The 922,746-nt window shown below is 53.3% G+C and carries 797 protein-coding genes, 5 tRNA genes, 7 pseudogenes and 1 riboswitch (2 of these 810 running past the window's edge); of the genes and pseudogenes, 343 read left to right on the top strand and 466 right to left on the bottom strand.

What is annotated here, in order from left to right; translation table 11 throughout:
- The 9 genes from ACZ5PT_RS11105 to ACZ5PT_RS11065 all read left to right on the top strand — a co-directional run.
- Positions 1-1,050, top strand: the 3' portion of a protein-coding gene (locus ACZ5PT_RS11105; RefSeq protein WP_464263100.1) for an NADH:ubiquinone reductase (Na(+)-transporting) subunit B. The gene continues 159 nt to the left of window position 1, outside the view; only the last 1,050 of its 1,209 coding nucleotides appear in the window; its start codon lies beyond the left edge, outside the window; the stop codon is at positions 1,048-1,050.
- On the top strand, positions 1,037-1,813 hold the full coding sequence (locus tag ACZ5PT_RS11100) for a Na(+)-translocating NADH-quinone reductase subunit C (protein WP_464263099.1): 777 nt from the start codon (positions 1,037-1,039) through the stop codon (positions 1,811-1,813). The genes ACZ5PT_RS11105 and ACZ5PT_RS11100 overlap by 14 nt, the downstream gene beginning before the upstream one ends.
- The gene (locus tag ACZ5PT_RS11095; protein WP_464263098.1) at positions 1,810-2,433 is read left to right on the top strand and encodes an NADH:ubiquinone reductase (Na(+)-transporting) subunit D; all 624 of its coding nucleotides are present in this window, start codon (positions 1,810-1,812) and stop codon (positions 2,431-2,433) included. Before ACZ5PT_RS11100 ends, ACZ5PT_RS11095 begins: the two co-directional genes overlap by 4 nt.
- Before the next feature lie 162 nt (positions 2,434-2,595).
- Complete coding sequence (gene nqrE / locus ACZ5PT_RS11090) at positions 2,596-3,207, top strand: NADH:ubiquinone reductase (Na(+)-transporting) subunit E (RefSeq protein WP_464263097.1); 612 nt, start codon at positions 2,596-2,598, stop codon at positions 3,205-3,207.
- 38 nt (positions 3,208-3,245) lie between these two features.
- Entirely contained in the window at positions 3,246-4,472 is a 1,227-nt protein-coding gene (gene nqrF, locus ACZ5PT_RS11085; protein ID WP_464263096.1) for an NADH:ubiquinone reductase (Na(+)-transporting) subunit F, read from the top strand.
- Between the two features lie 12 nt (positions 4,473-4,484).
- The gene (locus ACZ5PT_RS11080; protein WP_464263095.1) at positions 4,485-4,943 is read left to right on the top strand and encodes an aminoglycoside phosphotransferase; all 459 of its coding nucleotides are present in this window, start codon (positions 4,485-4,487) and stop codon (positions 4,941-4,943) included.
- 1 nt (position 4,944) lies between these two features.
- The gene (locus ACZ5PT_RS11075) at positions 4,945-5,979 is read left to right on the top strand and encodes an FAD:protein FMN transferase (RefSeq protein WP_464263094.1); all 1,035 of its coding nucleotides are present in this window, start codon (positions 4,945-4,947) and stop codon (positions 5,977-5,979) included.
- A complete protein-coding gene (locus ACZ5PT_RS11070) occupies positions 5,976-6,176 on the top strand; it encodes a hypothetical protein (protein WP_464263093.1) in 201 nt (66 codons plus the stop codon). The genes ACZ5PT_RS11075 and ACZ5PT_RS11070 overlap by 4 nt, the downstream gene beginning before the upstream one ends.
- A gap of 240 nt (positions 6,177-6,416) precedes the next feature.
- On the top strand, positions 6,417-7,040 hold the full coding sequence (locus ACZ5PT_RS11065) for a LysE family translocator (RefSeq protein ID WP_464263092.1): 624 nt from the start codon (positions 6,417-6,419) through the stop codon (positions 7,038-7,040).
- 48 nt (positions 7,041-7,088) lie between these two features.
- Here ACZ5PT_RS11065 and ACZ5PT_RS11060 read toward each other — a convergent pair whose 3' ends face one another.
- Complete coding sequence (locus ACZ5PT_RS11060; RefSeq protein WP_464263091.1) at positions 7,089-8,024, bottom strand: LysR family transcriptional regulator; 936 nt, start codon at positions 8,022-8,024, stop codon at positions 7,089-7,091.
- 131 nt (positions 8,025-8,155) lie between these two features.
- On the opposite strand from ACZ5PT_RS11060, the gene ACZ5PT_RS11055 reads away from it, so the two are divergent.
- The gene (locus ACZ5PT_RS11055; RefSeq protein ID WP_464263090.1) at positions 8,156-9,184 is read left to right on the top strand and encodes a zinc-binding alcohol dehydrogenase family protein; all 1,029 of its coding nucleotides are present in this window, start codon (positions 8,156-8,158) and stop codon (positions 9,182-9,184) included.
- A 60-nt stretch (positions 9,185-9,244) separates the two neighbouring features.
- Positions 9,245-9,535, top strand: a complete 291-nt coding sequence (locus ACZ5PT_RS11050; protein ID WP_464263089.1) for a putative quinol monooxygenase — start codon at positions 9,245-9,247, stop codon at positions 9,533-9,535.
- A gap of 335 nt (positions 9,536-9,870) precedes the next feature.
- Here ACZ5PT_RS11050 and ychF read toward each other — a convergent pair whose 3' ends face one another.
- From ychF to ispE, 7 genes are all read right to left on the bottom strand, one after another.
- A complete protein-coding gene (ychF, locus tag ACZ5PT_RS11045; RefSeq protein ID WP_464263088.1) occupies positions 9,871-10,965 on the bottom strand; it encodes a redox-regulated ATPase YchF in 1,095 nt (364 codons plus the stop codon).
- 81 nt (positions 10,966-11,046) lie between these two features.
- A complete protein-coding gene (locus ACZ5PT_RS11040) occupies positions 11,047-13,059 on the bottom strand; it encodes a sodium-translocating pyrophosphatase (RefSeq protein ID WP_464263087.1) in 2,013 nt (670 codons plus the stop codon).
- Between the two features lie 26 nt (positions 13,060-13,085).
- Positions 13,086-13,664: an aminoacyl-tRNA hydrolase gene (pth, locus tag ACZ5PT_RS11035; protein WP_464263086.1), complete on the bottom strand. Its 579-nt coding sequence runs from the start codon at positions 13,662-13,664 to the stop codon at positions 13,086-13,088.
- A 30-nt stretch (positions 13,665-13,694) separates the two neighbouring features.
- The gene (locus ACZ5PT_RS11030; RefSeq protein WP_464263085.1) at positions 13,695-14,324 is read right to left on the bottom strand and encodes a 50S ribosomal protein L25; all 630 of its coding nucleotides are present in this window, start codon (positions 14,322-14,324) and stop codon (positions 13,695-13,697) included.
- A 49-nt stretch (positions 14,325-14,373) separates the two neighbouring features.
- Positions 14,374-15,312, bottom strand: coding sequence for a ribose-phosphate pyrophosphokinase (locus ACZ5PT_RS11025; protein ID WP_464266731.1), 939 nt, complete (start codon positions 15,310-15,312; stop codon positions 14,374-14,376).
- Between the two features lie 129 nt (positions 15,313-15,441).
- A tRNA-Gln gene (locus ACZ5PT_RS11020) sits at positions 15,442-15,516 on the bottom strand.
- Between the two features lie 110 nt (positions 15,517-15,626).
- Positions 15,627-16,478, bottom strand: a complete 852-nt coding sequence (gene ispE, locus ACZ5PT_RS11015; RefSeq protein ID WP_464263084.1) for a 4-(cytidine 5'-diphospho)-2-C-methyl-D-erythritol kinase — start codon at positions 16,476-16,478, stop codon at positions 15,627-15,629.
- 422 nt (positions 16,479-16,900) lie between these two features.
- On the opposite strand from ispE, the gene ACZ5PT_RS11010 reads away from it, so the two are divergent.
- Positions 16,901-17,863, top strand: coding sequence for a TAXI family TRAP transporter solute-binding subunit (locus ACZ5PT_RS11010; RefSeq protein WP_464263083.1), 963 nt, complete (start codon positions 16,901-16,903; stop codon positions 17,861-17,863).
- A gap of 176 nt (positions 17,864-18,039) precedes the next feature.
- Positions 18,040-19,764, top strand: a complete 1,725-nt coding sequence (locus tag ACZ5PT_RS11005; RefSeq protein WP_464263082.1) for a TRAP transporter permease — start codon at positions 18,040-18,042, stop codon at positions 19,762-19,764.
- 97 nt (positions 19,765-19,861) lie between these two features.
- Here the strand turns inward: ACZ5PT_RS11005 and ACZ5PT_RS11000 are convergent, their stop codons facing one another.
- Complete coding sequence (locus tag ACZ5PT_RS11000; RefSeq protein ID WP_464263081.1) at positions 19,862-20,977, bottom strand: dihydrolipoamide acetyltransferase family protein; 1,116 nt, start codon at positions 20,975-20,977, stop codon at positions 19,862-19,864.
- Positions 20,978-21,160: 183 nt separating this feature from the next.
- Between ACZ5PT_RS11000 and ACZ5PT_RS10995 the strand changes: the two genes are divergently transcribed.
- The 3 genes from ACZ5PT_RS10995 to ACZ5PT_RS10985 all read left to right on the top strand — a co-directional run bounded on the left by ACZ5PT_RS10995 (position 21,161) and on the right by ACZ5PT_RS10985 (position 27,347).
- Complete coding sequence (locus ACZ5PT_RS10995) at positions 21,161-23,140, top strand: hydantoinase/oxoprolinase family protein (protein WP_464263080.1); 1,980 nt, start codon at positions 21,161-21,163, stop codon at positions 23,138-23,140.
- Positions 23,140-24,714, top strand: a complete 1,575-nt coding sequence (locus ACZ5PT_RS10990; protein ID WP_464263079.1) for a hydantoinase B/oxoprolinase family protein — start codon at positions 23,140-23,142, stop codon at positions 24,712-24,714. The genes ACZ5PT_RS10995 and ACZ5PT_RS10990 overlap by 1 nt, the downstream gene beginning before the upstream one ends.
- A 161-nt stretch (positions 24,715-24,875) precedes the next feature.
- Positions 24,876-27,347, top strand: coding sequence for a cache domain-containing protein (locus ACZ5PT_RS10985; RefSeq protein ID WP_464263078.1), 2,472 nt, complete (start codon positions 24,876-24,878; stop codon positions 27,345-27,347).
- A 77-nt stretch (positions 27,348-27,424) separates the two neighbouring features.
- Here ACZ5PT_RS10985 and ACZ5PT_RS10980 read toward each other — a convergent pair whose 3' ends face one another.
- From ACZ5PT_RS10980 to ACZ5PT_RS10890, 19 genes are all read right to left on the bottom strand, one after another.
- On the bottom strand, positions 27,425-29,350 hold the full coding sequence (locus ACZ5PT_RS10980; protein WP_464263077.1) for a diguanylate cyclase: 1,926 nt from the start codon (positions 29,348-29,350) through the stop codon (positions 27,425-27,427).
- Between the two features lie 302 nt (positions 29,351-29,652).
- Entirely contained in the window at positions 29,653-30,915 is a 1,263-nt protein-coding gene (locus ACZ5PT_RS10975) for an MFS transporter (RefSeq protein WP_464263076.1), read from the bottom strand.
- Between the two features lie 6 nt (positions 30,916-30,921).
- Positions 30,922-32,646 carry a radical SAM protein gene (locus tag ACZ5PT_RS10970; protein WP_464263075.1) on the bottom strand — a complete coding sequence of 575 codons (1,725 nt, stop codon included), beginning with the start codon at positions 32,644-32,646 and terminating at the stop codon, positions 30,922-30,924.
- 261 nt (positions 32,647-32,907) lie between these two features.
- Positions 32,908-34,083 (bottom strand): cell division protein FtsZ, encoded by a 1,176-nt coding sequence (gene ftsZ, locus ACZ5PT_RS10965; protein ID WP_464266730.1) that lies wholly within the window; start codon positions 34,081-34,083, stop codon positions 32,908-32,910.
- Between the two features lie 154 nt (positions 34,084-34,237).
- Positions 34,238-35,467 carry a cell division protein FtsA gene (ftsA, locus tag ACZ5PT_RS10960; RefSeq protein WP_464263074.1) on the bottom strand — a complete coding sequence of 410 codons (1,230 nt, stop codon included), beginning with the start codon at positions 35,465-35,467 and terminating at the stop codon, positions 34,238-34,240.
- 15 nt (positions 35,468-35,482) lie between these two features.
- Positions 35,483-36,331, bottom strand: a complete 849-nt coding sequence (locus ACZ5PT_RS10955) for a cell division protein FtsQ/DivIB (RefSeq protein WP_464263073.1) — start codon at positions 36,329-36,331, stop codon at positions 35,483-35,485.
- A gap of 10 nt (positions 36,332-36,341) precedes the next feature.
- Positions 36,342-37,244, bottom strand: a complete 903-nt coding sequence (locus tag ACZ5PT_RS10950; RefSeq protein WP_464266729.1) for a D-alanine--D-alanine ligase — start codon at positions 37,242-37,244, stop codon at positions 36,342-36,344.
- Between the two features lie 29 nt (positions 37,245-37,273).
- Complete coding sequence (murC, locus tag ACZ5PT_RS10945; RefSeq protein ID WP_464263072.1) at positions 37,274-38,659, bottom strand: UDP-N-acetylmuramate--L-alanine ligase; 1,386 nt, start codon at positions 38,657-38,659, stop codon at positions 37,274-37,276.
- Positions 38,660-39,751, bottom strand: coding sequence for an undecaprenyldiphospho-muramoylpentapeptide beta-N-acetylglucosaminyltransferase (gene murG / locus ACZ5PT_RS10940; RefSeq protein ID WP_464263071.1), 1,092 nt, complete (start codon positions 39,749-39,751; stop codon positions 38,660-38,662). It abuts the gene before it with no gap.
- Complete coding sequence (ftsW, locus tag ACZ5PT_RS10935) at positions 39,748-40,851, bottom strand: putative lipid II flippase FtsW (protein WP_464263070.1); 1,104 nt, start codon at positions 40,849-40,851, stop codon at positions 39,748-39,750. Before ftsW ends, murG begins: the two co-directional genes overlap by 4 nt.
- Positions 40,848-42,209 (bottom strand): UDP-N-acetylmuramoyl-L-alanine--D-glutamate ligase, encoded by a 1,362-nt coding sequence (gene murD / locus ACZ5PT_RS10930; protein ID WP_464263069.1) that lies wholly within the window; start codon positions 42,207-42,209, stop codon positions 40,848-40,850. Before murD ends, ftsW begins: the two co-directional genes overlap by 4 nt.
- Positions 42,206-43,282, bottom strand: coding sequence for a phospho-N-acetylmuramoyl-pentapeptide-transferase (gene mraY / locus ACZ5PT_RS10925; RefSeq protein ID WP_464263068.1), 1,077 nt, complete (start codon positions 43,280-43,282; stop codon positions 42,206-42,208). The genes murD and mraY overlap by 4 nt, the downstream gene beginning before the upstream one ends.
- A 4-nt stretch (positions 43,283-43,286) precedes the next feature.
- Positions 43,287-44,678 (bottom strand): UDP-N-acetylmuramoyl-tripeptide--D-alanyl-D-alanine ligase, encoded by a 1,392-nt coding sequence (locus ACZ5PT_RS10920; protein WP_464263067.1) that lies wholly within the window; start codon positions 44,676-44,678, stop codon positions 43,287-43,289.
- On the bottom strand, positions 44,668-46,197 hold the full coding sequence (locus tag ACZ5PT_RS10915; protein ID WP_464263066.1) for a UDP-N-acetylmuramoyl-L-alanyl-D-glutamate--2,6-diaminopimelate ligase: 1,530 nt from the start codon (positions 46,195-46,197) through the stop codon (positions 44,668-44,670). The genes ACZ5PT_RS10920 and ACZ5PT_RS10915 overlap by 11 nt, the downstream gene beginning before the upstream one ends.
- A 10-nt stretch (positions 46,198-46,207) precedes the next feature.
- Entirely contained in the window at positions 46,208-48,157 is a 1,950-nt protein-coding gene (locus ACZ5PT_RS10910) for a penicillin-binding protein (protein WP_464263065.1), read from the bottom strand.
- A gap of 1 nt (position 48,158) precedes the next feature.
- A complete protein-coding gene (ftsL, locus tag ACZ5PT_RS10905; protein ID WP_464263064.1) occupies positions 48,159-48,476 on the bottom strand; it encodes a cell division protein FtsL in 318 nt (105 codons plus the stop codon).
- Between the two features lie 47 nt (positions 48,477-48,523).
- On the bottom strand, positions 48,524-49,465 hold the full coding sequence (gene rsmH, locus ACZ5PT_RS10900) for a 16S rRNA (cytosine(1402)-N(4))-methyltransferase RsmH (protein ID WP_464263063.1): 942 nt from the start codon (positions 49,463-49,465) through the stop codon (positions 48,524-48,526).
- A gap of 3 nt (positions 49,466-49,468) precedes the next feature.
- Positions 49,469-49,912, bottom strand: coding sequence for a division/cell wall cluster transcriptional repressor MraZ (gene mraZ, locus ACZ5PT_RS10895; protein WP_464263062.1), 444 nt, complete (start codon positions 49,910-49,912; stop codon positions 49,469-49,471).
- Between the two features lie 422 nt (positions 49,913-50,334).
- A complete protein-coding gene (locus ACZ5PT_RS10890) occupies positions 50,335-51,591 on the bottom strand; it encodes an HlyC/CorC family transporter (protein WP_464263061.1) in 1,257 nt (418 codons plus the stop codon).
- Between the two features lie 200 nt (positions 51,592-51,791).
- On the opposite strand from ACZ5PT_RS10890, the gene ligA reads away from it, so the two are divergent.
- On the top strand, positions 51,792-53,807 hold the full coding sequence (gene ligA / locus ACZ5PT_RS10885) for an NAD-dependent DNA ligase LigA (protein ID WP_464263060.1): 2,016 nt from the start codon (positions 51,792-51,794) through the stop codon (positions 53,805-53,807).
- Between the two features lies 1 nt (position 53,808).
- Positions 53,809-54,084 (top strand): acylphosphatase, encoded by a 276-nt coding sequence (locus tag ACZ5PT_RS10880; RefSeq protein WP_464263059.1) that lies wholly within the window; start codon positions 53,809-53,811, stop codon positions 54,082-54,084.
- Positions 54,085-54,105: 21 nt separating this feature from the next.
- On the opposite strand, the gene ACZ5PT_RS10875 is transcribed toward ACZ5PT_RS10880, so the two are convergent.
- The 12 genes from ACZ5PT_RS10875 to ACZ5PT_RS10820 all read right to left on the bottom strand — a co-directional run bounded on the left by ACZ5PT_RS10875 (position 54,106) and on the right by ACZ5PT_RS10820 (position 63,607).
- Positions 54,106-55,413: a TIGR03790 family protein gene (locus tag ACZ5PT_RS10875; protein WP_464263058.1), complete on the bottom strand. Its 1,308-nt coding sequence runs from the start codon at positions 55,411-55,413 to the stop codon at positions 54,106-54,108.
- Positions 55,414-55,597: 184 nt separating this feature from the next.
- Positions 55,598-56,431 (bottom strand): 16S rRNA (cytidine(1402)-2'-O)-methyltransferase, encoded by an 834-nt coding sequence (gene rsmI, locus ACZ5PT_RS10870; RefSeq protein WP_464263057.1) that lies wholly within the window; start codon positions 56,429-56,431, stop codon positions 55,598-55,600.
- On the bottom strand, positions 56,428-58,392 hold the full coding sequence (locus ACZ5PT_RS10865; RefSeq protein WP_464263056.1) for an NAD(+) synthase: 1,965 nt from the start codon (positions 58,390-58,392) through the stop codon (positions 56,428-56,430). Before ACZ5PT_RS10865 ends, rsmI begins: the two co-directional genes overlap by 4 nt.
- 39 nt (positions 58,393-58,431) lie before the next feature.
- Positions 58,432-58,803, bottom strand: coding sequence for a YraN family protein (locus tag ACZ5PT_RS10860; RefSeq protein ID WP_464263055.1), 372 nt, complete (start codon positions 58,801-58,803; stop codon positions 58,432-58,434).
- A complete protein-coding gene (locus ACZ5PT_RS10855) occupies positions 58,804-59,445 on the bottom strand; it encodes a ribonuclease HII (protein ID WP_464263054.1) in 642 nt (213 codons plus the stop codon).
- 78 nt (positions 59,446-59,523) lie between these two features.
- The gene (gene rplS / locus ACZ5PT_RS10850) at positions 59,524-59,871 is read right to left on the bottom strand and encodes a 50S ribosomal protein L19 (protein WP_464263053.1); all 348 of its coding nucleotides are present in this window, start codon (positions 59,869-59,871) and stop codon (positions 59,524-59,526) included.
- Between the two features lie 92 nt (positions 59,872-59,963).
- The gene (gene trmD, locus ACZ5PT_RS10845; RefSeq protein ID WP_464263052.1) at positions 59,964-60,707 is read right to left on the bottom strand and encodes a tRNA (guanosine(37)-N1)-methyltransferase TrmD; all 744 of its coding nucleotides are present in this window, start codon (positions 60,705-60,707) and stop codon (positions 59,964-59,966) included.
- Positions 60,704-61,234: a ribosome maturation factor RimM gene (rimM, locus tag ACZ5PT_RS10840; protein WP_464263051.1), complete on the bottom strand. Its 531-nt coding sequence runs from the start codon at positions 61,232-61,234 to the stop codon at positions 60,704-60,706. The genes trmD and rimM overlap by 4 nt, the downstream gene beginning before the upstream one ends.
- A gap of 40 nt (positions 61,235-61,274) precedes the next feature.
- Positions 61,275-61,508: a KH domain-containing protein gene (locus tag ACZ5PT_RS10835; RefSeq protein WP_464263050.1), complete on the bottom strand. Its 234-nt coding sequence runs from the start codon at positions 61,506-61,508 to the stop codon at positions 61,275-61,277.
- Positions 61,509-61,570: 62 nt separating this feature from the next.
- Complete coding sequence (gene rpsP / locus ACZ5PT_RS10830) at positions 61,571-61,840, bottom strand: 30S ribosomal protein S16 (RefSeq protein ID WP_464263049.1); 270 nt, start codon at positions 61,838-61,840, stop codon at positions 61,571-61,573.
- 70 nt (positions 61,841-61,910) lie between these two features.
- Complete coding sequence (gene ffh, locus ACZ5PT_RS10825) at positions 61,911-63,263, bottom strand: signal recognition particle protein (protein WP_464263048.1); 1,353 nt, start codon at positions 63,261-63,263, stop codon at positions 61,911-61,913.
- A gap of 89 nt (positions 63,264-63,352) precedes the next feature.
- Positions 63,353-63,607, bottom strand: a complete 255-nt coding sequence (locus tag ACZ5PT_RS10820; protein WP_464263047.1) for a putative Se/S carrier protein — start codon at positions 63,605-63,607, stop codon at positions 63,353-63,355.
- Positions 63,608-63,785: 178 nt separating this feature from the next.
- Between ACZ5PT_RS10820 and ACZ5PT_RS10815 the strand changes: the two genes are divergently transcribed.
- Positions 63,786-64,043, top strand: coding sequence for a hypothetical protein (locus tag ACZ5PT_RS10815; RefSeq protein WP_464263046.1), 258 nt, complete (start codon positions 63,786-63,788; stop codon positions 64,041-64,043).
- Between the two features lie 20 nt (positions 64,044-64,063).
- Positions 64,064-64,549, top strand: a complete 486-nt coding sequence (locus tag ACZ5PT_RS10810) for a DciA family protein (RefSeq protein ID WP_464263045.1) — start codon at positions 64,064-64,066, stop codon at positions 64,547-64,549.
- Here the strand turns inward: ACZ5PT_RS10810 and ACZ5PT_RS10805 are convergent.
- The 12 genes from ACZ5PT_RS10805 to ACZ5PT_RS10750 all read right to left on the bottom strand — a co-directional run bounded on the left by ACZ5PT_RS10805 (position 64,546) and on the right by ACZ5PT_RS10750 (position 79,352).
- Complete coding sequence (locus ACZ5PT_RS10805) at positions 64,546-65,277, bottom strand: tRNA1(Val) (adenine(37)-N6)-methyltransferase (RefSeq protein WP_464263044.1); 732 nt, start codon at positions 65,275-65,277, stop codon at positions 64,546-64,548. The two genes, ACZ5PT_RS10810 and ACZ5PT_RS10805, sit on opposite strands and share 4 nt — an antisense overlap.
- A gap of 74 nt (positions 65,278-65,351) precedes the next feature.
- On the bottom strand, positions 65,352-67,625 hold the full coding sequence (locus ACZ5PT_RS10800; RefSeq protein ID WP_464263043.1) for a hypothetical protein: 2,274 nt from the start codon (positions 67,623-67,625) through the stop codon (positions 65,352-65,354).
- A 122-nt stretch (positions 67,626-67,747) separates the two neighbouring features.
- A complete protein-coding gene (locus tag ACZ5PT_RS10795; protein WP_464263042.1) occupies positions 67,748-68,422 on the bottom strand; it encodes a cytochrome c3 family protein in 675 nt (224 codons plus the stop codon).
- Between the two features lie 210 nt (positions 68,423-68,632).
- Positions 68,633-69,697, bottom strand: coding sequence for an NHL repeat-containing protein (locus tag ACZ5PT_RS10790; protein WP_464263041.1), 1,065 nt, complete (start codon positions 69,695-69,697; stop codon positions 68,633-68,635).
- 17 nt (positions 69,698-69,714) lie between these two features.
- Positions 69,715-70,689 (bottom strand): cytochrome c3 family protein, encoded by a 975-nt coding sequence (locus ACZ5PT_RS10785; protein ID WP_464263040.1) that lies wholly within the window; start codon positions 70,687-70,689, stop codon positions 69,715-69,717.
- Positions 70,690-70,701: 12 nt separating this feature from the next.
- Complete coding sequence (locus tag ACZ5PT_RS10780) at positions 70,702-71,799, bottom strand: 6-bladed beta-propeller (RefSeq protein ID WP_464263039.1); 1,098 nt, start codon at positions 71,797-71,799, stop codon at positions 70,702-70,704.
- A 16-nt stretch (positions 71,800-71,815) separates the two neighbouring features.
- A complete protein-coding gene (locus tag ACZ5PT_RS10775) occupies positions 71,816-73,780 on the bottom strand; it encodes a cytochrome c3 family protein (protein ID WP_464263038.1) in 1,965 nt (654 codons plus the stop codon).
- 150 nt (positions 73,781-73,930) lie between these two features.
- Positions 73,931-74,245 (bottom strand): cytochrome c3 family protein, encoded by a 315-nt coding sequence (locus tag ACZ5PT_RS10770; protein WP_464263037.1) that lies wholly within the window; start codon positions 74,243-74,245, stop codon positions 73,931-73,933.
- Positions 74,246-74,353: 108 nt separating this feature from the next.
- Positions 74,354-74,878, bottom strand: coding sequence for a 5-(carboxyamino)imidazole ribonucleotide mutase (purE, locus tag ACZ5PT_RS10765; RefSeq protein ID WP_464263036.1), 525 nt, complete (start codon positions 74,876-74,878; stop codon positions 74,354-74,356).
- A gap of 24 nt (positions 74,879-74,902) precedes the next feature.
- Positions 74,903-76,177 carry a phosphoribosylamine--glycine ligase gene (gene purD / locus ACZ5PT_RS10760; RefSeq protein WP_464263035.1) on the bottom strand — a complete coding sequence of 425 codons (1,275 nt, stop codon included), beginning with the start codon at positions 76,175-76,177 and terminating at the stop codon, positions 74,903-74,905.
- 234 nt (positions 76,178-76,411) lie between these two features.
- Positions 76,412-77,977: a bifunctional phosphoribosylaminoimidazolecarboxamide formyltransferase/IMP cyclohydrolase gene (purH, locus tag ACZ5PT_RS10755; RefSeq protein ID WP_464263034.1), complete on the bottom strand. Its 1,566-nt coding sequence runs from the start codon at positions 77,975-77,977 to the stop codon at positions 76,412-76,414.
- Between the two features lie 136 nt (positions 77,978-78,113).
- Positions 78,114-79,352 (bottom strand): ASKHA domain-containing protein, encoded by a 1,239-nt coding sequence (locus tag ACZ5PT_RS10750; RefSeq protein WP_464263033.1) that lies wholly within the window; start codon positions 79,350-79,352, stop codon positions 78,114-78,116.
- 258 nt (positions 79,353-79,610) lie between these two features.
- On the opposite strand from ACZ5PT_RS10750, the gene ACZ5PT_RS10745 reads away from it, so the two are divergent.
- Genes ACZ5PT_RS10745 through ACZ5PT_RS10715 form a run of 7 tightly spaced genes read left to right on the top strand, consistent with a single transcriptional unit; the run spans position 79,611 to position 85,581 of the window.
- Positions 79,611-81,017 (top strand): B12-binding domain-containing radical SAM protein, encoded by a 1,407-nt coding sequence (locus ACZ5PT_RS10745; protein WP_464263032.1) that lies wholly within the window; start codon positions 79,611-79,613, stop codon positions 81,015-81,017.
- A 1-nt stretch (position 81,018) separates the two neighbouring features.
- Positions 81,019-82,059, top strand: coding sequence for a glycosyltransferase family 2 protein (locus ACZ5PT_RS10740; RefSeq protein WP_464263031.1), 1,041 nt, complete (start codon positions 81,019-81,021; stop codon positions 82,057-82,059).
- Positions 82,049-82,675 carry a class I SAM-dependent methyltransferase gene (locus ACZ5PT_RS10735; protein WP_464263030.1) on the top strand — a complete coding sequence of 209 codons (627 nt, stop codon included), beginning with the start codon at positions 82,049-82,051 and terminating at the stop codon, positions 82,673-82,675. The genes ACZ5PT_RS10740 and ACZ5PT_RS10735 overlap by 11 nt, the downstream gene beginning before the upstream one ends.
- 17 nt (positions 82,676-82,692) lie before the next feature.
- Positions 82,693-83,064: a hypothetical protein gene (locus tag ACZ5PT_RS10730; RefSeq protein ID WP_464263029.1), complete on the top strand. Its 372-nt coding sequence runs from the start codon at positions 82,693-82,695 to the stop codon at positions 83,062-83,064.
- Complete coding sequence (locus ACZ5PT_RS10725; protein ID WP_464263028.1) at positions 83,061-84,470, top strand: B12-binding domain-containing radical SAM protein; 1,410 nt, start codon at positions 83,061-83,063, stop codon at positions 84,468-84,470. Before ACZ5PT_RS10730 ends, ACZ5PT_RS10725 begins: the two co-directional genes overlap by 4 nt.
- Positions 84,467-85,198, top strand: coding sequence for a glycosyltransferase family 2 protein (locus tag ACZ5PT_RS10720; RefSeq protein ID WP_464263027.1), 732 nt, complete (start codon positions 84,467-84,469; stop codon positions 85,196-85,198). Before ACZ5PT_RS10725 ends, ACZ5PT_RS10720 begins: the two co-directional genes overlap by 4 nt.
- A 2-nt stretch (positions 85,199-85,200) precedes the next feature.
- The gene (locus ACZ5PT_RS10715; RefSeq protein WP_464263026.1) at positions 85,201-85,581 is read left to right on the top strand and encodes a DUF2304 domain-containing protein; all 381 of its coding nucleotides are present in this window, start codon (positions 85,201-85,203) and stop codon (positions 85,579-85,581) included.
- Positions 85,582-85,585: 4 nt separating this feature from the next.
- Here ACZ5PT_RS10715 and ACZ5PT_RS10710 read toward each other — a convergent pair whose 3' ends face one another.
- Positions 85,586-87,469 (bottom strand): tetratricopeptide repeat protein, encoded by a 1,884-nt coding sequence (locus ACZ5PT_RS10710; RefSeq protein WP_464263025.1) that lies wholly within the window; start codon positions 87,467-87,469, stop codon positions 85,586-85,588.
- A 1-nt stretch (position 87,470) separates the two neighbouring features.
- Positions 87,471-88,616, bottom strand: coding sequence for an alanine racemase (gene alr / locus ACZ5PT_RS10705; RefSeq protein WP_464263024.1), 1,146 nt, complete (start codon positions 88,614-88,616; stop codon positions 87,471-87,473).
- 183 nt (positions 88,617-88,799) lie between these two features.
- Between alr and ACZ5PT_RS10700 the strand changes: the two genes are divergently transcribed.
- The 5 genes from ACZ5PT_RS10700 to ACZ5PT_RS10680 all read left to right on the top strand — a co-directional run bounded on the left by ACZ5PT_RS10700 (position 88,800) and on the right by ACZ5PT_RS10680 (position 94,014).
- Complete coding sequence (locus ACZ5PT_RS10700) at positions 88,800-88,985, top strand: CooT family nickel-binding protein (RefSeq protein ID WP_464263023.1); 186 nt, start codon at positions 88,800-88,802, stop codon at positions 88,983-88,985.
- 50 nt (positions 88,986-89,035) lie between these two features.
- Positions 89,036-90,466, top strand: coding sequence for a bifunctional hydroxymethylpyrimidine kinase/phosphomethylpyrimidine kinase (thiD, locus tag ACZ5PT_RS10695; protein WP_464263022.1), 1,431 nt, complete (start codon positions 89,036-89,038; stop codon positions 90,464-90,466).
- Between the two features lie 92 nt (positions 90,467-90,558).
- On the top strand, positions 90,559-91,863 hold the full coding sequence (gene thiC / locus ACZ5PT_RS10690) for a phosphomethylpyrimidine synthase ThiC (protein ID WP_464263021.1): 1,305 nt from the start codon (positions 90,559-90,561) through the stop codon (positions 91,861-91,863).
- A gap of 95 nt (positions 91,864-91,958) precedes the next feature.
- Positions 91,959-92,747, top strand: a complete 789-nt coding sequence (gene speD, locus ACZ5PT_RS10685) for an adenosylmethionine decarboxylase (protein WP_464263020.1) — start codon at positions 91,959-91,961, stop codon at positions 92,745-92,747.
- A gap of 16 nt (positions 92,748-92,763) precedes the next feature.
- Positions 92,764-94,014 carry a ChaN family lipoprotein gene (locus tag ACZ5PT_RS10680; protein ID WP_464263019.1) on the top strand — a complete coding sequence of 417 codons (1,251 nt, stop codon included), beginning with the start codon at positions 92,764-92,766 and terminating at the stop codon, positions 94,012-94,014.
- Positions 94,015-94,022: 8 nt separating this feature from the next.
- Here the strand turns inward: ACZ5PT_RS10680 and ACZ5PT_RS10675 are convergent, their stop codons facing one another.
- Together ACZ5PT_RS10675 and ACZ5PT_RS10670 are read right to left on the bottom strand one after the other, a co-directional pair.
- Positions 94,023-96,008 carry a sensor histidine kinase gene (locus ACZ5PT_RS10675; RefSeq protein ID WP_464263018.1) on the bottom strand — a complete coding sequence of 662 codons (1,986 nt, stop codon included), beginning with the start codon at positions 96,006-96,008 and terminating at the stop codon, positions 94,023-94,025.
- A 546-nt stretch (positions 96,009-96,554) separates the two neighbouring features.
- Positions 96,555-97,535, bottom strand: a complete 981-nt coding sequence (locus tag ACZ5PT_RS10670; RefSeq protein ID WP_464263017.1) for a class II fructose-bisphosphate aldolase — start codon at positions 97,533-97,535, stop codon at positions 96,555-96,557.
- Positions 97,536-97,798: 263 nt separating this feature from the next.
- On the opposite strand from ACZ5PT_RS10670, the gene ACZ5PT_RS10665 reads away from it, so the two are divergent.
- Positions 97,799-99,241, top strand: coding sequence for a glyceraldehyde-3-phosphate dehydrogenase (locus ACZ5PT_RS10665; RefSeq protein WP_464263016.1), 1,443 nt, complete (start codon positions 97,799-97,801; stop codon positions 99,239-99,241).
- 158 nt (positions 99,242-99,399) lie between these two features.
- Here ACZ5PT_RS10665 and rpsU read toward each other — a convergent pair.
- Positions 99,400-99,576 (bottom strand): annotated as a pseudogene (gene rpsU / locus ACZ5PT_RS10660) (30S ribosomal protein S21); the annotation flags it as partial.
- Positions 99,577-99,687: 111 nt separating this feature from the next.
- On the bottom strand, positions 99,688-100,797 hold the full coding sequence (locus ACZ5PT_RS10655; RefSeq protein ID WP_464263015.1) for a THUMP domain-containing class I SAM-dependent RNA methyltransferase: 1,110 nt from the start codon (positions 100,795-100,797) through the stop codon (positions 99,688-99,690).
- A gap of 132 nt (positions 100,798-100,929) precedes the next feature.
- Here ACZ5PT_RS10655 and ACZ5PT_RS10650 point away from each other — a divergent pair, with 132 nt between their 5' ends.
- From ACZ5PT_RS10650 to ACZ5PT_RS10630, 5 genes are all read left to right on the top strand, one after another.
- Positions 100,930-101,316 carry a cytochrome c3 family protein gene (locus ACZ5PT_RS10650; RefSeq protein ID WP_464263014.1) on the top strand — a complete coding sequence of 129 codons (387 nt, stop codon included), beginning with the start codon at positions 100,930-100,932 and terminating at the stop codon, positions 101,314-101,316.
- Positions 101,294-102,001, top strand: a complete 708-nt coding sequence (locus ACZ5PT_RS10645; protein ID WP_464263013.1) for a PilZ domain-containing protein — start codon at positions 101,294-101,296, stop codon at positions 101,999-102,001. Before ACZ5PT_RS10650 ends, ACZ5PT_RS10645 begins: the two co-directional genes overlap by 23 nt.
- Positions 102,002-102,111: 110 nt before the next feature.
- Positions 102,112-102,879 (top strand): J domain-containing protein, encoded by a 768-nt coding sequence (locus tag ACZ5PT_RS10640; protein WP_464263012.1) that lies wholly within the window; start codon positions 102,112-102,114, stop codon positions 102,877-102,879.
- A 76-nt stretch (positions 102,880-102,955) separates the two neighbouring features.
- On the top strand, positions 102,956-104,122 hold the full coding sequence (gene rdgC / locus ACZ5PT_RS10635; RefSeq protein ID WP_464263011.1) for a recombination-associated protein RdgC: 1,167 nt from the start codon (positions 102,956-102,958) through the stop codon (positions 104,120-104,122).
- 349 nt (positions 104,123-104,471) lie between these two features.
- A complete protein-coding gene (locus ACZ5PT_RS10630) occupies positions 104,472-104,948 on the top strand; it encodes a cache domain-containing protein (protein WP_464263010.1) in 477 nt (158 codons plus the stop codon).
- Positions 104,949-105,002: 54 nt separating this feature from the next.
- Here the strand turns inward: ACZ5PT_RS10630 and aat are convergent, their stop codons facing one another.
- From aat to ACZ5PT_RS10615, 3 genes are read right to left on the bottom strand one after another with little or no spacing between them, the layout of a single operon-like run.
- Positions 105,003-105,716, bottom strand: a complete 714-nt coding sequence (gene aat, locus ACZ5PT_RS10625) for a leucyl/phenylalanyl-tRNA--protein transferase (protein ID WP_464263009.1) — start codon at positions 105,714-105,716, stop codon at positions 105,003-105,005.
- Positions 105,716-107,968 carry an ATP-dependent Clp protease ATP-binding subunit ClpA gene (gene clpA, locus ACZ5PT_RS10620; RefSeq protein WP_464266728.1) on the bottom strand — a complete coding sequence of 751 codons (2,253 nt, stop codon included), beginning with the start codon at positions 107,966-107,968 and terminating at the stop codon, positions 105,716-105,718. The genes aat and clpA overlap by 1 nt, the downstream gene beginning before the upstream one ends.
- A 15-nt stretch (positions 107,969-107,983) precedes the next feature.
- Positions 107,984-108,295 carry an ATP-dependent Clp protease adaptor ClpS gene (locus tag ACZ5PT_RS10615; RefSeq protein ID WP_464263008.1) on the bottom strand — a complete coding sequence of 104 codons (312 nt, stop codon included), beginning with the start codon at positions 108,293-108,295 and terminating at the stop codon, positions 107,984-107,986.
- A gap of 90 nt (positions 108,296-108,385) precedes the next feature.
- Between ACZ5PT_RS10615 and ACZ5PT_RS10610 the strand changes: the two genes are divergently transcribed.
- Positions 108,386-108,748 carry a hypothetical protein gene (locus tag ACZ5PT_RS10610; protein ID WP_464263007.1) on the top strand — a complete coding sequence of 121 codons (363 nt, stop codon included), beginning with the start codon at positions 108,386-108,388 and terminating at the stop codon, positions 108,746-108,748.
- An 18-nt stretch (positions 108,749-108,766) separates the two neighbouring features.
- On the opposite strand, the gene ACZ5PT_RS10605 is transcribed toward ACZ5PT_RS10610, so the two are convergent.
- Complete coding sequence (locus ACZ5PT_RS10605) at positions 108,767-109,453, bottom strand: YkgJ family cysteine cluster protein (protein ID WP_464263006.1); 687 nt, start codon at positions 109,451-109,453, stop codon at positions 108,767-108,769.
- A 140-nt stretch (positions 109,454-109,593) separates the two neighbouring features.
- On the opposite strand from ACZ5PT_RS10605, the gene ACZ5PT_RS10600 reads away from it, so the two are divergent.
- From ACZ5PT_RS10600 to ACZ5PT_RS10585, 4 genes are all read left to right on the top strand, one after another.
- Positions 109,594-110,880 (top strand): DNA recombination protein RmuC, encoded by a 1,287-nt coding sequence (locus ACZ5PT_RS10600; protein WP_464263005.1) that lies wholly within the window; start codon positions 109,594-109,596, stop codon positions 110,878-110,880.
- A 66-nt stretch (positions 110,881-110,946) separates the two neighbouring features.
- Positions 110,947-111,528 (top strand): LemA family protein, encoded by a 582-nt coding sequence (locus ACZ5PT_RS10595; RefSeq protein WP_464263004.1) that lies wholly within the window; start codon positions 110,947-110,949, stop codon positions 111,526-111,528.
- On the top strand, positions 111,528-112,253 hold the full coding sequence (locus ACZ5PT_RS10590; RefSeq protein ID WP_464263003.1) for a TPM domain-containing protein: 726 nt from the start codon (positions 111,528-111,530) through the stop codon (positions 112,251-112,253). The genes ACZ5PT_RS10595 and ACZ5PT_RS10590 overlap by 1 nt, the downstream gene beginning before the upstream one ends.
- A gap of 1 nt (position 112,254) precedes the next feature.
- The gene (locus tag ACZ5PT_RS10585; protein ID WP_464263002.1) at positions 112,255-112,893 is read left to right on the top strand and encodes a TPM domain-containing protein; all 639 of its coding nucleotides are present in this window, start codon (positions 112,255-112,257) and stop codon (positions 112,891-112,893) included.
- Positions 112,894-113,055: 162 nt separating this feature from the next.
- On the opposite strand, the gene ACZ5PT_RS10580 is transcribed toward ACZ5PT_RS10585, so the two are convergent.
- The 7 genes and pseudogenes from ACZ5PT_RS10580 to sfsA all read right to left on the bottom strand — a co-directional run bounded on the left by ACZ5PT_RS10580 (position 113,056) and on the right by sfsA (position 118,896).
- Positions 113,056-114,804: a methyl-accepting chemotaxis protein gene (locus ACZ5PT_RS10580; RefSeq protein ID WP_464263001.1), complete on the bottom strand. Its 1,749-nt coding sequence runs from the start codon at positions 114,802-114,804 to the stop codon at positions 113,056-113,058.
- Between the two features lie 153 nt (positions 114,805-114,957).
- Entirely contained in the window at positions 114,958-115,392 is a 435-nt protein-coding gene (locus ACZ5PT_RS10575; RefSeq protein ID WP_464263000.1) for a rhodanese-like domain-containing protein, read from the bottom strand.
- A gap of 24 nt (positions 115,393-115,416) precedes the next feature.
- Complete coding sequence (locus tag ACZ5PT_RS10570; RefSeq protein ID WP_464262999.1) at positions 115,417-115,689, bottom strand: rhodanese-like domain-containing protein; 273 nt, start codon at positions 115,687-115,689, stop codon at positions 115,417-115,419.
- A gap of 203 nt (positions 115,690-115,892) precedes the next feature.
- Positions 115,893-116,783 carry a DMT family transporter gene (locus tag ACZ5PT_RS10565; RefSeq protein ID WP_464262998.1) on the bottom strand — a complete coding sequence of 297 codons (891 nt, stop codon included), beginning with the start codon at positions 116,781-116,783 and terminating at the stop codon, positions 115,893-115,895.
- Positions 116,784-116,809: 26 nt separating this feature from the next.
- A pseudogene (locus ACZ5PT_RS10560) lies at positions 116,810-116,914 on the bottom strand (DNA-3-methyladenine glycosylase I); the annotation flags it as partial.
- A 30-nt stretch (positions 116,915-116,944) separates the two neighbouring features.
- Complete coding sequence (locus ACZ5PT_RS10555) at positions 116,945-118,195, bottom strand: tRNA(Met) cytidine acetate ligase (protein ID WP_464262997.1); 1,251 nt, start codon at positions 118,193-118,195, stop codon at positions 116,945-116,947.
- Between the two features lie 8 nt (positions 118,196-118,203).
- A complete protein-coding gene (sfsA, locus tag ACZ5PT_RS10550; protein ID WP_464262996.1) occupies positions 118,204-118,896 on the bottom strand; it encodes a DNA/RNA nuclease SfsA in 693 nt (230 codons plus the stop codon).
- Positions 118,897-119,049: 153 nt separating this feature from the next.
- On the opposite strand from sfsA, the gene ACZ5PT_RS10545 reads away from it, so the two are divergent.
- Positions 119,050-120,690 carry a fatty acid--CoA ligase gene (locus ACZ5PT_RS10545; protein ID WP_464262995.1) on the top strand — a complete coding sequence of 547 codons (1,641 nt, stop codon included), beginning with the start codon at positions 119,050-119,052 and terminating at the stop codon, positions 120,688-120,690.
- A gap of 64 nt (positions 120,691-120,754) precedes the next feature.
- On the opposite strand, the gene ald is transcribed toward ACZ5PT_RS10545, so the two are convergent.
- The 3 genes from ald to ACZ5PT_RS10530 form a co-directional block, all read right to left on the bottom strand.
- Positions 120,755-121,879, bottom strand: coding sequence for an alanine dehydrogenase (gene ald, locus ACZ5PT_RS10540; protein WP_464262994.1), 1,125 nt, complete (start codon positions 121,877-121,879; stop codon positions 120,755-120,757).
- A 307-nt stretch (positions 121,880-122,186) separates the two neighbouring features.
- Positions 122,187-122,981, bottom strand: a complete 795-nt coding sequence (locus tag ACZ5PT_RS10535; protein ID WP_464262993.1) for a C-GCAxxG-C-C family protein — start codon at positions 122,979-122,981, stop codon at positions 122,187-122,189.
- A 225-nt stretch (positions 122,982-123,206) separates the two neighbouring features.
- A complete protein-coding gene (locus ACZ5PT_RS10530; protein ID WP_464262992.1) occupies positions 123,207-123,905 on the bottom strand; it encodes a TetR/AcrR family transcriptional regulator in 699 nt (232 codons plus the stop codon).
- A gap of 48 nt (positions 123,906-123,953) precedes the next feature.
- Between ACZ5PT_RS10530 and ACZ5PT_RS10525 the strand changes: the two genes are divergently transcribed.
- The gene (locus ACZ5PT_RS10525) at positions 123,954-124,238 is read left to right on the top strand and encodes a hypothetical protein (RefSeq protein ID WP_464262991.1); all 285 of its coding nucleotides are present in this window, start codon (positions 123,954-123,956) and stop codon (positions 124,236-124,238) included.
- A gap of 141 nt (positions 124,239-124,379) precedes the next feature.
- Here ACZ5PT_RS10525 and ACZ5PT_RS10520 read toward each other — a convergent pair whose 3' ends face one another.
- The 5 genes from ACZ5PT_RS10520 to ACZ5PT_RS10500 all read right to left on the bottom strand — a co-directional run bounded on the left by ACZ5PT_RS10520 (position 124,380) and on the right by ACZ5PT_RS10500 (position 128,381).
- Positions 124,380-125,045: a cytochrome c biogenesis CcdA family protein gene (locus tag ACZ5PT_RS10520; RefSeq protein WP_464262990.1), complete on the bottom strand. Its 666-nt coding sequence runs from the start codon at positions 125,043-125,045 to the stop codon at positions 124,380-124,382.
- 9 nt (positions 125,046-125,054) lie between these two features.
- Positions 125,055-125,480, bottom strand: coding sequence for a thioredoxin family protein (locus tag ACZ5PT_RS10515; protein WP_464262989.1), 426 nt, complete (start codon positions 125,478-125,480; stop codon positions 125,055-125,057).
- Between the two features lie 89 nt (positions 125,481-125,569).
- Positions 125,570-126,460, bottom strand: a complete 891-nt coding sequence (gene rocF, locus ACZ5PT_RS10510; protein ID WP_464262988.1) for an arginase — start codon at positions 126,458-126,460, stop codon at positions 125,570-125,572.
- A gap of 41 nt (positions 126,461-126,501) precedes the next feature.
- The gene (locus ACZ5PT_RS10505; protein ID WP_464262987.1) at positions 126,502-127,596 is read right to left on the bottom strand and encodes a putative NPN-dependent ornithine cyclodeaminase; all 1,095 of its coding nucleotides are present in this window, start codon (positions 127,594-127,596) and stop codon (positions 126,502-126,504) included.
- A 185-nt stretch (positions 127,597-127,781) separates the two neighbouring features.
- Complete coding sequence (locus ACZ5PT_RS10500; RefSeq protein WP_464262986.1) at positions 127,782-128,381, bottom strand: hypothetical protein; 600 nt, start codon at positions 128,379-128,381, stop codon at positions 127,782-127,784.
- A 366-nt stretch (positions 128,382-128,747) separates the two neighbouring features.
- On the opposite strand from ACZ5PT_RS10500, the gene ACZ5PT_RS10495 reads away from it, so the two are divergent.
- Positions 128,748-129,245 carry a 3D domain-containing protein gene (locus ACZ5PT_RS10495; protein WP_464262985.1) on the top strand — a complete coding sequence of 166 codons (498 nt, stop codon included), beginning with the start codon at positions 128,748-128,750 and terminating at the stop codon, positions 129,243-129,245.
- Positions 129,246-129,514: 269 nt separating this feature from the next.
- Here ACZ5PT_RS10495 and ACZ5PT_RS10490 read toward each other — a convergent pair whose 3' ends face one another.
- Both ACZ5PT_RS10490 and ACZ5PT_RS10485 read right to left on the bottom strand, forming a co-directional pair.
- Positions 129,515-130,006, bottom strand: coding sequence for an FKBP-type peptidyl-prolyl cis-trans isomerase (locus ACZ5PT_RS10490; protein WP_464262984.1), 492 nt, complete (start codon positions 130,004-130,006; stop codon positions 129,515-129,517).
- 398 nt (positions 130,007-130,404) lie between these two features.
- Positions 130,405-130,965 (bottom strand): ANTAR domain-containing response regulator, encoded by a 561-nt coding sequence (locus tag ACZ5PT_RS10485; protein WP_464262983.1) that lies wholly within the window; start codon positions 130,963-130,965, stop codon positions 130,405-130,407.
- A 155-nt stretch (positions 130,966-131,120) separates the two neighbouring features.
- On the opposite strand from ACZ5PT_RS10485, the gene ACZ5PT_RS10480 reads away from it, so the two are divergent.
- The 4 genes from ACZ5PT_RS10480 to ACZ5PT_RS10465 all read left to right on the top strand — a co-directional run bounded on the left by ACZ5PT_RS10480 (position 131,121) and on the right by ACZ5PT_RS10465 (position 136,865).
- Entirely contained in the window at positions 131,121-132,785 is a 1,665-nt protein-coding gene (locus ACZ5PT_RS10480; protein WP_464262982.1) for a formate--tetrahydrofolate ligase, read from the top strand.
- A gap of 130 nt (positions 132,786-132,915) precedes the next feature.
- Positions 132,916-133,353 (top strand): iron-sulfur cluster assembly scaffold protein, encoded by a 438-nt coding sequence (locus ACZ5PT_RS10475; RefSeq protein ID WP_464262981.1) that lies wholly within the window; start codon positions 132,916-132,918, stop codon positions 133,351-133,353.
- A gap of 225 nt (positions 133,354-133,578) precedes the next feature.
- A complete protein-coding gene (locus ACZ5PT_RS10470; protein WP_464262980.1) occupies positions 133,579-134,340 on the top strand; it encodes a SagB/ThcOx family dehydrogenase in 762 nt (253 codons plus the stop codon).
- A gap of 101 nt (positions 134,341-134,441) precedes the next feature.
- The gene (locus ACZ5PT_RS10465) at positions 134,442-136,865 is read left to right on the top strand and encodes a cache domain-containing protein (protein WP_464262979.1); all 2,424 of its coding nucleotides are present in this window, start codon (positions 134,442-134,444) and stop codon (positions 136,863-136,865) included.
- On the opposite strand, the gene ACZ5PT_RS10460 is transcribed toward ACZ5PT_RS10465, so the two are convergent.
- Positions 136,846-138,117, bottom strand: a complete 1,272-nt coding sequence (locus ACZ5PT_RS10460) for a BaiN/RdsA family NAD(P)/FAD-dependent oxidoreductase (RefSeq protein WP_464262978.1) — start codon at positions 138,115-138,117, stop codon at positions 136,846-136,848. The two genes, ACZ5PT_RS10465 and ACZ5PT_RS10460, sit on opposite strands and share 20 nt — an antisense overlap.
- Before the next feature lie 208 nt (positions 138,118-138,325).
- Between ACZ5PT_RS10460 and ACZ5PT_RS10455 the strand changes: the two genes are divergently transcribed.
- The 3 genes from ACZ5PT_RS10455 (at position 138,326) to ACZ5PT_RS10445 (ending at position 140,219) form a co-directional block, all read left to right on the top strand.
- Positions 138,326-138,757 (top strand): hypothetical protein, encoded by a 432-nt coding sequence (locus ACZ5PT_RS10455; protein ID WP_464262977.1) that lies wholly within the window; start codon positions 138,326-138,328, stop codon positions 138,755-138,757.
- 92 nt (positions 138,758-138,849) lie between these two features.
- Complete coding sequence (locus ACZ5PT_RS10450) at positions 138,850-139,719, top strand: shikimate dehydrogenase (RefSeq protein WP_464262976.1); 870 nt, start codon at positions 138,850-138,852, stop codon at positions 139,717-139,719.
- On the top strand, positions 139,716-140,219 hold the full coding sequence (locus tag ACZ5PT_RS10445; RefSeq protein ID WP_464262975.1) for a shikimate kinase: 504 nt from the start codon (positions 139,716-139,718) through the stop codon (positions 140,217-140,219). Before ACZ5PT_RS10450 ends, ACZ5PT_RS10445 begins: the two co-directional genes overlap by 4 nt.
- Before the next feature lie 93 nt (positions 140,220-140,312).
- Here ACZ5PT_RS10445 and ACZ5PT_RS10440 read toward each other — a convergent pair whose 3' ends face one another.
- Positions 140,313-140,732: a hypothetical protein gene (locus tag ACZ5PT_RS10440; RefSeq protein WP_464262974.1), complete on the bottom strand. Its 420-nt coding sequence runs from the start codon at positions 140,730-140,732 to the stop codon at positions 140,313-140,315.
- A 506-nt stretch (positions 140,733-141,238) separates the two neighbouring features.
- Here ACZ5PT_RS10440 and ACZ5PT_RS10435 point away from each other — a divergent pair.
- On the top strand, positions 141,239-144,586 hold the full coding sequence (locus tag ACZ5PT_RS10435; RefSeq protein ID WP_464262973.1) for a bifunctional diguanylate cyclase/phosphodiesterase: 3,348 nt from the start codon (positions 141,239-141,241) through the stop codon (positions 144,584-144,586).
- A gap of 76 nt (positions 144,587-144,662) precedes the next feature.
- On the opposite strand, the gene ACZ5PT_RS10430 is transcribed toward ACZ5PT_RS10435, so the two are convergent.
- The 5 genes from ACZ5PT_RS10430 to ACZ5PT_RS10410 form a co-directional block, all read right to left on the bottom strand.
- Entirely contained in the window at positions 144,663-145,409 is a 747-nt protein-coding gene (locus ACZ5PT_RS10430) for an SDR family oxidoreductase (RefSeq protein ID WP_464262972.1), read from the bottom strand.
- A gap of 307 nt (positions 145,410-145,716) precedes the next feature.
- A complete protein-coding gene (locus tag ACZ5PT_RS10425; protein ID WP_464262971.1) occupies positions 145,717-146,361 on the bottom strand; it encodes a deoxynucleotide monophosphate kinase family protein in 645 nt (214 codons plus the stop codon).
- 100 nt (positions 146,362-146,461) lie between these two features.
- Positions 146,462-146,986 (bottom strand): superoxide dismutase [Cu-Zn] SodC, encoded by a 525-nt coding sequence (gene sodC / locus ACZ5PT_RS10420; protein ID WP_464262970.1) that lies wholly within the window; start codon positions 146,984-146,986, stop codon positions 146,462-146,464.
- Between the two features lie 215 nt (positions 146,987-147,201).
- Positions 147,202-148,629 carry a patatin-like phospholipase family protein gene (locus ACZ5PT_RS10415; RefSeq protein ID WP_464262969.1) on the bottom strand — a complete coding sequence of 476 codons (1,428 nt, stop codon included), beginning with the start codon at positions 148,627-148,629 and terminating at the stop codon, positions 147,202-147,204.
- The gene (locus ACZ5PT_RS10410; protein ID WP_464262968.1) at positions 148,626-148,859 is read right to left on the bottom strand and encodes a hypothetical protein; all 234 of its coding nucleotides are present in this window, start codon (positions 148,857-148,859) and stop codon (positions 148,626-148,628) included. The genes ACZ5PT_RS10415 and ACZ5PT_RS10410 overlap by 4 nt, the downstream gene beginning before the upstream one ends.
- Before the next feature lie 306 nt (positions 148,860-149,165).
- Between ACZ5PT_RS10410 and ACZ5PT_RS10405 the strand changes: the two genes are divergently transcribed.
- The 3 genes from ACZ5PT_RS10405 to ACZ5PT_RS10395 all read left to right on the top strand — a co-directional run bounded on the left by ACZ5PT_RS10405 (position 149,166) and on the right by ACZ5PT_RS10395 (position 151,707).
- Positions 149,166-149,645 carry a GreA/GreB family elongation factor gene (locus ACZ5PT_RS10405; protein ID WP_464262967.1) on the top strand — a complete coding sequence of 160 codons (480 nt, stop codon included), beginning with the start codon at positions 149,166-149,168 and terminating at the stop codon, positions 149,643-149,645.
- 444 nt (positions 149,646-150,089) lie between these two features.
- The gene (locus ACZ5PT_RS10400; RefSeq protein ID WP_464262966.1) at positions 150,090-151,166 is read left to right on the top strand and encodes a KamA family radical SAM protein; all 1,077 of its coding nucleotides are present in this window, start codon (positions 150,090-150,092) and stop codon (positions 151,164-151,166) included.
- Between the two features lie 361 nt (positions 151,167-151,527).
- Positions 151,528-151,707: a hypothetical protein gene (locus ACZ5PT_RS10395; protein ID WP_464262965.1), complete on the top strand. Its 180-nt coding sequence runs from the start codon at positions 151,528-151,530 to the stop codon at positions 151,705-151,707.
- Positions 151,708-151,796: 89 nt separating this feature from the next.
- Here ACZ5PT_RS10395 and ACZ5PT_RS10390 read toward each other — a convergent pair whose 3' ends face one another.
- From ACZ5PT_RS10390 to ACZ5PT_RS10375, 4 genes and pseudogenes are all read right to left on the bottom strand, one after another.
- A complete protein-coding gene (locus tag ACZ5PT_RS10390; RefSeq protein ID WP_464262964.1) occupies positions 151,797-152,996 on the bottom strand; it encodes a 6-phosphofructokinase in 1,200 nt (399 codons plus the stop codon).
- A 101-nt stretch (positions 152,997-153,097) separates the two neighbouring features.
- A pseudogene (locus ACZ5PT_RS10385) lies at positions 153,098-153,703 on the bottom strand (peptide-methionine (S)-S-oxide reductase MsrA); the annotation flags it as partial.
- Between the two features lie 12 nt (positions 153,704-153,715).
- Entirely contained in the window at positions 153,716-153,946 is a 231-nt protein-coding gene (locus tag ACZ5PT_RS10380) for a hypothetical protein (protein WP_464262963.1), read from the bottom strand.
- A gap of 15 nt (positions 153,947-153,961) precedes the next feature.
- Complete coding sequence (locus ACZ5PT_RS10375; protein ID WP_464262962.1) at positions 153,962-155,578, bottom strand: protein adenylyltransferase SelO; 1,617 nt, start codon at positions 155,576-155,578, stop codon at positions 153,962-153,964.
- A 187-nt stretch (positions 155,579-155,765) separates the two neighbouring features.
- On the opposite strand from ACZ5PT_RS10375, the gene ACZ5PT_RS10370 reads away from it, so the two are divergent.
- Together ACZ5PT_RS10370 and ACZ5PT_RS10365 are read left to right on the top strand one after the other, a co-directional pair.
- Positions 155,766-155,888: a hypothetical protein gene (locus ACZ5PT_RS10370; protein ID WP_464262961.1), complete on the top strand. Its 123-nt coding sequence runs from the start codon at positions 155,766-155,768 to the stop codon at positions 155,886-155,888.
- Between the two features lie 194 nt (positions 155,889-156,082).
- Positions 156,083-157,462 (top strand): MATE family efflux transporter, encoded by a 1,380-nt coding sequence (locus ACZ5PT_RS10365; protein ID WP_464262960.1) that lies wholly within the window; start codon positions 156,083-156,085, stop codon positions 157,460-157,462.
- A 27-nt stretch (positions 157,463-157,489) separates the two neighbouring features.
- Here ACZ5PT_RS10365 and ACZ5PT_RS10360 read toward each other — a convergent pair whose 3' ends face one another.
- From ACZ5PT_RS10360 to ACZ5PT_RS10335, 6 genes are all read right to left on the bottom strand, one after another.
- Positions 157,490-158,761: a TlpA family protein disulfide reductase gene (locus tag ACZ5PT_RS10360; protein ID WP_464262959.1), complete on the bottom strand. Its 1,272-nt coding sequence runs from the start codon at positions 158,759-158,761 to the stop codon at positions 157,490-157,492.
- Between the two features lie 169 nt (positions 158,762-158,930).
- Positions 158,931-159,131 (bottom strand): cold-shock protein, encoded by a 201-nt coding sequence (locus tag ACZ5PT_RS10355; protein ID WP_464262958.1) that lies wholly within the window; start codon positions 159,129-159,131, stop codon positions 158,931-158,933.
- Between the two features lie 247 nt (positions 159,132-159,378).
- Positions 159,379-160,128 (bottom strand): polyphosphate--glucose phosphotransferase, encoded by a 750-nt coding sequence (gene ppgK / locus ACZ5PT_RS10350; protein WP_464262957.1) that lies wholly within the window; start codon positions 160,126-160,128, stop codon positions 159,379-159,381.
- 106 nt (positions 160,129-160,234) lie between these two features.
- Positions 160,235-161,170, bottom strand: a complete 936-nt coding sequence (locus ACZ5PT_RS10345; RefSeq protein WP_464262956.1) for a hypothetical protein — start codon at positions 161,168-161,170, stop codon at positions 160,235-160,237.
- A gap of 4 nt (positions 161,171-161,174) precedes the next feature.
- Positions 161,175-162,320, bottom strand: a complete 1,146-nt coding sequence (locus tag ACZ5PT_RS10340) for a phosphatase PAP2 family protein (RefSeq protein WP_464262955.1) — start codon at positions 162,318-162,320, stop codon at positions 161,175-161,177.
- A gap of 184 nt (positions 162,321-162,504) precedes the next feature.
- Positions 162,505-162,918, bottom strand: a complete 414-nt coding sequence (locus ACZ5PT_RS10335) for a thiol-disulfide oxidoreductase DCC family protein (RefSeq protein WP_464262954.1) — start codon at positions 162,916-162,918, stop codon at positions 162,505-162,507.
- Positions 162,919-163,403: 485 nt separating this feature from the next.
- Between ACZ5PT_RS10335 and ACZ5PT_RS10330 the strand changes: the two genes are divergently transcribed.
- Positions 163,404-163,886, top strand: a complete 483-nt coding sequence (locus ACZ5PT_RS10330) for a hypothetical protein (RefSeq protein ID WP_464262953.1) — start codon at positions 163,404-163,406, stop codon at positions 163,884-163,886.
- A gap of 5 nt (positions 163,887-163,891) precedes the next feature.
- On the opposite strand, the gene ACZ5PT_RS10325 is transcribed toward ACZ5PT_RS10330, so the two are convergent.
- The 12 genes from ACZ5PT_RS10325 to ACZ5PT_RS10270 form a co-directional block, all read right to left on the bottom strand.
- A complete protein-coding gene (locus ACZ5PT_RS10325; protein ID WP_464262952.1) occupies positions 163,892-164,752 on the bottom strand; it encodes a carboxypeptidase-like regulatory domain-containing protein in 861 nt (286 codons plus the stop codon).
- Between the two features lie 164 nt (positions 164,753-164,916).
- Positions 164,917-173,052, bottom strand: a complete 8,136-nt coding sequence (locus tag ACZ5PT_RS10320; RefSeq protein ID WP_464262951.1) for a DUF2341 domain-containing protein — start codon at positions 173,050-173,052, stop codon at positions 164,917-164,919.
- On the bottom strand, positions 173,028-177,968 hold the full coding sequence (locus tag ACZ5PT_RS10315; protein ID WP_464262950.1) for a CxxxxCH/CxxCH domain c-type cytochrome: 4,941 nt from the start codon (positions 177,966-177,968) through the stop codon (positions 173,028-173,030). Before ACZ5PT_RS10315 ends, ACZ5PT_RS10320 begins: the two co-directional genes overlap by 25 nt.
- A gap of 721 nt (positions 177,969-178,689) precedes the next feature.
- Positions 178,690-179,220: a hypothetical protein gene (locus tag ACZ5PT_RS10310; protein ID WP_464262949.1), complete on the bottom strand. Its 531-nt coding sequence runs from the start codon at positions 179,218-179,220 to the stop codon at positions 178,690-178,692.
- 4 nt (positions 179,221-179,224) lie between these two features.
- Positions 179,225-181,075, bottom strand: a complete 1,851-nt coding sequence (locus tag ACZ5PT_RS10305) for a beta-alanine-activating enzyme beta-propeller domain-containing protein (RefSeq protein ID WP_464262948.1) — start codon at positions 181,073-181,075, stop codon at positions 179,225-179,227.
- A gap of 75 nt (positions 181,076-181,150) precedes the next feature.
- Positions 181,151-181,960 carry a carboxypeptidase-like regulatory domain-containing protein gene (locus ACZ5PT_RS10300; RefSeq protein ID WP_464262947.1) on the bottom strand — a complete coding sequence of 270 codons (810 nt, stop codon included), beginning with the start codon at positions 181,958-181,960 and terminating at the stop codon, positions 181,151-181,153.
- A gap of 104 nt (positions 181,961-182,064) precedes the next feature.
- Positions 182,065-182,403, bottom strand: coding sequence for a hypothetical protein (locus ACZ5PT_RS10295; protein WP_464262946.1), 339 nt, complete (start codon positions 182,401-182,403; stop codon positions 182,065-182,067).
- Positions 182,404-182,499: 96 nt separating this feature from the next.
- Positions 182,500-191,157: a DUF2341 domain-containing protein gene (locus ACZ5PT_RS10290; protein ID WP_464262945.1), complete on the bottom strand. Its 8,658-nt coding sequence runs from the start codon at positions 191,155-191,157 to the stop codon at positions 182,500-182,502.
- A 32-nt stretch (positions 191,158-191,189) separates the two neighbouring features.
- Entirely contained in the window at positions 191,190-196,205 is a 5,016-nt protein-coding gene (locus ACZ5PT_RS10285; RefSeq protein ID WP_464262944.1) for a CxxxxCH/CxxCH domain c-type cytochrome, read from the bottom strand.
- 500 nt (positions 196,206-196,705) lie between these two features.
- Positions 196,706-197,500 (bottom strand): carboxypeptidase-like regulatory domain-containing protein, encoded by a 795-nt coding sequence (locus tag ACZ5PT_RS10280; protein WP_464262943.1) that lies wholly within the window; start codon positions 197,498-197,500, stop codon positions 196,706-196,708.
- Between the two features lie 43 nt (positions 197,501-197,543).
- Positions 197,544-206,882 carry a DUF2341 domain-containing protein gene (locus ACZ5PT_RS10275; RefSeq protein ID WP_464262942.1) on the bottom strand — a complete coding sequence of 3,113 codons (9,339 nt, stop codon included), beginning with the start codon at positions 206,880-206,882 and terminating at the stop codon, positions 197,544-197,546.
- Positions 206,883-206,896: 14 nt separating this feature from the next.
- On the bottom strand, positions 206,897-211,993 hold the full coding sequence (locus ACZ5PT_RS10270) for a CxxxxCH/CxxCH domain c-type cytochrome (RefSeq protein ID WP_464262941.1): 5,097 nt from the start codon (positions 211,991-211,993) through the stop codon (positions 206,897-206,899).
- A 1,233-nt stretch (positions 211,994-213,226) separates the two neighbouring features.
- Here ACZ5PT_RS10270 and ACZ5PT_RS10265 point away from each other — a divergent pair.
- Positions 213,227-213,303 (top strand) — tRNA-Asp (locus tag ACZ5PT_RS10265).
- Between the two features lie 68 nt (positions 213,304-213,371).
- Here ACZ5PT_RS10265 and ACZ5PT_RS10260 read toward each other — a convergent pair.
- The 5 genes from ACZ5PT_RS10260 to ACZ5PT_RS10240 all read right to left on the bottom strand — a co-directional run bounded on the left by ACZ5PT_RS10260 (position 213,372) and on the right by ACZ5PT_RS10240 (position 222,550).
- The gene (locus ACZ5PT_RS10260; RefSeq protein WP_464262940.1) at positions 213,372-215,492 is read right to left on the bottom strand and encodes a HAMP domain-containing methyl-accepting chemotaxis protein; all 2,121 of its coding nucleotides are present in this window, start codon (positions 215,490-215,492) and stop codon (positions 213,372-213,374) included.
- A 33-nt stretch (positions 215,493-215,525) separates the two neighbouring features.
- Positions 215,526-216,032 (bottom strand): chemotaxis protein CheW, encoded by a 507-nt coding sequence (locus tag ACZ5PT_RS10255; protein ID WP_464266727.1) that lies wholly within the window; start codon positions 216,030-216,032, stop codon positions 215,526-215,528.
- A 662-nt stretch (positions 216,033-216,694) separates the two neighbouring features.
- Complete coding sequence (locus ACZ5PT_RS10250) at positions 216,695-218,104, bottom strand: sigma-54-dependent transcriptional regulator (protein WP_464262939.1); 1,410 nt, start codon at positions 218,102-218,104, stop codon at positions 216,695-216,697.
- Between the two features lie 5 nt (positions 218,105-218,109).
- Positions 218,110-220,449: a PAS domain-containing sensor histidine kinase gene (locus ACZ5PT_RS10245; protein ID WP_464262938.1), complete on the bottom strand. Its 2,340-nt coding sequence runs from the start codon at positions 220,447-220,449 to the stop codon at positions 218,110-218,112.
- Between the two features lie 304 nt (positions 220,450-220,753).
- On the bottom strand, positions 220,754-222,550 hold the full coding sequence (locus ACZ5PT_RS10240; protein ID WP_464262937.1) for a methyl-accepting chemotaxis protein: 1,797 nt from the start codon (positions 222,548-222,550) through the stop codon (positions 220,754-220,756).
- Between the two features lie 205 nt (positions 222,551-222,755).
- Between ACZ5PT_RS10240 and ACZ5PT_RS10235 the strand changes: the two genes are divergently transcribed.
- Positions 222,756-223,229 carry a hypothetical protein gene (locus tag ACZ5PT_RS10235; RefSeq protein ID WP_464262936.1) on the top strand — a complete coding sequence of 158 codons (474 nt, stop codon included), beginning with the start codon at positions 222,756-222,758 and terminating at the stop codon, positions 223,227-223,229.
- Between the two features lie 292 nt (positions 223,230-223,521).
- Positions 223,522-223,737: a GSU3473 family protein gene (locus ACZ5PT_RS10230; protein WP_464262935.1), complete on the top strand. Its 216-nt coding sequence runs from the start codon at positions 223,522-223,524 to the stop codon at positions 223,735-223,737.
- Between the two features lie 138 nt (positions 223,738-223,875).
- On the opposite strand, the gene rbr is transcribed toward ACZ5PT_RS10230, so the two are convergent.
- From rbr to ACZ5PT_RS10185, 9 genes and pseudogenes are all read right to left on the bottom strand, one after another.
- Positions 223,876-224,448, bottom strand: a complete 573-nt coding sequence (gene rbr, locus ACZ5PT_RS10225) for a rubrerythrin (RefSeq protein WP_464262934.1) — start codon at positions 224,446-224,448, stop codon at positions 223,876-223,878.
- Between the two features lie 86 nt (positions 224,449-224,534).
- On the bottom strand, positions 224,535-225,983 hold the full coding sequence (locus tag ACZ5PT_RS10220) for a catalase (RefSeq protein ID WP_464262933.1): 1,449 nt from the start codon (positions 225,981-225,983) through the stop codon (positions 224,535-224,537).
- A 183-nt stretch (positions 225,984-226,166) separates the two neighbouring features.
- Complete coding sequence (locus ACZ5PT_RS10215) at positions 226,167-226,598, bottom strand: Fur family transcriptional regulator (protein WP_464262932.1); 432 nt, start codon at positions 226,596-226,598, stop codon at positions 226,167-226,169.
- A gap of 116 nt (positions 226,599-226,714) precedes the next feature.
- On the bottom strand, positions 226,715-228,958 hold the full coding sequence (locus ACZ5PT_RS10210; RefSeq protein WP_464262931.1) for a PAS domain S-box protein: 2,244 nt from the start codon (positions 228,956-228,958) through the stop codon (positions 226,715-226,717).
- 305 nt (positions 228,959-229,263) lie between these two features.
- The gene (locus ACZ5PT_RS10205; protein WP_464262930.1) at positions 229,264-230,640 is read right to left on the bottom strand and encodes an aminotransferase class I/II-fold pyridoxal phosphate-dependent enzyme; all 1,377 of its coding nucleotides are present in this window, start codon (positions 230,638-230,640) and stop codon (positions 229,264-229,266) included.
- A gap of 283 nt (positions 230,641-230,923) precedes the next feature.
- A pseudogene (locus ACZ5PT_RS10200) lies at positions 230,924-231,214 on the bottom strand (ArsC family (seleno)protein); the annotation flags it as partial.
- A 222-nt stretch (positions 231,215-231,436) separates the two neighbouring features.
- The gene (locus ACZ5PT_RS10195) at positions 231,437-233,485 is read right to left on the bottom strand and encodes an MtrB/PioB family outer membrane beta-barrel protein (RefSeq protein WP_464262929.1); all 2,049 of its coding nucleotides are present in this window, start codon (positions 233,483-233,485) and stop codon (positions 231,437-231,439) included.
- Positions 233,486-233,500: 15 nt separating this feature from the next.
- Positions 233,501-234,394 (bottom strand): DmsE family decaheme c-type cytochrome, encoded by an 894-nt coding sequence (locus tag ACZ5PT_RS10190; RefSeq protein WP_464262928.1) that lies wholly within the window; start codon positions 234,392-234,394, stop codon positions 233,501-233,503.
- A gap of 455 nt (positions 234,395-234,849) precedes the next feature.
- Positions 234,850-235,134 carry a hypothetical protein gene (locus ACZ5PT_RS10185; RefSeq protein WP_464262927.1) on the bottom strand — a complete coding sequence of 95 codons (285 nt, stop codon included), beginning with the start codon at positions 235,132-235,134 and terminating at the stop codon, positions 234,850-234,852.
- 275 nt (positions 235,135-235,409) lie between these two features.
- On the opposite strand from ACZ5PT_RS10185, the gene ACZ5PT_RS10180 reads away from it, so the two are divergent.
- Together ACZ5PT_RS10180 and ACZ5PT_RS10175 are read left to right on the top strand one after the other, a co-directional pair.
- Positions 235,410-237,143, top strand: coding sequence for a methyl-accepting chemotaxis protein (locus ACZ5PT_RS10180; RefSeq protein ID WP_464262926.1), 1,734 nt, complete (start codon positions 235,410-235,412; stop codon positions 237,141-237,143).
- A 420-nt stretch (positions 237,144-237,563) separates the two neighbouring features.
- Positions 237,564-237,887, top strand: a complete 324-nt coding sequence (locus ACZ5PT_RS10175) for a hypothetical protein (protein WP_464262925.1) — start codon at positions 237,564-237,566, stop codon at positions 237,885-237,887.
- Between the two features lie 118 nt (positions 237,888-238,005).
- On the opposite strand, the gene ACZ5PT_RS10170 is transcribed toward ACZ5PT_RS10175, so the two are convergent.
- The 3 genes from ACZ5PT_RS10170 to ACZ5PT_RS10160 all read right to left on the bottom strand — a co-directional run bounded on the left by ACZ5PT_RS10170 (position 238,006) and on the right by ACZ5PT_RS10160 (position 242,290).
- Positions 238,006-239,982: a (Fe-S)-binding protein gene (locus ACZ5PT_RS10170; RefSeq protein ID WP_464262924.1), complete on the bottom strand. Its 1,977-nt coding sequence runs from the start codon at positions 239,980-239,982 to the stop codon at positions 238,006-238,008.
- 47 nt (positions 239,983-240,029) lie between these two features.
- Positions 240,030-241,361 (bottom strand): FAD-binding protein, encoded by a 1,332-nt coding sequence (locus ACZ5PT_RS10165; RefSeq protein WP_464262923.1) that lies wholly within the window; start codon positions 241,359-241,361, stop codon positions 240,030-240,032.
- 116 nt (positions 241,362-241,477) lie between these two features.
- A complete protein-coding gene (locus ACZ5PT_RS10160) occupies positions 241,478-242,290 on the bottom strand; it encodes an electron transfer flavoprotein subunit beta/FixA family protein (protein ID WP_464262922.1) in 813 nt (270 codons plus the stop codon).
- A gap of 640 nt (positions 242,291-242,930) precedes the next feature.
- Between ACZ5PT_RS10160 and ACZ5PT_RS10155 the strand changes: the two genes are divergently transcribed.
- The 9 genes from ACZ5PT_RS10155 (at position 242,931) to ACZ5PT_RS10115 (ending at position 249,630) form a co-directional block, all read left to right on the top strand.
- Complete coding sequence (locus ACZ5PT_RS10155) at positions 242,931-243,263, top strand: ArsR/SmtB family transcription factor (protein WP_464262921.1); 333 nt, start codon at positions 242,931-242,933, stop codon at positions 243,261-243,263.
- Positions 243,264-243,306: 43 nt separating this feature from the next.
- Positions 243,307-244,614 carry a permease gene (locus ACZ5PT_RS10150; RefSeq protein WP_464262920.1) on the top strand — a complete coding sequence of 436 codons (1,308 nt, stop codon included), beginning with the start codon at positions 243,307-243,309 and terminating at the stop codon, positions 244,612-244,614.
- A gap of 19 nt (positions 244,615-244,633) precedes the next feature.
- Positions 244,634-244,873 (top strand): thioredoxin family protein, encoded by a 240-nt coding sequence (locus ACZ5PT_RS10145; protein WP_464262919.1) that lies wholly within the window; start codon positions 244,634-244,636, stop codon positions 244,871-244,873.
- Positions 244,873-245,235, top strand: a complete 363-nt coding sequence (locus ACZ5PT_RS10140; RefSeq protein WP_464262918.1) for a thioredoxin family protein — start codon at positions 244,873-244,875, stop codon at positions 245,233-245,235. The genes ACZ5PT_RS10145 and ACZ5PT_RS10140 overlap by 1 nt, the downstream gene beginning before the upstream one ends.
- 10 nt (positions 245,236-245,245) lie before the next feature.
- Positions 245,246-245,944 (top strand): cytochrome c biogenesis CcdA family protein, encoded by a 699-nt coding sequence (locus ACZ5PT_RS10135; protein ID WP_464262917.1) that lies wholly within the window; start codon positions 245,246-245,248, stop codon positions 245,942-245,944.
- Positions 245,945-245,985: 41 nt separating this feature from the next.
- Positions 245,986-246,435: a rhodanese-like domain-containing protein gene (locus ACZ5PT_RS10130; protein ID WP_464262916.1), complete on the top strand. Its 450-nt coding sequence runs from the start codon at positions 245,986-245,988 to the stop codon at positions 246,433-246,435.
- A gap of 327 nt (positions 246,436-246,762) precedes the next feature.
- A complete protein-coding gene (arsJ, locus tag ACZ5PT_RS10125; protein ID WP_464262915.1) occupies positions 246,763-247,965 on the top strand; it encodes an organoarsenical effux MFS transporter ArsJ in 1,203 nt (400 codons plus the stop codon).
- 43 nt (positions 247,966-248,008) lie between these two features.
- Positions 248,009-248,944, top strand: coding sequence for an EamA family transporter RarD (rarD, locus tag ACZ5PT_RS10120; RefSeq protein WP_464262914.1), 936 nt, complete (start codon positions 248,009-248,011; stop codon positions 248,942-248,944).
- A 155-nt stretch (positions 248,945-249,099) separates the two neighbouring features.
- Positions 249,100-249,630 carry a tetratricopeptide repeat protein gene (locus ACZ5PT_RS10115; protein WP_464262913.1) on the top strand — a complete coding sequence of 177 codons (531 nt, stop codon included), beginning with the start codon at positions 249,100-249,102 and terminating at the stop codon, positions 249,628-249,630.
- A 131-nt stretch (positions 249,631-249,761) separates the two neighbouring features.
- On the opposite strand, the gene ACZ5PT_RS10110 is transcribed toward ACZ5PT_RS10115, so the two are convergent.
- Complete coding sequence (locus tag ACZ5PT_RS10110; protein WP_464262912.1) at positions 249,762-249,953, bottom strand: GSU3473 family protein; 192 nt, start codon at positions 249,951-249,953, stop codon at positions 249,762-249,764.
- Between the two features lie 275 nt (positions 249,954-250,228).
- Here ACZ5PT_RS10110 and ACZ5PT_RS10105 point away from each other — a divergent pair.
- Positions 250,229-250,304: transfer RNA gene (locus ACZ5PT_RS10105), tRNA-Thr, on the top strand.
- Between the two features lie 212 nt (positions 250,305-250,516).
- Here ACZ5PT_RS10105 and yjjJ read toward each other — a convergent pair.
- Positions 250,517-251,869, bottom strand: coding sequence for a type II toxin-antitoxin system HipA family toxin YjjJ (gene yjjJ / locus ACZ5PT_RS10100; protein WP_464266696.1), 1,353 nt, complete (start codon positions 251,867-251,869; stop codon positions 250,517-250,519).
- A gap of 811 nt (positions 251,870-252,680) precedes the next feature.
- Between yjjJ and ACZ5PT_RS10095 the strand changes: the two genes are divergently transcribed.
- From ACZ5PT_RS10095 to ACZ5PT_RS10060, 8 genes are all read left to right on the top strand, one after another.
- Complete coding sequence (locus tag ACZ5PT_RS10095; RefSeq protein WP_464266726.1) at positions 252,681-254,462, top strand: flavocytochrome c; 1,782 nt, start codon at positions 252,681-252,683, stop codon at positions 254,460-254,462.
- Between the two features lie 129 nt (positions 254,463-254,591).
- Complete coding sequence (locus ACZ5PT_RS10090; protein ID WP_464266695.1) at positions 254,592-255,803, top strand: MFS transporter; 1,212 nt, start codon at positions 254,592-254,594, stop codon at positions 255,801-255,803.
- 396 nt (positions 255,804-256,199) lie between these two features.
- Positions 256,200-257,636, top strand: coding sequence for a hypothetical protein (locus tag ACZ5PT_RS10085; RefSeq protein ID WP_464266694.1), 1,437 nt, complete (start codon positions 256,200-256,202; stop codon positions 257,634-257,636).
- A 110-nt stretch (positions 257,637-257,746) separates the two neighbouring features.
- Positions 257,747-259,117 carry an alginate export family protein gene (locus tag ACZ5PT_RS10080; RefSeq protein WP_464266693.1) on the top strand — a complete coding sequence of 457 codons (1,371 nt, stop codon included), beginning with the start codon at positions 257,747-257,749 and terminating at the stop codon, positions 259,115-259,117.
- 371 nt (positions 259,118-259,488) lie between these two features.
- Positions 259,489-261,108 (top strand): ATP-binding protein, encoded by a 1,620-nt coding sequence (locus tag ACZ5PT_RS10075; RefSeq protein ID WP_464266692.1) that lies wholly within the window; start codon positions 259,489-259,491, stop codon positions 261,106-261,108.
- Positions 261,105-261,752 carry a response regulator gene (locus ACZ5PT_RS10070; RefSeq protein ID WP_464266691.1) on the top strand — a complete coding sequence of 216 codons (648 nt, stop codon included), beginning with the start codon at positions 261,105-261,107 and terminating at the stop codon, positions 261,750-261,752. Before ACZ5PT_RS10075 ends, ACZ5PT_RS10070 begins: the two co-directional genes overlap by 4 nt.
- Before the next feature lie 246 nt (positions 261,753-261,998).
- The gene (locus ACZ5PT_RS10065) at positions 261,999-262,478 is read left to right on the top strand and encodes a response regulator (protein ID WP_464266690.1); all 480 of its coding nucleotides are present in this window, start codon (positions 261,999-262,001) and stop codon (positions 262,476-262,478) included.
- Between the two features lie 59 nt (positions 262,479-262,537).
- Positions 262,538-263,254: a response regulator transcription factor gene (locus ACZ5PT_RS10060; protein ID WP_464266689.1), complete on the top strand. Its 717-nt coding sequence runs from the start codon at positions 262,538-262,540 to the stop codon at positions 263,252-263,254.
- Here the strand turns inward: ACZ5PT_RS10060 and ACZ5PT_RS10055 are convergent.
- Positions 263,248-264,165 carry a LysR family transcriptional regulator gene (locus ACZ5PT_RS10055; protein ID WP_464266688.1) on the bottom strand — a complete coding sequence of 306 codons (918 nt, stop codon included), beginning with the start codon at positions 264,163-264,165 and terminating at the stop codon, positions 263,248-263,250. The genes ACZ5PT_RS10060 and ACZ5PT_RS10055 overlap by 7 nt on opposite strands.
- A 171-nt stretch (positions 264,166-264,336) precedes the next feature.
- Here ACZ5PT_RS10055 and ACZ5PT_RS10050 point away from each other — a divergent pair, with 171 nt between their 5' ends.
- Positions 264,337-265,389 (top strand): TRAP transporter substrate-binding protein, encoded by a 1,053-nt coding sequence (locus tag ACZ5PT_RS10050; protein WP_464266687.1) that lies wholly within the window; start codon positions 264,337-264,339, stop codon positions 265,387-265,389.
- 324 nt (positions 265,390-265,713) lie between these two features.
- Positions 265,714-265,944, top strand: coding sequence for a GSU3473 family protein (locus ACZ5PT_RS10045; RefSeq protein ID WP_464266686.1), 231 nt, complete (start codon positions 265,714-265,716; stop codon positions 265,942-265,944).
- A gap of 82 nt (positions 265,945-266,026) precedes the next feature.
- On the opposite strand, the gene ACZ5PT_RS10040 is transcribed toward ACZ5PT_RS10045, so the two are convergent.
- Positions 266,027-266,713: a DUF4126 domain-containing protein gene (locus ACZ5PT_RS10040; protein ID WP_464266685.1), complete on the bottom strand. Its 687-nt coding sequence runs from the start codon at positions 266,711-266,713 to the stop codon at positions 266,027-266,029.
- Positions 266,714-266,974: 261 nt separating this feature from the next.
- On the opposite strand from ACZ5PT_RS10040, the gene ACZ5PT_RS10035 reads away from it, so the two are divergent.
- From ACZ5PT_RS10035 to ACZ5PT_RS10025, 3 genes are read left to right on the top strand one after another with little or no spacing between them, the layout of a single operon-like run.
- Positions 266,975-267,982, top strand: a complete 1,008-nt coding sequence (locus ACZ5PT_RS10035; protein WP_464266684.1) for an extracellular solute-binding protein — start codon at positions 266,975-266,977, stop codon at positions 267,980-267,982.
- A gap of 9 nt (positions 267,983-267,991) precedes the next feature.
- Positions 267,992-269,665: an ABC transporter permease gene (locus ACZ5PT_RS10030; RefSeq protein WP_464266683.1), complete on the top strand. Its 1,674-nt coding sequence runs from the start codon at positions 267,992-267,994 to the stop codon at positions 269,663-269,665.
- Between the two features lie 8 nt (positions 269,666-269,673).
- Positions 269,674-270,729 carry an ABC transporter ATP-binding protein gene (locus ACZ5PT_RS10025; protein WP_464266682.1) on the top strand — a complete coding sequence of 352 codons (1,056 nt, stop codon included), beginning with the start codon at positions 269,674-269,676 and terminating at the stop codon, positions 270,727-270,729.
- 48 nt (positions 270,730-270,777) lie between these two features.
- Here the strand turns inward: ACZ5PT_RS10025 and ACZ5PT_RS10020 are convergent, their stop codons facing one another.
- A complete protein-coding gene (locus ACZ5PT_RS10020; RefSeq protein ID WP_464266681.1) occupies positions 270,778-272,484 on the bottom strand; it encodes a sensor domain-containing diguanylate cyclase in 1,707 nt (568 codons plus the stop codon).
- A gap of 294 nt (positions 272,485-272,778) precedes the next feature.
- On the opposite strand from ACZ5PT_RS10020, the gene ACZ5PT_RS10015 reads away from it, so the two are divergent.
- Positions 272,779-274,305 carry an SDR family oxidoreductase gene (locus ACZ5PT_RS10015; RefSeq protein WP_464266680.1) on the top strand — a complete coding sequence of 509 codons (1,527 nt, stop codon included), beginning with the start codon at positions 272,779-272,781 and terminating at the stop codon, positions 274,303-274,305.
- Positions 274,306-274,313: 8 nt separating this feature from the next.
- On the opposite strand, the gene ACZ5PT_RS10010 is transcribed toward ACZ5PT_RS10015, so the two are convergent.
- On the bottom strand, positions 274,314-275,468 hold the full coding sequence (locus ACZ5PT_RS10010) for a PP2C family protein-serine/threonine phosphatase (RefSeq protein ID WP_464266679.1): 1,155 nt from the start codon (positions 275,466-275,468) through the stop codon (positions 274,314-274,316).
- Between the two features lie 226 nt (positions 275,469-275,694).
- Between ACZ5PT_RS10010 and ACZ5PT_RS10005 the strand changes: the two genes are divergently transcribed.
- From ACZ5PT_RS10005 to ACZ5PT_RS09995, 3 genes are all read left to right on the top strand, one after another.
- Positions 275,695-277,026 (top strand): vWA domain-containing protein, encoded by a 1,332-nt coding sequence (locus ACZ5PT_RS10005; RefSeq protein ID WP_464266678.1) that lies wholly within the window; start codon positions 275,695-275,697, stop codon positions 277,024-277,026.
- Between the two features lie 63 nt (positions 277,027-277,089).
- Positions 277,090-278,763: a sensor histidine kinase gene (locus ACZ5PT_RS10000; protein ID WP_464266677.1), complete on the top strand. Its 1,674-nt coding sequence runs from the start codon at positions 277,090-277,092 to the stop codon at positions 278,761-278,763.
- Positions 278,764-279,471, top strand: a complete 708-nt coding sequence (locus ACZ5PT_RS09995; protein ID WP_464266676.1) for a response regulator transcription factor — start codon at positions 278,764-278,766, stop codon at positions 279,469-279,471.
- A 1-nt stretch (position 279,472) separates the two neighbouring features.
- Here the strand turns inward: ACZ5PT_RS09995 and ACZ5PT_RS09990 are convergent, their stop codons facing one another.
- On the bottom strand, positions 279,473-280,714 hold the full coding sequence (locus ACZ5PT_RS09990; protein ID WP_464266675.1) for an HDOD domain-containing protein: 1,242 nt from the start codon (positions 280,712-280,714) through the stop codon (positions 279,473-279,475).
- 339 nt (positions 280,715-281,053) lie between these two features.
- Between ACZ5PT_RS09990 and ACZ5PT_RS09985 the strand changes: the two genes are divergently transcribed.
- Both ACZ5PT_RS09985 and ACZ5PT_RS09980 read left to right on the top strand, forming a co-directional pair.
- Positions 281,054-283,978 (top strand): PEP/pyruvate-binding domain-containing protein, encoded by a 2,925-nt coding sequence (locus ACZ5PT_RS09985; protein WP_464266674.1) that lies wholly within the window; start codon positions 281,054-281,056, stop codon positions 283,976-283,978.
- A complete protein-coding gene (locus ACZ5PT_RS09980) occupies positions 283,975-285,255 on the top strand; it encodes a serine hydrolase (protein WP_464266673.1) in 1,281 nt (426 codons plus the stop codon). Before ACZ5PT_RS09985 ends, ACZ5PT_RS09980 begins: the two co-directional genes overlap by 4 nt.
- On the opposite strand, the gene ACZ5PT_RS09975 is transcribed toward ACZ5PT_RS09980, so the two are convergent.
- Positions 285,230-286,111 (bottom strand): serine hydrolase, encoded by an 882-nt coding sequence (locus ACZ5PT_RS09975; protein WP_464266672.1) that lies wholly within the window; start codon positions 286,109-286,111, stop codon positions 285,230-285,232. The genes ACZ5PT_RS09980 and ACZ5PT_RS09975 overlap by 26 nt on opposite strands.
- A gap of 38 nt (positions 286,112-286,149) precedes the next feature.
- On the opposite strand from ACZ5PT_RS09975, the gene ACZ5PT_RS09970 reads away from it, so the two are divergent.
- On the top strand, positions 286,150-287,442 hold the full coding sequence (locus ACZ5PT_RS09970; RefSeq protein WP_464266671.1) for an Npt1/Npt2 family nucleotide transporter: 1,293 nt from the start codon (positions 286,150-286,152) through the stop codon (positions 287,440-287,442).
- A gap of 33 nt (positions 287,443-287,475) precedes the next feature.
- Here ACZ5PT_RS09970 and ACZ5PT_RS09965 read toward each other — a convergent pair whose 3' ends face one another.
- From ACZ5PT_RS09965 to ACZ5PT_RS09930, 8 genes are all read right to left on the bottom strand, one after another.
- Complete coding sequence (locus ACZ5PT_RS09965; RefSeq protein WP_464266670.1) at positions 287,476-287,949, bottom strand: alpha/beta hydrolase; 474 nt, start codon at positions 287,947-287,949, stop codon at positions 287,476-287,478.
- A gap of 112 nt (positions 287,950-288,061) precedes the next feature.
- The gene (locus tag ACZ5PT_RS09960) at positions 288,062-290,647 is read right to left on the bottom strand and encodes a glycogen/starch/alpha-glucan phosphorylase (protein ID WP_464266669.1); all 2,586 of its coding nucleotides are present in this window, start codon (positions 290,645-290,647) and stop codon (positions 288,062-288,064) included.
- Positions 290,648-290,994: 347 nt separating this feature from the next.
- Positions 290,995-292,008, bottom strand: coding sequence for an AmmeMemoRadiSam system radical SAM enzyme (gene amrS / locus ACZ5PT_RS09955; protein ID WP_464266668.1), 1,014 nt, complete (start codon positions 292,006-292,008; stop codon positions 290,995-290,997).
- A gap of 85 nt (positions 292,009-292,093) precedes the next feature.
- Positions 292,094-292,915, bottom strand: coding sequence for an epoxyqueuosine reductase (locus ACZ5PT_RS09950; RefSeq protein WP_464266667.1), 822 nt, complete (start codon positions 292,913-292,915; stop codon positions 292,094-292,096).
- A gap of 22 nt (positions 292,916-292,937) precedes the next feature.
- Positions 292,938-293,609: a haloacid dehalogenase type II gene (locus ACZ5PT_RS09945; RefSeq protein WP_464266666.1), complete on the bottom strand. Its 672-nt coding sequence runs from the start codon at positions 293,607-293,609 to the stop codon at positions 292,938-292,940.
- Between the two features lie 50 nt (positions 293,610-293,659).
- Positions 293,660-294,004 carry an antibiotic biosynthesis monooxygenase family protein gene (locus ACZ5PT_RS09940; protein ID WP_464266665.1) on the bottom strand — a complete coding sequence of 115 codons (345 nt, stop codon included), beginning with the start codon at positions 294,002-294,004 and terminating at the stop codon, positions 293,660-293,662.
- Positions 293,992-294,573, bottom strand: coding sequence for a TetR/AcrR family transcriptional regulator (locus ACZ5PT_RS09935; protein WP_464266664.1), 582 nt, complete (start codon positions 294,571-294,573; stop codon positions 293,992-293,994). The genes ACZ5PT_RS09940 and ACZ5PT_RS09935 overlap by 13 nt, the downstream gene beginning before the upstream one ends.
- Before the next feature lie 176 nt (positions 294,574-294,749).
- Positions 294,750-295,097 carry a hypothetical protein gene (locus ACZ5PT_RS09930; RefSeq protein ID WP_464266663.1) on the bottom strand — a complete coding sequence of 116 codons (348 nt, stop codon included), beginning with the start codon at positions 295,095-295,097 and terminating at the stop codon, positions 294,750-294,752.
- Positions 295,098-295,329: 232 nt separating this feature from the next.
- Between ACZ5PT_RS09930 and ACZ5PT_RS09925 the strand changes: the two genes are divergently transcribed.
- The 4 genes and pseudogenes from ACZ5PT_RS09925 (at position 295,330) to ACZ5PT_RS09910 (ending at position 297,862) form a co-directional block, all read left to right on the top strand.
- Entirely contained in the window at positions 295,330-295,575 is a 246-nt protein-coding gene (locus ACZ5PT_RS09925) for a hypothetical protein (RefSeq protein WP_464266662.1), read from the top strand.
- A gap of 12 nt (positions 295,576-295,587) precedes the next feature.
- Positions 295,588-295,971 (top strand): annotated as a pseudogene (locus ACZ5PT_RS09920) (redoxin domain-containing protein); the annotation flags it as partial.
- Positions 295,972-296,398: 427 nt separating this feature from the next.
- Positions 296,399-297,076: a GntR family transcriptional regulator gene (locus ACZ5PT_RS09915; RefSeq protein WP_464266661.1), complete on the top strand. Its 678-nt coding sequence runs from the start codon at positions 296,399-296,401 to the stop codon at positions 297,074-297,076.
- Positions 297,077-297,217: 141 nt separating this feature from the next.
- Entirely contained in the window at positions 297,218-297,862 is a 645-nt protein-coding gene (locus tag ACZ5PT_RS09910) for an acetate uptake transporter (RefSeq protein ID WP_464266660.1), read from the top strand.
- A gap of 864 nt (positions 297,863-298,726) precedes the next feature.
- Here ACZ5PT_RS09910 and ACZ5PT_RS09905 read toward each other — a convergent pair.
- Positions 298,727-299,716, bottom strand: coding sequence for a DUF3187 family protein (locus ACZ5PT_RS09905; protein ID WP_464266725.1), 990 nt, complete (start codon positions 299,714-299,716; stop codon positions 298,727-298,729).
- Positions 299,717-299,727: 11 nt separating this feature from the next.
- The gene (gene polA, locus ACZ5PT_RS09900; protein ID WP_464266659.1) at positions 299,728-302,412 is read right to left on the bottom strand and encodes a DNA polymerase I; all 2,685 of its coding nucleotides are present in this window, start codon (positions 302,410-302,412) and stop codon (positions 299,728-299,730) included.
- A gap of 218 nt (positions 302,413-302,630) precedes the next feature.
- Here polA and lon point away from each other — a divergent pair, with 218 nt between their 5' ends.
- The 4 genes from lon to ACZ5PT_RS09880 all read left to right on the top strand — a co-directional run bounded on the left by lon (position 302,631) and on the right by ACZ5PT_RS09880 (position 306,728).
- A complete protein-coding gene (lon, locus tag ACZ5PT_RS09895) occupies positions 302,631-305,060 on the top strand; it encodes an endopeptidase La (protein WP_464266658.1) in 2,430 nt (809 codons plus the stop codon).
- 75 nt (positions 305,061-305,135) lie between these two features.
- Positions 305,136-305,363, top strand: coding sequence for a hypothetical protein (locus ACZ5PT_RS09890; protein WP_464266657.1), 228 nt, complete (start codon positions 305,136-305,138; stop codon positions 305,361-305,363).
- A 283-nt stretch (positions 305,364-305,646) separates the two neighbouring features.
- Positions 305,647-305,820: a hypothetical protein gene (locus ACZ5PT_RS09885; RefSeq protein WP_464266656.1), complete on the top strand. Its 174-nt coding sequence runs from the start codon at positions 305,647-305,649 to the stop codon at positions 305,818-305,820.
- A 323-nt stretch (positions 305,821-306,143) separates the two neighbouring features.
- Positions 306,144-306,728 (top strand): hypothetical protein, encoded by a 585-nt coding sequence (locus ACZ5PT_RS09880; protein ID WP_464266655.1) that lies wholly within the window; start codon positions 306,144-306,146, stop codon positions 306,726-306,728.
- On the opposite strand, the gene ACZ5PT_RS09875 is transcribed toward ACZ5PT_RS09880, so the two are convergent.
- The gene (locus ACZ5PT_RS09875; protein WP_464266654.1) at positions 306,712-307,737 is read right to left on the bottom strand and encodes a mechanosensitive ion channel family protein; all 1,026 of its coding nucleotides are present in this window, start codon (positions 307,735-307,737) and stop codon (positions 306,712-306,714) included. The genes ACZ5PT_RS09880 and ACZ5PT_RS09875 overlap by 17 nt on opposite strands.
- Before the next feature lie 227 nt (positions 307,738-307,964).
- Here ACZ5PT_RS09875 and ACZ5PT_RS09870 point away from each other — a divergent pair, with 227 nt between their 5' ends.
- The 4 genes from ACZ5PT_RS09870 to ACZ5PT_RS09855 all read left to right on the top strand — a co-directional run bounded on the left by ACZ5PT_RS09870 (position 307,965) and on the right by ACZ5PT_RS09855 (position 310,648).
- Positions 307,965-308,165, top strand: a complete 201-nt coding sequence (locus tag ACZ5PT_RS09870) for a hypothetical protein (protein ID WP_464266653.1) — start codon at positions 307,965-307,967, stop codon at positions 308,163-308,165.
- Positions 308,134-309,021: a mechanosensitive ion channel domain-containing protein gene (locus ACZ5PT_RS09865; RefSeq protein WP_464266652.1), complete on the top strand. Its 888-nt coding sequence runs from the start codon at positions 308,134-308,136 to the stop codon at positions 309,019-309,021. Before ACZ5PT_RS09870 ends, ACZ5PT_RS09865 begins: the two co-directional genes overlap by 32 nt.
- Positions 309,022-309,435: 414 nt before the next feature.
- The gene (gene trpS / locus ACZ5PT_RS09860) at positions 309,436-310,401 is read left to right on the top strand and encodes a tryptophan--tRNA ligase (RefSeq protein WP_464266651.1); all 966 of its coding nucleotides are present in this window, start codon (positions 309,436-309,438) and stop codon (positions 310,399-310,401) included.
- Positions 310,402-310,471: 70 nt separating this feature from the next.
- Positions 310,472-310,648, top strand: a complete 177-nt coding sequence (locus ACZ5PT_RS09855) for a hypothetical protein (RefSeq protein ID WP_464266650.1) — start codon at positions 310,472-310,474, stop codon at positions 310,646-310,648.
- On the opposite strand, the gene ACZ5PT_RS09850 is transcribed toward ACZ5PT_RS09855, so the two are convergent.
- Entirely contained in the window at positions 310,636-310,824 is a 189-nt protein-coding gene (locus ACZ5PT_RS09850) for a DUF4177 domain-containing protein (RefSeq protein ID WP_464266649.1), read from the bottom strand. The two genes, ACZ5PT_RS09855 and ACZ5PT_RS09850, sit on opposite strands and share 13 nt — an antisense overlap.
- A 51-nt stretch (positions 310,825-310,875) precedes the next feature.
- Between ACZ5PT_RS09850 and ACZ5PT_RS09845 the strand changes: the two genes are divergently transcribed.
- Positions 310,876-311,112, top strand: a complete 237-nt coding sequence (locus ACZ5PT_RS09845; protein WP_464266648.1) for a DUF2835 domain-containing protein — start codon at positions 310,876-310,878, stop codon at positions 311,110-311,112.
- A gap of 183 nt (positions 311,113-311,295) precedes the next feature.
- Here ACZ5PT_RS09845 and ACZ5PT_RS09840 read toward each other — a convergent pair whose 3' ends face one another.
- Positions 311,296-312,546 carry a M48 family metallopeptidase gene (locus ACZ5PT_RS09840; RefSeq protein WP_464266647.1) on the bottom strand — a complete coding sequence of 417 codons (1,251 nt, stop codon included), beginning with the start codon at positions 312,544-312,546 and terminating at the stop codon, positions 311,296-311,298.
- Positions 312,543-313,769, bottom strand: a complete 1,227-nt coding sequence (locus ACZ5PT_RS09835) for a peptidase U32 family protein (protein ID WP_464266646.1) — start codon at positions 313,767-313,769, stop codon at positions 312,543-312,545. The genes ACZ5PT_RS09840 and ACZ5PT_RS09835 overlap by 4 nt, the downstream gene beginning before the upstream one ends.
- A 200-nt stretch (positions 313,770-313,969) precedes the next feature.
- Between ACZ5PT_RS09835 and ACZ5PT_RS09830 the strand changes: the two genes are divergently transcribed.
- From ACZ5PT_RS09830 to ACZ5PT_RS09750, 17 genes are all read left to right on the top strand, one after another.
- Complete coding sequence (locus tag ACZ5PT_RS09830; protein WP_464266645.1) at positions 313,970-314,659, top strand: class I SAM-dependent methyltransferase; 690 nt, start codon at positions 313,970-313,972, stop codon at positions 314,657-314,659.
- Between the two features lie 294 nt (positions 314,660-314,953).
- On the top strand, positions 314,954-315,643 hold the full coding sequence (gene ybgF / locus ACZ5PT_RS09825) for a tol-pal system protein YbgF (RefSeq protein WP_464266644.1): 690 nt from the start codon (positions 314,954-314,956) through the stop codon (positions 315,641-315,643).
- Between the two features lie 31 nt (positions 315,644-315,674).
- Positions 315,675-316,700, top strand: a complete 1,026-nt coding sequence (locus ACZ5PT_RS09820) for a LysM peptidoglycan-binding domain-containing protein (RefSeq protein ID WP_464266643.1) — start codon at positions 315,675-315,677, stop codon at positions 316,698-316,700.
- Between the two features lie 94 nt (positions 316,701-316,794).
- On the top strand, positions 316,795-317,883 hold the full coding sequence (dprA, locus tag ACZ5PT_RS09815; RefSeq protein WP_464266642.1) for a DNA-processing protein DprA: 1,089 nt from the start codon (positions 316,795-316,797) through the stop codon (positions 317,881-317,883).
- A gap of 134 nt (positions 317,884-318,017) precedes the next feature.
- Positions 318,018-318,497: a DUF494 family protein gene (locus ACZ5PT_RS09810; RefSeq protein WP_464266641.1), complete on the top strand. Its 480-nt coding sequence runs from the start codon at positions 318,018-318,020 to the stop codon at positions 318,495-318,497.
- Positions 318,498-318,615: 118 nt separating this feature from the next.
- The gene (gene topA, locus ACZ5PT_RS09805) at positions 318,616-321,054 is read left to right on the top strand and encodes a type I DNA topoisomerase (RefSeq protein WP_464266640.1); all 2,439 of its coding nucleotides are present in this window, start codon (positions 318,616-318,618) and stop codon (positions 321,052-321,054) included.
- Positions 321,055-321,164: 110 nt separating this feature from the next.
- Positions 321,165-322,511: a methylenetetrahydrofolate--tRNA-(uracil(54)-C(5))-methyltransferase (FADH(2)-oxidizing) TrmFO gene (gene trmFO / locus ACZ5PT_RS09800; RefSeq protein WP_464266639.1), complete on the top strand. Its 1,347-nt coding sequence runs from the start codon at positions 321,165-321,167 to the stop codon at positions 322,509-322,511.
- Positions 322,508-323,095: a Maf family protein gene (locus tag ACZ5PT_RS09795; protein WP_464266638.1), complete on the top strand. Its 588-nt coding sequence runs from the start codon at positions 322,508-322,510 to the stop codon at positions 323,093-323,095. Before trmFO ends, ACZ5PT_RS09795 begins: the two co-directional genes overlap by 4 nt.
- A gap of 13 nt (positions 323,096-323,108) precedes the next feature.
- Complete coding sequence (locus ACZ5PT_RS09790; protein WP_464266637.1) at positions 323,109-323,807, top strand: YggS family pyridoxal phosphate-dependent enzyme; 699 nt, start codon at positions 323,109-323,111, stop codon at positions 323,805-323,807.
- On the top strand, positions 323,807-324,451 hold the full coding sequence (locus tag ACZ5PT_RS09785; RefSeq protein ID WP_464266636.1) for an HAD family hydrolase: 645 nt from the start codon (positions 323,807-323,809) through the stop codon (positions 324,449-324,451). Before ACZ5PT_RS09790 ends, ACZ5PT_RS09785 begins: the two co-directional genes overlap by 1 nt.
- Entirely contained in the window at positions 324,448-325,749 is a 1,302-nt protein-coding gene (locus ACZ5PT_RS09780; RefSeq protein ID WP_464266635.1) for a hypothetical protein, read from the top strand. Before ACZ5PT_RS09785 ends, ACZ5PT_RS09780 begins: the two co-directional genes overlap by 4 nt.
- Before the next feature lie 305 nt (positions 325,750-326,054).
- A complete protein-coding gene (locus ACZ5PT_RS09775) occupies positions 326,055-326,975 on the top strand; it encodes a sensor domain-containing diguanylate cyclase (protein WP_464266634.1) in 921 nt (306 codons plus the stop codon).
- A gap of 232 nt (positions 326,976-327,207) precedes the next feature.
- Positions 327,208-327,771 carry an elongation factor P gene (gene efp / locus ACZ5PT_RS09770; RefSeq protein ID WP_464266633.1) on the top strand — a complete coding sequence of 188 codons (564 nt, stop codon included), beginning with the start codon at positions 327,208-327,210 and terminating at the stop codon, positions 327,769-327,771.
- 1 nt (position 327,772) lies between these two features.
- Positions 327,773-328,684 carry an EF-P lysine aminoacylase EpmA gene (gene epmA, locus ACZ5PT_RS09765; protein ID WP_464266632.1) on the top strand — a complete coding sequence of 304 codons (912 nt, stop codon included), beginning with the start codon at positions 327,773-327,775 and terminating at the stop codon, positions 328,682-328,684.
- Positions 328,685-329,126: 442 nt separating this feature from the next.
- A complete protein-coding gene (locus ACZ5PT_RS09760; protein ID WP_464266631.1) occupies positions 329,127-329,393 on the top strand; it encodes a DUF485 domain-containing protein in 267 nt (88 codons plus the stop codon).
- A 14-nt stretch (positions 329,394-329,407) separates the two neighbouring features.
- Positions 329,408-331,333, top strand: coding sequence for a sodium/solute symporter (locus ACZ5PT_RS09755; RefSeq protein WP_464266630.1), 1,926 nt, complete (start codon positions 329,408-329,410; stop codon positions 331,331-331,333).
- Between the two features lie 78 nt (positions 331,334-331,411).
- Complete coding sequence (locus tag ACZ5PT_RS09750) at positions 331,412-332,050, top strand: hypothetical protein (protein ID WP_464266629.1); 639 nt, start codon at positions 331,412-331,414, stop codon at positions 332,048-332,050.
- 914 nt (positions 332,051-332,964) lie between these two features.
- Here ACZ5PT_RS09750 and cimA read toward each other — a convergent pair.
- The 31 genes from cimA to trpE form a co-directional block, all read right to left on the bottom strand.
- A complete protein-coding gene (gene cimA, locus ACZ5PT_RS09745) occupies positions 332,965-334,533 on the bottom strand; it encodes a citramalate synthase (RefSeq protein ID WP_464266628.1) in 1,569 nt (522 codons plus the stop codon).
- A gap of 35 nt (positions 334,534-334,568) precedes the next feature.
- Positions 334,569-335,801, bottom strand: coding sequence for an aspartate kinase (locus tag ACZ5PT_RS09740; RefSeq protein WP_464266627.1), 1,233 nt, complete (start codon positions 335,799-335,801; stop codon positions 334,569-334,571).
- 158 nt (positions 335,802-335,959) lie between these two features.
- Positions 335,960-336,436, bottom strand: coding sequence for a tRNA (adenosine(37)-N6)-threonylcarbamoyltransferase complex ATPase subunit type 1 TsaE (gene tsaE, locus ACZ5PT_RS09735; protein WP_464266626.1), 477 nt, complete (start codon positions 336,434-336,436; stop codon positions 335,960-335,962).
- A 2-nt stretch (positions 336,437-336,438) separates the two neighbouring features.
- Positions 336,439-336,888 carry a CBS domain-containing protein gene (locus ACZ5PT_RS09730; RefSeq protein ID WP_464266625.1) on the bottom strand — a complete coding sequence of 150 codons (450 nt, stop codon included), beginning with the start codon at positions 336,886-336,888 and terminating at the stop codon, positions 336,439-336,441.
- A complete protein-coding gene (locus ACZ5PT_RS09725; RefSeq protein WP_464266624.1) occupies positions 336,882-338,444 on the bottom strand; it encodes an NAD(P)H-hydrate dehydratase in 1,563 nt (520 codons plus the stop codon). Before ACZ5PT_RS09725 ends, ACZ5PT_RS09730 begins: the two co-directional genes overlap by 7 nt.
- A complete protein-coding gene (locus ACZ5PT_RS09720; RefSeq protein WP_464266623.1) occupies positions 338,444-338,821 on the bottom strand; it encodes a holo-ACP synthase in 378 nt (125 codons plus the stop codon). The genes ACZ5PT_RS09725 and ACZ5PT_RS09720 overlap by 1 nt, the downstream gene beginning before the upstream one ends.
- Before the next feature lie 4 nt (positions 338,822-338,825).
- Positions 338,826-339,542 (bottom strand): pyridoxine 5'-phosphate synthase, encoded by a 717-nt coding sequence (locus tag ACZ5PT_RS09715; protein WP_464266622.1) that lies wholly within the window; start codon positions 339,540-339,542, stop codon positions 338,826-338,828.
- A 54-nt stretch (positions 339,543-339,596) separates the two neighbouring features.
- Positions 339,597-340,952, bottom strand: coding sequence for a phosphoglucosamine mutase (gene glmM / locus ACZ5PT_RS09710; protein WP_464266621.1), 1,356 nt, complete (start codon positions 340,950-340,952; stop codon positions 339,597-339,599).
- On the bottom strand, positions 340,952-341,671 hold the full coding sequence (locus ACZ5PT_RS09705; protein ID WP_464266620.1) for a CdaR family protein: 720 nt from the start codon (positions 341,669-341,671) through the stop codon (positions 340,952-340,954). Before ACZ5PT_RS09705 ends, glmM begins: the two co-directional genes overlap by 1 nt.
- 6 nt (positions 341,672-341,677) lie before the next feature.
- Positions 341,678-342,469, bottom strand: a complete 792-nt coding sequence (cdaA, locus tag ACZ5PT_RS09700) for a diadenylate cyclase CdaA (RefSeq protein ID WP_464266619.1) — start codon at positions 342,467-342,469, stop codon at positions 341,678-341,680.
- A gap of 87 nt (positions 342,470-342,556) precedes the next feature.
- Positions 342,557-343,417, bottom strand: coding sequence for a dihydropteroate synthase (gene folP, locus ACZ5PT_RS09695; RefSeq protein WP_464266618.1), 861 nt, complete (start codon positions 343,415-343,417; stop codon positions 342,557-342,559).
- Positions 343,414-345,330 carry an ATP-dependent zinc metalloprotease FtsH gene (gene ftsH / locus ACZ5PT_RS09690; RefSeq protein ID WP_464266617.1) on the bottom strand — a complete coding sequence of 639 codons (1,917 nt, stop codon included), beginning with the start codon at positions 345,328-345,330 and terminating at the stop codon, positions 343,414-343,416. The genes folP and ftsH overlap by 4 nt, the downstream gene beginning before the upstream one ends.
- Before the next feature lie 129 nt (positions 345,331-345,459).
- Positions 345,460-346,809: a tRNA lysidine(34) synthetase TilS gene (gene tilS, locus ACZ5PT_RS09685; protein WP_464266616.1), complete on the bottom strand. Its 1,350-nt coding sequence runs from the start codon at positions 346,807-346,809 to the stop codon at positions 345,460-345,462.
- A gap of 102 nt (positions 346,810-346,911) precedes the next feature.
- Positions 346,912-346,988 (bottom strand) — tRNA-Met (locus tag ACZ5PT_RS09680).
- 42 nt (positions 346,989-347,030) lie between these two features.
- A tRNA-Met gene (locus ACZ5PT_RS09675) sits at positions 347,031-347,107 on the bottom strand.
- Positions 347,108-347,219: 112 nt separating this feature from the next.
- Positions 347,220-347,975 carry an SPOR domain-containing protein gene (locus ACZ5PT_RS09670; RefSeq protein ID WP_464266615.1) on the bottom strand — a complete coding sequence of 252 codons (756 nt, stop codon included), beginning with the start codon at positions 347,973-347,975 and terminating at the stop codon, positions 347,220-347,222.
- 11 nt (positions 347,976-347,986) lie between these two features.
- Positions 347,987-349,648, bottom strand: coding sequence for an arginine--tRNA ligase (gene argS, locus ACZ5PT_RS09665; RefSeq protein ID WP_464266614.1), 1,662 nt, complete (start codon positions 349,646-349,648; stop codon positions 347,987-347,989).
- A 19-nt stretch (positions 349,649-349,667) separates the two neighbouring features.
- The gene (locus ACZ5PT_RS09660; protein ID WP_464266613.1) at positions 349,668-349,985 is read right to left on the bottom strand and encodes an FtsB family cell division protein; all 318 of its coding nucleotides are present in this window, start codon (positions 349,983-349,985) and stop codon (positions 349,668-349,670) included.
- 144 nt (positions 349,986-350,129) lie between these two features.
- Positions 350,130-352,187: an LPS-assembly protein LptD gene (locus tag ACZ5PT_RS09655; RefSeq protein ID WP_464266612.1), complete on the bottom strand. Its 2,058-nt coding sequence runs from the start codon at positions 352,185-352,187 to the stop codon at positions 350,130-350,132.
- 15 nt (positions 352,188-352,202) lie between these two features.
- Positions 352,203-353,483 (bottom strand): bifunctional folylpolyglutamate synthase/dihydrofolate synthase, encoded by a 1,281-nt coding sequence (locus tag ACZ5PT_RS09650; protein ID WP_464266611.1) that lies wholly within the window; start codon positions 353,481-353,483, stop codon positions 352,203-352,205.
- Positions 353,484-353,489: 6 nt separating this feature from the next.
- Complete coding sequence (gene accD / locus ACZ5PT_RS09645; protein WP_464266610.1) at positions 353,490-354,338, bottom strand: acetyl-CoA carboxylase, carboxyltransferase subunit beta; 849 nt, start codon at positions 354,336-354,338, stop codon at positions 353,490-353,492.
- 73 nt (positions 354,339-354,411) lie between these two features.
- A complete protein-coding gene (trpA, locus tag ACZ5PT_RS09640; protein ID WP_464266724.1) occupies positions 354,412-355,206 on the bottom strand; it encodes a tryptophan synthase subunit alpha in 795 nt (264 codons plus the stop codon).
- 109 nt (positions 355,207-355,315) lie between these two features.
- Complete coding sequence (locus tag ACZ5PT_RS09635) at positions 355,316-355,822, bottom strand: SRPBCC family protein (protein ID WP_464266609.1); 507 nt, start codon at positions 355,820-355,822, stop codon at positions 355,316-355,318.
- A 6-nt stretch (positions 355,823-355,828) separates the two neighbouring features.
- A complete protein-coding gene (locus ACZ5PT_RS09630) occupies positions 355,829-357,097 on the bottom strand; it encodes a DEAD/DEAH box helicase (protein WP_464266608.1) in 1,269 nt (422 codons plus the stop codon).
- Positions 357,098-357,227: 130 nt separating this feature from the next.
- A complete protein-coding gene (trpB, locus tag ACZ5PT_RS09625) occupies positions 357,228-358,424 on the bottom strand; it encodes a tryptophan synthase subunit beta (protein ID WP_464266607.1) in 1,197 nt (398 codons plus the stop codon).
- The gene (locus ACZ5PT_RS09620) at positions 358,421-359,038 is read right to left on the bottom strand and encodes a phosphoribosylanthranilate isomerase (protein WP_464266606.1); all 618 of its coding nucleotides are present in this window, start codon (positions 359,036-359,038) and stop codon (positions 358,421-358,423) included. The genes trpB and ACZ5PT_RS09620 overlap by 4 nt, the downstream gene beginning before the upstream one ends.
- An 8-nt stretch (positions 359,039-359,046) precedes the next feature.
- On the bottom strand, positions 359,047-360,405 hold the full coding sequence (locus ACZ5PT_RS09615) for a TrpB-like pyridoxal phosphate-dependent enzyme (RefSeq protein WP_464266605.1): 1,359 nt from the start codon (positions 360,403-360,405) through the stop codon (positions 359,047-359,049).
- Between the two features lie 17 nt (positions 360,406-360,422).
- Complete coding sequence (trpC, locus tag ACZ5PT_RS09610; RefSeq protein ID WP_464266604.1) at positions 360,423-361,214, bottom strand: indole-3-glycerol phosphate synthase TrpC; 792 nt, start codon at positions 361,212-361,214, stop codon at positions 360,423-360,425.
- Complete coding sequence (trpD, locus tag ACZ5PT_RS09605; RefSeq protein WP_464266603.1) at positions 361,211-362,260, bottom strand: anthranilate phosphoribosyltransferase; 1,050 nt, start codon at positions 362,258-362,260, stop codon at positions 361,211-361,213. The genes trpC and trpD overlap by 4 nt, the downstream gene beginning before the upstream one ends.
- 15 nt (positions 362,261-362,275) lie before the next feature.
- A complete protein-coding gene (locus ACZ5PT_RS09600; RefSeq protein ID WP_464266602.1) occupies positions 362,276-362,842 on the bottom strand; it encodes an anthranilate synthase component II in 567 nt (188 codons plus the stop codon).
- A gap of 1 nt (position 362,843) precedes the next feature.
- Entirely contained in the window at positions 362,844-364,325 is a 1,482-nt protein-coding gene (trpE, locus tag ACZ5PT_RS09595; protein WP_464266601.1) for an anthranilate synthase component I, read from the bottom strand.
- A 724-nt stretch (positions 364,326-365,049) separates the two neighbouring features.
- Between trpE and ACZ5PT_RS09590 the strand changes: the two genes are divergently transcribed.
- The 5 genes from ACZ5PT_RS09590 to ACZ5PT_RS09570 all read left to right on the top strand — a co-directional run bounded on the left by ACZ5PT_RS09590 (position 365,050) and on the right by ACZ5PT_RS09570 (position 370,801).
- Positions 365,050-365,823, top strand: coding sequence for an IclR family transcriptional regulator (locus tag ACZ5PT_RS09590; RefSeq protein ID WP_464266600.1), 774 nt, complete (start codon positions 365,050-365,052; stop codon positions 365,821-365,823).
- Positions 365,824-366,117: 294 nt separating this feature from the next.
- Positions 366,118-366,381, top strand: a complete 264-nt coding sequence (locus ACZ5PT_RS09585; RefSeq protein WP_464266599.1) for a DUF4212 domain-containing protein — start codon at positions 366,118-366,120, stop codon at positions 366,379-366,381.
- Between the two features lie 12 nt (positions 366,382-366,393).
- Positions 366,394-368,199: a sodium:solute symporter family protein gene (locus tag ACZ5PT_RS09580; protein WP_464266598.1), complete on the top strand. Its 1,806-nt coding sequence runs from the start codon at positions 366,394-366,396 to the stop codon at positions 368,197-368,199.
- A gap of 171 nt (positions 368,200-368,370) precedes the next feature.
- The gene (locus ACZ5PT_RS09575) at positions 368,371-368,754 is read left to right on the top strand and encodes a hypothetical protein (RefSeq protein ID WP_464266597.1); all 384 of its coding nucleotides are present in this window, start codon (positions 368,371-368,373) and stop codon (positions 368,752-368,754) included.
- A gap of 145 nt (positions 368,755-368,899) precedes the next feature.
- Positions 368,900-370,801, top strand: a complete 1,902-nt coding sequence (locus tag ACZ5PT_RS09570; RefSeq protein WP_464266596.1) for a putative nucleotidyltransferase substrate binding domain-containing protein — start codon at positions 368,900-368,902, stop codon at positions 370,799-370,801.
- Between the two features lie 114 nt (positions 370,802-370,915).
- On the opposite strand, the gene rsgA is transcribed toward ACZ5PT_RS09570, so the two are convergent.
- From rsgA to ACZ5PT_RS09555, 3 genes are all read right to left on the bottom strand, one after another.
- Positions 370,916-371,983: a ribosome small subunit-dependent GTPase A gene (rsgA, locus tag ACZ5PT_RS09565; RefSeq protein ID WP_464266595.1), complete on the bottom strand. Its 1,068-nt coding sequence runs from the start codon at positions 371,981-371,983 to the stop codon at positions 370,916-370,918.
- Positions 371,984-372,342: 359 nt separating this feature from the next.
- Positions 372,343-372,867, bottom strand: coding sequence for a thiol peroxidase (tpx, locus tag ACZ5PT_RS09560; RefSeq protein WP_464266594.1), 525 nt, complete (start codon positions 372,865-372,867; stop codon positions 372,343-372,345).
- A 134-nt stretch (positions 372,868-373,001) separates the two neighbouring features.
- Complete coding sequence (locus tag ACZ5PT_RS09555) at positions 373,002-373,976, bottom strand: TAXI family TRAP transporter solute-binding subunit (protein ID WP_464266593.1); 975 nt, start codon at positions 373,974-373,976, stop codon at positions 373,002-373,004.
- A 248-nt stretch (positions 373,977-374,224) separates the two neighbouring features.
- Here ACZ5PT_RS09555 and ACZ5PT_RS09550 point away from each other — a divergent pair, with 248 nt between their 5' ends.
- The gene (locus tag ACZ5PT_RS09550) at positions 374,225-376,015 is read left to right on the top strand and encodes a GspE/PulE family protein (protein WP_464266592.1); all 1,791 of its coding nucleotides are present in this window, start codon (positions 374,225-374,227) and stop codon (positions 376,013-376,015) included.
- A 121-nt stretch (positions 376,016-376,136) separates the two neighbouring features.
- Here ACZ5PT_RS09550 and ACZ5PT_RS09545 read toward each other — a convergent pair whose 3' ends face one another.
- From ACZ5PT_RS09545 to ACZ5PT_RS09510, 8 genes are all read right to left on the bottom strand, one after another.
- Complete coding sequence (locus ACZ5PT_RS09545) at positions 376,137-376,799, bottom strand: SDR family oxidoreductase (protein WP_464266591.1); 663 nt, start codon at positions 376,797-376,799, stop codon at positions 376,137-376,139.
- 166 nt (positions 376,800-376,965) lie between these two features.
- Positions 376,966-378,570 (bottom strand): MFS transporter, encoded by a 1,605-nt coding sequence (locus ACZ5PT_RS09540; protein WP_464266590.1) that lies wholly within the window; start codon positions 378,568-378,570, stop codon positions 376,966-376,968.
- Positions 378,560-380,095, bottom strand: a complete 1,536-nt coding sequence (locus tag ACZ5PT_RS09535) for an MFS transporter (protein WP_464266589.1) — start codon at positions 380,093-380,095, stop codon at positions 378,560-378,562. The genes ACZ5PT_RS09540 and ACZ5PT_RS09535 overlap by 11 nt, the downstream gene beginning before the upstream one ends.
- Before the next feature lie 63 nt (positions 380,096-380,158).
- A complete protein-coding gene (gene narI / locus ACZ5PT_RS09530) occupies positions 380,159-380,836 on the bottom strand; it encodes a respiratory nitrate reductase subunit gamma (protein WP_464266588.1) in 678 nt (225 codons plus the stop codon).
- Positions 380,833-381,378, bottom strand: a complete 546-nt coding sequence (narJ, locus tag ACZ5PT_RS09525) for a nitrate reductase molybdenum cofactor assembly chaperone (RefSeq protein WP_464266587.1) — start codon at positions 381,376-381,378, stop codon at positions 380,833-380,835. The genes narI and narJ overlap by 4 nt, the downstream gene beginning before the upstream one ends.
- Before the next feature lie 2 nt (positions 381,379-381,380).
- Positions 381,381-382,868 carry a nitrate reductase subunit beta gene (narH, locus tag ACZ5PT_RS09520; protein ID WP_464266586.1) on the bottom strand — a complete coding sequence of 496 codons (1,488 nt, stop codon included), beginning with the start codon at positions 382,866-382,868 and terminating at the stop codon, positions 381,381-381,383.
- Between the two features lie 28 nt (positions 382,869-382,896).
- Positions 382,897-386,520, bottom strand: a complete 3,624-nt coding sequence (locus tag ACZ5PT_RS09515; protein WP_464266585.1) for a nitrate reductase subunit alpha — start codon at positions 386,518-386,520, stop codon at positions 382,897-382,899.
- The gene (locus ACZ5PT_RS09510) at positions 386,517-387,047 is read right to left on the bottom strand and encodes a hypothetical protein (RefSeq protein ID WP_464266584.1); all 531 of its coding nucleotides are present in this window, start codon (positions 387,045-387,047) and stop codon (positions 386,517-386,519) included. Before ACZ5PT_RS09510 ends, ACZ5PT_RS09515 begins: the two co-directional genes overlap by 4 nt.
- Positions 387,048-387,454: 407 nt before the next feature.
- On the opposite strand from ACZ5PT_RS09510, the gene ACZ5PT_RS09505 reads away from it, so the two are divergent.
- Positions 387,455-387,646, top strand: coding sequence for a ferredoxin (locus ACZ5PT_RS09505; RefSeq protein WP_464266583.1), 192 nt, complete (start codon positions 387,455-387,457; stop codon positions 387,644-387,646).
- Between the two features lie 102 nt (positions 387,647-387,748).
- Here the strand turns inward: ACZ5PT_RS09505 and ACZ5PT_RS09500 are convergent, their stop codons facing one another.
- The 9 genes from ACZ5PT_RS09500 to ACZ5PT_RS09460 all read right to left on the bottom strand — a co-directional run bounded on the left by ACZ5PT_RS09500 (position 387,749) and on the right by ACZ5PT_RS09460 (position 399,272).
- Positions 387,749-387,916 (bottom strand): hypothetical protein, encoded by a 168-nt coding sequence (locus ACZ5PT_RS09500; protein WP_464266582.1) that lies wholly within the window; start codon positions 387,914-387,916, stop codon positions 387,749-387,751.
- A 30-nt stretch (positions 387,917-387,946) separates the two neighbouring features.
- The gene (locus tag ACZ5PT_RS09495) at positions 387,947-390,931 is read right to left on the bottom strand and encodes an NAD-glutamate dehydrogenase domain-containing protein (RefSeq protein WP_464266581.1); all 2,985 of its coding nucleotides are present in this window, start codon (positions 390,929-390,931) and stop codon (positions 387,947-387,949) included.
- Between the two features lie 18 nt (positions 390,932-390,949).
- Positions 390,950-391,528, bottom strand: coding sequence for a universal stress protein (locus ACZ5PT_RS09490; RefSeq protein WP_464266580.1), 579 nt, complete (start codon positions 391,526-391,528; stop codon positions 390,950-390,952).
- Positions 391,515-392,903 carry an asparagine--tRNA ligase gene (gene asnS, locus ACZ5PT_RS09485; RefSeq protein ID WP_464266579.1) on the bottom strand — a complete coding sequence of 463 codons (1,389 nt, stop codon included), beginning with the start codon at positions 392,901-392,903 and terminating at the stop codon, positions 391,515-391,517. Before asnS ends, ACZ5PT_RS09490 begins: the two co-directional genes overlap by 14 nt.
- A gap of 113 nt (positions 392,904-393,016) precedes the next feature.
- On the bottom strand, positions 393,017-393,433 hold the full coding sequence (locus tag ACZ5PT_RS09480) for a bacteriohemerythrin (RefSeq protein ID WP_464266578.1): 417 nt from the start codon (positions 393,431-393,433) through the stop codon (positions 393,017-393,019).
- Positions 393,434-393,478: 45 nt separating this feature from the next.
- Positions 393,479-396,154 carry an ATP-binding protein gene (locus ACZ5PT_RS09475; protein WP_464266577.1) on the bottom strand — a complete coding sequence of 892 codons (2,676 nt, stop codon included), beginning with the start codon at positions 396,152-396,154 and terminating at the stop codon, positions 393,479-393,481.
- 248 nt (positions 396,155-396,402) lie between these two features.
- Entirely contained in the window at positions 396,403-397,989 is a 1,587-nt protein-coding gene (locus ACZ5PT_RS09470) for a peptide chain release factor 3 (RefSeq protein WP_464266576.1), read from the bottom strand.
- Positions 397,982-398,908 (bottom strand): lysophospholipid acyltransferase family protein, encoded by a 927-nt coding sequence (locus ACZ5PT_RS09465; RefSeq protein WP_464266575.1) that lies wholly within the window; start codon positions 398,906-398,908, stop codon positions 397,982-397,984. Before ACZ5PT_RS09465 ends, ACZ5PT_RS09470 begins: the two co-directional genes overlap by 8 nt.
- 100 nt (positions 398,909-399,008) lie before the next feature.
- The gene (locus ACZ5PT_RS09460) at positions 399,009-399,272 is read right to left on the bottom strand and encodes a hypothetical protein (protein ID WP_464266574.1); all 264 of its coding nucleotides are present in this window, start codon (positions 399,270-399,272) and stop codon (positions 399,009-399,011) included.
- Positions 399,273-399,523: 251 nt separating this feature from the next.
- Between ACZ5PT_RS09460 and upp the strand changes: the two genes are divergently transcribed.
- Positions 399,524-400,150 (top strand): uracil phosphoribosyltransferase, encoded by a 627-nt coding sequence (upp, locus tag ACZ5PT_RS09455; RefSeq protein WP_464266573.1) that lies wholly within the window; start codon positions 399,524-399,526, stop codon positions 400,148-400,150.
- 105 nt (positions 400,151-400,255) lie between these two features.
- Positions 400,256-401,575 (top strand): uracil-xanthine permease family protein, encoded by a 1,320-nt coding sequence (locus tag ACZ5PT_RS09450; RefSeq protein ID WP_464266572.1) that lies wholly within the window; start codon positions 400,256-400,258, stop codon positions 401,573-401,575.
- 78 nt (positions 401,576-401,653) lie between these two features.
- Here ACZ5PT_RS09450 and ACZ5PT_RS09445 read toward each other — a convergent pair whose 3' ends face one another.
- From ACZ5PT_RS09445 to ACZ5PT_RS09430, 4 genes are all read right to left on the bottom strand, one after another.
- Entirely contained in the window at positions 401,654-404,227 is a 2,574-nt protein-coding gene (locus ACZ5PT_RS09445; protein ID WP_464266723.1) for an ATP-binding protein, read from the bottom strand.
- Positions 404,228-404,229: 2 nt separating this feature from the next.
- Complete coding sequence (locus tag ACZ5PT_RS09440; RefSeq protein ID WP_464266571.1) at positions 404,230-405,201, bottom strand: type 2 periplasmic-binding domain-containing protein; 972 nt, start codon at positions 405,199-405,201, stop codon at positions 404,230-404,232.
- 249 nt (positions 405,202-405,450) lie between these two features.
- Entirely contained in the window at positions 405,451-406,059 is a 609-nt protein-coding gene (locus tag ACZ5PT_RS09435; protein WP_464266570.1) for an HAD family hydrolase, read from the bottom strand.
- Positions 406,060-406,097: 38 nt separating this feature from the next.
- Entirely contained in the window at positions 406,098-407,429 is a 1,332-nt protein-coding gene (locus tag ACZ5PT_RS09430; RefSeq protein ID WP_464266569.1) for a DUF1015 domain-containing protein, read from the bottom strand.
- 538 nt (positions 407,430-407,967) lie between these two features.
- On the opposite strand from ACZ5PT_RS09430, the gene ACZ5PT_RS09425 reads away from it, so the two are divergent.
- The 4 genes from ACZ5PT_RS09425 (at position 407,968) to ACZ5PT_RS09410 (ending at position 412,174) form a co-directional block, all read left to right on the top strand.
- On the top strand, positions 407,968-408,987 hold the full coding sequence (locus ACZ5PT_RS09425; RefSeq protein ID WP_464266568.1) for an amino acid ABC transporter substrate-binding protein: 1,020 nt from the start codon (positions 407,968-407,970) through the stop codon (positions 408,985-408,987).
- A gap of 123 nt (positions 408,988-409,110) precedes the next feature.
- Positions 409,111-410,274 (top strand): amino acid ABC transporter permease, encoded by a 1,164-nt coding sequence (locus ACZ5PT_RS09420; RefSeq protein WP_464266722.1) that lies wholly within the window; start codon positions 409,111-409,113, stop codon positions 410,272-410,274.
- 4 nt (positions 410,275-410,278) lie between these two features.
- Complete coding sequence (locus ACZ5PT_RS09415) at positions 410,279-411,370, top strand: amino acid ABC transporter permease (RefSeq protein ID WP_464266567.1); 1,092 nt, start codon at positions 410,279-410,281, stop codon at positions 411,368-411,370.
- A 33-nt stretch (positions 411,371-411,403) separates the two neighbouring features.
- Positions 411,404-412,174 (top strand): amino acid ABC transporter ATP-binding protein, encoded by a 771-nt coding sequence (locus tag ACZ5PT_RS09410; RefSeq protein WP_464266566.1) that lies wholly within the window; start codon positions 411,404-411,406, stop codon positions 412,172-412,174.
- A gap of 240 nt (positions 412,175-412,414) precedes the next feature.
- Here ACZ5PT_RS09410 and ACZ5PT_RS09405 read toward each other — a convergent pair whose 3' ends face one another.
- On the bottom strand, positions 412,415-413,053 hold the full coding sequence (locus ACZ5PT_RS09405; protein ID WP_464266565.1) for a hypothetical protein: 639 nt from the start codon (positions 413,051-413,053) through the stop codon (positions 412,415-412,417).
- A 339-nt stretch (positions 413,054-413,392) separates the two neighbouring features.
- Positions 413,393-415,633, bottom strand: coding sequence for a response regulator (locus tag ACZ5PT_RS09400; protein ID WP_464266564.1), 2,241 nt, complete (start codon positions 415,631-415,633; stop codon positions 413,393-413,395).
- A 756-nt stretch (positions 415,634-416,389) separates the two neighbouring features.
- Here ACZ5PT_RS09400 and ACZ5PT_RS09395 point away from each other — a divergent pair.
- On the top strand, positions 416,390-416,908 hold the full coding sequence (locus ACZ5PT_RS09395) for a rubredoxin-like domain-containing protein (protein WP_464266563.1): 519 nt from the start codon (positions 416,390-416,392) through the stop codon (positions 416,906-416,908).
- Positions 416,909-417,369: 461 nt separating this feature from the next.
- Positions 417,370-417,837, top strand: a complete 468-nt coding sequence (locus ACZ5PT_RS09390; protein ID WP_464266562.1) for a superoxide dismutase, Ni — start codon at positions 417,370-417,372, stop codon at positions 417,835-417,837.
- A gap of 639 nt (positions 417,838-418,476) precedes the next feature.
- Here ACZ5PT_RS09390 and ACZ5PT_RS09385 read toward each other — a convergent pair.
- From ACZ5PT_RS09385 to phnD, 3 genes are all read right to left on the bottom strand, one after another.
- Positions 418,477-419,223 (bottom strand): hypothetical protein, encoded by a 747-nt coding sequence (locus ACZ5PT_RS09385; protein WP_464266561.1) that lies wholly within the window; start codon positions 419,221-419,223, stop codon positions 418,477-418,479.
- A gap of 532 nt (positions 419,224-419,755) precedes the next feature.
- Entirely contained in the window at positions 419,756-421,762 is a 2,007-nt protein-coding gene (locus ACZ5PT_RS09380) for a hybrid sensor histidine kinase/response regulator (protein WP_464266560.1), read from the bottom strand.
- Positions 421,759-422,697 carry a phosphate/phosphite/phosphonate ABC transporter substrate-binding protein gene (phnD, locus tag ACZ5PT_RS09375; protein ID WP_464266559.1) on the bottom strand — a complete coding sequence of 313 codons (939 nt, stop codon included), beginning with the start codon at positions 422,695-422,697 and terminating at the stop codon, positions 421,759-421,761. Before phnD ends, ACZ5PT_RS09380 begins: the two co-directional genes overlap by 4 nt.
- A gap of 532 nt (positions 422,698-423,229) precedes the next feature.
- On the opposite strand from phnD, the gene tdh reads away from it, so the two are divergent.
- The gene (tdh, locus tag ACZ5PT_RS09370; protein ID WP_464266558.1) at positions 423,230-424,258 is read left to right on the top strand and encodes an L-threonine 3-dehydrogenase; all 1,029 of its coding nucleotides are present in this window, start codon (positions 423,230-423,232) and stop codon (positions 424,256-424,258) included.
- A gap of 39 nt (positions 424,259-424,297) precedes the next feature.
- Positions 424,298-425,488, top strand: coding sequence for a glycine C-acetyltransferase (gene kbl / locus ACZ5PT_RS09365; RefSeq protein ID WP_464266557.1), 1,191 nt, complete (start codon positions 424,298-424,300; stop codon positions 425,486-425,488).
- Positions 425,489-425,514: 26 nt separating this feature from the next.
- Here the strand turns inward: kbl and ACZ5PT_RS09360 are convergent, their stop codons facing one another.
- The 7 genes from ACZ5PT_RS09360 to ACZ5PT_RS09330 all read right to left on the bottom strand — a co-directional run bounded on the left by ACZ5PT_RS09360 (position 425,515) and on the right by ACZ5PT_RS09330 (position 429,252).
- Complete coding sequence (locus ACZ5PT_RS09360) at positions 425,515-425,757, bottom strand: CDGSH iron-sulfur domain-containing protein (RefSeq protein ID WP_464266556.1); 243 nt, start codon at positions 425,755-425,757, stop codon at positions 425,515-425,517.
- A 31-nt stretch (positions 425,758-425,788) separates the two neighbouring features.
- Positions 425,789-426,271, bottom strand: a complete 483-nt coding sequence (locus tag ACZ5PT_RS09355; RefSeq protein WP_464266555.1) for an asparaginase domain-containing protein — start codon at positions 426,269-426,271, stop codon at positions 425,789-425,791.
- A gap of 21 nt (positions 426,272-426,292) precedes the next feature.
- Positions 426,293-427,099, bottom strand: a complete 807-nt coding sequence (locus ACZ5PT_RS09350) for a DUF547 domain-containing protein (RefSeq protein ID WP_464266554.1) — start codon at positions 427,097-427,099, stop codon at positions 426,293-426,295.
- Positions 427,100-427,143: 44 nt separating this feature from the next.
- Entirely contained in the window at positions 427,144-427,434 is a 291-nt protein-coding gene (locus ACZ5PT_RS09345; protein WP_464266553.1) for a DUF134 domain-containing protein, read from the bottom strand.
- 20 nt (positions 427,435-427,454) lie between these two features.
- Positions 427,455-428,477, bottom strand: coding sequence for an arsenic resistance protein (locus ACZ5PT_RS09340; protein WP_464266552.1), 1,023 nt, complete (start codon positions 428,475-428,477; stop codon positions 427,455-427,457).
- A gap of 72 nt (positions 428,478-428,549) precedes the next feature.
- Positions 428,550-428,957 (bottom strand): DUF302 domain-containing protein, encoded by a 408-nt coding sequence (locus ACZ5PT_RS09335; RefSeq protein WP_464266551.1) that lies wholly within the window; start codon positions 428,955-428,957, stop codon positions 428,550-428,552.
- A gap of 34 nt (positions 428,958-428,991) precedes the next feature.
- A complete protein-coding gene (locus ACZ5PT_RS09330; RefSeq protein WP_464266550.1) occupies positions 428,992-429,252 on the bottom strand; it encodes a hypothetical protein in 261 nt (86 codons plus the stop codon).
- 342 nt (positions 429,253-429,594) lie between these two features.
- Between ACZ5PT_RS09330 and ACZ5PT_RS09325 the strand changes: the two genes are divergently transcribed.
- The 3 genes from ACZ5PT_RS09325 (at position 429,595) to ACZ5PT_RS09315 (ending at position 432,454) form a co-directional block, all read left to right on the top strand.
- Positions 429,595-431,472 carry an aldehyde ferredoxin oxidoreductase C-terminal domain-containing protein gene (locus tag ACZ5PT_RS09325; protein WP_464266549.1) on the top strand — a complete coding sequence of 626 codons (1,878 nt, stop codon included), beginning with the start codon at positions 429,595-429,597 and terminating at the stop codon, positions 431,470-431,472.
- A gap of 135 nt (positions 431,473-431,607) precedes the next feature.
- On the top strand, positions 431,608-431,952 hold the full coding sequence (locus tag ACZ5PT_RS09320) for a DUF6172 family protein (protein WP_464266548.1): 345 nt from the start codon (positions 431,608-431,610) through the stop codon (positions 431,950-431,952).
- Positions 431,953-432,061: 109 nt separating this feature from the next.
- Complete coding sequence (locus tag ACZ5PT_RS09315; RefSeq protein ID WP_464266547.1) at positions 432,062-432,454, top strand: hypothetical protein; 393 nt, start codon at positions 432,062-432,064, stop codon at positions 432,452-432,454.
- A 130-nt stretch (positions 432,455-432,584) separates the two neighbouring features.
- On the opposite strand, the gene bioA is transcribed toward ACZ5PT_RS09315, so the two are convergent.
- Positions 432,585-433,871: an adenosylmethionine--8-amino-7-oxononanoate transaminase gene (bioA, locus tag ACZ5PT_RS09310; protein ID WP_464266546.1), complete on the bottom strand. Its 1,287-nt coding sequence runs from the start codon at positions 433,869-433,871 to the stop codon at positions 432,585-432,587.
- Positions 433,872-434,369: 498 nt separating this feature from the next.
- Between bioA and ACZ5PT_RS09305 the strand changes: the two genes are divergently transcribed.
- Complete coding sequence (locus ACZ5PT_RS09305; RefSeq protein WP_464266545.1) at positions 434,370-435,737, top strand: methyl-accepting chemotaxis protein; 1,368 nt, start codon at positions 434,370-434,372, stop codon at positions 435,735-435,737.
- A 66-nt stretch (positions 435,738-435,803) separates the two neighbouring features.
- On the opposite strand, the gene ACZ5PT_RS09300 is transcribed toward ACZ5PT_RS09305, so the two are convergent.
- Positions 435,804-437,948, bottom strand: a complete 2,145-nt coding sequence (locus tag ACZ5PT_RS09300) for an FAD-dependent oxidoreductase (RefSeq protein WP_464266544.1) — start codon at positions 437,946-437,948, stop codon at positions 435,804-435,806.
- A 461-nt stretch (positions 437,949-438,409) separates the two neighbouring features.
- Between ACZ5PT_RS09300 and ACZ5PT_RS09295 the strand changes: the two genes are divergently transcribed.
- The 7 genes from ACZ5PT_RS09295 to ACZ5PT_RS09265 all read left to right on the top strand — a co-directional run bounded on the left by ACZ5PT_RS09295 (position 438,410) and on the right by ACZ5PT_RS09265 (position 446,447).
- Complete coding sequence (locus ACZ5PT_RS09295) at positions 438,410-439,573, top strand: ABC transporter substrate-binding protein (protein WP_464266543.1); 1,164 nt, start codon at positions 438,410-438,412, stop codon at positions 439,571-439,573.
- Positions 439,574-439,690: 117 nt separating this feature from the next.
- Positions 439,691-440,602, top strand: a complete 912-nt coding sequence (locus tag ACZ5PT_RS09290) for a branched-chain amino acid ABC transporter permease (RefSeq protein WP_464266542.1) — start codon at positions 439,691-439,693, stop codon at positions 440,600-440,602.
- A gap of 16 nt (positions 440,603-440,618) precedes the next feature.
- A complete protein-coding gene (locus ACZ5PT_RS09285) occupies positions 440,619-441,689 on the top strand; it encodes a branched-chain amino acid ABC transporter permease (RefSeq protein ID WP_464266541.1) in 1,071 nt (356 codons plus the stop codon).
- Positions 441,689-442,480 (top strand): ABC transporter ATP-binding protein, encoded by a 792-nt coding sequence (locus ACZ5PT_RS09280; protein ID WP_464266540.1) that lies wholly within the window; start codon positions 441,689-441,691, stop codon positions 442,478-442,480. Before ACZ5PT_RS09285 ends, ACZ5PT_RS09280 begins: the two co-directional genes overlap by 1 nt.
- Positions 442,480-443,205, top strand: a complete 726-nt coding sequence (locus tag ACZ5PT_RS09275) for an ABC transporter ATP-binding protein (RefSeq protein ID WP_464266539.1) — start codon at positions 442,480-442,482, stop codon at positions 443,203-443,205. The genes ACZ5PT_RS09280 and ACZ5PT_RS09275 overlap by 1 nt, the downstream gene beginning before the upstream one ends.
- Positions 443,206-443,553: 348 nt before the next feature.
- Positions 443,554-445,113 carry an MASE3 domain-containing protein gene (locus ACZ5PT_RS09270; protein WP_464266538.1) on the top strand — a complete coding sequence of 520 codons (1,560 nt, stop codon included), beginning with the start codon at positions 443,554-443,556 and terminating at the stop codon, positions 445,111-445,113.
- 344 nt (positions 445,114-445,457) lie between these two features.
- Positions 445,458-446,447: a beta-ketoacyl-ACP synthase III gene (locus tag ACZ5PT_RS09265; RefSeq protein WP_464266537.1), complete on the top strand. Its 990-nt coding sequence runs from the start codon at positions 445,458-445,460 to the stop codon at positions 446,445-446,447.
- Between the two features lie 149 nt (positions 446,448-446,596).
- Here the strand turns inward: ACZ5PT_RS09265 and ACZ5PT_RS09260 are convergent, their stop codons facing one another.
- The 7 genes from ACZ5PT_RS09260 to ACZ5PT_RS09230 all read right to left on the bottom strand — a co-directional run bounded on the left by ACZ5PT_RS09260 (position 446,597) and on the right by ACZ5PT_RS09230 (position 454,474).
- Positions 446,597-447,463, bottom strand: a complete 867-nt coding sequence (locus tag ACZ5PT_RS09260) for an NAD(P)-dependent oxidoreductase (protein WP_464266536.1) — start codon at positions 447,461-447,463, stop codon at positions 446,597-446,599.
- 183 nt (positions 447,464-447,646) lie between these two features.
- Positions 447,647-448,180, bottom strand: coding sequence for a GNAT family N-acetyltransferase (locus ACZ5PT_RS09255; protein WP_464266535.1), 534 nt, complete (start codon positions 448,178-448,180; stop codon positions 447,647-447,649).
- Positions 448,181-448,213: 33 nt separating this feature from the next.
- Positions 448,214-449,665, bottom strand: a complete 1,452-nt coding sequence (gene rnhA, locus ACZ5PT_RS09250) for a ribonuclease HI (protein WP_464266534.1) — start codon at positions 449,663-449,665, stop codon at positions 448,214-448,216.
- A gap of 13 nt (positions 449,666-449,678) precedes the next feature.
- Positions 449,679-450,617: a cation diffusion facilitator family transporter gene (locus ACZ5PT_RS09245; RefSeq protein WP_464266533.1), complete on the bottom strand. Its 939-nt coding sequence runs from the start codon at positions 450,615-450,617 to the stop codon at positions 449,679-449,681.
- A gap of 576 nt (positions 450,618-451,193) precedes the next feature.
- Positions 451,194-452,576, bottom strand: a complete 1,383-nt coding sequence (gene dbpA, locus ACZ5PT_RS09240; protein WP_464266532.1) for an ATP-dependent RNA helicase DbpA — start codon at positions 452,574-452,576, stop codon at positions 451,194-451,196.
- A gap of 122 nt (positions 452,577-452,698) precedes the next feature.
- A complete protein-coding gene (locus ACZ5PT_RS09235; protein WP_464266531.1) occupies positions 452,699-453,451 on the bottom strand; it encodes a M48 family metalloprotease in 753 nt (250 codons plus the stop codon).
- Positions 453,452-453,592: 141 nt separating this feature from the next.
- Positions 453,593-454,474, bottom strand: coding sequence for a pseudouridine synthase (locus ACZ5PT_RS09230; RefSeq protein ID WP_464266530.1), 882 nt, complete (start codon positions 454,472-454,474; stop codon positions 453,593-453,595).
- A 204-nt stretch (positions 454,475-454,678) separates the two neighbouring features.
- On the opposite strand from ACZ5PT_RS09230, the gene ACZ5PT_RS09225 reads away from it, so the two are divergent.
- The 4 genes from ACZ5PT_RS09225 (at position 454,679) to ACZ5PT_RS09210 (ending at position 458,330) form a co-directional block, all read left to right on the top strand.
- The gene (locus ACZ5PT_RS09225; RefSeq protein ID WP_464266529.1) at positions 454,679-455,173 is read left to right on the top strand and encodes a nitrous oxide reductase accessory protein NosL; all 495 of its coding nucleotides are present in this window, start codon (positions 454,679-454,681) and stop codon (positions 455,171-455,173) included.
- Positions 455,174-455,343: 170 nt separating this feature from the next.
- Positions 455,344-456,825, top strand: coding sequence for a DUF2779 domain-containing protein (locus ACZ5PT_RS09220; protein WP_464266528.1), 1,482 nt, complete (start codon positions 455,344-455,346; stop codon positions 456,823-456,825).
- Positions 456,826-456,946: 121 nt separating this feature from the next.
- Positions 456,947-457,495: a DUF1353 domain-containing protein gene (locus ACZ5PT_RS09215; protein WP_464266527.1), complete on the top strand. Its 549-nt coding sequence runs from the start codon at positions 456,947-456,949 to the stop codon at positions 457,493-457,495.
- Between the two features lie 76 nt (positions 457,496-457,571).
- Entirely contained in the window at positions 457,572-458,330 is a 759-nt protein-coding gene (locus tag ACZ5PT_RS09210; RefSeq protein WP_464266526.1) for a response regulator, read from the top strand.
- 89 nt (positions 458,331-458,419) lie between these two features.
- On the opposite strand, the gene ACZ5PT_RS09205 is transcribed toward ACZ5PT_RS09210, so the two are convergent.
- Complete coding sequence (locus ACZ5PT_RS09205) at positions 458,420-459,268, bottom strand: PA4780 family RIO1-like protein kinase (RefSeq protein ID WP_464266525.1); 849 nt, start codon at positions 459,266-459,268, stop codon at positions 458,420-458,422.
- Between the two features lie 531 nt (positions 459,269-459,799).
- On the opposite strand from ACZ5PT_RS09205, the gene ACZ5PT_RS09200 reads away from it, so the two are divergent.
- From ACZ5PT_RS09200 to ACZ5PT_RS09165, 8 genes are all read left to right on the top strand, one after another.
- Positions 459,800-460,303 carry a M48 metallopeptidase family protein gene (locus ACZ5PT_RS09200; protein WP_464266721.1) on the top strand — a complete coding sequence of 168 codons (504 nt, stop codon included), beginning with the start codon at positions 459,800-459,802 and terminating at the stop codon, positions 460,301-460,303.
- A 246-nt stretch (positions 460,304-460,549) separates the two neighbouring features.
- On the top strand, positions 460,550-461,257 hold the full coding sequence (locus ACZ5PT_RS09195) for an RluA family pseudouridine synthase (RefSeq protein ID WP_464266524.1): 708 nt from the start codon (positions 460,550-460,552) through the stop codon (positions 461,255-461,257).
- A gap of 384 nt (positions 461,258-461,641) precedes the next feature.
- A complete protein-coding gene (locus ACZ5PT_RS09190) occupies positions 461,642-462,463 on the top strand; it encodes a nitroreductase family protein (RefSeq protein ID WP_464266523.1) in 822 nt (273 codons plus the stop codon).
- 119 nt (positions 462,464-462,582) lie between these two features.
- Positions 462,583-463,164 (top strand): NnrU family protein, encoded by a 582-nt coding sequence (locus ACZ5PT_RS09185; protein WP_464266522.1) that lies wholly within the window; start codon positions 462,583-462,585, stop codon positions 463,162-463,164.
- Between the two features lie 221 nt (positions 463,165-463,385).
- Positions 463,386-463,655: a hypothetical protein gene (locus ACZ5PT_RS09180; protein WP_464266521.1), complete on the top strand. Its 270-nt coding sequence runs from the start codon at positions 463,386-463,388 to the stop codon at positions 463,653-463,655.
- A gap of 14 nt (positions 463,656-463,669) precedes the next feature.
- Positions 463,670-464,326 (top strand): Bax inhibitor-1 family protein, encoded by a 657-nt coding sequence (locus tag ACZ5PT_RS09175; protein ID WP_464266520.1) that lies wholly within the window; start codon positions 463,670-463,672, stop codon positions 464,324-464,326.
- A gap of 87 nt (positions 464,327-464,413) precedes the next feature.
- Positions 464,414-464,740 (top strand): type II toxin-antitoxin system RelE family toxin, encoded by a 327-nt coding sequence (locus tag ACZ5PT_RS09170; RefSeq protein ID WP_464266519.1) that lies wholly within the window; start codon positions 464,414-464,416, stop codon positions 464,738-464,740.
- 83 nt (positions 464,741-464,823) lie between these two features.
- Positions 464,824-465,603 carry a hypothetical protein gene (locus ACZ5PT_RS09165; RefSeq protein ID WP_464266518.1) on the top strand — a complete coding sequence of 260 codons (780 nt, stop codon included), beginning with the start codon at positions 464,824-464,826 and terminating at the stop codon, positions 465,601-465,603.
- A 206-nt stretch (positions 465,604-465,809) separates the two neighbouring features.
- Here the strand turns inward: ACZ5PT_RS09165 and ACZ5PT_RS09160 are convergent, their stop codons facing one another.
- A complete protein-coding gene (locus tag ACZ5PT_RS09160) occupies positions 465,810-467,261 on the bottom strand; it encodes an SPOR domain-containing protein (RefSeq protein ID WP_464266517.1) in 1,452 nt (483 codons plus the stop codon).
- 295 nt (positions 467,262-467,556) lie between these two features.
- Between ACZ5PT_RS09160 and ACZ5PT_RS09155 the strand changes: the two genes are divergently transcribed.
- Together ACZ5PT_RS09155 and ACZ5PT_RS09150 are read left to right on the top strand one after the other, a co-directional pair.
- The gene (locus tag ACZ5PT_RS09155) at positions 467,557-468,771 is read left to right on the top strand and encodes a BaiN/RdsA family NAD(P)/FAD-dependent oxidoreductase (protein WP_464266516.1); all 1,215 of its coding nucleotides are present in this window, start codon (positions 467,557-467,559) and stop codon (positions 468,769-468,771) included.
- A 257-nt stretch (positions 468,772-469,028) separates the two neighbouring features.
- Entirely contained in the window at positions 469,029-470,384 is a 1,356-nt protein-coding gene (locus ACZ5PT_RS09150) for a DEAD/DEAH box helicase (protein WP_464266515.1), read from the top strand.
- A gap of 127 nt (positions 470,385-470,511) precedes the next feature.
- Here the strand turns inward: ACZ5PT_RS09150 and ACZ5PT_RS09145 are convergent, their stop codons facing one another.
- Both ACZ5PT_RS09145 and ACZ5PT_RS09140 read right to left on the bottom strand, forming a co-directional pair.
- Positions 470,512-471,420: a hypothetical protein gene (locus tag ACZ5PT_RS09145; RefSeq protein ID WP_464266514.1), complete on the bottom strand. Its 909-nt coding sequence runs from the start codon at positions 471,418-471,420 to the stop codon at positions 470,512-470,514.
- 62 nt (positions 471,421-471,482) lie between these two features.
- Positions 471,483-473,195: a TM2 domain-containing protein gene (locus ACZ5PT_RS09140; RefSeq protein WP_464266513.1), complete on the bottom strand. Its 1,713-nt coding sequence runs from the start codon at positions 473,193-473,195 to the stop codon at positions 471,483-471,485.
- Between the two features lie 277 nt (positions 473,196-473,472).
- Here ACZ5PT_RS09140 and metC point away from each other — a divergent pair, with 277 nt between their 5' ends.
- Entirely contained in the window at positions 473,473-474,639 is a 1,167-nt protein-coding gene (gene metC / locus ACZ5PT_RS09135; protein ID WP_464266512.1) for a cystathionine beta-lyase, read from the top strand.
- Between the two features lie 102 nt (positions 474,640-474,741).
- Here metC and nrfD read toward each other — a convergent pair whose 3' ends face one another.
- Complete coding sequence (gene nrfD / locus ACZ5PT_RS09130; protein ID WP_464266511.1) at positions 474,742-475,968, bottom strand: NrfD/PsrC family molybdoenzyme membrane anchor subunit; 1,227 nt, start codon at positions 475,966-475,968, stop codon at positions 474,742-474,744.
- Positions 475,969-476,440: 472 nt separating this feature from the next.
- Between nrfD and ACZ5PT_RS09125 the strand changes: the two genes are divergently transcribed.
- Both ACZ5PT_RS09125 and ACZ5PT_RS09120 read left to right on the top strand, forming a co-directional pair.
- The gene (locus ACZ5PT_RS09125) at positions 476,441-477,127 is read left to right on the top strand and encodes a hypothetical protein (protein ID WP_464266510.1); all 687 of its coding nucleotides are present in this window, start codon (positions 476,441-476,443) and stop codon (positions 477,125-477,127) included.
- Positions 477,128-477,222: 95 nt separating this feature from the next.
- Positions 477,223-478,215 carry a phosphotransferase gene (locus ACZ5PT_RS09120; RefSeq protein WP_464266509.1) on the top strand — a complete coding sequence of 331 codons (993 nt, stop codon included), beginning with the start codon at positions 477,223-477,225 and terminating at the stop codon, positions 478,213-478,215.
- A gap of 17 nt (positions 478,216-478,232) precedes the next feature.
- On the opposite strand, the gene ACZ5PT_RS09115 is transcribed toward ACZ5PT_RS09120, so the two are convergent.
- The 3 genes from ACZ5PT_RS09115 to ACZ5PT_RS09105 all read right to left on the bottom strand — a co-directional run bounded on the left by ACZ5PT_RS09115 (position 478,233) and on the right by ACZ5PT_RS09105 (position 480,870).
- Positions 478,233-478,874, bottom strand: coding sequence for a 3'-5' exonuclease (locus ACZ5PT_RS09115; protein ID WP_464266508.1), 642 nt, complete (start codon positions 478,872-478,874; stop codon positions 478,233-478,235).
- 23 nt (positions 478,875-478,897) lie between these two features.
- On the bottom strand, positions 478,898-479,245 hold the full coding sequence (locus ACZ5PT_RS09110) for a hypothetical protein (protein WP_464266507.1): 348 nt from the start codon (positions 479,243-479,245) through the stop codon (positions 478,898-478,900).
- 146 nt (positions 479,246-479,391) lie between these two features.
- A complete protein-coding gene (locus ACZ5PT_RS09105; protein WP_464266506.1) occupies positions 479,392-480,870 on the bottom strand; it encodes a M81 family metallopeptidase in 1,479 nt (492 codons plus the stop codon).
- Positions 480,871-481,276: 406 nt separating this feature from the next.
- On the opposite strand from ACZ5PT_RS09105, the gene ACZ5PT_RS09100 reads away from it, so the two are divergent.
- Positions 481,277-482,470 (top strand): DUF1611 domain-containing protein, encoded by a 1,194-nt coding sequence (locus tag ACZ5PT_RS09100; RefSeq protein WP_464266505.1) that lies wholly within the window; start codon positions 481,277-481,279, stop codon positions 482,468-482,470.
- Positions 482,470-483,561 (top strand): alanine/ornithine racemase family PLP-dependent enzyme, encoded by a 1,092-nt coding sequence (locus ACZ5PT_RS09095; protein ID WP_464266720.1) that lies wholly within the window; start codon positions 482,470-482,472, stop codon positions 483,559-483,561. Before ACZ5PT_RS09100 ends, ACZ5PT_RS09095 begins: the two co-directional genes overlap by 1 nt.
- Before the next feature lie 146 nt (positions 483,562-483,707).
- On the opposite strand, the gene ACZ5PT_RS09090 is transcribed toward ACZ5PT_RS09095, so the two are convergent.
- Positions 483,708-483,953 carry a YheU family protein gene (locus ACZ5PT_RS09090; RefSeq protein WP_464266504.1) on the bottom strand — a complete coding sequence of 82 codons (246 nt, stop codon included), beginning with the start codon at positions 483,951-483,953 and terminating at the stop codon, positions 483,708-483,710.
- Between the two features lie 8 nt (positions 483,954-483,961).
- Positions 483,962-484,252: a GIY-YIG nuclease family protein gene (locus tag ACZ5PT_RS09085; RefSeq protein ID WP_464266503.1), complete on the bottom strand. Its 291-nt coding sequence runs from the start codon at positions 484,250-484,252 to the stop codon at positions 483,962-483,964.
- Between the two features lie 168 nt (positions 484,253-484,420).
- Between ACZ5PT_RS09085 and ACZ5PT_RS09080 the strand changes: the two genes are divergently transcribed.
- The 4 genes from ACZ5PT_RS09080 to ACZ5PT_RS09065 all read left to right on the top strand — a co-directional run bounded on the left by ACZ5PT_RS09080 (position 484,421) and on the right by ACZ5PT_RS09065 (position 486,472).
- On the top strand, positions 484,421-484,657 hold the full coding sequence (locus ACZ5PT_RS09080; RefSeq protein ID WP_464266502.1) for a VF530 family protein: 237 nt from the start codon (positions 484,421-484,423) through the stop codon (positions 484,655-484,657).
- A 17-nt stretch (positions 484,658-484,674) separates the two neighbouring features.
- A complete protein-coding gene (locus tag ACZ5PT_RS09075) occupies positions 484,675-485,172 on the top strand; it encodes an RNase H family protein (RefSeq protein WP_464266719.1) in 498 nt (165 codons plus the stop codon).
- A gap of 83 nt (positions 485,173-485,255) precedes the next feature.
- On the top strand, positions 485,256-485,813 hold the full coding sequence (locus ACZ5PT_RS09070) for a YaeQ family protein (protein ID WP_464266501.1): 558 nt from the start codon (positions 485,256-485,258) through the stop codon (positions 485,811-485,813).
- Positions 485,814-485,818: 5 nt separating this feature from the next.
- The gene (locus tag ACZ5PT_RS09065) at positions 485,819-486,472 is read left to right on the top strand and encodes a class I SAM-dependent methyltransferase (RefSeq protein ID WP_464266500.1); all 654 of its coding nucleotides are present in this window, start codon (positions 485,819-485,821) and stop codon (positions 486,470-486,472) included.
- A 45-nt stretch (positions 486,473-486,517) separates the two neighbouring features.
- Here the strand turns inward: ACZ5PT_RS09065 and ACZ5PT_RS09060 are convergent, their stop codons facing one another.
- Positions 486,518-487,474 (bottom strand): CsgG/HfaB family protein, encoded by a 957-nt coding sequence (locus ACZ5PT_RS09060; protein ID WP_464266499.1) that lies wholly within the window; start codon positions 487,472-487,474, stop codon positions 486,518-486,520.
- Between the two features lie 482 nt (positions 487,475-487,956).
- Between ACZ5PT_RS09060 and ACZ5PT_RS09055 the strand changes: the two genes are divergently transcribed.
- Positions 487,957-488,418 carry an NUDIX domain-containing protein gene (locus ACZ5PT_RS09055; protein WP_464266498.1) on the top strand — a complete coding sequence of 154 codons (462 nt, stop codon included), beginning with the start codon at positions 487,957-487,959 and terminating at the stop codon, positions 488,416-488,418.
- A 34-nt stretch (positions 488,419-488,452) separates the two neighbouring features.
- Here the strand turns inward: ACZ5PT_RS09055 and ACZ5PT_RS09050 are convergent, their stop codons facing one another.
- Entirely contained in the window at positions 488,453-488,755 is a 303-nt protein-coding gene (locus ACZ5PT_RS09050) for a 3D domain-containing protein (RefSeq protein WP_464266497.1), read from the bottom strand.
- 412 nt (positions 488,756-489,167) lie between these two features.
- Between ACZ5PT_RS09050 and ACZ5PT_RS09045 the strand changes: the two genes are divergently transcribed.
- From ACZ5PT_RS09045 to ACZ5PT_RS09035, 3 genes are all read left to right on the top strand, one after another.
- Entirely contained in the window at positions 489,168-489,563 is a 396-nt protein-coding gene (locus ACZ5PT_RS09045; RefSeq protein WP_464266496.1) for an RT0821/Lpp0805 family surface protein, read from the top strand.
- Positions 489,564-490,340: 777 nt separating this feature from the next.
- The gene (locus ACZ5PT_RS09040) at positions 490,341-490,943 is read left to right on the top strand and encodes a hypothetical protein (RefSeq protein WP_464266495.1); all 603 of its coding nucleotides are present in this window, start codon (positions 490,341-490,343) and stop codon (positions 490,941-490,943) included.
- A 557-nt stretch (positions 490,944-491,500) separates the two neighbouring features.
- Entirely contained in the window at positions 491,501-492,883 is a 1,383-nt protein-coding gene (locus tag ACZ5PT_RS09035) for a DEAD/DEAH box helicase (RefSeq protein WP_464266494.1), read from the top strand.
- Positions 492,884-492,904: 21 nt separating this feature from the next.
- Here ACZ5PT_RS09035 and ACZ5PT_RS09030 read toward each other — a convergent pair whose 3' ends face one another.
- Entirely contained in the window at positions 492,905-494,155 is a 1,251-nt protein-coding gene (locus tag ACZ5PT_RS09030; protein ID WP_464266493.1) for a class I SAM-dependent methyltransferase, read from the bottom strand.
- A 223-nt stretch (positions 494,156-494,378) separates the two neighbouring features.
- Here ACZ5PT_RS09030 and ACZ5PT_RS09025 point away from each other — a divergent pair, with 223 nt between their 5' ends.
- Entirely contained in the window at positions 494,379-494,582 is a 204-nt protein-coding gene (locus ACZ5PT_RS09025) for a hypothetical protein (RefSeq protein ID WP_464266492.1), read from the top strand.
- Positions 494,583-494,591: 9 nt separating this feature from the next.
- Here the strand turns inward: ACZ5PT_RS09025 and ACZ5PT_RS09020 are convergent, their stop codons facing one another.
- Positions 494,592-495,050 carry a phosphate-starvation-inducible PsiE family protein gene (locus ACZ5PT_RS09020; RefSeq protein WP_464266491.1) on the bottom strand — a complete coding sequence of 153 codons (459 nt, stop codon included), beginning with the start codon at positions 495,048-495,050 and terminating at the stop codon, positions 494,592-494,594.
- A 444-nt stretch (positions 495,051-495,494) separates the two neighbouring features.
- Between ACZ5PT_RS09020 and ACZ5PT_RS09015 the strand changes: the two genes are divergently transcribed.
- The 3 genes from ACZ5PT_RS09015 (at position 495,495) to arfB (ending at position 496,713) form a co-directional block, all read left to right on the top strand.
- Positions 495,495-495,923 (top strand): rhodanese-like domain-containing protein, encoded by a 429-nt coding sequence (locus tag ACZ5PT_RS09015; protein WP_464266490.1) that lies wholly within the window; start codon positions 495,495-495,497, stop codon positions 495,921-495,923.
- Positions 495,924-496,036: 113 nt separating this feature from the next.
- Complete coding sequence (locus ACZ5PT_RS09010; protein ID WP_464266489.1) at positions 496,037-496,285, top strand: hypothetical protein; 249 nt, start codon at positions 496,037-496,039, stop codon at positions 496,283-496,285.
- Positions 496,286-496,293: 8 nt separating this feature from the next.
- A complete protein-coding gene (gene arfB / locus ACZ5PT_RS09005) occupies positions 496,294-496,713 on the top strand; it encodes an alternative ribosome rescue aminoacyl-tRNA hydrolase ArfB (RefSeq protein ID WP_464266488.1) in 420 nt (139 codons plus the stop codon).
- Between the two features lie 356 nt (positions 496,714-497,069).
- Here the strand turns inward: arfB and ACZ5PT_RS09000 are convergent, their stop codons facing one another.
- The 16 genes from ACZ5PT_RS09000 to ACZ5PT_RS08925 form a co-directional block, all read right to left on the bottom strand.
- Entirely contained in the window at positions 497,070-497,507 is a 438-nt protein-coding gene (locus tag ACZ5PT_RS09000; RefSeq protein ID WP_464266487.1) for an SH3 domain-containing protein, read from the bottom strand.
- A 48-nt stretch (positions 497,508-497,555) separates the two neighbouring features.
- Positions 497,556-498,509, bottom strand: a complete 954-nt coding sequence (locus ACZ5PT_RS08995) for a tetratricopeptide repeat protein (RefSeq protein WP_464266486.1) — start codon at positions 498,507-498,509, stop codon at positions 497,556-497,558.
- Between the two features lie 34 nt (positions 498,510-498,543).
- Complete coding sequence (locus ACZ5PT_RS08990) at positions 498,544-499,533, bottom strand: type II secretion system F family protein (RefSeq protein ID WP_464266485.1); 990 nt, start codon at positions 499,531-499,533, stop codon at positions 498,544-498,546.
- A gap of 10 nt (positions 499,534-499,543) precedes the next feature.
- Positions 499,544-500,521 (bottom strand): type II secretion system F family protein, encoded by a 978-nt coding sequence (locus tag ACZ5PT_RS08985; RefSeq protein WP_464266484.1) that lies wholly within the window; start codon positions 500,519-500,521, stop codon positions 499,544-499,546.
- A 29-nt stretch (positions 500,522-500,550) separates the two neighbouring features.
- Entirely contained in the window at positions 500,551-501,915 is a 1,365-nt protein-coding gene (locus tag ACZ5PT_RS08980; RefSeq protein WP_464266483.1) for a CpaF family protein, read from the bottom strand.
- Positions 501,916-501,917: 2 nt separating this feature from the next.
- Positions 501,918-503,096, bottom strand: a complete 1,179-nt coding sequence (locus ACZ5PT_RS08975) for a hypothetical protein (RefSeq protein WP_464266482.1) — start codon at positions 503,094-503,096, stop codon at positions 501,918-501,920.
- A 44-nt stretch (positions 503,097-503,140) separates the two neighbouring features.
- Entirely contained in the window at positions 503,141-504,394 is a 1,254-nt protein-coding gene (locus tag ACZ5PT_RS08970; RefSeq protein WP_464266481.1) for a pilus assembly protein TadG-related protein, read from the bottom strand.
- Between the two features lie 18 nt (positions 504,395-504,412).
- Positions 504,413-504,856 (bottom strand): TadE/TadG family type IV pilus assembly protein, encoded by a 444-nt coding sequence (locus ACZ5PT_RS08965; RefSeq protein WP_464266480.1) that lies wholly within the window; start codon positions 504,854-504,856, stop codon positions 504,413-504,415.
- Between the two features lie 44 nt (positions 504,857-504,900).
- Positions 504,901-505,164, bottom strand: coding sequence for a hypothetical protein (locus ACZ5PT_RS08960; RefSeq protein ID WP_464266479.1), 264 nt, complete (start codon positions 505,162-505,164; stop codon positions 504,901-504,903).
- A gap of 16 nt (positions 505,165-505,180) precedes the next feature.
- Complete coding sequence (locus ACZ5PT_RS08955) at positions 505,181-506,752, bottom strand: type II and III secretion system protein family protein (protein WP_464266478.1); 1,572 nt, start codon at positions 506,750-506,752, stop codon at positions 505,181-505,183.
- Positions 506,753-506,779: 27 nt separating this feature from the next.
- A complete protein-coding gene (cpaB, locus tag ACZ5PT_RS08950) occupies positions 506,780-507,601 on the bottom strand; it encodes a Flp pilus assembly protein CpaB (RefSeq protein WP_464266477.1) in 822 nt (273 codons plus the stop codon).
- A gap of 49 nt (positions 507,602-507,650) precedes the next feature.
- Positions 507,651-508,259, bottom strand: a complete 609-nt coding sequence (locus tag ACZ5PT_RS08945; RefSeq protein ID WP_464266476.1) for an A24 family peptidase — start codon at positions 508,257-508,259, stop codon at positions 507,651-507,653.
- 30 nt (positions 508,260-508,289) lie between these two features.
- Entirely contained in the window at positions 508,290-508,463 is a 174-nt protein-coding gene (locus tag ACZ5PT_RS08940; RefSeq protein WP_464266475.1) for a Flp family type IVb pilin, read from the bottom strand.
- Between the two features lie 103 nt (positions 508,464-508,566).
- Positions 508,567-508,752: a Flp family type IVb pilin gene (locus tag ACZ5PT_RS08935; RefSeq protein ID WP_464266474.1), complete on the bottom strand. Its 186-nt coding sequence runs from the start codon at positions 508,750-508,752 to the stop codon at positions 508,567-508,569.
- A gap of 93 nt (positions 508,753-508,845) precedes the next feature.
- Positions 508,846-509,322 carry a hypothetical protein gene (locus tag ACZ5PT_RS08930; protein WP_464266473.1) on the bottom strand — a complete coding sequence of 159 codons (477 nt, stop codon included), beginning with the start codon at positions 509,320-509,322 and terminating at the stop codon, positions 508,846-508,848.
- Positions 509,323-509,715: 393 nt separating this feature from the next.
- Entirely contained in the window at positions 509,716-510,987 is a 1,272-nt protein-coding gene (locus ACZ5PT_RS08925; RefSeq protein WP_464266472.1) for a sigma 54-interacting transcriptional regulator, read from the bottom strand.
- An 807-nt stretch (positions 510,988-511,794) separates the two neighbouring features.
- Here ACZ5PT_RS08925 and ACZ5PT_RS08920 point away from each other — a divergent pair.
- From ACZ5PT_RS08920 to ACZ5PT_RS08875, 10 genes are all read left to right on the top strand, one after another.
- A complete protein-coding gene (locus tag ACZ5PT_RS08920) occupies positions 511,795-512,361 on the top strand; it encodes a hypothetical protein (protein WP_464266471.1) in 567 nt (188 codons plus the stop codon).
- Between the two features lie 206 nt (positions 512,362-512,567).
- Complete coding sequence (trhA, locus tag ACZ5PT_RS08915) at positions 512,568-513,194, top strand: PAQR family membrane homeostasis protein TrhA (protein WP_464266470.1); 627 nt, start codon at positions 512,568-512,570, stop codon at positions 513,192-513,194.
- A 93-nt stretch (positions 513,195-513,287) separates the two neighbouring features.
- Complete coding sequence (locus tag ACZ5PT_RS08910) at positions 513,288-515,279, top strand: hypothetical protein (protein ID WP_464266469.1); 1,992 nt, start codon at positions 513,288-513,290, stop codon at positions 515,277-515,279.
- 45 nt (positions 515,280-515,324) lie between these two features.
- Positions 515,325-515,894 (top strand): LemA family protein, encoded by a 570-nt coding sequence (locus ACZ5PT_RS08905; RefSeq protein WP_464266468.1) that lies wholly within the window; start codon positions 515,325-515,327, stop codon positions 515,892-515,894.
- 134 nt (positions 515,895-516,028) lie between these two features.
- Positions 516,029-516,628 (top strand): J domain-containing protein, encoded by a 600-nt coding sequence (locus ACZ5PT_RS08900; protein WP_464266467.1) that lies wholly within the window; start codon positions 516,029-516,031, stop codon positions 516,626-516,628.
- A gap of 481 nt (positions 516,629-517,109) precedes the next feature.
- Complete coding sequence (locus tag ACZ5PT_RS08895; protein WP_464266466.1) at positions 517,110-517,298, top strand: hypothetical protein; 189 nt, start codon at positions 517,110-517,112, stop codon at positions 517,296-517,298.
- Between the two features lie 33 nt (positions 517,299-517,331).
- Entirely contained in the window at positions 517,332-517,739 is a 408-nt protein-coding gene (locus ACZ5PT_RS08890) for a PaaI family thioesterase (protein WP_464266465.1), read from the top strand.
- 9 nt (positions 517,740-517,748) lie between these two features.
- Entirely contained in the window at positions 517,749-518,672 is a 924-nt protein-coding gene (locus ACZ5PT_RS08885; protein WP_464266464.1) for a patatin-like phospholipase family protein, read from the top strand.
- A gap of 32 nt (positions 518,673-518,704) precedes the next feature.
- On the top strand, positions 518,705-519,271 hold the full coding sequence (locus ACZ5PT_RS08880) for an elongation factor P (RefSeq protein WP_464266463.1): 567 nt from the start codon (positions 518,705-518,707) through the stop codon (positions 519,269-519,271).
- A gap of 52 nt (positions 519,272-519,323) precedes the next feature.
- Positions 519,324-519,902: an NUDIX hydrolase gene (locus ACZ5PT_RS08875; protein WP_464266462.1), complete on the top strand. Its 579-nt coding sequence runs from the start codon at positions 519,324-519,326 to the stop codon at positions 519,900-519,902.
- Positions 519,903-519,970: 68 nt separating this feature from the next.
- On the opposite strand, the gene ACZ5PT_RS08870 is transcribed toward ACZ5PT_RS08875, so the two are convergent.
- Positions 519,971-520,219, bottom strand: coding sequence for a DUF1127 domain-containing protein (locus ACZ5PT_RS08870; protein ID WP_464266461.1), 249 nt, complete (start codon positions 520,217-520,219; stop codon positions 519,971-519,973).
- A 121-nt stretch (positions 520,220-520,340) separates the two neighbouring features.
- Here ACZ5PT_RS08870 and ACZ5PT_RS08865 point away from each other — a divergent pair, with 121 nt between their 5' ends.
- Positions 520,341-521,237, top strand: coding sequence for a LysR substrate-binding domain-containing protein (locus tag ACZ5PT_RS08865; RefSeq protein ID WP_464266460.1), 897 nt, complete (start codon positions 520,341-520,343; stop codon positions 521,235-521,237).
- 31 nt (positions 521,238-521,268) lie between these two features.
- Here the strand turns inward: ACZ5PT_RS08865 and ACZ5PT_RS08860 are convergent, their stop codons facing one another.
- Together ACZ5PT_RS08860 and ACZ5PT_RS08855 are read right to left on the bottom strand one after the other, a co-directional pair.
- On the bottom strand, positions 521,269-521,448 hold the full coding sequence (locus ACZ5PT_RS08860; RefSeq protein ID WP_464266459.1) for a hypothetical protein: 180 nt from the start codon (positions 521,446-521,448) through the stop codon (positions 521,269-521,271).
- 97 nt (positions 521,449-521,545) lie between these two features.
- Positions 521,546-522,298, bottom strand: coding sequence for an alpha/beta hydrolase (locus ACZ5PT_RS08855; protein ID WP_464266458.1), 753 nt, complete (start codon positions 522,296-522,298; stop codon positions 521,546-521,548).
- A 392-nt stretch (positions 522,299-522,690) separates the two neighbouring features.
- Between ACZ5PT_RS08855 and ACZ5PT_RS08850 the strand changes: the two genes are divergently transcribed.
- Both ACZ5PT_RS08850 and ACZ5PT_RS08845 read left to right on the top strand, forming a co-directional pair.
- Positions 522,691-523,026, top strand: a complete 336-nt coding sequence (locus ACZ5PT_RS08850) for a YegP family protein (RefSeq protein WP_464266457.1) — start codon at positions 522,691-522,693, stop codon at positions 523,024-523,026.
- Positions 523,027-523,111: 85 nt separating this feature from the next.
- Positions 523,112-524,443: a TMEM143 family protein gene (locus ACZ5PT_RS08845; RefSeq protein WP_464266456.1), complete on the top strand. Its 1,332-nt coding sequence runs from the start codon at positions 523,112-523,114 to the stop codon at positions 524,441-524,443.
- Positions 524,444-524,530: 87 nt separating this feature from the next.
- Here the strand turns inward: ACZ5PT_RS08845 and ACZ5PT_RS08840 are convergent, their stop codons facing one another.
- The 3 genes from ACZ5PT_RS08840 to ACZ5PT_RS08830 all read right to left on the bottom strand — a co-directional run bounded on the left by ACZ5PT_RS08840 (position 524,531) and on the right by ACZ5PT_RS08830 (position 528,829).
- The gene (locus ACZ5PT_RS08840; RefSeq protein WP_464266455.1) at positions 524,531-526,024 is read right to left on the bottom strand and encodes a helicase HerA-like domain-containing protein; all 1,494 of its coding nucleotides are present in this window, start codon (positions 526,022-526,024) and stop codon (positions 524,531-524,533) included.
- A gap of 246 nt (positions 526,025-526,270) precedes the next feature.
- Positions 526,271-527,941: a biosynthetic-type acetolactate synthase large subunit gene (gene ilvB / locus ACZ5PT_RS08835; RefSeq protein ID WP_464266454.1), complete on the bottom strand. Its 1,671-nt coding sequence runs from the start codon at positions 527,939-527,941 to the stop codon at positions 526,271-526,273.
- Positions 527,942-528,349: 408 nt separating this feature from the next.
- Entirely contained in the window at positions 528,350-528,829 is a 480-nt protein-coding gene (locus ACZ5PT_RS08830) for a cupin domain-containing protein (protein WP_464266453.1), read from the bottom strand.
- Positions 528,830-528,894: 65 nt separating this feature from the next.
- On the opposite strand from ACZ5PT_RS08830, the gene ACZ5PT_RS08825 reads away from it, so the two are divergent.
- A complete protein-coding gene (locus tag ACZ5PT_RS08825; protein WP_464266452.1) occupies positions 528,895-529,920 on the top strand; it encodes a radical SAM/SPASM domain-containing protein in 1,026 nt (341 codons plus the stop codon).
- A gap of 2 nt (positions 529,921-529,922) precedes the next feature.
- Here ACZ5PT_RS08825 and ACZ5PT_RS08820 read toward each other — a convergent pair whose 3' ends face one another.
- Entirely contained in the window at positions 529,923-530,924 is a 1,002-nt protein-coding gene (locus tag ACZ5PT_RS08820; RefSeq protein WP_464266451.1) for a 4Fe-4S binding protein, read from the bottom strand.
- Between the two features lie 296 nt (positions 530,925-531,220).
- Between ACZ5PT_RS08820 and ACZ5PT_RS08815 the strand changes: the two genes are divergently transcribed.
- Positions 531,221-533,746 carry a response regulator gene (locus tag ACZ5PT_RS08815; RefSeq protein ID WP_464266450.1) on the top strand — a complete coding sequence of 842 codons (2,526 nt, stop codon included), beginning with the start codon at positions 531,221-531,223 and terminating at the stop codon, positions 533,744-533,746.
- Between the two features lie 8 nt (positions 533,747-533,754).
- Here the strand turns inward: ACZ5PT_RS08815 and ACZ5PT_RS08810 are convergent, their stop codons facing one another.
- The 4 genes from ACZ5PT_RS08810 to ACZ5PT_RS08795 are packed head-to-tail and all read right to left on the bottom strand — an operon-like array spanning position 533,755 to position 535,975.
- Positions 533,755-534,816 carry a KamA family radical SAM protein gene (locus ACZ5PT_RS08810; protein ID WP_464266449.1) on the bottom strand — a complete coding sequence of 354 codons (1,062 nt, stop codon included), beginning with the start codon at positions 534,814-534,816 and terminating at the stop codon, positions 533,755-533,757.
- Complete coding sequence (locus ACZ5PT_RS08805) at positions 534,806-535,255, bottom strand: MauE/DoxX family redox-associated membrane protein (RefSeq protein WP_464266448.1); 450 nt, start codon at positions 535,253-535,255, stop codon at positions 534,806-534,808. Before ACZ5PT_RS08805 ends, ACZ5PT_RS08810 begins: the two co-directional genes overlap by 11 nt.
- Positions 535,252-535,788 carry a rhodanese-like domain-containing protein gene (locus ACZ5PT_RS08800; RefSeq protein ID WP_464266447.1) on the bottom strand — a complete coding sequence of 179 codons (537 nt, stop codon included), beginning with the start codon at positions 535,786-535,788 and terminating at the stop codon, positions 535,252-535,254. The genes ACZ5PT_RS08805 and ACZ5PT_RS08800 overlap by 4 nt, the downstream gene beginning before the upstream one ends.
- The gene (locus ACZ5PT_RS08795) at positions 535,781-535,975 is read right to left on the bottom strand and encodes a SlyX family protein (protein ID WP_464266446.1); all 195 of its coding nucleotides are present in this window, start codon (positions 535,973-535,975) and stop codon (positions 535,781-535,783) included. Before ACZ5PT_RS08795 ends, ACZ5PT_RS08800 begins: the two co-directional genes overlap by 8 nt.
- A gap of 203 nt (positions 535,976-536,178) precedes the next feature.
- On the opposite strand from ACZ5PT_RS08795, the gene ACZ5PT_RS08790 reads away from it, so the two are divergent.
- The 6 genes from ACZ5PT_RS08790 to ACZ5PT_RS08765 are packed head-to-tail and all read left to right on the top strand — an operon-like array spanning position 536,179 to position 541,612.
- Positions 536,179-536,961: an SCO family protein gene (locus tag ACZ5PT_RS08790; RefSeq protein ID WP_464266445.1), complete on the top strand. Its 783-nt coding sequence runs from the start codon at positions 536,179-536,181 to the stop codon at positions 536,959-536,961.
- On the top strand, positions 536,958-538,580 hold the full coding sequence (locus ACZ5PT_RS08785) for a cytochrome c oxidase subunit I (RefSeq protein ID WP_464266444.1): 1,623 nt from the start codon (positions 536,958-536,960) through the stop codon (positions 538,578-538,580). The genes ACZ5PT_RS08790 and ACZ5PT_RS08785 overlap by 4 nt, the downstream gene beginning before the upstream one ends.
- Positions 538,570-539,169 (top strand): cytochrome c oxidase subunit 3 family protein, encoded by a 600-nt coding sequence (locus ACZ5PT_RS08780; protein ID WP_464266443.1) that lies wholly within the window; start codon positions 538,570-538,572, stop codon positions 539,167-539,169. Before ACZ5PT_RS08785 ends, ACZ5PT_RS08780 begins: the two co-directional genes overlap by 11 nt.
- A gap of 8 nt (positions 539,170-539,177) precedes the next feature.
- On the top strand, positions 539,178-539,462 hold the full coding sequence (locus ACZ5PT_RS08775; protein ID WP_464266442.1) for a cytochrome C oxidase subunit IV family protein: 285 nt from the start codon (positions 539,178-539,180) through the stop codon (positions 539,460-539,462).
- A gap of 9 nt (positions 539,463-539,471) precedes the next feature.
- The gene (gene coxB / locus ACZ5PT_RS08770) at positions 539,472-540,686 is read left to right on the top strand and encodes a cytochrome c oxidase subunit II (RefSeq protein WP_464266441.1); all 1,215 of its coding nucleotides are present in this window, start codon (positions 539,472-539,474) and stop codon (positions 540,684-540,686) included.
- Between the two features lie 14 nt (positions 540,687-540,700).
- Positions 540,701-541,612, top strand: a complete 912-nt coding sequence (locus tag ACZ5PT_RS08765) for a UbiA family prenyltransferase (protein WP_464266440.1) — start codon at positions 540,701-540,703, stop codon at positions 541,610-541,612.
- Here ACZ5PT_RS08765 and ACZ5PT_RS08760 read toward each other — a convergent pair.
- Positions 541,609-542,805: a cytochrome c3 family protein gene (locus ACZ5PT_RS08760; RefSeq protein WP_464266439.1), complete on the bottom strand. Its 1,197-nt coding sequence runs from the start codon at positions 542,803-542,805 to the stop codon at positions 541,609-541,611. The genes ACZ5PT_RS08765 and ACZ5PT_RS08760 overlap by 4 nt on opposite strands.
- A 293-nt stretch (positions 542,806-543,098) precedes the next feature.
- Positions 543,099-544,319 (bottom strand): cytochrome c3 family protein, encoded by a 1,221-nt coding sequence (locus tag ACZ5PT_RS08755; RefSeq protein ID WP_464266438.1) that lies wholly within the window; start codon positions 544,317-544,319, stop codon positions 543,099-543,101.
- Between the two features lie 209 nt (positions 544,320-544,528).
- Between ACZ5PT_RS08755 and ACZ5PT_RS08750 the strand changes: the two genes are divergently transcribed.
- Positions 544,529-545,068, top strand: a complete 540-nt coding sequence (locus ACZ5PT_RS08750; protein ID WP_464266437.1) for a glycine cleavage system transcriptional repressor — start codon at positions 544,529-544,531, stop codon at positions 545,066-545,068.
- Positions 545,069-545,074: 6 nt separating this feature from the next.
- Positions 545,075-545,581, top strand: a complete 507-nt coding sequence (gene def / locus ACZ5PT_RS08745) for a peptide deformylase (RefSeq protein ID WP_464266436.1) — start codon at positions 545,075-545,077, stop codon at positions 545,579-545,581.
- Between the two features lie 6 nt (positions 545,582-545,587).
- Here def and ACZ5PT_RS08740 read toward each other — a convergent pair whose 3' ends face one another.
- Together ACZ5PT_RS08740 and ACZ5PT_RS08735 are read right to left on the bottom strand one after the other, a co-directional pair.
- On the bottom strand, positions 545,588-546,493 hold the full coding sequence (locus ACZ5PT_RS08740; protein WP_464266435.1) for a selenium metabolism-associated LysR family transcriptional regulator: 906 nt from the start codon (positions 546,491-546,493) through the stop codon (positions 545,588-545,590).
- 72 nt (positions 546,494-546,565) lie between these two features.
- The gene (locus tag ACZ5PT_RS08735) at positions 546,566-547,207 is read right to left on the bottom strand and encodes a DUF2959 domain-containing protein (RefSeq protein ID WP_464266434.1); all 642 of its coding nucleotides are present in this window, start codon (positions 547,205-547,207) and stop codon (positions 546,566-546,568) included.
- A 180-nt stretch (positions 547,208-547,387) separates the two neighbouring features.
- On the opposite strand from ACZ5PT_RS08735, the gene ACZ5PT_RS08730 reads away from it, so the two are divergent.
- Positions 547,388-549,688, top strand: coding sequence for a putative bifunctional diguanylate cyclase/phosphodiesterase (locus tag ACZ5PT_RS08730; protein WP_464266433.1), 2,301 nt, complete (start codon positions 547,388-547,390; stop codon positions 549,686-549,688).
- Between the two features lie 40 nt (positions 549,689-549,728).
- On the opposite strand, the gene ACZ5PT_RS08725 is transcribed toward ACZ5PT_RS08730, so the two are convergent.
- Both ACZ5PT_RS08725 and ACZ5PT_RS08720 read right to left on the bottom strand, forming a co-directional pair.
- Positions 549,729-550,409, bottom strand: a complete 681-nt coding sequence (locus ACZ5PT_RS08725; RefSeq protein ID WP_464266432.1) for a uracil-DNA glycosylase — start codon at positions 550,407-550,409, stop codon at positions 549,729-549,731.
- A complete protein-coding gene (locus tag ACZ5PT_RS08720) occupies positions 550,402-550,698 on the bottom strand; it encodes a DUF2288 domain-containing protein (protein WP_464266431.1) in 297 nt (98 codons plus the stop codon). Before ACZ5PT_RS08720 ends, ACZ5PT_RS08725 begins: the two co-directional genes overlap by 8 nt.
- A gap of 175 nt (positions 550,699-550,873) precedes the next feature.
- Between ACZ5PT_RS08720 and ACZ5PT_RS08715 the strand changes: the two genes are divergently transcribed.
- Together ACZ5PT_RS08715 and ACZ5PT_RS08710 are read left to right on the top strand one after the other, a co-directional pair.
- On the top strand, positions 550,874-552,403 hold the full coding sequence (locus tag ACZ5PT_RS08715; protein WP_464266430.1) for a DUF342 domain-containing protein: 1,530 nt from the start codon (positions 550,874-550,876) through the stop codon (positions 552,401-552,403).
- A gap of 51 nt (positions 552,404-552,454) precedes the next feature.
- Complete coding sequence (locus ACZ5PT_RS08710) at positions 552,455-552,922, top strand: ferritin family protein (protein ID WP_464266429.1); 468 nt, start codon at positions 552,455-552,457, stop codon at positions 552,920-552,922.
- A 75-nt stretch (positions 552,923-552,997) separates the two neighbouring features.
- On the opposite strand, the gene hemG is transcribed toward ACZ5PT_RS08710, so the two are convergent.
- Positions 552,998-554,407, bottom strand: a complete 1,410-nt coding sequence (hemG, locus tag ACZ5PT_RS08705) for a protoporphyrinogen oxidase (RefSeq protein WP_464266428.1) — start codon at positions 554,405-554,407, stop codon at positions 552,998-553,000.
- A gap of 182 nt (positions 554,408-554,589) precedes the next feature.
- Between hemG and ACZ5PT_RS08700 the strand changes: the two genes are divergently transcribed.
- From ACZ5PT_RS08700 to ACZ5PT_RS08665, 8 genes are all read left to right on the top strand, one after another.
- Complete coding sequence (locus tag ACZ5PT_RS08700; RefSeq protein WP_464266427.1) at positions 554,590-555,465, top strand: DnaJ C-terminal domain-containing protein; 876 nt, start codon at positions 554,590-554,592, stop codon at positions 555,463-555,465.
- A 165-nt stretch (positions 555,466-555,630) separates the two neighbouring features.
- Positions 555,631-556,065: a hypothetical protein gene (locus ACZ5PT_RS08695; RefSeq protein WP_464266426.1), complete on the top strand. Its 435-nt coding sequence runs from the start codon at positions 555,631-555,633 to the stop codon at positions 556,063-556,065.
- 102 nt (positions 556,066-556,167) lie between these two features.
- Complete coding sequence (gene resB / locus ACZ5PT_RS08690; RefSeq protein WP_464266425.1) at positions 556,168-557,550, top strand: cytochrome c biogenesis protein ResB; 1,383 nt, start codon at positions 556,168-556,170, stop codon at positions 557,548-557,550.
- Between the two features lie 5 nt (positions 557,551-557,555).
- Positions 557,556-558,413: a c-type cytochrome biogenesis protein CcsB gene (ccsB, locus tag ACZ5PT_RS08685; protein WP_464266424.1), complete on the top strand. Its 858-nt coding sequence runs from the start codon at positions 557,556-557,558 to the stop codon at positions 558,411-558,413.
- A 204-nt stretch (positions 558,414-558,617) separates the two neighbouring features.
- Positions 558,618-559,136, top strand: a complete 519-nt coding sequence (locus tag ACZ5PT_RS08680) for a TlpA disulfide reductase family protein (RefSeq protein WP_464266423.1) — start codon at positions 558,618-558,620, stop codon at positions 559,134-559,136.
- Positions 559,137-559,140: 4 nt separating this feature from the next.
- A complete protein-coding gene (locus ACZ5PT_RS08675; protein WP_464266422.1) occupies positions 559,141-559,890 on the top strand; it encodes a cytochrome c biogenesis CcdA family protein in 750 nt (249 codons plus the stop codon).
- 3 nt (positions 559,891-559,893) lie between these two features.
- The gene (locus ACZ5PT_RS08670; RefSeq protein ID WP_464266421.1) at positions 559,894-560,403 is read left to right on the top strand and encodes a disulfide bond formation protein B; all 510 of its coding nucleotides are present in this window, start codon (positions 559,894-559,896) and stop codon (positions 560,401-560,403) included.
- Entirely contained in the window at positions 560,400-561,053 is a 654-nt protein-coding gene (locus ACZ5PT_RS08665) for a DsbA family protein (protein ID WP_464266420.1), read from the top strand. The genes ACZ5PT_RS08670 and ACZ5PT_RS08665 overlap by 4 nt, the downstream gene beginning before the upstream one ends.
- 109 nt (positions 561,054-561,162) lie before the next feature.
- Here ACZ5PT_RS08665 and ACZ5PT_RS08660 read toward each other — a convergent pair whose 3' ends face one another.
- From ACZ5PT_RS08660 to ACZ5PT_RS08635, 6 genes are all read right to left on the bottom strand, one after another.
- A complete protein-coding gene (locus ACZ5PT_RS08660) occupies positions 561,163-561,345 on the bottom strand; it encodes a hypothetical protein (RefSeq protein WP_464266419.1) in 183 nt (60 codons plus the stop codon).
- Positions 561,345-562,313 (bottom strand): ferrochelatase, encoded by a 969-nt coding sequence (hemH, locus tag ACZ5PT_RS08655; protein ID WP_464266418.1) that lies wholly within the window; start codon positions 562,311-562,313, stop codon positions 561,345-561,347. Before hemH ends, ACZ5PT_RS08660 begins: the two co-directional genes overlap by 1 nt.
- Positions 562,314-562,715: 402 nt before the next feature.
- Positions 562,716-563,750 carry a uroporphyrinogen decarboxylase gene (gene hemE, locus ACZ5PT_RS08650; protein WP_464266417.1) on the bottom strand — a complete coding sequence of 345 codons (1,035 nt, stop codon included), beginning with the start codon at positions 563,748-563,750 and terminating at the stop codon, positions 562,716-562,718.
- A gap of 118 nt (positions 563,751-563,868) precedes the next feature.
- A complete protein-coding gene (locus ACZ5PT_RS08645; protein WP_464266416.1) occupies positions 563,869-564,981 on the bottom strand; it encodes a radical SAM protein in 1,113 nt (370 codons plus the stop codon).
- A gap of 143 nt (positions 564,982-565,124) precedes the next feature.
- On the bottom strand, positions 565,125-565,847 hold the full coding sequence (locus ACZ5PT_RS08640; protein WP_464266415.1) for a hypothetical protein: 723 nt from the start codon (positions 565,845-565,847) through the stop codon (positions 565,125-565,127).
- Between the two features lie 186 nt (positions 565,848-566,033).
- Positions 566,034-567,113 carry an NAD(P)H-dependent flavin oxidoreductase gene (locus ACZ5PT_RS08635; RefSeq protein WP_464266414.1) on the bottom strand — a complete coding sequence of 360 codons (1,080 nt, stop codon included), beginning with the start codon at positions 567,111-567,113 and terminating at the stop codon, positions 566,034-566,036.
- Between the two features lie 119 nt (positions 567,114-567,232).
- Here ACZ5PT_RS08635 and ACZ5PT_RS08630 point away from each other — a divergent pair, with 119 nt between their 5' ends.
- The 3 genes from ACZ5PT_RS08630 (at position 567,233) to ACZ5PT_RS08620 (ending at position 571,317) form a co-directional block, all read left to right on the top strand.
- Entirely contained in the window at positions 567,233-568,189 is a 957-nt protein-coding gene (locus ACZ5PT_RS08630; protein ID WP_464266413.1) for a sensor histidine kinase, read from the top strand.
- The gene (locus tag ACZ5PT_RS08625) at positions 568,182-568,892 is read left to right on the top strand and encodes a response regulator transcription factor (RefSeq protein ID WP_464266412.1); all 711 of its coding nucleotides are present in this window, start codon (positions 568,182-568,184) and stop codon (positions 568,890-568,892) included. The genes ACZ5PT_RS08630 and ACZ5PT_RS08625 overlap by 8 nt, the downstream gene beginning before the upstream one ends.
- Positions 568,893-569,004: 112 nt before the next feature.
- Positions 569,005-571,317 (top strand): APC family permease, encoded by a 2,313-nt coding sequence (locus ACZ5PT_RS08620; protein WP_464266411.1) that lies wholly within the window; start codon positions 569,005-569,007, stop codon positions 571,315-571,317.
- A 168-nt stretch (positions 571,318-571,485) separates the two neighbouring features.
- On the opposite strand, the gene gspN is transcribed toward ACZ5PT_RS08620, so the two are convergent.
- From gspN to ACZ5PT_RS08550, 14 genes are all read right to left on the bottom strand, one after another.
- Complete coding sequence (gspN, locus tag ACZ5PT_RS08615; RefSeq protein WP_464266410.1) at positions 571,486-572,361, bottom strand: type II secretion system protein GspN; 876 nt, start codon at positions 572,359-572,361, stop codon at positions 571,486-571,488.
- Positions 572,358-572,876, bottom strand: a complete 519-nt coding sequence (gene gspM / locus ACZ5PT_RS08610; RefSeq protein ID WP_464266409.1) for a type II secretion system protein GspM — start codon at positions 572,874-572,876, stop codon at positions 572,358-572,360. The genes gspN and gspM overlap by 4 nt, the downstream gene beginning before the upstream one ends.
- Positions 572,873-574,261: a GspL/Epsl periplasmic domain-containing protein gene (locus tag ACZ5PT_RS08605; protein WP_464266408.1), complete on the bottom strand. Its 1,389-nt coding sequence runs from the start codon at positions 574,259-574,261 to the stop codon at positions 572,873-572,875. The genes gspM and ACZ5PT_RS08605 overlap by 4 nt, the downstream gene beginning before the upstream one ends.
- A 3-nt stretch (positions 574,262-574,264) precedes the next feature.
- A complete protein-coding gene (gene gspK, locus ACZ5PT_RS08600) occupies positions 574,265-575,212 on the bottom strand; it encodes a type II secretion system minor pseudopilin GspK (protein WP_464266407.1) in 948 nt (315 codons plus the stop codon).
- Complete coding sequence (locus tag ACZ5PT_RS08595) at positions 575,212-575,799, bottom strand: type II secretion system protein GspJ (RefSeq protein ID WP_464266406.1); 588 nt, start codon at positions 575,797-575,799, stop codon at positions 575,212-575,214. Before ACZ5PT_RS08595 ends, gspK begins: the two co-directional genes overlap by 1 nt.
- Positions 575,796-576,185, bottom strand: a complete 390-nt coding sequence (locus tag ACZ5PT_RS08590) for a type IV pilus modification PilV family protein (protein ID WP_464266405.1) — start codon at positions 576,183-576,185, stop codon at positions 575,796-575,798. The genes ACZ5PT_RS08595 and ACZ5PT_RS08590 overlap by 4 nt, the downstream gene beginning before the upstream one ends.
- The gene (locus ACZ5PT_RS08585; RefSeq protein ID WP_464266404.1) at positions 576,160-576,678 is read right to left on the bottom strand and encodes a type II secretion system protein; all 519 of its coding nucleotides are present in this window, start codon (positions 576,676-576,678) and stop codon (positions 576,160-576,162) included. The genes ACZ5PT_RS08590 and ACZ5PT_RS08585 overlap by 26 nt, the downstream gene beginning before the upstream one ends.
- Positions 576,647-577,087: a type II secretion system major pseudopilin GspG gene (gspG, locus tag ACZ5PT_RS08580; RefSeq protein WP_464266403.1), complete on the bottom strand. Its 441-nt coding sequence runs from the start codon at positions 577,085-577,087 to the stop codon at positions 576,647-576,649. Before gspG ends, ACZ5PT_RS08585 begins: the two co-directional genes overlap by 32 nt.
- Positions 577,088-577,103: 16 nt before the next feature.
- Positions 577,104-578,309, bottom strand: coding sequence for a type II secretion system F family protein (locus ACZ5PT_RS08575; RefSeq protein WP_464266402.1), 1,206 nt, complete (start codon positions 578,307-578,309; stop codon positions 577,104-577,106).
- 3 nt (positions 578,310-578,312) lie between these two features.
- On the bottom strand, positions 578,313-580,016 hold the full coding sequence (gspE, locus tag ACZ5PT_RS08570; protein WP_464266401.1) for a type II secretion system ATPase GspE: 1,704 nt from the start codon (positions 580,014-580,016) through the stop codon (positions 578,313-578,315).
- A 3-nt stretch (positions 580,017-580,019) separates the two neighbouring features.
- A complete protein-coding gene (gene gspD / locus ACZ5PT_RS08565) occupies positions 580,020-582,053 on the bottom strand; it encodes a type II secretion system secretin GspD (protein ID WP_464266400.1) in 2,034 nt (677 codons plus the stop codon).
- 9 nt (positions 582,054-582,062) lie between these two features.
- A complete protein-coding gene (gspC, locus tag ACZ5PT_RS08560; protein WP_464266399.1) occupies positions 582,063-582,947 on the bottom strand; it encodes a type II secretion system protein GspC in 885 nt (294 codons plus the stop codon).
- A gap of 200 nt (positions 582,948-583,147) precedes the next feature.
- Complete coding sequence (locus tag ACZ5PT_RS08555; protein ID WP_464266398.1) at positions 583,148-583,819, bottom strand: NAD(P)/FAD-dependent oxidoreductase; 672 nt, start codon at positions 583,817-583,819, stop codon at positions 583,148-583,150.
- Positions 583,820-583,849: 30 nt separating this feature from the next.
- Positions 583,850-584,443, bottom strand: coding sequence for a rubredoxin-like domain-containing protein (locus tag ACZ5PT_RS08550; protein WP_464266397.1), 594 nt, complete (start codon positions 584,441-584,443; stop codon positions 583,850-583,852).
- A 152-nt stretch (positions 584,444-584,595) separates the two neighbouring features.
- Between ACZ5PT_RS08550 and ACZ5PT_RS08545 the strand changes: the two genes are divergently transcribed.
- The 3 genes from ACZ5PT_RS08545 (at position 584,596) to ACZ5PT_RS08535 (ending at position 587,363) form a co-directional block, all read left to right on the top strand.
- On the top strand, positions 584,596-585,588 hold the full coding sequence (locus ACZ5PT_RS08545; RefSeq protein ID WP_464266396.1) for an NAD(P)H-quinone oxidoreductase: 993 nt from the start codon (positions 584,596-584,598) through the stop codon (positions 585,586-585,588).
- A gap of 226 nt (positions 585,589-585,814) precedes the next feature.
- Positions 585,815-586,828, top strand: coding sequence for a GPMC system family 4 glycosyltransferase (locus ACZ5PT_RS08540; RefSeq protein WP_464266395.1), 1,014 nt, complete (start codon positions 585,815-585,817; stop codon positions 586,826-586,828).
- A gap of 28 nt (positions 586,829-586,856) precedes the next feature.
- Entirely contained in the window at positions 586,857-587,363 is a 507-nt protein-coding gene (locus ACZ5PT_RS08535; protein WP_464266394.1) for a shikimate kinase, read from the top strand.
- Between the two features lie 9 nt (positions 587,364-587,372).
- On the opposite strand, the gene ACZ5PT_RS08530 is transcribed toward ACZ5PT_RS08535, so the two are convergent.
- On the bottom strand, positions 587,373-587,807 hold the full coding sequence (locus ACZ5PT_RS08530; RefSeq protein WP_464266393.1) for a CBS domain-containing protein: 435 nt from the start codon (positions 587,805-587,807) through the stop codon (positions 587,373-587,375).
- Between the two features lie 221 nt (positions 587,808-588,028).
- Between ACZ5PT_RS08530 and ACZ5PT_RS08525 the strand changes: the two genes are divergently transcribed.
- Positions 588,029-588,472, top strand: coding sequence for a tetratricopeptide repeat protein (locus ACZ5PT_RS08525; protein WP_464266392.1), 444 nt, complete (start codon positions 588,029-588,031; stop codon positions 588,470-588,472).
- On the opposite strand, the gene ACZ5PT_RS08520 is transcribed toward ACZ5PT_RS08525, so the two are convergent.
- On the bottom strand, positions 588,469-588,921 hold the full coding sequence (locus ACZ5PT_RS08520; RefSeq protein WP_464266391.1) for a YaiI/YqxD family protein: 453 nt from the start codon (positions 588,919-588,921) through the stop codon (positions 588,469-588,471). The genes ACZ5PT_RS08525 and ACZ5PT_RS08520 overlap by 4 nt on opposite strands.
- A gap of 179 nt (positions 588,922-589,100) precedes the next feature.
- Here ACZ5PT_RS08520 and ACZ5PT_RS08515 point away from each other — a divergent pair, with 179 nt between their 5' ends.
- The 4 genes from ACZ5PT_RS08515 (at position 589,101) to ACZ5PT_RS08500 (ending at position 593,443) form a co-directional block, all read left to right on the top strand.
- Complete coding sequence (locus ACZ5PT_RS08515) at positions 589,101-589,682, top strand: YceI family protein (RefSeq protein WP_464266390.1); 582 nt, start codon at positions 589,101-589,103, stop codon at positions 589,680-589,682.
- Between the two features lie 345 nt (positions 589,683-590,027).
- Positions 590,028-591,320 (top strand): B12-binding domain-containing radical SAM protein, encoded by a 1,293-nt coding sequence (locus ACZ5PT_RS08510; protein WP_464266389.1) that lies wholly within the window; start codon positions 590,028-590,030, stop codon positions 591,318-591,320.
- Between the two features lie 205 nt (positions 591,321-591,525).
- The gene (locus tag ACZ5PT_RS08505; protein ID WP_464266388.1) at positions 591,526-592,053 is read left to right on the top strand and encodes a DUF4410 domain-containing protein; all 528 of its coding nucleotides are present in this window, start codon (positions 591,526-591,528) and stop codon (positions 592,051-592,053) included.
- A 241-nt stretch (positions 592,054-592,294) separates the two neighbouring features.
- Positions 592,295-593,443 (top strand): beta-ketoacyl-ACP synthase III, encoded by a 1,149-nt coding sequence (locus ACZ5PT_RS08500; RefSeq protein WP_464266387.1) that lies wholly within the window; start codon positions 592,295-592,297, stop codon positions 593,441-593,443.
- 112 nt (positions 593,444-593,555) lie between these two features.
- Here ACZ5PT_RS08500 and ACZ5PT_RS08495 read toward each other — a convergent pair whose 3' ends face one another.
- From ACZ5PT_RS08495 to ACZ5PT_RS08335, 33 genes are all read right to left on the bottom strand, one after another.
- Positions 593,556-594,341: a hypothetical protein gene (locus ACZ5PT_RS08495; protein WP_464266386.1), complete on the bottom strand. Its 786-nt coding sequence runs from the start codon at positions 594,339-594,341 to the stop codon at positions 593,556-593,558.
- 73 nt (positions 594,342-594,414) lie between these two features.
- Positions 594,415-594,687 (bottom strand): phosphopantetheine-binding protein, encoded by a 273-nt coding sequence (locus tag ACZ5PT_RS08490; protein WP_464266385.1) that lies wholly within the window; start codon positions 594,685-594,687, stop codon positions 594,415-594,417.
- Positions 594,688-594,725: 38 nt separating this feature from the next.
- Positions 594,726-596,045, bottom strand: a complete 1,320-nt coding sequence (locus ACZ5PT_RS08485; protein ID WP_464266384.1) for an ABC transporter permease — start codon at positions 596,043-596,045, stop codon at positions 594,726-594,728.
- Positions 596,046-596,056: 11 nt separating this feature from the next.
- Positions 596,057-596,821, bottom strand: a complete 765-nt coding sequence (locus tag ACZ5PT_RS08480; protein ID WP_464266383.1) for an ABC transporter ATP-binding protein — start codon at positions 596,819-596,821, stop codon at positions 596,057-596,059.
- An 18-nt stretch (positions 596,822-596,839) separates the two neighbouring features.
- A complete protein-coding gene (gene darH / locus ACZ5PT_RS08475) occupies positions 596,840-597,844 on the bottom strand; it encodes a BtrH-related acyltransferase DarH (RefSeq protein WP_464266382.1) in 1,005 nt (334 codons plus the stop codon).
- Positions 597,841-598,287 carry a DarG family dialkylresorcinol biosynthesis protein gene (locus tag ACZ5PT_RS08470; RefSeq protein WP_464266381.1) on the bottom strand — a complete coding sequence of 149 codons (447 nt, stop codon included), beginning with the start codon at positions 598,285-598,287 and terminating at the stop codon, positions 597,841-597,843. Before ACZ5PT_RS08470 ends, darH begins: the two co-directional genes overlap by 4 nt.
- A 3-nt stretch (positions 598,288-598,290) precedes the next feature.
- Positions 598,291-598,854: an acyloxyacyl hydrolase gene (locus tag ACZ5PT_RS08465; RefSeq protein ID WP_464266380.1), complete on the bottom strand. Its 564-nt coding sequence runs from the start codon at positions 598,852-598,854 to the stop codon at positions 598,291-598,293.
- Between the two features lie 16 nt (positions 598,855-598,870).
- Entirely contained in the window at positions 598,871-599,950 is a 1,080-nt protein-coding gene (locus ACZ5PT_RS08460) for a beta-ketoacyl synthase N-terminal-like domain-containing protein (protein ID WP_464266379.1), read from the bottom strand.
- A gap of 1 nt (position 599,951) precedes the next feature.
- Positions 599,952-601,145 carry a beta-ketoacyl-[acyl-carrier-protein] synthase family protein gene (locus tag ACZ5PT_RS08455; protein ID WP_464266378.1) on the bottom strand — a complete coding sequence of 398 codons (1,194 nt, stop codon included), beginning with the start codon at positions 601,143-601,145 and terminating at the stop codon, positions 599,952-599,954.
- Entirely contained in the window at positions 601,142-601,396 is a 255-nt protein-coding gene (locus tag ACZ5PT_RS08450; protein WP_464266377.1) for a phosphopantetheine-binding protein, read from the bottom strand. The genes ACZ5PT_RS08455 and ACZ5PT_RS08450 overlap by 4 nt, the downstream gene beginning before the upstream one ends.
- A gap of 30 nt (positions 601,397-601,426) precedes the next feature.
- Complete coding sequence (locus ACZ5PT_RS08445; RefSeq protein ID WP_464266376.1) at positions 601,427-602,377, bottom strand: LpxL/LpxP family acyltransferase; 951 nt, start codon at positions 602,375-602,377, stop codon at positions 601,427-601,429.
- Complete coding sequence (locus tag ACZ5PT_RS08440; protein ID WP_464266375.1) at positions 602,364-603,548, bottom strand: DUF2062 domain-containing protein; 1,185 nt, start codon at positions 603,546-603,548, stop codon at positions 602,364-602,366. Before ACZ5PT_RS08440 ends, ACZ5PT_RS08445 begins: the two co-directional genes overlap by 14 nt.
- Entirely contained in the window at positions 603,545-604,993 is a 1,449-nt protein-coding gene (locus tag ACZ5PT_RS08435; protein WP_464266374.1) for a B12-binding domain-containing radical SAM protein, read from the bottom strand. The genes ACZ5PT_RS08440 and ACZ5PT_RS08435 overlap by 4 nt, the downstream gene beginning before the upstream one ends.
- Before the next feature lie 2 nt (positions 604,994-604,995).
- Positions 604,996-606,375 (bottom strand): lipid biosynthesis B12-binding/radical SAM protein, encoded by a 1,380-nt coding sequence (locus tag ACZ5PT_RS08430; protein ID WP_464266373.1) that lies wholly within the window; start codon positions 606,373-606,375, stop codon positions 604,996-604,998.
- Positions 606,372-607,634, bottom strand: a complete 1,263-nt coding sequence (locus ACZ5PT_RS08425) for a B12-binding domain-containing radical SAM protein (RefSeq protein ID WP_464266372.1) — start codon at positions 607,632-607,634, stop codon at positions 606,372-606,374. Before ACZ5PT_RS08425 ends, ACZ5PT_RS08430 begins: the two co-directional genes overlap by 4 nt.
- Before the next feature lie 52 nt (positions 607,635-607,686).
- On the bottom strand, positions 607,687-608,394 hold the full coding sequence (locus ACZ5PT_RS08420; RefSeq protein ID WP_464266371.1) for a beta-ketoacyl synthase N-terminal-like domain-containing protein: 708 nt from the start codon (positions 608,392-608,394) through the stop codon (positions 607,687-607,689).
- Positions 608,394-609,521 (bottom strand): beta-ketoacyl synthase N-terminal-like domain-containing protein, encoded by a 1,128-nt coding sequence (locus ACZ5PT_RS08415; RefSeq protein WP_464266370.1) that lies wholly within the window; start codon positions 609,519-609,521, stop codon positions 608,394-608,396. Before ACZ5PT_RS08415 ends, ACZ5PT_RS08420 begins: the two co-directional genes overlap by 1 nt.
- The gene (locus ACZ5PT_RS08410; protein ID WP_464266369.1) at positions 609,518-609,979 is read right to left on the bottom strand and encodes an acyl-CoA thioesterase; all 462 of its coding nucleotides are present in this window, start codon (positions 609,977-609,979) and stop codon (positions 609,518-609,520) included. The genes ACZ5PT_RS08415 and ACZ5PT_RS08410 overlap by 4 nt, the downstream gene beginning before the upstream one ends.
- The gene (locus tag ACZ5PT_RS08405) at positions 609,979-610,356 is read right to left on the bottom strand and encodes a 3-hydroxyacyl-ACP dehydratase FabZ family protein (RefSeq protein ID WP_464266368.1); all 378 of its coding nucleotides are present in this window, start codon (positions 610,354-610,356) and stop codon (positions 609,979-609,981) included. Before ACZ5PT_RS08405 ends, ACZ5PT_RS08410 begins: the two co-directional genes overlap by 1 nt.
- Positions 610,353-611,018, bottom strand: a complete 666-nt coding sequence (locus ACZ5PT_RS08400) for a hypothetical protein (protein WP_464266367.1) — start codon at positions 611,016-611,018, stop codon at positions 610,353-610,355. The genes ACZ5PT_RS08405 and ACZ5PT_RS08400 overlap by 4 nt, the downstream gene beginning before the upstream one ends.
- Positions 611,018-613,393 (bottom strand): MMPL family transporter, encoded by a 2,376-nt coding sequence (locus ACZ5PT_RS08395; RefSeq protein ID WP_464266366.1) that lies wholly within the window; start codon positions 613,391-613,393, stop codon positions 611,018-611,020. The genes ACZ5PT_RS08400 and ACZ5PT_RS08395 overlap by 1 nt, the downstream gene beginning before the upstream one ends.
- A complete protein-coding gene (locus tag ACZ5PT_RS08390) occupies positions 613,393-614,031 on the bottom strand; it encodes an outer membrane lipoprotein carrier protein LolA (protein WP_464266365.1) in 639 nt (212 codons plus the stop codon). The genes ACZ5PT_RS08395 and ACZ5PT_RS08390 overlap by 1 nt, the downstream gene beginning before the upstream one ends.
- A 5-nt stretch (positions 614,032-614,036) precedes the next feature.
- The gene (locus ACZ5PT_RS08385; RefSeq protein WP_464266364.1) at positions 614,037-614,459 is read right to left on the bottom strand and encodes a hotdog family protein; all 423 of its coding nucleotides are present in this window, start codon (positions 614,457-614,459) and stop codon (positions 614,037-614,039) included.
- On the bottom strand, positions 614,459-616,048 hold the full coding sequence (locus ACZ5PT_RS08380; protein WP_464266363.1) for an HAL/PAL/TAL family ammonia-lyase: 1,590 nt from the start codon (positions 616,046-616,048) through the stop codon (positions 614,459-614,461). The genes ACZ5PT_RS08385 and ACZ5PT_RS08380 overlap by 1 nt, the downstream gene beginning before the upstream one ends.
- A gap of 6 nt (positions 616,049-616,054) precedes the next feature.
- Positions 616,055-617,371, bottom strand: coding sequence for a phenylacetate--CoA ligase family protein (locus ACZ5PT_RS08375; protein WP_464266362.1), 1,317 nt, complete (start codon positions 617,369-617,371; stop codon positions 616,055-616,057).
- Entirely contained in the window at positions 617,371-618,165 is a 795-nt protein-coding gene (locus tag ACZ5PT_RS08370) for a lysophospholipid acyltransferase family protein (protein WP_464266361.1), read from the bottom strand. Before ACZ5PT_RS08370 ends, ACZ5PT_RS08375 begins: the two co-directional genes overlap by 1 nt.
- Before the next feature lie 20 nt (positions 618,166-618,185).
- A complete protein-coding gene (locus tag ACZ5PT_RS08365; RefSeq protein WP_464266360.1) occupies positions 618,186-618,440 on the bottom strand; it encodes an acyl carrier protein in 255 nt (84 codons plus the stop codon).
- On the bottom strand, positions 618,433-619,668 hold the full coding sequence (locus ACZ5PT_RS08360; protein ID WP_464266359.1) for a beta-ketoacyl-[acyl-carrier-protein] synthase family protein: 1,236 nt from the start codon (positions 619,666-619,668) through the stop codon (positions 618,433-618,435). Before ACZ5PT_RS08360 ends, ACZ5PT_RS08365 begins: the two co-directional genes overlap by 8 nt.
- On the bottom strand, positions 619,659-621,134 hold the full coding sequence (locus tag ACZ5PT_RS08355) for a phytoene desaturase family protein (RefSeq protein ID WP_464266358.1): 1,476 nt from the start codon (positions 621,132-621,134) through the stop codon (positions 619,659-619,661). Before ACZ5PT_RS08355 ends, ACZ5PT_RS08360 begins: the two co-directional genes overlap by 10 nt.
- Positions 621,135-621,138: 4 nt before the next feature.
- A complete protein-coding gene (locus ACZ5PT_RS08350) occupies positions 621,139-622,353 on the bottom strand; it encodes a beta-ketoacyl-[acyl-carrier-protein] synthase family protein (RefSeq protein ID WP_464266357.1) in 1,215 nt (404 codons plus the stop codon).
- A 17-nt stretch (positions 622,354-622,370) separates the two neighbouring features.
- Entirely contained in the window at positions 622,371-623,099 is a 729-nt protein-coding gene (fabG, locus tag ACZ5PT_RS08345; protein WP_464266356.1) for a 3-oxoacyl-ACP reductase FabG, read from the bottom strand.
- Positions 623,100-623,124: 25 nt separating this feature from the next.
- On the bottom strand, positions 623,125-623,697 hold the full coding sequence (locus ACZ5PT_RS08340) for a hypothetical protein (RefSeq protein WP_464266355.1): 573 nt from the start codon (positions 623,695-623,697) through the stop codon (positions 623,125-623,127).
- Positions 623,698-623,935: 238 nt separating this feature from the next.
- Complete coding sequence (locus tag ACZ5PT_RS08335; RefSeq protein WP_464266354.1) at positions 623,936-624,793, bottom strand: alpha/beta hydrolase; 858 nt, start codon at positions 624,791-624,793, stop codon at positions 623,936-623,938.
- A gap of 313 nt (positions 624,794-625,106) precedes the next feature.
- Between ACZ5PT_RS08335 and ACZ5PT_RS08330 the strand changes: the two genes are divergently transcribed.
- A complete protein-coding gene (locus ACZ5PT_RS08330; protein WP_464266353.1) occupies positions 625,107-625,637 on the top strand; it encodes a glycine cleavage system transcriptional repressor in 531 nt (176 codons plus the stop codon).
- A gap of 76 nt (positions 625,638-625,713) precedes the next feature.
- Here ACZ5PT_RS08330 and ACZ5PT_RS08325 read toward each other — a convergent pair whose 3' ends face one another.
- The 6 genes from ACZ5PT_RS08325 to ACZ5PT_RS08300 form a co-directional block, all read right to left on the bottom strand.
- A complete protein-coding gene (locus tag ACZ5PT_RS08325; protein WP_464266352.1) occupies positions 625,714-626,151 on the bottom strand; it encodes an NUDIX hydrolase in 438 nt (145 codons plus the stop codon).
- A complete protein-coding gene (mltA, locus tag ACZ5PT_RS08320) occupies positions 626,151-627,374 on the bottom strand; it encodes a murein transglycosylase A (RefSeq protein WP_464266351.1) in 1,224 nt (407 codons plus the stop codon). Before mltA ends, ACZ5PT_RS08325 begins: the two co-directional genes overlap by 1 nt.
- Before the next feature lie 126 nt (positions 627,375-627,500).
- Entirely contained in the window at positions 627,501-629,696 is a 2,196-nt protein-coding gene (locus ACZ5PT_RS08315; protein ID WP_464266350.1) for a primosomal protein N', read from the bottom strand.
- 189 nt (positions 629,697-629,885) lie between these two features.
- On the bottom strand, positions 629,886-631,082 hold the full coding sequence (locus ACZ5PT_RS08310) for an FprA family A-type flavoprotein (RefSeq protein WP_464266349.1): 1,197 nt from the start codon (positions 631,080-631,082) through the stop codon (positions 629,886-629,888).
- 90 nt (positions 631,083-631,172) lie between these two features.
- Positions 631,173-632,189, bottom strand: coding sequence for a 3-deoxy-7-phosphoheptulonate synthase (gene aroF, locus ACZ5PT_RS08305; RefSeq protein ID WP_464266348.1), 1,017 nt, complete (start codon positions 632,187-632,189; stop codon positions 631,173-631,175).
- A 122-nt stretch (positions 632,190-632,311) separates the two neighbouring features.
- The gene (locus tag ACZ5PT_RS08300; protein WP_464266347.1) at positions 632,312-633,466 is read right to left on the bottom strand and encodes a pyridoxal phosphate-dependent aminotransferase; all 1,155 of its coding nucleotides are present in this window, start codon (positions 633,464-633,466) and stop codon (positions 632,312-632,314) included.
- A gap of 147 nt (positions 633,467-633,613) precedes the next feature.
- Here ACZ5PT_RS08300 and ACZ5PT_RS08295 point away from each other — a divergent pair, with 147 nt between their 5' ends.
- The 4 genes from ACZ5PT_RS08295 (at position 633,614) to ACZ5PT_RS08280 (ending at position 636,744) form a co-directional block, all read left to right on the top strand.
- On the top strand, positions 633,614-633,940 hold the full coding sequence (locus ACZ5PT_RS08295) for a c-type cytochrome (protein ID WP_464266346.1): 327 nt from the start codon (positions 633,614-633,616) through the stop codon (positions 633,938-633,940).
- 21 nt (positions 633,941-633,961) lie between these two features.
- Positions 633,962-634,651, top strand: coding sequence for a tRNA (guanosine(46)-N7)-methyltransferase TrmB (trmB, locus tag ACZ5PT_RS08290; RefSeq protein ID WP_464266345.1), 690 nt, complete (start codon positions 633,962-633,964; stop codon positions 634,649-634,651).
- Positions 634,648-635,835 carry a tRNA pseudouridine(13) synthase TruD gene (truD, locus tag ACZ5PT_RS08285; RefSeq protein ID WP_464266344.1) on the top strand — a complete coding sequence of 396 codons (1,188 nt, stop codon included), beginning with the start codon at positions 634,648-634,650 and terminating at the stop codon, positions 635,833-635,835. Before trmB ends, truD begins: the two co-directional genes overlap by 4 nt.
- 105 nt (positions 635,836-635,940) lie before the next feature.
- A complete protein-coding gene (locus ACZ5PT_RS08280; protein ID WP_464266343.1) occupies positions 635,941-636,744 on the top strand; it encodes a sugar phosphate isomerase/epimerase family protein in 804 nt (267 codons plus the stop codon).
- Between the two features lie 67 nt (positions 636,745-636,811).
- Here the strand turns inward: ACZ5PT_RS08280 and ACZ5PT_RS08275 are convergent, their stop codons facing one another.
- Positions 636,812-637,267 (bottom strand): universal stress protein, encoded by a 456-nt coding sequence (locus tag ACZ5PT_RS08275; RefSeq protein WP_464266342.1) that lies wholly within the window; start codon positions 637,265-637,267, stop codon positions 636,812-636,814.
- Between the two features lie 245 nt (positions 637,268-637,512).
- Between ACZ5PT_RS08275 and ACZ5PT_RS08270 the strand changes: the two genes are divergently transcribed.
- The 6 genes from ACZ5PT_RS08270 (at position 637,513) to ACZ5PT_RS08245 (ending at position 645,476) form a co-directional block, all read left to right on the top strand.
- Complete coding sequence (locus tag ACZ5PT_RS08270) at positions 637,513-638,295, top strand: IclR family transcriptional regulator (RefSeq protein ID WP_464266341.1); 783 nt, start codon at positions 637,513-637,515, stop codon at positions 638,293-638,295.
- Positions 638,296-638,365: 70 nt separating this feature from the next.
- Complete coding sequence (locus tag ACZ5PT_RS08265) at positions 638,366-639,190, top strand: alpha/beta hydrolase (protein ID WP_464266340.1); 825 nt, start codon at positions 638,366-638,368, stop codon at positions 639,188-639,190.
- A gap of 181 nt (positions 639,191-639,371) precedes the next feature.
- Positions 639,372-641,663 (top strand): sensor histidine kinase, encoded by a 2,292-nt coding sequence (locus tag ACZ5PT_RS08260; protein WP_464266339.1) that lies wholly within the window; start codon positions 639,372-639,374, stop codon positions 641,661-641,663.
- Entirely contained in the window at positions 641,660-643,075 is a 1,416-nt protein-coding gene (locus tag ACZ5PT_RS08255; RefSeq protein WP_464266338.1) for a sigma-54-dependent transcriptional regulator, read from the top strand. The genes ACZ5PT_RS08260 and ACZ5PT_RS08255 overlap by 4 nt, the downstream gene beginning before the upstream one ends.
- A gap of 504 nt (positions 643,076-643,579) precedes the next feature.
- Entirely contained in the window at positions 643,580-645,016 is a 1,437-nt protein-coding gene (locus tag ACZ5PT_RS08250) for a choice-of-anchor F family protein (protein WP_464266337.1), read from the top strand.
- A 52-nt stretch (positions 645,017-645,068) separates the two neighbouring features.
- Positions 645,069-645,476, top strand: a complete 408-nt coding sequence (locus tag ACZ5PT_RS08245) for a hypothetical protein (protein ID WP_464266336.1) — start codon at positions 645,069-645,071, stop codon at positions 645,474-645,476.
- An 81-nt stretch (positions 645,477-645,557) separates the two neighbouring features.
- On the opposite strand, the gene coaE is transcribed toward ACZ5PT_RS08245, so the two are convergent.
- Complete coding sequence (gene coaE / locus ACZ5PT_RS08240) at positions 645,558-646,166, bottom strand: dephospho-CoA kinase (protein ID WP_464266335.1); 609 nt, start codon at positions 646,164-646,166, stop codon at positions 645,558-645,560.
- Positions 646,167-646,230: 64 nt separating this feature from the next.
- On the opposite strand from coaE, the gene ACZ5PT_RS08235 reads away from it, so the two are divergent.
- From ACZ5PT_RS08235 to ACZ5PT_RS08225, 3 genes are all read left to right on the top strand, one after another.
- On the top strand, positions 646,231-648,066 hold the full coding sequence (locus tag ACZ5PT_RS08235) for an AMP-dependent synthetase/ligase (protein WP_464266334.1): 1,836 nt from the start codon (positions 646,231-646,233) through the stop codon (positions 648,064-648,066).
- A 72-nt stretch (positions 648,067-648,138) separates the two neighbouring features.
- Positions 648,139-649,743, top strand: a complete 1,605-nt coding sequence (locus ACZ5PT_RS08230; protein WP_464266333.1) for a HEAT repeat domain-containing protein — start codon at positions 648,139-648,141, stop codon at positions 649,741-649,743.
- Positions 649,733-651,043 (top strand): HD-GYP domain-containing protein, encoded by a 1,311-nt coding sequence (locus ACZ5PT_RS08225; protein ID WP_464266332.1) that lies wholly within the window; start codon positions 649,733-649,735, stop codon positions 651,041-651,043. Before ACZ5PT_RS08230 ends, ACZ5PT_RS08225 begins: the two co-directional genes overlap by 11 nt.
- A 382-nt stretch (positions 651,044-651,425) precedes the next feature.
- On the opposite strand, the gene ACZ5PT_RS08220 is transcribed toward ACZ5PT_RS08225, so the two are convergent.
- Entirely contained in the window at positions 651,426-651,989 is a 564-nt protein-coding gene (locus tag ACZ5PT_RS08220) for a HEAT repeat domain-containing protein (RefSeq protein ID WP_464266331.1), read from the bottom strand.
- 250 nt (positions 651,990-652,239) lie between these two features.
- Here ACZ5PT_RS08220 and ACZ5PT_RS08215 point away from each other — a divergent pair, with 250 nt between their 5' ends.
- Positions 652,240-653,571, top strand: coding sequence for a tetratricopeptide repeat protein (locus ACZ5PT_RS08215; RefSeq protein WP_464266330.1), 1,332 nt, complete (start codon positions 652,240-652,242; stop codon positions 653,569-653,571).
- A 142-nt stretch (positions 653,572-653,713) separates the two neighbouring features.
- Here the strand turns inward: ACZ5PT_RS08215 and ACZ5PT_RS08210 are convergent, their stop codons facing one another.
- Both ACZ5PT_RS08210 and ACZ5PT_RS08205 read right to left on the bottom strand, forming a co-directional pair.
- Complete coding sequence (locus tag ACZ5PT_RS08210; protein WP_464266329.1) at positions 653,714-655,885, bottom strand: heavy metal translocating P-type ATPase; 2,172 nt, start codon at positions 655,883-655,885, stop codon at positions 653,714-653,716.
- Positions 655,869-656,222, bottom strand: a complete 354-nt coding sequence (locus ACZ5PT_RS08205; protein WP_464266328.1) for an ArsR/SmtB family transcription factor — start codon at positions 656,220-656,222, stop codon at positions 655,869-655,871. Before ACZ5PT_RS08205 ends, ACZ5PT_RS08210 begins: the two co-directional genes overlap by 17 nt.
- 332 nt (positions 656,223-656,554) lie before the next feature.
- Here ACZ5PT_RS08205 and ACZ5PT_RS08200 point away from each other — a divergent pair, with 332 nt between their 5' ends.
- The 3 genes from ACZ5PT_RS08200 (at position 656,555) to ACZ5PT_RS08190 (ending at position 658,016) form a co-directional block, all read left to right on the top strand.
- Complete coding sequence (locus tag ACZ5PT_RS08200) at positions 656,555-657,010, top strand: hypothetical protein (protein ID WP_464266327.1); 456 nt, start codon at positions 656,555-656,557, stop codon at positions 657,008-657,010.
- A 50-nt stretch (positions 657,011-657,060) separates the two neighbouring features.
- Complete coding sequence (locus tag ACZ5PT_RS08195; RefSeq protein WP_464266326.1) at positions 657,061-657,291, top strand: DUF2164 domain-containing protein; 231 nt, start codon at positions 657,061-657,063, stop codon at positions 657,289-657,291.
- Between the two features lie 74 nt (positions 657,292-657,365).
- A complete protein-coding gene (locus ACZ5PT_RS08190) occupies positions 657,366-658,016 on the top strand; it encodes a class I SAM-dependent methyltransferase (protein ID WP_464266325.1) in 651 nt (216 codons plus the stop codon).
- Between the two features lie 102 nt (positions 658,017-658,118).
- Here the strand turns inward: ACZ5PT_RS08190 and ACZ5PT_RS08185 are convergent, their stop codons facing one another.
- Both ACZ5PT_RS08185 and ACZ5PT_RS08180 read right to left on the bottom strand, forming a co-directional pair.
- Positions 658,119-658,349 carry a hypothetical protein gene (locus ACZ5PT_RS08185; protein WP_464266324.1) on the bottom strand — a complete coding sequence of 77 codons (231 nt, stop codon included), beginning with the start codon at positions 658,347-658,349 and terminating at the stop codon, positions 658,119-658,121.
- A 252-nt stretch (positions 658,350-658,601) separates the two neighbouring features.
- On the bottom strand, positions 658,602-659,222 hold the full coding sequence (locus ACZ5PT_RS08180; RefSeq protein WP_464266323.1) for a single-stranded DNA-binding protein: 621 nt from the start codon (positions 659,220-659,222) through the stop codon (positions 658,602-658,604).
- Between the two features lie 887 nt (positions 659,223-660,109).
- Between ACZ5PT_RS08180 and ACZ5PT_RS08175 the strand changes: the two genes are divergently transcribed.
- Positions 660,110-661,294: a DUF2846 domain-containing protein gene (locus tag ACZ5PT_RS08175; protein WP_464266322.1), complete on the top strand. Its 1,185-nt coding sequence runs from the start codon at positions 660,110-660,112 to the stop codon at positions 661,292-661,294.
- 234 nt (positions 661,295-661,528) lie between these two features.
- Here the strand turns inward: ACZ5PT_RS08175 and ACZ5PT_RS08170 are convergent, their stop codons facing one another.
- A complete protein-coding gene (locus ACZ5PT_RS08170; RefSeq protein ID WP_464266321.1) occupies positions 661,529-662,881 on the bottom strand; it encodes an alpha/beta fold hydrolase in 1,353 nt (450 codons plus the stop codon).
- Positions 662,882-663,246: 365 nt separating this feature from the next.
- Here ACZ5PT_RS08170 and ACZ5PT_RS08165 point away from each other — a divergent pair, with 365 nt between their 5' ends.
- The 4 genes from ACZ5PT_RS08165 to ACZ5PT_RS08150 all read left to right on the top strand — a co-directional run bounded on the left by ACZ5PT_RS08165 (position 663,247) and on the right by ACZ5PT_RS08150 (position 668,846).
- Positions 663,247-663,969: a lysophospholipid acyltransferase family protein gene (locus tag ACZ5PT_RS08165; RefSeq protein ID WP_464266320.1), complete on the top strand. Its 723-nt coding sequence runs from the start codon at positions 663,247-663,249 to the stop codon at positions 663,967-663,969.
- Positions 663,950-665,629, top strand: a complete 1,680-nt coding sequence (locus tag ACZ5PT_RS08160) for a ribonuclease J (protein ID WP_464266319.1) — start codon at positions 663,950-663,952, stop codon at positions 665,627-665,629. Before ACZ5PT_RS08165 ends, ACZ5PT_RS08160 begins: the two co-directional genes overlap by 20 nt.
- Before the next feature lie 119 nt (positions 665,630-665,748).
- A complete protein-coding gene (gene uppP / locus ACZ5PT_RS08155) occupies positions 665,749-666,549 on the top strand; it encodes an undecaprenyl-diphosphatase UppP (protein WP_464266318.1) in 801 nt (266 codons plus the stop codon).
- A gap of 20 nt (positions 666,550-666,569) precedes the next feature.
- A complete protein-coding gene (locus ACZ5PT_RS08150) occupies positions 666,570-668,846 on the top strand; it encodes a DNA translocase FtsK (RefSeq protein ID WP_464266317.1) in 2,277 nt (758 codons plus the stop codon).
- Positions 668,847-668,931: 85 nt separating this feature from the next.
- Here the strand turns inward: ACZ5PT_RS08150 and ACZ5PT_RS08145 are convergent, their stop codons facing one another.
- The 4 genes and pseudogenes from ACZ5PT_RS08145 to ACZ5PT_RS08130 all read right to left on the bottom strand — a co-directional run bounded on the left by ACZ5PT_RS08145 (position 668,932) and on the right by ACZ5PT_RS08130 (position 673,443).
- Positions 668,932-669,888, bottom strand: coding sequence for a Gfo/Idh/MocA family protein (locus ACZ5PT_RS08145; protein WP_464266316.1), 957 nt, complete (start codon positions 669,886-669,888; stop codon positions 668,932-668,934).
- A gap of 373 nt (positions 669,889-670,261) precedes the next feature.
- Positions 670,262-670,447, bottom strand: a pseudogene (locus tag ACZ5PT_RS08140) (EAL domain-containing protein); the annotation flags it as partial.
- A 49-nt stretch (positions 670,448-670,496) separates the two neighbouring features.
- On the bottom strand, positions 670,497-672,317 hold the full coding sequence (locus ACZ5PT_RS08135) for a sensor domain-containing protein (RefSeq protein WP_464266315.1): 1,821 nt from the start codon (positions 672,315-672,317) through the stop codon (positions 670,497-670,499).
- 271 nt (positions 672,318-672,588) lie between these two features.
- Complete coding sequence (locus ACZ5PT_RS08130; RefSeq protein WP_464266314.1) at positions 672,589-673,443, bottom strand: alpha/beta fold hydrolase; 855 nt, start codon at positions 673,441-673,443, stop codon at positions 672,589-672,591.
- A gap of 801 nt (positions 673,444-674,244) precedes the next feature.
- Between ACZ5PT_RS08130 and ACZ5PT_RS08125 the strand changes: the two genes are divergently transcribed.
- The 6 genes from ACZ5PT_RS08125 (at position 674,245) to ACZ5PT_RS08100 (ending at position 682,897) form a co-directional block, all read left to right on the top strand.
- On the top strand, positions 674,245-675,072 hold the full coding sequence (locus ACZ5PT_RS08125) for a substrate-binding domain-containing protein (protein ID WP_464266718.1): 828 nt from the start codon (positions 674,245-674,247) through the stop codon (positions 675,070-675,072).
- 21 nt (positions 675,073-675,093) lie between these two features.
- The gene (locus ACZ5PT_RS08120; RefSeq protein ID WP_464266313.1) at positions 675,094-677,538 is read left to right on the top strand and encodes a sensor histidine kinase; all 2,445 of its coding nucleotides are present in this window, start codon (positions 675,094-675,096) and stop codon (positions 677,536-677,538) included.
- Between the two features lie 215 nt (positions 677,539-677,753).
- The gene (locus ACZ5PT_RS08115; protein ID WP_464266312.1) at positions 677,754-678,809 is read left to right on the top strand and encodes a type IV toxin-antitoxin system AbiEi family antitoxin; all 1,056 of its coding nucleotides are present in this window, start codon (positions 677,754-677,756) and stop codon (positions 678,807-678,809) included.
- Between the two features lie 4 nt (positions 678,810-678,813).
- On the top strand, positions 678,814-680,481 hold the full coding sequence (locus ACZ5PT_RS08110) for an ABC-ATPase domain-containing protein (protein WP_464266311.1): 1,668 nt from the start codon (positions 678,814-678,816) through the stop codon (positions 680,479-680,481).
- 123 nt (positions 680,482-680,604) lie between these two features.
- Complete coding sequence (locus ACZ5PT_RS08105; RefSeq protein WP_464266310.1) at positions 680,605-682,404, top strand: chloride channel protein; 1,800 nt, start codon at positions 680,605-680,607, stop codon at positions 682,402-682,404.
- A 148-nt stretch (positions 682,405-682,552) separates the two neighbouring features.
- Positions 682,553-682,897 (top strand): flagellar basal body rod C-terminal domain-containing protein, encoded by a 345-nt coding sequence (locus ACZ5PT_RS08100; protein ID WP_464266309.1) that lies wholly within the window; start codon positions 682,553-682,555, stop codon positions 682,895-682,897.
- An 81-nt stretch (positions 682,898-682,978) separates the two neighbouring features.
- Here ACZ5PT_RS08100 and ACZ5PT_RS08095 read toward each other — a convergent pair whose 3' ends face one another.
- Positions 682,979-683,746, bottom strand: coding sequence for a carbonic anhydrase (locus ACZ5PT_RS08095; RefSeq protein WP_464266308.1), 768 nt, complete (start codon positions 683,744-683,746; stop codon positions 682,979-682,981).
- A 184-nt stretch (positions 683,747-683,930) separates the two neighbouring features.
- Positions 683,931-684,443 (bottom strand): ribosome biogenesis factor YjgA, encoded by a 513-nt coding sequence (yjgA, locus tag ACZ5PT_RS08090; protein ID WP_464266307.1) that lies wholly within the window; start codon positions 684,441-684,443, stop codon positions 683,931-683,933.
- 136 nt (positions 684,444-684,579) lie between these two features.
- On the opposite strand from yjgA, the gene ACZ5PT_RS08085 reads away from it, so the two are divergent.
- A complete protein-coding gene (locus tag ACZ5PT_RS08085; RefSeq protein WP_464266306.1) occupies positions 684,580-685,311 on the top strand; it encodes a 4Fe-4S binding protein in 732 nt (243 codons plus the stop codon).
- A 41-nt stretch (positions 685,312-685,352) separates the two neighbouring features.
- Here ACZ5PT_RS08085 and ACZ5PT_RS08080 read toward each other — a convergent pair whose 3' ends face one another.
- Complete coding sequence (locus ACZ5PT_RS08080; protein ID WP_464266305.1) at positions 685,353-685,976, bottom strand: PEP-CTERM sorting domain-containing protein; 624 nt, start codon at positions 685,974-685,976, stop codon at positions 685,353-685,355.
- Between the two features lie 164 nt (positions 685,977-686,140).
- Between ACZ5PT_RS08080 and ACZ5PT_RS08075 the strand changes: the two genes are divergently transcribed.
- From ACZ5PT_RS08075 to ACZ5PT_RS07940, 28 genes are all read left to right on the top strand, one after another.
- Positions 686,141-686,707 (top strand): HDIG domain-containing metalloprotein, encoded by a 567-nt coding sequence (locus ACZ5PT_RS08075; RefSeq protein ID WP_464266304.1) that lies wholly within the window; start codon positions 686,141-686,143, stop codon positions 686,705-686,707.
- Between the two features lie 15 nt (positions 686,708-686,722).
- Positions 686,723-687,478 (top strand): nickel pincer cofactor biosynthesis protein LarB, encoded by a 756-nt coding sequence (gene larB, locus ACZ5PT_RS08070; RefSeq protein ID WP_464266303.1) that lies wholly within the window; start codon positions 686,723-686,725, stop codon positions 687,476-687,478.
- Positions 687,478-688,677, top strand: a complete 1,200-nt coding sequence (gene larC / locus ACZ5PT_RS08065; RefSeq protein WP_464266302.1) for a nickel pincer cofactor biosynthesis protein LarC — start codon at positions 687,478-687,480, stop codon at positions 688,675-688,677. The genes larB and larC overlap by 1 nt, the downstream gene beginning before the upstream one ends.
- Complete coding sequence (locus ACZ5PT_RS08060; RefSeq protein WP_464266301.1) at positions 688,674-689,156, top strand: phosphatidylglycerophosphatase A family protein; 483 nt, start codon at positions 688,674-688,676, stop codon at positions 689,154-689,156. The genes larC and ACZ5PT_RS08060 overlap by 4 nt, the downstream gene beginning before the upstream one ends.
- Positions 689,157-689,179: 23 nt before the next feature.
- Positions 689,180-690,439 carry a CinA family nicotinamide mononucleotide deamidase-related protein gene (locus ACZ5PT_RS08055; RefSeq protein WP_464266300.1) on the top strand — a complete coding sequence of 420 codons (1,260 nt, stop codon included), beginning with the start codon at positions 689,180-689,182 and terminating at the stop codon, positions 690,437-690,439.
- Positions 690,440-690,446: 7 nt separating this feature from the next.
- On the top strand, positions 690,447-691,934 hold the full coding sequence (locus tag ACZ5PT_RS08050) for a GAF domain-containing sensor histidine kinase (protein ID WP_464266299.1): 1,488 nt from the start codon (positions 690,447-690,449) through the stop codon (positions 691,932-691,934).
- Positions 691,927-692,496: an RNA 2',3'-cyclic phosphodiesterase gene (gene thpR, locus ACZ5PT_RS08045; RefSeq protein ID WP_464266298.1), complete on the top strand. Its 570-nt coding sequence runs from the start codon at positions 691,927-691,929 to the stop codon at positions 692,494-692,496. The genes ACZ5PT_RS08050 and thpR overlap by 8 nt, the downstream gene beginning before the upstream one ends.
- Before the next feature lie 65 nt (positions 692,497-692,561).
- Complete coding sequence (gene recA, locus ACZ5PT_RS08040; protein ID WP_464266297.1) at positions 692,562-693,587, top strand: recombinase RecA; 1,026 nt, start codon at positions 692,562-692,564, stop codon at positions 693,585-693,587.
- 36 nt (positions 693,588-693,623) lie between these two features.
- Positions 693,624-694,790, top strand: a complete 1,167-nt coding sequence (locus ACZ5PT_RS08035) for a type IV pilus twitching motility protein PilT (RefSeq protein ID WP_464266296.1) — start codon at positions 693,624-693,626, stop codon at positions 694,788-694,790.
- Entirely contained in the window at positions 694,756-695,235 is a 480-nt protein-coding gene (locus ACZ5PT_RS08030) for a regulatory protein RecX (RefSeq protein WP_464266295.1), read from the top strand. Before ACZ5PT_RS08035 ends, ACZ5PT_RS08030 begins: the two co-directional genes overlap by 35 nt.
- Positions 695,236-695,367: 132 nt before the next feature.
- Complete coding sequence (gene alaS / locus ACZ5PT_RS08025; protein WP_464266717.1) at positions 695,368-698,007, top strand: alanine--tRNA ligase; 2,640 nt, start codon at positions 695,368-695,370, stop codon at positions 698,005-698,007.
- 181 nt (positions 698,008-698,188) lie between these two features.
- Positions 698,189-699,325: a sensor histidine kinase gene (locus ACZ5PT_RS08020; protein WP_464266294.1), complete on the top strand. Its 1,137-nt coding sequence runs from the start codon at positions 698,189-698,191 to the stop codon at positions 699,323-699,325.
- Between the two features lie 129 nt (positions 699,326-699,454).
- Positions 699,455-699,985 carry an ATP-dependent protease subunit HslV gene (gene hslV, locus ACZ5PT_RS08015; RefSeq protein WP_464266293.1) on the top strand — a complete coding sequence of 177 codons (531 nt, stop codon included), beginning with the start codon at positions 699,455-699,457 and terminating at the stop codon, positions 699,983-699,985.
- Entirely contained in the window at positions 699,982-701,310 is a 1,329-nt protein-coding gene (hslU, locus tag ACZ5PT_RS08010; RefSeq protein ID WP_464266292.1) for an ATP-dependent protease ATPase subunit HslU, read from the top strand. Before hslV ends, hslU begins: the two co-directional genes overlap by 4 nt.
- 75 nt (positions 701,311-701,385) lie before the next feature.
- Positions 701,386-702,276 carry an acetylglutamate kinase gene (gene argB / locus ACZ5PT_RS08005; RefSeq protein WP_464266291.1) on the top strand — a complete coding sequence of 297 codons (891 nt, stop codon included), beginning with the start codon at positions 701,386-701,388 and terminating at the stop codon, positions 702,274-702,276.
- Positions 702,273-703,484, top strand: a complete 1,212-nt coding sequence (locus tag ACZ5PT_RS08000; protein ID WP_464266290.1) for an acetylornithine transaminase — start codon at positions 702,273-702,275, stop codon at positions 703,482-703,484. Before argB ends, ACZ5PT_RS08000 begins: the two co-directional genes overlap by 4 nt.
- Complete coding sequence (gene argF / locus ACZ5PT_RS07995; RefSeq protein ID WP_464266289.1) at positions 703,477-704,388, top strand: ornithine carbamoyltransferase; 912 nt, start codon at positions 703,477-703,479, stop codon at positions 704,386-704,388. Before ACZ5PT_RS08000 ends, argF begins: the two co-directional genes overlap by 8 nt.
- A 6-nt stretch (positions 704,389-704,394) precedes the next feature.
- Positions 704,395-705,021 (top strand): RDD family protein, encoded by a 627-nt coding sequence (locus ACZ5PT_RS07990; RefSeq protein ID WP_464266288.1) that lies wholly within the window; start codon positions 704,395-704,397, stop codon positions 705,019-705,021.
- A 45-nt stretch (positions 705,022-705,066) separates the two neighbouring features.
- Positions 705,067-706,284 (top strand): argininosuccinate synthase, encoded by a 1,218-nt coding sequence (locus ACZ5PT_RS07985; RefSeq protein ID WP_464266287.1) that lies wholly within the window; start codon positions 705,067-705,069, stop codon positions 706,282-706,284.
- 139 nt (positions 706,285-706,423) lie between these two features.
- Positions 706,424-707,791, top strand: a complete 1,368-nt coding sequence (gene argH, locus ACZ5PT_RS07980) for an argininosuccinate lyase (RefSeq protein ID WP_464266286.1) — start codon at positions 706,424-706,426, stop codon at positions 707,789-707,791.
- A 110-nt stretch (positions 707,792-707,901) separates the two neighbouring features.
- The gene (locus tag ACZ5PT_RS07975; protein ID WP_464266285.1) at positions 707,902-708,657 is read left to right on the top strand and encodes a hypothetical protein; all 756 of its coding nucleotides are present in this window, start codon (positions 707,902-707,904) and stop codon (positions 708,655-708,657) included.
- A gap of 208 nt (positions 708,658-708,865) precedes the next feature.
- Positions 708,866-709,741, top strand: coding sequence for a 4-hydroxy-tetrahydrodipicolinate synthase (gene dapA, locus ACZ5PT_RS07970; protein ID WP_464266284.1), 876 nt, complete (start codon positions 708,866-708,868; stop codon positions 709,739-709,741).
- Between the two features lie 12 nt (positions 709,742-709,753).
- Complete coding sequence (gene dapB / locus ACZ5PT_RS07965) at positions 709,754-710,554, top strand: 4-hydroxy-tetrahydrodipicolinate reductase (protein ID WP_464266283.1); 801 nt, start codon at positions 709,754-709,756, stop codon at positions 710,552-710,554.
- 37 nt (positions 710,555-710,591) lie between these two features.
- Positions 710,592-710,717 carry an entericidin A/B family lipoprotein gene (locus ACZ5PT_RS07960; protein ID WP_464266282.1) on the top strand — a complete coding sequence of 42 codons (126 nt, stop codon included), beginning with the start codon at positions 710,592-710,594 and terminating at the stop codon, positions 710,715-710,717.
- A gap of 98 nt (positions 710,718-710,815) precedes the next feature.
- Positions 710,816-712,051, top strand: a complete 1,236-nt coding sequence (locus tag ACZ5PT_RS07955) for an LL-diaminopimelate aminotransferase (RefSeq protein ID WP_464266281.1) — start codon at positions 710,816-710,818, stop codon at positions 712,049-712,051.
- 213 nt (positions 712,052-712,264) lie between these two features.
- Positions 712,265-712,621 (top strand): dioxygenase family protein, encoded by a 357-nt coding sequence (locus ACZ5PT_RS07950; protein WP_464266280.1) that lies wholly within the window; start codon positions 712,265-712,267, stop codon positions 712,619-712,621.
- A 43-nt stretch (positions 712,622-712,664) separates the two neighbouring features.
- Positions 712,665-713,717 carry a CNNM domain-containing protein gene (locus tag ACZ5PT_RS07945; protein WP_464266279.1) on the top strand — a complete coding sequence of 351 codons (1,053 nt, stop codon included), beginning with the start codon at positions 712,665-712,667 and terminating at the stop codon, positions 713,715-713,717.
- A 36-nt stretch (positions 713,718-713,753) separates the two neighbouring features.
- A complete protein-coding gene (locus ACZ5PT_RS07940; protein WP_464266278.1) occupies positions 713,754-713,981 on the top strand; it encodes a DUF1232 domain-containing protein in 228 nt (75 codons plus the stop codon).
- 79 nt (positions 713,982-714,060) lie between these two features.
- Here the strand turns inward: ACZ5PT_RS07940 and ACZ5PT_RS07935 are convergent, their stop codons facing one another.
- From ACZ5PT_RS07935 to ACZ5PT_RS07925, 3 genes are all read right to left on the bottom strand, one after another.
- Positions 714,061-714,735 carry a PEP-CTERM sorting domain-containing protein gene (locus ACZ5PT_RS07935; RefSeq protein WP_464266277.1) on the bottom strand — a complete coding sequence of 225 codons (675 nt, stop codon included), beginning with the start codon at positions 714,733-714,735 and terminating at the stop codon, positions 714,061-714,063.
- Positions 714,736-715,123: 388 nt separating this feature from the next.
- The gene (locus ACZ5PT_RS07930) at positions 715,124-715,765 is read right to left on the bottom strand and encodes a response regulator (protein ID WP_464266276.1); all 642 of its coding nucleotides are present in this window, start codon (positions 715,763-715,765) and stop codon (positions 715,124-715,126) included.
- Positions 715,743-717,209 carry a sensor histidine kinase gene (locus ACZ5PT_RS07925; RefSeq protein ID WP_464266275.1) on the bottom strand — a complete coding sequence of 489 codons (1,467 nt, stop codon included), beginning with the start codon at positions 717,207-717,209 and terminating at the stop codon, positions 715,743-715,745. Before ACZ5PT_RS07925 ends, ACZ5PT_RS07930 begins: the two co-directional genes overlap by 23 nt.
- A 274-nt stretch (positions 717,210-717,483) precedes the next feature.
- On the opposite strand from ACZ5PT_RS07925, the gene ACZ5PT_RS07920 reads away from it, so the two are divergent.
- Together ACZ5PT_RS07920 and ACZ5PT_RS07915 are read left to right on the top strand one after the other, a co-directional pair.
- Positions 717,484-718,764 (top strand): multiheme c-type cytochrome, encoded by a 1,281-nt coding sequence (locus ACZ5PT_RS07920; protein ID WP_464266274.1) that lies wholly within the window; start codon positions 717,484-717,486, stop codon positions 718,762-718,764.
- A gap of 89 nt (positions 718,765-718,853) precedes the next feature.
- Complete coding sequence (locus tag ACZ5PT_RS07915) at positions 718,854-719,492, top strand: NapC/NirT family cytochrome c (protein WP_464266273.1); 639 nt, start codon at positions 718,854-718,856, stop codon at positions 719,490-719,492.
- A 193-nt stretch (positions 719,493-719,685) separates the two neighbouring features.
- On the opposite strand, the gene ACZ5PT_RS07910 is transcribed toward ACZ5PT_RS07915, so the two are convergent.
- The 3 genes from ACZ5PT_RS07910 to ACZ5PT_RS07900 form a co-directional block, all read right to left on the bottom strand.
- Positions 719,686-720,183 carry a hypothetical protein gene (locus tag ACZ5PT_RS07910; protein ID WP_464266272.1) on the bottom strand — a complete coding sequence of 166 codons (498 nt, stop codon included), beginning with the start codon at positions 720,181-720,183 and terminating at the stop codon, positions 719,686-719,688.
- A 219-nt stretch (positions 720,184-720,402) separates the two neighbouring features.
- Positions 720,403-720,621: a DUF3553 domain-containing protein gene (locus ACZ5PT_RS07905; RefSeq protein ID WP_464266271.1), complete on the bottom strand. Its 219-nt coding sequence runs from the start codon at positions 720,619-720,621 to the stop codon at positions 720,403-720,405.
- Positions 720,622-720,753: 132 nt separating this feature from the next.
- Positions 720,754-721,128 (bottom strand): rhodanese-like domain-containing protein, encoded by a 375-nt coding sequence (locus tag ACZ5PT_RS07900; protein ID WP_464266270.1) that lies wholly within the window; start codon positions 721,126-721,128, stop codon positions 720,754-720,756.
- 169 nt (positions 721,129-721,297) lie between these two features.
- On the opposite strand from ACZ5PT_RS07900, the gene ACZ5PT_RS07895 reads away from it, so the two are divergent.
- Positions 721,298-721,786: a universal stress protein gene (locus ACZ5PT_RS07895; RefSeq protein ID WP_464266269.1), complete on the top strand. Its 489-nt coding sequence runs from the start codon at positions 721,298-721,300 to the stop codon at positions 721,784-721,786.
- A gap of 160 nt (positions 721,787-721,946) precedes the next feature.
- Positions 721,947-723,404, top strand: a complete 1,458-nt coding sequence (locus tag ACZ5PT_RS07890) for an FAD-dependent oxidoreductase (protein WP_464266268.1) — start codon at positions 721,947-721,949, stop codon at positions 723,402-723,404.
- A 162-nt stretch (positions 723,405-723,566) separates the two neighbouring features.
- Here the strand turns inward: ACZ5PT_RS07890 and ACZ5PT_RS07885 are convergent, their stop codons facing one another.
- From ACZ5PT_RS07885 to queF, 9 genes are all read right to left on the bottom strand, one after another.
- The gene (locus ACZ5PT_RS07885) at positions 723,567-724,841 is read right to left on the bottom strand and encodes a nickel-dependent lactate racemase family protein (RefSeq protein WP_464266267.1); all 1,275 of its coding nucleotides are present in this window, start codon (positions 724,839-724,841) and stop codon (positions 723,567-723,569) included.
- Between the two features lie 240 nt (positions 724,842-725,081).
- Entirely contained in the window at positions 725,082-725,375 is a 294-nt protein-coding gene (locus tag ACZ5PT_RS07880) for a hypothetical protein (RefSeq protein ID WP_464266266.1), read from the bottom strand.
- Positions 725,376-725,386: 11 nt separating this feature from the next.
- Complete coding sequence (locus ACZ5PT_RS07875) at positions 725,387-726,115, bottom strand: hypothetical protein (protein WP_464266265.1); 729 nt, start codon at positions 726,113-726,115, stop codon at positions 725,387-725,389.
- Entirely contained in the window at positions 726,112-726,411 is a 300-nt protein-coding gene (locus tag ACZ5PT_RS07870) for a hypothetical protein (RefSeq protein ID WP_464266264.1), read from the bottom strand. The genes ACZ5PT_RS07875 and ACZ5PT_RS07870 overlap by 4 nt, the downstream gene beginning before the upstream one ends.
- On the bottom strand, positions 726,412-727,605 hold the full coding sequence (locus tag ACZ5PT_RS07865; RefSeq protein WP_464266263.1) for a hypothetical protein: 1,194 nt from the start codon (positions 727,603-727,605) through the stop codon (positions 726,412-726,414).
- Between the two features lie 70 nt (positions 727,606-727,675).
- Positions 727,676-728,740: an MBL fold metallo-hydrolase gene (locus ACZ5PT_RS07860; RefSeq protein WP_464266262.1), complete on the bottom strand. Its 1,065-nt coding sequence runs from the start codon at positions 728,738-728,740 to the stop codon at positions 727,676-727,678.
- A gap of 117 nt (positions 728,741-728,857) precedes the next feature.
- Complete coding sequence (locus ACZ5PT_RS07855; protein ID WP_464266261.1) at positions 728,858-729,547, bottom strand: FadR/GntR family transcriptional regulator; 690 nt, start codon at positions 729,545-729,547, stop codon at positions 728,858-728,860.
- Between the two features lie 243 nt (positions 729,548-729,790).
- The gene (locus ACZ5PT_RS07850) at positions 729,791-731,032 is read right to left on the bottom strand and encodes a hypothetical protein (protein WP_464266260.1); all 1,242 of its coding nucleotides are present in this window, start codon (positions 731,030-731,032) and stop codon (positions 729,791-729,793) included.
- Positions 731,033-731,094: 62 nt separating this feature from the next.
- Positions 731,095-731,925: an NADPH-dependent 7-cyano-7-deazaguanine reductase QueF gene (gene queF / locus ACZ5PT_RS07845; protein ID WP_464266259.1), complete on the bottom strand. Its 831-nt coding sequence runs from the start codon at positions 731,923-731,925 to the stop codon at positions 731,095-731,097.
- Positions 731,926-732,089: 164 nt separating this feature from the next.
- Between queF and asd the strand changes: the two genes are divergently transcribed.
- Positions 732,090-733,196: an aspartate-semialdehyde dehydrogenase gene (gene asd, locus ACZ5PT_RS07840; protein ID WP_464266258.1), complete on the top strand. Its 1,107-nt coding sequence runs from the start codon at positions 732,090-732,092 to the stop codon at positions 733,194-733,196.
- 199 nt (positions 733,197-733,395) lie between these two features.
- On the opposite strand, the gene ACZ5PT_RS07835 is transcribed toward asd, so the two are convergent.
- Positions 733,396-734,220, bottom strand: a complete 825-nt coding sequence (locus tag ACZ5PT_RS07835) for a GNAT family N-acetyltransferase (RefSeq protein ID WP_464266257.1) — start codon at positions 734,218-734,220, stop codon at positions 733,396-733,398.
- Positions 734,221-734,226: 6 nt separating this feature from the next.
- Complete coding sequence (gene nifV, locus ACZ5PT_RS07830) at positions 734,227-735,366, bottom strand: homocitrate synthase (RefSeq protein WP_464266256.1); 1,140 nt, start codon at positions 735,364-735,366, stop codon at positions 734,227-734,229.
- 379 nt (positions 735,367-735,745) lie between these two features.
- On the opposite strand from nifV, the gene nifE reads away from it, so the two are divergent.
- Both nifE and nifN read left to right on the top strand, forming a co-directional pair.
- Complete coding sequence (gene nifE / locus ACZ5PT_RS07825; protein WP_464266255.1) at positions 735,746-737,098, top strand: nitrogenase iron-molybdenum cofactor biosynthesis protein NifE; 1,353 nt, start codon at positions 735,746-735,748, stop codon at positions 737,096-737,098.
- Entirely contained in the window at positions 737,086-738,378 is a 1,293-nt protein-coding gene (gene nifN, locus ACZ5PT_RS07820; protein WP_464266254.1) for a nitrogenase iron-molybdenum cofactor biosynthesis protein NifN, read from the top strand. The genes nifE and nifN overlap by 13 nt, the downstream gene beginning before the upstream one ends.
- Before the next feature lie 380 nt (positions 738,379-738,758).
- On the opposite strand, the gene ACZ5PT_RS07815 is transcribed toward nifN, so the two are convergent.
- The 5 genes from ACZ5PT_RS07815 to ACZ5PT_RS07795 all read right to left on the bottom strand — a co-directional run bounded on the left by ACZ5PT_RS07815 (position 738,759) and on the right by ACZ5PT_RS07795 (position 742,830).
- Positions 738,759-739,076 carry a YkgJ family cysteine cluster protein gene (locus ACZ5PT_RS07815; protein ID WP_464266716.1) on the bottom strand — a complete coding sequence of 106 codons (318 nt, stop codon included), beginning with the start codon at positions 739,074-739,076 and terminating at the stop codon, positions 738,759-738,761.
- A 343-nt stretch (positions 739,077-739,419) separates the two neighbouring features.
- Entirely contained in the window at positions 739,420-740,106 is a 687-nt protein-coding gene (gene modB / locus ACZ5PT_RS07810) for a molybdate ABC transporter permease subunit (protein WP_464266253.1), read from the bottom strand.
- Positions 740,107-740,115: 9 nt separating this feature from the next.
- The gene (gene modA / locus ACZ5PT_RS07805) at positions 740,116-740,871 is read right to left on the bottom strand and encodes a molybdate ABC transporter substrate-binding protein (protein WP_464266252.1); all 756 of its coding nucleotides are present in this window, start codon (positions 740,869-740,871) and stop codon (positions 740,116-740,118) included.
- Positions 740,868-741,929 carry a molybdenum ABC transporter ATP-binding protein gene (gene modC, locus ACZ5PT_RS07800; protein WP_464266251.1) on the bottom strand — a complete coding sequence of 354 codons (1,062 nt, stop codon included), beginning with the start codon at positions 741,927-741,929 and terminating at the stop codon, positions 740,868-740,870. The genes modA and modC overlap by 4 nt, the downstream gene beginning before the upstream one ends.
- Positions 741,930-741,945: 16 nt before the next feature.
- Positions 741,946-742,830: a radical SAM protein gene (locus ACZ5PT_RS07795; RefSeq protein WP_464266250.1), complete on the bottom strand. Its 885-nt coding sequence runs from the start codon at positions 742,828-742,830 to the stop codon at positions 741,946-741,948.
- 31 nt (positions 742,831-742,861) lie between these two features.
- On the opposite strand from ACZ5PT_RS07795, the gene ACZ5PT_RS07790 reads away from it, so the two are divergent.
- Positions 742,862-743,080 (top strand): hypothetical protein, encoded by a 219-nt coding sequence (locus tag ACZ5PT_RS07790; protein ID WP_464266249.1) that lies wholly within the window; start codon positions 742,862-742,864, stop codon positions 743,078-743,080.
- A gap of 267 nt (positions 743,081-743,347) precedes the next feature.
- On the opposite strand, the gene ACZ5PT_RS07785 is transcribed toward ACZ5PT_RS07790, so the two are convergent.
- The 10 genes from ACZ5PT_RS07785 to ACZ5PT_RS07740 all read right to left on the bottom strand — a co-directional run bounded on the left by ACZ5PT_RS07785 (position 743,348) and on the right by ACZ5PT_RS07740 (position 754,966).
- Positions 743,348-745,324, bottom strand: coding sequence for a (Fe-S)-binding protein (locus ACZ5PT_RS07785; RefSeq protein ID WP_464266248.1), 1,977 nt, complete (start codon positions 745,322-745,324; stop codon positions 743,348-743,350).
- 43 nt (positions 745,325-745,367) lie between these two features.
- The gene (locus ACZ5PT_RS07780) at positions 745,368-746,699 is read right to left on the bottom strand and encodes an electron transfer flavoprotein subunit alpha (protein WP_464266247.1); all 1,332 of its coding nucleotides are present in this window, start codon (positions 746,697-746,699) and stop codon (positions 745,368-745,370) included.
- Positions 746,700-746,735: 36 nt separating this feature from the next.
- A complete protein-coding gene (locus tag ACZ5PT_RS07775; RefSeq protein WP_464266246.1) occupies positions 746,736-747,548 on the bottom strand; it encodes an electron transfer flavoprotein subunit beta/FixA family protein in 813 nt (270 codons plus the stop codon).
- A gap of 328 nt (positions 747,549-747,876) precedes the next feature.
- Positions 747,877-748,260, bottom strand: a complete 384-nt coding sequence (locus tag ACZ5PT_RS07770) for a NifB/NifX family molybdenum-iron cluster-binding protein (protein ID WP_464266245.1) — start codon at positions 748,258-748,260, stop codon at positions 747,877-747,879.
- Between the two features lie 12 nt (positions 748,261-748,272).
- Positions 748,273-748,542, bottom strand: a complete 270-nt coding sequence (gene fdxB, locus ACZ5PT_RS07765) for a ferredoxin III, nif-specific (RefSeq protein ID WP_464266244.1) — start codon at positions 748,540-748,542, stop codon at positions 748,273-748,275.
- 54 nt (positions 748,543-748,596) lie between these two features.
- Positions 748,597-748,977 carry a nitrogen fixation protein NifX gene (nifX, locus tag ACZ5PT_RS07760; protein ID WP_464266243.1) on the bottom strand — a complete coding sequence of 127 codons (381 nt, stop codon included), beginning with the start codon at positions 748,975-748,977 and terminating at the stop codon, positions 748,597-748,599.
- A gap of 257 nt (positions 748,978-749,234) precedes the next feature.
- Positions 749,235-750,701: a nitrogenase molybdenum-iron protein subunit beta gene (gene nifK / locus ACZ5PT_RS07755; RefSeq protein WP_464266242.1), complete on the bottom strand. Its 1,467-nt coding sequence runs from the start codon at positions 750,699-750,701 to the stop codon at positions 749,235-749,237.
- A 78-nt stretch (positions 750,702-750,779) separates the two neighbouring features.
- Positions 750,780-752,222, bottom strand: coding sequence for a nitrogenase molybdenum-iron protein alpha chain (gene nifD / locus ACZ5PT_RS07750; RefSeq protein WP_464266241.1), 1,443 nt, complete (start codon positions 752,220-752,222; stop codon positions 750,780-750,782).
- A 197-nt stretch (positions 752,223-752,419) separates the two neighbouring features.
- Entirely contained in the window at positions 752,420-753,283 is an 864-nt protein-coding gene (gene nifH, locus ACZ5PT_RS07745) for a nitrogenase iron protein (RefSeq protein ID WP_464266715.1), read from the bottom strand.
- Between the two features lie 624 nt (positions 753,284-753,907).
- Positions 753,908-754,966, bottom strand: a complete 1,059-nt coding sequence (locus tag ACZ5PT_RS07740; RefSeq protein ID WP_464266240.1) for an SPOR domain-containing protein — start codon at positions 754,964-754,966, stop codon at positions 753,908-753,910.
- Positions 754,967-755,207: 241 nt separating this feature from the next.
- Between ACZ5PT_RS07740 and ACZ5PT_RS07735 the strand changes: the two genes are divergently transcribed.
- The gene (locus ACZ5PT_RS07735; RefSeq protein WP_464266239.1) at positions 755,208-756,167 is read left to right on the top strand and encodes a TAXI family TRAP transporter solute-binding subunit; all 960 of its coding nucleotides are present in this window, start codon (positions 755,208-755,210) and stop codon (positions 756,165-756,167) included.
- 104 nt (positions 756,168-756,271) lie between these two features.
- Here ACZ5PT_RS07735 and ACZ5PT_RS07730 read toward each other — a convergent pair whose 3' ends face one another.
- Positions 756,272-757,189 (bottom strand): DMT family transporter, encoded by a 918-nt coding sequence (locus ACZ5PT_RS07730; protein WP_464266238.1) that lies wholly within the window; start codon positions 757,187-757,189, stop codon positions 756,272-756,274.
- Positions 757,190-757,346: 157 nt separating this feature from the next.
- On the opposite strand from ACZ5PT_RS07730, the gene ACZ5PT_RS07725 reads away from it, so the two are divergent.
- Positions 757,347-757,967 (top strand): TetR/AcrR family transcriptional regulator, encoded by a 621-nt coding sequence (locus ACZ5PT_RS07725; RefSeq protein ID WP_464266237.1) that lies wholly within the window; start codon positions 757,347-757,349, stop codon positions 757,965-757,967.
- Between the two features lie 31 nt (positions 757,968-757,998).
- Here the strand turns inward: ACZ5PT_RS07725 and ACZ5PT_RS07720 are convergent, their stop codons facing one another.
- The 12 genes from ACZ5PT_RS07720 to ACZ5PT_RS07665 form a co-directional block, all read right to left on the bottom strand.
- A complete protein-coding gene (locus ACZ5PT_RS07720) occupies positions 757,999-760,980 on the bottom strand; it encodes a hybrid sensor histidine kinase/response regulator (RefSeq protein ID WP_464266236.1) in 2,982 nt (993 codons plus the stop codon).
- Between the two features lie 165 nt (positions 760,981-761,145).
- A complete protein-coding gene (locus tag ACZ5PT_RS07715; RefSeq protein WP_464266235.1) occupies positions 761,146-761,589 on the bottom strand; it encodes an FKBP-type peptidyl-prolyl cis-trans isomerase in 444 nt (147 codons plus the stop codon).
- 3 nt (positions 761,590-761,592) lie between these two features.
- Positions 761,593-761,901 carry a hypothetical protein gene (locus ACZ5PT_RS07710; protein WP_464266234.1) on the bottom strand — a complete coding sequence of 103 codons (309 nt, stop codon included), beginning with the start codon at positions 761,899-761,901 and terminating at the stop codon, positions 761,593-761,595.
- A 5-nt stretch (positions 761,902-761,906) separates the two neighbouring features.
- A complete protein-coding gene (locus ACZ5PT_RS07705) occupies positions 761,907-762,149 on the bottom strand; it encodes a hypothetical protein (protein WP_464266233.1) in 243 nt (80 codons plus the stop codon).
- 75 nt (positions 762,150-762,224) lie between these two features.
- The gene (gene draG, locus ACZ5PT_RS07700; RefSeq protein ID WP_464266232.1) at positions 762,225-763,556 is read right to left on the bottom strand and encodes an ADP-ribosyl-[dinitrogen reductase] hydrolase; all 1,332 of its coding nucleotides are present in this window, start codon (positions 763,554-763,556) and stop codon (positions 762,225-762,227) included.
- 3 nt (positions 763,557-763,559) lie between these two features.
- A complete protein-coding gene (locus ACZ5PT_RS07695) occupies positions 763,560-764,369 on the bottom strand; it encodes an NAD(+)--dinitrogen-reductase ADP-D-ribosyltransferase (protein WP_464266231.1) in 810 nt (269 codons plus the stop codon).
- Between the two features lie 330 nt (positions 764,370-764,699).
- Positions 764,700-765,176 (bottom strand): hypothetical protein, encoded by a 477-nt coding sequence (locus tag ACZ5PT_RS07690; protein WP_464266230.1) that lies wholly within the window; start codon positions 765,174-765,176, stop codon positions 764,700-764,702.
- Between the two features lie 53 nt (positions 765,177-765,229).
- Positions 765,230-765,742, bottom strand: coding sequence for a DUF2058 domain-containing protein (locus ACZ5PT_RS07685; protein ID WP_464266229.1), 513 nt, complete (start codon positions 765,740-765,742; stop codon positions 765,230-765,232).
- Positions 765,743-765,801: 59 nt separating this feature from the next.
- Positions 765,802-766,275 (bottom strand): hypothetical protein, encoded by a 474-nt coding sequence (locus tag ACZ5PT_RS07680; protein WP_464266228.1) that lies wholly within the window; start codon positions 766,273-766,275, stop codon positions 765,802-765,804.
- Positions 766,276-766,336: 61 nt separating this feature from the next.
- Positions 766,337-766,819, bottom strand: a complete 483-nt coding sequence (locus ACZ5PT_RS07675; protein WP_464266227.1) for a DUF5710 domain-containing protein — start codon at positions 766,817-766,819, stop codon at positions 766,337-766,339.
- A 52-nt stretch (positions 766,820-766,871) separates the two neighbouring features.
- Positions 766,872-767,891, bottom strand: a complete 1,020-nt coding sequence (gene ltaE, locus ACZ5PT_RS07670; protein ID WP_464266226.1) for a low-specificity L-threonine aldolase — start codon at positions 767,889-767,891, stop codon at positions 766,872-766,874.
- 47 nt (positions 767,892-767,938) lie between these two features.
- Positions 767,939-768,910 (bottom strand): GGDEF domain-containing response regulator, encoded by a 972-nt coding sequence (locus ACZ5PT_RS07665; RefSeq protein ID WP_464266225.1) that lies wholly within the window; start codon positions 768,908-768,910, stop codon positions 767,939-767,941.
- A 313-nt stretch (positions 768,911-769,223) separates the two neighbouring features.
- On the opposite strand from ACZ5PT_RS07665, the gene ACZ5PT_RS07660 reads away from it, so the two are divergent.
- A complete protein-coding gene (locus ACZ5PT_RS07660; protein WP_464266224.1) occupies positions 769,224-769,364 on the top strand; it encodes a hypothetical protein in 141 nt (46 codons plus the stop codon).
- 83 nt (positions 769,365-769,447) lie between these two features.
- Here the strand turns inward: ACZ5PT_RS07660 and ACZ5PT_RS07655 are convergent, their stop codons facing one another.
- On the bottom strand, positions 769,448-769,657 hold the full coding sequence (locus ACZ5PT_RS07655) for a GSU3473 family protein (RefSeq protein ID WP_464266223.1): 210 nt from the start codon (positions 769,655-769,657) through the stop codon (positions 769,448-769,450).
- 237 nt (positions 769,658-769,894) lie between these two features.
- Here ACZ5PT_RS07655 and ACZ5PT_RS07650 point away from each other — a divergent pair, with 237 nt between their 5' ends.
- Positions 769,895-770,368: a DUF4920 domain-containing protein gene (locus ACZ5PT_RS07650; RefSeq protein ID WP_464266222.1), complete on the top strand. Its 474-nt coding sequence runs from the start codon at positions 769,895-769,897 to the stop codon at positions 770,366-770,368.
- 8 nt (positions 770,369-770,376) lie between these two features.
- Positions 770,377-770,928 carry a PepSY-associated TM helix domain-containing protein gene (locus ACZ5PT_RS07645; protein WP_464266221.1) on the top strand — a complete coding sequence of 184 codons (552 nt, stop codon included), beginning with the start codon at positions 770,377-770,379 and terminating at the stop codon, positions 770,926-770,928.
- On the opposite strand, the gene ACZ5PT_RS07640 is transcribed toward ACZ5PT_RS07645, so the two are convergent.
- Positions 770,922-771,557, bottom strand: coding sequence for a lysophospholipid acyltransferase family protein (locus tag ACZ5PT_RS07640; protein WP_464266220.1), 636 nt, complete (start codon positions 771,555-771,557; stop codon positions 770,922-770,924). The two genes, ACZ5PT_RS07645 and ACZ5PT_RS07640, sit on opposite strands and share 7 nt — an antisense overlap.
- Positions 771,558-771,729: 172 nt before the next feature.
- Between ACZ5PT_RS07640 and djlA the strand changes: the two genes are divergently transcribed.
- The 4 genes from djlA to ACZ5PT_RS07620 all read left to right on the top strand — a co-directional run bounded on the left by djlA (position 771,730) and on the right by ACZ5PT_RS07620 (position 776,745).
- On the top strand, positions 771,730-772,494 hold the full coding sequence (gene djlA / locus ACZ5PT_RS07635) for a co-chaperone DjlA (protein ID WP_464266219.1): 765 nt from the start codon (positions 771,730-771,732) through the stop codon (positions 772,492-772,494).
- Positions 772,495-772,572: 78 nt separating this feature from the next.
- The gene (gene pgi / locus ACZ5PT_RS07630) at positions 772,573-774,219 is read left to right on the top strand and encodes a glucose-6-phosphate isomerase (protein WP_464266218.1); all 1,647 of its coding nucleotides are present in this window, start codon (positions 772,573-772,575) and stop codon (positions 774,217-774,219) included.
- 393 nt (positions 774,220-774,612) lie between these two features.
- Entirely contained in the window at positions 774,613-775,842 is a 1,230-nt protein-coding gene (locus tag ACZ5PT_RS07625; protein ID WP_464266217.1) for an MFS transporter, read from the top strand.
- Positions 775,843-775,923: 81 nt separating this feature from the next.
- Positions 775,924-776,745: a CvfB family protein gene (locus tag ACZ5PT_RS07620; protein ID WP_464266216.1), complete on the top strand. Its 822-nt coding sequence runs from the start codon at positions 775,924-775,926 to the stop codon at positions 776,743-776,745.
- A gap of 11 nt (positions 776,746-776,756) precedes the next feature.
- Here ACZ5PT_RS07620 and ACZ5PT_RS07615 read toward each other — a convergent pair whose 3' ends face one another.
- Entirely contained in the window at positions 776,757-777,164 is a 408-nt protein-coding gene (locus ACZ5PT_RS07615) for an acyl-CoA thioesterase (RefSeq protein WP_464266215.1), read from the bottom strand.
- A 73-nt stretch (positions 777,165-777,237) separates the two neighbouring features.
- On the bottom strand, positions 777,238-777,384 hold the full coding sequence (locus tag ACZ5PT_RS07610; protein ID WP_464266214.1) for a hypothetical protein: 147 nt from the start codon (positions 777,382-777,384) through the stop codon (positions 777,238-777,240).
- Between the two features lie 130 nt (positions 777,385-777,514).
- On the opposite strand from ACZ5PT_RS07610, the gene ACZ5PT_RS07605 reads away from it, so the two are divergent.
- From ACZ5PT_RS07605 to ACZ5PT_RS07565, 9 genes are all read left to right on the top strand, one after another.
- Complete coding sequence (locus ACZ5PT_RS07605) at positions 777,515-778,246, top strand: DUF1847 domain-containing protein (RefSeq protein WP_464266213.1); 732 nt, start codon at positions 777,515-777,517, stop codon at positions 778,244-778,246.
- Positions 778,247-778,414: 168 nt separating this feature from the next.
- The gene (locus ACZ5PT_RS07600; RefSeq protein WP_464266212.1) at positions 778,415-778,891 is read left to right on the top strand and encodes an RrF2 family transcriptional regulator; all 477 of its coding nucleotides are present in this window, start codon (positions 778,415-778,417) and stop codon (positions 778,889-778,891) included.
- A gap of 72 nt (positions 778,892-778,963) precedes the next feature.
- A complete protein-coding gene (gene cysK / locus ACZ5PT_RS07595) occupies positions 778,964-779,884 on the top strand; it encodes a cysteine synthase A (RefSeq protein WP_464266211.1) in 921 nt (306 codons plus the stop codon).
- 5 nt (positions 779,885-779,889) lie between these two features.
- Positions 779,890-780,708 carry an ATP-dependent sacrificial sulfur transferase LarE gene (larE, locus tag ACZ5PT_RS07590; RefSeq protein ID WP_464266210.1) on the top strand — a complete coding sequence of 273 codons (819 nt, stop codon included), beginning with the start codon at positions 779,890-779,892 and terminating at the stop codon, positions 780,706-780,708.
- A 67-nt stretch (positions 780,709-780,775) separates the two neighbouring features.
- Positions 780,776-781,198: a hypothetical protein gene (locus ACZ5PT_RS07585; protein ID WP_464266209.1), complete on the top strand. Its 423-nt coding sequence runs from the start codon at positions 780,776-780,778 to the stop codon at positions 781,196-781,198.
- A gap of 4 nt (positions 781,199-781,202) precedes the next feature.
- Positions 781,203-781,694, top strand: coding sequence for a thermonuclease family protein (locus ACZ5PT_RS07580; protein ID WP_464266208.1), 492 nt, complete (start codon positions 781,203-781,205; stop codon positions 781,692-781,694).
- A gap of 69 nt (positions 781,695-781,763) precedes the next feature.
- Positions 781,764-782,885, top strand: a complete 1,122-nt coding sequence (locus tag ACZ5PT_RS07575; RefSeq protein WP_464266207.1) for a mechanosensitive ion channel family protein — start codon at positions 781,764-781,766, stop codon at positions 782,883-782,885.
- A gap of 168 nt (positions 782,886-783,053) precedes the next feature.
- On the top strand, positions 783,054-784,196 hold the full coding sequence (locus tag ACZ5PT_RS07570) for a diguanylate cyclase (RefSeq protein ID WP_464266206.1): 1,143 nt from the start codon (positions 783,054-783,056) through the stop codon (positions 784,194-784,196).
- A 79-nt stretch (positions 784,197-784,275) separates the two neighbouring features.
- On the top strand, positions 784,276-785,403 hold the full coding sequence (locus ACZ5PT_RS07565; RefSeq protein WP_464266205.1) for a DUF362 domain-containing protein: 1,128 nt from the start codon (positions 784,276-784,278) through the stop codon (positions 785,401-785,403).
- Positions 785,404-785,466: 63 nt separating this feature from the next.
- Here the strand turns inward: ACZ5PT_RS07565 and ACZ5PT_RS07560 are convergent, their stop codons facing one another.
- The 4 genes from ACZ5PT_RS07560 to ACZ5PT_RS07545 all read right to left on the bottom strand — a co-directional run bounded on the left by ACZ5PT_RS07560 (position 785,467) and on the right by ACZ5PT_RS07545 (position 796,599).
- The gene (locus tag ACZ5PT_RS07560) at positions 785,467-786,663 is read right to left on the bottom strand and encodes a cytochrome c biogenesis ResB family protein (protein WP_464266204.1); all 1,197 of its coding nucleotides are present in this window, start codon (positions 786,661-786,663) and stop codon (positions 785,467-785,469) included.
- A 224-nt stretch (positions 786,664-786,887) separates the two neighbouring features.
- A complete protein-coding gene (locus ACZ5PT_RS07555) occupies positions 786,888-787,280 on the bottom strand; it encodes a cytochrome c3 family protein (RefSeq protein ID WP_464266203.1) in 393 nt (130 codons plus the stop codon).
- 235 nt (positions 787,281-787,515) lie between these two features.
- Positions 787,516-795,072, bottom strand: coding sequence for a cytochrome c3 family protein (locus ACZ5PT_RS07550; RefSeq protein ID WP_464266202.1), 7,557 nt, complete (start codon positions 795,070-795,072; stop codon positions 787,516-787,518).
- Positions 795,073-795,507: 435 nt separating this feature from the next.
- Positions 795,508-796,599 (bottom strand): hypothetical protein, encoded by a 1,092-nt coding sequence (locus ACZ5PT_RS07545; RefSeq protein WP_464266201.1) that lies wholly within the window; start codon positions 796,597-796,599, stop codon positions 795,508-795,510.
- Between the two features lie 151 nt (positions 796,600-796,750).
- Between ACZ5PT_RS07545 and ACZ5PT_RS07540 the strand changes: the two genes are divergently transcribed.
- The 4 genes from ACZ5PT_RS07540 (at position 796,751) to ACZ5PT_RS07525 (ending at position 800,671) form a co-directional block, all read left to right on the top strand.
- Positions 796,751-797,902 carry an SUMF1/EgtB/PvdO family nonheme iron enzyme gene (locus ACZ5PT_RS07540; protein WP_464266200.1) on the top strand — a complete coding sequence of 384 codons (1,152 nt, stop codon included), beginning with the start codon at positions 796,751-796,753 and terminating at the stop codon, positions 797,900-797,902.
- Positions 797,903-797,965: 63 nt separating this feature from the next.
- Positions 797,966-799,324, top strand: a complete 1,359-nt coding sequence (locus ACZ5PT_RS07535) for a tetratricopeptide repeat protein (protein WP_464266199.1) — start codon at positions 797,966-797,968, stop codon at positions 799,322-799,324.
- A gap of 8 nt (positions 799,325-799,332) precedes the next feature.
- Positions 799,333-800,007, top strand: a complete 675-nt coding sequence (locus ACZ5PT_RS07530; protein WP_464266198.1) for a hypothetical protein — start codon at positions 799,333-799,335, stop codon at positions 800,005-800,007.
- Positions 800,008-800,131: 124 nt separating this feature from the next.
- Entirely contained in the window at positions 800,132-800,671 is a 540-nt protein-coding gene (locus ACZ5PT_RS07525; protein ID WP_464266197.1) for a transposase, read from the top strand.
- Between the two features lie 233 nt (positions 800,672-800,904).
- Here the strand turns inward: ACZ5PT_RS07525 and ACZ5PT_RS07520 are convergent, their stop codons facing one another.
- The 10 genes from ACZ5PT_RS07520 to murI form a co-directional block, all read right to left on the bottom strand.
- Complete coding sequence (locus tag ACZ5PT_RS07520; protein WP_464266196.1) at positions 800,905-809,511, bottom strand: CxxxxCH/CxxCH domain c-type cytochrome; 8,607 nt, start codon at positions 809,509-809,511, stop codon at positions 800,905-800,907.
- Positions 809,512-810,065: 554 nt separating this feature from the next.
- Positions 810,066-816,665: a CxxxxCH/CxxCH domain c-type cytochrome gene (locus ACZ5PT_RS07515; protein WP_464266195.1), complete on the bottom strand. Its 6,600-nt coding sequence runs from the start codon at positions 816,663-816,665 to the stop codon at positions 810,066-810,068.
- Positions 816,666-816,712: 47 nt separating this feature from the next.
- Positions 816,713-817,483, bottom strand: a complete 771-nt coding sequence (locus ACZ5PT_RS07510; protein ID WP_464266194.1) for a hypothetical protein — start codon at positions 817,481-817,483, stop codon at positions 816,713-816,715.
- Positions 817,484-817,527: 44 nt separating this feature from the next.
- Positions 817,528-820,332: an FG-GAP-like repeat-containing protein gene (locus ACZ5PT_RS07505; RefSeq protein WP_464266193.1), complete on the bottom strand. Its 2,805-nt coding sequence runs from the start codon at positions 820,330-820,332 to the stop codon at positions 817,528-817,530.
- A gap of 208 nt (positions 820,333-820,540) precedes the next feature.
- Positions 820,541-821,911 carry a sigma-54-dependent transcriptional regulator gene (locus ACZ5PT_RS07500; protein WP_464266192.1) on the bottom strand — a complete coding sequence of 457 codons (1,371 nt, stop codon included), beginning with the start codon at positions 821,909-821,911 and terminating at the stop codon, positions 820,541-820,543.
- A gap of 14 nt (positions 821,912-821,925) precedes the next feature.
- Positions 821,926-823,449: a two-component system sensor histidine kinase NtrB gene (locus tag ACZ5PT_RS07495; RefSeq protein ID WP_464266191.1), complete on the bottom strand. Its 1,524-nt coding sequence runs from the start codon at positions 823,447-823,449 to the stop codon at positions 821,926-821,928.
- A gap of 140 nt (positions 823,450-823,589) precedes the next feature.
- A complete protein-coding gene (locus tag ACZ5PT_RS07490) occupies positions 823,590-824,117 on the bottom strand; it encodes a hypothetical protein (RefSeq protein WP_464266190.1) in 528 nt (175 codons plus the stop codon).
- Positions 824,118-824,260: 143 nt separating this feature from the next.
- Complete coding sequence (locus ACZ5PT_RS07485; protein ID WP_464266189.1) at positions 824,261-826,669, bottom strand: homocysteine S-methyltransferase family protein; 2,409 nt, start codon at positions 826,667-826,669, stop codon at positions 824,261-824,263.
- Positions 826,666-827,295, bottom strand: a complete 630-nt coding sequence (locus ACZ5PT_RS07480) for a GerMN domain-containing protein (RefSeq protein WP_464266188.1) — start codon at positions 827,293-827,295, stop codon at positions 826,666-826,668. Before ACZ5PT_RS07480 ends, ACZ5PT_RS07485 begins: the two co-directional genes overlap by 4 nt.
- A gap of 41 nt (positions 827,296-827,336) precedes the next feature.
- Entirely contained in the window at positions 827,337-828,131 is a 795-nt protein-coding gene (murI, locus tag ACZ5PT_RS07475) for a glutamate racemase (RefSeq protein ID WP_464266187.1), read from the bottom strand.
- A gap of 213 nt (positions 828,132-828,344) precedes the next feature.
- On the opposite strand from murI, the gene ACZ5PT_RS07470 reads away from it, so the two are divergent.
- Both ACZ5PT_RS07470 and ACZ5PT_RS07465 read left to right on the top strand, forming a co-directional pair.
- Complete coding sequence (locus ACZ5PT_RS07470; protein WP_464266186.1) at positions 828,345-828,677, top strand: hypothetical protein; 333 nt, start codon at positions 828,345-828,347, stop codon at positions 828,675-828,677.
- 117 nt (positions 828,678-828,794) lie between these two features.
- Positions 828,795-829,052, top strand: a complete 258-nt coding sequence (locus ACZ5PT_RS07465; protein WP_464266185.1) for a cytochrome c — start codon at positions 828,795-828,797, stop codon at positions 829,050-829,052.
- A 100-nt stretch (positions 829,053-829,152) separates the two neighbouring features.
- Here the strand turns inward: ACZ5PT_RS07465 and ACZ5PT_RS07460 are convergent, their stop codons facing one another.
- Positions 829,153-829,842, bottom strand: coding sequence for an anaerobic ribonucleoside-triphosphate reductase activating protein (locus tag ACZ5PT_RS07460; RefSeq protein ID WP_464266714.1), 690 nt, complete (start codon positions 829,840-829,842; stop codon positions 829,153-829,155).
- An 11-nt stretch (positions 829,843-829,853) separates the two neighbouring features.
- Positions 829,854-832,023: pseudogene (locus tag ACZ5PT_RS07455) on the bottom strand (ribonucleoside triphosphate reductase).
- A gap of 359 nt (positions 832,024-832,382) precedes the next feature.
- Here ACZ5PT_RS07455 and nikR point away from each other — a divergent pair.
- Complete coding sequence (gene nikR / locus ACZ5PT_RS07450) at positions 832,383-832,802, top strand: nickel-responsive transcriptional regulator NikR (protein WP_464266184.1); 420 nt, start codon at positions 832,383-832,385, stop codon at positions 832,800-832,802.
- Positions 832,803-832,932: 130 nt separating this feature from the next.
- Here the strand turns inward: nikR and ACZ5PT_RS07445 are convergent, their stop codons facing one another.
- The 20 genes from ACZ5PT_RS07445 to yihA form a co-directional block, all read right to left on the bottom strand.
- Entirely contained in the window at positions 832,933-833,430 is a 498-nt protein-coding gene (locus ACZ5PT_RS07445; RefSeq protein WP_464266183.1) for a YehS family protein, read from the bottom strand.
- A gap of 168 nt (positions 833,431-833,598) precedes the next feature.
- Entirely contained in the window at positions 833,599-834,564 is a 966-nt protein-coding gene (locus ACZ5PT_RS07440; RefSeq protein WP_464266182.1) for a tRNA dihydrouridine synthase, read from the bottom strand.
- Positions 834,561-834,797, bottom strand: coding sequence for a DUF3820 family protein (locus ACZ5PT_RS07435; RefSeq protein WP_464266181.1), 237 nt, complete (start codon positions 834,795-834,797; stop codon positions 834,561-834,563). Before ACZ5PT_RS07435 ends, ACZ5PT_RS07440 begins: the two co-directional genes overlap by 4 nt.
- Entirely contained in the window at positions 834,790-835,812 is a 1,023-nt protein-coding gene (locus tag ACZ5PT_RS07430; RefSeq protein WP_464266180.1) for a diguanylate cyclase, read from the bottom strand. Before ACZ5PT_RS07430 ends, ACZ5PT_RS07435 begins: the two co-directional genes overlap by 8 nt.
- A gap of 62 nt (positions 835,813-835,874) precedes the next feature.
- The gene (cobD, locus tag ACZ5PT_RS07425) at positions 835,875-836,942 is read right to left on the bottom strand and encodes a threonine-phosphate decarboxylase CobD (protein ID WP_464266179.1); all 1,068 of its coding nucleotides are present in this window, start codon (positions 836,940-836,942) and stop codon (positions 835,875-835,877) included.
- Positions 836,939-837,877, bottom strand: a complete 939-nt coding sequence (gene cbiB, locus ACZ5PT_RS07420) for an adenosylcobinamide-phosphate synthase CbiB (protein ID WP_464266178.1) — start codon at positions 837,875-837,877, stop codon at positions 836,939-836,941. Before cbiB ends, cobD begins: the two co-directional genes overlap by 4 nt.
- Entirely contained in the window at positions 837,874-840,165 is a 2,292-nt protein-coding gene (locus ACZ5PT_RS07415; RefSeq protein ID WP_464266177.1) for a cobyric acid synthase, read from the bottom strand. Before ACZ5PT_RS07415 ends, cbiB begins: the two co-directional genes overlap by 4 nt.
- Positions 840,166-840,250: 85 nt before the next feature.
- A complete protein-coding gene (locus ACZ5PT_RS07410; protein WP_464266176.1) occupies positions 840,251-841,303 on the bottom strand; it encodes a cobalt-precorrin 5A hydrolase in 1,053 nt (350 codons plus the stop codon).
- Positions 841,304-841,349: 46 nt separating this feature from the next.
- A complete protein-coding gene (gene cobM, locus ACZ5PT_RS07405; RefSeq protein ID WP_464266175.1) occupies positions 841,350-842,141 on the bottom strand; it encodes a precorrin-4 C(11)-methyltransferase in 792 nt (263 codons plus the stop codon).
- Positions 842,142-842,175: 34 nt separating this feature from the next.
- Positions 842,176-843,387 carry a precorrin-6y C5,15-methyltransferase (decarboxylating) subunit CbiE gene (gene cbiE, locus ACZ5PT_RS07400; protein WP_464266174.1) on the bottom strand — a complete coding sequence of 404 codons (1,212 nt, stop codon included), beginning with the start codon at positions 843,385-843,387 and terminating at the stop codon, positions 842,176-842,178.
- Positions 843,388-843,427: 40 nt separating this feature from the next.
- Positions 843,428-844,480: a cobalt-precorrin-5B (C(1))-methyltransferase CbiD gene (gene cbiD, locus ACZ5PT_RS07395; RefSeq protein ID WP_464266173.1), complete on the bottom strand. Its 1,053-nt coding sequence runs from the start codon at positions 844,478-844,480 to the stop codon at positions 843,428-843,430.
- Positions 844,473-845,102 carry a precorrin-8X methylmutase gene (locus ACZ5PT_RS07390; protein WP_464266172.1) on the bottom strand — a complete coding sequence of 210 codons (630 nt, stop codon included), beginning with the start codon at positions 845,100-845,102 and terminating at the stop codon, positions 844,473-844,475. The genes cbiD and ACZ5PT_RS07390 overlap by 8 nt, the downstream gene beginning before the upstream one ends.
- Positions 845,103-845,201: 99 nt before the next feature.
- Entirely contained in the window at positions 845,202-846,509 is a 1,308-nt protein-coding gene (thiC, locus tag ACZ5PT_RS07385) for a phosphomethylpyrimidine synthase ThiC (RefSeq protein WP_464266171.1), read from the bottom strand.
- A gap of 85 nt (positions 846,510-846,594) precedes the next feature.
- Positions 846,595-847,953, bottom strand: coding sequence for a cobyrinate a,c-diamide synthase (locus tag ACZ5PT_RS07380; protein ID WP_464266170.1), 1,359 nt, complete (start codon positions 847,951-847,953; stop codon positions 846,595-846,597).
- Positions 847,954-848,096: 143 nt separating this feature from the next.
- Entirely contained in the window at positions 848,097-848,696 is a 600-nt protein-coding gene (gene cobC, locus ACZ5PT_RS07375) for an alpha-ribazole phosphatase (protein WP_464266169.1), read from the bottom strand.
- Between the two features lie 7 nt (positions 848,697-848,703).
- Positions 848,704-849,453 (bottom strand): adenosylcobinamide-GDP ribazoletransferase, encoded by a 750-nt coding sequence (gene cobS / locus ACZ5PT_RS07370; RefSeq protein ID WP_464266168.1) that lies wholly within the window; start codon positions 849,451-849,453, stop codon positions 848,704-848,706.
- Complete coding sequence (gene cobT / locus ACZ5PT_RS07365) at positions 849,450-850,511, bottom strand: nicotinate-nucleotide--dimethylbenzimidazole phosphoribosyltransferase (RefSeq protein ID WP_464266167.1); 1,062 nt, start codon at positions 850,509-850,511, stop codon at positions 849,450-849,452. The genes cobS and cobT overlap by 4 nt, the downstream gene beginning before the upstream one ends.
- A 115-nt stretch (positions 850,512-850,626) precedes the next feature.
- Positions 850,627-851,148 carry a bifunctional adenosylcobinamide kinase/adenosylcobinamide-phosphate guanylyltransferase gene (gene cobU, locus ACZ5PT_RS07360; RefSeq protein WP_464266166.1) on the bottom strand — a complete coding sequence of 174 codons (522 nt, stop codon included), beginning with the start codon at positions 851,146-851,148 and terminating at the stop codon, positions 850,627-850,629.
- An 11-nt stretch (positions 851,149-851,159) separates the two neighbouring features.
- On the bottom strand, positions 851,160-851,681 hold the full coding sequence (locus ACZ5PT_RS07355; RefSeq protein WP_464266165.1) for a cob(I)yrinic acid a,c-diamide adenosyltransferase: 522 nt from the start codon (positions 851,679-851,681) through the stop codon (positions 851,160-851,162).
- Between the two features lie 84 nt (positions 851,682-851,765).
- Positions 851,766-851,964: riboswitch (cobalamin riboswitch) on the bottom strand.
- 52 nt (positions 851,965-852,016) lie between these two features.
- A complete protein-coding gene (gene yihA / locus ACZ5PT_RS07350; protein ID WP_464266164.1) occupies positions 852,017-852,601 on the bottom strand; it encodes a ribosome biogenesis GTP-binding protein YihA/YsxC in 585 nt (194 codons plus the stop codon).
- Between the two features lie 237 nt (positions 852,602-852,838).
- Here yihA and ACZ5PT_RS07345 point away from each other — a divergent pair, with 237 nt between their 5' ends.
- The gene (locus tag ACZ5PT_RS07345) at positions 852,839-853,348 is read left to right on the top strand and encodes a ferritin (RefSeq protein ID WP_464266163.1); all 510 of its coding nucleotides are present in this window, start codon (positions 852,839-852,841) and stop codon (positions 853,346-853,348) included.
- 41 nt (positions 853,349-853,389) lie between these two features.
- Complete coding sequence (locus tag ACZ5PT_RS07340) at positions 853,390-853,887, top strand: ferritin-like domain-containing protein (RefSeq protein WP_464266162.1); 498 nt, start codon at positions 853,390-853,392, stop codon at positions 853,885-853,887.
- A 97-nt stretch (positions 853,888-853,984) separates the two neighbouring features.
- Here the strand turns inward: ACZ5PT_RS07340 and ACZ5PT_RS07335 are convergent, their stop codons facing one another.
- From ACZ5PT_RS07335 to ACZ5PT_RS07250, 18 genes are all read right to left on the bottom strand, one after another.
- Positions 853,985-855,292, bottom strand: coding sequence for a TRAP transporter large permease (locus tag ACZ5PT_RS07335; RefSeq protein WP_464266161.1), 1,308 nt, complete (start codon positions 855,290-855,292; stop codon positions 853,985-853,987).
- 76 nt (positions 855,293-855,368) lie between these two features.
- Entirely contained in the window at positions 855,369-855,908 is a 540-nt protein-coding gene (locus tag ACZ5PT_RS07330; protein WP_464266160.1) for a TRAP transporter small permease subunit, read from the bottom strand.
- Positions 855,909-855,970: 62 nt separating this feature from the next.
- Positions 855,971-857,080: a TRAP transporter substrate-binding protein gene (locus tag ACZ5PT_RS07325; protein WP_464266159.1), complete on the bottom strand. Its 1,110-nt coding sequence runs from the start codon at positions 857,078-857,080 to the stop codon at positions 855,971-855,973.
- Positions 857,081-857,270: 190 nt separating this feature from the next.
- Complete coding sequence (locus ACZ5PT_RS07320; protein ID WP_464266158.1) at positions 857,271-858,731, bottom strand: sensor histidine kinase; 1,461 nt, start codon at positions 858,729-858,731, stop codon at positions 857,271-857,273.
- 111 nt (positions 858,732-858,842) lie between these two features.
- A complete protein-coding gene (locus tag ACZ5PT_RS07315) occupies positions 858,843-859,556 on the bottom strand; it encodes a ComF family protein (RefSeq protein ID WP_464266157.1) in 714 nt (237 codons plus the stop codon).
- A gap of 22 nt (positions 859,557-859,578) precedes the next feature.
- Positions 859,579-861,102 carry a 2,3-bisphosphoglycerate-independent phosphoglycerate mutase gene (gpmI, locus tag ACZ5PT_RS07310; protein ID WP_464266156.1) on the bottom strand — a complete coding sequence of 508 codons (1,524 nt, stop codon included), beginning with the start codon at positions 861,100-861,102 and terminating at the stop codon, positions 859,579-859,581.
- A gap of 2 nt (positions 861,103-861,104) precedes the next feature.
- Positions 861,105-862,475 (bottom strand): tetratricopeptide repeat protein, encoded by a 1,371-nt coding sequence (locus ACZ5PT_RS07305; protein WP_464266155.1) that lies wholly within the window; start codon positions 862,473-862,475, stop codon positions 861,105-861,107.
- 39 nt (positions 862,476-862,514) lie between these two features.
- On the bottom strand, positions 862,515-862,868 hold the full coding sequence (locus tag ACZ5PT_RS07300; protein ID WP_464266154.1) for a TraR/DksA family transcriptional regulator: 354 nt from the start codon (positions 862,866-862,868) through the stop codon (positions 862,515-862,517).
- Positions 862,869-862,902: 34 nt separating this feature from the next.
- Positions 862,903-863,376, bottom strand: coding sequence for a 23S rRNA (pseudouridine(1915)-N(3))-methyltransferase RlmH (gene rlmH / locus ACZ5PT_RS07295; RefSeq protein ID WP_464266153.1), 474 nt, complete (start codon positions 863,374-863,376; stop codon positions 862,903-862,905).
- A complete protein-coding gene (gene rsfS / locus ACZ5PT_RS07290; RefSeq protein WP_464266152.1) occupies positions 863,373-863,732 on the bottom strand; it encodes a ribosome silencing factor in 360 nt (119 codons plus the stop codon). The genes rlmH and rsfS overlap by 4 nt, the downstream gene beginning before the upstream one ends.
- 46 nt (positions 863,733-863,778) lie before the next feature.
- Complete coding sequence (gene nadD, locus ACZ5PT_RS07285; RefSeq protein WP_464266151.1) at positions 863,779-864,423, bottom strand: nicotinate-nucleotide adenylyltransferase; 645 nt, start codon at positions 864,421-864,423, stop codon at positions 863,779-863,781.
- Positions 864,424-864,436: 13 nt separating this feature from the next.
- Positions 864,437-865,693 carry a glutamate-5-semialdehyde dehydrogenase gene (locus ACZ5PT_RS07280; protein WP_464266150.1) on the bottom strand — a complete coding sequence of 419 codons (1,257 nt, stop codon included), beginning with the start codon at positions 865,691-865,693 and terminating at the stop codon, positions 864,437-864,439.
- Positions 865,693-866,835, bottom strand: coding sequence for a glutamate 5-kinase (gene proB, locus ACZ5PT_RS07275; RefSeq protein WP_464266149.1), 1,143 nt, complete (start codon positions 866,833-866,835; stop codon positions 865,693-865,695). The genes ACZ5PT_RS07280 and proB overlap by 1 nt, the downstream gene beginning before the upstream one ends.
- 50 nt (positions 866,836-866,885) lie before the next feature.
- Positions 866,886-867,950: a GTPase ObgE gene (obgE, locus tag ACZ5PT_RS07270; protein WP_464266148.1), complete on the bottom strand. Its 1,065-nt coding sequence runs from the start codon at positions 867,948-867,950 to the stop codon at positions 866,886-866,888.
- Positions 867,951-868,101: 151 nt separating this feature from the next.
- Positions 868,102-868,356: a 50S ribosomal protein L27 gene (gene rpmA, locus ACZ5PT_RS07265; protein ID WP_464266147.1), complete on the bottom strand. Its 255-nt coding sequence runs from the start codon at positions 868,354-868,356 to the stop codon at positions 868,102-868,104.
- Between the two features lie 12 nt (positions 868,357-868,368).
- Positions 868,369-868,677, bottom strand: coding sequence for a 50S ribosomal protein L21 (gene rplU, locus ACZ5PT_RS07260; protein ID WP_464266146.1), 309 nt, complete (start codon positions 868,675-868,677; stop codon positions 868,369-868,371).
- A gap of 180 nt (positions 868,678-868,857) precedes the next feature.
- Positions 868,858-871,029, bottom strand: a complete 2,172-nt coding sequence (gene ppk1, locus ACZ5PT_RS07255; protein WP_464266713.1) for a polyphosphate kinase 1 — start codon at positions 871,027-871,029, stop codon at positions 868,858-868,860.
- Between the two features lie 211 nt (positions 871,030-871,240).
- Positions 871,241-871,420, bottom strand: a complete 180-nt coding sequence (locus ACZ5PT_RS07250) for a hypothetical protein (RefSeq protein ID WP_464266145.1) — start codon at positions 871,418-871,420, stop codon at positions 871,241-871,243.
- A 105-nt stretch (positions 871,421-871,525) separates the two neighbouring features.
- Here ACZ5PT_RS07250 and ACZ5PT_RS07245 point away from each other — a divergent pair, with 105 nt between their 5' ends.
- The 3 genes from ACZ5PT_RS07245 (at position 871,526) to ACZ5PT_RS07235 (ending at position 875,864) form a co-directional block, all read left to right on the top strand.
- Positions 871,526-873,103: a Ppx/GppA phosphatase family protein gene (locus ACZ5PT_RS07245; RefSeq protein ID WP_464266144.1), complete on the top strand. Its 1,578-nt coding sequence runs from the start codon at positions 871,526-871,528 to the stop codon at positions 873,101-873,103.
- Positions 873,100-873,594, top strand: a complete 495-nt coding sequence (locus ACZ5PT_RS07240; RefSeq protein WP_464266143.1) for a SixA phosphatase family protein — start codon at positions 873,100-873,102, stop codon at positions 873,592-873,594. Before ACZ5PT_RS07245 ends, ACZ5PT_RS07240 begins: the two co-directional genes overlap by 4 nt.
- A gap of 122 nt (positions 873,595-873,716) precedes the next feature.
- The gene (locus ACZ5PT_RS07235; RefSeq protein ID WP_464266142.1) at positions 873,717-875,864 is read left to right on the top strand and encodes a PAS domain S-box protein; all 2,148 of its coding nucleotides are present in this window, start codon (positions 873,717-873,719) and stop codon (positions 875,862-875,864) included.
- Positions 875,865-876,006: 142 nt separating this feature from the next.
- Here the strand turns inward: ACZ5PT_RS07235 and ACZ5PT_RS07230 are convergent, their stop codons facing one another.
- The gene (locus ACZ5PT_RS07230) at positions 876,007-877,008 is read right to left on the bottom strand and encodes a transglutaminase-like domain-containing protein (RefSeq protein ID WP_464266141.1); all 1,002 of its coding nucleotides are present in this window, start codon (positions 877,006-877,008) and stop codon (positions 876,007-876,009) included.
- A gap of 281 nt (positions 877,009-877,289) precedes the next feature.
- Between ACZ5PT_RS07230 and ppk2 the strand changes: the two genes are divergently transcribed.
- From ppk2 to ACZ5PT_RS07215, 3 genes are all read left to right on the top strand, one after another.
- Positions 877,290-878,147, top strand: coding sequence for a polyphosphate kinase 2 (gene ppk2 / locus ACZ5PT_RS07225; RefSeq protein ID WP_464266140.1), 858 nt, complete (start codon positions 877,290-877,292; stop codon positions 878,145-878,147).
- Between the two features lie 89 nt (positions 878,148-878,236).
- Positions 878,237-879,007 carry a DUF4350 domain-containing protein gene (locus tag ACZ5PT_RS07220; RefSeq protein WP_464266139.1) on the top strand — a complete coding sequence of 257 codons (771 nt, stop codon included), beginning with the start codon at positions 878,237-878,239 and terminating at the stop codon, positions 879,005-879,007.
- A gap of 117 nt (positions 879,008-879,124) precedes the next feature.
- A complete protein-coding gene (locus ACZ5PT_RS07215) occupies positions 879,125-880,471 on the top strand; it encodes a M14 family metallopeptidase (RefSeq protein ID WP_464266138.1) in 1,347 nt (448 codons plus the stop codon).
- A gap of 51 nt (positions 880,472-880,522) precedes the next feature.
- On the opposite strand, the gene ACZ5PT_RS07210 is transcribed toward ACZ5PT_RS07215, so the two are convergent.
- The gene (locus ACZ5PT_RS07210) at positions 880,523-880,783 is read right to left on the bottom strand and encodes a hypothetical protein (RefSeq protein WP_464266137.1); all 261 of its coding nucleotides are present in this window, start codon (positions 880,781-880,783) and stop codon (positions 880,523-880,525) included.
- Here ACZ5PT_RS07210 and ACZ5PT_RS07205 point away from each other — a divergent pair.
- The 5 genes from ACZ5PT_RS07205 (at position 880,771) to ACZ5PT_RS07185 (ending at position 884,765) form a co-directional block, all read left to right on the top strand.
- Positions 880,771-881,241, top strand: coding sequence for an NfeD family protein (locus tag ACZ5PT_RS07205; protein ID WP_464266136.1), 471 nt, complete (start codon positions 880,771-880,773; stop codon positions 881,239-881,241). The genes ACZ5PT_RS07210 and ACZ5PT_RS07205 overlap by 13 nt on opposite strands.
- Before the next feature lie 34 nt (positions 881,242-881,275).
- Positions 881,276-882,214 carry an SPFH domain-containing protein gene (locus ACZ5PT_RS07200; protein WP_464266135.1) on the top strand — a complete coding sequence of 313 codons (939 nt, stop codon included), beginning with the start codon at positions 881,276-881,278 and terminating at the stop codon, positions 882,212-882,214.
- Positions 882,215-882,497: 283 nt separating this feature from the next.
- A complete protein-coding gene (locus tag ACZ5PT_RS07195) occupies positions 882,498-883,820 on the top strand; it encodes a DEAD/DEAH box helicase (protein ID WP_464266134.1) in 1,323 nt (440 codons plus the stop codon).
- A 280-nt stretch (positions 883,821-884,100) separates the two neighbouring features.
- Positions 884,101-884,502, top strand: coding sequence for a hypothetical protein (locus ACZ5PT_RS07190; protein WP_464266133.1), 402 nt, complete (start codon positions 884,101-884,103; stop codon positions 884,500-884,502).
- A 50-nt stretch (positions 884,503-884,552) separates the two neighbouring features.
- Positions 884,553-884,765, top strand: a complete 213-nt coding sequence (locus ACZ5PT_RS07185; RefSeq protein ID WP_464266132.1) for a hypothetical protein — start codon at positions 884,553-884,555, stop codon at positions 884,763-884,765.
- Positions 884,766-884,861: 96 nt separating this feature from the next.
- On the opposite strand, the gene ACZ5PT_RS07180 is transcribed toward ACZ5PT_RS07185, so the two are convergent.
- The 6 genes from ACZ5PT_RS07180 to ACZ5PT_RS07155 all read right to left on the bottom strand — a co-directional run bounded on the left by ACZ5PT_RS07180 (position 884,862) and on the right by ACZ5PT_RS07155 (position 892,389).
- Positions 884,862-885,935: a GTP pyrophosphokinase gene (locus ACZ5PT_RS07180; protein WP_464266131.1), complete on the bottom strand. Its 1,074-nt coding sequence runs from the start codon at positions 885,933-885,935 to the stop codon at positions 884,862-884,864.
- 220 nt (positions 885,936-886,155) lie between these two features.
- Complete coding sequence (locus ACZ5PT_RS07175; RefSeq protein WP_464266130.1) at positions 886,156-886,290, bottom strand: hypothetical protein; 135 nt, start codon at positions 886,288-886,290, stop codon at positions 886,156-886,158.
- 298 nt (positions 886,291-886,588) lie between these two features.
- Positions 886,589-887,530: a transposase gene (locus ACZ5PT_RS07170; protein ID WP_464266129.1), complete on the bottom strand. Its 942-nt coding sequence runs from the start codon at positions 887,528-887,530 to the stop codon at positions 886,589-886,591.
- Positions 887,531-887,750: 220 nt separating this feature from the next.
- On the bottom strand, positions 887,751-889,256 hold the full coding sequence (locus ACZ5PT_RS07165) for an Rne/Rng family ribonuclease (RefSeq protein WP_464266128.1): 1,506 nt from the start codon (positions 889,254-889,256) through the stop codon (positions 887,751-887,753).
- A gap of 89 nt (positions 889,257-889,345) precedes the next feature.
- Complete coding sequence (locus ACZ5PT_RS07160; protein ID WP_464266127.1) at positions 889,346-891,865, bottom strand: TIGR03960 family B12-binding radical SAM protein; 2,520 nt, start codon at positions 891,863-891,865, stop codon at positions 889,346-889,348.
- A gap of 230 nt (positions 891,866-892,095) precedes the next feature.
- Complete coding sequence (locus ACZ5PT_RS07155) at positions 892,096-892,389, bottom strand: J domain-containing protein (protein ID WP_464266126.1); 294 nt, start codon at positions 892,387-892,389, stop codon at positions 892,096-892,098.
- A 174-nt stretch (positions 892,390-892,563) separates the two neighbouring features.
- Between ACZ5PT_RS07155 and radA the strand changes: the two genes are divergently transcribed.
- The 5 genes from radA to ACZ5PT_RS07130 all read left to right on the top strand — a co-directional run bounded on the left by radA (position 892,564) and on the right by ACZ5PT_RS07130 (position 897,486).
- Positions 892,564-893,919: a DNA repair protein RadA gene (gene radA / locus ACZ5PT_RS07150; protein ID WP_464266125.1), complete on the top strand. Its 1,356-nt coding sequence runs from the start codon at positions 892,564-892,566 to the stop codon at positions 893,917-893,919.
- A 48-nt stretch (positions 893,920-893,967) separates the two neighbouring features.
- Positions 893,968-894,447, top strand: coding sequence for a cyclic pyranopterin monophosphate synthase MoaC (moaC, locus tag ACZ5PT_RS07145; RefSeq protein ID WP_464266124.1), 480 nt, complete (start codon positions 893,968-893,970; stop codon positions 894,445-894,447).
- Between the two features lie 118 nt (positions 894,448-894,565).
- Positions 894,566-895,087, top strand: coding sequence for a hypothetical protein (locus tag ACZ5PT_RS07140; protein WP_464266123.1), 522 nt, complete (start codon positions 894,566-894,568; stop codon positions 895,085-895,087).
- 62 nt (positions 895,088-895,149) lie between these two features.
- The gene (gene dksA / locus ACZ5PT_RS07135; protein ID WP_464266122.1) at positions 895,150-895,500 is read left to right on the top strand and encodes an RNA polymerase-binding protein DksA; all 351 of its coding nucleotides are present in this window, start codon (positions 895,150-895,152) and stop codon (positions 895,498-895,500) included.
- 96 nt (positions 895,501-895,596) lie between these two features.
- A complete protein-coding gene (locus ACZ5PT_RS07130; RefSeq protein ID WP_464266121.1) occupies positions 895,597-897,486 on the top strand; it encodes an ATP-binding protein in 1,890 nt (629 codons plus the stop codon).
- Between the two features lie 63 nt (positions 897,487-897,549).
- Here ACZ5PT_RS07130 and ACZ5PT_RS07125 read toward each other — a convergent pair whose 3' ends face one another.
- Both ACZ5PT_RS07125 and ACZ5PT_RS07120 read right to left on the bottom strand, forming a co-directional pair.
- Positions 897,550-899,328, bottom strand: a complete 1,779-nt coding sequence (locus tag ACZ5PT_RS07125) for a TolC family outer membrane protein (RefSeq protein ID WP_464266120.1) — start codon at positions 899,326-899,328, stop codon at positions 897,550-897,552.
- A gap of 175 nt (positions 899,329-899,503) precedes the next feature.
- The gene (locus tag ACZ5PT_RS07120; protein WP_464266119.1) at positions 899,504-911,212 is read right to left on the bottom strand and encodes an Ig-like domain-containing protein; all 11,709 of its coding nucleotides are present in this window, start codon (positions 911,210-911,212) and stop codon (positions 899,504-899,506) included.
- Between the two features lie 408 nt (positions 911,213-911,620).
- On the opposite strand from ACZ5PT_RS07120, the gene ACZ5PT_RS07115 reads away from it, so the two are divergent.
- From ACZ5PT_RS07115 to ACZ5PT_RS07100, 4 genes are read left to right on the top strand one after another with little or no spacing between them, the layout of a single operon-like run.
- Complete coding sequence (locus tag ACZ5PT_RS07115) at positions 911,621-913,804, top strand: type I secretion system permease/ATPase (RefSeq protein ID WP_464266118.1); 2,184 nt, start codon at positions 911,621-911,623, stop codon at positions 913,802-913,804.
- A 19-nt stretch (positions 913,805-913,823) separates the two neighbouring features.
- The gene (locus tag ACZ5PT_RS07110; RefSeq protein ID WP_464266117.1) at positions 913,824-915,203 is read left to right on the top strand and encodes an HlyD family type I secretion periplasmic adaptor subunit; all 1,380 of its coding nucleotides are present in this window, start codon (positions 913,824-913,826) and stop codon (positions 915,201-915,203) included.
- Positions 915,203-915,961 (top strand): transglutaminase-like cysteine peptidase, encoded by a 759-nt coding sequence (locus ACZ5PT_RS07105; protein WP_464266116.1) that lies wholly within the window; start codon positions 915,203-915,205, stop codon positions 915,959-915,961. The genes ACZ5PT_RS07110 and ACZ5PT_RS07105 overlap by 1 nt, the downstream gene beginning before the upstream one ends.
- Positions 915,951-918,038 (top strand): HD-GYP domain-containing protein, encoded by a 2,088-nt coding sequence (locus ACZ5PT_RS07100; RefSeq protein ID WP_464266115.1) that lies wholly within the window; start codon positions 915,951-915,953, stop codon positions 918,036-918,038. The genes ACZ5PT_RS07105 and ACZ5PT_RS07100 overlap by 11 nt, the downstream gene beginning before the upstream one ends.
- Before the next feature lie 78 nt (positions 918,039-918,116).
- Here ACZ5PT_RS07100 and ACZ5PT_RS07095 read toward each other — a convergent pair whose 3' ends face one another.
- Positions 918,117-918,350: a GSU3473 family protein gene (locus tag ACZ5PT_RS07095; protein ID WP_464266114.1), complete on the bottom strand. Its 234-nt coding sequence runs from the start codon at positions 918,348-918,350 to the stop codon at positions 918,117-918,119.
- Positions 918,351-918,741: 391 nt separating this feature from the next.
- Between ACZ5PT_RS07095 and ACZ5PT_RS07090 the strand changes: the two genes are divergently transcribed.
- Positions 918,742-919,197: a ferritin family protein gene (locus ACZ5PT_RS07090; protein WP_464266113.1), complete on the top strand. Its 456-nt coding sequence runs from the start codon at positions 918,742-918,744 to the stop codon at positions 919,195-919,197.
- A gap of 16 nt (positions 919,198-919,213) precedes the next feature.
- Here the strand turns inward: ACZ5PT_RS07090 and hypE are convergent, their stop codons facing one another.
- From hypE to hypA, 5 genes are all read right to left on the bottom strand, one after another.
- Positions 919,214-920,230 carry a hydrogenase expression/formation protein HypE gene (gene hypE, locus ACZ5PT_RS07085; RefSeq protein ID WP_464266112.1) on the bottom strand — a complete coding sequence of 339 codons (1,017 nt, stop codon included), beginning with the start codon at positions 920,228-920,230 and terminating at the stop codon, positions 919,214-919,216.
- Between the two features lie 150 nt (positions 920,231-920,380).
- Complete coding sequence (hypD, locus tag ACZ5PT_RS07080) at positions 920,381-921,472, bottom strand: hydrogenase formation protein HypD (protein WP_464266111.1); 1,092 nt, start codon at positions 921,470-921,472, stop codon at positions 920,381-920,383.
- On the bottom strand, positions 921,469-921,699 hold the full coding sequence (locus ACZ5PT_RS07075; RefSeq protein ID WP_464266110.1) for a HypC/HybG/HupF family hydrogenase formation chaperone: 231 nt from the start codon (positions 921,697-921,699) through the stop codon (positions 921,469-921,471). Before ACZ5PT_RS07075 ends, hypD begins: the two co-directional genes overlap by 4 nt.
- Before the next feature lie 9 nt (positions 921,700-921,708).
- Positions 921,709-922,464, bottom strand: coding sequence for a hydrogenase nickel incorporation protein HypB (gene hypB / locus ACZ5PT_RS07070; protein WP_464266109.1), 756 nt, complete (start codon positions 922,462-922,464; stop codon positions 921,709-921,711).
- Positions 922,465-922,466: 2 nt separating this feature from the next.
- Positions 922,467-922,746, bottom strand: the 3' portion of a protein-coding gene (hypA, locus tag ACZ5PT_RS07065) for a hydrogenase maturation nickel metallochaperone HypA (RefSeq protein ID WP_464266108.1). 62 nt of this gene lie beyond the right edge of the window; the window shows 280 of its 342 coding nt (coding positions 63-342); its start codon lies off the right edge, out of view — the gene reads right to left on this strand; it ends in the stop codon at positions 922,467-922,469.

Raw genomic sequence — 922,746 nt, 5'->3', positions numbered from 1 at the left:
CTGAAACGGGTAATGATCACCGTGGTAATCGCCCTGCTGCCCTGTTTCTTCATGGCGATGTGGAACACCGGCTATCAGGCCAACAGTGCCCTGCAATTGACCGGCGCGAATGTCGAAGGCTGGCGCGGTGGTCTACTGGAGATGATTGGCTACGCCGGCAATCCGCACAGTCTGGTCGACAACCTGCTGCTCGGCGCGGCCTGGTTCGTGCCGATCTATTTGGTGACCAACATCGTCGGTGGTTTATGGGAAGCTCTATTCAGTATTGTGCGTGGCCACGAAATCAACGAGGGGTTTCTGGTGACCGGTTCGCTGTTTCCGCTGATCTGCCCACCGACCTTGCCGCTCTGGCAAGTGGCGCTGGGAATCAGCTTCGGGGTGGTGATCGGCAAAGAGATTTTCGGCGGCACCGGCAAAAACTTTCTCAACCCTGCGCTGACCGGTCGCGCCTTCCTGTTTTTTGCCTACCCGGCACAGATTTCCGGCGATGCAGTCTGGACAGCCGTTGACGGCATCAGCGGAGCGACACCGCTCAGTCGAGCGGCCGAAGGCGGCGTTCAGGCAGTAACAGCAGTGAGTAGCTGGTTCGATGCCTTTATCGGTACTATCCCCGGTTCAATGGGTGAAACATCAACCCTCGCCTGCCTGTTCGGTGCAGCCATCCTGATCTTTACCGGCATCGGTTCCTGGCGGATCATGCTCTCCGGACTGCTCGGTGCCGCAGCCCTCTCCTTACTGTTCGTCGTCATTGGCAGCACAACCAATCCAATGTTTGCCCTCGGTCCACTCTGGCACCTGGTCCTCGGCGGTTTTGCCTTCGGTCTGGTGTTTATGGCCACCGATCCAGTCTCCGGGGCGATGACCGAAGCGGGGCAGTGGTTTTATGGTCTTTTGATCGGCGGCATGTGCATTCTGATCCGCGTGGTCAACCCGGCCTTCCCCGAAGGGATGATGCTGGCAATTTTGTTTGCCAATGTCTTCGCCCCGCTGATCGATCAGCTGGTGCTTAAGTTTCACATCAAGCGGAGGCTGCGCCATGTCGAGGGATAGCACGACCAAAGTCCTGAGCGTTGCTTTTCTGCTCTGCCTGATCTGCTCGGTTCTGGTTTCAGTTGCAGCGGTTGGCTTGAGCGACCGGCAGAAAAGGAACAAGGCCGAGGAAAAGAAGAAGAACATTTTGCAGGCTGCCGGGCTCTATCAAGCCGATCGATCAGTCGAAGAACAGTTCGGCAAAATTGAAGCGCGCATCGTTGATCTGCAGACCGGCGAGTTCAGTCGTGATTTTGACCCCGCTGCTTTCGATAGTCGCTCAGCAGCGCGTGACCCACAAACCAGCTACCAGATACCGTCAACCCTTGACCTTGGCGCCATAAAGAAGCGCTCCCGTTACATGGATGTCTATCTGGTGCGGGATAATGACAGGTTGCAGCAGTTGATCCTGCCGGTACACGGCAAGGGGTTGTGGTCAACGATGTACGGCTTTATCTCGCTGAACAACGATTTTACGACGGTCAACGGTTTCGCCTTTTACGAGCATGGCGAAACCCCGGGCCTTGGCGGCGAAATCGACAATCCAAGCTGGAAAAAGCAGTGGCCGGGCAAGAAAATTTACGACCAGACCGACAACATCCGCATCGAAGTGTTCAAAGGAACGGTGGATAGAAACTCGGCTGACGCAATCTATCAAGCCGATGGACTGGCGGGTGCAACCCTGACGGCCCGCGGCGTCAGCAACCTGCTGCAGTACTGGCTGGGAGAGGATGGCTACAAACCGTTTCTGCTGAAATTGAAACAGGAAGGGGTCAAACTATGAGCAGCGCCAAAGATGTTTTACTCGACCCCCTATTCAACAAGAACCCGATCGGCTTGCAGATTCTCGGTATCTGTTCGGCCCTGGCGGTGACCTCCAAACTGGAGACGGTGATCGTCATGTCGCTGGCGGTGACCTTTGTCATCGTCGGCTCCAATTTCTCCATCAGTCTGATCCGCCAGCAGATCCCCCGCAGTATCCGCATCATTGTCCAGATTACGATAATTGCCACGCTGGTTATCATCGTTGATCAGTTTCTCAAAGCTTATGCTTTCGGCATCAGCAAACAGCTTTCGGTCTTTGTCGGGCTGATTATCACCAACTGCATCGTGCTCGGTCGCGCCGAAGCCTTCGCCATCAAGAATCCGCCGGGCTTAAGCATTCTCGATGGCATCGGCAATGGCATTGGTTACAGTATTGTGCTGCTGATTGTCGCTTTTTTCCGTGAACTACTCGGGGCCGGCAAATTACTCGGCTACACCATCCTGCCGACGGTCAGCGACGGCGGCTGGTACCTACCGAACGGTCTGATGCTGCTGCCGCCAAGCGCCTTCTTTATCATCGGACTGCTGATCTGGGCGTTGCGCTGCTGGAAAACCGATCAGGTCGAGAAGGAGAATTAAAGTGTCACGCCCGGTTAATTACATTTGCCACTTTCAGCCCTTTTTGCCGCTACCGGCGTTGCGGAGATTCGGTTTAGTTTCAACTAGGCCAGCATTTCCGCGCCTTGGCAGCAACAAAAATGACTTGAAACTGCCTAAAAGCCTTAACCGAACGGGACACTTATGGTCGAACACTATCTGAGCCTGCTGATCCGCTCGATCTTTATCGAGAATATGGCGCTGGCCTTTTTCCTCGGCATGTGCACCTTTTTGGCGGTGTCAAAAAAGGTCGACACAGCAGTCGGACTCGGCATTGCGGTGATCGTTGTTCAGACCATTACCGTGCCGGCCAACAACCTGATTTATCAATATCTGCTCAAAGAGGGGGCACTCTCGTGGCTCGGCTTGGGCGACACCGACCTGACCTTTATCGGCCTGATTTGCTACATCGGCGTCATCGCCGCCATGGTGCAGATTTTAGAGATGATCCTCGATCGCTATGTGCCAAAGCTCTACAATGCGCTGGGAATTTTCCTGCCGTTGATTACCGTCAACTGCGCGATTCTCGGCGGCTCCCTGTTTATGGTTGAGCGCGACTACAACTTTGCCGAAAGTATTGTTTTCGGTTTTGGCAGCGGGACCGGTTGGGCGCTGGCGCTGGTGGCGCTGGCTGGGATTCGCGAGAAGATGAAATACGCCGATGTTCCCGCCGGCCTGCGTGGGCTGGGCATCACTTTTATGATTGCCGGGCTGATGGCGATGGCCTTTATGGCCTTTTCCGGCATTCAACTCTAATGGCGTCCCCATCTTTTAACTACCAATGGAAATAGGTAATGACAGAAATCACCCTGGGAGTACTGATATTTACCATCATCGTTATGCTGCTGGTGGCGCTGATTCTGGTCGCCCGGTCGAAGTTGATCCCGTCCGGTGACATCAGCCTCAATATCAATGATGATGCTGACAAACTGCTAACAGTCGAACCGGGGGACAAGTTGCTCGGGGCACTCGGCAATAACGATATTTTCATCCCTTCGGCCTGTGGTGGCGGTGGCACCTGCGGCCAGTGCAAGGTCAAGATTAAAGCCGGCGGAGGTGACATTCTGCCGACCGAAACCGCTCACATCAACAAACGTGAAGCAAAAGAGGGTTACCGGCTCTCCTGTCAGGTCAACGTCAAACAGAACATGGACCTCGAACTGCCAGCGGAGATCTTCTCGATCAGCAAATGGCCATGCCGGGTGCGCTCCAACCTGAGCCGCGCAACCTTTATCAAAGAGCTGGTGCTAGAACTGCCGGAAGGCGCGGATCTCGATTTCCGTGCCGGTGGTTATATCCAGATCGAAGCACCGTCGCATGTTGCCGAATATCAGCAGATGGAAATCGCCGAGCGCTTTCGCGACGATTGGGACAAATACAATATTTGGCAGTATCGCTCCGAGGTCAAAGAACCGATCATGCGCGCCTACTCGATGGCTAACTATCCGGAGGAAAAAGGCATCGTCATGCTCAACGTGCGGGTCTGTCCGCCGCCGCTGCAAGTACCCAATGCACCACCGGGGCAGATGTCCTCGTTTATCTTCAATTTAAAGCCGGGCGATAGCGTCGAAGTTTCCGGCCCCTATGGCGAATTTTATGCCAAGGAAACCGAAGCCGAGATGGTCTTTATCGGTGGCGGCGCTGGCATGGCGCCGATGCGTTCGCATATTTTCGACCAGCTCAAACGACTACATTCAAAACGGAAAATTTCCTTCTGGTACGGAGCCCGCAGCCTGCGCGAAGCATTCTATGTGGAAGAGTTTGATGAGCTGGCCGCCAAACACGCTAACTTCACTTGGAACTTGGTACTGTCCGAACCGCTGCCGGAGGATAACTGGACTGGCGCGGTCGGTTTTGTCCATCAGTATCTTTACGATAACTATCTCGCCGCCCATCCCGCCCCGGAGGACTGCGAATTTTATATGTGTGGTCCGCCAATGATGAACAAAACGGCCGGCGACATGCTTTATAACCTCGGGGTGGAAGAAGAGAACATCATGTTTGATGATTTTGGCATCTAGGAGCCTGACACTATGCGCTTTGAACAGACACGAACCATATTGCACAAACTGGCCCCCGATTATCATCGCCAGATCAGTAATTACTATCAGACGATGGCCGATGGCGAGGTCTCGCCGCGTGTGCAATTGATGCTAGACTACCTGATCGATCACGAACAACATCGGGCGCTGGCCTTGAGCGAATTCTGTCAAGATGCGCCGCACCAGGTGCTCGAGCATTGGCTGAAAGGGCTGGAGTTTAATTTCCCCGAGCCGATGGAGAAAGTCCTGGAGGCTTCAGCAGCGACCGACCTGGATCAATTGATCAAGGCTGCAGTCAGCTATAAAATGACCCTGATCGATTATTTTGCCCACCTGCTCGAACACTGTAGCGACAAGAAAACCGCTGACCTGTTTGATAAATTGAAAAACCAGGAAGAAAAGGCGATGAAACGAATGATTCGCCACGCCCAGGGCTTGGCAGATCTTTAGTATGCTGCGAACGATCCTTTTGTTGCTCTGCGGACTCACGCTGCTGAGCCTGACAGTCGCTTGCCAGCCAGAACAGAATTCCGCCGTGCAGTTCGGCGGCTCGACCATGGGCACAACCTGGTCGGTCAACCTGCATTCACTTCCAGCCGGCACCAATGTCGCCAACCTGAAACAGCGGCTGCAGAAAAGACTCGATCAAATCAATGCGCTAATGTCAACCTACGACCCTACATCGGAAGTTTCCCGGTTCAATATTCAGACCAGCAGCGACTGGATCGCGATCTCGGCGGAAACTGCACAGGTTGTCGAACTTGCCCTGCAAATCAGCGAGCTGACCGACGGTGCTTTTGATATCAGCGTCGGCCCACTGGTCGAACTCTGGGGGTTCGGGGCGGCAAAACGTGCGGAACAAATTCCCAACAACACGCAGATAGAAGAACAACTCGCAAAAGTCGGCTATCAGAAGCTACAACTGCGTCGTCAACCGGCCGCGCTAAAAAAGCAACATCCGCAGCTGCGCATCGATCTATCGGCGATTGCCAAAGGCTATGCGGTCGACGTGCTAGCAGAACTGCTCAATCAGCAGGGGATCGACAACTATTTGGTCGAGATCGGTGGGGAATTGCAGATTTCAGGGCAACGAACCGATAAAACGCCTTGGCGGATTGCCATTGAAAAACCGCTCGAAGGGACGCGTGAAGTCGCGACCATCTTTGCGCTGACCGATACCGCGCTGGCCACCTCCGGAAATTATCGCAACTATTTCGTCGAAAACGGCCAACGCTATGTCCATACCCTCAATCCGGTCAGCGGTCAACCGATCCGCCACAAGTTGGCCTCGGTGACCGTGCTCGATCCGAATTGCGCAAGGGCCGATGCACTGGCGACTGCACTGATGGTAATGGGTGAAGAACGGGGCCGTCTGTTGGTCGAGAAAAAGGGAATTGCCGCTTACTTTCTTCTCCACGAAAAAAATGCGACGATTGAGTATAAAAGTCCGGCTTTTGCGGACTCTATAGCAAAGGAGGATAAATGAAATTATTCGCCGCCGCGCTGATTGTCTTCTTGCTGTCCTTCACCGGTCTGGCCATTGGACTTATTATTCGGCAGAAAGGCCTGCGTAGCGGTTGTGGCCACACCCCCAACAAAGAGCATGACTGTCGCTGTGAATCCGAGTTGGACGCCAGCATGCGCGGACAAGCCGATCAGCACTGCAAGAAAGAGGAATGCTGAACACGATAGGATCAGCGCTCCAGAGAGTTCATTTCGATCATTCCGAAAAGATAACTGCGTTGTGAATTTATTCCGTTCTGCTCCCCCTCGCAGCCACCCCCGATGATTCCCCAGAAGAGGTAACGAATCAATTTTGAGTATGGTATTAAAGGTTATCTAACCCGCTAAGTTTTGACAAAATGGGGAGGGTCCTGGATACTAGCTTCGCTCAACAAACCGCTTAGCAAAGAGAGACAGCAGATGATTAACGAGTACCTTATTTTTGTTACCTTGGCGATTACGATTACTGCCATCCCTGGCCCAGCGGTCATTTTAACGGTTAAGAATAGTATCAAATATGGATTTAAAAATTCTCTCGCAGGAATTTTAGGAAACTCCGTTGCCATGATCATTATGGCAACCATCTCAGCCCTCGGGCTGGGCGCTATTATTCTGGCCTCTTCAACCTTGCTCGCCGTAGTAAAAATTATTGGTGGTATCTATCTCGTCTACCTTGGAGTAAAGGCCTGGAACACGCCACTGCTTAAAAAGGACGAGCAACACCACCTCACAGATCAATGCCAGAAGGAGTTTGTTTCTTTATTTAAAAAGGGTTTTTGGGTCGGCATAAGTAACCCCAAGGCGATCGTTTTTTTTACTGCAGTGTTTCCTCATTTTATCGACCCAACCAGGTCTTTTGCCCCACAATTTTTAACCCTCTTCCTTACCGTAGAAGGACTTGCCTGCTTCATCTGTGCGGGCTATGCTCTCTTGTCCTCAAGAACGGCACAATACTTACACAAAGACAATTCAAGAAAGCTTTTTCCAAAGTTAACTGGCGGAGCTTTTATTGGCTTTGGGGTTGCTTTGCTGTACGAAAAGTAGAAAATGAATATCCTGTCGTTTTCAAAAGTTGCTTAAATTTGCACAAAACTAGGCAAGAACACTGTCGTCTAAAATCCCCTTTTCAATCAATTGTTTCAAAATACCTTTACTCTTCTTTTTGAACGTATCTCTGAGTAGCCGGGCAGCCGGGGTAATCAATTGCCGGCTCGGGCAGATCAACCAAAGTTCGGTCGTTCTCGGTTTGAACTCGGGCATGACACTCACAACATTTCCCGCTAACAAATCCGCAGACATGTCGAGGCAGGATTTAACCGCCAGTCCTTTCCCTGCGACACACCAGCGCCTGACCAGATCGCCATCATTGGAGACGCGGTTGCCACTCATCTTGACTTTATAGTCTGTTCCACGCTGCGAGAACTCCCAGACATCGTGCGTGATGTCGTTAAGCTGGTAGAAAAGTCCGTTATGTACCGGAAGGTCGTGCGGGTGTTCGGGATTACCATTTTTATCGAGGTACTCCTGGGTTGCGCAAAGCACTCCCGGAATATTACAGATTTTAAATCCATAAAGATTCGTCTCATCTGGTGAGCCATAGCGCAGCGCCATATCGACGAGATCGCGATAAAAATCGATTTTGCTATCACTGATATTCGCTCTTAAGGTGATATTCGGATGGATTTCCATGAATTCATCAAGCCATGGTGTCACCAGGTTTCGGCCCAAGTCCGATGACACTGCAATACGCAGTTCTCCGTCGACAATATCCTGATCATCCTTAATTTTCAGCCTGGCTTGATCCAACATCAGCAGGGCCTGCTCGCATTGAGGAATGTACCTTTCCCCCGCACTGGAAAGCCGAAGGCTCCGCGTAGTGCGGATAAACAGCTCCACGCCCAACCTGCTTTCCGCCCGCTTAAGTGCCGCACTGGCAGTGGCGGTACGCATATCCAGATGAGCCGCCGCAGCGGTGATGCTACGAAACTCAGCCACTTTGAGAACGACTTGAAGATCTTCTAACAGCATATGGATTATCCAATAATATTTGATAATGTTTCAATTATTATACTGTTTATCTCGAGACAATCAAGGACTAGTATTTTATCAGAGACAAAACAACGGGAAAATTTCACTAACAAATACACTGGAGAAATACGATGAAAGCAATTGGCTATACCAAAACCCTGCCTATCACGGATCCTGAATCTTTAACCGATATAGAACTACCTCAACCGATTGCCACGGGGCGTGACTTGCTGGTGAAGATTATAGCGATTGCGGTGAATCCGGTCGATTTCAAAATTCGTCAGCGGATGGCTCCCGAGGATGGAGACTACAAAGTGCTCGACTGGGATGCCGTGGGCGAGGTGGTCGCGAGCGGCGAGGCCGCAACGCAGTTCAAACCGGGTGATGAGGTCTATTACGCAGGGGCTCTTATGCGCCAGGGCTGCAATGCCGAATATCAACTGGTTGACGAACGTCTGGTCGGCAGCAAACCAAAAAGCCTGTCTGACGCCGAAGCCGCCGCGCTGCCGCTGACAACAATCACCGCCTGGGAAATGCTGTTCGAGCATCTGGCTATCAAGCAGCAATCCCCGGATTCAACCGATAAGTCAGATGAGGTCATTCTGGTTGTCGGTGCCGCTGGTGGGGTCGGCTCTATCTTACTACAGCTCGCTAAAGCTATCACCGGCGCCACGATTATTGCTACCGCATCACGCGAAAGCTCGCAGGCCTGGGTTGAAAAACTGGGGGCGGATCATGTTATCGACCATACCAAACCCCTCGGGCCACAGATCGAGGCTCTGGGGATCGGTCAACTGACGCACGTTGCCAGTTTGACCAACACCGATTCTTACTTCGATACCTATATCGAGCAGTTGGTGCCGTTCGGCAAGATTGCCATGATCGATGATCCTGAAGAGCCATTGGATGTCATGAAGATGAAGTTCAAGAGCTTGTCGCTGCACATCGAGTTTATGTATGCCCGCTCCATGTTTAACGCGGCCGATATGGATGAGCAGAGTCGTCTGCTGAGCCGCGTAGCGGATCTAATTGACCAGGGCTTTATCCAGACCACCGTCGGTAAAAACCTGGGAACTATTAATGCTACAAACTTGAAGGCAGCGCACGCCAAATTAGAATCGGGAAAATCAATCGGCAAAATTGTCCTGGAGGGGTTTTAATTACGCCGAATTTGCCAATAACTCAGATTTAAATTAACCGAAACGACACGAGACAAAAATATGCCTAAATTAACGATCATTGCGAATATTACTGCCAACGCCGACCAGATTGATCTGGTCAAGGCTGAACTTCTAAAGCTGATCGATGTCACCCGCGCTGAAGATGGCTGCATAACCTATGATCTGCATCAAGACAATGAAAACCCGGTTCATTTTATGTTTTATGAAAACTGGGAATCCCGTGAGCTGTGGCAGACGCATATGGGTGCACAGCACTTGCAGGATTACATGACGGCAACGGAAGGCGCAGTTGAAACATTCACCGTGAACGAGATGACGCCCCTGGCATAAGCGAAAGATGTGAATTGCTCAAATAAACGGGGACATCTCAAAACAAACAGAAACGCTGCAGACAAGCTTTGAATCATATTGAGTCGAAGCTTGTCTGTCGTTCCCAAAAACAGGGAAACACTTTTACGGAAGTTTTTTGAGCCAACTTAGACAGCATTTTTTCAAATATGGTGGGTTCGTAAATTCCAGCCAAAGAAGCACTGTATCTATCATCTAAACACACAGACTGATGCAAAAAATCCCCGCAACAGAAGTATACGGGGACTTTTAAATATGTTCAGTTTTCGCTACTCAGCAAATAGCTTCCGCCATAGACGGTTAGCAACTAGCTGAGATTAGACATTAAAACGGAAATGCATGACATCGCCATCAATGACCCGATACTCCTTACCCTCTAAGCGCAGCAGTCCTTTATCTTTGGCCCCAGCTTCGCCACCGGAATTGATGTAGTCCTCGTAGGCGGTCACTTCGGCGCGGATAAAACCTTTTTCAAAATCGGTATGGATCACCCCGGCCGCCTGCGGAGCGGTTGCGCCGTCAGAAACGGTCCAGGCACGCACCTCTTTGACTCCGGCGGTAAAGTAGGTAATCAGACCGAGCAATTTATACCCAGCGTGGATCATCTGATCGAGCCCCGCTTCTGCCAGTCCCATCTCCTGGAGAAATTCCGTCTTTTCTTCGGCATTCAGCTCAGCGATTTCCGACTCAATTTTACCACAGATGGTCACCATTTCGGCCCCTTCAGCGGTTGCGTGATCACGGACAATCTGCACAAACGGATGAGCACCCTCAAGATCATCTTCTGCCACATTGGCAACATAGAGAACCGGTTTGATAGTAATCAGACAGAGCTCGGCGATCGACTGAAGCTCCTCTTCATCCAGATCAACAGAGCGGGCCGACTTGCCATCGTTGAGCGCCGCACTGACTTTCTCCAGCACCGCTACTTCTGCTTGGGCTTTTTTGTCTCCGCCGCGGGCCAGTTTGACGTTGCGCTGAAGCCGTTTATCAACGGTATCCATATCGGCAAAATTCAACTCGGTCTGGATCACTTCGATATCGCGCATAGGGTCGACACTGCCATCAACATGGACGACGTTGTCATCTTCAAAGCAACGAACCACATTGGCAATCGCATCGACTTGGCGGATATGACCGAGAAACTTGTTGCCAAGGCCTTCCCCCTTGCTGGCACCAGCAACCAAACCGGCAATATCAACAAATTCCATGCTGGTCGGCAGGATCGCCTGCGGTTTGACAATTTCAGCTAGGGCATCCAGGCGCTTGTCCGGCACTGCGACAACTCCGACATTCGGCTCAATAGTACAGAAGGGATAATTGGCTGATTCAGCCCCGGCCGAGGTGATGGCGTTGAAGATGGTCGATTTTCCGACATTCGGCAAGCCGACGATTCCGCATTTAAAACCCATAACTTTTTATCCTGTTTCAATAAAAGATAGCCGGGACAAATGCCCCGGCTATCAGATTAAGCAATATTTCCTCTATGCTCTTTATACGAGCAGCGGTGCGATGACCAGGGAAACAACGCTCATCAACTTGATGAGGATGTTCATGGCCGGACCGGAGGTATCCTTGAAGGGGTCGCCGACGGTGTCGCCGATAACAGCAGCCTCGTGAGCGGCGCCGCCCTTGCCTTCACCTTCAAGCTGTCCGCTTTCGATGTATTTCTTGGCGTTATCCCAAGCACCGCCACCGTTGGACATCATCAACGCCAACAAGACGCCGGCAACGGTCGCCCCGGCGAGCATACCACCGAGAGCTTCTTTGCCGAGAACAAAACCGACCAACACTGGAGCAACAACAGCAACCACGCCTGGCAGGACCATCTCTTTAAGAGCGGCCTTGGCGGAGATGTCAACACACTTCTGCGAATCCGGCTTAACACCTTCCTTGCCTTCAAGCAGGCCTGGGATTTCGCGGAACTGGCGACGGATCTCTTCAACCATCTGGCCAGCAGCACGACCGACCGAAGTCATGGTCAGAGCGCCGATAAAGAATGGCAGTGCACCACCGATCAACAGGCCGATAACGACCATCGGGTTGATCAAGTTGATCACTTCCAATTTAACAGTCGTCGCGTAAGCGGAGAACAGCGCCAGGGCAGTCAGAGCAGCCGAACCGATAGCGAAACCCTTGCCGATAGCAGCAGTGGTGTTACCGATAGCATCGAGGCCGTCGGTGATCTTACGAACGTCTGGTCCAAGAGCAGCCATCTCCGAAATACCACCAGCGTTATCGGCGATCGGACCATAAGCATCAACGGTCATGGTGACACCAACAGTCGCCAGCATGCCGACAGCAGCGATACCGATACCGTAGAGACCGGCGAAGTTGTTCGCAACGAAGATCGCAACGCAGATGATCAGGATCGGAATGGCGGTGGATTCGAGTCCGACAGCCAGGCCGTGAATGATGTTAGTCGCCGGACCGGTCTTGGATGCTTCAGCAATCCGGGCAACCGGAGCACGAGCAGTGTAGTATTCGGTCACTTGACCGATAGCGATACCAGCAATGGTACCGGCCAGAATCGCCCAGAAAACGCCGGTCGTAATGCCGAGGACCTGGATGACAATGAATGCAGCAACCAGGAAACCGCCCGCAGCAACGAAGGTGGTGTAATGCAGCGCCTTGGCAGGATCGATACCCTTAAGAAACTTCATCGAGAATATACCGATGACCGAGAAGATCAGGCCGACCATGGCCATTACCAGCGGCAGGATCATGACGTTGGCCTGAATCTCTACACCACCGAGCTTGGTCAGCAGTTCCGGACCGGCAGCAGCAGCAATCGCCATGGTCGCGATGATCGAACCGACATACGATTCGAAAATATCAGCGCCCATACCGGCGGTGTCGCCGACACAGTCACCAACGTTATCAGCGATAACGCCTGGGTTACGAGGATCATCTTCCGGGATACCGGCTTCGATCTTACCGACCAGGTCAGCACCGACGTCGGCTGCCTTGGTGTAGATACCGCCACCGACCCGTGCAAACAGAGCGATAGAGGAAGCACCCATGGCGAAACCATTGATGTATTTAGCGGTTTCAGGGCTGCCACCGAAGAAGATATAAGCAACACCAACACCGACAAGACCAAGAGAAGCAACGGCCATTCCCATAACGGCACCGCCGTTGTAGGAAACTTCCAGAGCTTTAGCCTGACCTTCAGCACGAGCAGCTTCACAAGTCCGCACGTTGGCACGGGTTGCGGCTTTCATGCCGATGAAACCACAGGTCATGGAACAGAGCGCACCACCGAGAAAGGCCAGAGCGGTCTGATAGTTCATGCCGACGGCAATCAGGACAAAAACGACGACAATGAAGATCGCCAGCACCCGGTACTCGCGATTAAGAAACGCCATGGCACCATTGTGAATATCTTCGGAGATTTCACGCATTCTTTCGTTGCCGACAGGCTGTGACTTAACGATGTTGTACAGGACAATCGCAATTGCGAAGCCGATTGCTCCCAGAATAGGAGCCCACATTTCCAGTGCCATCTGTTCCTTGCCTCTCTTTTTTGTGTTTAGAGTGATTCCAGCAGGTTACAACTATTAAACTTATTCATTGCCGCAAGCGCCCCGTCAGTCATGATCGTTTCGACAGCATCTGCTGCCAGATCGAGTAACGGCGGCACTATTTTCTGTTCATCGGCGTTAAAGCGACCGAGCACATAATTGGTGATGTCACCATGTTCCGGTCGGCCGATACCTACTTTGAGACGGATAAAATCTTTAAAACCGAGAACGGCGATAATATCGCGCATTCCGTTATGGCCACCGTGTCCACCTTCCGGCCGGACCCTGATCCGCCCGAGCGGCAGATCCAGATCATCATAGATAACAATCAAATCCCCCGGAGTAACTCCGAGGGATTTTTGTGCTGCATTGACGCTGGCGCCGCTGCGATTCATGAAGGTTTGCGGTAGTAAAATCGTGGTTTCTTCACCAGCAGCACGGCCGACGCCGTAAACCCCTTGGTAACCCTTTTTTTTCAGCGCAATCCGGTGCCGCTCAGCTAGCCGTTCGGCAACCAGAAACCCGGCATTATGGCGAGTCCCGGCGTATTTGTCCCCCGGATTACCCAGCCCGACCAGTAATTTCACAGCTACCCCGCCTTAAGATAAAAGGGTTGTTTATTCAGCTTCGGGTGCGGCTTCAGCGGCTTCAACACCCTCTTCGCCTTCTTCTGTTTCCTCTTCTTCAGCCTTGTGACCTTTAACGGTGATCACGGTGAAGTTAACATCGTGAGGAATCTCGGCACCTTCTGGAACGACAACCTCCGCGACATGGAAAACATCGCCGATACCCAGTTCGGTCACATCGATATCGATCGACTGGGGGATTGCGGTCGGCAGACAGACAACTTCCAGCTCATGACGGATAAGCTGCAGAATCCCGCCTTCCTTCTCACCAACGGAGGTCCCAACAGTGTGAACCGGAACCATAAAGGAAACTTTTTTCAAGACGTCGATGGCATGGAAATCGGCACAAACCATGGTGCGACGGATTGCGTGCAGGTCCAGATCCTTAAGAACAACGACCTTACCTTCAACTTCCGCAGCACCCTTCAAGGTGAGGAGAGTATTCCAGCCGGAATCAGTTGCAATGGCCTTTTCCAGATCCTTCGGCTCGATAGTAATTGCGGTCGGCTCCATGCCTTTACCGTAAACAACGGCCGGACACTTACCAACAGCGCGCAACTTGCGTGCCACACCCTTACCGGTGTTCTCACGAATTTCTACATTTAATTCTGCTTGTGCCATCTATCTATCCTCCATCTATTGGGAAACTGGCTAATTCAGGCCGCTTTCGCTAAACAAACAGCGAGCTGACCGATTCGTCGTTATGAATACGTCGGATTGCTTCCGACAACAGTTGGCTGACCGAAGCTCCGGTGAGCTTACTGCATTTCTTAATTTTATCTTCTGTCGGGATCGTATTGCAGACAATCACTTGCTGCAGCGGACTGTTCTCGATCCGTTCCAGTGCGGGACCAGACAAGACACCGTGGGTAGCACAAGCAAACACCTCGCCTGCACCTTCGCCTTGCAAGGCCTGCGCAGCAGCGCAAAGGGTTCCGGCGGTATCAATCATATCATCGATAATCACACAGGTTTTCCCTTTAACATCACCGATAATGTGCATGACTTCGGAGACATTCGGACCGCTGCGACGCTTATCGATAATCGCCAGACCAGCATTCAGCCGCTTGCCAAAAGCGCGGGCACGCTCGGTGCCGCCAGCATCCGGGGAAACCACCACTAGATCATCCGAGCTCGGGACGATTTTGCGAATTTCTTCCAGCATGACCGGGGCCGCATAGAGGTGATCGACCGGGATATCGAAAAACCCCTGAATCTGACCGGCATGCAGGTCCATGGTCAGCAGACGATCGATTCCGGCCACCGACATCAAATCAGCAACCAATTTGGCGGTAATCGGAGCGCGCGGCATGACCTTGCGATCCTGACGGGCATAACCGAAGTAAGGAACCACGGCATTAATCCGCGCGGCAGATGAACGCTTAAGAGCATCGACCATCACCAGCAGTTCCATCAGGTGATTATTAGCCGGAGCGCAGGTCGACTGGATAACATAAACGTCTCGCCCGCGGACGTTTTCACCGATCTCTACCATCACCTCGCCGTCAGAGAAAGTCCGCACCTTGGCTTCACTCAATTTAACCGACAGATGCTTGCAAATTTCCCGCGCCAGAGGCTCGTTGGAATTACCAGTAAAAACTTTAATCATTCCCACCGAAAGTCACCTTTTTAGCTAGAAGACGAAAAACGGCTAGGCCATGGCATAAACCATGACCTAACCAGAACCCTGAAGCAGCATAACTCAGGTACACATTTTATTTGTACTATCAGCAATAGGTGGCTGGGGCGGCAGGGATCGAACCTGCGAATGCCAGAATCAAAATCTGGTGCCTTACCGCTTGGCGACGCCCCATCATCTTCCTATTGAAACCATATATAAATAAACTGTTGCGTTTCAGCTCGGCGTTTTTAACCGGAACCAGCAACAAGTGTCAACCCTAAATCCAGGTTACCCCTCAAACTTTAGAGCGGCCGGACGGGATAAAACAACCAATCGTGTTCCTTGGCCAACTCTTTTGCCGCACAACTAACCGCAGCATAATCCGGGAAAACCCCAAAAAGCGTCGCTCCACTGCCGGACATCAAGGAGCCGCAAGCACCGTGATCAATCAGCAATTGCTTGATTTGCGCGAGCAGCGGATAGCGCTCTAAAGTAACCCGCTCCAGATCATTGTGCAGGGTGGCACAAAGGTCCTCTTGAGTCACGACAGAAAACCTCGGAAGGTTAGCCAGTTCGCCCCCTTTTGTCAACCGTAAACTTTGGTAAACCCAGGCAGTTGAAACGGCTATTTTCGGATTGACCAACAGATAGGCAACCTCCGGCAAAGCTGGCAATGGAACAAGCTCCGTCCCAGTACCGGTTGCCCAGGCCGGAGCAGCATAAATAAAGAACGGGACATCCGCCCCTAGCTGCGTACCAAGCGCCATCAAGCGCTCCCGAGTCACCCCCAGGTTGAGCAACTCATTTACCCCCAACAAAACAGTAGCAGCATTAGAAGAACCGCCGCCCAACCCAGCCGCAACCGGAATGTTTTTTTTGATATCGATATCGATCCCGATATCACACTGTGCTTCGCGCAGAATCAAGCGAGCGGCACTGGCAGCAATATTCTCTTCTCCGGTCGCCAATTCAACACCGGCACAGCAGACACGAACACCCGTCTCCCCACCAACAGAAATATCGATGCGGTCACACAAATCGACCCGCTGCATCGCCATTGCCAACTCATGATAGCCGTCAAGGCGCCGGCCGAGCACATGCAGACACAAATTGATTTTTGCCGGTGAGGAAAACACCCGCCCCGCTAACACCATATTCGTAGCCCTCATAGGTTTACAAAAAGCGGTATCCTTTCCCATCACCGCCAACAAGTCAAGGCGTTTGAAGAGCAAAACAGCCCCCCCCCCCGCCAAAGGACCAACCAAACCGCCTACCGTTACTACACAAAAGAAGAACCAGGTTCTACCGAGCGTCACAACACCATGCGCGGATGGCCACTTTTGGCCACATATGGCCAAAGCCGACCACCCACCGACATTGGCCCCGACACACAAACCCCAAACAAAAGGCTAACTAGCTGTTTTTTCGTCACCAAAACAGAACAATAACACCATTCTATTGATGGCATCATACTTGCCATAACAGTTAAAAGTGATACAAATAAAATAGCTTTTGAAATTCAAACTGAAAAACTCAACTATTGAGACCCAACCCACACATCAGGAGGAAGTCGCACATGAAACAAGTCGCAAAAATCCTATCGCTGCTAATCGTAGTAACCCTTGCTTTTAGCCTGCCTGCCATGGCCAAGCTTTATGTCTTCGGTGGCGGCCCGGCCGGCGGGACATTCCAAACCGTCGCCAACGCAGTTCAGGTTTACGGTCCGATCAAAGACTTGGCGAAAGATGGAGTCACCGTCAAAACGCAATCATCAGGTGGCTCGATCGCCAACCTGCGTAACGTTAACAAAGGCAAGGTTGCCTTCGGCACTGTCTACTCCGGTCATGTCTATCTCGGCGCTAACGGGTTACTGAAAAACGATACAAAAAAGTATCAGGACGTTCAAGCGGTTGCTTTCCTTTATGGCGCACCAGCACAATTGGTCGTAAAAAAAGGTTCCGGCATAAAGTCGACGAAGGATCTGGCCGGCAAGAAGGTCGGTGTCGGTAATGCCGGTTCGGGCGCCTTCGCCAACTGCGAACTGTTCTTCACTCACATGAGCGTCTGGGACAAGATCGAGCGTAACGCTATGGGTTACAACGACGCAGCGGCAGCCTTCGGCAACAACCAGCTCGACGCTTTCTGGCTGTTCACCGCCTTCCCGTCTGGTGCGGTCATTATGGCTGCCCAAACCAACGACATCGAGTTGATTGATCTCGGTGCTGACGCCACGGCTTCTGGCTTCTATGACAAGTATCCCTACTTCGGCAAGCTTACTGTCCCGGCTGGCACCTACAAAGGTGTTGACGCTGACGTAGCGTCCTTCCAAGATTCGGCCCTTTGGGTTGCCAACAAAGACGTCCCTGAAGATATTGTTTACAACATGCTGAAGGCAATCTTCACTGACGAAGGTCTGGCGCATATGGTTGCCCAGAAGAAAACCTTCAAGGCTATGTCCGTTAAAAAAGGCGCTGACGGTATCGTTACGCCGATGCATCCAGGCGCTACCAAGTTTTGGAAAGAAAAAGGCGTCCTCTAATATCACCGCCTGAGAACAACTTATTCGGGGCAGGGGCCATCCCCTGCCCCGATGTTTGCAGGCGATCCAAGAAGAAAACATCGGGAACAGGCAGCAGCGAATAAAGTACTCCGACTTTATTCCTTGCTTCGTGTTCGCCGTAGCATCATCAACCTATAACGGTCCAGAGGTTATCCGTGTATAAAGAGCTAAATCGATTTGAGCAAATCATGTTTGATATCTGCGCCATGGGGCTACTGTTGTTCTACTCGTATGCTGCTATCATCTCCCCGGCAGCCACTCAGTATCACCGCGGCATCTATGTCATCATTACCTACGTTCTGGTTTTTCTGACCTACCGCTCGAAAAACATCTTGCTGCGGGTACTCGATTACATTTTGATGGTTGCCTCAATCGTCACCATAAGCTACTGGATCGCCAATTTCGAAGCGATTAATTACCGAACCGGCGCCGAAACACAACTCGACACGGTCATGGCGGTTATCTGCGTGCTGATCAGTGTTGAACTGGCCAGGCGGGTGGTCGGCAACGTCTTTGTTGTTATCGGTTCCATGATGCTTGCCTACGGCGTATACGGTGCCCACGTACCAGAGCTGTTTGCCCATGCCGGAGCAACCTTCCCGGAACTCTGTATCGAAATTTTCTATCGCAGCGACGGTATCTTCGGCATCATGGCCAACGTTCTGGCCACCTACATTCTGCTGTTTGTTCTTTTCGGTGCGTTTCTGGAGAAATGCGGTGCGCAAAAATTCTTTATCGACTTCCCTCTTGCCGCGGTTGGGCACAAAATAGGTGGGCCGGGAAAGGTTGCCGTTATCGCCTCCGGCCTGTTCGGTTCCATATCCGGCAGTGCCATCGCCAACGTGGTCTCAACCGGGGCCTTCACCATTCCGATGATGAAAAAGGCAGGTTTCAAACCACACATCGCCGGAGGTATCGAACCGGCAGCGTCGATCGGCGGCATGTTCATGCCCCCGATTATGGGTGCCGGCGGTTTCATCATGGCCGAGCTGACCGGAGAGCCCTATTCACGGATCATGCTGGTCGCACTGTTCCCGGCAGTCATGTATTTCTTCAGCGTCTTCGTTATGGTCCATTATGAAGCGAAAAAGGACAATATCGTCGGCGAGAAGTCAGAACACAGCGCCATGGAAATCCTCAAGGCAGAATGGTATTACACCTTGCCGCTAGTTGTTATCACCATCTTCATGCTCTACGGCTACTCCCCCGGCTATTCTGCGATCCTTGGCCTGATTTCCTGCATTGTCGTCTCCTGGTTTCGTAAGGAGACCCGCATCGGACCAAAGCAGTTCCTCGAAGCAGCCCGGGAGGGGGCAGAGAGCAGTCTGAAAATCGGAGCAACGGTCGGTGTTATCGGCATCATCATCGGCGTCTTGACCTACAGCGGCCTGGTGCTCACCTTTGCTGACATCGTCATCCAAATGGCCGGTGGTTCCCTTGTCCTGACCATCCTGCTGATCGCTCTGGCTTCGCTGGTTCTGGGGATGGGCGTTCCGGTCACCGCCGCCTACCTGATCACTGCCGTAGTCGCGGTTCCGGCTCTGACTCACCTGGGAGTGAACGAGCTGGCCGCGCACATGATCGTCTACTGGTTGTCACAGGACTCCAACATTACCCCGCCGGTCTGTATCGCTGCCTTCGCTGGCGCCACTATCGCCAAGGCCAATATGTGGAAGACTGCCTTTTCGGCCTTCAAATTTGCCAAGTTCCTTTACCTTGGCCCATTCCTGTTCGGCTACGTTCCGGGATTCTCACTCAATGGAACAACCATGGATATCGTCAAGGCTATGGTCCTGATTATTATCGGAACCTACGCTTACTCCTGGTTCCTCAGTGGGATCTGGATTCGGAAGATTTTCCCGAAAAATACAGCGGCCTAATTTCAGAGAATGACGCAAACGTAAAAAGGGCGGAAGTCGATCTGACTTCTGCCCTTTTATTTGTTTTAGCTTGAGAAATTTCAGCAGCGACAAACAGCTACATGCAATCACTGACCAGCATGATCGGCGCTTCGAGATAACTCTTCAAGGTATCGAGAAATTCAGCCGCGTCAGCGCCATCCAAAATCCGGTGATCCGCCGAAAGCGTCACCTTCATAATCGGCGCCACTGCTGGCTCGCCCTGATCATCGACAACCACTTCTCCTTTGACCGTCCCGACCGCCAGAACCGCAGCCTGCGGCGGAGTCACCAAGGCACCAAAAGCTTCAACGCCTAGCATCCCCATATTACTGATAGTGAAGGTACCGCCTTCCATCTCATCCTTCTGCAGTTGGCCGCGATTGCCCTTATCTGCAAGAATCCCGGCTTCTTCGCTGATCTGTTTCAAACCGAGCGCTTCGCAATTGCGAATCACCGGATAATAGAGCCCGTGTTCGGTGGCAACCGCCATGGCGATATTGATGTCTTCCTGCTCAATTCCCCGCTCACCATTCCAATGACTATTCACCCAGGAATGCTCCTGTAAGGCATGAGCGGTCGCTGCGAGGATAAAATCGTTGATTGAAACACCGATATCTTTGCGGAAGCGGATGATGTCGGTCATATCGATACTCATGGTGACATAAAAATGGGGAATGGTATTCCATGATTCCTCCATCTTGCGCGCCGTTAAGCGTCTGACCTTAACCGACTTGCCACTGCCGGCTGCAGCAGCCTGGTTGCTCAAATCGCGCGACACAGCAACCGCCGCCGGGGTGCGCTCCGCGTAGGCCCGCTCAACATCCGACAGCACGATCCTGCCGCCGGGGCCACTGCCATCGATCATCTCCAGCGATATTTTTAGTTCTTTGCCCAATTTACGGGCCGCCGGAGAGGCGGAGATCCGCGGCGGAACGGCACTGACCGCTTCATCCTGATCGGGGATAAAATAGGCGATCAACTCTCCCATTTCGGCACTGTCACCTTCACTCAGCAGTTGACGACTTAAGATCCCCGAAACCGTTGCCTCCAGTTCAATGAGCAAGGTCCCCTCTTCTATTTCAGCAAGAATCTGACCACGGGTAACCTGCTCCCCTTCAACAACCCGCCATTTAAGCAAACGCGCTTCGGTCACCTGAGAATTTACCTGCGGTATTCTAATTTCAATCGCCATGTTCACTCCTCTAACAGTATCGGCATGCACCACCGAACATTAACATAGCAATTCTTTCATTGGTTATCGATGCTTTTCTTACCGCAAAGCTCGCTTGCAGTTTCTGTCGACAAATCGTTACACTGATCCGGCACGGATCGATCAACCTCGATTAACCACATTTTTTTCACAAGGAGTTCTCCGATGCTGATCATCGGCGTAGATACCGGCGGCACCTTCACCGACTTCATCTGGCAGGACGGTGACAAAAGCGGTGAATACAAACGGCTCTCGACACCGCACAACCCCGCCGAGGCCGTTCTGGACGGGCTGCAACAGATTGCCGGAAAACAAGCCTACCAGTTGATCCACGGCTCGACCGTCGCCACCAATGCCCTGTTGGAGAAAAAAGGTGCGCGCACGGTGCTGATTACCAATCAGGGATTTGAGGATATCATCGAAATTGCCCGCCAGAACCGTCCGCAGCTTTACGACCTTCAGGTGAAAAAAAACCCACCACTAGTCCCCAGCAATAGGCGTTTAGGCGTGCCCGGCCGGATTGATTGTGACGGCAACATGATCGAGCAACTGACCGCGGCCGATCTGCAACCCCTACTGGAACGACTCAGAGATACACAGGCCGAATCGATTGCGGTTTCGCTGCTGTTTTCTTTCAGTAATCCGGCGCATGAAAAACTCCTCGGGGAACAACTGCAAAGTCTGCGAGTGCCAATCTCTTTGTCCCACCAGATTCTCGCTGAATTCCGTGAATATGAGCGAACCAGCACCACGGTAATCAACGCCTACGTCTCACCAAAGATGGATCGCTACCTCGGACAGGTCGCAGAGCAGTCGGGGGCAGAGGTGTTCCGCATCATGCAGTCCAATGGCGGTTCGATCTCGGCAACCACCGCACGACGCGAATCGGTGCGCACCATCCTCTCCGGCCCGGCCGGAGGTGCTGTCGGCGCAGCGGTCATCGGTAAACAGAGCGACCACGAAAAGCTGATCAGCTTCGATATGGGCGGCACCAGTACCGACGTGGCGCTGATTGACGGACAACTGCCCTTGACCACTGAATCGACCATCGCCGGGTATCCGGTAAAGGTTCCGATGATCGACATCCACACCGTCGGTGCCGGCGGCGGCTCCATTGCCCGACTTGATCGGGGCGGTTCCTTGCAGGTCGGCCCGGAAAGCGCCGGAGCCGATCCAGGCCCCATCTGTTACGGCAAGGGCGAAGAATTAACCGTCACCGACGCCAACCTGTTCCTTGGCCGATTGATCCCCGAACACTTTCTCGGCGGTGGCATGCAACTGCAGACAGAAAAAGTCAGACAAAAAATGACAACCTTCGCCGCGCAGCTCGATATCGAACCGGTCGCTTTGGCCGAGGGGATTCTCGCCGTTGCCAACAGCGCCATGGAGGGGGCAATCAAGAAAATTTCCGTGGAACGTGGCTTCGATCCGCGCGAATTCAGTCTGTTCTCTTTCGGTGGCGCCGGTGGCATGCACGCCGTGGAACTGGCCAAACTGCTGCAGATGTCGCAGGTGATGATCCCGACACGCCCCGGTATTTTATCCGCCTGTGGCATGTTGATGGCCGATGTCATCAAAGATTATTCGCAAACGGTGATGCTGACCGAGCAGCAGGCAACCAAACAACTCCTCGGTCAACTGTTCGCACCGCTAAAAGCTCAGGCCAGAACAGATCTGCAAAATGAAGGCGTTGAGAGCGATCGGATTGAACTGCAAGCGCTGCTCGATATGCGCTACCGAGGTCAATCCTTTGAGCTGCTGGTCGATTATAGTGAGGACTTCATCTCCGGCTTCCATCAGCAGCACCAGCAGGCCTACGGCTATGCGAGCCGCGACAAACCTGTAGAGATCGTCAACCTGCGGCTACGTGCCTTCGGTCGCCCAGACCATCAATTGCCAAGCGCACAGCTGTCCGCAGGCGAACAGCCACAGGCAGAAGCCTTTATCGGTCACACCGAAAGCGTGTTCGACGGCCAGCCGCAGCAGAGCAGCATCATCGACCGCAATAAATTACAGCATGGCAACCGGGTCGCTGGACCGGCAATTATTACCGAGTATTCCTCAACTATCGTCCTGCCACCAGACTGGCAATGCCACGTCGATATTTACGGCCATCTGCTGTTAACGCCAAGGGAGGCCTGCTGATGAAGATCAATCCGATCCTACTGCAGGTGTTTCGCAACCGCTTTGTCGCCATCGCCGAAGAGATGGGCGTCACCCTCGGGCGCACCGCATTTTCGCCCAATATTAAAGAGCGCTGCGACTATTCCTGTGCGCTGTTCGACAGTAACGGCGACATGATCGCGCAGGCGGCCCACATCCCGGTGCATCTCGGTTCGATGCCCTTGTCAGTCAAGGCGGCAATCAAAGCCATTCCGATGGCTGAAGGGGATATGGTCATGCTCAACGATCCCTTTGCCGGCGGCACCCACCTGCCCGACATCACCCTGGTGGCACCGGTCTACGTGTCAAGTTGCAGCGATCCCGCCTTCTACGTTGCCAACCGCGCTCACCACTCCGATGTTGGCGGCATGTCACCCGGTTCGATGCCGGTCGCGAGCTCCATTTTTCAGGAAGGCATCATCATTCCGCCGACCAAAATAGTCAGCGGCGGAGCAATCGACCGTAACCTGTTTAACCTGTTGCTGCGTAATGTCCGTACCCCTCAAGAACGCGAAGGGGATTTCTCCGCCCAGCTGATGGCTAATCTAACCGGCGTTTCACGCTGTCAGCAGTTGGTCGAAAAGTACAGTCTGCAAATGACCCGCGACTATGCCGGTCATCTGAACGATTACGCGGAAAAGATGCTGCGCCTGAGCATCGCCGCTATTCCGGATGGTCAGTATAGCTTTTCCGACAATCTCGATTCGGATGGCTTCAGCGATCAGCCGGTGCCACTAAAACTGACACTGAAAATCGCCGGCGATAGCGCGGAGCTTGATTTTCGCGACTGCGCGCCGCAAGTCCAAGGCAGCGTCAATGCGGTCTACGCCATCACCCTGTCGGCGGTGCTTTACGTTTTTCGTTGTTTGATCAAAGAGGATGTCCCGACCAACGCGGGGATCGCCCGACCGCTGACCATCCTCACCAAGGCGGGCACAGTCGTTGACGCTCAATTCCCCGCAGCGGTGGCCGGCGGTAATGTTGAAACCAGCCAGCGGATCGTCGACCTGCTGCTCGGCGCCTTGGCGCAGGCGATCCCCGAACAGATCCCCGCGGCCAGCCAGGGAACGATGAATAACACCACCATCGGCGGTATTGATCCGCGCAGTGGCCAACCATTCAGCTACTACGAAACCCTCGCCGGAGGCTGCGGCGCTTCCAGCCAGTGTGATGGCGCCAGCGCTGTCCACTCGCACATGACCAACACCCTCAACACGCCGATTGAAGCACTGGAATACGCCTTCCCTTTTCGGGTAACTCAATACAGCATCCGTCCCGATTCTGGCGGCGCTGGACAGCGGCATGGCGGTGAAGGCCTGATACGGGAAATCGAGATGTTGGAGGAAACCGAAGTGACGGTATTGACTGAGCGGCGGAGCTTTTCACCGTACGGCTTAGCTGGTGGTCAAGCAGGTCAAACTGGTCGCAATCTGCGGATAACAACCGGAAAACCGGAAAAGCTAGCAGGAAAAACCTCCAGACACTTTGACGCCGGTGAGCGTCTGCGGATTGAAACTCCCGGGGGCGGGGGCTGGGGCTGGGGAACGCCACGATAGCACCAACATAACCCAACCAAGCGAGTTTAGTATTGTTTCTGCCGTAACAAAGTGAGATACTAAAGAACTCTCATAATCCTTAAATAATATTTTACCAACTGTTTTACGGCTCGCTGGTCAGCACTAAGAGACGATAAAGAACCCGAGCCCCAAAGAGTTCTATGCCCCTTTCGCGACGCTACAGCATTGTTAGACTGTTTCTATTCGGCATGATTTCTGTGGTCGTCTTGACCTCCTTCTTGCTCTGGGGAGAATGGTATTTCGACCGAAAAATCAGATTTGAACAGGATGTTGTCGAACTCCGGGAGCAATACCTCGCCCAACAAAAGGAACTGATTTCTCATCAGGTCGATTCGGCTATTGACTCAATCCGCGACACCCGCACCCAACTTGAAGAGCAACGCAACGAACGCTTAAAAAACCGGGTTTATGAAGCCCATCAGCTTGCGACCCACCTCTACCAACGCTACCAAGGAGAAAAACCGCGGGCAGAAATATTTTCCCTGGTGAAAGAGATCCTGCGCGGCATGAACTCCAACGATGGGTGCGGAGGCTTCTTTGCAATCAATCTGGACGGCTCTGAAGAGTTAGGTATCGACCAACCGGAGGGTGCTGGACAGCATCTTCTTGAATTTCGAGGAGCCCGGGGGCCTAACCTCATCCGTGAGATGCTCACGGTGGTAAAAAAAGACCAGGAAGGCTTCTACACCTACCGCGGGAGCAAACCTCATCATCAAGGGCAGGACTATCCAAAGATCTCTTTTATCAAACTCTTTGCCCCGGCAAACTGGGTTATCGGCAGCTGCGAATACCAGGACGACCTCGACCAGAAGGTCAAAGCCGAAGCCCTAAAGAGAATCAGCAACGTCCATTTCGGCAAAGAAGGATTTTTGTTTGTCGTCGATTATGACAGTCGTGTGGTTTACCATCCGAACCAGAAAGTGGTCGGTAGGTATATGCTCAAATCAGAGAAACCGGAACTCAGAATGGCTTTCCCAAAAATCCTCACTGAGTCGAAAAAAACCGGGCAGATGTTTATCGACTACCTTGTTGACCGTTCAGGAAGTGTCGAATTTTACAACAAAACCAGTTATTTCTCCCGAGTTCCCGAATGGCGTTGGTTGGTGGCTTCAGGCTTTTACCATGACAACCTTGACGCCGCCGTCACTATTAAACGAGATCAATTGCATAGGGAAATTTTCAGCGACACTTGGAGAATGGTCCTGCTGTCGCTGATCCTGATCCTCTGTTCAGCCCTGACCACACGAATGATCGCCAGCAGACTCCAGCACAACATGGCTCTGTTCAATAACTTCCTTGCCAATGCCGCCTCCAGCTCCTGCAAAATTCCGGAGGAAAATGTCACCTTCAGAGAATTTGAGCAGTTGGCACAGGCGGCAAATCAAATGATCGACGAACGCAGTCGTAGCGAAGAAGAAAACAGATTACTCGAAGCGCAACTGTTCCAAAGTCAGAAACTCGAAGCGGTCGGCACTTTGGCCGGAGGCATCGCCCACGACTTCAATAATCTGCTCGCTGCAATATCGGGCAACCTGTCTTTACTGTCGTTGAAGATGGATGAAAACGACCAACGCCGCAAGTATCTCGATCGCCTCAATGATGCTGCGGACAAAGCGAAAGAACTGGTTCGGCAGATTCTCAGCTTTAGCCGCTTCGCTGATGGACAAGAAACGACCATCGACCTTACCGCCGCGGTTAGAGAATCGTTAAAACTACTGCGCTCCACTATTCCAAGAAGCGTAGAAATCGTCTCCGAATTGCCTGCCACTGCTTGTCCTGTCGGCGCCGATAAGACCCAAATCCACCAAGTGATGATGAATCTCTGCAACAACGCCTATCAGGCGATGCCGAATCATGCTGGAACCATCCAGATAGGGTTGAAAACACTATCCCCTGAGGAATTGCCCCCCTCCGTAACATGGGCAGAATTAGGGAGACAGCAGATCATCTACCTGTCTATCAGCGACGATGGGGCTGGGGTTGCCCCGGAAATCCAGAGTAAGATATTCGACCCCTTCTTTTCTACCAAAGGTGACGGAAAAGGGACCGGCCTAGGCTTGGCGATGGTCCATCGTGTTATTCTTCGCAGCCGTGGAAAGATTCAGGTCGAGAGTCAATCAGAACAGGGGACGACCTTTCATATTTACCTCCCGAAAGCCTCCGAGGCAGAGCTCGTCCAGGCAGTGGGAATACAAGCAGACATCCACAACGGGACGGGAAACATTCTCTTGGTTGATGACGATCAGGCGGTACTGGAAAGTACCGCCGAATTGGTACAACAACTGGGCTACCAGGTTCAGGCTTTCTCTGCGCCAGAAACAGCCTTGGAATATTTCACCGCCCATGCAGACCAGATACAGATTCTGATGACCGATCAGACCATGCCTGGAATCTCAGGGATCGAACTCATCCGTAAAGTTCGCAGCATCAAACCGGAGCTATCAATCATTCTTTGCACTGGCTACAGCGATCAGGTCGACGAGCAGACCGCCGATAAATTGCAAATTTCTAGAGTCCTGATGAAACCGGCAGATCTGTCTGAACTGAGCAAAGCCATTCAGGAACAACTGAAGAACTCCATTAATCCAACCAACCGGTCCTTAATATCCTGATTTCAAGCCTCATTACGCCTTAACTTTTTACCCGGAAAACCAAAAACATCCTTCTGTTGGGGCGACGAGCAATAAACCTATAGGAACACAGAAACATTCCGGCCGTTAGCCTTTGCTTGATAGAGAGCCTTATCAGCCCTGCCAACAAGATCGTTGATCTGATCATTTTTCTGGCTCAAGGTCACCCCGAAACTCGCGGTTTTGCTCTTCACCACGGCGAAGCGATGCGTTTCTATCGCTTTTCGCAGGTGCTCTGCCAACTCGAGCCCTCCCTCCCGGGAAGTCTCTGGACAAACAATCAAAAACTCTTCACCACCCCAGCGACCGATCAGGTCCGTTTTGCGAATATTTCTCTTTAACAGACTGGCAATCTCAACCAGCAAGCGATCACCAACCTGATGCCCATAGGAATCATTGACCATTTTGAAATGATCAATATCCATCATAATGACGCCGAATGCTCGTTCAGAACGCTGGTAGCGCTCAATTTCAAAGGCAAGAGCTTCATCAAGTTTGTAGCGGTTAGCCAGCCCGGTCAACTGATCGGTGGCCGCCAGGGTTTCCAATAGCTCGGCCTCTTTCTCGGCTATTTTTTCGCGTAACTCGACCTCAACCAAATCACGGGTTCTCTTTTCCAGTTCGCAGACCATATCGTTATAGTTACGACTCAACTTGTCGATTTCGGCGATCCCCACAGCATCAAGCGAACTATCGAGGTTACAACTACCCATATCGCTCGTCAGTTGCGACAGTTTTTCTATCGGCGCGGCAATCAGGGTCGATAACTTGCTCGCCTTGCGCTGCAACAAAAAGAAGAACACCAGGTAGAAGAACACCATAATGGCAATGGCTAAATAACCGATTCTTTTCGTGAGCCTTTCCAGGTGGTAGATCTGGGCAAAGATCGACGATTCATCAACCAGCGTAATCATCCGCCAACCGGTTTCCGGGACAATTTCCTGACTGACCAGATAGCCTGTTCCAGCAATTTCCATCTGCGCGATCCGTGCCTTGGAAACAAATATGTTTTGCAGTTGTGACTGTATCCCGGCATCCCGGTTATGCAAAATTTTGTATTCTTCCGGTTTGCTTATCGTCGCCAGGATATTCTCACTATAAACGTGTTTTTTCAGCTCTTTTAACCCCAGCAACAGCTCTACGCTTTCAGGCATAGCGAGGATCATCCCTTGCTCATCGACCATAAACACCTTGCTATCCCAAGGCATCGTCAGAGTAAGGATATTGCGCACAAAACTGTCTATCGTGACATCAAGGCCACTGACGCCTTCTAAAAAATCGCCATGATAGATGGGAACAATATTCGACACCATCCAGCCCTGCCCGGCAGGATCAAGATAAGCACCAGTCCAAACCGGTTTACGTTCGGCATTATGGGCGGCATCTGCGGCAAAATAGAAATTGTAATCCTGCATCCGCAAGGTCGGTCCATACTGCCCCGGCGCGTCCGGCATAAAAGGATACAAGCGATTCATATTGTCCCAGGTATTGAAATAGGCCTGAGTAATAATCGGACTACCGTCGACGATTGAGGCCAATAAGGGATCCAGCACTTCACTGCAACGCGCTTTTCGTAACTCGGTCGGGCCGATTTTTGTGCTGCTGGAAAAATAGAGACTGGAACCGCCATTGTTTGACAGCTTGTAATAGGCGCCATTTTCATGCACGCCAAACTCGGGCGGATGGATCGGCAACAAGCAATAGCCACTATCGGCAAAGAAACGTTGATGATCTTTCTGGATAATTCGCGCGTACCTGGAAACTTCTTGGAACTGAGCATTGATCGTGGCAACTTCGCGCCGACTCACCTCTTGCAGACTCAGGGTGACTTCATCAAGTAGCGCGAGTTTATTTCTACTGGTGATATACGAATTGATGCCAAAGTAGAGCAACAAAAGAAGCACTTCTATCACCAAGATTGGCACAACCGAACTGGTCAGAAAGCTACGAGAAATTAACGATTGCAGACTTCTGGGGTTTTCCATAACGCAAGCAATTATCCAATTTTATAGGTCTAACTGTTCACTGATAAATTCGTAGCAAGAATGGCTAGTAATATTAGATGATACTTACACATTAGCAAGCCTTCCAGCCTAAAAGTCAGATTGCGGCAATCGACAAACCGCCCAAAAGCTGAAACGGTGATATTCACCAATATGACCCTGCTAGAAATACAGAAACGAGCCACGCTCTGAGCTGGTAGTCAGGTGACAAAACAGAACAGTCTGCCGAACAAAAAAGGGACTGCACAGCTGCGGTCTCTTTTTTGTTAATCAGGATGAACAGTTTATCTCTGCTCTTCAACTCTACTGTTTGCCGATTCGTTGCGTTTAGCGACAAAAAACCACCCCGCCGCTAACAGCTGACAAGCAGCCAGCAGCAAAAATGCCGTTCGATATCCCGCTGATTGATAGCCACCCGTGGCGGTGATCGGCCAAAAACCGATCACCGCACCGATCATCCACTGAGCAGTAAAGGCACAAACAAAAACCAACAGATTCAGGCAGGTATTACAACGACCGGTGAGGTGCTGAGGAAATTGCTGAGCAAGGACGGCGTAGGGCAAGATACAGGCGGTTCCAAAAAAACCGAAAGCGACCCAGAGAATTTGAAAGTATTCGGGGAAAAATACCAACATCAGCTGAATCACGATAAAACAGCCCATGCCACCAGCGGCGACCGTCGCAGGATGAATCCCGTAACGTGCCAGGCGTCCAGCCAGGCTACCAAAGGCAAAGTAACCGACGATCATTGCCACGGCGATCCAGAAGAGCATACCGGCGACCTGCTCTCGCCCTAAACCGCCGACATCCCGCAGCCAAGGGCCAGACCACAAACCCTGAATCGACAAATATGCCGACTGCGCAGCAAAAGCCCAGGGCGCAATGCGCCAGAAGGTACGACTGGTCAGGACAATCCACAAACCAGCCAACTGGTCGCGGAAGCTTTCATCAACGTTAACGGTCTTCTTATCCGGCACGACAAAAAAGATGGTGATTGCCGCCAACAAACCAAGGCCGGCCAACAGTGAAAAAACTCCGCGCCAATCGGTGACTTGTAGTGCTGCTTGTACCGGGGTGGTCGACGTCAAAGCCCCCATGCCTCCGGAGACCATTTGTACGCCGTTGGCAAAGGGTATTTTCTCCGTCGGCAACCAGGCGGTAAATGACTTGAACGCCGCCATCAGACAAGCCGACACACCCAGACCGATCAATGCCCGGCCAACGATCAAGCCAGTTAAACTCTCCGCCTGCGCAAACAAAAGCGCACCAGCGGCGGCAAACAACAGCAAGAGCGATTCGACGCGACGCGGACCGAAGCGATCAAGCAGAATTCCGAGCGGCAGTTGAAAAGCAGCAAAGGAGAGAAAATAAGCAGAAGTCAGCAGGCCGAGATCGGCGGGACTCAGGCCAAGGTCGGCGACCAGATCCGGGGCAATGACAGCATTAACGGTGCGGAAAACGTAGGAAACGAAATAGCCGAGACCAAAGGGCAAAAATAACCGCAGCAGAGTCGACTTCGTTAATTCGTTATCGGTACCGATCGCCATAAACAACTATCCACAAACGCCGCAACGATGGCATCCGGAGGAGCATCGCGGGGTAAATGTTCCCTGCAGAGCCCGCTGGTATTCATTCCAGAAATAGTCTCGTCGAACCCCCTGATCGATTATTTCCCAGGGGAAATTTTCGTCCTCTCCACGCTCACGGGTGACATAAAAATCAAGAGCAAGCCCGGATTTCTTACAAAGCTGCTTGAGGTTACCGCCTTCTGCAAGTTGCGGCAGCAAGCGACCTATGCGGCGATCACCACGAGATAAAAAAGCCTGCAGCACCGAGCCACGGATGGATTCACTAATCAATTCGGTATTCGGCATGCGGGAGATAGCAGAACGCAAGAAACGGATCTTCTTTTTCAGGCTCTTATCTGCTTCCATTCCCGCCCACTGCAGCGGAGTAAACGGCTTGGGGATAAAGGGATTGACGCTCAGGGTAACAGTGCCCAGCTGACCACGCTTGCGACCGGCTTCACGCCAGATCAAACGAATTTTTTCGGCCAACAACAGGAGCTCATCCATATCGTCCTGCGCTTCGGTCGGCAAACCGATCAAGAAATACAGTTTCAGATTGAGAATGTCACCATCAGCCAGTAACTGGACTGCATGCAGGATCTGCTCTTCGCTTAAGCCCTTATTGATCAGGTCACGCATCCGCTGGCTACCAGCCTCCGGTGCAATGGCTGCCGTGCGCAGGCCAGAATCACGCAAGCCAGCGACTTCCACAGCCGTCAGTGCATCCAACCTCAAACTGGAAACGGAAGTCTTGCCGCCGCGTTCAATAATACCTTGCTGCAACGGTTCAAACTGCGTGTGATCGGCCACTGCTGCGCCAACCAGACCGATTTTCTGCCGCTGACAGAGTCCAACATCGACCTGTTCAAGCAGATTGTCGAGACTGCGCTCCCGTGGTGGCAAGTAAATATAACCCGCGGCGCAAAAGCGGCAACCTCGCGAACAACCGCGCGAGACTTCCGCCAGAGCCATATCGCCAAATTCTGTCGCCTCGGCCTGAATGAAGCTGCGACTGGCGGATTCATCCAAATCGGCGAGATACTGACGTCGCACCTGCGCTGGGATCGTACCTTCCAGGCTGACAAAGTCGATGCGGCCATCAGCCAGGTAAGAGGGCACATAGAGAGATGGAATATAGAGACCGGGCACGCTTGCCAAAGTATGAAGAAGTTGTTTCCGAGGGACAGCAGGTTCGCTTAAGGCTGTCAGCAGCGCGGGCAGGATCGGCTCCGCTTCGCCAATCGCAACAACATCAACAATCTCCGCCAACGGCTCGGGATTAAGAAAAGCGCAGACACCGCCAAATAGAACCAGTGGATAAGATTCGTCCCGCGCAGCAGAAAAAAGAGGGATATCAGCCAAAGAAAATATGGTTGGCAAATTGAGATAGTCGTTCTCAAAGGAGATCGAAAAAGCGATCAGGTCGAAATCGGTCAGCGGACGCTGTGATTCCAAAGAAACCAGCGGAAATCCGCTACGCTGATGTTCAGTTAAATCTTCCTTATCAGGAAGAAAAACCCGCTCACAAAGACAATCCTCCCGTTGGTTGAGCAAATGGTAGACGGTTTGGAAACCCAGGTTGCTCATCCCCTGGTGATAGGTATTGGAAAAGATCAGCGCGACCCGGTAGCGGTTTTCCCACGGATGCATAACCGTGCCGCTCTCAGTTGCCAGCCGCTGGCGATATTTATCAATTAGCTTACGGGACATGTTGACCATTTAAACACAATTTATTGATTGGACACAGCAAAAGAAAAGGGGCCGCAAATGCAGCCCCTGTAGACGAGGGAGTCGTCAGGGAAGTTATTACAATATACAGAAACGCTGTACATCTGCCGGGCGGAGAACCGGCGTACATCACACTCAAAGTCTTCTTCGACCGAAGTCGATTACAAGACGTTCTAGTCCGTACACACCTACGAAAGGCGACAAGTTTAAGTTAATATTTCAGTTGATCGCGACAGCTGTTAATCAATCAACCCGGCGGCGCAGAAAAGTCGGGATGTCGAACTGCTCATCATCGACAAACAGATCACGATTACGACTCGGCATTTCGCGCTGCTTGCCGGCAAGCGGTGTCACCTGATTGCGGATATGGGTCGGGACATCGAGATCGACCCTGGATTTTGTCCGCAGCAACGCTTCGGAACGCTCGGCAATAACATCGGTAACACGGCGCTTGCCTTCGAAGTTTTCACCAAATCCGGTCGCAATGGCGGTGATTTTAATTCTTTCGCCGAGGCTTTCATCTATCACCAGGCCGACGATAATATTGGCATCTTCGTGAACTTTTTCGTGAATGATGGTCGAGGCTTCTTCAAACTCTTCCATGGTCATGCTGGCAGAGCCGGAGATGTTGACCAGAACGCCCATCGCGCCGGAGATATCGACCTCTTCGAGCAGTGGACTGCTGATGGCGTTGTGCGCTGCTTCTGCAGCACGGCGCTCACCTTCGGCAACACCGATGCCCATCATCGCCATGCCACGATTACTCATGACGGTGCGCACATCGGCAAAGTCGACGTTGATCAAGCCTTCGGTGGTAATCAGATCGGAGATACCCTGCACAGCCTGACGCAAAACATCGTCGGCCGGCTTAAAGGCATCGAGGATACTCATGTTTTTACCGGCCAAACCGAGCAGGCGATCGTTGGGAACAACCACCAGAGAATCGACCACTTCACGTAATTCGGCAACACCCTGATCGGCCCGGATCATCCGTTGCTTGCCTTCGCGGCTAAACGGCTTGGTCACCACGCCGACGGTCAGAGCTCCGGCTTCTTTGGCGGCCCGGGCAATAACAGGCGCAGCACCGGTTCCGGTTCCACCACCCATACCTGCCGCGACAAAAACCATGTCACAACCTTCGAACAGCTCTACCAAACGCTGATGATCTTCTTCAGCTGCCTGCCGTCCGAGTTCCGGATTTGCTCCGGCGCCCAACCCTTTGGTCAGGGGGCCGCCGAGCTGAATTTTCATTGCCGCTTCACTGCGACGTAGTGCCTGTGCATCGGTGTTCGCGGCAATAAACTCGACACCATCAACACTGTTGCGGATCATGGTGTTAACAGCATTACCACCGCCGCCGCCAACTCCGATCACCTTAATCTTTGCTGCCTGGTCCAATGTGTCTTCAAACTGGAACATGACTCCCTCATTATTAGGCATTTTGCCCTCCCCTTGCTTGTTGCGCCATAGGTTCTCCGCAGAACTATAGCTAGTTAATTTTAATTTTGTCTAATTTAGCACTAGTCTCTTTATTTATCAAGTAATTATAATACAATTATCACATAATTATTGATTAAAAAAATTCGCCAAACCACTCCTTCATCCGCCGTGCAACCCGCTCAAACATGTTGGCTTCGCCGATGCGGAAATTCTGCACCTGGACATTTTGGCTGCCGTACTTGACCAGCCCGACTCCAGTGGCGTAAATAGGTGAATTTACAACATCTGTCAGTCCACCGATGTTCAATGGATTGCCACGACGAACCGGCAGATTAAAGACTTGCTCGGCCAGTTCCGGCATGCCCGGCAAGATTGCGCTACCGCCAGTGATAACAATTCCAGAGGCAATCAGGTCGCTATAGCCACTCTTGATGATCTCGCGATTGACCAGCGAGAAGATTTCTTCCACCCGTGGTTCGAGAATTTCCGCCAATAATTGTCGCGAAAGGATCCGTGGTTCGCGACCACCGACCGATGGCACCTCAATCGTCTCATCCTTGCCAACCATCGACGTCAGACAACAGCCGTATGCCTGCTTGATCTTCTCTGCCTCGGCCATCGGAGTACGCAAGCCGACGGCGATATCGTTGGTCAAATGATCCCCACCGATTGAAAGGACCGAGGTGTGCTTGATCGCGCCCTCGGAAAAAATCGCGATATCAGAGGTCCCGCCGCCCAAATCGACGATCGCCACACCCAACTCTTTCTCGTCCGGCGAGAGCACGGCGTCACTGCTGGCCAATTGCTCAAGCACAATATCAGCAACATCTACCCCGGCCCGATTACAGCTTTTAACGATATTCTGCGCACTGGCGACCGCGCCGGTAACGATATGGACCTTCGCCTCCAAACGAACGCCACTCATGCCGAGCGGTTCGCGGATACCGTCCTGGTCATCAATAATGAATTCCTGCGGCAGGATATGCAGCACCTCGCGATCCATCGGAATGGCAATCGCCTTGGCGGCATCGATCACCCGCTGCAGATCTTCCTGTGTCACTTCACGGTTTTTGATCGCTATCACACCCTGCGAATTCAAACCCTTGATATGACCACCGGCAATCCCGGCAAACACCGATTTAATCTCACAACCGGCCATCAGTTCCGCTTCGCGGATCGCCTTCTGAATGGCATCGACTGTGCTTTCGATATTAATCACCACCCCCTTGCGCAAGCCTTTCGAGGGGCTAGTGCCGATACCGACAACGTCGAGCCCTTCTTCGGTAATATTGCCGACGATACAGCAGATTTTGGTGGTCCCGATATCGAGTCCAACAATCAGATTTTCTCTTTTACTACTCATGACACCCCCTTGGTATCAGCCACGGGCCGCTTGCGCTGGCCGTTCAATTCGGACGATGACTTTTTCGTCAACATTAAGGTCGATATAATCAAGAATTTTCAGCTTCGGTTGCAATTTCGCGTAAATGCGCTCGAGCCGATCAATTTTCTTCATAAAATTGTCCCGCCCCAATCGCACCTTCACCCCATCATTCAGAGTAAAAAGGGCAAACCCACCACCCGCTTCACGATGAACTTCCGAGACCTGATCAAGATTAAATTGCTGCCGCTGCTGCAAGTCATTCAACAAGACAACAATCTTTTTTAAATCGATCGCATACTGGCGATCACGCTGTTGAATCTTTTGATAATCAAAACCAGTAATAACCGGATAATCGAATTTGTCCGTCGCATCGAGAACCTTGAAAACCTCACCATGCGAATCCAGATAGTAAAGTAAGCCCAGGTTGATAATCGCTACCGGCTTTCGCTCTTCGATGCGGATATCAACCTGACGCGGAAAAATCCGCCGGATCCGCGCCTCACGAACCCAGGGGTTCTCGGCGATCTTGCGACCGATCAACGCCGGGTCCAGACTGAAGGTATTCACCCCAACCTTGATATCGGACAAAGCAACTACCTGCTGCTCGGACAAATGGCTACCACCCTGAACACTGACCTGATCGATCCGAAACAGATCGGAGGCAAGCAGCAATTGAACAAACAAAAACCCGCCGACAATAATCATTGCACCGCTAAACGCCGTAACACCGATTTTCAGTGTACGGTGCAAAAACTTGCGCAGATCCAGCGGCTTTTTCTGCTGCTTGCGCCGGTTCTGCGGCGTTTTATGCTTCGGTTTTTGTTGTCGTTTCAGATCGCGCATCGTTCTCTTTTTATTTATCCAGTCCGGCATCGAGCAAGATCATCTCGACCAACTGGGGGAATTTAATCCCGGCTTCCTGGGCTGCCTTCGGCAACAAACTCGTTTCGGTCATTCCCGGGATGGTGTTGACTTCAATGCAGTAGAACTCGCGTTCACGAAGCATAAAATCGACCCGAGCCGCCCCGCGACAACCGAGAGCACGACAGGCATCAACTGCAGCCTGCTGAATTCGCTGAGTACTAGCGGCATCGATCGGTGCCGGCATCAGATACTCAGTTTCACCTGCGGTGTACTTGGCGTGATAGTCATAAAAACCGTTCTTTGGGACGATCTGAATAATCGGCAGAGCGTCACCATTCAAAACCGAAACGGTCAGTTCACTGCCATCGATAAAGTCCTCAACCAAAACCGTACCATCCAAAGCGGCTGCGGTATCGATTCCATGGCGCAGCGCCTCGTGACTGTGAACAATACTGATGCCGAGGGTCGACCCTTCGCGTGACGGCTTCACCACCAGCGGAAAATGTTTGCACCGCGCTAACAACTTTTCGCTTGAATCTCCGGCACGCATATAATCAAAGCCGGGTGTCGGCAATTCGTGATAGAGCAGCATTTTCTTAGTGACAACCTTGTCAATCGCCACACTGGATGCCAGCACACCACTACCGGTATAGGGGATCTGCAACATTTCCAACAAACCCTGAACGCGGCCATCCTCACCGAAGCGGCCATGCAAGGCGATAAAGGCGATTTCAATCCCTGCCGCCTTGAGTTGCTCGGGCAAGGCATGGTCGACGTCAACAGCAACGGCATGGTACCCAAGTTGCGTCAGCGCTTGCAGGCAAGCGTTGCCGGTTTTCAGGGAGATCTCCCGTTCCGCCGACAGACCGCCCATCAGCACACCGATTTTCATTTTTAGCAGCTGCTCGCGACTCAAACTGTTCACGCCTGAACCTCACTATCGCGTAACCGGTTTGCCAGCAGTTCACAAACCTGATTGACATTCCCCGCGCCGAGTGTGATCACCATGTCACCCGGCTCAACAACTTCGGCCAGAAGGTCGCTGACCGCCTCGAGATCCTTACGGAAATGAGTCGCTTTATGACCGTGTTCGATAATTCCCTTGGCCAAAGCCTCGCCGGTTGCCCCTTCAATCGGCTCCTCCCCGGCAGCATAGACATCAGTCACCACCAGCAGATCGGCCTGATAAAATGCCGTGACAAAATCATCAAACAAGGCTGCACTGCGGCTATAACGATGGGGCTGAAAAACGGCAACGACCCGCTTTTTCCAGCCACTCTTGGCCGCGGCCAGCGTCGCTTTAATCTCAGCAGGGTGATGTCCGTAATCATCGATCAGCATCACCCCGTTGATTTCATCTCGCAGCTGGAAGCGGCGTTGCAGGCCGCCAAAATTACGAAAGCCACCGATTATCGTCGGGAAGGGAACTCCCAATTCGTGAGCCACGGCGATCACTGCCAGAGCGTTCAAAGCGTTGTGACGTCCTGGCATGCGAAAGGAGATGCGCCCCAATTCTTCACCCTGAAAATGCGCGGTAAAGCTGGTGCGACCCTGTCGTTGCTGAAGGTCGGTGGCATGGAAATCTGCCTGGCTACTGAAACCGTAGGTCAGGTAGCGTTTTTTTACCGCCGGCAGTATTTCCTGGATATTTGGATCATCGAGACAAAGGACAGCACGTCCGTAAAAGGGTACCTTGTTAATAAAATCGATAAATATCTGCTTGATTTCTTCTATCCCTGAATAAAAATCAAGATGATCGGCATCGATATTAGTGACCACGGCGATGGTCGGCGACAGGTGCATAAAAGAACCATCCGACTCATCTGCTTCGGCAACCAGAAACTTGCCACGACCAAGTTTGGCGTTGGAACCAAAGGCATCCAGCTTGCCGCCAATCACTGCGGTCGGGTCGATGCCGGCGTGATGCAGCAGCAACGACAGCATGCTGGTGGTGGTGGTTTTGCCGTGGGTTCCAGCGATGGCGATACCGTATTTCATGCGCATCAATTCAGCCAGCATTTCCGCCCGCGGGATCACAGCCACATGCTGGCGATGCGCTTCTACCACCTCTGCGTTGTCAGACTTTACGGCCGTCGACGTCACCACCACATCACACTCGGTGATATTTTCGGCGCTGTGCCCTATCATGATTTCCCCGCCGAAACTCTCCAAACGGCGGGTGGTGTCACTGGCACGTAAATCGGAGCCCGAAACCCGGTAACCCTGGTTAAGTAACAGTTCGGCAATACCACTCATACCGATGCCACCAATGCCAACAAAATGGATTTTTTTGATCCGTCCGTACATTTATCCCACCTGCACTAGAGGTGCGCCGAGCAAGCGACGGCACTCGTTTAAAATCTTTTCCGCAGCCCCTGGCTGACCCAAGGTTCTGCCGCTTTGCGCCATCTGCTGCAAAACATTTTCATCGGTAAGCAGTTGTTTGACCAGTTCGCTCAACCGCTGCGGCGTCAATTCCCTCTGCGGCAGGAGTTTCGCCGCTCCGGCCACATCGAGAGTGCGCGCATTGGCCGTTTGATGATCGCCAGCGGCAAACGGGAAAGGGACCAGGATTGCAGGCCGGCCACAGACCGTCAACTCGGCTAAAGTCGTTGCACCAGCCCGACAGATAACTAATTTGGCCTCCGCATAGGCAGCGGCCATATCATCAATAAAGGGCACCACCTGCTGAGGGTCGAAGCCAGCTGCGGCGTAAGCTCGCCGGACCTCCGACAAGTCAGCATCTCCGGTCTGATGTAGAATTCGCGGACAGTTCGGCAGATCCTGCAACAGCGGCAACATTTCGATAACGGCGCGATTAATCGCCCGCGCCCCGCGACTGCCGCCAAAGATGAGCAAGGTACCAGCCTCGGCGGTAAGGGGCGCGACAGCTTCAAGTCCGGGCCGCAGCGGGTTACCGGTGAGCAAGGTTTTACGACTGTCAAACCCGGCCGTGTTGCCGGCAAAGGAAAGAAAGATCTGTTTCGCCCAACGACCGAGCAACTTATTGCTCAAACCGGGAATAGCATTCTGCTCATGGATCAGATAGGGAATCCCGAGCACTTTGGCCATCAACAGTACCGGCACCGAGGAATAGCCGCCGACACCGATCACCAGGTCGGGGGTAAATTTTTTGAGTATTTTTCTTGCTTGATTCATACTCGTCAATAACCTCGGCAGCATCTCCAGTTTGCCCCGCCAGCCCCGGCCAACCACTCCGGCCATAGCGACGGTTTGCAGTGGCAATCCCAGTTTCGGCAACAAGCGTGCTTCTAATCCCTTCTCGGTGCCGACAAATTGCACGGCAGCCTGGTCGTCCTGTGCCAATAACAACTGCGCCAGCGCCACGGCCGGAAACAGATGACCACCGGTGCCGCCACCGGCGAGTAACAGCCTCATCGCTTGGTCTCCGCTGCAGTTGAAATGTTCAATAAAATTCCTACCGCCACCAGACAGACCACCAGGCTGGTTCCGCCATAAGAAATAAACGGCAAAGCCAACCCCTTTGTCGGCAGCAGCCCCATGCAGACAGCGAGATTGACAAAAGATTCCAGACCGAGCAGCAAGCTCAACCCGAAAGCCAGGTTCCGGCCGAATGGGTCCTGGCATTGCAGGGCGATACGGATTCCACAGAGCACCAGCAATAAAAACAACGAAGTAACAACAAACACGCCGATCAGGCCCAGCTCTTCACCAATCACCGAAAAGATAAAATCGGTGTGCGCTTCCGGTAGATAGAACAGTTTCTGCTGGCCGATCCCCAGTCCCTGCCCAGCAATACCGCCCTTGCCGAAGGCCACCATACTCTGAATAATCTGGAAGCCGGTATCGAACGGATCATCCCAGGGATCGAGAAAAGCCATGATCCGCCGCCGCCGATAATCGACCGTCATCACCAGAAAATAAAGTACCGGTAACGACATCAGAATAGTCGGCAGGATATACAGCCAGCGCACGCCGGCGACAATCAGCATCGACAAAGCAACGCCGGCAATGATCATCGCACTGCCGAGATCCGGTTGTTTCAAAAGCAGTAGTAGCAAGACACCGAGCACGAGCATATAGGGCAGAAAGCCCTTGGTCAGTGAACGGACCATCTCTTTTTTCCGCGTCAGCGAATGGGCCAGATATAGCACCAAACCGAGTTTGGCAAGTTCTGCCGGTTGCAGATTGAAGCCGGGCAGTCGCAACCAGCGCAGTGCGCCACCGACACGAACACCGAGTCCGGGGACAAACAACAGCGCCAACAAGATGATGCTCCCCAGCAGGGTAAGCACCGCTAACTTCCGCCAGTTCTGATAATTGAAATAGGTCGCTGCCGCCATCATCGAAAAACCGACCAGCGTGTACAGTAGTTGTCGCTTTAGAAAATGAAAGCTATCGTTAAACCGTTCGGCAGACATGATCGCCGAGGAGGAATAAACCATCACCACACCGATGCAGGTCAGAGTAACCGCCAATAACAGCACAGTTGTGTCGACGTTACGCTGCAGAGTCATGCGACCTCCCCTGCTGCCGGCAACAATTGCACCAAACGGGAAAACTCTTCGCCGCGAACGGCAAAGCTTTTGAACATGTCAAAACTGGAACAGGCCGGTGACAGCAAAACCGTCCCACCAGCAGCCGTGACTTCATGTGCCTGCTTCACGGCAGCCTCAAGAGTCGCCGCCAAGCGGATTTCACTGCAACCGGAAAGTTCGCTCGCCATGCGTCCGGCGGCTTCGCCGATCAGGATCAGATGAGCAACTTTGGCTTCGAGTAGCGGACGCAGCGGCGCATAATCACCGCCCTTATCTTTGCCCCCGGCGATCAAGGTCACCGGTGCTAACAAACCGGCCAGACTTTTTAACACGCTACCGACATTGGTCCCCTTGGAATCGTTATACCAAGCGACTCCATCCAGACGCCGCACCAGTTGCATGCGGTGCTCAAGGCCACCAAATGAGCAGATTGCATCCCAGGCCAATTCAGCCGGACAACCCTGCAATAGGGCCGGGATTAACGCAGCCATGGCATTTTCAATATTGTGCTCGCCGGGTAGCTGCAACTGGGACAATGGCAGTCTAACCGCGGTCCCGTTCCAGTTCCAATAGAGACAGTCCCCCTCGCGAACCAACCCACGCACGTCCCGTCCCTGAGCCGAGAACCAAACCTTGGTTGCATTGATATTGCTCGTCAAACGACAGACTTCCGCATCATCGGCGTTGAGAATGGCAAAGTCACTGGCGTTCATATTTCTGAACATTTCAAGTTTAGCCAGGTAATAACTGTCAAGGTCCGCGTAGCGATCGAGATGGTCAGAGCTAAGGTTGAGCAGCAAACCGAAACGGGGATGAAATTTCTTGATCGTTTCCAGTTGAAATGATGAGAGCTCAACCGCCAGAACGTCATATTTATGCTGACAGGCTTCCACCAGCGGGGTGCCGATATTGCCACCGACAAAGACCTGCTTCCCCCAGGCGCGCATGATCTCGCCGATCAGGCTGGTCGTCGTCGACTTGCCATTGGTCCCGGTAATGCCGATGATCGGCGCATCAATCTCGGCAGCGGCGATTTCAATTTCACCGAGCAACGGAATATTGCAGGAGGCGGCCAGTTGCAACGGCGGACAATCGAGCGGCACGCCAGGGCTGACGGCAATCAAATCTGCCTGCTCAAACAGTTGCAGATCGTGGCCACCCAGATCGTAACGCAGCGAAAGCCCAGCGAGGCTGTCCAGTCCAGCGATCTGCCCACGTTCACGTTGATCGGACAGGGCAACGGTTGCGCCGCGCTGTAGCAGATAGCGCACCAGGGCCTGACCGCTAAGGCCCGCCCCGATAACCACAACTCTTTTTTCGCTATAGTCCTGTTTCATCGCAATTTCAACGTCGACAATCCGATAAGTGCCAGAATAATACTGATAATCCAGAAGCGAACGATGATCTTCGGTTCCGGCCAACCCTTAAGTTCAAAATGATGATGGATCGGCGCCATGCGAAACACACGCCGCCCCCAATAGCGAAAAGAGATTACTTGTACGATCACCGACAAAGCTTCAATGACAAAGATGCCACCGACGATAATCAGCACGATCTCGTTTTTGGTAATCACGGCGATGGTGCCAAGCGATCCGCCGAGCGAAAGACTCCCGACATCCCCCATAAAGACTTGCGCCGGGTAGGTATTGAACCAGAGAAAGCCGAGCCCGGCACCGACCATCGCGCCGCAGAGGACCGACAATTCACCGGCGCCCTGGATGCTGCTGATCTGCAGATAACCAGCTAATTTTGCATTCCCAGCCAGATAGGCCAGCAGCAAAAATGTCGCGGCGGCAATAATCATCGGTCCGATCGCCAGACCATCGAGGCCGTCAGTCAGATTGACCGCGTTACTTGCACTGACCATCACCAGCACTGCAAACGGAATATAAAATATGCCGATATCCGGCTGGGCATTTTTGAAAAAAGGCAGACTCAGACGCGTATCAAAGCCGACGCTGTTATACAGCAGCAAGGCTGCGGCCAGAGCGATCAGGATCTGCCAGAACAGCTTCTGCCGAGCAGAAATCCCATCACTGTTTTTACGCACCACCTTCAGGTAGTCATCGACAAACCCGACGACCCCGTAGCCGGTGGTCACCAGCAGGGTCACCCAGATATAGATGTTAGTCAGATCCGCCCAGAGCAAGGTCGGCAGCACGATAGCCAGCAGGATCAGCGCCCCACCCATCGTCGGAGTTCCCTCTTTGATAAAGTGCGACTCTGGTCCAACCTTGCGAATAACCTGTCCGATCTGCAGTTGCTGCAACTTTGCTATCAGCCAGGGACCGAGCATAAATGAGATCAATAGCGCAGTAATGGTGGCGTAAATAGTCCTAAAGGTGATGAATCGAAAAACGTACAGCACCGAAAACTCAGTATGTAACGGATATAAAAGGTGATACAGCACCTAATTAGCTCCCCTTCTGCCCATTTGGCAACTCTTCTCCGGCACCGCGCAAACTGTCTGCGAGCCGGTCTAATTTAACGCCACGTGAGCCTTTGACCAGAATCCGATCTCCTGATCGCTGCTGCTCCTGAAGGTAATCGATCGCGGCAGCGACATCGGTCAGTTCTATCAGCTGCTCAGGTTGCAATCTGGAGGCCCCCTGGCAGATATCTGCGGCAAAAGTACCGACTCCAATCAACAGATCGACACATTCACTTGCTTTAGCCCCGATATCTCGGTGCATCTGTGCCGAGGCATCACCGAGCTCGAGCATATCTCCCAGTACCGCGATCCGACGCCCCTGGCCTTTAATTTCAGCCAGCACATCCAGCGCAGCTACTGTCGATAACGGATTAGCGTTGTAACTGTCGTCTAGCAACAACCCTCCGCAGGGCAACGGAAAGAGATTCATCCGCCCCTGGATCGGGGTAAAAGACTCCAGTCCAGCGGCAATTTTCTCCTGCGGAACTTTCAAGGCAAAAGCAACTGCGGCGGCAGCCAAGGCGTTGGAAACATTGTGCCGACCGGCAGCCGCAAGGTGCACCTTCTGTCGCTGCCCAGAAAACAGCAAATCAAATGTCAGCGAATCAGAATTGGCCACAACCTGTTCGGCACGGACCGTCGCTTGCGCCGACAAGCCATAAGTTAGTTTCGCGACTCCATTGGCTACCGGCAGGCAAGCTACGCGCTCATCATCAAGGTTGATAATGGCGCTGCCGCCCTGCAAACCAGCGAAAAGTTCGCCCTTGGCCCGCGAGACTCCATCAAGTCCGTGCAGAGTTTCCAAGTGCGCCTGCCCAACGTTGGTTATCACGCCGATACTCGGTTGGGCGATCTCAGTCAGCCGCTCGATCTCTCCTAGGCTACTGGTCCCCATTTCTAAAACCGCCCACTGATGCTCCGGCTGCAAGCGGAAGATCGTCAACGGCAAACCGATCAGATTATTAAAGTTGCCGGCAGTTTTTAATCCCGGCGCAACTTGCTGAAGAATCGCGGCCAGCATCTCCTTGGTGGTGGTTTTACCGACCGATCCGGTAATTGCGACCAGCGGACCATTTAACTGCAGACGATAGGCAGCAGCTAAATCGCCAAGGGCACGTAGCGTGTCGGCAACCCGGACCACCGGAACACTGAGGCCTTCGATGATTTCTTCACTCAAACAGGCTGCTGCGCCATTTTTGACCGCCAGGCTGATATAGTCGTGGCCATCAAAATTTTCACCGCGCAGCGGCACAAAAAGAGCACCGGGAGTCATATTGCGGCTGTCGGTACAGATACCGCTAAGGCCGCAATTGATTTTCTTTCCGGAAAACTCACCTGCCGTGATCCGGGCAACCCGTTCAAGATCAAACATCATTGCCTGCTCCTGATTCTGCAATTTCACCGCGATTGCTTAGCGCCAGCGCGAGTTCTTCACGATCATCAAAGGGAACCTTCGTTGTGCCCAAAATCTGGTAGTCCTCATGTCCCTTACCGGCCAGCAGCAATAAATCTCCCGCTTTAGCCACAGAACTCGCAAAGAGAATCGCATCACGGCGATCGGGAATGACGACAAAACCCTTTTCTCCGGCAGCAACCTGGGGGCTACTTAACTCGGCGGCACCGGCAGCCAAGGCACCGGCGCGCATCTGCTCGAGAATCTTTAGCGGATCTTCGGTGCGCGGGTTATCTGAAGTCAGAACGGCCAAATCGGAATATTTCACTGCCGCAGCAGCCATCACCGGTCGCTTACTCGGATCACGGTCACCGCCACAACCGACCAGGGTGATCAAACGTTTCGATTCCAATTTACTCAGCGTCGCCAAGACCTGTTCAAGGGCATCGCTGGTGTGAGCATAATCTACCAGGGCCAGAATATCCTGATCATTGACCACGCGCTGCAAGCGTCCCGGAACCTGTGCAGCGGCCGCGACACCGTCGCCAATCTGCTGATTATCAATACCGAGCAGTTGGGCGGCAGAAACGGTGGCCAACAGGTTACTGACATTAAAATGGCCGATCATTTTACTATTGATATCAATTTTCCCGCTTGGGCTACGAAACGCCCCTTTAATCCCCTGCCTGCCGACACTGATATCCAATGGCCCAACCTGGGCGGCAGGATCACTGCCGAAGCTGGTCCACTCCGGGTTTTCCTGCAACAGTTGCCGACCAAAACCATCCTCGCGGTTGATGGCCGCTTTTCCCTGTCCGAGAAGCTCGCTGAACAGTCGCCTTTTACTGGCGAAATAATTGTCGAGGTTCTGATGATAATCGAGATGCTCTGGTGTCAAATTGGTAAAAACCGCAACATCAAACGCAATACCGTCGACCCGATGCTGCTCCAGCGCATGCGATGACACCTCCAGAATAAAGGCGTCGGCCCCCTGTTGCCGAAACTGACCCATCATCTGCATCAAATCCAGAGATTCAGGCGTGGTATGTGAAGACTCCAGCCGATGCTCTCCGAAACGATATTCCACTGTCCCAAAAACAGCAGGAGCATAACCGGCCTGACGAAGCACCGCTTCCAACAGGTAGGTGATCGTGGTTTTTCCGTTGGTCCCGGTCACTCCGATAACCGGGACATCGGCAGTCGGGCAATCATAGAACTGGTCCGCAACCTGCGCCATAACCCGACGCACATTGTCGACCAGCACAAAACTGATGGAATCTGGCAAATCGGCAGGAATTCGCTCTGCAACAATCACAGCGGCCCCGGCAGCAATCGCCTCGGGGATAAAATCGAAACCATCACTGCAGATCCCGGGCAACGCAAAGAACATCGTTCCCCCGCTAACCCGGCGGGAATCACAAGCCAACCCGACGATCTCCAGATCGACCGATCCGTAAACCTGCTCCACCTTGATTGATTTTAACAACGCTGCCAATTGCATCGGATACCCTTTATGCCCCGAGCCGTACCCAGGCCTTTTTTCCATAACGGATCGTCGCCCCGGGTGCTGGTGATTGGTCAACAACCTGGCCACTGCCTGAGAGTTTCAGATTCAATTTTTTCGCCTGCATGGCCTGCAAGACCTGTCGATAGCTCATCCCCCGAAGGTCTGGCATCATCAAACCGTCCATCGGCTCACTGTCGGGAAGAAGAGGGGCCAGATCCGGCAAAGGCTCATTCTCTGCCTGGGCAACCCCAAACGCAGCGACCGTACCCTTCGGCAGAACATTCAAGTAGCTCAGAGATTGTCCGGCAATACGAGCAAACACCGGGGCAGCAACCAAGCCACCATAGGCCTTACCTTCCGGCTCATCGACGGTGACTAAAACAACTAAAGCCGGATTGTCCGCAGGGACAAATCCGACAAAAGAAGAAACACTCTTATCTGGCGAGTAACCTCCGGTCACCGGATCAACCTTTTGTGCCGTACCGGTTTTCCCTGCCACTCGGTAGCCGGACAAAGCCGCCCTGGTACCACCCCCGGATTCAATTACCGCAACCATCATCTCGCGAACCTGCTTGGCAGTCCGTTCTGAAATAACACGATGCTTGACCTCTGGCAGGCGTCGCTGTACCAGCTGACCATCAGCATCGGTCACCCGCTCAACCACATAGGGCTCCATCAACAAGCCACCGTTAGCAATGGCACCCATCGCAGTCGCCATCTGTATGGCTGTAACACTAATACCCTGGCCGAAAGAGATGGCGGCCAGATCAATTTCGAACCAACGCGACGGCGGCCGAAGCATCCCGCTGGCCTCACCCGGCAGATCAAGCCCTGTTGGCTCACCAAAACCAAAATCGCGAATGTAGCTATGGAAACGTTCCCTCTCCAGCGCTTTACCTAGCTTGGCAAAGCCGATATTACTGCTGACCTTAAGCATCTCGCCGGGAGTCAGTTTGCCGTGCCGACCGATATCGTGGATGACTTTTCCACCAACGGAATAACGGCCATTTTCACAATCTATCTTCTGGTTCGGCCGGACGGCCCCTTCTTCAAGGACACCAGCTAACAAGAAAGGCTTAAACGTTGACCCGGGCTCAAACATGTCACAGACGGCTCGGTTGCGCCGCATCGAAGCCCTCGATTTGCCGGGCAGATTAGGGTTGTAATCAGGCTGACTGGCCATCGCTAAAACCCTTCCGCTGGCCGGCTCCATCACCACGACTGTGCCACCGACGGCTTTAGTCTGCTTGACAACCTGCGCCAGTTCCTTTTCGGCGATATATTGCAACGAACGATCAATCGTCAACTGCAGGTTGTGCCCCGGGACGCCTCCTTGGACCAGTTGCTCGGCAGTTGCCAGACCACGACCGCGCGCGTCGCGTTGCGACACCAAACGTCCCGGCTGACCTTGCAGTAGCAGATCATATTCTAACTCGACCCCTTCCAGCCCTTTGGGGTCAAGACCGGTAAAGCCGACCACATGTGCACCAATACTGGCTTGGGGGTAGTAACGCTTGGGCTCGGCAACGAACTTCATCCCGGTGATCCGCAACTTGCGTACCTGCTCGGCGACTTCTGGGTCGAGCTTACGCCCGAGCCAGACAAAACGCTTTTTTCCCGAGAGCAGCCGTTCCAGTTCCTTTTTGCTCTTTTTCAACAGTTTGGCTAACCGACCGGCGACCTGCTGCGGATCTTTGATCTGAAAAGGATCAGCATAAAGCGATTCAACATCCAGGCTCAGAGCAAGTGGGGCGCCTTTGCTATCAAGAATACTGCCACGCTGCGGTGCCAACTCAACAACGCGCTGGCGCTGTTGGTCCGCCCGGTCCTGCAACTGGGACGCCAGCACCACCTGCAGATAGTAAGCACGGCCGATAACAACAAGAAATGCGACAATAAACAGGACACCGAAAAATCGGATGCGCATCTGGATGCCACGCTCCGAAGCCGCCATATCAGTCGATCCAGATGATCTGGCCGGAAGCCGGTGGCCGCAAGCCCAGCTCTTTACGAGCCAGCCCTTCGATCCGTGTATCACGGGAGAGATAGGCCGCTTCGAGCTTCAGCTGCTTTGCCTGTTGTTGTCCAAGACGGATCTGCCGCTCCAAGCTGGAAATATCGTATTCGAGGTTGATCGCATGAATCCGAGACCAGACAAACACCAGCGACAGTAAAGAAACAATAACAATTGCGACAAAAACCGGTGCAAGGCGGGGACGTTGAAGAGAGAATCCATTGATCGTGACAACTGTTCTTGGCAGAGTTTCTGACATGGGCACCTCCCCTGTGTAGACTTCAGACTGACCGCTTGCTGGGCTGATCAGCAGCGTTCGACCGCTCGTAAAATCGCACTGCGAGAACGACTATTCACGTTTATTTCATCAGCACTTGCCTTTTGACCCTTGCGGGTGAGCACTTTCACCATCGGCACATTATTACAGTGGCAGACCGGCAACCGTGGAGGACAGATACAGCCCTTTCCTTTATCGCGAAACAGTTGCTTAACGATCCGATCTTCCAGAGAGTGAAAGCTGATCACCACCATCCGCCCGCCCGGCTTGAGCAATTCGAGGCCGGCGGCAACACCATTTCGGACCTGTTCTAATTCTCCATTAACATGAATCCGCAACGCCTGAAATACCCGCGTCGCCGGATGGATACGTCCCGGTTTAAAGCCGCCAGGGATTGCCGCACGGACCAGCTCGGCCAACTCGGCGGTCCGGGTGATCGGGGCCTCGCCGCGGCGAGCAATAATCTTCCTGACGATTCTTCGGCTGTAGCGCTCTTCGCCGTATTCGAAAAAGATCCGCAGCAGCTCAGCTTCTTCGGCCTGATTGACCACATCGGCAGCGGTAATTCCCTCCAGTGGATTCATCCGCATATCGAGTGGAGCATCGAGGCGAAACGAGAACCCCCGCTCCGGGGTATCAAGCTGATGGGAAGAAACCCCAAGGTCGAGCAGCATGCCATCGAGACCATCGATATCAAGCTGCCGCAAGACGCTATCGGCCTGATCAAAGGTGGCGTGCTGCAGGCTAACCTGCGCCGCGAACGGCGAGAGCACCTGTGCAGCCTTTTCCAATGCAGCCGGGTCCCGATCCAGCCCAACCAACCGGCAACCGGGCGCAGCTTCAAGAATTAAACGCGAATGACCGGCACCGCCAAGGGTTCCGTCCAGATAAACGCCGTCCGAATGCGGTTGCAGCCAGTGCAGTACTTCCTCAGGCATCACCGATAGATGCTCAAACGCAGCCCCTGCCATCCGCTAAAACCCCAGATCCGCTTGCCCTTGCGGATTCTCATCCAACAGGGCTTCAGATTTCTCTGCTATCGCGACATGGGCTTGCTGACTCCATATTTCGATTTTATCGAGCATGCCAATAACCACGGCATCCTTATCCAGACCAGCGTGATCGCGCAACGACTGGGGGATTTGAATCCGCCCTTGAGCGTTAAAGGAACATTCTTTCGCCGGAGCAATCCGGGTACGAAGATTTGCCTCCCGAACCGGACCGGCCGGCATGGCCAGCACATTGGCGAAAATGGTTTCCCACTTGCTCGGCGGATAGGCGACCAAGCCCTCGTTATTGCGCGTGACAACCAGCCCTTCACTCTTGTAAGCTTGACGCAGTTCGTCCCGAAAGGAAGCCGGAATACTTACCCGCCCCTTGAGGTCGATACTGACATTAAATTCACCAGAGAATTTCATACTTGACACCAATTGCTACGCATTGACCCAATTTGACACTTCGAATGTGTGAAAGAATAGCTATTGACCTTGCGTCTGTCAAGGAGAAATCCCTGCTTTTCGGGCCATTGCCAGTTTTAGAAAATGTCGCACTGACAGGCACTTAACTTTCATTAAGAGCTTGCCAGTAGCCTGACATCAGAATGCAAATCCCCGCCGCGACCACAGACCTCTGTAACCAGCTAAAATCCTTCCCCTAAAGATCAAAATCCGTGAGAAAAAGCGTAAAAAAAACGACCCGCTCTGCGGATCGTTACACGCCATAAACAACCAGAGGACCGGCAAACAACCAAAACCTATCACCGCACAGTAAAAAAGGAGCGGCCGACAGATGGCCGCTCCTTAAATGCTAACAGGAAAGAATCTCAGAAAAAACCGCTGCTCTAGCCCTCATCTCGGCCAAGAACCATCTCCACCTCCTCAATCCTCCGATCATCCATCGTCCTTACCCGAAAAACGATGCCATCCTCCTCAAAGGATTCTCCTTCTGCAGGGATCCTGCCCATAACGCGCAACAGATAACCGGCCAGAGTCGTCACATGATCTTCGGGCAGTTCAAGCTTGAAGCGCCGATTGACCGTCCGCACCGATACGGCACCATCAACCAGAAAACGGTTCGGTGCCAGTTGGCGGAAATCTACCTCTTCGATATCGTACTCATCATGGATCTCGCCGACAATCTCCTCGACAACATCTTCGAGCGTAACGATCCCCTCAATCCCACCATACTCATCGACGACAATCGCCAGATGCTCACGCTTCTGCCGAAAGCTCTGCAACAGCACGGCAATACGCTTCGATTCCGGCACAAAGTAAGGCTTACGACAGACATCGGCGAGAGCAAACTGCTCGGTACGACCGATAAAGTCGAGGACATCCTTGGAATGCACGACGCCGACGATATTATCCAGGCTATCGCTATAAACGGGAAAGCGGGAATGCCGGGCGTGTTGAACGACATCCAGCACCTGCTGAAAATTGGCAGTCACATCCAATCCGGCCACCTCGGTACGGGGAATCATCACATCACGAACCCGGGTTTCCGACAGATCAAAGATACCGTGCAGCATGCGTCGCTGCTCCGCCGCCACCACTCCCGACTCTTCGCCGACCTCGATAATCGCGCGGATTTCATCTTCGGAGACCGACAGGCTCTCCGCTTCCTTGGCGCGGAAAAAACTGGTCAACAAGCGCGACAAAGAGGAAACAACAAAAACCACCGGGTGTAGAATCCAGGCCACAAAGCGGATCGGCTTGAGAACCATAAAAGAGGCTTTCTCTGGATACTGGGCGGCGTAGGTTTTGGGACAGACCTCGGAAAAAATCAACAGGATCGGGGTCAAAATCAGAACGGTGAGAAGCTCCCCCTGCTCCCCAAAATAGCCGACAAAAAAACCGGTTGCGATAACCGAAACGGCGATATTGACCAGATTATTCCCGACCAGGATGGCACTGAGTAAACGATCGGGGTTATCAAGCAAGTTAGCCAGCTTATCTGCGCCGGGATACCCTTTTTGCTGCAGGTAACGAACCCGCAACTTATCGAGAGAAAGAAGAGCCGTCTCCGAACCGGAGAAAAAACCTGACAGAGCCAACAGACCCAACATCACCATTAATCGCCAGAGTGCTTCGTCAGACATCCAATCTCCAGGGGGATTTATCGGCAAAAGCAGCAATCCCGCTCGCCGAAATTCAAGCAATAACGCAAGTATAGCTAAAAGAACAAAAGTTGCGCGGAGTGTAGCTCAAACGACCATAAAGGGGAAGAGCTTGTCGTTATACAGTGCAGCATGCTATAAGCCAAACGATATAATTAGCCGTAAAATCTTGAGGTAAACAGATGTCCAAAGCCAATGATGCCGTCCGTCAGCAACATACCAGACTAAGCGAACAACTCCATCACCACAACCGTCTATACCACGGGCTCGGCCAACCAGAGATCACCGATGCCGAATACGACCAATTAATGCAAAAGCTGTTGGAGTTAGAAGATCACTATGATGACTTGATTAGTATCGACTCCCCCTCTCAGCGTGTCGGTAGCGTACCGCTTGACAGCTTCCCACCTGCAACCCACGCTAGCCCGATGCTATCACTGGAAAATGCCTTTAACGCCGACGACCTTCGCGAGTTTGATGCCCGACTGAAGCGCTTTCTGGCACGTGAAGAGTCGATTGAATATCTCTGCGAAATGAAACTGGACGGCGTTGCGGTTGCCCTGACCTACGAAAACGGACAACTGGCTCGCGGCGCCACCCGCGGTGACGGGACCCGCGGCGAGGATATCACCAGAAATGTTCGCACCATTGGCGCGATCCCCCTGCGACTGCAGGGCGACTATCCGCAACAACTCGAAGTACGCGGAGAAATCTACATGGAGCTTGCGGCCTTTCGCCGCCTCAACCAGCAGCGCCGCGAGGAAGGCGAAACCACCTTTGCCAACCCGCGCAATGTAACCGCCGGCAGCCTGCGACAACTCGACTCCAAACTAACCGCCAACCGGCCACTGACGATCAGCTGTTATGGCATCGGCAACATCTCCGGTAACGAACCAAAAAAACACCATCAGCTGCTCGAGGCGTTACGCCGCTGGGGACTCAAAGTCAACCTGGAAACCGTGCGAGTCGCCAACGACATTGAAGCCGTTATCGACCGCTACGATGAACTGATCGAGCTGCGCGACCAACTGCCGTTTGAGATCGACGGTATGGTGGTCAAGGTCAACAGCCGTAACCTGCAGCAGGAGTTGGGGGAAAAGAGCCGTACGCCGCGTTGGGCTATCGCCTGCAAGTTTCCGCCGCGCCAGGCAGAAACCATCCTCGAATCGGTGCGTTTTCAGGTCGGTCGCACCGGTGCGATCACCCCGGTCGCCAATTTGCGTCCAGTCAACGTCAGCGGCGTCAGCGTTTCCAGTGCCAGCCTGCACAACTGGGATGAAATCGAGCGCCTCGGGATCCGCATTGGTGACACAGTGGTGGTTGAACGCGCCGGCGACGTAATTCCCGACATCGTCAAAGTCCTCGCCGAAAAACGCGACGGCAGCGAGCAGGAGATCCCCGAGCCCACCGTCTGTCCGGCCTGCAACTCACCAGTCTCGCGAGAAGCCGGAGAAGTGGTGCCGCGCTGTCAAGGCTTACGCTGCCCGGCGCAGCTGAAGGAATCACTGAAACATTTCTGCGCCCGCGGCGCGATGGATATTGATGGCCTCGGCGACCGGCTGATCGACCAGATGCTGCGCCTGGAGCAGGTTAAAAGCGTCGCTGATCTTTATCGGCTGAACAAAGATGACCTGTTTCAGTTTGAGCGGATGGGCGACAAACTGGCCGACAAACTGCTCAAGGCGATTGAAGCGAGCAAAGAACGCCCCCTGGAGCGTTTTCTTTTTGGCCTCGGCATCCGCAACGTAGGCAGCCATCTGGCCAAAGTCCTCAGCCGTCAGTTCGGTTCCCTCGAGGCGTTGTCCGCAGCCAAACAGGAACAGTTGTTGACGATCCACGAAATCGGCCCACAGGTTGCCGAAAGCGTCGCCGCTTTTTTCACCGACCCGAACAACCAACAGATCCTGCAACAGCTGCAGCAGCTCGGAGTCGTCCCGCTGGCGACGGAGCAATCCCGGGGGGATAAATTTAAGGACAAGATCTTCGTTTTCACCGGAAGTCTGGAGCGCTTCAGCCGCAAGGACGGTCAGGAACTGGTTGAGGCACAGGGCGGAAGGGCCAGCGGTTCGGTCAGCAAGAAAACCGATTACGTCGTCGCCGGACCGGGGGCCGGCAGCAAGTTGGCCAAAGCCGAACAACTCGGCATCACAGTCCTTGACGAACAGCAGTTTCTCGACCTGATGGCAGAGGAGCAATAAGATGTCCGAGGTGAGAGTGGCGGTCCGGGTAAGCGGACGAGTGCAGGGGGTCTGGTTTCGGCAGAGCACCAAGAACAGCGCCGATCAATACGGCGCAACCGGCTGGGTGCGGAACAATCCGGACCGGTCAGTTGAAGCGGTTTTCGAAGGACGACGTGAAGTCGTGCAAGCGCTTGTCGACTGGTGTCACAGCGGACCGGATCTGGCTCGGGTGGACGATTTACAGGTCGACTGGCAAAAGGCGACCGGTGAATTCAGTGATTTCAGGGTCCGTTAAGAAAAAAAACGCTATGCGCGCTCACTGCAGTCGATTGCGGAAAGGGCGATACAACGGATCGCCAATCAGCACCATCTGCCAAGAGAGATAAGGCAGACTTAAAAAATAGCTTTCGGCCAGGGTGTAATAGCCGTCGAGCAGAAAATCGAAAAAAATATCCGGCAGCGGAAACCCCTGAACATAGGGTTCGGCCACCGGGCCGATGGTCGCCGCGACCCCATCTTCGAGCAGCCGTTTGCACCAGACCTGACTGCCGGGCTTCTTCAAGGTCACACACTCACTGCTGGCAATGTGGTAAGCAACCGCCCCCGGCTGCCAGTCAAACGCATCGACATACTTCGCCAAACTGTACCAGCCACTATAGAGCGCAGCTTCCGGAGCTGACCCCGGCGGCAGCAACGCCTGCTGTTGGTCCAAGGTGACCGGCAGGCGACTTAAATTTTCGGTTAGCTTGGCCGCCTTGTGCAGCGCCGCATCATACAGCGCATAACCTTGTAAGTTTTTCTTTTTCGGCGGCGCCCAGCGGGCATCAAAATAGGCCCGTCCTCTCAGCCCCTGCTGTTCGGCCTGCAAACTATCATCAATTACCCGGCGGACAATATCAGGGCTCGAGGCATCCAGCCGAGCGACCATCAGGACCTGCTCTTTGCCGATCGGTAACGACTCCTGGTTGTTAAAACCGACAAAATAGGGATTCGGCAACCACCTTTTCAGCGGATAGTCATCGTTTAACAATAAGGCGATTTCCGAGTCGACCGCCGCAGCCTGCTCCGGCCGGCGATAGGTCTGCATTTCTTGCCGTAACTGCTCCGCTGCGACCTTTAACGATTCAGTATTTTCCGCCCCGGGACGATTTTTGATCTTCCAGTCGAGAGCCTTTTTCTTAAATTTCAATGCCTCCAGTGCTTGCCATTCAGCCTGACTTAACTCTGGCGGCGCAACCCGCAAGGGCACCCCATAAAAGAGCAACAGACAACGGATCTGCCCCGGCCGCTGCGCCAAAAACTCGCGGATCGGCGCCACCAAGTTGCGTTGATAGTCTTCCCGACTGCAATCTTCCTTATCGGTCATTCTGATTTGCAGCAGGTTTTCAGCCGGGATTTGGCGCTGTTGCTGATAATAACGTGCCAGGGATAGGCTCTCGGGAAGGTTGCGGTTGCTAATCAACAAGACTTCTTCGGCGAGTAACGCTAAAGACTGCACAGGGGAAAAAAACAAGCACAGCGACGCCCAGAACAGGCAGCAAACGAAGGGATTTCTGGTGCGCGAATAAAAGAGCATCTCTCGTCCTTGCCGACGAAGGGTGACGTTCCAAACCACAACCAACATGCTGACGATATCGCAAATGAAGCTAGTACCTTGTACCCCCTAAATCGTCGCATCTTGCTTGTTATTTGACGCGCCATCTGCGTTGTGACTTCAGTTGCATAGCGGTGCTATGCGCCCTTAGTCACGCCTTATTGGCACGCCAAATCCCTTCGCAATCTTGCGACATTTTAAGAGTTACAAGGCACTAGTCCGAGTTGCGCAATTCCAGAGATTCTTTATAAACGTCGCTGCCGGGCAGGCCGAAATCCTTGGCGACCTGTTTGACGATCTGCTTCCAGCTCAGATCGGTCGCGGCGTGCAACCTGGCCAGTTCCTCTTTAACCGTCCCCTGCGGCAAACGATCCGGCGCGGGTCCAAGCAACAGAACCAGTTCACCACGCACCCGTCCTGCGGCGTAAAAATCAACCGCTTCGGCGGCCGTTCCGCTGAACAGCTCCTCATGCCGCTTGGTCAATTCGCGAGCAACCGAGAGCTGCCGGTCCGGCCCGCAGACAGCGACAATATCCTGCAAACAAGCCAGCAAACGGTGTGGGCCTTCATAAAAAGCCACCGTCTGTTTTTCATTGAGGAATTGCTCCAGCAGCTGCCGCCGACCGTGAGTCTTGGACGGCAAAAAACCGACAAAACGAAAAGCATCGGTCGGCAGTCCGGATATCGACAGGGCTGCAATCAGCGCCGAGGGTCCGGGGACGGCGGCAACCGTCAAGCCGGATTGGCGACAGCGGGAAATCAGCCGGTAGCCGGGATCAGCGATACAGGGCGTGCCGGCATCGGAGATCAACGCCAACGATTGACCAGCCTGCAACTTTTCGAGCAGCTGCAGCGAGCGCTGCTCCTCGTTATGCTCGTGATAGGAGATCAGCGCGGTTTTAATCGCGTAATGATCAAGCAGCTTGCGGCTATGACGGGTATCCTCGGCGGCGATTAAATCCACTTCCTGCAGAATCCGTACGGCACGATAGGTCATGTCCTCGAGGTTGCCGATCGGAGTCGCCACGACATAGAGGGTCCCGCTCACTCCACTGCCTCCAGTTGTTGCAGCCAGAGATTGACCACCGCATCACTCGGCATCCGCCAGTCACCGCGTGGCGAAAGGGCCACGGTACCGACCTTCGGTCCGTCCGGCAGACAAGAGCGCTTGAACTGCTGGGAAAAGAAACGCCGATAAAACTGCTTAAGCCAGTGAATCAAGTCGCTACGCGGAAAATCGGCAAACGCCTGCTCGGCCAACATCAACACTTTCTCCGGCGAAAAATGCATACGCACCACCTGGTAGAGGAAGAAATCGTGCAGCTCGTAGGGGCCGACAACTTTTTCGGTAAACTGACCAATATTACCATCGGCATCCGGGGGGAGCAGTTCAGGGGAAACAGGGGTCGCGCAGACATCGATCAAGACCTCGGCAACACGCTCACCAAATTCTTCCTTGGCGCACCAGTCAACCAAATAACGAACCAGGGTTTTCGGTACCCCGGCATTGACCCCGTACATCGACATATGATCGCCGTTGTAAGTACACCAGCCAAGCGCCAGCTCTGAGAGGTCACCGGTACCGATCACTAACCCACCGACCTGGTTGGCAACATCCATCAGGATCTGGGTCCGTTCGCGGGCCTGACTGTTTTCGTAGGTGATGTCGTGGCAGGTTTCATCGTGACCGATATCAGCAAAATGTTGCCGCACCGCAGCATCAATCGGCACGACGCGCAGGTCAGCGCCAAGCAGATCAGCCAATTCTTCAGCATTGCCGCGCGTCCGGTCGGTGGTGCCGAAACCGGGCATGGTCAAGGCGACAATCCCCTTACGATCAAGTCCGAGGCGATCAAAAGCCTTGACTGTGACCAGCAACGCCAGGGTTGAATCAAGTCCGCCAGAAAGGCCGATAACCACTTTTTTGCTGCCCGTATGGCGCAAACGCTTTGCCAGCCCGCAGGTCTGCAGCAGAAAAATTTCCTGGCAACGGGCATTACGCTCCTCGTCAACCGGCGGGACAAAGGGCGTGCGGACAACCAAACGACGCAACTCGCGCACCGGACAGGGCGCAAAGCGAAACGCCTGGATACGGAAATTATGCTCCGGATGGCCACTGCCAAAGCTGCTGTTGCGCTGCCGCTCACCAACCAGTCGCGCCAGATCGACATCCGCGACGGCCAGCTGGCTGTCAAACTGAAAGCGCTCGGTTTCAGCCAAAATCTGACCATTTTCAGCAATCAGCGAGTGTCCAGAAAAGACCAGGTCGGTACTCGACTCATTGGGACCGGCTGACGCATAGGCATACACGGCCAGACAACGGGCGGATTGCGCTGCAACCAGTGCCCGCCGATAGGCTTGTTTACCGAGAATTTCCGGGCTGGCGGACAAGTTGAGCAGCAGAGTCGCACCAACCAGTGCCTGCGAACCGCTCGGTGGCGCAACCGCCCAGCCATCTTCGCAAATTTCGATGCCCACCTGGCAATCGGGGAAATCTTCGGCGCGAAATAAAAGATCATCGCCAAAGGGGACCTGCTGTTTATCGATCAGCAGGTAATTGCTGCTGCGCTCGGATGCGGAGCAGAACCAGCGCTGCTCGTAAAATTCTCCGCTATTCGGCAGAAAGGTTTTCGGCACCACGCCACAGATTTCACCGTGAGAAATCAACACCGCGCAATTGAACAAACGTCCGGCCGCCGACAAGGGAGCCCCCACCACCAGAGTCATCGCTTCAACGGCGCTAAAGCGGGCCAGTTCAATCAGCGCCTGCTCGACGCGCTGTTGCAGCAGCTGCTGAAAAAACAGATCACCACAAGTATATCCGCTCAGACAGAGTTCCGGGAACAACACAAATCGACACTGCTGCTGACTCGCCTGTCGAGTGACTTGATAAATCTGTTCGAGATTGAAATCAACATCGGCAACCCGTAACTCCGGGGTCGCCACGCCGAGGCGCAGCATGCCGAAAGCCGTTAAATCAATCGACTGACTTTCTGTCGTATCAGTCATACCCACTCCTGTAGAGAGCAACCAAATATATTAATGGAATTAATCTGCCAGCCCGAAAGCATTCGGCAGGTGATCGATAGAAACACGGCCATCACTCTGGCATAGAATTGCCACAACATCAAACCGGGGCTGCAACTTACCAATACTTTCCTGCTTTAGATACCACTGCGCGGTACGGATGATCTGCTGTTGCTTGCGAACGCCGACGGCCTCTTGTGGCAGACCGAAACCGGTCCCACGGCGCGTTTTAACTTCAACAAACAGTAGCTCGTTGCGACGCCGGGCAATAATGTCGATCTCACCGACCGGGGTGCGATAATTACGCGCCAGGATTTTCACCCCTTGCTTGCGCAAATACAGGACCGCCTGCTCTTCCCCCCACTGCCCTAAAGCAAGCCGCTCCTTGCTCATCTACCCCTCCAGGTGTTCTTTGACTCCGGCAAAACTGGCCCGATGATGACGGCCCGGACCGATCCGGGCAATCGACTCTCGGTGCTGCAGCGTTCCGTAACCTTTATGCTTGGCGAAGCCATACTCCGGTTGCTGCCGGTCGAGACTTTTCATGATCCGATCCCGAACCACCTTGGCAACAACCGAAGCCGCGGCTATCGACAAGGAACGGCTGTCGCCCTTTTTCAACGTCTGCTGCGGGGTCGCCACCGGCAACGGCGTGATCCCATCAATCAGCAGATAATCGGGGGGCAACCCCAGGCGACCGATCGCTCTTTGCATGGCCAATAAAGTCGCCTGCAGAATGTTTATCTGATCAATTTCTCCCGGCGAAGCGACCCCGATGCCGACATTTCGAGCCTGTTGGCAAATCAGCGGGTACAGAACATCACGTTGCTTTTCCGACAGTTTTTTCGAATCGGTCAGCCCCGGAAGATCAAAGCTCTGCGGCAAAATAACCGCAGCCGCCACAACGGGACCGGCTAAAGGACCGCGCCCGGCTTCGTCGATTCCGGCAACCGTCCGGTACCCCCTGTGAAGTGCCTGTTCTTCAAAGTAGAGGGTTGAGACGTCACTGCGGCCAAACAGTTCCAGATTGTGCATAAAAGAACAGATCCCTAAAATACAGAAAAAAAAAGCCCCCAACAGTAGTTGGGGGCTTATCTTACCTAATCCCGAAGATCAAGCAAAACGCTTTTCGGTGATCCGAGCAGCTTTACCACGCAGGTTGCGCAGATAGTAAAGCTTGGCACGACGCACCTTACCGAAACGAACAACTTCGATTTTCTCGATATTTGGTGAGTGGAGTGGGAAAATCCGCTCGACACCAATACCACCGGAGATTTTGCGCACGGTATAAGAAGAGGCAATGCCACGATTGTAGCGCTTAATGCAGACACCCTGAAAAAGCTGGATCCGCTGCTTGTCGCCCTCGACGATCTTAACATGTACCTTAAGGGTGTCGCCGGCCTTAAAAACCGGGATATCCTTCTTTAGTTGTTCCAATTCCAACTGATCGATGATGTCCATTCTTCATCCTCCTCGATGTATCAATTCCGTGTTTTTTACAATACGGTTTTAGCGTTTATTTTCTGCAGGACAATCCCTGCGTAACAACCTATCTAATTATCAGACTCTGCAGCCCGTTTAATTTGTATCAGTTTCTGCCTGTCTTGCTTACTCAAATCCGCTTGTTCCAACAGCTCCGGTCGCCGCTGCCAGGTCCGTAACAACTGCTGCTCACGACGCCAGTCAGCTATTTTACCGTGATCCCCAGAGAGCAGCACGGGTGGAACATCCATCCCGTCAAATACTGCCGGTCGCGTGTACTGTGGATATTCAAGCAAACCGTCCGAAAAGGAGTCAGTTTCAGCACTGCCCTTCGAACCGAGCACCCCCGGCAGGTAACGGGCAATAGCATCTATCATCACCATCGCCGGCAACTCACCACCGGTCAAAACAAAATCGCCGAGGGAATATTCAGCATCAACCAGCGACTGACGTACCCGTTCGTCGAATCCTTCATAACGGCCACAGAGAAAAATCAAACCGTCCTCAGCGGACAGCTTCTTGGCGTGACCCTGATTAAAGGGGACGCCCTGCGGTGTCATCAGCAACACCTTCGAACTTGGCGTTCGCTGCTTCAACTCGGCAACAGCCCGGGCAATCGGTTCCGGCTTCATGACCATGCCATCACCACCACCATACGGGGTGTCGTCGGTCGTCAGGTGCTTGCCTTCAGCCCAATCACGCAAGTTATGCGCACGAACCTGCAGGAGCTCCTGCTTAATGGCCCGACCGATAATGCTTTCCTGCAACGGCGAGTCAAACATGCCGGGAAACAGGGTCAGAACGTCAAAGATCATTGTTGCTGCGGAATCAAGCCTTCAGGAAGATCGACCCACATGATCTGTTCCTGAAGATTGATCTCCAATATAAACTGCGCTACAGCGGGAATCAGAACTTCACCAAACGGTCCCTTGACTACATAAGTATCATGGGCGGCCGTCGTGAACATTTGTTGCAGACGACCAAGTGGACCACGTTGTCGGTCAACCACCTGCAAGCCTTGCAACTGTTCCCAGTAATGTTCATCAGCTGCCAACTCTGGAAGCTGATCTTCAGGCAGAAGAACCTGCCCACCGATCATATGCTCAACCTGATTGATCGATTCATGATCCTGCAGACGCAATAAAACCTGCCCCTTATGAACAGCCTGACGTACCGGTTTGGCAGTCAGCATTTCACCTGAAGGCAGGTGTAAATAAACTTGCTTTGCAGCCAGTAAAGCATCTGAACCACCGGAATTCAGCCGGATTTTCAGGTCTCCTCGCAAACCATGTGTGCCTACGATTTTGCCTATTTCCAGCAAAGATTCTGATCGGTTATCCATTTACCCTACTCTTGCCTGTTAAACCGATCCGAAAATCCGATTACTCCATGATCTGCAGTGCTGCGCGTCGATTTTCACGCGTCGCCTTAGCATTGAGCAAGGTTCGCATCGCCTTAGCGTTACGACCCTGCTTGCCAATGATCCGCCCCATATCTTCCTGGGCTGCAGCTAACTTGACGAGAACAGTTCCATCTTCGGCCTCTTCCTCAGAGATAACAATCTCATCAGGTTTTTCGACCAGAGACTTGGCGATATACTCGATCAGGTCTTTCATGGGTCATCCTCCGGGTGGATAGGGGCCCGTTGCCCCGGATTCGGACCAGTTCGGATCAGGCCTTATGCAGTTGCCTTCACCTTGAACTTGGCCCAGACACCGGCGCCACGCAGCAACCGGCGAACCGTATCAGTTGGCTGTGCACCCTTATTCAGCCATTCCAGGGCGCGATCTTCTTTAAAGTTCATCAGGGACTGCTCCTGGCGCGGATCGTACTGACCCAGAGCCTCGATAAAACGGCCGTCCCGAGGACAACGCTCATCGGCTACAACAACCTGGTAAACTGGCTTCTTTTTTGCGCCGCCACGAGCGAGCCGGATCTTTACTGACATGCGGTATTTCCTCCTGGTACTTCTTTTTGTATGTGTTTCGAATAGTAAACTTTAGTTTCTATTCCATGTTTTAGAAAGGAAGCTGACCACCCCGGCCAAGCATCCCCTTGAGTCCTTTCGGACCCATCTTCTGCATCTTCTTCATCATCTTTTGCGCTTCGATAAAGCGCTTGAGTAACTGATTAACATCCTGCACCCGAGTGCCGCTGCCATTGGCGATCCGCAAGCGCCGCGACCCGTTGAGGATTTTATGATCAAGCCGTTCTTTTGCAGTCATCGAACGGATAATCGCTTCAATTTTCTTCAACTCATCTTCCGGCAACTGCATCCCCTTGGCCTGCTTCATCGCCTTGCCGGCGCCGGGAATCATTTTCAGCAACGAGTCAATGGAACCCATTTTCTTGACCATCTGCATCTGCTCAAGAAAGGTTTCCAATGTAAACCCATCCTTGCGCAGGGCCTTTTCCATCGCCGCAGCGTCATCTTCGTCGACCGCGGCCTGAGCTTTCTCGATCAAGCTGAGAACATCGCCCATACCGAGAATTCGCTGCGCCATCCGATCGGGATGGAACTGCTCAAGCGCATCAAGCTTTTCGCCCATACCGACCAACTTGATCGGTTTACCGGTGACGGCCCGAATCGACAGGGCGGCACCACCACGAGCATCGCCGTCCAACTTGGTCAGAACAACCCCGGTCAAGGGCAGCTGTTCATCAAAGCTGGCAGCAACCGTCACCGCATCCTGCCCGGTCATCGCATCGGCGACGAACAGAATTTCTTGCGGTGCGACACTGGCGACAATCCGCTTTAGCTCACCCATCAATTCAGAATCGATGTGCAGCCTACCAGCGGTATCAAGAATCAGTGTATCAAAACCATTCAGTTCTGCATATTCACGTGCACGGGTGCAGATATCAACCGGATCTTGCCCGGGATGAGAATCAAACACCTCAACATTAATCTGCCGACCAAGCGTTTTAAGCTGCTCGATAGCCGCCGGACGATAAACGTCAGCCGGAACCAGCAGCGGATTGCGCTTATCACGCCGTAATTTCAGAGCCAGCTTGCCACAGGTTGTTGTTTTACCCGCGCCCTGTAAACCACAAAGCATCAAAGCAACCGGCGGCTTGACGGCTAAATTAAGAGAGTTATCCTCCCCTTCGCCCATCAGCTCGGCCAGTTCTTCGCGAACAACCTTGATAACCTGTTGTGCCGGGGTCAGGCTCTTCAGAACATCCTGACCGGCCGCCCGTTCACCGACGCGGGCAACAAAGCCCTTGACCACCCGGAAATTGACATCAGCCTCTAGCAGCACCAGGCGGATCTCCCGCATGGTCTCCTTGATGTGCTGTTCCGTCAAACTCCCGTGTCCACGGAGCTTCTTGAAAACCGAATCTAGCTTGTCAGATAGTGTATCAAACATATCACTGCTACGGCAAAATCCACGAAAGACTAAATATAAAAAAGGGCCAAACCCTTGTCAAGTCCAAAACCCTCGCACAATAAGACCTTTCACAACAATTGCGAAAAAGTGCCGTCTTGCTTGTGCCAGACCTCGGCGATAACCAAACCTGTATCGTTCAACGCCGCCTCTATCTGAGAGCGATCATCCGCAGAAAAACGGATGGCCAAGCCACAATCAGAACTCAACTGGCGCGGCACCGGAATCAGCAACACCGCTAACCCCTCAGCCTTAAGAACTTTTTCCGCCTTCATCACCCGATGAATCGAATGAAAAATGGCGACACAATCACCGTCATTAACCACGTCAAAACTCCTACCTGAACCAAACCTCCAGCCCAGCTCGGCCGCGCATCATGCCACGTTTGCCAGCCACTTGCAAGAGGGTATCTCTGCTTCGGTGACAATTGACAGCAATCCTCGCAGAAGGTTAGAGTGACAATAGTAACATATCCGATATATACGCCCCCGAAGGGATCCATACGTGCAACTTGATAACTTCCTGCCGCTTGCGGCGCTACTGATCTTTTCCTTTGGTTCAAACCTCCCCCTCGGCTACCTCCGCGAAACCAGCCGAAAATTTTCCCTGCATTGGTTTATTTTGGTCCACCTGTCAATACCTTTTATTGTCCTGTTACGCAGCCTGTTTGGCTTCGGCTGGCAAATGATCCCCCTGACCCTGTTCTGCGCAGTCTCCGGGCAACTCATCGGTGGCCGTATCCGCCGGCGAACCCCACAATGAGCCGCAAGGGTCGCACACCAATGAGGCAGGCCGCACGGGTCGGCTCAGTCCTCAAACAGGTCCTTGGCAACAATAACCTTGACGATCAACTCTCCCGCTACCAGGCTTGGGTCATTTGGGACAAGTTGGTCGGAGAACAGATTGCCCACCGGGCACGACCGCTAAGGTTCCGCCAGGGCATTTTAGAGGTTCAGGTTGACCACCCAGTCTGGATGCAACAGCTGCAGATGCTAAAACCGAAGATCCTGGAAAAACTGCAACAACAGCTGCCGAACGCCGACATCACTGATATCTACCTACGCAAAGCGGCAACGCCTCACGCCAGAGGAAGGCTGTCCCCTAAAAAACAGGAAGCACCGAAATGGCAAGAGACCCAATTATCAGAGCGGGAAAAGAAACAGATAGAAATCCAGCTTAACCCACTTCAAGACCCGGACATAAAAGATGAAATGCGCCGACTGATCACGTTACAGAAAAAGCTCGACAAGGGCCGCGACAACAGCTAATCAATGGGATTTGCATACATTGCCATAACCTCAGCAGTATAATCGCGTCCCACCCCTTCGTAGATAAACAACGGCTTCTCTACAACCAGCCCAGCCCGACCAGCCTTACGGCCTTCGATCAAAACCATCCGCGCGGGATCCGAACGACGAGAATGGATCATCCGCAGCCGCTTCGGCTCGATGCCACGGGCCGCCATCAACCCGAGAAGTTCCGGGAGGCGCTCAGCCAGATAAATCAGCGCAAACCGTCCACCGTTTTTGAGCAGCCAGGCTGCGGCAGAAACAAAATCCTCCAACCCTCCAGCCAATTCATGCCGCGCGGCCGCACGTTCGTCCGCCGGAGAAATCCGCCCTCTGCCAACTTGCCGATAGGGAGGATTACTGACCACCAGATCGCTACTTGCCACCGGCAACAGCTGCCGAACCTGGCGCAGGTCGCCCGGGACAATACGCACCCGCTGCTGCAAGCCGTTTAACTCAACATTACGCAGCGCCCGCTCAGCCAAAGTTGATTGCAGTTCGATGCCGATCAGCCTTACCGTCGCATACAACTTGGCCAGAATCAGCGGGATAACCCCGCAACCGGTCCCCAGATCAACAACTGTGTCGCCCTCACGCACATCAACAAAGCGTGCCAGAAGTACCGGGTCGAGCGAAAAGCGATAGCCCTTTTCCGCCTGAATCAGCCGCAGATCGCCAATTGACAATTCATCGATAGTTTCATCCATAGCCATCACTAAGCACAAAAAAACCAGTCACGTCAATACGCCACTGGCCAGCCAATCCATATTTCAAGTGATCGCTAGAAGGTCTTTTTAACCTGCATTTCCCACTTGTGCTCGACCCGCTCAGGCTGACTGATTCCGGCTGTCCGGGTCCCGTATGCGTAGTCGAATTCCACCTGAAACTTGGAGAAATCAATACCAGCGGAAAGGAAGACCAGCATGGTACCGGTCTCCGCAACGGTGTCAAACTCATAACGTAATTTGGCGCTGAGCAAGGTCTGACGGGTTGGATAAATTTCCGAGAAAAGAGTAAAACTATACGATGAATCCGATTGCCCACCCACCTGAGTGTAATCCTCATATTCAAACTCTTCGCCCACCGCAGCAAGCCTACGCAACAAGCCACGATCCTTCCAGAAGGTGTATTTGTACTCCTGGGTCAGTAGATAGCGCTGATCAGAATCACCGGCCTCAAACTCTCTCCATTCAAATTCCAGCTTCAAACCATTCTGATGGTTTCTGCCGGGCAAATAATCAATCCGGCCAGAACTGGCAAAACTTTTTTCTACAGCCCCGCCCTGCCGAACAAGAGAACCACCGTCAAGCAGACCCGCATCGGCACTAGGTCCGTCCAACACACTGCCGACAATCAACTCACTATCCATTGATGCCGTGACAGAACGGCCATAATAATTAACATTATGAACAACCGAAAACTGCCCGCCAGAAGCGGCTGGCGAGTCGACATAATCATACGTAAGCTCCAGTCGGTTATAGATCCTGCTGGCCGGCCGATGGTCCAGCGACCAACTGCTTATGGAACGATAGTAAGTCCCATCAACGCCCCCACTGGCACTACTACTGTCAGAACTAATGGCATCAATACTGGCTTGGATAAAATCGACCGTCGAACCATCATAGGTCCCCGACCCATAAACCAGCTCCTGATCAAACGAGGTGCGCAGCTCGGAGGTCAAATCGCTGGAAACCTGCCCCTTAAGCTGCTGCTCCCAATAGGAAACATCCTGCCCGCTTTCTGCGGTTCCTTCAATCAGGGCAACCGAATAGGACCCGAACAGCTCTGTCGGTGTCCGGTAGCGCTGGTTATTGTAAGCCTCGATTCCGACACGCAACGCATGACCCTGACCATCCGTGCCATCCTTGTGCTCCAAATCCAAGGTTGGCGATACAATATAGCGGGACTGGGTAAAAGCCTCGATTCGAGACGCCAAGAAAAGGCTGTTCCGCGAACTCTCAGTACCGCCCACGGCTGAACGACTCTCGTCACTTGCCGTCTCCAGTCGCACCCGCCAGGTCGTCTCTCGATTCAACCGACCATTGGCAAACACAGGGACCTCTAAACGCTTCTCTACAGAATTAGCGTCACGGATCCGGCTGAATGAGGTATAGGCTCCACCACGCCAGTCAGACCTTTGGGCAGCCGTGAACAGATTATAATCATATCGCTCTTGATATGATTCCGTAGCATTCTGGCTCGGAGTTGTTTCGGAATAGGAGATATCGGTGGACACCTGGATCCAGTTGGTCAAATCGACCCATTGCCGGCGGTTGACATGGTCGATGGTCCCCAGCAGATAGGTCTGCTCTTCGTAATCATTGCTCGGGTCAATTTTGTCATCATGGGTATAAAAACGATAATGAAACCAGTTTTTATTCTTATTCAGCGAGACAAAGGCCAGATCACGGTCGGTATAGTGAAGGGGGGTCGGGCCCTCGATATCCCTGACCTCCGTCTGGCGAAAATCAATAAACAGTTTCGGCATCGCATTGAGCACATCCCGGTAGGTACCACGGTAAGCACCATTCTTGACCCCGGCCATCAAGGTCAGTCCGGTGGTCACACGCGAACCGCTCTGCACTCCGGCAACAATTCCCGATTGATTATCAGACTCTTGACCACTGAACAACTCCCCGAGCTCCCGGGTCTCCAGACTTGGGCTATCCATATCGAATGAGTATAAATGCAGCCGGAACGGCAAACCGCCAGGGGCCAGCAGCAGATCCCCCTTGAAGAGAATTTTATCGAGCGGATTGTCGATAGCGACCTCGGCACCATTTATTTCCGTATCAACCTGATTCCATTGATACCCCAGCGCCAGATCATACTCCCCAGCTCGCCCCTCGCTGAGCTTACCAGCCCCCTGCCAGAGCAACGAGTACTGCTGCACAAAGTGACTGGCACTCTGAACATTTTCCCCGTCCTCCTCGACGTCATGCTCAGCATAACGCAACGCTGCAGAGCCACTCCAGTCATGCTCCAGCGCATACGACGAACTCGCCATCAGCAGCAGAACAAGCAGAGAAAATATGAGGTTAAACCTTAGAAGCATCGAAGGTCCTGACAAAAAAAATTGTCGGTCAAACTTTAGACAGCGTGCCTTGCCACATACATCACGGAGCTGAAGGATTTCCCCTTCAGCTCCGTATGTATGCAACTCGATGGGCCTAGCGGTTACTTATCGTGGCAGGCAAGGCACAGGGCCGACTGGGTATTGGTGGTCCGAAGGAACGGCTTCGTGCCAGCCACTTCGGTCCCCGGATCGTGAACATCGTGACAGGAAGAACACCAGACGTCACCGGCAAACGTCAAGTCAGCCGGGTCGTCGTCCGCACCGTCGGCAGTGCCGACCGGCTTCAGACCGGCGCCGCCGGTATTATAGGCAAAGCCGACCGGATGGTCGTTGGTGAAGTTAACACCGAGCAAGGCTGGACCCGCAGCCAAAGTCAGAGTCCTAGTAGTTACAGTGTCCGCCAGGACACCGGTAGCACCATTCAGGTTAACCAGGTTTTCCGTCATCGCACCGTCATGGCAGCTCATGCAGAGCAGCGTGTCACCCGTGGCGAGAACCATCGTTGCATCGAAAGTGGTACTCGTATAAACGACCGGAGCAACTAGAGCATCAGCGTTGCGGTTCCAGAGCGGCACAGTGGAAAGTGCCGCGTGCGGGGTGTGACAGAAGACACACAAACGGTCAGTATTATCTGAGCCATACTGCGTCCCATCGACCGGTGACGTAAAAGTCGAAAGGCCGGACATGTCATGAGCCGAGTTTAGGATACTTGCCGCCATTGCCGACGAAGACGCCAGCAACAGCACTATGAGCATTACGCATACATTTTTCATCATCTTGCCTCCATGTTTTTCCCTGTTCGGGAAATGTTGATTGGACCTTCTTACTACTATTGACTACTCCTAATTAATAAAACCTACTACTATCCCCCTTGTTGCACATTTCATACCAGACAGAAAGTCAGCAATATCGTCCCCGCAATGCGCTACCCGAGCAAAAACACGCGATCCCCCGGACCTGCCAGCGATTTCGCCACTCCTCTCACCTCAGTCTTTTTGCTGGTAATACTGCAAGTCCTGCTCGGTCACCGGATGGGAACGCAGGTAATCCGCATTCAGGTATTGCCATTCAGCAAACCGCTTATTCAGCATATCGGCGATATAAATCCGATCCTGCTTATCGATAAAGATAGAATTTGGACTGGCAAAACCGATCGCCTTCCCGGTCGGGCCATCCATACCGGTATAGAGCAAAAAATCCCCTTTGGGAGTGTAGCTAAGCAAAGCGGACTTGCGAGAATCGACGATATGCAGGTTGCCTTCACTGTCAAAAGCGAGATCCTTGGGCATCTCGAAACCTGAACGCTGGTCACTGCGCTGACCGAAGAAATAGAGCGCCTCCCCTTCGGGAGAAAAAACCTGAACCCGCGCATTAAGTATTTCGGTAACAAACAGATTGCCGGATTTATCTACCGCTACCCCAGACGGAGCGCGCAACTTCCCCAACGCAAGACCCTCCCCACCAAGGGTCTGCAGATGCTGCCCCCGCAGATCAAAAACTTCAATTGTGTGTGCGGCGATATCTGAGACGTAGATTCTCTGCCGAACATCATCGACAACAACCTTGAGCGGTTTTTCTAGCACCTGTTCACCGAAAGAAAACAGAGGGCGGTGATCGGCAGCCATCACCACGATATTTTTGTTCTCGGGGACAACGACATAAATCTTTCCGGAATTGTCGACCGTCACCCCGTAGGGCTTGCCGTCCATCCGCTCAAAAAGTAAACCGACCTTACGCGCATTGAAATCAAAGATCAGAACGTTTGCCTGTCCCGGATCGGACACATAAACCCGCCCCTTGCCATCAGCGGCGATCCCCCAGGGGAACAGCAGCTTTTTGCCGCTCTCTCCCAACAGGGCCTCAAGAGCCCGCGCTCCGGCGGACGTCTCTAACTGACTCTCAGCATAATAGACGCCGATCCATTCTAACTTGGGAGTCTGCGGCGGTGCCGGCCAGAGAATCCGTGGCGCGGAGGGCGTAGCACAGCCGGAAAGCAAAAACAACAATCCGGCGAGCAAGAAAAGCTGCTGCAAAAAAGATCTGTTCTTCACATCGTCCTCCGTCACATCTATTTCCGATGACATTTCTGACACAAGGCAAAACGACCCTGTACCCCGCCAACAAAATACCAGCGCCCCTTGCCACCATGCGGATTATGGCAACTAACACAGGAAAACTCTCGCCCAGCACGAAGCGGATCCTTGGGACCGCTGAGCGGATGTGAGCGGCCCGTCACCCCGCGCCCGACATGTACCCCCTCATCGATCTTTTCATGGCAACCGAGGCAGAGCTCGTTAACCTCTGCTACCAACTGCCCCTGATGTGGCGTCGCATGGGAATCATGGCAGGTATTACACAAGCCTGCCTCAACCGGCCCGTGGACATTTTTCTGCCCAAGATATTCATCAACGATATCCTGATGACACTCGTTACAGAGATCGGCATGAATGGTCCGTTCGCGAAAACGCCCCTTGTCATTTTGCAGTTCATGACAAGAACCGCACTCATAGGCCCCGGCCGGACCATGCGACCATTCCGGGCGCAACATGCCGCGATGACAGGTGACGCAGGGATTTTTCTGCGCTGAAGGAAGATCCATTGCGGCTTCGTTTGGGCTCAGATCATGACAGGCAACACAAGCCGCCTCTTTTTCCGGAACGTGCATCAGGAAACGGCGAAAGCCCTCCGGTGGAGGGGCTAGCTGATCGGCACGCAAAAAGAACTTAACTTCGGTCTCCGCAATCATCTCGCCTTGCTGATAACCACGCACCTTGACCCGATTCTCTCCGGGGTCAAAAACCGGCTGCAGAATCAACATATCCTGAAAGACCGCACGGTACTGCTCCCCGGAGATATCGATCAAATCGCTGGTCTCGCCGGCGATTTCGACAACCAACCCATCAACCCCTTCTCCAGCCTTAATGACCAAGGCTTCAGAGCGGTTAATATAGGTCTCATTGCCCGGATAAAGAATTTCAAGGGCTGCGGAAAAGCTGGCGCAATTCAAAACAACAACAATCGTCAGAATCATGATTCTGAGCATAAATTTCTCCATTTATCTCTGCTCTTTAAAATCAGTCGGGACATAAACCTCATCGCTACCAATCGGATTATTCTTTAGATACGCCTCACTTAAAAACTGGAACTGGTGCACCATCTTGCTCAGGGCATCGACAACAAAAAAAGCGCCGCTGGCATCGGCAGCAATCCCCTGCGGGAAGTCAAATCCCCCAGGGTGCACCGCGCCACCAACAACCACTGATCGCCCACCGATGGTTTGTAAATAATTCCCCTGCATATCAAAGGTAACAAAGCGGTGAGCCCGACTGTCGGTCACATAAATGTGGCCAAAGCCATCGACAGCAATTGCCTTGGGCAGCTGGAAAGACCCGAGAGCGGTCCCCCGCTCGCCGAACATGCGGATAAAACTGCCGTCCTGTTTGAGCACTTGAACGCGCGCATTAAGGCTATCCAGCACCACAAGCTCGCCATTTGGGCCAAGATCGAGATCAAGCGGGAAATTGAACTCCCCTGGGGCTGAGCCGCGCTTGCCGAGTCGCGCCAACGGTTGACCGTCGGCACTGTAAACCGCAATTTGGTGATTCAAGGTATCAGCGACATAGAGCCGACGGTGCACAGCGTCGAAAACCATCCCGTTCGGTCTGTTCAACTGGCCTTTGCCGAACTCAGCGACAACCACCTCCGACGGACTAAAACGAAAGATAGACCCGGTTGACGTATCAGAAACATAGCCGCCGCCCTGATCGTCATATGCGACTCCCATCGGCATCGGAAAACGAAAAATTTCGTCATCCCGATCATGCAGGGTGCGAATCTCACCAGCCTCAAGATCCGCAATCAGCAACTGCCGCTTGCCCATATCGGCCACGGCAAAACGTTTGCCACCAAAGGTATCGATACCACGTGGCGAAGCAAAAATAGCCACCCCCGCCTCGATGCCGAGAACAGCTTGAGCAAAGGCGCTTTCCGCCGGCCAGACATCTTGGTCGGCAGCAAAAAACTTGACATATTCGATCTTCGGCTGCGGGCTGCCTATCGGCCAGAAAAACCGCTTGCTCGCCACCTGCGGTTGCGAAGCGCAGGCGTTTAGCAACAATGGCAAGAGCAGCAACAATACAAAACGGAAGCTCATCTTTTATGCTCCACCCTTAATCATTCGGGAACGGCCGAACCGGATCGTAGGTTTTCGGCTTATGACAACCAACGGTGCAGGTTGTTCCACTGTCGCTCTCTTGGATATAGATCGGAATCTCCCAGCGGCCGAAACCGGGAATCTTGCTCTTCACCAACTTCTTCTGATCAGCGCCATGAACCCCGTGACAGGTTTTACACACCCGCCCCTTGGTTGCCTTGTTGACGTGCAGAAAATGTAGATTGCGGTCACCGTTGCGGAAGCCGGTCAGCTCCGAGGTTCGCTCGTAGAGGAAGGCCCGACTGTCATGGCACATGAAACAAAGCCGATAATCATCCTCGTCAAAACCGGTATAAAAGGGCTCAGGATAACTCGCCTTAAGAATCCGGAAATAATCGGAACCGTGCGGGTCGTGGCAGCCCCAACAAACCCCTTCGGCAACCGGCTGGTGCTGACTTTTGGCAACAGCCATCTGCTCGCCGATCGCATCGTGGCAACTGACACAGAAAGTTTTTTCCGGCGCGGTAAACATTCGCAGGTTCCCGTTGCCATGGGGATCATGACAGACGATACAACCATCATCCATTGCCGCGTGCGGGGCCTTGGCGTTGGTGGCCGTATGAGCAATATCGGCATGACAATCAGCACAGAACGCCACCCCTTCGGCTGGCAACATCGCTGGAGCCTTGCCGGTGTGGGGATTATGACAAGAGGTACAGCCTTCGGTTACCGCAGGATGCACGTTTTCCATATCGATCAAGCCCTGCTTATCGACATGACAGAGGTAGCAGAGATCATTGCCCGGGGCCAAAAGCTGAAATTTATAATCGGTTGCATGAACATCATGACAATCGGCGCAGGCACCATTAGCGACCGGCTCGTGGTCAAATTTCTCAGCCACCATACTGTCATGGCACTCGTAACAAAGATCGGCTCCCGTCGAGGGCAACAACGCCGGTTCTTTACTTTGGTGCGGGTCGTGACAATCAGTACAGGCCCCAGCACCAACCGGGCCGTGTGCATAAGCCTTGCCGGCGGTTTTGCTTTCGTGACAAAGAGAACAAAGCTCACTGCCGGGCGCCAGCAGCAACGCCTTATTATTGGTCGCATGAGGATCATGACAACCAGTGCAATCTCCAGAAGCTACCGGGGGATGGACTGTGCCTCCGCCATCGGCTTTGCTTTCATGGCACAGATAGCAAAGTGCGGCACCTTCCGCTTTCAACATAAAGGCTGCGGCATCGCCATGTGGGTCGTGGCAGGCACTACAACCTTCTTCGATAATCGGGTGCACCACGGACTTACCGGCAAGAAAGTCCTCGTGACAGCTGAAACACATCTCTTGCCCTTCACCGGGCAACATAAATGGAGAATCGGTGGCATGAGGATCATGGCAGGAGATACAGTCACCACGCCTAACCGGGGTATGCAATACAGCTTTTCCCGCGCCAGGATCTTCGTGGCAGGTCAAACAAAATTCGGCTCCAGCAGCCGACAGCATACCGGCAGCAGCCCCCGAATGGGCCTTATGGCAACCTAGACAACCATCATTAACTATCGGGTGGACAACTTTACGCCCCGTGGTTTTGTCTTCATGGCATCGGTAGCAAAGAGCAGTATCCTCTCCGTAAAGAAAATATTGAGTTTCGCCCTGATGGGGGGAGTGGCAACCGGTACAGCCTTCCTCGACAACCGGATGAACAACCGGATCGTTGCCCGTCTTACTGCGATGGCAGCGGTAACACAGTTCCGGCCCCTGATCAATCAGCTCAAAGGCCTTTACTGTCTGCGGATGCCGGTCGCTTTTCTGACGGTGACAGATTTGACAACTGGCCGCAGCAACCGGGCCGTGGACATACTGTCCTTGACCATAATTAGCGTGACAGGTCGATGTAACACAAGTCTCATCGGCCACGGCAGAAAGGGTGCCACCGAGCAAAAAAAGTGCTAGCAAAATGCAAAACGAAACCGCACGAAACATTGTATAACCTCCCGACCCATTACAGCACTCTTATGAGCCAAGGCTAACTATACAAGAAATGCACCACCTTTTCTACTAATTAAATAAAAAAAACCGACCCGTAAATTCCGGATCGGCTTTCTTGACTAACCAGGTACTACAACAAGCAATTTATTTAACGTGACAACCTTTACACTTGGTTGGTCCGCTCTGCTTCTTGTGACAGTCTTTACACTGCTTGTGATAAACTTTTTTCGACTTGGCAACTTCAGGCTTAGCATCGTGACAGCTCTTGCACTTTGCGTAATCACCGGTGTGGTGACATGCGGCACAGTCAGTCAAGCCTTGGTGCTTGGCGTGATCGAAAGTGACAGCCCCCATCTTGACTTCCATCTTGATGACAGCAGGACCGTTGTCAGCAACCGCAACAAAAACGGTAGAAGCAACGAAGGCAACAATTGCCAGCAGTACGAGCATCTTCTTCATTGGTGGATCCTCCCTTTAATGTTAAAAAATCATGTCCAACGACAATTTAGTCATCACCCGTACGAGTGTCAACTGAAAAACTGTATATTGTATACGATTTCAAACTTTTCAGATCAGTCCGTCAGCGGCTAACTTCTCCTGCACCTTATCCGACTTAACAACCACTCCTGCCGCCATTTCACGCTTAAACTCCGACAGCTTACCGACCAACTCATTGTCTTCAGTTGCCAGGATTTGCGCGGCAAATATCCCCGCATTCCGAGCTCCGGCCGGGCCGATCGCCATGGTCGCCACCGGGATCCCCGCCGGCATCTGCACCATCGCCAACAGAGCGTCCAAGCCCTGCAACGAAGTTGCATCAATCGGCACAGCAATAACCGGCAAGGTCGTTTCCGCAGCAACCACGCCAGCTAAGTGGGCTGCCGCGCCGGCGCCAGCAATCAACACCTTGATACCGTTATCGCGGGCACCGCTGACATAAGTCGCAGTCCGCTCCGGGGTACGGTGGGCACTAGAGACTATCATCTCAAAAGGGATATCAAACTGCTTCAGAATCTTAGCCGATTCAGCCATAATCCCGTAATCGTTGTCGCTGCCCATCAAAATCCCAACCAACGGCTTTTTATCACTCATTATCCGACTCCTCAAATTCTCTGACTAATCTCTATTCAGCGCACGTGCGCCGATATCCTTGCGATAATGAACGTCCTGCCAATCAATAGCAGCAACACCCTGATAGGCCTTGTCGATGGCAGCCTTAACGGTGTCACCGAGTCCGGTCACCCCAAGCACCCTGCCGCCATTATTAACCACCTGGCCATCTTTAAAACTGGTTCCGGCGTGAAAGACCATCAATTCGTCGATCTGTGCAGCATCCTCCAGTCCGGAAATTGCCAACCCTTTATCAAAGGCAGACGGATAACCGCCACTGGCCATAACAACGCAAACCGCAGCCTTCTCATGCCACTCGATGGAGTCCTGCTGCAATTCACCACGCGCACACGCCTGCAACACCGGGACGATATCCGACTTCATCCGCATCAGCAACGGTTGCGCCTCAGGATCACCAAAACGGGCATTATATTCCACCACCCGCGGCTGGCCATCCTTGATCATCAGACCGACGTAAAGGATTCCGCTGTAAGGGCAGCCATCGGCAGCCATGCCAGCGATAGTCGGTTTAACCACGGTTTCAACGATCAGATCGTGCAGTTCCTCTGTCACCACCGGTGCCGGAGAGTAAGCCCCCATGCCGCCGGTATTCGGCCCCTCATCACCATCAAAAGCACGCTTGTGATCCTGTGACGACGCCAGCGGCAGGATATTCTTACCGTCGGTAAAGGCAAAAAAGGATGCCTCCTCCCCGTCCATGAATTCTTCGATGACAACGCTGGCACCAGCACTGCCGAAAACCTTATCGAGCATGATATCGTCAACCGCCGAGATTGCCTGCGCTTCGCTCATGGCGACAATAACGCCCTTGCCGGCGGCCAGGCCATCGGCTTTGACCACAATCGGTGCGCCCTGCTCCTTGATGTAGGCGACGGCATCGGCATGCTCGGTAAAGGACTTATAGGCAGCAGTCGGAATATTGTACTTGGCCATCAGATCCTTGGAAAAACCTTTACTCCCCTCAATCTGCGCGGCAGCCTTGTTCGGCCCAAAGGCATCCAGACCGGCAGCCTGAAAGGTATCGACAATCCCCATGGTCAGCGGCACTTCCGGGCCGACCACGGTCAGATCGATCGCTTCAGCCTTGGCGAAGTCGCATAAGGCATCAATTTCATCAGCACCGATGTGAACACATTCCGCCAGCTCGGCAATACCTGGATTGCCCGGCGCACAATAGATCTGCTCGACCAATGGCGACTGAGCGATTTTATAAATCAGGGCGTGCTCACGACCACCACCACCGACAACTAAAACTTTCATCTTTGAAACTCCTTGGTTTGAACCACAGAGCAGATAACAACTGTAGGGGCGACCTACAGGTCGCCTCGGGCGAGGCATGCCTCGCCCCTACACCAACTCAATAACGCCGAATGAAGAAGCGTGATTTTTACGCGTAATCAAGGCGCCCAAGAAAAGGCGCGGAGGCGTACCGAAAGGTACGCCGCACAAGTCTTTTCGCCGGGCAACGCCGAGTTCGCGTAAAAGGCGCGCTTCCTAGTGCTTAAAGTGCCGCATGCTGGTAAAGACCATCGCAATCCCTGCCTCATCGGCAGCAGCAATCACCTCTTCATCACGGATCGAACCACCCGGCTGAATCACGGCAGTGATCCCGGCAGCGGCAGCGTTGTCGATACCGTCACGGAAGGGGAAGAAAGCATCGGAGGCCATGGCGGCACCCTTAACATCCAACCCAGCGTGCTCCGCCTTGATGCCAGCAATACGGGCCGAATTGACACGGCTCATCTGTCCTGCGCCAACGCCGATAGTCATGCCGTCCTTGCAATAAACGATGGCATTACTCTTAACGAACTTGGCCACCCGCCAGGCAAATTTGAGATCATCAAGTTCCTCGGCGGTCGGCTCACGTTTGGTCACCACCTTCAGCTCGGCACTCAATGCCAGGTCGGCATCCTGAACCAGCAGCCCGCCATTGACCCGCTTAAAGTCAGCGCGCTGACTCGGTTCAGCTGGCCACTCGCCACACTCGAGCAAACGCACATTTTTCTTTGACGCAACAACCTCGGAAGCTGCGGCGGAAACCTTCGGTGCAATGATCACCTCGACAAATTGCTTCTCGCAGATCGCTTTGGCGGTCTCGGCGTCCAGCTCCCGATTGAAGGCGATAATGCCACCAAAAGACGACTCTGGATCGGTCGAAAAAGCGCGCTGGTAGGCATCGAGCAAGTTGACACCCACCGCGACACCGCAGGGATTGGCATGCTTGACGATGACACAGGCCGGACCTTCACTGAACTGCTTGATACACTCCAGAGCGGCATCGGTATCGCCGATATTGTTATAGGAAAGCGCCTTGCCCTGCAATTGGCGGGCGGTCGCAATCGACGCTTCAGTCACATTCTTCTCAACGTAGAAGGCTGCATTCTGATGCGGATTCTCACCGTAACGCATCCCCTGCGCCTTGTGATACTGCAGGGTCAAAGTCGGAGCGAACTCGGCATACTCTTCACCGGTCTTCTTGCCCAACCAGTTGGAGATGGCGCCATCATAGGCTGCGGTGTGCTGATAAACCTTAACGGCCAAGTTGAAGTTAGTCTCCTCCGACACTTCGCCGCTGTTCTGCTTCATTTCAGCGAGGACCTTCTCGTAATCGGTCGGATCGATCAGCACAGTGACGAACTTGTTGTTTTTAGCAGCGCTACGCAACATGGTCGGGCCACCAATATCGATGTTTTCAATCGCATCAATCAGGCTACAATCTTCTTTGGCAACGGTCGCCTCAAAAGGATAGAGATTGACGACCACCATATCGATCGGCTCAATGTCATGCTTGGACATGGCATCAACATGCTCCGGATTGTCGCGCAGGCCGAGCAGCGCCCCGTGGACTTTGGGATGCAGGGTCTTGACCCGACCGTCCATCATCTCCGGGAAACCGGTATAATCGGAAACGTCCATCACCGGGATACCGGCATCGCGAATCATCTTTGCCGTGCCGCCGGTGGAAAGAAGTTCAACACCGAAGCTGTTCAGCTCACGGGCCAGATCGAGAATACCGGCCTTATCTGAAACTGAAATCAACGCTCGCTTGATGGCTGCCATAGGATCTCCTTTTGTCTGTAAATAAATAACGTTCGAGAAAGTAAATAACGTAAACGGAAAAACGACTTAAAAAACGAAGAAAGGACAGTCGCTGGACTGTCCAATCACACAATTAGATTCTTAAGTGTAACGACTTTTACGAAAAGTCAAGGCTGGCGAGAAATGCATTTTCAAACGCTGGGGTCCCAGACAAGGGATAAGGCTTAAGGCTCGAAACCAGTGTTTGTGCATACTCGGTAGCATTTTGCCGCTGCAGTAACGACATCAGACCGTCGAGGACCACAGCGGGCAGAAAACGGGACTTTTCTAGCACGATTTCCGGCAACATAGCAACCCCTTTCAATGCCGCTGCCGGCAGCGCGCCCCCCAATGCTCCGGCTATTCTGACGGCATCAAGTTGCTCAGGCCGCAACCCTTTGCGCTGCAGCAAACAATTAACTCCAGCCAGCACGGCCCCCTTGGCCAGCTGAAACGCGCGCAGGTCGGCTTGCGTCAACCTCAAGCAGGTCCGCGCATCGCGGTAAAGCTGCAACGCCTGGGCGTCACCATCAGCGACCAGATAACGCGCCAGATTCGAATCGATCTCATCGGCGGCTCGAATCCGACCATCGGCAGTAATCAAACCAGCTTGCAGCGCACAACCGAGCAGCGCAAACAGGCCGCTGCCGCAAATCCCCTTCGGCACCCCACCGCCAGCAACGCTCAAGGCAAAGCGGTCTTTGACAATCGCCACATCCATCAACGCACCGTACCCGTAACGCATCCCGCAGGCAAGGTTGCCCGCCTCAAAAGCCGGACCAGCCGCCACCGAGGTGACCAGCCAGTCCTGCCCGCTCCAAAGAGCCAGCTCGGCGTTGGTACCCAAATCAATATAGAGGGTCGGTTGATTTCCCGGCGGGTCACCCAGCAGTACCGCCAACAAATCGCCGCCGACATAGCCACTGGCCAGCGGCAATAAATACAGGGGCACCGGCAGGTCCACACCGAGGGCCTCACAGTCGAGAAAATTTCCGGCCCAATAGACGGGGCGATGCGGTGGCGACAAAAGAGGCTTGACCGATTGGCCCGCAAGCAGATGGCTGATGGCCGGATTGGCGGCCGCCGCAGCCGCCGTAATCTGCGCGGACTCGCCACCTGCCTCAGCCAGTAGTTGCTCAATCAGCGCATTAATCCCACCAACCAGCAGCTGCTGGAGTTGCGCGGCATGACCCGCCAAGGCTGCTTCCAGCCGTTGCAGGACATCGGCACCGAAGATCTGCTGGGGATTATCGAGACTGACCTCGGCGACGATCTGACCATTAGCGGCGCAGAGCCGCCCCGCCAGGCTGGTGGTGCCGAGATCCAAAGCCAGAAAAGTTGCAGAAGTTGTCGCCATCGGAAATCCCTCGGAAAACATTTTTAGCAAGACAGCGATCAGCGACCAACCATTAATTGATCACTTCTGTCTTAACGTGACATTACCACTTGCAATTTCGTCTAGTTATGCGCGAAGTTAAAAAATATGTAACAATGAACGAAACAAACTCGCATGAGCTATAACATCCCCGATATTGCTCGGCAAGTCTGGAGCACGACAAATGGTGCAAATTGAACGGACGACAAGACATTTAACCCGAATAAACTTGGTAAAACATTGAAAGTTCTCTTTGTTACCCCACCGATCTCGCTGGCAGATCGCTATGGAGACCTGAAAGGAGCAGGAAGTTCCACCCCCGCTCTTGGCATCCTGCTGCTGGCGGCAATCGCCCGCAAGGCCGGGCACTCAGTCGCAGTGCTCGACGCGGCAGCGCTGAGCCTTCCCAGCGAAACCATTCTGCAACGACTCAGCGCTGAGCGGATAAATATCCTTGCCATCTCGGCAACTACGCTCGGGATTAACGCCGCCCGGGAGCTGGCGGATAAAGCCAAGCAGGGCTGTCCCGACATCCGAATTGTGCTGGGCGGGCCACATGTTTCGGCCATCCCGGAGCAAACCCTGCAGCGCTGCGAGAGCATCGATTTTGCCGTCGTTGGCGAGGGAGAAGAAACCTTTCTCTGCCTGCTGGACGTCATCGAAAACAAGTCAGATCCAGCCACCGTGACCGGACTGGCATTCCGTCGCGACGGAACCATCCACTGCAACCCGCGCCGACCGTTCATCAACCGCCTCGATGACCTCCCCTTACCCGCGTGGGATTTACTCGCGGGGTTTCCGGCCGAATATTCTCCGGCCCCCTTTAAAACCCTGCAGACCCCTGGCACCTCCATCGTCACCTCGCGGGGCTGTCCGAACGAATGTATTTTCTGCGATCGCTCGGTTTTTGGCCACAGTTGCCACACCCACTCTGCCGACTATGTTGTCGCCATGATCCAGCACCTGCATGACAATTACGGCATTAAAGAATTCAGCATCGAAGATGATACCTTTATCACCTTCAAACAGCGGCTGATCGATATCTGCCAACGGCTCATCGAACTGGATTTGGGGATTTCCTGGTCCTGCCTGGGGCGCATCAGTCAAGTCACCGCCGGGAATCTAGCCCTGATGAAAAGAGCCGGTTGCTGGCAGATCAGCTATGGCATAGAAAGCGGCAATCAGCAAATTCTGGAGAGGATTCACAAACGGGTCAGTATTGAGCAGATCCGAACCGCGGTGGCCTTGACCAAAGCGGCCGGAATCCGGGCAAAAGGGTTTTTCATCATCGGCCATCCGGGTGAAACGGCAGCAACGATAATAGAAACCCACCAGCTAGCGCTGGGGCTCCCGTTAAGTGACATCAGTGTCTCACTGTTAACCCCCTTTCCGGCGACAGAGTTGGCGTCCCGCGTCGCTGAGTTCGGCCATTTCGATGCTGACTGGAGCAAAATGAACCTGCTCAACGCCGTTTTTGTGCCCTTCGGCCTCACCGAAGAGGAGCTGCTGACAGCGCAAAAAAACTTGCTGCGGGACTTCTACCGCCAACCGCGCGTCTGGTTCGATTACGCCACGCGTCTGTTGCGTAACCCCGCCATGTTCGTTTCGCTCTGGAACGGTTTTCGCGCGTTACAAAGGAGCACCTGAGATGGCGGCCGCAGCGACTTCAATTAAAGCTTCGGTTGTCATTGTCAACTGGAACGGCAAGCAGCACCTTGCCGACTGCCTCGACAGTTTGGCCGCGCAAAGCTTCCACAACTTTGAAACCATCTTGGTGGATAACGGCTCGTCCGATGGCTCCGTCGATTTCGTCAGCAGCAACTATCCGTCGGTCAAACTAATTTTACAGCAAGAGAATACCGGCTTCGCGTTAGGCAACAACCTCGGCTTTGCCCAAGCCTCCGGGCAGTACCTTATCACCCTGAATAACGACACCCAGGTCGATCCGGACTGGCTGCAGACGCTCGTCGCAGTCGCCGACCAAAACGAGAGGGTCGGTATGGTCGGCAGTCGCATCTGCGCCTTTGACGAGCCGGATCGGATCGACTCCCTGGGCGTTAAAATCTGTGCCGATGGCATGTCACGCGGAGCTTTCCGCAATCAGCTCTTTTCCTCCCTCGCCCTGCCGGAATCCTTCGACATTCTGCTGCCGAGCGCCTGCGCCGCCCTCTACCGCCGCGTGATGCTCGAGCAGATCGGCGGGTTTGATGAAGACTTCTTCGCCTACTGCGAAGATACCGATCTGGGACTGCGCGGCCGGCTGGCTGGTTGGCAGGCGCTGTTGGCAAGAGATGCCATCGTCCGCCACAAATACTCACAAAGTGGCGGCGCCTTTTCCCCCTTCAAGCTGTTTCTGGTCGAACGTAACCACTACTGGCTGGTGAGCAAAACATTTCCGGCCTCCTACCTCTGGCAACTACCATGGCAAACGCTGCGCAGGTATCTGGTACAATTCAGGGTCCTGTTAGCCGGACGCGGTGCCGGAGCCGAGTTTGAACTAAGTCGCCACAAAGGACAGCTGGTAATGGCCCTCCTCAAAGGGGGACTGGCGGCCGCGGCCGGGCTACCAAAGGCATTCCGAAAACGAGCGCAGATTAAAAAGCAACAGAAACTCGACAATGACACATTCAGCTCAATCATCAACCAATACCAGCTCAGTTACCGGGAGTTACTCGACGATGCCAGTTGACACCAACCTGAATAAAGAGGGGATGATTTACCAGCGCGAGCAATATGCCAAGGGGGGCTTGGGTGTTCGCTACTGGGATTATCGCGACGATTCGGCCTTCCGTCGCATAAAAGGTCAGGACATTCTGGATGCTGGTTGCGGGGAAGGAATCACGCTGGAAAAGCTGGTTAAACAATTTACACAAGGGAATATCGTCGGCATAGACACCGAAGCGGAGAATATCGATATCTGCCAGCAGCATAAGTTGCCGGTCCAAGCCGGGTCCGTCTATCAAATCCCCTTTGCCGATAACAGTTTCGACACGGTGCTTTTTTCCGAAGTGATCGAACATCTCGACAGCCCCGATCAGGCCCTGGCAGAAATAGCTCGGGTGCTGCGACCGGGAGGGTGCGCCATCGTAATTTTTCCCAATGACTTCATGTTTATGGTCGCACGGCTGTTAACCGGCAAATTCCGCGAAGCCTTTTATGACCCTGGGCACGTCATGCAGTGGACGCCGGCGAAAATCAAAACAGCCCTCGACAACGCAGGCCTCAAACCGCTAAAACAAAAAAGCCTGCCGTTCTTTTTCTGGCCGATCTGCCTGCACCACGTCGCCGTTGCCGAAAAATGCTGACCAGGGACAAGAGAGCCATGAAAACAGCACTCCTGATTTTTGCCGTTTCCAGCACCACTGTCATCAGCCAACTGATCCTCAAAAAAGGAGTTATGGCGCTGGGCATCGACAAACTGGAATTTTCAGCCTTACTGGCCGCAGCCAGATCGCCGTTGATTCTCGCCAGCATCAGCCTACAGGTAATCAGCTTCGCCTTGTGGATTTTTGTCCTCGCCCGTGCCAACCTGGGCTATGCCTTCGGCATTTCCGGTGCCTTTTTCTACCTGCTGCTGCCGCTGATGACTTGGTGGATTTACAATGAAAAACTCGCCCCGGCCCAATGGCTGGGATTGTGCCTAATTACCCTCGGGGTTATTTGCGTGGTAACCAAGCTGGAATTCCTGCGATGAAACAACCGGCCAAACAGCAGCCGACCGGCAAGAAGCTTAAAATCCTCTGGATCAATGCCATCAACCCTTATTCTGAGGTTGAAAGCAGGTATCCCAACCTCGGCATCGGCTACTTAATCGCGGCACTTGAGCAGGAATTCGGAACGGAACAATTCCAGTTTAAAGTCATCGACCGCAAAGTTCAGGAAACCCTGCAAGCCTTTGCGCCACAGATTGTCGCCATCTCCGCCGTCAGCCAGAACTACCACTTGGCGCAAAGCTATGCACAGTTGGCGAAACAACAGGGGGCCCTGGTGCTGGTCGGCGGCGTCCACATCTCTTTTTTGCCCCAGACCCTGGCAAAGGGGATGGATATTGGTGTGCTCGGCGAGGGCGAAGCAACCATCGTCGAGCTGTTTCAACTTTGGTTCTCACAGCAGCTGGAGCCCAAACACCTGCATTCTATCGCCGGAATCATCTTTCGCGAGACTGCTGGCAAGCTAGTTCAGACCGCGGCCCGGGCACCGTTGGAAAATCTGGACCAGTTACCGAAGCCCAATCGTTCCCACTCGCAGACGTCATCCCACACCTACCTGTTCACCTCCAGGGGCTGTCCCTATCGCTGTAATTTCTGTGCCTCCTCGAGGTTCTGGAACCAAGTGCGCTTTTTTTCGGCGGAGCGGGTGGTCGCAGAAATCGAAGAGCTGGTCCGCTATCAACAACCCCGCTTTATCAGCTTTTTTGACGACCTTTTCATCGCTGACAAAAAGCGCTTTTTCACCATTGTCGAACAGTTGCAACGCAAAGGCCTCACGAATAAGGTCCGCTTTTCTTGTTCCTTACGCGCCAACACGGTGACCGAGGAGATCGCCGAGGGCTTAAAAGCGATGGGCATCGCCTCAGTAGGGATGGGTCTGGAATCGGGCAACCAGAGAGTTTTGAGCTGGCTCAAAGGGTCGGGGATCACGGTAGAACACAACCGCAACGCAATCAGGCTGCTGCGTCGGCAAGGGATCATGGCCAATGCTTCGTTTGTTATTGGCGCCCCCGACGAGACGGAGGAAGAGATCCGCGACACCTATAATTTCATCAAAACGGAAAAGGTCAGCTTGTTCGACACTTACGTCCTCACCCCCTTTCCTGGCACCCCGGTCTGGGAAAATGCCCTGGCCAAGGGGCTGGTCAGAGAAGATGAGCAGATGGATTGGTCTAGGCTGAACGTCAACTTCGGCGTCAACCCACAAAAGGCGATTATCCTCTCTGAAACCTTAACGCGGGAGCAACTGATCCGTGTTTACAAAAAATTCCAGCGCTACCGCCTGCTACACAATGCCAGCAACCTCTGGCAACACCCGATGCTTTCCGACCTGCCCAAATATCTGTTCAAACAGGCGCGGGAGAAAGTGCTCTCGAGAGGCGACAAATGACCGACGTGGCCGAAAAAACCCTCACCATCCTTCCGGCGTTCAATGAAGCTCGGCAGATTGCCAACGTCATTCACGGCATCTCACAAGTAATGCCAGGCACGGACATACTGGTTATTGACGACGGTTCTGCTGATGCCACGGCCGCTCAGGCGCGGCAAGCAGGAGCCACGGTGATTACACATCCCTTCAATTTGGGCTACGGGGTGGCGATTCAGACCGGCTATAAATACGCCGCAAAAGCAGGCTACGCCTACCTGGTCCAAATTGATGCCGATGGCCAGCATGACCCCGACGGGATTCTTTCTCTCCTGCAACCGGTTATTGCCGGGGAGGCCGACTTTGCCCTCGGCTCGCGTTTTCTTGCTAACAGTGAAAGCTACCAACCGCCGCTGCTGCGCCGCACCGGGATGAAATTGTTCCGTTTTCTGGTCACCAACATCATCGGTCAGGACCTCAAAGATTGCACCTCCGGCTATCAAGCTTTTAACGCCAAAGTGATTCGCTTTTTTACTCAGGATGTTTTCCCCTGCGATTATCCCGATGCCGATGTGCTGATCAGCCTGCATCTGGCTGGGTTTACAATCAAAGAAATCCCGGTGAAGATGTATGAAAACCCCGAAGGGAAATCGATGCACAGTGGCGCCAAACCGTTCTACTACGTGTTTAAAATGCTGCTCTCCATTCTGGTCACCGTGTTGCGCAGTCGTAAATTCTATCGAGGGAACTGATTATGCCGATCAATCAAAAGCTCTTCGCCCTGCTGATTTCCGTGAGTATTTTTCTGTTTATTCTGGAGATGGTGCGGCGCAAGAAATTACGTGAGGAATATTCCGTTCTCTGGCTGGCAACGGCCGTTGTCATGCTGGTGCTGATTCTTAAATATGACTGGCTGGTCGCGTTAACCAACCTGATCGGTGCGGGCCTGCCGACCTCAACCTTATTTCTCGGTTCGATCATTTTTTTGATGCTGATTGCAGTGCAATTTTCGATAAAAATATCTCGCTTGACTGAACAGGCAAAGAACTTAGCCCAGCAGAATGCCTTACTAGAGCTGGAAGTGTACAAGCTGCGGCAAGCGCAGACAGCCCTCACCGAAGCCCAAAATAAGTAAAATCTTATTCTACCCCCTCTGGCAATTTCAATTCAGCAGCTTCAATATCACGTAAAAGCTGTCGATAAAAACCTGCATCCAATCGCTTCAGTCGTGGCAGATAGCTACGCGACTCCTCCACACGACCCAACTCCAACGCAACAGATGCGTAATTGAACAACGCATCCGCCTCGGTTGGAGCAAGGCGTATCGCTTTACCGAACTGGACAAGAGCCGCGGACAGGTCACCTTGGTGGTAAAGCACCACACCCAAACCGAGATACCCCTTGTGATTTTTCGAATCAAAATAGGTTGCCAGACGATAATACTCTTCGGCTTTCCCATATTCTGCAGTTTTCTCGTAAACAACCCCTAGGCTGTATGCGGCCAACGAACGCTGCCCTTCCATTGTCAACGCTTTCTCCAACAAAGTAATGGCCTGTTCCCGCAGCCCCAGTTCGTCGTACAAGACACCCAAACCGACATGAGGTTGCGCCGCATCTGGATTCAACTGCAGTGCCCTAGCGAACGCTTCCTGCGCTGACCACAAATCTCCGGCACTATAATATGCCTTCCCAAGATTTTCATAGGGCCGATACGCAAAGGGGTGTTTGCTAATATTGTCTTCCCAAAAAGCCACTTTGTCGGTCCAAAGCTCGTTTCGCTGCCATGTCAACAGCAGTAGCGGACTAACAAACAGAGCAAGCAGAACAAACCGGTTGATTCGTGACAAAAACCAGTCGCAACTATCGACCAGCACCAGTCCCAGCCCGATCAACGGCACATACATACGGTGCTCAAAAAAAGCATCCAAAGGAATAACCGAAGATTCCACGAGCAACAACAACAAAAACCACCCGATCCCAAAACTTATTAATGGCCGGAGTCTACGCAGCCGCCAAGCAACAGCAAGCAAAGTGAGCAGACCAGTGCCACCCATCAGGCTCCGCCAATTTAACAGACTATCGACAAGCGGATAGCAATAATCCAGAGCCTGTTGCTGCGGCCAGAAAAACAACCCAACGTATTGCCAGATAACGACCGCCTGTGTCGCCAAATAACGTCCCCTTAGATGCTCCGGTTGGATATCAGCCAGTACCTGGCCAGCCCCATCCTGCGCCAGTACAAAGTATTCGATTCCACCACCAACCACACTCAAGGGACTTGCCACATCAGTCACCTGCAACATCAGACCGAGCAACGGCACCAGGAAAAATGGCAGGACAAACAACAAGCGTTTCTTCCAAACGAAGGCACCCGAAGCTATAAAGAAAAACTCCAACAGCAGTAAAACGGCCGGAAGAACAGCGGTATTTTCTTTTGTAAGAATGGAACAGATGCCGAGCAAAAAAGTGCCTGCCAACAGCAACCAGCCCAACCGGGCTTGCGACTGAACAACTTCCATCCGCTTTCTCCCGTGTACGTACATTATCAGTGCCGACAGGAAGAACAGGCAACTGAGGGACGTCATCCGTTGCACAATATAGGTCACCGCCTGGGTCTGCAGTGGGTGAGCCAGAAAAATCAACGCCACCCAGAAAGCATAGTCCCGCCTCTGTACCAAAACCTGAATCAACCAATAGACCATCAACCCATTACACAGGTGTAAACCTACATTCATCAATCGATAGGGTGCTGGAGATAACTGCCAGAAGTGATAATCGAGAGCAAAAGACAGGTACGACAGACCTCGAGGCGAGAAAAAGTTTCCGGCAATCCGCCAGAGATCCCTGATCTTTTGATTATCGACGATATTTGGATAATCATCAAAATACCAGGGAGCATCCAAACTAACAGAATAAAGAAGACTTCCTGTCAGAATTAAAAACAGCACCGCTGGCAAGTGCGGTAAGAAGCGCTCGGAATTAATCACTTCAGTTTTTTTTATTCCAGAACTATCGTTTGCCATTCTAGGGACATTCCCCCTCTTGCAAATAACGCCGCGGCACGCGACTGCCGATACGGCAAAACACCTCATAAGAAATGGTGCCCAACTGCTCGGCCCAATCATCGCCCAAAATAGATAACCCACCGGCGCTGCCGAGCAGGGTGATGCAATCACCGATCTCGGTTTGCGGCAAGTCGGTGACATCGAACATGATCCAGTCCATACAGACGCGGCCGATCAGCGGTACTTTTTGCCCGTGGAGAATCCCCTGCCCGCAGCTGGAGAACAGCCGATTGTAGCCATCGGCATAACCGATCGGCAGTACCGCGACGCGGGTTTCGCGCGCGGCATGAAATTTATGCCCGTAAGAAACACCACTACCGGCCGGCAAGGTGCGCAGCTGAGCGATACGGCTGCGCAGATGCATCACTGGTTGCAGATCAAGCTTTTCGGCAAAAGCGGCACCGGGCAAACCACCGTAAAGCATGATCCCGGGGCGCACGATAGTCGCTTCGGGCACATCCAAACCGGACAGGCCAGCACTGTTGCTGATATGAATATCCTCCGGCAGAATACCAGCATCGCGCAACATGGTCTGTACGGCGCGAAATTGCTGCAACTGCTGCGCAGTCACTACCGAATCGAGTTCATCGGCGCAGGCCAGGTGCGACATCAGCCCGGCAACTTTCAAGCCCTTCAGTTGCAGCAACTGCGGCAAAAACTCACCAAGCTGCTGCGGCAGAAAACCGACCCGGCCCATCCCGCTGTCAATCTTGAGGTGGACGGCGAGCTGGCGATTTTGCTGCAACGCTTCGGCATTCATACGAACTGCGGTTTGCAGATCGAATAAAGCCGGCAACAGATGATGTTCGAGAAAAGCCCCCTCCTGTCCCGGAAAGCAGCCCCCCAAAACCAGCAGGGACTCGTCGAGTCCAGCACGCCGCAGCTCCAGCGCTTCTTCCAGGGTGGCAACGGCAAAATCCCGCACTCCAGCCTGCTGGAAGTACCGCGCCACCGGGATGACACCATGGCCGTAGGCATCCGCCTTGACAACTGTTAAGATGCGCTGATGATTCAAGCAGAAACGCTCGGCCTGGCGTAGATTGTGCCCAAGGGCGGCCAGATCAATGTCGACCCAGGTGGGTCGGGAAGAGAAGCTGTCGTTCACCTATCATTCCTCCTATCAAATAGCGGGCACAAAAAGTTTATGGAGCGAAAGAGTCATACATAATACGTCCATGATGCGGCTGTAAAGTAGCAATCAACAGGAAAGTTAATTGACACCAAAGAGTCGAGACTGTTACGATTTTCTATTGTACCTGAAGTCCTTTAGCCGATGGAGATATTAAATATGTGCCTTGATTACGGCCCATTCAAACTGATCAACAATGAGCAAGAGACCAACTTAGATGACATCGCAACTGTTTTGATTGAAGAAGATGGACTAAAACTGATCGATTCGTTCGGCAAAACCAGCAAAATTGCCGGTCAAATCTGTGAAATCGACTTGATGAATCAGCGCATTGTCCTCGCCTGATTCTTTGCCTTTTAGCTTAGCCCTATAGATTTCCGCAAGGGAGATTACCGATGCTCTCCGGACTGTACCTGATCACCGACGACAACCTGGATGGAAAATTACTGCAGAAAGTTGCGGCAGCCCTGACCGGCGGTGCCCGCGTTGTTCAGTATCGGGCAAAAAACATCCGCCCGGACGAGCGGCGCAAAATGGCGCAGGACCTGCGTGAACTTTGCAGTCGCCACGATGCGCTGCTGATCATCAACGACCTGCCGGAATTGGCTCGCGATGTCAATGCCGATGGCGTCCATCTGGGCCAGGATGATATGCCAGCGGTTCAGGCGCGACAACTGCTTGGCGGTGGCAAGATCATCGGCATTTCCACCCACAGCGTCGAGGAAGCCCTCAAAGCCGAAGCTCAGGGTGCCGACTACATTGCGATTGGCAGCATCTTTGCCACCGACAGCAAAAACGACACCACCCAGGTCGGACTTGACACCCTGCGTAACGTTCGCAAAGCGGTGCGCGTGCCGTTGGTGGCAATCGGCGGCATTACTCCAGACGGCGCCTTCGAGGCGATTGAGGCTGGAGCCGATTCAATCGCGGTGATCTCCGGCATCATGGCAGATGCCGATCCGGCTCGTGCCGCCAAGGAATATTCGCTGCTCTTTAACCGCAACCAACCGAATCCCAACGGCCGGGTGTTAACCATTGCCGGATCCGATTCGGGCGGTGGTGCCGGCATCCAGGCAGACATCAAAACCATCAGCCTGCTCGGCAGTTACGCCAGCAGCACGCTGACCGCGCTGACCGCCCAGAACACCCTCGGTGTTGCCGAAACCTACCAAGTGCACACCGATTTCGTCATCAAGCAGCTAAACACCATCCTCGACGACATCGGCACCGACACCGTCAAAACCGGCATGCTCAGCTGGGGGGGCATCGTCACCCGCGTCGCCAAAGTGATCGCCGACCGCTCTTTGCTGGCAGTGGTTGATCCGGTGATGGTCGCCAAAGGCGGTGAATCACTGCTCGACAAAGAAGCACACGAAAGTTTGATTTCACGGCTGCTGCCGGAATCGTACCTGCTGACCCCGAATCTGCCGGAAGTTGAGGCGCTAACCGGTATCGAGCCGCGCAGTGTCGAAGAAATGATTGATGCCGGGCGCAATCTGCAAGAATTGGGAACCCGTAATATCCTTATCAAAGGGGGGCACCTAGATGGTGAAGCGACCGACATCCTACTGCTAGGGGATGACGAATTCAGCTTCAGTTCACCGCGCTTCAACACCATCAACACCCATGGCACCGGCTGCACCCTGTCGTCCGCCATCGCCACTTTCCTCGCTCAAGGCTATCCGCTACGCCGCGCCGTAGAACGGGCCAAGCGCTTTGTCAGCCTGGCGATTGAACATTCGGTGCCGCTCGGCAAAGGGCACGGCCCAGTTAATCATTTTAAAGCGGCAATGCAACTCTTGCATGAAGAGGCCCCGGTAGATTAGACTAGCGCCCGACAACCGTATACAAACGTTCACCCGCAGCGCTACCACTGCACCAGTGACAGCGCTGCTTTTCACTTTTGAGGATATTTGAAATGACTCAGTTGGAGATGGCCCGCGACGGGCAGATCAGTGATTTGATGCGGCAAGCCGCCGCTGCCGAAAATATCGACCCGGAGATCCTGCGCCAGAAGATGGCCGCCGGAACGGCCGTTATCTGCCGCAACAACAAGCACACCAACGCGCCACCATTGGCCGTTGGCGAAGGGTTGCGCACCAAGACCAACGCCAATCTCGGCACCAGCTCCGATGACACCAGCATCGACAATGAGCTGGAAAAAGCCAAGGTTGCTGTCGCCGCCGGTGCCGATGCGATCATGGACCTGTCGACCGGTGGACCGATCGACGAAATCCGTGCCGCCATCATCGCCCAGACCGATGTCTGCATCGGCAGCGTGCCCCTTTATCAGGCTGCCTGTGATGCCGTATTGACCCAAGGCAAGCCAATCGTCGACATGACTGTCGAGGACATCTTTGCCGGGGTGGAAAAGCATCTCGAAGATGGCGTCGACTTCATCACCGTTCACTGTGGCGTGACCCTCGAAACCGTCGCCCGCATGGAAAACGAAGGTCGGATCATGGAGGTCGTCTCCCGTGGCGGCTCCTTCACCGTCGAGTGGATGCTGTACAACAAAGCGCAGAATCCGCTCTACGAATTTTATGACCGGCTGCTGGAAATCGTCCGCCCCTACGATGCGGTCCTCTCTCTCGGTGACGGCTTCCGTCCCGGCTGCCTGGCCGACGCGACCGACCGTGCGCAGATTCACGAACTGCTGATTTTAGGCGAACTGACCCAGCGCGCCCAGGATGCCGGTATCCAGGTGATGATCGAAGGTCCGGGGCATATGCCTCTGAACCAGATCGAAGCCAATATCAAACTGCAGAAGCGGATTTGCCACGGTGCCCCCTTTTACGTCCTCGGACCGCTGGTCACCGATATCGCTCCCGGTTATGACCACATCACCTCGGCTATCGGTGGCACGGTTGCCGCGGCCGCGGGTGCTGACTTCCTCTGCTACGTCACCCCCAGCGAGCACCTGCGCCTGCCGACCGTCGAGGATGTTCATGAAGGCGTCATGGCAGTACGAATTGCCGCCCATGCTGCCGATATTGTCAAAGGGGTGCCTGGTGCCATAGAAAAAGACAACGCTATGGCCCGCTGCCGCAAAAAGCTCGACTGGGCCGGTCAGTTTGAGCTGGCCATTGATCCGGAAAAAGCCCGTCGCCTGCGCGCCGAATCGGGCGTTGACGAAGAGCATGGTGCCTGCACCATGTGCGGTGCTTTATGCGCCTACAAAGTCATGAACGAACGTAGCGATAAAAAAGCTGTTGCCGGTTAGTTCAAACGAACCTATAATCGGCCGTTTTCTTCTGTCTGAAAACATCAACATGGCACCGGGCTTAGCCCGGTGCCGATTTCAGGAGATCGCTGCCAATGTGCGCTAAAAAAGTTGCCCGCCCACGCCGCCGGCCGAAAATCAAGCTGCGTGGATTCAACAATCTGACCAAAAGTCTCTCCTTTAATATCTACGACGTCTGCTACGCCAAGCGACCCGAAGCGCGCAAAGAATATCTGGAGTATATCGACGAGGAATATAACGCCGACCGACTGACGCGGATTTTGACCGAAGTCACCGAGATCATCGGCGCCAACATTCTCAACATCTCCAGCCAGGATTACGATCCGATGGGCGCCTCAGTCACCATCCTGATCGCCGAAGAACCGGTTGAACCGAAGCCGGATCAGATCTTGGCCCACTTGGATAAAAGCCACCTCTGCATTCACACCTACCCGGAAACGGATAATAAATCAGGTATTTCGACCTTCAGGGTTGATGTCGATGTCTCTACTTGTGGTAAAATCAGTCCACTTAAAGCGCTCAATCATCTGGTCAGCTCGTTTGAGTCGGATATCGTGCTGATGGATTACAAGGTGCGTGGTTTTACGCGGGACTATCAGGGCAAGAAACATTTTATCGACCACCGGATCCACAGCATCCAGCAATACATACGCAAGTCGATCCGTGAGCAGTATCAGTGCGTTGATATCAACATCTACCAGGAGAACCTGTTCCACACCAAGATGTTGCTGAAGGATTTCGATCTCGATAAATATCTCTTTTCCACCACCTATGAGGATTTATCCGCCGCCGAACTGCAGAAGATCAGAATCAAGCTCGAGCAGGAAATGATCGAAATTTTCTATTCGAAAAACATCTACTAATGCTTAAGGGGAAATCATGCGACTTCAATTCTTCGCCCTGCTGGCGCTGCTGCTACTGATGACCGCCTGCCACCCCGGACATAAGCTCCTCGGAAACCCGGAAGCCCCCTATTCACCTGAGCGTGAGCCACAGATCGGTGACATCCTGCATCTGCCGACCGGCGTTTATGTCGATCAACAGGCGATGGTCGACCAAGCCCGGCGGGTGCAGATTGTTTACGTCGGTGAAACACATGACAACCCGGCCTCCCATCGCCTGCAACTAGAAATCCTGCAGAAACTCAACGAGCAAAACTCCGGCAATATAAGTTTGGCGATGGAGATGTTCACCCCCGAGCAGCAACCGTTGCTCGACCGCTGGGTGGCTGGTGAACTGAGCGAGAAAGAATTTCTCAAAGAGGTCGGCTGGTTCAAAAACTGGCGGATGAACTTCGGGCTCTATCGTGATCTGTTGACCTTCTGCCGCGACCACAAAATTCCGGTCCAGGCCCTTAACGCCAATAAAAAGCTACAGAAAAAAGTCGGCCGCACCCCCTTTAACGAACTTACCGCAGAAGAGCGGCAGCTACTGCCGCAAATGGACCACAACGACCCCTATCAGCGGGCGATGGTCGAAGCGGTCTTCAGTGGCCACCAGATGGGCGAAACGGTGCTCGACGGTTTCCAGCGAGTGCAGACACTGTGGGATGAAACCATGGCGCAAAACCTGGCCGACTATCTTGAAACGGCTGAAAAAGATCATCAAGTGGTGGTCGTCGCTGGCGGCAATCACGTGCGCTACGGCTACGGTATTCCCCGGCGTGTTTTCCGCCGTCTGCCGGCCAGCTATCTGCTGGTCGGTTCACAGGAACTGAATCTTGCGGCCGACAAACAGGACCGGTTGATGAAAGTCACCAAACCGGACTATCCGATGCCTCCCTACCACTTTGTCACCTACACCGAATACGAAGATCTGCCGAATCCGGGGGTAAAACTCGGTATCATGCTTGACGAAGCAGAGGGTGGACTGCTGATCACCGGTGTCGTTCCGGAATCGGTTGCGCAAAAAGTGGGGATTCTCAAAGATGACCTGCTAACGAAAATGGATGCCATCGAACTGAAGGAACCTTTCGACCTGATCTATGAACTCAACCAGTTGGCCGGCGGCGCAAAAATCAGCCTGACGCTCTTGCGCGGCGAGGAAACCCTGACCCTGCCAGTCGAGTTCACCGAAGCGGAACCGAAGCACCAGGACATGGGCATGGGGAGTAAACGGGGTAAACAATAGTCCCCCAGTCAGGGCAGGGTAAAATAGAAGGTCGCGCCAGCGTCGACCTCTCCTTCTGCCCAGATTTCTCCACCGTGGCACTGTACAATCCGCTGGACAGTGGCCAAACCGACACCGGTGCCGGCAAACTCTGTCTGGGAATGCAGGCGCTGGAAGGGACGAAAGAGGTTCTTTGCCTGAGCCATGTCAAAACCGGCACCATTGTCACGGACGAAAAAGAAACGCCGCTCGTTGTCATAGGCAGCGCCAAATTCAATTTCCGCCGGATTCTTTCCGGCAGAATATTTCCAGGCGTTGCTCAGTAGATTTTCTACGGCAATCATCAACAGGTCATAGTCCGCTTCGACGGTTAGTCGCGGCTCCACCTTAAAGTTCACTGCCTGCCGGGGATTCTGCCGCTGCACCCGTGCTGCAACCCCCTCAACCAGTTCGGTCAAATCAACCGAAGTTCGCTGTAATTGGATCGTGTTCATTTTCGAGAGATCCAACAAGGTGTCAATGATCCGGTCCATCTTCTGCCCTGCGGCAATGATTGTTTCTAGCGATTCTTTTCTGACTATATCTGTCGCTGGCTCATCTTCGAGCAGCAATTCACCATAACCAATAATCGTCGACAGGGGGGTCCGCAGGTCATGCGAGACCGCAGCGTTAAAAGCCTCCAAATCCTGATTCGCCTTAGAAAGCTCCCCGGTACGGGTTGTCACCCGTTGCTCCAGTTCGGCATTTAATTGATTCACCTCAATCCGCGACTGATTTAGATTTTCCGCCATCCGGTTAAAGTGTCCAGCCAATCGGGCCAACTCATCCCGTCCGCTTAATTTGATCTGCTGTTGAAGATTTCCGGCGCTGACAGCATCCATTCCGCTTTGAATTGTCCGCAAAGACCCCAACAGGTTGCGGCTCATTTGCAGCGCCAGAAGCAGAACGCAGAGAAACGCCATACCGACAAAAATAGCGCCCTGCCGGCTGGCTTTTGAGGTCAAATTGACCAGTTCCTGACTTCCGGACTGCAGAGCAGAAAAAACCATCATCGGCAAGTGGTTGCCAATAGTTCCCTCCATCGGGCTGTCAACAATCAACTGCAAAGCCCGTCGGCACTCACCGGCTTGCTGGTAAGCAACGGCCTGGTCCTGAAGGTTGAGAGTTTTTTCCAAATTAGCAACAACATCCGCTACCGGCAGAGAGAGTTGCAGTTCAGGTGCCACGGCTTGCTTGCCAGCGACCGTCAACCATTCATAGATGGCCCCACGCACCTCAACTTTCAACTTTTCATAGCGCGCCAAACTCTTCGGGTCGCCACTTAAAAGATAGGTCGACAAAGCGGAAAACTGTCGACCAAGAGCCGAATTGACCCGACTACCACTAAACATATAATCGATTACAGCGTGAGTGGTATTTAGCATTTCCTGATCTTCATAGCGCCCCAAAAAACTGCCCCCCATGGCCAAGAGCAATTCGTGGTAAGCATTTTCCACTTCATTAAAGCCATCCTGCATGGCCATGTCGATTCCGGCAAAAATCTGTTGCTCCAGCAATATCGACGCGTCCTGTCCATACTGCATAAGAGCCTGAGGCCGATCTCCCTGATCGATCAGTGCAAAAGTGCTCTGAACATTCCTTACCCAGCGCAAATACGCTTCCCGTAGCTCTTTCGCTTCGCCGATATCTTCCAACTCACCATCGACTCCAAGCTGGCTCTGGGTTTCCGCGGACCTGATCCAGAGATCAAAGCCACGCTCAACCTCTTTGGTCAAATGGGCAAATTCAGTACGCTCGCTCTGATCTCCGTAAACTAAATAGTCGAGGGCTTCCTTTGCCTGACGAGTCAACCCGGTATTAACTTCGGCGATCCCGAGCAGATACCCGGTGGCGGGAACAAATAATCGGACCCTTTGCTCCACCCGGTAGGAACTGGCAAGCAACTGCCAGGCGGCAACACCAAGCACCAGGCTGACCAGTCCTATAATTACGAGCAGTCTTGCTTTTATCGACATCTATCCACCATTTAATCCTGCCTACTTATTTCATAAAGGCCAGAGATAACACGATCAGTCTGCAGCTTATCCTTAAACCCAAACCCCTGGTTGTCAATAGCCCTCGAAACGGCAGATGAAGTTTCTCAGAGCCCTTTGCTTTAGCAAGAACAATACCCAACCCCTAATGAGTTCGCAACTGGCTGAATTTAAAGATACTTACGGAGCCATACACAAAATCAGCGCCTCCCAAGCAGTGCAACCAAAATTGCGTTATTTAGAAAACATATTAAAGGGGTCGGCACCACACAAGGCATGCAGAGAATGCAATCAAGGCTGCACCTGCAACCCTGGTTGCGCTGTTGCTCGATAACATCACAAGCGAAGATCACCCGAGCAGCATGCTCGCATCGATCTTCGCTTGATTCTTGACATAGCAATCGGATTGCAACACTTTACAGCTGACTACGCTGTCTAAATACGACCCACATCGTTCCGTTGACAAAAAAAAGGGAGCGGAAATAAATTTCCGCTCCCTTCAATCTCATAATCCGCTAAATACGGATATTACGCCTTACCGGCACTGCCCAGTACGGCTTCATTTTTGTGCTTAATCAGGGAAACCAGCTCGCTCCGAGCTGCCCCCAGATATTTGCGCGGATCGAACTCGCCCGGATCATTGGCCAAGTACTCACGGACCTTGGCGGTAACTGCCAGACGGCCATCAGAATCGATATTAATTTTACAGACCGCGCTGGCGGCCGCTTTACGCAGTTGCTCTTCCGGAACACCGACAGCTCCATCCATCTTGCCGCCATATTGGTTGATCAGCGCGACATATTCCTGAACGACACTCGAGGCGCCGTGCAGAACGATCGGAAAACCGGGGATGCGCTGTTCGCACTCTTCTAGGATATCGAAGCGCAGCGGCGGAACCGACTCCCCTTCTTTGAGCTTAAATTTATATGCACCATGACTGGTCCCGATGGAAATCGCCAATGAATCAACGCCGGTCTTCTTGACGAAATCCTCGACTTCGTCCGGTTGGGTGTAGGTCGATTGCTCGGCGACAACGTCATCTTCAATCCCGGCCAGCACTCCCAGTTCACCTTCGACGGTCACATCGTGAGCGTGGGCATACTCAACCACCTGCTTGGTCAATGCGACATTTTCGTCATAAGGCAGATGAGAACCATCGATCATCACCGAGGAAAATCCGGAATCGATACAACTTTTACAGGTTTCAAAGGTATCGCCATGATCCAGATGCAAGACAATCGGAATATCCGACCCCATCTCGCGGGCCATCTGCACCGCGCCGGTCGCCATGTAGCGCAACATGGTTTCATTGGCGTAGTTGCGCGCGCCTTTGCTGACCTGAATAATCACCGGCGAATTGGTTTCCGCACAGGCAGTAACAATCGCTTGCAACTGCTCAAGATTATTAAAATTGTAAGCGGGGATGGCATAGCCGCCATCAACCGCTTTGCGGAACAGTTCCCGCGAATTAACCAAACCCAGATCTTTGTAACTGACAGCGTCGCTCATCGGCCTGAAACCTCCTTGAGGGGGTGAATATAATCCATTCGAAAATGGCATTGCGTCTGAATGTTTGAATAGACTGCGCTATTATTACAACCGATCAACGGATTGTCCAGCAGCAGGGGTGTTTAGTATACGATTTTCCGCCAACACGTCCCTAAGGGGGTTGCTTTAGGCAGCGACTTCGCTTAGAATCTGCGCGCTTTTTCAAACCTTGAGGCCCTTGCCTCTTCTCATTTATTAACACTGCAGCGAAAGGCCAGGCTGACATGGTTGACCAAAAAACCGACGAGTATTTCAAAGACTGGAAAAGTCGAGAAGCGATTGCCGAAGCAATGATACCGCTGATCGGCAAGCTTTATCGCGATCGGGAAGTGATCTGTACCATCTTCGACCGCACCTTGGTCAATCAATCAACTATCGACATTCTTCGCGGCCACCGCTTTGCCCGCCAGATCATCAAGCGCGAAATCTGGGTTAAAGACACCTTCCCGCTCCTGCAAGCGATGACCAAACTGGACCTCTCGCCCGGGAAAGTCGATCTGGCGAAATTGGTGCTGCGCTACCAAGAGCAGGACGGTGGGGATATCGACAGTTTCGTTGCCGAACAGCTCAAAGATCTGAATACCGGCAAATCACAACAGCTCAGTGAGCCACGCGACGTCGTTCTCTACGGTTTCGGTCGTATCGGTCGGTTGTTGGCTCGGATCCTGATTGACCAGGCTGGTGGCGGCAATAAACTGCGCCTGCGTGCCGCGGTGGTTCGTAGAGGCAGCGACGACGACCTGGCCAAGCGTGCCAGTCTGCTGCGCCGTGACTCGGTGCACGGTCACTTCGAAGGCACCATTCGCGTTGATGAAGAACAAAACGCGATCATCGCCAACGGCAACATGATCCGGATCATCTACGCCGATGCCCCGGAAGATGTCGATTACAGCCAGTACGGCATCAGCAACGCCATCGTTGTCGATAATACCGGCAAGTGGCGTGATCGCGAAGGACTCGGCCGGCACCTCCAATCCAAGGGTGCTTCGCAAGTCGTGTTGACAGCCCCAGGCAAAGGCGATATCCCCAACGTCGTCTACGGTGTCAACCATGAGCTACTCGATACCCCTGATGCGATCCTCTCGGCAGCCAGCTGCACCACCAATGCCATCGTGCCATTTTTGAAAGCGGTTAACGATAAATTCGGTATCGAAAACGGTCACGTCGAAACCTGCCACAGCTACACCAATGACCAGAACCTGATCGACAACTACCACAATAAAGAGCGCCGTGGTCGCAGTGCTGCGCTGAACATGGTCATCACCGAAACCGGAGCCGCCAAGGCTGTCGCCAAGGCCCTGCCGGAATTGGCAGGGAAACTGACCGGCAACGCCATCCGCGTGCCGACGCCGAACGTGTCGCTGGCAATCCTCAACCTGACCCTGAAGACAGAAACAACTGTCGACGAGCTGAATACCTACCTGCGCGGCATGTCCCTCGACTCACCGCTGCAGGACCAGATCGACTTCACCAACTCTCCAGAAGCGGTCTCGACCGACATGGTCGGTTCACGGCACGCCGGGGTCGTCGATTCACTGGCCACCATCGTCCAGGACAACCGCTGCGTCCTCTACGTCTGGTACGATAACGAGTTCGGCTACAGCCATCAGGTGGTACGGATCGTAGAACAGATCTCCGGAATGAAACTGGGACTCTGGCCGAAGTAGACAGATTTCGGTTTGATAATAAAAAAGCGGGCAAACTCGGAAGAGCTGTCCGCTTTTTTATTGCTTCAACGACCACAGACAAAAAAACGCCGACCCGGAATCCGGATCGGCGTTTTTATACGAACATGTAAAAAAGCTTAATTGAAGCGCTTCATAGCGCGCAATTTCTTGCGCAGACGGCGCTGAGCTTCTTTTTCCTTACGTTTTTTCTTAACGCTTGGTTTCTCATAAAACTTACGCTGCTTCATTTCACGGAAGAGACCTTCCTGCTGCAGCTTACGCTTGAGAACTTTAATCGCTTTTTCGACGTTACCATCGATAACAGTGATTTCCACGAGCAATCACCCCGCTTTCTTAGTATCTTTGCAGCGCATGGCCACAAGAGTTTGAACTTATAGCCGCAGTGGCAAATCAAGTCAAGTAGTTTCCACCGCTGATGCCGATATTCAGGGCTTTTTCAGCAATGAAACACGAATCCCACCGTTGGAAAAACGCAATCGGGACTCAAAGGGAATTCCCGTTGCACGGACCAGCTCAGAATCGGGACAAATGACGGCAAGGTCCCATGCAGAAAATTCAGCGCGAGAAACCCGGCCCAGATCGCGATAAAGAGCCATCAGTGCCGCCGTACGACCAATCCGCTCGCCGTAGGGGGGATTACAGATAAACACACCTGACTTCTGAACCGCTGACAAATCCTGCATCGCCTGGCAATCAATTTGCACCAGCCCTGTCAAACCGGCCGCCGCCAGATTCTGCCGCGCGGCATCAATCGCTTTTGGATTATTATCAATGGCGATAATTGGTGCCGCCAGCTCCGCTTTCTGTGCCCGCTGGGCGAGCTGCAACAACTGCTTCCAAAGGCCGGGGCGATACTTCGGCCAATCCATAAAGGCAAACCGGCGGTCTGCTCCCGGTGGACGTTGCAATGCAATCAGCGCGGCTTCAATGGCAAAGGTTCCAGAGCCGGTCATGGCATCAACCAACGGTTTTGACCCATCGTAGCCAATCGCCAACAAGCAGCCGGCGGCAAGATTTTCCCGCAGCGGCGCTGCAACGTTGGCGATACGGTAACCGCGCCGGTGCAACAATTCACCAGAGCTATCAATGGAAACCTGACAGCGATCATCCTCCAGGCGCAGAAAGATGCTTGTCTTCGTGGGGATCATCACATCAACAGCCCCCAAGACCTTGCTCAAAGCCGATTGGCAGGTCTCAGACACCCGCCCGGAATGGGACAACCGTGATCGATGGCAGGTTGCACGCAGGTTGCAATCGGTACCGGGCTTAATAAATCGCCCCCACGGCAAACGCACCAGTTTTTTGAACAGGGTCGGAAAATCACGTGCTGTGACCTCACCTACGCGCACTAGAATACGCGACGCCGATCGCAACCAGAGATTGGCAAGGTAAAGCTCATGCAAGCCCCCGCTAAACTCGACACCTCCGGTTAAGATTTCTGGAGCCTCTATGCCAAGGGCAAGCAGCTCAGCGGCGCAAACTTCTTCAAAGCCGGGCGGCGTGACGGCAAAATAACGATTTTGTTGTTGGGACATTAATAACCTCCGAAAAGAGGCAACATAACAGAGAAAAATCTCCGGTGTTATTAATTTTCATTATTTTACATTTGGTTCTCGACTGTTTTTCTGCGATAATGAAAGTTAAGCATTTCTCAGGAGAAGCATAAAATGTCAAAATACTTGGTTATTACCTGTTTGCTACTGCTACCGACCCTGGTTTCAGCGCGCTGGATTGCAGATATTGCTATAATCGAAAATGACGATATCGGCAGCATTGAGTTTAGCCACTACCAGCATCTTGACGCCGTAGGTAGAGATTGCGTCCTCTGCCATAACCGGTTGTTCCATATTGATCCGAAAAAAAACCAGCCAGTCAGTATGGAAGAGATGGCAAAAGGCAAGTCCTGCGGTGCTTGCCACAATGGTGACATGGCATTTTCGGTCAAGGAGAACTGCGAAAGCTGCCATGACGAGTACCCCCCCCCCAAGCAAACACAGCAATTTATAATTTGGGGAAATGGAAAGACCGAGAATGATTTATCAACGTTATTTTAAAACGGGTCAAACAATTTTGTTGACCGCACTTGAGCATAATAATGATGGCCGCACAGATTTATTGTCCGCCACAATCGACAGTGGCGACGATGATACGTTCAATATTTCCCTCCCCTACAGCGATGACGCAGCCGATCAATATCCCTTTACTGCCGGCATGCCGTTTGAAATCAGTTCCGAGGCGTTGGGCCTGGGGATTAGGGTCACCGGACAGTTCGAGAAAAAGATTGATGGCAAAATAATCACCCTAAAGATCAACAACGACCTGCAGATGTTTCAACGCCGCAACACCCCACGCCTCGACTGCAAAGTCGGCATCCGCTTTACCCGCGGCCAGGGGGCATTGAAGGCTCTGCGCAACACTTGGGAAAAAAACATCCATGTCCTGCACAGCCCGGACGCGCCGCTTATCTTCGAAGGTTTCAACCCCTGTCAAGTCAACCTCAGTTCGGGCGGCATCCGCTTTAACCTGCGCCCACCAGTTAATCCAGCGGAACTCTGCCTTATTCTGATCAACCTGGAGGACGGCAAGGTCCCGATTTGCACCTTGGCCGAAGTCGCCTGGGTTCGCCCGGAAAACAATGAGACCATCATGGTTTCCGGCATGCGCTTTATTAACATTTTGGAAGAAGATCAAAAACGGATCACTAACTTTATCCGCAAAGTTGGAGATGGGGTAAAGTAGCCTTTCAACCGCGGTTATCTCTTGTTTCATCAACCGTTCTGCGTTATAAAAACACAAGCTAAACCAGACCGGTCTTCCGACCGTTTTTAGGGATCAGGATTTTTCCTTTTATGCCGCAGATCACCGAATCTGAAGTCTTTCGTGCCTGTCGAACGCTGTTCGGCCCGGAGCTTCCCCTAAGCCGAGACTTCCTGCATTATTTGCAAGCATCCGGAGTACGTTCCGCCTATCGCAAAAAGGCCAAGACAACCCATCCGGACCGCTTTGCCATCGCGGCAACAAGCACCCGTGAAAAGCAACAACGCCTGTTCCAGGACCTGAATCATGCCCACGAGACCGTCCAGAAGTTCCTTAAACAACGTGAGCGGACTCCGGCAACCAGCTATTACCGCAGTCGCAGCAGTTCCAGCTACTCGCGCCCTAAACGGCAGGATCGTCCTTACAGCAAGTTCTATCGCGGCCCACTCCCACCCCGGCCACTCCAGTTCGGGCTGTTTCTCTACTACTTGGGAATGATCCCCTTTAGCGCCGTCATCTCAGCCATTACCTGGCAACGACAGCAACGCCCGATCCTTGGAGAAATCGCTAAACGCTGGGGCTGGTTGAATGATGAGCAGGTCAAAACAATCCTCAACCATCGCAGCAACGTACATAAATTCGGTGAACGCGCTGAGCAGTTGGGACTGCTCACCTCCCTACAGGTTCGCGCCATCCTGTTCCATCAGCGCAGCAAACAAAAGCAGATGGGACTCTATTTTATCGAGCAGGGTTTTTTCGACGAAGAAAACCTCAATCAGCTTCTCATTCAGCTGGCTGAACACAACCGAACTTTCCGTCAGGGCTACGGCGGATATTATTATTTTTATCATCGCCAATAAGCTATCCAACATCGGCCATCAGCCGAAATGTTGAATAATCGACTTTTCCCCACACGACCAATTCAGGAGTACTCATATGGGTTTTCTGGCCGCATCTGCCAGTGTTTGCTATTTTCAAGTTGTTGGACCCTTTAACCTGCAGGAAAAACTGGCTGAGATCCAACAACAATTAGCCGACGAAGGGTTTCGCTCTATTGAGCAATCAACTGAAGAACTTTCCACCGGCTGGGTTCAACTTGATGACTTCGAGAACAGCGGCTTCGAAAGCCCTCACCTGTTCCGCCGTGATCAGCACCTTTGTTTCACCCTGCGCGAAGATCGCCGGCGCGTGCCCGCCGCGTTACTAAAACGACAGGTCGCACAACTGAGCGACAAGTTTCTGGCTGAAAATCCGACCCTTAACCGGGTGCCAAAAGGCGCTCTGGAAGAAATCCGCGATACCGCCCGCAGCCTGCTGATGGCCCGCACCCTGCCGACCCCATCCAGTTACGACGTCATTTGGGATACCGATCGACAGCTGCTTCGCCTTTGCTCCCTCAGTCAGAAAGTAATCGACAGCTTTCAAGGGCTATTTCATCAAACCTTTCCCGATCTGCGCCTGACGTTTCTCCACCCTATGGCACGGGCCGAGAAACTTGTTCCAGCCGCGCTGGCTGAGGAATTACAAAAAGCCAACCAGGCTCAAACTGACAGTGCTTTGGAACAGATTGAAGCGAATCGCTGGCTGGGAACGGATTTCTTGCAATGGCTGCTCTATCGCACCCTCAATTCCGACTCCGGCTACAAGGTGAGCTGCTCTGGTCCCCTCCTCGAGAACCAACCCTTCCGCGCCTACCTCGATAATCGGCTGGTTATGGTCGGCGGCGGACAGGAGGGAGTTCAAAAAGTGGTCGTTGCCGGACCGCAGGACCACTACTCAGAAGTTCGCGCTGCGCTGGCGCAGGGAAAACTGATTGAGGAAGCAACCCTGCACTTGCGGCAGGATGAGGATGACGGCTGGAAGTTGACGTTAAAAGGGGAACGCTTTCAATTCGGCGGTTTCCGTACGCCAATGGTCCGCCCCGAAGCCGACCCCAACGATGATCCAAACGCCGAGGCCGAAGCAGCCTTCCTCACCAAGCTAGGGGCGACCGAAGAAGGCGAGCAGATGTTCGACAGCCTGTTGCGCTATTTTCTGGAGCTGCGACTCGGTAACGGATGGCAGCAGGAATGCATTGCCATAAATAACTGGCTAAAAGAGTAGCACGACTGTTCCGTTACCCCCCCCAAGGACCGTCTCATCCTTTCTGGAGCCTGCTAAAGGCTCCAGAAAGGAATCTAGCTATTTCCACCTGCCTTATTCATCCGGCTCATTCTGCCCAACCACCCTGTATTTTAAAGCCAATATCGTTTCTCCAGCCAAACAGTCAATAACCTCTCACCGCAAACAAAGCCAGCAAAAGTAAAAATCTGTTTTGCCTGCCATAAAACGATGTTATAATCAGGTCATTGAGTATGGATTGAACTTTTTTACGATGCTTGACAGCAGCAACCAGGGCAATCCTCAAACCAAAGACTGCATTGCCTAAATGAGGCACACTAAAGGAGATTTTATGAAAAGACTACTGACATTAATTCTGGCAGCTTTCATCCTGATGACTTTCAACGGGACCCTCTTTGCCTCCGAAGGCAGCGCAACCGTTGCCGAATGTATAGAAATGAGTAAAAAGGCGGCCGAAATGATTCTGCAGGATAAAGATGCAGCACTGGCTGAAATCTCAAAAAAGAATGGAAAATTCGTTTGGAAGGATTCCTATGTTTTTATCATGGATTTAAAAGGCAAAATGCTCGCTCATCCAATGATGCCCGGCCTGATGAAAATGAAGAGTTTGCTGAGCACCCCGGATAAAAACCCGAAAGAGCCGAAAATGTTATTCGTCGATTTCGTCGTCATGGCCGGCACCCAGGGCGAAGGCTGGGTCGAGTATATGTGGCCTAAGCCGGGCAGCACCGAACCATCGATCAAAGAAACCTATATCTATCGGATTCCCGGCACCTCAATGTTTGCCGGTGCAGGAATCTATCGCTAACGGAAAAACGATCGATACGCCATCCAAAGCGGGAGACATCTCCTTTGGATGGCGTCACACCATTGACTCAACAAAACTATCCGCCGTAAAGCGACTGACCAACGGCCCATGGGGTGGCACTTCAGCCTTTCGCAAATACTTTTGAAACTCAGCCCGTGAGATCTCCCTTGCGCCCAGACTGAGCAAATGATCGGTCGTCTGCTGGCAATCAAGCAAAGTAAAGCCCAACTGTTCCAACCTCCGCACCAGATGTATCAATACCAGCTTCGATGCATTGTCGCGACGACTGAACATCGACTCGCCAAAAAAGCAACGCCCCAGACAGACCCCGTAGATACCTCCGACCAACTCATCCCCGTCCCAACATTCCACAGAGTGAGCAAAGCCGAGCTGATGCAGACGGATAAAGGCCTCTTTCATCTCCGGCGTAATCCAGGTTCCGCTGCCATCCAGATTTTTTCGCAAGCGACGACACCAATAGATAACCCCGGGGAAATTTTCATCGATACTGACGCGAAAGGTCTGCTTGCGCAAGAAACGGTGCATTGAATGAGAAATATGCAGCTCAGCGGGAAATAAAACACAGCGCGGATCAGGAGACCACCAAAGAGTCGGTTCACCAGGATTATACCAAGGAAAAATCCCCAGACTGTAAGCTAAAAGCAACCGTTCCGGCGAAAGATCGCCGCCGACCGCCAACAGCCCATAATCCTCGGCTGCTTCGATCGGCGGAAACCAGAGTTCCTCATCGAGTTGATAACAGGGCATCAGTCCTGAATAAATTTGAAAGTCATTTTACCGGCCTTGCAACCAATCCGGACTTCGCCGCCATCGCGCAATTCAGCAAAAAGAATTTTCTCTGCCAAAGGATCATTGATCTCGCTCTGGATCAAACGGCCCAGCGGCCGCGCTCCGAACAAGGGATCATAGCCGCGTTTAGCCAAATCCCGACGCGCTGCCGGAGTGACCTTGATACGGACATTCCGGTCAGCCAACAGCACTGCCAACTCGCCGAGAAACTTATCGACCACCTGTATCATGACCTTTTCATCCAATGGCGAAAAATGGATTGTCGCATCGAGACGATTGCGGAATTCCGGGGAAAAGGCTTTTTCAACGGCATTCTTTGGCACAGAGATGGTCTGTGCACCAAACCCGATCGGCACGACATTCATTTCTCGACCACCAATATTGCTGGTCATAATCAGGATGACATTGCGGAAATCTATCTCCTTGCCGTTGTTGTCAGTTAAGGTGCCATGATCCATAACCTGCAACAAAATATTAAACAGGTCCGGGTGGGCTTTTTCGATTTCATCAAGCAGCAGCACCGACCAGGGATTTTTACTCACCTCCTCGGTCAACAGGCCGCCCTGATCAAACCCAACATAGCCCGGCGGCGCGCCGATCAAACGTGCCACCGAGTGCTTCTCCATGTACTCGCTCATATCAAAGCGTTGGAACTTAACCCCGAGCTGCAGAGCCAATTGCCGAGCCGCTTCAGTTTTACCGACCCCGGTAGGTCCGGTAAACAACATCGAACCGACCGGTTTATCCGGGTGCCCCAAGCCAGCACGCGAACGATGGATCGACTTGACCAGACTTTCGATAGCCAGATTCTGACCAAACACCACCCGCTTGAGATCACGCTCAAGATAGCGCAACCGCTGCCGGTCACTGCCAGATACAGTGCGGATCGGGACTCGCGCCATCCGTGCCACCACGCGTTCAATTTCATCAAGACCGATCGATTTATTCAGTTTTTCGTCAAGCCGCTGCTGTGCTCCGGCCTCATCGATGACATCAATCGCCTTATCCGGCAGGTGTCGTTGTGAAAGGTGCTTGACCGACAGTTGCACCGCCGACTCAAGGGCCTCCGGCAGGTATTTCACCTTATGATGTTCTTCGTAGCGGGAACTGAGCCCCTTGAGAATATCCAATGCCTCTTCGGCACTCGGTTCGGGCAGGTCAATCTTCTGAAAGCGGCGTGAAAGGGCACGGTCCTTGTCGAATAGATTGCGGTATTCTTCGTAAGTGGTGGAGCCGATACAACGCAGCTCACCAGACCCGAGGGCCGGCTTTAGGATGTTCGATGCGTCGAGGGAGCCGCCGCTGGTCGCCCCGGCACCAACGATGGTGTGAATTTCGTCGATAAAAAGAATCGCTTGATCACGTTTTTGCAACGCAGAGATAACGGCCTTGAGCCGCTCTTCGAAATCACCGCGAAACTTGGTTCCAGCCAGCAACGCCCCCATATCAAGCGTGAAGAGTTCACTGTCTTTGAGCAGCTCCGGGACATTCCCTTCAGAGACTCGCAGTGCCAGGCCTTCCGCCATGGCGGTCTTGCCAACCCCCGGTTCGCCGACAAAGATCGGATTATTCTTCCGCCGCCGACACAGCACCAGAACAGCTCGTTCCAGTTCCTGCTCGCGACCGATCAATGGGTCAATCTTGCCCTCTTTGGCTCGGGCAATCAGATCGATAGTGTACGATTCAAGCGGATCAGCAGGCTTTTGCTTCGGCTTAGACCGTTCCCCCGGAGCAGGATCAACCGGCCGTTCTTCCGGTTCTTCGGCCGAACCACCGGTCGCCGAGCCATGAGAAATGTAGTCGAGCAGATCAACCCGCTCGATCCCCTGACTCTGTAGAAAAAAACAGGCGTGGGAATTTTCCTCACCAAGGATGGCTGCCAGCAGATCACCAATCCCAACCTCTCTTTGGTTGGATGCCTGCATATGCAATACGGTCCGCTGCAACATCCGTTGCAGGGCGAGGGTTTGTCTTGGCACCTCGTCATCTTCAACCCCCTCGGGGAGATGCTCCAGATGCAAATCGAAAAAGTTTTCCAGCAGTTCCTTGAGTCCTTCGACATCGCCACCACAGGCAGACAAAATCTGCTGCCCAACCCCCTCGAACAGAAGCGCGTAGAGTATGTGCTCGGTGGTCAGGTATTCGTGCCGGCGGCGCTGTGCTTCACGAACCGCCAGGGTAAAAGCAATTTGGACATCCTGATTAAACATATCAGCCACCGTTCCTTACGCCTCTTCAAGAGAACAACGAAGTGGAAACCCGGCTTTCCGGGCTCGCAAGCGAACCTGATCAGCCTTGGTCTCGGCTATTGCATAGGGAAAAGTCCCGCAATGGCCAAACCCCTGAAAATGAATGGTCAACATAATCTTTTCCGCCTCAGGGGCAGGTTTATGAAAAACATCCCTTAAGACTTCGATGACGAATTCCATCGTGGTATAATCGTCATTGTGCATCAAGACCTTGAACAGCGAAGGCGTTAAGACCTGCTCCTCGGTTTTGTCGTCGGTTTTTGTTTTATTTCCTGTGTTGCCTGCCATGTGTTAATTTTACCTTAAATGCTGAAGATTTTTACAGCTATCCTAACATATAATTTTATTGAATCGGTAGTCTGTCCGAAAGATATCTGCATGAGAAATTATTCTGAACGACGAAAAAGCAAGGACCCATTACTACAAATCCTGACCTGGTCGAACGCTATTGCCGCCATCGGTCTATTTATTGCGATTTGTATCGCTGCCATCGCCAAACCTGAAGCCGTGACCTTTTTCGACCGTTTCTACCAAGTTAATGTTTACCGTCGACCCCATTGGGATATGGTTCTGGTCGACTATATTGCCATGCTGTTGTTGCTCAGCAGCCTGACCAGTGTTGTCGGGTTGGTTGCCAACAGCCGCCGCCTAAAACGTAAAGGCGACTATATTCACAGCACTCTGGTTGTCTGCTTGCTGCTTTCCCTTACCGGACTAGGGCTCTATTTCGGCTATAGCTGACGACTTATTCTCTGTCAGCTAATAAATATCTTGCCAAGTCAAACGCCGACCGGCGAGAAATTCATTCTCGGCATCCGGGTGACGCAGCAGATAACGAACCAGCCCAGACAACTCGAAGCTGCGACCATCGCCACCACCATCTTCCACCGCCTGCGCAAAAGCAGCAAACAGGATTTCGTATAGTTGCTGCTGAAACTGGTGCATCAGCACCTCTTTTTCCTCGCCGAAAACGATGCTATCCAAAGCCTCGCGACAACTTTCAACTTTGGTCGAAGTAATACTGCGACAGAGCAGCGGGCGGACCGGGTAAATACTGCAGCGGCCCTGTTCATCGAGAAAGGCACAGTTGCGGCGCACAATCAGACGATCTTCATCTTCAAGCCCCCGCACTTCCCGCCAGAGCGTCTCCAATCGAGAAGCCACGAGTTCTGTTTGCTCCGGGCCCTGCTGTCTGACATAGCGAGCAATGGCAATCCCTTCAGGAAGAAGGGTCGATACGTTCACCACACAACAACTGCTGCAGCCGGGACCGCAAGCGATCAAAGACCGGTCTCCAGCGTGGTCCTGCTCCAGCAACTCTTCCGCTTCATCACCAAGCCGCTGCAGTTCAATCAATAACGGCTCAAGTGATATTTTGCCTTGGCAAAACCGGGCAACACTGTCGCGGCTACGTTGTTGATATTGAGCAAAATCAAACCCTGTCATCAAACTTTCCCTTCGGCAAATAAACGATTATTACTATTCTAACTGATTGGCAGCAACTGGCAAACCAGCGCTTGTCGAGGCGACAACGGTCTGTTATCGTGACCGCTGTCATTTGCATGTATTTACTAAAGGATAGCGCTGTGAACCTGCCTGTCGAACCCTGGATTCTGCTCCCAGTCAGTCTCATTATCGGCATCCTCTGCGGCTGGCTGGTCGGTCGCCTGCAAACTGGACGCAAACGGCAGGGCGAACGCGAGACCCTGCTGCAAAAGATTGCTGGCATTGAAGCCCAATTGATCGCAGAACGCAAGTCCAGCGGAGAAAAACTGATGCTGTTGGAAGCAAACCGTCAGCAGACGGAAACAGCCTTTCGGGCGCTTTCGGCCGAAGCCCTGGCGGCCAACAACCAGTCCTTTCTCGATCTGGCCAAAACTACCCTCGACAGCCATCAGCAACTGGCGAAAAACGATTTGCAGAATCGTCAGCTAGCGATCGATCAACTGGTAAAGCCCCTGGAGGCTTCACTGCAAAAGGTTGATGGCAAAATCGAACAACTCGAGCAAGCCAGAAGCGGCGCTTACGCCCGGCTGGACGAACAGTTAAAGTCGCTGCTCACGAGTCAGAGTAAACTGGAATCGGAAACCGGCAATCTGGTCCGCGCGCTCAGAGCACCGGCGGTGCGTGGTCGCTGGGGGGAAATCCAACTGCGCAAAGTGGTTGAAATGGCCGGGATGCTCAACTACTGCGATTTTGTCGAGCAGGAAACGGCCGATGGCGGACGCCTGCGCCCCGACATGATCATCAAACTACCGAACGGCCGCAACATCGTCGTCGACTCAAAAGCACCGCTGCAGGCCTATCTGGAATCACTTGAAACCAATGATGAAGCTGAACAAAAAGCACATCTGGTCCATCACGCACGTCAAGTCCGCGATCACCTGCAGAACCTTTCGGCAAAAAACTACTGGGAACAGTTTCAACCAACCCCCGAATTTGTCGTTCTGTTTCTGCCCGGGGAAACCTTTTTCTCTGCCGCGCTAAATCAGGATCCGAGCTTAATTGAAGCGGGAGTCGACCAAAAGGTGCTGCTGGCCACGCCGACCACCCTGATCGCCCTGCTCCGCTCGGTAGCCTACGGCTGGCGGCAGGAGCAACTGACAGAAAATGCCGAGGAGATCAGCAAAATTGGCCGCGAACTTTACGATCGGCTCGCCACCCTCACCGGGCATTTCAGTCAGATGGGTAAAGGGCTGGAACGTGCCGTTGACAGTTATAATAAGGGGATGGCATCTCTGGATAGCCGGGTCATGGTTTCGGCGCGAAAATTTAAAGAACTGGGCGCTGGCAGCAGTAAGGGTGTCGAAACCCTAGAGCAGATTGACAAGGCTCCGCGACCACCACAATTACCAGAGAAAGACCCTCATTAACATTTCAACTTTATGGTACACTTCTGTCCGATCTAAGAAATCTACAATTAATCCTGGAGGAAAAAAATGCATATCCGTCTTATTTTTATTCTACTCAGCTGCCTGCTCGTCCTTAACGGCTGCGGCTACAACAGTATCCAGAAAAATGAAGAAGCAGTCTTCGCTGCCTGGGGTGACGTTGAAGCAACCTATCAACGCCGCGCTGATCTGATCCCCAATCTGGTGGAAACGGTCAAAGCCTACGCCGCTCACGAAAAAGACACATTGACTGAAGTGACCAACGCACGGGCTAAAGTTGGCCAGACCAACATTTCTGCCGAAAATCTGGGGAACGCCGCAGCAATGCAGAACTTTCAAAAAGCCCAAGGTCAACTTTCCGGTGCCCTCTCCCGCTTGCTCGTGGTCGCTGAACGCTACCCGGATCTGAAAGCAAGCACCAACTTCCGTGATCTGCAACATCAGCTGGAAGGAACAGAAAACCGGATCAACGTAGCCCGCCAGCGCTACAATAAGTCGGTACAGACCTTCAACAGTTCGATCCGAAGCTTCCCGAACAACCTGACCAATAACTTCCTGCTCAATCTTGAGCGTAAAGAAGCATTTAAGGCGGATGCCGGAGCCGCACAAGCACCGAAAGTGACCTTCTAATGCGCAGGCTACTGTTAGGCATTTCTATCCTGCTGCTGTTGGCGCTACCAGCCACAGCACTCGAAATCCCGAAACCAGCCGGTTACGTTAATGATCATGCCGGGATGATTTCGCAGACCGTCAAGCTTAAACTTGAACAGTTTCTGCGCGACTTTGAAAAGAGTGACTCAACTCAGATAACCGTGTTGACGATTCCGACTCTCGATGGCGAGGCCCTGGAGGACTACTCTTTACGCGTCCTCGATAGCTGGAAAGTCGGGCAAAAGGGGTTGGACAATGGTGCCCTGCTACTGATCGCCAAGGCAGAGCGGAAAATCCGCATCGAAGTCGGTTATGGTCTCGAAGGTCGCCTGACCGACCTACTTGCCGGACGCATTATTGACAACGAAATGTCTCCCAACTTCAAACAGGGTGATGTCGATGCCGGTGTTGTCGGTGGTGTCGTAGCCATTGCTGAAGCGGTTCGCGGTGAATACACCGGAACCGGCAAAACCGCCGGGAAAAAGAAAAAGAGCAGTCCCTTCGGCTTCCTGTTTTTACTGTTTTTCCTCGGTCCTTTATTTGGCCGGTTTGGCGGACGTCGTTCCGGTTATCGCCGCAGCGGAATGTTTTTCGGTGGCCCCTTCATGGGCGGCGGAGGTTTCGGCGGTGGCAGTGGCGGAGGAGGAGGCTTCTCTGGCGGCGGTGGTTTTGGTGGTGGCGGCGGCGCCTCAGGAGGTTGGTAATATGAAATCAGCTACAGATTTCTTCTCAACGGAAGAAAAACAAAGAATTGAAGATGCGGTCAAAACAGCCGAAAGCAAAACCAGCGGTGAAATCGTGCCGATGGTGGTTGATGACTCCTACGAATACCCACGCGCAGAACTGATCGGCGCCGGAACCCTGGCACTGGCGACCGGCCTATTAGTGAGTTGGGCTGTCGGCGGCGAATCAATCTGGTGGTTTCTGCCAGTCTTTATTATTGGCTTTTTTGGCTTTCAGCAACTGATCCGCAAACAGCCCGATCTGAAACGCAAACTAATCAGCCCGGACGAGTTGACCGAAGAAGTCAAAGAAAAAGCCATGGTCAGTTTTGTTGAACAGGGGTTACACGAAACCCGCGATAAAACCGGCATCCTGATTTTAATCTCGCTCTTCGAGCACCGAGTGCAGGTACTGGCTGACAGTGGTATCAACGCCAAAGTCCCCGAACACACCTGGGAAGAGCTGGTTGTGATGATCATCGCCGGACTGAAATCGGATGATGCTTGTAGTGCGGTCTGTAAAGCGGTTGAACGCTGCGGTGAACTGCTGCAGGAGAATTTTCCGATTAAAGACGATGATACGAATGAGCTACCGAATTTGATTATTGAAGAGAAAAGCTAAATCAACAAAGAGGCGCAACCAGTTAGCTAGTTGCGCCTCTTTACGTCCACGCTGAGCCCCCCTAAATTGAGCCTGAACCGCTAAAATCCAGACCCTGCACTCAATATTGCCAAAATCCCGATCGTCCAATGCAATCTGCGGTTTTTCGATAGACACTTTTGGCTACTTTTGACTCACCTGCGCCCAGCTGACATTTGCTAACGTGCTGGCAGGAGCAGGACTGGTTGGACGCTGGAAGTGCATATCATCCCGCAATTTAAAGTGCTGCAAGACCTGGCGCAACTGTTCGGCCTGTCCGGATAATTCCTCCGCAGCGGCGGCGCTCTCTTCAGCTTTGGCGGTATTTTGCTGAGTGACCTGATCGATCTGGCCGACACCTTGATTGATCTGCGTCACGCCTTGGGCCTGCTCACTACTCGCCGCGGCAATTTCTGCCACCAGATCGGTGACACTGCCGATGCCACTGACAATCTCCTGCAATGCGGCAGCTGTTTGATTGGCGATTGCACTACCATTTTTGGTTTTATCCACCGAGCCTTCGATCAATTCAGCTGTCTCGGCAGCCGCCTTGGCACTGCGCGCAGCAAGATTACGAACCTCTTCCGCAACCACGGCAAAGCCTTTGCCATGCTGACCAGCCCGTGCGGCTTCTACTGCGGCATTAAGCGCCAATAGATTGGTCTGAAAGGCGATCTCGTCGATGACCTTGATGATCTTGGAAATGCTCTGCCCCGCTGCGTTGATCTCGCCCATGGCGGTCACCATATCCTCCATCTGACGACTGCCCTTTTGCGCGGCGGATTGCGCTTCTGCCGCCAAGCGGTTGGCCTGGTTGGCGTTGTCAGCGTTGGTTGTCGTCTGCGAAGAGAGCTGGTGAAGGGAGGCGGAAATTTCTTCAAGACTGCTGGCCTGTTCGGTCGCTCCCTGAGAAAGAGTCTGACTTGAAGAGGCCACCTGCCCGCTGCCATCAGCGATCGACTCGGAGACCGTAAGGATCTGCGCCATGGTCCTGTTGAGGTTGTCACTGACCCCTTTTAACGCGATACGGGTACCATCACGATCATCGCGGGGAACCGGATTGAAATCAATATCTCCATCGGCTAATCGATTGAGTACTTTCAACAGCACGAATTGAAAGTTGTCGGCAAGACTATCCATACTCTTGGCCATCGCACCAATTTCATCCTGACGGTCGCCCAAATCGAGACGTTTTTCGTAGTGCCCTTTTTCGATTTCATCGATCAAATGAGCCGCCTTGACCAGAGGGATAGATATATGTCGAGACATAGCCACGGCAATCAGCAGACCAACAGCCAAAGTAAAAAGAGCGCCCACCAAACCGAGATTGCTTCGCGAAGCAGCCAGCGCACTGATCTCTTCCAACGAAAGGTTAAAGCTTGCGGTCACTGCATTTTTTAACTCAAGCGACTGTTCATCGAGACGCTTCGCTTGCTCATTATACAACTTACGTGCGGCAACCATCTCCATCAGTTCCTGATCGATCGAAGCGTCAACCATCTGCTCACCGAACAGAAACGCCTGTTCAAAACTCTGCTTAAAATCCTCCAGCCGCACCTTCATATCGTCGCCCAGATGTGCATCCTGTTGACGCACACCGAGCCGTTCCTCGAACTTATTTTTATCTTCTTTGGCCCGATTAAACGGAGCGACGGATGACGAATTGGTGGCCGCGACAATATTCATCTGAACCGTTGAGGTCAGATTTACCAGCTCGATAATATCAAGAGCCTCCTGGTAACGTGTCTCCTTGACAAAACTAACCTGCTTGCCTATGTGGCGTGCCGAAAGGAAACCGCCGAGGCTGACAAAACAGAGCATCAACAAGATAAATCCGAACGCCAAATAGAGCTTTTTGGCAATCGTCATCCGGCTCAAGGCACTCAATTCCATTTATTTTTTCTCCGTAGCTAGGTGCTCGATGACTCTGCATTACAGGGAGCTCAGGACAATCGAGGATTAATTCAATTAAGTAATCTTGCTGCCATGCTTTTTAAAACAGGTGACACGTCCCCTCAAGCGTGCCACCCACTAAGCAAATCCAGACTACTGAGCAAAAACCATGGGCAAGCCATCTAGCGCCCACTGCTGCATGCCACCCTGAACTCTGACAATGTCCTGAAAGCCCTTACCACCGAGATAAGAGGAGGTAATCGCAGAACGCTTCCCGTTGACATCAATAACAACCACCTTCTTGCCGCTCGCCAGTTCCCCATAGCGCTCTGGCAGTTCATCAAGAGCAATCGATTGGCGCTTGGGACTATCGATCCAAAGTTTGACGGCGTCAAGCGGGTTGCGAGCATCCAACAGCACAATATCCTCGCCACCATCGAGCATCGCTTTCAGCTCAGCAGGAGCAATTATTGGGACTTTAATTTTCTTCAGTTTTTCAATCGTTTCAACGGGATAATCTGCTGCAATCCAACCCGGAAGGCCATCACGGAAAGCGTAGATATTTTTATAGCCAAGTTTTTCCGCCAAACTGGCGGAATTTGCGGTAGCCGTTCATTTTCGACCGAGACAATAAAAGGCAATGGTTTGATTTTTGTCGGCAGGGAGCTTTTCTTTCAGTTCGGACATGGGGATATTGACATCGCCGACGATATGCAGATTGCGATACTCAATGCGGCTCAAGGGATAAATGACCAAAACCTCCTTGGCGTCCATTTTCGCCTTGAGTTCCGGCGCAGAAATTTCCTGCCAGCTCGTGGCAGCAGCGCCGGAAACCAAGCCGAAAGCCAGGCATAGCGCGGTAAATAGGGTTGCAACTTTCCTCATCTACTCCTCCGTTGTTGTGGTTGATTGGATTTTAGCCATTAACACAATAACATGAAAGGTATTTTATGCAATATAGGATGAGAATTAGATGTTGCTTAAGGAACAATGTTGCCGAGGGTTTCCATCGGAACCTAATCAGGAAAGAGAAACAACTCTGCTCTGAAATTTAAAAGGAGAGGGGATTAACCTGGGCATTCATGACACTACCTGCCGGTAGGCTGTCCAGGAGCGGCGTTGGCCAGATAAGATCCCGAGACAACCAGAACTCCCCCCGTCAGGAGGGACAAGGTCAATGGTTCGCCGAGGATCAGCGTCGCCAGAAGGACGCCGTTTACCGGGACAAAACTGATAAAGACAGCCGCGCGCGACGGACCGATCGCTTGAATCCCGCGGAAATACCAGAGAAAGCCGACCACCGTACCGAACATACCGAGGTAGCCGAGCGACAACCAAGCGGACGGAGTATAGTGGAGAGCTTCGGCAAAGCTGCCGTGCTCGATTGCGATGACGAGAAGCATCAGTGTTCCAGCAACCGAGGAATAACAGACCGCCACCAGCGGTGTCAGTCCACGCATGGCGGTTTTACCGATCACCGAATAAAGGGTCCAGGAAAGAACGCAGCCGAAAATCAACAGTTCACCGCGACCAATCCCGGCATCTAAAACCGACAGCGGGTGCCCGTTGGTGATGACGATGATGGCACCGAAAACCGACAGCAGAATACCTAGGGTCCGGCGCAGGGGTAAAGGCTCCCGGTGAATCAGCGCCGATGCGAGAGTGATGAAGACCGGATTGAGGGCGATGATCAGCGAGGCACGTCCGGCACCGATCAGGGTCAGGCCGTTAAAAAAAAAGAGATTGTAGGCGAGAATACCAGTGGCCCCAAGGGCAGTAACCACCAACAATTGCCGAACCGTCAAGCGGGGCAATCTCTCGCACTGCCAGGTGATGGCCAACAGCAACACTGAAGCGATGGCAAAGCGGAAAAAAGCCGCCGAGACCGGATGGACGGTGCCAGCCAGACTGCGCCCGGCGACAAAGGTCCCGCCCCAGAAAAAAGCGACCAGAAATAGCTTGAGGTAGGTGGACGTCACAACAGTTCAGCCCGCCGGAAACAGTCCAGGGTGCGATCATCACGTACCGGCACGCCCCACTCCAGGTCGTGGTAACGAACGTAATCCGGCTTAGTCAGGTCGACCCAGGGACAGCGGCAGGGACTATTCATAATATCCTCAAGGCAAAAGAACGATGTGCGCTACACCCGGCGCAGCGACTGATAAAAATCCCGGTTACGTCCCCCCCGTTGCCAGTTTTTGCACAACAGTGTGTAAAGCTGCGTGGCACGTAGTTCGAGGCTCAACTGACAAATGGCCAGATCATGCGCCACGGAACCGGCCCGGTAAAAACGCTTGAGAACCGAATGGATGCGAGAAAAGTTCTGCACCAGTGGCAACAGCCGCTGTTTGCGCGTCGCAGCCAGAAATCGCTGACCCTGTTCACTCACCCCAAGCAGATGCAGGTATTGCGGACCGGCGAGCAACAGAGCATCGGCCTCGGTTTTACCGATTGCGAGCAGAATCGCCACCAACAGACGCTGAATCCGGGTGCGGGTTAACTGGCGTGATTTTATTCCCGAGATCAGCCCCTCCAGGTCAACGGCCTGTTCTGCCACCGCCAACAAGCGGTTTTCGATGCCGTTTTCCACCAGCCAAAAGTCTGTCAGCCCCCCCGGGTCGCGTAGAATCTGCGCCAGCAAGAGCGGAAAATAGCGCTCATCCACATAGCGCTCACCCCTTTCGAGCGAGTGCTGCAATAACGCCAGTGCGCTCTCAGGGAGCAGTCCAGCGACCGACTCAGCGCAGTTCAGACGTTGTCGGATGCCGGTGGCACTGGCAATATTCTGCGCCCCGATCGCGGTATCATGAAAGCCGGCGCCGATCCGCTCAATGGTAAAAGGAACAATCGGACTGCCGGTCTGCCGCAGGGCTTTTAGATACTCAATGCCGAGAATGTTGTTCGGCGCCGCCAGAGCTGCCGGGTCCAAACCCTCAGGGAGCAATTCAGCCAGCACCTTCGCCCGTGCTTGCGGATAGTTGAGGCCGTCGCGCAGCAATGCTGCTGTCCGTTGATCAACGTCAGCGGCCCGCAGCGCCAGCAGTTCGGCACAGCTTTGTAACGACGGCAAGGCTCCGACTTCACTACCGAAACAGAGGGCATCGACCCCACCCAGGGCCGTCAATGCTTGCACTCCACCACGGGCAAAATCGGGCGCGCTGCTGCAGGCCCACGGTAGCGGCAGCTCGACAACGACATCAACCCCGGCCGCCAGTGCCATTTCGGTGCGCTGCCATTTATCAACCAGCGCCGGTTCGCCGCGCTGCAGAAAATGTCCACTCATCACCGCCACCGAAACTTCGGCGGCAGCGACCTGCAGGCTTTCGCGCAGATGGTGCAGGTGGCCATTATGGAATGGATTGTATTCGGTAATCAGTCCGACGGTTCGCATAAACTTTCCTATAACTGCACCGGAATCACTTTCTCAAGCCGGTTCTCTTGCGGCGTGACAAAGGTCTTGTAGGCCAGCGCCTCGACCCCGCCGGCAACCACTTCGCGTAACAGTTTGCCATATTCGGGATCGATCTGGTCGGCGGGAGAAAACCGGGTTGCTTCAGCACGCTGCACCAGGAAAAAGATCACCGTTCGGTAGCCATGCTGCTTGGCGGCCAGCAATTCGCGCAGATGCTTTTGCCCACGGGTGGTCACGGCATCAGGAAAACTGGCGGTTGAGTCGCCATCAATCAAGGTGACGTTCTTCACCTCGACCAACACCCTCTCATCTCCTTTTTCGAGGAGAAAATCGATACGGCTGTCACCGATTTTAAATTCCGCTGTCACCAGGTAACCCGACAGTCCATCGATCCAACCCGCCCGCAACGCCTCTTCCACCACGCGGTTGGTGCGCTGGGTATGGGTATCAACCCAATAGTCGCCGACACGGATCAGCTCCAAAGTGTACTTGAGTTTACGCTTCGGGTCATCCGATTTGGAGATCAGCACCCGGTGTCCCGGCACCGCGCATTGCTGCATACTGCCGGTATTCGGTGTGTGAGCGATAGCAAGCGACCCATCCGCCAGTTCGATATCGGTAAAAAAGCGCTTGTAACGGCGCAGCAGAACCCCTTCGATCAGGGGTGCGGGAAGTTTCATGTTTGTCCTCCAAAGCAAGTCAGGTCTATTCTAGTCACAGGACCGGCGTGACCACAAGGAACAAGCCTTGCCATCTGTGAATCAGCCTCGTATAGTTTCTGTTTTTGCAACGCGACCATTTAACTCAACAAACTTCGCCCAAGGAGTTCTTACATGACTGACAACCTGATCCAGCGCACCGCGTCCGCCTATACCTATCCACTGTTGATTAAAAACCTGCTACAGGCCCCGGTGATTGATGACCCGCAACAGCAGATCGTCTATCGCGACCAGATGCGTTTTACCTACGCCGAATTCCGTCAGCGGGTCTGCAAATTGGCAAACGTGTTGACGGAAATGGGCGTCAAGCCGGGTGACACCGTGGCAGTGATGGATTTTGACAGTCACCGCTACCTGGAGTGCTTTTATGCCGTACCGATGCTCGGAGCGGTGCTGCACACGGTCAACGTTCGGCTGTCGGCGGAACAGATCCTTTACACTATCGATCACGCCGAGGATGACTTCATCCTGGTTAACGAGGAATTTCTACCGATCCTCGAACAGATCAAAGGACGGATCGATACGGTTAAAGAGTATGTGCTGTTACAGGACGGCCAGCAGCAGGTCGAAACAACACTGACTTTTGCCGGCGAATACGAGGCATTGCTGGATGCGGCTGGCTATCATTTTGCCTTCGCCGATTTTGACGAGCACACCCGCGCCACCACCTTTTACACCACCGGCACCACCGGCCTGCCCAAGGGGGTTTATTTCAGCCACCGGCAACTGGTGCTGCACACCCTCGGCGTGATTGCCGCCCTCGGCACTACGGCTGAGCAAGGTCGCCTGCATCAGCAGGACGTTTACATGCCGATCACGCCAATGTTCCATGTCCACGCCTGGGGTCTGCCCTACGTGGCCACCGCCCTCGGCATCAAGCAGGTCTATCCCGGCAAATATGCCCCGGACACGCTATTGAAACTGATCGACAAAGAAAAAGTCACCTTTTCGCACTGCGTACCGACCATTCTGCACCTGTTGATAAATCATCCTCTCTTCGAAAAAACCGATCTGTCGCGCTGGAAAGTCATTATCGGCGGTGCCGCCCTGCCACAGGCGATGTGTCAGACAGCCCTGGAAAAAGGTATCGACATCTTCACCGGCTACGGCATGTCGGAAACCTGCCCGATCCTGACCTTGGCGCAGATCACGGAAAAAGATTTGAGCATGGCCGAAGAGGTTGATCTGCGCTGCAAAACCGGCCGGCCGTTGCCACTGGTCGACCTGCGTATTGCCGACGAAGACCTGACAGAGATTCCACGCGATGGCGAGAGCGTTGGTGAAATCGTCGTCCGCGCCCCTTGGTTGACGCAAGGCTACCTGAAGGACAAGCGCAACTCCGAAGCACTCTGGCGCGGCGGCTACCTGCACACCGGCGATGTCGCCCACCGCAACAAACAGAACTATGTGAAAATCACCGACCGAATCAAAGACGTCATCAAAATCGGTGGCGAGTGGGTCTCCTCCCTCGAGCTCGAAGACCTGCTCTGTGCCCATCCGGCGGTTGGCGAGACAGCCGTTATCGGTCTGCAAGACGCTAAATGGGGCGAAAAACCGTTGGCGCTGGTGGTTAAAAAAGCTGCCGCCGAAGTCACTGAGAAAGAGCTGCTGCTGCACATCCGCGGCTTTATCGATAAAGGGATTATCTCAAAACAGGTGGTGCTGCTGAAGGTCAAGTTCGTCAAGGAGATCGACAAGACCAGCGTTGGAAAAATTAATAAAAAAGCGCTGCGTGAGAAGTATCAATCAGCTTAAATAACGAAACCCCGGAACTGGTAGCCAGTTCCGGGGTTTCAATGTCAGGCGATAGAATCGAGGTTTAGGGTTCGAACTTCAGCAGTTCGTCAACCGGCACATAATCCATATCGAAGGCATCTGCAACTCCCTTGTAGCAGACCACACCATCGACGACATTGAACCCTTCCCGGATTCCTGAATCGTTGCGGGCCACCTGTTTCCAGCCATGGTTGGCGATCTGCACCGCGTACGGCAGGGTTGCATTGGTCAGGGCCATGGTCGAGGTCAAGGGCACAGCGCCCGGCATATTGGCGACACAATAATGAATAATCCCATCGACCGCATAAATAGGGTCGGTGTGGGTGGTTGCTTTCGAGGTTTCAAAGCAGCCCCCCTGATCAATGGCAACATCAACCAGGACCGCCCCTTTTTTCATCGTTTTGAGCATCTCGCGGCTGACCAGCTTCGGCGCTTTGGCGCCGTGCAACAGCACCGCGCCGATCACCACATCGGCCTCCTGTACCAGTTCGCGGACGGTGGCCGGGGATGACATCATCGGAAAGCAGTTCTTCGGCATGATTTCCGACAGGTAGCGCAACCGATTGAGGTTGGTATCGAGCAGATAAACCTTTGCGCCAAGCCCGCAAGCCATCTCCGCCGCGTGAGTGCCGACCACGCCACCACCGAGCACCAGTACCGTCGCCGGCGCCACCCCCGGTACGCCACCCATCAAAATGCCGCGCCCCCCTTGGGAACGTTCAATATATTTGGCGCCCTGCTGGGCAGCCATCCGTCCGGCGACCTCGCTCATTGGCGTCAACAGCGGCAAGCTGCCATCAGGGTTAACAATGGTCTCGTAAGCGATACAGACCGCCTTGCGCTCAATCATCGCCCGGGTCAACTCTTCTGCGGCGGCAAAGTGAAAATAAGTAAAAAGAATCTGTCCCTCGCGGATCAACGGGTATTCACACGGCTGCGGCTCTTTGACATGCATGACCATTTCAGCCTTGGCGTAAACGTCCTCCGGACCGGTCGCAATTTCAGCACCAGCGCGAATGTAATCAGCATCGGTAAAGCCGCTCCCAACACCAGCCGTGGTTTCAACCAGCACCTGATGGCCGTTGGTCTTTAATACTTCGACTCCGGCTGGGGTCATGCAGACGCGATTTTCTTCTATTTTGATCTCTTTTACAATCCCGACGATCATGGCAACTCCTTAATCACACTTGAGTATTAACCTGCTTCAGATCCAGCGATATTAATTCTAGCAGCTCGTGAAGATTTTTTCCCTGCAATTAGATAACATTGCAAGACTCAAGCAACCGTTCCTTGCGACACAGCTAGGAACGTTTGAATGCGCGGGCGTGACCAAGCGCACGGGAACGATTCTTTATGGAGGAGTCAGGAGGGGCAGCGACAAGAGATCTCGTCAACCGCAGAATCAATGCAGCAACAAAGCAAAAGGGAGCCCTTCCATGGAAAGAGCCCCCCTTTTCAACCAATCAGCCGGAAACTTAACCGGGGTGATCCGAGCCGAGATCATCGTGACATGGCAAACAGTTCATTTTGCCGCGTGTGTTTTCCAGTTCACTGCCCTTGTCGTGGCAGGCGCGACACGCCTGAACCGCGGCGGGAAGGGCAAAGGAAGCCTTAAATTGACCTGCGGCCTGCGCATTCAATACTTCCACGGTTTTTTTGGCGACCGAGGCAACCAGATGTGCGCAACGCTCTGCCCGCTCTGGTGAAAAAGCCTTCAGACCGGTTACATCACACCATTTGCTGACCGACACATGACAGAGGGTCGACTCCGCAACGGATGGCTTAATCTTAAATTTGGCCTGTTTCGGCAGATAGTCGGGCAACGGTGTCGCCTCATAGTAACCGAAAACCTCATCGATCAACGGCACCGGATCCTTGGAAACCAGATAGATTGCCATGGCTGCACCGTTGGGTGCGCCGCACAAGGTTGCCCATCCCATGGCACCACCGGCCCCGTAACGGGTGACGGTTTTCGGATAACTAACAAATGGCTCACCAACTTTTTCCGCAAGGGCTTCGACGATACTGGCGAAGACGCCGTACATGCAGTCGCCCTTGTAATAATTTTTGTACGCCAGTTCAGCAACGGCTTCTGGGTCGAGCTTGGTATAAGGCAGCACCTGGTGGACGATCTGTCCCTCTGCATCCAGAACTTCCTTTGCTGGCGAAGAATTAGCCGCCATCGCCTTGCCCAACATTCCTGGAACCATCACCCCGAGTGCCGCCACTCCGCCGAGAGTCTTTAACGTATTGCGCCTTGCATTATTCATCTTGAACTCCTTTTCATACCCTGTAGGTCGCAGGCAATCATCGATTGGCGCGACCAGTCACCATTGACCAGAGCCTTCACTTCGAGAAAAAGATCATATCTATCGCAACAAGCACAATAGAATGATCATTCTTTTCTCAAGAGAATATGCCAGGAAAATCAAAAGTTCAACACTTCTAATGTTATTTTTTCGCTTTGTGGTTTTCTACGGAAAGGAGATGGGCGGCTATGCTTTGATCGCAGCCCAGCCGTTGTCGATCAATTCGTCTTTTATTTCAAAGAGTGAAGTTTGCAAAACACCTTGCAAACGTAATTCGGTAGCACGGATGATAACCCCGGTAAAGGAAACAGCGGAAACGAAGAAGTCCCCGCGGCGGAGTTCGCCAGTTTCAATCCCTGCGGCGATTATTTGCTGGATCTGTCGAAAAGGCTGGGTCGCACAAATGGGAGAAATCCCCTGTAAAAACTCTCCATGCTTCATAAACAGCATATATTCCATCATTTCTGGTTCGGTTTCCGTTATTTCAAAAACCAGCTCGGCAAAACTTTGCAACTTGTCAAAGGTTGTGGCCTGCCCATGCAATCGTTCAGTAAAACGTTGCTGGAAAGCGGTCAGCGTCTGCTCGTGAATATAACGTGCCAGCCCCTCTTTGCTACTGAAATGATTGTAAATAGCCCCCGTACTAACCCCAGAGGCCTTAACAATCTGCGGAATCGAAACGTTATGGAAGCCTTTTTTTACAAATAAGGTCCGGGCAGCTCTGACCACCTGCGTCATTTTCTGTTCAGGGTCAACCGTCCAGGTTTTCAATGAAGCCTCCAGGTCAAGTGGGAGAATGGATAGGATTCTATGCACTTGAAAAGTAACTGTCAAATAACCAGAAAATATAATATTGACATTCACATATAGCATCAGCAGGATCAATGCGCCATTAGAATGATCATTCTTTCTTCTGTTTTTAGGGATCGGTTTATGAAACTTTCCAGACGTACGTTTCTCCAGGCGCCAGCGACAGCCGCCAGCATTTACCGTCCGGCCCAAAGCCATGCGCAGCAATCGCCAGAATCAGAGGCCGTTGCCACACTGATCGACATGACCCGCGGTGACGGCTGTGAAAAGTTGAGCGGGCCACAGTGCGCAAATGCCTGCCAAAAGAAAAACCAAACAAATTTCCCCGAACCGGATCCGGCAATGCTCAAAGATTACTGGCCGAAAAAGGGTTGTGAAGACTTGAACGATAAGCGCGATATCGACTGATGGGTCGTTTATCCTGCACCTGTTGGCGTTTCTGCCTAATGCGAATCGGCCGCGGTTAAATCAATGTTCAGCGGTAAAGTTCGCGGAAATTACGCTCGCGAGAGACATCCTGAATGGAAAGAAGAAAAAAGAAACGACAACTCAGGAGGTACTGAAACCGATGCTCAGCATGCCGGCAGTCAAGATGTAAATACCGAAAGCGATCAACAGCAGCCCGCTGATCAGACGGATCAGCAGCGGATGACTGTTGACGATACGGATTTTCTGCCGCGCAGTCTGCGTCACATAACCGGCCAGCAGCATGGGGATGGCAAAACCCAGCGAATACACGCCGAGCAGCACCAGCCCGGACGAAAGCGTCCCCTCGCTAGCAACCATCGCCAGCACGCCCGACAACATCGGCCCGACACAGGGAATCCAGACCAGTCCCAGGGTCAGCCCCATAAGCAGTCCGGACCAGCGGCCCCTGCCGGTCGATTGAATTTGCGAAAAAGTGGTGAGTTTTTTAAACGGATTGATATCGAACAGCATCAACAGGCCGAACAGGATAACGACCGTCCCGGCGATTTTTTCCAGCAGCGGTATAAAGCGCGCCACCGCGCCGCCAAAAACCGACGATAAGGCGCCCATCGCCATAAAACTGAGGCTCAAACCGAGCACGATCAGCAACGGCCGCGACCAGTGATCCTCCTTGGTGCCAGTGACAATAATCGGCACCACCGGCAGAACACAAGGAGACGCAATACTGGCCAGACCGGCAAGCAGTGCCATCAACAGAGAAGTCAGACTTAAATCGACAGGAGTCATCAGCTTGAATTAGTTCGGGATGGCTTGCAGCAGGTCGCGAACTTTTTCCACCGGATTGACGCCGGGTGGCAGTCGCGTGATCTCTTTACCGTCAGCATCGGCCAAAATTAACGACGGCAAGCCGCGGATACCGTAGCTATAAAAGTATTGCCGGTCATCGGGAACGGTGGTCTGTACATAGCGCAGGTTGACCTTCCCTTTGAACTCTTCGGTCATCCCCTCCAGAATCGAATTCTGCATCCGGCAGGGACCGCCGTTGGGGTCGAGGAAAAAGACCAGAAAATGATCGGCATCAGAAGCGACCTGAGACGTGGAAGGCGAAGTGACAGCCACCGCAGCCGCTGTTTGCGCCTGGGCGGTTTGGGAAACTTGTGTTTCTTCGGAACAGGCAACCAGTAGAAACAACAAAGAGAGCAACAGAAACTTTCTAAACATGGATAACTCCGCAGGACAGATTTAAAATATTCGGATTCCCGAATATATCCATTCCACGTAATTCATGCAAGATTTTTTGCGTAACAATTTCACAAAATACTTTTGCCGAACAGCGAAGTGAGTAGTTCAACCGCCATTTTCGCCGTTCTATTTTCGTGATCAAGAATCGGGTTGATCTCAACCACGTCAGCCGATGTCAGCTTGCCGGTGTCGGCAATAATCTCCATCAACAGCTGAGCTTCGCGGTAACTTAACCCTCCGGGTGAAGGGGTTCCGACTCCGGGGGCGTCGTTGGGGTCAAGGCTGTCCATATCGAGACTGACATGCAGACGACTGCAGTGCTCCAGACGCTGCAATGCCTCACGGATGATGGCGCTCATGCCCCGCTCATCGAGGTCGCGCATCGTATAAACGGCGATGCCGCTCTTTTTCAGCCACTTACGCTCCTCGCCATCGAGGTCGCGAATGCCGATCATCACCAGATCGCGACCTTCCAATTTGGCCCCGGGTCGCCCGACATTGACCAGCTCGGGAAAGCCCTCGCCAAGCAGCACCGATACCGGCATGCCGTGAATACTTCCCGACGGGGAACTTTGCGGTGAGTTGGCATCGCCATGGGCATCGATCCAGATCACCCCGGCCGGTTCACGATGCGTCACCCCACCGATCGTGCCAACCGCCAGGGAATGATCACCGCCGAGAAACAGCGGGATAGCATCATCCGCAACAGCCTGAACGGCGGCTTCGTAGGCGGCCTGACAAACCTGCTGGATCGAAAGCAGAAAATTCCCCTGTTCCGATTCAGAAAGCGAGTCGCGGACCGGAACAAAGAGATTGCCGGAGTCGTGCAGGACAAAACCGAGCTGTTTGAGCTTGCTTGACAGTCCAGCATAGCGGATGGCGCTCGGCCCCATATTGACACCGCGCCGATTCTGCCCCAAATCGACCGGCACACCGATGATACGGATGGTTTTCTTCATGGGGTAAAACCCTTCTTCTGTCCCCAGGCGATCCATGGCACCTAGGGCTTCAGATTGTTCCACAGGTTCATCATGAAATCCTGCGCGTTAGTCAGAATCGCCACCGCCTGCGAGGAACCGCGATTGGCCAACTTATCGGCAGAAAATTCAGTCATATCGACGATATAGAAAAACACCGGGCGCACCTTGCCATCCTCCATCACCCGATAGCTCGGCACCATGTTGCCGAAGGCGATGGAATGCAGTTGGGTCGCCAAAGCAATAACCGTGGTCGCCTGACGGGCGTGGATGCGCATCGCATCCTGGGCGGCATAGACATCGGAAATCACCTCCGGCAGCGGACCGTCATCGCGGATCGAACCGGCCAGCACGTAGGGGACGTCGTTATTTTCGCAGGCGTAGATGATGCCGTCTTTCAGTTCAAGATCGACGATCGCCTGCTTGATCGAACCGGACTTACGCACCGCGTTGATGATATCGAGATGATTGTAATGCCCCATCGGCTTGAGGTGCTGGGTATAAATATCTTGTCCCAGCCCGGTACGAAAATAGGCCGCCTCCAGGTCGTGCGTCGCCAAAGCGTTGCCGGCCAGCAGCCCGTCGCAATAACCGTTTTCGATCAACCCTTGCATGGCATCGCGGCTGTCCTTGTCGAAGGCCACAGCCGGACCGAGCACCCAGGCAATGTGCCCATGTTCACGGTCGTGGCGCAGCACCTTGTAGAGGTCATCGTAACGACGGGAAAAAGGCGTTTCTCGAGTACCGCGGGTACGAAAAGCAAATTTGTCTGCCCCTTCGGTAGCGGGCGGATCGAAACCGGTGGTGTGGACGTAAATCCCTTCTTCACCATTCTCGGTGCGACCGACCACCACTGCGTCGCCCTGTTTGACCCGGCGCGCCTCAACCACATCGATCTGGTGCCCGTTGAGTACCATCGTCGAATCCATACGACTCTCCGGCGCCAGCAGCCAATTTCCGTCACCTAAATGTAGGTATTCCGGATGATTGGAGGTGCCGTGATAGTTGTCCGGCACCACCCCGTCTTTCGGTGCGGGCACGGTCTGCACGTGCGGCGCATTGGCAAGTTCTGGCAGGGAAAAATCGGGCGGGGTGTAATCGGGTATGATCGCGGCCATTAGTTGACTCCTCGTTGAATAAACAGCTCTAAGCTGCTTAAACAATAGCAGGTTTTCGACAACAATAAGTAGGATAAGAACAGAACAAGACCCTTCCGGATATCGCAAGGGGGTTACTTGTCGTGTCGATACGAATATGAATTGAGACAGAACCCCTCTAGCTTGCAATTAAGCCAAAGGGATTCTTATCGTAGGAAAAATCTTTTGCAGCAGATTCGCGTGTCCCGCCGCCTACTGCTGTCAAAAGGCCACAAATGAGACCCGTTCCAGCGTTGATGGCGGTTAAAATGACCGGGACCACGATGCTTTGAATACCCGAAGGTGAAGAACAGGGCATTGGGATACGCGTACGGGTAATATCGTCGGGGTTGCTCATATACATAAATTTTCTTCACCTCGGGAGTTTTTTTTACTACTGGCGGCAAGGTTTTCGGATCGACAATCCGCCAACTGCCATCAGGTTGTCGACAGGCAGTTCCACCGACCTGCTGCTCGCGATTGTCAATGATGACGGACTGATGGAATTCGCGACACGACTGCCTAGTTGTCGTTAGCAAGGTTTTGACCGGCATCGTCATGCCAGAGATGTTGGCGTCGGGGTTATGCCAGGTTGCAGCAATCCCGGAGGTGTTGTATTCCAGCGCAGACTGAAAGCATTCATTCGCTGCCCGCTGATCGATGGTGGAAAGCGGTTGAAGAAAACCCTGTCCCTGTCCCTGTCCCTGTGCCGAGGAAAATACTAGCAGCAGGCTGACTGTCATGAGTAATGAAAAGTTTCGCTTCATCTTACCCTCCCCGAAAGAGAGTTATGTTTCTGCTAGTCGTTCGTCTCTACCCTTATAAGGGTTCCAACCAGATGTACGCTTCGGGAGTCATTAGTGTCGTATCCACTGCTCAAACCACCCTTTCCAGGAAGAGCACCACATTTTGATGATAACAGACGAGTGCCTGCAAATGGGATCTACCGCAGTAGCAAATTGGTGACCAAACCAACGTGGCTTACAATCTCGAATATAGTGAAGTTCGGCAATTTCCCACTGTGTCGCCTGTTCGCTAACGAATCAATATCCCAATCACTAACTTTATGTTATTTTCGTTTTTGTGGGATTAAGTTAACCTTTGCTGCAAATGAATTGTTTGAGGATTTATCCGTGCGTCTACTCTGCCTGATGTTGTTGTGTCTCTGTTTGTCCGCCTGTGCGTCACCGCATACAAAAAAGTTTGAGACAACTGCCTACTGCAATTGTTCTTCATGCTGTTCCTGGTCTCGGGATTTCCCAGACTTCTGGAATCGACATTTTAATGCTGGCCCCAATAAAGATGATGTTTATACCGGTCGCACCGCATTGGGAACCGAACCACACGAACCCTACGCGGGTCTTATATCTCTCGACACCCTGACTCATCCCTGGACCTTACCGCATCGATTGCTGCTACCCTGGATGTGGGCACCTCAGGATGGGACAATTGCTGCAGACTGGAGTTACATCAAACCGCGAACCCGAATCTATATTCCTGGCTATGGCTGGGGTCGGGTAGAAGACAAGGGATCGGCGATCAAAGGAAATAACCGACTTGATCTGTATTTTGACTCCCATCAACATGCCCTGATCTGGGGTCGGCGTACGATTGTCGGGACGGTGGACTAAACACCTATCCAATATAGTGAGTTTCATCATAATAGGTACGGTTCGCGCGCCTAAAAAACTCTCACATATTAACCTTTTATATTTTTAAAGATTCTTTTGTCACAATTTAAAAGAAAATGAGATGACAGTTGAGAAGTGCTCCAGTAAATCCTTTCGCAATCCAGTTTCAAATTACCTTAAACGTTAAGATAGATTGTTCCCCAAAATAAAATCAGCCCCAACCTGTCAGGCTGGGGCTGATTTGCTACCTATTCTCTGGAAAGAAACCGTCAGTGAGTCAGGCCTGCCGCCAATGCTCCGGCAGGAATTGCGGGGAGCTCTTTGGGGGGCGCTGTGTCAACTTCTAGCAACTCAATAACAAAGGTCAGCGCTTTGCCCGCCAATGGATGATTGGCATCAAGAGTGACCGTCTCTTCAGTGATTTTATCAATCATAAGCCGCAAGATACTGCCATCCCCCTGAGTCACTTCCAGTTGCCCACCTTCGGTCAGTTCGAGGTTTTCAGGCAGGTCAGCACGGTTAATCTCCTCGATCTTGGCAGGGTTGGGTTCTCCGTACGCCTGATCTGGTTCGATGACGACAGTTTTTGTCTCTCCCTGGGACATGTCGATGACCGCCGCATCAAAGCCTTTGATCACCTCTTCCCTGCCGATAATGAATGACAGGGGACTGTCTTCAGGAGACGCATCGAAGATTGTTCCGTCAGCGAGTTTGCCAGTGTATTTAACCGTCACGGTGTTGTTGTGAGCTGCGCGAATCATGGTTACCTCTTTCAATGTGGTCGTCGATTTTGCAGGGAGACAGCAGTCAAAAACGGTGAATCCAGTAAGCGCTCTATGCATAACAAGACCGGCTTCATTGGTCAATTGTTTTCAACAATCGGGAGGATTCAAGCCCATGCTGCTCCTTGCCCGAGGGATTTCTAGATTTTTCAGGCTCTACAGGTATTCTCTAATCTCGAAGGTGGTAAATCCTGAGAGCATGTGGCCTTGCTTCACCCGCCCCCTAGGCGTCCTTCTGGACAAAATGCTTTGGGGGCTTTCTTGTCTGTGAAAACACAAAAGCCGCCTCCCTAATTTAGGAGACGGCTTTAAACACGTTAAGTAACCCCCTGCCAGATATCGACAGGGGCTTTTCAGGCAAGTACGTTGTTGAGCGCTCAATCCATCAACAAAATGGCATCGGCCACTTCTTTTAAACTTTTGCGTTTATCCATCGCCAATTTCTGCATTTTGCGGTAGGCATCCGGCTCAGAGAGTCCCTGCGTCATCAGCACCCCTTTGGCACGATCAATCTTTTTGCGCGACTCTATCGTTTCGCGCAGCTTATCCACCTCCTGCTGTAGGCTCGACACTTCAACAAACTGGTGAATTGCGGTATCGATCGTCACCTTGAGCTGCTCTTCGCAAAATGGCTTCATCAATAATTGACTGATCCCCACCTCCCAGGCCTTTTCCAAACATTCACTTTCACCAGGAGCTGCCAACAAAACAATCGGACCCGTTGTCTGACTGCTGATTTTTTCAGCAGCATGAACCCCTTCAGCTCCAGCTAACGACAAGTCGAGAACCGTCAGCAAAGGCTTTTCCGACATCGCCAGAGCTGCACCGATAATGGTATTTTTCGCCTCAATAACCCGATCAAAACCGCAAGAAACGAGAGTTTCCACGACTAGACTACGCAACGTTGCATCTTCATCAACGACCAGAGCACACTTCATCAATTTCCTCCTTGGGTAATTCTTTAAACTGTAAATTGCATAACCAATGCCGAAATTGATTTGTTCCGCAGATAAAGTTCCCAGCGGCAACCAACGACAACTTTCCGGTTTATAATTAAACAAACACCCTCCCGCTAGATGAGACAGGATTTGCCATGCCCAGTGACGCCGAAATTGCCCATCAGGCCCAGCCAAAACCGATCGGACAGATCGCCGACCAGCTCGGAATCAACAATGACGATTTACTCCCCTACGGCCGGGAAATCGCTAAGATCCACAGCAGAAGCCTGCAACGCCCGAGCAAAAGACAAGGTCGATTGATCCTGATTTCGGCCACCACCCCGACCGCCGCCGGCGAAGGCAAGACCACCACCACCATAGGCCTGGGACAAGCCTTTGCTAAATTGGGCGAATCGGTTTGCCTGGCGCTACGCGAACCCTCCCTCGGCCCCTGCTTGGGGATGAAGGGGGGCGCCACCGGCGGCGGTTACAGTCAGATTATTCCGGCCGATCGCATCAATCTGCACTTAACCGGCGACTTTCACGCCATTACCAGCGCCAACAATCTGCTTTCGGCGGTGATCGATAATCATATTTATCAAGGCAACAGCTTAAACATCGACCCTCGGCGCGTGCTCTGGCGTCGGGTGATCGATATGAACGACCGCAGTCTGCGGCATATCGTTTTAGGGCTGGGCGGAAAACTACAAGGGATCCCACGCGAAGGCGGCTTCGACATTACTGCTGCGTCCGAAGTGATGGCGATGCTCTGCCTGGCATCCGATCTGGATGACTTTCGTCAGCGGCTGGAAAATACCTTGATTGCCTTCACCTACGACGGTGACCCGATATTTGCCAAACAGCTGCAGATCACCGGCGCCATGCTCGCCCTGCTGCGCGATGCCATCCATCCCAACCTGGTGCAAACCCTGGAGGGGGTTCCCACCCTGGTCCACGGCGGCCCCTTTGCCAATATCGCCCACGGTTGCAACAGCCTGTTGGCGACGCGGATGGCACAGCACCATGCTGACTGGACGATCACCGAAGCTGGTTTTGGCTTTGATTTGGGCGCGGAGAAATTTTTCGATATCAAGTGTCGGCTCGGCGGACTCGACCCGCAGGCAGTGGTGCTGGTCACCACCACCAGAGCGCTGAAATTACACGGAGGCATGGCCAAAGCGGAACTGGCGGGAAAAGACCTTCCGGCGCTGCGCAGAGGCTTGGCCAACCTGGATAAACATATTGAAAATGTGCGCAAATTCAACAAACAGCCGGTGGTCGCGCTGAACCGCTTTGCTGGCGACAATGTCGCCGAGCTGGCGATCATCGAAGCACGCTGCCAGGAGCTGAAGACCCCCTTCGCTCTTTGCGATCATCATGCGACAGGGGGCTCCGGCGCCGTTGAACTGGCCGAAAAGGTGATGCAGGTCGCGCAGCAGAGTCAACCGTACCGCCCCCTCTACCCTTTGGATATCTCGGTGGAAGAAAAGGTGCGGATCATCTGCCGCGAAATTTACGGCGCCGACGATGTCGCCTTTACCAAGCAGGCGGCCAAAGACCTGCGCCAAGTGCAGCAACTCGGCTTTGATCAGCTGCCGGTCTGCATCGCCAAAGCGCCCGGCTCGCTCTCCGACGACCCGAAACTGTTCGGCCGACCACGCGACTTCGACATCACGGTGCGCGGCATCGAGATCAATTCTGGCGCCGGTTTCCTGGTCGTCCTGACCGGTGATATTCTGCGCATGCCGGGTCTGCCGCAACACCCGGCGGCGGAGCGCTGGCAATTGCGCGAGGACGGCACCATCGCCGGACTGGATTGAAGATGTCCCGACGCCATCGATCGAGGGAAGTTTAAAAATCCTATTGCCACAAAAGTCAAAGAGCAATAGATTGATTCCTGCCCCACATGAAACTATCGTGCATATGCACATAAAGCAGGAGGAGTTGGCAATGTACAATGAAATCGTCATGGATCACTTCCAAAATCCACGCAACATGGGCCGCATCGAAAACGCCGAGATGCTGATTCAGGTAGGCGATCCCGGTTGCGGTGATTCGATCCTGATTTTTATGAAGATTGACGACGATGTCCTGACTGATATCAAGTACAAGATTTACGGCTGCGGTGCCGCCATCGCCACCTCGTCAATGGGGTCAGTATTGGCCAAAGGCAAAACCCTCGATGAGCTGCTTGAATTTAAAGCGGAAGAGGTCAGCAATGCCCTCGGTGGCCTGCCGGCAGAAAAAGAGCACTGCTCCAACCTGGTCGCCAGCGCACTGCACGCCGGGGTCAATGAGTACCGCAAGAATCGCAACGACCCGAATAAACAGCCGCTACCGGAACGCAAAGAGCTGCTTTCCGAAGCATCCCTGGAGAACAAAACCTAAACAACCTCTGCAAAGTTAAAGGCAACAGGGTGGCATGAACCGAGCCCCCTGTTGCGACTCAACGCCCCTGAAACGGAAAAGGGGGAGCCCTGAAGCTGGCGCAGTCAACACCCCATCAGTCACCGACCGGCATCAACACCACTGCACCTTAAAAAAACCACCAGCCGTGCAAAAACCTCATGGATACCCGCTATAGTCATTAAAATAACCAATAAGGGGGATGGCATGGCTGAGGAAACCATTAAGGCTCACCGCGAGTTCCTCAAAGACAACCTGCGCTTGCAGATCAATTTCAATCTCACCGACCAGAACCAGGGAACCGCCCCGCCGCCGCTGCAAAAACCGCCGCAGCCAGGGCAACAACAAATCCCGCTGCCCGAGGGGGAGCCGTGGGCCGATTTCTCCGGCACTGACCTGCTTGAAGCGATCCACCAACGCCGCAGTCACCGCGACTTCAAGCCGGAGCCGCTGACGTTGGCCGAACTGGGGATGCTGCTCTGGGCCACCCAGGGGATCAAAGGAGGTATCGGCCGCGGAAGCAGCCTGCGCACCGTCCCGTCGGCCGGATGTCGCCATCCCTTCGAAACCTACCTGCTGGTCTCCGATGTCGAAACCCTGCAACCGGGACTCTACCGCTACCTGTCGCTTGAGCATGCCCTGGTTCTGGAACGCGAGATGGAGTTGAATGTGCTCAAGGAATCCCTGACAGAAGGTACTTTAGGCCAATCTTTCTGCGCAGCGGCGCCAGTCTGTTTTGCCTGGACCGTTATCCCCTACCGCAGCGAATGGCGCTATCACACCGCCGCGCACCGGGTCATCCTGATGGATGCCGGCCACCTTTGCCAAAACCTCTACCTGGCCTGCGAGGCGATCGGTGCGGGGACCTGCGCGATTGCCGCCTATCATCAAAGGTTGATGGATGAACTGCTGGGCGTCGATGGTGAAGATGAGTTTACCCTCTACCTGGCTCCGGTCGGGAAAGTGTAGCCAGCTGCTGTCAGTCACCTGTCACGTTTCAGATTGATATATTTACCACAGACCAGTATGATTAGCGGATTCTTATCCCCATTGATCGAATCCGGAATCCGATGCCGCAAGAAAAAAAACTGACCAACAGCTTTCTGCTCCGCTACCTGCTCGGCGTCATTCTGTCGATTCTGGCCATCGGTCTAGCCTGGCTCTACAGCAGCCATCTGCAGCTGCTCACGGAAACCAAAACCCTCAAAGAACAAGCCGTCCAGCGACAGATGGCGCAACTTAAGGAACGGGTCCATCAAGTTCGTGACATGATCAATCACGAACGACAATTGCTCGATGAACAGATGCGCACGGATATTCGGCTACGGACTTTAGAAGCCTATGCCGTTATGGAAAGCATCTATCAGCAATCGAAAAAGGATCAAGGGATCAAGCAAATTGCGACCATGATCCGCACCTCGTTGAGAGCGATCCGCTATAACGACGGACGCGGCTATTTCTTTGCCACAGGAGTGGACGGTATTGAACAGCTGTTTCCGCCCAATTCCGCCCTTGAAGGCACCAGCTTCCTGAATATCCGTGATATGAACGGCAAACCGGTGGTGCAGGATATGATCGCGCTGGTTAAGGAACAGGGCGAAGGCTATTACGAATACTCCTGGACCAAACCGGGCAGCCCCGAAGGGCAGCATCGCAAGGTTGCCTATATCAAGTATTTTGAACCGCTCGACTGGTTCGTCGGCACGGGCGAATATATTGATGACGTTGTCAGCGACTTGCAGGATGAGTTGATCCGGCGCATTGAATCTACCCGGTTTAAAGACAAGGGCTATATTTTCGTCGCCAACTATCAGGGGATCTCTCTGGCGTACCCGGCCAAGGGACGTAACATGTACAACGTCGAGGACAATAACGGTCTTAAAATTGTTCAGGAACTGATCAAACGGGCAAAAGCGGACGGGGGCTATCTGCGCTACGTGATGCCGCCGCTGGATGGAGCGCGGCCGGAAGAGAAAATCAGCTACGTCACCGGCATTCCCGAATGGCAATGGTATCTCGGCAGTGGCGATTTCGTCGCTGATCTCGACCAAGAACTGGCCGCGATGATTGCGCAACAAAGGGCGTCCATCCGTAACAAAATTGGGACCATAATCTCCGTTCTGGCTCTGTTCCTGCTGCTCGGCCTGATTCTCTCACGCCAGCTGGGGCGACAGGTTCACTCCAGTTTCCAGGCATTTCAAAACTTTTTTGCCCAGGCAGCAACTCAAGCCAAGCCGCTCGATGTCGCGCAACAAACCTTTGCCGAGTTTAAAAACCTGGGCCAATCGGCCAATCGGATGCTGGAAGAACGTCACCACTTTGAAATGGAGGCGAAGGAATACCGGGATCAACTGAGCAATGTCATTGACGCCATGCCGTCAATCCTGACAACCGTCGATTGCCACGGCCAGGTAAGCCAGTGGAATAAATTTGCCGTCGAAACAACGACGATTTCTCAAGCGGAAGCGAGCGGGAAAAACCTGATCGAACTGCTCCCATACCTAAAAGAATCCCTGGCGGAAATTCTGCAAAAAACCTGTCGCGAACAGAGTATTTATCAGGCGAGTATAGAAATTATTGAAGAAGAGGAACGGAGAAACAAAAACATCTCCGCCTACCCGCTCAGTTCATCTCTGCCGCAGAGTGTTGTCATCAGAATCGATGACATCACCGAACGTAAATTGCTGGAAGAGAACCTCGTCCAATCAGAAAAAATGCTCTCAGTCGGCGGCCTGGCGGCCGGCATGGCCCATGAAGTCAACAACCCGTTGGCAAGTATCATCCAAAACATTCAACTGGTCCAGATGCGCCTTTCGGCAGATAATCCCAAAAACCGCGAAAGGGCAAAAAGTTGCCAGCTAGATATTGATTCGCTGCAAAGCTTTCTTTTGGCAAGTCGAGTACCGGAAAAGCTTGAGCAAGCCATGAGTTCCTGCACCAGGGCAGCAAAAATCGTCGAAAACATGCTTAACTTCAGCCGCAGCGGACAGCGCGATTTCAAGCCGGCAAGTTTAGGACTAATCATCGACAACACTCTAGAGTTGCTCGCGAATGATTACGATTTACAGCAGGAATATGCTTTCGAGCAGATTAAGATTCAGCGTAACTACGCGGAGGGAATGCCGGAAGTGGTCTGCTCGGCCAGCAAAATTCAACAAGTCATTTTCAACCTATTGAAAAATGGCGTACAGGCCATGATCGACGGAAATATCCCGGTCGAAGAAAGACAGTTTAAGATCGATATTTTCGCTGAAAACAGGCTGGCCACCATCAACATCAGCGACTCGGGTCCCGGCATCCCCGAAACGATCCGAAAAAGGATCTTCGAACCCTTCTTCACCACCAAGGGCGTTGGCAAAGGAACCGGACTGGGCCTGTTCGTCGCTTATTTTATCGTCCAGGAAAATCACGGCGGCAGCATCAAGGTTGACTCTGCTCCAGGTCAAGGAACTAGTTTCACCATCAAGCTACCCCTCAATCAAGTAACGAGCTAGCGGCACTGGTTCCAGCCAGATAACCGGTTGACCAACAGACCTGGAGGTTAAAACCGCCGGTCGGCCCGTCCAGATCGATGACCTCTCCGGCAAAATAGAGGTTTTCAACCTTCTTCGAGCGCATACTGCGCATGTCGATATCTTTCAAAGAGACCCCACCAGAGGTGACTATCGACTTTTTAAAACCCTCGTGCCCGGTCACCTGCAGGGTCAGATCCTTGAACAATCCGAGCAGGGTTTTCCGCTCGGACTTGCTGATCGAGTGGCACTTTTTGTACGGATCGATCCCTGACAGGGTGATAAAACGGGGAATCATATCGCGCGGCAGCAGACCAGCCAATGAGTTACGAAAATCCTTGTTGTTCAACTCGGCAAATTCCCGCTGCAAACGCTTATCAAACAGTTCCGCCGTCACGGCCGGTTTCAGATCGAGATGCAGTGTCACCTTGCCTTTTTTCAAAGCATCGCGGATGGAACGGCTCATATCAAGAATAATCGGGCCACCAATACCGCTACGGGTGAAGAACGCCTCGCCGAAACGTTCGGTTAGCGGCTTACCGTCCCGCCGCGCAATCACGTTGATATTCTTCAGATTGAAATCACACCATTCTGCCGTCCAGTCTTCGGCTAACGTCAGCGGCATCAGCGCCGCCTGCGGTGTCACCAGTTTATGTCCGGTCGCTTCGGCCCAGTCGTAGCCATCGCCAGTACAACCGGTTTCTGGATAGGAAAGACCACCGGTCGCCAACACGTATTTCTTGGCAATGAAAGTTCCACGCGTGGTTTCAACCGCCGCAATCAGGCCAGCGCTCATTTTCAACTGTTTGACCTGACAATCTTTCACCACCTCAACACCAACATCTTTGACAAATTTCAGTAACAACTTCTGCACGTCGCCGGCACCGCCTTGCTCCGGAAAGACCCGCCCAGCCCGTTCGGTCTTTAATTTGAGGCCGCGCTGTTCGAAGAAATCGATCGTCTCCTTTACCCCGAAAGCATACAATGCTGTCAACAACGCCTTGCCGTTGCGACCGAAGTACTCGACAAGTCGTAATGGATCGGTCTCGCTATTGGTAACGTTGCAGCGCCCCTTGCCGGTGATCAGCACCTTGGCTCCGCACTGCGGGTTTTTCTCCAGCAGCAGCACCCGCGCGCCGTTCAGAGCGGCAAATCCGGCGGCAAACAATCCGGCCGCACCGCCACCGATGACGATCAGATCATAATTTTGAGCAGAAGAATGTGACTTTGTCATGTTGCACCCGCAGTTCGGCGTAAAAGGGACAGAATTCGCGCAGGCTAGGACAGTCTTCGGCGCATGTCAAGATTGTTGCCTCTCGAAGAAACAGATGTACGGGATTCTTCCTGAGTCCGGTTATAAATTGAGAAGACTGGACGAAAAAAGACAGCTGCTGTACCCTGCCCCATTACTTTACTAGAGAACCAAGGACCGGCGAAAACCAATGACCACAAATACCATTATGACTGCCATCGTCTGGGGAGCAATCTCCGGCGTGCTCGGCACCCAGCTGCTCATCAACCTGCTGGGCATGCTGTTCTGCCTGCATGGCCTGCTGCAAACCCGCTGGAAAAGGTTGACCCACAAAGCCGCCGCCGGACAGGTCAAGTATATGATCAACCTGCAATTGCTGCTGCGGATCAGTCTTTACGCGCTGCTGTTTGCCGGTCTCTTGCAATTCGGCGACAACTACGTGCAGCGCAAGTTCTGGTTTGAATATCGGGACAATGCAACGCTGCTGCTCGCTATCTTCGCCCTGCTGGCTGCGGTCGGTTTTCTGCCTGCAGCCCGGCGACGCCTGCGGGTGATCTGGCGCATGAGCCACGAGTGCGATTACGCCGAACGCCGACAACGCACCCGGATGCTGAAAAGCTAAAATAGCCTCTTTCGTCGGCCAACACTCTGCGCTAGGATGACCGCTGCTACCAAGACGTAATCTTTCGATGCTATCCTCTGGAGGATTTTTCCATGCAAGACAAAAGCTCCATCAGTCCCAACACCCAATTCTGCGCCCTGATCGGTAGCCCGGTCGGACACAGCATGTCCCCGGCGATCCACAACGCTGCCTTCGTCGCCACCGAGCAGGACTTTGTTTATGTTGCCTGCCAGGTCGATGACGTTGCCAGTGCCTTGTCCGGAATGCGGGCGCTGGGCAACTTTCGCGGCATGAGCGTCACCATCCCACACAAGATCGAAGTGATGAAACATGTTGACGAGATCGCCGAAGTTGATCGCGCCATCGGTTCAATCAACACCGTGGTCTGCAAAGATGGCAAGCTGATCGGCTTGGGAACCGACGGCCCGGGCGCGCTCAAAGCACTGCTCGATGCCGATGTCAGCCTGAATGGCAAAACAGTTCTGATGCTTGGCTGCGGCGGTGCTGCACGTGCTATCGCCTTCACCCTGGCCAACCAGTCCCAGTTGGCAGAGCTGGTGATGCTCGATATCAATCAGGAGATGTTGCAAGAGCTGACCGCGGACCTGCAGTCCGGCACTGCAGCACAGATCAGTTCGGCGCTGATGGACGACTCCTCTCTGGCTGATGCGATGGCTAAAAGTGATGTTATCATCCACTGCACGCCGATCGGCATGCACCCGAAAGAGGAGATGTCACTGGTTCCGGCTGAACTGTTCCGCCCGGGACAGGTGGTCTTCGATGTGGTCTACAACCCGCTGGAGACCAAGCTGCTCAAAGAAGCCAAGGCCAGCGGTTGCCGGACCATCTCCGGGGTCGAAATGTTTATCAACCAGGCAGTGTTGCAATTTGAGCAATTTACCGGCATCGACGCCCCGGTCGAAGTAATGCGCAAGGTGGTGATGGAAAGGCTGACGGCATGAACATCGTTTTGATCGGCTATCGCGGTACCGGCAAAAGTCACGTCGGCCACCTGCTGGGCGAACACTTTTCGCGCCAGGTGGTCAGCATGGATGAGGAAATCATCAAATCCGCTGGCATGCCGATTCCGGAAATCGTCGCCAAATTCGGCTGGGAAAAATTCCGCGATATGGAAACCGCCGAGGCCCGGAAACTGTCAGGGCTCGACAAGCTGGTGATCGATTGCGGCGGCGGAGTGATAGAACGACCGGAGAATGTCGACATCCTACAACAGAATGCGCAGGTTTTCTGGTTGCAGGCCTCAGTCGAGACCATCGTTGCGCGGATTGGGAATGATACGCAACGCCCGGCGCTGGTTGAGGGCAAGACCTTTACCGAAGAAATCACCGAGGTCCTAGAACGAAGAACCCCCCTCTACCGTGCGGTGGCACAGCATATCATCGCGACCGACGACCGGACCCCACATCAGGTGACGCAACAGATCATTGAACTCTGGAAATAGATGGTCAAGTTACTCATGGCCTAAGTAAAAAGCCAGCGGACAACTTGTATCACTGTCCGCTGGCCGCGCTAACCATCGAATTACTGTGAGCACCTAATCAACTTCATACGTATGCTTGATGGTGATTGTCACCGGCCGTTGCCAGCCACTCACAACCTGACCGTCAACCACTTTCTGATTCAACTCTTCGACACTTTGCAACAACACTTCATCTTCGTCCGGGAAGTCGATCGTGATGCTCACATCGCCATCAAGAAAAGATAAATCGTCGAGCAAGCCATCGTCGATCAGATCGTCTGCTGCTGCGACCGTATCGGTGTTGATGATGGTCGTATCATCGCCATCGCCCATAACGACATCAAAATCCAGTTCGGCGTGCGGGGTATCTGAAACCAAATCATCGATCATTGCATAAATCTCAGCATCAACCATGTCTGCTGCTGGGTGATGAGCAATGACCAGGGTTGCATTTACTACCAGAAAAAATGCTGCGATCAACAATGTCTTATTCATTTTTTCCTCCCCTTATCTTTCGCATTCAATTTGTCCCCAATGGACCTGCTGCTCAAACAACCGCGTAAGTGTTTAACCTTTCGTTCGTGCTTGATAAAACGCCTGTCCATTGAAAAGGTTGACGACAGCCAGAAACCTTTTCATCGCGAGACCAGAGCAACCCAACGACAAAACCAGCGTTTCTTTGCGAACAAACACCAAGAGAAACCCCGCCATATCACCCCTCGGTTAGTGGTCAAATAACCAAATATGGGTATTTATCGCTTAAAACATGGTTGGATTTTGAAATGAATGAAGAGAGACATGCCACGATACACATCAATATCGACATCACTACTACGCAACCCAATCGGCTATTTCAACTATTCGTATCAACAACAACGCAGCTTAAAGACTAGCGCAACAGAGGAAAAATAGACCGGATTCAACATTCCCCCATAACTAGGGCTGGAAATTGCATGTTTTGGCTTCATCTATTAGGCCCCCGGCGATGAAGAGGATCACCAATGTCGATCAGAAAGAAATTTTTCTTTGCCCTGCTGCTTTTGGTCCTGGCTCCCACTCTGCTGACCGGGTTGCTAATTTTTCATTTCGCCGAGCAGACCCTGATTTACAACCAGATTGCATCACTTGAAGCGATTGCCGAAATCAAACAGAAATCGATCGAAGACTTCTCCGCCCACAGCATCCGGGATTTCCAGCAGGTCAGCAATTCACAAACTATTGGACAAGACCTTGCCACCCTCGTAACACACATTGATCGACCACAGCATCCTGCGTATAAAGCCGCCAGGCTGGCCATTGACAGACTTCTGCAACCCTTACAGGAGGGACATAGCCTGGATCTGATCATCCTGACCGATTCGACCGGCAAGGTTGTCTATCAGAGCGACCCGCAACACCCGCAAAACCACATCGGCGAAAAGTTCAATCATGCCGATAAAGGGATCTTCAGGGCAGCAATACAGGGCGATCCTCTGATCCGTTTTTATCACTCGGTTCCGGGAAAAGAAAAAGACGGCATGCTGGTGGCAGGAGCGATTCTTAACAACCAGGATATCGCCGGCTTGATGTTTTTTGAAATCAATTTGAGCATTGCCAGCGGTGTCTTTCTCGATAACACTGGCCTTGGCAAGACCGGCAAGACCGTTCTCGGGATCAAGTCCGGTGAAAATCATTATGCCAACCTGACTGCCTCCCTGCAAAACCCTCATGGAAAAGATAAAAAACTGGTCCCTTTTTCTGAGTCGAGTGAGTCCTTCGCCATGCAAAAAGCGGTCAGTGGCCTAAACGGAGCAGGTTTGACGAAAGACTTCCGCGGCACGGAAATCATCGCCGTCTGGCGCTACCTGCCGGAATTGAATCTGGGGATGGTGGCGAAGATCAACGCCAGCGAAGCTCTGACCTCAATACAGGGATTGAAAACCATCACTTTGACGATCCTACTACTGATCGCGATCATCGGAACATTGGTCGCACAATTGATGGCCAGATCGATTACCAAGCCGATCTATAGCCTGAAACAGGGCATGCAAAAAGTCGCCAGCGGCAAATTGGATATCAGGCTGGATATGACCAGTAAGGACGAGATCGGTGAGGTCGCCAAAGCCTTTGATCAAATGACAGCGAGCTTGGCCGAGGTCACTGCTTCGCGGGATGATCTCAACCACGAAATTTCCGAACGCCGCCTGGTTGAAAGCCTGCTGCGTGACAGCGAAACGCGATTGCGCGACCTTTTCGACAACGCGAGCGATCTGATCCAAAGTGTTGCGCCCGATGGTTCGATCCTATTTGTCAATCAGGCCTGGCAGAAAACCCTGGGTTATAAGGATTCTGAGATTCAAGGGCTGAATATTTTTGACGTCATCCACCCAGAGTCACTGTGCCACTGTCAACTGGCCTTTCAACAGTTAATGCAGAGCGGACGGGGCGGCAGCTTCGAAGCTACCTTCAAAACCAAAAACGGCGATAAAATCCTTCTCGAAGGGCTTGTCAGCGTGCAACTTGATAATGACCGCCCTATCGCCTCACGAGGGATCTTCCGCAACATCACCGAGCGGAGAAAAATCGAAGAAACCCTGGAAACAGAACGGAGCTTTCTGCAGACGATCATCGACGGCGTCAGCGATCCATTGATGGTGATCGGTCTCGATTACCAGGTTTTGTTGTTGAACAAATCCAGCAAAGCCAATTTACTCGATCGCTACGCTACTGCCAGTCCCCTCTATTGCTATCAAGCCTCCCACCAGGATTCCGAACCCTGCAGCGGCATAGCCCATCCCTGCCCGTTGCAGGAGGTCAAAAGAAGTGATCGACCGGTCACTGTCGTCCACCGGCATCAGCTAAAATCCGGAGAAACCCGGAGTTTTGAACTGGTCGCCTCTCCCTACCGGAGCGAAGACGGTACCTTGCTGGGCATCATTGAATCATCACGCGACATTACCGACCGCTTGTCGATGGAAAGAGATATCGCCGAACGTGACGACCGGCTCGAATTTCTGGCCCATCACGACCCCCTGACCCACCTGCCAAACCGGTTCCGCTTTAATGACCGACTGCAGCATGCCATGGCCAAGGCGCAACGCTCAAAAACCCAACTGGCGTTACTGTTTCTTGATCTGGATCGCTTTAAAAATATCAATGACTCGCTCGGTCACGCAGTCGGTGACGAGGTTCTGCGCGAGGTAGCAAACCGTTTGCTGGCCAGTGTTCGCAATGTCGACACGGTCGCCCGACTGGGCGGCGACGAATTTCTCATCATCGTTGAAGACCTCCAGGATGTCCTCGGTGCGGCCACCCTGGCACAAAAAATCCTGAGTTCCCTGACCGAAACAATTTCCGTCGAAGATCACGAATTCACCACCACCGCCAGCATCGGCATCAGTATGTTCCCCTGCGACGGCGTCGACGGCGAAGGACTGTTGAAGAGTGCCGACGTCGCCATGTATCGCGCCAAAGAACAAGGCCGCAACAATTACCAGTTTTACACCCCGGACATGAACGCACACACCCACGAGCTGTTGCTACTCGAAGCCGATCTGCGCAAGGCCCTGGAGCAACGACAGATGGTCCTGTATTACCAACCACAGATCGATCTGCGCAGCGGATCAATGGTCGGCATTGAAGCCCTGGTTCGCTGGAAGCACCCGGACAAAGGAATAATCGCTCCAGAGGACTTCATCCCGCTGGCCGAAGAGACCGGGCTGATCGTCCCCTTGGGGGAATGGGTCATGGCAACGGCCTGCCGGCAAAACAAAGCCTGGCAGGATGCCGGTTATCCGCCGTTGCGGATGGCGGTCAATGTCTCGGCGAGGCAGTTCCGTCAAGCTGGCCTGATCGACACGATCAACAACATTCTGGCGAAGACCGGCCTCGACTCACAGTGGCTGGAGCTGGAACTGACCGAAAGTATCGTCATGAAAGATGTCTCCGGGGCAATTTTGATCATGAACAACCTGCACCAGCAAGGCATCCACTTGGCGATTGATGACTTTGGCACCGGCTATTCGTCATTGAGCTACCTGAAACGCTTCCCCGTTTCGCGGCTGAAAATCGATCGCTCCTTCATCACCGATATTACCCACAACGCCAATGATTCCTCGATCGCCAAATCAATTATCGCCCTGGGCAACACGATGAATATGGAAGTTTTGGCGGAGGGGGTCGAAACGTCTGAACAACTTCAGTTGCTCCAAGAAATGAGCTGCCAATATGGCCAGGGATTCCTCTTTAGCCCGCCAACCACAGACGCACAGCTGACGCCATTTTTCGACCGCAATCAGGAACAACGCGCCACTGCCGCGACCGATTCGCCCTGGGCGACATTTAATTTCCCTCTTGCCGATAATGACTGAAGCACAAATCGATTGCTGCAGTTCGTTGCAACTCAAGGTCGCAGACTAGGCTCTCTGGGGAAAAAACAGCACGAAATCAGGCGGCAAAACCACCATTGGCACAGATCGTCTGACCGGTGATCCAACCCGCCTCATCCGCCGTTAACAACAGGACCGCATTGGCAATATCTTCGGGTGTTCCGAGACGGTTAAAGGCAGCCATCCCGGCCAGCACATCAATCTGTTGCTCGGTCTTGCCGTGCCGAAACAGTTCGGTATCGGTCGGCCCTGGAGAGAGGTTATTCACGGTGATATTGCGCGGGCCCAACTCTTTAGCCAAGGATTTGGTCAACTGCTCGATCGCTCCCTTACTGGCAGCGTACAGCCCATAGTTCGGTAGCATCACCCGGGTCACGGTTGAGGAAATGTTGATGATCCGGCCACCATCAGCCAGCTTCCTCGCCGCCTGCTGGCAGGCAAAGAAAACTCCCTTCACGTCAAGTGCGAAGGTTCGGTCGATATCACTTTCGGTCAGTTCGTCGACCGGTTTAAAAATTGCCAGTCCGGCATTATTGACCAGGATATCTAAGCGACCAAATTCCATCTGAGTCAAATTGAACAAGGTTTCAACTTCATCAATTTTGGCCATATCCGCCTGCACCGCGACGGCGCGTCCGCCCTGTTCGGCTATTTGCCTGACAACCTGTTGCGCGGCATCGGCGCTGTTATGGTAATTGACCACCAGCGAAGCACCCTGCAGCGCCAACTGCAAAGCAATCGCACGACCGATACCACGTGAAGCACCGGTCACCAGTGCCGTTTTCCCCTCTAATTCTCCCGCCATCGCCAAGCCTCCCACGCCCAAAGGATCAATCAAAAGTCCAATCAACAGTTTAGCAAATCTACGCGGACTCATAGTGCCGACGCTAGAATTCGCTATAATAACCGAATGAAACTGCTGCTTCGTGCCAGTCAACGCTTGAGCAATGCCGTCTATGATATCTGACAGACACCCTTCGGTTATTTTCTCAATCTCGACTTATAAGCACCGGGGCGTTCAACGGCACGGATTTCCACCTCATTCTAAAAAGGCAGCGACTCCACCCACGGGAACCGCTGCCTCTTATCGTAAACAGAATTGATAGCTTATTTTATGTCGCTGTCAGAGCAGATAACTGTGCGACCTGCTGCTTGAACTGCTCCAGACTGCCGTCATTGAGAACAACCTGTTGCCAATCATGGTAGCCATCCAGGGAGGTCTCGCTGGCATGATCCCCGCCGGCAGCAAACCCGGGCCGGTCGATCTTGACGATCAGCCCGCCCTGTTCCTTGATGATCTGCAGCTCGTTCATAAAACGCACATCGTCGATGACGATATGCGTTTGCGCCAGATCATACTGCTGAATCTTGCGCTCCCAGGCCTTGGTCCAGTAATCGGGATCCTGTGCGCGACGATATTCGGTTCCCCACCACTGCAGAATCCTCCGCACAGTCACCGCCGTCTGCCCTGGACGATCCTGAATGTCGCCGTGATCGGCGATATAGCCGACCCACTGCGGGCACTGTTGCAAGGCTTTATCCTGCTGAAGATAGAAAACACGCAGCTTATCGTCCTGACAACCGTACACCAGCGGCACGGACTCGGCGGCATCGATGGCACGTAAAAAACCTTCAACCTCGTCACGCAGCACCATAGCCATCGGGACAATCAGCACCTCCCCCGTCAGCAAAGGCGCAAGATGCTGAGCAGCGGTTGTTTTTCCTGACGCAGCTTTTCCGGCAAATCCGATAATCATAAAGACAACCTCGTGGCAAAACAGAACATGACCATAAATTCAAACAAAATCGATTTCTGACTGTACCGGAAATAGATCGCTGCTTCAATAGGGCAAACGGTCAGTTAATGACGCCACAAGCCATGCGTGCTCCGCCACCGCCGAGTTTTTTCGGCTGATCGGAGTAATTATCACCACCGGCATGAATCATCAGCGACCGCTTAACGATATCCGACATTTTTAAACGTGGTGCCAGCACTGCTGATTTTGCATAGCCTTGACTATCAACAAAAAGACTGGGCAAGTCTCCCAGATGCCCATCGCCCCAGGGAGTCCCATGTTTGTAACTACCGGCCGGATCGAAATGGCCGCCTACTGCCAACCCGGCGACTGTTTTGCCATTTTTCTCACCGGGCGCGCAGCTCTGATTCTGGTGCAGATGGAAACCGTGCAGACCGGGTGTCAGCCCTTGCAGACTTGGCGTAAAGACCAACCCATGAGCGGATTCGCTGATCGCAATTACACCGACGACCTGCACCGTTCCAGTGGCGTCGATCACCTTCATCGGCACCGTAATTTCGGCGAACACCGGGGACGTGCACAAAAGCAAAGCAATACAGAGGGGTAATTTCAACGGGGTCTTCATTGATAGCTCCTTCAACACGAACCAGAACCCGCTCGAAGCGTTCCAAAACGCAGTCGGCCGGTTCATCTCTGTTTATTGTTTACTATTTTACTACCAAATGGGATTTTGTGCTGGGTCGGTAAATAAAAACGTAACGGAGCATGATTACCACCGGCACGGACTCAGCGGCATCGATGGCATCGATGGCATCGATGCCGCGCAGAAACGCTTCTAACTTAATTCAACTCACGTAGCAACTTCTGAAAATCCGGATCGTCCTGTAGCAACTGCCGAGCTATCTGCCTGAGGTCATCAACCTTTTCTCCGGACAGCTTGAAAGTAGTCGGCATATTTTTGAATTCGAACTGGGTTTGTGGATCGGGGATATAATCAAAAGCGATGTAACTCAGGTAGACATCCACTTCGTACAATGAGCTGGACAGCTTTACGCCCAGGCATTTCTGGTCAAGAATCGCTTGGCAGGAGGTCCGTAGTTCCACTCCGCTGCGATACTCCTGTAGCGCGGTCTGCACACGTTGAACCGTGTCGAAAGAGTAATTATCTAACGGCACCACTGCGGCCGTGGTCAGCACATCCACGACGCCAGGAACACTGGAACTTTGATCCCGCTTTGATTCTGGATCGGTGGCGGCGTTAACCACGATCACCACCAGTTTTTCAATCTCCTCAAAGCCAACCTTGCTCAAGATGCTGTAGGCAGGGTCACCGGTTTCCAGCGCAAACAGAATACTCCGTAGGCCGATATTATCTGCCACCCCGCCATCAAACAGGTGCAGATATGGGCGCGGTTTCTGCCAGGGCTGGCGGGCATAATAGCTGAGCCGCTGCATCGCTTTGCCGTGCCGTTCCTTGGTGACCCGCAAATCATTCTTCGCCAGCTCGACCCACTCCGGCGGTTGCACTTCGGCTCGACAGTCCGCCGCGTAATTCTTGTAGGTCAATGGGGTCAACAAACCAGGGAACGCAGAGGATGAAGCCACCGCGCGCGCCAGCGGAAAAGTGCTCAAATCGGAGCAGATCAGATCGAATTGATCCTGGATAAATGGAAACTGGGAACCGAGATTCATGTCGGTCGCGTTGACCATCAGAAACGGTCGGCTGCCTCGCTCCAGCAGTTTGGCGTAGGTCGCTTGGTCGAACAGGGACTGGTGGTAATAATCAAAGGCCAGGTCGCTACGGCCATAACTGAAACCGGCCAGCTTCGGCCAGTTGAGCGGTGACAGCGCCCGCAGCAGTAACTCCTTCTCGATATCCTTTTTCAGGAATTCCGTTTCGAACCGACCATCGAACAATCCGTCACGGTGCAGCGCATAATAGGCGGCGGTAAAACTGCCGCCAGACACCGACGAAATGATATCAACCTCATCAAGCAACCTTTTCCGCTGCCCTTGCCAGACGATCTCGGTATCGCGCAACGCCTCCAGCAGTCCATAAGAGAACGAGGCAGCGCGGGTTCCACCGCCGGAAAAGGCCAGCACGACGAACAGGCTGTCGCTGTTTTTATCGCCAGGCTGCAGATTATCATAGCGATAACCAACCGCAGGGTCGTAGTTCTGCAAACGCGGATTTTCCAGAAAGGCTCCGCACCCACCCAGCAGCAGTCCCAGGATTACCCCTGGCAACAACCAAGCAAGGCGACTCACCGCTCCTCCTCGACAAATTCAACGAATTCGATAATCGCTGGCTGCAAAGCATTGGTCCCCTGCACCTGCATTTCAACATCAGCCGGCACATAATCCTGTGGAGCCCCCAAGGAAAACCGATGGCTCCCAGCACCAACACGGATAAGCCGGTTGAGCAAACCAGCTTTTTTGCCATCAATATAAACAAAACGTTGCCGCTCTTTCGCATACTTAACGATGATATATTCCATTCACTTTCCTCCTTTATCCTGCCGGGCCTTTTCTAATGAATGTATCACCAAACAGACAAACCACAACCAACAACTCAATTGATAATCTCCTGAAAATTCAACGATATCATTAATCTGACGCGACACTTCAGCGGATCTAAATACTACCAATCTGAAAACAATATTCTCATTTTTGGCTACAAAGTACTGCCCTTAGCGCACAATTTCATGCTGTTATTTTGCAGAGGATCGGGTTAAAAAGAAGCTTCAAACAACAACCGACGTTGTTATTTCCAACAGATCAATGACCCAGAAAATGAGCCGCCAATGAACAAAGAACACCTGCGTGAAATGATTATTAGCAAACTGAAAAGCGACCGCGAGCTGCTGTTACAGGCAGCAAAAAGTTCACATAATGCCGCGACACACGAAGACAACGTGCCAGACAGCAAGTACGAGACCCTCGCCCTGGAAGCATCGTACATTGCCCAAGGGCAGGCCAATCGCGCAGAAGAAATCGCGCAGTCGATCAACAATTACCGCTCATTGGTGCTGCAAAACTTTACCGAGCACTCACCGATCCGCCTGAGTGCCTTGGTGCTGCTGGAAGATGATGATGGAAAACAGAGGCGGGTCTTTCTCGGTCCGACCGCTGGTGGCCTGAAATTTGAAATAGCAGGGGATGAAATCATGCTGATCACCCCCGAGTCACCGCTCGGCAGCCAACTGCTCGGCAGGCAGACAGGCGAGTGTTTTGAGCTGCAAAATCACGCCGGACGAGAATATGAAATCGTCTCCGTCGAATAAAAAGGCCTTCGGGGGGAATCCGCATCCTTCTCGCTTCAGGGATGGCCCGTTTGCAGTTTTGACTCCATAATGTTATGGTTGTCAGGTTCATGGCGACGTTCTCACCGGATGTTCCGACCATAGACCCGCAAACGAGGTGGACCGATTGTGCCCCAGGCATGCTCGGGACGAACCCTCATCCATACAGGGCAGCACTGGATTGCGACCTTCCTTCGCGATACCGGGTGCGGGTGGCCCTGCCTCTTTACAATTAAATAATCATCAATTTCAGCACTCTGCTGGCTGCACCATTCTTTTCTACGCGAACGAAGTCATTTCTCTATTCGTAACTGTATTTACTTTTGCCATGCCTGCCGCAAGTGCTTCTGCTGAAGCAATCTGACAGTTTCCCACCACGGGAGCTGCTCTGTTTCAGCACAATCCCATCATGCCAAAGGAGCTTCAATGTCAGGCAAGTGGCAAGACCAAATTAAAGATTTTGTCAATAGTATCGAAAAACTCAAGCAATACATCAATCTTACCGCCGAGGAAGAAAAAATCCTCACCGAGACGCAAACCACCTGGGGAACCACCCCCTATTTTGCCGCGCTGATGGACAAAGATGATCCCAACTGTCCGATCCGTCGCCAGGTGATCCCTTCGCGCCATGAGCACGAAAATCGTTTCGGCATGCAGGATTATCTGCTCTGGAAAGAGAACCGCACCACCGAGGAGCAACGCCCCGACAGTATCGCTCGGCAGTACCGCGACCGGGTCGCCTTCACCGTCACCCAGACCTGCGGCATCTATTGTCGCCACTGTTTCCGTAAGGAACTGGTGGTCGATGGTAACCTGAAGCTTGATTTTAATGTTGAAGAAGGATTGCAGTGGATTGCCGAACATCCCGAAGTGCGCGATGTCCTGATCACCGGCGGCGATCCCTTTTTACTTTCCGATGAGAAGTTAGAGTATCTGATCAGCAAACTGCGCGAGCTGCCGCATATCGAGATGATCCGTTTCGGCACCCGGCTCCCGATTGTGCTACCACAACGGATCACTCCAGGACTGAAAAAGGTTTTGGGCAAATATCACCGGGTGCCGATTTGGGTCAACACCCAGTGTAATCATCCCAACGAAATCACCGAAGAAACAGCCAAGGCAGTCTTCGAACTGCTGTCATGCGGTGTCAATGTCGGTAACCAGGCGGTACTGCTCAAGGGGATCAACGATGATGTCGAGACCTTCCGTGAGCTGCACCAGAAACTGCTGCGAGTGCGGATCAAACCCTACTATATTTTCTATTGCGAGCCGGCCCCCGGCATCGACCATTTCCGCACCCCAGTGGAAAAGGGCGCTGAACTGATCCGGGATGCACTGCGTGGGCACACCACCGGGCTTGCTCAGCCAATGTCTGTCATCGCCACCAACATCGGAAAAATTCCGCTGATGCCCGACTATTACATCATCGGCAAAGATGAGCAGAACTACTATCTGCGCAATCACAAGGGCGAGGAAACATCGATTCCCAATATGCCGGAATAAAGGTCGGCCGGCCCTAGTGCCTTGTAACTCTTAAAGTGCCGCAAGATTGCGAAGGGATTTGGCGTGCCAATAAGGCGTGACTAAGGGCGCATAGCACCGCTATGCAACTGAAGTCACAACGCAGGTGGCGCGTCAAATAACAAGCAAGATGCGACGATTTAGGGGGTACAAGGTACTCGTCGTCAGTCGGAATTATCACGGCGGCTGAACGACAACGGTGGCTGAAGCGGCACACGAGACAGCTTTTCTCCTAAATAATCGACAGCAGCTCGGCTCAACCGATTTTCGGCGCTATAATTAAGCGAACAAGCAATGCGTACCCGGATTAAAACCTGTTGCGAGCCTGATAAGGAGAACATCAATGACCGAACAGAGCTGCCAAAACCCTGAAGAGCATTGTGACTTTCACGCCTGCCAGTTAACGGCGACCGTGCGCAATCCAGAAATTGATAAAATTTTTGAGAACCCACGCTTTGTCTGCACCAACTGCGGACTCAAAGTACATGAGGCAGCAAATGTCTGCCGGCCGAAAGAAATCTAATCCCGGCAGTCCTTCAGCAAAATGGCCCCGCAGAATAAGTTCTGCGGGGCTCTTTTTTGTTTAGTTCAGTTGTTTTTTTCTGCGAGAAACTAAAGGTCGCTGGTCATGATAAACAGCGGCTGCCTTAAAAAGGATTCGTAGATCGGCCGCAGCCGTTCGGTATTGTAATATTTTGCGACATCGACCACCTTTTTGCGACCGGTCACCACATCAATCGGCACATTGTCATAGCAGCCGTTACGCAGACTGACCAAACGTCCAGACGCCCCCTGCAGGACCAGATCGAGTGCCAGATTGCCAAAGGCCATCGGCACGATGGAATCCATCGCGTCAGGGTCGCCGCAGCGCACCAGATAACCGAGCCGTTGGTTGACCACATTGACCCGCCGGCCCTGATTGTAACGCGGCGAAAGGTCTTTCAGCTCCTTGGCGATTTGGTCGCCGATGCCACCGAGTTTTTTATGCCCGTACTGATCCTGCTCCTCGCCCTCAAATGACATCGCGTCATGATGGGTCATGGTCGCCCCTTCGGAAACCAGCACAACCGAATAATTACTCGGATGCTTGAGACGGTCGTGACTGAGCAGTTCCGCCAGATGCTCCACTTCAAAGGGATGTTCGGGAATGATACAACGATCGGCAGCCCCGGCCATGGTCGGCAAAAGCGCTGAATAACCAGCGTAGCGGCCGAACACCTCCAGCACCAGAAAGCGCTCGTGTGACCCGGCGCAGGTGCGCAGGCTGTGGGTCAGTTCGATGGTGCGGGTGACGCAGGTGGAAAAGCCGATGCAGTAATCGGTGCCGGGGACATCGTTATCCATGGTTTTGGGGATGGCCACTACCTTGACGCCTTCCTGATGCAGGCGCAAACCGTAGCTGAGGGTGTCGTCACCACCGATCGGGATCAACGTATCGATGCCGAGAAAATCAAGCTGTTTGAGCACATCGGCGGTCACATCGTTGAACTCTTCGGTGTAACTATCACGCAAATGGGGCGGCACATTACTCAGCGGCAGATGGCTGGGTCGAGTCCGCGAGGTGTGCAAAAAGGTGCCGCCGGTGCGCCCGGCGCGGTTAACGATCTCTTCGGTCAGCTCCTGCACATGGGCGCTGTTATCAGCCTTGGGATCGGGGACCATATCAACAATCCCTGCCCAGCCACGACGGATGCCGAGCACCCGGTAGCCTTCGCGCAACGCCCGAACCGTCACCGCCCGGATCGCTGGGTTTAAGCCCGGGACATCACCACCACCGGTCAAGATACCGATTGTTCCTTTTACTTTAGCCATCGGTTCACCTCCATTGTCAGACGTAAATCAATCGAATAAATCATCTCCCCCTTAAGATTAGACGATCTTCTGCGTCTGGCAACTGAACGTGACGATCAGAATCATTGCGGAGCCGGGCAGGTTACTCCCTGAAAACCGCTACAGGATGTGGACAGGTGCTTGATCAACCACTGTTGTGTCGGCACGGACAATCCCAGCTGGCCGATTTCTCTTTCCAAATCCTCCGGCTGACCGTTACAGCCCAGATAACCATTCAGCCGTGCCGCGGCGGTTGAAGCGACAAACTGGTTATCATCCGGATAAATGGACTGAACTTCCGCAAGAAGTTGATCGCTGCGGCGCAGATAATATTTCTGATGGTAGTCTTCGGCGGCAAAGAACTCGCCGACCGACTCGATATCGGTTTTGACCGCTGCGCCCAAGGTTGCGGCCAACTGCTGCCGTGACTGTTCGGCCACACGGAGTGGCACATCATCCAAAGTGAAAATAGCGTTGCGATATTGACGGCGAGAACCATTATGCCTCGGATTGTGACTTGCCCAGAAAAAGTCCAGCAGCTTGGCGTAAGTAATTTCTTGCGGATTAAATTCGACCTGAACGGTTTCGCTGTGGTCCCCCATCAACCAATATGCGGGCTTGCCGGTCGTACCACCGGCGTAACCGACCGTTGTTCTATAAACACCGGGGAGACTCCCGAACCGGGAATCGTGACCCCAAAATCAGCCCAGGGCGAACAGCGCTGTTTCGGTCTGTTCCGGGTGGTATCGATCAATTTCCGGAATGTTGATCGCAAGTTGTTGGTGCGATTTTGTCATGCCAACCTCCTCGCTGGCGACGGAGTTTTTCGCCTCAGAACGATCCAGCAACCACAACCCACTGCCGAACAGACAGAACAGCAGGAGAGTGATTTTCACTTTCCCCCAAAGAGCATTGGTGCGCAGAATTTTCATCACCACCTCCGCTGATCAGGAGCTACAGGACAACATCGAACAGCCAGCTCGATTGCGCGCCCATTCGGGCCGTTTTTCGGCGAACTGCTCTTTTCCCGGTTGCTCGTCGTAGGGATGGCGCAACACCTCGAGCAGTTCGTTAACCAGCGAATGATCACCCCTCTCCGACTTATCGATGGCCAACTGGGCCAGATAGTTACGTAACACATATTTTGGGTTGACCGCGTTCATCCGTTCGGCGCGTTGAATATCTGGGCGACCATCCCGCCGTGCGCGCGCCAGGTAGCTACGCAGCCAACGGCCGATGCGTGCTTTATTATCGCAGGTCAGTTGCTCGGGTTGATAGTAGGCCGGTTGCAACGGCGCGAGCAGGATGTCATCCGGCGCATCAGCCGCTTCGTCCAGAACGGCCAGTTGGCGATAGAAAATCGTCATGTCAGTTTCCACCAACGTCAACACCTGCTCCAGCTCGGCGAACAGTTCAGCGTCTGTCGCCGGGTCGAACTGTTGCAAGCCCAGTTTGCCAGCCATCATCTGTTGCCAGCCTTGCTTATACACGTCCCCGTAAAGCTGTAACGACTGCTCCAGCGGCTCAACCTGCTCAATCAAGGGGTAGATGGAATTGGCCAATTGGGCGAGGTTCCACAGAGCGATCTGCGGCTGCTGGCCGAAACTGTACCGCCGCCCCTCGGCATCGGTGGTGTTGGGCGTCCAGTGCGGATCGTAATCCTCCAACCAGCCGTAGGGACCGTAATCGATGGTCAGACCGAGAATCGACATGTTGTCGGTATTCATCACCCCGTGAACAAAACCGACCCGCATCCAATGCACCAACAGCTCGGCGGTGGTCCGACAGATTTCAGCAAACCACTGCAGGTAAACCTGCGGCGATGGTTCATCCAGATGAGGGAAATCGGTGCGGATACAGTAATCGGTCAGTTGCCGTAGCTGTTCGAGTTCGTTGCGCCAAGTAAAAATCTGAAAATTACCGAAGCGGATAAAAGAAGGTGCGACGCGACAGACAATCGCCCCCGGTTCCTGTTTCGGCTGACCATCATAGAACATGTCGCGTGTCACCTGTTCACCGCTCAGCAGCAGGCTCAAAGCTCGGGTGGTGGGCACACCCAGATGCTGCATCGCCTCGCTGCAGAGGAATTCCCGCACCGAAGAACGCAGCACCGCGAGCCCATCTCCGCGCCGCGAATAGGGGGTCAAGCCGGCTCCTTTGAGCTGCAATGCCCAGCGCTGCCCACGTTGATTAATCACTTCGCCCAGATTGATAGCCCGACCGTCTCCCAACTGCCCAGCCCAATTGCCGAATTGATGCCCGCCGTAACACATGGCGAAGGGATCCATTCCCGGCAAGAGTTGGTTGCCAGAAAACAACTGGGCAAACGCCTCCGCTTCGCAGGTTGCCCCTGACAGATCGAGAATTTCGGCGACCTCGCGGGCATAAGCAACAAGCTGCGGATTGGCCACCGGAGTCGGCGCGACCCGCGAGTAACAGGCTCTTTGAACCTGGCGTGTCCGGTTACCGCTCACGGGGTCAGCAGGCAGTTCGCGGACAAAGCGGTTATCAAACTGCAGGCCATCGAGCGAACAAAAGGATTTAGTCAGCAGATTTACTTTCATGGCTTCAATTGTCGCACTGCTGCAGTTCTGGAGGCAATACGTGCCAGTGATTTTATCGAACAGCGACAAACTGCGTCCGGCTCCCCATTGGCAACCAAACCACCACCACTGCGTTAGAAGCAATAAGAGTGGTCGTCTATAAACCGCCACCCAGGTGCAAACTAAATGTGAAGCCAGGAGAATGCCGATGCCAATGCCGATCAAACATCACGACAGAGAAACCTATTCAGGAATGGCTTTTGTTGCGCTCTATTTTGTTGCGCTCTTCATCCTCACTATCTCTTTGATCGTCGTGCTGGCGCTGCTTTAGGCCATCCAGCACAAGCCAACCTAATAAACGGCCATTTCAGCACAACCGGCACGGTTTGGCAGAACCTTTGACCGGGCACTGATTCGTTCGGCTTATCTATTGACACCCCCATACATGAATGGTAATCACTCAGCAATATTTGTATTTCCTGTTCAGCTCTTCGGGGCTGAACTTTTTTTGTTGTTGAGGATTCAATGACCCACCCGCAACGTCGACAATTCAAACTGCTTCGGACCGAAGCGCGCCTGTTGATGACCTTGGCAGCGCCAATTCTCACCGCACAACTGGCCCAACAGGCGCTCGCCTTTACCGACACGGTAATGGCCGGACGGGTCAGCGCTACCGACCTGGCAGGAGTCGCTGTCGGCGGGAGTTTGTGGATACCGATCTTCCTTTTTCTCTACGGGGTGTTGCTGGCCCTGACACCGATGATTGCACAACTCCACGGTGCCGGAAAAACCGACGAAACCGGCCCGCTGGCAAGACGCGGCTTACTGGTCGCCGTGCCCCTGACCCTGATCGCAATATTGCTGCTGCGCAACGCAGATTTCATTTTCACCTTGATGGACGTTGAGCCGCAGGTAGCGGCTATCGCCAGCGGTTACCTCAAAGCGATTTCCTGGGGGATGCCGGCGATAGCGCTCTTTTTTCTGCTGCGGAATTTAAGCGAAGGGCTCGGACTGGTGCGGCCGAGTATGCTCATCGGTCTAGCCAGTATCCCGATCAACGTGACCGCCAACTATATCTTCATCTATGGCAAACTGGGCTTTCCAGCCATGGGTGGGGTCGGTTGCGGCTGGGCGTCAACCATCAGTCTTTGGTTCATGGCCGGCTGCATGCTGCTGACCATCTGGCGGATCAGGCAATACAACAAAACCCACTTCTTCGATCTCGGAAAAAAAACTGGCCAGGAAGGAGCCAGACAGGTCCTGCGACTGGGCCTGCCGATCGGCCTTGCCCTGCTGGTTGAGTCAAGCATCTTTGCCCTGATCGCGCTGTTCCTCTCTCCATTGGGAGCACTGGCGGTCGCTTCGCACCAGATCACGCTGAACTATTCATCCCTGATTTTCATGATCCCGTTAAGTATTTCCATGGCCATCACCATCCGCGTCGGCCACGCCATCGGCAAACAGCGGGCCGACCGCGCCCGCCTGGTCAGCAAAGCCGGCCTGCTGCTAAATTCGGTGATCGCCCTGTTAACGGCAACGCTGACGCTGATCTTTGCCGACGAAATCGCTGCTATCTACACCCATGATGCGCAGGTTATCGCCGTCGCTGTCGGCCTGCTCTACCTGAACGCCTTCTACCAGTTTTCCGATGCACTACAAGTCAGTGCTGCTGCCGCACTGCGCGGCTACAAAGACACCAGGACACCGTTATTGATGGTTATCATTGCCTACTGGGGCATCAGCCTGCCGCTCGGATATTCTCTGGCCTTGACCGATCTCTGGGGGCCACCGATGGGTGCCAAGGGTTTCTGGATCAGCCTGATTGTCGGCCTGACTATCGCGGCCCTGCTGCTCGGCCTCCGACTGCGAAAAGTAACCCGGCTGCAGAAATTATCGCACTTCTGATTGCCACTAAAACCGATTCGTTCCAGTTTATCCCTTTGGCCGATCAGCAGTTCTGTTGCGCAACCACTTTTCCAGCAGTAGAATCAGCCCCGCCCCAAGCAATGCTGCCAGTAACAAGCCGACCACCATCAGCAGGTTCTGCAGCAGAGCCGGACGCAGCAACAGCACCAGGCCGAGAACCAACATCATCATCCCGGAGAGCAGCTTCAACAACCGCCCCTCGTATTCGCTGAGTTTGTGACTGCCGAGAGTCAGGGTAAAGAGGATGACAATAAGCAGTAACGGCGCAATATAGGCCAGATTGTAGAGCCCCAAATAGGCATAATACAGCCAACTCGGCAACTCCCGCAGCGTCAGCGCCCGGGTGTAGACCATCGGAAAGCCGGCAGTACACAGCAATTCATAACTATTGGCGACCACTGCCAGCACCGTGGTCCCGGCCAGCAGCGGCAACAACCGGTCGCCCTTGAGCAGATTGCGCATTCTGGCGAACAGATGCGGCTTTGCGGTTTCAGAAAGGGACAATGAGGGACCGCGCCGAAGCAGGAAATGATCCTTGATATTCAACACAGCGATGGTCAGCGCGACCAGACCGGCCACAGTCGTCAACAGCGGCAAGTTGCCAGCGAGCAAAAAAAGGTTGAGCCAGGCGGACATAAAGAGGAAGTAGATCAGCCCGGAGAAAAAAATAAAGACTCCACCGACCAGGAACATGCGTTTTCGGGAATGGGTATGCACCATCAAACTCAACAGAAACAACAGCACAAAAAAAGCACAGGGGTTAAAGCTATCGAGCAGACCGATGATGATGGTGAATAGCGGCAGGGAGTACTCTTGCGGATCGATCGGCAAACCTGCCAGTGGCATCGGTTTGCTCTTCTCTGGTTCGATCAACGACGCTTGCTCTCCGGCCTGCAGGGCGACAACCAGATCATAACAACCGGCATCCAGACAATCCCGCACCGCCTGTTCAATCTCAGCAGCGACCTGCGGATTGAAACCGAACCAGACCTGCCGACCAACCGCGGTGGCCGGGGTGGTCGCAAAATCGATGCCCTGCACCTCGGCCAAGGCATCCATCAGCTGAAAGCTGTCACGCTGCAACCAGACATCATAAATCTGCAGTTGCAGTTGCGGATAGCGTTGCTGCAACTGCTCAACAAAGGGCTTTTCCTGCTGACAGCTGGGGCAGTTCTCGGCGTAAAAAAAGTGTAAGCGGGCCGCAGAACCACAGGCGTCAGGCGGACCGCAGAACCCGAGACAGAAAATCAGTAGAACCAGTCCCACCTTGCTGCCCATGACATCCCCCTTACGGCCGCGCGGTTCTTCAGCTGGAGTTCTTCAGGCAGGTGTTCAGTATCAGCATAGCCCGTTGCAGGCAGAGTGCAATCGGCAAAAAATCAAAAAAAAAAAGAGCTGCATGGTTGCCCATGCGGCTCTTTTCAAATCGTTGCAAAAAAGGTTTTGCTTAGATTTTACGAATTGCTGCAGCTTGAGGACCTTTTTGGCCTTCAGTTACATCAAAGCTCACGCGATCGCCTTCAGCGAGAGACTTGAAGCCGTCGCCTTCGATTGCGGAGAAGTGCGCAAACACGTCAGGACCGTTGTCCTGCTCAATAAAACCAAAACCCTTAGAATCGTTGAACCACTTAACTGTTCCTTCAGCCATCTTTTTCTCCATCTCCCGTATCGGGATTTTCTTCGTTGTGTAAATTTGTCGCCGTAAAAAAATAAAAACACGCGGCCCAAGAGGGTCTGCGTGTTCTGTTTTAATTGACACCTTGTCAATTGTGCGACAACAAAATCCTTACACAAACTTGCTTAGATTCGCCGAAGGTAGCACGAGAACTTTGACAAAAGCAACCTATTATTTATAAAGATCATAAACAAAGTCGAACCGCGCTGCTTTCCGCCACTCAACCACCCGCACCCTGCCGTTCAGCGGCCTGACAAGCGGCACCAACAATCCCGGCCTGATTGCGCAACTCAGCTGGCAACAACTCGGCCTGAATATCAAGATGACAAAAGAACTTGTCATGCTTCTTACTGACTCCACCGCCAATAATGATCAATTCAGGGGAGAGCAACCGCTCGGCCTGAGCAAAAAACTTGTTCAAGCGCTTCGACCAGGACTTCCAGCTCAACTCCTCATTGTCGCGCACCGCCGCGGAGGCGTAGCGTTCCGCCACCCCGCTTTTTAAGCGCAGATGACCGAGTTCGGAGTTCGGGTAAAGGCTACCGTTGTAAAATAGCGCGGAACCTATCCCTGTCCCCAGAGTCACAACCAGAACAGTCCCGAGACGATCCCTGCCACAGCCGAATCGCATTTCAGCCAAACCGGCAGCATCGGCGTCGTTAACGACGGAACAGGGGCAACCGGTCGCCTTGCCCAGCAGGGCAGCGACATCAGTCCCGACCCAGCTCTCATCGATATTCGCCGCCGTCTTTGCCACACCATCACAAATCACCGCCGGAAAGCCACAACCAACCGGCCCCTGCCAGTTGAATTGATTGACCAGGTCAGCCACCTTTGCCGCCACCGCCTGAGGTGTTGCCGGGGTCGGAGTGACGATCCGCACGCGCTCTGAAATCAGCTGCCCACTGGAGACATCAACGATTGCTCCCTTGATGCCACTGCCACCGATATCGATTCCCAAGTATTCCATGATGCCTCCTTGAATTCCATCTTTCAGAGAGCAAAGTATAGCGCTATTTTCTGCTACTGAAGTCCCGAACAGCCGGTCATGCAAATTAAGCTGCTAGGAGCCTGTCTCATTTTTTCTTCGCAACAGACTGCCCCTTGGCCATTGCTGTCAGGTAATCCTTGAACTCCAACTGGATTAACGGATAGGGACTGTAGATAAAGAGAAAAAACTTAAAAGAAGCCATCTTCAGATAGGAGTAAGACGGTGTGATTGAAGCACAGGCCAGCAGGGTGCGCAGCAGGACATTGTCGATATAAAGCAATGCACCCAGCGGTATGATGGCCACAAACAGTGACTCGAGAATAATCCGGGCGAGAAAAAACAGCCAGGAGCCGCAGAAAATTCGCGGAGTCTTAAACAATTCCAGGTAGAGAGCAAACTTGTCCGCATAGGTGCCATTTTGCAGCACCGCCAGTTTGGACGAATAGGAAAGTCCGGCCATAATCACCGGCCAAACCACCACCAGAGTTGCGACAAAGCACCACGCCGGAAGCGCGCCTCCGGCCTCTTGCCACCAAGCGTAGCACCAGGCATAGTTTAAGCCGCCCCAAACCAGCGTCAGGCTGATCAGCATGGTCAGGGCAGTTAAATCCCAGAGGAACTGGGTTGCCTTGAGGCCCAATAAGGATTTGATCAAGCCCTGCTCACCGGGCGAATTGTGCCAGCGGCGCAGGCTGCTCGAAGGCCAAAGGGACGCGACCTGCTTAAAAACAAACAGTCCGGCAAGCACTCCCAGGGCCAGCGGGGTGAAAAGCCACTCGCCAACCAAGCGGGGAAGATCGACAAAAATGATCTGCGGCAGCTGTTCTTGCCAAGTGGCAAAAGAAAAGGAGCTCTTCAGTGCCGACAGATCGACGTTGTGGCGCAACAGGCGGTCAGCGGCGAGAATCAGAAAGATCAGTAAAATAAATGAGCGGTGTTTGAGTAAATCCTTGGCCGACTCGACGGTCAGGATTGAAAGCAGCATTTTTTTTGATTGTCCGGTGGTTCCAGTTTTTGCCATACGTCTATTTTTCTACCGGTTGCTGATTCAGCAGCAGTTCGAGTTGCCCCTTGCGGGCGGCAGGCAGCGTCAGAGTCAGGGCGTGATCCAACTCGGCGAAATAGCTCTTGGCGTCAATCGCCAGTTTTAGCTGCAGGGAGTGACCATCCAACTGTTGCTCTAACGCTTGCTGATAGTTGAACTTGATCCAGCCAAAACCGTGGGCATCCACTGTTAACTCCGCCTGCGATTGTTCACTATAAAGGATCGTCAGTCGTTCCGGATCATAATCAAGCTGGATATTCAGACTCTCAACCTGCGCCGGAAGCGGTAAGGGATAGGCACGGGTACTGTAAAAAGGCCGTCGGGTTAAAAACCCGCTGGTCATAATCAGGATCGCCAAAATGGTCCCGATGGTCAGCCCGATCCGCCTGGCCTTGGTCTGTGGGCTTATTTCTATCGTTGCGGGTATTTGTTCGGCCTCTGGCAGCCAGAGCATCAAGCCAACAGCAGTCATTCCGACCAAGCCGAAAGACCAGATGGTATCGCTGGTAAAGTGCGCCCCCTGAACCACTCGAGCCGCAGACAGTAGCGTGCCGAGCACGAGCCCGGTGGCCACGCCGGTCACCGCTAACGGCTTCGAGCGCCGGTAAAAAGCCGCCGTGGCCAAAAAGACAAAGCCCATGGTGCAGTGACCGCAGGGGAAGGACGCGCCCTGGCCAGGAGTGCCGGGCGGAAAAATTGGCCGATATTCCCATTGACCACCATATTCGATGGTTTGACTCGGGCGCGGACGGCCCCAATACTGTTTGAGGATGGCATTGACCAGCAACCCGGCGGCCAGAACAGCAGTCAGAACCACAACCAGACAGGGCTTGCGCCAGTCTTTCAGGCTGGGTGCGTAAAAGCTGACCAGCCAGACGATCAGGCAGCCGACCGCCAGAACAACCCCAGGAATGGTGCCTTTTTTATGCAACCAATACCACAGCGGTTGCTTGGCCAGAAACCACCCCTCGCCGGGGCGATAGAAATGACTGGAGATACTGCGATCCAGATCAAAAACGGTAAAAATAACGGTCATCAGCAACAGTGCCGCAAAGGGCAATCCCAGCCAGAGCCAGAGATCTTTGCTGATATTTTTAGAAGTTGTCGCGTAAATGGAGGTCGACATGGCGCAGAACTATTTATCTCGCATAAAAGGTTCCTGCTTTCGCTGGAAAATGACGAACAGCAGCCGTTTAAAAAACGAAAAAACCCAGACGGAAACCTGAGTTGCCCTGTCTTACAACAGCCCTATCCCATTGTCAAACAAAAGCAACACCACACCAGTTTGGCGACCCGCTAAAGCCGGCAGACTAGAGCCGATGATTCAGGTGACAGCTCCCGGAATCGCATTCCCGGCGCCGTGCCGGCAACAGATGGCGATAACGGGCAAAGACACTATAACCGATCCGGCTGAGCAGGTTGATCCCCGGCAGACCGATCAGAGCACTGAACAAGCGATAAATTGAGCCACTTGGATACGCCTGCCAGATGGTTACAAAGGCATCCACGCCGACAGAAAACTTCCCATCCGCATCACGGACATGTATCCGTGCCATAAACTCAGCACGCGACTTACCGTAACGGTCGGGGTCAAACTCAGCAGCGCTGATATCAATAAAACGCAACCGGTCTTCCGGGTTGTGCTTGCGGTAACTATCAATCTCAGTTGAACAGACCAGACAGGCACCATCGTAAAAAATCTGCAATGGAAAAGAAACGGCCATAATTCAGTGCTCCTGTGTTTGCATCACAATTGTCATTGCAATCATCTTAACAGAAGCGAGGTCGGCAGGTTAAGCCTTGGTCAACACTTGGTGCTTCGTAGCAGCAACCGATAAATATTGACAATTTAGTTGATTTAAAAGGAAAGCTACCGCGTTCTACTTTATTTTAATCATTTAATAAAAGGAGAGCGCTTACGAAAGAGTACGGGACCCACCACCCCGTCCAGCAGGAGCTACTCACAGTCATAACCCCAAACTTCACCAAACCGGTCTGGAACAACCCACAAATGAACTGCAACCGGGGTAAGTACAATGATCAGGATGTCGACACTTTTCCCTGTGCCAAGTGCCATACCCGCGCCTAAAGCAGATTGAACATAACTAAAAAAAACTCCTGGCCTTTCGGCGAAGGGTTTTTTTTGTACCTGCGGGTCATGTTATGCTAATTTGCTCAACGGGAAATGACTCTGGAAAAGAAAATATTTATGAAATTGAACAGCGAGCAGAATAAAGGGATCTTCAACGGCGTATTCCTCGGCTATTTCGTGCTGCTAATGCACGTGCTGCTGATCCTCGTCCTCGGTGTTGTCGTTGTTCTCATCAAGGGAATCTACGATTTCCGTTGGTTTCTGTTTGCCGGTGGCGCGATATTCGTTCTCGGCTCCGGCTATTTCTTTTACCGCAAATTGAAGGAAAGCAACCGCAGCCTGCGCGAAGCGATAAACGATCCGGCCCTGCAGGGAAAAACCCTGGAGATCAGCCTGTTTGGCGGCATGGCCTCGGTCAAACTCGGCAGCAACAACGACCAGCCACAACTGATCCATCTCGCTGAGGGCAACGCACCCGCCCTGCTGGAAGCTCCCCGCAGTCAGGTACAGGAATTAAGTGACTTGGCAAAGATGCTTGAAGATGACCTGATCAGCCGCGAAGAGTTTGGTCGTCTGAAAAAACAACTGATCGAATCATAAATCGACTAGTTTTCTTCCCCTTCAGTTTTTTCCATAGTGCGCCGCTGCACAACAATCTCCAGCCCCTCAATCAATTTGCCTTTTTTCACCTTTATCCGCTTGACCTTGTTGCCGCCATAGCGACCAAAATAACTACCGAGCGGCGGCAGGCCGATACCGACCTCTTCACGGGCGTGCAGATAGACCAGTCCCGGTTCGACAAGACGCAGCTCGAACCGTCCTTCGTCATCGCTCGGTGCCGAGACGGCCAGCAGCTGGCTGGTCATGTCCAGCTTGTCGAACACCTGGACCCGTAACCCGGCAACCGGCGTGCCAGACTGGTTGATCAGTCGGCCGGTAATCCCTGTTTCAATCTGGCCAGAAAAGCCGCTGAACTGCCAATAGGATCTGTGGATGCCAACATCAACCGGCATCTCCGGGCGAAGCACGACCGACAACATTTCCCCTTCACCATCCGGCGCCATAAAGATCAGATCTCCCTTACGCGGAGGCCCCCAACTCGGGCCAGGAGAATTTCGCACCACGGCGCTCAGAAAATAGTTGCCGGGAGCCGCCTCAATAACAAAACTGCAATCATCAGCCAGTTCAGCAACTGCGCGAGGGATAACATTGAAACCATAGGGGTCAGAGGCACTTTTCCCATCGTTGGGCCAGAGGGAAACTATGCCTCGACAGGTCTCAACGGCAGAAACCTTCAACTGACCCGAAACCTTTCCCAGCGATGCGGCCACCGATGTGGCAAGGCAGGTAAAGCTGCAGAGCAAACAGAAGAGACTGATCAGGGTTAAGCGTTTCATCATTGCCCCCAACAAACGAGATACGGAACGGACCTTCCAGCTACCAAATATCAATACTTTATCGGTCATATTTTTTTCACCGCCGCGCGCAGGCAGATAATTTCCGCCACAATCTCAACCGACAGGCCGTCAAGAAACAGGGCGGCGCCCCAAGATCCTGCGTCCAAAGCAATTCCCCCTGCGGATCTAGCGCGTAAAGGCAACAGTCCCAACACATGCCTCCGACATATATCTTATGGCGGACAGGTGCTGTCACCGTCACTGTACGACAGAGTAACAGCACTCGCCTGATTACTGTACGGCGAGGTATCGACCCCGCGATACGGGCGGATCCGATAAACATACTCGGTCTCCGCATCCAGTGAAGCCGTATCGACATAGCTCACGCTGTTGGCCGGCAGATCGACAACCTTGACAAAATCACCACTGAAAACCTGCACCTCGACCTCAAAGCCATCTTCATCGCTGGCATTATCATCCCACTCCAGCTTGACCATGCGCGAGTTGAGTGCGGTCGCGGTCAGGCTGTTCGAAGCCGCCGGAAAAGTCTGCGCGCTGGCAGTGCCACTGTATGCACTGTCCCATGGACAGCTGCTGTCCTTATAGGCCCGCACCCGGTAACTGTAATCGATTGATGCCTCGACAGTCAGATCGGAATAGCTTTCCACGCCTCCCGCCACCGTGTCGATCTGCACAAAATCACTGCAGCCGCTGCCGCTGCAACGTTCAATCTTAAAGCCGGTTTCAACATCGGTATTGTCGCTCCAGCTCAAATCGATCTGAGTATCGTTAAGCGCCGTGGCAGTCAGTCCACTCGGTGCCACTGGGCTGCTGGTGGTCGCTTCATCCTGGTTGCTGTAACCCAGTTCCCAGGTGTTGGCGTAACTGTAACAGGCATTGATCTCTTCGGCCCCCAGACTGGCGCCGACATCGCTGAGCACGGCAAAAAGCTTCAGTGAATGGATATTGGCCTGGTGCGAATACTGGGTGATGGCAACCCGCATCAGGGCATCGTTGTAAGCGGAGGTCTCCTTGACCAGAGTCCAATCGGCGTAAGCACCGCCCTTGACATAATACTTGGCCCCGACCGCCTTCAAGACAACCTTCATCTGATAAGCGGTGCTGACAGTGTAAGTACCGGTCGCGCCGATGCTGCCCCCCTTTTCATAGCTGCCGAAGGCGTAATTGTTCCAGTAAAAACCGTGCACCAGTTGCGTATAGCTGGGGTCGCTGGTCTGGTTTAATTCCCAGCCGAGCATAAAGTGATTGTTGCCATCCGTATCAGCGGGAATCGTCAGACTGGCATAGAACTCCTTGCCGGCGGCCCGATTAAAAGTCGCTTGTGAAATCAACGCCTTATCCCAGGCATCGGAGACATCGATCAGCAGCAGGTCATCATTTTGCCCAATCGAGTTATTCGGATCGATCTCCAGCCACTTGCCGCCGTTGATGGCTGTTCCGGCGAAGTCATCCTCAAACTCGATGAATTGGCCTAGATCGCCGGAATGGGTGGCGTCAGCGTTGCCATAGTAGAGGCTGATATTCTCGCTAGGACCGAGCTTGACCACAAAAGTGGCCGCAACCCCCGGCTCCATTTCCTTGATACCGAAGGCCAGCTCCCGCTTGCCATCTTCATCGTAGAACCGGACATCACCGAAATCGGCACGCATATCGGTATCGTAGGGCACGCTGATCAGTGCGTTGGCCCCGGCGACAAAAGCGCTGAAAGTCGAAGGAACCTTACGCGTCCAGCAACTGCCACCGGAGAAGGAAAGCCCCTCATTCTTGACCTTGAGTCGGTAGTTGTAGCTGGTCCCGTAGCAGACCGCAGTATCGGAGTAGCTGGTCAGATTTGGACCAACTTCGACATAATCGGAGAAATCACCACAACCACTTCCGATACATCGCTCTATTTGGAAGGAGGTTTCGGTAACGGTATTGTCGGTCCAGCCCAGGTCGATCCGGGTAGTGTTGATGGCGCTTGCCGCCAAACCGCTCGGCACCAGCACCTCGGTAAATGCAGTGGCAGTCGCAGTGTAAGCGGTTTCCCAGGGACAGTCGGCGGTTTTGTAGGCCTTAAGCCGATAGCTGTAACTGGTATCGGGATCCAGCTGCCCATCCTGATAGCTGCTCGTTCCCGCCCCGACCGTCACCAATTCGACAAAATCGCCGCAATCAGTCCCGACACAGCGCTCGAGCTTGAAACCGGTTTCATCGCTGTTGCTGTCGCTCCAGGCAAGATCAATCTGCGCCTCGGATATCCGCGTGGCACTCAAACCCGTCGGTGTCACCTTGGCGACCGCAGTCTGCGCAGCCGGTCCCAGCCAGGTAGTTTGCCAGATCGGACCGTCCGACTTCTCGGCCCGGACCCGGTAGCTATAGGTGCCGTTTTCACAGACCGTGCTGTCGCTGTAACTTATGGTATCTGGTATCAGTTCCGCAGTGGTCCCGGATGCCAGTTCGGCATCAAGCACGGGGCTGAACTCACCATCCTCGTCACAGGCGGTACCGCTGCCGCTGCAGCGCTCCAGGTTATAGGCGGTTTCCGAACCACTGTTATCGGTCCAGCTGATTGCAAGACTGGTGGTATCGGTTGCGGCGATGGTAAAATCGGTCGGCGCCGGTGGCTCCATGGTAGTCGCCGTGGTCAGTTCCCAACCGGTCGTCCAGGAACAGCTGGCGGTCTTGGCAGCACGCAGCCGGTAGCTGTAGTCGGTCGCCGGGCTTAAGCCCTGATCCTGATAACCGCTGTCTGCACCGAGCAGGTAAAGAGAGGCAACCTCACTCGCCGTCAGGGCTCGGTCATAGATCATCGCATCGTCCAGCCAGCCTTTATGATAACTGTTATAGCCGTCGTCTCGCCCGACCTGCAGCACCCCGGTATCAGCGCCGATGCTGCCGACATAGGGGGTGCGCCCGACCTCAACGCCGTCGACATAAAGGATCAGGTTGGCGCCATCGTAGCTGCCGGCATAGTGGTGCCATTCGGTGATGTCGAATGAGCCGCCGAAAGCTGCAGCAATAACCGCCCCAGGCACATCGATCGAACGCCAAATGCCGCCAGCGAAAATATAGAAGCGCATCCCGGTATCCGCCGCGCGTGGACCGAGGATAAAGGCATTGCGCTTGGTTAACAGGGCGTGATCGTGCTGCCAGGTGGCGTTAAAGGATTTGGCCCAGGTGGAGACGGTGATCGCCGCGCTCGGGTTGATCTCGGCATAATGGTTGAACTGCAGGTAGTCGCCGTATCCGTCGAACCAGCCGACACGATCCCGGCCATCGATGTTGGCCTGGATCGCGGCATTGCCGTACCTGACACCATCAGCACCGGCGATTCCGCTATTGATGACGGTGCCCCAGGAGGCTTCGTCCATCTTCAGCCACAACGCAGCTTCTTCCGGCAGATTACGGTTATCGTACTGCACCAGCAACGAAAACTCGCTATCCTCGTCGCAGGCGATCCCGGAGCCGACACATTTCTCGACCCGGTAACTGCCTTCATCGGCGATATCATCGGTCCAAGCCAGATCGATCTGCACCTCGGAAACCGCCGTCGCGGCAAAATCGGCCGGAGTCACCGGAGACGCAGTGGTTTCACTGTCGCTGACATCCCAGCTGGTCTGCCAGATCGGGCCATTAGTCTTCTCGGCCGCCACCCGGTAGGTATAGGTGGTGCCGGAACAGGTAGTCTGATCGGCGTAGCTGGTGACATCCTCGGCGGTGATGGACAACAGGGCGAACTCGCTGTCCTCGTCGCAGGCAATACCGCTGCCGAGACAGCGTTCGACCACGAAACCGGTCTCCGAATCGGTATTGTCCAGCCAGGACAGATCGACCTGGGTGCTATTCGGGCTGGTCAACGCCAAGCCGGTCGGCGGCGGCGGCGCCAGGGTGGTGGCGTAACCGATCGCAGTCGTCCCGCTTTCGGCAGGAGTGTCACCGGCACAGTCGTCGTTGCGATAGCTGCGGACCCGGTAGCCATAGGTACTGTCGGGCAAGAGCCCAGTATCGCTGTACTCTTCGGTCAGGCTGCCGTCACTGGGGATGTCGTCTAACGGGGCGACATCAACACAGTCTACGCCGCTGCAGCGCTCGACCAGATAACCGTGCGGATCGGTCCAGCCGATACTCCAAGCGAGCTCGATCCCCTCTTCCGAGATCGCGGTCACGGCAAAATCGGTCGGCAACGGCGGGGAGCCTACAACAGCATCAGCGATCGTTGTATAGGCGGAATCCCAGAGACCGCTCTTATAGGCGCGAATTCGATAACGGTAAGTGGAACCGGAACAGACGCTGTCATCGACAAAAAGGGTCACACCGGCGGCGGTAATTGCAAGCTGGCTGAAATCACTACAAGCAGCCCCCAGACAACGCTCAACCTTGAAACCGTCCTCACTGGCGGTATTGTCAGTCCAATCGAGATCAACCTGGGTGCTGGCGACAACGGTAGCGTTGAAACTGCCCGGTAGCGCCGGGGTGGTGGTCACTTCCTGGATGACACTATAGGCCGGATCGACGCTACAGATCGAGGTCTTGTAAGGGGTGACCCGATAGCGATAGAGGGTATTCGGCTGCAGCCCGGTATTGCTGAAACTCATTTCATCGGCGGCGACGCTGCCGATTTCGGCAAAATCGCTACAGCCGCTGCCGACGCAGCGTTCGATCTTAAAGCCGGTTTCGTCATCACTGTTGTCGGTCCACCCCAGAGATGTCGCTATCTCCGACACTAAACTGACCACAAAATCTGTCGGCGCAACCGGGCTGTCGGTTAACGCATCTGCGGCGACATTACTGACTCCAGTCACCCACTCGTTGGTCTTGTAGGCCTTGATTCGATAGCCATAGGCCTGCCCGGCACAGACCGAAGCATCAGTATAGCTGGTGGCATCGGCAGCAATATTGAGATCGGTCCCCGTCGAGAAATCGCAGCCGACACCAAGGCAGCGTTCTAAAGTGAAACCATCCTCGCTACCGGTATTGTCGGTCCACTCGAGCAGGATCTCGGTGGTATTCTGCACCGTGGCGCTAAGGCCGCTCGGTGCCAGCGGCGCAACAGTGGTCACTCCCAGCTCCGCCCAGCGGGAAGATTCACCACTGGCATTGAAAGAACGGATCCGGTAGCAGAAGGTCGAACCGACACTTAAACCGGTATTGGAATACCCGGTTTCATCAGCCGCTGCGGTATGCAAGGCGGTCCAAGGATTGACAGAATCGCAGCTTTCGAGCTTGCGCTCCAGATCGAATCCAGCTTCGTTCAACGAGTTGTCGGTCCAGTTCAGATCGACTTCGGTGTAGAGCTGGGTGGCGGTAAAAGGAGTCGGCGACTGCATGGTTTCTCCCGCTGCGAGAAAAACCATGTAGTCGGTGTCGCCGCTAGCAGTGATCGTTATGCCAGCGACAAAGGTCTCGCCATAGGCGTTGGTGGCAATCGATGAGGGGGTATCATCATTATCGGCGGCACCGTTATAGACCGAAGCGCCGATAATGATGCCGTCGCTGTCGTACCTGACGGTCAACACATCATTGTTACCGCCGCTGTCGGTGGTGCCGGTTAAGGCAACGGTACCGGAGCTGTCGATCGACATGGCGTAGAGCGCTTCGTCCGAGCCCGGCCGGTCGAGAGTCTTCTGCCAGATAACACTGCCATCGGCAGCGTAGCGGATCAGCAGATAATCGTGGTTGTCGGTGGCGACGAAAGTGGTACCGCCGACCATGATGCCGTTATCAACCGGATCGAAGGTGATCCCTTCGCCGATATCGTAGCCGTTGCCGGAGCCGTTAAAGCCTTTCTCCCAGAGCAGGGTGGCATCGGCTGCGGCGTACTTGATGGTGTAGATATCGCTGTTGCCGGAGGCGTTGACCGAGCTGCCGGTGACATAGAGGTTACCGTCGGCATCGACAGCCAGGGCATTGACAAAGTCATCGCCGTTGGCTGCGCCGTTGAAACTCTTCTGCCAAACTTGGTCCCCCGTGCTGCCATTGTACTTGGCGACGAAAAAATCCTTGTTCGTGCCGTTATGGGTGTAGCCGCCGACCAGCACGTTGCCGGACAGGTCGAAAGCGACCGCCGCCGGATAGTCGTCATTGCCGCCGTCGAAGGGAGCGATCGCCCAGTTGCGGGTACCGTCGGGGAGATATTTGATAACGTAGATATCGTCGTTGAACAAGTCATTTTTACCGTAACCGACCACAACCACGTTGTCTGAGCCATCAATCGCCGCAGCGACCGACGAGGAGCGGTCATCATTCCCATCAGGACCGTTATACTGATCGGTCCAGGACTCAACCGAACCATCGGCGGGATAGCCGATGGTATAGACATCGTTGGTGTTGCCGGCGCCACCACCGTAGAGGGAGGAATAGCCGCTGACCACTACCCGGTTGCTGCTGTCGACGGTGACGGCAGTGGCGACATCGACCTCATTATCGTCATCGTTATAGGTGGCGTTCCACTGTTCCGTCAGGTCGGCCCGGTCGAACTTGATGGTGTAATAGTCGAAACCGGTGCTGACGTTGGTGACAAAACCGGTCACCACCGGATGGTTGTCGGCGCCGACCGCGATCCCTTCGGCGTAGTCATCGCCGGCGGCAGTGCCGCCGTACTCAAAATGCAGGCTTGGTGCGGCATAGCTGATAATGGTGGTCTTGGCATTGACTTCGTTACTGTAGGGGGTGTTGCCGGTCGCAGCGCTGGTGGCCATAACCCGGTAATAATAGCGGGTATCCGGGGTCAAACCGCTATCGCTGTAACTCTCAGTATCCGCCGCCAGAGTAACGATGGCCGCGTAGCTGCCGTGGTCACCGATCTTCCGTTCGAGAATGAAGTTATCCTCGCCGGCGGAATTATCGCTCCAAGTCAGGTCGATCTCGGTGTTGGACACAACCGTCGCGGTCAACGAGGTCGGCTGGTTGAGTGCCCCCGACTCGAACTTGAGGGCGAGAAAATCGTAATCGCTGCTGCCGGAGGTCCAGCGATCGGACCTAGCACCGACGATCAGGTTGCCGTCCGGGGCCAGGCAGGCACAGAGACCACGATCACTCTTGCCGGCTCCGTCATACTCCTTGAGCCAGAGTTGGGTGCCGTCATCCTTTTTCACCTTCATGGCCAACACATCATCGAGGCCACCGACTCCGTCATTCTTGTAACCGACGACAAACAGTTCACCGTCGCTGTCGCCGACGATATCGAGCCCCGACTCGTTATGGCCGTCACCGCTGTTGTAGCTGTCGCTCCAGGCCTCGATCCCGGTGACACCATCATACTTGGCAACATGAATGTCGCTCCCGGTAGTCAGGGTCGAATCGCTGCCGACCACATAAACATTGTCATCGGCATCAAGCCACAGCGCTCTGGCTTTATCGTCATAACCACTGTCGTAGATATCGACCCATTTGGCCGGACTATCATCGGCGGCATATTCGACGACATAAAAGTCCAGGTTACTGCCGTTGCTGGCATAACCCGCCATCACCACGTTACCGTCAGCATCCATCGCCAACGCCTGCCCGCGGCCATCACCGTTATCGGCATAGCGCCGGGTCCAGACCTGGTTACCAGAGGTATCGTACTTGACCGTCAGGCAGTCAAAGTCAGGGGTTAAGTTCTGCGATTCACCAGTGACCACCACTCCGTGGACATCATCGGCGACGATCGCGTAAGCCCGGTCGTGACCGCCGTTGCCGGAATCGTAGGAGATCTCCCAGAGCGGCGTGCCATCCGGGTTGGGGCCAATGTTCGGATCGTACTTGAGCAGGATGATGCTGTCTTTGGTGGATGGATTCTGCATGTAGCCGGCGACAAAAACGTTGCCGACCTCATCAACGGTGATCGCAGTCGGGTAATCGTTGCCGTTGCCGGTGCCGTCAAAGGTGTGCTCCCAGATCAGGGCGCCATCGGCGGCGGCATACTTGGCGGTATAGATATCGTTGTAGGTCGGGCCGTCCCAGACATAACCGGTGACAATAACATCATCGTTGCTGTCGACAATGACCGCGGTCGCCACATCGGCCTCGCCAGTGCCGTCTTTGCTGACACTCCAGAGGGTTCCGGAACCATCCGCCTTGACCTTGGCCACATGGATATCGGTGCCGTTCGAATCGGTGGAGCCGACAATGATCAGGTTCCCCTGCGAGTCGGCCCGCGACGCCCTGGCTTCCTGATTGCCGGCCGCCGCCACATTGTAGGGAGCCCAGAGGTAATCGCCACCGGCAGCGATACTGACCGTCGGCAAACAGACCCCCATCAGCAGAAATAGCAAGGCGATATGGAGCAGCAAACGCATGAGCATTTTCGGCATATGTCCCCCCCCCTGAACAGTCGTCATCCACATCATCCGCTTTCCGGCTACCATGGCGTCACCTCGTTCCATTGCTGATTGTTCCAGGCGCCGGTTTCGGTTTCGTGACAGGCCGGCCAGATGTTGCGAAGGCGAGGATAACTTTCCACAGTACTGTGCCGACCCGGACTCGGCCCGCCCGTCTCGACGGTGCCGCGGTGATTCCAATCAAGACAGTCGGTGCGCATCAAGCGCGGCAAACCGGAGACATGAGGATGATGACACTTGGAACAGGAGTAGGAATGCTCGGCGTTATTGCCCCAGCCCTTGACTGTCTCGTGAACCCGGTCGAGGCTCTTGAAGGCAGAGTTTTTGTTGGTTCCGTCAGTCAAATTCCCCTTCGGGTGACAGCGCAGGCAGAGGCCGGCAAACTGGTCGGCAGTTTCATTTATCTGGTTCGGGATTCCCCTGTTACTCCCGTCAACCGTACCGAAGGTCTTGCGGTCCAAATAGACTTGACTGCTGGTGGACTTGGACACCGCTCCCTGTGGCGCATCCTCTTTATACGGCGAGGACAACCAGGTTCCCTTGAGCAGCGGTACTGCGTACTCCTGATTATCTCTCAATGTCGGGCTGACACCGTGCGGGTCGTGGCAGCGAGCACAGGAGCCGTTAATCGGCACCAGTGCCGTATTGGTTAACGGCGATGTGGCCTTCAGATGACCGCCTAAACCGGCTCTGCCGGCTTTAAAGGGGAAACGCACCTGGGTGCCCCGCTCACCGTCACCGAATCGAGCACTGTCGCGATAACCAAGAATCGGTTCCGTCGCGCCAAAGGTCGAATTATATCCCCAAGGTTTACTGCCAGCCGTTTCAGTCAGGTGGCAATCGAAGCACTGGGCCGCGGCCGCACTCATCGGGTTAACCCCTTCCGTCACCCCGACCGCCCTGTAGGTCACCCCGTACCCCCCCTTCCCGGCCTGGGTCTCCTTCAGGTTACCGCCGCCGTAGCTGCCATCAAAAGTCTGGTAGCTGCTGGTCTCACCGCTGGTGTAGGAACCGTGCGAGCTGTGGCAATCAAAACACTGCACATTTTGTGTACCGGCCCGGGTATTGATCAAACTGCCATCCTCACCGGTCGAGTTGCTCCAGCCGCCCTGATTGGCGACCGCGTTGCCATGAGCGGAAAAGGCCTTCTGGATATCCTTGTCGGCAGTATTGGTACCAGAATACTTGCCCCAAGTGGTCACATCGGCAGGCGCGTACTGCGAATAACGTGCAGCAATACTCTGCCGGTCCCAGGCGTACTGACGGGGCGTCTTACAGTCGCCGAAGGGATCAAAATCGTTATTCTGATCGCTATGACAGCTAAGGCAATGCTCTGTCACCTTAGCCACTTCGGTCCGCTCCTCGGCGGTACCGATCTTGGTGGCGTCGAAGGTCACTGCCGTGACCCCGAGCTGGTAGCTGGTCGGGCGGGTTTCGGTGCCGTAAACCACCAGGTCGCTCGGCGCGTTGGGGACAGTGGCGTAGGTCTTGTAGTTGTAGCCTTCGTGATAAGTATTGTCGATCAACCCTTCAGGGGTGGTTTCCCAGTGGCACTCGTAACAGTGCTTGTTGGTCAGCGGCACACCCTGAACATGATGCGACTGACCATTGAACTGACGCAGAATATCCATCCGCAGCAGGATCGCTCCATCGTGGCACTTGATGCAGTCGCGCGGCAGCCCGAAGCCGAGGTGGTTCGGAATCGGCTTGTTATTGTGACAGCTGTTGCAATCGCCGCCGGAGGCGTGACCGCCGCCGAAGCCATGCTCGTGACAGTCAGTACAACGACGGCTAGCGCGGTGACCATCGCCGTAGTTGTCGAGGAAATGATCGACATCGGTGTGACAGATGTTGCAGATACCGTTGTACGGCGCATTCGACTTGGCATAGTCAACTCCGCTGGTGGTTTTGGTGAAGACCACATCGGCGCGGCTGACCGGCGTACCAAACTGGCCTTCGGTCTCGATCGCCACTTTAGCCTGGATCATGTAGATATTGCTGTCCCCATGCGGGTCGTGGCAATCCCAGCAGAACTTGCCGCCCTTCCAGGTACCGGTATCCAGGTAGGCCTGCCAGTGTTTATGACCGAAATGCCCGGAGCTGGCCTTGCTCGCTCCTGTGATAAAACCAATACCGCCCGGATCGAAACCGATTTTATACGGATCGTCGGCCGGTTCGCCGCCCCATTCATGGCAGCTGTGGCAACGGTCGTTATCGTCGTTGTCGTGGCACTGCAGACAGACACCCATCATCACGTACTGATTCTTAATATCCGCCTTCTGCTCGACGGTCCAACTGCCGGACTCGGTGTTGTGGATGCTGGCATCATCCAGATGACAGCTGGCGGTACAGGTGGTCATGCCGACATGGTTAACCGGCGTCGTGATATCATCAATCTGCGCCGACAGACTACCGACTTCATCATGGCAACCGAGGCATTCGGCATCGGTCCCCTCCATGTGGCAGTAGAGGCATTCCTTCTCGAAACGTTTTTCAAACTGAGCATGAACCTGCAGCCGGTAAGGGTTAGCCGGGTCTTCATGCACCACGCTTCGGTCGTGACAGTGCCAGCAGGGGTTGTCGGCCGGGAAGTTGGCCGGCGGATTCCCGGATGAGGGGTAGTCGCCAGCCACGGTCGGCCGGCCGTGGCCACTGGTGGTCCACTCGGTCAGGTTCATGCGCGCCTGGGTACCGTTAAAGGCATCGAAGTCATCAACATCCGGCCCATTGGTGCCGTGGCAGGCCAGGCACTTGACCGTGCCGCCCCAGACCGGGTCTTCGTCTGCGCCGCTGTGACAGGAGGTGTCGGAACAGGTCTTGGTCATCGGGTCGTAAGTACCACCGTCTTTAAAGACCACATCCTTGACCTTGTTGACATGGTTGGCCGGATCGATATGACCGTTTTCGTCCATCGCCCCGATCGGCGCCTCCCCTTCGATGTGACAGGTAACACAGGTGCCGTCATCGCTCTTCATGGTAATAAAGTGGCAGTTATCACAGGAAAAGTTGGTCTGTAGGTGGCGCACGTGCGAGTTGGCGTTGCTGGTCCCGGCGCCGCTGTTGGCATACATCGGCGTCGAGTTCATCCACTCTTTGCCGAGCGGCCAGGCAGTGATCACTTCACCACCGTCCGAACCGTCGTGACAGTCGATGCAGGCGCCTTGGTGACCGTGGCAGGAATCACAATGGGAGGCATCAGTCGCCCAGTTCAGGTCGGCCACCACCGGATCAACAGTAGTACCATCACTGTGGCAATAAAGGTTGAGGCAATTCTTGTTGTCGCTGTCGTAGCTCGGATCGGGGCTGCCGGCGACCTTCCACTGGGGATCGATGACGATATCGACCTGCTCGTTAACGTGATAACCGCCGCCCTTGATCGCACCAGCGTTATCGGCGCTGTCGTAGTGACAGTACTCACAGGGGTATTCGCGGATCCACTTGGTACTGACCAGCACATCGTGCGCACCGCTGGTCATCTTAAAGATGTCCGGCACCAGGTCGGGATCAGGGTCGACGAGGTCACCGTGGCAATCGACACAGGACGTGGCAGTTGAATCGGCCCAGGTAACATTCCGGTTCGGCGCATTGCCCGAGCCATCGCTGTGGCAATAAAGATTATCGCAAGCACGGGTTCCAGGCGTGTAGTCGCCGCTGGCGAAACTGACATCCTTCTGTTCATTCAGATGCAAACTATTGTCGCTGACGGTACTGCCATCACTAACGGTTGTTGCATGACACTGGGAACAATCAAAAGCGTAGAAAGAGCCGACATGCTTAGGATGGTTACTACTCAAGGTGCTGGCATCGCCGGCATGGCTATGACAAGAGCTACAGGTCATCTCCGCGCCGCTCCAGATGGGGTCCCGATAGGCAAGACTGCCATCAAAGGGGGCGCCGTTGCTGTGGCAGTACACCGATTGGCAACCGACGTAGGCCGGAGCTTCAACATAACCGCCAGCTTCCGTGTAACGACTGGTCTGATCGGCATCGACGTAGGTTGCTCCGGCGAGCCTGGTCTCAGCCGGGTTGAAACTGATTTCCGAGCTACCGCTTAAGTGGGAAGCGGTCTGATGACAAGTCGGACAGGTTAACGCCGCCAGCATCCGCCCTTCATTCAAATGAGCCGGATGGCTGTTCCATGCGGGAGGATTAGCATGACAACCGTCGCAACCGGCGGTAAAGCCCTTGCGGTGGCTATGGCATTTGATGCAATCGCTCTCGTTGTAATGATCCGTCCCGCCCGGTTGTTCGGTGGTGTCATAGCGATGATAATTAGTTTTGGAATGGCAGGCTTCACAGATATTGCTGGAAATTGTTGCCGAAGCGCGGCTATCATCGCCCAAATTGGCACTGCCACTCGCTAACGCATCCAGAACAACTGCCCCTGCGCCTAGCTCAATCGGTAACTTATCGTCGCAGGCGGAGTCGGTCACAGCGAGCTCGGCTTTGACCTGTTTGGCATTCCCAGAGCCTTTTTGGTGACAGGTCAGACAGGTAAATTCGCCATACTGGCCACCCTTGACCCCCCACCCCCCCGACCATTTACTCGAAGCCGTCGCTAATGAGCTATGAACCAATGGATTAAACGGCTTAATTCCAGCGAAGTCACTGATAGGGCCAGCTATATCACCATCAAAAAATGTGATACGCAGCTTATAGGCAGTCTGATTCAGTAGGCCGGAAATCGTATACAAATAGGGGGATGCGGCATGCTCAAGCTTGATGCTGCCAAGCGGGTCATCTAAATTGCCGGTGCCTTCAACCCATTCTATTCGCAGGGAATTGTCAGCGTTATCGTCATCCGTATAACTGACCGAAACCTCAATTATCTGTTTTCCACCGAACAACAAATACTCTCCGGGCGTGGTAATGTCAGCAGCGTCTGCCGAAACGGAAAGCAGACAAAATACGCAGAAATACAGGGAAAACAAGAAACGACGTACCGCTCTTGATTGCCCCAAAACAACCTGCCTATCCGATCTGATCTTTGCAATAGATACCACAGCGATCCTCCCCAGAGACTACCGGCTTAAAACATCGCAAGCGACTGGCGTTAACAAAACTAACTAATCAGCTATCCGTAATAAGTTAAGAAATATTACTCATTGATCAAGACGGCAAAAGGAACTGCATCTAATGTGAATTATTCCCATTATAATTACCTCACGTCCATACAAGCACCTTTCCTAGCAAAGGCCAAGCCAAACAAACACATTAAAAAAACTTTTCACAAAAAACAAAAACATCGCATTTTCAACATGTTAAACACCCTAAAGGTGCAGTAAATCCCAACCCATCATTCTCAATAAATACCATAAACCTAACACCGGGACATTCCGCAGATTAAAGATAGGAACGGTCTTATTTTAAAAAAACGTCCTACGTCAACTCAATAAATGACAATTAACGGGGAACAGTCTCGGCAAAGAAAGGGCGCGAACGCCCGGCCCAGGTCGACAATATTCCATAAGATGAGCCCGCGAATGGAAAACGCGGCGTGACAGGAGTTTTACGCCCTTAGTGAAGTTTCGATCTTGCAGGTGGGGACTGATAGTCGATGCTTGTTAACTTTTTTTAGTAACGCACAAAGCTGCACATGGATATTGAACAAAGAAAGGAATGATCCAGCCTGTTTTAAGAGAAATTTCGAAGGAGGACGAAAAACAAGGATCTAAGTGTTTATCAGCTGCCGAATATCAGTTTCTGCTCTAGCAGAAACTTTTTTGCCAGCTCGCGCAGATTCACGCCGCCGGTAGCTTGATGCTGTAATTTCCACAGCGTATCATCGTCAATTGTCCCACGCAAACGGCCAATCAACCTTTTGAGGGCAGGAAATTTTTTCAGCGTCGCAGAATGAAAAACCGGCGCAACCTGAGCATCGCTAAAACCGAAAGGCTCCAAAGTGACAAGCTCAGTGCTGCTAAGCAACTGGACTTTGTGCTCTTCGATATCGGCCACCAACAGATCAACTTCGTGCCGCTCGGCAGCGGCTAGTAATTCCGACGGGGAATCAAAGCGGAGCATTTTGATATTGGTCCCTGTGCGCCGATTGATCAACAGCGACATTACCTGTACCAACAGATTTTGCTGCAAAGATCCGTTGCTACCGATGGTGATAGTGTGCCCGGCACAGGCATTGGCCGAAGAAGCAGAGAATACCCCCCCAAACCCCAAACAGAGAATGATTAAGCCGAGCAACACGTTTCGCTTCATCAGTTTACTTTTCATTAGCACCCGGCTCGATCAGATCAAGAGCATAAAGGTTGTTATCCCGCGAGCCGAAAACCAATCTCCCGCCAAAAAGAACCGCCGTACTCTGGATGTCACGTCCAGCTTTAAAGCTGCTCAAGACAACCCCACTGTCGATATTTATCGCGTAAAGCTGACCACTGTTGTTCCCAATAAACAGTCTTTTTCCACTGATAAAAGGTGAGCTGTAAAAGGCGCCCAAGTCGCTCAGACGCCAGATCGTCTCACCAGAAGCTGCGTCCAGCTTCCACAAACTGCCCGCAGCGGTCGCGAGATAAACGGCTTCAGCTTGATAGCGGGGCGAACTATAATAACAAGTTTCGCCCAACTGCCGCCGCCAACGCAACCGGCCAGCAGAACTAAAAGCACTGAGTTGTCCGTTGCGCGTAACGACAACTGGCCCCTCCGGAGTCAGAGCGGCACTGGTTAATACCGGTTCCCCAAGCGAAACCTTCCACAATTCCTGCCCGCTCAAACTAAATGCAGAAACTGTTCCATCCCCGCCAGAGAGATAAACACGCCCATCATCCAACACCGGTGCCGCACGCAAGGGCAGATGACCAGACTGTTGCCAGAGCTCTGTGCCACTCTCTGAGGCCAACGCATATAAGGTCCCTCCCCAGGCAGGCAGCAGAACCTGCCCATTGACCGGCAGTAACGCCCCTTGCCGATGATCATCCGCTGGCGATTCGGGATAACTGAACCGCCAGCGAGGTTGACCATCGGCCAGATTCAGGGCGACAGCCTCTCGCTGCCAAGTCTGAACGTAGAGGTTTTTGTCATCCGCGGCTGGCGATGCATCGATTTCCGCACCAAGAGCACGCTGCCAAAGCAATCTCCCCTGTCGGTCCAGGGCATAGACGTGACCATCCCAAGACGCAGCATAAAGTGTTTTACCGACCACCAGAGGCGACGCATCGATGAAACCAGCGGTCGACAGCTGCCAGGCCGGTTGAAAACTCAGCTCATCGCGCGGTCCCGTTGCTGGCCGCCAAGTCTCGGCAGGTGCAACCTGTATGGTACCGATGGCCGGGTCCTGCCGCCGGTCGTAGATCTTATTCCGCCATTGCACTGGCTCACTGCTACCGAGCCAGTTCCCTTCGATACGCACTTCGGCCGGGGAGAAATCCCCCAGACGTAAGTGAAACTGGTTGGCGTAAAAATTGTTCTGCGTGATTATGGAGGAGCGATCGTCCTCCATAAAGAAGAGGCCGGTACCATTACGGCGGAAGATGTTTTTCTCTAACTGCAGGGTCGACTGCCGGGTCAGAATCCCCTTGGCTTCATTCTCTTCGATGAGGCAATTGCGGATACTGAAGGTGGCCTCACCGAAGCGAGTGCCATCAATATTCTTGCGCAGAATACAATCCTCGATCAGCCCCTTGGTGTAATGCGCGTGCAGGCCCGCCACCGAGTCGCGGATCTCGCAATAGCGCAGCACAACCTCTTTGGCAAAATCGACCCGGATTTCTTTCCAGTCGCCGGGGCGCGGATCAGTGGCGGCACTGCGAAAGAGGATTGGTGCCAGCCGCGTACCTTCGGCACGCAAGCTGCCTTTAATCAGCAGGGTACTGTCACCGAGCAGATCACCATCCAGATCGCGACGCACAAAAATGACTTCGGTGCCCGGAAGAATGGTCAGAGTTGCGCCCCGAAAGACCTCAACCTGACCGTCAATGACCACCTGCCCTTGCCAGACGGTATCTTCGAAAATGTCGGTATTGCTGAGCAGCAGAGCTGGAGCCGGATGCATTGATGCGGCACAACCGCACAACAGCAGAAGGAGAATCCCGGCGAGAAAGCACCCTAACAGTTTCATAGCGTTCCCATAACGAATGGCTTTAGAAAAGAAGGAGGCTCAATCAGAAGCAGAGGAAAGGCAAACATATCAGCACTAATCAATTTTTGGTCGCGCAGTATTCGGGGCATTTTTCATCTCTAAAACGGAAGGTAATTTCCGAACATAAACCTTCACCTCATGCACCATTTTAGCAGATTCGATAATAACCGGTTGGGCTCGGGAGCCATTGGCGGCCGTTATGTAATCTTCCGCCTGCGGTTGCCCGCCACGATAATTTTTTCTGGCGCGCAGAAAGACCCGCCCAGGCCGGGTCAGCGGCAAGACAAAACCACCGTCTTCGCCTGAGCGTGAGGAAACCGCCACGGGATTTGTCGTGGCGCCGGGGTCGCCAAAAGCAAACACCAGCAATCCGGCAACCGGCTGCTGTTGGGAATCAAGCACCCGGCCGCTGACCCCCATCTTTGGCGCAGCATCCATGGTGGAGAAAACCCAGAAGTCAGAGTGGGTCCCAATATCGATAACCTCACCCTTTTTAACGGTCACTTTATAACCGATAGTATCCTGCTCTTTAATCAGATAGATATAGTCACCCACCCGTGGTGCTCCAAACAGAGCTCCTGGGCTGTTACGTAGCTGCGCACCGGCATAGTACTCACCAACCGGAACAACAACCTCAAAGCGACCATCCGCTTCCAACGCGTTCACTGCAGCGGGAATCAAGACGTAACGGTCGGGAGCCGGGACATTTTCTCCAGCAGCGGACCAGAGAGCCACCAGGCCAAGACAATCGGTGAATTTTGAGCAGTCAACCTGTCCCTTAACACGCCCAACCACCGGGTCGGCACAAAAACACGCAGAGGGCAGGAACAAAACAAAAAGAAGTAGCAGAAAGACCCGGATCATTATTCTCGCCTTAACGTCCCTTTACAGAAAACTTGTCATTTCTGCCCCGACATGTGACAGAACCAAGCTAAGGACGAACTCGGTCATTATATTCAATTTTATCTTCAATCGTCATATTTTAATTTTTGCACGACAATTTCCAGACCGTCAAGCCGCCCACGTCGCTTAATCTTCACCGGTTTTAGCTCTTTCAGAGACGACCCTCCATAGAGACCAAAAACCTCACCGGTTGAAGGTTCGTTGGTGTCAAGCCCCTCTCGTGCCTGCAGGTAAACTTCTCCCGAAACAGCGCCGTCAAGATCTCTACCCATTGGCTCCAACACTTTAACCGCTATCTCTTCACTCCGGAAAACTTGCCCGGAAAGAGCTTGATAGACGAATGCCACCACCAGCCAATCAGCAACTGACGCCCCCTCGGGATCAACCAAACGGCAAGTCAGCATTTACCTCTACCTGCAAAAGATTGCCTAAAAACTAAACCATCCAGCAGAACAACCAAATTATCAGCTGATTTCTCATAGTTTTCTTCCAGACCAAGTTCACAGGCAGGGACCATCGCCATCGACATGAGCCGGGGTAGTAACACTGGCTTCGGTGCTATAAAGGGACATATCGAGGTCACGAAAAGGACGAACCCGGTACGTATAGCTGGTGCCCCCCTGAATCGACCTGGCGTCAACAAAGCTGTCCGCGTTTTCCCCCAAAACGGCGATATTGGTGAACCGACCGTTCCAAAGCTGGACTTCAACCTCATAACCAGTCTCATCTGAGGCGTTCTCATCCCAGTCGAGCTGGATCATGCGTGAATTAAGCGCCGTCGCGGTCAGATTGGACGCCGCAGTTGGCAAGGGCAGAGTATTGTTCTTGGTGCTGTAGCCGGTTGTCCAGGGACAGAAACTCTCCTTATAGGCCCGCACCCGGTAACTTCTCTCAATCAGGGACGGATCGGTGGTATCGCTGTAGCTGGTCTGGCCAGCTCCAACCGTTGCTATTTGGCTAAAATCGTTGCAATCTTTGTCGATGCAACGCTCGATGCGGAAACCGGTTTCGTCGCTGGTGTTGTCGGCCCAGTTCAAGAAAAATTCAGTGTCGCTGAGTGCAGTGACGCCAAGGTTCGAAGGTGCCACCGGCGTGTTGCTGGTCGCTTCGTTCTGGTTACTGTAGCCATCCCAGACATTGGCAAAAGCATAGCAGACAGAACTATCTGCGCTGTTCAGCGTAGCTCCGGCATCGATCGTCGGCTTGAGAACCATGACCGAGTGAATCTTCATGCCATGCGAATTCTGCGTAAAAGCGATGCGCATGGTCGCGTCAGTGTGGGTGTATGTCTCTTGAACCAACGTCCAACTACTGCCGTAGGCCGCGTCTCTAACATAATACTTGGCGCCGACATTCTTCAGCACGATCATCATCTTATAATCTGCGTTGGCCGCATAGGTGCCTGTGGCACCGACTGGTGTTCCCTTTTCATAAACGTTGAAGCCATAGTTCTGCAAAAACAGACCATGAACCAGCTGATTATAGCTGGGGTTAGCGGTTTGATTCAGCTCCCAGCCGATCATCATGTGGTCGTCCCTAGCAGGGTTGTCTACCGGGATGGATAGGTCCACCAGGATCACTTTGGCACTTTGTCTGGTAAACGTCGCCTTCGAGATCAACGCCGTGTCCCAGCCGTAGCTGACGTTGGCCAGCAAAAGATCATTGTTCTGACTGATCGCATTTTTCGGATCGATCTTCTCCCACTTGCTGGTGTCGATGCTGGTCCCCTGGAAATCATCAAAAAACTCTGTGAAAGGCTCGAGGCTGCCGGAATAAGTGGCGTCAGCATTGCCATAATACATGCTGACCGTTGGGTTGCTGCCCAGTTCCACCAGGTAGGTTGCCTCAGAACCGTCTTCGGCCAGCTGGTAAATGCCGAACTTAAGCTCACGCTTGGCGGTTTCATCATAGAAGCGAACGTCCTCGAAGCCAGGCTGCATGCCTTCTGCGTGGGGCACCTCGACTGTGGTCATGCCGCCGGCGACAAAATTAGTGAACGACAATGACTCCTTGCGAGTCCAGCACGCGCCAGCACCGAATGAAAGACCTTCATTTTTCACCTTGAGACGATAGTGATAGGTGGTGGTAGCGCAAACTGAATTGTCCGTATAGCTGGCGATATTGGCACCGACCTCGACATGTGGTGAGAACTGGTTGGCTGCATCGCAAGCAACCACCGGATCAGTCGTTTCCTCGCAGCGTTCAACCCCGGTCGAGGTTTCGCTCGCGGTAACATCGCTCCAGGTCAGGCCAATTCTGGTGGTATTTTTCGCATCCGCCAACAGATCAACCGGGAAGGCCACATCGGTCGTTTTACTGATAATCGCCGTGTAAGCAGAGTCCCATGACCAGGTGGCCGTTTTGTACGCCTTGACCCGATAGTAATAGTTGGTTTGTGGATCAAGTTGGCTATCCTGATAACTGGTTGTGCCCGCACCAAGAGTGAAGGTCGCATCGACTGAGCTACAGTCGGCAACCGTACAGCGATCAAGCTTGAAGCCGGTTCTGTCACTATTGTTGTCGTTCCAGGCCAGGTTGATCTGCACCTCTGAAATCAGCGTGGCCGTCAAATTAAACGGTGTCGCCTTGGCTTTGGTCGCCCGCGCTTCCGGTCCGGCCCAGGTCGTCTCCCAGTTCGGCCCATCCGATTTTTCCGCCCGTACCCGGTAATGATAGGTGGTGCCCTGCTTAACCTCAGTGTCAGTGTAACTGACGGTATCGGCCGCAAGCGCAGCAGCAATGGTGCCGAATTGGCCATCCACCTCACAATTGACAACGGGGTCGGTCGTGACCTCACAGCGCTGCAGATGATACGCCGACTCCGAGCCGCTGTTGTCAATCCAGGTCAGATCCAGAGTGGTGGTATCGATCTGCGAGACGGTTAAGCCGGTCGGCGCTGGCGGGTCGAGAGTCGCTGTTTGGAGAACCACCCAGTTGTCCGCCAAAACATCCTCCCAGGAACAGGTTCCCGATTTACCAGCCAGCAGCCGGTAGCTATAGGTGGTCGAGGGAGCCAGTCCCGTATCCTGATAGGTAGCCCCGTTTCCAAGATTGTAGAGAGCATCAACTTCGGCAGCACCAAGCGCCCGCGTAAAGATCACCGCGTCATCCAGCCAGCCATTCAAGTAAATATTAGTATGGGCGTCTTTGCCGATGTACAGTGACCCGTCATAGGAGTAGATAGCGCCAGAGTAGGACAGTTGCCCCACTTGCACACCATCGACATAAATAAGCAACTCAGTCCCGTCAAAGGTGGCCGTATAATGATGCCACTGGGTAATATCGATCCCCAGATCAGCAACACTCAAGGTCTTCCAGCCACTATCGTAGATGCTGAACTGCATGCCGCCGGTGCCGGTCGGGCCGAAACGATATTTATACCGCTTAGCCATCAAGGAATTGGAACTATCCCAACTGGAGGTTGCCGACTTCGCCCAGATCGACACAGATACTTCAGCTGTGGGGTCAATTCCGGCGTAGTTATAAACGTAGACATAGTCATTGTCACCATCGAATTGACCGACTCTCCCCCGCTCAGCATCGTTGACCGTTATGGCACCGTACCGGTTAATGGTTGACCCACCAGCCACGCTGTTGACCGGGGTGCCCCAGACGCTTTCGTCCATCTTCAACCAAAAGGTTGCCTCATCCAACAACTGCCAATGACCATACTGCACCAATGGCTGGTAATCGTTGTCGACGCAATTTTCAGCAGGTGCGTCACACCTTCTTTCCAGCGTATAGCTGTCAACATCAACCAGACTATCATCCCAGGACAGGTTGATCTGCACTTCGGAGATCGGGTCGGCTTCAAAATTAGTCGGGGTCGGCACCGAGTCGGTCGTCGCCTGGGCGCTGGCGGTCCAGATGGTCTGCCATGGCGCGTCGGTGTTCTTCGCGGCCACCCGGTAGCGGTAGGTCTGTCCAGCACAGACCGTCGCATCAGCATAACTGACCACATCGTCAGCGGTGGTCGTCAGCGGTGAAAACTGGTTGTCCGCATCACAAGCGATTCCGATATCAACAATACAACGTTCGATGACAAAACCAGTCTCCGAGTCAGTTTTATCTGTCCAACCTAGATTAATTTGGGTGGTATTAATTTCGCTCGCCCACAGACCAGTCGGCGGCGGCGGCGACTGCGTGGTGGCATAAACCACCGCCGTGTCGCTGCTCAGTACCGGGCTGCTCGTAGCGCATTCATCATTGGCGTAGCTTCTCAAGTGATAGCCGTAAGTGGTACTCGGCGTCAGGCCGCTGTCGTTGTAGTTGACCGTCAGGGTCCCGTTGCGGCTATCGCCGCTGTTGTAACGCGCCAGAGCCTCGGCATGACTGAGCGCCCGGTCGTAAACCATCACCTCGTCCATCTTCCCAGAGAAGTACCTAGAAGAGGTCCCCAATTTGCCAATAAATACCGGGTTACTGGAGCTGTCGTAAGTAATGGTAGCATTACTTGACATGGCGCCATCCTTGTAGAAGCGGACACCGACTCCCGGTTCAAAGACCACCACCAAGTGCTGCCAGGCATTAAGGCTGACGTTACCAGCGTTAGTCCAGGCTCCGGAACCGTTGTAAATTCTCCATTGGGAACCATACCGATACAACGACCATTGAAAACTGCCTGCATGGGTGCCGATCACCCCCCTATCGGTGTTGCTGTTTATCGTCGGGTAGACCCAAGCTTCAAAAGTTGCGCCAGGACCATCGGCAGTCTGATCGAGAATTAACGAAGTGCTGACATAATCATCGGTTCCGTCGAACCAGCCCGCCCAACCGTACTTCCCATACTTAGCAACAGCAGCACCATTGACACTGGTTCCGTGATTGCCGTTTCCAGAGCTGTCCTTTACTTCACCGGCCGTGCTATTCCAGGATTTTTCCTCCATCAACATGGCCAGAACCGGACCGGCGGAGATGTCGTCGAGTTGGGCAACCGGGGTGCAGGACGGCCCCTGGCAGCGATCGATCTGGTAGCCGCTGAGATCATAGCCGGGCACCGACCAATTCAAGTCGATCCCTACTTCCGAAACCCCATCGGCCGAGAGTCCGATCGGCAACGGCGGAGCGACAGCCGTCAGCTCAACCGGGCTGCTATAGTCGCTGTCCCAGCCGGCATTCTTATAGGCCCGGACCTGATAACGATAAACAACACCTGAACAGATACTGTCATCCACGTAGCGGGTGTCATTTGCAGAGGTTACGGCAAGTGGAACAAAATCACTACAGCCGCTCCCTGCGCAGCGCTCGATGTTGAAGCCATCTTCCGAAACGGTATTATCCGTCCAGAACAGCATCGCAGTTATGCGTGGCGTCGCATACCCGGTCAGGCCATTGGGAGAGAGGAGTGAAGTGGTCGCCTCACCGATAGGGCTGTACGCTGCCGGAACCGTGCAAGTCGCGGTTTTGTAGGGGGTCACCCGGTAACGGTAGAGGGTGTCACGCTCCAGGCCGGTATTACTGTAGCTAACAGTATTAGCCGCCACGCTGGCGATTTCTGCAAAATTTTCGCAGCCGCTGCCGACACAGCGCTCTATCTTGAAACTGCTCTCGTCATCGCTATTGTCGGGCCATGACAAGTTAATCTGCACCTCCGAAATGCGCGTGGCACTCAAGCTACTCGGAGCGACCGGACTGTCAGTGGTCAGATCAACGGCAACGGTGCTGTAGTCGGTGGCCCACTTGCCGCCCTGAAACGATTGGACCCGATAGCGATAGGTCTGCCCCGGACAAACTGAACTATCGGTGTAGGTCACGGCACCCGTACCCGTAACGACACCCGCAACAGAACTCTCAATGATCGAGAAATTACATTCGGCGCCAACTAGGCACCGCTCGACCACAAAACCTTCTTCGCTGGTGGTGTTATCGGTCCAGTCAAGTTTGATTGAAGTCGTGTTGAGCACAGTACCGGTCAGGCCGCTGGGGTCCAACGGCACAACGGTCGACGCCTCAAGTTCCACCCAACGGGAAGATTCACCACTGCCGTTATACGACTGAACCCGGTAACAGAAGGTGGAACCGATACTCAGGTTAAGATCGGAATGACTGACCTCGCCTGGACTTGCCGTGTAGAGCGAGTTCCATGAATTTTCAGATTCGCAGCTACCAACCTTACGTTCCAGGCGGAAACCGAGTTCATCCAGTGAGTTATCCGCCCAGGACAGGTCGACCTGGGTGTAGCGCTGCACAGCGGTAAGAGGGCTTGGCGGCTGCATGCTCTCACCATCGGCGAGAAACACCATATAATCGTTATCGCCGCTGGCATTGATGGTATAACCGGCAACAAAGGTTTCGCCATAGCTGTTGGCAACAACTGCCGCCGGAATATCATCATCGTTGGCGCTGCCATTATAAACCGAGGCCCCGAAGATATTGCCGTCATTGTCGTACTTGACCGTCAGTACGTCCTCGTTGCCACCGATATCGGTCGTTCCGGTCAGGCAAACCGTCCCGGACAAATCGATCGACATCGCATACAGGGCCTCATTGGAACTGGGGCGATCGAGAGTTTTCTGCCAGAGCAGATTTCCAGCAACATCATAGCGAATCAAGTGGTAATCGTGGTTTCCAACAGCAACATTGGTGGTTCCACCGACCATAATGCTGCCATCGACCGGGTCGAACTGAATGGCCTCACCAACATCGTAATCATCTCCGAGGCCGTTAAATCCACGCTCCCAAACCAGGCCACCATCGTTACCGGCGTATTTAATCGTGTAGAGATCACCATTGCCAGAAGCGTTGACCGAATAACCGGTGACATAGATGTCGCCAGCGGCATCGACCGCAATGGCATTGATATAATCATCACCATTGCCGGCACCGTTGAAAGTCTTCAGCCAACTCTGACTGCCATCACTGCCGCTGTATTTGGCGACAAAAAAATCCTTGTTACTGCCATTATTGGTAAAACCACCGACCAGAATATCGCCAGCAAAATCGTAAGCCACCGCCGCCGGGTAGTCATCAGCACCACCATCGTACGGCGTAGCGTCCCAACTGCGGGTGCCATCGGCCTGATACTTGATGACATAGATATCATCATTGAAGGAGTCATTCTTGCCGAAGCCGACGACCACGGTATTATCAGAGCCGTCAACCGCCGAAGCGACCGCTGAAGAGCGATCATCATTGCCATCAGGACCGTTGTACTGATCGGTCCAGGATTCAACCGACCCGTCGGCGGGATAACCGATGGTATAAACATCATTGGTGTTGCCAGCACCGCCACCGTAAAGGGAGGAGTAACCGGTCACCACCACCCGGTTGCTGCTGTCAACGGTGAGCGCATTGGCAACATCACCCTCGTTGTCACCATCGTTATATTCTGCTTTCCATTGCACGCTCAGATCGCTGCGATCGAGCTTGATGGTGGCGTAATCGAAACCGGTTCCGGTCCCAGTAATAGAACCGGTCACCACTGGATGGTTATCGCTACCTACTGCGATCGCCTGGGCATAATCATCGCCAGCTCCGGTTCCAGCAAACTGATATTGCAACGCCGGGGCTTCGTAGTTAACAACGGTGGTCTTGGCGTTATCTTCGTTACTCCAAGGAGAATGGCCGTCGGCCGTGTTATAGGCCGCGACCCGGTAATAGTAGCGGGTGTCGGCGGCCAAACCGGTGTCGCTGTAACTGTCCACTGCAGCGCCCAGGGTAGCGATTACCGCATAGCTTCCGGCCGCGCCGGTTTTCCGCTCAACGATAAAGTTCTCTTCAGTGGCCGAGTTGGGGACCCAGGCTAGATCGATCTGATTCTCGGTTTTCGTAATAGCAGTCAGGGAGGTCGGCTGGTTCAGAGCTCCTGACTCATATTTAAGGGCATAAAAATCGTAGTCACTGCTACCAGAGGTCCAGCGGTCCGACCAACCACCAACCAACAAATCACCGGCCGCCGTTAGCCCGGCGCCAACACCACGATCATGTTTGCCGGCACCGTCGTACTCGCGGGCCCAGAGCAGGGTGCCAGCGGCGCGGGTCACCTTCAACAGCAGAAAGTCATCGAAGCCGCTGGCGGTATCATTATTAAATCCGCTGACAAACAGTTCACCATCGTTATCACCGACGATAAAGTGACCATGGTCATTATCACCGTTGAAGGAATTATAACTGCTGCTCCACTCTTCAACGCCGCTAACGCCTTCATATTTGGCGATATAGACATCCTCACCAGTTTCTAGGGTCGCATGGGTGCCAGTGACATAGACATCGCCGAGACTGTCAATCCATAGGTCACTGGCTTCGTCGGGATAACCGCTATCGTAGATGTCTACCCACTTGGCCGGACTGTCGTCAGCGGCGTACTTGACCACATAAAAATCGCTGTCGCTGCCGTTACTGCTATAGCCGGCCATTACCACGTTGCCAACGGCATCCATGGCCACCGACTGGCCCTTGCCGTTGCCGGTGTCGCTGTAGCGCCGTTGCCAGATTTCACTGCCGTCTAACCCGTACTTAATGGTGAAACAGTCAAAATCGGGGGTCGCATTCTGCGACTCACCGGTTACGGCAACGCCGTCGACCCCGGCAGCGATCGCGTAGATCCGGTCATGACCATCAAAAACGCTATTGTAGCTCGCCTGCCAGAGCGGTGTTCCGTCCGGATTTGGTCCGTCGATCGGCCCGAACTTGAGCAGGATAAAGCTGTCCTTGTCATTAGCGTCCTGCATGTAGCCGCCAACGTAAACATTGTTAATACTATCTACCGTGATGGCAGTCGCATAGTCGTTGCCATTTGCAGTTCCATCAAAGGTATGTTGCCATAGCACCGCGCCATCGGCGGCGGCATATTTAACCGTGTAAATATCACTATAGGTCGCCCCATTCCAGACATAGCCGGTGACGATAACATCATCATTGCTATCGATTACCACAGCAGTGGCGACATCGGGACCACCGGTCGAATCGTGACTTACCGTCCACAGCGGCGCGGAGCCATCCGCCTTGATTTTAACCACCTGAAAATCGTTGCCCGCCCCCTCGGAATAGCCGACAATCACCATATTCCCCTGCGAATCGACCGCAGACGCCTTGGCTTCCTGCTTATTCACTGCGGCGACATCATATTGCCAGGCGATATCGCCACCAGCGCTATGGCCAATGACAGCAAAGCAGAGGCTGGCCAACAGGGTGAGAAGGAGCAGATATATTTTCGGCATTGGTTTGCTCATGATTTTCACTGTCCACGCCCTTACCATGGTGTCACCTCATTCCACTGCTGATTATTCCAGCTTCCGGTCTCGGTCTCATGACAAGCTGGCCAGACTGGATCTCCCCAAGTTTCAAACAAGCGAGGAAAACCCATGTCATCCACCCATCCTTGGGTCGGAGAGCCACCAGAGACCTGACCGCCACGATGATTCGGGTCGAGGCAGTTGGTGCGCATCAAGCGCGGCAGACCGGCGGCATGCACCTGGTGGCATTTGGAGCAGGAGTAGCTATGCTCGTTATTGGTTCCCCAACCGGCGACCGTTTCATGGACTCGGTCGAGGCTTTTGAAGTCAGTGTTCTTGTTAATGCCGTCGGTCAGGCTGCTCTTCGGGTGGCACCGCAAGCAGAGTCCGGCGAACTGGGTATCGCTCTCGTTCAACTTGTTAGCCGGCCCATCGGTTTCGCCGTCTATCGTGCCGAAGGTCTTGCGTCCTGGGTAGACGGTACTTGACTCCCTATTCATGCTGAGGCTCTGCTGAGGCGAATCCTCCTTGAATGGCGAGGTCAACCAAGTCCCTTTGAGAAGCGGCACCGCATAGGCCTGGTCGGCTATACCCAAAGTCGGACTGACACCGTGCGGGTCATGACAAGCGGTACAGGAACCGTTGATGGTTCCCGTCGCGGCAGTGATCAACGGCGATGATGCCTTCAGGTGGCCACCCATAAGGGTGCGCGCGGCCCGATAGGGAAAACGTATCTGGGGGCCCGACCCGCCACCGCCGAAGCGGGCACTATCATAATATCCCCTGATCGGTGCCGTGGCGCCGAAGGTTGATTCATAGCCCCAAGGCATGCTGCCGGCATTCTGCGTTTCATGGCAGTCGAAGCACTGGGCCGCCGCCGGACTCATCTGATTGATATTGCCGTCGGCTACGCCGGCCGCCCTATAGGTGGCACCGTAACCGCCCTTACCAGCCTGGGTCTCTTTTAAATTACCACCACCATAGCTGCCATCGAAGGTCTGGTAACTACTGGTCACACCGCTGGTATAGGAACCGTGCGAACTGTGACAATCAAAGCACTGTACGTTCTGGCCGCCTGCCCGGGTGTTGGGGATGGTTTCATCCTGGCCGGTGGTGGCGCTCCAACCGCCGCCGTTTTCGACCGCGTTGCCGTGAGCCGAAAAGGCCTTCTGGATATTCTTCTTCGCGGCATTGGCACCCGGATACTTGCCCCAGTTGGTAGTACCGGCCTGCGAATAACGGGCAGCGATACTCTGCCGGTCCCAGGCGTACTGGCTCGGCGTCATACAGTCATCAAAGGGAATCGCATCATTGTTCTGATCGCTGTGACAACCGATACAGTGCTGGGAAACCTTGGCCACCTCAGTCCGTTCGTTAGCGGTGCCGATTTCAGTCGCGTCAAAAGTGACGGCGGTCACCCCCAGCTCATAAGTGGTCGGCCGGGTTTCCGCACCGTAAATCACCAGATCGCTCGGTGCATTGGCGACGGCTTCGTAGGTTTTATAGTTATATCCGGCGTGATAGTCGTTATCGATCAGACCTTCTGGCGTCGCTTCCCAATGGCACTCGTAGCAATGCTCGTTCGAAGTCTCAATCCCCTGAACATGGTGGGATTGACCTTTAAACTGACGCATGATGTCCATCCGCAATTTGATCGCACCATCGTGGCATTTGATGCAATCGCGCGGCAGACCGAAGCCAATGTGGTTAGGAATCGGCTTACTCTTATGGCACTCGTTACAGGCTTTTCCTGAGGCGTGTCCAACGCCGAAACCGTGCTCATGACAATCGGTACAACGTCGACTGGCCCGGTGTCCATCACCATAGACATCTGAAAAGTGTTCAGTATTAGTGTGACAAACGTTGCAGATCCCGTTGTATGGTGCAGACGACTTGGCGTAGTCGACGCCACTGGTGGTTTTGGTAAAGACGACATCAGCCTTGCTGACCGGTTTGCCGTACAAGCCTTCGGTTTCAGTCGCGATTTGGTCCTGCACCATGTAAATATTGCTGTCGCCGTGTGGATCGTGACAGTCCCAGCAGAACTTGCCTCCACGCCACCTACCATCAACCAGATAACCTTCCCAGTGTTTATGACCAAAATGGGTCGAACTGGCTTTGCTCGAACCGGTGATAAAACCGGTTCCCGGATCGTAGCCGAGCAAGTATGGGTCTTCAGCGGGGTCCCCTTCCCAACTATGACAACTGTAGCAACGGTCGCTATCATTGTTGTCGTGACACTGCAAACAGACACCCATCATCATGTACTGATTTTTGATATCGGCCTGCTGCTCGACCGTCCAGACTCCGGCACCGGTTTTATGCTGCTCGGCATCGGTGTCATGGCAAGATGCGGTGCAACTTTCAGCGCCATCATGTCCTGCTTCTGCGATGGAACTGATCTGAGTCGCCAAGCTGTCATCTGAATTGTGGCAAGCATGGCACTCATCATCGAGGCCCTGCATGTGACAATAGACGCACTCTTTGGCAAAACGTTTCTCAAACTGCGGGTGCATCTTCAGCCGGTAGGGATTCTCAGCATCCATATGCAGCGCTTCGTTATCATGACAGTACCAGCAGGGGTTACCGGGAAAATCCGCTGGTGGGTTTCCTGATGTGTAATTTCCATCTGCGGCGGGACGACCGTGCCCACTGCTGGCCCATTCGGTAAGATTAATCTTTGCTTGGGCGCCGTTGAAGGCGTCGAAATCATCAATATCTGCTTCGGTCGTGCCGTGACAGGAGAGACACAGCACCTGACCACTGGCGGAATCGCCCCACTGAGGATCGGACCCGGTATGACAGACGGTGCTGGAACATCTCTTCGTCACCGGGTCATAGGTTCCGCCATCTTTGAAAACCACATCTTTAACCTTATTCACGTGATACACCGGATCGATATGGCCATTTTCGTCCATCGCCCCGGCCGGTGCCTGACCATCGATGTGACAGGTATCGCAAGTGCCATCTTCGGTTCTGATCGTCAGGGCATGGCAATTCTCACAAGAAAAATTGGTTTGCAGGTGGCGGACATGGGAGTTGGCCCGGTCAGTTCCGGGACCGGTATTGGCGTACATCGGCGTGGAGTTCATCCACTCCTTGCCCTGCGGCCATTCGGTAAGGACCGGTTTGCCATCCGAGCCGTCGTGACAATCGATACAAGCGCCCTGGTGACCGTGGCAAGAATCGCAATGCGAGGCACCGTTAACCCAATCGATATCTGCAACGACGGGATTGACGGTGGTGCCATCACTGTGGCAATAGAGGTTGAGGCAGTTATTGTTCTCGCTGTCATAACTCGGGTCGGGCCGACCGGCTATCTTCCACTGGGGATCGATAGCGATATCGACCTGTTCGTTGACATGATAACCGCCAGACTTGATGGCACCGGCGTTATTGGTCGTGTTGAAATGACAGTACTCGCAGGGATATTCGCGGACCCACTTGGTGCTGACCAGCACATCGTGCGCTCCGCTGGTCATTTTATAGCTATCAGCTGCCAAGTCAGGATCTTCATCAACCAGGTCTCCGTGACAACTCAGACAGGTGGAGGTATGGGCGACATCCCATTCGACAGGAACGTTCGGGTTCGACACCCCATTATCTTGGCCATCGTCATGGCAGTAAGTATTGCTGCATTCTTTGTCAACACTGTAAGCGCCGCTGTTGGAAAAGCTGACGTCCTTCTGCTCATTGACATGCAGAGTGTTGTCGCTGATGGTGCTGCTGTCGCTAACCGTGGTTGCATGGCACTTGACGCAAGAGAAGTTGTAAAGTGCGCCGACATGTTTAGGGTGATGGCTGCTCAGGACAGTATCATCACCGGCATCATCGTGACAGGACACGCAGTCCATCACCGTCCCGCCCCAGGTCGGATCGGTATAGGCGATCGCTCCGCCTAACGGGTTGCCGTTACTATGACAGTAAAGCGATTGGCAACTGACATAGGCCGGAGTGGCCTCATAGCCGCTGGCTTCGGTATAACGGCTGGTCTGGTTGGTATCGTCATAAACGGCCCCGGAAAGCCGAGTATCACCTGAATCAAAACCGATCTCGGAGTTATCATTTAAATGATTGGTGCCCTGGTGGCAGGTGGAACAGGTTAACTTGGCCAGCATCCTCCCATCTTCCAGGTGCGCCGGATGGCTGTTCCATTCGGGGGGATTATCATGGCAACCACTACAGCCAGCCGTGAACCCCTCCTGGTGGTTATGACATTTTATACAGTCGCCCTCGTTATAGTGATCCAGTCCGCCCGGTTGAACTGGAGTGACGGTGTCATAACGATGGTAATTGGTCTGGCTATGACAGGCTTCGCAGACATTCGTTGAAAGGTCTGCCGGATCACGCCTGTCATCACCCAGATTGGAAGTGCCGCTCGCCAAAGAATCGAGAACAACAACCCCGGCATCGACTTCTATCGGCAATTCATCGCTGCTGGCAGCAGAGTCGGTAACCTCCAAGGCGCCCTTTACCTGCTTGGCATTTCTGGAGCCTTTTTGGTGGCAGGTACGACAGCTGAATTCACCATACTTTCCACCAATGATCCCCCAACCGCCACTGTCCGTCCATTTACCCGAAGCGGTCGATAGAGAGCTGTGAACCAGTGGGTTGAACGGTTTTGCGCCGGCGATAATGCTGATATCTTCAGTCATATCACCGTCTTTAAACGTCACCCGCACCTGATAAGTTGACTGATTTGCAAGGCTGGTAATTTTATACAAATAAGGGGAAGGGGCATGATCTAGAGAGACGCTGCCAAGTAACTCGGTCCATTGGCCACCCCCCTCAATCCATTCAATCAGTAGGTTATTGTTGTTATTATCGTCGTCGGTATAACTGACGGAGACATCCATTGCCAGATGACCACCAGACAACAAAACCTCTCCAGGCGTGGTAATTTCGGCTGCATACACGGGAACAGAAAACAACATAAACAGGCATAAAACCAGGGGATAAAGAACAAAACAACCGTCCCAGGATCTCCCTCTAGCTTCGCTACAACTCCAGCCGATTTTGGCAACAGACAACACAGCGATCCTCCTCCGAGAACCTGCGATTTAAAACGTCGCAAGCACCCTAGGGTTAATTTTTTCACTTCGCAAAGCACAAATATTTTGGTACGGATTTGTATCGAATCGAAAAACAAGCCAAGGAAAACCTTCATTAGCCCTAGACTTACTAAACAACTAAAGAGATAAACATAAAAGGACACACAGCAAACGTTAGGCCAAACAAACTAACAATATATATTTTTGTGCACGATAAAATAGCCAATAGATTCAAGAACTTATATAACGTCTTAGCGTGTTGCTTTAAAACCAACGTTCCCTACCGAAACAATAAACTTTAGAATTTTATGATAAATTATGGGCGAGCTCGGCAGCCAATAGATGAATTCTCGGCAAAGGTCTCGAACTAAGGAAAAAAACTTAGCCAAAAGACAGAGGGGGGGCTTGATCAAAGGGTCAAAATTTTAGTTACTTAGGGATGTGAGAACAAGTGCTGCGAGATTAAATAAAGAATTGAGCGGCTATTCTTCTTTTTCAGCGATTCTCCGCTTAATGACGATTTGCAGGCTATCGATGACTTGGCCTTGTTTGACTTTCAACGGCTTGGCGATCTCTCCGCCGTGCAGGCCGAAGAAGCTGTCATATTTCTTGCCATGTTGAGGGATGCCAAGGACGGATTCATCCTGGCCGATAAGATAATAACTCCCCTCTTCCAGGTGCAACCGGAAGGTCCCGTCTGCCCCAGTCTGGGGTGAAAAAGCCAATGGGCGATCCAGCATATCCGCAGTGCCGAAAGCCTGTACCCGCAGACCTGGAAGCGGCTGCCCAGCTTCATCAACCAATCGCCCACGGATGCCGGTCACAACCTCTGCAGCAGTACCGGGGAATTGCCAAGAGGAACTGTGAGTGCCTACATGGAGGTGCTGGCCGGGCCTCACCTCGATCTCCAGCCGGTTCCCTTCGGCATCCGGCGACATAAAAATCAAATCACCGGGGCGCAATGGGCCCAGGTCATTGCCTGCAGACTGTCGTATGGCGACACTGAGATAATAGCGACCGGGGCTTGCCGGCATCTCAAAGCTGCAATCCGCATTTAGTGGCTTTGCCGTGTAAGGAGTCATATCAGAATGTTGCGGATCAGTAATGCCCGCCCCAGTCGTCAACCAGAGCGCTACCATTCCCCGGCATGGAACCCCGGGGAGAGGCTGCACGGCCCCAGCGACAGTGACGAGTCGGGCTGCCAGAGCATTGCCCGGCATGCCGCCTAAAACCAGCAGCATACCGAGCAAAGTAACCAATATTATCTTTCGTTTCATTTATTCGCCAGCCCCTGCAGAAAGACTATCTATCATATCACGGCTAATAACAGGTTGTGTCGCTTGCGTCGTAATCCAGAGTTGTGCCCATGGCAAGATTGCTGTACGGCGAGAAATCTGTGCCACGATAAGGCCGTACCCGGTAGTAATAATCGGTATTTTTCTCCAGCGACATGGTGTCGAAATAGACGTTCGAATCGGCGGGCAAGTCGGCAATTTTAACGTATTCACCGAATGGCGTCAGCACCTCGACCTCATAACCGTCCTCATCGGTCGCAACATCAGTCCAATCAAGCCTGATCACCTGGGAGTTCTCCCCGGTTGCGGTCAGACTGTCAGTCGATGTTCGGGCGGCAAAAGAGGTGTCACTGACCGTTTCACTGTCGAGGATCGTCGCCCAGATACAGACATCACTTTTTACGGCTCGAATTTTAAAGGTGCTCTCGGTTGAAGCTGGAGCGGTGGTGTCGGTATAACTGGTGGCATTGCTGCCGGTCGTATCGACCCTGGTAAAGGTACAGGACGCCCCACTGCAGCGCCAGATTTCAAAGCCGGTCTCACCGAAACTGTTATCGCTCCAGGACAGGTCGAATTCGCTATCGGATACAGCGGTCACATTCAGGCCGCTTGGTGCCAGCGGACTCGGTGTCGGTGTCAGTGTGGTGACGATATTGCTGTAGCTGGTTCCGGTCCAGGTATTGCCAAAAGTATAGGCGGCGCTGGTCCCTTCAGTCCCGAAAGAGACCCCCATATCGAGAATAACATCCATTACCCTGACTTCATGGATGGTGGCCTGATGGTTATGCTGTTTGATGCCGATCCGCATCGGCGTGTCATCGTTGGTTGAGGTTTCCCAGACCAGCGTCCAGTTGGCATAAGCCCCCCCCACAACATAATACTTGGCACCAATATCTTTCAGGACAATTCTCGCCTTATAGCTGTTGTTGGCGGCATAGCTTCCGCTTCCGCCGGTCGCAACAGTTTTTTCATAGGTTCTAAATGAATATTCGTACCAATGAAGACCATGGAGTTGATTCTCAAACGAATTGTTTGTGGTTTGATCCTCTTCCCATCCGGCAGTGAATTCATTGTAATAGACCGTATCGGCAGGGATCGTCAGGCTATAGGTCAGTTCACGGTTGGCCACCCGGTCAAAGGTTGCAGCAGAGATCAAGCCCATTTCCCATTGATAACTACGCCGGTTAGCCCAGTTAAAGAGGTCTTTTAAGACCAAACCATCATCCTGTACGATGGTATCGTCTACATCAACGGTCAGCCACTTTGCGGCATCGATGACGGTCCCGCTGAAATCATCGTGAAAGATCGTCATCGGCGTGGGGTCGCCGATTTCGGTTGCTTCAGTGTTGCCATAATAGACCGAAATATTCTCGTTTCTGCCTGTGAACACGAGGAAGTTCGCTGAGACTCCAGCAGTTATCGATTCAATGTAATAGACCAACTGCTGGTGGACATCTTCATCGTAGAAACGGATATCATCGAAATCAGGTTGCATCCCGGCAGTATGCGGAATCGTGATCCGAGCGATCGTCTCAGGTCGGAAGGCAGTAAAAGTCAGGGTCATCCGCCGGGTCCAGTTGCCCTCTCCTTCAAGTCCGTTCCCTTTTGCTTTTAAACGATAACTATAGGTTGTTGCCGGACAGACAGTGGTATCGGAATAGCTGCTCAGCGTCGCACCGACTTCCGCGATTTGGACAAAATCACCACAGCCGCTGCCGGCACAACGTTCGACAAGAATCGAGGTGCCCGAGCCCGAGGTATCGGTCCAACTCAGATCGATCTGCGCCTCCTTAACATCATCTATCTGCAGACTGTCGGGGGCTGCGGTGGTTGTGGTGGCACTGTCAATGTTGGTGTAAGCGGTCGGCCAATTGCAGGCCCCGGGGTTTACCGCCTGAACCCGATAATAATAGGTTTGATTCGTAGCGAGTTGATTGTCCGCAAAGGTGGTCGCGTCTGCTGCGGTAACCACGGTTTTCTCAACTGTCGAACAATCGGCAACCAAGCAACGTTCAATACTGAAACCGGTTTCATCACTGCTGTTATCAACCCATTCCAAGTCAATCTGCACCTCGGACACCCTGCTTGCGGTTAAGACCGTCGGCGGGGCCAGAACCTCCGTCGTGTCTGATTCCGGGGCAGTCCAAGCGGTTTCCCAATTCGGACCGTTGTTCTTTTCAGCCCGAACCTGGTAGGTATAGGAATTGCCCGGACAGACAGTGGCGCTGCCATCGATGTAACTGGTCGTATTTTCTGCCAAGAGGATATCGAGGTCATCAAAAGGACCTGCCGCTGTACAAATCCCGTCGCAACGCTGTACCCGGTAACCTGTCTCCGAACCACTGTTGTCGTCCCAACTCAGATTAATAACAGCAGTGCCCTCTTTGCTGACGCTCAGACCGGTCGGTGGCGGTGGATCGGCAGTCGCAACCGTCAAGGTTGTCGTAGCCTCCCAACCGCAAACGGCCGATTTAGTTGCTTTGATCTGATACGTGTAGGTTGTCCCAGGTAACAGTCCGGTATCGGTAAATCCATAGGTCTCGATTTGCGTCTGATGGTGCTGATCGATCTCGGCCTGGGTCAGAGGCCGATTGTAGATCGCCACCTCATCCATATAGCCCGCATAATAATAACTGCTACTGCTCGAATTGGCACGGCGTCCTAGAAAAACCGGTTTTGAACTGTCATCATAGCCGAGATAGCTGGCGTTCATTGTCGTCGCCACACCGTTCTTATAGAACTTGGTGGCAACATTCCCGGGGGAGAAGACAACAGCAACATGCTGCCACTCGTCAACATCAACGGCAATCCCGGTATCGCGCCAGTTTTCACCAGTAGAAAGCCACCAAGTACCATTGCGATGATAGAGGCCCCAATCGTAACCACCATCATCGGTACTGAAGATATGACGATATTTGGTATCGGTAACGGTCGGCTTAACCCAGGCCTCGAAGGTCGCTCCTTGACCAGACGGTGACTGGTCAAGGGACAGTGGGGTCAGCACATAATCATTGAGACCATCAAAGTAACCACCCCGATCAAATCTACCTGCTGCATCGGTGACGGCGCCATTATAGGCACGGCCATGGTTGTCTTGACCGGAAAGATCGTCAACTTCATCGACTGAATTGTTCCACAAAGCTTCATCCATCCGATAGTGCAACAGGCTACCCAGTACGGTTCCCGGAATCGCGGTGACCAACGTAGGAGAACCACAGAGGAAGTCCGTCCCCTCGCAGCGTTCAAGCACAAACTCATCCTCATCAACGGTCATATCATCCCAACCCAGATCGATTGTCGATTCAGTCAGAGTAGCGGGGTCTGCCACAAAATTGGCGGGTGGGGTCGCAGCAGGAGTCACAGCCTGAACACTTAGCCAGTCGGTCTCCCAAGCAGGAACGGTACTCTTTTCGGCCCGCAACTGGTAGCTATAGGTCTCACCGGGACAGACATTGACATCACTGAAACTGATCGTATCTGCAGAAAAAAGAGGCGTAATACTGGTGTTATTGGCAGGGACGACCTCGTCGAGAGGACAATCTACCCCCTCCTGACACCACTGCAGATGGTAAGCGGTTTCAGAGGTGGCATTGTCGTTCCAGGCCAAATCGATATGAGTCGAACTGATATCGACCACTTCCAACCCGTCTGGCGTCGGCAACCCAGCGGTAGTGGTATCCACTTGCGCATAATTGCTCTCCCAACTGCAACCAGGCGTTTTATATGCTGCGACGCGCAAGCTGTAAGGGGAAGCATGTATCAACCCTGATTCGCTATACCGGATTTTACGCTGGTAGCGATCCAGGACTTCCGTTGTGTCAAGGGGGCGGTCGTAGACAGCAACCTCATCGATCCCACCCGGAAAATACGACGAGTAATTCCCCTGACGACCGATCGTCACATTGGCCGTCGTTCCCGGCTCGGTGTAAATGGTATAGGTACTCCAGACATTGACACCATTTACGTACAGATTGATTCCATTGGTTGGATCGAAAGTTAATGTAACATGCTGCCAGGTGTCAAAGGCCGGTATGATCCCGGTGTAAATCCTACTGTTGCCATCTGCGATATACCAAGTATTGTAGCGCAAATATAAGCCCCAATCGTAACCACCGTTTTCGGTACTGATCACATATTTATAGGCAGAGGAATTGATGGTTGGATAGATCCAGGCCTCGAAGGTCGCTCCGGGTGAAGTGGCCGACTGGTCAAGGTTCAGCTCGGTACTGATGTAGTCGTTTACCCCATCAAACCAACCCGCACGGCCATATTTACCGGCAGCAATCGTGGTAACATCGCTGTGTCCGGTTCCGTTATTCCCACTTCCGGAAACATCGATCACTTCTCCGACAGCGTTGCTCCAGCCATCTTCATCCAAATGCAGCATCAGCTGGGTTCCCGCAGGAAATGGACTGATCTCTGTCGCGGCGCCGTAGTCACCCGGAGTGGTGCACGAGCCTGGGACGTTGGAACAGGTATACAGACGGAACCCGGTCAAATCAGAGGACGGGTAATCCCACAACATATTGACCGTATCCTCGCTCACGCTGGTAATGTTCAACGCGGTCGGTGCAAGCAACGCCGGAATCGCCGTTACCGCTACAGTACTCTCTGGCGAAACCCAATCTGCCCCGGCAGCTCCCTTGATCGCAAAAACCCGGTATTTATAAGTCACAGCAACAGCCGGGTCGGCGCAGACAGAAGCATCAACGTAGGAGGTAGCATCTACGACATCAATCGTCCCCACCTCACTAAAAACAGTACAGGCGGCCCCTTCGCAGCGTTCAATGCGGAAGCCAGTTTCGGTGGTGGTGTTATCGGTCCAGGTCAACTTGACCTTCCCGCTGTCAACCACACTGGCCATTAGGTCGCTGGGAGCTGGCGGGCCAGCGACCACCTGAATCTGATTGGATGGAAGCTCAGGCCATGCACAACTAGCATCCTTGTACGCCTTGACCTGATAGTTATAGGTGGCGCCCACAACAACCGTCGTGTCATTGAAGCGCGCCAGGCCATGTTCATGTAATGCCTGGATTTCAGTCAGGGCGAGAGGCTGGTCAAAGATCGACACTTCATCGAGACGACCATCAAAAAAGTCCTGATTGAGGCTGCCGCGTCGGCCAAGGTGCAGGGCTGCCGTACTGTCGTCAAAATCGATGGCGGCGTTACTCCAGACCGAACTGCCATCTTTGTAGAGGGTCACACCGCTGGCAGGATTAAAAACGATGGCCATATGCTGCCAGACGCCGACATCGATAGCGATCCCAGTATTGACCAGCCCAGCGTCGCTACCGTTGGCAACATACCAGAAACCGGCGTTACGCAGCAGCGACCAGTCGTTGCCGCCATTATCAGTGCCAAAAACAAAATGATCATTAACACTGATACTGTCCGGATAGATCCAAGCAGCCATAGTTGCACCGTTGGTGGTCGCCGACTGATCGAGCACCAGTGGGGTGGCTACGTAGTTATTAATGCCGTCGAAACTACCAGCCCGGTCGTACTTTCCGGCAGTAGTGGTCGCGCCGTTGAAAGACTGCCCGGGGTTTCCGGCGACGGAGAGGTCGACAACCTCAGCAACAGTACCGTCCCAGCTCGCTTCGTCCATCCGGTAGTGCAGCTTGTTACCAGCCGGGCTGAGCACTGAATCAATTGTGCTGACGGGGCTACAGTTATCGCCGAGGCAGCGTTCAATGCGGAACTCGGTCTCGTCAGCATTACTATCGGTCCACTTCAGCTCGACCCAGGCTTCAGAGACCCAGTCAGTCATGAGATCGGTGGGATCGACCGGGATATCCGTCATGTGGTCCGCAGTGGTATTGCTGTAGCCGGTCGGCCACTCATTGGTCTTGTAGGCCTTGATCCGGTAACTGTAGGTCTGCCCGTTGCAAGCGGAATCATCGATGTAGCTGGTGGCATTTGCCGGGATACTGACGGGCAGAGCACTGAAAGAGCTACAACCACCCCCCTGGCAACGCTCCAGCGTGAAGCCATCTTCATCACCGGTATTGTCAGTCCACTCGAGCAGGATATCGGTGGTATTCTGCACTGTCGCACTCAAACCGCTCGGGGCAACCGGTTCTGCTGTGGTCACTTGCCGCTCAACCCAGCGGGATTCGTCGCTGGCACTGAAGGACTGAATCCGATAACAGAAGGTTGAGCCGATACTCAAAGCGCTATTGGTATAACTGGTTTCGCCTGGATTGGCTGTGTGGATACTGTCCCATGGATGGTTTGAGTCGCAGCTGCCAATTTTGCGCTCTATGCGGAAACCGGTTTCATCGTGGGAATTGTCCGCCCAGGAAAGTGCGACATTGGTATAGAGCTGGGTGGTCGTAAAGGGGGTCGGAGACTGCATTACTGCGCCGTCCGCGAGGAAAACCATAAAATCTGAATCACCAGCGCTGGTCACCGTCATACCGGCAACAAAGGTTTCTCCATACTGGTTGCTGGCGATCGCGGTCGGCGTATCATTCTGGTTGTCAGCACCATTGTAGACAGAAGCACCGATAATAATGCCGTCAGCATCATATTTAACCGTCAACACATTGTCATTGCCGCTGGCATCGGTGGTTCCGGTCAGGCACGCGACCCCGGAAGGATCAACCGTCATCGCATAGAGATCTTCATGCGATCCGGGCCGGTCGAGAACCTTCGGCCAGCCGCTGATGATATTGCCGGCACTGTCATAACGGATCAGGAAATATTCGCTGTCACCGCCAACGTCAACGGTTGTAGCAGCGACCAGAATATCGCCATTGACCGGATCGATGGCGATCCCGACGGGAACATCATCACCGTGGCCGGTACCGTTCTGACCATCCTCCCAGAGCTTAGTTCCATCCACGCCAGAGTATTTAATGGTGTAGATATCCTTGTTCGCTGCAGCATTTACCGAGGAACCGGTTACATAAACGTCACCAGCCGCATCGACGACCAGTGCCACGATCTTATCTTCGCCGTTTCCAGCACCGTTAAAGGGGATATCCCAATCCAGGCTGCCATCACCGCCGTGGTACTTGACAAGCAGATAATCCTCGTTGCCGCTGGCAAGGGTATAGCCACCAACCAGAATATCCCCGGCAGCATCAAAGGCGACATCCATCGGCTGATCGTTGTTCAAAACATCGTACGGAGCTGAAACCCAATCGAGGGTGCCGTCCGGGAGGTATTTGAGAACATAAATATCTTCAATGGAGCCGCTGCTCCTGGCGTAACCGACCACCACGACTTCGTCGGAGCCATCGTCAGCCGAAGCAATCGCTGAGGCAAAATCTTCCCCAAAATCCGGCCCATTGTACGGACCAGCCCACAACTCCACGGAACCATCCGCGGGGTAGCCGACGGTATAGATGTCGTTGGAATTCGGCTTGCCGCCACCGTCATAGCGGAAGGAACTGCCGGTAACACTCACCCGGTTATTGCTATCGACGGTAATATCGGCAGCCACGTCGGCATCCAGATCGTCGCTGTCATATTCGGTCGTCCACAGCTCATTCAGGTTGCTTCGGTCGAGTTTGATGGTGTGATAATTGAAGCTGATTCCGTCGTCGGCATGACCGGTGATGACCGGATGGTTGTCAGGACCGATGGCGATCGACACCGACAGGTCTTCGCCATTGCCAGGGCTACCGTGCTGAAATTCAAACACCGGGCTGGCCTCGCTGACCACGGTCGTTTTGACATTGACTTCATTACTGTAGGGGGTGTCGCCGGTCGCGGCATTCTTCGCCTTGATGCGGTAATAATAACGGCTATCAGCAGTCAATCCGCTATCACTGTAGCTAATCTGATTGGCGCCAATAACGATTTCGGTCGGCGTTCCCTCAACACCGATTTTACGTTCCAGGATAAAGTTATCTTCACCGCTTGAGTTATCTGCCCAGCTCAAATCAACCTGAGTATTAGAGACAAGTGTTGCAGTTAAAGAACTCGGCGCATTGAGCGCACCCGATTTATATTTAATAGCCAGAAAATCGTAATCAGTGCTCCCCGCTGTCCAGCGATCGGAAGTGGCACCGACCAGCAGATCACCCGTAGTGGTCAAGCCGGCACCGACAACGGCTTCCAATTTTGCAGCAGCATCATAGGTTTTAAGCCAAAGCTGATTGCCATTGTCTCTTTTCAGCTTTAGGGTCAGCAGGTCATCGAAACCGGCACCATCGTTTTTATACCCGGCCACAAACAGCTCACCGTCATTGTCGCCGACGATGGTAAAACCCATATCGTTATGACCGCTACCGGTATCGTAACTGTCACTCCAGATATCGGTCCCGTCGTCCTGGTATGCTCTGACATGCAGGTCGTTGCCGGTGGCAAGGCTGGCAGTACTGCCGACGACATAAACACTATCGTCGCTGTCGAGCCAGATCGCTTCAGCATGGTCTTCATAGGTACTGTCGTGGGCATCAACCCAATTGGTATTCCCGTTGGCGCTGAGATATTCGTGGACATAGAAATCCTGAGTCCCGCCGAGGCCGTAGACGTAACCGGCCATGATAACGTTACCGACCGTATCCATTGCCAAAGCCTGCCCGCGACCGTTCCCGGTATCGGGATAGTTGCGGTCCCAGAGCTGGGTCCCTTCGTTGTCATACTTGATCGTCAAGCAATCGAAATCGAGGGGGGACGTCTCTGACTCGCCGGTCACCGCAACACCCTTGACATCATCGGCGACCACCGCGTAGATACGATGATTGCCGCTGTCACCACCATCGTAGGAAATATTCCAGAGCGGATTCCCCTCCAGATTCGTCCCATCGGGACCATATTTCAACAGGATGAAACTATCCAGGGTCGATGGGCGCTGCATGTAACCGCCGACATAAACACTGCCGACATTATCGACAGCGATAGAGGTTGGATAGTCTTGACCGTTGCCGGTTCCGTCGAAGGTATGCTCCCAGAGCAGCGCCCCATCAGCCGCGGCATATTTGGCGGTATAGATGTCGTTGTAGGTCGCACCATTCCAGAGGTAGCCGGTGACAAAAACATTGTCATCGCTGTCAACGGCAACAGCCGTTGCGACATCGATGCCCCCGGTGCCATCCTTGCTTATGCTCCAGTGGGTTCCAGTCCCTTCGGCATTGATCTTGACAACATGGAAATCGGTACCATTGGTTGCGGCAGTGCCAACAATAATCAGGTTACCCTGCGAATCAACAACGGATGCCCTAGCTTCCTGCTTGCCAGCCACGGCAACATTGTACGGACCGCCAACCCAGACGTAATCCCCTCCGGCGGCATAACAGCTTTGCGGCAGCCAGACAGTCAGTGAAATAACCAGCGCGGAAAGGATAAAAACTGCCGAGCAGAGTTTCTGCGCAGTCTCAAACAGGTTTTGCCGAGAAGACTTGCTCGCCATTATTACGCCCGCCCCTACCATGTCGTCACCTCATTCCATTGCTGATCGCTCCAGGTTCCGGTCTGAGTCTCATGGCAGTCCGGCCAGATATCGTTCATCTGCGGATAATGCTTAAAGTCGTTGTACCGTCTTGGCAGAATCCCATCCGCTACGGTTCTGCCACGGTGCTTCCAATCGAGGCAGTTGGTACGCATCAAACGCGGCAAACCGGAAACATGGGCCTGATGGCACTTGGAGCAGGAGAAGTTATGCTCCTGGTTGTTCCCCCAGCCCTTGACCGTTTCATGAACGCGATCACGCGTTCCAAAGGCGGTATTTTTATCGGTCCCGTCGGTCAAGGCACCTTTCGGGTGGCAGCGCAGGCAGAGCCCGGCGAACTGACTGGCATCTTCGGCCATCGGGTTCGCTTCGCCCATGGTCCGGCCGTCGACCGTGCCAAAGACCTTCCGTCCAGGATAAACGGTGCTGGTGGTTTTGCCATAATTGGCGTTGGTCGTGACGACCTGTGGTGCATCCTCCGGAAATGGTGAGGTCAGCCAGGTTCCCTTCAGCAGCGGGACGGCATACTCCTGATTGGCCCCGAGGATCGGGCTGACGCCGTGCGGGTCGTGGCAAGGAGTACAGGAACCGTTGATCTGATGCTCGGCATCAGGCGGATTATCCAGATCGGGTGCGCTGGCCGTTGAGCGCTTTAAATGGCCGCCCATATTCCCCCGGGATGCCTTGAAATCGTAGCGGCCCTGAATACCGCGTTCGCCATCACCGAAACGGGCACTGTCACGGTAACCCATAATTGGAGCAGTCGCGCCGTAAGTAGAATTGTAGCCCCAAGGCATGGTTCCGGCGGCCTCGGTTTCATGGCAATCAAAGCACTGGGCCGCGGCCGCACTCATCGGATTAATCCCCTCAGTAGTGCCTACGGCTTTATAGGTGACGTTGTAGCCCCCCTTCCCGCCTTGGGTTTCCTTCAAGTTCCCGCCCCGGTAAGTACCATCGAAGGTCAGGTAACTGCTGGTCACGCCAGGGGTGTAGGACCCGTGTGAGCTGTGACAGTCATAGCACTGAACATTTTTATCCAGCCCGGTCCCGGCCCTGGTGTTGCCAGGGGTACCGTCTTCACCAATTGCCGGATTGGTGGCATCCCAGCCACTGGCATTGTTGATGGCATTACCGTGTGCAGAGAAGGCCTTCAGGACATCCTTGTCGGCGGCATCAGGTCCGGAATATTTCCCCCAACGGGTGGTGTCGGTCTGCGAATAACGGGCGTCGATACTCTGCCGATCCCAGGCATACTGACGCGGAGTTCGACAGTCGTTATAAAGCCGCGGGTTGTCCGGGTCATCTATCTTGAAGGGGGTATGATCGTTGTTCTGGTCGCTGTGGCAACTCAGACAATGCTGCGAAAGTTTGACAATGTCGGTCCTGGAGGTAGCGATACTGGAGGCATCAAAGGTAACCGCTGTCACATCCGGGATGTAGGTTGTCGGCCGTGTTCCAGCACCATAAATCACCAGGTCACTCGGCGCATTGGGGGTGGCACTGTAGTCTTTGTAGTTATAGCCCTCATGGTAGGTGTTATTGATCAGACCTTCCGCGGTTGCCTCCCAATGACATTGATAACAATGCAGATTTTCAACCGCAACATTTTCACCTTGAATATGGTGCGACTGGCCCCGGAACTGACGCATGACATCAACGCGCAACTTGATAACGCCTTCATGACATGAGACACAGTCGCGCGGTAAGCCGAAACCTACATGGTTGGGGATCGGTTTTTCCGCGTGGCAGGAGCCACACCCCTTGCCAGAAGCATGTTGCCCGCCAAACCCGTGGGTATGGCACTCGGTACAGGCCCGACTGGCGCGGTGGTTGTCACCGGCGTTGGCCAGGTAATGATCGGTATCGGTATGGCAAACGTTACAGATCCCCGTGAAGGGGGTTGGGCCACTCGATTGAGCATAATCGGTACCGCTGCCTTTTTTGGTAAAAACAACTTCCGCGCGGGTGATCGGGGTACCAAAGGTCCCGTCGGTTGCCGTCGCCACCTGGTCCTGAATCATGTAGATGTTGTTGTCGCCATGCGGATCGTGGCAATCCCAGCAGAATTTACCGCCCTTCCACACCCCGTTATTAGTATGGGCCGCCGAATGCTTATGACCGAAATGCGTTGAACTGGCCTTGCTCGCCCCGGCAATAAAGCCGATACCGCCCGGATTGTAGCCGATGACATAGGGGCTGGGAGCGCCTTCGGCCTCTTCATCCCAGGTATGGCAACTGTGACAGCGATCATTCGAATTATCATCATGACACTGCAGGCAGACGCCCATCATCATATACTGGTTTTTAATATCAGCCTTTTGTGTCGCATTCCAGGTTCCGGAGTCGGTGTTGTGTTGACTACTGTCGTTGGTATGGCAGGTGGCGGTTACGCAGCTGGTTTTCCCGACATGATTGGTCGGCGCAAGAATCGTATCGATCTGCGTCGCCAGTGTACTTTCGCTGGTATCATGGCAACTGAGGCATTCAGCATCAATCGCTTCCATGTGACAATAGAGGCATTCTTTTTCGAAACGTTTTTCATATTGGGGGTGCATCGTCAAACGATAAGGATTATCTGGATCGTCATGAACAATCGAGCGATCATGACAATGCCAGCAAGGGTTCTCTGTCGGGAAATTCGCCGCTGGGTTGCCGGAAGGGTACGGCCCTGAAGTCGTCGGGCGGCCATGACCGGTGGTCAGCCATTCGGTCACATTGATCCGCCCCGTTACGCCATCGACACTGTCCTGATCGGCAGCAGCACTCCGATGACAGGTCAAACATGCGACCGTACCGCCCCACTGAGGGGCGTCATGGTCGCCGCTGTGACAGGCCGTCCCGGAGCAGGATTTTGTCACCGGGTCATAGGAACCACCATCCTTGAAGACAACATCCTTGACCCTGTCATCATGCTTATCAGCATAGATATGACCATCTTCGTCCATGTTGCCGATCGGATCCTGGTCGGGAAGGTGACAGTCAACACAGCTTCCGTCATCCTCTTTAATCGTTGCCGCGTGGCAGTTGACACAAGAGAAATTGGTTTGCAGGTGACGAACATGTGAATTTGCATTCGTGGTGTTTGCACCGGTATTTTTGTACATCGGGGTGGAGTTTAACCACTTTTTGCCAAGCGGCCAGCTATCAAGAACCTTAAGGCCATCAGCATTGCCCTCATAATGGCAATCGCTGCAAGCCCCTTGATGCCCGTGACAGGTGTCACAATGGGCAACATCCACCCCCCATCTCAGATCGACGATCACAGGATTGGCGGTCCGTCCGTCACTGTGGCAATAAACATTCAGACAGTTTTGATCGACACTGTCGTAACTTGGAGCAGGCCGTCCGGCAGTAACATGGTCAGGATGCATGGCGATATCGACCTGCTCATTGACGTGAACGTCACCGGCTTTAATCGCATTGTTTGCATCCGTCGTATGGTAATGGCAATCTTCGCAGGGGTACTGACGAATCCACAGTTTACTGGCCAAAACATCGTGCGAACCACTCAGCATTCGATAGCTGTCACCCAACAGTGCTAGATCCTTCGCCGGATCCACATCGCCATGGCAGCTCAGACACGTGGTGGTATGCGCAACATCCCACTCAACAGGAACATTCGGGTTCGACACCCCATTATTCTGCCCATCGTCATGGCAGTAGGTATTGCTACATTCCCTGTCAACGCTGTAAGTGCCACGGTTGGAGAAACCGACATCTTTCTGGTTATTCAGATGCAGGGTGTTATCAACGACAGTCGTGCTATCACTGACCACCGTTGCGTGGCATTTGCTACAGTCAAAACCATAAAGAGTCCCGACGTGCTTGACGTGGTGACTGCTCAGAGTTGAGTCGTCACCAGCAGCAGCATGACAGGAAGAGCAGGTCATCGCCGCACCACCCCAGGTCTGATTCTGGTAGGCGAGCGGGCCGTCAAAGGGATCGCCGTTACTGTGGCAGTAAACCGACGCGCACGTGCCGTAGGCAGGGCCCGCAACATAACCAGCGGCTTCGGTATAACGGCTGGTTTGAATTCCATCACCATCATTGTAGGCCGCGGGAGCAACAAGTCGCGTTTCAGATGGATTGAAAGAAATTTCGGATAAGCCACTGATGTGATCAGAACTCAGGTGGCAAGTCGCACATTCCAAGGCCTCTAGCATCCGCCCTTCTTCCAGGTGGGCAGGATGACTGTTCCATTCGGGGGGATTTGCATGGCAACCGCTGCAACCAGCCTTGAATCCTTCATTATGATTATGGCACTTGATACAGTCGCTTTTGTTGTAATGGGTGGGTCCACCCGCTTGGCCGGCGGTATTGTAACGGTGAAAGTCGGTCTGCGAATGACAGGCTTCGCAGATATTCGTTGAAACGTTGGACGGATCTCGACTGTCGTCACCCAGATTGGAAGTGCCGTTCGCCAAAGAATCGAGAACAACAGCCCCACCCAAAAGCTCTATCGGCAATTTATCGTCGCTGGCTGCAGGGTCGGTAACCACCAGGGCAGCCTTAACCTGTTTGGCGTTGCCGGAGCCTTTCTGGTGACAGGTATTGCAAGTGAATCGACCATACTTACCACCCGTAATCCCCCAACCACCACTGCCAGACCATTTGCTCGAACCCGTCGCGAGAGATGTGTGAACCATGCCATTATATGGTTTCAGGCCAGTGAAAATACGGCCACCATCGGTTATTTCACCATCTCGAAATGTGATGCGGACCTTACAAGTTGACTGATTTACAAGGTTGGTAATTACATACAAGTAAGGAGATGGCATGTGATCGAGAGAGACGCTACCTAGCAATTCCGTCCAATCGCCACCCTCTTCATCCCATTCGATTAATAGGGTATTATTGTTATCATCGTCGTCGGTATAGCTGATGGAGACGTTAATAACCTGATTGCCACCGGACAACAAATACTCGCCCGGCGTGGTAATGTCAGCAGCATATACGGAAACCGCAAACAGCAGAAATATACATAAAAACAGGGACAACGGGACGATACGTCCCCCCCCGAGCACACCCTTATTTACGTTAATAACCCGGCTTATTTTGGCAACAGATACCACAGTGGTCCTCCCCCGAGACACCGCGACCAAACCTTCGCGAGCACCCTACGGTTAATAAAGCGAACTCTTTTTCAGATCGAAAAGCACAAATATATTTATTTAGGCTTCAAACACAGAAAAATATGAATTACAGACAAATACTTATTAAATATTGGCTCATTAATAAACTCCACGGCATAAGCCAGAAATTAAACAAAGCAAACATTAGGCCAAACAAACCAGCTCCAGCACTTTTCATTTTCGACAAAACCACTAATAGATTCAGCAACCCATATCCCACCCATATGTGTTCGTTTAAGCGCCACCTTCCCCACCAAAAGATAGTCCTTAGTGAATTACGATAAAACTGACTAGCTATTTAGTCGATGAGTTCTCAGTTGGTGTTTGAAACAATGACAAAAAGCTAAGTCAAGGGATGGAGAAACACGGAAATCACGAGAGAAAAACTGAAGTGCGAATCTAAACCCCAGACCACAGCCTTAACATTGAGTCCTTCGGATAAATTTTTAATGATTACTCAAGGGAGTGCAGCGGTGACATGAAATTGATAGATGTCGGTACGACCTAGGAAATCCACCAGTTTGAAACACCGGCCTCCAAGGTCCTGAAAAAAGAACTGATCACCCGCAAGGAAACCGGGCGATGATAAAAACAATCGATGGGTGAATTTGCTTAACGATCTGTGGTTTTTGTCTCTTCGGCAGGTCCTGCGCAGAGCGAAAGAAGGCAACAAATAACGGATAACAGAACAAGATGTCTAACCCAATACTTGCTCACACTTCCATTATAGCTCCAGCTAGCTTGAACAACAGATAACACAGAGATCCTCTCCGAGACACGACGTCGCCAGATGCCGCAACCGCTCTTTCGTTCAATTTGATGTAACGACTTCTGTTGTGAAAAAATCCTGGACAGTTTCCAAAGTGACTTGAAGGCAAATCGCAAAAACCAACCAGATCAATCAACTACGCATATTTTACGCACATCAACATACTACCTAGCAAAAGTTAGGCCAAGAAAATATGTAAACTTCCGCCTGGCGTTCCCGACCAAGTCGATAAGACCTCAATCCGGCAGGCAATACCAACGCCCTTTGCGGAGCCTAAATGTATTCCCAAAGGGCATAAAAACACCTGCCGCGCTGCCGTTAATTTTTTTGACGCTGTGAAATTTAGACCTTGCAGAAACAGACAAGATGGGGTAAATTCCGCTCGCTTCAAACGAACAGTTCAAGGGGGTGTAGCTCAGTTGGTTAGAGCGCTAGCCTGTCACGCTAGAAGTCGCGAGTTCGAGTCTCGTCACTCCCGCCACAATAAAAAAAGGCGATCCGCATTGCGGGTCGCCTTTTTTGTTTTTCATCATTTAATCCCAGTCAAAACTAAAACCGTCCAAACTCCTGATCGTCCAGAGGAATGCTTGCTGCGCTTACCTGGACAGGCCATGCACGGCCATTTCCCGGAGAGCGAGAAATCTCCGGTTGTTTCCAAGCAACGGGAGCGGCAGAGTTCCGACCTTTGAGAACAAAACGACCCAACATCTGCTTCATCGATTCGGCCTGACCGGAAAGTTCTTCAGCAGCAGCGGCACTCTCTTCGGCGCTGGCGGTGTTCTGCTGAGTGACCTGATCGATCTGCGTCACCCCCTGACTGATCTGGCTGACGCCTTGGGCCTGCTCATTACTGGCTGCAGCAATTTCAGCCACCAACCCTGAAGTCTTACTGATGCCGTTGAAGATTTCCTGCAGCGCCTCAGCGGTCCGATTGGCGATAGCACTCCCATTTTCTGTTTTTGCCACCGAGCCCTCGATCAACTCGGAAGTTTCTTCAGCCGCCTTGGCACTGCGGGCCGCCAGATTGCGAACCTCTTCAGCGACCACAGCAAAGCCTTTGCCATGTTGACCGGCGCGGGCCGCTTCAACAGCAGCATTGAGCGCCAAGAGGTTGGTTTGGAAAGCGATCTCATCGATGGTCTTGATAATCTTGGAAATATTCTGTCCGGCCTCGTTAATTTCCCCCATCGCGGTGACCATCGACTCCATCTGCTGACCGCCCTGTTGTGCCGCCTGCTGGGCCTCGCCAGCCAACAGGTTGGCCTGATTAGCATTTTCTGCATTGACCGAAGTCTGCGATGCCAACTGGTTGAGAGAGGCGGAAATCTCCTCCAGACTGCTGGCAGATTCAGTCGCCCCCTGCGACAACGACTGGCTGGCATCGGAAACTTGGCTGCTGCCGGAAGCAATCTGTTCCCCGGAGACCTGGACCTGCCCCAGGATATCATTAAGATTGGCCACCATCCCCTGCAATGCCTTGCCGAGCAGATCACGCTCGGAGGCCAGGGTGATATCTTTCGACAGGTCGCCTGCGGCAATCTGCTGCGCCAGCAGGGTCTTCTCTTTGAGTTTTTCGACCATCAAGCGGATCGCGGCATAAAGACTGCTACTGGCTTCACCACGGTTGGGCAAGTCCATTTCCAGGTCGCCTTCGGCAACGCGCTTGGCGACTTCGACCACCATGGCTGGCTCGCCACCCATCTGCCGGAGGATGGCACGGGTAATCAGCACCGCCACCCCAACCCCCAAAGCGATGGCAAGACAACTGAGGAACGTAATAAGCGTGACTGCCTGCGCGTTTTTATCCTGCACCTGCGGCCCCAGAGTGTCCTGGGCATCCTTGACCGACAGCTTGACCTGTTCGATCTCAGCGGCGATCTGCGGGCCGAGCAGTTCGAGGGTCCCTGAAATGATCTCGTTGCAGGCATAGATGACAGTGGCGATCTTGTTGAAACTATTCAGATAATTCTGCATATTTTCCTGCACAACCGCCAGGGATCTACGGCGCTCGCCATTCTGCAATTCGCGGCCAATGGTCTCCAGCTGCTGTTTCATCGCAGTGTATTCTTCGGCAACCCGGTCAGCATCGTTCCGGGTATTGGTGTCGAGAAACTTCATCACGTACAATCGGGCAAACAGCAGGTGTCGCATTGCCAGGCTCGCAGGATAAGCTGAGGCCATATCATTATCATCGCGGGCTGACTGCAAAATCTTCAACAGATTCTCCTCCGTCACGGCTCCATATTTGGCCATCTCCGCATAGTCCTGGTTGCGCTGCTCTCGATAGTCGACCACCTGCTTAAATGACGCCTGATAGCGCTTCAGTTTTTCGGTCGCATCGGCAACCAGTCTAGCCCGTTCCGGCTGCTCAATTTCATCCTGAGCAGTCGATAAAAAGCCGGCGGTTTTTTCCAGAGAGTCATTAAATTGCTGCCGCTCCTGCTCGCTGCCGCTCTGGATGTAATCCTTGACGTTCATCCGCACCATCAACATATTGGCCTGTACCCGTCCGGACAGGTTGGCATGACGGGCCAAACTGCGATATTCATCAAACCCTTCGGTTGCATGTTCGAGCGAACCGTAGGCAATAAACCCGACGCTTGCCAGCAGCAGCAGTACAACCCCAAAGCCGATAGACAATTTTTTGGCTAAACTAATTTTGTCAAACATCCGTATCCTCACTTCACTCGATTGTTGAATTATTTAAACCGCATCCGCTTCTACTTCGCTCAAATCTTCATCTTTAATTAACCGCTCGATATCGAGCAGGATTATCACCTGCCGCTCAACCTTACCCAGCCCCTGGATATAAGCGTTACCACCCGTTAAGTCAGACATGGGCGCTGGTTCGATATCGAGTATAGGAATGTCGATGACTTCACTGACCTTGTCGACCACCAGCCCAACCGAATAGCCAGCAACATCCACCACAATAATGCAGGTTCGATCATCATAGTCGCGCTCGGGCAAATGAAAACGCATCCGCACATCAATCACCGGTATCACCTTGCCGCGCAGGTTGAGCACACCCTTAACGTGCTCCGGCATCTCCGGCACGTTGGTCACGCCCTGAATACCGATGATCTCGGTGACATACCTGATTTCCAGTCCATACCCCTCTTGAGCCAGCATAAAGGTCAGATACTTCCCCTGCATGGAATCTAACTCCGCTGGTTTCCCCTCCTCCGTCATCTGCAACACCTCGGACATCGCATCGCCCCCCTTTTTCCTTTTGGTTGATTCAACTCTGGCCGCCAAACACTCACGCAAACACAACAGGAGATCCTCCGGTTGACAGGTGACTACGTTTTCATTGAGGTAAGCGGGCGGATCGTTCTGGCTTCGCTGCAGACAGATCACCGGCAACGAATTAGATTGCGAAATTTCATCCATCAATAACTGACCAGCCGCAGTCTCCAACTGCGCCCCGAGCAGGACCAGGTCAAACCCCTGGTCGAGATGCCGGTCGACCCTGAGCCAGTTGCTGGCTTCTGCAACCGTGCTCGCTACAGTAGATCGACAATCGGCAAGCTTGAGCAAGAACCCGATCTCGGTGGCATATTCACAGCATGGCTCAAAATGCAAAATACTGTTCAGCAAGGTCATCAACTCCGTGTTATTCAATCAATCAGGACACTATGCATTAAGCACAACCAATGCCAAAACCCTAACCATCTCACAACATGCTGTTTTTACGTTGTTTTTAGCCACTTCTCGACCCAAAGCAAAGCAGAGTAACCATTGCAACAATTTGCTGCGCAAACAGCTCGCAAGATCGCCAAACAGCTGTCCTTAAACAAAAAAAAGGGGTTCAACAAAAGTTGCCATGGCAACTTTTGTTGAACCCCTTTTTCCGCTATCCACCTGCGCTCTCAGTCGGTTTTTTTCAACCTTCGGCTCAAGGCCTGATGTGAAACCCCCAGCAACTGCGCAGCGATCGTCTGCTTGTCTCCGGCTCTCCGCATCGCCTCTGCAATCAATAACTGGCTGACCTGTTTCAGGGTTGGCAGCTGTTCCGCAAAGCAAACTCGAGATCCCACATCGGCAGATTCCCCGCCAACCGTTTCTCTCGCAGTCCGCACGGAGAGCGTTTCTCGAAAGCTGGACATCGAGAGGACACCGCGCTGGTGCAAGCTGACGGCATTAAATACCATGGCCCGCAACTCCCTGACATTTCCGGGGAAACTGTGGGTCGCCAGCAAGGCCAGCAGCTCCGGCGGCGGTGTCGGAACCCTCTTCCCCAACGACTCAGCCGCCTCGGCCAGAAAATGCTGCAACAAGGGAGCAAGATCTGCCTTCCGCTCCCGTAGTGGCGGAATAACCACCCGATGCGCCCAGAGGCGATAAAGCAGATCACGCCGGAATTTACCTTCGGCCTCCCTGGCCTGCAGATCCTGATTGGTCGCAACGAGGATCCGCGCCTTGACCTTTCGTGGTTTGTCGCTGCCAAGCGGGTAGTATTCCCCCTCCTGCAGCAGCCTCAGCAATTTGATCTGGGAGGCGATGGTCAAATCACCGATTTCATCGAGAAACAGGATACCCTCCTGCGCCCGCTCGATCATGCCGCAACGATTCTGTTCGGCGCCGGTATAGGCCCCCTTGACATGACCGAACAGCGTGTCGGAGAACACCGTATCGTCCAGCCCGGCAACGTTCACCGCGACCCAGGGATGTTCGGGGCAACCGAGCTGATGCAGGGCCCGGGCGATCAATTCTTTGCCGACTCCACTCTCACCAGAAATCAAGACCGGTTCGGCGCTGCTGGCGATCGCCTCAAGGTAGCTGAAAATCTTCTGCATTTGCGGATGAACCGTCACCAGCGAGGAAAAAGCCGCAGGCAACGTCGCATCCGGCTGCAGCAGGGTCTCGGTTAACTTACGGTTTTCCAAGCGCAACTGGTATTGCTTCAGCACCCGGGTCACGCCGGCAGCCACCCGCGCCCGTTCATCGGTCTTGACAAAAAAATCTTCGGCCCCAGACTTAACGCAACGGATCGCCGTATCTATCTGGTTCAAGCCACTGAGAATAATAACCGGCAAGCCAGGATAACGTTCCGAGATGTGCGCAAGCAATTCCTCCCCGGAAACGTGCGGCATGGTCAAATCGAGCAGGACCAGACTGTAAGCATTTTGCCGCAGCAGCTGCGCCACCTCGCGGCTGTCACTACACTTGACAACATGATTAATCCCTGCGGAGACCTTCAGCGACAAGGCCAGACTGTTCAGCCAGTCGGCCTCGTCATCGATCAGCAGAAGCGGTTGTTCCGGGTAAGTCGTGGTCATTCGATTCACTCTTCCAGCTCCGACAGCGGCAACACCATCGAGACGCTGGTCCCCTCTCCCGGTTGCGATTCAAACAACAAGCGCCCGCCGTGTTGCTTGACAATCCGCGCTGAGACCGAGAGTCCTAACCCGGTCCCCTCCTGGTCACGCTTGGTGGAGACAAAAGGCTCAGTGACAGAGTTGAGGAGTTCCGGTGCAATCCCCTCCCCTTGGTCGATAACCTGCAAAACAATCCGTGAAGATTCTGCTTCGTAGCTGGTCTGCAGCTGAATAGCCTGATCAGCATTAGCCAAAGCCTGGCAGGCATTCAGCAACAGGTTGATGATCACCTGCTCCAAGCGTCCGGCATCTCCCTGAATGCACGGAAGGTCTTCGGCCAGTTCCAGCTTGAAACAATCGGTACTCTTCTTGAGGGTATTGTGAACCAGACGAACGGCAGACCGGACAACCTGATTGAGATCAGTCTGCGCAAATTCGTCCCCGTTATTACCGCGGGAAAAATCTCGCAGATCATCAACGATCCGCCTGATCCGCTGGGCACCGCCGTGCATCGCCGTCAATAGACTGGGAACCTCCTGCTCAACCTCGGCCCAACTGAGACCGTTGAAATCGACATCATCAACATCCTGCAGTTGCTGGCTTAAATAGGGAAGCAGTTCCTGAAAGACCTTCAGCAGAATATCGCTGTTGTAAAGCACCAATGCGTTCGGATTATTGATTTCATGCGCCACCCCGGCAGCCAGCACCCCCAGAGATGCCATCCGACTGGAACGCATGGCATCCTCCTCGAGGCGCTTCTTCTCGCTGATATCGATGGCGATGACAACCACCTGCAGCACCTGCCCCTCCTCTTCAGACAACGGGTAGGCGCGGACCTGCCAGGTCCGTCCATCGACGGAGGGGATCTCCCCTTCGGCCATCCCGCCGCCGTCAAAGCAGAGTTGCACCGGGTAGGGCGTCTCTTCGCCGAAATACTGTCTGAAGGTCAGGCCATCCTCATCACAGCCCAAATCATCCCGCAATTGCCGATAGGATTGATTGAGCCAGAGCAGATCGAGATCCTTACTAAGTACGGCGATCGGGTCGGCGATGGCATCCAGTAAGGTTTCAAACTGACGGGACAAACGCGAAACGCACTGTTTGCTGATCTGGAGATCCTCAGCGTTTTTTTTGCCTGCAGAGACATCTCGCAACGCTACGACCCGGGCCTCTTCGCCCTGAAATATACTATTTGTGGAAAGTTCCTCGACGCGGAAGAGGCTGCCATCCTTTCTGAGCATATCTATTTCGATGATCCCTTTGCTTTTTATCGCAACACGGTGCTTGATATATTCCCGGTAATTCGGCGCAACAATATCGAGAGCGGACATCCCGACTAATTCGTCACGGGTGCAGCCAAAGATATCGGCAACCTGTTGATTGGCGAAGACGATCTCCTGCTGCTTATGGATAAAAATGCCATCCAACCCTTCTTCGACCAGGACCCGATAGCGATCTTCACTTTCGTGCCGCAACGACTGCTCTGTAGCAAGCTCAGTCACATCGACAATGCTGACCAGTGCCTGCGGTGAGTTGCCGGTGGAGAGCGGAGTCGATGAGAGCAACAACTGCCTGAGTACAGGCCCTTGCTCGTTCATGGCAGTCAGACTGATCAGCCTGTTCCGACATGCACTCCCCTGCTGCAGGGTTCCTAGAAGCTCGGTTTCGAGCAGGCAACGGTCACAGGAAAAATCGCCACGACAGCTATCGGCATACACACAGTTGAACAGCTCTCCAACCCGCCGTCCGACGGAGTCCTGTTCCGAAAATACCGATAACTGCGCGGCCGCCTGATTGAGCTTGATCACCCGCCGATCGGCATTGATCACAAGCATGACAATTGGCGTATTCTGGTAAATAGCCGCCAATTCAGCCTCTGTCTGAATCAATTGCCGATGCTGCCGCGCAAGAGCCTGTTCAGCTCTTTTCTGCTCGGTTATATCGTTGAATATCACTGCACATTGCCCGACCTTCGGGCAGGATGCCGAAACCGCAAAATACCTGTCGAATTCTACGAAATAGTGTGCAAAAAAGTCCGGTCTTCCGGTCATCGCAACAGCGCCAAAACGTTTGACCCAGATATCCTCGATATCGGGCAAAGCTTCCCGGAGCTGGCGACCGACAATTTGCCCGGGAGGAAAACCGACCATCATCTCAAAGGCGTGATTGACATCGAGAAAACGGTAATCGCCAGGGAGCCCCAGCTCACCGGCGATGACTTCAAATAAAGCATAACCACTGGCCATGCCTTGCAGGATGGCCCGATGGTCTAAAGTGTCTGTGGGGTGATTATGTACTACAGGCAAGAAGATCCTCCTTGAAGAGCAACCAGGTAAAGGGCGGCCGTGTCTGAGCTTTTCCCTGTCTCGTCAAGCGCAAAAGCAGTTGCCGCGCACAAGTTAGAGTGCACACATCATGGGCCAAGGCAGCGGAACTTTCAAGCCCCTTCTATCTTATTGGTTATTTTTTCCCACTCATCGCATTTTGGGTGTTTAAGTGGGGAAAGAGAGGAGAATCAAGAGCGAACAATGGCTATTCGGAGAAGGGAGGAAGCGTCCTACTTCTAAACAGCCGGGAGAAGCGCAACCTCTTCCCGACCGTTATCGGTACCTAGGATCTTAACATCACCGTAGAATCGAAGCCGATCCGCAGCGCACCCCAGTGACGACCAGCGATCAGAATTGGCATCGACAAGTCGCTGAGAATATCGCCGGTATCACGCATGTAGGTTTGCAGCAGAAACCGCTCACGATTGCGTGCGCTGCGCAAACCGGTTGGATCGTTAAATATGCGTTTGTCTCGACTGCTGACAAGATCAACCTGCGCATCGCCTGTTGGGGGACGCGAATAACAGCTGTTATGGGTCGGGCCATAACCGTTACTGTCAACACAGAGCGCGAAGGCACCGCCCGGAACCCGCTCGACCACCTGGTCGTATAATTGCTGAAACCCCTGCTCAAAATGACGATCATAGGCGGTGCTGTATTTGGCGGGTTCGGTTCCCGGTATCATCTGATAGTTGGTGTCGAAGATATTGACCCCCTGCCCGGCTAAGCGCTCGAGCCGCTCAATAACCCGCCGGTGGAATTCATCTGCGACCCCCAGTAGCTGCTCAAAAACACCGCCTCCGGTTTTAAAGTATGCCACCAATTGCTGCATCTGTTCGGTGTTGGCCTGCAATTCCACGGCAACCTGACTGGATTCATCCATACGCTGGTGGACATGGTGGCTCAGTTGGCGAATTTCCGCGACGTTATCATGCATAATGGCATTAGCCCCAGAGACCTCTTGCACCGAGGCGGTAATCTCCGACAGGCGCAGATCATTTTGCTCAAACTCTCTGATCAATTCATCAAAACGCTGGCATGACGATTCCGCAACGGCCGAGGTCTCGTTGGCAAACTGGTTGATCTTGGCCGCCTCACCGGTGGCACTCTCAATCATGCTCAGCACAGCATTCAACTGCGAGGCAATATCCTTGCTCGACGTACTGGCCTGTTCCGCCAAAGTCTTCACCTCTCCGGCAACAACCGAAAACCCCTTGCCCGCCTCCCCTGCTCGCGCTGCTTCAACCGCCGCATTCAAAGACAGCAGGCCGGTTTGAAACGATATATCCTGAATAGTACGAATAATTTTGCCGATGTCGCGTGAGCGTTCCCCCATCTGTTGAATGGTCTGGTCATGTTCACCGATCTGCTGCTGCATATTGCTGATATCGCTGCGTAGCCCTTGTAACGACTGATAGGATTCCCGAGCGCCCGCCAAACTCTCGGAGGTTGAGGTGGCGATTGTTTGCACATTGGATGAAATAACATCGATAGAGCGCGTTGCTTCATCGCTGGAAGAAAAAACCAGATTCGCCAACTCACCCTGACCAGAAGCCTTGCCGGCTGAATCGCTGACACTGTTAACCACTTTGGCCGAACTAACGGCAATTCCCATTCCCATGCGCCGAATAGTGACAATGGTCTGCCGCAATCGCGCCATAAACTGATTGTAGTTGTCAGCCAGATCGGCAAATTCGTCGACACTGTTGACTTGTAGCGATTGGGAAAGATCCGCATCATCGGTGGCCATACTTTCGAGCTGGTCGTTTAATTGCCTCAACGGACGGACAATCAGGTAGCGAAGAAAAAACAACGACACGACAATACAGACCATCGCAAAGAGGCAAAGCCCTAGCCCGATCTGCAATTGCGAAGCAATCGACTGTATCTCGATTCCGATCTCAGCGGCAGAGCGCCCCGTAGTTAACAACGCTTCCAAGCGAACGACATTGCACCAAATGACGGCAGCAACCAACAACTGCAACAAACAAAGAAAAAGAAAGTTCCCGCCAATTTTCCGAGTCAACGTATTGAAAAAGCCATTTTCCAACCACTTATATAGCGCGACAAATATCGACATCCAGACAACCTCCGAAAAAAGAACTGGAACCCAAGCAACAAACCTGCCAGTATAATAACGTTCTACTTGCCCAATATATAGAAACACAAATACATGTCAATTGGTTTCCCCTAATAACGGGAACGAAAAACATCCAGACGACGTACATTCAGCCAGTTTCACACCCCGCCAAAGCTAACGGCAATTGAGGCGATACAAAGTTTTTATGAATATGAGACAACAGGAAACAATGGCCACACAGGCAAAGGCGAACAACGTTATGCAAGGCACTCAACTGGATGTCCAGCTTTGCCGTCAGTGTCGTGGCCGCTGCTGCCTTGGACATCCGGGGGTCTGGAGCGATCCACAGCGGTTTTTCTCCCTTTTCTTCGCCAAACAGGTTCCAACAGTCGGGCAAATGACAGAACTGCTACACAAGCAGCAACTGACGCTGCGCAACCTCGGCGGAGTTCTCATCCCGGCACCACGCTCCTCCGAGCAGGGGTGTGCCGCTCAACGCCTAGACGGTTGTACGTTTTCGACCGAAGAGCGCCCCTGTCAATGTCTGGCCCTGGCCCCAAACATGGAAACCCTGCTCGACGATCAAATCCATTGCAGCATGCCACCGGACTACGGTTCGAATACCGCCCGCAAAAGCTGGCGACCGTTCCAGGAACTTTTGAACGAGGTTCGGATCTGACAGCAAGCAATCAGGCAATGATTGCTTGTCCAGCGGCAAATCACTCAGCGACCGAGCACAAATTCCTGTTAAGCAGTGATGAACCTCATTGATGTTCAAGGGTTCCAACTACCCGTCCCGCTTAAACCATCAAAACAGCAGAAATATTTGTAAAAATATCCGACAAAGAAAAACAACCGATATCTTTTCCCTTCAATATCTGCAGGTTAAAATAACGGTAAGTTACTTGCATTAGATACTCTACAACTTTGCTCGCTTGATAACTCGAGTATTTTTATGGAGGACAATTCCCATGCTGATACCTGTCATCTACCCCAACGGGAAACATGATTTAATCAAGGATTTCTATCTGAACCATCTGATTTGCGCGGAAAAGATTGTGCAATTCAAAAGAAGCGATGGTTGGATCGATATCACGGCAGAAAATGTTCGGGAGAATCGCGCTAGCAGCCTTTACCATGGCCCGGAAAGAAGACTTAAAGTGCGAGATTCTACGATTCGACATTAAAGCGCGCGGAACTCTGCCGACCAAGCAACGAGCCAATTCTAAGATTTTCGGTGACGCTGTTCCAACGATGGCCCAAATAAAAAAAGCCGGTCCGCAATTACGCGGCCGGCTTTTTTCGATCCGACAACGGGCTGCTTGCTACCAGTTTTCCCCCAGCAACTCAAAATGCGCCTGCGGATGGATACAAGCCGGACAAAGCTCTGGAGCACCGGTGCTGGTGTGCAGAAAACCGCAATTGCGACAACGCCAGACCACCGCTTCTTCGCGAGCAAAAACACGACCACTTTCAACATTGGTCAACAAATCACGAAAACGCTTTTCATGCTGCTTCTCGGCAACCGAAATCATCTGCCAGGCAGCGGCAATCTCCGGGAAACCCTCATTACGCGCCACCTCGGCGAAGGCCGGGTAGAGATCAGTATGCTCTTCATTTTCCCCATTCGCCGAAGCAAGGAGATTTTCAGCGGTCGTCCCCATGTTTCCAGCGGGAAAACAGGCGGTGATCTCCAAGTCGCCACCTTCGAGAAATTTAAAGAATCGCTTGGCGTGTTCCTTTTCCTGATTGGCGGTCTCTTCGAAGACATCGGCAATCTGCACAAAACCCTCTTTTTTCGCGATGCTGGCGAAATAAGTGTAACGGGTCCGCGCCTGGCTTTCACCGGCAAAAGATTTCAGTAGATTCTTTTCTGTTTCGCTTCCTTTGATGCTCATGCGTATCCTCTCCTTGGGTTATAATCTGGCGACCGAATTTCTTCCGGACGCCAGATTGACATACAAATCATTAACTATAAATGGACTTATTCAATTTCACTCAGCGAGATATCCAGCGCCGCCGCAACCCCCTTGCCATAAGCCGGATCAGCCTGCAGACAATTGTTGGCGTGACGGATTTTGATCTCACGAGGGGCATCGCCCATGCCGCGAGCAGTATTGGCGCACAAGACCTGCTGCTGCTCAGCCGTCATCAAGCGGAACAGGTTTCCTGCCTGCTGGAAATAATCATCATCCTCACGATGATTCCAATGATCAGCAGCCCCTTCAACGCTCAGTGGTGGCTCAGAGAAGTCAGGCTGCTCTTGCCACTCTTCGTAGCTGTTCGGTTCGTAGCCTAAAGTACCGCCATGATTGCCGTCAACCCGCATTGCACCATCACGATGAAAACTGTGGAAGGGACAGCGGGAGGCATTGACCGGGATCTGGTGGTGATTGACGCCAAGCCGGTAACGCTGCGCATCGCCGTAAGAGAAGAGCCTGCCCTGCAACATTTTATCAGGGGAAAAACCGATCCCCGGCACCACGTTCGCAGGGTTAAACGCTGCCTGTTCGACATCGGCAAAATAGTTTTCAGGATTCCGGTTCAGCTCAAACACCCCAACATCAATCATCGGGAAATCTGCATGTGGCCACACCTTGGTCAGATCAAAAGGATTAAAGGAACAGTTGGAAGCGTCCTTTTCCGGCATAATCTGGATCTGCATTTTCCAGCGCGGAAAATCTTCGGCTTCAATACTGTCGTAAAGATCCCGCTGGTGGCTCTCACGATCCTGCCCGACCAAAACTTCCGCTTCGGCATCGGTCAAACACTTAATCCCCTGCTCGGTCTTAAAATGAAACTTGACCCAATGACGCTCACCGGCGGCATTGAGCAGACTATAGGTATGGCTACCATAGCCATTCATATGCCGGTAGGAAAGCGGCAGTCCCCGATCACTCATGGTGATGGTCACCTGATGCAGAGCCTCCGGCAACAGAGTCCAGAAATCCCAGTTATTCTTGGCACTGCGTAAATTGGTGCGTGGATCCCGCTTGACCGCATGATTAAGATCGGGGAATTTCAATGGATCCTTGAGAAAGAAAACTGGGGTATTGTTGCCGACCAGATCCCAGTTGCCCTGCTCGGTATAAAACTTCATGGCAAAACCACGGATATCCCGCTCGGCATCGGCAGCGCCCCGTTCTCCAGCGACAGTAGAGAAACGCACAAACATCTCGGTTTTTTTGCCAACTACAGAAAATATTTTTGCCTTACTGTATTTACGGATATCGTGGGTCACGGTAAAGGTGCCGAAGGCACCTGAACCCTTGGCGTGCATACGCCGCTCGGGAATCACTTCACGGTCGAAACTGGCCAGTTTCTCCAGAAACCAGACGTCCTGCATCAACAACGGCCCACGCGGCCCGGCGGTCATGGCGTTCTGATTATCAACAATTGGAGCACCTGCGTTATTGGTCAGCTTTTTCTTCATTGCCCTACCCCCATTCTGTGTTGAGAATATAAATGACGATATTGACGCGTCACAGCAGCTTTAATTAATAGCGCATCCACTGCCAGTCGCAACCGTCAAGCACCCTTTATGCCGATAGTTCCTACCTAGTAACTATTCCTATATTGTAGGCAAAAAAAATGAAGCCCTCCGATAACCGAACGGCTACAAACACTTCTGACAGGTGCCGTAAGCGACCACATTCTTCCGTTCTATCCGCCCCCAGGCATGAACCTCTTCCGGTAGCGAAGCTTGATCGATAAACTGCCATTGAAAATCGATAATCTGTTTGCATTTGCGGCAGATCAGATGATGATGCAAAAGCTGCGCGACCTCAAAGCGGGCCTGACTTTCAACGGTTTCGACTTTATTGATCAGGCCGTGACTGGCAAAAGTCGCCAGGGTTCGATAAACCGTATCAAGCGAGAGAGTCGGCATGCCCTGGACCAGACGCAGATGAAGCGTTTCGGCAGAAGGATGGTCAACCGCAAAGGCCAGCTCGCGAAAGATCTCCAACCGCTGGGGAGTCAAACGCAGTCCCTCCTTGCGGCAGGCATCTTCAAAAGCAGATAATTGTTGTTTGAGCGACTGCTGCATAAAACCACCGAATAGTAATTATTCTTAGGTAAGAATATACGTTACCAATACCAATCAAGTCAAGAGAGAGAAATAAAAACTGAATCACTAAACAGAAAATAGCGCGGCACCAAACTCTATGCGTCTTTCAATTCCACCCAGAAAGTGCTGCCCCCGCCGGGCGTTTCCTCGACCCAGGCACGCCCGCAATAAAGACGGGAAATTTTCTGCACCGTCGTCAACCCAATTCCCGTACCCGCTAATTGCCTCGCGGCTGCCCCACGGTAGAACAGATCAAAAATCTGCTGACGCTCTGGCAGTGAAATCCCCGGGCCATGGTCGCGAACAGAGATCCGCACAAAATCCCCCGTCCGCTCCCCGGCAACTTCGATCGGCCCACCGTCCCTTCCGGCATAACGGACAGCATTGCCGATCAGGTTATCGAAAATTTGCTGTAAAAGAGTTCTCGGTATCTTCAGTCCTGGCAACACAGCCCTTTCGACCACAACTCCGGTCTCCGCCAGCTGGTTCCACATTTCGATTAAGACATCCTCCAGTACCTCGTTGAGGTCGACCGGATCGAGCGGTCGTGGCAGGTGTCCGACCCTGGCCAGGACCAAAAGGTCTTCCATCAGCGCCATCATTCTGCGCCCCTGATTCTCGATCTTGGCCAGACAATCCAGAGACTGTTCATCCAACCGATCCCGACAGGACACCTGGAGCTCTTCGGCGAAACCGATGATCGGTGTCAGCGGGGTCCGCAAATCGTGGGAAACGGTGTAAACAAAAGCATCCAACTCCCGGTTGGCGGCAATCAGCTCATCCTCCGCGCGCTTTCGTTCGCTGATATCTTCGAAGGTGCCGAGAACACCGACAACCCACCCTTCGCCGTCATGCAGAGGAATTTTGTTGGTATCGACCCAAACCTGTTTGCCACTGGCCTGAAGCTGTGTCTCAATGATGTGCAACTCAGGCATGTCCGCCTCCATGACACGGCGGTCACACTCGCGATAGAAATCAGCCTCTTCTTTTCGCCAAGGCAACTCATAGTCCGTTTTACCGATCAGGTTCTGCGGCTTCTCTACTCCCGCTGCTTGCGCGAAGTTGCGATTACATCCGAGGTAAACAGAGTTGCGATCTTTCCAGAAAACATGCTGAGGGATGGAATCAATGACCAGCTGTAGCATATGTTTCGACTGCTGGATCTGGTCTTGAATAAGCTTTGACTCGTTGATGTCCTGCACCAACCCAATGTAATAGCGTGGCCGACAATCCTCTCCCAAAACCGCTGACATCGAGACATGTCCCCAGACAACCTTGCCATCTTTGCACAGAAAGCGTTTCTGATAATCAATCGCCTGGCTCTGTCCACTGTCCAGAAGTCGATATTTTTCAGCGGTTTGTTCCAGGTCAGCGGGGTGCGTGATATCCGCAACCCAACGGTCAAACAACTCATCACGCGAATAGCCCAGAAAAGTACAAATAGCCCCATTAACCTCCAAGAACTTGCCGGCCGGCGACAGGGTGATCATCCCGGACCCAGCACTATTAAAGATGGTGCGAAACTTCTCCTCACTAATTCTCAGCGCTGCTTCAGCCTTTTTGCGTTTGGTAATATCCTGTACGTTGCCAGCAAAGCAGCGAAGCGCGCCATCTGCCCCGAAAACACCCGCAACCGTGGCACGGCCCCAAAAAAACGAACCGTCCTTGCGCCTGTAGCGTTTTTCGTAGTCGATGACTTTGCGCCGCCCGGACCGAACTTCATCGTAGAGACGCAATGTCTCTGCACGTTCTGCGGGGTGAGTCACATCAAAGACATTCATTTGCAATGCCTCGTCTTCGCTGTAACCAGAAAGCCGGCAAAACGTCGGATTCATTTTCAGCCCATTGCCCTCAGGGCCCATGATCACCATACCGGAGCTGGATGACTCGAAAAACGAACGAAACCGATACTCACTCTCCCGCAAATTTTCGGCTGCCCGTTTGCGCTCAGAGAGCTTTGCCCACTGCTCCACGGCCCGATCAACAATGCTGGGCAACTCGATCAGTGATGCGTCCGAGGTGACAACATAATCCAACGCGCCGGCTTTCATCACCTCAACGGCAGCCTGGACATCGCCACGATTGGTCATGATGACGACGGGATAAACCGCCTCCCCATGACCATCGGAAAGGAGCGCGAGACTCTTCCCATCGGGCAACAGCAACTCGCTGATCACCAGATCAATAGAAAACTTATTTAGACAGAGACGCGCTTCGGCAAGGCTTTGCACCGCGACTATTTCCACCGGGGCAGGCCCCGACTCGAGAGCAGCGCGAGCCGCTGCCACCCGAGCTCCAGAATCATCAACCAAAAGAATGCGGTTTGTCCTTTTCTCCATGCTCCATCTCCCCCAAAAACTACAAAACAAAGACCCGTGGCCATATTTAGCCAGTATAGGCCAATGCTCGCCACCATTAAAAGGTAATTTTGCCGCTGAACTCTTTTTCACAGTATCGAACTGAGGTTTAGTTATTCCTATGTTTACCTTAAGCGTGATTTTCAGGCTAAAAGACAGCAATGTGTGGGGGGGGATCAATACAAGGGGCGGATCAGACTTATTTTCAGAAACGGAACAAAATGCAAACCGTTGACGTTTCTGATCAAAAGAGCCGGCAGCGACTATATGCTCAGCATTGCAGGGAATTAGCCCTCTAGCGCCTGATCCAGATCAGCAATGATATCTTCGGGGTGTTCACCACCAACACAAAGCCGAATCAGATTATCCGGAATCCCCGCCAGATCGCGGCCGACTTCGCCCTGTTGCTGATGGGTGGATATCGCTGGAATGGTGGCAATACTTTTGATCCGACCGAGATCGGTGGCGCGCATAATCAGCTGCAAGCGATCAAACACTCGCCGCGCCGCCTGATGTCCACCGGCGACGCAGAAACTGAGCAGATGCCCGTAACGATTGACCGCCGCGCCGCCGTCATCGCTATCGACCAGCTGCATGTAGCGACTGGCGACGGCAAAGCCGGGGTCGGACTCCAGGCCGGGATAAGCGACCCGTTCAACATGTTGATGTTTATCGAGAAATTTGGCCACCGTCATACTGTGACGACTGAGCTGATCGATCTTGCCGCGCAAGCCACGCAATTCGCTGAGCGCCATCAAAGCATTGAAGGGAGACAAGCAGGGGCCGTGGTCACGAAACGGGAGCAGTTTGACATACTGGGAAAAATTGCTGCGCAGCTCAGGGGGGCCGACCTTGCTGGGAATATCAGCGCGTGAAATCAGCGCTCCGCCAATGGCAAAACCACTGCTGGCGATCGATTTGCTCACCGAATGAATAACGATGTCAGCACCATAGAGCAAAGGCCGCGTCAAAGCCGGAGTGGCCAGAGTCGAATCGACCAACAGCGGCAGGTCATGCTGATGAGCCAACTGCGCCACGGCCGCAATGTCGAACACCGCCAATGCCGGATTACTAGGAATTTCGCCAAACAAAAAACGGCTATTTCCGTCTATCGCCTCGGCCCACTGATTCAGATCGAGCGGATCACGAATCCAGCGCACCTCGACACCCCGCTCCTTGCCGTAGCGTTCGTTAAACAGCATGAAGGTCCCACCGTAGCACTGACTCGAGACAACAATATTCATCGGTCCAGGCTGTTGCAAAAAGGGGTTGGTCGCCATAAAAATGGCCGACATCCCCGAGGAGGTCGCTAAGGCGGAGGTTTCACCGGAAAAACCATAACCTTCGAGCAGTGCGAGGGTCTCTTCCAGATAGTGGATAGTCGGATTTGCGATGCGACTATAGGCCCAGGCGGGCATCAGGTAAGCGAGCGATGCTTCCATGTGATCGCTATTTTCGAAATGCTGAGCCGAGCTCAGATAGGCAGGTTCGATGATGCTGCCTTGGTTTGCCAAGGCCTCTTCAGCGCTGTAAATGCCGTGGACCGCGATCGTATCAAAACGTTTGCTGCGCATCTTTTGCCGCTGGTCGGCCTGTGCCTTGGCACTCTGCTGGCCCTGCTCGACATAACGCTTTACCCCTGCGGAAAACTGTTGCTTTGCCATGCCCACTCCTTAAGCTAGCCAATCGTGAGAGTCTCGCTACAGTAAACTCTAGCCAGTTCTCCGCCGATGGCAAGACACGAAACACAAGAGCGAACAGATCTTGTCAGATCGGTCCGCTCTTGTTTTTTTGCCATCAGTCCAAAGACATTTCGGACTCCATCCGCCACACGCCCGGGGCAACTTAGGGCACCATGACTTTTTCAGCCGCGAGAAACAAAAAAACGCCGTGCAAATCGATTGATCCGCACGACGTTTCCATCCGACCTCGCCTGACCTCAAGCGATCATTTCAGCCAGTCGGCGTAAAGATCCGCATTGAAACCGATTATAAACTCATCCCCCAGCCGATAGGTCGGGGCGCGCAGGTTGCCACTAGAGCCCATCACCTTCTGCAGAATCGCCTCTTTTGCGTCGGCGACCGACTCAAAGCGCACGACCTTTTTCCCCTTGGCCACCGTCACCGACTTGGCCGCCTGCAACAACGCCCACGCGTCATCGGCATCGATCCGGATTTTACGCGCATCGACAACTTCCTCTGTTACAACCTGCTCCTTCTCAAGAAACTCTTGAGCATTTTTGCAGGACGTTCAACCTTTACGTAGGTATGCCCAATCGATTTTCATGCTGACCTCCTTTATTACAGGGATAGTAGATGATCCCTAAAATAGTATATCTTTATTGCGACTCTAATACCGACCTGATTTGTACACCGGATGAAAGTTATTGATGTCGTTAATAAACGCAAGCAGGGAGCACAATCGTGCTCCCTGCTTGCGTTTCAGACGTTCCGCTGACTATCAGAACTTATAGCTGAGAGTTACGTAGCCAATGTTGGCTTCGTAATCCAGATCGGCATAGGCACCGGAGAAATAAGCGTTTCCACCGACAATATTCTCGTAATCATTGACCAAGACATCGTCGTACTCATACTTTTCGTAGGTATATCCGGTAGTAACAGACATATTCTCATTGATAGCGTATTTGGCTTTGAGTTCAACGGTTTGCTGCTCGTAGTCATCGTAGTCATCGATATCCTCAAGGGCAACCAGTGCGTCATCCACATTTTCCGAGAAGTCCGCTTCACCATCGTTATCCTGATAATCGAAGCCGGCACTGACATTCAGGCGCTCATTGAGAAACGGCACCTCTAGTTTGACACCAAAGGACCTGGTGACATCGGTCCGATCAAGGTACCAATTGAAGTCGTCATCATCCTGGTTACTTCCGTCCAGAATTTCAATCAGGTTATTTGGTCCGAAAGGATCACCATTTTCATCTTCACCATTCAAACGTGCCTGAACCTGACGTGATGAAATTTCTCTTTTTTCGTAATCGACATAGGCATACAGCTTGGCCGAATAGGGCAAATCAACACTTGCATCAAGAATAATGCCCTGGGTTGTCTCATCATGCCGGCCTAAAAGCGTCTTATCATAGTCCGCCGTGCTGTAGTTAAATTCCAACCCCAAGTCAACAGCATCGGTCGGACTCATATCGAGCATCAGACGAATTGTGTCTTCTGTCTTGTCTGCGGCATCAAATGGGCGAACATAAGCGTAAAAATCTGTACCGGTTTCTGCAGCATGAGCGACACCATCAAAATCGCTGGAACGATCTAGGTGCTCATAGCGAATCTTGGCAGTTGCCATATCGAAGGTCGAGTTTTTCCACTCGACAAAAACCGTGTGATCATCTGTCTCTTGCGCATCGCGACGCATTTCATTGGCACGATCAATTGTCAAGAAGTCATAACCAACCTTGACTCGGTTATCGCTGTTGATACGGTACCCACCAGCTAAGGTTGCGTGCTGTTTGCTGTACTCGAAAATATGGGTATCCTGCCCGTCATAATTAAATCGCGCAGCTTTGTTGTCCTTCTGCAGGAAACTATAGGAAAGCTCGGTAGTAAGTGCACTGATTGGACGCGACTTCAGGGTCACGGCGGCCTTGGTGTAGGTCAGCTCACCATCAAAAGTATCGGCCGTTGTTAAAACGGGATCACTTTCCAACTTCGCATGACTACCGCGAATGGCCAGAACCGAGTTCATCGGCAAGTCGCGCAGAACAAATTGTCCACCGATCTGCCACATTTCGTTGTCCGGTTCCATAGTGAACGTTTCGGTGACACCATTGGGACTGTACCAGTTTTCGATCAAACTATACTCGTTGTCAAATTCACTGATCGTGGCGTCCAGTTGAGCAAACATGGCTTTGGTCCGATAACCCAGTTTTGCTGTAACATCGGTGGTTTTAAAATCAACCGGCAAGGGTCCTTCATGTGGCCGCCGGTTCAGTTCGAAAGCAACGGGAATAATACCATCTTTCTCAGTTTGAGTAACAGCAACAGCAACAAAGAACGGAGTATCGAAAGTCAGCTCAATCTTAGCCCCAAGCTGCTGTCGCTCCACCGCAAAATCAATCGGAATCCAAGTGGTTGCATCGGTCGGGTCAACACCGGCCCCCTGAGTCAGAGTCGCCGTCCCGACACCGGCGTAAATGGTCCGATCGTCGAGACTATAATTATGGGTCAACTCGTCAAACAAAAGAGAGAACTTGGCCTTACCGAAAATGCCGCCCTTTAAGCTGAACATCTGGTCATCATAGCCCAAGTTTGCAGCTTCAGCGTTGAGGTAAATACTATCATTTACCCAAAAAAGCTTAAGATCTGATGTCAACTGACCATCAACATCCCGATATTCCGTGAATTTAGCACTTTTTTCTGTATTGTCACCGTCAACAAAACGCCCACCGAGGCTCACTTCACCCGACAAACCTGAAGCCAGTGCAGAAGATGCGGCAAGAGACAACGCAAAAAGAACAGTCAATAATTTTATAATTGGTTTCATTATCGCACCTCCTATTTAATGCGTAAATCGCATGCCGTTGGTTCCGCCCGCATTGCTGCCATGAATTTTGGGATGACAGTTAAGGCAGGCACGGCCGACGAAGGTCCGATTCGGAGTCCCTTGAGTAAAACCATCGGTGTTGTCATAGGCAGTACTCGGGTGCCTCGTCCAATCGTGACAGTTCTGGCAAAGGTTCGGTAATTTATCGGTCACCAACTTGTTATGGCGACTACCATGCGGCTCATGACAGGTGCCGCAGTTTTCTTCGACGGGAGGATGTTCCCAGATAAAAGGACCGCGTTTTTCAGCGTGACAGTTGTAGCAAAGCTGGTTGCGGCTGTCGGCACGCAGCATGCCATGCTCCATGGAACCGTGCGGGTTGTGGCAATCAGCGCAATTTACTTTACCTTCAACAATCGGGTGGTGCGATTGCTTATTGCTGTCACGGCGGACATCCTTGTGGCACTCAAAGCAGGTATCCGGTTGAGCTACTTTAGGTACTGCTGCAGCATGAGTGTTGTGGCAGTCGGCACAGGAGGTTTCGCCATTGTGCTGGCTGACATCCCAAAAAGCTAGTTCGGTTGAAGTGATGTGGCAGTTCAGACACTGGGCCGATTGAGCTTCGGCATTCTGAGCCGAACCCTTACCGAAAGAAACAATATCGGCTTTGCTGTTTGTGTCAGCGTGAACACTGCCTGGTCCGTGGCAGGACTCGCAACCGCTGTTACTGTACTTTCCACCGATCGACGCCCAGGCCTGGGCATGGATAGAGTCGGTATGACTCTGGAAAACATCCTCATGACAACCACTGCAGGTTTCAGAACCCACAAAGGTCGCCCCAGCGGCGAATGCCTGCCCCGCAAAAAGCAGAAATCCGGCTGTCAACACAGGCAACAACCATGTTTTCATTTTGTCCTCCAAAAAAAATTAGGTGTAATCTTCCGGCGGAACCCCTCCTAACCGGACACGATTATTCCCCGGCGGAAACCGCAAAGGGAAGCTATCGACAATCACTAACAAAAAATACTTATACCTAAGAATTGGCCAATTGCAATAAGCGTTAGCGGCTGCTAACTACCCTCATAAAGATACGGATCTGCGCATGGAATCATATGTGTCGGCTATTTAATTAGCCTGAACCTGCTCTTCGATTCGAAAACTGCTCTGCGATTTTATCTTGGCGGGGCCAATTGCTAATCTGCAAACCGGGGTTGCCCACGACGGCAATAAAAAACCCCCGATCCGGAGACCAGGGGCCTTTATGGCTGACAATGAGGGACGGTAAAAGCACCCTTTCAGAATCAGCGAAACATCTGTTTAGAAAACTTCCTTAAGCTGTTCGTGTCAGGGCCGGCACAAACAAACTATTGGTGAACCCGGTCTCTGTCCTGGGCCATGACTTTGTCTTGATCCATATCTTGGTCCATATCTCGATCGCGGGTCATATCTCCAGCCTGCTCACCAGCCTGAAGTTGCTTCATCTTCATTTTCTTTACCTGCTTCTTCTCCATAGTCTGTTCCATAGACATTTTGCCCTGCCCTGCCTGCTCACCACTACTTTTCCCTCCGCCGCCTTTGGCGGCCAGCACCTGCGAGCCAAGCAACAGTCCAAATGCCACTATCAATATAACGATTCCGTACCTTCTCATTTGTTCCTCCCTTTTAATATGGATGAGTTTTATTTTCCCAATACGTGAAACTGACCCTGTAGGGATAAGAACGCACTAGCCGATACACGGTTGACAAAAAATATTCGCAAAGCATCCAGCCTTACCACCCAATTCTCCAACGTAAACGCTAGGAATCACAACCTGATTGTTGACAATAACAATTAACAGGGGTAGATTATTGGCGCGCACCAATCCGGCTATGCTCATTTTAGACAGACATTGATTTGCTGCAATTTGCCTTGAAAGGAAAAATGATGGCCTGGTTAACAGACTTATCGATTACCAAAAAAATCTCTTTAAGCTTTCTCCTTCTGCTCCTGCTGGTCATTGCGTTTGGCACCTGGACCTTTCGCTTCAGCCAGAATGTTCATCAAAACAGCGAATTAATTCTGAATGAAAGCCAACCATTTTCCCAATTAGCACAACAGATGTCTCGCGATGTCATCCAGATTCAGCAATGGCTGACAGACATCTCCGCCACCAGAGCGCAGGACGGGCTGGATGATGGTTTCAGTGAAGCGCAGGCAAGCTACAATTCCTTTATTCAGGGATTGGATCGCTTCGAAGGGATGTACCGGCAGGAAGGGGATCGTGCCGGGCAGCAAGAAGTTGCGCAATTACGCACGCGCATCGAGGCTTATTACAGTGTCGGCAAACGGATGGCCAATGCCTATATTGCTGGCGGCCCTGCGGCGGGGAACGTTGAGATGGCCAACTTTGACCAAGCAGCGGCAGACCTGACCCAGGCCCTGGTCCCCTTTATTGAAGAACAAACCAACGAATTACGCACTGCCCTGACCGGGTTACAAACAATGGCTGGATCGTTGAAAAAAGGGGTCATCATTATCTGCCTGATGGTCAGCCTGATGGTGCTGGTTATCGGTTGGGCCTTAATCCGCGCGCTTGCCTCGCCACTAAAACAAACCGTTAGCATGATACAAGCCCTTGAGCAGGGCAACCTCGAGCAGCGCCTGAATATGAGTCGTATGGATGAAATCGGTGTCATGGCACAGACAATCGACAAGTTTGCCGATAACTTACGCGATGAAGTCCTGGCCGCATTCGAAAATATTGCGGCTGGAGATCTGACGTTCGAAGCCACCGGCGTCATTCGTCACCCGCTGGCCAAGGCCAACGCCGCTCTCAACGAGGTTATAGGCCAGATGCAAACAGCGGGAGAGCAGATTTCGGCTGGCAGTAGTCAGGTCTCAGATTCCAGCCAGTCGCTATCGCAAGGGGCAACTGAACAAGCCAGCAGCCTCGAAGAAATCTCTGCATCCCTCAACCAAATGTCTGCGCAGATGACAACCAATTCTGAAAACGCCAATCAGGCCAACACCCTGGCACGAGAGGTCAAAAGTTCGGCAGAAAAAGGCACCCAGCAGATGCACGCCATGGTTGAGGCGATGACCGAAATCAATGCATCGGGTCAGAGTATCGGCAAAATCATCAAGGCGATTGATGAGATTGCCTTCCAGACCAACCTTTTGGCTCTCAACGCTGCAGTTGAAGCTGCCCGTGCCGGTCAACATGGTAAAGGCTTCGCGGTAGTCGCCGAAGAGGTCCGCAACCTGGCTGCTCGCAGTGCCAAAGCGGCAGCGGAAACGGCAGCGTTGATCGAAGGTTCGGTCGAAAAGACCGCCAACGGTAACGCCATTGCCAACCAGACGGCAGAAGCCCTGCAGGAGATCGTCGATGGTGTCGGTAAAGTCACCGACCTGGTCAGTGAAATTGCTTCGGCAAATAATGAGCAGGCCCAGGGGATTGCGCAAATCAATCACGGCGTAACGCAAATCGATCAGGTGACGCAAACGAATACTGCCAACGCCGAAGAAAGTGCGGCGGCGGCAGAGGAGCTTTCCAGTCAGGCCGATCAAATGGAACAAATGCTTAAACGCTTTATCCTCAAAGAGGGTCCGTCAAGTCAGCGCCCAACAAATCATGATACCTCCAGGGTGCGGACCGGGATCGGCTGGACTCAAATGTAGTTAAAACCAGAAAATCCCCAACCAATCGGTTGGGGATTTTCTGGCTGCAAGTCCAACGTCGCCAAAGCTTCAGATGATAATCAGTCAACCACTCTTCCAGTAAGAGCCTCACCCCACCACGCGCTTCCCCTTCTAATAAAATTATAAAATATTTGTAAACCATTCCGCCTTCAGTCCGTTTAACTCAATGTGGGACAGGCCGTTCGTCACAACTAACGTACATATAAAACACCATAAAACCGACCAACTAGTCGTTACTATTAGGGGTGGTGACTGACAGATCAAAAATACGCCACCAATAAAAGGAGAGAAAATAAGACTGCAAAGCATGTCATACGAAAGAAGGAGTTACCCACAGGTTCAAATCTAAAAATCGAAGGTATGAGCACAACACAAACCAATCTAAACGGAGGTACTAAAATGTTAAGAAATGTAACGTGTGGTCTGGCAATTTTACTCGTGCTGTCTTTGGGTGTCGGTTTTGCTTTTGCGGGCGAGAACGGCGAAGGCACCGGTGATCGAATCAGGGACAAACTCGAAGACTGTAAAAATAACCCTGAAGATGATGCGGCCTACCTGCTTTTGGCAGGCGACAACGGTAACGGCTCAGGTGATCGGGATCGAAAAAAAGACGGTACCTGCGAGAGCTACGTGGCAGAAGATACTGCCAATTTTCTCCTTGCCGGTGAAGAAAAAGGCAAAGGCACTGGTGACCGGATCAAAACACAAATCAAGGCCTGTTAACGCTCAAAGAATCGAGCCGGAAGACATTGATATAAATTTTCGCGACTTGATCTGACGGGGACCAGCATTCGGCAACTGTCAGATCAAGTCGAAATCGATAAAAGCTGAGCACGAGAAGCTAGCGAAGCGACTCCGCGACAATCTCGGCAATATCCTTCACTTGGACTTTCACGCTTCCCTCATCATTCAAGCCATCCTGCATCATGGTCATACAGTAAGGGCAGGAAACGCAGAGGGTATCCGGCTCGTGGGTCAACGCTTCTTTAACCCGCGTGCGATTGATCCGCTCGCCGGTCAACTCCTCCAGCCACATCCGCCCGCCGCCGGCACCGCAACAGAAACCACTCTCGCGGCTACGCTCGAACTCAGCGGGGGCATTGCCGGTGGCGCTTTTCAGCACTTCGCGCGGAGCGGCGTAGGTGTCGTTGTGGCGTCCCAGGTAACAGGAATCATGAAACAGCAGCTTGCCCTGATCGACCTGTGGCAGCTTCAGTTTTCCCTCTTTGAGTAATTCATTGATCAGTTCACTGTGATGCAGGACTTCGATCTCCAGCCCATACTGCCGGTAGTCGTTCTTCAAGGTGCTGAAACAGTGCGGGCAGGCGGTAACGATCTTCTTCACGCCCTTCTCCTTGAACAGTGCAACGTTCTCTCTGGCCATCTTATCGAAGACGTACTCATTGCCGAGCCGCCGCAGGCTGTCGCCGCAGCACAGTTCCTCCTTGCCGAGCATCCCCCAGCTGACTCCGGCAGCATCCAGGATGGTCGCTAAGGCGACGGAGACGTGTTTGGCGCGGTTATCGAAGCTGCCGGCACAGCCGACAAAGAACAGTACCTCGCTTTTGCCTGACTCAAAAGGTCGCTCTCCAAGCTGGTTGCTCCACTTGGTCCGCTCGGACGGGGCAATCCCCCAGGGGTTGCTGCGCTGTTCCATGTTCTCGAACAGGTTGAGTAGCTCTTCCGGGAACTCAGCTTTTTCCTGCACCAGATGGCGGCGCATTTTGACGATCTTCGGCATCTGTTCGATCAGCACCGGGCAGACGCTGACACAGGAGCCACAGGTCGTGCAATCCCACAGCGCCGCCGTGCAACTGGTTCCCTCCCCCTGCTCCGCTGCGATCAGCGGCAGAATATCCACCTGCCCGCCCTGCAAAGCGGGACCGTTTTTCAGCAGATTAACCTTGATGTCATGCACAATGCGCCGCGGGTTCAGCGATTTACCGGTATTATGCGCCGGGCACAAATCCTGACAGCGGCCACACTCGGTACAGGTCATGCTGTCGAGCAGATCCTTCCAGGAAAACTGCGCCACGGAACTGACGCCAAAGCGCTTGCCCTTGGCAAACTCTTCCCGCGGCTGGGTATTCGGTTTTTCCAGGCTGGACAGATAGGTATTGGGGATGGCGGTCAGAATATGCATGTGCTTGCTGCGCGGCAACAGGTTCATAAAAACCAGCAGGACCACGGCATGCAACCACCAGGAGGTCAGCGCCAGAGTTTCGAGTGCGGAAACGGAAAAGCCGGCCAGGAGCTTCCCAAGCAGAGCCGAGACCGGCCGCGCGGCATGGTCGGCGCCGAGGGCAATCTGCGCCCCATGCAGCAAAAAGAAAGCAATCATCAGCGTGGCGATCATCCCCAGAATCAGCAACGCTTCGCCGCTACGAGGAGACGTGTAGTCGTTGCCCAGGTAGTCGGGAGCAAACAACAGCCGGCGGGAAAAAGCAACGACGACACAGACCAGGGTGAGCAGCGACACGGCATCAAAAATAAACGCCAGAGCATGATGCAAAAAAACCGGTAACAGCGCCAAAGAGACCGAGGGGAACAATCCCTCCAGCAGAAACTCGGCGTTGGCCAGCACCAGCAGTAAAAAGGCCCAGAACAACAGCGAGTGGTTGACGCCAAAGGGGCGCTGGACGACCCGCTTCTGCGCGAAGGCATAGCTGAGCATGCGCATAAAACGGCTCCCGGGACGGTCGCTGCGCTGCTCGGCAGCCCCCAGGGAGATTAATTGCAGACGCTGGTAGCAACTGAAACAGAAGCACAGCAGCGAAACAGCTAACAGAGGGATATATATCGTTTGATTGATCGACATGACGTATCTCATTACTCCTGGATAAAAGACTTTAGCGCCAACAACGTTTAAGCGGCGTGGTCACCTTGGCGTTGCTCTTTCAGCGCGCGGATTCCCTGGGTCAGTGCCGGGACCACCTCAAACAGGTCACCGACAATACCGTAGGTGGCAACTTGAAAGATTGACGCCTCTGGATCGCGGTTGATGGCGATAATCACGTCCGAGTCCTGCATGCCGACCATGTGCTGGATGGCACCGGAAATGCCGCAGGCGATATAAATCATCGGCCGCACCGTCTTACCAGTCTGACCGACCTGACGGCTTTGCGCCTTCCAGCCGGCATCGACCGCACTTCTCGAAGCGCCGACCACTCCGCCGAGCTCATCGGCCAACTCCTGCAAAATGGAAAAGTTCTCCTTTCCCATCATGCCGCGACCACCCGAGACAATGATCTCGGCCCCGGCAATATCGACCTGGTCTTTGCCGCCCTGGTCAGTGAGCACCTTAAGAACCTTGACCAGAATGCTCTCTTCGTTCGGCGCAAAAGATTCCCGCGTGACCTTGCCGCTACGACCAGCAATATACTCAGGGACCGACATCACCTGCGGTCTGACGGTCGACATCTGCGGCCGGAACTTATCGCACATAATCGTTGCCATGATGTTGCCGCCAAAGGCCGGCCGCGTTTGCGCCAGGTTGCCGTGGCTGTCGATGGCCAGACCAGTGCAGTCGGCGGTCAGACCAGTTCCAACCACGGTGGCCACTGAGCCGGCCAGATCCCGACCCTGCCCGGTGGCGCCCATCAGGATGATTTCCGGCTTGTGTTTGTCGATCAGGAAACAGAGCGCGTCGGTAAACGGCTCGGTGCGATAATCGGCGTAGACGGCGGCATCCAGCATGATCGCCGCATCGGCGCCATACGCGTAGGTTTCACTACGGATTGACTCAATGTCGTGGCCAATAATCACCGCCGACAGTTCAACGCCGAGGGTATCGGCCAGTTGCCGGCCACTGCCGAGCAGTTCCCAGGAGACCTTGGCCACAGCACCGCCATACTGCTCGATAAACACCCAGACGCCTTTATACCTGGCGAGTTTTTTACGCAACGCCAGGACTTCTGGGTCCAGCTCTGCGGCGCCATTGCTCTGCGCCTCCCAGAGTTTCAGCTGCTCCAGCTGCTCCGGGGTATAAAACATCTCCAGCGCCCCTACCGCACAAACCTTGACGCATTTGTCGCAGCCGATACATTTTTCTTCAACGATCGACAGCAGTTCACCGGCGTCGTTCATGATGATGCCATCCACCGGACAGGCGCTGACGCAGCGCTCGCCGCAGGCAACACATTTACCTTCAATACAACGAGCCACGCCCCGTGGCTTTTTGATTTTCTTCTCTTGCATAGCATTAAATTCCCGACAGAGTTGCTGCTTCAGGCAGAGCCTGAATGCAGTGAGGTTCCTGACGACCCATGACAGGGGTCATGCCCTCCATCCGTTTTGCCCAAACGGATGGAGGGCTAAACCGCCAGAAGATCCTTGGATAATAGTTTGTCGATCAACAGTTGCGCGGTCGCTTGCGGATCGTTGATGCCATCGCCGATGATCTCGCCCTGATCACGCTGCGGGGAAAAGATCTTGCTAACCCAGGTCGGTGAGCCCTTGAGGCCGATGGTTTCGACATCGAGTTGCAGGACACTGTTGTCCCAGGTGGTGACCTCACGCTCTTCGGCCGCCAAGCGCATCGGCACGGTCGGGTAACGCGGTTGATTGATCTCCCGCACCACGGTGATCATCACCGGCAGCGGCGCTTCGACGATCTCGTAACGCCCTTCCAGCTTGCGCCGCACGCGGATGGTTTTACGCTCCAGGTCAAGCTGCTCGATACGATCGACCAGGGTCAGCTGATGCAGGCCCAGCCGCGAGGCAATGCCGGGGCCGACCTGGGCGGTATCGCCATCAATGGTCTGTTTGCCGCAAAAAACAATCGCCAGCTCGTCATCCTGCGCGAGGCGGTCGATGGCGGCCGAAAGCACACAACTGGTCGCCAGCGTATCGGCGCCGCCGAAACAGCGGTCCGAAAGCAAAATGGCGTCATCAACCCCGAGGGCGCAGGCCTTGCGCAAGGTCGCCTCGGCATTGGGTGGCCCCATCGACAACGCAACACTGCGCACCGCGTAATGATCGCGCAGCCGCAAGCTCTCTTCGAGGGCGTGGGTATCATAGGGGTTCATGATAAACGGGATACCGTCCCGGATCAGCGTGTTGGTCACCGGGTCGATCTGCACCTGGGTGGTATCCGGAACCTGTTTGATACAAGAAACAACCAGCATGAAATAAATTCCCCTTCGAAAAAAAAGAAAAGCCCTAAATCTGGGAAAGCACACACATGAATGCCTAATTTTAAGGCAAGCATAAACACTTTAAGATAATTTCCACCAGACAATACCTAAAACCATCGCTTAACGGCAAGGTATTTGCTCTACAATGAACGTAAATTGGGTAAAAACAAATAAATTTGCATATATTTTAAGCACTCCTGAGAGCAAAAAATAAAAACTCCTTCATTCACCAACATACTGACACCGCTTAACTTTCTCCCGCTTAATAAGTCACCCCCAGCATAAACATTGAAATATCAGGCAAAAATCAGAATGAATGACCCACCCGGACACCGATCAGCAACTGATCGCGTCGGCCCTACTAATTACTGTTCAGACCCGCCGGGATGGAGCAGAGGTGCAAAGGCCATTCGCTTGTTAAAAAACTGGCGAGAGCAGGGAATGATCAAATAAACGACAGACAAAAGACGAACAACCGTATCGACCATGCGATAACAGCCCCTGGCGAGCAATAAGGTTGACGGTCTGCCGATGCCAGAAGGTTCTGCTACCCGATTAGCGACAGAGGAAAATGAAGTTGACAATCCTTGGCTATTTGGCAATAATGCCAAATAGCCAAGGAGATAAAAGCATGTATCAAGAGCGAAAAAACCATCTCAATGCCCGCGCCAACGTACTTAAAGCGTTGGCCCATCCAACCCGCCTGTTCATTATCGAAGAATTAGAGCAGGAAGAACGCTGCGTCTGCGATCTGACCGAACTGATCGGCGCCGATGTTTCGACGGTCTCCAAACACCTGTCGGTACTCAAACAGGCCGGAATCGTTATAGATGATAAACGCGACAACCAGGTTTTCTACCAATTGCGCGTCCCCTGTATTCTCAATTTTTTCGGCTGCATTGAATCGGTGCTCGAAAACCAGGCCCGTGAACAATCCGCCCTGCTTACGATTGCCAACAAGTAAACTGACTTCGACCTACGAGGCCGATTCACCAAAAGGATTTGAGATGAATTGGAAAACTGAATGGAAACCGCTCTTCTGGATTGTGGTTGTTTTTATCGGCTGCTTCTTTCTGCCGGTGGAAATGCCACGCGTGCAAAATGCCATGCTCGAATCCCTCTATCTGGTCAAGTGGTACGCCCGCGAGCATGTGCTGCTCTGCCTGGTGCCGGCCTTCTTTATCGCCGGAGCCGTTGCCGTTTTCGTCAGCCAGACGACGGTGATGAAATATCTCGGTCCGCAGGCCAATAAACTGATTGCCTACGGCGTCGCTTCGGTTTCCGGGACGATTCTCGCTGTCTGCTCCTGCACCATCCTGCCGCTGTTTGCCGGTATCTACCGAATGGGCGCAGGGCTCGGCCCGGCCTGTGCTTTTCTCTATTCGGGACCGGCGATCAATATCCTCGCCATTATCCTGACCGCACGCATCCTTGGCCCGGAGATGGGCATTGCCAGGGCGCTCGGCGCTATTATCTTTGCCGTGGTCATTGGCTTGCTGATGCATTTTTTCTTCCGCCACGAAGAAGCGGACAAAGCCGCTGCGGCACCGCTGATGACTGCCGACGAGGAAAGTCGGCCGCTCTGGCAGACGGCGCTCTATTTTGCCGCGATGGTCGGCATCCTGGTGTTTGCCAACTGGGGCAAAACCGACCAAGCGACTGGCCTCTGGCACAGTCTCTACATCGCAAAATGGTGGATCACCAGCGGCTTTTCTATTGCTCTGGGATTGATGCTCGCCAGCTGGTTCAATTTAGGTATCGTCCGCATCCTGCTGGCGGCGCTTCCTGCCCTGCTGATGGCGATCATTCAACCACAGCACCCGGAACTCGCTTTCACCTTCGGCGTGATCGGCCTATCCGTCCTCAGTAATTTAAAAAGTACGCGCGACGCTGAAATGGGCCAGTGGTTCGAGGAAAGCTGGGACTTCGCGAAAAAAATTCTACCGCTGCTGCTGCTCGGAGTGTTGATCGCCGGCGTGCTGCTCGGCCGCCCCGGACAGGAAGGTTTGATCCCTTCAGGCTGGGTCACCTCCCTGGTCGGCGGCAACTCCCTGTCCGCCAACCTGTTTGCCTCGGTGTTTGGTGCTTTTATGTATTTTGCCACCCTCACCGAAGTACCGATTCTACAGGGGTTGCTCGGCGCTGGCATGGGCAAAGGCCCGGCCTTAGCGCTGCTGCTGGCCGGTCCGGCCCTGTCACTACCAAACATGCTGGTCATCCGCAGTGTCATGGGTACTAAAAAAACCGCCGTTTTCGTCCTGCTGGTGGTGGTTATGGCGACCATCAGCGGTTTACTGTACGGAACATTTTTCTAACCGGAAAGGAAGTCAAACAATGAAAAAAATTCAAATTCTCGGCACCGGCTGTGCTAAATGTGAGAAACTGGCCGCCAACACCAAACAGGCAGCGGAGAGCCTGGGCCTTGAGTACGAAATGGAAAAAGTCACCGAACTGAATCAGATTATGGGGTTCGGCGTCATGACCACCCCGGCATTGGCAGTCGATGGTCAAGTACTGTTAACCGGCAAGGTGCCGAGTCCGGCCGAGCTGGAAAAACTTTTAGGAAAAATATGATGCAGAAAATAGCCGCAAAACTATTCAGCCTGATGTTTATCACTCTGTTGCTGGCGTCCTCGGTCAGTGCCGCACAACTGCCGAAGCTGATCGACCTGGGAGCGGACAAATGCATCCCCTGCATCCAAATGGCACCGATCCTGGATGAACTGAAAGAGGACTATGCCGGCCGCATGGAGGTCAAGTTTATCGATGTCTGGAAGCACCGGGAAGAAGCGGCCGAATACGGCGTGCGGATGATTCCGACGCAGATCTTTTATGGCGCTGACGGCAAGGAACTTTACCGCCATCAGGGTTTTATCGGTCGTGAGGATATTCTCGCCCAGTGGCAAAAACTCGGTTATAGCTTTGCGGCGCAATAGGGGCTGATCCGTGGAGCAACTGTTCATCAGCCTCAGTCATGGCGTCAGTGGATCACCACTGATTGCTCTGAGTGCCGCCGCCGGTTGGGGGATTCTGAGTATCCTGCTCTCACCCTGCCACCTGGCGAGCCTGCCGCTGATCGTCGGCTTTATCGATGGTCAAACGCAGATGACCACGCGGCGCGCCTTTATCATCGCCAACCTGTTTGCCGTCGGCATCCTGGTTTCCATCGCCCTGATCGGTGTCGTCACCGCTGCCGCCGGGCGGATGCTGGGTGATGTCGGCGTCGGGGGAAACTGGCTGGTCGCCGCTATCTTTATCGTCGTCGGTCTGCATCTCTGGGGGCTGATCCCCACCCCCTGGTCGGCCCCCGGTCAAGTCGGCATGGCCCGCAAGGGGATGTTCGCCGCTTTTCTGCTTGGGCTGATCTTCGGTATCGCGCTTGGCCCCTGCACCTTTGCCTTTATGGCACCGGTGCTCGGCGTGGCGTTTACCGCAGCGACCGACAACCTGCCCTACGCCGTCGCGCTGCTGCTTGCCTACGGTTTCGGCCACTGTGCAGTGATTGTCTTTGCCGGAACCTTTGCCGAGCAAGTGCAACAATATCTCAACTGGAATGAACGCTCTAAAGGCACCCTCTGGATTAAACGGATCTGCGGACTGCTGGTCATCGCCGGTGGCATCTGGCTGATCTATACCGCCCCCTAATCAGCAACCCTTGAGAAGTTAACAACAGATAGGAAATCCCTGTGAAAAACCTTATTCTTGCCGTAACCCTGCTGATTTTCCTGCCGACGCTGGGGCTTGCCAGCGACAAAGTTTTTGAATCTTACGTGGCCAATTTTGACTACGACGCACGCATCGAGATGAAGACCAGCAGCAAGCAATTAATTGATCTGCTTGAGGACGGCAAAGCGGTGCTGGTTGATATCCGCTTCAAAGAAGAACAGCAGTCCTGGGGTCCGAGCTTCGCCCTGCAGATTCCACTCAATGAGCTCCCCGAGCGGCTAGGCGAATTACCGAAAGACAAGATCATCGTTACCGCCTGCCCGCACAAAGACCGGGCGATCATCGCCATGAGCTATCTTCGCTCGAAGGGCATTGCAGCCCGCTACCTGAAAGATGGTCTGATCGGACTGGCAGAAAATTTGCGCGGTGACAATGCGCTCTATTTCCAGAAAAGGCTCAATGAGCAATAATAGCGAGACAAGGCTTTCATCTGGCACGACAACGAAATGGGTTACGCTAATCGGATGATGGAACTGTGCAAAAAGGTGGCTCGCAGTTTGTAATTTAACATCCCCCTCTGCTTCCGCCGCAGTGGAGCAGAGGATTCGGGAGACTTGCCGCGAGGTTGAGCGCAGCGAATGGGAGCGGCCCCGAATCATCTGCGTAACGGAGGTTCCCGCGCCAGCGGGCGGAAACAGTGGGGCGCGTTTCTTTGCGTACTTTCTTGCCGCGTAGCAAGAAAGTATGGCGGCGTGCGGGGCAGCAACCCCGCGACCCTAAAGGTTCAAACAACAAAGATGACTGATCTGAAAAATTACTCTCTCGTCACCGGTGCCTACTGGGGCTTCACCCTCACCGACGGCGCCCTGCGAATGCTGGTGCTGCTGCACTTCCATCAGCTCGGCTACGCGCCGCTGCAGATCGCCCTGCTGTTTCTGCTCTACGAATTTTTCGGTGTCATCACCAACCTGATCGGCGGCTGGCTCGGCTCGCATCTGGGACTCAAAGTCACCCTGTTCGCCGGACTGACCTTACAGGTATTCGCCCTAACGGCACTGGCCCTGCTCGATCCAAACTGGCCGGTGCTGCTTTCGGTCTGTTATGTGATGGGCCTGCAGGCCTTATCGGGGATCGCCAAAGATCTAACCAAGATGAGCAGCAAGAGCGCCATCAAGGTTCTGATCCCGGCAGATGCGCAGGGGGCACTGTTCAAATGGGTGGCAATCCTGACCGGCTCGAAGAACGCCCTCAAAGGGATCGGCTTTTTCCTCGGCGGGCTGTTGCTCAATCTGTTCGGCTTCCGCGTTTCGTTGCTGCTCATGGCTGGTGGCCTGGCATTGGTATTGCTGGCGACCTTGTTCTCCTTGCCGCGCGAAATCGGCATGGCGAAGAAGAAGACCAAGTTCAGCGCCATCCTCTCGAAAAGCCGCGACATCAACCTGCTCTCGGCGGCGCGCCTGTTCCTGTTCGGCTCACGGGATATCTGGTTTGTCGTCGCCCTGCCAGTGTTTCTCTCCGCCAGCCTCGGCTGGAGTCATCCGCAGGTCGGCGGGTTCCTCGCCCTCTGGGTGATCGGCTACGGCGGTGTGCAAGCGCTCGCGCCGAAACTACTGAAACGCTTTTTGCACGCGGGCACTCCGGCCGGCCACACCGCCAGTATCGGCGCTTTTTGTCTCGCCGGGCTGACCGCGATCATCGCCATCGGCATCAGTGTCGGACTTTCGCCTTGGATCACCGTGGTCGCCGGGTTGGCACTGTTCGGACTGGTCTTCGCCGTCAACTCCTCGGTCCACTCATACTTAATCCTCGCCTACACCGAACATGACGACGTCGCGCTCAATGTCGGTTTTTACTACATGGCCAACGCCGCCGGGCGACTGGTCGGCACCCTGCTCTCCGGGCTGGTGTTTCAATTGACCGGACTGGTCGGCTGCCTCTGGGTTTCGGCTTTGTTTGTGCTGATCGCCGGGGGGCTGTCGCTGCGGTTGCCACGCCACTGATCAAGTCCAACAAACAGCCGATCTTGCCTTTTGGAAAAAAAAGGTGCAGATTCCCGAAATGAATTCACATGAGACAAATACGCTCCGCCAAGGGGTGCTGTATGGCTTGGCGGCTTACACCATCTGGGGCTGCTTCCCGATCTTCTTCAAGGCCCTGCACGGGGCAGCGCCACTGGAGATCGTCTGCCACCGGATCGTCTGGTCGACCCTCTTCCTGCTGATCATGCTGGTTCTGCGCCGCCAACTCGGCAGCCTGGGCAAAACCGTTAAAAATCGCCCGATCCTGCTGACCCTGTGCGGCTCAACCCTGCTGATCGCCACCAACTGGCTGGTCTTCATTTATGCCATTCAGCGCGGCGAGATCCTGCAATCGAGTCTCGGTTATTTTATCACCCCGCTGCTCAGTGTTCTGCTCGGGTTCATCTTCCTGCGTGAACGGCTCAATCGTTGGCAACTATGCAGCGTACTGCTGGCCTTACTCGGGGTACTTAATCTGACCTTTCAGCACGGTCAATTCCCCTGGATTGCCCTTTTGCTGGCGACATCCTTCGGTTTTTACGGCCTCTTACGTAAACTGGCCAAAGTCGAGGCAATGGTCGGCTTAACCGTCGAAACGCTGCTGCTGGCGCCCTTCGCCCTCGGCTATATTCTCTTTCTGGCCGAAGGGCAGCAGGCCAACTTTCTTGCTGGCTCCTTACGCCTCGATCTGCTCCTGCCCCTGTCCGGAGTCGTCACTGCGATCCCGTTGTTACTATTCGCCGGGGCGGCGCGACGCCTGCAACTGACCACCGTCGGCTTCTTGCAGTACATCACCCCGACGCTGCATTTTCTTTGGGCCATCGGCCTGTACCACGAAGCCTTCTCCCAGGCCCATTTCAGCAGCTTTCTGTTTATCTGGGCCGGGCTGGCGATCTTCTCTGCCAATGCCATCCTGAAGAGTCGAAACACATGGCGACGCAAGCCAGCACACGACAATTAGACAGCGCAATTCATGATTTAAGGCGGTGATACAGGCAAGAGTCTCCCCACCACCCCCGAATCCTCAATAGCAACCCAAGGCTATTTTCCTGCTAGATAATCCCCCCACAAGAAGAACAGTCCACACCAAGAGAGGACTTGTTTGGCTGACATTCAATGGTAGACTTAGAGTGTGATTTAAACGACAAGATCTTGCCAAGCACAGGCTTTAATGTACAAGCCCCAGGGGGACAAGGATCAAGAAAAATGACAGCGCATGGTATCAAGCAGGCGAGAGAAGGGATAGCAGAAGCCAAACGAGGCAACACTGCTCTGGGTCTTAAGCTATTAAAAGATTCAGCAGAGTTCCCTATCCTGCCAGAAGCAAAAGCCTGGCATGGCTACTGTCTGGCCAGAGAGGAAAATGATTTCAAGCGCGGCATTGCTCTGTGCAATGAGGCACACAAGGCCAAACCAAGAAGTTCTGATATTTATCTGGCCCTTGGACGGCTCTATCTTATTGCTGGACGGAGGTCTTCGGCCGTCAAAACTCTCCACCAGGGTTTAACTTTGGATAACAATCAGGAAATATGCAGGCTGTTGGAGAGTATCGGCACCCGTAAACCTCCGGTATTTAGTTTCTTAGACCGAACCAGCAAATTCAATGTCACCACTGGACGCCTGCTTTCCAAAATCGGTCTGCGTTAGAGCAAAACAGCGGGTTTCACGCTTAATATTCTCGAGAATAGGTGGAGGCGGGAAAAAAGGTGAACCCCGGAGGGAACTGGTTGTTTGCAGGAATAAAGGGTCTGAGCCAATCAGGCTCGGCGAGCTGCTCGTTAGTGCAGCCGTCGCTCTGCGCCCCGATGATATCTTTCGGTCTCGGTCCTGCGAACATGTGGCGAATCGACAGCTACCCAACCGTCAGATCGCTTAAATTTTATGATCTCTCTAGATTCAATCAAGAATTTCAACATTGACACATTCACAAAATCATACCTGCCATCTTTGTGTATAATATGTAGCAGCATAGACCTACCCCCAAATTAGTGATGAAGTAGTTTATTGTCTAGCTTTTGATTATAGCATTAAATTCCTTTTCGTGAATTTCGTTGTTTACTTCCTCGCCACAGTCGATATCAATAAACGCTGCGATCCTAGCCTGACATCCTCGTAGCTTTCAGTTGCCGAACAGGTTTAAAACTGGTACAAGATTTGGTGCAAACAACACACATTACGGCCCCAGAATAGACACCATAAGAAATTGACTCATTTACCGAATTAGGGTAAATATTCAAACCTCTTTGCCGCTGTAGCTCATTTGGTAGAGCAGTTCACTCGTAATGATCAGGTAAGCGGTTCAACTCCGCTCAGCGGCTCCAGAATAAAAACAGGCACTTGCAAGTTGTTTGCGAGTGCCTGTTTTTACATAAAAAGATAATCTGCTACCCAGACAAATACATTCTGCACACTAAAAAATTACGAGCCTGAATTTTCAGATAACAGAAATCTGCCTCGAAATCTGTTGTGACGCAATCCACCCGGGGATTCGGGTAGCAATTCCATGAGAATTGCGGGGCTGGATTTCTAGCCGTCAAAACAGACTCTCTTGCTTGTCGGTTTCTTGGTCTAACATCAGGTCGATTGGATTTCCTCGCCCCAAGAACTCCCTGAACTCACCTGATATTCTTTTGTCTCCACCAACTCTTTCCCAGAAATCACGCGCCATTTTTTTTATGTAAAAGAAGGTTTTTTCATCAATATTCACCCTTTTGGGCGAGGGGGCTACAAAGTCATAGGGAGGCACTTCGCCCCCACTTTTGGGCGCGAATCCCATAGAACACATGTCGTATACAGGCAAAAGCCTGAACACGTTCCCCTCAATTGCTAGGCTTAAGTTCCCCAAATGCATGTCGGTATTGTTAATCATTCGGCCGAAGCACCATAAAAACTCCGTATCATAAACATGCTGCCAGCTAACCAGATTCTTTCTATGTAACGCATCAAAAACATGTGGCCAGCTGCTTCCCAGTCCGGTGAACTCTGCATCAATAGACTGTAGCGAGATCATTGGCATCCGACCATATTCTCCAGATCTATCAAAGCGCATAGACTCCAAGAAAAGCCTATCGTTCATTTCGATAAGTCTAGTTTCGGCCGCAGGAAAATTTTCCCCATGTATGGCTTCTATAGCGTGATATTCTGTAATCAGAATGTCTCTCCACCGCCTGGCAACGTCGTTATCCCCTCGAGGGGAGAATTTGACAATCACATGTGCAGATCTTCTTTCGCTGAAGGCTGTAAATTTAGGTTGCTCTCCGCCAGCTGATGACCCAGGGATAATGCCACTCATGACGCTATTTGCAAGCGCAGGATAGTTTTCATCAGGCACAGGAGTAGGCTTATGCCTAACTCGCAAGAGGGCTTGTTCTCCAAATTTAAAGTTGCCCGGGAGATCATCACCATTAGATACGAGGTAGCGGCCAATGTGGCTTGCGTTCCAATGTCTTGGGTCGCTTGGAAAGTCGTCGGCCTGCGAAGCCATCTCTTCGGCTACCTTTCGGCCAAGAAAACCCTGTGGGCTTAGGTCTAATAAAAAATATGGCAAATCATCATAGAGGCCATTTCCGCTTTCTCCAAGCAAGAGAGGGGGCATGCCTGTGGCGGGCTCCACAAAAAAACCCCCATGAGCCAATGGGCGTACATATGCAGCCAAGACAGTATTTCCGTGTGCATCGACAATGCTCAAGGGCAACTTGTCGTTTCCGCCAAAGGCATTTCGCGTTACGGCGTATCTTGGAGATCGGCCATTCTGTAGCTTGATTACGGTGCCGCCAAGGCTTCTAAGCTTCCGAGCAACAGCGCTCTGGTTTAAGCCTGTTGCGGCTTGAATCTCCCTTGATGTTGCAGGGCCTTGTGCTAAATATTCTCTGATAGATGATGACATGATATCTTCTCGAAGTTAGTTTTGACTAGCTTCATGACTAGTAATATTTTTCTATTTAACACAATAAATAATTAAATATCAAGCAATTGCACAATATGTATTTCTATTTTGACTTGTCTTGTGACTAGTATTTGTGCGCTTCTCTAATCGCACCGATTCGGTTTGTCATAAGTCAGGAGTTTCCTTTTTGAAACCAACACTAGGCGCGATCAGATCCGATTTTCAAAAATAGTAAGTTGTGACCGGTCTTCCTGCAAGTGTCGACTTATCGGACGTTGAACAAGGTTGATTTCTCTCAACACTGCTGACCAACCAAAAACGTCTCGGAAGTTGCTTCATATTGAATTATGGGTCTGGATCTGCTCGATCCACCATGTCTTGATTATCGCGCAATGCAGTAAAAAGCCTCCGGCCATGCAATTCCAGGGTGGTCGGATTCTGATAATAATGGGGCTCGTCAGCAGAACCTGAATATCTTCACAGGTCCTGCTGACGAGCCTAAATTCTTTTTAACCGCTTAATTGTATACAGGCGGCGCTACACAATTCATAAAGTGGTGCTATTCTTTTCACATCACCTGAACAAAAGCACTAAAATACAGCCACTTCCCCCATCAACAAGGGCTGCCGTTGAAGTGCTTTAAAACGCCGGTGGTTATTATCTTCCTGGCTGACTGCGTGCGGTTTGGCAGTCGCCCCTCAAGGGGCAGGACACGCACAACCATCTTTTCCGCAAAGCCACATCAAAGGAGGCTCGTATGGGTTCAAACAAAAAATGGTCACTATTGTTGGGAGTCGCATTGTTATTCACAATGTTGCTCAGTTGGGGCTGCAGCGGCACGCTCAAAATGACGGACAAAGAAATTGAGCAGGCAACCGCTCGGCCGGAGATGCTGGCGGGTTTCCACGTTGCGACAGGGAGTTGTGAAAGCTGCCACAGTTCGTCATCCGGCCCGACCAATGACAATCTAACCTATGAAAATAGCCAGTGCGCTAGCTGTCATGGCAACCTGGAACAAGTAGCGACCATTGAACGCGAAGGCATTGTTTCTCCGCATCAATCCCACCTGATCGGCGATATTGCCTGTACCGCCTGCCACAAGGGACACGAAAAGTCGGTCACTTACTGTGATGCCTGCCACAGCTTTGAGTATCAGCTGCCGTTTGCCGGCAAATGGGAACGCAAATTCGTTCCGGTTGATGCCGACAAGGCGGCCCAGGAGCAGGCCATCGCTGCCGGACCAAGAGAAGCTACCGACATTGTCATTGTTGGTTCCGGTGGTGCCGGCCTCTCGGCTGCGGTTTCTGCCCGCGATGCCGGCGCCAAAGTCATTCTACTGGAAAAAGAACCGGTTGCGGGTGGCAATACCAAGCTGGCGGCCGGTGGCATGAACGCTGCCGGAACAAAATCACAGGCGGCGCTGGGGATTCAGGACAAAGAACAGATTATGATTGCGGACACCATGAAAGGTGGGCGCGACATCAATGATCCTGAACTGGTCAAGGTTCTGGCGCACAATTCGCCAGCTTCGGTCGACTGGCTGACGAGCCTCGGAGCCGATTTGACCGATGTCGGCCGCATGGGCGGCGCAAGCGTCAACCGTGCTCATCGGCCGACCGGTGGCGCCGGCGTTGGCGCACATGTGGCACGGGTGTTGTGGGACAACGCGGTTAAGCGCGGCACCGATATCCGTTTCAACAGCCGTGTTGTCAGGGTCCTGAAAAATGCGTCCGGCCAGGCGGCCGGGGTTTTGGTCAAGGGAGCAGTGACCGGCTACTATGTGATCAAGGCAGATGCTGTCATCATGGCGACCGGTGGTTTTGCCAAAAACAATGATCGTGTGGCCAGGTATGATCCGAAGCTGAAAGGATTTAAAGCGACCAACCATCCCGGCGCGACAGGAGATGGCCTGGACGTAGCGGCGCTCGCCGGGGCTGCCACCCGGGACCTCGAATATATTCAAGCTCATCCCACCTATTCGCCGGTGGGGGGAGTGATGGTCACAGAGGCGGTGCGTGGCAATGGCGCGATTCTGGTGAATCGGGGTGGCCGGCGCTTTATCAACGAGATTACCACCCGCGACAAGGCATCTGCCGCCATCCTGGCGCAACAAGGGGCAAGTGCCTACCTTATTTTCGACCAGTCGGTTCGTGACAGTCTGAAGAAAATTGAGGGCTATATCAATCTGCAGTTTGTCAATCAGGGTCAAACGGTCGCCGAACTGGCAGACAAGATTGGCACCCCGGCGGCCGAACTGGAGAAGACCCTGAACAGCTACAACGATTCTGTGGCTGCGGGAAAAGATGTCCAGTTTGAGCGGCCCAACCTGCCACGGCAGCTGGCGAACGCCCCTTTCTACGCGATCGAGGTGACCCCCGCCGTTCACCATACGATGGGTGGCGTGGTTATTGACACAAAAACAGCGGTAAAAGGACAGGATGGCGAAACTATTGCCGGACTGTTCGCTGCCGGGGAAGTGACCGGCGGGGTGCATGGTGCCAACCGTCTGGGTGGTAACGCCATTTCTGACATTGTCACTTTTGGCCGTATTGCCGGGGCACAGGCGGCTGAATATGCCAAGCAACACAAGTAATTTAGTCGGCAAGCGCCTTTGATTTGCCAAGCAAGCAGAGCGGACCTGTGTTTTCGGTCCGCTCTGCTTAATTCAGTACAGCTAAAACGCCATCACCTGTCCCCTTTGGGCTGAATGATGAAATACCGCATGGTCACAAACCAGCGCCGCCTGTTCCGAGGGCTATTTCTGATCAACTTCTTGATCTCCCTGGGATTCGGAATCGGTGATGCCTTTTTCCCCCTCTATTGCCAGAGCATTGGCGCCCGTGGCTTATTGCTGGGCGTCGCGGTTGGCAGCTATGCCCTGGCAAAGATCATCTTTAGTCCGCTTATGGGACAGTTGGCTGACCGGATTGGCAGACGCCCTTTAGTTCTGGGGAGTCTGTTGCTTTACCTCATGGTTTCGGCAATTTATTTAGCGACCGAAAGCCTGGCCATCGTTATCTGTCTGCGCCTGCTGCAAGGGATCAGTTGTGCCATGTTCCGGCCCGTTGTTCAGGCCATGATCGCCGAACAGGCCCCAAAGGCTCATCGGGCATCTGTTCTGGGCCGTTTTGATACCTCATTTTATGCGGCACTCTGTATCGGTCCTGTCATTGGCGGGATCATCATTGACGACTGGGGTTATCACGGGCTGTTCGGGGCCTTACTCTTTTGCAGCCTCACCGCCCTCGGTCTGGCGCTGGTAATCTTTCGCCGAGATCCGACAGCCAATACGGTCGGCTCAGAAGCAAAAGAAAAGACCGCTTTCCGGATGCTCGTCCGGCAAGGAGGGAACTTCCCCGGGTTGTTGTTATTTATATTTGGCCGCGCTTGCGGGATCACCGCCTGCGCCACTTGTTTGCCGATTCTACTCTCTACGAAACTTGGTTTGAGCGGCATCCAGGTCGGCATTATCATGGCCTCGGCAACAATGGTGATGACTGTTCTGCTGCGACCGTTTGGGAAAATTGCCGACAGGGTCTCCCATAAGCGGTTGGTCCTCTGCGGTGGCACGGTCGTGGCCCTCTTGTACATGTTGTTGCCTGCGGCCATCGACTTTAGCCAGGTACTGGGAATCACCCTGGCCATCGGGACGTTCAGCGCACTTTCCCAACCGGCGACAAATGCCCTATTGGCTGAGGAGGGTCAACGACTGGGCATGGGTAAATCCATCGGAGTCTTCCATGGTTTCATGAATCTGGGGTTCCTTGCAGGCGCTTTGGCGGGAGCGGTTATCCAAGCGGCGCTAGGCCTACAGGCGGTGTTTGTCTCTATTGGCCTGATTGGCCTGATATCGTTGGCCGGACTTGCCCTTCCACAACCCCTTCCCTTTGCAGGTGATGTCAGACAGCGCAACGCCTGCGTCCAGAAATACTAAATCGGCATGCCCTGAGACGTTAAATCCCGACGAAACAGATCAAAGCCTTTTTGCCAACCAAAGACCGGGCAAGCACACCCCTCCCCTGAAAAGCATGACCACAAAGCTAATTAAAATAAGATTCAGCGTAGCAGGGACAAGGACTGCGCAAGACCAACCATGGTGATTCCTTGCGCAGTCCCTGCCAAGACCAACCCCGATTGGTGGCTTTCCCTATCCGCCTTTAAGGGTTTCCCCCGATACCCCTTTTCCCAGTAGAGCGCTAGGCTTCCAAACAAAATTGCTGAGCGGAAACCGACCTGCCACCGAAACAACCAAGATCGGTCTCCAACCATCAGCTCCACACGTAAAACGACAGCCAGAAAAGGCTGTCAAACACCGAAATTTGGAGGTCTCATGAGAAAATCGTTTATCTGCTTCACCACCCTACTGGTACTGTGCTGCGCCATGGTCGCCTGCCTGCCGCAGAATGATCCGACCGCTCCGGTCACCGAGCAAGGGATCGCAGCCGGTCAGAACGGCTCCAACTGCACCGCGTGCCATGCCAACAAAGGATTTTTGCTGGAAAATCGTCAGCAGTTTCTGGCTCAACAAGCCGCAACAGCAGAGCATGATGCCACCGAGCAGGAAGAAGGTGAAGCCGAATCGATCACCGCGGAAGACCTGGCAGCCGGACTGTACGTTGACCTGAAACTGATGGCGGCCCATGGCGATGTCGACTGCATTAGTTGTCATACGCAACTCAACAACACAGAAGAGGCGGCAACGCCCAACTGGCACGCTGCCACCATTCGCGATCCGAGCGCCGATGGCGGTCAGGTCTGCGCCAGCTGTCACGGCCAGGAAATGGTCGATACTTTTAAAGCCTCTCTGCACTTCACTATGAACGGCGTCGCCAAAGGTCTCTGCGAGAGGTTGAAACAGACCCCCAACTCACAAGAATTGTTTGACGAGATCTTTTTTGAGCCGGAAATGTACATGGGCTGCAACACCTGCCATGCCACCTGTGGTCAGTGTCACGTCAGCAAACCGAATATCACCGGCGGCGGACTGCTCAACAGTCACGCCTTCGGCAAGCCGAGCCCAGAGAGTAGCTGCGCTCCCTGTCACTACGAAAACGCCGATTATCACCAGGAAGTTGATGTGCATGCGACCAAGCACGGCTTGAGCTGCCTTGACTGCCACACCGATCTGGTCGAATTCCATGGTCGTTCTCTGGCCGACATGCCAGAAGGGAAGCTGCACTATAAAGGCCCCGACAGCAAAGCGACCGGTCCGATCGAGACAAACATGAAGAACGACGTTGTGCAGGTGACCTGCGAGCAATGTCATGCAGAGAAGGTCCAGGATCATCCGGTCAAAGGGGTCGATCATTTCTCCAAGATGGATTGTGCCGCCTGTCACTCGCTGCCCTATTCCAACTGTTTCGGCTGTCATGATGGCGAGAAACCTGAGTATGTCGGCGCCTGGGGCAACGGCGATCCCGACACCTTGAACGTCAAACTGGGTCTCTCGATTCCGGGAGATCCAAACAGCAAGCTGACCACCCTGAACCATGCCGGCATGGCCGAAGGAGCATTCGGTGAAGGAGCGCCGGTGATCGACACCAAGAACCCGGCAACCAAATCGATGTGGACCGCTTTCGCTTCCCACTTTATCGCCACCACGCCACTGGTCAGCGATGCGGCCAAAGCCAGCGGTAAGATGTGCGACAACTGCCACAACGGCAATCTCGAGATCTTCCTGCAAGCCAAAGATCTTGATCTCGGCGGCAACGATCCGGTCAGCGAGATCGACTGGGCTGTGCCATTGGAACGCCTCCCCAAGCACTAGTCCGACCGCCCCGGAGCGGGTGCCCGGTCGGAAGGTCGACCGGGCACCCGCTGTTACCACCCTAATGACGAGAAGTTCTTACTTTGCAAGTAATTGAACAGGAGTACCCGATGCTGAAAAAAAACACTAACATGGCTTTAGTCTTTATCAATATCACCTTGACCATTGCCTTGATGGCTTTCTTTCTGACCTTCCAACCTGCCCGCGCCCATGCGGAGTTGCCAATCTACAGCCAGAACGGATTCGACCTGGCACTGACCCTTGATGCGGCGGCGGGAGTTTTTACCACCTCCAATTCCAATTTCGGCGCCGCTACCAGCGCGGGAAAAGAGAATGTCGACTGGAGCGAGGCCTATTTTAAGCCAGTGCTTAACGCTTCCTATGCGGCCAATAATTTAGGTGAGATTTATAGCGGCTTCAGTTACGTCGCCAGCGGCACCTTCGGTGATGGCGATCCGAGTGAATTCACTTCGAGCGATTCTGACGGCTTCGAATCGGAGCAGCGTTATCTCGGTTTTAAAACCGGCCAATTCGCCAGCTTCGGCATCAGCAACCTCGATATCTCCGTCGGTGAGCAGGAGTTCGCCATCGGCGATGGTTTCCTGATCATGGACGGTGAGTTCGACAGCAGCTATGGTGCCTATTGGCTCAATCCCCACCTATCGTTCAAAAACACCGCCATCATCAAGAGCGATATCGGTGCCGTCCACACTGAGTTTTTCTTCCTGCAAGCTGACGAAGACTCCGGCGACACCGAACTCTACGGTTTGAATATCGAATATAACCATGAAACGCTGGGAACCGTCGGGGCCTCTTACCTTACCGTTACCGATGTCGACAGCACCGGTGATTACGCTCTGCGTGATAATATGGATGTCTACAGCGTTCGCGGCCAAGGGACCCCTTTGGCCAATCTCGGCCAAGAGAACCTGTTCCTCGCTTTTGAGTACGTCCACCAAGGTGGCGGTGAAGCCGTTGATATCGATGCCAATGGCTACTACCTCGAAGCAGGCTACACCCTGGCCGATCTCCCCTGGAGCCCGACGCTGAGCTACAAGTACGCCTTCTTCAGCGGCGATGATTCAAGCGACAGCAAAAACCAAGCCTTCGACCCGCTGTTTTACAGCATGGGACGCGGTTGGGGATCACACATCATGGGTGAGATCGTTGGCGAGTACTACCTGTTTAACAGCAACCAAAAGGTCCACATGGTCAGCCTCAATCTGCAACCGAGCGAAGCCTTAGCGACCGGAATCCTCTTTTACGATTTCTCTCTCGATGAGAAAAACTACTACGGAACCTCTGTCAGCGATGACAAGTTTGCCCAGGAAATTGACCTTTATGCCGACTATAGTCTCACCGACAATCTGTTCCTGACCGCGACCCTTGCCTGGGCCACCCCCAAGGGCGCAGCCAAACAGTCCTTTGCTAACGACGAAGACAGTTACCTGGCTCAGCTCGCTGTCTACCTGAGCTTCTAAGCAAAGCCAGAACAAAAAATAATCGGGCGCCTGCTTTACATTTAGCAGGCGCCCTTTTTTATCAGCAACAGTTTAAACGAGCAATGGCGACGACCAACCAGGTATTGGCTAACTGAAAAAATAAGGGATTCCCTTATAGACTTTCCCTCGAGAATGAAGTCATGCTAGGAGGGTGTCGGACTATACGGGCAGAAGCGAAAACTTGGAGGTTTGAGACCAAATTTCGGCTCATTTGAGAGCGCATAGCCATAGCTATGGTCTGAAAAGGAGCTGAAATTGGGGCCAAACAGCCGAATTTGCAGCCTGCTCATGGATAGTCCGACAGGCTCCTAAATAAGCTCAAAAAAAGTCATCAACAAAAGGAACGTCCATTGATATTGCGTAACAAGCCACAGCCTCAAAGCGCAACATTGAATTTTAGCGCGGCAATCATCCTGTTGGCGCTTTTTCTTGTTCTGGGCCACACCACAAGCGCCCTTGCGACTGCGGACAAACAACTGGTGCGGATCGGTGTCACCCAGGATCCACCGCTTATCTGGCGGAATGAGCAGGGGCAAGTGCGTGGTTTTTTCGCCGACATCCTCGAGCATATTGCGCATCAGGAAAACTGGCAGATTGAATATATTCCGGTCCCCTGGTGTGGCACGATGGAGATGCTGAAAAGCGGAGATGTCGACCTTATTCCGGGCGTCTATCCACGCTTGAATACAGAGCAGGATTTCACGCTGTCGGAATCCCCTATTCTGATCGATTGGGGACAGGTTTACAGTAGCCGCGATGCCAACATTCAGACCATCCTTGATCTCGAAGGAAAGCGGATTGCGGTTGAAAGTTCCTGCGTCTTTTTCGAAGGAGAAACCGGCATCGGCCAGCTGGTGGAAAAATTCAACGTTAATGCCGTTTTCGTCGGGTTTACCAATCCTATCAAGGCATTGCAGGATTTCCGGGACAATAAAGTCGACGCCATCGTGTTGGGACGCTTCTACAACAACATGGAAGAGATGGGCAATGACATTGTCAAAACCCCGATCCTGCTCAATCCGATCACCCTCTATTTTGGTGCACCGAAAAACAGCTATTCGCCCCACTTGAACGTTATCGATGCCCATATTCGCGAAATGAAATCGAACCGGGCATCCATTTACTACCAGAGCTGGGATAAATGGTTCAGCCGCAGTCTGGGAACTGAGCTCCCCACCTGGTTACTGCATTTGGCCGCCGTTCTTGGCGGAGCGGCCCTGCTGCTATTCGGCTTTTCGCTGTTCGCCCGTTACCAGGTAGAAAAAAAAACCAGAGAGATTTCAGTCAAAAATGAACGGCTCCGCTCACTGTCGATGGAGCTGACCCTTGTCGAAGAGGAGGAACGGCGGCGACTGGCGGAATTGCTGCACGACAACCTGGGGCAAAACCTGGCCCTGACCAAGATCCGCCTGTCGGCAATGGAGACGTCTGCGGCAGCAAAGGGCTGTCAGGACGCGCTGGCCGACATCAAAAGCTTTCTCAATCAAGCGATTCACGCAACCCGTTCGCTGACAACCGAGATGAGCCCGCCAGCGCTCTACAATCTGACCTTTGGGGCCTCTCTGAAATGGCTGGCGGAAAACATTCTGCGCAGCAACAACATCGAAGTCGAAGTGATCAACAATGGACAGGAGATTACTCTGGCCGAAGACACCAAGGTGCTGCTGTTTAAAACCATCCGCGAGCTACTGGTCAATATCGTCAAACATGCGGCGGCCAGTTACGTGAAAATTGAACTCAAGGTCATTGACCAGAAGCTGCTACTCTCGATTGAGGATAACGGCGTCGGCATGCAGGGGACTCCTCTTTCCGATCACGATCTGGAACAAACCGGTTTCGGACTTTTGAGTATCCGCGAACGCCTGACCTATCTGGGCGGTGAGTTTCAGATCAGCTCGATAAAGGGCACGGGCACGTCAGCTCATCTACAGATCCCGCTCGAAAAAAGCATAAATCGAGGTACAAAATGAAAATCAGAATCGTCCTGGCTGATGATCACAGTATTATTCGCGCCGGTATCCGCAACTTGCTCGATCAGGAAGCGGATCTCGAGGTGGTGGGAGAAGCCAGTGATGGCCGCGGGGTCATCCGGCTAAACCAAGAGCTGGAGCCGGATGTTTTAATTATGGACATCACCATGCCGAACCTGAACGGCATCGACGCAACACGCCAGATCATCCGAAAAAACCCGGCAACCAAGATCATCGCCCTCTCCATGCATTCGGACCATCATTTTGTTGCGGAGATGCTCCAAGCAGGGGCAACGGCCTATCTGCTGAAAGATTGCGTCTATGACGAACTGGTGCAAGCGATCCACTTGGTCTGTCAGGGGAAAACCTACTTGAGCCCGGAAATAGCGAGCCTGCTGGTCAAGGACTATCGCTCGCAAGTCACGCAGACACTGGCACCCAAAAGTGCAACCCTCTCCCCTCGCGAACGGGAAGTTCTACAATTACTGGCAGAGGGCAACGCGACCAAAACCATCGCGGAAAAGCTCTACCTGAGCGTTAAGACCATCGAGGCCCATCGTGCCCAGATCATGCGAAAACTGGATATCCACAATGTTGCGGATTTGACCAAATACGCCATCCGCGAGGGGCTAACGTCGCTATAATTGAGCAGCCACGGACATATCGTCCGACACCTCCAGCGCGATCCCTTCCCACTGCTGTTTCAAATGGGCAGAACGATCCGCGACTACCAAAAAATATCATCACGCACTTAACAATTCTTAACGCTTATAACCACCCACTATACGTTAATTTGTACACTAAACAATCGAACAAATTAATGAATTCCTATCGCGGACAACACGAATGAATTCGTCGCATACGATATGGGCCACTGAGGGGTGTGAATTTTGCGAGACCGTTTTAGAGCAATTGTTATTGATGATATGGACTTCTGCCGCGATCTTCTCTGTGAGTTTCTGGAAGAACGGGGCTACCAGGTGTTGAGTTTCCCCAACGTGACAAGCTGCCCGCTATTTTCCGCCCAGCGATCACTGTGCCCCAAACCAAACGCTTGTGCGGATTTTCTCTTGACCGACAACCGTCTGCCGTATTTGTCAGGCATCGATTTTTTGGAACTGCTGTCACAAGGCAACTGCCATATCAATACGCAGTGCAAGGCAATATTTTCCGCCTATTGGTCTCACGATGAGCTGGAAAAAGCGAAACAACTCAACTGTAAAACCTTTCACAAACCATACAACCTGGAAGTTCTTGGTAAATGGCTGGACAAAGGGGAAAAGTTCATTCCGGCCAACCGCACCTTAACTGCCCTTGGCGATGCCATGAACAACAATGAGCGACAGGCTCTGATTAACCTGAAACGTTAACATTGACGTTTCGACCAAATAGGTAAAATAATATCACCAGCACGACATGGGGGTGGGGCATGCATATTCTAGTTATTGACGATGGTCTCGACATCTGCAATTTGCTGCAGGATTATCTGACGCAGGAAGGGTTTCGAGTTGAGACCGTGCAAGATGGGATCAGGGGGCTGGAGCGCAGTCTCTCTGGAGAGCACACCTTTGTCATTCTGGATGTTAAACTACCTGGTATGGATGGATTTGAAATTCTGCGCCAGATCAGGTTGTATTCCAATATTCCCATTCTGATGCTGACCATCTGCGACGAAGATAACGACCGGATCAAAGGGCTAAAAATGGGGGCGGATGACTATCTGGCCAAGCCCTTCAACCTGCAAGAACTCCTGGCACGCATCAACACTATCTCACGTCGCTGCACAAATAGCGCGATAACAAAAAAAACCCTCGAGACCCTGACTGTAGGCGACATTCTGCTCGATCCCGGTTCACACAGGGCTTATCGTAATGACAAGGAAATCTCGCTGACTGCCGCTGAATTCACCCTCCTGGAAGTTCTTCTGAGCAACGCAGGACAGGTCATTCCACGTGAAGAATTGGTGCGTCTTGTTCAGGGCCGTAACCACAATCCGTACGACCGTAGCATTGATGTCCATATCAGTCATTTGCGAAAAAAACTTTCCAGTCATGATGACGGCTCGGAACGAATTAAAGCGGTTCGCGGCGTCGGTCACTTCTATTCGCTACCGACCGAACCAGCCACTGCGACCGAAGTTCAATAATTATATACAGCCCCTTCGCCTGCTGAGTTCAACCCAGGCTGCCATAAATAGCTGATCACGTCCCGGGCGGTGCGAACCTGGAACTTCTCTTCATCACTAGCCATCCAGGCCAGACTCAACGACAGAGTCAACCAACCTTTTTGCCAAATGACCGCCTGTCCGGCATCAACCAGCAAACGCGCTTCGTCTTCACGCATGATCGCCACCCCCTGGCCATCCAATACCAATTGCTTGACGATATATTCATCCACCGTTTTCACCATTTGTTTCGGCAACAACTGCTGGTTGCTGAATTCCTGCAAGATCGCATCATAAGGAGGTGAGCCATGTTCAACCCAGACCCAGGGGAGTCCGGCCACTTCTTGCCAGCTCAACTCCGGCCCGGAAGAACCCATGTGCTTTGGAATAACAACACAAAAACGGACATCTGAGAGCTTCTGACAGCGAATATCGGTATCGCTGGTGACCCCGTAAAGAAAAGCCAGATCAAGTTGCCCCTGCCGGAGCATCTGCGCCGTACCCGCCGTCTGACTGGCAAGAAAGATAACGTTCATTTCGCTATACAGTTGCTGCAAGCGACGATTTATCGCTCCAACGCGTAAAAAACCGGGGTCGGCATTGAGTCCAACGTGCAGCGTTTCTCCGCCACCGTGACGCAGTGCCTGTGCTTTTTGCAGCAGCGTCTCTTCACTCTCCAGTAATCTGTCGACATACGGCAGCAGTTCGCGCCCAGCCTCGTTCAACTGCATCCCCCGCGGTGAACGGGTGAACAGATGACACTCAAATTCCCCTTCCAATTGCTTGAGTTGGCTCGACAGTGCCGACTGGCTGATATTCAGTTGCTCGGCTGCCCGGGTTAAATTGCCTGTTCTGACAATCGCAACAAAGCTCTTTAATCGATAAAGTTCCATCGTTATACGTTCGATTATATCGAACGCTCCCTGCGAAAAGATCAATTGGATAATTCGCCAAGACTACTGTAAAACTTGCACCGTTCCAACCTAAATCCAGTTTTCAACACCATGCATCTCGTTCGATTTTATTTATTTCAATAGATTCAATCGAGGCCTCAGGAGGACGCCATGCGTCAAGCACTTTTAAAACCTGCCATAACGGTTCTGACCGGACTTTTCCTTATGTTTAGCGCTATCGGCACTGCGAGCGCCGCTAGCGACGCCTTGGCCGCATGGCAACCAAAGTTCGACCCATCTACAGCCGAATACACCTATCTGGTTTCAAATGTCGCTCACCCCGGAATCGCCGGAATCGGTGTTGGCTACAAAATACGCGACCGGGTCTGGGAAAAAAGCAACGGCCGACTCTATGTGGATTTTCGTCCGCTGTCGCAACTCGGCGGAGAAAAGGATGTTATCAACAAATTAAAGCTCGGTGCAATTCAGGGCATGCTCTGTTCTTCTGTTGCCGCGGCCAACGTCTCGAACAAACTCGGCCTAGTCAACCTTCCCTTTGTCGTCGACACCTTCGACAAGTTGGAAACCTTCCGCAACACCCCGGAGCTGTGGAATGAGTACCGAGATTCTGCGCTGCGCAACAACCTAATGGTACTCGACATTACCGGTTACGGCACCTACGGCTGGGCGACAAAAACTCCGGTCACCGATTTAACCGACGCTAAACTGATAAATTTTCGCATCGCCCAAGCACCGGTCAATACCGATATCTACAAATCCTGGGGGCTAAAATTCACCGTTCTCCCCTGGCCCGATGTGCCACAGGCATTGCAGACCGGTGTCATCACCGGACTCGACCACACGCCGATCGTCTGCAACGTGACCAAGAAATTTACCGTGGCCAAACATTTCACCCAGGTGAACTACGCCCAAGGGCTGTTCGTCCATCTGGTCAATCGCCGCTGGTTCAACAAATTACCCAAAGACCTGCAACAGATTATGACCGAAGTGGTTATCGAGGAAAGCGCCAAGGCGCGCCTTGCAACCAGAGAACAGCAGGATCAACAAATTGCCGCAGCAAAGGAAGCGGGGGTAACGTTCCACAATTTAACTGCCACCGACAGGCAACAGATGATCGCCCAGGCGCAACCGGTGTATGAGAAGTGGCAACAGAAAATTGGTGCCGAATATCTGCAAAAGGTTCGCAGCACATTGGGCAACTAACTTAAGCATAGTGATCGACTTTACGGAACGGCTCGGAGTTCTAACTTCGGGCCGTTCCAGGTTCTGCTAATCGGCGCCACGAACTTCTTTTAGCGAACAAAAAATACGTTCAAACACCCTATATCCGTGCAACTCAGACGTCTAAACAACTCAAACCCTCCCCGCTACATACATTGATTAATTAATATCTCAGCATATTCACACCTAAAGAGCCGTACTTTTCTCTTCCCTTTAGGTTATTTTTTTTGCTATTATGTGTCCCGCTTGTGATTAGCTAGAAACATGCTTCTCTTTCTAGATTCTACTATCGGAGTTCAAAGGAGGATGGGTACGATGATTCGGGTGATTTACAGAGACGGTATCGAGGATCTGGTCACGCAGAAATTTCTGGACATCCTGCTCTTCATGGGCGAGGTGCAGATGTTTCAACGCAACAAAGACTGGGCCGTAGTCGGAGTTGATCAAGTCCGCGCCGAAAGCCGCCACATATTTACCGGACAGGACCGTCGCTTGCATCAACAAACCAGCGTCCAACAGTTGTCGATGTGTGGCTGATAAACTGATATTATTTGCAAAAAAAGGCCGGATGATTTCATCATCCGGCCTTTTCTTATTGACCGATTAATTAGCCTACCACTCACCTGCCACCGGAATCCCCTGGCAGGTCAGGAAAAGATTTCGGGAATTTCAAATCAGGCGGGCCCGGCGGCCCCTTTGTCCCCCCCTTAAAGAAACTGATCAGTGCAGTAAAGACCAGTTTGACACCACGCCAGATTTTCGGCAGCAGCCAAACCATCATCAACACAAAGACCAGCAAGAAAACGATGAACAACAGCGGATAGTGCAGGGCCGTCCAGAGACCGGCAACGACCAGAACATCCTCGGTCAAAGACGCCATCCAGTTGGTGAACGGCTCCGGCGAGGCGTTGATCAGTACTCGCGAACCGGCCTTGGTGGCATGCGCACCGGCGGCCAACCCGCCGCCGACGATTGCCGCGGCCAAAGAAACCGCCGGATCCATTTCACCGACGGCACCGGCAGCCAGCATGGCTCCAGCCGGGATACGGATAAATGTGTGCAGGGTATCCCAGGAATTATCCACCCCCGGAACCTTGTCAGCGACGAATTCTACCAGGTACATCGCCCCGGCGGCAAAGATCACCAAAGGGTTGGTTAAAATTAGCAGATCAGGCGGCAGCACAAGACTCCCCGACGAGCCAAGCAGCCCTAACATCAGTAGCGCAGCATACAAATTGATACCGCTGGCCCAAGCGACCCCCATGCTCAAGGCAATTATCGTAGCAATCTGATCTAACTGTTCCATGCGCTTCCTCTCTCAACTAAATAATCAGATATCGGTTTAATCCATACAATCATAACCGGAAATCATGCAAAAGCGATAGACAGCAGGTGACATTCCTATCGATAGAAAGATTCCCAACAGCTGGCAAAGTATAGATTACCGAAATGGTCATATTTGCTGAGCGATTACATTGCCTTTCACGATTAAAGTTCTTGACAAATACACTCGTGATCCCTAAATTGAAATTCGTTTTCAGAATCAATTTCACGAGGAGTATTTTACATGGACCGTCTCAACCTGTCTTTTCTAACCCTGGTACTATTCGCCCTGCTGTTTTCTTCGATCCCGGTCTATGCCGATGAGCTGGTCGTCTACTCAGCCAGAAAAGAACACCTGATCAAGCCACTGTTCGATGCCTACAGCAAAGAGTCGGGCGTCAAAATTACTTACGTGACCGACAAAGCCGGCCCCTTGCTGCAGCGCCTCAAGGCCGAAGGTAAAAACACGCGCGCCGATCTGCTGCTCACCGTCGATGCCGGCAACCTCTGGCATGCCGCCAACGAAGGGGTCCTGCAAGAGGTTTCTTCAGCGGTGCTAAGCAACAACATCCCGGCTAACTTGCGTGACCCCGACAATCGCTGGTTCGGTCTTTCTCAACGCGCCCGCACCATCGTCTACAGTACCGAACGGGTCAAGCCGGAACAGTTGAGCAGCTACGAAGCCCTCGGCGATGCAAAATGGAAACAACGCCTGATCCTGCGCACCTCGAAAAAGGTTTACAACCAGTCCCTGGTGGCCATGCTGATTGCTGAACATGGCGAACAGAAAACCAGTCAGATTGTTGAATCCTGGGTTGCCAACCTGGCGGCACCACCTTTTTCCAACGACACCAAGGTCATGGAAGCGATCCTGGCTGGGCAGGGAGATGTCGGTGTCGTCAACACCTACTATTTCGGTCGGCTGTTGAAGAAAAATCCAGAGCTAAAACTGGCCCTTTACTGGCCGAACCAGGACAGCACCGGCGTGCACGTTAATGTCTCTGGCGCTGGCGTGACCCGCTACGCGAAAAACCCGCAAGCGGCGATCAAGCTCCTGGAATGGCTCTCCTCGACCAAAGCGCAAAACATGTTTGCTGATGCCAACATGGAGTATCCGGTTAATCCAACCGTTGAAGCCCACGATTATGTCAAGGCCTGGGGCAAATTCAAAGCGAGTGAGCAGAATCTCGCCAGCGCCGGAGCGCTGCAAACCGACGCCATCAAACTGATGGACCGTGCGGACTACCGTTAAAGGGCTACTGTGAGAGACATCTCCACCTCACCGGCGAATCGGGCTGGAGCCTCCCTGCGAGGCGTCAGCCGCCTGCTGCAGAAACCAAGCGGCTGGCAGTGGCTGACTATAGGTGTTGCCCTGTTGGTGCTGGCGCCACTATCGATCCTGCTGCTGGCCTGGCAGCAACCGGCCTGGGATATCTGGCAGCACCTGCTGCAGACCCTCCTCGGCAGACTACTGCTCAACACCCTGACCCTGGTGCTGGGCGTCGCCACCGGCACCCTGCTGCTCGGCGTCAGTCTCGCCTGGCTGACTGGCGCCTGTGAGTTCCCTGGCCGCAAGTATTTTTCCTGGCTGCTGCTGTTACCATTGGCCATGCCGACCTACGTTCTGGCCTTTGTCTTTCTCGGCCTGTTTGATTATGCCGGTCCGGTACAGACACAGCTGCGCGACTGGTTCGGTCGTGGCGTCTGGTTTCCCGATATCCGTTCCGCCGCAGGCGTCATCCTGGTGATGTCGCTGGCACTCTACCCCTATGTTTACCTGCTGGCGCGCAACGCCTTTCAGACCCAGGGCAAAAGGGCACTGGAAGCGGCACAAAGCCTTGGTTGCTCACCAGTCTCCGGTTTTTTTCGCGTCGTGCTGCCGATGGCCCGCCCCTGGATTGCCGGTGGTGCAACCCTGGTGCTGATGGAGGCCCTGGCCGACTTTGGCGCCGTCTCGATCTTCAATTACGACACCTTCACCACCGCCATCTACAAAGCATGGTTCGGCTTCTTCTCGCTGGCCGCTGCAGCACAACTCTCGTCCTTGCTGGTGGTGCTGGTTTTTTTGTTGATTTTGCTGGAACAGAAGCTGCGCAAGCGGATGCGCTTCGGCCAGAGCCGGGTCGCCCCACAAGCGGAGCGGATCGTCTTAACAACCGGAAAAAAATGGCTGGCAAGCGGCTTTTGCCTGCTGGTGCTGCTGATCGCTTTTTTGCTGCCGGCTCTGCAACTTTTGAGCTGGAGCCTGGAATCCTTCCATCAGGAGTTTGACAGCCGCTACCTGTCGCTGCTGGGCCACTCCTTGGCCCTCGGACTCAGTTCGGCTCTGCTGATCACGACTGTCGCCCTCCTGCTCGCCTACGCCGGCCGCCGCCATCAGGATCGCCTGACCCATGGCTTGATCCGCATCGCCACCCTCGGTTATGCCTTGCCCGGTACGGTGCTGGCGGTCGGTATTTTTATTCCGCTGGCCAAACTGGACAACCTGCTGATCAACCTGGCGCGCAGTCTATTCGGCTGGGAAATCCCGCAACTGCTACAGGGCACCATCATGATCATGCTGCTCGCCTACCTGATCCGCTTTATGGCCGCCGGTTTTAAATCGATCGACAGCGCCATGCACCGGTTGACCAACAACATCGATGAGGCATCAAGATTGATGGGCTTGCGCGGTATCAAACTGCTGGCAAAAGTCCATCTACCAATGTTGCGCGGCGGAATTTTTACCGCCCTGACCCTGGTGTTTGTCGATGTTATGAAAGAGATGCCGATCACACTGATGACCCGCCCTTTTGGCTGGGATACCTTGGCAACCAAGATTTTTGAACTGACTTCGGAAGGGGAATGGGAACGGGCGGCGCTGCCGGCGTTAACCCTGCTGCTTTCCGGTTTGATTCCGATTGTGGTGCTGATGCGTGGCACGGAAAAAGGCTGAGTAACCTGATGAATGACAACCAGACGATCCTTGAATTAAAGCAGATTTCTCAGGCCTACGGAAAACAGTTAGTGGTCAAAGACCTCTCTCTGACTCTCAAAAAAGGCGAGATCGGCTGCTTGCTCGGTGCCAGCGGTTGCGGCAAAACCACCGTCTTGCGCACCATTGCCGGATTTGAAGCCTTGCTCGATGGGAAAATCTCCATCGCTGGCGAGATCGTCAGCAGCGCGAGTTTTTCACTACCGCCGGCGAAACGGCAGATCGGCATGGTTTTTCAGGATTACGCCCTGTTTCCGCATCTGACCATCTTCGACAATGTCGCTTTCGGCCTAAGTGGCCTGGGGAAAAAGGAACAGCTCCACCGGATCACCGAAGCCTTGGAACTGGTCGGCCTGCGCAGCGAACACAGCAAGTACCCGCATGAAATCTCCGGCGGTCAGCAACAACGGGTTGCTCTGGCGCGGGCCTTGGCACCCCAACCACACCTGTTGCTAATGGACGAGCCATTTTCCAATCTGGATGTCACGCTGCGCGAACGACTGTCGATGGAGGTCCGTGACATCCTCAAGGAGTACGGCACCACTGCGCTGTTCGTGACCCATAACCAGAACGAAGCCTTCGCCGTGGCCGACCGGATCGGCGTCATGCACAACGGCGAGATCCTGCAATGGGACAACGCCCACAATCTTTACCATCAACCGATCAGTCCGAAAATTGCCGAGTTTGTCGGCGAGGGAACACTGATAACAGGGATTGTCCGCCAAAAAAATCAAGTCGAAACCGGACTCGGCCTGCTCGCAGGTGTGGTCGATCAATCCCTGCCGGCGAACACCGCCGTGCAGCTGCTGGTTCGCCCGGAAGATATTGTTCACGACGATGACAGCCCGGTCAAAGCACAAGTCATCCGCCGCAACTTCCGCGGCGCCAACATCCTCTACCATCTGCTGCTCACCAATGGCGATCAGGTGCAGGCGCTGGTGCCAAGTCATTGTGATCACCAACCGGGAGAAAAAATCGGCATTCAGCCGGATGTCCGCCACCTGGTGCTGTTTCCGCTTGGCTGAAGTCAGTGACTAAACGGGAGCAAAGAGAAATTTGAGGAAAGTTCGCGTTCAGTAGAGAACGACCCGATCGCGACCGGCGTTTTTAGCCCGATAGAGGGCATCATCTGCCCGTTTGAGAACGGAATCAATTGACAGATCGTCAGCACTGAGCATAGTCAAACCGACACTGACGGTAAGACTCAGATCGCCCTGCCAGGTACGAACACGCATATTCCTGAGTTGCTCGCACAAGCGTTCACAAACCTGCAGCGCTTCGTTCTGGTCGGTCTGTATCAATGCGGCGGCAAACTCCTCGCCGCCAAAACGCCCGAACAGGTCGGTTTCGCGTAATTCCTGCAGACAACATTCAACCAGTTTGATCAGCGCTTCGTCACCGATATCGTGACCATAGGTATCGTTGACCGATTTAAAATAATCGATATCCATCAGCAGAACTGCTAATGGCTGAGCATAACGTTGGCTGCGTTTGGTCGCTGCGGTGACATGCTCAATAAAATGACGGCGGTTGTTGGCCCCAGTCAATGGGTCCGTGGTCGCCAGGTGCCGGAGTTCTTCTTCCATCTTTTTATTGGTAGTAATGTCGCGGATCACCGAAAAAATCCGCTGCCGCTCCATATCAGGATAAGCACTCCAGGCCAGCCACTTGACCGAACCATTCTTGCAAAGATAACGGTTTTCAAAACCAACCAGCTTTTCCCCATTGGTCAGTCGCTTGATGGCCGCAAGTGTCGGTTCCCGATCTTCCTCAAGCACGAATTTGGTCCAAGGGGATTTTTTCAGCTCTTCCAACGACCAGCCAAGAGTCCGTGTCCAGGCCGGATTAAGTTCCTTAAAGCAGCCATCAAAACCGGTCACACAGAACATATCGAGGGAGACCTCGAAAACCCGCTGCCGATCATCCTGAGCCTGCTTTAGGATGGTAATATCGCGGCCGTTGATGACCACGTATTTCGGGATCAAATCCTGGCTGCGCAATGGCTGGTAGGTGATTGACATCAAGCGGCGCCCCAGCCCCGGCAGATCAACCCAGGTTTCGGTATGCACCGTTTCACCGCTGAAGGCAATATCCAGGTTGATTTGCGCATCGCGACGGAAGTTTTTTCCCCCGATCAACTCACGGAAATTGACAGCGAGCACCTCTTGACGGGTTTTATTGAAGGCTCCCAGGTAGGAATCGTTGACCACCTGATGATTATGGTGACGATCGATCAGCGCAATCAAATCGGGAGTTGAGGAGATAACCTGCTCGAAGCGACGCAGCTCTTCCTGAAGTTGGTGTAATTCTGTGATGTCACTGCCAAAAACAGAGATACCGACGATCCCGGCGGCTGATGCAACCGGCTGAGCAACCATCGCATATTCCCGCCCATTGAGTCCGGTATGGTTAAAGCGTAGTGTTTTCCCGGTCAGCACCCGATCATAAACCTGATCAAAATAAGCGGCCAGATTGGGCGACAGGAGTTCGGCACACGACAGACCGGGCCGCATCTCGATGCCGATCAACTCAAAAAAATTATCCCGACTGGCATCATTCGCCAGCAACAACAGCTTCTCTTTATTAACAAACCAGATTTGATCGTCGGTGCTATTGATCAACGCAGTCAGTTGATCAAAACCTTCCTGCAACAGTTCGGCCCGTGCGCCCGGCAAAACCCCTCGATCTTCAGGCTGCTGTAGAGCGGCGAGGAGGTCCCCGATCTGCCGACAGGCAGCAATAAATTTCGGGTCAGAATCTGCAGAAGTTAATTGGTTCATTGCCCCTCAGTAAAAACAAGTCTTCAGCCAGCAAGGCGAAGCAAGGGATGGAATTGGCGCCTGCCTAAAAAGCGGCCCGCACCTCACCCTTCCTCGCCAGTTCAATGTGGGTAAGAACCACGATAAACATTAATTGTTTCTTACGCAAGTAAAAGCAGCCAGATTCCGACGGGTCTGCAGAGGAATTATGACTCAACACAAGATTTATTTTGCATCGAGGCTTGCCAAAGTACCAATGTTATCGGCACAATAGACAAGCGTCGAAATTTCGACACAGAGCTCAGGAGGGATTCCATGACGATAGATAAAGATCGGCCGATTTTTGTTGCCGGAGCCGGAGGTTATATCGGCGGCCGTTTAGTGCCCCGCTTATTAGCAGCAGGTTACCGGGTTCGAGCCTTGGCACGCAGCCCGGGGAAATTGCTCCACCGTCGCTGGGGAAAGCATCCGCAACTGGAAATCGTCTGCGGCGACATCCTCGATTACCCCAGCCTGCTAGAGGGGCTTGAAGGCTGTCGGGCAGCCTACTATCTGGTCCATTCAATGAACCCGCTGGTCGATGATTTTTCCCATACCGACCGGGTCGCGGCAATGAACATGACCAAAGCGGCCGCCGCTGCCAAACTACAACAGATAATCTATCTCGGGGGGTTAGGCGAGGAAGGCAGCGGCCTGAGCCACCACCTGCAATCGAGAAGTGAAGTCGGTCAGTTGCTGCAATTGGGTCCGGTGCCGGTGACCATTTTGCGCGCGGCGATGATTATCGGCTCCGGCAGCGCCGCATTCGAAATCCTGCGATACCTGGTCGACCGCCTGCCGGTGATCCTGACGCCGCGCTGGGTCGACACCCCCTGCCAGCCGATCGGCGTGCGCAATGTCCTGCATTACCTGATCGGCTGCCTGGAGTGTCCGGAAACACTCGGCGAGACCTTCGATATCGGCCAATCAGAAATCCTCAACTATAGCGATCTCATGGGGATATATGCCGAGGAAGCTGGCCTGCGCAAACGCTGGATAATTCCGCTGCCATTTCTTACTCCACGCCTGAGTTCTTACTGGATTCACCTGTTGACTCCCATTCCCGCCGCCTTGGCCCGCCCCTTGACTGAAGGACTGAAAAATCCGGTCATCTGCCATGACAACCGAATTGCCGAACTGCTTCCTCAGGATCTGTTTGATTGCCGCCAGGCGATCCGGCTGGCACTGGAGAGGATGAAACAGCAACAGGTGGAAAGCTCCTGGACAGACTCGGGACCGATCCACCCGGCCGAATGGAGTAACTATGGGGATCCAGATTGGGCGGGGGGGAAAATTTTCACCGATGCCAGACGGATCACCATCACCGCCCGACCGGAGCAGATCTGGCCGGCACTGGCATCAATCGGTGGCAAAGTTGGCTGGTATTATGCCAATTGGTTATGGAAATTACGCGGCATGATTGACCGCGTTTTCGGTGGCGTCGGCCTGAGCCGCGGTCGGCGTGAATCACTGGAAATCTTTCCTGGCGACGCGCTCGACTTCTGGCGAGTAGTCGATGTGGAGCAACCGAAGCAGCTCCTGCTCAACGCCGAGATGAAGCTGCCGGGTGAAGCGGTCCTCTACTTCAAATTAACAGACCTGGGAGATGGTCGGACCGAGTTGAATCAAGTCGCCCGCTTTTTACCGCGTGGTTTATTCGGCTTACTTTACTGGTATGCGGTGACACCCTTCCATAGCTACGTCTTTAACGGCATGCTGCGCGGCATCGCAAATGCCGCGAAAACGCAGATTATAAGTGGGCCGGAGAGCTTTAAGCCAGACAACGACCAAATGCCCGACTAGAGAGAACCTCAATCGACGATGGCCAGCAGTAAGGTCTGGTCATCGTCGGCGGGACGACCAGCAACGAAAGATGCGACATCGGCATAAATTTGTTGCAGCATTTCTTCCGGAGTTTCACCTTCTGCCTTGGCCAGCTGTTCACTCAAGCGCTCCACGCCGTACATCTGTCCATCATTATCGAACCGCTCAATGAGGCCATCGGTGTAGAACAGCAACAGATCTCCCGACTGCAACCTGACCTCCTCAACCGGGATCAGCTCGTCATCATAGGACTTCAGCCCCATCGGGAAGATCCCTTCGCAGAAAAGCTCCCGCACTCCGATCGAGGGACGATAGAGCAGCGGCTGCAAATGTCCGGCCCGGGCCAACTTCAGCGTCCGCTTATTGGCATCATAAACAGCATAAAGAGCCGTCACCATCCGTGAATCAGAAACTTTGCACAGCTGGGTATTCAGGTACCGCAGCACCGCCACAGGATCACTGCCATCGCCAGAAAAAGATCGCAGCAGGGCACAACTCATCGCCATCAAAACCGCCGCCTGGGTACTATGGCCCTCAACATCGGCAACCAACAGTCCCCAACAACCATCCGCCAATGGCAGCACATCAAACAAATCACCACCGGCATAACGGCTGGTTTCGTAAATGACCGCCAGACGAAAGCCACTGATCTGTGGCAGATTTTTCAGCAGCAGTGAGCGCTGCGCATCGGCAACCTGCTGCAGTTCATGCTCCAACGCATCGCGCTGCTTCTGGACTTTCCTTTTCAGATGATTAATCGTCAAGTGGGTATTGACCCGGGCGATCACCTCTTCCAGGCGGAACGGCTTGGCAATGTAATCGACCGCCCCCAGTTCCAGACCTCGGACCTTATCCTCCATATCGTCCAGCGCCGAGAGAAAAATCACCGGAATCCCGCTAGTCAGAGGTTCTTCACGCAAACGTTGACAGACCTCAAAACCGTCCATACCTGGCATCAGGATATCGAGCAGAATCAAATCCGGCAGTTCACTCCGGGACAGTTCCAAGGCGGTCTGCCCATCTGCGGCAGCAAAGAGGCGATACCCCAGGCCATCGAGGGTCTCCTTGAGAAGTTCCAGATTGACCGGGCTGTCATCGACCAACAAAATTGTCTGATTATTATCCACGGGCTTCAATGTCATAAATGTCCTTCAACTTGCCATCCGCTGGCCCTTAACACCAAGTCTTGCTCAGGATGACCAGCATGTCAATTCCCTGCATGGCATTAATATTCAGGATATGACAAATTAATTGACCGCAATAACGGGGCATGACATTTTCTTTACAAATCTTTGACCAACCCATGACCACTCTTATCGCAGACACTGCTCAACTGGGGATACTTAAACCCAAGTCTAGGAGTGTGAGATGAAATCGATGCGAAAAAACCTGATCCCGACCCTGCTGCTATTGCTGCTCACCAGTTCAATCGTCCAGGCGGCGCCGCTGCTCAACCTTGACTTGAGCCTCGACCGCGATGTCCTGCCGGTCGGGCAACGCGAAACGGCCATCATCAAGATTGCCCTGCAAGTCCCGGAAATTCCACGCGAAACGGCCCGCCCACCGGTCAATCTCACCCTGGTCCTTGACCGCTCCGGCTCGATGGCAGGCGATAAGATCGTCAAGGCGCGGGATGCCGCCATCACCGCACTGCGCATGCTCGACACCCAGGACCTCTTTTCTCTGGTTATCTACGATCACAATGTGCAGACCCTGATTCCGCCGCAGTCGGCCGCTAACAGCGAATGGATCGAAGCGCAGATCCGGCGCATTGGCGCGGGCGGCAATACCGCCCTGTTCGGTGCGGTCAGTCAGGGCGCTGCGGAGATACGAAAAAATCTTGAGCGCAATTACGTACACCGCGTCGTGCTGCTCTCCGATGGGCTGGCCAATGTCGGTCCCAGTTCGCCGAGCGATCTGGCCCGTCTCGGTGCGGCACTGCTCAAAGAAGGCATCTCCGTCACCACCATCGGCATCGGTGGCAGCTTCAACGAAGACTTGATGAGCCAACTGGCAGACCGCAGTGACGGCAACCACTATTTCGTCGAATCGAGTATCGATCTGCCACGCATCTTTGCCTCCGAGCTTGGCGATGTGCTCAGCGTCGCCGCCCGCCGCATCAGCCTTGAACTGGAAACTCCGGTTGGGGTTCGGCCATTGCGGATAATCGGCCGCGAAGGACGGATTTCCGGCAACCGGGTGGAGATCCACCTCAACCAGCTCTACGCCGGGCAGGAGAAATACGTCCTGCTCGAAGTGCAGGTCAATCCTGGCCGCCCGGAGCAGGTGCAGAAAATCGCCGCCGCCCGCTGTTACTACGAAAACGCCCTGACCAATCGACAGGAAAGTGCCACCGCCCTGGCTCAGGTGCGCTTTTCGCCACGCCCGCAGGAGGTCCTCGAATCGGCCAATAAACCAGTCATTAAAGCGGTGGTCGAAAATGAAATCGCTGCCAGTCGCGAACGGGCCCTTGACCTTTACAACGCCGGACGTAAAGATGAAGCGGTCAGCGAAATTCGCCAGAGTAGCGACAAACTGAAAAGCCAGAGTGCGGCCCTCGGTTTCAGCGATCTGGCCGAGGAAGCCGAAGAATTTGAAAGCGATGCGGCAACCTTCTCGGTCCCGGCCCTGCCGAGTGCGGTGAAAAAAGGAATCCGTTCGGAGAGCTACAAGGTACGTAAGCAGCAAAAAAATTATTGATAACTGTTCCGCAAAGTCCGCGGTCATAGCCGCAGACTCTGCGGGCACGAAAGACATGCCTCTATGTCCAAAACCAAACGGATCATCCTCGCCTGGATGTTGTTGCTGATACCGACCCTATTACTCGGGGTCGGTGCTTTACGGCTGCTGCAGAGTGAGGAGGCGCGGCTGCTCAGCAGCAACCGTAAAGCCATCGACGACCGGGTTGCGGGCATCGCCGCCAATATCGATCTGGCGGTGGCCGAGGTTCAAGACGGCCTGCAACAAACCCTGCAGCAGCTGCCGCAACAGAACCTGCCGCAGCAACTGTACAATTGGAAACGCAGCAACCCGCTGGTGCGCAACGTTTTCATCTGGCAAGCGGGCCACGGACTGTTAGTCCCCGATCCTGAACAACCGGCCAGCGCCGAGGAAGCGGCCTTCGTTCGTCGTTACCTGCCGCTGTTTGCCAATCAATCCAACTGGCAGGAACCGGCGGCAGATCAGCAAAACCAAGGCCAGCCCACAGCAACCAGCAGCATCCTTAAGGAACGGCGCGAACTGCGGCAACTGGCCAAGCAAACCCCGGCTGCCACGGAAATGGCCGATAGCGACAGCGTTGCCTCTTCCGCGGCAACAGCTGGTGTCAACAGTTGGCGCAGCTGGTACGCCGATGATCAACTGCATCTGCTCGGCTGGATCACCCCCGACAGCAGCAATCAGCGCTACGGAATTGAGGTCGAAATGATGGCGCTGCTCAGCCGACTGCTCGGCACCCTCGCGCTACAACCCGGCCAGCAAGAGAGCTATGCCCTGCTCGACGGCAACGGCAACATTTTTCATCAGGTCGGCCACTTCGAGATCCTGCCGGAACTGCATCCACTCGCTGCCGTAACGATTCAACGGTTACCGCACTGGCAGGTGGCGGCCTATGCCGATCCCACGACGCCAACGACCGGCAGCGGCATCCTGCTGGTCGGGTCACTGCTGATAGGCACCTTCATCGTCGCTATTTTGCTCGGCGGCTCGTTGCTGCTCTGGCAAGCCTATCGCAATCTGCGCGATGCCAGCGAGAAGACCTCCTTCGTCTCCAACGTTTCGCATGAACTGAAAACACCGCTGACCACCATCCGCTTGTACGCCGAGCTGCTCGGCGAAGGAAAAATAAGCGAGCCAAGCAAGCAACAGCGCTATCTGCAGACCATCATCAAAGAGAGTCAACGCCTGACCCGGCTGGTGAACAATGTGCTCGACTTCAGCCGTCTGGAACAGGGCAGCCGTCAATATCAACACGATTTATTCGATTTATGTCATTTGCTCGGGGAGCTTATGGAAACGCAACAACCACGTCTGCTCGAAGCCGACATCCGGCTCGAAACCAAACTGCCGCAGTCACCATGCCGACTGCGCAGTGATCGTGATGCGCTGGAACAGATCATCCTCAACCTGCTCGATAACGGGATCAAATATGCTGCTGCGGGAAAGCGGTTGCAACTGCAAGTCACCTGCAGCGACGACACAATCAGACTGCGGCTGCGCGATTGGGGGCCGGGAATTCCCGCCACGCAAAGGCAGCGGATTTTTGATAAATTTCACCGCCTTGACAATTCCCTGACCACCCGTCAACAAGGTTCCGGATTGGGGCTGAGCATCTCCCGGCAACTGGCACAAGGGTTGGGTGGCCGGCTCGAGTACTGCCCAACCGATGGCGAAGGCTGCTGTTTTGAATTGCTGCTGCCGAGCGCAGAGGAGGAATAAATGGCACAAATCAGCATTCTGCTGGCCGAAGACGATACCGACCTACGCCAGGGATTGATCGATCTGCTGGAGATCGAGGGCTACCAGGTTCTGCCTTGTGCCGATGGTGCTCAGGCCCTGGCCAGATACCGACAGAGCAAACCGGATCTGCTGTTGCTCGATGTGATGATGCCGGAACGCAGCGGCTTTGATCTGTGCCGTGAAATCCGCAAAAGCGACAGCTTAACGCCGATTATTCTGATTACCGCCAAAGGTGAAGAGATTGATAAGGTGATCGGGCTGGAATTGGGGGCCGATGATTACATCACCAAGCCGTTTGGCGTGCATGAATTACGCGCCCGGATCGCCGCCGTGCTGCGCCGCGCAAACAACAGTCAACCAAGCGAAGCGGCCGAACTCCCAGACAGTTTTAACCTCGGTAGCGCAGTGATCGAGCGCAAAAACTACCGCCTCCAGCGAGAGGGACAGAGCTTCAGCCTGACGCCACGGGAACTAAAACTACTGGAAGTTTTCTTCAGTCATCCAAATGAAGTTCTGAGTCGCAACGATCTGCTCAACGCGGCCTGGGGTGTCGATTACTTCGGCACCACTCGCACCCTCGATCAGCACATTGCGCAATTAAGGAAAAAGGTTGAGGACAATCCGGCGCAGCCGAAAGTCATTCTCACGGTTCATGGGGTGGGTTATCGGTTGGGAATTATGGCGTAGGTCAATCCTCGGCACTGCCGAAGAAGATGCGGACAATATCCTTGAACTCAGCGTCGACCTGACGGATCGTCGGAGCGATCATCTCTACTTTGAGCCCGGTGGCTTCCCAGGCCTTGAGTTGCAATGGCGGGACTTCGTTAACCAGATTGACCTCGTGGCCACAAGCGTGAGCCAACACATCGGCGACATGCATCAGCGAAGACTCCAACGCAAAGTGATTGGCACTCGGTGAGTGGTGGCCACCGATCATCCGCGTTAAAGCGGTCGGCAGGCGCCAGCGCATTGACAATAGTTTGCCGACAATACTGTGATCGGTTTGCAGGCACTCCTGTTCCGCGCGATACATCTCTACATGATCATTCCGTGCCTTGACGATAGCACGGCTATAATGCTTCGGCACCCTCTCCAATATGATCAAGCGGCCAATATCGTGCAACAGTCCCCCAGTGAAAAAACCTTCTTCTCCCGGCAGGTTCAAATGCTTGGCGAAGATACGAGCAAACAGGCCGCAACGGATTGAATGCCGCCAGAAAGAATCCATATCGAGCAGTTCGGTGGGAATGTTCTTGAACTGTCGAACGACCGAAACCCCTAGGGCAAGCGAGGTCAACTCATTGGTTCCGAGCAGCGAAACCGCTCGTGAAATAGAATCTATCTTGCCAGAGAAGCCATAAAGGGGACTGTTAACCAACGACAGCAACCTCACTGTCAGGTTGGCATCTTTACTTATCACTTCGGCAAGCTTATGCGAAGAGGAATCAGGATGATTGAGAACTTCGACGATATGATTATAAACACCGGGCAGAGACACCAGTTCGGCATCCCCCGTCAAAAGTTTCGGCACACTCACCGGTGGGAGGCGCTCATCACTATCGACGGCGATGGTCCCCTGGAAAACCACCGGCTCCCAACCGTGCAGCAAACTCTGAGCAAAGCGATGCACGATATGGCGATGGATAGTGGCGATCGGTTCCTGATCGACATCATTGAGGATAAAACGGCGAAACAGGTAACTTTCCGCCTGTTCAGTAAACTGGGTGATCGCTTCCTGCTGGCGGAGATATTCCTCTCCCAAGCTCTCTTCGGCAATATCGACCTCGATAATTCCCCAAGATTTGAACATCTCCAGATGCTCTGCCTGTAATTCCACCCCTTCAGCCAGAATCAACCGATTCTTTGAGGTAAAAAGGTCATCCCCCAGGACCATCCCGACTTTCAAATCATCGATATAAACAAAAGCCAAAGTTATATCCCCTATACAGGTCGTAAATTTGCTTGAAAAACAACTGGATTCACCACTAAAACCAAAACATCATTAGAGCATCATAACAGACATCAAAAAAAACAAGCAACTTGCTTTTACTAATGGCGACAAATATCTGAAATAATGACAAAAAAGTCTCAATTCCATGCTCCAGATCGAGCAGCACACCGAATTCCAACCAACATTAGGGGGCCGAAAAGACACTTATAGCCGACGGTTAATGCTGATCAACACACTTTCCTCAGTATCCGACCCTGCGCAGAGATAAGCTTTCTTTGCTAAACTGACAAAGCAGTTCCGCCTTTCATGGAGAAACGAATGCCACTTTTTCGAATGTCTCTGTTATTACTTATCCCCCTGCTGTTGATCAGCCCGGCCAGTGCCGTGACACAGGCGTCATCCAGACCTGTCCTGATGGACAACAGTCTCAGCGAACGGCTCGACCTGCAAAACTGGATTGGGCAAATGAAGAAAAAACGCCGCGGGCCGTTTAAACGAATTCGCTGGTTCTGCAACGACGGCAGTATTTTAGCGCCAAAACCTTTTTCCTGCAGGGAACACGACGGTGGTGTCCAGCATGGCGAATGGACCGACCAGGTTAAGCTGTTGCGACAGAACAACTATCAAATCGCTACCCTCCTGGCTGACCTCTGGCCAGAAAGTTTCTACAATAAACAAGATTGGCCAAACCAGCTCAAGCAGATCATGCTCGAACAATATCTGATCGATGCCGATGATGGCTGGATTTTACGGCGTGCACGTTACTACCGGGGCGCGATTCAGGACGAGGATGAAAACTGGCATGGCGGAGCACTGTTGCGGGGCCTCCTCGAACAGGAGGAAATGCTCGGGGAGCATTTCCTCCTACTGCGGGAAGCGGTCCGGCTGCTGCCTCACGGTCGGCAACACGTACCTTTGACCGAAATGCGTCAACTGGCAGTGGAAATTGAAAAAAATGACAGCAACTTTACCCCGCTGCGCATCAAGCTGCATTCCAGACCAGAAGCTAAGGACGCCGATCTGGTGCGCCTCGCCGGACGCAATGTGGCAAAAGATAAGGCCGAGCCGTACCTGCAGCTCGCAGAGTTAATCGACCTGGTCACCCGGCCAAGCGGTCAACCACTGAGCGACGCCTACCGGCTTGGCCTTGGGCGCAAAAAAGATCAGCCCAGTGGAGATGAGAACAAACTGTCGGCCAACATCCGTTTTGCCCGCGCCAGTCAATTATTGGTGCAGATCCGCAATGAGCTTGCCCAGGGAAAAGACAATCAACAGCAACTCGACTGGTTGACGGTCAGCCTTGATCTGGAACATGCCTTCTATCGCAGCGCCAATCAACTGTTGGAGCAACTTCCCCAAGCCAGCCGCCGACAACGACTTGCCTGGATCGAACAGGGGATCAACGCGCTGTACGGCATCGGTTTTCTTTCCGAGCGACAAAGAAACAGCCAGTTGGAGGCGATTGAGCGTTTAGGGCAAAAACCACTGTCGGCAGAAAGCTATCAACGCGAACTAACTCAGCTGGCCCGCAGCAGCCGCTGGGCGGAACAAAACCTGCGCTTCCATTTTGAACAGCCGGTGGATCATCTGGCCGCATTGGATCCCGCTTTCAACGGTTTTTTCCAGGAAAGACTTCGCGCCAGTCCGCTCATGCCGATTGCGTTGCTCATCGACAGCTTGCTCAACGACAGTCAGCAGCTGCGCGGTGTGGAACAGCGGCTGTTCGGCAAAGTTGTGACCGGTCTGCAACCGCTCAATCCCGGTTTAGCGCGCGGCACGCTGGAAATTGTCGCCGATCCGACGAAACATGCTTTTAATGCAGAGGGCATTTACCTGCTGCCGGAAACCATTGCCGAGTTACCACCGGTCGCCGGCATCTTAACCCGCAACGCTGGCAACAGCCTCTCCCATATCCAGTTACTGGCCCGCAATCTCGGCATCCCTAACCTTGCGGTGACAGCACAACTGGTGAGCGAACTGAGCCAACACGCCGGAGAAACCATCATCTTGGCCGTCAGTCCGGCTGGGGTGGTGCAAATCGAAGCCGACTCCGCCAGCTGGCGACAGCACTTCAAACAGCAGCCAAAGGGTGACTTCCTGATCTCTCCCGACTTAAATAAACTTGATCTGCAACAGCAGGCCATCCTTCCCTTGGGACAGATTCGGGCCAGTGATTCCGGGCGGATTGCCGGTCCCAAAGGAGCGAATCTGGGCGAACTAAAGCAGCTCTACCGGCAGCTGGTACCCGACGCGCTAGTGATCCCCTTCGGTCGCTTTCGCAGTCTGCTCAATACAACCCGAACCGACAGCGGACAGAAGCTGCATGTCTGGCTGCGTGATAATTATCGGCAGTTGCAACAACTGGACGATCCAACCGAGAAGCAACGTCGGACCAGTGACTTTCTCCGGCAAATGCGCCAGCACATCGAAACCGCTCCCCTTGACCAGGGATTTCTCGGACAATTACAGCACAGCCTCGCAGAACAATTCGGTGCCGACGGCAGCTACGGGGTCTTTGTTCGCAGCGACACCAACGTCGAAGATCTACCCAACTTCACCGGCGCTGGACTGAACAAAACCGTGCCGCACGTCGTCGGCTTCAACAATATCGTCGCTGCGATCCGCAAAGTCTGGGCTTCTCCCTTCAGTGAGCGCGCCTACAGCTGGCGGCAGGCGCACATGCGCAGCCCGGAACATCTTTATGTCTCGGTGCTGTTGATGAAGAGCGTTCCGGCCGACAAATCAGGAGTACTGGCAACCACCGATCTCATTGGTGGCGATTCAAATCAGCTGCACGTGGCCGTCAACGAAGGAGTCGGCGGAGCGGTCAACGGGCAACGGGCCGAGGAGATCCTGATCAACAAACAGACCGGCAAAGTGCGGCTATTGGCTCAAGCCAGTGCCGTCCAGAAGCGGATTTTATCAGCAAGCGGCGGGGTAAAAAAAGTTGCCGCCACAGCTCCGCAGCAGTTGCTGACAACCGCAGAGGTCGAAATCCTGCGCCAGATGGCAGAGCTGCTACCGAAACAATTCCCCAGCCTGCGCCAGGAAAATGGACAGCAAAAACCGGCCGATATCGAATTTGGTTTTCTCAACGGGAAGTTTATTCTCTTTCAGATCCGACCACTGGCAGACAGTAAACGGGTCAAAAAAGATCTATTTTTAAGACAATTGGATGCAGGCCGCGGGCAGCACAATCGCCCCGTCGACCTGACGCAACTGCCACAGGCGGCGCAACCATGAAAATCGTCTCGAGCGTCCTTATCCTGCTGCTACTCGGAGGCAACGCCTGGAGCTATCCGCTCGATGCCGCGGAGCAAACCGGGATTAAGCGGTTGGAGGGCTATGCCCTGTTTCAGCTCGGAACGGTCAAGGGGCGGCAGCTGTCTCCTGGGGCACTGTTAAACAGCGATCAAATCACCTCGCATTTAACGGAAAATGCCGATTTTGTGGTTCCGGAAACAGATGCACAATTAAGTGCCGAAATCAGCGCCCTGCTCGGTGATGAGCTGGAGAACTACAGCTTTTCCCTGCTCGAGTTGAGCGATCAGCAAAATCCGCTTTACGCCGAACATCGCGCCGACGTCAATTTCAACCCGGGCAGCCTGGGGAAAATCATCATCGCCGTCGCCCTCTTCCAGGCGCTGGCCGATCGCTTTCCCGATGACATCGATGCACGCCGCCAATTGCTGCGTAGTCGGCAGCTGACCGCGGATCACTTTATCCGCAGCGATCATCACAAAGTCCCCTTCTGGGATGCGCAACGGCAGCAGATGACTTATCGCAAAATTCGCCTCGGCGACAGCAGCAATCTCTGGAGCTGGCTCGACTGGATGCTCTCACCCAGCTCCAACGCGGCGGCAGCGATGGTGCTGCGCGAATACCTTTTAATGGTACAATTTGGTCAGCAGTACCCGGCAACGGAAAAGCAAGCGGAAGATTTCTTTCAAAACACCCGGAAAAAAAAGTTGATGCAGCTGTTGATCCGCAGCCTGCCCGCACCGCTGCAACGCAACGGCATCGACCCGCAACAGTTGCGGCAAGGCGGTTTTTTTACCAGGAAGGGCAAGCGCTTGATTCCCGGTGGCAGCAGTCGGGCCACGACCCGCAGCCTGTTACAATTATTGGTAAAAATCGAACAGGGAACGCTGATCGACGCCTTTTCCAGTCTCGAGCTGAAAAAACTGCTCTATATGACCGAAAAAAGGATACGCTACGCTTCGCATCCGGCGCTGAAACATTCGGCCGTTTATTTTAAATCTGGCTCGCTGTACAGTTGTCAGCCGGAAGAGGACTTCGAATGTGGAAAGTATCAGGGGAATAAAAAGAATTTGCTCAATTCGGTGGCGATTATCGAGGAACAACGGGGAGATGAATGGCTGCACTATCTGGTCGTGGTGACCTCGAACGTCCTGCGCGTCAACTCCGCCGTCGCCCACCAAACCCTGGCGATGCGCATTCACCGGCTGCTGCAAAAACGCAACCGGGAACGGCTTAAGAAGAGGGTGATTGCAGAATAAGATCATCCAGCCGGGCAATCAAACTGCTCAGCCAGGCACCACCAGAAGAATCTTCGGCCAGACCGACGGCAATATAGCGCCGACCGTCATGTTCGATAATGGCGCTGTCAGCATGGTACTGACGCCAGGAGCCGGACTTGCGAAAGATCACCGCTTCCGGGCGAGATTTGAGACCTTTGACAAATTTATGTGAAATGGCCGGTTTGCCGAGGATAGATTTCATCTCGAGGCTTTTTTCCGGCGACACCAACTGACCAGTCTCCAACAGGTAGTAGAAGCGCGCCACCTGGAAAGCAGTGGCACCATGGGACAAGTTCGATAGCGGGTCACGTTTCCAGGCACCGGCCTTGCCGTAATCCTTGCCGACCCAAAGTCCACCGTTATAAGCTGGATCGTAAAGACGATACTTGGGAGACTGTAGCAATTTCGCCAGATACGGCTTGCCGACGCGGTTGAGCATTTCGGTGGCGGCCTGGTTGGAGGAATTGCGGATCATCCGCGTCAACGTATCCTCGGTTTTGCGGTCAAACTTCATTTCGCCGTTTTCGATCTGTTCGAAAGCGCCGAGCAGAATGGCGATCTTGGGCAAACTGGCTGCATACATCATCCGATTGCCGTTGACTTCCGCCAGGAGCGGGTGCAAAGGATCGGTGATATCAACCAAAGCGATACTCAGCTTTTTCCGCGCCACGGACTTGTCCAGGTGCAGATCCCGCAGGCAGGCTTCAAGTCCCTGCTGCAGACGGTTGCTGCGACAAGTCTCCAACGCAGGAGCGGAATTAGAGCTAAATACTGGGGTAGAGGTAAATTGGAGGACCAGCAGGAAGATTAGAAACACTTTACATTTTGTTTGCATAGTTAGGCACTATACATGAAAGCGGAAGAAAAAAGCAAATGACCAAATTTAAAGTCAAAAAGGACTACTGCAATCAACGCTATCCTGCGCACCGCAAACTCAGTGTCCGCGCCGCCTTTCTGTTCGCCAATTTCCTGCTGATCGTCATGGCGCTCTACCATCTTAAGCCCGCCAGTCGCTCCCTCTTTATCGAGTATCTTGGCGCCGATCAGCTGCCTTACGTCTGGATCGGCACCGCCCTGACGATGGCGCTGTTTATCGGCAGCTACCACCGGGTGGTGGAACGTTTCAGCCGGGTTAAAGTGGTCCTCGGCACCTGTCTGAGTATCGGCCTGCTATTAGTGCTCTTTCGCATTCTGCTGCTTGACCCTGGCCCGGCAGTAGCGTCTGCCTTCTACATCTTCGTCGATATTCTCGGCGTCTTGATGGTCGAGCAATTTTGGAGCCTGACCAACTCGATCTACAGCACCACCGAGGGCAAAGGCTGGTACGGCGTTATCGGCACCGGTGGCCTGGTTGGTGGCGTGCTCGGCGGTTTGGTGGCCGCCCTGCTGCTGGACAAAATGGGCCTGCAGACCGCCGATCTGCTGCTGGTTGCCGCCGGGATTGTGCTGTTGCTGTTTGTGCTGACCTGGATGATGGAACGACTCGGGCTCTATTGCGAAGTGGAAATGCACGGCCAGGAAACCCATTACACTGGCGGCTGGAAAGCATTAAAACGCAGCCGCTTTCTGCTGTTGATTACCAGCACGCTGCTCCTTGTGCAGCTCGCCTCACCGCTGATCGAATTTCAATTCATGAAAACCGTCGAAATCAGTTACACGCAGGTCGATCTGCGCACCGCCTATTTGTCACTTTTTTTCAGCGTTATGGGCGGGGTCTCCATCGTTGTCAACCTGTTGCTCACCCCGCTGATTCACCGCTTCTTCGGCGTCATCGCCGGAATGCTGGTGCAACCGGGGATGATCATCCTCTGCATGTTCGGCTTTATCATCCAGCCCAGTTTACTCCTGATCGCAGCGGCTAAAATCAGTGATCGCGGTCTCTCCTACTCCATCAACCGTGCGTCCAAAGAATTGCTTTATGTGCCGATCGATTCATTGCTGATCTATCAGGCCAAGGCCTGGATCGACATGTTCGGCTACCGATTGTTCAAAATTTTCGGCTCTCTGCTGATTCTGCTTTTCACCCGCTGGCTGCCCACCCCCCTGAGCTTGCCGCAATTAAGCTGGCTGGTGCTGATGATCTGCGTCTGCTGGTTGATCGTGCTGAAATATCTACGCAGCGAGTACAAGACCGTGGGCAGTGAAAATACCGAGGAAAGTCCCTGAGGAGAAATCACCCCGGCAAAAGTTTAGGCCCCTTCACAACAGAGCCAATTTCATTTCAAAAACTTCACGCAGAATCAGTGGCAGACTGTTGCTCAAGCGGTGATCATCCTCGACCTCCACCAATCGGACACCAAAGTTACGGCTGGCCTCAATGGGAACCACCACATCCTGTTTGCCGTGAATAATCACGTTTGGTGGAAGCCCTTCACTGCTGAGGCCTTCCCCTGCGGGACGATGGAGAGCCGGGGCGCAGAGAACCATCCCGGCGATCTGGTTTGCTGCGCGCTGCTGTAGCAGCAGCGCCATCAAGCCGCCCATACTTGAACCGACCACCAACATGGGGGCGGTTTCATTGCAGATGGCCTGCTGAATGATCGCCAATCGTTCCGCAGGATCGGCGATCCCGCTGCAGTCTGGAGCGAAGACATTGCCGAACATCGACTGCAACGCCTGAAATTTACTGCCATGCGGGCCAGATTCGAGACCGTGCAAAAAAAGTATTTTCATCAATACACCTCAACTTCTTTATTGGTTTTTTCGGGGGGGATTCACGAGTAAAAACCCCGATCAGCAAAGCTGATCGGGGTTTTTGATTAATCAGGGAGTGCCGCTTGAGCAGCTATTCGCTGGCTACAAAATCCGGTACCTGCTCCGCGTTGACGACCCCCTCTAAACTTTCAGGCAGCTCGACGGTAGCCTTATCCACGGGCTGTGCCGCAACAGGCGTTAGCTTCCAGATATCCTCGTTGTACTCACACATGGTTCGATCGGTGGAAAACTTACCGCTGCCCGCGGTATTCAAGATGCTCATCCGGGTCCAGTTTTGCTGATCACGGTAGGCCTGACTTGCCTGTTCCTGCATCTCCACGTAACTGGAAAAATCGGCTGCCACCAACCAGGGATCGAAGGGATTTTTAATCGCACCGACGATCGAATCGAAAATCCCACTTTCGAACTGACTGAAATGACCACTCTGCAGCAGATGCATCACCCGAGAAAAGTTCTCGTCAGAATCAATAAGCGCCTGCGGATTGTAGTGACTGCGGGTTTCTTCAACTTCAGCAGCGTTCAGCCCGAAAAGGAAGAAGTTATCCTCGCCAACCTCCTCACGGATTTCGATGTTGGCACCGTCCAACGTCCCGATCGTCAGAGCACCGTTCATCATAAACTTCATATTTCCGGTGCCGGATGCTTCCTTTCCGGCAGTGGAAATCTGTTCAGAAAGATCGGTTCCAGGGCAGATGACTTCCATCGCCGACACCCGGTAATTGGGCAAAAAGGCGACCTTGAGTCTGTCGCCAACTTCCGGATCGTTGTTCACCAGCTGAGCGACGTTATTGATCAGTTTGATGATCGTCTTGGCGATAGCGTAGCCGGGTGCCGCCTTGCCGCCGATCAGCACGCAACGCGGCGTCCAGTTTTCACAATCGCCACGTTTGATGCGATCGTAGAGATGGATGACATGCAGGATGTTGAGCAACTGGCGCTTGTACTCGTGGATCCGTTTCACCTGGACATCAAACATGGCCGTGGGTTTGAAATCGACATTGCAGTCAGCCTTGACCAGTTCGGCCAGGCGAATTTTATTATTATATTTGACCTGCTGCCAATGCTGTTGAAAATCGGCATCGCCGGCAAATTGTCTAAGCTGTTCCAGTTGTGCCAGATCGGTCACCCAACCATCGCCGATACTATCGCTGACCAGCTGACTCAATCCCCGGTTGCACCAGTCCAGCCAGCGCCGCTGGGTGACGCCGTTGGTCTTGTTGTTGAATTTTTCCGGCCAGAGCTCAAAGAAATCACGGAACAGCCCTTCCTGCAACAGCTTGGAGTGCAGCTCGGCAACGCCGTTGACCGAGAAGCTGCCGACGATCGCCAGATAGGCCATACGCACCTGCGGCTCGGGGCCTTCCTCAATAATCGACATTCGTCGTTGTCGTTCGACATCGCCGGGCCAGCGGTTGGCCACCTCTTTGAGGAAACGGGCGTTGATCTCGTAGATGATTTCCAGCGGCCGGGGCAAAAGATGTTCAAACAAACGCACCGACCATTTTTCCAGCGCCTCCGGCAACAGGGTATGATTGGTGTAAGCCATGGTTTTGCTGCTGATATCCCACGCATCTTCCCAGCTCAAACCCTGCTCATCCAGCAGCAGGCGCATCAGTTCGGCAACCGCGCAACTGGGGTGGGTATCATTGAGCTGAAAACAGTTTTTTTCGGCAAAGCGGCTCAGATCACGCCCTTTGGTCGTAACCCATTTATCGAAGACATCCTGCAGGCTGGCCGAGGCGAGAAAATACTGCTGGCGCAGACGCAGATCCTTGCCGTTTTCGCTGGCGTCATTCGGGTAGAGAACCATGGTGATCTTCTCCGCCTCGTTATTGGCCGCCACCGAGCCGGGATAATCGCCGGCGTTAAAATCGCCGAGATCAAATTCAGCCGTCGCCGCCGCCTTCCACAGACGAAGCGTATTGACTGTCCCATTTTGATGGCCGGGGATCGGCACATCGTAGGGAAGTGCCAGCACGTCGCGGGTATCGACCCAGCGACAGCGTAAGTTTCCGTCTTGGGTTCGATAACATTCACTGCGCCCGCCAAATTTTACCCGCTGGGTATATTCGGGGCGTTCTATTTCCCAGCGATTTTCCGAACCGAGCCAGTGATCCGGTTCTTCAACCTGATAGCCGTCCTCGATGCGTTGGCGGAACATGCCATATTCATAGCGGATACCGTAACCCATAACCGGCAGCTGCAAGGTCGCGCAGCTATCGAGAAAACAGGCCGCCAGTCGACCGAGGCCGCCATTACCAAGGCCGGCGTCCTGCTCGGCATCGGTCAGTTCCTCAAAATCGAGACAGACTTTATTCAGCGCGACTGCGACATCGTCGTTAATCCCCAGATTAAGAATCGAATTACCCAGCGAACGTCCCATCAGAAATTCGAGGGAGAGATAATAGGCCCGCCGGCAATCGCTTTCTTCATAAGCGTAGCGGGTTTTTTTCCAGCGCTCCATCAAGCGGTCACGCACCACCAAGGCCAGCGCCTCGTAGGCGTAATGCACCATGTTGCAGTTTTTATCGCGACCAAGGTGATTGGTGTAATAGTGACGAAAAGCCCGCGCCAGCGTGGCGCCATCGAGTCCCAGCGGCGGGACCTCGGTTAACTCAGGGCAGAGGTTGCTTTTAACAAAACGTTTGGTATTCATCGGCGTAGTCTCTCGTGCTTTGAGGGCGAGCAAAAATATCTTTTTCTCGGAAAAACGCACTTAATCAGGATCGGTAACTAATGGAGCAGACCACTCCTGTAAAAAGTTCTCCCAACAGTCTACAACATCCAAGGGTTAAACCTTATTAACGCGTAAAAATATATCTTTCTAATTAACCTATCTGTCCGTTTTAAGTCAATGTCAGGAGGATTATTTCTGAAATTAAAAACAGACCAACCTCGGTAATCCTTGGATATGGAACAGCCATAACGACCTCCAGGGTACCCCTCCCTAAAAGTCCACACCTTCACGATGGCACTCTTTGTCTGCTTACCGCAAAAGCGGTACTACATACCGACCCCGTCGATGGCGACGCCACAAGAACAACAACCTCCGGTTTTGAGCAGGTTTTTGCGGATCGCAAAGCCGTAGCGCTCGATCAGCAGTTCACCGCACGCATAGCAATAGCTGTTTTCGCCGCCCTCACCGGGGATGTTGCCCTCATAAACATAGCGCAGTCCGGCGTCAATGCCGATCTGGCGGGCACAGCGTAGAATGTCTGCCGAGGTGCGCGGCGCATCGAGCAGTTTGTGGGTCGGATAAAAAGCGGTCACGTGCCAGGGGATTTCAACACCCACTGAGGCAATAAACTCAGCAATCCCCCGCAGCTGTTTTTCGTCATCATTGTAGCCGGGGATGATCAGCGTTGTCACCTCTATCCAGATTCCCAACTCGCGGTAGAGACGGATACTGTCAAGCACCGGCTGCAACTTCGCCCCGCAGACCTTGTGATAGAAATCATCGCTGAAAGCCTTGAGATCGATATTTGCGCCATCCAGAAATGGAGCAATCAGCCGCAACGCCTCGGCGCTGATGTAGCCGTTACTGACAAAAACATTCTTAATGCCCGCCGCACTGGCCAGTTTTGCCGTGTCATAGGCATATTCAAAAAAGATCGTCGGCTCGGTATAGGTATAGGCAATCGAAGCACAGCCGGCGGCTTTTGCCTGGCTGACGATGGTTGCCGGCGGCAGCTCGTTACCGGGAAAGTCTCCGGGTTGCTGTTGCGGATACTGGGCGATCTGCCAGTTCTGACAGTGGCGGCACCTGAAATTACAGCCGACCGTGGCAACAGAAAAGGAGGTCGATCCGGGCAGCAGATGGAACATCGGCTTCTTTTCAATCGGATCGATGCCTGCCGAAACGGCGCGACCGTAAACCTGCGAATAGAGTTTTCCGCCCCGATTTTCTCGCACCCCGCAGATGCCGCGCTTGCCATCACCAATTCTGCAAAAATGCTGACACAAGCGACAAGCGACCTTTTGCTCGGCAAGTGGGGTATAAAGCATGGCTTCGTGCATACGAGGCTCCTATCGGAATAACGTCTGAGGGTCAATACAGCAAGACAATAAAGGCCAGAACCAAGTCTTTATTATAGCGACCGATTCAGGGAATCTTCGCCTCGCAAGGAATTTTAGTCTGGCACAATCCACAACCGGTGATTTCGACACCATATTCGGCGCCGACCTGATCGAACACCGTGCCGTAGGTATAGGCGCGGCACTTGATTTTATCGTGACCGGCAGCCGACAGCGCTCCGACCGGACAACGGGCGATACAGGCGCCGCACTTTCCTTCGCGGCAGAAGGGGCAGTTTTCGGTGTGGCTTTGATAGCGACGTGGCGAGGGGGAAAGAATCAAGTCGGTGACAACGCTGCCGCAGCGATGGGCAATGCCCCGTTCGGTGATCAAGCCATCGTTGAGGCTGAAGGTTCCCAAACCGGCCGCATAGGCAGCATGACGCTCCGACCAGGTGGACGCTTGCCCTTTTCCGGGCACATCGACCCGTTGCCAGTCGTCGGCCAGTTGCGGGGCAACCGCCCGGTGTCCGGCATCCTGTAGAAACCGGACCACCTCTTCGCGCAACTGCAGATTGAACAGATCGCCGAAGTTGCGGGTGTGCGACCAGAGTCGCGAGGGGAACTCTGTTTCCGGCCGGTTGCTTTGACGGACCTCAGCGTTAATCGGCAAGATCCAGCAGATGACGCTGCCACCCAGCCAAGTACCAGCACCGAATTCGTTTTCAAGCCACTCGCGGGGAGTGCGATGAAAGGGGCCAACGACGCTCTTGTATTGTTGAAACAGCGGGTCGTCGGCCGCTGCAAAGCCGATCAGCGGCGCATCGAAATAATGCCCGCCATCCTGCCGGATATTTAATGGCGATTCGGCAAAAAACTGCTGAATTCTGGCAATCAGTTCGCTTTGCATCGGTGGCCCTTTCGCGTTTTTATCAGGCGATAATTTGCTGATCCAGCTCTAAAAGGCTGCTGACGGTGATGGTCGGTTCGATCCCCCACGGGTCAAAGATCGCTTCTGGGGAGCGACGCACCCAGGCCGCTTTCATGCCAGCGGAAATTGCGCCGATGACATCGAAGGGATTACTGGAAATCATCCAGGCGCTACTGCCAGTCGCCCCCGATTGGCGCAAGAAATGGCTGTAAACGCCGGGGTTCGGTTTGAACGACTTGAGGTCATCAACCGTCACAATGCCAAGAAACAGCTCCCTGATGCCAGCCGTACTCAGCAGCATTTCCAGGGCCTCGCCGCTGCCGTTGGAAAATGCATAAAGCCGAAACCCGGCGGCCTGCAAACGGGTTAACCCCTCTTTCACGTCCTCGAATGCCGGCAGCACGCGGTAGACGCCGAGCAAGTCATTTTTCTGCTCTTGAGTCAGTGGGGTCTGGTAGTAAGCACAGGTGTAATCAAGAGCATCACTGGTACAGACGGCGAAGGTCTGGTAGTTCTGCATCAGTCCGCGGCGAAAAGAGTATTCCAGCTGCTTGTCGCGCCAGGTCTGTGAAAATCGCTCTGCTTGCTCGCCGACTAAACCCCGTAATGCGGTCACCACGCCGTGGGTGTCGATCAAAGTGCCATAAACGTCAAAGGCCAGGGTTACGGACATGCGATCCTCCTGTTTGCCGATTGATAAAATCGAGCGCTCAGAAGCAGCGCTTAAGCCAACGCCTGGTTCGAATCGGCCGGGGCTTGGGCGCGTTCGCTCGCGGTATAATCGCGCACCACTTCGGCAACGCGAATACGGTAGGACGCAAACAGCGCATCCTTGCCTTTTTGCTGCGCCATGCGGTGCTGCAGCAGGTTGCGCCATGCATCTATCGACGCTTCATCCTGCCAAAAGGACAGGCTGAGCAGCTTGCCCTCTTCGGACAGACTCTGAAAGCGCTCAATCGAGACAAAACCTTCACGGTCGGCTAAAAACTCACGCAGCCCGGCGGCAATTTTAAGGTATTCCTCTTGCCCTGCTGCGGTTGGGGTGACTTCGAATATCACGGCAAACATGCTTCCTCCTCAGGGTTACTAAATGTCTGTAGCCAATCTTTGAGTTGCTCAACCTGCTCAAGCAAAACCTCAGGTTGGTTCAGGCTGTTGGCCAGCAGCGAACCACCCTGCAAAGTAGCGATGAACTGCCGCGCCAACTGTTCGGCATCGGCGCAGCCCAGCAGACGAAACTGCCGACCGACCCAAGTCAGTTGCGCCCGCAGGGTCTGTCCGGCTAATTCACTATCACCATGTTTGCTCAATTCCTGCGAAAGGCTACCGACCGGGCAACCGTGAGCGGCGATGCTTTTGTCGATGCTGAGCGGCATCTGCAAAAAGCAACACAGTCGCGCCACCGGATCGGAGTCCCGCTCCCAACCTTCAGCCAGAGCATGAAAGCGTGCAGTCCGGTCTTCGATCACCGCGCGGACGATCTCGTCCTTGGTTTTATAATAGTAATAGACGTTCCCCAGCGGCACGCCCGATTCCTCGGCAATATCAGCCAAAGTGGTGCCCTGGAAGCCTTGCTGATGAATCAGCCGGCGGGCTGCTTTTAAGAGGCGTTCTCGTTTGTCACTTTTGGGAGGCATATAATCCCCTTACGTTGTTAGTTGGTCAACTAACAACGTAAGGGCTTGGATAACGGATGTCAAGGATTTCTGTTTGACGGAAGATTTAGGGAGCGGTAGCAAGCTGAGGAAGAAGTAAATGCCAGCTTGGATTTAAAGGATGACTTCAGCGTGCACGTGCCTGCCCCACCGCTGCATTATTTTACCAACTGCTTTAATGACTCTAGTGAGGTCCGGGAGAACAAACCTTGAACACTGTGTTCCTTTATATGCTTGAGGACATTGAAGGAAATGAGGGTTCCAACAGGAAAAACAAACAGCAATAGATAGAGATAGGCTTTCAGTGAATAATAGCCCCAGGGACTTTTCATCCAGATTCCAGCGGCGGTCAAAAGGTTCCAGGCAAAGACACTGAAGATGATAAGTTTAGCTCCAAAGCCTAGGCTCCCAGCGAAACAGAAACTAACAAAAGCAATAGCAGCTATCGCGGCGCTAAGGACTGCGATCATATGGACAGGTTTTAAAATTTCAGCTTCGTTTTTCATCATCTCATCTTACGTTTTTAAGCTATCTGGTGCCAATCTTAGGCAGCAGAAGCAAGTTATTATTTCTCGGCCACCCCCGAAATCAATCTTCGGCAAGTTACGCCAGATCCCCCAAAATGTAAAGTTCAGTACCAGCCGCAGTCCGCCAGAACTTGACAGAATCCCTGCAAGTGATACCCATTTAATAACAACTCAACAAATCAAGAAACCTTCTTAGCGCAGGAGAAGTCTGATGCTAAAAGACAAACTGGAAGAGATGAAGGGCGCAGCGGCAGCACAAATCCCGCCGGAGAATCTGGCGATAATGCTGCGTTCAAGGGATGCCCTCGGCAACACGGACATCCTTGAGCAGACCATCAAGGTCGGCGATAGGGTCGGCGATTTCCGCCTGGCTGATGCAGATGGAACCCAGGTTGATCTGGCTGAGCTGCGAAATAAAGGGCCGGTGGTCATCAGTATTTACCGGGGAGTTTGGTGACCCTACTGCAATGCGGAGCTGGAAGCTCTGCAGGCCGTCTTGCCGCAAATCCAACAGGCCGGAGCCAGCTTGATCGCCCTGTCGCCGATGCTGGTTAAGTACGCCCCGCAACTGGTAAAAAAACTGCACTTAGAGTTCCCGCTGCTGAGCGATCCGGACAGTCAGGTCATGGAAAAGCTGGGGATTGTTCACAGATTGCCAAAGGAGCTAATCGAGGTTTACACCAGTTTCGGTATCGACCTGACGCGCTTTAACGGCGAAGAGGAATGGCGTTTGCCGCTGCCGGGTCGGATTATCATCGATAGCGGCGGGATTGTGCGTAATGTCTCTCTGACCACCGACCACACCGATCGGCCGGAACCGGCAGAGACGGTGGAGTTGTTGAAAAATATCTAAGCACAAGAGCAACCAGCGGGGCTGTCAAATTGACAGCCCCGCTGGTTGCTCTGATTTTCATTCTCGACAAGCAGAAACGCTGGCTAAACATTCAATGAAAGCCGCCATCCAGATAGTCCTTTTTGATCGACGCCCAGGTGACGACGCTTTTGTGAGTGATGTGCGAATAGATGTCGTAAGCGGACAACTCCATGGCGCTGACCAGATTAGCCTGAAGGTATTCCGGCCGTTCGGCAAAGACTTTCTACTAAAACAACCGAGACAGGGAGTGAACCGATTCAATAAGGCTCCTGCCCCCCCCAACGATCATCCTAATAGTGTCGACACTTTCTCTTGTAATGGTATTTTAAACCATATATATTACCAAGATTCCAATTAATGAAAAGGGATCTGTCGACATTTACCACAAACACGAGACATCGCGGAAATGAGCCAACCAACACTCCCGCTGACCGATCAGGTCTTTGAACAACTCGAAGTCGCCATCATCAAGGGCGACCTCCCCCAGGGGAGTAAAATCTCCGAACCTGAACTGGCAAAAAGCTACAGCATCAGCCGCGGCACCCTACGAGAAGCCTTGAGCCGCCTTGAAGAACGTCATCTACTGGTTCGATCACCCAACTTGGGGGCACGGGTTACCACCCTCTCCCTTGAAGAGCTGGTCAACATTTACCAGATCAGGGAAGTACTGGGGGGACTTTCGTGCCGCCTGGCCGCACAAAATATGACCGGAACCGAAATCCAGACGCTGCGCGCTCTGCTCGGCGAGCAGGAAAGAAACCTCGCTGCTGGCCAAGGGCTAACCCAGAACCAACAACAGGGTGAGTTTGACTTTCACTACCAGATCTTGCAGGGCAACCGTAACCCTAAAGTTCTTACGGTTCTTGAAGGAGGGCTCTACCAGCAGATTCGCATGTATCGCTACCAGTTCAGCGCCTCTGACCAACGGCCCTATCAGGCATTCAAAGAACATCGACATATTTTCGATGCGATCGAAGAACGGGATGCCGATCTGGCTGATTTTCTGATGCGACGTCATATCTCTACCGCCCGCCAGAGCATCGAAGAACAGCACCGGAATCGCATCGAACAAAAGAACCAATGAATTCCACCGCGCACCTTCACCGGAAAAAGACGGAAGGGGGTTTAAACAGCGGTTTGAAACGTTCTTCCTTGGCAGAAAAATGAGCAAAGCCTACGGCAAGAACATTCATTTTAACCCAATGTAATGACAGGAGAGAAAACAATGGGAAAATCACTCACCATCAATGACACAACCGCCAATCCGGCTCCTCTGGGACTGGTCGGTTTCGGCATGACCACCGTCCTGCTCAATCTGCACAATGCGGGGCTGTTCCCGCTCGATGCGATGATCCTCGGCATGGGCATCTTCTACGGTGGCCTCGCGCAGATTATCGTCGGCATCATGGAGTGGAAGAAAAACAATACCTTTGGCACCACGGCCTTCACCTCTTACGGTCTGTTCTGGTTGACCCTGGTTGCACTGATCATCCTACCGAAGATGGGATATGCGGTAAAGCCGAACGCCACGGCCATGGCTGCCTACCTAGGAATGTGGGGACTGTTTACTGGCGTGCTCTTTATCGGCACCTTCAAACTGAATCGGGCGCTACAGGTTGTGTTTGGTTCGCTAACGATCCTGTTCTTCCTGCTCGCGATCGGAGATATCACTGGCAACCACATGATCACAACCTTCGCCGGTTACGAAGGTATTTTCTGCGGTTTCGCCGCGATCTACACCGGTCTGGCCCAGGTCCTCAATGAGGTTTACGGCCGCACCCTGGCCCCGCTCGGAGCAGCGATTGCGGCGACACTGATTGAAGAACAGGAAGAGATTGATGAAGACGCCGAAGTGGCAAACGTGTTCTAAACAACTTCAGCGTAAAAGTTTTCTGCAGTAAATAAAATGGGCGCAGGTTGCTTTTTCACAAAAGCAGCCTGCGCCTTATCTTTAAGGAAAGTCCAAGACAAAATCCAAATATCCAGTTTCTCTAGCAGCCTGTCGGATTTGACGGGCCGAAGCGAAAATTGGAGCGTTTGAGACTAGATTTTGGCTCATTTGCAGGCTCATAGCCATAGCTATGGGGCAAAAAGGGGCTGAGACATAGGCCAACCGATCAAATTTGCAGCCGGTTTATGGCAAGTCCGACAGACTGCTAGCAGAAATATATATCCAAATCTCAGCATCAACCTGCGAGGCAACGCGACAGGTTAGATAATTAATACGCCCCGATGCGCGCAACCCGCGAAGCGTCGCACTGAAGCGCCCGTCCCTTTAGGCAACTTGAGATCTATTTTCCCTCAACGCTTCGGCTGCAGCCCCATCTCTCCCATGCTTTGTAGCGCGATAATAACTCCGAACAGTGGCGAGCGCGAAGTGCGCCTGTTCGGTGATTCGGGAGCCAATTCCTTTGCCACAGCACCGATCTCCCTGCAGCCCACGGCAACAACTGTTCAACCTGCCACCCCACCCCCTACGACACGCTAGCGACCTGGGATGGCGGTTGTCAGCAGGGCGGTTGTCACGCGGTTTATCATGGCGACATCTACGCTGCTCACGACCCCTTCGAGAATGCCTATAACAATTCCGCTAACGACTGTAATCTCTGCCATGACCAAAGCTGGAACGTACCGCAGTCCGTTTGCGTGTCCCCTCCTGAGCACTTCCGCGCACAAAAAAGCCGGACCTCCGATTGGAGAGTCCGGCTTTTTTGTCGATATCAGCAAAATAAGTTCAGAAGCGCTGCGAGAGCCGTAGATGGAAATTCACATCCGGGGCCGTATCAACGGCGATATCCTCAACCACGGCAAGCTCCAGCCGGGTACGTTCCGCCAACGCCACCGCTCCGCCGATCGCCAACTGAGCAGATGCTGCATCGATCTGCCGCAAGCCACTATTCTCAAACAGTGAGGTATGGGCATCGATCTGTATCTGCAGAGCCAACCAGGACCAATAAGACCAGGCCAGGCCGAGAGTGCCGGTGCCGACCAGTGGACGTCGTTGCCCGGAGAGCAATTCGCCCGAATTGGCCGCCAGCAGACCCACTCCATAGTGCAAGGCCAAGCGTTGACTGGTCAGACGCCAACGCTGCTCCCCACTGAGCCAGAGCGCCATATCCACACTGCCACTGCCGAGCAGTTTGCCAGCGGCGCCGCTCGGCAGTTCCAAGCTGGCGTGCAGGGCCAGAGCCGAATCGTCAGCAGATAACAATTGACGACTCAGCAACAGGCGGATATCCCCCAGACCCATTTCTTCATCCTGCAGTGAAAACAGGGCCTTCGAATCTTTCTGATAACTGTAATCAAGCTGCTCGCGCGCAGCTTGATCCCGGCCCCCCTGCGGGAGTCCGAAGAGGTCGTGCCAGCCTTCGATAAAAGCATCGAGGAAACCGCGGCGATGGACGATCAGTGGGGCTTCGACTCCGATCTCCCAGCCATTGGCAAAACCACGATCGAGCCGCAGCGCCAGCCGGTGACTTTCACCGTCGAAGCTCAACTGTTCGCTACCGTTCCTGCCCAGAGTGTAGCTGTTGGCCAGATCCCAACTAAAACCGGCCTCATATTCGCCGTCCGCCAGCAGTCGAGCGCGATCGAGAGTCGGCAGGCCGGTCAGTTTGGCCAGCGAGCCCTGATTGCTGACCCGCAACGGCTGCAACTCAACCTCGGCGGCAAAACCGAATGAGCCGAACAGCAGCAGACCGACCGCAACCAACACACCTCTCATCACGCCGGCCATCAATGGGCTTGCGCCCAGTTGGCACCGGTGCCGATATCGACCTTGAGCGGCAGATCGAGCGGCACGGCATTTTCCATCTCCATCCGGACCAGCTCCGTCACCCGATCCATTTCTTCAGGTGGCACTTCTAAAACCAATTCATCATGCACCTGCAGCAGCATTCGCGCCTGCAGATTTTCTGCACGCAGACGACGGTCGATATTAACCATCGCCACCTTGATGATATCGGCGGCACTACCCTGAATCGGATAGTTGATGGCGTTGCGTTCGGCGTAGCTACGGAAGGCGCCGTTCTTGCTGTTGATCTCAGGGATGGCACAGCGACGACCCAAAATGGTGGTCACATACTGGTGCTCGCGCGCTTCGGCTTTTTTTGCTTCGAGATAATCGAGGACCGCCGGGTAGCGCTCGAAATAGTTATCAATAAAGGCTTGCGCTTCTTTGCGACTGACGCCGAGATCCTTGGCCAGACTGAATGCGCCCATGCCGTAGAGCACACCAAAGTTGATGGTTTTGGCGTGACGGCGCATTTCATCGGTAACCATTTCCGGGAAGATGCCGAAGATTTCGCTGGCGGTCCGTTTATGAATATCTTCGCCGGCGACAAAACTCTCCTTGAGCGCCGCAACATCGGCCATATGCGCCATCACCCGCAACTCGACCTGCGAGTAGTCAGCCGCCAGCAGCGTCCAGCCCTCCTCGGGAATAAAGGCCTCGCGGATCCGCCGTCCTTCGGCGGTACGGATCGGAATATTCTGCAGGTTCGGATCGCTGGAAGAGAGTCGCCCGGTGGCGGTCACCGCCTGATTGAAGCTGGTGTGAATCCGGCCACTGGCCGGGTTGATCAGCTTCGGCAGTGCATCTGTGTAGGTACTTTTCAGCTTGCTGACCGAACGATAGGAGAGAATCTTGGCAGCGATATCGTGCTCATCGGCCAGAGCGGTGAGCACCTCGACGTTGGTCGACCAACCGGTCTTGGTCTTTTTGCCCTTCGGCAATCCGAGTTTCTCGAACAGGATTTCGCCGAGTTGTTTCGGTGAATTGATATTGAAAGGACCACCGGCCATGGCATGGATTTCAGTTTCCAGCGCCGTCAACTTTACCGCCATTTCACTCGATAGTTGGCCGAGAAATCCCGCGTCGATCCGAATACCGCGCCACTCCATACGGGTCAACACATCAACCAACGGCATATCGACCTCAAACAACAGTTTTTCCGGCGCTCCAGCGGACAATTCAGGCAGCAGTTTTTCCGCCAACTGCCAGGTGATATCGGCATCCTCGGCAGCATAGACGGTCGCCTTTTCCACCTCGACCTCACTAAAGCAGATCTGCTTTTTGCCACTGCCGGTCATCTCCGCATAAGGAATCATCTTGTGGTCGAGATGCTCGCTGGCCAACGCATCAAGGCCGTGCGACCGGGCTTCGGGGTGGGTGACATAAGAAAGCAGCATGGTATCGAGAGCGATGCCAGACAACTCAATGCCAGCGTTGCGCAGCACCAGGGCATCGTATTTGATGTTCTGACCGACTTTCTCTACCTGCGGGTCTTCCAAAATCGGGCGCAGCTTTTCCAGCACCAAAGACGGTGGCAACTGCTGCGGCACGCCGAGATACATATGGCCGACCGGCAGGTACCAGCCATGACCCGCCTCGATGGAAAAAGACAGCCCAACCAACTCGGCCTGTACCGCGACCAGACTGGTAGTTTCTGTATCGATGGCAAACCGCCCGGCACTCTGCAGCTTGGCGAGCATCGCGTCCAGTTCGGCCTCATCCAACACCGCATGGTAATTGTCACCGCTGGCTTGTTGCTGCACACTGGCTGCGGAAAACTCTTTCAGCAGTTTTGGAAATTCCAGTTTTGTGAACAGCTCGGTCAGCGCTTCTCGATTCGGCTCATCCATAGTCAGATCGTCGATCGTCACATCCAATTCGAGGTCATAAACCAGATCGGCCAGTTTGCGCGAGAGAATTGCCTGCTGGCCAAACTCGCGCAGATTCTCCTGACGCTTCTTGCCTTTGACCGCATCAATATTCTGCAGCAGGTTTTCGATGCTACCAAATTCCTGGATCAAAGCGGCGGCGGTCTTCTCACCAATCCCCGGTACGCCAGGAATATTGTCCGAGGTATCGCCTGCCAGGCCAAGAATCTCCAGCACCTGCTCCGGCGGCACGCCGAAACGCTCGATCACTTCCTCACGCCGAGTGACCTTTTTCTTCATCGTATCGAGCAAACAGACCCGCTCGTTAACGATCTGCATCAGGTCTTTATCGCCGGTGACAACGACCACATCCAGTCCCTGCGCGGCATACTGTTTGGCCAGCGTGGCGATGATATCATCCGCCTCAACCCCGGCCTGTTCCAGCGCCGGCATGTTCAGCGCGCGGACCACCTCTTTGATGATCGGCACCTGTGGCCGCAGGTCTTCCGGCATGGCGCTTCTATTCGCCTTGTATTCAGGGTAGAGCTCTTTACGAAAGGTCGGCCCCTTGGCATCGAAGATCACCGCCAACCGGTCCGGCTGTTCATCCCGGACCAGATTAAGCAACATGTTGGTGAAACCGTAGACCGCATTGGTCGCCTCCCCTTTCGAATTGGACAGGTGGCGGATGGCGTAGTAGGCGCGGTATATATAAGAAGAACCATCAACAAGATAGACGCGTTGCTTTTGCTCGGACATGGAAGGCCTTTCTCGGCTAAAATTGAATGCCGGATTATTTCACAGCTGCCGGCAAAGGGAAAGGTTGGAAAACGGCTTAATTTACCAGCCCTGCTCGCATTGAATTGTTGACAGTTCGACTCAGATATTATTATCTTGCCACAGTTTGTCTACTCGCGAACAACAACCGCAAAAACTTGCCGTTGTTATTTATATATAGCCAATAAGGAGCGATTCAAATGCATGACAATTTTGAAGACCATGATGAATCGATAGAATACGAAATAGAAGTTGAGACCGATGCCGATGTCCATGCGATTCCGGATGAAGGGTTGGTTCTGGCGCGCGACATGCTACCGCCGACCCTGCCGATCATTCCGCTGCGGCCCCGGCCGGCCTTTCCCGGCGTTATCATTCCGCTGACCGTCAACGGCGAAGCACGGGTCAAAACCATCAAACAGGCGATGGAAACCCCATCCCAGTCGATCGGCCTGGTCATGGTCAAGGAATTGGACGAGGACGATGCGCCAGGCAACCTGCAACGGGTTGGCGTGGCGGCGAAAATCCTCAAGCTGATTCACACTGATGAGGACAGCGCCCACGTGCTGGTCAACAGCCTGGAACGCTTTACGCTCAACGAAGTTAACGAGGTCGATGATATTATTTACAGCGAGGTGACCTACTATCACGGTCCCGAACTGGACGATGATGCCGAGCTCAAAGCCTATTCGATGGCGATCATCTCGACCCTCAAAGAGCTGGTGCAGATCAATCCACTCTATTCGGAAGAGATCAAATTATTCCTCGGCCGCTCAAGCATGGACGACCCGGCCCGCCTGACCGACTTCGCCGCCAACCTGACCAATGCCGACGGCAGCGAACTGCAGGACGTACTGGAAACCTTTGAGATCGGCAATCGCATCGACAAGGTGCTGGTGCTGTTGAAAAAAGAGCTCGAGGTTTCGCGCCTGCAGACCAAAATCTCGCAAAGCATCGAAGAAAAGATCTCTGCTCAGCAGCGCGAATTTTTCCTCCGCGAGCAGTTCAAGGCGATCAAAAAAGAACTGGGGCTGGAAAAAGAGGGCAAAGTTACAGAAATCGAGAAATTCCAGGAACGGCTCAAAACCCTGAAACTGAATGATGAGGCGCAGAAAGCGGTTGATGAAGAGATTGAAAAGCTGCAGTTAATCGAGCCCTCATCGCCGGAATACAACGTCAGCCGCAACTACCTCGACTGGCTGACCATCCTGCCCTGGGGCAAGTTCAGCAAAGATACCTACGACCTAAAACGTGCCCGGCGGGTCCTCGACCGCGATCACTACGGTTTGGACGACGTCAAAGAACGGATCCTTGAATTTATCGCCGTCGGCAAGATGAAAGGCGATATTTCCGGCTCGATCCTCTGTCTGGTCGGCCCTCCCGGGGTCGGTAAAACCTCGATCGGCAAAAGCATCGCCGACACCTTAAAGCGCAAGTTTTATCGTTTCTCGGTCGGTGGCATGCGCGACGAAGCGGAAATCAAAGGCCATCGCCGCACCTATATCGGTGCCATGCCGGGCAAGGCGATCCAGGCGATGAAGAGCGCCGGAACCGCCAATCCGGTGCTGATGCTCGACGAGATCGACAAAATCGGTGCCAGCTTTCAGGGCGATCCGGCTTCGGCGCTACTCGAAGTCCTTGATCCGGAGCAGAATGACGCCTTCCGCGATCACTATTTGGATGTGCCTTTCGATCTGTCGAACGTGGTCTTTATCGCCACCGCCAACCAGCTCGACACCATCCCGGCGCCGCTGCTCGACCGGATGGAAGTCATCCGCTTATCCGGCTACATCCTCGAGGAAAAACTGGAGATTGCGCGGCGCTACCTGATCCCCAAATCGCTCGAAAGCCACGGGCTGAGCAAAGCCCAGATCAGCATCAACAAAGCGGCCTTGGCCGACATCGTCAACCGCTATGCTCGTGAATCGGGGGTGCGTGGCCTGGAAAACCGCATCAAGAAGATCATGCGCAAAGCGGCGATGGAGTTTGCTGAAGGGCGCGAAGGTAAAATCTCGGTCAGTAAAAAGGATGTCGAGCACTATCTCGGCAAGCCGATTTTTGCCGAAGAGGAGTTGATCAAAGAGGTTCCCGGCGTCGTTACCGGCCTGGCCTGGACGCGCATGGGCGGCGCAACGCTGCAGATCGAAGCAACGGCGATGAAGAGCAAGAGTAAAGGCTTCAAACAGACCGGGCAGCTCGGCAAGGTGATGGTGGAAAGTTCCGAGATCGCCTACTCCTACGTTATGGGCCATCTCGAGGATTACAACATAGCCGACGATTATTTCGACAGCCACTTCATCCACCTGCACGTTCCTGCTGGCGCCACCCCCAAGGATGGTCCCTCGGCTGGGGTCACCATGACCACGGCGCTGCTGTCGATGATTATGGACAAACCGGTGCGCAAGAAACTCGGCATGACCGGCGAACTGTCATTGACCGGCAGCGTCCTGCCGATCGGCGGCGTCAAGGAAAAGACCATCGCCTCGCGGCGGGCCGGCCTCAAGACGCTGATCTTCCCGCACGATAACAAGAAGGACTACGAAGACCTTCCCGACTATCTGCGCGAAGGCATCGAGGTACACTTCGTCAAGTATTACCCGGAAGTGTTCAAGATTGCCTTCAACCTATAATTTTGCTGCAAAACCTAACGGTCTGGCGAGTCAACAGACTCTTCATACCTTAACTTTATACCGACAGAGGAAAACATGACCAGCGAAGCGATCAAATCCGCCCTCCTTGGGCTGAGCAAAGAAGAAAAACAGGCCTTCATTCTCGAAACCTTGCCCGATCTGGCCAAAGATGTGATCAAAGAGCCGGGCTTCATGCTGCAACTCTTTCCAGTGCTGCTCGACATCCTCAAAGAGAGTGGCATGGATCTGCAACAATTACTGCAGATGGCAACGATGATGGGTGGGCAACAGCAAGATCAGTAAAAGCACAGCAGACAATGTTTCCACCTTTCCATACCCCGGTGAGCGGCTTGAGTCGCTCACCGGGTTTTTTATTTTAACCAATCAAAACACCTCCTCCCCAGCAAAACCAGCCAGACACAATGATATGCATATTCGTCTATAGAATTTTAATTGCCCGCCCCTTTTGTACCAAAAAGATTCCACCTGCATTGCCCCTAAGCTTGCGAGACAAGATACAGGATGTAGCCACAAAGCTATTGCGGATAAAGCAACCCAAGCAAGAACCCTCACTATGGAGGCAACCATGAACAAGAAGCCTCCCTTATCACTACTACTTACCCTACTTTTCGCCCTACTGCTGGTCTCCTCGGCCGAACAGGCTCTCAACTGCCTCGATTGCCATGGCGACAGCGGCCGCCTTGACTGGCAACAACTCGGCTACCAGGGCGATCCGATGAAAAGCGGAAAAACACGCTGACTGATCAGAACTTCAGAAAACCGACAAAGCCCACAGCCTAAGCTGTGGGCTTTGTCGGTTTAAACAAGCTAACGTCAAGACCGATAAAAGCGCTGAATTCAGCGCAAAACAAAACTGCGCTCAGCGATCGCTAGCGATTAAACGGCAACTTCGCGCCGAGAGCGGCACACCGATCATCGAACCTGAAAAGTCAAAACAGTAAACGGGCAAATAAACAGCAAATTTGCAGTAAACTTTAACCAGCAATAAACTGAAAAACAGTGCGCCTTTAATAGCACCGCCAACGACACCTGAATCCTGCAGCAGGAGGAAATGAACCGTTTATGAACAAAGACGTTGTCAACCGCTATGAACGCGACTTAACGGGAAAAATTCTCATCGATGTCGCGGCGGATAAGATTGAGGACCTTTACAGCGATTTTGACCGGAATGCCCCCTTCATCAGACGGGACCTCAATCAGGACCTGGTTGACTACCTGATCGACTCGGCAAGAGAACTCGGGCCTGAACCCTTTACCATCTGCTTCTCCCTTGCCAGCCCCCCCGATGAGAGCAGGGTTGCCCGCACCAAGCGCAGCATCAACAATTTTTTCCAATACCTCACTGAGATTGAGCGACAAGAAGTCCGGCGGATGGTTCGCAGGTCGCTGGTCCTGTTCAGCATCGGCATAGCCCTGTTGTTTCTTTCGGTCTGGCTCAATCAATGGTTGGGAGAAGAGCGCTCAGTCGTGGCCAACGTTTTTGCCGAGGGACTGACCATCGCCTCCTGGGTTTCCATGTGGGAAGCATTGGCGATTTTCCTGGTGGAGTGGTTACCCCACCACAAACAGATCAAGCTGTACCAACGACTGGCAGCGACGCAACCGACTTTTCGCCTTGAAGCAAAGTCAACTATGCCCCCTGATTGAACAATTCAGCACGCAGTTTAGGCAACATCTCAGGGTAATTTGTCTGCAGAAAGTTGAGAATTGCCTCTCGAACTTCACAGCGCAACTCCCAGGCAGACGATGAATTCTGCGCACTCATCAGGGCCCGTAGCTCTACGGTTCGATCGTTGGCATTGATCACATGAAGCTTCCAGACCTTTCCATCCCAATACTGACTTTCCTTGAGGACCTCATGTAATTTCAACCGCACCATTTCAACCGGCAGGCTGTAGTCGGCATGAAATGTCGTCGTAGCCAGCAGATCAGCTGAAGTGCGCGTCCAGTTCTGAAACGGTTTTTCCAGAAAATAGTTGGTCGGCACCACCAGGCGCCGCAAATCCCAGATACGCACAACGACATAGGTCAGGGTGATCTCTTCAATCTGCCCCCATTCCCCTTCGACAATGACCACATCATCAATCCGGATCGGCTGGGTGAGCGCAATCTGCAAACCGGCCAGCAATGCGGCGATTGAGCGCTGGGCGGCAAAACCAACAACGATACCCATAACCCCTGCCGAAGCTAAAATACTGGCGCCAAACTGGCGGATATTTTCGAACATCATAATCACCGAGGTGGAGGCAAGAATCCCGATGACAATCAATAAAACCTTAACCAGAACGTTAACCTGCGTGTGCACGACCCGGGCATCCAGGTTGTCACTGACCGCCATATCGTAACGATTGAGAATAAGATACCGTCCGAGAAAAACCGCAGATACCGCGATCCAGGCAACGACAACAATAAACAGGATACTCGAAATACGGCGGATGACAGTGAGGTGTGCGGGGCTAAAGGGGAGTGTTGGTGCGACTAAAATGAGGATTAGCAGTGGTAAGAGGGCTTTAAATTGGCTCCGTGCCAGCCTGCTGGAGTTAGTAACTGAACCAGGTCTTTTGGCGGATTCTCTTTTAACTTTCCGGGCGAGGTAAAAATCCAGCGCAAGCCCCACGACCATGGCAAAAGCAATCAAGCCGACTGAAGTCCACATGTTAGAACCCTCCACTGCGGTTAGAGAGCATCCATCTGTCAAATGCTATCCTTATCCATCCTCGCATCCATCAGGTTGCAAGGAACGGTATTTATGCCAGAATTAAGAGCCGTCACTAAAAACATTCTGCCACTATCCCTGCACATTTCAATGACTGCAAACCGAAATGTGAGGCCCCATAACGGCGCAAAGATTTCCAACTGGCAGCGAAAGGCGCAGGCCCTGTTATGACCCTGGAATTACTAACCCGCTTTCTTGGCCCTTTGGGACTGGTGGTTCTGCTGTTGGCCTCACTGTTCGCGCTCAACTGGTTTTTGAGCCACTTACTGCAACGGCATCCGGAAAAAAACCTGCAGAAACAGCTCTTCATGCTCATGGCCTCCCTGCTGCTGATGCTTGTCACAATCATTTGTGCTACCGATCAGTGATAGTCTGCGCGGTCAGATTCTCAGCCTGCTCGGCATCCTGCTGAGTGCCGCAATCGCACTCAGTGCAACAACCTTTCTCGGTAATGCCTTAGCCGGGATACTGCTCCGCAACGTCCGCAGCTTTAAGATCGGCGATTACATCTACATCGATGAGCACTTTGGCCGGATTTCCGGTCGCGGTCTGTTTCATCTTGAGATACAGACAGAAAACCGCGACCTACTAACCCTTCCCAACCTCTATGTCACCAACAACCCAGTGAAGGTGATGCGTGATTCCGGGACCATTATCTCGACAGAGGTTTCCCTCAGCTATGACGTTCCAAGAACGCGAATTGAAGAGGTTTTACTTGCCGCAGCGAGCGCCGCAGAACTAGAAGAACCGTTTGTTCAGGTTATCAGCTTGGGTGATTTCTCAGTTGTCTATCGGGTCAATGGCCTGCTCTTAGATGTAAAACCGCTGCTGTCAGCACGATCACGCCTAAACGGTAAAATCCTAGATGCCCTGCATAATGCCGGTATCGAAATTGTTTCGCCCAACTTCATGAATACCCGTAACGTTGAACAATCTATATTCATTCCCAAGGTTCTCGTGACAGGGCCAGAACCTACGCCCGTCAAAACTCCGGAAGACATTGTTTTTGACAAAGCCGAGCAGGCTGAAGTGCTGGAAAAACAAAAATCGGACCTGCTTGAGATTGAGAAGCAGCTTGAGACGCTAAACAGTGGAGAATTTCATGGCGATGAGCGGGAAGAAGCACGAACACAAGAGAAGATCGTGCAACTCAACAGGCAAAGAGACTTACTGATCAGCGGAATTTCACAGTCTACCGAAGAAATCGCAGCCGAAAAACAGTAGCATTCGCCTTAGGGCTGTGCGACCAGAACGATCCTAGTGCCTTGTAACTCTTAAAGGGTCGCAAGATTGCAAAGGGATTTGGCGTGCCAATAAGGCGTGACTTCAGTTGCATAGCACCGCTATGCAACTGAAGTCACAACGCAGGTGGCGCGTCAAATAACAAGCAAGATGCGACGATTTAGGGGGTACAAGGTACTAGCACCTATCGGCAGCGTAAAACCGCCTGCCCCGCTTATCACCACAGGAAACGGCAGACATGTCAGTGGGTTGCCACTTTTTTGTTGAGCAAAGAGATTGACCATCCGCAAAGCCATCTGCTAGATTCAGCATCGTTTTTCAACTTACCAAACAACCGGGGAGGTGAATCACCCCCTGCCCCTGGCTTTATTTTCAACTGATAGTGGAGTGCAACCCATGAAAGTCCTATCCGGCATCCAACCTTCCGGCTCACTGCATCTTGGCAATTTTTTCGGCATGATGAAGAAGATGATCGACTATCAGGAGCACGAGGAACTGTTCTGCTTTATCGCCAACTACCACGCCATGACCAGCCTCTCCGACGGCAAGGTGCTGGCCACCGGAACCTTGGAAGCAGCGGCCAATTTTCTGGCCTTGGGGCTGGACCCGGAAAAGAGTGTCTTTTGGGTGCAGTCGGACGTTCCGGAGGTACAGGAGCTGGCCTGGATTCTGTCCAACTTTACACCGATGGGGCTGCTTGAACGCTGCCACAGCTATAAAGACAAGGTTGCTCAGGGGATCAGTCCCAACCACGGTCTGTTCGCCTACCCGGTGCTGATGGCCGCCGATATCCTGCTGTTTCAAAGCGACAAGGTGCCGGTCGGCAAAGACCAGAAGCAGCACCTCGAAGTGGCGCGTGATATCGCAGTTAAATATAATAACGAATATGGCGAGGTGTTCACCGTCCCCGAGCCGGATATCGATGATGACGTGGCGACCGTTCCCGGCCTGGATGGACGTAAAATGAGCAAGAGCTACGGCAACACCATCGACCTATTTCTGGACGACAAACCGCTGCGCAAGCAGATCATGCGCATCGTCACCGACCCGACCCCGATTGAAGAAGCGAAAAACCCGGACACCTGTAACATCTTCCAGGTTTACCGCTTGTTCCTTGACGAAGCAGGCATCGCCGAGCTGCGACAACGCTACTTGACGCCGGGCTTACGTTACGGAGATGTCAAACAGGAACTGTTCGAAACGGTGCGCGACTTTTTTGCCCCTTACACCGAACGGCGTAAAGAGCTACTCGCCGACCCGGAAGGTTTGCGCAAAGTCCTCGCCCAAGGGGCCGAAAAAGCGCGCTACGTGGCAAACAAAACAATGCGCAAGGTGCGCAAAAAGGGTGGCCTCACTTATTAAAATCTCTGCTATAATTGCCATGAACAACGGCACGCCGTAACCGATGCTCCTCTTATTTGTGGAGGTTATGATGACTGTTTATCGCCAGTGGTTTTGTAAATGCAGTGGCACCCCACGCGAACTGGTTGCCGACCCCTACGTTGAGGAAGATTCGCTGGAACCAGCCTGTCCGCGTTGCGGGGCAACCCCCTCATCAGATCCAAAGCATACGATCAGCTTCAGTGACAAGGAAGATCATTCCGATTGAGGGTCAGGCTCTTCGCGGGTAAAAGTGACAAAGGCCATCCCCGGACGCCGGCTGGCTTCACGCATGGAAAAGTGAATAGCCTCCAGTTGCCAGCCTTGCGCTGTCCATTGGTTTAGGATGGCCTCCAGACTAACGTCGTCAACCTGGCTGGTTTCAACGACCTTGTAGATAAGCATGAAAACAACCTTTCTCAAGAGGATGTCGTAAGGCACCCTCCTCTTTAGACTATGAATTCAACCCGGCAAAAAAAATTCCGCTTCAGCATCCAGCTCAGTCAGAAGCAGTTTCTGCGCCACTATCAGGGCTCAGCCAATACGGTGCAGGTATTCTCCGAATGTGGTCAACGACTGCGCTTTCCTGCCTCACGGCTACGCCCATTTCTGACCCACACCGGCATTTGCGGCCGTTTTGTACTGACAATTGACAGCGAAAACCGCTTTTTGTCTCTCGAGATGCTCAGTTAGAACAGATAGTTCGCGTCAATTGAAATTTATTTTCAATTGACACTTGCCAAATCGTGACCTTTTTAGTAATATATCTCACAGGCAACAAACATTCGGCGCGCTGACTTCCCCCTCCTGGTCAGTGCGCCTATTTTTTTCGGGTGTCTGAAAAAGGCCCACCTTCACCATTCAGCGATGTTTCGACTATGGCCGCTGAGTCGGCCTCCGCTTCTCCAACCACAAGACCCGCTCCACCAACGCCGGGTGCGAATAATAAATCGCCACGTACAGGGGATGCGGAAACAGACTGCTTAAATTCTCCCGCGCCAACTTGACCAAGCCCGAAGCCAAACCTTGGCCACTGCCGACCAGATCGATGGCGAACTGATCCGCCTCCCGTTCCTGACGGCGCGACCACCAACTACTGATCGGCGTCCAGAAGAATCCAACCAGCGAACCGAGCCAACCGAGCAGCAACACCTGTCCGGCAAAAGAAAGCTGCTGCAAGCCGAGCAGACCGGGCAACAGATCGCTGTTTAAAATAGTAAAAGCCAGATAACAACTGAACAGTGCCACCAGTTGACTCTTAATCAAACGTTTGCGGATATGCCCGCAGCGCCAGTGACCAAGTTCGTGGGCCAGCACCGCCAGCAGTTCTTTGTCCTCCAGTTGCTCCATCAGGGTGTCGAACAACACCACTCGCTTGACTTTGCCAATCCCGGTGAAATAGGCATTACTGTGGCCGCTGCGACGTGAGGCATCAACCTGCAAGACCTTCCCCGCCTTGACTCCGGCTTTAGCCAGCAGGTCGCGAACATCGTCTTCCAGCTCCACCTTATCCACCGGCGAGAACTTGAAGAACAACGGCTCAATCAAAGAGGGGGAAAGGTACAGCAGAAACAGAGTCATCCCACCCCAAAAAGCCCAGACCCACAACCACCAGCTCTGCGGCGCGGCGGCGATCAACCACAGAGCGCCACCCCCCATCAGCGCAAACAAAACCGCACCGATCAGCAGCGATTTCAAGGTATCGGCCAGCCATAGCTTAAACGTCATCTTGTTAAAACCGAAACGTTCTTCCAAAACGAAATTTCGATAGAGCGAAAAAGGGATCCCGAGCAGCATCTGCACCAGTGCCAGCAGACCGAAAAACAGTAATCCATTGGCAATAAATCCGCGGGCATAGCCACTGACCAACTGATCGTACCAAGGGAGTACCCCGCCAAACAAAAACAGCAAGGTCAGCAACACACCGACACCATCTTCGACGAAACCGAGCCGATCGCCCGCCAACGCATAGGCATCGCTGTGCGCCAGCCGCTGCGCATCAATCTGCCCATCGAAGGCCTTCGGCAACGCCGGATGCTTCTGCTGCCGGTGGCGCAGATTGAGCCCGTCGAGAGCAAAACGGATCGCGGTCACCAGCAGATAGAGACAGAGCAGGATGATTTTCATGCCGCCTCCGGCCGCTTGAGGCGGAGCAGATCACCCTCATCGGCCCACGCTGGCAATTGCAGTCGAAGTTGAGAATTTGGTTGCCCGGCCGCTAACGGCTCGCCGTGCAAAGAGAGGATTTCCTGCACAGTAAACTTCTCCTGGCGCATCTGCGGCCCGAGCAATTCGACCTCATCACCCGACAAAAAACGGTTGCGTCCTTCGACCCAGAGTCCGCTAGCGTCACGACGGACAAAGCCGACAAAATCGTGGGTGCGGATATAGTGGGTATCGGAAGCATGAATTTTCGCATCGTCAGTGCCGAGCAAAAAGCCACTGTCGTAAGGGCGATGGCTGACCTTTTCCAACTCCTGCCGCCAGCGCGGATCGACATCTAGCGGATCGACGCTGAGCCGGTCGATGGCATCGCGATAAATACGCGCCGCCGTCGCCACATAGTAGAGACTCTTCATCCGTCCCTCGACCTTGAAGCTATGCACTCCGGCGGCCATCAGTTGCGGCAACTGATCGACCAGACAGAGATCACGGCTGTTCATAATATAGCTGCCGCGCGAATCTTCTTCGATGGCAAAGGATTGGCCGGGACGGGTCTCCTCGACCAGGGTGTAATTCCAGCGGCAGGGCTGGGCACAGTCGCCGCGATTGGCACTGCGCTCAAGCAACGCCGCCGAGAGCAGACAACGGCCGGAATGGGCGACACACATGGCGCCATGAACGAAACATTCCAGTTCGAGCTGTGTCTGTCCGGCAAAGCCACGAATATCCTCCAGCGTCAGTTCCCTAGCCAGGTTGATGCGACTGGCGCCATTATGCCGCCAGAACTCAGCGGTCTGTGGGTTACAACTATTCGCCTGAGTGGAAACATGAATGGGGCGCTGTGGATCGACCTGCCGGATGGTCATCAACACACCGGGGTCGGCAATAATATAGGCATCCAGATCGAGCGGTTTCAGCTCTTCAAGCAGAACTTTTAATGTAGCGAATTCCGCCGGCCGCAACGAAGCATTCAGGGTCAGATAGATGGCCACACCGGCGGCGCGACACAGCTCGCGCGCCGTGCGCAACTGTTCAAGATCAAAGTTGCCAGCATGGGCGCGCAGACCGAAATCCCCGGTCCCCAGATAAACGGCGTCGGCACCAAAACGGATGGCGGTTTTCAATTTCGGCAAATCGCCAGCCGGCATCAGCAATTCCGGTTTCTGGCGGCGTGGTTCTGAAATCATGAAGATCCTTTTTTCTTTATTTTAATTCGGGCTTTTTTCGCTTCGGAGCATAGCACAAAGAAAATCTCCGGCGCAGCATCTTTGCCGCCGGGAGAAACCTGTTATCGACAGCTCAATCCACTGCATTTCAGTTTGACAGAACAAAAGCTAAGGTGCTAGCCGTCAAGAGGTGGAAAGTCATAACAAAACGGGAGATAAAAATGATTCAAGACCCAAGCGACCAACAAATCAAAGCGATCAACGCTCTTTTTGACCTGACCGGCAAAGACGTCCTGGAAATCGGCTGCGGCAAGGGTCGTATCACCCGCGATCTGGCAAAGTTTGCTCGGCATGTCGTTGCCGCCGATCCGGACAGCGCCGCCCTGCAGCATGCGCGGTCGGCGGTCCCGAGCAACAACGTTGAATTTATATCTGCGCCGAACGGTATTCCACCGCTACAGAAAAACAGTATCGACCTGGCCATCTACAGTCTTTCGCTGCACCATGTCCCGGCAGATAAAATGAAAAACAGCCTAACCACCGTCGGCAAACTACTTAAAAAGGGCGGAGCCATCATGGTTCTCGAACCTGGAGATGGTGGTACATTTAACGCGGCGAAACGCCGCTTCGGGGTTGGCAGCGGCAACGAAGATAAGGTAAAAGAAGCAGCCATCCAGAGCATGCAAGATCTTCCGGGTTGGGCTATGAGTGAAACTTACTGCTTCGAGGCGCAATTTCTGTTTGCCGACCGCGAGGACTTTTTTCGCTCCAAGCTCCCGAACTATCGGCAACTCCAACCGGCAAAACAACGACAGATTGAGGATTTTCTGCTGCAGTACAAAACGAACGTCGGAATTATCCTTACAACAGAGCGCCGCCTCAACCTGTTACAAAAAACCACCGACGGCTAAAAATAACGGACCTATCCACGAAAAAAAGGTGATTCAGCTTCAATGCCCCGAAATCTAAGAGAAAGCCACTTTTTAATCGAAAATGATGGTCAGCAAATTGCGCTACCCAGGAATCCGCTTGTAACGGCGATTTGCTGAGAACTCTTTAGTTACAACCTTTGTTTGGTGGATAGAACCGAAAAATAATGGGTTTGCTCACAAGATTAATAGTGCGACCTGCCGCCTTTCAAACTTGACAACCCGCTAATAAGCCTATAATTTTTATAAATTAGTATTTTTTGTGAATAATCCATAGTGAAAGATTCGAACGCGATGAAAACCCTTTGTTCATTGCCATTTGGCTGGCCATCACTCATTTACTGCAGCCTGTTCCTGCTGAGTGCCTGCCTGCCAACCACAACGCCGAGCGGTCCCTCTGCGGCCCTGAAGCAGCAATTTGACCAGATGCAACAGCAACAACGCCAGCAAGCCGAGCAAATCCAGGCCCTGCAGCAACAATTGGCACAACTCCGGCCGAGTCCAACAAGCAGTGTCCCGGCGGTCGCCAAACAAACTGCAGCAAAACCGTTCGCCATTCCGGCGGCGATCAGCGAGGAAATCACGGCACTGGCAGACTCTGCATCAACCTACCTGGCGGCCTTTTCCTCCTTGGCTGCCGGGCGTTATCTTGCCGCCGAGACGGGCTTCAGTGGCTTCATCAGTAAATACCCGGAGCACCAGTACACACCCAACGCGCGTTACTGGCTGGCGAGTGCCCTCTGGGCGCAGAATAAACTGCAAGCTGCGGCATCCAACCTGCGCCAGGTGATCGTTGACAACAACGGACAAGAAAGAGCTCCGGCAGCATTGCTCCTGTTAGCCAAAATCTATCGGCAGCAACAATTCAACAACGAGGCGGACGAAGTTCTTGAACAGTTGCGGCGTCGCTATCCGGAAAGTACTGAAGCGCAACAATTTTACCGAGGCGACGAAGCACCGCAGTAATTGAAGGCAAACTCCATTTGTGAGGAAATCGATGACACAGACTATCTTTCGCTGGTTATCACTACTGATCCTGCTGACATTCATGGCCACCATCTCTCCGGCATTTGCCGAAGAAGAGCAGATCTACACCATCAAAAAGGGCGATACGCTTTGGGATCTGTCCCAACGTTTTATCGATGACCCTTACTACTGGCCTAATGTGTGGTCCAAAAATCCAGACATCACCAATCCGCACCTGATTTTCCCCGGGCAGAAAATCCGTGTTCTGGATGGCCGACTGGAGATCATCCCGGCCTACCCCGAAGCCCAAAAAGCTGAGCCGGCCAAAGCGGAAGAGGAATCTGTCGTCGAACCACTACCAGAACCGGAAGAGGTTGTGACCTTCAAATCAACCGGCAGCGGAGTCGGCTTCATCCTCACCACTGAAGAATCACTCGGCCTCTTGGTCGATTCGGTTGACAATCGGGTCCTGCTGACCAAAAACGATCTGGTTTTTCTGAAGATGAAGAATACCGACAGCGTTACGATCGGCGATACCTACGGGCTATTCAATCGCGGCCAGCAGATCAAACACCCGCAGACAAAAGAGCTAGTCGGCACGAGGATGGATAACCTTGGCTATGTCCAGGTCACCGAGATCAAGGATGGAACCGTCGTTGCCAAAATTGGCGAGTCCTTCCGCGAAATCATCCGTGGTGCCGAGCTGTTTGAATATGCACCACAGCGCAAAGAACTGACCCTTCAGCGAGGTAAAACAGCCCAGCAGGGGTACGTTATTGCCACCCGCGCAAATAAATACACCCAAAGTTCCAATGACGTTATTTTTATTGATCGCGGCCACAACCATAACCTTGCAGAAGGCAACCTATTCTACATATCGCGCCCGCGCAAGGCCTCCGATGAGATCATCAAGCAGGCGGGTAAGATTAACCTCCCCGATGCGGTCCTCGGTGCGGCGGTCATCATCGAAGTGAAAGACCAAACCGCGTCAGCATTAATTATCAAGAGCGTCAATGAGATGTTTATTGGCGACAAGGCGACCCTGGTCACCAACTAAACGGTAGCAACACAACGTAGAAACAAAAACGGATTGAAGTCACTTCAGTCCGTTTTTGTTTCTACGTTTCAATCTGTTTCCGGAGGGGGAGACAATGAACGATTCATCGCAGGTGCTACTCAGGCTGCACCTGACACCCGGCCTTGGGCGTGTGGCACTATTCAAACTGCACAACTATTTCGGCAACTTTCCCGACGCACTGCATGCTCCCCCCGGACAACTGGAAGAAGCCGGTCTTTCCCGCAAACTGATCGGCAAGATCCCCGCAGAAGACGATCCGCAACTCCTTCGCTGCAGGCACAAACTGGAAGGGTTAAAGGTCCACCTGATTAGCTTCTGGGATGAGGAGTACCCTGCTCTGCTGCGTCAGATCCACGATCCACCGGCCCTGCTCTATCTGCGCGGCAAACTACCGCCCAATGACTGTTGCGCAATCGTTGGTTCACGCCGGGCGACCCCAGGCGGGCTGCAATTGACCCATGAACTGGCAAAAAATCTTGCGGCGCATGACATCTGCATCGTCAGTGGTCTGGCCCGCGGCATCGACAGCGCCGCCCATCGAGGCACCCTCGAGGCCCAAGGCCGGACAATCGCCGTCCTCGGTTGCGGCATCGACCGGATTTATCCGCCGGAAAACAACCGATTATTCCACGCAATACTGCAGGAGAACGCCATCCTCAGCGAATATCCTCCAGGCACACCGCCATTACCGGGGCATTTTCCCGGCCGCAACCGGATCATCAGCGGTCTCAGCCGTGGGGTCCTGATCGTCGAAGCGGCAGAAGGAAGCGGATCACTAATTACCGGAGATTTTGCCCTCGAACAAGGGCGAGAACTGTTCGCTACCCCCGGTGCGGTACAAAATCCCACCAGCAAGGGGGCCAACCGCCTGCTCAAAGAAGGGGCGCAACTGGTCACCGAAGCAAGTGACATTCTACAGGCGCTCTGGCCGAAGCGGCTGTCACGCACACAACAACAGGTTGTGGATCAATTTGCCGAGCAGTTGACAGGAGCAGCCCGGAAGATATACCAGCAATTGGGTCACGAGCCGCGTCATATCGACGAAATCGGCCGGAAATGCGGCTTGACTCCCATGGAGGTTTCCGCTATTTTACTCGACCTAGAACTCCAAGGCGGAGTGCAGACGCTACCGGGAAACAACTATATCCGTAGCCATTTGTAGAAAAGCAGAAGGATAACAATTCCTTACCTACAAATACTGAACGACGAAACAAGCCCCTGACAATTCCTGCGCAATCGTTGAAGATTGCGCAACCCGGTTTCGCAGGGATTAAAATACACCTGACTGGAGGCCCTTTGCGCGAGCGAGTACTGGCAATCGTCAACTTGATTGCTAAATATGTTCTGGGAGCAGAAGACACCCCGATCAATGAACAAGAGTTGGTTGCAGAACTCATTTCCGTTGGCTTTGAAGCTGAAGAAATCAGTGATGCTTTTTCCTGGATGGAATCTGCTGCCCTCCAGGGACCGATAGAACACTCAACCGAAACAGCGCTGCAGCCCCTGACAACCTACAGAATTTTCAGCCCTGAAGAGCAACTGGCCCTGTCAACCGAAGGAATCGGCTTTCTGATTAAGATCAGATCGATGGGTCTGCTCTCCGATGAAACCCAAGAAGAAATCATTGAACGAGCCGTTCGCGCGGCCGAAGACCCCCTGAACCTGCAAGAGGTCAAAATGATTGTCGCGCTGACCATGCTCTCGCGGACAAGCAATCTCTGGCAACGCGAGATTGATTGTTTCCTGGAAAACGACTGGACCCGCATTTATCACTAAAACAACGGGCTGCGCACTTTGCCGCAGCCTTTTTTATTACGCAGCCACTCCTTGTTCCGGTACTTAACTGCAGGTCCATAACGAGGCGTTTCGGCGTACTATTCCGATAGAGGAAAAGATGGCTCAATCACTGGTCATCGTCGAATCACCGGCGAAAGCAAAAACCATCGAAAAGTTTCTCGGCAAGGGCTACAAGGTTCTGGCTTCCTACGGCCACGTGCGAGCACTGCCGAGCAAGCAGGGATCGGTCGATATCGACAATAGCTTTGCGCCCAAGTATCACATCCTGCCAGAGAGTGAAAAGCACATCAGCACGCTCAAAAAGGAAGTGGCCAAAAGCAGTGAACTGATCCTCGCAACTGACCTCGACCGTGAAGGAGAGGCGATCGCTTGGCATCTGCTGGAAGCGCTCGGTATCGATGAGAAGGGCTCCAACCCGACGGTCAAGCGGGTCACCTTTCACGAAATCACCAAGCCGGCAATCGATGAGGCGATGGCCAATCCGCGCTCCATCGACCGCGATATGGTTGATGCCCAGCAGGCCCGTTCGATCCTCGATTATCTGGTCGGCTTCAACCTCTCACCATTCCTGTGGAAAAAAATCCGCTACGGCCTCTCTGCCGGTCGCGTCCAGTCGGTCGCTCTGCGCCTGATCTGTGATCGGGAAAATGACATTGAGGCCTTTGAAGCACGTGAGTACTGGAGTATCGAAGCCCAGCTGACTAACGCTGCCGACAGCCCATTAAGCGCCAAGCTCAACAGCTGTGACGACAAAAAGCTGACCAAGTTTGCCATCGGCAACCAGCAGCAGGCCGAAGAGATTCTCGCCGAACTTGAGCAGGTCCAATTCCAGGTCAGCAATCTGGAGAAGAAGGCCCGCAAACGCAACCCGGCACCGCCATTTACCACCAGTACCCTGCAGCAGGAAGCCAGCCGCAAGCTCGGCTTTTCGGCACGTAAAACCATGTCGGTGGCGCAAAAGCTGTACGAAGGTATTGAGGTTGGTGACGGGACTCACGGTCTGATCACCTACATGCGGACCGACTCGGTGGCCCTGTCACCGGTCGCGACCAGTGAAGCGCGTGAAGTCATTTGCCAGCTCTACGATGAGAGCTACGCCCTCGAAAAACCGCGCACCTTCAAGAATAAGAGCAAGAATGCCCAAGAGGCGCACGAAGCGGTCCGGCCGACCACCATCGCCCGCACTCCGGCGCAACTCAAGCAGTACTTAAGCTCCGATCAGATGCGCCTTTATGAGCTAATCTGGAAACGCACCGTCGCGTCACAGATGACCCAGGCCATCTTTGACGCCACCACCGTCGACATTGCCGCCGGTGAGCGTTACAGCTTTCGCGCCAGCGGCCAGGTGATCCGCTTCCCCGGCTTTATGGCCCTTTATATCGAAGGGACCGACAACGGTGACGACGAAGACAAAGAAGGTTTGCTGCCACTCCTGAACGAAGGCGAAAAACTCAATAAAGAGCAAATTAGCCCCGAACAGCACTTCACCCAGCCACCGCCGCGGTTTACCGAAGCGAGCCTGGTCAAAATCATGGAAGAGTACGGTATCGGCCGTCCTTCGACCTACGCCAGCATCATGAATACCCTGGTGACACGCAAATATGTGCGGCTGGAAAAACGCACATTCTTCCCGGAAGACACCGGCCGGGTGGTCTCCAAACTACTGACCGAGCATTTCAGTCAGTATGTCGATTACGATTTCACCGCCGAGCTGGAAGAGGATCTCGATGCCATATCGCGCGGCGAAAAAGCCTGGACGCCAGCAGTAAAGCAATTTTGGGACCCCTTCATTGCCCTGCTGCACCGCAAAGATCAGGAAGTCAGCAAGGCCGATGTCACCACCGAGAAGACCGACAAGATCTGCCCGGAGTGCAAAATGGAGCTGGTCATCAAACTCGGCCGCGCAGGACGTTTTTTGGCCTGCTCCGGCTTCCCCGACTGCCGCCATACCGAACCGCTGAACAGCGACGGTACCGAGGCCGAAGAACCGGTCATGTCGGATGAAAAATGCGATAAGTGCGGTGCCGGGATGCTGATCAAAACCGGTCGCTACGGCAAGTTCTACGCTTGCAGCGGCTACCCGAAATGTAAAAACATTCAACCGTTGGAAAAACCGAAATCCCTCGACATCAAATGTCCGCAGTGTGATGACGGTGAGATGATGGAAAAGAAGAGCCGTTACGGCAAAATCTTCTATTCCTGCAATCAATACCCCAAGTGCAAGTACGCCCTGTGGAATCCGCCGAAGGCGGAGGCCTGCCCGAAGTGCGCCTGGCCGCTGACCGAGATCAAAACCACCAAGCGCTGGGGCACCGTGCAACGCTGTCCGCAGGAAGAGTGTGATTGGGAAAACGAGCTGATCCCGCCGATCAAAAAAGAACCGGCGAAAAAGGCCGCGCCAAAGAAGAAAGCTGCACCGAAAAAGGCAGCCGCCAAGAAAGAGCCGGCGAAAAAGACCACAGCTAAGAAGGCGCCAGCAAAAAAAGCTCCGACAAAGAAAACCGCTGCGAAAAAGGCGACTGAAAAAGACGCCTAAAAATAGCAAAAATCAGCTACAATTACCGGTCGAGCCTGCAGGTTCGACCGGTTTTTCTTTTATATCAACGGACATCACGTAGGGTCGCCCCTATATGCAAGGAATCACCCATGCAAATAACCATTATCGGTGCTGGCCTGGCCGGTTGCGAAGCGGCCTGGCAGGCAGCCAAAGAAGGCCATCAGGTTAAGCTCTACGAAATGAAGCCGCTGCGCTTCTCTGCGGCGCACGAAAGTGAAAACCTGGCTGAACTGGTCTGTTCCAACAGTCTGCGCGGTGCGGGGATGAATAACGCGGTCGGCTGTTTAAAAGAAGAACTGCGCCGAATCGGCTCGCTGTTTATTGAAGCGGCCGATGCCACGGCGGTTCCGGCCGGCGGTGCGCTGGCGGTCGATCGGGATGAATTCGCCAAATACGTCAGCGAAAAAATCGCCGCCGAACCGAATATCGAACTGCTCCGCGAAGAGATCACCAGTTTGCCGACAGAAGGGACCGTCATCCTTGCCAGTGGGCCGTTGACCTCCGACGCTCTCTCCGCCGAACTGGCAAAACTGACCGGCAGTGAACATCTCTATTTTTACGATGCCATTGCACCGATCGTCGAAGCCGACTCCATCGATTACGACATCGCCTGGCGCGCCTCGCGTTACGATAAGGGCGGTGCCGATTACCTGAACTGTCCACTCAACCAAGCAGAGTACGAAACCTTCGTCCAGGCGTTGCTCGACGCCGACAAAGTCGCCGGACGCGAGTTTGAGAAACTGATCCACTTTGAAGGCTGCATGCCGATTGAAGAGATGGCGGCCCGCGGACCAAAGACCCTCTCCTTCGGCCCGATGAAACCGGTCGGACTGGATGACCCACGCACCGGCAGGTGGCCGCATGCAGTGATCCAGTTACGACAGGACAATAAGCATGCCTCGCTGTTCAACCTGGTCGGCTTTCAGACCCGCCTGACCTACCCGGAGCAGGAGCGGATTTTCCGCACCGTACCCGGCCTACAGAACGCCAAATTCGCCCGTTTAGGCAGCATGCACCGCAACACCTTCGTCAATGCGCCGAGTTGCCTGAATCGCAACCTACAGCTACACAACGCCCCACACATCTTTCTCGCCGGGCAGATCAGTGGCGTTGAAGGCTATGTCGAATCAGCCGCCTGCGGCTTACTGGCGGGAATTTTTGCCAGTTATCAGCTACGCGGCGAACAGATACCAGTACCGGCAAACGTGACGGCCTTGGGCGCCCTGCTGACCCACCTGGCTGAAGCGGATGCCGAAAACTTTCAGCCGATGAACGTCAACTACGGTCTGTTTCCGCCACTGGCGCTGGAACGGAAGATGAAACGTGCCGATCGGCGACTGGCGATGGCAGCGCGAGCCCTGGAAGCACTGCCAAACTGGTGGGACCCGATTGCCGAACGGCGCCAACAGATGACCGCAGAAGGAGAGAACCAATGAGCGAACAGGTCATCCTGGCCTCTGCCTCGCCACGCCGCAAACAACTGCTGGAGCAGGTCGGGCTGGAGTTCCAGGTAGTTCCGAGTAACGCCGATGAATTTGAGGTTGCCGGAGAAACACCGGAACAACATGTGGTGCGACTAAGCATCGAGAAAGCCGCCGAAGTCGCAAGCCGCGCTGAGGTTGCCGGGCGCTGGTTCATCGGTAGCGACACCATCGTCCTGTGCGATCAGCAAATCCTCGGCAAACCGACCGATCACCAACATGCCGCAACCATGCTACGTCAGCTCTCCGGTCGTGAGCACCAGGTCCTGTCCGGCTATGCGATCCTCGACCGACAGACCGGCAACCAGGTCACCGAGGCGGTCGCGACCAAAGTTCGCTTTCGCGAATTGACAGACGAGGAAATCGCGCGCTACATTGCCACAGGTGAACCGGACGATAAAGCAGGTTCTTATGCCATTCAAGGGCTGGGGGTCTGCTTCGTCGCCGGTATCGAAGGCAGCTACACCAATGTGGTCGGTCTGCCGTTGTGCCGCCTGACTCTGGCCCTTAAAGAGCTGGGGATTCCCCTGGCGATCTGAAAGTATAAAGCCGATGAGCGATATCGTTGCCAATATAGCGCGTATTCAGGAGCGCATCGTGGCCGCCTGCCAGCGGGCCGAACGTGATCCGAATAGCGTTCGTCTGATCGCCGTATCCAAGGTCAAACCAGCCGAACAAGTTGAAGCGGCCTATGCCAGCGGCCAGCAACTGTTCGGCGAAAGTTACGTGCAGGAATTCCGCGACAAAGCGCCGCAAGTGCAGGCGCCGGTGGAATGGCACTTTCTCGGCGGCCTGCAGAGCAACAAGGTTAAATATCTGCGCGGCAAGGTGGTGATGATCCATTCCGTTGACCGCTTGTCACTGGCCGAGGAAATCAGCCGACAATGGCAGAAGATAGATGCCAGCTGCAAAATCCTGCTGCAGGTCAATATCGGCGAGGAAGAACAGAAATCGGGTTGCAATCCGGCAGAACTGGAAGCCTTGGCGCGCAGCATTGCCGAGCTAGCGAACCTGCAAATCTGCGGCCTGATGTGCTTGCCCCCTCATTGTGACGACGCGGAGCAGGTGCGGCCCTACTTTGCCCGCATGCGTGAACTGGCGCTACAGATAGAGCAATTACAGCTGCCGAACGTCACAATGACCGAGCTGTCAATGGGCATGAGTGGCGACTTCGAGGTGGCCGTCGAGGAAGGCGCGACTCTGGTACGGGTCGGGACGGCGATCTTCGGCGAAAGGATCAGGCATAACTGATGCGCAATAATCCCGACTACCTGATTTTTGACCTCGACGGCACGCTGGTCGATTCGGTCGCCGACCTGACCAGCTCTCTCAACCTGCTGGCTGACGAACTAAATCAACCACAGTTAACGGCAGAACGGGTCCGCAGTATCGTCGGCGATGGTGCCACCAAGCTGATCAAACGCGCCTTTGGCAAAGAGAATTACCAGCGCGAATATTTATTCCGCTTCCTCGACATCTACGGCCAGCACCTGCTTGACCAGACCTGCTGCTATCCCAGTATCAAACAACTGCTCAGCCAACATCCGGCCGAACACTTGGCGGTGGTGACCAACAAGCCGCACCGGTTAACGCTGGAGCTGCTCAGTGGTCTGGGACTGACCGAACACTTTAAAGTCATCATCGGTGGCGACAGCTATGCGGAAAAAAAGCCGCATCCGCTGCCGGTGCAAAAGGCCCTTGAATTGCTCGGGGCAAAACCGCAACAAGCAGTCATGATCGGCGACCACCACACCGACCTGTACTCTGGCCAAGCAGCAGGACTGGCTACCTGCTTCTGTGCTTACGGTCTCGGCAACACGGACGGACTGATCCCGGATTTTGTGGCCAACGGTTCAGACGAGCTATTGCAACTGTTTCCCGGAACCACTCCGTGAGCAATTCCCGGCTGACCCTGAAAGAGATCTCGCTGTTTTTCTTTCCGCTGCTGCTCAATGTGCAGTTGATGAGTGTCTCACATACGGTCATCAACGGGGCTCTGGCACGGCTGGAGGATTACGTCACCGCCCTGGCCGGCATGTCGGTGGCGATGATCATCCACCTGTTCGTCGCCTCCCCCTCCTACCAGAACCATACGGTCACCATCGCCATGGTGCGGGGGCGCAAATCGATGCGCAGCGTGCTGATCTTTGTCGGGCTGGTGGCCAGCTACGTCGCCGTGATGCTCTGTCTGATCGCCTTTTCTCCATTAGGCGACCTGGTATTGGTAAAATTGCTCGGCACTCCGCCAGAGGTCGCACAGGCGGCACGCGAGGCTCTTTACATTCTCGCCCTGCTGCCCTTCTTTACCGGCTTGCGTGGTTTCTTTCAGGGGCTGATCATCCAGGCGCGCCGCACCAGCTTGGTCTCCGTCGCTACCGGCGTCCGCGTTGCCGCCCTGTTCGGCTACCTGGCCATCGGTCAACACTGGTTCGCCGGCGCTCAACTGGGCGCCTTTGCCCTGGTCGGCTGCGTGATTACCGAGACCATCGCCATTGGCTTCTGCGCCTGGCGTGTGCATCTACCACTCGATCGGGTTGAAGCAGAGAAATCGACCGGTGAGATCCTGCGTTACTCTTTCCCGCTCGCCTATTCATCCTGTCTGCAACAGACCATTCCGCTGCTGATCAGTTCAATTCTCGGTCGTCTGCCCGATGCCTCCTTGGCCCTGGCCGCCTTCGGTGTGATCCGCGGCTTCCTGTTTTTGCTCGCCGGACCGATGCGCAATCTGCAGCAGGTCTATCTGACCTTGGTGAAATCGGCCAACGATTATCGGGTGGTGATCCGCTTTAACCTGCTGGTCGCCTCCGGCATGGGACTGCTGATCCTACTGACCGCCGGACCATTTAACGAGCTGATTCTCGGGCAGCTGCTCGGCGTCGAAAGCGAACTGCGGCACTACCTGCGCTGGTCACTGGCAGCCTGCACCCTGTTTCCGATCCTCTACGGCAGTTGCAACCTGTTGCGCGGCTGGTTTGCCGGAGCTCACCAAACCGGCCAACTGGGTCGCTCAACCTTCCTTAAAAGCTTTTTTTTGCTGCTGGTCTGGTGGCCGATCGTACACCTGCAACCGGCCATTTCCGGCATCGGCATCGGCATCGGTCTGCTGCTCTGCGCCGAACTGATTGAAGTTCTCTACCTGCGCCGCCAACGGCAGCGTCAACCGGAAAATCTGCGCCAGCTTGCCCCGCTATAGCCATCCTCGTAAAATAAAGGTATGGATAAACGAATTAAAAAGCATCCGTGCCCGGACTGTCGCCATTGTCAGTGGTGTTCGGACGATCGCTGCCGACTCTGCTTAAAACCGCTCTGCACGAAGAAACTCTCAATCGCTGAGCAAATAAAACGGTACGACCAACTTAACAACGTTACTCAGGAAGCAGAGACCAAACCTGCAGACCCGCCAGAGAAGTCATAAACTGGGCTTTTTCCTTTACCTGAAGTAATGTTGCGTTATTATTCTACTTATTCACTCACCCTTGCAGCAGATGAAGGGACAACATGGAATTAGATAATCACGCAATTAGCAACGTTCTGGACAACCTCCACGACGGTCTCTATTTCACCGACAACGATCGGAAGATAATCTTCTGGAATCCCGCAGCTGAACGGATAACCGGTTTTACCGCGGCGGAAGTGATCGGAACAAAGTGCCGTCAAAACATCCTGAACCATATCGATTGCCAAGGACAAAATTTATGCGAAGAGCAATGCCTGCTGGCCCAAACCATGAAGGATGGCCAACCTCGCGAAGATGACATCTACCTGCATCACAAAAAGGGGCATCGTGTCCCGGTCTCGGTCAGAGTCACTCCCCTGGTCGATAAAGATGGCAACACCATTGGCGGCATTGAACTGTTTACCGACATCAGCAATCGCGAAGCCACAGAGCTACGATTACGCGAACTACAACAACTGGCCCTACTTGACCACCTGACCCAACTGGCCAATCGAGCTTATTTGGAGCGGGAACTGATTGCCCGGATAGAGGAAAAAAAACGGATAAAACTTCCCTTTGCTGTTCTGTTTATCGATATCGACCATTTCAAGCAGGTCAACGACACCTACGGCCATCCGATTGGCGACCTTGTCCTGCAGATGGTTTCCAACACCCTTAAAAGTAATGCCCGACCGTTCGACTTGTACGGTCGCTGGGGGGGAGAAGAATTTATGGGCGTCATCCGCAACATCACCGCAGAGAGCCTGAAAACGCTGGCTGAACGGTTGCGGGTGCTTGTTGAGGGGTCATTTCTCGCAGATATCGACCCTCCCCTGAACGTTACCGTCTCCATTGGCGCAACCCTGGCGAATGAGGACGATAATGTATCGACCCTGCTGGCAAGAGCAGATACCCTGCTCTACCAGAGTAAACGCGATGGTCGCAATCGGGTCAGCACTGCCAAAACAATGCCCCCCCCTTAAGTTGACGAGGCATGATTTCGTATTTTTTTCTCATCAACCTTAGGGGAAAACGCCAACGACCCCGAAGTATCGTTATGCGTAAAACAGCATGAGCGATTATCACTGAGAACGATATCAATCTGGAGGAGGATTTCCGGATTTCGATTTTCCGATGACAGCAAAGCTGTTTCATGCTTAAATGCCGGGCTCATAAAATATAAATACCGCTGGCAGAATGCTAAAAGGAGTCTCCATGTACAGCTGTTCTGATTTAAAAAAAGGCTTAAAACTACTTATTGACGGCGATCCGCACGTCATTGTTAACTTCGACTTTACCAAGCCCGGTAAGGGGCAATCCTTGTATCGATGCAAACTGCGCAACATGATCACCGGATCGCTGTTTGACCGCACCTACCGCAGCGGAGAATCTTTCGCTCCAGCCAGCTTGGAAGAACGCGACATGCAGTACCTCTATCAGGACGAAACTGGTTACGTCTTCATGGATCAGAAAAACTACGAACAAGTGGTGCTCAGCGAAGAGACTCTGGCCGACGACAAATACTTTTTGACTGACAATATGGAAGTCGAGATCCTCATGTATGGCGAAACGGCCATCGGCATCTCCCTGCCAAACTTTGTCAACCTGCGCGTCACCCAATCCGATCCCTGGGTCAAAGGTGACACCGCTGCCGGAAACAACAAACCGGCCACGGTCGAAACCGGCTTCACCCTGCAGGTTCCTTCGTTTGTTGACGAGGGCGTACTGATTCAGATTGACACACGAACCGGTGAATACGCGACACGGGTAAAAGAATAACGTGGAACCTAACTGGCAGTTGGTCCGTAAACGGCCGATACTAGAAAAACGGGCCCGGATCGTTCAATCGATCCGGGCTTTCTTTATTGAGCAGGGCTTTCTCGAAGTGGAAACGCCGCAACGCATTCCCGCCAATGCCCCTGAACTTTATATTGATGCTGTCTCTTCCGGGGACTGGTTCCTGCAAACCTCGCCAGAACTGGCGATGAAGCGCTTGCTTGCCGCTGGCTTTGGTGACATCTTCCAAATCAGCCACTGCTGGCGCGATGCAGAACGCGGCAATCGTCATCTCCCCGAATACAGTATGCTCGAATGGTACCGCCCGGACTGCGACTATCATACGTTAATGGATGACTGCGAAGATCTACTCGGTCGGTTAATTCCTGAGCAAAGGTTGAGCTATCAAAATGACCTCATCGACCTGACTCCACCCTGGCCGCGATTGACTGTACGTGACGCTTTTGCACGCTACGCGCAGACATCACTGGCTGACAGCCTCGAAATGGGTACCTTTGATGAAACCATCAGCCTGGAAATCGAACCAAACCTGCCAAGCGACCGACCGACCTTACTGATCGAATATCCAAGCAACCATGCCTCCCTCGCTCGGACCAAAAAGACTGACCCGAGCATCGCAGAACGCTTCGAACTCTATCTCGGTGGGATGGAACTGGCGAATGCCTTTTCCGAACTTGTCGACCCACAAGAACAGAAGCGGCGCTTTGCCATTGAAGAGACAGCACGCCGCGCAGTCGGGAAACCCCCATATCCCGAGCCGGTAAAATTCCTCCATGAATTAGCCGTAATGCCCCCTGCTGCGGGAATCGCTCTCGGTATCGACCGATTGGTGATGTTACTCTGCAGCTGTTCAAAAATTGATGGGGTGGTAGCCTTCTCCCCAGAACAACTCTAAGCATTCAGCGGGAAAAGAGCATACCGAAAAATAGAATGGCGTTCTTCTGAAAAATTGGCCAAAGCCAACATTATATCCCGCCAATACCAGTTCTGGTCAATAATCCCGCTTATCTCAAAACGCCATTCTAATCTCCCGCCTTTTACTGGACTTACTTCATTTCCAGCAATTACCCCGCATATCAATAACGAGACTTCAAAGAGTGAAACGCTTTTTTTTAGAAAAGTTTTCTGTTGACATGATTTTATAACAACGTATTATGTCGCGAAACGTGGCACCCACGATCACGCAGATTTTATCACAGGATGCCTAGAATTATCTTGTAAAAACAACCAGATAGCGATTTTATTTGATTTAGTTCGGCTTCATAACCGGTTTTTGGCACGATCTGATGGATGGGACCGTATTGGTCCCCCACACTATTTTGAGAGGAGTTTCTACAATGGCACATGGACCAGCAGTAAAACTGGGTAAGGACAATGCGTCCGCCTACAAAACCAAACTTGGCGTATCGATGTTCATCGTTTACACCATCCTTTACGCCATCTTCGTTGGCATCAACGCGACCAATCCAAAGGTAATGGAAACCATCATCTTCGGACAGACTGCCGCGGTTGTTTGGGGCTTCGCCTTGATCATCTTCGCACTAGTTCAAGCATTCATCTACAACCACCTCTGCACTAAAGCAGAAGTGCAGTTGAATAACTAAGGGGGATATAAATCATGGTATACACTCAATCCCCACTGGCAATCGGCCTGTTCATCACATTCGTTGCCTTTGTTCTCGGCCTGTCCTTCTACCTTGCCCGTCGCACCAGCTCTGCTGAAGGTTACTATGCAGCCGGCGGCAATATCCACTGGTTTACTAACGGCGTCGCCTTCGCTGGCGACTACCTCTCGGCAGCCTCTTTCCTCGGTATTTGCGGCATGATCGCAACTGCTGGCTACGACGGCTGGATGTATTCGATCGGCTACCTGGCAGGCTGGATCGTCGCCCTGTTCCTGGTTGCTGAGCCGATGAAGCGCCTTGGTAAATTCACCTTTACCGACGCCCTCGATTCAAAATTCAACTCCAAAGCGATTCAGCTGACCGCTGCCATCTCCACCCTGCTGGTTTCGGTCTTCTACCTGATCCCGCAGATGGTTGGTGCCGGCGTGCTGGTTCAACCGCTGCTCGGCCTGCCCCACTGGGTCGGCGTCTGTATTGTTGGTATTGTTGTTACCATCATTGTCGCTACCGCCGGTATGGCCTCGACAACCTACGTCCAGTTCTTTAAAGGTGCCCTGCTGCTGATCATGTCGACTGTCGTTGTTATCATGGTTCTAATGCGCGGCCTTTCCACTACTCCGGTTAACGATGGCGTAGAATATCACGATTTCAAGACCATGCAGGCAACTGCCGCGCTGGAAATCAGCGAGCCCGGCTTCACTGTTGTTCAAGGACTTGATTCCGACTACGGCAAAGCTGGTTTCATCAAGCTGGCCAAAAACGGCGAAGAGTCGATCTGGCAGCTCAATGCAACAGCCAGCGGCTACACCTTGGAAGAAACCCTGTTCATGGTAAAAATGGCTGACGGCACCAAAAAGTTCAATGGTGCCAACAAAGAAGAAGGCAAGTTCTTCCCGGTTGGCCACATTAAGACACTGGTCATGGACGGCAAAGAAGTCACCGCAACCGGCGCTGTCGGTCCGCTCGCCTACCTGGCAGCACTCAAAGATTCGACCATCGTGCTCTGGGGCAAGAAATACGTCAAAGAGGGTGCAAACACCACAACCATCTACTACCAGAAACCGACCCCAGGCTCTCGGGTTCTGCGTCCCGGCCTGAAGTTCAAGGTCGACAATGCGACCGGCCTGCAGAAGTTCAACTTCATCTCGTTGATGCTGGCTCTGTTCTGCGGTACTGCAGCCCTGCCACACATCCTGATTCGCTACTATACGGTTCCGAGCCAGGCCGCTGCACGTAAGTCGACTATCGTCGCTATCGCCGCCATCGGTTTCTTCTACGTCCTGACCCTGTTCCTCGGTATGGGCGCCATGACCAGTGGCGTTATCAACCTGACCGACAACAACATGTCGGCACCGCTGCTGGCCCTGTCCTTCGGTGTCATCCTGTTTGCGATTATTTCCTCGCTGGCCTTCGCTACGGTCCTGGGTACGGTTTCCGGTCTGATCGTTGCCTCTTCCGGAGCGATTGCACACGACCTGATGGACAACTTCCTCGGCATGAAGATGACCGATGCCGGCAAGGTCCGTGCGGGTAAGATCTCCGCCGTCGTGGTCGGCTGTATCGCCATCTACCTGGGGATTGTCTTCGAAGGCATGAACGTCTCCTTCTTGGTCGGCTGGGCCTTCGCGGTTGCCGCCTCGGCTAACCTGCCAGCGATCCTGATGCTGTTGTTCTGGAAAAAGACCACCGCTAAGGGCATCGCCGCCTCGATCATGGTTGGCTTGACCAGCTCCTTGGGGCTGATCTTGATCTCCCCGGACATGTGGGTCCGTTACGGCAACCTGCCGGCTGATGCACCAATCCAGTTCAACAGCCCGGCACTGATCTCGATCCCGCTCTCCTTTTTGGCCCTGGTGCTAGTCTCCTTGATGAGCCAAAAGGATATTGTGGTCGACGCCAGCGAAGTTGCCGGCGCATAAGCGCTTGTTTTACTGTTTATAATTTGCAATACTTTGGGCCGCCTTCGGGCGGCCCTCTTTTTTAAAGGACTATGAGAGATGAAAAGGTTTCGCGTCACACTAATGGTGGTCTGCCTGCTTCTCGGCTGGCTCGGATATTCCGACCTGAGTATACTCCTGCGCAACAGCGAACCACAACAGATCTCAATTGGTGACCTAATAGCGCAGGGTCCATCACAGGAATTGGTAACTGTCAGCGGCGGGTATCAGGACCTGATGCAAGCGATCAACATGTCAGGAACCATTGAAATCGATTCCTTCCTCGTCCCCCTGAAAACCTCCGCGAACACCCAAGAAATAGATGTCTGGTTTGAAACCCGCGACCCACAAATTGTCGACCTGCTAAAAACCTACTATTTCAAGTTGGACAGCGATGAGCAGACCCAAAAGTTCCTTCGTGAAAATCAGGATTATTTCACTGCTCGTCGAGATGTCACCGGGATGACTGTCGATAACCTTATTGCCGATTCAAACCGCGATAAGCTAAAAGAACTTCTACAGGAAATGAAGTTGACGGTACCAGAGAATGTTATCTTCATCAGCGAAGGGAAAGAACCTGACACTTTGCGTGGCTATTTCTTTGTCGCTATAGCGTTGATCGGCCTTATCAAACTGGCCACCGGCCTAAAATCAGCGCATAGGGGAACGGGCAGCGATGTTGGCGATACAGATTCCTGACTAATATCTATTTTGAAACGACAAAAGGCCGGAATTGCTCCGGCCTTTTGTCGTTTCAAAATAGAACAAACAGATAATACCGTTACTATATAGAACCTCACCAATAAAATAAAAAGGCTGAAGCAGCCCTGCTTCAGCCCCTAAAAGTTTTAACTTTACCCTATATAAACGCTGTGATTGCGAGCCCGGTTAGCTAAAATCGTCGGGTCTACAACCTCCCCGCAGGCGCAACACTTCCAAGCATCAAATGCACGAACAAAATCGTAATACTTCTCGGAATACATTCTCCCTTTACACTTAGGACATTTCATTTGTAACCTCCAGGCATTCGGTGTTTGCTAAGCAACTAATCCCTACTCAGACCATCTTCCCCCTAATGAATAGTTGCAGGACTCTCACTACTACACATCCCATGCCAATATTTTACCGAGACAATGCTGACTCGGCCACAAAAGACTTTAAGACGTAGTTTCAGCCAGTTACCCATCCATTTTTTTGTTACCAGCGAGAAAGTTCAACATTAAATAGACAATCAGACAATAACAACCCATAAAGTCATCACTTATCGTCATATTTTTGACGTATTTCAGAAAAACTATTCGCAGCATCCCGCATTGCGACTAATTAACAAAAGCTAACGGCATGAAAAATCTGATTATTTTTTCGCCAAGCAGAACAGACAATCAACGCCGTAAATGGATATCCATACGGAATTACAACTGTTTTACAATAATGCAGCGAAAGCCATAAAGAGAAGCAAAACTAGACAGACAAAAACGTCAATCAGGTGTCGCTTTTCCAGAAAATCGTCACTTCATTGACGGAAAGACCGCTATAAAAAAAGCCGCTCTTTCCAAAAAAGGAAAGAACGGCTTCGCAAGCTATTTATGTGGGCAATGTTTCTTCGGGCAGGACTAAAGATTGTCCTTGTGCAACTTGTAGGTCAACGCATCGGCCAACGCCTGATACGAAGCATCAATAATATTACTGCTGACCCCAACGGTTCCCCAACGCCCTTCATGATCACCCGACTCAACCAGGACCCGAGTTACCGATTCAGTCCCCTTGCCGGCGGGCAGGACACGAACTTTATAATCAAGCAGTTTAACCTCGCTCAAGCGCGGGTAGAAGCTGATCAGAGCCTTGCGCAAGGCCTTATCAAGGGCATGGACAGGACCATTGCCATCTGCCGCAGTGTGCTCAACCTTGCCACCAACCTTAACCTTGACAGTACCCTCGGATACCGGAGATTTATCGCTGTCGCGCAAAGTGTCGATGACCCGAAAGGCTGAAACGGTAAAATAATGTTTCAATTGCCCCATTGCCTTGAGCATCAGCAATTCAAAGGAAGCCTCGGCACCCTCAAATTGAAAACCCTGATTCTCTAGCTCTTTAATATCCTCGAGAATCTCCAGAGTGACAGGGTCCTTACTATCCAGCTCAATGCCGCACTCTTCCGCCTTGGCAAGAATATTGGAACGACCCGACAGGTCAGAAACCAGCACACGGGTGCGATTGCCGACCAGCTCAGGACGAATGTGCTCATAGGTTTCAGGGTGACGCTGAATTGCAGAAACGTGCACACCGCCCTTGTGGGCAAAAGCGGAATTCCCGACATAGGCCTGATGCTTGTTCGGCACCAGATTCGCCAACTCATAAACGTAGCGCGAAGCACTGCGCAGCGCCTTAAGGCTCTCATCGCTGACACAGTCTTTAGCAAACTTCAGCTTCAAGGAGGGAATAATTGAACAGAGGTTGGCATTACCGCAACGCTCACCGAAACCGTTCATCGTCCCCTGCACATGGACCGCACCACAGCTGACAGCCATCAAAGAATTGGCGACCGCGCACTCGCTATCATTGTGCGCATGAATACCGATCGGCGTAGAAATCACCTTATTCACTTCGGCCATAATCGCGGGGATTTCATGCGGCATGGTTCCGCCATTGGTATCACAAAGAACGATGCAATCGATGTTGGCAGCAGCAGCGGCCTGCAGAGTTTTAATAGCGTACTCAGGATTCGCCTTGTAACCATCAAAAAAGTGCTCGGCATCGTAGATCACTTCACCGACCCGTTGTTTGAGATAGACCAACGAGTCATTGATCAGCTCAAGATTCTCTTCGAGAGAGATCCGCAGCGCCTCGCGGACATGAAAGTCCCAAGTTTTGCCGAAAATGGTTACTGCATCAGGTTCAGCCTCAATCAGCATCTGGATATTGTTATCCTCAGCCGGCGTTACCTTGGCGCGACGGGTCGAGCCAAAAGCCGCGATTTTACTATGACTGAGTGTCTCTTTTTTGATTTCGTGAAAGAATGTGATGTCCTTCGGATTCGAACCGGGCCATCCCCCTTCAATATAGTCGATGTTCAGCTCATCAAGGCGTCTGGCAATCTGCACCTTATCCTGCACCTGAAAAGAGATATCTTCGGCCTGAGTGCCATCACGCAGCGTGGTATCGTAAATCTGAATCCGACTCATTGCATCACAACCTTTCATAGACTCGCAGCCGCTCGTTAATCCTCGTCCGCCTGCGACTTGTTTAAACCAAACGCCTCATGTAGCACGCGAACCGCCAGCTCGGTATATTTTGCGGCGATAATGCAGGACACCTTAATTTCACTGGTCGAAATCATTTCGATGTTGATTCCCTCTTTAGACAGGGTCTCAAACATGGTCTGCGCAATCCCCGAATGAGAGCGCATACCGACACCAATAATCGAAACCTTGGCAATGGCATCGTCATGCTTTACGCCACTGGCATCGATCTTCGGCGCGACGGCCTCAACAATCTTGAGGGCCTTCTTACAATCGGTTTTGGGAACGGTGAAGGTCATGTCGGTCTTGCCATCCTGGGACACATTCTGGATGATCATATCGACAGTCACCCCGGCTTCACTCAGCGGTGAAAAGATCTGTGCAGCAATACCCGGCTGATCCGGCACGCCAAAAATACTGATCTTTGCCTCATCTTTATTAAAAGCAATCCCTGAAACCAGTACGGTCTCCATCTCTGCATCCTCCTTCATCACCAGCGTCCCGGGCTTGTCATCGAAGCTCGAACGCACATGAATGACTACGTTGTATTTTTTCGCGAATTCAACACTGCGGATCTGCAGCACCTTGGCACCGAGCGAGGCCATCTCAAGCATTTCTTCATAGGAAATCTTTTCGATTTTCGAAGCCTGAGGAACCATACGCGGATCGGTGGTATAAACACCATCAACATCGGTGTAGATCTCGCAAACATCGGCTTTAAGCGCTGCAGCGACGGCAACCGCTGAGGTGTCGGAACCACCACGGCCAAGCGTGGTCACATTGCCATGCTCATCGATCCCCTGGAAACCGGCAACAATGATGATGGTGCCGTTTTTCAGATCTTCGCGAACCTTTTTATCGTCAATACTTTTGATTCGCGCGCGCGAGTGGACATTGTCAGTGAGAACCGGAATCTGCGAACCGAGATAACTCTTGGCATTGTAGCCCATCGATTGCAAGCCCATCGCGAGCAGCGCAATGGTGACCTGCTCGCCAGTTGAAACCAGAACATCGTACTCCCGCTCACTGGGAAATTCACACATTTCGTCAGCCAGAGCAACCAGGCGATTGGTGTCTCCGGCCATAGCCGAGACGATAACGACGACATCATTACCAGCGTCAAATGTTTTGGCCACTCGACGGGCAACATTGCGGATTTTCTCCACAGTTCCCACGGAGGTACCACCATATTTTTGCACTACAAGGGCCATAACAGTCCTCTTCCTCCTTATCAGAAAAAAACCGACCACAAGCAACTTGTCGCCGGCCCTGCTACAAATGTCCTAAATTACCAGAAAGACCCCTTTAATAGCAGGAAACCACCAACCGGTCAAAAGCTTTTTCCAGCGTAAGATAAGGTCATTAACGGTTACTTGGCGAGAACATTCCGGAGTTGCCGTAAAATCTTCTCAGCGGCCTCTCCCCGGGAGACAAAAGTCAGTTCGCGCAGATCTTCTTTCAGGTGAGCAATCCTGATCCACAAGCCCTCTATCTCGTCGTTTTCCAGCCGCTCGGGCCACTCGACCAGAGCAACCCCTGAACCGAAGGCGAAATCATCAAAACCGATATCCAGCAACTCATCCGGGCCACAAAGACGGTAGAGATCAAAATGATAGAGATCAAGCCGCGCCTGATAGTGATTCATCAGGGTAAAGGTGGGACTGGTGATTGGCACTTGCGGATCGACACCAAGCCCTCGGGCAATCCCCCGCGCCAAAACTGACTTGCCAGCCCCGAGATCCCCCTGCAATAGAATCAGGGCCGGCTGCTCAAGCAACCGGCCCAACTGAATTCCAAGCTCCAGGGTTTGCGCCTCTGCAGCGCTTTGAACAGACCAGCAAGACAAGATTATTTCTCCATTGTCCGAATCAAATCGAGGCGCGCGACCACACCGATCATCTCATCCGCCTCGACGACCGGAAGCAGATGGACCTTATGCTTGCTCATTAAGGCAGCAATTTCACGAACAGAATTCTCCGGAGCACAGGTGATCAGCTTTCCGGTGCAAAGCTCACCGACGGTGGTCGCAGTGATCCGATCGACCTGTTCCTTGAAACTCTTTTCGCTGTCGAGATAAAAAACACCATCAAACAAGGCCATCACTGTTGGGATATGCAATGGTTTCTGCTGCTCGACCAAGTCGGTTTCACTGATGACACCAATCAGTTTCCCCGCACTGTTGAGTACCGGCATATTGCCGAAACGGGTCTCCACAAACTTACTCGCAAGCTCCTTGATGCTGGTTTGTTCTGTGACCGTCACTACCTCGCGAGTCATGATTTCCCGAGCTGTCAGCATGCGCATACTCCTTCCCTCAATTCCCGACGGGCGATCGGGAGCTGTAAAAGCAGATCGGAAGCCGCCATCCCGACAACTCCCTGCCCGTTTGCAACCAGTTCAGCAGCCCGGCCATGTAGCCAGGCGGCCAATGCTGCGGCGGTGAAAGGCTCCATCCCTTGGGCGAGCAAGGAACCGATCAGGCCGGTAAGAACATCGCCACTGCCGCCACTGGCCAAGCCATCATTACCGCTACTATTGATCCGCACTTGGCCATCCGGAGCGGCAACAATTGTCCGTGCGCCCTTTAGCAACAGCACCACTCCATGCTCCGCCGCAAAAGCACAAGCAACGCGATAACGATCCGCCTCAATTTCGGCAACGGTTAAACCACACAGACGCGCCATCTCGCCCGGATGTGGCGTCAGCACGACCGGCGGCCCGAAACGCTGTTTAAGAAGTTCCAACTGTCCGACTAACAGATTAAGTCCATCGGCATCGATAACCAACGGCAGTTCGGTTGAGACCAACAGCCAGGTCAGCAGCTCAGACAAGTCGCTACTCTGCCCCAAACCGGGACCAAGCGCCAGCGCCTGACGTCCGTGCAACAGGTCCGCGATTTGCTCCTGCGCATCAAGACTGACGAGCCCGTCGACATCCTTAAGCGGGCAGGTCATCACCTCAGTCAACTTGATCTCTAAAATATCGTGCACAGCCGCAGGAGCGGCAACGGTGACCAAGCCACAGCCACCTCGAACAGCAGCATTACCAGCCAAGGCAGCAGCACCGCTTTTCCCTGTCGAGCCCGCCAGAAGCAACAAATGACCAAAGCTGCCCTTGTGCCCTTGCTGAGATCGGTCGGGAAGCCAATTCGCTGCCTCTTGCGCATCAACCAGCAACACATCGGAGGTTAACTCCGGCCGCCTACTGACAGGGATCCCGATATCGACAACTTCGAGAATACCAGCACATGCGGCTCCCGGATTGCTGCCATGACCGATTTTGGCATGATCAAAAGTCACCGTCAGATCCGCCTGCACAGCCGAACCGCAGACTTGACCTGTTGAGCCATCAACCCCGGAAGGGATATCGACAGAGAAGATCGGCACGCCAGAGCTATTGATGATCTCTATCGCCTCGGCGAAAAGGCCACGCACCGTCGATTTCAATCCGGTTCCGAGCATGGCATCAATAATGATTGCCGGCCCACCGGCGACAAATCCGCTACGTAACTCACGCGCATCGGCAACAAAAGAGACCGGTTCGCCCAGTTTAAGCAGCACCTCGAGCATAATCGCCGCATCACCAGCGATATCCTCGGCACAACCAAGCACCAGCGTCTGAACCTGCCAGCCCATTTCGGCGAGCAAACGGGCCATCACATAGCCATCGCCACCATTGTTGCCCTTTCCGGCCAAAACCAGCACCGGCCCAGGAAAAAGCTTGCTTAACTCGTGGCAGAAGACATCGCTGGCCGCGCGGCCGGCATTTTCCATCAAGACCACACCGGGAATACCGATTTGCTTGATCGCCTGCCGATCGATCGCCTGCATTTCTTCTGCTTGAATCAAACGCATCAGGACTCCAGAATCACCGTCGCGACAGCATAATCGCCATCATGAGAATAACTCAAATGGGTTGCGCTGACACCGCGCTCAGCGAGCATTTCTGCCGCCCTCCCGGAAAGCTGCAACGTTGGGCAACCAAGTTGATCGCGTACAACCACCACCTGCTGCCAGGAGAGTCCATCCCGCAGACCTGTTCCCAGCGCCTTGAGAAACGCTTCCTTGGCCGCAAAGCGAGCAGCGAAATGCGATGCGGGGTTCTTCATCTGCAACGCATACTGCCGTTCTTCAATACTAAAGATGCGCTCCAGCACCTTGTTGCCTGGCACTAGAAATTTGCGAAAGCGCTCTATCCTGGCCAGGTCGGTACCGATGCCGACAATCGCCACGCGGTTAACCTTTCAACAGTTCCAGCATTTCACGCACCGCTCGCTCCATACCGACAAGAGAAGCGCGGGCGACGATGCTATGACCGATGTTAAATTCCTCAATCCCCTTCAAGGCTACCACTGGGGCAATATTCTGATAATTGAGACCATGCCCAGCGTTAACCCCAAGTCCCAGTTTACGAGCGGCACTGATCGCCAATTCGATCCGCTGCAATTGTTCGCGCTTGTCAGCATCGGTACGCATTTCACAATAGGTGCCGGTATGAATCTCAATATAATCCGCTCCAACCTTGTGGCTGGCCTTGATCTGTTCCAGGTCGGGTTCAATAAACAGACTGACAACAATCCCAGCCTGCTTGAGCAGGACAATTTTCTGTTTCAGCGTTGAACGCAGCAGGTTGACATCCAAGCCCCCCTCGGTGGTCAACTCGTGACGTCCTTCGGGAACCAAGGTCACTGCATCAGGTAACAGTTTCAATGCAAAACTGACCATCTCTTCGGTCAGCGCCATTTCCAGATTGAGTCGGGTCTGAATCGTCTTCCTCAAGATTTCGACATCCCGATCCTGGATATGACGGCGATCTTCGCGTAAATGAACGGTAATGCCGTGAGCACCAGCCAGCTCGGCCAGCATGGCCGCGGCGACGGGGTCTGGTTCAGCGACGCCACGGGCCTGACGGATTGTTGCGATATGATCGACGTTGATTCCTAGTTTGGCCAAAACTTCTGCTCCTAGACACAGTAACAAGAATAATTATTATAGCGTTGTTTTCAATTATGCGCCGAGATGCTCACGAACCGCACTAGCCACACTATCGGCCAGTTCGACAATTCGTAGTTGATTTTCACCTTCGATCATAACCCGCAACAGGGGCTCAGTGCCGGAATAACGAACTAGCACCCGGCCCTTGCCGGAAAGCTCTGCCTCAACCTCATCGATAGCCTGCTTGATCGGAGCGATATCGGCCAAATCTGCTTTTTCCCGCACCCGTACATTGACCAGAACCTGCGGCAGAGAGGTCATGACCTTTGCTAGTTCGGACAAAGGCTTGCCGCTGCGCTGGAGAATCGCCAGAACCTGCAACGCTGATAGCGTCCCGTCTCCAGTGGTAATGTGATCGAGAAAAATCATGTGTCCCGACTGCTCACCACCCAAGTTGTATCCTTCTTTACGCATTTCTTCGACCACGTAACGATCGCCGACTCCGGTCCGGACGACCTTCCCGCCGGCCTTAGTCATGGCAATATCCAGCCCCATATTGCTCATCACCGTGGCGACCACAGTCTTTTTATTCAGCTTACCTTCTTTGAGCAGTTCGGTGCCGCAGATCGCCATGATGTGATCGCCATCAACCTCGAGACCCTTTTCATCGACGAAGATAACCCGGTCGGCATCGCCATCGAGGGCAATTCCCAAATCGGCACGATATTCACGCACTTTTTCCGCCATCACCTCAGGATGCAACGAGCCGCACCCCTCATTGATATTAACGCCGTTCGGCTTCACACCAAGCGTGATCACTTCGGCACCCAGCTCCTCCAGAACTGCCGGGGCAACCTTGTAGCCAGCACCATGAGCACAATCGAGAACAATCCGCAAACCCTGCAGATCGAGATCACGCGGGAAGGTGTTTTTCAGATAAACAATATAGCGGCCGATAGCATCATCGATGCGGTAGGCCTTACCAACATCATCGGCAACCGGCCGAAGATCATCCAAACGGTTGTTAAGAATCAGGTCCTCAATTTCCAATTCCAGCTCATCGGGCAGCTTGAAACCATCGTGAGAAAAAAACTTAATGCCGTTATCCTGGTAAGCATTATGTGACGCACTGATCACGACACCGGCATCAGCCCGCATAGACGCAGTAATAAATGCGATCCCAGGGGTCGGTAACGGCCCGACCAGCAGGACATCTACTCCCATCGAGCAGATCCCCGCCACCATGGCATTTTCGAGCATATAGCCGGACAGTCGCGTGTCTTTACCGATCACAATCCGATGGCGGCTCTTGTCCTTTTTAAAAACATAAGCGGCCGCGCGGCCCAACTGCATTGCCATTTCGGTGGTCATCGGTTCGATATTGGCAACACCGCGCACCCCGTCGGTACCAAACAGTCTCTTTTCCATCAAAGCTTATCCCCTTCTGAATTTACTTCAGATTTCTGCTGTTCCAGATTTTCCGTATCCACGTCCACAGGAAGGTCCACAGCCTGAATTTCCACCTGTACCTCAGTCGTTTTTTCAACCTTAAAATAAGTATAGTTCCCCTGATGAACCAGCGGCACAATCAACGAAAAACCCTCATTGACCCCGTTGAGATCGACCGGATCAGTGGTCACTTCGCTGACGCTTTTCAGTTCTGACTCAGCCCCCTCAATAACAATTCTCCCCGGCACGGCACTGACGCGTCCGACCTGATAGCCCTGCAATGGCTCCCCGGTCAGGGCAATTTTTACCGGCACCCGTTTCTGTTTTATCCGCTCCAACTTAAGATCGATAAAAGACGGAGAAAGACGGGTGACCCGCAAACCGCTCGGCAAGTTAAGTCGCTCTTCCAAGCGTTTAAAGGTCGTCAAACCAGGTTGTAAATCAGCCAGATCGACAACAATGCTGATGTCGTTGGGACTAACCTTCATCAGGAGAGTGCGCGGGCCACTGACACGGACGTCCACCAGGCTGGGGATTTCGTTGGCGACCATCAGTTCTGCCGGAATATTCTGCAACTCCAGCGGAACTCGGTAGCCGACTTCCAGCCGACGTTCGCCCATAATAAACATCCACAGCACCACGGCAAAAATCAGCGAGATCAGCTTCAATGTCCAGTTTTCTGTCAACAGCTTGAACATTGCCGCTCACCCCTTCTTCTTACTTTTAGTCTTGCTCTTGGCTTTACGTGGTTCCAGCAACCGCCCGAGAACCTTTTTCAGACTGGTGGCATCCAGGTTGCGGGTGATACCACCATTAACAGCAACCGAAATCTTTCCGGTTTCCTCGGAAACAATGATGGCGATGGCATCCGCCAACTCGGTCATGCCGATAGCGGCACGGTGCCTCGTTCCGAGCGCCTTGCTGATATCGCGGCTCTGGCTCAACGGCAGAAAACAACCGGCCATCTTTAACTGCCCCTGCTGGATCACCAATGCACCGTCATGAATCGGCGAGGTCGGCATAAAAATCGCCCGGATTAGCTCATTGGAGACACGGGCATCGACAGCAACGCCCGATTCAAGAATATCGTTAATCCCGGTTTCACGCTCGATAGCGATCAGCGCACCGATTTTACGGTTACCCAATGCCACACAAGCCTTAACCAGTTCATCGATGACTTCTGACTCCTCGCGATAAGTCATTCCGCCAAAAAATGGGTTTCGGCCAACATGCATCAGGGCGCGACGAATATCACTTTGAAAGATAACCACGATGACCAGGATAATCGAAGAAAGAAAATTACTTAAAAACCAATTGAGGGTATGCAGGTCGCCAACCCGCGAAGCAAGGTAGACAACCAGAATGACCGCCAGACCGAGCAGCATCTGCACCGCCCGGGTTCCCTTGATCAGAAAGATGATCCGATAGATGATAAATGCAACGATACTAATATCGAGCAGATCAAGAAGACGTATATTAGCAAACACATCAAACATTGCAGTGCCCACCGACCGGACAGAGGGAAATTAGAATAGCAGAAACGTTAACAATAAAACCTGCTCTAAAACAGAAAAAAGAGAGACTTAGGGAAGTTTTTTCTCACGAATAGCCCAAGCAACCAATGCCACGTCACAAGCCGGGCGCACATCATGGACTCTGAATAGTTGCACCCCCTGTTCAACGCCAAGAGCAACCGTCGCCAGAGTCCCAGATAACCGCTCCAGCGGTTCATCCCGATCGAGGATCTGACCAATAATTTTTTTCCGCGATGTCCCGAGCAGAACTGGACAGCCAAAACGGTGAAAGTCTCTTAGATGATGTAACAGTTCAAGATTACCGAGCGCACCTTTACCAAACCCGATACCGGGATCGACCGCCAACCGGTCCAGCTCAACGCCGGCCGCGAGAGCAGTATCGATACTTTGCTGCAGACAACCCAGCACTTCTTCACGCACATTCCGATATCCGGTATCCTGCTGCATAACCGCTGAACGACCACGGGTATGCATAAGAAACAGTCCCGCCGAAGTCCCGGCCGCAACCTCGGCCATCTGCGGATCAAACGTCAGACCGCTGATATCATTAATAAAGTTGGCGCCGGCGGCCATCGCTTCGCGAGCCACCGACGCCTTATTTGTATCGATCGAAATCGGCAACGCAGTCTCTCGCCGCAATGCCTCTATCACTGGAATGACCCGCTCTAACTCTTGGCCCTCGGGCACTGGAAGCGCCCCCGGACGAGTGCTTTCCCCGCCAATATCAAGCAGGTCAGCACCATCCTTCTCCATCCTCAAGCCCTGCAATAAGGCCTGCTGCGGGTCGACATAGCGACCGCCATCGGAAAAGGAATCGGGGGTGACATTGAGCACCCCCATGATGCAGGGGCGGCTTAAATCGAGCAGGCAATCACGCCCGCGCAACTGCCGCGCCAGCAACGGTGTCACGCCTCTGGCGTCTCCTGTGCGGGCTCAGAAGCGGCCGTAACTGCCGGTTCCTCTGCAGCAGCCCCTGCCTCGTCAGAGGCGAAAGGGTCTGCAACCACCTTCGGTTGCAGATAATCAGGCACTCCATCAGGAAAAACAATTGCCCGCACTTCAGCACCTTCGAGGGTCTCTTTTTCCAGTAACTCTTCTGACAAAGCAATCAACTGTGGCTGATGTTCGTTGAGCGCCTTGCGGGTGACGGCAAGGTTATCGAGCACGATACGACGGATTTCGTTATCCAGATCAACTGCCGTAGCCTCGCTGTAATTTTTCATATGGCCCATGTCGCGACCGAGAAAGACTTCCCCGCCCTCTTTCTCGCCGAAGGTTAGGGGTCCAATTTTTTCGCTCATGCCCCACTCACAAACCATCTTACGGGCAATTGCAGTAACTCGCTCGAGATCGTTACTGGCGCCGCTGGTGACCGACTCGAAGGTCAATTCCTCGGCAACCCGACCACCGAGCAGGGAGCGGATACGGATATTCAGGCCCATCGCGGTTTCGTTGTATTTTTCTTCGGTGGGCATATACATGGTGACGCCCATGGCCCGACCGCGAGGGATTATTGAGACCTTATGCACCGGATCGGAGCCCGGGGTCAGCAGCGAGATCAGCGCGTGTCCACCCTCATGGTAAGCGGTGACACGTTTCTCTTCTTCGGTAATCACCATCGAGCGACGCTCGGCGCCCATCAACACTTTGTCTTTGGCCGACTCCATATCGTCCCTGCCGACCGTAGTCTTGTTGGAACGGGCAGCCAACAAAGCACCTTCGTTAATCAGGTTGGCCAAATCGGCACCTGAAAAACCAGGGGTTCCCTTGGCAATCACACGGAGATCGACCGATTCATCCATCGGTACCTTACGGGAGTGAACCTGCAGAATTTTCAAGCGGCCCTTAACATCGGGACGCGGCACAACGACCTGACGGTCGAAACGGCCCGGACGCAGCAGCGCCGGGTCAAGAACATCAGGACGATTGGTTGCGGCGACCAGAATAACCCCTTCGTTCGATTCAAAGCCATCCATCTCGACCAGCAACTGATTGAGAGTCTGCTCACGCTCATCGTGTCCACCACCCAGACCGGCCCCCCGATGACGACCGACAGCATCGATCTCATCGATGAAGATAATACAGGGAGCATTCTTTTTGCCCTGCAGGAACAGGTCGCGAACACGACTGGCTCCAACACCAACAAACATCTCGACAAAATCGGAACCAGAGATAGTAAAGAAAGGCACCCCTGCTTCACCAGCCACGGAACGGGCCAGCAAGGTTTTACCAGTACCTGGAGCACCGACCAGCAGAACACCCTTAGGAATTTTACCGCCCAGCTTGGTAAACTTCTTCGGGTCACGTAGGAATTCAACAACCTCTTCAAGTTCTTGCTTGGCCTCATCAACACCGGCCACATCCTTGAAAGTCACTTGCCCCTGGGTATCGGTCAGCAGCTTGGCTTTGCTTTTACCAAAGCTCATCGCCTTACCACCACCAGACTGCATCTGACGCATGAAGAAAATCCAGACAGCGATCAGCAACAGGATCGGCCCCCAGGAGATCAGCAGGGTAAACCAGAAGCCCTGATCATCAACCGGCTTGGCTTCAATGATGATGCCCTTCTCTTTCAATTCTGGAATCAACTGCATATCCGGCGGAGCGATGGTTTGAAACTTGACACCATCTTCGTAAACGCCGTTGATCTGCGATCCCTGCATCGTGATGTTGGTCACTTGGCCCGAATCGACAGCAGTCAAAAACTCAGTGTAGTTAATCGGCTTCTGTTCACTTTCACGCTGGGTCATCATGTTGAACAGCATGATCATCAACAGAGAAATGACCAGCCACAAAGCTAGGTTTTTCTGGAATTGGCTCACATTACCCCCTATGGAGTTTAGAGACGATATCAATAAAACTTATCGACAAAATAAAATAACTGAACTGGCAGAAAAAATTACCATAAAGAGGGCCGACTCACAAGGGCTTTGTCCTCTTTTTCCCTTTCATCAAAGCAGCTCCAAATGCAAGATTTTCCTTGAGTTGGCAGCGGCGGGGGCATGGCAGGAGCGGCGCATTCCGGCCAGCCACAAAATCGTGGCGCCCGAAACCAGCAACGGCACCTGGGAGCGCTCCTCTAACTCGATTTTCTGGTCGCCAAAATAGCGCTTGAGCTTCTTACTGCCAGCCATGCCTTGCGGCACGAAACGATCACCAGCCTGCCAACTCCGAATCCGCAAGGGGCCACACAACTCAGCATGGTCAAATTCGGCAACCCGTAAAGATTCGTCTCCCACCTCATCCCGCCACAGAGCTCGCAAGGTTCGACCACAGGGCAGCTGCAACTCGCCCGGAACGGATAGCGACAGACTATAGGAGGGTAGCGCCACTGCAGCCTCTTTCCGCAGCCAGAGACTTCCGTAACGCCGCGCGACCCAGCAACCGGGCAGATCGAGCTGAGCCTGACTTCGCTCCCCCAGCAACATATCCGTAACCGCTCGCAAATGGACCGCTTCAAGCCGCCGCAAATCACCTCGAACCTGACGCAACGCCTCACGCAGCACACGTCCCCGCAGGGCTTCCGGCAAAGCCAAAAGCAGTTGACGATCAAGTCGCAAACCATCATCCGAAGAAATCACCAAGCCGGGGAGAACTTCTGCAACCTGTCGCTGCCAGTAATCTTCATCAGCCCGTAATTGCCGACACAGCTCGCTCAACCGCTCATCCAGTTGGGGGTTGATCTCCCTTAACTGCGGCAACACGTGATGACGCAAACGATTGCGCAGATAGATCGGATCCTTATTACTGGCATCCTCAACCCAGGCAATTTGATGGCCCTCGGCATAAGCCATGATTTCTGCCCGCCGGCAATCGAGCAACGGCCGCCACCAGAGCCCACACCGTGCCTGCATCGCAGCAAGGCCGCTGGTCCCACTCCCTCGCAGCAGCCGCTGGAAAAAGGTCTCCACCTGATCGTCACGATGATGAGCCAGAACAATCGCAACTGCCTCGACCTCCCCGCCCTTGCGCAACAAAAATTCGCGTCGGGCCTGCCGTCCCGCCATCTCCAGGCTCAGCTTCCCGGTCGTAGCCAAGGCGGGCACATCACAGCTCTCAACAAAACAAGGGATTTGCCATTCGGCACACAGCTGCCGAACAAAATCGGCATCATGTGAACTTTCGGGACGAATTTGATGATCGAGATGGGCGACCTGCAGGCGCAAATCAAAGCGGCTAGCAGCAGAGCAGAGCATGTGTAGCAGCACCACCGAATCGACACCACCGGAGACAGCGACCAACAGGCCCGCCCCCGCGGCAAAGTGAGCTGCATGGATCTGGCGTTCAAGCTGATGTTGCATAGTGAAGCGCCCTAGGCAAGATGAAGGAAAAGACGAAATGTGCCCGGCAGAATTCAAACAGAAAACAAAAAGCCCTCCCCGATACCGGGAAGGGCTTGATGATGGTGGCGGTGCAGAGATTCGAACTCCGGACACTGCGGATATGAGCCGCATGCTCTAACCAACTGAGCTACACCGCCGAACTGCTTTATCGTCAACCTCCTGTCCGGAGGGATCGGCTTTGGTTGCGGGAGAAGGATTTGAACCTCCGACCTTCGGGTTATGAGCCCGACGAGCTACCAGACTGCTCCATCCCGCGACACGAGGCAGGAAAATAGTACTCCACCCGAAAAATGTCAAGCAAAAAAAGACCCCCAGCCGCCGCAAACGACAATGGTCTCCCCTCAGCCCAAAGCGAGCGCCTGTTCTTTTTACTGGTGCGAGATAAATCCTTTGATTTGTTCTTTTTTCTCCACCAACAGCTGGACCTCTTTGGCAACGGCAGCATCAGCATACGGGCCAAGCCTAACCCTGTACCAGAGCCCCTTACTACCCAGGTCAGCTTCAACAACAAATGCCGGCAGCCCCTTGCTAATTAGACGTTGCCGAAAAGCACCAGCATCGCCCGCAGCCGCAAAAGAGCCAACCTGCACAGCAAAGTCGCCTTTCGGATCACTCGCTGGCAGATCCGCCGACTCTGCCGCTATGGACATTGCCTCAACCGAAGCAACCTTGGCGAGGGTAACGGTCGGGGTGGTTTTTTTTACAATCGGCACATCCGGCAAATTGATCGGCGGCTGAGTCGTTTTCTTTGCCACAACAGCAGTAGCTGGCGGCAGGTTGATGCCACTGCCAAGCGGTGCAGTATCCTCCTTGGCCAAACTATCATAAAAAGTCAACTTGGGATCTCCGGCTGGTTGCTCTTGCGGCAACGTAAGCGGAGCCTGTTCTGCGACTTGCTGTTCAGCCTGAGGGGCTGCGCCCGCTACCGATTGCGTCGGAGCCTTGGCCACCAGGATTTTTTCGGCGGCCTGCTGTTTTAACGCTAAATCGCGCTCGACTCCACGTCGACCGACTACAACTCCGAGGGTAAAACTGGCCAGAGAAACCGCCAGCACCAGCACCAGTAAAAGCAGTGCCTGCTTTTTCTCCATCCGCCGCTCGGTCCGGGTTTTTGTTGTCGCCATCATAAATCCCCTTACATTTTTTCCGGGGCCGACACGCCAAGCAAATGCAGGGCGTTAGCCAGAACAATGCGGACACAGTTGACAAGATAAAGTCGCGCCTGGGCCGTGGCCGCGTCATCAACAAGTACCCGCTGTCGATTGTAATAGCTGTGAAATTGCGCTGCCAGATCCTGCAGATAAAAAACCACTCGGTGTGGCTCATAGCTTAGGGCCGCACCGACAATCAACTCTTCGAAACGCGCCAACTGCTTAGCCAGAGCCAGCTCCTCATCCAGCTCCAGCTTGCTGAGATCAACAGACCCCGTAAGCGGCTGAGTCACACCAGCGTCGGCGGCATTGCGATTGATACTGCAGACACGGGCATGTGCATATTGAACGTAGTATACCGGATTATCACTGCTTTGCTGCTTGGCCAACTCCAAATCAAAATCAAGCTGACTATCGCAGCGCCGGACCAAGAACAGGAACCGGCAGGCATCGCGTCCAACTTCGTCAATAACCTCGCGCAGGGTAATAAAATTTCCCGACCGCTTGCCCATCGTAAAGGGCTGGCCGTCGCGCAACAGGTTCACCATCTGAATCAACAAGACCTCGAGATCCTCGGGTGGATGACCAAGTCCCGCCAACATCGCCTTCATGCGCGGGATATAACCGTGATGATCGGCACCCCAGACATCAATGACCCGATCGAAGCCGCGCTCGAATTTCTCCATGTGATAAGCGACATCGGAGGCAAAGTAGGTATAACTACCATCCGACTTGATCAGCACGCGATCCTTGTCGTCACCATACTCGGTCGTACGCAGCCAGAGAGCATCATCCTGCTCAAAGGAGAGGCCCTTCTCTTTGAGCTTGACTAACTCATCATCAACCAGATTGCGATCGTAGAGACTCTTCTCGCTGTACCAATTGTCAAAATCGATACCGACAACTTTGAGGTCAGTTGCAATCCAGACGAGAACTTCCTCCACTCCAAAACGGGCACAAAGGTCAATCGCCTCATCGTCCGGAAGATCGCTCAGCTCGCCCTTTTCGGCCCGCAATTTGGCAGCCAGTTCACGGACATATTCGGCCTGATAACCATCCTCAGGAAAATCAATAGGCTGGCCTTGCAATTCACGCAGACGCATCAAGATTGAGCGGCCGAGAGTCTTAACTTGATTGCCGGCATCATTGACATAGTATTCGCGCTGGACCTCAAATCCGGCGGCCTGCAACACAGAAGAAAGCGCATCGCCAACCACCGCCCCACGCCCGTGACCGATATGCAACGGACCGGTCGGATTGGCGCTGACAAACTCAACCTGTATTTTAGTCCCCTTGCCGACCTGGCTGCGGCCATACTCGGCACCAGCGCTCATCACTTGATCGAGCACCTCGTACCAGCAGTTCGCCGCTAGCCGAAAGTTGATAAAGCCGGGCCCGGCAATCTCGATTTTGTCGCAAATAGAATGTCCTTGCATTGCCGCGACCAGGGCCTCGGCAATCTGCCGGGGAGCTTTACGCTCGGCCTTGGCCATAGTCATCGCAAGGTTGCTGGAGAAATCACCGTGGTCAGGATTTTTCGGCACCTCCAGCTGGATTTCCTGCGGCATTTCCCCGGAGGTCAAGCTACCATTGTCATAACACTGCTGTAGCGCCGCTTTTATCGCCTGTCTTAACTGATCTTTCATCGGTGGAAATTGCCTTTTCTCATAATTTATCCTTGGCCGGAAGGTGATAAATCAACTCTCCCTCACGGACCATACCAAGCTTCTTGCGGGCCAGTTGCTCCCAGTAATCCCTATCATGCTTCAAACGGTCGATCTCTTCACGCAGTTGTTGCCGATCCTGCTGCAGGTCTGCCAACTGAGCGGCCAACTCCTGCTTCTGCCGTTCTGTCTTCATGATCCGCACGACGCCACGGTCACCAAAAATAGCGTAGCCTAACATCAGTAGAATAACCACCAACAACCAAACTGTGATCAGATTTTTATTACCGGTCGATGCCGGCTCACGGGCAGGCGCCAACCAAACCTCCAAACAGTATATTACGCTATAAAAAAAGGAGTAAACCCCCATCAAACCAGACACTTAATCTGCAGAAAATTAAGTTCAGAAAAAACAGACGGCATCAACGGGGTGTATCGCATCCACTTGGTGAAACGGCAAGGGTCAGCGATCTAACAAACTGCCACTAACACCACCAACCGGCCCTATCCCCTTCATGATGAAGGAGACCATCACCGAACGGTCGGTATCGTTTTCACGGAAGGTAAACAAAGCGCTCCAACACTGTTGCCGATACTCAACTCCTAGAACATCTTCCAGTTGCTGATTTTCAGCGAAATCATAACGTTTTTCATAGCTGACGAAGAAGGGCTTGAGGTAAGCTACCCCCAGTTTCAGCGAACCATAATCGATATCCTGATCTCGGTCATTGCGATAATTGACGCTGAGTGAATTTTCCTGCTGATCGTGGACATCAGCCTCAGCAGAGTACTTGCTCCATTCGCCCTGATCGATATCGAAGGTACTGTCGAGCCGCAAACTGGACCAGTCGGTCGGCAACAGAGTCAACTCCCCACGGATGTCCGAAAAGGGTTCATCTTCTGCCTCTTCGAGCAGATTATAACTCTGTGACAGCCGTAGGTAAGCAAGGTCACGATAAATTGCACCGCCCTCATCCTGATCAAAACGAGCCGTAAAGCGTTGCACCAGAGAGTATTCAATAAGGTTTGCCTCAGCAATGCGGTCATCGCTGTCAAAACTGGGCAGGTGATTCTGGTCAAGTCCCGGAGTGTACTTGTAGGTCACCTCCGGTTCAATGCTATGGCGCAGTTTGTCGATCGGCCCAATCGGTTGTTCGTAAACCCGCTGCAAGCGGGTGGAGACCCTGGTCGAAAATTCGACAATCCCTTCCTGCTCGTCATCAGAGCCGTCACTTAATCCCCAATAATAACGATCACGATAGGCCACTTCCGGGGTTATATTGATCACATCCCACAACTGCAGACTGGCTGACAAATTCGGTCGCACCATCATCCGCTCGCCACGCAGTCCCTCATCTCGCCAAAAGTTCGTGTATTCTGATTCCAGTTCGTAATAGAAAACGGTTTCGCCAATCCGCTGACGGGAGGCATCAAAGGTAATTCGCGGCAACAGTTGCAAAGTTTTTGAATTGTCGCCCTCAAGATCCTTGGTGTACTTGAACTGACCGACCAGATTGTACTTGCCCCAGTTTTTGCTCAACGACAAAACTGACTCAACCTTATCCTTATTGTATTCCTCGGCCTGCTCGCCAAAGTCCTCGAAGTAGTCGTCATCATCGACATAAAGGGCATCAGCGACCATTCGGACGCCGCCAGGCAAGATACCATCGTGCTGCCATTCAAGGGCATAACGCTGCTCATCAACCGGCTCTCCGTCGACAGTATCGACGTCGATATGATAGACAAGCGCCTCGCCAGCGGTCGCCTTACCAAAGATGTAACGGTATTCCAACCCTTTGCCGAGCCCCATTTCTGAAAGATAATCGAAATAAAGAGTGGCATCCTGGTTTAATCCGAGGACCTGATAGTAAGCGCCATTATACTGAAATCCGCGCCGCTCCGAATAACCGGCCCGAGGGGTTAATAATCCTGATTCACGCTCAGTCTTAACCGGGTAAAGGATGTAAGGAACGTAAAAAGAAGGGATATCTTTGAGATAAAAGACCGCGTTTTTGGCCCTTGCATAGCCGGCCAGGGTCACATCAAGCTGCTCGGCGCCAAACTTCCAGGAGGGGACATCACCATCGCAGGTGGTAAAGGTGCCTTCGGTAATCCGATAATCAAACTCGCCACGCCGCTCTATCTGCTTACCACGGATATGGAGGTTCTGCTCCTGGAGAAAAACTTGACCGTCATCAACGGTTCCGGTTCCCTTTTGCAGATTATACTGCACTTTACTGCCGGTCATCGTTTCAGAAGGAGTGGTCAGCTCGACCGCCCCTTCTGCCTCAACGTCACCGCTGGTCTGATTCCACCAGAGAATCCTGCTGCGGACCTCCATTTCGCCCTGTGTCAGCAGAACATTACCGCTGGCCTGATAGCGCCCGCTGACCTTATCATAAGTCAGCTGATCCGCTTCGAGGTTAACAGGAACTTCTGAATCACCGAGCTGGCCCAAGTCCGCCGCCGCAATAAACGGCCAAGACAAAACGATAAAGATGGCAACAAGACGCAACAACATGACATAAAGCCCAAATCAATCAGCAATTGATAACAATTCAGCGGCTGGCAATAACACTTCCCGGACAGCAGCCACCAGAAACAATGAACCTGCAACCAGCAGAACCTGCCCGGCCTGCCGATTTTCACGTGCAGCGGCAACTGCAGCTTCTGGCTCAGCGTACTCCTGAGCCACAATACCCGACTTTGTCGCCAGTTGCACCAGTTTTTCAGGTGCGATCGCCGCGTCTACCGGCGGACGAGTGGCATACAAACGTTCGACAAAAGGCAATAGCGGCAACAACAAATCGTTCAGCTGCTTATCCGCCTTCAACCCAACCACCAGATGAAGGTTCGCGATATTCTGCTCGCGCAGGTAGTCAGCGAGCACTTGGGCACCGGCCGGATTATGCGCCCCATCGAGCAAAATATTGTCAGGCAACCACTCCAACCGGCCCGGCCAGCGGGCCTGCTCTATTCCCTGCCGCATAGCCGTCGGAGAGATGTCCACCCCGCTACGGTTCAACCAAGCTGCCGCCGCGAGCGCCAGAGCAAGATTCTGCTGTTGGTGGCGACCGACCAGTTTCGGTTGCAGATCGGGCAATGCACAGCCGAAACCATGAAAGGAAAATTTAGCGGCCGCGGAACTCCATTCATAGTCCCACCCGGCTTGCAACAACGGCAAATTCTGTTCTGCCGCTCGGTCCAGCAGAACCTGCTGCACCTGCGGATGTTGACGGGCACTGATCACCGGCACTTCCGGCTTAAAAATGCCGGCTTTTTCCGCCGCCACCTCGGCCAGAGTTCCCCCCAGATAAGCGCTGTGATCATGTGCAATCGGCGTTATCAGACAAAGTTCCGGCAGGGTTGCGTTGGTCGCATCCAGACGCCCCCCCATACCGGTTTCCAGAATGACCCATTCAACCCCACAACGTTGAAAGTAGACCAGCGCCAATGCTGTCGTGAACTCAAAAAAGGTCGTCCGCAACTGTTGCGCATGTGGTCGCAACTGCTCAGTGATGCTGACGACCTCGGACTCACTGATCTGCCGGGTATCGACCCGGACCCGTTCGGTGAAATGATGCAGGTGCGGCGAGGTATAAAGTCCGGCCTTGATGCCAGCCGCCTTGAAAATATTGGCCAAAGCCGCGGCAGTCGAGCCCTTACCGTTGGTACCGGCAATATGAATAATCCGCAGCTTCCGCTGCGGATTACCGAGTCGATCAAGGAGCGTGCGGATATTCTCCAGCCCTAGTTTGATGCCGAACAGCTGCAGCGAGTACAAGTAGTCAAGGCTCGCTTGGTAGCTATCACCCATCCGAAACTAACTTTTAGTGAAAATCCGCAGGGCCTGCGACAGACGCTGTTTCATTTCGCTGCGCGCCACAATCATATCGACCATGCCATGTTCGAGCAGATATTCGGAACGCTGAAACCCATCCGGGAGCGTCTGGCGAATCGTCTGCTCAATAACCCGCGGCCCAGCAAACCCGATCAACGCACGCGGTTCAGCAATATTCAAATCACCAAGCATGGCAAAACTAGCGGTAACGCCACCGGTGGTTGGATCGGTCAGGACCGAAATAAACGGGATACCGGCTGCCTTTAATTTAGCCAGCGCGGCACTGGTCTTAGCCATCTGCATCAGCGAGAGGATACTCTCCTGCATCCGCGCCCCACCGGAGGAGGAAAAAATCATCACCGGAGCCCTGGTTTCAAGCCCCTTTTCGATGGCGCGAGTGATTTTTTCACCAACCACCGAGCCCATGCTACCGCCCATGAAAGCAAAGTCGAACACCGCGACCACAACAGGCAGTCCTTCAAGATCGCCAGTGCCACAGATAACCGCGTCGCCGTCGCCACATTTCTTTACGGCCGCTTTGATCCGCTCTTTGTATTTTTTCGAATCCTTGAAATCGAGAAAATCGACCGAAGCCATCTGCGGGTCCATCTCAACAAAGGTTCCCTCATCGATCACCAGTTCAATCCGCTCACGGGCACCGATACGGAAATGATAGTCGCACTTGGGGCAGACATTCAGATTCCGTTCGATTTCCTTGGCGTAGATAATCTCCTGACAATTCTTGCACTTAGTCCAAACACCTTCCGGCACCTGAACCTTCTTTTTCTCCGCAGAGGCGGTCAGTGCTTTTTTCTTCCGAAACCAGACCATGAAGCATCCTTTTGTGTGTTACGCACACGTCATCGCCGCCGACAAAATCGGTCGACGTGCATCAGCCAGCCAACTAGGCCAGCCCCTGTTTCAGTTCTGCGATAAACTGGCCGACCCGCGGCAACAGTTCTTCACTCTGAGCATAGTCAGCTATGATTTTAACCAAGGCACTGCCGACCACAACTCCGTCGGCAAATTCACCCACCGCCCGTGCATCCTCAGCCGTGGTAATTCCAAAACCAACCCCCACCGGGACATTACTCATCCCTTTGAGCGTCTCGACTGCCACACGGATATCGTCGGGAACGACCTTCTGTGCTCCGGTCACTCCGGTCATCGAAACGTAATAGAGATACCCTTCAGCCGCCGCAGCCAGTTTTTGCATCCGCTCCGGCGGAGTAGTCGGAGCCAAGAGGGTGATCAGGGCGATTCCTGCCTTTTTCATCACCCCACTGATCTCGCCTACTTCTTCCGGCGGCAGATCAACCAACAACAGGCCATCAACTCCAGCTGCTGCAGCATCTGCGGCAAACCGCTCGGCGCCGTAGCGGAAGATCGGGTTGTAATACCCCATCAACACCAGGGGCACCTGACAATCCTTGCGGACTTCGGCGACCACTTGCAAAACCTTCGCCACTGTTGTTCCTGCCGCTAAGGCCCGTTCAGAAGCAGCCTGGATGGTCGGGCCATCGGCCATCGGATCGGAAAAAGGAACTCCCAATTCAATCAGATCGGCACCATTGTTCGCCAGAGTGCGGATCAGCTCTACAGTCGTGGAGAGATCGGGGTCCCCGACAGTCAAAAAGGGGATCAGCGCCGTTTCCTGCCTCTGTCGCAAAGCGGCAAATGTCTTGTCTATCCGTGTCATCGTATCCATTTCACAGCAACTAATTGGCTAGACCTTTAATTGATCAGCCCCAAAAGGGGCAGTCTAATCGTTCGCGCAGTCGGTTTCAATCCTTTTCTCCCACAACCTGCTATTGCAATTTTTCCTCTAACTTGAGCTCGAGAGATTTCAGAAAAAGCTGTTGATACTGCTCAAAGCTTTCAGCCGTACTCAGCCTCGCTAACCTGGCCTGCGGTCCGACAATGGAATTAATAATAGAGACTTCGGTACCATCTGGCTTTACTGCCAGTTGAACTGTCGTTTCAGCGCTGCTGCCGAACATCCCCTGGCGTTGCCAGGTCAACAACCGGGGCGATTGCAAAACGGTCAATTCTACCGAATTCCCCTCTAGCACACCCTTCAGGTGCAACTCGATTCGGGTTCCCACCTGCAACGGACCAAGCAACTTGACCTGCTCCACCCCCGGCCACCAATGCTGCCAACCATCGACATCAATCAGCAGTGGCCAAACCTTCTCCACCGGCTGGGCCAGCAACTGTGAACGCTGCCGCGTGAAATTGCTGTCGGAACTGGTGGCCAACAATAGCGCCATACCTGCCCCCAGCAACAAAAAAGCAATCAGCAGCTTTTTCAGCATTTGCCGCTACTTCGGAGTCTCGGCGGGTTTGGTTGTGGGCTTGCGGCGCCGAGGCGGCCGACGGCGTTTCTGCTCACCGATCGGTTTCTTCTCCGGTGGCTTCTTGCGCTTCGGCACGGCGCGCTTGTAATTGAAACAGAAATCCTCATCAAGCGGCACCTCGCTGGGGATGCGTTTGCCGAGGTAATCCTCTATTTCGTCCAGCACATAAACCGTCTCTTCGTCAGCGAAACTGATCGCCTGCCCTTTCGCCCCGGCGCGCGCGGTGCGACCGATACGGTGGACATAATCCTCGCGATCCTGCGGCAGATCGTAATTAATGACATGGGTCACGTTATCAACGTGAATACCGCGCGAGGCGACATCGGTGGCAACCAAATGGGTCAAGCTGCCAAGCTTGAACTGATCAAGAATCCGCATGCGCTTATTTTGCGGAATATCGCCGGAAAGGACGGCACTGGGGATCTCATTGGCATTGAGTAGAGCATTGAGCCGCTCAGCCTCGACCTTCATATTGACGAACAGCATCACCCGCTCAACATCGTCTTCCTGCTTGAGCAGGCCGAGCAACAGGGCGAACTTTTCACGCCGGGTGACATGATAGAGGGTCTGCTTGATGTTATCGGCGGTCATCTTCTCCGGTTCGATCTGCACCTTTTCCGCGAGGTTCATAAACTCGTAAGCAAGTTCCATAACCTGTGGCGAGAGGGTGGCCGAAAAGAGCATCGTCTGGCGTTTATCATAGGAAGGTAGCTGACGCAGGATGTAGCGCAGATCCTTGATGAAACCCATGTCGAACATCCGGTCGGCCTCATCGATAACCAGCGCCTCAACGCGGTTCATAGAGAAGACCCGCTGCTTGGAATAATCGATCAAACGACCCGGGGTGGCAACGATAATATCAACGCCATCGCGCAACGCCTGGCGCTGTTTTTCGTAATCCATGCCACCGAAAATTGCCTGGACCTTCAGTCCGGTGTGCTTGCCGAGCAGTTCGGCGTCCTTAACAATCTGCACCACCAGTTCGCGGGTCGGTGCCATCACCAGCGCCCGCGGGTTGTTACTGGTCCCCCTATCACTGCTGAGCAGCTTGCAAAACAGAGCGATCAAAAAAGCGGCCGTTTTGCCGGTTCCGGTCTGCGCCTGGGCAGCGACGTCCTTGCCGCGCAAAGCGAGCGGGATCGATTCCTGCTGCACCGGAGTCAGGGCTTCAAAACCAGCATCACGAACCCCCTGCAAAACAGATTCAGGAAGGTTCAGTTCGTTAAATTTCATATTTTTCCTTGGCTCGCAGCTTCAAACCACAAGCGTTAAGACAGATCAAAAGGACCTGCAAGCAAGACGTTGCCGTTTCGCAGCGACTCGGCAAAACGGCAACGCAACATGCGGGTGTTTTCATCAGTCGTTAAAATTTCACCGCCAGCGCATCGGCCACGGTGTGAATATCCTTATCGCCACGCCCCGACAGACAAACCAGTAAGATTTGCTCTTTCGGCAGGGTCGGCGCCAACTTCATGACCTCGGCAATCGCATGAGCAGATTCCAGCGCCGGGATAATGCCCTCAATACGGGTCAGTTTTTGAAAAGCTTCCAGCGCCTCGTCATCGGTAATCGACACATACTCGGCGCGCCCCAGATCCTTAAGATGTGCGTGTTCCGGCCCGACACCGGGATAATCGAGACCGGCAGAAATGGAATGGGCGTGATTAATCTGGCCATCCTCATCCTGCAGCAGATAGGTTTTGTTGCCGTGCAGCACGCCCGGCACCCCGGCGGAAATTGAAGCCGCATGTTTATCGGTATCAACCCCCAACCCGGCCGCCTCAACGCCGATCAGCCGCACAGAAGTATCCTCAATAAAGGGATAAAAGGTGCCCATCGCGTTGGAGCCACCACCGATGCAGGCGATTGCCACATCGGGCAGACGCCCTTCGGTTTCCTGCAGTTGCTGCTTGGATTCCTCACCGATCACTGCCTGAAAATCACGCACCAGCATCGGGTACGGGTGTGGCCCAGCGACGGTACCGATAACGTAGAAAGTGTCGCGAACATGGGTCACCCAATGACGCAGGGCATCATTCATCGCATCCTTGAGGGTGGCGGTGCCGCTGGTCACCTCATGGACCTTGGCGCCGAGCAGTTTCATGCGAAAGACGTTGAGTGCCTGGCGGCGGATGTCTTCCTTGCCCATGAAGATTTCGCACTCCATGCCAAACAGAGCGGCGACGGTGGCGGTGGCGACGCCATGCTGGCCGGCACCAGTCTCGGCGATCACCTTCTTTTTTCCCATGCGGCGGGCGAGCAAAATCTGACCTACGGTGTTGTTAACCTTGTGCGCGCCAGTGTGATTGAGATCCTCTCGCTTCAGGTAGATCTTCGCCCCACCCAACTCTTCGCTTAAGCGCTGAGCATAATAGAGCGGGCTCGGGCGGCCAACGTAATTTTTCAGATAGTAGTCGATCTCTGCTTGAAAGGTCGGATCCTGCCTGGCTTCGGCGTAGGCTTCTTCCAGTTCCAGCAAAGCCGGCATCAGGGTTTCTGCGACGTAACGACCACCGTACTCACCGAAGTGGCCCCGCTCATCGGGGGACTGATAACTCATGCGTTCCTCACTCGGCAGATAAACTCTGCCACTTTCTGATGATCTTTTTTGCCCGGCTTTACTTCAACACCACTGGAAACATCCACCGCGTACGGTTTGACCAGTCGCACCGCATCAATGATGTTTTCCGGGGTCAGCCCTCCGGCCAAAACCAAGGGTTGCTTACCAGCGAGACGCTTGGCCAGTTGCCAATCAAATTGCTTGCCGGTGCCACCGAAAGCGTCATCACACCAGGCATCGAGCAGCAGGGCTGAAACCTGATAGCGACCCGCCCCTTCCAATGAAGCTGCATCCTTAACGCGTAACGCCTTGATCACCCGCAGCGGCTCAATCAGGCAATCGTCCGGTTGTTCATCACCGTGCAACTGTACCACGTCAAGTCGCGCGGCCGCCATGGTCCGGCGGATACGCGAGATCGGCTCATTAACAAACAGCCCGACCGTGGTTACAAACGGAGGTAGCTCGGCAATAATTTTTTGTACTTCATGCGGACTGACAAAGCGCGGACTCTTGGCATAAAAGACGAACCCGAGGGCATCAGCCCCGGCCTCGACCGCTTGCAAAGCATCCTCCACATTAGTGATCCCACAAATTTTTACTCGAACATTGGCCACTTCAGCTCCTAAAGGTCAACCTTCGGCAAACGGGCAAGTGATTCCTGAATTGCCTCGCTCGGATATTCGTAATTTTCCAGGCCACCAGCAAAATAAGCATCGTAGGACGCCATATCGACATGACCGTGCCCGGAGAGGTTAAACAGGATGGTCTTCTCTTTGCCTTCTTCCTTGGCTTGCAGCGCCTCATCGAAGGCGGCACGGATGGCATGGGAAGACTCGGGGGCCGGGATGATCCCTTCAGAACGGGCAAATTGAACCGCCGCTTCGAAACACTCAACCTGACCGACCGCCTTGGCCTCAATGATACCAGCATCAAGCAACTGAGAAACCAGCGGCGCAGCACCGTGGTAACGCAACCCACCGGCATGGATTCCTGGCGGCATGAAATCGTGGCCCAAGGTATACATCTTGGAGATCGGCGCCATTTTGGCCTGATCACCGTAATCGAACTCATAAACCCCTTTGGTCAGGGTCGGACAGGAGATCGGCTCGGCGGCGAGAATACGAACATCCTTGCCATTGGCCTTATCAGCAACAAACGGGAAGCCGAGACCGGCAAAGTTGGAACCACCACCGTGACAACCGATAACCACATCCGGGTAATCACCGACCATTTCCATCTGCTCTTTTGCTTCCAGACCGATCACCGACTGATGCAGGCAGACATGATTGAGCACACTGCCGAGGCAGTAGCGGGTATCATCATGAGTGACGGCATCTTCAACCGCTTCACTGATGGCAATACCGAGGGAGCCGTTACTCTCGGGATGAGCGGCAAGAACTGCACGGCCAGAATTGGTCAGGTTCGACGGCGAAGGCACAACGTCAGCGCCCCACAACTGCATCATGCTTTTGCGGTACGGCTTCTGCTGGAAGGAGACCTTGACCATATAAACAGTGCATTCAAGATCGAACATCTGGCAGGCCAGGGCAATCGATGAGCCCCACTGCCCGGCGCCGGTCTCACTGGCGATCCGCTTGGTTCCGGCCAGCATATTATAGTAGGCCTGCGGGATAGCAGTATTCGGTTTATGACTACCGGCCGGAGAGACCCCTTCGTACTTGTAATAGATCTTCGCCGGTGTGCCGAGCGCCTTTTCCAGACGATGGGCGCGGAACATCGGCGACGGGCGCCACTGGGCGAGAATTTGGCGGACTTCGTCAGGAATATCGATCCAACGCTGGGTAGAAACCTCCTGCTCAATCAAGTCCATCGGAAACAACGGCAACAGATCGTCCGGGGTCACCGGTTGCAGGGTTCCCGGATGAATAACCGGAGCCATCGTTCCCGGCATATCAGGGATAATGTTGTACCACTGTTTCGGAATACGATCTTCGGGCAAAATAATTTTAGTGGCTTGCATCTGCGGCTCCTGCTTATTCAATAAAGGTCCATCAACTCGTGTAGTTTGGCTTCAATATCAGCTTCACGCATCAAGCTTTCGCCGATCAGAAAAGCCCCCGCTCCAGCCGCTTGCAACCGCTCGATATCGGCACGACTGGTGATGCCGCTCTCAGCAACCGCCAGCTGCTGCTTTGGGATTCTGCCTGCCAATTGTTCGGAAACCGCCAGATCGGTGACAAAGGTACTCAGGTTGCGGTTGTTGATGCCGATCAGATCGACCGGCAGCTTGAGCGCCCGCTCCAGTTCCGCTTCGTCATGCACTTCCAGCAGGGTATCAAGGTGCAGGCTGGTCGCCAGTTCGGCTAACTCCTGTAGTCTGCCATCCTCAAGTGCTGCGGCAATCAGTAAAATCGCATCGGCCCCAGCAACCCGCGCCTCGATCACCTGGTAGGGATCGATGATAAAATCTTTGCGCAACAGCGGCAAGGAGACCTGCTCGCGAATAGCCCACAAGTAACGCAGATGGCCGTAAAAATACTGCTGGTCGGTCAACACCGACAGGCAGGTCGCACCACCATTTTCATAGGTTATGGCAATATCAACCGGATCGAAATCTTCGCGGATAATCCCCTTTGAGGGCGAACCCTTTTTCACCTCGGTGATCAACGCCGTACCGCCGGAATCGGCCATGGTGCGCAAGGCTCGGGCAAAGCCGCGCGGCTGATCTTCCAGATCGCCAACCCGGCGCGCCAAATCGACCAGCGGCTCACGCAGGCGGGCGGCGGCGACTTCCTCAACCTTGGTCTGTAATATTTTGTCGAGTATCATTGATTGGTCATCCGTACCAAGCCGTCCAACACCTGTTGCGCCTTACCGTTATCGAGCACCGCCTGCAGCTTCTCAATCCCTTCATCGACGTCGGTTGCCAGCCCGGCGGCGACCAACGCGTAAGCTCCATTTAAAACCACGATGTCGCGCTTCGGACCCTTTTCGCCAGCTAAAACAGCCTTGACGATGGCGGCGTTCTGCTGCGCATCGCCGCCCTGCAACTCGGCCAGAGCGCAACGCTTAAAGCCGAACTGCTCCGGTTCGATGGTCTGCAATTCAACCGCGCCACCACTGATCGCTGCCACCAGCGTCGGACCGGTCAAGGTAATCTCGTCCATGCCATCGCTGCCGTGGACGACAAAACCACGTCGGCAACCGAGACTGAGTAGCACCCTGGCCAACGGCTCGACCAAATTTTCCTTGAACACGCCCAAGACCTGACGATCTGCGCCAGCAGGGTTGGTCAGTGGGCCAAGAATATTAAATATTGTCCGGATGCCAATTTCACGCCGCGGACCGATTGCATGCTTCATGGCACCATGCAATGCCGGGGCAAACAGAAAACCAACACCGATCTGGTTAACGCAATTGCTGACCGTTTCGGGAGCCACGCCAAGATTAACGCCCAGTTGCTCCAGCACGTCGGCACTGCCGCAGGAAGAACTGATACTGCGATTGCCATGCTTGGCGACCTTGGCACCACAGGCCGCAACCGCAATCGCCACGGTCGTCGAAATGTTGAAACTCTTGGTACCGCTGCCGCCGGTACCGCAGGTATCGAGAATGGTCTCCTGGTCGACATTGATTTCATCCCGGTCAAGATCAACCGCACTACCAACTCGAATCGGCGTCGCATGCGCACGCATCACCTTGGCGGCACCGACGATCTCCGGCAGGGTCTCGCCCTTCATGCGCAAAGCGGTGATAAAAGCCCCGACCTGAGCCGGTGTCGCCTCGCCGCCCATGACCTGATTCATCACATCGATCATTTCCGGTTCGCTCAAATCCTGCCGCTCAACCAGTTTGGCAATCGCTTCTTTGATCATTTCATCTTCTCCAAATCAGGTCAGCTCGAGAAAGTTCCGCAACAATGCCATTCCTTCGGTGGTGAGAATCGATTCCGGATGAAACTGCATCCCCCAGAGCGGCAATTCCTTATGTTGCAAACCCATGATCTCTTCTTCTTCGGTCCAAGCTGTCACCCGCAGGCAATCGGGGAAGGTCTCCCGTTTAGCGATCAACGAATGATAGCGGGTCGCGGTAAAAGGGCTGGGGATATCTTGAAAAATACCACTATTATCATGCAGGATCGGGCTGGTCTTGCCGTGCATCAACCGATCGGCGCGGATCACATCGCCACCAAAGGCCTCAGTGATCGATTGATGGCCAAGGCAGATGCCGAGGATCGGGATTTTCCCGGCAAAGCGTTTGATAGCATCAACCGAAATCCCTGCCTCCTTAGGCGTACAGGGGCCGGGAGAAATCACCAGCCTTTGCGGTGCCAGCTGCTCGATATCATCGAGGGTCAGCTTGTCGTTGCGGATCACCTCAACCTCTTCGCCCAGTTCCATAAAATACTGCACCAGGTTATAGGTAAAGGAATCGTAGTTATCGATCATCAGTAGCATATTAAACCAGCCCCCTGTTGGCCATCTCGATGGCACGCTTGACCCCACGGGCTTTGTTCAGAGTTTCTTGATATTCCATTTCCGGATCGCTGTCGGCAACAATGCCGGCACCGGCCTGTAAATAGAGCTTATCCTTTTCGATCTGCAGCGTGCGGATGGCAATCGCCAGATCCATGTTGCCGCTGAAAGAAAAGTAGCCGACCGCCCCACCGTAGACCTCGCGGCGGCTCGGTTCCAATTCATCGATAATTTCCATGGCACGAATCTTCGGTGAGCCGGACAGGGTTCCGGCCGGAAACGCAGCGCGGAAGACGTCGAAAGCGTCCAGTCCCGGGCGCAGCTGACCGCGAACGTTGGAAACGATGTGCATGACGTGCGAATATCGCTCGACGACCATCAGCTCACTGACCTCGACAGTGCCAGCACGAGCCACCCGTCCGACATCATTACGCCCGAGGTCGACCAGCATAATATGCTCGGCCAATTCCTTAGGATCGGCCAGCAGATCCTGCTCAAAGGCCAGGTCCGCTGCGGCATCGAGACCGCGCGGCCTCGTTCCAGCAATCGGCCGGACATCGATCTGCTCGCCCTCTTTACGCACCAGCACTTCGGGGGAGGCACCAACCACCAGCGAGTCACCGAAACGAAGGAAGAACATGTAGGGGGATGGATTGATGGTGCGCAAGGCACGGTAGATATCAAAGGGATCAGACTGGAGTTGGCCAGAAAAACGTTGCGATAAAACCACCTGAAAAATGTCCCCGGCGCGAATATATTCCTTGCAACGCTCAACCGCAGCCTTGAACTTTTCCTTTTCAAAGTTCGGCAGCAACTCCTGCTTGCCGTCTCCACCTTTCGGCTCATCAACAATCTGCAGCGGTTGCCGCAACTGAGTAATCATCTGTTCGATCTGTTGCTGGGCACGCTGGTAAGCGACGACGGGATCATCCCCTGCTTGCAGATGAACATTACAGACAACCTTGACCTTCTGCCGCATGTTGTCGAAGATCAGCAAACGCTCGGTGAGCATGAAACAGGCATCCCAGCTATCGATCTGACGCGGATTGCTGTCCGGCAACTGCTCGACAAAGCGGACCATGTCATAACCGAGATAACCGACCGCACCGCCGAAAAAACGCGGCAAGCCGTCTACCTCAACCGGTTCAAACGCCGCCATCAGCTCACGCAGCTTGGCCAACGGGTCGTCACATTTGCCGCTCTGCTCAACGACACCACCAGAAAGCACCTCAAAGTAATCGTCGCGGCTGCGAAACACGCGGGCCGGACCACTGCCGAGAAAAGAGTAACGAGCCCACTTCTCTCCCCCTTCAATTGATTCGAGGAGAAAAGAAGTGTCACCGTCATCAATCTTACGGAAGGCGGAAACCGGGGTTTCCATATCCGCAAGAATTTCCCGGTAGACAGGCACCAGGTTGCCCCGGCAGGACAGCTGACAAAAGTCGTTTTCAGATGGAAAATACATGCTTAAATATCTCAGTAAAATGGCTGTATAAAAGTAGGGCTTTCTACCACTAGAATCAGCATAAAGTCAAGGCGGAGGGACATCCCAACCCTCCCCGGCCAAGATAAATCAACGACATGAATCAGCAGCCATCGACCGCCACCGGAGCGACAGATAGCCATGGCCGAACAGCGCCTGACAAACAAGAGAGAAAACAGGACCGAGCAAATAACAAACTTTTCACATTCGACACGCCGCCCCTCCCTGTCAAATAACGAACACAAAAAACAGAACTTACCGTCAAGAACAGAGCAAGGCCCGCGATAGAACACATTTATAGAAAATTTCGACCATCAACGAAACATCGCAGCTTCATGGGCTTATATCCACCTCACATTTAACACAAAAAAATCCACATAAGATTTCCGCAACCGAAAACACCCTAAAGAGAAGAACCAAACAACAACTACCCAACCAAACTAATGATTTTTTTAAACATCGTTATATTTCCATTTATTAGAACAACAACCTTATGTTTCTCCTACGTTTTCGGCACCTTAAAGAACAACATTAAATCCAGCAAGGCAGTAGAAAATGTCGGACATCAAGCCCATTATAAAAAACCATATTGACAACTATATAACGGCGTATTATCGTTTCTACAGTCAAGACAAGGAACCGCATTAGAACTTGCTAAAGTGAACAGCCGGTTTAAAGTTAAAAACAACCCACAGGGGACCCTTAAATGCCGACCAGGGAAAAAGACACTTACTGCATCAGGTCAGTGGAAAATGCCCTGCTCCTACTCGAAGCACTGGCAGACGAAGACTCCATATGCAGCCTTTCCCAACTGAGCGCCAAACTGGGAATGACCAAGGCCAGCCTTTTCCGCCTGATGGCAACCTTCGAAAGTCACGGCTACGTTGAGCGCGCACAAGGATCGAGCGAGTACAAGCTCGGCCTCGCCGCCTTTGAAGTCGGCCAGAAGCTCCTCTCGCGCATGACCCTCCTCCACAAAGCCCGTCCGGTCATGGCTCAACTTGTTCGACAGTGCAACGAAACCGTTTATCTCGTCGTCCAACGGGACGACGATGCACTCTTTATAGAAATGGCCGACAACGACCAGAAAGTAAAAGTCGTCTCCCTGAATGGACGCCGTTTCCCCCTAGACAGTTGCGCCGCAGGAAAAACCCTGCTCGCCTTCGACGAAGAAACCAACCAAGAGCGCAACAAGCAGCAACCGCAGGACGAACTTGAGCATTGTCGCAAACAAGGGTACAGCCTCGACAGGGACGGAATCGGCGAAGGCAGCACCTGCATTGCCGTGCCCCTTCGCAACGCCGACGATCAGCCCTGCGGCTGCCTCGCAATGGTCGGACCAAGCTTTCGCATGGATGAAGAACGGATTAAAAAACAGCTCCTTCCGGCGCTTAAAGCCGCAGGAGAGATGACCTCAGCCAAACTGGGACATATTGGTTTCGGACTCAGAAACAAAGAGCCGAAACCAGCAACCAACTGACAGGGGAAGACATAAAAATAACGGGGTTCTATTTTTACTATTGACTGTTATTGACAATGGAACTATCTTCTGCGGAATGTATCTCTAAAACAGCGTGTTAAAAACAACAAACAACGTTATTCCGCTTCGTCTGTTTCAATAAATTTAAAGTGTTTCGGTTATTTAAACATCTTAAAGAAAGGAGGCACAGTGACACGCACCAACGATTTTAAGGGCTCGGGTGGGTAATCCGAACCGATAACAGTTCACTCGTTAAGGGTTTGCAGTTCAACCATTCATTTAGAGGAGGTTTTTATGTCTCAAAGTACAAAGGATATCAAAGATTACTGGCCAACAGTTTTGAGGCTTTTGGGCTCAGTACTGTGTATCTGGGCTCTCGTGTCCTACGGATTCGGCATTTTACTGGCGCCTGCGCTGAACAACATTTCGGTCGGCGGTTATCCGCTCGGCTTCTGGTTCGCGCAGCAAGGTTCCATCTACATCTTCATCGCACTCATTTTCTTCTATGCTTGGAAAATGGGTAAAATTGATGAAGAATTTGACGTTCACGAAGAATAGGAGGTACGACAAATGGGTCTACAAGCATTAACTTACCTGGTCGTCGGTTTTACCTTCGCCATCTATATCGGAATCGCCATTTGGGCACGCGCTGGCAGCACCAGCGAATTCTACGTAGCCGGTGGCAGCGTCCACCCGGTTCTCAACGGTATGGCAACTGGCGCTGACTGGATGTCGGCAGCCTCCTTTATCTCCATGGCCGGCCTGATCGCCAACATGGGCTACGGCGGTGGTCTGTTCCTGATGGGCTGGACCGGTGGCTACGTTCTTCTGGCAATGTTGCTGGCACCTTACTTGCGCAAGTTCGGTAAATTTACCGTTCCGCAGTTCGTCGGTGATCGCTTCTATTCCAAGGGCGCCAGCACCGTGGCCGTTATCTGCCTGCTGTCCGCTTCGCTCACCTACATCATCGGTCAAATGACTGGTGTTGGTGTTGCCTTCTCCCGTTTCCTCGGCGTTTCCAACTCAACCGGTATCTTCATCGGTATGGGTATCGTCTTTATGTACGCCGTTTTCGGTGGCATGAAAGGCATCACCTACACTCAGGTTGCTCAGTACTGTGTGCTGATTCTTGCCTACACTGTTCCGGCCATCTTCATCTCCCTGAACCTGACCGGCAACCCATTGCCACAGCTTGGTCTTGGTTCCGACATGGTCGGCATGGACATGTCCCTACTGAGCAAGCTAGATCAGGTTGTTACCGACCTCGGTTTCGGCAAGTACACCACCCAACTTCCAGGCAGCACCCTGAACATGTTCGTTTACACCGTTTCACTGATGATCGGTACCGCCGGCCTGCCGCACGTTATCGTGCGTTTCTTCACCGTTCCTAAAGTTAAGGACGCTCGTTCCTCCGCTGGTTGGGCACTGGTTTTCATCGGCCTCCTCTACACCACCGCACCCGCCGTTGCAGCCATGGCTCGCTTGAACCTGCACGCAACCGTCAACACTGCGGTTATGAGTGGTGGCGATGTGTTTGCTCCGGAAAACAGTATCGTTTACGAAACTCGCCCTGACTGGATGAAGCGTTGGGAAGTTACGGGGCTGCTGAAGTTTAACGACAAGAACGGCGACGGCCGTATCCAGTACTACAATGATGCCGCCTCCTCAACCGTCCTTGCAAAAGCTGAAGCTGCTGGATTCAAGGGTAGCGAGCTGATCGTTAACCGCGACATCATGGTTCTCGCCAACCCGGAAATCGCCATGCTGCCTAACTGGGTTATCGCTCTGGTTGCTGCCGGTGGTTTGGCTGCTGCGCTGTCAACCGCTGCCGGTCTGTTGCTCGCCATCTCTTCGGCGATCTCCCACGACTTGCTCAAAGACATGTGGATGCCTGACCTCTCCGAGAAGAATGAGCTGATGGCCGGTAAAATCGCCATGGCTGGTTCCATCGTCGTCGCCGGTTATCTCGGTCTTAATCCTCCGGGCTTCGCCGCCGGTACCGTGGCTATCGCCTTCGGCCTGGCTGGCAGTTCACTGTTCCCATGCCTGATGATGGGTATCTTCAGCAAAACCATGAACAAAGAAGGCGCGATCGCCGGCATGCTGGCAGGACTTGGCATCACCATGCTCTATGTCTTCGCTCACAAAGGGATCTTCTTCATCAAGGGGACTGAGTTCCTCGGTCTCTTCGGTGGCAAGTCGAGCTTCTTCTTCGGCATCTCCCCGAACGCCTTCGGCGCCATCGGTGCTTGCGTCAACTTCGCAGTGGCCTTCGCTGTCAAGAACATGACCGCTCCAGTACCTGAGCACATTGCAGCAATGGTCGAAAGTGTCCGTATCCCACGTGGTTCCAAGGCAGTTGACGGATCTCACTAAAAGATATGTGCTAATGTTGATCTGAGTATCTGCTCCGATCAGTTCCCCCCGCTAGTCGCTCTAGCGGGGGGCCTTTTTCAACCCTAACCCTCATGTAATGCGTTTACCTGAAGTAGCAAAACGCTTTGAGCACTATCACCCCTGCAAACAGCAGGACGACGGGAGTCTAGAATGGTTTTTGACATCAGCACCGCAATGACTTGGATTCTGTTTCTCGCCCTCTTCCCGATGAGTTTTTTCTGGGCTCGCCGGGCCTGGCGGATCTTTATCAATAAAAACTATTCAGAAGTCGCACTTAAAGGCGGCGAATCACCACCGAACCCAAAGAAGTGGGCGCCCATCGTTGGGCTGCTCAATCTGGCCGCAGCTGGAATGTGTAGCTGGGTGATCATTTCCGTGGTCATGGGTCTCTACCCCTACGATACCTGGAGCGCCATGGCAGGTATTACCATTTGGAGCAAAATCTTTGCCGACCTCATTGTACGGATGCAGGCCCATCCCTTTAATCTCGGCAAAAAAAAACCACTGAAAACCGGGAAAGCCAGTGCGAGCTGAGCAGACAAAGTGTTTAATCGAGCTTATTTCTTTCTCCCGACTCCGCTGTTTATGCTAACATTCGCGGATGCAAGATAAAGGCTTCCGTCAATGGAAGCCTTTTCAGTATGCAGTTCCTTCACTGTTCCCACTACGGAGGCACGGAATGGGCCTGACAAAAACGCTCCGCGACACAGAACCCTTCAACCTTCTACCTAAGGAGATCGTTGAAGAGCTCAACCAGGCCGCGACCTGCCAAAAGTACCGCGCACATTGCCACATTTTTAACCAACACGACCCCCCATCCGGCTATCTCTATATCATCAAGTCTGGCACAGTGGAAATTGTCGCCCTGACCCCGGGCGGCGTCGAAATGGTCGTTGACCTGCGCAAAGAAGGGGATTTCTGCGGCGGCACGCCGATCTTCACCAACCAAGACTATACCGCAGGCGCCCGTACCGTCACAGAAACCGAATGTTACATTATCCCGCAAGACCTCCTGACCAGAACAGCCAAACACTACCCGCAGATCACCGAATATTTCACCAGAACGATCCACTCCCAGATCCGCAATCTGTATACCGGCATTGTTAAAGAGCATTCCGACAAGGTCATGACCAGAATGGAGGCCTACCCCTTTCAAAAGCGCCTGTCAGATATCATGAGTTCGCCAGTACAGACCTGCCCGCCGACAGCGACCGCTCAAGAAGTCGGACGGCAGATGCTGGAAACTTCGGTCGGATCGGTGCTGGTAGTCAACGATCAGCCGAACCCGATCGGGATAATCACAGAAAAGGACCTTGTTGCCAAAGTCATCTCTCCAGAAGGGACCGATTGCCACTCTGCTATCGCCAGCGACCTGATGACACCAAACCCCGCGGTCATGTCGGTAGACAATTACATGTATGAAGCGATGGCCTACCTGGAGAACCACCGCAGCAAACATCTGCCGGTGATGGACAAAGGGAAGCTGGTCGGCATCGTTACGCTGCGCGACCTGATGCGCTACCGCAGCCAGAAAGCGATGCTGCTGATCGCCAGCATCAAGGAAGCAAACTCACTAGCGCAGTTGGCCACCGCCCGCCTCGGAATCGTCAAGATCGCCAAAGTATTGATGAGTGAAGCCCGCTCGACCATCGAAACCATGGAGATCATCTCCTATATCCACCACTGCATCTTGCGGCGAGGCTACGAGCTCATCCTTGAAGAGGTCCAGCAAGAGGGCTTGACCCCTCCCGATATCCGCTTCTGTTTCATTATAATGGGTAGTGGCGGACGCAAAGAAATGTTGCTCGGTCCGGATCAGGACAGCGGATTCATCTACGAGAACTTTCCCGACGAAAAAGTTGCCGAAGTTGATGCCTTCTTTATTCCCTTTGCCGAAAAGTTGGTCACAGCCTACGCCAGCATCGGCTACCCCTTGTGCAGTGGCAAGGTGATGATCAACAACCCGCTCTGGCGGGGACGGCTAAAAGAATGGCAGGCGCGAATTGCCGACTGGATCAATGCACCGGCACCGCAGAAGGTACGCTATTCGACAATTTTCTTCGATTTCATGCCGCTGATCGGCGACCCTTCCTTGTGTCGGGACTTAAACGATATCGTTCAAGAGCAGATCGGAAGGTTCCCGCTTTTCCTCTATCACATGATGGAACTCGACTTCAAACACAAGGTTCCCCTCGGCATGCTCGGCCGCTTTATCCTCGATAAAGAGGTCAAAGGGAAGCTGTCAACCAAACAGACCGGCAGCATCTTCATTGTTGACTGCATCCGCATGTTTCTGCTGCAAAAACAAGTCGAAGCAACCACCACCTTCGAACGACTGGATAAACTGGTCGCACTTAAAGTTTTTAATGCCGACACCGCCGAGCATATCAAGGCCGCCTACGAAGCCTTTACCTACCTGCGACTGCGTAATGAAATTTCCCTTGTCGAAGCGGGCAAAGAACCGTCCCACTATCTTGATCCCTACGCTCTGACCAAAGACGAGCAGGAACTGCTCAGAGAAGCCTTTCGCGTCGCCAGTAAATTGCAGGATTCAACCAAACGACACTTCAACGTCGGCTAAACAACTAGGGCCAACAGAGGGGCTCGTGGCCGAAAACACGAGCCCTTTTCCTAGCTATAGAAACGATCGGTTGTTCACCAAACGGATCGCGTTCAAGACTCTGGTCTTATCGTCCTAACCGCCATCCCGTTCTTTGTGCCGGACTGCTTGAACGCTCCGGCAAAGCTTGCCGAAATCCCGCTCTCGGCGGCGCTTTTCGGCAATAGTTTCACTGTTTCGTTCCTGTTCGGCCATCAGCTTCTGGTAGTTCGCCAGACGCCTGGAGCTGAGATCACCCCAGTTGACAGCCGCTTTAACAGCACAATCAGCTTCGCTTAAGTGACGACAATCCTTAAAGCGACAACTTTGTGCCAACATCTCGATATCCGCAAACAGAGAGCTAACTCCAGCTTCACAGTCACTCAGTTGCAACTCCCGGATTCCTGGACTATCGATAAGCATACCGCCTGCGGGAAGAAAATGAACGCTGCGGGCGGTCGTCGTATGTCGCCCCCTGGCGTCCTCTTCACGGATGGCCCCGGTTGCCTGCTCAGGGGCACCGCACAGGCTGTTGAGCAGAGTCGATTTGCCCACCCCCGAAGATCCCGCCATGGCAACGGTTTGCCCATGACCACACCATGCCAATAGTGGCGCGACCGATTCGGCATCGAGAGCATTGACCGTTTCAACCGCCACATCAGGATTCAGACTCATAGCCTGGCGCTGAAACTCCAAGCTGTCATCGACCAGATCGAACTTCGTCAGTACCAGCACCGGCTCGACCTTGGCATCCAACGCCAGAGCCAGGTAGCGCTCCAAGCGCGACAGGTTAAAATCGCGGTTGCATGAGGTGACGATAAACAGCGTATCAACGTTGGCCGCCATCAGCTGCAGCTTAGCTTCATTGCCTGCGGCCTTGCGGCGAAACAGGCTTTTGCGCTCCAGCAGTTGTTGCGGCTGCCCGGTTGCCGAATCGAGCAATAACCAGTCACCAACGGTGGGCAACTCTTCTGCATCGCGTAAAAACCAGCTACCCGGCACAGTCAGCTGCTGATAGCCCTGCTCGCCCGCCACATCGATGCGGTTGCGATTGATCGCCAAGACGCGGACGGGAACGGTTGCTTCCCATTCTTCAAGGCTCAGTTGTTGTTGAAAAAAATGACTCCAGCCCAGTTCGGGCAAAGAGAGTGATCGATCAGACATAGAAACCCCCTTCGGATCGATAAATCCGAAAAAGTTGACAAATTTGGCAGACGACCGCCAAAGTAGTTCAAATGGGTTTCTTGATTGGTTAGAAACCCGGCGTCAATACCGGGCAAAGGAAGGAAAACTGAAAGGGGGGGGGAACCTCTTAAACTTCCAGACCTCTCTTTGCCTTATTGCGCATCATTACAAGCTCCATTAAATTCTCCTTTCGGTTTGATTTAGTAAGCAGAAATTACCAGCGGCAGTAAACAGCGTCAAGTGTTATATGGCAAAAACCGATCGACCTGACGGACAAACGAAAAAAACCCGGACTGATTTACAGACCGGGTCTTTTGACTCGATGAGGTTACCGCTGTTTAGACCAGCTGTTTCACCGCCTCCAAAGCCGCAGTATAATCGGGTTCGGCGGTCACTTCCGATACCACTTCAGCATAAGCAACCTTATCATTTTGATCGATAACATACACCGCACGAGCCAACAGCTTAAGGCCTTTCAACAGCAAACCGTAATTCAAACCGAAGGAACGCTCCTGATAATCGGAAAGGGTCTGCACCTTATCAATACCGGCGTTACCACACCAACGTTTCTGCGCGAAAGGCAGATCAACACTGATGGTATAAACCGCAACCGAATCGGGAAAAGCCGCTGCTTGCTGATTAAACTGACGGGTCATAGTATCGCAAACCGGCGTGTCCAGCGACGGCACGACGGCGATTAAGCGCACCTTACCGGCATCGGTTGCCAGGGTGACTGGCTGCAGCCCATTGTCAACAACCTGAAAATCCGGGGCAGCATCGCCAACCTTAATTTCCGGTCCGAGCAACGTTGCCGGGTTCCCCTTGAAAAGAACTGCTGCATCACGTTCTTGATAATCACACATGGTTGATCCTCCTGATAATTGCCGAAGTAAATAGATGACCACATTGGTCGCAATTCTACCCTTTCAACCGAATTTGTCAAATGTTAAGTTTAGCAGCAAAAAAACGGGACGAAACCAAGCCGAAAAAAAGCCCCCTACATCAAACCAGCCTCTTTATAGTACCTGATCGCACCTTTGTGCAGCGGAGCGGAAAGACCTTCTTTAATCATCTCTTCTTTGTTCAGATTGACAAATGCCGGGTGCAGTTTTTTGAAATTTTCAAAGTTTTCGAAAACCGCCTTTACCACCTGATAGATAATCTCTGCGTCAACCTTTGTCGAAGTGACCAGGGTGGCGCTGACGCCAAACGTCTTGATATCGCTATCGGTGCCTCGATAGAGACCGCCAGAAATAGTAGCGAAACGATAGTAGGCATTATCCGCAACCAACTTGTCGATCGCCGGGCCGGTCACCTTGACCAGAACGGTGCCACAGGAAGTGCTTGCTTCTTTGACTGAACTACTCGGATGGCCAACAGTAAAAACCATCGCGTCAACTTCGTTGAGGCACAGCGCCTGGGACTGTTCAGTAGATTTCAGTTCAGAGGCCAACTCGAAATCGGCCGTAGTCCAATTCAACGCGGCCATCACCACGTCCATCGTGGCTCGCTGACCGGATCCCGGATTACCAATATTGACCCGCTTGCCTTGCAGATCTGCCAAATGTTCAATCCCGGCATCGGCACGGGCAACAACAGTGAAGGGTTCAGAATGGAGAGAAAAGATCGCCCGCAGCTTCTGGTTTGCCCCCTGCGAGGAAAATTCATCGGTGCCGCGATAAGCATGGTACTGCGTATCCGACTGCACGATGCCCATGTCAAACTCATCAGCAGCGATCGTATCGAGGTTGTAAATCGAACCGGCGGTACTTTCAACCGCACAGCGAATGCCATGTTCTATTCTGGTTTTATTGACCAACCGGCAAATCGCATTGCCGGCGGGATAATAAACACCCTTCACGCCACCAGTGCCGATGCTGGTAAAGCGGGTTTCAACCGCCGCCGCCTGGCTGGCAGAAAAAACACTGAGACAGACAGACAGAACCAGGAGAATACAGAAATATCCTCTCATTGCAACGCCTCCTCTGGTAAGCAGTGCGGGGGACAATTTTTAGCACACTGACAAGCTGTAAATTATGGCCGAAAATATCCCGCACCAACAAGTCAATCTTAGCGTAACTCCACGCAGAATGCTCAGTAAAATGGCTAACGAACCTAATCGCAGGCGGAAACGACCGTTCAAATCTTTTCAAATGGCGAAAAAGAGGGTAACCTGCCGACTCTGGCAAAACAGTTACTTGCCTCTTCCTAGGAGCGAAAATGCCAAGCAAGAAAAAGCTCTCCATCAACTCTGTTGCCCAACTTCTTAAGCGCCGCGGACTGTTGAGTGATTCGCAACTGAAGATGATTCAGGAACAGGGGCAAAAACAGTTCGAACGCCTACAAAAGCACCCCCGTAACAATCCCCTACGCAGACATTCCCCGAATAGCGAGCTGATTTCTCCGGCAGAAGTTATAAGTTCTTTCAACCTGGAAATTTCCGACAGCAAAAAGTTGCTCAGCGAAGATACCATTACCGAAACCCTGGCCCGCGCTGCCGGTTTGCCGTACCTGAAGATTGACCCGCTTAAGCTCGACCTCGATATCGTCACGACCCACATCTCCCGCGCCTTTGCCTTAAAAAACCTGATGATCCCGGTCAATCTGGTTAACGGCACACTGATTATCGCCGTTTCCGATCCGACCGACAATCATGGCATCGAAGAGCTGCAACGCACCCGGCGGATCAAGGTCGATCGGGTCCTGGCCTCACGCAGCGATATTCTGAAAGTCCTCGGAGAATTCTTTGGTTTTCGCGCCTCGGTGATCGCCGCTGAATCAGAAGCGACCCAGGGGACAGACATCTCCAATCTGGAACAGCACTTCCAGATGCGCGGAACGCTGCGCGAAGATGAAGGAACAGACAAGCACATCATCGATGCGGTCGATTTCCTGCTGCAGTACGCTTTTGATCAGCGCGCCAGCGACATCCACATCGAACCGAAACGGGAAAAATCGCTGATCAGGCTGCGCGTCGACGGCGTGCTGCACAACATCCACAACATCCCCAAGAACCTGCACCCATCGATCGTCTCACGGATTAAGCTGCTCTCCCGCCTCGACCTGGCGGAAAAAAGACGTCCCCAGGACGGACGGATTAAAACCGAGCACAAAGGCAAACAGATCGAACTGCGGGTCTCGACCCTGCCGGTGGCCTTTGGCGAAAAAGTCGTGGTGCGGGTTTTCGATCCCGATATCCTGATGCAGGATCTGGAGAAAATCGGCTTCGAACCGCGTGACTATCAACGCTACACCTCGTTTATCCGCCAACCAAACGGTATTATCCTGGTGACCGGTCCGACCGGAAGCGGCAAAACCACCACCCTTTACTCCTCGTTGCGCACCCTCGCCTCGCCCGATGTCAACATCGTCACGGTCGAAGACCCGATTGAGATGGTGCTCGAAGAGTTCAACCAGGTCGGCGTACAAAAAGCGATCGATGTCACCTTTTCAACGGTGCTGCGCAGCATTCTGCGCCAGGATCCGGACATCATCATGATCGGCGAGATCCGCGACAAAGAAACCGCCGATAACGCCGTCCAGGCCGCCCTGACCGGACACCTAGTGCTATCAACCCTGCACACCAACGACGCCCCCAGCGCCATCACCCGCCTGCTCGAACTGGGGATTCCATACTTCCTGCTCGCCTCAACGCTGGTCGGAATCAACGCCCAACGCCTGGTGCGCTGCATCTGCTCTAACTGCAAAAAAGAACGGATGCTCAGTGCCGCCGAACGGAACTATCTCGATTTGGGAGACGATGAGGTCAAGGTCTGGGAAGGTGCTGGATGCAGCGAGTGCCGGGGGACCGGCTACAAAGGCCGCACCGGAATCTTTGAAGTTCTGGATGTCAGCAGTCGGGTCAAGGCCAGCTTCAGTGAAAATCTCGACCAGGCCGCCCTGACGGCGATTGCCCGCGAAGAAGGGATGAGCAGCCTGCGCGAAGCGGGAATCCGCAAGATGCTGCTCGGAGAAACCACCTTTGATGAAGTGGTAGCTGTCACCGGTTAAGGCCTACCCCCCTGCCACAAGGGGATACGTTCCGATACCAGCAAAAGCTGAAATGCCCCGAGAGATCTCGGGGCATTTCAGCTTTGAACTCACAACTTTCTAGCTTTGTGTATCGGTCAACCTACCAGGGCAGCACCTCACCATTGCTGTGCCAAAAAGATCCTGAGTTTTCCAGATTGAGGGCTTCGATCCGTTCGGCCAGCCCGGCAACCGCTTCTTCTGCAGTAATCAAACCACCAAAATTGACCATCCGGGTTTTAACAAAGCCTGGGTGCAGTTGCGCCACGGCAATGCCACGTTCTTGCAGATCTATCGCCAGGCAGTGCCCAAGGGCATTGAATGCGGCCTTGGAGGCACGATAGCCGTAACGACCACCGGAGTTATTATCGGCAATCGATCCCATGCGACTGGTGATATTGGCGATTTTGCTGCCCGCTGGCAGATTGGGCAGCAAGGCTTCGCTGATCCGCAAGGGCGCAAAGGCATTGATTTCCATCTGTAATCGGAGTGAATCAAAATCGATGGCCCCAAGGGTTTCATCCAGCATAAGACCGGCATTGTTGATCAGCAGCTCGATGGTTTGCCCCTGCAGCGCAGCCACCAGTTGCGCGACGCTTGCTGCGCTGGTGACATCAATCCGGTCAATGACCTGCGCCGCGACCATCCCAAGCTCAGCCGACGTTTCACGACAGACCCCGGTGACCCGCCAACCCTCAGCCTGATAGTAACGCGCCAGTTCCAGACCAATGCCACGATTAGCACCAGTAATCACTACATGCTTCATTACACACTCCTTTTAGTACGGATGCCGCTTCTCTATTTCCACTTTACCCGTTTTTACTCTAAGGGAAAACAGTTCCAGTACAATTTGCCATGCGCTAGAGCTGAATCACCGGTTCAAATATTTCGCAGCTGCCGCGCGTCGGCGAAGCGACACGCAACACTCGTAATTATGGGTTCTGGATGTATGCACCCTTCCGGGTATAGAACCACCAGTTCAACAGCAAGCAGATAAAGTAGAAAATAGCAAACCCGTACAAGGCATATTCAGGGGTAGTCGCTTTGATCTGTTCACCAAACACCTTGGGGATGATAAAGGCGCCGTAGGCGGCGACCGCCGAGGTCCAACCGAGCACCGGACCGGCTTGCTCGGCATCAAAGATCATGGCGATGGAACGGAAGGTGGAGCCGTTACCCACTCCGGTTGCGGCGAAGAGAATAATGAACAGCAACAAGAAGGGGTAGAAGAAACTTTCCGGGGTCGGCGAAGCGTAGGCGGCCTTCATAAAGTAGGCGCAACCGAGGGCCGAAATGATCATCACGATCGAGACCCACTGGGTGACGATAGCACCACCTAGCTTATCGGCAATCTTGCCGCCGACCGGACGGATCAGGGCGCCGATAAAGGGGCCCATCCAGGCGAACATCAAGGCACTGGGGCCGTTCGGGTTGAGGGTGTTGTGGGTTAAGGCACCATCGACCATGATATGTGAGAAACCGAAGATGACCTTAATCGCCAGGGCGAAAGCAGCCGAGTAGCCGATGAAGGAACCGAAAGTCATAGTGTAGATGACGGTCATCGCCCAGGTGTGCTTATTTTCGAAGATCTTGTACTGCCGATTGAGATTGGCCTTCAGTCCCCCCGAAGTCAGATACTTCATACCATAGACGGTGGCGGCGATAACCAGCGGCAGGACGATCCATTTACTCAGCAGACCCAGGCCGACCGGCGGCGGAAGCATCAGGTAGAGACCGCCGACGGCGGCGACAAAAGCGATCAGTAGCAAGCCGCTGATCATGGCAAAGGACTTGCCGGCGGAACCGATATCGGGCGATACGGTCTCGGTTTTGATGTTGTTCATGCCGAAAAAGCCGGCGAAGGCCAACGGAATCAGCAGGATCAACCAGACGTAGCCGGCGTTATGGATGTAGGTTTCGGTGCCGGCTGGAATCTTACCGATCAGTGTGCCGCTTGTATTAATCAACGTCTGCGGTTCACCGCCAAACAGGCCGAAGGTCATCACCAGCGGAATCAGAATCTGCATAGTGGTGACACCGAAATTACCCAGTCCGGCATTTAAGCCCAGAGAGGTGCCCTGAACCCGTTTGGGGAAGAAGAAACTGATATTCGACATCGACGAGGCGAAGTTGCCGCCACCGAAACCAGAGAGCAGAGCGAGGAAATAATAGACCTCGATCGGTGTGTTGATGTCCTGCAGGGCGATGCCGGTGCCGACTGCCGGCAGCATCAGCAGCGCGGTGGTAAAGAAGATGGTGTTGCGGCCACCGGCGATGCGGATCAAAAAAGAACTGGGAATCCGCAGCGTCGCCCCGGTCAGACCGGCGATGGCCGAGAGGGTAAACAGCTGTGATTTATCAAACGGATAACCCAGGTTGAGCATCTGCACGGCGATGATGCCCCAGTAAAGCCAGACAGCAAAGCCGCAGAGCAGGCTGGGGATCGAGATCCACAGGTTCCGGGTAGCGATCTTCTTCCCTTCGGACTGCCAAAACTTCTCGTCCTCAACGTCCCACTTATCAAGATTAATCGACATGCCGTACCTCCTGTAGGTCATCCTCCAATAAGGTCAATTTGTCCTGTTCTATTTTTTGCATATCTTCAGGGTGCTTATCCTTCATCATCTTGGTCGCCACCAGATGCATCCAGAGCAGGCAGACCAGCGACAGGGCAAACATGAACATCCAGCAACTGGTCCAGAGCCCGGTCCATTCGAGCAGATAACCGAAAATGATCGGGCAGACAAAACCGCCCAGGCCGCCGAGGACACCGACCATGCCACCGACCACCCCCACCTCTTCCGGGAAGTAGTCAGGGATTAACTTGTAAACGGCAGCCTTGCCGACCCCCCAGAAACTGCCCAGGAGAATGACAAAAATAGCGAAAACCCAGACATTGGCCTGGAAAAAAATACGCGTTACCCCCTTGGCCAGCAGCTCCTTTTTTTTCACCGTTTGGCCGACTTCGACCACCGGCTCCTGCCAGGTCTGTTTGGTCGGCAATATCAGCAGGGTCTGGTCATAGTTTTTTAACGGCGGTTTAACATTTATCGCGTAACCTTTCCCGTCGACCGTGACGGTACTTTCGTTGATTGCGGATACCGTACCGGCCCGTTTGGCCATAACACCGCGCCCAGGGGAATAGATATCCATCTTCGGGATGATGAGTAGAAAACTGATCAGCACTGAAGCGCCGAGCACCCAGTACATGATGGTGCGACCGCCGAACTTATCGGACATCCAGCCGCCTAAGGCCCTGATCACCCCGGAAGGCAGACTGAACATCGAGGCGAAGATACCGGCAGTGACCAGCGGCAGGTAGTAGACATTGACGAAGTAAGGCACCAGCCACTGGGAAAAAGCGACGAAGCAGCCGAACACCAGAAAATAGTAGAGACCGAAACGCCAAACCTTGACGTCTTTGAGCGGCGTCAGCATCTTGGTGAAAGACTTCCCCGACGAAGCGGGTTTCTTGTTCTCGGCAAAGATGAAAAAAATCACCCCCATCGCCGCAAGGATGATGGCGTAATAGATCGGCAGTTGCCGCCAGCCTTCGATATTGGCACCATGATCGGTCAGGCGATTGAGCATGGTCGGGGCAAACAGGGTGGTCAGGGCGGCCCCGGCGTTACCGGCGCCGAAAATCCCCAGCGCGGTTCCCTGGCGTTCGCGCGGGTACCAGACCGAGGTAAAGGCGATGCCGATGGAGAAACTGACCCCCGCCAGTCCGAAACCGAAACTGCACAGAGCAAAACTGGTAAAGCTGTCCGCTTTTGAAAGCAGGAACATCGGAATGGCGCAGATCAACAACAGAGTACCGTAGATCGGCTTGCCACCGAACTTATCGGTCAGCATCCCGGCAGGCAGGCGGAAAATCGAACCGGTCAACACCGGAATCCCCATCAGCCAGCCGATCTCCACCGGGCCCCAGTCGAAAACCTGGTTGTCGGCCAGAAAGGTCACCAGCACACCATTAAACATCCAGGCGGCGAAGCAGACCGTAAAAGCCAGGGTGTTGAGGAAGAGAATTTTGTGTGATTTCCCAGTGGCAGTTTCTTGCATAGTCACACCTTTCAGGTTGTGCCCCTTTGGTCAACAATCGCTTCGATCTCTCATCTTAACTTCTCAGGCGCGACCCCGCTGCCGATACCAGACCACCAGCTGATAAGGGCGAGCAATATAGGCCAAGGGGATGCTGACCACATGAACTAGCCGGGAAAAAGGAAACAGCGCCAAAAGGAAAAAGGCATTCGCAGCATGCAGTTTGACGACCAACGGCATGCTCGCCAGATAACTAACATCCGGACTGAAGGAAACCAGCGACCAGAGCCATGGCGAGACCGTATGCACATACCAGAAGCCGCCCCAGCGCATGGTGATGGCGATAAAGACGCCGGTCGCCACTTGGATCAGCAACGCCACCAGTAGGAACCAGTCAACGGTGGTCGTCACGGCGCAGACTCGATCATTGGCGGCACGACGGAAAATCAGCACCAGCATGGCGATGGTGCTGACCACGCCGAGGACGATTCCGGAGACCTCCAGCAGGTAGAGGCGACCCGGTGCTCCGAGTAGCGCCCCCCAGTGCGACGGAAACAGGAAGGCGAGCAGGTGAGCCAGCAACACTAGCAAAATTGCATAGTGCCAGGGAACCGAACCCCAGAACAGAGCGCGGCTCTCCAGAAACTGGGAGGACTGCGACGAATAGGAGTAACGGTCGAAATAGTAGCGATACAGACCGACGGCGACAGCCAAAGCGACGGCCACATAGGGGAATACGCCAAAGAGAATCATGTCGATCATGATAGTGCTCCTTTTTCCGCGCTGCTTTCGCTCAAAAAACTGTGCAAGGCTTTGAGTAGTCCCTGATAGGGATGGTCATCGTTATCAAGACCAGCGATGATCTTTTCCAGCGCCGGTAAGACGCCATCGCTGATCAGTTCCTGACGACAAACCTGGTCGTTGGTGGTGCCGATAAAACGCAGCATCTCGCCCAAATGATCAGGCAACTCAGTACTCGGGTTAAAATCATGCAGCCGATAGAGCTGTTGCATCTTCATCAAAAACAGGCCGCGCTTTTGATTCTCTCCGCAGAGCTGATAACCGACATAGGGATGACAAAGCGGTTGCAGGTCAAAGGTTGCGGTAAACAGCTCTTCGAGTTTTGCGGGATCGGTGCTGGCTAGATGCGCGACGAAATCCCCTAGTTGCGTAGCGGCTTCCGATCGATTCTCCTGCAACAGATGCTGGCAGGCGGTCGCGGTGGTCTGCACTTCAGCTGTCGGATAGCTGAGCAAGGCGGAAAACTGGCGACAAATATCCTGGTGTCTTTGCAAGCTGGTCATGACTACCACCGCCTTTTCGGCGCTTGCCTGCTGCCAAAGCCCATTTCCTGTTTGTAGGCTTCGGGGTCCATGCCGGCTTCAACGGCTTCAGCGCGCAGCATCGGTGGAATGACAATCCGCTGTTTGATGTGTGTCAGAGCGGTCATGCGGAAAATCGCCTCGATGGTTGCTTCGCTGATCCCGGCAATCTCACGCGCCTTATCGACCTCAGCGCTATCCAGGTCGCCAACCGTGAGGTTACGACGCTGGATGCGCACCGCAATCAGCTTGCGATAAACGGCCGTGATCTCTTCCTCATTGCCGCCGGCAAACAGACCGGCGAGATATTTGAGCGGCAGACGCGCTTGTTCAAGGCTGGTGAAAAAATCATCGGCCAACTTATGCACGCCCTGTTTTTCTTTCGACAGCACCGGCAACAACGGCGGTACGTAGAACAGCATCGGCAGGGTGCGGAATTCCGGATGCAGCGGCAGGGCGATGCCCCACTCTTTGACAAATTTGTAGGTCGGTGATTTTTGCGCCGCGTCCAGAACTTCGGGTGCAATGCCAGCTTTTTTTGCTTCTTCAATAACCTGCGGATCGAAGGGGTCGAGGATCATCTCGCGTTGCGCGGCTGCCAGTTCGGCGTCTTCAAGCTTGGCGATCTCTTCGATGCGGTCGGCATCGTAAAGCAGTACGCCCAGGTAACGAATGCGACCGACGCAGGAATGGAAACAGGCCGGCGCTTCACCCGCTTCCTGGCGCGGGTAGCAGAGGATACATTTTTCCGATTTGCCGCTGGTCCAGCCGTAATAGGTTTTCTTGTACGGGCAGGCCGAGACACACATCCGCCAGCCGCGGCACTTGTCCTGATTAATCAGCACGATGCCGTCTTCTCCGCGTTTGTAGATGGCACCGGAAGGGCAACCGGCGACGCAACCGGCGTTGAGGCAGTGATTGCAGATGCGCGGCAGGTAGAACATGACCATCTTCTCGATGGCGAACATCTGTTGCTGCTCTTCTTCGCTCAGTTGCACCACGCCTGGATCGTTGGCGGCGTAGATGTTGGAGCCGGAGAGATCGTCATCCCAGTTGGGCCCGGCTTCGATCTTCATCGGTTTGCCACTAACCATCGACACCGGGCGGGCGGTCGGTTGATCGTCGCCGGCTGGCGCGTTGGTCAGATCCTGATATTTAAAGGTGAACGGCTCATAGTAGTCGTCCATGGTCGGCAGGTCGGGATTATGGAAGATCCGTCCAAGCAGCGCCGATTTCTTGCCCATTTTCAACTGCAGATCGGACCCGCTTTTCTCCCAACCGCCCTTGTATTGCTCTTGATCTTCCCATTTGGTCGGATAGCCGGTGCCCGGTTTGGTTTCAACGTTGTTCCACCACATATATTCGCTGCCTTTACGATCGGTCCAGAGGTTCTTGCAACCGATGCTGCAGGTGTGGCAGCCGATACATTTATCAAGATGGAAAACCGAGGATACCTGTGCACGTATATTCATCGTCATAGCTCCTTAATCCGTGCCGGTATTACCAGCTCGGCTCCCCTTTGAGTTTGCGAACCAGAATGAAGGTGTCTCGGTTAGCACCGGTCGGTCCCCAATAGTTCCAGCCGTAGGTAAACTGCCCGTAGCCGCCAAGCATCAGGTTCGGCTTGAGCCGAATCCGGTTAAGGCTGTTGTGGCCGCCGCCGCGTTTGTTGCCGCGAAGTGGCGATTTTGGGACACCGATGGTGCGCTCTGGCGCGTGATAGAGGAAGGAGATTCCTTCCGGCAGGCGGGCACTGACCACCGCCCGGGTGACCACCACGCCGTGATCGTTATAAACCTCGACCCAGTCGTTATCGACCACGCCGATCTTGGCTGCATCCTTGTCGTTGATCCAGAACGGATGACAGCCGCGCGACAGGGTCAGCATCCGGTGATTGTCGCCATAAGTCGAGTGGATGCCCCATTTGCCGTGCGGGGTCAGGTAGTTGAGCATGATGCTCTGCTGATCCGATTCAGTGACCACCAGATCCTGCAGCGAGCTTGGATCGGGCTTGGTTTTATAGGTCGGCAGATGTTCGCCGTAAGCGATATAGCCTTCATGATCGAGGTAGAAATGCTGCCGTCCGGTCAGAGTCCGCCAGGGGACCAGCCGTTCGACATTGAGACTGTAGGCGGCGTAAGGACGACCGTTGTTGGTCAGTCCGCTCCAGCAAGGGCTGGTTAGCAACCTTTTCGGTTGCCGGTCCAGCTCCGCGAACGTGGTACGGACAGCGCGGGTATCGGCGGCCAGATCGACCAGCGGCATGCCGACCTTTGCCTCTTCGGCCTGGAAAGCGCGATAGGCGATCTCACCATTGGTTTCCGGCGCCAACTGCAGGATCACATTGGCCGCATCCTTGGCATTGTCCAGCGATGGGTAGGTTTTCCCGCCCCAGGTTTCAGTCGGATTGGTCTCGACCAGCTCATCGTAGAAGTCCTCTATCTGCCAGGAGAGGCCGTGGGCACCGATGCCGTTATTTCTGGCCCCGGGACCGAAGGAGATAAAGCGTTTGTAGAGATTGACGTAGTCCCGTTCGACCACCACCAGACCGGGCATGGTCTTGCCGGGGATCGCTTCGCACTCACCCTTGCTCCAGTCCTTGATGTTGGGCTGGGCCATCTCCGCCGGGGTGTCGTGGGCCAACGGCACCGAGACAATATCGCGGACCGGCTCGGGCAGGTGGGTTTCGGCCAGGGAACTAACCTTTTTCGCCAACCCCTTGAAGATATTCCAGTCGCTCTTCGATTCCCAGCAGGGGGGCACCGCTTCTTGCAACGGATGGATGAAGGAATGCATATCGGTGGTATTGAGATCGTCCTTCTCGTACCAGGTTGCCGTCGGCAGGACGATGTCCGAATAGACCGCCGAAGTGTCCATGCGGAAGTTGATGTCGACGACCAGGTCGAGCTTGCCTTCCGGGGCATCCTTGTGCCAGACCACTTCCTTGACCGATTCCTCGGCAGTTTCCGGGGCGACGGTGCTGGAGTGGGTGCCGAGATAATGCTTGAGGAAATACTCGTGTCCCTTAGCGCTCGACATCAGGGCGTTGCCGCGCCAGATGAACCAGACCCGTGGCCAGTTTTCCGGTGCATCCGGATCTTCGACGGCAAACTTCATCTGCTTGTCTTTTAGCTGTTTGACCGTCCAGTCGACAATCTCCTGATTGCTTTTAGCTCCAGCGCTCTCTGCCTGCTTGACCGCTTCGGTCGGACTGCGATCGAACTGCGGATAGAAGGGCAGCCAACCGTTGCGTACCGCCCGGACCTGCTGGTCCATGGTGTGCCCTTCGGTGATATGGTTGTTCTCGGCGACCGCGTTGACCCGCTTCTCATCTGCGGTGCGTTCGTAACGCCATTGATCGCTGTGGACATAATGGAATGATGGCGTGTTCTGAAAGCGAGGTGGTTTCGACCAGTCAAGAGCGCCCATGATGGTTGCCCAGGGGGCGATTGGGGCCAGCTTTTCCTGGCCGACATAATGATTGAGGCCGCCGCCGTTTTTGCCGACACAGCCACACAACATCAAAGCGGAGATCCCGGCGCGATAGAGCAGATTGGCGTGATACCAGTGGTTGACGCCGGCACCGATGATGATCGAACACTTGCCTTCGGTGGTTTCCGCCGTCGAGGCCCATTCGCGGGCAAACTGAATAACATTGGCGCGGTCGATGCCGGTAAACTTTTCCTGCCAGGCCGGGGTGTAAGCGCCCCCCTCGTCATCGTAGCTCAGTGGGTACTTGCCAGTGAGGCCGCGATTGACGCCAAACTGTGCCATCAGCAGATCAAAAACGGTGGTCACGGCAACCTGGCCGTCCGGGGTTTCCAGATACTGCACCGGGACGCCGCGGCTGACCCGGCTGTCGCTGGAAAAATCGTCAAATTCGACCTGTAGAACTTCGGTATTGTTTTCCAATAGAGACAACGCCGGAGAAAGTTCACTGCCGTCCTGACCGTCCTTCATCTGCAGGTTCCACTCGCCCTTTTTCTGTTGCCAGCGAAACCCAAGGGTGCCAAGCGGCATCTTTGCCTGTTCCTGATGCTCATCCCAGACCAGATATTTGAAGCCGCTGTTCTCTTCATTTTTATATGGTTCGACCATGGCAGCGGTCGCCATCCGACCCGCCCGGTAAACGCCATCCTTTTGTGTCAGCTCAATCAAGAAAGGCGTGTCGCTGTAGCGTTTCAGATAATCGATAAAGTAAGGCGTTTTGGCTTTATGGTGAAACTCACTGAGGATGACATGGTTGACCGCCATCCAGAAGGCGCCATCCTGTCCGGCATGAGCTGGAATCCACCAGTCGGCATGTTTTGAAGTCATGCTGAAATCTGGTGACAGGACCGTCACCTTGGACCCATTGTGGCGGGCTTCAACCAGAAAGTGGGCATCCGGAGTTCGGGTCATATTGACGTTGGAACCCATTACGGCGATATATTTACTGTTGTACCAGTCGGCACTCTCCGAGACATCAGTCTGCTCACCCCAAACCTCCGGTGAAGCATTGGGCAGATCGCAGTACCAATCATAAAAGCTTAAGTTTACGCCGCCCAGCAGTTGCATGAAACGGGAGCCGCCGGCAAAACTGAGCATCGACATGGCCGGAATCGGCGAAAAACCGATCAGCCGGTCGGCACCATGTTTCTTGATGGTGTAGATAGTTGAGGCAGCGATGATCTCTTCCGCTTCATCCCAACTGGCGCGGCGGAAACCGCCTTTGCCACGCGCCTGCTGGTAGCTTTTGCGCAGGATCGGATCTTCCATGATCGAGGCCCAGGCAGCGACCGGATCATCGTGCTCAACCTTGGCGGCTCGCCAGAGATCGACCAGTACGCCGCGCAGATAAGGATACTTGACCCGTAACGGGCTGTAGAGATACCAGGAAAAAGCGATGCCGCGTTGACAACCGCGCGGCTCGTAGGGGGGGATGCCATCTTCGAGGGGCGGATAATCGGTCGCCTGCAATTCCCAACCGACGATGCCATCTTTGACATGCACATTCCAGGAACAGCTGCCGGTGCAATTGACACCGTGGGTACTGCGCACCACCTTGTCGCATTGATTGCGATTCCGGTAGAACTCTTCCCACGCCCTCGCCTTGGGATCGATAAGATCTTTAATCCAACTCATTGCAGCTCCCCTTTATTGATGAGATCACGTTGCCGGTCGATCAGCGGTTGCCGGGTTGCACGCATGCGCCTTAGGCCGACCAAGAAGGTAAGTCCCAGCAAAGCAACAACACCTAAAGCTACATGCAAGGCCAATTTTCCTACTGTCGGAGTCGCCGAAAGTTGAGATGTCTGCTGCAGAAATGCGAGCAGGTCGAGCTGCTCAGATTCGTTCAAAGGTCGGTCGGCGTAAATGGCTTCCATGCTGGGAAAGGTGAGTGACTGTAGAACGGCCTCTACCCCTTCTCGGCCGTAGTTTTCATAAAGAGAACTGAGGTCCGGGCCATAGCTTGCTCCTGCAGCCATACCAACGCCGGATAGATCATGGCAGGCAAGACAAGGGGCGCCACCAAGTTCGAAGCCTGTTTTTCCGAGGAACAAGTCTTCGCCGCGCCCAGCGTCACCGGGAGCTGCGGCCGCGAGACTTGAGAGAAAAAGTAAAAGCACCAAGACGGCCGAACAGAGACAGTACCTCCTGTTTCCCAACATGATCGCTCCTTTTCCAAAGATAGAAAGCGTTACTTTTTAATTTGTGGCGGGAGAGCAACTGCTATAACAAAAAGCTGAACTTCGATAAATTCAGCTACTTACTGTAAAGAAACAGCGCAGATGTGGCTCAAATCAGAATGGAAATGTGAATTAAATCTCTATTCGTAAAAGCATATTCAATGCTTAATAATTCTCAAGGCGAAAACAGATTATCGATAAGTATACTAGTTTTTTTTGGGAGGTACCCCCCCTGGCACTTGTTTGCGTCGCACAACAGGCGAACATGCAGCAATGCCCGACTAAATCTTTCGATTATTTTTCAGAAGTTGATACAGATCAAACCAAAGTATCTATTTTTCAGCTAATTTTGAGGGAAGACAAAACAACTCACCTTGAGGAGTAATATTATGACAAAGGCACCTTTGGTCGATAAAGAGCAGTGCATCAGTTGCGAATTGTGCGTTAATAACTGTCCCAGCGTTTTTCGCATCGGCGCCGACGGCAAATCGGAATGTTTCGATCCGAACGGCGACAGCGAAGAGAACATCCAGATGGCGATCGATATGTGTCCCGTCTCCTGCATCCATTGGCAAGAATAGTCTAGAACTAGCAACAGGAACAAATCACCGCAGTTTAACTAAAAACAGCCCACGACTTCAAATTCGTGGGCTGTTTCCTTTTTTAAAAAGCGGGCTAAGCCATCAGGGCTTGCTCTGCACTCCATCTTCCTCAGAGAGAATGCCCGTTTCAAACAACAGCATCCGCACCATCGCTGCGCGATCAAGGTTGCTGCGCTTCGAAAGCTTTTCCAGCAGGCCTTTTTCTTTCGCCGTCAGCGGAACCGCCAGGGTACATTCGGTGCTTTCCATCATCATCTCCTCAGTGTTGCCAGCAAACCATCAATTAAAATGGCGTTGCAGGTGACCGTTGAGCATCTGCTCCTGATCGGCCTCAGAATCCTGCTGATAAACCAGCGAGGAAGAGATTTCGCTGGCCAGAATGGCCGCCCGGTACTTGACCGGCAGACGCGTCAGCCGTTTGCGGTAGCTGGCCGTTTCACTGAGGATTTTCGGCAGGTGCGCCAACAGTGCCCGGCGGTACAGAGGCTTGTTGGCCAACTCGGGACGCTGCTGAAAGTAGTCGAACAGCCGCGCATAATGGGCATTGATCTCACCGGAGATCGCCGCCGAGATATCGGTAAAGCTGTGCAGCCCGTCGCTCTCCGAATGGCGGCGGAAGATCAGCCGGGCCTCGTCGGCGGCGCGCTTTTCGAGAATCTCCAGCACATCACCGACGTAGCGTTCCTTGTTGGCAAAAAATTCCTTTTCGCTCAACAACAGGTTGGCAATGATCTCGTAAGAGGAAGAAATAACACCGCACTTATTGGCCGAAGCATCACGCATGATGATGATACCGGCCTGCTGCAATTGGTCCCGCGCGGCCGGGGTGATAAACGAATTAGCCCCTTCGATGATCGCCCTGGCGCTCGGCTTGCCTTCCGGCAAAAATTGCTGCCAGTTATCACCATGAATCGTCTCTGGGCGACCGCCAGCAGGGATAAACAGATCCGCCTCAACGGTGAAAATCAGCCTGTTGAACAAGCGGTAAAATTCATCGACAGTGATCCATTCCTCGGCCAGCTGACCGCTCTGCATCACCACTTTCCGATACAGCTTGCGCAGGCCTTCCTTGCGGGTCTGGGTGCGGAAAACCATCATTCCACCCTCGTGCAACGCATTGGGGTCGAACTGATCGATGTCGCTCTTCAGCACCACCTTTTGCAGCGCCGCGATATCGGCGCCAGCCGGATCGACCAGCACGCCACTGCCGTCAAGAATCATGCGGATCTGTACCTGTGAGCTACGCTCCAGCAATAGACGCAGCGCGTTGCCAGCGACATCGCCACCTGGGCCCCCGGTGATCTTAACGCTGAACGGATCTTTGCGCATGTCGATGCCGAGTTGTTCCAGGGTAATATCGGCAAAGGTGATTACCCCGGTCGAGGTGACGCCGTATTCTTTGTGGTTGATGCCGAACTGCTTGCTGGAAATAACCCCAGGGCCGAGCAGGTAGCCGCGCTTGGTCGAGATACGCGCAATCAGCTCAACCATCTCGTCGTGCATATTTTCATCCGGACCCAACTCGATCGGCTCATCCTCGCCGTAATAATCAACCACCCGTGGGTCGAGGGCCTGCCCTTCTGCGGTCACGTAGATATCCAGAAACGCCTGGATAAAGCCGTACTGCAGCTTATATAGCCGCCGGGTAACGATCTCCGGATCGGTCAGATCGGCGGCATCCAACGCCACCACCATCTTCGAACCGCCCTCGTAAATATCCTTGTTTTTCAGGTGCTGGGTGTGCGCCAGCACGTAGTTCTCACGAAACAGGGTGTTGGCGCTGGTAATATAATCGTCGCGGTTTTTTGCCATCACCGTCCGCCAGCCGCCGCGGGCGATATCGGAGAAGCCGATGTGATAGCCGCAGCCATGACGGCCAAAGAAGAAGGTCACCCGAAAGGGACGTTCCGGCGGCAAATCATCGGTAAACTCGCTGCCCAGCTCATCCAGATAACCGGGATGCAAGCGGAAAATCAGCGCATGCTTTTCGGAAACAAAAAAGTTGGTCTTTAAGGTGTGGGTGATAAACAGCAGACAGCAGCGGTAGACTGCCCGGCGCAGACTATCGAGATAGGCGTGACCGGTGTTGTAGCCTTCGATAGCACGACTCAGCTCGGCCAGTTCCGCCGCGTAGTTGGCGTCCCGGTCCGGCAACTGCGGCTCGAAACGGATGCGGAATAGCGCCACCAGCCGCAGGGTCATTTCCAGGTCGGCGGTAAAACTTTCCTCAACCTGCTGATAGTTGAAGCGATCCGGCTGATTGTGCCCCAGCGAGGTGTGGCAGAAACTGGCGAAAGCGTTGATTAACGCCGCATCGACCCCGTCCAGATGACCGGCGGCCACCTGCTGATAGGCATCGCCGACAGTGCTCAGAATCTGGGTGTTAAACAGTTCATGTTCCAGCTGGTTATAGAGGGAGCCCTCTTTGGCCAGCAGCTTCTTGCCTTCGCCACTGACGTAAAAGGTGCCGAGAAAATAAGGGTGCGTGCCGTTGTGGATGGTCAGACAGTAAGCGCGTTTGACGCCGAGCTGCAGACGCTGATAGACCTCCATGACCTGCTGCAGAAAATCGAGCTGCGGCGGGTTACCGGCGGCAAACATGATCCGGTACTCCGGTTTTTCCAGTGTCTCTTCAGCCGCTTCAACATCAAAATAGACCCCGCCGTGAGCCACCGCCTGATGGTAAAGCCAGACAATCTGCGCCACCCGTCGAGCCGGAGAATGGCGCACGTAAGCTTGATTGTTCAACCAGATCAGGCGCAGCTCTTTATCGAAGCGGGAAAAATCGTACTCGGGGTAATGCTGCTTTAAGGCCGCGCGCACCTCTTTCTGCAGCCGTTGCGGAATCCGCACTGAATCTCCAGCAGTGATATCTGCCGCCGTGCGCCGATCAAACTCGAAACGCTGCAGTTCCAGTTCTTCACCGACCCCGGGAATCGGCGCGTAAGAATGGGTGAACTGGGCGTAGGAAATCTCCCGCTCACGCAGCAGTTTCAGGGTTTGGTAAAGCGAGCCGGGCTGGTTAAGTCGGGCCAGGATCAGCGTTTTATCGGTATCGCGCAAAACCAGGCGTTTATTGCGCTTTAAGTAGGGCAACTGATAGGCCAAGGAACCGATCGCTTCGGCCTCGTCATGCATGGTAATCGACAGATACGGATGCATCTGCTCCTGCAACCACTGCAGATTGGCACCGGCGTCAAGACACCGCACGGTAATCGATTTTGATACCTGGCGAAACCAGCGGATTTTTTCTGCTTCAGTCATCGGATGCCCTCTTTACCCTCAGTCGTTCAGGGGAATTAGCTGGACGGGGATTTGACAGCGACGAACGATCTTTTTCGCCACGCTGCCGATAAAATTGTACTCGAGGCTGCCTTTACTGTGGGTGCCGATCAACAGCAGATCGGCACCGCAGCGTTGCACTTCGCTTAAGATTGTCGAAGCCGGTGGTCCGTGCAACACTTCGATCCGCTCGATCCGCTCCAAATCTTCCGGATGATCCATCAGCTCAGTGCGGGCAAAGGCCCGCAACCGCTCACTCATCTCGGCAGCGACCGCGTCCTTGTGGGCGATTTCATGTGACGCTAATTGCTCAGTGTTGACAAACAGAGAAACATAATTAACGACCGCCTGATCAACATCGGGGAACACATGCAAAACTTCCAACTTTGCCTGATGGGCGCGCGCCAATTCGACATTAAAGCCGGTCGGTTGACCGGCTTCATCGAGAAACTCATAGGGAGGATAATTATGATCGCCGCCGACAATAATCTGCCCGTCATCGCTGACATCGACGGCAAAGACCGATGGCGCGACGAGTAGCAGGAGCAGAAAAGTGCAGAAGAATCTAGAAATGGGCATTACCCGGCGTCCGTGGGAAAGGAATCACGTCGCGGATATTTTCCATGCCGGTGATGTACATCAATAACCGCTCAAAACCGAGGCCGAAGCCGGCATGCGGACAGCTGCCCCAACGGCGGATATCGAGATACCAATCAAGATGCTCCTCGGGCACGCCACATTCGGCCATCCGTGCCTGCAGCACATCTAGCCGCTCTTCCCGCTGGCTGCCACCGATAATTTCGCCGACCCGTGGCACCAGCAGGTCCATCGCCGCAACCGTTTTTCCATCATCATTGAGACGCATGTAAAAGGCCTTGATCTGTTTCGGATAATCGGTGACAAACACCGGACCGTTAAACACCTGCTCGGTCAGGTAGCGCTCGTGCTCCGATTGCAGATCGTGCCCCCATTCGACCGGAAACTCGAATTTCTGCTTCGCCTTCAACAGCAGTTGGACGGCTTCGGTGTAGCTGATGGTTTTAAACTCGGCCTTGACCAAAGCTTCCAGTTTATCGATCAAACCTTTTTCGATGCGCTGATTAAAAAAGGCCAGATCTTCCTGACAATTTTCCAGCGCATAGCTGACCACGTAACGCAAAAAATCCTCGCCGAGCTGACAGTTGTCGGCCAGGTCGGCAAAGGCGATCTCCGGTTCGATCATCCAAAACTCTGCCGCGTGACGGCTGGTGTTGGAGTTTTCTGCCCGAAAAGTCGGACCAAAGGTATAGATATCGGAAAAAGCGCTGGCAAACAGTTCCCCCTGCAACTGGCCACTGACGGTCAGTCCGGTTCGCTGGCCAAAGAAATCCTCTGACCAGTCGATCTCACCGTTCTGCTGTGGCGGGTTGGTGGCATCAAGGGTCGAAACGCGAAACATCTCACCGGCCCCTTCGCAGTCGTTGGCGGTAATGATCGGCGTCTGCACGTAGAGAAATCCGCGTTCCTTAAAAAACTGGTGCACAGCAAACGACAGTGCGCTACGCATGCGGAAGACCGCCCCGAAGGTATTTGAACGGGGCCGCAGGTGGGCAATGGTGCGCAGAAACTCCAGGGTATGGCGTTTTTTCTGCAGCGGATAGCTGTCATCGGCATTGCCGACAATCTTCGCTTCAGTCACCTGTAATTCCCACTGCTGCCCAGCAGCCGGCGACTCTATCAGGGTTCCATTGACGCTCAGGCAAGCCCCGGTCCCGACCCGGCTGACCGCATCGAAATTGTCCAGTTCCGGGCCCAAAACCAGCTGCAAGCTGTCAAAACTGCTGCCATCATTTAGGGCGATAAAACTGACCTCTTTGCCGCGCCGCACCGACCGCACCCACCCCTTGACGCAAAGATCCGTACTCTGCTGCGCCGACAACACCTGTTTGATTGCTGTTCTTGCCGTTTTTTTCATCAAAACTCCCGCTTCACTCGCTCGGTCTATCAGTTAGCTGCCGGTGACCACCACAATTACACGTTTGATACTAGCTTGTCGGCAAGTCATCTCTTTCAGAAACTCGGTTCAGATCAACTCAATAAACGGTCGACTCGGCTTTCCAGGTAAGGACCGTATTTCAGGTCGTGTTCGACAATATGGTCCAACAACCAGTGGCGAAGAAAAGCCATTACTTCTTTTGCCGAAAGGGTTTCCCCCTGTTCCAACTTACTACGATAAGCACAGACATCTTGCGCCAAACGCTGATGCTGCTTCTGCTGCACAGCAAGCTCCTGATAGCCATATTCTTCAAGCAACGCCTCTTCGTGACTAAAATGGTGCTTGGTGTAATCGACCAGTTGATCAAAGATTCCCAGCATCACCTCTTCGCTCCGCCGCTGCCGAATGGCATCGTAAAGCAGGTTGATCTGCTCCACCAGGCACTTGTGTTCATTATCAAGACTGACGATTTTGGTCTCGTAGCATTCCTTCCATTTAATAACAGACATAGATAACTCCCTTGGCCGACTGGATACTGTTGAACCATTCCCGAGCTACCGTTTGAGCGGAAGCAGAATACTGAAACAGCTCCCTTGCCCTGGTTCCGAAGTCACGGTTAAGCTCCCTTTGTGATTCTCGGTGATCAGAAAATAAGACACCGACAAACCAAGACCGGTGCCGACGCCAACTTCCTTGGTGGTGAAAAACGGTTCAAAAATCCGCTTACAGGTCGCCTTGTCCATCCCGGGACCATTATCTTCCACCTGTAAACAAGCCTGTCCTTCCTGCAGAAAAACCCTGACTCTGATTTCGGGATTCTCCGTATTACTACCGAGCGCTTGAGCGGCATTTTTTAACAGATTGAGAATCACCTGTTGAATCTGACTTGATTCACAGGGAACATCAGGGATCGGCTGGAAATCCCGAACGATGCTAATCGTCCGAAAATCAAAATGGTGCTTCATATCGTAATCGCTGGCCGCCAGTTCGATGGTTTTTTCCAGCAAACCCGTCAATGCGCAGGGCAAAAAACTGGAAGAACTTTTCCGGCTGAAATTGAGCATGTTTTCGATAATCCGCGCCGCGCGCTGGCCAGAAGTGGTAATCGCTTTCATCATCTGCTCAAAACCCCGCAGACGTGCGTACTCAGCGACCTGCTCAATACTGATGCCAAGCTCTTCGGCAGTCTTGCGATTTTTATCCAACGACGGCGACAGGCGCTGCCCCAGCACCTGCACATTCTGCAAAATGGCAGCCAGCGGATTGTTGATTTCATGCGCCATTCCGGCAGCCAGGTTACCAACCGAAAGCATTTTCTCCGACTGCACCATAACATCTTCAATCTGCACCTTTTCGGTCACGTCATCAATATGGATAACGGCCCCGTCAACGTCCAGAGTATTGAGCGGGTAAATCAACAGATCAAAGAAACGTCCCGGGCTCTGGGTGCTACTGGGAATTTTCCGCAACCTCGCAACCTCCCCGGTTTTCAGGGTTTCACCGACAGCGACCAAGTAAGACGAAGGGTCAATCAGCGTAAAAACATCCGCTAATGGCCGATCCATTGCTTGATCTACCGCCACACCACTAATTTCCTGCGCCTGCAGGTTCCAGAGAGTGATTTTCATCTCGTCACTCACCCCGATCAAAACCGACGGCATGGTATCGACGATATTATACAGATATTCCTTCAGCTTCAGTAATTCCACCTCGACCATGCGGCGCTGTGAAATATCGTCAATCGTGCCTTCAATAAATTGAACCTGCTCATTTTTATCCCGCACCAGGTGACAGTTGATTGAAGCCCAAAAGATTGCGCCATTTTGCCGCATCATTTTGGTTTCGTAGTTATCAACAACCTCCTCCTGCAGCAGTCGATCAACCATTCGGTCCCGATCGTTCGGATCGGCATAAATCATTTCGCGCAAATCATTGAAGGATTCGATATTTGCATCCGGATTGATGCAAAACATGCGGATCATGGCCGGATTGATATGTAGAAAAGTCCCTTCGAGAGTGCTCTGAAAAATTCCCTCGGTCGCACTATCGAAGATATTCCGATAACGCCGTTCCGACTCCTGTACCGTCGACCAACTTTCAACCAAATCGGCAAGCATACTATCGAATGCCTCCTCGATCTGCCCCCACTCATCGCTGCGGTCAAGCGACATCGGCGAATGATAATCGCCCTGTTGTAAATGAAGCAGTCGGTTGCGGATCTGCTCCATCGGCAACTTAATATGCCGGTGAAACAGGTTCAGGTGAATAAAACCGAGCAGCAGCGCCAGAACAACCAAAAAAGCCAACACCGTAGCTCCGGCGATCAGAATGATCCGATCAACCTCCTGGCTGGAAGCAACAGCCAAAGCCGCTTGTTGCTGATCTAGCAGATCCAGCTGTGCCAGGATCTGCTCCGTGTACAGGTTCAACTCGGTCGTCTGCGCTCCCAGGTGGATCATTTCCTGCTGATAGCGGGTCAGCAGGTGCTGATAGTAGGCCAAATGGTCGATCAGATAGCGGCCAAAGCGATTGAGCGGCGCCTCTGAGGTGACTAAACTTTTCAATCTCAACTGCAGGAGATAAATATTTTCTGTGTTTGGCGGGAGATCGAAAAATGAAGCGTTAAAAAGCTCCTGCCGGTCTTCCTGCATATTCAACCGGAAGATGTTCAGCAGATCGCCCCGATAGCCGGCTATCGATAACGACAGTTGATCATAATAATCAACCGCCTCCCCGCGCGAAGCGGCTCGAATCATCCGTTCGGCAATAATTTCTTCAACAATATCAAAAAGATCATCGAGCCCCTCCCCCTCCCAGTTGCGTTGACGGAGTAACTCGTTAATCGTTCGACACTGCTTTAAATAGCTGACCAACTTCTCTTCCAGCGGAAGATGCAACTGCGGCACTTTGTTGCTGTCATGCTCCTGCTGGTGGTCGTGCAACAGTTGCAACAGTTCGGCACCTTCTTGTTGCAGGTATTCATCATTGCCATAAAAAGTGGCTTCCAAAAGCTTCAGGCGGGCAAGAAACTGACCCAGGTCCCGGGACAAACGTGAGCTGTCAACGGTTTGTTGTAATTGCGTTCCAACCACTTGACCAAGGTTAGAACGCACTTGCATAAAAGCGATCAGCAGAACCAGAGCAATCACAACAAAAGAAAGGACCGACAATATCGTCGCGAGACTGAGCCTGTCCTGAATGGATAATTTTAGTTTAGTTCTTAGCTTCATCTTTCCACTACAAAACCCAAGGAGAGGTTGCCCCGTTTACGGATATCAATCGTCGGAATTTCTCGAGATTACTATTATAGCCGCTTTAAAGCTTTAAACCATAAAACAGACCGGCACCAAATCGACACAATGAACAACAGTTAGAGCCCTCAAACAATAACACAGCAGAATATCAGACAGAAACAAGAAAGGGCCCGCATAAATATATATGCAGACCCTTTGTAACTTTTTTAGCGTTGCGAAAATCTCTAGCTATGTTCCCGTGACTTAAGGAATGTCACTCCCTCCCACTGCTCCGTGGTATGCCCCAGTCGCCATTCACTGGCCGCCAGGTAGGTCAAGTGCCCTTCGGCGTCGTGAGCCAGGTTGCCCTGGTTCTTCTTGCTGAACTCGTCAAGCAGCTTCTTGTCCTCACACTCAATCCATCGGGCGGTGTTGTAATCGACGCCTTCATAAACCGCGTTGACATTGTATTCAGCCTTGAGCCGCTCCATGGTGACATCGAACTGCAGCACGCCAACGGCGCCAAGGATAAAGTCGGCGCCGAAAACCGGCTTAAACACCTGCACTGCACCCTCTTCGGCCAGTTGAATAAGGCCTTTTTGCAGCTGCTTCGATTTAAGCGGATCCTTCAGCCGGACACGCCGAAAATGCTCCGGGGCAAAGTTCGGGATGCCGATAAATTTGAGCGGCTCCTTCGGTGTGAAGGTGTCACCGATCTTTATTGTCCCGTGGTTGTGCAGGCCGATGATATCGCCTGGATAGGCTTCTTCGACGTGGGCGCGGTCCTGGGCCATGAAGATGGTCGCCTTGGAGAGGTTCACTTCCTTGCCGATGCGGTGGTGTTTGACCTTCATCCCTTTGCTGAACTTGCCGCTACAGATGCGTAAAAAAGCGATCCGGTCACGGTGGGCCGGGTCCATATTTGCCTGAATCTTGAAGACAAAACCGGAGAAAGCCTCCTCGTCCGGCTCAACAATGCGATCGACGGTTTCACGCGGTCCGGGAGCTGGGGCCAGCTCGACAAAGGCGTCGAGCATTTCCTGAACACCAAAATTATTGATCGCACTACCAAAGAAAACCGGCGTCTGGCTGGCCTTGAGATAGTCTCCCATATTAAATGGACTGGCCGCCCCCTCGAGCAACTCGATATCTTCACGCAGTTCATCCGCTTGCCCGCCGAGAAGTTCATCGAGCTTCGGATCATTCAGGTCGGCAATTTTTACCTTCTCGGTGCTGCGCGCATCATCGCCGGGCGTAAAGAGGTTCAACTCCTTGCGATAGAGGTTATAAACCCCCTTAAAACGCTTGCCCATACCGATCGGCCAGGAGAGTGGCGTACATTCGATCTGCAGTTTTTCTTCGATGTCAGACAGCACGTCCAGCGGAGAAAGCCCCTCGCGGTCGAGCTTGTTGACGAAGGTCAGCACCGGAGTGTTGCGCATCCGGCAGACTTCCATCAGCTTCTCGGTCTGCGGCTCAACCCCCTTGGCGCTGTCGATCACCATTAGCGCGCTGTCGACTGCGGTCAAGACCCGATAGGTATCCTCGGAGAAGTCCTGGTGACCGGGAGTATCGAGCAGGTTGATCTCAAAATCGCGGTAATTAAACTTCATCACCGAAGAGGAAACCGAAATACCACGTTCCTTCTCGATGCTCATCCAGTCACTGGTAGCGTGGCGGCTCGACTTGCGCGCCTTGACCGTGCCAGCCATCTGAATGGCGCCACCGAACAGCAGCAGCTTTTCCGTCAGGGTCGTTTTACCGGCGTCCGGGTGACTTATAATGCCAAAGGTGCGGCGCTTGGCTATTTCACGTTGCAGTTCTTTACTCACCTGTTTGTTCCTCTTGTCTCTCTGACTGGTTTTCTGCCACCCGCCAGCGTCTATGCATCCAGAACCATTGACTCGGATCGCGGCGCACAGCCCGCTCGATAATATCCGTCAACAGTTGGGTGTTCTCCTTCACAGTCCGTTCCCCCTCGCCTTCGAGCAACAACATCGGTTCGGCCCAGATTTTATAGCGATCATCCGGTAAGCGATGGCAAAACATTGGCACCACCGGCACCTGGTATTTCATCGCCAGATTGGTAACAGCCGTAGTGGTGTAGGCCTGACGCCCAAAAAAGCTGGTCGCCACTGACCCAGGAGGCGAAATATGCTGATCGAGCAAAATGCCGACGACCCGTCCCTGTTGCAGGGATTTGAGAATTTTCCGCGCGCCCTTTCGACTGTCAATAAGGCCACCACCGAAACTCGCGCGGATATTGCTAAAATAGGTATCGGTCAACGGATTTTTCATCGGCTTGGTTACCGCATCGCTGGAAAAGCCCAGTTCCGGAAAGACATAATGACCGGCCTCCCAAAAACCGAGGTGACCGGTCAACAGAATCACCCCCTTGCCTAAGGACAAAGCATCATGCAGGTGCTGCAGGTCAACAAAATCGAAATGGCGTTCAAGGTCATCAGTACCGCGCCGAAACATGTCAAGGCGTAGCATTTCAACACCACTGACACCGATGTGCCAGAAGTTGGTCTGCACCAACCTGGTCACCCGCGCGGACGACAGCTCTGGATAGGCCCGCCGTAGATTATCTTCCGCTAGCCGCCGCCGCTTCGGCAACAACCAGCAGGCCAGCAGGCCGCATCGACCGCCATACTTCAATGCCCGTGACCGGGAAACTCGCCGCAAAAGAGCAGCCAATAAACGCACGGAGTAGTATTCGAATTTGAATTTCAGGGAGATTTCCGCCATCAGCTCACTCTTGAGAAATGAAAAAGGCCGGCCAAAACCGGCCGACCACTATAGCTTAACTCGTGCCACGGATGATAGCCCGTTTTTCGCGACCAACAAATCAGAAACGATAGCCTTTTTTCAGCATGCAGGACTCGTACAACTGCACCTGCCGCTGCTCATCGGGAAAGTTTTCCATCCCACTGCCACTCATCAGCGGATCCATATTGATGACTCCATAACGCTGTGCATACTGCTGGCAGGAGGCGTGATCTTTATCCCGGTCATGCGAATTGAGCGGTTCCGCGACTATCGGCCGGGGTTGCTTCGCGCAGGCCGTCAGCAGGATGACAAGCAGAAGCGAGAAAAAGAAACTTTTTTTCATCGAGAAACCTCAATACAGATGAGAAGCATTATCGAACAACACAGAAGTTCAGCTTATCAGAACTAAAGAGTATTTGAAATAGCTAATGGGGAGAAAACTGATTTACTAAAGATCCTTGACCACAACAGAGAGATACTTTTATGCTGCGAAGTTGCGCCTGACGAAACTTTCAGTTTAGCCGGAAGAACCTCCGACCGCCAGACGCCCCGGACGCACTAATCATCATATAGCAATCAAGCAAGGAGCATCAAATGGCTGTCTACGAAGCGAATCACCCTCTGGTTAAACATAAGTTGGGGCTGATGCGCCAAAACGATATCAGTACCAAGGATTTTCGCGAGCTGGCCTCCGAGATCGCCCGACTGTTAACCTATGAGGCAACCAAAGACCTTGAGGTTGAAGCGGAAACAATTAACGGCTGGAACGGTCCGGTGACCGTCGACCGGATCAAAGGAAAAAAGATTACCGTGGTCCCGATCTTAAGAGCCGGACTGGGCATGATGGATGGCGTACTTGACCTGATACCGAGTGCGCGAGTCAGTGTCGTCGGCCTGTACCGCAACGAAGAAACCCTCGAACCGGTGACCTACTTCGAAAAACTGACCAGCAGCATGAATAATCGGACCGCGCTGATCCTCGATCCGATGCTCGCCACTGGCGGGTCGCTGCTCGCCTGTATCGAGATGCTGAAAAAGGCTGGCTGCACCAGCATTCGCGGACTTTTCCTGGTCGCAGTTCCGGAAGGACTGGCAAAGATCGAAGCGGCCCATCCAGATGTCGACATCTATGTCGCCTCGGTCGATGAGCGCCTCAACGAAAACGGCTACATCCTCCCCGGACTGGGTGATGCCGGTGACAAGATTTTCGGTACCAAATAGACAAACAGACGTTCGGGCGACCTTTAGATCGCCCCTACAGATGGAAATTGCCACACATGTAGGGGCGAGCCATGGCTCGCCCGCCCCCAAAGGAGCCCCAACCGGATGAGCCAGGAAAAATTACCCACAGATTACAATTTCCGCCTCAAAGACTGCCTGCTTGGCGCCCAGATGCTGTTCGTCGCTTTCGGCGCACTGGTACTGGTGCCGCTACTGACTGGGCTTAACGCCAACGTCGCGCTGTTTACCGCCGGCGCTGGCACCTTGCTATTTCAAGCGATCACCCGCGGCAAGGTGCCGGTGTTTCTCGCTTCGAGCTTCGCCTTTATCGCACCAATTATCTACGGTGTGCAGCAGTGGGGGATTCCCGGAACCATGTGCGGCCTGCTCGCCGCCGGCGTGCTTTATGTGCTGTTAAGCGTCGGCATCCGCATCTTCGGCTCTGACATCCTGCATAAAATCCTGCCGCCGATCGTCACCGGCCCGGTTATTATGGTCATTGGTCTGGTCCTGGCCCCGGTCGCGGTGCACATGGCCTCCGGTCGCACCGGCGACGGCTCGGCCTGGCTGGTACCGGAAACCACCGCCTTTATCATCGCCGGTGTTGCGCTGGCGGTGACCATCATCGTTTCGTTACTCGGCCGTGGCCTGTTTAAACTGATCCCGATCCTCTGCGGCATCAGCGCCGGCTACCTGACCGCCATCGGACTCGATATCAGCGGTTTTGCCGCGACCACCCAAGCTGCCTTCGATCCGGGCAGTCTACAAAACTGGACCGCCCCGACGCTGGTGTCGATGCAAAAGGTTGCCACCGCCCCCTGGTTCGCCATGCCCGAGTTCAGCCTGCCGGTGTGGAATCTGGAAGCAGTCCTGTTTATCGTTCCGGTCGCCATTGCCCCGGCGATTGAACACTTCGGCGACGTGCTGGCGGTCGGCGGAATCACCGGCAAAGACTACGTCAAAGATCCGGGCATCAAAAACACCCTGCTCGGCGATGGTGTCGCCACCAGCTTGGCGGCCCTGCTCGGCGGCCCACCCAACACCACCTATTCGGAGGTCTCCGGAGCCGTTGCCCTGACCCGCTCTTTTAATCCGGCAATCATGACCTGGGCTGCCATCACCGCCATCGTCCTTGCCTTTATCGGCAAGCTCGGCGGCTTTTTGAGCACCATTCCGGTTCCGGTGATGGGCGGTATTATGGTGCTGCTGTTCGGCGCTATCGCGGTTATCGGCATCAACACCCTGGTCAAAGCAGGAACCGACCTGATGGAACCACGCAATCTAGCGATTGTCGCGATCATTCTGGTCTTCGGTATCGGCGGCATGAATTTCGATCTGGCGGTGGTCAAGCTTGGCGGGATCGGACTGGCGGGGATTGTCGGCGTTCTGCTCAACCTGCTGCTGCCGGGCAAGCAAAAAAACTAATTATCCGATCTGCAATAACAACGGGGGCCGACATCTGGCTCCCGTTGTTTTCATTTACTCCCCTTCTTAAAAACCAACCTATTTAACCTGCGGATCGAGTGATTTGCGCACCGCTTGTGCCAAATGGTCCAAGGACAACGGCTTGGGGAGAAAGCTGATCCCTTTTTTGAGAACACCATGATCAACGATGGCATTTTGCGTGTAACCCGACATGAAGATGACTGCCAGCTCATTCGACCGCTCGGTCAACTGACTGGCCAGCTGTTGACCGTTCATTTTCGGCAACACGACATCGGTCAACAGTAAATGAATTTTGCCGTGATACTTTTCAAATAACTGCAGCGCCTCTTCACCGTCAGAGGCCTCCAAAACGGTATAACCGAGCTCAGAAAGCAATTCGACGGCAAATGCCCGCACCCCGTCATCATCTTCAACCAACAGGATGGTTTCCGCACCGAGCGGAACAGCGTCGGCAATCTCCAGCGCTTTTTCTTCGCTGACCGGCTGCTGTGTCCGCGGCAAGTAGACCCTGAAGGTCGTCCCTTCCCTAGGCTCGCTGTAAACGTAAATGTTGCCGCCATTTTGCTTGACGATCCCGTAAACCATCGACAACCCGAGACCAGTCCCCTCCCCTTGTGGCTTGGTCGTGTAGAAGGGCTCAAAAATGTGCTTTTGCTCTTCCGCAGACATCCCACTGCCGGTATCGGAAATACTCAGACAGACATAATCCCCCGGGACAACATCTGGCCGTTGCCGCGCATAACCCTCGCTCAAGCTGACATTCGACGACTCCAGCAGCAAGGTTCCACCACCGACCATGGCATCACGGGCATTCACCGCCAGGTTCATGACAATCTGTTCAATCTGGGTCCGATCGATCACAACCGGCCAAAGCCCGTCCGCTAAAGAGGTTTTAACCTTGATATTCTCCCCGATCAAACGATTGAGCATCAGCAGCAGGTCACTGATCACGCGGTTGATCGCAAGCGACTTCGGATCGATAATCTGCTTGCGACTAAAACCGAGTAATTGCCGGGTCAAATCAGCGGCACGCTGCGTGGAACTATCAATTACCTTCATGTATTTCTGCAACGGATCGTCGCTCTCAACCCGCCGTTTCATCAGCTGCAGGTTGCCGCTGATGGCCATCAGAATATTATTGAAATCGTGGGCAACTCCCCCGGCCAAACGACCGACAGATTCCATTTTCTGCGCCTGCAGCAGTTCCCCCTGTAAATGCTCGCGCTCATTTTCCACCTGCAACTGGGCGGTTAAATCACTGACCAGCACTATGGTGCGCCGATCGTCCAGACACATACAGCGGGTCTCGAAAACAAATTCCGCACCTTGATCGTCGTGGAGGGTTCGCCGACCGCACTGACCGCCTTCGCAGCTAAACTTATCCAGACCGCCGAATTTTTCGCTCCACCGTTCCATCAAGCCATTTTCTGCCCGCAATTGGCGGTCTTCGCTCAACACCCCGACCTTCAAAATGTCGGTAATCATCAACAACAGCTGTAATTGCTGTTCCTGCTGCTGCAGAACATTTTTCCACTCAGCCTCTTTTTGCGTTTCCACACGGATCACCTGGTGCGAATCAAGCACCTCTGCCATCAATTCGGTACAGCTGTGCTCCAAGGCCTGCAACTCGTCGCCGCTCCGCGTTGAAACATGTTCACCACGCAAGGTCCCGGCGGTAAATTTTTCAACCTGCAGGGTTAAACGTCGAATCCGCGTTGAGATCCAAAAGATGATCATCATCGGTCCGAGAATAAACGCGACCGCCGACAAGGAACGTTGCAGAAAGCTGACCGCGACCATTGCCTCTTTCATCTGGGCAATTTGCTGCCGGGGCTGGAAGGAACTGAGCCCGACGATCATCTCGGCGCCGCCGTAATCGTGAAAATTACGCTCGCTGATGACAAAATCGTTTTTCAGAGCCTCTAACTGAGCCCCGATCGGCAATTGACTTTTATCGCTACTGACCAGAATCTTTCCCTGATTATGGGAGACCAACGCCAGCAAGCGACTGCTGTCTCCGCCAATATTCATCAGCATCCGATCATCAATCAAGGCACCGAGCAGCAATGTCACACTGCGACCCGCCACCTGCCGTGTGACCGCGGCAAGCAGGTAGGGACGCTGTTCGAGGATAGCCATATAAGTCTGACCGTGGCTCTTCTCCAGCAACAACGCAGACGGGCTTAACAGCGCGGCGGGAATCTCCTTGCCGTTGGCAATGTAATACTCCAACGTATCGCTGTTGCCATCCAGCAACAACGCACAATCAGGCACCGCCAGCGCCCGCAAAGCCGAACGGGGCAAAAACCATTCCGGTCGCTCCGGCCAGTGACGCACCACAGCTTCGCTCCATTTTCCTTGTTGATCTTGAACATACTGATGGAAGGACTGCTGGTCGGCAATCAGGCGGGCGGTCTGCTGAAAAGACTTGATAAAGTGGTCGAAACTCAAGCGGTCGCGTTGCGACTGGTCGGCGAGCATCTGCCGCAGATGCCCTTCGTAGGCTCCGGCCAGGCTCCGACGCTCGTAGTCCTCGGAAACCAGCCAAATCAAGGCGCCCAGCAAAAAAGCCAAACCGAGCATTTTTGTCGTCAGGCCACCGGCCCAGGCAAAAAACGGACGAGGCGTCATGGTCACTGTTTATCCGCTGATTTCTGTGGACGGCCGATCAGCTCCCCTTGGGAAAAAATCCAACCGGAAGCGCGCAGTTGACTGGCTGGCACGACGCCAAATCTCTCGGCATGCTCCTCGACGTAAACCATTAAACTGTCGAGTAATTTCTGACTGGCCGAGGATTCCTGCCCCGCTCCGGCCCAAGCCGTCAGGTTCATGACGCGGTAAAACGGATAGTCCCCGGAGCGTAGATTGCCGAGCTGCTTGGGGTCCATACCATCGACCCGTAACGCCTTGGTCTTGTGAGAATAGATCCCCTCATCGACTTCGTAGCCGATGGCACCGGACAGTTGAGAGACCAGGGCATACATATCGTCGATAGCCCCAACTTCGCGCGCATAGGGCGAAAAGAGTTCATCGTTATCAAGCAGCAGTCGCCAATGACCGGGGCGTTTTTTACAGTGCAAGCGGATTACCGGTCGCATCGGCAGATCATTCCAACCCAACTCTGCCCAGCGTTGCAACTTGCCCTGAAATATCTGCTGTACGGTTTTCCAGGGCAGATCGCTGAGCGGGTTATCGGGATGAACCAAAATAGAGATCGGATAAATTCCGAGGGTGTGGAATTTCAAACCGGGCAGACGGTCGATATCTCCCGGGGGACAACAAAAAGAGGCAATTTCAACCGTTTTGGAGAGCAGGGCTCCGGCAGAAAGTCCGCAGGTCCCCTTATAGACATTTATAAGCAGATCGTTCTGCCGAGCAAAATCGGCGATCAGCGGACGCAAACGAACATCGAACTGCTGATTAATGATGACCACCAGATCGGCAGCAGTATCATCCGGGCCATGCTGAAAGGGCTGTTCAGCCCAACTTTCTCCGACATCAAGCGGCTCTGTTGCCGGCACAAAGTGCGGCCCGCTCAAAGGTTGGCCAGCCCAAACGACCCCTGAAATCATCACCAACAGTACCAATGCCCGGAGAAAAACCAATGGCCACACCCTTCAAGCGCACACGCAAAGAAGCAACATTTACCAGACCAAATTAAACACCTGCCACAATACCACTTAAACGATCGACAATAAAAGCTAATAATGTACCGAACATAGTGAAAAACCGACATATTCATCAGTTCCCATAGTGGTATTTTTTGCGCCGACCACAGAATATTTAAGCCAGAACAATGATGATTGATTCAGTTACTTACGATAACATTTCAGGTGGGCAACAAGCAGAAGGTGTCAGAGATCAACACCAATCAGGCGTAAAAGTTCAGTTTTTGTCTTTTCAAAACTGCGGTGCCAAACCCCATGCCAACCACAGGCAATGGCTCCCTGGACGTTGATTTCGAGATCATCGACAAACACCGTCGTCTCCGGTAGCAATTCAAAGCGCTGGCACGCTGCGGCAAAAATTTCCGGAGCGGGTTTCATCATCCCGACCTCGTAGGAAGCGAGCCGATCATGGGAGATTTCGTCCAGGCCATAGCGCTGACAAATGTGCTGCCAATGGATTTCGCTGGTGTTCGAAAGCAAGTAGACACCACAGTGTTGCTTGAGCGCCCCGGCCAGCTGCAACATCTCACCCATCGGGGTAAACAGGTCGCTCCAGGCAGCGGTCAACTCTTCGACAGGCAAGTCATCCTTGAGCAGAAGACTAACCTGCCGAAGAAATTCCCGGCTACTGATTTCACCATGTTCATAGGCGATCAGATCGACCCGCTGAAGAAAATCTTCGGCGCCGTCACAGACGGCGCCATGCTGACGCAATTTGGCGGCAAAGCGATCATAGCTGAAATCGATCAACACCCGACCGACATCAAACACCACGTCCGTAACCAACGGCGTCACAATTCCCCCCGTGCTGCTATTCCCAGAACGCAAAGGACTCACTTGATGCGGCGGCATTCAAGGTAAAAACGCTTCTCATCCGCCTCGCCCATGGAGAAGGTTTTACGCGGCAGGGCACCATCAAGGACGATGGTTTTAAACAGTTCGTGTTTGGAGATTGCCGGCAGGTAAAATCCGACGCCGGCGGCTTGGCTACCCAGATCGGTGACCGGCTGCGTACCGTGGATATAATCGACCCGTGCGGCCGGATTATCCTGTAAAAATTTATCGAGGCAGGCCTGCAGGGTCGCCACTACCAACGTATACTCGGGTGTGGCAACGGAGCAAACGCCGAACTGGCCGGCCAACACCACCGGAAAGGCGTGTGCGCCTGCTGCCGTTAACGCCAGCTGTTCCGCCGTCGCCAGATCGGCACAGGCAGTAAAGGTCATCGGCGTGCCACGCTCAGCAAAAAAACCTGCCATCTGCTGCTTCAGCTGTTCGCTATCAACGCCGAACAGAACCCGGTGGATCGCCTCGAACTCCAGACCCGGATCATGAACATTGACCAGTTCGACCAGTGCATAGCGGGCCGGATGGTTCATGATCGCGGCTTTGTCGGTCGCTTCTTCTTTGAGCTTTTCCCAGATGGCCTTGGCGGTGGCAAACGAATGATTGCCGTCACCCATGGCGTAAAGCATCACTTCATCATCAACTTGATGCTTGGCACGATAGGCTGCAGGATCGGCCAGTTGTTCCAGCGCGGCGGCAATTTTGTTGATCAACTCCGGCTGATCGATGCGAAAGCCCTTGAGGTGTCCGCCATTTTCCAGCAGCTCAAAATCGTAGACCGTCTCAAGTTGCTCATTGAACAGCGGCTCGATGACGGTGCGCTGCGGGTCATCAATCAGCACCATAATATGCGGCAGCTCGATCGGAGCATTCTGCCGAACCTTAATCCGCGGCGGCAAACGATCGAGGATGGTTCCCTCGGTGGCCCGAATTAAACTCTGTGCACCTTTGTTGTAATCATATTGTTCCAGGTCGAGGCCAAGGATCAGCCCTTTGCGGGATTCTACTTCGCAGGTTTTGCGATCAATCAAAATAAAACCGGGCTCTTGCTCAACCAGACTGCCATCGGCCAAGTACTGCTCCATCGTCTGGTTGATCGAAGCAATCCGCGCATCCGCGTCATCATCTTCAAGATAGACCTCAGGAAAGATCAGCGGCAGAGTCGACAGCGAGCCGTTGGTCTGCTCTTCGAGGCGCTGCCAATAGGCCAAGTCCGAGGTGTACTGATCGCAGGCAATAACCGCCCACGTCTGCATGTCGGTGCCCTCTTTCGGCAACAGGATTTTCGGAACCTGAACACCAATCTTGTCGAATATCATCGGATTTCCCTTTCAACAAAAAACCGTAACGGCAGAATAAATTAAGTTTTTAGGTGCACATTGGTAACATGTTTCCAGTTTTTTGAGAACCGCTTTGCCACACGAAAACCAGCCCACACGGGAACGTCGTTCTAAACACACCAGCCTGCGACACTAAACCCATCGCTACAACCTTCAATCCGAGGGGTAAAACAGAAAGGATTGATGCTTCAATGAATAAAAACAACTTGAAGTTTGACAAAAATAAATCCGCTACCGCATACCTATTAAACAGAATAACGGCTCCCTACTGAACAGGCCTAAGCATGGCTATCAAACACCTGACAATAGGTAGTTTTATCTCCTTCTCCCTCTGGCGGCGTCGACCGTTGACGACCTTTATTTCACGTGAACAATGCAATATTTCAATAATATATTACACTTTAATGATTGCTGGCGCTGATCGGTTAAAAAATGCTGAACGGTTGGGCCGGCGGCTTGTCGTATCATTGTTTTATTGTTCACCCATTCCACACATGCAAACAGAGGAGGAAGCACGATGAAACTTGTAAAGCTGATAGCGGTCGTTCTCAGTCTAACCTTACTGATGGTTGGCTTTGCCCACGCGGGCAAAGATCTGGATGCGGTAAAAAAGAAGGGCTTTATCCAGGCTGGTGTTAACGGCGGTGTCTTCGGTTTCGGTATGCCTGATAAAAAAGGTGTCTGGAAAGGTCTCGACGTCGATACGGCACGTGCCGTTGCGGCTGCCATCTTCGGTGACGCCAGCAAGGTTAAGTTCACTCCTCTGACCGCCCAGCAACGTTTTACTGCTCTGCAGTCGGGCGAAATCGACCTTCTGACGCGTAACGCCACCCGCACCTTAAGCCGCGAAACCCAACTCGGCCTCAACTTTGTCACCGTCAACTATTACGATGGCCAGGGCTTCATGATTGCCAAAAAGCTCGGTATTAAAAGCGCCAAGGAACTTGATGGCGCCACGGTTTGCGTCTTGCCCGGTACCACCACCGAGCAGAATGTAGCGGACTTCTTCCGCAATAGCGGCATGAAGATGAAACCGGTCGTTATCGAGTCAACGTCGGAACTGGCGAAAACCTTCTTCGCTGGTCGCTGTGACGTTCTGACCTCCGACGCGTCCCAGTTGGCCGGAACCCGGGCCGTCGCTCCGAATCCCAAAGACTACATGATCCTACCGGAAATCATCTCCAAAGAGCCTCTCGCTCCTGCCGTGCGCCACGGCGATGACAACTTCCGCGACATCGTTGATTTCAGCGTTCTGGCCATGATCAATGCTGAAGAGTTAGGCATCACTTCAAAGAATGTTGATGAGATGATGAAAAGTACAGACCCGGTCATCAAGCGTTTCCTCGGCACCACCCCGGGCAACGGCAAGGCTCTCGGTCTGGACGAAAAATGGGCTTACAACATCATCAAACTGGTCGGTAACTATGGTGAAGTTTTCGAGCGCAACGTCGGCGTCAACACCACCCTCGGTATTGAGCGCGGCCTGAACGCTCTCTGGACCAATGGCGGCTTGATGTACTCGCCACCATTCAAATAAGTAATTGCAGAACAACTGTCGCCGGTGCCTTATCGCTCCGGCGACAGTCTGTTTTTAGACCTTCACATTAAACCTGGATATGCGATTTTGAACCAACAATCGACCCCACAAACGACTGATAACATGCAACCAGCTGCGATCCCGTTCTGGCGGGACGAAGCCAAACGGGCCATTGTCTTCCAGGTCGTGGCGCTGCTGGTTGTCGCGCTGGGCAGCTACTATCTCTATTCCAATACCCAGTCCAATCTGGAGCGCCAGTCGATCGCCACCGGATTCGGCTTTTTCGAACGCGAAGCCTCGTTTGAGATAGGGGAATCACTGATCGAGTATTCCGCCGCCGACACCTATTTTCGCGCCTTACTGGTCGGCGCCTTAAACACTCTCAAAGTTTCATTTATCGGCATTGTGCTGACCATTATCCTCGGCACCATCGTCGGCATTGCCCGCCTCTCCAGTAACTGGTTGGTGGCGAAGCTGTCGGCCGGCTATATTGAACTGATGCAGAACATTCCGGTATTGCTGCAACTATTCTTCTGGTACGCCCTTTTTTACGAAGCGTTCCCTTCGCCCCGACAGGCTCTCAATCCCATCGATGGCCTGTTCTTCTGTAATCGCGGCATGATTTTCGCCATTCCGGAAGAACACGCCGCCCACGGATTTATGGGCTGGGCCTTGCTGCTGGTATTAATTGGCGGCTGGTTCCTCAATCGTTGGGGACATCGGCGCCTCGATTTAACCGGCAAACCCTTCCCCGCCCTGCGCCTGACCTTCGGCCTGGCGGTTATTCTGCCACTGCTGATCTGGCTCGGCTTCGGCGCACCAACGGCGATGGACATGCCGGCGCTGCGCGGCTTCAACTTCACCGGTGGCCTGACGGTCAGCCCGGAGTTCAGTGCCTTGCTGCTCGGCCTGGTTTTTTACACTTCGGCCTTCGTTGCCGAGATCGTCCGCGCCGGCATCCAATCGGTCGGCAGTGGTCAGATTGAAGCAGCTATGGCCATCGGCTTGCGCCCCGGACAGGTCCTGCATTTGGTAATATTACCGCAGGCCCTACGGGTGATTATTCCACCGCTGACCAGCCAGATGCTGAACCTGACCAAAAACAGCTCCCTGGCGATCGCCATCGGTTACGCCGATTTCGTCGCCGTCACCAACACCATGATCAACCAGACCGGCCAAGCCATCGAAGGGGTCGCTCTGATCATGCTGATTTACCTGTTCTTCAGCCTTTCAACCTCGCTATTTATGAACTGGTACAACAAAAAAATGGCCTTGGTAGAGAGGTGATCCGATGAGCATTATAAACAACAACATAAGAGAGCACCTAGCGGCACCGATCAGAAAGATTGGCGCCATTGCCTGGCTGCGCGAGAACCTGTTTAATACTTGGTATAACTCGATATTAACCATCTTCACCCTGGCGATCCTCTGGATGTTTGTGCCACCGATGTTCAACTGGGCCTTTGTCGACAGCCTCTGGAACAGCTCGTCCGAAGCCTGCCGTGACATCGACGGCGCCTGCTGGTCGATCATCCCCAACAACATCAAGTTCATTATTTTAGGATTTTACCCGGAAGGCCAGGAATGGCGGCCGCTGCTGGCGATGAGCCTGCTGCTCGGCCTAGTGATCTATTCCAAAGAGCGGACCCGTTGGAAGAAAGCTCTTATTTGGTACTGGAACATCGGCCTGCTGGCCATGGCGATACTGATGTACGGTGGGATCTTCGGCATGCCGGTGGTCGAAACCGCACAGTGGAGCGGTTTGCCGCTAACGATGATGCTCTCCTTCTTCGGCATGGTTGCAGCTTACCCCCTGGGCATTCTGCTCGCTCTCGGCCGGCGCTCAAAGATGCCGGCGATCAAGACCCTCTGTGTCGTCTACATCGAGATGATCCGCGGCGTACCACTGATCAGCCTGCTGTTCATGTCTTCGGTGCTGTTTCCGCTGTTCCTGCCCGATGGCATGACCATCGACAAGGTATTGCGCGCGCAAGTGGCGATTATCCTCTTCACCGCCGCCTATATCGCCGAGGTTGTTCGGGGTGGCCTGCAGGCGATGCCACGTGGCCAGTATGAAGCCGCCGACTCGCTGGGACTGAACTACCGCCAGACGATGCGCCTGATCATTCTTCCGCAGGCCCTTAAAATTGTCATTCCACCGTCGGTGGGGATTCTGCTTTCGGCCTTTAAAGACACCTCGCTGGTCGTTATCATCGCCCTCTACGATGTCCTGAAAACAACCAAGGTCACCCTCTCCAACCCAAAATGGACCGGCTACTCCACCGAGGCTTATATTTTTCTGGCAGTGCTTTACTTCATCTGCTGTTACGCCATGTCGAGCTACAGCCGTCGATTGGAAAAAGAACTGCACACCGGCCGTTAAACCGGTGCTGCACCAGCATCAAGAGAGATTGTTATGAGTGATTCGCAAACGACAGCCAGCGCAACGGACTCTTCGGAACCGATTATCCAGTTACGCGGAATGCATAAGTGGTACGGTGATTTCCACGTGCTGAGCGATATTAATCTGGAGGTGCGCAAGGGCGAAAAAATTGTCATCTGCGGTCCGTCCGGCTCCGGCAAGTCGACCATGATCCGCTGCATCAATCGCCTTGAAGAGCACCAACAGGGGCAGATCATCGTCAACGGCACCGAACTGTGCAACGACATCAAGAACATCGAGAAAGTCCGCGCCGAAGTCGGCATGGTCTTCCAGCATTTCAACCTGTTTCCGCATTTGACGATTGTGGAAAATTTGACCCTGGGGCCGATCTGGGTACGTAAAACACCGAAAAAAGAGGCCGAAGAAATCGCCATGCAGTATCTGGAAAAGGTACAAATCGCCGAGCAGGCGCTGAAATTCCCCGGGCAACTTTCCGGTGGGCAACAGCAACGCGTCGCCATTGCCCGCAGCCTCTGCATGCATCCAGAAGTGATGCTGTTCGACGAGCCGACCTCGGCACTCGACCCGGAGATGATCAAAGAGGTACTCGACGTTATGATCGCCCTGGCTGAAGAAGGAATGACCATGCTGGTGGTGACCCACGAAATGGGCTTCGCCAAGAGTGTTGCCGACCGGGTGATGTTCATGGATGAGGGCCAGATCGTCGAACAGAACAACCCGCATGATTTCTTTGATAACCCGCAGCATGAGCGGACGAAACTTTTCCTGAGTCAGATTTTGTAGCACTCTCGAAACAGTCAGATCGTGGAAAACGGAGAACCGTGCAGGCTTCTCCGTTTTTTTTTGGCTCAATTCTAAGCCGCACCAGATGTGGGCGAGGAATAATGTTTCATCCTCAATAAAGAGTAGATTTTTAAATAACTCACTATTTTTGAGAGGCGAAAGTCTCTATTCTCCACAGGGGTGTCATTCTGCTCTCTGAACCAGGGCTGGACATATGAGCATTGGGGGAAGGGGTGCATCTCACTGCCCGATAAAGGGACCGACATCACAGATAGCAACAGCATCTTTATGCAACTCATAGAAATCACGAACAACGTTCATTTGACTTCCATATTTAGCCTTGATCGAATTTAGGATTTCAGGCTGTTTGGCCAAGACACTCGACAAGGCCCGCTTTCCGGTAAAGAATTTTAGAGGGAAGTGTGTATTAACAACATAGAGAACTTTCCTTTTCTTGGTTTCATATTCCGCCAGCTCGTAAAAGTCCTTGAATACGCCATTTTGCCGAATCGATTCAGGCCCACCTTGCCAGGTAATGAACTTGTATTCAGCGACGCGTAGATTGGTCTCCAAATCGAACTTCTTACCCGTATTACCTGCTCCGAGTGAAACGCTCTCAACCACCTCGTCCTCTTCAAGAATATGGGGGAGAGAATTCAAGATCCCAGCAGCGTGAATAATCACGTTTATTTGCCCTGCAACTTTCTTGATCGCAAAGGCCGATGCAATGAAATCTGTATCGATATTTCGATCATTACAGAAATCAGCGGTGCCGATGGAATTGTGGTCGACAATTGATCGTTCGAGGTTCGCAAGATTCTCCGTAAGAGAATCCCCTTGAAATGCCTCAATCGCTTTTAGTGCCAAATTGATATTCATGCTCAAAACCTATATCCGCAAATTAACCTAGTGAGACTATTCACATATCTATCTATCTATCGGCGTAGCGGTACGCGAAAATATTGGCAAGCATCTCACGATATTTGAAATCAGTTTAGCCCGAGGAATCTCGACTTGAGCTTCCTCCTCGTATTTTGAAACAATTTCTGAAAACTCCGATATTGTCTGGAGCTACAAATCTTCGACTGTTTGAAAATATAACTTTTCGGGCGAAAATACTTTTTTTGAGATTCCACAACTATGCGATGAAGAATTAAAAGAGAATCGCCCAATTAGGCTGATAAAGCCTGAAAAACTACGATCCTCCCCCTTACCATCTCAGCGTAATGATTCATAGACGGATTGGCTTAATGATCCACTCAGATAAGGTTTACGAATAAATCCTTTGAGACCTCGCTTCTTCATATCGTCAAGATCCTCTTCGCGGGTAAAACCAGAGGCGATAACCACCCGAACAGTAGAATCAAGTTGTTGAAGTGCAACGAAACAATCCTTGCCGTTCATAACAGGCATTATCATATCAAGAAGGACGAGATCTATTGATTCTTGATGTTCCTTGAAAAAGGATATGGCTTCAGCACCATTTTCAGCCAGGAGAATTGTATAACCGAGATTTTCCAGAATCGCCTTTGCCGTAATACGCATCGCCTCTTCATCATCGACTATCAGTATTGTCCCCTTTCCTTTCAAAGGGGCCTGTACTGCCGACTCTATAGTGGCAGCAACGGACGCTAGAGGGAGCAGGATCTGAAAAGAGGTGCCGGCATCTAATTCGCTGTACACAGTTATGGCCCCCGCATGCTGCTTGATCGTTCCATAGACTGCGGCCAAACCTAGTCCGGTCCCTTTTCCCTGTTCTTTGGTTGAAAAGAAAGGTTCAAAAATTTTGTTCAGATTTTCCGGGGAGATACCGCAGCCGGTATCTTTAATCTCAATCTCCAGATAGTTCCCCGGCAGCAGATCAAATATCGACATATCACAAAAGGCGGAATCGATCTCAACCAAACGTGATGAGAAACGGAGAGTTCCTCCTGATGACATAGCTTGGGAACCATTAATTCCAAGGTTTAATAAAGCGCTCTGCAACTGCGAAGGATCTCCTACAGTCAAGCTCGTTTTTGCCTTAAAATCAGTTTCGACTTCGATACGACGGTCAATGGTGTTTTTCAGAATCGTTATGGTTTCATTTATAATGTTGTGAACATCCATAGTCGAGGAGGCCTTGCTTGAAGTACGAGAGAAGGCAAGCAGGTTGCTGGTTAAATCTGCCGCTCTTGTCGCCGACTGAATAATAATCTGGTGAAATTGTTTTGCTTTGGGCTCATCTGGAAGATAACGCGCAAGCAATTCTCCTGCGGTCAGAATACCACCAAGCATGTTGTTGAAATCATGGGCGATACCTCCTGCCAATTGGCCTATTGCATCCATCTTCTGCGACTGGTTCAGCTGTGATACAAGCTTGATTTTCTCCTCTTCCCGTTGATGGATAATTTCAATCATATCGTCAAAAGAGCGGGCCAGCACTCCTATTTCACCGTCACTGTAATCAATATTACTGGTCACATCTTTCTCGTCCTCGCTAAACTTCTTGGTCATAAAAGAAAGCTTTTCAATATGTCTCGCCACGCTTTTACCACCAACTAGCCAGGCAATCATGAGGGCAAGAGCAAGGGATGCGAGGCTTGTTACAACTAAACGAATTAAAATGGAATTGGCTTGCGTCATTAATTGCGAAGAATCAAAGCCCATAAACATGTACATGTATGGAGCACCATTTTTCTCAACCCGGAGTGGTTCAAAAACGGCAATGCGCTCATATCCATCAGAGGAAATCGCCGACACACTCCCCACCCTTCCTCTCGTAGCGGCAGCGTCGTACACCTCTTTTTTGATTGGTTTGCCGATGGCAGTTATTTCATTACTGGGGTAACGAAACAACCGTACCCCTTTATGATCACAGAGACCAAAAAAAGTGTTTAGAGGGTATTCCCCGCGCTCAAACAATTCACCATAATGAGCAAGGCGCACACCGATGATTATGGCTCCTGTTAAATCACCATGTTTATTCAATACCGCCATTCCAAAAGGAAAGATGGCCCTCTTGGTTATTTTGCCCACAGAAAACTCGCCGGGTGCAAATCCTTTTGAAGCAATGGCATCAATAAAATCTTTGCGGTCCCCGAAGTTCAGATTTTTGACCATGTCATGGTTTTTTCCCGCGGCGACAACATTTCCCTTGAGATCAAGCAGGGTGGCATTTGAATAGATCGGGTTGGTTTCCAATAAGGTTGAAAGTACAATGCGGGACTTTTCCACATCTTGACTAGAAATACTTGGAATGGAGGCAACTGTGCGCAAAAGAGTTTGAGTGGAATCAGTTATCCGTCTCTGAACTTCAGCAAATCCCGAGAGGTAAAGAACTGTATCTTTTTTTGCACGGCTGAAGGCATCCTGCCTGTTATGCAATTCTGTTCCTAGCAGAACAAGAAATACGGGCATCGTTGCCATTAAAACGAGAATAATCAATTTTTTGCGAATTGATCCGTGAAAAAGCTTCATATGATATATGCCTTTATTAGCAAAAAAGGCCGATAGCAATTTATTTTCAAAGTATTGCGTAACACATTTCCCCCTCGTCTTTTGGCCCCCGACAGCAAACTAAACAGTCTTGGCATCAACCAATTAGAGATCCGCAATGCACTATACAACACCCTTTTTCTTACTGCAAACTCCCCACTTAATCTGGATTTTTTGAAAAGAATGGTGAAAGCTTAGAAGATATGATGGGAATTTTCTGTTCAAAGCTATGGAACTGATCAGCAGCCAGGCAGCCGGATCAGACAATTTAGAGGCATACTTGACCGAAATCGCTCCCTGAATGTTCCGGCCAGATTGCGGATGGTCCTACATGAAGTTCCTTGAACATCATAATTTGCTTAGAAAGTAGGCCATTAGTTGATTTTGGGGTCTCATAAGTATGAAGTCATGAAACACGAAAGCCGCCTGGATTTCCCCGACGGCTTTTTTCACATGTAACTATATTCGAGACTAAAAAATTAATCTGTTCCCTTTTTTCTCTTGCTGGCAGTCGGGCCGCCGATAGCCTCATGGTAGCCCTTGTTGGTCAGTGTCTGAATCCGCTCGGTGCCAAGGAACCACAGTAACCGAATAAAGAGATGGTAAAAAATTTATCGGCACCTGGATCGAAATGCTGGACAGGCAATCACATCCATTCATACCGATATTGACAGCATTGCCAGTCTGAGATACAAATTGCTCGAAAATTCCCCAAACCTCCAACCGAAGGCCAACATCATGAACGATTACAAGCTCTACAAATGCACGATCTGTGGCGACCCCTACCTGGGCGACAGCGCGCCAATCAACTGCCCCTACTGTGGCGCCAAACAGCACCTGTTCGTTGACGGCCGCGACTACGTCAGCCCTTTCCAGCAGGAGCACAGCTTTACTGCAGAGGAAAAGGAAAACTTCCGGGCTGCCCTCGACATCGAGATCGGCAACGCCAGTTTCTACAAGGCAGCAGCCGCCACTTCCAGTGAAGAGTACTACCAGTGGCTGTTCAAAGCACTAATGAAGGTAGAGGCCGAGCACGCTGGAATCTTCTCCAAACACCTGAAAATCAGCAAGCCCGACCTGATCGAGGTCGAGGCCAGCAGCGACGGCGAAGCCAATATCCTGGAGAGCCACCGTCGTGAGAAGATCGCCATCGAGGGCTATCGTAAGTTCGCTGAGACGGCAACTACGGCTCGCGCCAAGCAGGTGTTCAACGCCCTAGTCGAGATCGAATCTGACCACCTCGGCCTAGATGACTGAAGCTGAGCAGAAACCATAGACTGAAAAGTAAAAAGGCCCGTCCAGCCCTGTGCAAGGAAGGCTAGTTAACACGTTAAAAGCCGTCTTCTAAATCAGGAAGACGGCTTTCGTATTTTGATAAGACTAGAAGCCCCGGCATCAACCGGGGCTTACTTATGTCACAATATTTGAGAATTGTTTAAGCGGATTGGGTGAAGGTGATCCAACTATCAAATTCAAGGTGCCCACTGAAGTGCCCATGTCAATTCTGAAGTGCGCATCTGGACATCTCAGAACTTACGATATTTTGCGTTTCGTGAGAGCCCCTAGTTCATCAATAGTTGGCACTCATCGCAGTTACCCGGTCATTGGGCCTGATTAGCACTAATCAGGTCGGATTTTAATTTACAGCAATGTCCTTGACCTCCCAGAAAGGTTTGATAAATCTTTTATGAAGTCTAAACCAATCGACGGAGGAAGTGATGACGAAACAATTGAAAAACGTGTTGTTGTTGATGGTATTTGCTGTAATCGGATCGGTTCTGGTGTTGCCGCAAGGAATTTATGCCCACTGCCAGATCCCATGTGGGATTTATGATGACCATGCCCGAGTTCAATTGATGCTCGAAGATGTCACAACCATTGAAAAGTCAGTGAAGTTAATTGTCGAGTTATCAGGCAAGTCCGATGCACAGTCTCAGAATCAATTGGTTCGTTGGGTAATGAATAAAGAAAAACATGCTCAAAATATCATTTCTACAATTAGCGATTATTTTTTGACGCAGCGAGTCAAGTCGGATCAAAAAGACTATGCTGAACGTTTGATAAAGCACCATGCAGTAATCGTTGCGGCAATGAATGCCAAGCAAAATGCTGACATGAAATATGCGAAAAACCTAAAGGAAAGTATTGATGCTCTGGCTATTTATTATCCCGAACACAAGCACTAAATGCACAAGATGCCATCGGTTAAAGTCGGCGCACAAATTCGCCTGGTTTGCCAGAATCATTGAAATGGACGATATAATACCATCCATAAAAAAAACGGCCCAATCTGACTTCAAATGGTTGGGCCGTTTTTATGTCTTGTGCTGGAATAATGCCCTGCTACAAACCCCGAATTCAAGCCCCAGTTCCTACCTGAAATTTCGTACATACGAAATTTTATAACAACGCTTTACGCACCCGAATGTATAAAATTGAAGCAATGAGGACCAGCCCGCGTCCAGCAGTCCATAACATCACCCAAACAGCGCTTTATACACAATTTATCCAACAGCACACAAAATGGCCTCTCAAATCCCCCTCAAGCAATCTTATTGGGGCTAACGCAGAATTCGGAAAAATCGTACGCTAAGCGTGTCATTACAACAACTGGGTACGATCTGTAGCCGGAAAAGTTTGCCGGAAATGCAGCTACCCGGCCATTGTCTTTGAAGCCCAGCGGAACGAAAACGTACGCTAAGGATTCAGAAAAAAGTCACAACAAAGTGGAAAGGCCGATTTTAGTGTTCCAAAAGTGGGGCAGTGAGAATTAAATCACGACATTTGAAATGGGAGAATGTCTACTTAACTCATGTCGATTCACTTTAAGTCGGCGCAACGGCCTCGACACAAATGCTCTCCCGGACCGGGCAATTCTCCGCCTGTCCAAGAAAAATGTGCCGGTAGCTAACATACATAACAGCCGGGACGTAGATGATCAAAGGGATAGCCAACAGACTGTTGATCTTGTCTAAAACAGCAACTAGCAATAGCAGCGAACCAATCACACTTCCAAGCGGAATGATATTCAGACGCATGGTTACCAAACCGGTACGGAAACACTTCGAAAAATCATGGGAAGTGAACAGGCATAAGGGAAGCGCAAACCAGAACACAAGACCCAGACCAAACAGGGAAAAGGAAAACTCGACCTGGTTGATTGCCCAGTTGTTTAGCAGCCCCTGCAGATTCCATAAGTACGCGTAGTCGATAGACAAGCGCCCTGCTGCTGCCGACAAGGCTTTAGCATAAGAAATAGCGGCGGTTACCAAGGAAATTCCGATAAAGATTGAGAGTACCGCCTGGATGTTTTTCAGTGCGGCAAAACAAAGCCCTACCGAGACCTCTCCCTTATCAACTCCCTGCATACAGATGATCAATGTCGCAAGGACCGGCAAGGAGATAAGAGCCCTAACGAAGTTATAATATTCCGCAGGAACCGGCGCTGACACGAAGGAGATCGCAAATAAAATGGTAACCCATAGGGAAGGCCCCCTGAAAACCAGGACGAACGCTTCTTTGAGCCAGAGCTTCCAGCTGCTATTTTCGACTTTTTGAGGAGTGATAGACATTTTACTTTTCTGACTTCTTCAGTTGCTGTTGTTTGCTCTACAGATATGGCTATTAGACCTTAACTAAATGCAAAAAGCAAAAAATCCGCCACTGATTCTGATAACAAAACCGCCACCCTTTAATAAAGGAATGGCGGTTTTAAAACTTACTAGTTTTGAGTCAATAAAATGTCTGCTCACCTGGCGTCGATTCAGTCACCATTTTTGACGCGCTCTTAACTATGGGCGTACAATGTAACTAAGGAGGTGGCAACACCTCCTCTATTAGCCCTGGAGATTTTCCCCTCCTGTCTTCAGGGCAATTTTTATTAATTGGGTGCCCACTATGTAGCATGGCCCCAATTAGCACTGTGTTCCAATATCCTCAAGCAGGTTTACGATTATCAAACCTTAGACGCTTTGGAACAGAAACCCGCCGGAAATGTTCCGACGGCTTTTTTCACATGTAACTGCTTTTGAGACTGGCAAATGTCTATTGGTCTAGAGGCGATTCAGATTTTCAATACAAGTCCAGTAGTTTTTTGCACTTAAATCAGCGACCCAAGACATTTTTAACAGCCCGACCCAGTTTCCCTAGTGAGTAAGGCTTACCTATAAACTCACTAGCCCCAAGCTGGAGTGTCATTTTGACATCGTCACTTTCAGAAAAACCACTGGCAATGATCGCCTTCTGGTTGGGATACTGTTTAATAATTTCGGCATAGGTTTGCCGTCCGTTGATCCCCGGTTCCATCAGCATATCGAGTACGATCAGATCAACCGGTTTTTTTTTGATAAACTCAATCGCCTGCTCGCCTGAAGAGACCGAATCAACCTGGTAATTCAGGCTTTGTAATATCTGACTGGCAATATCTCGCAATTGTGGTTCGTCATCGACAACCAGAATATGTTCACCTTTACCAGTGAAATTTAAGGTTTGATCGTTTTCTGGTTGAACGATGCTTTCTGTTGTGCTGATCGGGAAATAGAGCTGGAAGCGGGTGCCTTTTTCATTGCTTTCGACAAATATTTTACCATTGTGATCCTGAACGGTGTTCCACACGACCGCCAGACCAAGCCCGGTGCCACTTTGCCCCATCACTTTCCTGGTATAAAAGGGTTCAAAGATATGTTTCAGATCCTTCTCGGGAATACCGGGACCGTTGTCCTGGGCAGTTAGAATGACATAATCACCAGGCTCCATATTTTTTTCTAATCCCTCAGCTTCATCAATCTGACAGTTACAGGTTGAGATAATAATACTCCCCGCATCACCAACAGCCTCCACTGCATTTGTAGTCAAATTCATCAGTGTTTTATTGATGTGGATGACCGAACAATTAATGATAGGGGATTCCGCATCACATTGTCCTGTACAGGTTACTCCGGGATGCTCAGTCTTGAGCTGCTGGCATTCAGGAGAATCCAGATACTCCTGAATCAACAAGTTAATATCATATGGTTTTCGAGGGCTGGCAACTCCTCTGGCAACGGTGAGCAGGTCAGCAACCACAGCAGCAGCTCTTCGGCCTGAATCACGAACAGCCGTCAGGGGTCTTCTCAGCTCGCTGGACGCGGGGAGTTTTAACAGCATCAGTTCAGGATAGTTAACGATACCCGCAAGGATATTATTCAAATCGTGGGCAACACCACCCGCCATCATGCCGACCGCTTCCATCTTCTGAGCCCGATGAAGCTGCTTTTCGGTTTGTTTGCGCTCGGTAATATCGCGTAATATCTGCAGTTTGCCAGTGCTGCCATCAGATAACGCTATGGGTGATTCTAGCCGGTCGTAGCTTCTTCCATTGGTTGGGGAAGTCCATTCCCAATGAAGGGTTTCACCCCGAAGTACTTCTTTAATTCTGCACCATGGGCAGACTTCTTGCCGTTTGTGAAAATACTCATAACACTTGAGGCCTTCCACCTCGCCGAACTCTTCTTTAAGCGCTGGATTTACGTATTCGATGTCATAGTGCTGATCGACGATGTAAACCCCATCCACCATTGAATCCAAAATGTTGACAAGCTTACTTTTTTCGACTCGCAGGGCCTCCCCAGCCTGCTGGAGCGGTAAAATCGCCAACCGCTTCAGTATCAACCAAAGAGACGAGATGAATACCGCAGCAACGGCACCGCATACCGAAAAAAACTTAATCAAAAAGACCAAGGTTTCTCTTTTGTGCTCAGCCAGGTCATAGATACTCTCAAAGGTGATATTCCCCCCAGCAAGGGAGGTTACGGTCCGTTTGTTATGTATGCTGATGGACGCCTGAGTCTCGCGAACAAACTCTACTATTGGACGAGCACCGTCGAGAATGACGCGAATGACAACGATATTGGGATCCTTTCCCCCCCACAATTGCACCTGTTCCTCAATGCGTTCATAATCTCCTTGGGCGATAGCACCCTGAGTGATGGTCGCCAGGATTTCCAGATCACGAATAATCTTGTTCTCTATTTCTTGCTGGGCATAGAGGTGAGCCTGATAGCCGATAAGGCTGCCCAAGACCAGAAACGAGATAAGGATGAAAGCGCTGAAACAGTAGAAGGCTCGTTTCATTTCATCTTGCCCGCTGCGGTCGAACGTTTTTCATCTTTACGGACAACGGAGACCATCGTTCTCAGTTGATCATAGTCCCGATCCTCAACCGGTGCCAGACCAGTCAGCGTAGACTTGATCGGCCCCAGAAGCCTCTTTACATCTTCACCTTTGATGTCTAACAGGGCCTCTTTTATCAAAGCATATGCTTCTGCCCCCAGTCTGTCTGTGGCAACGAAAGGGTGTTCCGTCACCCAGGATGACTGCGCTATCACTTTCAAGTCCCGGTCTTTATATTTCAGATAAGCCTTCTCTCTGACACCCCCTGCATTCACGTCACCGGCCAACACGTTCAGGCAGACGTTGCTGTGACTCCTCACGATTCGCAACTGCTCTTCGGGAAACGGAACCCCCGCCTGAATAAACATGTAACGCGGAACCACGTAACTCATCGTCGAGTTCCGGCTGCTCGACGCAAAGCTCTTGCCCTGAAGATCCTGGAGGGATGTTGCCGGATTATCTTTGCGAACAATAATATAGCCCTGGAAGCTGGAAGAACCGTCTACTTTAAAGCGGGAGAGAAGGCGTTTCTTCCCGAACCGTTCAGACATAGCCACATAGGATGCCGGGCCCATAAGTGCAATGTCCACGTTATTGTCGCCCACCTGATCGATGTGAGTTTCATAGTTTTTTGAGATATGCAACGTGACAGGCATTCCCACGCGTTCACTCAGATACTCCAGCAAAGGAGCAAACTGACGAGCTAATTCGACGGGTGAAGCATATGGGTGGACAGCCAGAACAATCTCCTGAACCTGGCTACCCGTCTTCTTTTCCGGTTCGATCCGCTGATCTTTCTTTTGTGAGGCTGTTTCCGAATTGCAACCACCCAGAAAAACCACACCAAGTAATACCAACACTACAAAAAGCCGATTGAGAAGCCTTAACATAATCATGGCTGTATTCTCCAACCTAAGCAAGTCGCACAAAGATGACAGGTCGCTAGTTGTGTAACGGAGCACATTTTTTATCATCTCTGCAGAGCGTCTATCTATCGGCAACCTCTCAGTAGATGTCGTTCTCTAGCCAAGTTTTAACCACACCTTAATCTCTCCGTGATGCCCCTCAATATTATCATGGCTTTTGCCACTTACTAGAACGGAACAAAACTGCTGAAAAACAGTTGGGCAGGAATTTTGTCATATATTGACAACAGTCAGCCATATCAGCAGTTGTGACAGGCTAGGTGTCTCAAATATATGGAGATATGAAACTGCCTCCGTGCCGAGTCACGTTCCGCAACGAAGCGTTTCCTATGTTGTTTCAAAAGGGGTCTCAAAACTTCAAAGGATTTACTGACGATCCAATATAAAACTTTATTATTTGCCTACACCAGAGGCAGAAATCAGCTATTAGCTTTTGAAAAACGACCTACGGTGATGGTGGAAATTTTTTCCTGCATTAAACTTTCCAGTGGAGGATGCCCCCATGAAAGCACTGGTTAAGAAGAAAGCCGCACCCGGTCTCTGGCTCGAAGAGCTGCCTAAACCTAAAATCGGCATCAACGATGTGCTGATAAAGATTAAACGGACTGCCATTTGTGGCACTGACATGCATATCTATAACTGGGATGCCTGGGCGCAAAAAACCATCCCGGTGCCGATGATTGTTGGCCACGAATTTGTCGGCGAGATCGTTGCGGTCGGTTCCAATGTGATCGATTTTGACCCGGGACAGATTGTTTCTGGTGAAGGGCATGTGGTCTGTGGTCGCTGCCGCAACTGCATGGCCGGGCGGCGCCACCTCTGTGCCCATACCAGCGGGATCGGCGTCGATCGCCCCGGCGCCTTTGCCGAATTCCTGGCGCTGCCGATGTCCAACGTCTGGGAACATCGGCCGAATATCGATCTGGATGTGGCCGCGCTGTTTGATCCCTTGGGCAACGCGGTGCATACCGCCCTGCAGTACGACCTGCTCGGAGAAGATGTGCTGATCACCGGTGCCGGTCCAATCGGTGTCATGGCTGCCGCTGTCTGCCGTCACGCCGGTGCGCGGCATATCGTCGTCACCGACATTAATCCCCGCCGCCTGCTACTGGCCAAAAAACTGGGCGCAACCTGCACTGTCGATGTCGGCCGCGAAAGCATCGCCGCGGTGCAGAAAAAATTGGGTATGTCGGAGGGCTTTGACGTCGGTCTGGAAATGTCCGGCAACCCGTCCGCGTTTAATGATTTGCTGGCCAGCATGTGTCATGGCGGTAAAGTGGCAATATTGGGCATCCCGGAAAAGAATACCGCCATCGACTGGAACACGGTGATCTTCAATATGCTCACCCTCAAAGGGATCTACGGGCGGGAAATGTACGAAACCTGGTACAAGATGTCGGTGCTGATTGATTCGGGACTGGACATTTCGCCGGTGATCACCCACCGGCTCGATTATCCTGAGTTTGAACAGGGATTTGCCGCCATGAACGCCGGCGATGCGAGTAAGGTGATCTTAAACTGGGACTGTTAGCAGTAAATAAAGTTTCAACCGCTGTCGGGGAGAAGTGCTGTGAACGATAAATTCCAAGAACATTTAAGCTCCGAAATAGACGCGATCGTAGCGGCCGGCCTGTATAAACGCGAACGACTCATCACCACCCCGCAAAGTGCCCATGTCGGGGTCAGCAGCGGTGGTGAGATGTTGAATCTTTGCGCCAACAACTACCTTGGACTGGCCCAGCATCCAGAGGTTAACGCTGCCGCCAAACTCGCTTTGGACGAGTGGGGTTTCGGCATGGCTTCGGTGCGTTTTATCTGCGGCACCCAGACCCTGCACAAAAGCCTCGAAGCCAGGCTGAGTGATTTTTTAGGCCACGAAGATACCATCCTCTACCCTTCTTGCTTTGATGCCAATGGCGGTCTGTTCGAAACCCTGCTGGGCGAAGAAGATGCTGTCATTTCCGATGAACTTAATCATGCCAGTATTATCGACGGGGTGCGCCTGTGCAAAGCCAAACGCTATCGCTACCGCAACAGCGATATGGGCGATTTGGAAGAGCAATTGAAGGCCGCCGATAAAAACGGGGCGCGCTTCAAACTGATTACCACCGACGGGGTTTTCTCCATGGATGGCTATATCGCCCGGATTGACGACATCTGCGTCCTGGCGGAAAAGTACAACGCTCTGGTGCACGTCGATGATTCCCACGCCACCGGCTTTATCGGTGCTGGCGGTCGCGGCACCCCAGAGTATCGGGGTTGCATGGAGCAGGTCGATATTATTACCGGCACCCTTGGCAAAGCCCTGGGCGGAGCCAGCGGCGGCTTTACCAGCGCCAGCAAGGAGGTTGTTGAGCTATTGCGACAGCGCTCGCGGCCGTATCTTTTTTCCAATTCAGTCGCCCCACCGGCGGTCGCCGGAGCCTTGAAAGCCATCGATCTGGTGAGCGCATCGAGCACGCTACGCGATCGGGTGCGGGACAATACGGTGGTCTTTCGCGCGGGCCTGGAACGTCACGGTTTTGACCTCCTACCGGGTGAACACCCGATCGTCCCGGTGATGCTGCACGATGCCGTGATCGCGGGTAAGTTTGCCGACGCCATGCTGGCACAGGGCATCTTTGTGGTGGCTTTTTCCTACCCGGTGGTGCCAAAGGGCAAGGCACGGATTCGCACCCAGATGTCGGCGGCTTTGACGGCGGATGACCTGGAGTTTGCGATTGCCGCCTTTGGACGGGTGAAGAAACAGCTAGGACTCTGATTGGCGTTTTTCAAGGAGTAAAACCATCAATCAACCTGCACCCCGCAGGTGGCGTCACAAAACGGCTGCTTGCCACTTTTCCCACAACTGCAGAGATAGACCTTTTTCCGCTGTGCGATCTCGAATTTAAGCGGCAAGGAGTCACCTGCTTGGTGGCCGCCATCGCAAAATGGCAGATTCTGCGATTTACCACAGGTGCAGCGATAATAGGTTCCCGGCTCCAAAGTCAGGGCAATCGGCATTCCAGCATCATTGTTCATACCACTCATGATTCAACTCGTTTCTCGGTAAGATGGTTAATCAGATTTTTTCGAACCGGTTCAGCTCAACATTTTTGCGCGCCGCAGCGGGATCAAAGATCTGCCCGTTCATGGCGATATAAACCCCGGCAGGCAACGTCTGCGCTGCAGTAATGGCACTGGCAACGTTGTAAATTGCATCGGTGAAACGGAAGCGGGCCGGCTGCATAGCCCCGGTTAAGACGATCGTTTTTCCGCCAATGCCCTGCAAAAACTGGCCGGTCGTGATCATCGTATCGGTACCGTGGGTGATAACAATCTGCTGCGCGGTGCTGACTTCGACCGCCTGGCGGATCAACACCCGATCCGCATCGTTCAGCTCCAAACTGTCTTTGCGCAGCAGTGAACTGACCTGATAGTCGACAGTCAGGTTGGCATCACGCAACAACTCGGAAATCTGCGGGTCGCCGATTTCGAAATCGCTTTTGGCATCAAAATAGATTTTATCGATGGTACCACCAGTGGTGAAGATTTCAATCTGCACGTATCTCTCCTGCAGCTAAATTTACTTGCGGTAGTCGTTTAAACGCCAGTCGTAATCCAGAAAATCAAGCGGAGTGTCGCCGGCCTTAATCCGCAATTGCGCCGTTTTATCGTCGGTTAGCAGTTCGGCATAATCACTCAGAAACGTTGCGACCGACGGGTGACCGCGAAAATCGACAAAGTCAGCGCCGTACCAGTCGAAGATTTTCGAGATTTCCAGTCGGTCGACCTGAGCATTGTAGCGGTTACGGCTGCGATCAGACAGAAAACGTCGCAAACTGTCCTCAAGCTGCGCGTCGAGTTTTTCGGCGACAAAAGCCTCGTCCCGAATCCCCGGACAACCGATCGAAGCACAAACCACTGCCGAGTGGATGCGCGGATCGTCAAAAGCACCCGGCTGGCGGATGATGGCATGTTCAACTTCATCAAGGTGGCGTTTTTTATTCAGCAGGGTGAAGAACTTCTGCTTCCACGGCGAAGAGAAAATCGAGCCGAGATCTTTGATCGATTGCAGATCGGGATATTTGCTCAAAATCAGTTTGATGGTAAAGGCGTTGTAAGCGTTGAGCAGAAATGCCAACTGCTGCGGTTTTTGCCAGCTGGAATACTCTTTTAGCGGCACAGCGGAGAGTTCGCCGAGGTATTTATCAAGTTCGGCCAGTTGCCTCTGCAGCGCCACGTAATCAACCGTTGAAGCAACGCCCTTGACATCCCAATGAACATGTTGTTTCAGCAAGCGCTCCCAGCCGGCGTGGCTGTGATCGAAAGCGAAACCATTGGGCACAAAAAAGAGCCACAACCCGATCAACAGTAAAGACCTCTTGATCATTGTGGCTCCTTTCTATTTCCTCTAAATCAGCAAGATGAATCCGACTAGTCCCCTGATTCTATCACCAACGCCTGACCGGTCAAAATTGCCTCGACAATTTTTTTCCGCGCGCTGCAGACCAACCGCTGCACGGTCCCCCGCGAGACCCCCAGAGTATCACCCGCTTCGGCCTGGGTCATGCCTTCGACATCACAAAGGCGGACCGCCTCCAGCTCATCGGCGGCAAGTTTGACCATTTCCAGCCCAGACATGGGGGTCCCCGCCGGCTTGAAAATATGATCATCAGGCCGGCGGTGCGGACAACAATTCCGTGGTTTTTTAGGTCGTGGTGACATAATTCTCCAGTATCAACAAATCAATTCGTGGCACGTGACGTCTCGGCCGCAACCTCAGGCTCATTATTTGCCGGGCCAAAAATCCAGGGAACCAGTTTAATATACCAGGCCGCAGACTGAATCTGGAAAATATAAGCCATTGCAATCAACAAAGCTATCGTTGATCCCTCTCTACCAAACGCGGTCATCGCAATGGCCAAAGCAATCGAGAGATCACGCATGACCACACCAAACACCATAGCAATCGCATCTTCACGGCTGAAAAACAGCTTTCCAACGACAGACAGAATAACGTAGGAAACCAGGTAGAAAATCACCAACGGGACCACGATGGTCAGCAGATCGCCTGGATTTGCCAGGATATTCTTTGCCTTTAACGACATGGCAACAAAAGCGATCATGACGACGCCAAGGGCTGAAAAAGGTGGAAATTTCGGTTTATAAACATTCATCCACGCCTGCTTGCCATGCTTTCTGACCAGATACGTCTGAGTCAATAACCCCGCGATGAGTGGAACAAAAACAAAAATGCAGATTTGTTGAAACATGTGCAACATATCGACATCGACAGTTGTCCCCATGAACACCTTAGTGTACACCGGTGCCGCCGCCGAACCGATCACCAGCCCAAAAACCAGCATCTTGGTTGCTGCTTCCTTGTTCCCGTTAGCAAACCCGGTCCAGGAAATGGTCATACCCGATGCCGGGAGTACGCCGATCAAAAACAACCCCACGGCCCACAACCCGAACTTGGCCTCTTCACCGCTGAGAAACAGTTTGCCAAGGCCAAAGACGATCATTGGGATCAAAATAAAATTAATCACCTGTGTCACAATTTGCAGCTTGGTATCTTTTCCGGTAAAGACTGAGCGGATATTCAAAGTCGTCATCATCGGATAAATCATGACAAAGGTAATCGGGATAATCAGCGACTTAAGTGGCTTCGCGTCAAAAATAAATCCACCGCCCAAAAGACCGAGGACCATCGCAATCGGAATAGCCCAGACCAGATTTTTTTGTAAATACCCAAGGTATTTCAACATTTCTACAACTCCAGCAAAGGCCGACGGCCCCAAAATGAGGTTTAAACGAATAAAACAGTTGACCAAAAAACGCTAAAGGGAAACGTCTATTGCCTCAATCAGAGTCTTAAACGTTTCTTCCAATGACGCCGGAAATTCGGCATCATCGACCAGTTCGGCGATCAGGTCCCGACCAAACTTGAGCATGCGTACCTGGGTTTTACCGTTTTTACTGAAACACATAACAAACTTCGGCATCAGCACGGCACGTTCGGGGTTGGCACTCAGGCTTTTTGCTGCCTTGTCCGGTTTGCAGATCTGAATCATGTGCAGATCGAAACCTTCAGCTACTTCGGCGCCATGCGCACCAAAGATCCGCGCCATCTCCATTTTATCTTCGTTGTGAACGCTAAAGCCACGCGCAGTGATCGTTGCGCTGAAATCGGTCACAAACGCAGTGACGCTTTTGCCGGTCTCGGCACGATAAACACAGGTCGACATACTCTCTCCTTAAAACACTAAATTAATGACACAATCAAACTTGGGGCTGATTCCCCTGACAACGGCCCTGGCCACGAAAGCGATTTTGTCGCCCCGTACCAAGCTTAGAGTTCAACCCGCGGCCCTGTCCACGCCCCAGTCCCAATGGTTGTTTACGCCCCAAACCTTGGCCTTGCTCTGGTTGTTGTTCCTGCTGTTGTTGTTCTTGCGGTTGCTCTTCTTCTGGTGCGAAACCTAAGCCCCGACCTTGTCCGAATCCCCGACCACGCCCTAAACCTTTTCTCTGTTCACGCATATGACTATCCTCCCATGGGAAGCTGTGTCAGCGGGTGCTTGCCAGACAAAGAAGATTGTCGGCAATACTGACACCCGCTTTAAGTTTTGTGCATATACACAGAATAGGAGATGAACATTCAGATGTCAATATATATTGGGTGGATAAAATAACACCAGCGAAAAGATGGGATTTATGTCGCTGGCAGTATTTGCTGCAGAAAAGAGCAAAAAAATTACCTGCGGTGCTGTTAGAATGTCCTCAAAGCAAACAACCGCCCCCCCCCAACAACTAGAAGGTAGCTCTGATTTGTACGCAGATCCACACACACCTCAACAGCAGCCTAAAAGGACGACAACAGTTATGAACATGTTCCAGCGAGTGCTCCTGGTCGATCCGGCCACCGGGTTTTACAAAACCAAGAAATATAGTTTTGATCGCTACTTCGGACCGGTTGATCTCGGTATCCATTTGACCAGGGAGTACCGTAGCCTCAATTTCGGCGTCGGGGTTTTTGCCGGATCCATCTTCCCCGGCTCCAATCGCCTGATCGTGACCGGCTTTTCCCCCTGCTGGCAAGGCGATTTTATCAGTTCCATGGGCGGCGCCGGGCTGGTGTTCGACAACCTGGGAATCAACATGCTCAGTCTGGTCGGCAAAGCCCCAGTCCCCTCTGTGCTCTGCCTCAACCGCAACCACGGCGAAGAGATCGAAGTCGAGGTGGTGCCGATTGATGTCGAATCTGCCTGGCAGTCGGGCCGAACCGGGGTCTATTCGCTCACCGATCGGGTTTACGAGCTGTTCGGTAGCCGTTACGAAAACGATCCGCGCATTATGGTAACCGGTCCATCGGCCCTGCAGACCGACATCGGTGGCATCATGTCGGTGCCGATCAGCAAAGGTAAGATCAGCCATGTCGATACCTGGGCCGGTCGCGGCGGCTTCGGCAGCGCGATGGCCCAGGAGCATGGCATCGTCGCCATCATCTACGGCGGCACACTGGTCGACGAAGACTTTCGCGACCGCAAGGTAGCTGATGAGTGGTTCCAGAATAAGTACGACCTGCGCCTGATGCAAAAAGACCTGCAAGTAACCAGCAAGTACCGCTACGACGAAAAGCTAAAAACCGGCGGCACCCTCGGCGTTAATTACGCCGGCGTCGGCGGGCGGATCATGGCCTTTAACTACCGGACCATTTTCTGGAGCGAACAACAGCGTCAGGACCTGCATCAGAACCTGATCGTTGATCACTACCTGAAACAGTTCAATGCAGAAACCATCGACAAAAAGCAGCAGGCAAACTGCGGCGAGCCCTGTGTCGCCGTCTGCAAAAAAATGAACGGCGAGTTCAAAAAGGATTACGAGCCCTACCAGACAATGGGGCCACTGTGCGGGATTTTCGATCAGCGAGCGGCGGAAAAGCTCAATCATTACTGCGACGCCATGGGCTTTGATGCTATTTCCGGTGGCGGGATGCTGGCCTGGCTGATGGACCTGCTCGACAGCAAACAGTTGACCGCCGAAGAACTCGGCGTCAGCCGACTGCCCCGTTGGGAAATCGAGGGCTTCGATGTGGTCAAGGATTCGCTGCACAATGCAGAACTCGGTTGCGAGCTGATCGATGCTATTCTGGAAAAACGCGGGATCCTCGATTTCAGCGAAGGGGTGCGCAAATGGAGCCGCATCCACTCGCGAGCCAAAGGAACGGCGCTGCACGACAGCCTGGTCTACACCGCCCACAACCGGCGCGGCTGGATGGTCCCCAATCAGTATTGGGTCTCCGGTGTGCTGACACCGATGGCAATCATGGGCAAGTACTACATGATCTACAGTTATGATTTTATCCCACCGCGAACCTTGGGTCGCATGTGCGCGGAACGGATGAAAAAAGAACTGATCCTCGACAATCTCGGCACCTGTCGCTTTCACCGTGGCTGGGCAGAGGAAATGCTCCCCGAAGTGATGGGTTCACTCTACGGCTGCAAGGAACAATTTCTGCAAGCCGTCAATGTTCTCGCCAGTCGCCTCAACAGTCGCAACAGTCCTATTTTCTGGGAGTCGGAGCGTGATATCGACTATCTACAAACCTTCCTGCAACGCAAACAAGAGGTAGACGATTGCCAAGACCCTCGTTTGAGCGAATGGATTGCTAAATTTGCTCAGGACAAAGTCGAAGCGGCCAAGGAGTTCTGGTACGAAACGCTCAAAGGGATCGATGAGAGCCTGCGGGAGTTTTTCTAGCTCCCACGACTCGGCGCTGACATCAGTTGGCTGATTTTAGATAAATGAAAGCGGATGGCAAACGGCCCCTTGTGATATCATGTCATTTATTGAAGCTTATTTTACTAATGCAAATCACACCACTATGGAATCACTATGAAAAAAACGTTTAAAATGACCCACCCAAAGCTTAAAGTTCCAAGACTTGTTGAAGCCATCAAATATGAAGTCAAAAAATATATAAAAAGAGAACGCAACAAGACCCTCCCTCCAGACGTAGATTTCTGGGATTTTGACTGCCGGTTTGGGGTTGACGAAGCGAGCAGTAAAGAGATTCATCTGTCCGCCATCAACAAGGCCATTTCCCAGGCCGAAACTGACCAGCTCGAATCCTTTTATTTGGAAATTCTGGCCAAACCGGGACACCGGAGCAAGAAACCCAAAGAACTGCAGCAGGTTGACGTGGATGATTCGGTCATGCCGAGCAAAGAGGAAGAATAATAGAAAACCCGGTCCCGGCTGGCGATGCCAACAGCTTGATGTCATTATCATAAACTGCGACCTTGAAACGGGGCGTACCTAGCTGCGCGATAAGACGCACGGAGCGGGGATGGTAAGAAAAAAAACAAAGGTTTCTGCAGACCTCAAACAGAACCGCCTGCACGTGACCTTGATAGGGGTACTCTCAAAAAAGGCCATGGAGGAAATTTTTACCGAGATTCGTTTTTGCGTGGCAGATCTGAAACCGGGCTTTGCGGTGATTAACGATCTGACCCAATGCAGAATTGCCCATCTCCGTGGGGTTGGTACCTTCGCAAAAATCCGCGAATATCTCTGTGCAAAAGATGTCGGAACCGTTGTCAGGATCGTCAGAAAAAAGCAGCTGGTTTTCAAACAAATAACCAGAGTCATGGACAGCGGAAGCCTCTATCGTTCAATCTATGCAGAAACTCTGGAGGAAGCGCAGCAGATGCTTGCCGAGGCGGATCAAATAGAACAATAGTCAGTATAAATCGTACCCATGTCACGATTTATCTGAACCAAAAGATAAAAAGTCCCGATCGAGCAAACGATCGGGACTTTTTCGTTTCACCAATTATTTGAGCGGTTCGGACGGGAGTCCCCAGAAAAAACTATCCCGACGCCAACACCTCGTAAATAGCTCCGGTCAGAAAGGCCAGGTCGTCAGCCCCCATAACATATGGCGGCATAACGTAAACCAGCTTGCCAAAGGGGCGCACCCAGACGCCTTTTTCGACGAATTTGGTCTGGAGAGTGCGCATCTCGACCGGTTGCCGCATCTCAACCACGCCGATACCGCCCAACACGCGCACATCGGCGACCTGCGGAAGATCGCGGCAAGGAGCCAGTCCGGCCTCTAAGCCGACTTCCAATTGCAGCACCTGCTGCTTCCAGGAGTTTTCCAACAACAGCTCGATGCTGGCCACGCCGACAGCACATGCAAGCGGGTTGGCCATAAAGGTCGGCCCGTGCATAAAGACACCGGGATCGCCAGAGGAAAGAACTTCTGCCACCGCCGTGGTCGCCAAGGTCGCCGCCAGGGTCATATAACCGCCGGTCAAAGCCTTGCCGAGGCAGAGGATATCGGGAGAAATCCCGGCATGCTCGCAGGCGAACAGTTTACCGGTGCGGCCAAAGCCGGTGGCAATTTCATCTGCGATCAACAGCAGGTCGTATTGATCGCAAAGCTGGCGCACCTGGCGCAGGTATTCCGGGGCGTAAAAACGCATCCCCCCAGCCCCTTGGACGATCGGTTCGAGAATGACTGCAGCGATCTCGTTGTGCTGCCGTTCAATCAACTGCTTTAAGCTGGCAATATCCTCATCACACCACTCGGCATCGGACCGGCAGGTCGGAGCCTCGGCAAACAGGTGTTGCGGCAGCATATGACTAAAAATATGGTGCATACCGGTGACCGGGTCACAAACCGCCATCGCGCCAAAGGTATCGCCGTGATAGCCGTTACGGATCGTCAGCAATCGCGACTTTTCCGGGCGCCCAGAAACATACCAATACTGAATCGCCATCTTGATCGCCACTTCGACCGACACCGAACCGGAATCGCAAAAGAAAACATGCTGCAACGGTTCCGGGGTCAAATCAACCAGCAGTTTGCCCAGTTGCGCGGCGCTCGGATGGGTCAGTCCACCGAACATCACATGCGACATCTTCCCCAATTGCTGCCGGGCTGCTTCGTTGAGACGCGGATGATTATAACCGTGCACCGCCGACCACCAAGAAGCCATGCCGTCGATCAGTTCGCGACCATCGTCCAGCTTTAAACGCACCCCACTGGCTGAGACCACCGGGAAGACCGGTTGCGGATCGGTCATCGAGGTGTATGGGTGCCAGAGATGCTTGCGGTCGAACTCTTGCCAGTTTTGGGCGATATCAGTCATGGACAGGTCCTTGTCTATTTCTACAGCAGAGCAAAAAGAGACTCATTGTAAAAGATTCTGCAGAAAATGAAAGTCTGCATCATATTCATAACTCAAATCTCAGGTGTGGCCAATTTATCCTTAAGAAAGGGAGGTCGATTAATTTTTTGTCTTATCCAAAGGTAAGCAGAAGAAATTGATAAAGATTGTAAATTGCCCTTCTGTTCCCATCCCTGCGCCACGGTGAACCACTGCTTCGCCAATTAATCCTCAAAACTTTACCTATTTCCTCCAGAGAGCAAACCACAAACCAGTAGAATACTACGAACAATCTCCTCCCTTAGATTGATCCAGGAATCATTTAAAACCAAAAAACTTTTATTGACAAAAAATAATAAAAACACTTAAATACAAACAGAACGAACATTCGCTCAGCAATGGATTGAATACGACAGGGCAACATCGAAAAACGACAAATATACGAATTCATGGAACCGAAACAAGAAAGGACGATACGAAGTGAAAATCACCGATATGGGTATAAAGTGGCAACTGTTCGGCCTAGTAATAATCACCTTTACTCTCTTTTCCTTCACCCTGTATTTCGGCTTTAAAGAAATCGAAGCAAGACAGGACAGCATTAGAACGATACAGCACCAGCTTGAAATGGTGCCCTCGGATATCCCTGCGGCTATCAGCGAACCATTGGGCTCAGCGATGGTCGAATGCAACCAAGCAGAAGCCGATAAGGATTCATTCCACAGTTTTGCCATTCCGCTTATTGTTACCGGCTACCTGCTGACTTTTGCTCTTTCCCTATTCGTAATACGCGGCATCATATTCCCCGTCAAGCGCGCCCTTAAATACCTCGACAATTTAGGCAGCGGGAAACTTGATGACCGCATGAGACTTGAACGCAAGGATGAACTAGGCATCCTTACCAGGGGAATGGACTCCTTTATGGATAACCTGATGGCCGAGACAATTCCTGCGTTTCGTCATCTCTCTGAGGGCAACTTCACCTTCAAGGCGGAAGGTATTATCGGTGAAGATCTGGCAAAAACCAACGATGCCCTCAACAATTGGATGTTACAGATTCGCACCTCCAGCGAACAGATCACCACAGGATCCACTCAGTTGGCAGATGCTAGCGTCTGCCTCTCACAGGGAGCCACCGAGCAGGCCAGCTCTCTCGAAGAGATAACCAGCTCCATGAACCAACTCGCTGCCCAGACAAAAAATAACGCCGAAAATTCAGCTCAAGCCGATGCACTATCAAATCAAGCTCGGACAGCAGCAGAACAAGGCAACAACAAAATGCATAAGATGATAGGAGCGATGGAAGAGATCAATAACTCAAGTCAGGACATCTCCAAGATAATCAAAGTCATTGATGAGATCGCCTTCCAGACCAACCTGCTGGCGCTGAATGCCGCAGTAGAAGCTGCCCGTGCGGGTCAACACGGTAAGGGCTTTGCAGTCGTTGCTGAAGAGGTGCGTAACCTTGCGGCTCGTAGTGCCAAAGCGGCCAGAGAGACCGCCAGCATGATTGAGGGTTCGGTGGAAAAGGTTTCGACAGGGACACAGATAGCCGGAGATACCGCAAAATCACTTAACCAAATCGTGATAGCTGTGGGTAAAGTTAATGATCTGATTGCAGAAATCGCGCAGGCATCGCAAGAACAATCGCTGGGGATCAATCAAATCAACCTGGGTCTGACGCAAATAGATCAAGTGACTCAGCAAACAACCGCCAACGCCGAAGAAAATGCCGCAGTAGCGGAGGAACTTTCGGCCCAAGCAGATCAAATGCAGCAAATACTAGAACGCCTGAAGCTTAGAAAAGAGGCAGACCAACCTTCCGCGAAAAAAGAGCTCTTCATCTGACCCGATGGCCGACCTGAGAGAAAAGTTTATTGGCCACCTGAAATTTCAGGTGGCTTTTCCCGACCGTCACCCACCCCGTCGCCAGGTGTGAAACTTGTCCACCCAGTGCAGCAGCTTCTCCGGCGCGTGATTCTTTTTCCAGGTCCCGGCCGCCATCTTGTTCATCTCGGCCAGGGTTGGATAGGTGTGAATAGTGCCAAGCACCTTGTTTAAACCGAGGTTATATTTCATCGCCAACACGTACTCGGCCAGCAGATCTCCGGCATGACTGCCGACGATGGTGACACCGAGAATTTTGTCGCTGCCCGGCTTGGTCAATATCTTCACCCAGCCGAGATCTTCACTGTCGGCAATCGCCCGGTCGAGATCGTCGATACCGTAATGGGTCACTTCAAAGGCAATGCCCTGCTCGGTCGCTTCGGTTTCGTTAAGGCCGACCCGGGCCACTTCGGCATCGGTAAAGGTCGCCCAGGGGATGACCCGATAATCGACCTTGAATTTCTTCAGCTCGCCGAACAGCGCATTGACCGAAGCGTACCAGGCCTGATGGGCGGCAGTGTGGGTAAACTGGTAGGGGCCGGCAACATCGCCAGCACAGAGGATATTGGGGAAATTGGTGCGCAAAAAGGGATCGGTGTCGACGGTACCGCGATCACTCAGTTTGACGCCAAGCTCCTCCAAGCCGAAACCACTGACATTCGGCTTACGACCAACCGCCACCAGCAAGTGGGTGAATTCAACCTCAACCGCTGCGCCGTTCTGCTCACAGATCAGCAGTTGTTTGCCATCGACCACCTGCACCTCTTTGGCTGCATGGCCGGTCAGAACATTGATGCCTTCACTCTCAAACTGCTGCTGCACAAATTCGCCGACCTCTGGATCTTCGCGAGACATGATCCGCGGCAGCATTTCGACCTGCGTCACCTGACTGCCCAAACGAGCAAAAGCCTGAGTTAACTCGCTACCAATCGGGCCACCGCCAAGGACCACCAATTTCTCCGGCAGCTCACGTAAATTCCAAACATTATCAGAGGTCAAATAATCGACCTGATCCAGCCCTTTGATCGGTGGAACAAAGGGGCGTGCCCCGGTAGCGATGATGATGCTGCGGGTGATTAACAGTTGACCATTCACCTTGACGGTCCACGGCGAAGTAATGGTCGCCTCTCCCTCAAGAACCTCGACACCGAGTTCGGTATAACGTTCGACCGAGTCGTGCGGCTCGATCTTTTTTACCACCTGCTGGACCCGCTCCATGACTTCGGAAAAGTCAAACTCAACCGCTGCTTTTCGGAAGCCAAAATCCTCGGCTCGCTTGGCATAGGAAAGCATCTTGGCACTGCGGATCAACGCCTTGCTCGGGACGCAACCGGTGTTCAAACAGTCGCCACCCATCTGATGTTTTTCGATCAGCGCCACCTTGGCCTTGACCGCCGCCGCAATATAACTGCTGACCAGGCCAGCACTTCCGGCACCGATAACAACCAGGTTGTAGTCATACTTTTTTGGCTTCTCAAAGTTTTTGAACACTTTGTTCGACTGAACAACATCAAGAGCTTTTTTGGCCACTAGCGGAAAAATACCGAGCAGAACAAAGGAAAAAATGATTCCCGGCGAAAGGATCCCGGCAGCACTCTCCAACTGACCGATCTGGGTTCCGGCGTTGACATAAACGATCGTCCCGGCCAGCATTCCAACCTGACTGACGAGATAAAACAGCGTGGTTTTCAGCGGCGTCAAACCCATCACCAGGTTGATGACAAAGAAAGGAAAGATCGGCACCAACCGTAGCGAGAAGAGGTAGAACGCACCCTCTTTTTCCACCCCGTCATTGATCGCTTTGAGCTTGTCGCCAAACTTACCCTGCACCCAATCTCGCAGCAGAAAGCGTGACACCCAAAAAGCAAAAGTGGCGCCGATACTGCTGGCAAAACTGACCACCAACAGCGCCGCCCAGAAACCGAACAGCGCACCACCGGCCAGAGTCATCACGGCCGCTCCCGGAAGCGACAACGCAGTTACCAGGATATAAATAAAAAAGTAGATCAGCAGGGTCGAAAAACGGTGCTGTTGATAATATTCATTGAACGCCTGCTGCTGACTTTTCAGATAATCAAGGGTCAGATACTGGCCAAGATCAAAGGCAAAAAAAGCGACCAACAAAACGGCAACAATTGAAAGCAAGATAATTTTTGTGGTGCGACTCTTCATAGACATGCTCCTTCGTGACAATGGGCATAAGACCCGCAGCAAGTGTAACAGATTAAGCCGGGACAGTTACCGGGTAAAGCTTAAGGACCCTCGCACCAGCGTTAATTGTTACTAGCTTAGTGGCATATTGCAATCATAGAGTAGAGAGCCGACGACAGGGAGCAACAAAAAGACATTTCCCCCGCAGCGCCGGGGGGACAAAATAACGTCTGTGGGCCGCAGGGAAATTTGGCCGCGTCAAACGGAGTTTCCATAAAAATGTTGCATTTTTTCTCCAGATGAAAAATGATAGCTTCTCATGAGCTAGAGTCTTACTAAACATTGCAGCAAGGAGGGACCGCTACAGGGAACTCGGGTGAGCAACGACGCCGCCATCAGTCTGGTTACTAACACCGACTGGGCGGTTTTTTTATTTTCTGCATTTGCAGACTGGTTCATCACCACTGACATGGAGGAAGTTTATGAGAAGAGTTCTGACAGCCCTGTTACTGACCTGTATCGCCATGATGCTGGCCGTTCCGGCCATGGCCGCCGATACCATCAAGATCGGCTTCAACATCCCGATGACCGGGGACATTCCAGAAGTGGGTGAAGGATCCAAAAACGCTGCTGAAATGTACCTGGCTGACATCAACGGCGCCGGTGGCCTCGAGGTCGGTGGCAAGCAGTACATGCTTGAGTTCATCTACATGGACAACGAGTCGAAGGCCGACTCGGCGGTCAACGCTGCCCTCAAACTGATCGAGCAGGAAGAGGTCGTGGCGATTATCGGTCCCAACTCTTCCAAGCAGGCCGTGCCTGGCGGCGGTACCGCTAACGAAAACCGTGTACCAATGATCAGTCCCTGGTCGACCAATCCTAATACCACGCTGGACCGTCCCTGGGTTTTCCGCGCAGCCTTCCTCGACCCCTTCCAGGGCCCAGTCGTTGCTGACTTTGCGGCCAAGAAGTTCGGTGCCAAGACCGCAGCGGTGCTCTTTGACGTCGCCAACGACTATTCTGTCGGTTTGGCAGAAGTATTTAAATCTGCCTGGGAAGCCAAGGGGCTCGGCCCGGTTGTCGCCTACGAGTCGAATGGCACCAAAGACCAGGATTTCTCCGCCCAGCTGACCACCATCATTGCCGCCAAACCGGACTTCATTTTTGTGCCGGAAAACTACAATCAGGTCGCCCTGATCATCCCGCAGGCACGTGATCTCGGGTACAAGGGTCCCTTCATGGGTTCCGACGCCTGGGGTACCCCAGATCTGGTCAAACTCTGTGGCGAGCAGTGCAACGGTCAGTACTTCTCAACCCATTACGCTGCAGCCGGTGCCAAGGGTGCGACCAAGGTCTTCATCGACCGCTACATGGCAAAATATGGTGCAGAACCAGCTGACTACGCTGCTCTGACCTGGGATTCCATCGGCCTGATGGTGGAAGGGATCAAGAACGCCGGCATGGTCGACTCCAACCCGCGCAAAATGCGTAAGGCCATCCGTGACGGTCTGGCCGCCATCAAGTCGTTTGAAGGCGTCACCGGCTCGTCCAAGTTTAATGAGCAGGGTGACCCAATCAAGTGCGCTGTTATCGTTAAAATCTCCGACGAAAGTACCTTTGTCTTCGAAGAGTCTGTCTGTCCATAACACATCTGTAGCATAGTTCGAACAAAGCGGGGGTCTTTGGATCCCCGCTTTGCTGTGCCTAAAATAAATCGCCACAGGCGAGCACGCAACTCCAACGTTTTTTAAGGAAATATTTCTGTGGATTTCATTATTCAGAATATCCTGAATGCCCTGCAATGGGGAAGCTTTTACGCTCTCATTGCGCTGGGCTACACCCTGGTTTATGGGGTGCTGCGCCTGATCAACTTCGCCCATGGCGATGTCTTCATGGTCGGAGCTTACATCTCGTTTTTCGTGGCGAGTTTCCTTATCGGCCCGATCGTCGGGCTCTCCCCGGTGATTGCTTTCCTCATCACTGTACCCCTGACCATGGCTCTGACCTCGCTCGTCGGCGTGACCTTGGAGCGGATCGCCTATCGGCCCCTGCGGCGCAAAGGCGCACACCGGCTCTACGTGGTCATCACTGCGCTGATGTGCGGCCTGGTCCTCGAGTACTCGAACCTGGCCTTGCTCGGCGCCAGCCGCTTGAAGTTCCCAGAGTTGATTGAAAAACAGATCTGGCACCTGGGCGGCGTCACCCTGACCAACCTCAAGGTCATGGTGATCGTGACCGCCATTCTGGTCTTTCTGTTTCTGCAATGGGTGGTCACCCGTACGCGAGTCGGGATGGCGATGCGCGCCATCTCTTATGATAAATTCGCCATCCCGCTGATGGGGATTCCCGTTGACCAGATCATCGTCGTCACCTTTGTTCTCGGCTCAGGGTTTGCCGGTCTGGCCGGGCTGCTGTTCGCCATGAGCTATCCGGTCTTGGAGCCGTTCATGGGGATGCTGATCGGCTGGAAGGCGTTTATCGCCGCAGTGGTTGGCGGCATCGGTGACATCAAGGGAGCGTTTGTCGGCGGCTTCCTGCTCGGCTTCATCGAGGTGGGCGTGGTCTCGATCTTCCCCTCGACCTACCGAGACCTGTTCGCCTTCACCATCCTGCTGCTGATTCTGTGGATGAAGCCCTCCGGGCTGTTCGGCATTCCTCAGTCGACCAAGATATAGGTTGGGAGATAAAGACATGAAAAAATACTCTCTCAACATGCTGCTGGTCGTCTTCGCTATCGGGCTGCTATTCGCGGCCCACTTCCGCATCATCGACGGCTACATCCAGATTGTCGTCATGACCATCGGCATCAATATCATGATGGCCACCAGCTTGAATCTGGTCAACGGCAACATGGGCGAATTTACCTGCGGTCACGCGGCCTTCATGTGCGTGGGCGCCTATATCTCGTCGATCCTCTCCGTTTTCTGTTACGGCAGTAAGTTTGGCGAGCCACTGCTGCCCGCTGCCTCAGTGGTGATTGTTTTCCCCATCATCCTGCTGATCGGCGGGGCGGTGGCTGCCGTCTCCTCGCTGCTGGTGTCGGTTCCTTCGTTCAAAACCCGTGACGACTATCTGGCGATCATTTCCATCGCTGTCAACTACATGATCATCTCGGCCATAGAGAACATGGACTTCGTCGGCGGGTCACGTGGTTTTCAGGGGATGAAGGATACGGTCTGGGCGATGGTCGACATCTTCGATGGCCCCTGGATGCTGTTCTGGGTCATCAACTTCACCGTCTTCACCGTCTGGGTCATCCGACGCTTTATCTCCTCCACCTACGGCAAAGGCGTCAACGCCATCTGCCAGGACGAGGTGGCGGCCGAGATCATGAGCGTCAACACCAACAAGATCAAAATCATCAATTTTATGATCGCCGCCGGTTTGGCCGGCTGCGCTGGTGGACTTTACGCGCATATCATCGGTTATGTGAATCCACAGTCATTCAACATTCTCAAATCGACTGAGGCTCTGGTCATGGTCTATCTTGGCGGCATGGGGTCTCTGTCCGGCGCTGTCATTTCCGCCATCATCTTCACCGCCCTGCTGGAAGTGCTCCGCTCCCAGGCCATCATCGACGGGCTGCTCTCACCGGTCACCTTTATATTCCCAGAATGGGAACCCTCGGCAGGCGTAATCAAATGGGTCATGATCCCGCTGATGCTGGTCATTGTCATGCAGTTCCGCTCCGAAGGGATCATGGGTAACCGGGAACTGGGAGATGTCTTCCCTAAGCTAAAGAAATTTTACAGGTTTAAATGATGGCACAGACACAGACAGAATCGACGCCAGTCCTTGAGGTCCGCGGCTTGACCCAGCGCTTCGGCGGTCTGACCGCGGTCAACGACTTCAATGTCAAGCTGATGCCGGGAGAGCTTTCCGGACTGATCGGTCCCAACGGTGCCGGCAAGACCACCATCTTTAACTTGGTCAGCGGTTTCTATCAACCGACCGAAGGTCAGATCCTGGTCAACGGCGTGCTGACCGCTGGTCTAAAACCGCATAAAGTCACGGCTCTGGGTGCCGCCCGCACCTTTCAAAACATCCGCCTCTGGAACGACATGACGGTGCTCGATAATATCCGCGTCGCACAGCACAATCAACTCGGCTACGGTTTTTTTCATGCCATTGCCCGCAGCAAACGCTATCAGGCGAGAGAGGAGCAGGTCGCCAAGGAGGCCAATGAACTGCTGGATGTTTTTGATCTGAAACGTTTTGCGGATGATTATCCGAAGAATTTGCCTTACGGCACCCAGCGCAAGCTGGAGATCGCCCGCGCGCTGTCGAGCCACCCGAAACTGCTGCTGCTCGACGAGCCGGCCGCCGGGCTCAACTCGGCCGACGCGAAAGATCTGATTCGGCTGATACGCTGGATCCACGATACCTTTGACGTGACCATTTGGATGATCGAGCACCACATGGACGTGATGATGGAGCTCTGCACCCAGATCAAAGTGATCGACTTCGGTGAAACCCTCGCCGAAGGCAACCCGAAACATATCCGCAACCATCCCGCAGTTATTACTGCCTATCTCGGAGACGATGTTATCTGATGATGCTGTCAGTCGAAAATCTAGAAGTTAAATACGGCAATATCCAGGCCCTGCATGGGATCAGCTTTCACGTCAACAAAGGTGAGATCGTCACCCTGATCGGTGCCAACGGGGCCGGCAAGACCACCAGCCTGCACACCATCGCCCGACTGCCACCGCCTGAAGCACCACGGGTGATCGCCGGTGATATCAAATTTCAGGGCGATTCGATCCTCAAAACCAAACCGAGTGACGTCGTCAAGGATCTGCACCTGGCCCTCTCCCCCGAAGGGCGCCACATCTTCGGCAACCTGACGGTGATGGAGAACCTGCAGCTGGCGACCTATGCCCGCAAAAAAGATGCCGATCTGAATGCCGAATACGAGCGAATTTTCGATCTCTTCCCGCGCTTGAAAGAGCGCCGTAAACAACGCAGCGAATCCCTTTCTGGTGGCGAACAACAGATGCTGGCCGTCGGCCGTGCGCTAATGACTGGCTGTGAGATTCTGCTGCTCGATGAGCCTTCGATGGGATTAGCACCGGTGCTCAAATACGAACTGTTCCGTAAGCTGAAGCAGCTCAACGAAGAAGGGATGACCATTTTGCTGGTCGAACAAAATGCCAACCTGGCGCTACAATTGGCGCATCGAGGCTACGTTCTGGATACCGGCAATATTGTCGCCGAGGGAACAGGTGAACAGTTACTGGGTAATCCCGAGGTGAAGAAGGCCTATTTGGGCGGATAGAAAACCGGCGATTCAGATTTACACAGATGGGATTAAACAAAAAAGACACCGTTGCGTACCCCGCAGGCGGTGGCTTTACTTATTGACCCCATTCAATTACTTTTGGTGTCTGCGCTTTAACTTCCTCCAACCAAACCGACCAAGCGCGTTGTGAGAAGCAACACACCCTTGTCAGCCACCTTCCTTTGCTCTTTCGCCGTCAAAAGAAACAGCCAAAACAATTTTTCTGTTTCTGACATCGAAATTTGCTGCCAATCGCCACCCTCCCAACTAACGAAAATCATTGCATCCGTTAGACCACTAGCTCTATTCTGTCTCGGAAATGCAATGCTGTGCCGGGGGAGACAAATGGAACACTTGACTGAAAGTCAGCAGTGGGACCAAACATTGCTGACCTATACGCCAACAGCGCGAGGGAATACCTGGCTGCTGGTCGCGCTCTGCCTGCTAGCCGTTCCGGGGCTGCTTTTTTTGAGCCGTGAAAACTACCTGCTCTACCACGGCATAGTCGAAATTCTCAGTGTTGTTGTTGCCATCACCATCTTCAGTATCGGTTGGAACGCACGACACTTTGTCCAGGACAACACCCTGCTGGTCCTCGCGGTTGCCTACTTGCCGATTGGCGCCCTCGATTTCCTGCATATTCTCAGCTATAAAGGCATGGGCGTCTTCCCCGACAATGGCGCCAATTTAGCGACCCAGCTCTGGATTGCCGCACGCTATCTGGAAAGCGTTGCTCTGTTCGGAGCGGCACTACTACTCGGGACAGAGTATCGCCTCAACCAGAACGCATTACTCAAGGGCTGCATTCTGATAGCGACACTGCTGTGTGGTACGATTGCCCTGAATCTTTTCCCCGCCTGTTTCGTTGAAGGTAGCGGACTGACGACTTTCAAGGTTGTCAGTGAATACTTTATTTCCGGTCTGCTGATCCTTGCGGCGCTGGTGTTCTGGAACAAACGTCAATTTCTGAACAGCAAGATCAGCGCCCTGATTATCACTTCGATTGCCATCACCATCGCCTCCGAGTTGAGCTTCACCCTTTATGTCGATGTCTATGGCCTGTTCAATTTTGTCGGCCATGTTTTCAAGCTAATCTCGGTGGTCCTGATCTACTTAGCTCTAGTCCAAGGCTCACTGGTATCACCGTATCAATCATTATTCCGCAAGCTTTCTATGGAACTGGAACAACGTAGCAAATCAGAAGAAGAATTACGCACCGTCAACCGCGAGCTGGACACCTTCGTCTACACCGTTTCACACGATCTGCGCGCCCCACTGACGCCGATCATCGGCTATGCTGACTATCTGCACGAAAAGGACGGCAAAAACCTTGATAGCGAGTCTTCTGCACTGCTACTAAAGATTGGCGATCTCGGTCGCGGGATGACGGGCACGATGGAAGACCTGCTGACCCTGGTCAAGGTCGGCCGCCTGGAGATCGCTGAAAAAAGCGTTAATACAGCAGAGGTCGTCGACGACGTGTTACTGACCCTGAGCGCACCGCTGCTCGAGACCAATCAAACAATACAAAAAGAGCCGCTGCCCAACGTCAAGTTACCGGAAAGTCTGTTGCGGCAACTCTTTTCCAACCTTATCAGCAATGCACTGCGCTATGGGGTCAGTTCTAAAACCATCAAAGTCGGCGGGCAGCGCCAGGACAACCTGGTCCGTTTTTACGTCCAAGACCACGGACCCGGGATTCCGATCAACGAGCGCGAATGCATTTTTGATCTGTTTTACCGTGGAGCCAAAGGAAATCGGACTCAAGGGTCAGGGGCCGGTCTGGCCATCGTGAAAAAGATTACCAACCTTTACCGCGGTAAAAGCTGGGTTGAAGAGACACCGGGCGGCGGTGCAACCTTTTGGGTCGAGTTGGAAGAGCCGACCACAGAGTTAAAAAGTTAAACGGGTTATCCCCTTGAATCAACCTTGAAAGATTTAACGTCAAAGAATGGTTAAAAATATTTTCCACTGAAGGCACAGAACTCCCGGAAAAATCTTGGTCTTACAAATTCAGTGTCTTCCGTGTTTTCAGTGGACAAAAACTGAAGAATTAATGCAACACCGATTTTTGGTGGAGCGTAGGAGATAACCAGAAAAGTGAAAACACTGGGAGCAAGGTTGCTGCCATTATTTTCACTACCCGTCTGGCACCATTTAGCAGGGGTAGTAAAGCACGTGGACTTAAGGATATAATCCACCGAATTTCAGCTGATGAATTCTATCATGCCCTGACAATGAGGGAGTCAATGCAGAAAAAACCACACACAATGATCCTCGGAACCGGTCGTGCCTTGCCGGAGAAGATTCTTACTAATGCCGATCTCGAACAGTTGGTCGAGACCAGCGATGCATGGATCACCGCCCGCACCGGGATCAAGCAGCGCTATATCGCCGCTCCCGGAGCGTCGCTCTCAGATCTGGCGACCACTGCGGCCAACAATGCCCTGCAGGATGCCGGCGTAACCGCCGAGGAAATCGACCTGATCATCCTCGGCACAGTCACCGGGGATATGAAATTTCCCGCCACAGCCTGCCTGATCCAGGAAAAGCTCGGGGCAAAAAATGCAGTAGCTTTCGATATCTCCGCCGCCTGCTCCGGGTTTCTCTACGGCGTACAGATAGCCGAGGGACTCATGGCCACCGCCAACTATCAACGAGTACTGGTTATCGGCGGTGAAATCCTCACCTCGATGGTCGACTGGCAGGACCGGGATACCTGTGTTCTCTTCGGAGATGGCGCCGGTGCCGTGGTCCTCGGCCCATCCGATGGCAGGCGGGGTCTATTGGAAGCCTGCATGGGCAGCAACGGCGCGCATAGCGAACTGCTCTATAACCCCGGTGGCGGCTGTGTTCATCCCCCCAGCGCAGAAAGCATCGAAAACAAGATGCACTCCATCCGCATGGAAGGCAAAGAAGTCTTCCGCCACGCGGTCATCTCCATGTCCGGCGCCCTGAATCAAGTCCTGAAACAGGCCGGTTTAACAGCAAATGACCTCGACCTGCTGATCCCCCACCAAGCCAACCTGCGCATCATCGAGGCACTGGGCAAGCGCTTTAAGCTTCCAACGGAAAAGGTCTACGTAAATGTCGATCGTTACGGCAACACCTCATCCGCGTCCATTCCCATCGCCCTCGATGAACTTCGCCGTAACGGAGAGCTCAAAGTGGACAGCTTGGTCGGTCTGGTCTCATTTGGTGCCGGTTTTACCTGGGCAGCAGCGCTGCTGCGTTTTTAGCCGCGACTGCAGGAAAAAACCCAGCACATTAGCGACACGGATCACTTAAAACGCAAAAGGGGTACCTCACATACGGAGGCACCCCTTTTGTTTTTTCAATGGAAAAATGTCCCCCTTAAAAGGGCCATCCGCTCTATAAAAGTAAATATCTATTTACGCAGAACCTTGATCACTGCAGAGAAATCCTCTTCGCCACGACCATCCTTGACCGCCTGCTCGTAGACCTTAAGCACAGCGTCATTGCCCGGCAACTGCAAATCAGCTCTGTCGGCTGCGACCTTAACGGCTTGCAAGCCTTCAGAAACATACTTGAGGGCTAGATTGCGGGAGAAGTCACCCCGCGAGATAGTGCGTCCCTTAGAGTGAGCCAGCGGAGAAGCTAAACCACCGGAATCAAACACCTCGAGGATTCGATCAGCGCTGAATCCCAGTTTATCGCCAAAGACCAACGCCTCGGACAAACCTTCCATCAAATGCGCCTGGAACAGAGTCACGACAAACTTCATCCGCGTCGCGGAGCCAATCTCGCCCATGTGGATGAGATTGAGGGAAATATAGGAGAAGATTTCGCGACAACGGCCGAGCAGAGCCGAATCTCCACCGGCCAGAACGGTCAACAGGCCGTTGGCAGCATGTTCCTTGGTTCCCCAAACCGGGGCCTCCAGAAACATGATCCGCTGTTTGGCTGCTTCTTCCGCCAGTTCAAGGGTGGTTTCAAGAGAATGGGTGCCCATATCAACCAGAATAGTGCCAGGGTCAAGGCCTTTAAGAAAACCGGTCTCGGTAGAAAGAGCAGCTTCCAGCTCTTCTCTTTCCGCCAGAATAACGATCACCAGATCTTTGCCCCTGGTCGCTTCAATGGCGGTGGCTGCTCCGTTGGCCCCCAGCTTAACAAGTTCACTGACAGATTCAGCATTATTATCAAAAACAGTCAGGTCATAGTTCCCTTTCATCAGGTTGATCGCCATGTGTCTACCAACCGTCCCAAGCCCAACAAAGCCAACCTTTTTAATCATGAACTTCCTCCTATCTTGATAACAGATGAGTTAAAAACAGAGATATTCTACACCTAGTAATAGCAAAAAAACAACCAACTAAACGGCTACTCCCCGCCTTTATCTATACATATTGGCCCATGTAAAAAATCACAGAGATCCTCTGTCAAAAAAACAGAACAAATTGACCCGCTTCGGACAGACTTAGCGATGTTTCTTAACTTTAGCGCGGAGCGATTTTGGTGGTTTACCCGACTTGGCGACAGTTTTAAATTCAGGCTCATAACCGACCATAAAGCTGTCCGTGGTTTCATTGCGGAGGCTCAAGAAATGGGCATTATTTTTAGACAAAGGACAAAGAGGGAACTGGCATGGCTCGAAGCCGAATTTTTGAAAGAAAGCAGGTGCGCCAAAAACAAACAACGGCTGGTCTTTGATGACCTGTTGCCGCAAAGCAAACCGGAGCAACTCCGAGCCCACCCCCTGCTTCTGAAATTCAGGAGAAACGACCATCGGCGCAAGGTGTAAGCCACAGACCTCGTCACCATGATAGGCATTGGAAAAACCGATATATGCGATCACCTTATTGGTGTGCAGACAAACCCAGCCATGAACAAGCTTGCCATTTTCATGGAGTCGCTGCACCAAACTGGCCTCGTATTTAGCGCCGCTTGCAACCCGATTCAACAGGGCGTAGGCCTTTGCTTGGTTTGCTTCACTGACTTTTTGTATTTTCATAACAATTCCAAAAAAGATTGCGGATAAAAAACATTAACAGAGTCGAAACTGGCCATCATCTTCAGCGTCATATTCTGCATCTTCCCAGTTAGCAACCACCGCCGGCGCAGAGGGGACAACGGGCAGCGGGACGTTGTCCTCAGCGGCAGAGGTTTCCTCGGGCGGAGTTACCACCGGCAACTCCGCCTCCGGACGCATTCCCGCTTCGGCCGCGCGCTTGGCCAATTTGTCGCAGCGTTCATTAAAAGGATGTCCGGCATGACCACGCACCCACTGCCATTCAACCTGATGCTGGCGCGCAAGGCTGGCCAGTTGTTGCCAGAGGTCTTGATTTTTTAGTGCCCCCGACTCTTCCAGTCGACCGTTGCGGATCCAGCCGTTAAGCCATTCATTCATCCCGCGGACCAGGTATTGCGAATCGCTGAAAACCCGAACCCTGCTGCGATTGGTCAAGGCCTCCAGGCCTTTGATTGCGGCAATAAGTTCCATCCGTTGCGAGGTGGCGACCGGCTCAAAACCACTCAAGTCCCTTTCATGCTCGCCATAACGCAACACCACTCCATAGCCGCCCGGCCCGGAATCCCGGCCCGACCCGTCACTGTAGAGTTCGACCACGCCTGCTGGCGGCGGAGTGAAGGCGATCTCCAAACCATCAAATTCCAGCTGGCGTAACAAGGGAATCAAATCCTCAAGCCTTGGCGGCTGACAGCACAGATCGGACAGAGCGACATCCAGTTCAACATCATAGCGAACCGTGGCCAGGGTTTTCGATAGCCGCGCCTGCTCAGCATGGGCCTGTAGATTCTCCCGGCGCTTCTTGCCATTGACCAGACTGGTCCACTGCAGGACGCCTTCGAGGGAACCGAACTGCTGCACCAGCTCAGCGGCGGTTTTTTCGCCGATGCCGGGAACACCCGGAATATTGTCGGATGTATCGCCGGCAAGGCCGAGGATGTCCTGCACCAGCTCTGGACCGACGCCGAAACGCGCAAAAACCTCTGCTGCGCCGGAACGTTTATCCTTCATCGTATCGAGCAGGCCGATGCGCTGATCGACAATCTGCAGCAAATCCTTGTCGCCTGTGACCACCGTAACCTCGATTCCATCAGCAGCATAACGGCGGGCTAAGGTGGCCATCACATCATCAGCCTCAAAGCCGGGGGATTCCAGGGCAGGGATATTAAGAGCCTGCACGATCTGCTTGATGTATGGAATCTGCAGGGCCAGATCCTCAGGCATGGCATCGCGGTTCTCCTTATACTCGGGATAGATTTCCCGGCGGAAGGTCCCTTCCCTTGGGGGATCGAAGACCACGGCCAGATAGTCGGGGCGGTGCTCCTGTAACAAGTTAAGAAGCATCCGGGTAAAACCAAAGATGGCGTTGGTCGGCATTCCGTCGGCGGTCGCCAGATCGCGGATGCCATAATAGGCACGGTAGATATAACTGGAGCCGTCGAGTAAATAGAGTTGGGGCGTTGATTTCACGTGTTCTCCTGAATTACGGATTCGCTGGTGCCGTAACAACCCGTTTAGCGCTGCGCGCCTCGGCTTCGATAAAGACCTTCTTGACCTTCGGCCAGGCGTGTTTGATCTTCCTATCCAGCGTGCCGATGGTCTCTTCCAGCTCTCCGGCGCTGATCTGATCGGAAAAATCCACGCTCAGATTCACCAGGATGAACTGGGGCCCCATGTGCATGGTCAGCACCTCATTAACCTGCTCAACCTGCGGATAAGCAGCCACCATGCTACGGATAGCACTGACCACCTCGGTATTGGCACTTTCACCGATCAACAGGCCCTTGGTTTCATAAGCCAGCCAGCTCGCGGTACCAGCGAGGATCAGGCCGATGATGATCGAGGCCAGTCCGTCGAAGATGAGGTTTCCCGTGACCTGGGAGAGGAAGACGCCGAAAAAAGCGACCAGCAGACCGAGGATTGCCGCCGAGTCTTCAAACAGCACGACAAAGGTGGTTGGATCCTTGCCCTTTTGCACCGCCTCCAGGTAGCCCCATTTGCCCTTGGCACGGGAGAATTCGGTGAGGGCAAAATAGAGCGCGGCGCCTTCAAACAGAATCGCCAGGCTGAGAACCAGATAGTTGATGTAGGGGCTGGTGATCGGTGCCGGATTGAGCAATTGGTGGATCCCTTCGTAGAGGGAAACACCAGCACCGACGGCAAAGATCAACAGCGCGACCACGAAACTCCAGAAATAGACTTCCTTGCCATGGCCGAAGGGGAAACGCTCGTCGGCCGGCTTTTTTGCCCGGTGCAGTCCCAACAGCAGGAGCAGCTGGTTGCCGGTGTCGACCACCGAGTGGATCCCTTCGGAGAGCATCGCCGAGCTGCCGGTCAGGCTTGCGGCGATGAACTTGGTGATGGCGACCAGGGCGTTGCCGATCAGGGCGGCGTAGATGACTTTTTTGGATGAAGCGGCCACTGCGGGCTCCTTTTTATATAAACTAAGCGAACTTTAGAATCTTAGGACCGGCGGGTTGCGTCCCGCCAGACGCCTTACTTTTTGTCCAAGCCAACAAAAAGTAAGCAAAAAATGGCTTTTTTATTTCGGCCGCAAGCTTTCAGCTGCCTTCTTCAGCAACCGATTAAACTAAGAACTGACGAGCTTCGTTTCGAATAAATACAAAAAGCCCCGGCTCGCAAGCTCACACGGGTTAAACGGATGCGACGCTGCCGCAACTGATCCAACGGCAAACGCATCTAGCATTGAGTGCGGACCGAAAAGCTTATGCGCGTTCAGACGTTCGATTGCCCCCACGGTCGTCACCGTTTAACCCGTTCGAGCGGCTTCTTGCTCGTCCGGGGCCTAGCGCTTTCAGGTGCAACAACGACGCAGTGTTTTTAGCGTCATCTGACCACCGCCCTCCCCCACAATGCGCAAAAACTCGAGACAGAAATAAAAAAGAGTTTCTTTTGCTTCGTTTTCTTTGCGATTCAAAGAAAATGACGTCGGCTATCGGGCCGAAACCCGACGGTTTTGCCCTAAAAGGGAAAAGCGTCAGCTAAACCGACGAATCTTATAAAACCGCCCCTTGATCTTATTTTCACTCAACCGCGCCAAAGCAAGCTTGGCACTCTCGCGGCGAATCGCAACATATGTGTGAAAATCAAAAACATTGATTTTCCCCACTTCGCTGCCGGCAATCCCCGCCTCACCAGTCAAGGCTCCGAGGACATCCCCCGGCCGCAGTTTATTTTTCCGCCCGCCATCAATACACACGGTCACCATCGGCGCCGCAAGGGGGGTCGAGGTCGGCATACTCAAGCTATCCAGCTCGGCCCGTTCGACAGTTGCGCCGAGCAGCTCTTCAATCATCGCCACCCTCCGTCGATCTCTATCCGTCACCAGACTGAGCGCCAAACCTTGCTCACCGGCACGCCCGGTGCGGCCGATACGGTGGATATGCACCTCGGGATCGCGGGTCAGCTCAAAATTGATAACGGCGGTCAGCTCTTTGATATCAATGCCACGCGCCGCAACATCGGTAGCGACCAAAACGGAAACACTTTTGTTGGCAAAACGCGCCAGGACCTGATCGCGCTCACGCTGTTCCAAATCGCCATGGATCGCCAACGCCGAAAAACCGCGCTCACTAAGCGCAGTGGCGACCTCCTGGCAATCCTTTTTGGTGTTGCAGAAGATCAGCGTCGATTCGCTCCGGTAGTGGCCGAGAATCCGCGCCACTGCGGCAGTACGCTTGTCACTTTCGACGGCGAAAAACAGCTGCTCGATCTGTCCACCATCATGCACCGTCTCAACCTTGACGGTGATCGGTTGTTGCTGCACCGCCTCGCTCATGGCGGCAATCGAGGTCGGATAGGTGGCCGAAAAAAGCAGCGTCTGTCGATTACTCGGCGTCGCCGCGACGATGCTGGCCAGATCGTCGGCAAAACCCATATCGAGCATCCGGTCCGCTTCATCCAGGACCAGCATGCGCAGCGACTTCAAATCGAGGCTCCCCCGCGACAGGTGGTCAATAATTCGCCCCGGCGTGCCAACGACGATATGTGCGCCATGCTCGAGCGAGCCGAACTGTGGACCAATCGGCACGCCGCCGCAGAGGGTGAGAATCTTGACGTTGTCAGTAAAACGCGCCAAGCGCCGCAACTCCTTGCTGACCTGATCGGCCAGTTCGCGGGTCGGACAGAGCACCAACCCCTGCACGCAAAATCGGCTCACCACCAGCTTCGACAGCAAACCGATGCCAAAAGCAGCGGTCTTACCACTGCCGGTCTTGGCCTGGGCGATCACATCGCTCCCGGCAAGGATCAGCGGCAGACTTTCGGCCTGGATCGGAGTCATCTCGTTATAGTCGAGTGAGGCAAGGTTCTGCAGCATGGAGTGTTTTAGCGGCAGATGGGCAAATACTGTCGTGCTCATGGAGTCTCTTTTTCTTTACGCATCAAGGGGTTTAAGTGACATACATAAATTGGGCGGTAAAGCCAGTAAGGGCGACTTTCCATAACAGAAGTCGCCCTTACTGTTGGTTTAATTAACACCGGCTACAATTGGCTGATCGCCACCTGAATATTGTCAATCCGCTTCTGATTCGACGGGTGGGTGCTTAAAAAGCCTCCACTCGAGCCGTTGCCCGCCTGTAACGTCTCTATCGAGCGCTTCATCGCATACGGATCCCGGCCCAGCTGTTTCAAGGCCCGAACCGCATAGGCGTCGGAGGCCAATTCGTCGGCCTGGGAAAAGTGGGCGCTGATCGCGGTACGTGCTATCGCCCCGAGTTGTGATGAGGACAACGCACCGATGGTCCCACCCACTGAAGAGACGGTGTCGAAGGCAACGTTGGTCAGAAGTGCCTGTTTCATCTGCTGATAGCTATGCTTAAGCTTGACGTGACCGATTTCATGACAAAGAACCGCCAGCACTTGATCATCCGGCATACTATCCATTAAGGCCGAGTGCACCCGCACCGTGCCATCGGCCATGGCAAAGGCATTGACATCGGCGGAGATATAGACCTTAAAGTTCAAACTCAGGCCATCGTATTGACGCAGCGGGTCGGTCAGCTTGGCCAAGCGGATGACATAGGAGCTGTTCGCCGCGGCAACCTGACTTTTGCTGTCCAGCTCGTTGGCCGAAAGTGAGGCCGCCTGCTGCACACTTTGTTCATCCAGCAACGATGCCTGCAGCACACCTGAGCCGAGCGCTATGGCCTTATTGGTATCAAAGCCACCATTAGCGGCACAACCACTGAGCAACAAAAGCAGAGCAAACAGGACCAGAGGTAATTTCAGCAGCATGGTGATTCCTTTCGGGTTAAATATTCCGTACGACGAATGCCGGTTTGAGAGTCTACAGCAGACAGCCTGCCGCTGGCAAAAGGTTTCCCGCCCAAAAACCAACACGGGTTACCTACGGGCCCGATCGAAACGGCAAGGGTCTTAGAAAAGCAGCCTGCGCTGCGACTCAAACTCCATGTTTTTACCGGAAACCGGATCGATAAATTTCACCCGTCGGGCAATCAACTGCAGCGGGTTATCCAGATCATCATCCTGCGGCGGAAGCAGTTGCGGATAATACCTGTCGTTGAGTATTGCAAAACCGAGATCACTCATATGTACCCGGAGCTGATGCTTCTTCCCGGTGATCGGAGAGAGCAGAAAATGGCCACGATTTCCACGAAGAGCCAACAGTGTAATCCGCGAGCGCGCGTTGCCGACTCCCGCCGCGCTCTGCATCCGGAACCAAGGCTCGGCCTTAACCAGTCGGTTCTCCACCGTCCAGTCACTTATCTCCGGGCGGTGGCTGAGCGCAGCAAGCGCTTCATAGTGTTTCTCAATCCGACCGGCCTGAAAAAGTTCGTGATAGCACCCGCGGGTCGCCTTGTTGGTGGAAAAAAGCACCAAGCCCGAGGTTTCACGGTCAATCCTGTGCAGCGGCACCAGATCGTCGTTGCCGGTTTTTAGCTTGAGACGATGCAGCAGACATTCATTGATATAGGGGCCCGCAGGCGTGACCGGGAGGAAGGGCGGTTTGCAAGCAACCAGCAGCTCATCGCTGTGAAAGAGGATCTTTTCGTCCAGCGGGATCAGCGGTTCCTGTGGCACTTCACGAAAATAAAACAGCCGCGACTGCGGAACATAGGGAGTCTCGTCGGTAATTGCAATGCCCGCCTCATCCAGAACCTTGCCCTGCAAAATCCGCTGTTGCCAGACATCCATCCCAACCTGGGGAAACCTCTGCACCAAAAAGTCGAGGATAGCGGGATAGGGCTTAGCGGCGCAGGGAAGACTGACACACGACGGGTAGTTGGATATCCCCAAGTTTCGATCCTGTTTTAAGTAGACGGAACCACCAGATTGACTGCGAAAGCGACACTTTAACACGTTTGAATTATTAGCGGTTACAAGCTAAAGTTGCTGAAAACTGCCGCTAATTGCCCTGCCCCTCGATTATTGCTTACCTATTTCCGCAGAATTTGTTACTTTACCCACACATAAACACCAAAAAATTCAAGAGGTTGGCTGATGAAAAATGTTATTTCCCTCGCCTTGATCACGGTTCTGCTGTTTAGCACACTGCTCTACGCCGCCGAGCAATGGGACCAGAAACAACATCCCATCTGCAATTTTTGCGGCATGAACCGGGTGAAATTCCCCACCGTTCGCATGCTGCTCGCCTACAAGGATCAAGAAGCTGTCGCCACCTGCAGTCTACATTGCACCGCTTGCGCCCTGTCACTGAGCTTCGACAACCAGCCGACCACCATCAAAGCCAGCGATTTTAATTCTCATCAATTGATCGATGCCAAAACCGCCACCTGGGTGGTGGGTGGTGAAAAACCGGGCGTCATGACCTCCCGCGCCAAGTGGGCCTTCGGTGATCGCAACGCAGCCGAGCAATTTGTCAACGCCTACGGCGGCAACATCGTTGACTTTGAACAAGCACTTGAGGCCGCGGTCGCTGACAACTCAAAGGACACCTTGCTTTTGCATAAAAGAGGCAAAAAGAAACAAATCTAATCACCACCCAACAAACCGACCCCCCAAGTGACACTATGCAAGCAACGCAGTTCAAGCAGCGCTGATTTTACCGGTTTCATTATTTAGTATAATTCCCTTCCCCCACCGCCCCTAACCTGCTAATCTCAACGGATTGTTTTTATTGCGTTTAATTGATTCAGGGTGGGGGCATGGCACGAGCTAAAAGCAGTGGTCTCAGCAAATCACTGATCCTCAAGGGGTTGCAGTGCCAAAAGGCGCTGTGGCTGGCGAAAAATCCCCCCGAGTTTGACTTCCCTCCACAACCCGATTTGCAAGCCAAATTCCAACTCGGCACCGAGGTCGGCATCCTCGCTCAGCAGCTTTTCCCCGGCGGTATCGAGGTTCCCTACGAGGGACTAACCTTTCCCGCCCAGCTGGCCCGCACCAAAGAACTGATCGATAACGGCACAGATATCATCTACGAAGCCTCGTTCTCCTTTTCAGCGATCTTCGTCAAAGTCGATATCCTGGTCCGCGACGGTGCGAACTGGCAGATTTATGAAGTCAAAATGGGCACCGGCATCAAACCGATCAATCTTGATGACGTTGCCGTGCAGCAGTATGTGTTAAGCGGTTGCGGCCTGTCGGTTTCCAAAGCGTTTCTGGTCCACATCAATAACAGCTATGTTCGCCAAGGTGCCATTGAGGTCGATAAACTGTTCGCCCGCGCCAATATCAGTCGCAAGGTCACGGCTCGCATGCAGGGTATGGCGGAGATCGTCAGCGAACTGCGCGGCTCGATGCGCGATGAAAATGAACCGAAAATCGACATCGGCCCACACTGCAGCGACCCTTACGAATGTGATTACACCCCCTACTGCTGGCGCCATATTCCCGAAAATTCTGTTTTCGATTTGCGCGGCAGCGGCGTCAATAAGTTCGATTACTACCAGCAAGGCGTTGTTGAATTAAAAAACTTGCCCTTCGACGAGCTCAACGAAAAACAGCGCCAGCAGGTCGAAGCGACCCTGAATCAGCAGGACTCAACCGATAGCGTCAAGGTCCAAGAATTTCTCGACAGCCTCTGGTATCCGCTCTGCCATCTCGACTTTGAAACCTTCAACACCCCGATCCCCAAATTTGATGACACCCGCCCCTACCAGCAGGTGCCATTTCAGTTTTCCATTCATGTCCAACAAACCGCCGGGGCCGAAGCGCAACACTTTGAGTTTCTCGCGGCGCCGTCCGGCGACCCGCGCCGCGAACTGATCGAGCAACTCCTGACCGTGATTCCGGCGGATGCCTGCGTACTGACCTACAATCAAGCCTTTGAAAAAGGCGTGCTGCGCAACCTCGCCGAACTGTTTCCCGAGCTGGCCGCGGAGATCAAGTTGCGGATCGATAATGTCCGCGACCTGATGGTGCCGTTTCGACAGCGCGCTGTTTATCGCTGGCAGATGCGCGGCTCCTATTCGCTCAAAGAAGTGCTGCCGGCACTGGTTCCCAAGCTCTCCTATGCCGGACTGGATATCGCCGACGGCATGGCGGCGATGCAGGCCTATCATCAAATGTGCAGTTTGGATGATCCACAGGAACTGGCTGAATTGCGGCAGGCGCTGCGGTCCTATTGCCGGCTAGACACGATGGCGATGGTTGAAATTTTAAATAAACTCAACGACTTACAATCCTGAGATCACAGATCGTGAGCGCAAGGTTCAGTCATAAATATCGAGCAGAAGCCTACCAGCAAGTGAAGCAAAAGGTATTGTGTCCCGTATTTTCTAAACTCAAGGAAGTGAAAGGATTAAGAAAATGAGCATTTTTACCAAACCACTGGTTGTGACCCCATTCTCCGACGGCAAAACCTGGCGGCTGACCAAAAACTTCAGCTACGCCATCGGCAGCGAAGACAGCGGCAAAACAGTCGACGTGCCAAAAGGATTTTCCACCGACTTCGCCAGCGTGCCCTGCCTGTTCTGGATTTTCCTGCCGAAATGGGGCAAGTACGGCAACGCCGCAGTCATCCATGATTATCTTTATTACGACCAGTCGACCAGTCGCACTGAAGCGGACAACATCTTTCTCCAGGCGATGATCGTACTCGATGTCCCGGTCTGGCAAAGGTACTGCCTGTTCACCGGGGTGCGGGTTGGCGGCTGGTGGGCCTGGATGGTCAACGCAAAGAAAAAAGCCCTCGGTTACAGCAAGATAGTCAAAAAGGCGACCGCCAAGTCGGCCGAGCAACCCGTCAACTGGAAAACGACCTTGAGTGAACTGCCGACGATTTTTGAGGGGAAAAAAGCAGCGGCCGAGGTTGACGTTGAGGCGGAACAGCCAAAAACAGAAACTGAAGCAAAATAAGTTCGGCATATTGCAATCGTGAGGTTCCAAATTGGAACCTCACGATTGGTGAAATTCCCCTGGAGAACAGAGCGGCATGAAATCCCCAAGGATCATCATCGGCGGCCGTACCCCATCAACGGTCCAGCTGCAAAGACTGCTTGATCAGCTCGGCTATGATGCGGTCACCGCCGAAAAAGGTGAACAGGTTCTGCAACAGCTCGAAGCCCAGCCGGCAAAACTGGTGATCTTTGATGGGCACCTGCCGGCCCGCGATGTGATCGCCACCCAGGAGCAGATCAAACGCCATCCGCAATGGGCGCAGATCCCGCAGATCATGATGGCCGCCAGGCACAGCAAAACAGCCGACAACGAATATATCCGTTTCGGCTACGACAGTTTGCTGTCAACGCCGTTTGATCTGCAGCAGATGCACACCCTGATACAGGAATTCCTGGCCACCGGGGAGACCAAGAAGCGTCACCATCCGCGGATCCGCTTCAATCAGCCGGTCACCGTTGTCCATAAAGGAAAAGCCAAGCAGTACCAACCACTGAACCTCTCCGAAGGCGGCATCTATTTAAAAGCTGAGCGTCCGCTGCCGGTCGGCACCCTGGTTGATCTCTCCCTGTTGCTGCCGGGGGAAAAGCCGCTAGCGCTCATCGGCCTAGTCGTCTATCAAAAAGGCTCCAGCCTCGAGATCCGAAAAGCCGCACCTGGCATGGCGATAAAGTTCCAGAAATCCGACAACCTTGCCACTGTCGCCATCTCGGACTACATCTACAGAACCGTACGGAAGGATTTGCCGAGCGGGGAAGAGTCAATTTTCAGCAGCGAGCAGCTAAGCGTTGATTGAGGCATTTGCCAAGTGAACCCATTCAGAGGATCTCTATAGCGATTTCTTCGCCGCGGGGGGAAATGCTCTTGAATGGCAGCGATGGTGAGTTACGCCACCATCGCCCGACGGGCTTCTCTCTCCAGCGCTTCCAGGCGCGAATCCTCTATCTCCTGCAGCACATCATCGACATCGGCAGCTTTAGTGCTGCCAACAAACTTACCGGTCAACAAAGCCTCTGGCAGTAAATCGCCGTTTTCGTAGATTTCCCAGATTTCCTCGGCAAAGTTCATGGTGAGAAGTTCGGGGGCAAACTGCCCAAAGTAGGCAGCGAGGTTGGCGACATCGCGGATAAAAAGCCGCTTGGCGTTGTTGTTTGCGGCGGCATCGATAACCTGCGGAAGATCAATGATCACCGGCCCATCGGCGGCGACCAGGATATTGAACTCAGATAGGTCGCCGTGGATCAGTCCGGCGCAGAGCATGCGCACCACCTCGTCGATCAGGGAGTGGTGATATTTCAGGGCCAGCTCTTCGCTCAGGCGCAGATCGTTGAGGCGCGGAGCAACCTCACCTTCAGCATCGACCACCAGTTCCATCAGCAGAACCCCTTCGGAAAAACTGTGTGGCTTGGGGACGCGGACTCCGGCGTTGTCTAAACAGACCAGAGCATCGACCTCAGCATTTTGCCAGACCACTTCCTGCTCCTGCCGACCAAATTTACTGTGCTTCTCCATAGCGCGCGAGCGGCGACTGTTGCGCACCTTGCGGCCTTCGGTATATTGCGTTTGCTTGTGGAAACTACGATGTTCGATCTCTTTGTAAACCTTGGCACAACGGATTTCATCATTGCAGCGGACCACGTAAACCTCAGACTCCTTGCCACTCATTAACTGGCCAAGAACCTCGTCGATCAAACCGTCCGCAAGCAACGGTTGTAATTTTGTGGGGATTTTCATAAATACTCATCTTAAACGATTGCTGTGTGCCGGAGACAGTTCAACGTTCTCCGGCGACTGGTGAAAATAAAAAAACAACGGTCTGAAATCATGAAGATTCCAGACCGTCTCATACAAAGTAAGGCCGTTCGACGAACACAAAACAGGCCTAGCAGACCAGTTATTTTCCTGCTTTTTTTGCCTTTTTATCGGCCTTTTTTTCTTTCATACTTTTAGCCGGTTCTTTTTTCTCCGACTTTTTGCTGTCCATTCCCTTACCCATGATTTTGCTCCAACTCTTACAATGCTGAGGATAATGCTCAAACGCAAATTTCTTACATCCTAGCACGTTTAGATTTTAAGCGTTTTTTTTCATGATGCGGGCGCCACCCTTGCGCTGCTGGACAACGCAATAACCTACTGTAAAGCTCCCTCTTTTATAACCACTTGCCAGTACAATCAACCGCAGAGTACAATCGAGCGACCCGAAAATTGATGAAGCAAAGAGCAACGGCGCGCAGAGAAGAACGACGCGAAAAAGGTCGACACCAAATGCAGCAATTAAAATATCTGGCCGGTTATCCAGAGCAAGTGACCGAGCAAATCGGCAAACTGGTTGCCGAGCAACGACTGGGCGAAGTACTGCGCAAGCGGTTCCCGCTCGCCCATGAGATCAAAACCGAGAAGGCGCTCTACGATTTTACCATTGAGCTCAAAAATCAGTTCCTGCGCAAAGCCCCACCTCTAAGTAAGGTGATCTTCGACAACAAGATTAACGTCATCCATGACGCCCTCGGGCTGCACACCTTTATTTCACGAGTTCAAGGGGGCAAGCTTAAGGCAAAAAATGAGATCCGCATCTGCGCCGTTTTTAAGATCGCACCGCTGGAGTTTCTGCGCATGATTGTCGTCCACGAGCTGGCGCACCTCAAAGAGAAGGAGCACAACAAGGCTTTTTACAGCCTCTGTCAGCACATGGAACCGGACTACCACCAACTGGAATTCGATCTGCGCGTCTACCTGACCTACCTGCAATTGTTCGGCCCGCTGTACTAGGGGCAGGTGAGCAATTTTGCCCGATTCAAAATATTTCAAGCCTTAGACTCACCGGGTTCCGCCCCGCTAGGTGCCTTACTTTTTGTGCAGAGCTTTTTCCCTTTGAGCCCCCCGTAACCCCTGTCACTCTCAAAGGCACATTTTTACTGTGCAATTGACTCGCAAAGGTGTGTTACGCAACCCGGAGGTCACAAATTGTGGTCACACGATTACAGCAAGAAATTGCCTCGAAAGGCGAAACATAAATTGGAACAACAGCGCACCGCCAAGCAACCGAAGAAAAAGCGTGGCCCGCGCGGGCTGACCCTGCTACATGAGGATAAGGATATTATCGTCATTGACAAACCGGACGGGCTGCTGACCGTCGGCACCGAGCGCGACAAGTCGCGCACCGCCCATTACCTGCTCAACGATTACGTGCGCAAGGGAGATGCGAAATCGCGCAACCGCGTCTATGTCGTCCATCGCCTCGATCAGGACACCTCCGGCATTCTGCTGTTTGCCAAAAGCGAAGCGGCCAAAAAGTTTCTGCAAGAGAACTGGGAGCAGACCGACAAGCACTATCTGGCCATCGTCCACGGTCATCTCGCCAGTAAAGAGGGGATCTTCACCACCGCACTGATTGAAAATGCCGCCCAGCGGGTCTACTCAACACCGGATACCAGCAAAGGCAAACTGTCGCGCACCGCCTATAAGGTTTTGCAGCAGACGAAAAGGTTCAGTCTGGTTGATGTTCATCTGCTCACCGGCCGCAAGCACCAGATTCGCGTCCATTTTGCCGAACAGGGACATCCGGTCGCCGGGGACAAAAAATACGGCACCGGCCAGTTAGTCTCAAAACGACTGGCCTTGCATGCCCGTTCGATATCGTTTATCCATCCTTTCCATGGGCGGAAGATGACTTTTGACACGGGTGTGCCGGAGGAATTTGTTCGGTTGCTGGCTAAGCTTTAGGGCATTAAACAGGAAGACAACGCGAATATGACAGCAAATCCCACATCAAAGGTGGAACCCTGGGACCTGGTCGCCGCAGGTTATACGAGAGAGCTGATCCTGGTCTTTTCCAAGTGGCGCGGGTTTGCAGTGGCGGTTGACAGGACTGGTGGACGGCAGGTATATATTGGCAACTATTTGAAATGACATGTTTATCTGAGGGGATGAGATGTGGGGATCTCTGGACCATAATAGATGATTTTAAAAGTCGCTTTTCAGCTTGATGCTGAAGGGCGGCTTTTGCTGTTTTATCAATACCTAATTCCATAGGCCCTATGGCCTGCAAGTGTAAAATTAAACATTCCAATCTAAATATCAAGACACCTTATGATCAGGAGTCCACCTATGAATTTCATCGAGGCCACCCCCCAAACCTGTAACCAAGACGGCATCTGCGCCGCTGTCTGCCCCATGAAGCTGATCGACTTCACCAAAGGGGCATACCCGACCCCCATTGCCGAGGTCGAAGAGCTCTGTATCCGCTGTGGCCATTGCGTGGCTGCCTGCCCATCGGCCAGCCTGCGGCATGCCGAGATCCCGCGGGAGCAGTGCCCGCCGGTGCAAAAAGAGCTGTTGCTGTCAGCGGAACAGAGCGAACAGTTTTTGCGCAATCGCCGCTCGATTCGTAATTATCGTAACCAGCCGGTGCCCCGCGAAAAGCTGCAAAAGCTGATCGAAATCGCCCGCTGTGCGCCGAGTGGCCACAACACCCAGTCCGCCGAGTGGCTGGTGATCAGCGACCGCGCTGAACTGGACCGCCTCAACGGTTTCGTCGCTGACTGGATGCGTTACATGCTGGCCAATATGGCAGAATTCGCGCTATCGCTGCACTTGGACAAGGCTCTGGAACGGATCGCTGCTGGAGAAGACGTGGTACTGCGCGGTGCCCCGGTGTTGATCGTGGCTCATGCCCCCAAAGATGACATGATGGCCCCTGCCACCTGCACCATTGCCTTGGCCCACCTAGAACTTGCCGCCACCGGCATGGACCTGGGCGGCTGCTGGGCCGGGTACTTTAACGCTGCTGCGGCCAATTTTCCGCCGCTGACCGCAGCTCTCGGCCTGCCGGAAGGACATCAGGCTTTTGGCTCCATGATGATCGGCACGCCGCAGTTCAAATATCACCGCCTGCCGGAGCGCAAACCCCCCAGCATCATCTGGCGCTGATTTTTTGCATGGAGATAAAAATTAAAATCAGCAACGCTTTTGCCAGCCTATCAATGTAGTACTACTTGACTTAAATCAGGCACAATCGTGGGCACACCAAGCTACCAAAGGAAAAAAACATGCGCATACTGGTCGCCGGGCTGATCATATTCTTTGCCGTCCACTCGGTGTCGATCGTCAACGAGGGCTGGCGCGATCGCATGCTGGCAAGAATCGGCGAAGGGCCCTGGAAGGTGCTCTATTCGCTGGCCGCCAGCATCGGTTTTATCCTGATGCTCTGGGGCTATGGCCTGGCCCGCCAGGAATCTGCGATGCTCTTTTTTGCTCCCCACTGGCTGCGGCATCTGGCAATGTTGCTGCTGCTGCCGGTTTTTCCCTTGCTGCTGGCCGCCTATCTGCCTGGGAGAATCAAGACGCTCGCCAGACATCCGATGTTGATCGCAACGCTGCTCTGGTCTGTTGCCCACCTGCTGGTCAACGGGAGGCTAGCCGATGTCCTGCTGTTCGGCGCATTTTTCCTCTGGGCTGGCCTGGATCTCTACTCCATGCGCAAGCGAACGCCACGTGCGGTGCTCTGTGCACCGGTCTCCAAGATCAATGATATTATTGTCCTGGTGCTTGGGCTTGTTCTCTATGGTCTGTTTGTTGTCTGGTTACACCGCCTGTTGATCGGGGTTGCGCTGATTGCGCCAAGCTCCTGATGCTCAGTCTACCTCCCCAACAAATAGGGGCACTTCCCACGTTTTTAATAAACCAGGAACACTCCTTGCTATTGCTGGATTAATTGCAAAATACGCGTAAAAAGGGGACAATTCCAATTTACGGCAGACACCGCTGGAACCTCATTCAAATTAGACAGCCCGTATCTGCCCCTGAAAACTGCAAGGGCATATATTTAATATGTTGCCGAGGAGGAATAAAAATGTCTGAAATAAAAGATCAAGGCAGCAAAGGCAAAGAGCTACTGGAGGAGGTCGCCCTGCGCTATGCCACCCAACACGGCCTGCGACCTGATAAGATCGAATGGATAAATCAGGGCTTCGACTGGATGCTGCGGGTCTGCACCGAAGAACATACCGTCAGAGTGGCCTTCTCAGCAGACGAGATCGAGTTTTTTGCTGAGGGCAGTCCGGAAGAAAACAAAGGGACCAAGATTAAAATCCGCAACGCTTTTGCCAGCCTGTCGATGTAAAGATAAAGGACCCCATGGAAACCAACGTTTTTCAGCGAACCCACACTGCCGACGCAGAAATCAGCGCCCACCTGTACAACGCCATCATCGGCATCACCCTGCTGATCGGCTTTGCCATCAACTATGCCATGGTCAAACATATCCCGGCCGAGGCGATTGCCAGCATCAATCCGTGGGTCTTTTTTATCGGCTATTTTGCCTGCTGTTTTGCCGGGGTCGCTCTGTTCTCAAAATCGGACAATCCGGCAATTAGCTTTCTCGGCTACCTGCTGGTGGTCACTCCGTTCGGCTTGATCATCAATCTGGTGGTCAGTCGCTACAGCGCCGACGTGGTCGGCAACGCCATTCAGGCAACCGGCGTGATCACCTGCATCATGATGCTGCTCGGCAGCATGTATCCGGGCTTTTTTAAAAGCATCGCCCGCGGGCTGTTTATTGCGCTGCTCTGCACGATTGTTGTCGAACTGGTGATGATTTTTGTCTTTAATGCCCACCACACAATTGTCGACTGGGCAGTGGTGCTGATCTTTTGCGGTTATATCGGCTACGATTGGGCGCGGGCCAACAGTATCCCCAAAACAGTTGATAATGCCATCGACTCGGCGGCGGCATTGTACATGGATATCATCAACCTATTTTTGCGCCTGGTGCGGATATTAGGACGCAGATAGTTCGACGAATAAAAACGGGAACGGGTATTTTTAGATAGCAGAACCCTGCCCCTGTCTCAAAGATATCCATCTGGAAAGGTGTCACCAATGCCTACCTACACTTATCACCCGACCACCTGTTTTGCAGGGAAACTGGGGAAAATCAAAAAACAGGATCCGACCGGATTTAAACGGATCAGCCAGGTCATCGAACGGCTGCTGCATAATCCCGAAGATGCTGATGGTCGAATGCGCGGTGTCCACCACAGTCGTTTCAAGAAATATGTCGGCCGACGCGATTACCGATTGATTTACGAATGGTGCGCGATCTGCCGCAAGACCAACAAGAAACTTGAAGATCGTTGCGACAAATGTGACGAGGTCAGCGACAACAGCGTCGTTTTCTTCGATGTTTTCCACAAAAACGAGGCCTGAGCGCTGGAGACAATTTACTCTAAGAGCTGCCCGCGGGGACCAGCACCTGCGGAATCAGTCTCCAGATTAACAAAGGATAAGCCATGCACATCGTCGCCATTTATCAGCTACAGGGCAGCGTCGACCAATTGGCCCGCGATCTCGCTGCCGTCCTTGGCAACACGCCCTACGAAACCCGCTCCCGGGTCAGCCTTGCTGGCGGCGGTCCAGGGGTGGTGGCCAATTTTGCCACCGCCGAACTGGCGAGTGTCTGCGCCGAGCGCTTGCGCGCCGCGGGCTTCGTCCCCCTGGTCGTCGACTCCGACCAACTGGACTCCGACCAGAATCGGCTGTGCGTCCGGCAGCTACAATTTACCACTGCGAGCCTGCAGATCATCACCAGTGACGAACAAAGCTTGAGCCTCCCCTACGACGAGATCAAACTGCTGTTGCGCGGCGCAGGGATCGTCAACAGTATTCAGGTCGAAGCCACAACAAAGAAAAAGTTCGCGCTCGGGCGGGCGCTTGCGACCGGAGGATTGGTGATGCGCAAGAAGGTCAAGACCGTGACCGAAAGCAGCCATCAAGAACGCCAGCCCTTCTGCCATCTCTACGCTCCGGGTCGACCACCTCTGGCGCTGCGACAGGCTGAGATCGACTACACCGCCCTCGGTGCTGATCGCCAACTCACCCAGACAGCGAATTTCAATTGGATCTGCGCCGAACTCCGTCGCCGCTGCCCCGCGGCGGACTGGGATGACCGTCTGCAGACCCGACCAGGGATGGCGCAATTGCTCGGCCTGACCTTCGATCCCGAACATAACCTGGATCTGGCGACAACCCTGATCGCCCGAAGTTGTGCACTGCTCGGCACCCAGAAATAGAAAAAGGGGAACAGTCCACTACGGCACCTGCCCCCCATAATCAGTTATCGAACTCGGCAAGCAGCTAAATTTTCTCCCGCAACCGACCAAATACATTCAGATCCACACTGATCTCCAATTCGCCAAGAAGTCCCGCGCAAAGAAAGATTTCCGCGCACCCTTCTGAGACTCGCCGAGCAACGATATCAGCTTTGCTCGGCGCTTGCTTACTTTCTATTGTTTCGAGCCTGCACCGCAGCTTCCATTGCCCTACTGACCCGATTCTGCCTCTCTTCTTCCGGCGATTCTGCTTTTTTGTTGTCAGGAAATGCGGCCGTCGGAGGATTGATTAACCCAGCTCCCACCGCGGCTGGGGCAGCGCACCCCGCATCAGGCGAATCAACAACCGTAGCTTCAAGCAACTCCGCAACCGCCACGCCCTTCTCGACCGCTGATGTTGTTACGCCCCGCAGTCCGCGCATAACAGAAATAAGGCTGTCATCCGCAGCGGCAGAGCTTTCAGCCACAGCAACGACCTCAGCGGCGTTAGCGTCTTCAGGTCCGGCGACGGAAGCATGCATAGATTCTTCCGCCCCGACGGTTTCCTGCGCAAGAGGTCTCTCTTCTTCGACTGTGTCCGGGACTTCGACGCTCGCTGCTGCTAGCGCAACACTGTGCTCTTCGGTCGTCTCGGCACTCTGCTCTTTTTCAGCCGCTGCGCTCCTGAGCGGATCGGTTTTGCGCGATTTTAAAGCGCGGACAGAGAAAATCAGGGCGATGAGAATCAGAGTTGAGACAATAATGATTAACTGGCGAGACGAGATCGTCGTCCGTGCTTCAGCACCCTTGGCGGCAACCTTGGCGACCGCAACCACGGGTTCGACCGGACTGATATCGACAACCGCAGCCGGCAGTTTACCTTCGGCAGGGGTCACTGAGGGAGAATCTTCTGCCTTAACCTCATCAGAAACGATTGCCGGTTCCTCTTGCGACACAAGAAGGCCAAGAGCAGGGGCTTCGATTTCAACCTGCAGGGAAGCTATCTCCTTCTCTGCAAGAACGATTTCAGGTTCCCCTTTTTGCACAAGGATCGTGGCAGCAAGGGCATCAACTTCAACATGCGGTAGCTCCACCTTTTTTTCTGCGAGAACGACAACCTGTTCCTCTTCCGGCACGGGGATCGTGGCCACAAGGGCTTCAACTTCAACCTGCGGTGGCTCCGCCTTTTTTTCTACGGAACCAACATCCGGCCGGAACTCATTCTCTTTCTCTGCGGGAACGATTTCCGGTTTCCCTTGCAGCGGAAGAACCGCGATGGCAGCCGCTTCCTCTCCCGCCGGCCGATACATTTGAATAAGCTTGTTGTTGCTTATGTAGGCCGTCATCGTACGGGCGCCGGGATAAAGTGTTTTTATTTTCTCTAAAAAACCGGCAGCATCCTTATGTGTCGGGAAATCACCAATCCGCAGCGCATAATAGTCCCCTATCGTTTCGATCCGCAGGGAGTCTCGATCCTCTTCGTTCAGAACCTCCGACACCGTCCGATATTGCCGTTTGGCTCGCTCTTCAGACTGATGACTGCCGATCTGAACGGTGTGGATCAGCTCTGCGGAAAGAGACAAAAGTGGCGTGAATATAATTAACAGCAGTGCGATCAATATCTGAACTCGGCTACCCATTGCTAACTTCCTTCTAGCGTAAAACATCTTGGCTACTCCCTTTTCCAATCAACCTCTTTGAACTCTCTAATCCTTCCACATAAAATACCCCAGCGGGGAAAATTAACAAGGCCTTCCTTAGTGTTTTTAAATTAAAATTGACATCCATACGAAATCGACGGTCCGCTAGAAATTAAACAGACAAAAACTTCGTGCTATCTGTGCCGATTTGATAGATAAGTTAATTCCTACAACAGTTAATGATTTGCAACTCTCCCCCACCTAGGGTGGCGGTCAAAGTTCAAGAGGTCGAAAGATGGAAATAGCCATAATTGGTGGTGGAGCAGCCGGTTTTTTTGCAGCGATTACGGTAAAAGAAAATTATCCGGCAGCCAAGGTTGTCATCTTTGAAAAATCGAAGGATATCCTGTCCAAGGTTAAAATATCCGGTGGCGGACGCTGCAATGTAACCAACGGTTGCGCGAGCATAAAAGAACTGGCCGAGGCTTACCCACGAGGCGGCAACGCTTTAAAAAAAGCGTTTCGAACCTTCAGTAACAAAGATACGCTGCACTGGTTTGAGTCGCGCGGTGTCCCCTTGGTCACCCAGGAGGATAATTGTGTCTTTCCTCGTTCGCAAAACTCACAAAGCATCATCGATTGCTTTTTAGAACAAACCGGCAGACTTAACATAAAAATCGAGTTGGAAACCGGCATCAAAACGATCAAAAAAGTCGGCGGCCAGCTACAATTGGGCTTTATCGGCGGCAAACTGCCAAGCAGAACCTTTGACAAGGTGATCGTCGCCAGCGGCGGTTCGCCAAAAAGAGACGGCTTGGTCTGGCTGGAAAAATTAAATCACCATATTGTCGATCCGGTTCCGTCACTGTTCACCTTCAAAATGCCCGAAGAACCGGTCGCAGAATTGATGGGGATCGTGGTGGAAAACACTTTAGTCAACATCCAGGGAAGCAAGCTTAAATCCTCGGGACCGTTGCTGATGACCCATTGGGGCATGAGTGGCCCGGCAATCCTAAAGCTCTCGGCACTGGGCGCGCGGCTGCTGAGTGAAAAAGGCTACCAATTTAAGGTTCAGGTCAACTGGACCAATGAAAGAAATCAGGATGCCGTCGTCGAGCAGTTGAAAAGTATTGTCGCAGAGCAGCCGAAAAAGATTTTAGCCAACGTCAGACCCTATTCTTTACCGGAACGGTTATGGAGTTATTTGCTGGAGAAAAGTGACTTGCCCGCCAGCAAAAAGTGGGCAGAGCTGGGGAAAGCCGGTCTCAACCGGCTGGTTAACGTGCTGACCAATGATGTTTATGCGGTCCAAGGGCGGACCCAGTTCCGGGACGAGTTCGTCACCTGCGGCGGGGTGAGTCTGGAAAGTATCGATTTTAACACCATGCAGAGCAAGGTCTGTGAAAATCTGTATTTTGCTGGAGAAGTCATGGACATAGACGGCATTACTGGTGGCTATAATTTTCAGGCCGCCTGGACGACAGCCTTTATCGCCGGCAAATTGAATTAATCCTGCCGCCAATTTTTCGTTTTTTGTCTTTTCATGATAATTGAATGCAAAATAGGCAAAACCAGATGCGATCGCTTCTCAAAACCGGTCTAAATCTAACATTTCTGATTTGTACCCTCCGCGCAATTGACAGTCATGGCATAATCGACTACTGTCCCGAATAAGTCCCTGTTTGACCGTCTGTTTTCTCAACAGGACACGTCACCATCCAGTCCGATCCGGCATAACCGAATCGCTTTACTTTAGGAATAAGAACCATGTCTTTTGAAAATCTTGGCCTGTGCGCCGAACTGCTGAGCGCGATTGAAACTCAGGGTTACACCACCCCGACCCCGATCCAGGCCCAGGCCATCCCGGTGGTTTTTGCAGGCGGCGACCTGCTCGCTGGCGCTCAGACCGGCACCGGAAAAACAGCGGCGTTTGCCCTGCCAATTGTGCAGATGCTGGGTGAAACCACCCCGCAGAAAAAACGCCGGCGGCCGCGCGCACTGGTGCTGGTGCCGACCCGCGAACTGGCGGCGCAGGTCAGTGAAGAGATGCAAAACTATGGTCGGCGCTTGTCATTGCGCTCCACCATGATCTACGGCGGAGTGAACATCCAGGCGCAGATCGAACGGCTGCAACGCGGCATTGATATTGTCGTCGCAACGCCGGGACGATTGCTCGATCACGCCGCACGCGGCACCATCAAACTGAATGAGATTCAATTTCTGGTGCTCGACGAGGCGGACCGGATGCTCGATCTGGGTTTTATTGATGACATTCTCAAGGTTGCGGAGTACCTGCCGGCGCAACGCCAAACGCTGCTCTTTTCGGCAACCTATTCGCCAAGCATCAAACAGTTAGCGAATGAATTACTCGATCAGCCGAAGAAGATCGAAGTCGCGCGCCGCACGATTACCGCTGACGATGTCAGCCAGGCCGTCTACCCGGTCGAGCGCAACCGCAAACGGGAAATGATCTCGCAACTGATCCGCAAGGGGGAATGGCAGCAGGTTCTGGTTTTTGCCCGCACCCGCTACAGTGCCGACAAGTTGACCGCAGAGCTGCAGTTTGACGGAATTAACAGCGCAGCAATCCACAGCAACAAAAGCCAATCGCTGCGCACCCGGACCCTGAAACAGTTTAAGCAGGGCGAATTGCGGGTGTTGGTCGCAACCGATGTTGCGGCCCGCGGGCTCGACATCGCACACCTGCCACATGTGGTGAACTATGAGCTACCCGATGTCCCCGAAGATTATGTCCATCGGATCGGCCGCACCGGCCGCGCCGGAGAAGCTGGACGTGCGCTTTCGTTGGTCTGCCCCGCCGAACATGCGAAGCTGCAGGCGATCGAAAAGCTGCTCCAGTTTGCTATCCCGCGCGAATCGATTGCGGAATTCCCGTTGATTGCAATCAAACGGGGAACAGCAAAGGTGCCGCGCAAAACAACAATCAGCAAACCCAGCCCGAAAAAGGTGGCTGCCAAAGCAGAGACTGCAGCAGCCCGCTCAGGCAAACCGGCGGCAAAACCGAAAAAGGTGCAGAAATCAACCAAGAGCAGAACCGTCGGACGGAAAAAAGCAGCGCCCGCGCCTGCGTCAAAGACCGGTCGTCGCGGCAGCAGATCCTAGTGGTTTCAATAGCTTCGCATAGTTGAACCGGCAAAGGCTAACACGTGCCGAATTTCGCCAAGCGCTTCTTGAAACGCTGACTCTCTGTCGCGAAGCGGGTATCGATTGGCAAGATCTTCAGCGCTAATTATTTACGCTTAGCGGCGGTTGCAATCGGCCCGAGGATATCTGCACTTGCGACCGTTCGCCCGGTGGCTGCCGTTAGTATCGGTCCCGGGCTGGGGGCTTTTGCTGTCGGTAGGGTCTGTGCCAGTATTGCTATCGGCCCAGGGCTTTTCTTGGTTGTAGCGATGGTAATTGCCGTGACCACCTTTGCCAGCCTTGTAATCGGTCCGGGCTTGTCTGTCGGTGCCGTCAATCCGGCCTTAAAGGCCATTGCTATCGGTCCCTTGTGAGTTATCGTTGCTGCTGGCAGTGCCATGTCAGCAAGCACCGGAATCTCTTCCACAACAAGCAATTCGACTAATTCCTTCGATGACTCTAGATATTTTTGGTAGGAATCTCTATAAGGAGCGATCAAATCAAACGCGTATTTTGCTCGCTTAAAGTCGTCATGTCTAAAGCTTTTCATTGCTGACGAATAGGTGATATCGAGTATTTCTAATGGCTTTTTCAAGAGGCTATCCATCAGCGGACTAGCAAAATTATCCTTAAGATAGATTGCCATTTCAATTTTACAATACATCTCCCTCTTCTTATTATTTACTTCGCTTATCAACTCATTTAAATCCATAAACTTACTATGATTTGGACTTAATGCGTCATCGTAGTCTTCAAGGAGATAATGGGTATTCAAATAATTTAAATTATAGATAACGTTATCAGAGATAACAGAGTCATCTCTGCTGCGACTGTTGATAAGTTCTTCGAATGAAGATGAGCAGGAATTTTTATTGGTCCAACTCGAATGTTCCTTTTGATAGAAATAACCATCCGACGCAATCATAGAATAGCAATCATTAAAACCCACAAGCAAAATTGAAAGCACTAGGACTCCCTGCACAAGGTGCTTAATTTTACTCAGTAATACTTCCATTTTTGAGCCACTACGGCACATCTATCTACCTCAAACAGTGATAAACACTACGAATTGAACCTTCATTTTTTTTGCGAAATAACGGCAACGCCATCTTTCTCTTCAACAACAATAAATGCTTCACTTAATTCAGTTTCAGCTTCGCCCTTTTCAAGCTCCTGCACTCCGGAATCATGACTACTGAGGAGGTACGCCAAGGTCCCTTCACGATGCAAGCCCACGACGACATAACTTTCAGCTGCCGGAAGAATAAACAAGAAAACATTTTCCGCAGCACGGCAACCGGCAGCCATCAGATCCGCAGGGGACTCAGGAGGCTTCTGCTGTTTCGCATACAGCACCTTAAGGCCAGCGCGACAGGCTTTGGCATCGCTTGAAGCAAACATATTGTTCGTTTCGACCGAGGTCCCCAGAGGAAAAAATAGCGCAAAAACAATCGCGTAGAAAAGCATTCCAACGATCGGCAAGCCAATTGAGGAATAAAAAATCTTGCTACGCGGCTGGGGATATTTTTCGGCAAATTCCTGCTCACTCTTTCTGAAAGAGATGACAAATTCACCGATCGCGATAAGGCTTGGGATGCCGCTCCAATAAAAAAGAAAATAGAGTGCTGCCAAACGATATTGCTGTAAGTAAATCTTATGGCCGCCAGTACCGCCTAATAGAAGGGTAATCAGAAAAAACGGCAGTCGCTTGACACCACTGGAAGCGATTTCACCATCATCCGGGTTTTCTGCTACTTGGGCGTTATTCCCCCAGCCACCGCTATCAACCGGCTCATTATTTTCGGCCTTATCAACCAACCCAGCGGCATCTTCCGGTCCTTCCGGTCCTTCCGGTCCTTCCGGTCCTTCCGGTCCAGCTGGTCCTTCCGGTCCTTCCGGTCCTGCTGGTCCTGCTGGTCCTGCTGGTCCTGCTGGTCCTGCTGGTCCTGCTGGTCCTGCTGGTCCTGCTGGTCCTGCTGGTCCTGCTGGTCCTTCCGGTCCTGCTGGTCCTGCTGGTCCTGCTGGTCCAGCTGGTCCTGCTGGTCCTGCTGGTCCTGCTGGTCCTTCGGCCACTTCGGCCACTTCGGCCACTTCGGCCACTTCGGCCACTTCGGCCACTTCGGCCACTTCGGCCACTTCGGCCACTTCGGCCACTTCGGCCACTTCGGCCACTTCGACTTCTTCGACTTCTTCGACTTCTTCGACTTCTTCGACTTCTTCGACTTCTTCGACTTCTTCGACTTCTTCGACTTCTTCGACTTCTTCGACTTCTTCGACTTCTTCGACTTCTTCGACTTCTTCGACTTCTTCGACTTCTTCGACTTCTTCGACTTCTTCGACTTCTTCGACTTCTTCGGCTTCTTCGGCTTCTTCGGCTTCTTCGGCTTCTTCGGCTTCTTCGGCTTCTTCGGCTTCTTCGGCTTCTTCGGCTTCTTCGGCTTCTTCGGCTTCTTCGGCTTCTTCGACTTCTTCGACTTCTTCGACTTCTTCGACTTCTTCGACTTCTTCGACTTCTTCGACTTCTTCGACTTCTTCGACTTCTTCGACTTCTTCGGTCTCTTCGGTCTCTTCGGTCTCTTCGGTCTCTTCGGTCTCTTCGGTCTCTTCGGTCTCTTCGGTCTCTTCGGCACTCATCGTCGCAACTACCTCATCCGACTCTTCCGACTCATCCAACTCTTCCGACTCTTCCGACTCTTCCGACTCTTCCGACTCTTCCGACTCTTCCGACCCTTCCGCTGCTTCCAACTCTTGAGCCGCGAGCAAATCTTTATTTTCTTTATCTACAGGCATTTATCCCTCTCGATTATCGTCTTTATCAAGTAACTTCGCTGCACGTTCCTAGGCCCGTCGGCACCATTAGGAACCTCCAACCATAGAGGTTCGCCTAAAAATGTCAATGGAGACGCAGTCTACGATCAAACTCAATGACTGTGCTTGAAGTCTCAATCTGCGCATCAAAAAAATGTACCTCTTGTACCGTTCGACCTTGTTCAGTAAAGTCTTTAATATATAGTGTTTCTTTTTTCGTGAGCTTCTAGAGTTCATTGCGATAATTAAAAGGAAAAACATGAAGGATAAAGCGACCCAAATCATCGGCAGCGGCTATAGCGGCGACAGCAGCAAGTTGGAGCGTTACCACTCTATTAATCCACCGATCTACAATGCCTCTACGGTTCTCTTTGAGGACTACGCGGAACTGAAGGCTGCCGGGCAAGGGCAATACGACGGCTTCACCTACGGCACCGACGGCAGCCCAACCCAACTGGCCTTTGAAAAAGCGATGACCGAACTGGAAGGGGGCTATCACACCCGCGCTTTTCCATCGGGGCTGCTGGCCATTACCAGTACCCTGCAAGCTTTTTTGCAAAGTGGCGATCACCTGCTGATCTGCAATAGTGTCTACGGACCGGTACGGCGCTTCGCCAAAAACGTGCTGGATAAATTCGGCGTAACAACCTCATATTTTCCGGCCAATGTCGGTGCCGATATCGAGAATCACATTACCCCGCAGACCCGTTTCATCCTGCTCGAATCACCGGGCTCCAACACCTTTGAAATTCAGGATGTCCCGGCGGTGGTCAAGGTGGCTCGCCAGCACAATATCATTACCGCCATCGACAATACCTGGGCAACACCGCTGTTTTTCCAACCGCTGGAACATGGGGTCGATATTTCGATCCACTCGGTCACCAAGTACATATCGGGTCATTCGGATGTGCTTCTAGGCAGCGTCACCGTGACCGAAGCCTGTTATGAGCGGTTTCACCGACTCTGTCGGTCATTGGAAATATTTGCTTCTCAGGATGCCTGCTATCTGGCGCTGCGCGGTCTAAAAACCCTCAAGGTGCGATTGCAGCAGCACGAAACGGCTGCCCTGGAACTGGCCATGTGGCTGCAAACACATGCGGCGGTCGAAACGGTCTTGCACCCTGCCCTGCCGAGCCATCCCGAGCATGCCATCTGGCAGCGTGATTTTAGCGGCGCGGCGGGGATTTTTTCCTTCGTTTTGAAACCACAGTATGATGAAAAGGCGGTAGCTCGCGTTGTTGACAGTCTGGAGCTGTTTGGCATCGGTTACAGCTGGGGGGGATTCAAGAGCTTGGTGACCGCCGGGAAGTTCGCCCAGACGGAGATCTCTCGCTACCATGATCGCTGGATGATCCGCTTGAATATCGGCCTTGAGGATGTCACCGATCTGAAAGCCGATGTACAACAGGCGTTGGCAAAACTGTAAACCGGCCGCCCTGCGTGAACTCAGCAACCGCAAAAAGAAGGGGACAGGCGTTGTCGATGCCTGTCCCCTTCTTGCTATAGATATGTCTTGAAATGGCGCAGGTTAGTTGCTGTAGCCAACATCATCAGCGTCAAAGTCATTAATCGTTACGGATTCTCTACCTGCGACCTTGATCGGTGCATGACTGTGTCGAACCTCGAGATCAAAATACTTTTCGGCCAGGGTGTAAAGAAACAGGCAAAGGGCAAAAGCACCGACAATAATACCGATCGCGCTTAACGACGGGGTGTACTGCAGGAGTTCACGACCAGCGTCAATGCTACCGTCCTGCAGCGGAACGATTTGCCCGGCGATGACGTAATCATAACGCATGAAAAACATTCCGATCAGAGCAAGCACACTGCCGCACGTAAGCGCCAGGGGTTTGCGCAATGAAGGTGTCAGGACGATGGCAAAGGGGATCAGGATGCCAACGATAACTTCGAAAAACCAAAAGTTAAATGCCAGGGGACCGGATATCATCGTCATCAAAGCATCATAGGTGCCTTGTTGATGTTGGAAGATGCCGACGATAAATTTCCAGATCATCAAAAACGCCAGGATACCAAGCAGCAGCGCGAGAATTCTGCCGAGAAGAAACATGTAGCTTTTATCGTGGTTACAGAATTCCTCATTCCGGCAACGGACTTTCAAATAGTGCACCAAGCACATCAAAGCGGTTCCCGAGATCAATGCGGTGACAACCAGATAAACAGGCGAAAAGACTCCACTCCAGAAAGGTCTTGCGGCAAGCATCCCAAAAACACCGCCAAGGTTTGATGGTGCAGCAATCGCCAGCACAAAACCCAGCAATCCAGAGTAGAATGCGCCGCGCCGATTATTCTTCATACAAAAGTAGAATTCAATGACCAGAACAGCCAAATAGAAACCGTAAAGTGTCCCCATCCACCACATGGGTGATTGGAAGTTAGGGCTGAGAATCGCGTAAATCACCAACCGGATCGGATTGGTAAGTTCCATGCCGATTATTCCAAAACCACACAGCATCATCACAATAGCTAAAATAATAGCGCGCCGGGCAGAGGCATGAAACTGCTCAATGCCGAAAACGTGTCCAAGGCTGGAAATCAGGCACAGCCCCGAGCAGGAGACGGCAAAAAAGATGTAGGAAGAAATAAGAATGCCCCAGGGAAGCTCCCGGGTTGTATTGTAAGCATGTCCATGCCCCATTGTAAAAACCGCAATAACCGCAGACACACCGGCAAACATTCCCAAAATAAGAACGCCAAACCACAACAATTCACCCGGACTTTTTTTGCTGATATCCATCTCATCTCCTAGCTAATCGTAGTCATATAAAGAAAATCCAACATATATAATATTAATATATCGGTCAACATATTTAACATAGCTTTTTCAAGAAACGACGTTGTAAGAATCGACGATTTGCGCGACTCAACCAAGCGTAGAACAATGTTTCTACCTTAATTTACAGGGCTTTACCTTTTACGATTTTCCACATGTTTCCTGGAAAAATAGATTTATTAAAATTAACGACCAAATACGTTGGTAATTCTAATGGAGCATTCCAAATTCGCTGCGGACCGGGAATGGCAGTCCCTGCTCAATAACCACCAAGGTACATTCACCAACCCCACAAATGACCATATCTGCTTGCCTGGAGACAGAAACAAGGCGTACAATCCAGCCTCCCAGAACGAGCAAAGAATAGCCAGAATCGACGTTGCGGGATAGATCTTCGCTTCTGCCCACCGGCGGAACCCATCATCAAGTGAGAGCAATGATTTCCGAACTATTGAAATTGATCAGCAACCGGCAAATCGAGCTATTTTTCTACCTGGAAGAGGGAGCGCTGAAAAATAAGCTGGTCGAGAAATATATGGAAGAAACGGATGCAGATGCCGAAATCCTTGATTTCGAGCATAATGCGGCGATGCGGATAACGCAGGAAGCGGGTGCGACAAAACCGACCTTCGACTGTCGATTGGAGGCGAGTGAGTTTCAGTACCAGTGCCTTTTTTCAAGCGAGGATTTCGCAACCGATGAAATCAACGAGTTGATCGAGCTGCTGCGACCACACTGCCCAGCGATCAGCGTAAAGAAAAACGGCCCGAAGAAGAACATCCTGAGAAAGAAAAAAGGCGATGGCCTGTGGGGCCTCTCGACAGTCGCGACGACACTAGGCCTGTCCCCGCGGACGGTAAAGGCTCTGATCCCCTGTAGCGAAACAAGAATAGAGGAAAAAGACGGCAACAAAACGATAAAGGAATATTACTGGGATATTGAGCTGATTGAGAGATTCCAAAAATTATGGGTGAAACAAACAGAAGGCCGCGGTTACAATAGCGAGGACCTAACACTAATCGCCGAACACTGCTGTGCTGGTGACCGGAAATGGGCCCGCGACTGTATAACTGATTATTTCAACCAGCGTAAACTTACCAGCGGTCAACCCGACACAGATTGACCGGGCAGTCGCTTCCATTGCCCTTCACTCCAAACGACAAAATGGATCGAGTAGATTCTTACCACAGCAGCAGATCGCAGCGATCACTAAAAAGCATGCATAGAGACTTCCCAGAAATAATTCGCCAGGCAACCGGGGCCACTTGCATCGAGTTAATCGAGGTGATTCAAGAACTCTGGAGCGGCTACGGTGCCATCTTGCGCTACCGCCTGAGCGGCACACAACGAAAACAGGTGGTGGTCAAACATGTTCAATTTCCAGATCACAGAGACCACCCCCGCGGCTGGAATTCCGATCGCTCTCACCTAAGAAAACTACGCTCTTACGAAGTGGAAACCGCCTGGTATGCACAGTGGAGCGACCGCTGCGGAGCCGACTGCCGAACCCCACACTGCCTGGCGGTGGAAACCCGCGGCGACGAGACGCTGATGGTCCTCGAAGATCTTGACGAAAGCGGATTCCCGCAGCGTCGCGAGACGGTGAACAAACAGGAGCGGTCCGCCTGCCTAGACTGGCTGGCTAACTTTCACGCCACCCACCTCGGCTGCCAGCCGGATGGACTCTGGCAGCAGGGCTCCTACTGGCACCTTGCGACCCGACCGGAGGAACTCGCAGCCCTCACCGACCAGCCCCTCAAACAGGCGGCGGCGACCATTGACCAGCGGTTAGCAGACAGTCGCTACCAAACGCTGGTCCACGGTGACGCGAAACTAGCCAACTTCTGTTTTTCTGCTGACGGCAAAAAGGTTGCGGCAGTCGATTTTCAATATGTCGGTGGCGGCTGTGGAATGAAGGATGTCGCCTACCTTATCGGCAGTTGCCTGGCGGAAGGGGAATGTGCGCAACTCGAACGCGGGTTACTCGATCACTATTTTGCCGCGCTGAAGCAGGCCCTGGCCCTCTTGCAGCCGGCCGTCGATGCGGACGCAGTGGAAGAAGACTGGCGCCCGTTGTTCCCACTGGCGTGGACCGATTTTCACCGTTTCCTCAAAGGCTGGAGTCCCGGCCACTGGAAACTGAACGCCTACAGTGAACAGCTGGCACGCTCGGTGGTTCGACAGCTGAAAAGGGAAAACAGCGCTGAGTAAATTTCAAAGCCTGCCCCCTACAAACTCTCTCTAATACTGTCGCAGTGTTTTTCAAGAAATGCTGGGACTTTGCGCCTGGCGACCTTGCCTAACTTCTGCAGCAGCGCAAAAGAAACCTGACGTAACCCATAGTCTGCTTGCAGATCCTCGGCCATCTGCAGCCAAAGATGCGCTGTCATCTCGGCATCAGCCAAGGCACGGTGGAACTGACCACCTATCGGCAACTGCTTGTAAGCAACCAGAGTGGCCAGCTTATGATTGGGCGCCTGCGGATAGATGCGTCGCGCCACCAGCATCGAACAGGCAAAGTTAAGTGGGCGGTCGCAGTCGATGTGCTGTAACTCCGCGGCGAGAAAACGGCGATCAAAAGAGGCATTGTGCGCCACCAGCGGACAGTCGCCGATAAACTCGGCAAATTCGGCCATCACCGTGGCGTTATCCGGGGCCTTTTGCAGCATGGCGTTGCTGATACCGGTAAAATCCTGAATGAAACCGTTCACCCGAAAACCGGGATCCATCAAACTCTGAAAACGATCAACAATCCGCCCGTTTTGTAACATAACGGCGCCAACCTCAATCGCTCGGTCGCCCTGATCGGGAGACATGCCGCTGGTTTCAAAATCGAGAACCACGATAGCTTCACTTGCATTTAAAAACATATTGTCGCCTTTAAACTTAGCCCTCAAAGCTTCGAAAGACTGGAAACCAGGTCGACTTCACCGTCTCGCCCGAGCGTCCGCAGCGCCTCAATTCCACTGTCAGCATATTCTTTGGCATCGCCAGTAAGATAGGCAAAGACAAAAGCGGCAAGTTCTGCTTGTGCGGCGGCGTGCCGTTCGGCGGGCGTGCGTTTTTTCCCGGCCTGCAACCAAAGGGTTTCGGAGCGCCGCTGATGTCCCGTTATGGCTCGGGAGATCATGGCGAGACGTTTGGCCAAGGACGATTTGTCGTTGGATTTGAAGACTTCGACAAGATCTTCCGGAAAGTTTTCCTGGACAAGTTCAGCAAGACGCAGCAGCTTATTTTTCACAATAACCTCGGATAACAGATTCAGCAGCGGGGGACGGCGCGGATACTACCACAAATAGCTCGACTGACAATGGGTTCAGTCTCGCTCAGCAGTCCGGCAAAAGGAAGGCTCTGCCTGCCGGATTACCAGATCGGTGGGTATCAGCTTTATGACGGATCTAGTGGGAAAATCGGTCTCGGCACGTTGCGATAGGGCAACCGGTCGTAACGGGGGGTGCAAAGTGCGCCGCTGTCACAGACAATTATTTCTCCCGAAATCGGTTCGAATGCAGCCCGGAAGTGCTGCATCGACTTTAGTGCCACGACATCCTTACTTTGCGGATCGATACCAAAGGCTTTGAATTGCTGTAAATCGAGAATTTGCCGGGATATGGTCACCACCAATATTTCAATCCCACCGACCCGGATGACCGCACTGGAGCCGAAACTGCCGTGAAGTCCGTGGACCATGGGACCATCGCCAGTGAAGTGCCCGTCGCTGAGGGAGACAAGTTCGGCTTCTAAAACAAGTGGACCACCACCGAAGTCTGGATCAGTTTTGCCTCCAAGTGTAATCTGAACGGCCTTACCAACAATTGCCGATTGCAGCGCCTGCACCGCCGCGCCATCCACCATGGGGGCAAAACAGGCATTGCTCACACCCGCGTCGAGGAGTGCGCGCAACAGTTCCGTTGAATCGCCATAGCCGCCGGCGCCGGGATTATCTGCATAATCGGCAATAACCAGCGGTCCCTGATCGGGCTGGTAAGTCGCGGCTATAGCTGCCGCCTCGTCAACACCGAGATAATCGTTGAGGACTTCAAAGCGTCGGCTCCAAATATCATCAGCGATGGTTTCGGCGAAAGCAGTGTGCGCCGCAAAATCCCCCTGCCCGGTCACCACGACCGTTGGACCAACCTCCCTGACATCGGCACTGGCAAACCCGGCATTGATGCTCACGGCAAAGACATCCGGCTGCTTCTCATAGGCGCGCGCCGCGGCAATGCGCTCGATCATCGGGCCGATGTCGGTGCGACCACCATTGACTTCTTCGAGCATGGGACGACGCACGAAGGTCGTGTGTGGTTTGATTTCACCGGCCATCGTCCGCTGGAGAATGTCTCCCGCCTGGCGACCGGTGTCACGCATATCGATATGCGGATAAGTTTTGAACGAAACAATAATGTCCGCCAGTTCACACATCCGCCTGCTGACATTCGCATGTGGATCCAGGGTGATGGCAATCGGCATTTCGTTGCCGACCAGGCTGCGGATACGCCGTAGCAATTCGCCTTCACCATCTTCACGAAAATCGAGCCCCATCGCCCCATGTAAGCCAAGCAGAAGCCCGTCATACTGATGCTCATTGATGCTGGAGAGAATCGGACCACAGAGCCAGTCAAACGCCTTGCGTCTTATTTTTCCGCTTGGCCCGGCAGCAGCACTAAGAACATGAGTGACTTGCCAATCATGCACACGGCCGGCGTCAAGGAAACCAGCCAGTTCGGTATTCTCGTCGCCGCGCTCCTTGATGGCTGCTGCGCCCATCAGGGCATAACGAGCCATAAAGGCTTCTTGCCCGGTTTTATGCAGACTGAAAAAATTGGTTTCATGGGAAATTTCAGCAGTCAGTACATTAAAACTCATGGGAAAATCCGTGCCTGCAAGAGAAAAACTAAGAGAAAAGCGAATATGAGAAGTGTAACATGCTGCTCTTTTGAAAAGCTTTGGCCGTTCATCTGAAACCAACAACGTTCATCATATACCATCCAGGAAATTGCGTTCTTTTTCTTTTCCGCTGCGGAGGTAAGAAGCTGACTTCATGCCGCATGTGAGGTGATAAGTCCCCCGAGCAAACGCCATAAAGTTCGATTTTTCAGTTATTTGCCAGAAGTTTATGCTGCAGTGTGTTAAAGTTATCAACGAAACCTGCCTAGTGGGAATTTATTTCCGCAGCATCCAACCTTAGTTGGGACCTCTCGTTGACCATCGACCAATACTGGTCGGAACGATCCCGTCGCCTCCTCTGAGACTCATACTCAAAGGAGTAGCTATGTTTATAGCACCGCCCGTCGTGTCTTTGAACACGTCCGAAACCCCTCTCACGTCTGCCAAGAATAAAATTACGCTGGCCGTCTCATCTCAATCGGCTGAAGACCAGCCTCGTATTGCCACCGCAATTGTCTATTGTGAAGCTAATTTTGGTGATATTGACGGCAAAACAGCCAACGGTCTGATCAGACGCTCAGAGAAGTATAAAATCCTTTCGGTTATCGACAGTAAAAAAGCCGGGCTTGATACCGGCATGGTCCTTGATGGCAAGACGAACGACATTCCTGTCTGTCGCGACCTTGCTGAGGCACTGGCTCAAGCCGGCCCAGTCCCTGATTTTTTCATTTTCGGCATGGCTCCATCGAGTGGCATGCTCTCTAAACACGAGCGCGGTCTGGTGCTTGAGGCGATGAGCCACGGGATGAATATCGTCAACGGTCTGCATGAATTTCTCAACGATGACCCGGTCTTTGCTGCTGCATGCATCGCCTGCAAGGTGGAAATTCTTGATGTTCGCAGACCCCGCGACAAGAAAGATTTGCACTTGTTCAGCGGGCGGATCGCCGAAGTCACCTGCCCGGTCATCGCTGTGCTCGGGACCGACTGCGCAATCGGCAAACGCACCACCGCCAACATCATAACCAGCGCTCTCAATGACTCGGGCATCAAAACGCTGATGATCGGTACCGGCCAGACGGGCTTAATCCAAGGGGCACGCTATGGGGTTGCGCTCGACGCCGTACCCTCTCAATTCTGCGCGGGCGAACTGGAAGCGACGGTCGTCAAAGCGTTCGAAAACGAGAGTCCCGATGTCATCGTTGTCGAAGGTCAAGGCGCGTTGAGTCATCCCGCCTTCTCCTCCACTTCTTTTATCCTCCGCGGCTGTTGCCCCAACGGCGTTGTGCTGCAGCATGCGCCACGGCGCAGTGAGCGCTGCGATTTTGAAAAAATGCCGATGCCGACACCGGCCAGCGAGATCAATCTTATCGAGACCTTCTCCGACACCAAAATTATCGGTCTGACGATCAACCATGAGGGCATGAACGACACCGAGGTAAGCGCAGCCATTACGCAGTATGAGCAGGAACTCGGTATCCCGGCCACCGATGCGCTGACGCGCTCGCCAGAGCGATTGGTCGAAATGGTTCTTGCGGCCTTCCCGGCGTTAAAGGGGAAACAGGCCGCTAACGCATGATGGCCGCCCCGCGGCTGAATATCGACCTCGACAAAATCTACCATAATGCCCACACACTGGTTGATCGATTGGCACAGCGTGGCATCTCGGTCACCGGCGTGACCAAGGCAACCCTTGGCTCCGCTGAGATTGCCGCTACGTTGCTGCGGGCCGGGGTAAAAAGACTGGGAGACTCGCGCATCGAAAATATCGAATCAATGCGTATTGGCCAGCAGTCGGCAGCAATGACACTGATCCGTTCACCGATGCTGAGTCAGGCGGGTCGCGTCGTCAGGTCTGTCGATGTGAGCGTCAACACCGAAATCGAGGTGATCAGAAAACTGTCCCTTGAGGCGCAAAAGGCCGATCGCGTTCACGGGATCGTTCTTATGGTCGAGCTCGGAGACCTCCGTGAAGGCATCATGCCCGATGATCTGATCGACACTGTGCGTGAAACGCTTGATTTGCCGAATCTCCAGTTTAAAGGGGTCGGCACCAATCTCGCGTGCCGAAGCGGAGTCTGTCCTGATGAAAAAAACATGGCCCTGTTATCCGCACTGGCTGACAAGATCGAAAAGACTTTCGACCTGACGGTCGAGATCGTATCGGGCGGAAACTCTGCCAACCTTCAGTGGGCTCTCAGTGGTGCGGAAACGGGACGGATTAATGATCTTCGCTTAGGGGAAGCGATCCTGCTCGGGTGCGAAACCCTCTATCGTCAGCCGATCGCCGGATTGCACACCGACGCAATCACCCTCAGCGCAGAAGTGATCGAAGCCAAAACAAAGCCATCCCAATCATCCGGCACGATCGCGCAAAATGCCTTTGGAGAGACGCCACCCGCTATTGATCGGGGGCAAGTCAGGCAAAGCATCCTCGCAGTCGGGCAACAGGATATCGACCCAGACGGCCTGCAACCACCAGCAGGGATCCAATTGATGGGAGCCAGTAGTGACCATCTAATCCTAGAGACCGAAAGCGATCACCTGTCGGTCGGCGATGAAGTGACCTTCCAACTTAACTACAGCGCACTGGTTCGTGCCATGACCTCTCCCTTCGTGACCAAGGTTGTCCCCCCCGCAGCAATACATCGAGGCACTGCAGGGGCGTAGTTGCGTAAGAACTTTCGAAACGAACTCAATTCAACAACAGGTCAAACGAACATGGCCCGTCCCCTCAAACTGAAGGAGACGGGCCATGCTGCACTGGCAAAAAATCAGGGGTGACTAGAAGACAGAGTGGATCCGATAAAAAGGAGCTAACGGCAGGTGACCAGATTTGCAGTTTGTGACTTCAGGTCAAAAACGACCTTCACCTCCTGATTACGCAATTGCCGGAGAACCTGCTCAACTTTATCTTCCAGCGTGCAACCGACCTCGGCCCAGTCGGCGCCGTCCCGAGTGACAAATTCCTGGATCATCCGCCGCAGCGTATCGGGATCGAGCTGGGCGTACGGCACCTCAAGCCCCTCTTCCGGCGATTCAATTTTATTTTCTTCAGACATAACTCACCTCAATCGCCGGGTTCGCGGGTGGCTAAAAAAGCTGCCAGTTGATTATCCAGAGAACGGATCAGGCTGCGCTTCTCGTCCGGTCGCAGTTTTTTGATCTGGATTTCACGACGGCTGGCGCTGCTGCGATCGTGATCCTGCTCCAGATAGACGATTTGCCGCGGAGAGCGACCACGAAAATACTTGGCCCCGCTTCCGGCAGTATGCTCAGCAAAACGCCGCTCGACGTCGGTGCTGATCCCGGTATAGAGGGAATCGTCCGAGCAGTGGATAATATAGACCTGCCAGTTCATGTGCGCGTCCCGTTGCCTGCTGCTTGTCGTTGGCCTTATGAAGCTGCCGCGCACGGTAACATGCAAAAGGAATGCTGACCACTCCCCTTATCCCCTTGCTTATAAAACCCACCGCCACTAAACTCCCCCAATCGTCAATTCTCACAAAAGATGGATCAAAAACAGCCGATGAGTGACCAACAAAACAAAAACCCGCTACACGGTGTGACCCTTGAGCAGATCATTAACAGCCTGGTCGAATATTATAGCTGGGACGACCTGGGGCAGCGTATCAACATCAAGTGTTTCAATAACGACCCTTCAGTGAAGTCCAGCCTCAAATTTCTGCGCAAGACCCCCTGGGCAAGAAAGCAGGTCGAAAATCTCTACCTGGCGATGAAGACCAGCGACAATAAGTCGACTTGAACGATTCAATCATACCCATGCAAGAGTTGATGCTGTTGACCGATGGCAGCGTAAATACCCAGTCGAAGATCGGCTACGGAGCCTACCTCGCGGTGCTTGACCCGGAACTTTCTGTCGATCAGTTAAAAACGCAGGTCAAAGTGAAGCGTTTTGCGCAGACATCTTCGACAAAACTGGAACTACAGACGTTATTATGGGCTCTTGACGAACTTCAGCCATCAGACTGCAAACTGATTGTCTATACTGATTCGCAAAACATCATCGGTCTTCCGGCAAGACGGCAACGCCTAGAGCAGAATGATTACCGCTCGAAGAAAAATATCCGCCTGAAAAACTACGCACTGTATCAGCAGTTCTATCGACTCAGCGACCAATTAAATTGTAATTTTGTCAAATTAGCAGGCCATCTGCCAGCGGATCAAAAGACCCCGACTGATCATCTTTTCACCCTGGTGGATAGAGCATCGAGGCAGGCATTACGCGAAGACAATCAGGCTGAAAGCTCAACTGAATAGACTCCTTAAAGGGTCAGCCCTTGATATTTGCAAACTATTAAAATAAGAATTTACCGCCCCGTGCGAACACAGAAGGACACTCGATGGCCCTGACCGCCACCATTTTTAAAGTCGATCTGCAGATTTCCGATATGGATCGCAACTATTACGCCGAGCACCAACTGACCCTGGCCCGACATCCCTCGGAGACCGACGAGCGGATGATGGTCCGCCTGCTCGCCTTTGCCCTGCACGCCGATGAGCAGCTGAATTTCACCAAGGGGCTGTGCGACGACGAAGAGCCGGATCTCTGGCAGATGAGTTTGACCGGGGAGATAGAACGGTGGATCGATGTCGGCCTGCCGGATGAACGCCGACTGCGTAAGGCCTGCAATCGTTCTGCTCAGGTTTCTCTCTATACTTATGGTGGTCGCGGCGCCGATCTGTGGTGGCAGCGCACTGCGGACAAGCTGCAACGTTTTAACAACCTCAGCGTTATCGAGCTGCCGGAAACAGCAACCAAAGGTTTGACGAGTCTGGTGCAACGCAGCATGCAGCTACAATGCACGATACAGGATGGCGAGATCTGGCTGAGCAGCGGCGAACAGACCTGCAGTGTCACCCCACTGATCCGTCAATCAGCAGATTCATTACACAACTGAGGCCGATGAAAACAAGCGTCCCAAAGACCCATTGCCCCCTGTGTCAAGCCGAGCAGATCGAGTTATTTTTCGAGGATAAACTGCGCAGCTACCTACGCTGCTCCCTTTGCGCCTTGGTCTTTGTTCCGCAACGCTATTGGCTGAGTATCGAGCAGGAAAAAGCGATCTATGATTTGCATCAGAATGATGTGCAGGATCAGGGTTATCGCCAATTTCTCGCGCGCCTTGCAACCCCCTTACTGGAGCAGCTCGCCCCTGATCAGCGGGGTTTGGACTTCGGTTGCGGTCCTGGGCCGGCTCTGGCGGCAATATTCAAGGAACGGGGTCATCACATGGATCTCTTTGATCCATTCTACTTTAACGATCCTGCGCTGCTAACAAAGCAGTATGACTTTATCTGCGCCACCGAAGTTGTCGAGCACTTGCACACTCCGGACAAAGAATTCACCACCCTTTTTTCGCTGCTAAAACCAGGTGGTTGGTTGGGACTGATGACTAAGCTGGTGATCGATCAACAGGCATTTCGTCAGTGGCACTATATTCGTGACCTGACCCACATCTGCTTTTACAGCCACAGCACCTTTGAATATCTGGCGCAACGCTTCGATACCGAACTCAGCTTTGCGGCAAAGGACGTCATCCTGCTTAGAAAACCCTAGCTACGACGACTGACAGCGAGTCGGCCCAAAAAACCCACCACCTTGCTAGCGCTTTAACTCTTCCGGTTTTTCTTTAACCATCGGTTCGGCCGGCCGAAGGACTTGCCCGACACGAAAACCTCCGCTCAGAACTTCCGCAACCGAGTATTTATCCAGAACCTCGGTCACGCGAATTCGTCCCGCTAAAACTCCCGGTTCGCGGCCCAAAACATCACCCGTTTTCGGATCTATCAGCGGCTCACCTTGCGTATAGACGGCCCAGTCGGAGCCGACCGTGATGTGGCGGTTACCCCCCCCACTGATGATGGCCCGGCGACCGTCTACCTTAACCACAGCGGGACGCCACTCTTCTGTGGCAATGGCTTTGCCTATTTCAATAAGACACTCTTGCATGACTTTTTGGGTTGCTTTGCCCAGCGGGGTGCGAAAGAAAGCCTTGCCCCCGAAGCCGACATTTTTATAGGTCGCATTAAAATCGACCGAACCGGCGCTTGCTGAGCCTTCCATACTTTTACTCGCGACGATTTCGCCACTTTCGACCTCGATGACATAAATGGTGACGGAAACAACCGCGACCTCACCGCTGCCACCAACCCCCAACTTGCTGCCGATAACGCGCAAAGCGCCCCCTCCGACATGGGCAAAATCGGTTACCGCCCCTTTGATCAGATACTGCAGATTTTTAAGCTTGCCCTGCTGCAGTTTTCCCTGTGTACGAAAAGCTGCATTTTGCTGAATATCCAGTTCGGAGAGCACAACATCCAGATCTCTGCGGGTCAAAACCGTATAGCGGTTCGTCTTAACCAGTGCATCAACCAGCAGATCGCGCATCCCGTTGCTCAGTTTCCACTGACGACTGAGCGAAGCCTTATTATCAAATTCCAAAATGGCAACGCGGGGTTTTTCGTATTTATAGCCCTCTGCCTGAAAAGTGCTTAACGGAGCACAAGCAGTCAAAGCGGTCAGAAAGAGCAGGCAAACGCCTGAGAGTAACTTTTTCACAATCAATGCCTTCCACGAAATTACGTCCGCAAGCAAATCCAATTCTCTTTTTACTACGTGTTGATGTTTTTAAAAAGGAATCTTGTACGATTTATTTGTCAATGATTCCACGACACGCCAATGCCCACAACCAAGTTTGTGGCTATTTTCCAGGAAAGCTTTTGGCCCGTAACGTTGTTGCAACGCTACGGGAGAGAACCACTGTATACCGTCAATTTAAGTCACCTCACAGAACGGTCAATCGTGAGATTAAGTGCATCACAACAGACCACACCACCTCCTCAAAGCCACAGATAGAATCTTTTCGTCTACAGAAACCCGCGATTACGGATTTTCGAAAAATGGCATGCATTTCGTTCAAGGATCATAAAAGCATTCTTTTATCAAAAACTTGCGAGGTATACTTGATAAAATCTAGCCGGTCTGGGCCTCATAGCCTTTTCCCAGAATTTGCCATAACAATAGATGCAAAGGTTGATTATATGCATGAGAACAGCTTGAAGTGCCCCAAATGTAATGCCGCCGTCACCATTTACAGAAACCCGTTCCCCACGGTCGATATTATTATTCGTCAGAACGAACGGATTGTGCTCATAGAACGTAAAAACGAACCTTACGGCTGGGCGCTGCCCGGTGGTTTTGTTGACTACGGCGAGAGCCTTGAGCAGGCTGCGCTGCGCGAGGCCAAAGAGGAGACGGCGCTGCAGCTCAACAACTTGTGCCAGTTCAGAGCCTATTCCGACCCCAACCGGGACCCACGCCAGCACAACATTTCCATGGTCTTTACCGCCGAAGGGGAAGGTCTGTTGTGCGGTGGTGATGATGCGGCCCAGGCACAGCTCTTTGCCATCGATCAACTGCCGGTCGAACTCTGCTTCGATCACGCTCAGATTCTTCAGGATTATCGCGACAGCTTAGCTGGCCTCAAGGTCAGTAGTAGGTAATTTTAGTTTCTAATTTACTCCCTTTGATAGTTATTTAGTCCACCGTACCGACAACAGTACGACGACCCCAGATCAGGGCCTGTTGATGGGAGTCAAAATACAGATCAAGTCGGTTATTTCCTTTGATCGCCGATCCCTTGTCTTCTACCCGGCCCCAGCCATAGCCAGGAATATAGATTCGGGTTCGCGGTTTGATGTAACTCCAGTCGGCAGCAATTGTCCCATCCTGAGGAGCCCACATCCAGGGTAGCAGCAATCGATGCGGCAAGGTCCAGGGATGGGTCAGGGTGTCGAGAGATATAAGGCCAGCGTAGGGTTCGTGTGGTTCGGTTCCCAATGCGGTGCGACCGGTATAAACATCATCTTTATTGGGGCCAGCATTAAAATGTCGATTCCAGAAGTCTGGGAAATCCCGAGACCAGGAACAGCATGAAGAACAATTGCAGTAGGCAGTTGTCTCAAACTTTTTTGAATGCGGTGACGCACAGGCGACACAGTGGGAAATTGCCGAAATTTACTATATTCGAGATTGTAAGCCACGTTGGTTTGGTCACCAATTTGCTACTGCGGTAGATCCCATTTGCAGGCACTCGTCTGTTATAATCAAAGCATGGTGATCTTTCTCGAAAGGGTGGTTTGAGCTGTGGATACGACACTAATGACTCCCGGAGCGTACATCTGGTTGGAACCCTTATAAGGGTAGAGACGATCGACTAGCAGAAACATAACTCTCTCTCAGGGAGGGTAAGATGAAACGAAACTTTTCATTACTCATGACAGTCAGCCTGCTGCTAGCATTTTCCTCGGCACAGGGACAGGGTTTTCTTCAACCGGTTTCCACCATCGATCAGCGGGCAGCGAATGAATGTTTTCAGTCTGCGCTGGAATACAACACCTCCGGGATTGCTGCAAACTGGCATAACCCCGACGCCAACATTTCTGGCATGACGATGCCGGTCAAAACCCTGCTAACGACAACTAGGCAGTCATGTCGCGAATTCCATCAGTCCATCATCATTGACAATCGCGAGCAGCAGGTCGATGGAACTGCCTGTCGACAACCTGATGGCAGTTGGTGGATTGTCGACCCGAAAACATTGCAGCCAGTAGTAAAAAAAACCCCGAGGAGAAGAAACTCTATGTAGATGTGCAACCACGACGCTATTACCCGTACAGGTATCCCAATGCTCTGTTCTTCAACTTCGGGTATTCAAAGCATCGTGGTCACAATCATTTTAAACGCCTTCATCGCTGAAACGGGTCTCATTTATGGCATTTTGACAACAGGTGGAGGTGGAAACACCGCCACTAGAGTCACAACAGTTGCGGACTCCCTGCTTGGTGGAACTAATTGATCTGCGGGGGGTGTAATTGACGCCAGATAGTTGTATAATCCAAGTGTAGGATGTTTTAGATTCGCTAACCCCAGCAAGGAGGTTTGCCTATCGAAACTACGCCCGATTCAATGATGAGTACTACACAGCAACCGGCGACCATTGAGCGCCGGAAGATCCCGTGACCAGGGAAACTCGCAGAATAGTTAGAAGGCCCGCGCGGCAAGTGGCGGGCCTTTCACTTTAGGTTTTATCAAAATCTAGATGTTTTGGAACAGGAAAGCCGCCGGAAATGCTCCGACGGCTTTTTCAAATGTAACAACATTCGAGACAGGGGGAAATTGCCTACTCGACCAACTGCGACTCAACAATACTTGTTATACTGAAGAAGCGACTCTCAGAAGCTGACTGCACCATCAAGGGATTAAACATAGGGATGAATTTCGGTGAAGTTTCAGGCCAGTCTGTAGCCCATTCAATCTAAGGCCGCCCAGAGAGAACGACATGGGCAATCCTAAGGGCGGCGTTCGTGGAGTGTTACCTGAGAAGCAGAAGTACTGATATCTCATATTGCACAACGGAGGAACGTTGAATCCTTCAATCAAAAACATAGCCGCTATTTCTTCACTATTGCTCATACTGGTTATATCCACCCATGCCCTTGCTATTGAATTTGATGTGTGGAAAACAGGCATGACTTTATCTGAGATAGTCGAGACAGCAAGAGCTAACAACATTCCCCTAACTCAGACTGGTGTCACCTCCAAAGATAGTGGCTTTAATCAAAGGTTCATCAATGAGCGATTCTGGAAGGCCTCTTCCGTTGGATATTTAACCAAGCTATTAGGAGTTAGCTCAACAGTCAGCATGAAAATTGCTCCTGAGCGACCCAGAATACTCTATGAGATAGAAGTCATGATGACTGGAGCAATGGTCAAAAAACAGTTTTACCCAGCACTGATCAACGTGTTCACCGAGAAATATGGACATCCTAGCAAGATCAAACGTAGCCTGAAGAAAGTATATCAGTGGAATCTCAATGACACCGACCAAATCATGTTGAAACTATTCTCTGCTCCAATCCTTACATACACAGACGTATCTTACAAAAAAGCTGTCGAGACTAAGGGTGGCTACAAGTACCAGGATGATAAAAATGGGAGCATCAAGAAGGACACTGATAAGTTTTAAAGGAGGGAAGCCAGTTGCCTAATCACGTACCCGACGGCAACTCTGGTGCCTTGAATGAAGATGGCCCGCAATCCAAGACACTCGTCCCCGCAGTTTTCAAAACTTTGAACCTGATCGACAACCGACCGTCCCAAAGATCCGATCTGCAAACCAGATCTATTAAAGTCCCCGCCGGACCGAGCTGACCAATTCTCTACCTAGTCGGCATGAAATATGGGAAATAGAAAGCTGGGAGATAGTCTTGCTGTTTGAAGGATACATACTAAAAATCTAAAAAAACTTTGCTCCTGTAAGGGAATTTTCCAATAACAAAGACTTAATATTTGGTCCACTGTGCCTATTGCTTCCGTGATACAGAGACTAATTTCGTAAGCTTCAGATCTTCAAAGAGCTTTGAGATGGCTTAACCCTGCATTTCATGCGAAGAACAACTCAATCCACAAACAGAGTTAAAAACCAACCCAATGACCAACGACGGTATCCCCTTGCGTAACCAATCACCTGCAACGTACACTCCCAGCGATAGAAACCATCAACTGTTTTGCGAGATACCAGCCATGTCATTTTTATCCCTCGAACTTTCCGAGCCAATACTCCGCGCCCTCAAAGAGAACGGTTACCGCAAGCCGACGCCGATCCAGCTCAAGGCGATCCCTGCGGTGCTTTCCGCTCAGGACGTCATGGCCGCCGCACAGACCGGCACCGGTAAAACAGCTAGCTATACTTTGCCATTGCTGCAGCGCTTGGCGACTGGCGACAAGGTCAGAGCAAACCACATCCGTGCCCTGGTACTGGTGCCGACCCGCGAGCTGGCGGTTCAGGTTGAGCAAAGCATTGCCAGCTACGGCAAATATATGCCACTTCAAAGCGCCGTTGTTTACGGCGGAGTTAAGATCAATCCGCAGATGATGAAACTGCGCAGCGGCGTAGATATCCTAGTAGCGACTCCGGGACGGCTGCTCGATCTGGCCGATAAGAACGCTGTCAAATTTGACCAAGTCAAAACCCTGGTCCTCGATGAGGCTGATCGGATGCTCGATATGGGGTTCAGCGAAGAGATCGGGAAAATCCTTGCGTTGCTGCCGAGACAGCGCCAGAACCTGCTTTTTTCGGCGACCTTTTCCGACGAGATTCGCAACCTCGCTGACAAGCTCCTTAAGCGTCCGCTAAAAATAGACATCAGTCCACGTAACTCGGCAGCAAAGAACGTCAAGCAATTTGCCTACGAGGTCGATAAAAATAAGAAATCGGCCCTGCTCAGCCACCTGATCAGTACCAAAGACTGGTCGCAGGTGCTGGTCTTTACCCGCACCAAAAACGGTGCCGACCAACTGGTGCGGCACCTGAAAAGCGAAAACCTCTCTGCCGTGGCAATTCATGGCGACAAAAGCCAAGGCTTGCGCAGTCGCGCGCTGACCGATTTCAAAGCCAACAAGACCAGAGTGTTGGTCGCCACCGACATCGCCGCGCGCGGTCTCGACATCGATGATCTGCCGCACGTCATCAACTTCGACCTGCCCAAAGTGCCAGAAGACTATGTACACCGGATTGGTCGCACTGGGCGCGCCGGCCTACAAGGGGAAGGAATCTCCCTGGTCAGCGCCGATGAGGTCAAACTACTCGCGGCGATTGAATCGCTGATCAAGCAGACCCTGGTCCGCGAAGTGGAGACCGGGTTTGTCCCGAACCACAAGGTCCCATTGACCCGGCAAACCAAGGTCAGGCCGAAAAAACCAAAGAAGTCAAAACAGGGACAAGCGCGGGGGGAAGAACCGAAAACTGCTGATGAGTCAAAACGAACCGGCGTTAAATCACGCCGGGGTGGCAAACTGCAGGACACTGACAAACCGCAAGGAGCACCCGGCGGCAGAAGAAATCAGCGCCAAGAGCGGGACACTAAAAAACGTTCGACTGCAAAGCCGAAATCGGGCGTCCGCTGATAAAAATATTGGGCGAAAAGACTAGGCCTTGGCAAAGAGACATTTGAGATAGCGGCTTTCAGCAAAATCGAGGGGATGATCGAGGGCATGACTGGTCTCTGAAATCTTCCGCAGCGGACGTCCGGCGCGGGCAGCGGCATCACACACGGTCTTGCGGAAATCTTCGGGACTGATCGGGTTCGAGCAGGACGCGAGAACGATATCACCGCCGGGGGCCAGCAGGCTGACGCCTAAACGGGCCAGGCGAGCATAGGCGTTTAGCGCCTCTTTGACTTGGGAACGGCGTACCGCAAAAGCCGGTGGGTCGATGATCACCAGATCGTATTTCTTACCCTGCTTGACCAATTCCGCCAGCGCCTTAAAGGCATCATCCTCAATGGTCAGATGCGTCGCGGCAGCGATAGCGGGGACATCGGCATTGAGGGCGAAATTACGTTGTGACGATTGCAGAGCGGGGCCACTCTGATCGAGGCTGGTGACTTCTGTTGCGCCACCGCGGGCCGCCGCGAGGGAAAATCCGCCATTATAAGAGAAGGCGTTGAGGACCCGACGCCCCTTGGCCAGTCGCTCGACCCGGGCCCGGTTGTCGCGCTGATCAAGGAAGAAGCCGGTCTTCTGCCCGCGCACCGGATCAACCTCGAAACGCAGTCCGTTTTCGAGACAGGTGAGGGTTTCGCTAATCGGCGGGCCATAAATAATCTGCCCGTCGCTCAGGCCGCGCAGAAACTCCGGATGCTGCTTCATTCCACGGCTGATACGCAGCACAATCCGCACCAGCGGTTGCTGCTCCAACAGGCAGGTCAGACAATCGAAGAGGTGCGGCAGCCAGGCCAGGGTATAGAGTTTGACCACCGCCGTGTCGGCATAGCGATCAATCACCATCCCCGGCAGTCCGTCGCTCTCGCCATGAATCATCCGATAGCCATCGGTGTTTGTTTTAAGCAGCGGCAGGCGGCGCGCCAGCGCAGTGGCAATCCGTTCGGCAAAAAAGGCGCGATCGATGGGCCCAGGCTTACTGGCACGTAAGGCACGCAGCCGGATCGGCAAAAAAGGATCGTAGAGACCGATGGCGACAAAGCGTCTTTTCGCATCAAAGACGACCGCCAGATCGCCCGGCTGTCCCCGGTGACTCTCGGCTTTTATTTTTTCTGCATAAAGCCAAGGATGACCCCGATGAAGGCTTGCCATGCCACTATTTGTCACTTGCAGTTTTACGGGTTTTGCAGCACAGCGTGGGTATTCGGCCAACAGGGGATGTAGCTTGTCACTCATTGCAGAAATCCTAACCTCGGGATGCTTCGGCTCCGCAAGCGACGGTCCTTAGCCGGGAAACGAAAAAACCGACTTTAGCAGATGTCGGCACGAAGATGGAGCTCCTTTTGAACTATTTTAGCGCTGTTGTCCAGCGCGAGGTCTTCTTCGCGCTTGTCTGTCGACAAACTATCTTCTATAGTCCCGCGACAAACGCACATAAACGCAAACGGGAGAAAGACTTATGCAACTCGACCTGGACAAGCTGGAGCACCTGATTAACAAACGCACTGATCGCATTGAAGAGATTGTCGCCGGAAGCGGCTACCTGCCGAGAACAGTGATCGGGGTCGGCACCTTTTTACTCGACAACGATGGCGATATCGACCTGCTGACGTCCAAACAACAGGTCACCTTTGAAAAATTTATCAAGCCGCTGCTGGATTAACCCAGCCCGCTATAGCCCATCAGAAAGTTCCCGCCGCTTGGGCGAAAAGCGGATCGCCATAATACGCACGAACATCAGCGTCAAAACCAGCGCAATAACAATCAGCATGCGGGTGGTTTCAATTTCCCGGTACCAGAAGGCCAGCACTTCGGTCAGCACGGCAACCAGCACGGTATCGATAATATAAGTCACCTTGACCCGCCCTTCGACCAGATAGGCCATGGCGGTACGAAACACCTCGACCACCGCCAGTACCGTCAGCACGTCGATCAAAATGACTTTGAGACTGTGGTGCAGACTTTCCTCGTGCAGGATCAGCGCAAAGCAGTGGTACAGATCAATAAAAGTTCGCGCGACCCCGGCGCAGATAGTCCCTAACAAAGCCAGCAACAACAGGCTCAATAGGGCCTTGTTCGAATGTTCAAAAAACTGGCTGGGAAAATCCTTCAACACAATCCGTCTTTCCATTGTTTTTTGCTCCCCTTTATTTCAATTTACGCGGATTGTCCCGTTTGATTGTTTGTGTTTGATGTCACTCTGGTTATGTTTTGCTGAGCCTCCGCCGTAAAAACCAGGTTTTCCGCCAGCCCCGAGGTCGAAGAACTCTACCCACAGGCGATTGGCCAGTTGTTGTCCGACAACCGCGTGCCGGAAGCTGCCGAGGCCTTTCTCGAAATTCACTAGCTTTAGATGAAGGGGATCGAAGCCAATGCGCTCTACCGCTTGGCGACCTGATTGCGCAAAAACTTCCCTTTCACTAATCATCAAAGCAGTGGTAAATTGAACGCATGAACCGAGGAAATAACCCTGGGTCAGTACCCTGTAACTGATGCGAAGCGGCTCACCATCACGTTCGAAAACAGAAGCAACCGACCTGAGCAGGAACGCAGAGTCGGGGAGAAAGGTTTTTTTGTGCGAACAAGATTCTATTATTTGATCATTATGCTCTTACTGCTGACGACAACTCCGGCGCTGGCAGGCAACTATACCTATATCGAAACAGAGCAGTTACGCGACAACTTGACCGCCCAAAAGCAACTGATCATTCTGGATATCCAATTTCTCGGCGCCTACAAAGCTGGTCATTTCGCAGATGCCATCGCCACCTACGCTTATCCGCTGAAAACGACCGAAAACCGTGCGGCAATTGATGCCGTTCTTCCGGAACTTAAAAAAGTCGCGACACCGATAGTTATTGTCAGCCATCGTGGCGGCGGCGGAGCCATGCGGGCCTTTGACTACCTGAAAGAACGGGGCATTGACATAAACAGGCTTTCACTTCTCCGTAAAGGTATGCAAGCCTGGCCTTATAAGGAATTTGTCGAAGTCCCTGAAGATTAATACTTAATTGATATTTTTCTGCAGCTCAGGATATCCATGGCAACATCTACTGGCAGCGGCAATTTACCTTTGCACCGGTAAATCACTCTGCCCATTAAGGGAGATGCTTCGGTATGGAATTTAGTCAGCTTTATCAATTGGGCCTCGACTTTTACCATCACTATCCCCTGTTCTGTTATATTGCTGCCGGACTACTTGCCTTGTTCGCCCTCTGGAAACCGTTCAAGGTACTAAAAAGCGTATTTTGGCTGACGATACTCGTCATCATCATCTATTTAATTTTTCAACTTATCGGTTCGATGGACGCAGGCATAAAAATGAAAGACAAAGCCATCCACCGCACCGAAAAAGCACTCGAATAGCCATACTCATGAATAACCTGCAGATCTCCAATCGAATCACGATTCAACTGGCCGAAATCGAATTGACAGCGATCCGCTCACAGGGCGCTGGCGGACAAAATGTCAACAAGGTCGCCACCGGCATCCATCTCCGCTTTGACATCCGCAATTCCTCCCTTCCGCAGCAAATAAAGGATCGCCTGTTGCAGCTCCGCGATCACCGGATCAGCAAAGATGGCATTCTGGTTATCAAATCACAGCAAACCCGCAGCCAGGAGCAAAACCGGCTCAATGCTTTGGCCTCGCTGCAAGAATTAATAAAAAAGGCGTTGATCGTCCCGAAGTCGCGTAAAAAAACCAAACCGAGTCGCGGCGCAAAAGTAAGACGTCTGCAACAAAAAACCAATCGCGGCCAGATCAAATCGATGCGTCAAAAAGTCACCGAATAAATTGCTCTTCCTTCAATCAACGTCCTTATTTCAGTCTGAATCGGTACCCCATAGCGCCATCTCAATCACCCCTATGAATGCTTAATTGCAGCAGATTGTGACGCAATTCGGCCACCCATAATTATTAAAAACCGCCATCCCTAAAAGGAATGGCGGTTTCAAAAATTACTCCGTGTTGATATTTTTAAAAAAGGAATGTATCCATTGTGCAGTGGTTCAATAAATCTGGACACCAATTAAGGTGGTATAGTCGCCACCCAACGAGAGGTGTTCAATGAATCAAAAAAACAGAATATCATTCACGAAAGAGTTCAAACACGAAGTTGCGATTCTAGAACTAAAAACCAACCCGTCTATTATCCGTTCCCCCAAACCAAACTGCGTGCAATCCAGCCAACCCTTTTGCTCTCATGCTCTACCTTCAACCAATCATCTTTTTGCTCCAACACCTTAAAGGCAACCCCGCGATTAGCACGAAAAAGCAACTCATTCCCCTTTCCCGGGCCATTGCGAACATTGCCACTACGGACCTTAATCACCACGGTTCGCCCAGCTTCGATGGCGGTCTTTTCAACCCAACCATCACGCCCCATAAAATCGGATACCCGGTAATACTCTCCATCCTCCTCAACGACGGTCAATGGATAATTCCGAGGGACAACCAAAACTACCTGAGCTAGGTATGGATTTGAAGAATCACGGATTTCTGCAGAATGATTTTTAACTGATAAAACATCCGCAGAGACATAAGTTACACCGCTCAATACCAGTAAAATAGCAATGACTAACTTCATAACGCCCCCTTTCAGTGGCAAACATTGTTCAATAGTTCCAGATCGACCCTATTTACTGACCTCTTTCATTTCTGATTTTTCCGTATTCTGATAAGCGATCAGTTGCCTTAAATAATCCAGATTTTTTCCAGCTTTCACATAGTAACTGGGACTCAATTCCAACGCTTTAACAAATGCAGCTTCGGCCTGTTTCCAACGATTTTGTACCAGATGAATATAGCCGGCATTATTTAGCGCACCAGCCTGACCTATACTGCTCGCAAAGAAAGCCAAACCTCGCGCTTCATCTCCATTCAAAATATACGCAGCCGCAAGATTATTCTTGATCAAGCGATCTTCAGGTTTCAACCTTACGCCTACCGAAAAGACGTCTATCGCCCGGGCATATTCAGCCTGAATCAGATAATGAAATCCCAGATTATTAAAGGCAGATGGGTTCAACGCCTGTAACTCTGTCACCTGAAGGTACAATTCTTCGGCCTTTGCACTCTGCTGCAGAGTGTCGTAACAGATGGCCATTTCAGTTAGAATATCAGGATTATCTGCTGCCAGATGCTGAGCTTGTTGCAAATACCTATCAGCGGTAACGCAATCACCTGTTAGCCGATAAGTCTTGCCCAAGCCAAACAGGGCCAGCTGATTCTCCGGGTCGTATTTAAGAGCCTGCGAAAAAGCCGTTTGCGCCTTGGCTAACTGGTTTTTCTTCAGAAACAGTCCACCCAGAAGTTGATATGCCTCTACATTATCTGGTGCCAGCATTAAAGCTTTGAGCAGGTGCAGTTGGGCCAAGGGCAAGTTATTCTGTTCCAGATAAGCCGCCCCCTTGACCAGCAGAGTCTCCACAGGCATTTCTTCCAGCCTGTCGGTAACCTTCTCTTCCGACAGAGCCTCATGAGCGACTGGGGCAAATGCTATCGCTGTCGGTTGCACTGCACAGCCGCCAAGATAAACAGTCCAACTCGCTAGCAGAAGCAAACAAACAGGTAATGGCAAATTCCTCATAATATGCGTCCCTCCTTAACCGAATATTTCATTCTCAACCACCCTGGCCCAACACCGGCAACAGCACCTTAAAGATCTTCAGTCCGGCAGGTCCCAATAGAACCACCATGGTTGCCGGGAAAATAAACAGGATCAATGGCAGGGTCAGCTTGATCGCAGTTTTTGCGGCCTTCTCTTCGGCGACCTGGCGCCGCTTGACACGCATGGCATCAGAATGCACCCGGAGGGCCCTGGCCATACTGGTGCCAAAACGCGTGGTTTGTACCAGCATCGTCATCAGGTTTTGTACTTCGGGAACCCCGGTGCGCAGGCTCATATTCTTCAAGCTTTCGCTGCGCGGACGTCCCGCCCGGATCTCACGATTCACGGTATGAAATTCATCGCTTAAATCTTTATTCAAAGAACGCAGCTCATCAGCAACACGCTTGAATGTCATATCGAGACCCAAGCCGGATTCAACACAAATCACCATCAAGTCCAGAGCATCTGGCAGCGCCCTGAGTATCCCCTGCTGGCGCTTTTTAATGATGGTACTCAAAACCACCGCCGGGATAAAGTAACCAACAATTGTCAGACCCAGACAAATCAGAAGAATTTGCGGAGTCAGATTATAAAACATACCGCGCAGCAGGAATAATCCCGGCAGCAGACAAGCCAAAACCAGCTTGAGGGCAAAATAGATGCGATAGCTCTTCTGCGAACGGAACCCACCTTGCGTCAAGCGAATCCGCGCCTGCTGGCGGCCTGCGGCGTTACTTGGCGATAGGATGCCATGCAGCGGCGTTGCTACCTTGGCAACCAGACCCCGATCCTCACCCTCGAGCAGCTTGGTTTTCTTCACCTTAATCGCTGGAGTCTCTTGGGTAAGTAACTTACCCAGCCGTTGGGAGGTCGGGTTACGGCGGAGGATAACCAACGACAGAACACCGACAGACAGAACCACAGAAGAGAATACTGTCAACCGAATCAATAGCAGGTCACCGCTGACAACCATTTGATTAACGAAACTCATGATACTTGCCATAGTTCACCCCTTACATCTCGATACGGATTATTCTACGGATCATGACAACACCTAAAGTCATCATACCAATTGCCCCGGCCAGCAGCTTCTGCCCCTCTTTATCGATCCAGAGCATCGAGATATAATCGTAATTCAGGAAATAGATAACGAAAAACATCACTATCGGCAGCATCACCAGAATCACCCCGGACACCTTGCCTTCGGCGGTAAGGGAGGCGACGTGGCGCTTAAATTTAACCCGTTCACGAATCAGCTGGCTGATGTTATCGAGGATTTCCGCGATATTCCCTCCGGTCTCCTTCTGCACCAAAATCGCAATGGTGAAATAGCGTAGATCCGAGCTGGCTACGCGGGCACAGAGGTTTTCCAGCGCTTCCTTGAGGGTCAGCCCCAGACTGATTTCATCGACCACCGCGGAAAATTCTGCGCCGAGCGGGTCGGGCATCTCTTCGGCAAGCATTTCAAGCCCGGAAGAGAGCGCATGCCCGGAACGCAACGCCCGCGCCAGCAAATCCAGCCCTTCCGGGAGCTGATCGTGGAATTTTGCCAGAGATTTTTGTTCCGCAGAACGTAGCCACAACAGTGGGACAAACAAAAGCAGCCCACCGAGGGCCAGTGCGACGGCGGTTGAGTTCAAAAAATGCAAGCCGATCAGTGTGCCGACTCCCCCGAGGATACAGCTGAGCAACACAAAACTTGTCGCCGTAATTGGCAAGCCAGTTCGCAATAATAAACGGTCTAGCCGAGCCACACGAGGTAACGAGAGAAAGAAAGCTTCCAGTGGCCCGGCCTTGCTGAAAACCTTTTTCCGGTAGAGACTCAGTTTCTCCTGGCCATGCTTGCCACCGGCAGAGATGGTCAGCAGACGTGTTTTCAACTTGCGCTTTTCCACCAGTTTGCTGCCCGACCAAACCAAGTAAACGCACTGTACGGTCAAGACGACAAACAGAAAGATAGCTCCGTAAAGCAGCATAGTAAGCAGGTCCATAATCTCTTGCTCCTTCCTGCACAAAAGGCTCAATCGGGGGAGAACAGCTCTTCCGCAAAACTGATCCCAGCCAGTTCGAGACGTTCTGCAAACCGGGGTCGAATTCCGGTCGGCACAAACCGCCCCAGGACCTTGCCGTTCGCGTCGATCCCCTGTCTTTCATAACGGAAAATTTCCTGCAGGGAGATAATTTCTCCCTCCATCCCCACCACTTCAATGACAGACATAAGTTTGCGCGAACCATCGGTCACCCGGGAAACCTGAATGATCAGATCGAGCGCCGAGGAGACCATGAAGCGCATCGCCTTTTCCGGCAGATTGACACCGGTCATCAACAACATCGATTCCAGCCGGGTCAACGAATCCCGGGGGGAATTGGAGTGGATGGTCGTCAGGGAACCTTCATGGCCGGTATTCATCGCCTGCAGCATATCGAAAGCCTCGGTGCCACGAACCTCACCAATGATAATCCGGTCCGGGCGCATCCGCAGACTGTTGCGCACCAGATCCCGCTGGGTCACCGTTCCGGTTCCCTCGATATTGGCCGGCCGGGTTTCCAGACGCACCACATGTTCCTGCTGCATCTGCAATTCGGCCGAATCTTCAATCGTAACAATCCGTTCATTTTCCGGAATGTAGCGCGACAAGACATTCAGCAAGGTGGTTTTACCGGCACCCGTGCCGCCGGAGACCATGATATTCAACCGAGCCTTAACGCACTTAGCGAGAAAGGTGGCAATGTTCGGCGTTAGCGTTCCGTATTCGACAAGATTCTCCATCTCAAGAACCTTGCCGCCGAAACGTCGAATTGAAAGGATCGGCCCATCGACGGCCAGAGGCGGAATAATCGCATTGACCCGTGAGCCATCAGGAAGTCGGGCATCAACCATCGGTGTTGACTCATCGATCCGGCGCCCGACCTTGGAGACGATCCGGTCGATAATATTCAACAGGTGAGCATCATTGACGAACCTGGCATTGGTTTTTTTCAGTACTCCGCCACTCTCAACAAATATGTCCTTATAGGTATTGCAGAGAATATCGGAATAGGACTGATCGCGAAGCAAAGGTTCCAAAGGACCCAAGCCGGTCAATTCATCCTTGACCTCGGTGATCAGGGCTTGCCGCTCAGTGTCGTTGAGCAGAGTGCTTTTGCCCTGCAAGAAATCTTCAACGATCAGCTGAATTTCCCCAAGCAGTTCATCATCGGTCAGGGTATCCAGCGCCTCCAGATTCGCCTCTTCAATCAACTTGGCGTGGATCTGATTTTTCAGATCGTAGAAGTGATCGTCCTTGGCCGACAACTCGGGAGCAATCTCAACAACCGCAGCGGGGTACTCTCGCTCTGGGATGTCAGGCTGACTTTTATTGAACAGTGATTTAAGCATATGCACTCCTAAATGACCTTGCCGAACACCCCTTTAATACCCCGGTATTCACCATGCACATCGGGATTTTGCAGCTTTTCAATAAACTCGACCATGTTGCGGGAAAACAGGGCCGATGAGTTCTGCTTAACCAGAGGGATGCCGCGATTAATCGACGAAACAACCGCTGAAAAGTCGTTGGGGAAAATCCAGAAAACTGTTCGGTTAAGGTTTTTTTCCACTTCTTCAACGCTGAGCGTGCTCCCCTTGATATAGCGATTGATCACTACTGCGATGCGCGAGCGGGGGATGCCAAGTTTTTCAATATGCTTGCACAGTCGCGAAGCATTTCTGATCGCCGTCACCGACAGATCGGTAATGACAAAAATCCGCTCAGACAGGTTCAGTGCCGCAAGGGTCGTATCATCCAGATGCATAGCGGGACAGTCGAGCAGGGTGAAGTCATACAGTTTACGCGCCAGAACCAGGATCTGCTGCACATGTTCAGCCTTGATATCCCTGCTATCGGCAGGATTTTGCGGGGCAGCCAGAAAATCGACGCCGGTCATATGCCGACTAATAGCGCCACGGAACAGAGAAACATCGAGCCGATGGATATTGCGGCACAGATCGACGATTGTCAGCTCAGGCATCGCATCGAGCATTACCGACAGATCGCCCGATTCTAGGCTCATGTCGCAGAGAGCGACAGAGCGCTCTTGCGATTTGGCAAGTGCGGCGGCACTGTTTGCCGCAATCACTGAAGAGCCGAGCCCCCCCTTACTGCTGATAAAACTGAAGATCTTACCTTCGGCAACCTTACCGGCATTCATCCGCTTGATGCGGAACTCTTCGACAGCATCGATCAGGTTACTGGCCTTAAGCGGATTACCGATAAACTCACTGGCCCCGGCCTTCATCAGGCGGACGATATTTTTCGGGCTGGCATCAGGGGAGATGACAAAAATGGCCGATTCGATGAATTGTGCCTGAAGTATCTTTAGCCTGCTGCCAATATCGCCACCGCCTGTTCCTTCATCGAGGATAATGATGTCCGGACCGGGTTTTCCAGCTTGACTGTTCTGGTCCGGAAGCAGCCCTTCAGACAGATTGAAAGCGATCTTCGGCAGGGAGCCCAGAATCTCCGCGAGCTGACTGCGAATCTCCTTTCGACTGCTTTCAACCAGAATTTTTAGTTCGTCTGCCATAATCGCCAACTTTCCTGACAACATGAATAAGTGCCATCAATCTGCTACTGAACCAAACCGGGGATACTGCCGATGGTTCCATATTCTCCGCCGCCTCCCCTGGTGTCATCAGTAGATACATAATCACAGTCGACCTGCCCCACCAGGGTCTTCTCCGGCACGACCAAGACGTTCGTGATTTTGATCCGGGCAAACCCCACTGTTTTACGCGTCTGATTTGGGTTCACACAACCAGAGTCCTCATAGACAACCACCGTCGTTGGCCACACATGTTCATTGCGTTCAATCTTGGGATCAAGGGGATGCGCAAGCTCATAGATGAGCGGCGTCACGCCGTCATCTTCATACATATTAACGGCTCCATCAGTGTCGGTTGGCAAGGCACCAAGCACAGGGTCATCATTAACGTTCGTCAGCAAAGGCTTACCATCAATATCGACATCGTAGCCCAAATCTCTAAAGCGCCACTGCAAATCGTCAAAAAGATTTGCGATATCGCCCCCACCATAATTGAAAACATCTGCCACACTGGCTTCAGGGTTTGCTACTTCACCCGTCACTAAATCCAGCATAAGAGCAGCGTTTTCTTTTTCATCCCACGAAGTCCAACCAGCACATGACAAACTTGTCGGTGAAAAATAGATTTCCTCTTTACAAAATCCCTCTTCGGGCTTGTTTTTAAAAAATAACTCGTCAATACCCACTGGCAATTCCAATTCCCCCGGATCAGCGCTGCCCTGTCCACTCAAAGCTGCCGTGGCGACCGCCGAGACAGCCAGAGTATCAACCCCTAAAACTCCAGCCAGGAACGTGGTAATCGGATTATTTTCGGTCTCGTCCCGCCTGGCAATAACACGTACAGCCCTGGGCTGCGCAGCCTGCACAGTAAAGGGATCGTTAGATGGGTCGAACGGTGGCGGAATCGAAAAGTCCCAACGACCAATAAATATGTCGTTATCATTAATAATTATATCGACCTGACCGGCCTGATTAGCAAACCCGGCATCTTTGGCTACGGTAATAATTTCAGAGCAGGGCAATGACCATTCTACCGTGTTGCACTCGTAACTTAATTGTTCTTCAAAGGTCATGTTCTGGTAGTTATTACCAAGCTTTCTGGTCGCAGCCAAAGCTGCGGCGTCGGCAACATTCTGCAATTCATTGCGGGTCACCATCAGGTAACCAATATCAATCGAGAGCGCGGAAAAGCCGATCAGCACAATCAGCAACAAGGCAACCGTCACCGCGACAGCGCCTTTTTGCTCATTCATTTTGTCAACCAGCCACACAGCCTTCATTACCGCACCCCCTATTCATTACTCATAGCGCATCGTTGTTCGTGCTTCCAAAGCTAAGGCACTCGCAGAGCTCTCTCCGAACAAGCTACTGAGATTGGGCATCAGCAGAAACTGATAGCTATATTGAACGGTGACGATCAGAGGATGGCCGAATTCTTTGCTATCATCAGCATCGCGAGCAATCGTTATCACCGGCAAAGTAACTGAGTTCTCAAAGGTAACCAGAAAATCCTGGCAGTAATCGCGGGCAATCTGCTGCACGACTGGATCATCTATAGCATCAGCGCCGACAACAATCCCCGCCCTGGCCGCCTCGCGGCTGGCATTGGTCAATACCTGCTGGTTGAACATCACCAAGCCGTATTCGACGCCGCCGAAAATGATCAGTAACAACAGCGGTAATAAAATGGCAAATTCGACTACAGCTGCGCCATTTTCGTTTTTGAGTGACCTTTTTCTCATCCTGCCACCCTCTTCCTCTCCATGAATGTAAGCCCTCTAAACTGCTAGTTGCCACCTAAGGACATCACATTGATCTGTTGCGGTTTCTCTGCGAAGGTACCGTTGTAAACCTTCATCAGCTCCTCGGCGGTAATACCAGCCAGCCCCTCGGGAACCTTCTTTGTTTGCTTGTCGGGATGAACAATCTGGCTGGCAAATGATGCCTTGGTTGCCTGACCAAATTCCCGATCATAAATATAAGCCTCTTCAAACGAGGCGCAGCCGCCAATGCTAAGGAGCAGCGCGAGAATCATCAGTTTATTTTTCATGTCGTTTCCCCCTTGCTTATTGTGCTGCAACAGGTTGATAACCAAAGGTACCCTCAAGGCCGCCACCGTCAATCGCTTCCACTGCCGAAATCGATTTCCCTAAGGGGTCTTCAACGGAACCAACTGCGGATGGGCGACGACCTTCCAACCGCCCCTCGAGATAGAACTCGTACCAGTCAGGCGGTTGCAACTCCTGGCCAGGAAAACTGAGCGAGCCGGCCTCAACCGGTTTGACCAGTCGCGGCGTCACCGCAATCAGCAATTCGGTTTTCTCCTCGATAAAGTTGGTACTGCGGAACAACGGGCCGAGGATCGGCAAATCTCCCAATCCAGGGATTTTACTTACATTGTCGCGAAACTTGTCCTGCAGCAGTCCGGCCAGCGCCAGGGTCTGGCCATCGTGCAGTTGCACCGTCGTCTCGAGCTTGCGGGTACTCAGGTTCGGCACCACAAAATTGGCCCCGATGATCCCGGCTGGCACCGACTGCATACTGACGATATCACTGACACTCGGCGCAACCCGCAGGCTGATTTTGCCATCACTTAACACCACCGGGGTAAAGACCAGCGAGACACCGAATTCCTTGTATTCGATGGTGATATCACCATCCCCCTGAGGCACCGGAATCGGGAATTCCCCACCAGCCAAAAAACTGGCTTCCTGACCACTCTGGGTCACCAAGCGTGGTTCAGCCAAGGTCCTGGCCAAACCTTCATTTTCCATCAGATTCAGGGCGGCAGAAAAATCATCGATATTGAGGAAAATATTGGCGGCATTGCCGGCAAAATTAAACAACAGGCTCGCTGGGTTTTGCAGGATTCCGTCGATCGATCCGTCGATCAGGCTGGCGATGGTTCCGTCACGCAGCATCGCCGGGCCAGGGTGATTCTCGTCAAACGCCAGCGGAACCAACGCACTGCCACTTGAATTAACCGCACCGGTAACATTTTCTCCCAGATTGCTGAAACCAAGTCCAGCCTGCCAGTCCTTCCCTTTGGTCCGGTTAACTTCGGCAAACGTGACCTCCAGCATCACCTGATGGATACCACTTACCTGCAACAGGTTGGTCACTCCGGTTCCCGAACGGCCGGTGCCATCCTGTGTCTCATCCCCTTCGGCAAGTTTCGGCATGTAGGTCTTGGTCAAACGCAGTAGCTGTTCAACAACTTCCGGGCCGGAAACGGTCCCCGACAACACAACCCCGGTCTCCGAACCATGCACCTTGATCTGCTGATCGGGGTAAAGCTCATGAATTCGCTTCTTCAAGCCGGTCAGGTCGAGTGAGATCAACACGTCGAGCAGCGTTTGACCTTTGCCTTCTTCCCAGAGAATGACACTGGTGTAACCAGCTTTTTTACCAAAGACATAAAGCACTCTGGGGGAAATGACGACCACATCGGCGACATCAGGATTGGCAATCGACACTCGCTTAAAGGGATAGGCAGTGTTAACCAAATCAGAACCACCTAACTTCAATTCCAGCGTCTGACGATCAACCCCAGCAGCCGAGGCCAAACCAGCCAACAGACCGACCAGTAGCAGAGAGGGTATCCATCCAAGTAGTAAACAGTAGCGGGGCCTGATCATGTTGCCTCCTCAATCACAGCGGTAGAATTATTCCGTAGCAGCACTAGCAAAATGGACCTTCTCCCGGTCACCACCACGGATGACCTCGACATCAAAGGGAGCGGGTTTCGGCTTGTAGACTTTCGATTTCAGCGTCGGCACACCTTTGACCTTGGCTACCGGGGGTGGAGGCACAGGGATCTGTTCGAGCGGATTACGCAGGATCAGATGGATGCTCCCCTTGTAGGTCTGCAATGCCAGGCTTTCAGCTTGCGCCGGTTTCAGTTCCAGGGTGACGGTTCTGACGATCTTGGCCTTCCCCTCTTCGGTGAAGGTTTCCTGAGCGATCGCCAACACCTTGATCCGCCGCAGAATTGTTTCCGCCTTACGCTGATCACCTTTGAGTTTTTCCACGCCGATAATATCGACAAAGGTACTCGGCAGGATAAAACCGCCAACGCCGGTGACCTCATCAACCTTGATCGACATGGCCCGCATCCCCGGCTCGATCATCGCCACCATCCCGGCACCAGATCCCGGTGCAGCCAGTTCAGCAGCCAACAGTGGTTCACCGGCCACCAGCTTGGAAACGGCAATGCGATCATTCAGAGCAGCAATCTCAGTAAATGCCCCCTTAGGAATATTCGCTTCCGGCCAGGTCGCCAGAGCCAGATTCACTTCGTTGAGCCGGCTACCAACCGGTATGTCACTGGCCGCAACGACAATCTCGGTAACCGGAGTCTGCTCCCTGACCACCACGGCCTCTCCGCTGGAAACCTGTGAAGACAACCATTGGTTGGTCAGGAACACGGCAGCAACCCCGAACAGCACTGCGACCACTAATACGATAACCGCCCCATACCTTTTCATCTATTCCTCCTGCTTTTGACGCGCTTGTCAGCGGCGTTGATTTAATCAGTTAGATCAGGTTGCCCCACCAGGTGTGGGCAAAAAACCCAAAGGCGATCGCCGCCGCGTAAGGAAAGCGCAGAGACTCACTGTTTGCGTCAGGTTTAAAGGTTTTGATATCGCGGCTATATAAAAATACCCGCAAGGCATTGAAGCCCGCGCGGCATTGGGTCAGCAGATTTCGGTTGCACAGGTAGTGCAGAATGGACATCAGGCCGCCGGCCAGGAACATATACAGGGCAACCTGGAGGATAGTTCCAGCACCCAGCAGCGCCCCCAGTGCTGCCAACGCCTTGACGTCGCCGGCACCCATGCCACCCAAAAGATAAGGGATAATCAGCAGGACAAAGCCGGTCAGCAGGCCGAGTAGCGCGATCCAGAGCCCCGCAGCCCCATCCTGCCAGAAGTGCAGGCCGAAGCCGCTTAAGGTCAAGAACAGGCTGAACAGGTTAGGGATTTTCGCATAAAGGGTATCGGTGGTGCAGATCAGTAATAAGAACAGCGAAGCAAAGACGATGGGAAGGTCATTCCTGCCCTGGTAGAGAAAACAAATCGCCAGCACTCCGGCAAGAGTGCCGCAAGTCCAGCGGGGCAGATTGTTCAACAGACTTAGTCTCATGCAAATCTCCTCCCCCGCAATTAAATAGCGTTAATTATTTGCTTCCGTTACAGCGGTTTCAACATTTGTGTAGTTCTTCTTGACTGCCGTCCCAAGCGAGGTGACTGCCGCGACAATTGCCATGGCTACCAATGCTGCGATGAGCGCGTATTCAATCGAGGTGACACCCTCTTCATCCACGAGAAATCGCTTTACTAGCGTCATTTTATTACTCCATGGGCTGAGCTAAAAGAAAGGGAGACTCTACTGGTTACCGTTCGATTTAAATGATTAAGAAGCACAGCACACCGTAAAGCCCCCCCTTTGTTTAAACTGCCGGAGTTGTGAGCTTATCAAGAACTGTCTGAAATGTTGTATTTAGCCCACCGCCGACCGCTGTTACCGTAGCAACGATTGCTACCCCAATCAGTGCCGCAATCAACCCGTACTCAATCGCCGTAACACCATCCTCTTCCTTCCAGAATGCGTTCATTCTCTCGATGAAGTTGCTCATGTGATCTCCTCCTCATTTTGTGTTGTGAACGATCAGTGACCGTCCGAGTTTCCTTTGCCCCAAAAGACCGCCCTTCGGAACAAGTTGCACTTTTCATTTGCTATCTTGATATTCGCTCTTAACTGCTGTGCTGTTTTCACCAAATTCCGGAGACACAACTGAACTAAATGCTTTTTTCAATATGTCCAAAGGAATGGTGCCGTCATCGGGATAAATCGCCAGACCGACTTGCACTTGAAATTTACGCGCGCTGCACAGCTCTTTGATCCGCTCATAAACCAGCTGTCCCCCCGGCAAGTCGGTTTCAGGCAGCAGCAGTCCGACGTTTACCCCTAAAGGGCTGAACCCCTCTTTATTCGGCACCGAAAAGATATAATCGGAATTACGCAATTCCGTCTTCAGAAAGGCGATCGGGTCAGCACCTGGATAATCGATAAATACCACCCCGCAGAGGGCAAAAAAGTGGTTATGCCGCTCACTGCGTTCCTTTTCATAGGTCAGCAGTTCCTGACAATCCCAGTAGGTAGCTTTGCGACGTTCAATTTTATCCAGTCGTTGTCCGGTCGTCATCAGTCCCTCACAATGAGATCGCTACCCGTTGATTTGATCTTAATGAATAGCAACGGTCGTGCCAGCCTCTCAAAAACCAGAAACAATTCTCCAAGCAACTGATATTACAGCTAATTCTAAAATGTACAGACAGTGGCTGAGATCGCGGAACAAGCATGGCAACTATGACAATGTGACAGCGCTGGCATGACATGCCTGTCACATTGACGACCCGAGGCAGCAAGTTCCACTAGACATTGGGAGGTGTACTCCTTGGCTGGAATAACAGTTACATGATGATGATTAGTGCGGGGGTCATAAGCGGGCAGCCAGACGAACTCTGGCAAAAAGAAACAAAAAAAGTCTACGCTTTAACAGCGTAGACTTAACAAGCTATTTTTAGACGGCAAATAACTACGTCAGATCAAGCTGCTCCAGCTTTCTCAGCAGGGTGCGGTAGGATATTCCGAGTTGCCCGGCAGCGCTGGTTTTATTCTGCTGGCACTCTTCCAGCACTTTCAGGATCACCGTGCGCTCAACCTGTATGGTCATTTTTTTCGTCAATTCCGGCAGGCTGTTCCCTTCGGCGAGCAAGCCGTTGAGAATATCCATGGCATCCATGCTTAATTTCTCTGCCTGGCAATGTGGTTTGGCTCCTTCCGGCTTGATGAACGTATCCATTAGTGCCATCTGCTTCACATAATTTTCCAGCTCGCGAATATTGCCCGGCCAGGGATGGTTTCTTAATATTTCAATTTCATCGCTGCACAACATCCGAAATGGTCGGTCAAATTTTTCGCAATAGAAGAGCAGAAAATAATGCGTCAGCAGTGCGATATCCTCTTTGCGTTCACTCAACGACGGCAGATGGATCGGCATTTCACACAGACGATAGTAAAGATCGCGGCGGAAACGTCCTTCCTCTACGGCTGTTTCCAGATCAATATTTGAAGTGGCAATTATGTTGGCTCGAACCGGGATAACCTTGTGCCCGCCAACCGGGATAAATTCCTTATCCTCGATGACACTGAGCAGCTTTGCCTGAAGGTGCGGCTGAATTTCCGAAATTTCGTCGAGCAGAATCGTTCCCCCGGCAGCCACACGGAAATATCCCGGTGCGGAACATTTGGCATCGGTGTAAGCGCCTTTTTCGTGTCCAAACAGCTCACACTCGAACAGGGAATCAGGAATACTGGGACAGTTGACCCGGATAAAAGGATGTTCCGCTCCACAGCGGACGTTATGGATTAGCTTGGCCAGAACATTCTTACCGGTTCCGGTTTCGCCCCTGATCAGAATATTGAGTCCGGAAGAGCAAATTTTTGGCAGCAGAGCTTTGATTTTGAGGATTTGCGAAGAGATGCCCAGCATCCCCACCCAGGATAAAAACGGCGTCTCTTCATTGAGCTCAACCCCCAGAACCTTGCGCCCGTCCTGGAACGTAATATGGTTAACGGTTCCGGATCCGAGCTCATAATTGGTATTTTCGCTTAATGGCAGGCGCAAACGGACACGCTCATCGGCGCAGAGCGTCAACGTCTCTGGCGGGGTCAGCAGCAACCCGCTAGGAGAAGCATCGAGCATCCAGGCAGATCCCCACACTTCTTGCGTGTGTTCACCACTTATCAGCAGCGACAAGTGCAAACTCTCTCGCTGATAACAGCGTCGCTCATCACTTGCAACCATCGGATTTCCCCCCGTCATAGAGTACATAGCCTGACCCTTTTACATATTTAAACCAGACGCACTCGCATATACGGTTAACTTTTCCAGGTACAACTTTTCATGCAAGAACGGTGAAATAATAAGAAAGCGCATTACATTTGTCAGGACTGATGCTGCACGCTTAAGGCAGGGCATAGCGTTTAAATGACATAAGATCCAATGTCACTCGAACCTGAACAGTTTTGTGGCAACCAAACACATCCTTTTCCAGATTCCGCCCCAGACGAAATCTAAATACCCCTCTGACAAACAACAAATGTGAACTACTATTAAATCGAAAAATGAGCAAATCACAACCAACAGAAGCCCAAAACCTCTCTAATGAACCTGGTGCTAACTCTTCTATGCACAGCAACAACGCCTACACACCAAACAATTCGGCAAGTTACCACACCAGTGGCAACACTTTATTCCTGTCTCTGACTGGTATTTCTAATTAACCAAAAAACCACTTCAAAACCGCAAGTGATGAAGAATTCAAATTGTAGTGGTTCAGGGGTGTATTGTATTGTTTTGTTTTTAGGTTGGCCGGGGAGAAAGGATTGGCATCAGTGATGATTGTTGTTGATGCCTATTTTGCTGCGGCGGCGGGTACCATCTGTCGGCTCCCATCTGTTACAATTAGGGTGTGGTGCTTTTCCCGGAAAGGATGGCGCGGGCTGCGGATACCACAGCAACCACCCCCGGAGCGTGCATCTGGTCGGGAGCCTGACAAAGAAAGAAACGGGCAAACCACCAGACATAGAACTCTCTCCCAGGGAGGCCAAGATGAAACGAAACATTTCATTGTTCTTGACAGCCTGCCTGCTGCTGGCATTTGCTCCAGCACAGGGGCAGGATATTCTTCAGCCGCTTTCCACTGTCGATCAGCGGGTAGCAAACGAAAGTTTTCAGGCTGCGCTTGAATACAACACCTCTGGAATTGCTGCAAACTGGCATAACCCTGACGCCAATATTTACGGCATGACGATACCGGTCAAAACCTTACAAACGGCTACAGGGCAGCCGTGTCGCGAATTCCAGCAGGCCATCATCATCGACAATCGCGAGCAGCGGGGCTATGGAACCGCCTGTCGACAACCCGACGGCAGTTGGCAAATCGTTGACCCGACAACCTTGCGTCCGGTAGTCAAAAAAGCGCCTAAAGTGACTAATGTATATGTCTATGAGCAACCCCGGCGCTATTATCCATACTGGCATTACCCCAATGCCCTGTTCTTTAGCTTCGGGTATTCTGAGCATCGCGGCCACGGTTATTATGACCGTCATCGCCGCTTGCACAGGTCTCATTTCGGGGATTTTGACGGCCGGTGGAGACGGGGGCACCGCCGCTAGTTTTAATTGATCGAATGCTAAAGGCCGATTTCAACAGTAACTTTAATTCGGCGACCTCTGAACGAAACAGACCGCCTCAGGGACTGTAACCATTCATTTCGGCAACTTACGAAGGGCCACCCATCCCCTCCAGTTGTCAAACAGTGTATTTCTGCTAAAATGTAACCACTTCGGTAGGACTTTATCCACACCGCAGAAGGACATCAATGAAACATCAGTCAGCTATTGAAGAACTCTTCAACACCATCACCCATCTACTCGGTACCGTCGCTGCCCTGATCGGACTGATTTTACTGATTCGCCAGCAAACCGATCCGTGGAAACTACTAAGCTTTTCCATTTTTGGTGGCACAATGATTCTTCTGTACGCAACCTCAACCGTCTACCATGCCATCAGCGGACGAGCAGCAAAAAAGATCTTGCGCAAGCTTGACCACCTGGCGATCTACATGTTGATTGCCGGGACCTATGCACCCTTTACCCTGGTGACCCTGCGCAGCAACTGGGGTTGGTCGGTTTTTGGTATTGTCTGGACGCTGGCATTGGTCGGTATTGTTATCGATTTACTGCCAAACAAAAGAGGACACCGCGCCATCCCGATGACCATCTACTTGCTGATGGGCTGGATGGCACTGTTTTTAGCCCATCCATTGCTCGAAAACCTGCCGACTAACGGCTTTGTCCTGCTAGTCTGCGGCGGGCTGTTCTACACCTTCGGACTGATTTTTTACGGCCTGGATGAGCGGGTGCGCTTTTTTCACACCATCTGGCATCTGTTTGTTCTGGCTGGCAGTTTTTTCCATTTTTTAACCGTCTATCAATTCATCGCCTGATCCCTTTCTGCAGAAAATTTAAGCTCTAGACTTGCCGCTCGACGTTAATACGGGTAGATTAATAAAAACTATAAACCAGCACAGTGGAGAAAGATGAATCCGTCAACCTACCTGATCGTCGAGCAACAGCAACAGCAGTCGGAAGAGCTTCCGGAATTATTGCAGGAGCTGGCGAAAAACCATCATCTCGATATTTATCAATGCCGCCAGCGACTGGTCGGTCAAGGTTTGTCGTTGCTGACCAAAGGGAGTGAAGAAGAACTGCAGAAGATCTCGCTGCCACTGCAAATGGCCGGTTTTACCCACTGGCTGATCGAACCGAGCAAACCTCTCTTTGTCCCGCAGCGTCTTCGCTCGCTGCAGGTCAGCAATGAAAAAATCCGTTTTATTTGTCAAAAAAAATCTATCGACGTGGCAAAAGGAGCAAACATTCTGGCAGTGTTTGCCGAGATGTCCGGCGAATTGGCGGAAAAAAGTGTCAAGCAGCTCCTTTCAAGCCATGCCTACCGTGGCCGCGATGATATTCGCCAGTTGGAGCAACACAAAATCCACCGCACAATCCTGCAGGGACAACCACTGCTCGATCTTTATCTGCTCGACGTAAAAAAACAGATCGTCGATGCAGTGCGGATATTCCCCGGCAAATTCGACCCCAAAGGGCTCGGGGAACGTGCCACCATCAGCAGCAAACAGAACCTTGAACAGATATTGAAATTGGCCGAAGAGTACGCCGGTGATTTTACCCTGGCAACCGACTTCGGACTGGTGAACCTGCCTGGATGTACTCTGCGCCGGGAAAATCCGGACGCCCCGGAGACGCAGCGGCAGAATCAGCTCAGCCTGGCCCGCTATGGTTGGTTACGCGCCGACTTGCTGCGGGTTGGACCACTCAATCAACAAGCAGAGGGAGAACAAAACGAGCTGACCGGGGCAATTTCAGCCGCCCTGTTGCTGCAAAACCCAAAACTGGCAGCAAGCGGCCAGCAAGACGAGATATTGCCGCTGGCCAAAGAGCTCACCGATGAGATCGACAAAGCAACTGCAGCTTATCCTAAAATAAAAGGCCCGGCCCCAGAGATAGCAGACGATGGGCTACCTGCTCCCCCTTCAGCAACCCAAACTAACGCTTGGAATAAGCCGAGTTTCTGGTTCGGTAGCAGCAGTGCCGCCATTGTTGTTGTCATCATCTTTCTATTTGAAATCGATAGTCGAGGCATTCTCACGACGGTTGTCCGGCACGCTTTTTCTTCGGGGAGCTTTTTATTTCTGCTATCCGCCCTGCTGTTCTGGTCTGGTTTTCATTTTATCCGGCTGAGACGACAGATCGAGAATACTCCGACCAGCAAAATACGCTCGATAGCCATGGGCATGGTTGAAGTCAAGGGCCGTGCTATTCGCCGCTACGCCTTGATTTCGCCGATGAGCCACACCGCTTGCGTCTTTTATCGATTGACTAAATATCACCGCAAACAAAATAACCAGTGGACAGTGACCAGCACCAGCAGCAGCGCGAACGTGCCTTTTTTCCTCGAGGATAATACCGGCCGGGTTGAGATCGATCCCGCCCGTTGCCGCGTCAGTGCCGGAACCAAACAGGAGGGCACTCCGGGCCAGATCGGCTTAGCCCGTTTCAGCGATGACAGTGACGATAAATGGGTCGAAGAACTCATTGTCGAGGGGACCCTCATCTACGTACTCGGCTTTGCTGCGGTCAAAAAAGACGCCAGCCCGACGCTGACGGAACGGAAAATCGAGGCCTTGCGCGAATTGAAGCGCAACCCGCAGGACATCCGCCAGTTCGATGCTGATGGCGATGGCAAAATCAGCAGCGACGAATGGGACACGGCCCGTAAGTCAGTAGAAGAGCAAGTGATGCATACCGAACTGCAAAAAAAACAACAACGGAAAAAACAGGAAGAGCACGTGATGATCAGCAAAAAAAGTGGCCGCCCGTTGATTATCGCCGAAAGCCATTCCGAAGCACATTTGCTGCGCCGCTACGCGCTCTACACGATTCCACTATTTATCGCTGCAGCCGCTACTCTCGGTTGGGGGATTTACAACCTGAGCAACTATTTGCACTAATTCTGGCAATGGAAAAATACACAAAACGTAATCAAAGGAGACATTATGACCGGCTGGATCGTATTGGGAGTTCTTTTGCTACTGATGACGGCGGTGGCTATTTACGTCATCATCATCTACAACGGTTTTGTTGCGCTAAAAAACAATATCAATCAGGACTGGAGCAATATCGACGTACTGCTGAAGCAGCGCTACGATGAGCTGCCGAAACTGATCAAGGTCTGCGAAGGCTACATGCAGCACGAAAAACAGACTCTTGAAGCGGTCATCAAAGCACGTTCACAGGTAAACTCCGCACGCAGCGAAGGGCAGAAACTGCAGGCACAGAATATGCTGACCGACACCCTGAAGTCGCTGTTCATGGTTGTTGAGCGCTATCCCGAGCTTAAAGCCGATGCCGGTTTCCGACAGTTAAGTAACCGGATCACGGAAATTGAAGATCAGATTGCTGACCGTCGCGAACTCTATAACGCCTCGGTAACCATCTACAACACCCGGCTAGATCAGTTCCCTGACGTAGTTATCGCCCGGCTATTCAATTTTACCAGCCGCGAATTATGGAAAATAGATCCAGCTCACCGCCAGGATGTCGAAGTCAACTTTCAACACAATTGATGTGGCGGAAGCAAAAAAAGATTTAAATTCTGCCGACCGACGACCGATAAGAGGAGTGACTCCTCTGCCTCACACTGAGGCGGAGGCCCTCCGGCTCCATGGATGGAGACCGAAATGAATGAGGACGTGCATCCATGGCGATCAACCATTATCAGCTGCTCGGCATCCCTGAAGACGCCGACATCAAACGGGTTAAAGCCGCTTACCGCAGCATGGCGAAGCGCTTTCACCCGGATACCAATAAAGGCTCCGAGGCCGCAGCTGAACTGTTTTTAAAGATCAACGATGCCTACCGCGTTCTCAGTGACGAGCAGTTACGCAACACCTACAATCAGCAGGTTACCAAAAAACAGCAGACGTCAAAACAACCAGCTAGCACATATAAAAAGCCACCAACCGTGGACCCGCAACAGAAGTTTAATCACTTCCTCAACTCCCTGCTCGATGCCATCTTCATAGCACCGGACAATGTTGTTTCCGAGGTTCCGAAAAAACCGCTTCCATCCGACCAGCAGGCGGGGCGCAAAAAAAGCCGCAAACCAGACTTCAATTTTTACTATTATCTGGAGATGGAGCGCAGTTCGAGCCCTTATTCCTGCGATGACGACGGAATCTACCGGAAGAATAAAGGCAATACGCGGGCCCCGCCGAAACCCGGCAGCTTCGGCAGAGCCCCCGGCAGTAACTTCATCGTCCTGCTATTAATGGGACTCTGGACATTCTTCAGGCAATAAAAAAAAGCGGGCCATTCCAATACCGGAATGGCCCGCTTTTTTATTAATATTCCTGATTTTTTCTAGGCAACCCTGGAAACCATTTTTTTCCACAACAACCGGCTACGACTGCGGCGGTTAAAATGGAGCGGGCAGCTCGCCGCAGATTTTTCAGCAGCTAGCAACTGCGACAATCGACTCATCTATACTGCAAACATTCACATGCACCCTTCACACTAAATAATCCTTTAAAAACGGCCAGATAGTAAGCACCCCCATCCTTCGCGTCAACAGTTTATCTTGCTAAACTGTTGTTATCAAAAGGTAAACACTGCAATGCCGCAGCAAAAGTCGCTTTACGCCAAAATTAATTTTAAAATCTGAACATGAACAGATCAAACCGGAACCACGTTCTAACCGTTTACGCAGTGTTTACTTGGCAATCTGACTTGACTCGGGATACTATCTAACAACGTTCGTTGTCCTTTTGGGGGAGGTTGACATGAATGAAACAACTAATGATTTGAAAATCTGCCAACTTAAAGCACAAGGCTTGATGGAAGAGATTGATCGTCGCTCCACTAAACCGACGGTGGTCTGCGGTAAATGTGGCGCTAAGGCCAACTTGCCAGAACAGCTTCACAATCCTCGCCCCTTGAAAAAAAGTAACTTGGATAGCTTTTGGGATTAGTAGGCAGGCTTTATTTGTATTTTGGGAGGATGCGTGCAAAAAGCACTCGATTTTTTTCGACAAAACGACCAGTTTGCCCGACATTGCGGCATTGAACTATTAGAGGTAAAGCCAGGCTGGTCACGCGTAAAAATGCCGATCCAACCATTTCATCTCAACGGCGCTAAAACCGTGCACGGCGGCGCAATCTTCAGCATGGCGGATTTTGCCTTTGCCGTTGCCGCCAATAGCCAAGGACAACTGGCTCTGGCGATTAACACCAGTACCTCTTTCGTTAAGGCGGCTTATTCCGGGACTCTCTACGCTGAAGCCGAGGAACTTTCCATCAACCCTCGGTTGGGGACCTACCAGGTTAGAATTACCGATGAAAAAGAGCAGCTGATCGCTCAATTTCACGGCACCGCCTACCGTAAATCGGAATCCCTCTTTTGCCTAGAATAGACAGATAAAATGCTCAGATGGTTCGGCAAAAAACGCGTTGGTCTAGCTCTTGGCGGCGGGGCGGCACGTGGCTTGGCCCATATCGGGGTTCTTCAAGCCCTCGAAGAGGCCGAAGTCCCGGTCGACTTGATCACTGGTACCAGCATGGGTGCGATCATTGGTGCCATGTATGCTTCAGATCCAAGGATTGACCCCTTGCATGACAAGCTTTTAGAGTATTTAAAGAGTGATATTTTCCGTAAGGCTCGACTTGATTTTGTTATTGAACGCAAAAACAACATTGATGGCGAGGGGCTTTTTTTCCGCTTCTCGCAACTCGCCCGCAAAAAAATCTTCTTTACCCTGGCAATGACGATGGTTTCATTTGTCTCACAGGAAACCCGCGATAAAAGCTTTGAATTTTTGCTTCCCGACATCAACATTGAAGATACCAAGCTTCCCTTTGCAGCCATTGCTCTCGACTTGATCAGCGGCAAAGAGGTGGTCATTGATCACGGTTCTTTGCGCACCGCCATTTCCGCAACCAGTGCTCTGCCCGGGATTCTCCCACCGGTCGATTTCCAGGGCACGAAACTGGTCGACGGCGGTTGGATTGACGCGGTACCGGTGCAACCAGCAAGAGATATGGGAGCAGATATCGTCATCGCCGTCGACGTTGGCTGCGATTTGGGCGATCCCGGCGAAGCAAACAGCGGGCTGGATATTGTCTTTCGGGCCGATGCCGCGGCCCGAAATGCGCTGTCAAACCTGCAAATACAGCAAGCCGATCTGGTTATCTGCCCGTCTGTCGGCATTACTCACTGGGCCGATTTCAGCCGAGCGGATGAAATCATTGCCAATGGACGCCTGGCCACACTAGAGCGACTCTCCGAAATAAAAGCCTTGTTAAAAATGAAAGAACCACGTAGAAAAAAGAGCTTTTTTACGAGTTGACCCTACTGAAGATTCTAAAGGAGAACATATAGATGATTAATGCAAGTGACTTACGCAAAGGATTGGTCTTCCAACTTGACGGTGCTCCCTGCATGGTGATGGATGTCAGCCAGCAATCCCCCACAGCGCGTGGCGGCAGCACTCTGGTCAAAACCAAATACCGCAACATGTTGACCAGCAATGTTTTAAACAAAACCTTTAAAGCCGGCGATCGCATCGACGAAGCCGATTTTGGCCGCCGCAAGGGTCAATTTCTTTACGCGGCTGCCGACGATCAAGGCGTTTTCATGGATGCCGAAAGTTATGAGCAGTATGAAATCGGCGACGAGCTTTATGCAGAAGTTCGCGGCTATATCCTCGAAGGAGCCGAAGTAACCCTGGGTGTCTACAACGAACAAGTGATCACCCTGGAGGTTCCGCAAGTCGTCGAACTGCTGGTCAGCGAAACGGCCCCGGCAATAAAAAATGCCACAGCAACTGCACAAACCAAAGAGGCCCTACTGGAAACCGGGATTACCGTCCAAGTTCCAGGCTACCTGGAAACCGGAGAAAAAATTAAAGTTGATACGCGGGAATGCCGTTTTGTCTCCCGGGCCTGAGCGTTAAAAAGGGGCAGGCCATGCTTGCCCCATCTTTATACAAAAAAAAACGATGCTGACGATTAAACAGATTAAAACTGAATTACAGAATCACCAGCCAGAGGCGCTGGAAAATCCACAGCAGCGCCAAGCGGCGGTCGCTATGCTGCTGACCCAGGGAAACGCCGGAGTGGAACTACTCTTTGTGCGCCGAGCAGAATATGAGGGGGATCCCTGGTCGGGGGACGTGGCCTTTCCCGGTGGTGGAATTGAGAGCGAGGACAGTGGCCCACAACAGGCGGCGGAGCGCGAAGTCTGGGAGGAGATTGGCCTGCAACTCCAAGCAGAGCAATATCTCGGACAATTAGACCGCCTCAGCGGTGCCTACCTGCCGGTGCAGATTTCCTGTTTTGTTTACCTGCTAGTCGACAAGCCACAACTGAAATTAAATGGTGAGGTGGTCAACACGTTCTGGGTTCCATTGAATCTGCTACTCGATCAAGAACGCCGTAAGCAGACGAGTTTTGAATACCGTGGTTCAACCCAAAGCCACCCGACCATCGATCTGGACGGCTATTGTGACCACTTTCTTTGGGGAATCAGCTACCGCCTGCTGGAAAACTTTTTCACCTTGATCGAGAAAAAAACTTAGGCGGCAAACAACTGCTCGCATTTCCACAGCAATTATCTTTTGCTTGAACGCTTTAAACGCTCTACATCCTACTCGTCACGTTGTTGCGGATCATCCCAAAACCACCGTCGCCCGGCGAAGCGATCGACATCACTACGACTCAAGCCGATATCCTTGAGCATTCGGTCGTCCATCTCGCGCAGTTGCCGGCATTGCTGAGCAAGTTGCGCCCAACGCTCAATCTTCTTTCCAATTCGCTGTAGTAAATGTCCGAAGCGCTGCCAAAAACCATTAACCGGCCGTTGTAGACACTGCTGTTCACATTGGTCCAGAATCATAGGTCTGCCCCCTTCGAAAGAAATTGTTGATCGAATAGGGGTACTATGAAATAAAGCGCTTGATCAATCAAACGAATTGTTCTTATACTTATTATCAATTTTATTGATGTATGGAGAATACATGTTGATCAATCTGCCGACCGAACTTTTGCGAACATTTATCGCTATTGCCGATTGCGGCAGCTTCAGCCAAGCCGCCGAACAAATCCACCGGACCCAATCCGCCGTGAGCATGCAGATCAAACGACTCGAAGAGTTGGTCGGGAAATCGTTATTCAAACGGGACAGCCGCAATTCAAAGCTGACCGCCGATGGCTTGACCTTGCTTACTTACGCTCGTCGAATCCTTAAGTTGAACGAAGAAGCAGTTTCTCTGCTGCAGCGCCCCGAGTTATCCGGTTGGGTACGCATCGGGCTGCCAGATGATTATGCCACCCGCTTTCTGCCAGAGATTCTCGCCGGATTTTCTCGTACCCATCCACGAGTGCAGGTCGAGGTGACCTGCGAACCGAGTCATCAATTGAAAAAACGGATGCAACGCCGGGAACTTGATTTGGCAATGACCACCTCGGCGACATCCGATGTTGAAAACACCTTGCTATTACAACGTGACCCGATGGTTTGGGCGACATCTGAACAGCATTTTCAGCATGAGGAATCCCCGCTGCCATTAGCTCTATTCCCGGATGAATGCTACTGTCGTGAATGGGCAATCAATGCGTTGGAAAGCGCCGACATCAGCTACTGGATTGCTTACACCAGCGAAAGCATCATGGGGCTGCAAGCGGCTGTCATCGCCGGCCTGGCAATTACCGCAATCAGCCAGAGTATTATTCCGCCCGGTATGCGCCAACTGACCGCGGAAGAAGGATTTCCTCCACTGGGGAACGCTTCATTCCTGTTGCACCACAACCCGGAAGCAAACAACTGTATCGTCGACTCGTTGACCGAGCATATTGCCAAGGCTTTTGGGACCGGTGCTGAAGGAACCACGGAACGGCAAGGAAAAACCGCTTAAAAGAACGCCATAGCTATGAGAATGAAACAACTTAGACCTTAAGCTCCATCCAAGTGTAATATCCGGCCCAGACTAAGCCAATGGTGAGAAAGAGCATAACGAAGGCAAATGCCGTCAAGACCACGGTATGCCGGTAGCTGTCAGCCCGATAGCAAAGGTAGGCGAGATAAAAACTGAAGAGACAAGCAGGTCCGGTTAAAATAATCATCATACGGATTAATAACTCGATGGTCGTTCAAAACAGGTTTAATTTCGGACAAAAAAACAAGATTTGAGCAAACGCTAAATGTCGATATGAAAGCCCGGCCCTACAAAGAGCCTATAAAGTTAGCGATCAGCTGAAAATACTCCCGTGCATTCACAAACATGATGTCGTTATGATTTCCCTGGGGGAAAATTTTTATAATCTTCTTCCCACAAGCCCAATCGTGCAGTCGCTGCCCGTGAGTGACATCGACCAGACCATCATGTTCAGTGTGCATCACCAGTAGCGGGCCGCGGTAGTTGGACATTTTCTGGCGATGATTGATACTTGCATCTACAGCCGCAGCCAGTGCGACAGAATCACAACCCAACTCCTGTGGATGGACCCGCAACAATAACCTCTCCAGCACATCAGCGACGCCGCTTTCCAGAATCAGTCCAGCCGCTTCGGGAAATTTAGCCGCTGCTTCAATGGCGAAGATCGAACCGACACTGCGGCCGAAAAATATCAGCTCAGTTGCCGGCCTGCCGAGCGCAGCAATCGTCGGGATCACATCATCAAGCATCTTCCCAAGCTGTGGTTGCCCGCTCGATTGTCCGTAGCCACGCAGTTCTGCAAGAAAGCAATTACAACCCATCTGCCGAATCAAATCGACGAAATCCCCCTGCCAGTCGTCGACAATTTCGCCATTGCCATGAAAATGCACCACAGTCTTCGCCTGTGGGTCGATTTCATGGTAACTACAGGCCAACTGAGCATCGCCGCAATCGACCCACAACGGATCGGCGAAAGATCCCTGACGCGGAAAGAAGTAACGTTCGCTGATCAGACGGTGATTGAGCAGGTCGTTCGACATGAAAAACTCCGTGACAAAAGCGAAAACGCCGAATAAACGTGCGGACAAAAGGGGCTCGCCCCCGGTTGCGTATTTTTTTCATTCAGAAGAAGGATAAACTCTCTTATATGTCAGCTATTGGCGGGGCACAATGTTTTTCACAGGGCAACGGAAGATAAAAGGTTTTTCTCCAGCAATACACACAGCAATTCTTGAAACTTGCCGAAAAACTGCTCTAATTACAGACTGCAGCGTCGAAATAACGGGAGATTTAGTATTTATTAAGTCGACTTGCACGCTGCCATTCGGCATGAGAAGAATAAACCGCCATACAGACTTCCACTTAAGCGGTCTTATTGACTTACTGATTTATGCCATGGAGGGATAACCAACTTTCATGAAGAGGTAAAGAAATGGCCAGTAAATTCGAAATCAAGGCGGCAAAAAACGGTAACTTTTTTTTCAATCTCAAAGCGGGCAACGGGGAAGTCATTTTGACCAGCCAGATGTACAAAGCCAAGTCCGGCGCCATCAACGGCGCGGAATCGGTGCAAAAAAATGCCACCGATGATTCTCTCTTCGAACGTAAGATCAGTAGCAGTGATAAACCATTTTTCACACTCAAAGCGAAAAACCATCAGGTTATCGGTAAAAGCGGCTTTTATAAATCAGAAGCAGCAATGGAAAATGGCATTGCATCGGTGAAAAAGAGTGCCACGGAAGCCAGGATTGACGAACTCCTCGAATGAGAGCGTTAGCAAACAACAATGATTTCACTCCGGGCTGCGGGGCCTTCCTGCAGCCCTTTTCTTGCCCAAAAGGCATAAAAAGACGATGACGATTGAAGCGGCAAAGATCAAGCTTGAAACATTTATCTCCTTTCGCCGCAGTGAGTTAATTGAACTCTGCTTGAATGATCGGCAACTCGACGCGCAAGCTGCCGACCAGTTCAAAGAATTCTGCCAGATTTTGGCCACGTTTTATCATTTTCGCGCACACAGCTTACTGGAACGGCTCAAAGAAAATTACGCGCCCTATAACCCCGATGCGGAAACCAGACGCACAACACTATCAGCGACACGCTCACAACAAAGTGCGGATCAGCTTGATACAGATTTTTCCGGGCTGCTCGAAAAAGCCAACTACAACCTATTGTCGCAACAGGAGCTTGAACAGTCCTTCCAGGCGACAACCCTGATCCCCCTGCAAACAAAAGTCGACTTTACTGATTTTTCACAGGTCATGTTCTATTGTCGCGGAGCGGGACAGAAAACCATTACCGTAAAGCGTTTTCTGCAGAAAAAACAGCATATCATCGACAATTATGAGCGCGTCGCGGTATTGCTGAAGTTTCGCGATCTGAGCCACTTCGAAGCCAAACAGCAGCGGCTCGAAGAACTCGGTTTCGTCCCCGGAAAGGTCTACCTCTACCTGTATAAAAACATTCCGGCTAACGATCTGGAATTGCTGTTCCCCAATGTTGAAGTCAGCATGACTTGGAAGGATCGCCTCTTGCTGCTGTTACCGGCACTGGGTGCGGCAATCCCGCTGACCCTCAAAGTATTGCCCAGTCTGGGGCTACTGATAGCAGCGGTACTCCTGGTCATCATGGGGCCGGAGATCACTGCACGCTTCGGCTTTAAAACCGATGGTTCCGCCAACATCTATCCGCTACTGATCGCAGTCTTGTCGATCGGCGCAACGCTGGGCGGTTTTGCCGTGCGGCAATACACCAAATATAAAAGCAAGCGCCTCAAATTCCTGAAAACCGTCACCGACACCCTATTCTTTAAAAATTTGGTTTCCAATGAAGGGGTCCTCTACAGCCTGACTGATGCCGCCGAAGAGGAACTCTGCAAGGAGGTGATTCTGGTTTACTATCATCTGCTGACCGCTGCAACAGCACTTGACCGAACCAAGCTGGATCATAAAATTGAGGGTTGGATGCACACAAACTTTGGAGCCAAAATTGATTTCGATCTGCAAAAGACGCTGCAGAACCTGACCGAATTGCAGGCAGAGCTACCCGCTGGTGCGAACGGACAATGCAAACGAGCGCTGCTTACCGAACAGACCGATGGCAGATTGCAGGTGCTCCCCTTAAGCGAAGCAAAGCAGCTGCTAGATTACATTTGGGATAATGCCTTTGCCTATGCCAACGATTAATGACGGCAAGGCAAAACCGCTATCAGGACGGCATCCCCCACCATTTGAATTGAGCCTTTCTATTTGAAAAAAAATCTCAACAGTATTTCAGCGCCGACCGAAGATCGAGCCGAGCACACCACGGATAATCTGCCGACCGAGCTGACTGCCGATGGAACGCGCGGCGCTTTTCATCATCGCCTCAGCCGTGCCCTGCCTTCGGGAGCCCCCGCCGCTCTTGGTTCTTCGGACAGCCTGTTTTTCTTTTTTATCTAATTCCAACTGAGCCCGTTCAGCCGCATCCTGCTCGGCTGCTGCGGCGGCCTTTTTCTTTAACAGCTCGTAGGCCGATTCACGATCGATACCCTGTTGATAACTTGCAGCGACCGGAGAACGAGAAATCAGCGCCGCTCGTTCGGCGTCACTGATCGGGCCAATCTGGCCTTCCGGCGGCGCAATCAAGGTCTGCTCGACCGGCGTCGGGCTGCCATCTTTATCCAGCACCGAAACCAGCGCCTCGCCGATGCCCAGTTGGGTCACTACGTCTTCGGTGACAAAGGCCGGGTTGGGTCGGAAAGAGGCGGCAACCGCCTTGACCGTTTTTCGATCTTTGGGGGTAAAAGCGCGCAAGGCATGCTGAATCTTCATCCCCAACTGACCAAGAATGTCCTCGGGGATGTCGAGCGGACTCTGGCTGATAAAATAGATGCCGACCCCTTTGGAGCGGATCAGGCGTACCACCTGTTCAACTCTATCGAGCAGACTTTTCGAGGCATCATCAAACAGCAGATGCGCCTCATCAAAAAACAGCACCAGCTTGGGCAGTTCGGCATCACCGGATTCTGGCAACTGCTCGAACAATTCCGCCAGCAGCCAGAGTAAGAAAGCTGAATAAACCCGCGGAGAACGATGGATCAGAGTACTGGCATCGAGCAGGCTGACAACTCCACGACCGGAGAAATCACAGTGCAGAAGATCCTTGAGTTGCAGTGCCGGTTCACCGAAAAAGAGATCGGCGCCCTGCTCTTCGAGCACCATCAAACGACGCTGGATGGCGCCGATGCTGCTCGCTGTAATATTTCCGTACTCACTGCGTAAGTCATCTGAATTTTCGCCCATCCAGTTGAGCAGCGAACGTAAATCCTTCAGATCGAGCAGCAACATGCCATCATCATCGGCAATTTCAAAAGCGGCGTAGAGCAGTCCCGACTGGGTTTCGTTGAGTTCCAACAGATTGGACAGCAGCAGCGGGCCCATTTCGGAAATGGTCGTCCGTACCGGAACACCCTTGTCGTTATCGATACTCCAGAACAGCGTCGGGCTAGGCTGCTGACGATAATTGGGCAGCGGAATTTGCGCCAACCGCTCATCGATCTTCGGGTGCGGTTTACCACTGGCCGCCAGCCCGGAAAGATCCCCTTTGATGTCAACGGCAAAGACCGGCACACCGAGTTTGGAAAATCCCTCGATCAAGACCTGCAGGGTCACGGTTTTACCGGTTCCTGTCGCTCCGGCGACCAAACCATGGCGATTACTCATACCAGCCAACTGTTGAACCAAAAACCCCTTGCTGCCACCAAGATTTATTGCCGGGCGAGTCATCTTTAACTCCTACAGAAAGACGCTGCTTAATGAGTGGCGTGAGCGGAAGTTAAGTATAGCGGAGATTTTTCTGCTTGCCGGGCAGACGTGGAGAAGCCAGCACTATCGCATTTAGCAGGGAGTTGTATAGAGGGGGAAGATAAAAAGGGCAGAGACGCAATCAATATCCGCCCCTGCCCTTTTCGTCAGTCTCTGCCCTCAGGCAGCAAAAAAGCTCCAAGCCTTCAGTAGGCTTGGCCCTGTGTGTCAATCGCCTTCGAACACCATCTGCGTCGCATCGTTTCCTGGCAGCACCATGGGAAACGCGTAAGTGTCCGGATGGATCGGCACCTCCACCACCACCGGGCCAGGCGTGTCGACCGCTTGTTGCAAGGCCGACTGCAGATCGTCTTTATTTTTAACCCGTATTGCCTTGACCCCGAAACCTTCGGCAACCATGCAGAAATCAACGTGGTGACCAAGACAGGTTGAAGCATAGCGTTTATCGAGGAGCACCTTTTGGAACTGCCGTACCATCCCCAGCTTGCCATTATTAAGGATTATACATTTGACCGGAATCTGATACTGAGCGCAGGTTGCCAGTTCCTGACAGTTCATCTGGAAAGCGCCGTCGCCGTTGATGGCAAAGATCGGCCGATCAGGGTTGCCAAGCGCAGCTCCCATCGCCGCTGGCAATGCGTATCCCATGGTGCCCAAACCACCGCTGGTGATGTACTGGCGTGGCCCGGCAAACGGCAGGTAGTTAGCGGTCCACATCTGCGACAGACCAACATCGGAGGCCACCACCGGGGTGTCGCCCGCGACGGCGGAAATTGCCTCCATCACCTCGTGCGGCACCAAGTGATCACGTTCGGGGCGCGGCAACGGACCCTTCTCTCGATACTCGTCAATTTGCGCCAGCCAGTCACTCTGATCGCGCACATCAATCAGGTCGATCAACTGGTCGAGCGCCTCTTCGGCATCGCAAACAATTGGCAGCCCACCCTGCACCACCTTCCGGATGCTGGTGGGATCGATATCAAAATGGATAATTTTGGCTTTCGGCGCGAAACTTGCGACCTTGCCGGTCACCCGATCGTCAAAACGCACACCGATGGCGATCAGACAATCACACTCGCCGACCGCCATATTGGCGTACCATGCGCCATACATGCCGAGCATCCCGACCGACAGTGGCGACTTAGGATCCATAATACCGATCCCCATCAGTGTATGCGTCACCGGGATCTGGCCTTTTTCGGCAACAGCCCGCAACTTGTCGGAAGAGTTAGACAGGGTAATACCACCACCGGCATAAATCAGCGGCCGCTTGGCTTTATTGATCATATCTGCGGCGCGCTTGATCTGCTTCAGGTTCAGGGTCGGTTTTTCCTGATAACCACGCCGCGTAACGGGTTCGGCCGCAACAGGCTTGATCTTTCCACCGAGGACGTCACTCGGCAGATCGATCAGTACCGGCCCCGGACGACGGGTTCGGGCAATATAGAAGGCTTCGTGGATAATTCGCGCCAAATCCTTGATGTCAGTTACCACGTAGTTATGCTTGGTAATCGGCCGGGTGATCCCGGCCATGTCGGCCTCCTGAAAGGCATCGTTGCCGATTTCAGCAGTGGGCACTTGGCAGGTCAGAGCGACCATCGGCACCGAATCCATGTAAGCCGTGGCAATACCGGTCACCAGGTTGGTAGCGCCAGGGCCCGAAGTCGTCAAGCAGACACCAACCTTGCCAGTGGTCCGAGCATAACCGTCGGCGGCGTGTGCCGCCCCCTGCTCGTGACGCACCAGAATATGGCGAAGATCCTGGTCATCCAGCAACGCATCGTGAACCATCAGCGACCGCCCTCCAGGATAGCCGAAAATGGTGTCTACCCCTTCCTGCTTGAGGCAGTCGAGTAAAATCTGTGCTCCAGTTTTCATGTCATACTCCTTGAATATAAAACAAAACAGGCCGCGGATCGTTGCCCCGCGGCCTTTTCAACTATAAGAAAAGGGAGCAGGGTAAGTGACCCGAGCTCCCTTTCAATTCTTGGTGAATTGAACCGAGGTAGCCGCGAGTCGTCAGGTGACGACTACAACTACCAGTAGCAAAGTTATATGCGAAAAAGGTCGAAACATTGTTTTAGCTCCTTGAGGTTGGAACTCTACCCGAGCGGCAAAGTCGCTGTCAATAGGAAATCATCGCATCTACGGTCAGCTATCTAAGAAAAGTGAAGAAGCTGAAATCTAAGATATTTCCACGACATCTCTTCACCAATGACCACAGGGGAAATCATAGCGTAATAAAATCAGCTCAAGCGCTAGCGTCAAGGAACATTACTGAAAACCTCAGACAAATTCCGTAAGGTCTGGGTAATGTTGATAAACATGTGCCGCCCGTGTGGGCAGATCCTTCAACATCCTAAAATCACTAAAATCGAAACCCGGAGCAACCGTACAACCGACCAAGGTAAAATCGCCTTGAGTTTTCGCCGCTTGCCAGCAACCTGCCGGGATCATTTGTTTATAACGGGCACAGTTCGGATCAAGACAATATTGCTGTAAATCGAGTAAGTCCGAACTCAGTTGCAGTAATGAAAGTGGCGCGCCCTCGTAGAAATTCCACAATTCGTCATGTGCCACCCGATGCCAGCGACTGACCTGCCCGGCGGGCAACAGAAAATAGATATCGGTCATGGCACTGCGCAGGTTATCGACAGCCGCTGAATGAACCTGCAATTCGGAGCGGTAGACCTCGCGGTAGTAACCTCCTTCTGGGTGGGGCTGCAGGGACAATTTTTCGATCAGTTGTTGTGCGCGCGGATGCATGTTAAAACTCCTCGAAAAAGCACAGTCAGTAATTAATGACAGTTTTATGGCTTTCGGAGAACTCTTTGATTTTATCAGAACAACAACCATTCTGCAGCCGCCCCTTTGAGTGGTTCGAGGTGCATCCAGACGGGAGCGTTTTTCTTTGTTGCCCCGCCTGGTTGAAACGCTCGGTGGGCAATCTGCTCCAGCAATCGATCGACGAAATCTGGAACGGCCCGGTGGCACAGGAGATCCGCAAAAGCATTATCAACGGCAGTTTTCACAATTGTAGCCGCAGTCGCTGTCCCCATCTGCGCAACAATAGCGGGCCGCTCTGCCCGCCAAACCACGCGGACGAGAATAGAGCGACAACAGCGCTAAAAACCGGAACCAGCCGCTTAGACTTTCTGCCGACAAAACTTAATCTCTGCTTCGATTACAGTTGCAATCTTTCCTGCCTTAGCTGTCGCGACCAGATGCTAAAAGCGCAGGGCGAGGAATTACAACGAGCAGAGAAAATCAGTACCATCCTGCTGAAAGGACTGATACCGGAGGCCAGCTGCATCACCCTCAGTGGCTTTGGTGATCCCTTTGGCAGCCCGACCTATCTGGCACTGCTGAGGAAACTTAACCAAACCGATTTCCCGCAACTACAGCAAGTCCGCTTGCATACCAATGGGCAACGGTTAACAGAAAAGATGTGGCACAGCCTGCCGAAATTGCAGCCACTGGTCAGTGAGATTGAGGTTTCGATTGATGCTGCGAGCGAAGCGACCTATCTGCTCAATAGGCCGGGGGGTGATTATTCTCTGCTGCTACGAAATCTGGATTTTCTCGCTGGAGTCGACACCAAGCTGACCTTAAGCATGGTCGTGCAAGAGAACAATTGGCGGGAAATCCCCCTGCTGATCGGGTTGGCCAGAAGCTGCAAGGCGGATCTTTACCTGAGCCAGTTGGTCAACTGGGGAACCTTCAGTCGAAGTGATTTCGCACAACGAGCTGTCCACCTTGCAGGGCACCCAAACCACCAAACTTTCAGGGGATTACTAAAAACAATCCAGGGACGTAATGGTGTCAAGCTTGGCAACTTGTCAACAATATTGAATTAAAATCAGTGACCAAAGCGCGAAGCCATTGGCACCAGACGCTGATAATCGACATAGCTCAAACTGGTTTCCCAGTGCCCACTGAGCATACCGAACAGAACTCCACTGCCGAACAACAGCAGAACGACCAATGCAAAGCTCCAGGCCGGTAACGGCCGGCGCCAGAAACCGATCGAAAGTGTGCTCGGTTCGGGACAATGGTCGACACAGGTCAGGCAACCGGTGCATTCCGCGGTACAAACCGCACGTTTCTGCTGCACCTTGATCTGCGCCGGACAAGCACGGCTGCAGGCACCGCAATCGGTGCAGGAACTCTGCTCCCGACGAACTTTCAACGGACTGAAAAAACTGAGCAAGCCAAGCAATGCCCCATAGGGACAGAGGTAGCGACACCAGAAGTTTTGATAAAAAACCGACAACACCGCTAAAAGCAGGATCACCAGCACACTTGTGGTCGACATGCTGGTGAAAAAGTGGAGCATCTTGATGTCGGCAATCGCCCAGTAGGGTGCCTTGAGAAACCCCTGCAAAGCCATACTCGGCATATCAAGCAACACCAGTTTGGCGAAAAACAGCAGCAGCGCATACTTGCTGACCCGCAGCAGCAGATCAAGCCAACGCCAGAGGTGGAAATTCCGACCAAGAAATTTCCGCCCGAGCTTCCAGAGCCCTTCTTCCATGGTCCCCACCGGACAGAGCCAGGAGCAGAAAGACTTGCGCGCCAATAACGACATCGCCAAAAAAGTAAGAAACAGCACCAATGCTGCCGGGTGAACTCGGTCGAAATATCCGCTGGTGAGCCAGGCTTTTAAACTGACCAAAGCACCGATCGGCAAAAAACCTTCCACTCCCGGCGGTCGCCCATAATATGGCTGCTGGCCAAAGGTTTCGAAATGGCGGACAAAGAGGGAAAATTGGATTCCAAGAAACAGGCACCAACCGAGAAAAAGCCACTGGACCAACAAACGCCAGCGGACCGCTTTAGACCAAATATTTGAATTTTTCATAGAAACTTTATACCGAAATCCCAATTGCGAAAACATGACCTGAGTCAAAGTGGGGGGGGAAATTAAGCGTCTCGCACTCATTTATTGCAGAATAATAACCGATGTTTCTAAATAGCTGAACTTTTCTAATGATCCATTTACCTATCGCGATCAAACTGTATTCCTGAAAAATAACAACGTTGCCAGTCTCGTGTATAATTAATTTTCAGTCGTGGACGCACACCCTCAATCCGAAGTAGTATTCTCTCAACCTACTTAAATGGTCGACTTCAGCAGCAGCCAAAGATAGGAAGATAATGGTGATCGTATCTCCAGGCAAAGCAGCTCCCTTGTCCCCTGAACCTCATAATCTTAATACCAGCCTCCGCAACCTCGCTTGGCGCAGGATCATATCCTTAATTTTTCTTTTGTTGCTGATCATCTCTTCGCCACTTCAGGCAGCTGAACCGACTCATCTTAAAGTCGGGGTTTACAGCTATGAACCGCTAATTTTTTTCGATGATCATCAGGGTGCACAAGGACTCTGGGTCGAAATGCTCGAACATTTGGCTAAACTGGAAGGATGGACGTTAGAATTTATTCCAGGAACCTGGGATGAATGTTTTCACCGACTGCAAAAAGGGGAAATCGATCTACTGCCCAACATTGCCTATACAAAAGAGCGGGCAAAACTATTTGATTTTTCAGATGAATTCCTCTTTCTCGACTGGGGTGTTACTTACACTCCAAAGGGAAAAACCCTGGACAGTATCTTTGACCTCGAAGGGAAACGGGTCAGCGCCCTGAGAGGAAGTATCTATCTGGAGGGATTTCGCACCCTGCTCGACCAGTTCGCCATCCATGCAGAAATCATAGAAGTGGATGAATTTATAGATGTCTTCGCCGCCATGGAACAGGGGGAAAGTGATGCCGGCATCAGCGCCCAAGTCCATGCACAACGCATCGAGGGCGATTTTGCCATTGATAAAACACATATTTTTTTCTCTCCGGTAAAGATCAGGATTGCCGCGCCAAAGGGAGCGACACCACAGCTCGTCTCAATCCTCGACAAACACTTCAAACGGCTCAAAGAAAACAAAAGCTCCTATTACCATCAGCGTGTTGACTACTGGATGAATCAGTATTCATCGGGGTCGCGAGAACTTCCAGCGTGGCTGACCAGCCTGATCCTGTTGAGCCTGACAGCGGCACTGATTCTCGCCGGGTTCGTCATCATACTGCGGCGATCGGTCAAGGCAAAAACCAACAGCCTGCAACAAAGCGAACAACGCTTCAGGAGTTTGTTTAAACTGATCCCGATCCCCCTCTGTCTTGTAAAACAAGATGGGACAGTCAGCTATATCAATGACCGTTTTATCCAGATGTTTGGTTACACCTTAAAAGACATTCCGATCCTGGACGATTGGTGGCCACGTGCCTACCCTGACAAAGAATATCGTTCCTGGGTCACCAGAACCTGGCACTTGGCCGTAACCAGAGCCAGGAAACAGGGCAGGGATATCGAACCGATCGAATATCAGATCACCTGCAACAACGGAAGGGTCCGCGACGTTGAAATATCCGGGATCACCTTGGACGAGGATTTTCTAGCGACCTTTATCGATAACACCGAGCGCAATCGGCTCCAAGAAGAACAGCTGCAAATAGAACAGAAAATGCTCCACACCCAGAAACTTGAAAGCCTCGGTGTCTTGGCCGGAGGTATCGCCCACGATTTTAATAATATTTTGATGGCCGTCATGGGCAACACGGAATTGGCGCAAAGACGGCTTCCGGAGGAATCTCCCGCGCTAAAATATCTGCAACAGGTCAAGCAAGCCGCCAGCAAGGCGGCGAATCTTGCAAATCAAATGCTGGCCTATTCCGGCAAAGGAAATTTCTTGATCGTACCCCTCGATTTAACCCGTACCGTTGTAGAAATGCAGCAGATGCTGCAAGTCTCGATCTCCAAAAAAGTTCAGCTGATTTACCATCTCAGCGAAAAAACCCCCAGCATCGAAGCCGATGCCACGCAGATTCAGCAAATTATCATGAACTTGGTGATCAACGCTTCAGAAGCAATCGACGAAAAGGATGGCATTGTCGATATCACCACCGGGGTCACTGCTTGTAACGTCAGCTACCTGAAGGATTGTTGGCACGCAGATGAACTGCCCACCGGGAACTATGTATATATCGAAGTGTCTGATAATGGGGCCGGCATGGATCAAACAACCCTCGACAACATTTTTGAACCCTTTTTTACCACCAAATTTACCGGTCGTGGTCTCGGGCTCGCGGCAGTCCAAGGCATTGTCCGTGGCCACAGAGGAACGATAAATATCAGCAGCAAACCTGAAAATGGATCGACCTTCAGGATCCTGTTCCCGGCATCGTCACTGCCGGTTGCAGCCTTAAGTCCGCAGACAACGATAAGTAACAAGAAGGAGAGTGGATTAGTTTTACTGGTAGATGACGAGGAAGCCATCCGTAAAACCGTTCAGGCAATGCTCGAAGAGCTGGGGTATAAGGTACTGACTGCAAGCGATGGCGTAGAAGCCTTGGCAGAATATCGGCGATTTAAGGGACAAATCGATTTTGTTTTGATGGACCTGACCATGCCGAAACTCAATGGGGATGGAGCTGCCCAGCAGTTACGCCAGATAGATCCAGAAATCAGGATCATACTGGCCAGCGGTTACAGCCAACAAGAATGTGTCCTAAATTTCACCGCTAAAGGGATCTCAGCCTGTTTACAGAAGCCCTACCAGTTAAAAGCGCTGCAGCAGGCCATCGACACGCTGTCAAACGACAGAAAAATATCTAGCGCGTTGGCCGACTGATAACACAACTAAGTTTTCCTGCTGAAATTGCCGATATCGGGATAGTCGATCGACTCACCAGCAGAGGTCCGAATCCGCAGGGTTTCACCATGCCGTTCGACATACTCTGGCACCAAAGGGATCTTCCCTTTACCTCCAGGCAGGTCAATCACATAGTGTGGAGAGGCAAGGCCCGACACCGGGCCACGCAGTGTTTTCATTATCTCAAGCCCTTTATCAACAGAAGTCCTAAAATGGGATGTGCCAAAGGCCAGATCCATTTGGTGCAGATAATAGGGGCGCACTCGAATCTTCAACAGACCACGAAACAGCTCAGCCATAATCTGTGGATCATCATTCACTTTACGGAGCAGCACGGTCTGATTACCGAGGGGAACCCCGGCATCAGCTAGCTTGGCGCAGGCCGTTGCCGACTGGGCCGTCAGCTCGCGGGGATGGTTGAAATGGGTATTGAGATAGAGCGGCGCAAAACGTTTTAGCAGAGCGCAGAGTTTGTCCGTTATCCGCTCCGGCAAAGTCACCGGAACGCGACTGCCGATACGAATCATTTCGACGTGCGGGATTGCCTGAATCCGGCTCAGCAGATCTCCCAGCACTGAATCGGGTAACAGCAGCGGATCACCACCGGATAGGATGACATCACGGATCTGCGGCGTTGCAGCGATGTAGTCGATCCCTTCGCGCAGCTCGCGAAAACTGAGAGACATATCGGCGCACCCGACTTTGCGCTTACGGGTGCAGAAACGGCAATAACTGGCACAACTGCCAGAGGCGAGAAAAATAACCCGGTCCGGATAGCGATGCACCACCGTCGACACCGGCGAAAGATCCTCTTCGCCAAGCGGGTCAAACAGCCCCTCGTCACGCAGTTCGCGGATATCGGGCACACATTGTCGCCAAATCGGATCGCCGACCGCTTCGATCAGCCCCAGATAGTGTGGGGTGATGCGCATCGGATAGCGGTTCGCGACGGCCTCGAGCGGCTGCGGGTCAAAAGCGAAAAGCTCCGCCAATTGCTGGGGACTGGTAATGCTCTGTTTTAATGCTTGCTGCCAGGGCTCATTCGCCATCGTCGGCCTCGGGCGAGTACTGACGATAGCGCAGCATCCAGGTTGAAATCATCAACAACAACAGACCCGCATCGCGCCAGAGAGCCATCAAAGGGCTGGTTTTCGTTTCAGCGCCAGGATTAAAACAACCACAATCGATATCGAGTCCCCGCGCGATCACTGAGCTTAAGGCCAACATAAAGATCAGGTTCAAGAAAAACAACACCAGAACCGCTGGCCGCACGCGTTGATTGAGGAGCAGCAACATTCCACAAAGCAGTTCCAGATAAGGCAGAGTCGCCGCAACCAGATAATTCCAGGCATACGGCAGAAGCTGATAATTGGCGACCTGCCCGGCAAAAGTGACCAGATCATCGGCTTTGACAAAACCGGCATAAATAAATACCGCGGCTAGAACGAGCCGACTGACATGATAGATGATGGTTGCCAACAACTTCATTTGTCCCCCTCCTCCAGCGGCCGCCCTTCGTCACGCCACTGCGGAAAACCGCCCTCAAAAACCCGCACCTGCAGGTAGCCAGCGGCAAGCAGACGCACTCCTAAATCGAAAGAGTCGGGGCAACCGAAACCGTTACAATAGAGGATCAAAACCCGGTCTTTCGGCACTTGGCGCATAAAATCGGTCAGCAGGGCATCAACCTCGCCGAGTGGCAGCAGAACGGCCCCGGCCAGATGACTGGTTCGATAATCATCCCGATTACGGGCATCCACCAGCAGGGCCCCTGCAGCTAACAGTTCGTCCAGCTCATCCAGCTCAACGGGATCAGGGAACTGTTGTTCAAGCACGGCCGTTGAGTTCGAATTCTCGACAGCAGTCTTTATTGCCGAAGGGACAGCGACGGTCTTGCCGGTAAAGGCGTTCATCACCAGCTGATAGTTGAAAGTCAGTCCGATCGTCAGCGCGAGTGCGCAAAGGATCAACGCCTCCAATAGAATCCGCTGCAAAGTCGGGCTGATCTGCACCTTACTCATCGGGTGACTCTTCCATTGCGGGAGAGAGGCTCTGCAGCATTTCCCGCAAACGCTGATTTTCCTTCTGCAGGCGATCGATGCGCAGGTTACAGTCTGTAACCACCTCGTTCAATTCATCAACCAGCTGCGACTGATGACTAAAACCAATTTCCAGGTCGGTAATGCGTTGCTGCAGATCTTCAAGCATAATCGGTCACTCCTATAAAAAACTCACGGATTCAGGAACATGTTATAACGCGCAGTCAGGTTCTTGCCAACTCATCTTTTCTATTCAGCGAGGGATGATTTACAAATCCAGCCAACCCCGGTAAACTTAAACGCAATTCACGCAATTTTGCCTTTGCATCATTCCCTTATTTTGCTCAGTCACCCCTGAGGAGAACACCTACCGTGCGCTTCAGCCTACTTATACCACTGCTATTTATTTTATCGACCTCGGCATTCGGGGGCAATATTGCGACAGCGGAAACGAATCAGCAGGAGCGGGTCGAACTGGTGGAGAACCTCGGCGAGAAAATCCCCCTTAATCTGACTTTCACCAATTCGACCGGGGAAGCCGTGCAGCTCAAGCAGCTGATTGATCGCCCGACCCTGCTGGTCCCGGTTTACTACGACTGCCGCAGTGTTTGCAACTTCATGCTCGGTGGTCTAGCGAAAGCCCTCCCCGAGCTGCGCTTAGCCGCCGGTGAAGATTACAATATTGTCGCTTTTAGCATCGATCCAGAGGAAACGGTTGCCCTGGCGGCACACAACAAAAAAACCTATTTAACCGCCATTCAAGCCCCTTTTCCAGCAGAATCCTGGCATTTCCTGACCGGAACCCAAGAGAACATTCTAAAACTGACCGATGCGGCCGGCTACTTCTTTAAAAAAGAAGGGGAAGAGTTTCTCCATCCGGTCGCTTCCTTCGTCGTCACCGCCGACGGCACCATTGTCCGTTACCTGATCGGCCGACGTTTCATGCCCCTGGATCTTTCGATGGCTTTATTTGAAGCCAGCGAAGGGCGCATCGGCACGCCGATTCGCAAGGCGCTGGAATTCTGCTTCAGCTACGACCCGGAAGGGCGACGTTATGTCTTCAACCTGCTACGGGTCAGCGGCACCGTCATTCTGCTGACCCTCGGCTCCTTCTTACTTTTCTTAATCTGCAGCGGTAGAAAGAAGAAACCATGAGTAAGACCACAACCTACACCGGTTTCTGGCAAGAGAGTCCCCGACCGGGCATCCTCGGCTGGCTGTTGACCACCGACCATAAACGGATCGGGATCATGTATCTCTGCTGTATCATCAGCATGTTTATAGTTGCTGCCGCCCTCGGCCTGGCTCTCCGCCTGGAGCTGATCGCCCCGGGGCCGACGATCATGGGGCCGCAGACCTACAATGCGACATTCACGGTTCATGGTATTATCATGATTTTCATGTTCCTCATCCCGAGCATTCCGGCCGCGTTCGGCAATCTGCTGCTACCGATTCACATCGGCGCCAGGGATGTCTCCTTCCCCAAGCTCAACCTGCTCTCTTGGTACTGTTACATGGCCGGTCTGGTGCTGGTCCTGTTTGCCATTTTTGGTGGCGGAGGTGTCCCGGACACCGGCTGGACCTTCTACGTCCCTTTTAGCACCCAGACCACCACCAATGTCAACCTGGCAGCGTTCGCCGCTTTCATGCTCGGCTTTTCCTCCATCCTTACCGGCATCAATTTCGTCACTACCGTCCACCGTTTGCGCTGCGAGGGGATGCACTGGGGGCGGCTGCCGCTGTTCGTCTGGACCCTCTACGCCACCGCCTGGATTCAGGTTCTGGCAACACCGATGATTGGCATTACTCTGGTCTTGGTAATCCTGGAGCGAACGTTTGGCGCCGGGTTGTTCGATGCGGCAAAAGGCGGTGATCCGATCCTCTTCCAGCACCTATTCTGGATCTATTCACACCCGGCGGTCTACATCATGATCCTGCCGGGCATGGGCGTGATCTCCGAAGTGATTCCAACCTTCGCCCGCAAGCCGCTGTTCGGCTACTGGGCGATGGCCCTTTCTAGTCTGGCGATCGCCTTTGCCGGTTCGCTGGTCTGGGCGCACCATATGTACGCCAGCGGCATGAGTGACATGGCGATTCTGGTTTTCTCATTTCTGACTTTCATCGTGGCCATTCCCAGCGCCATTAAAGTTTTCAACTGGGTGTCGACCCTCTATAAGGGCTCCATCGAACTGGCACCGCCAATGCTGTACGCACTGGCATTTATTTTCAATTTTGCCATCGGTGGCCTGGGCGGTCTTGCCTTGGGCGCCGCGGCCAGTGACATCCACCTGCATGACACCACCTTTGTGGTCGGACATTTCCACTATGTCATGTTCGGTGGTGGTGGCTTCGCCCTTTTTGGTGCCATGCATTTCTGGTTACCGAAATTCACCGGCCGCATGTACAACCACAAGGTTGCGGCGATCGGCTGGGCGCTGCTGTTCGTCGGCTTCAACATCACCTATATGGCGATGCAAGCGGTCGGCGTCCAGGGGATGCCCCGTCGTTACTACGACTATCTGCCCGATTTCCATACCCTGAATCTGGTTTCCACCATCGGCTCCTGGTTTATGGCCGCCGGACTGATCATCATGTTTGTGAATCTCTGGCAGGGGATCCGCAAAGGAGTGCCCGTCGGCAATAACCCCTGGGGTGGAGCAACCCTGGAATGGTCCATCCCCTCCCCACCGCCGCTGGAAAATTTCGGCGAACAAGATCCGGTCGTGACCAAAGGACCTTACGAATTCAAAGGAGTGGTTGCCGATGAGTATTGAGCATCGTGACGATACCGGGGACCGCTTCGGCATGTGGCTTTTTCTCTACACAGAAGTGATCCTTTTTAGCGGCCTGTTCATTCTTTATGCCGTCTCGCTGAGCAACTATCCGGAACAGTTCAGTCAGGCAAGCCACAAACTGAACATTTACTTCGGCAGCATCAATACCTTGGTGTTACTGACCAGCAGTCTAACCATCGCCCTGGCAGTCAGCGCTGTCCAAATGGGGCGCAAAAAACAAACCCTGACCCTTTGTGCAGCCACGATTGTGCTCGCCATTGTGTTTTTGATCAACAAATACTTTGAGTGGTCGGCAGAGATCGCCCATGGCATCTACCCGGGCTCGGAGCAGCTGGCTGAAATGGGGCCGGGGATTACCGTGTTTTTCAATCTCTACTATTTCACCGCCGGCCTGCATGGTCTGCATGTGCTGATCGGCGCAACGCTGATCGCTGTGGTGGCGGTCATGACCGCCAAGGATAAGGTCACCAGCGAGCGCTATACCCTCTTGGAAAACAGCGCGCTCTATTGGCACCTGGTTGACCTGGTGTGGATCTTCCTGTTTCCGCTCTACTATTTGATTCTGTGAGGTGAACCATGTCGGAACATAGCCACGAACCGGTTCCCTACCGGACCTTTATCCTGATCTGGATCGCCCTGCTGATACTGACCGGAATAACCATCGCTGTCTCACGGATAGACCTCGGCCACTGGAACATTTGGGTCGCACTGGGGGTCGCCTCGATTAAATCCAGCCTGGTGATATTTGTCTTCATGCATCTGCGTCAGGAATCAAAACTGTTTAAAATCGGCCTATTGGTAATGTTGACGATCCTGGCAATTTTCATCGGCCTGACCTTTTTTGATGTGCTCTACCGTTAGGAGAGATTTGTGAATCCGCTGAGCAATCCGACGGCCCAAGCCGTCGACAATGTGCTGATCTATATTTTCGGTTTCTCGCTGTTGTTGCTGCTGGGAATCACCGTTGCGACCATTTATCTGGTAGTCAAATACCGCCGTTCCAAATACCCGGAACCAACCTCGGATTGCCACGGCAACTTGTGGCTGGAAGCCATCTGGACCCTATTGCCGACGCTGATTGTGTTGACCATGTTCTGGTACGGCTGGACCAATTATGTCGGTCTGCGGGAGGTTCCCCCAGACGCACTGGAAATCAAAGCAACTGCCCGCATGTGGTCCTGGCAGTTTGAATACCCGGATGGGCGTCGTACCAGCAAGCTCTATGTGCCGATCAACAAGCCGATCAAGGTTATGCTCTCCTCGACTGACGTACTGCACAGTTTTTTTGTCCCAGCCTTCCGGGTCAAACGCGACACCGTGCCAGGGATGGAGACCTACGTCTGGTTCCAAGCGACAGAAGCTGGCAGTTATGACATTTTCTGTGCCGAGTATTGCGGCGTCGGCCACTCCGACATGACCACCAGCGTCGAAGCCTTGAGCGAAACCGAGTACGCCAACTGGTCTCGACCGCAACTACTGTCATCAGAACCAAGAGGCTTGATAGTCCTCAATGAACTTGGCTGTACCGGTTGCCACAGCCTCGACGGCAGTGAGGGCATCGCCCCCAGCCTGTTTCAGCTCGTCGGACAAAAACGCAAGATAGTCGCCAACGGAAAGACCCAAGAACAGAATATTGATGAAGATTACCTGCGCAGGGCTATTCGCGATCCAGAGGTAGAACTTGTCGAGGGCTACGATCCGATGATGCCCCCTTACGATACCGACGCGATCAGCGAAGAGGATCTACAGGCGGTCGTCGATTACCTGCTTGGCAAGCTGGCGAGCGAACCGACACCAATGCTGGATGCGCGACAACTCCTGGAAGACAATGGCTGCCTCGGCTGCCACCCTTCCGACGGCAGTCAGGGAATTGCGCCAACATTTAAAGGGCTCGGTCAACGGCAAGTCACCATCACTCGTGATGGCAGTGAACTGACAATTGCAATCGATTCCGGATATCTGCGGCGTGCCCTGGTAACACCGAATGCCGATCTGGTTAAGGGCTATCCGCCGATTATGCCAGCTGCGAATTATCTTTCCGAGGCAGAGCTTGACGCCATCATTCAGCATTTGTTGCAGCAATAGAGAACCGGGACCTTATGCCGACACCATTGACTCAATCGCCGCTAAGCTTTGCACAACTCAGCCTGCAACAGCTGATCGTATTGCGCCAACTGAGCAGGCTTGAACTTTCCGTCATGGTGGCTCTCTCGGCATTAACCGGTCAGCTGTTCGCCGCAGGTCGCTGGGTACCGACATCTTTGCCACTATTTCTTGCTGTTGCTCTGCTGGCAGCCGGTTGTTCAGCTTTAAATCAATGGCAAGAGCAGGATCTGGATGCGCGCATGGAACGCACCCGACAACGTCCATTGCCGGCAGGAAAAATGACTGCAAAGGCGGTTCTCTGTCTGGCCCTGACCAGCATCGGCAGCGGCCTGTTGCTGTTGAGTCTGCTCTCCGGGTCACGGCCGCTGCTGCTCGGCCTGTTGGCGGCCATCTGGTATAACGCCATCTACACCCCCCTCAAGCGACACACCCCGTTTGCCGCCCTACCTGGGGCTATCTGTGGCGCGCTGCCACCACTGATCGGCTGGACAGCGGCCGGCGCACCATTATTGGCAGCGGAAATACTGATCCTCTCCGGGACCCTTTTCCTCTGGCAAGTTCCGCACAGCTGGCTGCTCCTTTGCCATTATCGTAAGGATCTACAGCGCAGCGGCCTGCCGGACCTATTTCAGACCATTCCGACCGACAGGCTACTGAAAATAAATAACTGCTGGCTTGCAGCACTCGGCATTTGCTACCTGCAATTTGTGCTGTTCGGTTTTATCTCCAGCTCGCTACTGTCAGCAATTTTCCTTACCGGACTGACAGCTATCGCCTTTTCAATTACCACTGAAACACGCAAAGAGGCGCAGCAGATTGCTCCGCTACGCCTCTTTCACTTAACTAATTTGTCGATGGCACTATTGCTGACGATTCTGTTACTCGACAACTCCGCCCTTTTTTAATCAACGCCATCCTTGAGGGTGTGACAGACAAAACATCCGGTTCCAGCAGTACCTCCGGTTGTTGAAGCCACCATTCCATCGTAACTCCAGCGCAGCATATCTGGAAATTCACTGCCATGAACGCGATGACAGGAAAGGCACATCACCTTGTCGGTTCCAGGTGACACGGTAGAGGACGGTCCACCCATTGATTTCAAGGCAGCGACATTGGGACGTGCGACGGGAACCTGTGGATCATATACGGTGTAGTCAGCATATTCACCGGTCGCGGGCAAGACAAATCCCGCAGGATGTCGAAGCCAGGGACTACTCGGCAACCCCATATCATCAACTCCGAGAGCATTATCTGCATCTCTGAGAGAATGGTAACCATCGTGACAACCGGTACAGAAATCACTCATACCATGCCCCGTGGCATCATAAGGGCTATCCTGATATTCGTTGTGGATTGCTGAGGTCGGATCCTGCTCCCAGTCCGGGTCTTCAATACCGACCATTGCCGGAACGCGATGGCCACCATTGTCTATGAATTTGACCCCCGCTTGATTGATGAACCGATAACCGCCACCAGTCCCATCCACATATTTAGCGTTTCCACTAAGCATAACTGTTTCGTCGTTGGCGTGATGGGCCGGGTCATGACAACCGATACAACCATTACCGACGACCGGAACGGGATCGAACGAGGTGGCAATTGAGGCAAGCGAGGCATGGCAGCCGCCGAGTCCGCTACCTCCTCCATTGCCTCCATTGCCGACCCCACAGCTGGCGGTTGTGCCAGGTGCTCGGCTAAGAATCGAGTCAACGGTCCGGACATTGTGACCGTATTCATCCCCCAAGGTTTGCACCCAGTGGAAATTACCTCCGGCAAGAGGCTTATTCGGCTTGGCAACATTGTAAACGATGGGAATACGCGATTCGCCAAGGGTGACGATCGTTTCTGAACCGGTCGAACTATGACAGCCGATACAATTATTGATCAGCAGGTTTTCCACCGAATAGTTTAAACTGTCACTCGGGTTGAAAGCGGCAGCCTCTCCAACTGTCACTCGGGTAGAAAAGGCACTGCCATCCTGTGAATTGTGCATGGTGTGACAATTGACACAATCCCCTTTGACCATCGCAGCAGCAATTCCAGAACACAAGAAACAGAGAATTATCGCCGTTACTATGCAATTAAGACCGACTCTCATTTCGTCCCCTCAAGGCTAAATTCTGACAGAAAAAGTTCAACCCCGGTAACTTACCGGAATCCTGCAGTGCAGACATCAAAATATTTCCTCATGAAATAGCCGAAGTACGAAAAGCTGTTACTTAGGTCACTAATTGCCTACTTGATTATTCTTCCCTAATTAGACTGACGAACCTGCAACCATTCCCCGCCAAATATGATTAAAATTGTTTAAATAAAAAAGCGCTCCGGTCGATTCCGCAGCGCTTTTCACATATTCCAACGATGAGTTTAAGCTAAAGAATCTCTGGCAATTCAACCCCCATCCTTAAGGGTGTGACATTGAAAGCATCCCGTTCCGGCAACACTTCCAGTCGCCCCGGCGATCATGCCACCATAGTCCCAGCGCAACATATCCGGATAGCGGCTGGCATGGGCACGATGACAGGAGAGGCACATCACCTTATCACTGCCAGGGGTAACCACGGCTGACGGGCCACCCATTCCCTGCAGAATGCTAATACTGCCGCGTGCCACCGGGACATTCGGATCATAAGTCGTATACCCAGCGTACTCACCTTCATCCGGCAACACAATACTGGCAGGATGCCGCAACCAGGGGTTACTGCTATCGCCCCCATTGGGCGAACCACCAACCGGCCAGGAATGATAGGTATTATGGCAGCCACCACAAAAATCACTCATCCCCTGACCGCTGGAACTCGTGGTTGGACTAATCGGGACCCCATAGGCTCCCGGCGCAAAAGCCTTATCTGAATCCTGATACTCATTATGCGTCGCAGCACTCGGGCTCTGCTCCCAATTCGGGTCTTCGATACCGACCACCGCTGGCGGGTTATGGGGTGGAATATCAAAAAAGTTTTTCCCAGCCTTGTTTAAAAATCGGTATCCTCCCCCCGACTCATCAACATACTTGGCCCCTCCAGTGAGCAGATGCTGTTCGTCATCGGCGTGATGGGCAGGATCGTGGCAGCCGACACAGCCATTGCCCCTGATCGGGTTGAACAAGGGACCCCCACCTGGTGCATAACGAATTTCGGCCAAAGAATAATGACACCCCTTAAAACCACAGTTATTAGGCACCACACCAAAGCTCGTATCCCCCCCGGGAGCCACCTGCAGCACCGTATCCCTGACACGCACGTTGTGTCCGTAACCATCACCAAGATCATCAACCCAAAAAAAGTTCCCGCCAGCTAAAGGCTGGTTGGGCCTGGACAGGTTATAGACAATCGGAATCTTCGTTTCGCCAAGAGTTGTGATCGTGCTGGAAGTTGTCGAACTGTGACAACCGATACAGGTATTACTCAACAGGTTGACGACTTTGAAGTTATCCGCATCATCCGGATCGAAACCAGCATCGGAACGCGTTCCGATTGCGCTGCCATCCTGAGAATTGTGCATAGTATGACAGTTAACACAATCTCCCTTGACCATGGCCGGTGAAAAATCCGGAAAAACAAGAAAGAATAAAACCGCACAGAAAAAAGGCAGGCAAACAAATTTGATCCACATCAGCAAAACCTCCAGCACAAACAAATCTAAAACAACATCAATTCCCCACATTATTAATCAACAATACCTCACAAAACAAGTAAATTTTTAACCACTAAAATCATCACATTTAAATTACAGCACCTCTCAATACTTGCTTTCCGCTACAACATAAGGCACCCTTAACGCCTTATTTACTTATTCAGATTTTTTCCGCAGGAGATATCCTCATGCAACACTTTGCCCTCACGATAATCGGCCGTGATCGCCCTGGGATCGTATCTCAGGTTACTGAAATTCTCTACAAACTCGGGTGCAACATTGCAGATTCAAGCTGTTCGATTCTCGGTGGCCAATTCTCAATGATTTTGATCATCTCCAACCCAGACATTTCCAGTAAAGATGAGTTTGGTGATATTTTTGCTCCCCTGGAACAGAGCAACCTCTCGGTGTTTATCCGCACCCTGAAACCAGGCGGAGAGAAGCGTGTGGAATTAAACGGTGAGCTCTGCATGATTTCGGTGTATGGCGCTGACAAACCCGGCATCGTCTTTCAGGTCGCCAAAGAATTGGGTGACAGGAAGATCAACATCACCGATCTCAACACAAAGCTGATCGGCGATGAAAAGCGACCGGTTTATGTCATGATGATCGAAGCCCTGCTTCCAGAGGGAGTAGAGGTCGAAGAGGTCGAAAGCTGGATGGCTGAATTGAAGCAGAAGCTACAGGTCGATATCTCGGTACGTGCGCTGATCGCCATGGAGCTATAATCAAAAATGGCTGTTAAAGAAATACTCCTCTACCCCGACTCACGCCTGAAAGAGACCTGCGCACCGATTGACGACTTTGACGATTCGGCACGCTCCCTGCTAAAAGATCTCGTCGACACGATGGTCGATGCCGGACATTCGGTCGGCGTAGCGGCGCCGCAGATCGGCGATATTCGCCGCGCCGTGGTCGTCGATGTGTCGCACAGCAAACTGGGCAAAAAACAGAAAAATCATGGCTTACTGCAGATGGTCAATCCGGTCGTTATCGAAAGAGAGGGCACCCAGGTGGTCCGCGAAGGCTGCATGTCAGTCCCCGACTACACAGGCAATGTCACTCGTTCCGAACGGATCGTCGTCCAGTTTTTAAACCAGGAGGGAGAGTTGCAAGTCATTCCTAGCGAGGGGTTCGAGGCCATCGCTATCCAGCATGAAATGGACCATTTGGATGGCTATCTGTTTCTCGACAGGGTGTCAAGCTTGAAATCTGACCTTTTCCGCAGGAAGCAGAAATAACGCTGATCAGATTTTTTTCTGTTGATAACTGTCTTGCAATAAGGCAACAACAGCGACGGCAGCCGGCGAGAGAGTCCTGCCGCGCAAACGGACCAACCAGAAATTCCGTTCGACACGCATTCCAGCAACTGGCACCTGGCACAGTTCACCAGCGGCTAATTCACGGCGAACCGATCGCTCCGAAACAAAAGCACATCCATAACCGGAGGAGACCACCTGGCGTACCGCCTCATTGCTACCCAGCCGCGCTGCTATCTGCAACCTGTCGGCAGCAAAATTGATCCGCCGCAGTTCCCGATGAAGAGCCTGCTCACTGCCGGAGCTACTTTCTCGGGCAACCAGGGGTTCGGTCGTCAAGTCATCGAGAGAAATCTCCCCCCGACCACACCAGCGATGTTGCGGACCGACAATCAACACCAACAGGTCATCACCCAAGTCTTTAAATTCCAGCTTACGATTCTCATTGCGGCTGCCAACCACCGCCAGTTCGAACTCAGCACTGAGCAAGCGATCGATAATTTCCTGACTGTCGCCGCTTTGCATGCTGATAGAAACACCCGGTCGCGATTTAGCCAGCGACGGCAATATTTCCGGGATCAGATAATTTGCCGGGATATTGCTGGCCCCGAGCAACAGTTCCCCTTCCTGCATGCCGTTAAAAGCAGCCATTCCCTGATGGAGCTGGTCTCGCTCAGCAAGGATTCGCCGAGCATGCCTTAAAAAGACCTTCCCCCCTGCCGTTAGCAGTGCGCCCTTCTGGGTCCGGTCAAACAGCCGGGTATTAACCTCATCTTCCAGGGCAGCGATATGCTGGCTGACTGTCGACTGGGTCAAACCGATAATTTCGGCTCCACGGGAGAAACTTTTTGTTTCGGCAACAGCTACAAATAAATCCAGTTGGCGCAAATTCACGTTCAAATCCCCATCGAAAACCTTTTTAAAACTATCGCTGCCCTAACAGAGCCTTTTGATGCTGACGAAAAGCTACTCCGCCTTAAGCGTATTGATAAACTGATCGGCCTCTTTAATTGATAGTTCCATGTCTCGAATCAGGCGAGAAACATCCGTTTCGATATTAACCAGTTCCGACTGCAGAGCCGCAATCGCGCGGGCATTGAGATTATGCTTCAAATACAGCACCTGATCACGCAGGGGATTAAGAACCGGATCGATCTTGGCTTCGGCCTTTTTCATCGCACCGATCAATTTATTATAGTGAGTGCGGGTCTGCTTTAACTGCCGGGCACTGGTCTGGCGTAAATTACTACTGGTGTACTGATCGAGCTCGTCCTCCCATTCATCAAACAACGCCTCGGCGACATTCTCAACGGCGCTTACCCGACTGCGGACTTCATCGGCCTGATCCTCGCTCTCGTCCAAAACATCCTTGAGCTGATGGTATTGCTTTTCCAATTCACCACCATCGAAAGCCAAAACACTCTTAAACTGCTCCAACGCCGAAGTAAACTGTTGCTTGGTTTCCAATTGACTATCACGAGCCGCCTCAACCCGGTCAACCAAGATATCCCGTTTGTGAATGCCGATCTTCTCCATCGCTCCGTAATAAGCACCACTGCAACCACCGACAACCATCACAAGCAAAAATACACTCAACAGACGGATCATAAAGTTCTCCCTTGATTTCAATGCCACACTAGCCATTCGCAAGACAGAGGCGACGATGCCTTCTCCTAGATTCATAATTATAAATAACTAACAAAACATCCCGATTCATGATATTAATCATAGCTCACAATATGTGTTCGTCAGTTACTATATCACCAATTAAGTCACGGATGGTCATCAATGCCCCTGCGAATGTTTAATTTCATCCACAACCTAACTGACATTCGCGGTCGCTCGACGCTCGTCGTTAATGCCCGCTGGTTGCTGCTTATCTTGGCCGTTGCCTACGCTGCATGTGCCTGCCTGTTCTATATTCTCAGCGATCGCGGTCTGGCGATCGCCACCACGCAAATAACCGTCATTGGACTCAGCTTTGTTGCCATCCTCAGTTACAACATCATCTACCATTTTTTTTATGATGCTATCCGTCACTTTAAATATGTCGATCATTTTCAGATTTTACTCGACTTGTTGCTGGTCACAATTTTGGTCTATAGCAGCGGCAGTGTCGTCAGCTGGCTCTGGGCCCTCTACCTGCTGGTCACGCTGGAAGCCTCGATTCTGCTGAAAGATAGAAACGAAGTTTGGTCATTAGGCACCCTCGGCGGTCTGATCTATGGCTCATTGCTCCTGCTTGGCTACCTCGAAATATTGCCGCAGGTCAAGATGCCGTTCGTTGAAAACAATCTGAACTTCCAACCTCTCTACCTGATCCTCCACTGGCTTTGGGTTTGTCTGCTCAATGCCACCATCGCCATTGCCGGGGCCGCACTGATGGCAGTCATTCGCCGCGAGCGACAGGCGGTCAAAGAAAGTGAGCTAGAAAAACTTGCTTTTATGGAATCGGCCCATGACTTGATCTTCCATTGCGACCCGGCCGGTGAATTCCTTTATGTCAATCCCGCCTGGGAAAATGCTCTCGGTTACGGCATAGACGATCTCGCCGGGAAAACCATCCTCGACTTTGTTGATGACACGTCAAAATATCGCTGCATGGATGAATTCCGCCGTGCATTACGCGGCGAGGAGGTTTCCACCCTCGAAGGCGATCTGATTTCTCGCTACGGTATCCATGTCATGGTGGAAGGCTCCTTCTCCTGTACCTTCGAAAATGGCCAGCCAGTATCGATGTGGGGCATCTGCCGCGACATCACTGCCCGAAAAGAGGCGCAGGAGCAGTTGCACCACATGGCTCATCACGACATGCTGACCGACCTGCCTAACAGGTTGACCTTTGCCGACCGACTGACCCAGTCCAAGGCTTTAGCAAAACGACAAAAAAGATTGCTGGCCCTGCTATTTTTGGATCTCGATCGTTTCAAGATTGTCAATGACACCCTTGGTCACGCCGTAGGCGACATGATGCTGCAGGAAATTGCCAATCGGCTACAGGGTTGTGTCCGTGAAATCGACACCGTTTCGCGCTTTGGTGGCGATGAATTTGTTATCCTGCTGGTAAACCCCAATAGCATTGCTGACATTGAACGACTTTCGCAACAAATCCAGAAAAAACTCGGCCAACCGATGATTATCGATGGCAATGAGCTGTTTATCACCACCAGTATCGGCGTCTCAATTTTCCCGAATGATGAACAAAGTAGCGATGGATTGATTAAAAAGGCAGACATTGCCATGTACCAGGCCAAGGCGAATGGTCGTAACAACTGTCAGTTTTACTGTTCAGATATGGATATGCACGCGCAACGCCGTCTGGTACTTGAGACCGGCCTGCGTAAAGCCCTCGAAAAAGAAGAATTTTATCTTCTTTATCAACCTAAGGTCACCCTGCAGGACAACCGGATAACCGCCCTCGAAGCACTCCTGCGCTGGCAACATCCAACGCTGGGGCTGATTCCACCAAACGATTTTATTTCCTTGGCAGAAGAATCGGGACTCATCGTCCAACTTGGCGAATGGGTCCTCCGCCAGGCCTGCAACCAATTCATAACATGGCAGAAAGAGGGTTTGCCGCCGATTAGAATCGCGGTCAACCTCTCCGGCTTTCAACTGGAACGGAAAGATTTCGTTGAACGAGTAAAGTGTATTCTCGAAGAAATCGGCGTAGAAGGGCAGTACCTCGAATTTGAAATCACCGAAACCGTTATCATGCAAAATCCGGAATTCGCCGTCAAAATTCTTAATCAACTCCGTGATATGGGTATTCACATTTCAATTGACGACTTCGGTACCGGCTACTCTTCTCTGGCCCACTTGAAACGCTTCTCGGTCAACACACTGAAGATCGATAAATCTTTCGTCAATGACGTCGATCTCAATAGTACCGACGCTGCCATCGCCACGGCGATAATCGCCATGGGCAAAAGCCTCAACCTGTCCGTGATCGCCGAAGGGGTAGAAACAAAAGGCCAACTGGAGTTTCTAAAAAAAGAAAAATGCCATGAGATGCAGGGCTTTTTATTCAGTAAGCCACTGCCAGCAGATAAGATCGGTGAACTGCTGGTCAATAAAAATCAACTTTAAACCCGTTATTGCACTCAGCCACGCTCGCCCCAATAGCCCATTAATCAACTCCAGACAAAAGCCCAAGCATTTGCGCACGAAATTTGCCCGCACCACCATTGGCCGGGTGCCGCACCTTAGTCGCAGGAATTGCCAACTGCTGCAGCTGGGCCGCTGACTTTTCGCCGACCGCAATCACCTGCTCGAAGCCTCCCAGAGCCAGCATCTGCTGCAACACCTGGTGTCCAGCCGCCAGCTCTTCATCCTTGGGAGTCCGGTTACTGAGCAAACCCTTCCCCGGCTGATAGGGGTGCCATGGAAAGGCGTTCCAAAGCACTACTGTACGCGGATCGATGCCGTACTCGGCGAGAAAACCCCAGACGATGGTCGCCGTTGGCTCGGTGAACCCCAGTGGCTTTAACTCCGGGCGACTGGTCCGCCGCGGTGTCAACCCACTGAAGACCAACTCTGGTGTGAGATTTTTGTGGGCAAGGCCGCCAAGCAATAAACGCTCAGAAGTCATCGGAATACCGCTGAAATGACCGCCCTGATAGCCGATCGCTTCAGCTAATAGCAAAGTTTTTGCGGTCCCGATCCGCTCTTGCAAATAGTGTTGCAATTGTTGCCGCCGGATCTGCGCGCCGTGCTGATCGCAATCATGCTGCGGATCGCTTTCCCCCCAGGGGTTAAAAACCGCTGCTGAACGATAAGCACTGAGGGCAGCGACAAAGCGCTCAGGCATGGGTCACCATCTGCACCAAAATAAACGGCTGCACAATCAACAGACGAAAGGGTTTGTCGAGCGTGACTTCCCAAGCGGCAGTCTGCTCAGCCGTTGGCTTGAGCAACTGCCCGGCGGCAATCCAAGCCTCGACCTGAACCTTGTCATCCTTCGCCACGGCAACCGCCGTATCGACAAGGTCCAGCTCATCGGCAACAATGATAATAGCGTCCCGTTGCATATGGATACGCAGGTCCCGCCAAGTTACATCGGCAATATCGGTTTTAAACTGTTCGGCAATATCGGTCATCAACTGTCCTCCGGTAAAAGTGCTGCTGGAGCATAACCAGCTCTGCCAGAGAGGTCAAGAATCGAACCGGCGGGTTTTCATGGGTCACAGCTAAAGAATAAAGCGTCCTGTACCGACAAGTGTGCTATTGTTAGCTAACGATAATTTTTATCGTTCTTCGCATGAGGTTTTACGGATGATGGCAAAAGAGCCTGATCTTGACGTTGAAGTCGGCATAAAACTGATCAGCGAGATCAAAGAAGAAGCCTACGATCTGCGCATTGAATCTCACAATAGTCAGTTGGAATGCCGGGTCAGCATCACCGTACACGATCAGGAAAACAGCATTACCCCGGCGGAGCTGATCAACCTGCTGAAGATGCTGGACATTTCTGAATCTCTCGATCTTGAACAATTGGCAATTTTCTGCACCGAAGCGGCCAATGGCGACAATCCGAGCAACTTCCTGCTTGCCTCCGGCAAGGAACCAACCTCCGGAAAAGACGGTTATTTCGAGCTATTTGTCGACACCGGAGAGGACGGGATTGAGCTTGAGGAGGACGACCGGGGTCGAATCGACTTCAAAAGCATCCAGGCCTTCACGAACATTGAACCAGGGCAACTGATCGGCACGATCGTCCCCCCAGAAATGGGCCTCGCGGGCAAAACCGTTACGGGCCTACCTATCCCAGCGAGCTTGGGGGATCCAGCCAAAGTTACCGCCGGCGATGGGGTTGAAATCCGCCAAAAAGGCACTGAAGCGGTCGCCACTAGAGCAGGTCGAGTCACTTTTGAAAAAGGCATCCTCGCAGTAGTCGAAGAGTTCGTAATTGGTGGCGACGTCGACCTGAAGGTCGGCCATATCAATTTCAACGGTTTTGTCGACATCAAAGGGGACGTGCTTGACGATTTCAATATCAAGTCGAGCAAGGGCATAAACGTCACTGGCGCTGTCGGAGCTTGTCGGCTGGAATCGGACGGGCCGATCACTATCGGCACAATGGCGGGCATGGGCCTCGGCCTCATCCGCTGTCGAGGCAATCTGACCGCCCGCTATCTCAACCATGCAACGGTCGAATGCTGGGGGGATGTCCATGTCGGCAACGAAATCAGAAATTCATCCATCAAGGCGACTGGCCTCATCAGTGCCCCCAAAGGACTCATCACCGGTGGCCAGGCGATTGCGTTGGAGGGAATTGAGGCGAAATTTCTCGGTTCTAAATCGGGCGTCAAAACCTACCTGACTGCCGGAGTCTATTTCCCTGAAACTGATCGCCTGAATTTCTTGCGCACACGACTGAAAAGTATCGCCTACCAACTGAAAAAAATAACTGAAACGCTACCGGCACTGCACAGAAAACCGATTGACAATATGCGCCGGGCCTTACGTGAAGCGATCGAGCTGCGGATTGGCATCCTCACCCAGCGACAGATTAACATTGCTGAAGAGCAAGAAGACCTCTCTGAAGAACTTTCCAATTTCCAGACCAATGAGCACCCGACCAGAAATCCCAAAATAAATGCTTTAACTGCAATCAAAGAAGGGGTTATTATCAACCTCGGAGAAGCCGCAGAAGAATTAAAGCAAGAAATCAGCGGCCCGGTTTCCGTTATCGAGAATACGCAACACGGGGGCATAAGGCAATTAAGCCTCTCGCCATTAAAAATATCGGCCGAACACCTGGAAGAAACGGCACGTGACGAAGAAACGACAGCGACCGAGTAAATAGCTGATATCCCGCTCAACAGATCGTGGAAACCCAAGGAGATTGTCTGAATGCAAGACTCTGAGCTGAAGCAGGCCCTGCGGAAAATGCTGCAAGCCGAACTGGAAGCAATGCACTACTACCAGCAGGCCTGCCGCTTCGTCAAAGATAACGGTGCCAGTTACCATTTCAACCTACTGGCTCAGGAAGAACTGGAACATGCACGAGCCTTTTATGCAGTCTATCCGGACAACGATCTCCCTGAATTTGATGAGTTAGTCAAAAACTTGCAAAGCAGTAAAGCAGTCTTAAATACGATTGATCCACAATTGATGGGCCGGCTCGATGAACGCTCGGCGCTACAACTGGCGATGAAGATGGAAGAAGAGGTCGCCAACAGCTTACAGCGGCTACTGCAGGACGTGAGCAGCCCGGCAGCGAGAACGGTCATCGAGGAGAACATAGAATCAACCCTCGGCCACCTGCAATTGATAAGGGAAGACTACCAGCGGATCTTCGAGCCACCGGCAGAAGATTAAATCCATTGGTCCGACGAACAAAAAAGGGGCAATCCACACCGTGGATTGCCCCTTTTCGTTTATAAAACAATGCCCCTAGGAACGTTTTTTCAACTGGTCGATCACCCGCTGCGCCGTTTTATTGGAAGAGTCAACACAATCGTTCAAGCCGACCCCGTTAAAAGCATTGCCGGTAAGCAACAGGTCAGGCTGTTCCTGCAGCGAGGCCTCAATCGCCAGTAAGCGCTCAGCATGGCCACGGGTATACTGAGGAATCGCGTGCTGATGGCGGAAAATACGAACAAAGTCAGGCTCGGCGGTAATCCCCATAATCTGTTGCAAATCGGCCATGGTCCGCTGCTTGACCTCATCCTCCGACAGCTCAATGGCCGACATATTGGTCGCCCCACCCATCATCGATCGCAGCAACACCTGTCCTTCAGGCGCCCGGTTCGGAAAGATACTCGAATCCCACAGGGTCCCCAAGGTATTACGCCCCTCCGCTTTAGGCGTCAGGTAGCCAAAGCCATCGAGATCGCGGGCAATCCGCTCGCGCTGATAACCGAAACAGACCACGTTCATGGTTGCGTAAGGAATTTGTTTGAGCAATGCAGAAGTGCTAGCGCTGACCTCTTGCAACATTGACGCAGCAGCATAAGCGGGCGCAGCACTGACCAGGATTTCAGCCTCAAGCTGTTCGCCGTTCGCCAGGCGCAGTAGGAAACCGCCATCTTTGCGCACCACCTGTTCAACGGCACAGCCAACCTTGACTGTCCCCTTCAAGCCCTTGCCGACGCCATCGGTCAACTGCTGGATCCCCTCTTGAAAAGAAGTCAGGGTACCGCCAGGTCCGGCAGCGCTGGCCACAACCTTGCCGGCCTTCTGTTCGGCACGCTTCTTTTTGGCCAGCTTAAGCATCGCCTTGAGCAGACCACCGTGCTCCTGCTCGAGTTGATAAATTTTCAGGAAACAACTCTTCAAGCTCATGGTTTCCGGATCACCGGCAAATATCCCGGACACCATCGGCGCGATCAACTTGTTCAAAGCCTCATCACCCAGCCGGCGGCGGCCGAATTCGGCCAGCGTTTCATCACTCGAATCGGTACGTTTCGGCACCAGCAGTTCACCGGCCAAACGCAACTTGCCAGGCCAGGAAATCAATTTTGACTTGAGGAATGAAGGCCCGTTTTCCGGCAGGCGGTGTAACATTTTTTCAGAGTAGATGAAGCGCTTGCGGGCGTTATCATCCGAGCGCATCAACTGATCACTGATCCCCAGCGAAGCACAAAGATCTAACGTCATCGGCTTATTATCAAGAAACCCATTCGGGCCCCACTCACAAAGAAAACCCTCTTCCCGGCGCGACCAGATTTTCCCCCCGGTCCGATCCTGCTTTTCAAGCACCAAGGTTTCTACCTCGAGATCAGCCTGGCTAGCCAGTTGTTCGACAGCGTACGCGGTTGCCAGCCCGGAAATCCCAGCACCGATGATTACAACACGGGTCATATCAACTCCTGCAACAAGTAATTAAAAAATTGCTAATCCGGCCGAAATATTACTCCGTAAACAGGGGCAGGTCAAGCAAGCCCAAACTTGCTGCTCTTAAGCGCAGCTTCTACTTGACGCCCGCAGTCCTGCTCCATATAGTTGTGGCTTCAAAACGTCTAAATTAGGAGTAACTCTATATCATGTCCCAAGATTACTATTCGCTTCTCGGCGTCGAACGCAGTGCCGATGCCGCAACAATAAAAAAAGCTTACCGCAAACTGGCGCAAAAATACCACCCGGACCGCAACCCCGGCGACAAAAGTGCTGAAGATCGCTTCAAACAGATTACCGAAGCCTACGCGGTTCTTTCCGATACCAGCAAGCGCCGTCAGTACGATCAATTCGGTGATAGCGGTTTTCATCAACGTTTCAGCCAGGAAGATATCTTCCGCAACATGGATTTCGGCGATATTTTCGGCGGCGGCGGTGGTAGCGAAGACCTGTTCAGCCAGCTGTTCGGTGGCGGGCGCGGACGCGGTGGCCAACGCCGCCCGAGCAAGGGGCAAGACTACTCGATGCAGATCAGCATCCCCTTCCGCCTAGCAATTCAAGGAGGCGAGCGGCGGATTGACTACCGCAACACCGGTAGAGTCGAACAAATCAAGGTACGCATTCCGGCCGGGATCGAAAGTGGTGCCAAGTTACGTGTCGCCGGCAAGGGCGGTGCCAGCCCAAGCGGAGGGCCAACCGGTGACCTGTTCCTGCAGATCGATATCGAATCGGATCCCCTTTTCAGCCGCGAAGGCAATGACCTGGTGGTCAAAGTCGAAGTCCCTTTCAGCGGCATCTGCCTCGGCACCAGCGTCGAAGTCCCGACTCTCGACACCCCAAAACGAGTCAAGATTCCGTCAGGGATGCAACCTGGGCAAAAAATCCGATTACGGGGTTTTGGCGTAACCGCATCCGGCAGAAGGCCAGCGGGAGACCTCTACGCCGTGATCGAAGTTGCAGTTCCGAAGACTTTAACTGAACAGCAGAGAAATCTCATCGAACAACTTAATGATCTCGATATCTGACTATTTCTCTTAATAATATCAGCACTTTTAAAATCTATACGGGCAATGAAAAGCGGCTTTCATCATTAAATATTTGCAAAACACAGCCCAAGGGCATTTCACTTGCAGGGGTAGCTCTGTGCAAGCTATAGTGTCAAATTCTCTTTTTCGAAAGTACTCGACAACGTGACCGAGCGAAACAACATAACCAACCTGCTGTTGTTATGCGTGCTGACAGGCATTCTCATTGTCAGTGGTAGCCTGCAGTGCGCCTTTGATTGTCTGACCGAAGTCGACAACGTGCGTAGCTCGGCAATTAAGGTTAATGCCTGTCACCTAAACTTTGTTCAAATTGAATATGCCGACAACTGCCCGAACAACGCCTGTCACCAAGTAAGTCCGGTCCACCGCGATCTTGGTGGACCGGAAATTCACAGTTTTCAAAAACTTCCCCAACCCTTGTTCAGCAGTTATCGCCAGCCTGCGCCGCAGTTCCGGTCGGGAAGCCCCCTGATACTGCCTGCAGTCAAGCCACAACCACTATTTGCCTTTCAGGCAACAACCTCTTCAGCCCCCCTGCACGCACTTTACGGGATACAAACGACGATCCTGCTGAATTAAAATTCTTCTGCCGCACCAGTTGACGTCAACCAGCCCCGCTGGTTATAGTTACCAAATCTGTCATCTTTACTGGGTGATGGATCTGCACAGGAGAATTTTGTTTTGACAGAGAAAAACGATAACCTACCCGATCGTATTTGGGACTTTTTCTGCTCCCTCAAACTGACCATCGTTATTATGCTGCTGCTGGCGATAACCTCGATTATCGGTACCGTGCTTCAGCAGAATGCCCCGGCCGCGGACTACATTAAAGAGTACGGCCAGGCGAACTATGAACTGTTCGTTAAGTTGCAGTTCGTTGATATGTACCACTCCTGGTGGTTTATCGGCCTGCTCGGACTGTTCAGCATCAACCTGATCTGCTGTTCGATCAAAAACTTCCCGCGGGTTTGGAAATTTGTCAGGGAGCCGGTTCTGGTTGCCAGCCCCAGCATGCTTAAAAATTCTGCCAATCGCGCGGAATATACCTGCAAGGAAGATCGCCAACAGCTGGCTACCCGACTATCTGGTCTGCTGAAAAAAGAGTTCGGCAAAATCATTGAAACCGAAGTCGATGGCAAACTCTATCTTTTTGCGCAAAAAGGCATCTACTCACGCTTCGGCGCCTACATGACTCACCTGTCAATCCTGATCATCATGGCTGGTGCCATTATCGGCAATGTCTGGGGTTACAAAGCCTACGTCAATATCACTGAAGGCACCTCGACCGACCAAGTCTGGTCCCGCTCAGGGCAGGTGCCGATTGATCTCGGATTTACCGTCCGCTGCGATAATTTCGACGTCAGCTACTACCCGAACTCTCGCCGTCCCAAGGACTACAACAGTGACTTGGTCGTTCTGGAGAATGGTCAAGAGATTTTGCGCAAGCGGATCGAGGTTAATGACCCGTTGACCTACAAGGGAATCACCTTCTACCAATCAAGTTACGGTTCGGCCGGTAACGCTTTTTTCAAAGTTAAGGTGACTGAGAATGCGACCGGCAAAGTGATGAATTTCAATGCCCGTCAGGGTGAACGCCTCAAACTGCCAAACGGATATGCTTTTTCCATCAGCGGCTTTACTGAAAATGATCGTCAGTTCGGCGCAGCGATGCAGCTAAAAGTCAACTCCCCGGATGGCAAACAGGGACGCCCCTTTGTAGTCTGGAAGAAGTACCCTGAGTTTGACGTCAAACGTGCCGGGACTTTCAGCTTTGCGCTGATCGAACATGAAGAACCACAGTTCACCGGGCTGCAGGTCGCCAAAGATCCCGGCGTCGAAGTTGTCTGGCTGGGTTGCTTCTTGATGGTTTTCGGCTCCCTGACCGCCTTTTTCTTTTCGCACAAGCGGGTCTGGGCCTGCCTGGAAAAGGAAGGCGGCAAAACCAAAGTTCAGATTGCGGCCAATGCACACCGCAATCAGCCTGGCTTCTCCCTTGCTTTTGACGAGTTCAAACAGAAGCTGGATGCAACTATTGAAAATAAATCCTCAGTGAAGGAGGGATAATTATTATGGAAAGCGGACTACTCTTTAACCTGGTTACCGTCGCTTATTTTGTTGCGATGCTGCTGTTTTTTGCCTATTTGGCCAGTCGTAACAACATTCTGGGACAATCCGCCACCCTCGCCTCCTTTATCGGCCTGGTGATGCACACCGCCGGGCTTGGCATGCGCTGGTACGAGTCTTATCAGATTCTCGGCGCTGATGGTCGAGCACCGTTGACCAATCTGTACGAATCAGTGGTCTTTTTCTCCTGGTCGATTGTGCTGATCTACCTGCTGATCGACCTCAAATACAAGCAGCGCACCGTCGGCGCCTTTGTCATACCGTTTGCACTGTTCAGCCAACTTGGTGCCCAAATGTGGCTCAACGACGCCATGGACCCGCTGGTCCCGGCCCTGCAGAGTAACTGGCTGACCTATCATGTCATCACCTGCTTCCTCGGCTATGCGGCATTTGCCCTGGCTTGCGGTGTCTCGGTCATGTATCTGATCAAGATCGGCAAAGAGGAAAAACATCAAGGTGACGAACCAATGGGCGGTCTGCTCGGTTTCTTCCCACCGACCCGGGTCCTGGATGACATCAATTATCGGGCCATCATGATCGGCTTCCCGCTGCTGACCCTTGGTATCGTTACCGGCGCCGCCTGGGCAAACTACGCCTGGGGCACCTACTGGAGCTGGGACCCGAAAGAAACCTGGAGCCTGATCGTCTGGTTTATCTACGCTGCCTTTATCCATGCGCGCTTTACCCGCGGCTGGGTTGGCCGGCGTGCCGCATGGCTATCGATTATCGGCTTCGCTGCGACGATCTTCTGCTATCTCGGAGTCAACCTGGTCCTTTCCGGACTGCACTCTTACGGCAGCTGAGGTAAACAGAGTTCATTATGACAGCGGGAATGTTCCTTTCTTAATCGGAATGATGTCCAGAGGAAGAAGACAATTCCAGCGTTTCCAGATAAACACCCTAACGAGCAGGCCCCCGATGGGAGTCTGCTCGTTGCGTTATCGTCAAAGCAACAAGGGGTTCTGTCTTCAGTAACCCCGTAACTGCTTTAAATTGAAAGGTTCGATATGCGTCGACTGGCGTTAATTATTATTTTACTCGTGTTAGTAGGCGGTGCTGGCTACATTTATTCCAACCTGCCGGAAACCACAACCGTTGTTGCTGGCGATACGGCCCCCGACTTCCAGCTTCAGGACACAAAAGGCAATCAGGTGTCTTTGGCTGCGTTGCGCGGCAAGGTTGTCATGGTGAATTTCTGGGCGACCTGGTGTCCACCATGCAAAGAAGAGATGCCTTCAATGGAAAAGCTCAACGAAGTCATGGCTGGTGACGATTTTGTCATGCTGGCGATCAATGTTGAGCAAAATGGCCGGTCAGTCGTTCCGCCATTTCTAAAACAGACCCCGCATGATTTCACCGTCCTTTATGATGACAAGGGGACCGTGCAGCAGCAATACGGCGTGTACAAGTTTCCAGAATCCTTCATTGTACGCAAGGATGGCACCGTTGATCAAAAGGTCATTGGCGCCATCGACTGGGCCAGTCCCAAGACGATTGCCTATTTCAAAGGTCTAAGCAAAGGATAACCAATTGCTACAGCAAACTGCTGACATAACTTACTGGATTGCGTTTACCGCCGGGATTTTGTCCTTTGCATCGCCCTGCGTGTTACCGCTGATTCCATCATACTTAACCTACATTACCGGGCTATCTTTTAGCCAATTAGATGATGAACACCCCGATGCCAAGGTCCGTCTGACGGTTTTGCTTCACTCCCTCTGTTTCATTTTGGGGTTTTCCTTTATTTTCATTCTCCTGGGTGCTATTGCCGGCATCGCTTCCAGTCAAATCCAAGTCTTCCTACGCGAGGGCCTGGAGTGGGTTGAGAAGATCGGTGGATTACTGATCCTCCTGTTCGGGGTTCATATGACCGGCTTGTTTTCTTTTGCTTTTCTCTTAGGTGATAAGCGCGTCCAACTACACAAGAAACCGAGTGGTTTTATCGGCACATTCGTCGTTGGCATCGCCTTTGCTGCCGGCTGGACTCCGTGCATCGGCCCAATTCTCGCTTCAATTCTGATGGTGGCCGCCTCATCCGGGCAGGTCGGCCAAGGAATCGGCTTACTTTCACTCTATTCCTTGGGGCTGGGCATTCCCTTTTTGCTCTCGGGCCTGCTCTTTCACCAGTTCCTGAGCGCTTTTAAACGGTTCCGCAAACACATCCGGCTAATTGAAATCGGCACCGGCATGATGCTGATCGCAGTCGGGATCATGCTGATGTTCAACCTGCTGAGCACAATTACCATGTTTTTCTACCAGTGGGTTCCCGTCCAAGGATAGAAATTGGATGAAAAACAGTACGCTCGCGCAATTTTTGCGAAAATCATTGTCCTATTTTGGAGAACTTTAGATATGTCCAAATCCGATCAAGCGATCAATACAAACTGGACACTTCTTTTTCTGTGTTGGCTGCTCGTCAGTGTGTCAACCACGATAAGTGTCTTTTTCAGCTATGTTTTGGAATTTGAACCCTGTGTGCTGTGTTGGTACCAAAGGATCTGCTTGTTTCCTTTGATCTTTATTCTAGCCGCAGGACTTTTCCCTGTGTTGGATAGAAGCGTGGTCAAATATGCCCTGCCTCTTGCGACGGTGGGTGCGTTGATAGCCTTTTACCATACCCTGCTCTACGCGGGAATCATTCCAGAAAGCATTCAGCCATGCTCACAGGGTGTCTCATGTACCGAAAAATACATCGAGCTGTTTGGTTTTGTGTCGATCCCGATGCTTTCATTCTTTGCATTTATAACAATTATTGCCCTACTAATTACCTTGATGAGGAGAACAGCTAAATGAAGTACGTGCTTATAGGGACAACATGCCTGGTACTTGCCTTTGCCTTTGTTGTCGGCATGAACTACTACCAGGAAAAGCAGGCCGATAAATACGGATTTATGGCGCAGAAAAACGCTGAACTTTTTGTCAGAGATCATTCCCAGGCACTCGGCAGCGATGATGCAAAAGTCTATATTGTCGAGTTTATGGACCCTGCCTGTGAAACCTGCGCTGCCTTTGCACCGTTTATCAAGCAGATCATGGCCGCCAATCCGGGTAAAATCAAACTGGTGCTTCGCTACGCTCCGTTTCATGATGGCGCCGATAATTTTGTAAAAATCCTTGAAGCCGCCAGAATGCAGGGAAAATACTGGGAAACCCTGGAAGTGATGTTTAAAAGCCAGCATATCTGGGCCAGCCACGGCAACTGGCAGCCGCAAAAACTATGGGAAGTGCTTCCCCGGGCAGGCGTAAATGTCGAACAAATCAGAAAAGATATGCATAGCCCCGCTATTGCAAAAATCATTGAACAAGATATGGCTGACGTGAAAACCCTGAATGTACAAAAAACTCCGGGTTACTTTGTTAATGGCAAGCCTCTGCAGAACTTTGGCTACAAACAACTGCAATACTTGATTCAATCAGAGCTGGATGCAAAATACCCGAAATAAGCATCGAGCAAGAGAACGCTCATAGCTTAAAATCGCACCAACCGCACATTAAAACGGCCCGCACCATTCATTCTGGTGCGGGCCGTTTGTTTTTATTCCAACAGACCAGCTAATCGAAGCAATCGCTGCGATACATCATCGCCAACTGGCCACGACTCGACAGACAGTCGGGACAGAGCTTCCCAGGATCACCATAGTCCTCTTCAGCCAACATCTGACCGGCAATCTGGGCCGGTTCGGTCAATTGCTGATCAGGATCAAATTCTTTTTGGCAAAGCAGACACTCCCTCATCACGTCCTCCGCGCCTCAACCAGGGCCGCCATCCCGGTAAGAAAATCACTGTGATCATTCAATGACGGAGCACGGTGAAAATGCAGAAACCCACAATCTGCAGCCAAGTTACGGTACTCAATATCGATCTCTTCCAAGGTTTCAATATGGTCGGAAACAAAGGAAATCGGCACCATCAACAATGAACGATGTCCGGCGGCAGCAAGTTGCGGGATCATCTCTTCCGTGCCCGGCTCCATCCATTTAACAGGACCGCTACGACTCTGATAAGCAATCGACCAGGCATAATCGCCAACCCGGCGCATCACTTCTTTGGCAGTCGTTTCGACATGCTGCTGGTAGGGGTCACCGCGGTCGATAAACTTCTGCGGCAGGGCATGGGCAGAAAACAGAATCTGCACCTCATCACGCAGCATATCGTGAAAGGCCTCCAGTCCCTCGGTAACTCGCTGCGCCAGAGAATCCAGATAACCGGGCCAGTCGTACCAGTTTTCAATCAATTGATAGTCAAGCTCGGGATAGACCTGCGCCGCGGCACTTTTAAAATCATTGATGCTGCTGCCAGTGGTCGCGCCAGTGTAATGCGGGTACATCGACAGCACCACAGCCTTTTCAATTCCCGCGGCTTTGATCTCAGCCAAGACCGGTTCGGCACGCGGGTGCCAGTAGCGCATCACCACAAACGGCTGCATATCCTCCAGTCGCTCGGCTATTCCGGCCGCCTGTTTCTGCGTCCATTCGAGTAGTGGCGATTTGCCACCAATGGTGCGATAATTTTCCACCACTTTTTTGGCACGAAAATGGGAGATCAACTTGGCAAACGGCTTCTGCAACAACGCCCCGGCGGGAAGCTGAATCAATTCGCGATCGGAAAAAAGATTATAAAGGAAAGGTTCAACCGCCTCGAGAGAATCGGGGCCGCCCATGTTGAGTAGGATCAGTGCAGTCGGTTTATTGTTTGTGGCCATTTTAAAACCCTTAAAAACCCCGGGGTCGCGGCCCCGGATGCCGCCATACTCTTTTGGTATGCCCCAAAAGAGTAAGCAGAAAAAGGCACCCCGCTCCTTGCCCGCCGTTGGCGGGTTCCCTTCACTTCACAGTCAATTGAAGCGCTCGCAAAACTCGGGCTTCGCCCTCAAACATTCCTCGCTTTACCTTCAATTGACTGTTCCGTTACGGCTGTGTCACAGGGGACCAAAAAGCAAGGGGAAGAATTTCAATTCTGCCCCTTAGCCTTACACAAATATCCCAAGGCACAGCAAAAAGTTCTGTGGCAAGGCTTGCTCAGACTTTGAAGTGAGGCCTAGCAGCGCTAGGTCGCAGCGCCAAAGTCTGAGCGTAACGCCGCCACAGAGATTTTGGCGAAGCCCTTACTTTTGACTTAGTCTATGAACACATTCAACCATATGAATGGCAGCTTCCGGCGGAACCGTTGGCAGAATGCCGTGACCAAGGTTGAAAATAAAGCCGGGACGATCATCGTTCTCGTTAAGAATCCGCTGCACTTCTTTTTCGATGTAATCCTTCGGCGCGTAGAGCACGGTCGGATCGAGATTTCCTTGGACAGCGATATCAGGGCCAAGGATATCACGCGCCTTGCCGAGGTTGACGTGCCAATCAAGACCGAGCACATCGGCGCCGACTTGCTTGACAATCTCGAGCATACCGCCACCACCTTTGACGAAATAGATCACCGGGACACCGTCACGGTTAAGGCCGTCGATCAGCTGCTTGACGTAGGGCAGGATGTATCGTTCGTAATCGTGCGGAGCCAAAATACCGCCCCAGGTATCGAAAATCTGAATGGTCTGGGCACCGGCTTCGATCTGCATGTTGAGATAGCGACGATCCATCTCGGTGACTTTTTGCATTAAGGCATCAAAAAGCGGAAAATCGGAGTACATCATCTGCTTGAGGGTGGCGAAATCCTTGGAACCCTTGCCTTCAACCATGTAGCAGGCCAAGGTAAAAGGTGCGCCGCCAAAACCGATCAACGGCACACGGCCTTCGAAAGCAGTGCGCAAACGCTTGATGATGGCCGGCACATAAGAGACCGCTTCGGCCATATTCTCCGGCACCACCAACGCATCAACGTCGGCGGCGGTGCGGATCGGCTTGGCAAACACCGGACCGGGAACAAAATCAAGCTCCATCCCCATCGGCTCAATCGGCGTCAGGATATCGGAGAACAGAATCGCCGCATCAGCATCTAGGATATCGATCGGCTGAATGGTGACCTCTGCCGCACGGGCCGGATCTTTGCACAGATCGAGGAAAGTCCCGCCGCCTTTGGCACGAACATCTTTGTAGCACTGCAGGTAACGGCCGGCCTGGCGCATCAACCAGACAGGAACACGATCAACGGGCTGGCCCCAACAAGCTTTGATAAAATTGTATTCGGTCATTATTGTGAATCTCCTAGGCTAAACAGTTTCGGGCGACCCATGGGTCGCCCCTACAGACTTTATATATCGAATTGGAACTATTTTAGGGGCGAGCTATAGCTCGCCCGAGTTTCAAATCTTATTCTTTCGCTGCATTCTCGGCGGCTTCTTTTTCCATCCGCTTCTGGGTGCGCTGCGGAATGTAATTACAGAATGGCTCTTCAGCCATGTAGTCACCATAGACAGCATCGGCACGGGCACGACAACCGCCGCAAACGTTGATAAACTCGCACTCGCCGCACTTGCCTTCATATTTACTGAAATCACGCAGATCGTTGAAAACCTTGGAGTTGAACCAGAGATCTTTAAACGGTATCTGTTTGACGTTGCCGACCGAGGAATGGAAGTAAGAGCAGGGCTTGAGATTGCCAAAGCAGTCGATCAGGCAGATGGTCTGCGCGGCGATACAGCCCTTGCCGCCACCGGTGGAGAAGGTCAGGCTGCGCCGTTTGAAATCGACCCCTTCGGCCTTGGCCATCTGCGGCACGATCCGGTAGTAGTGCGGGGCACAGGTCGGCCGCATGAGGATCTCATCTTCGTGCTTCTCCTGCTCGTAGTGCCAGGAGAGGATCTCTTCGTAATCGTCCTTGGAAACCAGCTCGTCCATGATCTCTTCACCACGACCGGTCGGTACGATCATAAACATGTACCAGGCAGTGGCGCCGATACTCTTGGCCAGTTTAAAGCAGTCACCGATATCATGCTGGTTGCGTTTGGTAAACGAGGAGTTAACCAGAAACTTGATGCCGTTACGCTTAAGGGTCTCGGCGCCGCGGAGGGTGCCCTCAAAAGCCCCAGGACTGCTACGGAAATCATCATGAATCGCTGCAGTGGAACCATCGAGAGAAAGGGAGACCATCTTGATGTCGGCATCTATCATCTTCGCGCAGACTTCATCGGTGATCAGGGTGCCGTTGGTCGCCATGCACATGCGCAACCCTTTGCTGGTGCCGTACTTGGCGATATCGAAGATATCCGCCCGCATCAGCGGCTCACCGCCGGAAAGGACCATCACCGGCTGGCTGACTTCGCAGATATCATCGATCAGCTTAAAGGCTTCTTCGGTGCTGAAATCCCCTTCCGCGGCATCCATATCGGAAGAACAGCGGCAGTGTACGCAATTAAGATTGCAGCGCTGGGTACTCTCCCAGGCCAGCCATTTTGGAATATATTGTTCCTGCTTGGGGCTCATGCTAACTCCTTAAAACCGAAGTCGTTAAAGACACCGGCTACAGTCGATTTTTGTCGGACGGAAAATCTTATGCAATCTTGTCAAGATACAACAAAAGAGCAGTCAAACTCAAGCGGTGCGTGACTCAACAACCGGCTACCGCCTCAGTCGTTATCAACCGCCAACCACATCCGCTGGCCTTCGACCGTTACGCTGAAAGCTTGCGGCGAGGCACTCTGCAGCAGCTTCCACAGGTAGTCCTGAATGCTCCCATCGGCGGTAAAAAGGCGAGAACTCAGCAGCAGGTCGAAAATGCGTGAACGCAGGATCTGATCGCAACCGGTCAGGTCGATCAACAGCATGGGGCCGTCAGCCACCCCTTCTTCGTGCAGAGGATCGGGCGATACGACAATACTGCCCTCCAACGCCGCCGGAACACCGATTTTACGTAAAAAATCGGAAGCCAGAGCCCGGTTGTATTTAGCCACAGACATGGTTTCACCAGGTGCCAAGGATAACGTTGGAACGACAAACAGGCTGCCACGCTCTTTCAGCTCATCCTGGTTAGAAAAGAAATGCATCTGCTGCAAAACACTGTCGAGGGTCTCTTTTCGCATCTGCGGAGCCAGCAGATAAGCGTACTGATCGTAGGCCGGACGCTCCTGCCCGAAACCAAGCACCGGCTCCCACGGTTTTTCCGTCGGCGGCGCTTCTTTCAGTTTCTGTTCCTGCATCTGCCCCAGCAGTTGTTTGAGTTTTTTCAGCTTTTCCTGTAACAGTTCAACCCGCTCTTCCTTTTCACCGGCAATGGCCGGCGGGACAAACGACAGCTGCAGAAAACCAAAAAGCAAGAGGCAGCAAATCAATGAGGCAGTTATTCGAAACATTTTGAATCTCCTAAGGCGCGATTTTACTAACAATAAAGTCCGAGGATTATACAGAAAAAATGACCCGGATGGAGCTTTTAATATTCTCCGACTCAACAATCCGAAAAGCATCTCGGCAGCGGCAAAAAAAAAGCCGCGAAGCGTAAATACGCTCTGCGGCCTTAATTTATCTACCTGACCGAGGTGTCAGCAGGCGTTGCGCTCAGCAAGAGGAAACAGTTCCTCAAAGATCTCTTTGACGGTGGTAATTCGATCCGCTTTCCAGGCATTAGTGCCGCAGAAGATCAGCCCCGTCTGCATATCCCCTTTTTGCGCCCGATCAAGAGCATGGACGATGCAGAAACGCTCCTGAGAAGTTTTATAGGCACATTTTTTCAGACAACCGGAGGGACAGCGGACATCCAGATCGACATCACGCTGGCGAACCTGATCGATGTTGCCCGTCAGGGCGCGACCCGGCAACCCAGCAGGACTCATAATCAGACCGATGTCTTCCTTGGTGCAATTCAGGTAGGCCTGCTTGAAGGACTCATCGGCATCGCATTCTTCAGTCACGACAAAACGGGTGCCCATTTGTACGCCATCGGCGCCTTGCGCCAAAGCATGCTGCAGATCCTGTCGATCCCATACACCTCCAGCGGCGATCACCGGAATATCCAGGCTCCATTTTTCTTTCAAATAGTCCTTAACGCCGCGCACGGTCGCATACTGATCGTATTCACCAGTGCCGATCCGTTCTACCTTTTCGCCGAGATGACCTCCGGCGGTGTCGGGATCCTCAACGACAATGGCGTCGGGTAACCGCTGAAAGCTTTTATGCCATTTACGGCAGATCAGTTCCGCTGCCTTGAGTGAGGAAACTATCGGCACCAGTGCGACATCAGGATAATCGCTGGTCAGACCGGGCAGGTTCATCGGCAGACCGGCACCACTAACAATCAGCTTGGCACCACCCTCACAGGAGGCCTTGACCACATCGTCGTAATTACTGACCGCAACCATTGCGTTAACGCCGACCACACCATCGGGAGCAATTGCATAAGCTTTGTGCAGTTCATCGATCAACGCCTGGCGATCGGCAGCAAAGAAGTTCTTACCGTTGTATCGCTCACTGTTCAAGGCCAAGCCCGCCGCAGCGATCAGACCGATACCACCGTTCAATGCGACATGCCCAGCCAGTCGGGCGCCGGAAACACGGACTCCCATTCCCCCTTGAATAACCGGAAACGGGACACTGTGCCGACCTATTATTAAACCTTCAACCATAATTTGGCTCCTGTTTTTTTTTGAGTTGGCTAGTCTAACAGTTTGGACGCTTCGCCAAATGTAATACTTGTGTAAAAACTCTCTTGTTCCGAACGGTTGCAGATGCTAATAGAGAAGTCATGAAAATTTTCCGCCGTATGTTTCACCCACTGATCACCTTTATCGGCATCCAGCTGCTGTGGATTTTCCTGCTGGTTTCTTGGATTTACTGGTTCCTTGGCCGACATCAGCAGCTCAAAGACCTCGCCGATCGCTATCAGGCGGAATGGCTACCGGATACCACCGACTGGTTTATTCTTACCGAGGGAATCGTTCTTTTAGTGGCGATCCTAGCCGGAATCTATGTCATTTTCATTTTCTGGCGACGGCAGGCTTCCCTTAACCGAGCACAACGGCATTTCATCAACCAGGTCACGCATGAACTGAAATCGCCATTGGCATCCATTCAGCTCCACCTGGAAACCATCGAACTGCGCCGTCCCGACGGCGAAACGCTGCAGCAATTCGTCAAGCTGATGCAAAAGGATACCGATCGGCTCGGTGGGCTGATCAGCAATCTGCTAAGTGCCGGTCAGCTGGAACATAAAGAGAGCCGCCTGCCCCTGCATTACGGCAATCTCTCGCAGACGGTCGAGAATTACCTTCAGCAAAAACAGGATATATTCCCAGACAACGGTCAGTTGAGCTGGAAAATCGAACCAGACCTGATGGCCAAGTTTGATGGCGAGATGATCGAAACCGCACTGCGCAATCTACTGGAAAACGCCATTCTCTATGCCGACGGCCCGCCTGCGGTACGCATCAGTCTGACTCGCGAAGGCAGCCTGGCGCACTTGCAGTTTGCCGATCAGGGCCGGGGAATCGAACCCAAGTATCGAAAAAAAGTGTTCAAAATGTTCTACCGTATTCGTCGCGGCGACCGCACGGTGCGTGGCAGTGGCCTCGGCTTGTTCATCGTGCGTAACGCCATCCGCCTGCACGGCGGCAAGGTCTGGCTGAAAAGTCCCGGGCCCGGTTTTGGTACTACCTTCCACCTGACCATTCCCCTGACCCAAGCGGAGCCCACCGATGAATAAACAAGTGCCGCTGCTGCTGGTTGAAGATGAGCCCCATATTGCCCAGGGGTTGATCTATAATTTGCAGGAAGAAGGCTACCTGGTCAGTCATGTTGAAAGTGGCGAGGCCGCTCTGGAGCACTTGCAGGACAACGCCTGCGCGCTGATAATTCTCGATCTGATGCTACCCGGCATTGATGGACTGGAGGTTTGCCGCCGGCTCCGCCAGCAAGGCAATCAGATTGCAATTTTAATGCTGACCGCCCGCGGCGCAGAACAGGACCGGATCGCTGGCCTCAGCGAAGGGGCCGACGACTATCTGGCCAAACCCTTTAATCTCAAAGAATTCCTCTTGCGGGTCGCCGGTTTATTGCGGCGCGCCAGTTGGCACCAGCCAGAATCGACAAAACAATTGATTCGTTTTGGCAACAACCGGATCGATCTGGACAATCGGCTGGCACAAACGGCCAATGGCCAATTGCAACTGACCGAACTGGAGATCAAAATGTTGCAGCTGTTTACAAGTAACGAGGGCAAGGTGATCAGTCGCGGCGAGTTGCTGCAATCGGTCTGGGGCATGCAACCGGACACCGAAACCCGCACCCTCGATAATTTCATTGTTCGGCTGCGCAAATATTTTGAGTTGGATCCAGCCAAGCCGCGCCATTTTTTAACCATCCGCGGACGAGGATATCGATTCAAGCGTAATACCGACGCAAAATAATCAGCGTGTGCTATGCGGCAAAAGACTGGGAAGTCTGTTTAACTTGCAGCTGACAGTCAATTTTTGACATCCATCAGGTCGCCACTGTCTGACGATCCATTCCGGAGAGAGCATGAACCGGCACCTCAACGACACTCCCTTCATGCAACGCTTTGCGCAACTGTTTTTCCCCCGCCAAGGTAGCGGCAGGCCGAGCAATAAACTCGGCACATTTATCGGCGTTTTTACCCCCACGGTGCTGACCGTCCTCGGCGTGATCATGTACCTGCGCTTCGGCTGGGTGGTCGGCCAGGTCGGGATCGCAAAAACCCTGCTGATCGTCGGCATGGCCAATGCCATCACCCTGATTACCTCGCTCTGCCTGTCAGCGGTAGCCACCAATTCGCGGGTCGGGATCGGCGGCGCCTACTTCATGATTTCACGCAGCCTGGGACTGGAAATCGGCGGCGCCATCGGCCTGCCGCTGTTCCTCTCGCAAGCGCTGTCAGTCACTCTTTACGCTTTCGGCCTGGCCGAATCCCTGCGCCTGGTCTGGCCAGCAGCGCCGCTGATGCCCTGCGCTTTTGTCATTATCCTCCTCGTCGCCGCCCTCGCTTTTCGCGGCGCTGGTGCGGCACTGCGCAGTCAGGTGCCGATCATGGCGTTGATCGGACTGTCGCTGCTGGCATTGTTGCTGGGAGCACTGTTCGGCGATACGGTCACCGCTTCGGCCACTCCGGTGGCAACAGAGCCGGTCGGCTTCTGGGTGGTATTTGCCATCTTTTTCCCTGCGGTCACCGGCATCATGGCAGGCCTGAGCCTCTCCGGCGACTTGGAAGATCCACGCCAAGCGATCCCGCGCGGCACCTTGCTGGCCGTCCTGACCGGCTTTGCCGTCTACCTGCTGATCCCCTTTGTTCTCGCCCTGGGGGCCGATGCGAACGCGCTGCGCAATGAGCCGTTGATCTGGACCAAAATCGCCGTTTTCGGTCCCTGGTTGATCCTGCCTGGACTCTGGGGAGCGATCTTCTCATCAGCCGTCGGCTCAATGCTCGGGGCCCCGCGCACGCTGCAGGCGCTGGCACTGGATCATCTGGCACCACGCCTATTGGCTGGCAGTAAAAAAGGCACCGGATCCGAACCGGTTTTCGGCCTGCTGGTCACCTTGAGCTTGGCCTTAGGAGCCGTTTTTCTCGGCGATTTAAATACTGTAGCCACCGTCGTCACCATGTTTTTTCTCAGCGTCTACGGCATTGTCAACCTGGTGGCGGCGCTTGAGAAGCTCTCCGGCAACCCCTCATGGCGGCCGCGCGTCGACGTCCCCTGGTGGCTGAGCATGATCGGCGCCCTGGCCTGTTTCGCGGTGATGATGTTGATCCACCTGCCGGCCAGCCTGATTGCCATCAGCATTGAATTACTGTTGTGGGTTTTCCTCAAACGGCGCATCCGCTTCAAGGCCCGTGGCGATGTGCGACGCGACATCTATCAGGCCTTGGCGCGTTGGTCATTACTGCAACTGGCGGAGAAACCGATGACCGCCCGCAACTGGCGACCGCATATTCTGGTCTTTGTCGGCGATATCGAAAAGCGTCTCGACCTGGTCCGCTACGCCGCCTGGTTCAGCGAAGAGCGGGGCGTGGTTACGGTCAGTGAACTGATTCAGGGTGACCTGCTCAGCCTTGATCTCGACTTGCAACAGCGCCAACAACAGATACAGCAGGTTCTGCGCCGCGAAGGAATCCCCGCTTTCGGTGAGGTCAATGTAGTGCAGGATATCGAACGCGGCATCGTTGCCGTCGCCCAGGCCAATGGCATTGCCGGGATAGATTGCAATACGGTGGTTCTCGGCTGGCCGGATGATCTCGAGCGGATGACCGCCTTTATGAAGATCATCCGCCGCCTGAAACATCTCAATCAATCACTGCTGATCGGCCGGGTTGTGCCGCTACCACCAATACGCGAAGGCAGCAAACGCCGCGTCGATATCTGGTGGGGAGGACTGCAACGCAACGGCGATCTGATGTTGCTGCTTTCCTATCTGCTCAGCTGTAATCCTGAGTGGCGCGACAGCACCATCCGCATCCTCAGTGTCGCCTCGAATGAACTGATGCAGGAGACCACGCAGAACTTCCTCGGCAAACTGATCCCGGAAATCCGCATCGATGCCGAAATACAGGTGGTCATCAAAAGTGAAGAGGAAAGTGTCAAGGAGATGATTCTCGAGCAGAGCGCCGGTGCCGACTTGGTGATGCTCGGCCTGGCCACCCCCGAGGAAGGTAAAGAAGAAGAATACGCCCGCCGCCTCTATCAACTGGCAGAAGGGTTACCTGCCTGTGTCTTCGTCCACAACGGCAGCCTCTTTATCGGTGAGTTGGTCACTACCGACCAAGCAGAAACGGCCCAGAACGGGCTCCCCGATGAAAAACCCCATCAAAAAGAAAGCTAGACAGCAAAAAGCCAGTCACGGGGAGGCACCGCAACTGGCTTCTTCATACTACAAAAGGAGAAGAAAATGAGTTCGGCTCGCCTGCCACAACAAGCCTTACTTGCTATTCACTATATTGAAATTGGTTTTCAATTGCAAGCAAAACAATTACCCGTACGCTTATTATTTTTAACGAAGCGTTGGCCGGGCCATGGTTCCGGCCACACGTAGCAGATAACTGCCGTCAGTGGTTGGTTTGACGCCACTGAGGTTGAGTAAATCGCGTAAGCTGTCCGGTGTCGATGGGGTTGGGTGCAGGCGGACATTCAGATTAAGCCGAGTTTGTTCGGGAGTCCCGGCAATCAGCACAGTCCCTCCGCCACTCATTTCGATATTCCCTTCGGTCATCAAAATCTTGTCGATACTGAGCCGCTGTTGGTTAAACTTACCTTCCAGTTGAACCAGACCGAGCAGCAACCGTTCCGGCAAACCGAGGCGATCGAGTCCGATCAGGGCGGTATCGCGCAGTCGCAGTTGAAATTCCCCTTTGCCATTGAGTCCCGCGGTCGAATCTTCGGCCAGCAGTTCACCGGCCAGTTTCCCCTGCAGCCGATAGGGCAAGTCCGCTTGCTGCAACTCGACAATAGCGACATCGCTCAATTGCAGAGACAATTGACCGTCAGGATCAACTTGGGATTCGACCAGCCCTCCCGCCAGGCCTGCTTGCAAATCCACCGCCACAGATGCGGCCAGCAACTGAGTCCAGACCGGGGTCACTTGGAGATCACTGAACAGCAACGGAACCAGCTCAGCCTGGGTAGGATAAACCTTGAGATCCAGTTCAAGCCCAAAGGGGAACAGCATCTCCGCATCGCTGCCCTCCATTTTCAAGCCGGTCTGCTGGACAACTTCCCGCACCAGATAGCGTTGCATGACATCGGCCGGAAAAAAGATCCAGAAGGACAGCAGCCCACTGCCCAGAAACAACAACAGACAAAGGAGAAACAATCTGTGATTACCGGCCATAAGTTGGTGGCCGGTGCGAATATTTGCGATCAGGCTCACGGCTTCTCCAAGGACATCAACACCATATTGACATCAAGTTCCGAGCGAGTCTCAAAGCGCGGCTTAACCCGCAACGACTTGACCTGCACTCCACCACTGCGATATTCAATCGCGTGCAACAACTTGACCAGTTGCCCAAGGGAAAGCTTTTCCAACCGAATCTCGACCAATTGTTGACGAAATCCGCCCTGGATGGTCGCCGGCTGGGGGCGCATGGCCAGTAACTGTTCACGCACTCCGGTCTGCTCGGCGAGGCTTTCCACCTGAGAAAACAAGGGCTTTCCCCCGCTGCTGCGCTGGTCAGCAGTCGCCAGTTGCTGGCGTAATTGAACAATCTTTTCCCCCATCCGTGTCACCTTGGTCAGGTTGCGCTGACTGGCTGCAATCCGCCGGTCCAAGGTTCCCATGCTTTCAAAATAGGGATTAAGCAAGACATACCAGAGAAACAGCATCGCCAACAACAGCAGGCCACCGATAACAATCATTCTTTCGCGGGAGTTAAGACGTTTGATCATTCTTTCGCCCCCCCGTAGAGCTGCAGTTGCAGCTCAAAATAAACTTGACTGTTATCAGCAGCAAGCTTCGCATCGGCAATGTCCACCTGCGCGAACAAAGGATTTTTAGCCAGCTGTTCGGCAACCTGATTGACTGCTTCAAACGAATCCGTATTGCCCGCCAAACGGACCCCATCGTGGGTAAAATTGAATTCCTGAAGATCGATGCGGATTTCCGCATCGATCAAACTCGACAGGCTTTGCAGGACCGTAGCCGCCCCCTGACCGCCAAGCCCGAACAACTGAACCTGTTGCTGTAATTGGTTAAGCTGACTTTCCATCTGCAGCGGTACATCAACGACGGTTGACCCGGCCGGCATCGTCTGCCGAAAAACCCGCATGATTTGTTGTTTGAGCATTGATTGCTCTCGGCTCTTCTGTAGGTAGCCGAGGTGCATACTAAAAGCTCCGCCAATTATCACCACCAGCAACAACAAAGCGGCAACCACCAATTTACTGCGAAAGACCTCCAATTGACCGCGGGCGGCAAACTCCCCGTGGCGAAAGTTCAGCTGTTCATTTTTTTTGCTCGCACGCAGCTCCGACAGCGCCAATAAGGCAGCCGGAGCCATGCCACACTTGAGATCGTCTCCAAAAACGTCTGCGGCCGGAGACAAAATGGTTCTTCCCGACTTGCGTAGCTCGCCTAACACCCCTTCGGTCACTCCGGCGCCGATCACCCAGAGGGGCAGATTGTCCTGGCCGATCGAGTTCTCCAACTGACTGACCTGATTGGAAATAAAGTCGAGAATCTCATCCTCCGCCAGTTCACTGGTTCCCGGCAGTAAGCGATAATCCCAGATCATTCCTTCATAAATCAGCGTCACCACCACTTCAAGACGCCGGCAGTAGATCAGTATCCCTTCCTGCTCACCGAGAACCGGCAACAAGGCAAAGGGGAAAAAATCGATCCGCCGGGGATGCTGTTCCGGGTCGGGAAAATGGAGCAACATGTCGTCAATTTCTAAACGATTGACAACGATGGCATCCACCTCGTAATCGTTCTCACGGGCACGCGGCGGCAAAAAGGTGATCTGTTGATCCTCGAGCGGGACCGGCAACTGAGCGGCCAACTCCAATGGCAGGGCCGCATTGATTTTACTCTTGTCACGAAATGGAAACCGCAAGCGGCGGAACAGGCCGACCCGGCACGGCAGAGCGGTCACCATCCGATCACCTATCAGCAACTCACCACCGAGCATCTCACGAATGGCAGCAGCGGTTTCCTCCGGCGAATCATAATTGCGACTGTCGAGGACTACATCGATCTTCCCTGGCATCACCGTCAGAGCCGCCAGTCGGACCTCTGTCCCCTCCATATCGATACCGATATAACGTTTTGACATCTACTATTCCACTTTAAGGCTGAGTAACTGGTTGCCCTGCTTCTGCACAATCGCCCGCGCCGAACGAACCCCTTGATTAACACGTCCTCGGCTAAGCAACTGATAAAGATGACCCTTCACCCCAACGGACCCCTGTTGCCACGCCGCCGACCAGCGCTCACCAATTCCCTCGGCCAGGGCCAGATCGGCCAACTGCCGAAACGCTGCCTGCTGGCGATAATCGAGCAGGGCCGTAATATCCTGCCGGTCAAAAATGATTTCCACATTTCCTTCCGCTGCCGAAAATTGCCAGGCATAAAGAACCTCAGCCGCCGCGGTATTGACATTGATCTGTTCATCACCACCAACCCGCAGGTAGGGCTGCAACCGCCGCACGATCTCGGCATCAAAACCACGGATCAGGTGCAACTCATCAACGGTATCGAGCTTCGCGCCTTTGCGACTGTAGGGTGGCTGTAAATCACTATAGTAGTTATCATCCAACGTGACCATGCTGCGATCGGCGTTAAACCAATTAACCAGCGCATCGGCCAGCTCCTGCCCGGCTAACAGATCAAGCTGCAGGACCTCCCCACAGAGGGCGACAAAACGGTGATAACCGGGCAATCGATTACCGCGACTGTCGGCCACGTAGTTGGGATTGAGCCGACCGCTTAAATCGCTGATGGTGATACTGACATCACCTTCTCCGGCGGGCACATTGGCCAGCGGGTCACCCCAGAACTCCGAAGCATGATCAAAATCGTTGGTATCCTCCCGCAGGATCATGCGTGCCGCTTCGATACCGCCGCGGGCCAGATAATAAGAACGGGTCCGGTCGCGAAAAGTCTCGGTGGCGCGCAGATCGACCAGCGTCGAAAAGGAGAATTCAGTCAATAAAGCACTCAGCAGAGCAACGACCACCAGCACCAGCAGCAATGCCATCCCATCCTGATTACGTAAAGCCTTCATCAGCGCCCCTCCGGCAGCACAAAGCTGCTGCGAAAGGGAATAACCCGACCGTCCACTTGCAGGTCCAGTGAGATTTCAAGCATCTGCGGCGGGCTGCCACCGCTCCACTGTTCCTGCCACTGACCCTGTCGGTAATAGCGCACCTGAAAGCTTTTCAACCCCTCGATAAAGGGAAGCGCCTCCGACGCAGCCAGATCCGCCAGCAGCACCTGCTCGCTACGATAAAGGGTGGCGCTTTCATTCTCGCGGCGCAACTCATAGCGAACCCGCGAGATACCACCGCGCTGCTGCAGCAGCGGCGAAACCAACTCGGTATTGAACTCAAGCCCCGGCTCCCCCTCGAGGGTCCGGTCCGAGCTGAGAATCGCCTGATTGCCGAGCGGAGCCAGGCGCAAACTGCCGAGTTCGCCACCAATGCGGTCGAAAAATATCCGCACCTGATGGTAGGCATCCCCTTCTTGCTCCAAACGGTTCTTGGCACCGCTGACCGAACTGAAGATGCCGTAAATGGTTGTCAGCAGCAAGGAACCGATCAGGATCGCCAGCAACACTTCAACCAGAGTGAAACCACGACAGTCGGGCTTCATTGAACGGTCTCCTGCGACAAAAAGGAAACCAGCTCAACCATTTCATTTTTATCCGCGTCCCCCCATAGGACGGTGACGGTGATCTGCTTGACCCTATCTATCAGGGTGTCCTGATAGCTGATCTGCCAGCGGAAGTCCTCGAAAGGCGCGGCAAAAACATCTTCCTGCGCTTCCCAGCTCTGCTCTGCGGGCGGCCGCAACTCCTGCTCACTCATCAACTGTTGCGCCAGCAGCGTCCCCCGAGTCAACTGCTGCACCTGCGCCTGAACCAGAATCGTCCGGTTCGACAAGCCGAGCAGGGTGACCAGGGCGATGGAAACAATCGCCAGGGCGATCATCACCTCCAGCAGCGAAAAACCCTTATGGCAACGTCTGGCGTCCATCATCAATCTTCGTCGATCCGGTCAGCGGTGAAAAATCCAGTCGAGTGGTGGTCCCATCTTCAGCCAACAAGGTTATCTGCGTCTGCTCCATCCAGCCAAGAGGGAAAATCCGCACCGCAACCTGACCGCTGCGGAAACTGCCCTGCCCCTCGACATCAACCTGCTGCAAACGCAGCGCGGCGAGCTTTGCTTCCTTGCCGAAACTCTCTTTTTCGACCCGGCCATCTTTTGCCCGCAAACGAAAAGCCTGCAGGCTGTTACGGTCAAGATCGAAAACCAAGAGGTGCTCATCGCGTGTCAACGTGGCTTCGTTGTACAGCTGCTTGACCACCCCCGCCATCCGCCGCAGAGTCCGTCGTTCAGCACTATCGCCCTGATTCATCATCAACGGCAGACTCAGCAGACCGACCATCGCCAGCAAACTGACCACGACAATCAGCTCAATGAGGGTGAAACCGGCCGGTTTAGTTAATCTGCCAGTTGGCGATATCAGCATTTTCGCCTTCCCCTCCCGATTCACCATCGGGTCCGTAGGAAAAAAGGTCAAAATCGCCGTGTGCCCCCGGTGACAGGTAACGATAATCCTGTTCCCAGGGATCAAGAGGAATCCGTTTGATATAACCACCGGCCTTATAACGGTTGGGTATCCGCCCGCTGGTCGGCTTAATCACCAGAGCTTGCAACCCCTGCTCGGTAGATGGATAGAAACCGTTATCCAACTTGAACAGGCTCAGGGCTTCTTCCAGGCTGAGAATCTGAGTTGCCGCCGAGGTTCGCCGCGCTTTTTCCGGTTCATCCAACAGCCGCGGAATAACGATTGAAGCCAGAATGCCGAGAATCACCACCACCACCATTATCTCTATCAGCGTAAAACCACGCTGGCCGATTTTTGCCATCGTCTTCATTTCTTCTCTCCCTTGATCAACCCATGCCCTGACTGGCCTGAAAGATCGGCAGCAGCACTGCCAGTACGATGAAACCAACCACTGACCCCATCAGTAGAATCATCAACGGCTCAAGAAGTGCCATCAAGCCGTTCAAACGGGTCTGAACTTGATGTTCGTAAATTTCAGCAACCTTGACCAGCATCCCCTCCAGTTCACCGCTGCGCTCACCAACCGCTGCCATCTGCGCCAGCATGCCGGGGAAAACCTGTGCCTCGCGTAGCGGCTCGGCCAACCCGGCGCCTTCGGTGACCTTGTCACGAACCACTTCCAGCGCTTGCTGCAAATGGCTGTTGCCGAGCAGGCCTTGGACAATCTCCAGTGTCGTCAACAGCGGCACCCCGCTATGCAACAGGGTCGCCGTGGTGCGGGCAAAACGGGCGGTGGCATTCTGCAGGCTCAACTCACCCAACAACGGCAGCCGGAACTTGATTTCATCGAACCAGAGCCGCCCCTTATTGGTCAGGACGTAACGCCGCAAAATCCAGAAGAACAGCAGCAGCAAAAGCAACAGCAACCACCAGTAATCGGCCAAAAAACCGCTCAGTGACATCAGCATGAGCGTTGGCAACGGCAGAGCCTGATCGAGATCCTCCAGCATGCGGGTGATCTTCGGCACAACAAAGGCCATCAGGAACATCAATACCCCGCTGCCGACCAGAAACATCAACAGCGGATAGGTCAGTGCCGCGCGAAACTGGGCGGAGAAGCGGGCCTGTTCATCCATAAACTCGGCCAGCTGCAACAGGACCTTATCCAGGGTGCCGCTGGCCTCGCCGACCCGCACCATGTTGGTGTAGATTGGCGGAAAAATGCGCGCATGCGCCTGCAGAGCCATGTGCAACTCACTGCCCTGCAAGATATCGTCACGAATACGGCTCAAGACCTGTCCCAGCGTGCCATGCTGCTGTTCGGCAACCGTCGCCAGGGCTTCATCGAGCGGCATACCAGCGCTTAACATAGTCGACAACTGCCGGGTGGCAACCCCCAGCTGCAGCGCATCGACACGCTTAAAAAACGATTTCTGGGCAGACTCCCGACCGTGGGCGGCAACTGTCAGGGCGGTAGGAAACAGCCCTTGGTCGCGCAACTTGCGACTGGCCGCCTTCTGCCCTAACGCCTCGACCACCCCGCGCTGCTGTCGCCCCTGCCCATCGAGAGCGCTGTATTCGTAAAGCGCCACGGATTAAACCTCTTCCTGAGTGACCCGCAAAACCTCTTCGACAGTCGTTTCACCGGCTACAACTTTGGCCAGACCGGCCTGTCGCAAGGGTCGCATCCCCTGCTTCAGCGCTTGCTGCCGGATGGTCGCAGCATCGGCGTTTTCGGTCACCAAGCGACGGATCGGATCGGTCACTTCGAGCAATTCGTAGAGTCCGGTGCGGCCGAGATAACCGACCTTCATGCAGTTGTCACAACCGCGGCCGCGATAAAAAATTGCATTCTCCGGGAGCTTGCTGCCTTCGGCCAGTTCGGCCAACAATTTTTCCTCGGGCCGATAACTCATCCGGCAGTGAGGACAGATGGTCCGCACCAGCCGCTGAGCCAGCACGCCAACCAGCGCCGAAGCGGCGAGGAAGGGTTCGACGCCCATTTCAACCAGTCGCGCCAGGGCGCCAGCCGAGTCGTTGGTATGCAGGGTGGAAAACACCAGGTGGCCGGTCAGTGCAGCCTGTACAGCAATTTTAGCGGTTTCTCCGTCGCGGATCTCGCCGATCATGATCACGTCTGGATCCTGCCGCAGGATCGAACGCAAACCTTGAGCAAAGGTCAGATCGATCTTCGGATTGACCTGTACCTGACCAACGCCGGGCAGCTGATATTCGATCGGATCTTCCACTGTGATGATGTTCTGCTCACGCGAATTGATTTCACTCAGCGCCGAGTAAAGGGTGGTGGTTTTACCGGCACCGGTTGGACCGGTGACCAGAAAGATGCCATGACTTTTGTGGATCATTTTATTGATCTGCGGCAGGGCCTCCGGATCGATGCCGATATCCGTCAAAGTCAACAGGCTGGAACTCTTATCGAGCAGACGTAAAACCACCCGCTCGCCGAAGGCCACCGGCAGGGTCGAAACCCGTACATCTGCCTGGCGACCGGCAATCCGCACGGAAAAACGACCATCCTGCGGCAAGCGCTTTTCCGCGATATCCAGATTGGCCATGATTTTCAAACGCGAAACAATATTCGGCAACGCTCGCAACGGTGGACGCTGCACTTCGTATAGGATGCCATCGACCCGATAGCGCACCAGCACCTCGGTTTCAAACGGCTCGATATGGATATCACTGGCCCGCTGGCGGTACGCCTGGGTGACCAGACCGTTAACAAAACGGATGATCGGCGCTTCATCGCTGATATCGAGGAGATCCTCCATCTGCACCGGCTGATCCATATCGACCTCGCCCGCATCGATATCCGACATACTGTTATCACCGCCGCCGGAGAGGGTCTCATAGCCCTGATTGATCGCTTGCAGCAGCTTATCGGGGGAAGCCAGACAGGGAATAATTCGGCAACCGGTCAGGACCGACAGGTCGTTGAGGATGCGATTGTTATTCGGGTCAGCCACCGCCAGACGGATGGTCTGGCCATCAATTTCCAGCGGAACAGCCAGATTTTCCTTGGCGTAAGCAATCGGCACCGTGGTCAACAAATGCAGTGCGCTCGACTTGACGGCCGGTTCAGCAACATATTCCATGCCACTTTGAGTGGCCAGGGCTTCGGCCAGTACAGTTGCGCTGGCAATCCCTTTTTCGCGGATAATCTCGCCCAATTTAAGGTGATTGCTTTCCTGCTCGCGCAGCGCCTGACGAACCACCTCCTCGGAGAGCCCCTTGTCCTGCACCAGAATATCGCCAAGCTGGCGCCATCGCATCGGTCTCATGGCTTACTCTCCACCGCCCCGCACGTCTGCCGAACCAACAGGATCTATTTCTTGTGTTGTCAAGTCGAACAGCTCGCCACCTTCCTCCTGGTTGAACAGTTGATAATTTGCCCGATTTTCATTGGTAATCCGTTCCAGATCATCACTATTGCGGATCACCCTTGGGGTAATAAATATCAGCAGACTGGTCTTGGTTTCGTTGGTCGAAGAACTGCGGAACAAGCGGCCGAGAAACGGGATATCGCCGAGCAACGGCACCTTGCTGTTAACCTCGGTCCGGTCGGTTTGAAACATTCCGCCAAGCACCACGGTCTTGCCATCACGAGCAACAATTGAATTGCGCAACATCCGCTTTTTGAAGGTCGGACCGACATCGTCAACCGTGCCGACCGACTGATTGGAAGGCACCAAATCGCTGATTTCCTGAAAAACCTTCAGCCTGACCAGGTTACCCTCAGTGACCTGCGGGGTAAAGCGCAGCGTCAGGGCCACATCCTGCCGTTCGACCGTATTGATCCGTTTGCCATCGTTATCTTTCGTCGTGGAGGAGATGATCGGCACATTGGAGCCAACGACAATCTCCGCCTCTTCGTTGTCGGAAGTCAGCAAACGCGGTGCTGAGAGCACATTGATATCGGTATCGGTTTCCGACAATTGAATCAGGGCGGAAAGGGCCGGAACAGTAATGAGACTGCCATCGGCACCGATCGTAGAGATTGGATTAAACAGGCCACCGAGCAGAATACCGCTGACAGCCCTGCTCAGCAGGGTTGGCGAACTCGAGCCGTCGGAAATGCGATTCAGATCAGTCAGACCGACACTCCCCTTATTCAGGTTACTGGTGCCGAAAACAACACTGTCATTATTGGCATCGGCCCCCATCTGCAGTGAGGCACCGACCTCCAGCAAGGCATCCATGGATAACTCGAGGATCAGAACCTCGACAAAAACCTGCTTGCGCTTGATATCGAGCTGCGCAATCAACTCCTTGACGCCATCGTAATCCTCGGCCGTGGCATTGACAATCAGGGCGTTGGTCGGTTTGTCGGCGGTAATGGTTACACCACCGAACAGCTTGCCCGCAGCGGCCTTCTGCCCAGGGGCCGTTTTGCTCGCACCAGAGAGGATTTTGTTGAGGGTTTCCGACAACCCTTCCGACTCCGCATGTTCCAGGTAATAAACATGCACTCCAGCTCGCGTCAGGTCGGCCCGCTCGTCGAGTTGGGTGACAATTCTCTTTGCTCGGGCAATAAATTTTTGATCACCGAGCAGCATCAACTTGTTGGTTCGGGCGTAAGGAATAATCTGCCCGGGCGCCTTTTTGCCCACTGTTGCCGCTGCCTTGCCGCGACCTGAGGTCGAAACCGGCCCGCCACCTTCGAGAATCTGCATGACGACTGTCGCCGTTTCCTCGGCATCGGAGAAGTAGAGCTGCACAATCTCCATCGCATCACCGTCCCAGGAACGGTCGAGGGAATCAAGAATCCGTACCAGCCGTTCGATATTGGTCGCGCTGTCGGTAATCACCACCGTATTGGTCGCAACATGGGCAACGACGTGGCTGGTCTTGGGCATCAGCGGGCGTAAAATGGTGTCAACAACCACTGCGGCATCCAGATTTTTCAATTCAAGGATGCGGGTAATAAACTGCTCACCAAGCCCACGGCCATCGCTGATCGGCAGATTGGCCTCTTTTGCACTACGGATCGGCACAATTTTATTAACCTGCCCCGATGGGATAATGGTGAAACCCTTAACGTTGAGCACGGTGATAAACAGCTTGTAGGCTTCATCGATGGTCACCGGTCGCGGTGAAAGGATACTCACCTTGCCGCGCACTCCCTCGTCATAAACAAAGTTTTTGCCGGTCAGTTCACTGATCGTGCTGATCATGTCGACCAGTTCAACATTCTGAAAATCAAGGGTAATTTCCACGGCCTGATCCTGACCCTTGGTCTGTGCCCAGGATATCCCGACCAACATCATCAGCACCAGCAGGGCCGAGAGAAAAACTGTTACGCTGCGTTGGATCACCACGCTAAACTCCTATTCAAAACGATACTCAAAATTTTGTTTTTGGCCGTTGCGTACCAAGCCGAGAGAGATATTGTTCGCCTCGCGCAACTGCTGAAAAACCTGCAACGCCTTTTCCGGGCTGTTCAACGCCACCTCATTGATCTCCACCACCAGATCACCAACCTGCAAGCCAATCAACTCGAGCAATGAGCCCTTTTCGATCTCCACCAATTTAAAGCCGATGGTTTTTCCATTCGACAGTTGTGGAATCATGCGTGCAGTCTGCAGCAGGCTGTTCAGGTTGGTACGTGCATTTTTAGCCGCCGCTCGCGATATCCGCCAGCGATTTTCGCCCAAAGCAACAACCTTTTGCCCGCCTACAGCAGCCCCCCCTTTGCGAACCAACTTAGCTTGGGGCTCCTTACGTGATTTGAGCAGCAGCTCACGCCGGACACCACGGTCAGTGACAACAACCATCTGCCGGGTAATCTCAGTGACCACAACCCCGGGGGACAGCTCACTCTGCAAGCCGAACACCCCTGATTTTTGTCCAACCCGAACCAACGCCAGCGAGTTGGCTCCGGCGACAACCGTACCGATCAGCACCATTTCCCCACGTGATTGCACAGGGCTGGCGGTCTGTTCCGCAACCTGCTGCGCAGCCAGATCGATCTGTTCCGCGCTTTGGCCAACAGCCTGTGAATCAAACAAGTTACGATCGAGAATGATCTGAAAGTCAGCTTGCTGCAACGAGCGCGCAACCGGCCGAGCAGCCAACGGTTCTGGCGACAAAAAATCCTCACTGCTCAACAACAGATCGACGCTCTGCCCAGAAAGGCTACCGGCGATAAGTCCTCCGCAAATAGCCAAGATCAGGAGTGAATAATTGAGTAATTTTTGAAGTTCAATCTGCACAGCAACCAACTATTAAACCGGTTAAAATTGATAACAATGTAAAGGGCGATCGAGAGCGACAAAATCACCCAACGCGAACATACGACAGTTCAATCGCGATCAACTCCCCTAGAATGACGTATAATTATACCCAATTTAGCAGAAATTGTTACTTTTTAATATAAATTCAGCTATTTCCATTCGATGGCTTAGAATCGGGCTTATTCCCCCAAAGCAACCTGCCGCAGCTTTTCAAGACCAACCTCATCCAATAACTTACCGAAGCGACACTTCCGCCCGGCCGCAGCAACCCACTCGATGAGGCGCTCCACTGCAGCCAGTGCCTGTTGATCGTCTGGAATATGCTCCAAAAGCCTGCGGCTCAGCCGTGCCTGACTGCCACCATTGCCACCAATCGAAAGGTGCCAGCCGCGCGGTGTGCCGATCAAACCGATGTCCTTAATGCAGGTCTCGGCACAATCGTTCGGACAACCGGAAATGCCCAGCTTAAACTTCCACGGCATCTCCCGGCCATGAAAGCGCCGATCTATCTCCAATCCAACAGCAATCGAATCGCGCAATCCACGCTTACAGCAATCGATTCCCGGACAAATCTTGACACTCCGCACACAAAGCCCGGTGGCGCTGCCTTGCGGCTCATCGAGATCTGCCCAAGCGGCATCGATATCGGCCTCTTCGACACCGATCAAGGTCATCCGTTGCGCACTGGTCAACTTGATCTTCTGCACCTGGTACTTATCGGCGACATCTGCGATTTTGCGCAACTGCGCACTGCTGATCAAACCGGCCGGGGTATGCGGCGTAATGGCATAGGTCTGTCGATCGCGCTGAACGATCGCGCCCTTTTCTTTAATATCCGCTTTCATTGACATCTTTCCATTCCTGCTTATTTGTTAATCGGATTAACGTTGTTTGGCAAAAACCAACATCCCACCATAATGACCGAGCAGTGTTACGCAACCAAGCATTGCCAGGATCAGCAACATAAACAGCCAGGCAGTCCAGCCGCCAGCAACCAGCAGTTGCGGGTTGAGCCAGCGCCAGAGCAGAGCAATAATTCCCAGGACTGACAAGATCGCGGCGAGCACAATTTTTTTCCGGAAGATCGGCGCATTTTCACCACGGTAGTGTTTTCTCCAGTCCCAGATTCCACTGCCGAAGGTCGGTGGGATAGCCAGAACGGAAACCACCAGCAGGTAAAAAAAGGTCGTCTCGAAAGAGCTTTTGCCGCTGAACAGAAACAGGCCCAAAAACAACATCATCGTCGGCAGCAAGGCGTTGGGGAAATGGGCAGATACGGCGTGGGGAACAAAGGTTTCGCGCAGTTCGCGGAATAAACCGCTGCCTGGAGCAGAATCGAGATTCGCTTCTGCCTCGTCAGCGTCCTCCACCAGTTCAAACTTGCTGGCATCGGCCTGACAAAGCGGGCAAAGCAGCGGTGGCTCGTCGCCAGTATGCAGATAACCACAAATGGTACAACGCCATGTCTTTTGCATATATTTTCCCTCCCCGGAATAAGCGCTTTGAATCCGCTCTTGGATTCCTCTATAATCGCAAACTTAACTTGCTATTCAATTTAAAGGGTTAACTTTTTCATTGTAACAATCTGAAGATTTATTCCAATCGATAAATTCCAAAGGAGAGAGAGATGAAAGCAGTTCTGATAGACGAGTTCGGTGCCGCCGAAGTCATGAAAGTCGGCGAGACCGACAAGCCGCAACCAAAAGCCAACGAAGTGTTGATAAAGGTTGTCGCCACCAGCATCAACCGCCCCGACCTGGTGCAACGGATGGGCAACTACCCGGCCCCAGCCGGCGACTCGGAAATCCTCGGGCTGGAAGTGGCCGGAACCATCGCCGAGATCGGTAGCGGTGTGAATAACTGGCAGGTCGGCGATCGCGTCATGGCGTTGGTCGGTGGTGGTGGCTATGCCGAATACGCGGTCGCTTACGATAATCACCTGATGCCGATTCCCGAAAACATGAGCTTCGAAGAGGCCGCTTGCGTCAACGAAAGCTACATCACCGCCTTCCTCAACGTCTTTATGATCGGCGGTCTCGAAGACGGCCAGACGGCGATCCTTCACGGCGGCGGCGGCGGCGTCAATACCGCGGCGGTTCAACTGGCCAAAGCACTGACTCCCAATGCCAAGCTGATCGTTACCGCCCATCCGAGTAAAATGGACCGCGTCAAGGAACTGGGCGTCGATCTGGTGATCGATTTCACCAGCACCCCCGACTTCACCGGCACTATCAAAGAACACACCAACAAAAAAGGGGTCGACCTGATTCTGGACCATGTCGGCGCGAAATATCTGAAGCCGAACATGAACTCCCTCGGCTACAAAGGCAAGTTGGTCGTTATCGGCGTGATCAGCGGCATCAAGGCAGAGTTGAACCTGGCATTGATGATGGTGAAGCGGCAGCAGATTATCGGTTCGGTGCTGCGCAGCCGTCCGGTTGCAGAAAAAGGCGAAATCATCGCCGAATTCACCCGCCGCGCCCTGCCCCGCTTTGCCGATCGGAGCATTGTCCCGATCATCGAAAAGGTCTTTCCACTCGAAGAAGTGGTTGAGTCACACCGGATGATGGAAGCAGACCAGCATTTCGGCAAAATTGTCCTCAAGGTCGCCGACGCCTGATTTCCCTCTGCATAATAGCTGTCAATACAAAGGCCCGTACCGAATCGGTACGGGCCTTTGTGCAACGATACGAACAAGACAGAACCATCTAAAAAACTAGACATACTCGTTCACACAATCAAAACGTTCAAAATAAATACAATCAAACACAGCACTGAATCGGCCGACGACAAGGATATAGAGTCGCACGTTGCACCCAGATAAGAAAAGTGCGAGGTTACCATTTATGCAATTACTGATTATTGTTCCCAAACAGGCCCACAGCACCGGCAATCACATCACCGCCAGTCGCTTTGCCGCCAGACTGCCTGCCCATGGCTGGAACTGCAGCATCATCGAAACTGACCCGCATGACCCAGCAACAATCAACGCGAAGTTAAAAACAAGCCGACCGGACGCGGTCCTGTTGCTCCATGCCTATCGCTCCGGGCAACCCTGGTTACTGGCAGCGGCCCCTAAAGATCTTCCGCTCGCGGTACTGATGACTGGCACTGATTATAATCACGATCTGCAGGTCCCCGCACGCGCCGCAGTCATCGCGCAGATCCAGCAGCGAGCCACTGCCATCATTATCCAGAATCAGCATCTGCTGCAACAATTCCGTCAAAAACAGACAGCCCTCTGCGACAAGTTCAAACTGCTACCGCCCGGTATCCGCCTGGGAGAAGAACCTTACCCATTGCGCGACATCCTGCAACTGCGAACCGACATCCCACTATTCCTGCTGCCGGCCGGCATCCGTCCGGTCAAGGGAAACCTGGAGTTGTTGTTGATGTGCGATCAGCTAAAAGGACACCAAGCTGATTTTCAATTGGCATTCTGTGGCCCAGCCCTGGATGCCAACTACACGGCCAGCTTTCTGACCGCCCTCGAGCAACGCCCCTGGGCGCACTACCTTGGCGAAATCCCCAAAATGGCAATTGCTGCAGCCATGCATCAAGCCGATGTCATTCTCAACAATTCATCGTCCGAAGGGGTTTCCAACGCACTGGTGGAAGCGGCCTCACTCGGTCGGCCGATTCTGGCCAGCGACATCATCGGCAATCGCGCCGTCGTACAGCACGGAAAAAATGGGCTGCTCTATTCGGGGCAGGAACAATTCGTCACGCAGGCGCGGCAATTGAGCAGCGATCAGCAACTGATTAAACAGCTTACGCAACCAAATCCCAGTCGATATTCAGCTGAACGGGAGGGAATGCTGCTGGCAGATATCCTCAACCAGCTATGGGGTGACAAGTGAATCGCGAAGGAAAAGGGAACCGATAACGATGGCTCATTCGAATCTGATTCTGATCGGCATGCCTGGCGCGGGAAAAAGTACCGTCGGTGTCATCCTCGCAAAACGGCTCGGTTATCATTTTATCGATACCGACCTGATCATTCAGGCACAGGAAAAACGTCGCCTGCAACAGATTATCGACGAACAGGGGCTGGACGCTTTTCGCCAGATTGAAGAGCAGATCCTGCTCGGGCTCTACACCGAGCGTTGTGTTATCGCCACCGGTGGCTCAGTTGTCTATAGCAGCGAAGGAATCGCCGCGATCGGCCGCACCGGACAACTACTCTATCTTCAAGTTCCCCTCGAAGAACTGCAGCAGCGGATCGCCGATATGGGGCAGCGCGGATTAGTCATGGGCGAAGGACAAAGCTTTTCCCAGCTCTACGCCGAACGCACCCCTCTCTACGCTGAGTATGCCGACCTGACCATCGGTTGCGACGGCCTCAACGCGGAACAGGTGGCGGCCGCCATCGAAAGGCTCATCGAGCCAGATTGAGAACTACTCTCAAGGGTACTGAATATATTCGGTTAGCTGCTTAATCAAAAATTCTTTTTCCGCTATCGATGCCTTAACCAGGTCACCGATCGACACCAACCCACAGAGAACTCCATTTTCCATAACCGGCAGATGCCGACAGCGCTTTTCGGTCACCAAGGCCATGCATTGATCGACCGAATGACTCGGAGCCACCGTGTAAACAACGTCGGTCATAAATCCACATATTGAGACATCGAGAGAGGAAGACCCATTGGGGATAACTTTTCGGGCATAATCCCGTTCGGAAAAAATTCCGGCCACTCCCCCCTTGGCATCGGTGATAACAACAGCGCCAATATTCGCTTCGGCCATGATCTTTAATGCGTTGATGACCGTCTGCGAATCCTTCACCGTAACGATTTCGGCACCCTTTTCCTGCAGAATTTCCTTGACCGTTTTCATTGTAATCCTCCTGTTTGAACCGCCAGTGCTCGATATTTCAGTCACTTTAAATGTGCTCGAAGATGAAGACAACGCAACCATGGTAATAACCTATGAAGCCAATGTCCAGCAAACGATACACAGAAAAACGGAAAATCCAGACGCTTTTGTCACTAAAAATCAGCTATACTTGTAGGTTCAAAGATGATAGACCGCGAAGAAAAAAAGAAGGATCGAGAATTATGAGTTCAGACGAATTGGACGAATTGACCCACAAAGGAATCGAAGCCGCCGAAAAAGGCTATATCCATTCCGCGCAGGTATTTTTAGGCCAGGTTGCTGAGCATCGCAATACCCCGGAGCTCAACACCTACTTGGCCTATTGCCTGGCCAAGGGGCAAGGGCGGATGCACTCGGCCGCCAAAGTCTGTCGCGAATCGATCAAGCGCGAACCGGGGAATTCACTGCACTATCTTATTCTTGGGCGCATTCTGCTCATGGCGGGAGAAAAAGGCAAAGCGATCGACGCCCTCCGCCTGGGGCTAAAAACCAGCCCCAACCCGAAAATCATTGAAGAACTAAAAAAGCTCGGACTACGAAAGCCGGCCATACTCAAAAGCCTTAAACGTAATCACCCCGTCAATCGCTTGCTCGGCCGGGTTTTCAGTACCTTTGGCCTTCGCTAACTCCCGCCCTGACGGGTTAAAAAACGATCCAACTGGTTGGCAAAGGCCTGCTTGTCTTTACCACTGAAGGAGGACGGCCCACCGGTTTCGACACCGTTGCTGCGCAATTCATCCATAAAATTGCGCACCGACAACCGTTCGCGAATATTGTCTTCGCTAAAAAACTCGCCACGCGGATCAAGGGCATGACCGCCCTTCTCGATGACATCAGCAGCCAAAGGGATATCCGCAGTGACCACTAGGTCACCCGCTTCCAGCAGACGAACAATTTCCTGATCAGCGACATCCGGTCCGGCACCCACCTGCACCCCACGAATCCAGCGAGAAGGCGGAAACGCAATCGCCTTATTCGCCACCAAAGTCAAAATGATGCCGCGCCGCTCGGCAGCACGATAGAGCAATTCCTTGATCGGTCTGGGACAGGCATCGGCATCAATCCAAATCTTCATCTTTTCCCTTTCAAGCAAAATGATCAAACAGACATAAAAATGCCCCCGTAATCGCAACGTCGTAGATAAATACTATATTCAAATGGCGTAAACAATTTTTTTCCTTGAAGAAGATGCATTATATTACCTTTTGAGTCATAATTAGCCTAATTATTACCAACTCTCAAAGGGAGCGACCCATGCTTAAAAAATTATCCGTTCTATTTATTGTCCTGCTGTTCGCTGCACAGGCAACCGTTGCCGCAACCTATCAAATAGACCCCGCGCACACCCAGATCCATTTTACGATCCCCCACCTGATGGTTTTTAAGGTGCGAGGCAACTTCAACGATTTCAGCGGAACGATTGAGGCCGATGGCAGTAACAAAACCCTCAGTGCCGCATCGGCAATAATGCAAGTCACTTCGATCGACACCCGCAATCAGAAACGGGACGATCACCTGCGCAGCGATGACTTCTTTGCCGCTGCAAAACACCCACGGATGTCCTTTGTCAGCCAAAAGGTTACCGGCAGCGGTGACGACATCGTCGTCATTGGCGACCTGACCATCAAAGGGATCACCAAAGAAGTCACTCTGCAGGGTGGTTTCCTCGGTACAGCAATTGACCCCTGGGGCAACCAGCGAGCAGGCTTTGAAGCCACCGGCAAAATCAACCGCCGCGACTTCGGTCTGACCTGGAACAAGGCCCTGGAAACCGGAGGTGTCGTGGTTGGCGACGAAGTGGAAATCGGACTGGAAATAGAGGCGGTGATGAAATAGCAGAAAAAAGATCGGACCGAGCCGGACCTTCTCTGCGCTTCTCTGCCGCCCAAGTAACGGTTCGAGAAAATACCGCCGAGGAAATTATTTAGCATTAGCGGTTTTCGTGGTCTTCCTCTCCTGGTTTTGGCCCGCTGTATCGGCGTACCGATTCCATGAGAGGAAATCACGATGGTGACACTAATTTGGCAGCGCTTTCATTAGCACACCAATCGCCCTAACCTACTGTTCCTAAACGCTTTAAAGCCTTTTTAGCTTGACAATTTCCAAGGGTTTCAGTTAGTGTCCTGACCTGCCTAGGATATCTCCCGAAAGCACATAATTCCCTGCTAGAGAAAGAATTCCATGAAGGTTCTTCTGGTCAATCCACCTAACTGCGGGCGTAGCATCCCTGAGGAAAGCTACGGCATTAATTCACTGAAGCAGATATTTCGGGGCGAGCCTCTGGCGTTGGAAATGCTGGCCGGCAACCTGCCCGGGCAGCAAATCAGCATCCTTGACCTCAAAGTGGAGCCGGATCAGTTTAGCGAGCATTTAGCTTCATTCTCACCGGATCTGGTCTGCTTCACCGCTATGACCTGTGAAGCGAACACCGTCCTGAATTTAGCCACGCAGGTGCGGCAAAGCAGTGCGGCGCAAATTGTGATCGGTGGCAGTCACGCTTCCTGCGATCCTGAATTTTTCAATCAAGAGCAGATTGACTGGATCGTTATCGGCCTCGGCAAGCAAAGTTTGCGCGAACTGGTCGAAGCCTTGGAGACCGGCACACCGCCCATCGTCCCCGGCATTGCGCGTAGTCAACCGGGGACCAAGCTGAGCTGGCAAACGCGAAGATATAACCTCGCGGATCTGTGCTGTTCCAACGCCCCACGCTACGACCTGGTCGAGCATTATCGCCCCCAATACACCCTGCAATCTCTCGGCTTGCAGATGGGTTTGGTCGCAAGTGCCGCCGGCTGCCCCTACGATTGCAACTTCTGTTGCATTGCGCCAATCACAGGCGGCCGCTACCTGACAGCAGAAATCGATACGGTGGTGCGCGACATTCAAACGCTGGAGCAAACCCCGGTTATCCGCCTGGTCGATGCCAACAGTTTCGGCAACCCGACGCATGCGCTGAAACTTGCCGACGCACTGGATAGCGCCGGCATCAAAAAGCAATATTTAGTCGATGTCCGTTCCGATACTGTCGTCCGCCACCCACAACTGCTGCAGCGCTGGCAGGAGGTTGGCCTGCGCGCGGTGGTCATCGGCTTTGAGGAAATTGATGACCGCGCCTTAGGTGGAATGAACAAAGAGAGCAGTGCCGCGACCAACCGAGAAGCGATCCGTATCCTCCACCAACTGGGTCTGACCATCGTCGGTGATTTCATCATCTCGCCGGATTATTCAGAGCAGCAATTTGACCAGCTCGGCAGCTTCGTCTGCGAACAACAAATCGAATTGCCGATGTACACCATTTTAACCCCGCTGCCCGGCACTCAACTGCATCAACAAATGCAATCCCAAATAAGCAATCACGACCTCGATTACTACACCCTGACCAACGCCGTGTTGCCGACCCGACTGGACGAGAAACTCTTCTACCAGCGCTATGCGGACCTGTTGACCGAGGGACATCGTGCCGCAAAGGTGTAAGCAGAATAGGGTTGTTATCTCTCCCTGCCGACCGCCTAGCCTCGCCAACCGACCGGCACCGAACGGCTAGCTCCCGGTTCGGAAAAATCCGCAACCTACGGTTTTCCCTGACTATCTCTCCTCGCCTATGGACAGAAAAACATTTGACAAGCGGAGCGCAAACAGGCAGGTTAACATCTCCCAATCAACCTATAAGGAGATATAAATGTTCAAAGGTACTGCCACAATTTTGTTTTGCCTGAGCTTACTCTTCACCGCTGGTTGTGCAGCCAAGATCAGCGCACCCAAATTATCCGATGGAAATGCTATCACTCTGCATTTTTACTGTGACACAGAAATCACCAACCAAGTCCCGACGGAAAATGCTGTGCAGATCGAAGAGGTTGCGGACTTTATGCAGCGGCACTTTTTAGGCTATGCCTCTAAGTCCGGTTACAACGTCAATATTCTCAAGGACAAATCTTCATTCAAAACGCAGCCGGGGCACTACCTTCTGGCGGTAAAAATTAAAAAATATAATCCCGGCAATAAGGCGCTGAGAGTTATGGTTGGATTTGGCGCCGGAGCGGCATCGATGGACACTCATTATGCGCTCTATGCTGAGGAAGACGCGGCAATCCTCTCCAAAGATGATGGGGTCGGATCGAGTAATCCGAACTGGATTGTGATTCCTGCCAAGTTAAACGAAAAAATGCTGATTGAAGTGACAAAGACCTTGAAAAAACTCAGCTGACTTCTATCGTCAAAAGCGGGGATTAAAAAAATTTACAAAAATACTGTTCGTAGCTATATTAGGTGCTGCCTTGGATAACTAAAAACTAGCTGGGGTAGCCCTTTTTTTTAGCGGATCGACTGCTTAGAACAAAGGCAGATAAACCATCCAAACAAAGGAAAAGTCTTCTACCCAATTCTCCCCAAAACTCAAGCGCGACCCTAAGCCAGGCAAAGCAGAGACAGCAAAGGTTTAAACTCGTATGACCGTTTATATTACTGACATGGCAACGTTTCTGCCTAACGACCCAATAGACAACATCCAGATTGAACAGCTCCTGGGGATGGTAAACCAGCTCCCATCCCGGACCCGCAGGATCATTCTCCGCAATAATAAAATCGAAAACCGTTATTACGCAGTAGATCCAACTACCGGCGCCTTCACCCACACCAATGCTCAGTTGGCCGCCGAAGCGATTCGACGACTCAAACCTCAGGACAACTTCACACCAGCGCAGATCGAATGTCTCTGCTGCGGAACCTCATCGCCCGACCAGCTGATGCCGGGGCATGCCTCAATGGTTCATGGCGAACTGGGCGGAGCCCCCTTAGAAGCAATCAGCACAGCCGGGATCTGTTTGGCCGGAATTTCTGCCCTCAAATACGCATGGATGAATGTTGCCAGCGGTCAAAGCCGCAATGCCGTGGCCACCGGCTCGGAGCTGGCGTCGAGTTTTATGCGTGCGCAGCAAGTGGAAAAGATCTCTGCCGAAAAGAACGCCGCCGTGGAGAACGACCCATCCCTCTCCTTTGAAGAGGACTTTCTCCGCTGGATGCTTTCAGACGGCGCCGGTGCCGCCTATTTGAGCTGCGACCTGCCCACCGATGGCCGGCTGGCCCTGAGAATCGATTGGATGGAGCATCGCTCTTTTGCCCATGAGTTAGAACCCTGTATGTACGCTGGCGCCAACAAACAACCGGACGGTACCCTTCGCGGGTGGCGGCAATATGACAAGTCGGCGGCCATTGAACAGGGGGTTTTTAATGTCAAACAGGATGTTAAACTGCTGAATGCGGAAATCATCAAAACTTCAGCAGACCGGATGCTACCGCACATCATGGACAAGCACGGGCTCAAAGCGCAGCAAATCGACTGGTTTGTCCCCCACTACTCTTCTGACTATTTTCGCAAACCTCTGATGGAGGGGCTGGCAAAGGTCGGCCTGGACATCCCTGAAGAGCGCTGGTTCACGAATCTGCCCAACAAAGGCAATACCGGCTCGGCCTCTTTCTACATCATCCTGGAAGAACTGTTCAAATCTGGACGCTTGAAAAAAGGCGAGAAGCTCCTCTGCTACATTCCTGAAAGCGGCAGGTTCTCCATCTGCTACCTGCAGCTGACTGTTGTCTGATCGCAAAAAAGGCTAGCTACAGCGAGCAAACCCTTTTTTTGTAGTTTCGACAGAGTTTCTCTCCAGCGACATCCGGCTCTGCATCCAGAACGGCAGCTCTCCACATGTGCAGTTAGGCCCGATTCGGATAACCAAACAAATAGGTGTTTTTCAGGGATGTTTTGGGGGACCGACTCTCTCCGATTTCCCAACTATAGGATTCTGAGTTTTTAACGCTCTTGATGATATCGCGCAATTCGTCTTGAGAATAACTTCGAAGGTGGGAGATAGCACTATCCCAGAGGTAGATCAGAGGAACCACCGGTATTAAATAGGAAAACAACAATTTCGATAGCGTTAAACGCGTTCTAAATAGCAGCTTGGTAAATAATTTAAGCGTAAAGATGGGTGTAATTAAGAAATTAAACGCCCGCCGGCCGGTAAATTCGAAGATACAAATGGGCATTTGTTTATCAACCGCATCCTGAAGAATTGACGTGCCCTGGTATTTATCAAAATGATGAAAGCTCGAAAATAGCGTGCGCACCCCTTCCAGGTCGGTATCAATATTTAAGGCATTTACAGGAGAGGATTTATAGCAAAAGATTGGATGCTGATCAGCTATGCCCTTCAATGAGCGTTCATTGGGATACAAGTCAGTTAAGGTAATACGTTCAATAATATCTTCAAAGTCTGAAATTTCACGCGCCAGGTAGTGCCACGGCCCGGTTCCGCCAGAACACAAATCAACCACGTTTTTTGTCTGCGATTGCTGCATAACCCACTGGAATTCTGGAAGAATTGGATCATATACCTTCATATCAAGGATTTGATATTGCAGTGCATCAGTCATCTGGTTGCGCAATAGCTGGGGGAGCCAGCGTTGATCTTCAATTTCGAAGAGTCTCGGCCATTTCATCACAGTGCTCCTGAAAAAGACGCCATTAACCCGCGCGTAACCTTAAAAGATCTATAAACAGCAAGCAAAACGTTCAACCGCGTTTTGGTTGTTTCAGACGGATAAAATCAGCCAAGGAGGTAATAGACTGCAAAACTTCGCGGCTGGAATCGCCGCCACCGATCCGCACTCCATAAGTTTTCTGCACTGCAACCACCAATTCTACCGCATCGAGGGAATCAAGTCCCAAGGGCGATTGGGGCCCGACCAGGGGAGCGTCCACACAAACCTCCTCGGCAGCAACACCCTCAACATTACACAATTCAATAATCATCACTATCAATTCACGTGCCAAACTATCGTTCATAACTCTTGTTCCAGTCCTTGTTGTTACCGTTAAGCGCCTTAAATACCCCGCCGCATGCGGCGAAAAACCACTGCAGCAAACAGGATACAGGCCAGAAAAAGCCCGATCAGTGCGGCAACCTGCGGCATGACACTGAGCAGATTGCCATCGCGCACGAAGATTTCGAGGAAAGCATCGAGTCCCCAGCCGAGTGGTGAAATTACGCTCAGCTCCTGCATCGTGCGAGGCATCACGTAAACCGGAACCATCACGCCACCGAGGGCGGCGGCAATCACCACTGACACGGCACCAAAGGTGGACGCTTGATCGTAGCTGCGCGCTAAAACGCCGACCAGGATCCCGAAACCACAGGCTGCCAATGCCGCGGCCAGCGCCACAATCAACAACGCCAGCGGCGCCGAACCAAGATCCAAGACCGGGGTGCCGAGCAACGGCAGCACGAATCTGCCAACCAGCAGCATTAATCCGAACTGCACCAGACAGATGGTCACATAGGCAAAGACCTTGCCGAGCAACAGACTACCGCTTGACACCGGCATCGTCATCAGCCGGGTTAAAGTCCCTTGTTGACGTTCACGAATCAGGGTCCCTGCCAGCGGGATGACGATAAAAAACATGCCGAACAAGGTCCAGGCCGGGACATTTTGCTGCACCGAGGTCGGTAAGGTCGTATATTTTTCAAGATAAGCGGATTCCTCATGCAGTTCGAGCAACGTCTGGCTGCCCCACGCGGAAGAGAGTTGCGGCAGCAACAGCGGCTCGCCGGCCGGAAAGTAGCCGCCGGTCTGCTCAGTGATGCTGCGCTGTAACACTTCCGGCAGCAGTCGCGCCAAGGCTTCGCTCTTACGCGCAATCTCCAGGCCGAGCACCCCCCGCTGCAGAGCGTTGCTCACTGCCGTGCGATAGACACCACGCACGGTCGGATCGAAAAATATCAGCAAGCGGCTGGGCTCCAACGCGACCTCTTCGCCACCTAACGCCGCACGAACCGCCTGCTCGGCTGCCGTATTGATCCCAACACTGAATTGTCCGGGAATAACAATGGCAAACTGGTAATCACCGCTGAAGACCTTCTGGCGCGCCGTTTCGCTGTCCAACCTTTCACCTGCAACGGCTTCGACCAGATCGATAGCCCCGGTAGCTTCAAGCCTGGCTGCAAAATCCTCCCCCAAGGATCCTTCATCGAGGTTGACAAAGAGGGCGCGGGTCGCGCTCTCGCCGGTCGCCCGGAACAGGTTGTCCTGAATCAGCGACAACACCAGCACCAGCAGCATCGGCATGACAAACAGCACCAGCAACCCGCCCCGATCACGGCTGAGCAAGAGCAGTTCTTTTTTGATATTCGCCAGTAACAACATCGCTATCCGCTCTAATCGCGCAGCTGCTTCCCGGTCAAGGCCAGGAACAGATCTTCAAGGTTTTCACAGTCGGGAGCATCGGCCACCAGTTGCTTCGGTGCGCCGCAGGCGATCACCTTCCCGGCATCGATAATGGCAATTTCATCACAAAGCTGCTGTGCCTCTTCCATATAGTGAGTGGTATAAATAAGTGTCATCCCGGCACGGTTCAGTTCAGCGAGCCGCTCCAGAATCAGGTTGCGGGATTGCGCGTCGATGCCGACCGTCGGTTCGTCCAGAAACAGAAGCTCCGGTTCGTGCAGAATCCCGACCGCCAGATTCGCGCGCCGCTTCATCCCGCCAGAATAGGTCTCAACACGCCGGTCGGCACAGTCGAGCAGCCCGACCAGTTCAAGGCATTCCGTCACCCGCTCCTCGATTCGACGCCGCCCGACTCGCAGCATGCGCGCAAAGTAACGCAAATTTTCCCGGGCGCTCAAACTCGGATAAAGTGCGATTTCCTGGGGCACCAAACCGATTTTCCGCCGAACCGCATCCGCTTGCCGAACGATATCATGACCGAGCACCGTCAGCGTCCCGGAGGTCGGCAGCAGCAATGTACATAGAATCGAAATAGTCGTGGTTTTACCCGCGCCGTTGGGTCCGAGCAGGCCGAAGATACTGCCGCGCGCAACCGACAGGCTCAAGCCAGCAAGCGCCGGTTGCTGGCTTGAGCCGGGATAAACTTTGACCAGATTCTCGATCGAAAGGAGCTTATCTGTTGGGCAATCAGTCATTGTCTCTCGCAAAATCGGTCAACGACCGATCGCCGCCTGCAGGTCTTTAAAAAAGAGCTCTTCCTGGTCCGCACACTGACGCAACAACTCGGCAAGCTCGTCAAAGGAATCCTGCACCGCCGCCCGACCCTTACAGACCCGCGAGGCGAGCAGGGCAAAGCTACGCCACAAATCACCAATCTCAGTGCAGCGTTGCGACAGTTCCAGCAGTCGAGCATTGTCAAGAATAGCGGCCGCTTCCTGCAGAAAGGCGGCATAAATAAAACGGAATCCGCCGCCGCCGGTGCCGATTTCCTCTTGCATGCGGATGACGTGACCGAGATGTAAAATGGTTTTTTCTTCACCAAGCTTGGCCGGCCACTTACTCAGTTGCCGCGCCAACAGTCGGATCCCGCGAACCCCGGCCAACGGTGCCGGAATTTTCAGCATCATCCGGCAAACATCAACGATCCCAGCCTCGATCGCAGCCGGCAAGTCGACGACATCCGGCATTTTTTCGATGTAATAGATTTTACCTTTCGGCGCCAACGCCCCTTTGGCAAAACGCGCCTTACGCAGGTCGCTGGCCGGACAGCGCACTGTCTTTTCAAAGATCGGATCGCTGATCAGGTAATCCTCGCCCTCTTTGCCAATCACCACCAGATTGTGGCCATTGAAATGAAAGCGGTAAGCAGGGGGAAAAAACGGTAGCCAGAACACACCCGCCTGCGCTCCGACCGGACGACCTTCTGCAAGCAGTCGATCAAGCTCTCGCTCAGCAGCCGCGGGATCACGGAACTGCTGTCTTGTCACCTCAATACCGAGCCGTTTGGCGGCCTTTTTAAAAATACTACCAGGGCTGCTGCGAAAGGTGGTCAACGGCAGAAAGTTCAGTTTAATAAACGGCACGTAAGCGAAAAACAGTCCGCCACCGATCCCAAAAGCCAGCGCTTCGGAACATGGCAGGCCGTGATAATTGAGCAGATTGGCGGTCACGCCGCTTTCACAATGGGCGAACTGACGATGGGGAAACTCTATCTTCAAGATTTAGCGCCTTCGGGTTGTGCAAATTCGCTCAGAGCCAGATCTGCTGCTTCCGGCACACAGCGCAACTCAGCAACAGTGATACTGAACAGTTCGCAATAGGGGGATAGCGCCGCCGAGTCGAGTTTAGCAAAGACCGACGGCTTTAAGTGCCGCTTCACCCGCCAACGGGCGACGCCGGAATACTGGGAAAGCAAGGCCACATCCATCTGATTTTTGACCATATGATAAGCCAGCGCGCTCCTCTTTCCCGCCTTGATCGCGACTAACTCAGCACCTAACTGCGCATCAATCGCTTCCCAGGCCTGGCGCAGGGCAACCGTCTTGGCCTCCCAGCCTTCGCTCGCTTCGAGGGTGTAACTGCCATCGCTATCGACCGCATAATTGACTTCGCGGCAACCTGCCCCTAGGCCGCCTTGTTGTGGGACATCTTCTTTTTTCATAATTTAAAACAGATAACCGATCATCAGCAGCGCCGAATTGACGCCGCGATTATCCTCATGTGTATTGGCGTTAGAAATATGATGCAGACGCACGGCGGTCGTCAGCGCCGCGCCGCTCGGCAACGCATATTCGAGCCCCACTCCGGCCTGCGGATTAAAATTAAATCTTCTGCCCTGCCCCGCCACCTGAAAATCGCTATAAACCAGGCCAATGCCAGCCTCGCCATAGGGAGTCCAGCTGCCGCGCTTGAAACGTTCAAGATAATAGAGTGCCATGGCGTTGACCGCCAAAAGCCCACGCTGGCGGCCGTCGGTGGTGATGCCAGCATTGGCCTCAAGTTTAAGGCGCAACAGTTCCGGTGCGGCATGCCAGAAAATCCGATCATAATCGAACTGGACCTGCCCTTGCGCCATCAGCAAGCCGAAATGATCAGGACTATAAGCGGTACCGGCCAGCAGCGCCACTCCGTAACGGGTCGGTAGATAATCACTGGTAGAACTAGCTGCCTGGGCATAGACCGGCAGGGCAGAAACCAGACTGCAAACAACAACGAAAACTATCAACACAACACGCATCATAACCTCAGGTCGACAAGCGGATCAGGCCGTAATCGCCGCCCGCGCCGAATTTTAAACAGCTGAGCTTTTCGTCAGCAAGCGGCCTGGTTGTGACCACTTGTGCGGCCGATAAGCCACTCTGCTCAGGGCTTGCGTAAAGGGTGCGATCCCGTAGCGACAGTGCTGCCACCGCCAGATCCAGACCGGCCGCCGCCGGGAAACTGCCGTAGAGCGGCGCGTAGCCAGCAGCGGTGCGCCCGTCAAGCGCCTGCGCATAGCTGCGGCCGCACTCCTTATGACCATCGGCACCAACGATCAGCAGATCGTCCGATGGCAACGTCACCGGACAGGCGAGATGATTACCGAGCCTGACCGAATCGATAGCAGCGTAAGCGGCAGGCTCGTCAGCCCGGGTCAGGACGAAAAAGGCTGCCCCCTCACCAACGACGGCGCTCTGCTTTTGGTAATCAAACGGCTGCAACGGCCCCTGCTCACCAGCGCCGAAAAACTGCTTGCGACAGTAGCGCAGCACCTGGCAATATTCGTCGACCGCACCGAACAGCACCTGATCGACCCGACCCTCGGCCAACCACTGTTGCGCGGTCAAAAGGGCCGAAGGGACCGACATCTCAAACTGGGTCACGGTCAAGCTGGGCGCGGTCGATTTGAGCTGCATCGAGACGTGGGCCGCAGCGGCATTGTGCACCGAATTGGAAAAGTGGGTCGGAGAACTGCACGAGTAGCCGAAATCGAGATACGAATCAAGAAAATCGAAGGTGGTTTTTAATGGTCCATAACCGGTCGCGACGATAACCCCCATGCGCGAGCGCTCAGCGTTAAATATTCCGGCATCGGTGAGAGCCAGGCAGGCAGAATGTAACGTCAGCTTCGAACAGTGATCGATACGGCGCAGCGCCCGTTTCGGAAAAAACTCATCCAGCCCTTCCAGACTCGCCATATAGACCGGGAACTCATCAATTTCGCCATGGTGCTCAACATGCCCCTGTTGCGGCGCAACGGTGCCGCACTTCAGGGCCGCACGTAAGGACTCAACACCGAGTCCAAAACCGCCGGATACGCCAATCCCCTGGATCGCCATCCGCATATTAATTGTCTCCCTTGCCGAGGATCAGCACGGCATTATTGCCACCGAATGCCAGCGACTGCGAGAGGCCGACAGAGCCATCTAGCCGGGTATTTTTTAGCACTGGAGCAAGCCCTATTTCCGGATCGACGGCAGCGAAACCGATACTTGCCGGCACCTCGCCACGTTGCAGACACGCAACCGTAAACGCCGCCTCGATGCCGCCGGCAGCGCCCAGGGTATGTCCGGTGTAGCCCTTGGTGGAAAGAAACGGAACACCGGGTAAAACGTCACTCAGTACCCGGCCTTCGACCCGGTCATTATCCGGTGTCCCGGTTCCATGCGCATTGACGAAGGCAATTTCCGCGGCACTCACTCCGGCGCAGGCGAACGCCTCATGCATCGCCTGTTTCAGTCCCACTCCGTCAGGGTGCGGCGCGGTAAGATGGTATGCATCACAGGCAGAGCCATAACCAAGCATCTGGCCGCGCACTTTTTTATCGCCACGGATCTGCTCGCTCTCCAGAACCAATAGCCCCGCACCTTCGCCGAGATTAAGCCCTTTACGCTTAACATCAAACGGCTTGCACGGCTCGCTGTCGGTAATCATCAACGAACTAAAGCCAGCATAAGTCACCCGTAACAGTTCGTCAGCACCACCGACAATGACGATATCGCAAGCCCCACCCCGCAGCCAGGAGGCGCCGATGCCGATCGCATCGGTGCCCGACGAGCAGGCGTTGACCACGGTCTGTGTTGGGCCGTCCAGTTTTAGTTGCCGGGCGATCACCGCGGCCGGATTACTGCGCAGGAAGCGTTCCATGATCGACATCTCTGGAACGGCAGCATCTTTGTAAGCGCGATAGAAATCATCACAGTTCAGCGCACAACCAACGGTGGTCCCGACACAGACGCCGACCCGCTTGCCACGCAGACTCTCCACATCCCAACCGGCATCGGTTAAAGCTTGCAGCGCCGCGGCCAGTGCCAACTGACAGGTCCGCGAATAAGCGCTTTCCTGCTTATCCAGCGGCAGTTTAAACCCATCGCGCAATTCCAGCACCAAATAACTGGTCGGATGATCGGTGGTAAAACGGATCGGCGGATGCGGATTGCGTTCGCCACGAAACATGCTCTCCATACATTCAGAGAGATTTAACCCCGCCCCGTTAAGACAGCCGAGACCGGTTATGGCAAGCGGCGAATTGCCGGTCATTTTGGCAGGCGTTCTTCGATGTACTGTGCCAGGGTGTTGATCGACTGAAATGCCGGACGACTCTCGACCATGTCCTTGATTTCCACGCCGAAATGCTTCTGAACAATCACCACCAACTCAACAGCATCCAGCGAATCGAGACCAAGCCCCTCACCAAACAGCGCCATATCGTCTTCTATTTCCTCTGGCTCAACATCTTCCAGGTTCAAATCTTCGATCAAGACTTGCTTGAGCTTTTCTCTCACGCTCATCGGTAAAACTCCTTGTAAATTATTTAGTCACTATTTAGCGTCCGACTTAGCCGGCCAATTCTGCCACATATCGAAAAAATTGAAAAATTGAAACGGGTGTTCGCGACAAAAACCCTCCAAGGTCGCGGTAAACTGCTGAGCATAAGGGGTAAAAACCGCTTTCCCACGCCCTAATCCAGCCGGCACCCGGATCGTCCGATAGAGTTTTAACTCATAGCTATCCGCGCCAACGCGGTACGACAGGAGCACCACGATCGGCGCCCCGGTTGCCGATGCCAACTTGTAGGCACTAAAAGGCACGGTTATGCTGCCACCGATAAAATCGACATCGACGCCATTGCGGTCTTCGCCGAGCATCCGATCGCCCATGACCGAGAGGATCTCACCACGCTTGAGGACGTCGAGCATCTCAAACACCCCTCCTAAGGTTCCGCGCGGGTCAATAATCCGGTAGGGACATTCGATTCCGGTGTGCTCAAAGTGATGCCGATCGATATCACCCTCTTCACGCTGCATCAGCAGATGGACCGGGGTATCAACACAACTCAACACCGAAGCCGCCACTTGCCAGCAGCCGACATGAGCATTGACCAGAATCACCCCTTGCCCTTCGGCCACCAAGTCGAGGAGTTCCTGTTTGCCGCGCAGCTCAACCTTGACCCGCTCCGGACCAAGGATCCCAATCAGCGCCCGCTCAACCAGAACCTTACCCAGCTCAAGGGTCATCCGGTAACAGTTCCAGAAATGCGCCCAGCGTCCCGCGTCAGGAAACCTGCGCAAAAGGTAATAACTGCATTTCCGCCGTACCGATGGCAGCAGAGTATAATAGAACACCACACAATAAAGAAGCAGATAGGCCGCGCGTCGGCCACCGCAGCGGATCAGCAAATAAAAACATTGATGTTGCCACCATGAGCCGATACTGCGGCTGGTCCAGTTTTTCTCATCGGGTTGTGAGCAGCGAGGGTCAGTCGACGACACGGCCTGGCCTTTTCAGCTCTCGGCTGAGCATGCTTGCCAGCTGGTAAATAACTAGACCCACCAGCAGCGCCAGCAACGGTCCGAGCAGCAGCGATCCGAGCAGCCACTCGTACAGGCGATCGAGAGCCTGATAACCGAGCGTTTCCAGCGATATCTCAGTCAGAAAGCTGCCATTGCGCATGAAGTAGCCGACCTCGATACAGAGCCCGGGGACAAAAGGTGGCATACACAGCTGACTGGCGCCGACCGCTGCCACTTTGTTCAGACGAAAGAATCCGGCCAGCAGCAGAATAACAATCGTATGTGCAGCCAACAGCGGCAAGGCGCCGAGAAAAATCCCCAACGCACCGGCGGCGGCCAGCTGTGCAGGGGTGGCATTCTCGCTCAGCAGCGCCCGAATTGAACGCAGCGGGTGCATAATCGTAATCTTGGTTTCAACCTCCCCGCCCTCAACCAATTTGCGATGCGGCCATGGGGCGACCGAACGAAACGTCAATTTGGTATTCAGCAGGGTCAGCCTGAAGTTGTCCATAAAGCCGCGAAAGTGAGAAATCCTCTCTTGCGCCGGCGGATAAAAGACCCGGATATCGACATCGTGCAATGCCACTCCAGCCCAGGCCGCGCGGACCAACACCTCTATTTCGAACGAATAGTGCGTTTCATGCAGCGGCAGGCCGAGAACGATTTTTACCGGATAGGCCCGAAAGCCGCTTTGCGTATCAGCTAGCGACTTGCCAGTCTGCACCCGCAACCAGAAATTGGAAAACTTACGCCCAAAGCGGGAGGATCCTGGGATAGTCGTCTGCTCGAAATCCCGTTTACCAACGGCAATCCCGCTCGGATCGGCCTCAATCGCAGCGAAGAACTTCGCTAAATCCTCCGGATAATGCTGACCATCGGCATCGAGCGTCACAATATGGCTAAACCCGAGCCGCTCTGCCTCCAACAATGCGGTTCGTAACGCCGCTCCCTTGCCACGGTTTTCGGGATGCCGGAGCACCCTGACATCGAGACCTTCAAGCACCGTCGCACCGGCATCGCTGCTGCCGTCATCGACCACCAGCAACTGGTCATGGAAGCGCAAGGCCTTTTCCACCACCGCGCGCACGGTCTGCGCGTGATTATACAGCGGAATGACAATCAGAATCTTCGCAGGTACGGCTTCTGTCATCCGTCACCCTCGCCGAGCCGCTTATTGCTTTTAATAAAGCTCATAAAGCCGAGCAGGTTGCCCAGAAAGCGTTTCCAACTGTCGGGTGATTTCCACAACATCGCCAGGTAACCGAGCAGTACCTTGGGCCGCTGAAAGTGGCTCTTGTAGAAACCAATAAAGAGTTCTTCCATCCGCTCTTTGGTCATGCCGGATGGAACAAATTGAAAACTCATGCAATCCATCTTCGGCCAATCCTCGTCAAATTCGCCGAGATCATGAATCGTCTCGTAAATCGGCGAGCCGGGAAAGGGGGTGAATTTGGATAGATTAAAGTCATCGATCGGTAGCGAAAAGACATACTCCATACTCAGTCGGATGCTCTCTTCACTCTCGCCCGGCAGCCCCATCATAAGCAGACCTTTGACACGAATCCCAGCCTTTTTGATCAGCCGTATGGTATCCGCCAGCATGTCTAGATCGGCATTTTGCCGATGCTGCGCCAATAAGTTCTCATCACCGGTCTCGATGCCGAGGCTGACCATCCAACAGCCAGCGGACTTCATCAGCGTCAACAGTTCAAAATCGACGTGCTCGGCCCGTACCGCGCAGTTGAAAGTCATGCCGAGAGGGTGTGCAATCATCATATTGCAAAAATCCTCGACCCGCTGCCGCTGGAAGGTGAACTGATCATCGTAAAAATTAATATGCCGAATACCGAATCGGTCGTGCAAATACTTGACGTGCCGATAGAGATATTCGGCTGAATTATGGCGGAAGGTGCGCTGAAAAACCGAGCGATCGCAGTAGCTACAGGCATAGGGACAGCCACGACTGGAGATACAGCTGGTACTCGGCGCTGTGGGATAGTTAAAGATCGGGAGTTTGTAGACCTCAGGATAACCTGCAAGCTTTTCGTAGGCCGGAAACGGGAGACTATCGAGAACCAGTGCCTCAGTGCGATACCCATTGAACTCAGGGGAGCCATCCACCTTACGCCACACCAGCCCGGCCACCGAGTCTGCATTATCAAAGCCGTTGCCCATCAGCTCACGCAGGGTTTCTTCGCCCTCGCCAATCACGGCGATATCAACTTCGGGATAATCGCTGAGCAGCTGCCCTTTAAGCGCTGAGATGTGCGAACCACCGAAAACGGCTCGAATCTGCGGGGAAATCCCCTTAGCCAGCTTTGCCAGCCGTACCGCATCCAGAAACGACGAGGTGGTGCAACTAAAACCGATCCATGCCGGCCGATGCTGTTGCAGATAGTCGACAATTTTGCTATCCGAGTCGGGATGAGCATAGCAGTCGATAATATCAGCAGTCAGGTTCTCACGCTCCAGATAGGCAGCAATACTCGCCAGCCCCAAAGGCGGCATGATATTCACTATCCGCGAAATATCGCGGCCGGCAGCATCAACGCTGTAGCCTAGCGGATGAACCAGCAGAATTCTCTTGCAATCCATTGTCAGCACAGACCTTTTCTAATCTTACGCGGCTTTTCCTTAAACGATACCATCGTATCCCAAAGCAGCCCGCGATAGCCAGAGCGGCGCAGGATATCGAGCCGCAGCTGCCCTTGCGACGGCGGGAAAATCCATTCCCGGCGCTTTTTGAAGGTTTTGAGGATCATCTCGTTCATCTTTTCCACCTCAATCTGCGGTGAAAAATAGTAGGCTGGCATCAGCAGTTGGCGATCAGCCGCGATGACCCGCTCTGCGATCGCCCGCTGGTGCAATTCGGTCCCCGGTAAGATGCGAATCCCAGAAAAAGCAAAAACCACACTATTATCAATCCGCTCGATATTTTGCAGCCCTTCACCAAGCGAAGCATAGGATTCATCGGGACCACCGAACATAATATAATGCGCGGCCGGGAGCTGTTCGGCAACACAGGCCGCATTGACCGCCAGCACCTCGTCGAACGTAAAGCCTTTCTTCAGCCCGTTCAGGGTGGTGTCACTGCCAGCATCAGTGCCCAGCTCGACAGCATACAAACCGGAACGTTTCAATAGTTGCAATTCCGCCCGCCCGAGCCCCTGGGGACGAAAAAAACCGGTCCAGCTAATTCCCAGGTCACGGCGGGCCAGTTCGTCGGCAAACTGCAGATAATGCCCCTGGGCGTCGTTAAAAACCGAATCGGTAAAAAAGAAACTACTGATGCCGAAATCGCGTTGCGCCTTGACGATATCATCGACCACCGCCGCCACGGGCTGGGGTCGGAACTGGTTGCCTTCAAGGGCCGGATAGGTACAGTAGACGCACTGATGGGGACAACCGCGTTTGGTCTGGATATTGATCTGACCACTTTGCGCCTGATAAAAGTCGACCAGCTTTTGCTCATAGAGCGGCGAACCGATCTGCTCGGCGCGCAGTGGCTGCAGTTGACCGTCGCTTAGGCGCGGCACCTGCCGACCAGCAACCAGACCCTCCACCATGGCGCAGATCAGTTGTTCGCCTTCGCCGATAATCCCATAGTCGACACCGAGATAATCCAGGATAGCCTCCGGCATGACCGTGAAGGCAGAGCCGCCAACCACCATCGGTGCAGCACTTTTGCTGCGCATCAGCTCTGCCAACTCTTTGGCCTGCGCCAGATACCAGGCGCTCTCCTGGGCAAAGGAATCGACATTATCGATATTGCGCAACGACAGACAGATAACATCGGGCACGAAATTATCCAGCGCCGCGAGCAGCGCGGACTGCGATTCCCCCTCAACCAAATAATCAAACTGCAACACCTGATGTCCACCAGCGGCAAGCGCTCCAGCAATCACTGCCATGCCGAGTGGATAGACCGGATAGGGCTCAGTGGTGGTATTGGTTGAAAGAAGGAAGACCTTGCTCATTTTGCGGCCGCTTTTTTAAATTGACGGCGCTTGCGCGGCTGGTAACGACGATAGGTTCCGTCCTCGATTTCACGCCGGATGACCTGTTCAAACAGTTTCCCCATCTTCAACTGATGACCACTCTCCGCGTTGAAGGCATCCCAGGCGTAGTAGTACATCTCCTGCAACTTTTCCGGCGTCATCTGCTTCGGCTGGAAGACCACTTTGTCAGCGGTGTACTTGAGCCAGTCGTTGGAGAGGATACGGCCTTCCTTTTCCATCTGCCGCCGGACCGGTGAATGGGGGAAGGGGGTCATAATGGTGAACTCGGCGACATCCAGTTCGATCTCGATCAAAAAATCGACCAGCCGCTTGATGTCATCTTCGCTCTGATCGTCGGTGCCGAGAATGATGGTGCCCTCGATACCGATACCGTGATCCTTAAGCCGTTTGACGCGATCACGGATGTGGTCGGAGGTATCGAAAACCGCCTGATAGACATACCAGGCCCCCGCATCGGCCGCCAGCTTGAGGACTTCTTCATCATCCATAATCGGGTGGGAGACCCACTTCTTCTTTAGCGGCGCCATCTCGGTAAACAGATCGATCAGCCATTGGCGATCTTGGGCCAAAGAGTTATCAACGATAAACATCCGGTTGTTCTGGATCGACGCCATCTCCTCGATCACCTTGTCGATCGGACGCGGGCGAAAACTTTTGCCGCCGAGAAAGCCGGTGCAACAGGGGTAACAATCAAACTTACAACCACGTGAAGCGTGCACCAGATCGAGCATCTGTACCCCGCGGTAGTTGTATTTCTCGCGATCAAGGATCTCACGCTTGGCGGTGCCGACCAGATTGATATCAGGATGATTCTGCATGTAATCGTAACGGGGCTGCAGTTCACCCCGTTTGAAATCCTCGACCACCTGCCCGAAACGGCCCTCAACCTCGCCGAGAAAAACTGAATCGGCATGCAGCTGAACTTCATCAGCATGCAGCATCGTCGAGATGCCGCCGAAAATGACTTTTTTGCCGCGCTGACGAAACTCAGCGGCAATTTCAAAAGCGCGGGGCAACTGGGATGAGAGCATGGTTGATATGGCGACCAGATCACAACTGGCGTCAAAATCGATCTGCTGCAGATTATCATCGGTGAAGTTGATCTCCACCTCATCCGGCATGGCCGCGGCAAACACCACCGGGCCGTGTGGCGGCAGGTGAAATTCAGTCTGTCGATCCAATTTCGGCCAACGCGGATAAATCAGTTCCATCTTCATGCGCTATAAACTCCTTTACTACCAGCAGAGAACAGTCTCTGCGATAAGCTACTTATTTTTTTGCCGCCAGACATGCACTCACCAATGACTTCAGGTCGTTAACGGGCTGGCCGGCAAAGGTTATCTCGCTGCCACAAAGAACTAATTCACCGTAACTTTGCACCGCAACCGAAGGTTGTTTTCCCAGTAACAAAAACAGACTGCCGGGACATTCGCTGCCATCGCTCAGCTCCGACGGTGGCGTCAGGTCGCAGACACCAGCCAATACGCCAGGCTGATCACTCCAGGTCAATTCTTCTAAAGCAAAGCGTAGCTGAGAGAGTCCACTTCGATCCCCTTGATTTAAGACCAGGGTGTTGCCGGTTAAACCGAAACGGAGGGCCGCTTCACCAAGAAAGCAATTCGACAAAGTGTAGGCAAACAGATTTGGGCTGGCCAGTTTGCCCTGCTCAGGCAGCATGGTCTGCAGATAATCCAGATCGGTCTGCAAACAACCGTAGCGGCTGGCAGCAATAATTCCGATCGCGCGTTTTTCGTCCCAGGCTTCTTCCCCGGCGTCCCGCAGACAAAAGGCCAGCGCGGCCAAACCGATGCGGGAAAATTCGTCCAGTCGCCCGAAACGCATATCCGCTTTGGCAAACACCTGTTTGCGCTTCGGAATCTCCAGACTACCCGGGCAAAAAGGTTGCTCGCTGGCAGCGCGGCCTTGCCCACAACCGGCGGCGGTCACCCAGCCAATGCCGTTAATCCATGCCTGCATCAGCCCACCCCCTGTAGAATCACGACACCATTGATGCCACCGAAACCGGAATTGCTGCAGAGCAGGTAGTCACCGGCAATCGGCTGCGAAGCAGAACTCAAGCGCCCCTGTCCAGCCTCTTCGGCATTGCGGCAACCGACGGTTCCTGGAATCAGTTGCTGTTGCAGCGCACGACAAGCGATGGCAATCTCCACCCCGCCGGCCGCCCCCAGACAGTGCCCCAGACTGCCCTTGACGCCATGCAACGGTGGCAGTTTTTCGGCAAACACGCTATTGAAGGCAGTCAGCTCCATCGCATCATTGTAAATGGTCCCGGTGCCGTGGGCATTGATCGCCGCCACTTGAGCGGCGTCAATATCCGCCCTGCCCAGCGCCTGCCGGCAAGCGAGAATCAAACCACTGCCATCGCGCGCCGGGGCGGTTACATGGTGAGCATCGTTGGCCGCCCCCCAACCGGCGATATAGGCCAACGGCATTTCGCCGCTGCGTTTGGCCCGTTCCTCACTCATCAACAGCAAGGCCACGCCAGCCTCACCGAGAGTCAAACCTTTGCGCTGCGAATCAAAAGGACAACAGGCCTCGGCAGAGAGCGCCTGCAACGCCGAAAAGCCGGAGAAAACAAATTCGCTGACTAGGTCCGCGGCGTAAACCATGACCGCCTCTGCCTGTCCGGAGGCAATCAGCCCAGCCGCGCGCCCCACGGCAATGGTCGAAGAAGCGCAGGCCGCGTTGATGTTGCAACCACTATCGTTCAATCCGAAGCGCCGGGCAATCTTGGCCAACAGCGGTTCAAACAGCACCGCTGACGGGATGACTGTCCCCTGCCGCCCTGCGCTAGTCAAACGATCGATCTCACCTTTGGTCGAGGCGACCAGCAAACGGCTGTCGTTCGGCAGCGGACCGATTTGAGTGGCGACCCGTTCCAGGATATCATCGAGCAGCGAGCCTTCTGCCGGGGCCTGCAATGCATCGATACAGGCAGCCTGCGTGGAGATATAACTCTCGCTGTCAAAACGGTCTAATGGTGCAATGCCACTACGCCCGGCCAGCAAGTTCTGCCAGAGCGGTTCAAGTCCGGCGCCCAAAGCGGTGACGGTGACGGCGCGACTGATGACAACCTGTTTCACGACAACTCCCCGCTTAACCAACGCTGCCGGAACGTCTCGTAAAACGGCGGCGGCAGCATCAGCACGTTCTGCTGCTGATCGAGCAACAGCTGCACCGAGTAACCGGTGGTGGTCACTTCCCCTGCGGCATTGCGCAGAATAAATTCGTGATTCAGGCGCACCGCATCAGACCAGTGGAGAATCGCCTCGATGGTAAAGAGTTCGCCAAACTGCAAAGGGCGCTGATAATCGACATGCATCTGCTTGATCGGCGCGATAATTCCCTCGCGGTAAAAATCGAGATAACCGATGCCGTGCTGTTCACCGAGCAGCACCCGGCCATCCTCGAAATAACTTGGATAGCGACCGTGCCAGACGATCCCTAAGGCATCGACCTCCTCAAAGCGCGCTACCCGCTCAACGCTGCAGCGTAGCGCTTCGGGAGCCTCTGCTTGGGGCCGGAAGTAGGCTTTTTTCATCAACTGACTCCTTTTTCGAGCAGCAGGGTGAAGCTGGCGGCCCGTTTATCGTCGACCCGTAATTCACAGGCACAGCGCAACTGCGCCTCCTGCTCGCGACAACCGATGCTGACCTCGATCTGATCACCGGGACCAATCTGTTGGGTAAATTTGGCCCGCTCTAAAGCCAGAAACTGCAGCGGTTGACCGGCGACCTGCTCGGCCAGCCGTTGCGCCAACAGCGTTTGCAGCACCGCCGGCAGGATCGGGTAATCGGGGAAATGCCCGCTAAAACCGATAAAGTCGGCAGCAAAACAGAAGCTCTGTTCGCCGCTTTGTTCGCCGATCCGCGCCGGGCTCAGAACGGCCTGACTGATCGCTTCTCGCATCCTGTTCATGGTTCCTGTTTCCCCTCGTGTATCCAGAGCGATAGTTTGACGCCGTGCCGGTAGTCGTTCATGACAATCTGTTCCGGCAGTCGGACCGTGCCGAACGGTTGATACTGATCGTAAGCCACCCGCCAGTTACCGGAATCGGCCACCAGCCGGGTTTCGCGCAGTTCGCCACGACAATCAAAGACAAATCCGAGGCTGCCGCCGGGCAATAAACGCCAAAGACGCTGGCTGTTGTCACGGCCCTGCAGATGATCGGTCGCTTGAGGCTGCGGTTGCAGGAAAATCTGCCGCAAGCTCTGCGCGACCCCTTGTGCTAGCCCCTTGATCTGTTGCAGTTGCGGAATGGCGCGTTTGAGTTGCTGATCACTTTCAGTGACCTGCAGATCGAACAGCACCACCCCCATTTCGTTCATCGCCAAAAGCCGCGCTTCGCGCAGTTGCAGGTCGAGACGCAAAAACCCCTGCAAGGGAATCTTCTTCGGCCCGACTTCCAACAACGCCGCCTGCCGCAAACGCCAGATACCGCTTTGCTGCAGCCAGTTGGCAGCCAACAACTCTGCCGTTGTCGCTTGTGCCTGACAATCTCTCGGTAACTGCTGTGCTGGAGTCAGCGGCACACAAGCCGCCAGCAGCAACAGCAGTAAGGCACAAAAAAGCCGTCGCATCAGCGGCGCCTCTTCGGCCTAATAGCCGGGATCACCAGCACCGCCGTCGGGACCGCCGCGCTGATACCGAGCAGCACCGTCAGGCCGATGGAATGCAGCGCCGGATGCTTGGCCAACACCAGGGCGCCAAAGCCGACCAGGGTGGTCAGACCGGAAATCAAGATCGCCTTCGACGAGGCTAAATCCTCATCCTGCTGCTCGTGGCAGACCATAAAGATGCCGTAGTCAACGCCAAGGCCGATAATCAAAATTGAAGCAACGACATTGAACAGGTTCATCGGCAGGCCGAGCCAACCCATGCCGCCGAACATCACCAACAACCCGGTCAACACCGGCAGCAGCGCCAACAGCACCGCTGACGGCCGCCGGAACAACAGCAGCAACAGAACCAGCACCGCGATGCCCGCAGCGGTGATAAAGCGGCTGAAGTCGGCACCGATCTCGTGACTGAGCTGGCGACCGAAACGGCTCTGCGAAACCAGAGTCACGCCCGGAAGTTTTGCCAGTTCGACATCCAGGGCCCGGATCAGCTCCGGTCGGTCGGGAATCAGGGTTAACAATTGATAGCCCTGCGGATCCGCAAGCAGCAGATTATCGAGCATCCGGCCCAACCCCCAACTGCTGATCAGCTCCTGATCGATCACTGCCGGCGAGCGGTCGAGACGCTGCCAGAAGGGATCGAAGGCGCTGGCGGAAAAACCATATTTCTGGCCGCTGGCCTGTAGCAGATCGAGAGTGGTCGCCCGCCGTTGCTGCCAGAACTCCTCCCAGGCTAACAAGCGCTGCTGTTGGGTCCGTTGCGAGGGGAGCAGCGGTGCCAGACTGACAATATCATCCGCCAGCCCTTGCTCTTTCAGCGTTTGCCAGACCGAATCATTGCGCTGTAAAGCACTTTCCAGATCGCTGGCCGCAGCAAACACCAAAGCTTTACCACGCATATTGCCCCAACTGGCCGCCAACTGCTGTTCGGCCTGTTGTAACTCCGGTGGCAGATAGCTGAGCTGACGCAGCTCGCCGTTGATCGACAGATGTTGCGCCTGCACAGCGGCAAATCCGGCCACCGCCAGCCAGACCAACAACACCAGCCTGCGCAAGGCCGGTTTACGATCAAATAAGTGCCGGCGCAACTGCCGACGAGACAGAGCGCCCAGCTCTTTGCCGGGACCTATAAAATGCGGCAAAAACACCAACGCCAGCAACAGTGCGGCGACGATCCCGGCCATGGCAAAGATCGCCAACTGGCGCTGTCCCGGCAGCTCCGAACGCAGCAGCACGGCAAACGCCGCCAGGGTGGTCAGTCCACCGAACAGCACCGGCCGCGAGACCGCCCGCAACAGCTGCTCGCGCCGCTCGCTGCCGTTGCGCAGGGCAAAATAGACATGCAGACCAAAATCGATCGTTATGCCGAGCAGCACCGCGCCGAAACCGACGGTGATCCCGGAGAGCGTACCGAAGCAGGCAGCGGCCACCAGCAGCGCCACCGCCATACTGAACAGCGGCAGAAGGTAGACCGACAGCGCCCGCAACGAGCGCAAAAACAGCAAAAACAGCAGCAGGATGCCGACCATCGACACCAGCAACACCAGCTTCATGTCTTTCTGGATTGTCTCAGCATTGGCCAGGGTATAGGAATGCCCGCTGACCAGTTCCGCGCCAATCCCCTCGGGCAGTTGTTGCCGCGCCAAAGTAAATGCGTCGACCAGCGCCCTGCCACCGACCGCATCGGTTATCGCTACCGGGGTATCGGCGAGGATCAAACTGCTGCGTCCGTCAGCGCTGATAAATTGTCCCTGCTCGACACGGACTCCAGGGATCGGATTCAGGTAGCGCAGTTTCTGCAGCGCCAAACGCTCCAACTCTAACGGATCGCGACGGATCTGTCCCTTAAGCGCGACCCCCTGCGGCTGCAGCAGCTGTGCCAGGGCCGTCGCCAGACTGCGGTCAATTTGCTTCGGGCCAAGCCGCGCAGCAATCTCCTGCAGGTCAGCGGCGTCGGCCAGTCGTGGCAGATAGCCTCCCAGCTGGTTGAACAACGGGCTTGCCGTCATTTTTCCCGGCCCACTGAGCGGATGACTGAACAACTCGGTGGGCAACGCCGTCCGCAGAGCCTCGGTTGCCGCCAACAGCGTAGCAGAGTCAACACCGTCTTCAGCGCTCAGATGGATCACCAGCTTGCGGGCAAAGGGCGCCCGCTGCAGTAGCTGGAAGTCACGCGCAACTTGAGAATCGCCATCCGGCAACATCGCCGCGATACTCTCCTCGACCTTCAGTTGACTGAGTTGCCAGACCGCGGTGAGCAGCAACAATAACAGGGCCAGGACCAGCCAGCCGCGGCGGTGCTGAAATTTGAGATAACAGGTGGCGAACAGTTTCATCAGAATTCCGGGGCCGCAAAAGCATCCGCAGGCAGCTCGGCATTGATGATAACCTCGTTGAAGCGCAGCAACGTGCTGTCCCCTTGCAGCTCAACCATCAACACCTCGGCGACATGACTATGGTCGGCGGCAAACTGAATCTGCAGCTGCTCGATAAAGCCAGCTTCACCGGCATCGAGAGGATAAAGGCGCAGGGTTATCGGTGCCGCGGATTGCAACTCCATCCGGTAGCGGCTCTGCAGCCAGTCGAGATCGACCCGCGCCCAGGCCAGCAACTGTTGGGCAATCATGCCCATGATCGGATCGGCGTCGACCGAGAAACGCCCCTTTTCGCGGCTGAGACTGTTCCAGCGCTCGCCACGGTTGCCCTGTAACACAAAGCCGGAGGCGACTGGAGTCAACAGCTCCCAGCGTAACTGATCCGGTTTGCGGTAGACAAAACGGCCCTGCGACAGCAGTTTTTCCGCAAAAATCGCCAGCTGCTTTTCCTGCACAAAATCGCTCGCCAGGGTTTCCGTCTGCGCCGCCGCCTGTTTTAGCTCAGCCAGCAGCGGTGCCAGCTCGCTCGCTTGCGCGTAAGCGGAAGGGGCGCATAACAGCAGCGCCCAAAGGGATGTCAGTAACAGTTTTCTCAGCATCGTCTTTAGTTGATCCATATTTTGATTTCGCCGCGGGCGAGCATTTTTTCGCCACACCAGATCTGCCCTTCGGCAACGGCAAAGCTATCCAATTCGGCCAACGTGGCGATCTCGATCCGCAGCCGCTCACCGGCCCGAGCCGTCTGCAAACAGACCAGCTTTTTGACCCCGACCAGAAAACCCTGCTGCAGCGGCTTGTTTTCCAGGCGATCGAGATAGCCTTTTACCGCGGCATAGCCCTGAGCAATCAGTTCGATCAGAGCGATATCTTCGAGCTTGCCGTCGGCGGCAACCAGCGGACAGTCGGCGGCAACCAGCGCCTCGACCACGCCATTTTTACCGTCAATTTCAAGCAAGCGCTCGACCAGCCGCATCGGCAGCCGGTGCGGGATCAACTGTTCGGCCGCCAGCGGTAACGTTATCGACATCAGTCCTCCCAGTAGCTCGACAGATCATCGAACAGTTGGCTGGAAAAAAGCAGCTTGCGGAAGCGAACCAGTTCATCATGAAATATTCGCGAATTGTCGTACTGAACAAAATCCTGATTGAGAAGCTGATAGACCCGACCGGTGCCACGCCCCAACTTATCAGCATTGCGGAACGATAGAGCCTGCAACTCCGCAAGCACTTCCAGAGTAAGGATATGCTTGGCATTGCTAACCGACTTGAAGGCCTTACGCGCGGCCACCGTGCCCATACTGACGACATCCTGATTGGAAGCGTTGCAACTGATCGAGTTGGTGCTGACCGGGTTGGCAAGTTGGCGGTTTTCGGCGGTGGTCGAAGTCGCCAGGTACTGGGCACCCATAAAGCCCATAGTTAAGCCGAGGGTGCCGGGAATGAGGAATTCCGGCAGTCCTTCGTTGAGATTCTTATCCAGATATTTATTGGTGCGCCGCTCCGATAGATTACACAGGGTGGCAATCGCCATGCAGAGCATATCCATGACAAAACCGATACTCTGTCCGTGAAAGTTGCCGCCGTGGATGATCTTCTTTTTCTCTGGAATGACAATCGGGTTGTCGTTGGATGAGTTCGCTTCAATTTCAACCACCCTGGTCGCCTGAGCAATCGCCTCGGCAACCGGCGCCAGCACCTGTGGGGTGCAGCGCACCGAATAGACATCCTGTACGTTGATACTGGTTTCAAAAACCGGACCATCCGATTTCTGATTGCGAATCAGCTCGTGCATCTCCGAGCGCAGGGTGATATTCCCCGAGCCGTGATACAGCTTGCGGATCGCTTCGGCGATCTCCAACTGCCCGGTGTGCGGCTTGACCAGATGCAGGTCCTCGTCAAAAGCATCATCGATGCCACCGAAAATCTCGATGGCAAAGGCTCCGGTCACACAGCTGAGGTTAAGCAGTTTCTGCGCGCCGAAAAGAGCGAAAGTGGCCAGTGCGGTCATGGCACTGGTCCCGTTCATCAAGGCGATCCCCTCTTTGAAGCTGAGGCGCATCGGTTGCCGGTCGAGTTGCTGATAGACCTCGGCAGCATCACGCAGCTCACCTTGATAGTAAAGTTTTCCCTCGCCGATAATCGCCAACGCCAAATGCGCCAGATGGATCAAATCTCCCGAAGCGCCGACACTGCCACACTCTGGGATATAAGCAGCGACCCGCTGATTGATCATCCACTGCATATGCTCAAGCAGTTCGATACGCACCCCGCTGAAGCCCTTGACCAGGGTATTCAGGCGCACCGCCATCACGGCGACAGCGATATAATCTTTGAGCGGCTCACCGAGACCGGCGGCGTGACTGCGGATCAGATTAACCTGCAGGGCCTCGATCTGTTCATCATCGATAATCTTGTTGCACATCGGCCCGAACGAGGTATTGACCCCGTAAATCACGCGCTTGGCAGCGACCTCTTCTTCCAGAAAACTGCGGCTGGCGCGACAACGCTGCAGCGCCGCCGGCTCGAGGGAAACCTGTTTGTCACCAACACCGATAGCAACGGTTTCATTGATTGTCAGATCATTGCCGTTGAGAATGACTGTCGTCTGTTTGCTCATACTGTTTTAGTCCTGTTCTGGATCGCGCTTACGGCAATCGAAAAATGTCACCGGCTTGCGCTGCTCCGGTCTGATAGTTTTTTGGCTGATCTCTTCCGGGGTCACCAAAATCACCTCTGGTCTGACCCGGGTCTTGGCTGCAATCCGTTCGGCAATACTATCTGCGGTTAAACTGGCATCGCTGCAAGCGACCACCACCCGCAGCCGATCGGAAAGATCAAAATCGTGATGCACTTCGAGGTAATGACCACGCACTGCGCTGATTTCCTGCAACGCACCGCTGATTGCGGCCGGAAACAGGGTCGTCCCACGGCACTTGAGCATCTGCGCCCGTCGACCGCGAATCGGCCCCAGGCGCGGGGTCTGTCGGCCACAACGGCAAGCCTCGCTATGCAGGCTGGCAATATCGCCGGTGCGATAGCGCAGCAGCGGCGTCCCCTCAACCCCAAGCGGGGTCACCACAACCTCACCCGCCTCACCGGCGGTAACCGGTTGTCCCTGTTCATCGAGCAGTTCAAGCAGCACCAGTTCCATCAGCTGATGACCACCGCAACCGGCGGTGCAATCGGCAAAGGCCGTCGCCATTTCGGTGCTGGCATATGTGCTCAGAACTTGCGCCTGCCATTGCTGCTGTAAGGCACAGCCGAGAGCGGAGAGTCCCAGATCGGCTTGGCGGACCGGTTCGCCGATGCAGATCAGCTTTTCGATCCCCAGCCCGGCCGGGCTCTGGCCGCGCTGCAAAAGCTGCTGTCCGATTCCCAACAACAGGCTCGGCACTCCAACCAATACATTCGGCCGCTGGCGGAGAATCAGTTCAGCCACCAGCGCCGGCTGTCCCGAACCGGCCCGGATCGCCGTCGCGCCGATTTTCCGCAAACCGAGAAAATAGGCTATGCCGGCCATGAACACCCGGTCAAGGGCGGCGCCGATCAAAACCCGATCGGAACGCTTGATGCCAGCGGCGATAAACGCCTGTTGTTCATTGTGCGCCAAGCGCTGCAGATCGGATTCGGTCTGCCAGATGGAGACCGGCTCACCGGTGGTTCCAGAGGTCTGACAGATGTCGACCACCTGCTCTTGGGAAACAGCCAGAAAATCAGCATTATGTTCCGACAAATCGGCCTTGTCGGTCAGCGGCAGATCCTGCAGTTCGGCCAGCGAAACAAACGGCTCAGCAACAAAGCCGCGCTGCCGAAACAGCTCCTGATAATAGGGCGAGGTCTGTTGCAGGGTGCGCAAATGCTGCTGCAGCCGGCGCAACTGCACGGCGGCAAGCTGCTCGGCTGAGGCAAATTGATGGCGTTGCAGGTCAGTGTCGACCATCAACCTTCCCCTCCACGCATTTCGCCGAGAGCCGTGGCCATCTGCCCCTTCACCAGTTTACGCAGCCGGAGATGACCACCTTCGCCGGCAAAAGCACTGGTTTCAATCGGCGCTAGCGCCCTTAAGTTGATGCGGCACGGCCGCAACCATTTGCGCCCCGGCGGCAATAAACGGTCGGTGCCATCGATACAGAGCGGAATCAACTGCACCCCAGTACTGATCGCCGCCTTGAAACCACCGGAGTAAAAACGTTGCAACTGGCCGTCGCGACTGCGATGCCCCTCGGGAAAAAACAGCACTGCGCCACCACTGGCGAAAGCGCAGCGGCAGTTGCTCAGGGTTTCCTCCCAACTGTTGCCTTCAACATCCAGATAACGGGCTAAACGCATGAAACCGCTATACCAGAACATCCTAAATGGCCAGGAACGCACGGCGAAGGTGATGTCGTGCACCGGCAGCAGCGCCATACAGTAGGTATCGAAAAAGGAAAGATGGTTGATAACAAACAGATACGGCGTAGCAGGTTCAATATGCTCCATCTGTTCGCGCTGAAAGCGAACAAAGGGGCTCATCAACAGTATCCAGCCGCGACCGTACAGCCAGATAAACCAGCGCACGACCTTATCCGCCGACCAGCGCAGAAACAGCAGGCAGAGTCCAAAAGCAAAGGGGAACAGCAGAATTCCAACCAAGGTCCAGAGCAGCAACAGGCTGTAACACCAGAGGTTCATCAGCACCACTAACGGTCCCACCAGAGGATTTCCCTCGGCTATGCCCTTTCGACTATCGGTCACGCCCGAAATACCCCCGACTATCAGCTATTTGCTGCGATTTTTTCGAGCACAAAACGGTGAATATCGCCCAAAGTGCGGATAGCGCGGACCGCTTCTTCTTCACGAATCTTGAAGTTAAAAGCTCCTTCCAGAACGATAACCATGTCGACGGTATCGAGGCTGTCGAGCTCCAAATCTTGGTAAATATTTGCCTCAGGGGTCATATCCGCCCGATCAAGCTCGAACTCCTCGGCCAGACTGGAATCGATCAGCTCAATTACTTCCTGTTCAGTCATGCGTACTGCTCCTTAAGATGACGGTGGCATTGATGCCACCCATCGCGAAATTATTTTTCAGGATAAGCTGCGGCTGCGCTTTTTGGTTCTGCTGCAGATGCAACAGACCGCCGCACCGCTCATCGATTTGCTGCAGATTGCGGGTCGCCACGAGTTCACCGCGCCGCATCATACCAATGCTGGCAGATAATTCAATAGCACCGCTGGCGGCCATGGTATGCCCCAGATGTCCTTTGAGGCTGCTGACCGGGACCTGATCACCGACCAGTTGCCGAATCGCCTCGGCCTCAGCGACATCCCCGGCCAAGGTGCCAGTGCCGTGGGCATTGATGTAATCAAGCTCAGCAGCAGAAATCCCGGCATCCGCTAGCGCCAACTTCATACATTCCAGCATCGCCCCGACATTGGGGTTGGCAATGCTTGAGGTATCGGAAGTGGTGGCAAAGCCGATGATTTCGGCCAGGATGGTTGCGCCACGCGCTTCGGCGGCAGTCTTTTTTTCCAACAACAGAATGCCGCTGCCCTCACCGCAGACCACGCCATCGCGGGCAGTATCGAAGGGGCGCGGCGACTGATCCGGCTGCTGATTATAAGCGGTCGAAGCAGCGTTGAGCATATCGAAGGTGGCAACCATCAGCGGATGGAATTCATCGGCGCCGCCGCAGAGAACAGCGTCCTGCCGGCCGGAAGCGATCTGCTCGTAAGCAAAACCGATCGCCTGGCAACTGGTCGCACAGGCGGCGGAGGGCGCCATCACCCGTCCGGTGATGCCAAACGCCTGAGCGACATTGGCAGCACAGGAGTGCCCCATAATCTGGAAGAACAGGCCCGCCTTCATCCGCTCCAGGCTGTGATCACGGAAATAATCGGCAAAAAAGTTTTCACTTGTTTCGGTACTGCCCAGAGTCGAGCCAATAATCACCCCGGTCCGTCCGGCAGCAAGCTGCTCATCAGGATAAGCGGCCATGGCTAATGCTTGCTGACTGGCGAGATAGGCATAGATCGACATGCTGGACATCGAGCGGCGCAGTTTGCGCGGGATCTGTTTAGCATCGATCCCCTCGACGGTCGCCGCCAAGCGCGAACGCAGACCACCGACTTTTTCCAACTCGGGGACGATCCGAACCCCGGATTTTCCAGCCAGTAATGCAGCAGTCAGCGGCTCAAAACCATGCCCCAGCGATGAGATAATGCCTATGCCAGTAACAACGACAGACTCTAACGACATGCGGTTAACTCCCCACGCAGATAGTCATGGCCAAGGATCGAGCCACAGGTCAGATAGCTGGCGACCACCGCCCCGAGAAAACCCGGCGCGGCAATTGCCTGCCCGGAGAGAAACAGACCCGACAGTCTGGTTCTCGGCAAGGGATTATACTGACCGAGGAAATGCCCGACTCCGTACAATGCTCCCTCGGGAGCGAGCGAATAGTCGCTCAGCGTTAATGGTGTTGCCAGTTCCAGCAGCTCAAGCTCGACAGCTTGCGGACAATTATCGGCAATCATTTTTAGCAACTGTTCGCCAACGTTCCGCTTGTGTTCACAATAGCCGGCAGAACGCCTTTTATCAGCGGCTTGCCACTGTGCAACCTCGGCATGGCTGGCAGGAACGATCCCGATTAAGCCATTGCTGTCCCCTGTGGCTGCTGGATTGACCGCAGAGAGATAGCACGGTCTTTCAGCCAGCGGTTGTTGCATATTATAGGCAAAGGTGCCCGCTTGCGGCTGCATAAACAGATTACTGCGCCGCAGAAATTCAAGTGGTTGCCGGCTTTTGGCAAAGACGATATAGGCCGAGTGTGATTGGCGTAATTGCTTTAAGCGCTTCCGGTATGCCGGCCGTAGCCCGCCCTGCGGGAGTAGTTGCGGTAACAGCGTCGGATTAACCGTCGCAACCACCTCTTTTGCGACAACCTCTTCGCCACCGGCCAACCGGACACCACGCGTGGCACCAGCAGTCGCAAGGACCGCGGTTACCTCTGCACGACAGCGAATATCGCCACCTGCAGCGGCCAACAATTCGAGCAATGCGGTCACCAGGGCTCGCCCGCCGCCGCCGATGCCATGTGCCGAATGGTAATAGGAGCCAGCCACTTGGGCATTGAGAGTTGTCGAGGCCTCAGTCGGGGAAATGCCGTAAAGTAGGGAATGCATGGAAAGCAGGCTTTGTAATTGAGGATAATCTGAAAATTCCCCTAGGCGCGTTGCCAACGATTCCCCGTGCACCGCGTCCATACTGAATTCGGCGAGGTCGATATCCGGATCCAGATAAGGAAAGCGGCTCCAGTTCTTGGCGACTTCATCCAGGTAGCGCTCGATTCTCTGCTTGGCGCCAGGAAAGCGCTTTCCCAGTTCGCTTTTGATATTGGCAAAACCGACTGGCAAGACAACGGTCTCGCCAGTGGCCGAAATCCGCAACCGATCGAAGCCCTGCTGCGCAAAAGGGAAAAGCTCCAGCTTTTCCTCAAGACCCAAATGCCGATAGAGCGGACGGAAAGCGCCGCCATCGCCCAAGCCACCGACATAGTGAAAACCGCTGTCGAAATAGAGGCCACCACGAGAAAATCCGCGAACCACCGGTGCCGGCTGAGGATGCTGCTCCAAGACCAGGACCTTTCGCCCGCTGCGCGCCAGCAGCAAGGCACAAGTCAACCCGGACAGACCGGATCCGATGATAATGGAGTCGTATTGCATCGATTCAGGGGTAGGCAAGGACGAGTGCAGAGTTGGTGCCACCAAACCCGGCAGAATTACAGAGGACTTTCTTCGGTGCCTGCGGGATGGTCTCGCGGATGATATTCAGCCCGGCGGTTGCCTCGCTCGGTTCAGAGTAGTTGATGTTTGCAGCGATAAACTTTTGTTGCGCCATAATTGTTGCGTAGACCACCTGCGAGGCGCCCGACATCCACAGCTCATGGCCAGTCATCGATTTTAAGGAGGAGACCAGAGGCGTCTTTGCACCGAACACCTTGTGGATATTGGCCGCTTCGGCAGCATCGCCAGCCGGCGTGGAGGTGGCGTGAGCGCAGAGATAATCGATTTCCGCGGCCGCCAGTCCGCTCTGATCGAGGGCCGAGGACATCGCACGGCTGAGACCATCGGCACTCGGTACTGAAAGTTGTGCACCGTCAGAAGAGAATCCATAACCGAGCAATTCGCCAAGGATTGTCGCACCGCGCTGTTCGGCAAGATCGTAACGCTCCAGAATCACCGTTGCCGCACCACCGCTCGGGACCAGACCATCGCGGGCAGCATCAAAAGGGCGACAGGCTGCGGTCGGATTATCCAGCCGCGTGGAAAAGGCCCCCAAGCCATCGAAACTGCACATCGACTGCCAGTTGATTTCCTGGGCACCGCCACAGATCATTCGCTGTTGACGACCGAGTCGAATCAGATCAGCGGCCTGGCCAACGGCATGTCCACCGCTGGAGCAAGCGGAACTCAAAGTCCAACAGGCCCCCTTAGTCTTGAGCAGGGTATTCAGATTCATGGTTACCGAAGAGGTCATCGAGCGAAACACCTGGCCACTGCCGATCGCTTTGGTTTCGCCCCGCTCGCGTAAGATATCGACCTGCTCAATTGCCGCAATACAGCTGGAATCACAACCGTAGATCAAACCGGTCTGTTCATTCTCGATTGCACTTCCGGTCAGACCGGCAAGTTGCAAAGCCTGGCACGCAGAAGCGTAGCTCCAGACAGCAAAGTCCGGCATACTTTTACGCTGTTTTCGCGACAGCAGCGAGGCATCAAAATCCCTTATTTGCCCGGTCAACGGACTGCGGAAACCGAATTCGACCCGCTGCGGATCAACGACAATTCCGGAGCGCCCTTGCCGCAAAGCAATACCGACCGACGTCAGATCGTTGCCCAAGCAGGAGATGATGCCGATACCGGTAATGGCGACTCTATGCAAACCCAACATCCTTCATACTATATATGAGTTCCACCGTTGACGGCAAACACCTGGCCAGTTATATAGCTGGCCCGTTCTGAACAGAGAAAAGAAACCAGCCCTGAAACCTCTTCCGGTTCACCAATTCGCCCCAGTGGGATCAACGGCAGGATCTGATCTTTCGGCAGATCTTCGGTCATCTCGGTAGCGATAAATCCCGGGGAGACGGCATTGACCAGGATTTTGCGCCGGCCGACTTCGGCAGCCAGGGAGCGGGTCGCGCCGATCAAGCCAGCTTTGGCGGCCGAGTAATTGACCTGCCCGGCGATGCCGGTCTCACCAGAGGTGGAAACGATATTGACAATCCGCCCGCAGCGTTTTTTCAACATCCGAGCAACCACCAAGCGGGTGACGTTGAAGAAACCGCCCAGATGTACCGCCAGCACATCCTCCCAATCGGACTGACTCATCAATGCCATAATACCATCACGGGCAAAACCAGCATTGTTAACCAGCGCCAGCGGCACTTGCGATTCCAGCAGCGGTTCAAGAGCCGCTGTCACCGCTGCCGGATCGGCGACATCAAAGGGCAGCAGGGTGCAAACACCACCATCGTTGCGAATCTCTTCCGCCAGCGCTTGTGCGGCCTGATGATCGCTGCGATAGTTGAGCCACAGTTCAAAGCCGTCCCTGGCTAATTCGCGCGCAATGGCAGCGCCGATCCCTTTGCTCGCCCCGGTGACCAGGGCAATCTTCTGTTCTTGCATGCTGTTCCTACCCGAGGTGTGAGGTTTATCTGACGCCAATGACTTTACCACTATCATTGAACTGAACTGCCACGGTCTTAAAGCGGTTGGACCAGTAGACCCAGGTCGACACATCCAGCGAAGGGGTTCTGTGTGTGGCAGGATAACCGAGAGCAGCCATGACACCGTCACGACTCATCCCGACCAGTGCCTTGCCGGCGGCAACCCCTTTTTTATCCAACTTAGACAGCCCTGACAGCGAGATCGGCGCTGAAGATGTGATTTTATCCAGGTACTCCTGAACACTCATTCCCATCCGCGGCTGATGATATTCAAAGACACCCTTTTTGCTGCCATTATCAAAGGTAAAAGTAAAACTCTTGCGCTTCGTTTTGGTCAGCAGGATTTCACTTCCGGCGGGGATAATCAGATGCCCGACACCAGGGTTGGTGTAATTGGCATAGCTGGCTTTGTAGGTCCTGCTGTCTTTGGTCTGAGTGTGAATATTGTATTTAGTAAAACGAACTTCCCCTTTAGCAAGAGCCGTTTGAGCAGAAAACGCCATTAAGACGACCAACGCCCCCCACAAAAACACCTTGGTAAAAGCTGAATTAATCATAAAATCCCCCCATCTAAAAAGGTTAAAACGACCAGACATACTATTAGTAAACCACAACTTTTTCAAGGTGCTTTTTCTATTTTTAGCAACTGTAAAGCTGGGCAAACCAATAAGAATGATCGCTACATAACAAAAAGATATTGCCCGGACTGATTGTCAGGAAATCGATTTCCAAAAGTTAAAATTTCGGCCATGATCAGCAGAAGCGCCGTAAACTTATCTAAGCGGGTCATGGTCGTTATCGCTTAGCAGAGAGAACTATCCCGAAAACCTCGTCAATAAAACCCCGCCACGCCATTAGATAGTCAGCGCCCTCGACCTGAAAAGCGTCACTGTGCCGCGCCCCGGCAATGAGTACCAGCGTTTTTGGCTGATGGGCACTGGCAAACAGTTGCTGAGACATTTCTTGTGGCACAATTTGGTCCTGATCACCGTGCAGAATAAGCAATGGGCGCGACAATAACGTTACCTTCTGTAAGTTATCGAACTGCTCGCCGATAGTCCACCAGCCAAACAGGCCATAGGCTACCGGACCCAATTCTCTGGCGATGGCACGCAAAGAAGTAAAGGGAGCCTCAAGGATGACTCCAGCCGGCGGATCTTCCAACGCCATCTGCAGGGCGACGGCGGCGCCCATCGAACGACCGAAAAAAATCATCCGCTCAGCAGACCATCCCCGGATCCGCAGATAATCCAAAGCACCACGCGCATCCCTATACAGATCCTCCTCCGCTAAAGCCCGCCCTTTGCTGGCCCCGAAACCACGGTAATCAAAAATGAAGACCGGCAACCCAAGCCGATGCAGGTACTCGATATTCGGCACCCGATGACTGATATTCGCCGCATTGCCATGAAAAAACACCACCAGCGGCCGATCCGCTTCACCGGGGACATACCAGCCATGCAACTGGACAGCATCTGCGGTACGGAACCAGATTTCTTCAAATGCGATGTCTACTTGCGCGGGGGAACTGACCAGGTCTTTGGATGAGTTAAAAATATGCTCGATCTGAAAACTACAGCCAACCAAGACACAAAAAACAGCGGTGACCACGAGAAGTTGCAATTTGTGCCAGAATCCGGTTCGCTGCACCATGATGCTCTACCCCGCAGTTCTTTTGACAGCACGATAAAAGATGGGTTGGAAGCAACCAAGCAACGCTCAACGAAAGTTCTTCTCTCCACGAACCTGCCACCGTCCGCAGATTCTCCGAATCACAATATAGACGAATGAAGAATTGCAACCGACTCTCCGAGATGGTTGCAATTATAATTCAGAATTGACTGCATGCAAATGCAGCAAGCCTCTCTAGATATCCTTGCGCTTTAATCAGAGGCGTTTTCTTTCCTGCTGGTTCTGTGTTTAAATGATCGTTCTCAATTATTATTTCACACAGGGAGAGAATCCGATGAGCCATCGCTATATCATGACCGCCTTCGGCAAGGACCGCACCGGCATTGTTGCCGATGTCACTCGCCTGCTCTACGAAAATGAATGCAACTTGGAGGACACCAGCATGTCGATGCTGGCCGACGAGTTTACCCTCAGCCTACTTTTTTCCAGTCCGCAGACCGGGATAGAGGAGCAATTAGCCAAAGAGTGCCGACGACTGGAGTTGGAAAAGGGGATTTCGGCCTTTGTCAGACCGCTGCAGGCCGTGGAACAAAAAACGCAAAAGGGCTTTAAAACCTGCACCTTGCATATAGAAGGACTGGATCAGGCCGGGATCGTCTACAAGACCAGTCAGTTCCTCGCCGACCGGCAATTGAATATCCTTCAACTCACCTCAACGGCGACAGCATCCCCGCAGAGCGGCGCCACCGTCTACTCGATGGATATCCGCATTCAGGTCCCGGAAAGTCTTTCACTGGATCAGGTCGAGGAGGAATTAAGCAGCGTTGCCGACGAACTGCACGTCGATGTCATGATGTCGCGCTAGCCGGCAGAAAAAAAACAGAGGCTGTCAATCTCAACTGGCAGCCCTGTCTGGTTAACAAATATTGGATTTAAAAACGTCAGGACAACACTCGATACGGGCCAGTGGCATAACTGCGCAATTGCAACTGTCCGTCGTACTCCAGCAGAGCTTTAATCCGATCACGATTAACCGGATGCCGGACCCGCTGCAACACTGTGTCGGCTGGGCACCACTCAACTTCAGGGGTTTCGGCGCTCGGAGTCGGTTCTCCCGATGAATAACGGGCAGTAAAACAGAAGATGACCGTCGCCGGAGCGGACACTTTCGACCAGATGATCGCGGGCTTGGAATTACAGATGGTCACCCCGCTCTCCTCCAGAACTTCGCGGCTTAAGGCATAAACCAACGCCTCGCCTTCTTCCACCCGACCCTGCGGAATTTCCCAGCCACGGATATGGTGCTTGACCAGCAGGATTTCATCCTGATCATTGCGGATCAGACAGCTGACCACAACGACATGTTTCGGCTGCAACATCAATTCACCTCGCTGGCAGTGCGATCGGCTTCGATCTGAGTCTGCAACTTACTGTCCGCAGCAACCTTAGGCAACAGTAGCCACAGCCGGCCTTGCTGCTTCATCCGTCCAGCAATCGCACCGGCCTCATTGCCCATCCCCCAGAAGAAGTCAGCACGCACCCGCCCCTTGATTGCGCCACCGGTATCCTGAGCCACCATCAACTGCTGAAGCGGTTCTGCTTTGCCGGGAAAAGTCGTGGCAAGAAATACCGGAGCGCCCAACGGAATAGTGCGCGGATCGACAGCGAGGCTGCGCCGAGCAGTCAAAGGAATACCGAGTGCTCCCGGCGGTGAGGTGAAGTCAGACGACAGTTCACGAAAAAAGACATAACTGGGATTTTCAGCCAACAGTTTTTTCCCCGCCTCCGGGTTCTGCTCTACCCAGCGCCGAATGTTCTGCATCGACATCTGATCACGCGTCATCGCATTGCGTTCAAGCAACAGTTTACCAATCGAGCGGTAACGATGGCCGTTCTGGTTGGCATAATTGACCATCACTAGTTCACCATTCGGCAGACGAATTCGCCCCGAGCCCTGAATGTGAAGAAAAAACAGATCAACCGGATCCTCGACCCAGAAAAGTTCATGCCCGACAAGCGGATTTTCGCCGTTATCTATTTGACTCCGCTCAAAGTACGGCACCACTCGATTACCGACAACGCGACCTCTAAGGCGATAATTATTGAGTTCAGGGTAAATCTCATCAAGGTCGACAATCAGCAGATCACTCGGTTGCGAATAGAGAGGATACCGATATTTATCTGTCGGCACACGACTCCCAGGCAACTCCGGACCGTAGTAACCGGTGATCATCCCCTCAATGCTTCCATCCTCGTTACGGACTTGAAACGGCTGAAAGAAAGTTTCAAAAAAGTCTCTGGCGACCTGCTCGTCAACCAGATCGATTTTAACAGCCTCGGCACAAACCACCTGCCAACGAATTCGACGGGCAGTCGCCTTGCAACTCTGCTGAAAGACCGCCAGCGCCGCGGTCGGATCATCACTGCTCCAGCCCTCAACCTGATCCCAACCGACTGGCAGCAACGGTTCGACCTCAGTCAAAGGTGGCAGCTGCTCGATCGGCGGCGGTGGGAGTTCAGGAGTTTCTGTCACCGGTGGCGTTTTCCCCATACAGGCAGACAGAAATAAAACGCTGAGCAAAACGAAATACCATCTATTCATCGATTAATCCATACAGGAGGAAACTGTTCTTTAAATACAGAGGTTCAATTGTCGCAGAAGTGCAGCAGGGAATCCAGTCTTCTGGAAAATAACCAGAAGCAAGGAGCTTGCGGTGCCCAAAGAAGCTTAAAACATATCGATCGGGTCTACATCAATATAAAGCCCGACCCCTGCCTTAAAGCGATTTTCCACACTTTCAAGAAAGTTCAGCAGACAGCGGAGAGGTTGACGATGATCTGACTTAAGTAAAATTTGGAAGCGGTGTTTACCACGCAAACGGGACAGCGGACAGGGACTGGGCCCAAGCACTTCAACCGCCCCGGCAACAGCGGACAGTTCTGCGGCCAATTGTTCCGCCGCTCCCTTAACCTGTCCCAGATTATTGCTCGACAAGACCAGATTGACAAGATGTCCACAAGGGGGATAACCGAGTTCCTGACGAAAGGGAAGTTCCTGTTGGTAGAAATCAGGATAGTCCTGCTCGGCCGCACAGGTCAGAGCGTAGTGTTCGGGATTGTAGGTCTGGATCAGAACATCCCCACCGCCACTGGCGCGACCAGCGCGCCCTGCCACCTGGGTCAACAACGAGAAACTGCGCTCAGCGGCGCGAAAATCTGGCAAGTTGAGGATACTGTCGGCGCCAAGCACACCAACCAGCCGCACACCTGGAAAATCGTGACCTTTGGCAATCATCTGCGTGCCAACCAAAATATCGATCTCACCCGCCATCATTTTGCCGATCAGCCGCTGGTGCGCCCCCTTGCGACTGGTGGTATCACGATCCATGCGGGCAATCCGGGCTCCCGGAAACAGCTCCCCCAACTCTCCTTCAAGTCGTTCAGTGCCGGCCCCTTCAGGTTCTATGTTCAAACCCTGACACTCAGGACAAGCTGTTTTTAATGGTTCAGAGTAATCGCAGTAATGACATTTGAGCTGTCGGTCACGCTGATGAAAGGTTAAAGTAATTTCGCAGTTCGGACAGTGGAAGCTACTGCCGCAATCGGTGCAGAGCAAAAACGGGGCAAAGCCGCGGCGATTGAGCAACAACATGGCCTGCTCGCGCCGCTCAAGGGTTTGTTGCAACGCTTCTATCAGTTGATTCGACAGGGCGCCTTCGGGCTTCTGCTTACTCAAATCGACCAGCTCAACCTGCGGCATCTTTCCGGCATGGGCACGTTTAGCCAACGACAGATAGTTGATGACCCCTTGCTGACTGCGATAATAACTACCGAATGATGGCGTCGCGCTGCCAAGCAGAACGGCACAACCCTGCTGTTGGCCACGCACCAGGGCCAAATCGCGGGCACTATAACGGAAGCCCTCACCCTGCTTGTAGCTTGACTCGTGTTCTTCATCAACAATGATCAAACCGGGACGCTGCAATGGGGCAAAGATCGCCGAGCGCGCGCCAATAACGATCTGCGCCTGGCCACGGACAATCGCGCGCCAGGCATCATAGCGTTCGCCATCGGACAGCCCGCTGTGCAACACCGCCAGCTTTATACCACGCGCCTCAAAACGTGCCCGAAAGCGGGCCACCAGTTGCGGCGTCAGGGCAATTTCCGGGACCAGGACCAGGGCCTGTTTTTCCTGCCGCAGGCAATATTCCACCGCCCGCAAATAGACTTCGGTTTTGCCGCTGCCGGTCACCCCATGCAACAAAAATGATTGAAAAGTCCGCTCACCGATCGCCGCCGTAAGGCTATCGACCGCGGCCTGTTGCTCGGCGTTTAATATTAGTTCTTTGTCAGCGGGTAATGGTTCGGCTAAAAAAGGATCGCGCTGCTTTTCCTGCTGTTGTTCCGTAAGAAAGCCGAGCTCCACCAGCCGCTTAAGCGGCGCGTGAGGAGCGCCAAAAACCTCCCGTAGCCGGCTTAATTCAACCGGTTGCTGCTGATAAATAAAATCATACAACTGCCGCTGTTTTTCTCCACGCGGTCGTTCTTTTAAGTCAGTCACCGAATAAACCGATTCGAGGAGAATTTTAGTCGTCGATTTATCGCTGCCAAGCCCGGCCGGAAGAGCGGTACGCACCACCAATCCGAGTGGATGACAATAATACTCTGCAGCCCAGCGTAATAATTTTACCAACTCCGGAGTCAGCAGTGGCTGCTCGTCGAGTAGTTCTTTGATTTCTTTGAGCCCGTCACTGGAACCGCGGCGTAGTTCCAACAAAAAACCGACCGTGGTCCGTCGACCAAAAGGAATCCGCACCCGCATACCGACCTTAGCCTTTGTCGCCAAGGACGGCGGCACGGAATAGGAGAAAAGTTGTTTAAGCGGCGCGCTAACCGCGATGTCGGCAATTAATTCGGGCATCATTTATTTTCTATCAGGAGTCATTTCACGAGGCCATAAATTTAGCATAGTGGGACAACGACGGAGAGAGTTTTAATCACAAAAAACGACAACAGTTCAACCCCAGTGTTAAAGGGAAATTCTGCGCGAACAAAAAATCCCCCAACAACACGGGGGCTGCCGGGGGATTTTTTTGTTGTGCTGGCAAAACAGCTATTCTTCAGACAACACCGCGCTGGCCACCTGCTCGGCAAACTGGCGACAACTTTCCATATTTTCCTGAGTAGGGGTAAAACGGAAAGAAACCCCGTCAGCGACCAGCTTATACTTAAGGCCCGTCAGGCGCTGCTCAACCATTTTGACCGCTTCGCCGCTCCAACCGAAGGAACCGAACACCGCACCAAGCTTGGCCTTGGGCGTGACCGAAGAGATCAGCGACAGCGCGTGCCAGACCTGCGGCGGTGCGTCACGTTGAATTGTCGGAGTCCCGATCAGCAACATATCGGCATGCTCCAAGGCGTTGCGGTAGTCATCATCACGCATTTCGCTTACGGCAAAGGTCTCAACATCGACCCCCTGAGCGATCAATTCGGTTTTTATAACATTGGCCATGTCACGGGTATTGCCGTGCGAAGAGAGTACCGCCATCAGCGCCTTGGGGCGGCCATTGGAAGAAGGCGCGGCGCACCAGCGGGCATAGGATTCGATGGCAAACTGCCCGGAGGAGCGACGGATCGGTCCATGCGACGGACAGACCATCTTGATCGGCACTCCCTCGACTTTCTTCAGCGCATCCCGCACCTTGTCTTTAAAGGGACGGACAATACAGTCGAAGTAAAAGTGAAAATCGGCGTAGAACTCATTGATTTCATCGTCAAACAATCGATCCGAACAGTAGTGTGCACCAAAGGCATCACAGGAGAACAACAGCTCATCCTCAACCAGATACGTAAAAATGGTGTCCGGCCAGTGTAAATAGGGAGCCAGAACAAAACGCAGGGTTTTTCCACCCAGATCGATCTCATCGCCATCTTCGACCAGCACAACGTTAAACGGCTTATTCAGCAACTGCTTAAGAAAGTTTGCACCCGCCTTGCTGCAATAGATCTGCACGTCGGGATTAATTTCAATCATCTTCGCCACGACCCCGGAATGGTCCGGCTCGGTATGATTAACAACGATGATATCGACCTTTTCCGGAGCGACATGCTCACCAACCTTGCTAAGGAATTCGTCGGTGAATGGCGCTTTGACCGTATCAATCAAGGCCGTTTTCTCGCTGCCCTGAACCAGATAGGAATTGTAAGTCGTGCCATTGTGCGTGGGGAAAAGGTCATCAAAAACCCGCAGATCGGGATGACGCACTCCGACCCAGTGGACATTTTCTACAATCTGAATACTTTTATCCATCTGCTGATCCTCCTGGTAGATATGAGACACAATCAGTCAACTATAACTCAGGTATTAACACCGGGCAAGATAGAATTCTCGACTTTAAACTCAAAGTGTATAGCCGAGATATCCGAGCAGACCATTGATATCACTCATCAGTTCCGAGAACCCATCACCAGTCAAACTTTGCGCACCGTCGCACAATGCCTTGGCGGGATCGGGGTGAACCTCTACCATCAGACCATGTGCTCCAGCGACCAAAGCCGCCTTGCTCATTACAGCGACCAACTCGCGCTTACCGGTCGCGTGACTGGGATCAACAATTATCGGCAGATGGCTCATTTCGCGAATGAGCGGTATCACCGACAAATCAAGGGTATTGCGGGTAGTTTTTTCAAAGGTACGGATTCCCCGCTCACAGAGCACAACCTGGTTGTTCCCTTCAGCGACGATATATTCCGCCGCCGCGAGAAATTCCTCAATCGTCGCGCTCATGCCACGCTTAAGCAGAACCGGGTGGCCGGTCTTGCCAACTTCTTTGAGCAGGTCGAAGTTCTGCATATTACGGGCCCCGACCTGCAACATATCGGCATGCCGGCAAACAACATCGAGCTGCTCGATACGCATCACTTCGGTCACCACTGGTAGGCCACTCGCCTGACCGGCTTGTTGCAGATATTTCAGGCCATCGACACCAAGACCCTGAAAAGAGTGTGGTCCGGTGCGGGGTTTAAAGGCTCCGCCACGAAGCATCTGCGCACCACCCGCCTTTACCTGCTCGGCAGCGGTCAACATCTGCTCTTCGGTTTCAATCGAACAGGGTCCGGCAATAACGACAGGAACTTCACCATCTCCAAACCTGACCCCTTTGACATCAACGATTGTAGGTTCTGGATGGAAATCTCTCGACACCATCTTGTACGGTTTGCTGACGTGAATCGTTTCGCGAACACCAGGCAAAGTACGGATGCTCGAGTCATCGACATAACCCTGGTTTCCAAGCACGCCAATTGCTGTGCGCAAGCTCCCGGGGATCGGTTCAGCCTTGAGTCCCATGGCAGCGACAGAAGCGATGACCTGATCAATCTGTTCCTGGGTGGCATGGTGGTGCATGACAATTAGCATATGCGCTATCTCCTTGATTTATTATTGCCTCTCGACAATGTTGATACCGCTAAATATTGAATCGTAAGTGACAAACCGGGCAGCACTGCCTCAACGAGACTTGGCCCTGACCGCGAATGACACTATACACCGCGCCGCTTAAGATAGCTGCCAATCCGCTCCAAAGCGGTAACGATCTCATCTAAAGGGCGGGTATAAGAGAAACGCAAAAAGCCTTCTGCACCCGCGCCAAAATCAATCCCAGGGGTAACTGCAACCCCCGTTTTTTCAAGAATATCGAGGGACAGTCTTTGTGAGTCGTGATCTATATGGCGGGCATCTGCAAGGACATAAAAAGCCCCTTGAGGCTCGAAATGAACGCCAAAGCCAAGCTCACGCAGTCGTTTGACCAACTCTTTACGTCGCGTGTCATAGACGGCACGCATATCGGCAACATCCTCCTGACACTGTTGCAGAGCGGCAATCCCGCCACGTTGCACAAAATGATTGGCGCAGATAAGAAAATTCTGGTGCAAGGTTTGAAGCGTCCGCACACAAGACAGCGGTGAAATCAGGTACCCGAGCCGCCAGCCGGTCATGGCATAGGCCTTTGAAAAGCCGCCCAAAACAAAGGCATCCTGGGTAAATTCGAGAATACAGCGCTCTTCGCCCTCGTAGGTCAGACCGTGGTAGATCTCATCGGAAATAATCGGGATCGGCAATTCCGCCAAAGACTGCATCTGCGCGCCGGTGAGGACCGAACCGGCAGGGTTAGACGGTGAATTGATCAGCAGGCCACGAGTTTTATCACTTATTAAAGAGCGAACCTGCTCGGCCCGAGGCTGAAAGCCGTCTTCGGCTGCTGTGCGCAACAACACTGGCTGGCCACCGGAAAACTTAACAAAACCGGGATAGCAGGCATAGCTGGGATCGGGCAGAATCAGTTCATCGGCCTCTTCAAGCAAGGCGGAAAACAACAACAGCATCAGTGGACTGGTCCCGGAGGAAACAATCACCTGCTCGGGAAGCACCGCAACGCCGTACTGGTCATGGTAATAGCGACAAATTTCCTGGCGCAATTCGAGCAGCCCCAAGGAATGAGTATAAGACGTCGCCCCTTCGGCCAACGCCTGCCCAGTAGCCGCCAGGATCGCCGGCGGGGTGGCAAAATCGGGCTCCCCAAGGCAGAGATAAATAATATCCCGGCCGGCCGCTTCCATCTCTTTGGCGCGCTCCATGACCTCCATCGCCAAAAAGGGTGTAACCAGTTGGGAGCGTTTCGACAAATTAATATCCATGAACATCCTCCATCAGATTTGCCGCCAAGCTTAATCTCCGCTAAGTGCGATTGCAACCCCTTTCCCGGAGTCTGAAACCGCAACCGTTGCAATCAGCAGCGGCAGCAGGTAAAGTGACATCGACTTAGCAATGATCAGGAAGACGTAATGCCGATTCGAACCTTATTACTTCTGCTTACAACCCTGCTTATGATCCAGATTCCGCCGGTCCTCCACGCTGAAGAATCCGCTGAGATCAGCTCCCGCTTGCTAATAAACGCACTCGGCTGCAAAGGCTGTCATAAACTTGAAGGCGATGGCGGCAGCCTGGCTCCGGAACTTGACAAAATCGGCTCGCGACTGACTCGGGCGCAGATAAATAAACACCTTGCCGCCCATGCAACAACCCACAAAAACGGATTCATGCCTAGCTACAGCACAACTTCGCCAGCTGAGCTGACAAGCCTCAGTGACTTTCTCTATAACCTTCGCTAACAATTAGTAGACGATAAAACCATGCCACAGAGAATGACCCTGATAAGTTCGCCCGCATTTGTCCCCGAAGCACAACTGAAAAAAGCCGGCAGTTTTGCCGCCCTATTCGGCAACGACAACCCCTTGGTCTTGGAAATCGGTTGCGGCATCGGCGACTTTATTATTCAAATCGCTGCACGCCATCCGCAACAAAACTTTATCGCCATCGATATCTTCAACCAAGGCTGCCGGCAGACTTGCAGTCGGATCGAGACCTCCGGCTTAAACAATATCCGCATGATGCGGATCGAGGCCCGCTACCTGTTGCACCACTACCTGGGTAAAGACAGCCTGCAGGCGCTCTACATCAACTGTCCCGATCCATGGCCGAAAAAGAGCCATCGCAAGCGGCGGCTACTCAACAAAGACTTTCTCAACCAGGTCGTGTATTGCCTGCAACCGGGAGGGGAGCTCAACTTTACCACCGATTTCGCTGACTACGGTGAGACGACCGGCGAGTTGCTCGCTGCCGATAATCGCTTCGAAAACCAACACGCGACGCCCTATACGCACGAGCTTGGCGATTACCCAATCTCCAAATATATGCTTCGCTTTATCGAGCTGGGACAACCGATCTACTTTTGTCATTATACGAAAAAACACCATCTGGAGATCGCTCCCCCACGGCTATATAAGGGATTTCGTTTGCGCTGGGTTCAGGAGGAAGAGTGAGCCGGCTGACCGCTGACCTGCCGGGCACCGGCGGAATCTATAAGGAAGTTGCTGACGACTTTCAGGTGGAGGAGATTCCCCTCTACCCCTGTTCCGGCAGTGGTGAGCACCTTTATCTGTGGATCGAAAAGGTAGGGATCAGTACCCGTGAATTGATCGGCCAGCTCGGCAGAGCCCTACGTCTTAACGAACGCGAAATCGGCTACGCCGGCCTAAAAGACGCGCGGGCCCGGACCAAGCAGATGATTTCAGTCCCGGCACGCTGCGTCAACCAACTAAACAGCCTGCAACTGCGCCAAGCCAACATCCTACAACACAGTCTGCATGGTAACAAATTACGCCTTGGGCACTTAGCCGGAAATCGCTTTACCATCAGATTGCGCGATACCCACCCGGAAGCCGCAACACGCGCAGAAGCCATCTTGAAAATTCTAGAGCAACGCGGGGTTCCAAATCGGTTCGGAGAGCAGCGCTACGGCGTTCTCGGCAACTCCGCAAAGCTCGGCCAGCTGCTGCTGCATGGTAACTATGCTGAATTTTGCCGGGAAATGCTCGGCGACCCACAGTTGATCCGTAACAGTCAGTGGCAGGCAGCCGCCAGCGCCTATCGACAGGACAATATCTCCGAATGTCTGGCACTGTTCCCCAAGCAGATGCGCGACGAACGCCACCTAGTTCAGATACTCAACGAAGGCAAGGGGCACCGGCAAGCGGCTTTTTCGCTTCCTCGCAACCTGCTGCGGCTGTACCTTTCAGCCTGTCAATCGCAGCTTTTTGATCAATTATTGGAGCAGCGACTGCCTAATTTGCACCTATTGATTGATGGAGACATTGCCTTTAAGCACAATAATGGCGCCTGCTTTCGAGTTGAATCCTCGCAAGCAGAACAAGACCGGGCAGACCAATTCGAGATCAGCCCCACGGCCCCGCTGTTCGGCCATAAAGTCCTGCTCGCCAGCGGCCAGCCAGGGGAAGAAGAGCAGGCCCTTTTAGCGACAACCGAGCTAACGACGGCAAGCTGGCAGCAAGGAAAAGGCCTTGCAATGCCAGGCGAACGGCGACCACTGAGGGTACCGCTGCTGCTGCCAATGATAATTCCAGCGGCAGAAAAGCAACTCTCTGTCAGCTTTTCTCTGCCAAAAGGCAGCTATGCAACCAGCGTTCTGCATGAACTGATCAAATAAACTACGGCTAATGTTGGGAATATCCAGATTGACATGCTTTATTCAGTCTGATAAAAAACAGATAACAAAATATTGTTCTATTATTTCCCGGACTCTCATTTGCCGATGAAATTAAATCTTTCTGCGGGCAGTCTCTATACCCTTCCCCTGTTCAAAGCTTTCGAAATCGCTCGCGATGTCGGCTTTAACGGGGTTGAGGTCATCATCAATCATGATTTCGAGTTCAATGCCGGCATAGAACTGCTTGCCGAAGCCAGTGAGATACTGCCAATCGCCTCGCTACACGCGCCATTTTTCGACATAAATGGCTGGGGGAACAAAATTCAGCAGTTGGAAAAAACTATCAATCTCGCTAGCAAATTCTCGATACCATTAGTCAATTTCCACCCACCAGCATGGCTGACATTGGAACGGAAATTCTGGCGCTGGCTGAACCACATCGAAGATTTTCAAGCCCAAGTCGGGCACGATCAGGTCCTGCTGACGATAGAGAACATGCCTGCCAACGGCCCATGGGGATGCAATCCGCACTTCCTAAACAACACCAATGCGCTGATTGACTTCCTGCACAAACGCAACCTGTTTCTTACTTTTGACACGGCCCACATGGGCACCTGCAAAACAAACTTTCTGACAGATTTCCACTACTTGTACGATTCTGGCAGAATCCGCAATGTTCATTTTTCCGATTACGCCAACGGCAGAGAGCACCTCCTGCCAGGGCACGGCAAGCTCCCGCTGACCCGCTTTCTCAACCACCTTCACGAAACCGGTTACGACGGCACAGTCACACTGGAGCTAACGCCACACGAACTGCCGAAAGAGGAGGAACTGATTCGGGAACGCCTCTCCGATATTTTAGCTTATCTGTGTGAAGCAACCAACAACGGTATGAAAACCGCGATCTAAAAACAAAAAAAGCCGCCAGCAACGCTGGCAACTTTCTTGACGTTTGATAATTAAATACGCGACAAAACTAGCGAACGATATAAACCGAACAGCCTGCATTAAGTGCGACCCGACTAGAGATGGACCCCCGCAAAGCCCTAAGCATACGCCCTTTTCCAGTCGATCCGATAACAATCACATCACACTCCTCGCTGGCCGAAAACTTGAGGATAGCCTCATCGATCTCACCGTAAATTATTTCTTTACGCAGATGAACATTAGCTTCTGCAGCAGCCTTGTCAACGACGTAAAAAATCCGCCGCTGGCGCTCCTCCCAATCATCCTTTCGGTTGCGGGCCGGCGCCAGGGAAAGGTCAGTAAGAGCCGGAGCCTCCTTGGAGGGCAGCACAATGACCGCATAGAGGGTACTACGAAGCCGCTCGGAACTAGCCGAAGCCGCCAATCGAACCGCCTCTTCGGCAGCTTTGTCGGACGCGGGAGAACCATCAATCGCAACCAAAATTTTCTTGCTCAGTTTAAGCATTCACACCTCATCCCGGACTGTCGTTTCGTCCATCGTAGCCAAGCCACTTCGGGGTGTCAACAGCATAAATAAACGCTCCGGCGCGAACCAAATTGACAGATCCATAACAGCGTTCTATAATGTTCATGAACCTGCAAATCAGCTTTGTCAAGAACATGAGTGTATACATCTTGACAGCTTCTTTTCGCGAGGCTAGAATCACCTGTCTTATATATAAGAAATTTCCAAGAAGGATAATTGATATCATGGTTAAAAAAGATAAGTCGGAATACATCATTCAAGCAGTCTCCCACGCTCTTGACCTGCTTGAGCAATTCCACGACGACGTTGATGAGCTGGGGGTTACGGAACTAAGCAAGCGCTTAAAACTTCATAAGAATAATGTTTTCCGCCTCTTAGCCACACTGGAATCACGTGGCTATATTGAGCAGAACAAGGCCACGGAAAACTATCGATTGGGACTCAAAGCCCTCGAGTTGGGTCAAACCTTCATCAAACAAATGGGGCTGTTACGTCAGGCCAAGCCGATCCTTGAACAGATCGTCGGCAGCTGCAACGAAACTTCGTACGTCGCAATCTACAAAGAAAACCACACTGTCTATCTCGACGTTGTCGAAACCAATCTGACGGTTCGCGTTGTCTCACGGGTCGGCTCGCGTCTGCCAGCCCACTGTACGGCTGCCGGCAAGGTCCACATGGCTTTCATGACCGATGAGGAACTGGAAGACCTGCTTGCTGAGATTAAATTTGTCCAGCACACACCGACCACCATTGCTGGCGCCGAAGCTCTCAAAGCTGAGCTGGCCAAGGTTCGCGAACAGGGATTTGCCTTTGACGACGAAGAACTCGATCCAGGCGTCCGCTGCATTGCCGCTCCGATCCGCGATTACACCCGTCGCATCGTCGGCGCGATCAGCATCTCCGGACCGAGCATGCGCCTCGACAACGAGCGGATCGACAATGAATTGGTCCCGCTGGTATTAAAAGCTGGTTCGGACCTGTCGACCCGACTCGGCTATCCAAAGTAAGAACTTTAAATCTTAATAAAAAGGCCCCTCTCTGGGGCCTTTTTATTTTCCGCCAGGAGCGACAAGCCTCTTGAAGCCGTCCATTGAGCATGAAATCGAACTCGCTCGTAATGCCGGCGTCAATCACGCGCAGAACTACCCTTTTTTACTCACCCCCAACTGTCCCAACCATCAGGGCATCCTCCTGGTTCATGGTTTCACTTCAACGCCACGGGAAATGCGCGCCTTGGCGGAACATCTCGTCGAACTCAACTTTACCGTTCTCGGGGTGCGACTCCCGGGGCATGGCACCAGCCCCGAAGATTTGGCCGGCAGTCGGGCTGAAGAGTGGCTGGCAACCGTTGAGCGCGGCTATCAGATCCTCCAACAGATGAATCTGACCATCAGCGCCGTCGGACTCAGCACCGGAGCCCTCCTGCTCATGCAACTTTCCCGACTTCACCACCTTGAGCACTTGGTTCTGCTCTCCCCATATCTGCGGCTGAAACACCCGCTGGCACCGCTGGCTCGGCTATTGAGCCTGTTCATTCCCTTTGCCCACCGCGATATCGACCTTGCCGATCGCCCTTTTTACTATCAGCGCCGACCGCTAAAAGGAATTGTGCAAATTAACCGCCTGAGAAAGAAAGTTAAAAAGCACCTCAAGCAGATCACAACGCCAACCTTGATCCTTGCTTCAACGGGGGACAAAACCATCCATCCGGGCACCGCCGAGGATATCTACAAACAACTCCCCTGCTTAGAAAACGAATATCATTGCTACGGAGACGACGTTCCGCACGTTCTGACAACAGCAGAGAATCCCTGCCAAATGGATGTTTTTCGGCGCACCGCTAGCTTTCTGACAGTGCCCGCTACGGAGCCTGATTACGCCACGAACCCAGCTCAAAATTGAGCTCAGCCAGCAATTCCGAGACGACCTGACAACAACCGGGCAGGTGTTTGGTTGAGGGCCACTCTTCCTGATTGCTAAGAAAAACATAATTAACCGCGAATTTAACTCATCTAAATGACTGGTTTTCCACACCCGCCTATGCGAAAATTCCCAAAGTCCATCCAGATTAGGGGTTTTTATTTTGCAGCGTTTCCGTCATATCATCCTGTTCGTCATCCTGCTAACCCTGTTAGCAACTAATACGAGCGCAAAACACAACCAGAACCAGTCGGCCTATGACAGCACAACGAACCTGATCCTGATCCTGCATTCGTATCATCCCGGCTTGGCCTCCACAGATTCGGTTATGGCCGGACTTCAGGAAACCCTGACCCTTGCACCTGCTCCTCCAAATTTCCACGTCGAGTATCTCGATACCAAGCGCCATCCGGATTCGGAATATTTTACTCATGTTCTCGATGCGATTCTTCACTATAAATTACAGGAACGCTCTTTCGACCTGGTCATCGTCTCGGGAAATGAAGCGCTTAATTTTGCCCTGGAACACCGTAACGATCTATTCATCGATACACCGATTATTTTTTCCGCAACTGAAAGCTTCCCCAAAAAGCAGCTAAAGGGGATAAAAAAGATCACCGGGGTGGTTCAGGATCCTGACTACCGCGGCCTCATAGAACAAGCCATCAGCCTTCACCCAAAGGCAAGGCGGGCGGTCATCGTTGGTCGGACAAATGGTTTTTCCGACAAGTTAATTGATCAGAGGCTCCATGCACTGACCAAAGAATTCGCTCGACTTGACTTCGAATTCTGGAACAATTTGGGTCATATGGAACTGATAAACAGGCTCGAAGGCTTGAGTTCAGACGATCTGGTCTTTGTCAGTGGTCTGTTTACCGATAAAAACGGAAACCTGCCCTGCTTTCTGAGTCAGCAGACGGCCCCCGGATCGATTGTTGCCCCGATCTACAGCCCTCTGGAAATCTACCTCGGCAACGGCACCATCGGTGGCCCTATGATCGACTCGAAACAACAGGGTCGATTGGCGGGCAAATTGGCCCTGCAGGTTCTTTCCGGCGATGATCCCGATGAGATTCCCGTTATCAGGCCGCATCAGGGAGTATCCCGCTTTGACAATTTAATGCTACTGCAACATAATCTGTCAACAAGCCTGCTGCCCCCAGGCTCCCAGTTGATAAATCAACCACAGAGCGTTTACTCTTTGTCTAAAAATCTGCTGCGGGCAATTGTCGTCTCTTTGTTGATTTCTGTCGGCATCATCTTTTTTCTCAGCACAAACTACCTGAAAAGGTTAAACGCGGAACGACTCTACAAACAGTTGTCACAACAGTTTCAGGTCATCCTGACCGGTATTCCCGACAGCCTGTCCCTGATCTCAACGGACATGAAAGTCATCTGGTCAAATAAAGGCGGCAGTGAATACATCAACCGACAGCTCGGCAACGATCCGGGCGAGTATTGCTGCAAGCTGCTCTACAATCGTGCCGCTCTCTGCAGCAACTGCCCGGCGGTAGATTCGCTGGCCAGTGGCAATATCGAAGAAGCAACCATCACCAGCCCTCAGGGGCAAGTCCTTGAGGTGAAAGCCTTTCCCATCAAGGATTCCCAGGGAACGGTCACCAGTGCCATCTTGCTCGCCAGCGATATTACCGAAAAAAATCGCCTGCGCGATGAAGCGATCCGCGCCAGCCGCCTTGCCTCCCTTGGCGAACTAGCCGCCGGAGTAGCCCACGAAATCAACAACCCCAACGCCCTGGTCAGACTCAATGCTGAGCTGGTAAAAAAATCCTTCAACGGCGCACTGCCGATCCTGCAGGAACATTTTGACAAACATGGTGATTTTGCCCTCGGCGGCCTGGAATACACCGAAGTCCGCGAAGAACTGCCACACCTATTTACCGAGATGCTTGAAGGAACCGATCGGATTAAAAACATTGTCAATGATCTTAAGGATTTTTCGCGCAATGACAGCCCCGACCATTCCGACCAGATAGACCTGAACGAACTGGTCCAGACCTCTATCAGGCTAATTAAAAATACCATTCGGAACAGCACCGATCATTTCAGTACCGATTACGCGCCACAAATGCCAAGCCTAAAAGGGAGTTTTCAACGGATCGAACAAGTCGTTGTCAACCTGCTGATTAATGCCTGTCAAGCCCTGTCCAGCAAAGACAAGACAATCAGGGTAAAAACCTGGGCTGACCCGGTCAATCTGCGCAGCATCCTGCAGATTACCGATGAAGGCTGCGGTATTGAGGCCGAACATCTGCAGCACATCACCGAACCGTTTTTCACCACCAAACGCAAAGAAGGCGGGACCGGGCTGGGACTCTCTGTTGCTATTCGGATCATTGATGATCACGGCGGTAAACTCGAATTTCAATCCCAGCCGGGACAGGGGACGATCGTTACCCTGTCGCTCCCTGCGAGCCTGACAGGAGAACCAGAATGAGCGAAAAGCTGTTTCCGGCAATACCGATCCTGCTGGTGGATGACGAAAGACCCTGGTTACGAAGCCTGGCCCTGACATTAAAAGACATGTCGGGCATCAACAACACTATCAAATGCACTGACAGTCGCGAGGTGATGTCAATCATGGCCGAGCAGGAAATCTGTTTGGTGCTGCTTGATTTAACCATGCCGCATATTTCCGGTGCCGACCTGCTGACCATGATTCATGCTGACTACCCAGACGTTCCGGTTATCGTCCTGAGCGGCATGAATCAAGTGGAAACGGCCGTGCGTTGTATCAAACAGGGGGCTTTTGACTACTACGTTAAAACAGTGGAAAAAGATCGCTTGCTCACCGGTATCCAGCAGGCATTCGCCCTGCGACAGTTAAAAAATGAGAATTACCGCCTGCAACGACGCTTTCTCGATCCGCTCGCAAAACCAGAAGTTTTCAGCAAATTCAAGACACGCAACAACCGCATGCGGGCAATTTTTCAGTACCTTGAAGCGGTTGCCGGAAGTGGCGAACCGATTCTGATAACCGGCGAAAGCGGGGTCGGCAAGGAACTGGTTGCCAAAGCCTTTCATCAACTCAGCCATGCCGGCAGCCCCTGGGTGGCGGTCAATGCTGCCGGTCTCGACGATAACCACTTCAGCGACACACTGTTCGGCCATACCCGCGGAGCGTTTACCAGCGCCGATAAAGAACGACCCGGGATGATTACCAAAGCCGAAGGCGGCACCCTCTTTCTCGACGAGATCGGCGATCTGAGCCCACCGTCACAGATCAAGCTGTTGCGACTGCTGCAAGAAGGCGAATACTACCCGCTAGGCAGCGACACTCCCAAATACGCCAATACGACCTTTGTCTTTGCCACCAACCTGCCCTTGGAAGAAAAAGTCAACAGCGGAGAATTCCGCAAAGATCTTTACTACCGCCTCAGATCGCACCACATTGAAGTCCCGGCGCTGCGCGATCGATCAGAAGATTTACCGCTGTTACTGGAATATTTCTTTGCCGACGCGGCAGACAAACTCGGCAAAAAACCGCCAACCGTCCCCCATGAACTGGTCGGACTGCTCTCAACCTACGCCTTTCCCGGCAACATCCGCGAACTCCGTGGCATGGTCTACAATGCCATCAGCCTGCACAAATCACACAAACTTTCACTGCAGAGCTTTAAAGAGGTCATCAATAAAGAACAGAGCGCCATAAGGCCAACCAGCATAGACTCGATTCCAACGCTAAAGCAGCTCCAATTCCCTCAGCAAATGCCGACCCTAGAAGAACTGGGTCAACAGGCGGTCATGGAGGCGATGCGTCGCGCCAAGGACAATCAGACGTTAGCGGCAAGTCTGCTCGGCATCACCCGTCAGGCCCTCAGTAAACGCCTGCAAAAACTCAACGCTTAAACCAAGATCCTGTCGCCCTGTTTGCATTGTCCAAAAACGCTTACCAGAACGTCCCCATAGAACAACTCAACCAATCTCCGCAAAGGACAGAACTGCCCCTGCCCCCCGCTCACCTCTCTAAATTTTGACAACGGCTCCTGACTAGCGAAATAACGAATGAATCCGGCAAAATAACAACATTGTTTACCGATACCGCCCATCAAGAACATCGCAACCTAAGTTGCACTGACAACTCCGGTTGCCCTCGACAAAACCTTTGTGTTTTAGCCAGTTAGCGGACTATCAGCACTTCCCTGCAACCCTGGTTGCATCGTTAGCAAAAGTCCATTATTTCAGCGGCTATACTTTTATTCAACTATTACGATTACTTAAACATTATCTCCGAGCTGGCATAAGCCTTGCCTTATAGATGAGAAAATTAATCGAGTGTGCTGCCATCTCTTAACAGTGCACATAGGTACATCACGGTAGTTTGTTCCCGACAATCCGAATCCGGAGGATAAAATGAAAAACAGGAAAAGATTGACCAAATTGGCCCTGGCCCTAGCGGGCCTCCTCTTTACAGCCGGTATTGCACAGTCCGCTGTGATCACCGAATGGGACCAGTCCGATGTCACCCCAATGGCCCCGACCAACGTGACCAACCCAGGCCTGGTCTTCGATGCCTACAACTACGTTGCGCCCGGCTCCCTGATCGATCCGAACACCAGCGCTGTCGCCACAGGCGGTTTTATGCCAAGCGGATATTCAAAGTATGCCGGCGGCGTTAACTACCTGCCGAACGGTGCCATGACCTGGAAAGAACGCGACACCCAGGGTCCTGGCCTGAGCGTTGTCACTGGTGATGACGAGACCGGCGACAACTGTATCACCTCGGCTGGCTGGAATCCTGACTCCACTCCGACCGCAACGCAGATGAGCGACTGGTGGGGTGTTGACCTCAAGCAGTGTTCCGATCCATGGCAGTCCAGCAAGCGCTTCAAGATTGTCAGCTACGTACTCGATGCCCCGATCGACCTGACCTTCAAGGTTAGCGCTAACGGTCAGGAAGACATCTACCGTGTCCTGCAGAAGTACGGCAACCAGACCGGTGAGCGCGTCAGCGGCTACACCCAGCAACTCGGTTTCGGTAAAGGCGCTAACTTCGTCGAAGCGACTCCAGGTCAAGGCGTCGCCTTTGCCCTAAAAAACGGCGCCAAGTTCGACAACGACGCCCCGACCGCAAGCAGCATGGCCAACCAGGGCGAGCTCGACTCACTGGTTGCTCACGGCCTGTTCGGCGCACCTGACAAGCACCACACCTCCGCCGGCTACTTCAACGCCAACGTTCGTGCCAACTTCGCTCTGGAAGCTGGCGAAACCTACATCACCACCACTGGCATGCACCCGGCACATACCGACCTGTTCGGTGAGTGGATGCCAGCCCAACAGCCGAAGGGTGCTTACTACTTCGACATGGACGGCATTATTTACACTGACAACGCCCTGGTCGCCACCTGCGACGGCGCATTTAACGAAGAAGTTGCTCAAACCGAAGGTGGCGCAGCCGGCTGCCAAGGGGAATGGGTCACCTACCGCTCGTCATACGTGCCGATCGACAACGGTGACGGCACCTGGACTATCCCCGCTTCCTCCGGCGTAGATCCTAACAACCGCGATCTTAACCGGACGGTTATTCCCGCCGACGTCATCACTGCCTGGGATGCGAATCCACTCTGGATTCCTGGCGACATCGACGATTTTGCCAACGTCAACATCAACTCTTACATCGCGGTCGGTAACGCTGCTGCCTGGCCGACCGCCGATGCGGATGGCAACGCCAGCTTCACCATCCGCATGACGCCGACCTTCGACGCAGCCACAGCGACGCAAGAGCCTGGCACAGATTCTCCTGCTGACTTTATCGTCTTCATCGAGGCACCGACCACGGTTCTGCCGTAAGCGTCTTAAGTAATCGAATGACAAAACTAGATATGAAAATCTGGAGGATAAAATGAGAACAGCAAAAATGATTTTACTGGCGATGGTTGTCGCCCTCGTGACCGTCACCCTGGCTCACGCCGGCACTCAGGTACAAAAAAACCAGGCCACCACCATCAAGGCTTCGGTACAGAACAACAGCAACGACAGCGTTCGTGCCGCCGTTAAGCTGACCGGCTATGACAATGCCGGAACCAAAATCGGCCAGCTCTGCCAGGTTTCCTGGCTGGGCGAAGGTCGCACGGCAAATCTTGAATTCGCCTGGAACGCACCGGCCTACGCAACTGGCATTTACTGGTCGTCCAAGGTTGAAGTTGGCGGAGACTGCCCGAATGTCGAGCTACCTGATGTTGAAGTCCCGGTTTACCGTTTCGACAGCGACAGCGATAGTGATAGTGATGATGACAGCGACCATCACTAAGAGCTGAACAGATCAATAAACACAGCGGCTGGCGGAAGATTCCGCCAGCCGCTGTGTTTTAGCGTGGTTAAGATAGTAGGTTCATTTCACGATTTTCTTCCACAGTTCCGCAACCTGCTGCAACGCCTCTTCGACCGTCCCCGAGTTATCGATCACATAATCAGCGCGGGCCAATTTCTCTGCTTGCGACATCTGCGCCGCAGTCCGCTGCTGGGCCGCAACTTCGTCCAGTTCATCCCGAGCCATTAACCGCCGCAACTGCACCTGCGGATCAATCTTGACCACCAGCACCCGGTCTACCCGCCCCTCGGCTCCAGCCTCGAACAGCAGCGGCGCTTCGTAAACCACCAGCGGAATACCCGGCGTTAGTTTGAGTTTCTGCAACCGCTCAACCGCCAACGCGGCAATCGCCGGATGGGTCATCTGATTTAGCTCCTGCCGGGCACAACTATCGGCAAAGATGATCTGCCCCAATTTTTCACGATTCAATCCTCCCGACGGAAGCAGAATATCAGCGCCGAACCGTTCCACCAACTGACCTAAAACCGGACTGCCCGGAGCGACAATCTCCCGGGACAACTGATCCGCATCGACCAGCACGGCCCCATGACGGGCGAGTGCGGCAGCGATCATGCTCTTGCCCGAAGCAATATTTCCCGTGATGCCAAGAATCAAATTGTTTACCAACATGGTAGAATTAACCTATCAGTTTTTTTTGGAGCTAACCGAACATTGCCTGCAGTCGGAGGTGCTCATGACTCAAACTCTGCCGCAAATGGTTTTCGACCGAATTAATCGCTTTAATGCCCGCACCGCAATGCGCCGTAAGACCAGCGGCAGATATCAAGATATCAGTTGGCAGCAATTGGGCCAACAGGTGCGCGCCTTTGCCAACAGCCTGCTGGCGCTGGAAATTCAACCGGCCCAACAAGCAGCAATCATGGCCCCCAACTGCCCGGAATGGGCCTATGCAGACCTGGCAATCATGTCTATCGGAGCGCGCACCGTTCCCATTTACCACACCGAAGGACTGAAGACAATTGTCCATATCCTGACCGATGCCGAGTGTCGGATAGTTTTTACGCACTCTGCGCTACAGGCCACCGAAATCTTACACCACGGGGAACAACTCCCGCTGCTAAAAATCATTGTCCTGCTTGAAGGGACCTCAGAAACGGAAGGAATCCTCTCCCTTGAAAGCTTTCTCGAATTGGGGCGACAGACAAAACCTGGCCAGTTAGATGAGCTCCTGCAAGCGGGGCAACGTCAAGACCTGGCCACACTGGTCTATACCTCCGGAACCACCGGCCCGCCCAAAGGCGCAATGCTCAGTCATGACAATATCCTTTCCAATGTCGAAGCCTGCTGTCAGCTGATAGAGGTCGGCCCGGAGGATGAATGCCTATCGTTCCTGCCGCTGTCGCATATTTTTGAACGGATGGCCGGCTACTACCTGATGTTGCACCAAGGGGTCACTATTGCCTACGCCGAAAGCATCGATACGGTTCCGGCCAACTTAGTCGAAGTCAAGCCGACGATCGTCATCAGCGTGCCTCGACTTTACGAAAAAATGTACAACCGGGTTTTGGAGCGGGTCACGACTGGCCCCTGGCTGAAAAAGCATCTTTTTTTCTGGGCGATCAAGGTGGGTCGGCAGAAAGTTATCGGCGAACAGCAGGGTCTGGCTCCGACCGCGCTGCAGAACAAACTGCTCGCTATCTTTGAAAAGCTGGTGTTCTGTAAAATCAAAGAACGACTCGGCGGCCGACTACGCTTTTTCGTTTCCGGTGGAGCACCACTGGTCAAAGGGATCGCCGAATTTTTCCTCGCCGCCGGAGTCCCAATTTTCGAAGGCTATGGTCTGACAGAAACCTCACCGGTCATTGCCGTCAACTATCCAGGTCGACATCGCCTCGGCAGTGTCGGCCCGCCACTGCCGAATGTGGAAACAAAAATTGCCGCAGATGGCGAACTGCTGGTCAAAGGTCCGAATGTCTTTCACGGCTACTGGAAAAAACCGGAGCGCAGCGCAGAAGCACTGAGAGACGGCTGGTTCCACACCGGCGACATCGCCACCCTGGACAACGACGGGTTCCTAATCATCACCGATCGGAAAAAAGATATCATCGTGACTGCGGGCGGTAAAAACATCGCTCCACAGGAGTTGGAAAACCTGCTCAAAACCGACAAATTTATTAGTAGTGTAATGATTTACGGCGATCATCGACCCTACCTGACCGCGCTGGTGGTTCCTGACTTTGATGCTTTACAGAAATATGCAGCCTACAAGAAGATCGATTTTCTCGACCTCTGTGATCTCGTCAACCATCCTCAAGTTTTAAACCTGGCACGCAGACGTATCGATAAATTGCAGCATCGCCTGCCATCATATCGACAAATTAAACGATTCACCTTACTCTCACGAGACTTCAGTGGAGAAAAAGGAGAAGTGACTCCGACGTTAAAAATAAAGCGCAATATCGTCGGCCAACGCTTTGCCCATATTTTGGAGGATTTATACCGTCCAACGGATGAAGCAATTCACGATACCAGTTATTGTGTCATTGATTCCGAATCTCCTATTGAGTAATTATGAGAAAGGCCTTAAAATACCGTAAATTTTAGTGAAATTCACCGTGCACCGGATGAGACGACGATTGCCATGGAACCTTCTGCGGAAGAACTAGCTTTAGCCTTCGACCTGGAAACAGCTTTGACCGGTCTGATCAAATTGACCAAGGCGCTGACTTTCTATCCAGCCGACCATCCAGCACTGACCGCAGCAGCAGAAGAGACGTGCGATGCATTCAGACCGCTGTTGGAGCGGCACGACACCCGCCCCTACCACGTCACCCAGGACGGCTTCAACCTCGATACTGTCCCCCTGGCTCCAAAAAACCTTAGCCTTAAGAAACTGGCTGTAAAGCTTGTCGAGCGCAAGGTTCGCCACCTGCTGTTTTTACCGGAACTGACAAATTTCGAACTGCTGATTTTTGCTGAGCAACTGTCCCGTCCGACCGAGCAGTTGCTTAAGACCGGTGGCCTGATCAAACATCTGGCCGAGCAGAAAATCAAATCGATCTGGATCAACGAAACCGACCTCGAAGCTGTACTGAAAAATCTTTATAAAATGGAAAACGGTCAACCTGAGATTCTCCTGACGGAAAACGAGCCCTCAGAACTGCCCGCGCAAGAACAAAGCTTTTCCGCTGCAACCAACGAGAATCAAACCTCAGTGATCGAACAAATGCGGGACCTGCTTGAGCACCTCAAAGAACCACAAGAGGACCATGTATACGCCCAACTGTTGGACAAGATCCGTCCCCTTGCGGACGATTTCCTCCGCCAAACGGGACTCATCGGCTGCCTGGCACTTATCGGCCTACTGGAAACTCAGCGCAAAGATAAAAACCGCAACCACGCCCAGCAGCAAGGTGCAACCGACCTCACCGACCGCCTGCTTGACGACGCCATCAAAACTTTGCTGGTCAATGCGGTCGCCGAGTACGGCCTCAAGCCTTCTCAACGCCGAGCACTGGGCAAACTGCTGGTCGGGCTAGAACTTAAAATCGTCCCGGAGCTGATTCAGCGTCTCAACGCCGAACGGGATGCCATCCTCCGTCGCTACTACACCGCTATTCTCGCCAAAATGGGGGAAGCGACATTTGCACGGTTCGAAGACATCCTTCGCAGCGATATCTGGTACCGTGTCCGTAATGCGGTCACGGTTCTTGGTGAAACTCGCCTGGAAACGGCTCTGCCGCTACTGGAAAGGACCATTGATTATCCAGAAGTCCGTGTCCGACGCGCCGTGATCCGCGCTTTGGGAGCCATCGGCAGCAATGCGGTCATTCCTTTATTGCTGCAGTTGGCTCACGACGAAAATACCGAATTACACCAACCGGCAATTATGGCACTCGGCACCCTTGGCAATCCGCAGGCGATTCCACCGCTGGTCGAAATACTGAAAAAAAGAGACATCTTCGGTAAAAAGACCGGTTTAAAGATCGAGGTTATCCAGGCCCTCGTAGCGACCAAGTCGCCTCAGGCAATCATCCCACTCCTTAAATTGGCTCGACGTGCGAACATGTTAAACAGCGCAAAACTCGAGACGCTGCGCGCCGAGGCGATTATTGCTCTGGGGCAACTTGGCAACAGCCACCTGATTCCAGTTCTTGACCAGCTGCCTAAATCGGACAAAGGACCGGTCAGCAGGGCGTTGAAACAGGCCACAGCACAACTAAAGAAAGCACAAAATGTCGTTTAAGCAATTAAAACAACTCCCCTTTTGTATTACCGCAATTCTACAGGGCTTACGCCTCTACCCTGCCGAGCACCCCCAAATTAAAAAACAGCTAAACACTTCAATTTCAACCCTAAATAGCCTGCTCAAAGAGCATGAAAAACTCACCATCGGCCTACTTGACGGCACTTTACTGCTGAACAACACTCCCTTCCTTGATCAGCTGCCGGCCCTACAGGAGCTGGTTCGCCTGCTGGAAAAACAACAATTACAGGCACTCGAGCTGCTTCCTGGGGTAGACCAGCAACAACTGCTGATCCTCTGCCAGGAGCTACCGCAACTTCTCGGTGGTGAATTTCCCGAACGGCTTGAAAAAATGGGCGTGACAGAGATCCGCGCGACCCTAATAGATGATGAACTTCTCAGCCCCGAAGCGATCTACAAAAAAGCCCTCGAAGCAGTCAACGAAGTTTGTCACGACGTCCGGCTTGGGCGGATTCCCTCTTCCGGCAAAGTGATCAAAACTGTCAAAGGGATGGTCAGAACAATCCTTGAAGAACCTTTTGCGCTGCTCGCACTAGCAATGCTGAAAGATTACGACAACTACACTTTCAGCCATTCAGTCAATGTTTCGGTTATTGCCATGTCGGTAGGTAAAGCCTGCGGTCTGCCGAACAAGCAACTTTTCGAACTGGGCCTGGGTGGCCTATTGCATGACTTGGGGAAGATGACCATCGCTCACGAGATTGTCGCCAAGCCAGGCAAGCTCAATGATAAAGAAATCGAGGAGATGAAGCAGCATCCGGTTAACGGAGCGAAAATCGTCGCGAAGATGGAACGGACATCGAGCTCAGTAATCGATATCGTCAACAGTCATCACCAGCGTTTCGACCGCACCGGTTACCCGGCCGTCTCGCAGGCGCAGACCATCAATCCGCTCGCCGATATCGCCTGCATTGCCGACACCTACGACGCCATGACCACCATCCGCTGCTATCAGCGTCGCCGGACCCCAAAACAGGCCATGGCAATGATGCAGGAACTAAGCGGAACCCAGTTGCACCCGGAATATTTGGAGAATTTTCTCAACTACCTTGGCCCCTACCCGGTTGGCACCCTGGTGCGGATCAAAGATAGCAGCATCGGCTTGGTCTGCGATCAGAACCAACAACAGCCCGGCTCACTGACTATGAAAATCATCTTTAGCCCATCGGGGCAAAAAAATGAAGAACCTCCGGTGATCAATTTTCCCGACAGTAGCAGTATTATCGCTGAAGTCGATCCAGCACTCAGAGGAATCAGTCTGGAGGATTACCTACCTTAAAGCGAGTAGCTAGATAAGGATTCTTGTGGCACCCGAAACAGAATGAAAAGAGCACCCAAAGGGTGATGGGACGAACGATTGTAATCATGATCGTCGAGATCCTCGCCGGGATCAAACCGGCCTATCTGTTTCGAGTTGTAAATCGCAAACTTCACAACCCTGGCTTGGGTGCGGTTTGTGGCGGATATATGGACCTCAGAAACGGAGCTTGTAGTTGAATGATCTCTACCGGGACAGGAAACAGGGGATGATCACAAGAGTACCCACAGAACACTCGTCATCACAATTTTTCAAGGCGACCTGACGAATCTAACCCTCCAAAAACGAAACTTTGCGGGGTCAGGCTAGGGATTAATGCTATCGTTCCAAAACAGCAGATCGCTCATAAATGTACCATTCCGAGCATCTCAGCGGCCTTGCAGCGGATCGCACTCCGCTTGTCCTGCAATGCCTCCAACAGGGCTGGTTCCCCTTCAGGAAACGCCAACACACCGAGACTTTCTATCGCTGCTAAAGCAACCTGCTCCTGACGTTTAAGCAGCGGAGCCAGATATTCCGGCAGCCGCCGGTCGGCAAATCCCGCCAATGCCCGCGCCGCCTCAACTTGAATACCACTTTCAGGATCATCCAACAGCTTGATCAGAGCAGCGATTGTCTTCGGGTGCTTTTTCGCTCCGAGCACTTGCGTCACCACGAGCCGCAAATCGGCATCATCACTTCTTAACGCGGCCAGTAATGACGGGTAAATCCTGGCAGCGTTAACCCGCTCCAAGGCAAAGGCTGCAGCGATGCGTTCACCACGTTCGCCATTTTGCAACTGAGCCAACAAGTGATCAAGATTGGCCACCGCTTCAATAGCGTCAAGGGCTGCCGCAGCCGCCTGCTGCACCTGCGTGTCAGGATCGTTAAACAATGCCTGTAAAGCAACGCGTCTATCTTCAAGCACTATCGGCCCTCCTCAATACACGCCCGCGCCGCAAGCAACATCGGCGAGCGCAGTGAAATAAATCAGTCTATACCAATCAATTCTAGCCCAGAGCCACTCTTAAGCATAGAGCGGCTCACAAATATTTGCTAAAACCCAGAGAATTTGTCACTTATTTACTTTATTAGCAACAGCAAATTGCTGTATTGTCCCGTTATCCGGATAACACAGTCTTAAGTTGTACATCCAATACGCTGGGGGTTTCTTCTTCATGCTCAAAAGCAAAACTCACCTGATTGTTGCCTGGGGAATTTTTATCGCCATTGTCGGTGGCTATATCCTCATGGCTGCGCAGTTCCCCCTCGCCTATATCGTCGCCACCTATGAAGATCTGGTCGGTGAGTGGGCGCAGGTTTTTCTTTTTGCTACAACGATGGCTCTTTCATTCAAAGTGGCGCTTAACAAATCCAGATATCGCTTTTTTTTTGCCGTACTTGCGCTGGCCTGTTTTTATGTTGTCGGTGAAGAGATATCTTGGGGGCAGAGAATTTTCGACGTTTCTACGCCGGAATTTTTTAAACAACATAACCTGCAGAACGAAACCAACCTGCATAATTTTCTGACCGGCCCCATCAGCACCTGGACAAAAAAAGCACTGGAATATGGGATCGCTGCCAGCCTGATCGGTTACGGCTTGCTGTACCCTTATCTGGTTCGGCTCCGCTGGCGGTTCGCTCTTTGGTTGGTGGACAGGGGACTCCCCTTCCCACCGTTTTACCTTTGGCCCTTTTTTGTCCTGAGTGGCGGCCTTGAACTTGGCCTGCTCGGTTTCAACGAAGCTGAAGTCGCTGAAGTTCTGATCCCCCTGGCATTAGCTATCATGACCCTAAATTATCTGCTGGCTTTGCGGCAGCAAAAAGAGCTTCCGCGCGACGGCAGTTGGGAAGTAATCGAATCGGTCCGACTCGCTCGACAAACGGTCGCAACGGTGGTCTGCGTGTTTACCCTGGCCCTGGCCACCACCGCCGCCGGGTACGCTTCTCCGACCTTGGACCCGAAAATTGAGAGCCGCTATATGAACGGGGTCGAAAAGTTTGCCGACCGGTACAAACGGCATGAGAAGTGGGATATTGCGGCCACACTTTATCAATTGGTGCTGGAGAAAAAACCACAACAAACAGACGTATTGCGCAACCTTTACAGGTGTTACCGGCAAATTGACGAGCAGGAAACAGCGCAACAATTTCTGAAAAAAGCAGAGGATGTCGATTTTGAATTCTTGCAGAAAAATCCGTATAGTGTTGCCACCAACTTATCCCTGGTGCGCACCTACAAGCTGATGAAAAAAACTAAAAACGCTCAGAATCATCTGCGAACGGCCTTATCAGACGCCAAGCTTCGGGTCCAAAAAGACCCAGAAAATGCAGCAGCAATCTATTGGCTCGGCAAAGCGCATGAGATAGCAGACAATCGCCCCGCAGCGTTGCAAGCATTTCAGCAGGCCACCAAGCTACAACCGGACACCCTGCGCTTTCAAAAAGCTGCCTTGCGCTTAGGTCGCGCACTTAAAGAAGACGTTGTAACCAACAGCAGTGCAGACTAAAAACGATCGAACAGCTGCTAGAAGAATTCTCAAATCGCGTCTATTCGCCACGCGTGTTCCATCATTGTCGGATCAAAAACAAGGGGGCTCTGTTTTCCTATTTAGCAAGCCCGTCCCCTTCCACAACGTCTCACAAAGTAGTTTACTTCACCTTTATAATCCGCACTGCATTGAGCACTGCCAGCAGGGCGACGCCAACATCAGCAAAGATAGCCTGCCAAATAGTCGCCATGCCGAACAGACCGAGCAGCATCACCCCACCCTTGGCGACAAAAGCCAAAGAAATATTCTGCCAGACAATCCGCCGGGTCAAGCGGGCGGTCTCGATCGCCGTAACTAATTTCTCCGGCTCATCGGTCATCAACACCACATCGGCTGCTTCGATGGCCGCATCACTCCCCAGGCCACCCATGGCAACGCCGACATCGGCCCGCGCCAGCACCGGCGCATCATTGATCCCGTCTCCAACCATCACCAGCCGGCCTTGCCGACATTTCTGCTGATAGACTTCCAGCGCGCTTAACTTTTGATCTGGCAACAGTTCCGCTTTCCAGCCATCCAATTTCAGCTCTTTGGCGACCCGTTCGGCTTCCTGCTGCCGATCACCACTGAGCATGATAATCTGGCGAACGCCTAAATCGCGCAAATGGGCGACGGCATTTACAGCACCATCGCGCAACTGATCGGCAATCAACAACACACCAGCATAGCGACCATCAACGGCAAGATAAACTTGACTACCAACCTCTTCAATTGACGGTGGTTGGATACCCGCAGCGAGCAGATGCTTGCGATTACCGAGCAATACCGGCCGCTCATCAATCAGCAGTGAAATCCCGAGTCCGGGACGTTCTTCTAGCTGTTTAATCCGCTGCCGGTTGAGTTTTTGACCATACTTACTGCGAATCGACAAACCAATCGGATGGCCTGAATCGATCTCAGCCAGGGCGGCTAACTGCAAAACCTCGTCGGCACTAAACGGTTCCGCCGCTAAAACTTGCTGAACCTCGAAGACTCCGCGGGTCAGGGTACCGGTTTTGTCGAATACCACCATCTCCACCTGGGCCAAGGCTTCCAGACAATTTCCACCCTTGACCAAAATTCCTTGCTTGGAGGCTCGACCGATACCGCCGAAAAATCCCAACGGAATGGAAATGACCAGCGCACAGGGACAGGAAACGACCAGGAAAATCAGCGCCCGGTAGAACCAGTCACCCCAACCACCGACAAACAACGGCGGCAGAAGTGCGATCAGGGCGGCAGCCAGCACCACCAGCGGGGTATAGACCCGTGCAAAGCGGGTGATAAAACGTTCGGTGTTGGCCTTGTTTTCGCTAGCATTCTCAACCAGATCAATGATTCTCGCTAAGGTTGATTGCTCGAGTGGACGGACAACACGCAGGGTCAGGCTTGCCGAACCGTTGATCATACCAGCAAGCACTTCATCACCAACACTCTTGCGCCGTGGGCGCGATTCGCCGGTCAGTGCCGAACTGTCGAGCAGCGCTTCGCCGTCGATGATGATCCCATCCAGCGGCACCCGCTCACCGGGACGCACCAGAATCAGTTGTCCGATAGCTACGGTCTCGGGATTGACCACCCGCACCTGTTGACCTTCAAGCAAATTGGCACTGTCGGGACGGATATCAAGTAGGGCAGCGATTTCGCGCCGCGAATGGTCAACCGCCCGCCCCTGGACAATTTCGCCGAGTAGATAAAAGAGCATCACGGCCACCGCTTCCGGGTATTCGCCAATAGCGAACGCACCGATGGTAGCGATCGACATCAATAGATGTTCATCGAACCAGCCACCACGCCGCAGGGTACTGAATGCGGCCAACAAAACCGAACCGCCGGCCAACAAATAGCCAAGCAGGTAACAAACCAGCGCAGCCCCTTGCGACAGGTAGCGTTCCATCAGCAGAGCGACAATCAGCAGCAGACCACCCCCAGCCAACCTCCACAACTGGCTGCGGATATGTTTGCCCGGTTGGGTCTGCCCCGCCTCCTGCCAAGGGCGTACGCTCACCCCCGGTTCGTAGCGTTCAACGATTTCTCGCACTTCTTCGAGTAATTGGTGACAGGGACGTGTTGATTCAATACGCAAGCTGCCAGCGGTAAAATTGAGATAGGCATCGCTGACCTTTGGCAATTCCTGGACCGCAGCCTCTATTTTGCCGGCACAAGAGGCGCACCCCAGCCCCTGCAGAACAAAGCGACATTTAGGCAGCGTGGACGTAGCCTGCTCGTCACGGCAATCCTCTTCCGCCGCCGGAGCACAATAACAACTGCCGCAATCAACCTTCTTCGGCATGACGCAACCCTTCCTGCAACAAACGCCCGACATGCTCATCGTCGAGTTGGTAATAAACCATCTTTCCCTCACGGCGATATTTCACCAGTCGCGCGGTACGCAGTAAGCGGAGCTGATGCGATACCGCCGAGGCGCTGGTATCAACCAGTTCCGCCAGATCGCACACACACATTTCCTCCTGCCCCAGAGCATGCAACAATCGCAACCGGTTAGGATCGGCTAGCATTTTAAATATTTCCGCTGCAGCCAACAAAAACTGCGGTTCCGGCAAAGTCTGTAGAACCCGGTCAACCCGCTGCTGGTCGACGCAGGTTGTCTGGCAAATATCTTTATCCATTCTCACCTCATATGAATAACTGTTCAGTTGTTGATTATGAAGGAATTCTGCAGCAATCGTCAAGGGCAAAGTAAGGTTATTGATGAGCAGCGGACCGAGGTGCCTTAAGACGTTTACTTACCGGTCACAGTTCCGATAGGCAGCGATCACCAGTCCGAGAATCGCTGCCTTGCTTTTGCTCAGAATGTAGCCTAGATTACCGAACATTGATTCATCCTCTAAAAGGATCCAATAAACTCTTTTTTGCGAAAATTTTTGGATAATTCACAGGGCAGCAAGTCATTCCTAGCCAGTGGCTGTCGTTTCCGGCCAATAATCGATGTGAGGTTTTTGTGAAAAAGATCTATCTTCTTCTGGGGATTATTCTTCTTATTGTTGCAACGGTCATCATCGGCAGTAGCATTTATAAGGATCAAGAGGCAGCCGCCTACCAAGAGACAGCCGTGCCCTATCTTAAAATGGTTGTTCCTGAAATCTCAAAATGGGACCATCAAACGATTAAAAGCTACATGCCCGCAGAAACCCTGGAAAGAACCAGCGAAGAAAACATCATAAAGATCGTCAAGCATCTTTCCAGGTTGGGTGCTCTTAAAAAAATGGCCGAGCCGAATTTCTCAAAGTTGTTTTCCCACAAACCTGCCGAAGGGGAAAGTAGAACCATTGTCACCTACACAGTCGATGCAGTTTATGAACATGACGATGCGATCATCACGATCAGTCTTCTCGATAAAGGTGATTATTTTAAGGTTTCGAAATTCGATATCGATGCGGAAATCCTCAAAAAATAGCCGCGAGCTGCAACAACAGGTACGTAAATCAGCACCGGAAAGAAATTAAAATGGACATAAAACTAGACGATGAACGACGTAAAGTTTTGTCGGCAAAAGTCCAAGGCTATTTCAAAAACGAATATGATGAATCGATTGGGGAATTAAAAGCAGATTTAGTCGTTGATTTTTTCATCAAAGAATTGGCTCCTCAAATATACAATCAAGCCGTTGATGATGCTTATGCCTTTATGCAAGACAAGCTTATCGACTTAGAAGGAACGTTATATATCCCGGAATAAAGTCCGCACAGAAACTATAAAAATAGGTTCCCCTGCAAGAACCTTAACCCACTAGCAATACAGGAACAATTCCCATGTTTCTTAAGTATATCGTTAAAATAATTCCGAAAAAAATTCTTACCCAGCAGGCCAGAAAACCATCCGGCTGGATCGGTCGCTTTGTCATGACCGAAATGTTCAGTACTGGAAATGCCGACTTGAATGATTTCGTCAAAGAGATGTTGGTTCCAGAAAAGGCTGACAGGATTCTGGAAGTAGGTTTCGGTCCGGGAAAATTGATCGCGGAAATGGCGGACGTAACCGCTGATGGTCTCATCGAAGGGATCGATTTTTCTGACACCATGCTGAAACAGGCGACTAAAGTCAATCGCCAGCAGATCGTCAAAGGCAAGGTCAAACTACACCAAGGAGAATGTCGCCGTTTGCCGTTCGCAGACAATTCCTTCCACAAACTCTGTTCGGTCAACACCCTCTATTTTTGGGAACAGCCGGAGAAGTACCTGCGCGAAATGCTCCGCGTATTAAAACCACAAGGTAAAATCGTCATCGGTTTTCGTGATGATCAGCAAACCAGTCGCCTCAATTTCAACGAAGAAATTTTCAGCAGCTACTCTCAAGCCGAAGTTGTCAACCTGCTGTTAGCGGCAGGGTTTGCGAATGCCTATTCAGCCGGCAAAGATGGAAAACCATTCTTTTCCTTTTGTGCCATTGCCACAAAAGAGTAACCATACAAAAAAACGTATACCAAGCCCGTCCCCACCAATCATCGATTTCAAAGTTTTTTCCTGATACGTCCTTGAGGCAGATCTCCGCGCCTGCTTTTCGATTCAATTCACCTTTTCCGGAGCACAGAGTAGATCAGCACTCTCCGCAGGACGACCGCAGTTGCCACATTGAAAATCCAAACGCATGGTCTCCTCCACACACATCAGAGCAGTTTTCCGACTCGATGACTGACCACAATAATCACCCTGATTTTCCACCTCAACGGGCTGACAAAGGTGTTCCTTATGCTTGGTCACGATCCCGCAGTTTGAACATTCGAACGTCGCTTTCATCGGCTATCTCCTTTAGGAATTAACCATCCGTGGCACGCAGACCGGGCAATAAATCCAGCTCCTGATGCCATTATCCTCTAGCGACAACTGCCAAGGCAATATGCGCAGCAAGATAATTCATGCAGCAAAAAGCGACAGTGAATTTGCAGTCCATTATTAGAGCATGAGAATTTCAACAAAAAAAAAGTCCCAACCCCTCTATAATGGGTTGGGACTAGGACTTTTATTTCAACAAAACATAAAAGGGTCTATTTAAAAAGGGATCTCATCATCGGGATTGAAGGCCGGTTCACTGAAACCACCGCCGCCTTGACTGGATTGTTGAGACTGCCCACCGCCGGATTGTTGAGACTGCCCACCGCCGGATTGTTGAGACTGCCCACCGCCGGACTGTTGGGACTGCCCACCACCGAAACCGCCGGACTGTTGGGACTGACCGCCGCCATAGCCACCTGACTGCGGCTGGCTACCACCCTGTTGCTGACCGCCGCCGGACTGTTGCTGGCTTTGGCCGCCAGTATAACCACCGCCGCCCTGCTTTTCATCGCGACCGCCAAGCATCTGCATCTGATCAGCGACAACTTCTGTCATGTAGCGCTTGTTGCCGTCCCGGTCGTCATAAGAGCGAGTCTGGATTTTACCTTCGATGTAAACCTGCTTGCCCTTGTGCAAAAACTTGCCGCAGATCTCAGCCAGTTGCCGCCAGGCGACAACATTGTGCCATTCGGTCTTCTCCTGCCGGTTGCCTTCTTTATCCTTGAATCGCTCAGTGGTCGCCAGAGAAAAAGTCACAACCGCCGCACCGGCCGGGGTATAGCGCAGCTCTGGGTCTTTACCCAGGTTGCCGACGAGAATTACCTTATTTACCGACATGTATGCCTCCTGTATGTAAAATGTGAAATGCCAAAAGAGTTTGTCTTCTGCCAAAAGAGTTTGTCATTGGCTAGCAATGCTGTTAGAGGCTAAAAGGTGTTATCACTAGCCAAAACTTAGTGTCAGTGAGCAGAGGACACATTAACTACACTGAGCAATTTCCTCACAACGGCGCTTGCTAACTCGGCAAGTTGCTTATGATGTTTTTGAGCTGGTCATATTACACGTTTCGCAAGGAGACGGAAAGTCAATTTCCCCCATATGAATAGCCACACCACTACATTCAATATTCCTCAAAAGCAGTAACCGAGCCAGGATCTAGCAAATGGGGTTTTCCTTAGGTAATTTTTTGTTGATGGCATCTCAAAAACTAACCCTCTACTCCACCATCCAATCACCAACACCAAGGTTTTTGAAGCGCGCAGAAAAGACCTCATGGAATTTTTCAAGTTTATCCAACCGCCCCTCATGCTGCTGGGGCCAGAGGTCCTTCAAGAGAAGAGTCGCTTTGGGATTAGAAAGCAAAAAAGGACAGGCGTGAATGGTGTTAAATTCCCGGCTCAACTAATAGAAAGAATAAATATCTTCGCTCCCCGGTTTCGATTGCGAAATCAAAGAGGGAACTTTTTAAAATGTCAGTAATGAATTTTTGGGACCGTGAAGAAATAATCTACGCAAAAGTTGAAAAGGGACTAAAAAGGGTCAGGCAAATAATCAGACAAGGACCGAATTAAATACGCCCCGACATGAAACCGTACATTTATGTCTCGTTTTCATGTTTATCTCTGGAATCGTCTCGAAGAGGTTGACTCATTCTTTGGACCTGCCATATGATTGCAGGGTTCTAATTGTGACGGACTAATGCGAGCCCATTTGAAGGAGAGCTTATGTCTAGAAGGGTCAACTTTTTTTTTCTTGTGATCGTGTTGGTGGCCTGCACCTCCATGTCAGGCTGTCTCACTGCTGGCCGTGGTCCGCAATTTACTCAACCGATGACGCCGGATGCTGATAAAGCAGTTATTTATGTTTATCGGTCTCGTGGGTTGATGACGGCAGGTACGAATCCTGGTGTCATATTGAATGATGCCTCCGTTGTCAGCTCTTTATATGAGCTCAATTATTTCCCACTCTATGTTGATCCTGGATCCTATACGTTTACCCCAAAACAGTTTGGACTTTTCAAAACAACAGAAGCAACGGTCAATGCCAAGTCTGGGCAGGTACATTATGTGCGGTTGGATGTAAAGATTGGGCACATTATGTTCGTACCGGTTGATAAAGATGAAGCGATGGGGTACATGGCAACCTGCTACATGGTCAACCCTAGTGTTGTTACGGACTCGCGGGTGGTGGTCAGTAAAAGTACCCCTGTAACGAAACTGCCTTCATCCACATCACGAAAAATGCTATCCACTCCACGGGCAAAGCAGGTAGCTGCCGTGAAGGAACGGGCCCGTCTCTATGTTCAGGCCTCTCCGACTACAGCTCGTATTCGCATCATGAACATAAAGCCCAAGTTCGCACAGGGAATCGAACTCGACGCAGGTAGCTATCATGTTGATGTATCGGCCCCTGGATATACTGAGTATCGGGAGTGGATTACGTTGAAAGAAGGAGACGTACGGAAGCTACGTGTTGACCTGGTGGCAAAAAAGGTTACAATCGCCTCGGAGTCCAATGTTTCCTCGCCAAAAACAATGTCTCCGTCAAGTCAAAAGACTGTAGCTTCAGATCGGTTAAGGGTTCCGGAAGGTGCCAGTACTGAAGAGAGACGTTACGCCGCTATGTTTGCGTCGGGTTCTCCAATCGATATCCGTAATGCAGCTAAAAACTTATTTTATAGACACTCTAATAGTGTTTTTCTGGCAAGCGCCGCTGAGCAGTGTTTACTGAATAATTTCAACAATCAAACGGCTGATGCCAATCATAGTGATGCAATGGCTTGGATCTGCAAGGCTCTCGCTAAGTCTGGCGACCCCCGCTTTGTCACGACCTTGAGTACTGTTGCTAAGACAGCGAATAATCGTAAGGTTCGCCGTTATGCTGAAAAAAGTCTCAATCAACTGCCGTAGTCGTTTACGCTACCGGTGATATCTGAATCGTTCTTGATAATTTAGGACATGTACTACACAAAGGCGGGGTCATTCAATGGCTCCGCCTTTTCAAATCATGGTCAGAGCGAGAGGATTCGAACCTCCGACATCTTAGTCACAAACCAGATGTGCTACTAAAGTGCTCTATTATTGGCCATTCGGCGGGTATCAAAACTTAGCTACTGTAAACGATGCATAATGGTGTCACAGAATTCACAAACTCTCCCCCGGATTCAATGATTGACTTAAATGTAGCGCCAAGAGGGAACCGTTTGAATACCTGGCGGAACTTGAAAAAAGAAGAGAAGATCGGTTTCCTTTACCCTTGATTGCCGCTGATGAACTATAAAAGCGCACACCTGCGAGATCAAGACGACTTTGATCTGTCAAAATACCGATATCGGCGTGGATGTCTACTCCCGTCATCGTTAAGCGGGAACGTTGGACATGGATTGCGGGAGAATATTCCCTTCCCCGGATGCTAGAAAATTCAACAAACACTTCAGAATCTGATATCTCCATTTTTTTTGCAGTAACATTTCTTATTATTACTTTTTTGCAATGGTTAATCCGTAAAATAGAATATACACCTTCAAAAACCCTATTTTTCTCATTGGTACAAATCCCCATTTTCTCCTCAGTTTCCAGAGGCAGTGGCTTGCTGAGCTCCGGTTCTTGATGCAACGCTTGTTTTAACATTAATGTGAACTGCTGCCGGTCATCCCGCATGGGGGTATGTCCTACCCCGGGTAAGATTCTCAGTTTTGCTTTTGGTAAATTCCAAGACAAGATCTTACTAGTCCGCAGGGAGGCTATTTGGTCATTGTCTCCCCATAGCACCCACGTTGGGGTAGCAACTTTGGGAAGAATTAGTGAAAAATCCTCCTGGACAAGAGCTAGACCAGCAATCTTAGAAGGATCCTCCCCGAGGAATCTCTCACGCATGTTTTCTGAGGAAAGTAACCGGTCGGGATCCAACAGTAACCGGGATGTTTTTTCCAACAATAGATTAGTGACACGTTCTAGTGAGGATTCGATATTCGAAGAGAAGAAGGGAAGATCAATCTTGAGTTGCTGCCGAACAAAGTTTTGGCTGACTGCCAAATGGTGTAAGAGGCCAACGGAATCAACCAAAATGAGTCGTTTGAGATTGATTCCGTAGCGTGCCGCATAAACTAGAGCAATCCCACCACCCAAAGAATGCCCCACCAGATATACTGGCTTGTTTGGTAGCGTTCTTAATAACCAGTCTAAAAAAGTTGCATAGGCAGAGGGTGAATAGAGATGATTCCCCTTTGAGGAACGTCCGAACCCTGGGAGGTCTGGCACCACGACATGGTATTTGAGAGCCAAGTCGGGCAGCAAGTCATCCCAGACTCTCCCCGCCTCATCCCCTAGACCATGGATCAGTAGTAATATTTCAGGATTGGACTTGCCTGCTTCAAGAATATGAACCTGTCCGCCAAAGACAGGTTCCTCAACTTTCTGATAAACGGAGGAAAATGATTCCGCCGATGCCAGTCCAATCGTCTGCAGAAAAACAATAAGAAACAATAAATACTTCATATTAGAAGCTTACTATAGGCCCCAGCCTAAAACCTTAAAAGCAAAACTTTTTAGGCTAAATTTCATCTTTCATAGCCGCTGATACCGCTTCGGGGTCGATATCTCGAAAAACCTAGCGACCAATTTCGAAATTCACGCAGAACTCGCCGATATTCACGACAACGGCATTGTCGCTACCCTATGTCAGCGCCCATGTAAAAGTATTTTTTTAGTAGAAAGTTTAGACTGAGAAATCTAACTGCTCGGCGCCAAGAGGTCCCCCCCATTGAAGCGACAATGCAGAAAGCTGATTTACGGGGAAATCATTTGACGAACCTGAGCCGGTATCAGTATTATAGATTGTTTATATTCTGTGGAGGATTTACGTGCTGCGCACGCTATTTTTTTACCTGACATTCTACCCTTGGACTCTGTTCGTGCTGTTGATGGCTCTGCCGCTTTCGCTGCTCGGTGAGAACCTGGTTCATCGCTGGGGGATACTCTGGGGACGCAGCGCGGTGCTGCTGGCCGGATTACATGTTCAGGTCCGTGGCTCAGAAAATATCCCGCAAAACCGTTCCGTGGTTTACATCGTTAACCACCAGAGCAATTTCGATATTCCGATCCTCTATGCCGGCCTGCCGTTGCAGTTCCGCTGGATGGCAAAACAAGAGCTGTTCAATATTCCGCTCTTCGGTCAGTCGATGCGCTGTTGCGGCTACATCCCCATCGACCGCTCCGATCGGCGCAAAACGATGCAGAGCATGACCGCCGCCGCTCAGCGGATCAACCAGGGAGCCTCGGTGATCATCTTCCCCGAAGGGACACGCTCTGCGGACGGCCAACTGCAGGAGTTCAAAAAAGGCGGTTTCTTGATTGCCGTCAAAGCGCAGGTCCCGGTGGTACCGGTGGTAATCAAAGGCAGTGCCAAGGTGATGGCCAAGAACAGTTGGCGGATTAATGGTGGGACCATTGAAATGCAGATTTTGCCGGCGATCGAAACTGCGGGGATGAAAAACGCCGATACCGGAGCCCTGATGGAGCAGGTACGTAAACCGATCGCCGCGATTATGGAAGGAACCATCCGCAATGACCAAGATGCAGCCTGATTCCCTACGCCTGGTAGCACTCGGCGGGCTGGGAGAAATCGGCCTGAACATGATGGCACTAGAATACGCCGACAAGATTCTGTTAATCGACTGCGGCCTGATGTTTCCCGAGGCCTACATGCTCGGCATCGATCTGGTGCTGCCCGACATCAGTTCGCTTAAGGAACGCAGTGCCGATATTGTCGGCCTATTTTTGACCCACGGCCACGAGGATCATATCGGCGCTATCCCCTTTTTGTGGCAGCAGCTCGGCGAGCCGGATATCTACGCCACCAAATTAACTCTCGGCCTGCTGCACAACAAGCTCAAGGAGTTTGAACTTGATCAAAGAGTGAAACTCGTCGAAGTGCAACCGCGGCAAGCGGTGAAGGTCGCTCCGTTTACAGTCGAGCCGTTTCGCGCCGCCCACTCAATCGTCGACGGGGTCGGGCTTGCGATCCGCACGCCACTCGGGCTGGTGGTACATACCGGCGACTTTAAAATTGACCAGACTCCGGTCGACGGCAAAACGACCGATCTGGCCCGCCTCGCCGAATACGGCGAGGAAGGCGTAATGTTGCTGCTGGCCGATTCGACCAATGTCGAAAATGAGGGCTACACCCTTTCGGAGCGGACGGTTAAAAAAGCGCTGGCGGAAATTATCCCCAACTGCCAAAAACGGGTAGTGGTGGCAACCTTCTCTTCCAACATTCACCGCATTCAGCAGATCGCTGATGTCGCCGCGGCCGCCGGACGCAAGCTGTTAATCAACGGGCGCAGCATGGTCAGCAACATCGATATTGCCAGAAAACTCGGCTACCTGAAGATCGACGAAGAGCTGTTCATCGACCTGCGCCAGATGCGCAGTCTGCCAGCAGAGAAAGTACTGATCATCACCACCGGCAGCCAGGGCGAACCCTTGAGCGCGTTGATGCGCATTGCTCTGGGCGATCACAAGCAGATCGAGCTGCAAGCGGGCGACACGGTGATCCTTTCATCGAAGTTCATCCCCGGCAACGAAAAGTCGATCTCCGACCTGATCAACAACCTCTATCGCCGCGGAGCCGAGGTTTTCTACGAGAAAACCAGCGAGATCCACGTTTCCGGCCACGCCAGCCGCGAAGAGCTGAAGCTGGTGCACAACCTGGTCAAACCGACCTATTTTGTGCCGGTCCACGGTGAATACCGCCATTTGATCAAGCATGCACAACTGGCCGTGGAAATGGGGATGCCTACTGAAAACGCCGTGGTCCTGGAAAACGGCCAGCCCTTAAACATCACCAGCGAAGGACTCAGTCGCGACGAGCGGATCGAAACCGGGCGGGTTTTTGTGGACGGCAAGGGGGTCGGTGATGTCGGCAAGATGGAATTGCGCGACCGGCGGCATCTGGCCAATCACGGTTTGGTGATCCTGATGCTGGCCATCAACCAATCGACCGGCGAAATCGTTCAGGGTCCGGAAATCTTCACCAAAGGCTTTGTCCCCGAGGATGATGCACAGAGCGAAGCCCTGCTTGCAGAGGCGAAACAGGCGGTTTGTGACCTGCTCAACGAGCACAGTCTCGATGCGATCAGCGACTGGGAAGAATTACGCGTTGAGGTACGCAAGGCATTGCGCCGCTGTTTCAATAAAAAAATCGCCAGACGACCGCTGATTCTGCCGGTGATTCTGGAATTGTAACAACATCTGAACACCTGCATAAAATATGTAGGGGCGACCTGGTGGGTCGCCCAGGTTCAGTCATCACGGGCGACCCAGCGAGTCGCCCCTACACGAATTAAAGAGAACTTATTTTTTTCATGGAAATTTTACATGCCGCACTCCTTGGCCTGGTTCAGGGACTGACTGAATTCCTGCCAGTCTCCTCTTCCGGCCACTTGGCGATCGCCCAGCATTTCCTTCCCGGTTTCGAGCAACCGGGATTGCTGTTCGATGTACTGCTGCACGCCGGAACAACCCTGGCGGTGGTCATCTACTTCCGCCAAGACATCTGGAAACTGCTGAGTTGTTTTTTCCGCAAGGATTCCTACGCCGTTGATGATCGACACACCTTCTGGATGCTGGTGCTCGGTTCAATTCCGACGGCGATCATCGGCCTGACCGGCAAGGATTTTTTCCAGTCACTGTTCGAAAATCTTACGGTGATCGGCTGCATGCTGCTGTTAACAGCGATGCTGCTGATCGTTGCCGAAAAGGTACGCAAGGACGGCCGCGGCTTAGCGCAACTGAAAACCAACGATGCCCTGCTGGTCGGGACCATCCAGGGGCTGGCGATTATTCCCGGTATCTCCCGCAGTGGTTCAACCATCGCCTGCCTGCTGTTGCGCGGTATCGACGGCGAAGCGGCGGCGCGCTTCTCTTTCCTGTTGGCGCTGCCAGCGGTCGGCGGCGCCATGTTGCTGTCACTTAAAGATCTACAAAATGTCAGCAACGGCGACCTCCCAGCCTACGGCATCGGTGCGCTGATCGCTTTTGTCAGCGGCCTGTTCGCTATCCGCTGGTTGATGAACGTGGTCCGGCGCAAACGCTTGGTCGGCTTTGCCATTTACTGTTTACTGGTCGGTAGTGGCATAATCGGCTATTCTGTGTACGCAGCCTAAAAACTGGATAATAACCATCTATGACTAAAGCAAAAGAGATTCCCGCAGTTCCGACAGAGAGTCGCATGCGCAAGGAAATCCTCGGCCTGGTTTGGCTGGCTCTGGGGATTTTTCTGTTGCTCTGCCTCGGCAGCTACAGTAACGACGACCCATCTTTCAACAACAATCTTAATTCGACGCAGGTCAATAACCTGATTGGCATATTCGGCGCCCACTTAGCCGACCTGCTCTACCAGGCCTTCGGCCTGACCGCGCTGCTCTGGCCGTTCGGTTGCCTGCATCTGGCCTGGCGCTGGCTTAAATTCCGCGAGGTGCATTTTCGCTTTGTCCGCCTGATCTCCTTCATGCTGCTGCAGATCACCCTTGGTGGTTTACTGTCCCTGCAGTGGGACAAGGTGCAACTGTTCGGCAACCAGATCAATGAGGCAGGCGGCGCCATCGGCCGGGTTATGGTGCAGATGCTTGCCAGCTATCTGAATATCGGCGGCGCAGCCATCGTGCTGATCGTCTTTTTCCTCGTCGCCCTGATCCTCTCGACGCGCTTTTCGCTGGTCCTCTTTATCGACGGCTTCCTTGAACGTTTCGGCCGCCGTCTGGAACGCCGCCGCGAGACCAAACAAGCCAAACGCGAGCTGCAAAAAAAAGAGCACAAACTGCTGGAGATCAAGGGTCCGGTGATCGTTCCGTCGGAAGCGAAAAAGCTGCCGCAACCAACCGGCAGCAAAAAAAAGAAAAAAACCAAAGAAGAGGAGGAGCAAGTCGCCTTTTCTTTTCTCGAACCGAGCGGCACCTACCATATCCCCTCGTGCTCACTCCTTGATCATGAGGGCGGCGAGCCAAAGCCGATCGACAAGGAAAGTCTGACCAAAGCGGCGCAGCTGCTTGAGAACAAGCTGCTTGATTTCAATGTCGAGGGCGACGTGGTCGAGGTGAAACCCGGCCCGGTGGTCACCATGTACGAATTCGCACCCGCTCCCGGCGTCAAAGTCAATAAAATCTCCAATCTGCAGGATGATCTGGCGATGGCTCTGCAGGCAGTCTCGATCCGCATTGTCGCCCCGATTCCAGGGCGCGGCGTGGTCGGCATCGAGATCCCCAACAAGGATCGCGAAATCGTCTATTTAAAAGAAATTATCGCCGACGAAGCCTTCCAGAAGACCAGCTGCAAACTGCCGATGGCCCTCGGTAAGGATATCTTCGGTAACGTGGTGGTGTCCGATCTGGCCAAGATGCCGCACCTGCTGGTCGCCGGATCTACCGGCAGTGGTAAATCGGTATCGATCAACACCATCATCCTCTCGCTGCTCTACCGTGCCAGCCCTGAAGACGTCCGGCTGATCATGATCGACCCGAAGATGCTGGAGCTATCGATTTATGAAGGCATCCCGCACCTGCTGCTGCCGGTCGTAACCAACCCGAAAAAAGCTTCGCTGGCGCTGGCTTGGGCGGTCCGTGAAATGGAGCGCCGCTATCAGCTGATGGCCGACAAGGGGGTGCGCGGCATCGACGGCTACAACCGCAAACTGGCCAAGGAAGCCAAAGAGACGGCAGACCTGCCGTCGGAGCCGGAACCGGAAGTCACGGAGGATTTCCTCGACGCAGAGATTCCCGCCTTCATCGAGCCGGAAGAGGCGTTGGAGCACGCCCACCTGCCGTATATCGTCGTCATCGTCGACGAGCTGGCCGACCTGATGATGGTTGCCGGGCGCGAGATTGAGGAATCGATCGCTCGCTTGGCGCAGATGGCCCGGGCCGCTGGCATCCACTTGATCCTCGCCACGCAGCGCCCGAGTGTCGATGTTATCACCGGCTTGATCAAAGCCAACTTCCCGACGCGGATTTCATTCAAGGTTTTCTCGCGCACCGACAGCCGCACCATTCTTGATTCGATGGGCGCGGAAACACTGCTCGGCATGGGCGACATGCTGTTTTTACCGCCGGGGGTCGGCTACCTGCAGCGGGTGCATGGCGCCTTTGTTTCGGAGTTAGAAGTCCAACGGGTGGTCGAATTTCTCTCCAAACAAGGCAATCCGGAATATGATAAATCGATCCTGCAGACACCACCGGCTGCCGGCAGTGACAGTGGTGAGGAGGAAGAATATGACGAGCGTTGGGACGAAGCGATGAAGATTGTTTCCGACACTCGCCAGGCGTCAATCTCGATGTTGCAACGGCGCTTAAGGGTCGGCTACAACCGCGCGGCGCGCATGGTTGAACGGATGGAACAGGAAGGGATTGTCGGACCGTCGGACGGCAGCGGCAAACCGCGCGAAGTGCTGATCAGCAAAATTGAGTAGCTCCGCGAGTGCTGCCGATTTCTAAATAGAAAAAGGGGGATGAAAATTGATTTCATCCCCCTTTTTTTATACTTTTCGCCAGGTCCTACTTGTTTTTTGCCGCCGCGAACAGCAAACGGTGCAACTCGCGCGAAAGATCTTGATTATCTTCGCCTTTGTCGAACAGCTCTTTCAGGTTGGCAAACACACCGCTGTAATGATTGACCAAGCGGGGCTTGTCGGTGGCCAGATTGAAGACCAGTTCGTCCCCGCCGAGATAGGTCAGGCGGGCGAATTCTTTGGCATGATCCAGCTCAATACTGCCGTTCTCGTACCACAAGCGGGTCATTTTATGGTTTTTCCCCAGCGTCCAGTTGGTATCGACAATACCGAACCCAGATTGGCCATCGGCGGTAAAACTGTAAATCCCCAGCCCTTGGACCTCTGAGCATTGCAGGCTTGGAATCGACGTCATCCGGCCATCGACCAGTTCCATTTCGCTCGGATCGATCAAACGGGCCAGAATACTCAGGCTGCTGACGCCACCATCGATCCAGGCACCGGCTTTGCCAACGGCCCCCAAGGTCAGATCACCATGCAGGTAATAGGGATCGGCGAAGCAGGATTCGAAACCGATCAGCTTGCCGAGATCGAAGTTTTTCTCCGCTCGCTGCTCGACCCACCAATCGACTTCGCGCCCATAGGAGGGGTGAAAGGCGGTATAGAGAGGTAACTTTCGGGTAGTTGCCGCAGTACGCAAGGCATCTTCCTGTTCAGGACTGATACAGAGCGGCTTCTCGACGATCGCGACCCGATCGGCCTCGATAACTTTCATTGCCACTTCAAAGTGGCTCGGCGTCGGAGTGGAGACAAGAAAAGCGTCTGCTTTTGAGCGGTTGAGCATCTGCTCAAGGCTCTCGTAAAAGGTCACACTCCCTGGAAGCTCCTCGGCCCGAACCGGATTGAGATCATGTGCATCGAACAGGCTGATTCCTTGCGTGTGGGAAATCGCCTGCATTTGATAGTTGGCAATTTTGCCGATTCCGATCAATCCAATTTTCATAATTGCTCTCCGGAGCTAAAAAATTATTCAGTGAGGGGACATCCCATAACAAGAAAAGAGCGACAGGCAACAATCACAGCCCCTTAAAACACTCCCCCGCTTATATACCGACCAACCTTTTGCCTTGTCAAGCGTAGCGGTCCGGGTAAAAATTAGAAAAGACAGGTGCCGGGCGAAATGACACTCGAAAAACAGGAAGTGAACAGGACCCTAAACGGGTCAACAGACGCAGATCCCGACCGCTGATAATCTCAGCGTTGAGGCAACCGAGCCGCTGACAGATGCCGGTCAATTAAAACTACGCCCCGACAACAGGCGGGCAAGATAAACATTGTCGCGTTAGCATAGAGGGAAAACAAAACCGCAAACAGCGCTAAAGATTGGCGGTCCCGCTCGCGAGCAGGCCTTGCGGTGAGCCCTTTTCGAGCAAAAAATCCGCCATTGCGTGCGCCGACAGCGGTTTGCTGAAGAAGAAACCCTGCCCCTGCAGGCAGCCCATCGTCAACAGCATCTCCAGCTGCTTTTCATTTTCAATCCCCTCGGCGAGAACCTCCACGTTTAAACTTTTGGCCTAGGCAACAACGGTCGCCGCAATGGCGGCATCGTTGCTATCGTTGCAAATGTCCTGAATAATAAGAGCGATCGATCTTGAATTTTGAGATCGGGAAACGTTTCAGGTAGTTAAGCGAGGAATAGCCGGTGCCAAAATCATCAACCGCGAGACTGATGCCACGCTTTCTCAACTCAGCGAAGGTATGGAGGGTCTCATCGACATCTTCCATGATGACGCTTTCAGTTATTTCCAGTTCGAGATTTTTCGGCGGCAATCCGGTCTGGGCAATGATAGCATCAACCGTGCAGACCAAGGTTCCATAGCGAAACTGACGACCGGAGATATTGACAGCGATCCGGCCAAATTCGTGGCAGGCAGCCAACCAATCCACCGCCTGCTGACAACTGGCCTGCAAAATCCACTCACCCAAGGCGACAATCAAACAGGTCTCCTCTGCAAGCGGAATGAAATCGAGCGGATTGAGCAGTCCTTTTTCTGGATGCTGCCAACGGACCAGCGCTTCAACTCCGATCAAGCAACCGCTGGCCAGATCGATTTGCGGCTGATAGAACATGGTAAACTGATTTTCCTGCAGCGCCTTGCCGATGTCACGCTCCAACAACAGCATGGCATGGGTATGCTCATTCATATCCGGCGTATAAAACTGGAAGCGGTTGCCACCACCCTTTTTCGATCCGTACATGGCCACATCGGCACACTTGAGCAACTCTTCTCCGTCCTGACCAGCGGCAGGATAAAGACTAATACCGATGCTGACGGTAACGGAAAACTCTTGGGTCTGAACCTCGACCGGGGCGTTGAATACATAAAGTATTTTTTGCGCCATCCCGGCGGCGGCCTGCGGGCCATCGATCTCTTCGGCAATAATCAAAAATTCGTCGCCGCCAAGCCGCGCAATGGTATCAGTCGAACGGACCAGTTGATCGAGACGCACCGCGACGGTTTTTAGAACCTGATCACCAAAGGCATGTCCCAGTGAATCATTGATATTTTTGAAACGGTCCAAGTCGAGGAAGAACAACGCCACATGCTGTTGGTTGCGCCGCGCCTTGGCTAAACCGTGAGCCAGTCTCTCGCCGAACAGGACACGGTTTGCGAGCAAAGTCAGCGGGTCATGATGGGCAAGAAAATTAAGCCGTTTTTCGTTTTCATGCAGCGCGATTTCGGCCTTGCGCTTTTCAGTCACGTCGCGTGACGACTCAATAATGCCGAGGAGCTTGCCGGCGTCATCCCGCAATGGCGAAGCGATCAATTCAAAAATCCGCTCCTCACCATCCTTCGTAATATGGGTATGCACGACGGTGACCGAATGCCCCGTCTCCTGCACCTGCTTTAAAGGACAGGGGTGCGCGTCACCGCTACAGGGTTGCGAACAATTATGTGACGCCTGATAACAGCTAAGCTCGGTCAGGCGTTGCGCATCGGGGTGCAACAGCTGCTTGGCGACAGCGTTCATCAGCAACACCCGATAATCGACTCCGACAACGTAAATCGGCTCATCAACGCCATCGATAATACTCTGCAAAAACTTTCGTTCCGACTCGACCGCCCGCTCAGCCTGTTTCCGATCGGTGATGTCACGAAATATTCCGCGCGACGCCAGCGTGACATCACCATTAAATTGAAAACTGACATTCCCCTCCAACTCAATCCGCCGGCCATCCTTGGTCACAAATGCCGTTTCAATTGACGAATCAGTGCTCAAGGGGGTTGAATTGCCAAAAAAGGAACCACAACTTTCATGAAAATCAGGATGGATGACATCGAAAACATTTAAATCTGCGATATCCTCCGCAACATAACCCAGGGTTTCCATCCAGGCGCGGTTGACGAACAGAATTTTCTGTCGAATCAACGTGTATTACTATATATATATGGACAGTTAATGTGCGGACAGGTACTAAGGGGGTTTGAATTTTAAAGCAACATGAAATTAAGTGGTTAAAGTTTTAACCAGTTAATTTATCGGGAAAACTGAATTTAAAAGAAGAGGTTTGCTCAATGAGACGGTCACCGTAGTGACCACCGTTTACATAGGAGGAAAACAAGAATACTTGGAATATCATGCGCATTAAGCGGGTGGTTGAAGATCTCAACCACCCGCTTTGATAATTCTTTCAGACTGTTTAAATTGCGGAACGCAACGACATTGCCGGGTGAGCCCTTCGCTGTGGGGTCAAGTTCTGCAGAAAATCGATAAAATGGGCATTAAACTCATCGGCCTTCTCCATATTGACCAGATGGCCGCTGCTCAACTTAACCGCTCTATAACAGTTTGGCAGATGCTGAGCCATGATATCAGTATGGTTATGATGGGTAATCGGATCAAGTTCAGCACCGATCAACAAGGTCGGAATTTTTAAACTTTTCAACATAAAGGTATAATCTTTGCGGCGACCGATAGCCTGCAAAGAAACATCCAGAGCGCCCCCCTCAGCATCCTGAATCCAGCCATGCACTTCCTCTTTAAGCGTTGCCATTGAAGGCTTTTCCTGGCCGGAAAAAAGCATGCGGAACAGATCAGTTTTCACCTGCTCGACCTGCCCATTTTGCAATGCAGCAACCAACTCAGCCCGCTTACCCCGCTCGTGAATGTCATCAGAGACCGGACGACTGGCTGCCAAACAGGCGCCTGCAATTCGCTGCGGATAGTTTTCCATCAGATCAAACAACACGTAGCCACCAAGAGAGAGGCCACAAACAACGGCTCGACCAATCCCCAGGTAATTCAGCAAGCCGATGATATCGGCACTGTAGGTTTGAATATCAACCCGCTCCGAGTCGAGGCCGCTCTCACCGAAGCCACTCTCACCGAAGCCACGCAAATCGATAAGAACAACCCGATAGCCACATTCAACCAAGGAGTCTACCTGCGGCTGCCACATCTTGCGGTTGAGAGGATAGTCGTGGACAAAAAGAACCGTTGGGCCCTGGCCAATATCATCATAACCGATTTGTACTCCGTTGATTGTCGCCCTCATATCGTTCTCCTTAAAGCATCACACCATCTTGGGAATTCACGGATAAATATCAGGGTTAAGGGGTAAACCTTCCCGCGCTGATGTAGCAATAAAGGAGCAACGAGCATACCAATGTTCTATAAAAGCAAAAAAAGTCCGTAACACCCTAACAGGTAGAAGTATTTTCAACACTAGCAAGAAAGGATGGCGGTTTCTCTTTTTTGCACAGCTGCAAAATCCAATCCGCAGAAAACCATGACCAAAACACAATCAAACACCTCAACCTACTGTTATTACAAACCTATTCCTATCGCTTGCAGATTTGCAAATTTCATTTGTTTTTTTCGCGAAAACTCGACTGATTTCAAATGGATCCACAAAATAGAACGTCATGTTGACGGTCTCAAAATTTACCAAAAATGGTTTCCCGGCAGCCCTGAAGAGCCCCCCCCTGCCAATCCAAACGGGCTGAAGTGGGCCATCATACGAGTCGTCGGCAAATAAACCCTGCGCATCGCAGCTTGCAGACCAATTGATAAGCGACCCAGATGAGGCAAAACTCCAGTCGGCCTAAAACACTGTTCGCCACGAATCTTCCGCTCACCCTAAAGACAGGAACAAGCACCAACACCTGGCAATATTCATCATTGCACGTTTTTTGAATTAGACCACAGCACAGTTAAGGCGATAACTAGCCTGAAAAAACTCCAGATTTCACCAACCCATTAAATCATCAATCACGACAAACCAACTTGACAGGATTACCGCTTGAAGCGATGATTAGAATTTAATCTCTCAATAGCGGTGGAGCACTTGAAGACTGTGAAACTTATCAAGGTATTTTGCGCGGGGCTCGCATTTAGCTGTTTCACTTTACTGCTCTGTTTTCCAACGGCAGTCGTGGCTGAAACCATCACCATTGCTGGCACCGGAGACAGCCAGCAACTACTCCGCCAGCTGTCGGAAGTTTTTCAAAAACAAAACCCCAAAGCGCAAATCCTGGTACCGAACAGTGTCGGCAGTGGCGGGGGAATCAAACTGCTTCTGGCCGGACGCAGTGAGTTAGCACGCATTGCCCGGCCACTAAAACCAAAAGAGCAGGCAGAAGGCCTGCATCAGCGGATTTTCGCCTACGCACCGATCGTATTTGTTGCCAACCTGCCCGACAACTGTTTGCAGAATATTTCAGCAACACAGGTCAAGGATCTATTCTTCGGCTCCCTGAACAACTGGAATCAACTGGGGTCCTGCCAGGAGCATAAAATTTATATCGCCAACCGCGAAGACGGCGACTCAGCAAGAGCCGTAATCGAGCAGAACATTCCCGGTCTGGCAGAGATCAACCAACCAGCGGGACGGACCATCTACAGCACTCCGGAAGCCTACGACACGCTCAATCGCTACGAATACAGCTTCGGTTATCTGCCCCAATCCGTAATTCAAAAAGGATCCCTGACGACGCTCGATTTCGAAGGGATCTCCCCCTCCGCTGAAAACGTCCGCAACGGAAGCTACCGATTGACGGTTCCACTCGCTATCGTCTGGCGCGGAGAGCCAACCGGCGTCACCAGAAAGTTTATTGATTTTCTCGCGACAGCGGAAGCTCGTGATATGATGTTAAACATGCATGCCGTCCCGGCACTTAACTAAAACCAACAGGTTGCCCTTTTAATGCTCAGTATCCGCCACAGGCTACTCATACTTCAATGCAGCACAGTTCTAATCACCGCCCTGTTTCTCGGCGCGCTGAGCTATTCGCTGTTTATTCCCGTCATATCCAAACTGCAAAGGCACCAACTCGAGCAGCTCTCCCGAGAAGCGGCTAAAGACCTGCAGTCCTATCTGAACAGCTTGGTCCAAAAGGTTGAAACCATCGACCTGGAAGAGTTTCACAGTAAATATGGCGATCTGCCAATGGAAGAACTGTTTGTCAGGCACTTTGCAAAACTCAGTGGCAGCTTTCCGCTAATTAGTTACCTAGACAAAGAAGGTAACGAAACGGTGAGGCTGGTTAACAGCCGGCCCTCTGAATATTTCTTTGACCTCCGCCAGACGCCGGTGGTGCTGGCAGCAAACGCCGAACCGAACAAAGTCCAGATCGGTATCGTGCCGACAAGCCCCGGCTTTGATCAACCGGCCCTACAGCTGGCGATCACTAAAATCGGCTATTTTGGTGATGAGTTTCTCGGCACCTTGCTGATCACCGTTCCCCTGGCTGAACTCATCCAACACCTGGAAACCTTGCCGATGTGCGAAGGTGGCTTTCTCAGTTTAGTGGATGATCAACTGCTTTTACTCAGTTCAAAAGAAGGCCCGACGTTTACCCCCCTGAAATTGCCCCTGCCCGAGCTCCCGACCCGCCACCAAATGACCGGCGAGGACCTCTATATTGCATCGGCAAAGGTTGAGCCGACTTCCTGGAGAATCGTCGCCGCGCTGCCATACGGTACCTTCGTCAGTGAGCTGAATTATCTGAAACTCCTGGCGTCGCTAACGGGTGTACTGGTCACCCTGATCGGTGGTATTGCGACGATGCGCCTGGTCAGTCACCTGACGAGAAATATCTCTTTGTTGATCGAGCATGCCGAGAAGGTTGGCTCCGGTGATTTCAATCATTATCTGGAGCTCTACCAGGATCCCGATTTTGTTAAACTTGGGGCCGCCATCAACACCATGACCCAAGACATTGCCAAGCACAGTAACTCGCGTGAATCACTACAACAGATTCTGCAGTCGATCATCGATCCGCTGGTGGTTGCCGATCAACAGGGAATGATCAAACAGGTCAATCACGCGACCCTTGAACTGCTCGGCTGCGAAGAAAGTCGTCTGCTTGGCAAACCGCTGGCAGACCTGTTTCCAGAACCGCCAACCCTGTTGACCGAAGCCAGCTTTGCCTCTGCCTTGTTGCGCAAGCGGGTATCTAACCTGGAAACCTCTGTTCAACCGGAACAGGGCCCAAAAATTTCGGTGCTGTTTTCCAGCTCGCCGGTCCCGGGTAGAAACATAGAAATGGGTGTGGTCGGTATCATCAAAAATATCGATGAATTGACCACCGCACGCCTCGCACGGGAACATGCTTTGCGTGAGGCCGAAGAGGCCCACCGGAGAATTGATGCCCTGCTCAAATCGGTAGCCGACGGCCTGATTGTCACCGACCTTTCCGGCAAGGTACTGCTCCACAATCAGCCAGCCGACCAACTGCTGGGTCAACCAGGCGAGCAAACTTTTCGCAACGTCCTGGAATCCCTGCCGGACCCCACACTGTCCGACAGCTTGCCACCCTTCGATATCACCCTGCCAGCCCGCGCAGGCGCGCCGCATCGGATCATTCAGATTCACAGCTCGCCGGTTCTTGATCACCGCGGCTCACAAACCGGCATGGTATCAGTCCTACGCGACGTCACTCGCGAAAGAGCCCTGGAACAGATCAAATCTGAATTCATCTCCACCGCCGCGCATGAGCTGACTTCGCCACTGACCTCTATTCTCGGTTACAGTGAGCTGCTGCTTGACCGTGAACTGACCGATCGTTTCAGCCCGGATCAAAAACGCGACTTCTTGGAGGAAATCCTCAGTCGCTCGGAGTCCTTATCAAAAATAGTTGATGACCTGCTCAATATCAGCCGCATTGAATCGGGACAACCGATCCCTCTCGACATTCAACCGGTCGCAATGGAACCACTGCTAAAAAAGACCATCGACAACTTCATGCTCATCAACAACGGACATACGTTTGAAGTCCTGCTGCCACAACGTGATGATCAACCGGCCTTGGTTGATCATGACAGAATCCAGCAGGTATTTGAAAACCTGATCAGCAATGCAGTCAAGTACTCTCCGAAAGCGAGCACTATCAAGATCGAATGCAGCTTTGAAGAAAATTTCTACAAGGTGCAGATCACCGATCAAGGCATCGGCATGTCCGAGCAACAGCTGGAAAAGGTTTTTGATAAATTCTACCGATGTGACTCAAGCAACACTGCTGTCGGTGGGCTTGGTCTTGGCATGAGTATCGTGCAGCAGATCGTCGATAGCCATCACGGCAACATTGAAATCACCAGTGAACTCGGCAAAGGCACCCGCGTCACCCTGCGTCTGCCACTCGCAGGGTAATTCAGCGACCACTGACTCTTCCTCCCAGCGCGCCACCGCACCCCGCAAATATCGCCGCAAGCAGACGCCGGCCTGCCACAGCCGAGCGGCAAGAACAGAGCATCACAGAATTCAAGTCTTGACAAAACGTGACGCCCGCTGTTCAATTAGAAATAAGCAAACAAATAATGAACAGACGCAACTCTCTGAACATAAAACGAACACAGTGAGGGAATATGCCGCGACAACCACTCCTTAAAGATGAACAGATCATCTATGACAGCATGAAAGCTATCCGCGGCATTCCGCAAAGTAAAATTGAGTTTATGCTGAAGAAAATCGGCGGGCCATTTGCTGGTACTTTCCGTCTTTCCGGCCCGTGGGGCGAACGCTATTTTTATCTCAAAGTCGTCCCCAAGTTAAGTCCGACCCTGACCGATCTGGTTATCCATCAACTCAAAACCACTCCGGCGCCAAAGGATGCCAGTCCCTTGCTGGTCAGTCATTATATCTCCCCCAAAACGGCTGCGACCCTCAAACAACAGGGGGTTGAATATGTCGATTGTGCCGGCAATCTCCACCTTAACCAGATGCCGCTCTACATTGAAATTAGCGGACAGAAACATGCGCCGAAACCACCGGGGGCCGATCGCCTGTTTCGCACCGCCGGTCTCAAACTGGTCTACCAGTTCCTGCGCAACCGCCAGTCGATTAATGCCACCTACCGCATGCTCGCAGACGATGCCGGTATTGCCCTGGGCGCCATCGGCGGCCTGCTTGGTGAACTGGAAAAACGCAGCAACCTGACCGTTGCTGACGGCGCGCGACAACTGCAGGCGATTGAAGAGTTACTGCAACGCTGGCAGATCGGCTATTTAGAAACTTTGCGGCCGAAGCTGTTTCTGCAACGCTGTCAACTCGCCCCCGGTTACAGTATCGAGCAACTCCCCGAGCGACTGAAACAACTGGCCGATGGCAAACAGGTCCTGATCGGCGGGGAACTGGGAGCGTCTTTACTCACCAGCAAGTTCCAGGCGCAAAGCGCGGTGCTCTATCTGAGCCCGGAGCAGCAATTAAAGCTGATGCTGCAACTGCATCTCACTCCTGATCCGACTGGCAACATTACCATGCTGCAACCCTTCGGCCGACAGTGCAGTTGGACCGGCTGGCAACCGGACGGGCTGACTCTGGCTGATCCGCTGCTGACCTTTGCCGAACTGTCCGGCAGCGAAACCGACCAGGTGGCGCAGAAGCTCTACAAGCAATACTTGGTGCCACGGATGGATCGGTAAAGGCATGGAACGCCTACGCCAGCTGTTGCAGCAGATCGATGGTCGCGGTTACAAGGCCTACAAACAACTCAAGGGCAGCTACGATTTTGAGCCGTTTCGGCTGAACATCGACCATGTACAGGGCGACCCCTTCGCGCAACCCTCACGCATCAGCATCAGCATTGCACCAAACAGCCATGCCATCCCTGCCACATGCTGGCAAACCCGCGGCCGCAAAACCGCACTGGAAGACTTTCTCGCCCGAGCACTGGCGACAGCCATCAAGCAACACGTCAAAGGCCGACGCGGCACAGGCCACAGCGGCAAAATAGAGATCGCCACCAGTGGTCAGCAGGTATTACGCCGCAATGCCGTGCAGGTCGATGACCTACAGATCGAAGCACGTCTGTTGTTTGCGCTGCCCGGCTCGGGACGTTCAATCCTCGGCAAGGAAGCGGCGACGATGTTTTTCGACGAACTGCCAAAATTGCTTCAGCAGGGCCTTAACTGGAGCGACCAATCCGTACAAAAAATGCAGCAGCAGATCGAACAGGTCGAGGATCAGGAGCACCTCCGCGGGCAACTGGACACACTCAATGCCGTCGCTTTTGTCGCCAATGGTTCACTGCTGCCACGCGCCAGCGGCATCGATGATCGGCCGCTGATCGACGGGATCCCCTTTCGCGCCCCATCCACCCTAGAGCATTCACTCCAGTTACCCAATCAGGGCACCGTCAGTGGAATGGTCATCCCGCGCGGGGTGACCCTGATCGTCGGCGGCGGCTTCCACGGCAAATCGACCCTGCTGCAAGCGTTGGAGCGAGGGATCTACAATCATCTCCCCGGCGACGGTCGGGAGCTGATCGTCACCACCCCCCAAGCGGTCAAGATCCGCGCCGAGGATCACCGCGCGGTCAACAGTGTCGACATCAGCCCCTTTATCGGCACCCTGCCGGGCAACCGCTCAACCGAATGTTTTTCCACCGACAATGCCAGCGGCAGCACCTCGCAAGCAGCCAACATCATCGAGGCACTCGAGTGCGGTTGCGACTGCCTGCTGATCGATGAGGATACTTCGGCGACCAACTTCATGATCCGCGATACGCGCATGCAGCAGCTGGTGCCGGACACCAGTGAGCCGATCACTCCGCTACTCCATCGGGTGCGGGAACTGTACGAACAGGACGGGGTATCAACGGTCCTCGTCATGGGAGGTTCCGGCGATTACCTGGCCGTCGCCGACACGGTCATCATGCTCGACAATTATCTTCCGAGCGATGTAACACCACAGGCCAAACAGCTCGCGGGAGCAGCACCGACCAGCAACAATCATCGCCCTCTGCGACCACAAAAAAAACGCAAAATCAACCTACAGACCGGACCATTGCCTGGACAACGGGAAACAAAAATACTGATCCGCGAACAACGGCTACTCGAATACGGACGCAAACGGATCGACCTGTCGAACGTCGAGCAACTCCTCGATGCCGGCCAAACCGAAGCGATTGGCAGACTCCTCCTCTGGTGCCAGCAACAAACCCCGCAACAGCAAGACAATTTGCTGGCTAATTTGCGACAGGCTGTAGAGCTCGTCGAACAAGAAGGGCTGGACCTGCTGCTCCCCTGGAAAGCTGGACACTTGGCGATGCCACGACTTTACGAACTTGCCGCGGCAGCCAACCGTTTGCGCTAAAAAGGGCAAAACTATGTCCGGAAAAGGGATCTGCCCCATTCCACCCTTGTCCGAACGGCTCAAACCTGTTAGAAATCAAGCCTATTTTTAGTTTAAGTGAATTTTATTGGGGTAGCTCAGAACATGCCGATTATTTCTGGAATGCTGAAAGTGCTCGACCGGACCGGATTCCGCCTGCTGATTTTGGCGGTGCTGGTCGGCATCGTCTCCGGCTGTGGGGCCCTGGTTTTTTACTTTGCCACCAACAGTGTCGAACACCTGATGCTGGGAACAGTCGGCAACTTTCACCCTCCCCTTGAAGGCGCCCCGGAAAGCTCTTTTACCGGTTTCATCGATGGGCTGTCGGTCCCCTACCGCTGGTGCCTGTTTGTCATCCCGGCCCTCGGCGGCCTCTTTTCTGGCTGGCTGGTCTATAAATTTGCCCCCGAGGCGGAAGGCCACGGTACCGACGGAGCACTGGAAGCCTTCCACCGCAAAAGTGGCGTCATTCGCGGCCGGGTACCGATCGTCAAAACCCTCGCCTCCATCGTCACCATCGGCACAGGTGGTTCCGCAGGGCGCGAGGGACCAATTGCGCAGATCGGCGCCGGGTTCGGTTCTTTTATGGCGACGAAACTGGGCCTGTCGACGATGGATCGGCGCATCCTGCTTTTGGCCGGCATGGCTGGCGGCATCGGCGCCACCTTCCGCTCGCCGTTGGGCGGTGCGCTGTTCGCCGTTGAAGTCCTCTACCGCGATCCGGAATTCGAGCATGAAGGGCTGATCCCCTGTATCATCTCCTCGATTGTCGCCTATTCACTGTTCGGTGCTGTTACCGGCTGGAAACCACTCCTCGACACTCCACATTTCCGCTTCGAGCAACCGGGCGAACTGATCCTCTATCTGGCCCTCGGCATCATCTGCGCCCTGCTTGGCGTCGTCTACGTCAAAACCTTTTACGGCATGCGCGATGCATTTCGCAAACTGCCGCTGCCAGACTGGCAGAAACCAGCATTAGGCGGCCTGGCCCTCGGATTAATTGCGCTGTTTATCCCGCAGGTACTCGGCTCCGGCTACGGCTGGGTACAGGCGGCGCTGTACGGCAAAATGGCCTTATGGGTGATGCTGGTGATCGCCTTGGCGAAGATCATTGCCACCAGCCTGACCATCTCATCCGGTGGTTCCGGCGGTGTTTTTGCCCCCAGCCTGGTGATCGGCGCAATGCTCGGTGGAGCCTTCGGCGCCTCGGCGGAAATCCTCTTTCCGGCGCTGACGCAGGACCCGCGTGCTTATGTGCTGGTCGGCATGGCTGGCTTTTTTGCCGGTGTTGCCAATGCACCGATCGCGACCTTGATTATGGTCAGTGAACTGACGGGAAACTACGGCCTGCTGGCGCCATTGATGCTGGTCTGCGTGGTGGCGATGATCGTCATGCGCAAAAACAGCATTTATGAAAACCAGGTCGCCGGACGGTTCGACTCCCCTGCCCACTTGGGCGATTTTGTCATCGATGTGCTTGAAGGAATCACCGTCCACGAACTCGCGGCAAAAGGGCAGAAACCGACTCTGATTGCCGAAGGGATGCCCCTGCCTAAGATCCTCGACAAGATCGCGACAGCAAAAACAGCCTATTACCCGGTAGTTAATAGCGACGGACTGATGACTGGAATTTTTTCGGTTAATGATATTCGCCGGATCCTCAACGAGGATATCCCGCCAACCTTGGTCATCGCCCGCGACATAGCCACCCGCAGCGTTATTTATGCAACTCCGAGCGAGCACCTGACCGCAGTCATGAAAAAGATCACCGAACGCAATCTGGAAGAAATCCCGGTGGTCGATGCAGACCAACCGCAAAAGGTTCTCTACATGCTGTCGCGGCGGACGCTACTGGCCCACTACGCAGAGCAGGTAGAAAAAACCAAAGAGGATTTTCAGGAATAATAACTGCGCCCCTCCTTAAACCTGGCTACTTCGAGAACAAACTCCACCATCCCAGACCGAAGTGCGGAATTCAGTCAGCAACCATTAGTATTGACAAATCTTCGGCCATAGGGCACTCTATGGGTAACCTCTCACAAGGGAGCAGCTGATGCCTTTGTCGATCAACAACAATATCTCCGCCCTTAACGCCCTCGCCACCAAGCAGGGTGTCGCCAGTAACAACATTGCCAATAGTGCCTCGGCCAAATTCAAGAAATCGACTGTCGTTCTCGAAGAAGGACAAACCGGATCGGTCTCGACAAAAACCCAACCGGTCAATACCCCTGGAGTGATGATCAACAAGCCCGATGGTACGCAACAGGAGCTCTCCAACGTTGATCTGGGACAAGAACTGGTCGGCATGATCCCGACGCAACATGGCTATGAAGCCAACCTTAAAGCACTACAGACCACCGGCGAGATGGAGGATACGGTCCTTGACCTGATCGGCTGAACAGTCCCCGCCTGAAAACGAAAAAAGCCGCTGCCCCAAATCTGGGAGCAGCGGCTTTTTTCGTTCTGAAACGATCTGAACTTACTTGTAAACAATCCGACCGTTGAGCGGGTTGACCGGACGATTGGTATCGTGCCCACCGAAGAAGCTACGGAATTTATTGACCTGCTCTGGCGATACGGTTACGGGGTTCTGCAGCACCATCCAACGTACACCTTCGGTACAAGGAGGAGTGGTCAGAGAACCGGTAAAACCGTAATAGTCGCTGCTTTGCGGCAGCAGGTCAGACACGTTAATCGAAGAGGTTGGCACCTCGACCGTCGAATTGGCTTTGGATGGCGTATACTTCCAAAGTTTTGCGAGCAGCGGATTAGCGGCACCTTCGGCAAACATGACACCAACCACGGCCAAGTCACCAGCGGCATTGGCGTGAACCAGGTGTGCTTCAACCGGGAAGAACTGCCCTTCGACCTTGTTTTCGCTCAAACTATGAAAATGAAACTGTAACAACTGGTAGCTATCACCACCGACATTAATGCTGCTGCCTTCTGGATAGTTGGCCTTGATGGTGTGACCATTGTTAATCAGCGAAAGAGAAACATCACTGTAATTGAACTGCAACTCAGGCTGATTTCCAGACACCGCGCCAACGATATCGATTGGCGACTGCTTTTGACCAATACCGCACATTTTAAACTCTGGCTTCAGCTCACCCCAGTGAGCCGGAGCGCCAGCACCCTGATACCCCCAATGAACAGCTTCATCGTGCCCGGCGGATTGACCGCTGGCAAAAGCAACCCCACCCAGACAAATCAACGCCAAAACAACAAGTAATAATCCTTTTTTCATCCCACTATCCTCCCTACTAATTTGAAAGTTCCCGGCAATATGCCGACAGAAAAGGCACTGCAGAGCTGCAGCACCTTTAATAAACAGTAGAAGTGGGACGATACAAATTGCCCCGTTCCCGATGTGAGAATATACGTGAGATGGGGTTTAGGTTCCAGCACTTTATCATTAAGTTGGGCAAATTTTACTCGGTAATTTCAGCCTCTTGCGCATCACGCAAGCGTTTGAATATTTCGCGAAAAGCGCGACGGTCTTCATGTTGATGAACTGAACGTGCCAACCGTGAGATCGTTTTCCGATCGATCTGCGGATACAGGTTCAACATTTCAGCAAAAGCCTCCTCAAAACTGTTTTGCGCGCAAAGCCGATCGCGCAATTTCTCTAAACCGTGAAAGGCTTTCTTGTCACTGCCGGAAACCTGATCCATGCTCTGGAGCTGTTCCTGCAACAGCTGGAGCTCATCTTCGAGCTTTCGCAACACCCCGGCAAGGCGTTTGATCTGCCTTTTGTGCGAACCACGTCCTTTGGTTGACCGGGCAATCGCCACCTCCCGGTCGAGCTGTTCAGACATAGACAGTCGCTTATACTGGTTTTCCGGCATATCCGCCAACTGCTCTGCTAACAGGGCAATCTCTTTCGCCTGTTGTTTTTTACGTGTTCTGCTCAGTGGCAGATTTTTTTCCTGTTCCTCTTCCATGACACCTCCAGTATCCAAACAATGTCATGAAGCTAACCTGTCTGCATTCCATCGTCAACAAAACAGAATTAAGCAGTTGACGACATTCAATTTTCCATATATATTGCCAAACATCTATTCTTAACCAAGGATCACTATGTATAAGAAATCACGACAATCAACTAACTATTCACTGCCCACATCGGCAAGGCATCGCTGGATTCTGGCGACCGTCATGCTGACGGTCCTGGCGTTCGGCTGGCGATTTCCCCTGCTCGGATTCATTGTTCCGGTTGCGATGCTCAGCGGCATGCTCGGTGGAATCATCCGTGGTCGCTACGTTTGCGGCAATCTCTGCCCGCGCGGCAGTTTTTTCGATACCTTTTTCGCCAAATTCGGCCCGCAGCGACCGATCCCGCAAAAATTGTTCGCCATGCCATTTCGCGGATTAATACTGGTTGGGTTAATGGGTTTCATGACCTTTCGGCTGGCACAAAACCCCGGCAGTATCGAGCATTGGGGACTGGTTTTCTGGCAGATGTGTCTGCTAACCACGGCAGCCGCGATGGTGCTCGGCGTCCTTTATCGACCCCGCACCTGGTGCGCCATCTGCCCGGTCGGCACGATCGGCAATGCCACTGGTGGCGGCACGTATCAGTTAACCATTAGCGAGGATTGCCGCAGCTGCAATCGGTGCGTAACAAGTTGCCCGCTGGGACTGCAGATTGCCGATTCTAAAGAACAGGGTTTTCTACGCGAGCGAGACTGCCTACAGTGCTCCACCTGCGTCAACGTCTGCCCAACAGCGGCACTGACGCTGGAGAAAGTGGGTCAATACCGACCGCTGAAAGCAGCGAAGAACAAAGAAATTTTCAAAAAGGCGGCGTAAAAGCAAACAGCCCGGTCAGTGATATCTCGGGCCTTGCAAATTCATTCGATTTTATTTTTCCGCCGCCACCAAACAAAACCACACAGCCCACCTCCGAACAACAACCAAGTGGCTGGTTCGGGAGACGGAATTGGCACAATAGGGGAATCAACTGTCAGCGACTGAATACGGAAGGAGTCATTCGAATCGATCGCCTTTATTCCAAACACGGCTCCGGTAAACTTCAGTGATGAGAAGTCAAACGCGACAATATTTGCGTACCCTTCAATAGAAGGCTTGATATAATCGTTAAACACAGTGACATCATCAACCAACAGCAAGGCCTCGTCATCTTTCCCGACCCAGGAAAAAACAATTTCTACGAGCGACACATCGGTGCCAAAATCAAAAATCAACACATCATCACTTGCAGATCCATCTAAAGTCTTCGAAGAGTCAACCTTTCCGATGGCCTCCACCCCTAGACCAGCACCATTATCCCAGGTCACTTTCCCGCCAATCGAGTCCGTAGAGACAAATGAATCGCCCCGCACGCCAAGAGTCAATCCCAAAGAAGGATATTGCGAACCATCAGGTTCAGTCGAAAAATCATAAATAACCGGCAGGGCAAAAGCAGAAGAATAAAAACAGAACGGCAAAAACAGACAAACAATAAAAACTCTCATAAGACCCCCCTCGTGAGCGATTTCCATAGAATTCCGGTTTCGGTATTTTCATTAGGCGATTTACAAATAATAAATAACCGCTCTGACAAAATTCTTAATGCTGCTTTGGCAGTCAGCACTTATTTTGCTATGATTGCGGATCTGTCAAAATCAGGAGACAACCGATGAATTACGGAATCACCCGCACCAGCGCTATAGCATTGCTCAACCAACATCTGAGCAACCCGAACCTGATCAAGCACTGCCTAGCCAGTGAAGCGGTAATGCGGGCACTGGCCAAACATTTTGCTGAAGATGAAGAGCTCTGGGGTCTGACGGGGCTGCTGCACGACCTGGATGTCGAACTGACCCTCGACGATCTCGCCCGTCATACCCACGAAACGGTTCGAATCCTGCGCACAGCAGGGGTTGCCGAAGAGATCATCGAAGCGATCCGCATGCACAACGAGCAGGCCCACGGCGACAAACGCAGCGAACGCTTTCACCATGCCCTGGCCGCCGGTGAGACCATCACCGGCCTGATCATCGCCAGCGCCCTGGTCTACCCGGATAAAAAATTGGCCAGCGTTAAAGCAAAATCAGTGCGCAAACGTTTTAAAGAGAAACAGTTTGCCGCCGGAGCCAATCGCGAAATCATCGCCGAGTGCGAACAAATCGGCATCCCGATTCCCGAGTTCTGCGATCTTTGCCTGGCAGCGATGCAGGGAATTTCTGATGATCTGGGTCTCTAACCGACTGGAGAAAATGTGAACAGTAAAGAGTTGACCCGCCTGCTGCAATCGCTGGCCGATGGCCAGATCAGTGTTGCTGATGGGGTTGCGCAACTGAAAAAACTCCCCTTCGAAGATCTCGGTGTGGCGCAGATTGACCACCACCGCGAACTCCGTCAGGGGGTGCCGGAAATCATCCTCGGTGAGAGCAAAAGCCTCGACCAGTTGAAAACCATCCTTGCTGCTCAAGCTCGTGGTGGCGGCAATATCCTGGTCACCCGCCTCAATGCAGAAAAAGCCACCGCACTTTGCAATCAGTTCCCCGAAGCTGAATATGACGTTGATGCGCGAACCTTCTGCCTATTGCAGCAGAAAATTAAAGCTACCGGTCTGGGCAAGATTTTGGTGATTTGCGCCGGGACCTCCGACATTCCCGTTGCCCGCGAAGCAACCGTGACCGCACGGATCCTCGGCAACGAGGTCGAAGAGCTGATCGACGTCGGTGTGGCGGGCATCCACCGTCTGCTGGCACGCAACGATCAACTGCAAAAAGCCGCAGTAATCATCGTTGTCGCCGGCATGGAAGGCGCACTGCCCTCAGTGGTCGGCGGGCTGGTCTCGGTACCGGTCATCGCCGTGCCCACCTCTGTCGGCTACGGGGCCGCCTTCGGTGGCATCGCCGCACTACTCGGAATGCTCAACTCTTGCGCCAGCGGCGTGACGGTGGTCAATATCGATAACGGTTTCGGCGCTGCCTTTGCGGCCAATCGGATCAACCGGAAAGAATCCTGATGCGAACCCTTTACCTCGACACCTTCTCCGGCATTTCCGGCGACATGTTTTTAGGCCTGTTGCTCGATCTCGGCCTGCCACTGCAAAAGCTGCAAACCGAACTGGCCAAGCTGCCACTGGATGGCTACGAATTAAAGGTATCACGGGAACAGCGCCACGGGATCGACGGCTGCCGTCTTCAGGTCGTATGCGCGGAAACCCATCACCATCGCAGCTGGAGCAGGATCGACCAGCTACTTGCCGATAGCGCCCTCGAGCCGCAAACCAGCACCCTGGCCCGACGCTTTTTCCGCCGCCTCGGCGAAGCCGAAGCCAAGGTTCACGGCATCAATATTGATAAAGTTCACTTCCACGAAGTCGGCGCCATCGATGCCATTATCGACCTGACCGGTGCCGCCATCGGACTGCAACTCCTCGGCATCGACAAGCTGCTCTGTGCCCCGCTGCCGCTGTCACGCGGCATGAGCCACTGTGCTCACGGCGCGCTGCCACTGCCGGCCCCAGCAACCTTGGAGCTGCTGCAAGGCTTGCCGATCGTCGACAGCGGCTGTGACAAAGAACTGGTCACTCCGACCGGCGCCACCATCGTTGCCGAACTGGCCGAGATCAGTGCGCTGCCGCAAATAACCATCGAGCGCAGCGGCTACGGTGTCGGCGGCTGGCAACTGGAAGACCGCCCCAACCTGCTGCGCGGCATTCTCGGCGAAACAGCGGCTAATGCTTCAGCCCAGCACGACCGGGTACAGCTGCTCGAAAGCCACATTGATGACAGCACCCCGGAACAGCTCGGTTACCTGCTCGAATGCCTTCTCGAAGCTGGCGCCCTCGACGCCGGCTACACGCCACTGCAGATGAAAAAAAATCGCCCCGGCGTGCGCTTGACGGTGGTTTGCGAAGAACAAGCGGCCAGTCAGCTGGCCAACCTGATTATGCATCAAAGTAGCGCCATCGGCGTGCGCAGCTCTGCCTGCGAACGCTACAAGCTGGTACGGCGCAGTCGCAACATCTCCACCGAACTCGGCGAAGCGCGCGTGAAACTGCTTTACGATGGTGAGCAGTTTTTGCGCCTGACCGCCGAGTACAGCGATTGCCACAAACTGGCCAAACAACACGACCTCCCACTCCCCCAGGTTTATCGCCTGGTTGAAAACAGCGCCTACCGGCAACTACAGCTGGAGCCAAACAAGGAGACAGAATGACCGCACCGATCCAACCGCAAGGGCCGCTCCGCAAACTGATTCTGCTGCTTTCCAGCAATGCTGGACTTGGCTATGCGCCGGTTGCCTCGGGAACCTTCGGCAGCTTGGCCGGCATCCCGGCCTTTTATTATCTCTCCTGTTTCGGCTGGCCGCTGCAACTGCTCACTTTTGTGGCGGTGCTCTTTTTAAGCTTCTGGGCCTCCGATGAAGCGGGCAAGATCTATAACGAAGCAGATGACGGCCGGATCGTCATCGACGAACTGGTCGGCTATCTGGCAACGGTCCTGTTTCTACCCTTTAGCTGGCCGACAGCGATTCTCGGTTTCTGCTGGTTCCGGCTGTTTGACATCATCAAGCCGCAGCCAGCGAAATGGTTTGATAAAGAGATGAAAAATGGCGTCGGTGTCACCCTCGACGATCTAGTTGCGGGAATTTACGCAGCCATCGCGCTGCGCATTTGCCTGGCAATCTTTTTCTGATGCGCGATTTGACGGAGCGTTCCATGCCACCTTTCGACATTGCCGTACTGACCACCGGCGATGAGCTGCTCAACGGCGAACTGGCCGACACCAACACCAGCAGCATCGCCACCGCCTTGTCGCGCTACGGCTATCGGCTGCGCTGCTCACTGTCGGTTCCGGATCAGGAAAAAGAGATTGTTGCCGCGCTGCGCTATCTGACTCAACATGTACAAGTGGTGATTGTCACCGGCGGACTCGGCTCCACCGGCGATGACCTGACCGCCCGCGCCGCGGCCCGCGCAACCGGACAGCAGTTGGCGATCAACGAGCAAGCGATGGAAATGGTCCGCGACTGGTTCCGGCGCCGCAACCGGCAGATGGAACCGACCAATGAACGACAGGCGCTGCTGCCGATTGAGGCACAGCCGTTACAGAACCCTCTCGGCACAGCCCCCGGTTTTCGCCTGCAGCAGGGAGCATGCGAACTGTTTTTCCTGCCCGGCGTCCCCAGTGAAATGCAGGCGATGTTTGAACAAGCAGTCCTTCCGGCCTTGCAGCAACTGCATCCACCAACAGCCGCCCGGCAGCAACGCACCTTCAAACTATTCGGCCTGCCGGAACCGAAAATCGATGCCATGATTCCGTACCCGCAACTCCCCGATGGAGTCACGGTCGCCTTCGCCCTCGACTATCCGCTGGTGCTGGTAAAACTGCGCGCCGATGGGGCTGAGGCAGAACAAAACCTGGACCAGGCCGAAACGCTGCTGCAGCAGGTGCTGGGGGATTACATCATGGCCCGCAACGGGGAAACCCCCGCGGGGAACGTCGGTAAACTGTTAACCAACAGCGACCTGACGCTATCTCTGGCCGAATCCTGCACCGGTGGCTTGCTCGCCAGTATGCTGACCAGCCAACCGGGGGCCTCGGCCTTTCTCGAACGCGCGGCGGTCACCTACGCCGATTCGGCCAAACTCGACTGGCTACAGGTTCCGCTGCCGCTGCTCCGCCAGCACGGTGCGGTCAGCGAACAGTGCGCCCGGGCGATGGCCGTCGGTCTGCGCCAGGCAACCGATACCGACTTAGCGCTATCCATCACCGGAATCGCCGGGCCGGATGGCGGCACCGTAGAAAAACCGGTCGGCACCGTCTTTCTGGCTTTGGCCAGCTCCGAAGGGGTCCATGCCAAGGGCTATCAATTTAATGGTGACCGCAGCAAAGTCCAGCAAATGAGCGCCTTTATGGCCCTTGAATGGCTGCGCCGCTTTGCCCTGCGCCAACAGGATGAGTGCCGCAAAGGATAACTAAGAGATGAGTCTAGCAGCCAATCCAAATCCTGGTCGAGCGACAAACAAGGTCGAGAATGATTTGGCCGAGGAAATCAGGCGCCTGAAATTGATTCATCAGATTGCCGGCCTGACAGCAGGTATCCGTGATCGTGGGTTGTTGCTGAACAAGGTTCTCAGACAACTACAAAACTTTTTTGCACCCACGGGCTGCGGCATCTATCAGCTGCACGACCTGGCGTCACCTCTACATCTGGTCGCCGAATTAGGAATCAGTGAGGATTTAAGCCGCGAGCTGCAAAAGGTCCCGGCCGGCAAAGGGCTGATTGCGCAAGTAATCAGAAGCAACACCCCGCACAACTGGACCGATCTGGCCGACGAACCACAACTTTACTGCCAGGCGCTGCTCGCTGCCGGCTGGTGCAGCCTGCTCGCCCATCCGCTGATTGCCCACGAGCGACTGCTCGGGGTGATCTTTCTTTACCAGGACAGCCCCCGTGAATTTGCCAGCGCCGACATCACCCTGATCGGGGAGTGCTGCCAGCTGCTCGCCGCGGCCATCGACGCTTCTGAGCTGGTTGAAAAACTGGAATGGCAACACCGGCTGACCCACGCCAGTCAGCGCGAGCTGGATCGTTCCCGCAAACAGTTGCGCGAACACGTCAATCGACTGGAAGAAACCAACCGCTCCCTGGGGCAGGCCAACCAGATGAAGGATCGCTTTTTAGCCCTGGCGTCCCACGAGCTGCGCACCCCCCTGACCTGGATCATGACCGCCACAGAACTGCTGGAAAGTCAGCTCGAGGACCTTTCAGAAGAATCACAAACCATGCTGTCGACCATTTTCAAAGGGGGCCATCGGCTCAATTGTCTGGTCGAGGACCTGCTAGAAATTGCCCGAATTGAATCCCGCGACATTTATCTGGCCAAGGAGCATATCGATCTGCCGTTATTGTTGGGAGAACTGGCCATTCAATTTGGCGATGAGGCCTTACGCCGCCAATTGACCCTGCAGATCGGTCAGATTCCAGACCATATTTCGCCGGTCGGCGATCATCACCACCTGCGGCACGCCTTGGAGAGAATCCTGAAAAATGCCTTCAAGTTCACCCCCCCGGGTGGCTTTATCAAGTTCGAGGCGACCCACAGAACCACCGTGGAGCTGCAGGAAAGAAGACCGGATATGGAACCTTTCTGCCCCGATTTTTTCCGCAAGGCTCAGCTCCACGACCACATCGACATCTGCATCATCGACAGTGGCGTCGGTATCGCCGTCAAAGACCGCCTGCAGATTTTTGACAAATTCGATGTCGCTGGCGATATCAACCTGCACGGCAAACAGTCAGGCTCAGTACAGGGGCCAAGCGCCGGACTCGGCCTGCCGCTGGCCAAAGGAATGATCGAAGCCCACGGTGGGATGATCTGGGTGGACAACGCGCAGGACAGCGAAACCGGCAGCTGCTTTCATATTTTGTTACCGCTCTATCAGCCAAAACGGAATACCGATGGCTGAAGCGGTCCCGATGCAGCGCACCTTTATCGCCATCCCGCTCCCTGCAATACAGCAGCAACGGATAGCCGACCTGCAACAACAGCTGCGCCAATTGATCCCGGAATTAAAAACACCCAGGCCAGAAAACCTGCACCTGACGCTCCATTTTCTTGGTCATCTGCCCCAGCAGCTGCTTGCGGAAATCAGCGAGTCTATGCTATCGATAGGACGAAAGAAAAAGAATTTTAATGTCGCACTGAGAGGCTTGGGACTCTTCCCTCAGCGGCGGCACCCGCGCATCCTGTGGCTGGGCCTGGAACCAGAGATCGAACTGATCGATCTGTACCGGCAGCTGGCAGTCGAACTGGACAAACTGGGGTTGCAGACCGAGCAACGCAACTATCGCCCCCATTTGACCATCGGCCGTTTCAAGCCGCCAGCGCAACACACCGACGCGCTGTGTCCTTTTCTGACACACAGCTGCGGCAGCCTACAGATAGACAAAATGATTCTGTTCAGCAGTCAGTTGACCAAACAGGGGGCGATCCACTCGCCGTTGACAACAGCGCCACTGGCCGCCTGAAAATGCTGAAATTTTACAATTGAGTTTTATCACTAAGTTTTAAATAAATGCCAAGGGAGGCAGACATGTCCGACGAAAATCGCAACCGCGCACTCGACCTGGCGATGGGCCAGATTGAAAAACAGTTCGGCAAGGGCAGCATCATGCGCCTGGGTTCCGATTACCAGATGCCGGCCATCGAATATATTTCCACCGGAGCCCTGAGCATCGATCTGGCGCTGGGACTCGGCGGCGTCCCCAAGGGACGGATCATCGAGATTTTTGGCCCGGAATCCTCGGGTAAAACCACCCTCGCTCTGCACATTGTCGCTGAAGCACAGAAAAAGGGCGGCATCGCCGCTTTTGTCGATGCTGAACACGCCCTCGACATTCAATACGCCGGCCAGCTGGGAGTCAAAACAGATGATCTGCTGGTCAGTCAGCCAGACACCGGTGAGCAGGCGCTGGAAATTACTGAGATGCTGATCCGTAGTGGCGCAATTGATGTCCTGGTGGTCGACTCGGTGGCCGCCCTGACGCCACGCGCCGAAATCGAAGGCGAAATGGGCGACTCGCACATGGGCCTGCAAGCACGGCTGATGTCCCAGGCACTGCGCAAATTAACCGGCGCGATTTCAAAATCGAACTGCTGCCTGATTTTCATCAACCAGATCCGTATGAAGATCGGTGTCATGTTTGGTAATCCGGAAACCACCACCGGTGGCAATGCGCTAAAATTCTACTCCTCGGTACGGATGGACATCCGCCGCATCGCCGCTCTCAAATCGGGTCAGGATGTCATCGGCGGTCGCACCCGGGTCAAGGTGGTAAAAAACAAGGTTGCACCGCCCTTTAAGCAGGCAGAATTTGATATCATGTATGGAACCGGAATTTCCCGCGAAGGGGATGTCCTCGACCTCGGCGTCGACAACGATATCGTCGAAAAAAGTGGTGCCTGGTTCTCTTACAATGGCGAGCGCCTCGGCCAGGGCCGGGAAAATTCCAAGCAGTTCTTAAAGGAAAACCCGGCGCTGACCAATGAGATCGAAGCTCGGATTCGCGAACTTTACGGTTTGGACTTAGCAGCGGCTCCGGCATCCGAGGAAAAGTAGAAAACCGTCTGTTAAACTTCTGACGAGGAAGAGACTATGAATCTGAACGACATTCTCGGCCTGGCGCTCAAAGCCAACACCTCCGATATCCACCTCAAGGCCGGTCTGCCCCCGGTGTTCAGGATCGACGGTAACCTGCGGCCGCTGCCGAAAGCACCACGGCTAACCGCCGAATCGGTCCGCGATATGTGTCATGGCATCATGAACGAGAAGCAGCGCCAGACCTTTGAAAACCACAATGAGGTCGATCTGGCCTATGGGGTTCCCGGACTGGGGCGGTTTCGGGTCAACGTCTTTTCTCAGCGCAATTCAGTCTCGGCGGTTTTCAGGGCGATCCCCTACAAAATCGCCACCCTTGATGAGCTGTTGATGCCCCCAGTATTGAAAAAAATCGCTGATGAACCGCGTGGTCTGGTGCTGGTCACTGGCGCCACTGGCTCGGGAAAATCGACCACCCTGGCAGCGATGCTCGACTACATCAACAGCAATCGCACCGCCCATATCGTCACCATTGAAGACCCAATCGAATACCTGCACCGCGACCGCAAATGTATCATCAACCAGCGCGAAGTCGGTTTTGACACGGCGGGCTTTGCGCCAGCGCTAAAAAGCTCACTACGTCAGGACCCGGACATCATCCTGGTCGGCGAGATGCGCGACGTCGAAACCACCGAAACCGCTTTGGCCGCAGCCGAAACCGGACACCTGGTGCTTTCGACCCTGCACACCATCGACGCGCCAGAAACCATCACGCGGATTGTTTCGATGTTCCCGCCCCACCAACAGCGCCACATCCGCCTACAACTCTCCGGCGTCCTAAAAGGGGTCATCTCCCAGCGCCTGGTTCCACGAGCGGAAGGCAAAGGGCGAGTTGCCGCCGTCGAAGTAATGATCTCAACGGCACGAGTCCGCGATCTGATCGACGATCAGGAGAAAACCCTGCAACTCAAAGACGCCATTGCCCAAGGCTACACCACCTATGGCATGCAGAGCTTCGATCAGGCCCTTATGGCGTTGGTCAAACAAAATGCCATCACCTACGAGGAAGCCGTACGTCAAAGCTCCAACCCGGATGACTTCAAACTTAAATTTTCTGGCATCGATTCAACCTCAGACGGTTCCTGGGAGGCTTTCGAGCAAGGCAAAAAGCAAGAAGAAGAGAATGTGGATGAGGATGGTCAAATCCAAGTCGAGCGCTTCTGATCCCTTTGCCGCAGCATTGCGGATCTTGACCGGACAGGATCGAAGCGAAGCCGAACTGCGCGATAAACTCAAGCAGTTCGGCTTTTCTGCGGCGGCCATCGACAGTGCTATCGAGAAATGTCAGGAGTACAACTACCTCGACGACCACCGCTACGCCTTGGAACGCGCCCGCGCAATGTTGCGCAACGGCCGCGGCGTCGGCTGCAAGGTGCTGCTCGAACTGCGCCGCCGGGGCATTGACGAATGCTTGGCGCAACAGGCCCTGGAAACGGCCAGCAGCGAATTTGAAACATCCGCTATTCTGCAAGAGCTGCTGGCGCGCCGCTTTCCGGACTTCGATTTCAACACGGCCGATGAACGACAACGCCGCCGGGTGATCAGTTTTTTTCAACGCCGTGGCTTTGCTTTGGCTGAGATTTTCCACGTTCTCAAAGAAGAAGCTTAAACGGCCTCGCGATTTAAAACCCTTTTCAATCCGCACAACTTCGATTATTATCCCTGATTCAATCGAGCAGAATTCAATGGTCAGCCAATGACAATATGAGCAGTGTGAACAGCAGAAAGGCAGTTGCAGATGATCACCGGAAATGAAATCCGCGCCCGTTTCCTCAAGTACTTCGAAGAGCGGGGACACCGCATTGTCTCCTCCTCGTCACTGGTTCCACACAACGACCCGACCCTGCTATTTACTAATGCCGGGATGAACCAGTTCAAGGACTGCTTCCTCGGCGCGGAAAAACGGGACTACCTGCGGGCGACCACCTCACAGAAATGTGTTCGCGCTGGCGGCAAGCACAACGATCTGGAAAACGTCGGCCGCACTGCCCGCCATCACACCTTCTTCGAGATGCTCGGCAACTTCTCCTTCGGTGACTATTTCAAAAAGGAAGCGATCGCCTACGCGTGGGAATTCCTGACCAAGGATATGGGCCTCGATACCGATCGCCTTTACGTTTCGGTTTATACGAACGACGACGAAGCCGCCGATATCTGGCATAACCAGGAAGGCGTTCCGCGCGAAAAAATCTTTCGCTTCGAAGAGGATAATTTCTGGTCGATGGGCGACACTGGTCCCTGCGGCCCCTGCTCGGAAATCTTCTACGACAACGGTGCCGAAATCGGCTGTGACTCCCCAGACTGTACTGTCGGTTGCGACTGTGACCGCTATATGGAAATCTGGAACAACGTCTTTATGCAGTTCGACCGCCAAGCAGACGGCGAGCTGGTCCCGCTACCGAAACCGGCGGTCGATACCGGCATGGGCCTGGAGCGGATCACCACCGTCATGCAGGGCGTGCAATCAAACTACGATACCGACCTGCTGCGCGCCATCATCGCCCACATCGAACAGCTCTCCGGTAAGACCTACGGCGACAATAACGACAATGATGTCTCGATGCGGGTTATGGCCGATCACAGCCGCGCCAGCGCCTACCTGATCGCTGACGGCGTGCTGCCGAGTAACGAAGGTCGTGGTTACGTGCTGCGGCGGATCATGCGTCGGGCGATGCGTCACGCCAAGATGATCGGTTTTGAGGGACCGGTGCTGTTCAAAACCGCCGTCTTCGTCCTCGAACTGATGAGCGAAGCCTTTCCGGAAGAAGCCAAACGCAAAGACTTTGTCGCCAAGGTGGTCCAAAACGAAGAAGAACGCTTCGTCCAGACCCTCGGCAATGGCCTGCGGATTCTTCAGGAGGAGGTCGCCCAACTGGCGGCCGCCAAACAGACCATCATCCCCGGCGCAACCGTCTTCAAACTCTACGATACCTACGGCTTTCCCGTTGATTTGACCGCCGACATCGTCGAGAAGGATGGCTATTCCCTTGACGAGGATGGATTTAACCTGTGCATGGAGGCCCAGCGGACCAAAGCCCGTGCCCACTGGAAAGGCTCCGGCGAAGAAGCGGTTTCGGCAATCTACAAACAGCTGGTCGATAAAGGCATCACATCGGTCTTCAGCGGCTATACACAGCGACAGGATCAAGGCGAAGTGCTCGCGTTGATCAAGGATGGAGAACTGGTCGAAGAGGCGGTTTGTGGCGAAAGTGTCGAACTGATCACTGCGACCACGCCCTGCTACGGTGAATCGGGTGGCCAAGTCGGTGATACCGGCGAGATCACCACCGCTGAAGCAACGCTGCGGATTGTTGAGACCAAAAAACCACTTAATGACCTGACCAGCCACGTTTGTGAAGTGGTCACCGGTGCAGTAAAGGTTGGCGCAACAGCAACCATCAACGTCGATAGCGAACGTCGTCAAAAAATAGTTCTGAATCACACCGCGACCCACCTGCTGCAGGCCGCCATGCAGAAGATACTCGGCGACCACGTCAAACAGGCAGGTTCGCTGGTCACCCCCGAGCGACTCCGTTTCGACTTCACCCACTTCTCACCGGTCAGCAGCAAAGAGCTGGTCAAGATCGAGGAAGAGGTCAACCGGCAGATTCGCGTCAACGCCGAGGTTGAGTCGCAGGTGATGGCCGCCGACGCAGCCCAGGCCGCTGGAGCCATGGCACTGTTCGGCGAAAAATATGGCGATGAAGTCCGCGTCATCAGTGTCGGCGACTACAGCATGGAACTCTGTGGTGGCACCCACGCCCGCGCCGCTGGCGATATCGGCCTGTTCCGCATCCTCTCGGAAGGCGGAATTGCCGCCGGGGTACGGCGGATCGAAGCGGTCACCGGTGACGGTGCCCTGAGCCAGGTTCATCAGCAACAGCAGACCCTGCAACGCTTGGCGACACTGGTTAAAAGCGATCCGCAACAACTGGAAACCCGCCTGCGGAAACTCCTTGAGCAGCAGAAAGAGCTGGAGAAAGAGCTGGAGCAATTACATGCCCAGGCCAATGCCGATCGCAGTGGCGAATTGATCAATCAAGCCCAGGAGGTTGGCGGTATCAAACTGTTGGCGGTCAAGGTCGACGGTGTTGACGGCAAGGGTCTACGCGAGTTTTCCGACCAACTGCGCGACAAGCTCGGCTCAGGAGTGCTGGTGTTGGTTTCGACCGAAGGCGGCAAGGTCGCCCTGCTGGTAGCGGTCACCAAAGATGTCACTGACAAAATCAAAGCTGGCGCGCTGATCAAACCTCTGGCCGAGATCATCGGCGGCCGTGGTGGCGGTCGTCCCGAGCTGGCTCAAGCGGGCGGACCCGACGTCGAGAAAGTCGAAGCCCTGCTGCAAGCTGCACCAGAGCAACTGCTACAACTTCTTAGCTAAGTGCTCGCTACGTATACGCAAAGCTAGACTTATTCGCTGATTCGGCTATATTGGCCAATGAGTCTAGCACCAAAAGAACGTGTTTTCGTGTTTTCAACAGCACAAAGTGCCTCACCAACGATTCGGCGAGGAACCCCAAGCTCCTCGCCCTGCACACTGTCACTGCTGATATTGGATCTTCATGCTGCAACAGGAACTGACCAATAATCCGGAACTGGTTCAGGAGCAACCACCAAAGACCCTTCTGGTTGTCGACGATGAACCGATCATTTGTCAGCTCTGCGCCCGGGCCCTGAGCAACTTTAATGTTTTGCAGGCTGGCGACGGGCGTCAAGCTCTTGACATGCTTGAAACAAATGAGATCGACATCATTCTCAGCGATGTCATGATGCCAAACCTGAGCGGCCTCGACCTGTTGCGCTCGGTCAAAAAACAGCAGCCCGACCTGGCGGTTATCCTGATGACCGGCTACAGTGACAAAGAGGTCATTCTCCAGGCGTTAAAGGCTGGTGCTGACGATTTCATCAGCAAACCGATCAATCTGCTGCAGTTGCGCACCACCGTCGACAAGGTCCTGGACAAGCTGCTGATGCGGCAAGAACTGGCCAACCTCAAGCAGTTAGATAAACTCAAAAGCGACTTTCTCGGCCTGATCTCCCATAAACTGAAAACCCCGGCGACGGCAATCTCTCTGTTTATTCAAAACATTGCCGATGGCATCAGCGACCCCAATGAAGCAAACTTCCAACGCATGTTGTCGATGGTGCAGGATGAAACCCAGCATCTGGAGCACCTGATTCAGGACCTTCTCTACTTCAGCAGTGTGATCCTCAAAGACGACCAGCTGCAACTAGAACCGATCGAACTGGGCCGCATTGCGCGCCAGGTGGCCACCACCCTGGAACCGGCAGCGGCGAACAAACAACTGGACTTCCAAATCGACATTGAGCCACCGTTGCCGCCAACGCCGCTGACTCTTGACCGGACCCGGATATCCTTTGCCATTCGCGCACTGCTCGACAACGCGATTAAATTCACCCCCCAGGGAGGCTGCGTTCGCTTGGAAGGGAAACTGCAGGACGAACTGGTCCTGTTGCAGGTTCGCGACACCGGATGCGGCATTGCCCCGCAGGAAATCAATAAAGTTTTCAATAAGTTTTATCAGATCGACCGGGAAAACACTGGCCAGATCCGCGGCTTTGGTCTCGGCCTCTTTTATGCCCGCGATTTTGTCCGCAAGATGGGAGGCAGCCTGCACCTTGAGAGCCAACCGGGACTGGGCTCGGTGGCAACAATCCAATTCCCGCTGTCAGACTAACTTCGAGCCTACCGTAAAAATATCCTATCCCCTCCATTTGTCGCTCCGTAAAGCTTTTTTTTCACTGGTTTTTTGTGCTATGTTTCGTCTTTTATCTTTTCGGCAAATTTTCATCTCAGGAGGATGTCGATGTTCAAAGGAACAACCATCTGCTGCGTCCGTCGTGGGTCGGAAGTTGCCCTGGCCGGCGATGGTCAGGTCAGCCTCGGCAATACCGTCATGAAACACGGTGCACGCAAGATCCGCCGCCTCTACCAGAACCAGATTCTGGCCGGATTTGCTGGCAGCACCGCCGATGCCTTTACCCTGTTTGAAAAGTTTGAAGCCAAACTGGAGGAATTCCGTGGCAATCTGCCGCGCGCCGCTGTTGCCCTGGCCAAAGACTGGCGTACCGACCGGGCACTGCGCCGCCTGGAAGCCCTGTTAATCGTCGCTGATAAAGACGTCACCTTGGTCATTTCCGGCTCCGGCGATGTTATCGAGCCGGATGACGATGTCGCCGCGATCGGTTCAGGCGGCAGCTTCGCCCTGGCCGCGGCCAGAGGGATACTCAAGCACTCGGAAATGGGCGCGGAGCAGATCGTCAAAGAAGCGTTGCTGATCGCCGCTGACATCTGCATCTACACCAATGACCGTATTTCTGTCGAGGTTTTAGCGTGACCAACTTTACCCCACGTGAAATTGTTTCGGAACTGGACCGCTACATCATCGGCCAGAACGATGCCAAGCGCGCTGTCGCTGTTGCCCTGCGGAACCGTTGGCGCCGCCAGCAGGTCGAAGGTGACCTGCGCGACGAGATCGTACCAAAAAACATCATCATGATCGGACCGACCGGAGTCGGCAAAACCGAGATCGCCCGCCGCCTGGCCAAATTGGCCCAAGCGCCCTTCATTAAGGTCGAGGCAAGTAAGTTTACCGAAGTCGGCTACGTCGGCCGGGATGTTGAAAGTATGGTTCGCGACCTGTTGGACCTGGCCATCATTATGGTCAAGGAAGAGGAAGCGAAAAAGCAGCATGTCAAGGCTGAGGCCAATGCCGAGGAGAGACTTCTTGATCTTCTACTGCCGGGCGATTCCGACCACTCTCCGGACAAGCTGGAGCAGCAGAAACACACCCGCGACAAGCTGCGCAAACTGTTGCGCATGGGAGAACTGGACGAGCGTTTTGTTGAGCTGGAATCTGAAATCAGCAGCATGCCACAGATGAACATCCTCACCCCGCAGGGCGGTGAAGACATGGGGATGAACATGAAGGAGATGTTCGGCAACCTGTTCCCGAAAAAGACCAAGCGCAAGCGGATCAAAGTCAGCGAAGCCCGTGAGATATTAAAGGAGACCGAAGCGGATAAGCTGGTCGATATGGAAAATGTCACTACGCTGGCACGCGAACGGACCGAGCAGACCGGTATCATTTTTATCGATGAAATCGATAAAATTGCCAGCCGTGAAGGGATGGGCGGGCCGGAGATTTCGCGCGAAGGCGTGCAGCGCGACATCCTGCCGATCGTTGAAGGGAGCACCATCAACACCAAGCATGGACCAGTCAAAACCGACCATGTGCTGTTTATCGCCGCCGGTGCCTTTCACGTCAGTAAACCCTCGGACCTGATTCCAGAACTGCAGGGACGCTTCCCAATCCGGGTCGAACTGAACAGTCTTGGTGAGGAGGAATTTTATCGCATTCTCACCGAGCCGAAGAATGCCTTAACGCGCCAATACATAGCGCTGCTGGAAACCGAATCGATACAGTTGGAATTCGCCGAGGAGTCAATTCGTGAAATCGCCAAGATGGCCAAGGCGGTCAATGATCGGACCGAAAACATTGGTGCCCGGCGCCTGCACACAATTTTAGAAAAGCTGCTCGAAGATCTCTCCTTCGACGCTCCAGAACTGACCGAGCGCCACGTTGTGATTGATGCCGCAGAGGTGCGTCGACGATTGTCTGACATCAGCCAGGATGAGGACCTGTCACGCTACATCCTGTAAAGGCGGTAGGAAGCAGCTAAAATCCACAAAGCTCAACGGGCGACCGATAAGTCGCCCTTACGAAAGCATAAAAAAATGCAAAAATTAATCGAAAAAGCCAACGTTTTAATGGAAGCACTGCCGTGGATCAAAAACTTCTACGGCAAAACCATTGTCATTAAATACGGCGGCAACGCCATGGTCGAAGAACGGCTCAAAGAAGGTTTTGCCCGCGACGTCATCCTGATGAAATATATCGGTCTTAACCCGGTAGTGGTTCACGGTGGTGGCCCGCAAATCGGCAAAGTCCTTGAGGCGATGAAGATCGAAAGCAACTTCATCCAGGGGATGCGCGTCACCGACAGCGTTACCATGGATGTCGTGGAAATGGTCCTTGGCGGCAAGGTCAACAAGGAGATCGTCAACAACATTAATCGCCATGGTGGCAAAGCGGTCGGTCTGACCGGCAAAGACGGTGGCCTGTTAACCGCACGAAAACTGGAAATGACCGCCGTCAATCCGGACACCTTGACCCCGGAAATTATCGATATCGGTATGGTCGGCGAGGTCGTAACCGTCGACCCGACAGTCATCCGCGCTCTGGAAGAGAGTAACTTCATTCCAGTGATCGCACCGATCGGCTGCGGCTTAAACGGCGAAACATACAACATCAACGCCGATCTGGTCGCAGGCAAGATTGCCGGCGCCCTAAAAGCGGAAAAGCTGATCCTACTGACCGACATCGAAGGCGTTAAAGACAAACAAGGCAAACTAATTTCGACGATTGATATCCAGCGCGTCCCTGATCTGATCAATGACGGCACCATCTCCGGCGGCATGATCCCCAAGGTCAGCTGCTGTGTTGAGGCGATCGAAGAGGGAGTGGTCAAGACCCACATTATCGACGGCCGGATGGAACACGCCTGCCTGCTGGAGATATTTACCGACAAAGGGATCGGCACCGCCGTTGCGAGGTTCACACCATGAGCAAATCACAAGGCTGGATCGACCGGGGCCTGACTTCCGTCGCCATGACCTACGGCCGATATCCCCTGGTGGCCGATTGCGGCCAAGGGAGCTGGCTGCTCGATGTCGATGGCAAACGTTACCTCGACTTCCTCGCTGGCGTCGCGGTCAACAACCTGGGTCATTGTCACCCCAAGGTGGTGGCCGCCATTCAAGAGCAAGCCGGCAAACTGTTGCACTGTTCCAACTTCTATCACATCCCGCAGCAGATCGAGCTGGCGGAACTGCTTTGCCAGCACTCCTTTGGCGACCGGGCATTTTTCTGCAATTCCGGTGCTGAGGCCAACGAAACAGCGATCAAACTGGCGCGCAAATACAGCAGTGAAAATCACTGTGCCGAGCGGACCGAAGTGATTACCGCCGTGGCGTCCTTCCATGGCCGGACCCTGGCTGGCATCAGCGCCACCGGGCAAGATAAAGTCAAAGCGGGCTTCGCTCCATTGCTCCCGGGCTTCACGCATGTGCCCTTCGGCGATTGCGAAGCGTTGCGCGCGGCAGTCGGGCCGAACACCTGCGCCATCATGCTCGAACCGGTGCAGGGCGAAGGTGGAGTCAACGTTCCACCGGCTGGCTACCTGCAGGCGGTCCGGGAACTGTGCGACCAGCAAAAGCTGCTGCTGATTTTTGATGAAGTACAGGTTGGCTGCGGCCGAACCGGCAGCCTGTTCGCCTATCAGCAGGAAGGGGTTGAACCGGACGTGATGACCCTGGCCAAAGCTTTGGCCGGTGGCCCGCCGATCGGGGCGATGATCGCCAAAGAGAAATTCGCCGTCGCCCTCGGCCCCGGCACCCACGGTTCAACCTTCGGCGGCAATCCGCTGATGGCGGCCGCAGCACTGGCGGCAATGAAAGTCTATCTCGAAGACGACATCCTTGAGAACTGCCTCGCCATGGGCGACTATCTGCGGCGGAAACTGGAAGAACTGCAAGAAAAATATGCCTTTATTGTCGCGGTCCGCGGTCGCGGCCTGATCCTTGGCATGGAGCTGAATATTGAAGGCGGCGAGATGGTCAAAACCGCTCTCGAGCGGGGCCTGCTGATCAACTGTACGGTCGGCAAAGTGCTGCGCTTTTTGCCACCGTTGACCGTCAATCAGGACGAAATTGAGCAAATGCTAGAAATCCTCGAAGGGATTTTTGTTGAATATCAGGAGAAAAACCATGACTAAAGATTTCCTCTGCCTTTCCGATTGGTCGCTGGAAGATCTGGAAAAGATCTTCGCCCTGACCACAGAACTCAAAGCCAAGCAGAAAGAGGGCTCTGCCCACAAACTGCTCGAAGGGCAGACCCTGGGGATGTTGTTCGAAAAGAGTTCCACCCGGACCCGCGTTTCCTTTGAAGTCGGCATGTTCCAACTCGGCGGTCACGCCCTGTTCCTTGCCTCCGGCAACACCCAGATGGGCCGCGGCGAACCGATCAAAGACACCGCCCGAGTGATGGCCCGCTACTGCGACGGCATTATGATCCGTACCTACTCGCAGGCTGCAATCGAAGAATTTGCCGAACAGTGCTCGGTCCCGGTGATCAACGGTCTGACCGACATGTACCACCCCTGTCAGATCATGGCCGACCTATTTACGGTCAGCGAGCATAAAGAGGATTATCGCAATCTCAAATACTGCTGGATCGGTGACGGCAACAACATGGCCAATAGCTGGATCAACGCCGCTGCTATCTTCGGTTTTGAGCTGCGCGTTGCCACCCCGAAAGGCTACGAGCCGAACGCCGAGATTGTTGCCCGCGCCGAACAAGCCGGGGCCAAACTGATATTGACCAACGATCCGCAAGCCGCCGCAACCGGCGCCGATGTGCTGAATACCGACGTCTGGGCGAGCATGGGCCAGGAAGAAGAGCGGGCACAGCGGGAGAAGGCCTTTGCCGGTTTCCAGATCAATGCCGAGCTGGTCAAGCGCGCCGATCCAAAAGCAGTGGTCATGCACTGCCTGCCGGCCCACCGTGACGAAGAGATTACCGACGAAGTAATGGAAGGGCCGCACTCTATTATCTTTGATGAGGCAGAGAACCGACTGCACGTGCAAAAAGCCATCATGGCCACCCTGATGTCCCGCTAAAGACCGATGCAACTGACCTGTCCGCATTGCAGATTCAGTAAGAAGATCGATCCGACAAAGTTGCCGGATGGCGTCACCCAGGCAAGCTGCCCGCGCTGTAACATGGCGTTTGCGGTTCCGCAGGTGGAAGCAACCGCTCCGCTAAATGAAGCGGCGGCCGCGCAGATTGTTACTGAAGTTTCGCCAGCAACAACAGCGAACCAGGCGCGACTCGATGCGCAATCGAAAGCGGGCTTTTGGCTGCGCGTGGTGGCAACCATGATCGATACGGCCCTGCTCTTCGGCCTGCAATTTGTCCTCGGTCTGCTATTGATGCTGGCCGGTGTTGCCACCATCGGTAGCACAGACGAAATGGCTGGAGTGGTCACCTTATTCGGCACCATCGTCGGTCTTGCCTACTACGTTGTGTTCACCGCTCAGGGCGGCCAGACTCCGGGGAAAATGGCGCTACGCATTAAAGTCATCTGCCGTGACGGCAGTGACGTCGGCTATGGGAAAGCCGTCGTTCGTGAACTGTTCGGCAAATTTATTTCCGCTATTATTCTCGGCAGCGGCTACCTGATGGTTGCCTTTGACGAACAAAAACAGGGTCTGCATGATCGCATGGCCGATACCTACGTGATAAAACTATAAAACCGGAGCCGAGAAACCAGGCTCCGTATTCAAGGAGAAACAAGAATGAGCAAACCTGACATCAAAAAAGCGGTGCTCGCCTACTCGGGCGGCTTGGACACCTCGATCATCCTCAAATGGCTGGTCGAAGAATATGGCTGTGAAGTGGTCGCCTTTTCGGCCGACTTAGGACAAGGCGAAGAGCTCGATGGCATCCCGGCAAAAGCCAAGGCCACCGGTGCCTGCGCCTGCTACATCGAAGACCTGCGCGAAGAGTTTGTCCGTGATTTCGTCTTCCCGATGTTCCGCGCCAACGCTATTTACGAAGGCCGCTACTTCCTCGGCACCTCGATTGCCCGGCCACTGATCGCCAAGAAGCAGATGGAGATCGCCGCCGCCGAAGGTGCCGATGCGGTTTCTCACGGTGCCACCGGCAAAGGCAACGATCAGGTCCGTTTTGAGCTCGGCTACTACCACTTCGACCCAGCGGTCCACGTTATTGCCCCGTGGCGCGAGTGGGACCTGAACAGCCGTACCGCCCTGGAAGAGTACGCCAAGCAGCACGGCATTCCGGTACCAACCAGCAAAAAGAACCCCTGGAGCTCTGACCGCAACCTGCTGCACATCTCCTTTGAAGGCGACGTGCTGGAAGATCCTTGGGCCGAAGCTCCAGAACACATGTACGTGCTCACGGTTGCCCCGGAAGATGCTCCCGACACTGCGGAATTTGTTGAGATTGATTTCAAAAACGGTGACCCTATCGCAGTTAACGGCGAGCAACTCTCCCCGGCCAACCTACTTGCCAAGCTCAACGAACTGGGCGGCAAGCACGGCATTGGCCGCGTCGACCTGATGGAAAACCGTTACGTCGGCATGAAGAGCCGTGGCGTCTACGAGACTCCTGGCGGCACCATCCTCGAAGAAGCGCATCGCGGCGTCGAGTCGATCACCATGGACCGCGAAGTGATGCACCTGCGCGATTCACTGATCCCACGCTACGCCGAAATGGTCTACAACGGCTACTGGTTCTCTCCCGAGCGCGACGCCCTGCAGGCGTTGATTGACGATACCCAAAAGACCGTCAACGGCAAGGCACGCGTCAAACTGTACAAAGGGCACTGCCGAGTGGTTGGTCGTCAGTCCGATACCGACAGCCTGTTCAACGTCGAGTTCGCCACCTTCGAAGCCGACAAAGTCTACAACCAGGCCGACGCCGAAGGCTTCATCAAGATCAACTCGCTGCGTTTGCGCATCCGCAGCATGATGGATCAAAAACGCAAGTAGACCAGGCAGGGGCACGGCTTGCCGTGCCCCATTAAATAACAACAGGATGTAGGAACAAGGATTTCTATTCGCGGTCAAAACAGCCTCTGAACAGACAGATGCCGAGACCGGATAAAAAGACCGTTCCCTTGGAGCAAAGATGAGCAGCAAACTTTGGGGTGGCCGCTTCACCCAACCGACCGATAAATTCGTCGAAGAATTCACCGCTTCAATCGCATTCGACCAGCGTCTCTACGCCTACGATATCCAAGGCTCCAAGGCGCACGCCGAGATGCTCGGCCGCCAAGAGATCATCGCCACTGAAGAGGCGCAGCAGATCATCACCGGACTGGATGGGATCCTCAAGGACATCGAAGCCGGTAAGGTCGAGTTTTCGGTCGCGCTGGAAGATATCCACATGAACATCGAAGCGCGCTTGACCGAGCGGATCGGTGATGTCGGCGGCAAGCTGCATACCGGCCGCAGCCGCAACGATCAGGTGGCGGTCGATATCCGCCTCTACCTGCGCGATGAGATCGACATCATTCTCGACTATCTCGCCGCGCTGGAAGCCTCGCTGATCAAACAGGCCGAAGAAAACCTTGATGTCATTATGCCCGGCTACACCCATTTGCAGACCGCTCAACCGGTACTCTACAGTCACCACATGCTGGCTTACCGGGAGATGATCGCCCGCGACATGACTCGGCTACAGGATCTGCGCGCCCGCTTTAATGTGATGCCGCTTGGCGCCGGTGCCTTAGCTGGAACCACCTTCCCGATTGACCGCGAATGGGTTGCGCAGCAGCTCGGTTTTGATGGGGTCACCCGCAACAGCCTCGACTCGGTCTCCGACCGCGACTTTGCCATTGAGTTCTGCAGCTTTGCCAGCATTCTGATGATGCACCTGTCGCGCCTCTCCGAAGAGTTGATCCTCTGGTCGAGTGCCGACTTCAACTTCATCGAGCTGACCGACGCCTACTGCACCGGCAGCTCGATCATGCCGCAGAAGAAGAACCCTGACGTGCCGGAACTGGTGCGTGGCAAAACCGGCCGCGTCTACGGCAACCTGATGTGCATGCTGACGCTGATGAAGTCTCTGCCGCTGGCCTACAACAAGGACATGCAGGAAGACAAGGAGCCGCTGTTCGATACCCTCGATACGGTCAAAGGCTCGCTGAAGATCTTCGCTGACATGATCGCCGAGATGGCGGTCAAGGGCGATAACATGCGCATCGCCGCAGCACGCGGCTTTTCCACCGCCACCGACGTCGCCGATTACTGTGTCCGCAAAGGGCTGCCCTTCCGTCAGGCCCATGAGGTGGTCGGCAAAACGGTCGCTTACTGCGTTGCCAACGGTAAGGATATCCCCGAATTAAGCCTCGCCGAATTTCGCGAGTTCTCCACGCTGATCGAGGCCGACATCTACGACTTCGTCACTCTCGAAGCCTCGGTCAATGCCCGTAAGGCAACCGGTGGTACAGCCCGTGAAGCGGTCGAGCGGGAACTGTCCCGATTAAAAAAATAAGCCGCCTCCGTAGGGGCGACCCGCTGGGTCGCCCGCTTCGATAAGTTCCGAATTATCACAAACACGGGCGAGCCAACGGCTCGCCCCTACAAAAAGATAACGAAAACGCCATGCGAATAAGATATCTACTTACAGCGACCGTTGCCATGCTGATCATCACCGCCTGCGGCAACAAGGGTCCGGTACGACCACTGGAGGTCCAGCTGCCCGGTTCGGTCACAGCACTGGAGTTGCGGCAACAGGGTGAGGCGTTACTGCTTGGCTGGCAACTGCCGACGCACAATCTGGATGGCAGCCCTCTGGCGCAACCACCGGCGGTTGACATCTATCGCATGACCTTCGATCCACAGGACGATTGCCCCGAATGTTTTGACCGTTCAACACTGCTGGTCAGTATCAATCCTCAACTGCCGAAACCGGCTCAACAGGTCGGTCCGCGTTTCCTTCTGCATGACCGACAGGTCAAAGTCGGAAAAGGCTATCAGTACAAACTGGTGACCCGTAACGAGGATGATGAAATCGGCAAACCGGTGATTGTGCGACTGGCCTGCTCCCAAGCGTTGCCCGCTCCGCAAAATTTCCAAGCCACGCCGCATGACCGCTCAGTACAGCTGCAATGGCAGGCACTGACTCCAGCTGTTGGTGTCAGCCTGATAGGCTATCAGCTTTACCGCCGCGTCGCTGTCGACGACAACCCTTATCCACTCAACCCGCAACCTCTACAGCAAGCCAGTTTCGAGGATTTCAGTCTCGACAACGGCACCAGCTACCAGTATCGGGTCCGAGCGCTGGTCAAACGGGACGGTAAACAGATGGAAGGACTCGCGACCCCCGAGCTGAGCGTCATCCCCAAAGCGGGAATCTGAGAACCGGTTAAGCCCCCGACAAACAGGCTAAAATCGACATTCAACGGCGCCGTGGGATCTTTACTTTCCCACGGCGTTATGCTAGCAATACTGTTTATTCTGCGCCATTATTGCGGCGCTTTTTATTGAATTTTCAGTTTCACTGACAGAGAGACAACAGCGTGATTGTGCCCCGCTAACATGCCCGGTCACAAACAGAGGAGAGACTATGTTTCACGGATCTATGGTTGCCATCATTACCCCCTTCGACGCTGAAGGAAATTTTGATGAGGAAAGCTACCGCCAACTGATCGAATTCCAGATTGAAAACGGTACTGACGTCATCGTCCCCTGCGGGACCACTGGTGAGTCAGCGACCTTAAATTATGATGAGCACAACCGAGTCATCAAAACCTGTATCGAGCAGGTCAATAAACGGGTTCCGGTGATCGCCGGCACTGGCTCCAACTCAACCGCCGAAGCGATCGAAATTTCTCAGCACGCCAAGGAAATGGGAGCCGATGGTCTGCTGCTGGTCTCCCCCTACTACAACAAACCCTCCCAGGAAGGTCTGTTCCAGCATTTCAAAGCCCTCGCCGAGAGCGTCGTTCTGCCGCAGGTGCTGTACAATGTCCCAGGCCGCACCGGCATGAATATGACCGCCGCCACCACCATCCGCCTGGCCGAGTTTGACAATATTGTCGCCATCAAGGAAGCTTCCGGCGACCTGACCCAGGCCAGCGAGATCATCGCCAATGCCGGTGACAAGATCGACGTCCTATCCGGCGACGATTTTCTTACTCTGCCGCTGATGGCTTGTGGTGCGAAGGGGATCATTTCGGTGACCGCCAATATCATGCCGAAACAGGTCAAGGCAATGGTCACAGCGATCCAGCAGGGGCAATGGGATGACGCCCGCAGAATGCATCTAAACCTGCTTGACGTCCACCAGGCGATGTTCATCGAAAGCAATCCGGTGCCGGTGAAAACCTCCGCTGCACTGATGGGCAAATGCCAGGCTGACGTCCGCCTGCCGCTGGTCGGCATGGGCTCGGGAACACTGGAAAAACTGCAGACCGTCCTGCGCAAGCACGCATTGATTTAAGGAAGCCATCCTATGAACGTAGCAATTGTCGGCGCTGCCGGCCGCATGGGCGGTCGCCTGATTCATGCCGTTTTGGAAGCCGAAGGCCTGGAATTGACCGGTGCCGTTGAGCGTCCCGGCCATCCACAGATCGGCCTCGATGCCGGACTGGTTGCCGGAGCCGGGGAATTGGGCGTGCAGATCAGCGATGACCTGGCGACCGCCATGGCCGACTCCGATGTGCTGATCGACTTCACCTTTCCCGATGTCACCCTGCAGAATCTGGCGATCTGCGCCGCACAGGGCAAGATGGTGGTCAGCGGTTCGACCGGATTCACCCCCGAACAGCGGGCCGAAGCGGAAACGTTCGCCGAGAAGATCCCGGTGGTCCTGGCGCCAAACATGAGCGTCGGCGTTAACGCCTGCTTCAAGCTGCTCAAGGAAGCGGCGAAAATCCTCGGTGATGACTTTGATGTCGAAGTGGTCGAACTGCATCACAACAAAAAGAAAGATTCGCCGAGTGGCACTGCGGTGCGTATGGGCGAAGTGGTCGCTGAGGAATTGGGCCGCGATTACAACAAAGTCGCCAACTTCCACCGCGAAGGGATGTGCGGCGAACGGAGTAAAGATGAAATCGGCATGCAGACAGTGCGCGGCGGTGATATCATCGGTGAACACACCGTCTACTTCATCGGCATGGGTGAGCGGATCGAAATCAGCCACCGCGCCATGAGCCGCGACATGTTTGCCCGCGGTGCCGCCCGCGCCTGCCAGTGGATCGCCGGCAAGGGCCCTGGAATTTACGATATGCAAGATGTCTTGGCATTAAAATAAGCCACGTCAAAAATCGCCCCCCTGAGGAGAACGAAAAATGAAACGTATTTTGGCTCTGCTTTTGATCGCGTCTGTTCTGTTTATTTCCGGCTGTGAAACCTTCCGTGGTCTCGGCAAGGATGTTGAAGACGCAGGTGAGTGGGTTCAGGATAAAGCAAAGTAATAAATCAAAAAGAGCAATTTAAAGATTCAAGCAGGGCGACCTCTCAAAGGTCGCCTTTTGCACAATTGACCGATCAATAATTTCAGGAGACAACTGATATGGCCCGTATTAACGACAACTATCTAAAACTGCAGGCAGGCTACCTCTTCCCGGAAATCAGCCGCCGCATCAACGAGTTCACCACCGCCAACCCCGATGCCAGCATTATTCGTCTCGGCATCGGCGATGTCACCAAGCCGCTGGTTCCAGCCGTCCTCAAGGCCTTCCACGATGGCGTTGACGACATGGCCAAGGGCGACAGCTTTCACGGCTACGGCCCAGAGCAAGGCTACGATTGGCTTTCGCAGGTGATCATCGACAAGGCCTATAAGCCGCTCGGCGTCGAACTAAAGACCAGCGAAGTCTTCATCTCCGATGGTTCCAAATGCGACAGCGCCAACATCCTCGACATCTTTGACCTCGGCAACAAAGTGGCTATCGGCGATCCTGTCTACCCGGTCTACAACGACACCAACGTCATGGTCGGTCGCAGCGGTCAGGTCGATGATAAAGGCTACTACGAGGGCCTGGTCTACATGCCCTGCACCGAGGAGAACGGTTTTGCCCCGGCCTTCCCGAGCGAAAAGGTCGATGTCATCTATCTCTGCTTCCCGAACAACCCGACCGGCACCGTTGCGACAAAAGAGCAGCTTAAAGCCTGGGTCGATTACGCCATCGCGAACGATGCCGTAATCCTCTTCGACGCGGCCTACGAGGCCTTTATCACCGAAGCTGACATCCCCCACTCGATCTACGAAATTGAAGGTGCTAAGCAGTGCGCCATCGAGTTCCGTTCCTTCTCCAAGACCGCTGGCTTTACAGGCGTACGCTGTGGCTTGACCGTCGTGCCGGAAGCGCTGATGGGCACGACCGAAAGCGGTGAGAAGTACAGCTTTAACAAGCTCTGGAACCGCCGCCAGTGCACCAAGTTCAACGGCGTCTCCTACCCGGTACAAAAGGCTGCCGCCGCTGTCTACAGCGACGAAGGCTGGGCGCAGGTCAAGGAGATCATCGACTACTACATGGCCAACGCCACGATCATCCGCGAAGGCTTAACCGCCGCCGGCATTGAATGCTTCGGCGGCGTCAACGCTCCCTATATCTGGCTGAAAACCCCGGAGGGGATGACCAGCTGGGATTTCTTCGACAAGCTGCTTAACGAGTGCTTCGTCGTCGGCACCCCCGGCAGCGGCTTCGGCCCAAGCGGCGAAGGCTACTTCCGCCTTTCCGCCTTCGGCGAACGCGCCAATGTAGAAACCGCAGTTGCGCGGATTCGGGAGAAGTGGGGCAAGTAATTGCTTTGCTGAAAATTCAAAAAGGGCGGCCATTCGGTCGCCCTTTTTTTATGCCCCCTAGATTAACAGGAGAATTTCTGCCGCGGCCGCGGAATCCGCTATAATCATCCTATGGTTATGCGTTTGTTACTGATTCTTTTGGCTCTATTGCTAGCGATGCCGAACGGCCCATCCGCGGCGCAATTCAAATGCCAACCAACTCAGGAAGACGAGATGGGCCCCTTCTACCGTCCAGGAGCACCGCTGCGCTCAAAGATCGGTGCAGGCTATTTGCTCACCGGCACGGTAAAATCGGCTGTGGATTGCACACCGATCGCTGCGCCGCTGATAGAATTCTGGCAAGCGGGAGTCAACGGCCGTTACGATGATGCTCACCGGGCTGCAGTTATTACTGGCAAAGCAGGGTACTACCAGCTTGAAACCGATTTTCCGGCCGAATATTATAGCCGGCCGCCGCATATTCACATCCGGGTTTCGGCCGCCGGTTTTCAGACGCTGGTAACCCAACACTATCTACGAAAAAAATCCTCGTCTGCAACCTTCGACCTGATTCTCACGCCTGAAAACTGACTAGGCTAAAAGTTCATGACCAACACTCAAACATCGGACTGACATGCTACTACTGATCACTTACATCCTGATCGCCCTGGTCTTCTCCTTCCTCTGCTCGATTGCCGAAGCGGTTATCCTAAGTGTCACCACCGCCCACATCGCATTACTGGAAAAAGACGGCAAAAAATCGGGCCGACTGTTGCGCAACCTAAAGGCCAACATCAACAAACCGTTGGCGGCGATCCTGACCCTCAACACCATCGCCCACACCGTCGGTGCCGCTGGTGCTGGAGCTCAAGCGACAAAGGTTTTCGGCAATGCTTACCTCGGCATCGCTTCGGTCATTTTAACCCTGCTGATCCTGATTTTTTCCGAGATTATCCCGAAAACCCTCGGTGCCCATTACTGGCGACAACTGGCCCCGGTGACCGCGATTAGCCTGAAGGGACTGATCTGGTTGCTCTACCCGTTTGTCAAACTCTCCGAACTGCTCACCAGAGGCTTGACTCATACGCCAAACTTGACCGGGTTCAGCCGCAAGGAATTTGTCGCCATGGCTGAATTGAGCGCCAAGGAAGGTCAGTTGGGACAACAGGAATCGATCATCCTGAAGAACCTGCTACGGCTGCGCAAAACCGAGATTGCCGACGCGATGACGCCGCGCACGGTGGTTTTCTCACTGCCGGAAACCTTGCGCGTTGAGGAATTCTTTCACAAGTACGACCAGATTCGTTTTTCGCGGATTCCAATCTATGCAGAGAATCAGGATGCGGTCACCGGTTTCGTCCTGCGCAGCGATCTGCTGCTGGCTCAGGCACGCGGCAACAGCGACAGCCCCTTAAGTAAATATTGCCGCGCGCTGCCGGCATTGTTGGCCAAGATGTCTCTGTCGCAGGCGTTTGACGAATTCATCCGACTGCGTGCCCATATCATGCTGGTGGTCGATGAATATGGTGGACTCAAAGGGCTGCTGACCTTGGAAGATTTAATCGAAACCGTCCTCGGGCTGGAGATTGTCGATGAAGGGGATGATGAGGTCGATATGCAGCAACTTGCCCGCCGCCTGTGGCGGCGCCGGGCCAAAGAGATGGACTTGGATCTCGACGACCTGTAAAGTTTTCGCATCAACCCATTAAGCGAAGAGGACCCCATGAAAAAACTCGGCATTATCCTGCTCGGTGTATTCTGCCTGCTTTACATTCTCAACCCTACGGCGGGGATTTTCGAACTGATCCCCGATAACCTGCCACTGATCGGCAATCTCGACGAAGCGGCAGCGGTTGCCGGGCTGTTGATGTGTCTGAAATATTTTGGCTTTGAGCTGCCCGACTTTTTTCGTCGCGGGGAAAAGGACGACAACGATATCACCATCAAATAGCGGCGATGACTACGAACTAAAAAGGCAGGACCATAATTGACCCTGCCTTTTCTCGAACAAAATCCCAGTGATATATTCTTTAAGCGTTTTGACGCTTGCGCCGATAAACAGCCAGTCCAAACAACCCGGCACCGAGCAGAATCAATGTTCCTGGTTCAGGAACAGGAGCAGGAACAGCAGGAACCTTGTCGCTGCCATCGTCGTCAAAACCCCGGAAGCGGGCAGCAAACCAATAATTTTGCCCGGAGCTCGAATCCTCTGACAAGGTATCAATAAAATCAGACTCCGTCAGAAGATCCAACCCACTGCCGGTCAGACTGAAGGTAAAGGTTTCGATATCTGCGACCGCAATCCCTCCGGTCGGACTGCCGCCTCCTATCCACGAGCTTGACGAAGCTCCGCCCAGATCGAAATCGCCAAACGGACTGGCGGGAACCGAGTCGTCAAAACTGCTCCCTCCCAGCAAGGTAGTAAATGATGCCGAGGTTGAAGCCAGACTGACACCAGAAACACTGTCGCCAGGAGTGTTAAACGCAAAAGCAACCAGATAGCCACCGTTAGCGGCTGGCGAATCGTTGGTTAATTCGACGATCACTTTTGCTATTGTCGAACTGGTAAAAGAGTAACTGAACGACCCCGAGTAATCCCCCAGGGCTTCAGTTGAATTTGCAGTATCGGCAACGATGGAAATTGCCCATACTGATGAAGTAGCAACAAATATCAGCAGCAGCAGTAAGGTTACTATTCTTTTCATCTTGGCCTCCTCAATTTTGCCTGAGGGTTAACTATCTACGTGACTAATTAGAATGCAAAATCAAGGCCAAACACAACTACCTAGAATTCCTAGCGAATAAATTCCGACGCTAATAGCACAAGAACAGTGTAAGCTTTTCCGACACCTACACTATGGGCCACCTATAATATTGCCGACCTTTTCACTGTTGCCAAAGACAAGTAGCCAACCATCGCTCGACGTTGCAATCGACCTCAGAAAAGACTGCTCCGAAATCGAAGCAGTCTTTTCTTTTGCTAAGCAAGAGATGATCGGAAGATGGGAAGGCCGAACCTCACAGGGGAATGTCGCAACGCTGAAGGCGGATTTTTGGTGAAAGACAAAGCCGATCTTTACGCTATCGGGCTACTCAAGTGGACGACAGGGTCGACAAACAGGAGATGATTTTTTCCCCTTTAGATGAAAGCAGGTATTGTTTTTTATTATCCCTATCTAACAACCCGGCATCTTTTAGAATTTTCAGGTGGAAATTGACCTTGGTATGGTCTTCGATCTCGAGCCGCCGGGCGATATCCATAAAACGCATACTGCCTTCCACTTTTAATAACTGAAGGGTTTTGCGCCGCGTTTCGTTGGCTAGACACTTGAACATTTTATCCATATTAAGAATTTCACCACAGTGGGCAAAGCGGGCTTCTTCAAGCGCCCTGCGCACTGCCACCAGCAGATCAGCAATCTTGAACGGCTTGGCAATATAATCATCCGCCCCCTTACGCATTGCCTCGACAGCACTATCAACCGTGGAAAAAGCGGTCAGCATGATGACCTTCGCTTTTGGATGACTCCGCTTGATCTGTGGCAATGCCTCCAGTCCGCCCATAACCGGCATAATGGAATCGAGCAACACCAGATCAAAGTCTTCCTGCTCCAGAGCCGCAAGTGCGGTCTCGCCGTTGCCCGCAGCAGCGAGGGAAAATCCGGCATCGCTCAGCACCTCAACCAGATTTTCGCGCAGGTCCTGATCATCATCAACAACCAAAATTTTTGTCATCTATAGCCTCTCCTCGGGGGAAAATAAGTCGAACCGTTGTTCCTTGTCCAACCTCACTGCTTAACTCAATCTGTCCGCCGTGCAATTCCATAATTCCATAGCAAATCGAAAGCCCCAACCCGGTTCCCTGGCCGACGGCCTTGGTGGTGAAAAAGGGATCCAGAACCAGGCCGAGTTGCTCGGCCGGAATACCACTGCCGCGATCACAGATATCAACAATAACCTGCTGATCCTCCTGACGGGTGCGAATCGCAATGGTCCCCCCTTCCGGGCTCGCATCCATGGCATTAACCAGGACATTCAGAAAAACCTCTTCTAATTTCCAGGGGATGCCGGAGATCGCCGCAACCGGGAAAAAATCGCAGTCAATCCGATAAACTTTGCGCCGCGCGCCGAGCAGATCCAAAGTACTTTCAAGCACCTTATTGATGGACGTTGGTGCAAACTGGGTTTCTTTCTCCGGCGAAAAAGCGAGCAGCTCTCTGGCTATATTAGAAGCACGGACAAGGTTCCGCTCAATCGTAGCAAAGCGCTTTTTCGTCCGCTCAGACTCCAGTGTCCCCGCTAGCTCTGCCTGTAACAGCTCTACGGTCATCGAAACATTGGTCAAGGGATTATTGATTTCATGCGCGATGCCGAAAGCCAGCTTGCCTAACGCATGCAGCTTTTCAGCTTTGGCGAAGCGGACCAGTCGTTCTTCGATCAGCAGGCGGCGCTCTTCGTCAAAGATATACAGGGCGTGCATGAAAAAATGCAGGATAACAAAAGCCGATAAGCCGCGGAACAGTTCGATCGGTAAGTTCAGCAGGGGCAAATGAGCGCCGGAGGGGACCACCCCGGTCAAGATGCCGTAAAGCATCAAGGCATAGCCGGCCCCGGCAAAATTTCGCGCCCCTTTGTCGCTGATATTTATCAACGTACGTGAGTAGTAGAGTAAGCCGATCCCGGAGAAAAATGCCCCCGGCAGGCCGATGAAATTGCGAACACGAGCATTGATAAAGGAGTAGTCATCAATAAAGGAATAACCCTCGACACTAGACTCCGATAGATAAGAGAGAACCACCAGCAGCAGCAAAACAGCCAATGGAATCGGCAGTATATTGAAAATTTTCCGCCGTTCCGGGAAAGCCAAGCGCAGCACCCGAACTCCGAAGGCCAGTAAAAAAATAAAGGAAACCAGAACCAAGAGTAATTTCAAACTGTAGATCAGCGGAGCAAAACGTTCCGGAAAGGTCAAAAAAGGCAGGTTCTGATAAAGCTCAAACCATTCATGGAAGGCATGGCTGTAAGCAAACAGGGCGAACAGCCATAGAATCCCGGCTATTTTCAGATGACTGGCCCGGGTATCGCGCGAGGTAATTGAAACGCCGATGGCAAAAAATGCCATTCCATAGAAAAGATAGAGAAGAAAGATAAGAAAATCGGCTGGCATGTGGCTAAGCATAGCGCACCGGAGGGTATTCGGCAAAATAAGCGGAGCAGAAACCTAGCACCTGCAACCGAGAAGAAAAAAGTTTTTTCAATTCCCCCCCCCATTCACGATAGTTATCCTAGTAAATACGGATAGCTATACAAGACCTGTGAAGTAAACTTCACAGGGGATCGTTGTTTTGTGAATTTCTTTCATCTGGAAGCCTTCCATTTTTAGCCCTATCCTCAGAAACATGAGAAAAGTCTCTGGCTCGGCAGGTATTAATAACCTATCAATGGGGAGCGCTATGATCAAAAAAATTGCTTTAGGATTTACCGTTATTTCAATGTCGTTGTTGTTTATGGCGATCAATCCTTGCTACAGCCAAAACGACGCAACCTATGTTGGTGCGGAAAAATGTCGAGAGTGCCATGAAAGAACCTTTGAAGGTTGGAAAACCACAGTTCACCCGTACAAGTTCCAGGAGATATCTCCCGATAAGGTGGTTGCTGATTTCAACAAAAACAACACCTTGAAAACTGGCGACTACACCTCAAAAATGGCCAGAAAAGGCAATGACTACTTTATCACGACCATAGGTCCGGACGGCCAAGAGCATACCTATAAGGCAAAATACACGATCGGCTCGGTCTGGAAGCAGCGCTTTGTCACCGAATTCCCGAACGGCGGGCTGCATATCCTCCCTGTCCAGTGGAACGTCAAAAGCCAGGAGTGGGTTGACTATCATGGCCTGAAAAAACAGAAGCCAGGTGATGGAAAATACTGGAGCGATAAAGGCCGTACCTATCAATTCAAATGTTCTGGCTGTCACAATACCGGGACGCAATTTGCTTATGACAAGAATACCAATACCTTCAGTGGAACCATGTGGGCAGATAAAGGCGTTGCCTGTGAAGCATGTCACGGCCCCGGCAGCAACCATATCAAAGCTGAAGGCAAAGACCTGATCACGACGATTGTCAATCCGGCGAAAATTTATGATAAAAACCGTGCCGCGATGGTCTGCGGTCAGTGCCATACCCGCGGCAGCAGCACGACAGAATTTCTCGGTGCGCAGAAAACCGGCTACCCACATGATTACGAAGTCGGCGGCAATCTTAATTTTGCCTATGACGAAAAACCAGGTCTGAACCCGGACGGTTCGTCACGGCAGCATCACCAACAGTATATTGACTACAAACAGAGTAAACACTTTGAGACCGGCGTCATGTGTTGGGACTGCCACTATGTCCATCGCCAAGGAACCTCCAACGCCTTCCAGACCAAACTCCCGGGATCGTTCTTGTGCAAGAACTGTCATATTGATGTCGCCAAAACTGGCGTCCACGGCATTCACAGTACCAATGACTGCGTAGGTTGCCATATGGCCCCGGTGGCCAAAAGTGCAACTGCTGGGGATATTAAATCCCATAATTTCCAGGTGATCCTGCCGCATAAAACCGTTGAGCTTGGCGCCAAGCAAGCCAATGCCTGCAACCTCTGTCATTACCATAAAGACGACAAGCCTGCAGACCTGGCAAGAGTTATTGATTCGATCAAAAAGAAAAGTTGGGATAAATACAAATAGTTCCATCGTGACCCTGGTTAGCGTCCATTCGGAGAGCCCGGATGGACGCTAGGGAATACACCAAACTTTTCTAAGATCGAGGGAGACACATGAGTAAACAAGTTAAAAAATTACCACTAGTGCTCCTGCTGATTCTCGGTGTCGTTATCATAGCTGGCGGGACGACAGGCTACATATATGTCGGTTCAGATGAATTCTGCGCTTACAAATGTCATCAAATGTCAACCAGGGGTGCCACCTGGCAGCAGTCTTCGCATAAAGATGTAAAATGTATCACCTGTCATTCCGAACCTGGTTTTATAGGTGAACTGAAAGCCCATATTGATGGGATTAGCTACCTGACTTCTTTCCTGAAAGATACGACCACGCACAGTACCGTCTTTGCCTTCGAGCGGAATCCGGCCAGACTCAAATCATGCTTGCATTGTCACCCGGCAGAAAAACTGCGGGATGAAACGGAAGCCATCCGGATGAACCACGAACAGCATGTCGTCAAAGAGCAGTTGCTATGCACCGATTGTCATCAAGATGCCATTCACGGCACGCTGGGCTTTGAAACAGAGATGATGCGGCCAAGGGAAAAGAACTGCATTTCCTGTCACCTTAAAGTCGGCGCACTGACCAACTGTGAAAGTTGTCATACGCGACCGGTGGTCAGAAGCAAGAGCCGTTTCTTTGATCTGGAATCTCTGGAGGAGCCAGGGCTACGGCCGAAGGGAGAGAACTGATGACCCTATGCTTTTCTGTCTAAAAGACATCTACAAGAGCACCTAATATCGACCTGTCCCTCTTTTCCTGGAACAGGCACTCAAAAAAACGGGGCGACAGCTTAGGCTATCACCCCGTTGTTGTTTTTTTCAATCCAGATTCTTTTGCGCTGCAACGGTGCGACAAAAAAATGGGTGTATAAAAACAATCTGATCAATACGATTTTTTCGGCAGGTTCCAAACGCTCTCACGCGCTCCAGTTTCAGTTATAAATTCACCTTCATAGCCGAAACTGACCGCCACAACCGCGGGTGAAAGATCCATGTCGGAATCAAATAAAACCTTTTGCTCCAGAGAACCACCTACAGCTCGAGCTAAATCGACATAATCGAGGACAACATGGTCGGTGTTCAGAAGGAATAACTTCAGCTTAAAGTCGTAAACTCTCGCCAGATTGATTTGCGGATAGTCGGCAAAAGAAAAACCACCCGTTATGTTCAATTTATTATTCTGCGCTGCTATGTGGTAATCGACCTTTACATAAAGATCCCGCCAATGCCGTTCTCCGCTCATCGCCGCCGCATGGAGGGGAACAATCGTTTTCCGGTCGGCCTTTGCTCCCTTATAAAAGCCCGAGGTCGCCTGACATCCAGAAAACAACAGAACAGAGAAAAGAATCGAACAGAGAATCAGCGCTCGGTGGTTCAGCATAAAGAACTCCTTGAATTATCACTTAGGTCCGATTTTAACGTAGACGCAAGCCGTCATTCAAGCAAAGCAATTCTGCAAGGGGGTCGAAAACCCTGGGTGGCTCAGTGAAGGCAAAACAAGACATTGAGAGGCCGCAAGGACATTTACGCGAGTGCTGTGCGCAAATCCCCTGAGATCAATCGACAGCATTGGTGCGCTAAGATTCCGACAACCTGTTTCCTAGCGACTTGTCCATTCGTGCCGGACACGCTCTTCCAACCAATCCAGATCACGCAGCGAAACCTTCATCAATTTGGCATATTGCAAACATAAGGTTTTTTTCCCGGCCTGCTCAAAAGACACTTTCACCTTGCCGTTCTTACACTTCCCCTGGATAAAACCTGGGCCCCATTCTGGTTTGCCGAGGATACGGACCCGGTCTCCGTGGAAATATTCCATCGCTACCTCCCGGATCAACAGATTCATTAAAACAACCGACAACCTAATAACGAATAGCGCCTTTATCCGGGAAGTCAAACAGGGAACAAAGAATTTTCCTCTATTTTTTAGATAGTTAAAAGTTTCTTCAAATCAGTCGGATTGCGATTTTACAACATCGGTAACCGCCCGACCCGCTGCCAACCAGCCGAGAATCCCTTCGCTCAGATGGTAAACATCCCGCCTCTGCGTCGTTTCAAGCAGAAACTCGCCGACCAGGGAGGTCCGATAACCACTGCGGCAGATCAGTCCCACTGGCTGTTCGGCCGGAACCTGTCGATTTAACCGCAACAGCCAGTCAGCTGGATCACTCTGACCATCGTGAGAAAAAAAAGTCAGCAGCAAGCTCCCGGCAACAACGCCGGTCAGCGCCCATTCCTCTGCCCGGCGGATATCGACCAGCGCGCCGCCCTGCTGCTGCAACAGAACCAGTTCCTGATTATTCATTTGCTTGAACGTTCTTTGCACAATTGCTCCTTGGTAGAGAACTATTAATATTCAGATTACAATATTAATAGCAGTGCGCCGCTCATGTAAATGCATCCTGAGAAAAATCGGCTAGAATTAACCGAAACAGATCAGCAACCGTCAAACCAAACAGGTTTCTTTGCCGTGCACTGCAAAAAGGAGGAGAACTATGCTGCCGACCTATGAAAACATTCTGGTTGCAACGGATTTTACTCCCAATTCCGACAACGCCTTCAAGCATGCGGTTATGCTCGGCCGGTTGAACGACGCCAAAATCCATCTGCTGCATGTTGTTCCGCAGGTTGACACCAGCATGCGCAGTTACCTTTCGGCGATCATGGGGCAAGAGCGGCTGGAAGAGTTCGAACAAACGCATGAACAGGAAGCCCACGATGTCCTAAAAAAGGAATTGGAGGCCTTTGCCAAAGCAGAGCTGGCTGACTTCCCCGAAGACCAGCAACGCTTTGCTGGCGCTTCAATTGCCATCGGCAACCCGGTTACTTGTATTCTCGAAGCGGCCGCGCGACAAAATGCAGATGTCATCGTCATGGGAACCCACAGTAAAGGGGCTTTGGAGCACGCCTTCCTCGGCAGCGTTGCCGAGAAATTATTGAACAAATCGCTCAAACCGGTTTTTGTTATTCCGCTACCGAAGTAGCAGAAAAATGCAACAAACATCGACCGCATAGCGTAAAACCTGCCACTCTGCGCTGCCTTCCACTCCGGCGAGTCTGACGAGCAAAAACAAACCTGCAACGATTGACTGCCAGTGAGATTGACTCACCGAGCCATAAACCTTTGTCAAAAATAGGACCCGTATGAAAACCTGGAAATGTGATGTTTGCGGTTATACCCATCAAGGAGAGAACGCCCCCGGAAGCTGTGTTCTGTGCGGTGCCGATCAGGACCATTTTTCGCTGCTGGCGCTTACCACCACCACAGCAGCAAAGCCGACCGCCGAGCGCTGGCGCTGCACCATCTGCGATCATGTTGAGAATGGCAGTGAGCCACCACAATTCTGCAAGGTTTGCGGTGCCGCCAGCAATCTGTTTGCTGCGCTGACAGAAGAGGCCTCTTTTTGTGGCACGGCCGGTATCGAAAAAATCCTCGTTTTAGGTGGCGGAATCGCCGGCCTGACCGCTGCCGAAGAAGCACGTAAATGCCTGGCTGAGGTCGACATCACCCTGATCAGCAAAGAGCCCGGCGTCCCCTACTATCGTCTCAACCTGACTCGCTTTCTGGCCGGTGAAGTCGGTGAAGCCGAGCTACCGATGCAGACTGACGATTGGTTTGCCGAACGCAAGATCACCCTGATCGAAGGCGAAGCGCTGCAGATCGATCGGCAGCAAAAGCAGGTCACATTGCGCGACGGCCGCAGCTTCGGTTACGATCGCCTGATTCTGGCCAACGGCTCACACCCCTTTGTGCCGCCGATCCCCGGCGCGACTCGCAACGGGGTCCGGACTTTGCGCACCATTGGTGATGCCCGGCATATTCTCGAACGACTGCAAGCGGGAGTAAACTGCGTCTGTATCGGTGGCGGTCTGCTCGGCTTGGAAACTGCTGCTGCGCTGGCCCGACAGGGAGCCAAAGTCACAGTTCTGGAAGGTCATCCCTGGCTGATGCCGCGCCAGTTACCAAAAACCGCCGGCGAACTGCTGCAAGCCAAGCTGGAAGGGATGGGGATCAGCGTGCACTGCGGCGTGACCATTCAGGAACTGGCTGGCGATGAGCATCTACACAGCGTAATTCTCGCCGATGGCCGGGAAATCCCAGCGGCCATGGCGGTCATTTCCGCCGGGGTACGGCCCAACAGTTGTCTGGCACGACAAGCACAGCTGAAGGTAAAAAACGGACTGTTGGTTGACGACCGAATGACCACCAGCGATCCCAATATCTTCGCCGCCGGCGACATTGCCGAGCACGACGGTAAACTCTACGGCATCTGGCCGGCCAGCTACGCCCAAGGAGCTGTCGCCGGGATCAACGCCTCCGGTGGCAGTGCCGAGTTTTCCGGTCTGTCGATGACGACCCGTATCAAGGTGGTCGCTGCCGACCTGTTCAGCGTCGGTCAACTCAGCCTCGCGGATGCCAGTTGTCGGCTGCTGGAAAAGTGCGATGGAGACAAATACTGCGGTCTGGTCTGCCGCGACAATCATCTGGTCGGCGCAGCCCTGTTCGGTGACACCAGCCTGGCCGGGATATTGAAAGAGGCGATCGAAAAAGAAACGCAACTACCAGAGTTGCCGGAAATTATGGAACTATTTCCAGACTAAGCAGGAGCCCATGCCAGCACATCAGGGAAAACGGCCCAACCATTTAAGCTCAGGTTGGGCCGTCTACATTTTGGCCAGAGCCCCGCGGAGATGGTCAGGGAGTTGCGAACCGGAGGTGCTGAGCAGATTGCGAACCTTGATAATCACCTTTTTTCAGGGTCATTAATTGAGCTTGAGAATCAACAACGGCCCATCTGGCACAATCGCCCAGCGGGCATCCTGACCGAATCGGTCGAGCAGTTCCGCAATGGCTTGGCTGATGTTTGGCACCGGTTTAAAATGAAACCGTTTCAAGGTGTCGGCATCGATCCCTTGGGTATGTACCCAGATTTCATTCTTCAGCATCACTTGGTAAGTCTCTTGGGCACACCACTGGTCAGGGAGAAAGAATTCCTTCTTCATCAGCTTTTCAATAAACGCCTGCGGCGTGGTGGCATGCTCGAAAACCGCACGGTATTCTTCGCTGCCGAATCCTTCCAGACATTCGGTGGCGATCAGGATCACCCCGCCGTCTCGAGTTGCTCCGGCCACGCCCGAGATCCCCTTGGCGGTCTGATACAGGTTGCAGTCGAGCGGAGCCCCAGCATTGGTGGTTACCACAAAATCGAGTGGCTCATCCAGGGTCCGGACACAATGGCGGGAGAGAAACTCAACCCCGGCCAGATGGGCCTTGACTGGGTGGCCGGAAAAAACTCCGGTCACCTTCTTGCTGCTGTCAAGGGTGACGTTGACGATGAAATCAGCCCCAGCCTGTTCCATGATGGCCAGACCTGCTTCGTGGAATGGATTCCCCTCTAATATGCCGTAACGGGTCTGCGGATGGGCCACCATCTCCGGTCCATGCATAAATTCCAGGGTTTTCACCGACGAGATCCCCGGCAGAATCGACTTGCGCCCACCGGAGAAACCGGCCCACATGTGCGGCTCAATGAAACCGGTCAGAATTTTCAGATCGGCAGCAAGATAATGTTTGTTCACCAGGGCCGGAACCCCATCACCAATCTGTCCAACCAGAACCATGTCTTGCTGATTTTTGGAAAAGTGGTTGATAATCCGGTAGGAGGAGGCAATATTTTTGCCGACCAGGCGTTCCAACTCCTGCCCCTCGTTAGGTCGATGGATTCCGGTGGCAATCAGAATGGTGATCTTTGTGGAGGGGATGCCCGCCGCTTCCAGATGCTGAATGATAATCGGTAGCAGCATGGCGTTCGGTACCGGTCGGGTAATATCACTTATGACAATAACCGCGTCAGTTTTTCCCCGGGCCAATTCTTTGAGCGGCTCGGATTCAATCGGCCGGGAAAGTGACTGCAGAACAACATCCTCCGGCACCGGTAAAACCTCGGCCTCTTCGGGATAAAGGACACCGACAAAGTTAGACGTTTGAGGAAACTCCAGCTCCAGACCCTCTTCACCATACTTGAGATTGATGTGCATAAAATCCTCCCCAGTTCTTTTCCCAAGTATAGCGGAATAACCGGCAAGCCCCTTCTTTCAATGGGCAAATATCCTGTCAAAAAGGGAGTTGTCATCTATCCTTATAAATTTTGCTGAACAGACGGACCGAGACGTCACCTAGCGCACTACGCAAAACAGCCCCAACCTGTTTCCAAGCTGAGACTGTCATGTATTTGAAACAAAATGGGGGGGGCCGGTTTAATCCTCAAAAATTAAAACCTACCCAGCCTCTCTTTCGTGACCTTTTCTGATCGTGTAAAAATAATCGACCAAGGCACCGTTCTCTTCCACCGATAGCTTTTCTAACCCATGTTTATGCATGTTGTTTAAAATCAGATGCCAAGTATCCCTGGTAAAGCCCGTTTTTTCAGGGTCCGCCACTGAGTCGTGACAGGAGGTGCAATATTTGTTATTCAACTTGTAGCCGTTCATTTGTTCTTGGGCGCTCAGTGCATAACTACTGGCGACCATCAGAGTGAAAATACAGAGCGTAACCAACAAAATTCTTTTCATAAATATCTCCTTTAGTGACTACAACTACAGGCACCATTCACAGAGCAGACAGCCTCTAACTGGGCGGCATGTTTCCATAATTTTATTTGTGCGTTCGGGATAACGGTCTTTAGTTGTGAAGTTTCAAGCTCAAATGATTCAAGAAACTGATTGAAACCTGCTTCGGAATAACTGAGAAACTGTGTTGTCAGTCCTCCATCCTGTAAAACATAAACCTGCTGGTGATGGCGCTTACTTTGAAAGTTCAAGGTGGTCACAAACAGATCGATAAATCGATAAACAGGATGACGTTCTTCCTGCTCGGTACTGTAGAGCAGAACTTGCAGATTATTATCCGCATCGACCACACAACCGATCTCTGCAACAACAAAGGCCGTCACAAATTGTTCAAACGCCTCATACTGGGGAGTATTGGTCTCACCATCAAAAAGTGACGTGTCAGCCAGCAGGTCTTTTTCCGCATCTGACAGATTTTGATATTCGCTCTCATCAGTCTGTGGAAAATAATGTAAAGACAGGCTGAGGTAGTGGTTCTGCCCCAGAGATTCATCTGCGTGCAGACGCAGCAGGAAAGCCCCCTTGACCTGTTTCTGCCAGAAATACCAAGCTGGTTCTTCTTTCCAGACCTGACTTATCCCTTTAAAACCTGCCAATCCGCAAACATCTTCATACCAAGTCAGATGACTGAAGGCATTTTCGACCAGGTTTCTACTCGCGCTGTATGCGTCGATACGACTCATAATACGCCCCTACTACAGAGTTCTTTAGCGATTTCAATTGTTTCCACCCCTTCGTAGGGCATATCCTGTTCTCTTGCCATCTGCTCGAACATTTCTCGAGGGTAAGCCAGAGTCAAAGAGTAACTCATTTCATACGAGTCAAAAAATTCACCCGACCCAGGGGTATCACCATCCAGCGCTTGCTCTACCGAATCACTGACCGAACTGAAGGTTTCCTGTAAGTTGAGAAAACCTTTTTGCGCAGCACGGATCGTTTCATCCAGAGAAGCTCTAAAAAACTCACGTCGTCTCATCATTTATTTCCGGATTGGAAAAGCGTTGAAAAACTTGTCATAAACCATAATTAACGCCATCGACATGATGGTCCAGCAGAGCGAAGTAGCATCCATGTTGCCGAGCCCGGGAACCCGGTCAACATAAACCGGCCCAGGAACTTCACTGTAGTAAAACCAGTAAAGAGCCAAGCCAACAACGACAACGACAACTAACCGAACTGCTGCAGTCAGCCACATGTTTTTCATCTGGAAAACATTGTTGAAAAACACCTTGACGATCATCAGCGCCAGCATGAAGAAAGCACCAATTTCGGCCGTATGCAAATGCCGGAAACGCGGATCATCAGTGTAATTGCCACCAGTGAAAGGCTCATACCAGTAGTAAGTCATAATTGCTTCGGCGATATACATGAAGATGAAACCGCCGATAACGGTAATGGCAAGAGCCACCACTGCCCCGACCCAGGAACCGGACTGATCTTCTTTACGGAACAGGTTGAAGGGGTATCCATCCATGCAATCGATCAGGAACATGACCAAAAACAGACCGCTGAACATCCAACCGAGGTGATAAAAAGAACTAGAAGTCATTGCTGCGTCTTCCCACCAAGGCAGTACTCCAGCAAAAATCTGCTTCGGAACGAACAGGGCGGTGACATTTGGATGGAAGGAAATTGCATACACTATCGTGCCGATAAAGGCAGTGGTAAAAAACTTACTGATTCCGATCACCGATTGCTTGACACCATCCCAGGGGGAGTTACCAAAACCGGCGTTCCAGATGGTCGTGACAAAGATCATTGCGGTCACGACATAAAGGATAGCCAGTGATGAGTTCTCCCGGGCATTCCACATTTCCAGACCGGTCCCGCCAGAAGCGATCAAGGCCTGAGGGCTGAAATAAGTAATCCCAAATCTGCCAAGGATGTTCCAGAAAAACACATAGTAAACAACATAAAAGAAAGCCAGCGATGCTCCCAGCATACCGAGACCTTTGCTGGTAGTCCCGGAGTCGTTCTGATAGCCAAAGACATCAGACACAACCATAACGGAGTAAAAATAGAATGCCGCGAGTGACAAGCCGTACATCGGGGTAAACAGTTTAAAAACCCCGTTTGTTGGAGCAAAGAATAATCGCCAAAGTGCGAAGTTGACAACAACCATGACAAAAAACGCAATTAAGCCATAGAGGTAATTATTTTTTGTTGTGGGCATAGTGACACCTCTTTTGAGGGCAAAAACTCAGAGCGGCGCAACACAGCAGGCATTGCGCCGCTCCGATCAATTAAAAGACAATCGTATCCCCATTGGTCAGGAAGACATTATTGTCCTTTGCCACAGCAGACACCCTCGGATATGTCTTGAAGGTATCGGTTCCCTTGACGATCGGCAGACCAGCTTTGGCTGCGTTCTCGGCAAACACCCAACCGGTACAGTGGTTACAACCCATCTTTTTCGGGTTGAAAGCCTTGGCTCCCTTGATGATATCGTCCATCTTCGGATCCCAGTTTTCAAACAGGGAGATGTGCAACCCACCGTAACAACCATAGATATTCTCACCACCTTTGATCTGGCGACGAGCGGTCGAATAGAGAGTCAACAGACCTGGGTGACAGCAACCGGTGACGGTCACAATGCCCTTGCCCTTAACGTTCACGTAGATGATATTCTCACCACGAACCCGCAGCAGAATCGGCACATCAAATTCTTTAATAGCAACACCAGGCATCAGCTTATAAAACTCTTTTGAATTGGTCTTGATCAGCTTGCCCTTGTGCGGTACGTCGTTCTTTGCGAGCAGAACACCTTTAGCTTCGAGCTTGCCGCCGGCCAGCAGTTTATCGTCCTCCGGGTAGCTGGTTTCAGGAGCATAGATAGTGATCTTGTCGTTGTGCTTGAGAGTGGACTCGATGCCCCAGTAGTGGTCGAGGTGCCAGTGACTGAGAACCATGGTATCAATTTCGCCCGACTTGATCATCTTGTCGATGCCATGACGATCGAAGACATAATCCATCCACTCGTTACTCCAGCCGGTATCGAGCAACAGTTTATTGACGGTGCCGTCAAGCTGCTCAATTTCCAGCAAAGTGGCATAACCTCCTGCGTTCTTTGGATCCCAGGGAATGTCATACTGGCTGGTACTGGCACCACCATTGTCAACGATGTCTTTTTTGAACTGGGCATTGTCGAACCAGCTGGTTTCGGACAGAACCGTGATCTTCAGGCTCTTACACTCTCCAATGTCTTCCTTGCTCCGAGCAAAAGCCTTGGTTGGAGCCCCAATTGTTGCCGCTGCACCAATACCCGCAGCAGTAGCGCCTAATGCCTTGAGAAACTTACGCCTTTCCATTCGTGTCTCCTCTCTAATGTTAGTGTTACCCCTCATTTAACTTCCTTGAAACAAGAACACGTATCTTTATTCATTCAGGTATCTGCCTCTTCCTTGCAGGCAATATCAAAAGAGAGTTCAAACCCTCCGTTCAGAAAACACAGCACCAGAATAATCTCTAAAAAAGTCCGCGATTCGATTATTAAGTTGCTCTATAATCCCTTGTACAGTCTCAGCATTTTGTTGTTTTAAGGCTTGAAACAGATTGACGTGGTCAGCAAAGAAACGATTTTTTTCAATCTCGGATATCTGTCTCAAAACACTCACCAGGAAACCCAAAGGAATCCTGACCTCGTCAAGCATGCGAACAAATTCCTGATTGACGTAGTTATCTTGGCAAATGGTGAAAAAAAGGTTGTGGCAACTCGCGAGCTGTTCTGCACTATCCCCAACTGTCGCCTTTCCCATATCAACAAGACACTGTTCCAGTCGCCACAAATTATCATCCACAATCTCGATCGCCGACATCGCTGCAACTGGTGGCTCAACAAAATTTCTTGCTTCTATTAACTGTAGAATTCTCTGCAAGTCCCAAGTTTTGCCTTTACCACTTAACGCCTGCTGAAGTGCAAAACTTGATGCGAGGTAGTAACCGCTACGCTCTCTGGATGCGAGAATACTGCGGGCCTGCAGCTCTTTGAGTGCATTACGAATACTGGTCCGGCTTAAAACACACCTTTCGGCAAGAACCCGTTCAGAAGGCAAACGATCGCCTTCTCCCAGGGCCAAAATAGCTATTTCATTTAACACGACATGCAAAGCTGACATATAAACCTCAACGCAGAACACTGTTTTTTTGGTAGTACCAATTCTTATCAATATACCAACAAAATGCAAGTATATTTCTTAAGCGGCTCCATAATAATAAATTTTGTTTTATGTGATAATTTACCAGTAAATACGCAAACCAACAGCAACCAGCTTTGTAATCAATACCTAACCACCAAAACAAAAAAAAACGCCAGCCCGTTGACACGAGACTGGCGCTCAAAAAAACTGAAAGCGTTTTTATCAACTAACTTTTCTGATTTTCTTCAGCCGCTGATGAAATGCCGATGCAATATCCGTTAAATCTCTTATTTGATTTTCACTGAAAGCCTGTTTTTTTTCAGAGCAGAGAATAATAACCGTTCGCATTGCTCCACGCACATAAAGCGCCTTGGCAATGTAGGAGCGAATCCCGTTCGGCACAAATAACACCCAGTCGATCGCCTTGATGCTGGAATGAGTGTCATCCATAATAAGGTATTCAAGATTTTCTTTTTCGATATGCTCGGCTATTGTTCCGCTATAGGGAAATTGCTGCCCTTCGCGTAAATTTTCCAGAAAAGCCCCCTGCGCATAGGCAATAGCTTTATTTTTTTTCGCGTAAATATCAGAGAAGATTGCGACTCCCATGTCTGGAAAAAGCTCCTGCTCGGCATAAATTGCCAACAGCATCTCATCAATTGTCCTCGATTCCCCGAGCTTATCACACAGCGCCTTGACCGCCGGCGCCTTTGGGCTGACCTTGCCCTCTTTTTCAACGCCCTGCTCATCAATAAGCTCAATCACCGCGAGCCGGATCAGATCTTCAGCACCGTAAGAAAACAGTTCGAGCATGCATTTGGCGCGGGTGCTCTGCCCTTTTTCAGATATGAGTGACAATTCTTCAGCCACCCTCCCCTTAAGCAACAGATGCTCAAACAACAGCGGCAACCGCACATCCGAACTGATAATATCGGCCAAGGGGTATTTGATTTTATTCGGCAATGTCATGCCGAGAAGATTTTTAAAGCTATCATTGCACTTGACCAACAGATGATTCCGGCTGGAAAAAATCGCAACCGGATACCCTGTTTCCTCGACAGCAAACAACCGTTGCCCCTGTCCAGCAAACAAATTCTGCATCTGCCCTACATGACAGCTGATATCCTCTACCGTTCCTTCATAATACTTGTGACTGTCGGTCGGCCAACCGGTCAGCTTGAACCAGTGCAACTCCTTGCCATCATGAATCCTGAAAACCGCCTGAACAGGGAGCCTCTCTTTAATTTTTAAGACAGCCCGATTAACCGTTGACTGATCTTCCGGCAGCAGCATATTTTTCATGTATTCCGCATCTTTAAAAAACCGAAAATTTTCCTGGCACAAAATACTCCCGGAAAAATCATTCAGGTTTTCAAAAACCCGCGCTGCAAGATCCATCCGCCAAACCAGCATATCCATACGTTTTAAAGTCATTGCTGCGGAAGTTAATTTTTCTTCTGCCATCTCAACCTTCCCAAAACCAGTCATTGATACTTAATCGACGACAACAAACCTGGCCGATGCACTTACTGCCGCGCCGTCCGCAAATTAGCGATCCGCACCTCGTAATTGGAACGGAACGGGTTGATGTCCAGACCACCGCGGCGGGTGTAGCGGGCATAAACGGTTAACTTTTCCGGCTGGCAGTAGCGCAGCAAATCAACAAAAATCCGTTCGACGCATTGCTCGTGGAACTCGTTGTGCTGGCGGAAGGAAATCAGGTAGCGTAACAACGCTTCGCGGTCAATCTTGCCACCGCGATAGCGGATCAGCACGCTGCCCCAATCGGGCTGATTGGTCACCAGACAGTTGCTCTTCAGCAGATGGCTATAGAGTTGCTCATCAACAATATTCAACGGATCAACGCCACCCTCCAATAACGACGGATCGAGAGAGTAGTCATCCACTTCGATATCCAGTCCGTCGATACACTCGCCCGGCAAAGACTGCAACTGCTCGGTAGCAAACTGATCACTGTCCAACAGTCGCACCCGAACCTTCCCGCCAGCGGCCTGCGACAGGTCGGTCACCATCCGCTGTTCAGCGTCGGCAAAGCCCTTTAAACGGGTCTGGTTGAAGGAATTCAGATAGAGTTTAAATGATTTCGATTCGATCAAGTTGGCCGTTTCGCAGGGGACATGAAACTCGCCCATCGCCACAATCGGCTTGCCTTTTTGATTGAGCCAGGACAGCTCGAAAGCGTTCCAGATATCGTAGCCGCCAAACGGCAGCTCGCCGGTCACGCCGATGACATCGCGCTTGACCTGCCGGGGAAAGGGACAAAGCAGTTGCGGATCATATTGCGAAACATATTCGGTGGATTTACCTAATGGCAAACTGGCTTCGTAATCGCGCATCAACTTAAACCTTAAAAAAGAGGGTTTCCCTTTGTAACAGCCAGGAAAAAATATACCACTTGGCAAAAAATACTGATATGATCTGCGGCTAATTCTGGTCAGACCAATTCAAACCGGAATGCAGCATAAGAGGATTTTTCACCCCCGTCAACATGGAGAAAGTTATGAAAGTCGGATTAGTCGGTTGGCGTGGCATGGTCGGTTCCGTGCTGATGCAACGCATGGTTGAAGAGAACGACCTTGTCGGAGTCGATGCAGTCTTTTTTTCCACCTCCCAGGCAGGCCAGACAGCCCCGGACTTCGGTCAAGGCGGCGGCACCCTCGAGGATGCCAGCAATATTGAAAAACTCGCCGAGCAGGATGTCATCATCACCTGCCAGGGCGGAGACTATACCAAAGAAGTTCACCCCAAACTGCGTGCCAGCGGTTGGGACGGTTACTGGATTGACGCCGCTTCCTCCTTACGCATGGAGGAGAACGCGGTCATCATTCTCGACCCGACCAATGCCAATGTTATCGAAGACGCGTTGAAAAATGGCGTCAAGGATTTTATCGGCGGCAACTGCACTGTCAGCCTGATGCTGATGGCGATCGGCGGCCTGTTCAAGGCCGGGCTGGTCGAGTGGGTCACCTCAATGACCTATCAGGCCGCTTCCGGTGCCGGCGCACCGAACATGCGCGAATTACTGGCGCAGATGGGCACCCTGAACGCTTCGGTGGCCGAAGAGCTCAGCACCCCCGGTTCGGCAATCCTGGAGATCGACAAGAAGGTCACCGCGACCCTGCGCGGCGATGGCATTCCCACGGCCGAATTCGGTTTTCCGCTGGCCGGCAGCGTTCTCCCATGGATCGATCGCGAAGTTGAAGACGGTCAGAGCCGCGAAGAGTGGAAGGGTTTTGCTGAAACCAACAAGATTCTCGGCAGCCAGTCGCAAATCCCGATTGATGGCATCTGCGTGCGGATCGGCTCCATGCGCTGTCACAGCCAAGCGCTGACCATCAAACTGAACAAGGACCTGCCGATCGATCAAATCGAGCAGATTCTAGATGGTGACAACCAGTGGGTCAAACTGGTGCCGAACACCAAAGCGGAAACCCTCGAGCAACTGACGCCGACCGCTGTTTCCGGCACCTTGAGTATCCCGGTCGGTCGGGTACGGAAAATGAAGATGGGACCGCAGTACCTGTCCGCCTTCACCTGCGGCGATCAACTGCTGTGGGGCGCCGCCGAGCCGTTGCGGCGGATGTTGCGGATTCTGCAGAAGCAGTAAGTTTGTTTTGCCATAGCAGCAAAAACCCCGGCAGAAACATTCGCCAAGGGTTTACTTGCAGCTGTTGCTATCGACATAAACAGAGAAATGCCCGCGACCTTATTGAGGTTTGCGGGCATTTCTATTGGTGGGAAATCTGATTCAGGACCGACCTTTCCTTCCCGAAACGTACTAACTGCTGCAGGAGCGAAAAAACCGATCAACCAACGCTACCCAAACTTGCCAATGCCGCCATTTCTTCCAATTTGATGGAACCAATATCGCCGTAAACCATCAGTTCCGTTTTACCCGCAGGAACAAATCCGGCAGCCAGCAGCAAACTCCGCAACGGCGAGGATGCGATCAAGTCGATGATGAGCTCTTGGGATGGTGTTGCCGAGGCAATAAGACTTTGCAGCAGGCTCTGCCTTGATGAAGGGGAAACGTTTTCTTGCCCGTACCAAGGACCGATAACCTGAGATTCAGAGTCCCCCTGGAGAGCAGCAGTCGAACCGCCACGGGCAAAAGACTGACTCTCCATAGAGAGTTGCTGCAAATAAGCACAACGATTCTCTCCCCAGACTGCGCTATCGGCAGTTAATAATACGTCCCAACCAACGTGATTGTTATTTTCTGCGACCGGAACCTTTTCCCGAACAGGCAAAATCCATCTTTCGATCTGATCAATGGCGACAAATCCGACCCGCTCATAGATTGGTCGGCCCTGTTCGGACGCAGTGAGCCAGATTGACGCCACCCCGAGTTTGCACAGTTGCGTAAAGCCCTCTGCAAACAACCTCGACCCATATCCGCGCCCCCGCAAATGGCGCGGAATAAGCAGGTTTCCAATCCAACCACTTCGCTGGTAAGGAACAGCCGTAATCAGGCCACAAAACTCATTATTATCAATACAAGCCAGGGCGTACTTCGACCAAGGTCCCTGAAAGAGTCGCCGTTCAATCTGTGGGATTCTCCATCCTTCTTCCGCCGCAAGGACATAAAAGGACTTCCAATCTGAGGTTTTCGATGTACGGATCGACAGCATCCTGGGTTAAGCCACTTGTTGCGGTGAGTGATACAGTTGCATGATGTCCATATCAGTCAGCGGGCGCTTATTCCCTTGAGCCAGAGTCCTCACCTGAGTCAAAAAAGCATTCAGTTCCTGTGAGCCTAATTTGATTCCAAGCTTAGCCAAACGATCCGCCAGCCCATGGCTGCCAGAATGCTTACCAAGCACCATGTGTCGCTGCAGACCAACTTCAGCGGGATCAAAGCCTTCGTAGTTGAGTGGATTTTTGATTACTCCGTCGGCATGCAGACCTGATTCGTGGGAAAAAACCTTTTCGCCGACCACCGCTTTCCACTCCGGCACCGGATGCTGACTGGCCTTGCCGACAAAGCGGGACAGCTCGACAAAGCGACTGGTGTCGATCTGTATATCTCTGTTGCAGGCATGCTTGAGCGCCATCACCACCTCTTCGAGAGCGGCGTTTCCTGCCCGTTCTCCGAGTCCGTTGACCGTAGTGTTGACGAATCGTGCTCCGGCTCGAATGCCGGCAATTGCATTGGCCGTCGCCATACCTAAATCGTTATGCGTGTGCACCTCCAGATCAAGAGCGGTCCGCTCATTTAAAAATTTCACCTTTTCATAGGTGACAAACGGATCGAGAATCCCGAGGGTGTCACAAAAACGGAAGCGATCGGCACCTTCACTTTCGGCAATCCGCAGCAGCTCAAGCAAAAAATTGAGGTCGGCACGGCTGGCATCTTCACCGCCAACAGAAACGTAAAGGTCATGCTGTTTGGCGAAACCGACCGCGACCTTCAGCTGCTCCTTCACCCATTCCCGGCTTTTGCCGAGTTTGTGCTTGATGTGCAGATCGGAGACCGACAGGGAGACATCGACCGCCTGCACGCCGGTCTGTAACGAGGCCTGGATATCAGCGATAACCGCCCGGTTCCAGGTGAGCAAACGAGCGTTGAGTCCCAGATCGACCAGCGCGCGGATCGAAGCCTGCTCCTGTTTGCCCATCGCCGGGATACCGCACTCCAGCTCACCAACCCCGATCTCATCCAGCATCCGGGCGATCCGCTTCTTTTCTTCCAGACTGAAGACCACTCCGGCGGTCTGTTCACCGTCACGCAAGGTGGTGTCATCAATCACAATCTGTTGATTTTCCAGAGGGTCCATAAAATATCTCAATTCAAATAAAGAAACCCCGCACCTCTTAAAGTAGAGGTCGGGGCTTCATTGCCGTTTTAAGGTCAGCGCCATTGCCGATCTGCTTAACCACCAGTTTAAAAGCAAGGGGCGTGCCGATTTTTCCAGCCTGCGTAAACAGCGAGTTTCATTTTTCCCTGATAAAAAAGTGAACAATTAATAAACAGAATGCACAGTTTTCGCGCCACTTTTTCGCGCAAATGCAGCAGAAACCGATAAATCCTGCGATTCCCCATTCTGGCAGGACTCTTGCTCATAGAGATTGACGAGCGACAAAGATGTTGCTCTTTTATTCTCCCTCCCAATGACGCGATGGATTTACTTATGCCTCTGGACAAAGGAAATTGTCGTGTCAGCCAAACCAAAAATACGCGAACTGCTCGACGAGAGCGCCTGCGAACATAATAAAACCAAGAAGGTCGCCTGCAACGCCCCAACTCCAGGGGCGACCACCGGCGGCTGTGCCTTCGAGGGCGCACAGATTTCCCTCTTCCCCTACGCCGATGCCGCTCACCTGGTGCACGGTCCGATGACCTGTCTGGCCACCAGTTGGGAAACCCGCGCCACCAAAACCAGTTGGAAAGGGCGCGACTTGACGCAGAGGGGTTTCACCACCGACGTCAATTTAAATGATGTCGTCTTCAGTGGCGAGCAGAAGCTCACCAACTCCATCGACTACATTATGGAACATTACGCACCGGAGGCGGTTTTCGTCTATTCCACCTGTGTTACTGCGCTGATCGGCGACGATCTCGACCTGATCTGCAAGCAGGCGGCAGAAAAGTATGGTGTGCCGATGATTCCGGTGCATGCGCCCGGCTTTGTCGGCAGCAAAAACCTCGGCAGCCGCATCGGCGGCGAAGCGGCACTACGCCACCTGATCGGCAGCAAAGAGCCAGAAACGACCAGCCCCTTCGATATCAACCTGATCGGTGAATACAATGTCACCGGCGACATGTGGCAATACAGCCACCTGCTCGATGAACTTGGTATCCGCATCCTCTCAACATTAAGCGGCGATGGCCGGGTGGCCGATATTCGTACCGCCCACCGCGCCAAGTTGAACGTCATCGTCTGCGCCAAGTCGCTCATCTCGTTGACGCGCAAGATGCAGGAACAATACGGCATCCCGTCAATCTCACTCTCTTTTTACGGCAAACGCGATACCAGTAATGGCTTGCGGGCTATCGCCGACGCCTTGGGTGACGCCAATCTGATCGAGCGGACCAAAGCTCTGGTTGCCCGAGAAGAAGCCAAGCTTGAAGAGCAGCTTATTCCGTACAAGAAAGTCTTTGCTGGCAAAAAAGCGGTGCTGAATACTGGCGGCAATAAAAGCTGGTCGATCGCATCAGCACTGCAAGATTTAGGGATAGAGGTCGTCGCTACAGCGGTAAAAAAAGCGACCGAGGCCGACCGCGCCAAAGCCAGAGAGTATCTGGGCAAAGATGGTGTCCTGATGATGAACCCCGGAGCGGAGCAGGCAAAGCTGATCGACGAACGGGGTGCGCAGCTGTTGCTGGCTGGTGGTCGTTCCCTCTACACGGCAATCAAAAAAGGAATTTCGTTTGCCGACGTCAATCAGGAGAAAAAGAAAAGTTACGGCGGCTACGACGGCCTCCTGAACCTCGCCGAGGATTTAAAAAACGCACTGGAAAATCCAGTTTTCAAGCTGGTGACACGGAGGGCCCCATGGGAGAAGTAATCCATAAGTCAAACAAACCGCTGCAGGTCAACCCGTTCAAGTTGAGCCAGCCGATGGGCGCGACCCTCGCTTTTTTGGGCATCGACAGCTGCATGCCGCTGATGCACGGCGGACAAGGCTGCACCAGCTTAACCAAGGTTTTCTACACCCGGCACTTCTGCGAACCGATCGCCATCCAGACCAGTGCTGTCACCGATGCGATTGCGGTGCTCGACGGGGGTGATTACAGCATTGTTGAGTCGGTGAAAAACATCACCAAGAAAGTAACTCCCAGTCTGATCGGCCTGCACACCACCGGCCTGCCGGAAACCAAGGGAGATGATATCCGCGGGGTCGCCGCACAGATCAAGTTTCCGCTGGTTTACGTCAACTCCCCCGATTACGAAGGGGGCCTTGAGAGCGGTTGGGAGCTGACCTGCAAGGCGATCATCGAACAGCTCGTCGAACCGAGCACGACCATCGATACAAAGAAAATTGTCATCCTGCCGCATGTCAGCCTACAGCCGATCGAGGTTGAGAAAATCAAAGATATTTGTGCCGCATTCGGCTTTACCGCCTTCGCTTTACCTGACCTGTCAACCTCACTCGATGGCCATCTCGGTGAAAAACAGGCGGCGCTGTCGAGCGGTGGGATTTCTGTGGAAGAGATCAAGCAACTTGGCGATACGACGTTGGTTCTCACTGTGGGTGATTCGATGCAGAAATGTGCTGCAGCATTGCAGGTAAAAAACCCGACGATGCGCCATCAGCATTTTTCCCATTTGAGTGGGCTGGAAGCTTCAGATGAGTTGATCGAACTGTTGATGGCGGAAAGCGGTATCGAACTGCCACAGGCAAATATCGTCCGCTGGCGCAAACGCTTACAAGACGCGATGATCGACAGTCACTTTTCCATCGGCCAGACTCGCTTTTTGGTGGTTGCCGAACCGGATCAACTCGCCGGCATCTGCCAGTCCCTCTACGAGGCAGGCGGAAAAGTGACGGTCGCCATAGCAACGGTGGATTCCCCCCCACTGGAAAAGATCAAAGCTGACAAGGTACTGGTCGGGGACCTGGAAGATGCGGAAAATCTGGCGGATGAATATGACCTGGTTATAGGCAATTTCCACTGTGAAGCCTTGGCCAATCGGCTGCACAAAGGCCTGGTTGTGCGGGGATTCCCGAACTGGGAGCAGGTGGGGAATGCGCTGAAGAATGATCTTCTCTATGAGGGGGGAGCGTACTTTTTGTTTGAGTGTGCGAATGCGGCAACTTTGATGCGGGAACATCAGGCGTCTTAAATTTAAAGCCTTAGAACCGGCGGGTCGCATCCTGCCAGACGCCATACTCATCTTGTCTCACCACAAAAGAGTCTGAAGAAAAAGGTGCTTCGGCAGAAGCCAAAGGAGATTTTGAACATCAACCCCGTGTGACGCGGCCGAAGTGCAGTGGAGTTTGGCAGGATTTCGAGGAAAAATGTTTGAGCGCAGCGAGTTTTTTTTCCGAGCTGCTAAACGGAACGAAACAGAGGGGACCCGAAGGGCAAGGAGGTCGGGCGCTTTTCTTTGCTTCGTTTCTTTGGGCGCACAAAGAAATGACGGCGTCGAGCGGGACCGCAACCCCGCGACCCTGAATTTGAGTTAGAAGTTACTCCATACGAGATGCAGAAATGAATTCACCGCTAGCCGAAATATTTATTCAGAACTTTTTTCCTGTTTGCTTCACAGACTTCTTTCTGCCTAGTGTTTAATGGATACTTTACGCAGGTTTCTGGTCTTGCTTTATATACAGAACAAGAATAACTGGCATTATTCTCGTTCAAGAAAAAGCAATCTCCGTTTTCTTGAAATTGTAAGAAATATTCTTCAACTGATTTACCTTTTGAGCTTGTAAACACCTCAGATTGTAAGCCTGTCACCTGTTCTAGCAAGTCCACTTCACTTTTAGACAATTCTATAAAAGGGTGATTTTTACAACATTCAGCACATTTCCTACATATCTCGCTTGAAATAACATTCTCCTTAACTCAAGAAACCCCTTATATATTTATACATTATATATTTTTCTGAAACAATCCATCCGTCATAACTTCCCACTCTTTGCTTCGTAGCGTTCCGTTCACGATGCTAAACATACCGATTTAAAGCACACCAGATAGGTTTCGTCTGAAAATTATGAAGCTGTGGCCGCAATAGGCTTAACTCGGCAACCACCCGTTACCCCTAATCTCAAAGGTTCTATCAAAAGTAGGTTCGCACCTATCCTTAGGAGTTTTGGAATCAACAAAATTCACCAGCAGAGCGAAAAAACAGGGACTGAAAACTGCATTCGCTAAAACGAAATCAGGCCCTGGTACGACAGAAACGTCTCAACAGGAGTTCGTTGAACATCAACACCAGGTAGGAAATTCCAATGGAAACCAGGCAGAGCGACAGGGCACCAGCATCGCCGCCGGGGGTGTTGGTGTAATCGTAGATCGCTAGCGGGATGGTTTGGGTGACACCGGGGATATTTCCGGCGAGGATGATGGTCGCGCCGAACTCACCGAGACTGCGGGCGAAGCAGAGAGAACTTCCGGTGATCAGCGCGGGAACTGATAGCGGCAGGACAATGGAATACAGCGTATCGAACCAACCAGCGCCGAGGGTCCGTGAAGCGTTCAGCAACTGCGGATCTATTTGCTCCATCCCCAACCGGATCGAGCGCACCATCAGCGGCAGACCGATCACCGCACAGGCAAGCACTGCTCCCTTCCAACTGAAGATCAGTTGCAAGCCGAGGGTCTTTAGGATTGGCCCCAATGGCCCCTGTCGACCGAGTAATAACAGCAAAAGATAGCCAATCACCACCGGCGGCAGCACCAGCGGCAGGTTGATCAGACCATCGAGCAACGGTTTGCAGCGCAGACGACTGAACACCAGCAGCCAGGCCAAACCGAAACCGATCGGCAGAGCAATCAGCGTTGCCACCGCTGCGACTCGGACAGACATCCACAGGGCCTGATAATCTGTTGGGGAGAGAGCGAACATCTTTTCTTGTTATGGAAGCAGAAAGCCATACTTTGCAAATATCGACTGCGTCTCGACACTGAAAAGATAGGCATAAAAAGTACGGGCAGCACTCAGTTCAGCACCGGTTTCGGTTAAAGCAGCGGGATAAGTAATCTGCGGATAAAATGCCTCCGGCACCGCAAACAGAATCTGTGCCTGTGTTGCCTGCCGCGCATCGGTCAAATAGACAAAAGCGGCATCAACCTCGCCGCGGTCCGCATACATCAATGCCTGACGCACATCCTTGGCCAGCACCAGTTTTTGCTCGGCAACCAGTTGCGGATAAACTCCGGCAGCAGAAAGTGCCTGTTGGGAATATTTACCGGCAGGGGAGGATTTAGGGCTACAGATGGCGATCCGCTTTAATTCCGTCAGGTGCTCCAGTGACTTGCTCACCCCACCCGGTCGACCGACAACCACCAGGCGGTTTTGCAGCAACTGTTTTACCGCTCCGGCAGGGATAAGTTTCTGTTGCTGCAGATATTCCATCCATTTCGGGTTTGCCGAAATGTAGATGTCGGCCGGGGCTCCAGCAGCAATCTGCTTGGCCAAAGCTCCGGACGAAGCAAAATTTGGCAGCAATTCAACCTGCGGGTGTGCTTGAGCATAACCGGCAACCAATTCCTTTACGACCTCCGTCAGACTGGCAGCGGCCGAGATATGGACTTCTTCGGCGTCCGCCGGAACAGTGAAAGCAACAAACAACAAAAGGATGCTGATAAAATAAAGAATTTTATTTCTCATAATGACACCAATCTCCTAAAGGCAGAGGCCTTGATTGCAGCATAAACCGGCATCCCGACCTCCATTTCCAGCTCAAGTGCCGCCTCACGCACAACCTGGGCGATCAATTCTTCGCCGCCACAATTCAGCTTCACACCGACCGAGCCGCCCTGCGGGATCAACTCGCTGATCGTCGCACTGAGCAGATTGCGCGCGGACAAGGCATGGGGATGATTTTTGAACAGCAGCACATCCTTGCTCGAGAGTTCAAACAGGCCAGACACCGGCTGTTCATGATCAGTCAACAACAGTTCGTTTGCCCCCCAGCGATAGCCGAGCATGCTGCCGACCTCGCGCGGCTCGCTCAGCTGCAGGTGGTTCAGGTAACCCTGCCGGTTGCTGGCCATCCGCTGCTGAGCCAGTTTTTCGGCATGACTGATTTCCTGCAGTTGCCCATCAGCAAACAACAGCACCTGATCAGTCAGCAGGCGCATTTCGCTGAGCGAATGGGAAATATAGAGATACGGAATCTCGAAGCGCCGCAGGGTTTTACGTAAGTAGGGGATGATCTGTTCCTTGAGATTCTTGTCAAGGGCACTCAGTGGCTCGTCGAGGATCAACAGCTCAGGACAGGCCAGCAGTGCTCGCCCCAGAGCAACCCGTTGTTTCTCGCCGCCAGAAAGTTCACCGACGCTCCGCCCCAACAAACGGGTGATATCGAGGGCCGCCGCAACCTCCTCAAGCTTTAGCTTTCGCCGCTCTGCAGCCGTGCGGCGATAACCGTAGAGCAGGTTACGCTGCACATTCAAATGGGGAAACAGGTGCGCCTGCTGAAAGACCACTGCGACCCGGCGTTTCTCCGGACTGAGATTGATCCGTGCCTGGCTATCAAACAGGCAGCGGTCATCGAGGTGAATCGTTCCAGCATCCGCGGCCAGCAAACCGGAGAGCAGATTACTGAGGGTCGACTTACCACTCCCGGAAGGTCCGAAGATGCCGATTCGCGACCCTTCGACCGTAAACCCGGCGGCAAAATCAAACCGGCCTAAACATTTCATCAGCTCAACAGTGAGTTTCATCGTTTTGTTAGCCTCATCAGCTCGCCAGCGGTGAAGCTAACTCCAATTCTTCCAGGTTAATATCCTTACCAACAACTCCGGCGGCATCAGCGCGACACTGCTTGCAATGCCGCGCCTGCGACAGAATCAATTCCGCCTGGTTGCGGACCATCTCCATGGTTGACTCAGATGGGGGCTTGATATCCTTGAACATGCCGATCGGGATCACCGGCATAATGTTCATCATCTCAGCGCCAAGTTCACGCACCTTGACCGCTAGGTCGAGGGTTTCGTGGTCGTTCACTCCAGGGATATAGACATGGTTGACCTTGACCATCAGTCCGGCCCTGGCCGCCATTTCAACCCCTTTAAGCTGTTTCATCAACAGAATTTCCGCCGCCTCTTCACCGTAGATTTTGGTGCCGGCAAAGTTGATCCATTCATAAACCTTGGTCCCGGTCTTCGGGCTCAAGGCATTTATGGTCACGGTCAGGCTGTGAACGTCCGCTGCGAGAATGTCATCCAACTTTTCTGGCAACCGCAAACCGTTGGTTGACAGACAAAGGGTCATTTCCGGAAAGGCGGCGCGTATTAACTTGAAGGTTTCAAAGGTTCTAGGATTGGCCAGCGGATCACCGGGTCCGGCGATGCCGACCACTTTCAACTGAGCTCCACCCTGCTTTTCCATGTGCTGCTTGACCAGCTCAACCCGCCGTACTGCTTGTTCGGGAGTCAAAATTTTGCTGGTAACTCCGGGACGACTTTCATTGGCACAATCGAACTTACGCTCACAAAAACCACACTTGATATTGCACCCAGGTGCGACCGGCAGGTGAATCCGTCCCGCCTTGCTGTGATCACCACCGAAACAGGGATGATCGGTCTCACGCTTCATCTTCATCATCGGGCATCCAGTTGCCATAGCCAGTCTCCTTTGGGAGTTCCTCTGAACTGTGCTCAGCCTGCTGCAATTGTCGATATTTGGCGCAAAACCCAGAAAAGCCTCGGCCCTTGGCTACAGCCAGGCGCCTCATTTTTCAAAGGTTTTGATCCTAAATCTCATCAATTTCGCAACGACTGTTCACAATTCAAAGAAACTTGAAGGCAAAAACGCTTTCGAAAAATTCTCGAAAGCGCCATTGCTTGATCGTTTAAATAGAGAAACCCCGTAGAACGCTTCAATGTTCCCGGGGCTTCATTGCCTGTATGTGGTGGGAGACCTCGTCGTATCCCGAAATAACATCAATTGTTGATGATCATTAGAGCATAGGTCATGCCAACTTTTCCATAGAGCAAAATTGGGGGTTTTCAGGAAGTTATCAGGAAATGTGCCCAAACATTGTGCAGAAAATAGACAATCTGCCCACCTCTTATGATCTAAAAAAAAGCCCCAACCATTTGATGCGTTGGGGCTGCAGAGATTTATGTTGCACAAGCGACTATCTCAATGCTTCAGCGACAATTTCGGCAATATCTTTCACCCGGGTTGCCTCGGCCCCCTCATCCTTGAGCCCGTCTTCCATCATCGTCATGCAATAGGGGCAGGAAACACAGAGAGTATCCGGCTCATGGGTCAGCGCTTCCTTGACCCGCGTCCGATTGATACGTTCGCCGGTCACCTCCTCCAGCCACATCCGACCGCCGCCGGCTCCGCAGCAAAAGCCACTCTCACGGCTGCGCTCGAACTCGACAGGGGCGCTGCCGGTAGCGCTTTTAAGAACTTCGCGCGGAGCAGCGTAGGTGTCGTTGTGACGACCCAGGTAACAGGAATCATGAAACAGCAGCTTGCCCTGATCAACCGGCGGCAGCTTAAGCTTTCCTTCGGTAATCAATTCGCTGATCAACTCACTGTGATGCAGCACCTCAATCTCCAGACCGTACTGCCGGTAGTCATTTTTCAAGGTGCTGAAGCAGTGCGGGCAGGCGGTGACGATCTTCTTCACCCCCTTTTCCCTGAACAACGCGACGTTCTCTCTGGCCATTTTGTCGAACACGTACTCATTGCCGAGCCGCCGCAGGCTGTCGCCGCAGCACAGTTCCTCTTTGCCGAGCAACCCCCAACTGACCCCGGCGGCATCCATAATGGTCGCCAGGGCGACAGAGACATGCTTAGCGCGGTTATCGAAACTGCCGGCACAGCCAACAAAGAACAGCACCTCGCTTTTGCCCGTTTCAAAAGAACGCTCACCGAGTTGGCTACTCCACTTGCTCCGTTCGGACGGGGCAATCCCCCAGGGGTTGCTGCGCTGCTCCATATTTTCGAACAGGTTGAGCAGCTCTTCCGGGAACTCAGCTTTTTCCTGCACCAAGTGGCGACGCATCTTGACGATCTTCGGCATCTGCTCGATCAACACCGGACAGACGCTGACACAGGAACCGCAGGTGGTGCAATCCCACAAGGCTTCGACGCAACTGCTGCCTTCGGCTTGCTCTGCGGCGATCAGAGGCAGAGTCCCGGTCTGAGCGTTTTTCAACGCCGCGCCGTTACTCAACAGGTTAACTTTGATGTCGTGGACGATCCGCCGGGGATTGAGCGGCTTGCCGGTATTGTGCGCCGGACAGAGATCCTGACAGCGACCGCACTCGGTACAGGTCAGACTGTCGAGCAGATCCTTCCAGGTAAATTGTTCAACACCGCTGACACCAAAGCGCTGGCCTTTGGCAAACTCTTCCCGCGGCTGGGTATTTGGTTGTTCCAGACTGGAAAAATAGGTATTGGGAATGGCGGTGAGAATGTGCATGTGCTTACTGCGCGGCAGCAGGTTCATAAATACCAGCAGCACCACGGCATGCACCCACCAGGAAACCAGGGCCAGCGTTTCGAGCGCGGCGCCGGACAGTCCGGCGAGCCCTGTTCCGAGCAGAGCCGCAATCGGCCTCGCCGCGGTATCTGCGCCAAGGGCAAGCTGTGCCCCGTGCAACAGAAAAAAGGCGATCATCAAGGTGGCAATCATGCCCAGAATCAGCAGGGCTTCGCCACTGCGGGGTGAGGTGTAGTCATTGCCCAGATACTTCGGAGCAAAAAACAACCGCCGGGAAAAGGCGAGCACCACGCAAACCAAGGTCAACAACGAGACGACATCAAAACTAAACGCCAAGCCATGATGCAAAAATGCCGGCAACAGCGCCAGAGAAATGGTCGGGAACAGCCCCTCGAGCAGGAACTCACCGTTGGCCAGCACCAGCAGCAAAAAAGCCCAGAACAGCAGCGAGTGATTAACGCCAAAGGGACGCTGCACGACGCGCTTCTGCGCAAAGGCATAGCTGAGCATGCGAAAAAAACGCTGCCCGGGACGATCGCTCCGCATCTCGGCGGCACCGAGGGAGACCATTTGCAGGCGCTGGTAACAGCTGAAACAGAACAGCAGCAGCGAAACTGCCAACAGCGGGATATAGATAGTTTGATTGATCGACATAGGGGATCTCATTGCTCCTGGATAGAAAAATTTACCGGTGCGTTTAGGCGGCGCGACCGCTGCGACGCTGCTCTTTCAGTGCCCGGATTCCCAGGGTCAGAGCCGGCACGATCTGGAACAGGTCACCGACAATGCCGTAGGTTGCGACCTGAAAGATGGACGCTTGCGGATCACGGTTGATGGCGATAACCACGTCCGAATCCTGCATGCCGACCATATGTTGAATGGCCCCGGAAATACCGCAGGCGATGTAAATCATCGGTCGCACCGTCTTGCCGGTCTGACCGACCTGCCGGCTTTGCGGTTTCCAGCCGGCATCAACGGCACTGCGGGAGGCACCAACCACACCGCCGAGTTCGTCAGCCAACGCCTGCAGAATGGAAAAATTCTCTTTGTTCATCAACCCGCGTCCGCCTGAAACAATGATCTCGGCCCCGGCGATATCGACCTGGTCCTTCCCCCCCTGATCGGTGAGCACCTCAAGGACCTTGACCAAAACACTCTCTTCAGCAGGAGCGAAACTTTCCCGAATGACCTTGCCGCTGCGACCGGCAACATAGGCGGGAACCTGCATCACCTGCGGTCGGACGGTCGACATCTGTGGCCGGAACCGGTCGCACATGATGGTCGCCATGATGTTACCGCCAAAGGCCGGGCGGGTTTGTGCCAGGTTGCCGTGAGCATCGATCGACAGCCCGGTGCAATCGGCCGTCAGCCCGGTACCGACCACAGTGGCCACCGAACCGGCCAGATCGCGCCCCTGACCGGTGGCCCCCATCAGGATGATTTCCGGTTTGTGTTTGTCGATCAGGAAACAGAGCGCGGCGGTAAACGGCTCAGTCCGATAGTCGCCATAGACGGGAGCATCCAGCATAATCGCGGCATCGGCGCCATAGGCGTAGGCTTCGCCCCGGATCGGCTGTATGTCCTGACCGATAATCACCGCCGACAGTTCAACGCCAAGTTTATCGGCCAGCTCGCGACCGCTGCCGAGCAGCTCCCAGGAGACCTTGGCCACCTCACCACCATACTGCTCAATAAAGACCCAGACGCCTTTGTATTGGGCGATCTTTTTACGCAGCGCCAGCACTTCGGGGTCCAGCTCTTCAACCCCTTTTCGCTGGGCCTCCCAGAGTTTCAGTTGCTCGAGTTGTTCCGGCGTGTAGAACATCTCCAGGGCACCGACAGCACAGACCTTGACGCACTTGTCGCAACCGATACAGGCTTCTTCGTCGATCGACAGCAGCTCTCCTGCGTCGTTCATGGTGATACCATCAATCGGGCAAGCACTGGCGCAGCGCTCACCGCAGGCGACACATTTCCCCTCTAGATACCGAGCCACGCCCCGTGGCTTCTTGATTTTTGTCTCTTGCATAGCATTAAAATCCTTATCGGATGTCCTGTGCCTTGACTAAACCGCCAGGAGGTCCTTAGATAAAAGTTTGTCGATTAACAGCTGCGCAGTCCCTTGCGGATCCATCTCGCCATCGCCAATAATCTCGCCCTGATCACGCTGTGGAGAGAAAATCTTGCTCACCCAGGTTGGCGAACCCTTCAGGCCGATAGTCTCGACATCAAGCTGTAAGACACTGTTGTCCCAGATTTTAATCTCCGAGTTTTCAGCCGCCAGGCGCATCGGCACGGTCGGGTAGCGCGGCTGGTTGATTTCACGCACGACGGTGATCATGACCGGCAGGGGGGCTTCAACGACTTCATAACGCCCCTCAAGTTTGCGGCGCACGCGTATCGATTTTTGCTCAAGGTCGAGGTGTTCGATGCGGTCGACCAGGGTCAATTGATGCAAGCCGAGACGCGAGGCTATGCCGGGACCGACCTGGGCGGTATCGCCGTCGATGGTCTGTTTCCCACAAAATACAATCGCCAGTTCATCGGTTCTGGCCAACCGATCGATGGCCGCCGCAAGCACGCAACTGGTCGCCAGGGTGTCAGCTCCGCCGAAACAACGGTCGGAAAGCAGAATGGCATCATCAACGCCGAGGGCGCAGGCCTTGCGCAACGTCGCTTCGGCATTCGGTGGCCCCATCGACAGCGCAACACTGCGCACCGCATACTGGTCGCGCAGTCGCAGACTCTCTTCGAGAGCGTGGGTGTCGTAGGGATTCATGATGAACGGGATGCCGTCACGAATCAGTGTGTTGGTAACCGGGTCGATCTGCACCTGAGTGGTGTCAGGAACCTGCTTGATACAAGAGATGACCAGCATGAAATCAATGCCCTTTCCGATAAAAATTGAAGTTCTTCCATATCATTGATGATGAATGCTAACGACAAATAGCCACTACCTGACGCATTTTCCACGCAAGCCAACAGCTTTTTCTTATAGAATTAAATTCTGCAAATAGCATAACACGGCGAGCGCCACATACTTTTAAAGGTATTTTTTACCAAAAGGCGTATACGTATAACTGCGCACATGACATTGGTTTTTTCTCTACGCAGTTTCGCCAACCAAGAAAAAAATGGGCAGTAGCGCCCCCTCTGGACGATACTGCCCCTGCCAACGGCCATTGCATCTCTGGAAAATGGAATTATCAGGCGTGCTGACAGGTTCCAGCAGCACGTTTCCCGCCTTTACAACCTCCACCACAGACCGAATCGTGCGCTAGCTTCAACGCAACGGCGATCGGTCCAGAGGTCACTACGGAGGCAATACCGGCTTTTTGCAGTTCCTGCTTCGGCAATTCCCCGATCATCTTGATTACAACGACCTTACACCCTTCCAGAGCACTGACAATCCCGTCGAACTGTGAGTGCCGGAAAGGGTGGTCCGGATCGTAGGAACAGTATTTTTCGACCGCAACCTCTTTGAGCGGTTGCGGGGTGCCACCACCATAGTCATAGATCAGAAAGCGCTGGGCATGACCAAAATGCTGATCAACTTCAGTGCCGGTTTTTGATGCGACTGCAATGAGCATAATGCCCCCCCTTTAGACTTCCATGGTGCCGAAGGAAAAACACTTTTTCGGACAAGCGACGCCACAACCGGCGCAACCGATACAGTTATCGGCGTTGGTGATGGTCATGACCATGCGCACCGATTCTGACTCTTCGTCGATCAAGTCTTCCGGTCCCAGCACCTTGCGCGCACAGGACTTGAAACAACGACCGCAGCCGATGCATTTTTCGTTATCGAGCGACTCGACAAAGGTCGGCGTCCAACTGGCTCCGCCCTTGGTAATTCCGGTGAGTAATGGCATGTTCTTATCTCCTGATTTTTAGAATTCGTTTGTCGTAGCAAGCCCGAAGAGCCGCTATCCGGCCGTCGGGCGTTCGCCTTTGAGCATCGCCTTGCGCAACCAGGGCGGTGGATTACCCTGTAATACTTCCTGCAGCTTGGTCACCACGGTGGCAATTGGCTCTTGGGTCTTGCTTTTTAGCGGATGGATTTTCTTTTGCACCAGTCGCGCGGCAGCCGGGCCACCGATCTCGCCGACGTAAACCAGCGCGCATTCTTCCAGCGCAGCACTGCGCGCCTCGATACGGTCAGCAGAATCGCCGCCTTCATCCTTAACTTGGATAACGCCGGTAAACTCAGCATCCTCCGGCCCGATATTCCAGATATAAAACTCTTCAGCCTTACCGAAATGTTCATCAATGTGGACTTTATCGGTGCTGGCAAATGCGACTTTCATGCGTAATCCTTTTCTGTCTGTTGCCGAAACAATTTCAAAACGGCGCGTACGGATCATCTGTTTCGCCCCCACCCGCTCTCCCAGTTAAGGAAAGAGCGGGTGTTTATTAAGCATCCCTACCACCAACCTGAGAGCGAGCAATTTTGCGCAAGGTCGAGGAAGGTAAGAAATCGCGCGGAGGCTTAGCAGCGCTACGCCGCACAAGTGATTTCGCAGCCTGACGAAGAGATTGCGTAAAAGGGCCGCTCGGGCAGAGGCTACCTCATCATTTCGAACCACTGATCTTCGCAAGTCTCGTCCTTGATATCGAGGAACTTGTTGGCCAGCATACTCAGCATACTGATCGCGCCGTTGTAACCGACCACCGCGGTACGGTGCAGGTTGACCCGGTCGATGATCGGGAAACCGATGCGGAACAGCGGGATTCCAGCGTCACGGGCTGCCCATTTTGCGTGGGTGTCCCCGATGATACCGTCACAAGGATCGGTGACCAGCAGCGAGCGCATGTGCCAGAGGTCTTTGTTGATGTAGATCGAGCACCCTTCGCCGAAGGGTGAAGTGTCGAGCAGCGCCTGCATCTCCTTCTGGAACTTCTTGGTGGTGCGTGAACAGAGGATGTGCCAAGGGTGAGCACCCATCTCGAGCAAGAAGGTCACGAGGCCGAGCAGGTAATCGGGATCACCAGCGAGAGCGAACTTGCGGCCGTGTAGGTACTGCTGAGCGTCGGTCATAGCATCAACCGCACGAGCGCGTTCGGCCTTCAACTGTTCGGGAACCGGCTTGTCAAACAACTCGGACAGCTTGAGAATAAATTCGTCGGTCTTTTTCACGCCGAATGGCAGTGGCATCGTTGCTTTAGGGCCGTCATATTCGGTCTCGATCCACTTCATGGTGGTAACCGTGGAGTATTTCTGCAGCGAGATGGTCGCCTTGCCATTGATCGACTCAGCAGCGTCTTCCATTTTGGTGCCACCTGGGTAGAGCTTGTACTCACCATCACAACCAGAATCGAAGACGTCGGAGACATCGGCGAGCATGGTGTAAGGGATGTCCATCAACTCGGCAATACGCTTGTACTCACGCAGGTTGCCGACGTTGCCATCGAAACCAGGGATAATGTTCAGCTTGCCGGTACACTTGCCTTCAAGCTTCTGCCCCGCGGTGAGAGTGACCAGAATGCTCTTGAGCATAGCGTCGTAGCCGTGGATGTGTGAGCCGTTAAAGCTTGGGGTGTTGGCGTAAGGAGTCGGCAGATCTTCCGGGATAAAACCCTGCTTCTTGGCATTCTTGGAGAAAGCATTCAGGTCATCGCCGATAACCTCTGGCATACAGGTGGTGAAGATCGGGATCATCTTCGGCTTGTAGAGGGCGTAGGCATTCTCAAGCCCTTCAAACAGGTTGTTCTGACCACCAAAAACGGCACCGTCCTCAGTCATGGCGTCGCAGGTTGCGGCAGCCGGCTCACGGTAATGGCGGCTGAAGGTACTGCGGAAATAAGAGGCACAGCCCTGGGAGCCGTGGATGAAGGGCAGTGCGCCTTCAAAACCGGTGGCAACCATCTGTGCACCGAGTGGTTGGCAAGCGTGGGCCGGATTAACCACCAGAGCGGTCCGCTCAAAGTTTTTCTCTTTATATTCTTCGGTATTGATCCAGTTTTTGACCCGTGCAATCTCCTCGGGAGAGTGTTCGGTCACTTTTTTCATTGCGACAGCTGCTTCGCTCATGGCGCTTACTCCTTATATTGCTGCCCGGTTCAGGGCGACCTTTCGGCCGCCCCGACCTGGGAATCTTTTATCCGTTTATCAAAATGGGCTCTTAACCAGGCTCCAGGTCGGCGAATTGATCGCCATATCGATATCGCGGGCGAAGATTTTAAAACCTTCGTAGCCATGATAAGGACCGGAGTAATCCCAGCTGTGCATCTGACGGAAAGGAATGCCGGCCTTCTGGAAGACATACTTTTCTTTGATACCACTGCCGACCAGGTCAGGCTTGAGCTCTTCAACGAATTTCTCCAGCTCGAACTCGGAGACGTCATCGTAAATCAGGGTGCCCTTGGCCATCTCAGGGGCAGTACGGTCATAGTCGTCCTGGTGGGCGAACTCGTAACCGGCGGCAGTAATCTGAATGCCGAGGTCCTCATAGGCGCCGATGGTGTGACGTGGGCGCAGGCCGCCGACGAACAGCATGGCGGTTTTGCCTTCTAAGCGTGGCAGGTACTCATCGGTGACCGCCTTCATCTCCGGCTTGTACTTCTTGATCACCTTTTCAACGTTCTTGCGGATCTTGTCGTCAAACAGGGCACCGATAGCGCGGAGACTCTCTTCGATCTTGGTCGGGCCGAAGAAGTTGTACTCAAGCCATGGAATATTCCATTTTTCTTCCATGACCTTACACATATAGTTCATCGAACGATAACAGTGGATCAGGTTCAACTTGACCGAATGGGTTGCGCCGATTTTCTCGACTTCGCCATCGCCGGTCCAGACGCTCTTGACGTTAAGGCCGATCTCTTCGAGGATCGGCTTGGCAGCCCAGACATCACCACCGATGTTGTAATCACCGATCAGGGCAACATCATAAGGACCAGCGGCTTCCTTGAATTCAAACTTGCCGATGATGTGGTCGCGAATCGAATCATTACTGATGTGGTGACCAAGCGACTGAGAAACACCGCGGAAACCTTCGCAGTTACAAGGCACGACAAGCTTGCCGATTTCTTTTTCCATCTTCTTGGCAACGGCGTTGATATCGTCACCGATCAGACCAACCGGACACTCGGAAAGGACCGACATCCCCTTGTTCAGCGGGAACAGCTGATCCGCTTCACGGACCAGTTTTTCCAGTTTGAGGTCACCACCATAAACGATGTCGCGCTCCTGGAAATCGGAGGTAAAATCCATCGGAAAGGAAGTAACGCCGGGGATGCCCTGCATCAGGTTACGCCGGGTTCCCCAGCTGTAAACACCACAACCGACCGGGCCGTGGGAAACGTGCACCATGTCACGAATCGGGCCCCAAACCACCCCTTTGGCACCAGCGTAAGCGCAGCCGCGCTGACTCATAACACCAGGGACAACCTTCTTGTTCGACTTAACCGCACAAGGAGAAGCGGATGGCTCATTGGCACCCAGGTGCGGGGCCCGCTTCTTGGCAGCCTTCTCCGGCATTGCCGCCAGAGTGTCGGCGATCAACTTCTCGGTTCCTTCTGTAGTAATGCCCTTGATAGGCTTTCTTTCAGACATCTGTAACTCCTTCATATATTGATCTGTACCCTGGGCGAGGCACCGCCTCGCCCCTACAACAACCGCTGCCGGTTAAGGTGGATAAGTTACGTCTGAATCAAGGCGCACAGGAAAGTCGCGGACGAGGCGTAGCGCGAGCTACGTTGAGTGTGCGACTTGCCGAAGCAACGCCGAGTCAGGCGCAAATCGTCCACCGTTTAAGCACTCTCAGCGACGCCGATGATCGTCTCATCCTCCGCTTCCATGATGCCGAATTCCATCAACAGATCTTCCAGGTCTTCCATTTCCAGCGGGGTCGGGACGACAAACATGGTGTTATCAACGATCTTCTGCGCCAGAGTCCGATACTCAGCGGCCTGCTTGTGCTCCGGGGAATACTCGATGACGGTCATGCGACGCAGCTCAGCGCGCTGCACCTGATTGTCACGCGGGACAAAGTGGATCATCTGGGTGCCGAGTCGTGCAGCTAGGGCTTGAATCAGGTCAGCTTCACGATCAGTTTCACGGCTGTTACAGATCAGACCGGCGAGACGGACGCTACCGGAAGCGGCATACTTGACGATACCTTTACAGATGTTGTTGGCGGCGTACATGGCCATCATCTCACCGGAGACAACAATGTAGATCTCCTGCGCCTTGTTCTCACGGATCGGCATAGCGAAACCACCGCAGACAACGTCACCAAGCACATCGTAGAAAACGTAGTCGAGGTCCGGGGTGTAAGCACCCTCTTCTTCCAGGAAGTTGATGGCGGTGATGACACCACGACCGGCGCAACCGACACCCGGCTCGGGACCACCCGACTCGACACACATGACTTCGCCGTAACCGCGCTTACAAACATCTTCCAACTCCAGATCCTCAACGGTACCGAGTTCACGGACCTTGTCCATAACCGTGTCCTGAGCCTTGGCGTGCAGGATCAGGCGGGTCGAGTCAGCCTTGGGGTCACAACCGATGATCAGAATTCTCTTACCCAGGGAAGCGAGTCCGGCCACGGTATTCTGTGTGGTGGTTGACTTGCCAATGCCGCCTTTACCGTAGATTGCAATTTGACGCAGTTTCTTTTCAGCCATTGTCTTTTCTCCTTGTGAAATGTTGTTTGTGAGCAGTCCGGCACAGTGTTCCGAGGCGGCATCCCCCTTGATGTGTCTGGATCGATCCGCCGGTCCTGGCATTTTTGAAAAAAGAAACCCGGCCCGATTTTTGCGCTATCGGACCGGGCTCCATTGCCCGAAGCAGCGCCACCCTGGTGCTGCGTTCGTTATAAATTTTGTCTGCAAATAAAAAAGCCCAAAAGAGAGTCCGGACTATTCACCGGGTTCCTTTGGGCTTCGTTGCCGTTTGCACGAAAGTGACGCACTACGTCGTGAGTTGCTTTCGTCTTACGGCAGGTTCTAAGAGCAGAGACTGTGCCAACATCAGATTAAAAATTTTACTAGCCTGTTTTTAAAGAGTTTTTCCGCTTCATTAATAAAAGCACAGTTCGTCTGTCCAGATATTTACTTAAGACACTCATTTTTTCATGCACATAAAATGGGCACAAAAAATAGACCTGTGCTTGACTTCGATGCAATCAGGATACCTGACTCTTTTTGTCAGATTAGGGCTTTAATCGGCGCCACATTTTCTTCTTCGCGATAGGTCTTATGGAGGAGCAAACGATGAGCGACGCCAAGATGGTTTCAATCCTCAGCAAAGAAGGAAACGGCCAAAACGGCTCTCCCGACCCGATTTTCTCTCTCTGTGGTTACTGGCTTTGGTTCAGTTTCAGGAGCTGTATCAACCGGGCTTTTTAGGGGCATCGTTCTCGGTAAGACAGGAGGGCAAGCGACGTTCTCAGGCGTTTCCTGTTGTCTCTTAGCGGTCTCTTCCACAATAGACTCAGTCTCATCGCCAGTCTCAATCACAGCTGCGTCATATCCCAGCTCTCCAAGCGGATCGTCAGCAAGACCGATATTGTTGCAGACAAAAGAAACCTCTGGTCCAGGAGCAAAGAGAACCCGAAGTTCTTCTCCCACGTCAGGCAGTTCAACCTGCTTCTTCTCTGCATTCCACTCAGCAGCAGCGGATCCGACTAGAATCCATTTAAGGCTCTCAAAGGTGCCGAGCCGAGCTAGATTCCGAAGGTATAGCTCCAACATAAAGAGAGAGACAATGGTCGCAAAGCCGATGAGCAGGCCATCGGAAATAAATGGTGGTGATTCTTTAACTGTGACGCGAGCATTATGACCTTGCTCCAGAGCTTTATCTTCGGCAAGGACTTCAGACTTATAGATGACTGCTTCACCCGGCGCAGAATCCAACGTTCCCACAGCAGCAGCTATGGGCAACTCAATTTTCGACTGCAAAGCACCAGCGACTGCGGTTGAATCATATATTTTAACCAGACCTTCTTTGCTGAAATTGACAGGCAGGAGGATGGCGCCGGGATAGCTGTTTTTGACTCTCCGAAAAAGCCTTTCGGCTTCTTCACCACGTTGCTCAAAAACCCCCAGCCGTACAGCATAATATTTGCCAACCTTTCTTATCCTGAGAGAGGTTCTATCCTCCTCCTTGAGTACCTTCAAGGCCGAGCCATATTCCTGCATAGAACCATGTTCACCCAGGAAACTTCCTATTTGAATTGTGTAGATTGACTGAGCAGAAAAAGATGGACAAGGCACAGAAAAGAAGATGAAGACAACAATTGTTGCCACAATGGGAAAACACGCTTTATTCCTCCCTGCAACAGAATAAGCCATACAGCCACTCCTTTTTTCATGGCAGGCTCTACAAGATCTGAAGCGAATAACGCTTAACTAGCGCAAATGAGTTTCTCAATTATACTGCGTAAAATCCATTATGAAACACGTAGCCTCATTAAGTTTACATAAAATCTATAAATTGTCGTCGCCCTTCAGATCAGCCCACATTAGATCAGCAACCACCTTCACGCTAAGCTGCGGTATAATTGATATCCGCCTTAAACTAAATGGAGCAGATATGCTGCGAACCTTTATTGCTCTAATTTTATTTCTGGGAGTGGCCCTGATTTTGCTGGTCATCAGGCCTTCACCGGAAAAGATCTTACTGGGTGGTGGTCCTGAGGGCGGTACTTTTATCGTCTACGCAGAAGGCTTGGCAGAACTGCTCCGGAAGGAACTACCTGAACGTCACATCAAAGCCACCAATTCCGCCGGCTCGGTCGCAAACCTCAAAGCGGTCAATGCTGGCAAAGCGGCCCTTGCCCTGACTTACGCTGGAGATGCTTATTTGGGCAGACAGGGGCTACTGGAGAATTATCCGACCAGACTGACAAATGTCCGGGCCTTGGCCCGCATCTATGGTTCGACTGCACAGCTCGTGGTTTTAAACGACAGCATCATTAAAACACCGGAAGACCTGGCCAACCGTCGGGTTGCAATCGGCAGTTCTGGCTCGGGTGCAGCCCACAGCGCTGAACGCTATTTTCGCATTCTGATGCTCTGGGATGAAATAACCCCGCTGCACATGGGCTATGATCTGGCCATGGAGGAGCTGATTAGCAGACGCGCGCAAGCGGTCTGGCAACTGGTCGGGGCGCCAAGTGCTTCGATTGTAAAAAACAATCGCAACCACCCGCTACGCTTGATCGATTTGTCCGAACTGGCCGATCAGAGTGATTTCCTCCTTAAATACCCCTTCTACTCCAGGGTCCGCATCCCGGCTGATACATATCTCGGTCAACTGCATCCCATCGACAGCTTTCAGGACAACACCTTGCTGGTCGCTCACCCGAATACCGATCCACAGCTGATCGCCACCACCCTGAGAATGTTGTTCAGCCCGGAAGGGATGCAGCAGATGCGTACTGTTCATCCGACCGGCAAAGAGCTGACTCTGCAGAAAGGGCTGCTGGGAATTCAGATTCCCCTGCATCCGGAGGCGGAAAAGTTCTGGCGCGAACGTGGAGTGCTCAAATAAACCACAAGTCACATCAGATAAAATTGACCAATAGTTTGGTTATGGCGACATCACGGATTCCAAGCGAAAAACTCAAAGTAAACAATAAATACTCGGTGCCCCTGCTAGGCCCCTTCATTCCCTTCGGCAAACAACATTTTTTTGGTTCCTGGCAGTGGCAATTCCGCCAGAAGAATACCGGCCAGAATCATCCCCGCACCAAGCCCGGCAGCAGCGGGCAATTGCTCATTCAAAACTAGAAAGGCGGTCAGAGCGGCAAAAACCGGCTCTAAAGAATAGATTAAAGCCACTCGCGTGGAACTCAAGTGCACCTGGGCCAGAGTCTGAAGCAGAATCGCCAGCCCGGTGCCCAATATTGCGGCAAAAAAACCGGCGAACAAAACATCCGGGTTACCGACAACCTTGACATCCAACAACCGTGACCAATCTTCAAAAAGCAGCGCCGAGCCAAGACTGAAGATGGTCACTGTCAAGAGCTGCACCAGGATCAGATGCAGAGTTTCATGCTGCCGGCTGTACTTGCCGGTGTAAACGATGTGCAGGGCAAACATAACAGCACAGACGAGCGTCAGCAGGTCGCCGATGTTGATGGCCTCAGCGCCTGCAGCTGTCAGCAGGTAGAGCCCAGCAGCAGCGACGAATACTCCGACCAGCGTCAACAATCTGGGGCGATCGCCAAGCACAAATAAGGCCATGATTGGCACCAACACCACATTCAAACTGGTGATAAAGGCGCAATTGGAGACACTGGTGTAAAGCAGCCCGAAGGTCTGCAGGGAAAAACCCAGATAGAGCAGCAGCCCCAACAGGCCACCATGCCAAATCATGCGGCGATTAAAGCCGCTTCGCGTTTTCCAAAACAGCAGACAGAGCCAGACAAACAGGCTCGCAATGCCGAAACGCACAACATTGAAGCTGTGCGGCTCCAAGATGGCAATCGCATTGTGGATCAGGACAAATTCGACTCCCCAGATAAAAGCGGTAAACAGAACTCCGAGGGTGGCTAACTTGGTGGTACTCATGACAAAACTCCGTAAGGCAACAGACCATACTGACTGTACGGCCATTCAGTTAACCTGGATTGACTATACGTCCGTTCAGTGTTAACGTCAAGCTGTGTCGTCAGCAGCCATCTCAAACCAAATCCGGAAGCCGCCTATGTCGCCCCAGAAACAGCCCATGAGTCGCTCAGAACAAAAACAGATCACCCGGCGAAAGCTGCTCAACGCCACCATCGACATCATTGCCGGGGAAGGTCTTGCCGGGGTCACCCTAGCCAAAGTCGCCGAGCGGACCGGCCTGTCGCGGGGGATCTGCAATTTTCATTTCGAAACCAAAGAGCAACTGATGCTCGAAGCGCTGCGGATGCTCTATCAGGAGCATGAACAGGCCTGGCGGGAAGCTATGGCCGATCACAACGAGAGTCCGGCTGTGCGCTTGCGAACCCTGGTCGAGACCCTACTCAGCCCACCGATCGCCGAGCATAAAAAACTGGCGGTCTGGATGGCCTTCTGGGGGGTTACCCCGCACCGACAGACCTATCTGGAGATATGTGCGAACATTGACCGCGAGTACGAGGCCGAGGTGGAAGGCGTGATACGTCAGATGTCCGGAGGGAACGAGAGCATCAATGGGATGAGCTTGAAGGCGATTGCGGTCACCCTGACTTCGATGATCGACGGTTTCTGGGTCAACTATTTGATATCGCCAGACTGTCTTGCGCCTAAAGATGCCGTTAATGCCTGCATGGCCTTTCTTTCCAGTTTTTTCCCGGAGTTCGACTCCAGGCGAAATTCCTAGTCTGCTGAAAAAAATCTCACTCCGGACGACATCAATTTAGGACCTGCCCGATCAACCAGGTAATGTCATTGAACTGATATGGCTTTACCAGGGCGGCACAGAACCCGTAACCTGCAAAATTTGCCATGGCAGGATCATTTGAATAACCGCTGGAAACAATCACCTTTGCGTCCGCGTCTATCGCTAGAATTTTCCGCACGGCTTCTTTTCCACCCATCCCTCCGGGGATGGTCAGATCCATGATGATCAAATCAATGGGAGAACCACTTTCCATTGCCTGTTGATAAATCTGCACCGCTTCCATGCCGTCTGTGGCGAGCAGAATCTCGTGCCCTATTTCACTGAGCATTTCCTCAGCCAGCGTCCTTACCAGCTCTTCATCATCCATCACCATGATTCTGGCTTTTCTCCTGCCAAAATCTGCATTCCCAGACTCTGCGAGAGGAATGGACTGATGCAAAGAGGCCGGCAGATAAACACTGAAGATTGTCCCAATCCCCGGGGTGGATTGCACGGAAATGGAGCCACCATGTTTGCTGACAATCGAGTGGGCAATGGCCAGGCCAAGACCGCTGCCCTGCTGCTTGGTTGAAAAATACGGATCGAAAATCTTATCCAATGCATTTGCCGGAATCCCAATACCGGTGTCCTTTATGGTCAGTTTTACGCAGTTGACGGTCTTGGCCAAGGGAATGCCCATAGAATTTTTACTGCTGACATTTTCACATGAGACCTCGATGATCCCTCCGGCCGGCATGGCATGGCTGGCATTAAGAATAATATTTTGGACAACCTGACTTATCTGCCCTTTATCGATATCAACCAGCCAGAGATCATCGCAACAATGATAGCGACAAGCGACCTGATCCCCGCGGAGAATAAAATCGGCGGAATCTTTGACCACCTCAGCAAGAGAGGCGGTTTCTTTAATCGGTTGGCCGCCCTTGGCGAAGGTGAGAAGCTGCTGGGTTAAATCCCGGGCACGATATGATGCGTTTAGCGCCTGGGTGAGAAGTCTCTGCGTTCTTTCGCTGAGGTTGGCATCCCGCAGAGACAAATCAATATTGCCCAGAATGGCGGCCAGAATATTGTTAAAATCATGGGCGATGCCACCAGCAAGAACACCGATCGATTCAAGTTTTTTTACTTTGATCAGTTCCTGGTCAGTGCGGAGCTGCGCGGTGATGTCCCTGAAAACCAGGACAACACCGATAACCTCACCAGCTTTATCCCTTATCGGCGCGCCACGATAGGAGATACTTCTTTCCGGCCCATTTTTAGCAATCAAGACCCTGTAATCGGCCAGAGCGATAATTTCGTCAGCAGTAAAAACTTTTCCCAGCGGGCTGTCGCAGGGTTGCCTTGTCGCGCCATTAACGACATTAAAAACCTCATTTATTGGTCGACCAGCGGCCTCATCGCTGTCCCAACCGGTCAAGGTTTCAGCAACCGGGTTGATCAGGATGACCCGCCCTTGCGTATCGGTGGTGATGACACCATCACCGATACTCCTCAGTGTCACCGCCAGGCGCTCTGTTTCATCAGCCAGTTTGGTTTCGGTCAATTTTCGTTCGGTAATATCTGTGGCAATTTCAAGCCGAACGATACGTCCATCAATCCATTTTATCGCCCGGTCATGGATGTAGTACCAATGGCCGGTGACTTCATTTTGATGCTCCCAGATGTAGATCTCACCTGGCTGACCATCCGCGTCCAAAAGATGCTGATTGGAACAGAAGGAGCAAGGGCCACTTTGATTGTTCTGTACGCTTTGCCAACAAATTTTGCCGACAATATCCCCGTGCTCTTTGCGCCCGAACGCATTGATAAACAATACTTCATAGGTGTTTAAATCGGCGACATAAACGAGGGCATCGAGACTATCCATAATCAGCCGAAAACGTGCTTCATTCTCCCGCAGGGCCGTCTGCCCCACAAGCAGTGCTTCGGCCATATCGTGAAACGCCCGGGTCAGCGTGCCAATCTCATCTGGTTTGTCAGCCTGCGCACTAAGAAACTCAAGGTCTCCCGCGGCAATTTTACGCGTCATGGCCACAAGATCGGTAATGGGCGAGATGAGGGTGCTTTTGCCCAGCAGCCAGGAAACAAACAGGGCTAACAGCGTCGCCAATATCATGATCAGCACGTTCCTGATCAGGACGGCGTCGGCAGGAGCAAGAATGCTGTTTTCAGGTATCCCCGCCCAGACGTAGACATAAGGAGTTGCTTCAGGAGTAAGTCGAACTTGCTCAAAAGCAAATATCCGCCGCACGCCATCAGAACCTTCCCGAGTGAAGATCCTCGGTTCTTGTGCATTGCTGGCGAGTTCCCACGTCCCCGCCTTGATCGACTGACCAACCGGATTGGTATTTTCTTTGGGAGGATAGTAGAATAGGCGGGTGCCCTGGTGGTCGGTTATGGCGACAAAGGATTTTACTGGCAAAGAGCTCCCGTCATAAAAACTAGAGAAACGGGTCAGCTTGACGACGGTGGTTAAAACACCCTTAGTCCGACCATTTTTATCCAGCACCGGATAAGCAAAGGGCAATACCGGAACCGAAGCTCCAACCCTGGTGAGGATATATTCACCAACCGCGAAGTCTTTGCTCTCCAAGGCCTCGCGGACGTGCTTACGATCCGCCAGACTTACGCCCGAAAAAGCCCTCCCCGCTGCTAAGACCTTTCCGTCCAGATCAGTTAACACGAGATTGTGATGTTCAGGATTTTTCTCCAGCACGGCAGCAAATATTTCGGAACTTGCCTGGACCGCCAAGTTCTGAATTTCAGGCAGCAGGGCCAAGGTGGAAAGAATTTGCCGAGAGGACCGGGTAATGTTTTTCTGCGCTTCAGCCATTGTGTGGGTCAGCAGAAGAACATCCTGTTTGGCGGCTTCGATAGAAGTACGCCGCTGCTCCATGCCGGTGTAAAGCACGAGGCCCAAGGCGGGCAATACGGCAAGCAGGACCAGAAAGCCCAGATTTCTGCTTATTGATCCCAGGTTAAATGATTTCATCCCTACCCACCTCCGGCATTAATACACTCACAACAGTGTATCATCCAAAGGCTTAAATTCACCTCTTCGCGCCTAGAAACTCAGGTAACCGGCTAAACAATTGGCCAATAAAAACGCCGCACCTGTTATTGGTGCGACGCAAATCTTTCCGCATGTGCGACTCTGTTAGTTGCTAGCCCCAACCCCAATGCGGATCAACTGCAAAGCAAAGGTCAGATCCAACCCGGCCAGTTGATGATTTCCATCAAGGGTTACCTCGTCGTTTTCATCCTTGATCACCCGCATGACCCGCTCTTCACCGTCGGCAAAAGCCAGAGAAAGCTTCTCGCCGATCCGCAGTTCACGCTCTTGTGGAAACTGGCTGCGTAGCACCTTGACCATATTCTCTTTGTGATGTGGCCCAAAAGCTTGCTCTGCCGGGATTTCAATATTATTCGCGGCACCGACCGTCATCCCCACAATCGCTTCTTCCAAAGCCGGGAAAACCTCTCCCCGACCGATGGTAAAACTGAGCGGCCTGTCATCGTCGGCACTATCGAAAATATGACCGTTATCGAGGGTGCCAATATAGTGAATGGTGACCCGGTCACCGGTTTGCGCAACTGTCATCTTTTACTCCTTCGCTGCTTCTATCCCGAGCAGCCCCTGCATGACCATCAGCAAGCAATCGTACATTTCCTCGCGGGTCTGGACAAAGGCGGGAACTTCGTTATTGAGAACCTCTTCCATTTTTTGCAACACATCCTGCTCGTCATTTCCCAGCGCATCCATCACCGCCTCATACATCGGCACCACTTCGTAAAGATCGTACCGATCAAAGAGACTAGAATCAGGATTGCCGGAAAATTTCGGCTCTTCGCGAGTCTCTTTGTTGCGCGGGTAACGGTAATACAAATCTGAGGGTTTGATTGCAATGCCCATGGTGATCAGCCACAACTTGATGAGCAGCCCTGCCCACAGTGACTTTTGCTTGTGCAAAGACTGCCGTGAACGGCACCACCGGCTTCGCTCAGATAACTTGCCAGAGCATTGGCCGGCACGTACCAGGCGCCCGCGATCTCCTCGCCGGGCAACAGTCCGCGCTTGATATGCATCATGACGCTCATTGAGGTGGTTTGCATCGCTATCGCGACTTGGTTAACGGTCAGTTTTTCTACTTGTGCTGTCATCTCTCGATTCCTTTCCAGAGCTAAAGATTCAACGCTTACATAAATGATGAAATGGCTTTATCAATCCGTCTCTTCCTAACCTGCGGCTTTAATGACGCGAAATCTTTCATCAAAGTGAGGTGCAAGTAGCGGCCGCACATCCCCCCAACTGAGTCCGCCGCCACCACAGCCGGGGCGCGGGACGATCACCTTTTCCCAGCCACGCTGATCGACGAGTTTGCGTAATTCTCGACTTGATTGTTCAATCAGCTGCAGGTCGGGCACTTCCCACGGGGTGTGTTCGACCGGGAAGCTGACCAGCCCCTCCGGCAGTTCATGGACATGATTGCCGTCACGGGCAATTTTTTCTCCGAGCAGTTGTGGTAAATCAGGAAACCGCTCGGCAGCCTGTTTGGCCGTGCCACGGGCCATCACATTTTTACCGCTGCGCGCCAGTTTGCCGTTGGTGGTGATCGCCACCACGTAGCCCTGATTGTGATATTCCCAGAGGTTTCCGGAGAGTTCCTGGATATGCGCATCCTCCGCAACCCAGGGACTGAGATCGACTAACCGCTCACAGACCTGTTCGACTTCGATGCGGACATCCTTGTCCAACTTTTTAAGCCAGGCCTTCGGCAGCGAATCGTAACCGTAAAAAGCGCCAGCCAGCATCCCGGCAATAGCCCCGGTGGTATCCGCGTCGCCTCCCTGATTGACCACACCGATCAGGCATTCCTCAAAACTTGCAGTGGCAAAAAAGTAATGAAAGACCGTCTGCAGGGTATCGACCACGTATCCGGAAGCGAGGCCTTTGTAATTGTTAAACTTGAAGGTCGGATACGCGGCGATCAGTTCACGGGCCATGGCATGCAGCTGAAACCGGTCGGCACCGAGCATCGCCGCCTGCGTCATCCGCCCCAGAGTGATACAGCCCGCATCAGAAAGCGGATGATTGTGCGTCAACCGGGCCTGTTCCAAGGTACAGCGGCGCAACAGCCGATCATCCCCGAGGGTAAACAGCGCCACCGGGGCCATCCGCATCGCCGCACCGTTACCAGCATCCCACTCGTTAGGCGGCATCTCCAGCGTACCGTTACGCATGTACTCACGGATGCCTTTGCGTACCGTCGCGCCGATATCGATCGGTTTACTGCGCATCCAGTCGAGAAAGTTTCCGGCAATGCCGGACAAATCCCACGCTCCGGCGTCAATCAGAGCATGAGCGATCGCCAGTGACATCTCGGTGTCATCAGTGACATGACCCGGTTTCAATCCCAACCAGCCGCCACCGCGAATCTTATTATGAACCTTGTATTGCCCCTTGATCTCCGCCGGAGTCATGAACTCTGTCGTTGCGCCCAGCGCATCACCAAGGGCAACGCCGAGAAAAACCGCTTTCGCTTTACTGTTGAGTTCCTCGCAACGCATCGCTCAGCCCCCTATCATGACTTCGACGTCGAACTCACCGCCGATCACCAGATACTCGCCTTCACCCTTAAGCAGAGATTTCGGCAACAGTCCGCCGCAGAAAAAAATCTTACTCAGTGGAACCTCAGCTTTCAGCACCCGGCTGCCAAACTCCCAGGCGCGTTCGAAATCGTCAGTAAATGAATTGAGGTTGTTCAAGCGCAGCAGATAGTGATGCTTATCCAACTGTTCCAACACCTGATGTTCCGCAAAATCGTTGATGCCACGATAGAGGGTTAAATGTGTCTGCCCGGTTCGCTGCCGCTTGAACTCGTACTGCACAAACTCGTAAAGCAGATCGAGCTGCCGCAAAATGGCGCTGGTGCGGGCCGACCCTTTCATCTTCTCCACCGTGTAGAGGAAATAGGCTTCGGAATGAATATCCTCAATCGGTTCGTGGTGAAAAAGTGGTGGCAAGCCGAGGCGTGATTCAACCCAACCCTTCAACACCGCTCCCTCGATCGAATTACTGTCGAACAGCCAACCACGCAAAAAACGCAGATAACTGTTTTTCAGCGCCTTACGGCTACTGCGTGACGCCTGATCTTCCCACTGATGCAGTTGAAACCGGACATCCATAAAATCGTGAAAAATTTGTCCACGCTGCAGCGGGTCAGCGATAGTCTCCAGTTTGGAAAATAATGGCTTGCCAGCGCAGTGCACCCCTTGAATTTCTATCGGTAACGGATTTTGGTTGTAACTTCTCGACGCAATCGCCCATGGCGACAGGTTGCAGTAGTTAAGCGGGTTGGCGTCCATTTTATTTACATCCATCCAATAAAAAAGGCGCTCTTAACTCAAAAATTCAAAGAGTTAAGGGCGCCGTTGCCCTTCGCTGAAGGTAAAAATTAAAACTTTACGAATTGATAAAAAACACAAAGCTATTGTGCAGGCTTCGTGCCATACGGAAAATGCCACTTTATTTCATCAAATGGGCATTTAGCCGTTTAAAAATGTTCCTTTTTTATACAGAGCTAAACCACGATGGACAAAAAATAAGCCTCAAAATGAAAAAGAAGATATCTGGCGGGATTTGCTCATAGGAACGATGGAGGCAGGAGACCAAGCAGAATAAAGACCTTCATAATATTCCTTGCGTCCGCGCTAACTATCTACGCCGAACAACTCTGCGGCAGAAAATCCACGCTGCTGAAAGTACTGATAAAGTTCACCCAGCGAAGTTTTAAATTCAGCGTCATCAACCGCAGCGTCGGAACCCGAAACGGCAGCTACAATCGGCTCAATGTGGCAAGTCAAAGTCGTCCCATAGGCCTTGAGCCTTTCGTCATCAGGAGCGGCAAAGACCTCTTCTGATGCAGCGACAATCGCTTTATCAATGTTATTTTTGCGGGTCTGAATTCTGGCCAGATAGTGCGCCGAACTGCTGCTCATACCGGCAGATAATGCCGCCTGATAGACGCAGCAGTAAAAAACCGCAGAAAAATGAAACAGTTCGAGCTGCGGGTCGCTAGGTTCGGCGGCATGCTGCGACATGGAAATGTTGTTGCCGATCACCTTCCAGGCCGCGTCAAAAATCTTCATAAACTTGCGACGTTTGAAGAATATTTCGAGGATATACATGGTTCCTCCAGTTCAGAGCATTTCAAATCGTTGCGGCGCTGTGCCGCAACGAATTACCAATCGGTCGGATAATCATCCTCTACCTGGGTCGGATCATTATAAGCCAGAATCGAACCCCCATCCCGTTGCAGAACCTTTTCCACCGTTTCCGCAGCGAGCAGGACAAAATCGTTGTTGTAGCGGGCCAGTCCCAGCCGCCCCCGGGAGAGTTTATCAGCAACATCCGGGTCGACTGAAATTCGCTTTATCTGCCCTGCGTCAACATAATGATAGACAACATCGCCCTCTTCAACCGGAAGACGATTGGTTTCGATCAGCTGCTTCGCGGCCGCCAAATCAGCTTTGCGTTGCGCCTGTTGGTTGCGCTGTTCGTTTAATTCCAGGTCCTGCTTCGCCTGCTCGGCCTGTTGCTGCTGCAGGCGTAGCTTGGCACTGCTGTCTGCAGCGCCCCCCTGCCCCTTTTTTTTCTTTTTGTTTTCTACGCGCTTTTCGTGTACGGCCTGTTTAACCTGTTTTTTGTTTACCATCCCAGCTTTAAGTAGCTGTTCCTGTATGGAAAGTCCCATCGATAACTCCAAAATATTTATTTGATTTTTGCCGGTAAAGGCGAATTCACACCCGACTGTTAAAGTTTTTCCCGCAGCTGCACAAGGGCGTGACGCACGGACTCGTAGGTGTACTCATCGGCAGGATCAGCGGCTTTCCCCGCAGACTGAAACAGCGGGCGCTGCTGATATAATTCTCCCCAGCGCACATCAACCTGACGGACAAATTCCTGTAGCCGGTAATCACTGGCCAGGAGGCTATCGATCATCTCCCGCAACGCCGCATGGGGCTTTTCCATGTGACGATCCAGCAACAGCTGGTTATCCCGTATCCGGCGGCGCAACAGCGACTTCAACGCTCCCGAAGAATCCGCGGTATGCTGGTCGATCCACTGCGTTAGCTGGATGATCGCCTGTTCTTGTGGAGAAACGGGAGATTCCCCCTTCATCAGTCCACTACCAGCACGCCCGATGGCCCCGGCGACGCTGAATTTCTGCTTGGCGCGCAGTTCGCGCTGTAGCTCGGCGGCGCGGGAATCCTTCTCTTTACTCAACGTTGCGACTCCATAGCTGAAAGCTCCTCTTCAGCAGGGCTGAAGGTCAAGTGGTTCATGGCTAAGATTCATCCCGCCGGAAACGCTCCTCCAACCGTCGCAGTTCGGGAGACTCGGCAAAAACAAACCACTTCTTCGCCACACCATCCCATTTAGCGCCAAGCCCTTTCGCCTCGTCCTTACGGTTAAACGGAACCTGCAGGAAAACTTTTTTGCCATAATATTTTTCGCACATCTGATCATAAAAATAACCATAGCCCTTGGTCTCAGGGTCGGCGCGCAGATCAAAGCTTTCCGTCGGTTTTGCCATCTTGAGTTGCCGTTGAACCGATTGAAACTCCAGCTTCGAAAATTGCCCACCATCGCCGCGAAATAGGTCCAGAGTGGTGGAAAAATCGGGATCGTTTTTTGCTGTCGCCTCAAATGGAACCGCATTGCAGGTACCGCTGGCCACCACCAATTTCCGAATTTTGCTTTTATCTTGCGGGTATTCCACCAGATAGTGTGCCACCTGGTTCAGAATAACAATATTGGGAGTTAACATCGCCTGCTCTTTTCCTTAAAAATCGACATCTTCAGCCAAACCGACAAAAGGCCTACGGTCCCTGAAAGAACTTTCTCACCGACTCAACGACCCGAGCAATATCCTCTGCCGTGACATCCAGATGGGTCACCAAACGGACCGTTTGTCCGCAACCGATCAAGATCTGTTGCTGCGACAAATAGATTTTTAACGCATCACCCTGCGCTGCGGGTAGATCGAGGAACAGCATATTGGTCTGACGCTCTTCATAACGCACATTGAGCGCATCAATCGTCTTTAGTTGCTGTGCCAAAAAAGCGGCATTCTGATGATCTTCCTTGAGCCGCTGGATATTGTTCTGCAACGCATAAATTCCGGCCGCCGCCAAAATCCCGGCCTGGCGCATACCACCGCCGACCACTTTACGCCAGCGACGGGCCTTTTCCAGCAACTCCTTGCGCCCAGCCAGAACAGAACCAACAGGAGCGCCCAACCCCTTGGAAAGACAAAGGGAGACACTATCGAAGGGGCGTACGATGTCGGCAATGGAGCGCTGGTGATAAACTGCGGCATTAAAGGCCCGGGCTCCATCCAGATGCAACCCCAGTCCCTGACTATCGGCGAAATCTCTTGCTTGCTGCAAATAACCCATCGACAGAGCTTTGCCGGCCTGAGTGTTCTCCAGACTGAGTAGCGTGGTACGGGCATAGTGGGAATCTGCCGGTTTGAGGTAGCTTTTGACCAGCGCTAGATCGAGGCTACCGTCGGCGGAGAACTCAAGCGGCTGGGGCTGAATGCCACCAAGGACCGCCGCACCGCCGCCTTCGTAACGGTAATTATGCGCCTGTTGGCCGGCGATATATTCATCGCCGCGCTGGCAATGGGCCAACAGGGCGAGCAGATTCGCCTGGGTCCCGCTCGGCACAAACAGGGCGGCATCAGTGCCGGTCATTTCCACGACCAGTGCTTCCAAACGGTTGACGGTGGGATCTTCGCCGTAAACATCGTCTCCGACCTCGGCATGAGCCATCGCCTGCCGCATGGCCATACTCGGCAGAGTGACCGTGTCACTGCGCAAATCAATTTTTTTCATCAGTTCCCCGCAAAGAGACAGCCCGCAGTAGTCGAAAGCCCAACAATTTAACCGGGACTGCGCTGGTCAACGACAATATTACTTCCCGGACATTTTTTCGCTGCGGTTTTCGTTTCGGTACAGACATCAATCACCTCAAAGGCGGTGGCCACCTTACGCTTGGATAAATCGACCGCCCCCATGCTGAGACAGACCAGAGGATGCCGCCGTTCTTTTCCTTCGCGATCGATCGCCACGACGTAGTTTCGTTCCAGATCCTCCTTGGAATAAAACTCCGCGACCCCCTGATCAATCCGCCGGATGATCTCTGCGGCCACCGCAGACTGTTTTTCCGCCGGCAGAACCAAAACGAAATCATCCCCGCCGATATGCCCCAAAAAAGATTCCGCGCAACCGTTCAGTTGCATGGCAACGCGGATAACATTGGCCGTAAAGCTGAGGATATTGTCCCCTTGGGCAAAACCGTAGCTATCGTTATAAGCCTTAAAATTATCCAGATCGGCGTAAATGACGCACGCATCGTCGCCATCGGCAACAATCCGCTGCAATTCACTGAGGATGCTTGTATTGCCCGGCAGACCGGTATTGGGGTTGGCATCCAGCGCCAGTCGATTCAAGCGCTGTAATTCCTTGATGGCGCGACAAAGTTTGAGTTGATTTTTTATCCGCGCCTTGACTGTCGGTGCGTTCAACGGCTTGCTGATATATTCGACCGCTCCGGCAGCAAAACCTTTTTCCTCGGCTGCAACCTGGTTCTGCGCAGAGATAAAAACCACCGGCAGATCTTTGCTCAATTCATCGCTTTTAAGTCGCCGACAGAGTTCAAAACCATCCATATCGGGCAATCTTGTGTCAAGAATGATCATATTCACGGCAAATTTTTTCAACTGCTTAAAGAGATCGGCGGCTGACTTTGCCGTCGTAACCCGATAATCATCTTTTAATACTCCAATGGTCGTCGCCATGCTCAGGACATCGGCGTCGGCAACCAGAATCCGTTCTTTGTCAGCAGAAATCATCAACAACTCCAGCAGAGACACCGACAGAATTCGAAGGGCATCAGCATCGCCCTTGAAAAAGTAAATGACTTCGCAAAAAAACTAATCTAATACTCTGGAAATATTGGATGATTTTAGCGCAGACGAGGTGTAAAAAGCCAAGGAATAAGCGATCGACTCTACCCGTAAGGGGAGGACACTCAGATTGAATGCAGTCCCCTTAACTGCTAAAATTCACGAGCAGTCTCCCTAAAGATTAAACTTAATCAACATGTTGGCCGATAAGAGAGGTACGAAAGAGCTTCCATCAGCATCGGTCGAGGAATTTATGGACATGACAAAAAATATCATTATGTTGATCGTACTGCTCATTCTCGCTACTGCGATTATCCTCGGTATCCACTATCTGGGATCGCAGGTCGATAATAAAAGCAAGTACCAACACCCAATCAGCCAGCCCGGCGCCCGCTGGTAGAACCAGCAGGCGCGCACACGGCAACTGAAGCGGTAGGTCCAAATCAACGAATAGCACCGCTCGCGCGGAAAAACAGCGTGGGGTTACTGCAGACGACGTTCACCGCCATCAAAGCCAATCCCCCCTGCTCCACGAATTGGATCAAGGCCAACCCTGGCCCAGCCGTCACCTCGTTCAAACTGATCAATCTGCTTTGAATCAATCAGTGTCCCTAGCAAAGCCGGGCTGATCCGGTCTTTAACACCATTTTTATAGACCACATTGATTTTTGTGCTGCGCCTGAAAAATGCCATCGTTAAACTCCTTTCCATTTGTTGCTCATCTGGGATTTAAAGACTACAACTTTTTCACTATTTTTCAAGCCAGCCAACGCGTCTTATCTCTATTTATTAGCCATTTAGCGATACATATCGAACAACTATGCGACGACACGCAGGCTCCCATTGAAGCAAAAATTAAGCCCAGACAACAATTGACTTTGTCGACAAACTATTCGAGAATGCCAACAATTCTCATATAGGAGTTAAGACATGAAGCACACCCAGCAAATCACCTTTATCCTGTTAGCGATTCTTGTCCTGTTCAGCTCGCCCGCGCTGGCAAAATCATTCGGCGCCGGCTTAACCCTCAAACAAACCACCACCTTGACGCAGATTCTGCAAAATCCAGAGCCTTTCGTTGGCCAGAAAGTGCAACTGCAAGGCCTGATTGTCGATGTTTGTGAAAGTCGCGGCTGCTGGCTCTACATAACGGGCGATAAACCGTTTGAAAAAATCCGCGTCAAGGTTGTCGACGGCAAGATCGTCTTTCCGCTTGAAGCTCGGGGCAAACGGGGAACCGTTGAAGGAGTGGTGGAAAAATTTGTCCTCAGCCGTCAGCAAGTCATTGAGCGACAGCAGCACTACGCCGAAGAACGCGGCGAAAGTTTTGACCCGGCAACGGTTACAGCGGGCGAGACGATCTATCAACTGCGCGGCCTCGGCGCCGAAATCGAAGGGCTGTAAAACCGGCTATGAACTGGCGCAAGTGGAACTATGCCGTTCATCGCGATCTCGGCTTTCTCTGCATCGGTCTGACGCTGATTTATGCTCTTTCAGGGATCGCCGTCAACCATATTGCCGACTGGAATCCGAACTATGTAATTGAGCGGATTGAGGCGCAGGTAACCCCGCTGCCAAGCGGAGTCATCAACCCGGCGATTATCCCGGGGATTTTGCAGCAACTCGGTGAACGGGGCGCGCATGAAAACGCCTTTCAACCTGATGCGGACAATCTTTGGATCTACATCGAAAAGCGCATCATTCGCGTCCACCTGCCGAGCGGCAAGGTCAAACACGAGATCGCCAAGCGGCGACCTTTTTGGTACCCACTCAACTACCTGCACCTCAACCATCCGAAAAAAGCCTGGACCTGGGTGGCAGACGTTTACGCCGGGGCGCTATTTTTGCTGGCGGGCAGCGGTCTGTTGATGATTTCGAAAAAGAGCGGTTTGAAAAAACGGGGACTGCTGCTGACGGTTGCGGGAGTGTTGCTGCCGCTCTTATTTCTGGTGATTTACTACTGACCGGCGTCCAAGCCAGCAGCAATCGCCGCCATCAGGCGTTCGACAATCTGCAGGTGGGTGGCCTTGCAGTCGTCCAACTCAAACAGGTCGGAAAAATCAAGCGGTGCACCGAAACGGATCATTCCGCGCTGTCCGAAACCGGGAAACGTCCAACTATTGAGACCGGTTAAAGAGGTGGGGATAACCACCGGTCGGTGGTCATAAATCAATTTCCCAACACCGCGATTGCCCTTGCCCAACTGGCCATCCTTGTTGCGCGTCCCTTCGGGAAAGAGCATTATTTTTTCGCTTTGCAGAAGGTCTCCCAACTGCTTGCCCGCCCGCACATCGCGCCCCCGCTTAACCGGGAAAGCCCCCCATGAGCGAAATAACACGCTAAGGAAACGATTTTGAAACAGTTCCTCTTTGGCCGGTGCCCAGACCATTTGAAAAGGGTGCCGGCGCAGCACCGCAATCGGCAGAAAGATTGTGTCATATTCTGAAATATGATTGGCCGCCAACAGCACCCCACCCTCCTCGGGCAGATGCTCAGTGCCAACAACCTTGAGGCGGTTTAAGCAGTGTCCATAGAGAGCGAAAATTGCGGCGGTGAACATCACCCAACAGCGGCGAACAAAAGAAACATTCAAAATAGATCTCCTTTTTTGCATTTTGCGAATTCTATAGCAGAGCCGCGCGTCTGGCAATCACAACTGTTTTAGCGACAATATTCTTGCGACAGGCAGGAACATCGCGCATTATGTTGCTTCTCAACTTGTTCACTCTTCAACAAAAAACAATTTACACATAAGGATAAAGATTATGGGTTGGTTATCTGGAGTTATCGGTGGTGGACTCGGCGCAATGGTCGCCGGCCCGTTTGGAGCAATTATCGGCGCGGCGATCGGCGCTGGCATGGGCGGCAATCAAACCCTGCCACAGGGTGGAGTTGGCGGTTTCAACCAGAGCCAACAACGGCAGACGATTTTCTTTACCGCCGCCTTTTCGATGGTCGGCAAGCTAGCCAAAGCTGACGGACGAGTCTGTCCAAACGAAATCGCCGCCATCGAGAAAATTTCCAAAGAAGCTCTCGGACTGGACGCTCAAACCCGGCAGTATGCCAACAATGTCTTCAACCAGGCGAAAAACAGTCCTGAGTCTTTTGCCAACTATGCTGGTCAGTTCGGCAACCTGTTTTCTCAGGATCAGCAGATGTGCAGTTTCATGATGAGCTTTCTGTTCCAAGTGGCGATGGCCGACGGTGAGCTGCACCCCCAGGAAGAAGCGATGCTGCTGGAGGCCAAAATCGCCTTCCGCCTGCCGGAGAGCCTTTACCAGACGTTACGTAATCGATTTGTCGGCCAGCACTCCTCAGCGGTCAGTATCGCCAAACATTACGAAAATCTCGGCGTCACCAACAGTGCAACCAACGCTGAGGTCAAAAAAGCCTACCGCAAGAAAGCCTCGGAATATCATCCGGACAAGATTGAAGGCCAGGGATTGCCACCAGAGTTCATCAAATTTGCCAACGATCGGCTGGCAGAAATCAATGAATCCTACGGCGTCATTATGAGCGCGCGTAAATAGCAAAGATTCCAGCGGCCAAACGATCTGCTATGCTGTTGACAGCAGAGAAAACTCCTCTTTCGTTGCGAGGCCAAAAAAATGTCAAAATTGACCGAGTTGCCAGCCTGGAAAGCCCTGGAAGAACAGCAGAAAAATTCTGAGAGCCAGCACCTGCGACAGCTTTTTGCCGAGGACCCACAGCGTGCAAAACGCTTTTCTCTGCGCTTTAATGACATCCTCTTTGATTATTCCAAGCATCGCCTCACCGAACAAACGCTGCAATTACTGATCGAGTTGGCTCACCAATGTCAGCTGACAGAGAAGATCGAGCAGATGTTCGCCGGGGAGAAGATCAATCGCACCGAGCACCGCGCGGTGCTGCACATTGCGCTGCGTAACCGCAGTAATCGGCCGATCATGGTTGATGGCCAGGATGTGATGCCGCTGGTTAATGCCGTGCTCGAAAAAATGCGCCGCTTTTGCCAGCAAGTGCGTAGCGGTCAGTGGCTCGGCTTCAGCGGCGTGGCGGTCACCGATATTGTCAATATCGGTATCGGCGGTTCAGACCTCGGCCCGCTGATGGTCACCGAGGCATTAAAACCGTACGGGCACCCGCAATTGCGGGTGCATTTCGTCTCCAACGTCGACGCCACCCATATCAGCGAAACACTGAAAGATCTCGACCCACAAAGCACCCTGTTTCTGATTGCCTCAAAAACCTTCACCACTCAGGAAACACTTGCCAACGCCCACTCGGCGCGCCGCTGGTTGCTTGACGAATTTCAGGATGAGGCCGCTGTTGCCAGCCATTTTGTCGCCATTTCCACCAATACCGAACAGGTCACCCGCTTCGGTATCGATGCTGACAACATGTTCGAATTCTGGGATTGGGTCGGCGGTCGCTATTCGCTCTGGTCAGCCATCGGCCTGTCGATTGCGCTCTATATCGGCATGGAGCAATTTGAAGAACTGCTCAGTGGCGCCCATCAGGTTGATGAGCATTTCCGCAGCGCCCCCTTCGAAGCAAACATGCCCGTGCTGATGGGCCTGCTCGGCATCTGGTACAACAATTTCTGGGGTGCGGACAGTCACGTCATTCTGCCCTACGATCAATCGTTGCATCGTTTTCCCGCCTATTTCCAGCAGGGCGATATGGAAAGCAGCGGCAAGCGGGTCAGCCTCTGCGGGGAACCGGTCGACTATTCTACCGGACCGATCATCTGGGGTGAGCCAGGCACCAACGGCCAACATGCCTTTTATCAGCTGATCCATCAGGGGACAAAACTGGTACCAGCCGACTTTCTCGCACCGATCGAAAGCCACCATCCCTTGGGTGATCACCACCAACTGCTGCTGGCAAACTTTTTTGCCCAACCAGAAGCCTTGATGAGCGGAAAAACTGCGGATGAAGCACGCGCGGAAATGGTCGCCGATGGACTAAGCAGCGAACGGATTGAACAACTGCTACCGCACAAGGTCTTCCCCGGCAACCGGCCGAGCAGTTCCTTCTTGTTCCAGAAGCTGACGCCAAAAACACTCGGCGCCCTGATCGCCAGCTACGAGCATAAAATCTTCACCCAGGGAGCAATCTGGGACATCAATCCCTTTGACCAATGGGGCGTTGAACTGGGCAAGCAGCTGGCAAAAAAAATCCTCCCGGAGCTCAGTGACAAGACCACTATCGCTGGACACGATTCATCAACCAACCAACTGATCAATGACTATCGTCAACGGTCTGGTAAATAACCTCAGTCAGCGCAAAGTGGTTTGCTTGCTGTGGCGTTTTTTTATTAAAAAAAGCGCGGCCTGGAGACCCCGACCAAAAATCGTTTTTGCAATCATTTCAGCCGGATAGTTTTTTTAATAGTAAACCTCAAGCAGTTATACACAGGGACTGTTGATAACCTTTTTACAACCACCATTCCCAGCAATTGAGCGGGTGAAATAACAGCACTTTCTCCTTTTTGCACGATTATTATGCAACGGATTAAACAATAAGGCTTTCAACGACTTAACGGTCGAGTCAAAACTTACCCAACTGGAACCTTTCTAATCTTTGACTTTTCCCCGGTCGAAAGTTAAAGAAGATCGGTACGCTCATTGCTATGTTGACACATCGCCTCGAATGAGCCGGATTAAATGAAAATGAGCATTTCTACTCCAGATATCCAAAGGGAGCAGCAAACCACTATGACCCGGCTCAAAAGCAGCTTTCGGTCTCGCCAGATGCTGCCAATTTTATTCAATACCATCCTCGCCCTGTCGGCGCTTTACGCCCCGCAACCGCTTCTGCCGACCATCAGTCAGCAGTTCGCTGTCAGCCGCGAAGCCGCCGCGGCATTAACGACCGTCACCTTTATTCCGCTGGCCATCGCGCCGCTGCTCTACGGCTACCTGCTGGAATCGATCTCGGCGACCCGGGTTCTTAAATTAGCGGTTCCACTGCTGGCGGTCACCGAACTGCTGTTCGCCGCAACCAGCAGCTTCCCGCTGCTCCTGTCGATCCGCCTGCTGCAGGGGCTGTTGATTCCGGCGATCCTGACCGCACTGATGACCTACCTCTCACAGAATTCCAGTCGCGAGACCATTACCCGCACCATGTCGATCTATATCGCCGCGACCATCTTCGGCGGTTTTATCGGCCGGGCAACGTCCGGCCTGATCGCCAGTTGGCTCGGCTGGCAATACAGCTTTATCCTGCTGGCCATCAGCTTACTGATCGGTTCCGCCCTGCTCTATCGGTTGCCGGAAACAGCCAACCTCAACTTAACCCGACCGCACCCCAAAGCCCTGCTGAAAACCCTGCAGAAACCTGCATTTCTACCGATCTACCTGACGGTCTTCTGCCTGTTTTTTGTCTTTGCCGCGGTGATGAATTATCTGCCGTTTCGGCTTATCGAACTCAGCGACCAGGCCAGTGAACTGCGCATCGGCCTGATGTATTCCGGCTACACCATGGGCATCGTGACTTCTCTCGGCGCCCCGGCGCTATGCCGCTGGCTAAAAGGCGAGGCGCGCGCCATCCAGCTGGGACTTTTGGCCTTCGGCATAACCCTGCTCGGACTGGCCACCGGGCAGATCTGGCTGCTGTTCAGTACCATGTTCCTGTTTTGTGCCGCGATGTTTCTGGTCCATACCACCGCCTCTGGATTGGTTAACCGGCTGGCCGATGACGACAATCGCGGCCTGACAAACGGGCTGTATGTCGCCTTCTATTATTCGGGTGGGGCGTTCGGCTCCTTTGCTCCGGGGCTGATCTATCGGCACCTTGGTTGGCATGGGTTCTTGATCTCTTTGGCGCTGATCTGCCTGCTCGGATATCTCTGCAGCCGCAGGCTAAAACGACAGATTTCTGCTGCTGCCGAATAGCTGGCTGACAAACTCCTCCTGTGCTATGGTGCGCTTTTTTGTACCCAATAAAGCAGTTTATTATCACCGAAGGAGAATCGCATGCTGCCCGGCTATCACTATCAATTGACCGTGCATAATATTGATCCACAAGGGGCCTGGCTGGAAACAGAGGAGCAAACCATCCTGCTGCCACGCCGCGAATGTCCTGGTGATTTAACCACCGGTGTCACGCTTGACGTTTTTGTTTACCTGGATCGCAACAACCAGCTCGCCGCCACCACCCAGGAGCCGCTTGCCGAAGCCGACCAGTTTGCCATGCTCAAAGTCACCAGCATCGGACCACACGGCGCCTTTCTCGACTGGGGACTGGATAAAGATATTCTCTCGCCATTTAGCGAACAACCACAGAAGATGCTCGAAGGCCGCCGCTACCTGGTCTACATCTGCCACGATCAGCAAGACCGCCCGATCGCCTCGGCCCGCCTGGAAAAGTTTCTGGTTAAGGAAAATCGGGATCTCAAAGAAGGGGATGAAGTTGACCTTCTGGTCTGGGCTTTTACCGACCTGGGCGCCAAAGTGATCGTCAACAATTACTATGAAGCGCTGCTTTACCGCGACGAGGTGCCGGCCGGCCTCAAACGCGGCGACTGGCACAAAGGCTATGTCCTGCGCATCAGGGAAGATCAGCGCATCGATATTTCCCTGCGCCGCCCCGGTGCCGCCGGAATAACCGATGCCCGCGAAGTGATCCTTAAGGCTTTGGAGCCGGAGGGATTTCTGCCACTTCATGACCAAAGCCCACCGGAACAGATCCGCGAACAACTCGGCCTGAGCAAGAAACAGTTCAAAAAGGCTCTGGGTGGACTCTACAAGGATGGGCGCGTCGAATTGACCGACAATGGGGTTCGGCTGCTTAAATAAAGATGGGGGTATCAGGCCAGATCAGCCAGGGCTGCGGTAATTTCTGCAGGCAGCTCTGGTCGCCCCTTGGCGTTGACACCGGTACCAGTGACCCACCCTTTGAGCACCAGTTTATTGTCCGGCTGTACAAATATATCCTGCCGAAAGCGGTAGCGTAACGGCGAGATCCGCTCGAGAATCAGCCCGACCCAAAAACGATCACCACTGCGCAGTGGCCGCTTATATTCCAGCTCAGCATGAATCACCACTAGGTTAAGTCCGCGCTGCGCCAGTTCGGCGAAATCAAGCCCCAACTGCTTGATGAATTCATGCCGACAATGCTCAAGGTAGTTCTGATATACGGCATTGTTCACCACCCCCTGCAGATCACATTCATAATCCCGCACCTTAAATTCAAGCCGATACTGGTACTCTTTCATCGCAAAACTCCCTCAAGCGGTGGCAACCTCATTTCGTGCTGTTATCTAGCCACAGCCAAGGGAGAAAAACAACTTACCATTCGTCGTGAACGCAGCTCAGATCTTCGTTTGCCAACAGCCCCGAGCATTCTTCACACACCTTCTCACCGGTGTCTTCGCGGGTCAATAATTTATCCTCAGCAAATACATGCCCACAGACGCTACAGCCAAGTTCTTTCATGGCGATTCCTCCCTTCCGGGAACTCTTTGCAGAAAAACTCCTTTTCTACTGTTGAGTATGAGTATACCATGGCCACCTCATCACAGCACCACAGTCGGGTTCCGCTTAACATGAATCAAAAGGATGCCACATGAGTAAAGAGCTGAAGAACGATCTGTGCTGCTCCAACTGCAGTCAGATCTGGCAGAAGCGGGGGACCACCAGTTGCTGGAGCGAGCCCGACCAGGGCCCGACAGCCCCAGCTTACTGCCCTGGCGAAAACGAGCAGGAAATTATCAGCAACAGCTTCAATCGTTATCTTGGCGATGACGAAGATGCCCGGTTGGCTAAAGTGGCCGCCCAGGTAGAAGGGCTTTGCTACCAGCCGATACCCGGCAGCGATGCGGTCAATGCCCGCTGGACTCGGGTTGAGGACACCATCGCCCTGGCTAAATTAATGGGATATCAAAAGATCGGCATCGCCACCTGCATCGGCCTGCTTGACGAAACCAACCGTCTGACAGAAATCCTCACCGCCCAGGATCTGAAGCCGTTTTCGGTCTGCTGCAAGTCGGGCAGTGTCGACAAACTCGAACTCGGCCTGAAGGAAACAGAAAAAGTTCGCCCGAACACCTTTGAGCCAGCCTGTAATCCGATCGCCCAGGCGGAACTGCTCAACAAAGCGGAAACCGATATGAACTTGATCGTCGGACTTTGCGTTGGTCACGATATGCTGTTTGCTAAATATTCCAAAGCACCGGTCTCCACCTTGGTGGTTAAAGACCGTGTCACTGGCCATAATCCGGTTGCGGTTCTCTACGGGCAAAATTTTTACTACAAACGGCTGCAGAAACTACCGGTCATCAAACCGGACAAAAACTGATTTCACAACAACAACGTGTTCTCTCCTGGATGCAGCGATAAAATAGCCACCCACTGAACTAGCGTCACCGAACTGTCGTTCCCCAGCAATTTGTGCGTTTTATTCTTGACAGCGCCGGTAGAGATTCTTATATTTATAAACAAGCAACCTTACGGAGGAAATTAGCAGATGAAACTTTCAACAAAAAGCCGTTATGGCGTACGTGCCATGTTCGATATGGCCTACCATGCTGGAACCCTGCCAGCGCAAATCAAAGACATCTCCCGACGACAAAATATCTCGCCCCGCTATCTTGAGCAGATTTTCCAAGACCTGAAAAAAGCCGGCCTGTTGAAAAGTCGCCGTGGCCCGCAGGGTGGCTACAGCTTAGCCAAACCGGCCGTCGAGATCACCGTCAAGCACATCGTGTTAGCCGCAGAAGGTGAATTGCAGCTCGTCGATTGCGTCAAAAACCGGCGTAAAAAAGGTGAGAAATCACCGGCCTGTGATTTTGACAATCAATGCCTGACCCAGCATCTCTGGGCCAAGGGCAGCCAGCTCCTCGGCGATTACTTCGATTCTATTTCCCTGAAGGACCTGTGTGATCAGGGTAAAGAGATGGGCCTGGAAAAAGAGCTGGACCACCGCTTCATGTATTTCATTTAATGTTGGATGGCCTGCTTTTTAGCAGGCCGTTTCAGTCGGGGAACTGCTATTTGCCAGCAGTGAGGAGGTACCATGCCACAAGCAATCAGTAACAGCCCACTTGGACAGATTGGGAACACCCCTTTAGTAAAGTTGACAACGCTGTGTACACCGGATGGCGCGACGTTGTGGGGCAAACTCGAAAGCACCAATCCCGGCGGCAGCATCAAGGATCGCATTGCCTTGGCGATGATTGAAGACGCCGAGAAGAAGGGGTTGCTCTCCCCAGGCATGACTATTGTTGAACCGACCAGCGGCAACACTGGCATTGGTTTGGCCATGGTCGCGGCGATCAAAGGTTATCAGCTGGTTCTCACCATGCCGGAAACGATGAGTCAGGAACGCTGTCGCCTGTTCAGTGCCTTCGGAGCGGAGCTGATTCTGACCCCTGGTTCTCAAGGGATGCGCGGGGCGATCAAAAAAGCCACCGAACTGGCCAAAACGAAACCGGCCTTCATGCCGCAGCAGTTCGTCAATCCGGCAAATCCACAAGTCCACGAAGAAACCACCGGCCCTGAAATTCTTGCCGCGCTGAACAACAAAGTCGATATGTTTGTTGCCGGAGTCGGTACCGGAGGAACCATCACCGGGGTTGGTCGTTGCCTGCGCAAACAAAACAGCCAAGTCAAAATCGTTGCCATCGAACCAACCAACTCGGCGACCCTCACCGGAGGCGATGCCGGACCGCACAAAATACAGGGGATCGGTGCCGGTTTTGTCCCGGAAATCCTCGATATGGAGTGCTACGATCAAGTCATCACCGTCACTGACGATGACGCCATCCGCATGACCAGGGCGCTGGCTCGCCGGGAAGGCCTGCTCTGTGGCGTTTCATCGGGGGCCAACGTTTTTGTCGCAGCTAAATTAGCCAGACAGATGGATGCCGGGCAGAACGTGGTCACGATTATCTGCGACTCTGGCGAGCGCTACCTCTCAACCGGGATCTTCGACTGATAGCTATGCAATTAGCCGAAAAGTACCAAAACCTGAAGCAATCACTGGCAGAACTTGATTCTGTCGTGATTGCCTTCTCCGGGGGGGTCGATTCAACATTTCTGTTGCGCGTCGCCACTGACGTTCTCGGCAGCGAAAAGGTCTTGGCACTAACGGCGACCTCACCGACCTACCCCCGTTTTGAATTTGAACAAAGCCAGAAGCTGGCGGCGGATATCGGTGTTGCACAGCTGGTCATAGAAAGCAACGAACTGGAGATCCCCGGCTTCGCCGAAAACACCCCCCGCCGTTGTTATCATTGCAAACATGAGCTATTCAGCCGGTGCCTGCAAAAGGCCGAAAAAACCGGCTACCGCGCTGTGCTTGACGGTTCAAACCTGGATGATCTCAACGATTACCGGCCGGGCCGCGACGCCCTCAAAGAACTGCAAATCATTTCGCCACTGCTCGATGCCGAACTGGGCAAGGATGAGATCCGCCAACTGAGCAAGCAGCTGGGCCTCCCGACCTGGAACAAGCAACCCTTTGCCTGCCTTTCATCACGCTTCCCCTACGGCACCCAGATCACCCCGGAACGCTTACAGCTGATCGATCGCTGTGAAAGTTGGCTACGGCAGCAGAATTTTGTCAATTATCGGGTCCGCTACCACGATCAAATGGCCCGAATAGAAGTGGCTCCGGCAGAAATCAACCGTTTGCTGGATGAAGACCTGCGCCAACAACTGGTCGCTGAATTTAAAAGCGCCGGATTTACTTACGTCAGCCTCGACCTGCAAGGCTACCGAACCGGCAGTATGAACGAAACCTTGCCAGAGACGAACTGAAGCGCTGAAAAAACCCTTATGGGCGATTCGGCTGCCGATTGATCAGCCATCCGCCGGGAGAGTCCAGATGCCTAAGAGCAGTGCATTGTTTGCGGTCTGTTTTGTTGCCGGACTGCTCGGCGCATTGGCCAACAGCCTGTTTCTCTGGGCCGTTGGAGAATGGGGGATCAGCAGTTTGGTCGGCGTTAAAATCGCGCCGGCACTGACCACGGCCTGGCTCTATCCACGGCTGATCTTCGGCGGGCTCTGGGGACTGGCCTACTTCTTCACCGTCGGCGTTCCACGCCACCGTCGCTATTGGGTCCGCAAAGGCCTCTGGTTCAGCCTGCTGCCCTCCGCTGTGACCCTCTTCTACCTGTTTCCCTATGTCGAACATAAAGGTTTGGCCGGTTTTGATCTGGGCATGCTGACGCCACTGTTAGTCGTGTCTGCCAACATGGTCTGGGGACTTTTCACCGGATTTTTTGCCCGCCTCTTCTGGGGTCGCTAACAAAGTGCTATTGCGCGCCGCTCTGCTCCTTCTTTGCTTCTGCCTGTTGATTTCACCACTTGCCGCTGAAGAACTGTCCGCCACAGTCCGCTGGATTTATGATGGCGATACCTTGCAGCTAAAAAACGGCGACAAGATCCGCCTGCTCGGCATCGACACACCGGAAACGAAAAGCTCCTCCCGCGATCGTTATTACCAGGCCAATTTCGGCATCGCAGGCAAACAACTGCGGAGAATCGCCCGACAAGCCAAAGCGTTCAATATTAAACAGCTCAAAAATAAACGCGTTCGACTGGTCTTCGATGCAGAAAAAACCGATAAGTACGGCCGCAAACTGGCCTACCTCTACCTGCCTGATGGACGGATGTTGAATCGGCTCCTACTCGAAAAAGGGCTGGCCAGCGTTTTTCGCCGCTATCAGTTTCGTCACAAAGATGATTTCCTTGCGGCAGAAAAGGTCGCCCGCCAAGAGCGGCGTGGCCTCTGGCAACAATAAGCCCTTGCCCAAGAGATACAATTCTGTTAAGTCAAAACCATTCGGCAACCGCTACAGGAGACTGACCGCATGGAAAACCTCACCAATATTCAGCAAATCCTCGACCAGACCTTCGCCGGCATCAGCCTGACCCGCTTGATCAGTGTCTTTGCCATTTTGTTTCTGGCGCTGCTGCTGAAACGAGTGCTGGCTCATCTGTTTACCAAAATCATCTTTAAAGCCGCGCAGAAAACCTCCAGTGAAATGGATGATATGCTGCTGCAGAGCATCAACAAGCCAGCGGAGTTCTTGATTCTCGTCCTCGGTTGTTATCTTTCGGTGGAGATCCTGCAACTCCCGAATGAACCAACAAATATCGACCAACTGGCGCGCAATATCGTCCAGATTCTGCTGACCTTCAACCTCGCCTGGTTCTGCTTCAACGCTGTCTCCTTACTGGTTCACTGGCTGGGGCACTGGGCCGGCCGCACCGAATCGACCCTGGATGACCAACTGATCCCCTTCATCCGCAAAACCCTGCGGGTGTTTATTGTTTTTCTCGCTATCCTGATGCTGGTGCAAAACCTCGGCTATTCCATTTCCGGTCTGCTTGCCTCTCTCGGTCTCGGTGGCCTGGCGGTGGCACTGGCCGCCAAGGACAGTCTGTCGAACATCTTTGGTTCAATCATGATCCTGCTCGATCGCCCCTTTATGATCGGCGACTGGATTAAAGCCGGAAGCATGGAAGGAACCGTCGAAGAAATCGGCTTCCGCTCGACCCGGATCCGCACCTTTGCCAAAACCATGATCACGGTGCCGAACAACGTCCTGATGAACATGTCGATCGACAATTTCAGCCAGATGCCTAAGCGACGCATCAAACTCACAGTCGGAATTACCTACGACACCAAGCCGACGCAGATGCGTCAAGCCGTTGCCGCTATCAAACAGATGCTGCGCGAACACCCGGCTATCGACCAGGATTTTTTCCTCGTCAACTTCACCGACTTTGGTGCCTCATCCCTCGATATCATGGTCTATTGTTTTACCAGCAGTACCGTCTGGGGTGAATATCTTGATGCCCGCGAAGATGTCTGTCTTAAAATTATGGACAGCCTGGAAAAACTCGGTCTGGAAATCGCTTTCCCCAGTCGCACCCTCTACCTGCACCAGGCGGAGCAAAACGCCGCTGATGAGACCTCCATCGATTAATGCGTATTTTACAACTATCTGTCTTTGCTGACTTTTGGCAGCCTATTTGCACATTCTACATAATTTTGCCGTAAATCGACTTTTCTAAGTCATTTCGCTGGCATCTTCATTAAAGGTGGAGTTAAATAACCACATTTATGATTTTAATTGCCCGGGGGATTATGTGCTATGTCTACTGCTAAAATTTTTGATCTCTACTTTGCCAGCAACATTCAGAATCAGGATGCTGGCTCCAGCATAGATTACCTGACCAAAACCTACGGTGAAGATATCTTTCAGCAACTGCTCAACGGCCTGCTGAACAAAAACTATGGCCGTCAAGAAGCGACAGACTGCTGGCGCGCCGCTGTGCACAGTTTCTCCGAAGAAAACTCACGCATGAACTGGCGCGCAGTCATACTGGATTACCTGTTAAGTCGCACCGACCGTTTAGACAATCCATGTATTATCGAAACAGAAGAATTGCAGCGCCTGCAGCGCAATGCCATCACCGACGGCCTGACCGCGCTCTACAATCAGTCACACTTCAAACATCTGCTGGCGACAACAATTCAAGATCACAACGCACGACCTGATTCCGTATTTTCGCTGATTGTTCTCGACCTTGATCGTTTCAAACAGTTCAACGACCGCTGCGGACACTTGCGCGGCGATCAAGCCTTGGCCCAGATCGGCAAGTTGATCACCAGCTTGCTGCCGGAAAATGGCCTGGCCGCCCGCTATGGTGGCGAAGAATTTGCCGTGATTCTACCGAACACCACCCTGCCCCAGGCCATCAGCCTGGCCGAGAAAATTCGCAGCAGCGTGGAACAGACCAGTTTTGACGGTGAAGAGCGCCTCGACAGCGGCAAACTGACCATCAGTGGTGGCGTCGCCTGCTTTCCGGACGCAGGAAAAACCAGCGTCGCCCTGTTTGCCCACGCGGACAGCAAACTTTATGATGCAAAGCTAAACCGCAACTGCATTTCACCACGGCCGAACGATCCACGCGCCATCGTCCGTCACAACTTTCGCAGCATTGTCGAGATTCTGGATGAAAAAACCGGTGATTTTAGAAACTCCCTCAGTGCCGACATCAGCTACACCGGGATTCTGCTTAAAAGCGCCATCCCTGCCGCTGTCGGCAGTAATCTGCAACTGCGCTTCCCCTACCCCTTCTGGCCTGCGGATCACGGCACCAGCGGCCGCGTCAGATACAACCGCAGCAATGAGAACCGTGGCGACTATCTGCTCGGCATCGAATTTCTGCAGCCGCAGACCGATTTTATTGAGCAGATTCTTCCGTCAGAAATTTATGCCGGCACGACCTGAGCATTCAGCCGCTTGCCCTTAGCCGTCTGCTTCCGCTACACTTGCGCTTTCATTATTTAGCGTTTTGTGGAGGAACACTATGGCGGCACCTGTCTGGTTTGCAGATCTACGTTCGGGACACCGGGAAAACCTTTTCACCAAACTGCAACGTTTGCTCGCAGCCGCCGGGCTGTCCGAGGTTGTTGGACAGGGTGACCTGACCGCGATCAAACTGCACTACGGTGAAAAAGGCGGACATGCCTATGTCCGGCCGGTCTTTATCCGTGACATCGTCCAGCAGGTCAAACAGGCCGGCGGCAAACCCTTCCTCACTGATTCCAGCACCCTCTATCCTGGCCAACGCAAGGAAGCGGTTTCTGCTCTGACCTGCGGCATCCAGAATGGCTTTGCCTATGCTGTGGTCGATGCGCCGCTGATTATGGCGGACGGGCTACGTGGCACCTCTGCGCGCCGGGTTCCGGTCAATGGCGAGCTGCTTAGCTCAACCGATATCGGCCTGGAAATTCTTGAGGCTGATGTGCTGTTGACGGTCAGCCACTTCAAGTGCCACGAACTGACCGGTTTGGGCGGTGCGATCAAAAATCTGGGGATGGGTTGTTCCAGCCGGGCCGGCAAAATGGAACAACACTCCAGCGTTGCTCCCAAAGTAGCCGAAGAGTTGTGCAACCTCTGCCAAGCCTGCCTGCAGGCCTGCGTCCACGATGCGATCAGCTTTATTGAGTCGTCCGCTAGCATCGACGCCGACAAGTGCACCGGCTGCAGCCGCTGTATTACCATCTGCGAGCAGAAGGCGATTCAGATCCAATGGAATGAACAGGCCAGCAAGGTGATGCGGAAAATGGCCGAATATGCTCTCGGCGCGGTGACGGGGAAAAAAGACAAGCAGCTGTACGTCAACTTCATCACCCAGGTCAGCCCGTCATGTGACTGCTACGGGCACACCGACGCGGCGATCGTTCCGGACATCGGCATCCTCGCCAGCAGCGATCCGGTCGCCCTCGATCAAGCCTGCGCCGACCTGGTCAATCAGGCCCAAGGGCTACCAGGAACAGCCTTGCAGAGCGGTCATGAGTCGGGCGGCGACAAGTTTCGCGGTGTGCATCCCAACATCGACTGGGAGGTCACCCTGGAGCATGCGGAAAAGGTCGGCCTGGGTTGCCGTGAATACACTCTGAATCGATTAGAACCGGAAGGGGATAATTGGTAAGGCGGGTAAACGGGCGACCCATGGGTCGCCCCTACGGGAAATGCGCACAATTGTAGGGGCGACCTACAGGTCGCCCGCGAGCCGTTCGAGCAACCTCTCTAACTGCACCCGACCACCCTCGCCCTGCCAGCCACTGAGCGGGATCAATTGCCATTGACCATCGACCTCTTTAACTCCCAACGCGCGATGCGGCAAGAAAAACGCCACCGCGAAGCCGAGCATCAACAACACCGTTGCGAACCAGACCAGAGCCTCGCCCGGATCTTTCGACAGTTGAAAGCCGACACTGCGGTTGCCAAACTCATCATTGCCATAAGCGGTCTGATAAAAACTGACGCCGCGATAGGTCAGCGGCTGATTGACCTTAATCAGCGCCTGCTTGACCACCTGTCCGGCCTCCAGCACCGAAACCTCAGCCTCCATCTGCTTGAGCACAGGATCACGAAACTCAATCCGATTCAAACGAAAGGCAGGATGTTTCAGTTCGCCGAAAGACTCAATCCCCTCGCCGACCTGATACTGGCCGAGCAACACCCCCTGCTTCAGCACATCCATACTTAAAATTTTTGCCTCAGGATCAAAACCGCGAAGTTGAACGCTAATCACAGAGTCCGGCACCGCGAAGCTCTCGTTATCGTAGGGCATCAACTGACCAAGCTGCCGACCACTGGCGACATCGATCAGCTCAAAACGAAGCTGGATCGGGTAATAGCGCAAGCGAAAATCATCGACCCGAAAAGAGAATCCGAGCTCCCGTTCCTGCAACACATCCCAATCGTAATAGCGATCATTCGGTTGATCAAGGTAGGTATTGATGGTGCCGACAAAGCCCGTCTCGCCCAATACGCCACCGAGCATGATCAGCAGAATAGCGATATGCACCAGGGTGGAACCCCAGCGGCCGCAGGAGCCACGTACGGCCAACAAACGACCTTCGGCCTGGCTTGTGCGATAACCAGCCGCTGAGAGCCCTTCAGCCAACTGCAGCAGTGGCCGGTCTTCCAATTCGTGGCCCTCGGATTTTGAATCGAGAACAGCGAGGAGGCGACGACGATAGTGCCATTTGGTCGGCAGGGTTTTGATCGTGCAGCAGATCAGATTGAGCGCCAGCATGCCCAGCAGCAGCCGGAACCAGAGACTTTGGTAGAAGAGCTCATAACGTTGAGAATCTACCGGAGTAATGGTGCCGCCAATGGAAATAACGGCCAGCAGCAACAGCAGAACAAGGGTCAGCTTAACGGAACTGAATACTTTAAGCATTGGCGTTGAGCGCCTCGTAACAGTCAGGAGTAAGGGCAGAACCGGAGCAATCGGCCAAAGGTTAAGATTTTCATATCATATAGAAAAAAAAGGGCTGAGCAAACCCCTGGTTTGCTCAGCCCGATAATTTTCACGAACAATTGATACTTTTACTTGTGACAGAAAGAAAAACGCCTTCGGCAACGTTCTCTATCGCAGGGCACTCTCTCTTTTAGCTTACAGACCTATAGATCTCTGCAAACGCCTCTGCGTGATCTCCAGCGACAGTCAGGATCAGCGCTACAGCTGTCCTGAGCGCTGTAGTCCGAGCAGGTCGCTGCTGGAGTCGGAGCGGGAGCAGACGTATGGCAAGTCTTGCAGCTCGTGAAAGCCTCAGCGAGCGTCGGAGCTTGGGCCATTTTGCCGTGACAGCCGTCACATTGACCATTGCCGACACCGTAATGATGACAGGTCTTACAATTGCCGTCGAGAGCGACGTGAGCGGCGTGATCAAATGTCACCGCTGCCTGCCCGGCAACATCCAGAGTTATGCTGTCTGGAGCCCGCAAAGCGACCGCCGGCAGAGCGAAGGCGGCAACGACCCCAAGAACCAGAGCCATAATCAGTAATTTCTTCATTGTTTCCTCCTCTGTGTATCCAGAGTTGCAGTTTTATAAGTGAGATCTATACAGATCATTTTTGCTGGTAAAGAAAGGGCCAGGAATTTCCCGGCCCGATCGCTTTTACTTAGCAGGGATGAACGTTGCTGCTCCCGACTACTTTTGGCTTCATGTACTTTTTCATGATGATTCTCCTTGGTGGTTGGTATTAAACGATGCCCCGGAGTCGCCTCCGGGACAGGGCATTCATTATTTACTGCTGGTAGACTTCGAACTCAAACACTTCGTAGTCCCTGTCGTTACTGTGTCTACACTCAAGCTTGATGTAACGGGCCGTCTGGGTACTGAAAGTAATTTCATCAGTATTTCCGTTGCCGTTATCATTTGCATCGTAGATACGGGTCCAGTTGTTCATATCGTTGGAAACTTCGATTCGGTAATCATCCGCATAATCGTTGTTATCCCACTCGATGACGATCTTACTGAACGATTTCTGGCTACCGAAATCGATGTACAGTTCCCGATCACTCGAATCAGAGACCTTCCAGCTGGTCGACATATTACCGTCGATGGTACGCGGCGCTTCAGAAGAATCCTGACTGGCGTCAGCCGAGGCATTCAGAGCCAGGTTGGTGTTACCGACTGGCGGAGGAGTTCCACCACCGATGCTCGAACCGTAGACTTCAAGCTCGTAGACCGAGTAATTTCCGCTACGCGCTGAACTCATATATAGCTGAACATAGCGGGCACTGATGGTATTGAAGGTCAACTCATCGGTACCACCGTTGCCAGAACTGTCGCGAACTACTTCGGTCCAGCTACTGTTGTTGTTGGAATAACGGATCCGGTAGTCATCCGCATAGTCACTATGCCAGTTGACGACAACCTTATTGACATCCATCTGGCTGCCGAGATCAACCGTCAAGGTACGGGTTGATCTGTTGCTGGCCGACCAGCGGCTGTTCATATCACCGTCGTTGGCGTTGGCAGCCGAATAACCATAACTCGTCGAGCTGGCACTGATCGGCTTATCCAGAGCCAGATTCACAGATTCAACCGGCAGGTCAGGACACATGTTGCCGATGTAAGTGGTTTCCGCCAACTGATAAGTCGCCAGATCAATCTCCGGCTTATTCAGGTGATCACGCCAGACCATGTTGTCACAAGTGACCAAGGTGCTGTCGTAAGTTGAGTGACAGCTCGTACAACTCTCCAAACCATTACCACCAGGAGTGGTACCAGGGTCGGTCGGCACGTTTGGCATCGGGATGGTCGAGAACGACGGCACCTGATAGGTCCGGCCAGCCTCGGAGATCGACACTAAAGTGTAGGAGATAGCGGGGCTGGCATAGGTACTCCGATCGAAGTTATCCCATTGCTCCTGATCACCGAAACGATCGGTGTAATTACTACGGCTCTTACCACCTATAATGCTATTCCCAATATTGAAAGTCCCTTTACCCGGTGCCGGGTTGGTCGCACCAACACCTTGACTCGGCATCGCGTGGAACGGCAGGGCCGCAGCCGCAGTCGGGAACATCCCTTTCAGGCTGCCATTATCGGCATGGCAATCGAAACAGGCTCGGTAATCGTGAATCGGTGCGGCACTGTTCTTACCGTGCATGTATTCACCGTGACACTGACGACAGGCGGCCTGCTGCGGGTTTTCATCCTTATCAGCTGGCCAGCTGTGACACTGCTCACAGACACCGTAGACCGCGTAGTTCGAATCATGATGCGGAGTCGATGCGTGACAAGCCGAACAGGTATCCGGCGTGCTGGTCGCCTGGTGACAGACCGAGCAGTCGCCACCAACGGTGGTCAACGGCACGGCGTGGTGCAATTCAGGAATCGTCTGCGTTGTCGAGGTATGACAATCAGCACAGTTGGCACCGTTCAGAGCGATCGTACTGTGACAGAAGGTACAGTTATCGCTGGTGTAGTTGGCTGTTGCGTGGTGACCCGGATCAACGTGACAGCTGGCGCAGACAGTACCAACCACTTCGGCACCGACGTGACAGCTGTTACAGAGACCAAGGTTGTAGGTATCGGTGACATGGTGCGTGGCCGAGGTACCAGCCGGCGCAACATTGCCATCGTGACATGCGGCACAGTCGCCTTCGGCAACATCAGCGCCGATGTGACACTTGACGCAATCACCGGTCTGACCAGCAATGGTCATATCGTGGTGCTGAACATCGATGGCCGGCATGCCGGTTTTGGTGTGGCAGAGCGCACAATCGAGCTCGGCCTGATTGACATCGGTGTGACAGCTGGCACAGCCATTGGCCTGGGCAAAGCTGCTGTTATGATGTCGCGCATTCATCGGTGTCGCGTTGACACTGATGTGACAAGCGGCACAATCCATCAGTGCCGACTGAGCGCCACTGTGACAAGTGGTACAAGAACCACTGGTAGCCAGGACAGTGTTGTGGTGCATATCCAGACCGCCATTGAGGATCGGCTGGGTTGCGTGACAAGACTCACAATTAAGGTTGGTCGCATCAACCGCCTCATGACAGTTGACACAGTTACCGGCAACCGCCGGGCCCGTGGCATGGTGCATCACACCCTTGCCGTCGAGAACTGGCTGAGTCGCGTGACAGGTCGCACAATCAAGCTCAGCCTGATCAACAACGTGACAGATCGCGCAGTTACCGGCGACACCAGCAGCAGCGACATCATGATGTCGCTCGGAGATGGTGATAGCATTCGTTCCGGTGGTGTGACAAGTCGAGCAGGTGTTGTTGCTATTGAGCTCGGCAAAGGTTGCAGCGTCGTGACAGGTCACACAGTTATCGGCAGCGTAAGCAGCCGAACCGTGGTGCATTGCGACGGTACCATCCTTGGTCGTCAAGCCGCGAGTGGCGACACTCTCGTGACAGGTGGCACAATCAAGACCGGTTGCAACAGCATCGATCCCTTCGTGGCAGATGACACAGTTACCACCGGTGTAACCAGTGGTCAGGTGGTGAGTTGCCGAAGTACCGACCCGCGCTGCCGTGCCATCGTGGCACAGCTCACAATTATTGATCGCCGTGCTCGCACCGGTGTGACAGCTGGCACAAGCGACGGTGTTGTTGGTTGCGTAGTCATGGTGCATCTGGAAGCCGCCATTGAGAACCGGCTGACTGGTGTGACACGCCTCACAGCCGCTGACAACAATGTTCTGATGACAGGTGCTGCAACTATCCGCTGCGAAAGCCGGGTTCAGGTGGTGCATCCCGGAGGTGCCGTCGAGAACCTGAGCATCGCGGGTTTTACCTACGTGACACGTCGCGCAGTCGAGGCTGGCAGCAGTAATGCCGCTATGGCAATCGGTACAGCTGCCGCTGGTTGCGGTCGCTGTGCTGTGGTGCAGTTGGTTAATTGCTGGCTGACCAGCAGCTTCGTGACAGAGCGCACAGTTATCAACTGCAGCGGTCCCGCCAACGTGACAGAGGTTACAGTTACCAGCCTTACCTGCCTCTGAAATATCGTGGTGTCTTACCGCAACACTGACCGCGTTGGTGCCGGTCGTGTGACAGATCACACAAGAGATTTCAGGATCCGTCCCGGCGACCAGCTCTGGGAATGACAGGACATCGTGACAGGCAGCACAGTTTTCGGCTGCATAGTCACCCAAACCGTGGTGCATCTGGAAGGTTCCATCCTTAACCGTCAGACCACGTGCCGCAACACTCTCGTGACAGGCGGCACAATCAAGACCGGTTGCAACGGCGTCGATCCCTTCGTGACAGCTGGCACAATCGCCACTTGTGTAACCGCCAGTCAAGTGGTGAGTCGCCGAGGTGCCGTTACGCGCAGCGCTACCGTCGTGACACTGCTCACAGTTATTAACAACCGTCGCTGCGCCGGTGTGACAGGTCGCACAGTCAACGGTGTTGGTGGTTGCGTAGTCATGGTGCATCTGGAAGCCACCGTTGAGAACCGGCTGACTGGTGTGACAAGCCTCACAGCCGCTGACGACAATGTTCGGGTGACAGGTGCTACAGCTCTCCGCTGCGTAAGCCGGATTCAAGTGGTGCATCTCGGAGCTGCCATCCAGAATCTGACCGTCGCGGCTCTTGTCAGTGTGACAAGTCGCACAATCGAGGCTGGCAGTGGTGATCCCGGAGTGACAATCAGTACAGAGGCCGGTGGTTGCGGTCGCTGTGCCGTGGTGCAGCTCATTGATCGCCGGCTGACCAGTCGCTTCGTGACAGAGAGCACAGTTATCTTTTGCCGCTGCCGTGGTTTCGTGACAGATCGCACAGTTATTGGTGGCGAAGTTCGGATTCAGGTGGTGCATGGTCGGGCTACCGTCACGGTCCTTATTGGTGTGACAGGAGGCACAATCGAGACCAACGGTGACACCGGTGTGACACAGAGCACAGTTGTTAGTGGCGAAGTTCGGGTTCAGGTGGTGCATCACCGGGCTGCCATCACGCGGCTTGTCCTGGTGACAGGTTACGCAGTCAAGACCAGCGGCCTCAACACCTTGGTGACAACTGGTGCAATCACCGGCAACAAATTCTGGCTGCAGGTGGTGCATTGCCGGGGTCCCGTCGAGAGTCTGCCCGGCACGGCTCTTACCAGCGTGACAGGTTGCACAGTCGAGGGACAGAGGATCGATATCGGCAATGCCGCCATGACAAGTCCCACACTCGTTAGCCGCATAAGGTGCCGTTGCATGGTGCAGCAATGGAACCGTGGTCTGCGCAACTATCGTGGTATGACAGCTCTCACAAGCGGCCGCAGACGGTTTGGCAAAACCGGTTGCAGCGAAAGAGTGGCAATCGAGACAACCAAAACCGTAGGTTTGCGAGGTTGATGTTTCATGGTGCAGGTTCGGAGAACCGGCTGGCCACCAATCACCGTGACAGGAGGAACACTCGCCAGATGGAACGATGCTGGCGTGACAGTCACTACAGGATGTTCCACTGGCCGAGACCAGATCGTGGTGAGTGGTCTGGGCATTGGCATCAACACCCCAAGAGGTCGGGGTGTGACAAGACTCGCAGTTATCAACCACGGTAATCGTCGTGTGACAGGTCACACAATCGTTAAACTCTGGGTACTCTGCCCGCACCGTATCGTGGTGAGCGGTCGCCGAATCACCTTGGTGACAGGTGATACAACCGGCAGAACCGGCCACCGGCATGACAATGCTTTCGTGACAGAGGTTACAATTGACGTTTTGTGCTGTTGCGTAATCGTGGTGATCGGTCCGCGCATCAGCAGTCCAGCTGGTATTGCTGTGACAGGTTTCGCAGCTGGCGACAACCGGCAGGCTGGTGTGACAATCCTGACAACTGGTCGAAGCGACGACCGTGTGGTGTTGATTACGCGCTGAACCGGCGCTCCAGAAGGCAGCGTCGTGACAAGCAAAACAATCGGTCTTCGGATCGATGGCGGTGTGACAGCTGGCACAAAGATTCATATCGCCATTGGCGACCGCATGGTGATCGGTCTGCGCATCGGCAGTCCAGGTTGTTGGCGTATGACAGCTTTCGCAGTCAGTGACGGCCGGCAGATCAACGTGACACTCTTGACAGGCCGGAGAGTCAACATTGCCCAGCAGCGCGTGGTGAGCAGGACGCGGCGCATCGGCGTGACAGCTTTCGCACTGTGCGTTTTCATCGCCACCGATAGTACCGTGACAAGAAGTACAGGCAATTTCAGCACCGCTGACGTTGGTAAAGCGGATGTCGTCGTGGTGATCGACCTGAGCATCAACCGTCCAGTTCGAATCGTGACAGGCCTGGCAGTTATCTTTCGCCACCAGGGTTTCATGACAGACCGAACAATCAAGGTTCTGACCAGGGCGGATCACATCGTGGTGCTGTGCTTCAGCACTGCCGGCAGCCCAATCAGTCGGAGCGTGACAGGTTTCGCAATCAGCAACATCGGCAGCAGCGCCGTGACAAAGACCACAGCTCATGCCGAAAGGAATCATCGCGTGGTGCGCGGTACGGGCTTCGCCGCGAACGTGACAGCCATCACAGTTGGCAACCGCGGCCATACTGGTATGACAAGCACTACAATCGTTGCCGACCGTCGGCGCGACAACATCGTGGTGTTGGTTCAGGGCACTACCAGCAGACCAGAAGGCTGCATCGTGGCAGGCAAAACAATCGGCTTTTTCGTCGATGCTGCTATGACAGCTATTACAGGTACTCAGATCGGCACCAGCAAAAGCGTGGTGATCGGTCTGCGCATCAGCAGTCCAGGTTGTCGAAGTGTGGCAGCTTTCGCAGCTGGTGACCGTCGGCAGCTCAACGTGACACTCTTGACAGGCCGGAGAGTCAACATTACCCAGCAGTGCGTGGTGAGCAGGACGCGGCGCATCGGCGTGACAGCTTTCGCACTGTGCGTTCTCATCGCCACCGATGGTGCCATGACAAGAGGTACAGGCGATCTCGGCGCCGGTGACGTTGGTAAAGCGGATCGCATCATGGTGATCGCTCTGGGCATCGACCGACCACTGGCTGTCGTGACATGCTTGACAGCTATCCTTGGCCACCAGAGTTTCGTGACAGACCGAACAGTCGAGGCTCTGGTCAACACGAATCACGTCGTGGTGCTGATCTTCAGCGTTACCGGCACTCCACTTATCTGCAGAGTGGCAGGTTTCGCAGCTGGCGATATCGGCACTGGCGCCGTGACAGACACCGCAATCCATACCGAACTGAACCATGGCATGGTGACCTGCGCGAGCATCGCCACGGGTGTGGCAGCTATCACAGCTCTGATCGAAAGCAATCGTCGTGTGGCAGCTTGAACAATCGGCGGCATTCGCCGCGGCAATAGCATGGTGGCTATCACGCGGGGTCATCGGGTTACCAGCGCTATCAACCCCCCAGTAACTGGAATCGTGACAGGTAGCGCAACCAGGAACAACACCGGCATCGGCGTGACAGGTGCCGCAGGTCAGGCTGTTATCAGCAAGCGCCATGTCGTGGTGCTTGGTCTGATTCGGCAGGCCCGGAGTGTGGCAGTCCTGACAGCCACTCAGAGCAACGCTGACATCGACATCAATCTGGTCGTGACAGACCTGACAGTTGATGCTGACATTAGAGGCGATCTGGTGGTGAGCGTCGGTCGCTTCACCCTGGTGACAGGTATGACAGTCAGACGGTGCAGCAGCACCAGTATGACAATTCGCACAGGGAGTATTGTTGGTTGTGGCATTGGTATGGTGGACAACTTGAGCACTGGAACCAGCACCCCAGTAAGTGGCATCGTGACAACTCTCGCAACCGGTGACCACCTGAATACCAGCGTGGCAGGACTGACATTCAAAGCCGCTGGTGTCAGCGACGGTATGGTGCTGGGTGCGGATACTACCGGTATGGCAACCGAGACAACCGGCCAGCGGCTCCATATTGCTGTGGCAGGAAGCACAGTCAATCGGATCGATCACGTCCGGAGTAGTCGGATCATCACTGATCGCCATATGGTGTGGCGACTGGATCTGACCTTGGTGACAGCTCAAACACTCTGCCAATTGACCAACATCCGTATGACACTGGGCACAATCACCGCCAGTAGCAGCAGCGGTATCGTGGTGAGCGTTGGCCTGCGGAACAAAGGTATGGCACTGGGCGCAATCACCGGTGGTGGTGACTCCCTCGTGACACTGACTACACAGACCTTGCTCATAAGCCGTCGACTGGTGGTGACCAGCAGCGACATTGTCGCCGTGACAGGTAGAACACTCGCCTGCCGCAAAAACCGTTGCCGGCAGCAGCGAAAAAGCAGCCAAAATGGCGACCAGCAACATAAGTTGCTTCATTCGGCTACTCACATTCAAATCATAACTCTGCATAAAAAATTGCCTCCTGCTAAATAAGCTTGTCTTGAATCTATGTTTTTTAATAATTGTTTAATTATTTGATCAGCACAAACAATCGATGCTTAATTAAATATTCTAAATGTTCGATTTCATTGTTCTTTTAGCTTTGCCGTTCAGCATATTCTGCAAAGAGCGCGCCCACAAAACATGACTACTCCTGTCATGTTTTGTGGGCGCAGTAGATTTTTCTTTAATCTAGCTCGACTTACTGAGGCGAATATTTATTTTATACACCTGGCTAAGTAGGACTGCGACCTATTATCCTAGGTATACGGTAGGGTAGAAAACGTGATATGCCGACAAGTGTATGGCGATATGCCGTTAGCCACATAACGGACTGTGCTGTACCACAGTTCTAATGTAAGGGGAGGTCAGCGGGGCTAGGATAAATAGAAGGGTTAGCGACAGCTACATCTGCTCGACAAGGATCTCAAGTCCGCTTAATTTCTGCCCGGACTGCAGACGCACCGAACTGTCGCGGCTCCCGAGATAGCGGCCGTAAAACTGCCCGGGAACCGGTGGACCACCGAGGGTATCGCGGGCAGCGAGGAAATAGGTGCCGCCCTGGGGGAAGGAAAGAACAAAGCTGCCATCGGCAGCAGAAGGCTGAGAAACAAAGAGCGGACGATTGAGCATCATCGGATCGTTATAGAGCAGCACGCGGATACCGACCACCGGCTGCCCGGCGGCATCGACCACCGTGCCGCGGATACTGGTCTGGCCGAACAGGCTATCGGCCATGCGGCTGACCTTTTCCGGCACCTCGAGCATAGCAAGCGCCACCCGCGCCAATTCGCCCTCCTTAATCACCAACGGGTTGGCCGGGTAAAAGCCGAAGAAGTCGCCATCGCGTAGCGGACCCATTAAAGCGCCGCTATTGCGCTTGCGGGCAACCAGATAATAGGTACCGGGCTGAATCTCTGCCTCGAAGATCCCCTGCGCGTCGGTCGGCGCGGTCATCCCCAAGCCCATCCCTTTGAGCTGATTGTTCAGATCGGTGTAAACCGTCACCACTGCCCCTTCAAGCGGCTGGCCGTTAATGGTCAGCTGACCGAGCAGGCCGGTCTTGATACGCGGCTCAACAGTCGGCGGCGCCGGAGCGCGATCAACCAGCGACATGTTCATCTCCGCCACACCGCCCTCCGGTACGGTCACCGGATTGCGGCCGTAGAAACAGTACTGCTGTTCCCCTTGGGCAATAAAATAATAGCTGCCCACCGGCAGTTCGATGTTAAACAAGCCATCCTCGGCAGTGACCCCGGAGGCAAAAGGAGCCTCGTCACGCAGGTGCTGACTGTCGACCGGATAGGCAGCGACCTTGATACCGGCAGCAGGCGTCTTCTCTGCGCCAAAAGTGACCTTTCCGGCAACGGATGCAACATCCGCGCAAAAAGCAGGAGCCACCGACAGAGCCAGTAGCAGCAACAGGGTATAAAGTGTGGCACTAAAACGTAGCATCGAAAACTCCCGGTTCATTTCCATATTGTCGATCATTTTCATAGTAAAACCTTTTTCCCGCCAATACCATAAAAAATTCTCATCTCCATGCTGGCGTTTTCCCTGTCTGTTGCCTAAACTAGAGAGGATAACTCTGCATTCAGTGTTGTAAACTCGCGCTCTTTAGGGGGCGATCCATTTTCAGGAGGCTGACATGATCCGGCCATACCGCATAAACTACATTCTGATGAGCTGCCTGTTCTCGCTCGTGCTGCTCAACGGCTGCGCGGGCACCGCACTGAAATCTTCCGAACAGATAAAATCGACTGCAGCAACGACTCCGCCGCAACCAGCGGCAGTGACTGCCAGCCACCAAAAAGCGCTCAACGCCATCGAAGAAAATGACTACCAGCAAGCGGTGACCTCATTTCAACAGTCACTCGAGGGTGAGCAGCTTTCCGATAATGATCGCTATTATTTTGCCAAGGCACTTTACGAAACAGGAAACTATGCCGCGGCGATAGAGAATTACAACCTGTACATTGATAACCCAGGGCGCCGGGGCGACAATTTCCTTGTGGCGCTGGAAGAGCGAGGTCACGCAGCCGATAAATGGCAGCGACAAAAAGAAGAACAGGAAAAAGCCCTACAATCAGAAACAGCCTTGGCCTTGATCGCCCCGACCCTGGATCAGAATTGGCTGGCGGTGCAGCAACAGCTCAGCGCTCGCCCGGCCTCTTTCACCGAACCACTGACCGGCATGGAGATGATTCTGGTTGAGGGTGGCTGCTACCAGATGGGCGATCAGGCGGGCAGCAAAGTCTGTGTCGATGACTTCTACCTCGGTAAGTTCGAGGTCACCCAAGGGCAATGGCAGCAGATTATGAGCTACAACCCGGCACAATCCAGCCAAGGCCAAAATTATCCGGTAGAGACTATCAGCTGGCAAGAAGCTACAGCCTTTGCCGAAAAACTTGGCGCGGCACAGGGAATCTATCGCCTACCGACCGGCGCGGAATGGGAGTATGCCGCCCGCAGTGGTGGAAAAAAACAGAAATTCAGCGGCAGCGATAACGTCGATGCGGTCGCCTGGCATGAGGACAACTCCAACGGCAACTCCCACCCGGCTGGACAAAAACAACCGAACGGGCTCGGCCTGTATGACATGTCGGGCAACGTCTATGAATGGTGCCTGAAAAATGCAGCCGAAAACGTACCGACCCGCCGTGGCGGCAGCTGGAACAGTCGCATAGCCTATAGTCAGACCAGCTACAGTAGAGAGCAGAAGCAAAAAGACTATCGCCATGCCGATACCGGTTTCCGACTGGCGTTGCCACTACCGCAGCTAAAACAAACAGTTCAATAATTGTGCAGTCCGGGCACCTCGATAAATCGCCCGGCTCACTTTCACCAAACAAAAGGACCATTAATGCGCCACATCGCCCTCCTTATCTGCTTGTTTCTCTTCCTGCTGGTCGGCTGCGAACAGACCCCACCTGCACAGCAGACCGAACAGCCTGCGCCGATCGTTACAGCCAAGCCTGCAACCGCAACCGTACCAGCAACTGGAGTCGGGCTCTTTCACCAACCGATAACCGTGCCGCTGCTGGAACTGCCAAGCGAAGCCTTGACCTACTGGCGCAGCGCAAGCAACGAAAAGCCGGCGCTGGTGCTCTTCTCTTTTGACCCGCTGCTTAAACCGATCGATCCCAGCTTACAGGCACAAGCGCGAACGCTCGCCCTCACCGGCAGCCCGGAACAACTTCGCCTGCACGGCAGCTTCAATACTGCCGACCCCATTATCCTGCCGGTTCAGGCGCTGTCGGCAGCCATCGATGCAGGTCTGTTTTCCAAAATCTATTGGGTTTTCCCCTCCAAGGTCGCACCGGAACAGCTCACCCTTGAGCAGTTCCGCGAGCAAATGCAGGAAAAGAACATCCTTACCGCCGAAGAAGTTGCCGCTATCAAGATAAATACCGGCGTTTATACCGGACAGCTGCGCGGCATCCCCTTTGAAGCGCTCCACTATCAAATGCTGCACGAAATTTCCGAGCCGATCATGCTGCATGTCGATATGGGCTTTTTCCGCGGTCTCTATGACAACGAAATCAAAACCCCCCTTTACACCCTGCTGCGCGACACCGCGGACAGCTTGCGTGGGCTCAACTGGCAACCGCTGGCGACCACCCTTTCCGCTTCAACCCTCGAAGGGGCCGTCTCCCTTGAAGTCCGTTTTTTGATCAAAAATCTCGCCGAGCTATTAGAAAATCCCACCCTGCTCGACGCCGACATGCCGCAGACCTGGAAACTGCGCAGCGAAGCACTCTACGCCGGCGACATGTACAGCGAAACAAAACAGATCGAACTGTCGCAGCAGATCGTGGAACTAGCGCCCGAAAGCGCCGCTGCCCACTATGATCGCTTCCAAGCCCTGTTTATGAATAAACAGATTGAGCCGGCCCTGCAGGAGCTTGCCCAGGCCATCCGGCTCGATCCAGGCTACGGCGCATCCTATATCCAACTGGCCCAGATGGCCGCCGAAGACGGGAATACCGGCAAAGCCCTTGAGCTGCTCGGCGAAGCGGAAAAGCTGTTCCCGGAAAATTCCTTCATCAGCCTGCAGATGGCCCACCTTCTGGCTTTTGATCAACAATATGCTGAAGCCAGTGCCCAACTGGATCGACTGCCACAACAGTGGTCAACGCTTTATCACGATACGATTCCCGGAGTCATTGCCGAGCTGCGTCAACAAATTGCAGCAGCAACTGCTCCCGCAAAAAGCGAGTAAAGACAGTTATGTTTGAACGATTCAGCCCATACCTGCTGCTGCTTTTGAGCCTGCTCCTGCTACTTACACCGCTCAGCGACAAGCCGCTTCTAACCGGGCCGACCACACGGCCAGAACCGGTCCCCCCGCGGCCGCCCATACTGGAAACATTTCAGGGCTCACCACAGCTCTCCCTGTTCCCTCGACTGGGCGATTTCCGCCCTGAGGCGGCCGAAGATCGGCTGCCCTTCTGGCAAACCTATCGCGAGCATTTGTTGAAGACCTCCGGGGTGGTTAAAACCGATCCGGTCAGCGGTAATCAAGCGTTCAGCTTCCGCGGCATCAAAGGAATCGATTCTATCGGCCATTTCACCCCCCTAGCGGTCGAACCGAAGCAAACTTACCGCGTTGGTCTGAAGCTGAAAGCCGAACTGCCCGAGGGGGCCAGCACCGGCGTCGGACTTATCGAATACCGGCAATTCCTCTGGGTTGGAGAACAGTACCCGGAAAGTCTGCACCAGCAGTTTTTTGTCGGCAATCAGGAATTGTTAAGGATTAGCCACACCGATGACTGGCAGGATTTCCAACTCAGCTTCACCACCGGACCAGAGACGCGGATGATTCATCTGGTTTTTTTCCGCGAAGGACCATCCAGTGATCGGCAACCGGTGTTGGTGGATAATATTTCGGTGTTGGATGAGTAGATTGCGGACGACAACCACGGGCGACCCAGCGGGTCGCCCCTACATCGTTAAACATATCGAACCTTAGGGGCGAGCCGCTGGCTCGCCCGCGCTCAAAAACAACATTTCACATGGAGGGGGTTCCATGAAACAACCGGACAAGCCTGTCCGCCATTCTACCCGTCTGCGCGATTTCGACTACGCGCAGGCCGGGGCCTATTTCATCACCATTTGTTCCTATCAGCGGGAATCTTTGTTCGGTGAGATTGTTGCTGGTATAGTGCGGTTGAATGAGGTGGGCCGGGTGATTGCCCATGAATGGCAAAAAACCGCTGAGATCCGTGCCAACGTAATCATCGACGAATTTGTCGTGATGCCGAATCATTTCCACGGAATCATATTCATCAACGACATTGATCGGGCGACCCGACGGGTCGCCCCTACGACATTGGCATCCGGATCTCTCGGCGCCATCATCGCTCAATTCAAATCATCCGTGACCCGACAATTGAAGCGAACCGGACACCATCCCGGCACCACGCTCTGGCAACGCAATTACCATGATCATGTCATCCGCAATGATGAGGGATTGTGGCAAATCCGGAATTATGTGATGAACAATCCATTGCAGTGGGCGTTGGATCGGAACCATCCGGATAATATCCAAACCCACCCCACCCCGTAGGGGCGACCCGCTGGGTCGCCCCTACGGGTCTCCTATCCGGTATCATAAACGGATCGGGCGAGCCACCGGCTCGCCCCTACATATTCTTCCCGCTCCCCACCCAAAAACAAACGGGCCGCTCAATCGAGCGACCCGTTATCGGTTCCAGTTAGCAGGGATGAACGTTGCTGCTCCCGACTACTTTCGGCTTCACATACTTCTTCATCGTACCCTCCTTCGGATTGAGTTAAAAGTTATTGTCTGATATTCAAGCGGTTCCAGCCACTGGTGGCGCCATCCTTCCGGTGACAGGTGGTCTGTGCTCGTAGCGCCCAAGAGGTACTTGCGGTCGCCCCGACAACACCTGAATTTGCATTTGCCTGCCAGGTCGCCGATTTATAATCGAGACAGTTGGTCACCAACAAGGCCGGCAAACCGGTCGCGTGCGGGCTGTGGCACTTGGAGCAGGTAAAGTCGTGCGCCCGGCCACCGCCGCTGGCGTTGGTGCCGATCGATGCGGCGTCGGTCATGGAGGTATTACCGGAATACCAGATGCCATATTCGGTTCCCTGGTTAGTAACATCACCGATGGTTCCGCCATACCAGCCGGTATTCTTGTGCGCATAGTAGGTGCCCTGGTTGGAATCACCCAAATTGTTACGCCAAGGGGCATTGCTCTTTGGTGAACCGGCGGCATTGTTGCCCCAATTGGTGAAGTTGATGCCGTCCTGACCGCTCATGAACAGAGAGGTGCCACCACGTCGACCATCAAAGATATTCCGCGCGTTGGTGTGGGTCGCACCTTCGGCCCCGAGGGTGGCATTGGCGTGACCATTCGGCTGCCCGGAGCGCCACATGGTGGTATTGGTGTAGGTCGCCTTACCGGTGAAACTGGCGGCGTTGGGATAGTAGTCCATATTGTTGATGTCGCTGCCGTGACAAAGGGTACAGATCCCGGCAGTCTCTTCCAGACTATCGTAATCCGGGTCTTGTGTCGGCCAGTTACTGTTCTGGTCAATAAAGAAACCACCTTTGTTCTGGATATCCTTATGGGAGAACAACCGTGGCTTGGCCGTTCCGAACGAACCGCCCGCGCTGCGGAAACGTTGACCGTAAGTGGTGCTTGGCTGGCCAGGTCCGCCCGTTGTCGGGTAACTGTAGGTCGTAATCGGCGGCAGATCCGGGGCGTAGGGGTTACCCATCCAACTGCCACGCAGATAAGGGCGACCGGTTTGAGCTTCGTTGACCCCGGTATTGACATCAGCGAATGCCTTATTCAGATCGTGGACATCGTGACAATAGCTGCAGCGGATATCCGCGGAACCTTCCTGGTTGGCTGCGGTCACGTTACCGCTCCCATCAACCGCTGTCGCCACACTGGAAACCTGGCTACCGGCGGTAAAGTTGACCGAGTGGACCGAGGTGATCTGTCGGCTCAGCAGGTAGTCAGGGTTAGTTCCGGTGCTATGCTGGTAGGCATCGCGACGGTAATAGCCGGTACCGCTGGAGTTGACCCACTTGCTGGTCGCGGTCGTCCAATTTGAATTCTCATACAGGTAGCCATAGTTAAACGACTTGGTGCCGTCACCGGCCCAGTAGGTATGACCGGTGTAGCTGGTAGTCTGCGGCGCAATGTTCTGATAGGGGTAGTTGGCGCCGTTACTATCGGCGTTATAGCCCCACTCGTTAACTTCACTATCGGTGCCGTGGCAATTCCAGCAGATATCCGCCTCAGTCGTTCCAGAGGTGCTGGCACCGCCCAAATGAATGCCGCCGGTGACCGGGAACTGCAAGCCAAGTTTATAGGCCATGTTATCGGTTTCGGTGACGCCGGTGGTGCCAGGGTTATCCCAATTGGTCGGCGGTTCAGGAACTTCCACACCACCCTCATGGTACGGGTGACACTTCTTGCACTGGGTATCCCAGTTGGTGTTGGTGGTGATCGATTCGCCTTTAGTGACTTTTAGGTGTGAACCGAAGCCGTTGCTCGAGTAGAGACCGTTGCCTTCGCTATCAGGATCGACCACGGTTGGCCCAAGGTACGGCGCCATATGACAGGCCTCACAGGTGAGTTTGCTGGTAGAGCCCCAATCACCCGGGGTGCTGGCTTCGTGACAGAGACTGGTACAGGTCTGGGTAGCGACATCGTAGGTCATACCGCCGAAGTCAACGAAGTCACTCGGATCGACCGGCGAGACGCCACCGGAGGCACCGATATGACCCGGATGAGCGCCGGTGTTGGAGCTACCGCCGTGGCAGCTTTCACACTTGTTGATGAAAGTATTGATCATAGTGGTACTGATCCCCGGTGCCGGATCGACGTGCTCATTGTGATTACCGGTGTTCGGCGCCGAATTGACCAAGCTGCCGTTATCAGTACCGTTGTTGTGACAGGTGGTACAGGTCGAAGGCGCAGAGTTCCAGGCCGGGGTTTCGGTGCCGTAATGACAGGCGACGTTGGTGCAGGTGCCATAACCGCCGTTGTAAAGATCGCTCGGGGCGAACTTGCCGGTTTCGCCGAAGACCACACCTTTATACTTGGCCGGGGTGCCGCTGTCGTCACTCGGTGCGCCGGTTAAGTCCCAACCGACACTGCCGTTGACATGGCCGTTGGCGCCAGGCAATGGATTGGTGGTGCCATCACCGTGACAAACGGTACAGGCCTGACCCATCTGGCCGACGTGGGTGGTATGGCTGTAGCCCGGCGGGGTGTTGCTGGCGCTGGTGCCGTGGCAGCTGTTACAGGTGATATTACCGTTCCACTGCGGGTTGGTGCCGCCCATGGTGTCGGTACCGCCGTGACAATAGATGGTTTCGCAGGTCAGAGTACCCTGCCCGGCCGGGGTGATGACGCCTTCGTACGAGACTCCATCCTGCCCGGTGTAGTTGCCATTGGTCGCCGGGATATAATCGATATCGCCGCCCACACGGGCGAAGACATCGAAGTTATGGTTGATATCCTGCTGGCCAGCGACTTCCTTCGGCATTTCGCCGACCACCCGCCAGCCATCGTGACAATATTCACAGGGGTAGTTCAGCACCTTAACGTGCTTGTAATGGGTGCCCGGAGTCGACGAGCCGGTCACTGCCGGGATATCGGCCAGGCCGGTCGGCCCGCCAATCGTGGAATCAGTCGGCGGATTACCGTGACAACCGGTACAGCTGGCGGTGAAGCCGAGACTGTGGCGGTGACAATCGGTGCAATCACGACCGGTGAAGTGATTGAGAGCAGTCTGGGCCACCAGTGGTCCGCCAGCATCTGGATCGGCTTCAGTATCGTAACGATGGTAGATGGTGGCCGAGTGACAAACTTCGCAGGCGCGGGTCGTACCGGTACGGCCGACGCCGACCTTGGTATCGGCAGCGTGCAGATCAGTGCCGCCAGGATCGTCGTCGCCCCAGTCATCGGAGTTTTCAGTCAGATCCTGCATGATCACCGGCAGGCTGGTCAGCCCGCTGGTGCCCCAAGTGGCATCAGCGGAATCGGCCGGCATATTGATGAGATTCCTCATCCATTTGACGTTCGGACCACCCTTTTCGTGGCAGGTCAGGCAGTCGAAGTTACCGTACTTGGAACCACCATTAGTAACGGTGTCGCTGGTTCCCCAGTTGCCTTGAGTCACGGTATTGCCGTCGCCATCGACGCTGCCACCCCACTTGGCCGAGTTGGTGGTCACACTGTTGTGGCTGATCGGCGAGACCAAAAACACCTTGGTCGTGGCAGTGTCAATATTGGAGCCACTGACGCTGGTCGCGCTCACTTGAGTATCGTTGGTGTTCCACTCGGTGGCGGCACTTTGGGCGGTGACCGCCATTTCGATAACCGCCGACTGACGACCTGCCAAGGTCACGGTCGCCGACTGTTTATCACCGGCCACGGTCACCCCAGCACTGGTAATCGTGCTCGGATCGTTGAAGAAAGAGGCATCGAAATCGACCGAGTTATCATCGCTGTCCTTGGTGATGGTCAGGGTCGAAGCTCCGCAGTTAAAGCTGTCTTCGTTACGCACGGTAATGGTGTAAGGAACAGCACGCCCAGCGCCGACATAGTTGATGTCCTGATTAAAGCTGATACTCGGTGCGTTAAAGACACAAGCGTTGTCGATCTCGATGGTATTGATCGCAGCAACGCTGTTGCCACAATCGGGATCAACACCACTGACCTCGAAGATAACCGATTCCGGCGTCGTCGTGCCGTAAGCACGGCTGTCCCAGGCGGTCGGGTCACCGACCACATTGCCGTCAACCTTGTAGGTGAGGCCATTGGAAACAACATCGCCAGTAGAACTGACAAACAGTTGCGTCAAGTCAACAGCTGCGCCGCCGGTCGACTGGCCAGTGAGGATGGTCAAGGATGAAGGATCGGGATCGCTACAGCTGTTGTCGACATTAATAACGCCAGTATCGGTGATACTACTGCCGCCACAATCGGGATCGACACCGGTCACTTTAAAGGTTGCGGTACTAGCATTGCCATCGGAAACCAAGGCGTAGCTGTTCCAGGGGTTGAGCACGGTAAGACCGTTGATCTGATAGCTAAAGGTACCGACATTACCGGTATGTGAGTAAATCGTATTCAAACTGGCCGAACTACCGCCAATGGTTTGACCGGAGCTGACCGAAATCGTCGACGGGGTCGCGTCGGTGCAGCTGTTGTAGTAGAAGGTGCTGGTTTCCGGATCGGTGACGCCGGTACAACTGATAGCTAGGCCATAGTTGCCATCGCTCCAACCGGTCGTATCAATCGACTCGGAACCACCCGAAGTCGCGGTCCAGGTTTCATTCATGCCGCTGATACCAGCCGGCAGATACATGAAATTGTCGAACAGCGCATTGGTATCGGTGCCATTGACATGCGAAGTCAGCGCCAGACCAACGTTGACGGTGCCCGACATATTGACGGTGTCGCTACCGACCAACACCCAGTCGCTGCCGTTAGTTGAATAGTAAGCGAAGAAGCTGTTGCCGGAACGCTTTAAGCGCAACCACTTGGGCACTGACTGGCCGGCGGCAACAGTACTGGTTGATGTCCCGCCACTGAGAACGCGGCGCTGGAATGTGATCCCGTTCCCCGGCGTAATCAAAATCGCCGCATTCGGGCTATTGGCCGCCAAACTCTGGCGCACCATGATGCCGCCCTTGGCCCAGTTATTGGTGTTCTGGATCGAATCAACCTTAACATCGATAGTGAAACTACCGGCCTTGCCGCCTTGATAGAGGTAGGTAAAGACATCGCTGTTGCCCCAGATATCGCCACCGCCGCCGTAGAGGCGTAACTGCTGGCTGACCAGCAACGGAGCTGCGGCTGGATCGCCACCGATATCTGTTTTGGACCATTTGCTGTCGAGGGCAAAACCATTGAAACCATCGCTTTCCAGTCCCAGGGCCCGGTAGCTACAGGTGGCCAGGGCCTGATCGGTATCAAACAGCTGGGAGGCATCAATCGGGTTGCCGTTGATGCTCTGCCCTTCCGGGATATAGATCCAGCCGGAGCCGCCACCGCCGCCACCCGGAGCGCCACCACCGCTGCTGTCGATACAGGTCGGATCGATGGTCTTAACCGGATGCCCATCCAGATCAGCGGTGGTGGTGGTCTGGTCGTTATCACCGCTGAAAATGCCCCCTGCTGACGGATCGGCATTAGCATCGAGCCGGCCGATAAAGAAGGCGTCGGTTTTCTGCCCGTTTTCACGCGGCCAGAGATTGAGTGTGTGAGCGCCTTCGGAGATGGTTGTACAGTTGGCACCATTCTGGCGATCACTGTCCCAGGCCCACTGGTTGTCGGCGGTCTGGGTAATGGCACCAACGACACTGCCATCAATCCCCCAGAAGCTGGAATCACCACCACCGTTCCCAGCGCCATCGAGGGCCCGGATCCAGATACAGTAGGTGCCACCGTGGCCACTCGGGAAATTGACCGGGTAGTCGGCCCGCGCACCGTTCGGTGCAGCGCCAGTTCCGCCGACGGTGGTACTCAGGTAACCACCGGAGGAGGGATCGCCGCTGGCGTCATTAAGTGGCGAGACCACCTCGATCCAGTTCCAGGGACTGGCTGCACCGATATTGGTGTAGTTTTCCGCTTCGATATAGGTTCCGGCGGCATCGATATCAAAATCGCAGGAAGCTGGCAGGGTAATATCAATCGCCTGACTGACGAAGCTGGAGAGATTGTCGGCAGCATCCTTGGCCCAAGCTTTAAAGGTACGGGTACCGTCGGTGGACGCAACTATGGTGAATTCAGGAGCGGCCAGCCAGCGGGAATCGTTCGCACCAGTCGGATCGGCATCGATGCCAACTTCGGTAAGCATAAATCCGGTGACGCCGGTATTGTTGCTGGCGCCACCGGTGGTATCTGCGGCCGAAAAGGAATTAACATTAAAGGTCAACGAACTGGCCGTTGCCGGCAGAACAAAGGTCACTACCGGTGCGCTACCATCGACCTTAACGGTTGAATTGTAGGTTGCCGCCGTGGAAACGTTGCCGGCGGTATCTTTGGTCCAGGCGTAGAAGGTGGTCGCACCATTGGTGCCACTGGTGACCGTTGCCGGTGGCAATGTCAACCAGCCGGCATCGCCGGAACCGGGGACAGTTGCACTCTCGTTGATCATGAAACCGGTGACCACACCGCTGTTATCGGTGGCGCTGAAACTCACTACCGGGACCGGCGAGAAATCGGAGTCGGCCATGACAAAGGCGGTAACGATCGGCGCATCGACATCGGCCGACACGGTCACGGTGGCGTTGAGACTGGTGGAAACGTTGCCCGCAGCATCCTTGCCCCACGCATAGAAGGTGATTGCTCCAGTGCTCGCAGTGGTAATCAGTGTTGGTTTGGTCGCCTGCCAACCGGCATCATCCACTGCCGGTGCGGTATTATCTTCGGTAATCATGTAACCGGTGACAGCGACATCATCGTTGACGTTGAAGGCGTAAACCGAGATCGGCGAAACCGACGTGACTGGCAGTATGAAAGCACTGACCACCGGTGCGCTGTTGTCGACATAGAAGGTGAAGGTGCCGATATCGGTCAGTGGGGTGCTGCAATTATCGGTACCGGCGATATCAAGCCGTAAAAGACTGGCATCAGGCCAAGCCGGTGAAGTGGTATCGGCGACTGCGGCAGCAACGGCGTTAGCAGCATTCAGATAAGTCGTACCAGCACGGCCAGGCCCGTAAACCCGAACCTCATCGAGGGCGATATCACCCAAAAAGCCGGTACCGTAGTTAAATTTGAAGCGGACCTCGATACTTCCGCTGATATAGCCAAGGCCATCCAGGTCGACGGTCTGAGTGCGCCACACGTCACCCAGATTACCGCCGGCGCTCCAGACATCAAGCCAGCCGCCACCGTCCTGTTGCACCTGTAGAATCAATGCCCCGGTCGCCTTGATGTCAGCACCGTTCATGTTGTAGTTAAACTCGACCCGCATTTCATTATTATCGGCATTGAAGGGGCCGGTGTGCGTCAAGTAGCGGATCGTGTCAGTCCCGGTTGAAGCATCGAAATAAACGAACGAACCGGTCGGTGAGGTGCCGGGACCGGTTCCTTCAGTGCGCGAGCTGATCCCGGTCCACAAATCACGATTTGCCGGTGGATTGCTGGCGTTATTGCTAGTCCAGCTTGTCCAGCCCTTGGGATCTCCACCTGAAAATGATTCAATTTCGCTGAAATCTGCGGCCAATTGGCTACTGACCGTATAACTGGAGACGGTGGCAGCATTATCGGTGACGATCGAGGTCAAATCGACGATCGAACCGGAGAGGGTCTGTCCGCCGTTGATTTCAATCGGACCGGTAGAGGGCGCACAGTTACCGGTGGTCAGATTCTCGGTGTTGGAAATCGCGCTTTCGCAGCCGACACCATTATTGTAACCGCGCACGGTATAGTCGTAGTTGGTACTGACAGCCACCGTATAATCGGTATAGGCACCGACAATACTGGTCCCGATCAGAGAACCATCACGATAGATATTATAGTAATCGTTATTGATCCCGTCGTAAGTCCAGGTCATATCGACCCGCCCGCCGTGCGGGGCATTGGCAACCAGATCGGACGGGGCTGTCGCGGCGCACTGAACTTCCTGCAGAGAAACAGCAACCAAAGCGGTCCGACTGCTTGAGGCACCAAAGGTGGTGGAAATTGCTAACGGCGTTGCCGCTGTGGTCGCGGTCCGCTCATCAACAATCCCGGTGTGCGAGTTTCCGCCGACACCGACGTTGACCTGATTGCTAAAACCACTCGAAGGGGTTGAAGTGCCCGAGGCTTGATTGAAAGAGGCAACATAGACAGACTTGTTGTTGGCCGCATTATTCAAGCTACCGGTAATAGTTGCAGAACCGGAGTTATTGGTATCAAAAGCAGCGACGGCATTGGTCTGTTCGACGTTCTGATAGGTGCCCGCAGCCAGCATATAGCCGTTATTGACATTGGAGTTGACGACGATACTGCTCCCCGAGGCGTTGGCAATACAGGTTTCGTTACAATAGCCAAGCCAGGCGATATTTGAATAACCGGCGCCACGCACAGCCGAACCGATTGGCGTTACCAACTGGCCACCATAGGTCACCGAACTGACCGATGCCGCCTGATTGGTCACCTCGGTGGTCACCGCAACCAGCACAACCCGGTCAGTACCCGCCCCTGGAGTATAGGAAAGGTTTGAAGATAATGCCGAACTCCAACTCCCGACCCGCTCAACAACCGCATGGGCCGGAGCAGTCAAGCCGAGCAAGATCAGCAGGCTGATTGCCATCAGCACAAACATTTTTTGCAGCACGGCAACCTTATCTCTGGTCATTTCCTGCTCACAGGCACGCGCGACACTCACTCGACAAACCCTGGCTTCGCGAAATTTATTCATTACACATCCTCTATAGCTAGCCGATCATTATTTTGATCAACCCAAAACGCACAACCTAATCGGTCAATAAAGTAATTTTACAGCCGAATCACACTGTTTACTCCGTGACAACATTACCTTGAGGGTAATATTTCTCACATAGTTGAGCATACCACTCAAGCTACAAAGATTAGGTGCAAAAAATGAACCATCCCTAACTATATAGTTTTTAGTGCAGTCGCTTTTTATTGGCAAACCTTGTCCGTGTTTTCGAGAAATTGCCCGGCCATATCGCTGAAGGACAGCAAAGACCCAGAAGATACAGTATAACCGCTTTCAAACGCTTGAGAAGTCCACCCAAGGGAAAAGGATCCAGAGGCGCAGAGGGCAGACAACCAGCCATTGCCCGGCCGACGCTGCATCCTTGTTAGGAACCGATAAATTGAACTTTGCCACGGCCTGAAGGTTGCGAACAAAAAAATGGCCCGGGCAGCCCGAGCCATTTCACTCTCCCCCGCTCCCCCCCGGATGATAATCCGAGGATGAGTGGGGTATTTTTCTATTAAAGATTCTGCCTACTTCGGCAGACGGGTATGGCAGTCGATACACATGATACTGCCAGCACCCCAAGCAGCCGGGACCTTATCGACCCGGTTCTCTTCCCAAAGGTGACAGGAGGTGGTGCAGGTTTTGTCCACCGAATTCCAAGTACTCAGACTGTCAAGGGTACCTGGCTGCTCGTCGTAGGAAGTCCCGTCGACGGCTTTGTACCCGCTGATACGGGTCCAGTTGTTGCTGATTTCGGTGACATCGGCCAGGTCATCACGCAGCTGAGCTTTGGAGCGAACCTTCTGGTTGAAGAAGGTGACCTGAACGGGCGTACCACTGTTCGGCTGTACGTGCTTGGTCTTGTCGGCAATCGTCATGCTCCCCTTGAGCGGAGCCTTGGTGCCGTCGTGACAGGTGGCACAAGTGCTGTTCTGGTCGTTGAAGTAGTTAGTGACCGTCGACCAGTGGCAGACATTACAGGTCATGACCGTCGAAGTTGACGTGACATCATCTACGAGCCTACCACCATGACCACGGATTTCGTCTTTGTCGACGTAAGTCAACCCAGTCGGAACCGTATCGGCATCCAGCACCGGCATGAAGCCTGACAGACCCGAGTAAACGGCATCGTAATGGAAACCGACTTCGTGCTCGTGGTGTGCGTTGCTGGTCGGTGAGTTGGCGTGACAATTGGCACAAGGATCGCCGCCGGCAATCGGCCAGCCGGTCGCCCAGTCCGGATCCTGAACCGGCGCACCACCTTGCCCATCATGGTGACAGTCGTTGGTGGAACAGTCCTTGGTCACACTGCCACTCCAGTTGACAACCGTCACATCCACATCACCATCAATATGGTTACCAATGATCGTGCCGTGGCAAAGGCCGCAATCGAAACGGTACTCACTGCTGGTCGATTGGTTGGCGGTGCCGGAGGTATAAGTCGTCGCCCCGTTGGTGCCGGTGTGAGCAGCATGAGAATAGCCTATGTTGCCACCCGAGCCGTCTCCGTGACAAAGAGTACAATCATCAGTTGCGGTTTGAGCACGATTCCAAGCTGGAGTCGGCTTATTGGCGCCAAGCCCATTGGTGTGACACAAGGAAGTGTTGCAGCTACCGAAAGCTCCGCCATCGGTGATCGCGGTGGTGGCGCTGTAAGTGATACCGGTCTTAAAACTAACCGCGCCGTTTAGGTGATCAGAACTGCTAAGCCCCTCATTGGTATGACAGACAGTACAAGAGTAGGCAGATGCCGTAAACTGCTCGGTGCCACCCGATCCGATCGGGAAGGCCGCCTTGGTATGAGTAAGGTGATTGTTAGTCGAAACCGGATAACCGTGACACTCGCCGCAGAAACCCACAACAGTCCCGACGCTCCAGCTATAGTCCAGCTTAAGCGGATTCCCCATGTTACCGTCGTTGTGGCACTCATTGACGCCACAACTGCCAGTCCCGGAATTATAGGTAAAGGTCCGGCTACCACCACCGACGGCAAAGGTGCCATCCATGTGACCGGTCGACGGAGCGGTCTGAGTAACAGTGTCAGCCCAGATGGGCGTTCCGGCATGGCAGTTAGAGCAGGCAAAACCCCACGAGCCGGCAATATGCATCACATGCGATTTCGTATCTGCGGGGACATCAACATGACACATGACACAGTTACTGGTGTCGGCATCGTACCAACCGTAGCTACCGTCAGCTGTCAATTGATTGTTGTGGCAATCGGTGGTTCCACAGGTATCCGCTCCGGCATTATAAACCGCCCCAACATCGCTACCAGCGTTGGTCGGAACCGCTTGCCAGTATTGCTTAGCGTTGCTGCGGAAAACATCTGCATCGCCGCCAGTCGAGGCGTGATCGGCATCAGAAAGATCATGACAGTAGCTACAGAGTACGCGCTGCTTTTCATCACCGGAACCATTCCCGGTTACCGCGATTAACTGCACGGTTGTCTCGCCATAAACTTTGGCGGCAAGCACTTCTATATGCTTCTGGTGGCGGCCGTTATCGTTGAAGTCAGTGAGGACATCTGCCGTTGCCGTAATGTTTCCGGCATCTTGCGGCCAGTATTCACCCGCAGCATCACCATGACAGCTATCACAGCTGGCCTTGAAAGCCGGGTCAGCGCCGTGCGGGTGACAGACGATACAATTGGCCCCTGCGTTGTGCGTTGCGTTGGCGTCTTCGGTATCCTGATCGAAGAAGTTGACTTCTGACGAAGCGTGACAAGTCTGGCAGACGCCGGTGAAGCCAGCATTGCTGTACTTGGTACGATCGGTCCGGTCGGTAAAGCCGGCAACCGGCTGAGTGCCCGGAGCGGGAGTGGCGCCACCAACACTGGCCTTAACCATGGCATCGAAACTGTCCTGACCGTGCGGGTCGTGACAGGTGACGCAGTAGAGACCGTCGGTTGAGCCGCCAAGCGGGGTATTGCCATCACCGAAGTGGGCGTTCATCGCGCCGATGGTGGTGTGACAATCATTACAGTAATCGTTGCGCTGTACGACCACACTGTAATCTTTATTAGTATTCGGGCTGTTATCGAGCCGGTTCTGTCCCAAGCCACCACTGATGTGTGCGGAGGCTTCAGCATGACAGGCGGCGCAGCCCTGGTTCGGCTTGCTGCTGTTGACACCGGCGCTTCTGCCGTGGCCCCAGGAGGTGTAAGCGCTACCGGCGCGCGCAGGTGCGGTGATGCCGCCGATGACGGCAGCCGTATAATCGCCGTGGCAGGAACCGCAGGTCACCGGAGTCGCCGTGGTCCAGTAGTCTTTGGCCAGATTCGCTGCGGTGTTGCCGCCATGACAGAGATCGCAGCTATCGACCGCATCGTTGCCGACCAGACCGAGCTGACCGCTGACCACCCCGTATGGCGCCGGGGCATTGGCGACATTATTGAAGGATACGGTACCGTTGATGTGGGTCGCCATGCTGGCCATACTGGTGTTGTTGGCGTTGGAGAGGTGACAGCCAGAGCAGTTGGTCCCCAGATTCGGTCCCTGGGTTCCGCTCAGATGAACGGTATGATCGCCGCTGGTCGGCGTTGCGGCGTGACAGATCCCACAGGCGCTACCACCAGCAGTGCCCCAGGTATAGGCGGGCGTAGCGGCCCCTTTACCATTTTCGTGACAGGCGTTAATGCCGCAGCTACCGAAGGTGCTGCCGGTCGGCAAACTGCCGCCGTAGGTCAGACTGACGGTGCCGCCCATATCGAAGGTGCCGTCGATATGCTTAGTGGCCGGCACGGTCTTGGTGCTCCAGTTGGTTGCGGCATCGTGACAGCTGGCGCAGTTGATGGTCACGCCGTAGAGAGTTGCGGCACCGGTATGGGCAGCATGGGTTGCACCGGTCGTACCGGCGGTCGTCACGTTGATATCGTTGTGGCAGAGGATACAGCCCGGATTATTGGCATTATTATGCCAGCCGTAGACGTTGTCCACCGTGGTCTTGTTATTGTGGCAGGCGACGGTGGCACAGGTGTCGGCGACATTGTTGTAAACAGCATTAGCATCGGCGGTGCCGTTGAGGAACTTGGCATGGCGAACGAGATCGGAGTCGACAAAGACATCGGCATCAAGGCTACCGACCAAACCGTGGTCACCATCGTTGCTGGTTCCGGCGTGACAATACTCACAGATCGCTTTCTGCTGGGTATCAGTAGCTACATCCGCCAACAGATCGGCGATGTTGCCGTAGCCGAGTTGTTGACTGATGGCCAGAACGTGCACATCGTGCTCACCGACTTCGTCATTGGCGGTCGGAATGCTGCCGCCGCTACCGAACGGCCAGTATTGACCGGTCCCGGAATCACCGTGACAACCGTCACAGCTGGCCTTAAAGGCCGGGGTGGTGGTGTGTGGGTGACAGCTGATACAGACTCCGCTGCCGCCATGACTGGTGTTGGCGGTGGTGCGGTTAAAGTTGTTCACTTCGTTCGGGTCGTGACAGGTCTGGCAGACGCCTTCGCCGACATCGACAGTATTGTAATACGTGGCCCGGTCAGTCTTGTCGGTGAAGCCGGTCACCGTGCGGCCATTGATCGTCATCCGCAGCATGGCATCGAGATTGGCCGCCTTCTTGTCCTGCTGGCCATGCGGATCGTGACAGATGACACAATTATTACCGTCGGTACTGAGATTGGTTGCCTCTCCGGTGGAGTTATCGTTGCCAAAATGATTGTCTTCGCCACTGTGACAGAGCGAACAGAACGGCTTGGAGTCGGCAGGATTGTAGGTCACACCGACGGGGGAGAGCAAGCGGTTGGTGTCGCCCAGCGCACCAAGGTGGTTATTGTCGTCGCCAGTAGAGTGACAGCTTGTACACATCTGGGGCGTATTCAATTTAGTACCGTGACCGGCCGCATCATAATTGTTCTTCGGCGGAGCAGCAGCGTTGATCGTCGCAATCACGTCACCGGTATGACAGGTTTTACAGGAAACCGATCCCGGAGTGGCCCAGATCGGTTGAGCATCGTTGCCGGTTCCGCCAAAGACTGAACCGTGACAGGGATCACAAACGGTGGCCATGTAATCGGCCTTTAAGTCCTTAACACCGTTAACGTGGGCCGAGTTCGCTTGACCAGCGCTGCCATCGTGGGTGTGGCAGGAATTACAGGCCAGTTGCGGGCCGCTGAGATCAAACACGTGTGCTCTGTGCGCGCCGCCGAGCAGATTGACCGTATCGCCGGAGGCAACCTGGTGACAGGTCCCGCAAGCACCGGTGGTATCGGTATTCCAGGCCGGGGCCACTTTGTTCGTACCATTACTGTGGCAGTAGATACCGCAAGTAAAGTCATCGGTCCCGTAAGAGGTTCCGCTAAAAGTAACGCCCGTAACAGTGGAGGAATCAAACGCCACATCCGCAGTGCCATTAACGTGAACGCCATTGATGGAACCGCTGGCGGCCAGAGTTGTCGCATTGGTGGCGGTATCGCTGTGACAGACTTGACAGCTGTAACCCTTGGCCAGGTGAGCGTCATGCACCTGCGAGTTACTGCGAGTGTCCATGCTGTCGGCATCGTTACCATGGCAGATATCACAGGCGTTGGTCACGGCGCCACCTTCCCAGAAATCGGGATTGCTGGCCGTCGGTACCGCACCGAGCGGACCGCCATTACTGTGACAATAAACGCTGGCACAGGTCCCTCGTTCAGCAGCATCAGATGGTGCCCCCGAGACATAAGTCGGGGCATTGGCATCGATCAGTCGGCCATCACCATTGAAAATAGTATTGCTGGTGGAGATAAAAACATCGTCGTAGTTACCATCAATATGATTATTACCAGCATGGCAAGAGCTACAACTAAAGGTGTATTCTATGTCACCGGCATGCAATCTGTGCAGAGTCGTGCTCTCATCTTTAGCGTAGGTCTTGCTGTCATAGCCTGCCGCAAAACCATTCGGTGTCGCGGGATCAGCATACTCACTATTTGCACTTGGCGGGTAACCATGACAGGTATTACAGCCGCCGGAGGCCGTCCAACTGCCGTTGGTATCGCTATGACTGTGGCAAGCACTGCAATCCCAGCTCGGGACGTGGCCAGAAACAGCAGCGGCTGAATCGTGACATTTAAAGCAGTAATCCCAAAGTCGCTGTTTCGGGTCGTCGGCAATCTTGAGAACCAACCCGCTGACAGTCCCGCTGGCGCTGTCCTTCGGCAGATAGGTGGTAATTGAGGAACGCAGCATGTAGTTATTCATCGTCCCAGATGCTTCCAGGTGGGCACCATGACAGACCAGACAACCGATCTGGTTTGTCCGACCAGTCCCGTGATCCTGGTACTTGTGGCAGGCCTGACAGAGACTGACACCGTCAACATCCGCCTGGTCGAAGCTTGCCCCGTTGCCTTTGAGGATCTTGCCGTCGCTGACATTCAACACTTGACCAGCACCATCGGTGGTACTGGAATCGGAATCGGTAAAGTGCACCCCATGACAACTGAGGCAATCGACCCCAAAGGTTCCATTTAAAGTAACCTCGCCGAGGGTCGCATTGAGGGCCGCAAGATTATTGTATTTGAGTACATTGTCGGCAGCGATGGTTAGATAATCCACAACCATCGGGTGGACGTTGAGCGGATCACCGCCTTCAGAGCGTGCAGGAACAGTCGCCCAGGTGACATGACAGTCATTGCACATGGTGACTTCGCTGCCTGCCCCAAGTTTCAACAACTTGGGATCGGTATCGTAACCATGTGGATTATGACAGCGAGCACAGGTCACGTTTCTCCCGGAGTAATTCGAGCGGCCGTAAAAACGCCTGTTCGAAGGTGCCGTAGCGCCAGCCGCCGGGTTGTCATCTGCGGATGCCCAGTTATGCGAAGTTTCATCGCCGGGGGTGCCACCTGCTGTCGTCAGTGAACCCAGGGCATCACTTGAGTCACCCGTTGCGAAGGTAGAATCACTGATGCCATTGGTAAAGCCACCGCCCCTCATCAGCACAAATTCGGTCCCGACCATGCCAGCGGTATGACAGTCCAGACAGACAATGTTACCGACCGTAGCTAACGACGCACCCGCCTTATGACAATTGGCGCAGGCGAAATCGTGAACCTTACGGGCCATTCCCAAGGACGGAAAGCTCAGCAACAGGATCAGCGCCAGCAGTGGTAACATTATTTTTAGTTTCATCAGTAAACTCCCAATGATCACAGCCTCACGGGACCGCAACTGCTTTTCTACTTGATATGACAAGCCAAACACATGCCGCTATTGGTATTCGGGATCGCCAAAAAGGGATCGTAAAGCGGATCTGCAGCAACGTCGACATCGGTATCATAATTGACATGCGGATCATGACAGGTGGCGCATTCAACATTTTTATCGACACCGAAAAGTACCATTCCGCCGATTTTGCCATCGACGTCGGCATTTAAGGTTAGCGGTCTTGCTGCCTGAACGGCACTATAACTGAAGGAAATCGGATGATCATCCGACAGGTCGGTATGACTCGTCGTGGCACCCTGTAAACCGTCATAGGAAGCGCCAACCTGCGGCCCTGGAACAACGACGCCCAGGACGTTATTCCAACCGAGTTGCACCATATAGCCGATATCATTATCCGGGATCACGCCACTGGTGTTAAGCAGATTGTCACCCATGCTGATGGTGCCGTCATGACAGGACAGGCAGAGGAGCGACTCTGAGTTCACTGTCCGGGTATCGTCACTCAGTCCACCAACAGTCGAAAGGCTCTCGCTGGAATAATGGGTGTAACCAGTATGTGGGGTGAGATCGCGGTTCCACAGCGGGCCATCCAAGGAGCCACCATGCGGGGTATGGCAAAATACGCAGATTTCATCTTCATTTCCCGCATTATATAGACCGTCATAGTATGCAGTACTGGAAAAATTGTGGATGGTATTCTGAATTTTCTGCGGACCCGTCCCGGCCACGGCAGCTCCAGCCGCCAACAACAATACCAGTATTATAAATATCAGTGTTCTCATCACTGTGTCCTCGCCCCAGCATTGCTGGTTTTCATTTAGCTCGATCATTTCAGGGTAGCCGCCAATTCGCTCGCCACCACTGCAGCTGCGCTATCTACCGGCAACTGGCTTTGCAGTTCTTCAACCAGGGTCAACAATTCCGCCACTTTCTGCTGCTCCAGCTGGACAAACATCGGATCAAGCAGCGGCAGGCTGGTCGGATCTTCACTGACCAGCGCAGCGTTGAGCTGCTGCAGCTTGCTATCAATCGCCGGATAGAAATCAGCAACATACTGGTTGTCGTTTTTCTTTGAACGGCCAATCAACAGCTTGCCATTACCGGTACCGGCAACCAGCTCTTTGCCGTTTGCGCCGCTTAGGTCGAGGGCGAAAATGCGCGCTACAGGACCACCACTAACAGCAACCAACGCCAGATTAGACAGGGCTCCAGCAGTGTAGTCAGCTTGGTAAATTTGTCCTTCTGTAGCAATCAACAGTTCCCGCTGGCCGTCGGCGTTCCAATCAACGAAGCTCGGCGCGGCGGCTTCGGCAAAGGCCACCAGCAGCTGCGGCTCAGATAATTGCGGTACCGAATCGCTGGCCAGATTGCTGAACAGCACCAATTCACCATCACCACTACCGACGACCAGATCCTTGTCGCCATCGGCATCAATATCGGCAACGGTCGGCACCGCAGAACTGCCGACCGAAGCCAACCAGACAGCTTCGTCGTCAAAACTGAAATCACCCTGATTGAGGTACAGCCAGACAGAACCGTCGGTGGTCCCGATCAGCAGGTCCTGCAGGTAGTCGTTATTCCAATCGACCAGACAAGGAGTGCCGCCGGCCAGTTGCGGCAACTGAAGCAATTGCTCGCTCTGAAAACTGACGTTCCGCACTTCGGTTAAACCATCGGCCAGATCCTGAGCATTACTCAATGTTCCGGAATGATAATGGATGCTGCCATCAGCGTGGCTCAGCAGCAGGTCCTCGATACCGTCGAGATCGAGATCAGCAACCAGCGGGGTAACCATGGAACCGGCCTTAACTGTCTTGCCAGCAACCTTGAAAGGATTAAAGGTAATTTGGTTCGGCAACAGGGCGGGGCGCAGTTTTGCATACACCTCGCTAGCTGCATCAATTTGAACATCTACCGGCTGTAAAAATGATTCAAACCCCGCCCGCTCAACCACCAACTGATAGCGCCCTTCCGGCAAATCTCGTAGTTTGACTGGGGTCTCGCCAATAAACTGACCGGCATAACCCTGATGTCCACCAAGATAGGCCCGCGCCCCAGGCATGCTGGCAGCCACATTCAACTGCGTTGCCTGATAGAGGAAACGCCCATCTGCGCTGGAAGTACTTTTCAGTCCATGATTATCAACCGCCGAGACCTGCCAGAAATAGTTCTGTCCGGGCTCGATCAGCAGGTTCCAGTCAACCAGCAGTCGCTGGGTTGCGACCAGTTCTTCGCTATAGAGAATCTGGTTAAAATCAGCATCGCTGGCAACTTCCAAGAGATAGCTGATCGTGTCGAACGGGTCGGCATCGGTCGCAACTTGCCATTCCAACAGAGCATCGGTTCTTACTGCTTCACCTGCCAGCGGAGCGATCAACTGCGGAGCGCTGGGAGCTTCCTGTGTGGCGTTGACATAAAAACTTTGCAGTTCAGACCAGTCCGATTCAACCTGACCGTCGAACGCTTGAACCTGCCAGCGATAAGAACCATTTTCCTGCAGGGCATGATCGATCCCGACGGATGTCACGGCCTGTTGTTCTGTAGCAAAGAGGGAAGAGATCAGAGTACCCGCCGCATCGAAGACCCGGACGTTATAACTGAGTTCGTCTTGTTCATCGACATCAACAGCATTGTTAAACTGCAAAGCCGGACGCGAAGAAACGACTTCGCTGCCACCAATCGGTGTCACCGGCTGCGGAACTCCCGGAGCATGATTGATTGCAACCGGGTTCTGGGCGCCATCAACACCGTAAATATCGATCTGCTGATCAGCCTGCACGACAAATAAACGGCTCGTGACTGCGTCAAAGACCATGGAGAGGGGACGGGACATGCCAGTTCTGGAGTAGCTGAGCAGCGGTGTGCCCACTGAATCGAGGACGCGGATACTCATCCCTTCAATGTCTCCGGCGTAGAACCGATTTTCAGTATCAAAGGTCATGCCACCAAAGAAACGTACCGGCGCTGAGCCGAAACCATTTTTGGCAATTATGGTTTTCAACAGGCCTCCAGAGCGGTCGTAAACCGTCACCTTTGGCTCCATTCCAGCAGTGTTGGTGACAATAGAATCACTCAGGTAAATTTGATCGGTGGACGGCTGGCACACCAGGCTGGAGTTGACGACAAAGGAAGCGCCTAACTGGCCGCTGGATGTTCCCTCAGGATGGAACACCTTGACATGGCGGCTATTCAGATCAGCGACATAAATATTGCCGTCGCTGTCAAGGTCGATCGAACCTGCGGCGACAAACTCTCCCGCGCCCCTGCCGAGATAACCGAGCAGCGCACCGTCAGCATCAAAAACTACGACCTTGTCGGAAGCCGACGCATAAATCCGATCACCTGCAGGAGAAACCGCCAGACCTGCACCGGAGACTTTTTCCTGGTCGATAAGCAGCAGTTCGCGACCAAACTTGTCAAACTTGAAAACCTGATGCAAACGGGCGTCGGCAACATAGAGATTACCGCTATTATCAACGTCGATCCGGGTGGGAACACGCAAGCCTGCTTTAATTTCACCGAGCAACTCAAGCTGTGGCGCTTGCGCTGAAAAAGAGAAATCAGGCCATATCGCGCCCAAGGTCAGCGAAACAACCACGACAAGGCAGATACTTATCCAGGATCGGATCATATTAAAGCCTCCAAATAAAGAGCTCTGAGCAAAAATGCAGATTCTACGTTCTTGAGTTTTTCACTGCAGGAATCATTCATTGCAAATAAAATACCAAGAACTTATTTCTAATTTTCACACAAGAGGCAAAAAAGGCGGGAATTCTAATTAGTTATAAAATTCCCGCCAGATTGTTACCCTTTAATATATACAGGGCTTAATAAATAGTCTATAAGAATTTGAATTTTTTCATTCGATAACGAAAAGCGTCGATGCCCAGATTGAGCTTCTTGGCCGCTTTTGACTGATTATTCTCTGCCATATCAAGCGCCTGACGAATCAACTCGCGTTCGACATCCTCAATATCCACGCCTTCGGGGGGCAGTATAAATTCGAGCGGCCCGGCCTCGGCACCAGCGGCCTGACAGACCAGTTCCCGTGGCAAGTGCTCGAGTTGCATAACTTCTTCATTCTCCAGGATGATCGCCCGCTCAATAACATTTCTCAACTCGCGAACATTTCCCGGCCAATCATATTCAAGCAGGAACTGCTCGGCGTCATCAGAAACACTCAGCACCGATTTGCCAAATTCCCGGTTGAACTGGGCAATAAAATGCCTGGCCAGGATCAGGATATCCGGACGACGTTCACGCAGCGGCGATAGAAAGATGGGGATAACCTGCAAACGGTAATAAAGATCATTACGAAAGGTCTTATCCTTAATCGCCGCCAAAAGATCCTTATTCGTCGCGGAAACAATCCGCACATCAACATGAATATCTTTGGTCCCACCAACCCGGCGGAAGGTACGATCTTCGAGGACACGTAACAGTTTGGCCTGGATGCCCTGTGGCATATCACCGATTTCATCAAGGAAAACGGTTCCGCCATCGGCCATTTCGAAAAGCCCTTTTTTCTGATTTTTGGCGTCAGTAAAGGCTCCCTTTTCATGTCCCATCAACTCGCTTTCCAGCAGGGTCTCAGGCACAGCGGCGCAATTGATCGCCATAAAAGGTTTTTCGGCGCGAGCGCTCTCATAATGGATCGCCTTAGCCACCAACTCTTTACCGGTCCCACTCTCGCCCTGAATCAACACCGTCCCGGCATCGCTCTGGGCTATCTTTCTAATCATGCCGAGAATGTGCTTTACATCTTCACTCTCACCGATAATCCCATCAATACTGAATTTTTTCGGCTGCGTGGAGCGCAACTGCGCAACCTCACGCTTTAACTCCTGATTCTCCAAAGCCTTTTTGATAACGATGGCCAGCTCATCGAGGTTAAACGGCTTATTGATGTAATCGTAAGCTCCCAACCGCATCGCCTTGACAGCCGTTTCCAACACACCAAGAGCGGTGACCATGATGACGATGACATCCTCATCGCTCTCCTTGACCCGCTCGAGGACCTCCATGCCATTCATCCCCGGCAACTGCACGTCGAGCAACATCAGGTCTGGCGATTCCTCATGGATCAGGCGTAGAGCATCCTCCCCGGAACCCGCGGTCGACACCTCGTAACCCTGCTTTTTAAGGTTCTGGTCCAGCGACCAGCGGATCAAATGTTCGTCATCCACAACCAGTATCTTATTTTTTCGCACTGATTACGATCTCCTCAGCTTTTGTTGTTATTGTCAACAGACAGCTCATTTACGTTCAAAATCGGCGCTCCCTCGCGCTCTGCCGCAGACGGCAGCTCAAGGGTAAAGCAGGTCCCGTGGCCTATTTGGCTTGCAACACGCAGGGCACCACCATTTGCAGTCATCAACCGGCAACAAATGGACAATCCCAACCCGGTTCCCTCGGTTTTACTGGTATAAAATGGGGTGAAAATATTCTTCATCTCTTCGTCCGAAATTCCCGGCCCCGTATCGCGGATATCAACCCGAATCATAGTCCGATCATCCTGCGAGAAAATTTCGGTCTGCACAGTCAGAACCCCCCCGCCCTTCATCGCCTGCAGACCGTTGATCATAACGTTCAACAGAACCTGCTGGATCTGCTTTTGATCTCCCCAAACCAGGGGCAGATTGCGGGTTAACTCTTCTATCCAATTGACATTTTTTGCATCTGGATGCTGGGCGGCAAACAGCTGGGTCTGCTTCACCAGGCTGTTAATATCAACATAGGTAAATTCAGGTTCACCAGGCTTGCCAAAATAGAGAAGATCGGTAACGGTTTTATTCAACCGCTTCACCTGTTTCTGAATTTCACACATGATCTCCCGACGCGGATCGTCCGCAGGGTAATCATCGGCCAGCACATCAATGGCCCCACCAATTCCAGCCAGTGGATTTTTGATTTCGTGAGCCAGTCCGGCCGCCATTTCCCCAACCGAGGCGAGCCGCTCGGCACGCTCCATTTGCTGGTAATGACACTGCTGCAACTCGGCTTGCGCCTGCTCCAGATTAGTCACCATCGAATTGAACCCGTACATCAACTGACCGACCTCGTCGTTGACCCGATCCGGCATTCGCACAGTTAAGTCCCCTGCCTCTACCTGCGACATTCCGGCGGTAATTTTCTCCAGAGGGCCGCGCAACATCCGCGACATGATGAAAGAGATCGCCAACGCCAGGGCAATCAGATTGACCAACGTAGAGTGGACAAAGATCGTACTGGTTTCACGCAATTGCTCAGTCATATGGGCAAGGGAAAAATCTAGGCTGAGAACCCCGATCACACCTTCGTCGATGGCGTGACACTCAACGCAGCGTTGATCGGCCAGGATGGGTTGCTGCACCGTGAGAACCTGGGTTCCATCGGCGGCTTCGTAAACACCTTCATTTTTTAGCTGACGGAACAGCTCTAAAGCATTTTGCGGTATCTGCTGACCGAGCCGTTGCGGTCCCGAAGAGCGTAGGATCAAGCCGTTCGGGTCAAAAATGTCGACTCCCCTCAGCTTGCCGCCGCTGCCAACCTTCTCCAACATTGACTGCACATTGGCTGAATCACCGATACTCATGGAATGATAAATTGAACGCTCAATTGTACTGAGGACCAACTTGGCACTTTCCCGGTGGACGCCGATCAAGTGCCCCTGTTCGCGCTGCAGGTGATACATGGCGAAAGTCCCAACACCAAGGACCAGGAGCAGGACATTCAGCAGGATGACACGACTGATCAGACTATTGAACAATTGGCTCTCCAAAGAGATGTAACATCAGCCGAATGGCCTATTAGCGCAACGACATTGTCAGGGCATCTGGGGACGCACCTGAAAAGCAATCCAAACAGCGTAAATGAAAAAACGGCCAACCCGCTAGCCTAAGCGGCTGGTCAACATTCATCCGCACCGGACAGATAAGCATAAATCAAGTCATCAAGGCTCGGCTCTTGACGGATCTTCGGATTGACCTGACGAAACTTATCGACAATCGGCTCTTCAACAATCGTCACCGGTGCGGGGTCCGTTTCAACCGTGGGGACGGAGACAACCGGCGTGGCAACTGGCAGAGATTCAACCGCCGGAACAGTCGGCTCGGCAACCAATTCCTCAACTATCTCTTGTTTCGCCACAGGCGCCACAAGCAATTCGATACCCAAGGCAACGATCCGTTCATCGAATTCCCCCTGGGTTAAGCGTCGTAGCATCCCTTTATGTTGTTCTTTAGCCAGGTCCTCAACAACCAGACTGAGATTATCAACCTTGAGAATGTCGGCGTAGACGGTTTTCTGCGACGAAATTATCGTCCCACCATGATAAAGCAACGTCACCAATTGTGGCTTATTGACACCACTGTCCTCGGTCTGGACGTGAAAACCAACCCCCTTATAGCTGACGTTGTGATTGAATCCGACGATCATGTCCGACCTCAAGTATTATAAAAAAGACCAATCGACTATACCGTTAAATGGCGAGACGAATCAACTATCTTCTTGAAAGGAAAGGTTTTTTGAGATTCCGCAAAATAACTAAGCAATCCCGGCCAGCCATCCGCAACAGTCATTTAGCGGCCTGCAAGTAAGATTTGCTTAATCTTAGCGACCGCCTCCAGGGCGTCGGCAGCATAAAGATCTGCGCCGATTTCAGCGGCATAGCTTTCTGTCACCACCGCACCACCGACCATGGTAAAGACCTTCACTCCGGCCTGCCGCAACGCCTCAATAGTGACTTCCATCTGTTGTAAAGTGGTGGTCATCAGGGCAGAAAGACCGACCGCATCGACCTGTTGCGCCTGGGCCTGCTCAATGATTTTTGCCGCAGGAACATTCTTGCCCAGGTCAACAACCTCAAAGCCATGATTTTCCAGCAGTGTGCAGACGATATTCTTACCGATATCGTGGATGTCGCCCTCGACGGTCGCCATCAGCACCTTACCGAGGGACTCAACGCCCTGACCGCTGGTTTCCTCCTTCATACGCCGGAACCCGGTCTGCATGGTCTCTGCAGAGAGCATCACCTGGGGCAAAAAGATCTGATTCTTGCCAAAACGTCGTCCAACCTCTTCAAGCCCGGGCAGCAGCCCTTCGTTACTGATCTGCAGCGGCTCCAGACCTTCTGCCAAAGCCTGCTCAATCAGCGCGACCACACCATCGGTATCACCCTCAATGATCGCCTTGCCCAGCAGCTCGCGAATCGCCAACGGCTGATCGGTCGGCGAAACAGCAATTGCCGCCGGCGCAGACTGTTGACTGTAGCGAGCGATATAAGCCTCGGCGCGCAGATCCTGACCGAGCAGCACCTTGGCCGCACAAAGGGCATCCATCATCCGCTCTTCTTTAGGATTGATGATCGCCGCTTTCAGCCCTGCTTCGAGGGCCATGGTAAAAAAGGTCGCCGAGAGAACCGGTCGGCTCGGCAGGCCGAAAGAGATATTGCTGACCCCGAGCACCGTCGGCAGGTTCAACTCATCACGCACCAGACGTAAGGTCTGCAAGGTCTCTGCGGCGCGTTTCTGTTCTGCGGAAACGGTCAGCGTCAGACAGTCAATGATGACATCCTCGCGGGGGATGCCGAGCGACAATGCACGCTGCAAAATCGTTTTCGCCACCGCAAGCCGGTCGTCAGCGGTCTCGGGAATCCCCTGACCATCCAGGGCCAAACCGATAATCGCCGCACCGTACTTTTTTGCCAGCGGCAAAATCGCCGCCAGACTCTTCTCCTCGCCAGAGACTGAATTAATCAGCACCTTGCCGTCGGCGGCCTTAAGTCCCCTCTCCAGCGCTTCGGGACTGGAGGAGTCAAGCACCAACGGTGCCGCAGCGACACCACTGACGGCAAACACCGCGCGTTCCAAAGCCAGCGGCTCATCAACCCCCGGAGCACCACAATTAACATCCAACAGATCCGCGCCTGCGTCCACCTGCTGCTGCGCTTCGCGGCGGATATAGGCGGTTTTCCCCTCGCGCAGTTCAGCGCTGTAGACCTTCTTCCCGGTGGGATTGATCCGCTCCCCGATCACCAGGCAGCCGGCCGCTCCACCGACTTCAACCGCCTGGCCACGACTGGACAAAAAACAGCGGCGCGGCGCAGCCTGCCAGGACTGGTCAAAACCAGCCAGAGCTTTCTGCATCGCTTCGATATGGGCCGGGGTGGTGCCGCAGCAGCCGCCGATCACGCGCACGCCTATCTCAATCAAGCGCTGGTGATAATCGGTCATTTCGGCCGGCGTGCCAGGAAAAACTGTCACCCCGTCACGCAACTCCGGCAACCCGGCGTTGGCCTGGGCGATCAGCGGCCGGTTGGTCACGGCGCGCATTTTTTGCAAAATGCTGAAGATTCCGTCAATGCCGAGGCCACAATTTGAACCAATCACGTCGACGCCAAGCGCATCGAGGGTCACGGCTGCAGCTTCCGGCGGCGAGCCGAGCACCGTATGTCCGGCATCATCAAAGGTCAGCAGGGCCATCAACGGCAAATCGCAAACCGCCTTAGCGGCAACAATTGCGGCCCGCAACTCACGGATATCAAGAAAGGTCTCGAAGGTGAGCAGGTCGGCACCAGCTTCGGCCAGAGCAGCAATCTGTTCGCTGTAAATCTCGACCATTTCGTCAAAACCGGCATCCCCGACCGGCTCGAGAAAACGTCCGGTCGGACCGACCGAGGCCGCAACGAAGGTTTGCTCTCCCGCCGTCCGCCGTGCGATTTCCACCCCGGCGACATTAATTTCCCGGACCTGCCCTTCCAAACCGTAATTAGCCAGCTTGGGACGATTACCGCCAAAAGTGTTGGTCACAATAATATCGGCACCGGCGGCGATATACTCACGATGCACCGCTTCGACCACTGCCGGCTGTTCCAGATTCATCCCTTCGGGGGATGCACCCGGTGCCAGACCGCGTTCCTGCAGCATGGTCCCCATAGCACCGTCGAGAACCAGAACCCGCTCGTCAATCGCCTCTAGAAATCTACTCATTGCTCTCCAACCTTATCCGTTTCTTGTTGTACTGCGCTGTCGCCATCCGCTTCCGGCAGCGGGCCGGTCTGCGGAGGTCGACTAAAGTTAAAATCAGCATACACCGGTTGATCAATCCGCACATGCCCTTTAAGGGTCTGCAGGACTTGCCCATCAACCAGAATCTGCAATTGTCTTAAATAGGGAAAGTTCTCACTTAAACTGTTGACCAAACTGTAAACGGTCAATAATTCGGCGAGGCTGCCACCGGGATGAAAATCACTCAAATGGCGGGAGAAATTGACCCGCACCAGATCATTTTCCAGTTCAATGTCCAGAATCCCGGTTTTGGGTGGCACGACCGGCAGCAAATCCTGTTGCGAACCACTACGCAAGGCCTCCAAAACACTGCGGATGCAATCGCGGTCATCATCACAGCCAGCTATCTGGCGCGCTTCCGGCTGCAGATAGTCCCCTTGCGGAGCGGCAAAATAAAGCTGTACCTCGCGTTCTGGAAGTTCCGCATCAACAACGATCGGGATCCGTTCAGCGGGCTGCTGAGCCTGCTGCAGATACCAGCCGATACCATAACCGGTCAGCACGCCAATCAGCAGCAAACCAAGCAACACCAGCAGTATTTTTTTCATCCTGCCCCCTGTTTCACTTCACAGTTTAAGCAATCCGGCACTTAACCGATCCGCACCTGCTGCACCTTTTTTAGTTCATGGCCAAGAAAGGCCCGCCCGACCCGTTCGAAACGGGTCGGCACATCGGTCACGTAAAAATCACGCCGTCCACCATGCTCCGGCCGGCACAACCCCTGGTCACAAAACAGCGCCGCCACGGTATTTGCCGTCTCTTCAGCAGAATCAACCAGCAGAACCTCCGGGCCAAGGACCCGCTGCAGAGTATTGCGCAACAATGGATAATGGGTGCAACCGAGCACCAAGGTATCTATTTTCGCCGCAATCAATGGCTGCAGGTATTCACGACAGGTCAACTCCGCAACCTGGTGTTCGGCCCAGCCTTCTTCGGCAATCGGCACAAACAACGGACAGGCAACAGAAAAGACCTCGGCTGCGGGCAGCAAATGGCGGATCGCCTCTTCGTAACGACCACTATTAACCGTTCCTTCGGTGCCAATCACACCAATCCGCTGATTACGGCTGCCTACGGCCCGTCGAGCACCTGGTTCAATCACGCCAATCACCGGCAGTTGAAAACGCTCCCGCAACGCCGGCAGAGCCACAGCTGAAGCGGTATTGCAGGCAACCACCAACAACTTAACCCCTTGATCGACCAGGAATTCAGCGGCCTCCAAGGCATATTGTTCAACAGTTTGGGGACTTTTGGTGCCGTAGGGCACGCGAGCCGTGTCACCCAGATAAATAAGGTTTTCACCGGGAAGCTGGCGAATAATTTCCTTGCAGACAGTTAAACCGCCGACCCCGGAATCGAAGATACCGATTGCTTGCTGTAACACCGAAGACTCCAGAACAGAACTTATGGATAGGACATGCAAACCGGACCGATAGACCGAAAGCCTGTCAAACCGAGGGCGTTATCCTAGTGAAGATGCCGAGCCAAGTCAAGATTTACGGGCTTTTAGCAATTTATCTTGATGAGAAAATCTGCTAGTCTGCGAATATTGTTTACCGCCTATTAATATCTACGAGAAAGTACCGGGGAGAGCCGTATGACGTGGGCCGATGTTAAAGAGTTCATGACCAACTTTCGCACTGATAACATCATGCGCCAGCTGGAAAGCTTAAATATTTCCGATCTGAGCACGAACCCCTGGTTTCTGGGCGGTTTCGCGGCGGTGGTCCTGATCACTTATTTCCTCGGCATGCGTGCCATTTCCGCCTGCATTGTCGGTATTGGCGGCTTTTCCCTGGCTATCTCGTACACGGTCGCCCAAGGAGGTGGGACAGAGGGACTTTCTGGTGGTGGAATTTATGCCATTATCGGTGGCGGGACGGTTGCTATCGGACTATTTATCTATCTGCTGTTTATAAAATCAGAATAAACCCCACCCTTGGGATTGACCCCAGCCCCTGCCTTGTAGCAGTATCTAGAGTCATTAACTCAAGTATCAGCCGACCAAAAAACAACCGAGCGCAGCTCAAACTTCGGAGATCAAAGCATGAAAACAAGGGATATCCTTTTACTGTTAGGTGGGGTGGCGATCATCGTCATCCTCTGGATGGCACCGGAAGAAAGTACCACCCGGGTTCCTAAGGATGAAGACCACCTGAGATTTTACGACATCGTCAAACAGGATGGCAAAAAAGCCGCCGAAAAATTCTGCCTCGATTGCCATAATGACGACGGGGTCACCTTTCCAGAAGGACATCCACCGAAAAGTCGTTGCCTGTTCTGCCATAAAGTCATTTTTGAATAGCAACGCCATTAGGTCGATAGAAAAAGAGCCAGCTCGCGTTATGCGATCTGGCTCTTTTGGTTTCAATTCGGCAATCAAGGATAAAACTGCAATTGATGGCTCAGAGTCCGCGCAACTGAACCCGCTCGACATATTCTTCCGCTTGACGGCCGAACTCTTCGAGCTGCGACGGCGTATAGGACTCAAGCTGCTGCCATTCAAGCTGCAATGAATGGGCTGGCAGATACTGCTGCAACACCCAGAGCGGAGCGCCACGCAGCAGTTCGCCTAACTGCGCAACCTCTTCGCTCCCAACCAACTGCGGAACACAGGTGGTGCGGAACTCAACCTCAATCGTGGCATCCTTTGCCAGCTCGACACAACGCTGCAGTGCAGTCGTCGACACTGAAGAACTGTGTAGCTCAGCATAACGCTGCGGCGTGGTTTTGATGTCGATGGCCAGATAATCGACTAAATCCTCTTCGAGCAACCCGGCAATCACCTCCGGCAGCAGGCCATTGGTATCGAGCTTAGTCTGCAGACCGAGATCTTTGAGCTGACGTAAAAAAGCTGGCAGACCGGCATCAATGGTCGGTTCTCCGCCCGACACAACAACCCCATCGATAAACGTCTTGCGCTTACGCAGGTCTGCCAGCAACTCGCTGACGGGAAAATTGGGGAAAGCCCCTGGATCAAGCACCAAGCCCGGATTATGGCAGAAGGGGCAAGTCAAATTGCAGCCACCGGTAAACACCAGAGAAGCAACCCGGCCAGGAAAATCGAGCAGGCTGGTCCCCTGAAAGCCCTTGATCGCTATCTCATTCAGCTTTTCTGCTCCTTATTCGCCAGGTTGTATTCGGCGCGGTCCTTGAATTCTTCCTTCTTGCCGCGATTCCACTGTTGTACCGGGCGGAAGAAGCCACAGACGCGTGAATAAACTTCGGTCTTTGCATCACATTTAGTCGCCATTGTTCAATTCTCCTTGCTTCTCATTTGGGTATGCTTAGGCCGCCTGTCCCTCGTGATGATGGGGACAAGCAAAGTGTTCGCCGGTGATGTAACCATGCTCCGGACAGATAGTAAAAGTCGGGCTGAGAGTGAAATAGGGCAGATGGAAGTTCTCGGCAATCCGCTTGACCAGCAGCCGGGCACTGCGCCAATCCTCCAGTCGCTCGCCGAGGAAACCATGGAATACCGTGCCGCCAGTGTAAAGGGTCTGCAGGCCGTCCTGATGGCTGAGCGCCTCGAAAATATCTTCGGTGGTGCCGACCGGCAACTGGGTTGAATTGGTGTAGTAAGGCTCATCGGTTCCAGCGGTGACGATATCAGGGAAGCTCTGTCGATCCCGATTAGCCAAACGGTAGCTGGTTCCCTCCGCAGGTGTTGCTTCGAGATTATACAGATGGCCGGTCTCTTCCTGGAAGACCTCCAGCTGCTTGCGCATGAAATCGAGCGTCGCCTTAGCCAGCGACTGGCCCTCTTCACTTTCGATGCCGCTGCCGGTCAGATTGAGACAGGCCTCATTCATGCCGATCAGACCGATGGTCGAAAAATGGTTATCCCAGAAACTTCCGGTGCGCTCGCGAATCGACGACAGGTAAAATTTACTGTAGGGATAAAGCCCTTCTTCAGTCAGCCGCTCCAACTGCTTCCGTTTGAGCTCCAACGACTCGTAAGCCAACTTCATCAAATGACTGATCTGCTCAAAGAATCCGGTCCGTGACTCGGACTTATAGGCAGCGCGCGGCAGATTGATGGTCACCACGCCGATAGAACCGGTCATTGGGCTGGAACCGAACAGGCCACCACCGCGCCGGCGCAGTTCACGGTTATCAAGCCGCAAACGGCAACACATCGAGCGGGCATCTTCCGGATCCATATCGGAATTTACAAAGTTACTGAAATACGGGATACCGTATTTGGCGGTCATCTCCCAGACCGGCTGCAGACGATCACTCTCCCAGTCGAGATCGCTGGTGATGTTGTAGGTCGGAATAGGGAAGGAGAATATCCGTCCCGAAGCGTCGCCGTTCATCATCACTTCGCAGAAGGCGCGGTTGAGCAGATCCATCTCAGCCTGAAACTCACCGTAGCAGCGGTCCACCAACTCACCGCCAATCACGACCGCCTCTTTAGCCATATTCGACGGCACCATCATGTCCATAGTGATGTTGGTGAAGGGAGTCTGAAAACCGACCCGGGTCGGCACATTCATGTTAAAGACAAATTCCTGCAAGCTCTGCTTGACGTCGTCGTAGCTCAAATTATCAAAGGCGATAAAAGGCGCGAGCAGGGTGTCGAAATTGGCAAAGGCTTGCGCTCCGGCAGCCTCGCCCTGCAGGGTGTAGAAAAAATTAACGGTCTGCCCTAAAGCAGTACGGAAATGTCTCGGTGGGCCACTTTGCACCTTTCCGTAGGCTCCGGTAAATCCCTTGAGCAGCAGATCCTTGAGATCCCAACCGCAGCAGTAAACCGACAGCATCCCCAGATCGTGGATATGAAAACTGCCCTCGCGGTGCGCGTCGGCGATCGCTTCCGGGTAAATTTTATTCAGCCAGTAATGGCTGGTGATGTTCGCGGCGATATGGTTATTGAGGCCTTGCAGCGAGTAGCCCATGTTGGCGTTTTCATTGACCCGCCAGTCTTCGCGCACCAGGTAAGAATCGATCGCTTCGATCGATTCCTTCATAAACTCCTTGGTCTGGCGCAGACTTTCGTGCTGCTTTCGGTAGAGGATGTAAGTTTTGGCGGTCTGGGCATGACCGTTTTCGATGAGGATTTTTTCAACCAGATCCTGAACATTTTCGACCGTCGGCACCCGGTCGTCTTTGTATAAAACGGAAAGAATCCCGCCGACCTGGCGAGTGATATCCGCCGCTTTTTGCATGTCGGTTCCACCGACAGCCTGGACCGCTTTGATGATCGCCTGGGCGATCTTCTGCTCTTCGAACGGAACCAGCCGTCCGTCGCGCTTGCGGATAAATTCGATCATGCCGAGCCTCCCTGATTGAGCCCACCACCTAATAAACAAAAACTAATCACATGCGTAAAATTGAAACTATCAACAGTGCAACTAACCAGCTGACAACGGTTCAGAGGCTACCACAAGATATCCGAAAGTCAAAAGTGAAATACACTACATCTAGTGTATTTCTTTCTCATTAAGCACAACATCTTGTTAAAACAGCTGTGTTCAACCTGTGGATAATTCGCCTAAGTCAATGCAATCTTTCTTACTTTCTTGCCCTGTTGGAGGCTATGTGTTAAACCAATTTCTAGACTCCTTTCTCATGACAAAGATTAGATTTTTTTCTCAAATCTGGTCACTTTTATCGTTAGGATAACTGCTCTATGGCCGACCTGACCCGCTTTGGAATTTCCATCGATGAACGCCTCCTGACCCAGTTCGATGAGATGATCAACAACAAGGGCTACGTCAATCGCTCCGAAGCGATCCGTGACCTGATTCGGGCAGCGCTGATCGAAGAGCAATGGGCCGATGAAAGCCAACAGACCATCGCCACGGTGACCCTGGTCTACGATCACCACACCCGCGACCTGTCCGATAAATTGACCGAGCACCAACACTCCCATCACGAAGAGATTGTCTCGACATTGCACGTCCACCTTGACCATCACAACTGTCTCGAAGTCGTTGTCATCAAGGGCCAGGCGAGCCGAGTAAAGCGGATCGCTGACGAACTGATCGGCACCAAAGGGGTCAAGCACGGCAAACTGGTGGCAACAACAACCGGCCAGAATCTACTCTAAGCAGTCCCTGCCAACGCAGCTGAAAGGGTCGAACCGGCAAAAAACCAACAAAAAGTCCCGATCTGGCTAACAGATCGGGACTTTTTTTAACTTGAGCAAGGGGACTGAACCTCAGCTATTGTTTAGCAGTTCAACCGACGGGACTCTCCGTAGAACCCGGCTCCGTACCTGCAGCGCGAAATTTAATTTGCAACCCTTTGAGAAAATTACGCAACATCTGATCATTGCAGTCCCGATAGTGTTTATGTTCCGGCCGGCGGAAAAAGGCACTCAATTCGTGTTTACTTATCTTCACCTCAACCAAAGCCATAATCTCCAAAATAGCTTCGGCTTGCAAATTTAAGGCGATTTTAAGTTTTCTGAAAACGATATTGTTGTTTAAGCGCCGCTCCGGTTCGGGTTGTGGCCCTTCATTTTTTCCCCGCTTATCGATAATAAACCCATTCAGAAACATTGCCAGTTGGGCATCACTGCATTCCTGATAGGCCGGATCATCCTCTTTTTTCAGCCAGTCGCTGATCTGCTCCCGGGTAACCGGATGATCCGCCAGGCCGAGCAGCGCGATCATTTTCGAATCGCTGAAATCAAAAATAAAGCGGATACGGCGTAAGATGTCATTATTGTTCACAGATATACTCTCCGTTTGTTGATGTCCTGATAGACCACTTAAATGCTGAGATCAATTGGCCCTGAATTTTCTTCAAATACTATACCCATCGAGGGAAGCAATAGTTATGCACCCCGCAGAGCAAAACAGTCAACCCGCCAAAAGGGAATGACTGTCTCGACAAAAAGTTCAACCAGAAACAAACCGCTCGAGCAGTGAACGAAAAGAGTCCGCCGAGGTCGCGCGTTTGAGCTTTTTTAACTCCCGTTGCAGCTCTTCGTCGGGGATGAAATTGAGCAGGTCTTTGAGCTTCATCAGCGCCTGCCGCTCGCCGCAGAAGCGCTGCAGATAACGCGGCAACAGCACGCCGATATAATCCGCAAGTTCCTGCCGGCGCTGCTGTTCATCAACCTGCAGCGGCGCAAGCCCACGAATCCGTTGAAACAACCGTGGATCTGCTAGGGCGCCGCGACCGAGCATCAAACCGGCGACACAGCTGTCGGCCAACAAGCGCTGCCCCATGGCGGCACTGTTGATATCACCGTTGGCGATCACCGGCAGGCTGGTGCGCTGCACAACTTCTGCGGTCAATTGATGATCCGCTTGTCCTGCATATTTTTGCTCCACGGTACGCGGGTGCAGGATCAGGTAATCGAGACCGCAATCTTCAAAATCGGGCAACAGCTGGAAAATCTGCTGTGGGTCATCGTAGCCGGCCCGACACTTGACCGAAAAGCTGCCACTGATCGCCTGTCGCAACGAGGTCAGCAATTCGATCAATTTAGCCGGGTCACGCAACAGTTCGCCACCGGTCGCCCCGGTGGTCATCCGCCCGTAAGGACAGCCGAGATTCAGGTTGAGATGCTGGCAACCGGCATCCTGCACACGGACCGCCGCTTCGGCCAGTGCTTCGGCGTTGTTGCCGATCAGCTGCACAACCAGCGGCACGGCTGCATCGTGGGCAGCAATGTCCGCCAGGTCGGCCTTGGCAATCCGCTTGCGCGACTGTGGCTGGACGCGGACAAATTCGGTAAAAACCAGATCAGGCGCAACCGTTTCGATAAAATAGCGGCGCAGAGCATCGTTGGTCAGCCCTTGCATCGGCGCCAGCATTAACGGCGGTTGGTCAGTCGACCAGGGGAGTTTATTCATCATAATCTTGGAGGCACCAACGGCTGCAGCAGTGACTCCAGACCGTTGACCTTGATTTCATAGATTTCCAGCAGTAACTGGCCAAGTTCTCCGGTCGGCAGATTATTACCGACCAGCCAGACCACGTACGGTTCCGGCAGTTCTACTAGGTAGCGACCGGCATATTTACCGTACGGCATTTGTGTCCGCGCCAGTTTGCGTAGCGCCTGCGGGTCAGCGAAGAGTGTCTCAGCCATCGTTATTGCGCTGCTTTTTTATCTGATAAAGGCGAACATCGGCCAGCTTGAGCAGATCTTCGGCCGATTGCAATTGATCTTCAAGCACCGAGGAAATGCCGAAGCTGATGCGGATCGGAATCTCTTCTCCCTGCCATTTCATCGGCTGGTCGACAAACCGTTCCGCCATCCGCCGCAGCAGAATATGCGCTTGCGAAAGCACGGTTTCCGGCAGCAACAGGACAAATTCATCCCCAGCCAAACGGGTCACCATATCGGACTGGCGACTCATCTGCACCATCCCCTCCGCCAGGTATTTCAATAACGCATCGCCACAGTCATGCCCGTAAGTATCATTGACCGGCTTGAACAGGTCGAGATCGACAAAAGCCAGCGACAGATGAGACTGATAACGGTGTGCTCGGGCGTAGTCCCGCTCCAGCGCCTGCTCCATGGCACGCCGATTGTGCAGTTCGGTGAGTGGATCGTGGAAAGCCAGATAGGTCAGATTTTCGTGGGCGGTCACGTTGGAGAGGAACAGCGAAACCTTGACCGCCAGGCGCTCCAAGTGGATCGAGTTATAACCGGGGTGAAAGCGCTGTGTCGAGGAATCGGCCAGATTGAGACTGCCAACAAGTTTGCCGCCCAGGCTGACCGGCACCATCGCCAGCGATTTGAAGTGGAATTTGTCCAGTTCCGGCAGCAGCGCCCGGTACGGAGTCAGATTTTCATTTTCCAGCAGCGGCTTATCGCCAGTCCTGAACAATTGCTCGAACTTTTCCCGCTCGATCAGGTTGAGACATTCGCGCATCCGCGAGCTCTGCGCGGCTCGGTAAATCGGTGCAGCAGCCTCCTCGTCGCGAACCAGGCTGAACCAGACATGCGGCACAGCAAAGATATCGCCGATCTGTTCTTGCAGAATCTGGAAGAAATCACGAAAATTGAGCACCCCCAAAATACGGGTCTCCAGCAGGTGAAATTTTTCCGCCAGCTGCTCAATTTCGCGGAACCGTTCAATGATGGTGTCGTGACGCATAAAAATGTTCCCAGTTCAAAATAGAAGGAGAGCGCAAAGGTAGCACAGGCACTACACAAAGCTCAATCGAGCAGCACACGCAACTGTTCCAGCAAGGTCTGATTGGCAGCGTGGGAAAGAACCGCAACGCGAAAGAAGCGCTGGTCGAGGGGAGCAAAATCAGCGCAGTTGCGGATCAGCAAACCCTGTTCGTGCAGACGGCTGGCTAACTCCGCAGCACTGAGTGAGCTATCCGGCAAACAGCAAAGCAGGTAGTTCGCATCACTACTGAAGACTTTAAGCCCCAAAGCTTCAAGCCCTTTTTGCAACTCATCTCGCAATTGCGGGGTCTGCTGCAAAGTCTGCCGCTGATAATCCTCGGCCACCAGGCAGGCCTTACCAGCGGCAATCGCCAGATTCGACATCGTCCAGGGTTCCTTGACTGCCTGCAAGCGCTTAATATCCGCTGCTGAGCCAGCCACGTAGCCGACCCGCAAGCCGGGAATAGCATAAAACTTGGTCAGCGAACGCAACACCAACAGGTTATTAACCTCCGCCACCCTCGGTAACAGCGAGCGGTGTGGGCAAAAATCGACAAAGGCCTCGTCAACCAGCAAGCGGCACGGCCCAAGCTGCTCGGCCAATTGCAACAACAGCTGCGGCTCGATACCGACCCCGGTCGGATTGCCGGGGTTGGCCAAGAGTACCAGATCGGTGTCGCTCTGCAGCGCCGCCAGCACCCGCTCCACGGAAAAAGTAAAATTCTCATCGGCAGACAAATTTACGCTATCGATCCGGCAACCAGCCTGCTGCAACGCGGGTGCATACTCGCTGAAACAGGGCTGCACCAGCAACGCCCGACGCGGACGCAACACCCGCGGTAACAGGTAAATCAATTCGGTTGAGCCACTACCGGGCAGCAGATGTTTTTCCGCCAGACGATGAAAGCGGGCCAGCTCACTCCGCAACGAAGCGGCTTCGATCTCCGGATAGTCACCGATCCGTTCGATGGCGGCGAGCAGCGCCTGACGAACCAGCGACGGTGTGCCGAGGGGATTGATGCTGGCGGAAAAATCGTTAATCGCAGTGCGCGGCAGAGTGAGTTCCGCCATCGCCTGATCAACACCACCACCATGAATCGGCTTACTCATAACACCCCCAAAAGCAGCAAACTCAACAGCACCATCAGAAAAGAACTGAGATAAAGGAGCTTGATCAGCTGACGATAGTGTTTGACCGTCGGCCGCTGCTCAGCATCACCAAAAGTCGGCTTGTCGACACGCTGACCGAAATAAACCGCGGCGCCTCCAAATTGCAGATTCAACGCCCCGGCGGCCGCCGCTTCCGGCCAACCGGCGTTGGGGCTGGCATGTTTGGCAGCATCGCGCAACATCACCTTAAGCGCTCCCCGGCCATTTAATTGCAGCGGGAAGGCGGCAGCGATAAAGAGAAAACCGGTCAACCGTGCCGGAATATAGTTGAGCAGATCATCGAGCCGCGCGCCGGCCCAACCGAACTCACGGTATTTATCGTTTTTATAGCCGACCATCGAATCGAGGGTACTGACCGCCTTGAACGCCAGCGCCAGCACCGGGCCACCGATTACCAGATAGAACAGCGGCGCAATCACCCCGTCCGAAGCGTTCTCCGCCACGGTTTCCAGGGTTGCCTTGAGAATCTCTTCTTCATTCAGATTGGTGGTTTCGCGACCGACAATCATCGCCAACGCCTGGCGCGCCGCTGGCAGATCGCCGCGCTCCAGTTGTTTGATCACGCTGGCACTTTCGACATGCAGTGAACGCAGCGCCAGACAGCTCCAACCGAGCCAGAGCGCCGCCAGCCAGGCCAGCAGTCCGACAACAGTCCCGGCCACTTTCAGCAACAGCGTCGCCGCAAAAACCGTCGCCGCTAGAACCAGAATCACCAGCACGACCCCGGCCAAACGTTGCTGCGGGATCGCTTTACGCAAAACATCCTCGAGCTTGCCGATCAACCGCCCGATCCAGACAATCGGATGAGGCCAGCCGTGCGGGTCACCGAGCAGCAGATCGAGCAGCAAGATGGCGCAAAGCAGGCCGACGCTCATTGTTTAGACTCCGGGGCTTGCAGCCAGGAGACAATCGTTTCAATATCGAGATGGGTTTCGAGATGATCGGCCAGCTTGTTGAGCTCGGCATCGAGAGATTGCTGACTGGAGGAAACCGTCGGAGCGGTGCTACGTCCGGCCCGCAAGGGGGCCAGCACCGCATAACGCACCTGGTCATCATCGAAAAACCCATGCAGATAGGTCCCCCAGACCCGGCCATCGGCAGAAACCGCACCGTCATTGACAGTAACCGGCTCTCCGGAACGGCTGAGCAATTGCAGCAGCGGACGACTCATGATACCGCAGGTCGATTCTCCGGCATGAATCTCGTAGCCGCTAACATCGGCCATGCCACCGAAACCAGCAGCGTAAGCGGCTTGCTGGAAACGCGCCGTCACCTGATGGGTCTGCTTGCCCGGTTTGAGAATCGTGTCGACATCGAGCAGGCCCAAGCCTTGCGCTGCGGCGCGCTCCGATTCCACTCTCTCGGGATCACTGATGGTGGTGCCGAGCAGCTGAAAACCGCCACAGATACCGATCACCCGCCCACCGGCAGCATGATAAGCGCGGATCGCCGCCGACAGCCCACTGTCCTGCAGAAATTCCAGATCGGCCAGCGTACTCTTGGTGCCGGGCAGGATCAGCAGATCCAGACCGTCAAGCTGTTCCGGCTTATCGATGTAATTCAGAGCGACATCGATTTCCCGCTCGAGCGGATCGAAATCGGTATAGTTGGAAATCCGTGGCAGCCGCACCACGCCGATCTGCAGACCACTTTTGGCGACCGGCTGTTTGCGCGACAGCGCCACCGAATCCTCTTCCGGCAGGTGCAGCTCGGTCATCGGTACCACCCCGAGCACCGGCAGGCCGGTCCGATCTTCAATCGCTTCGATGCCCGATTGCAGCAGCGAAGCATCACCTCGGAACTTATTGATGATGATCCCTTTGACTTGCGTCCGCTCTTTCGGCGAGAGCAGTTCGATCGTACCGACAATGGCGGCAAACACCCCACCCCGGTCGATATCGGCGACCAGAATCACCGGCGCCTCGGCCAACGCCGCCGCTTTTAAATTGGTGATATCGTGAGACATCAGGTTGATCTCGGCAATACTGCCAGCCCCTTCCATGACCACCAGGTCGACCTGCTGCGCCAAGCGGCGATAGGATTCCTCGACCTTCTGCAGCGCTGCGGGCTTGTACTGATGGTACTCGCGGACACTCATGTTACCGACCGGGCGACCCTGAATGATCACCTGCGAACCGGTATCGCTGTTCGGTTTGAGCAGCACCGGATTCATGTCGATATGCGGTTCCAGCCCACAAGCCGCCGCCTGCAGCGCCTGGGCGCGGCCGATCTCGCCACCATCCGGGGTAACCGCCGAATTGAGCGCCATGTTCTGTGCCTTGAAGGGCGCAACGACCCAACCACGACGGACAAAGATACGACAGAGCCCGGCGTTGATGACGCTCTTACCGACATCACTGCCGGTGCCGCCGACGAACAACGCTTTCGGCTTTTCTTTTGTTTCGAGAGTCTGTTCATCGCGGCAAAAGTACTTGCCGGCGTAACCGCGCGGCGTCACCAGCCGGCCAGCAGTATCGAGATAGGTCGAACTGTTGCCGATCACCACCAGCGAAAACATGTCGATCTCACAGGCAAGCATTTCTGCCAACGTCGTCACAGTCACCTCTTCCCCGGCCCGGCAGGCGTTTCGGACGATGCCGACTGGCGTTTGCGGCCCGCGGTGACGCAGCAGGATCTGTTGCGCCGCACCGATTTGGCTGGTGCGACCACGACTTTTCGGGTTGTAAAGGGCGACGACAAAATCGGCACTACCGGCGGCATTGAGGCGTTGCCGGATCAACGGCCAGGGAGTCAACAGATCGGAAAGCGATATCACGGAAAAATCGTGCATCAGCGGTGCGCCAAGCCGTGAAGCGGCGGCCTGCACGGCGGAAATCCCCGGTACCATTTCGACGTCCAACTCCCGTCCGTCGAGCAGCTCCAGAATCAGCCCGGCCATGCCGTATACCCCGGCATCTCCAGAACAGACCAGCGCCACCTTGGCTCCGGCCTCGGCCCGGTCCAAGGCCAACTGACAGCGTTCCACTTCCTGACGCATACCGCTGGACAGCAGCTCTTTACCTTCGATCAGTTCGGGAATCAGCTCAAGATAGGTTTTATAGCCAGCAATGCAGTCGGCCTGTTCGATAGCCGCCCGTGCTGCCGGAGTCAAATGTAAAACGTCGCCGGGACCCAGCCCGACGACCCAGAGTTTTCCTGTCATTTCGTATATCCAGACAAACTGTAGGGGCGACCCGGTGGGTCGCCCGTGGTGATCGGGCGACCCACCGGGTCGCCCCTACAAATACCTAATCTTGAATTTCCGCCACCGCCAGGGTCAGGTTGCCGACCTTCTGCTTGCGGATCAGCATCTCCCCCATTCCGGAGGAGAGCAGCGCCGCCGGTTCACAGACGCCCTTGGCACCGACCGCTTTTTGCGCATGCAATGAAACCGGACTGGGCATATCGACTTGATTCAACTGTTCGGCGGTATGGAACTGCAACGGCAAACGGAATTTTTCGGCGAATTCCAGCAGTCCAACTTCATCCTGTTTAGCGTCGATACTGGCAATGCAGGCGATACTGGCAAAGGCGAGAAACGACTGCTTGAGCTTGTTGCGCACCGCTGTTTCGATTTCCTCGGCACTGGTGCCACGATTGCAGCCGATCCCGACCACCAGATCACGCGGCCGCAGGGCCAGCATTTCCGGCTGATTCTGCAAATGCGGCAAAAACCGATGGGTGACGAAAACCAGACCATCGGCAGTCGAACGGGTGGCAGCGGCGAAGTTCTCGTAGCGAGTCACCCCCACCACGCCGGCAAAGGTTCCAGAGATCCGCCGGCGCTGGTCAACCAGGCCAATTTTGCCCCCTTCGAGCAACAGTCGATTGAGGGTCTTCAGGTGCGCGACCGGATCAACCACCAGTCCGGCATCACGTGCGGCCTGATCCCAGGCCGGCAGGTTGTTGACATCGGTTGCCGTAGTAATCACCGCCGTTGCGCCACTGACGGTTGCCAGTCGGCGGGCCAGATCGTTGGCACCACCGAGATGCCCGGAGAGCAGGCTGATGGCAAACTGCCCCGCTTCATCCATCACCACCACGGCTGGGTCCTGGTCCTTGCCCTGCAGCTCACGACCGAGAATCCGCACCACAATACCGGTCGCCATGATGCAGATCAGCTGTTCAACCTCGCTGAACAGCTGCGGCAACCAGATCGCTAACGGCTGATCAAAATATTCACAATCGTCGCCACCACGAAATTTCTCCGGCAGATAAACCCGTGCCTCCGGCAATTCGGCACCAAGCTGGCGCGCAAGCTGTGCCCCTCCAGAGGTGATAGCGACGATGGCGAGTTTCATAGGTCCTTACGCGGGCGACCCATGGGTCGCCCCTACAGTACGGTGCTTAAACTTTCCGATAGCCGTGCTCGAAACCGGGATCGTAGAGCTTCGACTTCTCCGGCACCCCCTTGCTGCGGGCATTGAGAACTTCACCGACCAAAATCAGCGCCTGTCGGGTAATACCGGCCTGGGCAACCTTTTCGGCAATATCTGCCAACGTGCCCTCAACAGTCCGCTCATCCGGCCAACTGGCACGATAAACCACGGCCACCGGCGTCTGTTCAGTGAAGGTTCCACCAGCCAGCAGTTCGGCGACCAGCTTGTCCATCATGCCGACGGACAGATAAAGACACAGGGTGCCACCGTTTTGTGCCAGCCGCTGCAGTTGTTCCTTATCCGGCACCGGGGTGCGGCCGGCCAAACGGGTCAGAGTCAAGGTCTGGGAAACGCCGGGCAGGGTCAACTCCTGCTTGAGGCTGGCGGCAGCGGCGAAGGTGGCTGTCACTCCGGGGATCACCGCATAGTCGATGCCGACGGCATCAAGGGCTTCCATCTGCTCCTGGATCGCCCCGTAAAGGCACGGATCTCCGGTGTGCAGACGGACAACCTTCTTATCTGCCCGACAACCAGCGATCAATATCTCCAGCACTTGGTCGAGGTTGAGCGGCGCGCTGTCATGAATTTCACAGCCGCCCGGGCACTCGGCCAGCAGTGCCGGATTGACCAGCGAACCGGCATAAACCACCACTTCGGCCTGCTGCAACGCCTTGAGCCCTTTGACGGTAATCAGTTCTGGATCGCCAGGACCGGCGCCGACAAACAGTACCTGCCCCACTTTAAGAATATTTCCAACCATGACCTAAACCTTCTTCACTCTGATGGGTACGCCATTATTCTTTGACCGCAGTGATAATATAAACAGGGTTATAGGCCTCGAACATTTTGTAGTTTGAGAGTGGTCGGGTACGGGAGATGTTGACCGTCACCACTTCGACCTGATAACCGGCATTGCCGAAATACTCGTTGGCGGCGGTCAGGGTATCGAGAGTCACGGCATTCAGGACAATCCGCCCACCGGTCGCCAGACGATGATCGACGGTATCGAGGATATCCCAAAGCCGGCCGCCGCTGCCACCGATAAAGACCCGGTCAGGATCGGGCAACTCTTCCAGACAATCGGGAGCGACCCCTTCGATCAAGGAAACGTTACGGGTGTTGAACTTGCGCAGGTTTTCCTTGATGAACTGACGACACTCTTCATTGCGCTCGATAGCAAAAATCCGGCCGTTCGGCAACAGGTGATCGGCTTCAACGCAGATTGAACCGGAACCGGCACCGACATCCCAGAGACACATATCGTGACGCAGCTTAAGCTTGGCCAGGGTCACCACCCGCACCTCTTCTTTGGTAATCAGCTTTTTGACCGAAACAAACTCATCATCGGGAATCCCGAGGGTCGGCACATACTGATGGGCATCGTCCTCGTATTCCTTGATCAACAACAGCACGTTGAGTGGTGCCGCGTCGAACTCAAGCAAGCCCTTGACATCGGTGATCCGAATCCGCTCTTCATCGGTCCCCAGGTTCTCGCAAAGGTAGGCCTTGTAGCCACCACGCCGTCGGCTAAGCAGCTCACGCGCAATGGCACCAGGAGTGTTGGTATCATCAGTTAACACGGCCGCTTTATCGTTGGCGACAATCCGGTCGACGGCATCCTTCAACTCCCGACCGTGGGCGGAAACAAACACCGCATCGTCCCAGGGCTCGCGGATCTTGGCAAAGGCGTACTGCACCGAAGTGACATTGGGCAAAAATTCGATCAATTCTTCCGGTAGGTTGCGCAGCAGATAGCGGCCAATACCAAAAAACAGCGGGTCACCCGAGGCCAGCACTACGGCACGGCAATCGCACCCCTGCAGACGGGTCACCACTTCGGCCAGGTTTTTACCGATGGTCAATTTTTCACCGGGAAATTCCGGGAACAGCTCCAGCAGTCGCCCGGCTCCGAGCAACAAATCAGCTTGACAGATCAGCTCCAGCGCCTGCGGAGTAAAGCCTTCCTGACCGGCAATTCCAGCACCGATGACATGAATCGATTTCATTCTTTTCGCCTCCCTTGGGGGATGGACAATTTAGGATATTTCAACGGAAAACTTTCGCCACCTGCCCATGATAATCAACCAACAGCATCGACAAGTCACTGCCCGGCACCTGTGGTTGACAAATAGTCATTGCCTCACGACCAACCCGCTCAACCAAAAGGGAATCAGCACCGTAAGTTTCCAACACCTGCCGAGCGGTATTGATCGACTCTAGCTGTTGACAAGCAGCAGCGTCAAGATCGATCTCTTTGCCCCAGCGCAGCAACTGCTTAAGATCGAGCTGCGAATGGCGCACATGGGTCTGCGGATGGCCGCAGGAAATTTTCAACAGCTTGGCGAACTGACCGGAAATGGCAACCTGCGACACCCCCTTGCGGTGACAGGCTTCCAGAGTATAGCCGATATAGTCGCCCATCATAACGAAGGCTTCTTCTGGCAGCGTAAAATACTGCTGCGCCGCCAGTTCACTGGTGCGCCCGGTCGACAACACCACCGTTTCGACTCCGGCGGCCAGGGCGACATCGATTGCCACTTCCAAGGTGTCGGTCCAGGCCTTGTGCGAGATAGGTCGAACCACGCCAGTAGTCCCAAGCAACGACAAACCGCCGAGGATCCCGAGCCGGGCATTGAGGGTCTTCTCTGCCCGCTTTACGCCATCGGGAATCGACAAGGTCAGCTGCAAACCAGCAGATTCTGGAAAAACCTCGCCCACCGCCTGATTAATCATCTGCCGTGGAACCGGGTTGATGGCTGGCTGATCGACGGCCACCGCCAAACCCGGCTTGGTCACCCGACCGATACCGGTTCCGGCAACAATCCGCAAACCAGGAACGTCCGTGCGCTGCATCTCAGCATGCATCTCGATGCCGTGGGTAACATCTGGATCGTCACCGGCATCCTTGATAACAAAGCAGCAAGCCACACCAGCGCTAACCGCCTGCCCATGCAGCTTAAATTCAGCAGTAACACCCGTTGGCAAAGTGATTTCGACCGTTTCGGCAACCGCATCACGCAACAGCAGCGCCGCGCCTTTGGCCGCAGCGGCAGCACAAGCGCCGGTAGTATAACCACTGCGCAGCGGATCTTTAGCCATCAGCCTGAATCATCAGCGCGTTAAGGATTGCGGCGGCAATAGCCGACCCCCCTTTGCGACCTTCGATAGCAATGTAAGGCAGATCGGTAGCCAACAGCGCCGCTTTCGATTCAGCAGCACCGACAAAGCCGACCGGCACACCAACGATCAGATCGGGCTGCACTGCACCCGCCTCGACCAGGCGCAACAGTTCGAACAGGGCAGTCGGGGCATTGCCGATCAGAAAGATACTGCACCCTTCCGCCACCCCTTTGCGCAGGGCGAAGGTCGAACGGGTCAACCCTTCGGCCTTGGCATCGAGTGCCACCTGCGGATCGGCAACATGGCAAACAACACTGCTACCCAGCTTGCCGAGGCGACTTTTGTTGACCCCGGAGAGCACCATGTTGGTGTCACAGAGAATCTTTGCCCCATAACGCAAGGCCATCACCGCACTGTCGACCACATTCCAGGAAAAGTGCATCTGCTCCGCCATTTCGAAATCGGCGCTGGTATGAATCACCCGCCGCACGACCGGCCACTGCTGGTCATCAAACTGGTGCGGACCGATTTCACTGTCGATGATGCGGAAACTCTCGCTTTCGATCTCTTCCGGTTTTAAAACGGTTGGCCCTTCAGACATCAGTCGACCTTTTCACGTAGGGGCGACCTACAGGTCGCCCGTAATTGATTTCACGGGATTCCACAAAAATGGCGGGCGACCCAGCGGGTCGCCCCTACATCAGATTTTATCGCCGCACAGATCTTTTTTGAACAGCTCTCCTGCGCCCCGCGAGGCACAGAAATCGCCACACATAGTACAGGTCTTTTCATCTTCGGGGACCCGACTGGCGCGGATCGCTTTGGCATCTTCCGGAAACAGCGCCAGGTCAAACTGCTTCTGCCAGTCCAGATCGCGCCGCGCCTTGCTCATCTGCTTGTCCCGCTGGCGGCCTTTTTCTGGATATTTATTCATATCACCGATGTAGGCCGCAACCTTGGACGCCTTAACGCCATCGACAACGTCCTGCTCATTCGGCAACGCCAAATGTTCGGCCGGGGTGATGTAACAGATCAGGTCGGCACCGAAACGGCTCGACTGGGCAGAACCGATCGCGGCGGAGATATGATCGTAACCGGGGGTAACATCGGTGGAAATCGGACCGAGCATATAGTAGGGCGCATCATTGCTCATCCGTTTTTGTAGCTTGATATTGGTCTCAATTTCATCGAGCGGCATATGCCCCGGTCCTTCGACCAGCATCTGGCAACCCATCTCCTGACCGAGCTCAGCCAGCTCGCAGTTAATCAGCAACTCCTGAACCATCGCCCGATCATGGGAGTCGTGGATGGCACCGGCGCGCAGGCCGTTACCGAGCGAGAGCACGGTATCGTATTTTTTCAGGATGGAAACCACCCGATCGAATTTTTCGTACAGCGGGTTCTCTTTGCCGTTGGCCATCATCCAGGCGACCATCGACACGCCACCCTTGCTAACCAGACCGCCGTAACGGTAGCCCTGCTTGCGCAGTCGCTCGATGGTGTAGAGGTTGATGCCGCAATGCACCGCCATAAAGGCCATGCCGTCGGCGCACTGCTGCTCGATGATGTCAAAAAGCATTTCTTCGTCGAGCTTGTTCGGATCGCCATACTTGCGCGCCGCCTCGCAGAAGGCTTGATAAAGCGGCACGTTGCCGACCGGCAGATCGACGGCGGCGATCACTTCTTGGCGCACCCGATTAAGGTCACCACCGACGGACAGCTCCATCAGGGTATCCGCGCCGGCCGCCTCAGCCGCCTTGGCTTTGCGAATTTCGGCAGCATAATCGACGATATCGCTACTGGTCCCGATCGAAGCATTGACCTTGGTCGCCAGCCCTTTACCGATGCCGACCGCTTTCGGCTTGCGGTTGTGGTTCCAAGGAATAACGATGGTGCCGAGGGCGACCTGCTCGCGGACATATTCTGCGCAGAGATTTTCTCGTGCGGCAACTGCCGTCATCTGCTCACTAACAACGCCCTCGCGGGCTAATTCGATCTGGGTTTTCACTGCAACTTCCTCCTGCATTTATTAACGTGTAGGGGCGAGACATGTCTCGCCCGAGGCGACCTATAGGTCGCCCCTACTAATATCTTCATTTTTTTTGCTGTAAACAAAAATTGACAAAATTCTCCGCCACCTGCGGGTTGCTGCCAAAATGCAGGTGCACGTAAGAGCCTAAAACATTATTGATTCGATATCCTTCACGACCGAGTTGCTCGCCACCGCGACGGCTCAGCGCATAACACGGCTCGATCGAGTCCGGCATCTCAACTTCAGAATAGTGGAACTCGTGACCGCGCACCTGAGTGCCGACTGGGCCCAGCGGCGTAGCAGCAATCAAATCGAGTTGTCGATAGCCGAGCGCCCGCCGTTTAGCCAGCATCTTCGCGTTTGCGGGAAAAACATCGCACATCGGTTTTTCATCGATCGCCCGACAGAGATACATAAACCCGCCACACTCGGCGTAAATCGGCAAACCGTTTTCTGCCTGCTGCCGAATCTGCTGCCGCAATTCGATGTTTCCTGACAACTGCTCAGCGTGCAGTTCCGGATAACCACCGCCAAGATAGATGCCATCAAGTCCTTCCGGAAGACAGGGATCAGTCAACGGCGAAAAGACAACCAGTTGCGCTCCAGCCTGTTCCAGCAAGGCGAGATTCTCCGGATAGTAAAAACAGAAGGCCCGATCGCGGGCAACGCCGATGCGCAGTTTTTTTTCTGCCGCTGGCTTCGGTTCTTCAGTCGCTACGCGAACGGAACTGCTGGCCAACCGTTGTAACTGCTTCAGGTCGAGATGCTGCTCGACCCAATCGGCCAATTTTTCGCCATGATTGCCCGATAAGTCTTCGGCGGTCACCAGCCCCAGATGCCGCTCCGGCAGGGCGATATCCTCCTGCCGCGGCAGGCAACCGAGCAAGGGCGGCAAACCGGGAGTTGAAGCCATCGCTTCCTGCAGTAGCTGCGCATGGCGGGCACTGCCGATCCGGTTGGCAATAACACCGGCGATCTGCAGCTGCGGATCAAAATCGCAAAACCCTTTGACCAGGGCCGCAAAACTGCGCGCCTGCGAACGCGCATCAACCAACAGAATCACCGGCAGCCCGAGCCACTTGGCAATCTGTGCGCTGCTGCCATCTTCGCAATCGCCGCTGACGCCATCGAACAGCCCCATAACCCCTTCGACTATTGCCAGATCAGCTCCAACGCCACCAGTGCCGAAAGTGTCACGCACCTGCAGTTTGCTGCAGAACCAGCTGTCGAGGTTATGTGAGGCCCGGCCGCAGATAGCCGCGTGATGACCGGGATCGATATAATCGGGACCGATCTTGAACGGCGCAACGACTAGTCCCTGTCGCTTTAAAGCCGCCATCAGACCGAGGGTCAGACTGGTCTTGCCACTGCCGCTGCTTGGTGCGGCGATCAGCAGTCCGGGGATCTTATCTTCAATCATGCATGTTCTCGAATACAATAATGGCTAAGCAAAAATTTCGTCCAACAAGGCGTCGATTTTGCGCGAGGGCGAAGGCATACATCAGTATGTCAAGGTCTCGAGCAAAATCGGCAACACCGTGGGGCGGACTTTTTGCGACGCCATCAGCCGTTGAGTTTGTTGACCACGGCGATACCGTCGGTAAAGTAATCAATAATGTTGTGGCAACCGTAATCCTGTTCGATATGAAACAGTCGCTCGAGAGGAGCGCCAATGGCGTCGAGCAAAATAACCCGGTTGACGCCACCGTGACCGATGATGACGATCTCGCCGCCAGCATGGTCGGCGATAATTCCCTTGATCACCGGCCGGACCCGCTGCGCCATCTGCAGCAACGTTTCTCCGGCGGGTGGAGCAACATTAACAATATCGTCGAGCCGAGCCTGCCAGAGTTCGGGATATTCCTTTTGCAACTGCCCCCAGGTCTGCCCTTCCCAATCGCCGATATGCAATTCGCGCAGCTCTTGTTTGTAAACCGGCCGGGGTTCCTGCAACAGGGCGATCTGGTCGGCGGCGGTACGGCAACGCAGTAGGTCACTGGAGTAGATGGCGGCCAGCTTTCGGTGCTGAAAACGTCCAGCAAAGGCGGCCGACTGCTGACGACCGAGATCGGTCAACGGGATGTCCCCTTGGCCGTTGTAGCGTTTCAGCTTAAAACCTTCGACCTGACCGTGGCGTAACAGATGGATGCGGGTAGCTTTCATATCGACCTCAATAGAGTGCCAGTATCAGCAGCAAGCAGAAGACTTCAACAAGCTCAGTCGCGGCACCGAGTACATCCCCGGTCACCCCGCCGAGACGGCGTTCAAAATAATGCATCAGCAGCGCTGCAAAGAGCAGCAGCAGGGCCGCCAGAAACAGCCCCTTGAAAGCAAACAGGACCAGGCTGGCCAAGAGCATTGTCAAACTGGCGCGCAGCAGTTCTTTACCGCTGACATGATCGACGAAGACCGAGCCGGTGCCTCCTTCGGAACGGATATAACTGGAACAGTTGGCCAGAAATACCTGACACCAGCGCCCGGCGGTCGGCATCAGAATCAGCGCGGCACTCTTCTGCGCCAGTGGCACATGATAGAGACACAGATACTTGAGCAGCAGCACCATCACCAGCGCGACCACGCCCATGGCACCGACCCGGCTGTCCTTCATGATTTGCAGACTGCGTTGCCGATCGCGACTGCCGGCCAAGCCGTCAACCATATCGGCAACCCCGTCCAGATGCAGGGCTCCAGTGGCGAAAACCAACAAAAGTAGCAGCAGACAATCAACGACCGCACGAGGCAGCAGCGGCGTCAGCAACCCGTTGCAGAGCACCAGCAGCAGCCCCAGCACAAGACCGACCGCCGGGAACAGACCCATGCTGCGGCCGAGCCGCGGGTTATCCATCGGCAGGTTATTGGCCAGCGGAAAGACGGTCAGAAAAGCGCACGCGGTGCGAAAATCATCCCAGTGTTGCCTCACTGGTCCTCCCCTGCGGTGACACCGGCTTCGTCAAAGGTCAGAACTTCGCGCAGCACCTGCAGACCTGCTTCGATCAGGGTCATGCTCAGAGCGGCGCCGGTTCCTTCGCCAAGCCGCAGGCCGAGATCGAGCATCGGCTGTTGACCGATCCGGACCAGCATGTGGTGATGGCCGATCTCCACCGATTGATGGGCGGCGAAAATATAATCGCGCACCTGTGGATGCAGTTCGGAGGCGAGCAAGGCTCCAGCAGTAGAAATAAAACCGTCGACCACCACCGGTATTCCTTCGGCCGCGCAGCCGAGGACCAACCCGGCAATCCCGCCGATTTCAAAACCACCGACCTTGGCCAAGACGTCGACCGGGTCAGTGGCCTGCGGTTGATTGACTTCCAGCCCTTTTTTGATCGCAGCAACTTTCCGCGCCAGACCGTCATCATCGATCCCGGTGCCACGGTGGGTGACCTGATCGATCGGCAAGCCGCAGATGCAAGCGGCAATCGCCGCCGACGGGGTCGTATTGCCGATCCCCATGTCGCCGGTGCCGACCAGATCGATATCGTCCGCTTTTGCCTGCTGCGCCATTTCAACGCCGGTCGCCAAAGCCTGCAGTGCCTGCTCGCGGCTCATCGCCGGGCCGGCAGTGAAGTTGGCGGTGCCCTTGGCAATCTTGCGTTTGACCAATCCACTAAGATCTTCGAAATCGGTCGCCACGCCCATATCAACCACCAGCACTTCGGCACCTGCATGTCGGGCCAGGGCATTGATTGAAGCGCCGCCGTCGACAAAATTGAAAACCATCTGCGGCGTCACTGCCTGCGGGAAGGCACTGACCCCTTCGGCAACCACGCCGTGATCGCCGGCGAAGGTATAAATTCTTTTTCCGCGCACTTCTTCCCGACCGGTGATAGCGACATAGCGACGCGCAAATTCCTCCAGTCGCCCGAGGGAGCCGATCGGTTTGGCCTGCCGGTCGATGCGCGCCTGAAGCTCGCTCAATTTCTGCTCAGAAACCGGTTGGATGCGATCAAGAACGGCTTGCAGATTGAATTTGGCCATCTTTTTCTCCAGACTATTTATGCTGAAACAACCCGTAGGGGCGACCTATAGGTCGCCCGACAATCGGTCATCCGCAACCACGGGCGAGCCATGGCTCGCCCCTACAGTAATTAAACTACTTCAATTTTACCGGCAAACCGGACACCACCAGCCAGGCTTCATCGGCAGCAGCGGCGAGTCGTTGATTAACGATTCCGGCCAGGTCGCGAAACTTGCGCGCCATACGGTTTTCCGGGACAATGCCGCTGCCGAGTTCGTTGGAAACCAGGTAGAGGGGTTCATCCAGTTGCCAGGCCATTTCGATCAGACGATCCACTTCTGCCAGCACCGGTCCCTGCTGCTCTTCAAAATGAAAGAACAGATTGGTGATCCACAGGGTTACGCAATCGAGCAATAACGCCCCTTTGCCGCTCGCGGCATCGGGCAATTTATCAGCCAACCAAAGCGGTTCCTCCAGCAGTTGCCAGCGCTCGCCACGCACCTGTTGATGCAGCTCGATCCGAACCGCCATCTCGTCATCTTCAACCTGAGCCGGGGCAATGTAGAGCAACTTCCCGGTATGATTTTCCACCAGTTGCTGGGCATAGCTGCTTTTTCCGGAGCGCGTGCCACCGGTAACATAAATCATCCCTGCCATCGCTGCCTCCGTTAGTATTCGATCCCCGGACGGGCCGAAAGGCCCTCGCTAAAAGGATGTCGGTAAGCCTCAATCTGGGAAACCAGATCGGCCAGAGCTAATACCTCTTGTGGTGCATTGCGACCAGTCAACACCAGTTCGGTTCCCGCCGGTCGCTGGCGCAGCAGTTCCAAACCCATTTCCAACGACAGATAGCCTTTGTGCAACACGCCGTTAAACTCGTCGAGCACCACCAGATCGTAGTCACCGGAGAGAACTTTGGGGCGCACGGCAACAAAGGTTTCGCTGACATTGCGACTCAATTCATCCGGCCTTCGCCGGGCGTCAATGCCACCGAGTCCGGCACTGACGATCTCTAGTCCCGGCAATTGTTGCAGAATCAGTAACTCACTGCTGGGCGGATCGACCGGTTTGAGAAAGCGCACCAGCAACACCTTAAAGCCTTGACCGAGGGCGCGGATAATCAGACCGGTGGCGGCGGTGGTCTTGCCCTTGCCCGGCCCGGTATAAACCTGAATAATCGCCTGCTCCATCGAATGCTCCAAAATAAAAAAACCCCGGAACCATACGGGTCCGGGGTCTGAATAACACGACTCCGGCGCCTCTCCCGCGAAAGGGCTACGGTCAATATCCGGGCAGGTCTCCTGGCTTGTGGATCGACTTACTGGCCAGCCCTTCCCGGCTCAAAAGAACCAGTGGATTGCTGACGGTCATCACCACTTACAGTTGCGGGGCAGCGAGGGATTTGCACCCTCTTCCCTATTCTCCCATCGGCACTAATAACGCCTGACAGGCACCTAGATAGTTTACTAAAAAATTGTCCTGCGTTTGTAACAGAGGTCGAAAAAAAAAGCAATCTTACGCCAATTTAGGCTTCCAAGGCCTCTTCAATGCGCTCCCAGATATCATCTTTTCCATCACGGGTTTGCGCAGAAAAAAGACTGAACGCATCACGCGGCAGACCGGTTTCAGCAACGATCTGCTTGATATGTTTTTCCCGCTGACTACGATTGATTTTATCAATCTTGGTAATCACCGGGATGGTCGGCACCCCGAACTCTTCCAACCAATCGAGCATCTGGATATCCTCTTCACGGGGAATGCGACGGATATCAAGAATAAAAATCACCGCCTTAAGCGAATCACGCGAAGCCAGATAGGTTCGAATCATCGGTCCCCAAGCCTTTTTCACCGCCAGCGGAACCTTGGCAAAACCATAACCGGGCAGGTCGACCAAAGTGAAGCTGCCGTTGATATTGAAAAAGTTAAGCAACTGGGTACGTCCCGGAGTTGAGGAGGTCCGCACCAAGCTATTCCGATTGACCAACACATTGATCAACGAACTCTTACCGACATTACTGCGCCCGGCAAAGGCAATCTCGGCGAACTCGGGGGGCGGATAATTTCCTGGTTTGGTGGCACTTTTAATAAATTCTGTGGATGAAATTTTCATCGATAATTTCCGTCTATAAAGAGAAACATGCCCGTGAAGAATAATCGACCTGCGCACTCTTGGCAACGAACGATTAATTCCTGCCGGATTAAATTTACAAATTGCAGATCTGCGCTAAGGTTTAGACTGTCTTTTTTCCTTTTCCACAGAAAAACTTTGCGCTTTAGGAATATGTGAGTATAATGGTCATCTATTAACTGTTGTATTTATCTGAACTTGAAAATGGAGGTCCCACCAATGATGAGCGATAAGCTTGTAACTGCCTTTAACGAGCAGATCCAGTTTGAAATCCATTCCGCCCTGATCTACAAAGCGATGCAGGCCTATTTTGAAGCCGAAGACCTGCCCGGCATGGCCAACTGGATGGACGTCCAGTACCAGGAGGAGCTGTCGCACGCGGAAAAAATGTTCACCTTTGTTTGTGAGGCCGGTGGCCGGGCAAAGATGCTGGCGATGGACGAGCCGTGCAATGAATACAGCTCGCCCCTCAATGTTTTTGAAACAGCACTCGCGCACGAGCAGATCGTAACCTCAAGAATCAGCGATCTGCTGGAACTGGCACAACAGGAGAAAAGCCACGCCGCGCAGATTTGTCTGCAGTGGTTTGTCACCGAACAGGTTGAGGAAGAAGCCAATGCCGGGCTGATCATCAAAAAACTGAAGATGGTCGCAGGTGATGGCCGTGGCCTGTTGATGATCGACCAGGAGTTGGCGCAACGGACTTTCGTCCCGATTGCCGCCGCATAACAGCTGCACTTATTATTCCCTAAACTGGAGGAGAGACCCAAATGCTGAGTGATATCGATGTCAAAAATGCTTTAGTCCGTTCGGTACAAACCGAAAAAAACGCCATGAACTTTTATCAGATCGCTGCCAAGCAAATGAAAAATGCTGACGCGATCAAAACGTTTGAGCTGCTGGCCCGTGAAGAGCGTGAGCACGCCAAACACTTCTTCGACAAATATGACGGCGACGACCTGGCCTCTTTCGAAGAATTCATCGCCACCGATCCCGACCGGGATAGCGAGTGGTTGTCGGATCTCGACAAAGCCCTGCTGTCTAACTTCTCCGATCGTAAGGCAATGGAACTGGCGATGGAAAAAGAGCAGCGCCTGGAAGAGAGTTTGCGGGAAATGGCCGCCAAAATTGCAGATGCCGAGGTTCGCGCCATCTTCGAAGAGAACGCCAAGTCGACCCATAACCACTATGTGCTGATCGAATCTGAGTATGCTCGCCTGATGGGCATGGTTCACGAGACCGATATTGATACTTTCGTTCGCGAATAGGATCTAGGTAAAAATTAAAAAGACAAAGAAAGGCTCCGCGATATTGCGGGGCCTTTCTTTGTCTCTACCAGCGCTGAACATTTTCTATCGTCAGGGGTCAATACTTCGCCAGGGGACTGATGCCGAACACCTCGGGGAAAACCACTAGAATGACCAGCACCACAACTTGGAGCGCAATAAAGGGGATCACCCCGGTATAAATGTCCGTGGTCTTTACTTCCGGCGGCGCGACCCCTTTCAGATAAAACAGGCTAAAGCCGAAAGGGGGGGTTAAAAACGAGGTCTGCAGATTCATCGCCACCAGAATGGCGTACCAAACCGGATTAATCCCCAGATTGGCGGCAATCGGTGCCAGAATCGGCACGATAATGTAGGAGATTTCAACAAAATCGATAAAGAATCCGAGGACCATGATGATCAGCATCGACAGAATCAGGAAGCCCCATTTTTCTCCGGGCAGCCCCAGCATAAATTCTTCCACCAGATAATCGCCACCGGTATAGGTGAAAACCATGGAGAAAGCAGTTGCCCCGATCAGGATAGCAAAAACCATGGCACTGATTTTGACGGTTTCCACAGAACTGTTCCACAGCATTTTAAAAGAAAACTGCCGATAGAGCAGAGCGAGGACAATGGCACCGACACCACCAACCGACGAAGACTCGGTCGGCGTAGCGACCCCGGCAAGAATTGAACCGAGCACCAAAATGATCAACACCAGTGGTGGAATAATGGCTTTAAGTGCATGAAAGACCTGCTGCCCCTTAGTTCCTGTCATTTCTTCCAGACGCACCGGTGGCGCCAAATCTTTATTGACTATAGTAATAATGACGATGTAGATAACGTAGAAAGCGACCAGAGATAAACCCGGCCAGAGGGCCGCTTTGAAGAGATCACCGACCGGTTCCTGAAAGACATCGCCGAGGATGATCAAAACAATCGATGGCGGGATGATCTGCCCGAGAGTTCCCGCCGCGCAAATGGCTCCAGTGGCGAGTTTTTTATCATAATTATACTTGAGCATGACCGGCAGGGAGATCACCCCCATGGCAACGACGCTGGCACCGACAACTCCGGTCGAAGCAGCCAGTAACGCCCCAACCAACACCGTCGAGATAGCAATCCCGCCGCGGATCTCGCCAAACAAAAATCCCATCGATTCAAGCAGGCGTTCTGCAAGATTCGACTTCTGCAGGACAATTCCCATAAAAATAAACAGGGGGATGGCCATCAGAATAGTATTGTTCATGATCGACCAGATCCGGTGCGGCATCATGGCAAACATCTGCGGCCCGGCTTCGGCCAGCACGCCGAAGAATACGGCCACTCCGCCGAAAGTAAAGGCAACGGGAAAACCGACGAGCAACAAAATGAGGGCAACGCCGAACATTATGAGACCGATCATGCCAACCTTATCCTATCTAAATGAGTTGCTTCCATTGCTATCCATTTGGGCATCGCTAAGTCAAAAACCGCGGCGATTACAGCACATTGTCTTCAATATGATGCTCTGGAGGATCTTCTAGACCCCTAAAGATATTGATGTTATGCAGAATGAAACCGAACGAGGAAATAATCAGAAAAATAAATGAAGCTGGGATCATCGCTTTAATCAACCAACGCATCCCCAGGCCACCCGGATCCCCGCTGATTTCTTGCGACATATAGGCTTCCTGCACATACCAGAAAGATCCCTTGATGATCAGCACACTCAGCGGCAGTAAAAACAGCAGAACCCCGCCGATATTGACGATCGCCTTCCAGCGGGGAGAAAAACCATCATAGAGGATGTCAACCCTGACATGACCGTCCTCCTTGAGAGCGAACGCCATACCAAACAGAAAAACGACCGAGAACAAGTGCCATTCCATTTCCTGCATGGCGATAGAGCCGGAATTGAAGAAATAGCGCATGATGGAATCATAGAAAACATTGCCCAACATGACGAGATTAAGCAAACCGGCAATCCAGCCCATTAGATCCGAGAACCGATCAAAGACGTTTTCCAGCTTTAACAGCATTGCTTTTCCTCTTTGACGAAGAAAGTGGGCTCCCGCACTGTGCCGGGAGCCCCTTTTACATGCTACTCAAGATTATCTTTGAGATAGGCAAAATCTGAAATTGCGGTCCACTTGCGAGCCTTTTTCATATAGGCTTTCTGCGAGTCCCAAATCTCCTTAAATTCCGGGTTTTTCCCAGCAGTGGCATTGAGGAGTTCGGTATTCGCTTTTTTCATCGCACTGATGATGGTTGGCGAGAAGGTGCGGATTTTGACATTAGGATATTCCTTCTCGATCGATGCCCAGTTGACAGCACTTTCGTGGTACGAACGAGCATACATGTCATAGGCCGCATACTGCATGGCGGTCGTCAGGATTGCCTGAAGATGCTTTGGCAAACCATCGAATTTGGCCTGATTAACCATAAATTGCAGTTCGGTGGCCGGTTCATGCCAGCCGGTGTAGTAATAAGGGGCAATCTTCTGGAAGCCCATATTCAGATCAAGCGAGGGGCCAACCCATTCGAGAGCATCAATGGTGCCGCGATCAAGCGCGGTGTAAAGTTCACCGGGAGCGATGTTGGTCACAACAACCCCAAGCTTGGAAAGGACTTCGCCGGCAAAGCCGGGAATACGCATTTTTAAGCCCTTGAAATCGGCCAGAGTTTTAATTTCTTTCTGGAACCAGCCACCCATCTGATTGCTGGTATTTCCGCCGGGGAAGGAATAGACCCCATGCTTGTCATAAACCTTCTGCATCAACTCCATGCCACCCCCATAATAAAACCAAGCGTACTGCTCAGGGACGATCATGCCGAAAGGCATGGTGGTAAAGAAAAGCGTGTTAATATCCTTCCCCTTCCAGTAATAGGAAGCGGAATGACCCATTTCATACTGGCCAGCCTTAACCATATCAAGGATACCGAAAGCCGCCTTATGCTTATTAGACGAGTCGATCCGGATTTCCATTTCACCGTTCGACATGGCTTTGACCATATCGGCCATTTTGATAACTGCATCACCAAAAATCGGGAACCCTGTCCCCCAAGTCTGGGCTAATTTCCAAACAATTTTTTCTTTTTCAACTTTGGGTGCTTCCGCTTGAGTCGCTTGTTGCTGTTCACCACAGGCGGTCAGCCCAAACAGCAAGACAACAACGAGAAACATCTGAATCAACTTGATTGCCGCACGCATACTTCCTCCTCTAGAGTTAAAGAGTGGACAGCCAACCATTTACCAATGGTCAGAGCTGGGGGGACCGTCCCCCAAAACGATGGTGTAGAATCAAATGATCCCGTACTAAACAGGCAAAGTCAACTTAGCGCAGGAAAAGAGATAGGACCTCAGGGACATTCAGCAGAAGCAACCAAGAAAGGAGCAAATATCAGTCTAGCGGGGGGAGAAGTTCAATCACAAAGGTTGCGCCACCGGCTGGAGTTTCCTCGACCCACACGGAGCCGTTAAAAACCCGGGCGATTTTTGCTACGGTCGCCAGACCGACACCAGAACCAGGCAGTCCGGCTCCGGTGCGGCCCCGACGAAACGGTTGAAAAATCTCATTCTGCTCGTCCACAGCAACACCTGGCCCATGATCGATAACCCGGTAACGAACCCGATCGGGCAATCCTTCTCCACTAATCTCTATCCGTGGGTCCTGTATTGCGGCATATTTGAGAGCATTATCGAGCAGAATGCGGAACAGATCAGCCAGCAGCGATTCGGGGATACGAATATTGGGCAAAGAACCAATACTCACCTTTGCCTGTCGTTCGACAACCTTGTTCGACAACTCGAGCAAGACATCATCGGCAACCGTGTTAACATGGATTTTGTTCGTTGGATTTTTTAACTGCCCGACGCGCGCCAGAGTCAAAAGATCCTCCAGCAGGGTTTTCATTTTTGTTGCCGTAAACATGATCTCCCCCAGCGACTCTCGGCCGATGTCATCCAACTGATCGGCATAGCGGTCTTGCAATAACTCAGTAAATCCAATCAAAGGAGTTAGTGGGGAACGCAAATCATGGGAAACGGTGGAAACAAAAGCATCCAGTTCGCGATTGGCCAATTCAAGGCGCAATTCAGCGGCCTTGCGTTCAGTGATATCACGAAAAACCCCTAGTTTTTGCGTCGGCTTCTCTGCCACGGGGTAGGGAGAATGGATAATTTCATAGGTCCGACCGGTCGCAGCCAAATCGCGCTCGCCGCAAATCACCTTGCCCGCCAGGACCTCCGCTATGGGGCAGTCTTCACAAACACGCACTTGCTGATGAATTGCCTGATAGCAAGTCTCGCCAGTGATATCGCCGAAGATATCGCGCAGGGCCCGGTTGGTGAAGGTGATTTCAAACCTGTCATCGCAAATATAAACCGGATCGGTCATGCCATCGAGCACCGACCTTAGCGCAGCCTTTTCAATCTCCAGTTCGCGAGTCCGATCCTCGACTTCACCACGCAGACTGTTTTCCAGTTTCTTCAGTCGACTGATATCGACAAAGGCCTCTATCCCACCAATGACCTGTCCGTTCTCATCCCTTAGCAAATCGACATTTTTCGTCAATTCAACCCGCTGACCATTTTTGTGTTGAACGGAACAACTGATTCCGATCACCGGCTTCCTAATCTCGTCACAAAATAAGCCGCATTTTTGCTGACACGGGACCCCCTCAAGAAAAGAACAATGCTGGCCAACGGCCTCGGCTGCCGGATAACCGGTTATCCTCTCCGCTTCGGCATTCCAATAGACAACCTGCAAGTCGACATCGACCAGAAATAACCCAGTGGGAATGGTTTGCAACAGGGTCTCGAGCGGGTATTCGGCAAGTAGGCGGTGGAGATTTGCCTTCATTCTGACCCCTCACGGAAAAACAGAATAACTGCTAAACGGCTGCAATGACTATATCACTCGGCTGGCTCCTGGCCAAAGAGTTTCAACGGCACCACAAATAGATCAAACCAACTAGGCCCGACCGATAACCGCCACCTCAACCGTTGCGGCTCCGGCATCCAGCAACGTCCTGCAACAACCCTCGACGGTCGCTCCGGTCGTCATGACATCATCCACCAGCAAAACCCTTTCCCCATGCAATTCCCCCTGTACCCTAAAGGCCTGGTGCAGGTTATGCTCCCGTTCGCGCGCCGAGAGTTCTTGCTGCGCAGCGGTTTCCACGGTTTTCACCAATAGCTCGACAGCTACCGGCAGTTCTCTCTTACGCGCTAGTTCACGGGCCAACAAGAGAGCCTGATTGAAATTACGTTGCTGCAGGCGGCAAAAATGTAACGGCACCGGCACAATAAGATCAACTTTCAGCTCCGGGGTGAGGGCCCTTTCAAGCATCATTGCGAGAGGACGATCCAAACCGATGCGCCGATTGAATTTAAACTGATGGATGGCATCCCGCAGAGAACGGTCGTAAAGACCGACGGCATGGACTTTTTTAAATGAGGGCTGTTTTACGAGGCAGCGACCGCAGAGATGCCCGCTATTATCTGACGCCGGAAAAGGGAGAGCGCAACAGGGACAATGGGCCTCAGGAAGGGACCGAAAACCGGACAGACAGGCGGGACAAAAGATCTCCCCCCAGTCGACGGGAAAGGTGACTCTGCACAGGGGGCAGGCTGGCGGTAACAGTTGCGCCAACAACCAGTCAATACTCCGGCGCAGCCTTACCATCCACTCCCCCTCTGTTGATATTCTAAGCCAACAATGAACGGCCAGTCATTGCAGCCGGGACTGCAACGTCGAGTAAATCGAGAATTGTCGGGGCCAGATCGGCAAGAATCCCATCACGCAACGCAACCTGCTGGCGCGATGCATCAACAAAAATCAGCGGCACAGGATTGGTGGTATGTGCCGTATGGGCCCCCCCCTTACCATCACTCATCTGCTCGCAGTTACCATGATCGGCGGTGATCAACAGGCGGCCATTGACTTTGTGCATTGCGGCAACCACCCGCGCCAAACAACTGTCGACCGTTTCCACCGCCTCAATGGCAGCGCTGAGGACTCCGGTGTGACCAACCATATCCGGGTTGGCGTAGTTGAGGATAATCAGCTGATATTGTTCAGATTCAATCCGCCGGACCACCTCGTCGGTGACCGCAACGGCACTCATCGCCGGTTTTTGATCGTAGGTGGCGACATCCTGCGGCGAAGGGATCAAGACGCGATCCTCCCCCGGCCAGGCCTGCTCGACACCACCATTGAAAAAGAAGGTGACGTGGGCATACTTTTCTGTTTCGGCAATGCGTAATTGTTTGAGCCCTGCCTTGGAGACAACCTCGGCAAGAATATCGGGATAGCTTTGAGAGGGAAAGGCGACCGGTAAGTCGAACTTTTCGTCATACTCTGTCAGGCAGACGTAATCGACCAGTTGGGGCGTTTTGTTGCGAGCGAAACCGGAAAAATCGGCTTGCGTCAGGGCACGGGTGATCTCTCGGGCACGGTCGGCGCGAAAATTGAAAAACAAAACGCCGTCACCATCAGCAATATTTCCCGCGGGACCAACCACCCGAGGCTCGACAAATTCGTCGGTTTGGCCGGCGGCATAGGCAGCACCAATCGCTTCGGCCGAAGTGGCCGCTTGCTCACCAAACCCCTCGGTCAAAGCCCGGTAGGCTTTTTCAACCCGGTTCCAACGATTATCACGATCCATCGCCCAGTAGCGGCCGGTAACCGTCGACACCCGGCCCAAGCCGATTTTGCTCAATTCACTTTCGAGTTGTTCCAGATAGGCGGCGCCGCTACTCGGTGGGGTATCACGTCCATCCATAAAGGCGTGGATACAGATATCCTTGACCCCGAGTTGTTTGGCCATCCTCACCAAGGCATACAGGTGACTGTTGTGCGAGTGGACACCACCATCGGAAAGAAGACCGAGCAGGTGCAACTTACCGTCGCTGCTAACGAGTCGTTCGCAGAGTTGCTGCAGAGAGGTATTTTCCAGCAGGCTACCATCTTCAATAGCCAGACTGATGCGGGTCAGATCCTGATAAACGACCCGACCGGCACCGATATTCTGATGCCCGACCTCAGAATTGCCCATCTGCCCGTCCGGCAGACCGACATCGCGCCCAGAGGCTCCGATACGACCGGTCGGCCACTCACTACGCAGCGCATCCATCGTCGGAGTCGCCGCCATGCAAGCAGCATTCTGGTCACAGCTATCACTAATCCCCCAACCGTCGAGGATAACCAGTGCGACCGGTCCTGTCGACACAGTTAAACCCCTCGCTGTCCGTGAGGGATCGCTTTGGGTGCGTCAACCGGCTTGGCATCCTGAATCTGCTTACGCTCTGGCAGGACCAAGGTGTCCCAGGCTTTGCAGTTAGTACAACGACTGAGCCACTCGTCATGCCTGGCGTTGCATTTTTCACAGACAAAACCAAGACTCAGATGACTATCAATACCGAGCGCGCGCTGATATTCAACCACGGCCTGATCGACCTTGTTGCGCCGACGGTGTGCTTCCGCCAACAACAGATGCAACTGAGGAAAATCGATACCGGTCGTCTCCAGATCGATCAGATGCTGCAGGGCTTCATCGACCATCTCTAAACGCAGGCAGAGGCGACCAAGGTAGAGTTTAAGCAACAGGTCACTGCTATCTTCCTGCATCTGGCTGCTGTAGAAAGAGAGGAGCGCCGCTGGATCTTCCGCACCGATATAGAGATCTTCGAGACGGGAAAGAAAAATGCTCTTCTGCAGCGCTTTGTAACCATCCTGAAAGACGCGGGCAGCATCAGTATCGCGCTTTAGATGCCGATAAGCGTCCCCCAGAGTAACTCGGGCAGGGGTGAAGCCGGCATTGTGCTTAATCAGGTCACGACAGGCGTCAACGGCCTGCTCCGCTTCGCCTTTGTCGAGAGCACTGCGAGCGACTTCGTAGCGCAACTGCAAAAATATTTTCTTTTCCGCATCGACTCGAGGACCAGATGAGGTCGCCTTGACAATTTTTTTCTGCAGCGTCAAAGCCTCTTGCCAACTCCCCAGTTCAACCTGAAGATCACGCAAAGCGCGCATTGCCTTACGATTTTCCGCGTCATTGGCAAGGAGCTCTTTGTAAACCCCCATGGCCTCTTCACGCCGACCAGCCTCGCGAAAGATGCCCGCCAGTTTAAACAGAATTTCCAACCCCTTCGGGTCGATCTTCCGCGCATTTTGCAGCAGGTCGATCGCTTCTTGAGTATTGCCTTCTTGCTCGGCAACACTGGCGAGCGCCAAATGACCGTCGACCCGTTTAGGATCACGATCAAGTGCTTTTTTTAGCAGCGTACGGGCTTTTTTCAGGTCACCGGACAACAATCGACCAACGCCGCTACGGTAGATTGATCCAACCTCTTCGACCTTCTTTAGCCGTCGGCCACCTCGCCAGTTTTTCATCGACTGGCTCAAGGCGCTGAAAATGTGGACGCCATTACCGAGCATCAGACCGATCAGCAAAATACAGATCAACATGATCGCTGTCGGCAAGGTGAAGCTCTGTTCACTGGTCAAAAAAACCGTGACTTCGCCCGGATTGATCCCCCAGAAATATAGAAACCCAAGGGCAAAAACGATAAAAATAAGCATGAACAGGGCAACAACAATCATGGACATCTCCAGCTGCGCCTTCAGGACGCTCAGAGGTTGTTATTCACCAAACTTTTCGACTTCAGACTTGCAATCGACACAATAGCGGGAGAATGGCCGGACTTCCATTCGACGGTTCGGTATCTCCTCTTCACAGCGAGCGCAGAGACCATAAACCCCTTGGTCCATCCGTACCAGAGCGGCATCAATATCACGAACCCGGCCACGCTGAGTCTCACTCAAATTCATCAATACTTCTTGATTATAGCTGTTCGATGACATATCGCCAATATCGGGGACACCATCTTTTCCCAGAGACTGAGAGGCGGCATAGGCTTTTTCCGCCTCTTCCAGCACTTCCTCACGCATTTTCAACAGGTTATCCCTGATTTCTTGTAATTGTTCTTCGTCCATCTTGCAATCGGCCTCCTGCTCCTAGGTCGTAAAACTAACGATTATGGTAAGGCTCATTACGCAGAATAGTACTACTGCGATAGAGTTGTTCCAACAAAAACAAGCGTGCCATCTGGTGAGTAAATGTCATCTTTGACAGAGAGAGCAAAGAATCAGCCCGCTGGCGAACTTCCGCGGCGAGACCATAGGGCCCACCGATCACCAAACACCAGTCACGACCGCCATGCAGCATTTCGTCACCCAAACGTTTGGACAAATCCTCGGAAGTAAAGCTGCGGCCGCGCTCATCGAGAGCAATCAGGTAAGAGCGTTCTGGAACTTTCTCCAGAATTCGTTCCCCCTCGCGCTTGAGAAGGCCAGGGATATCCCCTTTACGCCCACCCTTCTCCTCTTTCAATTCAACTATTTCCAGCTGAAAATAATGCTGTAACCGGCCAGCGTAATCCTCGACCGCCTGCCGCTGCCAAGCCTCAGACAGCTTGCCGACACAGACCAGCCTCAATTTCACCCGGCGTCAGTCCTTTCCAAAGGGACCTCTGGAGCCTCGCTCCACAAACCCTCCAGGTCGTAAAACTCACGCACCGGTTCCTGAAATACATGCACCATAAACTCACCATAATCGAGCAACACCCAGCGGCCCTGATCCATCCCTTCGATGGCCAGCGGTAACTGCTTATAATGGGCTTTGAATTCAAGTTTAATATTTTCTGCTATTGCTTGTACCTGCCGATCGGAGCGCCCCGACACCAGAAGCAGATAATCGGTCAGCGAAGAGAGCTCTCGCACCTCCAGCAATTTCAGATTAAAGCCCTTTTTATCTAGCGCATATTCAACCGCCTGCAGGGCTAAGTTTTGTTCTTGCAAAATTGGTCCTTTTTTCGTTGTTCCCGCGACATTATGAAACGGGCTGTCAGCTATTTTGATAAAGCTTATGTTGCTTGATATATTCAGCGACCCCGACCGGAATCAACGCTGCCACATCACCTTCTGCCTGTAGCAGCAGACGAACTTCCGTGGATGAGACATCGCGACAGGTATGGGTGACTGAGATGACTGAAAACCCACCAGCATGTGACAGATTTTCAGAATCGGCATCATAGCAGAAGAGATCTGCGATAGCAACCGGCAGAAGTTGCTGCAAGGTGCCGGAAAATCCGGGCCGAGCCGTCACCACCAGATGGGCTAATTCGAAGAGACGAAGATACTCTTTCCAAGATCCGATTTCGGCAAATGAATCGAGTCCCATAATAAAATAAAACTGATCTTCCGGATACTCGCGACGCAACTGCTCCAGGGTCTCAACCGAATAGCTGGTCCCGCCACGTCGTCCCTCCAGATCGCAAGCGACAAAGCGCGGATCGCCAGCTAGTGCCAACTCAACCATCTCCAGGCGATGGTCAAAGGACACCTCAGCGGCTAACTTCTTATGCGGCGGCTGACAGGTCGGCATAAACCAGATCTGATCAAGTCCGCAGCAATCCAGAACCTCTTCAGCAATGTGCAGATGGCCGAAATGGATTGGATTGAAAGTGCCGCCAAGAATGCCGATTTTCATCGCGCCCGACCCGCTAATCCCTGACCTGACCGCTACCCAGGACAACAAATTTTCTGGTTGTTAGATCCTCCAGCCCCATCGGTCCGAAAGAATGCAGCTTGGACGTCGAGATACCGATTTCGGCCCCCAGTCCCAGTTGACTACCATCAGAAAAACGGGACGAAGCATTGACCATCACCACGCTGGAATTGATTTCGCGCACAAACTGCTGCGACAGCGAATAATCGTTGGTCACGATCACCTCGGTGTGCAGCGACCCATAGGCCTCAATATGCTCCTTGGCCTGTTGGTAGTTTTCGACAATTCGCACCGCCAGAATCAACTCCAGATACTCAGCGTGCCAGTCGTCCTCGGTGGCCGGAACAAGATCAGCAACAATCTGCCGGGACTTCTCGCAACCACGTAGTTCGACTCCAGACTGGCGCATGGCGGAAACAATCTGCGGCAGGAAAACTGCGGCAACATCCTGATGAATCAACAACGTTTCCATCGCGTTGCAAACGCCGGGGCGCTGAACCTTGGCGTTGATGCAGATTTCTTCGGCCATCTGCAGATCGGCAGCCGCATCAACGTAGGTGTGACAGACCCCCTTGTAATGCTTGATCACCGGAATGCGGGAATTTTCCGCAACAAAGCGGATCAGGCTTTCACCTCCACGCGGAATAATCAGGTCGATCTGCTCTTCAAGCTTAAGCAACTCGGTGACCGCGTCGCGGTCACTGGTGGTCACCACCTGCAGTGCTGCCTGCGGCAAACCCATCACGACCATCGCCTGCTGCAAAATAGAGCCAATCGCCCGATTCGAATGAATCGCTTCGGAACCGCCACGCAGAACCACGGCGTTGCCGCTTTTCAGGCAGAGCCCGGCTGCATCGGCGGTCACATTGGGTCGCGACTCATAGATAATCCCGATGACACCGAGAGGTATCCGCTGGCGACCGACTTGAATACCGTTGGGCCGTAGCCACATGCCGGTCACTTCGCCGACCGGGTCGGGCAACGCGGCCACTTCGCGCAAACCATCGGCCATCCCCTTGATTCGTGCCGGGGTCAGGGCCAGACGATCAACCATCGCGGCAGCCATCCCCTTGTCGCGCGCGGCTTGAAGATCTTTTTCATTCTCCCGCTGCAGCTCTGCTTCAGCCGATTCCAGGGCGGCGGCCATCTTCAACAATAACGCATTCTTCACCCCCGAAGACAACACCGCCATCTGCCGGGAAGCCTGTTGCGCAGCAACCGCAAGCGCCTGCATTTCCTCGCGAACACCCATCAATCAACCTCCTCTTCGCCCTCAATGGTCAAGACCAGATCATCGCGGCACACCACTTCATCGCGATATTTATAACCGAGGACGGTTTCGATTTCAGCACACTGCTTACCCATAATTTTCAACGTTTCGGCCAAAGAATAACTGACCACGCCACGCGCAAACTCCAGCCCATCCCGATCGCACAGACGGACCGCGTCACCGCGCTCAAAACCGCCGTCAACACCGCAGATCCCTGAGGGCAACAAACTTTTACCGCGCTTGATAACCGCCTGTTGGCCACCTTCATCAATCAACAATTTCCCCCGCGGTTTCTTGGAAAAAGCGATCCAGTGTTTTTTCGCCGTCAGCTTCGACTGAGACGGCAGAAAGTAGCTCCCAACATCTTCGCCGTCGAAAATACGCGGCAGGATATGCGGCGTACGACCATTGACGATCAGGGTACCAACCCCACTCAGCGCAGCTTTTTTTGCCGCCTTAAGCTTGGTGGCCATACCACCGGTCCCGAGCGTTCCTTTGGCCTTGGTGCCCATCGCCTCAATGGCCGGGGTCACCCGCTCAACAATCGGAATCAATTGCGCCTGGGGATTTTCGGATGGATTGCTGTCGTAGAAACCATCGACATCGGAAAGGATGATCAGCATGTCGGCTTCCACCAAAGTGGTCACTAACGCGGAGAGATTGTCATTATCGCCAAAACGGATCTCTTCGACGACCACCGTGTCGTTTTCGTTGACGATCGGCGTCACGCCGTATTCGAGCAGCGTGGTCATCGTATTGCGGGCATTCAGATAACGGCGCCGGTTGGACAGGTCATCGCGCGTCAGCAACACCTGAGCAACATTGTAATTGTGGGCGAGAAAGGTTTCCTTGTAGGCGCGGATAATCCGCGTCTGGCCGATCGCCGCAGCGGCCTGTTTCTGCGGAATGGTTTGTGGCCGGCCGACAATCCCCAGCTGTCCCTTGCCCGCGGCAACCGCACCGGAAGAAACCAAAATCACTTCCAGCCCACGATCAAGCAAGCCGCAGACATCTTCAGAGATCGACGCCAGGCGTGCCTCATCAAGACCGGCCTCCGTCGAGATAACCCCGCTACCTATCTTGACCACAACCCGCTTTACATGTGAAAACAATGCGTTGCGCATCCCCTCAAACCCTCTCAGCAATAAATCAACTGGCTTTGCAGGCGATAACCTCAGTCCCCGGTCGTGTCAAGGTGCGGCGGGGTCCCCATATCGAGCGCCCCGTCCGGCTGCTCGCGACGACGATCCAAGGCGTCACCAACCGCATGGACCAGCTCCTTGAGCCCCTCACCAGTCACCGCGGAAACCAGAAATACCGGGTAGCCGAGCGATTCAAAATGCTCACGCAATTCGACCGCCTGCTCACGAACTTCGGTAATATCGGCCTTGGTCAACACCACCAGTTGTGGCTTGTCTGCCAGAGATTCGTCATACCTGCGCAGCTCGCTGTTGATCATCTGGAAATTTTCAAAGGGGTCACCCTCCTGCAGACAGGAGAGATCAACCAAGTGCAAAAACAGATCGGTCCGCTCAACATGGCGCAAAAAGCGCGTCCCAAGACCGTGCCCCTCACTCGCCCCTTCAATCAACCCGGGGATATCGGCCATAACCATGGTCTTAAAACCGCCGTATGGCACCACCCCAAGATTCGGCACCAGAGTGGTAAAGGGATAATCGGCGACCTTCGGCTTGGCCGCCGAAACCGCAGAAATCAGCGTCGATTTACCGGCGTTCGGCAGGCCGACCAGACCGACATCGGCGAGCAGTTTAAGCTCCATCCGCAACTGCCTGGTTTCCCCCGCGACTCCCGGCTGAACATGGCGTGGAGCGCGATTGGTGCTGGTCGCAAAACGGGCGTTGCCGCGTCCCCCCTGTCCACCGGCGAGAAACAGGATCGGCTCGCCGATTTCTGTCAAATCAGCTAACAGCTCATCGGTATCATCATCATAAACCAGGGTCCCCGCCGGCACCCGCAGCTCTAACGACTCACCACCTTTGCCATGCTTGTGCTTACCCAGACCCGGCGCGCCGTTTTTGGCTTTGCAGTGGCGCATGTAGCGATAATCGAGCAGGGTCGTCAAGGCGGTATCGACAACAAAGTAGATACTCCCTCCCTTACCACCGTCCCCCCCGTCGGGACCACCCAGGGGAATAAATTTTTCACGACGAAACGACAGGCAGCCGCGCCCACCATCTCCAGACTTCACTTCGATTATGACCTGATCAACAAACTTCATTGCTTCTTTCCCGTTTCAGTTCTGCCAGCGTGTTACCGGCGACTCAAAAAGAGGCAGCCGCAGATGCCCCCTTTTCAATCGCCGGCAAAAGAAAAACCCGATACCACTATCGCGGTACCGGGCTCTTCTGGTTGCTTCTTGCGAACGTAGCTTAGTCAGCGTAAACGCTGATCTGCTGACGCCCCTTGGCTTTGACCTCGAATTTAACGACGCCTTCGACCAAAGCAAACAGGGTGTAATCCTTGCCACAACCGACATTGTTGCCGGGGTGAAAGGTGGTGCCACGCTGGCGAACCAGAATGGAACCTGCGGTCACGAGCTGACCACCAAAACGTTTGACCCCGAGGCGCTTACCAGCGCTGTCGCGGCCGTTCCTGGAGCTACCGGCTGCTTTCTTATGTGCCATGAGTTCGCCTCCTTAAGCTTCAATTGCCGCGACTTTAAGTCGGGTAATTTGTTGACGGTGGCCGAATTTCTTTCGGTACCCTTTGCGCCGCTTGGATTTAAAGACCAGAATCTTCTTGTCTTTTTCCTGGGCAACGATCTGTGCTTTAACTTTAGCACCTGGTACGAGAGGTGTTCCGAGTTTAACCTCTGCGCCACCGACCATGAGGACCTGATCGATTTCAACAGTCTCGCCGACTGCTCCATCGATCTTTTCGACCTTTACCAGGTCGCCTTCGGAAACTTTGTACTGTTTGCCTCCGGTCTTGATCACCGCATACATGTTGCTTCTCCTATCGCCAAATTAACAAACTGCAGACGCAAAAATAGCGCTGCAACGGCGCACTGTATCTGAGCCCATTGCGGCTGTCAAGAGGAAATCACGGCGCGACAATCAAAGCAGCAAGCAATGTTTTGGCCGCACAACCCGATCCCCCCACCTGAGGTGGCCACAAAACCACCTTCAATCATCGACCGGCAACCCACCCGGCGTACTCTTCGCCCGCCGTTTCCGCAGTCGCTGCACCTCGTGCAAACGCTTTTCGGCCAAGCGGATCAGACGCCCCTGGCAGCAATCCGTCGTCTTTCCCGACGTCAACAGCAGTTTTTGGTAACGTCCATTACTCTGCAACTCCCAGGCGCAGCCACGATCTTTGAGTTGCAATTCAAAAATCACCCGCAACTGCTCGCATAGCATCTGGTTCTCGACGGGAACCAGCGTCTCTACGCGGTGCTCAAGATTCCGCTTCATCAGATCGGCCGAACCGATGAAAAATTCTTCCGCGCCAGCATTCTTAAAATAAAAGATCCGCGCATGCTCGAGAAACCGGCCAACAATTGAAATTACGCGGATATTCTCTGACAGCCCAGGAATGCCCGGACGGATCCGACAGCTGTCACGCACCAGCAGTTCAATCTGCACCCCAGCCTGTGAGGCATGATAAAGCGCGCGGACAATATCCACATCCTCGAGCGCATTCATTTTAAAGCGGATCAGCCCTGGCTGCTGTTCGTCATGCACAGCGATCTCACGTTCAATCTTATCGAGCAACGCTTTCTTGAGAATTTTCGGTGCCGGTAACAGCTTGCTGTAGTTACGCTTGGGGGTAAAGCCGGTGGTCAGATAATTAAACAGCTCCGTCGCATCACGCCCCACCTCTTTATCGTAAAGGAATAAACCCAAATCGGAATAAACCCGCGCCGTGACCGGATGATAGTTGCCGGTGGCGATATGCACATAACGCCGCAAACCACGGTAATCCTGGCGAACCACCAGAATCATCTTGGCGTGCGCCTTCAGACCAACCACCCCGTAGGTGACATGAATACCGGCCTCCTCCATGCGGCTGGCAAGCAGGATATTGGCCTGCTCGTCAAAGCTGGCCTTAAGCTCGACCACCACCGCCACCTGCTTGCCATTTTGCGCCGCCCTGATCAGGTAGCCTGCCAGTTCGCTGTCGGGATCAGTGCGATAAAGGGTCATCTTGATGCCACGGACCTTAGGGTCAGTTGCGGCCTCTTCGAGAAAACGCTCGACCGAAGTAGTAAAGGATTCATAAGGATGCTGCAATAAAATGGCGCGCTGCTCACGGATGATGTGGAAAATACTCCGATCCTTACTCAGCTGCGGATGATCGATCGGGTGATGGGGGGCATCTTTTAATTCCGGCAGGTCGAGATGGTAGATCTCCCACAAATCACGTAGCCCAAGCATACCGGCAGCGGAAAAGACATCCTTCTCTTCATCCAATCCCAGTTCCGCCGCCAACCGCCCGCGGTGCAGCGGTTTGATATCCGGCTTGACCTGCAAGCGCACGATCGGGGCAAATTTTCGGTTGTGCAGCGCCGTTTCTATCATCTCCAGTAGATCGTCGGCGTGCTCTTCCTCCTTGCTGGTATTCGCATTTCGGGTCAGCCGAAAGAACTCACAACTGATGATCTTCATCCCCGGAAAAAGCAGATCAAGATTGTTGGCCATCACTTCTTCCAGCGGCACAAAACGGTAACTTGTTCCAACCCGCTGAAACCGGTCGACGCCAGCGCCAACCGGCACCTTGACCCGCGCAAGAGAAACATCAGTTTCGCCCGGGTAACGCAGGGTGACCAGCAGGTTCAGCGACAGATTGGAGATAAACGGAAAGGGATGGGCAGGGTCGACCGACTGCGGCGTCACCAAGGGGAAGATACTGTCGTAATAATACTGACGCACCTCGTTTCTCTCCGCCTTGCTCAATGCGGAATAAGAGGTAATATCGACCCCAACCTCACGCAAGCCAGCGAAAACAACGCTGACAATCTGCTCTTTATCGAGCAGGTATTCATGGATCCTGAGATAGCAGTCATTGATCTGCTGCTGCGGAGTCCGGCCATCAACGGTCGGCTCCTGAACATTGGCCGCCACCTGCTGCTTGAGCCCGCCGATCCGCTTCATGAAAAATTCATCCATATTCGACCCGGCAATCGCCAGAAACTTAACCCGCTCCAGCAAAGGTTTCGTCTCGTCGAGCGCCTGTTCGAGCACGCGATGGTTGAATTCCAGCCAACTCAATTCACGGTTGAAATAGAAACTCGGATCGTCCAGATCAAATTGCGGCACACTTGCTGCGGTGGCTAGCGTTGTCTCTTGCGAAGACATCTCCAACGGTAACAGATCAAGATGCTCACTCGGTTCTGCTGATCGGTCGGTCATGTCAATCGAACCCTTTGGTAAAAGCTAAAAGCGGCAGAATTTATTCTTCACAGCAGGGCGAGATTCCAGCGTTAAACGCAAGAAAGCCCGAAAAACTGTCATGAAATACTAACAGATTTCCAAGCTTTAGATAAAAATTACTGCGTCGAGCAGCAGACTACTTCTTCTTTTTCTTCTCCTTTTTATCCTTTTTGTCCTTCTTCTCCGCCTCGTTTGCCGCATCCAGCTTCACCGGCTTGCAGGCATGGCTCTTTTTTTTCACCGCTGCACCACACTTGTCACAAGCAAATTTGGCCTCGGTCTTCTTCGTTTCCGACTCCCCTTTACAACACCCCATGACGTAAACCTCCAGACAACGTTTCGAACCTGTAGTATATTTGTAGTTGCGACCAAGCTATTTATTACCAAATTCGTCTGTTTTTGACAAGGGGCTTTCAATCGAATGAAAACCACCATCCAAATCGATCCATTAATCACACCCACCGATAGCCCGCCCAGATTAGCGGCGATCGATATCGGCACCAACTCGATCCGCTGTATTGTCGTTGAGGTTGACCGGCAGGAAAACTTCCGCGTGCTTGATGATGAAAAAGCCTCGGTCCGCCTCGGCAAAGGAATGAACGAGAGCGGCAGCATTTCGGCAGAAGCCGGCCAGCGCGCCATCAGCGCCTTGCAACGGATGCAAAAGATCAGCAACGGCCTGGGTGCCGAGGTCATCGACGTGGTTGCCACCAGTGCGGTGCGCAAAGCCCGCAATCGGGAAGCGTTTATCCATCAGGTCAAGGAAGAAACCGGTCTGCATATCCAGATTATCAATGGCGAGCAGGAAGCCGAACTGGCCAGACTCAGCGTTCAGCACAATTTTTCCCTGGAAAACCAGCGCTATGCCATTGCCGACATCGGTGGCGGCAGCGTTGAAATAATTGTCGCCACCGGACAACATAGCGAAACCGTCCTCTCACTGGAATTGGGCGCGGTCTTTTTGACGGAAAAATTTATCCAGCAAGATCCGATCGATGACCAGGAATTCCGCAAGCTGCGCAAGCATATCCGCAAAAGCCTCAAGGCTCACGGCATTGGCGAAGGCCTGCCGGTCGCCAGCCTGATCGGCTCCGGCGGAACCATGACCAACATCGGCAGCATGGTGATGGCGATGCGTGGCGAACAATACGAGTCGGTCCATCGCTACGAGGTGCTGCGCTCCGAAGTGATCCACCTGCTGGCCATGCTGTCCCGCTCAACCCACAAAGAACGCATGAGTATTCCAGGGCTCAACCCGGAGCGAACCGACATCATTCTCGCCGGAATCGTACTCGCCGACGAACTGATGCGCCGCTGTCGCTCCAACCTACTACAGATCAACGCGCAGGGCATCCGCGAAGGGTTGATCCTGCAAGGGCTGCAAAAACGCGGCCTGCTTCCGGAATCCCCACGGCCGCGTGATTGGCGCAGCGCGGTGATCGACTTCGGCCGTTCCTGTCACTTTGATGAACGCCATGCGCTGCAGGTCACACGCCTGGCCGGAAAAATCTATACGACCATCGACAAACAACTGCATCTGCCACAGCGGTGCGCGGAACTGCTCGAAGCCGCTGCCCTGCTGCACGATATCGGTTACTTCATCAACTACGACCGCCACCACAAGCACACCTACCATCTGATTCGGCACGGCAATATTTTCGGCTTCGATCCGCACGAGCGGGAACTGATCGCTAACATCGCCCGCTATCATCGCAAAGCAAAACCGAAAAAGGCGCATGAGAACTTTTCCCGCCTGACCAGCGCAGACCAGAATCTGGTGCGTAAGCTGGGTGGGATTCTGCGCCTCGCCGACGGACTCGACCGGCGACGCAACAGCAGCATCAAAAAAATTAAGTGTCGCTTGCAAAACGGCACAATGACTCTAAAGTTGATCGGACCCGGCGATCTGTCCGTCGAAGGCTATGGCGCCAGAAGCAAGGGGGATCTGTTCGAAGCCGCGTTCGGCATCCAGCTTGAAATCGGCACGGAGGAGGAATGAAAAAGCTCACCCTGATTCGACACGCCAAATCGGACTGGAACGCTGCCGCCGCCAGCGACTTCGAACGCACCCTCAACGGGCGCGGTAAAAAAGCCGCGCCGCTGATCGGTCAACGCCTGGCGCAGCGCGGCTGTGACCCGGATGTATTAATCTGCAGCTCGGCCGAACGCGCCCGGCAGACGGCAAAAAAAATCGCCCTGGAAATTGATTATCCCGAAGGTGAAATTGAATATTGTCTGGAGATTTACGAAGCCAGCCGAGGGACCCTGATCAACCTGATTCAGGGCCTCGAAGACAGCAACGAAGAGGCGATCCTCATCGGCCACAACCCCGGATTTTCCGAGCTTGGAGAGTGGCTCACCGCTGAAGCTCCCGACTGGCTGCCGACCTGCGGGCTGCTGGAACTGGAATTGCCGATCAAACACTGGTCACAAGTAACTGAAGACTGCGCCCGCCTGCGGTACTATGATTATCCGAAGAAAGCGCAGTAACCTCGGTCGTTGCAACGCCCCCCCCCCCATAACCCTGCCCATGGGGCGAAAGACATAGACTCAGAGATGACTGTGTCTTTACCTTATGTTCTTCGATTTCTCAGTCTTAGGGATAGTATCCGATGACTAAATTGATGCGCCTCAGTTTCCTGTTTTTACTTTTTCTGTCTCTACCGATAACGGGTGAATGTCAGGCGCGCAATTTACCTGGCGGCGGAGAGGCCCCCGCTGAACAATACCAGATTCTGGTGCTTGATGCTTACCCACGCGGCCTACCGATCCCGGAAAGTATTAACAGGGGAATTTTGGCTGCGTTGAGAGAGAAAGGCTTCAGCGTCGGTGATGTTTTCATAGAGCACCTCGATTTCGCCCGTACGCCAACCTCAGAGCATCGCAGCAACATTGTCAAACTGCTCCGGCATAAACTGGCAGAAAAACATATCACAATGGTTATCTCCATCGGAGCTCCGGCCACCGACTTCATGGCTCGGGAAGGGAAAAAACTGTTCCCCGCTGCCGCCGTTCTGTCAATAATTTCTCCCAACCATCAAATCTTGAGTCGTAGCTATGCCAGGGCGATAAATATTCCCTGGCGGGTTGACCCCGCCGGCACCCTGAGAGTTGCGCTCGGTCTCTACCCTAAAACACAGCGGGTCTTTGTGGTGACTGGGGCGAACGACAACATTCTGCCGTTTCTGGATTTTGCGAAAAAGGAATTTTCTGCATGGCAGGGGACTCTGGAGTTTGAATACAGTAATGAAATGACCTACGGTCAAATGCTACGCCGCATTGCCGCGCTCCCCAAAGAGACCATCGTCATCTACTCCCCCTTCTTTACTGACACGACCGGGCGCACATTCGTCCCCGCCGAGGTTGTCGCCAAGGTCTGCGAAGTTGCCAACGCCCCGGTTTTTGCCACCCTGGAAGAATACTTGGGGCTCGGCATTATCGGTGGCTCATTGCTGAGAACGGAGGATGTCGGCCGGCGGGCCGGAACGGCCGCGTTCAACTATCTCCATGGCCACCTCCGACTGGTAGCTCCGGTAACAACCTTAGAAGCGACCCCATTGATCGAGTTCGACTGGCGCACACTTACCCATTGGAAAGCGGATAAGTCCAAACTTCCCCAAGAAAGTATCTTTATCAACCGCCCACTTACACTATGGGGGCAATACAAAACCCAAGTTATCACCGCGGCAGCTGCTTTTCTGCTCTTGACGGTCCTGCTCTTTGCCTTGTTGCTCCTGAACCGTCGCCTAAAACGGGCAAAAGAAGTGGCAACCCAGAGCGAAGAGCGCTTCAGGGTGATGATAGAGCGTGCTCCCGAGGCGATCATCATCTATGACATCGATCTTAAGCTGATCGTTGATGCCAACTCCAAGGCAGAGCAGTTCTTTGGCTGTAGGCGGGAGGAACTGCTACAGGGAGGACCGGAACGATTCTATTCGGCCGACCAACCGGACCACGAAGCCGCTGCCGAGAGCATGGAGGAAGTAAATTCACGCGCCATGGCAGGTGAGGAACTGGTATTTGAACGATCCATCCACAGCGCTGACGGCACGAAACGGACCTGCGAAGTCAGGGTCGTACAGTTACCCTACCGGGATAAAAAATTACTGCGTGGCAGCTTCATCGATATCACCGAACGCAAGCAGGCGTTGGAAGACCTGCATGAAACTCGCAGTATGCTTCAGGCCGCGATGGACCAGAGTCCGGCGGGGATCGCAATCGCCGATGCCCCTGATGGCAAGTTGCGCTATGTCAACGCGGCAGGGTTGTTTCTTCGTGGCAATGACCGCGTGTCCAGCGAAATAGATGGGGGAGCCGAGCACAATATGGGGAGCTGGCAACTTCTGGATCTCGACGGCAGGCCACTCAAGACCGATGAAGTCCCCCTCACCCGGGCGATCATGTTCGGCGAAAGCTGTAACCGGGAATTCATAGCAAGAAGAGCCAATAATGATGACCATATTGTGCTGGGCAAAGCCGCCCCCATCCGCAATAAGGCAGGAGAGATTGTCGCGGGAATCATAGTCCTTGACGATATCACTGAGCGCAAACGAACAGAATTAGAGCTCCGCAGGCATAAGGAAAACCTTGATGCCCTGGTCGCAGAGCGGACGGCCGATCTGCATAAATCCCTAAGACTTATGTCTGGGCGAGAAATCAGAATGGCTGAACTGAAAGTGGTCATAAAAAAGCTACGAGCGCAACTGTTAGAGGCTGGCATCAATCCGATTGAAAATGACCCTCTCGACCCCAAGCAATGAATATACGTTATCCCAAAAGTCGAACTTTAGGCCGATCGAAAAATTACCATTGGCCGCCTCTCCGCAGCGAAAACCCCTCTACCTGATCTCGATTGGCGCAAAAACAACCAGGGGCGCCCCGATATGGTGCCCCTGGTCTATTTTATTGCTCCCAATGGATGGAGTATTTAAATGTTTCCGGATCAAGCCAATCGAGGGTTTCACCACCAACCTGGGCAAACGGGTACATCAGATAGTTGATGACCGGGCCTTGCAGCGGCGGATTCAATTGCAGATCGCGCCCTTCGCTGAGGCGAATACGGAACTGGTCGACCCGCCCCCAGTAATAGTCACGCAGTTCGGCAATCGCCGGAGCTCCCAGCGGCAGCTGTTGTTTCAGCATCGCCTTACGCACATCGGCCGGATCGACCGGCACCCAACCGTAGCCGGGCAGGTAAAATTCAGCCCAGCAATGTTGCCAGCCAGTCACATCCTGCTTGTCCTTTTTGCCGCTGCGAATCCCGAGAATTTCCCGCGTCGGCACACCGGCCGCCCGCGCCAGGGCGACGTAGATCGAACTGATATCTGCACATTTTCCGCCGGGACGGCGCAACAAAGAGGTGACATCGCCCAGCCCGCAACCGCGCGTCTCCGGATCACGAAAGGTGTTCTCCACCGTCCAGTCATAAACCGCCCGGGCCTTTTCCAGGATTCCAGTCTTACCGGCGGTGATTGCCTCGGCAAGCGTTTTAACTTCGCCAGTCACCGGCCCGAGGGTGGTCGGCGCCAGGTAAAGAGCGAAATTGCTGACATCGTAAGGCGCTTCAACGGTGGGGAAATCCCGCTTGATCTGCTCTTGCCGCTGCGCGTGAAAAGTCAGAGTCAAGTGACGCGGCTTGACCCCGGCGGCCCAATGAACATAGAGCATCGGCACGCCTAAGGTACGTTCCGTATAAACAGCGGCAGTTGAGTAATTGCCATTCCAACTAAGTTGACTGATCTGTTGCTCGTTATCCGAAACCGGATAGGGAATCCAAAGTTCAGCCTTTTGCTCCGCTGGGTGAGCGGACAAATCAAACGTCCAAGTAAAATTTCCCGACTGAATTGCGGCAGACGCCGGCAGCGCAACCAGCAGGGCGATCGCCAAAAGCAGCAGTTGTTTCATTCTTTGTCTCCCGAAGGGTTGTTGAGTTTCGGGCTAAGGTATCTGTGACTCGAGCTTAAGTCCAATCGATAATATCGATAAAAGCGATTCTAAGGATTGGTTTTTTAAATTTCGATGTGCATAGGTCCCGTATTCTCTGCTAAAAAATCACCGTTAAAAGCAGCTGGCGTTTTACCCATGGGTTAGTCGTCGAGCCAACCTGTCTAGGTCGTAGGCCCTTTAATTTCAGTAAATTTCGGTTAAAGTATTTAAATACTCTCTACTTTAACCGGGAGAAATTGATGGCTACCGATAAAAAAAACCCGCGAAAAAACACCGCCGCTAAAGCCAAACGCCGAGCAGCTGACCGGGCCACCCCGAAAAGAACCATCAGCAACAAAGACTACGAACGGGCATTGGCCAAACTTCAGGTCGAGCTGGTCAAGTTGCAGGAGTGGATCAAACATGAAAATCTCAAAGTGGTGGTGATTTTTGAAGGCCGCGATGCTGCCGGCAAGGGGGGCGCCATCAAACGGATCACCGATGGGCTCAGCCCGCGCGTCGCTCGGGTGGTCGCCTTGCCGGCGCCGACCGAACGGGAATCGACCCAGTGGTATTTTCAACGTTACGTCCAACATCTGCCGGCCACCGGTGAAATGGTGCTGTTCGACCGCAGCTGGTACAACCGCGCCGGGGTGGAGAAGGTGATGGGTTTTTGCAGCGAGGACGAGCATGCCGAGTTTTTGCGCGCCTGCCCCGAGTTTGAGCGGATGCTGGTACGCAGCGGCATCATTTTGATCAAATACTGGTTTTCCGTCTGCAACGAAGAACAGGAGCGGCGCTTCCAAAAACGGATTCATCACCCGACCAAACGCTGGAAACTCAGTCCGATGGATCTGGAGTCGCGTTCGCGCTGGGTCGAGTACTCCATCGCCAAGGACGAAATGTTCGCCCACACCGACATCAAGCAGGCGCCCTGGTACGTGGTAGACGGTGATGTGAAAAAACGCGCCCGTCTCAACGTTATCAGTCATCTGTTGAGCATGATTTCCTATCAGGACCTGACCCCGGAACCGATCGAGCTACCACCGCGCCAGGAAGAGATCGGCTACGTCAGGCCACCACTGTCGGACCAGAATTTCATCCCGGAAATCTACTGAGTTGTCCTGCTTGCAGCCGCAGAATCTTCTTGACTCTGCGGTGTTTCTCCTTAAAGATAACCGCAATCGTCACCTTTAAGGAGAAAACCATGCGCCTGCCTACCCTGCTTTGTTTGTTACTGTTGCTCCCGTTCTCAGCCTTAGCCGATGCACCACGCCTATTGTTCGACCAGGGACATCGCCAAGCGTTTGTCATCGAACAGGACGGCCCACTGCAATTAAGTCGGCTGTCCAACCTTTTCCAACTGCAGGGTTGGCAGGTTGACGGCAGCCGCGAAGAGTTGACCGAGCCAAAACTGGCTGCGGTCGATGCGCTGATCATCTCCGGGGCTTTCCACCCGTTAAGCCCGACGGAGATCGATGTCGTGCTCGGCTACCTGCAAGGCGGAGGCAAGCTGGCAGTCATGATCCATATCGGTCAGCCGCTGTTACCGCTGCTGCACAGGTTGGGGGTTGATGTCGGCAGCCGGGTGATCAACGAAAAGCAGAACCAGCCGAACGGCAAGACCATCGATTTTTCCGTCAACAGCTTCAAGCAGCACCCGCTGACTAGCGGAGTGCAGAAATTTACCATTTACGGTGGCTGGCCATTACGGGTTTTTGAACAACAGGGCAAACCACTTGCCAGCAGCAGCCCGCATGCCTGGGTCGACCTGAATCAAGACAAAAAACTCACCAAAGCCGACCTGATGAGTTCTTTCGACGTTTTAATTTCCGGGGATTACGGTCGCGGTAGCTTTGCGGTATTCGCCGATGACGCAATTTTCCAGAATCAGTTTCTGCGCGGAGGCAATCAAGCCTTGGCCGAAAACCTGAGCCGCTGGCTGAAGCCGACAGGAAGAGCACAGGTCGAGATCTGAATCGACGCGCTAACGCCGCGACCGTGCGGCGATTAAATTTTATCTTCGTTCCGATCTGGGCTATATTGTTTCGTTAGCAACAAATGACGACCCCTTTGACGGATAAGACCACAACAAATGAAAAGAACCCTGCTTTTCCTGCTGATGCTGCTGTTGCCTGCGCAACTGCTGGCCTTTGACTTTACCCTGCACCGCTTGCAAGGCCAGCAGAGCGGACCGACGCTGCTGGTGGTCGGTGGCATTCAGGGCGATGAACCGGGCGGCTTTAACGCCGCAGCACTCCTGGCGACCCACTACCGGATGGAGCAGGGCAACCTCTGGGTCGTGCCGAACCTCAACTTCCCCAGCATCCTGCAACGCTCTCGCGGCATTCATGGCGACATGAACCGAAAGTTCGACACCCTGCCGGAGTCGGACCCCGAATACCACCAGATCGAGCGGATCAAAAAAATCATCATCGATCCTGAGGTTGATCTGGTTTTCAACCTGCACGACGGCAGTGGCTATTACCATCCGACCCACATCAACCGCCTGCGCAACCCCGATCGTTGGGGGCAGAGCTGTATCATCGATCAAAGCGAACTTCCGGGGCGCCGCTTCGGCAACCTGGAAGAGTTGGCCGACACGGCGGTCACGCGGGTCAATGCGGCCGCACTTTCAGCGCAACACCACTTTCACCTCAAAAACTCTAAAACGGCCATCAGCGATACGGAAATGAAACAGTCGCTGACTTATTATGCGGTGCGCAACAACAAGCCGGCCTTCGGCATCGAAGCGAGTAAAAGCTTTGCCACCCACATCCGGGCCTTCTATCTGCTGACCGCCCTGGAAGCCTACATGGATCAGGTCGGCCTACGTTTCAGCCGTGATTTCGAGCTGACCCCACAGGGGGTCAAACAAGCACTGAATGAAAATGTACTGGTTTCCTTCGGTGCTGGTCGTATTCAACTGGAACTGAACAACCTGCGCCCGACGCTCAATTATTTCCCCCTGCCCAAAGCAGCCACCATTGACTTCAGCTCCAACAACCCGCTGGTCGCGGTCCTGCCGAACCGCAACAGCTACCGGATCCACTATGGCAACAACCGCCTGGCCTTTCTCAATCCGCAGTATTTTGACTACGATGAAAGCCTGCAGGGAGTTGAAATGCTGGTCGATGGGAAGCTGCAACAGGTCGCGTTCGGCGCAACTATCCCCGTCGCCAAGGATTTTCTGATTCGCGGTAAGCGGGGGTACCGGGTCAACGTGATCGGTTTCCAAAAACGCGGCGGCGGCAGCGAAAGCGATCTCACCATCGCCAAACAACAGATCACCGACAGCTTTTCCATCGACAATGGTGGCAAAATTTTCCGTGTGGAAGTCTATCGGCAAAATCTCTTCAGTGGCATGGTGCTGGTCGACTTCCGACAGCAGAAACAGAAAAAGGAGCTGCTTGTCGCTCAGACAACTCCCAAAAAAAGATAATGATCTGCGCACCTTCTGCGATGTTTCTATCTGCTTGTCGCTGAGGATAATTCAAGCTATAGTCCAGCAAAGTTCCAACGCTTGGTTTACTGGCGGAGTGACCATGGCAAAAAAATAATAGCTTTCGCTAAATACAAAGCGCTGCTGTTGGCAAAATGTCGACCGGCGTTTTTTTTGTCCTGCGTTGGTCACAAAATAGAAAGCGCCGCAGATCAGTCGCAACCATTGCTTATGCATTGCAAAATAGGTCACGAAGAAATTCCCCTGAGAATAGTTCAGGAACTTAAAAGGAGTCTGCTTTGCCCATTTCACTCTATCTCATTTGGTTTCTAATCGGTATTGGCTTTCTGATTGGGGAAATGGTGGTCCCCGGTTTTATCCTGATCTTCTTTACCGCCGGCAGTTGGATTGTCGCCGGGACGGTCTTTTTTCTCCCGGAATTAGCACTGACCAGCCAGATAATCATCTTCATGGTCTCATCTCTGGTTTTGCTTTTCACCCTGCGCCGCTACGGCTTGAACACCTTTAAGGGACAAAGCAAAACCGAGGTGGATGACGAATTTTCCAAGATCGGTCAAAAAGCCGTGGTGACCGAAGCGATTGATCGGGATGGTTACGGTGAAATCCAGCTGGACGGAACCTTTTGGCGCGCCACCGCTGAGGTTCTGATCGATAAAGGCCAGCGGGTTATCGTTGAGGGGCAGGAGGCGAATAACAGTCTGGTCCTGAAAGTTAAGCCGCTGACAAACCACACAGAAAATCAGTCTTAGCCCTTTTTCTCACCGTTTAGGTAGAGGAGTAAAAATGTTGACACCCGGAATAATTATTTTTGCCGTTTTGGCGATCTTTGTCGTTATCGTTCTGGTTAAAACCGCTGTTGTTGTCCCGCAACGGATGGAGTTCATCGTCGAACGGCTCGGCAAGTACAGTAAAACCCTCGGCGCCGGCTTTCACATCCTGGTCCCTTTTCTCGATCGCGTTGCCTATCGGCGTTCGTTAAAAGAAGTTGTGATCGACGTTCAGAGCCAAACCTGTATTACTGCCGATAACATCAGCATCGCCGTCGACGGCGTGCTTTACATGCAGGTCATGGACAGCAAGAAATCTGCCTATGGCATTGATAACTATGAAGTTGCCGCTGCGCAGTTGGCACAAACCTCTCTACGCTCGGTTATCGGCAAGATCGAACTGGATAAAACCTTTGAAGAACGGGATACGCTGAACCAGCAGATTGTTGCCGCAATTGACGCTGCCGCGACCAACTGGGGGATCAAGGTGCTGCGCTATGAAATCAAAGATCTGACCCCGCCGCAAAGCGTCATGCAGGCGATGGAAGCGCAAATGAAGGCGGTTCGTGAAAAACGCGCCGCGATCGCCACCTCTGAGGGTGATCGGGATTCACGGGTCAACCGGGCAAAAGGCTTGAAGGAGGAGGCGATTGCCATCTCTGAGGGTGAAATGACCAAGCAGATTAATGAGGCTAAGGGTAAAGCTCAAGAGATCGAGTTGGTGGCCGAGGCAACCGCCAAGGGTGTCAAGCTGATCGCTGAAGCCCTGAATACCGAGGGCGGAGGCATGGCTGCGAATCTGCGAGTGGCCGAGCAATACGTCAAGGAGTTCGGCAAGCTGGCCAAAGAAAGTAATACCATGCTGATTCCTACCAATATGGGGGATATGGCAGGCATGGTGGCGACCGCAATGTCGATTGTCGGAAAAACCAAATCCGTGACTGCAGGCAACTAACCCCAGCAGTTAAAGCCAATAATCAGCAGGCAAAAACCACGCAGCGGCCCAACCGGATTTCCGGTTCGGGCCGTTGTCTATTTCGGCTCAGTTGCATCTATCAGCCAACCTCTGCTATAGTAAGCAAATCTCGGTGCCCATCGGTCGGCACCTGTTAGTGTCCTCGGTAGTTTCGTTACAACCTTCCCCTGACACCAAGATCAGCGTTTCCAGCCTAAGACCGTTCCCTTGCTTATTAACGCATAGGATGGGCCGGTTTCCATTTCGGAGTTCAATATATTTCATGACGTTTAACGATCTCGGCCTTTCAGCCGAACTGCTTCGTGCTGTGTCCGATCAAGGCTACAGCCAGCCCACTCCTATCCAAGCCAAGTCCATCCCCATCGTACTCGAAGGCCGCGATGTCTTGGCTGGCGCACAGACCGGGACCGGCAAAACTGCCGGTTTCACCCTGCCCCTATTGCAACTTTTAAATGCTAAAAAACCTTCCGGTGGCAAGCGTCCGGTTCGTGCCTTGGTGCTCACCCCGACCCGCGAACTGGCTGCCCAAGTGGCAGAAAGCGTCGCTACTTACGGTAAGCACCTGCCGCTGCGCTCAGCGGTTATTTTCGGTGGTGTCAATATCCGCCCGCAGATCGCGACCCTGCGCCAGGGGATCGATATCCTGGTGGCAACACCCGGACGGCTGCTGGATCATGTCGGTCAGAAAACCCTCGATCTGTCCCAAGTGGAAATCCTGGTGCTGGACGAAGCCGACCGGATGCTCGACATGGGTTTTATCCATGACATCCGTAAAGTGCTCGCCCTGTTACCCAAGCAGCGCCAGAATCTGCTTTTTTCCGCCACCTTTTCCGAAGATATCAAACGCCTGGCCGATGGCCTGCTCAACGCGCCGACCCTTATTGAGGTCGCACGACGCAACACCGCGGCGGAGAGTGTCGGTCAAGTCGTTCACCATGTCGACAAAGCCCGCAAGCGTGCCCTGCTCGCCCACCTGATCAGCTCACACAACTGGCAACAAGTGCTGGTCTTTACCCGCACCAAACACGGCGCCAATCGACTTGCCGGACAGTTGCAAAAGGATGGCATCAACTCCGCTGCGATTCACGGCAATAAAAGCCAGGGGGCCCGGACCAAAGCACTGGCTGATTTTAAGCGCGGTGCCGTCCGTGTGCTGGTCGCAACCGATATCGCCGCCCGTGGTCTCGACATCGAACAATTGCCGCATGTGGTCAACTACGAACTACCGAATGTCTCCGAAGACTATGTCCACCGTATCGGTCGGACCGGTCGGGCTGGCAACGAAGGACAGGCCGTTTCGCTGGTTTCGGTGGACGAGCATAAACTGCTCGGCGATATTGAGCGACTGCTCAAACGCAAAGTGCCTAAGGTGATTATCAAAGGCTACGAAGTTGACCCGTCGATTAGACCAGAACCGATTAAGAACGGCCGCCAAAATCCTACGCCGAACAAAGCTAAAAAGAGCCCCCAGGGTGGCAAATTCAGACCGCAAAGCGGCCGCAATTCCGCAGCCTCGAAACCGAGAAGCGGTCATAGCGGTGCGCCAGGCAAGGCAAAACCTAACCGCATAGCGACATCCGGCTGAGAATCGATACCCTCTTCGGCAGGTCGAGAATTTTCCCGGCCTGCCGGTAGCTTTTATTCATAAAGTGGCGTAATATGGTGGATGGCACGATCACTACTACCCATCTTTCAAACCACTGCCCCTTCGAGTCGTACAGATAATAAAATTACGGCCTGAAGCGATCCGCCGGTCGTGCCGGGTTTTCAAGCACGTCAAGGGTCAAGCCTGCACCTAGATTCCAGTAATTACCCTGGTTTTTATCGGACGCAACTTGGCAAAATCCAAGCAAGGGAGTACCGCGATGCAAAGCACCACGCTTTCGGCCGGCGATCCAATCGAAGCCCGCTGCACCAAATGCCGCAAGAATAATGACCATACCATCATCACCATGGGCGAAGAGCTTCCCGAGAAAGTGCAATGCAGCGTCTGTAGTCGTCAGCACAAATACCGGCCACCCACCGTACCCAAAAAGCCCGCGACTCGCCAAGCCGCCCCGAGAGATGCTGACCGTAAAGCATGGCTGGCCCTGCAACCAAGTATGGACAGCGCCAAGGCAAAAACTTATTCGATGACCGAAGCCTACAAGGTCAAGTCGCTGATAAGCCACCCGTCTTTCGGCCTCGGAATGGTGCAACGCATCCTCGGCTCACAGAAGGTTGAGGTCCTCTTTGAGGACGGCAGAAAGACCATGCGCTGTAAATAGAGCAGACGAACGGCAGTAATCGATGTAGAAAACAGCTGAAAAGAGACGAAATGAACATCTGTACCCAGTGTGAAGACCAAGTAAAAAAAACACGCAATGGAAAACCGCATGAACATTTAGCTAAAATAGATGAGTGCCGGGTTTTCAAAGGAAAAAAACCGCGCGGCTTCGAAGAGCAGGATTACCAGTGCCAGGAGTGTGAATCTAAATTCACTCACAGTACTGACAATAATGATCTGGCGTGGACCTTGTGGCGGGGATAAGTCACTGATAGTCATTCCGATGTCAGGCAACAAACAAGGGCAGGCTGCCATAGCCTGCCCTGTTTTTATCAACCCCGCGCAATTGAGCAAAAAACACTAGCCCCCAATCGCCTTTAGCCAACTATCAAAACGCTCCCTCGGTCCAGTCGATAAAATTCGCCCGAAAGTATTCCTATCATAGAGGTACAGACAGTGCCGGATTGCAGTGTAGGGGCTGAAGGTATTCTCAGGATTTTCGACGATAAATTCATCACGATACTCTCTGACAATTTTTAAATTCTCGAGCAGGCTTTTATGCAGATCTGAGCGTTTAAATTCATGGTCCAGTTTCAGGATGACCTGAACAAAGTGGTCAACCTTGTAATCTTCGAACTCAAAATCTTTGAAAAAATGTCCCGCGACGCGCAAAAAATTGAATGCGTTGATGGTTTTCCCACAGGCGACCGTCGATGTTTCATCGCTCGTTTCACCGCTATCAGTCAACGAATCGCCGAGAACGTCCACCGTCGCCTGCTGCATTAATTCCCGGGTCGCATTGCGAATTTCCTTGAACTCCCGGTCAGCCAACTCGAACAACGCAGAAAGAACATTAATCCGCCGTTTCAAATCAATGGGGATCGATTTTTTATACTTAATTTTGTGATCCAGCACACTCCAGGCATCCTGAATCAAAGATCTGATCTGGACTTCAAAGGAGAGCTCGGCAAACATTTGATATCTCGCTGAAGAAACCATTGCCTCGCTCGGTGCCAGGTCCATATGCAGCCCCTTATAGCCAAACGAATCCTCAGTGCTTTCAACGGCGGCAATCTTATCGGTGACATCAATTGTTCTAAAATGATCCTGTAGCACCTCTGAAACGACGGCAATCTGATCTTCGTAAAGACAGATGATGCGGATACCGATCAGATCGGTCAGATAGTCTTTGATCCGGTAAGGTTTTTCGGCGGCTTCAAGCTTACTCTGATATTTGCGCTGAAACTTTTTAACGCACTCCTCTTTATCTTTGATTCGGCCTTCGATTTTTGTCACTTCGCCAACATCAGACTGCTTTATCAGTGCATTGATGGCACGAATATAGGCATTCTTGGCCTCCTCAAAAAGAGGCCTATTACTGTCGTAAAAGTCATGAAAGTGACGTTTTTCACGTTCGAAATCCAGAGAGGCCAAAAGACACTCCTTCCTCATTTAATTAAATAATAGCAGGAAGTTTGGTTACGGAAAGGCAGGAAGGCGAACACAGGCCGCTTCTGCCCGTTGTAGACGAACAAAAAAATCCCGGCAACCAGCCAGCAGCGCTACCGCTTTACTTGCCTGGTTGCCAATACGCGATCTCGTGAAACATAGGATGGTGGGATCAAGCGATACGCAGAAAAAACTCTTTGCCCCGCTACTCTTGCTCAGGTGTCTCTTCGGCACTTTTCTCACTCTCTTCCAATTTACGCTTTTTCTTTTCTTCCTTTTTGGCCTTTTTAGCAATTTCTTTCTGGCGCTTTTCAAAGTCATAATTTGGTTTTCTGGCCATGTTTTGTTTCCCCTTTAATTGGCATTCAAACTCGCTCAAACCTGCTTTCAGCGAACAAGTATTTTTGCCGTGAAGTCCGATAGATCAACAGTATCGCCTAAAAAATAAAAACACACGCCCAAGTGGACCTGTGTTTCTAACCGAACCGACAAGCGGTCAATTTGGCGAGGGACGAATACCATACACAAACTAGCTTAAGAACGCTCACCGTAGCACTGCCGGGTTTTGAAAAGCAAGAGCTAAATCCCCATGAGAATGGGCAGTTAAAAGACTTTATAAATCCATTGCTTCGATTGCCTCAACGCCGCACCCGGTTGAGCAGTTTCTGATATTTATCCGCAACCTGCGCTTCCCGTTTCGCCTTCAACTGCAAGCGCCGCACCGCGGAACTCAATGAAGAGACATCACGCCCCAACTGTTCCCCCAATGCGGTGAGAGTAGCGCAGCCGGTTTCCAGAAACAGCCAGGCCAGATAAGCGCGAGCTTCGGCACAAAGGCGGTTTTTCCCCGGTGCGGAGACCTCCTCTTCGCTCAATTTGTAACGCTCGAGAACAATGCGCACGACCTTTTCCGGATTAAGCTTCGGCTGATATTTCTGCCGCGACAGTTTCATTACACCGCGGACGAATTCTTCATCACCGAGAATCCGTGGATCAATCTCACCGCCACGGCAGAAATCGACCGGTTCAGACCGAGCCAACCCTTCGTTGACATAACTGTGAAATTTCATCAAGGCGCGAATGCCAGTGTCTTCGATCTGCAAGAAAGGTCGTTCCGTCTCGAGCCAAAGGACTTTTTCCCGTCCGCAGTAGGCACGATGGCTGGACCAGGAAAAACGCATCGGATCGGTCTCGACGCCATTGCGAACCGGAGCCAGATGGACCTCGCGCACCAAGTTGAGCAGATACAGCTCCGGATCGACCAGAATTGCCTTGTAGCGGCCCTGAAACAGATGACCGGCTTGCGCGTGCCAGTCATTAAACCAACGGGTGTAGCGGAAGCCGAGCTGCTGCATAACGCGGGAAAGCGGTACCTCATCGACCTCGATCACCAGTTGCAGGTAGGTTGCATGCAAACAGTAGGCATAGACCTTGTGACCGAACTTTTCGATGCCTTCCTGAATCAACAATAAAAAACGGGTGCGGTCGGTATCATCACGGAAAACCGGCTGATTGCCATTGCCATGCAAGGTGACATGATAAACGGCACCGGGAAAATGCAGCCGAGGTTTACGTGCCATGAAAGGCCCTCCATAAAAAGTTAAATTACAAGCCTGCCCCCTCGCCGTTAGAGACAATATCAAATCACACTAAGCGATGCAAGTTTATGAGTATACGCAACGAAAAAAGCGGGGACAGAATTACAAATTCTGTCCCCGCTTTCAAATAATCTCGCCGCGAGAGGTTCACGCCGCTTTTGTCACCAACGATACAGCCGAGCCCAAGGCGCGCAGCAGCAAATCAGCCGACCGCAATCTCGAACTGCTCAATATGGAATCCGGGCCGCGAGTTGATCGAAATATGGCGCTTGTAGCGCTGTTCCAGTTCATCGATCCCGGTGCGCTCCTCATCGATCAGCAGACCGGCAATATCGGGATGCGCCAACAGGGTGATGTGACCGGCCGGCAGGTCGCTCATCTCGCGATGCAGCTCACGCAGAATCTCGTAAATGATCGTCAGCTTGCCCTTCACATAGCCCTTGCCTTCGCAGTAGCTGCAGGGCTCACATAGGGTGCGGCCGATACTTTCACGGACCCGCTTGCGGGTCATCTCGACCAGACCCAGTTCGGAAATCTTCAGGATATTGGTCTTATTCTTGTCACTTTTGAGTGCCTCTTCAAGTGCAGCATGAACCTTCTCACGGTGCACCTCGCGTTCCATATCGATAAAATCGATGATGATCAGGCCGCCGATATTGCGCAAGCGCAATTGAAAGGCGATCTCCTTGAGCGCTTCGAGGTTGGTTTTAAAAATGGTGTCCTCGAGGTTGTGCTTACCGACATAACGCCCAGTGTTGACATCGATGGCGGTCAACGCCTCGGTCTGCTCGATGATGATCGAACCGCCGCTCTTCAACCAGACCTTGCGCCCCAGGGCACGGGAAATTTCCACCTCGAGTCCGTAGGCGTCAAAGATCGACTCGTCGCCTTCGTACAGTTCAATACAGTAGTTCAGGCGCGGCATAAAGGTGCGGATAAAGCGGATGATCTTGTTGTACTCATCCTTATTGTCGACGACAATCCGCTGGACCTCCTCAGTGAGGATGTCGCGCAACACCTTGCTGGTCACATCGAGATCGGAGTGGATCAGACTCGGCGCCTTGCTCTCATCAATATCACCGCTTAGGTCGTTCCACAGACCGACAAGAAATTCCATATCGGCGCGCAGGTCGTCCTCGCTTTTGCCTTCGGAGACGGTCCGTACGATAAAGCCGGTGCCGGGTGAACGCATCGACTCGACCACCTTGCGCAGCCGCTCGCGCTCATCCTCACACTCTATCCGCCGCGAGATGCCGACATGATCAACGGTTGGCATGTAAACCAGGTGGCGACCCGGCAACGAGATATGTGAAGTGATGCGGGCGCCCTTGGTGCCGATCGGCTCTTTGGAGATCTGCACCAGCAGTTCCTGCCCCTCTTTCAGCAGATCCTCGATCGGTGGCAGCGCCAGCAGTTCGCCGCCGTCGGCCTGTTCCGGCGCAGGGCCATCGCCTTCGATGGTCCGCTCAACCTGCTCCATTTCATCAAGCACGTCGGCTACGTACAAAAATGCCGCTTTCTCCAGACCGACATCGACAAACGCCGCCTGCATGCCGGGCAACACACGGATGACTTTGCCCTTGTAGATGTTCCCGACGATCCCCATTTCCCGCTCGCGCTCAATATACAGCTCGGCGATGTGTCCCCCTTCGAGCAAGGCAACACGAGTCTCGTGGGAGGTGGTACAGATGACCAGCTCCTTTGTCATGATATCTCCAGATTCTTTGCTATATGTTTAAAGTAAAACTTTAAATTCTAATAGTTGCCATTTGTGCCGCCACTGCCGGCCACTGGCATCTACTTAAGGCTGATAGCGATCTTACGCACACGCAAACGCCGCACCGTTTCGATATCGGTTTCAAAAAGATAAGCCGCAACCTGCAGCGGGCTCCCCTTGATCAGCAGCAGTTCCAATTCATCGTCCAAGCGTGAAATCTCAAGCACGTTGGGGCGCAGATCAAGCTGCTCCTCACGTCCCTTTTTCAGCCGCGTCACCATAACCTGTTCCGACTCGATAAAGGCAATAATCCGCTCGGAAAGCTCGGCAGGAACCGGCTGAGGCAACGGCACCCGGTAACGAGTGGTGGCAACAGCAGCTGACGGAGATGGCGATTTCCAAGGCACAACCGCACCTTCAATAATACTGAACCCTTCAGGAAGCTGAACATTCAGATCATCTATCAACTGGGGTACAGGCATCAATCGCACCAGTTCCAGATCGACGAGTTCGGCTTCGCTGGTCACTCCCATCGGCAACGCTTCAAGGTAGGAAATCTTTGGCGTCGGATGAAAGCCGTTGGAAAAGCGGATCGGCAGCTTAGCGCGGCGCACCGCGCGTTGAAACATGGTCAGATATTCCAAATGGCCGACCATTCTGGCCCGGCCAAACTTACGCAGCCTCAAACGAACCCGGGTAAACTCCTCAGCATCCTCTTCCACTGCTGCCGCAGCTGGTGCTGGTGCTGGAGCCGCAACCGGCGCCAACTGTGCAGAATCGATCAAACGCATCTTTAGCTGGTCAAAATCACAGACTCCGCAGGCATGACAATCCCCGCCGCGACAGTCAGGGGTCGCCGCGCCTTCGAGCGCCTTTTGTCGTTCGCTCCAGAAAAAGCTCTTTGGCAAACCGCAATCGATATGCTCCCACGGCAGGATTTCGTCCTGATTGCGGGCCCGCAGGTACCAGCTAGGATCGATGTCGCAATCGCTAAACGCCTGCTGCCATTTTTCAAAATCGAAATGCTCGCGCCAACCGTCAAACCGGCAACCGAGCTCCACGGCCCGTTCCAATACCTGCGACAAGCGCCGATCACCACGGGCAAAGACCCCTTCAAGAAAAGACAGAGCGGCCTCGTGATACTTAAAGCGCATCTTCTTGCTGCGCAGGCCATCACGCAGCAACACCTGCTTGCGCAGGGTCTCCTCAATGCCGATCTGTGCGTCCCATTGAAACGGCGTGTGCGGCTTCGGCACAAAGGTCGAGACCGCGACGTTGACATCGTTGCCACCGGTCCCCTTGCCACTGCGCTTGACCCGCGCCGCCAGCTCGATCAGCGCCTGCAGATCATCATCGGTCTCGGTCGGCAGGCCCTGCATGAAATACAGCTTGATCAAACGCCAGCCGAGGCGGAAAGCGTTGCCGGTCGCTTCGAGCAGGTCTGCCTCGCTGATGCCCTTGTTGATCACCGCGCGTAACCGTTCGCTACCCGCCTCGGGCGCCAGGGTAAAGCCGGTCTTGCGCACCTTTTTCACTTCTTCCATCAACTCAGGGGTCAGCGATCCGACCCGCAAGCTGGGCAGCGAGACCGCCACCCGGTCATCGGCATGCTCAACCATCATGGTCTGCAACAGGGGTTCGATGCAGCTGTAATCACCGGTCGACAAAGAGAGCAACGAGATCTCCTCATAACCGGAATTATCCAACGCCGTATTGATCAGCTCGCGGATTTTCCCTGGGGTCCGCTCGCGCACCGGTCGGTAGATATAACCGGCCTGACAAAAACGGCAACCGCGGGTACAACCACGGGCAACCTCCATCGCCACCCGGTTATGGACGGTCTGCATAAAGGGGATGATCGGCTGGGCCGGATAGGCAGCCGTTTCCAGGTCGGAGAGAAATCGGCGGCGCACTTTTTCGTAACCCTGATGCAGTGGAGTGATTTCTGCGACGCAACCGTCCGCTTGATAGCCGACGTTAAACAGACCCGGGACGTAAAAGCCCTCTAAAGAGGCCAATTCTTCCAGCAGTTGTTGTCGGTTCCAGCCTTGCTGCTTGCTGCGGCGAACGCTTTGGGCCAGCTCGACAATCGCTTCTTCGCCGTCACCGATCAGCGCAACATCAAAGAAATCGGCCAGAGGTTCTGGGTTGTACGCGCAAGGACCACCCACCACCACCAGCGGGGCGTCTGCAGCGCGCTGTTCCCGCCGCAGCGGTAAGCCCGCCAACTGCAGCATCCCCAACAGGTTGGTGTAGCTGAGTTCGTACTGCAGGGTAAAGGCGATGACATCAAACTCAGCCAGCGGGCGACTCGACTCTAGCGTGCAAAGCGGCTGCTGGTTGTCACGCAACCACTGCGCCATATCGGGCCAGGGGGCGTAAACCCGCTCGGCAGCCGTCCATTCGAGGCTATTAAGAATATTGTAAAGAATCGGAAAGCCGAGGTAGCTCATGCCGATTTCATAAACATCGGGGAACGCCAGTGCCATGCGCACTTCGATGCCCGTATCAAGCTTACAAACAGAACCCAATTCACCGCCGATGTAACGGGACGGTCGGTCAACACACATCAGTGCATCTGATTGATCTATAGCGGTCAAATTTTAACCCTTTAGTGACTTGGCAAAAAGGATCTAAAATAGCACCCCTACCATTTCAACACAATCGATTTCCAACGGCTTTCCCCCGTCAGCCAACAACCAGCGACAGGGCAGATCAAAAAGTTCCTGCGGCAAGGCTTGCGAAACCAGAGCCATAAGGCCAGGCAACGCCAGTTCGATTGCCAGGATTGCGCAGAGCGCCGCAGATGGAACTTTTTCAGACCCCTATTTCATACATTTTCGCCCCATGGATTTTCGCTCCAGAACTGCTCGCGCATACGTTCCTCGGGATACTGATCAAGAAACTGTTCACGAGAGAAATCAAAACGATAATCGCCGACATATTCACTAAGAACCTTATAGGCTGCGTTGATACGCCTAATCATCTCCCCATCAGCATGCTCACCTTTATCGGGATGATAACGACGCACCAGTTGCCGATGGCGCTGGCGGATTTTTTTCCAACTGGTCTGCGCTGGCAGATCAAATTCAGTCAGTGCCGACTGCAATTCTGCATAGGTCATCGCACCCTCCCCGGGCTGGACGAAAAAAAACATCTGACGCTCCGTTGCCAGAGTATACCCCAAGCAAAAAACGGGCAAAAGGGGGGACTGTGCAGCAATTGACAGTCTCTTTACTTTCAGCATAGGATGAGCGTTTGATTTGAGATTTAAAACCCAATCCACAACGGAGATTGCGTGGCCAAACAAAAGACCATTTTCAGCTGTCAGCAATGCGGCCACCAAAGTCCAAAATGGATGGGGAAATGTCCCGAATGCCAGCAGTGGAACTCCTTGGTCGAAGAGCAAGCAGTCGCCGAATCGAACCACAGTCGCGCCCTGGCAGCCCCGGGCAAAGCGCAGAAGTTCTCCGAAATCACCAGTTGCGAGGAAGACCGCGTGCGCAGTGGCATCGGCGAATTCGATCGCACCCTCGGCGGCGGCGTGGTTCCCGGCTCCCTGATTCTGGTCGGCGGCGACCCTGGCATCGGCAAATCGACCTTGCTGCTGCAAGCAGTTGATCGGTTAGCGAAGCAGGGCACCGTCCTCTACGTAACGGCCGAAGAATCAGCACGGCAGGTCAAGTTACGCGGCGAACGCCTCGGCGTCACTGCAGACCATCTCTACCTGCTCGCAGAGACCTCGCTGGAGCAGATCAAAGCACGCATCAAGGAGCTCAAACCCGATTTTCTGGTGATTGATTCAATCCAGACCATCTTTACCAACAGTCTAGATTCAGCCCCCGGCAGCGTCAGCCAGGTCCGCGAATGCACCGGTCAATTAATGATTCAGGCCAAAGGGGACGGCCTGCCGACCTTTCTGGTTGGCCACGTGACCAAAGACGGTGCCATTGCCGGACCCCGCGTGCTCGAACATATGGTCGATACCGTCCTCTACTTTGAAGGCGACCCCGGACATCCTTACCGGATTTTGCGGGCGGTGAAAAATCGCTTCGGCTCGACCAACGAGATCGGCGTTTTTGAGATGCAGGAACAGGGCTTGTGTGAAGTGAGTAATCCCTCGGAGCTATTTTTGGCCGAGCGCCCGGAAAAGAGCGCCGGTAGCGCCGTGGTTCCGTCACTCGAAGGCAGCCGGCCAATTCTGGTTGAACTGCAGGCGTTGGTCTCCAGTAGCTCGTTCGGCACACCGCAACGGACCGCTATCGGCATCGATCACAAACGTGTTGCACTGCTGATTGCAATTCTGGAGAAAAAGGTCGAACTGTCATTGGCCGGACAAGACATCTTCCTCAACGTCGCCGGTGGCGTTCGCCTCGACGAGCCCGCTGTTGATCTGGGAGCGATTGCCGCGCTGGCCTCCAGTCACCTGAATAAGGTCATCGATCCACAGACCGTCCTGTTCGGCGAAGTCGGCCTGACCGGTGAGGTGCGCGCGGTTTCACAACCGGAATTACGCGTCAAAGAAGCAGCCCGTCTCGGCTTCAACCGCTGCGTACTGCCACAAAATAGCCTGAAAAACCTTGAAGTTCCCGAGGGCATGCAACTGATCGGGGTCCGCCACGCCAGTGAAGCCCTCGACGCTATTTTTATTTAACTTAACCCCGGGGAGGCCTTGAGCCCTGTCCCCGTTACGGAGCAACTGATGTCGGAAAAATTTACCCATTTTGATAACGACGGCAAAGCGATCATGGTTGATGTCGGCGACAAAGCCCCCACCAAACGAGAAGCGCTCGCGACCGGGCAAGTGCAGATGCGGCCAGATACCCTGCAGCGGATTCTCGACCGCAAGGTGGAAAAAGGCGATGTTTTCGCCGTCGCCCGCCTGGCGGGAATTATGGCAGCCAAGCAAACCTCGGCGCTGATTCCACTCTGCCATCCCCTGCCGCTGACCTCTGTTGAGGTCGATTTTGACTGCGACGCAAAGCAAGGACTCGTCGATATCGGCGCGACCGCCAAGGTCACCGGTCAAACCGGCGTGGAAATGGAGGCGTTAACCGCCGTATCGGTGGCGGCACTGACAATTTACGACATGTGCAAAGCGGTTGATAAAGAGATGGTGATCAGCAACATCTGTCTGCAAAAAAAGACCGGTGGCAAAAGCGGCACCTTTACTCGTAGCTAAGGTTTAAATCGGTCAGCGAAAAAAGGTACCCGTTGGCAGAATTAACGGAATCTGATAAGTTTTGCTCAAGATTTTTTCCATGACCCTCATTCATCAGTGATGGCATAAACGGATAACTATGAAAACGCATACGTTCAGTATTCGCAATAGCTTCCTGATCCCTCTGGGATTGGTCGTGCTGTTGACCCTGGCCCTACTGATCATCTGCCTGGTTCTGCACGTGCCCTTGGCAAAAATACTGATTCTGGGAGTCTTTATTCTCCCGGCAGTGCTCCTGTTTATCGAAAGCAGTCTCCGCCGCTTTACCATTGAGGACAATGGGGTGCGGATCAAAAAAATGTTCCGCAGCAAGCAGATCACCTTCAGCGACATGACCTCCATCGATACGGTCCAGGTCCGCAAACGGGCGTTTCTCAGCCTCAGCAGCGAAGCTGATTTCATCATTCTGTCTAACAGTTACGCGAATTTTGGTCAGTTGATTAAAGAGTTACTAGCGAAAGCACCAGAACGGGTCATCAGTGAAGAGACTCGACAAATGGCCAACAACCCACCAGAAAAAAGCAGCGACGTTTTTTCCGCCTGGGTCGCTGTTGCCGTCCTCAGCCTGATAATTTATGTGCAATTAAGGGGCGCTTTTTAAGCTCAATTTCGTTATCATGGCAAAAACGTCCATCAGGACAATACGTTACAAGGATGAGAGCTATGGAAGAAACTATTTTAGCTGAATTCAAAGTTCTGCTGCAACAGCAGATAGACGACTTGGTAGAGGATGCGGGGAAAACCGTCTCTGAAATGACCGAGGAAAAAACCAATTTCCCCGACCCGACCGACCGTGCATCGCTTGAATCTGACCGCAATTTTGAACTGCGCATTCGCGACCGCGAGCGTAAACTGATCAATAAGATTCGCCAGGCACTGGAGCGGATCGACAACGACAGCTTCGGCTTGTGCGAAACTTGTGAGGAACCGATCGGGGTCGAAAGGTTACGCGCCCGGCCAGTCACCACCCTCTGTATCGACTGTAAAACCGAAGAGGAACGTCAAGAACGCTAAGACTAGCAAGCAATGGCCACTTGGTCCGCAGCAGCCGGTAGCTCACGGCGGCTGCCGAGCTGAACTCGAAGGTGCAATTAACGGCAGGACGCAGCCATGGAATCTACCGATCGCCGCCTTGCCCAATTGACCCTGCTTTCGCAACTGGGACAGGCCCTCAATTCCGCAACCAGCCTGCACTCGCTCTGCGCCGTCACCACTCCACTGCTGCTTAAATACAGCGAAGCGGTCGCGGTCATTATTCGACCACGGCGGTACGGCAACCCACCACCCAAACCTTATTATTGTGCCCTCAGTTCTAACGACCCAGCCCTAAAAATATTTTTCTTGCAGCAGGATTGCCAACTGAACAGCAAAGTCCTGCACCAGGGACAGAATCGACTCCACGCTCCACTCTCCAATCGACAGAACCAGAAGCTACCGGCCTCGGTTTATTCATTGCCGCTCCGGGTTCATGATCGAAATTTCGGTACGCTTAGCTTTTTTGGTAGTGCTCCGTCAGGAGATGCGCCCTTTAGCGAAGAACAACAACAACTTTTTCAAACCTGCGCCTTCCAAATTGCCCAGGCATTTGAACAACTGGTCACTATGGCGCGACTGCGCCAGGTTTCATCCTCTGACTTCCGCCGCCTGCAGGACCTTTCACTGCTCTACCGCATCACCCAATTGCTCCACAGTACCCTGGCCCCAAACGAGCTGTTCCACCTGATCCTCTCCCTCCTGGTGTCGCCCGACGGCGGCAGTTTCCACCGGGCGATGCTGTTTATGGTCAATCCGCGCGGCGGCACCTTGCAGGGGATTCTAGGGGTCACGCGTGAAAGTGCCAGCTGGCTGCTGCCAGAGGGACTGCCGCCGATCGGCTCACCCGCGCTGCCGATATCCATCGAGGTGCAACAGGCCCAACAGGAGGCACCCTTCTCCCGCGAGGTCATGCAGCAACGGCTGGTCATCGAGTCGAGCAATAGCTGCCTAGCCAAAGTGGCGCGCGAACAAAAGGCACTGTTGATCAACAAAGATCAGCTCAAACTGGAACTCACCGATCTGCGCTGCACACCTTTGATCCCCGGAGACCATGCCTGCGTTCCGCTCCTCAGCCGAGGCAGTACACTCTGCGTGCTCGCTGTTGATAACGCCGACAGTGGCGAACCGATTGATGCCGAACGGCTGCGTTTCTTGGAGATGTTTGCCGGACAGGCCGGAATTGCCCTCGACAATGCGCAGTTGCTACAAAGGGTCGAGACGGCCCACCACAACCTCCGCGATGCCCAGGATCAACTGCTGCAGAAAGAAAAACTGGCGACGATCGGTGAGATGTCAGCCTCCATCGCCCACGAACTGAAGAACCCACTGGTCTCGGTCGGTGGATTTGCCCGCCGCCTGAGCAAATCCCTCGACGAACAACATCCTGGACATAAGTATGCCAAGATCATCCAGCAAGAAAGCGAACGGCTGGAAAAAATGCTCGACAATATCCTCTCCTTCTCCAAACAACGACTGCTCTGTATCCGCGAATACCGGGTCGAAGAAGTCCTAGACAAAGCCTTAACCCTGGAGGCAACCAAATTGCAGAAGGCCGACATTACCCTGCAATTGGAATTGGAAGATGACCTACCGCTGATGCAGGGCGATGCCGAACAGCTGGAACAGGTTTTTATCAATCTGATCACCAACGCCTGCCAGGCCATGCAAAATGGTGGCAAGCTGCAGATTCGCGGGCGGCGCAGCCGATTACGCGGGGAATCGGCGGTTAAGGTCGAGATTCAGGATACGGGTGGTGGCATCCCACCGAAACAGATGCGCAATATCTTCAACCCATTTTTTACCACCAAAGAAGAAGGGACCGGCCTGGGATTACCGATCAGTCATCGCATCATCGAACACCATCAAGCAGAAATCGAAGCGATCAACACCGCGACCGGGGCTTGTTTCAACGTCATCCTGCCGGTACGGCTCAGGCACAGAACCGCCGATCCGGTCGGCCATTAACAACGATAAAAGGGGCTGCCAGCCGGCAACCCCTTTTTTACGGTTCACTATGTCAAAATGGTCCTAAGTATTTGGCGGGATGGCCACCTCGCGCAGAATACGCCAGCCACCTTCCCATGCTTCGAGTTCAAGCCGCTTATGAACCTGGTCCCGATAGAGATTGCTTTTGTATATTTGGACAAATTGTGCGCGATATTTGCCTGCCGCCAGCGGCTCAATTTTGATGTCCTGTAAAGAAAGCTGAATCTGCTCTGGCTGCGACAAACGCTTACGACGGAATTTTTCCCAGGCGACGATATCCCGATCCCTCTCGGGAACATACGCGGGACTATAAAAGCCCAGGTAAGATTCAATATTCTGAGAGCGCCAGGCTTGAACCCAGGAATCGAGAAACAGCGGGATCGATACTTCCGCCGGCAATCCCTTCTTTCCCGGAGCGGCAATCACCGGGGCTATAACCGGCGCGGGCAGTGCTGGCTTCTGCAAACCGATATCCGCGCGCAGTGCCTGTAAAAAGCCAGGCTCTTCACCTTGAGTCCCGGCGGTTTCAGAAACCCGCAACCGGCCAGCCAACGCTAACAGTCGATAAGCGGCAATGGTTTCATTGACACTCTCCGTCAACAGTAGCCCACCAGACTGAAAGTATTCGTTTTCTGCGTCAAGCACGTCAAGCAAACTGCGCTGCGAAACATTGAATTGCTTCAAATAAGAATCCAGGGTCTGCTCGTTGTAGGTCACGGCATCGCGGTAGGCTTTGCCACGTTGCTTGGCAGCCTGAAACTGAGCCCAGGTCGCAGTTGTTTCTTCAAGCACCAGGACCAATTGATCGCTGCGATTGGAGCGACTCTGCAACTTGCGCGAGGCCGCGGCCCCAATGCCGGATTTATCCTGGCCACCATTGAACAAATTCCAGCGCATCCGCAGCATCGCCTCGTTACTTTGCTGCCAGGAGGGATTGCCTTCGACCTGATCACGATAGCGACTACTCAGTTCCAGGTTTAACTTCGGAAAATAGGCTGCTTTTGCCAGTTTCTCACGCGCTGCTGCTTCCTCTGAATCGGACCCAAGAGCCAAAACCTTGGGATTGTCCTTTTCCGTTTCACTGAGTGCTTGTTCAAGACTGACCGGACTGGTCGCCGGGATCCCGGCAAACCCAACCAACTGGGGCTTCGCCCCAACGACTCGCAGGTAATTTGCTTCGGAACCAGCCAGATCGGCCTTGGCACTGTAAAGTGAGGATTCCGCCCGCGCCAGACGCCCCTGAACCTGGGTCACATCGGCGATACTGCCGGCACCAGCTTTGCGTAATTGCTCAAGCGAGCCGAGAATATCCTGATGGATTTTGACATTTTTTTCCGACAGAGCAAGCAGTTCACGCTGCCGATAGACATCGAGGTGCGCTATGACGGCGTCGAGCGCAATCGACTGGGCGTTATCATGAACCCGGTGATCGGCAGAGGTGAGAAGAGCCGTTCGCGCCGCCACGCGGCTTTTGACGACACCGCCATCATAAAGCTTCTGCGTCAGGCTCAACGAAGCCTCGCCGCGGGCATCCCAATCACTGTCCGCAGGATCGGCATCGGCACTGCGGGTGGTACGATCACTATGCTGATCGGTCCCATAGCCGAGGATCATATCGACCGAAGGAAGGTATTCTCCTCGCGACTGCTGCAATTCATGTTTCACCGCATCACGATTAAATTCCAGAACCTGCAGGCGTGGGCTGTAATTTAATGCCTGCTCAACGGTTTGAAAAAGGCTGGTCATAGCTGCCTGAGAAGAAACAGCGGCCAGACAAACAAAGACCCCACTCAATAAAGAGATGATCATTTTTGACAACATTTATTTACCTTGAAAAAGAAGGTCCGCAGATAGACTTTAAATTTATAGGGACTATATAATGCCACACTAATGAAATTGCAATCTAACAAATAAAAAGGGCAAACAGAAGGGGTTAATCAACAGACTGGCTGATGAATATAATACTTCAAAAGCCAGCCTGCCATTTCTGCTCGATTCAATCGGTGATCAGATTATTATTGGCCAGCAGAGTGTTGATAATATCCTGACCTTCCACTGGCCCACCGCCGACCAGATCGACATCTTGCAAAACAATCTCTTGGGTCGTTTCAAACAGATCACCGCCATCCTGATCGATGGAAATCTTGGTACTCTCGGCGACACCATCACTATCTGTATCCACTTGGCTGAACTGCAGATATTCGGTCATAGTCGCCTCCTGCTCCCCCTGCAACAAATCATGCAGATCAAGCACATCGCCCCCCTGAGTGGCGTCAAAATCGGTAATTAGATCAACGGACGGCATTCCGGTGTTGATCTGGTCACCAGCATCGAAGGTGAAAATATCCGCACCACCGCCACCGGTCAGGATATCGTTTCCGGCGTCGCCATCAATCCACTCATCACTTGAGGTGCCAGTCAGGCTATCATCGCCATCGGTGCCAAGCAATTCAACCTTAACATCATCAACCACGGTGGCAGATTCACCGCTCAATTCCGAGGCAGTGACGCTGACGCCGATGCCATTGACCTGAGCGACCGACAACTCACTTATGGAAGTGACGGTAAGTGTCGTCTCAACCCCCGAGGACAGATCAACACTCGCCGTTCCACCGGTTACGGTGATCAGCGAACCATCCTCTGCAGTTAATACAACGCCATCCGGGAGGTTAGATAAGGTAACGGCAGACAGGCTTTCACTGCCATCGGTATCATTCAGGAAGGCAGCGAGATCAAGATCGTACTTAAAGTTCAAATCCTCGATCTGAACATTATCAAAGGCCACACCGTAGTCATCGTCGAACACCCACATGCCGATGGTGTTAAGCGCCGGTGGTTGTGCGGCAGCGGCGCTATTATCGTAACTATATTCAATCTGCACATTGGACCCGTCGTAGGCCGAAGAACCATCATCGACGATCACCTTGATTGATTGATCAGACACCTCTATACGTAGATTAAACCAGTCCGGCGTACTGAAATTATCAAAAGTGCCGAGATCGAACGCCTTGCCACCTATCATCTGTACCAGCGACAACTGGTTTGCCTGCCCAGGATAAGAGTTGAACAGATCACCATTCGGCTGATATGCGGAACCTGGATTTTCCCAGCGGGCCAGGAAATAATTGCCTTGATCCTCATACCCGAAAACGATACCTACTCCATTGTTCTGCTGCGAACTGGTGTTACCCCAGATATCCGCCTCAACGGCATAATTGGTCTTCGCACCGTCTGCGGCACTGAGGCCACTGTACGCCAACATCCCCTGGGCATCGTCAGAGCCGCCATTTCCTCCGGCGTTATAACGCAACTCACCATTATTCACCGTCCAGAAGTCGAGCCATTCTTGATCTGAGGTTTGCCCATCCCAGGCGACAGCTTTAAACAGGTCGGACTCAATACTCGTCTTGCTCGAAGCAAGGTCTTCGGCAAAGGTATCACCGGTCAGTTTCACCTCTGTCCACGCCGGATCCAAAAAGTCCCCATCGTTAAAGTCGTCGGCAAAGAAGGTCTGATCAGCAGCAGCACTCAGATGTGCATAAAGAGACGGAGCATCAGCAAGCGGATCGACAGTAACGGACACGGTCGCGGTGTCTAAACCGCCACTCTCATCACGCACTGTGTAGGTGAAGGTATCGGTCCCACTCCAATCCCCCTCGGGGGTGTAAACGAGGTTGCCTGAAGCATCAACAGTAACAACACCATTGCCAGGTGCCGTATAGCCCCACAGCGAGACGACCTCACCATCGGCATCACTATCGTTGGCCAGCACATCAAAAGTAATCGGTGTGCCTTCAGTGGTTACGTAACGGTCATTTTCGGCAACCGGTGGCGTGTTGGAGGGTTCAATTTGAGAAATCGTCAGTACCGCTGTCGAGCTATCACCATCAGCATCCTGCAACTGATAGCTAAATGCGTCAGCAGTCAGGTCGGCGTACTGGATATTATCGACCCCGGTCAACAGGATTTTACTGCTGGCACTGCTATCGATTCCGTAGAAGACCACATACTGGAACGCTTCGCCCGAATCATTGCTTACTTCAAGAGAAAATCCCGGCTTGCTGATCGGGCCAGATCCCATTTCCATCAGATCGCCGTCAGCGCTATAAGTTGCCCAGTAGAAAGGCACCCCGGAATTAGTCCCCGAGTAAAAGTTCGTATTAATTGAATCGACGGAAAATCCCAGGTCCAAAAGGATCGCTTCCGGGTGGGTAGGATGGCCGTTCAAATAAGTCGAATTACCGGCACCTTCGGCAATACCAATACCGTCAGATCCATCATCAAACACAGCGTCCACAACAGTCAGAGTTCCGGTTGCAGTGCCGTCATTTATATTTGTCAGTAATGGTGCAAAGGTTACGGGATCAATAAAGAACTCATTTTCACTCTCTACCGTACGGGCACCATTAAATGCGGTAATAGAGATATCGTCCCAGGAACTCAAACCATCAGATCCGCCCGCAGAAGAATATAAGGAGGAGTCATAGGTATATGAACCATCAAGACTCATGTTAAGCACACCAGTACCGGTATCGACAACGATAACCCCATCACCATCGGTATCGGTATAAGCGACAGAATCAAAGACAACCGCAGTCACCGACTCACCCGGAGAATCCGCCCCAACAGCATCATTGGTCAAAACGCTGCTACTAATACTCTCGCCAATAGCCAAAGAATTGAAATCATCCTGTCCAATCGGCGCATCATCTTCGACCGTCACGGTCAATTGAGTTGGGACAATAACCGAACCATCATCGACATTTACGCCGATATCGAAAGTAAGGCTGTCTTCCACCGTTGCATCGGAGTGATCCAGGGGGCCTGAAAGCGTCACCGTGTAAGCACCGGAATTATCGATCACCGCACGAACGATCTCAACGCCAGCTGCGCTGCCGATCAGTGTATTGGTCCCATCGCCAGTCCAGTCCAGCTTTACCTCATTAGAGTAAAATTCTGTTGTCGGTTCTGTTAGCGTCACGCTGAGCGCATCACCATCAGGATCAGAGATGGCAACCTTACCAATCAAAATCGAACTATCGGTTGTATCGTCACTTCCGACCGTATCGGAATTACCATCAATGAGACCTTCTTCAGACACGACTCCGGCAGAACTGGAAACGACCGGCGCGTCGTTGATTGCACCGACGGTGATGGTCAGCAGGCCGGTATCGGTCAGGGCGCCGTCGGTGACGGTGTATTCAAAGGTGTCGCTGCCATTAAAGTTGGCCGCTGGGGTGTAGGTGTAGCTGCCGTCGGCCGCCACCACGATGCTGCCGCCCTGCGCGGTGGTGAAAGTCCCGACACTGGTGCCGGCAACGCTTAAGCTGTCGCCATCGAGGTCGGTGTCGTTGGACTGCAGATCGAGGGTCGACGAGACCGGGGTATCTTCACTGGTCGCGTTGCTATCGTCGACGGCCACCGGCGCGTCGTTGATTGCACCGACGGTGATGGTCAGCAGGCCGGTATCGGTCAGGGCGCCGTCGGTGACGGTGTATTCAAAGGTGTCGCTGCCATTAAAGTTGGCCGCTGGGGTGTAGGTATAGCTGCCGTCGGCCGCCACCACGATGCTGCCGCCCTGCGCGGTGGTAAAAGTCCCGACACTGGTGCCGGCAACGCTTAAACTGTCGCCATCGAGGTCGGTGTCGTTGGACTGCAGATCGAGGGTCGACGAGACCGGGGTATCTTCGCTGGTCGCGTTGCTATCGTCGACGGCCACCGGCGCGTCGTTGATTGCACCGACGGTGATGGTCAGCAGGCCGGTATCGGTCAGGGCGCCGTCGGTGACGGTGTATTCAAAGGTGTCGCTGCCATTAAAGTTGGCCGCTGGGGTGTAGGTGTAGCTGCCGTCGGCCGCCACCACGATGCTGCCGCCCTGCACGGTGGTGAAAGTCCCGACACTGGTGCCGGCAACGCTTAAGCTGTCGCCATCGAGGTCGGTGTCGTTGGACTGCAGATCGAGGGTCGACGAGACCGGGGTATCTTCGCTGGTCGCGTTGCTATCGTCGACGGCCACCGGCGCGTCGTTGATTGCACCGACGGTGATGGTCAGCAGGCCGGTATCGGTCAGGGCGCCGTCGGTGACGGTGTATTCAAAGGTGTCGCTGCCATTAAAGTTGGCCGCTGGGGTGTAGGTGTAGCTGCCGTCGGCCGCCACCACGATGCTGCCGCCCTGCGCGGTGGTGAAAGTCCCGACACTGGTGCCGGCAACGCTTAAACTGTCGCCATCGAGGTCGGTGTCGTTGGACTGCAGATCGAGGGTCGACGAGACCGGGGTATCTTCGCTGGTCGCGTTGCTATCGTCGACGGCCACCGGCGCGTCGTTGATTGCACCGACGGTGATGGTCAGCAGGCCGGTATCGGTCAGGGCGCCGTCGGTGACGGTGTATTCAAAGGTGTCGCTGCCATTAAAGTTGGCCGCTGGGGTGTAGGTGTAGCTGCCGTCGGCCGCCACCACGATGCTGCCGCCCTGCACGGTGGTGAAAGTCCCGACACTGGTGCCCGCAACGCTTAAACTGTCGCCATCGAGGTCGGTGTCGTTGGACTGCAGATCGAGGGTCGACGAGACCGGGGTATCTTCGCTGGTCGCGTTGCTATCGTCGACGGCCACCGGCGCGTCGTTGATTGCACCGACGGTGATGGTCAGCAGGCCGGTATCGGTCAGGGCGCCGTCGGTGACGGTGTATTCAAAGGTGTCGCTGCCATTAAAGTTGGCCGCTGGGGTGTAGGTGTAGCTGCCGTCGGCCGCCACCACGATGCTGCCGCCCTGCGCGGTGGTGAAAGTCCCGACACTGGTGCCGGCAACGCTTAAGCTGTCGCCATCGAGGTCGGTGTCGTTGGACTGCAGATCGAGGGTCGACGAGACCGGGGTATCTTCGCTGGTCGCGTTGCTATCGTCGACGGCCACCGGCGCGTCGTTGATTGCACCGACGGTGATGGTCAGCAGGCCGGTATCGGTCAGGGCGCCGTCGGTGACGGTGTATTCAAAGGTGTCGCTGCCATTAAAGTTGGCCGCTGGGGTGTAGGTGTAGCTGCCGTCGGCCGCCACCACGATGCTGCCGCCCTGCGCGGTGGTGAAAGTCCCGACACTGGTGCCGGCAACGCTTAAGCTGTCGCCATCGAGGTCGGTGTCGTTGGACTGCAGATCGAGGGTCGACGAGACCGGGGTATCTTCGCTGGTCGCGTTGCTATCGTCGACGGCCACCGGCGCGTCGTTGATTGCACCGACGGTGATGGTCAGCAGGCCGGTATCGGTCAGGGCGCCGTCGGTGACGGTGTATTCAAAGGTGTCGCTGCCATTAAAGTTGGCCGCTGGGGTGTAGGTGTAGCTGCCGTCGGCCGCCACCACGATGCTGCCGCCCTGCACGGTGGTGAAAGTCCCGACACTGGTGCCGGCAACGCTTAAGCTGTCGCCATCGAGGTCGGTGTCGTTGGACTGCAGATCGAGGGTCGACGAGACCGGGGTATCTTCGCTGGTCGCGTTGCTATCGTCGACGGCCACCGGCGCGTCGTTGATTGCACCGACGGTGATGGTCAGCAGGCCGGTATCGGTCAGGGCGCCGTCGGTGACGGTGTATTCAAAGGTGTCGCTGCCATTAAAGTTGGCCGCTGGGGTGTAGGTGTAGCTGCCGTCGGCCGCCACCACGATGCTGCCGCCCTGCACGGTGGTGAAAGTCCCGACACTGGTGCCCGCAACGCTTAAGCTGTCGCCATCGAGGTCGGTGTCGTTGGACTGCAGATCGAGGGTCGACGAGACCGGGGTATCTTCGCTGGTCGCGTTGCTATCGTCGACGGCCACCGGCGCGTCGTTGATTGCACCGACGGTGATGGTCAGCAGGCCGGTATCGGTCAGGGCGCCGTCGGTGACGGTGTATTCAAAGGTGTCGCTGCCATTAAAGTTGGCCGCTGGGGTGTAGGTGTAGCTGCCGTCGGCCGCCACCACGATGCTGCCGCCCTGCGCGGTGGTGAAAGTCCCGACACTGGTGCCCGCAACGCTTAAACTGTCGCCATCGAGGTCGGTGTCGTTGGACTGCAGATCGAGGGTCGACGAGACCGGGGTATCTTCGCTGGTCGCGTTGCTATCGTCGACGGCCACCGGCGCGTCGTTGATTGCACCGACGGTGATGGTCAGCAGGCCGGTATCGGTCAGGGCGCCGTCGGTGACGGTGTATTCAAAGGTGTCGCTGCCATTAAAGTTGGCCGCTGGGGTGTAGGTGTAGCTGCCGTCGGCCGCCACCACGATGCTGCCGCCCTGCGCGGTGGTGAAAGTCCCGACACTGGTGCCCGCAACGCTTAAACTGTCGCCATCGAGGTCGGTGTCGTTGGACTGCAGATCGAGGGTCGACGAGACCGGGGTATCTTCGCTGGTCGCGTTGCTATCGTCGACGGCCACCGGCGCGTCGTTGATTGCACCGACGGTGATGGTCAGCAGGCCGGTATCGGTCAGGGCGCCGTCGGTGACGGTGTATTCAAAGGTGTCGCTGCCATTAAAGTTGGCCGCTGGGGTGTAGGTGTAGCTGCCGTCGGCCGCCACCACGATGCTGCCGCCCTGCACGGTGGTGAAAGTCCCGACACTGGTGCCCGCAACGCTTAAGCTGTCGCCATCGAGGTCGGTGTCGTTGGACTGCAGATCGAGGGTCGACGAGACCGGGGTACCTTCACTGGTCGCGTTGCTATCGTCGACGGCCACCGGCGCGTCGTTGATTGCACCGACGGTGATGGTCAGCAGGCCGGTATCGGTCAGGGCGCCGTCGGTGACGGTGTATTCAAAGGTGTCGCTGCCATTAAAGTTGGCCGCTGGGGTGTAGGTATAGCTGCCGTCGGCCGCCACCACGATGCTGCCGCCCTGCGCGGTGGTAAAAGTCCCGACACTGGTGCCGGCAACGCTTAAACTGTCGCCATCGAGGTCGGTGTCGTTGGACTGCAGATCGAGGGTCGACGAGACCGGGGTATCTTCGCTGGTCGCGTTGCTATCGTCGACGGCCACCGGCGCGTCGTTGATTGCACCGACGGTGATGGTCAGCAGGCCGGTATCGGTCAGGGCGCCGTCGGTGACGGTGTATTCAAAGGTGTCGCTGCCATTAAAGTTGGCCGCTGGGGTGTAGGTGTAGCTGCCGTCGGCCGCCACCACGATGCTGCCGCCCTGCACGGTGGTGAAAGTCCCGACACTGGTGCCGGCAACGCTTAAGCTGTCGCCATCGAGGTCGGTGTCGTTGGACTGCAGATCGAGGGTCGACGAGACCGGGGTATCTTCGCTGGTCGCGTTGCTATCGTCGACGGCCACCGGCGCGTCGTTGATTGCACCGACGGTGATGGTCAGCAGGCCGGTATCGGTCAGGGCGCCGTCGGTGACGGTGTATTCAAAGGTGTCGCTGCCATTAAAGTTGGCCGCTGGGGTGTAGGTGTAGCTGCCGTCGGCCGCCACCACGATGCTGCCGCCCTGCGCGGTGGTGAAAGTCCCGACACTGGTGCCGGCAACGCTTAAACTGTCGCCATCGAGGTCGGTGTCGTTGGACTGCAGATCGAGGGTCGACGAGACCGGGGTATCTTCGCTGGTCGCGTTGCTATCGTCGACGGCCACCGGCGCGTCGTTGATTGCACCGACGGTGATGGTCAGCAGGCCGGTATCGGTCAGGGCGCCGTCGGTGACGGTGTATTCAAAGGTGTCGCTGCCATTAAAGTTGGCCGCTGGGGTGTAGGTGTAGCTGCCGTCGGCCGCCACCACGATGCTGCCGCCCTGCGCGGTGGTGAAAGTCCCGACACTGGTGCCGGCAACGCTTAAGCTGTCGCCATCGAGGTCGGTGTCGTTGGACTGCAGATCGAGGGTCGACGAGACCGGGGTATCTTCGCTGGTCGCGTTGCTATCGTCGACGGCCACCGGCGCGTCGTTGATTGCACCGACGGTGATGGTCAGCAGGCCGGTATCGGTCAGGGCGCCGTCGGTGACGGTGTATTCAAAGGTGTCGCTGCCATTAAAGTTGGCCGCTGGGGTGTAGGTGTAGCTGCCGTCGGCCGCCACCACGATGCTGCCGCCCTGCACGGTGGTGAAAGTCCCGACACTGGTGCCCGCAACGCTTAAACTGTCGCCATCGAGGTCGGTGTCGTTGGACTGCAGATCGAGGGTCGACGAGACCGGGGTATCTTCGCTGGTCGCGTTGCTATCGTCGACGGCCACCGGCGCGTCGTTGATTGCACCGACGGTGATAGTCAGCAGGCCGGTATCGGTCAGGGCGCCGTCGGTGACGGTGTATTCAAAGGTGTCGCTGCCATTAAAGTTGGCCGCTGGGGTGTAGGTGTAGCTGCCGTCGGCCGCCACCACGATGCTGCCGCCCTGCACGGTGGTGAAAGTCCCGACACTGGTGCCCGCAACGCTTAAACTGTCGCCATCGAGGTCGGTGTCGTTGGACTGCAGATCGAGGGTCGACGAGACCGGGGTATCTTCGCTGGTCGCGTTGCTATCGTCGACGGCCACCGGCGCGTCGTTGATTGCACCGACGGTGATGGTCAGCAGGCCGGTATCGGTCAGGGCGCCGTCGGTGACGGTGTATTCAAAGGTGTCGCTGCCATTAAAGTTGGCCGCTGGGGTGTAGGTGTAGCTGCCGTCGGCCGCCACCACGATGCTGCCGCCCTGCGCGGTGGTGAAAGTCCCGACACTGGTGCCGGCAACGCTTAAGCTGTCGCCATCGAGGTCGGTGTCGTTGGACTGCAGATCGAGGGTCGACGAGACCGGGGTATCTTCGCTGGTCGCGTTGCTATCGTCGACGGCCACCGGCGCGTCGTTGATTGCACCGACGGTGATGGTCAGCAGGCCGGTATCGGTCAGGGCGCCGTCGGTGACGGTGTATTCAAAGGTGTCGCTGCCATTAAAGTTGGCCGCTGGGGTGTAGGTGTAGCTGCCGTCGGCCGCCACCACGATGCTGCCGCCCTGCGCGGTGGTGAAAGTCCCGACACTGGTGCCGGCAACGCTTAAGCTGTCGCCATCGAGGTCGGTGTCGTTGGACTGCAGATCGAGGGTCGACGAGACCGGGGTATCTTCGCTGGTCGCGTTGCTATCGTCGACGGCCACCGGCGCGTCGTTGATTGCACCGACGGTGATGGTCAGCAGGCCGGTATCGGTCAGGGCGCCGTCGGTGACGGTGTATTCAAAGGTGTCGCTGCCATTAAAGTTGGCCGCTGGGGTGTAGGTGTAGCTGCCGTCGGCCGCCACCACGATGCTGCCGCCCTGCACGGTGGTGAAAGTCCCGACACTGGTGCCGGCAACGCTTAAGCTGTCGCCATCGAGGTCGGTGTCGTTGGACTGCAGATCGAGGGTCGACGAGACCGGGGTATCTTCGCTGGTCGCGTTGCTATCGTCGACGGCCACCGGCGCGTCGTTGATTGCACCGACGGTGATGGTCAGCAGGCCGGTATCGGTCAGGGCGCCGTCGGTGACGGTGTATTCAAAGGTGTCGCTGCCATTAAAGTTGGCCGCTGGGGTGTAGGTGTAGCTGCCGTCGGCCGCCACCACGATGCTGCCGCCCTGCACGGTGGTGAAAGTCCCGACACTGGTGCCCGCAACGCTTAAGCTGTCGCCATCGAGGTCGGTGTCGTTGGACTGCAGATCGAGGGTCGACGAGACCGGGGTATCTTCGCTGGTCGCGTTGCTATCGTCGACGGCCACCGGCGCGTCGTTGATTGCACCGACGGTGATGGTCAGCAGGCCGGTATCGGTCAGGGCGCCGTCGGTGACGGTGTATTCAAAGGTGTCGCTGCCATTAAAGTTGGCCGCTGGGGTGTAGGTGTAGCTGCCGTCGGCCGCCACCACGATGCTGCCGCCCTGCGCGGTGGTGAAAGTCCCGACACTGGTGCCGGCAACGCTTAAACTGTCGCCATCGAGGTCGGTGTCGTTGGACTGCAGATCGAGGGTCGACGAGACCGGGGTATCTTCGCTGGTCGCGTTGCTATCGTCGACGGCCACCGGCGCGTCGTTGATTGCACCGACGGTGATGGTCAGCAGGCCGGTATCGGTCAGGGCGCCGTCGGTGACGGTGTATTCAAAGGTGTCGCTGCCATTAAAGTTGGCCGCTGGGGTGTAGGTGTAGCTGCCGTCGGCCGCCACCACGATGCTGCCGCCCTGCGCGGTGGTGAAAGTCCCGACACTGGTGCCGGCAACGCTTAAGCTGTCGCCATCGAGGTCGGTGTCGTTGGACTGCAGATCGAGGGTCGACGAGACCGGGGTATCTTCGCTGGTCGCGTTGCTATCGTCGACGGCCACCGGCGCGTCGTTGATTGCACCGACGGTGATGGTCAGCAGGCCGGTATCGGTCAGGGCGCCGTCGGTGACGGTGTATTCAAAGGTGTCGCTGCCATTAAAGTTGGCCGCTGGGGTGTAGGTGTAGCTGCCGTCGGCCGCCACCACGATGCTGCCGCCCTGCGCGGTGGTGAAAGTCCCGACACTGGTGCCCGCAACGCTTAAACTGTCGCCATCGAGGTCGGTGTCGTTGGACTGCAGATCGAGGGTCGACGAGACCGGGGTATCTTCACTGGTCGCGTTGCTATCGTCGACGGCCACCGGCGCGTCGTTGATTGCACCGACGGTGATGGTCAGCAGGCCGGTATCGGTCAGGGCGCCGTCGGTGACGGTGTATTCAAAGGTGTCGCTGCCATTAAAGTTGGCCGCTGGGGTGTAGGTGTAGCTGCCGTCGGCCGCCACCACGATGCTGCCGCCCTGCACGGTGGTGAAAGTCCCGACACTGGTGCCCGCAACGCTTAAGCTGTCGCCATCGAGGTCGGTGTCGTTGGACTGCAGATCGAGGGTCGACGAGACCGGGGTACCTTCACTGGTCGCGTTGCTATCGTCGACGGCCACCGGCGCGTCGTTGATTGCACCGACGGTGATGGTCAGCAGGCCGGTATCGGTCAGGGCGCCGTCGGTGACGGTGTATTCAAAGGTGTCGCTGCCATTAAAGTTGGCCGCTGGGGTGTAGGTGTAGCTGCCGTCGGCCGCCACCACGATGCTGCCGCCCTGCGCGGTGGTGAAAGTCCCGACACTGGTGCCGGCAACGCTTAAGCTGTCGCCATCGAGGTCGGTGTCGTTGGACTGCAGATCGAGGGTCGACGAGACCGGGGTATCTTCGTTGGTCGCGTTGCTATCGTCGACGGCCACCGGCGCGTCGTTGGCCGGGGTCAGGGTGCCTACACTGACCGGCGGGATAGAAACCTTCGGCGCAACCGTTCCGCCGGTCAAGCTACTTTCTGCACGAACTCCTTCGACCGCAGAGAATCCAGAATCCAGCGTGCCAAGCCTGTCGACTCCGCTCAGGGCCTCGCCCAAATCGTCGCTATATTCACCAACGCCACCCCCAGAGACCTGCGCAGCCGCCGCCGGCTCAATGGCATCGCCCAAAAGAGACTGCAGCTCGACCCCACCGGCAATTATTTGTCCATCGGGCAAAACCAGTTGCGGAGCATCTTGCGCCTCAAGCAGGCTGATGTAATTCAGCAGAACAATTGATTGTCCGGCTTCAAATTGGAAAATGAGATCCGTCTCGGTCGCGGCAACCTGGGCCTGATCCAATGGAAAATCCAGATGGACCTGGTCACCCGCGCTTACTTCAACGACAGCAGGCTGGTTTGTTTCCGGAATAGTGAGACGATAAACAGAAGCGTCATCTGTTGCGGTACGGGAGGCATCGGCGGGAACACCACCTTCGATCAAATCAGCCACTGTTAACCCCTTTGCATCAATAAATACAATGCAAGAAAAAAAACCTACGAAATTACTAAGGTAAACAGCGTTTTCATTTGACTTTACATTTGGATAAGGTTGCGCAGACTACATGAACCCGCTGCTACTTACAATAGCCCTAATTATTAAGCCACTCCAACTACAAAGGCAAGAAAATTAACGTGCCCCCATTGTCTACCATTATGGTAATATTTGTCAATCTCGATAGGCCTGAGCCTAAACCTTCGGTCCAATCGGGTCAAAACCAAGGAATAGTAATTTAAAAATACACCCCTTTCGTTAAAAACGCTTAAACTTTTCAAATTTCAATGGTAAATTAGATTTTCTTTGGTGTTTAAGCGCTTTTGAAGGATGCTGATAGAAACCCCGTTACCTCGATGGACAACCATGAAAAATGCAGCGAGCCCACAGCCCCCGGCAAAAAAATCACCGAGCAACGCCAATTCAACCGCTGGCTCAATTGATTACACCCCGCCACTGATCAGTTGCTTGGCGCAAATTTGCAAACTTCTGGGCAAACCGATTTCAGTAGAAGCACTGATCGCGGGCATTCCACAAGACGCTACGCTCAATCTCAAGGCCAGCATCCGCTCGGCAGAGGCAGCCGGGCTGTCGGCCAAAACCGTTTATCGACCAAAAATCAAAAACATCAGCAAACTCACCCTGCCTTGCATCCTGTTACTTGAAGACGATAACGCCTGCATCCTCACCGAAATTGCCGAGGATACGGCCACCGTTATCTTCCCCGAAGCCAATTTTGTCGAAAAAACTGTGCCGCTTGAAGAGTTGCAGCAGAGCTATCGCGACTATGCCGTCTTCACTCAATTACGTGGTCAGCTCGATGGGCGCGCCAGCTCTGTTCGGCTACATGACACAAAAGAGTGGTTCTGGGGAACTATTTTTAAATTCTGGCCGATTTACAAACATGTCATCATGGCGACCCTGACCGTCAACATTCTCGCCATAGCCAGCCCGCTATTCGTGATGAACGTCTACGACCGGGTGGTGCCCAATAACGCCATCGATACGCTCTGGGTTCTCGCCAGCGGTGTTTTTATTGCCTATTTTTTCGATTTTATCCTCCGCAACCTACGCGGATATTTTGTCGATACCGCCGGTAAAAACGCCGATATCATCATCACCGGCAAACTGATGCAGCACCTCATGGCGATCCGCCTCGACCAGAAACCGGACTCAACCGGCTCCTTGGCCAATAACCTGCGTGAGTTTGAATCGCTGCGTGAATTCTTTAGCTCAACAACCTTGCTGGCTCTGGTCGACCTGCCTTTTATCGCTATATTCATCGGCATTATTGCCTATATCGGCGGGCCACTGGCCTGGATACCGACTATTGCCGTTCCGATCGTCATTCTAATCGGGATCTTCATCCAGATCCCCTTTAAACGTTACATCGAAAGCAACTACCGCGAATCAACGCAAAAAAATGCCCTAATGTATGAAATAATCGGCGGCCTAGAGGCGATCAAAACCAGCCTGGCAGCCGGATCCATGCAAAAACGCTGGGAACAGATCGTCGCCATGAGCGCACGCTCGGCAGTCCAGATCCGCTCCCTGTCAACCTTTTCTATGAGCATCTCACAACTTGCAGCACAACTGGTCAGTGCAGGCATTATTATCTGGGGAGTCTACTTAATTACCGCTGGCGAACTGACCATGGGCGGGTTGATCGCCTGTAATATTCTGGTTGGCCGCGCCATGTCACCGCTGGCTACTGTGGCCGCCATGCTGACGCGGCTACAGCAATCCCGCGTCGCGCTAAAAACCCTTGATCTGCTCATGCAGATCCCAAGCGAACGACCGCACGATCAGATTTTTGTGCAGCACGAAAATCTACCCAACAGTATCAGCTTTGAGAATGTCAATTTTCAGTACCCACAATCGGACATCATGTCCTTAAAAGCGCTGAATATCACCATTCAACCGGGGGAAAAGGTCGCCATTATCGGCCGCATCGGCAGCGGCAAAAGTACCCTTGGCAGGCTGGCTCTCGGTCTTTATGAGCCACAACAAGGAGCCGTCAAGGTCGGTGGAGTCGATATCCGCCAGATGGACATTGCCGATTTGCGCCGCACCATCGGTTATGCCGCACAAGACGGCTGCCTGTTTTACGGCAGCATTCGCGAAAACATCGCCCTCGGCAATCCTTACGCCGATGACCGGGCCATTCTGCAAGCGGCCCACGCCGCAGGCGCGCTAGAGTTTATCAAAAGCCATCCGGCCGGCTTTGGTCGCCAAGTCGGTGAGGGCGGTAAAAATCTATCCGGCGGACAGCGACAAGTCGTCACCATCGCCCGGACCCTGCTGCAACAACCGGACATTCTGGTCCTCGACGAGCCGACCAACTCAATGGATAACACGACGGAAAATATTTTCCGCCAGCGCCTAGCGGAGGTGACCAAAGAACAGACCTTGTTGCTGATCACCCATCGCAGCAGCATGCTGACGCTGGTCGACCGATTGATCGTCCTGGATGCCGGCAACGTCATCGCCGATGGCCCCAAAGAGGCGGTCCTCGAAGCGCTGCAAAACAAAGAAATCCGCACCACTTAAATTGGGCCCGAGAATATTTATGAAATCCTTTATCGATAAAATCATCAATCTGTTCATTCCGTCTCACCGCGCGCGACAGGCCGGAATCGAGAAAAACGACCTCGATTTTATGGATGCACGCGATGCGTCCATTTACCAGACCGGGCACAATTTCGCCTACGTCCTGTCAGTAACCATCTTTCTGTTGCTGATCACTTTTTTGTACTGGGCCAGTCAGGCCGAGGTTGATGAAGTGACTCGCGGCATGGGCCAGGTCATCCCATCTCAGCGGGTACAGGTGATTCAGAATCTCGAAGGGGGGATTCTCGAAGAAATTCTCGTTGGTGAAAACCAGATTGTGCAAAAAGGCGACATCCTACTACGGATTAATAACTCCCAGGCGGCCAGCCAATACCGCGATGCCCGCAATCAAGCGCTTGAGCATGAGGCGGCACTGGCTCGGTTGACGGCCGAAGCCAACAGCACGAAACTGAAATTTGAGCAAAGTTTTACCGGCAGCCCACAGCTGAAGCAAGATCAACTGAACATCTTTAATTCCCGCCAGAACCAGCTGAACAGTGAATTGCGCATGATGCAGGCACAGTTGAGCCAGCGGCAGCAGGAAATCGCCGAAATGAAAGGCCGACAAAGACAACTGCGGAAAAGCCTGGTGGTGGCCAATAAACAGCTCAACATCGCCAAACCTCTCTGGGAACAGCAGCTCTACCCGGAAGTCGATTATTTAAAACTTGAGCGGGAGATCATCACCCTGCAAGGGGATATTGAAGCCCTGCAACTCGGGCAGCCACGAGTACAGCAAGCGGCCGAAGAAGCCAAACAGCGCATCGCCCAACGCAAGGCGGAATTCCGCTCTCAAGCGCTGGATGAACTGAGCCGCCGCCGCGTTGAACTTAAATCGATGCAAGAAACAATCTCCGCCGGCAAGGATCGAGTCACCCGCACCGATGTTCGCTCTCCGGTGCGCGGCACCACCAAACAGATCAATATCAATACCATCGGCGGTGTCATCAGACCGGGCGAAGCGATCATGGAGGTCGTCCCGCTGGACGATACCTTATTGATCGAAGCCCGTATCCGCCCCGCGGACATCGCCTTTTTACACCCTGGCCAAGCAGCCATGATAAAAATCAGCGCTTACGATTTTTCTATTTACGGTGGCATGCAAGGGGTCGTCGAACAGATCAGCGCCGACACCATCCAGGGGGAACACGAGGATGAAAGCTTCTACAAGGTCAAACTGCGCACCAAAACCAACGCCCTGACCTACCGAGGAGCAAAATTACCGATTATGCCTGGGATGACAGCCGGAATTGATATTCTGACCGGACAAAAAACGGTCCTCGACTATCTCCTGAAGCCGATCCTCAAAGCAAAACAGAATGCTCTCAGGGAGCGTTGATGGGCAACCGCCTCCAACAGAGGTATCAAGGGTACCTAGCGAAATACGGTCTGGCCTGTCTGGTCCTTTTCGGCCTATTTTGTACGGACCTCTATGCCGCGCAGCAGCAAAGTGCCGACAAGTTCCCGATACCTGCCAAGTCGGTCGAACTGTTCGACAGCATGCAATTTCGTGGCTCATTGAAAGCTTTCCAGGCCTGGAAGCAACTGGTCGTCATTGCGCAGCAACAGATGACAGCCTACGCATCCTGCTCAACCGACCCGGGCAGTTGCAACGCGGCGGCGCGCAGTTGGCAGCAGATGCTGACCACTGCGCAAAAGCTGGCTCCTTTCGAGCAACTGAAGTGGGTCAATCTATTTTTTAACCGCTGGCCCTATCGACTCGATCTGGAGACGTATGGGCTCAGCGATTACTGGGCATCGCCAAACGAATTCATGCGTTCTTCGGGCGACTGTGAAGATTACGCTATCAGCAAATACTTTGCCTTACGACAGCTGGGCTACCCGGCCATGGCGTTACGTATCGTAGTGGTAAAGGATAACATTCGGAATTTGGGCCATGCGGTGTTAGCCGTCTATCAGGACGAACAATTCTACGTCATGGATAATATGTCCGATCTGGTTTTGCCACAGCACAACTATAAACACTACCAGCCACAGTACTCGGTTAACGAACTGTACCGCTGGGCACATATTCGAAAATTTAAAAAGTTTTCCATAAATTCTTCAACCTTAAAGGGGCCTGAAAATGCAAAATAACGGGGCTGACAACCTATTCAACCAAGCAGTGCAAATCGACACGACGGAGCCGCTGAAACAGAAAAAACGCCTGTTCAGACTGAGCTGCTGGGTTCTGCTGTTGGTGGTTTCCGTGGCAGTCTTTCTTATTTATTGGGGACTGGATAACAAACAGAAGGCCCTCGAACACGCCCTGGAGAAACGGCTGGAGGTGCTGGCCAAAGGGCGCGTCGATGTCATTTCAGTCTGGCTGGAAGGTCTTTCCGCCCAGGGAAACCGGATTATTCATTCGGACCTGTTCCGACTCTATGCCTCCGAAGTCGACTTGATTGAAGAAGATATTTCCCTGCTGCTGACCACCCCACTGGGCACTGAACCTGCCGCCAATACAGAATATCAACAGCTGGCCGAACAGCTGCCGATGATGCAGAATCTGTTACGCGAATTCACCCAATATTCCGGCTTTTTATCCGGGCGCATCATCAACCGCTCCGGCCTCTCTTATATCGCCACCGATGCCGGGACAAGACCACTAAACAAAGATCAAGCCCTGCTGACCCAACAAGCGCTACGGGAAAATCGCATTATTTACTCTCCTGCCAAAGCGACCGGCAATGGATTGATCCTGCATATTTATCTGCCGATCCCGGCGCTGCAAATGTCAGACGAGACCACGCGCCCGGTTGCGGTTCTGCAGCTGAGCAAGAATATTTCCGGGAAAGTTAACGAAATCCTCTCCACCTCGCCGCTGATTGGTAAGGGCGAACAGACCCGCCTGCTGCAGAGTCAACAAGCGGAATATACCGAACTGGTTCCTTGGCTGCCGGGAGAAATCTTCCCGCTCAAATATGAGCTGGGGGTTAACGATAACCAGAATTTGCCCTTTGCCAAGCGAGCTGCGGCCAGAGAACAAGGTGATGTCTACTCTCTGGCACTCAAGGTTCCCGAGCTTAACTGGTGGGTGATGCAGCAGGCAGATCCAACCATCGCCATGACCCCTCTGGCCGATTATCGGCGCGTAACCATCAGCCTGGTGAGCCTCGGCAGCCTGCTGTTCCTGGTGCTATTGGGAGCACTCTGGTGGCGTTTGCTCGGGGTGGAAACACAAAAAACGGCCGATGATTTCAAACGCCTGGCACTGCAGTCCGAAGAACAGCGGCAGTTGCTCGACAGCATCAATGGAAACTTGTCTGAATATATCGGCCTAAAAGACAACAATGGCCAGTATCGTTACGTCAATCCGGCGTTTGCCGAAGCGGTCGGGCGATCGCAAAAAGAATTGATCGGACTGGACGATGCGGCGATTTTCGGTTTCGACACGGCAAAGCGGTTGGAACACTCCGATCAACAGGTGATCGCGAACCGCCAACAGGTCATCGGCGATGAAGTGATCTACCTGCAATCCAAACGACACGATCTGCAAATCGCCAAAGTTCCTTTTATCGATGCAGAAGGAAACCTGACCGGAATCATAGCCACATTTCGTGACGTAACGGAATTGCTCGAAAATCAGCGCCGCTCAGAGCGAGCCACCCGGCAAACAATTGAGGCGCTGGCGAAAACTGTCGAACTGAACGACCCCTATCTGGCAGGGCATTCACGGTTGATGAGCAGCCTTGCTGTTGCAACAGCAAACGCCCTCAACTGCCCCCCACAGGTTGCGGCAACGGTTGAAACCGCATCCTTTTTGTCGCAGATCGGAAAAATGTTTGTTGCTCAGGATTTACTACAAAAACCGGGCACCTTGACCGATGCGGAAAAACAAGCGGTTGAGAAACATGTCGAATTTTCGGCAAACGTTTTACACGACATTGAATTCGACCTGCCAATTTTCGACAGTATTCTGCAGATGAATGAATTCCTCGATGGCAGCGGCTATCCGAACGGATTACAGGGAGAACAAATCTCCCTGCCGGCACGAATCATGGCGGTCACCAATAGCTTTTGCGCTATGGTCAAACCACGCTCCTACCGGCCAGCACGACCACTTGACGACATTTTTGCCATTCTCGAGTCAGCGACAGACAAATATGATGCGGAAGTCATCCAAGCATTACGCAAAGTTGCCGGCTCCGCAGCAGGGAAAAAGTTACTTTAAAACCTACACCTCAAAACAAAAAGAGCGGATGCAGGCATGCCTGCATCCGCTCTTTTTATCGATTCTATTCAAACTAAACTATTTCTGCTCTTTAGCCTCACGCGGCCAGGGAGCACGCCTTTCTGGACCGACATAGCCATCCCCATTACGGTAGTCCCGTAACTTGGCTCCGCGGCGAATCACTTCCACCCAACCGTCACTGCGCTTAAAGCGTTGGATTTTCCCTGTTGCAACCAAAACGTCAAGAACATCGTTACTGACCGTACTGACCGTTCCATCAAGATAGACAACGCTGACCAAAGAAATTTTCACAGCCCCCCCCTGGAAGTTTTTATTAGTAGGTCTGTAAAGACTACACGACCTCATTCTGTTTTTCCACATCTATGCCTACATAAGTGTTGGATGACCTTAGGATCAGTAAACACCCACAGGTCGCGTTACTTTACAAAAACAGTATTTATTTATTTTCCGTAGTCGACAGGTTTAGTTCTTGACTTATAAGGTTGACTTGATAGAATGGCAAACAAAGAACAGGTGATTCGTCACCTGGGAGCCCGGTGGTACCCCCCCTCCATCACCGGGCTCTCTTTATTTTTACGCCCTCTCTCAACCAAACACCCACGACCTTGCAGCAAACTGCCACCTCAGATAGAATACAGCAACTCTACGTATACAAAACTCCTACAAAGACGGTGGACCTGCCATGAAGAAACACCTCAACATCGGCATCAAGACAGAAGAAACTGTCGGCAAAATTTACCGCAACATGACCAAGTCCCCTCGCTTGAGCACGGTTGTCCGGGAAACACTCCTGGAACTGGCAGCGGACGAAGACGACCACGCCAATCAGCTCCGCTTCGCCTTGCGCTTCCCTGAAGGATCAGTTGTTACAAGCATTGAAGACATGCTGCAGCAGTCGCAAAACCTGCTACAGCAGGCGGAACATATCCTGGAGAAAACCCTGTTGATCGAGGTCGATGACCAACAAGCCATCAGTATCGGTGTCGAACTGGAAAAGAATTTTAGTCAGATTCATATCGCCAATTCATACGACTTCAAGGAAAACAACCTTAAGGAGATGTTTGCCGCTATGGCCAAGGAAGACGAACGCCACTGCCAACGCTTACTTGATCTGCAGAAAAAGATCTGTCAGCCGTAAAACGCGCTGCAAAAAACTAACAAATTCTCGGCAGCTGCTCGCCGGCCAACATCTCAATCGCCCGCATGCCACCGATCGCCGTCTGCATCATCACCCGACCAGCGGAGCTCTGCGTAACTTCACCAATGATCGCCGCTCCGGCGCCCTCCGGTAACTGCCGCAGCAATTGCAAAGCCGCTTCGGCTTTTTCAGCGGCAACAATAACCAACAGCTTGCCTTCGTTGGCGACAAAGAGGGGATCAAGTCCGAGAATCGCACAAGCGCCGGCGACCGCTTGATTAACCGGCAAATCCGCCTCCAGCAGACAAATGTCGACCTGCGACTGCAGGGCAATCTCTTTCAAGGTTGTCGCCACCCCACCACGGGTCGGATCACGCAACACGTGCACAGCGTCACCAAGCTCGCTCAACAATGAGGCCACCAGACCATTCAAAGCCATGCTGTCAGTCTCGATATCGCTCTGCAGATCAAGACCTTCGCGACTGGCCAGCACCGCCATGCCGTGGTCACCAATACTGCCATTGATGAGAACTTTGTCGCCCGGCCGGGCAGCACTGCCAACAATCGTTAACTCGTGATCAAAAACGCCGATCCCCGATGTGTTGATGAAGATTTTATCCCCTTTGCCACGTGGCACCACCTTGGTATCGCCAGTGACGATCTTCACATCCGCTTTATCAGCCGCAGCCTTCATCGCTTCCAGCACTTCACGCAACTCACTTAGAGGCAAGCCCTCTTCGAGAATCAAACCGACACTCAGGGCCAAGGGCCGCGCACCGCTCATCGCCAGGTCATTGACCGTGCCGTTAATCGCCAGATCGCCGATATTACCGCCGGGAAAAATAATCGGATCGACCACATAGGAATCGGTGGTAAAAGCCAACCGGCTGCTGTCGATCCCCTCAAGGATCGCCGCATCGTTCTGATCGCTTTGCGCAACCTGTGAGAGGATCGGGATGATCAGTTCGTCGAGCAGTTGATGACTGAGCTTACCGCCACTACCGTGGCCAAGCAGAATGACATCGTTTTTCAAAACAGACTCCTGAATTTCAGCAGGACCTAGCATCGCCAGAGGCTGCTCAAAATGCTCCAGATGCTAGGCGCCTGAAGGCAGAGAAGTGAGGCGTAGCGAAAGCTACGTCGCAGCGCCGAAGCCAAAGGCAACAACGCAGATGGGGTATTTTCAGCAGCCGTATTTATACTCCGCCGCACAGGTTCCTTCGCTGCTCACCATACAAGCCCCGATCGGATACTCCGGCGTACAGGCCTTCCGAAACAACGGGCACTGCTTCGGCGTCACTTTGCCCTTGAGAATCTCGCCACAGAGGCATCCTTTATGCTCAATAGGCTCTTCGACCTCAACCGGCAACTGCTGCTCGGCATCAAATTCAGCATAAGCGGCAGAAATTTTCAACCCGCTGTCCGGAATGTCGCCGATGCCCCGCCAAGTCGCATCACAGGGCTCGAACACCTCTGCAAGCAGCGCTTGCGCCTTGCTGTTGCCTTGCGGCTTAACGATCCGCTGGTACTCGTTTTCCACCTCGGCACGGCCGGCAACAACCTGCTGGGCCAACAGCTGAATGCCGCGCAACATATCGAGCGGTTCGAAACCGGTCACCACGCAGGGAACCTTAAACTGATCGACCAATGGCTGGTAGGCATCCGCACCGATCACCGCACTGACGTGGGCCGGACAGATGTAGCCATCGACCTGCAACTCCGGATCGCTGGCCAGGGCAGCCATCGGTGTCGGCATGGTTTTATGTGCCGAGAGGACAAAGTAGTTTTTCAGGCCACGCTTTTTCGCTTCGACCATCGAACCGGCGATGGTCGGTGCCGTGGTCTCAAAACCAACCCCGAGAAAGATGATTTTTTTCTCGGGATTTTTCTCCGCCAGCGTCACGGCATCCAACGGTGAATAGACGATCTTGATCTGTGCCCCGCTCGCCTGCTCGTGCAACAGACTGCTGCTGGAACCGGGAACGCGGACCATATCGCCGAAGGTGGCGATGATGACATCGTCCTGCCGGGCATAGGCGACGGCGCGGTCGACATAGCCGATCGGCGTAACACAAACCGGACAACCGGGCCCGGAGATCAGTCGAATCTGCGGCGGCAACAAACTGCGGATACCATGCTGATAGATCGACATGGTATGGGTACCGCAGACCTCCATCAAGGTGATGGTGCCGGGATAATCGGCGACCTCTTTGGCGATGGCGGTCAGTAAGCCCTTGGCCAGTTGCGGATCACGGAACTCACTGGCGTACTTCATTCCGGCAAAATCCCGGCGGCCAGTACTTCGCGGAATATCTCAATAGTCTTTTCGGCCTCCTCCGGATCGATTTTTTCAATCGCAAAGCCGGCGTGCAGCAGGACATAATCACCAATCACCACATCGTCAAGCATCATCAAGCTGCCCTCACGACGCACACCGTCAACTTCACAGATCGCCGTGCCCTCTTCAATTGCAACAACCTTCATCGGGACCGCTAAACACATATCATCACCTCAAAGCGATTTCTTCGCTGCCAGTTTATTCCGTAACCAGGCGTACCACTGATCGAGGCCGTCACGATTGTAACAGGACAGCTCGATAATCTCGATCTCCGGGTTGACCCGCAGGGCATACTCGCGGCATTTTTCCAGATCGAAACGCAGGTGCGGCAGCAAATCCAGCTTATTGATCAACATCAGGCTGCTGGCGCGAAACATCTGCGGGTATTTAAGCGGCTTGTCCTCGCCTTCAGTGATCGAAAGAACCGCCACCTTGGCGTCTTCACCCAGATCAAAGGAAGCCGGGCAAACCAGATTGCCAACATTCTCGATCATCAGCACATCGGTCTTCTCCAGATCGAAATGCTCGACGCCGTGACCAACCATATGCGCGTCAAGATGGCAACCGGCACCGGTATTGATTTGATGCGCCGGCACACCGGTCGCGGCGATGCGGTCGGCATCGTTACTGGTCTGCTGATCGCCTTCGAGGACAGCGAAACCGAGCTCCCCCTGCAGATCCTTCAGGGTCGTTTCGAGGATGGTGGTTTTGCCGCTACCGGGAGAACTGACCAGATTCAGCACCAACAATCCCTGCTGCTGAAAGCGGGCGCGGTTATTGTTCGCCAGCCGGTTATTCTTCGACAGCAAGTCCTCTTCGATAGTGATCTTTTTCCCCCTACCATGTTCATGCTCATCTTGATGGTCATGTTGATGGTCATGATCGTGGTGATGATGATCTACCGGTCCGCAGCCGCAATCGATACACATGGTCAGTCGATCTCCATTTCTTTAACGCGCAATTCTTCACCAGAGAGCAGTTCGCTGGCGGCACTATCACACTCGGGACAACAGGCGAGAAATTCTTCGAGCGGGAATTCACAGGCACAGTCCCGGCAACGGGCGCGCGCCGGAATCTTTTCGATCAGCAGTTGTGCGCCTTCCAGCAAAGTGCCGCTGCTACAGGCCTCGAAACAGAATTCGAGCGCTTCCGGCACGACTCCGGCAAGGCTGCCGACTTCCACCGTAACCGAAAGGATCTTGACCGCCTGC

The sequence above is a fragment of the Desulfuromusa ferrireducens genome (assembly GCF_055389805.1).
Note: the sequence above shows the minus strand (reverse complement) of the source record. Positions and strands in the feature narration are given on the sequence as shown.

Bases quoted from the DNA above. Each gene is read 5' to 3' on its own strand.
- ACZ5PT_RS08945 (WP_464266476.1), bottom strand. From the start codon at position 508,259: ATGAGACTAAGTCTGTTGAACAATCTGCCCCGCTGGACTTGCGGCACT.
- ACZ5PT_RS09515 (WP_464266585.1), bottom strand. From the start codon at position 386,520: ATGAGTTGGATTAAAGATCTTATCGATCCCAAGGCGAGGGCGTGGGAA.
- ACZ5PT_RS09070 (WP_464266501.1), top strand. From the start codon at position 485,256: ATGGCCCTGACCGCCACCATTTTTAAAGTCGATCTGCAGATTTCCGAT.
- ACZ5PT_RS09970 (WP_464266671.1), top strand. From the start codon at position 286,150: ATGACCAAATTTAAAGTCAAAAAGGACTACTGCAATCAACGCTATCCT.
- ACZ5PT_RS09820 (WP_464266643.1), top strand. From the start codon at position 315,675: ATGACACAGACTATCTTTCGCTGGTTATCACTACTGATCCTGCTGACA.
- ACZ5PT_RS07320 (WP_464266158.1), bottom strand. From the start codon at position 858,731: ATGAAGGCAAATCTCCACCGCCTACTTGCCGAATACCCGCTCGAGACC.
- ACZ5PT_RS09585 (WP_464266599.1), top strand. From the start codon at position 366,118: ATGTCTCAAAGTACAAAGGATATCAAAGATTACTGGCCAACAGTTTTG.
- ACZ5PT_RS08330 (WP_464266353.1), top strand. From the start codon at position 625,107: ATGAGCCATCGCTATATCATGACCGCCTTCGGCAAGGACCGCACCGGC.
- fdxB (WP_464266244.1), bottom strand. From the start codon at position 748,542: ATGCCATTACTCACCGGAATTACCAAGGGCGGAGCCAGTTGGACGCCG.
- asd (WP_464266258.1), top strand. From the start codon at position 732,090: ATGAAAGTCGGATTAGTCGGTTGGCGTGGCATGGTCGGTTCCGTGCTG.
- ACZ5PT_RS09630 (WP_464266608.1), bottom strand. From the start codon at position 357,097: ATGAAATTTAACGAACTGAACCTTCCTGAATCTGTTTTGCAGGGGGTT.
- ACZ5PT_RS09950 (WP_464266667.1), bottom strand. From the start codon at position 292,915: ATGCAAAGCGAACTGATTGCCAGAATTCAGCAGTTTTTTGCCGAATCG.
- ACZ5PT_RS08420 (WP_464266371.1), bottom strand. From the start codon at position 608,394: ATGCAGGCATGGATTAACGGCATTGGCTGGGTGACCGCCGCCGGTTGT.
- ACZ5PT_RS10115 (WP_464262913.1), top strand. From the start codon at position 249,100: ATGGTAGACTTAGAGTGTGATTTAAACGACAAGATCTTGCCAAGCACA.
- ACZ5PT_RS07575 (WP_464266207.1), top strand. From the start codon at position 781,764: ATGGAAAACCTCACCAATATTCAGCAAATCCTCGACCAGACCTTCGCC.
- ACZ5PT_RS07560 (WP_464266204.1), bottom strand. From the start codon at position 786,663: ATGCTTAAAGTATTCAGTTCCGTTAAGCTGACCCTTGTTCTGCTGTTG.
- thpR (WP_464266298.1), top strand. From the start codon at position 691,927: ATGGCTGAAGCGGTCCCGATGCAGCGCACCTTTATCGCCATCCCGCTC.
- nifK (WP_464266242.1), bottom strand. From the start codon at position 750,701: ATGAGCGAAGCAGCTGTCGCAATGAAAAAAGTGACCGAACACTCTCCC.
- ACZ5PT_RS10180 (WP_464262926.1), top strand. From the start codon at position 235,410: ATGGCCTGGTTAACAGACTTATCGATTACCAAAAAAATCTCTTTAAGC.
- ACZ5PT_RS07955 (WP_464266281.1), top strand. From the start codon at position 710,816: ATGGCCCGTATTAACGACAACTATCTAAAACTGCAGGCAGGCTACCTC.
- ACZ5PT_RS08525 (WP_464266392.1), top strand. From the start codon at position 588,029: ATGAGTTCAGACGAATTGGACGAATTGACCCACAAAGGAATCGAAGCC.
- ACZ5PT_RS09445 (WP_464266723.1), bottom strand. From the start codon at position 404,227: ATGACGCCTCGTCCGTTTTTTGCCTGGGCCGGTGGCCTGACGACAAAA.
- ACZ5PT_RS08190 (WP_464266325.1), top strand. From the start codon at position 657,366: ATGTTTCTTAAGTATATCGTTAAAATAATTCCGAAAAAAATTCTTACC.
- ACZ5PT_RS10470 (WP_464262980.1), top strand. From the start codon at position 133,579: ATGGCTGAGGAAACCATTAAGGCTCACCGCGAGTTCCTCAAAGACAAC.
- ACZ5PT_RS07735 (WP_464266239.1), top strand. From the start codon at position 755,208: ATGCTGCGAACCTTTATTGCTCTAATTTTATTTCTGGGAGTGGCCCTG.
- ACZ5PT_RS10365 (WP_464262960.1), top strand. From the start codon at position 156,083: ATGACCCACCCGCAACGTCGACAATTCAAACTGCTTCGGACCGAAGCG.
- ACZ5PT_RS08175 (WP_464266322.1), top strand. From the start codon at position 660,110: ATGTCTAGAAGGGTCAACTTTTTTTTTCTTGTGATCGTGTTGGTGGCC.
- ACZ5PT_RS09420 (WP_464266722.1), top strand. From the start codon at position 409,111: ATGCAACCAGCTGCGATCCCGTTCTGGCGGGACGAAGCCAAACGGGCC.
- aroF (WP_464266348.1), bottom strand. From the start codon at position 632,189: ATGCTAATTGTCATGCACCACCATGCCACCCAGGAACAGATTGATCAG.
- ACZ5PT_RS10970 (WP_464263075.1), bottom strand. From the start codon at position 32,646: ATGTCCCGTAAGCTAATTGATAAATATCGCCAGCGGCTGGCAACTGAG.
- ACZ5PT_RS07685 (WP_464266229.1), bottom strand. From the start codon at position 765,742: ATGGGACTTTCCATACAGGAACAGCTACTTAAAGCTGGGATGGTAAAC.
- hypD (WP_464266111.1), bottom strand. From the start codon at position 921,472: ATGAAGTACGCCAGTGAGTTCCGTGATCCGCAACTGGCCAAGGGCTTA.
- dapA (WP_464266284.1), top strand. From the start codon at position 708,866: ATGTTTCACGGATCTATGGTTGCCATCATTACCCCCTTCGACGCTGAA.
- ACZ5PT_RS09535 (WP_464266589.1), bottom strand. From the start codon at position 380,095: ATGCAAGAAACTGCCACTGGGAAATCACACAAAATTCTCTTCCTCAAC.
- ACZ5PT_RS08335 (WP_464266354.1), bottom strand. From the start codon at position 624,793: ATGGTGCAGCGAACCGGATTCTGGCACAAATTGCAACTTCTCGTGGTC.
- ACZ5PT_RS09185 (WP_464266522.1), top strand. From the start codon at position 462,583: ATGCGCATACTGGTCGCCGGGCTGATCATATTCTTTGCCGTCCACTCG.
- ACZ5PT_RS09205 (WP_464266525.1), bottom strand. From the start codon at position 459,268: ATGAAAATCCCCACAAAATTACAACCGTTGCTTGCGGACGGTTTGATC.
- ACZ5PT_RS08785 (WP_464266444.1), top strand. From the start codon at position 536,958: ATGAGTAAGACCACAACCTACACCGGTTTCTGGCAAGAGAGTCCCCGA.
- trmB (WP_464266345.1), top strand. From the start codon at position 633,962: ATGCCACAGAGAATGACCCTGATAAGTTCGCCCGCATTTGTCCCCGAA.
- proB (WP_464266149.1), bottom strand. From the start codon at position 866,835: ATGCGCAACGCATTGTTTTCACATGTAAAGCGGGTTGTGGTCAAGATA.
- ACZ5PT_RS08645 (WP_464266416.1), bottom strand. From the start codon at position 564,981: ATGAGCCCCAAGCAGGAACAATATATTCCAAAATGGCTGGCCTGGGAG.
- ACZ5PT_RS10460 (WP_464262978.1), bottom strand. From the start codon at position 138,117: ATGACAAAGTCACATTCTTCTGCTCAAAATTATGATCTGATCGTCATC.
- ACZ5PT_RS10325 (WP_464262952.1), bottom strand. From the start codon at position 164,752: ATGACCGATAAAGTATTGATATTTGGTAGCTGGAAGGTCCGTTCCGTA.
- trpS (WP_464266651.1), top strand. From the start codon at position 309,436: ATGAAAGTCCTATCCGGCATCCAACCTTCCGGCTCACTGCATCTTGGC.
- argH (WP_464266286.1), top strand. From the start codon at position 706,424: ATGAGCAGCAAACTTTGGGGTGGCCGCTTCACCCAACCGACCGATAAA.
- nifN (WP_464266254.1), top strand. From the start codon at position 737,086: ATGGGAGAAGTAATCCATAAGTCAAACAAACCGCTGCAGGTCAACCCG.
- ACZ5PT_RS10865 (WP_464263056.1), bottom strand. From the start codon at position 58,392: ATGACTGATACGACAGAAAGTCAGTCGATTGATTTAACGGCTTTCGGC.
- ACZ5PT_RS08300 (WP_464266347.1), bottom strand. From the start codon at position 633,466: ATGGATATTAATTTGTCGAAACGCTCCCAACTGGTTACACCCTTTTTG.
- ACZ5PT_RS07880 (WP_464266266.1), bottom strand. From the start codon at position 725,375: ATGAAAAGAATTTTGTTGGTTACGCTCTGTATTTTCACTCTGATGGTC.
- ACZ5PT_RS08880 (WP_464266463.1), top strand. From the start codon at position 518,705: ATGATTAATGCAAGTGACTTACGCAAAGGATTGGTCTTCCAACTTGAC.
- ACZ5PT_RS09055 (WP_464266498.1), top strand. From the start codon at position 487,957: ATGCATGAGAACAGCTTGAAGTGCCCCAAATGTAATGCCGCCGTCACC.
- ACZ5PT_RS08755 (WP_464266438.1), bottom strand. From the start codon at position 544,319: ATGTGGATCAAATTTGTTTGCCTGCCTTTTTTCTGTGCGGTTTTATTC.
- ppk2 (WP_464266140.1), top strand. From the start codon at position 877,290: ATGGCTACCGATAAAAAAAACCCGCGAAAAAACACCGCCGCTAAAGCC.
- ACZ5PT_RS08805 (WP_464266448.1), bottom strand. From the start codon at position 535,255: ATGAAGTTGTTGGCAACCATCATCTATCATGTCAGTCGGCTCGTTCTA.
- ACZ5PT_RS08450 (WP_464266377.1), bottom strand. From the start codon at position 601,396: ATGAGCGTGAGAGAAAAGCTCAAGCAAGTCTTGATCGAAGATTTGAAC.
- ACZ5PT_RS10500 (WP_464262986.1), bottom strand. From the start codon at position 128,381: ATGAAGCGAAACTTTTCATTACTCATGACAGTCAGCCTGCTGCTAGTA.
- ACZ5PT_RS10305 (WP_464262948.1), bottom strand. From the start codon at position 181,075: ATGAAACTGTTAGGGTGCTTTCTCGCCGGGATTCTCCTTCTGCTGTTG.
- ACZ5PT_RS08955 (WP_464266478.1), bottom strand. From the start codon at position 506,752: ATGATCAGGCCCCGCTACTGTTTACTACTTGGATGGATACCCTCTCTG.
- yihA (WP_464266164.1), bottom strand. From the start codon at position 852,601: ATGAAAATTTCATCCACAGAATTTATTAAAAGTGCCACCAAACCAGGA.
- ACZ5PT_RS09545 (WP_464266591.1), bottom strand. From the start codon at position 376,799: ATGAAGCATGTAGTGATTACTGGTGCTAATCGTGGCATTGGTCTGGAA.
- ACZ5PT_RS09430 (WP_464266569.1), bottom strand. From the start codon at position 407,429: ATGATATTCGACAAGATTGGTGTTCAGGTTCCGAAAATCCTGTTGCCG.
- ACZ5PT_RS08075 (WP_464266304.1), top strand. From the start codon at position 686,141: ATGAATTACGGAATCACCCGCACCAGCGCTATAGCATTGCTCAACCAA.
- ACZ5PT_RS08845 (WP_464266456.1), top strand. From the start codon at position 523,112: ATGACGATTGAAGCGGCAAAGATCAAGCTTGAAACATTTATCTCCTTT.
- metC (WP_464266512.1), top strand. From the start codon at position 473,473: ATGAAGGATAAAGCGACCCAAATCATCGGCAGCGGCTATAGCGGCGAC.
- ACZ5PT_RS07620 (WP_464266216.1), top strand. From the start codon at position 775,924: ATGCTGCCCGGCTATCACTATCAATTGACCGTGCATAATATTGATCCA.
- ppk1 (WP_464266713.1), bottom strand. From the start codon at position 871,029: ATGTCTTCGCAAGAGACAACGCTAGCCACCGCAGCAAGTGTGCCGCAA.
- ACZ5PT_RS07930 (WP_464266276.1), bottom strand. From the start codon at position 715,765: ATGACAAAAATTTTGGTTGTTGATGATGATCAGGACCTGCGCGAAAAT.
- ACZ5PT_RS10770 (WP_464263037.1), bottom strand. From the start codon at position 74,245: ATGAAGAAGATGCTCGTACTGCTGGCAATTGTTGCCTTCGTTGCTTCT.
- ACZ5PT_RS10640 (WP_464263012.1), top strand. From the start codon at position 102,112: ATGCCGCAGATCACCGAATCTGAAGTCTTTCGTGCCTGTCGAACGCTG.
- ACZ5PT_RS08830 (WP_464266453.1), bottom strand. From the start codon at position 528,829: ATGCATCCGCGCGCACAACAACTGATCGAAAAATTGTCCCTGCAGCCC.
- ccsB (WP_464266424.1), top strand. From the start codon at position 557,556: ATGGAAAGCGGACTACTCTTTAACCTGGTTACCGTCGCTTATTTTGTT.
- nqrF (WP_464263096.1), top strand. From the start codon at position 3,246: ATGACAGAAATCACCCTGGGAGTACTGATATTTACCATCATCGTTATG.
- ACZ5PT_RS10160 (WP_464262922.1), bottom strand. From the start codon at position 242,290: ATGCTGGTTGTTTCTTGTATCAAACAGGTTCCGGATACCACCCAGGTG.
- thiD (WP_464263022.1), top strand. From the start codon at position 89,036: ATGCTCTCCGGACTGTACCTGATCACCGACGACAACCTGGATGGAAAA.
- ACZ5PT_RS08210 (WP_464266329.1), bottom strand. From the start codon at position 655,885: ATGCCGAAGAAGGTTGATTGCGGCAGTTGTTATTGTGCTCCGGCGGCG.
- ACZ5PT_RS08205 (WP_464266328.1), bottom strand. From the start codon at position 656,222: ATGGATAAAGATATTTGCCAGACAACCTGCGTCGACCAGCAGCGGGTT.
- ACZ5PT_RS10580 (WP_464263001.1), bottom strand. From the start codon at position 114,804: ATGGAATTGAGTGCCTTGAGCCGGATGACGATTGCCAAAAAGCTCTAT.
- ACZ5PT_RS09395 (WP_464266563.1), top strand. From the start codon at position 416,390: ATGAACGATTACAAGCTCTACAAATGCACGATCTGTGGCGACCCCTAC.
- purD (WP_464263035.1), bottom strand. From the start codon at position 76,177: ATGAAAGTTTTAGTTGTCGGTGGTGGTGGTCGTGAGCACGCCCTGATT.
- ACZ5PT_RS10610 (WP_464263007.1), top strand. From the start codon at position 108,386: ATGAGAAATTATTCTGAACGACGAAAAAGCAAGGACCCATTACTACAA.
- ACZ5PT_RS07335 (WP_464266161.1), bottom strand. From the start codon at position 855,292: ATGATCGGTCTCATAATGTTCGGCGTTGCCCTCATTTTGTTGCTCGTC.
- ACZ5PT_RS10220 (WP_464262933.1), bottom strand. From the start codon at position 225,983: ATGAAGAAAAAGCTGACCAATAACGCAGGTGCTCCAATTGTTGATAAT.
- ACZ5PT_RS08255 (WP_464266338.1), top strand. From the start codon at position 641,660: ATGAGCGAAAAGCTGTTTCCGGCAATACCGATCCTGCTGGTGGATGAC.
- ACZ5PT_RS10680 (WP_464263019.1), top strand. From the start codon at position 92,764: ATGCGACTTCAATTCTTCGCCCTGCTGGCGCTGCTGCTACTGATGACC.
- ACZ5PT_RS11040 (WP_464263087.1), bottom strand. From the start codon at position 13,059: ATGGCACTGGAAATGTGGGCTCCTATTCTGGGAGCAATCGGCTTCGCA.
- thiC (WP_464263021.1), top strand. From the start codon at position 90,559: ATGACTCAGTTGGAGATGGCCCGCGACGGGCAGATCAGTGATTTGATG.
- ACZ5PT_RS08605 (WP_464266408.1), bottom strand. From the start codon at position 574,261: ATGTCAAAACGTTATATCGGTATCGATATGGAGGGGACAGAGGTCCGA.
- ACZ5PT_RS07775 (WP_464266246.1), bottom strand. From the start codon at position 747,548: ATGCTGGTCATCTCTTGTATCAAGCAGGTTCCTGACACCACTCAGGTG.
- ACZ5PT_RS08060 (WP_464266301.1), top strand. From the start codon at position 688,674: ATGACCGCACCGATCCAACCGCAAGGGCCGCTCCGCAAACTGATTCTG.
- ACZ5PT_RS09925 (WP_464266662.1), top strand. From the start codon at position 295,330: ATGCTAAAAGACAAACTGGAAGAGATGAAGGGCGCAGCGGCAGCACAA.
- ACZ5PT_RS10080 (WP_464266693.1), top strand. From the start codon at position 257,747: ATGCTGAAAAAAAACACTAACATGGCTTTAGTCTTTATCAATATCACC.
- ACZ5PT_RS09590 (WP_464266600.1), top strand. From the start codon at position 365,050: ATGCCGACCAGGGAAAAAGACACTTACTGCATCAGGTCAGTGGAAAAT.
- ACZ5PT_RS10990 (WP_464263079.1), top strand. From the start codon at position 23,140: ATGAAGATCAATCCGATCCTACTGCAGGTGTTTCGCAACCGCTTTGTC.
- ACZ5PT_RS09100 (WP_464266505.1), top strand. From the start codon at position 481,277: ATGTTTATAGCACCGCCCGTCGTGTCTTTGAACACGTCCGAAACCCCT.
- ACZ5PT_RS08130 (WP_464266314.1), bottom strand. From the start codon at position 673,443: ATGAGGGCGACAATCAACGGAGTACAAATCGGTTATGATGATATTGGC.
- cysK (WP_464266211.1), top strand. From the start codon at position 778,964: ATGCCACAAGCAATCAGTAACAGCCCACTTGGACAGATTGGGAACACC.
- ACZ5PT_RS10915 (WP_464263066.1), bottom strand. From the start codon at position 46,197: ATGCAATTGGCAGCGTTGTTAAAATCAATCAAGGTGGAGCAGGTTTAC.
- ACZ5PT_RS08520 (WP_464266391.1), bottom strand. From the start codon at position 588,921: ATGAAGATTTGGATTGATGCCGATGCCTGTCCCAGACCGATCAAGGAA.
- ACZ5PT_RS11075 (WP_464263094.1), top strand. From the start codon at position 4,945: ATGCTGCGAACGATCCTTTTGTTGCTCTGCGGACTCACGCTGCTGAGC.
- ACZ5PT_RS10040 (WP_464266685.1), bottom strand. From the start codon at position 266,713: ATGGAACAGTTAGATCAGATTGCTACGATAATTGCCTTGAGCATGGGG.
- ACZ5PT_RS10410 (WP_464262968.1), bottom strand. From the start codon at position 148,859: ATGGAATATATCATCGTTAAGTATGCGAAAGAGCGGCAACGTTTTGTT.
- ACZ5PT_RS09360 (WP_464266556.1), bottom strand. From the start codon at position 425,757: ATGAGTGGTATGAACAATGATGCTGGAATGCCGATTGCCCTGACTTTG.
- cobT (WP_464266167.1), bottom strand. From the start codon at position 850,511: ATGGCCAAATTCAATCTGCAAGCCGTTCTTGATCGCATCCAACCGGTT.
- cbiE (WP_464266174.1), bottom strand. From the start codon at position 843,387: ATGAAATCGATTCATGTCATCGGTGCTGGAATTGCCGGTCAGGAAGGC.
- ACZ5PT_RS09300 (WP_464266544.1), bottom strand. From the start codon at position 437,948: ATGAAGAGTCGCACCACAAAAATTATCTTGCTTTCAATTGTTGCCGTT.
- ACZ5PT_RS08505 (WP_464266388.1), top strand. From the start codon at position 591,526: ATGTTCAAAGGTACTGCCACAATTTTGTTTTGCCTGAGCTTACTCTTC.
- ACZ5PT_RS07240 (WP_464266143.1), top strand. From the start codon at position 873,100: ATGAAAAAGCTCACCCTGATTCGACACGCCAAATCGGACTGGAACGCT.
- cobM (WP_464266175.1), bottom strand. From the start codon at position 842,141: ATGGTTGGAAATATTCTTAAAGTGGGGCAGGTACTGTTTGTCGGCGCC.
- ACZ5PT_RS09785 (WP_464266636.1), top strand. From the start codon at position 323,807: ATGCGCAATAATCCCGACTACCTGATTTTTGACCTCGACGGCACGCTG.
- ACZ5PT_RS10585 (WP_464263002.1), top strand. From the start codon at position 112,255: ATGAAATCAGCTACAGATTTCTTCTCAACGGAAGAAAAACAAAGAATT.
- ACZ5PT_RS08550 (WP_464266397.1), bottom strand. From the start codon at position 584,443: ATGCAAAAGACATGGCGTTGTACCATTTGTGGTTATCTGCATACTGGC.
- ACZ5PT_RS10975 (WP_464263076.1), bottom strand. From the start codon at position 30,915: ATGGCGATCGGTACCGATAACGAATTAACGAAGTCGACTCTGCTGCGG.
- ACZ5PT_RS07340 (WP_464266162.1), top strand. From the start codon at position 853,390: ATGCTGAGTGATATCGATGTCAAAAATGCTTTAGTCCGTTCGGTACAA.
- tilS (WP_464266616.1), bottom strand. From the start codon at position 346,809: ATGCAACATCAGCTTGAACGCCAGATCCATGCAGCTCACTTTGCCGCG.
- ACZ5PT_RS09175 (WP_464266520.1), top strand. From the start codon at position 463,670: ATGGAAACCAACGTTTTTCAGCGAACCCACACTGCCGACGCAGAAATC.
- ACZ5PT_RS08310 (WP_464266349.1), bottom strand. From the start codon at position 631,082: ATGGATAAAAGTATTCAGATTGTAGAAAATGTCCACTGGGTCGGAGTG.
- ACZ5PT_RS07705 (WP_464266233.1), bottom strand. From the start codon at position 762,149: ATGACAGCACAAGTAGAAAAACTGACCGTTAACCAAGTCGCGATAGCG.
- ACZ5PT_RS08530 (WP_464266393.1), bottom strand. From the start codon at position 587,807: ATGAAAACGGTCAAGGAAATTCTGCAGGAAAAGGGTGCCGAAATCGTT.
- ACZ5PT_RS10025 (WP_464266682.1), top strand. From the start codon at position 269,674: ATGAATGACAACCAGACGATCCTTGAATTAAAGCAGATTTCTCAGGCC.
- ACZ5PT_RS08775 (WP_464266442.1), top strand. From the start codon at position 539,178: ATGTCGGAACATAGCCACGAACCGGTTCCCTACCGGACCTTTATCCTG.
- ACZ5PT_RS09150 (WP_464266515.1), top strand. From the start codon at position 469,029: ATGTCTTTTGAAAATCTTGGCCTGTGCGCCGAACTGCTGAGCGCGATT.
- ACZ5PT_RS08700 (WP_464266427.1), top strand. From the start codon at position 554,590: ATGTCCCAAGATTACTATTCGCTTCTCGGCGTCGAACGCAGTGCCGAT.
- murC (WP_464263072.1), bottom strand. From the start codon at position 38,659: ATGTACGGACGGATCAAAAAAATCCATTTTGTTGGCATTGGTGGCATC.
- ACZ5PT_RS10475 (WP_464262981.1), top strand. From the start codon at position 132,916: ATGTACAATGAAATCGTCATGGATCACTTCCAAAATCCACGCAACATG.
- rbr (WP_464262934.1), bottom strand. From the start codon at position 224,448: ATGAGCATCAAAGGAAGCGAAACAGAAAAGAATCTACTGAAATCTTTT.
- ACZ5PT_RS07555 (WP_464266203.1), bottom strand. From the start codon at position 787,280: ATGAAGAAATTACTGATTATGGCTCTGGTTCTTGGGGTCGTTGCCGCC.
- ACZ5PT_RS10330 (WP_464262953.1), top strand. From the start codon at position 163,404: ATGAAATTGAACAGCGAGCAGAATAAAGGGATCTTCAACGGCGTATTC.
- ACZ5PT_RS07515 (WP_464266195.1), bottom strand. From the start codon at position 816,665: ATGAAACTAAAAATAATGTTACCACTGCTGGCGCTGATCCTGTTGCTG.
- narJ (WP_464266587.1), bottom strand. From the start codon at position 381,378: ATGACCAGCTTGCAAAGACACCAGGATATTTGTCGCCAGTTTTCCGCC.
- ACZ5PT_RS09915 (WP_464266661.1), top strand. From the start codon at position 296,399: ATGAGCCAACCAACACTCCCGCTGACCGATCAGGTCTTTGAACAACTC.
- gspG (WP_464266403.1), bottom strand. From the start codon at position 577,087: ATGAAGACGATGGCAAAAATCGGCCAGCGTGGTTTTACGCTGATAGAG.
- sodC (WP_464262970.1), bottom strand. From the start codon at position 146,986: ATGAAGACCCCGTTGAAATTACCCCTCTGTATTGCTTTGCTTTTGTGC.
- ACZ5PT_RS08635 (WP_464266414.1), bottom strand. From the start codon at position 567,113: ATGGTTGAAGGTTTAATAATAGGTCGGCACAGTGTCCCGTTTCCGGTT.
- ACZ5PT_RS10480 (WP_464262982.1), top strand. From the start codon at position 131,121: ATGCCCAGTGACGCCGAAATTGCCCATCAGGCCCAGCCAAAACCGATC.
- ACZ5PT_RS10735 (WP_464263030.1), top strand. From the start codon at position 82,049: ATGCCAGTTGACACCAACCTGAATAAAGAGGGGATGATTTACCAGCGC.
- ACZ5PT_RS10360 (WP_464262959.1), bottom strand. From the start codon at position 158,761: ATGGGCAGCAAGGTGGGACTGGTTCTACTGATTTTCTGTCTCGGGTTC.
- ACZ5PT_RS07325 (WP_464266159.1), bottom strand. From the start codon at position 857,080: ATGCGTGCGGCAATCAAGTTGATTCAGATGTTTCTCGTTGTTGTCTTG.
- fabG (WP_464266356.1), bottom strand. From the start codon at position 623,099: ATGCAAGAACAGAAGATTGCCCTGGTCACCGGGGCGAGCAAAGGGATC.
- ACZ5PT_RS07125 (WP_464266120.1), bottom strand. From the start codon at position 899,328: ATGTTGTCAAAAATGATCATCTCTTTATTGAGTGGGGTCTTTGTTTGT.
- modC (WP_464266251.1), bottom strand. From the start codon at position 741,929: ATGAAACTCACTGTTGAGCTGATGAAATGTTTAGGCCGGTTTGATTTT.
- ACZ5PT_RS09495 (WP_464266581.1), bottom strand. From the start codon at position 390,931: ATGACTGAAGCAGAAAAAATCCGCTGGTTTCGCCAGGTATCAAAATCG.
- ACZ5PT_RS09405 (WP_464266565.1), bottom strand. From the start codon at position 413,053: ATGAATATCAATTTGGCACTAAAAGCGATTGAGGCATTTCAAGGGGAT.
- ACZ5PT_RS07510 (WP_464266194.1), bottom strand. From the start codon at position 817,483: ATGAGAACACTGATATTTATAATACTGGTATTGTTGTTGGCGGCTGGA.
- ACZ5PT_RS08900 (WP_464266467.1), top strand. From the start codon at position 516,029: ATGGCGATCAACCATTATCAGCTGCTCGGCATCCCTGAAGACGCCGAC.
- ACZ5PT_RS07235 (WP_464266142.1), top strand. From the start codon at position 873,717: ATGACTAAATTGATGCGCCTCAGTTTCCTGTTTTTACTTTTTCTGTCT.
- ACZ5PT_RS09320 (WP_464266548.1), top strand. From the start codon at position 431,608: ATGAAAAAAACGTTTAAAATGACCCACCCAAAGCTTAAAGTTCCAAGA.
- nqrE (WP_464263097.1), top strand. From the start codon at position 2,596: ATGGTCGAACACTATCTGAGCCTGCTGATCCGCTCGATCTTTATCGAG.
- ACZ5PT_RS07975 (WP_464266285.1), top strand. From the start codon at position 707,902: ATGCGAATAAGATATCTACTTACAGCGACCGTTGCCATGCTGATCATC.
- cobU (WP_464266166.1), bottom strand. From the start codon at position 851,148: ATGGCAGGGATGATTTATGTTACCGGTGGCACGCGCTCCGGAAAAAGC.
- ACZ5PT_RS09160 (WP_464266517.1), bottom strand. From the start codon at position 467,261: ATGGGTAGCCGAGTTCAGATATTGATCGCACTGCTGTTAATTATATTC.
- ACZ5PT_RS09140 (WP_464266513.1), bottom strand. From the start codon at position 473,195: ATGCCTGTAGATAAAGAAAATAAAGATTTGCTCGCGGCTCAAGAGTTG.
- tdh (WP_464266558.1), top strand. From the start codon at position 423,230: ATGAAAGCACTGGTTAAGAAGAAAGCCGCACCCGGTCTCTGGCTCGAA.
- ACZ5PT_RS07245 (WP_464266144.1), top strand. From the start codon at position 871,526: ATGAAAACCACCATCCAAATCGATCCATTAATCACACCCACCGATAGC.
- ACZ5PT_RS07570 (WP_464266206.1), top strand. From the start codon at position 783,054: ATGTCTACTGCTAAAATTTTTGATCTCTACTTTGCCAGCAACATTCAG.
- ACZ5PT_RS09580 (WP_464266598.1), top strand. From the start codon at position 366,394: ATGGGTCTACAAGCATTAACTTACCTGGTCGTCGGTTTTACCTTCGCC.
- ACZ5PT_RS09285 (WP_464266541.1), top strand. From the start codon at position 440,619: ATGAAAAAATACTCTCTCAACATGCTGCTGGTCGTCTTCGCTATCGGG.
- accD (WP_464266610.1), bottom strand. From the start codon at position 354,338: ATGGTCTGGTTTCGGAAGAAAAAAGCACTGACCGCCTCTGCGGAGAAA.
- ACZ5PT_RS10015 (WP_464266680.1), top strand. From the start codon at position 272,779: ATGACGATAGATAAAGATCGGCCGATTTTTGTTGCCGGAGCCGGAGGT.
- ACZ5PT_RS07885 (WP_464266267.1), bottom strand. From the start codon at position 724,841: ATGCACATCAATCTCAAGTATGGTGAAGAGGGTCTGGAGCTGGAGTTT.
- ACZ5PT_RS10880 (WP_464263059.1), top strand. From the start codon at position 53,809: ATGTCCGAGGTGAGAGTGGCGGTCCGGGTAAGCGGACGAGTGCAGGGG.
- rpmA (WP_464266147.1), bottom strand. From the start codon at position 868,356: ATGGCACATAAGAAAGCAGCCGGTAGCTCCAGGAACGGCCGCGACAGC.
- ACZ5PT_RS09400 (WP_464266564.1), bottom strand. From the start codon at position 415,633: ATGAAGCTTTTTCACGGATCAATTCGCAAAAAATTGATTATTCTCGTT.
- modA (WP_464266252.1), bottom strand. From the start codon at position 740,871: ATGAGAAATAAAATTCTTTATTTTATCAGCATCCTTTTGTTGTTTGTT.
- ACZ5PT_RS07915 (WP_464266273.1), top strand. From the start codon at position 718,854: ATGAGTAAACAAGTTAAAAAATTACCACTAGTGCTCCTGCTGATTCTC.
- ACZ5PT_RS10720 (WP_464263027.1), top strand. From the start codon at position 84,467: ATGACCGACGTGGCCGAAAAAACCCTCACCATCCTTCCGGCGTTCAAT.
- ACZ5PT_RS09960 (WP_464266669.1), bottom strand. From the start codon at position 290,647: ATGAATACCAAACGTTTTGTTAAAAGCAACCTCTGCCCTGAGTTAACC.
- ACZ5PT_RS09775 (WP_464266634.1), top strand. From the start codon at position 326,055: ATGGAATTAGATAATCACGCAATTAGCAACGTTCTGGACAACCTCCAC.
- ACZ5PT_RS09835 (WP_464266646.1), bottom strand. From the start codon at position 313,769: ATGATTTCAGAACCACGCCGCCAGAAACCGGAATTGCTGATGCCGGCT.
- ACZ5PT_RS08985 (WP_464266484.1), bottom strand. From the start codon at position 500,521: ATGGACCTGCTTACTATGCTGCTTTACGGAGCTATCTTTCTGTTTGTC.
- ACZ5PT_RS08760 (WP_464266439.1), bottom strand. From the start codon at position 542,805: ATGAGAGTCGGTCTTAATTGCATAGTAACGGCGATAATTCTCTGTTTC.
- ACZ5PT_RS07155 (WP_464266126.1), bottom strand. From the start codon at position 892,389: ATGACCTATGCAGAATTGCAGTCGGCACTGACTGAATTTGATCTGCCA.
- ACZ5PT_RS08720 (WP_464266431.1), bottom strand. From the start codon at position 550,698: ATGACCGATATTGCCGAACAGTTTAAAACCGATATTGCCGATGTAACT.
- ACZ5PT_RS10505 (WP_464262987.1), bottom strand. From the start codon at position 127,596: ATGGCCGCGATCATACCCGATTACACCCCGCCCGATTTTTCCCTGCCA.
- ACZ5PT_RS08110 (WP_464266311.1), top strand. From the start codon at position 678,814: ATGGAACGCCTACGCCAGCTGTTGCAGCAGATCGATGGTCGCGGTTAC.
- ACZ5PT_RS07935 (WP_464266277.1), bottom strand. From the start codon at position 714,735: ATGAAAAGAATAGTAACCTTACTGCTGCTGCTGATATTTGTTGCTACT.
- ACZ5PT_RS08885 (WP_464266464.1), top strand. From the start codon at position 517,749: ATGCTCAGATGGTTCGGCAAAAAACGCGTTGGTCTAGCTCTTGGCGGC.
- ACZ5PT_RS10805 (WP_464263044.1), bottom strand. From the start codon at position 65,277: ATGGATGAAACTATCGATGAATTGTCAATTGGCGATCTGCGGCTGATT.
- ACZ5PT_RS07165 (WP_464266128.1), bottom strand. From the start codon at position 889,256: ATGACAAAGGAGCTGGTCATCTGTACCACCTCCCACGAGACTCGTGTT.
- mraZ (WP_464263062.1), bottom strand. From the start codon at position 49,912: ATGAAATTCTCTGGTGAATTTAATGTCAGTATCGACCTCAAGGGGCGG.
- ACZ5PT_RS07665 (WP_464266225.1), bottom strand. From the start codon at position 768,910: ATGATTTCTGCTGACAAAGAACGGATTCTGGTTGCCGACGCCGATGTC.
- ACZ5PT_RS10780 (WP_464263039.1), bottom strand. From the start codon at position 71,799: ATGAGCTTCCGTTTTGTATTGTTGCTGCTCTTGCCATTGTTGCTAAAC.
- ACZ5PT_RS07525 (WP_464266197.1), top strand. From the start codon at position 800,132: ATGAAACAACCGGACAAGCCTGTCCGCCATTCTACCCGTCTGCGCGAT.
- ACZ5PT_RS10715 (WP_464263026.1), top strand. From the start codon at position 85,201: ATGCCGATCAATCAAAAGCTCTTCGCCCTGCTGATTTCCGTGAGTATT.
- ACZ5PT_RS09200 (WP_464266721.1), top strand. From the start codon at position 459,800: ATGCAGCAATTAAAATATCTGGCCGGTTATCCAGAGCAAGTGACCGAG.
- ACZ5PT_RS09540 (WP_464266590.1), bottom strand. From the start codon at position 378,570: ATGTCGATTAATCTTGATAAGTGGGACGTTGAGGACGAGAAGTTTTGG.
- ACZ5PT_RS10785 (WP_464263040.1), bottom strand. From the start codon at position 70,689: ATGCTCAGAATCATGATTCTGACGATTGTTGTTGTTTTGAATTGCGCC.
- dksA (WP_464266122.1), top strand. From the start codon at position 895,150: ATGGAAGAAACTATTTTAGCTGAATTCAAAGTTCTGCTGCAACAGCAG.
- ACZ5PT_RS10165 (WP_464262923.1), bottom strand. From the start codon at position 241,361: ATGCAAGAGAAGAAAATCAAAAAGCCACGGGGCGTGGCTCGTTGTATT.
- ACZ5PT_RS07695 (WP_464266231.1), bottom strand. From the start codon at position 764,369: ATGGATGTAAATAAAATGGACGCCAACCCGCTTAACTACTGCAACCTG.
- ACZ5PT_RS07435 (WP_464266181.1), bottom strand. From the start codon at position 834,797: ATGGCTGAGACACTCTTCGCTGACCCGCAGGCGCTACGCAAACTGGCG.
- ACZ5PT_RS09415 (WP_464266567.1), top strand. From the start codon at position 410,279: ATGAGCATTATAAACAACAACATAAGAGAGCACCTAGCGGCACCGATC.
- yjgA (WP_464266307.1), bottom strand. From the start codon at position 684,443: ATGGAAGAGGAACAGGAAAAAAATCTGCCACTGAGCAGAACACGTAAA.
- ACZ5PT_RS09255 (WP_464266535.1), bottom strand. From the start codon at position 448,180: ATGAAAATACAAAAAGTCAGTGAAGCAAACCAAGCAAAGGCCTACGCC.
- ACZ5PT_RS08235 (WP_464266334.1), top strand. From the start codon at position 646,231: ATGACTCAAACTCTGCCGCAAATGGTTTTCGACCGAATTAATCGCTTT.
- ACZ5PT_RS07520 (WP_464266196.1), bottom strand. From the start codon at position 809,511: ATGAATAAATTTCGCGAAGCCAGGGTTTGTCGAGTGAGTGTCGCGCGT.
- ACZ5PT_RS10020 (WP_464266681.1), bottom strand. From the start codon at position 272,484: ATGAACCAATTAACTTCTGCAGATTCTGACCCGAAATTTATTGCTGCC.
- ACZ5PT_RS07440 (WP_464266182.1), bottom strand. From the start codon at position 834,564: ATGATGAATAAACTCCCCTGGTCGACTGACCAACCGCCGTTAATGCTG.
- ACZ5PT_RS07390 (WP_464266172.1), bottom strand. From the start codon at position 845,102: ATGTCTGAAGGGCCAACCGTTTTAAAACCGGAAGAGATCGAAAGCGAG.
- ACZ5PT_RS07535 (WP_464266199.1), top strand. From the start codon at position 797,966: ATGCGCCACATCGCCCTCCTTATCTGCTTGTTTCTCTTCCTGCTGGTC.
- ACZ5PT_RS09090 (WP_464266504.1), bottom strand. From the start codon at position 483,953: ATGTCTGAAGAAAATAAAATTGAATCGCCGGAAGAGGGGCTTGAGGTG.
- ACZ5PT_RS08925 (WP_464266472.1), bottom strand. From the start codon at position 510,987: ATGGTTGCAAGTGATGAGCGACGCTGTTATCAGCGAGAGAGTTTGCAC.
- ACZ5PT_RS09655 (WP_464266612.1), bottom strand. From the start codon at position 352,187: ATGTTGTTGCGTCTTGTTGCCATCTTTATCGTTTTGTCTTGGCCGTTT.
- ACZ5PT_RS10795 (WP_464263042.1), bottom strand. From the start codon at position 68,422: ATGATGAAAAATGTATGCGTAATGCTCATAGTGCTGTTGCTGGCGTCT.
- ACZ5PT_RS11010 (WP_464263083.1), top strand. From the start codon at position 16,901: ATGAAACAAGTCGCAAAAATCCTATCGCTGCTAATCGTAGTAACCCTT.
- ACZ5PT_RS08540 (WP_464266395.1), top strand. From the start codon at position 585,815: ATGCAATTACTGATTATTGTTCCCAAACAGGCCCACAGCACCGGCAAT.
- nrfD (WP_464266511.1), bottom strand. From the start codon at position 475,968: ATGGATATCAGCAAAAAAAGTCCGGGTGAATTGTTGTGGTTTGGCGTT.
- ACZ5PT_RS08180 (WP_464266323.1), bottom strand. From the start codon at position 659,222: ATGTCGGTAAATAAGGTAATTCTCGTCGGCAACCTGGGTAAAGACCCA.
- ACZ5PT_RS09635 (WP_464266609.1), bottom strand. From the start codon at position 355,822: ATGCTGAAAAAGCTGCTGATTGCTTTTTTGTTGCTGGGGGCAGGTATG.
- ACZ5PT_RS10465 (WP_464262979.1), top strand. From the start codon at position 134,442: ATGCCGCAAGAAAAAAAACTGACCAACAGCTTTCTGCTCCGCTACCTG.
- ACZ5PT_RS10920 (WP_464263067.1), bottom strand. From the start codon at position 44,678: ATGATGTTTGATCTTGAACGGGTTGCCCGGATCACGGCAGGTGAGTTT.
- ACZ5PT_RS07835 (WP_464266257.1), bottom strand. From the start codon at position 734,220: ATGCTGTCGATCCGTACATCGAAAACCTCAGATTGGAAGTCCTTTTAT.
- ACZ5PT_RS09975 (WP_464266672.1), bottom strand. From the start codon at position 286,111: ATGCAAACAAAATGTAAAGTGTTTCTAATCTTCCTGCTGGTCCTCCAA.
- ACZ5PT_RS07305 (WP_464266155.1), bottom strand. From the start codon at position 862,475: ATGATTGTTGTTGCCCTGTTCATGCTTATTTTTATCGTTTTTGCCCTT.
- ACZ5PT_RS09225 (WP_464266529.1), top strand. From the start codon at position 454,679: ATGAAAAATGTTATTTCCCTCGCCTTGATCACGGTTCTGCTGTTTAGC.
- ACZ5PT_RS10985 (WP_464263078.1), top strand. From the start codon at position 24,876: ATGCCCCTTTCGCGACGCTACAGCATTGTTAGACTGTTTCTATTCGGC.
- ACZ5PT_RS07315 (WP_464266157.1), bottom strand. From the start codon at position 859,556: ATGGTAAGGCTGCGCCGGAGTATTGACTGGTTGTTGGCGCAACTGTTA.
- ACZ5PT_RS09180 (WP_464266521.1), top strand. From the start codon at position 463,386: ATGTCTGAAATAAAAGATCAAGGCAGCAAAGGCAAAGAGCTACTGGAG.
- ACZ5PT_RS08870 (WP_464266461.1), bottom strand. From the start codon at position 520,219: ATGATTCTGGACCAATGTGAACAGCAGTGTCTACAACGGCCGGTTAAT.
- ACZ5PT_RS10435 (WP_464262973.1), top strand. From the start codon at position 141,239: ATGTCGATCAGAAAGAAATTTTTCTTTGCCCTGCTGCTTTTGGTCCTG.
- ACZ5PT_RS10240 (WP_464262937.1), bottom strand. From the start codon at position 222,550: ATGTCGATATTTGTCGCGCTATATAAGTGGTTGGAAAATGGCTTTTTC.
- ACZ5PT_RS08930 (WP_464266473.1), bottom strand. From the start codon at position 509,322: ATGACGACCGGACAACGACTGGATAAAATTGAACGTCGCAAAGCTACC.
- ACZ5PT_RS09755 (WP_464266630.1), top strand. From the start codon at position 329,408: ATGGTATACACTCAATCCCCACTGGCAATCGGCCTGTTCATCACATTC.
- moaC (WP_464266124.1), top strand. From the start codon at position 893,968: ATGTCGGAAAAATTTACCCATTTTGATAACGACGGCAAAGCGATCATG.
- ACZ5PT_RS08000 (WP_464266290.1), top strand. From the start codon at position 702,273: ATGAGCAAATCACAAGGCTGGATCGACCGGGGCCTGACTTCCGTCGCC.
- ACZ5PT_RS08940 (WP_464266475.1), bottom strand. From the start codon at position 508,463: ATGACGCTAGTAAAGCGATTTCTCGTGGATGAAGAGGGTGTCACCTCG.
- ACZ5PT_RS08820 (WP_464266451.1), bottom strand. From the start codon at position 530,924: ATGAAAAATTCAAATATTTGGTCTAAAGCGGTCCGCTGGCGTTTGTTG.
- ACZ5PT_RS08715 (WP_464266430.1), top strand. From the start codon at position 550,874: ATGATGGCAAAAGAGCCTGATCTTGACGTTGAAGTCGGCATAAAACTG.
- ACZ5PT_RS08405 (WP_464266368.1), bottom strand. From the start codon at position 610,356: ATGAACAGGATGCGAGAAGCGATCAGTCAGGCCGTTCTGAGCCCGGCG.
- ACZ5PT_RS07075 (WP_464266110.1), bottom strand. From the start codon at position 921,699: ATGTGTTTAGCGGTCCCGATGAAGGTTGTTGCAATTGAAGAGGGCACG.
- ACZ5PT_RS07855 (WP_464266261.1), bottom strand. From the start codon at position 729,547: ATGTCAGCTTTGCATGTCGTGTTAAATGAAATAGCTATTTTGGCCCTG.
- ACZ5PT_RS08960 (WP_464266479.1), bottom strand. From the start codon at position 505,164: ATGAAAAATAAACTGATGATTCTCGCGCTGCTCCTTAGCATTGGCGGC.
- rsgA (WP_464266595.1), bottom strand. From the start codon at position 371,983: ATGTCTGATCGATCACTCTCTTTGCCCGAACTGGGCTGGAGTCATTTT.
- ACZ5PT_RS11000 (WP_464263081.1), bottom strand. From the start codon at position 20,977: ATGGCGATTGAAATTAGAATACCGCAGGTAAATTCTCAGGTGACCGAA.
- ACZ5PT_RS10615 (WP_464263008.1), bottom strand. From the start codon at position 108,295: ATGGCAGGCAACACAGGAAATAAAACAAAAACCGACGACAAAACCGAG.
- ACZ5PT_RS09740 (WP_464266627.1), bottom strand. From the start codon at position 335,801: ATGGCCCTTGTAGTGCAAAAATATGGTGGTACCTCCGTGGGAACTGTG.
- dbpA (WP_464266532.1), bottom strand. From the start codon at position 452,576: ATGAGCACGACAGTATTTGCCCATCTGCCGCTAAAACACTCCATGCTG.
- ACZ5PT_RS07410 (WP_464266176.1), bottom strand. From the start codon at position 841,303: ATGAAACTCGCCATCGTCGCTATCACCTCTGGAGGGGCACAGCTTGCG.
- ftsZ (WP_464266730.1), bottom strand. From the start codon at position 34,083: ATGTTCCAGTTTGAAGACACATTGGACCAGGCAGCAAAGATTAAGGTG.
- ACZ5PT_RS08355 (WP_464266358.1), bottom strand. From the start codon at position 621,134: ATGCAATACGACTCCATTATCATCGGATCCGGTCTGTCCGGGTTGACT.
- ACZ5PT_RS07625 (WP_464266217.1), top strand. From the start codon at position 774,613: ATGAAAATGAGCATTTCTACTCCAGATATCCAAAGGGAGCAGCAAACC.
- cbiB (WP_464266178.1), bottom strand. From the start codon at position 837,877: ATGAGCGTCGGCCTGCTTTGCGCCATCTTGCTGCTCGATCTGCTGCTC.
- ACZ5PT_RS08725 (WP_464266432.1), bottom strand. From the start codon at position 550,409: ATGCCTGAGCGCTTTGTCGCTGCCCTCAGTGCTTATCGTTCAGCAGCG.
- ACZ5PT_RS08895 (WP_464266466.1), top strand. From the start codon at position 517,110: ATGAATGAAACAACTAATGATTTGAAAATCTGCCAACTTAAAGCACAA.
- ACZ5PT_RS10095 (WP_464266726.1), top strand. From the start codon at position 252,681: ATGTTGCTCAGTTGGGGCTGCAGCGGCACGCTCAAAATGACGGACAAA.
- ACZ5PT_RS09265 (WP_464266537.1), top strand. From the start codon at position 445,458: ATGCAGAAAAAACCACACACAATGATCCTCGGAACCGGTCGTGCCTTG.
- narI (WP_464266588.1), bottom strand. From the start codon at position 380,836: ATGATCGACATGATTCTCTTTGGCGTATTCCCCTATGTGGCCGTCGCT.
- ACZ5PT_RS10205 (WP_464262930.1), bottom strand. From the start codon at position 230,640: ATGGCAAAGCAACAGTTTTCCGCAGGGGTAAAGCGTTATGTCGAGCAG.
- ACZ5PT_RS07925 (WP_464266275.1), bottom strand. From the start codon at position 717,209: ATGCTTAGCCACATGCCAGCCGATTTTCTTATCTTTCTTCTCTATCTT.
- ACZ5PT_RS10405 (WP_464262967.1), top strand. From the start codon at position 149,166: ATGAACAAAGAACACCTGCGTGAAATGATTATTAGCAAACTGAAAAGC.
- ACZ5PT_RS08850 (WP_464266457.1), top strand. From the start codon at position 522,691: ATGGCCAGTAAATTCGAAATCAAGGCGGCAAAAAACGGTAACTTTTTT.
- ACZ5PT_RS10390 (WP_464262964.1), bottom strand. From the start codon at position 152,996: ATGGCTAAAGTAAAAGGAACAATCGGTATCTTGACCGGTGGTGGTGAT.
- ACZ5PT_RS08735 (WP_464266434.1), bottom strand. From the start codon at position 547,207: ATGATCCGTCTGTTGAGTGTATTTTTGCTTGTGATGGTTGTCGGTGGT.
- ACZ5PT_RS07190 (WP_464266133.1), top strand. From the start codon at position 884,101: ATGCAAAGCACCACGCTTTCGGCCGGCGATCCAATCGAAGCCCGCTGC.
- ACZ5PT_RS11050 (WP_464263089.1), top strand. From the start codon at position 9,245: ATGCCTAAATTAACGATCATTGCGAATATTACTGCCAACGCCGACCAG.
- arsJ (WP_464262915.1), top strand. From the start codon at position 246,763: ATGACTGATCTGAAAAATTACTCTCTCGTCACCGGTGCCTACTGGGGC.
- ACZ5PT_RS07725 (WP_464266237.1), top strand. From the start codon at position 757,347: ATGAGTCGCTCAGAACAAAAACAGATCACCCGGCGAAAGCTGCTCAAC.
- ACZ5PT_RS07105 (WP_464266116.1), top strand. From the start codon at position 915,203: ATGGGCAACCGCCTCCAACAGAGGTATCAAGGGTACCTAGCGAAATAC.
- ACZ5PT_RS09880 (WP_464266655.1), top strand. From the start codon at position 306,144: ATGAACAAAGACGTTGTCAACCGCTATGAACGCGACTTAACGGGAAAA.
- ACZ5PT_RS10005 (WP_464266678.1), top strand. From the start codon at position 275,695: ATGAAATCGATGCGAAAAAACCTGATCCCGACCCTGCTGCTATTGCTG.
- ACZ5PT_RS10260 (WP_464262940.1), bottom strand. From the start codon at position 215,492: ATGTTTGACAAAATTAGTTTAGCCAAAAAATTGTCTATCGGCTTTGGG.
- ACZ5PT_RS08595 (WP_464266406.1), bottom strand. From the start codon at position 575,799: ATGAAGCCCGACTGTCGTGGTTTCACTCTGGTTGAAGTGTTGCTGGCG.
- ACZ5PT_RS11025 (WP_464266731.1), bottom strand. From the start codon at position 15,312: ATGATTAAAGTTTTTACTGGTAATTCCAACGAGCCTCTGGCGCGGGAA.
- ACZ5PT_RS08275 (WP_464266342.1), bottom strand. From the start codon at position 637,267: ATGCTTAAACTGAGCAAGAAAATTTTGGTTGCGATTGATGGTTCTCCC.
- hemH (WP_464266418.1), bottom strand. From the start codon at position 562,313: ATGGCCACAAACAATAAACCGACTGCACTGATCCTACTCAACATGGGC.
- ACZ5PT_RS10425 (WP_464262971.1), bottom strand. From the start codon at position 146,361: ATGATTATCGGATTTGCCGGAAAAGCTGCGTCAGGAAAAACAACCGCT.
- upp (WP_464266573.1), top strand. From the start codon at position 399,524: ATGGCTGTCTACGAAGCGAATCACCCTCTGGTTAAACATAAGTTGGGG.
- ACZ5PT_RS07950 (WP_464266280.1), top strand. From the start codon at position 712,265: ATGGGCCCCTTCTACCGTCCAGGAGCACCGCTGCGCTCAAAGATCGGT.
- ACZ5PT_RS07675 (WP_464266227.1), bottom strand. From the start codon at position 766,819: ATGTTAACTCCCAATATTGTTATTCTGAACCAGGTGGCACACTATCTG.
- ACZ5PT_RS08640 (WP_464266415.1), bottom strand. From the start codon at position 565,847: ATGTTTCGAATAACTGCCTCATTGATTTGCTGCCTCTTGCTTTTTGGT.
- ACZ5PT_RS09120 (WP_464266509.1), top strand. From the start codon at position 477,223: ATGCATAGAGACTTCCCAGAAATAATTCGCCAGGCAACCGGGGCCACT.
- ACZ5PT_RS09510 (WP_464266584.1), bottom strand. From the start codon at position 387,047: ATGTTGGGAAACAGGAGGTACTGTCTCTGTTCGGCCGTCTTGGTGCTT.
- rplU (WP_464266146.1), bottom strand. From the start codon at position 868,677: ATGTATGCGGTGATCAAGACCGGAGGCAAACAGTACAAAGTTTCCGAA.
- ACZ5PT_RS09750 (WP_464266629.1), top strand. From the start codon at position 331,412: ATGAAAAGGTTTCGCGTCACACTAATGGTGGTCTGCCTGCTTCTCGGC.
- ACZ5PT_RS09155 (WP_464266516.1), top strand. From the start codon at position 467,557: ATGGAAATAGCCATAATTGGTGGTGGAGCAGCCGGTTTTTTTGCAGCG.
- ACZ5PT_RS08365 (WP_464266360.1), bottom strand. From the start codon at position 618,440: ATGACTGAACAGGAAGTAATTGAGCTGATCGATTCCAGTCTGGCCGAG.
- ACZ5PT_RS07480 (WP_464266188.1), bottom strand. From the start codon at position 827,295: ATGAAAAAAATACTGCTGGTGTTGCTTGGTTTGCTGCTGATTGGCGTG.
- ACZ5PT_RS07545 (WP_464266201.1), bottom strand. From the start codon at position 796,599: ATGAAAATGATCGACAATATGGAAATGAACCGGGAGTTTTCGATGCTA.
- ACZ5PT_RS07280 (WP_464266150.1), bottom strand. From the start codon at position 865,693: ATGGGTGTTCGCGAGGAAATGCAGGCGCTTGCGGTTGCTGCGCAACAG.
- cbiD (WP_464266173.1), bottom strand. From the start codon at position 844,480: ATGGCTAAAGATCCGCTGCGCAGTGGTTATACTACCGGCGCTTGTGCT.
- ACZ5PT_RS09125 (WP_464266510.1), top strand. From the start codon at position 476,441: ATGATTTCCGAACTATTGAAATTGATCAGCAACCGGCAAATCGAGCTA.
- ACZ5PT_RS07220 (WP_464266139.1), top strand. From the start codon at position 878,237: ATGCGCCTGCCTACCCTGCTTTGTTTGTTACTGTTGCTCCCGTTCTCA.
- murG (WP_464263071.1), bottom strand. From the start codon at position 39,751: ATGAGGCTGTTACTCGCCGGTGGCGGCACCGGTGGTCATCTGTTTCCG.
- ACZ5PT_RS08500 (WP_464266387.1), top strand. From the start codon at position 592,295: ATGACCGTTTATATTACTGACATGGCAACGTTTCTGCCTAACGACCCA.
- cobD (WP_464266179.1), bottom strand. From the start codon at position 836,942: ATGAGTAAGCCGATTCATGGTGGTGGTGTTGATCAGGCGATGGCGGAA.
- ACZ5PT_RS10590 (WP_464263003.1), top strand. From the start codon at position 111,528: ATGCGCAGGCTACTGTTAGGCATTTCTATCCTGCTGCTGTTGGCGCTA.
- ACZ5PT_RS09270 (WP_464266538.1), top strand. From the start codon at position 443,554: ATGGAACACTTGACTGAAAGTCAGCAGTGGGACCAAACATTGCTGACC.
- ACZ5PT_RS10800 (WP_464263043.1), bottom strand. From the start codon at position 67,625: ATGCTTCTAAGGTTTAACCTCATATTTTCTCTGCTTGTTCTGCTGCTG.
- ACZ5PT_RS10890 (WP_464263061.1), bottom strand. From the start codon at position 51,591: ATGTCTGACGAAGCACTCTGGCGATTAATGGTGATGTTGGGTCTGTTG.
- ACZ5PT_RS09085 (WP_464266503.1), bottom strand. From the start codon at position 484,252: ATGAACTGGCAGGTCTATATTATCCACTGCTCGGACGATTCCCTCTAT.
- ACZ5PT_RS08875 (WP_464266462.1), top strand. From the start codon at position 519,324: ATGCTGACGATTAAACAGATTAAAACTGAATTACAGAATCACCAGCCA.
- ACZ5PT_RS10750 (WP_464263033.1), bottom strand. From the start codon at position 79,352: ATGGCGACAACTTCTGCAACTTTTCTGGCTTTGGATCTCGGCACCACC.
- ACZ5PT_RS10035 (WP_464266684.1), top strand. From the start codon at position 266,975: ATGGACCGTCTCAACCTGTCTTTTCTAACCCTGGTACTATTCGCCCTG.
- ACZ5PT_RS08100 (WP_464266309.1), top strand. From the start codon at position 682,553: ATGCCTTTGTCGATCAACAACAATATCTCCGCCCTTAACGCCCTCGCC.
- ACZ5PT_RS09045 (WP_464266496.1), top strand. From the start codon at position 489,168: ATGAAACGAAACTTTTCATTACTCATGACAGTCAGCCTGCTGCTAGCA.
- ACZ5PT_RS09095 (WP_464266720.1), top strand. From the start codon at position 482,470: ATGGCCGCCCCGCGGCTGAATATCGACCTCGACAAAATCTACCATAAT.
- hypB (WP_464266109.1), bottom strand. From the start codon at position 922,464: ATGTGTATCGATTGCGGCTGCGGACCGGTAGATCATCATCACCACGAT.
- ACZ5PT_RS09390 (WP_464266562.1), top strand. From the start codon at position 417,370: ATGACGAAACAATTGAAAAACGTGTTGTTGTTGATGGTATTTGCTGTA.
- ACZ5PT_RS09275 (WP_464266539.1), top strand. From the start codon at position 442,480: ATGATGCTGTCAGTCGAAAATCTAGAAGTTAAATACGGCAATATCCAG.
- ACZ5PT_RS09985 (WP_464266674.1), top strand. From the start codon at position 281,054: ATGCCACTTTTTCGAATGTCTCTGTTATTACTTATCCCCCTGCTGTTG.
- ACZ5PT_RS10710 (WP_464263025.1), bottom strand. From the start codon at position 87,469: ATGGCAAACGATAGTTCTGGAATAAAAAAAACTGAAGTGATTAATTCC.
- ACZ5PT_RS08460 (WP_464266379.1), bottom strand. From the start codon at position 599,950: ATGCGGATGGCGATCCAGGGGATTGGCGTATCCGGCGGTTTTGGACTC.
- narH (WP_464266586.1), bottom strand. From the start codon at position 382,868: ATGAATATACGTGCACAGGTATCCTCGGTTTTCCATCTTGATAAATGT.
- ACZ5PT_RS09340 (WP_464266552.1), bottom strand. From the start codon at position 428,477: ATGTTGAAATACCTTGGGTATTTACAAAAAAATCTGGTCTGGGCTATT.
- ACZ5PT_RS09995 (WP_464266676.1), top strand. From the start codon at position 278,764: ATGGCACAAATCAGCATTCTGCTGGCCGAAGACGATACCGACCTACGC.
- ACZ5PT_RS08245 (WP_464266336.1), top strand. From the start codon at position 645,069: ATGAGAACAGCAAAAATGATTTTACTGGCGATGGTTGTCGCCCTCGTG.
- ACZ5PT_RS09845 (WP_464266648.1), top strand. From the start codon at position 310,876: ATGAATTCAACCCGGCAAAAAAAATTCCGCTTCAGCATCCAGCTCAGT.
- ACZ5PT_RS09345 (WP_464266553.1), bottom strand. From the start codon at position 427,434: ATGTCACCACGACCTAAAAAACCACGGAATTGTTGTCCGCACCGCCGG.
- trhA (WP_464266470.1), top strand. From the start codon at position 512,568: ATGAAACATCAGTCAGCTATTGAAGAACTCTTCAACACCATCACCCAT.
- ACZ5PT_RS09235 (WP_464266531.1), bottom strand. From the start codon at position 453,451: ATGCTGCTGAAATTACCTCTGGTCCTGTTTGCTCTGCTTTTGTTGCTC.
- ACZ5PT_RS10050 (WP_464266687.1), top strand. From the start codon at position 264,337: ATGCGTCAAGCACTTTTAAAACCTGCCATAACGGTTCTGACCGGACTT.
- sfsA (WP_464262996.1), bottom strand. From the start codon at position 118,896: ATGAAACTTCCCGCACCCCTGATCGAAGGGGTTCTGCTGCGCCGTTAC.
- ACZ5PT_RS08970 (WP_464266481.1), bottom strand. From the start codon at position 504,394: ATGAAGGCTGTGTGGCTGGTTGACAAAATGAATGAGCAAAAAGGCGCT.
- bioA (WP_464266546.1), bottom strand. From the start codon at position 433,871: ATGACTGATATCGCCCAAAACTGGCAAGAGTTCGACCGCAAGCATCTC.
- ACZ5PT_RS09315 (WP_464266547.1), top strand. From the start codon at position 432,062: ATGGTAAGAAAAAAAACAAAGGTTTCTGCAGACCTCAAACAGAACCGC.
- ACZ5PT_RS07330 (WP_464266160.1), bottom strand. From the start codon at position 855,908: ATGCTGTTAAAGCTGGAAAACGTCTTTGATCGGTTCTCGGATCTAATG.
- nikR (WP_464266184.1), top strand. From the start codon at position 832,383: ATGGCCGACCTGACCCGCTTTGGAATTTCCATCGATGAACGCCTCCTG.
- ACZ5PT_RS08030 (WP_464266295.1), top strand. From the start codon at position 694,756: ATGAGGATGGTCAAATCCAAGTCGAGCGCTTCTGATCCCTTTGCCGCA.
- uppP (WP_464266318.1), top strand. From the start codon at position 665,749: ATGGAAATTTTACATGCCGCACTCCTTGGCCTGGTTCAGGGACTGACT.
- ACZ5PT_RS09215 (WP_464266527.1), top strand. From the start codon at position 456,947: ATGAGCATTTTTACCAAACCACTGGTTGTGACCCCATTCTCCGACGGC.
- rdgC (WP_464263011.1), top strand. From the start codon at position 102,956: ATGGGTTTTCTGGCCGCATCTGCCAGTGTTTGCTATTTTCAAGTTGTT.
- ACZ5PT_RS09020 (WP_464266491.1), bottom strand. From the start codon at position 495,050: ATGGAAAGACGGATTGTGTTGAAGGATTTTCCCAGCCAGTTTTTTGAA.
- ACZ5PT_RS10485 (WP_464262983.1), bottom strand. From the start codon at position 130,965: ATGAAGTGTGCTCTGGTCGTTGATGAAGATGCAACGTTGCGTAGTCTA.
- ACZ5PT_RS07505 (WP_464266193.1), bottom strand. From the start codon at position 820,332: ATGATCCGATCCTGGATAAGTATCTGCCTTGTCGTGGTTGTTTCGCTG.
- ACZ5PT_RS08515 (WP_464266390.1), top strand. From the start codon at position 589,101: ATGCTTAAAAAATTATCCGTTCTATTTATTGTCCTGCTGTTCGCTGCA.
- lon (WP_464266658.1), top strand. From the start codon at position 302,631: ATGCATGACAATTTTGAAGACCATGATGAATCGATAGAATACGAAATA.
- pgi (WP_464266218.1), top strand. From the start codon at position 772,573: ATGTCAAAATTGACCGAGTTGCCAGCCTGGAAAGCCCTGGAAGAACAG.
- ACZ5PT_RS07720 (WP_464266236.1), bottom strand. From the start codon at position 760,980: ATGAAATCATTTAACCTGGGATCAATAAGCAGAAATCTGGGCTTTCTG.
- ACZ5PT_RS07655 (WP_464266223.1), bottom strand. From the start codon at position 769,657: ATGGCATTTTTCAGGCGCAGCACAAAAATCAATGTGGTCTATAAAAAT.
- ACZ5PT_RS08395 (WP_464266366.1), bottom strand. From the start codon at position 613,393: ATGAAACTGTTCGCCACCTGTTATCTCAAATTTCAGCACCGCCGCGGC.
- ACZ5PT_RS09890 (WP_464266657.1), top strand. From the start codon at position 305,136: ATGACCAGCGAAGCGATCAAATCCGCCCTCCTTGGGCTGAGCAAAGAA.
- modB (WP_464266253.1), bottom strand. From the start codon at position 740,106: ATGTTCGCTCTCTCCCCAACAGATTATCAGGCCCTGTGGATGTCTGTC.
- glmM (WP_464266621.1), bottom strand. From the start codon at position 340,952: ATGGAAAAGAGACTGTTTGGTACCGACGGGGTGCGCGGTGTTGCCAAT.
- ACZ5PT_RS08325 (WP_464266352.1), bottom strand. From the start codon at position 626,151: ATGTTGCAGCCGAAACATGTCGTTGTGGTCAGCTGTCTGATCCGCAAT.
- nifD (WP_464266241.1), bottom strand. From the start codon at position 752,222: ATGTCTGAAAGAAAGCCTATCAAGGGCATTACTACAGAAGGAACCGAG.
- ACZ5PT_RS08360 (WP_464266359.1), bottom strand. From the start codon at position 619,668: ATGTCGTTAGAGTCTGTCGTTGTTACTGGCATAGGCATTATCTCATCG.
- ACZ5PT_RS09035 (WP_464266494.1), top strand. From the start codon at position 491,501: ATGTCATTTTTATCCCTCGAACTTTCCGAGCCAATACTCCGCGCCCTC.
- ACZ5PT_RS07780 (WP_464266247.1), bottom strand. From the start codon at position 746,699: ATGCAAGAGACAAAAATCAAGAAGCCACGGGGCGTGGCTCGGTATCTA.
- ACZ5PT_RS08340 (WP_464266355.1), bottom strand. From the start codon at position 623,697: ATGATTAATTCAGCTTTTACCAAGGTGTTTTTGTGGGGGGCGTTGGTC.
- nadD (WP_464266151.1), bottom strand. From the start codon at position 864,423: ATGAAAATCGGCATTCTTGGCGGCACTTTCAATCCAATCCATTTCGGC.
- ACZ5PT_RS07470 (WP_464266186.1), top strand. From the start codon at position 828,345: ATGACGTGGGCCGATGTTAAAGAGTTCATGACCAACTTTCGCACTGAT.
- recA (WP_464266297.1), top strand. From the start codon at position 692,562: ATGTCCGACGAAAATCGCAACCGCGCACTCGACCTGGCGATGGGCCAG.
- ACZ5PT_RS09030 (WP_464266493.1), bottom strand. From the start codon at position 494,155: ATGAGTGACAAGCTACATCCCCTGTTGGCCGAATACCCACGCTGTGCT.
- ACZ5PT_RS10275 (WP_464262942.1), bottom strand. From the start codon at position 206,882: ATGGCGAGCAAGTCTTCTCGGCAAAACCTGTTTGAGACTGCGCAGAAA.
- purH (WP_464263034.1), bottom strand. From the start codon at position 77,977: ATGGCAGCCATCAAGCGAGCGTTGATTTCAGTTTCAGATAAGGCCGGT.
- ACZ5PT_RS09885 (WP_464266656.1), top strand. From the start codon at position 305,647: ATGAACAAGAAGCCTCCCTTATCACTACTACTTACCCTACTTTTCGCC.
- larE (WP_464266210.1), top strand. From the start codon at position 779,890: ATGCAATTAGCCGAAAAGTACCAAAACCTGAAGCAATCACTGGCAGAA.
- ACZ5PT_RS08315 (WP_464266350.1), bottom strand. From the start codon at position 629,696: ATGATGCCCGAATTAATTGCCGACATCGCGGTTAGCGCGCCGCTTAAA.
- ACZ5PT_RS07415 (WP_464266177.1), bottom strand. From the start codon at position 840,165: ATGACAGGAAAACTCTGGGTCGTCGGGCTGGGTCCCGGCGACGTTTTA.
- ACZ5PT_RS08535 (WP_464266394.1), top strand. From the start codon at position 586,857: ATGGCTCATTCGAATCTGATTCTGATCGGCATGCCTGGCGCGGGAAAA.
- ACZ5PT_RS07550 (WP_464266202.1), bottom strand. From the start codon at position 795,072: ATGCAGAGTTATGATTTGAATGTGAGTAGCCGAATGAAGCAACTTATG.
- ACZ5PT_RS09075 (WP_464266719.1), top strand. From the start codon at position 484,675: ATGCAAGAGTTGATGCTGTTGACCGATGGCAGCGTAAATACCCAGTCG.
- ACZ5PT_RS10055 (WP_464266688.1), bottom strand. From the start codon at position 264,165: ATGGAACTTTATCGATTAAAGAGCTTTGTTGCGATTGTCAGAACAGGC.
- ACZ5PT_RS07940 (WP_464266278.1), top strand. From the start codon at position 713,754: ATGAAAAAACTCGGCATTATCCTGCTCGGTGTATTCTGCCTGCTTTAC.
- ACZ5PT_RS09465 (WP_464266575.1), bottom strand. From the start codon at position 398,908: ATGGCGGAAATCTCCCTGAAATTCAAATTCGAATACTACTCCGTGCGT.
- trpE (WP_464266601.1), bottom strand. From the start codon at position 364,325: ATGTATTTTCCATCTGAAAACGACTTTTGTCAGCTGTCCTGCCGGGGC.
- ACZ5PT_RS09350 (WP_464266554.1), bottom strand. From the start codon at position 427,099: ATGATCAAGAGGTCTTTACTGTTGATCGGGTTGTGGCTCTTTTTTGTG.
- coaE (WP_464266335.1), bottom strand. From the start codon at position 646,166: ATGTTGGTAAACAATTTGATTCTTGGCATCACGGGAAATATTGCTTCG.
- topA (WP_464266640.1), top strand. From the start codon at position 318,616: ATGGCTCAATCACTGGTCATCGTCGAATCACCGGCGAAAGCAAAAACC.
- ACZ5PT_RS10090 (WP_464266695.1), top strand. From the start codon at position 254,592: ATGGTCACAAACCAGCGCCGCCTGTTCCGAGGGCTATTTCTGATCAAC.
- ACZ5PT_RS10775 (WP_464263038.1), bottom strand. From the start codon at position 73,780: ATGTTTCGTGCGGTTTCGTTTTGCATTTTGCTAGCACTTTTTTTGCTC.
- ychF (WP_464263088.1), bottom strand. From the start codon at position 10,965: ATGGGTTTTAAATGCGGAATCGTCGGCTTGCCGAATGTCGGAAAATCG.
- ACZ5PT_RS10045 (WP_464266686.1), top strand. From the start codon at position 265,714: ATGGGTACGATGATTCGGGTGATTTACAGAGACGGTATCGAGGATCTG.
- ACZ5PT_RS07585 (WP_464266209.1), top strand. From the start codon at position 780,776: ATGCCTAAGAGCAGTGCATTGTTTGCGGTCTGTTTTGTTGCCGGACTG.
- ACZ5PT_RS10250 (WP_464262939.1), bottom strand. From the start codon at position 218,104: ATGACCACGACTTACCCGGAACAACCGCTTCTGCTGATCGATGACGAG.
- clpA (WP_464266728.1), bottom strand. From the start codon at position 107,968: ATGTTTAATCAGGATGTCCAAATTGCTTTTACCCTGGCGGTTCGTGAA.
- ACZ5PT_RS09210 (WP_464266526.1), top strand. From the start codon at position 457,572: ATGAAATCCCCAAGGATCATCATCGGCGGCCGTACCCCATCAACGGTC.
- ACZ5PT_RS09905 (WP_464266725.1), bottom strand. From the start codon at position 299,716: ATGAGAGGTGTGTTGGTTGCGGTCGGTCTGCTGCTGTTCGGCTCATTC.
- ACZ5PT_RS07850 (WP_464266260.1), bottom strand. From the start codon at position 731,032: ATGGCAGAAGAAAAATTAACTTCCGCAGCAATGACTTTAAAACGTATG.
- ACZ5PT_RS10810 (WP_464263045.1), top strand. From the start codon at position 64,064: ATGAGGCAGGCCGCACGGGTCGGCTCAGTCCTCAAACAGGTCCTTGGC.
- ACZ5PT_RS10320 (WP_464262951.1), bottom strand. From the start codon at position 173,052: ATGGAACGAGGTGACGCCATGGTAGCCGGAAAGCGGATGATGTGGATG.
- nifV (WP_464266256.1), bottom strand. From the start codon at position 735,366: ATGGACCCTCTGGAAAATCAACAGATTGTGATTGATGACACCACCTTG.
- ACZ5PT_RS11100 (WP_464263099.1), top strand. From the start codon at position 1,037: ATGTCGAGGGATAGCACGACCAAAGTCCTGAGCGTTGCTTTTCTGCTC.
- ACZ5PT_RS08035 (WP_464266296.1), top strand. From the start codon at position 693,624: ATGAATCTGAACGACATTCTCGGCCTGGCGCTCAAAGCCAACACCTCC.
- ACZ5PT_RS07860 (WP_464266262.1), bottom strand. From the start codon at position 728,740: ATGGAAAGGCGTAAGTTTCTCAAGGCATTAGGCGCTACTGCTGCGGGT.
- ACZ5PT_RS08295 (WP_464266346.1), top strand. From the start codon at position 633,614: ATGCCGATTCGAACCTTATTACTTCTGCTTACAACCCTGCTTATGATC.
- ACZ5PT_RS10995 (WP_464263080.1), top strand. From the start codon at position 21,161: ATGCTGATCATCGGCGTAGATACCGGCGGCACCTTCACCGACTTCATC.
- ACZ5PT_RS10235 (WP_464262936.1), top strand. From the start codon at position 222,756: ATGAATATGAGACAACAGGAAACAATGGCCACACAGGCAAAGGCGAAC.
- ACZ5PT_RS10665 (WP_464263016.1), top strand. From the start codon at position 97,799: ATGGTTGACCAAAAAACCGACGAGTATTTCAAAGACTGGAAAAGTCGA.
- ACZ5PT_RS10215 (WP_464262932.1), bottom strand. From the start codon at position 226,598: ATGCAGCAGTCGCTCAAACAACAATTATCTGCTTTTGAAGATGCCTGC.
- ACZ5PT_RS10310 (WP_464262949.1), bottom strand. From the start codon at position 179,220: ATGAAGCGAAACGTGTTGCTCGGCTTAATCATTCTCTGTTTGGGGTTT.
- ACZ5PT_RS07170 (WP_464266129.1), bottom strand. From the start codon at position 887,530: ATGGCACGTAAACCTCGGCTGCATTTTCCCGGTGCCGTTTATCATGTC.
- efp (WP_464266633.1), top strand. From the start codon at position 327,208: ATGTACAGCTGTTCTGATTTAAAAAAAGGCTTAAAACTACTTATTGAC.
- ACZ5PT_RS08860 (WP_464266459.1), bottom strand. From the start codon at position 521,448: ATGATGATTATTTTAACCGGACCTGCTTGTCTCTTCAGTTTTTATCTC.
- ACZ5PT_RS07465 (WP_464266185.1), top strand. From the start codon at position 828,795: ATGAAAACAAGGGATATCCTTTTACTGTTAGGTGGGGTGGCGATCATC.
- ACZ5PT_RS09065 (WP_464266500.1), top strand. From the start codon at position 485,819: ATGAAAACAAGCGTCCCAAAGACCCATTGCCCCCTGTGTCAAGCCGAG.
- ACZ5PT_RS09165 (WP_464266518.1), top strand. From the start codon at position 464,824: ATGCACATCGTCGCCATTTATCAGCTACAGGGCAGCGTCGACCAATTG.
- ACZ5PT_RS08485 (WP_464266384.1), bottom strand. From the start codon at position 596,045: ATGTTGTTACTGGCGAATATCAAAAAAGAACTGCTCTTGCTCAGCCGT.
- ACZ5PT_RS09790 (WP_464266637.1), top strand. From the start codon at position 323,109: ATGAGCGATATCGTTGCCAATATAGCGCGTATTCAGGAGCGCATCGTG.
- ACZ5PT_RS08585 (WP_464266404.1), bottom strand. From the start codon at position 576,678: ATGCTGATATCGCCAACTGGCAGATTAACTAAACCGGCCGGTTTCACC.
- ACZ5PT_RS10545 (WP_464262995.1), top strand. From the start codon at position 119,050: ATGACTGACAACCTGATCCAGCGCACCGCGTCCGCCTATACCTATCCA.
- ACZ5PT_RS07770 (WP_464266245.1), bottom strand. From the start codon at position 748,260: ATGCTCATTGCAGTCGCATCAAAAACCGGCACTGAAGTTGATCAGCAT.
- ACZ5PT_RS10170 (WP_464262924.1), bottom strand. From the start codon at position 239,982: ATGTCGATCAATCAAACGATATATATCCCTCTGTTAGCTGTTTCGCTG.
- ACZ5PT_RS10490 (WP_464262984.1), bottom strand. From the start codon at position 130,006: ATGATTCGCGCAGCTCACAACAACACCGTGACGGTTAAATACACTGGC.
- ACZ5PT_RS08145 (WP_464266316.1), bottom strand. From the start codon at position 669,888: ATGAAAATTGGATTGATCGGAATCGGCAAAATTGCCAACTATCAAATG.
- ACZ5PT_RS09875 (WP_464266654.1), bottom strand. From the start codon at position 307,737: ATGTGGACTTCAGTCGGCTTGATTGCTTTTGCCATGGTCGTGGGGCTT.
- ACZ5PT_RS08225 (WP_464266332.1), top strand. From the start codon at position 649,733: ATGTCGTTTAAGCAATTAAAACAACTCCCCTTTTGTATTACCGCAATT.
- ACZ5PT_RS08545 (WP_464266396.1), top strand. From the start codon at position 584,596: ATGAAAGCAGTTCTGATAGACGAGTTCGGTGCCGCCGAAGTCATGAAA.
- ACZ5PT_RS09105 (WP_464266506.1), bottom strand. From the start codon at position 480,870: ATGAGTTTTAATGTACTGACTGCTGAAATTTCCCATGAAACCAATTTT.
- hslV (WP_464266293.1), top strand. From the start codon at position 699,455: ATGTTCAAAGGAACAACCATCTGCTGCGTCCGTCGTGGGTCGGAAGTT.
- ACZ5PT_RS09380 (WP_464266560.1), bottom strand. From the start codon at position 421,762: ATGAAACGAGCCTTCTACTGTTTCAGCGCTTTCATCCTTATCTCGTTT.
- ACZ5PT_RS08095 (WP_464266308.1), bottom strand. From the start codon at position 683,746: ATGAAAAAAGGATTATTACTTGTTGTTTTGGCGTTGATTTGTCTGGGT.
- ACZ5PT_RS10060 (WP_464266689.1), top strand. From the start codon at position 262,538: ATGCATATTCTAGTTATTGACGATGGTCTCGACATCTGCAATTTGCTG.
- cpaB (WP_464266477.1), bottom strand. From the start codon at position 507,601: ATGAAAAGGTATGGGGCGGTTATCGTATTAGTGGTCGCAGTGCTGTTC.
- ACZ5PT_RS10860 (WP_464263055.1), bottom strand. From the start codon at position 58,803: ATGAGCAAGGAGCGGCTTGCTTTAGGGCAGTGGGGGGAAGAGCAGGCG.
- ACZ5PT_RS08630 (WP_464266413.1), top strand. From the start codon at position 567,233: ATGAAAATTTTCCGCCGTATGTTTCACCCACTGATCACCTTTATCGGC.
- ACZ5PT_RS08910 (WP_464266469.1), top strand. From the start codon at position 513,288: ATGAATCCGTCAACCTACCTGATCGTCGAGCAACAGCAACAGCAGTCG.
- ACZ5PT_RS09730 (WP_464266625.1), bottom strand. From the start codon at position 336,888: ATGCTGACAGCTCGGGAAATCATGACTCGCGAGGTAGTGACGGTCACA.
- ACZ5PT_RS10630 (WP_464263010.1), top strand. From the start codon at position 104,472: ATGAAAAGACTACTGACATTAATTCTGGCAGCTTTCATCCTGATGACT.
- ACZ5PT_RS08490 (WP_464266385.1), bottom strand. From the start codon at position 594,687: ATGAACGATAGTTTGGCACGTGAATTGATAGTGATGATTATTGAATTG.
- ACZ5PT_RS10155 (WP_464262921.1), top strand. From the start codon at position 242,931: ATGTATCAAGAGCGAAAAAACCATCTCAATGCCCGCGCCAACGTACTT.
- ACZ5PT_RS10645 (WP_464263013.1), top strand. From the start codon at position 101,294: ATGATTTATCAACGTTATTTTAAAACGGGTCAAACAATTTTGTTGACC.
- ACZ5PT_RS09170 (WP_464266519.1), top strand. From the start codon at position 464,414: ATGCCTACCTACACTTATCACCCGACCACCTGTTTTGCAGGGAAACTG.
- ACZ5PT_RS08400 (WP_464266367.1), bottom strand. From the start codon at position 611,018: ATGCGACGGCTTTTTTGTGCCTTACTGCTGTTGCTGCTGGCGGCTTGT.
- ACZ5PT_RS10955 (WP_464263073.1), bottom strand. From the start codon at position 36,331: ATGCGCGATCTGAAACGACAACAAAAACCGAAGCATAAAACGCCGCAG.
- ACZ5PT_RS10445 (WP_464262975.1), top strand. From the start codon at position 139,716: ATGAACATCGTTTTGATCGGCTATCGCGGTACCGGCAAAAGTCACGTC.
- ACZ5PT_RS08620 (WP_464266411.1), top strand. From the start codon at position 569,005: ATGAACCGGCACCTCAACGACACTCCCTTCATGCAACGCTTTGCGCAA.
- ACZ5PT_RS10190 (WP_464262928.1), bottom strand. From the start codon at position 234,394: ATGAAAACATGGTTGTTGCCTGTGTTGACAGCCGGATTTCTGCTTTTT.
- ACZ5PT_RS10210 (WP_464262931.1), bottom strand. From the start codon at position 228,958: ATGGAGAAAAGGACAAACCGCATTCTTTTGGTTGATGATTCTGGAGCT.
- ACZ5PT_RS09840 (WP_464266647.1), bottom strand. From the start codon at position 312,546: ATGAAAATCATCCTGCTCTGTCTCTATCTGCTGGTGACCGCGATCCGT.
- speD (WP_464263020.1), top strand. From the start codon at position 91,959: ATGTGCGCTAAAAAAGTTGCCCGCCCACGCCGCCGGCCGAAAATCAAG.
- ACZ5PT_RS10700 (WP_464263023.1), top strand. From the start codon at position 88,800: ATGTGCCTTGATTACGGCCCATTCAAACTGATCAACAATGAGCAAGAG.
- ACZ5PT_RS07740 (WP_464266240.1), bottom strand. From the start codon at position 754,966: ATGGCTTATTCTGTTGCAGGGAGGAATAAAGCGTGTTTTCCCATTGTG.
- ACZ5PT_RS07870 (WP_464266264.1), bottom strand. From the start codon at position 726,411: ATGATGAGACGACGTGAGTTTTTTAGAGCTTCTCTGGATGAAACGATC.
- ACZ5PT_RS11065 (WP_464263092.1), top strand. From the start codon at position 6,417: ATGATTAACGAGTACCTTATTTTTGTTACCTTGGCGATTACGATTACT.
- ACZ5PT_RS07250 (WP_464266145.1), bottom strand. From the start codon at position 871,420: ATGGGGTGTTGTAAAGGGGAGTCGGAAACGAAGAAGACCGAGGCCAAA.
- ACZ5PT_RS10525 (WP_464262991.1), top strand. From the start codon at position 123,954: ATGAAACTTTCCAGACGTACGTTTCTCCAGGCGCCAGCGACAGCCGCC.
- ACZ5PT_RS08995 (WP_464266486.1), bottom strand. From the start codon at position 498,509: ATGAGGAATTTGCCATTACCTGTTTGTTTGCTTCTGCTAGCGAGTTGG.
- ACZ5PT_RS09910 (WP_464266660.1), top strand. From the start codon at position 297,218: ATGGGAAAATCACTCACCATCAATGACACAACCGCCAATCCGGCTCCT.
- ACZ5PT_RS10370 (WP_464262961.1), top strand. From the start codon at position 155,766: ATGCCAATGCCGATCAAACATCACGACAGAGAAACCTATTCAGGAATG.
- ACZ5PT_RS08160 (WP_464266319.1), top strand. From the start codon at position 663,950: ATGACCAAGATGCAGCCTGATTCCCTACGCCTGGTAGCACTCGGCGGG.
- argB (WP_464266291.1), top strand. From the start codon at position 701,386: ATGCAAAAATTAATCGAAAAAGCCAACGTTTTAATGGAAGCACTGCCG.
- mltA (WP_464266351.1), bottom strand. From the start codon at position 627,374: ATGAATAGATGGTATTTCGTTTTGCTCAGCGTTTTATTTCTGTCTGCC.
- ACZ5PT_RS08865 (WP_464266460.1), top strand. From the start codon at position 520,341: ATGTTGATCAATCTGCCGACCGAACTTTTGCGAACATTTATCGCTATT.
- ACZ5PT_RS07185 (WP_464266132.1), top strand. From the start codon at position 884,553: ATGAACATCTGTACCCAGTGTGAAGACCAAGTAAAAAAAACACGCAAT.
- phnD (WP_464266559.1), bottom strand. From the start codon at position 422,697: ATGATTATGTTAAGGCTTCTCAATCGGCTTTTTGTAGTGTTGGTATTA.
- ACZ5PT_RS08590 (WP_464266405.1), bottom strand. From the start codon at position 576,185: ATGATGGACGCCAGACGTTGCCATAAGGGTTTTTCGCTGCTGGAGGTG.
- ACZ5PT_RS10195 (WP_464262929.1), bottom strand. From the start codon at position 233,485: ATGAAACCAATTATAAAATTATTGACTGTTCTTTTTGCGTTGTCTCTT.
- ACZ5PT_RS08050 (WP_464266299.1), top strand. From the start codon at position 690,447: ATGAGTCTAGCAGCCAATCCAAATCCTGGTCGAGCGACAAACAAGGTC.
- ACZ5PT_RS09410 (WP_464266566.1), top strand. From the start codon at position 411,404: ATGAGTGATTCGCAAACGACAGCCAGCGCAACGGACTCTTCGGAACCG.
- ACZ5PT_RS10430 (WP_464262972.1), bottom strand. From the start codon at position 145,409: ATGGCGGGAGAATTAGAGGGGAAAACGGCACTGGTGACCGGTGCTTCA.
- murD (WP_464263069.1), bottom strand. From the start codon at position 42,209: ATGAAACAGGACTATAGCGAAAAAAGAGTTGTGGTTATCGGGGCGGGC.
- ACZ5PT_RS10515 (WP_464262989.1), bottom strand. From the start codon at position 125,480: ATGTTTAGAAAGTTTCTGTTGCTCTCTTTGTTGTTTCTACTGGTTGCC.
- ACZ5PT_RS07785 (WP_464266248.1), bottom strand. From the start codon at position 745,324: ATGTCGATCAATCAAACTATCTATATCCCGCTGTTGGCAGTTTCGCTG.
- ACZ5PT_RS10520 (WP_464262990.1), bottom strand. From the start codon at position 125,045: ATGACTCCTGTCGATTTAAGTCTGACTTCTCTGTTGATGGCACTGCTT.
- ACZ5PT_RS10910 (WP_464263065.1), bottom strand. From the start codon at position 48,157: ATGGCGGCTTCGGAGCGTGGCATCCAGATGCGCATCCGATTTTTCGGT.
- arfB (WP_464266488.1), top strand. From the start codon at position 496,294: ATGAATAACCTGCAGATCTCCAATCGAATCACGATTCAACTGGCCGAA.
- purE (WP_464263036.1), bottom strand. From the start codon at position 74,878: ATGAGTGATAAAAAGCCGTTGGTTGGGATTTTGATGGGCAGCGACAAC.
- ACZ5PT_RS08990 (WP_464266485.1), bottom strand. From the start codon at position 499,533: ATGGCAAGTATCATGAGTTTCGTTAATCAAATGGTTGTCAGCGGTGAC.
- ACZ5PT_RS10950 (WP_464266729.1), bottom strand. From the start codon at position 37,244: ATGAAAATCGGTGTGCTGATGGGCGGTCTGTCGGCGGAACGGGAGATC.
- ftsL (WP_464263064.1), bottom strand. From the start codon at position 48,476: ATGTCAGAAACTCTGCCAAGAACAGTTGTCACGATCAATGGATTCTCT.
- dprA (WP_464266642.1), top strand. From the start codon at position 316,795: ATGAACGATTCATCGCAGGTGCTACTCAGGCTGCACCTGACACCCGGC.
- rocF (WP_464262988.1), bottom strand. From the start codon at position 126,460: ATGAAGAAAACCATCCGTATCATCGGTGTGCCGGTCGATTTGGGGCAG.
- gspK (WP_464266407.1), bottom strand. From the start codon at position 575,212: ATGAAGGCTTTACGTAATCAGGATGGGATGGCATTGCTGCTGGTGCTG.
- ACZ5PT_RS09475 (WP_464266577.1), bottom strand. From the start codon at position 396,154: ATGAAGCTAAGAACTAAACTAAAATTATCCATTCAGGACAGGCTCAGT.
- ACZ5PT_RS09830 (WP_464266645.1), top strand. From the start codon at position 313,970: ATGATTCAAGACCCAAGCGACCAACAAATCAAAGCGATCAACGCTCTT.
- ACZ5PT_RS09555 (WP_464266593.1), bottom strand. From the start codon at position 373,976: ATGAGAGGATATTTCTGTATTCTCCTGGTTCTGTCTGTCTGTCTCAGT.
- ACZ5PT_RS10375 (WP_464262962.1), bottom strand. From the start codon at position 155,578: ATGAAAGTAAATCTGCTGACTAAATCCTTTTGTTCGCTCGATGGCCTG.
- ACZ5PT_RS09145 (WP_464266514.1), bottom strand. From the start codon at position 471,420: ATGGAAGTATTACTGAGTAAAATTAAGCACCTTGTGCAGGGAGTCCTA.
- ACZ5PT_RS07200 (WP_464266135.1), top strand. From the start codon at position 881,276: ATGTTGACACCCGGAATAATTATTTTTGCCGTTTTGGCGATCTTTGTC.
- ACZ5PT_RS10400 (WP_464262966.1), top strand. From the start codon at position 150,090: ATGTCAGGCAAGTGGCAAGACCAAATTAAAGATTTTGTCAATAGTATC.
- ACZ5PT_RS10555 (WP_464262997.1), bottom strand. From the start codon at position 118,195: ATGCGAACCGTCGGACTGATTACCGAATACAATCCATTCCATAATGGC.
- ACZ5PT_RS10395 (WP_464262965.1), top strand. From the start codon at position 151,528: ATGACCGAACAGAGCTGCCAAAACCCTGAAGAGCATTGTGACTTTCAC.
- ACZ5PT_RS09280 (WP_464266540.1), top strand. From the start codon at position 441,689: ATGGCACAGACACAGACAGAATCGACGCCAGTCCTTGAGGTCCGCGGC.
- ACZ5PT_RS11095 (WP_464263098.1), top strand. From the start codon at position 1,810: ATGAGCAGCGCCAAAGATGTTTTACTCGACCCCCTATTCAACAAGAAC.
- ligA (WP_464263060.1), top strand. From the start codon at position 51,792: ATGTCCAAAGCCAATGATGCCGTCCGTCAGCAACATACCAGACTAAGC.
- ACZ5PT_RS08410 (WP_464266369.1), bottom strand. From the start codon at position 609,979: ATGAAAAAAGCCTACTTCCGGCCCCAAGCAGAGGCTCCCGAAGCGCTA.
- ACZ5PT_RS09670 (WP_464266615.1), bottom strand. From the start codon at position 347,975: ATGGCGACAACAAAAACCCGGACCGAGCGGCGGATGGAGAAAAAGCAG.
- ftsW (WP_464263070.1), bottom strand. From the start codon at position 40,851: ATGACTCTGCAGCGTAACGTCGACACAACTGTGCTGTTATTGGCGGTT.
- ACZ5PT_RS08230 (WP_464266333.1), top strand. From the start codon at position 648,139: ATGGAACCTTCTGCGGAAGAACTAGCTTTAGCCTTCGACCTGGAAACA.
- ACZ5PT_RS10650 (WP_464263014.1), top strand. From the start codon at position 100,930: ATGTCAAAATACTTGGTTATTACCTGTTTGCTACTGCTACCGACCCTG.
- ltaE (WP_464266226.1), bottom strand. From the start codon at position 767,891: ATGAAAAAAATTGATTTGCGCAGTGACACGGTCACTCTGCCGAGTATG.
- ACZ5PT_RS07730 (WP_464266238.1), bottom strand. From the start codon at position 757,189: ATGAGTACCACCAAGTTAGCCACCCTCGGAGTTCTGTTTACCGCTTTT.
- ACZ5PT_RS09295 (WP_464266543.1), top strand. From the start codon at position 438,410: ATGAGAAGAGTTCTGACAGCCCTGTTACTGACCTGTATCGCCATGATG.
- ACZ5PT_RS10345 (WP_464262956.1), bottom strand. From the start codon at position 161,170: ATGGCAAAAACTGGAACCACCGGACAATCAAAAAAAATGCTGCTTTCA.
- ACZ5PT_RS08730 (WP_464266433.1), top strand. From the start codon at position 547,388: ATGCCCCTGCGAATGTTTAATTTCATCCACAACCTAACTGACATTCGC.
- ACZ5PT_RS08150 (WP_464266317.1), top strand. From the start codon at position 666,570: ATGACTAAAGCAAAAGAGATTCCCGCAGTTCCGACAGAGAGTCGCATG.
- ACZ5PT_RS10185 (WP_464262927.1), bottom strand. From the start codon at position 235,134: ATGAGAAGGTACGGAATCGTTATATTGATAGTGGCATTTGGACTGTTG.
- ACZ5PT_RS10670 (WP_464263017.1), bottom strand. From the start codon at position 97,535: ATGAGCGACGCTGTCAGTTACAAAGATCTGGGTTTGGTTAATTCGCGG.
- ACZ5PT_RS07300 (WP_464266154.1), bottom strand. From the start codon at position 862,868: ATGGACGAAGAACAATTACAAGAAATCAGGGATAACCTGTTGAAAATG.
- ACZ5PT_RS07530 (WP_464266198.1), top strand. From the start codon at position 799,333: ATGTTTGAACGATTCAGCCCATACCTGCTGCTGCTTTTGAGCCTGCTC.
- ACZ5PT_RS08270 (WP_464266341.1), top strand. From the start codon at position 637,513: ATGGTTAAAAAAGATAAGTCGGAATACATCATTCAAGCAGTCTCCCAC.
- ACZ5PT_RS10085 (WP_464266694.1), top strand. From the start codon at position 256,200: ATGAGAAAATCGTTTATCTGCTTCACCACCCTACTGGTACTGTGCTGC.
- ACZ5PT_RS07615 (WP_464266215.1), bottom strand. From the start codon at position 777,164: ATGAAAGAGTACCAGTATCGGCTTGAATTTAAGGTGCGGGATTATGAA.
- hemE (WP_464266417.1), bottom strand. From the start codon at position 563,750: ATGACCGAATACAATTTTATCAAAGCTTGTTGGGGCCAGCCCGTTGAT.
- ACZ5PT_RS08765 (WP_464266440.1), top strand. From the start codon at position 540,701: ATGCCGACACCATTGACTCAATCGCCGCTAAGCTTTGCACAACTCAGC.
- ACZ5PT_RS08215 (WP_464266330.1), top strand. From the start codon at position 652,240: ATGCTCAAAAGCAAAACTCACCTGATTGTTGCCTGGGGAATTTTTATC.
- ACZ5PT_RS10300 (WP_464262947.1), bottom strand. From the start codon at position 181,960: ATGATCCGGGTCTTTCTGCTACTTCTTTTTGTTTTGTTCCTGCCCTCT.
- ACZ5PT_RS07115 (WP_464266118.1), top strand. From the start codon at position 911,621: ATGAAAAATGCAGCGAGCCCACAGCCCCCGGCAAAAAAATCACCGAGC.
- ACZ5PT_RS08195 (WP_464266326.1), top strand. From the start codon at position 657,061: ATGGACATAAAACTAGACGATGAACGACGTAAAGTTTTGTCGGCAAAA.
- ACZ5PT_RS09945 (WP_464266666.1), bottom strand. From the start codon at position 293,609: ATGTCCGTAACCCTGGCCTTTGACGTTTATGGCACTTTGATCGACACC.
- def (WP_464266436.1), top strand. From the start codon at position 545,075: ATGGCTGTTAAAGAAATACTCCTCTACCCCGACTCACGCCTGAAAGAG.
- ACZ5PT_RS08855 (WP_464266458.1), bottom strand. From the start codon at position 522,298: ATGTCGAACGACCTGCTCAATCACCGTCTGATCAGCGAACGTTACTTC.
- trpC (WP_464266604.1), bottom strand. From the start codon at position 361,214: ATGATACTCGACAAAATATTACAGACCAAGGTTGAGGAAGTCGCCGCC.
- ACZ5PT_RS09335 (WP_464266551.1), bottom strand. From the start codon at position 428,957: ATGTCGACCTGTGTTTATCGTGCCGAGACCGGCAAAAGCGTCACTGCG.
- ACZ5PT_RS08115 (WP_464266312.1), top strand. From the start codon at position 677,754: ATGCCGCGACAACCACTCCTTAAAGATGAACAGATCATCTATGACAGC.
- ACZ5PT_RS08780 (WP_464266443.1), top strand. From the start codon at position 538,570: ATGAGTATTGAGCATCGTGACGATACCGGGGACCGCTTCGGCATGTGG.
- ACZ5PT_RS09115 (WP_464266508.1), bottom strand. From the start codon at position 478,874: ATGTTTTTAAATGCAAGTGAAGCTATCGTGGTTCTCGATTTTGAAACC.
- ACZ5PT_RS09705 (WP_464266620.1), bottom strand. From the start codon at position 341,671: ATGTTCAAGCTGTTGACAGAAAACTGGACATTGAAGCTGATCTCGCTG.
- ACZ5PT_RS08625 (WP_464266412.1), top strand. From the start codon at position 568,182: ATGAATAAACAAGTGCCGCTGCTGCTGGTTGAAGATGAGCCCCATATT.
- cimA (WP_464266628.1), bottom strand. From the start codon at position 334,533: ATGAGTCGGATTCAGATTTACGATACCACGCTGCGTGATGGCACTCAG.
- ACZ5PT_RS10855 (WP_464263054.1), bottom strand. From the start codon at position 59,445: ATGCACAATCTGGAACTGTTTGGCCGCAGTGACGTCTCAACCCTCTAC.
- ACZ5PT_RS07610 (WP_464266214.1), bottom strand. From the start codon at position 777,384: ATGAAAGAACTTGGCTGTAGCGTCTGTGGGCATGTATTTGCTGAGGAT.
- ACZ5PT_RS10380 (WP_464262963.1), bottom strand. From the start codon at position 153,946: ATGAAAATTCTGCGCACCAATGCTCTTTGGGGGAAAGTGAAAATCACT.
- ACZ5PT_RS07990 (WP_464266288.1), top strand. From the start codon at position 704,395: ATGCAACTGACCTGTCCGCATTGCAGATTCAGTAAGAAGATCGATCCG.
- ACZ5PT_RS08840 (WP_464266455.1), bottom strand. From the start codon at position 526,024: ATGACTCGCCCGGCAATAAATCTTGGTGGCAGCAAGGGGTTTTTGGTT.
- ACZ5PT_RS07355 (WP_464266165.1), bottom strand. From the start codon at position 851,681: ATGGAGCAGGCGATTATTCAGGTTTATACCGGGCCGGGCAAGGGCAAG.
- ACZ5PT_RS08430 (WP_464266373.1), bottom strand. From the start codon at position 606,375: ATGAGCAAGGTCTTCCTTCTTTCAACCAATACCACCACTGAGCCCTAT.
- ACZ5PT_RS07485 (WP_464266189.1), bottom strand. From the start codon at position 826,669: ATGAGTAGATTTCTAGAGGCGATTGACGAGCGGGTTCTGGTTCTCGAC.
- dapB (WP_464266283.1), top strand. From the start codon at position 709,754: ATGAACGTAGCAATTGTCGGCGCTGCCGGCCGCATGGGCGGTCGCCTG.
- ACZ5PT_RS09080 (WP_464266502.1), top strand. From the start codon at position 484,421: ATGAGTGACCAACAAAACAAAAACCCGCTACACGGTGTGACCCTTGAG.
- ACZ5PT_RS07645 (WP_464266221.1), top strand. From the start codon at position 770,377: ATGAACTGGCGCAAGTGGAACTATGCCGTTCATCGCGATCTCGGCTTT.
- ACZ5PT_RS09460 (WP_464266574.1), bottom strand. From the start codon at position 399,272: ATGAAAAAAAGTTTCTTTTTCTCGCTTCTGCTTGTCATCCTGCTGACG.
- ACZ5PT_RS09940 (WP_464266665.1), bottom strand. From the start codon at position 294,004: ATGTTTGCCGTGATATTCGAAGTCACCCCAACCGCAGCAGGGCAAGAG.
- ACZ5PT_RS11070 (WP_464263093.1), top strand. From the start codon at position 5,976: ATGAAATTATTCGCCGCCGCGCTGATTGTCTTCTTGCTGTCCTTCACC.
- hemG (WP_464266428.1), bottom strand. From the start codon at position 554,407: ATGACCCGTGTTGTAATCATCGGTGCTGGGATTTCCGGGCTGGCAACC.
- ispE (WP_464263084.1), bottom strand. From the start codon at position 16,478: ATGGTGTTAGCGGGGCGGGTGTTTTCCTCACCGGCAAAAATCAATTTG.
- ACZ5PT_RS09965 (WP_464266670.1), bottom strand. From the start codon at position 287,949: ATGAAAATACTTTTTTTGCACGGTCTCGAATCTGGCCCGCATGGCAGT.
- ACZ5PT_RS07540 (WP_464266200.1), top strand. From the start codon at position 796,751: ATGATCCGGCCATACCGCATAAACTACATTCTGATGAGCTGCCTGTTC.
- ACZ5PT_RS09220 (WP_464266528.1), top strand. From the start codon at position 455,344: ATGGCACGAGCTAAAAGCAGTGGTCTCAGCAAATCACTGATCCTCAAG.
- ACZ5PT_RS08660 (WP_464266419.1), bottom strand. From the start codon at position 561,345: ATGAGGGAGTGTCTGCTTTGCCAAAAAGAATTTGATCCTGATCAGCAA.
- ACZ5PT_RS09570 (WP_464266596.1), top strand. From the start codon at position 368,900: ATGGGCCTGACAAAAACGCTCCGCGACACAGAACCCTTCAACCTTCTA.
- ACZ5PT_RS09385 (WP_464266561.1), bottom strand. From the start codon at position 419,223: ATGTCTATCACTCCTCAAAAAGTCGAAAATAGCAGCTGGAAGCTCTGG.
- ACZ5PT_RS07175 (WP_464266130.1), bottom strand. From the start codon at position 886,290: ATGGCCAGAAAACCAAATTATGACTTTGAAAAGCGCCAGAAAGAAATT.
- ACZ5PT_RS09480 (WP_464266578.1), bottom strand. From the start codon at position 393,433: ATGTCTGTTATTAAATGGAAGGAATGCTACGAGACCAAAATCGTCAGT.
- ACZ5PT_RS07865 (WP_464266263.1), bottom strand. From the start codon at position 727,605: ATGCCCACAACAAAAAATAATTACCTCTATGGCTTAATTGCGTTTTTT.
- ACZ5PT_RS09000 (WP_464266487.1), bottom strand. From the start codon at position 497,507: ATGAAGTTAGTCATTGCTATTTTACTGGTATTGAGCGGTGTAACTTAT.
- trpD (WP_464266603.1), bottom strand. From the start codon at position 362,260: ATGATCAAAGAAGCGATTGCCAAACTGGTTGAGCGGCAGGATTTGAGC.
- ACZ5PT_RS10455 (WP_464262977.1), top strand. From the start codon at position 138,326: ATGACCACAAATACCATTATGACTGCCATCGTCTGGGGAGCAATCTCC.
- ACZ5PT_RS08800 (WP_464266447.1), bottom strand. From the start codon at position 535,788: ATGAGTAAGGTGCAGATCAGCCCGACTTTGCAGCGGATTCTATTGGAG.
- ACZ5PT_RS08250 (WP_464266337.1), top strand. From the start codon at position 643,580: ATGAAAAACAGGAAAAGATTGACCAAATTGGCCCTGGCCCTAGCGGGC.
- ACZ5PT_RS08185 (WP_464266324.1), bottom strand. From the start codon at position 658,349: ATGAAAGCGACGTTCGAATGTTCAAACTGCGGGATCGTGACCAAGCAT.
- ACZ5PT_RS08975 (WP_464266482.1), bottom strand. From the start codon at position 503,096: ATGGCAGACGAACTAAAAATTCTGGTTGAAAGCAGTCGAAAGGAGATT.
- ACZ5PT_RS08020 (WP_464266294.1), top strand. From the start codon at position 698,189: ATGCTGCAACAGGAACTGACCAATAATCCGGAACTGGTTCAGGAGCAA.
- ACZ5PT_RS10150 (WP_464262920.1), top strand. From the start codon at position 243,307: ATGAATTGGAAAACTGAATGGAAACCGCTCTTCTGGATTGTGGTTGTT.
- ACZ5PT_RS07660 (WP_464266224.1), top strand. From the start codon at position 769,224: ATGACAAAAAATATCATTATGTTGATCGTACTGCTCATTCTCGCTACT.
- ACZ5PT_RS07895 (WP_464266269.1), top strand. From the start codon at position 721,298: ATGCTGCCGACCTATGAAAACATTCTGGTTGCAACGGATTTTACTCCC.
- ACZ5PT_RS10295 (WP_464262946.1), bottom strand. From the start codon at position 182,403: ATGCTGACTTGCCGTTTGGTTGATCCCGAGGGGGCGTCAGTTGCTGAT.
- ACZ5PT_RS07905 (WP_464266271.1), bottom strand. From the start codon at position 720,621: ATGGAATATTTCCACGGAGACCGGGTCCGTATCCTCGGCAAACCAGAA.
- ACZ5PT_RS10730 (WP_464263029.1), top strand. From the start codon at position 82,693: ATGAAAACAGCACTCCTGATTTTTGCCGTTTCCAGCACCACTGTCATC.
- ACZ5PT_RS10570 (WP_464262999.1), bottom strand. From the start codon at position 115,689: ATGAGGAAAGTTGCAACCCTATTTACCGCGCTATGCCTGGCTTTCGGC.
- ACZ5PT_RS07690 (WP_464266230.1), bottom strand. From the start codon at position 765,176: ATGTATATCCTCGAAATATTCTTCAAACGTCGCAAGTTTATGAAGATT.
- tpx (WP_464266594.1), bottom strand. From the start codon at position 372,867: ATGTGTGATTATCAAGAACGTGATGCAGCAGTTCTTTTCAAGGGGAAC.
- ACZ5PT_RS08795 (WP_464266446.1), bottom strand. From the start codon at position 535,975: ATGCTTGAAGATCTGCAGCAACGCATTACCGACCTGGAAATTGGTTTT.
- ACZ5PT_RS08280 (WP_464266343.1), top strand. From the start codon at position 635,941: ATGAAATTAAATCTTTCTGCGGGCAGTCTCTATACCCTTCCCCTGTTC.
- amrS (WP_464266668.1), bottom strand. From the start codon at position 292,008: ATGCACGAAGCCATGCTTTATACCCCACTTGCCGAGCAAAAGGTCGCT.
- aat (WP_464263009.1), bottom strand. From the start codon at position 105,716: ATGCCCTGTTATCAACTCGATGAGGAACTCTGGTTTCCGCCGATCGAA.
- rplS (WP_464263053.1), bottom strand. From the start codon at position 59,871: ATGGACATCATCGATCAGTTGGAATTGGAACAACTAAAGAAGGATATC.
- ACZ5PT_RS10535 (WP_464262993.1), bottom strand. From the start codon at position 122,981: ATGAATAATGCAAGGCGCAATACGTTAAAGACTCTCGGCGGAGTGGCG.
- ACZ5PT_RS10145 (WP_464262919.1), top strand. From the start codon at position 244,634: ATGAAAAAAATTCAAATTCTCGGCACCGGCTGTGCTAAATGTGAGAAA.
- ACZ5PT_RS10010 (WP_464266679.1), bottom strand. From the start codon at position 275,468: ATGACATTGAAGCCCGTGGATAATAATCAGACAATTTTGTTGGTCGAT.
- ACZ5PT_RS08965 (WP_464266480.1), bottom strand. From the start codon at position 504,856: ATGAGAAAAAGGTCACTCAAAAACGAAAATGGCGCAGCTGTAGTCGAA.
- ACZ5PT_RS10230 (WP_464262935.1), top strand. From the start codon at position 223,522: ATGCTGATACCTGTCATCTACCCCAACGGGAAACATGATTTAATCAAG.
- ACZ5PT_RS09550 (WP_464266592.1), top strand. From the start codon at position 374,225: ATGCCAAGCAAGAAAAAGCTCTCCATCAACTCTGTTGCCCAACTTCTT.
- trmD (WP_464263052.1), bottom strand. From the start codon at position 60,707: ATGATCTTTGACGTTCTGACCCTGTTTCCCGGCATGTTTGACTCGCCG.
- ACZ5PT_RS10175 (WP_464262925.1), top strand. From the start codon at position 237,564: ATGTTAAGAAATGTAACGTGTGGTCTGGCAATTTTACTCGTGCTGTCT.
- ACZ5PT_RS08935 (WP_464266474.1), bottom strand. From the start codon at position 508,752: ATGAGCAACTTCATCGAGAGAATGAACGCATTCTGGAAGGAAGAGGAT.
- ACZ5PT_RS10835 (WP_464263050.1), bottom strand. From the start codon at position 61,508: ATGAAAGACCTGATCGAGTATATCGCCAAGTCTCTGGTCGAAAAACCT.
- trpB (WP_464266607.1), bottom strand. From the start codon at position 358,424: ATGAGTTATCAGTCCCCCGATGAGCGGGGCCACTTCGGTGAGTACGGT.
- ACZ5PT_RS07090 (WP_464266113.1), top strand. From the start codon at position 918,742: ATGAAGAAACACCTCAACATCGGCATCAAGACAGAAGAAACTGTCGGC.
- ACZ5PT_RS09190 (WP_464266523.1), top strand. From the start codon at position 461,642: ATGAATTTCATCGAGGCCACCCCCCAAACCTGTAACCAAGACGGCATC.
- ACZ5PT_RS08390 (WP_464266365.1), bottom strand. From the start codon at position 614,031: ATGCTGAGAAAACTGTTACTGACATCCCTTTGGGCGCTGCTGTTATGC.
- ACZ5PT_RS07715 (WP_464266235.1), bottom strand. From the start codon at position 761,589: ATGACAGTTGCGCAAACCGGTGACCGGGTCACCATTCACTATATTGGC.
- ACZ5PT_RS07945 (WP_464266279.1), top strand. From the start codon at position 712,665: ATGCTACTACTGATCACTTACATCCTGATCGCCCTGGTCTTCTCCTTC.
- ACZ5PT_RS09980 (WP_464266673.1), top strand. From the start codon at position 283,975: ATGAAAATCGTCTCGAGCGTCCTTATCCTGCTGCTACTCGGAGGCAAC.
- ACZ5PT_RS07195 (WP_464266134.1), top strand. From the start codon at position 882,498: ATGACGTTTAACGATCTCGGCCTTTCAGCCGAACTGCTTCGTGCTGTG.
- nifX (WP_464266243.1), bottom strand. From the start codon at position 748,977: ATGAAAGTCGCATTTGCCAGCACCGATAAAGTCCACATTGATGAACAT.
- ACZ5PT_RS09795 (WP_464266638.1), top strand. From the start codon at position 322,508: ATGAGCGAACAGGTCATCCTGGCCTCTGCCTCGCCACGCCGCAAACAA.
- ACZ5PT_RS09725 (WP_464266624.1), bottom strand. From the start codon at position 338,444: ATGCGTTTGATTCAAGCAGAAGAAATGCAGGCGATCGATCGGCAGGCG.
- ACZ5PT_RS08440 (WP_464266375.1), bottom strand. From the start codon at position 603,548: ATGACAGAAGCCGTACCTGCGAAGATTCTGATTGTCATTCCGCTGTAT.
- ACZ5PT_RS08385 (WP_464266364.1), bottom strand. From the start codon at position 614,459: ATGTCGATAACGTTACCGCTGGCGGCCGAACAGTTGATCCCGCACCGG.
- ACZ5PT_RS09870 (WP_464266653.1), top strand. From the start codon at position 307,965: ATGACCCTGGAATTACTAACCCGCTTTCTTGGCCCTTTGGGACTGGTG.
- yjjJ (WP_464266696.1), bottom strand. From the start codon at position 251,869: ATGTCATCATCTATCAGAGAATATTTAGCACAAGGCCCTGCAACATCA.
- ald (WP_464262994.1), bottom strand. From the start codon at position 121,879: ATGATCGTCGGGATTGTAAAAGAGATCAAAATAGAAGAAAATCGCGTC.
- ACZ5PT_RS10440 (WP_464262974.1), bottom strand. From the start codon at position 140,732: ATGAATAAGACATTGTTGATCGCAGCATTTTTTCTGGTAGTAAATGCA.
- ACZ5PT_RS07890 (WP_464266268.1), top strand. From the start codon at position 721,947: ATGAAAACCTGGAAATGTGATGTTTGCGGTTATACCCATCAAGGAGAG.
- obgE (WP_464266148.1), bottom strand. From the start codon at position 867,950: ATGAAGTTTGTTGATCAGGTCATAATCGAAGTGAAGTCTGGAGATGGT.
- ACZ5PT_RS08815 (WP_464266450.1), top strand. From the start codon at position 531,221: ATGGTGATCGTATCTCCAGGCAAAGCAGCTCCCTTGTCCCCTGAACCT.
- ACZ5PT_RS08480 (WP_464266383.1), bottom strand. From the start codon at position 596,821: ATGACTGATTGCCCAACAGATAAGCTCCTTTCGATCGAGAATCTGGTC.
- ACZ5PT_RS08375 (WP_464266362.1), bottom strand. From the start codon at position 617,371: ATGGTCGACACTGACCTGCAACGCCATCAATTTGCCTCAGCCGAGCAG.
- rsmH (WP_464263063.1), bottom strand. From the start codon at position 49,465: ATGGCAGGGGCTGCGTTTGAGCATCTATCGGTGATGCCTGAGGAAGTA.
- ACZ5PT_RS10140 (WP_464262918.1), top strand. From the start codon at position 244,873: ATGCAGAAAATAGCCGCAAAACTATTCAGCCTGATGTTTATCACTCTG.
- ACZ5PT_RS10740 (WP_464263031.1), top strand. From the start codon at position 81,019: ATGGCGGCCGCAGCGACTTCAATTAAAGCTTCGGTTGTCATTGTCAAC.
- ACZ5PT_RS09325 (WP_464266549.1), top strand. From the start codon at position 429,595: ATGAACATGTTCCAGCGAGTGCTCCTGGTCGATCCGGCCACCGGGTTT.
- ACZ5PT_RS10605 (WP_464263006.1), bottom strand. From the start codon at position 109,453: ATGACAGGGTTTGATTTTGCTCAATATCAACAACGTAGCCGCGACAGT.
- ACZ5PT_RS10335 (WP_464262954.1), bottom strand. From the start codon at position 162,918: ATGGCCGTTTCTTTTCCATTGCAGATTTTTTACGATGGTGCCTGTCTG.
- ACZ5PT_RS07605 (WP_464266213.1), top strand. From the start codon at position 777,515: ATGAGTAAAGAGCTGAAGAACGATCTGTGCTGCTCCAACTGCAGTCAG.
- ACZ5PT_RS10355 (WP_464262958.1), bottom strand. From the start codon at position 159,131: ATGGCTGAAGGAACAGTTAAGTGGTTCAACGATTCTAAGGGTTTTGGT.
- ACZ5PT_RS07910 (WP_464266272.1), bottom strand. From the start codon at position 720,183: ATGCTGAACCACCGAGCGCTGATTCTCTGTTCGATTCTTTTCTCTGTT.
- ACZ5PT_RS07600 (WP_464266212.1), top strand. From the start codon at position 778,415: ATGAAACTTTCAACAAAAAGCCGTTATGGCGTACGTGCCATGTTCGAT.
- ACZ5PT_RS11055 (WP_464263090.1), top strand. From the start codon at position 8,156: ATGAAAGCAATTGGCTATACCAAAACCCTGCCTATCACGGATCCTGAA.
- ACZ5PT_RS08555 (WP_464266398.1), bottom strand. From the start codon at position 583,819: ATGTCAATGAAAGCGGATATTAAAGAAAAGGGCGCGATCGTTCAGCGC.
- ACZ5PT_RS08680 (WP_464266423.1), top strand. From the start codon at position 558,618: ATGCGTCGACTGGCGTTAATTATTATTTTACTCGTGTTAGTAGGCGGT.
- ACZ5PT_RS10340 (WP_464262955.1), bottom strand. From the start codon at position 162,320: ATGTCGACCTCCATTTACGCGACAACTTCTAAAAATATCAGCAAAGAT.
- ACZ5PT_RS07565 (WP_464266205.1), top strand. From the start codon at position 784,276: ATGGCGGCACCTGTCTGGTTTGCAGATCTACGTTCGGGACACCGGGAA.
- ACZ5PT_RS10450 (WP_464262976.1), top strand. From the start codon at position 138,850: ATGCAAGACAAAAGCTCCATCAGTCCCAACACCCAATTCTGCGCCCTG.
- ACZ5PT_RS07130 (WP_464266121.1), top strand. From the start codon at position 895,597: ATGGAATCTACCGATCGCCGCCTTGCCCAATTGACCCTGCTTTCGCAA.
- ACZ5PT_RS10255 (WP_464266727.1), bottom strand. From the start codon at position 216,032: ATGTCCGAGGTGTTGCAGATGACGGAGGAGGGGAAACCAGCGGAGTTA.
- ACZ5PT_RS08105 (WP_464266310.1), top strand. From the start codon at position 680,605: ATGCCGATTATTTCTGGAATGCTGAAAGTGCTCGACCGGACCGGATTC.
- ACZ5PT_RS10980 (WP_464263077.1), bottom strand. From the start codon at position 29,350: ATGGAAAACCCCAGAAGTCTGCAATCGTTAATTTCTCGTAGCTTTCTG.
- ACZ5PT_RS09025 (WP_464266492.1), top strand. From the start codon at position 494,379: ATGCAACTCGACCTGGACAAGCTGGAGCACCTGATTAACAAACGCACT.
- ACZ5PT_RS09760 (WP_464266631.1), top strand. From the start codon at position 329,127: ATGGCACATGGACCAGCAGTAAAACTGGGTAAGGACAATGCGTCCGCC.
- ACZ5PT_RS10675 (WP_464263018.1), bottom strand. From the start codon at position 96,008: ATGTCGATAAAAGCAAGACTGCTCGTAATTATAGGACTGGTCAGCCTG.
- ACZ5PT_RS07920 (WP_464266274.1), top strand. From the start codon at position 717,484: ATGATCAAAAAAATTGCTTTAGGATTTACCGTTATTTCAATGTCGTTG.
- ACZ5PT_RS10000 (WP_464266677.1), top strand. From the start codon at position 277,090: ATGTCCAAAACCAAACGGATCATCCTCGCCTGGATGTTGTTGCTGATA.
- gspM (WP_464266409.1), bottom strand. From the start codon at position 572,876: ATGATCAAACGTCTTAACTCCCGCGAAAGAATGATTGTTATCGGTGGC.
- ACZ5PT_RS08810 (WP_464266449.1), bottom strand. From the start codon at position 534,816: ATGGCGAATGAGCCCTGGCAGCAAGCATTAAAACAGAGCATTACCAGT.
- ACZ5PT_RS07960 (WP_464266282.1), top strand. From the start codon at position 710,592: ATGAAACGTATTTTGGCTCTGCTTTTGATCGCGTCTGTTCTGTTTATT.
- cobC (WP_464266169.1), bottom strand. From the start codon at position 848,696: ATGAAAGCTACCCGCATCCATCTGTTACGCCACGGTCAGGTCGAAGGT.
- ACZ5PT_RS07795 (WP_464266250.1), bottom strand. From the start codon at position 742,830: ATGGCAACTGGATGCCCGATGATGAAGATGAAGCGTGAGACCGATCAT.
- ACZ5PT_RS10280 (WP_464262943.1), bottom strand. From the start codon at position 197,500: ATGAAACGAAAGATAATATTGGTTACTTTGCTCGGTATGCTGCTGGTT.
- ACZ5PT_RS09010 (WP_464266489.1), top strand. From the start codon at position 496,037: ATGGAATTTAGTCAGCTTTATCAATTGGGCCTCGACTTTTACCATCAC.
- ACZ5PT_RS07985 (WP_464266287.1), top strand. From the start codon at position 705,067: ATGAGCAAACCTGACATCAAAAAAGCGGTGCTCGCCTACTCGGGCGGC.
- queF (WP_464266259.1), bottom strand. From the start codon at position 731,925: ATGCGCGATTACGAAGCCAGTTTGCCATTAGGTAAATCCACCGAATAT.
- ACZ5PT_RS09500 (WP_464266582.1), bottom strand. From the start codon at position 387,916: ATGGAAAGCACCGAATGTACCCTGGCGGTTCCGCTGACGGCGAAAGAA.
- ACZ5PT_RS07490 (WP_464266190.1), bottom strand. From the start codon at position 824,117: ATGATCGTCGGATTCAATCACAACGTCAGCTATAAGGGGGTTGGTTTT.
- ACZ5PT_RS07100 (WP_464266115.1), top strand. From the start codon at position 915,951: ATGCAAAATAACGGGGCTGACAACCTATTCAACCAAGCAGTGCAAATC.
- ACZ5PT_RS08080 (WP_464266305.1), bottom strand. From the start codon at position 685,976: ATGAGAGTTTTTATTGTTTGTCTGTTTTTGCCGTTCTGTTTTTATTCT.
- ACZ5PT_RS09330 (WP_464266550.1), bottom strand. From the start codon at position 429,252: ATGCGTGAACAGAGAAAAGGTTTAGGGCGTGGTCGGGGATTCGGACAA.
- ACZ5PT_RS10070 (WP_464266691.1), top strand. From the start codon at position 261,105: ATGAAAATCAGAATCGTCCTGGCTGATGATCACAGTATTATTCGCGCC.
- ACZ5PT_RS08085 (WP_464266306.1), top strand. From the start codon at position 684,580: ATGTATAAGAAATCACGACAATCAACTAACTATTCACTGCCCACATCG.
- ftsA (WP_464263074.1), bottom strand. From the start codon at position 35,467: ATGAGTAGTAAAAGAGAAAATCTGATTGTTGGACTCGATATCGGGACC.
- polA (WP_464266659.1), bottom strand. From the start codon at position 302,412: ATGTCCGAGCAAAAGCAACGCGTCTATCTTGTTGATGGTTCTTCTTAT.
- ACZ5PT_RS09650 (WP_464266611.1), bottom strand. From the start codon at position 353,483: ATGGGTGATAGCTACCAAGCGAGCCTTGACTACTTGTACTCGCTGCAG.
- trmFO (WP_464266639.1), top strand. From the start codon at position 321,165: ATGCAAATAACCATTATCGGTGCTGGCCTGGCCGGTTGCGAAGCGGCC.
- ffh (WP_464263048.1), bottom strand. From the start codon at position 63,263: ATGTTTGATACACTATCTGACAAGCTAGATTCGGTTTTCAAGAAGCTC.
- ACZ5PT_RS07345 (WP_464266163.1), top strand. From the start codon at position 852,839: ATGATGAGCGATAAGCTTGTAACTGCCTTTAACGAGCAGATCCAGTTT.
- ACZ5PT_RS08750 (WP_464266437.1), top strand. From the start codon at position 544,529: ATGCAACACTTTGCCCTCACGATAATCGGCCGTGATCGCCCTGGGATC.
- ACZ5PT_RS07430 (WP_464266180.1), bottom strand. From the start codon at position 835,812: ATGCGTCACGACACCATCATTGAACGGTTCCGCGAAATTGAGCAGCTG.
- ACZ5PT_RS08455 (WP_464266378.1), bottom strand. From the start codon at position 601,145: ATGACCGGCAATTCGCCGCTTGCCATAACCGGTCTCGGCTGTCTTAAC.
- ACZ5PT_RS07110 (WP_464266117.1), top strand. From the start codon at position 913,824: ATGAAATCCTTTATCGATAAAATCATCAATCTGTTCATTCCGTCTCAC.
- ACZ5PT_RS07650 (WP_464266222.1), top strand. From the start codon at position 769,895: ATGAAGCACACCCAGCAAATCACCTTTATCCTGTTAGCGATTCTTGTC.
- ACZ5PT_RS08905 (WP_464266468.1), top strand. From the start codon at position 515,325: ATGACCGGCTGGATCGTATTGGGAGTTCTTTTGCTACTGATGACGGCG.
- ACZ5PT_RS11080 (WP_464263095.1), top strand. From the start codon at position 4,485: ATGCGCTTTGAACAGACACGAACCATATTGCACAAACTGGCCCCCGAT.
- ACZ5PT_RS08435 (WP_464266374.1), bottom strand. From the start codon at position 604,993: ATGGATTGCAAGAGAATTCTGCTGGTTCATCCGCTAGGCTACAGCGTT.
- ACZ5PT_RS10875 (WP_464263058.1), bottom strand. From the start codon at position 55,413: ATGTTGGTTGTGGTTTGGAACGTCACCCTTCGTCGGCAAGGACGAGAG.
- ACZ5PT_RS07875 (WP_464266265.1), bottom strand. From the start codon at position 726,115: ATGAGTCGTATCGACGCATACAGCGCGAGTAGAAACCTGGTCGAAAAT.
- ACZ5PT_RS07230 (WP_464266141.1), bottom strand. From the start codon at position 877,008: ATGAAACAACTGCTGCTTTTGGCGATCGCCCTGCTGGTTGCGCTGCCG.
- larC (WP_464266302.1), top strand. From the start codon at position 687,478: ATGCGAACCCTTTACCTCGACACCTTCTCCGGCATTTCCGGCGACATG.
- ACZ5PT_RS07215 (WP_464266138.1), top strand. From the start codon at position 879,125: ATGAAAAGAACCCTGCTTTTCCTGCTGATGCTGCTGTTGCCTGCGCAA.
- ACZ5PT_RS09260 (WP_464266536.1), bottom strand. From the start codon at position 447,463: ATGATTAAAAAGGTTGGCTTTGTTGGGCTTGGGACGGTTGGTAGACAC.
- ACZ5PT_RS09450 (WP_464266572.1), top strand. From the start codon at position 400,256: ATGAGCCAGGAAAAATTACCCACAGATTACAATTTCCGCCTCAAAGAC.
- ACZ5PT_RS08665 (WP_464266420.1), top strand. From the start codon at position 560,400: ATGAAGTACGTGCTTATAGGGACAACATGCCTGGTACTTGCCTTTGCC.
- ACZ5PT_RS09930 (WP_464266663.1), bottom strand. From the start codon at position 295,097: ATGAAAAACGAAGCTGAAATTTTAAAACCTGTCCATATGATCGCAGTC.
- ilvB (WP_464266454.1), bottom strand. From the start codon at position 527,941: ATGAAAACTGGAGCACAGATTTTACTCGACTGCCTCAAGCAGGAAGGG.
- ACZ5PT_RS09600 (WP_464266602.1), bottom strand. From the start codon at position 362,842: ATGCTACTGATGATCGATAACTACGATTCCTTTACCTATAACCTGGTG.
- rpsP (WP_464263049.1), bottom strand. From the start codon at position 61,840: ATGTCAGTAAAGATCCGGCTCGCTCGTGGCGGCGCAAAAAAGAAGCCA.
- trpA (WP_464266724.1), bottom strand. From the start codon at position 355,206: ATGACACGGATAGACAAGACATTTGCCGCTTTGCGACAGAGGCAGGAA.
- argS (WP_464266614.1), bottom strand. From the start codon at position 349,648: ATGAAAGATCAGTTAAGACAGGCGATAAAAGCGGCGCTACAGCAGTGT.
- ACZ5PT_RS08380 (WP_464266363.1), bottom strand. From the start codon at position 616,048: ATGAGCAAACAGACGACAGTCATTCTCAACGGCAATGATCTGACAATC.
- ACZ5PT_RS10655 (WP_464263015.1), bottom strand. From the start codon at position 100,797: ATGTCCCAACAACAAAATCGTTATTTTGCCGTCACGCCGCCCGGCTTT.
- ppgK (WP_464262957.1), bottom strand. From the start codon at position 160,128: ATGGAATACTTGGGAATCGATATCGGTGGCAGTGGCATCAAGGGAGCA.
- ACZ5PT_RS10595 (WP_464263004.1), top strand. From the start codon at position 110,947: ATGCATATCCGTCTTATTTTTATTCTACTCAGCTGCCTGCTCGTCCTT.
- ACZ5PT_RS07380 (WP_464266170.1), bottom strand. From the start codon at position 847,953: ATGATTGAAGATAAGATCCCCGGACTGCTGATCGCCGCACCAAGCAGC.
- ACZ5PT_RS09615 (WP_464266605.1), bottom strand. From the start codon at position 360,405: ATGCAAGCCACTAAAATTATTTTGCCCGAAGATCGTATTCCGAAACAG.
- ACZ5PT_RS08055 (WP_464266300.1), top strand. From the start codon at position 689,180: ATGCCACCTTTCGACATTGCCGTACTGACCACCGGCGATGAGCTGCTC.
- ACZ5PT_RS09425 (WP_464266568.1), top strand. From the start codon at position 407,968: ATGAAACTTGTAAAGCTGATAGCGGTCGTTCTCAGTCTAACCTTACTG.
- ACZ5PT_RS10290 (WP_464262945.1), bottom strand. From the start codon at position 191,157: ATGCCGAAAATATATCTGCTCCTTCTCACCCTGTTGGCCAGCCTCTGC.
- ACZ5PT_RS09850 (WP_464266649.1), bottom strand. From the start codon at position 310,824: ATGCTTATCTACAAGGTCGTTGAAACCAGCCAGGTTGACGACGTTAGT.
- argF (WP_464266289.1), top strand. From the start codon at position 703,477: ATGACTAAAGATTTCCTCTGCCTTTCCGATTGGTCGCTGGAAGATCTG.
- gspE (WP_464266401.1), bottom strand. From the start codon at position 580,016: ATGAGACCGATGCGATGGCGCCAGCTTGGCGATATTCTGGTGCAGGAC.
- djlA (WP_464266219.1), top strand. From the start codon at position 771,730: ATGGGTTGGTTATCTGGAGTTATCGGTGGTGGACTCGGCGCAATGGTC.
- ACZ5PT_RS09575 (WP_464266597.1), top strand. From the start codon at position 368,371: ATGGTTTTTGACATCAGCACCGCAATGACTTGGATTCTGTTTCTCGCC.
- ACZ5PT_RS08920 (WP_464266471.1), top strand. From the start codon at position 511,795: ATGAAACGAAACATTTCATTGTTCTTGACAGCCTGCCTGCTGCTGGCA.
- ACZ5PT_RS08710 (WP_464266429.1), top strand. From the start codon at position 552,455: ATGCAAGACTCTGAGCTGAAGCAGGCCCTGCGGAAAATGCTGCAAGCC.
- ACZ5PT_RS08495 (WP_464266386.1), bottom strand. From the start codon at position 594,341: ATGAAATGGCCGAGACTCTTCGAAATTGAAGATCAACGCTGGCTCCCC.
- cdaA (WP_464266619.1), bottom strand. From the start codon at position 342,469: ATGTTTGATGTGTTTGCTAATATACGTCTTCTTGATCTGCTCGATATT.
- ACZ5PT_RS08425 (WP_464266372.1), bottom strand. From the start codon at position 607,634: ATGAAGATGGAACTGATTTATCCGCGTTGGCCGAAATTGGATCGACAG.
- draG (WP_464266232.1), bottom strand. From the start codon at position 763,556: ATGCGTTGCGAGGAACTCAACAGTAAAGCGAAAGCGGTTTTTCTCGGC.
- ACZ5PT_RS07140 (WP_464266123.1), top strand. From the start codon at position 894,566: ATGAAAACGCATACGTTCAGTATTCGCAATAGCTTCCTGATCCCTCTG.
- ACZ5PT_RS08470 (WP_464266381.1), bottom strand. From the start codon at position 598,287: ATGAAAAAAGAAGATGTCCCACAACAAGGCGGCCTAGGGGCAGGTTGC.
- ACZ5PT_RS10725 (WP_464263028.1), top strand. From the start codon at position 83,061: ATGAAACAACCGGCCAAACAGCAGCCGACCGGCAAGAAGCTTAAAATC.
- ACZ5PT_RS09490 (WP_464266580.1), bottom strand. From the start codon at position 391,528: ATGCCCATTTCTAGATTCTTCTGCACTTTTCTGCTCCTGCTACTCGTC.
- ACZ5PT_RS07710 (WP_464266234.1), bottom strand. From the start codon at position 761,901: ATGGGCATTGCAATCAAACCCTCAGATTTGTATTACCGTTACCCGCGC.
- ACZ5PT_RS08510 (WP_464266389.1), top strand. From the start codon at position 590,028: ATGAAGGTTCTTCTGGTCAATCCACCTAACTGCGGGCGTAGCATCCCT.
- ACZ5PT_RS08170 (WP_464266321.1), bottom strand. From the start codon at position 662,881: ATGAAGTATTTATTGTTTCTTATTGTTTTTCTGCAGACGATTGGACTG.
- rimM (WP_464263051.1), bottom strand. From the start codon at position 61,234: ATGGATAACCGATCAGAATCTTTGCTGGAAATAGGCAAAATCGTAGGC.
- asnS (WP_464266579.1), bottom strand. From the start codon at position 392,903: ATGAAAAAAACGGCAAGAACAGCAATCAAACAGGTGTTGTCGGCGCAG.
- ACZ5PT_RS09935 (WP_464266664.1), bottom strand. From the start codon at position 294,573: ATGCCTCCCAAAAGTGACAAACGAGAACGCCTCTTAAAAGCAGCCCGC.
- ACZ5PT_RS08120 (WP_464266313.1), top strand. From the start codon at position 675,094: ATGCTCAGTATCCGCCACAGGCTACTCATACTTCAATGCAGCACAGTT.
- ACZ5PT_RS09855 (WP_464266650.1), top strand. From the start codon at position 310,472: ATGACTGTTTATCGCCAGTGGTTTTGTAAATGCAGTGGCACCCCACGC.
- ACZ5PT_RS11030 (WP_464263085.1), bottom strand. From the start codon at position 14,324: ATGGCACAAGCAGAATTAAATGTAGAAATTCGTGAGAACACCGGTAAG.
- ACZ5PT_RS11060 (WP_464263091.1), bottom strand. From the start codon at position 8,024: ATGCTGTTAGAAGATCTTCAAGTCGTTCTCAAAGTGGCTGAGTTTCGT.
- ACZ5PT_RS10110 (WP_464262912.1), bottom strand. From the start codon at position 249,953: ATGCTGCTACATATTATACACAAAGATGGCAGGTATGATTTTGTGAAT.
- ACZ5PT_RS09505 (WP_464266583.1), top strand. From the start codon at position 387,455: ATGACAAAGGCACCTTTGGTCGATAAAGAGCAGTGCATCAGTTGCGAA.